We start from the raw sequence: 912,029 nt of genomic DNA on the forward strand, positions 1-912,029 counted from the left end.
TGGCCTGAACGGCGACCAGGCCTCGGCACGCGCCTTCGTGCGGCTGAAGACCTGGGAGGAGCGCCCGCTGCCGGGCCAGTCGGCCTCCGAGATCGCGCACCGGGCGACCCGGGAGCTGGCCTCCATCCGCGATGCGCGCGTGCTGGTCATGCTGCCGCCGGCCGTGCGCGGCCTGGGCTCCAGCTCGGGCTTCAACTTCATGATCAAGGACATGAACGGCCTGGGCCACCAGGCGCTGCTGCAGGCCAAGGAAAAATTCCTGACCGAGGCCCGCAAGCGCCCCGAGCTCACCAATCTGCGCATGACCAACCTGGAGGACGCCAGCGAGCTGCGCCTGGACATCGACGACCGCAAGGCCGCCGCGCTCGGCCTGTCGTACACCGACATCAACAGCGTGCTGTCCAGCGCCATGGGCGGCACCTATGTCAACGACTTCCTGAACAACGAGCGCGTCAAGCGCGTCTACATCCAGGGCGATGCGCCGCACCGCATGCTGCCCCAGGACATCGCCAAATGGACGGTGCGCAACGGCAAGGGCGAGATGGTGCCGTTCAGCGCCTTCTCCAGCAGCTATTGGGCCTACGGTTCGCCCCAGCTCATGCGCTACAACGGCAACCCGGCCTACGAAATGGAAGGCCGCGCCGCGCCGGGCGTCAGCTCGGGCACGGCCATGCAGATCGTCGAGGACATCCTGCGCACGCTGCCGGCCGGCATAGGCTACGAGTGGACGGGGGCCTCGCTGCAGGAGCGCCAGTCGGGCGCGCAGGCGCCGCTGCTGTACGCCATCTCCATCCTCTTCGTGTTCCTGTGCCTGGCGGCGCTGTACGAGAGCTGGACCGTGCCGCTGTCCGTGATGCTGGCCGTGCCGCTGGGCGTGGTGGGCGCGCTGGCCGCCACCTATACGCGCGGGCTGACCAATGACGTGTACTTCCAGGTGGGCCTGCTGACCACGGTGGGCCTGGCATCCAAGAACGCCATCCTGATCGTGGAATTTGCCGTGCAACTGCAGGAGCAGGGCAAGAGCATCTTCGACGCCGTGGTCTCGGCCGTGCGCCTGCGCCTGCGGCCCATTTTGATGACCTCGCTGGCCTTCGGCTTCGGCGTCATTCCGCTGGCCATCGGTACGGGTGCCGGCGCGGGCGGGCGCAATGCCATCGGCACGGCCGTGCTCGGCGGCATGCTGGCCTCCACGGTGCTGGGCATCTTCCTGGTGCCGGTGTTCTTCCTGCTGATCCGCAGCTGGTTCAAGAGCCACTCGCGCACGGATGAAGAAAGCCCGCAGCAGGCATCCGACTCACCCCATACCACCAAGGAGAGCGCAGCATGAGGCGCCGAATGCACCGCTCCACCCTCGCCGCTGCGGCCGCGCTGGCGGCCCTGCTGTCCGGCTGCAATCTTGCGCCGCAGCACCGCACGCCGGACATGCCCGTGCCCGACACGGTGGGCAGCACCGCAGACAATCCGGCACAGGCCGACGAGGCCAGCCTGCAGGCGGCCGCCGCGCTGGACTGGGTGCAGTCCCGGCAGCTGCGCGAGGTCATTGCGCTGGCCCTGGCCAACAACCGCGACCTGCGCGTGGCCGTGGAGAACATCGAGCGCGCGCGTGCCCAGTACGGCATCACGCGCGCCGACCTGCTGCCCAGCGTCAACGCCCAGGCCCAGGCCAGCCGTGCGCGCACGGCCGCCGGCATGACCAGCGCCACGCAGGCGGCATCGGTCAGCACCCAGTACACGGCCCAGCTGGGCTTTGCCAGCTACGAGATCGACCTCTGGGGCCGCGTGCGCAACCTCAGCGAGGCCGCGCTGCAGCAGTTCCTGCAAAGCGAGCAGAACCGGCGCAATGTGCAGATCGGCCTGGTGGCCGACGTGGCCAACGCCTGGCTCACGCTGGCCGCCGACCAGGCCCGCCTGCAGCTGGCACGCGACACCCTGGCCAGCCGCGAGAAGGCCTACGAACTGACGCGGCGCATGCATGAGATAGGTTCGACCTCGGGCCTGGTGCTGGCCCAGAACCAGACCACGGTGGACACGGCGCGCGGCGACGTGGCCAGCTTCACCTCCCAGGTGGAGCGTGACCGCAACGCCCTGCAGTTGCTGGTGGGCGGTCCGCTGCCCGACAGCCTGCTGCCCGGCGCCGCCACGCTGCGCGCCGGCGCCCAGCCTGCGGCGGCGCTGCAGCCCGTGCCTGCACCGCTGCCCTCCAGCGTGCTGCTGGTGCGCCCCGATATCCAAGCCGCCGAGAACAACCTGCGCGCCATGGAGGCCAACATTGGCGCCGCCCGCGCAGCCATGTTCCCCACCATCAGCCTCACGGCCAGCGTGGGATCGGGCAGCCGCGAGCTCGATGGCCTCTTTGGCGGCAGCAGCAGCACCTGGAGCTTCATCCCCCTGGTGCGCCTGCCCATCTTCGACGGTGGCCGCAACCGTGCGGGCGTGCAGGTGGCCGAGGCCAACCAGCGCATCGCCATCGCCCAGTACGAGAAGGCCGTGCAGACGGCCTTCCGCGAGACCGCCGACGTGCTAGCCGACCGCGCGCAGTGGGACGAGCGCCTGGCCGCCCAGACCAGCATGGTCGCGGCCACGCAAAAGGCCTTCGACCTGTCGGAGGCACGCTTCAAGGCCGGCGTGGACAACTACCTCACCGTGCTGGATGCGCAGCGCAGCCTCTACACGGCCCAGCAGACCCTGATCGGCCTGCGCCTGTCCGAGCAGCTCAACCGCGTCACGCTGTGGAAGGTGCTGGGCGGCGAGCAGGTGCAGGCGCCGTCCGCCTCTGAGCCGGCGAATTCCTGAGCGCGGGCGGTGTATTCTGCGGGCCCGCAGAACTTGCCGCCCGACCACGATGAGCCCCTTTGCCAACACCCCCGAGCCGCCTTACTACGCCGTCATCTTCTCGTCGCGCAGAACGCCGGACGACGATGATGGCTACGGCCTCATGGCCCAGCGCATGGTGGACCTGGCCGCGCAGCAGCAGGGTTTCCTGGGTGCGGAAAGCACGCGCGGCGAGGACGGTTTCGGCATCACCGTGTCCTACTGGTCCACGGCCGAATCCATCGCGCGCTGGAAGCAGGATGCCGAGCACCTGGTCGCCCAGCAACTGGGCAAGGACGCCTGGTACGAGCACTATGAATTGCGCGTGGCCCGCGTGGAGCGCGCCTACGGCAAGCGCTGAACCCGGGCCGCCTCCGCCTGGACCACGGCCTCGGCCAGCAACGCGATGGAGCGCGGCGCGCAGCCTTCGGCATCGTTGCTCACCGTCACGAAGGCGGGCAGCCCGCGGCTGGTGATGCCATCGATGGTCTTGGCGAGGATGGCGCGCGTGTGCGCATCGGGCGTGCGGATCTCGTCGAAGGGGTCGTGCTTCTTTTGCGCATCGGGATAGCCGTAGGCACCGAACTCGCGGTTCAGGTTCCAGCGGCAGACCAGCGGGGTGGGCCACAGCCCGCGCAGAAAAACCAGTTGCTCCTCGATGGGGGGCATCTTGCCGTGCAGTCCCAGGCAGAAGGTGGCGCCACTGGCGCGCAGGGTGTCGGCCAACTGCGGCGTCAGCAGATCCGGGTCGCGCACCTCCACCGCCACGATGATCTGCACGCCCAGCGGATGGGCGGCCAGCGCCGCGCGCACCGCCTCCAGCATGGCCTGCAGCCGCGCCAGCAGTTCGGTGGGGCGGCTGAGCAGGCCCCAGGTCATCGGGCTGAGCTGGAACACCAGCACGCCCAGCCGCTCGCCCAGCCCTTCGAGCGTGGGCTCGACGAAGCTGGTGACGGCCAGATCGGGTTGAAGGAACACCGGGTTCAGCGACATGCCCTTGCCGTCCTCGTCACGCACCTGCGCGTCGGTAACCACGGATGGGCACTTGACCACGAAGCGGAACTCGGCCGGCACCTGGCCCGCGAAGGCCAGGTACTGGCTGGCCGTCAACGGCCTCCAGAAGCTGCGGTCCACGCAGACCGTTCGCATCAGCGGATGCCGGCCATAGGCCTCCAGTCCCTTCTTGGCCAGCACGCTTTTGTCATAGGCGCCATCCCAGATCAAGCCTTCCCAGCCCGGGTAGGACCAGGTGGAGACCCCCATGCGCAGGCCCTGCGCAAGCTGGTCCGCCAGCGCCTGCCATTGCAGGGCCTGGGGCGCCAGCTGCACGGCGCCGGCGGCCTTGCGCGGTGCCGGTGTGCGGCCGGCAGGCGCGGGCGGCGGGGCAGGGGCCGATGGTGGGGGAGAACCGAACAGATCGTCTTGCATTCGAAGTTGGTGATTGTGGCAGAGGGCGCCTGCCTGCCGCAGGGCCCCGGCAAAAGCAGGCAGTGGATTGATTTTGCAAGCCCTTGAATTCATTGGCCTGCAAGAAATGCTTGCATTTGCGGGTCGGCCGCTAGCGGCCCGGCCCGAATCGCGTGTGGCACACTTGGCCGCTTTTCCGGATTCCACGCCACGGGGCGCCTCTCGAATGCAAAAAATCATTGCCCAAATCGCCGCAGAACTGAATGTCAAGCCGCAGCAGGTGGGTGCCGCGGTCGAATTGCTTGATGGCGGAGCCACGGTTCCGTTCGTCGCGCGCTACCGCAAGGAAGTCACGGGCGGACTGGACGACGCGCAGCTGCGCCAGCTCGACGAACGCCTGGGCTACCTGCGCGAGCTGGAGGACCGCCGGGGCGCGGTGCTCAAGGCCATCGACGAGCAGGGCAAGCTGACCGACGCGCTGCGCCTGGCCATTGCCAATGCGCCCACCAAGCAGGAGCTGGAGGACATCTACCTGCCTTTCAAGCAAAAGCGCCGCACCAAGGGACAGATCGCCAAGGAATTCGGCATCGAGCCGCTGGCCGACAAGCTGTTTGCCGACCCCACGCTGGACCCGCACAAGGAGGCCGAGGCCTTCTGCAAGCCGGCCACCACCCTGGACGACGGCAAGCCGGGCCCCGATTTCTCGACCACGTTGGCCGTGCTCGATGGTGTGCGCGACATCCTGTCGGAGCGCTGGGCCGAAGACCCGGCCCTGGTGCAGAAGCTGCGCGAATGGCTGTGGGAAGACGGCCTGCTGCGCTCCAAGAAGGTCGAGTCCAAGAACGAGAACGACCCCGAGGTCGCCAAGTTCCGCGACTATTTCGAATACGACGAGCCCATTGGCCGCGTGCCTTCGCACCGCGCGCTGGCGGTGTTCCGCGGCCGCGCGCTGGAAATCCTCGAGGCCAAGCTGGTCCAGCCCGTGGAGCCCGAGCCCGGCCAGCCCAGCCTGGCCGAAGGCAAGATTGCCCTGCACCTGGGCTGGAGCCACGCCAAGCGCGCCAGCGATGACCTGATCCGCAAGTGCGTGGCCTGGACCTGGCGCGTCAAGCTCAGCCTGTCCACCGAGCGCGACCTGTTCTCGCGCCTGCGCGAAGACGCCGAGAAGGTGGCCATCAAGGTCTTTGGCGACAACCTGCGCGACCTGCTGCTGGCCGCCCCTGCGGGGCAGCGCGCCGTCATCGGCCTGGACCCGGGCATCCGCACGGGCGTCAAGGTGGCCGTGGTGGACAGCACGGGCAAGCTGGTGGACACCACCACCATCTACCCGCACGAGCCGCGCCGCGACTGGGACGGCTCGCTGGCCGTGCTGGCCCGCCTGGTCGAAAAGCACCAGATCAACCTGATCGCCATCGGCAACGGCACTGCCAGCCGCGAGACCGACAAGCTGGCCGCCGACCTGATCAAGATCGCCAGCAAGGCCGACCGCCAGATCGAGAAGGTCGTGGTCAGCGAGGCTGGCGCTTCTGTGTATTCCGCCAGCGAGTTCGCCTCGCAGGAAATGCCCGACGTGGACGTGAGCCTGCGCGGGGCCGCCAGCATTGCGCGCCGCCTGCAGGACCCGCTGGCCGAGCTGGTCAAGATCGACCCCAAGAGCATTGGCGTGGGCCAGTACCAGCACGACGTGAACCAGAGCGAGCTGGCGCGCCAGCTCGACGCCGTGGTCGAGGACTGCGTGAACTCCGTGGGCGTGGACCTGAACACGGCCTCGGCGCCGCTGCTGTCGCGCGTCTCGGGCCTGTCGGGCAGCGTGGCCAAGTCCGTGGTGCGCTGGCGCGATGCCAACGGCTCCTTCAGGAGCCGCAAGCAGCTGATGGACGTGGCCGGCCTGGGCGCCAAGACCTTCGAGCAGGCGGCGGGCTTTCTGCGCATCCGCGGCGGCGACAATCCGCTGGACATGACGGGCGTGCACCCGGAAACCTACCCGGTGGTCGAACGCATCATTGCCACCACGGGCAAGAGCGTGGACCAGCTCATGGGCCGCTCCGAAGTGCTCAAGGGCCTGAAGGCCGAGCAGTTCGTGAGCGAGCAGTTCGGTGCCATCACCGTCAAGGACATCCTGGGCGAGTTGGAAAAGCCCGGCCGCGATCCGCGTCCGGACTTCGTCGTGGCCCGTTTCAATGACGGGGTGGAGGACATCAAGGACCTCAAGGAAGGCATGACGCTGGAGGGCACGGTCAGCAACGTGGCCCAGTTCGGCGCCTTCGTGGACCTGGGCGTGCACCAGGACGGCCTGGTCCACGTCAGCCAGATGAGCCACAAGTTCGTCGAGGACGCGCGCGAGGTGGTCAAGACCGGCCAGATCGTCAAGGTCAAGGTGCTGGAGGTCGATGTGGCGCGCAAGCGCATCAGCCTGACCATGAAGCTCGATGCGGCACCGGCGCGGCGCGACGGCCCCCGTGACAACCGCTTCGAGAGCGCAGGCCGCGGCAGCCAGGGCGGGCAGCGCCGTGCGCCCGAGCCGGTGCAGCAATCGGCCATGGCCTCGGCCTTCGCCAAGCTGCAGACCCGCAAGTAGTCCCGCGCACGGCAAGGCAGGAAACGCGATGGCTGCGCATGCACTGGACCTGCAGACGCTGTTGGCACAGGCCCTGGCCCTGCCGGCGCAGCCGCGCATCGTGGCCTTGCTGCTGCGCGAGCTGGTGCCCGAGCAGCCCAGCCTGCGCCGGCTGAGCCAGCTCTTCGCAGCCGATCCTGCGCTGGCCGCCGGGCTGCTGGCCCAGGCCAACGGCCCGGTGTTCGGCATGGCGGGACGTGTCACCGGCATTCCCGAGGCGCTGGCCCTGCTGGCGCCCGCGCAGCTGCGCCAGATCGTGCGGGGCATACCGCTGGGCGTGGGCGCCCATGCCGTGCCGGGCATGGCCATGCCGGCCTTCTGGCGCTACAGCGTGGAAGCCGCCCGCGTGGCGCGAGCGCTGGCCGGCACCGTGCAGGCCAGCCCCACGGCGGCCTATGCCGCAGGGCTGATGCATGGCCTGGGGGAGCTGGCCATGCACATGATCGACCCCGGCCGCGCCGCCACCATCACCGAACTGGTCGGCCCGCTGGACCCGCGTCGCGCCGAGCTGGAAATGCGGCTGTGCGGCTACACATACAGCCATGTCAGTGCGGGCCTGGCCCGCCGCTGGAACCTTCCGCCGCTGCTGGCCGATGCGCTGCAGCACCTGTACGCGCCGCTGGCCCAGCCGGGCTTCGATCCGCTGGCCTGCGTGCTGCACATCGCTGCCTGGCGCGCCCGCTCGCGCGAGGCGCAGTGGGACGAGCGTGCCCTGGCCGTGAGCTTTCCCGGCGAAGTGGGCGTGGCCCTGGGCCTGGACATCGACATGGTCCTGCGCCAGGACCCGGTGGACTGGATGGCCGACACCGGCCTGGACGTGGTGCTGTAGCGCCTCGCTCCTGCCTCAGTGCCTGTGCCAGGGCGCCGGCACCATGTCGAACAGCGGCGTGGGATCGCGCCGGTAGGGCGCGGGGCTGACGGGCGCCATGGGCTGCATGGTCATGGGGTCTATGCGCGCCAGCTGCTGCATCCATCCGATGTCCACGCCGCCGCCCGGTGCGGGGCGCGAGTAGATCAGCTCCAGCATGCGACGCGATGCCACATGGCCGTGGGAAGCGGCCTGCTGGTACAGGCGCAGCGCCTCGGTGTAGTTGGCCGGCACCCCGTCGCCGCGGTGGTAGCGCTGCGCCTGCTCCCATTGCTGCTGGGCCGTGACGGGCTGGCGCACCTGGATGTCCTGCTCGCTGGGCGCTCCACTCAGCTGCGGCGTGCGCTGCATGGCCTGCGGCCCCTGCGCTGCAGGCGTGGAGCTGCCCTGCGCCGACACCAGCTGGCCTGCGGGCCGCAGGCGCTCGCCCAGCATCTGTGCATTGGTCGCGGCGCTGGATGAGCGCGCCGCTGCCGCGCGGAACTGGCGCAGCGCTGCCTCGGGCTCGTCCTGCGCGAGCAGGGCCAGGCCCCATTCCAATTGGGCGCCGGGGCTGCCGGAGCGCGCTGCGCGCTGCAGCAGTTCCTGGTCGGGCGTGCCTGCCACGGCCAAGGCCTCGCCCACGGGTTCGGCCGTGGACAGCGGCGCCAGGCGCCGCGCCAGCAGCCATTCCAGGTATTGCGCACGGGCCGGGTCGGTCTTGGCCAGCTGGGCGATCCAGGGCCTTGCAGCCGGTGGATCGGGGGGCTGGCCGCAGCCGTCCATGGCGCACCAGGCCAGTCCCGCACTGGCCAGCGGATGGCCGGCGCGCTGCGCGCGCTCGAACCATTGCCTGGCCTGCGGCCCGTCCTGGGCCATGGCAATGCCATGCAATGCCAGCAGGCCCATCACCCATTGCGCCTCGCGCTGCGTGGCCAGGCTCACGCCCTTGCCTTCGGCGCGGCTGCGCAGCTGGGACAGGGCCCGTTGCTGGGCGGTGTCGGAGGTGGATGAGATATTGCTGGTGCCGGGCTGTGCGCTGAACAGGCCGGTGGTTGCCACCCGGATGGGGGCCACCGGCGTGAAGCGTGCGGCAGCCTGCACATGCGCCGGCATGGCGGGCGTCACGCCGGGCGGCAGGACCAGCAGGCCCGCCAGCACGAGCCTGACGGACAACCGCAGCGCAGTTGCGAGCCGCTGCGCACGGGCGGCGCACAGCGGTTCGTGGGCGTGGGACGGCATGGCGTGTGCCTCCGGTGGGTTCGTGGACGGGGCGGTTGTCAGGCGCATCAGCGCTTGGCCTGGGCCGGAACCACTTGCCAGAAGCGGGCCATGCCTGTGTACTGGTCGGCGCCCAGTCCGCTAGCCATGGCCTGGTTGACATCCTCCAGTGTGCGCATGCCCGGGATGGCGATGAAGGCCTTGTTCTGCAGCAGTTGGGGCAGCTTGTCGCTCATGTTCTGCTCGGTGGCAAAGCAGGCCACGCCTTCCTTGCCTGCCGGGCCGGCATTGATCACATAGCCGGGGTTGGGGCTCATCCAGTCGGGCAGGCGCACGGACTGGGCGGCCGTGATCCAGCCCGAGCGGTTCACATCGTTGGGCAAGAGCCTTACCACCTCGCCGTCGGCACCCGCCATGAAGCACGACAGATAAGAGGCGCGCGACACGGTGGCGGACAGGAACAGTTGCTCACCCGTCTCGAAGGAGGTGCGCGTGGGCGTGATGTTCTCCAGCCACAGGTCCAGCTTGCGGTCGGGCGCGGGGGCGCCGTAGCGGTAGTCGCCCGTGGCCACGGCCACGTTCTCGGCGGCGGTGGTGACCGGTGCCGCGCTCTTGGTGTTCCAGCCGATGCGCGTCATGTGTCCATCGGCGCTGACGGCCACGAAGTCTCGCAGTGCGCGCTCGTAGGTGCTGAAGTCCACCACGCCATTGACCACCATGCCGCTGTCGGCCTGGAAGCGCCCTATGGCCTCGCGCCACTGCGGGTTGCCTGCGGTGAAGGCCGGTGCGTCGGGAGGCAGATAGCCCTTGCTGATCAGCGACTGGCGCACCAGCTCCTGGTGGATGCCGGCCCCGCCCTCCTCATACCAATCGCGCAGCTGGCGCTGGAAGTCGGGATGGGTCTGGTCCAACGTCAGGCACTGCCAGTAGGGCAGGCGTGACCATTTGCCCAGCAGTTCGATCATGCCCAGCTCGACCAGCGTGCGCACGGCCGGGCCCGAGCCCTGGGCATAGTCGCGGCCCACGCTGAACTGCACGCCGTAGGAGCCGATGCGGCCGGCCAGATCCAGACCCTGGCTGCCGTTGCCGATGACGACTTCGTTGGCCGAATCCAGGCCCGGAATGATGGTGCGCGTGCGGAAGTCGCCCAGGTGCAGCTCCATGCCCAGCACGGCGCCGCTGCGGTTGGCGCTGTAGCCGGTTTCCAGGCGCGAGGCGCTGGTGCCTATGTCCACGTTGTTGCGCAGCACGTTCTGGTCCATGAAGGACACGGCGCCCGACACATACAGGGCCGGGCGCTGCAGCTGGATCTGGTTGTTGTTGAGCAAGATGGTGGTGAGGTTCTGCACCGTGTCCTGGCGGGCGATGTCCACCTCATAGTCCACGTAGCGGAAGGCGCTGCTGACGCGCGACATCTGGGACAGGGCGGTGACCACCATCTCCTTGGCGGCCACGGCCACGCGGCCCGTGTAGTCGGGCAACTGCTTGCTGGTGATCAGCACCGTGGGCATGTGGCTGTTGCGGAACATCCTGTCCATGCACATCAGCGAATCGGAGAAGCTCGATATGGAGCGCACCGGCCGCACCACCGGGCGGTCGGCCGCATAGACTTTTTCCAGGTATTTGGAATCCTTGCGCGCATCCAGCGGCGCGCAACCCGACAGCAGCACGATGGAGGCTGAAACGGCGCTGGCGACAACCCGCATGCAGCCCTGTCTGCCAGACCATCGCTGGCGCCAAGCCCCTCGGTAGTCCGCGTGGCCGCTGTCTGCCGGCCGGGGCGCGGCATCGTGGCGGGGAAGTCCTGGCGATGGGAGGCTGTTGCGCATGATGGACCTCTGCTGGAAAACGGCGAGCCAGGGCACAGGCGCGCACAGGCGCCGGCGCCGGAAATATGGGACGAGAGTGGCGGGGCGGCCCACAGCCCGATGGCTGGCCGCCGGCCGCGCTATCGGCAGACGTTGACCAGATCACCCTTGAGAACCACGATCTGGTCCTTGGTGGTCTGTGGCCCGTAGCGATTGAATGCGCTTGCGTTGGTATTGCTGGCAATGTCCTGCGTGCAGGTGCGCTTCATGCCGGCACTGCTCATCGTGGTGGTGGTCACCACGTCGGCATCTGTGGCGACGCCCGGAGCATTGTTCATCGACATGGCTTCATAGCGCGCTATCTTGGCCTTGATGTTGATGGGTATGTCGGTCACGGTTTCCAGCCCCGTCGATGTCGTGGGCTTGGCCGTCGGCAGCCTCAGATAGTCCACGGGCTTGTTCAGTACCACCGGGTCTTCGCCCGGAGCGGCTGCGTGGATGGAGGACGCTCCGAGGGCGAGCCAGGCCAACAGGGCAGCCGAGCAGAGAATGGCGGCGTTATGCATGGTGGGCTCTCCTGGTGCGGAGGGCTGGGTCGGTGCCGGGAAGGCTATGCCGGTTGGCCGGGGGCCGTCCGGCAGTTGCCTTCACCCGGCAGCCAGGCTCAGCGATTGTTGTAGCAGGTCACGCAGCCGTTGTTGCTGGAGATGTTCTGCACTGCGGTGGAGCCGTTGCCGGCATAGTTGACGATGCCAGAGTTCTTGGCCGCCACGACCTGAATCGACAGGTCATTCACGTCGACTTCGCCGTAGTTGGAGGCGAGGTTGTTGACGGCCACGGCGCCCCAGCCATTGGCGACGTTCATGATGCCGGTTCCCGAGGCTGCCACGATCTGCAGAGAGCTGCCGCCGTTGTCGATGGACACATTGCCCGCATTGCTGGCCAGATTCTGGGAGGCCTTGCCGCCACCCGTTGCCATGTTCAGCACCCCGCTTCTGTTCAGCACCGTGACCTGGACGCTGGGTCCGTCGATTTCGATCTTGGAGCTGCTGCTGTAGCGGTTGTCTTGATCTGCCATGGCGGCGGTTGCGATCAGGCACAGGGAAAGAATTGCAAGCGATTTCATGATGGCTCCTTGGAAGGATCGGACTATCAGGAAGAGGTGTGTAAGCACCCGTTTTTCAGACACTTTGCGGAGGTTTCCGGCCTTGTCTCCCTGGACCCCAGCTCGTTGTCTGGACTCCAATGTGCTTGGGGCGCCCCTGCCGTTCCATCTCTTGTACGGGGTAGCCGTGAGCGCTGAGCCACGTGGCGGGTACTTACCCGTCCAAACCTTTGGCTGGCGGGCTGCATCGCGTTAAAGCAGCGGCATTGGGAGGTGAATGGAGTTGGGTAGTTTCAAGGTGTAACGACAGAAAATTTGCAGTTGCAGCTTCGCTTCAGGCCGTTGATCCGGCGGGCATGGGGCCATCCAGACAACCCGGTGTATCGAATTGCATACGCTCGGTGCAGGCGCAGGAGGAAGGCGTTGAACCGGGGGCTGTCATGAGGCTGGATCAAGGGGAGGATGGCGGGCATCGGCAAGGGCATGGCCTGCCAGGCCCGACAGGCCTGCCGGTCAGGTGATCAAGAAAGTACGGACCCGGCTTCTCACACAAATGTGTTAATTTGCAAGCTACGCAATCTTTCACAAACTTCGTCAAAGATTGTGGATATCGGTGGCGATTTCTCTTAATGTGAAAGGCGCGTATGTGATCGGTTGCGTCATATACATGACGTGACATTTGAGGAGAACAGCATGAATCCATCCGACGTTCCCGCCGATGCCCGTCCCCTGATCGCCGATTCCTCGCGCGCCCAGGCCATGCTGGGCACGGGCCTGAGTTCCGCCATGTGGCCAGACTATCTGGCCGGCCAGCCCGACAAGCCCGTGCGCGTGCTGCTGGTCGATGACGATGCCCACATCCGCATGGTCATTGCCCAGGAAATCATGAACGACCCGCGCACCCTGGTCGTGGCCCAGGCCGGAAGTGTCCGAGAGGGTCGCAAGGCCATTCGCCAGCACGAGTTCGACGTGATGCTGGTCGACCTGAACCTGGGCGACGGCGAGGGCTTCGAGCTGCTGGACATGATGAAGACCGTGCGGCCCACGGCCGAGGCCGTCATCATCTCCGTGATGGAAAACGACGAGCAGGTGCTGCGCGCCTTCGAGCTGGGTGCCACGGGCTACCTCGTCAAGAACTCCTGGTTCGGCAACTACCCGCAGGCCGTGCTGCAGGTGGCCAATGGCGGCGCATCCGTCACTCCCAGCCTGGCGCGCAGGTTGCTGCAGCGCTTCGACAAGACCCAGGGCGCCGAGCCCAAGCGCCGCTCGCCCGACGAGGCAGACCGCCTGTCCACCCGCGAGCGCGAGGTGCTGCGCATGGTGGCCAGCGGCTACACCAGCGCCGAGATCGGCTCGCGCCTGATGATCAGCGCCATGACGGTCAACACGCACATCAAGAACATCTACCGCAAGCTGCAGGTGCGCACACGCGCCCAGGCGGTGCGCTTTGCATCGCTGCGCGGCCTGTTCTGATTGGCTGGCGGCGCAGGGGCCCGTGCGGACCGCCCCGCCGCCGCTTCCCACCGCATGGCCATGAAGGACTCCCTTCGCGCATTGGCAGTCTGCCTGGCACTGGGCCTGCTGCAGATGCTGGCGCTTTGCGCCTGGCTTTGGCAGCAGGGCGACCAGGCTCCGCTGTGGCTTCGCCTGTGCAGCCTGGCCCTGCTGGTCTTGACGGCCTTGCTGTGTGCGATGGGTGCCTCGCGCCTGCGCAGGCTGCTGCTGTGGCGGCGCAGGCGCAGCCCCCGGCCTTCGCGCGAGGTGCAGGCCGAGCGCCGGCGCATTGCCGCCGATCTGCACGACGGCGTGGGCGGCCTTCTGGTGAATGCCATGGCCTTGCTGGAGCCGAGCGAAACCCGGCAGCGCCAGGCGCAGGAGTTGCTGGAGCAGGCCTTGCTGGACCTGCGCCTGCTGGTGGACGCCATGGACGCCGTGGAGGACGCCTTGCCCGTGCGCCTGGCGCGCCTGCGCCACCGGCTGCAGCCCGTGCTGGACCGCCGTGGCATGCAGATCCGCTGGAGCGTGGCCGATCCGCAGTCCGAGCCGGGCTTGCCCGATCTGCCCGATCTTCCTCGAGGCCAGTCGTCCCAGCACCTGCTTGCCATCACCCAGGAGGCCGTGAGCAATGTGCTGCAGCACGCACAGGCCAGCACGCTGTGGCTGGTGCTGCAGCCCCTGGAGCCGGGTATTGCGCGAGCGAGCGGCGCCCATCCCGGCGCGCGCCGCGAGCTGCGCTGGGAGTTGCGCGTGGAAGACGACGGCCGCGGCCTGCCGCCCCGTACACCCGATGAGGCGCAGGGCATGGGCCTGGCAGGCATGCACCGCCGTGCCCACGCCATAGGGGCTACGCTGGACCTGGCGCCGCGTGCTGGCGGCGGCACGGTGGTGCGTGTGCGCTGGTGAGCTGGCGCGCTGTGGCAGCGACGGCGGCGGAGTTCCAGCGATTGCGGTGCCCGCTGACAGGGCCGGCCCGCAGCGCGCTGTGCAATCCCACGATGGGCGCAAGTGCGGCAGCATCCACGCACGTATCCAAGCCCTGATGCCTGTCCCCCCATGAATCCACATCCCGACCTCACACCAGCGCCTTCCAGAAAACCAGGCGCTGAGAACGCCGCAGCCGATGCGGCCGGCAACGCGGCCGCTGCCGACGCGGCTTTCGCACGCAGCGTGCGTTCGGCCCTGCCGGGCCTGGCACAGCTGGCCGACATGGTGCCTGCGCTGCGCCTGCTGACCGGCCTGCTGGTGGCCAGCATCATCATCGCGGGTCTGTATTTCGGGCAGGGACTGCTGATTCCGCTGGCCCTGGCGCTGCTGTTCGGCTTTTTGCTCGATCCTGCGGTCTCCCGGCTCAGGCGCTGGGGCCTGCCGCGCATGGCGGCGACGCTGCTGGTGGTGGTCATGGCACTGGCAACGCTGGCCGGAATGGGTACCTATCTGGGCAGCCAGGTGCAGCAGCTCAGCGCCGACCTGCCCACCTACCAGAGCACCATCCGCGACAAGCTGCGCAGCCTGCGCAGGAATGCCAACATGCCCAGCGCCTGGGACGGCGCCCTGCGCACCTATGACACGGTGGAGCGTGAGATCTCCCGCGGCGCCACCACGCCCCGCGTGCAGAAGGTGGAGATCCAGTCGCCCGAGCAAAAGCCCACGGCGCGCATGCTGCAGTGGCTGGGCCGAGTGGCCGAGCCCGTGACCACGGCCGGCATCGTGCTGCTGTTCGTGATCCTCATCCTGCTGGACCGCGATGACCTGCGCGACCGGCTGCTGCGCCTGATGGGCGGCAACCTGCATGTGGCCACCGATGCGCTGGACGAGGCCTCGCAGCGCATAGGCAAGTACCTGCGCATGCAGTTCGTGGTCAACATCACCTATGGACTGCCCATGGCGGCGGGGCTGTGGTTCATCGGCGTGCCGGGCGCCATTCTCTGGGGGGTGCTGGCGGCCATCATGCGGTTCGTTCCCTATGTGGGCGCCATGATCTCTGCCGCCTTCCCGCTGGCGCTGGCCTTTGCGGTGGATCCGGGCTGGCAGATGCTGCTGATGACGCTGGGGCTGATCATGGCGCTGGAGCTGATCAGCAACAACCTCATCGAGCCCTGGCTGTATGGCAGCAGCACGGGCCTGTCCACGCTGTCCATCATTGCGGCCGCGACCTTCTGGACGGCGCTGTGGGGGCCGATAGGGCTGATCCTGTCCACGCCGCTCACGGTCTGCCTGCTGGTGTTGGGCCGCTACATACCGGCGCTGCAGTTCATGGAGGTGCTGCTGGGCAGCTCCCCCGTGCTGGGTCCGGCCCAGCGGCTGTACCAGCGCCTGCTGGCCGACGATGTGGAAGATGCGGTCACGCTGGCGCATGAACTGGTGGACGCAAGGCTGCCGGCGCGGGCCTCGGCGGACGAACGCTCGGCCGCAGTGGCCGGCTTCTATGACGAGGTGGCGATCCCCGCGCTGCGCCTGGCCACCCAGCAGCACCTGGAGTCGGCCACGGCCGAGCACCGGCTGCGCCTGTCCAGCGGCATGGATGCCTTGGTCGAGGAGCTGCGGGAAAGCCATCCCGCGCCCGCAGCCCTGTCCTCGCGGGCCCTGCGCATCCATTGCGTGGGCGCGCGCTGGGAGGTCGATGCCCTGGCAGCGGCCATGGTGGCGCACAGCGAGGCGCTGCGCGGCCACGTGGTCAGCTGCTCGGACTGGGCGCTGGCGGCCGATCCGCAATGGCGCCAGCTGGGGCAGGGCGAGGGCGGCGGCCTGCCGCAGGGCCATGCAGGCGCACAGGCCCTTGGCGAGGCGCAATTGCTGGTGCTCTCGGTCTTCAGCGCCCAGCCCCAGACCGTGGCGCGCCAGATCATGCGGCGGGTGCGCCGCCACTGGCCGCATCTGCGCGTGGTGCTGGCGCTGTGGAATGCGCCGGCCGTGGTGTCCGACCCCGAGTTCGCGCGCCGCTGCGGCGCCGCCGCCTGCGTGTCCAGCCTGCGCGAGCTGCAGTTGTGGGTGGACGCCTTGCGCCTGCCCGACGCGGCAGGCCAGGGCCTGGCCGCGCCCATTCCCGATGACGATGAGCAGCGCGTGCGCCAGCTGCGCGACAGCGGCGTGCTCGGGCCCGGCCTGCCGCCGCTGTACCACGAGGCAGCCCAGCAGGCCGCCAATGCCTTCGACGTGAAATGGGCCCAGGTCTCATGGGTCGATGCCGACCGCGTGCACACGCCCGGCAGCCTGCTGGTGGCGGACCAGGGCGACCCCGCATCGGCCGGGATGCCGCGCGGTCAGTCCATCTGCTCGTATGTGGTGCACGGCGGCGAGCCCCTGGTGGTGCACGACGCAGCGCGCGACCCCCGGTTTGCCGGCAACCCCGCACTGCAGGCCATGCGGCTGCGCTTTTACGCAGGCGTGCCGCTCAGGAACCGCCACGGCGCTGTGCTGGGCAGCTTCTGCATCATGGACGACGCACCGCGCGAGGTCTCGCCGGCAGATCTGGAGCTGCTGGCCGTCATGGCCGAGCAGCTGATGCAGACCGTGGAAGTGCGCCGCATGATGGAAAGCGGCGCAGCGCCGGCGCCGGCTCCCGCTCCCGCTCCCGCGTCTGTACCGGCGCCGCCACCGGCCCAGTCACCGGAGCAGTCACCGCCCGGCCACTGAGCCCGCTCACAGCAGCTACGGCGGCTCACAGCGAGGTGGCCAGCATCTGCTCGTAGTCGTCGGCGCTGGCCAGGCGCGGGTTGGTGCCGTGGCAATGGTCCTTGAGCGCCCCGCCGATCACGGCCGCGAACTGGGCGCGCTCCACGCCCATGGCGGCCAGGCCCGTGGGCAGGCCCAGGCGGGCGTTCATGTCGCGTATGGCTTCGGGAATGTCGCTGCCCGAGGCCAGGCCCATAGCGTGGGCCATTCGCTGCAGGCGCTGTTCGGCGCGCACGCTCTCGGCCTCGGCATTGAAGCGCACCACGGCGGGCAGGAACATGGCGTTGAGCGTGCCGTGGTGCAGGCGCGGGTTCACGCCGCCCAGGCTGTGGCTGAGGCTGTGCACGCAGCCCAGGCCCTTCTGGAAGGCCATGGCGCCCTGCATGCTGGCGCTCATCAGCTGGCGGCGTGCCTCGGCGTCCTGGCCATTGCGGGTGGCGCGTTCTATGTGCGCCCAGCCGCGCGTGAGGCCGTCCAGCGCAATGCCGTCGGCAGGCGGATTGAAGGCGGCTGCCATGAAGGTTTCCATGCAGTGGGCGATGGCGTCCATGCCCGTGGCGGCCGTCAGCATGGCGGGCAGGCCGTAGGTCAGTTCCGGATCGCAGATGGCGGCGCGCGGCACCAGGTGCCAGCTGTGAAAGCCCAGCTTGCGGTGGTCGTCCACGATGATGATGGCGCCGCGCGCCACCTCGCTGCCCGTGCCGCTGGTGGTGGGCACGGCAATCAGCGGTGCCACGCGCTCGGTGATGCGCGGCGAGCCGCCCTCGATGGTGGCGTAGTGCGACAGCGGCCCTTCGTGCGTGGCCGCAATCGCCACGCCCTTGGCGCAGTCGATGGCGCTGCCGCCGCCCACGGCGATCAGGCCGTCGCAGCGCTGCTCCTGGTAGATCGCAGCGGCCGCACGCACGGCGGCCTCGGTGGGGTTGGAGGGCGTCTGGTCGAACACTGCGTGCGGCATGTCGCCCAGCCCATCCAGCGCCTTTTGCAGCACGCCGGCCGCCTTGACGCCCTGGTCGGTGACGATCAGCGGCCGCGTGATGCCCACGCGCTCGCACTCCTGGCGCAACAGGCGCACGGCGCCGAAGTCAAACTGGATCTGGGTGACGTAGTTGATGAAAGCCATGGTCGGTGACTCGTTGCGGGCCGCTGCGGCCCGTGGTGGGGATCAGGGGGAGTGCGCCGAATCTAGACCGCGCGTGCTGCACTGCAAACAAAGCAAACCCTGAGAGGGCGCCTGCGCGGTCACGGGGGCGACAGCACGGGCGTGCACTGCCATCGCATGGCTGCCAGGGCCTTGTGCTCGCGGCACAATGCCTGCTGCGCGGCGCCTGCCGTGCCTTGCCAGATGGCTCCGATCGAACCTGTCCCTGAACTTGCTCCTGAACGTGCCCCAGCCCGAATCCCGCCCCCACGCCACGCCGCTGCCGGCGTCCCTGACCCACCAGATGCGCGATGTGCTGCGCCGCATGGAGCGCGCCGCACGCACGCCCATGCACCAGCTGGGCGCCGAGGGTGCGCGCGCCGCCTATGAGGCGGGCGCCGGCGTGCTCGAAATTCCCAAGCCCGTCCTGCCGCGTGTCGAGGACCTGCAGATTCCCGCGCGCGATGGCGCCTTGCTGCCCGCTCGGCTCTATGCGCCTGAGGAGCGTGCCCAGGCACCGGCCTCTGGCCTGCCCATGCTGCTGTACCTGCATGGCGGCGGCTTCACCGTGGGCAGCGTGGCCACGCACGACGTGCTGTGCCGCCAGTTGGCCCACCTCTCGGGCGCCATGGTGGTCTCGCTGGACTACCGGCGTGCGCCCGAGCACAAATTCCCCACGGCCCACAACGACGCCTGGGATGCGCTGCAATGGCTGGCTTCGCAGGCCGCCTTGCTGGGCGCCGACCCTGCACGCCTGGCCGTGGGCGGCGACAGCGCGGGCGGTACGCTGGCCGCAGCCTGCGCCATCCATGCGCGCGATGCAGGCCTGAAGCTGGCCCTGCAACTGCTGATCTACCCGGGCACGACGGCCCACCAGGACACTGACTCGCACCGCCGTTTCGCCCACGGGCTGGTCATTGACGAGCCGGCCATCACCTGGTTCTTTGCCCAGTACCTCAACAGCCCTGCCGACCGCGAGGACTGGCGCTTCGCCCCGCTGCTGGCGCCTGACGTGGACGGCGTGGCCCCAGCCTGGATAGGCCTGGCCGAATGCGACCCGCTGGTGGACGAGGGCGTGGAATACGCCGACAAGCTGCGCATGTCGGGCGTGCCCGTGGATCTGGAGATCTACCGGGGCGTGACCCATGAATTCGTCAAGATGGGCCGCGCCATTGCCGAAGCGCGCCGTGCACATGCCGACATGGCGCGCGCCTTGGCCGACGCCTTCGCGGCCTGAGAGCCAGGGCACCCAAGACACCCAAGACAACAGGAGAGAAAAACCCATGCAACGCCAAGATTTCCGCACGCTGCAACGCATCGAAGTGCGCTGGTCCGAAGTGGACGCCCAGAAGATCGTCTTCAACGCCCACTACCTGATGTACGCCGACGTGGCCGTCACCGACTACTGGCGCCAGCTGGGCATGCCCTATGAGTCATCCTTCGCGGCCCTGGGCGGCGAGCTGTTCGTCAAGAAGGCCACCACCACCTACCACGCATCGGCCACGCTGGGCGACGTGCTGCATGTGGGCATACGCTGTGCCAGGCAGGGCAATACCTCGCTGTTGTTCGAGGCCGGCATCTTCCGGGGCATGGAACTGCTCAACACCGTGGAACTGGTCTATGTGTTCGCCGATGCCACCACGCGCCAGCCGCTGCCCGTGCCGCAGCAGCTGCGCGACGTGCTCACCGCCTATGAGGCCGGCCAGAGCGTGGTGCGCGTGGCATCGGGCAGCTGGAACGACCTGGGCCGCGACGCCGAGCGCCTGCGCCTGGCCGTGTTCGTGCACGAGCAGGGCGTGCCGCGCGAGATCGAGATCGACGAGTTCGACCCCGTGGCCCGCCACGCCGTGGTCTACAACGGCCTGGGCCAGCCCATTGCCACCGGCCGCCTGGTCAGCGACAGCCCCGGCGCCGGCAGGATCGGCCGCATGGCCGTGGACCGCAGCGTGCGCGGCGGCCGCTGGGGCCGCATCGTGCTGGACAGCCTGGTGGAGGCCTCCCGCCAGCGCGGCGACCGCGAAATCGTGCTGCACGCGCAGCGCCATGCCGAGTCGTTCTACCTGCGCGCGGGCTTCACGCCCGAGGGCGAGCCCTATGAAGAGGCCGGCATTCCCCACATCACCATGAGGAAAGTACTCACCGCCTGAGCTGCAGGCAGCTCAGGCGGTGCAAGGCCCAAATCTCAAATGTCCTCGCGCAGCGCGTAGGGCAGGGGCTGGAGTTGCAGCGCCACGGCCTGCGCGGCATCGGCGCGCTGGCCCTCGCCCAGGGCGGCGTGGGCCAGCAGGCGCTGCTCAGCCGAGCTGATCTGCATGGAGACAATGGCGTCCCAGCCCCCGCCGGGCGCCGGGGCGGCCTGGACCACGGTGCCGGTGGCCTGCTCCAGATCCTCGGGCGTGAAGACTTCCATGCCGGCTGCCAGCGGCTGCTGGGCATGGGCGATGTAGGCGCGGCGCTTGAGCGTGCCCCGGAACTGGCTGCGGGCCACCACCTCCTGGCCCGGGTAGCAGCCCTTCTTGAAGTTCACGCCTTCCACCGATTCGTAGTTGAGCATCTGCGGCACGAAGGCATCGACCACGGGTGCCGACAGCGTGGCGATGCCGCTGGCGACTTCGCTCCAGAGCCAATCGGCCTCACTGAGTGCGGGGCCTTCGGGCAGGGGCGCACCGACAGGGGCCACGCGCAGGGCGCGCGGCTGGCCGGCGGCCGGGTACAGGGCGATCAGGCTGGCGGCCCCGTCGTCCGACTTGGTCCAGGGTGCGGCGCCCGCGCCCAGGGCCTGCACGGCGGAGTCGCCGGCCAGGCCGAGCAGGGTGAAGTCGGCCGTGGCATCGCTAAGCTTGCACTTGGCGCGCAGCACGAACATGGACAGGCGCTTGAGCGTGGGTGCCAGCAGGCTGCGGTCGCACAGCAGCAGGATCTCGTCCTTGCTGCGCTTGAAGCCGATGAAGCTGGCCAGCATGCGGCCCTTGGCCGTGCAGAACGCCGCCAGACGCGCATGCTGCAGATCGAGCAGCGCGAAGTCGTTGGTCAGCTGGCCATGCAGGAATGGGGCGGCGTCTTCGCCGAGGGCGCGTATCACGCCGAGATGGGAAACGGGGGCGATGCCGTTCAGTAAAGGCTGGGTCATGGCTGAATTATGATCAGCCGCTCTATTGCTTGCTTGGACCGAGGTTGTGCGCTTTATCTTTCGCGCTTTGATGATGCTGCTGGTGCTGGCAGCCGTGCTGGCCGGTGCCGGCTGGTGGTGGCTGAACCAGCCCCTGCCGCTGTCCCAGCCCACGCTGGAGCTGGAGGTCGAACCCGGCACCACGCCGCGCGGCGTCGCCCGCGAAGTGGTCAAGGCCGGGGTGCAGACCGATGCGCGGCTGCTGTATGCCTGGTTCCGCGTCTCGGGGCAGGACCGGCAGATCAAGGCCGGCAACTATGAACTGACCACGGGCCTGACCCCCTATGTGCTGCTGCAAAAGCTCGCGCGTGGCGAGGAATCGCTCAAGGCGCTGACCCTGGTCGAGGGCTGGAACTGGCGCCAGGTGCGCGCAGCCCTGGCCCGCGAGGAATTCCTGCGCCAGGAAAGCGCGGGCATGGACGATGCGGCCCTGATGCAGGCCCTGGGCCGTCCCGGGGTGGCGCCGGAGGGCCGGTTCTTCCCCGATACCTATACCTATGCCAAGGGCAGCTCCGACCTGGCCGTGCTGCGCCGGGCCCTGCATGCCATGGACCGGCGCCTGGCCGATGTCTGGGCGCTGCGCTCGGCCGACACGCCACTCAAGAGCCCCGACGAGGCCCTGACCCTGGCCAGCATCGTCGAGAAGGAAACCGGCCGCGCGGCCGACCGTGCCCAGATCGCAGGCGTGTTCACCAACCGCCTGCGCATCGGCATGCTGCTGCAGACCGATCCCACCGTGATCTACGGCCTGGGTGAGAAATTCGACGGCAACCTGCGCCGCCGCGACCTGCAGACCGACACGCCCTGGAACACCTACACCCGCGCGGGCCTGCCGCCCACGCCCATCGCCATGCCCGGCAAGGCCGCCCTCATGGCCGCCGTGCAGCCCAGCCAGACCAAGGCGCTGTATTTCGTGGCGCGCGGAGACGGCACCAGCCATTTCAGTGCCTCGCTGGACGAGCACAACCGCGCCGTCAACCGCTACCAGCGCGGCCAGCAAAAGCCCTGAGCAAAAGCCCTGAGATATTCCCCAGGGCTGCTGCGGTTCCCGCGGCGCTTGCGTATCCTCTCTTTCCATATGACCAATGCAACCCCCGCCGGCCTGTTCATCAGCTTCGAAGGCATCGATGGCGCCGGCAAGTCCTCGCACATCGCGTCGCTGGCCCAGGCTTTCCGTGACCAGGGCCGCACGGTGACGCTCACGCGCGAGCCCGGCGGCACGCCGCTGGCCGAAAAGCTGCGCGCGCTGATGCTGCACGACGCCATGGACCCGCTGACCGAGGCGCTGATCGCCTTTGCCGCGCGACGCGACCACCTGGTGCAGGTGATCGAGCCCGCGTTGGCGCGCGGCGAGGTCGTGCTCTGCGACCGCTTCACTGATGCCACCTTTGCCTACCAGGGCGCAGGCCGTGGCTTCGACCTGCAGCCGCTGGCCACGCTGGAGCGCATGGTGCAGACGGGCACCGCCCCCCAGCCCGATCTGCTGCGCGAGCCCCACCTGACGCTCTGGTTCGACCTGCCCGCCGAGGTGGCCGCCGAGCGCCTGGCCTCGGCCCGCGTGCCGGACCGCTTCGAGTCCGAACCCGGCAGCTTCTTCGCCCGCGTGGCCCAGGGCTATGCGTCGCGCGCTGCAGCAGCGCCCCAGCGCTTTGCCCGCATCGACTCCAACGCCAGCCGGCATGCGGTCTGGCAGCAGATCACGCAGGTCATGGTGCGCCGGGGCTGGCTGGCCATCATGGTCGGCGGCCAGGGAGGTGCGGCATGAACGAAGCCCTGCCACAGCCGGCCGAGATCGACACCTCCTGGATTGCCGAACAGCGCACACGCCTGCTCGCACAGCGCGGCCATGCCTGGCTGCTGCAGGGGCCTTCGGGCCTGGGGCAGTACGCGCTGTCGCTGTCACTGGTGCGTGCCTGGCTCTGCGAGTCGCCGTCGCCGCAGGGCGCCTGCGGCCACTGCGGCAGCTGCCATGCCATCGACGTGCGCGCCCATGCCGACCTGTGCGTGCTCATGCCCGAGGTGCAGATGATGGCGCTGGGCTGGCCCCTGCCCGAGAAGGCCCAGGCCGACATCGACGACAAGAAGCGCAAGCCCAGCAAGGAAATCCGTGTCGAGGCCATGCGCGACGCCGTGGAGTTCTGCCAGCGCACCAGCGCGCGCGGGCGCGGCAAGGCCGTGCTGGTCTATCCGGCCGAGCAGATGAATGCCATCACGGCCAATGCGCTGCTCAAGACGCTGGAGGAGCCGCCCGGCGATGCGCGTTTCGTGCTCGCCAGCGAGGCATCGCACCAGCTGCTGCCCACCATTCGCAGCCGCTGCCTGATCCACACCATGGCCTGGCCGGATCAGCAAGAGGCCCTTTCCTGGCTGGACACGCAGGGCGTGCCCCCTGAAGCGGCCGCCGTGGCGCTGCGCGCAGCAGGCGGGCGGCCCGGCGATGCACTGGCATTGGCGCAAAGCGGTGGCGGCAGCGACATGGCGTCGTGGTCACAGCTGCCGCGTGCGCTGGCCAAGGGCGATGTGGCGGCCCTGGCCGCCTACGCGCCGCCCCATGCCGTGGAGGCCTTGCAAAAGATCTGCCACGACCTGATGGCGCTGGCCGCAGGCGCCGCGCCGCGCTACTTCACGCCGGCCGACCTGCCTTCGCGGCCGCTGGACATGGGCCTGCTGGCCGAATGGTCGCGAACCCTGGCCCAGGCCGCGCGCACGGCCGACCATCCCTTCAACGCAGGCCTCATGGCAGAAGCCCTGGCCGCAGAGGCGCGGCGCGTGCTCATGTCCGGCCAGCCTGCCCGCCAGCGCCGGGCATGAAGGGCGGGGCACGGGAGAACATGGCCAGGCGCTTTTCGCCACATGAAAGCCCGGCCTGTTAACCTACGGCCCTGGGCCCGGTGCCGATTGCGCCGGCCGCTCACCGAACCAATGTCTGCAAACCATCCATGAGCACCGCACCCTCCACACCCCGTCCCAGCGTGATGCAACTGGCGATCAAGGAAAAGGCCGCGCTGTACGCCGCCTACATTCCCATGTTCGCAGAAGGGGGCGTTTTCGTGCCCACTCAGCGCGAGTACCGTCTTGGCGATGATGTCTACGTGCTGCTGACCCTGCCCGACGAGCCCCAGCGCTATCCCGTGGCCGGCCGCGTGGCGTGGATCACGCCCGCACGCGCCTCGGGCAACCGCACGCAGGGCATAGGCATACAGTTTCCCAAGGACGAGAAATCCGCCGAGCTCAAGGCCAAGATCGAGAACATCCTGGGTGCGGCGCTGAGCTCGGACAAGGCCACGCAGACGGTCTGATGGCTGCACCTGTTTCAGGTGCACCTGCCTGCCATGCATGCCGACAGGGAGGACAGCTCCCGGGTCGGCATGGCTGTTTCTGAACCACGAGATTCCATGTTTACCGATTCCCACTGCCATCTGAACTTCCCCGAGCTGCAAAGCCGCCTGCCCGAGATCCGCGAGGCCATGGCGGCCGCGCGTGTCACGCGTGCGCTGTGCATCTGCACCACGATGGAGGAGTTCGGCGATGTGCACCAGCTGGCGCTGGACCACGACAACTTCTGGGCCACCGTGGGCGTGCACCCCGACACCGAACACATGACCGAGCCCAGCGTGGGCGACCTGGTGGAGCGCGCCGCGCTGGCGCGCGTGGTCGCCATCGGCGAGACGGGCCTGGACTACTACGGCATGGAAGACCGCAAGGGCGGCCGCACCATTGCCGACCTGGAGTGGCAGCGCGAGCGCTTTCGCGTGCACATCCGCGCGGCGCGCCAGACGCAAAAGCCCCTGGTCATCCACACCCGCAGTGCCTCGGACGACACGCTGGCCATCCTGCGCGAAGAAGGCGAGGACGGCTCGGCAGGCCAGGCCGGCGGTGTCTTCCACTGCTTCACCGAGACCATGGAGGTCGCGCGCGCGGCGCTGGACCTGGGCTACTACATCTCGATGTCGGGCATCGTCACCTTCAAGAACGCCCAGCACCTGCGCGACGTGGCCGCCTTCGTGCCGGCCGACCGCCTGCTGATCGAGACCGACAGCCCTTATCTGGCGCCCGTTCCCTATCGCGGCAAGACCAACAATCCGTCGTATGTGCCGTACGTGGCCCAGCAGATTGCACAGGTGCGCGGCATTCCGGTCGAGGAGGTGGCGGCCCTGACCAGTGCCAACTTCGATCAGCTTTTCAAGGGGGTTGTCGCATGAGACTGAATGCTGCGGCCGTCGGCCGCGTGGACCGTCGCCGCTGGCTGGCCCGGGCCGGCCGCGCCCTGACGGCCGTGGCTGCAGCCGGTGCCGGGCTGGCGCACGCCAGCCAGTACGACGACTACGTGCGTGCCATCGTCAGCGACAACGAGCGCGCCATGGTCAACCTGATCTTTCGCGGCTTCGATCCCAACACGCGCGACACGCGCGGCCGCCCGGGCCTGGTTGCGGCCCTGCACCAGGGCTCCCTGGGCGTCTTCGACGTGCTGCTCAAGTCCCCCGGCATCAAGGTCAACGAAGCCTCGCAGCAGGGCGAAACGCCGCTGATGATGGCCTGCATCAAGGGCCACCTGGACCTGGCCAAGGAACTCATCCGCCGGGGCGCCGATGTCAACCGCCCCGGCTGGACACCGCTGCACTACGCCACCTCGGCCGACCTGCCCCAAACGCTGGACATCATCAAGCTGCTGCTGGACAAAAGCGCCTACATCGACGCCGAATCGCCCAACGGCACCACGCCGCTGATGCTGGCTGCCCAGTACAGCAGCGAAGCCGTGGTGGACCAGCTCATCGCCGAAGGCGCCGACGTCATCCTGCGCAACCAGCGCGGCTTCACCGCCGCCGACTTCGCCAGGCAGGTGGACCGCCAATACATGGTCGACAAACTCACCAAGGCCATCAAGGCCGAACGCAAGACCCAGCCCTCGCGCGGGAGCTGGTAGCCGCCAGCTGCAAGCCGCAAGCGAAAGCGGCATGGCCGCCCCCAATCCTGTCCGCTCAGGTGGCGTGGTTCCTGCTCAACCTGGCATACAGCCCGTCGCGCGCCAGCAGTTCGGCATGCGTGCCTTGCTCGGCGATGCGGCCGCGCTCCATCACCACCACACGGTCGGCATGCTCGATGGTGGACAGCCGGTGGGCGATGACCAGGGTCGTGCGGCCCTGCATCAGCCGTGTCAGCGCCTCCTGCACCAGGCGCTCGGATTCGTTGTCCAGTGCCGAGGTGGCCTCGTCCAGAATCAGGACCGGCGCATCCTTGTACAGCGCCCGCGCAATCGCCAGCCGCTGGCGCTGGCCGCCGGACAGCTGGCTGGCGTTGTGGCCCACCACCGTCTGCAGGCCCTGGGGCAGGCCGCGCACGTGCGAGCCCAGGTTGGCGGCGTCCAGCGCCGCCCACAGCAGTGCCTCGTCTTCCACGCCACCCAGCGCCACATTGGCGGCAATGGTGTCATTGAACATCACCACGTCCTGGCTGACCATGGCGAACTGCTGGCGCAGGGCGGCCAGATCCCATTCGGGCAGGGGGGTGCCGTCCAGCAGCAACTGCCCATCCGTGGGCTGCAGAAAGCGCGGCAGCAGGTTCACCAGCGTGGTCTTGCCCGCGCCGGAGGGGCCCACCAGGGCCACTACCTCGCCCGGGCGCACGCGCAGGTCCACATGGCTCAGGGCGGGGGCCTTGTCCTCGCCAAACTGAACGGACACGTCGCGCAGCTCGATCTCGCCACGCGCCTTGCCGGGCACCTGGGTGCCGCCGGTCTCGTCGCCCGAGCCCTCCAGCAGATGCAGGCCCCGCTCCAGCGCCGCCACGCCGCGCGTGATGGGGTTGGCCACATCGGCCAGGCGGCGGATGGGGGCAATCAGCATCAGCATGGCCGTGATGAAGGCCGCGAAACTGCCCACCGTCACATCCTGCACATTGGCCGCGGCGGCTCCCGTGCCCCGGCTTTGCCACAGCGCGATGCAGATCACGGCTGACAGGGCAGCAGCGGCCAGCAGTTGGGTCAGCGGCGTCATCGCGGCAGAGGCGATGGTGGCCTTGATGGCCAGCTTGCGCAGTTGCCCGCTCAGGCCGCCAAAGCGCTTTTGCTGGCCCTGCTGCGCGCCATGCAGGCGCACCATGCGGTGGGCCAGCACGTTCTCCTCCACCACATAGGCCAGGGAGTCCGTGGCTTCCTGGCTGATCTTGGTGATGCGGTACAGGCGGCGCGACAGCGTCTTCATGATCCAGGCCACGCCCGGCACCACGGCGGCCACCACCAGCGTCAGCTGCCAGTTCAGATACAGCAGGTAGCCCAGCAGCGCCACCAGGGTGAAGCCATCGCGCGAGATGCCCAGCATGGCCTGCACCAGCAGGGTGGAGCCGGTCTGCACCTCATAGACCACGGTGTTGGACAGCGACGAGGCCGACTGGCGCGAGAACAAGGCCATGTCGGCCGCCAGCAGCCGCTCGAACAGGCGCCTGCGCAGCGCCAGCATGCCCTCGTTGGCAATGCGCGCCAGCGCGTACTGGCCCACGAACTGCGACAGGCCCCGCACCAGGAACACGCCGATGATGGCCAGCGGCACCGACCACAGGGGCAGCGTGCCGTCGGTGAAGCCGCTGTCCAGCAGCGGCTGCAGCAATGCCGGTATCAACGGCTCGGTGACCGCACCCACCAGCGTGGCGGCCACGGCCATCGTCCAGGCCAGGCGCTGACCACCAAAATAGGGGGACAGGCGCTTCAGGCGCTGCGACAGGGTCAGGGTGCTGGCGAGATCATGGGCCGCCGGTGCGGCGGACGGCGCAGGGGCCGGCGGCGGTGAGGATGGTGCGTGCATGAAGCGCGGATTTTACGGCGGGCTTGCCTGGGGCTGCCCCATGGGGAACCGATGCGGCTGGCGGGGATCGACAAAGCCTGGGCCGACAGACCCTACAGTGCACGTTCTTACATCGTGACGCATCCAGTGTGTGTAACATTCGCACCTGTGCAAGTACCGGGGTCTTCCCGTAGATATTGATGAATGCCAATGACTATTGACCGACTCCTTTCTCCTTCCTCCCTGGCGGCCGTGCCGCGCCCTTCGCGCCGAACCCTGCTGGCCGCTCTTGCCTCCACTCCTGCAATTCCCGCGCTGGCCCAGTTCCGCGTCGAAGTGACGGGCGTGGGCCTGACCCAGTTGCCCATCGCCATTGCAGCATTCAAGGGAGAAGGGCAGGCGCCCCAGAAGATCTCGGCCATCATCCAGGCCGACCTGGAGCGCAGCGGTCAGTTCCGCGCCGTGGACACGGCCGGCGTGCAACTCGATGAAACCTCGCGCCCCGATGTCGCCATGTGGCGCCAGAAAAGCGCAGATTCCCTGGCCGTGGGCAGCATCACGCGCCTGGCCGATGGCCGCTACGACGTGCGCTTTCGCCTCTGGGACGTGGTCAAGGGCCAGGACCTGGGCGGCCAGGGCTTTGCCGTCACCACCGGCGACCTGCGCCTGGTGGCCCACCGCATCTCCGACTACATCTACGAGAAACTCACGGGCGAGAAAGGCGTGTTCTCCACACGCATCGCCTACGTGACCAAGGCAGGAAGCAACTACCGCCTGTGGGTGGCCGATGCCGATGGCGAGAACGCGCAGTCCGCCCTGTCCAGCCCGGAACCCATCATCTCGCCCGCCTGGTCGCCCACCGGCACCCAGCTGGCCTATGTGTCCTTCGAGTCGCGCAAGCCCGTGGTCTATGTGCACGATGTGGCCAGCGGCCGCCGTCGCCTGGTCGCCAACTTCCGGGGCTCCAACAGCGCGCCGGCCTGGGCGCCCGATGGCAACTCGCTGGCCGTCACGCTCAGCCGTGATGGTGGTTCGCAGCTGTACCTGATCAGCGCCCAGGGCGGCGAGCCCCGCCGCCTGATGCAAAGCAGCGGCATCGACACCGAGCCGAACTTCTCCAGCGATGGCCGCTCCATCTACTTCGTCAGCGACCGTGGCGGCGCCCCGCAGATCTACAAGGTGCCGGCTTCCGGCGGCAGCGCGGAGCGCGTCACCTTCACCGGCAACTACAACATCTCGCCCAGTGTCAGCCCCGATGGAAAGTGGCTTGCCTACATCTCGCGCGTGGGCGGCGGCTTCAAGCTCCACGTCATGGACCTGGGCACCGGCACCGTGAATGCCATCACCGACACCACGGCGGACGAAAGCCCCAGCTTCGCTCCCAACAGCCGCCTGATCGTCTACGCCACGCTGCAGCAGGGCCGCGAGTCCCTGATGACCACCACGCTGGACGGCAAGATCAAGGCGCGGCTGGCAGGGCAGGGCGGAGACATCCGCGAGCCCGACTGGGGTCCGTTCCAGCGCCAGTGATAGCCCGGCTTCCTCGATTTCTTTTCAGTCAACAAGTCAACTCAGCACGAAGTCCATCCGGACATACGGAGATTTTTCATGATCACCATCAAACGACTTTCCCTGGCACTTGCAGTCACCGCACTCATGGCAGGTTGCAGCTCGGGCGTCAAGCTCGACGAAACCCCGGTCACCGACGCGGGCGCCTCCAGCACGGGCCAGGGCAGCGGTGCCGGCACCGGCAGCACCTCGCAAAGCGGCATCTCGGGCGTGGACCTGACCGGCTCGGCTGCCGACAAGGCAGGTCCCCAGGGCGTCAGCCGCATCGTCTACTTCGACTTCGACAGCTACGTCGTCAAGGCCGATGCCCAGCCCCAGATCGAAGCCCATGCACGCTTCCTGAAGGCGTCTTCTGCACGCAAGGTCCAGATCGAAGGCCACACCGACGAGCGCGGCGGCCGCGAATACAACCTGGCCCTGGGCCAAAAGCGCGCCGAAGCCGTGCGCCGCTCGCTGGGCCTGCTGGGCGTGAGCGACGCGCAGATGGAAGCCGTGAGCTACGGCAAGGAAAAGCCTGCCTCCGAAGGCCATTCCGAAGACGCCTACGCGCAAAACCGCCGCGCTGAACTGTCCTACCGTTGATGAACATGCAGCGCTCCCCGATCCTGCATCGCACCGCGCTGCGCACGCTGCTGGCTGCCGGCCTGATGGTCGGCTACGCCGCCAGCGGCCATGCCGCGCTGTTCGGCGATGACGAGGCGCGCCGCGCCATCCTCGAAATGCGCCAGCGTGTCGACAGCATGCAGCAGTCGCAGCAGCGCATGACCGAGGAAAGCGCGCAAACGCGCCGTGGCCTGCTCGAACTGCAGTCGCAGATCGAGCAGCTCAAGTCCGAGCAAGCCAAGCTGCGCGGCCAGAACGAGCAGCTGCTGCGCGATGTGGCCGAGCTGCAGCGCGGCCAGCGCGACATCGCCAAGGGCGTGGACGAGCGCCTGCGCCAGTTCGAGCCGGTCACGGTGACGGTGGACGGCCAGGAATTCGCGGCCGACCCGGCAGAGAAGCGCGACTTCGAAGCCGCGCTGGCGCAGTTCCGCGCAGGCAGCTTTGCCGAATCCGGCACGGCATTCTCGTCCTTCCTGAACCAGTGGCCCAAGAGCGGCTACGTGCCCTCGGCACGCTTTTGGCTGGGCAACGCGCAGTACGCCAATCGCAACTACAAGGACGCGATCTCCAACTTCCGCGCGCTGCTGGCGGCAGCCCCCATGCATGGCCGGGCGCCGGAGGCGGCGCTGTCCATCGCCAACTGCCAGATCGAGATGAAGGACACCAAGGGCGCGCGCAAGACGCTGGAAGACCTGATCAAGGCCTATCCCAACGCCGAAGCCGCAGCCGCGGCCAAGAACCGTCTCGCCAGTCTCAAGTGATGAACGACACGGTCTCTTCATCCCTTCCGGGAGAAGACAAGACAGCGCCTGAAGCAGGCGCTGTTTTTTCTGATGCCGACCTGCAGCGCCGCTTCGGCGGCCTGGAGCGCTTGTATGGCGTGCCGGGCGCCGCGCGCATCCGCGCCGCACACGTCGTCGTGGTGGGCATCGGCGGCGTGGGTTCGTGGACCGCCGAGGCGCTGGCGCGCAGCGGTGTGGGCGAGCTCACACTCATCGACATGGACCATGTCGCCGAGTCCAACATCAACCGCCAGATTCACGCGCTCTCCACCACCGTGGGCCAGGCCAAGATCGAAGCCATGCGCGAGCGCATTGCCCAGATCAACCCGGCCTGCCGCGTGCACTGCATCGACGACTTCGTGGATCCGGACAACTGGCTGCGCCTGCTGCCCCAGAACGCGGACGCCGTCATCGACGCCTGTGACCAGGTCAAGGCCAAGACTGCCATGGCCGCCCATGCGCGCGCCACGCGCCAGTGCTTCATTTCGGTCGGAGCGGCCGGCGGCAAGCGCCTGGCGCACAAGGTGGACATCGAAGACCTCAGCGCCACCACGCACGACCCTTTGCTGGCCCAACTGCGCTACCGCCTGCGCCGCGAGCATGGCGCACCCAAGGAAGGCAAGCGCATCGGCATCGCCTGCGTCTTCAGCCGCGAGGCCGTCGCCCCGCCCGATGCCTCTTGCGCCATCGAAGGCGACGGCACGCTCAACTGCCACGGCTACGGCTCGGTGGTAACCGTCACCGCCACCTTCGGCCAATGCGCCGCAGGCTGGATCATCGATCAACTGAGCCGCATCAAGAATTGAGGCGTAAAATTTGGTGCTAGAATCTATGTCTTCGCTGAGCAGCATCTGATGCATGCAAAGCGTGGTTCGGGTCTTTAGCTCAGTCGGTAGAGCAGCGGACTTTTAATCCGTTGGTCGCGAGTTCGAATCTCGCAGGACCCACCAAATAAACATCAATGAAATCAAGCCCTTACGCCACAAGCGTAGGGGCTTTTTTCTTGTCTTCGGGGGTCTGCTCTGACCAAAACATGACCGCGTTTGCGTACTGGGCCAGATGCTCCGGCGCCAGGTGGGCATATTTCTTCACCATCTCCAGCGTCTTCCAGCCTCCCAGCTCCTTCAGCACGAACAGGGGGGTGCCGGATTGGACATGCCAGCTCGCCCAGGTGTGCCGCAAGTCATGGAAGCGGAAATTTTCGACACCGGCAGCGGCGAAGGCCCGGGCAAGAATGCGCGCATCGACCTGCTTCACAGGTGCCCCGGTAGGCCGCGTGAAGACATTGACGCCTTTGGGGCGCGCGTTCAGCACGTCCAGCGCTTCGCTGTTGAGCGGAACCACTCGCGCGGAACCCGACTTGGAGGCGTCGGCGCTGACCCAAGCCGTCGAGCGCTTGAGGTCCACCTTATCCCAGGTCAGCGTGAGGATCTCTGCGCTCCGCATGCCCGTGGAAAGGGCGAAGCGGCAGATGTCCCGCATCCAGTCCTGAGACAAAGCTGTGATGAAGGCGCGGGCCTGCTCGCGAGTCAGGAATCGAATGCGAACCGCCGGTTCCCGGTAGTTGCTGAGAATGGGAGCACGGCCAAGCCACTGCATCTTCTCGCACATGTTGAGCAAGGTCCGCAGGGTGGCGATGTACCGATTCTTGGTGCTCTGCGACGTGGGCCGCTGAACAGTGGAGCCGTGGCGTACGAAGTGCGTGGGCAGGTTGTCAAGGATGACGTCGCTTGTCAAAGAGCTGATGGGCCTGCCGCCGAAGACGGTGCGCCAATACGCGACGTGCCGAACCTTGGTGTCGTAGTCGCTCTGTCCGGCAGAGGCACGGAGGAATTGAACGGCAGCTTCCTCAAAAAGCCGCTGCGGCTGTTCCCCCAGCTTGTCCTGCCGCCACATCTCCGCCTTCAGGCGGTCGTGGTATTCCTGAGCTGCCTTGCGCTCGGTCGTTTTAGAAGATCGTCTAACTCTTTCGCCGCTTGGCGTGCGTAGATCGATCCACCAGATTCCGGAAGTTTGATCTTTGCGGATGGGCATTCACTATCCTGGTTCCGCAACGATAGCCGGGTGACATTGTTGCGAGGTTTGTTGAGGGCGGCAAGGGCGGATGGCCAGATGCGCCATATGCGCGATCCGGGTAGGCGAAAGGCGATCTCGTGCCGCCTTTCGAAGACGGTTCCGTAGGAAACCTGCAGCCGCTCGGCTGCCTGTTTGAGGGTGAGTGCGGTTTCACTCATTCGGCATCGCGGCCAGTTCCGGTGCCTGGGCTTGGTGGGCGTTGGGCGACGCAGCTGCTTTCGAGCGCAGCTGCTCCGCCAGTGTTTCCAACTGCTCGAAGGTGAAGCACATGCCGCGAATGGCGCGCGTCGGCCCGGGCGTGTGAAAGGTGCCGCCGCACTGCTGTGCCAGCAGCACCAGAGGTGTGTTGATCATCGTCATCGGAGGCTCCAGATCAGGCAGGGAAGGGTTCGACGCGGCGCGAGGGGGCTGGGTAGTACAGCTGTCCGCCGACGCGGCTGGGCAGCGTGAAGGCGTACATGCGCGCTGCGGGCAGGCCTGGGTGAGGTTTGAGCTCGATGCCCTGATAGCAGTTGCTGGGAGGGGTGTAGGGCTTCTGGGGTGTGGTCTTGGACATGTGGATGCAGAAATGAAGCGGCCCGCGCTGGGCGGGCCGGGTCAGAGTGGGGCAGGTCGATCAACCGGCCAGGGTGTGGCGGGCTGACGTAGGGAAGGGGTTGTGCGCCGTTGGCGTGCTGCTGGGGGCCGGCAGCTGCGGTGCCGCAGGCGGGGTTTCGAGGAAGTCGCTCCGTTCCGAGTGCGTGACCTTCAAGTACTCCACTTCGACCTTGGCTGTGTCCACCAGCACAGAGGCCACCTGAGCCACTGCCCGGGCGCGGTCTACGTCCATGGGCTGATCGCGGTTGCGAAGATCTGTCAGCGTGTCCAGCAACTGCTGGCGAACGTGCGTGATGTGCGGTGTGCTCATTTTGGTTGGCTCTCTTTGGCAATGCGGTTGACCTGGCGGGTGATGGCGCCCTTGAGCTGAACCAGCTTGGCCAGCTCGGGAGACTTGCGGGCGGGATGGTTGCGGCGCGCGTTCTCGGCGCGGCTGATGCATTCGAGGCGATCAGCTGTGATTTCGGCCTCCTGCGTCGTGCGTTGGCCCGGCCGAAACACGATGATGTGACCCTCTGGCACAGGGCCGTTCGCGGCCTCCCAGACGAGCCGGTGCACCGCTGTCCAGCGCCGGGCGGGGACGATGCTCCTGTCATCGGTCATCTTGCGTTCTAGAAGCCCGTCGCGCGTGACGCGCAGGCTGCCGATGGGCAGGTAGTTCCGGGACTCTTCGGGCCGGCGCGTCTTGAACTGCGTTGCCCGGGTGTTTTCATGGTGCCCCGTCGATCCCGGCACGCCTTTGTTCCATGGCGTGAGGCCTGGCTGGAACTGCGTGGCCACCATCCGAGGGTCATCCCTGCCGCGCCGGATTCGGCCGCTGTGCTCACTGTCATTGAAGGCCTGGGATTTCTTGATCCCCAGGGCCGCGGCCTGGCGGTAGATCGTTGACGTGCTGTAGCCCAGGACCTGGGCGACTTGGTTGGTGGGCGTGTCGGGGTATAGGGCGCGCAATTTGGCAATATGCTGCGCAGTCCAACTTGCCTGAGGGCGCAATGCGGGGGGAGTGACTTGGCTCATGCTGGTCCAGAACGCAAAAAGCCAGCTTTGTGGCTGGCTTTTTGAAGAGGGAGAGATCAGGACAGCGCATTTCACGCGCTGTGCTCACGCACGGAAAAAAAGCCACTGTTGAGTGGCTTTCATTTGGTTAACGAAGGTTTGCCTAGCTAAGCATCTCGATTAATTTGCTTTTCTTCTTCATAAATCCTTCGTTCCTCTCTGGATAAAGGGTCATTCTTTTTTTTGCTATCAAGTGCTTCTATCTGAACTCCTGGAGAAAAGATACTTTTGATGGAATCCCAGAAGACTTCCCAGGGGGTGCGAGGTTGTGAAAGCATATTGAACTCCAATTATCTTCCGTTGAGGTAGGGAGAAGGTGCGTTCCGCAACTCAGCAGAATCCAAATTTATAGTAGATTCTGTCTCCCAATCGCTAACTTTTTTCTTGCGTGGTGGGTCAGGCGTGCGGAAATAGTCATCGTTAGATACAGCATGGCTATCAATATCTGGAAGAGAATATTTATTTGGCCGTCTAAATGAACCTTTTGTGTCTTTGACTTTCATGTGGACCTCCGGTCCTGTGTGTTGACCGAAAATGACCAACTTTTTTCACACTACTCTGATTTCCAGCGGAAAACCGTTTGGGTAACAACAATTACCTGTATGTAGACGCGTATCAGGGCAGCGAAGCCCATCGCGAGAGGGCGCTTCTCGCGCCCTGTACCCATGCCCTCAGGAAATGTCAGGAACTGCTCGCGGTCTTTGCAAACGATCCGTCTCGGGGGCTGTCATGAACGAAAAAGCCCCTGGCAGTCTCGCATCCAGGGGCTTGGGGAGTCGCCTAGACTTGGCGCGCACCCCCTTGCGTGGTGTATCGGCCGGTCGTTGCTTAACTGTTGGCCGTTCTTATAAGACGCTGCTTCCGGACCTTGCGGTATCTCCAGGCCGCAGGCTGGCTTGGCTGCGGGAGAAGGTATCAGGACAGCGCGCTGTACGCGCTGTGCTCATGCCTCTGGGGTCAGACGGTGTGCGCGATTAGGAAATGTTCCCTGTCCTTGCCCACAATCCAGTTCGGCGGCTTGCCCCGGCCCGTCCAGGTTGCGCCAGTCTCAGGGTCACGGAACTTGGGTTCGCCCATAGAACCCTTCGACTTGGGGCCGCGGGTAGGGAAAACATCTTGCTCGGTCAACTGGTACTGCTGAACCATGGTGCGGACCTCTGCCACCGCACCAGCCTTTTCGGCTTTCATTACTTCCGCGATGCGTGCATCCAGCTCGGCCTTTTGCTGCAGCAGGGTCTTGTAGTCGCTCATTGTTTTTTCTCCGGTAGGGTTTCGAAAAAGGGGGCCTTCATTTGGTAGGGCCATGGACGAAAAGTTCTGGTCATGCCGCAATTGCGGCCGCCAGGAGGAATGCACCGGCAAAGCCAATGCTGTCGGCCAGCAAGCTCATGCCTGCAAGGCCAAGGAAAACGCTGCGAAGGTTCATGGCTGGGCCTGGAAGCTGTCACGAACGTCGGTGATGTGCGCAATCAAGCCATTGCAGAACGCTGCGAAGCTGGTGGCTGGCATGTGCACTGCTCCTCGGTCCTTGACGGTCTGGACTCCCACCGCGTTGGCGGTCGTGGCGCTTATCTCGAAGATGCCCAGGCGCGCATTGATCTGGCCCAGCTTCAACGTCTGTCCGCAGGCCACCAGTTCCTGCAGCTGCTGCTGGTCCAGTGCCGCCGGCTGGGGTGCGGCCGGTGGTGTGGGCTGCAGCGCAGGGATGGGTGCAATCTCCACCTCGACATGCAAATCAGGTTGCGTGGCCAGGTCGAAGCCGATCAACTCGGGCGGCGGCAGCGCTTCACCGCTGGCGGCAGGCGCTGGCTCCGGGTGCGTGGCCGCGAATTCCGCGATGCACTGCGCGTAGTACGCCCGGGCCAGTTCCAGCTTCACGTCCATCTGCGCCTCCAGCGCACGGTCGCGCTCGATGGCCCAGGTGGTCAGGCGCATGTGCTCGGGGATGTGCTCGACCAGGTGCAGCTGCTGCGGCTCATACTGGCCCAGCAGTTCCTCGGGCGTGTTGACCATGGTGTAGTTGACCTCCCAGCGGTCCACGTCCCAAAGTCGCATGTAGCCGCGCATCTGCCATTCATAGAGCGAGTCCTGGCAGTCGCGCACGAATGCGGGGAAGGTCTGCAGGCTCCACGAGCATTTCAGGTCGTGGCCGCAGCGGCGCGGCCCCAGGTCCACGGTGTCGGCTTCGCCCGTGATCTGGCCATCGCTGCGCCGCTCGGTGTTCTTGACCAGGGTCAGTCCGCGCACGCGGTTCAGCAGGGTCAGGCCTTCCGCTTCCACAGCCTTGCCCTTCTCGGTGTACTTGCTCGAAAAGTTGAAGTCCACGCCCCATATTTCCTGCCGCACCAGCTCGCGGATATAGGTCTTGGCGCCTTCGCTGAGCGTGCGCAGCTTGAGGTCTTCGAGCAGGGCCTTTTCCTGGTCTGTGCGCTCCTTCTTGGCCTGGATGGCCTCGACCTCGGGCGTGATCAGCGCGGGGTCGATGCTCGCGGGCGCGGTCATCAACTTGCCGATGCTCGAGCAGCGAAACAGGATGGGCCTCATGGCGCGCCTCTTGTGGCGGCAGCGTTGAAGGCGATGAGGCCGACGCGGTCTTCTGTGAGGGCGGAACGGCCTTCGCGGCAGGCCTCGGCGAACTTGTCGGTACCGCGCACGCTGATGATGTAGTCCACCCAGTCTTGAGCCAGTTCGGAGAGAGGTGCAGCCGCGCCGCCCTGGCCGTCGTCATCCTCGCCGGCCTCGGCCACGCCCGTGATCTGCTTGAGCGTGTGCCGCTGCAAGTAGGTCGTGGTGGAAATGATCGCCTGGATGGCGTTCTTGCCGCCCGTCTCGTCGGGCTGGGCCGTGAGCGATATCTTCTCGCTGTGCCCCAGACGATGCCGCAGCTTGCAGGTCACGGTGATGTCGCGGCCCGCCTGGCTGGTTTCCCAGGACCGTGAGAAGCCGTGGGCGGACAGCTCTGGGCCCACGGCTTGCACCACGTCGTCCAGTTCGGCGTGCATGTAGCTGGTGCGGCCCTTCATGGTGGTGAAGTCCACCGCCTTGCGCTTCACGATCCTGATCCCCTTGGACTGGAAAGCCGCCAGCGCATCGTTGTAGGCCTTTTCGGCTTCTCGGCGCTCACCCCGTTCCCACAGATCCATCAATTTTTCGATCTGCTCGGGGTGCACGCCGCGCTCTTGGAGCGTCAGCAGGAAGTGCGCAGCAGGGGACATGACCAGGGCAGCGGGCGCGGCGTTTGCCGTCGGCATCAGGTCAATGGCTGCCGCTTCGGTCTTTGAAACAGCGTTCATGGGAACCTCGGAGGTTGCGGAAAAAGTAACGCCCGCAGTAGCGGGCGATGGTCGGCGCCGGCGTGGCGCTTGGTGGATAGGGCGGTCATTCCGGGTCTTCCGGATCGCCGCGCATTTCGCGGACGGCAGACAGGTAGCGGCGCCCGCCAGCGGGCCACGCACGGTCCAGTTGTTCCCCTGCCTCCTCAAGCATTTCGAGCAGCAGAGGCACCTTCTCGGCGTCGGTCAGGTCAGCCAGATTCATGGCTTCTCGCGGTGGCATTCCACCTGCCTCTCGTCCAGCCATTCCGCATGCATGCCGGGGCACGCCAGCGCGCTGACGGTGGCGGGCGGGGCCTTGGCGGGCTCATCGTCAAGCGTTGCCTGCAGGCACAGCAGGCTGATGCCCAGCAGCATGGCAATCAGCCATGCCAGCGGCGGCGGGTCCGGGATTTCGTCACGTTGGTGCATGGTGGCTCCTCGATCAGTGGCGGTTTCGTTGAAGGTCCGCGATGTCTTCGCGGGCACGTTGGCGGGCATAGGCCCGCAGCCACTCGTCCATGGAAATGCCCATGACGGTCAGCTGCGGGTGTTCGGGGTTCAGGCTCTGGCCCATGCGCTCGCTGGCGGCGGCGATCTGTTTGGCCAGCTCGTACTGCGCGGCCTGCAGGGCCTCCTGCACAAACTCGGCAGTGAAGGGCGGGCCGTAGTACTCGCGGACGTAGGTGTCCAGTTCGGCGTCTTCTGCCTCGGCGCGGTCGTAGCGCGCCGCGTTCTCTGCAGCGGCCACTGAGGCCCAGCAGATAGAGGGGAGTCGTGCGTTCATAGGCTGGGCCTCCAGAAATGAAAAAGGGCCTGCGTGTGCAGGCCCTTGTGAGTGGGTCGATGGAGCCGGGTCAGAACCCACTCCAAAGGTTGAGATTGCCGGATGGCTCCGGCTCCATCGCGGCGGCGTCCTGGGGAAGGGCGCCAGCGTGATGGTTTGATGAAGGCGAGTGCCTGGCAGCGGCTCTAGTCGAGACATGAGCCACAATGTGCGGCGTTCAAATGGAGGGAATATGTCTACAGGTCATTTCAATAGGCTGCACTTACAAGATTGCACCGTGCTAGGTTCCAATGGGTTTCCCTTCTCGGTCGGAGGGAAGGTCAACCTGGCCTTTGATGAAAATAATTTGCACTGCCTCGGGGCAAGCCGCACTGTGTCCTTCGGTTATGTTGAGCTCGCCGAGTTGCAAATTTCCGGGCCTGGGAGCGTGACCAGCGGTGGCGGTTTCATTGGTGGTGGCTTCGGCGTTGATGGTGCGCTTCAAGGTATCGCTATCGCTGGCGTACTAAATCTCCTGACCACGCGCTCAAAGATCCACACGTTTCTTAACATCGTCACGAACTTCGGCGAGTTACATCTGCACTATGGGGAGATGGAGCCAGGAGCTCTTCGCATGGCACTCGCTGCCGTATATGTGAAGCTGCGCCGACTTGATCCAGCCTGGATTGACACGCGCTTGAGAGTGCTCGAAGCTCAGAAAAATGCCAGCGTGTTAACGGAAGAACAGTTTTCTGCAGCCAAACACAGGCTGTTGGTAGCTTCCGATTGGAAAGATCCTGTAGCGGAGGCCAAAGACCTCCAGCTGCTGCGTGACGCGAGCGAAAAAACCGCGCTGCAGAACGGCCCAAAGGGTACCTGCCCGAACTGCGATAACCTGATTTCGATGCAAGCAGAGTCCTGCCCTCGCTGCAAAGCCGCATTTGGAGTCGGCTCTGCTTGGCAGGTGATTCCTGCATCAAGCTGAAGATTACGGTGCCCGTGCAATTTCGATCTGTGGTGGCATTCTGAGATGCGTCTACCACCTACTTTTTCAGCCACTCAATCAGTGAGTCCAGCCGCTCGTAGAACCCCCTGGATATCTCATCGATTAGACCTGTATGCAGTGCAAAAAGTCCAATGAATGCACCAAGCAACAGCCAGAAAACATCTAGAGTATTTTTATGGTCATTGATGTTCTTGCGAGCCTGCGCGACGTGCTGCTCGTGGTCCTGGGCGGATGCCTTACCGCCGTCTTCGGGCATGTCCAGGCGCGGCACATGCTCTACAGCCAAGCGCGCATGAAATTTTGCGGAGCCTTCTTGCCGGAGCTCACCGAGCTGTTGGGACAAGATGTCAGAGCCGACGAATGCGCCACACTCCAACTCCTCGAGGGCAGCTTCTCCCGTCACCACAGCGCATACGTAGAGTTGTGGGCCAGTGCTGGCCGATGGAAGCGGCGCGGCCTGGAGCGCCGTTGGCAACGCTACTGCTATGGCGACGAGCCCGAGTCCCTCGATCAGCCGTTCACGTACCTGGCCGGCAACGCCTATGAAGAGCCTGACATGCGCAGGCTTGCCGTCAAACACATCCAACATCTGATCTCCTGACATCAGTGAACCGGAAACAGAAACGGCCTCTCTTCGAGGCCGCTTTTGTTTCGCCCGTACTTTCCGAGCTGTCAGCGCTTGCGCGCAGGGCTTTTCTGTTCTTGGCAACCCTGTTTGCCTCAACCCCGTATTCAGCCCCAGGGTGTGGACTTCGCGGGGCCTGTCCCAGTCTCCCGGCAGCTCTTACCTGCGTGTGCAGTGGCTGGTTCAGTGAGGCAGTGCGCCGATGGTCTTTTGTAGGCCGCTGATCTGATCCCAACTGCGGCGGGGCTGGTCCGATCACCGTTCCCCAGAACGACCCTGCGGTATGCCGGAGCTGCCCGGCTTGCGTTGTCGCTGGGATGAAATGTACCTTTGGGTATTGTATAGATGCAATACCTTTGGGAAAGACCTTGAGGTATTGTTGGGTATTGTTCTGCCTGCTCGTTGCCATTCGTTTGTGCCGATGTCGGGCGATGGACGAAAAAAAAGCCACCGCATGGGTGGCTCAGCTAGAGGGGAGGAAAGATCAGTAGATTTTGCTTTCCCAGGCGCGCAACACCTTGGCCAGGATCTGGAAGTTCATACCTGGCTTGATGTACCACTCTCGGTACTTCTTGTTCTCACTAATCACCAAGATTCCTTCCCCGGGTATGCGCTGAAGGCGTTTGATGAAACCCTCGCCATCAACTGAGAAAAAGTACACGCCATCGAACTCACATTCCCGTACGCCTGTGTCCACCAACAAAGGATCGCCAGGATTGAACATCCCCAACATGGAATCTCCGAACCCGGTCACGATCGAGAGATTTTCATAGGCTGTCACATAGGGAAGGTTCTTTTGCGCCCACTCGCTACTGACGCTCCAACTCCTGATCACACCTGGCTGATCGCGCAAAACCAAGCCGCCGCCCATGGCGCCGCCGGTTGAATACTGTCGAATCACTATCTCGTCTCGTGCTGGTTTCTGGTCGGCATTTCCAGTCATGGACGGCGTGGACTCCAGAGTGGCCATAGCCTCTTCGGGAGTCATCTCCCAGAAGCCGCGAGGCAGGTCAAAAGTAGCGCGCGTTGCATCCATCAACTCCTGGCCGATGCCCTTGGCGCCCTTCTTGTCCTGGGGATAGAAAAGCCGGTTGATATAGCTCGCGTCCTTGCCGATCGCCCGTGCCATGGCAGCACGGTTTCCTCCGGCAAAGCGAGAGCAGACGATTGTAAGAAGCTGTTGCAGCCGCGCATGGTTGTCCATGGGCCCATTGTCCAAACATATACCCACAGGTACAAGGTTCCTGAGGTATCTTCTTTGTGTACCTTGGGGTATCATGTGAGGCATGAATTCGTTCAAACTGTTCTTCTCCGAGCTGGATCGGGCTGGGCGTGCTGAGTTCGCCGCGCTTTGCGGTACCACGCCGGGTCTGCTCAACAAACTCATTTATGGCGGCGGTCGCGTCGAACTGGGCCTCGCTGATGTGATGGTTGCCGTTGGGTGCGGGCGCTTTGTTCTGGCAGATCTTCCGCTTACAGAACGAGCTAAGGCGCAGCATGAGGCGCGTACCAAGGCATATGGCGGGGAGGCCAGCAATGGCTGAGAAATCTCCAGACACCGCTACTCCCATGCGTCAAGCCATGCGTCGCTTGGTCGCCTTCGCACGCGGCGCGGGCCGCACCAGCTGCTCCGACACCATGGAGCTGCGGCAGCAGTGCGATGCCAACACCCTGCGCGTGCTGGACGCGCTGGCCAGGGCCAGGGGCATGGAGCGCCCGGCCTACATCGAGGCGGTATTGGAAGAACATGCGAAAGAAGCGTTGCATGAGGCAAGTCTGATCGTGCGTCAGCTGCGGGGCAATCCGCTGCTGGTGGAAGCGCTTGGAGCCCCGCCGGAGACCTTTGGTCTGCCTGCGGCCGAGGAAGAGGTGGGGAATGCACGAGCAACAACTGCCTGAGCCCCTGGTTCCCGAGGATTGCGACCTCGCTGATTTCGCCTTCATGCCTCTCGATGTCGCGCGCTTGCGTGACTCGGACCTTGCTGCCAATGAAACGCCGGATGCCTGTTGGGCTGCCGTGCTCCTGTGGTCAGCGGCTTGGCACCAAGTGCCAGCGGGCTCCATGCCTGACAACGATGCCTGGATTGCGAAGCAGGCCGGCTATGCCCTGCGCGGGCGCATCGATCCGAAGTGGAAGCGTGTGCGCGAGGGCGCCATGCATGGCTGGGTGCTGTGCAGTGATGGCCGCTATCACCATCCCGTGGTGGCAGAAAAGGCCCGGGATGCCTGGGCCTCAAAGCTGATGCAGCGCTGGCGGACAGAGTGCGCGCGCATCAAAAAGCACAACGACAGGCACGGGACAAGCGTGGGACGTCCCTCGTACGAGGAGTGGATTTCCTCGGGACGTCCTGCGGGACAGCCTTTGCCACTCCCTGGCGACAAGGGCTCTTGTCCCGAGGGACAAGGCGGCGTTGTCCCTGGGGACAGCCAACCCGGTCCCGATGGACAAGGGCCATATGTCCCTGGCGAAACCCACTCCAAGAGACAGGGAGAGGGACAGGGACAGGGACAGGGACAACCTATTTATTCCGTACCTGACGGTACGGGCGGTCCCGCCCCCAACACGCCAGGCGACATGACCAAAGACGAGCTGTGGCGCGCCGGTAAGTCGCTGCTCGCAGAGGCTGGGATGCCGAGGGCTCAGTGCGGTTCGTTCGTCGGAAAGCTGGTCAAGGACTACGGCGATGCCGTGGTCGTTGAAGCCGTTCGTGCCGCCGTAGTGGCTCGTCCTGCGGACCCGGTTGCCTACCTCAAGGCGACGTGCCAGGGCGCAACCGGAGAGCGCCGCCAACCAAACCGCCAGGAGGCCCAGGAGGCCCGCAATCGCAGCGTTGCCAGCGCGTGGGCAGCGCAAGGAGAGACCCATGAAGCAAATTGACCGGGCGGCCTTTGGGCAGCTCGTGACCGATGTGTTGGCGTACTACCGCCAGGACGCCAGCAACTTCGTGCTGGACCTGTGGTGGAACGCCTGCCACGGCTTCGAGTTGGAGCAGATAAGCGCCGCGATGCAGCGGCACTGCATCGACCCTGAGCGCGGCCAGTTCGCCCCCAAGGTCGCCGACTTGGCGCGCATCCTGCAGGGCACCGCTACCGATCGGGCTGCCATCGCATGGGGCAAGGTCCACGAGGCGATGAGTGCTGTCGGCGGCTACTCGGACGTGGTGTTTGACGATCCAGCAATTCACGCGGTCATTGAGGACCTGGGGGGATGGCCGAAGGTCTGTCGCACCGACCTGGAGGAGCTGTCCTACCTGCAGCATCGCTTCTGCGAAGCGCACCGCGCGTACACCGGGCGGGGCCACTTCGAGTATCAGCGCCGCTTGGCTGGTGATCGTTCGCCCGACTTCGAATACACGAGTCGCGGGCTCCCGCTGCCGCGCCCGGCGTTGGTGGGCGAGCAGAAGCGTGCCATCGCGGTGTTGTCCAACGGAAATGCCGCTGGCAAGACGCTGATTTCTTCGCTACCTGCCAAAGCAATGCAGTTGCTGGAGCGTGCTGCCCCAAACAGGAGCGACGCATGACGCTGCTGCAGCTGCTCAAGTCCGGCGCCGTGCTGCGCTACCGGCCCGGGTTCCGCTTCTACGCGGTCCAGCAGGGCCGCGAAATCTCCGTCAACCAAGTGGAGGCCGAGGCAGCCGTGCGCGCCGGCCGCGTCCGACCCGAAAGCACCGGCCCCGATGGGTTCGGCGTGTACCACTTCTCGCTCAGGAATTCCCAATGACCCGCAGGTTTGAATTTGCCCGCGACCAGGTGCTGGCCACCATCGAGGCCGGTCCCGTGCAGTACGCCGCTCTGGCCGGCACGATGTCTGATTCAGCCCGCGCCCAACTGCGCGCCATCATCGATGAGCTGACGGGGCAGGGCCTTATACGGCTGATCCAGCTGGACCGCTTCCCGCACTACGTGACCACCGACTGGGTGATGCCCGACGAGCTGCGCCTGCAGCTGATCGAAGGCAAATGCCGGCGCACCCTGGATGGCTGCTTGATCTGGACGGGCTACATCGACCCGCGCCGCGGCCCTATGGTCCGTTTCGGACCTGACGGCCCGCCCACGGCAGCTCGCCGCGTGGTGTGGACGATCAAACGCGGCCCGCTGGGCCTGCAGCAGACCGTGCGCGCGGGCTGTGACGACCCCGCATGCGTGGCCTACGAGCACATGAAGCTGGGAACTCGCGCGGACAAGTCACGAGGCCGCAGCCTCACACCCCTGACCAAGCTGCGCATTGCCCGGGCACAACAGGCAGCGCGCGGCAAGCTGACCATCGAGAAGGTGCGGGCCATCCGTGCGAGCGCTGAATCGGAGACAGTGCTGTCAGAGCGCTACAGCGTGTCGAAGCCCACCATCGGCCAGATCCGCAGGAACGAGACGTGGCGGGAAGAGGGTGGCATGTTCACCGCGCTGATCCCGGGGAGGGCGCGGGCATGACTGTGATCCTTGGAATGGACCCCGGAGCCAACACGGGCGTGGCCGTTTTCGTGGACGGCCAGCTGGTGGAGCTGCTGACGATCCCGCCGCACCACATCGAGCGCACGCTGGCCGCGCGCATGCCGTCGCGCGTGGTCTTCGAAGACAGCCGGCTGCAGTCGCACACCTGGACGCGCGGCAAGACCGGCGCTGCCAGCGCCAAGATGGCGCGCAACGTCGGCCAGGTGGACGCGCGCTGTGCGGACATCACGGCGCACTGCGCAGACCTGGGCATCCCGGCCCACGGCATCAGCCCGGCAGGGAAGGGCGGCAAGCTGGATGCGAAGCGCTTCGCGGCCGTCACGGGCTGGGCGGGACCGAGCAACGAGCACAGCCGCGATGCGGCCATGGTGGCCTGGCCATATCGCCGCGCTGCGGATCTGCGAGGAGGCCGCCATGGCTGAGATTGCCCTGCACGCCCGCTGGGATGGCCCCGAGCAGGCCCGGGCCAACTTCCTGCAGCGCGTGGCGCCCTGGTGCATGCAGCAGTGGGAGGCCGGCCGCCGGCTGGAGGTGTTCGTGCGTCTGCACGAGGACGCCAAGACCGATAGGCAGCGCGTTTTCTATCACGACTTCGTGCTGGCCGAGATCGCGCGCCAGGTGGTCATCGACGGCCGCCGGCACTCGAAGGCCACCTGGAAGGAGCACTTCCGCGCCGAGTACTTGGGCAGCCGTGCGGTGACGCACCATGACCCGATCAGCGGCGCCACGACCACGACGCAGGAGCGCATCAGCACGGAGAGCCTGGGCGTGCGCGAGTACGGCGACCTGATCGACCGCGTGATGGCCCACGCCATCAGCGACCTGGACGTGGAGTTCCCGGCGACCTTCGAGGAGTGGGAGCGCGAGCAGACCCACCCGGACACGGGCGAGGTGATTGGCGGGGTGTGCCCATGACCGCGCGCAAATGCCTGTTCTGCGGCGGGAAGGCCGAGCTGCTGTGCGATACCTGGCTGGGCTGGGAGCGCAAGCGGGGCGAGCTGGAGCAGAAGGCGCCGCACCTTTTGGCTGCGCCGTCGCACGCGATCCCCATCCGGTACCGGGCAGTCCATACCTGCGATGCGCCGTTGTGCCGGGCCTGTGTCCACAGCGCTGGAACGATGTTCTTCCGGATGCGCGGCCATGGCTCTTGGGCAGAGAGCATCGACTACTGCCCAGGCCACGACAGCGGCGACCGCAGGACCGAAATCACCGGACTCCAGGCCGAGGCCATGCGCGCCCGCTGGCGTGCCGGTGCGCTGGCCCGCCGTGGGCTGGTGGAGCAGGGAGGCCAGCAACTGGGCCTATTCATGGAGCAGCCGTCCTGATGCGCCGCACTGCCATCAAGTCCGGCGGGGCAGGGTTCCGCCGGCGGGTCGCTCCTGTCTCCCATGCTGCCCACGAGCTGGCGCGCGAGCAGCGCCTGGAGGCCCGTGCTGCCCGCACCATGGCCGAGGCCCGGCCGCGCGCCGCCACTGTGGCCGTCATCGATCAGTACCAGGCCCTGCCCGCGCCGAAGACCGTGCCCCAGCGCAACCCGCGCCTGCGTGCCTTGGCCAAGGGTCAGCAGTGCCTGCTGCTGGTCCCCGGGATCTGCACGAACGACACCACCACCGTGGTCTGCTGCCACAGCAATCTGTCCATCCACGGGAAGGGCGAGCGCAGGAAGGCCGACGACCACTACAGCGCCTGGGGCTGTGCGGCGTGCCATACCTGGCTGGACCAGGGGCCTGCGCCTGCTGCGCGCAAGGAAGCCGCGTTCATGGCCGCGCACCTGCGCCAAGTCCTGGCATGGCGTGCGCTGGCCTGCGCCCCAAACATCGATGCCCGCGACCGCGCCGCTGTGCTGTGGGCGCTGGGCCTGCTCAACGCCACGCCTATTCTGGATTTTTGAAAGAGGACCACCTTGGAAACCAAGGCCGCGAAGATGAACCGCGACGACACGCAAAAACAAGAAGGTGGCCCCACTTGAGCTGCATGGACTGGATGGCTGGCCAGCTGGAGGGCCGGCAGGAGGAGGGCACGCGGCGCAACAACCCGCGCCCTCAAGGCGTCATCCGCCCGGGCAGTGGCACCGACGTGCTACTGCGGTTTCTACGCCAGGCCCCCGGGCGCTGGTTCTTCCATTCCGAACTGATCCTAGCCCTGGGCTGCAGCAAGGGAGAGATCGATTGGGCACTGCTGTATCTGGTGCGCGAGGGCTTGGTGGAAAGCAGGTTCACCGATTTGCCAGCGCGCAAGCCAGTCTCGCGGTACCGTCTTCGAAGAGATGCGGTCAATGATGCATAGATCAATGAGGTTTGAAAACGCGTGGTCTAACTATGTAATTAATGATATGAATCTGCTAGACTGATTGCAAAATTTTCTTCGTTGCGTTCGAGTAATTTCAAGTTATGTATATTTTCTAAAAATATTCTTATACTTTGAGGTTCATTGGGCTAATTAATTTTCTTTGATTAGGTGGATTTATGCGATCTAGCTTTTATGACTACTACTCGCCAAGCGATGATCAATATAAGCAGCTCTGGGAAGAGGCGCTAATAGTTTTAGATACTAATGTCTTGCTTAATTTGTATCGATTGCCTACAGCGGCTAGGGATGATTTGTTCGGTGTTTTGGAGAGTCTTAAGGCACGTCTTTGGATACCTCATCAAGTAGCTCTGGAGTTTCAGCGCAGGCGCTTGTCTGTAATCGCGAAAGAGCGCAAATCGGTTGAAGAGGTTCTGAAATTGGCTAGTTCACTAGTTGATGGCATAAAGTCAAAGGTTGAGAAGTTAGAAATCGATAAAAGGGGGTTAGGGATTAGCTCGGGACCTTTGCTTGATGAACTTGAGCAGGCTAATCAGAAGTTACTGGAGGCTATTAAGGCCACACATTCGGCACAGCAGGATATATCTGGTGATGATAATGTCCGCAGTCGTCTTGATGATTTGTTTGAAGGCCGTGTTGGGGAAAAACCGAATGATCAAGCTGCCCTAGATGCGATGATAAGCGACGGCGAAGAGCGTTATAAGGAGAAAATACCTCCCGGGTTTGCTGATGTCGAGAAAGAGAAAAATCCCAATGAAGCAGTTTTTATTTTTGATCGTATAAAATTTCAGAGAAAATTCGGTGATCTTATTTTGTGGAAACAATTACTGGAAAAACTAAAAACAGAGAAATCTGAAGCAGTGCTATTTATTACGGGAGATAGAAAAGAAGACTGGTGGAGGCGGGAAGAAGGACAAACTGTTGGACCTCATCCAGAGCTAGTGCGTGAAATTGAAAGAGAAGGCGGAGTAAAGCTCTTTTGGATGTATACATCTCATCAGTTCGTAGAACATGCTAATTTATATTTTAGAGCAAGAGTTTCTTCTGAATCCGTTAACGAAATAAAACAAATCGCGAGTGTTGGCCCTGTGTTTTCTGAATCGATTGACGCATTTACAGTGAAGTCATTTGATTCTATGAATCAATCGATCGTTGAAATACATGATTTTGGCGGTCTCAATGAAATTGAGAGAGGGGTAGGACGTTGGTTGCAAAAGATGGGAAGACCGGTTCGCCGAGCTGTCAAAGGTTCGCCTGATTTTGTGGTAATAGAAGAAACTGGCCTTCACGGATATGAGGTTAGATATTCGGCAGATATCGCAGGATATCTTAAGGGTAGAAGGATTAGAAGTGGTTTGTCTGTCGCTAATCGTATTTTAAACAATGTGGAGATTTCAAAATTGACTCTCGTCATTGTTACTGATGAAGATAGAGTTCAGTCTATTTATAAATTGGATGATCTTGTGATGAAGGTGGCTGCAGAATTTTCTCAAAAATATGAAGTGGATGCAATTTTAATTGGGTATTTGGATGATGGGGTTTTTTCGCCGGTAATGGAGTATGAATATAACTTCAATGGAGATAATGATGAGGGGGATTTCTATTAGTAGTGAATTTAATTTGTTGAAGATAAATGTATATTTCTAATAAATCAACTATTGGTGGAGCTATTATTTTGAATGTATTTGGTGATTGGATAAATTAATTTTCCTTATGAAGGTGCATATCATTTCAAGTCTGCCCACTTCGAAATATAAGGAAAAAAGGGCTGCCAGTAGGAGTTCGGAGCCAATGCATAGATACCGGATCGATCATATGATTTCTCCTGAAACATGGGCCCATGCGCTGATGTCTACGCGTACCGGGAGGACGGCGCCGTGATGTTCCTCGCGGATGTAGGATTCACGCTACCGGAAATTTGTTTAGGCACCGACAGCCTTCAGGCCGCTGCTGGCCCACCATGAAAGCTCTGAAGAAACAGGAGCAATGAATGGCGATGTCAGAAAAGATCCAGGATCTGCGCAAGTGGGATGACTCTCGCAAGGGGTTTACGGGCGAGCACTGGTTGGTGCTCGGTGCTGGCCTCTTGGCGCTGCGGCACGCCCGGCGGACGGAAAGTGGCGTGGGCCGCTTGGTGAGCGGTGCGCTGGGTACGGCCCTGATTGCGCGGGCGGCAACGGGCCGTGACGGTGTGTTGGGCACGGCCGAGCGATTGGCTGCAAAGCCCACGCTAGCCGAGCGCCTGCAGATCGCTGCGCGCCGCCTGTAGATGCCCAGATAGAGGAAGCTCGTCTTGCTGCCATGAGGCCAGGGCGCTGCGCTCGCACACTTTGGTCAAACAAGCCCTGTGCCAAACCGGCCAGGGCTTTTTTCATTGGCAACAGACGCGCTTCAGTTGGGTAGCACGCTAATTGTTAATAGCTTTCAATAAATGAAACGAGGCTATCAATTGTTAATTTTTGTTAACTAAATGCTATTTTGTATCTGATGATCGTGCCGCTCGGGCGTGCACCAGGGAGGTTGCATGCCCGCTTGAAAATTAGGGGGCATGACGCCCCGTCGCGGAGATCATCAAATGGTAGGACTTGGTAAGCGGGGCGTTGCTTCGCTGGTTCTGAGCGCAGCGGTGTGTGGATCGGCTTGGGGGCAGATGGTCGTGCCGCCGGGGAGCAGCATTGATCTTGCTGGGGGCTCTTTCCAGCTTCCTTGCACGGCGGTCCTCATGCAAGGCGAGTTGACTTTGGGTACGGGAAGTTTTGACACAGGTTCGTTCGCTTTCGACTCAGGGGCTACCGTCACTGGGACGGGGGGGCAACTGAACGTCAGTGGGGACCTCACAAGCACCGTGCCGTTGAATCTGGGAGCCAGCAGCGTAGTCCTGTCGGACAGCTGTGCGCCCGGTTCTGTTCTTCAACTGAGTGGAAATATCGTCGTGAAAGATCTCACGCTGATCAGCACCACCGCGACCCCTCCCACCATCGTCCTGCCGGCGGGCACCAACCTGACGGTTCTTGGAACGCTGACCCTGGGCACTCCTGGTCGGCCGGTCGTGCTGACTTCTTCTGGCCCGGGCACTGCCGTTGTCACGATGGGGCCTGGCGCCACGTTGTCGAATCCCAGTGGTAGCACCGTACCTGGAAATGTGCAGATCGGGGCACCGGTGGTGACTTCTCCGGCAAGCATTCCCACGCTCAGTACCTATGGGCTGATGTTGATGAGCTTGATGCTTGGTGGTCTGGCCCTGGCTCGCCAACGTCGTAGCCGTACAACACTCTGAGCTGTTCATTCTCTCTCTTCATCCTGGGCTCGTAGGTCTGGCGCAGGGTGCCCAAGTGCTTTATCTCAACGGCAGCTGAACTATGTCCCGTAAAGAAATCAACGTACCTTCTCGCCTGATTTTTGCTTTGTGCCTGAGCGCTGGCTTCCTCGCGCCTGTCGCGCACGCTGCTGATGTCAGCATCACCATGCCTCCAGGCGGAAATTTCATTATCAAAAATTCGGCAGGGGCCGAGCGTCTGCGTGTACAGAACACAGGTGAAGTCGTGGTTCCGGCTTTGCCGGCCGATACAGCCACTGGCAGCCAGCTGCTGTGTGTCGATGGCGTGACGGGACAACTGGTGCATTGCGCTCCAGGCATTGGCGCAGGAGCCACGGGTGCGACGGGGGCAACAGGACCCACGGGCGCCACAGGGGCTATCGGTCCCGTGGGTCCTACAGGCGCAGGGGCGACGGGAGCCACGGGCTCGACAGGTGTTACTGGAGCGACAGGCGTAACGGGGCCGACAGGCGCCACGGGCGTGACGGGAGCCACGGGTCAGACGGGCGCTACTGGTGAGACAGGAGCGACAGGCCCAACAGGTGCGACGGGCGCCACGGGTGCCACCGGCCCCACGGGCAATACCGGTGCCATAGGTCCGCAGGGTCCTCAGGGCTTGCAGGGTATACAAGGCGTCCAGGGTGTCCCCGGCACCACAGGAGCTTCGGGCAATGTGGGTGCGACGGGTCCCCAGGGTATTCAAGGCGAGACCGGTGCCACGGGCGCGACAGGGCCTGCTGGTCCTGCCGGCGGTGGCGTGACTTTGGTTGACGCCAACAATGTGACCCTGGGTAAGGTGGTGAGCGCGGCGCGGAATAACATCACTCTCGTGACCAGCACGGGCCACCTGATGGTGATGTCCTGGGATGGGACGCTTCCCAACGCTCAGATCTATTACAAAGGCACGGGCCCTGGCAACTGCTCAGGTGAAGGTTACTTGAATTCAGGCAGTCCCACGACGGCAAGCTCCATCTACGCCAAGACGGTTGTATGGTCGCTTTCGCTGGGCTCATTCATGGTGACCTCGGCGACACCTCAGTCCAACGGAACGGTCCTGGCCGTTATGCCGACAGGTATCACAGGGTTTGACAACTCGAGTTGCGGAACCTCTACCGGGGGCCAGTACGGCTGGCTGCTGCAGCCCGTTACGGCAGCTCAGATTGGCCTTCCCTCGCCGATCGTTGCGCCCTTGAGGCTGCAGTAGGCGCAAAAGCTAGTCTGTGATGGAAGCAGGGCCCGCAATTGCGGGCCTTGTTTTATGTTACGTGTCATCAGGACTCCGCGCCAGGATCGGCACACGACTCGTGTTCAGCGCAGTACGCCTGTATGCCCTGCGACAGAGCTGCTTCCTCAGGGTTGTTTTGCGGAATGCCGTCCCAAGCCTGCCAGCTTCGGGAGGATGAGCAAGGAACAAAAGCAGGCCCCGCAGTGGGAGCGCATCGAGCTGGACTACAGGGCTGGCATCAAGAGCCTGAGGCAGATCGCAGCGGAGCAGGGCATCAGCGAGGGGGCGATCCGCAAGCGGGCCAAGCGTGACGACTGGAGCCGTGACCTGTCGGAGCGCATCCAGGAGAAGGCAGAGCAGCTGGTACGCAAAGAGGCGGTACGCAGCGAGGTACGCGCGGAGCGTACTGCGTCCGAACGTGAGGTGGTGGACGCGAATGCGCAGGCTGTGGCCACCATCCGGCTGGCGCACAGGCGGGACATCCAGCGGGCACGCAAGATCACCAACGCGCTGCTGGATGAGTTGGAGCAGATGGCGGACGCGGACACGGTGGCCTACCTGCAGGAACTGGGCGAGATGCTGCGCGCGCCCGACGACAACGGCATGGACAAGCTGAACGACCTCTACCAGAAGGTCATCAGCCTGCCGGAGCGCTCCAAGACCATGAAGGTGCTGGCAGAGAGCCTGCGCATCGTGGTGGACATGGAGCGCCAGGCCTTCGGCATGAACGACAAGGACGCGGGCAAGGGGCCAAACGGCGGCGGCAACGTGGGCCACTTCGAGCTGCACTTCGTGGATGCGCCGGCACGGGAGAACGATCCGCGCGACGGGGAGGGGGCATGAGTCTGCTGTCCGCAAGCCTGCAGGCCGCGCACTTGGCCGATGAGGAGCCGGACTTCGCAGAGGACTACGAGGTAGACCGCTCGCGCGTCCGGGTCGAGTTCCCCTCGAAGCTGCGCGGCCTGTTCCAGCCCAAGCGCTTCAAGGTCATGTACGGCGGGCGCGGCGGGGCCAAGTCCTGGTCCGTGGCCATGGCCCTGCTGGTGATGGGCAGCAACCGCCCCCTGCGTATCCTGTGCGCGCGCGAGATCCAGAAGTCCATGCGCGACTCGGTGCACCGCCTGCTGTCCGACCAGATTGCGGCCCTGGGCCTGGGCGGCTTCTACGAGGTGCTGGACACGGAGATCCGCGGCGCCAACGGCACGCTGATCCTGTTTGCGGGCCTGCAGAGCCACACAGTGGACTCGATCAAGTCCTATGAGGCCATTGACATCGTATGGGTGGAAGAGGCCCAGAGCGTCAGCGCGCGGTCTTGGGAGGTGCTGGTGCCGACCATCCGCCGGCCTGGCTCGGAAATCTGGCTCACGCTCAACCCAGACCTGGCCACGGACGCCACCTATGCGCGGTTCATCGAGGCCGCAGACAGCGACACCTGGCTGTGCGAAATCAACTGGCGCGACAACCCCTGGTTCCCCGAGGTGCTGGAGAAGGAGCGCCGCCGGCACTTCAAGCGCGACCCGGACACCTACTGGAACGTCTGGGAGGGCCGCCCCAAGCGCACGCTGGCCGGCGCGATCTACGCCAAGGAGGTGGAGCGCCTGTACAACGAAGAGCGCGTGTGCCTGGTGCCCTACAACCCCAAGCTGCCCGTGCACACGGTCTGGGACCTGGGCTGGGCCGACAACATGGCCATCGCCTTCGTGCAGCGCACGGCCATGGATTTCCGCGTCATCAACTTCATGCAGGACAACCAGAAGACGCTGGAATGGTACGTGGAGCAGATGGAGAAGCTGCCGTACCGCTGGGGCACGGACTTCCTGCCGCACGATGGCGCCCATGGGGACTTTAAGACCGGCCAGACGGCCCAGCAGATCCTGGAGGACATGGGCCGCGAGGTGGAGGTGCTGGAGCGCGCGGGCCTGGAGTCGGGGATCCGTCTGGCGCGCGGCATCTTCTCCTCGGCCTACATCGATGCCCAGCGCTGCGCCAAGCTGCTGGACTGCCTGAGCCGGTACAAGCGCCAGATCGACCCGCGCACGGGCGAGCCCGGGCCACCGCTGCACGATGACGCCAGCCACGGCGCGGACGTGTGGCGCTACATCAACATGGCCCTGCCGCTGATGGACAACGACACTGCGGGCGCTGTGCCTCTCAGGCGACGCGCGGGCGGCATGGCACGCTGATCCCGTACCAAGCCTGCCACTTTCGCGGGCATGCCTGCATGTATCGACCTGCGCAAAGCGCACCTTCACCGCCAGCATGGGGACTTGCTGGCCGTCTACACCTGGATCAACGGCGAGCGCGCGCTGGTCCTGATCCCCGCCTATCGCCCCAAAGCCCCGTGGTACGTGGTGATGGAGAGCGCAGCCTATCTCTACGATGACCCCGCCTACCTGGCCCGCGCCTGCGTCAAGGCCTGCGAGGTGCTGGGCATCGAGCCCAACCGGCCGAACTGGGTGCGCGTGGCCACCATCGTCAACGAGGGCCTGCCCGACCTGGTGAGCATGCCCAGCGAACCCACATGGCAGCGCGCGGGCCAGGAGTTCGGCACCCTGGTGGTCAAGTCCGATGGCAAAGAGATCGCGGCCGAGGCCCTGACCATCCCGGACCTGGGGGCGGAATATGTCCCAGCTTGAGGCCCGCTTCAACCGCCGCACGGGCGTGGGCGAGCGCATCCTGAACGACGTGCCGCTGGAGTTCGACGCCGACGAGGAGACGCCGCCGCACCCGCTGGACCAGCCCGAGGCCCGCAAGACCCTGCGCAAGCTCCTGAGCTGGTACTACCGCGAGCGCGAGATTCAGGCCGAGAACCGCCTGCAGATGTCCATCGACGCCGACTACTACGACGGCGACCAGTGGGACCCGGCCGACGCGGCCACGCTGGAGGAGCGCGGCCAGGTGCCCCTCGTGTTCAACGAGGTGGCCGTGATGTGCGACTGGCTCATTGGCACGGAGCGCCGCGCACGCGTGGACTGGAGCGTGCTGCCGCGCGCCGAGGACGACGTGCAGCTGGCCGACGTGAAAACCAAGGTGCTCAAGTACGTCAGCGACGTGAACCGCACCACCTTCAACCGCTCGCGCGCCTTCGAGGACGCCGTGAAGGTGGGCGTGGGCTGGGTGGACTCCGGGGTGCGCAACGATCCCACCAAGGACATCATCTACGACAAGTACGAGGACTGGCGCAATGTGCTCCCGGACTCGATGGCCATGGAGCCGGACCTGAGCGATGCGCGCTACATCTTCCGCACGCGCTGGGTGGATGACGACGTGGCCATCACCATGTACCCGCAGCGCCGCGACGTGCTGGAGCGGGCCGTGTTGCGCGAGGAGGAGTTCAGCGCCCAGCAGTGGGCCGAGGATGAATTCTTCTTCCAGGGCCACACCAGCGAGCGCCACGTCAGCGGCACCAGCGGCAGCTACCTGGCCGGCGGGCGCGGCAACATCGACAGCGAGGCGCGGCGCCGCGTGCGTCTGATCGAGTGCCAGTTCCGCATGCCGGCGTCCGTCCAGGTGGTGACCACCGGCCCCTTCAAGGGCTCGTTCGTGGAGCCCTGGGACCATGCGCTGCGCGCCGTGGTGGGTGCGCACGGCGGCTCCATCGTGGAGCGTGTCGCCATGCGCATGCACGTCGCGGTCTTCACCGAGGGCCATCTGCTGGCCCTGGGCCCAACGCCCATGCGCCACAACAGTTTCAGCCTGACGCCCATCTGGTGCTACCGGCGCGGCCGCGACCGCATGCCCTACGGAGTGGTGCGCCGCGTGCGCGATCTGCAGATGGACCTGAACAAGCGGGCCAGCAAGGCGCTGTTCCTGTTGTCCACGAATCAGATCTTTGCGGAGAAGGGCGCCTTCGATGACATCAACGAGGCGCGCGAGGAGGTCAACCAGCCTGACGGCGTGGTGATCTACAAGGCCGGAAAGAAGTTCGAGGTCCACCGCGACAGCGAGATGGCCGCCGGCCAGGTGCAGATGATGACGCTGGACGGCCAGGCCATCCAGAAGTCCGCAGGCATCAGCGACGAGAACCTGGGCCGGCGCACCAATGCCGTCAGCGGCCGCGCGATCGAGGCCCGCCAGCTGCAGGGCTCGGTCGTGACCACGCAGCCCTTCGACAACCTGCGCTTCGCTGTGCAGATCCAGGGCGAGAAGCTGCTGAGCCTGGTGGAGCAGTGGTACACGGAGGAGAAGGTCATTCGCCTCTCGGGCCACAAGGGCCGCCTGGACTGGGTGAAGGTCAACCAGCCCGAGATCCAGCCAGACGGCAGCGTGCGCTATCTGAACGACATCACGTCCAGCATGGCCGACTTCGTGGTGGCCGAGCAGGACTATTCGGGCACGCTGCGCCAGGTCATGTTCGAAAGCCTGAACCAGCTGGCGGGCCGGCTGCCACCCGAGGTGGCCATCCGCATCATGACGCTGGCCATGGAGTATTCGGACCTGCCGAACAACGACCTGGTGGCCGACGAGCTGCGCAAGCTCACCGGCGAGCGCGACCCCAACAAGCCCCTCACGCCCGAGGAGCAGCAGCAGGTCCAGCAGCAGATGCAGGCCCAGGCCGAGGCCCTGCAGATGCAGCAGGAGAGCGCGCGCCAGGCGCTGGCCGAGCAGCAGGCCAAGGTCCGGGAAATCAACGCCCGCGCCGAGAAGCTGGAAGCCGAGGCCGAGCAGCTGCGCGCCGCCGGCGGCAACCCGGCGCTGGCCCAGCAGATGGAGGGCGTGGCGGCCACCGTGCGCCGCGATGCCGACATGGAGCTGGACGAGCTGCGCCGCAAGCTGGCCAAGACCCAGGCCGACCTGGCCAACAAGACGCTGCAGATCAAGGGCGACCAGGACGTGCGCCTGCAGGTGGCCCACATCGAGGCCGACTCGCGCGAGCGCGTGGCCCAGATCCAAGCCCAGAGCCGCCAAACACTCGACGCCATGTCGGGCCGGCTGAACCAATTCGACAACAAGGACTGATATGGATCGAGAAACCATCGTGCGCACGGCGGCCGTGGAGGGCGCCAAAGCCGCGCCGCCCGTCACCGTGGTGGCCACCAATGTGGCCAACGGCTGGACCATGACCCACACGGCTACGGCCCTGACCATCCTCTACGTGGTGCTGCAGGTCATCTACCTGCTGTGGCGCTGGAGCAATGAGCGTGAGGACCGCCGCGCGCGTCAGGCGCAGGAGCTGGCCGCAGCATGCGAGGCGCGGTCGTGAGCGGGGGCCGAGTGTCGGCCGTAGGCCTGGGCATCGGCGCCGCCATCCTGGCGTCCTGGATCGCGGCCGAAGGGTTCAGCGCCGCGCCCATCATCCCGGTGCGCGGCGATGTGCCCACCATCGGCCACGGCGCCACGCGCTACGAGGACGGCACGCGCGTGACCCTGGCCGACCCGCCTATCACCCGCGAACGGGCGCGCGAGCTGGCCATCAACCTGCTGGAGCAGCAGTACGGCGCCTGCGTGCGCGATTCGCTGGGCGACACGCTGATGCATCCGGTCGAATTCGCCCAGGCCGTGGACTTCGCGGGCCAGTACGGCTGCGGGGCCTGGCGCGGCTCCTCGATGCTGTCGCGCACGCGGGCCGGTGACTATGCCGGCGCCTGCAAAGGCTACCTGGCTTACCGCTTCATGACCAGCGCCCAGCCGCTGCAGGGCTACAGCGCATACCAGTGGGGCGAGGGCGGCCGGCCGACGCGGTGGCGCTTCGACTGCAGCACGCCCGGCAACAAGGTTTGCCGCGGTGTCTGGACCCGCCAGCAGGCGCGGCACGCGGCATGTATGGACGCGCAGCAATGAGCGTGCGCGTCGTCACCCATCTGGCCGCCGCCGGCCTCGCCGCGTTCCTGGTCTGGAACTACCAGGGCGCGCGCCTGGGCGCCGACCTAGCGGAGGCACGCGCTGCAGCTGTGGGCGAAAAGCTGGCTGTCAGCACAGCCCAGCGCGCGGCCGACGCCCGAGTGCGTCGCGCAGAGCAGTCCATCAACACCAACTACCAGGAGTCTCTGAATGCTGCCCGAACCCGCGAGGCGCTGCTGCGCCGTGATCTTGACCAGCTGCGCAGTGTCTCTGACAGCCTGCGCGAGCAATCCGCAGATGCCGCCCGCCGACTTGCCAGCGCTCCCCCCGCTGCCGTCCTTGAGTACGCCGCTGCCGTCAACGCCGTATACGGCGACTGCCGCGCAGCGTATGGTGACATGGCAGCAAAAGCTGCAGGGCACGCGTCTGATGTCCAAGCCCTCAGCGCGGCCTGGCCCGTAATACATAGCCAACTTCAGCGAAATCGTTGATTGCTTGCAGCCAGAAGCAGGCAGCCATTGCTCCTACGATCGACCGCTTATAGGCGGTTTTATCAGCCGCGTAGGCGGTCCTTCATGGTGATCTATGCGTTTGATTCAGAGCAAACTTGCCTGTTGAGTTGAGTCGTTTCGACGAGTGCCAGCTTCAACGGCAAAGGGCGAAGGCGAATCAAAGAAAAAGCCCGCATCCGCGGGCTTTACTGAAGGCTGAAACTCTCAGCAATTGCCTTTCTTGGCTTGACCTGGTGGACAGAAATTCCCGCCTCCACGAGCACCACCAGCACCTGGGTCCACCACCACCGCTCCGGTAGGCGTGTAGACCGCGCATCCGCTAAGCAAGGTACCGACGACCGCCAGAATTCCTAAAAGTTGTTTCATCGCTGTTCCTCTTTTTTCGTTGTCTTTATCTGGTATCTCGCCAGCCAAGTCAATATGAGATGTCCGTGCTGACTTGGCCTCTTGGTCGCCTCAGGGCGCCAGGACCAGATCCTTTGTGGTGACGGTATTGGCAGTCGTCAGGGTCACGGCCGGCGGTGTGTTCTGCACGGTGTAGCCGGCGGCACTGCCAAAGATGTTGTACTTCCCAGAAACAGCAGCATCTGAATTGAACACCAGCGGACCATTCGCCGCATACGTGGCCTTGCGAGGCGCGACCAGCGGCAAGGACTGACTGTAGGTGGCGTTGACAGGATCAACAAGTGTCCAGGCCACATCCAGCTTCTGGCCCGTGCTCAGAACCTGCTGGGCATTCACGGAAGCGTCGGTCAAGGCAGTGTTGGAAGTGTTGGTTACCGTGCCCGCCACCGAGGCGGACGCGGAAGCGGCCATGACGATGGGACTTGTTGGGCCATTAAGCGTCGTAGTGCCAGCAGCGATCGACACGGGCACCGAGGTAACGGCCGCAGTGGTCAGGTCCCGACCTGCGACCACCACGGTGTAGTTGGTGTTCTCCGGCAGATAGGCCAGCACGAATTTGCCGGTTGCCGCCTCAGGCACGGTAGCACGCAAATTGTTGTCCGGGTCGCGCGTGGAAACCACAACATTGGAAGCATGCGCCGGATCCACATAGCCCACGATTTGCGTGGTCAGGCGCTTGATTACAGCGACAACAGGCTTGAGGTTGTAGTTGCCCGAATTCCCGGCCTTGACGATGGATTTGCAGGCGTCGAAGTCCAGCACCATGTCAGCCACTTGGCCGCCCGTCACGTCGAAGTTGGCCTTGAGCTTGAAGCCGCTTTGCTGGCCACTGGGAGTGGTCAGGGCAATCTCGTCGCCTGAGCCAGACAGCACCAGTGCATTGGCCAGCGGCTTGGCGGGCGTGGGGTTAGAAGGATTGTCGGCCAGCACCAGACGGATCTGCTGATAGTTGCCTGCGGGCAGCGGCAGCGACCCCAGTTCCTGCAGCACTCCATTGGTAAGACTCAGCAAATCGATGCGCTGGGGAGCGATGGCCAACTCGCTCCAGCCAGCATCGCTGGCACCCGCCGTGGCGCTTTGATGCACACGGATCTTGGTGACCGTCACATACACGTGGTCATAGCCGCAGGCCGGTGCGTCGGTCATGGCGAGCTTAAGCGTGCCCTGTTGGGGCGAACTGTCACCGCCTCCACCACCGCAAGCGGCCAGACCGGCCGCAATCAGGCCCAGAGCGGCCCAGCCCAGGGCTTTGAACGTCCGAAATTCGCTGGATTTATTCATACAACACCTTCTCGTGGGTAAACAGCGCGATGCTAGGAGTTCCCTGGAGCGGTGTGTTACGGCGCGTAGCTTGGCGCTGCGCATACGATCTATGAGAAGTTTCTGGGTTCCGAACTTTTGGTAACCAAACTTTTGCGTGTCGCTCTAAAGCAACATCAAAGATTTGGCGCCTCCTTCACACCAAGTTCCGGCTTCTGGGCCGCTGCCTGTGTCCATGCGTCCGCGTGGAGCCGCTCCCGTACCAAGCCTGCCACCCTGCCGTGATCCAAACCACGAAAGGACGCACACATGAGCTTGAACGACGACCACCTGCGCCTGCTGTCCGACGCCGAGCGCGAGGCCATGGAAGCAGACGACAACGACTACGATCCCGAGGAAGACAACGCTGCAGCGCTGGCTGCCCTGGGGCGCGGCCCCCTGGATGTGGAAGAGGAAGAGGAGGGTGACGACGCCGACGCGGGCAAGGGCAAGCCCGAGCCCAGCACGCCCACCGAGCCCACTGAAACCACCGCTGCGCCCGCTGCAGCGCCTGCAGCCGCTCCTGCTGCAGCGCCCGCAGAACCCACCGATGCCACGCAGCCGACCGAAGCACCGGCACCGAATCCGCAGACTGCGCAGCAGGCCACCGGCTACCGTGCAGAGCTGCCCGCCGACTACGACGCCCAGGTGAAGGCCAACAAGGACGCCGTGGCAGCCGCGCGCGCCAAGTTCAACGAGGGCGAGCTGGAGCAGACCGAGCTGGACGCGGAGCTGGATCGCCTGCAGGACGAGCGCGACCAGCTGCGCGACATCAAGACGCGGGCCACGGTGTCGGCCGAGATGCAGCAGCAGTCCACGCACCAGGCCTGGACTGCCACCATCAACGGCTTCTTCGAGGAAGCGGCCAAGAGCGCAGAGCTGGGCATCGTGGACTACCGCAAGGACGCGGCCAAGCAGGCGGACCTGGACGCCATGGTGCGCGCGCTGGGAGCAGCGCCGGGCAACGAGAACAAGCCCATGCGCTGGTTCCTGGAGGAGGGGCACCGCCGCGTGGTGGCCCTGCATGGCATTGCCACGACCAAAAAGCCGGCGGATGTGCAGCGCAAGCCTGACGCCTCGGCCGTGGTCACCAACCTGGCCGACGTGCCCGGAGGCGCGGGCGATGCCGATCCCGTGAGCGATGAGTTCGCCGAGCTGGACAAGCTCACCGGCCTGGACTACGAGCGCGCGCTGGGCCGCCTGTCTGAAGACAAGCGCGCGCAGTACCTGCGTTCGCTGTGAAGGAGCCCATGGCACAGACAACTGCATCGGCGCCCGACATGCGCCGCATCTTCATGGAGCTGCGCACGGGCGATGTGCTGGAGGTGGGCGGTGTGCGCATCCAGCTGGAATACAAGAAGGGGCAGGCCGCACGCATGGTGATCGCGGCGGCGCCGGATACCTGCGTTCGCAAGATCGCGGCGTCCTCGCGGCCCGTACCAAGCCTGCCATCTTGAGGGCTGAACCATTTTTCAACCGGGGCGCTGGAGTGCTCGCTACCACACAGGAGCACTCCTATGGGCAAAACAGTGGTGGGCGTGAACAGCCCCCGCGCGGTCAAGCGCTTTTCCGGCGACCTGGCTCTCGATGTCTCTCAAGCCTCGTACTTCGGCAAGCGCTTCGCGGCCGTGGGCCAGGGCGCCAAGACGCCAATCCAACTGCTGACGGATCTGGAATCCGAAGCCGGTGACCTGGTCAGCTATGACCTGCTGGCCGAGCTGCGCATGGCGCCCGTCGAGGGCGACGATGTGCTGGAGGGCAAGGAAGAAGGGCAGCGTTTCTACACCGATGAGCTGTACATCGACCAGGCGCGCGGCGGCGTCAACACGGGCGGCCGCATGTCGCGCAAGCGCACGCTGCACGATCTGCGCATGCGCGCCAAGCAGCAGCAGGCCAACTGGTGGGGCCGCTTCCAGGACGAACTGACTTTCACCTACCTGTCGGGCTCGCGCGGCATCAATGCCAACTTCATCCTGCCGCTGGGCTACCAGGGCCGTGCCAAGAACCCGCTGACGGCGCCTACGCCCAACCAGCACCTGTTCGGCGGCGATGCCACGGCGGTGGCCAACCTGGATGCCACCGACAAGATGTCGCTGGCCGTGGTGGACCGTGCCCGCGTTCGGGCGGACAGCCAGGGTGGCGGCGCCACCAACATCCCCGTCATGCAGCCCTGCGTGGTCGATGGCGAGGAAGTGTTCGTCATGGTCATGCACACCTTCCAGGAAGACGACCTGCGCAAGGAAACCGGCACGGGCGGCTGGCTGGAACTGCAAAAGGCCGCGGCCGCTGCTGTGGGCTTCAAGTCGCCGCTGTTCAAGAGCGCGCTGGGCATGTACCGCAACGTGGTGCTGCACTCGCACCGCAACGTGATTCGCCACAACACCCACGGTGCCACGGGCGACCTGGAGACGGCGCGTGCGCTGTTCATGGGTGCGCAGGCCGGCGTGATGGCGTTTGGCTCGCCGGGCACGGGCATGCGCTACGGCTGGCATGAGGAAACCCGCGACAACGGCAACCAGGTCGTGATCACCACGTCGTCCATCTTCGGCGTCAAGAAGTCGGTCTTCGAGATCGAGGGCGAGAAGCAGGACCACGGCGTCTACGGCATCGACACGGCCGCTGCTTCGCGCTGATCCCCACCGAACGAAAGGAGTCATTCATGGCTTTCAAGCAACTCAGTGCCGTGGCCGCAGGCCATCAGGCACCCATCACCCCCGGCGGCTCCGAGCTGGTGCGCTCGCGCTTCGGCCAGCCCATGGCCGTGGCCGACCACGCAGTCGGCGTCCGTGGCGTCATCGGCATCCTGCCCGCCGGCACGCTGCCCGTGTCCCTGTTCATCCGCGTGCCTGCCGCCCTGGGCGCGGGCTTCAAGGCCTCCATTGGCCTGGCGGATGCAGCCGGCGACATCAGCACAGCGGCCGACGACGGCGGCGGCGCCTGGGTGACGGACAACGACGCGGGCGCTGCCGGCGGTTATGTGCACCTGGTGCCCGCAGCCTTTGCCAAGCTGGTGCCCAAGGACGAAGACCGCCGCATCGTCCTCAAGGTCACAGGCGCGGGCACGGCCGCAGGCCTCTTCGCCCTGGACCTGATCTACACGAACGCCTGACAACGCGCGAATGTGTGGGTGCCCCGCAAGGGGCTTTCCCCCGGTGGCGTCCGCTGCCGGGGCTTTTTGAATCACGGAGAACCACAACCATGAAGCTGTTCACTTCGCTGCCCGCACGCAAGGACGGAACCCTGATCGTGCGCCTCAAGGGCGCCACCTATGTCTTCAATGGCAAGCCACTGGCCTGCGACGTTGAGGACGAGGCAGATGCCAAGCACCTGCTGGCCCGCAACTTCCAGACCGAGGAGGAGTTCGAGGCCGAGCAGAAATTCCTGCGCCTGTCTGCCGAGCGCGAAGCCCGCCGCGCAGCCCAGGACGGCAAGGCTCCATCCTCGCGCGGCACCTTCTCGCCCGGCGTGGGCCCGGACGATGACGAAGACCTGGACGGCGGTACGGGCATGCCCCAGGAATCCGACTCGGCCCCCACCGGCCGCGTGCGCAAGGCTTCGCGCGCTTCCAACGTGACCGGCTGATCGCACCATGGCCTCCTGGGAGAACTGGATGCCGGAGCTGGTCCTGGCCGCCCCCAAGGCGCCGGTCCCGCTCATCCACCTGGCGCTGAACCGCGCCGCGCGCACCTTCCTCAAGGCCACGCGCGCCTGGCAGGAGTGGCTGGAGCCTACGGACGTGACCGGCGAGGCCTTCGCTGAATACACCTTCGAGCTGCCCCAGGGCGCCGAGCTGCTGCGCCTGGAGCGCGCCACGCTGGCCGGGCGCCCGCTGGAGGTGGCCAAGGCGCGCGATCTGCCGGCCGATCCCTGGCAGCAGGAGCTGCGCGGCAAGCTCTACCTGGTCACGACGAATCTGCGCGAATTCACTGTGCGCACGGGCAGTGCCGGCCGGCTGCAGGTCTACGCCTCGCTGATGCCGTCCCTGCGCGGCAACAGCGTGCCCGACGAGGTGGGCTCGCTCTACCATGAAGCCATCCGCGAGGGCGCCAAGGCCGAGCTGCTGGCCACCGAGGGCACGGACTACTACAAGCCAGACCAGGCGGGCGTGGCCCTGGCGTTCTTCCAGCGCGCCATGGATGACGCCACGGCCGACGTGTGGCGCTCCAACACCAGCCGCGGCTCGCGGGGGAGGGCATCATGGCTTTGACCGTGGCCCAGCTGCTGGACGATGCAGCGCGCGACCTGCAGGACAAAGGGCACATCCGCTGGACGCGGCAGGACCTGCTGGACTGGTTCAACGCCGCGCAGCGTGCCTTTGCCGAGCAGCGGCCCGACCAGATGGCCCAGCCGCGCGACCTGGTGCTGGCCGCCGGCTGGCGGCAGGAGTTGCCGGCCGACGTGCTCACCCTGATCGACATCACCAACAACGCCAACGCCACGCAGCGGCGCATCACCAAGACCGACCTGTGGGTGCTGGACGCCGTGGCCGGCGCCTGGCGCTCGGGCTCTCCGGGCCGCGAGGTCCAGCACTACATGCACGACCTGGGCACGCCGCAGGAATTCCTGGTCTATCCGCCCGTGGCCGCCGGCACCAAGGTGCGCGCCATGGTGGGTGTCGCGGCCGTGGACCTGGCCGACGAGAACGGGACGCCCTCGGTTCCTGAGCGCTGGATGGACGCGCTGCGGCACTTTGTGCTGTTCCGGGCCTGGTCCATCGATGCCGAGTTCGGCGGCAACGCGACCATCGCGGCGGCGCACCGTGCCCTCTACAACGAGGCGCTGGGCATTCAGGCCCAGGCTGCGGCCACCACGGCCGTGGCCCAGAAGTGAACCAAGCCTGCCATCCTGGCGGGCATCTTCAATCGGGGCGCTGGAGTGCTCGAAGCCATAGGAGCCGTCATGGCTGGTTTCAGCACATCCCTCGCCAACGCGATCATCAGCGCCACGCTGCGCAAGCAGGCCTTCCCGGCCATCCGCAACACCTTCTTCGCCCTGTTCACGGCGGACCCCACCGACGCTTTCACTGCCGGCACCGAGGTGGCTGCACCGTGGTACCAGCGCGTGCCCACGGGCGCCTTTGCCGCGCCCAACAACGGCGCAACCTACAACGCTGTGCGTGCGGAGTTTCCGCCCGTCACGGGCGCCCAGGTCACGGTCACGCACATCGGAATCATGGAAGGTGACTCGGCCACCGATGGAACGGCCACGCTCATGTATTCCGAGCCGCTGCCCAACCCGCGCACGCTGCAGATCAACGACGTGTTCCTGGTGGACAGCCAGGCCCTGACAGGCGACTTCACGCTGCAGCTGCTGTAAGCCATGAACCGGGGAGCACTCAATGGCTTCGCGCTGAACGGGCGGGCCTCAGATCCCGTGGTGCGCATCCGCGTGGACGCCAAGGGCTATGCCCGTGTGCGTGCCGGCGGGAGAGTGCTCGCCTATGCGGTGGTCCACTCGGCACCAGCTGCTGCGCTGACCGGCCCTCTGGGCCGCGTGCATGCCAAGCTCTCGGCCGATTCCGTGGCGCGCGCAGCCGTCGAGGGCGTGCTGGGCCGGGTCCATGTGCGCAGCCTGCTGGCAGCCACGGGCCGCGCCGTCGTCAAGGTCACGCTGCCGCACGTGCGCGGGCGAGTGGCAGCCCAGGCCCGGGCCAGCGCCACGGTCACGGCGCACGTGCAGGCCCGCATTGGGGTGGACGCGACCGCGCGTGCCAACTTCAAGCCCCAGGCGCGTTTGCTGCGCCGTGGCCCCGTGCAATCCACGCCCACCGCCCGTGGCACAGCCGATGGCCGCATCTACGTGCGCCGCTGGCTGCGTTCGCCTGTGGACGGCAAGGGCCAGGCCTTTGTCGTCACGCAGGGGCGGGTCGAGGCGCGCCTGGCTGCGCTGGTCCAGGCCAAGGCTGCGATCACGGCCCGTGGGCAGCGCCTGGTGCGCGCGCCGCTGCAGGCCCAGGGCGTGGCCTTCATCGACATCGATCCGGCCGTCCACAAGCGCCTGCCCTTCGATGAGCAGGCGCCCGAATCCCGCACCTTCCTCGTCCCCGCAGGAATGACCACCTTCTACGTTACCGACCAGGGGCAAAGCATGTTCCGCACTTCCCCCATGCAGCCTGCAGACACGCAGGACTACGACATCGAGTTCGCCGACTGGTTTCCGCCCGGCGACGAGATTGTTTCCGTGCAGCTCAAGGTGCAGCCGGCCATGCCCATGCCGCCGTCCTTTGCCTTCGTGGGCCAGCGCGTGAAGGTCTGGATCTACGCGGGCGGCCTGAGCGGCCAGAAGTACCAGATCAGCGTGGCCGCCACGACGAACGACGGCCGCACCAAGGAGGTGGAGCTGATCGTGCCCATCAAGGAAAAATAGAAATGCCGCAGCTGTTCCTGAACAACTTCCAAACCCAGTTCATCGCCGACGTGCGCGCGGCGCCGCAGACAGGTGCCCCGGCCAGCGAGCTGGACTACGGCGTGCTGCGCGTGTCCGATGGCGCGGCCGGCACGCTGCTGAATCCTCCCGCCGGCGGCTGGTACGTGCTCACGGCCTACAAGCGCAGCGGATCGCTCGAAACCGATTACGAGATCCTGCGCGTTACCGCCGTGGACAACTCGGTGATCGGCGAGTGCCGCCTGACGGTGCTGCGCGGCCAGGAAGGCACGGCGCCCCGGGCCTACAACTCGGGCGACCTGCTGGAGATGCGCATGACGGCCGGGGGTATGCGCGAGGTGGTGCAGACCACGGATGAGCGCATGTCGAATCCGCGTGCACCGACCGGCGCGGCCGGTGGCGTGCTGGCCGGCCAGTACCCGAACCCCACGTTTGCCCAGCCCATGGCCTTGGTGTCGGACCTGCAGGGCAAGGTGGACAAAGTGCCAGGCAAGGGCCTGAGCGCCAACGATTTCAGCGACGAGGCAGCGGCAAAGCTCAACGGCGTGGCGACGGGTGCCACCAAGAACGCGACCGACGCGCAACTGCGGGACCGGGGCACGCACACGGGTACGCAGGCCATGGAAACCGTGGCCGGGCTGCAGGCAGCGCTCGACGCTGCCAAGCAGTTCGCCAACCTCACCGGCAAGCCCACCACCACCACGGGCTACGGCATCACTGATGCGCTGAACTCGAAGCCCGTCTTGCTTCCTGCCGGCTCAGACTTGAATCTTCTGCCTGATGAGAACCGGATCTATGACGGGTTCAATTTCAAGAACAGCCCGTGGGGTCCGGATATGTGGTGCTATGTGGAAACGAGGGCGCATACCTCGCCTAACTACCAGTATCAAATTACCCGGCTACTGACGGAAGAAAGTCCGGTGATGGAGCGCCGGAAAATGGGCGTTTTGGGATTCGGCCCATGGCGACTGCAGAGCGCTTTTGGGGTGCAACCCATTTCCAGTGGAGGAACTGGTGCGGCAACAGCAGCGGCGGCTAGGCAAAGTCTGTCTGTCAGGCAGTACGCTTATACAGGACTAACTTTCTATGTCCGTTCAGATGGCAGTGATGCGAACAGTGGCTTGACAGATAGTCCAGGAGGCGCGTTCAGAACCATTGCACAAGCAGTGTATGCTGCCAATCTGTATGACAGGGCCAACGTTTCTACCGTAGTCAAGATTGGTCCAGGTAATTTTTCTGGAGTCTATGTTGGTGCATCCTCTGCCTTTGGTGGAAATTTTATTTTTGAGGGCTCCGGACAAGGTGTTACGAACGTTGAGGCAGTAACAGGCACCTCTGCATTTTCGATTGCAGCTTGCCGAGTGACTATTAAGAATCTTTCATTGGTTACTGCACAAGGGAATATTAATACATATTTGATATTGGCAGATCACAATTGTTTATTGGATATATACGACATCACCTTTGGCGGTAATGGAGTGGCTTCATATGTTTTAATTTACTCTGCCAATGGTGCTAATATTCTTGTTGGAAACATCACGATTAGCGGATCTTTCAGTTATGCCTTGAATCCTACATATGCAGGAAGAATATATGTCTCTGGTCAGAGAACTATATTTTTAAATGCCTCCTGCAGTGGCTATTTCATTAATGCTACTTCTAATTCGGTGGTGGCTTGGGCAAATACGACTGTTACTGGGACTCTTGGTGGGGCTGGAGCAAAGTTCTTTGCCGGAAGTAATTCAACGATCAACACGGGCGGTGCGGGAGCAAACGCAGTACCTGGAGTGAACGCTGGAACTTTGACAACGGGCGGCCAAATCTCATGAAAACACCGATCTACCAACTCTCCCACGAAAAGCTGGTGTTTCGCAAAAATGTGGATGGCACTACGTCCACCATCGCCATTACCGACACGCCCGAGTTTCCGAACCGCAATCCCGACTATCTGGCCTACCTGGCCTGGTGTGCGGCCGGCAACGTACCATCACCTGCGGACCCGCTGCCGGTTCCCGTGCCCTCTACCATCACCCGAGCCCAGGGCAAGGCGGCGCTGATCCAGGCGGGTCTGTGGCCGCAGGTGCAGGCCTTCATGGCCGGCATCGAAGATCCCAACGAGCAGCTGCTGGCCGAGGTCGCTTTGAACGACACCGTGACCTGGGAGCGCAGCAGCCCGTTCCTCGCGCGTGTGGCCGTGGCGCTGGGCCTGAGCCAGCAGCAGCTCGATGAGCTGTTCATCGCGGCGGCGGCCGTCGTGCTGTAGCGGCCTGTCCGCGCTGGTGCCAAGCCTGCCAGGGTAGCGGGCATGACCACCTACAAGCTGTCCGCATTCCCGGGCGAGGCGCCCAGCGTGTCCGATCGCGCGCTGGGCGCGAACTTCGCCCGGGAGCATTTCAATCTCTTCCTGCCCAGCTCCGAGTTCTGGCCGCTGGCCACCGACCGGCGCCACTCGGCATGCCTGGCCGGCACCCGCACGCTGCACCGCTTTGCGCGAGACGCCAGCGGAGCCGTGGTGCAGAACCCGGCCGCGCCCATCCGCTCCTGGGCGCAGGAGCTGTCCCTGGTCAAGGGCCAGATCAACGACGAGGCCACCGAGCGCACCTACCAGACCACCAACGACGGCAGCGCGGCGCCGCGTGCGCTGGACGTGCGCGGCAACGACCGGCCGCTGGGCGTGGTGCGCCCGGTCAAGCCCACGGTCACGCTGCAGGTGGTGGACGAGTTCACGACCGAAGAGGCCAAGACCTGGCTGTATGGCGACTTCGCCGAGCTGGTGCGGGCCGACCTGCTGGCCACGGTGATCCAGCACGAGGGCCACCAGGAGGCGATCCGCTGGGATGCCAACGGCAAGGCCTATGCCGGCGCCACATCCAACTACGGGCTGTCCCTGTCTACCGCCGTGGGGGCCGGCGCCTGGGCTGGGAATCTCTATGCCGTGGTCTCGGCCGCCCGCGCCAAGGCCTGCGAGATGGACACCACGCGGCTCGGGGCCATCAGCACGGCCAGCGGCTGGGCCGTGCCGGTGGCCGCCATGCCGTACAGCTATCCCTTCCGCAGGCCCGCGCTGGTGGAGGCGCTGCAGCGGCACGAGTTTCCGGACACGGCCGGCGAGCGCTCTGGCGAAACCGTGCTCACGGCCGACCAGGCAGCCAAGCTGGCCGACCTGGTGGAGGGCTCGGTGGCGCCCGGCAGCAAATGCACGAACTGGCGCAGCGAGCTGGACAAGCTGCTCAAGGAATTCGCGGACCTGGCCCTGTCCAAGTCCTGGGCCGGCGCGGGCACGGCGCCCACCAAGCCGACCGAGCCCAGCGTGGCCCAGTACCACTTTGACGCGGACAACAACGCCATCGAGCACCCCGACTGGGTGCAGTACCGGCTCAAGCTGGAAAACTTCTTCAAGGCACAGGATGCCTACACCGACAGCAAGTCGGATGCCTCGGCCCAGGCCAGCAGCTTCAACGCGCGCTTGGTGGAGATCCAGCAGCGCTGCGCCACTCTGGTGTCCAGCATCCAGACCCAGCTGGCCAGCCAGTACATCGCAGCCACGGGCGACACGGCCGTGATCGGCACCTGGCTGGACCAGCTGGGCGGCGTGGCCGACCTGGCCGGCAAGACCGTGGAGCGCGTGGTGGACTCGCGCTTCTATGTCGTGGCCTTTGTGACCGACTGGGGTGAGGAGTCAGAGCCATCGCCCATCTCCGACATGCTGGAGGTGGACCAGAACGACACCGTGACCATCCAGCGACCCCAGGCCATGACGGGTGAGCAGCATGCCGCGCGCCACGTCGTGAAGTGGCGCATCTACCGCAGCAACGCCTCGGCCGCAGCGGCGGCCTGGCAGCTGGTGCAGGAGCTGCAGATCTCCGTGGCCAGCTTCCTCGATGACAAGAAGGGCGAGGAGCTGGACAGCCTGCAGCCCCAGTTCACCTGGGCCGCGCCGCCGTACCGCATGGATGGCCAGTACGAGGGCGACAACAAGCCCAGCGTGGGCGCCAACCCCTACCTGCGCGGGCTCACTGGCATGCCCAACGGCATCATGGCCGGCTTCATCGACAACACCGTGGCCTTCTGCGAGCCCTACATTCCCTACGCCTGGCCCGTGGACTACCAGGTCACGACCGAATGGCCCATCGTGGGCATGGCCGTGTTCGACCAGACCCTGTTCGTGGGCACGGCCGGCAATCCGTACTTCGTGACGGGCGCGCACTCGGCGCAGATGTCGGCCATCAAGCTGGACAGCAACCAGTCCTGCAGCGCGCGCCGCTCCATCGTGCCCGTGCAGGGCGGCGTGCTCTATGCCTCGCCCGATGGCCTGTGCCTGGCCAGCCCGGGCGGCGTGCAGGTCGTCACGCGGCAGCTGATCGCGCGCCAGGACTGGCAACGCATGCAGCCCTCCAGCATGTTCGCGGCCGAGCACGAGGGCGTCTACTACCTGTTCTACGCCGGCGCGGGCGGCGGCTGCCTGGCGTTCAGCGCGCAGGACGGGGCCAAGCTCGGCCATACCGACCTGGGCAGCGCGGGTGTGACGGCGGTTTGGGTGGACCGCTTCAACGACCTCATGTACGTGGCGCGCGGCCAGGACATCCTGGAATGCTTCACGGGCGATGCCCTGCGCACGGCGCGCTGGCGCACAGGCCTGGCCACCCAGGGCCAGCAGCTGCCGCTGGCCTGGGCCAAGGTCTACGGCCTGCAGGACGCCCAGCACCCGATCACCCTGCGCCTGTGGGGCGACGGCCAGCTGCAGCACACGGCCCAGTTCACCGACCTGCAGCCGCAGCGCCTGCCGCCCGGGCGCTGGCTGGAGCACCAGGTGGAGATCGAGGGCGCGGCCCGCGTCACCAGCGTGGTGCTGTGCTCGACCACAGAGGAGCTGCGCAGCGTATGACCAACCGCAAGAAGATCGACACGGGCGCTGCCCGCCTGCCGGCCCTGGCCAGGGTCAACGTCCAGGACAAGGCCCTGTCCAACTGGATGCAGGCCGTGACCGAGCACCTGGAAGTGCGCTCCGGCGCCCGGGGCAACGAGTTCGAGCGCGGCGTCACCCTGCGCGAGCTGATGGCCCTGCAGGGCTCGGTGCAGGGCGTCACCCAGCTGCTGGCCACCGACAAGACGCCCGGCGAGGGCGAAACGGTCATCGACCTGGGCGGCGGCCTGTCCGCCATCGTGGCGGTGGACCGCTTTGCCAAGGAGATCATCGAGTCGCGCCTGTTCAAGAGCCTGGCCAAGACCCTGGACGACCCCAGCCGCTTCGACCACCTGGCGCAGGAGATCCGCGACGAGCTGCTGCGCTCCATCGCCGACGAGGCGGCCAAGCGCGGCGCCGAGGTGCGCGAGCTGCAGACCGTGGTGCAGACCAACGAGCGCAGCCTGGCCATGGCCGTGCGCGAGGTCACTGCCAGCCTGCGCAACGCGAGCGCAGGCCTGCGCGCCACACAGGCGGCGTTCGCGGACGGCCAGCGGGCCATGGCCACCAACGTGCTGCAGCTGCAGGCCTCCCTGGGCAACTACTACCAGGACGGCAAGCCGGGCCGCGCCATGCTGGAGCAGGAGATGACGGTGCTGGCCGGCTACAGCGAGGGGCTGCGCGCGCAGTACACGCTTAAAGTGCAAGCGGGCGGGGCCCTTGCCGGCTACGGCATCGCGGCCGAGGAGGTCAACGGCAAGACTTCCAGCGCATTCATCATCATGGCGGACAAGTTCGCCATCGTCTCCCCCAGCTACAACGCCGGCCAGATGCGCACTCCGCGGCCCGAGGACGTGGTGTTCGGCGTCGATGGCGATGGCATCTACCTGCAGCGCAACGTCTACCTCAAGGGAAACATGCGCATCGACGGCCTGGGCAAGAAGCTCGTGGACGGCCTGCGCGGCTCGGTGCTGCTGTCCGCCAGCGGCAGCTTCTGGAGCGATGCCACCGCGCGCCAGGCCGTCTGGCAGGCCCTGGGCAACAGCGGCAGCGCGCCCAACACCAACCACCTGGTCGTGGGCGATGCCGTGACCATCAGCAACGGCGCCGGCTTCACGCAGACGCGCCACTGGATGGGAACGGCCTGGCTGATCCCGGCCGCCGTGCTCAACGGCGACCTGCTGGTGGACGGCACGGTGGCGGCGCGCAAGGTGGATACGCGCGGCCTTACCGTGCGCGACAACTACGGCAACGTCATCCTGGACGCCAACGGCCTCGATGCGCAATGGCTGCGCAATCTCAAGGCCGCCCAGGTCAATGGCCTGGGGCCACTGGCCACCAAGGACAAGGCCCGCATCGGCGACACCGTGGCGTTCCCGGACGGCACAACGATGAACACCAGCGACTTCATCAACCGGCTGCAGCGCATCACGTCCAACAACATCGGCGTGTTCATGGACACGGCGGCCATTGGTACGGCCTATATCGGGCAGGCGGCCGTGGGCACGCTGCAGATCGCGGGCGGCTCGGTCACGTCCATGGCCAGCGGCTCGGGCGGCCAGGTCACGTTGTCAGGCGGGCAGTCTGTGGAGCTGTGCTCTGCATGGGTGAACAACGCAGACGGTGGCTCCGGCGTCGTGGTCATCGCCCTGGTCAACGCCATGCCAGTGAACAGCAATGGCAGCCTGAGCCTGACGCTGTACCGGGGCGGAATCGGCCTGCAGTACACGGGCACGTCGATGCCCAACGGCTACCGGACCTCGGCCCATAACAGCTGTTTCGACGCCAACCCGCCCGCAGGCTGGACGCAGTACCGCCTAGTGGCCACGGCCGGGCCCGGCGAGACGGTCACGGTCTTCCTTTCCAACATCGTTGCCACGGGAGGCCGCCGATGATCCACTTTATACAGATCGATGGCACCGGCCGCATCCTGCGCTCGGGCAGCGCGCCGTTTCGCCACCTCAAGGATCTGCCAGGGGCGAACAGCAGCTTTCGCCGTGTGCCGCATCCCGTGCCCGACCCGAATGCCTTCTATTGGGACGGGGGCCTGATGGCTGTGCCGGCGGCGCCCAGCGCGTTCCATCGCTTCGACGTGGCCAGCCGGAGCTGGACCCTTGACCTTGACCAGGCCTGGTCCGCAGTGCGTGCAGAGCGCGACAGGCGGCTGGCCGCCTGTGACTGGGTGACGCTGCGCGCCCAGGAGACGGGCGAGCCCATGCCGGCGCCCTGGCTTGCCTACCGGCAGGCCCTTCGCGACATCACCGACCAGTTGGACCCCGTGGCCATTGTCTGGCCCACGCCGCCGGTCTGATGCGTGCCAAGCCTGCCACTGTGCTCGGCATGCCCCATTCCCTCGAATATGACCTCGACGCGGTGCTGCCCTTCATGCAGGGCCTGGTGCCGGGCTTGGCCCGCTCCCAGGACATGCGCGCCATCGGCCTGCGCCGTGACGGCCAGCTGGTGGCTGGCGTGCTCTACGAAGGGTTCAACGGCCGCAACCTCTGGATGCACGTCGCGGCAGAGTCCGGCGCGCGCTGGCTCGTGCGCGACTACCTGCGCGCCTGCTTTGCCTATCCGTTTCTGGTGTGCGGCGTGGAGCGCGTGAGCGGCTACGTGAATGAGAGCAACACCCTTGCGCGCCGCTTCAACGAGCACCTGGGGTTTCGTGAAGAGGCCCGACTACGTGGCGCAGCCCCGGATGGCGGGGATGTGCTGATTTTTGTGATGTGGAAAAAGGAGTGCAGGCATGCGCTGGCACACGACTGAATTTGATTTTCTGCCCGAGCGCGCGTTCTCTCCGCGCCCAGGCGGCTCGATGACCATGGAGGGCGGCAAGGGCAGCAGCACGCCCGCCCCGGATCCGCGTCTGGTCGAAGCCCAGGTGAAAAACCTGGGCATCCAGGACGACATGATCCAGCAGATCATCGGCAACGCGAACGACATGGCGCCGTTGCAGAAGGAGCAAACGCAGTTCGCGCTCGACACCTCGCGCACGGCCTGGGAGCAGTCTCAGGCCGACCGCGAGTATGCGCTGGGCCGCCGTGACCAGCTGACGGGCCTGCAGGACAAGATGGTCGAGGATGCGCGCACCTTCGACACTGAGGCCAAGCGCGAGGAACTGGCCGGCCAGGCGGCTGCCGATGTCTCCAACGCCTACGAAAGCGCCAAGCGCACGCAGGGCGCAGAGATGGCCCGCATGGGCATCAACCCCGCTGATGGAAAGTATGGTGCCGCGTCCAATGCGCTGGCCGCCGGTGAAGCGCTGGCCACAGCGACAGGCAAGAACTCGGCCCGAACCGCCGCACGCGCGGAAGGGCGGGCGCTGACGGACCGGGCCTCGAATGCCTTGGCCGGCTATCCTGCCATGGGCATGCAGACGACGGCGGCCACGGCCGGCTACGGCGCCTCGGGCCAGAACATCGCCAACACCGGCCTGGCCGGCCTGAACTCCGGCTACGGGCAGGCGGCGGGCATGGCGGGGAGCGCCGGCAACAGCGCGGCCAACATGTGGGGCCAGCAGTCCCAGGCCTACCAACAGTCGCAGGCCACCCAGGGGGCCGGGACGGGTGCCATCGTGGGCGCGGGCTTGTCTGCTGCGGCCATGTTCTTCTGATGCGGGCCGCAGACATTGCCGACAGCGTGGGCCAGGCGATTGCCGGCCGGCGCGCTGCATTGCATTTCAGTGGGGGCAAAGACTCGCTGGCATGCCTGTATCTGCTGCGTCCTCTGGTGGAGCAGGGCCTGCCGGTCTACTGGCTTTCCACGGGCGACACCATCCCGGAAACACGCGCGGTCGTGGACCAGGTGCGCGCGTGGATTCCAGATCTGCGCACCGTGCAGACGGACGTGCTCGCCTGGAAAGCAGCCCATGGCATCCCGAGCGACGTGACCACGGCGCAATCGAGCTGGATCGGCCGCGCCTACGGCATGAGCGACACGCCGCTGGTGGGCCGCATGGACTGCTGCGTGGCCAACCTGATGCAGCCCATGCACCAGCGCATGCTGGCCGATGGCATCGAGGTGGTAATTCGCGGCACCAAGCTGGCCGACACCGGCCAGGTGCCGGCGCGCGGCCCAGGCGATACCTACGAGGTATTGCTGCCGCTGCTGCACTGGAGCCATGACCAGGTGTTCCAGTTCTTGCAGGAGGTGGGCGCCCCGCGCAATGTCGTCTACGACACCTTCCGCGCCATCAGCGCGCCCGAGTGCCTGCACTGCAGCGCATGGTGGGACGACGGCAAGGCCGCCTATCTCAAGCAGCTGCACCCCGACAAGGTGGGGCAGTACCGAGTGAATCTGCAGACCATTCGCGCCGAACTGGCGCGCCGGGTGCAGGAGTTGGACAGCGAATTGAAGGAGTGCGAACAATGAATTTGGGAAATGGCTTCGCTGCGGGCCTGGCACAGGGGCAGCAATTCACCCGGGGCATATTCGATGCGTACCGCGCCGGTCAGCAAATGAACGATGCGCGCGACCAGGCCGCGCAGAAAGAGGCGCTGAAAGGCATTGCCAGTGCCACGGCCGTGGAGTCCACGGGCTACACCGCCGACCAGGGCAAGGAGCTGGAAGGCCTGGCCGCCAACGGCTACAAGATCGACTATGACGACGCCCAGAAGGCCTATGTCGCGCGCAACGATGCGGGCGACACCAAGACCATCGCCATGCAGGGCGTGACCGACTTCATGGGCGAGCGCTCGGCGGGGTCGATGAGCCGCGAGCAGCAGGACAGCGCGCGCATGCTGGCCATGGCCGACGTGATCGGCCGCACGGACCCCGAGCGCGGCCTGCAGATGCGTCAGCAGTTCCGCCAGGGCCAGCACGCTGAAAAGCGCCAGGCCCGCGAGGAAAAGCAGTGGGCCAGAGAGGATGGCATCGAGGCGCTGAACAAGGAAATCGGACAGTCGTTCAAGGATTCCCTGCGTGGTGAGGATGGGAAAGAACGTGCCGCCACGGCCGATGACTATCTGGCCAACATGCAGCAAAAAATCGCGCGCTACTCCGGCGCCGGCTTTGCCAAAGAGGCAGAGAGCGCCATGAAAGAGCACTACGCCATGGCCAACATCAAGCTGCAGACGGAAAGCAAGGAACGTGAGGCAGCCATTACCAAGACCATTGCCCGTCTGGATGCCGGCGACGCCTCGGGCGTTGTGGACTACTACAACAAGTTTCTGCCCACAGGGGACAAGCTCACCGGGGTGGAGCTTGGCAAGGATGGCAAGGTCGTGGCGCAGCGCGTGCGGCCGGACGGCAGTGAACTGCCGCCAATGACCATGGGTTCCATTGATGAACTTCGCACTGGGTTGCTCAAGAGTGCTGACTACAAATTCGCATACCAGATCAGCCAGGACCAGTTCACCAACAATTTGAAGCTCCGTAGCGAACGACGCGCCGACAACGCCGACCGCCGCGCAGCCGGGGCCGATGCCCGCGCTGCGGCAACCCACGGCATTGCCATGGAGGATCGCCGCGAGCGGCTGAACGACAAGCGCGAACTGCGGGATGTACGCGAGGCCATGGCGCGCGAGTCAAACCCCAGCATTTCGGACACCCAGATCCGGGCGGTGCGCGCCGGCATCCTGCAGACACCGGGCGCGGACAACGCTAAGGCCAAGTACGACTATGACCCTGTGAAGGTGCAGAAGGCATTTGGGGAAACTATCCCCGCCCGATATGCGGGAGAGAAGGACACCGTGAAGCGCGATATGGACAAGGAGCGGCGCTTCCAGGAGTTCATGGCCGACAACCCGAGTATCCGGGACGTGGACGAGGGGCTGGTGAAGTTCAATGCGGCTGACGTGAAACGCACGCGACGCGAGAAAGTCGGCCGCGCCTCGGCCGTGCAGGGCGCCATGTCGCCGGAGGCTATTGCCGCCACTGCCAAAAAGTACGGTATGACTGAGGGCGAGGTGCTTGAACGACTGCGTGTTAATGGATTAGTCAAAGTGCAGTAGTGAGAAATCGCCCATCAGCTAGGCAAGCTATTGACGCTTGCCTAGTCTAAATTGGCTAATTGGCCATGATTTGTACGTTGTTGTACTTGGTCAGATAAGGTCCTAGAGGTTGATAAACCGATTTCGCAGCTGAACCGCCTCCAAAAACTGGGCCGCACGTGCCATTTTGATTATTGTTCCCAACAGCACCTACATAAATGCCAAGCGCATTAAATTGCTGAGAAACGACTGGTCCACCTGAATCACCGGGTCCGCCGCATGCAGAGAATTCATTGAAGTAGAAGTCGCGTGAATTGATTTGATGAATACTATTTATTCTGCTTATTGTACCGCAGCGCCATCCATTGCTTCCTCCGGAAGTACAAACGACAGAGGCGGCTGAGGCGGTTGCCAATGGCTTGACATTCGCCACATTTGTGCCTGTGGTTATGACTTGTCGTTGCAAGGTATGTACGAAGTTCGTGTTCCCAAAAATTGCAGCATCCATTGCATCTGGCCATCCGTCCGCGAAGTACTCTCCAATTAAAGGGCCTTTGATAGAACCAGTAGGGCTGCTGCCTAAATTAAAGTGCACGAAATTCCGAGCCTTATCGTAATTGTAGCAATGTGCAGCAGTAATTGAGCCTGGGTATATATTATCTATAATTACGTTGAAGCCTGTGGTGCAGAGGTACATGCTTTGTGTGGAGTTATTGGTGGAGCCTATTTTCGTTCCCCCGTAAATGGTTCCCATGAGTGTAATGGGGCCATCTTGCTCTTCGAGGAAAATAATCCCTGTGTCAAAACCTGTACGTTGGAGGATTTCAATGATGTAAGGAAAGTTGGATTTTCGTCCTCTGGCAAGTATTCTGTTGTTTTGCTCATCGATGCCAATGCTTAAGAGAACTTGCTCATTTCCCTGTGTTATGTCTCTAAAGGTATCTGCTAACTTTTTTTGTATCGAAACGAGATAATCTAGTCCATAGGTGACGGGTCTAAATGCTATTCTTTCATTGGAATTAATATTGTACTTCTTGGGTTGAGCTAATATTCGATTGCCAGCGATTCCAATAACTAACGTTGCTTGGTTATTGGTGTCATATTCAATCCAAGATCCACCGAAATCGTCGCCTAGTTCTTTTTTAATTTCATCCAGCCTTTTGCTGGATTCTTGTATTATGTTGTTATTGCTTTTTGTTGCATAGAGATCTAGTCCCTCTGCTTTCAGCGCGGACTCCATCGTCTCATGCTTAAAATATTGGAAGTTATTATCTTGGGCGAACGAATTTGTTGCAGCAAGAATACCCAGGGTGACGAACAATTTATACATGCTAGAGGAGACTGATGATTGATGTCGAAGCTATTTGTCATCATACGGCATATGTCCTCGGATGTGACATTTTTCATGGAATTTTAATCATTATGGTTGGTGTGCTTCCAATAATTGATTAGCTAAATAACGATGTTGCGGGTAGGTTGGGCGCACTGTCTTGGTGTACGTTAATTTGTGTTGGCTGTACAAATTTTTATCGCAATAAAAAGGCTATGTGGTTCGCCGTACCAAGCCTGACAGCCTCAGCGGGTTCCATCCGCGAGGTAATGCATGCCCCAGACCACCCAAAGCGCCGCCGATGGCGGCGTTGACCTGTTCGAGATTGCCGGTATCGATCCCACAGGGAAGACGGCAACCCAGGCCCCGACCGGCGACGTTGACCTGTTCGAGCTGGGCGGTATCTCCATCAATGTGCCAAAGCCCAAGCCACAGGGGATTGGCGGCTATGTGGCCGATGCCATCACCGACGTGTTCAAGCGCGCGGGCGGCGCCGCTCTCTCTGGCGTGGCTGCCGTGCCCGAGGCTGCGCAGTCGGGCATTCGCGCTACGGTGCGCAGCGGCGCCGGCGGCGACCCCGCCACAGTCATGCCCGGCGGTGCCTTCATCCCAGGCATTGACACAGACGACGCCATCAACGGCCCGATGACGCAGCAGCAGCGCGACCGCCGCGAGCTGCAGGCCGAGCGCGCGGCCGTGGGCGTGCGCCTGCCGGGCGCCGAGACGCTGGCCCGCGCCGGCCGCGATGCGCAGAAGGCCATCAACGACACGACCAGCCAGGCCACGCAGGACGCGGTGGCCAATTCCCAGATCACGGGCAACCTGCTCAAGGGCGAGATCGACTTCGGCAAGGACCCGTCCGTGCGCGGCTTCCTGATGCAGGGCGCAGACGTGTTCGGTTCGATGTTCCCGGTGGTGGCCACGGCGCTGGCCACGCGCAGCCCGGGCGCAGCCGGCGCGGTGGGCGGCGCCATGGCAGCGGGCGAGGGCGTGGAGAACGCGCGGGAGTTCATCGCCAAGCAGTCGCACGAGCAGCTGCTGGACACCAGCCCGCTGTACCGCCGCATGATCGATGCTGGTGCAGCGCCCGACGAGGCGCGGCGCATCACCAGCGCCAAGGCCGAGGACGCCTCGGCGCTGCTGCAGGGCGCGTTGGCCACGTTCGGCGACCGCTTCACCGGCAAGCTGGTGACGGGCGGGCTCGACCCGCTGCTGGCCCGCGTGGCCGGCCGCTCGGTGCTGGGCAAGACGGCGGCAGGTGCGGGCATCTCGGCGCTGGAGGAGGGCACGCAGGAGCTGACGGAAGGCGTGGCCTCGGACCTGGGCACCAAGAGCGTGGCCCACGGCAAGGAAATCGGCGAGGACTCGGCCGCCAACTTCGTGCTGGGCGCGCTGGGCGGATCTGCACCAGGTGCTGCCCGTGGCGTGGTTGCCGGCGTGAAGGATCGTAGGGGCGGCCAGGCGGATGCTGGCGGGCGCAACACGGTCATCGACGTGACCTACAAGGATGCCGAAGGCACCACGGTCACGGACGTGGCCACGACCGCAGACGCTGGCCAAGGCGACGGCGCTGCAGCTGCGCCTGCCCCGGCACCGGCACCGGCACAGACGGAGCAGCAGGCCGAGCAGCAGCGCGTGCAGCAGCCCGATGGCACGCCCGAATCCATGGACAGCACCACGGCTGCCACGCGCCTGGCCGAGCTGGAGGTGATCGACAGCACCACGGGCCTGAACCCTGTGCAGCAGGAGGAGCGTGCAGCGTTGGCCCAGCGCCTGGAGCAGGATGCTGCGCGCGAGGCCGAGCTGGAAGCCCTGGGCGATGAGCCCCAGGCCGTTGCCGCCGAAGCTGCTGCGGCCGAACAGGCCCCGGCGTTTGATCCTGGTGCAGTGCGGTCCAAGACCTGGCCGCAGTTCGTGCACGAGCGCGGCGAGAAGGTGGCCACCCTGCGCCGGGGCACCCCCATGTGGGACCAGCTGCAGCACGAATGGGCCGCCGTGAAGACGCGCCGCGCTGGCACGAACCCCGAGGGCACGGGCGCCGCCGGCACGCCCGTGCAGGAGATCCAGAACCGCGACCGCAGCCGGCCTGCCAGCGTGGTGCAGATGCAGGGCATGGCCCAGAACCCCGACTACCTGCGGCTGGGCGTCTCGCGCAGCCCCGAGTCTGGCGCGCCCATGGTGTTCGCCGTAGGCGACCAGGGCACGGCCGCGCAGGCGCTGGGCCGTGCCGACGTGGCCGTGATGAGCGACGGCCAGCGCGTGCCGTTCCGGTATGCGGTGATGGAGGCAGCCGACGTGCAGCCGTCCAACTTTGCGGACGGCGCCGTCAATCCGCTGTTCGACGCAGGGCACCCGGGCACCGTGAAGGCCCTGAACAACGGCCGCACGGCGGGCCTGCGCGCTGCCTACGAGCGCGGCACGGCCGACGCCTACCGGCAGGAGCTGGCTGCCGACAGCGACATGCACGGCATTGATCCCGCTGTCATCGAGGGCATGCAGGCCCCTGTGCTAGTGCGCCTGTATTCCGAGAAGGACAACCAGGTCAACATGGGCGCCAAGAGCCAGAGCCAGGCCCTGGGCCTATCCGCCACGGAGCAAGCCGCCACGGACGCGCCCCTGGTGGACGGCGGCGTGCTGGAGGTGTTCGACAGCGGCGCCCTGGACAGTGCTGCGAACCGGGACTTTGCCCGCGCCTTCATCGGCAAGCTGCAGGAGCATGGCCAGGACGTGGCCGGCATGATGGACGCCAACGGCGCGCTCTCGCCGGCCGGCGTCACCCGCCTGCAGGCGGCGCTGGTGCACAAGGCCTACGGCGACGGCGACCTGGTGGAATCGCTGTTCGGCAGCACGGACAACGATATACGCGCGATTGGCGAATCCCTCAAGGCCGTGGCCGGCGAGTGGGCCAACCTGCGCCTGGCGGCCGAGCGCGGCGCCATCAATGCCGAGGTGGACGTGACCGAGAACCTGCTGCAGGCCATCCGCCTGGTGCAGAAGGCCCGGCGCGAGCGCGCGGCCCTGCACGATGCCGTCCAGCAGGTAGACATGCTGACGGGCGACGTGCCCGATGCCCTGACCGTGGGCATGCTGCGCCTGCTCTACAGCGGCCACTACCTGACCCGGCCCGTAGGCCGCGACCGCCTGGTGGAGTCCCTGCGCGCATACATGGCCGCAGCGTTGGCGACCTCGGCCAGCGGTGATATGTTCGGCGAGCAGGTTGGTCCTGCCGCAATCCTTGCCGCCCTGAGCGGCCAACCCGTCCCACAGCGACCACAGACCAATGACACAAGCACCGACTCCCAGCAAGCCCCAGCCCCGCAAGGCAGCCGAGAACCCCCTGGCAGCGATGCTGCTGGGGAGCGTGCTCATGCAGCAGGGCCAGAAACACGGCGACAAGAGCCAGACGGAGCAGGGCGAGCAGTTGCTGGAGATCGCGCAAGCCGCACAAGGCAAGAAGCCGACGCCGCCGGCGGCGCCGTAGCGCCCGAGCTGGAGCTTTCCAGCTACACCCCCGAGGAAGTCCAAGCCCAGCAGGCCCAGCAGCAGGAGGCCGAGCAGCGCCGTGCGCGTGACGATGCCAAGGCCGAAGCCCAGGCACGGGCAGAACGCGAGCGCAAGGAGGTGGCCGAGCGCCAGGCGGCCAGCGCCGAGCACTTCCAGCTGGGCCAAGACGCGAAGGATGCGTTGAGCGGCCAGCAGGGAGTTTTCGACAAACCGGATGCCGCTGAGCCAGCGCGGCCAGACACTGCTGCAGCACCTGCAGCGAGCCAGCGGCCCAAGCTGCGTGACACGCGCGGTACGGGCGTGCGCCTGCATGGCACCAGCCGTCCGCTGCCCGCAGGCGGCCCCACGAATGATGGCGTCTACCGCGGCAACGTCCTCAACATTTACGGCCAGGGCTTCTACACCACAGACGCCGCCGACATCGCCGCCGGCTACACCCGCAAAGGGCAGGGCGGCGAGCCCACGCTGTATGAGATTGCCGAGCACTCCCCTGTCCGCCTGTATGACATGGATGCTCCGATGGAGCCAGAAGTGCAGTCCATGGCCAAGCGCGTTCTGGACGGCCTGGCCCGCGATGAGAACACGGAGACGGGCGAGCGCATCACCACGCTGGCCCAGCTGTTCGACGAGGCGCGCGCCGAGTCTCGCTACGAAGGCGTGAGTGCGGACGAGCTGCAGGAGCGGTTCGACGGCATTCGCTACAACTTGGAGGACATGGGCTATCGCGGGTTTGCGCATGTGGGCGGAGGAAAAACCGGCAGCCAGGCCCACAAGGTGAACATCTATTGGTATCCCGAGGATGATCTGTCCGTCACGCGCAGCGAGCTGTCCCGCTTTGAGGAAGGGGCTCAGCAGCCGGCGGGCGTGCCGTTCAAGCGCGCGGAGAGTTCCGTGGCGCCCACCATGACGGCCGACCTGGCCCAGGAACTGCTGCGCATCGCTGGTGGCTCGGTGCCGGCGGGCGCGCGCCGTGCGCCCCAGGCGCCCATGGCGCGCGTGCAGAAGGTCGTGGACGAAGTGCGCCAGGCCTGGGCCAATGCGCCGCGCATCAACGTGGTGTTCGACCTGCAGGATCCGCACGTGCCCCAGGAGGCGCGCGACACGGAGCGACTGCAGGCGGCCGAGGGCGCGGAGGGCGTGCCCAAGGGCTTCTACTTCGATGGCGAGGTCTACCTGGTTGCGAGCCAGCTGGCCACGCCGGAGGAAGCGGCTCGCGTGCTGTACCACGAGGCGCTGGGCCACCACGGCCTGCGCGGCGCCTTCGGCGAGAAGCTGGATGCGGTGCTGGACCAGCTCATCGTGGCCCGCCCCCGCGAGGTGCGCGCCAAACTGCAGGAGTATGGCGAGCTGGACGACCTGGTGGGCCGGCGCTACGCGGCCGAGGAGGTGCTGGCCGAGATGGCCGAGACACAGCCGCAGCTCGGCTTTGTCCGCCGCGCCGTCGCCGCCATCCGCGCCTGGCTGCGCACCCATGTGCCCGCGCTGCGCGACCTGGCCATGACGGACGCGGAGATCATCCGCGACTTCATCCTGCCTGCGCGCCGCTGGGTGGAGCGTGGTGCGGCGGCCGCTGCATCGGCGGTGTCGGCACGGCCCAAGTACAGCCTGGACAGCGGCGCTGGCCGGCGGGCGCTGCAGGAGCTGTCCCAGCTGGACGACTTGTTCACCTTGCCAAAGTCGAAGCAAACGGATCTGAAGGCCATCGCCAAGGAGCACGCTCCGGACATCGAGGTGAGCAGGCCGGTGAGCATTGCCGGTCGGCAGGAATACACGTTGAAGATGCCCGACGGCAAGAAGGCCACGCTGTCCGTGCGCCAGCCCAATCCCTACGGAGAGCAGGTCTACGACATGCTCTACACGGCGGAGGGCATGGAGGCCGTGGCCGGCCGGCCTGGCGAGAACCCGGAGGATGTGCCTCCCACCACGGACGTGTGGCTGGACGTCTCGAAGTTGTCCCGGGGGGACTCGGGCGCCATGGCATACAGCATCGCTTCTACCTTCGCGCACAACACCAACAGCATCTTCATCGGCGATCCTCACGGGCTGAGCAAGACCGCGCTGCGTCGCCGGCTGGAGCAGATGCTGTCCAGCGCCTTGAAGTTCGGCACCACGCGCCACCTGGCGCCACACCCTGACCAGGTGCGCGGTGGTCACGGAGTGCCGGGCCTGCGCTGGATCTACGGGGATGACGTCGGCAATGTGGAGCGCATGATTGCGGCGAGCGTGGCTGCCACGGATAATGCGTTCCCAACCTCCAACCAGATTGAATATGACGCAGACAGTGGATCGTTCCGACTTTCCAATTCCGGGAAGCAACTATCAAGACAGCAACTGGCTGGCTTGGTTGGACAATCCATCCGAGCAAGACGTGCAGTGGCTGGAAGCGGACCGGCAGAAGCGGAAGCTGGCTGGCGAACAGTTGCGCGAGCGGCTGTCTGGCGTGCCCTTCTACGCGGAGAGGGCAGCGCGGGTGAAGGCAATCGACGGGGACGAGGCGCTGTACTGGGAAGGTTTGCTGAGCGGCACGCACAAGTTCTAGGCGACCCCAGCCCCAAGCTGCGCGTTTTCTACAGCCGCCGCCCCGCTGCCGGCGCGGCCACGCCGGAACCCTCCAAGGGCAGGCTGGGCCGTCTGCAGGACAAGGTGGCGGACCTCACCGGCTACCGCTCGGTGGATGACTTCCTGTATTCCTGGCAGGACAAGTTCATCGATCTCAAGCGCATCCAGGAACACATCAAGGCCCTGAACGGTACCGTCACCGAGACGAACGACGCCTACCGGGGCGAGGAGCTGTACCACAAGCGCGTGGCCAAGCGCGCCGGCAACTTCTTGCGCGATGAGGTGCGACCACTGCTCAAGCGCATGAATGAGGCCAAGGTGGCCATCGAGGAGCTGGAGCGCTTTCTGCACGCCAGGCACGCGCCCGAGGCCAACCGCGTCATGGCCGAGCGCAACCCCGGCTCCCAGCAGTTGCAGGCCCACCGCGATGCCGCTGGCAAGACGGTGGAAGATCTACGCCGCCAGCTGCAGCGCGCCCAGGCCCGGGGCATGGCCACCGGCCCGGTGCAGAAGGCGCTGGGCCAGGCCCTCATTGACCAAGACCGCTGGAACAGCGCCGAGGCCTTCGATGGCACCGAGGAGGAACGCCTGTCCTTGTCAGGCATGAGCGACGCCGAGGCGGCGGCGGTGATGGCCGGCTACAGCCCGGAGCAGCGCCGGGTACTGGACGAGTTAGCCGCGCGCGTGGACAGGATGAACGAGGGCACCCTGAAGACTCTGGAGAGCTACGGGCTCATGGACCAGGACACGCTGTCGGCCTGGCGCAAGACCTACCAGCACTATGTGCCTCTGCACCGCGACGAAGCCCACCCGGACAGTAAGGCCCATCCCATCGGCCAGGGTTTCAGCACCAAGGGAGATGCATCGAAGAGGCGCACGGGCTCGAACGAGCGCGTGACCAACATCCTGAGCCACATCGTCATGCAGCGCGAGGCGGCGCTGACGCGCGGCGAAAAGAACAACGTGGTCAAGCGCATGTACCTGCTGGCAGCGCAGAACCCTGACAAAGAGCTTTGGAGTCTGGAACTGCCCAAGAAGAAGGCGCTGGACCCGGATACGGGCCTGGTCAAGACCATGGTGGATCAGGGCGCCAAGGCGCGCGACAACGTGGTGACGGTGCGCATTGGCGGCAAGGATCGGTACATCGTCTTCAACGAGCGCAACGAGAAGGCCGTGCGGTTGGCCGTGGCCATGAAGAACCTGGACGCCATGGAACTGGACCGCTTCACTCGGATTGCAGCCTGGATCACGCGCTGGTTCGCATCTGTGAATACCCAGTACAACCCTGTGTTCGGTGTCATGAACCTGGCGCGCGATCTACAGGGCGCCATGCTGCAGTTGTCCACTACGCCACTGGCCGGCAAGCAGGCCGAGGTGTTTCGCAACATCCGCCGGAACACGCGCGCCATCTACAAGGAACTGCGCCGCGAGCGCAAGGAAGAGGGCGCACCCACTGGCCAATGGGCGCAGCTGTGGGAGCAACTGCAGCTCGATGGCGGCACGACAGGCTACCGCGACCTGTATGCCGATCCCAAAGACCGCGCCAAGGCACTGCAAAAGGCGCTGGACCAAGCTGGCCAGAGCACGTCAGCTGCCGCCGGCGGCCGGGCCCTGCTGGGCTGGCTGTCCGACTTCAACGAAACGCTGGAGGCGACCACGCGCCTCGGTGTCTACAAGGCCGCGCTGGACCAGGGCATCAGCCGCCAAGAAGCTGCCAGCATCGCCAAGAACATCACGGTGAACTTCAACCGCAAGGGCCGCAACACCTCGGTGGTGGGGGCGCACTTTGCGTTCCTCAACGCGGCAATCCAGGGCAACAAGCGCATGCTGGAGACGCTGGCGGGGCCTGCCGGGCGCAAGATCATGATGGGTGGCGTGGCCCTGGGCATGGCGTCGGCCATGGCGGGGTACTTGATGATGGGCGGCGGCGATGGTGCCGACGACGAATGGAAGAAGATCCCCGAGTTTGTGAAGGAGCGGGCGATCATCATCCCGCTGGGCAGGCAGGACTATGTAGCAATCCCGCTGCCGCTGGGGTTCCATGTGTTCCCCAACATCGGCCGCACCATTGTGGAGATGGCTGTGCATGACGACCCGACCAAGAGCCGAATGGGGCACGTCCTGGACATGGCCGTGCTGGCCCTCGATGCCTACAACCCGCTGGGCGGGTCTGCTGATCTGGGGCAGATGGCGTCGCCCACCTGGTTTGATCCCGCGCTGGCCCTGGCTCGCAACAAGGACTGGACAGGACGGGAGATCTACCGAGAGGACCGGAATTCAAACGACCCGACGCCGGGCGCGAGCCGGGTGAAGGATTCGACTGCGGAGCCTTACCGCTGGATGGCCACCTTTGCCAATGCCGTGACGGGCGGCAACGAATGGCGGCCCGGCGCTGCCAGCCCGACGCCAGAGGCCATCGAGTACTTGGTGGAACAGATCACTGGCGGCGTGGGCCGCGAGTTGAACAAGGCCGTGGCCATGGCCACGTCCGCCTTCACTGGCGAGGAACTGGCGCCGCACCAGGTTGTTCTGGCAGGCCGGCTCTATGGGAACACGCGCGGCGCCAACGGCCAGAGCAACGCCTATTACGAGAACCTCAAGCGAATCAATGTCAGCGAGAACGAGTTCAAGGCCCGCGTTCAGCGCGGCGAGGATGCAGATGCGGTGCTGGCTGACGTTCCTCTGGCCAGGGCCCATGACGCAGCCAAGGCACTGGACAAGAAGATTTCGGATCTCCGCAAGTTCCGCCGCAGCGTACAGGCGAGCGAGGTTGCGGACAAGCGCGATCAGGTCAGGGCTATCAATCAGGAGATTGAGCTGTCCATGCGTCTGCTGAATCACGAAGTACACCGAACGCTAGGGTCAGCGAAAGTCTCTCAATCGTGGGAAGGCAAACGCGAATGACTTCTTGATTAAAGAGTTCAATGTTTTGCATATTGTTTCAGTTGACAATGCTTGACACTTTTAACGCATAACTGTGACCGTGCCCTGCGGTCCTGATGCCCAGCGGAGCTTGCTTGATGACGTTTTCTCTTTCGCGATGGCTGGCAGGGGTCGGCTTTGCTTTCCTACTCTCCTCCAATGCCGCGGCCCAGTGGTCCTACCCACCGGGCAGCTCTCTGGTTGTCCCGCCCGGCGGGGCGGTGGACCTGTCCTGCTCTTCTCTGGACATGCAGGGAACCTTGGATCTGGGCGGCGCGCTGACCGTCGATTCGTCGGCTACGTTCTCCAATACCGCTGCCATCACGAACAGTGGCGGAACGCTGTCGGTGGGCGGGGACCTGCAGATCAACGGATCACTGAATGCCGGCAACAACACGATCGAGCTGCGCGACGGCTGCGATCCGGGCAACACCAGCCAGCTCAGCGGCACCCTGGTCGTGCAGAACCTGACCATCAAGAGCAGCACGGGCCGCACCTTTGTGCTGCCTGTCGGGGCAAATATCACCGTGCTCGGGACGCTGACCGTCGAGGGAGTGCCTGGTCAGCCTGTGGTGCTGCAGGCTGCCAGCGGCACTGCGGTCATCAACCTGGGTCCCGGTGCGACGGTGGTACGCACCAATGCGACGGTTCCGCCCACTGTGCAGATCGGTGCAGGTCCCGGCCCATCGGCTGCGGCCATTCCCACATTGAGCGAATACGGGTTGGTACTTCTTTCTCTGCTGATGGGACTGACGCTCTGGCGTCAGCGCCGCACTGCACAACGTTGATTACACCACTTCCAGACCATGAAAAACATGAAATTCACGCTGCGCTCTGTCTCTTTCGCCGCGGCCATCGCCTTGAGCGGCGCTGCAATGGCGGCTCCTGGCGGTGCCGACATCACCATCACACCACCGGCCAATGGTGGATTCGTCATCAAGAACAATGCAGGCAATGCAGAGCGGCTCCGGGTGATGGAAACAGGCGATGTATATCTGCCCAACCTGTCCAATACAACGGAGGCTGGCAGCGTGGCCTGCTATGACGACGCGTCGGGACGACTGGGTAAGTGCGCGGCAGGCGCGATTGTGGGGAACCCGGGCCCGACAGGAGCCACCGGAGCGACCGGGGCCACAGGACCGGCAGGCGCGACTGGCGCCACTGGCCAGGCAGGCCCGGCGGGACCCACAGGTCCGATTGGCCTTCAAGGTCCAGCGGGCCAGACAGGCGCTCAAGGCCCCATTGGTGCCACGGGCCTTCAAGGTCCCACGGGGGCGCAGGGTGATATTGGCTTGCCTGGCCCAACGGGCCCCACCGGACCAGCAGGGGCTGGAGGAACTACTGCCACCTCAATGGCTGCTCACAACACTAGCGGTTCTGTAATAGCTGTGGTTCTCGGTGGGACCGATATTCCATTACCTAACTCGCAGAATCTTTCTGGTTTTGTGGCCAATGGTTCAAATACGATATTTACGGTTGCTTCGAGCGGCAGGTATAGAGTTAAATATTCTATTAAAATTACTAACAATATGCTTGTTTCGGCAAGGGTTCTGTTGAATGGTGCAACAGTTGATGCGCTTACAGAGAATACAGCGACCAGCGTCTCAAGATTCGATGGTGAATCAATTATCACTTTGAGTGCCGGCGATATACTGAATGTTCAATTCTTTGGAATGCTTGGGGCGGTGACTTTGCAGTCAGGTAGCGGCGCTGCTCTAATCGTGGAAAAGTTAAGCGATTAGTATATTTAAATTATCATAAAAGCGAGCGTCAGGCTCGCTTTTTTTGTTACGTGACTGTAGCCTAAAGAATCGTATTTTTGATAAAGGAGAGTCTCGAGGTCTTCAAATGGTCTGCGTGTGTCTGAGGGAAGATGGAGGGGTGAAGTCGATGTGGCTGGGGTTCGGGCCTACACATGATTAACCCTTTGGAAGGGTGTTGTGTAAGTTGATCCGAAGGCTGGGATGTTGTCCTGCGGAGGGGAAGACGTAGGAAAGATGTAGCCACCTTCATAGGCCCACGATGCTCCTTACAGCACGGAAGGTGCTTAGGCTGATCAGCGCGGAGCTGGAAGCCTCCACACATCGTTGCTACGAGGCAACGGCGGGATTACTGGCCGAGCCCAGAGCAAACAGCTGACTAGCCATACAGCTCTTTGCTATGACCAAAACCTGCCCAAAGTAGGCTGAAATAGTGTGAAAAAGGCATAACTTTGAAAAAACCAGAAGCGTGGCCATCGCTGCAAGTTGTTGATAAAAAAGGGCTTTTCTATTATTCCTATTTCGGCGGATCGGACTTTTAATCCGTTGGTCGCGAGTTCGAATCTCGCAGGACCCACCAAAGAACACAAGGCCTCGTAGCAATACGAGGCCTTTTTTCTTCGCTATCGAAGAAGTAGCAAGATGGGGCCGAAATTTCCAGGCCGCGTTCCGCAACTCTGGGCGTGTTCCGCAATTCACCGAACGGGCTTCACCTTCTTGCCCACCTTGTGGCGGATGTACTGGGCGGTCATGCGCTCCGTCGTGTGCTCCAGCCGTATCCCGCCGTCGTCATCCAACGTGTTGGCGGCCGTGGCGCGCAGGCCCCGAGGCTGGAACTGCGCCTTGGGAATGCCGGCGGCATCCCGAGCGGCGTCGAAGCGGTCGCGGAGCATGTTCTTGGTCAGGGGCTGCCGGCTTCGTTGAGCTGGCCGAGCAGGATTCAAACAAGCCGAGCATGTGTTGCGCGTGTCTGCGGGACGAGCAGGTTGTGGATCGTCTTGACGCCGCGCTACGTCAATCCACTACGGAAATCTTGAGCGCGTACGCCGATGACTTGCCCTGGCGGGCGGCTGCGCGGTTGAGGAAGACACGCACACGGTAGTCACCGCTGGCGGGCAATGCACCGGTCCATGTGGGGCCGTCTGCCACCTCGCCCCGGTACAGCGCTTCCTCGCTGCCGGGCGGCAGCACGTTGAAGTAGGTGGAGGTGGATTTCGTCTCCATGTGCACGGTCATCTTCTGCCCGGCAACCGCACGCACTATGTAGTCGTGCGCCTGCTCCTTGTTGCCTTGGAGCTTGCCTTGGACAGTCGCGCCCGACGTGCCTTTCTTGAAGGTCACCGCAATGGACGGAACGTCCGCCTGGGCGATCGCCGGCATTTGTACAAGCGTGATGGCAGCGAAAAATGCAGCTGCGCAAATTCTGGAAAGCATGCTGATCCTTTCTAAGAGGCACTGATCGCCTCGCTTGCATGCAGGCTACCAGATGATTTTCCGCTTGGGCGCACCCGACGGGCGTGGTTTGCAGGAAGAACTCCGATCAGTGCCGAGGCCTGCCCTGACGGGCCCTCCCGTCGCGCCGCCCCCGCCGATGACGGTAACGGTCATGGTTGTGATGCCTGCAGGCACCGTGCAAAGTTGGGGGCCGCCAGCGGCCGTTGTTGATTTGGTGTTTCTGGTCGCATTTTTCCTCTTCCCTAGATGCCTAGAAATTGAAACGGTAATGATTCCTGAAACTGCCGCGTGGCATCGCCCGAGAAGGTGTGGTTCTGGTCTGGGCCCAGATCCAGCTTGAGAACCTTGCCGGTTTTCTGGCTGAAGTCGAGTGCCTTGAGGTCTATCCAGAAGGTATTTGGCGTCAACGCTGATTCGAAGAAGTAGAGCTTGCGCTGGTGGTCGAAAACGGTTCTCCAGCGGGTTGACGAGATATTGGGCTCCTCCGGCGTATTCAGGCCGTAGGGCACCGAGGCGTTGCGGATCACGCTGAAGACGCTGGCCAGCGCCTTGTTGGGGTCCTGACTTTTGGGGATGGCGTTAACGTAGAAGGATGCGCGGGCAAATCGATCGGCGGCGCGATTGGTGCCGGGCAGCATGGTGGTGCCGCCCACTTGCTGCCAATAGGTGTTGAGAGCCAACTGCTGATCAAACGTCGGTGAATTGGTCATGACCTGGTATTGCCGGCCGTGATGTATCACCTGCCGGCCATTGATGTACTCGACGATGGCGCTGTCGCCGCTGGCGTCGGACATCGAGAGATGCAGCGTCGTCAGCCGGTTCTCTCCGGGAACGTTGTCGGAGACGATGGTGAAAGGTTCTTTCTCCAGCGCCGCAACGGCTTCCTGGACGGTGGCGAAGTTGTCCAGCACGTATTGCGCCCAGGCTGCAATGGTCAGGCCAGGCTTGCTGCCCGCACCGAAGGCCTGGTATTGGGACTCCACCAGCCAGAGCAGGTTGGCGTTGAGGCCGGCTTCATTGACTCCATCGGTGGTGGAGACGTCATAGCCCGAGGTGATGACGCTTCCGTATTTGGACGTCCAGCGCAACGAGTTGGGGCCTGCCTTGCCTGAGCGCTCCATTCCACGCGGGAGCACCCAGAGATTGCTGACGATGTCGCTTTTCCAATCCATGGAGCGCGCGGTGACGACCTGGCCATTCGCACCAAGAAAGACAAGGCGGGTGCAGGCCCAGGTGCTGGGCAGGGCCGTAAGGCCGGCAATTCCCATCAGCAATGCGCCCACTACGGGGTGAATCTGCAGTCTGCGTTTCTTCATGGCAACTCCTTTGCAGGCATTTGGACTGGCGCAGTGTAGTGCGTCATTCGTACCCAGGTCAGAAATGGCCGCCTTGTGAAAAGGCGGGCCGGCAAACTGGCGGTCATTGGAGATGCCGCGCATGGGCCTGCGCGCATGCGGGTGCAGAGGGCACCGCTGTCAGATGGCGTGGCTGAACATGGGGCTGGCCAGCATCGCCACCGCAAAGGAGATGGCGCAGATTGCAGACCACAGGAATACGAGGAAGAGGTGGCGCATCGTGCAGCTCTCGGGAGTGTTTGGTGGTTCTTGCCAGTTCAATTGCGGATGCGGTTCAGAATGCGCAGCCCGAGCATTGAAAGGCGTTGCAGCAGAGGCCGTGGCTCCATGCGCAGCAGCAACAGCTGCTGGCCGCCGCGCACGGGAAAGGCTTCCAGCAGGCTGCGGTGGTAGCGGGCATCCGGGTCCGGGTTGAAGCTTTCTGTGGGAACGACTCGATGCATCTTGTATCTCCGTCATGTGATTTCGGAAGCCTTTGGGGAGCGCGGCCTCTGACGGGATCTATTTCAATTGGTTTCGCGGCGTTTCCGTGCGGGTCAAGTTTGTGGCCGCATGTAGGCCGGGTCTGTACGCTGCGTATGTGTTTTGCGCACGTGCTGTGCGGCCTGTCCGCAGGTCTTCACAGGTGTGAGCAGCGCGTCTGCAACCGCTTTGCGGCGGCTGGCAGTCCCTAGAATTCGGGATCCCCATCTCATTTGCCAGGAGTTCCATGTCCTCCGTTCCCACGCTTCAGATCCGGCCCGTTGCACAGGCGGACCATCAGCAATGGCTTCCTCTTTGGCAGGGCTACAACGCCTTTTACGGGCGCGCTGGCGAGACGGCGCTGCCCGATGACATCACGCAGGCGACCTGGGAGCGCTTTCTCAATCCGCTGGAGCCGGTGTTTGCGCTGGTGGCAGAGCGCGAGGGTGAGCTGGTGGGCCTGGCGCACTACCTGTTCCACCGCAGCACCACGCGGCTGGAGCCCGTGTGCTATTTGCAGGATCTGTTTGCCGATGCACGCCGGCGCAAGCAGGGCATAGGCAAGTCGCTCATCCGCGCGGTCTACGAGCAGGCATCCCTGGCGGGAGCGCGCCGTGTCTACTGGCAGACGCAGTCTTCCAACGAAGCGGGCCGTGCGCTGTATGACCAGGTGGCCGAGCATCGTGGCTTCATCGTCTACGGACACGAACTCCAGGGCAGAGCCTGACGCTTTGTTGTCGGGTTGGCGATCCAGAGAAGAAACCTGTTGAAACAGCGGGTGCGCGCAGCCGATGCAGGTCCGCCGGGGGGGCTTGGCAACCCTAGAATCACGCGTTGTCCTTTCGCTGCTTGCGCTGCACCCCCATGTCCAATCTCATCGTCCACGGCGGCACGCCCTTGCGCGGCCGCGTCGTTCCTTCCGCCAACAAGAATGCCGTGTTGCCGATCCTGTGCGCCACGCTATTGACCGATCAGCCGCTGCGGCTGCATGGCGTGCCGGACATCACCGATGTGCGCAAGATCCTGGACATCTTCCGCACGCTGGGCAGCGAGGTGCAGCTGGACGAAACCACACGCACGCTGCAGTTGCATCATCGCGATACGCGCTTTGATGCATCGTCGCATCGCCTGCCGGAGGAGATGCGCTCTTCCATCATGCTGGTGCCGCCGCTGCTGGCGCGCTTTGGCGTAGCGCGGCTGGAGGACAACGTCAAGGGCTGCACGCTGGGCGTGCGCGAGATCGATCCGCACGTGGACATCTTCCGCTCCTTCGGAGGTGAGGTGGAGCGCGCCAGCGGCTCGCTGCTGATCCACAGCGCACAGCCGCTCAAGGCCGTGCGCCACTGGCTGGACTACGCCTCCGTCACGGCGACAGAGAATTTCGTGCTGTGCGCCGTGGCCGCGCAGGGCGAGTCCATGCTGACCAATGCGGCCTGCGAGCCGCATGTGCAGGAGTTCTGCCGCTTCATGGTGATGATGGGCGCCGACATCGACGGCATCGGCACCTCGCGGCTGACGGTGCGTGGCGGCGCGCCGCTGAGCGGCGGCGAGTTCAGCTTCGAGGAAGACTTCCACGAGATCACCACCTTTCTCGCGCTGGGCGCGATCACGGGCGGCGATGTGGAGGTGCGCAACAGCACGCCGGACAACTTTCCGCTGATCGACCGCACCTTCGCCAAGTTTGGCGTGCAGGTGGAGCACAAGAACGGCTGGTCACGCGCGCTGCGCTCGGGGCCGCTGAAGGTGCAGACGCCGTTCACCAGCAATGTGCTCACCAAGGTCGAGGCTGCGCCGTGGCCGTACTTTCCGGTGGATCTGCTGCCCATCTTCATTGCGCTGGGCGTGCATGCGCAGGGCAATGCGCTGTTCTGGAACAAGATCTACGATGGCGCGCTGGGCTGGACGGGAGAGCTGTCCAAGTTCGGCGCCCATGTGTTTTCTTCGGACCCGCATCGTGTGGTCACCTTCGGCGGCAATCCGCTGACGCCGGCCGTGGTGGAGAGCCCCTACATCATCCGCGTGGCGATTGCGCTGTTCATGGTTGCCAGCAGCATCGAGGGCCGCTCGGAGATCCGCAACGCCACGCCGATCCGCCGGGCGCATCCGCACTTCGTGGAGAACCTGCGCAGTCTGGGCGCTCGGGTGGAGTGGACCAACGAGGAGTGATGGAAAGCGGCGATGCGCAGGCTGCTAGGCCTGCGCCGCCGCATCCGAGAATCTCTTGGCCGCCCTGAGCAGGTAGCTCACGGCATAGAGGATGGGGTCGTCCGTCTCGTCGTCGTTCACGCGGTCAATGATTTCCAGCAGGCCCTGAAGGTCGGCGGACATTTGTGGCAGCACGCTGCTGGCCAGGGCCTCCACCGGCTGCTCGGCAGCGGCGCGGTCCGCCTTGAGGTGATAGCCGCGCAGCAGGTCGCGGACACCGATCACCATGGCGCGGCTGGATCTTTCCACATGCATTTCCAGCACGCTCAGCGCTGCGCTGATGTGGCATAGCGCGTCTGTTGCCAGGGTCTCCGGGTCGTGCGGGCTGGCGACGGCCTGCGCAGGATGCACGGAGGCTGGCATGTCTGTGTCCGGCATGGTTCTGTCCTTGCGCAATGTGTCCTGGATTCAGGGCTGGTGGTTCGAGGGCGTGGATGTGGGCTTGCACAGCCCCCGGGCGGGTCGTTTCGAGTTTTATGCCAACTTGGAATCATGTCAACTAGGCATGAATCTGAATTTGCATCCGGCAGGTACCATCGCGCAATGCAACGCAAACCCTTTCCCAGCGAAACCCAGGAGCGCTTCATCGTCCGTTTTCCGGATGGCATGCGTGATCGCATCTCGGAAGCGGCAAAGGCCGGCCACCGTTCCATGAATGCAGAAATCGTTGCGCGCATACGGCGCAGCTTCGAATTGGACGAAGCCGGCGATGCCGACCAGGCCGGTGTCGAGCAGGGTGCGGCGGGATTGAGAGAGGAAATTTCGCGCCTGTGCCAGTTGCTGCAAGAGCACAAGGACGCTGCGGCAGGCCTGTTCGAGGCGCACAAGGAAGCGGTGGTGGACGAGGCACTGAAACGCCTGCGCTCCGAAACAGGCATGGCGGCAGGCCGCGCTCCGGGGAAGAGATGAGGCTGTAGGCCTGAGACCACGCTCATCGTTGCCGAGCGCTGGCGCTTGTCCTTGCGGGGCGCGCTTATCGTTGCGTCGGGTCTGCAAGGATCCATCCCTTTTTTAGAAGCTCTTGCAGCAAAGGACGCAGCTATGAACACGGATCAGATCAAGGGCACGCTCAAGGATGCCGCAGGCAAGGTGCAGCAAAAGGCTGGCGAGTTGATCGACAGCCCCGAACAGCAGGCCAAGGGCATTGCCAAGCAGGTCGAAGGCACGGCTCAGAAAAAGCTGGGCGATGTGAAGGAAGCCCTGAAGGATGCGAAAAAGTAAGGCGCCCACGCTGCCTTGATGGACGAACAAGCCCGCCACTCCCTGGCGGGCTTTTCTTTTCAGCGAGTTTTGACGGGCGCAAGCCCGAGCAAGGCGTTCCTTGCTTCCTTTATCAGGCGATCTGGGGCAGCTTGCTGCCGGGGTCCGCGGCCACGTGCACACGGTCACGGCCTGCCTGCTTGGCGGAGTAGAGCAGGGCGTCGGCGCGCGTCAGCGCATCGGTCAGGGCGGTGTTGGCGGCCACGGGGGCGATGCCGAAGCTGATGGTGATCCGCTGGCCGGCTGCCAGCACATAGCCGTCCGCGCTGAGCTGAGCGCGTATGCGCTCGGCCACGCGCTCGGCCTCCTCGGGCGTGGTGCGCATCAGCAGCAGCACGAATTCCTCGCCGCCAAAGCGTGAGACCAGATCGTCGCTGCGCACATGCTGCTGCAAGGTCCTGGCCACGGCCTGCAGAACGCGGTCGCCACAGTCATGGCCCCAGCTGTCGTTGATGCGCTTGAAGTGGTCTATGTCGCCGATCAGCACGGAAACCGGCGCCATGTGCGAATCGGCCAGGCGCAGCTCGGCGGCCTCCTGGAAGGCGCGACGGTTGAGCAGGTTGGTCAGCGAGTCGTGGTTGCGCTCCTGGCGCAGCGCGGTGAAGACATCGCGCACCGTGCAGGCCAGCAGCATCAGGGTGAACAGCAGAGCAAACGACAGCGTGCTGACCAGAGTCACCAGCCAGTAGGTGGAGCGAGCAATCTCATTGAGGTCGGTGCTGCCCAGGGCCAGCACCAGCAGCGGCCGGGCGGCGGTGTAGCCGGCAAACACCACGTAGGACCAGTAGAGCATTCTCTCCAGCCAATCCTGCGGTGGCCGGCGCCGCAGCATGGCGGGCGCCGGCAGCAACTGCAGCAGGCCCAGGCCTGTGTTGAGCCAATGCACGCGTACCCACAGATCGACCTGGATCCGGCTGTAGTAGTACAGCGCGGCCAGAACCACCGCACCTATGAGCAAACCCAGCACGGGATGGGCCGAGACCCCGTAACGCCCCGCCATGCAGCGCGCAAAGCACCAGGTGCCAAACAGGTACATGGCGCCTGTGTACACGGCCCAATGGTGGAGTTGTTCGCGGGGGGCAATGCTCTGCCATGCAAGCGCCAGGGAAACCAGGGCATAGCCGCCGGCAATCCACAGCAGATAGCGCTGGCGACGCTGCACCAGCCAGCACACGGCCAGCGTGCAACTGAGCAGCAAAATGCTCAGCGGCGCAATCAGTACATAGAGGCGATCGGTATCGAGTGACACATCCACAGCGTGTTATGCACTTGCAGGTGCGAAAGACGGCGGCTGGCAGCTTCCAAGCCCAGGCATTCAATGGCGCGGCAGCCGCAAGCGTCATTGCATTTTGCATCCGATGTCACCGGCGCTTGCCACTGCATATGCACTGTTCCGCGTTGTGCACAGCGGGTGATATCGGGTCTGCCCGCGCGCAGCCTCAAGTTCCCGGTATTTCTGACGAAAAAGCAAGTCATCTTTTCCGGATTGATGGGCCATGTCGATATGGCGGGGCTTTTCACCGGAAGACGGCCGGCGCTAGTGCGCGTGGCCTGTTGTTTCACCTTTCCTCTGTTCAGTTTTTCCGACGAGAGTTCTACGAATGAAATTTGATCAATGGAGCGTGTCCGCCAAGCTTTGGGGCACGCTGGGCGGCTTGTTGGCGATGATGCTTGCGGTATCGCTGTGGGCACAGTTTGCGGCGGCCCGCGCCATGGACCAGGGCATGCAGACGCTGTCCGAATATGAGAACCGCATCGGTCTGGCCATACAATGGAAGGGCGCAACGGAAACCACGGGCGAGCGGGTGCTGGCCAGCAATGCCTCCACCGATGAGGAATTGACGCGCCTGCTCGACGGCCGGGTCAAGGAGGGCTCTGGCCTGATCACCAAGCTGCAGGCCGAGATCGTCAAGGGTGCCAGCGAGGCCGACAAGGCTGCGCTGGAGCGCATCGCCAGCATCCGTGCCGAGGTGCTGGCGCTGAACAAGCGGGCCCGCGAGATCAAGTTGACGGGCGATGCCGCGGCGTTCCGCGAGTTCGTCCAGCAACAGTACCTGGGTGCCATCGGCCGCTATGTGGACTCGCTGGAAGTCTTTGTGCAGCTGCAGCGCAGCCAGCGCGATGCGGCCATGGAGCAGGCCCAGGCCGCGCGCCAACAGGCAAGTGTGCTGGCCTGGATTGTCCAGGGCGTGGTGCTCCTGGCCGGACTGGCGCTGGCCTTCGTGCTGACGCGTGCCATCACGCGTCCGCTGGAGCGAGCCGTGCAACTGACCGATGCCATTGCGCAGGGCGACCTTACCGTGTCGGCCGAGGACAGCCGCAAGGACGAATTCGGTCATCTGCTGCGCTCGGTCTCGGGCATGGCGGCACGGCTGCGTGGCTTGGTGACGGAGGTGCGTGACAGCGTGCACTCGATCTCCACTGCATCCACCGAGATTGCCGCCGGGAATCACAACCTGTCTTCGCGCACCGAGCAGACGGCGTCGAACCTGGAGGAAACGGCCGCCAGCATGGAGCAACTGACCGCGACCGTGGGCCAGGCCGCCGACACCGCGCGCCAGGCCAATCACCTGGCCGGCAGCGCCGCCCAGGCGGCCGAGCGCGGGGGCGCCGTGGTGGGCCATGTGGTGGCCAGCATGGACCGCATCAGCGACAGCGCACGCCGCATCTCCGACATCATCGGCGTGATCGACTCCATTGCTTTCCAGACCAACATCCTCGCGCTCAATGCCGCCGTGGAAGCGGCCCGCGCGGGTGAGCAGGGCCGTGGCTTCGCTGTCGTGGCTGGCGAAGTGCGGGCCCTGGCCCATCGCAGCGCAGAGGCCGCCAAGGAGATCAAGGGGCTGATCAGCACCTCGGTCGATGCCGCGCAGGAAGGCTCTGCCCAGGTCGCCCAGGCCGGCCAGGTGATGGATGACATCGTGGGCAGCGTGCGCAAGGTCTCGGACATGATTGGCGAGATCACGGCGTCTTCCACCGAGCAGCGCGACGGTATTGGCCAGGTCAACCAGGCCGTCAGCCATCTGGACCAGATGACGCAGCAAAACGCTGCCCTGGTGGAGGAGTCCGCAGCGGCAGCGGCCGCACTGAGCGACCAGGCGCAGCGCCTGTCGGGTATGGTGGCCGTATTCAAGGTTGGCAACGCTGTGCCAGCCCTGCGATAGCGCGTGCAGAAAAAAAGGACCGCCGGGGGCGGTCCTGTTGCAGAGAAAAGCCGTGGCCCTTGCGGGCCTGCCAGGGTAAGTCAGTGAGAGGGGAGGGAGGAGATAGTCTCCCTGGCTCGGCTGGAAAATGGTTCGTGGTGGTGGCGGATTGCTCCAGTGGCCGTTGAGGCCTTGCCGTTGCGTGACGGGATGCCCATGGCTTGCGGGTGCTGCACTGAAGTGGGCATCATGATTTTGGAGAGTGCAGGTGTAGGACAGTTCCCTGTGCGATACCTGCTGTTTCCCTTGTTGTGATTGCTTGGGTACCGAAACATGCAGGCACCTCTCGGCTCACACATCAGCACTACATTGAAGAATTTGTAACTTCTGGGCAATAGGGTTAACCCCTTGCTTCTGGCAACAAAAAGCCCGCACTTGGCGGGCTCTGTCGCAGCTTCGTGGCTGCCGGAAGGCGTGGCAGGCCGCATCTCATATGGCGAAGGGAGTGCGGTCCTTGCCTTCAATCCAGCGGGGCTGCTTGCCGCGGCCGGTCCAGGTCGCACCGGTGGCGGGATCGCGGTACTTGGGAACGCCGACCACGCGGAAACCAGCGCCAGTCTTGGCTTTGGACGAGGGAAAGACATCGGCCTCGGTCAATCCGTATTGGTCGATGATGGTGCGCACCTGGGCAATGGCTCCGGACTTTTCGGTCTTGAGCACTTCGGCGATCTGGGCTTCGAGCTGGGCTTTCTGCTGCAGCAGTGTCTTGTAGTCTGTGGTCATGTATATCAATGAATGTTGATCTGCCAATATAAAGGAATCCGGGAGAGCTTTTGGCAAAGTGAGCCTACACTGCCGCGCAACACCCGGATGACGACAGGCGTATTGTCAGAGAGCCTGTTTGAGAACAGGTTCCCATGTTGCCTGAGTCTAGGCGAGTCTGACGCTGATTTTTGTGGCGTATGGAAACCGGGTCATCGCATCTGCCACCGCTGCGCAGGTGCTGGGAAACAGGGCCGTGTAGCAGGCGCCGGCCACTTTGATGATGCATCGCTTCATGTTTCTCTCCCCTTGAATGACAGGTCTGCCTGCTTATCGGCATCTTTGCATCAAGATGAAACATTTTGTATCCTGCTCCCTGCCGATCCTGGTCAGGGGCCTTCATGGATCCATGGCAGTCCAGGAAGGGTAAGAAAAGGCCGCATGGTGCACCCCAAAAATATGAGGGAGGGAAAAACACAGGGTGCGCGGCGCAAACGGCAGGACCCTGGTGCAAGGCACTGGCGTTTGCGACAAAAAGATCCCGCCTGCAGGGCGGGAAATGTCTGTGTTACAAATTGACACTATAGCATGCATCCGTCCAGGATGTGACGATAACTTGCAAAAACCTGACGACTCAGACCCCGGTGGCGTTGCAAGCAAAGCGCTGCTTGCTCGAAGGGGTGGTGCAGCGGATCACCTGCAGCCAGGAAGCGTGCAATTGCAAGGGCAAGTACGCACTCTTTGAGCTCTGGCGGCCGGTGTGTCTCGGATAGGCTCGGTGGGCATCCACAGCCCTCGTTTTTGCCTTTACTACGCATCATGTTTCAAACACTTCGTGCCCGCCTGATCCTCATCTGCGTGGCAATCACAGTGGCCGCGCTGTTCGCGCTGTCCATGGCCACCTTCTGGACGGCGCGCGGCAGCACGCTGTCCGGCATCGACGAAAACATCGGCCAGCTCACGCAGGCCCATGCAGCCGCATTGACCGACTGGGTCCAGGACAAGCAGCGCATCACCGGCTCGCTGAAAACGGCGGTGCAACAGCCGGACCCGATTCCTTTCCTGCTGGCAGGCCAGCAGGCCGGCGGCTTCGATGACGCCTACTTCGTGCATGCGGACAAGCGTGCCGTGTTCACCCATCCCATGCCGGAGAACTACGACGGCACCCAGCGCGACTGGTTCAAGCAGGCCGTGCGGGAAGGCCGTCCGGGCGTCACGCCGGCCTACGTGGATGCCAGCACGGGCGAGCTGACGATCAGCTTTGTCGATCCGGTCGGGGCCTCGGGCGCGATCACGGCCGTCGTCGGCACCGATGTGCGGCTGGCGGCCATGTCCAGGAAAGTGGCGGCCATACGCCCCCAGGAAAAGAGCTTCGCCTTTCTGATGGACGGCGAAGGCCGTCTGCTGGCCTACGCCAGGCCCGAGCTGGCGCTCAAGCCCGCTTCGGCGATTGCACCGGAGCTCGATGCGGCCCTGATCAAGCGCCTGGCCGAGCAGGGCGGACGTGCCGACCTGGTGCTCGATGGAGAGCCGCAGATGGTCTATGCCGCCAAGGTGGAGGGCACGCCCTGGACGCTGGCCGTGGTGATCGACCGCGCACAGGCCACGCATTCCGTAAGCGCGCTGCTGCAGGTGGCCGCCTTCATCACCGCGCTTTCCGTGCTGGGTACGGCCGTGCTGTTGACCGTGGTGCTGCGCCGGATGCTCATGCGCCTGGCCGTGGCGCGCGATGCCTTGCAGGACATTGCTTCCGGCGAGGGCGATCTGACCCGCCGCCTCACGGCGGCAGGCCGGGACGAACTGGCGCAGATCGGCCAGTCCTTCAATCAGTTCGTGGACAAGATCGCCACGGTGCTGCTGCGCATTCGCGAATCGTCGGAATCGGTGCGTATGGCGTCGGCCGAGATCGCGGGCGGCAACCAGGACCTGTCGTCACGCACCGAGCAGCAGGCCAGCTCGCTGGAGCAGACGGCAGCCGCCATGGAGCAGATCACGGCAACCGTGCAGCAAAACGCGGCCAATGCCCGCCAGGCCAGCGAGCTGGCCACCAGCGCCTCGCAGATCGCCACGCAGGGCGGTGAGGCCGTGGGCCAGGTGGTGCAGACCATGGGTGGCATCGAGGCGTCGGCACGCAGGATCGAAAGCATCATCGGCGTGATCGACTCCATCGCCTTCCAGACCAACATCCTCGCGCTCAATGCTGCCGTCGAAGCGGCCCGTGCCGGCGAGCAGGGCCGTGGCTTTGCGGTGGTCGCCAGCGAGGTGCGCACGCTGGCCCAGCGCAGCGCCACGGCGGCGCGGGAGATCAAGGCGCTGATCGACGATTCCGTGGGCCAGATCGACACGGGCAGCCGGCTGGTGCGCAATGCGGGCACCACCATCGACCAGGCCGTGGACGGCGTGCGCAAGCTCAGTACGCTGGTGGCCGAGATCAGCAATGCCAGCCAGGAGCAAAGCCGTGGCATTGCCGAGGTGGGTAGCGCCATTGGACAGATGGACCAGGTCACGCAGCAGAACGCCGCCCTGGTGGAAGAGGTCACGGCGGCTGCGCAATCGCTGCAGCAACAGGCCGTGCAGCTGGCCCAGGCCGTGGCGGGCTTCAAGCTCGACGAAGGAAACGGCGCCCGCCGCCTGCGCTGAGCGCGGGCAAAACGCCGAGGCGGCGCCTGGTGTCAGGCCGCCTTGGCGCCCCCGGAATGCTCGCAGGCAAAGGCCGGTGTACCGGCCTCGTCCGGCCGCTCGCCCGCCACGAAATACCGGTCCCGGCCGCTGGCCTTGGCCTGGTACAGCGCCGTGTCGGCCGTGCGCAGCAAGGCGCTCAAACCCAGCGGAGGCTGGGCCATGTTCGTGCAGGCGATGCCAATGCTCAGCGTGGGGCAGATGGTTGCGCCATCGCTTGTCTCGATGCGGATTTCGCGCGTGGCTTCGCACAGCCGCTGGGCCACGGCGCTGGCCGTGGCGCAGTCGGCGCCAGGCAGCAGCACGGCGAATTCCTCGCCGCCCAGGCGGCCTATGAGTTCATGCGGGCGCAGCGCCTGCGACAGGCGGGCCGAGACTTCCTGCAGCACCCGGTCGCCAGCGGCATGGCCGTGGCGGTCGTTGGTGTGCTTGAAGTGGTCCAGGTCCAGCATCAGCATGGCGCCCGACTGGTGCTCGCGCTGCAGGCGCTCCAGCGTGCGCTGAGCGCGCTCCAGAAAGCTGGTGCGTGCCAGCAGGCCGGTCAGCGCATCGTGGTTCACTGCATGGCGCAGTTTGCTGAGCATGTCCTTGAAGGCCATGAGCGTGCAGGCCACGGCCAGCGGGCCTATGGACAGCATGGCCAGGCCCAGGCGGAACGAGAACGTGGTCTCCAGTTCGGAACTGGGCGAGGTGAGCAGTACATCTGAAAACGTGGCCAGCTTGATGGCACAGCTGGCGAGGTTGAGCAGGGCGACCACGAACAGCCGGTAGCGCATGGCACACAGCAGCATGGCCGGCATGCTCAGGGACAGCGCGCCCGGCCCGCCCAGGTAGATGGCAATGGCCTCGGAGATCACCAGGGCCAACAGCGGCAGCAGGGCCTGCACGATCTGCCTGAACGGCTGGCCACGCCAGGACAGCGGCTCCAGGCTTGCGGGAAAGCTCAACAGAACGGGCAGCAACAGGGTCATGTGCATCAGCTCGCTGCTGAACCACATGGCCATCATGGGCTGCCAGGGCCAATGCATCAGCTGGTGCATGCCCACCGAGCCCAGCACGGCGCCGACCACGCTCACAAGCAGGCTGCACATCACCAGGTGCAGCACCGATGAGGGGGAGCGCATCTGCCGCACCCGCAGCGGCAGGCGCCGCATCATCACCCAGCCGCAGGCCACGGCTGCCAGATCGGCGAAAGTCAGCCACAGGGTCTGGTCAAGCGGGCTGCCCGACAACCATTCGGCCAACGCCATGGCCACGGCGGCCGCCGTCCAGCAGTGTCTATGGCTGTAGGCGGGGCTGCGCAGCATCCAGCCCAGGAGCAGGGCGTTGGACAGCCACAGAGATGACAGATGCCCCGGAGAGCGCAGGCCCAGCGCCACGGCCGAGCACAGAAATAGCACCCCGCCCAGCACAAAGCTGTCCCGCCAGGGCGTTGCAGCTTGTGAAATCCACGGATCTCCAGATACGGCGCGATATGACATATGTCTCCCCTGTGGAGACTGAATGGAGGCACCGGACACTGCGCGCGTTCGTCGGGCATGCCGGGCATGCCCTTGTCATGGGGAACGAGCGGTCCGGCGGGCAGCGGAAAATCGGAAAACCCTCCTTTGGCGTGCTGCGGCAAGCCGCGTAACTGCGGGCAGGCCATGCGTCGGAAGCCGACGGATGCGGGGTAACTTGAGTTCACAAAATTTACGCCTGCGGGGCCAATCTAGCGGAAATGCATGTATTTGCAAGTACTGATCCATCATGCGTGCTGCGCCTTCCCAAGCGGTTTGCCGTGTTCCGTCGAGCCCGGCCAATACGGCCGCGGGCGGCAGCCCTGCCCGCGGAGCAGCGTCGCCAAAGGAAGGATGGGATGCATGCTAAGTATTTATGCGATGTCCCAGCCGGGTGACATGCAGCGGCGGAGCATCGGGGTGTGTCGGGAGATTTGTAATTAGTTACTTTTGTTTCTGATAGCCATTACTCTTGCCTGGTGGTACCCATGTGCCGTCGCTGCTGGGCGATGCGGGATGGGGATGCACTCCAGATGCGGCGGTTTCGGATGAAACGAGGATCTTGTTGATGAAAGCGACGATTTGCAGCGCATAGAATTGCCGGATTGGTGGATATATCTGCCGAAATGTTGAACACGTCCGAGCCGCCGCCATAGGCTCTTGCCGTTGACGTCCAGGGAGCTGCATGGAATACCGTCTTGATGAAACCGACCGCCAACTGCTGCGCCTGCTGCAGACCAATGCGCGGGCTTCCACCGCGCATCTGGCCCGGCAGATGAATCTGGCGCGCACGACGGTGGTGGCCCGCATTGCCCGGCTGGAGCAGGAAGGCGTGATCGCCGGATACGGCGTTCGCCTGGGTGCGCGCGTGGAGCAGTCTGCGGTGCGCGCGTACTGCGGCATTCGCGTGCAGCCCAAGACGGCCACTTCAGTAATGCAGGCACTCAACCGTTTCACCGAGGTCGAGGAGGTCTCCGCCGTCAGCGGCCAGTACGACTACATGGTGTTCGTGCGCTGCGAGAGCAACGAAAAGCTCGACGCGCTGCTGGACCGCATAGGCCTGATCGACGGCATACAGCAGACCTATACCTCGGTGGTGCTCAGCCGCAAGATCGACCGGCGCATGACAGCGGCGCTGAGCCAGCTGGCTGAATCTGCCGCCTGAGTCTTCTGCCCGTGCCGGCCGATGGAGAGCCGGGCGGCTGTCCGCATCGACTGTCGGGCATCAGACATTTCCTAGTGAAACTGCCGGGTAGGCAGTGCCTTGCCTCGCTCCTATGCTGATGCGGGCCCCGTGGCAGACCGGGGCCTTTGTGTACGCATAACACCAGGAGACAAAGCATGCACCCAGCGCTTCGCAGTGGATGGAAACCCTTGTCATTGATAGCCCTGGCCGCCTTGGCGGCCTGCGGCGGTTCGGGAGACGGCTCCGGCAGCAAGTACAGCGCGGAGATCCGCCGCACGGAGATGGGCATTCCGCACATCAAGGCCAAGGACTGGACGGGCCTGGGCTATGGTGCGGGCTATGCCCAGGCGCAGGACAACCTGTGCACCATGGCCGACTCCTTCCTGACCTACCGCGGGGAGCGTTCGCGCCACTTCGGCGGCGATGCCCAGGCCGTCTATGACAGCACCATCGACCGGCCGCGCAACATCGATTCGGACTTCTTCTTCCGCCATGTCGTCTCCGATGACGCCGTGGCCGCCATGATCCAGGCCCAGCCCGACAAGCTCAAGCAACTGGTCGATGGCTTCGTGGCAGGCTACAACCGCGTGGTGCGCGAGACCCCGGCCGGGGCCAAGACCAATGCGGCCTGCGCGGGCCAGCCTTGGGTGCAGGCCATCACGGCCCAGGACATCTGGCGGCGCATGTATACGGCCAATCTTGCCGGCGGCTACAGCAATTTCGTGGCCCAGATCGCCAATGCCGTGCCACCTGCAGCGGCTGCGGCGGCAACGGCCTCGGCCAAGCCGGCGAAGGGCCGGTCGGCCGCGACGCAGCTGGCCGCGCTCAAGCCGGGCCAGGTGGTGGCGCCATCATTGCAGGTGGGCGGCACCACGGGCATAGGCAGCAACATGTACGGCTTCGGCCAGCAGGCCACGGGCGGCAGCAGCGTGCTGTTCGGCAATCCGCACTGGTACTGGAAGGGGCCGGACCGCTTCTACCAATCGCAGCTCACGATTCCGGGCGAGATCGACGTCAGTGGCGCCAGCTTCCTGGGTATCCCGATGGTGCTGATCGGCTTCAACAACGACGTGGCCTGGAGCCACACCGTGTCCACGGCGCGGCGCTTCGGCCTGTTCATGTACCAGCTGGCCCCCAATGATCCGACCCGCTATGTGCGCGACGGCAAGACCGAGGCCATGCAGGCCAGCAGGATCACCGTGAGCGTGCGCAATGCCTCCGGCGGGCAGGACCAGGTCACGCGCACGCTGTACAAGACCGTGCACGGCCCCGTGGTCAACCTGGGCGCCATGGACCCGGCGCTGGGCTGGACCACGCAGAGCGTGTTCGCCATCCGCGACATCAACGCCTACAACTACCGCACCTTCCGCAACTGGCTGCGCTGGAACCAGGCCAAGTCGCTGGACGAGTTCATCCGCATCCAGAAGGAGGAGTCGGCCATTCCCTGGGTCAACACCGTCGCTGCGGGACGCGGCAACGCCCAGGTCTGGTATGCCGACATAGGCGCCGTGCCCAACGTGCCGCCCGCGCAGCTGCAGGCCTGCGCCACGCCGGCCTCGGCGGCCATCAACGCGGCGCTGCCCCAGGTGCCGGTGCTGGCCGGCGGCAGCAGCCAGTGCGACTGGGGCTCGGATGCGGATTCGGTGCAGGCCGGCGCCATCGGCCCGGCACGCATGCCCAGCCTGCTGCGTGGCGACTACGTGGGCAACATGAACGACAGCTACTGGCTGTCCAATGCCTCGGCACCGCTGACCGGCTATCCGGCCATCTTCGGCTCCACCTCTTCTGCCCAGAGCCTGCGCACGCGCCTGGGCCACACCATGGCGCTGCAGCGGCTGGCGGGCACGGACGGCTATCCGGGCAAGCTGGCCACCAGCGACATCGTTCGCCAGATGGTGCTGGACAGCCGTGTGTACAGCGCGCGTTTCAAGGACGAGGCATTGGCCCAGGTCTGTCCAGGCCCCGTGTCCTCGGCGGGTGAAACGGTGGACGTATCGGCTGCCTGCACGGCGCTGCAGGCCTGGGACGGCACGGGCACGGCGGCATCCAGGGGCTCCCATGTCTGGGACGAGTTCTGGAAGCGCGTGGCCAGCCAGATCAAATCGGCCGACCTGTATGCCGTGCCCTTCGATGCGGCCGACCCCGTCAACACGCCGCGCGGCATCAAGCCCACGGCCAAGGCGGCGCTGCAAAAGGCGTTCGCCGAAGCAGTGAAGGCCGTGCAGGCCAGCGGCTTTGCCATGGATGCGGCGCGTGGCACCGTGCTGTTCTCGCAGCGTGGCGGAGAGAAGACGGCGCTGTATGGCGGATGCGGCGAGGTGGGCTACTTCACCATCACCTGCTCGGAAAACAAGATAGAGCAGGGCGGCTACAGCATGGACGGGCAGCCGCACGGCAACAGCTACATGCAGGTGGTGAGCTTCCCGGCGGCCGGAGTGGAGGCCCATACCTTCCTGACCTTCTCGCTGTCGGACGATCCTGCCTCGGCCCACTATGCGGACTACACCAAGGCCTACGGTGCGCGCCAGTGGCTCAAGCTGCCGTTCACCGACAGCGCCATCCAGGCCAGCCCGGCCTACAAGACGCAGACCGTGAGCGAGTGACATCCGCTGTCCGGCGTGATGCAGTGCCCGCCTGAAGGGGCTGCATCAGGCATGCAATGCAAACGGGGGCCCAGGTCCCCGTTTCGCTTGACTGGTTGCCTGACTCAGTCCACCACGACGCGGGCCTGGCCCGCTTCCATGCGGCCGACGATGGCTGCATCGCCAAAGCCCTGTTCGGCAAACAGCGCAAGCACCTGGTCCGCCACATCGGGCGTGCACGATACGAGCAGGCCGCCCGAGGTCTGCGGATCGGTCAGCAGCGCGCGCTGGGCATCGGTGATGCCGGCGCCCAGCACCACCTGCGTGCCATATGAGGCCCAGTTGCGGCCCGAGGCGCCCGTAATGACGCCCTGCTCGGCAAAGCCCTGCACCGTGGGCAGCACGGGCAGGCTGCGGCTGTCGATGCGCGCCGTCAGGCCCGCGCCGCGTGCCAGTTCCAGGCCGTGGCCCAGCAGGCCGAAGCCCGTCACATCGGTCAGCGCGTGCACGCCGTCCATCTTGCCCAGCGCCGTGCCGGGGCGGTTGAGCAAGGTGGTTGCCTCCACCATGGCGCGGTAGCCGGCTTCGTCCAGCAGGTTCTTCTTGAGCGCGGCCGACAGAATGCCCACGCCCAGCGGCTTGCCCAGGATCAGCACGTCGCCGGCCCGGGCGTCGGCATTGCGCTTCATCTGGCGGGGGTTGACGATGCCGATGCCGACCAGGCCGTAGATGGGCTCGACCGAGTCGATGGAGTGGCCGCCGGCCAGCGGAATGCCGGCATCGCGGCAGACCGATTCGCCGCCTTCCAGGATCTTGGCAATGGTGTCGTGCGGCAGCACATTGATGGGCATGCCCACGATGGCCAGGGCCATCAGCGGCTGGCCGCCCATGGCGTAGATGTCGGACAGCGCATTCGTTGCGGCGATGCGGCCGAAGTCATACGGATCGTCCACGATGGGCATGAAGAAATCCGTGGTCGCCACGATGGCCTGCTCGTCGTTGATGCGGTAGACGGCGGCGTCGTCAGCGGTCTCCGTGCCCACCAGCAGGTCCGGGAAGAACTGCTTGGGCAGCGCGCTCTTGCCGATCAGCTCCGCCAGCAGGCCCGGCGCGATCTTGCAGCCGCAGCCGCCGCCATGGGACAGCGAGGTGAGTCGGGGAGCTTGGGCGGTGTCTGTGGTCATGGAGCAATCCGGCGAACGGGGGCGATCGCAGTAGTGGAAAAGTGTGCCTGCCGCCAGCGCGGCGGCGCGCCATATTATGGGCGGGCACGGCGGGCGGCCATGGTACAAGCGGGCATGTCCAAGTCTTTCGCTCATGACTGCGCATCCGTGGACTGCGATCCCGAGACGGTGGTCGGCGTGGAGCAGCGCGGCTTCAACGCCTGGCCGGCCCAGCGCACCGTGCTCTGCGGAGACTGGCTGCTGCGCGCCGCGCAGGGCCATACCAAGCGGGCCAACTCGGCCAATGCCCATCAGCCCGGCGCCCGCCTTGGCGCCTTGCTGGCGCAGATCGAAGCCTTCTACCAACGCCAGGGCCTGCCGCCCGTCTTCCGCCTCTCGCCCCTGGCCAGCCCCGAGGCCGATGCCCAGCTGGCGCAGGCCGGCTACCTGCTGGCCGATCCTTCGCTCGTGATGCGCGCAGCCTTGGCGGACATGGCGCAGCCGGCGGGCGAAAAAGGCTGGACCCTCGCCATGGATGCCCGGCCCCGTGCGGCCTGGCTGCAAGGCTTTGCCGAGGCCAGCGCCGTGCCGCCCCGGCACAGGCAGGCGCATCACCACATGCTGCAGTCCATTGCCTGGCCCGCCGCCTTTGCCACGCTGCGCGTCGGGGGCGAGGTGGCCGGGTTCGGCCTGGCCGTGCTGGAGCGCGGCTGCGTGGGCCTGTATGACATCGTCATCGCACCTGCAATGCGCGGGCGGGGGCTGGGCCGTGCGCTGGTGTGCGGCCTGCTGCACTGGGGACGGACGCAGGGGGCGCAATGGGCCGAGCTGCAGGTGCGGGCTCCCAACCGGGTGGCGCGCGGGCTGTATGAAAGCCTGGGCTTTCATCCGCTCTACGCCTATCACTACCGCCTGCCTGCCGCGGCACCTTGATGTGCCGCAGCGACTAAGAAAGGATGATGACCTAGCGCGACACTCCGGGTGCTCCGAGGCGGGCGATATGTGAAAAAATGCTTCGATGCGCCGTCGTTGTGCAATGCATGGATTTCCCGTTCAAGGAGCCTTGGTTGGCTGTTCGCATAAATCGCTCACAGCGCTCGCAGCGCTCACTTCTCCCATCCCGCAGGTGGTGCATGGGTGGCAGGATCAAGGGCCTGCCGCCCGCCTGGGCCTGGGTGGCCGTGTGCCTGCTGGCGCTGCAAACGGGTTGGGTGGGGCTGGTGGGGCAGGCGCATGCCGAACCATCGGCCGACGAGCATGAGCTGGGCGTGACACGCACAGTCTTAGGCATCCTGGGCTACACGCGCTGGCCCACGGAAAGCGCGGTGCTGCGGCTGTGCGTGGTGGGCTCTACCGAATATGCCGATGACCTGCTCAATGGTGCCCCGCAGACCGTGGGCAGCCAGCGGCTGGAAGTCCGGCGCGTCGTGCTTTCCGATGCGCGCATCCTGGCCGAATGCGAAGGCATCTATGCCGGCCAGCTCGATGAAGCGGCCTGGCGCAAGCTCATGGAGCAACTGGCCGGACGGCCGCTGCTGACCATCAGCGAGCGGGGCGAGCTGTGCCGCATCGGCGCCATGTTCTGCCTGCGCCGCCGTGGCGAGGGCGCGGGCTTCGAGGTCAGCCTCGACTCCGTGGCACGCAGCGGCCTGCGCGTCAATCCCAAGGTGCTGCAGCTTGCGCGCCACAGGACGTTGCCATGAAGTTGTTCCTGTCCGGCAGCGCCTCCCTGCGCAACGTGATCCGCCGCGCGCACATGCGCATGGCGGCGGTGGCCATTGCGCTGGCGGGCGCGCTGCTGCTCATCGTCGGCGTGGCCACCCTGCGTCTTTACCTGTCCAACAACCTGCATCTGGTGGCACGTTCGCTGGCCTATACGGTCGAGGCATCGCTGGTCTTCGGTGACCGTGACGAGGCTGCCCGCGTGCTGGACCAATTGCTGCGCGGCGAAGGCGTGGCCCATGCCGAGGTTTTCGATGCCGAGCAGCGCCCGTTCGTGCAGTGGTCGGGCCATGGCGGCTCGGCGCTGTCCAGCGTGGGTGAACTGCTGGCCATAGGCATAGGCCTGCCGCGCGCCGAGGCCGATGTGCGCCAGGATGGCCGCCTGGTCGGGAGCGTGCAGCTGTCCAGCGATGGCGTGGGCCTGGTCCGCTTTCTGGGCGCAGGCTTCATCGTGCTGGTGCTGTGCGTGGGCGTGAGCGGCTATGTGGGGCTGCGCCAATCGCGCCGCATGCTGCGCGACATTGCCGAACCGCTGCAGCAGTTGGCGCGCGTGGCGCACGCCGTGCGCCATGACCGGTCCATGGACCAGCGCGTGCCGCTGGCGCGCATTGCCGAACTGCGCGAGTTGGGAGACAACTTCAATGCCCTGCTGGCCGAGCTGCAGACACGCCACGAGCGGCTGCAGCAGCAAAATTCGGCCCTGGAGCGCCAGGCTTCGCGAGACAGCCTCACGGGGCTGGCCAACCGCCTGCATTTCGAGCAGCGCCTGCAGCAGGCGCTGGACAATGCGGCCGAAACCGGGCAAAAGCTGGCCGTGCTGTTTCTGGACAACGACCGCTTCAAGCAGGTCAACGACGCGTACGGCCATGCTGTGGGCGATGTGCTGCTCAAGGCCGTAGGCGCAAGACTGCGCTCGCAGGTGCGCGAGAGCGATCTGGTCGCGCGGCTGGGCGGCGATGAGTTCGCCATCCTGCTCTATCCCGTGGGCGGGGGCGGCGATGCGCAGATGGTGCGGGACAAGATAGAGGCCGCCATGCATGAGCCTTTGGTGGTCAGCGAAGGCGTGGTGCTGCAGCCTTCGGTCAGTGCGGGCGTGGCCCTTTTTCCCAAGCATGGCCAGAGCATGGAGACGCTGATGCGCCATGCCGACCAGGCCATGTACCAGGCCAAGGCCATGCGCCAGGCCGAACGAGTCACAGGAGGATGACATGTTGAAACGACGGAGCTGGACCCGGATGTGCGGCGCAGGTGCGGCCGCTGTGCTGGCCCTTGCGCTGGCGGGCTGCAAGGCGGCGCCCGAGGCGCCGCCTACGCCGCAGGGCCTGACCGAGCAGCAGCAGCAAGTGCTGCGCAGCCAGGGCTTTGCACAGGCGGAGCAGGGCTGGGAGCTGCAGATGTCGGGCAAGCTGCTGTTCGGCTTTGACTCGGCCGAAGTCGGTGCCCAGGCGCGCACCAAGGTGCTGGAACTGGGGCGGGCGCTCAAGGGCGTGGGCATAGAGCGGCTGCGCGTGGAAGGCCATACGGACGATCGCGGCAGCGATGCCTACAACATGCGCCTGTCGCTGCGCCGCGCCGAAGCCGTGGCCGATGTGCTGGCCGAAGCCGGCCTGGCGCGCCAGGATATCGAGGTCAAGGGCCTGGGCCGCGCCATGCCCGTGGTGCCCAGCGATGCGGCGGAGAACCGCCGCGTGGCCATCGTCGTGCCCTTGCAATAGCCGGAACCTGGCTGGGATCAGAGCCGGGGGATTGGCGGAAAGCAGCAGGAGTCGAACCTACCCAGGAGCGGCTGACGCCCCTGACCGGGTTTGAAGCCCGGGCGCACCACCGGGTGCGTATGCTTTCCTTCTGGATTGAAGCTCCCCCTGAGCGGCTTACGCCGCTTCCCCCCGTTGCACGGCGCATCTCTACCCGCTTCGCGGGGGAGGGGGACGACACCCTTGCTGCGGGGCGGCCCTTGCTCGGTGTCTCTCGCCCTGGGCCGCGCCGGTTGCTGGCGCCGTGGCGAAGCAAAGCTGGCCATTGTAGCGGCCCCTTGCCTCAAATTCTTGCTGTGGCGCCAGTGGTCCACTGCACATCGGGGCGCAGCAGGTGGGCGTCGCGCAGGCGGCGGGTGTAGCCGATGCGGTCGAAGAATTCGAGGATCTGGATGGCGCGCTTGCGGCCCAGGCCTGTGGCATCGCGAAAGGCGTGGGCCTGGATTTCGCCGTTGGGGGTGGCGGCGGCCAGTTCGCGCACCAGGGCGGCGAGTTCGTCCGTGCGGGCGGCGGAGTAGAACAGGTCCTTGGTCACCTGAAACAGCAGTCCCTGGCGCGCGAGCTTGCGCAGCAGCTGGCGCACGGTTTCCTCGCCGATGGCGTTGTCGCGTGCCAGGTCGCGCACCCAGGGCGGGTCGTAGCGGCCGGCTTCGATGGCCGGCAGCAGTTTCTGGGCGATCTGTGTTTCGCTGTCCGACAGTTGCACGCTGTGGCCGGGCAGGTGCAGCCAGGCGCCGCTGGCGGCCAGGCTGCCATCCTGCAGCAGCGTTTGCAGCAGGCCTTTCCACAGCGCGTCATGTCCTGCATGGACCAGGCCGGACAGTGCCATGCGGCGCAGGCGTGCCGCGTTCACACCGGGCTCGTCGGGGTTTTTTTCGTGAAAGCGCGCCATGCTGTCCAGCACCTGGCCGCGCAGCTGCGTCCAGCGTGCGTCACCCAGCAACAGCGTGTCGCCCTCGGCCAGTGGAAGTCGGTGCAGCCGGTGCCCGCCGTTGTCCGTGGCCACGGATGCGCGGCCTGTCAGGCGCATGAGCTGCGACGTGGCAATGCCGTGCGCCGCGCCTTGCACCAGCGCGCTGGCGTCCCCGGTGGCAATCAGCGATTCCAGCGCCTGCAGATAGGCCGTGCGCTCGGGGCTGCGGCGCTTGCGTGCGGGAGCAAAGGGGTCGATGACGCTGCCGCCCGCAATCGTGCGGCTGGCCTGGGCATTGCGCACGATGAGCCGGTCGCCGGGTTGGGCATGTACGGGCATGTCCAGCACCAGTTGGACGATGGCCTGCTCGCCGGGACCCAGCGGCTGGTCCTGCAGCAGGGCCACGTGGGCCGTGCAGCGCGCCGTACCGATGTGCACATGCACAGGCGTCCATTGGGCCAGTGATGGCGCATCGGCCAGCAGTTGCAGGCGCACGTCGATCCGGTCGCTGGCCTGCAGCAGCCGTGCGTCGGCGATCCAGTCGCCGCGCGTGATGGCTTCCTTGGCAATGCCCGACAGGTTGAGCGCGCAGCGCTGTCCGGCCAGGCCCTGTTCGCTGGCCTGGTTCTGGGCATGCAGGCTGCGCACGCGCACCTCGGTGCCCGAGGCCGAGTGCACCAGCGTGTCGCCGACTTTCACCTGCCCGCCGAACACGGTGCCTGTGACCACGGTGCCCTGGCCCGGCAGCGTGAAGCTGCGGTCCACGGCCAGGCGGAACAGTCCGTCGCTGGCCCGCGCGGGAATGGACTGGGCACGCGCCATGAGGTGCTCGCGCAGCTGCGCCACGCCCGCGTCACCGGGCTGGGCGGCGGCGGTGGGAAAGACCGGGGCGCCGGCCAGCGCCGTGGGCGCCAGCAGGGACTCGATCTCGGCACGCACCTGCTGCAGGCGCTCGGGCGTGGCGCGGTCGGCCTTGGTCAGGGCCACGGTGGCTTCGCGCACGCCCAGCAGCTGCAGGATGTCCAGGTGCTCGCGCGTCTGCGGCATGACGCCGTCGTCGGCCGCCACCACCAGCAGGGCGTGGTCTATGCCCACGGCGCCTGCGGCCATGGTGTGCACGAATTTTTCGTGGCCGGGCACGTCGATGATGCCCAGTACCTCGCCATTGGGCAGCGGCGTGTAGGCATAGCCCAGCTCGATGGAGATGCCGCGCGCCTTCTCTTCCTTGAGGCGATCGGTGTCCACGCCCGTGAGCGCGCGCACCAGGGTGGTCTTGCCGTGGTCGATGTGGCCGGCGGTGCCGATGATCATGCGTTCGTCCTCAGTCGATGTGCAGCAGCGGCAGCTGTTCGGTGAAGGCCGGCTCGTCGGCTGCCTCCAGGCAGCGCAGGTCCAGCCACAGCGCGTCGTCATGCAGCCGGCCGATGACGGGGCGGGGCAGGCCGCGCAGGCCCGCTTCAAGCCGGGTGAGCTGGCGGCCGGCCTGGCGACCGTCGGCCGGATGCAGTCGCAGGCCCCAGCTGGGCAGGTTCTCCACGGGCAGGGCGCCGCTGCCGATCTGACTGTTCATCTCGGCGGTTTCCACCACATAGCGGCTGCCCAGCGCCTGCTGCACCAGCGGCTGCAGCGCCTGCGCGCGGGCCTGCATGTCGGCCTGGGGGCGCGTGAACAGGCGCAGCGTGGTCAGGCGCTCGGCCAGCTTTTCGGGGTGCAGGTACAGGCGCAGCGTGGGCTCCAGCGCGGCCAGGGTGAGCTTGCTCACGCGCAGCGCGCGCTTGAGCGGGTGTTTCTTGATGCGGGCGATCAGGTCCTTGCGGCCCACGATCAGGCCGGCCTGCGGACCGCCCAGCAGCTTGTCGCCACTGAAGGTGACGATGTCGGCGCCCGACTCGATGGTCTCGCGCACCGTGACCTCGTAGGGCAGGCCCCATTCGCGCAGATCGACCAGGGTGCCGCTGCCCAGGTCCACCACCATCTGCAGGCCGTGCGCGTGGGCAATGGATGCCACCTCGGCGTCGCTCACGGCCTTGGTGAAGCCGGTGATGGCGTAGTTGCTGCAATGCACCTTCATGAGCAGGCCGGTGTGTTCGCCGACAGCGCCTTCGTAGTCGCGCGCATGGGTACGGTTGGTGGTGCCCACCTCGACCAGGGTGGCGCCCGCGCGCGTCATCACGTCGGGGATGCGGAAGGCCCCGCCGATCTCCACCAGCTCGCCGCGCGAGACGATGACCTCGCGCCCGGCCGCCAGCGTGGCCAGGGTCAGCAGCACGGCGGCGGCGTTGTTGTTGACCACGGTGCAGGCCTCGGCGCCCGTGAGTTCGCAGACCAGGGATTCGATCAGGTCGTCGCGGTCGCCACGGCCGCCGTCCTCCAGGTCGTACTCCAGGTTGGCCGGCGCCGTCATGGCGGCCACCACGGCGTCCACGGCCTCCTGCGGCAGCAGGGCGCGGCCCAGGTTGGTGTGCAGCACCGTGCCCGTGAGGTTGAAGACCGTGCGCAGGCGGGGCGCAAAGCGCCGCGCCAGGCGAAGGCCTGCCGCCTGGATCACCTCAGTGATGCCGGGCGCGCCTGCATCGGGCTCGCCGGACCGCAGCCGCTCCTGCGCATCGGCCCGCATCTGTGCCAGTGTCTCGCGCACGGCCTGGGTGCAGGCATCGAGGCCGTGGCGCTCGCGCAGCGCGAGCATGTCGGCGCTCAGCAGCACCTTGTCCACGGCAGGCAGGCGCAGCGCGGGCGGGGTGGAGGAAGCGGCAGAGGTGGCGGCGGTATCGGTCATGGTGTGCGAAAGGGTCAGGCAGCAGGCTTGGCGGGGTCGATCAGCGCGTCGCCGGCCTCGTCCTGCTCCTCGGCAAAGGCCACGTAGAGCAGGGGATTGGCGCTGGCGCGCTCAAAGCGCGTCTCCTCGCCCATCAGCAGGTCCAGCATCAGCGAGGCCAGGTCGTCGGCCAGGGGCTCGGCCATGGGGTCCTTTTCCTGGTTGACCACCTTGCGGTAGCTGCCGCATTCCTCGCAGGTCTCGGCCAGCACGGTATCGCCGGCGCCATCGATGCCCTGGTACTCGACGCCCTTGGTCGACTCGCAGTGGGAGCACTTGACGCGCACCATGTGCCACTCCGTGCAGCAGGTGCCGCAGTGCAGGTAGCGATGGCCTGCGGCCTTGCCGCCAATGCGCAACACGCTGGCCACGGGCTCGCTGGCGCAGACGGGACAGATCGAGGCGGGATCGGTATAGGGCACGTCGCGTGCGTTCAGGCCGCTGGCGCGGGTGGCAAACACCACCTGTAGCGCAGCCATCACAAAGGGCGCCATGCCCACGTGGCGGGCCGCCACTTCCTTTTGCAGCAGCCGCTGCGCGATCTCGTCACGCCCGGCCGTGTCCAGCGCGCGCAGCTCCTGCAGCAGCGGCTGCAGCGGCGCTGGCAGGCCGTCGGCGCCCGACAGGGCATCGAGCATGCGGTCCAGCACGCCATGCCAGGCGGCATCGATATGGTCGGCGGCAGGCAGCAGCGGCATCGAATGCTCCTGCGCCCGCGCGATCAGCGCCGCATCGGGCTCGGCCAGCGTCAGCTGCCCGGCCGCCTTGGCTTGCGCGTCCACGATCTGCGCCACGAACCGCAGGTAGTCGGCAATCGGATTGCCCTCGGCCAGCTGCCGCAGCCGCGCCGCCCGCTCGACGAACAGCCCCGGCAACTGCGGCAGCAGCACGCGCGGAAAACTGGTGTGGTCCAGCGACTCGATATCGCCGGGTTGAAGAATGCGTTGCATTGGAATGAATCCCAAAAAAACAGCCGCCCGGATCGCTGGGCGGCTGGGTGCTCAGGCTGATGCCTAGTATGACGCCATGTCTGTGAAAACTGGCGCGGCCCAAGGCGAGGGGCACCGAGGAAGGGCCGTCCCGCACCGAGGGTGCCGTCCCCCTCCCTCGCGCAGCGAGTAGAGAGGGGGAAGCGGCGTAAGCCGCTCAGGGGGTGTCAGTCATTATCACCGGTCATCTTGCGATACCACCCCCGGTGGTGCTGCTTGGCCCAGGCCCGTGTCACCGTGCCGTACAGCATGGCGCGGATGGTGCCCCGGGTCCAGATGGCCGCGTACACGTGCATGATGATCAGGCCGATCATCCACACGCCCGCAATGGCGTGCACCACCGAGGCGGCGCGCACCACGTTGACGGGCAGCGTCCACCAGGCGCGCCACATGAGCGCGCCGGTCACGGTGATCGCCAGCATGCCGATGACCAGGCCCCAGAACAGCAGCTTCTGGCCGCCGTTGTACTTGCCCTGCTCGGGCATGTCGTGGTCGTCGCCGTCGATCATCTTGTTGACGTTCTTGAGCCACTCGATGTCGCGCGGCTCGACCACGTTCAGGCGCCAGAAGCGCAGCGCCATGATGATGAAGAACAGCGCCATCACCACCCCGATGTAGGGGTGCAGGATGCGTGTCCACGGCCCGCCGCCGAACAGCTGCGTGAGCGGGAAGAAGGCCGGGTGGAAGAACGCCAGGCCCGACAGCGCCAGCAGGATGAAGCAGATGCCGACCACCCAGTGGTTGGCACGCTCCGATGCGTTGTAGCGCACCAGGTCACGTGGGTTGCGTTTCATCGGCGGGCCTCCTTTTCAGCGGCTTCCTGGTCCTTGCGGTCCATTTCGTCTTCCAGTTCCTTGGACACGTCGTTCGGGCCCTTGGTGATGTAGTGGAACAGGCTGCCGACGGCAGCTGCGCCCAGCGCGGCCATGGCCAATGGCTTGGCCACGCCCTTCCACAGGGACACCATGGGGCTGATCTTCGGGTCGTCGGGCAGGCCCTTGTACAGCGAAGGCTTGTCCGCGTGATGCAGCACGTACATCACATGGGTGCCGCCCACGCCCTGCGGGTCATACAGGCCCGCCTCGGCATAGCCGCGCCGCCTGAGGTCGCCGATGCGGTGCTCGGCCTGGTCCTTCATCGCCTCCTTGGTGCCGAACATGATGGCGCCGGTGGGGCAGGTCTTGACACAGGCAGGCTCGCGGCCGACGGCCACGCGGTCCGAGCAGAGCGTGCACTTGTAGGCCTTGTGGTCCTTCTTGGAGATGCGCGGAATGTTGAACGGGCAGCCCGTGACGCAGTAGCCGCAGCCCACGCACTGGTCCTGCTGGAAGTCCACGATGCCGTTGCTGTACTGCACGATGGCGCCCGGCGAGGGGCAGGCCTTCAGGCAGCCCGGGTCCTCGCAGTGCATGCAGCCGTCCTTGCGGATCAGCCACTCCAGGTTGCCGGTCGCTTCGTTCTCGTACTCGGTAAAGCGCATGACGGTCCACGACTGATCCGTCAGATCGGTCGGGTTGTCATAGACGCCGGCCGCGCAGGTGCCGATTTCGTCGCGCAGGTCGTTCCACTCCATGCAGGCGGTCTGGCAGGCCTTGCACCCGATGCACTTGGAGACATCGATGAGCTTGGCCACCTCGCCGCTGTGCGTTTCGCGCGCACTGGGAGCAGGCGTCGTCGTGGCCGAGCGACGCTTGATATCGAGAGACATGGTTGATGACATCAGCTGCTCCTTAAACCTTTTCCACCTTCACAAGGAAGGTCTTGGATTCCGGGGTAAGGCTGTTGCCATCGCCCACCGATGCCGTCAGGTTGTTGGCCATGTAGCCCTTGCGGCCCGTCGACGAGAAGCCCCAGTGAATGGGCACGCCCACGTGGTGGATGGTCTTGCCATCGATCTTCATGGGCTTGATGCGCTTGGTCACCACGGCGGCGGCCTTGACGAAGCCGCGCTTGGAGCTGACCTTCACATGCTGGCCCGTCTCGATGCCCAGTTCCTTGGCCAGCGCCTCGCCGATTTCCACGAACTGCTCGGGCTGAACGATGTTGTTCAACTGAACGTGCTTGGTCCAATAGTGGAAGTGCTCGGTCAGGCGGTACGTCGTGCCCACATGCGGGAACTCGCTGGGCGAGCCTGCCGAATCCTTGGCGGAGTCGAAGATGCGGGCGGCCGGGTTGATGACAGCCAGCTTGTTGTCGGGATACATGGGGTTGTATCCCAGCGGGTTGTCGAAGGCCTCGTAGTGGGTGGGGAACGGTCCCTCGTTCATGCCCTTGCGGGCGAAGAAGCGCGCCACGCCCTCGGGGTTCATGATGAACGGATCGGTGGTCTCCGGCGGCATGGTCGGACCCATGTCGGGCACGTCGGCGCCGCCCCAGGCCTTGCCGTTCCAGCGGATCAGCGTGCGCTGGGGATTGAACGGCTGGCCGTTGCGGTCGCACGAGGCACGGTTGTAGAGCACGCGGCGGTTGGCCGGCCAGGCCCAGGCCCAGTTCAGCGTATTGCCTATGCCCGTAGGGTCGCTGTTGTCGCGTCGGGCCATCTGGTTGCCGGACGAGGTCCAGCAGCCAGCCCAGATCCAGCAGCCGCCCATCGTCGTGCCGTCGTCGCGCATCTCGCCGAAGCCGGCGAGCTGCTCGCCTGCCTTGCGGATGAGCTTGGTCGGGTCCTTGGGGTCGAACAGGTCCACCAGCGCGCGGCCGTTGTACTCCTTGGCGATCTCTTCCGAAGTCGGATGATCGGCATGGGCATACGGCCACCACAGCTTGGTGATCGGCTCGGGGAACTTGCCGCCGTCCTTCTCATAGGCCTGCTTCAGGCGCAGGTGCAGGGCCGACATGATGGCGATGTCGGTCTTGGCTTCGCCCGGGGGCTCGGCCGCCTTCCAGTGCCACTGCAGCACGCGCGAGGAACTGACGACGGCGCCGTCTTCCTCGGCAAAGCAGGTCGTGGGCAGGCGGAACACCTCGGTCTGGATGGATGCCGAATCCACGTCGTTGAACTCGCCGTGGTTCTTCCAGAACTCCGACGTTTCGGTGACCAGCGGGTCCATGATCACCAGGAACTTCAGCTTCTTGAGGCCTTCGCGCACATTGTTGCTGTTCGCAAGAGCCGCCAGCGGGTTGAAGCCCTGGGCGATGTAGCCGTTGATCTTGCCCTGCGCCATCATGTCGAACACCTGCAGCATGTCGTACTGCTTGTCCAGCTTGGGCAGGTAGTTGAAGGCCCAGTTGTTCTCGGCCGTGGCCGCCGGTCCCCACCAGGCCTTCATCAGGCTCACGTGGAACTTGGGCGTGTTCGACCAGTAGTTCATCTGGCCCGGGCGCATGGCCTTGGGCGTGCGCGCGTCGATGTACTTCTGGTAGTCCTGCTCGCCTTCGTTGGGCAGCGTCAGATAGCCTGGCAGCGAAGCCGACAGAATCCCCAGGTCCGTCAGGCCCTGGATGTTGGAGTGCCCGCGCAGCGCATTCATGCCGCCGCCGGCCACGCCGATGTTGCCCAGCAGAAGCTGCACCATGGCGCCCGTGCGCAGGATCTGCGCACCCGTGGTGTGCTGTGTCCAGCCCAGTGCGTACAGGATGGTTGCGGCGCGGCCCGGCACTGCCGTCGAGGCCAGCTTCTCGCACACATGCAGGAATTTTTCCTTGGGCGTGCCGCAGGCGCTCTCCACCTTCTCGGGCGTATAGCTGGCGTAGTGGCGCTTGAGCCATTGGTACACGCAGCGCGGATGCTGCAGGCTGGCGTCCACCTTCACGTAGCCGTCGGCGTCGAGTTCATAGTCCCAGCTGGACTTGTCGTACTTGCGGGTCTGCGGGTCGTAGCCCGAGAAGATGCCCTCGTCGAACGCAAACTCCTCCTTCACGATGTACGAGAAGTCGGTGTAGTTCCTCACGTACTCGTGATGGATCTTGTCGTTCGTCAGCAGATAGTTGATCACGCCACCCAGGAACACGATGTCCGAGCCCGACCGGATGGGGGCGTAGAAATCGGCCACGGAGGCGGAGCGGTTGAAGCGCGGATCGACCACCATGAAGTGCGCACCGTTGTGCTCCTTCGCTTCGGTCACCCACTTGAAACCGCAGGGATGTGCTTCAGCGGCATTGCCGCCCATGATCAGGATAACGTCCGCGTTCTTGATGTCGACCCAATGGTTCGTCATCGCTCCACGGCCAAACGTCGGGGCAAGACCTGCCACCGTCGGGCCGTGTCAGACACGTGCTTGGTTATCGAGTGCGAGCAGGCCCCAGGAGCGGGCCACCTTGTGTGTGACGTAGCCGGCTTCGTTGCTGGAGGCCGAGGCGGCCAGCATGCCGGTGGTCAGCCAGCGGTTCACCGTCTGGCCCTTGTCGTTTTGCTCGACGAAGTTCGCGTCGCGGTCGTCCTTGAGCAGCTTGGTGATGCGGGTCAGCGCCTCATCCCAGGACATGCGCTTCCACTCGGTGGAGCCGGGCGCGCGGTACTCGGGATACTTCAGGCGGTGCGGGCTGTGGACGAAGTCCAGCAGCGATGCGCCCTTGGGGCACAGCGTTCCGCGGTTGACGGGGTGGTCGGGATCTCCCTCGACGTGGATCACCGACAGCTTGGCGTTCTTGACGCCATCGCTCAGCGAATACATCAGGATACCGCAGCCTACCGAACAGTAGGTGCAGGTCTGGCGGGTGACCGTGGTGGCGGCCAGCTTGAACTGGCGCACTTCAGCCAGGGCGGCCGTGGGCGAGAAGCCCATCAACGCCAGGCTGGATCCGGCCAGAGTCGAACCAGTCACTTTCATGAACTGGCGTCTGGAGAATTGGACCATGTGGGGTACCTTCTAATAGAAATTGACGCTTGTAAGCAAATTCTACGAGTGCACCCCGAAAACAATCCGGGAAATAACCCTTAATCCCGAGTCGGCCTGTGCGGCATTCATGCGCGGCCTCCCCGCTGCGCCTTGCTGCGCGGGGCTTGCCGGCCCGGTGTCCGGCTGATTCATCAGTTGAATTGATTATCTGGTTTGAAGGCTTCGGATATTTTGTTTTATATCAATCCGGTATTCATTGGCTGGCTGAATGGCGTCGATCAATCCAGTCTATTGGGTGAATGCGAACCATTTGCGTCGATTGAATTGCCGAATGGGGTTTTTGGCCTCCCCCGGGAGCGGAGGCCGGGGTGGATCAGCGTGCCGGCGGGCCCGGATCGCGCGGGGCATGCTTGAGGCCCAGATCATCCGACGTCTGATATTCAGCATGCGCCAAACCCGTCTTGTTCACCGATGGGTTCACCGTTTGGGCCATTTGGCGGCGCCTTTCCTCATCCTGCAGCTGCATGCGCGTGAACATGTCCCAGATTGCCATGAACAGCGCCGCGATCACGGGTCCTATCACAAAACCCGTCAGTCCGAAGAGAGCCATGCCGCCCAGTGTCGAGATCAGCACGATGTAGTCGGGCATCTTGGTGTCCTTGCCCACCAGCAGCGGGCGCAGCACGTTGTCCACCAGTCCGATCACCAGCACGCCGTAGGCGATCAGGATCAGGCCCTTGCCCATGTCACCGGTGGCCAGGAAGTAGATGGCCACCGGTGCCCAGATCAGGCCGGCGCCCACAGCGGGCAGCAGCGACAGGAACGCCATCACCACGCCCCACAGCACGGGCCCCTGGATGCCCAGAATCCAGAAGATCAGCCCGCCCAGCGCGCCCTGGGCGGCCGCCACGGCCAGGTTGCCCTTGACGGTGGCGCGGATCACGGTGGTGAACTTGCTCGACAGCTCGGCCTTGTGATCGGACTGCAGCGGGATGGCCATGCGGATGCGCTGTGTCAGGTCGCGTCCGTCACGCAGCAGGAAGAACAGCAGGTACAGCATCACGCAGAAGCCGACCAGAAACCCGAAGGTGTTCTGGCCTATGCCCAGCGCCTTGGTGGCGGCCAGCTTGGAGGCCTGCATGGCGATGCTGGACAGCTTGTCCTGCAGCTCGGCCAGCGAACCCAGGTGCAACCGCTCCAGCCAGGGTGTGACCCAGGAGGGCAGGGCGTCCATGATCTGTTGCACATAGGTGCCTGCATCCAGGTTGCCGCTGTTGACGCGCTCATAGATCAACGAGGCCTCGCGCACCAGCGAGGCGCCGATCAGCGCCAGCGGCAGGATGGCCACCACCAGGCACAGCAGCAGGGTGGACAGGGCGGCGAGATTGGTGCGCCGTGGCATGCGCGCCAGCAGGCGCCGGTGCAGCGGCGAAAACAGGATGGCCAGGGCGACGCCCCAGAAGATGGCCCCCATGAACTCCCAGAGCACGGCACCGAAGCCTATGGTTGCCGCAATCAGCAGCAGCATGAAAGTGCGTTTGTGTAGGGGCAGCAGGTTCATCTGGCGGTCCGTTCGGAAGATGCGCCAATGTACGCGACTGCGGGAACTCCCGGAGAGTTCAGGTAATCACTTGGTAACTGCCCTGCTGCGATGTTTGAACGGTGGCACAATGGCGGTCGCAACCAGGCCCTTCCCCAGCCACAGTCGCATCCGCCAATCGGTACAGCCGTGTCGCGGAAGGTTCCACAAACCAGCTAATGCCTCCCTCAGGGAGGCTGAGGTCAGCGCAATATGAGCGATCAGACGTCGGTCTACCAAGCCTACCAAGGCAATACCTACCTCTTCGGCGGCAATGCCCCCTACGTCGAAGAAATGTACGAAAACTACCTGGCCAATCCCGGTAGCGTGCCGGATTCCTGGCGCGAGTACTTTGATGCACTGCAACATGTGCCCGCAGTCGATGGCACCGACGCCAAGGACGTTCCGCACCAGCCCGTCATCAACGCTTTCGCCGAGCGCGCCAAGCAAGGCGGCACCAAGGTGGTCGTGGCCTCCGGCGCCGACTCCGAGCTGGGCCGCAAGCGCACCGCCGTCCAGCAACTGATCGCCGCCTACCGCAATGTCGGCGCACGCTGGGCCGATCTGGACCCCCTCAAGCGCACCGAGCGCCCCGAAATTCCCGAGCTGGAGCCGTCGTTCTACGGCTTCACCGATGCCGACCAGGAAACGGTGTTCAACACGAGCAACACCTTCTTCGGCAAGGAAAGCATGTCCCTGCGCGAGCTGATGAACGCTCTGCGCGAAACCTACTGCGGCACCATCGGCTCCGAGTACATGTATGCCACGGACCAGACGCAAAAGCGCTGGTGGCAGCAAAAGCTGGAAACCAGCCGTACCAAGCCCAGCTTTGATGCCAGCCGGAAAAAGCGCATCCTCGACCGCCTGACGGCTGCCGAAGGCCTGGAACGCTACCTGCACACCAAGTACGTCGGCCAAAAGCGCTTCTCGCTGGAAGGTGGCGAGAGCTTCATCGTCGCCATGGACGAGCTGATCAACGCTGCCGGCCAGAAGGGCGTGCAGGAAGTCGTGATCGGCATGGCCCACCGCGGCCGCCTGAACGTGCTGGTCAACACCCTGGGCAAGATGCCCAAGGACCTGTTCGCCGAGTTCGACCACACTGCCCCCGAGGACCTGCCCGCCGGTGACGTGAAGTACCACCAGGGCTTCAGCTCCGACGTGTCCACCGCAGGCGGCCCCGTCCACCTGTCGCTGGCCTTCAACCCCTCGCACCTGGAAATCGTCAACCCCGTGGTCGAAGGTTCGGTGCGCTCGCGCATGGACCGCCGCGACGACCCGCACGGCAAGCAGGTGCTGCCCGTGCTGGTGCACGGCGATGCAGCCTTCGCCGGCCAGGGCGTGAACCAGGAAACCCTGGCGCTGGCCCAGACCCGTGGCTACACCACGGGCGGCACGGTGCACATCATCATCAACAACCAGATCGGCTTCACCACCTCCGATCCGCGCGACACCCGCTCCACGCTGTACTGCACCGACATCGTCAAGATGATCGAGTCGCCCGTGCTGCACGTCAACGGCGATGATCCGGAAGCCGTGGCGCTGGCCGTGCAGCTGGCCCTGGAGTTCCGCATGGAATTCTCCAAGGACGTGGTCGTGGACATCGTCTGCTTCCGCAAGCTGGGCCACAACGAGCAGGACACCCCCGCGCTGACCCAGCCGCTGATGTACAAGAAGATCGGCGCCCACCCTGGCACGCGCAAGCTGTACGCCGACAAGCTGGCCGCACAGGGCCTGGGCGAATCGCTGGGCGACGACATGGCCAAGGCCTACCGCGCCGCCATGGACGAAGGCCGCCACACCGTGGACCCGGTGCTGACCAACTTCAAGAGCAAGTACGCCGTGGACTGGAGCCCGTTCCTGGGCAAGACCTGGACGGACGCCGGCGATACCGCCATCCCGCTGACGGAATGGAAGCGCCTGGCCGAACGCATCACCACCATCCCCGAGACCGTGACGCCGCACGCGCTGGTCAAGAAGGTCTATGACGACCGCGCAGCCATGGGCCGCGGCGAAGTCAACGTGGACTGGGGCATGGGCGAGCACATGGCCTTCGCATCGCTGGTCGCATCGGGCTATCCCGTGCGCCTGTCGGGCGAGGACTGCGGCCGCGGCACCTTCACGCACCGCCACTCGGTCATCCATGACCAAAAGCGCGAGAAGTGGAGCGAAGGCACCTACATCCCGCTGCAGAACGTGGCCGACAGCCAGGCTCCGTTCACCGTCATCGACTCCATCCTGTCCGAAGAAGCCGTGCTGGGCTTCGAGTACGGCTATGCGTCGAACGACCCCAACACCCTGGTGATCTGGGAAGCCCAGTTCGGCGACTTCGCCAACGGCGCCCAGGTCGTGATCGACCAGTTCATCGCCTCCGGTGAAGTCAAGTGGGGCCGCATCAACGGCCTGACGCTGATGCTGCCGCACGGCTACGAAGGCCAGGGCCCCGAGCACAGCTCGGCCCGCCTGGAGCGCTTCATGCAGCTGGCCGCCGACGCCAACATGCAGATCGTGCAGCCGACCACGGCCAGCCAGATCTTCCACGTTCTGCGCCGCCAGATGGTGCGCCCGCTGCGCAAGCCGCTGGTCATCATGACCCCCAAGTCGCTGCTGCGCAACAAGGACGCCACCTCGCCGCTGTCCGAGTTCACCAGCGGCGGTTTCCAGACCGTGATCCCTGAGCAGGACGAAGCCGTCGTGAAGAACGCGGCCAAGGTCAAGCGCGTGATCGCATGCTCCGGCAAGGTCTACTACGACCTGGTCAAGAAGCGCACCGAGAAGGAAAGCAAGGACGTCGCCATCATCCGCGTCGAGCAGCTGTACCCCTTCCCGCACAAGGCTTTCGCCGCTGAACTGAAGAAGTTCGGCAACGCCACCGACATCGTCTGGTGCCAGGACGAGCCGCAGAACCAGGGCGCCTGGTTCTTCGTGCAGCACTACATCCACGAGAACATGCTCGATGGCCAGAAGCTGGGCTACTCCGGCCGCGCTGCCTCGGCATCGCCCGCCGTGGGTTACGCCCACCTGCACCAGGAGCAGCAAAAGGCCCTGGTGGAAGGCGCGTTCTCCAAGCTCAAGGGTTTTGTCCTGAACAAGTAAGGCAGCCCCCACCCGCTACGTATCAGTACAGAACACTTTTGGAAAGAATCACAAATGGCTATCGTTGAAGTCAAAGTTCCCCAGCTGTCCGAGTCCATCGCTGAGGCCACCATGCTGACCTGGAAGAAAAAGGCCGGCGAAGCGGTTGCAGTCGATGAGATCCTCATCGAGATCGAAACCGACAAGGTCGTGCTCGAAGTACCCGCGCCCGCCGCTGGCGTGCTGGCCGAGATCGTGCAAGGTGACGGCGCCACCGTGGTGGCCGAGCAGCTGATCGCCAAGATCGACACCGAAGGCGTGGCCGGTGTGGCCGCTGCCGCTCCTGCAGCCGCCCCCGCCGCTGCAGCCGCTCCCGCTGCAGCGCCCGCAGCTGCGGCCGCCACCGGTGGCAGCAAGGGTGATGTCGCCATGCCCGCCGCTGCCAAGCTGCTGGCCGAAAACAACCTGTCGGCCGCCGGCGTGGCTGGCTCCGGCAAGGATGGCCGCGTGACCAAGGGTGACGCGCTGGCCGCCATCAAGGGCGGCGTGCAGTCCACCGCTGCCGTCATTCCCACCGGCGTGCCCACCAAGGCGCTGCCCCAGGTGTCGGCTCCGTCCGCCAAGGAAGACCTCAGCGGCCGTCCCGAGCAGCGCGTGCCCATGAGCCGCCTGCGTGCCCGCGTGGCCGAGCGTCTGCTGCAGTCGCAGTCCACCAACGCCATCCTGACCACGTTCAATGAAGTGAACATGGCCCCGGTGATGGATCTGCGCAAGAAGTTCCAGGACGCCTTCACCAAGGAACATGGCACCAAGCTGGGCTTCATGTCCTTCTTCGTCAAGGCGGCCGTGCACGCCCTGAAGAAGTACCCGGTGCTCAACGCATCCGTGGACGGCAACGACATCGTCTACCACGGCTACTTCGACATCGGTATCGCCGTGGGTTCGCCCCGTGGCCTGGTGGTGCCCATCCTGCGCAATGCAGACCAGATGAGCTTCGCCGACATCGAAAAGAAGATTGCCGAATTCGGCAAGAAGGCTGCCGAAGGCAAGCTGGGCATTGAAGAAATGACCGGCGGCACCTTCTCCATCTCCAATGGCGGCACCTTCGGCTCGATGATGTCCACCCCCATCATCAACCCGCCCCAGTCGGCCATCCTGGGCGTGCACGCCACCAAGGACCGTGCCATGGTCGAGAACGGCCAGGTCGTGGTGCGCCCGATGAACTATCTGGCCATGTCCTATGACCACCGCATCATCGACGGCCGCGAAGCCGTGCTGGGCCTGGTGGCCATGAAGGACGCGCTGGAAGATCCTTCGCGCCTGCTGTTCGACCTGTAATTCCACAGGGTTCGACACGACGAAAACCCACCCTTGGCCGCGCGCCCTGCGGTGGGTTTTTTCATGCATCACAGACAAGAGATTCCTGAAATGAGCAAGCAATTCGACGTCATCGTCATCGGCGCGGGCCCTGGCGGCTACATCGCCGCCATCCGTGCCGCGCAACTGGGCTTCAACGTGGCCTGTATCGACGAGTGGAAGAACGCCGCCGGCGGCGCCGCTCCGGGCGGCACCTGCACCAACGTGGGCTGCATTCCCTCCAAGGCCCTGCTGCAGTCGTCCGAGCACTTCGAGCACGCCAACCTGCACTTTGCCGACCATGGCATCTCCACCGGCAAGGTCGAGATGGACGTGGCCAAGATGATCGCCCGCAAGGATGCGGTCGTGAAGCAGAACAACGACGGCATCCTGTACCTGTTCAAGAAGAACAAGGTCACGTTCTTCCACGGCCGTGGTTCCTTCGTCAAGGCCGTCGAAGGCGGCTACGAGATCAAGGTCGCCGGCAAGGAAGAGGAAGTGCTGACGGGCAAGCAGATCGTGGTGGCCACCGGCTCCAACGCCCGCGCTCTGCCCGGCGTGCCCTTCGATGAAGAGAACATCCTGTCCAACGACGGCGCCCTGCGCCTGGGCAAGGCCCCCAAGAAGCTGGCCCTGATCGGCGCCGGCGTGATCGGCCTGGAAATGGGCTCGGTATGGCGCCGTCTTGGCACCGAAGTCATCGTGCTCGAAGGCATGGACAAGTTCCTGCCCGCCGTGGACGAGCAGATCGCCAAGGAAGCCAAGAAGGCCTTCGACAAGCAGGGCCTGAAGATCGAGCTGGGCGTGAAGATCGGCGAAGTCAAGTCCGGCAAGAAGGGCGTGTCCATCGCCTACACCAACGCCAAGGGTGAAGCCCAGGCGCTGGAGGCTGACAAGCTCATCATCTCCATTGGCCGCACGGCCAACACCGCCGGCCTCAATGCCGAGGCGGTGGGCCTGGCCCTGGACGAGCGCGGCTGCATCGTGGTCGATGACGACTGCAAGACCAGCCTGCCCGGCGTCTGGGCCGTGGGCGACGTGGTGCGCGGCCCGATGCTGGCGCACAAGGCCGAGGAAGAGGCCGTGGCCGTGGCCGAGCGCATCGCCGGCCAGCATGGCCATGTGAACTTCGGCACCATCCCCTGGGTGATCTACACCAGCCCCGAAATCGCCTGGGTGGGCCGCACCGAGCAGCAACTGAAGGAGCAGGGCGTCAAGTACAAGGCCGGCACCTTCCCCTTCCTGGCCAACGGCCGTGCGCGCGCCCTGGGCGACACCACGGGCATGGTCAAGTTCCTGGCCGATGCCGAAACCGACGAGATCCTGGGCGTGCACATGGTCGGCCCCATGGTCTCGGAGCTGATCTCCGAAGCCGTTGTTGCCATGGAGTTCAAGGCATCGAGCGAAGACATCGCCCGCATCTGCCATGCCCACCCCTCGCTGTCCGAAGCTACCAAGGAGGCTGCCCTGGCAGTCGACAAGCGTACTCTGAACTTCTGAGTGCCAGGCTAGCCATCTAGCCAATCCGAGACCTGAAAGCGCTTGCTCTGCAAGCGCTTTCAGCTTCTGAATACATAGCAAATGGTTGATGCTGCATGAGCGTTTCAGTGCGAGAGGCCTACGAGGCCGAACTGGTAGCCAAGGGCTTTCACAGTGATCCTGCGCAACTGCGCGCCGTCGAGGCGCTGCAGCGCTGTGCCGACGACTGGACGGTCTACCGCCAGCGCCGCTCCAACGCCTTCAAGAAGCTCATCAACCATCCCGAGATCCCCCGTGGCGTCTACATGTACGGCGGGGTGGGGCGCGGCAAGAGCTTTCTCATGGACTGCTTCTTCAACGCCGTGCCGCTCAGGCGCAAGGTGCGCCTGCATTTCCATGAATTCATGCGCGAGGTCCACCGTGAACTCGCCGTGCTGCAGGGCACCCAGAACCCGCTGGACGTGCTGGGTGCGCGCATCTCCAAGAAGTACAAGCTGATCTGCTTCGATGAATTCCACGTGGCCGACATCACGGACGCGATGATCCTGCACCGGCTGCTGGTGTCGCTGTTCGCCAACGGCGTGGGCTTTGTCACCACCTCCAACTTCAAGCCCGACGAGCTGTACCCGGGCGGCCTGCACCGCGACCGCATCCTGCCGGCCATCGACCTGCTCAACGAGCGCATGGAAGTCGTCAACGTGGACAACGGCACGGACTACCGCCGCCGCACGCTGGAAAACGCCAGGCTCTACCACACGCCGCTGGGTGCCGAGGCCGATGCGGCCATGACCGAGACCTTCGACAAGCTGGCCGAGGTCAAGGACGAGGACCCGGTGCTGCACATCGAGGCGCGCGAGATCCGTGCGCGCCGCCGCGCCGGTGGCGTGGTCTGGTTCGACTTCCGCGAGCTGTGCGGCGGCCCGCGCTCGCAGAACGACTACCTGGAGATCGCAAGCCAGTTCCACACCGTGCTGCTGTCCGACGTGCCCTATATGCCGGTCAACATGGCGTCGCCCGCGCGGCGCTTCACCTGGCTGGTGGACGTGCTGTACGACCGCAGGGTCAAGCTGGTCATCTCGGCCGCCGTGCCGCCCGAGCAGCTTTACACTGAGGGCCCGCTGGCCCATGAGTTCCCCCGCACCGTCTCGCGCCTGAACGAGATGCAGTCCAAGGAATTCCTGGCGCTGGAGCGCCGCGTGGTGGATACCAGCCTGACCTGAGGCAGGTGGCCGCGCCTGGCGTCGTTTGCCGGACCTGTACATGCTGAAACTGCCCACCTCTGCTTTTGCCCTTGTGAAGAAACTGCCCGTTCCTTTGGGCGCCGCGCTGGCCTGCCTGGCCTTGGCGGGCCCGGCCGTGGCGGCCGATGCCGCGCGGGAGCCTGGCCAGGCGGCCAGGCAGGCCCAGGCCGAACGCAAGGCCGCGCGTGCCGACATCGCAGCCCAGCGCGCCGTCATCGAGCGCCGGCGCACGGCCCTGGAGTCCGAGTGCTACCAGCGCTTTGCCGTGGAAGACTGCCTCAAGCAGGCGCGCGAAGAGGCCCGTGAGCAGGATCGTCCGCTGCGCGAACGCGAGCTTCAGATCAACGACGAGGAGCGCAAGGAGCGCGCCGTCCAGCGCCTGGAAGACATCGAGGCCAAGAAGGCGCAGAAGGCAGCCTCCACCATGGAGGCCAAGGAACGGCCGCCGGCCGTGCAGCGCGATACCCAGGCCCTGCGCGCGCAGCGCGCCCAGGAGGCGCAGCAGCGCGCCGCCCAGCAGGCCAGCCACCAGCGCGAACGGCAGGCCCAGATGGAGCAGCGCCAGTCCGCCCAGGAGCAGGAGCGGCGCGCGGCATCGCGTGCGCAGTTCGAAGCCAAGCAGAAGGAAGCGGCCGAGCGCAAGGCCCGTGCCGCCGAAGCGGCCCGCGAGCGCGGTCCCCAGGCTGCGCCGCTGCCGGCGCCGCCTGCTCCCTGATCCTTTTTTTCTCTGCCACGCGCCAACAGGCCAACCGGGTGGGGGCTGGCGTGAGGGCCTGGATGCTCCAACCCCGGTTCAAGCCGTCTGGGCCGACTCCAGCGCCTCGAGCTTGAGCACCACCAAGGACAGGTTGTCGCCCCCGCCCTGGGCGCGCACGCGGGCCTTGTCGATGAGGAACTCCGTGGCCTCGCGCGGGGTGAGCGCGTTGAGCACGGTGCCCAGTTCCTCGGCCGTGTAGTAGTGCCAGACGCCATCGCTGCAGGCCATGAGGGTGGTGCCCGGATACACGCGCTCGATCACATGGTGGCTCATGGGCGGTTCGGCCTCGGTGCCCAGGCAGCCCAGCAGGATGTTGGACTTGGGGTGCACATGGGCCTCGAATTCGGTGAGCTCTCCCCGGTCCACCAGCGACTGCACATAGGAATGGTCCTTGGTGCGGTGGACCATGGTCGCGTCCTGGTAGTGGTAGATGCGCGAATCGCCCGAATGCACCCAGTGGCAGCGGCCCTGGGGCAGCAGGACGAAGGCAGCGATGGTGCTGTGCGGCTCCTGCTCGGCCGAAATGGCGGTCAGACGGATCACCGTGTGCGACTCGCGCACGATGCTCTCCAGCAGCGCTGTGCAGTCCTCCTTGCCCGGCTCGAAGCGCTCGAACAGCTGGCGCGCCGTGAGCATGACCTGGTCGGAGGCCTTGCGCCCGCCGCTGCGCCCGCCCATGCCGTCGGCCAGAACGCCCAGCAGGCAGCCGTGGACATACGGGTGGGCCATGAGCATCACCTGGTCTTGCTGGTATTGCCTGTCACCGCGATGGATGCCTGTGGCGGCTTGGAGTCGGTACGCTGGCTGCATGGTCTCTGGTTTGGTGGGCTCTTGGGGCGGCGGATGGGCACACCAGTGGCATGGCGCATATTATCGGAGCGCTGCCCCCGGTGCCGGCTCGCCCGGCTCCCGTGGCGCTGTCTTTTTCAACAACCGGACCTGTCCTGTGCATTCCCTGACCGCCGCCGTGCAGGCGGCCTTCGCCCCGCAAGGCCTGCTGTCGCGCGCCGAGGCGCAGTTCCTGCCGCGTGAAGGCCAGACCCGCATGGCCCTGGCCGTGGCCCAGGCCATCGAAGAGCGCCAGACCCTGGTCGTGGAGGCCGGCACGGGCGTGGGCAAGACCTATGCCTATCTGGTGCCGGCCCTGCTCAGCGGCCAGCGCGTGCTGGTGTCCACGGCCACGCGTGCGCTGCAGGATCAATTGTTCGCACGGGATCTGCCGCGTCTGGTGGCCGCCCTGGGCATGCCGCTGCGCATGGCGCGCCTCAAGGGGCGCAGCGCCTACCTGTGCCTGGAGCGGCTGGAGCGCGTGCGCCAGGGCCGCACGGCGCCGCAGGACCCGCAGGTGCTGCGCAGCGTGGCCCTGGTCGAGCGCTGGGCGCGCACCACGCGCACAGGTGACCTGGGCGAGCTGCCCGCGCTGGACGAGCGCTCGCCCGCGCTGCCCCTGGTCACCTCCACGCGCGACAACTGCCTGGGCTCGGACTGCCCGCACTGGCAGGACTGCCATGTCAACGTGGCCCGCCGCACCGCGCTGGACGCCGACGTGGTGGTCATCAACCACCATCTGATGTTTGCCGACCTCGACGTGCGCGATTCGGGTGTGGCCCAACTGCTGCCCAGCGCGGGCGTGGTGGTGGTGGACGAGGCCCACCAGCTCAACGACACCGGCGTGCAGTTCGCTGGCCTGAGCCTGTCGGGCCAGCAATTGACGGGCTATGCCCGCGATGTGCTGCGCGCCGGCCAGGAACTGGCACGCGGCATGGCCGACTGGATGATGCTCTCGGCGCGTGTGGAGCAGGCACTGCGCGAGCTGCGCCTGGCCGCAGGCAAGCCCCCTGTGGGCGGACGTCTGTCCTGGCAGGGCGTGACGCCGCAGGGATTGGACGCCCAGAGCTGGCGCACGGCCCTGGTCACGCTGGGGCGCAGCCTGCGGGCGCTGGTGGAGCCGCTGGTGCAATTGCAGGTCAGCGATCCCGAACTGCGCAGGCTGCTCGAGCGCGGCAGTGAACTGCTGCGGCGCCTGGCCACCTTCGCGGCGGCGGCCGTGCAAGACACGGTGCGCTGGCTGGAGCTGGGCAGCCAGCAGATGCGCATGCTGGAGTCTCCGCTGACCATTGCACACATCATGCGCACGCGGCTGCTGGGTCCGACGCAAGCGCAAGAGCAAGAGCATCAGGAAGGAAGCGGGCAAGACGCCGAGCCGCAGGAAAACGCACCCACCGCCTGGATCTTCACCTCTGCCACGCTGGGCGACGACGAGCGGCTGAGCTGGTTCACCGAGCCCTGCGGACTGCGAGAGGCCCAGGTGCTGCGCGTGGACAGCCCCTTCGACTATGCGCGGCAGGCGGCGCTTTATGTGCCGCGGCCTTTTGCCGAGGCAGGAAGCCCGGCCCACAGCGCCGAGGTGGCACGCCTGGCGCTGGACGCGGCCCAGCGCCTGGGCGGCCGCACTCTTGTGCTGACCACCACGCTGCGTGCCCTGCACGCCATAGGCGACACGCTGCAGCAGTCGCTGGGGCTGTTCGGTGAACTCGATGTGCTGGTCCAGGGGCAGGCGCCCAAGCTGACCTTGATCGAGCGCTTTGTTGCAGCGGGCGAAGGCAAGGGCGCCAGCGCGGGGCGCGGCTGCATTCTCGTGGCATCGGCCACTTTCTGGGAAGGGGTGGATTTGCCTGGCGATGCGCTGCAGCTGGTGGTCATCGACAAGCTGCCGTTTCCGCCGCCCGACGATCCGCTGGTCGAGGCGCGTTCGCGCAGTCTGGAATCCGTGGGCCGGCAGGCCTTTGCCGACTACATGCTGCCCGAGGCCGCGATGGCGCTCAAGCAGGGCGCCGGGCGCCTCATCCGGCGCGAGACGGATCGCGGCGTGCTTGTGGTCTGCGATCCCAGATTGACCGCCAAGGGTTATGGGCGGCGGCTGCGCGCTGCGCTGCCGCCCATGCGGACCCTGGAGGACGAGGCGGCCTTTGTTCAGGCCCTGCAGGCGCTGGCGCAGCCTGCGCCGCAGGTCACCACAGTTTCCACCACGACTTCTGCTTTGCCGTGACGTCCTTGTCGGCGTCCTGGCCGTACGAGGCGGTCAGCACGCGCTGCGCATCGTCACGCAGCTGGGTCATGCCCAGTGCATCGTATGAGTTCACCAGGATCTGCATGGCCTCGCGCACGGCGGGCACGCCCTGGTAGTCCTTGACGGCGGTCTGCGCACGTGCGATGGCGGCCACGTAGGCGCCGCGTCCGTAGTAGTAGCGGGCCACATGGACTTCGTACTGCGCCAGCGAGTTGACGATGTACTGCATGCGCAGCCGCGAGTCTTCGGCGTAGCGCGACTCGGGGAAGCGCGTCACCAGCTCGCGGAATGACTCGAAGGAGTCCTTGGCGGCCTTCTGGTCGCGCTCGGACAGATCCTGGCGCGACAGCCAGGAGAACATGCCCAGGTTGTCATTGAAGTTGACCAGGCCCTTGAGGTACAGGGCGTAGTCGGTGGCGGGGCTGGCCGGGTGCAGCTTCAGGAAGCGGTCCAGCGTGGCCGTGGCCTGGACCTTGTCGCCGCTCTTGTACTGGGCATAGGCCTTGTCGAGCTGGGCCTGCTGGGCCAGGGGCGTGCCGGCGGCACGGCCTTCGAGCTTCTCGAACAGCGGAACGGCCTTGTCGAACGCACCGGACGCGGCTTCGTCGCGCGCCTCGGTATAGATGCGGTCCGGGGTCCACTTGGCAGTAGGGTCTTGTTGCGTACTGGAGCAGGCTGTCAGGACGCCTGCGACCAGCACGGCGGGAACGATGGACAGGGGAATACGCTGCATGGTGGACGTTTCTCGGGCAATCGAAGGGCGGTGAGAGGGTGGGCGGGCAGGGATGCGGGCCGCGCTGAGGGGCCGCATGAAGCCTGATTTTCCCGCAACCGGGCCGAGGCATTGTAACGGCCTGCGATGCCCGCCCCGCAGGCGGGGGCGGCGGCAAAGGCATGGCCGCGAACGGGTCCCGGCCTTGCGGAGCTTTCTACAATGGCGCCCATATGTTTGTCCATTTGCGCCTGCACACCGAATTTTCCGTCGTGGACGGAACCAACCGCATCAACGCCATCGTCAAGGCCGCCGCCGAGGATGGGCAGGTCGCACTGGCCGTCACAGACTTCAACAACCTGTTTGGCGGCGTCAAGTTCTATCGCGAAGGCCGGGCCAAGGGCGTCAAGCCCGTGCTGGGCGCGGAAATCCAGATCGAGGGCGAAAACGGCGCCGCGATCTCGCGCATCATCGTGCTGGTGCAAAGCCCGCTGGGCTACCACAACCTGTCCGAGTTGCTGGCCCGGGGCTGGACCCGCAATGTGGTCAAGGGCCAGGCCGTGCACACATGGGCCTGGCTGCAGGAGCTGGGCGAAGGCCTGATCGTGCTGGCCGGCGCCCAGGCCGGCCCGGTGGGCCAGGCACTGATGCGCGGTGACGAGGCCGGCGCAGCAGCCGTCGCCCAGCGGCTGGCGAGCATGTTCCCGCACCGCTTCTTCATCGAGCTGCAGCGCGCAGGCCGGCCTGACGACGAAGCCCATGTGCTGGCCGCCGTGCAACTGGCCGATCGCCTGAACCTGCCCGTGGTCGCCACGCACCCCATACAGTTCTTCGGCCCCGACGACTACGAAGCGCACGAGGCGCGCGTGTGCATCGCCGAGGGCGAGATCCTGGCCAACCCCAAGCGTGTGCGCCGCTTCACGCGCGACCAGCATTTCAAGACCGTCGCGCAGATGCAGGCGCTGTTCGCCGACATTCCCAGCGCCATCGCCAACACCGTGGAAATCGCGCGTCGCTGCAGCCTGACGCTGGTGCTGGGCAAGCCGCAGCTGCCCAACTTCCCCGTGCCCGAAGGCATGACCATGGACGAGTTCTTCCGCCAGGAGTCCTTTGCGGGACTGGAGGAACGCCTGATCCATCTCTATCCCGACCCCGCCAAGCGCGAGGCCCAGCGCGAGCGCTATGTCGAGCGACTGGAGTTCGAGATCGGCACCATCCTCAAGATGGGCTTTCCGGGCTACTTCCTCATCGTGGGCGACTTCATCAAGTGGGCCAAGCTCAACGGCTGTCCCGTGGGTCCGGGCCGCGGATCGGGCGCCGGCTCGCTGGTGGCCTACGTGCTCAAGATCACGGACCTGGACCCGCTGGAATACAACCTGCTGTTCGAGCGTTTCCTCAACCCCGAGCGTGTGTCCATGCCCGACTTCGACGTGGACTTCTGCCAGGCCAACCGCGACCGCGTCATCGACTATGTGAAGCAGCTGTACGGCCGCGACGCCGTCAGCCAGATCGCCACCTTCGGCACTATGGCCGCGCGCGCGGCCATCCGCGACGTGGGCCGCGTGCTGGACATGAGCTACACCTTCTGCGATGGCATCTCCAAGCTCATTCCCAACAAGCCTGGCCTGCACGTCACGCTCAAGTACCCGCCCAATCCCAAGAAGGAGGGCGACAAGTACACCTACGCTATCGAGGCCGAGCCCATGCTGGCCGAGCGCATCGACAAAGAAGAAGACGTCAAGACACTGATTGAAATGGCTCAGAAGCTCGAAGGCATGACACGCAACATCGGCATGCACGCGGGCGGCGTGGTGATTGCCCCGGGCAAGCTGGCCGATTTCTGCCCGCTGTACCAGCAGCCGGGCAGCGACTCGGCCGTGGCCATGTACGACAAGGACGATGTGGAGGCCGTGGGCCTGGTGAAGTTCGACTTTCTGGGCCTGGCCACGCTGACCATCCTGGAGATCGCGCGCGAGTTCATCATCAAGCGCCACAAGGGCCAGGAGAACTTCGCATTCGAGAACATCCCCCTGGACGATGCGCGCACCTACCAGCTGTTTTCCGAGGGCAAGACCGAGGCCGTGTTCCAGTTTGAATCGCGCGGCATGCAGGGCATGCTGCGCGACGCCAAGCCCAGCCGGCTGGAAGACCTGATCGCCCTGAACGCCCTGTACCGCCCGGGACCCATGGACCTGATTCCCAGCTTCGTGGCGCGCAAGCACGGCAAGGAAGTGGTGGAGTATCCGCATCCGCTGGTCGAAAAGGTGCTGGCCGAAACCTACGGGATCATGGTCTACCAGGAGCAGGTGATGCAGACGGCCCAGGTGCTGGGCGGCTACTCGCTGGGCGGCGCCGACCTCTTGCGCCGTGCCATGGGCAAAAAGAAGGTCGAGGAAATGGTCATGCACCGCGGGATCTTCCGCGAGGGCGCGGCCAAGCAGGGCATCAGCGAGGAAAAGGCCGACGAGGTCTTCGACCTGATGGAGAAGTTCGCGGGCTACGGCTTCAACAAGTCGCACGCCGCCGCCTACTCGCTGCTGGCCTATCACACGGCCTGGCTGAAGGTGCACTACACGGCCGAGTTCTACTGCGGGAACATGACCGTGGAAATGGACAACACCGACAAGCTCAAGGTGCTGTACGAAGACGCGCTCAAGATGGGCATCAGCTTCGAGCCGCCGGATGTCAACCGCGGCATGTACCGCTTCGAGCCCGTCACCGACAAGGTCATACGCTATGGCCTGGGTGCCATCAAGGGCACGGGCCAGCAGGCCATCGAGGCCATCATCGCGGCCCGTGAAGGCCGCGGCGTGGGCCCGCGCGGCGCCGACAAGGGGCCGTTCAAGAGCCTGGCCGACTTCTGCGTGCGCGTGGACCGCACGCGCCTGAACAAGCGCACGCTGGAAGCCCTGATCAAGGGCGGTGCCTTCGATGCCATCGAACTGAACCGCGCGGCCCTGGTGGCCTCCATCGACCATGCCTTCGAGTTCGCCAACAAGACGCTGGCCAATGCCAACCAGGGCGGGCTGTTCGACATGATGGGCGAGGACGCCGTGGGCTCCAGCACCCAGGAGCCGCCCCTGGCCGATGCCTTGCCCTGGGGCGTGAAGGAGAGGCTGACCCAGGAAAAGACCGCTGTGGGCTTTTACCTGTCGGGCCATCTGTTCGACGAGGTCGAAAAGGAGGTGCGCCGCTTCGTGCGCACGCCGCTGGCCGAGCTGCGCGACAGCCGCGAGCCCCAGACCCTGGCCGGCATCATCAGCGACTTCCGCGCCATCAACGGCCAGCGCGGGCGGCTGGGCCTGTTCAAGATCGATGACGGCTCGGGCGTGATCGAGGCCTCGGTGGACGAGAACACGCTCAATACCTATCCCGATCTGCTCAAGGACGACGAATTCGTCGTCATCACCGGGCGCCTGCAGCTGGACCACTTCAGCGGTGGCCTGCGCATGAAGGCACAGCAGCTGTTCAACCTGGCCGATGCGCGCTGCCGTTTCGCGCGCTACCTGCAGGTCAGCGTGGGCGAGAAGATGCCCGACGTGGTCGGCCTGCTGCGCCAGTTCCCCGCCGTGGTGGAGCAGGGCGAGCATGGCGAGCTGCAGCGCGGCATGAAGGTGCGCCTGGGACTGGTCTGCGAGGACGAGCGCGGCTCGGCCAGCTGCGAGCTGGCCCTGGGCGACGGCAGCCGCTTCTATCCCAGCGACGCAGCCCTGGCCGCCTGGTATGCCCAGGCGGGCAGCGCCCAGGTCAAGGTGGTCTACGAATGACGCGCAAGGTGGTGCAGCGTCCGGTGGCGGTAGGCAGGCACTGTTTTGGTGCGTGCTGGGCAGCCCGGGCAGGCGCCGCGCTTGAATTCTTCAGGCACGCCTCGCATATCCCTTCCGGAAAACAGTGGCTCCGATGGCTAGAATGATTTTCATGGCAACCCAACCCCCTTCGACCCCTCCTGCCATTCCCACAGTGCGGCCCGTGTCCGATGACGACGGCGCCGTGGTGCTGGAGCGGCGGCGCCAGCGCGTGCAGCCGCCGCAGATGTACCAGGTCGTGATGCTCAACGATGACTTCACGCCCATGGAATTCGTCATCATCGTCCTGCAGGAACTCTTCGGCAAGGACCGCGAAACGGCCACCCAGATCATGCTCAAGATCCATCTCGACGGCCGCGGCGTCTGCGGCGTGTACTCGCGCGATGTGGCGGCCACCAAGGTCGAGCAGGTGCTGCAGGCCGCCCAGAAAGCGGGCCATCCGTTGCAGGCCATGTTCGAGCCTGTTGAATAAACCCGGGCCGCCCTGATTTATGGTTGCAGTCAATAATCCCCAGCAAGCGAAAAGGAGTCATCAATGATCGCCCAGGAACTGGAAGTCAGCTTGCACATGGCCTTTGTCGAAGCACGCCAGCAGCGCCACGAGTTCATCACCGTGGAACACCTGCTGCTGGCCCTGCTGGACAACCCCAGTGCAGCGGAAGTGCTGCGCGCCTGCTCAGCCAACATCGATGACCTGCGCTCGGCCCTGTCCAACTTCATCAAGGACAACACGCCCCAGGTCGCGGGCACCGACGAAGTGGACACGCAGCCCACGCTGGGTTTCCAGCGTGTGATTCAGCGCGCCATCATGCATGTGCAATCGACCGGCAACGGCAAGAAGGAAGTCACGGGCGCCAACGTGCTCGTGGCCATCTTCGGTGAAAAGGACTCGCATGCCGTCTACTACCTGCACCAGCAGGGCGTGACGCGCCTGGACGTTGTCAATTTCATCGCCCACGGCATCAAGAAGGGCGAGCCGCCCGAGCCTGCGAAGGCGGAGAACCCTGCGGAATCCGAAGAGGGTGCCGGTGGCGAACGCAACGAAAAGGCCTCGCCCCTGGAGCAGTTCACGCTGAACCTCAACCAGGCGGCCAAGGACGGCAAGATCGATCCGCTGATCGGGCGCGACTACGAGGTCGAGCGCACCATCCAGATCCTGTGCCGCCGCCGCAAGAACAACCCGCTGCTGGTCGGCGAGGCCGGCGTGGGCAAGACCGCGATCGCCGAGGGCCTGGCCTGGCGCATCACCGAAGGCAAGGTGCCCGAGGTGCTGACCGAGGCCGTGGTCTATTCGCTGGACATGGGCGCGCTGCTGGCAGGCACCAAGTACCGTGGCGATTTCGAGCAGCGCCTCAAGGGCGTGCTCAAGTCGCTGAAGGACAAGCCCAACGCCATCCTGTTCATCGACGAGATCCACACGCTGATCGGCGCGGGCGCCGCTTCGGGCGGCACGCTGGACGCGTCCAACCTGCTCAAGCCGGCGCTGTCCAGCGGCCAGCTCAAGTGCATCGGCGCCACCACGTTCACCGAGTACCGCGGCATCTTCGAGAAGGACGCGGCCCTGTCGCGGCGCTTCCAGAAGGTGGATGTGGTCGAGCCCACGGTGGCCGAGACCGTTGACATCCTCAAGGGCCTGAAGTCGCGCTTCGAGGAGCACCACAGCGTGCAGTACGCCGCCGCCGCCCTGCAGGCTGCGGCCGAGCTGTCGGCCAAGTACATCAATGACCGCCACCTGCCCGACAAGGCCATCGACGTGATCGACGAGGCCGGCGCCGCGCAGCGCATCATTCCGGTGGAGCAGCGCAAGCAGACCATCGACAAGGCCGAGATCGAGGCCATCGTGGCCAAGATCGCGCGCATTCCGCCTGCCAACGTGTCCAACGACGACCGCAGCAAGCTGCAGACGCTGGAGCGCGACCTCAAGAGCGTGGTCTTCGGCCAGGACAAGGCGCTTGAAGCGCTGGCCTCCTCGGTCAAGATGGCGCGCTCGGGCCTGGGCAAGCCGGACAAGCCGATCGGCTCCTTCCTGTTCTCGGGCCCCACCGGCGTGGGCAAGACGGAAGCGGCCAAGCAGCTGGCCTACATTTTGGGCGTGGACCTGATCCGCTTCGACATGTCGGAGTACATGGAGCGCCATGCCGTCAGCCGCCTGATCGGCGCGCCTCCGGGCTATGTGGGCTTTGACCAGGGCGGCCTGCTGACCGAGGCCGTGACCAAGAAGCCGCATTCGGTGCTGCTGCTCGACGAAATCGAGAAGGCGCATCCGGACATCTTCAACGTGCTGCTGCAGGTCATGGACCACGGCACGCTGACGGACAACAACGGGCGCAAGGCCGACTTCCGCAACGTGATCCTCATCATGACCACGAACGCGGGTGCAGAGACCATCAACAAGGCCTCGATCGGCTTCACCAACCCGCGCCAGGCCGGCGACGAAATGGGCGACATCAAGCGCCTGTTCACGCCGGAGTTCCGCAACCGTCTGGACGCCATCGTCAGCTTCAAGCCGCTGGACGAGCAGGTCATCCTGCGCGTGGTCGACAAGTTCCTGCTGCAACTGGAGCAGCAGCTTGCCGAAAAGCGCGTGGAGGTCACCTTTACCGACGCGCTGCGCAAGCACCTGGCCAGGAAGGGCTTCGATCCGCTCATGGGCGCCCGTCCCATGCAGCGCCTGATCCAGGACACCATCCGGCGCTCGCTGGCCGACGAGCTGCTGTTCGGGCAGCTGGTCGACGGTGGCCGCCTGGAAGTGGACTGGGTGGCCGACGCCGACGATGCCGACAAGGGCGAAGTCAAGCTCGACATCACGCCCCAGCCCAAGCAGGACCCGGCTTCCGAGCCGGCCGAGCCCAAAGAGGCCACCGCCGACTGATGTGCATCGCCTGATGCCCATCGCGCAAGCCGACAGCCCCCCGGGGCTGCCGGCTTTTTCTTTGATCCGCCCGAAGGAGTCTTTGTGGAGTGGCTTCGTCAGTACCTGACCCATGAGAATGCGCTGCTGCTGCTGTCGGTGACCTGGTCGGTCTATGTGGTGATCGTCGCGGTGTGGATCCTTCTGCAGCGCAGCGCACCCGTGGCCACACTGAGCTGGCTGCTGTCCATGGCGGCGATTCCCGTGGGCGGGCTGGCCATCTACTATTTCTTCGGCCCGCAACGGCTCAAGCGCCAGCGCATCAAGCGGCTGCGCGCGCGCAAGACATCGCGCGTGCGCTCGGGCGTGCAGCGGCTGCGCGAGCGCATGCCCGGCAGTCCCGAGCGCCTGCACCAGGTCGCGCGACTGGTGGCCGCCACCAGCGACTTTCCGGTGAGCACGGCCACCGACCTGCGGCTGCTGGTCGGTGGCGCGGCCACCTTCGACGCCATCATCGACGCGGTGAATGCCGCGCGCCACCACATCCACCTCGAGTACTACATCTTCGAGCCCGACCAGACCGGCACGGCCCTGCGCGACCTGCTGATACAGCGGGCCCGCGCAGGCATACAGGTGCGCCTGCTGGTGGATGCCCTGGGCTCCAAGAAGCTGGGGCGGCGCTTTCTGCAGCCGCTGGAGGATGCGGGCGCCGAGGTCGCGCTGTTCCATGGCACCAAGATCGGCCGGCGGCTGCGCCCGGTCATCAACTTCCGCACCCACCGCAAGATCCTGGTGTGCGACGGCAAGGTGGGCTTCACGGGCGGCGTCAACGTGACCGACGAAGAGAACGCGCGTGTCATGCCCGATGCCTACCACGACGTGCACCTGCGCCTGGAGGGCGCCATCGTCAACTGGCTGCAGACCGTGTTCCTCGAGGACTGGGCCTACGCCCTCGAAAAGGACCCCAAGAGCGAGCCCGCCGACATCGACCTGCTGCTGCCGGACGCGCCCGAGGGCCCGCTGCCCGTGCAGGTCATCACCTCCGGCCCCGACAACGGCCTGCAGGCCATCTACCGCGCCCATCTTGCGGCCATCAACGCGGCCGAGGAGCGTGTCTGGCTGACCACGCCGTACTTCGTTCCCACGGAGGCCGCGCTGGCCGCGCTCACCAATGCCTCGCTGCGCGGCGTGGATGTGCAGCTGCTGGTGCCGCGCCGCTCCGATTCGGCCCTGGTCACGGCGGCCGCGCGCTCCTACTACGACGAACTGATCCGCTGCGGCGTGCGCGTCTACGAATACAAGGCGCGCATGCTGCACTCCAAGACGCTGGTGGTGGACGGCAGCATCTCCATCATCGGCACGGCCAACTTCGACTACCGCAGCTTCTTCCTGAACTACGAAGTCTGCGCCATCGCCTACGGGCCCCAGCTCAATGGCGACCTGGCGCGCCAGTTCGAGCTGGACCTGGAGCAGGCGCAGCGCGTGCATTTCAAGCGCGACCTGGGCTTCGCACTGCGCCTGTTCGACTCCGGCGCGCGCCTTTGCTCACCCTTGCTGTGATGTCCGGACGCACTTTTTTCGCAGGCATACTCGCCCGATGGCCCATACCTTCTTCTGGCACGACTACGAGACCTTCGGCGCCCAGCCGCGCTATGACCGGCCCGCGCAATTCGCGGGCATCCGCACGGATGCGGAACTCAATGAAATCGGCGAGCCCGTCATGTGGTATTGCCAGCCGGCAGGCGACTACCTGCCCGATCCGCAGTCCTGCCTGATCACCGGCATCACGCCCCAGCAATGCCTGGAGCAGGGCATGCCCGAGGCCCAGTTCGCCGCCCGCATCGAGGCGGAACTGGCCCAGGCCGGCACCGTGGGCGTGGGCTACAACACCATCCGTTTTGACGACGAGATCACGCGCTTCATGTTCTGGCGCAACCTCATCGACCCCTATGCGCGCGAATGGCAAAACGGCTGCGGGCGCTGGGACCTGCTCGACGTGGTGCGCATGGTCTATGCGCTGCGGCCCGAAGGCATTGTCTGGCCGAAAAAGGAGGATGGATCTCCAAGCTTCAAGCTCGAGGACCTGGCCCGCGCCAACGGCCTGCTGCACGAGAAGGCGCACGATGCCCTGTCCGACGTGCGTGCCACCATCGGGCTGGCCCGGCTGATCCGCAAGGTCCAGCCCAGATTGTTCGACTTCGCCTTCTCGCTGCACAAGAAGGACCGTGTGCTGCAGGAAATGGGCCTGCCGGCCGAGCCGGCGCATGCCAGGCCCTTCCTGCACGTCAGCGGCATGATCCGGCCCGAGCGCGGCTGCATCGCCGTCATGTGGCCGCTGGCCACGCACCCCACCAACAAGAACGAGATCATCTGCTGGGATCTGGCGCAGGACCCGTCCGAGCTGGCCTCCATCGACGTGGACACGCTGCGCCTGCGCCTGTTCTCGCGCGCGGCCGACCTGCCCGAAGGCATGCAGCGCCTGCCCATCAAGAGCATCCATGTCAACAAGTCGCCCATGGTGGTCGGCAGCCTCAAGACGCTGAGCCCGGCCATGGCCGCGCAATGGGGCATCGATGTGGAGCAGTGCATGGGCCATGCGGCCATTGCACGGGACCTGCCCGACATGAGCGCGCTGTGGCGTGCCGTTCACCAGCGCCCTGCACAGGAAGGGCTGGATGCCGACCAGGACCTGTACGGCGGTTTCGTGGGCAATGAGGACCGGCGCCGCCTGAACCACCTGCGCAGCCTGTCCGCGCAGGAGCTGGCGCTGGACCGCACGGGCTTCGACGATGCACGCCTGACCGAGCTGCTGTTCCGCTACCGCGCCCGCAATTTCCCCGCCAGCCTGAACCCGGCCGAGCGCCAGCGCTGGCTGCAGCACTGCGCGGCCTGCCTGATCGAAGGCAAGGGCGGCGCACGCACGGCCGAGCAGATGTTTGCCATGGTCGATCAGCTATCGGAAACTGCCGACGAGCGCGGCGAGGAGATCCTGGGGGCGCTGTATGACTATGCCGAGGCGATCATGCCGGAGCTTTAGTTCCCCCTGAGCCGCTGCGCGGCTTCTCCCGAGAGGTGCGACACTCTCGCGGCGGGGCGGCCGGCGTAGGCACTTGCTCGGTCTTCCTCGCCTTGGACCGCGTCGGCTTCAGGCGCAGCGCCCATTTGTGCCTTCAGCCAAAGAACTTGTAGCAGACCACGATGGCCGCCACCACGCCGGCCAGTTCGGCGATGAGGGCGCAGGGCACGGCGTGGCGGGCACGCTGTATGCCCACGGCGCCGAAGTAGACGGCCAGGACGTAGAAGGTGGTTTCGGTGCTGCCCTGGATGGTGGCGGCCACCAGGGCGGCGAAGCTGTCCACGCCCTGGGTCTGCATGGTCTCGATCAGCATGGCGCGCGCCGCGCTGCCCGAGAAGGGTTTGACCAGGGCCGTGGGCAGGGCGTCCACGAAGCGGGCGTCCATGCCCATGGCATCGACCACCCAGCGTATGCCCGACAGCGCATACTCCAGCGCGCCCGATGCGCGGAACACGCCCACGGCGCAGAGCATGGCCACCAGGTAGGGCAGCAGGCCCTTGGCCACGTCAAAGCCTTCCTTGGCGCCTTCGATGAAGCTGTCGTAGACCGCGACCTTGCGCCAGGCGCCCAGGGTGACGAACAGCACGATCAGGGCAAACAGCGTCAGGTTGCCCAGCAGCGATGACAGCTGGGCCAGTGCGGCCGCCGACAGCGTGGCCAGAAAGGCCATGAAGCCCGCCAGCGCCAGGCCCAGCGGCAGCAGATAGCCCAGAACCACGGGGCTCCACAGCGGCAGCCTCTGCACGGCGGCCACGGCCAGCAGGCCGACCAGGGTCGAGGCCGAGGTGGCCAGCAAGATCGGCAGAAAGACCAGGGTGGGATCGGGCGCACCCTGCTGCATGCGGTACATGAAGATGGTGACGGGCAGCAAGGTCAGCGACGACGCATTGAGCACCAGGAACAGGATCTGCGCATTGGTGGCGGTGTCGGGCCGGGGATTGAGCTCCTGCAGCGAGCGCATGGCCTTCAGGCCCATGGGCGTGGCCGCGTTGTCCAGTCCCAGCCCGTTGGCCGCGAAGTTCAGCGTGATCAGGCCCAGGGCCGGATGGCCGCGCGGCACCTCGGGCATGAGCCTGGCGAACAACGGGCCCAGCACGCGCGCCAGCCACTCCACCACGCCGGCCTTCTCTGCGATGCGCAGAAAGCCCAGCCACAGCGTCAGCGTGCCGAACAGCAGCACCATGACCTCGACCGACAGCCTGGCCATGGCAAACAGCGCCTGCACCATGGCCGAGAAAATCCCGGCCTGGCCGCCGACCAGCCATTGGGCCAGCGCAGCCACGGCCGCCACCAGAAAAAAGCCCAGCCACAAGGCATTCAGCATGGATTCCCGTCCCTCACGAGGCAATTGCAAGCCGCCATTGTGGGGCCAGCCGCAGGGCTTACGGGCCAGGGCGGCAGGGCATTGACAGGGCTCCGTTATCCTCGCGGCCCCGTGGTCCGAGGACCGCACCATTGCTGCAAAGGATTCCATGCCCCAGGTGATAGGACAGGTGAGCGTCGCCGTGCGCGACTATGACGAGGCGCTGCGCTTTTATGTGGGCGCGCTGGGCTTCGTGCTGATCGAGGACACCGCCCTGTCCGAGGGCAAGCGCTGGGTCACCGTGGCTCCCGGTGGCGGCGGTGTGCGCCTGCTGCTGGCCCGCGCCACGAATGAGGAACAGGCCGCGCGCGTGGGCAACCAGACGGGCGGGCGCGTGTTCCTGTTCCTGCAGACCGACGACTGCCTGCGCGACTTCGAGGCCTACCGCTCGCGCGGCGTGCGCTTTGTGCAGGAGCCCCAGCGCAAGCCCCACGGCACCGTGGCCGTGTTCGAAGATCTCTACGGCAATCTGTGGGATCTCATCGAGCCGCATCCGGCGCGTTGAGGGCCGAAGGCGCGCTGCTTCAGCGGCTGGCCACGATGAACAGCCGGGGGAAGGGCAGCAGCACCGTGCCATCGTCCAGCGCGGGGTAGGCCTGGGAGATGGCCTGCAGATACGCTGCGTAGAAGCCGGCCTTTTGCTCCTCGTCCAGCGGCGCGACGAAGGGGCGCAGCGCCGAACCCTTGAACCACTCAACCACCGCGGCATGGCCGCCCGCCAGCGGGTGGAAGTAGGTGGTGCGCCAGACATCGACGTTGCTGCAGTGCGGGCGAAGCAGGGCGTAGTAGAAGTCCGCGCTGTGACGTGCGGGGTGGCGCACATCGCCAATCGTGGCAGCCCATGGGCCGCTGGCGGCCACTTCGCGCGCCAGCCGGTGGGCCGGTTCTTCCAGGTTGTCCGGCGTCTGCACGGCCAGGCTGCCACCGGGGGCCAGGTGGCTGACAAGGCGCGGGTAAAGCTGCTGGTGGTCGGGCAGCCACTGCAGCGAGGCATTGGCCAGGATCACGTCCTGCGGCTGGTCGGGCTGCCAGGTGGCGATGTCGGCCAGGCAGAAGGCCGTGCCCGGCAGCCGCTTGCGTGCGGCATCCAGCATGTCCTCGGAGTTGTCCAGTCCCGTCACGGTGGCCCCGGGGAAGCGCTGGGCCAGGACCTCGGTGGAGTTGCCCGGGCCGCAGCCCAGGTCCACGGCCAGCCGCACGGCGCGGCCAGGCAGATCGGGAATGGCGGCCACCAGGTCGCGCACGGGGCGGGTGCGTTCCTGCTCGAACGTTGTGTACTGCTTTGCGGACCAGGTCATCGTGTTGCCTTTCAGGTAGGTGTGTTTGTGGGGCGCGAGCGTAAATCCGTCCATTCATGATTGCAAATGCCACAATCGAAGCCTTCCCATACCTTGAAAGTATTGATGTGCCCGAGCTTCGCCAACTACGCGCCTTTGTCGCCATCGCCGAGGAAGGCCACATCACGCGCGCGGCCGAGCGCCTGGGCATGCAGCAGCCGCCGCTGACGCGGTTGCTGCAGGGCCTGGAGCACGAATTGGGCGTGGAGTTGGTGCAGCGCCTGCCGCGCGGCGTGCGGCCCACGGCGGCGGGGCTGGCGCTGCTGGAAGAGGCCAGGGCGCTGCTGGCCCGCTCCGATGGGCTGGCCGAAGTGGTGGGCCGTGCCGCCCGCGGCGAGACGGGCCGGCTGGCCGTGGGTTTCACCAGCTCTGCCGCACTGCATCCCTTTGTGCCCGGCGTGCTGCGCATGTTCCGCCAGCAGGTGCCCGGCGTGGCCGTGGCGCTGGAGGAGGCGGGCACGGGCGAGCTCATGGATGCATTGCTGCAAGAGCGGCTGGACGCGGCCTTTGTGCGCTCGCCCCTGCACGGCAGCCAGGGGCTGCAGGCCGTGCCGATTCTGGAGGAGCCCATGCTGCTGGCCCTGCCGGCAGGGCATGCGCTGGCACGCCCATTGCGCCGGCCCGTGCCTTTGCCGCAGCTCGCCTCGGAGGATTTCGTGCTGTACCGGCGCAGGGTGGGGCAGGGCCTGTACGACGCCATTCTCAAGGCCTGCCTGGAGGCCGGTTTCAGCCCGCGCGTGGTGCAGGAGGCGCCGCGCATGACGGCGACGCTGAGCCTGGTCTCGGCAGGGCTGGGGCTGTCCATCGTGCCGGCCTCCATGCAGCGCCTGCGCAGCGACGGCATTGCCTACCGCACGCTGTCGCAATGCCCGGGGCTGGCCGCTCCGCTGCATCTGGCCACGCGCGTGGGCGATGCGTCTGCGGTGCTGCGAAGGTTCCAGGACCTGGTTGCCATGGCGGCCGTGGCGGAGTCCTGAAGGTGCGGACTATGGTGACCTGGTTGCTGCGCGTGCGGCAGCGCGAGGACCGCCGCGCTGCCTGACCACGGTGCGCGCGCATTCCACCAGCTTGTGGATCAGCGGCAGGCGTGCCGAAGAGCGCAGCCACATCACACCGAAGCGCCGCGACTGCGATTCCTCGGGCAGGGCCAGCCGCACCACGCCCTGGCCATCGGGCAGGTTCAGGGCCGTGTCGGGCACCAGGGAGACGCCCAGGCCCCTGTCCACCATCATGGCAATCGCCACCAGCGAGCTCAGTTCAAAGCGCTCCTGTGGAGCGATCTGCGCGGCGCGCAGGTAGCGCTCCACCATCTGGCCGCCGCCCAGGCTGCGGTCATAGCGGATCAGCGGCTGGGTGCGCAGCAGCGTGTGCGGGTCCAGGTGCGCCAGCTGGCGCGGCACCAGCAGCACCAGCGGCTCCTCGCGCAGCAGTGTCCAGTCGAAGGTCTTGGCCAGGGCGAACGAGGGGTGCAGGCAGACCGCCGCATCCAGCTCGCCCTGCCGCACGGCCTCGTACAGCTCGCGCGTGGTGGCCGACCGCAGGAACACCTTGGCGTCGGGGCACTTCTTCACGAAGCCGGCCAGGATGTCGGGCAGCAGGCTGTGCAGCGCCGTGTTGATGGTGCCTATGACCAGTTCCCCGGCCGTGCCTTCCTGGCTGACATGGGTCTTGGCATTGGCCAGTTCGCGCAGCAACTGCGGCGCGGATTGGGCCAGGCGGTGCCCGGCCGGGGTGGGCAGCACGGTGCGGCCTGCGCGGGCCAGCAGGGGTGCGTCGAACTCGCGCTCCAGGATGCGGATCTGCTGGGCCACGGCGGCGGCCGTGATGTCCAGGCGCCGCGCGGCCTCGGCCATGGAGCCGGTCTCCACCACGAGCAGGAAGCTGTGCAGGTAGCTGGTTTCCATAAACAAAGAATTTGTGTGGTTTGAACAAATATTACCTGTGTTTCTCTTGGCTTTCTGCCGCCCACAATGCGGGCCATGAGAAGCAAACTGTTTGTTCCCGCATCGCGTCCCGAGCTGTTCGCCAAGGCACTGGCCGGCGAGGCCGACGCGCTGTCCTTCGACCTGGAGGACGCGGTGGCCGAAGCCCGCAAGGACGAGGCGCGCGGCCTGCTGCGCAGCTTCCTGCTCAGCCCTGAAAGCCGGGGCCACGGCAAGACGCTCATCGTGCGCGTCAACGCCATGGACACGCCGCATTTCGGAGCCGACATCGCCGAGATGGTGCGCGACGGCGTGCACCTCATCAACCTGCCCAAGCCCGAGACCGTGCAGCAGGTGCGTGAGGCCGCACAGCGCATTGCCGATGCGGCAGATGCCAACGGCGTGCCCCAGGCGCCTGGCCTGCTGCTCAACATCGAAACACCCCGCGCCCTGCGCTGCGCTGCCGAACTGGCCGGCGCCCACGCCAGCGTGGCCGGCCTGCAGATGGGGCTGGGCGACCTGTTCGAGCCCTTTGGCGTGAACCGGCGCGAGCCCGCCGCCATTGCCCAGGTGCTGCTTGCCGTGCGCATGGCCGCTGCCGAGGCAGGCATCTATGCCTATGACGGCGCCTTTGCCGACATCCGCGACAGCGACGGCTTCAGCGCCGAGGCGCGGCTGTCGCGCGGCCTGGGCTTTCTGGGCAAGACGTGCATACACCCCAGCCAGGTCGCGCTGGCCAATGCGGTCTACCAGCCGACCGAGCAGGAGATTTCCCACTCGCTGAAGGTGGTCCAGGCGGCCCGCGAGGCTGACGCCAATGCGCTGGGCGCCTATGTGGTGGACGGAAAGATGGTGGACAAGCCCTTTGTGCTGCGTGCCCAGGCCATCGTGGCTGCGGCGCATGCACAGGGGCTGCTGGTGGCCTGAATAGGGTTCTGGCATTCCGGTGTACCGGCGTCCTGCATGCCGTGCACCACAACGACAAGAAACAGGACAGGAGACAAAGACATGAGCATTTCGCATTGCCGCACGCGGCGCAGGCTGGTGGCGCTGGCGGCCACGGCAACGGTGGCCACGCTGACCGGGCTGGCTTCGCCGGGATTGATGGCGCAGGGCGCTTTCCCGTCCAAGGCCATCACCATGGTGGTTCCCTATCCGCCGGGAGGCTCCAACGATGTGTTCGCACGCCAGGTGGCCAAGGAAATGGGCGATCTGCTCAAGCAGACCGTGATCGTGGACAACCGGCCCGGTGCCAGCGGCAACACCGGCACGTCCTCGGTGGCCAAGGCGGCGGCAGACGGCTACACGCTGGTGGCGGTGTCGTCGAGCATGACCACGAATGCCGCGGTGCAGGCCAAGATGCCCTTCGATCCCGTCAAGGACCTGGCGCCCGTGGCCATGTTTGCCAAGGGCCCGCTGGTGGTGGCCGTGAACAACGAATTCCCGGCCAGGACGCCGCAGGATCTGGTGCGCGCCATCAAGGCCAGCCCGGGCCAGTTCAACTACGCCACCTCGGGCACCGGCAGCATCAACCACTTCGCGACCGAGATGATGCGCTCCATGGTGCCGGGCATGGACATCATGCATGTGCCCTACAAGGGCCAGGGTCCGGCCGTGACCGACGTGATCGGCAACCAGGTGCAGATGCTGGTCTCCAGCGGCCCGTCCATCCTGCCCATGGTGCGCAACGGCAAGCTGCGCGCCATCGGCATCACCAGCCTCAAGCCCAGCCCCATTGCGCCGGACCTGACGCCCATGGCAACGGCCATCCCGGGCTACGAATTCGATCTGTGGTGGGGGCTGCTGGCGCCTGCGGGCACGCCCGCCGACATCGTGGACCGCCTCAACCAGGCCGTGAACCAGGTGCTGGCCAAGCCGACCATCCAGGCCAGCTTCCTGCGCGAAGGCGCCATTGCCAACCCCGTGACGCCGCAGCAGTTCGCACAGGTGATCCGCAGCGACGTGGCGCGCTGGAAGCAGCTCGCCAAGGACCGCAATATCCAGGCCGATTGAACCCGGCCTTTGGCGGGAGGTGCCCCAGGCCTTCCCGCTTCCCTATCAGGAGAAACGAATGAGTTTTGTGCCCGGTGAACGCCAGGGGCCGAAAGGCCCGCTCAGCGGCGTGCGCGTGCTGGACCTGAGCGCCTATATCGCGGGGCCTTACGGCTGCTCGCTGCTGGCGGACCAGGGCGCCGAGGTGATCAAGGTCGAGCCGCCCGTGGGCGACAACCTGCGCAAGTACCCGTCCACGCTGGAGGCCGAAAGCCGCGCCTTCCTGGGCGTGAACCGCAGCAAATGGGGCATGGTGCTGGACCTGAAGGACGAGGCCGACCACGCCGTGCTGCTGCGCCTGGTGCGCGAGGCCGATGTGCTGGTCCACAACTTCCGGCCCGGCGTGCCCGAGCGGCTGGGCATCGGTTTTGCGCAACTGGCCGCCATCAACCCACGCCTCATCTATTGCAGCGTCACCGGCTATGGCAGCCGCGGGCCGCTCAAGGCCAAGGCGGGCTACGACCAGGTGCTGCAGACCATGACCGGCATGTGCGCCATGCAGGGCAAGGCTGGCGGGCCGCCCGAGATTCTCTACGGCTCCGTGGTGGACTACTACGCCTCGGCCCTGGTGGCGGGCGGCGTGTCTTCGGCGCTGTACGAGCGCGAGAAAAGCGGGCTGGGCCAGCATGTGGGCGTGTCGCTGCTGCGCGCGGCACTGACCATGCAGTCCGCACGCATGGTCTGGGCCGAGGGCGAGCCGCGCGAGGTGGGGCGCGACATGCGCTCCGGCGGCATCACGGGCATCCACCCGACGCGCGAAGGTTATCTCTACATCTCGGCCAATACCGCGCATTTCTGGGAGGCGCTGTGCCGCAAGCTGGGGCTGCCCGAGCTGGCCGGCGACGAGCGCTACGACTCCGTGCGCAAGCGCGCCCAGCACCGCGACGTGCTGGTGCCGCTGCTGCGCCAGGCATTGGCAGGGCGCAGCGCGCTGGAATGGGAGGCCTTGTTCGGTGAGGAGGTGCCCTGCGCGGCGGCCCGCACGGTGGAAGACATGTTCGACGACCCGCAGGTGCAGGCCGAGGGCATGGTCACCCGTTTCGAGCACCCGACCCTGGGCAGCTACCGGGGCTTTGCCGGCGCCGTGGAGTTCGACCGCACGCCCGGCCCGCCGGCCTTTGCCGCGCCCACGCTGGGCCAGCATACCGAGGCCCTGAAGGCCGCCGCGCAAGAGAGCCGCTGATGCAGGCACTGCCCGCAGGCGCCTGCGACGCCCATCTGCACGTCTTCGATCCGCGCTTTGGTACGCGTTTTTGGGCCGAGGCTCCGCAGGCCATGCGCGCCCATGCCACGGCGGCCGACTATGCGCAGCTGCGCGGCGCCATGGGGCTGGAGCGCGCCGTCATCGTCCAGCCGCGTGCGCATGGCACGGACAACCGGGCCACGCTGCACGCCATCCAGTCGCTGGGCGCAGCAAGCACGCGTGGCATTGCCGTAGTGCACCCCGAGATCACCGACGCCCAGTTGCAGGCGCTGCATGACGGCGGCATTCGCGGCATCCGCTTTTCGCTGCACACCGAGCACGATGCAGCCGTGCGGCTGGACATGCTGGAGCCGTTGGCCGAGCGCATTGCCGCGCTGGGCTGGCATGTGCAGCTGCACTGGCTGGCCAGCCAGATCGAGGCCCATGCGGCGCTGCTGCAGCGGCTGCCATGCACCCTGGTGTTCGACCACATGGCGCGGCTGGCTGACAGCACTGACGGCGCAGGCGTGCACCAGCCCGCCTTCGGTGTGGTCCGTGGGCTGGTGCAGCAGGGCAGGGCCTGGGTCAAGCTCTCGGGCCCGTATCTGAACAGCCGGGCGGGCCTGGCCGCAGGCTATGCCGATTGCGACGCGCTGGCGCAGGCCTGGGTGGCCGAGGCCCCGCAGCGCCTGGTCTGGGGCAGCGACTGGCCCCATGTCACCGAAGCTGCCCATCCGCCGCAGACCCCCATGATGCTGGCCCTGTTGTCACGCTGGATTCCCGATGCGGCGCTGCGCGCCCGCGTGCTGGTGGACAACGCCGCCGAGCTGTACGGATTCGATTGAGGGCGCGGGGCACGCAAGCCTCGCAGCCCAGGTTTTCACCATGGAGCAACAGGAGACAGAAACGTGAAGAAGATCAAGACATTGCGGCCCGCCATGACGGTGCTGGCCTTGGGGTTGGGCCTGGGACTGGGACTTTTCCAGGGCACGCTGTATGCGGCTGACTATCCGGCCGCGCAGGCCATCACGGTCGTCGTGCCGTTCTCGGCCGGCGGCGGTGCGGACAATGCGGCGCGCATCATCGCCAAGGCGCTGGGCGAGGTCTCGGGCCAGACCGTGGTGGTGGACAACAAGGCCGGCGCCAGCGGCGCCATTGGTGCAGCCCTCGTGGCGCGTGCCAAGGCCGATGGCTATACGGTGCTGTATGACGCATCGTCCTTCGCCATCAACCCCGCGTTGCGCAAGCTGCCCTATGACCCGGCCAAGGACTTCATTGCCGTGTCCCAGGCCATCAGCGTGCCCAACATCCTCGTGGCGGCGCCGTCCTCGCCCTACAACAGCCTGGCCGACTTCATGAATGCCGCGCGGCAAAAGCCCGGCAGGCTCACCTATGCCTCCTACGGCCCGGGCAGCCTGGCCCAGATGGCGACGGAACTGCTCAAGGCAGACGCCAAGTTCGATGCCGTCCACGTTCCCTACAAGGGCGGGGCGCCCGCCATCGTCGATGTCATGGGCGGCCAGGTCGATGTGTACTTTGCCAACGCCGCCTCCAGCATCAACTATGTCAAGGGCGGCAAGCTCAAGGCGCTGGCCGTGTCCTCGGCCAAGCGCATGCCGGACCTGCCCGACGTGCCCACGGTGGCGGAAAGCGGCATCAAGGGCTTCGAGGTGACGGAGTGGAACGGCTTCTTCCTGCCCGCAGGCACCGCGCCCGAGACCGTGCAGAAGCTGCAGGACCTGGTGCAAAAGGCCCTGGCCCTGCCGGCCACGCGCGCCAGCCTGGAGAAACTGGGCCTGACGCCCGTGGGCAGCTCCTCCGCCGCCTTCACGGGCTTCGTGGCCGCCGAGCGCAAGCGCTGGGATGCCGTGGTCAAGGCCAACGGCATCACCGTGCAGTGAGGCGCCGCGCGTGACGGGACTCAGGGCGTGGCGGTGACGCGCAGCAACTGCCCGCCCTGGGCGTCCGTCAGCAGGTAAAGCCATCCGTCCGTTCCCTGGCGCACATCGCGCACGCGCTGGCCCAGGCGCGGCAGCACCTGCTCGCTGGCCGTCACCTTGCCGGACCTGATCGTCAGGCGCTCCAGCCGCTGGAACTTGAGCGAGCCCACGACCAGCGATCCCTTCCATTGCGCCCCATACCGGTCACTGGTCACAAAGGCCATGCCTGAGGGGGCGATCGACGGCACCCAGTAGTGCAGCGGCTGCTCCATGCCCTCCTTGCGCGTGATGCCGGCGCCGATCTTGCCGCCGCCATAGTTCTCGCCGTAGGTGATCACGGGCCAGCCGTAGTTCTTGCCGGGCTCGGGCCGGTTGACCTCGTCGCCGCCCTGCGGGCCGTGCTCATGCATCCACAGGCTGCCATCGGGCGCCAGCGCCGCGCCCTGGGCGTTGCGGTGGCCGTAGCTCCAGATCTCGGGCCAGGCATCCGCGCGGCCGACAAAGGGGTTGTCCCTGGGCACGCTGCCGTCCTTGGCAATGCGCACGATCTTGCCCAGGTGGCTTTGCAGGTTCTGGGCCTCTTCCTTGTAGCGCGAGCGCTCGCCCAGCGCCAGGAACAGCGTGCCATCGCTCTTGCCGTCCACCCTGCGCTCCACGATGCGGCAGCCGAAATGCAATGCGCTCGCGTACCTGGGGCGCTGCGAGAACAGCACTTTCACCTGCTCCAGCCGGCTGGCATCGTCGGACAGCCGGGCGCTGGCCAGCGCCGTGCTGTTCTTGCCGCTGTCGGCGCCGCTGCCGGGCTCGGAGTAGCAGAAGTACAGCTGGCGGTTGCGCGCGAAGTCGCTGTCCAGCACCACGTCCAGCAGGCCGCCCTGGCCTGCGGCCTCCACGGCCGGAAGGCCCGCCAGGGGAGCGCCCAGCCTTCCGTCGCCCTGCACGATGCGCATGCGGCCCGGCCGCTCGGTCACCAGGTAGCGCCCATCCGGCAGGAAAGCCATGGCCCAGGGGTGCTCCAGGCCTTCGGCGACGATTTCTGTGGAGAGGTTGGGGCTGGCGGCCCACAGTGCGCCGGACAGGCCCAGGGTGCTGATGGCGAGGGCGGCGGATAGGGATGGCGGCATGCCGATGCTCCTGTGATGAGGGGACAAGACGGGAAGCCGGATGCACCGCCGTTGACGTCGGCGGCGGTGCAGCGCAGGCAGGGGGCTTCGCACAAGCCAGCATCATGCACGACGCCACCAGAGCCTGCGGCGACCTGTCAACCACTGCGCAAAAAGCCCGCGCAGCCACTTGCGCGGGTGTATAAACAGCGCTCTTTCGGCGCCGGGCCGGGTCCCTGCGGGGGCGGGCGGCGGCGCCTCCTACCCACCAGAGAATCCGCAAGGGAAAAGCAGCCATGGGCGCGCAATGGAAAGCAAAGGGCAAGGCGCTGGTCGCCGACGCCAAGGGAAAGCTGTTTGGCAAGCTTGTCAAGGAAATCATCGTCGCGGCGCGCGCCGGCGCCGATCCGGCAGGCAACTCGCGCCTGCGCATGGCGGTGGAAGCCGCACGCAAGGCCTCCATGCCCAAGGACACGCTCGAGCGTGCCATCAAGAAGGGCTCGGGCGTGGGTGCCGATGCCGTCAACTACGAGCGCGTGGTCTATGAAGGCTACGGCCCCAACCGCGTGCCGGTGATGATCGAGTGCCTGACCGACAACGTGAACCGCACGGCGCCCAACATGCGCGTGTGCTTTCGCAAGGGCCAGATGACGGCCGTGGCCTGGGACTTCGACCATGTGGGCATGATCGAAGGCGAGCCCGAAGGCGGCGCCGATGCCGAACTGGCCGCCATCGAGGCCGGTGCACAGGATTTCGAGCCCGGCGAGGAAGAGGGCACGACGCTGTTCATCACCGACCCCACCGACCTCGATACCGTGAGCAAGGCGCTGCCGGCCCAGGGCTTCAAGGTGCTGTCGGCCAAGCTGGGCTACAAGGCCAAGACGCCGGTCAGCATGGCCAGCCTGTCGGCTGAGCAGCAGGAGGAAGTGCAGGACTTCCTGGCCGGCATCGAGAACGACGATGACGTGCAGAACGTCTACGCGGGCCTGGTGGATTGATGACGCTGTCCCCGCTGCCAAGCAAAAAAGCCGCACATCGTGCGGCTTTTTTGTGGGTGCAGGCGCCCAGCGCCCGGCGGCTCACTTGGTGCCGAAGATTCGGTCGCCCGCGTCGCCCAGGCCCGGCAGGATGTAGCCGTGGGCGTCCAGCTGGCGGTCCACGGCGGCCGTGTAGATGTCCACGTCGGGATGGGCCTTCTGCATGGTGGCCACGCCTTCGGGCGCGGCCAGCAGGCACATGAACTTGATGGACTTCGGGTTCAGCTGCTTCAGGCGCGCCACGGCGGCGGCGGCCGAATTGCCCGTGGCCAGCATGGGATCGACGACCAGCACGTCGCGCTCTTCCATCTCGGAGGGCATCTTGAAGTAGTACTCGACGGGCTGCAGCGTCTCGGGGTCGCGGTACAGGCCGATGTGGCCGATGCGCGCGCCGGGCACGACGTTGAGCATGCCGTCGAGGAAACCGTTGCCGGCGCGCAGGATGGACACCAGCACCAGCTTCTTGCCGTCGATGACCTTGCCGGTCATGGTCTCCAGCGGGGTCTCAATCTCGATGTCCTGCAGCGGCATGTCACGCGTGATCTCGTAGGCCATCAGCGTGGACAGCTCGCCCAGCATGCGGCGGAAGCTGTTGGTGCTGGCTTCCTTGCGGCGCATCAGCGTGAGCTTGTGTTGGACCAGCGGGTGGTCGATCAGGTGCAGAGTACTCATGGTTTTCTTCTGGAAAAAAGGGCGCCGGTATTTTGGGTCCGGCGCCAGGGGTCGGTTCAGTCGTGCAGAAAGCGCGCGTAGCGCGCCAGGTCCACATTGCCGCCGCTGATGAGAATGCCCACGCGTGCGCCCGACAGCGCAACCCCGCCATGCAGGGCGCCCGCCAGCGAGAGCGCACCCGTGGGTTCGACCACGATTTTCTTGCGTTCCGCGTAAAAGCGCATGGCCTGCACCAGATGCTCGTCCGCCACGGCCAGGATATCTTCGACATGCTCGCGGATGATGGCGAATGTGATATCGCCGATGGACTGGGTCTGCGCGCCGTCGGCAATGGTGTGGGGCGTGGGGATCTGCACGATCCGGCCTGCGCGCAGCGACTGGCGGGCATCGTCGCCGGCCTGGGGCTCGACGCCGTAGACCTTGCAGCGCGGGGCGAGCTGTCCGGCTGCCAGCAGGCTGCCCGACAGCAGGCCGCCGCCGCCCAGGCAGACGAACAGGTAGTCCAGATCGGGCACCTCCTCGAACAATTCCTTGGCCGCCGTGCCCTGGCCGGCAATCACGTCGCGGTGGTTGAACGGCGGGATCAGCGTCATGCCGCGCTCGTCGGCCAGGCGGCGGGAGATGGCTTCGCGGTCCTCGGTGAAGCGGTCATAGGTCACGACCTGGGCGCCGTAGGAACGCGTGGCCGCCATCTTGGAGGCGGGCGCATCCTCGGGCATGACGATGAGCGCGGGCATGTCCAGCATCTGCGCGGCCAGGGCCACGGCCTGCGCATGGTTGCCCGAAGAGAAGGCCAGGGCGCCGCGCTTGCGCTGCTCGGGGGTGAACTGCGACAGCGCGTTGTAGGCGCCGCGTATCTTGAAGGCACCCGTGCGCTGCAGGTTCTCGCACTTGAAGAACAGCTGGGCGCCCAGCAGCTCGTCGGCGGTGCGGCTGCGCAGTATGGGGGTGCGGTGGGCCACGCCCTCCAGCCGGCCGGCTGCGGCGGCAACGTCGTCATAGGTGGGCAGCGAGGGAGGGCTGTTCGTCGTCATGGCGTGCGGTTCCGCAAAGTGGATGGAGGCGGTTTCGATCATAGCCGCATGCGCAGGCTTTCAGCGCCCTGAAATGCGCCAGCCGTTGCATGGCAACGGCTGGGTGCTATGGTGTTTGATGCGGCGCAGTGCCGGTGCGCCAGCGCTTCAGCGCTTCTTGTTGCCCAGGATGCCGCCGAGCACGCCGCGCAGGATTTCCTTGCCCAGCGAATTGCCCATGGTGCGCATGGTGGACTTGGCCATGGTCTGAACCAGGCCGTCGTGCTTGCCTCCGCGCGGGCCTGTGGTGCCGAACAGAAGGTCCTTGAGCCCGTCCATCATGGCGCCGCCGCCTTCGCTGGCGGCGGGTGCGGCTCCGGCAGGGCCTGCCGGCGAGGCCCCGTCGCCGGATGCTGCCGTGCGTCCGCGCAGCACTTCGTAGGCCGATTCGCGGTCCACCGCCTTTTCATAGACACCTGCCACCAGCGATTGCGCCAGCAAGACCTTGCGCTGCTCCTCGCTGATCGGACCGATCTGGCTGCCCGGTGGAATGACATAGGCGCGTTCGGTGATGCCGGGGCGGCCCTTTTCATCGAGGAAGCTCACCAGGGCCTCGCCCACGGCCAGCTCCGTGATGGCGGCCTCGATGTCCAGCCCCGGCTTGGGCCGCATCGTGGTGGCCGTGGCCTTGACGGCCTTCTGGTCGCGCGGCGTGAAGGCGCGCAGTGCATGCTGCACGCGATTGCCCAGCTGGGCCAGCACGGTGTCGGGCACGTCCATCGGGTTTTGCGTGACGAAATACACGCCCACGCCCTTGGAGCGCACCAGGCGCACCACCAGCTCGATGCGTTCGAGCAGCACCTTGGGCGCATCGTTGAACAGCAGGTGGGCCTCGTCGAAGAAGAAGACCAGCTTGGGCTTGTCGGGGTCGCCGATCTCGGGCAGGCGCTCGAACAGCTCGGACAGCATCCACAGCAGGAAGGTGGAGTACAGGCGCGGCGAATTCATCAGCTTCTCGGCCGCCAGGATGTTGACCACGCCCTTGCCGCCTGCATCGGTCTGCATCAGGTCGTTGATGTCGAGCATGGGCTCGCCAAAGAATTTGTCGCCGCCCTGCGACTCGATGGCCACCAGCCCGCGCTGTATGGCCCCCACGCTGGCGGCACTGATGTTGCCGTACTCGGTGGTGAACTGCTTGGCGTTGTCGCCCACGTGCTGGAGCATGGACCGCAGGTCCTTGAGGTCCAGCAGCAGCAGTCCGTTGTCGTCGGCAATCTTGAAGACCAGGTTGAGCACGCCCATCTGCGTGTCGTTCAGGGCCAGCATGCGCCCGATCAGCAGCGGCCCCATGTCCGAAACCGTGGCGCGCACCGGATGGCCCAGCTCGCCGAACACGTCCCACAGCGTGGTGGGGCAGGCCAGGGGCTGGGGAATCTCGATGCCGCGCTCCTGCAGCGAAGCCGCCATCTTGGCGCCCGTGCTGCCGCTTTGGCTGATGCCCGACAGGTCGCCCTTGATGTCGGCCATGAACACCGGCACGCCGATTTCGGAGAAGCCTTCCGCCATTTTCTGCAGCGTCACGGTCTTTCCGGTGCCCGTGGCGCCGGTGATCAGGCCATGTCGATTGGCCAGTGCGGGCAGCAGCAGGCATTCTGTGGCAGAGTGGCGGGCGATCAGAAGTGGAGCGGCCATTTCGGGTTTCCTCGGGGGAGCATGCGGTCAAAAGTAAAATCCCAGCCGCAAGGTTAAATCAATATCAAAGGACAGCCTGTGGCAGGACACAGTAAATGGGCCAATATCCAGCACCGCAAAGGCCGCCAGGACGAAAAGCGCGGCAAGGTCTGGACTCGCATCATCCGTGAAATCATGGTGGCGGCACGCACGGGAGGGGGCGATCTCAGCGCCAACCCGCGCCTGCGCCTGGCGGTGGAAAAGGCCAAGGCGGCCAACATGCCGGCCGACAACATCAAGCGCAACATCGACAAGGCCACGGGCAACCTCGAAGGCGTGACCTACGAGGAAATCCGCTACGAAGGCTACGGCATTGGCGGCGCGGCCATCATCGTGGACACCATGACCGACAATCGCGTGCGCACTGTGGCGGATGTGCGTCATGCCTTCAGCAAGTACGGTGGCAACATGGGCACGGAGGGTTCCGTGTCCTTCCAGTTCAAGCATGTCGGACAACTGATCTTTGCTCCCGGAAGCGACGAGGACCAGATCATGGAAGTGGCGCTGGAGGCCGGTGCAGAGGACGTGATCACCGATGATGAGGGGGCCATCGAGGTGCTGACCGCACCCGCCGAGTTCGAAACCGTGCGCGACGCGCTGCAGGCCAAGGGCCTGACGCCGGAGGTGGCTGAAGTCACCATGCGCCCGGAAAACACCATCGCCCTGCAAGGCGATGACGCAGCCCGCATGCAAAAGCTGCTGGACATGATCGAAGACCTGGATGACGTACAGGACGTCTACCACAACGCTGAACTATGAAAATTCTTGTGATTGGTGGCGGAGGCCGCGAGCACGCCCTGGCGTGGAAACTGGCTGAATCGCCGAAATCGACCAAGGTCTATGTGGCCCCCGGCAACGGTGGCACGGGCCTGGCCGGCGGCAAGGTGGAGAACCTCAACATCACCGACCCGCAGGCGCTGCGCGAGTGGGCGCAGGCCGAGAAGGTCGCGCTGACCGTGGTCGGCCCCGAGGCGCCTTTGGCGGCCGGCGTGGTCGATGAGTTCCGTGCCCATGGCCTGCGCATCTTCGGCCCCTCCAAGGCGGCCGCCCAGCTGGAAAGCTCCAAGGCGTTTTCCAAGGACTTCATGGCGCGCCACGGCATCCCCACGGCGCTCTACGAGACTTTCACCGACCCGGTTGCTGCCCACGCCTATGTGGACCGCCTGGGTGCGCCCATCGTGGTCAAGGCCGACGGCCTGGCCGCAGGCAAGGGCGTGGTCGTTGCGACCACGCTGCAGGAAGCCCACGACGCCGTGGACTTCATGCTCGTGGACAACAAGTACGGCGTGGCCCACAACGACGGCGGCGCCCGCGTGGTGATCGAGGAATTCCTCGCCGGCGAGGAAGCCAGCTTCATCGTGCTGTGCGACGGCAAGAACGTCCTGGCCCTGGCGACCAGCCAGGACCACAAGCGCCTGAAGGACGGCGACCAGGGCCCGAACACGGGCGGCATGGGCGCCTACTCGCCCGCGCCCGTGGTCACGGCCGACGTGCATGCCCGCGCCATGCGCGAGATCATCCTGCCGACCATCCGTGGCATGGAAAAGGACGGAATTCCCTACACCGGCTTCCTGTATGCGGGCCTGATGATCGATGCATCCGGCCATCCCAAGACGCTGGAGTTCAACTGCCGCATGGGCGACCCCGAGACCCAGCCCATCATGATGCGCCTCAAGAGCGATCTGGTGGACGTCATGCTGGCGGCCACCGATGCCAAGCTCGACCAGGTCGAGCTGCAATGGGACCGCCGCACGGCGCTGGGCGTGGTCATGGCTGCGGCCGGCTACCCCGAGGACCCGCGCAAGGGCGATGCCATCAGCGGGCTGCCGCAGGACGCCGCCGATGCCATGGTCTTCCATGCCGGCACCCAGCTCAAGGATGGCGTTCCCGTCACCAGCGGTGGCCGCGTACTGTGCGTCACCGTGCTGGCCGACAGCGTCAAGCAGGCCCAGCAAAAGGTCTATGACGTGGCGCGTGGCATCCATTTCGATGGTGCCCAGTACCGCCGCGACATCGGCTTCCGTGCCGTGAAGAACTGAGTCCATGGCAGAGCAATCGACCGGGCAGGCGCTGCCCGTGGCCCAGGTGCGCGAGTACCTGACGGGCCTGCAGGCCCGCATCACGCAGGCGCTGGAACAGGTGGAAGGCGAGGGCGGTGCACGCTTTCTGTCCGACGCCTGGAGCAAGGGCCCCGGCGAGCGCCTGCAGGGCGATGGCATCACCCGCATCATGGAAGGCGGCCGCGTGTTCGAGCGCGCGGGCTGCGGCTTCTCGCATGTGCGCGGGCCGCAGCTGCCGCCCTCGGCCACGCAGCACCGGCCTGAGCTGGCCGGTGCGCCGTTCGAGGCCATGGGCGTGTCCCTGGTCTTCCATCCGCGCAATCCTTTTGTGCCTACGGTGCACATGAATGTGCGAATGATTGCAGCCGGCTCAGGTGCGGCCGGCTCAGGTGCGGCAGGGCAGCCGGGCAACGAACCCACCTGCTGGTTCGGCGGCGGCATGGACCTGACGCCGGTCTACGGCTTCGAGGAAGATGCACAGCACTTTCACCGCGTCTGCCGCGATGCGCTGGCGCCTTTTGGCGACACGCTCTACCCGCGCTTCAAGACCTGGTGCGACGAGTACTTCCGCCTGAAGCACCGCAACGAGCAGCGCGGCATCGGCGGCATCTTCTTCGACGACTTCTCGGAACTGGGCCAGGCGCGCAGTTTCGACATGCTGCGTTCGGTGGGCGATGCCTTTCTGGAGTCCTACCTTCCCATCGTCGAGCGCCGCCAGGCCATGGACTACGGGCAGCAGCAGGTCGATTTCCAGCGCTACCGCCGCGGCCGCTATGTGGAGTTCAACCTGGTCTGGGACCGGGGCACGCACTTCGGCCTGCAGTCCGGCGGGCGTACGGAGTCCATCTTGCTGTCCATGCCACCACATGCGAGCTGGAGCTACCAGCGCGAGGACGCGCCCGGCACCCCCGAGCGCGCTTTGCTGGAGCAATTCCTGGTGCCCCGCGACTGGCTTTGAGCCCGAGAGCCGCCCTCCCGAGCGGCGTGGCGAAATCCGCGCGTGCAAGGGAATAGGCGGCAAAACTATAATTTCAATAGCTTGAGGCGCAGCGTTGGCTGCGTTCTCCACTTTCTTCGGCGCGAAATCTTCCGGCGATCTGTGGGCGAACTCCATGCATTTTGGAGCGCCGCTACAGCCCAGCCCTCTACGGGCCGCACGGCGCTCGCGCTATATTGATCCCATTCCTATTCCATTGATCACCGCCTGATGACCACTTCCACCAAATCGGATTCCGCAGCCAAGCGCGACGTGACCAAGCTGCAACGCGCCATTGTTGACGGCCTCGAAAACGTCAAGGCCCAAGACATCCAGGTCTTCAATACCGAAAAGCTCTCGCCGCTGTTCGAGCGCGTGATCGTGGCTGCGGGCACCTCCAACCGCCAGACCAAGGCGCTGGCCTCCAGCGTGCGCGACGCCGTCAAGCAGGCCGGGTTCCCCGTGCCGCGCCAGGAAGGCGAAGAAAACGGCGAGTGGATCATCGTGGACTGCGGCCAGGCCGTGGTCCATGTCATGCAGCCGGCCATCCGCCAGTACTACCGCCTGGAAGAGATCTGGGGCGAGACGCCTGTGCGCCTGAAGCTGGGCGCTCCCAAGCCCACGCGCTCGGCTGCCACCGACAAGGCGGAAGAAAAGGCCAAGAAGGCTGCAACCAAGAAGGCCGCGGCAACCGCTGCCAAGCCTGCAGCCAAGAAGGCCGCTTCTGGCGCAGCCTCCGCCGCCGCCAAGAAGCCCGCTGCCAAGAAGGCGGCCCCTGCCAAGGCCGCTGCACCCCGTTCCGCAGCGGCAAAGCCGGCTGCTGTGAAGTCGGCCGCAGCCAAGTCGCCGGCCGGCAAGACGGCGGCGCCCAAGGCCATCAAGACCGTGGTGGTCAACCGCGCCCCCGCCAAGGCCAAGGCCGGCGCCGCTGCCAAGCCTGCCGCCAAGCCGGCAGCCAAGCGCGCCCCCCGCGCCAAGGCCTGAGCGGTTCAGGGCTGACGCTGCATGAAGCTGTTGATCGTGGCCGTGGGCCAGCATGTGCCCGACTGGGCGCAGACAGCCTACGACGACTACGCCAAGCGTTTTCCTCCGGAACTCAAGGTGGAGCTCAAGGCCGTCAAGACGGAGCCACGCGGCTCCAAGACGGTCGAGACCCTGTACGCGGCCGAGCGCAAGCGCATCGAGGCCGCCATTCCGCGCGGCACGCGCATCGTGGTGCTCGATGAGCGCGGCACCAATCTGACCACCAAGGCCCTGGCCCAGCGCCTGCAGGGCTGGCAGCTGGAGGGCGATGACGTGGCCCTCATCATCGGAGGCCCGGACGGTCTGGACCCCGCCTTCAGGCAGGCCGCACACGAGCGCATCCGCCTGTCGGACCTGACCCTGCCGCATGCCATGGTGCGGGTGCTCCTTATCGAGCAGCTGTACCGTGCCTGGTCGGTCAACGCCGGCCATCCCTACCACCGGGAATAGCGGCAGCGGCGGTGTCATGCGGATCGGAAGATCTCGTGATACTATGATTTTGATAGCCTTCGGCGCTTTGATACAAAGGGCTGAAGGCATTTCTCATTTTCATCATGCCGCCCTTCATCTACCTAGCCTCCCAAAGCCCCCGCCGCCGCCAACTGCTGGAGCAGCTGGGCGTGGCCCATGAGCTTTTGCTGCCCAATGCGGATGGCGACATCGCCGAAGATGCCGAGGCCATGGAAGCCGAGCTGGCCGGCGAGGCAGCGCGCGACTACGTGCAGCGCGTGACCGCACTCAAGCTCGACGCTGCCGTGGCCCGCCACGCGCGCCGTGCGCTGGCTGCCGCTCCCGTGCTCTGCTCGGACACCACGGTGGCGCTCGACGGCCGTATTCTGGGCAAGCCCGCCGATGCCGACGATGCACGCCGCATGCTGACGGGGCTTGCCGGCCGAGAGCATGAGGTGCTGACGGCCGTGGCCATACAGCATGGCGCGCGGCGCCTGGCTGCGCTGTCGGTCTCCCGGGTTCGCTTTGCGGCCATGAGCGCTCAGCAGATCGATGCCTACGTGGCCTCGGGCGAGCCCATGGGCAAGGCCGGTGCCTATGGCATACAGGGCCGTGCGGCGGCCCATGTGCAGTGGCTGCAAGGCAGCTACTCGGGCATCATGGGCCTGCCGCTGTTCGAGACGGCGGCGCTGTTGCGCGAGCTGGGCTGGGCGCTGTAGGCCAGCTCCCCGACCTGGGCCCCGAGGGGCGTGCAGGCAGGCGCGCACGGCCGATGGCAGCGCGCGGCACGGCAAGATGTCTGCCGGCCCGCTCCGGCCGAGAAATACAAACGACAAAGCACACCACAGGCACAGCATGCAGCAAGACATTCTGATCAATTGGTCGCCACAGGAAACGCGCGTGGCCATCATCGAGAACGGCGCCGTCCAGGAACTGCACATGGAGCGCCCGCTGGAGCGCGGCCTGGTCGGCAACGTGTACCTGGGCAAGGTCTCGCGCGTGCTGCCGGGCATGCAGTCGGCCTTCATCGACATCGGCCTGGAGCGCGCGGCCTTCCTGCACGTGGCCGATGTCTGGCAGCGGCAGGAAGGGGGCGAGGCCCCCATGTTTGCGCGCAAGGACATGCCTGTCGTGCCCATCGAAAAGCAGGTTTTCGAGGGCCAGACCATCATGGTGCAGGTCATCAAGGATCCGATCGGCACCAAGGGCGCGCGCTTGTCCACGCAGATCAGCATTGCGGGACGCCTGCTGGTGCTGCTGCCGCAGGACGACCACATCGGCATCTCGCAGAAAATCCCGCAGGGCGAGCGCGATGCCCTGCGCGCCCGGCTGCAGGGCCTGGTCGGCACCAAGGAGACCGGCGGCGGCGGCGGCTTCATCCTGCGCACCAATGGGGAGGACTCCAGCGACGCCGAGCTGGCCGACGACATCCGCTACCTGCGCAAGACCTGGAGCCGCATCAAGGAGGCCTCGGTGCGCCTGCCGCCCATGTCGCTGCTGCACCAGGATCTGAACCTGCTGCAGCGCGTGCTGCGCGATCTGGTGGGCGAAGGCACCCAGAGCATCCGCATCGACTCCAAGGAGCAGTTCGCCCTGCTCATGACCTTCGGGCAGGAGTACATGCCGGCGGCCGTGCCCAAGCTGCAGCATTACCGCGGCGAGCGGCCCATCTTCGATCTGTTCGCCATCGACGAGGAAATCGCCCGCGCGCTGGGCCGGCGGGTGGACCTCAAGTCGGGCGGCTACCTGATCGTGGACCAGACCGAGGCGCTGACCACGGTGGACGTCAATACCGGCGGCTACGTGGGCGCGCGCAACTTCGACGACACCATCTTCAAGACCAACCTGGAAGCCGCCCACCAGATCGCGCGCCAGCTGCGCCTGCGCAACCTGGGCGGCATCATCATCGTGGATTTCATCGACATGGTGCGCGACGACCACCAGGCCGAGGTGCTGTCCGAATTCAAGCGCCAGCTCGGGCGCGACCGCGTCAAGACCATGGCGGGCGGTTTCTCGCAGCTGGGCCTGGTGGAGATGACGCGCAAGCGCACGCGCGAATCGCTGGCCCACATGCTGTGCGAATCCTGCCCTGTCTGCCAGGGCAAGGGCCATGTGAAGACCGTGCGCAGCGTCTGCTACGAGGTGCTGCGCGAAATCCTGCGCGAGGCGCGCCAGTTCAACCCGCGCGAGTTCCGCATCGTAGCCTCGCCCAAGGTGGTCGAGATGTTCCTGGACGAGGAAAGCCAGCACCTGGCCGGCCTGTCCGACTTCATCAAGAAACCCATCTCGCTGCAGGCCGAGACCGCCATGGCACAGGAGCAGTACGACATCGTGCTGCTGTGAACCGGTATTTATCTTGCTAATTCATTATCAATAGCGATTCGGCATCTTTTGCGCAAATGGGTTCATATGAATCGATTTGCGCGTTGCTATGGATTGTCGATTCCCGATAATTAACTTTGTCTCGGCATTTTTGATACCGTTTGTTGCAATCAGTGCATCAGCAACTGAAAGGGTGACAAATGGGAATCGACTCCACCATTGTGCGTGCTGCCATACACCCGGGAATTGGTGTGGCGCGTATTGGCAATAGTCCGGATGGGTACTATGTCGGCCCCGAGCTGATGCATGTGCCGCCCATGGCGCCGGGCAGCCTGCGTGATGCGCAGGGCGCGCTCAAGCGCCAGGCTGCGCGCTTTCGCATCTACGGCTACAACGCCGCAGGCGAAGTGGTGCGTGAACTCACGGCCGACCAGGACGAAATCGAATGGGAAGTCGAACTGGCCAATACCAAAGCCGCCTGGTATCAATTCCAATTGGCGCTGGACGTGCCTGAAGCCGCAACGGCCGATCCCACGATTTTGCGCAATGTCACGGTGAAGGACCGGAAAAGCCTGGCCATTCGACCGGGAGCCCGCCGAATTGCCAAAGGCTCGGCCCCGGTGGCATTCGATAGCGATAGTTTCTGCGGCAAGCCGGTTTATCTGGGCGAATTGCGCATTGAAAAGACGGGCCAGCTTCTCGTGCTGGGAGGCCGGGGCGTCTCTGCCTCCGTGGATGGCTCCAAGGCCACCACGTTTGCGAACAACGAGGGCTGGCATGACGATGTGGCCGACGGCCCGGTGCGCGCGAAGGTCGTCGTGGACGGCGTTTCCGTGCCGGTGGATGCGGCATGGGTCACGGTTGCGCCGCCCAACTACGGCCCGCAGATGAAGTCGGTGCGCACCATGAAGGACCTGATGGAGGATGTTTTCATCCGCTCGGGCATGGCTTCGTTTCCGCTGCAGGTCTCCTTCAGCCGGCACATTCTGCCCATACTCCAGCGCCAGAGCAGCCTGCAGTGGGCGAACAAGGGCTTTGCCGCCCAGTTCGGCTGGGGTGCCGCCGCCAGTGCGGATGACGAGGCGTGGATCGCCAGGCTCAACAGCCCGGGCACGACCTGGGCCGAGCTGCGCCAGCAGGTGGCCAATGCCTTCCGGCGCTTTGACCGGGACGGCGCATCCCCCCAGCCCTGGCCCTGGCTGTATGGCGACGCCATGGCCGTGCCGCCGGCCGACACGCCGCGCCAGCATGCAGCGCTGACGGCCACGCAGCTGAGGATGCTGGACCTGTGGGCCGCAGGCCACTTTCTCTCCGACTGGACGCCCGGCCAGAAGTACCCGGCCCAGCTGTCCGATGTGCCGCTGCAGGAGCAGCCCACCATGCTCGACCATGCCGCCATGGACGACTGCCTGGCCGATGCCTTTCACCCGGGTTGCGAGATCACCTGGCCCATGCGCCACGCCAGCATGTACCGGGCGCCATTTCGCATCCGCGAGGCGGCCGAGAACCCGCCCGAGCTGCAGCTCTACGGCTCGCGGCTCACCCCCGCCGTGGCGCTGTCCGAGAGCGGGCCGCTGTATGCACAGGTGGCCGGCGACCTCACGCGCTGGATGGCCGTTCCCTGGCAGACCGACACCGCCAGCTGCCGCAGCGGCTACTACGCCGGCTACGGCCCGCGCTACGACCCCTACCTGCCCACGTTCTGGCCGGCCCGCGTGCCCAACCAGGTGCTGACGCAGGAGGCCTATGAAAAGGTCATCGATACCGAACTGCCGCGCGAGCAGCGTGTCGCCGCCTTCAACCGGCGCGAGTCGTGGTTCCGCACCCTGGGCGAGGGAGGCTATGAGAGCGAGATCAACCGCATGATCAGCCACTTCGGTGACATGGGCGTCATCGAGAATCGGCCGGGCCCGCGTGGCGACAAGGACTTCCCGCCGTTGATGCAGGTGGAAAACCGCATCGCCCCGGCGCCGTCGCACATGCTCAAGACTGCCGTGCAACCGGCCGGGCAGGAAGCGCCTCCCCGCATCGAGCCCTTCGACGCAGACAACGAAGAGCAGCTGCGCGCCCTGACGCAGCGCGGCCCGGTGCTGCCGCGCTGAATGGCGGCCATGTCTATGTCTGCGCATGCCATGGCCACCGCGCCGCTGCCGGATGAACTGGATGTGCTCGTCGTGGGCGCGGGACCGGCGGGCGCGGCCGTTGCCGCGCAACTGGCAGGGCATTGCCGCGTGGCGCTGGTAGGACGCGCCGTGCAGGCAGGGCGGGCCATTGGCGAAACCCTGCCCGCTGCGGCCCGGGTGATTCTGTCCGACCTGGGCGTGTGGGATGCGTTCGCGGCACAAGGCCATCGTCCTGCCTGGTCGCGGCGGTCACTGTGGGGAAGCTCCGAGGTCATCTTTCAGGACGCACTGTTCGACCCGCATGGCGCGGGCTGGCACCTGGACCGCAAGCGCTTCGACGCCATGCTGCTGGAGGCTGCGCGCAGCCGTGGCGTGCCCTGCCTGGTGCCCGCCACGCTGCGCAGCCTGCAGCGCCAGCCACCGGGCGCACCCATGCGCTGGCGCTGCCTGATCGATAGGGCGCAGGGCGACCCGGCGCACGGCCCGTTGGAGCTGTCCTGCCGCATCGTGGTCGATGCCACGGGCCGCGCGGCCCGGGTGGCCCGGCAGGCGGGTGCCGAGGTCCGCCGCGACGGCCGCCTGGTCTGTTTTCACGCCTGGGTGGAGCCGCCATCGCATGAGCATGCAGGCACCACCATGATCGAGTCGGATGCCGAAGGCTGGTGGTACAGCGCCGATCTGCCCGATGGCAGTTGCGTGATTGCCTGGCAGACCGATATCGACCTGCCCGAAGCCCGCCGCCTGCGCAGCACGGCGGATCTGCTGGACATGGCCGATCGCACGGCCCTGGTGGGCGCGCGCAGCGTGGGCAGCCAGGTGCTGGAGCCGTTGCGGGTGGCCGCCGCCCACGAGCAATGGCTGGATGCAGCCAGCGGGCCGGATTGGCTGGCCGTGGGCGATGCCTGCCTGTCCTTCGATCCGCTGGCATCGCAGGGCCTGCTCAATAGCCTGGTCACCGGCAGCGAGGCCGCCCTGGCCGTGCGCCGCAGCCTGGCGGGCGACGCCGGTGCGTTGCCTGCCTGGGATGCGTGGATCCGGCCGATACGCGCCGCGTACCGCAGCCATCACGAGCACTACTATGCGCTGGAGCCGCGCTGGGCGAACGAGACGTTCTGGGCCCGCCGCCAGCGGGCGCCGGAGGCGGGGACCGGAGCCGGCGTTATTGCCGCTCCAGCTTCGCCGTCTGAACGATGGCATTCCAGCGCTGGTACTCGGCCCGCGTGAATTCGCGGAAGGCCTTGGAGTCCAGCAGGCGCACTTCGCCGCCCAGCGCCGTCACCTTGGACTTGAAGTCGGCATGGCCCGCCACCTTGAGCGTGGCATCCTCCAGCCGCTTGACGATGGCTGCCGGCGTGCCCTTGGGCGCCAGCACGCCGTTCCAGGTGCCGGTCACGAAGGCGGGGTAGCCGCTTTCCTTCATGGTCGGCACATCGGGCAGGGCGGGCAGGCGCTGCTCCGAGGTCACGGCCAGGGCCTTGAGCTTGCCCGACTGCACAAAGGGCAGGGCGGGCGTCACGTTCTCGAAGATGAAATCGATCTGGCCGCCCAGCAGGTCGGTCAGGGCCGGCGCGCTACCCTTGTAGGGCACATGCACCATGTCCAGCTGGGTGGCGCTCTTGAACAGCTCGCCCGACAGGTGGACCGTGGAGCCGCTGCCCGGCGAGCCGTAGCTCATGCCGGTCTTTTGCGCGGCGGCGCGTGCCACCAGGTCCTTCACCGTCCTGGCCGGCGTGCGCGCCTCGTTGACCACCAGCACGTTGGGGATGGTGGTGACCAGGGCCACGTATTCGAAATCGCCCAGGTTCTTCTCGCTCAGGTTCTTGTACAGGCTCTGGTTGATGGCCTGGGTGCCGGCCGTGCCGAACAGCAGCGTATAGCCATCATTGGCCGCCGAAGCCACGCGGCTGGCGCCGATGGAGCCGTTGGCGCCGGAGATGTTTTCCACGATCACGGGCTGGCCCAGCGACTCGGACAGGCCCTGTGCCACCATGCGCGCCAGCACATCGGTATTGCCGCCAGGGGCGAAGGGCACGACCAGCTTGACCGGCCGGGTGGGATAGGCATCCGCCCAGGCCTGGGGCAGGGGCAGCAGCGTGGCGCCGAGCAGCGCGGCCGCGCGCAGGAATTGCTTGCGTGAAAGGGTACTGGGCATGGGGGATGTCTCCTTGTCGGTGTTTTTGGTGGCGCAGCGGCTGGGGCTGGCGGCGGATTTTTCAGGCGGGCCAATGCTGGGCGGTGGCTGTCTTGACGTCAATCAATGTTTTGGCAGGACGTCATGCGGCGGGCGAATGACCTGTCCGGCCTTGCTCGGCAAATGAGAAGGATTGCGTTGACATGCGCCCTTCATTGCGCCTGCCATCAGGGCGCAAGGCTCCTGGACTCGCCTGTGGCATGGACCGCACCGCTGCTGAATCCGTCTCCGGCGCTGCCGTGCAACTGCCCGCGAACATGCGGCTTTGCGGCGCCTGCGTGGACTTGCGTGGATCTGCGTGGACGTGCACGATGCGCCCCATGGCATGGGCCGGCGCCCGTTACGGCGCCGGGGTTGGGGCGGGCATTGCCGATGTCCATGCCGACGCCAATGCCGATGCAGCTCAGAAATCCGCCCTCAGGCTCACCGTCATGTTGCGCGGCTCGCCCCACCAGCCCTGGTTGTAGAAGCCGATCTGGCTGTAGTACTGCCGGTCCAGCAGGTTGTTGAGCTGCACGCTGGCCGACCAGGTGGGGTCGATGCGGTAGTGGGCCGAGAGGTTGACCACCAGGTAGCTGCCCTGGCCTACCTGCACGCTCTGGCGCAGCGGGTTGGTCACGTTCTGCCAGATGCGGCTTTGCCAGCGCAGGTTGCCGCCCAGGCTCAGGCCTTGCAGCGCACCCTCGAAGCTGCGCATGGCCATGAGCTTGACCAGGCTGCGCGGGTGCGTGGTGTTGAAGGCGGCGCCGCTGGCGCTGCGTGCCGTGTAGTGCGTGTAGCTGGCGCCCAGGCGCCAGCCCCGGGCCGGCTCGCCGCTGAGTTCCAGATCGATGCCGCGCACCTGGGCGCCCTTGACTCCCCGGTAGGCCTTCTGGTCCGTGGTGCCGTCGATGAATTCGCCCGTGTCCTGTGCCAGGTTGTCCTGGCGGGTCTGGAACAGCGCGGCAGAACCCTGCAGCCGGTCCTGCAGCCAGGAGCCCTTGAGGCCCAGCTCGAAGGCCTGGCCGGTGACGGGGTCCAGGATGCTGCCTTGCTTGTCGCGGTAGTTCTGGGGCGTGAAGATTTCCGTGTAGCTCAGGTAGGCCGTGTGCCGGGCATCGATGTCCCACAGCAGGCCGGCGTAGGGCGTGATTTCGTTGCTGTAGCGGTAGTCGCGCAGGCTGCCGAAGTAGTTCTGGCGCGTGGACCAGCGGCTCAGGCGGGCGCCGGCCACGGCCGTCCAGCCATCGGCCAGCGAGAAACGCCCCACGGCATAGCCGCCGCTTTGGCGCATGCGGCTGTCGTCGCCGCCGTTGGAGACGTCGGACCAGCCCGGCTCGGCCAGGCTGCCGTTGCGCCAGTCGAGGAAGTTGTCCGTGGCGGGCGGCGTGCCCAGCGGTGCGTAGCGGCGGATGTCGATGTCGTCGCGCACATGGTTTCAGCCCACGGCAATCTCGTGCTGGCGCCCGAACAGCGCGACCGGGCCGCTGGCCGTGAGGTGCAGGCTGTCGCGCGAGCGGTCGCCCCGGTATTTGATGAAGGAGTTGGCCATGCCCAGGCCGGTGCTGGCGTCCGGCGCGCCGCCCCGGTAGACGTAGCGCATGTCGTAGTTGCCGTCGTTGCGGCTGTAGGCGGCGCGCAGCAGCCAGCGGTTGTCCAGCCGGTGCGTCAGGTCCAGCGTGGCCGTGGTGTTCTCCGTGCCGAAATGCGACCAGCGCGTGTTGTTGGACACCGAGCGGTCGAAGGCCGTGCGGCTGCCGTCCGCATGGAACAGCGGAAAGCCGGCGCCCATGCCGGGACTGGTGTTCTTCTGGTATTCGAGGCTGGTGACGAGCCGGGTGGCGGGCGTCAGGGCCGCGCTGACCACGGCGTACAGGCCCTGCCTGCGCTGGCCGAAGTGGCTGACGTAGCTGTCGCTGTCCGATTGCACGGCCACGACGCGGCCATGCACGCGGCCTTCGCGGTCCAGCGGCAGGGACAGATCGGCCTCGGCGCGGCGCAGGTTCCAGCGGCCCAGCGTCAGCGAGGCATGGCCGCCCGCCGTCTCGCGCGGCTGCTTGCGCACGAAGTTCACCGTGGCCGACGGATCGCCCGAGCCATTGAGCAGGCCCGTGGCGCCGCGCACGATTTCCACGCGGTCGTAGAAGGCCGTGTCCATGTCGGTGGCGCCGAAGTTCCACAGGCTGTTGATGGGCGAGGCCAGCCCGTCGAACTGGAAGTTGCTGACGCCGAAGCCGCGCGAGGAAAACTGGTAGCGGTTGCTGTCGCTGCGGCTGACCGACAGGCCGGGCGCGGAGGCCTCCAGCGTCTGCGAGACCGTGAGCTGGCCTGCATCGTCCATGAGCTGGCGCGTGATCACGCTGACCGACTGCGGAGTTTCGCGTGCCGACAGTTGCAGGCCCGTGGCCGTGCCTGTGTAGCCGCTGGTATAGCGGGCCGTGCCTTCGGTGGTGCCGGCATCGGCGGCGGCGCGCACGGTGACGGTGCCCAGTTCGGTGTCGCCTTTCCTGGCAGCGGGCCTGTCCTCGTCGGCGGCCCAGACTGCTGGCGCAGGGGCGGCACAAAGGGCACAGATCAGCAGGGACAGGGGGGGCCGCGCGCCTTGTGGGTGTCGCGGGGCGGGGTTTTGGATGCGAATGCTCATCATTTCCATGGTCCTGGGCGTGAGCCCGGATTGTGGGAAATGTGCGCCGCCGCCGCCTGTTCCCGGCGACGCCAGTCCTATGGCTTGTGACGCAGGCTGCCTTGGCTGGGCGCGTGGCCGAAGCGCTGGCGAAAGGCCGTGGCGAAATTGCTGGCGTGCTGAAAGCCCACGCAGTCGGCCGCTTCCTGCACGCTCCAGCCCTGTGCCAGCCGCTCGCGCGCCAACTGCATGCGGCGCTCGCGCAGCCAGCCGAACACGGTCTGGCCGTAGGCGGCCTGGAATTTCTCACGCAGCGTGGTCGGGCTCATGCAGGCCAGGCGCGCCAGGTCCTGCAGGCTGTGCGCCCGGCCCGGCGCTGCATCCATGCACTCGCGCACGCGCTCCAGGCCGCGCCTGTCCCGGGGATGGATGCGCGGCAAGGGCGCAGGCCGCGGCTGCGCATGTGCCTGCAGTGCGCAGGCCAGCACCTGCAGCGCAATGCCTTCGCGGTGCAGCCGGGCCAGGCTGCCGCTCCAGACGCCATCGAGCAGCTGGCGCAGCGAGACGGCCAGGTGCTCGGGCAGCGACCAGGCATGCAGTGGCGGGCCGGGTTGCCGCATGGCCTGGTGCAGCAGCTCGGCCAGTTCGGCATCGGCGCAGGCCTCGGGCGCCTCGATGGACAGGTTGAAGCCGCGCACCGTCTGGCCTGCGGCATGTGTGGCCTTGAGAATCTCGGTGTCGCCGCACGAGAATGCCGCCGCCGCATGGCGCGTCACGCTCAGTGCACGGCGGGCGCCCGGCAACTGCAGCTCGGCCTGGCCGTCGAGCAGGACCACGGCGGTGAAGCGCCGCGGGTGCTCGGATGTGGATTCATAGCCGTGGTCGATGCGGATGTCGGAGCTGACCAGTTGCAGGCCCGAGGGCAGCTGGTGCTCCTGCACCTGCCCCTCGAAGATGCAATCGCTTTCGGAGACGGCAGAGAGAAAGCGCACGCTGAAACCGTGGCGCTGGCGCATGGCGTCGAGCTGCGCCGTGGTGTAGCGCTGGGAGGAGGAGGGCATGGGTGAGCGGAACAAATGGCCCGCAGCTGGATTCGAGAATGCTTCTCATTATCCGGGGCTGCAGGCCCGCTCGCCCACAAACCTCAGAGTTTGCGCAGCCGATCCAGTGCCGCGCGCAGCGTGCTGTCCTGCTTGGCAAAGCAAAAGCGCACCACGCGCTGGTCGAAGCCGTCGCCATAGAAGGCCGACAGCGGGATGGCGGCCACGCCGTGTTCCTTGACCAGCCACTGGCAGAACGCGGCTTCGTCCAGGTCCGACACGGCCGAGATGTCGGCGCAGACGAAGTAGGTTCCCGCCGTGGGCAGCAGGCGCAGGCGCGAGCCTTCCAGGCCCTGGCGGAACAGGTCGCGCTTGGCCTGGTAGAAGGCGGGCAGCTGAAGATAGGGCGCGGGGTCGGCCATGTAGCTGGCCAAGCCCGCCTGCATGGGCGTGTTGACGGTGAAGACGTTGAACTGGTGGACCTTGCGGAACTCGGCCGTGAGTGCGGCCGGCGCGGCGACGGTGCCCACCTTCCAGCCCGTGACATGGTAGGTCTTGCCGAAGCTGGAGACGATGAAGGCGCGCGCCGCCAGGCCGGCAAAGCGCGCGGCGCTCTGGTGCTGGCGGCCGTCGTAGACCATGTGCTCGTAGACCTCGTCACTGATCAGCAGCACGTCGGTGGGCGCCAGCAGCTCCTGCAGCTGCAGCATCTCGGCATCGCTCCAGATGGTGGCGCTGGGGTTGTGCGGGCTGTTGATGATCAAAAGCCGGGTGCGCGGCGTGATGGCGGCGGCAATTTTGGCGAAGTCGGGCTTGAAGCTGCCCGGCGTCAACGGTACGCGCACGGGCACGCCGCCGGCCAGCTCGATGTTGGGCACGTAGCTGTCGTAGCAGGGGTCGAGCACGATGACCTCGTCGCCAGCATGCACGGTGGCCAGGATGGCGGTGAGGATGGCCTGCGTGGCGCCGGCCGTGACCGTGATCTCGGTGCCTGCATCGTAGCTGCGGCCGTACAGCGCCTGCATCTTGTCGGCCATGGCCTGGCGCAGCTGGGGCAGGCCGGGCATGGGCGGGTACTGGTTGTGGCCGGCCTGCATGGCGGCCGTGACGGCATCGACCAGCCTGGGGTCGCAGCCGAAATCGGGAAAGCCCTGGCCCAGGTTCACCGCCTGGTGCTCGGCGGCCAGGGCCGACATGGTGGTGAAGATGGTCGTGCCCACATGGGGCAGGCGGCTGGGGAAGGCGGGCGTGCGGGGCGTGGCAGAAGTCATGGCGGAAACAGCGGACAGCGGGAGCGGACCCGCACTGCAGGTCCGGTGGGGCGGAGGATCAGAGTTCGTAGTCGTGCACGTGGCCGTTCATGGCGCGCATGATGAGATCGCGCGTCAGGCGGTCGCTGAGCAGTTCGGCGAATCGGTAGACGAAATTGCGCAGGTAGGCGCCGCGCTTGATGGCCACGCGTGCCACGCTCTGGCCGAATAGGTGGCCCATGGGGCGCACGACCAGGTCATTGACCGGGTCGTCGCGCATGGCCATTTCGGCCACGATGCCGATGCCCAGGCCCAGGCGCACATAGGTCTTGATCACGTCGGAGTCAATGGCCTCCAGCACGATGCGCGGACGCAGGCGGCGCGTGGCAAAGGCCTGGTCGATCTTGCCGCGACCCGTGAACGAAGGGTGGTAGGTGATCAGCGATTCGTGGGCGATGTCGTCCAGCGTGATGCGCTCTTTCTGCGCCAGCGGGTGGCCTGTGGGCATGACCAGCACGTGCTGCCATTCGTAGCAGGGCAGGGTGACGAGATCGGGGTAGTCGGCCAGGGATTCGGTGGCCATGCCGATGTCGGCCACCTCGTCGATGACCATGCGCGCCACCTCTGCCGGAGTGGCCTGGTGCAGGCTGATCGTGACCTTGGGATACAGGTCGCGCAGCCGTGCCACGGCAGGCGGAAGCACGTAACGGGCCTGTGTGTGGGTGGTGGCAATCGACAGCGTGCCGCTGTCCTGGGCGCTGTACTGCTCGCCGATGCGCTTGAGATTTCCGATCTCGCGCATGATGAGCTCGATGCTCTTGAGCACCTCCAGCCCGGGTTCGGTGATGCGCTTGAGGCGCTTGCCGTGGCGCGCAAAGATGTCGATGCCCAGCTCCTCCTCCAGCTCGATGATGGCCTTGGAGACGCCGGGCTGCGAGGTATGCAGGGCCTTGGCCGCCTCGGTGAGGTTGAGGTTGCGGCGCGCCGCTTCTTGGACGAATCGGAATTGGTGCAGGTTCATGGCGGTGACAGCAGGGTGCTGCGCGCCATTATGCTGCATTTATATAAAGAAGCGATTCGTTATTTCAGCTTCCCGGTGCGCCACGGGGCTCCGTGGCCACCAGTGCCAGTTCTGCCAGCAGGGCCGTGACACGCGGATGCTCGCCCACGGCCGGCTGCAGGTCCACGGCCACCTGCGGATGGGTATCGCTTATCTCCTGCACCAGCTTCGGGATGTCCTCGCGCGCATGCTTGCCCGTGCCAAGGAACAGGGGCAGCACGGTGATGTGCGTGGCGCCGGCCTCGACCAGCCCGCGCGCGGCGGTGGGCAGGTCGGGCGCGCAGGCCTCCAGGTAGGCGCAGGCGGCCAGGGATTGGGGATGCGTCTGCTGAACGGCCTTCAGCACGGCCTCGATGGGTTGGCGCCACAAGGCGTCGCGCGAGCCGTGTGCCAGCAGGATCAGTCCGGTCCTGCCGGCAGATGTTGTCTCGTTTTGCATGGCAACGGTCCTAGCGGCGCAGCACCAGCCAGGTGAAGGCCGTCAATGAAAGAAGGCTGTAGAGCAGGCCCGGCGCCGCAGCGGTCAGCCAGGGCGACCAGGTCTGCAGCGTGCCGATGTAGCCGAACACGTTGTTCAGCAGGAAGAAGCTGATGCCGGCCATGACGCCGCCGAACACATAGGCCGCGATGCCGCCCGAGCGGAAATGCAGGTAGGCGAAAGGCAGGGCCAGCACCACCATCACCAGGCAGCTCATCGGATAGAAGACCTTGCGCCAGAACTCGATCTCGTACTTCTGTGCAGCCTGGCCGTTGGCTTCCAGGTGGCGCACATACTGGAACAGCGAGATGGTGGACATGCGATCGGGCTTGAGCAAAGCGGCCGAGACCATCTCGGCGCTGATGCCCGTCTTCCAGTTCATGCTGTCTTCTTTCTCGCGCTGCAGCACCATGCCGCCGTCGGGCTTGGCCGTCAGGCGGCTGGCCTGCACGCCCTGGAGCATCCAGGATTCTCCGTCTTCGCTCACCTGCGCCGATTCCGCATGGATCTGGGCAGAGATGCGGCCCTGGCCGTCAAAGTCGAAGATGCGCACATTCGAGAAATCGCCGGGCCCGCGAATGGCACGCACGTTGATGGCAATGGAATGATCGCCCTGGCGCTCCTTGAGCCAGGCACCCGTGGCCCCGCGTGACAGCTGGGCCAGGTGGATGGCGCGTATGTTCTGGCCCGCGTTCTCGGCCGCAGGTGCCAGGTAGTCGCCGGTGCCGAAGGTGACCAGCACAAAGCCCAGGCCCAGCACCATCAGCGTGCGCAGCGCCAGCCAGGGGCCCATGCCGCTGGTGCGCATGATGGTGAATTCCGAACTCTGGGCAAAGCGCGCCATCACGTAGATGGTGCCGATCAGCACGGTGATGGGCATCAGCTCGTACAGGTGGCTGGGAATGCGCAGCACCACGAAAAGCAGCGCGTGCGTGATCTTGTAGCCGTTGTCGCCGCCGCGCCCGACCCATCGCAGCTCATCGACCAGATCGAAGAAGAAGAACAGCGCCAGGAAGGCCAGCGTCACATAGCCGACGGCCGCGATGATGTCGCGGTACAGCAGGTTTCTCAGAACTCTCATCATGGCACCGCCTTCGCGTCGTCCAGGGCAGTCGGCTTGCAGGGCCTGCGCCACAGATCGCGCGGCGACCAGCGCCTGTGCCGCACCAGTAGCACCAGCAGCGCCAGCAGCAACGTGCCGCCGTGCAGCAAGGCCGTCATGGCGGGCATGCTCAGCTTGCCCGAGGCCACCCAGTTCTCGCCCAGCGTCATGAGGTTGTAGTACACGATGAAGGCGAACAGCGCGAGCATGAGGCTGCCGCTGCCACCGGCACGCGGGTTCACGCTGGCCACGGCCAGGCCCAGGATCACGAAGTTCAGCGCCGCCAGAGGCAGGCCTATGCGCCAGCCCAGTTCGGCGCGGTAGATGGGTTCGGTGCGCGGCAGCAGCTCATGCGTGTACGTGCTGCGCGCGGCCATTTCCTCGGCGGCGGCCAGATTGTTGCCGCTGCCGAGCTGCGTGCCGTATTCCTTGAACTCGCTGATCTTCACCGAGCCGTCGCTGGTCTGCGTCTCCATGCGCTGGCCGTCGGTCAGCACGGCCATGCGTTCGCCCTTGACCACTTCCAGCCGCGCCCCGCGCGCCGAGGTCACGGACTCGCGCCCGCGCTCATTGGCCACGATGAACACATTGTTGGCAGCGGTGGCGCTGGGCACGTCCTTGTCGATGAAGAACACGCGCGAGCCGCCGGCAGACTCCTGGAACTCACCGGGAGCGATGCGGTCGATGTCGCTGCGCTGCTCGAACTGGGTCTTGATCTGCTCGATCTGCTGATTGGCCCAGGGCAGGATGCCCAGGCCCAGCACGGCGATCACGGCCAGCACCGGCCAGGCAAAGCGCAGCAGCGGGCGCAGCAGGCTGGCCAGTCCCTGGCCTGCGGCGAACCAGATCACCATCTCGCTGTCGCGGTACATGCGCGACAGCGAGCCGACCACGGCCACGAAAAGTCCCAGGCCCAGGATGGTGGGCAACTGGCCAAGCACCGTATATCCCATGACCAGCAGAACGTCGGAAGGGCTGACATTGCCCTTGTAAGCCTGACCCAGCGTGCGGATCAGCATCATGGTCATGACGACCGTGATCAGCACCACGACCGTGGCACCGAAGCTGCGGGCCAGCTCTTTGCGTATGGATGAATCGAATAACATTGGCTGAAAGGAAAACGCCGATTATGAACTTTGAACTGAAGCCGTTGACGACTGCCGCTGCAGTACGTGAAAAGTGTGACCTGTTGTTGGTGCTGGTGACCGAAGCCACGGCCACGGGCAGCGACGCGCTGTCCACCCTGGTCGCTCACGCGGTCAAGGCCGGAGATTTCGAAACGGCAGCCGGCAAGCAGTTGGCACTGTACGGCCTGCCGGCCGTGGCCGCCCGCCGCGTCGTGCTGCTGGGCGCGGGCAGCGGCTCGGCCCGCGACGTGCGCCAGGCCGTGGCAGGCGCAGGCTCGGCCCTCAAGGCAAGCGGCGTTGGCAAGGCCGTGCTGTGCTTCGGCTTCGAGGCCACGGGTGGCGCTGTTGCAGCAGCGGTGGTGGCCGCGGCCGATGCCTGCTACAGCTATACCCACACCAAGCCCCAGGCCAAGCCTGTGGCGCTCAAGAAGCTGGTGATCGCGGCGACGGGCGCCAGTGCCGCGTCCGGCAAGTCCGGCGACAAGAGCGGGGACAAGGGCGGCATCGCCGCCGCTTTCAAGATCGCCGTGGCCCAGGCCGAAGGCATGGCCCTGGCGCGCGAATGGGCCAATCGCCCGGCCAACCACGCCACTCCCATGCTGCTGGCCGACGCAGCCCGTGCCCTGGCCAAGCTGCCCGGCATCAGCTGCAAGATCCACGGCCCCGCCGAAGTCGCCAAGCTCGGCATGGGCGCCTTCATGGCCGTGGCCCAGGGGTCGGAGCAGCCGCTGCGCTTCATCGAGCTGCACTACAACGGCGGCGCCAAGGGCGCCGCGCCCGTGGTGCTGGTGGGCAAGGGCATTACCTTCGATACCGGCGGCATCTCGCTCAAGCCTGCCGCCGAAATGGACGAGATGAAGTTCGACATGGGCGGTGCCGCCAGCGTGCTGGGCGTGTTCCAGGCGCTGGCCCAGCTGCAGCCGGCCATCAACGTGGTCGGGCTCATTCCGGCCTCCGAGAACATGCCCGGAGGCGCAGCCGTCAAGCCGGGCGACGTGGTCACCAGCATGAGTGGCCAGACCATAGAAATCCTCAACACCGATGCCGAAGGCCGCCTCGTGCTCTGCGATGCGCTGACCTACGCCGCCCGCTTCAAGCCCCGCGCCATGGTGGACATCGCCACGCTGACCGGTGCCTGCGTCATCGCCCTGGGCGGGCTGCGCAGCGGCATGTTCTCGCCCAGCGACGAGCTGGCCCGTGCGCTGGAGCAGGCGGGCGATGCCGCGCTCGACCCGTGCTGGCGCATGCCGCTGGACGAGGAGTATGGCGAAGGCCTCAAGAGCAATTTCGCCGACATGGGCAATGTGGCAGGCCGCGCAGGTGGTGCGGTCACGGCGGCCAAGTTCCTGCAGCGCTTCGTGGGAGACATTCCCTGGGCTCATCTGGACATCGCCGGCACGGCCTGGAAGAGCGGCGCCGCCAAGGGCGGCACGGGCCGCCCCGTGGGCCTGCTGCTGCACTACCTGCTGGCCAGCGTCGATGCCGGCAAGGCGCCATCCAGGGCCGGCGCGCCCAAGTCGGTTGCGGCGCCCAAGGCCGGCTCTCCCAGCCGCCGCAAGGCAGCCGCTGCAGTCCAGCCGGAGCAGGCCTGATGGCATCGTCCCCATCCGCACGGGCCTGCGCGAAAGGAGCATCGCTTGACTGAAGTGGCGTTCCATTTCAACGCGCCTGACAAGCTGGCCTATGTGTGCCGTCTTGCGCGCAAGGCACTGCGGCATCGCACGCAACTGGTGGTGCTGGGATCTTCCGCGTCGCTCAAGGCCTTGTCGCCCAGGCTCTGGAGTGTCTCGCCCACCGATTTTCTTGCCCACGCCGTCGAAGGCGATGGGGCCGGCATTGTGGCCTTCTCGCCCATCGTGCTGCTGGAGCGGCTGGACAGCGCGCCGCACCACGACATGCTGGTGAATCTGGGCGGCGATGTGCCAGAAGGATTCGAGCGCTTTGCGCGTGTCGTTGAAGTGGTGTCTGCCACCGATGAGGAAGACCGGCATCTGGCCCGGCAGCGCTGGAAGCATTACGTGGCGCAGGGGATTTCCATCAAGCGCCATGACCTGGTCCTCAAGGAGTAAGCCATGAGCGCTCCCTCCAAAACCCCGCCACGCTTTGTTCCCACGCTCACCGATGTCGTGCCGGTCGATGCAGTGCAGTCGCCGGTGGCAGAACCGCCCGCTGTCGCTGCGTCCGAACTGCCGCACAGCGGCGAGACCGATTCCTGGGCGAGCGAAGGCATGCTTGCGCCACGCCGCGGCCTGGTTTCCATGCCCGCGTCCCTGCCGCCGCTGCCCCTGGATCTGCAACCCCAGCGGTCCATGGTCGCCGAGCCTGCGCCGCCTGGACAGGGCCCGCGGCCTGCAGTGCAGCCAGTGCATTCCGACTATCTGCCGCCCAGTGCGCCGTCCGTGGAAATGCAGCTGGCCCAGGAGAGCCGTCTGCTCGAAGTGGCCGAAGTTGCCGAACCGGCCGATGTGCCAGAGGTGGCCCCGGCCGCACCGATCGAAGACGACATTCCTGCCGCGCCGGTGGTGCAGGCCGACGCTGCCACGCAAGGGGTCGAGCCGGATCCGGCATCTGCGGCACCTGGAGCACCTGGGGCATCACCCGCCTGTGTATTGCCCACCATGGAGTCCATCTGGGACAGCCACGCGCAGCAGGTCACCGAGGAGTATCTGGTCCATCGCCTCATGCAGCGCGTGGACCTGGTGCTGGACCAGCGCCTGCGCGATGCCATCGCCACGGTGGTGCAGCAGCAGACGCGATCCATCGTCGTGCGCCTGCGCGAAGAGGTGGAGTCGGTGGTGCGCCAAGCCGTCTACGAGGCCGTGGCCGACGAACTGGCCCACCGGGCGAGTGCCGCACGCGGCGATGCTGTACAGGGCGGGGGGCGTTGATCCGTGATCGGGTAGGCGGGTGAAGGGCGAGGTGCCCGCCTGACCCGGCCTTCAGCCTGCGCGTGCCGGGCCTGAGAACACCTCGGGATTGAGGATGTTGCTGGGCTGGCCTGCAGCGAAGTTCACCACATTGTCGAAGGCGGCGCGGAAATACAGCTCATAGCTGTCTTGCTCCACATAGCCGATGTGCGGCGTGCAGATGCAGTTCTCCAGCCGCAGCAGTGCGTGGCCCTGGAGAATGGGCTCGCTCTCGAAGACATCCACGGCCGCCAGGCCGGGGCGGCCACGGTTGAGCGCGCCCAGCAGCGCATCGGCCTCCACCAGTTCGGCGCGCGAGGTGTTCACGAACAGGGCTGTGGGTCTCATGCGCGCCAGATCCTGCGCCGTGACGATGCCGCGTGTGGCCTCATGCAGGCGAAGATGCATGGACAGCACATCGGATTCGGCAAAGAAATCCTCGCGCGAAGCGGCGGCCGAAAAGCCGTCGGCCTGTGCCTTCTGGCGCGAGGACTCGCTGCCCCAGACCAGAACCTTCATGCCGAAGGCATGGCCATAGTGGGCCACCAGCCTGCCAATGCGGCCATACCCCCAGATGCCCAGCGTGCGCCCGTGCAGCACGCTGCCCAGCCCGAAATTGGCGGGCATGGACGCCGCCTTGAACCCCGATTGCTGCCATGCGCCGTGCTTGAGGTTGGCGATGTACTGCGGCAGCCGCCGCGTGGCCGCCATGATCAGCGACCAGGTCAGCTCGGCCGGTGCGATGGGCGAGCCCACGCCCTCGGCAATCGCAACGCCCTGGTCGGTGCAGGCCTGCACATCGATATGGGCGCCGGCCTTGCCGGTCTGCGCGATCAGCTTCAGGCGCGGGAGTTTTTCCAGCAACTGCCGGCTGATCTGCGTGCGTTCGCGGATCAGCACGATGATGTCCGCATCGCGCAACCGCACCGACAACTGGCCCACACCCTTGACGGTATTGGTGAAGACCTTGGCGTTGAACGGCTCCAGCAGCCGCGCACAGTCCAGCTTGCGTACGGCGTCCTGGTAGTCGTCAAGAATGATGATGTTCATTGCCTGTGAATCTCTCATAAGCCTTTGATTTATCTCCGGGTTGCCGCGCAAGAGGTTGTCGGCAAATGTTCTGATCCGCTTTTGCGCTTTGCCCTGGGCATCATCAACGCCTACCTGAACCGGCCTGCCTGACTATTGTGTGACGCTTGCGCAGCCAGGGCCCCGAGGCCCGACGGTCACATTGTCGTTCAAGCAGCCCCGGGCTTGAGGCTGAAGGCTTCGGCCCGCGCCAGATCGCGCAGCCGTGGTTACACAAGCCGCGCAGATGCCGGCAAGCCCTGGCAGGTGAAACCGGTCACTGGCACGCTCTGTCGCCCGCGCAGCTGTATCAGCGAATTACACCCTGCAACGCCTTGCGGACCCCTGGTCGGACGGGACTTGGGGGTTGCCACCTGCCGGCGAAGCCGGTGAAGGCCGAGAGTGTGATGGACCGCGCTCAGTCGCACTCAATCATGGTTCCACCCAGTATTCGGCAGCTCCGCCCTTGACTGTCACTGATGAATTGGCCGTTGCGGTTGTAGATTCCGCCATTGCTGTCGTAGCAAAGTGCACCATTGCAACTGGATAGAGGAACAGGCTGGGCCGCCCGCGGTGTGAAAACCGGCTTCGGTGGTTCCTGCATCAGCGGCGTATTGGAGCCGCATGCAGCATTGACGCTGGTGATTGCTGCATTGGTGCGTATCCGTTTTTCATCCAGGGAAAGGGTGCGAATGCTGGATACGAATTCCAGCTCCTTGCGCGCCTCCTTGCACTGGGAGGATGCGCCGAGCTGCTCCGGTGCAGGAGCATTCGCCTTGCGGGCCTGCTGTTCGATGACGCGCTGCTGGCTCTCGATCTGGCGCTGCTGCATTTCGTTCATCTGGCGCTGCTGCTTTCGCTCATTAGCCTCCGCGGCCTCGGCCCGTTCGCGGTAGATTTCATCGTCCGATTTTTGCGCTGTATCAGTGCGCCGGATTGGTCGCTGCTGCAGGGGCTGTCTGAAAAAATCAGTTTTCCAGAAACATCCTTGCATTGATAGACCTGGGCGGCGGCAGGTAAAGCCAGAAATGTCGCAACGATTGTCAGAGTCAATAGGCGCATATTCATCTCGTTGAATGAATGGGAGTGATGGTATCCCTGTGCGGTGAATCGGTTGAGATTAAGTTATTCCAATAGGCCGCTGCAAGGGATGCAGGGTCGGTATTGCCGCCACGGGATGGCTGCCTGTGCTCGCTTGCCCGGAGTAAACTCGACCACCGCAGCAATGGCTGCACGATGGGAATGGAGCTTCCCGAAACCGCCCTGCAAGGGGCTGATGGCTCCTGCCTTGGTGGGGCGTGTCCTGCCGGTGGCAGGGCCGTGTCTTGATCCTGCCCGGCGCGCCCGTCCCGGTTGTTTGATGAAAGGACGGTCATGGGTATCTACGGTTTCATTTTGGTGTTCGTGGGCGGCGGCCTCGGCTCCGCGCTACGGCATGGTTCGAACCTGCTTGCACTGCGGCTGGTGGGCAGTGCCTATCCGCTGGGCACCTTGGCGATCAATGTGCTGGGCGCTTTCGTGATGGGGGTGGTGGTGGAGTGGTTTGCGCTCAAGACTTCGCTGCCGCAGAGTGCGAGGCTGTTCATCACCACGGGCATTCTGGGCGGCTTCACCACGTTTTCGACCTACGCGCTGGAGATCGGCATGCTGTACGAGCGCGGCGACTGGCTCGCTTCCGTGCTGTATGCGCTGGGTTCGCTGGTGCTGGGCGTTGCCGCGCTGTTTGCGGGGCTGGGGCTGGTTCGGATGGTGGCCCATTGAGGCACCCTGATTGCGCTATGCTGTGCGCCATGGCCCGCCTGAACGCAACGCAGATTATTCGCACCATCCATTGGATGGTGGGTTAGCCAGCGGCCTTCGGCGCCATGCAACCCGCCCAGAGGAGGCGGGTTTTTTCATTCCGCCTCCAGGGTTTTCACAAGCCTTTCAGGAGATGGATATGCAGGTTCTTGAACCGTCCCGCCATGCGGACGACGCCCAGGCCGATTCCCGCGCTGCGCGGCCGGCCACGCTGCACATGGTCTGCGGCAAGATCGGCTCGGGCAAGTCGACGCTGGCACGGCAACTGGCGGCGCAGCCCGGCACGGTGCTGGTCAGCGAGGATTCCTGGCTGGCCGGTTTGTATCCCGGCGAGATGCAGTCGGTGGCCGACTACGTGCGCTGCAGCGCGCGACTCAAGGGATTGATGGGGGCGCATGTGCAGGCGCTGCTGGATGCCGGCGTTTCAGTGGTGCTGGACTTTCCTGCCAACACGCTGGAAGGCAGAGGTTGGGCGCGCAGCGTGTTCGAGAGGGTGGGTGCCTCCCACCGCCTGCATTTCCTGGATGTGCCCGATGAGGTCTGCAAGCAGCGCCTGCGTGCGCGCAATGCGGCGGGGGATCATCCCTTTCAGGCCAGCGATGAGCAGTTCGACCTGATCACCAGCTACTTTGTCGCGCCTTGCGCACAGGAGGGCTTCGACGTTGTGCATCACCCGTATGTGCGGGCCTGACCGCAAAGGCCGTGCGGCCGCCGGCTCGCCCACTGGAACGCCTCCTCGATCGCCTACTCAATCCCCGCCAGACCGTGCCTGCACTTGCACCCAATAGCGTGTACGGGTGCTCAACTGCAAGGGGAAGCGGCGGACGAGCGCAGCCAGGGCGCGATCGGTGTCGTCCACGGGAAAGGCGCCCGAGACACGCAGGCCTGCCACCTCGGGCGTGCAGCCCAGGTAGCCGGGCCGGTAGCGGGCGAGGGCGTCGATCAGCTGGCCCAGCGGCATGTCCAGCGCGATCAGTCCGCCTTCGTGCCAGCTGGCGGCAAAGGGATCGGCAGACGCGGGTGGCTGGGTGGCGCTGGCCGAGAAGGCGGCGTGTTGCCCGGCCTGCAGCTCGGTGGGGGTGGCTTCGCTGTCCAGGGGCTGCAGGCGCACGGTCTTTTCCTGCACGTTGACATGGCACAGGCCGTCGTCCGCGACATGGACCGTGAAGCGCGTTCCCAGGGCCAGTACATGGCCTTGCGGGGTTTGCACACTGAAGGGGCGGCCCAGTGCGTCTGGCCCGGTGGCGACGAGGATGCGGCCGCGGTAAAGGCGCAGCAGGCGCTGGCGGTCGTCGAAAGCCACGTCCACGGAGGTGGCTGTATCCAGGGCCACCAGGGAGCCGTCGGGCAGCGTCAGGTCGCGGCGCTCGCCAGTGGCGGTGCGATGAGCTGCCTGCCAGTGCTCGAGCGGCGCGCCTTTCCAGGCGAGCCAGGCCGTGGCACCGCTGCCCAGGCCAAGGGCCACAGCACGCACCGCAGAACGGCGATTGGGGTCGGAGCGGCGGCCCAGCGCCTGGCGCGCCAAGGGTGCGGGCAGATGCGACAGCTGTGCGGTGACGGATTGCACGCGCAGCCAGGCGCGCTGGTGGGCGGGGTCGGCCTCGTGCCAGTCCGTCCATGCCTGCTGCAGGCTTGGCGTCACCGCGGTGCCGCGCAGTTTCACGTGCCAGGCAGCGGCCTCATGCAAGGCCCGTCGGTCGTTGCTTTCCAAAGATCCCTCGCCCATGTGGCTATGCCAGGACCAGGCAGCAATGCTCCATCGCCCGGGTCAGGTAGTTGCTGACGGTGCGCAGCGACACGCCCAGGCGCTCGGCGATCTCGGGGTAGCTCAGTTCCTCGAAATGGGATAGGACGAAGGCTTCGCGCACCTTGGGTGCAAGGCCCTGGAGCATGCGGTCCACGTCGAGCAGGGTCTGCTGGACGATGGCCTGCTCCTCGGGCGAAGGCGCCAGCGACTGCGGCAGCTGTGCAAGATAGTCCAGATAGGACTGCTCCAGCGTGCGGCGGCGAAACAGGTCGGTGACCAGGCCGCGGGCGATGGTGGCCAGGTAGCGCCTGGGCTCGCGGATGTCCTGCTGCGGCACTGGCGAGCGCAGCAGGCGCACGAAGGTGTCCTGGGCCAGGTCGGCCGCATCGTCACGGTTGCCCAGGCGCTTGCGCAGCAGGCTTTCCAGCCAGGGATGGTGATTCTGGTAAAGGCTGTGCACGGAGAGGGCGGCTTGTGCGAAAGAAGCGGGGAGGCCGGGCGTAGAAGCCGAGATGGGCAACGTGGCGGTCTCGGTTGCAAAAGATAATAAGAATGCTTATCAATTATCTTTCACGCGAGCTTTACTCCTGAGGACTGGGTATCTTTCTGTTGCATGTGCGCTACAGGGAGATGCTGGCGGAACTTCCACGCCGGCCCTGCGCCGGGCGATTGCGCTGGTAGGCGCTGGGCGGAGCGCCAAAGCTGCGCCGGAAGACGGCGGTGAAGGCGCTGGGACTGTCGTATCCATGGGAGAGCGCCACTTCCAGGACCGAGGCGCCAGCGGCCAGCCGGGGCAGGCTGAGCAGAAGACGGGCCTGGCGGCACCATGCGCCGAAGTTCATGCCGGTCTCGCGCAGGAACAGGCGTGCCAGCGTGCGGGGATGCATGTGCAGCCGCTGTGCCCAATTGGCCAGGCCGGCGTCCTGCGATGGGTCGTCCACAAAGCTGCGGCAGCAGGCGGCCAGGGCGCCATGCCGGGGCATGGGCACGTGCAAGGACAGGGCGCGGGCGCGCTCCATTTCGTCGAGGATCAACTGCATGACACGCTCCTCCCTGCCGCCCAGCGGGTAGTCCATGGGCAGCTCGATGGCCTCCAGCACGAGTTCGCGCAGCAGGGGCGTGACCTGCATCACTCGGCAGTCATGCCACAGGCCGGGCCGCAGCCCCGGCTCCACGAACACGGTGCGCATGGCCACGGGGCCGGCGGCCATGTGGATGGCGTGCAGGGACTGTGGTGGAACCCAGACGGCGCATCCCGGGGGGACGACCCAACTGCCCGAATCCGCGCGGATCAGCATCACTCCCTCGGTGGCATGCAGCAGCTGGCCGCGGCGGTGGGCATGCGGTGCGATGGCAGCGCCGGCCGCCATGTCTGTGGCAAAGGCCACGACCGGGCGGGCCGTGTGCTCGCCGTGCGGGGGCAATGGAGCGGCCGCAGGCACGTCATCCAGGCAAGCGCGTGTGCGGGCATGGGAAAGTGGGCCACTTTGCCGGGTTGTCATTTTCTCGACGATTGTTGTTGCTTCGTAGCAGGAATGCAGATCATGCACTTTCTACGATGACCCACTTTCAATCCGCAGGAAAGTGGCAGGTATGGAGATGATTTCCCTTTCGAGAATGACGGACGTGACAGGAGGCAGGGCATGAACCGCGCACGTCTGGGGCTGCTTACGGGCACGCATGCCATCAACGACCTCTACCAGGGACTGGTTCCTGCGCTGTTGCCCTTCATGGTGCTGGAGCGCGGCTACAGCTATACGGAAGCCAGCGGCCTGATGCTGGCGGCCACGGGCCTGTCGAGCATGGTCCAGCCGCTGTTCGGCCTGTATGCCGACCGGTCGCCACGGCCCTGGATGGTGCCGGCCGGCTTTGTGGTGGCCGCCCTGGGCCTGGCCCTGGTGGGCATGAGCCCGGACTACTGGGTCAGCTGGTTGGCTGCCGTGCTGTGCGGCCTGGGGATCGCGGCCTACCATCCGTCCGCAACGGTGGCGGCCCGCATGGCGGGCGGCGGCTCGCAGAAGGCGATGAGCGTGTTTTCGGTGGGCGGAACGGCGGGGGCATCGTTCGCTCCCATGCTGGCTGCGGCCGTGGTGGGCGCAGGCGCCTTGCACCGCAGCTGGATGCTGGCCCTGCCTGCAGCGGCCATGCTGGTGCTCTGGTATGCCTGTACTTGGCGGGATGGAGCCAAGGACCATTGCGCCACCCGGCGCCTGGCCGTGGCTCAGGGCGAATTGCCCGCCAACCACTGGCGCGCCTTCTTCCTGCTGTGCGGGGTCATCGTCTGCTGGTCGATTCCCTATGTGACGGTGCTGTCCACCCTGCCCATGTTCGTGACGCGCGAGCTGGGCGGCTCGGACTTCATGGGAGCGGCCACGCTGACCTCATTCACAGCCGCTGCGGCGGTGGGCACTTTGCTGGGGGGCACGCTTGCAGATCGCCGGGGGCGCATGCAGGCCATCCGCGCCGGCTACCTGTTGGCATTGCCTGCTCTGGCGGCCCTGGCCCTGGCCTCCACGCCATGGATGGCGCTGGCCTGCACCATGGCCCTGGGCGTGTGCATGTTTCTTCCGTTTGCCGCCCAGGTCACGCTGGCCCAGGACTATCTGCCGCGCAACCAGGCCACGGCCAGCGGGCTGACCCTGGGGCTGGCCATGTCGATAGGCGGCATGGTGGCGCCGTTGTTCGGCATGCTGTCCGATGCGCGCGGACTGCGTTTTTCGTTGAGCGTCGTGCTGTGCATTCTGTGCGTTGCCGCGGCGCAGGCGTGGTGCATGCGCAATCGGCGCAGCGAGGGGAGTGCTGCACCGGCGGCTGTCAGGGCCTGATGCGCAGCCCCTGCCGCTGGGCAAAGCAAGAGACAGGCCCGGGCTCTCGCAGACCGGGTGGACGGGTTGGTCTCAGGGCGACCTCAGGCCGGTGTCTGCGCGCCGTGCGCTTCCATGCGTTCCAGGGCGGCACAGACATCGGCCATGCGGCCCGAGATGAACAGGCATTCGGGCTGCTCCTGCGGCGAGCGCTGGATGATGCGCAGACCCGAAGGCAGGGCCTGATCTGCCGGAAGTGAGGGCAGTTCGGGTTGCAGGGGCAGCAGCAGCTGCGCATCCCTGTGTTCTGGCAGCCGTGCTGACTTGCTGCGCCGCTGCTGGCTGCGGCGGCGTGCCTTGCTGAAGGACAGGATGGTCGCCTGCTCGGATTGCACAGGCGATTCGGGCTGGATGGTGCGCATGGCGGGCTCCATGGCGGCGGCGGGCAGGCGAATGCCCTGTGCCAGGCGCAGGAAGGACAGAGAAGACAGTGTTGGCAGAGCGAATCCCATGTGACGACTCCTGTTGGCGTATTTCAAAGAGGCATGGACACAGGCAGGATTGCGGTTTGCGGGCAAAGCTCCGCCCAGGGCGAAGCTGCAAGGCTTCGCGCCTACCACCTGGGCGGTGCATGAAATAGGGGGTGGCAACCCGTGCAGGGCTGCCCGTCCGGCTTACATGGACATGCTATTGCGGATCAGCCCCACGGCCAGGCCTTCAATGGCAAAGGCCTCTTCGGGAGCGACGCGGATCACCGGGTAATCGGGGTTTTCCGGCAGGAGCTCCACGCCCTGCGTGGTGCGGCGCAGACGCTTGACGGTGACTTCATCTCCCAGGCGTGCCACGACGATCTGCCCGTTGCGGGCTTCATGCGCGGACTGCACGGCCAGCAGATCGCCGTCCATGATGCCCGCGTCGCGCATGGACATGCCGCGCACGCGCAGCAGATAGTCCGGGCGGACCTGGAACAGGCTGGGTTCGACGGAATAGGTCTGGTCGATATGTTCCTGGGCGAGAATGGGCGAGCCCGCCGCAACGCGGCCCACCAGCGGCAGCATCAGCGGCGCCAGGGCCGACAGCGGCAGCCCGAAGCTGGTGCCGCGTGCGGCATTGATGTTGCGCACGGTGTCGGTACGCAGGCGAATGCCGCGGGAGGTGCCGCTGACCAGTTCGATCACGCCTTTGCGGGCCAGGGCCTGCAGATGTTCCTCTGCTGCGTTGGCGGACTTGAAGCCCAGCGTGTTGGCGATTTCCGCGCGGGTGGGGGGCGCGCCCGTGCGGGAGATGGCGGCCTGGATCAGGTCCAGGATCTGTTGCTGGCGGGCGGTGAGCTTGGGATGGTCGAGCATGGCGTGCGTCCGGTCCTTGAATTCAGATGGCAGGCAGAGAAGTCATCTGATGATTTATACAGTATCTGTATTTTTAACCAGTTTTCCAAGAGGTGCAAGTGGGGCAGTCAAAGTTGGTGATTCTTGGCACGGGTGGCACCATCGCCGGCCGGGCGGATTCGCAGTCGCAGGCAGTGGGATACAAGGCCGGACAGATCACGGTGCAGTCGCTGCTCGATGCCGTGCCGGATCTGGAGCAGCAGGCGCTGGGGCCTGTGCAGACGCAGCAGATCGCGCAGGTGGACAGCAAGGATATGGACTGGCCCGTGTGGCGCGCGTTGCTGCGTGCCTGCACGCAGGCGCTGGAGGATGCGGACACACGCGCCGTGGTGATCACGCATGGAACGGACACGCTGGAAGAGACGGCCTGGCTGCTGCACAGCCTGCTGCCTGCCACCAAGCCCATCGTGCTCACTTGCGCCATGCGCCCGGCCACGGCCCTGCTGGCCGACGGACCGCAGAATCTGCGCGATGCCGTGACCGTGGCCGCCAGCGGCGGGCGCAGCGGTGTGTGGGTGGTGGCCGGCGGCGAAGTGCATGCGGCGGCCCAGGTGCAAAAAGTCCACCCTTACCGACTGCAGGCCATGCGCTCCATGGAAGGTGGCCCGCAGGCCGTGGTGGAGGAAGGACGCGTGCGCTGGCTGGTGCCTGATGCGCCGGTCACGCCAGTCGCCCCCGTTGCGCGGATGGTGACTTCCGCTCCCGCTCTGTCTGACCTGCTGGCGCTGGATGAGCTGCCCTGGGTCGAGGTGGTGTTCAGCGGTGCTCTGGCGCGTGCCTGCGGCGTGGATGCGCTGGTGGCCGCAGGCGTGCGCGGCATCGTGGTGGCCGGCACGGGCAATGCGACCATTCACGAAAGCATGGAAGCGGCCTTGCTGCGTGCGCGCGACAAAGGCGTCTGGATCTGGCGGGGCACGCGCTGCGCCGAAGGCCTGCCCGTTGCCTCGGGGCTTGGCACGGACCCCGCAGAGGCCGATCTGGTCCAACTGCCCGTGGCCAAGGCGCGGATTGCCATGATGCTGGCGCTGGCCGCGCAGCCGCGCGACTGATCCTCCGGGCGTCGCCGGCGCTTCAGATGCAGGCGGGCAACAAAAAAGCACCCGGCGGGTGCTTTTCTGGGGTCTGGCGCATGGCCTGCGTCATTCAGCCAGTGCTGCGAGGGCGCGCTGGGTGATGTCTTCCACCGAGCCCAGGCCGCTGATGGCGCGGTACTTGGGGGCTGCTGCGGCTTCCTTCTCGGCCCAGGCGCGGTAGTAGTCCACCAGCGGGCGGGTCTGGCTGCTGTAGACGTCCAGGCGCTTCTTGACCGTTTCTTCCTTGTCGTCCTCGCGCTGCACCAGCGGCTCGCCGGTCACGTCGTCCAGGCCTTCTACCTTGGGCGGGTTGAACGTGACGTGGTAGGTGCGGCCCGAAGCGGGGTGGGAGCGGCGGCCGCTCATGCGCTCGATGATGGCATCGAAGGGCACATCGATCTCGAGCACGTAGTCCAGCTTCACGCCGGCGGCCTTCATGGCGTCGGCCTGGGGAATGGTGCGGGGAAATCCGTCGAACAGGAAGCCGTTGGCGCAATCGGGCTGGGCAATGCGCTCCTTGACCAGATTGATGATCAGGTCGTCGCTGACCAGTTGGCCGGCGTCCATCACGGCCTTGGCCTGCTGGCCCAGGGGCGTGCCGGCCTTGACGGCGGCACGCAGCATGTCACCGGTGGAGATCTGGGGAATGCCGTACTTCTGGCAGATGAAAGCGGCTTGCGTGCCTTTGCCGGCGCCGGGTGCGCCCAACAAAATCAGTTTCATGGAAGTCCTTGAGGAGAGTAGAAATTCTTGTCTGCCGGATCGGCCCACCGGGGCGGACAGTCCATGCGTCATATTTTTGTCGCGGGCAAGGATAGCACGCACAGGGCCAACACTGGCTTACACGCACGGGGCAAAACTGTCGCCTGTGCAATCGCCAAAACCTGCGTTTTGCTGTCCGACAAAACCGCATGGGCGGCGTTGCTGCAAATGGCGATGCCCGGCATCGCCATTTGTGCGTTTTCAGCGGCCGGCCGATTCAGGCCGGCGGGTTGGACAGCTGGGCGCGCACCCGCTCCAGATCCTCGCGCGTGTCCACGCCAGGGCCGGGTGCATGGGGTGTGACATGGACGGCGATGCGGTGGCCGTGCCACAGCGCACGCAACTGCTCCAGGGCCTCCAGTGCCTCGGTGGGTGCCTGGGAAAGCTGGGGGAAGCTGCGCAGGAAGCCGGCGCGATAGCTGTAGATGCCGATGTGGCGCAGCGGTGCGAAGCCGGGGTGGCCCAACGCTGCCGATGCCGTCTCCCACCATGCCTGGTCCGCATGCTCGCGCGCGAAGGGAATGGGCGCACGGCTGAAATAGTGGGCCATGCCCTGGGCATCGCAGACGACCTTGACCACGTTCGGGTTGACGAAGTCGGCAAGGCTGTCAATGGCATGCGCCGCTGTTCCCATGCTGGCCGAAGGTTGCCGGGGCAGCAGGGCGGCCACGGCGTCGATGAGTTCGGGGGCGATCAGCGGCTCGTCGCCCTGGACATTGACCACGATGTCATCGCCATCGAGACCCAGCAGCGCGCAGGCCTCGGCCAGTCGGTCGCTGCCGCTGGCATGGTCGTTGCGCGTGAGCACGGCCGCCACGCCATGCGCGGCACAGGCGGCGAGGATGCTTTCGTCATCGGCTGCGACCACGCACCGTGCGGCGCCGCTGCGGCTGGCGCGCTGTGCCACGCGCACGACCATGGGAAGCCCTGCAATGTCGGCCAGGGGCTTGCCCGGCAGGCGGCTGGAAGACAGGCGGGCGGGAATCAGAACCGTGAAGGGCGCGGAGGACATGGTGCGTGCAGGAGTGAGGCGAAGGCGTGGGGCGGCGCAGGTGATGGGAAAAATCAGTCCTCGATCTCGTCGTCGTCCAGCGTGCGGGCCTCGGTTTCCAGCAGCACGGGAATGCCGTCGCGCACCGGGTAGGCCAGGCGCGCGCTGCGCGAGACCAGTTCTTGGTGCTCGCGGTCAAAGCGCAGCGGGCCTTTGGTGACGGGGCAGACCAGCAGTTCGAGAAGTTTGGCGTCCATGGCGGATCCTGTGTTTTGAAGGGAAAGGGCGGGCCGTGGCAGCCAGCCGAGACGGAGATGATAGTCAGGCGGGGCAGGGGCGCAGTGCCTGCAGCCGCTCATCCAGCAGAGCCCAGAAATCCGCCGGCAGCTGCAATTGCAGCGCAACCGCCCAGGCCTGGGGATGGGTGCGCCACAGCTTGACGGCATCTTTTTCGGTGCAGACCAGCGGGTCTTCGTTGCGCCCCAGGCGCTGGAAGCTCTCAAAATTATAGTGATCCGGAAGCGCCTGGACATGCTCCAGCGTCAGGCCTTGCTCGCGGGTCAGCATGGAGAAAAAGCCCTCGGGCCGGGCCACGGCGGCCACGGCCTCCACGGGCTGCGCACGCAGGGAGGACAGTGCGATGCGCTCGCCTTGGGCATTGACGGCTTCGCTGGACAGCTGGCGCTGCATGGCAAACGCGGGGGCGTCGGTGTCGGGGGCTGCGCCTGCATGCAGCACGGCGGTGACGGGGCGCGGCCAGGGCTCGCGCAGCGGGCCGGCCGGCAGCAGCCAGCCGTTGCCGATACCGTCGTCATTGAAGACGCACAGCTCGATGTCGCGGGCCAGGGCCAGGTGCTGCAGGCCGTCGTCGCTGATGACCACATCCACCTGCGGGTGGCGGGCGCGCAGGGCCTGGACGGCCTCGATGCGCTTGCGGGCCACGAAGACCGGCACGCCGCTGGCACGCGCCAGCAGCGCGGGCTCGTCACCCACGTCGGCGGGGGCGCTGTCAGGACGGGCTTCGCGGCAGTCGTCCGTGCTGCGACCATAGCCGCGCGAGACGATGCCGGGACTCCAGCCGCCATCGCGCAGATGGCGGGCCAGGGCGAGCGTGACGGGGGTCTTTCCGGCGCCGCCCGCAATCACGTTGCCGACGACGATGACCGGAATGCCGGCCTGACCCCCACGCCTGAAGCCCAGTGCATAAGGCAGCCGATGCAGGCCCAGCAGGGCGCGGTACAGCAGGGACAGGGGAAGGAGCGCGCAGGCCAGCGGACCGCGGCGGCGCCAGGCCGCGCGAAGCCCCCGGGCTGAGGGCGCAGGACCAGTCCGGGGCATGGCGGCTTGCCTTCAGCGCCCGGCGCTGGCCGAGGTCTGCGTGGCGAAGGTGATCTGGGACAGTCCGGCGCGGCGCGAGGCTTCCATCACCGATACCACGGACTGGTGCGGCGCAGTGGCATCGGCGCTGATGATGACCACACTGTCCTTGCCGGCGACGGCCGCTGCGGCCAGCGCCTGGGTCAGGCCGGTGACGCTGCGGTCTTCCACGGCGGTCTTGTTGATGGCATAGCGGCCATCGGCTGCGATGGCGACGATGATTTCGCGGGGCCGGTCGCGCTGCTGCTCGACGTCGGCCACCGGAAGGGTCAGCTGCAGCTCGGTGAACTTGCTGTAGGTGGTGGACAGCATCAGAAAGATCAGCACCACCAGCAGCACGTCGATGAACGGGATCAGGTTGATCTCGGGTTCGTCACGGCGGCGGGGACGGAAGTTCATGTCAGGTCTCTCGCGTGCTGGTTCACTTGCCGCCGACGCGGGTGAGGTGGCGCACGAACTGTTCGGAAGCCAGCTCCATGCCCAGCAGGTAGCCGTCGACGCGGGCGCGGAAGTAGCGCCAGAAGATCAGGGCCGGAATGGCGACGATCAGGCCGAAGGCCGTGTTGTACAGGGCGATGGAGATGCCGGCCGCCAGTTGGGCGGGGTTGCTGCCGCCGGTGGCCGATGCGCCGCCTTGCGAGCCGAAGATCTCGATCATGCCGATCACCGTGCCCAGCAGGCCCAGCAAAGGGGCGGCAGAGGCGATGGTGGCCAGCGCGCTCAGGTGTTTTTCCAGCGTGTGGGCGGCGGCGCGGCCGGCGCCTTCCATGGACGCGCGCAGCTCTTCCTCGCTGCTGTCCGGATGGGCCTGCAGTGCGCGCAGCCCGCTGGCCAGGACCTCGCCCAGCGTGGAGTTCTGTGCCAGTTGCTGCACGACTTCCTGACTGGGCAGGCCGCGCGAGGACACGGAAATCGCCTCGCCCAACAGGGCAGGCGGCGCAACACGGGCTGTTTTCAGCGCCACGAAGCGTTCAAAGACCAGGGCCAGAGCCAGGATGGAGCAGGCAATCAGTGGCCAGATCGGCCAGCCTGCGGCTTGTATGATCGACAGCAAGTTGTTTTCCCCCCGCGTTTAACTGCAGCCGACGATTATGGCCCAGCCATGTGGCCGGTCCAGGCGTCCCGGCTGCGCGATCGGCCTAAAACTGTGACCGGGCGCAGCATCCAGGCAACTGGCGGTGTCCCGGTTTCCTGCCTCGGGCTTGCTCATATAGCACAATTTTCTGTGGATAACTTTGTTATCAAGCTGCCTGCGCAGATGCGGCGGCGACGGCGAATGACCACTGTGACAAATGTGAATTCTTTGTTTCAGTAAAAAATCTCTTATTAATCAAATGCTTGCGAGGTATTCTTGAGATTGCTTGTGCAAATCATCGCCAAAGTGCCTCTTCAAGGCTGCATCTGTCGGCCTGTGGAGAATGTTGCAGTGCATGCTGACCGGGAGCCCGCATGAGCGGTGCATTTGGCGCAATGAATCCAGCAGCGGCGCCGCTGGTCTGGGAAGTCGGCGCGCTGTGCCGCGCCGTGAGCGATGCCTTGCAGGCGCGCTTCAATCCGGTGGCGGTGCGCGGCGAGATCAGCGGCTTCTCGCGCGCGGCCAGCGGCCATTGCTACTTCAGCATCAAGGACGCCGGCGGGCAGATCCGCTGCGCCATGTTCCGGCGCGCGGCCCAGCTCATGGACTTTTCGCCGCGCGATGGCGAGCTGGTCGAGTTGCGGGGCCGGCTGGGTGTCTACGAGCAGCGCGGTGATCTGCAACTGGTCGTCGAAAGCATGCAGCGTGCAGGCCAGGGCGCACTGTTCGAGCAGTTCCTGCGGCTGAAGGCGCAGCTGGAGGCCGAAGGCCTCTTCGATGCGGCGCGCAAGCGCAGCCTGCCGCCGCTGCCGCGCGGCATTGGCGTGGTGACTTCGCCGGGGGCTGCCGCGCTGCACGACGTGATCACCGCGCTGCGCCGCCGCGTGCCCCACATCCCCGTGGTGCTGGTGCCGGCCCTGGTGCAGGGCGCGCAGGCACCGGCCTCGCTGATCGACGCGCTGCAAAGGCTTTATGGGCTGGCGCAGGAAGGCGCGGGATCGGTGGCCGGCGCGCCGCACATCGACACCATCTTGCTGGTGCGCGGCGGCGGCTCCATCGAAGACCTCTGGGCCTTCAATGACGAGCGCCTGGCCCGCACCATCGTGCAAAGCCCGGTGCCGCTGATCAGCGGCGTGGGGCACGAGACCGACTTCACCATTGCCGACTTCTGCGCCGACCTGCGCGCGCCCACGCCCACGGCGGCAGCAGAGTTGGTGAGCCAGCCGCGCGAAGTCTGGCTGGGTGCGCTGCAGCTCATGCAGGGCCGGCTGGAGGACGGGGTGCAACGGCTGCTGGACCGCCAGCAGCAGCGCCTTGACCTGGCGTCGCAGCGCCTGGGCCGGCCCAGCGAACAGCTGGCGCGCAGCCGGCTGCAGCTCAGCCGCCAGGCGCAGCGCCTGCGCCATGCCATGCAGTTGAGGCTGCAGCGCATGGACCATGCGGGGCAGGGCCTGCAGGCGCAGCTGCCTGCCGGCATGCGCCGCGGCCTGGACAGGCGCGCGGATCACCTGGCGCGCATGGAGCTTCGCCTGCAACTGCTGGACCCGCGCCTGGTGCTGCAGCGAGGCTATGCCCTGCTCACCGATGCCGAGGGCCATCCCGTGACCGAGGCGCGCCGTGCGCCACCGGGCACGGCGCTGCAGGCGCAACTGGCGGACGGCAGCCTGGACCTGGTGGTGACGCAGCCGCGCCTGCTCTGAACTGCGGCCCGCTGTGTGCAGCGTTCGGCGTGCAGGGAGTGGCGGGCGGCAGGCGGTATCCGTGTAGGCCGATTGGCCGGATTGCGGTCAATTCACATCCACCCTCGCGGCAGCGGGCCAAGATGGCCGATTTGGAGCGCGCTTTCGCCGCAGGGTCACGAACTTGTTCCTACAATGCCCGTTCGGGTGCGTGAGGGCCAGGGCTCGCAGCAATGCGCGCAGTGCAGGCCCCGCGCGACGGTCACGGCAGGCGCTGCATGCGCTCTGCGCAACAGGTGCTGGCCCGTCCTAAAAGATTTCAACCACGAAGGAAACACCATGGAACATACCTTGCCCCCTCTGCCCTATGCGATTGACGCGCTGGCACCCCACTACAGCCAGGAAACGCTGGAGTACCACCATGGCAAGCACCACAACGCCTATGTGGTGAACCTGAACAATCTGCAAAAGGGCACCGAATTCGAAAGCATGACCCTGGAAGAGATCGTCAAGAAGTCTTCCGGCGGCATCTACAACAACGCAGCCCAGATCTGGAACCACACCTTCTTCTGGAACTGCATGGCCCCCAACGGTGGCGGCGAGCCCACCGGCGCCCTGGCTGACGCCATCAACAAGAAGTGGGGCAGCTATGCCGCCTTCAAGGAAGCCTTCGTGAAGTCGGCCGTGGGCAACTTCGGCTCCGGCTGGACCTGGCTGGTGAAGAAGGCCGATGGCTCGGTGGACATCGTCAACACCGGCGCCGCCGGCACGCCCCTGACCACGCAAGACAAGGCCCTGCTGACCGTGGACGTCTGGGAACACGCCTACTACATCGACTACCGCAACCTGCGTCCCAAGTTCGTCGAGACCTTCCTCGACAAGCTGGTGAACTGGAAGTTTGCCGAGCAGAACTTCGCCTGATCGAAGCAGCTGCCAGCAATGTGCACGCGCAACGTGCACGCAGCGCCCAAAAAGCCCCGAAAGGGGCTTTTTGGCTTTCTGGCTGAGGCCGGGCGGCCGCCGTTCAGCGGCGCTGACCGCGCAGCCGCCACCCCGTCCACAGCGCCGTGCACACCAGCAGCAGCGTGGCGCCGGCGATCACGGCGCTGAAACCCTGGCCGAAGGCCGTGCGTGCCAGCTCGGTCAACTGGTGCGCGGCCTGAGGCCTCAGCTGTTCGGCGGCCAGCAGGGCTTCGTCCAGGCTGTCGCGCACGGAATCGGGCAGGGCCAGGCCCAGCCCCTCAGGCAGGCGCAAAGAGCCTGCGTACACGGCCGACAGCAGGCTGCCCATCAGCGTCACGCCCAGGGCGCCGCCCAGCTCGTATGACACCTCCTCGACCGAAGCCGCCATGCCTGCACGGTCTGCGGGAGCGCTTTGCATGATGGTGCTCGACGCCGTGGTCATGGCCGCGCCTATGCCCAGGCCCAGCAGGGCCAGCGCCCCCGCCTGCGGCCACCAGCCCATGTCATGGACCAGCAGGTAGCCGCCCATGCCCAGGCCCGACAGCAACAGGGAGGCCGGCAGCATGCGGGCCCCACCCAGTCGCGGCAGCCAGTGGCCTGCGACGGGGCCGGCAACAAAGGCGGCCAGCGGCAGCGGCAGCACGGCCAGGCCCGCCTGCAGCGGAGGCAGGCCCTGCACCAACTGCAGGCGCTGGCTGAAGACCAGTTCCATGCCGATCAGCGCTGCCGCTGCCACCAGGGCCGAGGCCACGGCCGTGGCAAAGGCCGGGTTGCGGAACAGGGCGAAGTCCAGCAGCGGGTCGCTGCTGCGCCGCTGGCGCCGCACGAACAGGGCAAGAAAGCCCAGGCCCAGCACCAGGACCACGGCGGCCAGGGCCCAGTCGGGCGATTGCTTGCCAGCCTCCTTGATCGCGTAGGTGCTTGCCACCAGGCCTGCCATGACCTGCAGCGAGCCCACAAAGTCCCAGGGCCGCTGCGAGGTGGCGCCGCCTGCGGGAATCAGCCACCAGGCCAGGGGCAGGGCCAGCAGCACGATGGGCACGTTGATCAGGAACACCGAGCCCCACCAGAAATACTCCAGCAGCAGCCCGCCCACCACCGGCCCGAAGGCCGCACCGCCCGAGGCCACCGAGGCCCAGATGCCGATGGCCAGCGCGCGCTCGCGCTCATCGGCAAAGCTCAGGCGGATCAGGGACAGCGTGGCCGGCATCATCATGGCCGCGCCCACGCCCAGCAGCGCGCGCGCCGCAATCAGCAGGGCGGGCGAGGGCGCAAAGGCCGCGCACAGCGATGCCAGGCCGAACACGCACAGCCCGGCCATGAACAGCCGCTTGTGGCCGAGCCTGTCGCCCAGCGTGCCCATGCCCAGCAGCAGGCCGGAAACCACCAGGGCATAGATATTGACGATCCACAGCTTGGCGGAGGCCGTGGCCGCCAGGTCATGCGTGAGGCGCGGCAGTGCCGTGTAGAGCACCGTCATGTCGATGACGATGAGCAGCAGCGCCACCGAGACGATGGCCAGCACCAGCCAGCGGCGCGGGTCGGCCGCCAGAGATTTGGAGGGATGCCCCGCAGCGGGGACTCGGGTTTGCGTCGTGAACGCCATAAAGCACCTGTTTGCTCCTGGCCTTGTGGGCCGGAGCTTCCTTTGGATGAAAGCGGCAGTTTCCATCAATAAAATGCTTTATCAAAGTTTGATTCAATCCATAAAATTGATAGATGGAATGGACACTGGACAGACTGAGGCATTTCGTGGCGGTGGCCGAGGCCGGCACCATGACCGAGGCTGCGCGCCGCCTGGGCCGTGCGCAATCGGCCGTGAGCACGGCCACCGGCCTGCTGGAGGCCGATCTGGGGCTGGAGCTGTTCGACCGTGTGGGACGCCATGTGCGGCTCACGGCCGCAGGCGAGGTCATGCTGCTGGAGGCCCGGTCCCTGCTGCACCAGGCCCAGGCCATGGACCACCGCGCACGCGCCCTGGCCGCAGGCGGGCAGGCGCGCCTGGCCGTTGCGCTGGACGAGGCATTGCCCTATGTGCCGCTGGCCCAGCTGTTCAAGGAGCTGGCGGCACGCTTTCCGGCCATGGAGCTGACCGTGCTGAACGGCACGGCCTCCGAAGTGGCCGAGCATGTGGCGGCGCAGCGTGCCCAGGTCGCCTTCCAGTTCGACCGAGCGCCTGCGCCGGCCACCTGTGCCCAGCGCCATATCGGCAGCGTGCCGCAGACCATTTGCGTGGCCAAGGGCCATGTGCTCGATGGCGCAGAGCCCTTGACGCGCAGGCAACTGGCCGCGCACCGCCAGTTGCTGATGCACATCGAGGGCGTGGAGGACACCGTGCTCAGTCCCGCCGTCTGGCGCTCCAACAGCTTCTATGTGATTGCCGACATGGTGGCCGACGGCCTGGGCTGGGCCATCCTGCCGGTCAATATTGCCGAGTTCGGCGATCTGCGCCCGCATCTGCGGCAACGCGCCTGCGAGGGGCTGGCGCTGCCGCCGCTGACCGTGCGCATGCTCTGGCTGGAAGGGCTGGCGCCCGGGGTCGAAGCGCTGTGGATGCGCCAGCGCCTGGCCGAGCTGCTGGCCTTGATGGCCACGGCCTGAGCGGTCTGGGCTGGCGCGGGCGTTGGGGCCGTGTTCAGGTGCAGGCAGCGGCTGCGTCTTCGGCAGGCGGGCTCTCTTTCGCTCGTGCCTGGCGTGCGGCCAGCACGCCCAGGGCCCACATGACAGCACCGGCCAGCAGCGCCACCACGAAGGAGATGCGCGCGCCCCACAGGTCGGTGGCCCAGCCGGCGGCGGCCGCGCCCAGGGCCACGCCCATGGCAATGCCGGTCAGCAGCCAGGTCATGCCTTCGGTCAGGCGCTGGGGCGGCACCTGCTGCTCCACCAGGCCCATGGCCACGGTGATGGTCGGGCCGAAGGTGATGCCGGCCAGCAGCACGGCCAGGGTCAGCGTGAATACATTGGTGGCCAGCAGCAGGGGCACGGCCGTGATGCAGACCGAGGCGCCCACCCAGGCGATCTGGCGGTGCAGCGGCGCCTTCAGGCGCAGCGTGCCGAACACCAGTCCCATAACGCAGGAGCCCAGCGCATAGAACGACAGCACGATGCTGGCCGCCGCCGGCTGGCCCTGCTGCGTGGCAAAGGCCACGCTGGCCACGTCGATGGTGCCCACGATGATGCCCTGGGCCAGCATGAACAGCGCCAGCGTGCGCACCACGGGATGGCGGGCCAGCGACTGCTGGCGCGTGCGCTGCTGCGATGTGTCCACGGGTGGCTCTGTACGGCGCTGGGCTACGAACAGCGCCACGCCCACCAGCAGCAGCAAGGAGGCGGCCAGCGGCCCGGCCTCGGGGAACAGCACCATGCTCAGGCCGACCGACAGGGGCGGGCCGACGATGAAGCAGACATCGTCCAGCACGGCCTCCAGCGCATAGGCCGTCTGCAGTTGTGGCGTGCCGCGCAGCAGCACGGTCCAGCGCGCACGCACCATGGCCGGCATGCTGGGCAGGGCACCCACCAGCGCTGCCAGCACCAGCAGCAGCCACTCCGGTCCCTGCCAATGCGCGCAGGCCAGCAGCGCAAACATGGCGGCAGCACTCACGGCCGCTGCCCAGGGCAGGACCTTGCGCTGGCCATGGCGGTCCACCAGGGCCGAGATGCGGGGCGCCAGCACCGCGATGGACAGCGCAAAGCAGGCAGCGACCGCGCCGGCCAGCGTGTAGGCGCCGCGCTGCTGGGACAGCATGGTGATCAGGCCGATACCCGTCATGGAAAGGGGCAGGCGGGCCAGGAGACCGGCCAGCACAAAGGCGGCCGTGCCGGGCCGGGAGAACAGCTGGCGGTAGGCGTGGAACATGGAAACCTCGGAAGACGGACAGGCCGCTGCAATCACATACGCGGCGTATGTCAGCGATTCTACGGGTTGCCCATGACGCGCCGTATCATTGGCATACGTTTTGTATGTGAATGGAGTGCGCCATGCGCAAAAGCCGGGCCAGCATGATCGAGGAGACACGCGCCAAGCTCATCGAGGCTGCGCGCGAGGCCTTTGGCAGCCAGGGCTATGCCCAGGCCTCCATGGACGAACTGACGGCCAAGGCCGGCCTGACGCGCGGCGCGCTGTACCACCATTTCGGCGGCAAGCCGGGCCTGCTGGCCGCCGTGGTGGCGCAGATGGATGCCGAGATGGACGCGCGCCTTGAGCAGGTGCTGGCCGACCATGTCGACCCCTGGGAGGGGTTCCTGGCCTACTGCCGTGCCTACTTGGCCATGGCGCAGGAGGGCGAGATACGCCGCATCGTGCTGCAGGATGCGCGCGCCGTGCTGACGGGCACGGACCAGGGCGAGCAGCACCGTGCCTGCATCGCCTTCGTGGCCGGCTACCTGGAGCAGCTCATGGAGCGCGGCGTGATCGTGCGGGCCAATCCGCTGGCCATGTCGCGCCTGCTCAATGGCTGCCTGGTGGAGTCGGCATTCTGGATTGCCGAGGAAGGGGCGCCCCCCGAACGCCTGCAGCAGGCGCTGCAGGCGCTGGAGCTGACGCTCAAGGGGTGGAAGGCGCCTGCGAGGGGCTGAGCGGCTGAGCGGCGCTGCGCCAGCCCGCCCTCGCTCGAACTTCACTCGCGCTTCACTCGTACTTCTTTTCCAGCGCATCCCAGAACGGCTTGTTGACCAGGCGCTGGCGCTCGGCAAAGGGGGCGACCACGGCGGGGTTCTCGTCCACCCTGCGCTCGTTGCGCAGCTGGCCCAGCGCCTTTTGCATGCCGGCCACGGCGCCTTGCAGGGCCGCGTTGGCATACAGCACCAGGCCATAGCCCAGGTCTGCCAGCTCGCCCGCGTCGGTGATGGGCGTCTTGCCTCCGATCACCATGTTCATCAGCTGCGGCGTGGACAGGCGCCGGGGCAGGGCGCGGATTTCTTCGGCCTGGGTCACGGCCTCCACGAAGAGGATGTCGGCTCCCGCCTCGGCAAAGCGCTGGGCGCGCTCGACGGCAGCCTCGAAGCCCTGCGTGGCGCAGGCATCGGTGCGCGCCATGATCAGCGTGCCCTGGTCGCGGCGTGCGTCCACGGCGGCCTTGATCTTGCCCAGCATTTCCTCGGTGGAAATCACTTCCTTGCCATTGAAATGGCCGCAGCGCTTGGGGCTGATCTGGTCCTCGATCTGGATGCAGTCGGCGCCCGCGCGCTCCAGCGTGCGCACCGCATGGTAGGTGTTGAGCGCGTTGCCGAAGCCGGTGTCGGCATCGACGATCAGCGGCAGATCCACGGCGTCGCGGATGCGGGCCGTGTGGTCGGCGATGTCGGTCAGGCCCATGAAGGCCTGGTCGGGCAGGCCGAACCACATATTGGTCACGCCGGCGCCGGTCACATAGATGGCCTCGAAGCCGAGATCGGCCACGACGCGCGCGGACAGTGCGTTGAATGCGCCGGGCACGAGCACTCCGCGGCGCGCTTCGGCCAGGGCCTTGAGTTGTTGCTTGGTGTTCATGGAGGGTTCTGTTGGATGAGGAAAAGTGCTGCGCGGGCTGGCGCTCAGTCCAGCGTGATGTTGGCGTTCTTGATCACCGGGCCCCACTTGGCGCGCTCGGCCTCGATGAACTTTCCGTAGGCCTGGGGCGTGCCGCCCATGACCATGCCGCCCGTGTTCTCGATCATGGCGCGCACCTCCGCGTCCTTGAGGGCCTCGTTCACGGCCTTGTTCAGGCGCTCGATCACGGCCGGCGGCGTGCTGGCCGGCGCGATCATGCCCAGCCAGTTGTACGACTCGAAGCCCTTGATGCCCGCCTCATCCAGCGTGGGCACGCTGGGCAGCACTTTCAGGCGCTGCTTGCTGGACACGGCCAGGGCCTTGACCTTGTCGCCCTGGATGGCGGGCAGGGCCGCATAGCCCATCTCGAACATGAAGGCCAGGTGGCCGCCCATCAGGTCGGTGGCTGCCAGCGCGCCGCCCTTGTAGGGCACATGGACCATGTCCGTGCGCGTCTGGAAGGCCAGCAGCTCGCCCGACAGGTGGTGGGCACCGCCCACGCCCGACGATCCATAGGTCAGCGTGCCGGGCTTGGCCTTGGCTGCCGCGACCAGTTCGGCCACGGTCTTGAACGGCTGGTTGGGAGCCGTGGTCAGGATCAGCGGCGCCTCTTCGATCAGGATGATGGGCTGCAGGTCGCGTGCGGCGTTGTAGGGCAGCTTTTTCATCAGCATGGGATTGGTCACCAGAGGGCCTGGCGAGCCGAAGCCGAAGGTATGGCCGTCCGTGGCCTTGGCGATGGCATCCGTGCCCGTCACGCCGCCCGCGCCGCCGCGGTTGTCGATCACGATGGGCTGGCCCAGGCTCTGGCCTATCTTGTCGGCGATCTTGCGGGCCCGCGTATCGGCAAAGCCGCCGGCCGCATAGGGCACGATGAGCTTGATGGGGCGCGAGGGCCAGGCATCTGCGCCTTGGGCCACGGCGGTGGCGGGGGCAGCGAGCAGGGCGGCAGCGGCGGCGATGGCGCTGAGGGCCAGGCCCATGCCCAGGCGGAGGGTGTTGCGGCGGGTATTCATGGTGTCTTGTCTCGGTTGGGATCGGTGGTGATGGCGCAAGCGGTTCACTTTTCCTGCATGTTCGCGGCCTTGACGATCTCGCCCAGGCGCTTGCGTTCGGCATCGGTGAATTTCACGAACTCGGCGCGCGTGCCGCCGATGGGTTCGATGCCCAGGCCCTTGAGCTTTTCCACCGTGGCCGGCTCCTTCATGGCCTTGTCCACGGCGGCGGCCAGCTTGTCCAGGATGGCGGGCGGCGTCCCCTTGGGCGCATGGATGCCGGCCCAGTGCGCGATCTGCAGCTCGGCAAAGCCCTGCTCCACGGCGGTGGATAGCTGCGGATAGGCCGAGATGCGCTGCGTCCAGGTGGTGGCCAGGGCCTTGAACTTGCCTTCGTTGAGGATGTGGGGCAGGGCGATGATGCTGGCCTCCGACGTGCCCTCCACCTGCCCGCCCAGCACGGCCGTCGTGCTCTCCGACCCGCTCTTGTAGGGCACGGGCTGCAGCTGGGCGCCGTACTTCACGTTCAGCATCTCGGCCACGAAATGCGGCGTGCTGCCCGTGCCGGCAGTGGCGAAATTGAAGCCCTGGCCCTTCTTCGATGCCTCGACGAAATCGCGCAGGTTCTGGTAGGGCGCGTTCTTGGGAACCACGATCACGGACGGCGCCAGGCCGATCATGGCCACCGGAACCAGCGCATCGTCCTTGAACGGCATGGTCTTCTTGATCATGCTGTTGGAGATCACGCCAGCCGCGCTCACCAGCAGGGTGTAGCCGTCGGGCTGGGCCTTGGCCACGATGTCGGCGCCCACCGTGCCTCCCGCACCCGCGCGGTTGTCGACCACCACGGGCTGGCCCAGGATCCTGGACGCGCCTTCGGCAGCCGATCGTGCCATCAGGTCATTGGCGCCGCCTGCCGAGAACGGCACCACCAGGCGAATGGGGCGGGTGGGCCAGGCATCGGCGGCGCCGGCAGCCCGTGCAGCGACGGAGCAGGTCACGCCGGCCAGCGGCAGCGCGGCGGCAAGCAGGGTGGCCAGGGCGGTGCGGCGGGGCAGGCGGGATGGCTGGTTCATGGGGTCTCCTGGAAATGCTTGAAATGATTGAAACGCCTGCCCTGTTTGCAAGTGGCATGCCACCGGATAAAAGGGTAAACCCTTGATATCGCAAGTTGTTGATGTGAATGGGTTTTGTGATTCTTGAAAAGTCTGCTCTGCAGGCATTCACCGATTCGCCCGGTGCGGTGTTGCATGAATGAAATAATCGGTTGCATGAATGAATCAGTCGTGCCCCCTGTCCCTGGAACCCCGTCCGGCCCCCGCGCGGCATGGCCCCGTGTCGTCACCATAGGCCGCCATCGCATCGGCCGCGTGCTGGAGCGCATGTCCCTGGCGGTGGGCGACCAGGTGCGTGTGGAGCATGTCAGCGCGGCCTTTGACGACGCTGTGCAGGCCGTGCGCGCGCTGCAGGCGGTCGAGCCCATAGACGCCCTGGTGGCCGCCGGCGCCAGTGGTGCCTGGGTGCGCGAGCATGTCGACATTCCCGTGGTCATGATCGAGGTGCGCGGCTTCGATCTGCTGCAGGCGCTGGCCAGCGCGCGGGAATTGGCGCAGGCGGGCGGCACGCCGCGCATCGGGCTGGTGTCGTTCGACCATCCCTCGCCGCACCTGGCCCAGTTCGACGCGCTGTTCGGCGCCGGCATTGCCCAGTTCAGCTATCACGGGCCCTACGATGCCCAGGCCTGCGTGCGTGCGCTGCAGGCCGCCGGCGTGGGCGCCGTCGTCGCGCCCGGTCTGGTGGCCGACCTGGCCGAGCAGGCTGGCATTCCCAGCGTGCTGCTGTACTCCGACGGTGCCGTGCTGCAGGCCCTGCGCGACGCCGTGCTGCTGGCCCGCCACCGCCATGCCGAGCGCGCCCGCCACCAGCGGCTGGAAACCGTGCTCGGCCAGTTGCAGGACGGCGTGGTTGCCGTGGACACGCAAGGCTGCATCCAGGCACTGAACCCCACCATGGCAGCCCTGCTGGGAGCGCCCGCCAGGGCGCTGCATGGCCGGCTGCTGGACGAGGTGGCGCCCGCGCTGGCGCTGGCACAGGCGCTGCAGTCGCAGTCCCTGGAGCCCGAAGGCAGTGAAGACGTGGTCCAGCTGGCCATGCGCACCCTGGTGGTACGGCGCGCGCCCATCGTGGAAAACGGCCAGCTCACGGGCGCCTTGCTGGTCTGCCGCGATCCCGCCACCATCCAGCGCGCCGACCGCCACCTGCGCGCCAACCGCAGCCTGCGCGGAGCGGGCGTGCGCTGGCGCATCGAAGACTACGCGGGCGACAGCGAGCCCGCCCAGCGCGTGCGCCGCCTGGCGCGCCAGTTCGCGGCCAGCGATGCCACCGTGCTCATCCAGGGCGACAGCGGCACGGGCAAGGAGTTGCTGGCCCAGGGCATGCACCGCGCCAGCCGGCGCGCCGCCCAGCCCTTTCTGGCGGTGAACTGCGCGGCCCTGGGGGAAAGCCTGCTGGAGAGCGAACTCTTCGGCTACGACGAAGGCGCTTTCACCGGCGCGCGGCGCGGCGGCAAGACCGGGCTGATCGAGGCGGCCCATACGGGCACCTTGTTCCTGGACGAGATCGGCGATATGCCGCTGGCCCTGCAGTCCCGCCTGCTGCGCGTGCTGCAGGAGCGCGAAGTGCTGCGCGTGGGCTCCACCACGCCCGTGCCGGTGGACCTGCGCGTCATCGCCGCCACGCATGCCGATCTGGCGGCCCTGGTCGAGCGCGGTGAATTCCGGCGTGACCTGTTCTACCGCCTGGCCGTGCTGCGCCTGTACATGCCCGGACTGCACGAACGCGGCCCGGCCGATGTCCATGCCCTGGCCCGCGCCATGCTGGCGCGGCGCCTGCGCACGCAGTCGCTGCAGGCGGAAGGGCCATCGCTGGAGCCCTTGCTGGCGGCCTTGCTGGAGCTGGCATCCGGCCACCGCTGGCCCGGCAATGCGCGAGAGCTGGACAACTGGGTGGAACGCCTGCTGGCCTGCCGCCACGACCTGCGCGACAGCGCGGGCCGCGTGGACATGGGCCGCTTGCGGGAGCTGTTTCCTGAATGCGACGGGGCTGGGCAGGGTACCGTTCAGGCCCTGCCAGCGCAGCAGCGGCAACTGCAACTGCGCGAGGCCCGGCGCGATGCCGAGCGCCAGCGCATGCGCGAAGTGCTGGAGCAGGTACAGGGCGACCAGCGCCGCGCTTGCGAGATCCTGGGCATCAGCCGGGCCACGTTGTGGCGCAGGCTCAGGGCGCCGGACTGATCAGGGTGCATGGCCACCCAGCCGCTCGGCCAGGAAATCCATCAGCACGCGCAGCTTCAGTGGCAGATGTCTGGTGGGCGGGTGAAGAATCCACAGCTGGCCGCTGTAGTTGGGCAGGAAGCTCCAGTCCGGCAGCACCTGCACGATGCGCCCGTCCGCCAGGGCCTGCCGTGCCGTGAAGCGGGGCAGGCTGGCGATGCCGATGTGCTGCAGCACGGCGTCCAGCCGCACACCGGTGTGGTTGGCCGCATAGCGCCCGCGCACGGCCACGGTGACGGTCTTGCCGCGGCCGCGCAGCTTCCAGTGCGCGTCGCCGGGCTCCTCTCCCAGGTAGATGCAGCTGTGGGCCTTGAGGTCCAGCGGATGCGCGGGCGTGCCGTGCCGGGCCAGGTACTGGGGCGAGGCGCACAGCAGATGGTCGATGTCCATCAGGTGGCGGCCCATGAGGCCTGGCGGCGGGTGGTTGGTGATGCGTATGGCCAGGTCCACGGGGTCATCGATCAGGTCCATGTAGCGGTCTTCCAGCCGCATTTGCACGTCGACCTCGGGATACAGGGCCAGGAAGTCGGGCATGTGGGGATGGACCACGGTATGGCCCACGGCCTTGGGCACGCTGATGCGCACCAGGCCGCGCGGCTGCGCGTCCTGAAGCAGGGATGCAGCCATGACGGCCTGCGCGGCGCCCACCATGTCCAGGCAGCGCGCATGCACTTCGCGGCCGGCCTCGCTCAGGCGCAGCTTGCGCGTGGTGCGTTCCAGCAGGCGCAGGCCCAGCGCCTTTTCCAGCCGCGCCACGCCCCGGCTGGTGGCCGATGGCGTGCTGCCCAGCTGGCGCGCGGCCTCGGAGAAGCTGCCCGTGTCCACCACCTTGACGAAGATGGCCATTTCCCCGAACAGGGGCAGGGCTTGATTTGTGCTCATAGCGCAAAGAATATTTGGAATACCGGGGGATTATCGCGATGGCAGCCCGGTTCTACACTGCCGCTCCATGCCTTTGCACACCTCCACTCCCCTCATCGAATCCCATGCCCTGGGCCAGGCCAGCGGCCAGAACATCTGGCTCAAGCTGGACGCGCTGCAGCCTTGCGGATCATTCAAGCTGCGCGGCATAGGCCATGCCTGCGAGACCCTGGCGGGCCAGGGCAAGAAGCGCTTTGTGGCCTCGTCGGGCGGCAATGCCGGCATTGCCGTGGCCTATGCGGGACGGCAGCTGTCGATGCCCGTCACCGTGGTCGTTCCCCAGACCACGACCGAGCATGCACGGGCATTGATCCGCGCCCAGGGCGCCGAGCTGATCGTGCATGGCTCCGTCTGGGACGAGGCCAATGCGCTGGCCCAGTCCCTGCTGGGTGCCGACGATGCCTTTGTCCACCCGTTTGACGATCCGCTGCTGTGGGCCGGGCATTCCACCCTCGTCGACGAACTGGCCGCTGCCGGCTTCAAGCCCGACGCCGTGGTGCTGGCCGTGGGCGGCGGCGGCCTGCTGGCCGGCGTGGTGCAGGGCCTGGAGCGCCATGGCTGGACCGATGTGCCCGTGATCGCGGCGGAGACGGCCGGCGCCGATTCTCTGGCGCAGTCCCTGGCCCAGGGCCGCCGCGTACTGCTGGACCGCATCACCAGCGTGGCTACTTCGCTGGGCGCGCGCCAGGTCTGCCAGCGGGCCTTCGATCTGGCGCAGGTGCACCCCGTGCGCAGCGCCGTGGTGACGGATGCGCAGGCGCTGCAGGCCTGCCTGCGCTTCATTGACGACCATCGCCTGCATGTGGAGCCGGCCTGTGGCGCCGCGCTGGCCCTGGCCTACGGGCGCGCTCCTGCGTTGCAAGGCTTCCAGCGCGTGCTGGTGGTGGCCTGCGGCGGCACGACGAACACGCTGGAGCAGCTCCAGGCGTGGCGTGGGGCGGCGCTGGCAGCCGAGGCGTGAGCACGGCTGCGGCCTGAAGTCCCGGCCCGCGCATTCATGCGGCGTTCAACACCTCGCCGGGGACCCTGATCCAGCCTTCCATCAGGATGCGTGCGCTGCGGCTCATCAGGGCCTTGGTCACCTGCCACTGGCCGTTCACCAAACGGGCCTCGGCGCCCACGCGCAGCGTTCCGGAGGGGTGGCCAAAGCGCACGGCGCTGCGCTCGCCGCCGCCTGCCGCCAGATTCACCAGCGTGCCCGGCACGGCCGCTGCGGTGCCGATGGCCACGGCAGCCGTGCCCATCATGGCGTGGTGCAGTTTGCCCATGGACAGGGCGCGCACCAGCAGGTCCACGTCACCCGATTCAATGCGCTTGCCGCTGGATGCCGTGTAGGCGGCCGGTGGCGCCACAAAGGCGATCTTTGGCGTGTGCTGCCGTCTGGCGGCCTCGGCCAGATCCTTGATCAGCCCCATCTGCAGCGCGCCGTGGGCGCGTATGGCCTCGAAGCGGGCCAGGGCCTCGTCGTCCGTATTGATGGCGTCCTGCAGCTCGCAGCCCGTGTAGCCCAGGTCCTGGGCGTTCAGGAAGATGGTCGGAATGCCCGCGTTGATCAGCGTGGCCGCCAGACTGCCCACGCCGGGCACGTCCAGCCGGTCCACGAGGTGGCCTGTCGGGAACATGGCTCCGCCATCGTCTCCTTCATCGGCGGGATCCAGGAACTCCAGCGCCACTTCGGCGGCCGGGAAGGTCACGCCATCGAGCTCGAAGGAGCCGGTCTCCTGGACCTGGCCTTGCGTGATGGGCACATGGGCCACGATGGTCTTGGCGATGTTGGCCTGCCAGATGCGAATGGTGACCGTGCCGTTGCGAGGAATGCGCGCGGGATCTATCAGTCCCATGTGGATGGCGCAGGGCCCCACGGCGGCCGAGAGGTTGCCGCAGTTGCCGCTCCAGTCCACAAACGGCTGGTCGATGGCGACCTGGCCAAACAGATAGTCCACGTCATGGCCTTCCCGCGTACTGGGAGCCAGGATCACGGCCTTGCTGGTGCTGGACGATGCATTGCCCATGCCGTCGATCTGCTTGCCATAGGGGTCGGGGCTGCCCAGGGCGCGCAACAGGATGGCGTCGCGCACGGGTCCGGGGCGCTGGGCCGCCTCGGGCAGATCCTGCAGGCGAAAGAACACGCCCTTGCTGGTGCCGCCGCGCAGGTAGGTGGCAGGGATGCGCAACTGGGGAAGAAAGGTTTCGGGGATCGCGCCCATCTCAGGCCTCCTGTGCTGTTGTTCGTATCTGTGTCTGTTCTTGCGGTCTGCCGATCGCCGGAGCGCGCAGCCTCTGGCGGCGGTTGATGCCCATGGACGGTGTCCCCTGCGGTGTCAGGCGATGGCAGTAGGCCAGGTTTGTTGCAAGCGCCATGCCATCCGCATCAAGGGAAAACCCGTGCAAGCCTTGCAGCGCGCCAGCACAGGGCGTGTGCACTGCGGTGCTGGCTGCCGCCGCAACATTCGTTTCACTGTCGTTTCAAAATTGCTGCTTTTGATTTCATGGATGAGGGAGCGTGCAACGGTTAGGTCCCCCAGTCCCACGCCGGCCTGCGGAGCTCTCTAGGGTTTGCCCGGGCCAGCCTTCAGCAAGTGTGCTTGCAGACGATAGAGGAAGGGTGTTTGTAGGATTTGTCTTATCCATGGTTCGCCTGCCGCGTGCCGAAATCCATTTATCCTCGCGCTCTGCTCCACATGGCCTGTACTGCCCTTTCCGGTGACCCTGCCATGGGGCTGGCAACGAGCGGTTCCGTGCTCCTGGACCGATTTCCCGTGACCGCCTATTCCGCCTTAGCCGCTCCATGTCAGTTTTTGCCCAGCGCACGCTTGTAGCCATCCGGGCCGCCTGGCCAGCCGCAACCGTCATGGCGGTGGGCATGTGCCTGAGCGCTGTGCTTGCCTTGCAGCAGCAGCGGGCGCTGGAGCGTATCGACCTGCAGCGCCATACCCAGCAGGCCCAGTCGGCCCGCCAGGCGCTGGAGATGCGCCTGGATGCCTACGCGGTCATGGTCCAGCATGTGGCCAACCAGCTGGCCGCCTCTCCCGAGATGGGGCAATCGGCCTTCGCGCGCATGGCGCAGGCGCTGCGCATACAGGCGCAGCCGGGCATGCAGGCGCTGTCCTTTACACGGGCCGCAACGCAGCGCGGTCTGCCCGGCCAGGATCAGGCCTTCACCGCCCGGCCCGGGCCCCACTATTTCTTCATCGACTATCTCTGGCCGCTGGAGGGCAACGAGTCCATTGCCGGCCTGGACATGCACGACCGCCCCAGCCTCATGGCCAGCATGGTGCGCAGCCGCGACAGCGCGGCCGCCGTGGTCTCGGCACCGTTTGCGCTGAAGCAGCCCGGCGAGCATGCCACCGCCGTGCTGGTGCGCGCGCCTGTCTTTGCGCTTGTGGACCACCAGTCCCCGGACGGGGAGGCCGCGCAGCCGCTGTTTCTGGGGACTGCCGACGTCAGCGTGCGCGTGCACGACCTGGTGCAGGACCTGCATGAACGCGGCTTTCTGCGCCGGCTTGCGCTGGCCATGCATGACGCAGGCCCGACCTCGCCCCTGCCGCCGGCCGGCATATCGCCGCTGCCGCTGTACCTGGGCGCGGCCTGGCCGGAGCGCGGGCAGGAGGCGGCCGGCATGGGCGACACCGGCCAGGTGGTGCTGGAGCAGACGCTGCAGGCCCAGGACCGGCTGTGGCGGTTGAACTTCATTCCCATGGGGACGGCCCTGTCCTGGACCGAGCGTGTCCAGCCCCTGGTTCTTTTCGCGCTGGGCATGCTCGTGTCGGCCCTGCTGGCGTCGCTGGCGGCGGCCTGGTGGCGGCGCCATCCTTCCAGCTGGGCGCAGCTGCGCGCCTCCTCCCGCAGCATGCGCGAGAGCGATGCCCGCTTTCAGGCCCTGTTCGAGCAGGCTGCCGTGGGCGTGGTGCAGGTCGATGCGGCCAGCGGCAACGTCCTGCATGTGAACCGCAGGTACTGCGACATTACGGGCCATGAGGCGCAGCAGCTGTGCCAGCGGCCCCTGCTGGCCCTGTTGACGGCCGAAACCCTGGAGGGCGACCGGGTGCTGCTGCAGGAGCTGACGGCGGGCCAGCGCGGGGCCCTGCAGATCGAGCGGCAGCTGCGGCGCCGCGACGGCACCCTGGTCTGGGTGGAGCTGCATATCTCCGCGCTGGGCCATGGCCCGTCCCGGCGGCTGATGGCGCTGGTGCAGGACATCAGCGCGCGGCGCCACCTGCAGCAGATGCAGCGCGATGGATCGCGCCATCTGCGCATGGTCATCCAGCGCCTGCCTCTGGGCCTGGCCATGCTTCAGGACGACGGCCGCTTCGCCTACTGGAACGAGGAATTCATGCGCCTGGCGGGCCACGGTGCCACGGCCGGCATGGATGGTGATGGCTGGTGGTGCAACATGTGTCCCGATGAAGCCCGCCGCCTGCGCATGCAGCGCCGCTTCGAGGCCGCGCAGGCGAGGGCGCGCGTGGCACAGAGCCTGCACAGCGGCGAGTCCGACAGCTGCGGCACCCTCAACTGCGAGGAATACCAGCTCATGGGCAGCGATGGCCGCACGCGTTCCGTATCGATAGGCGGCATGCTGCTGGACGAAGGCTGCCTGCTGATCCTGCAGGACCAGAGCCAGCGCAAGACCGCCGAAGAGGAAATCCGCCGCCTGGCCTTCCACGACGCGCTCACCGGCCTGCCCAACCGCCGCCTGCTGGTGGACCGGTTGCAGCAGGCGCTGGCCTCCAGCCGCCGGCGCGGGCGCTGCGGCGCCGTCATGCTGCTGGACGTGGACAACTTCAAGGCCTTCAACGACAGCCTGGGGCTGGAGCTTGGCGATGTGCTGCTGCGCATGATTGCCGAGCGCCTGGCGCAGTCCCTGGGGCCCGAGGCCACGCTGGCCCGCCACAGCGGCGATGACTTCGTCGTGCTGCTGGAGGACCTGGGCAAGGACTCCATGCATGCGGCCTCGCAGCTGGAAGGCGAGGTCCAGCGCATGCGTTCGCTGCTGCAGCAGCCGCTGCAGTTGGCAGGCCAGTCCTGCCACATCACGATGAGCATTGGCGCCAGCCTGTTCGGCGAGCAGGAACTGAGCGCCGACGAGGTGCTGCGCCGCGCCGAAATGGCCATGTACCAGGCCAAGGGCATGGGGCGCAACACGCTGCAATTCTTCGATCCGCAGTTGCAGGCCGTGCTGCGCTCGCGCACGGCCATGGAGCAGGAAATGCGCGAGGGCCTGGTGCGCAGCCAGTTCGTCCTGTACTACCAGCCGCAGATGGCGCACGGACGCATCGTGGGCGCCGAAGGCCTGCTGCGCTGGAACCACCCGCGCGAAGGGCTGGTGCCGCCCTCGCTCTTCGTCTCGCTGGCCGAGGAGACCGGCCTGATCCAGCAACTGGGCGAATGGGTGCTGGGCGAGGCCTGCAGGCAGCTGGCGCAATGGGCGGCGGACCCCGAAATGGCCTGCATGGTGCTGGCCGTCAACGTCAGCCCGCGCCAGTTCCACCAGGCGCGCTTCGTGGAGCAGGTGCTGCAGGCGCTCAAGGAGCACGGCGCCAACCCGCGCCTGCTCAAGCTGGAGCTGACCGAAAGCCTGCTGCTGGCCGACGTGGACGACACGGCCGCCAAGATGGCCACGCTCAAGGCCCACGGTGTGGGCTTCTCGCTGGATGACTTCGGCACAGGCTATTCCTCGCTGGCCTATCTCAAGCGCCTGCCGCTGGACCAGCTCAAGATCGACCGCAGCTTCGTGCGCGACGTGCTCAGCGACCCCAACGACGCGGCCATTGCGCGCACCATCGTCGCCCTGGGCACCAGCCTGGGACTGCAGGTCATCGCCGAAGGCGTGGAAACCGAGGCGCAGCGCCAATTCCTCGAAGACCAGAGCTGCCACGTCTGGCAGGGCTACCTGCTCAGCCCGCCCGTGCCCGTGCGCAGCTTCGAGGCCCTGGTGCGCGAGGCCGCCCCCGCGCAGCGCCCCCCGGCCTTGAGCCCCGCATGCCTGACCCAGCCGGCGCAACACCGGCCCGAAGTGGTGGAATGCACCGACGCCAGCACGGGGCCAGAGGTCCCTTCAAACCATTCTTGACATTCGGAGCGGCCCCGCCCGGGCCGCTTTCCATTCTTGAGAGGGGGTGGCGCGCGGTATCATCCCGAGCTGCCTTGTTCTTTCCCCACCTCCTTGTTTGTCCGTTCGCCGCGGACCGCTTTGTGCCTGCATCGTGCGCCTGAATTCCATCAAGCTGTCCGGCTTCAAGTCCTTCGCCGAGCCCACCAACTTCATGCTGCCGGGTCAACTGGTGGGCGTGGTGGGCCCCAACGGCTGCGGCAAGTCCAACATCATGGATGCGGTGCGCTGGGTGCTGGGCGAGAGCAAGGCCAGCGAGCTGCGCGGCGAGTCCATGCAGGACGTGATCTTCAACGGCACCACGCACCGCAAGCCGGCCAGCCGCTCCAGCGTGGAACTGGTGTTCGACAACAGCGACCACCGTGCGGGCGGCCAGTGGGGCCAGTTCGGTGAGATCGCCGTCAAGCGCGTGCTCACGCGCGAGGGCAACAGCAGCTACTTCATCAACAACCAGGCCGTGCGCCGCCGTGACGTGCAGGACGTGTTCCTGGGCACGGGCCTGGGCCCGCGCGCCTACGCCATCATCGGCCAGGGCACGATCAGCCGCATCATCGAGTCGCGCCCCGAGGAGTTGCGCCTGTTCCTGGAAGAGGCCGCAGGCGTGTCCAAGTACAAGGAGCGCCGGCGCGAGACCGAGAACCGACTCTCGGCCACCACCGAGAACCTCACGCGCGTGGAGGACATCCTGCGCGAACTCAACAACAACCTCGACCGGCTGGAGAAGCAGGCCGAGGTGGCGGCGCAGTACAACGCGCTGCAGTCCCAGGTCACGCTCAAGCAGCAGCAGCTGTGGTTTCTCAAGCGCGCCGAGGCCGAGGCCGAGCAGGACCGCGTGCGCGTGGAGGGCCTGAAGGCCGTCAACGAGCTGGAAGAGCGCATGGCCGACATCCGCAACAACGAAAGCGGACTCGAAACCCTGCGCCAGGCCCACTACGACGCCAGCGACCAGGTCAACCAGGCCCAGGCCAAGCTCTACGAGTCCACGGCCGAGGTCGGCAAGCTGGAGGCCGAGATCCGCTACGTGCTCGAAGGCCGCCAGCGCGTGCAGCAGCGGCTGCAGCAGCTGTCCGAGCAGGTGCTGCTGTGGAACAGCCGCCGCGAGGAGGCCGAAGCCGAAATCGAAAATCTCGACGGCGCCGGCATGGACGCCGAGGAACAGGCCGAGATGCTGGCCGCCCAGGTCGAGGAGCAGAGCATGCGCCTGCCCGACCTGGAAGAGGCGCTGCGCAATGCCCAGAAGGCCGATGCCGACCAGCGCGCCAGCGTGGTGCAGGTGCAGCAGCAGATCCAGGTGCTGGCCGCCGAGCAGCGCAGCCTGGACGAGCAGCGCCGCCAGTTCGAGACCCGCTTCGAGCGACTGCGCGCCGACCGCAATGCGCTGGAGACACCCGACGAGGCCCGCCTCAACAATCTGCAGTCCCAGCTGGACGAGGCCCGCGAACTGGCTGAAATGGCCGATGCCGTGCTCAACGAGCTGCAGGACTCCGTGCCCCAGCTCGATGAGGACCGTCGCACGCGCCAGCAGGCCGTCAATGCCGAGGCCGCGCGCCATGCCGACCTGTCGGCGCGGCTGGAAGCCCTCAAGGCCCTGCAGGAAAAGGTCAAGACCGACGGCAAGCTCCAGCCCTGGCTGGCCAAGCACGGCCTGGACGGCATGCAGGGCCTGTGGAGCCGCATTGCCATCGAGCCCGGCTGGGAAAACGCGCTGGAGGCCGCGCTGCGCGAACGCCTGGGCGCGCTGGAAGTGGGCCGGCTCGACATGGTGCGCGGCTTCCTGGGCGCAGGCGGGCACGATGCGCCCCCCGCGCGCCTGGCCTTCTTCAGCCCGCCGCAGGGTGCCCCCGCGCCCGCGCCGGGGCGCTGGCAGCACCTGTCCGATCTGCTGCGCGTGAACGATGCCGGCCTGCGCGCCGTGCTCGGCGACTGGTTGCAGGACTGCTACACGGCGCCCACGCTGGAAGAGGCGCTGTCGCGCCGCGGCGAGCTGCGGCCCGGCGAGACGGTCTATGTGCCCACGGGCCATGCCGTCAGCAGCCACAGCGTGAGCTTCTATGCGCAGGACTCGGAGCAATCCGGCCTGCTGGCACGCGCCCAGGAAATCGAGCACCTCGAAAAGGAAGTGCGCGCCCAGGCGCTGATCTCCGACGAATCGCGCACGGCCCTGGTGCGTGCCGAAAGCGCCTATGCCGAGGCCTCGCAGCGCCTGGTCAGCGCCCGGCGCGAGGCCAGCGAATCGCAAGGCCGCGCCCATGAGCTGCAGGTCGAGACCCTGCGCCTGTCGCAGCTGGCCGAGCAGGCCCGCGCGCGCAATGCCCAGATCAGTGCCGACCTGGCCGAGGTCGAGGCCCAGCTGTCCGACATCGAGGAGCGCCGCGTGGCGGCCGAAGCCCGCTTCGAGGAACTGGACATGCAGCTGGCCGACAGCCAGGAGCGCCATGCCCAGCTGGGCGACAAGGTGCTGGAGTCCGAGCGGCGCCTGAACGAATCGCGCGAGCAGCTGCGCACGCTGGAGCGCCAGGCCCAGGAGGCCACTTTCTCGCGGCGCAGCCTGGAGGCGCGCCGGGGCGAACTCAGCCGCACCATAGAGACGGCCAGCCAGCAGGCCCGCTCGCTGGCCGACGAGCAGCAGCGCGCGCAGGACGAACTCACGCGCCTGACCGATGCCGCCGCCCAGGGCGGTCTGCAGGACGCGCTGGATCTGAAGATGCAGCGCGAGCAGGCCGTGGCCGCGCGCCGCAGCGAATATGACGACCTGACCAACAAGCTGCGCGCCAGCGACGAACGCCGCCAGCAGCTGGAGAAGGCGCTGGACCCGCTGCGCCAGCGCATCACCGAATTCCAGCTCAAGGAGCAGGCCGCGCGCCTGGGCCTGGAGCAGTACTCCACCCTGCTGGAGGAGGCCGGTGCCGACCTGGCCGCCGTCTCCCAGTCCATTGCCGAGGCCAATGTGCGCATGCACGGCCTGCAGGGCGAAATCGACCGGCTGCACCGCGAGATCGCCGCCCTGGGCGCGGTCAACCTGGCGGCGCTGGACGAGCTGAAGCTGGCGCGCGAGCGCAAGACCTTCCTTGACGCGCAGACCGAGGACCTGACCCAGGCCATGAACACGCTGGAAGATGCCATCCGCAAGATCGACGCCGAGACGCGCGAGCTGCTGTCGGGCACCTTCGAGACCGTGAACGGGCATTTCGGGCGCATGTTCCCCGAGCTGTTCGGCGGTGGCCAGGCCAAGCTGGTGATCACCGGCGATGAAATCCTGGACTCGGGCGTGCAGGTGATCGCGCAGCCGCCCGGCAAGAAGAACCAGACCATCCACCTGCTGTCCGGTGGCGAGAAGGCGCTGACGGCGATTGCCCTGGTCTTCGCCATCTTCCAGCTCAACCCGGCGCCGTTCTGTCTGCTGGACGAGGTGGACGCGCCGCTGGACGACGCCAACACCGAGCGCTATGCCAAGCTGGTGGCCAGCATGAGCAAGGGCACGCAGTTCCTGTTCATCAGCCACAACAAGATCGCCATGGAAATGGCGCAGCAGCTCATCGGCGTGACCATGCAGGAGCAGGGCGTGTCCCGCATCGTGGCCGTGGACATGGAGTCCGCGCTGTCCATGGCTGAGCTATCCTGAGCATGTCCGCAACCTTCCGAACCCATTTGCTGGAACGACGTTTCATTCCTTCATTCCATGAGTAACCTGCAAATCAGTCTGGCCGTCCTGGGCTTTGTGGTGCTGGCCCTGATCATTGCCTACAACAGCTGGTCCGCACGCCGCAACGCACCCAAGCGCGCCGACCCCGTCGAAGAGGCGCAGCGCGATCCCTCGCGCCATGAACCCGGCATGGACACCGTGGGCCACGGCCCGGACCTGACGCACAGCCTGCGCGAGCCCGTGCTGGGCGACTTCGGCACGGCAGCCCCGGGCCAGAGCCCTACCGCCGTGGACCGCTTTGCCGAAACCGATGCCGAACTGGCCCATCTGGTCCAGCTCGAAGAGCAGCAGCGCCAGGCCGAGGCCCAGGCCGCTTTGGCGGCCAAGGCAGCCCAGGCGGTGCAGAACGCGCAGGCGGCCCATGCCCTGCAGGCGGCTGAAGACGCCAGCGCATCGGCACCCGCATCTGCGTCAGTGCCTGCGCCATCCCCGTTGGCACCGCAGTCCATCGAGCCTTCCCTCAACGACGCGGCCCTGACCAGCGCTGCGGCCAGCCGGCCGGGCCTGGATGCGCTGATCGATGCCATTGCCCCCGTGCAGGTCGGCCAGGCCGTGCCTGGCGAGCTGGCGCTGCAGGCCCAGCCGGCCACGCGGCGCGCGGGCAACAAGCCGTTTGCCATCGAAGGCATGAACCAGTCCACCCACCAGTGGGAGCCGCTGCAGCCCGGCCAGCGCTACCTGGGTTTCCAGGCCGGCGTGCAGCTGGCCAACCGCACGGGTGCGCTCAACGAGATCGAGTTCTCCGAGTTCGTTGCCAAGGTGCAGCGCTTTGCCGACGCGCTGGGCGCCACGCCCGACGTGCCCGACATGCTGCAGGAAGTGGCGCGTGCGCGCGAGCTCGACCAGTTCGCCAGCGAGCACGATGCCCAGCTCACCTTCATGCTGCGCGCACGCCAGGCCTCCTGGAGCGCGGGCTATGTGCAGCAGAACGCATCGCGCCAGGGCTTTCTGCCGGGCTCCATGCCCGGGCGCATGGCCCTGCCTTCGCCCACGCCCGGCATGCCGCCGGTACTGGTGCTCAACTACGACCCGCAGGCGGCCATGGCCGACGACCTGGACACCTCGGTGGTGCGCGAGTTCCTGCTGAGCCTGGACGTGCCCCAGGTGCCGCGCGGCGAGCAGGCCTTCGTGCAGCTGCGCCAGGTGGCCGAGCGCCTGTGCCAGACCATGGATGGAGTGCTCTGCGACCAGAACGGCTACCTGCTTCCGGCCATGGCGCTGGACCCCATCCAGCACGACCTGGAACAACTCTATGACAAGCTCGACAGCCGCGAGCTGTCGGCGGGCTCCATGCTGGCGCGGCGACTGTTCAGCTGACGCGGCGCGGTGCCCCTGGTGCACAACAGGCTCCTGGCCTCAACCCCATGAACGACAATCTGGATCTCTTCTCCGGCGCAGCCCCCGCGGCGCCGGAGTCCGGGGCCGCCCCCGACAAGGTGCTGGCCAAGGTGCAGGCGCTGCGCGCCCAGCTCAACCAATGGGCACATGAGTACTACGTGCTGGACACGCCCACCGTGCCCGACGGCGAGTACGACCGCGTCTTCCAGCAATTGCAGGCCTTGGAAGGTGCCTACCCCGAACTGGTCACCCCGGACTCGCCCACGCAGCGCGTGATCGGCGCCGTGCTAGACGGCCTGATGCCTGTGCGCCATGCCGTGCCCATGCTCAGCATCCGCACCGAGACCGACAACGAGGCCACGGGTGCCGAGGCCTTCGACGCACGCATCCGCAAGGAGCTGGAACTGGCCGAAGGCGCACCGCCCGTGGAATACGTGGCCGAGCCCAAGTTCGATGGCCTGGCCATGAACCTGCGCTACGAGAACGGCCGCCTGGTGCAGGCCACCACGCGCGGCGACGGCGAGGTGGGCGAGGACGTCACACACAACATCCGCACCATCCGCAAGATTCCGCTGTCCCTTCCCGAAGGCAAGGGCGTGCCGCCCGTGGTCGAGGTGCGCGGCGAGGTCTACATGGGCCGCGCCGACTTCGTCCGGCTCAACGAACGCCAGCAGGCCGCCGGCGGCAAGAGCTTTGCCAATCCGCGCAATGCGGCGGCGGGCTCGGTGCGCCAGCTGGACTCGGGCATTGCTGCGCAGCGACCGCTGTCCTTCTTCGCCTATGGCCTGGGAGAGATCACGCCGGCCGCGCAGGGCGGCCCCGACTTCGGCACCCACTACGCCATGCTGCAGACGCTGCGCGACTGGGGCTTCCCGGTGGCGCCCCAGGTCTGCATTGCCAAGGGTGCGGCCGAGCTGGTGGCCTTCCACCAGCGCATGGGCGCCGAGCGCGCCACGCTGCCCTACGAGATCGACGGCGTGGTCTACAAGGTCAACAGCCTGGCCCAGCAGCGCCAGCTGGGCTTTGTCTCGCGCGAGCCGCGCTGGGCCGTGGCCCACAAGTACCCGGCCGAGGAAATGCCCACGCGCATGGAAGGCATCGACATACAGGTCGGCCGCACGGGCAAGCTCACCCCCGTGGCGCGCCTGGCGCCCGTGGCCGTGGGCGGCGTCATCGTCACCAATGCCACGCTGCACAACCTGTTCGAGATCCGCAAGAAGCGCGTGCGCACCGGCGACACCGTGGTCGTGCGCCGCGCCGGCGATGTGATTCCCGAAGTCGTGGGCCGCGTGCCCGGCGACCGGCCGGCCTATGTGCCCAACTTCCGCATGCCCGCTGCATGCCCCATCTGCGGCAGCGCGGTGTCGCGCCCCAAGGGCGAGGCCAACCACCGCTGCACGGGCGGCCTGTTCTGCCCGGCGCAGCGCAAGGAGGCCATCCTGCACTTCGCCGCGCGGCGCGCCATGGACATCGAGGGCCTGGGCGACAAGCTGGTGGACCAGTTGGTGGACGGCCATGTGGTGCGCACGCTGCCCGACCTCTACCGCCTGGGCCTGGTGGCCCTGGCATCGCTGGACCGCATGGCCGAGAAGTCGGCCCAGAACGTGCTGGATGCGCTGGAGAAATCCAAGAAGACCACGCTGGCGCGATTCCTCTTCGGCCTGGGCATCCGCCAGGTCGGCGAGTCCACGGCCAAGGACCTGGCCCGCCATTTCGGCCAGCTGGACGCCATCATGGACGCCAGCGTCGAGCAACTGCTGCAGGTGCGCGACGTCGGGCCCATCGTGGCCGAGAGCATCCACACCTTCTTCGCCCAGCCCCACAACCGCGAGGTGGTCGAGCAGTTGCGTGCCTGCGGCGTGCACTGGGAAGAGGGCGCGGCGCGCGAGCAGACCGCCCAGCCCCTGGCCGGCATGACCGTGGTGCTCACCGGCACGCTGCCCACGCTGGGCCGCGACCAGGCCAAGGAGATGCTGGAGGCCGCTGGCGCCAAGGTCTCCGGATCGGTCAGCAAAAAGACCAGCTACGTGGTGGCGGGCGCCGAGGCCGGCAGCAAGCTGGCCAAGGCCGAGGAACTGGGTGTGCCCGTGCTGGACGAGGCCGGCATGCTGGCCCTGCTGGCGGGTGACCCCCCTGCTGCAGCCGCAGCGGAGCAGGGCTGATGGCGCTGAGTCCGCGCAAACCCGTGGTCGGCCTGGCGCTGGGCAGCGGGTCGGCGCGCGGCTGGGCGCATTTCGGCGTGCTGCGCGCGCTCGAGGATGCGGGCCTGCGGCCCGACATCATCTGCGGCTCGTCCATCGGCGCCCTGGTGGGCGCCTCCTATGCGGCCGGTGAAATGCAGCGCTTCGAGGAATGGGTGCTGGGCCTGGGCATGCGCAAGGTCTTCGGCTTCATGGACTTCAACATCGCGGGCGGCATGCTCAAGGGCGAGAAGCTGATCTCGTTCTGGCGCGAGCATTTCGTGGACTCGGCCATCGAGGATCTGAGGATTCCCTTCGGCGCCGTGGCCACCGACCTGCATTCGGGTGCCGAGGTCTGGCTGCGCAAGGGCTCCATCGCCGATGCCGTGCGCGCCTCCATCGCGCTGCCCGGCCTGTTCACGCCCGTGCAGCGCGAAGGGCGGCTGCTGGTCGATGGCGGCATCGTCAACCCCGTGCCCGCCTCGCTGGCGCGCGCCATGGGCGCGGACATCGTGATCGCGGTCGATCTCAATGCCGACATCATGCGGCGCCACATGCGGCCGCTGGCGCCCGCTGCCGCCATGGCCGCTGCGCCGCCGCTGGAGGAGGCCCCGCCCGCCGTGGAGCAGGGCGTGGCGCCCGAGGACCTGTCGGGCCAGGCCAGCGCCGTGGCCGGCTCGGCCTGGATGCGCCGGCTGCAGCGCGGCGTGATGGGGTGGATGCCCGGCCACCACCGCGATGAGGCAGGCCGCGAGACCGAGCCCCCGCCCCGGCCGCCCTCGCTGCTGGACGTGGTGATGACCAGCGTCAACATCATGCAGATGCGCATCACGCGCAGCCGCATGGCGGGCGACCCGCCCGAGCTGGTGATCGCCCCGCGCCTGTCCCACCTGGGCCTGCTGGACTTCCACCGCGCCCGCGAGGCCATCGACGAAGGCTACGAGGCGGCGCAGGCCGCGCTTCCGGGCCTGCGCCACTGGGGTCTGTGAGGCCCCGGGGGAACGCGCCCTATGCCGCCTGGGCATCCCAGGCCGCCTCGCGCTCCACTGCTGCCGCGCTGCGGTCTGCGTTGGCCGCCGCGCCGCGCGAAGGCTGCAGCCGTTGCATCAATGCAGCCGGATCCAGGCACTGGATCAGCGGCAGGCCCGCGCCGGCATGCACCAGCTCCCGCACCAGGGCCGGCGTCGTGGAGGCCACGCTGAGCATGGGCGATTCCACCAGCGCGCTGGCCGGCAGCCGGTGCACGCCTTGCAGCGCGCTGACCAGCAGCCCCACGCGCAGGCCGCCGTGCTGGACCACGATGACCTGCGACTGCTCGGTGACCACGCCGGGCCGGCCCTGCAGCAGCGCGGCCAGGTCGAACACCCAGACATAGCCGCTGACGCTGCCCTGGCTGCGCCGCGCCAGCGCACCCACGCAAAACGGCAGCCGCCCTGCCGCCACGGGCGAGATGGCGCTGGCGGGCAGGGCCTCGCAGACATCGGCCGCGCGCAGGGCCAGCAGGCTGGCGCCCACGTAGAAGCTGGCCAGTTCCACCGGCGCATCGCCACCGCCGTGCGCGGCGAGCGCACGCGCGACAGGACGCGAGCCATCCAGCCGCGTGGCCGGCGCCAGGCGCAGGGCGCGGTTGCGCGCATCGGCATGCACAGGCCCCAGCCGCTGCAGGCTCAGGCTGACGAGGCCGGCCAGTGTGTCCTCCGTTGCGCTTTCCTTTGCATCGCGTGCCGCGCCCTGGTCCAGCCGGAACTCGCGGTAGCCTCGCCCGGCGGCCATGCCGACGATGCAGTAGTGGCCTTCGATTTCCTCGATGCTGCTGCGTACCTCTCCATCGGCCAGCGTTGCCAGCCCGGCCACGCCTTCTATGCAACTGCCCAGCGGCCGACCGCCGTGGCTGGCGGCGATGATGCGGCCGTCGCGTGCCACGTAGAAAGCCTCCATCGGCAAACGGGGCAGGCCGTGGTCTTCGGGGCCGGCGTCTTCGGACTGCTCCGGTGCAGCGGCCTGCAGCATGGCCTGCAGTTCTCGGCGCGTGTGGAACAGCAGGGCAATGCCGCCGATGGCGGGGCCCTGATCTGCGCCCTGCCCATGCCCATGTCCATTGGTGGTTGAGGGGGCGCGCAATGCGGCGTGGTAGACGTGGACGGGCAGGCCCCCATCGTCCAGCTCCTGCACGTGATAGGCCTGGGCATCGCGCAGCGCCATGGTGGCCTGCAGTGCCGAGGCCTGCACGCGCACGCCGGGTGACAGCGGCAGACCGGGTTCGTCCTCATGGCTGCAGGCCAGCACCAGGCCCTGGGCGTCATACAGCGCAATGCGCGCATAGACGGTGTACAGCGCATTGAGCTGCTCCAGCAGACGCTGCGCGGCGTCGTGTGCCTGTACCGACAGGGCCAGGCAGCCGCTGTTGTCTTGCAGCACTTTCTGCAGGCCTGGCGTCAGGGCCCACCAGCGGCAATCGTTGGCGCGTTCGTAGAGATTGCGCTCCAGCAGGTCCATCAGCAGCCGGTTCAGCGTGGTGTGCTCCTGCAGCCGCGTGGACAGCGCCGTCTCGTGCAGGCCGTGGATGGCGCGCGTGAACACGGCATGGGTCAGGTCGCCGGTCTCGCTCATCTGCTCCAGCACGGCCTGCAGCGGGTCCGGGTGGGCCGTGCCCTGCACGGGGGACTCCGGCGCCTGGCTGGCAGCCAGCACCTGGCCGTTCCAGACCACGCGGCGTATGTCGTCGGCCGCGCGTGCCATGGCGTGCAGGGGCGGGCAAAAGCCGCGCGCCTGGGCCATCAGCCCCTCGGCAATGGCCGGCTCCAGCGCCTGCAGCACCTGCGGTCTTTGCTGCGCGGCGAAGGCCAGGTCCAGCGGTGCCATTACTTGGGTCTGCCAGCCCTGCGGCCCCGCGTAGCCCTGGTAGGGCAGGGCGCGCGCCGTGCGCACCAGGTAGGTGCGGCCTGCATGGATCAGCGGCTGCACGGCATCACCATGGTGCATGGGCACGCGGCTGCCGGGGGCTATCCAGTGGGCATCGCTGCTGGCGATGACCAGTCCGCCGTCGTCCAACAGCAGCCCCACCTGGGCGCGCGGCCCGCCCGAGGCAAAGATGGCCTGCATCTCGGCGGCGAAGTCGAAGCTCAGGCACAGCACGCCGAGCACCGCCATGGTGCGTGGGTGCAGCAGGCGCTGCGCGTAGATCAGGCGGTCTGCGCCGGGCAGCACGCAGCTGGCGCCGAAATGGCTGACATGGCCGGCCTGCTGCAGGCACTGCTGGAACCAGCCCTCGGCGCAGGGCGGCAGCGGCTTGTCGCCTGCCTGGGCGCGTGCACAGACCTGGCCCTGGGTGTCCAGCAGCAGGATGTCGTCGTAGACCGTGTACTTGGCACGGTAGGCCTGCAGGTGCAGCTGCAGCGGAGCCTGCCAGGCGTGCAGGCCGCCCGCGGCCATGTCCAGCAGGATGTCGCCATCGCCGAGCTGGGCCATGGCCTCGCACAGCACGGAATCGGCGGCCAGGAAGCCGACATCGGCCGTGCGCTCGTAGAGGCTGCGCACCAGCAGGTCGATGGCATGGCTGGACTGCATGCCCAGCTGGGCCATGGCTTCCTGCGCGGACTGGGCCAGCTGCGACTGCAGCAGGCCTTGCTCCAGCTGCTCCAACCCCTGGCGCGTGTCGGTCAGCATGGACACCAGGGCCTGTCCCTGCTGCGAGGCCTGCATGCGGGCCGAAGCCTCGATGAGACGCCACATGAGCCGGATCTCGCGCAGGTCGGCGGCGTTGCGGTTGAGTTCCCGCAGGTGGGGAAGAATCAGGTCGGTGGGCAGGGATGTGGCCATGGGGCGCTCCGCAGTCAGGTTCAGGTTCGGTAAACCAACTTTTCCGCTCAGGGAAAAGCCCTATGCAAAGAGCAAGAAGGAGGCCAGTTTGTGACTAAATGTGTCTGCAAGGTGACATAGGGATGACGGACCGCCGCCTGCTCCCCGCACGCAGCCCGTCCGGTGCCACACCGGGGCATGGCCCGGCATCACCGCAGTGCGTACGCCGGCGCCCCGTGCAGCACGGTGGTGCCTGGCGGCCGTGCAGGCCTACAGGCTCAGGTCGATGGAGTGCACCCGGTGCGCGTCCAGCAGGCCGGCAGCCCGGTCGGCGAAGTAGCGCTCCAGCGTCACGCGCACGGTGCGGAAGGCCAGTTCTTCCCAGGGAACATCGGCCTGCGCAAACAGGCGGGCCTCCATGGTCTCGGGGCCGGGGTAGAACTGCTCGCTGCGCAGACGGGCGCGGTAGAACAGATGGACCTGGCTGACCTTGGGCACGTCCACGATGGAAAACAGCGGCCCCATCTCGATGTCGGCGCCGGCTTCCTCGTCGGTCTCGCGCTGGGCGCCGCGTGCCGTGGTCTCGGCCAGTTCCATGAAGCCTGCGGGCAGGGTCCACAGGCCCCGGCGTGGCTCGATGTTGCGCTTGCACAGCAGCACGCGGCCGTCGTCGGTCACGGGGATGGTGCCCACCACGTTCAGCGGGTTCTCGTAGTGGATGGTGTGGCAGTGCGGGCACACGGCGCGCTCGCGCGTGTCGCCATCGTCAGGAAGGCGGTAGACCACCGCCGTGCCGCAGGCTCGGCAGAACTTGATGGGGCTGCGAAAAATCATGCCGACACCATGAAAGTGAAAGCGCCGCCAGACGGAAGGCAGTAAGGCATTCCGTGCGGCGGACCGTGGGTTCAAACACAAAGGCCGGCAGGCCGGGGAGCGTGCTCCCTGCTGCCTTGCCGGCCTGTCGCCAGGCTCAGAGAAAACTCAGGCGATCTTGACGCTCAAGGGGCTCAGCCCGTCGATGCGGCCTTCCAGCAGGTCACCGCGCACCACGGCGGCCACGCCTTCGGGCGTGCCCGTCATGATCAGGTCGCCGGGCTGCAGTTCCCAGGCCGCCGACAGGTGCTCGATGGTCTCGGCAATGTTCCAGATCAGCTTGCCGATGTCGCTGCGCTGGCGGTCGGCGCCATTGACCTGCAGCGAGATCGCGGCCTTGGCGATGTCGCCGGCCTCGGCTGCCGGGGTGATGGGGCCGATGGGTGCGGCATGCTCGAAGGCCTTGCCGATGCACCAGGGTCGGCCCTGCTTCTTCATGTCGTTTTGCAGGTCGCGGCGCGTCATGTCCAGGCCCACGGCGTAGCCCCAGATGTAGTCCAGCGCATCGGCTGCCAGGATGTTCTTGCCCGCCTTGCCGATGGCCACGACGAGCTCGATCTCGTGGTGCAGGTTGGAGGTCAGCGTGGGGTAGGGCATGGTGCCCGTGGTGCCGGCCTCGACGGGCACGATGGCGTCGGCAGGCTTGAGGAAGAAGAAGGGCGGCTCGCGGCCGGTGAAGCCCATCTCCTTGGCGTGTTCTTCGTAGTTGCGGCCCACGCAGTAGATGCGGTGCACGGGGAAGCGCTCGGGGCGGCCCAGGACGGGTACGCTGGCCACGGCGGGCGGGTTGAAAACGTAGCTCATGTCGGTGTTCCTCTGGCGCCTTGTCTCTTGGGCGCCGCCGCAAGTGTGCCATGCATCGGCGCTGCTGCACGGTATGCTTTGCGGTCTATGAAGCTCCACACCTACTTCCGCTCGTCGGCCTCCTACCGCGTGCGCATTGCGCTGCAGATCAAGGGCCTGGACTATGAATCCGTACCCGTGCACCTGCTGCGCGGCGACCACAAGGCGCCGGCCTATGCCCAGCATGTCGGCGATGCGCTGGTGCCGGCGCTGGAGACCGAGGACGGCCACTGGCTGACCCAGTCCATGGCCATCATCGAATATCTCGATGAGACCCATGCCGAAATACCGCTGCTGCCGCGTGACGCCCTGGGCCGTGCCCATGTGCGCGCACTGGCCCAGATGGTGGCCTGCGAGATCCATCCGCTCAACAACCTGCGCGTGCTCAAGTACCTGGTGCGCAACCTGGGTGTCTCCGACGAGGCCAAGAGCGGCTGGTACGTGCATTGGGTGCGATCGGGCCTGGAGGCCTTCGAGCGCCAGCTGGACCTGCTGGCCGCCGAGCGCGAGGCCGCCGGCCTGCCGCCTTCGCTGTTTTGCTGGGGCGACACGCCCACGCTGGCCGATTGCTGCCTGGTGCCGCAGATCTTCAACGGCCGCCGCTTCAACGTGAGCCTGGACGGCCTGCCGCGCCTGGCGGCCATCGTCGATCGCTGCGAGGCGCTGCCGGCCTTCCAGAAGGCCCATCCCTCGGCCTGCCCCGACGCGGAATGAGCGCGGCCCGGCCTGACTCCATCCCCGGCAACCTCCCCGGCACCATCCCCGTATCCTGGCTGGTGCCCGACTGGCCCGCGCCGCCCGGCGTGCACGCGCTGTGCACCTCGCGCGAAGGCGGCGTCAGCACGGCGCCCTGGGGCAGCCTGAACCTGGGCGACCATGTGGGCGACGACCCGCAGGCCGTGCGCGCCAACCGCCAGCGCCTGCAGGAGATCGTGCGTGCGGATACGCCGGATGCCTGCGCGGTGTTCCTGCAGCAGGTGCATGGCGTGGATGTCATCGCACTGGATGCTGGCAGCGCGCAGGACCAGGCCTTCGATGCCTGCGTGACCAGCGCCTCGGGCGTGGTCTGCACCATCATGGTGGCCGACTGCCTGCCCGTGCTGCTGGCCCATCGCAGCGGCGCCGTGGTGGGCGCGGCCCATGCGGGCTGGCGCGGTCTGGCCGGAATGCCGCCTGGCCATGCGGGTCAGCCGTTGGCAGGCGGTGTGCTGGAGTCTCTGTTCAAGCGCTTTGCCGATCAGCTCCGGACCGCGCTCGAGCAGGTGGCGCCGCAGACCCTGGCATGGCTGGGCCCTTGCATCGGTCCGCGTTCCTTTGAGGTCGGTGCCGAGGTGCGTGCTGCCTTCATCGCGCATGACGCCGCCGCCGCCGCGCATTTCACCGCCATACCTCAGGCGGGCGAGGGCACCCCCAAGTACCTGGCCAGCCTGGCCGGGCTTGCGCGCCAGCGCCTGGCGGCGCTGGGCATCACTGCCATCCATGGCAATGACGGCAGCGACGCATGGTGCACGGTGCTCAACGACTCACGGTTCTTTTCGCACCGGCGCGACGCTGCCCGCCTGGGCAGCAGCGGCCGATTCGCCGCCTGCATCTGGAAGGACTGAGGGCGCGGGCGCGTCCGGTGCGTCCGCCGTGCCCTGCGAGGCCTGCTGCTGCGCCAGCCAGGCCTGGCGCTCGGCCAGTTCGCGCGCATGGCGCTTTCGGTTGCGCGCGGGCGTACCCATGATGTAGATCACGATGGACAGCGGCAGCAGTCCATACAGTGCGAAAGTGACCAGGGCGCCGAGTATGCTGCCCGTGGGGCTGGCGGCTTCGGCCACGGCCATCATCAGCGTGACATACAACCAGGCGATAACAACGAGATACATGGTCGATTCGAAAAAGGCGCACCGGGCACGGGTTTTTGTGGAGGGCTGTGCCGGGCAACGGGGGGCTCGCCTGGGTCACAATCAAAACGGATGCCCCGCAAGCCCCAGGCTATTGCGAACGGCATCCGCGAACAAGGATGCAGCATGAATTTTGACCCACTCGCAGGCCTGCCAGGCCAACCCATCCAGCAATTCTGGAACGAGCAATGGAGCCGGACGCTGCAGATACTGCAGCAGATGGGATCACCGGGAATGCCGGGGGCACAGGGCGCGGGCATGCCGGACATGGCCCAGGCCTGGAAGGCTGCAGTCCCCGAACCCGGCGCCTTGCCCGAGAACGCGCTGTCGCTGGACCCCGAAAAGCTGCTGGAGCTGCAGCGCCAGTACCTGGACGGCGCCAAGGCCATGTGCGAGCAGGGCGGCGCCCAGGCGCTGCTGGCCAAGGACAAGCGCTTCAACACCCAATCCTGGGCCGACAACCCGCTGACGGCGGCCACCGCAGCCACCTATCTGCTCAACAGCCGCATGCTCATGGGCCTGGCCGAGGCCGTGCAGGCCGACGAGAAGACCCGCAACCGCGTGCGCTTCGCTGTGGAACAGTGGCTGGCTGCCATGTCGCCCAGCAACTTCCTGGCACTCAATGCAGAGGCGCAGAAGAAGGCCATCGAAACCCAGGGCGAGAGCCTGGCCCTGGGCGTGGCCAACCTGCTGGCCGACATGCGCCAGGGCCATGTCTCCATGACCGACGAGAGCCTGTTCACCGTGGGCAAGAACGTTGCCACCACCGAAGGCGCCGTGGTGTTCGAGAACGAGCTGTTCCAGCTCATCGAGTACAAGCCGCTGACGGACAAGGTGCACGAGCGTCCCTTCCTCATGGTGCCGCCGTGCATCAACAAGTTCTACATCCTGGACCTGCAGCCCGACAACTCGCTGATCCGCTATGCCGTCAGCCAGGGCCACCGCACCTTCGTGATGAGCTGGCGCAATCCCGACGACAGCCTGGCGCACAAGACCTGGGACAACTACATCGAAGACGGCGTGCTCACCGGCATCCGCGTGGCACGCGAGATCGCGGGGGCCGAGCAGATCAACGTGCTGGGCTTTTGCGTGGGCGGCACCATGCTGTCCACCGCGCTGGCCGTGCTGCAGGCACGCCACGACCGCGAGCATGGCGCAGCTGCTGCTCCGGCGGCCAAGGCGGCTCCAGCCAAGCGCGCGGCTGGCAGCCGCAGCGCCGCCCGCACATCCACAGCCCGCGCCACGGCGCCGGCCGGCGTGCCATTTCCCGTGGCCAGCGTCACGCTGCTGACCACTTTCATCGACTTCAGCGACACCGGCATCCTCGATGTCTTCATCGATGAGTCCGTGGTGCGCTTCCGCGAAATGCAGATGGGCGAGGGCGGCCTCATGAAGGGCCAGGACCTGGCATCGACCTTCAGCTTTCTGCGTCCCAACGATCTGGTCTGGAACTACGTGGTGGGCAACTACCTCAAGGGCGAAACACCGCCGCCGTTCGACCTGCTGTACTGGAACAGCGACTGCACCAACCTGCCCGGCCCGTACTACGCCTGGTACCTGCGCAACCTCTACCTGGAAAACAAGCTGGTCGAGCCCGGTGCGCTGACCGTCTGCGGCGAGCGCATCGACATGCACCAGCTGCGCCTGCCGGCCTATATCTACGGCTCGCGCGAGGACCACATCGTGCCCGTGGGCGGCTCCTATGCATCGACCCAGGTGCTGGGTGGCGACAAGCGTTTCGTCATGGGCGCATCCGGCCACATCGCGGGCGTGATCAATCCGCCGGCCAAGAAAAAGCGCAGCTACTGGCTGCGCGAGGACGGCCAGCTGCCGCCCACGCTCAAGGAGTGGCAGGCCGGCGCCGACGAGTACCCGGGCAGCTGGTGGGCCGACTGGAGCCCCTGGCTGGCCGAGCACGGCGGCAAGCTGGTCGCGGCGCCAAAGCAGTACGGCAAGGGCAGGGAATACACGGCCATCGAGCCGGCCCCGGGCCGCTACGTGCTGGCCAAGGCCTGAGGCACAATCGTTTCGATGCTGCAGCGCAATAACGCTGCGGCTTGAATGCAGGGTGCCGCTGCCGCAGCTTCGGCAGTGCGTGCCCGGGCATCCCTTCAAGAGTCCAAAGAAAGGTCCGTCATCATGGAAGACATCGTCATCGTTTCCGCTGTCCGCACTGCCGTTGGCAAGTTCGGCGGCACCCTTGCCAAGATCCCCGCCACCGAACTGGGCTCCATCGTGATCCGCGAGGCTCTGAGCCGCGCCAAGGTCGGCACCGACCAGGTCGGTGAAGTCATCATGGGCCAGGTGCTGGCCGCTGGCGCAGGCCAGAACCCTGCACGCCAGGCCATGATGAAGGCCGGCATCGCCAAGGAAACCCCGGCCCTGACCATCAACGCGGTCTGCGGCTCGGGCCTGAAGGCCGTGATGCTGGCGGCCCAGGCCGTGGCTACGGGCGACAGCGAGATCGTCGTGGCCGGCGGCCAGGAGAACATGAGCCTGTCCCCCCACGTGCTGCCGGGCTCGCGCGACGGCCAGCGCATGGGCGAGTGGAAGATGGCTGACACCATGATCGTGGACGGCCTGTGGGACGTCTACAACCAGTACCACATGGGCATCACGGCCGAGAACGTGGCCAAGGAAAAGAGCGTCAGCCGCGAACAGCAGGACGCCCTGGCCCTGGCCAGCCAGCAAAAGGCCACGGCCGCGCAGGACGCCGGCAAGTTCGTGGATGAGATCGTTCCCGTCAGCATTCCCCAGCGCAAGGGCGATCCCGTGGTCTTTGCGGCCGACGAGTACATCAACCGCAAGACCAACGCCGAGGCGCTGGCAGGCCTGCGTCCGGCCTTCGACAAGGCCGGCTCGGTGACGGCCGGCAATGCTTCGGGCCTGAACGACGGCGCCGCCGCCGTGGTGGTGATGAGCGCCTCCAAGGCCAAGGCCCTGGGCCTGACGCCGCTGGCGCGCATCGTCTCCTATGCCACCAGCGGTCTGGACCCCGCCACCATGGGCCTGGGCCCGGTGTTCGCCTCGCGCAAGGCGCTGCAGCGCGCCGGCTGGTCTGCGCAGGACGTTGACCTGTTCGAGCTGAACGAAGCCTTCGCGGCACAGGCCTGTGCGGTGAACCAGGAGCTGGGCATCGATCCGGCCAAGGTCAACGTCAACGGCGGGGCCATTGCCATCGGCCACCCCATCGGCGCATCGGGCGCCCGCATCCTGGTGACCCTGCTGCACGAGATGCAGCGCAGCGGCGCCAGGAAGGGTCTGGCCGGCCTGTGCATCGGCGGCGGCATGGGCGTGGCCATGGCGGTGGAGCGCGTCTGAGAGGCTCCGGGAAAACGTTAGCAAGCTTTCAGGGTAGATCCTAGGCTTGACTAGGGCCTGCCCGAAGAGGGGCGCAGCGCACGCGCTGCATACTAGCCATGCGAGGGGGCCGGGCCCAGAGGCTCAGGCACCCTTGGCGATAACCGGCGTCAATGTTCCGGTTGTCATGGATAGATTGATCTGAAGCAACCATTGATTGACAGGAGAGAAGAATGGCTCAAAAAGTAGCGTATGTCACAGGGGGAATGGGAGGCATCGGAACGGCCATCTGCCAGCGTCTGCACAAGGAAGGCTTCAAGGTCATCGCAGGTTGTGGTCCGTCGCGCGACTTCCAGAAGTGGCTTGACGAGCAAAAGGCGCTGGGTTTCACCTTCCATGCATCGGTGGGCAATGTGGGCGACTGGGCTTCCACCGTCGAAGCCTTCAGCAAGACCAAGGCCGAGCACGGCAGCATCGATGTGCTGGTCAACAATGCCGGCATCACGCGTGACCGCATGTTCATCAAGATGACGCCCGAAGACTGGCAGGCCGTCATCGAGACCAACCTCAACTCCATGTTCAACGTGACCAAGCAGGTCGTGGGCGACATGGTGGAAAAGGGCTGGGGCCGCATCATCAACATCAGCTCGGTCAATGGCGCCAAGGGCCAGGCCGGGCAGACCAATTACTCGGCCGCCAAGGCGGGCATGCACGGCTTCACCATGGCGCTGGCGCAGGAGATGGCCACCAAGGGCGTGACCGTGAACACCGTGAGCCCCGGCTACATCGGCACCGACATGGTCAAGGCCATCCGTCCCGACGTGCTGGAGAAGATCGTGGGCACCATCCCCGTCAAGCGCCTGGGCGAGCCCAGCGAGATCGCATCGATCATCGCCTGGCTGGCTTCGGAGGAAGGCGGCTATTCCACCGGCGCCGATTTTTCGGTCAACGGTGGCCTGCACATGCATTGAACCTGCAAGGGTTCGCACTGCAAAGGAGCCTCCGGGCTCCTTTTTTGTGGGGCAGCCCCGCGGCAAATGTCCCAGAAATGACAAAACCCGCTGAAGCGGGTTCTGTGGAAGAGGGGGTCTGCACGGAAGGCCGTCAGACCGGTGGTGTCAGAGACTGGGGCACCGTGTGCGCCAGCCAGCGCCTCAGCGCTTGCGATCGCGTTCGTCTTCGGGCCAGATGGACATGATGGCGTTCGTTTGCATGGAAACTTCTCCTGTATTGCTCTCTTAACGCGGGCTGGATTCAGCTGGTTGACAGGTTTTTAAAAAATTTTCGAAGGAAGTCGAAACTTTTTCGTGACCCGGTTTTCAAGCGCTGCGGGGGCCGCGCTTGCGGTCACGGTCATCCCATGGCCAGACAGCTTGGGCCAGCGCAGCGGCTGCAAAGCGGGTCTGCAGGGCGGTGTGGGAAAAGATGTCGGTCATTGCAGTCACTCCTTTGCGTGTTCAACGCGGGGCAGTGGCGGCAGGTTGACTCAGGGATTGCCCGAGGACGCAAGCAATTGCAAGCCCGGAGGTGGTGATCTGTCAGTTTGAAGACAGATTTCTGGCGCGGTGAGAAAAAATCCGTTTCCTGACAGAGGCTTACGGGCGTGGCGGGCCAATGTCGATGCTGTTACGCCTCGTTGCCCGCAATGCGTGGGCACAGGTCAACCCGGGGTGAAAACGTCCATCAGGCAAAAATCAGGGTCACGGCAGGCGCGTCGTCCACGATGTAGCCGCGGTACATGCCGGCGCTGTTGAAGGGGCAGTGCACGCGTCCGTCGCTGTCCACGGCCACCACGCCGCCCTGGCCACCGATGTGTGTCAGCGTGCCCCGCACTGCGGCGTCGGCTGCGAGTTCCAGGCTTTGCCCCAGGTAGCGCATGCGCGCATGGATGTCGTGCGCGAGGGCTGCGCGCAGGAAATGCTCGCCGGTTCCGGTGGCCGCCACGGCGCAGGTGGTGCTGTCGGCGTAGAAACCTGCGCCCACCACGGGCGTGTCGCCCACGCGCCCGGGGCGCTTGTTGGTCAGCCCGCCGGTGGATGCGGCAGCGGCCAGGTTGCCATGCACATCGCGCGCCACGGCGCCGACCGTGCCCATCTTGCCGTTCTCGTTCAGCGGAGCAGGGTGCGCCGCCAGTCCGCTGGCGTCGTGGTCCAGCAGCGCGGTCTGGCCGGATTGCGCCTGCACCCGGCGCAGCTGTGCCAGGCGCTCGGCAGAGTCGAAGTAGCCTGCATCCATCCGCGCCAGCCCGCGCTCATCGGCAAACCGCTGCGCCCCTTCGCCGACCAGGAGCACGCACTGGCCATCGTCAAGAACATGCCGCGCCAGCGCAATCGGATTGCGCACCTGGCTGACGGAGGCGACTGCGCCGGCCCGCAGGTTGCTGCCGTCCATCAGGCCGGCGTCCATCTCGTGGCGCGCGTCGCGCGTGTAGACGGAGCCGCGCCCGGCATTGAACAGCGGGCAGTCTTCCAGGGACTGGCACGCGGCCTGGACGGCGTCCAGCGCGCTGGCGCCGCGCCGCAGCAGGGCGGCGCCCGCCTCCAGCGCCTGGGCCAGCGCGGCGTGGTAGGGGGCCTCGTCGGCCTGGCCCTGGATGACGGTGCCTGCTCCGCCGTGCACGGCAATGGAAAAATTTCGGGAGTTCTGGGACATGTTCATTGGAGTGCGTAGCGCGATTCCAGGAAGCGGCCATAGCGGGCGATGCCCAGGCCGATGAGCAGGTAGACGGCACAGACCACCATGTACATCTCCACGAAGTACGCAATCCAGTGGGGGTCGCTCATGGCCATCTTCAGGGAGCCAGTGATGTCGTAGATGTTCACGATCGCCACCAGGGAGGTGTCCTTCACCGCGCCGATGAAGTTGCTCACCGTGGGCGCGATGGTCACGCGCAGCGCCTGCGGCAGGACCACGTGGCGCAGCACCTGCACTCTGGTGAAGCCCATGGCCTGGGCCGCCATGACCTGGCCTTGGGGCACGGCCTGCAGCCCGCCGCGAAACACCTCGGCAAGATAGGCCGCGCTGAAGGCCGCCAGGCAGACGGCGATGCGGACCATGGGGTCCACCCGCCATTGCGCGGGCACCAGCATGGGCAGCACGAAGGCCCCGAAGAACAGCAGCGTGATCAGGGGTACGCCGCGCACGGCCTCGATGAAGCCCGTGCACAGGATGCGGATCAAGGGCAGGCTGGAGCGCCGGCCCAGTGCCAGCAGGATGCCCAGCGGGACACCGGCCAGGCAGGCGATCACGGCAAGGAACAGGGTCAGCGGCAGGCCGCCCCACAGATCGCTGGGCACGGGTGCCAGGCCGGCCACACCGCCGGCCATCAGCACGCCAAAGCCGGTCAACCCGGCCAGCAGCATTGCCATGCCGGCGCGGCCGAAGAAGCGCGGCAGCGCCGCCACGCCCACGCTGCCCAGCAGCCAAAGGCTGGCGGCGACGGGGCGCCACTGTTCGGCCACGGGATAGCGGCCCAGGAATACCAGGCGGTATTTCTCGCGCACCACGCCCCAGCAGGCGCCGGCCGCAGCGCGGCATGTGTCGGGGTCGGCTGCGGTTTCGGCGTGGAGCATGCCCCAGGCCAGCAGCTTCCAGCCCGCCCACAGCGCGGCCAGCAGCAGCGTGGCGGTGATGAGCCCGGAGAGCGCATCCGGAAACAGGCTGGCGCGCAGGCGCTGCGCCAGCGGAACCCGGGGCGGGGCCACCGGCAGGGCCGGTGCGCGGAGTACGGCACTCATGGGCAGGTCTTTCCCGGCTAGCGTGTGATGAAGGCACTGCGCTGGTTGAAGGCATTCAATGCCAGCGAGGTCAGCAGGTTGATGGCCAGGTAGACCACCGCGATGATGGTCACGCATTCGATGGCCTGGCCGGTCTGGCTCATGGCGGTGTTGGCGACCATCACCACGTCGGGGTAGCCGATGGCCACGGCCAGCGAGGAGTTCTTGATGGTGCTGAGCGCCAGGTTGGTATAGGGGGGAATGATCACCCGCAGGGCCTGCGGCAGCACGACCAGGCGCAGCTGCTGGCCGCGGCGCATGCCCAGGGCCGAGGCAGCATTCCATTGCCCGCGCGGCACGGCCTGCAGACCGGCGCGCACGATTTCAGCGCAATAGGCGGCGGCATACAGGCCCAGGGCTCCCACCAGGGCCAGGAATTCAGGCGTCAGCGCCAGTCCTCCGTCGATGCCGAACATGCCCGGTTGCGGAGAACTCCAGTGCCAGCCCACCGCGCTGTCGTACACCGGGCCGGGCAGGGCCAGCCCCGCCTTGCTCAGAAAGCCCAGGGGGCCGATGGCCAGAGGGTGGTCCACATCGGGCAGCAGCGAAGTCAGCGCGAAATACCACAGCAGCACCTGCACCAGCAGCGGGATGTTGCGCGCCACATCGACATAGAGGCGCACGGCGCCGCGCAGCAGCGGATGCCTTGCCACGGCGGCCACGCCCAGCAGCAGGCCCAGCACGGTGGCCAGCACGAGCGCGGGCACGGCGGCGCGAACCGTGTTGGCCACGCCGGCCGCGACCGCACGCAGGTAGCTGTCGCCGGGCTCGTAGGGCAGCAGCCCTTCGGAGATGGAAAAGCCGGCCGTCTGCTCCAGAAAGCCGAAGCCCCCGGCAATGCCGCGCGCGGCCATGTTGCTGCTGGCGTTGTGCGCCAGCCAGCCCAGCAGCAATATCAGCAGCCAGCCGATGGCGAGCTGCAAGGTCAGCCGGCCCCAGCGTGGCCGGGTGGGGGCCGGCGGCTGTCGTGCCCCGGCGTCGATGGCATTCACGGCTTTCGCAGCATCCACAGCGTTCGCGGCATTCATGGCAGGGTGCCTTCGGCGCGTCAGTTCATCGGCGGCGACATCATCAGGCCGCCCTTGGTGAACAGCGCGTTCTTGCCGCGCGGCACGTTCAATCCGGACCTGGCGCCCAGGTTGCGTTCATAGCTCTCGCCATAGTTGCCCACGGCCTTGACGATGCGCAGCGCCCATTCCCTGTCCAGCCCCAGCTGCTTGCCCAGGTCGTCGCTCTGGCCCAGGAAACGCTTGACCTGGATACTGTCGGAGCGGGTCTTGAGCTCGTCGGCATTGGCCTGGGTGATGCCCAGCTCCTCGGCCTCGATCATGGCGTTGAGTGTCCAGCGCACGACGGCGAACCATTCGTCGTCACCGCGGCGCACGGCCGGGCCGGCCGGCTCCTTGGAGATGACTTCGGGCAGGATCACGTAGTCGTCGGGGTTGGCCAGTTCCTTGCCGCGCAGCACGGCCAGGGCGCCGAGGTCGCCGGTATAGGCCTGGCAGCGCCCGCTGCTGAAGGCCTGCAGGGCCGCTTCGGGGTTGTCGAACACCACCGCCTTGTAGTTGAGCTTGTGGGCGCGAAAGTACTCCGACAGGGTCTTTTCCGTGGTGGATCCGCTGATCACGCAGATGGTGGCGCCAGAGAGCTGCTTGACGCTGTTCAGGCCGGGTTTCTTCCTGGCCATGAAGCCCTGGCCGTCGTGGAAATTGATGCCCGCCCACATCAGGCCCAGGCCGTTGTCGCGCGTGAAGGTCCAGGTGGTGTTGCGTGCCAGCAGATCGATCTCGCCGGACTGCAGCGCCGTGATGCGTGTCTGGCCGCTGGTGGGAATGAACTTGACCTTGCCGGCGTCGCCCAGGGTGGCGGCCGCCACGGCGCGGCAGAAATCCACGTCCAGCCCGGACCAGTTGCCGCTGCCGTCGGCCAGCGCAAAGCCTGCGCGCCCCGTGTGCACACCGCAGGCCACGGCGCCGCGCTGCTTGATGCCATCCAGTGTCTTGCCTGCGTAGGCCGGCGCGGCAGCGAGCGTGGCCGCGGCGGCCATCGAGGCGAAAAGAAAGCGGAAACGGGCAGGGGCATTCATGCGGAGTCCTTTGCGGCGGGATGGGGGGCCTGGGGTTGCGGCTTGCTCGCCGCAGGTGAAGCGGGGCTGCTGTCCGGTATCAGGTAGGGAAGCACCGACTCGGACAGTTCGACCAGGCTGCGCACGGCCTGGGGCGTGGCGCGGATGACCTGGGTGGCCAGCGCTTCGACCATGGCCATGGCCGCCAGCACCGACGATGGCAGCAGAGGGTGGGCGGCGGGTGCCAGCAGCACGTAGTCGGCCTGGCCGGCCAGCGGGCTGGTGGCCTCGTCGGTGATGGCGATGGTCAGGGCGCCCCGCTGGCGCGCATGCGCCGTCAGCTCCACCGCTTCGCGTGAGTAGCGCGGCAGCGAGATCGCGATCAGCACGTCCTGCTCCGTCAGCCCCGTCATGCGCCTGACGGCTTGCTCCGTGCCGCCTGCGCAGGCCACTTCCAGCACCTGGGGCAGATAAGGCTGCAGCGCGTCGGCGCCAAAGGCTGCCACATGGTGGGAGCTGCCAAAGCCCATGAACAGGACGCGCCGCGCGCGGCAGATGCGCTGGGCCAGTTGATCGAGCAGGCCGGGGTCGCAGGCCTGTGCGGCCGCCTGCAGATTGCGCTGCGTGTGCTCGAAGGCCTGCGCTCCCACGGCGCTTGCGGCAGGCTCGTGCGCCGCGCGCAGCTTGTTCACGGGCTCCAGGGCCTGTTGCAGCTGGCGGCCCAGGTGCAGGCGCAGATCGGCAAAGCCTTCGTAGCCGGCGTGCTTGGCGAAGCGGTTGACGGCAGCCAGGGAGCCTCCGCAGGCATTGGCCACTTCCTCGGCGCTCAGCGTGACGGCCAGGACCGGATGCGCGGCCATCCAGCGGCCGACCCGGGCGACGGCGGGCGAGCCATCGACGCTGGCGCGCAGCAGTTCCTGTACGGCGGGATGGGGGTGGAATTCCATGAATGAATGAAAGTGAATGGTCTATTTCATTCATTATTTTTTAGGAATGAAATCTTTCATTCAGGGGAAACCCTGAACCGAACGATCCATGCGTTCCGCTGGCTGCGGGGGAGTGCGGGGGCGTGAGGGGAGTGGGGGGGAGGGCGGGGCCTCGGGGGCGCAATTGGGTGGAGCCGAAGTGGAGCGCCGTCTTCACGCGGGACGACGCTGGTGGCAGACGGTCATGGGTGCGAGCAAGGGCCTCGCACCCATGGGGCCGCCTGATTTTCGGGAACGACTGGAATCAGTCGGACATCGCGGCCGACAGCTGCTCGATCTGCTCGCTCAGTTCCAGCCAGCGTTCCTCCAGGCTGTCGATCTCGTCGTTGCAGGCCTTGAGGCTGCGGCCTGCTTCGGCCATCTCGGCGGGCGAGATGGGCTGGCTCAGCAGGCCCTCCAGCCGCGTGCGTTCGGCCTGCAGCTGGGGCAGGCGCTTGTCCAGCTGTTCCAGTTCCTTCTTGAACGGCCGGGTCTTCTCGGCCATCTGCTGGCGGGCCAGGGCGGCCAGGCGCCGTTGCTCGCGCTGGTCTCCGGCGCTGGCGGCCGGCGGCGTGGATGGGGCAGCGGGGGCCGGGGCCAGCGCAGCAGCCACGGGGGCCTGCACTGCAGGTGCTGCAGCTGCTGCACCTGCTGCGGGCTCCACCTGCGCTGCCGCCTTGCTGGTGGCCGCAGCCGCCTGTTCGGCCTTGCGGGCTTCCTCGCGCAGGCGGCGGGATTCTTCCAGCAGGTAGCGCTGGTAGTCGTCCAGATCGCCGTCGAAGGGGCCGACCACGCCACGGCCGACCAGCCAGAAGTCCTCGCAGACCGAGCGCAGCAGGGCGCGGTCGTGGCTGACCAGCATGACGGTGCCGTCGAAGTCGTTGATGGCCATGGCCAGGGCCTCGCGCGTGGCCAGGTCCAGGTGGTTGGTGGGCTCGTCCAGCAGCAGCAGGTTGGGGCGCTGCCAGACGATCATGGCCAGCACCAGGCGCGCCTTCTCGCCGCCGCTCATGCTGCCCACGGCCTGCTTGACCATGTCGCCGCTGAAGTTGAACGTACCCAGGTAGCTGCGCAGGTCCTGCTCGCGCGCCTGCGGGCCGGTGGCGCCGGTGTCCCGTGCCAGGCGGATCATGTGCTCCATCGGGTTTTCGCCGGGGCGCAGCACGTCCAGTTCCTGCTGGGCGAAGTAGCCGATGTTCAGGCCCTTGCCTTCGGTCACGGTGCCGGCCAGGGCCTTCATCTCGCGCGCGATGGTCTTGACCAGGGTGGACTTGCCCTGGCCGTTGGCACCCAGGATGCCGATGCGCTGGCCCGCCAGCACCGAGCGGTTGACGCCGCGCAGGATGGTGGTCGCCTGGCCTTCGTCGTCCAGGTAGCCGAATGCGGCGTCCGTGATCGCCAGCATGGGGTTGGGCAGGTTGGCGGGCGGCTTGAACTCGAAGGTGAAATCGGCGCTGGCCAGCATGGGCGCGACCTTTTCCATGCGCTCGATCTGCTTGACGCGGCTTTGCGCCTGCTTGGCCTTGGAGGCCTTGGCCTTGAAGCGGTCGATGAATTTTTGCAGGTGGGCGATCTTTTCCTGCTGGCGCTCGAACGAAGCCTGCTGCAGCAGCATCTGCTGGGCGCGCAGTTCCTCGAACTTGCTGTAGTTGCCGCCATAGCGCGTGACCTGCGCGTTTTCGATGTGCAGCGTGGTGTTGGTGATGGCGTCCAGGAATTCGCGGTCATGGCTGATCACGACCAGGGTGCCGGGGTAGCGCTTGAGCCAGGCTTCCAGCCAGACCAGGGCGTCCAGGTCCAAGTGGTTGGTGGGCTCGTCCAGCAGCAGCAGGTCGGAGGGGCACATCAGCGCGCGCGCCAGCTGCAGGCGCATGCGCCAGCCGCCCGAGAAGCTGTTGACGGGGTGCTCCAGCTCGGAGACCTTGAAGCCCAGGCCCAGGATCAGGGCCTGTGCGCGCGGCACGGCGTCGTGCGCGCCGGCATCGGCCAGGTCCACGTGGGCGTGGGCGATGGCCATGCCGTCCTCGCTGGCCTCGGCGGCCGCGAGCTGGGCGTTGAGCTCGCTCAGGCGGGTGTCGCCGTCCAGCACGAATTGGGTGGCCGTCTCCGAGGTCTCGGGCATGTTCTGCGCGACCTGGCCCAGGCGCCATTGCGAGGGGATGGAGAACTCTCCGCCATCCTCGGCCAGGCTGCCGTTGAGCAGGGCGAACAGGCTGGACTTGCCGGCGCCATTGCGTCCGACAAGGCCGACTTTTTCACCGGGGTTGATGGAGACGGAGGTGCTGTCCAGCAGCACGCGGGTACCGCGGCGCAGGGTAATGTTGCGAAGGCTGATCATGAATGGGCAGGATTATCCCAGCGATTGCGCCAGGGCAGGATTGCCGCCCGCCATGCCCGTGCCCGGCCACGGTGCAAAGCCCTGGTACCAGGCCCTAGATGGGCTGTATGCCCACGCGCTGCATCATGGACTGGGTGAACTGGATCTCGCGCTCGAAGCCCTTGGCATAGGCTTCGGCGCTGGTGATGGCGACCTTGCCGCCTTCCTGCTCCAGCAAGGCGATGACCTTGGGCTGCCTGAGCACCTCCTCCAGCGCCGTGCGCAGCCGCTGGACGATGGCATCGGGCGTGGCGGCCGGCACGGACACACCGCCCCAGGACGTGAGGTTGACGTCGGGCACGCCCAGCTCGGCCAGGGTCTGCACCTGGGGCAACTTGGCGTTGCGCTGGGGGCCGGCAATGGCCAGCGGCACCAGCCTGCCCGCCAGCACCTGGGGATAGGCCACGGAAAACAGCGGGGCGCCGAAGGCCACCTGCTGGCCCAGCACGGCATTGACCAGCTCGGACGCGCCCTTGTAGGGCACATGGTTGACCTGCAGGCCCATGCTGGAGGCCAGCATCTCCACGCCCAGGTGCGATGGCGTGCCCACGCCGCCCGAGGCATAGTCCAGCGCGCCCGGCCTGGCCTTGGCGCGGGCGGCCAGGTCATCCAGCGTGCGCATGCCGGAGTCGGCATGCACGACGACCAGGATGTCCGAGCGCGACATGCCCAGCACATGGCGGAAGTCCTTGAACACGTCGTAGCCCGGGCTTTTGTACATGCGCATGGCGGCGGCCATGGGCGAGCCCGAGTACAGCAGGGTGTAGCCGTCCGCCGGCGCCTTGGCCACCTGGCGGGCGCCGATGTTGCCGCCCGCGCCGGCGCGGTTGTCTATCACCACGGGCTGGCCCAGCTGGGCCGACAGCGCCTCGGCCACGATGCGCGCGGCCGTGTCGGGGCTGGTGCCGGCCAGGTAGGGCACCACCCATTTGATGGGGCGCGTGGGCCAGGCGCTGTCGTGCGCTGAGGCTGTGGCGGCCCAGGGCAGGCCTGCCGCAAGCGATGCGGCGCCTGCAGCCCGCAGGAATTGGCGGCGGTCCTGGCCGCTGCTGGTGATGTGTGGCATGGCTTTGTCTCCTGGTCTTTTGTCTTTTCTGTTTGCTGGGGGAGTGCTGGGGCTGCCGGCCAGCCTCAGGCGCCGGCCCGCTCCAGCAGCTCCTTGGCGATGGTGTTGCGCTGTATCTCGCTGGTGCCCGTGAGCACGCGGTACATGCGCAGCATGCGGAACAGGAATTCCACGCGCCGGCCCTGGACGATGCCTTCGCCGCCATGGATCTGCACGGCGCGGTCGGCGATGCGAAACGCCGTCTCCGAGCAGAACAGCTTGCTCATCGAGGCCTGGGCGCGCGCGTCGATGCTGGCGTCTATGGCGCGGGCCGTCTGCACCATCAGCGCGCGCGCGGCCATCCATTCGGTGGCCATGTCGGCCAGCATGTGCTGTATGGACTGGAACTGGGCAATGCTGCGGCCGAATTGCTGGCGCCCCAGCGCATAGTCACGCGCATCGCGCAGCGCCACCTGCGCCAGCCCCATCATGGCCGGGCAGTGCAGCAGGCGGTTGACGGTGATGCGGCCCAGCGCCAGGGCCAGGCCCCGGCCCGGCTCGCCGATCAACTGGGCAGCGGGCACGCGGCAGCCGTCGAGCACGATGTCTCCCGTGCTCGATTGACCGGCCATGGTCTTGTAGCCGCTGACCACCTGCACACCCGGTGCATGCAGGTCCACGAAGAAGGCGCTGATCTCGCGCTGCGGGCTGCCCTCGGGCGCGGTCGAGGCCATGAGCACGGCGAAGTCGGCAAACGGCGAGCCCGAGATGAAGCGCTTGCGGCCGTGGAGCATGTAATGGTCGCCTTCCAGCACGGCGCGCGTCTCCAGCGCGCCCGCGTCCGAGCCGGCCGCCGCCTCGGTCAGCGCAAAGCAGATGGACTTTTCGGCGCGTGCCACGGGCAGGATGAACTGCTCCATCTGCAAGGGCGTGGCCTTGCGGATCAGCGCGCCTATGCGCGGCGGGCCGCTGAGTTCGCCCAGCACATGGGGCGCGAAGGGCGATCCCGTGGCGTAGATGGCCTCCTTGACCAGCACCTGGTCGAGCACGGACAGGCCGGCGCCGCCCATGGCCTCGGGCAGGGTCATGCCGTAGAAGCCGCGCGCATGCGACAGCTTCCAGACCTGGCGCAGCAAATCGGTGGAGGCGCTGTTTTCATGGTCCACACCATGCGCGCGGGCGAGGTCGGCCAGTTCGCCGTGGATGAAGGCGTTGAGCGCGTCGATCAGGCCGGCTGCGCGCTCGGAGCCTTCAAAGGGCATTTCCAGCAGGGCAGCGTTGGCGGTGGGGAGTGTGTCTTTGGCGTTCATCTCAGTTCACCTTGCGGGCGTGGTTGGCCCAGTAGGGCGCCTGCACGGCGCGGCGCATGACCTTGCCGTTGGGGTTCTTGGGCAGTTGCTGCACGAATTCGATGTGGCGCGGGCGCTTGAAGCCGCCCAGGCGCTCGGCGCAGAAGCGGTCCAGCGCGGCACTGTCGCCGGCCAGGCCGGGCTTGAGCACGATGTGGGCGGCCACGGCCTCGCCCCATTTGTCGTCGGGGATGGCGAACACGCAGGCATCGGCCACCGAGGCGTGTTCGTAGAGCACGGACTCCACCTCGGACGGATAGACGTTGAAGCCGCCGCTGATGACCATGTCCTTCTTGCGGTCCACGATGTAGACAAAGCCCTGCTCGTCCATGCGGGCCAGGTCGCCCGTGTGGTAGCGGCCGTTTTTGAGCACCTCGGCCGTCAGCTCGGGCGCGCGCCAGTAGCCTGCGAAGACATCGGCGCCGCTGACCACGATCTCGCCGATCTCGCCCTCGGGCACGCGGCGGCCTTCGTCGTCCACCACCTCCACCAGGGATTCCAGGAAGGGCCGGCCGCAGGATGCCAGCCGCTCGGGCCGCGACGCGCGCGCCTGCAGGTGGTCCTGCACCGTCAGGCCGCAGACGCCGGAGGTGGTCTCGCCCGCGCCGTAGCCCTGGGACAGGATGGGGCCGAACACGTCCATGGCCTGCAGGATGCGCGCGGGCGCCATGGGCGCTGCGCCGTAGCCCAGGCGTTGCAGGTCGGGCAGCGGGCGGTAGCGGCCGCCGATCTCGGCCAGCAGCATGTTGATCATGGTGGGCACCATGAAGGTATGGGTGACGCGCCGCGCCTGCATCTCGGCCATGAAGGCGCCCGGCTCGAAGCCCGAGAACAGGTGGATGGTGGCGCCCGTGCACAGCGCCGGCACCATCTGCATGCCCGAGGCGTGGGTGACCGGCCCCACCAGTCCCAGCACATGGCCGGCCTGCATGCCCTCGCCGCGCATCAGGAATTTGCGCAGCTGGGCCAGGCGGTTGCCGAAGGTCTGCATGGCGGCCTTGAGCACGCCCGACGAGCCCGAGGTGTAGTGCAGCACGGCCACCTCGTGCTCGTGCACGTCCACGGGCTGGAAGCGGTCGCTGGCGCGGGCGAGCAGCGCTTCGTAGTTGCTGTCGGCAGGGCCGTCCAGCAGCAGCAGGCGCACGTCGGCAGACTGCAGGTGCGGCTTGAAGGCCTCGGCGCGCGCGGCCGTGGTCACGATGATGGAAGCATCGCTGTTGGCCGCGATATCGCCTACTTCGCGTGGAGACAGGCGTGCGTTGAAGGGCGCCTTGATGAGCCCGGCCTTGTAGCAGGCGATCTCGATCTCCACGATTTCCACGCAATTGGGCAGGTAGATGCCCACGCGGTCGCCGCGGGCCAGCCCCTGGGCAAGCAGGGCGTTCGCCAGGCGGTTGGAGCGCTGCTCAAGCTCTGCGTAGCTGATGCTGCGCGTGGCGCTGGTCACCGCAGGTTGCTCGGCATGGGCCCTGCAGCTGCGTGCGACGAGTTCGCCGACATTGGGTATGGGGAGGGAATGGGGGTGGCCTGCGGTGGGCCGGGATGTCTCGTGCATGGCATTCCTTGGCTGAAGCCGCGCGTTTTGCGCGGCGTGCCATGCACTGTTGCAGAAGAGGACCGGGCCGGGGAAATACCGATTAGTGATTCAGTTGCATCAGAAAAATTGATGTCCAGACCAACCCTTGCCGTTTTTGCTGATGACCATCGGGCTGCTGCGCTGGGCTGCTGCATCACATCTGCTGCGGATGCTGCCAGCGCGCCTGCCAGAGGCCCGCCGTGATCAGTTGCCGGGCCTGGTCCAGCAGTGCCTGCCGGACCACCTGCAGTGCCGGGTCACCGCCGCGGTTGGCCTGCACGGCCAGGAAGTAGCGGCGCAGCAGCGCGGGCGCCGCGACCTGGGCCACGATCCAGCCAGGCTGGAGGCCCGTGGGCGCCGCCTTGGCGCCCTCGCGCAGCCAGGCGGGCGCATCGCTCAGCGAGCAGGCGGGCGTGAAGGTGAAGCCCGCGCCGCAGTGGTAGAGCGAGCGGATGACGCGCGCGGAATCGTGTTCGTGGACGATGTTCAACCGCAGCTCCCGCGCATCGGCGGCGGCCTCCACGGTCTGGCGGATGGAAAAGCGGCGCGATTGCAGCACCAGCGGCAGCTGGCAGGCATGGGCAAAGTCCATGTGCGGCAGGCCGCCGTCCGGCGCCGGGCGCAGCAGCGGGGCCACGCTGCCATCGCCATCCTGGCCGCAGACGTAGATGGATTCCTCGGCCATGGGCTGCACCTGCAGGTCATGCAGGCTGGCCGTGTCCACAAGAATGGCCAAGTCGGCGCGCCGGTCCAGCATGGCCTTTTGCACCATCAGGCTCAGGTCGTCGAGCACGAAGATGCGTATGCGCGGGTGGCTGTGGCGCAGGCTGGCAATCAGGGGGCCTGCCAGCAGGCTGGTCAGCAAAAAAGGCAGGGCGATGGTGACCGAGCCTTCGGGGCCCTGGGGCAGGCGCTGTATGCGCTCGCGCATGGCATCGGCGTCGGACAGCAGGCGGCGGGCGTCCTCGTATAGCTGGGCGCCGGCCGGGGTGGGGGTCACGCCGGCGTGGCTGCGCTCCAGCAGTTGCGCACCCAGCTCGCCTTCCAGCTTCTTGATCTGCGCCGTGAGCGCGGGCTGGGCCACGTACAGCGAGTGCGCGGCGCGCGAGAGGCTGCCAGCCTCCAGCACGGCGATGAAGTAGCGCAGCGCCCGCAGGTCCATCTCAGCCCAGGGGGCGGTAGGTGGGGCGCAGGGCCTCGATATCGCCTTCGGTCCAGGCGCGCAGTGCCTCCTGGGTGATCAGCAGCACCTGCTCGTCGCCCGAGCTGGTGTCCAGCCAGAACACGGGCAGGTCGGGGAAGGCGGCTTCGAAGAAGTCCTTTTCATTGCCGATTTCCAGCACGACCACGCCTTCCTTGGCCAGGCGCGAGGGCAGGTCCTGCAGCAGGCGGCGGATGAAGTCCATGCCGTCGGCACCACCGGCCAGCGCCAGCTCGGGCTCGGCCTGGTATTCGGCAGGCAGACGCGACATGCTGTCGGCATTCACATAGGGCGGGTTGCACAGCACCAGGTCCCAGGGGCCGGGCAGGGCGGCCAGGCCGTCGCTCTCCAGCAGTTGCACGCGCTCGGCGAGCTCATGGCGGTCCACGTTGATGCGGGCCACGGCCAGCGCGTCGGCCGAGATGTCGGCGCCCGTGACCTCGACCTCGGGCCAGGCCATGGCCGCCAGGCAGGCCAGGCTGCCGTTGCCCGTGCACAGGTCCAGCACGCGGCGCGTGCGGTCGGACAGCCAGCCGTCGATGCTGCCGTCGGCCAGCAGTTCGGCAATGAAGCTGCGCGGCACGATGGCGCGCTCGTCCACGTAGAAGGGCACGCCCTGCAGCCAGGCCTCGCGCGTGAGGTAGGCGGCGGGCTTGCGTGTGCGGATGCGCTCTGCGAACAGCTCGGCCACTTCGGCCTGCTGCTCGGCGCTCACCGGCTGGCTGGCCAGGGACTCGGGCGCGCCCGGCGCCAGTTCGCTGTCCAGTGGCAGGCCCAGCTTCCAGAGCGTGAGCCAGGCCGATTCGTCTTCGGCCGTGGCCGTGCCGTGGCCAAAGGCCACGCCGGCCGCCGTGAGCGCTGCGGCGCCCGAGGCCACGAGGTCGGCGATGGTGCTGCCCGAGATGGCGGGAAATTTGGCAGGGGTGGGGGCGGATGTCATCGTCGGCTCCTTGGGCGCGCGTTCAGGCGGCCTGCTGGCGCTGCAGCTCCTGGAGCGTGCGGCGGTAAATGTTCTTGAGGGGCTCGATGTCGGCCACCACGATGTGCTCGTCGATCTTGTGGATGCTGGCGTTGGGCGGGCCCACTTCCACGACCTGGCTGCAGATCTGGGCGATGAAGCGGCCGTCGCTGGTGCCGCCCGTGGTGGACAGCTCGGTCTCCAGGCCGGTCTCGGCGCGGATGGCCGCCTGCACGGCATTCACCAGCGTGCCCGGCGTGGTCAGGAAGGGCTGGCCGCCGATGGTCCAGGCCAGCTCGTACTCCAGTCCATGGCGGTCCAGCACGGCGTGCACGCGCTGCTGCAGCGATTCGGCCGTGGACTCGGTGCAGAAACGGAAGTTGAAGTCGATGGTCACATGGCCGGGGATGACGTTGGATGCGCCCGTGCCGCCATGCATGTTGCTGATCTGCCAGCTGGTGGGCGGGAAGAAGGCGTTGCCCTCGTCCCATCGCGTGGCGGCCAGTTCGGCCAGGGCCGGCAGGGCCTGGTGGATGGGGTTGCGCGCCAGCTGCGGGTAGGCGATGTGGCCCTGGATGCCCTTGACGGTGAGGCGTCCGCTCATGGTGCCCCGGCGGCCGTTCTTGATCATGTCGCCCGTGCGGTCCACGGAGGTGGGCTCGCCCACGATGCACCAGTCCAGGCGCTCGCCGCGCTCGCGCAGCAGCTCGACCACGACCTTGGTGCCGTCCACCGAAGGGCCTTCCTCGTCGCTGGTCAGCAGCAGGGCAATGTCGAAGGAGGGAGTTGGCGTCTCGGCCAGGAACTCCTCCAGTGCCACGACAAAGGCGGCGATGGAGGTCTTCATGTCGCTGGCGCCGCGGCCGTACAGCTTGCCGTCGCGGTGCGTGGGCACGAAGGGCGGGCTGCTCCACTGCTCCAGCGGGCCGGTGGGCACCACGTCGGTATGGCCGGCAAAGACCAGCACGGGCCGGTCGGTGCCTGCGCCGGAGCGCCTGGCCCAGAGATTGCGCACGCGAAAGCTGTCTGGGCCGCTATCGATGCGCTCGCAGGCAAAGCCCATGGGCAGCAGGGCATCGGCCAGGAGTTCAAGGCAGCCGGCGTCTTCGGGAGTGACGGAGGGCAGGCTGATCAGCTGCTCGGTCAGTTGCAAGGTGCGGGACATGGTGGGAAGGTCAAAAAACAAAAAAGTCGGAGGGCTGGCTGGCGCCAGCGTGCTCCGACATTGTGAACGCTGCAGGCCCGGCCGTTCAGTTCGGCTTGACTTCCAGCATGATTTCGGTGAACGAGGGCATGTCGTCCTCGCCGGGCGTGGCCAGTTCGGCGAACTGGCTGGACGGCGCGGCATGGCCGGCCTTGACCACGTCGTTTTCCAGGCGCCACATCAGGTTGGTGGGCGAGTCGGCAAAGGCCAGTCCCTCGGCGCGGTCGATGCGGCCCGAGCGGATCAGCTGGGCCAGCGCCTCTTCAAAGGTCTGCGAGCCTTCGGCCATGGATTTCTCCATGGCCTCCTTGACGCCCGAGAAGTTGCCGCGCTCGATCAGGTCGGCGATCAGCTTGGTGTTGAGCATCACCTCGACGGCCGGCATGCGGCCGCCATCCACGGTGCGCACCAGGCGCTGGGAGATCACGCCCTTGAGCGCTGCCGACAGCTCGCCCAGCATGGTCGGCCGGATTTCCTCGGGGAAGAAGGACAGGATGCGGTTGAGCGCGTGGTAGCTGTTGTTGGCGTGCAGCGTGGCAAGGCACAAATGGCCCGACTGCGCAAAGCCCATGGCCGAGGACATGGTCTCGCGGTCGCGGATCTCGCCGATCAGGATCACGTCGGGCGCCTGGCGCAGCGCATTCTTGAGCGCAACCTGCAGCGATGCCGTGTCGGATCCCACTTCGCGCTGGTTGACGATGGAGCGCTTGTTGCGGAACTGGTATTCGATGGGGTCCTCGATGGTGAGGATGTGGCCCGTGAGCTTTTCATTGCGCGCGTCGATCATCGAGGCCAGCGTCGTGCTCTTGCCCGAGCCCGTGGAGCCCACGACCAGCAGCAGGCCGCGCTTTTGCATGATCAGCTCGCCCAGCACGGGCGGCAGGTTCAGCGTGTCCATGGGCGGGATGTGCTGGGCGATGAAGCGGATCACCACGGCGCAGCTGCCGCGCTGGTGCATGGCGCTGACGCGGAAACGCCCCACGCCGCGCAGCGGCACGCCCATGTTGAGCTCGCCCGTCTCGTCCAGCTCCTGCAGGCGCTCGGCCGGCACGATCTCGGCCAGCAGGCTGCGCGGCGCATCGGGCGGCAGCAGCTGGTTGTTGATGGGGACGCATTCGCCGTTGATCTTGATCAGCGCCGGCGCGTTGACCGCCAGGTAGACGTCGGACGCCTGCTTCTCGCCCATCAGGCGCAAAATCCTCTCCATCGTGCCCATGTGTTCCCCCAAATTCGTGTGCTGTCGCTGTTCTTGGATCGTTGTCACGCGCTTTTGACGTGAAACGGGCGTCCGCTGCCTGGTGGCCGGGGACGCCCTCGAGAGTATGCCTTGGTCCATCCCCTGAACAGGGGATGTTTTGGCGCCGCAACCACGCCTTTGGCGCGGTCCGGATGCAGGTCAATCGCGCAGCAGGTCGTTCAGGCTCGTGGTGGAGCGTGTCTTGGCATCGACCTTCTTGACGATGATGGCGGCGTACATGCTGTAGCGGCCGTTGTCCTTGGGCAGGTTCCCCGACACCACCACCGAGCCGGCGGGCACGCGGCCGTAGCTGGTCTCGCCGGTCGCACGGTCATAGATGGGGGTGGACTGGCCGATGTACACGCCCATGGAGATCACCGAGTTCTCTTCCACGATCACGCCTTCGACGATTTCGGAACGCGCGCCGATGAAGCAGTTGTCCTCGATGATGGTCGGGTTGGCCTGCAGCGGCTCCAGCACGCCGCCCAGGCCCACGCCGCCGGACAGGTGCACGTTCTTGCCGACCTGGGCGCAGGAGCCCACGGTGGCCCAGGTGTCAACCATGGTGCCTTCGTCCACATAGGCGCCGATGTTCACGTAGGAAGGCATCAGGATCGCGCCCTTGGCCACGAAGCTGCCACGGCGGGCCACGGCCGGAGGCACGACGCGCACCCCGGTGGCGGCGATCTCGGCTTCGGTCATGCCGGCGAACTTGGTGGGCACCTTGTCGAAGAAGTTCAGGTCGCCGGACTGCATCAGCACGTTGTCCTTGAGGCGGAAGGACAGCAGCACGGCCTTCTTGATCCACTGGTGCACGGTCCACTGGCCCACGCCTTCGCGCGTGGCCACGCGCAGCTGGCCGTTGTTCAGGGCTTCGATCACGTGGTCCACGGCCTCGGTCACTTCCTTGGGCGCGGCAGCGGGGGAGAGGCTGGCACGGTTGTCCCAGGCGGTGTCGATGATGGATTGCAGCTGTTGCGTCATATGGCTTTGGTGATCAAAGGGTTTGTGAGGAAAGGGGTGGCCAGGCGTGGCTCAGCGCTGGCGTGATTCTATGAATTGTGCAATGCGCTGGGCCGCCTCCAGGCATTCGGCGGTCTCGGCCACCAGGGCCATGCGCACGCGCCCGGCGCCGGGGTTGCGGCCATTGGCCTCGCGCGCCAGGTAGCTGCCGGGCAGCACGGTCACGCTGGTGGCGGCATACAGCTCGCGTGCAAAGTCGGCGTCGTCCAGGCCCAGCGATTCGGGAATGCCGGCCCACAGGTAGAAGCTGGCATCGGGCAGGCGCACATCCATCACGCGCGCCAGCACGGGGGTGACCTGGTTGAACTTTTCGCGGTACAGGCGGCGGTTCTCCTCGACATGGGCCTCGTCGGCCCAGGCCGCGATGCTGGCCGTCTGCACCACGGGGCTCATGGCGCCGCCGTGGTAGGTGCGGTACAGCAAAAAGGCCTTGATCAGGGCCGCATCGCCCGCCACGAAACCGCTGCGCAGGCCAGGCACGTTGCTGCGCTTGGACAGGCTGGTGAACATCAGCAGGTTCTTGTAGTCCGTGCGGCCCAGGCGCTGCGCGGCTTCCAGTCCGCCCAGCGGAGGCGTGCCGTCGAAGTAGATCTCGCTATAGCACTCGTCGCTGGCAATCACGAAGCCATGGCGGTCGGACAGCGCAAACAGCTTTTCCCATTCGGCCAGCGGCATCACCGCGCCTGTGGGGTTGCCGGGAGAGCACACGAAGATCAGCTGGGTCTTTTCCCACACGTCGGCGCGAACGCTGTCCCAGTCCACCGCGAAATTGCGCGCAGCATCGCTGGGGGCGTAGTACGGCTGGGCGCCGGCCAGCAGGGTGGCGCCTTCGTAGATTTGATAGAACGGGTTGGGGCAGATCACGCGCGCGCCGTCCTGGCTGGCGTCCACCACGACCTGGGTGAAGGAGAACAGGGCCTCGCGCGAGCCGTTGACCGGCAGCACCTGGGCGGCGGCGTCCAGCGCAATGCCGTAGCGCTGGCGCGCCCACTGGGCGCAGGCTTCGCGCAGCGCGGGCTCGCCGGCGGTGGCCGGGTACTTGGCCAGGCCGCCCAGGTCGGCGCTCAGCGCCTGTTCGATGAAGGACGGCGTGGCATGGCGGGGCTCTCCGATGCCAAGGCTGATGGGGCGCACGCCCGCCGGTGGCTGGACCCCGGCGAACAGTTTGCGAAGACGCTCAAACGGGTAGGGCTGGAGTCGGGAGAGCAGGGGATTCATGGGCTCGCATTATGGATTGATGCGCTTTCGGCATGCCGTTGTCACAGGGGACTGCGGGTCTGCACGCTGGCTTTTTTGCATTCTGTTACCTATTCTGGCATGGTCTCGACTGGGGCCATGCCAACTCGTGTGGCGGGGCCTCGCAAACGGTGAGTTCCAGATACCAATGACAAGAGAGGCAGACAGCTATGCAGGCAGGCGCTGGCATGGAAAAAGATGGAAGCAGGCATCGTAAGCATACATCCGGCCCAGGTGCCGGCTTCCTCGTATGCACGGTGTGGGCATTGGCGGGACCGGCGCTGGCGTTGGTGGCCGATTCGCTGGGCCTGGGGCCCTGGGTTTGGGCAGCCTTGCTGCTGTGGGCCGGGTTGCTGCTGGGCGGCATGCACAGGCTCTGGTCGCGGGTGATCGGCGAGCGCGAATTGCTGCAGCAGGCCATGCAGGGCATCGCCCAGGGAGACCTGAGCCAGCGCGTGGCCGTGGAGGCTGCGGCCTCCCAGGAGTGCGCAGGCGACGTCCAGACGCCCAAGGCCTTGCTGGGCGGCATGGTGACCTCGCTGTCGGGCATGGTGGCCGATGTGCGCAGCAATGCGGCCCTGGTGGCGCAGGCCGGGCAACAACTGGTGAACGAGCACCAGGCACTGTCCGATCGCACCGAACTGCAGGCCACCAACCTGGCCCAGACCGTGGTCAGCGTGGAGCAGCTCAGCAGCGCCGTGCAGCACAACGCCGACGTGGTGGGCGTGGTCCATCACCAGGCCAGCGCCGTGCGCGGCGCCGCCGATGAAGGCGTGGTGGCCATGGGCCGCGCCGTGGAGTCGGTGGAGACCATTGAAAGCAGCGCCGGCCGCATGCGCGAGATCATCGGTGTGATCGACGGCATTGCGTTTCAGACCAACATCCTGGCGCTGAACGCTGCCGTGGAGGCGGCGCGTGCGGGCGAGCAGGGCCGCGGCTTTGCCGTGGTGGCCAGCGAGGTGCGCTCCCTGGCCGGCCGCTCGGCCGAGGCGGCGCGCGAGATCCGCCACCTGATCGGCGATGCGCTGGCCCAGGTGGAGCACAGCACCGAACTGATCCGCACGGCCGGGCGAGGCATGGAGCGCGTGACCGAAGGCATCCGCCAGGTGGCCGAGCACATGGGAGAGCTGTCGCAGTCCACCGGCAGCCAGAGCACGGGCCTGGCCGAGATCAGCCGCGCCGTGCACCAGATCGACGAGATCACCCAGCACAACGCGCAGATGGTGGGCCACGCGCTGGACCAGGCACGCGCGCTGCAGCAGCGCGCGCAGATGCTGTCAGGGGCGGTGTCGCGCTTTCGGCTGCAGCAGGGCACGGCGGAGGAGGCCGTGGCCCTGGTCGAGTCGGCCCTGGGCCTGGCGCGGCGCGGAGTGGCCACCGAGGCACTGCTGGCCGCCGTAAACGACCCCGGCCAGCCCTTCCATGACCGCGATATGTACGTTTTCGCCCTGGCCGCCGACGGCAGCTACCGCGCCTTTGGCGGCAACCCTGCGCGTGTGGGCGTGCGCGTGCAGGAGCTGCCAGGCGTGCGGGGTGAGCAGCTGCTGGCCGACATCATTGCCCAGGCCGAGCGCGGCCCAGGCTGGGTGGAGTACGACTTCAGAAACCCGGCCACGCAACAGGTGCAGACCAAGATTTCCTTCGTCTGCAAGCATGGCGGGCTGTACTGGGGATGCGGCGTCTACAAGAGTCTGGCGCTGGCGGCATAGCCTTGGCGTGGAAGGCAGACTGCCGCCTGGCGGGCTTCACTGGCACGCGTTCGGCGATGAACCGCCGCCCGCGCGCTGGGCACGTGCGCGGGCCAGGATGGCGGCGATGGTGGCCTGCTTGCTCTCGGCCACGGGAGGTGCGGGGCAGGGTGCTTGAGGGCTGGCGTCGTCGGCTGCTGCCTGCTCTGCCTGCGCAAGAGGCGTCGCTGCCCGGCTTGCACTCAAACGCTCGCGCTCCACTTTACGCTCGCGGTGCAGCACATAGCGCTGGCGCGCATGCTCGGCCTGCTGGGGGCTCCAGGCAGACCAGCCTGTGGCCGGGCCGCTGGCATTGTGCAGTTCGATGCAATCGACCGGACACACGGGAATGCACAGTTCGCATCCCGTGCAGTGGGCTGCGATCACCGTGTGCATGAACTTGTTGGCCCCCAGGATGGCATCCGTGGGGCAGGCCTTGATGCACAGGGTGCAACCGATGCACCAGGCCTCGTCGATCACGGCCACGGTGCGCGGGGCTTCCATGCCGTGCTCGGCGCTCAGCGCAACAACGGGCCGGCCCGTCAATGCGGCCAGCCGCTCCACGCCCGCAGCGCCGCCCGGTGGGCACTGGTTGATGCCAGCCTCGCCCGAGGCCACGGCCTGGGCGTAGCTGGCGCAGTCGGGGTAGCCGCAACGCGTGCACTGCGTCTGCGGCAGCGCGGCGTCTATGCGCGCTGCCAGATCGTCGCGGGCGAGCATGGCGGTGAAGGACATGGCGTGGCGGGCTTGCTCGGGAATCAGCCTGCCTGCACCTTGGCGCCACGCTTGCGTGGCTGCTCGGCGGCCGTCGGTGCGTCATCGCTCAGGCTGCTGGCATGGCCTGCAGCGCTGGCGGCGGTGGCGCTCTCGGGCTGGTGAGTGCTGATGAATTCGCGCACCTGCGGATAGACGATCTCTCGCCAGCGGCGGCCGCTGAAAATCCCATAGTGTCCCGCGCCCGGCACTTCAAGGTGCCTGCGCTGATCCGCGGCAATGCCCGTGCACAGATCGTGCGCAGCCCGCGTCTGGCCGGAGCCGGAGATGTCGTCCAGCTCGCCTTCGATGGTCAGCAGGGCGCTGCCCTTGATGTCCTGCGGGCGCACCAGTTCAACCTTGTCCTCGGGCGAACGCACTTCCCAGGTGCCATGGACCAGCTTGTAGTCCTGGAACACCGTGGCGATGGTCTCGAGGTAGTAGTCGGCATCCATGTCGAGCACGGCGTTGTACTCGTCATAGAACTTGCGGTGGTGCTCGGCGCTGGCGTCGTCACCCTTGATCAGGTCCTTGAAGTAGTCGTAGTGGCTCTTGGCGTGGCGATCCGGGTTCATGGCCACGAAGCCCGAGTACTGCAGGAAGCCGGGGTAGACGCGGCGACCCACGCCCGGATAGCCTTCGGGCACGCGGTAGATCACATTGTTCTCGAACCACTCGAAGCTGCGGTTCTGCGCCAGGTTGTTCACCGAGGTCGGCGAGCGGCGCGCATCGATGGGGCCGCCCATCATGGTCATGGACAGCGGAGGCGTTTCGCCACGGCTGGCCATCAGCGACACGGCAGCCAGCACCGGCACCGTTGGCTGGCAGACGCTGACCACATGGCACTGGCCGTACTTGCCCTGCAGGTAGCGGATGAACTCCTGCACATAGTTCACGTAGTCGTCGAGGTGGAACTCGCCATCGGCCAGCGGCACCAGGCGGGCGTTCTTCCAGTCGGTGATGTAGACCTTGTGGTCGCCCAGCATGCTTTGCACCGTATCGCGCAGCAGCGTGGCGTAGTGGCCCGACAGCGGCGCCACGATCAGCACCACGGGCTGGCTCAGCATGGTCTGCAGTGTCTCGGTGTCGTCGGAGAAGCGCTTGAAGCGGCGCAGCTCGCAAAACGGCTTGTCCACTTCGACCCGCTCGCGGATCGTCACGTCCACGCCGCCGACATCGACGCTGCGCAGGTTGAACTCGGGCTTTTCGTAATCCTTGCCCAGGCGGTAGAACAGGTCGAACCCGGCGGCCATGCGCTGGGACATCGGACCCTGGCTCAGCAGCGAGTGGGGGTTGCTGTAGAGCTTGGCTGCAGCCTGCGCGAAATCGGCAAAGGGCTCGACCATGGCGCGCTGGATTTCGTAGAGCTGATAGAGCATGGATACAAGGGGTTGTTTGGATTTGTTGCAGTGCAATATATCAGCAGCACGCTAAGAAAATTGGTAGTAAAACCCCTCTAATGCTGTCGCTTAAGTGATAGCTTGACTGATGGTTGTAAGCTGGCGGCCGCCCAGCCCCCGGCATTCCTGCAATGCAGTGCGGCGCGCTAGGCGGCAAGCGCCGCTTCGGCCGGTTTGGTGCGCGCAAGCCGCATCACCTCTGAAGGCGGCAATTGCTTGAACTGGTGGTTGCTCCACACCTGGCGCCAGCGCCGCGCACCTGCCAGCCCGTTGCGCAACCCCAACATATGGCGGGCTATCGAATACCAGTGCGTGCCGTGCGTGCGCGCCTCTCGCTCCATGTAGGCCACCATCTGCTCCTCGATGGACTCGCGCGTGTGCTCCACGCCAGCATCGCCGTAGTACAGCGCATCCCACGAGGCCAGCCACCAGGGGTTGTGATAGGCCTCACGCCCCACCATCACGCCATCGACCTGCTGCAGCAGCTCCTGCACGGTGGCGTCGGCCTTGATGCCGCCATTGATGGCAATGGTCAGCTGCGGAAAATCCTGCTTGAGCCGGGCCACGATCTCGTAGCGCAGCGGCGGGATCTCGCGGTTTTCCTTGGGCGACAGACCCTTGAGCCAGGCATTGCGGGCATGCACGATGAACACGCGGCAGCCCGCATCGGCCACCGTGCCCACGAAGTCGCGCACGAATTCGTAGCTCTCGTCCTTGTCGATGCCGATGCGGTGCTTCACCGTGACAGGCACGTCCACCACATCCACCATGGCCTTCACGCAATCGGCCACCAGCGGCGCCTCATTCATCAGGCAGGCGCCAAATGCACCGCGCTGCACCCGCTCGCTGGGGCAGCCGCAGTTCAGATTGATCTCGTCATATCCCCACTGCGCTCCCAACCGCGCAGCCTGCGCCAGATCCGACGGCTCGCTGCCGCCGAGCTGCAACGCCACCGGATGCTCCTCGGCCTCGAACCGCAGATGCCGTGGCACATCACCGTGCAGCAGTGCGCCCGTGGTCACCATCTCGGTATACAGCAGGGTATGGCGGCTCAGCAGTCGGTGCAGGTAGCGGCAGTGCTTGTCAGTCCAGTCCATCATGGGCGCAACGGACATGCGCCACATGCTGGCAGGTGCTTGGTTTTCTACGTTTGTCATTGATCTGATTGGGTTTTTTGCTCTGGCGTCGTTGTCTGGTTCTTCGCCATCCAACCCCGTTTTTGCTGATTTTCTCGCTGGCTTTGCCACATCCTTCACCTGTCGCAAAACAGATGGGGCCATCACTTCACGCAAGCGCACGGATGGCTTGCCCGCTTGCCTGCACCGCACAGATCCGGCTGATGGAGAACGGCACGTTTGTCCACCGCGAAAGCCAGGCCTACCGTCGGAAAGTGCTGGCCAATGGGTGGCTGCGCAGGCGCGAGCACGAGATGGACCAGGAGCACGCTTTTGGCCAGGCGCCAGGCCGTGCACAAGAAAATTTCAGTGGGGGAGCCACTGCGGGATTATGTCAGTGCGGTCAAAAACGTGACTGAGTGGGGCCGTTGCAAAAAGGCCGGCATCGCGCGACTGCAGGCCTCTGGTCGGGCCGACCTCCAGGCCGCCAAGCTCACGGTGCAGGATCTGATGGGCTACACCAAGAAGCAGCGCACGGAAGACGAGGCCGGCCCGCCGCCGTGCTCAATGACATGGTGTGGCTGCGCCAGGTCTTCCTGCATGCTTCGGCCGCGCGCGGCATTGATGCGCCGCTGCAGGTGCTGGACCGCGCCAGGCTCAAGCGTGCTGCGCACGCAGGTGCCCGCCTACGCGGCCGGGCTTCAAGCGTGGCCGACAAGACTGCCTTGAATCCAAGTGAGAGCTCTGCCTGGAGCAAATTTCATCCATTGCGCGAAACTGGGGTAATGGTAGCTAGATGTAAGTGAGTGGCGAGAAGCGGATAAATTTGATCTTCATTCATTTGGTGTTGGTAAAGAATTTCTATCTGCACATTGCCTTTCGATGGCATATTGGCGAGGCCATGCATCGAATAAGACAAATGGAGGCACGCCAAATGAATGTTAGAGAGAGGCAAGAATCATTCGCGCCGCAATCGCGGTTGCAAGCATTGATGGTTGATTGCGAGGTGGAAGATTTTTCAGGGTTGGGCCTGTTGCTCGGTCAGGCTGGATATGATACGCGAATGGCGGCAAGTGCGCCGGAAGCGTTGACTGAGTTTGCTGGTGGACGAATTGACTTGTTGATATGCAATACGCGTGTAATTGACAAGGATGGTGGGCAGTGGCTGGAAAATCTCGTTGGGCAGTCCCCTGATCTGTTCGTGATTTTTCTTTCGGAATGCAGTCCCATGGCAATTACGAAAGGCCTTGGTCGGTTGCTGGGCTTGCACCGTCACATAGTCAAACCTTGGAATAGTGAGCAATTTTTGGCTGTCATTGAGCAACTGAATGATCAAAAAATTACACGCTATGAGAATATTCGGCTAGAGCAAAAAAATAGAGCGCTGACGAAGGAGTTGGCAGAACTAAATGCAACTGTTGAGCTGACTGCCCATGAGCATGACGACGAATTGTTGGAGGCACATAGGAAACTTAAAAAAAGCTTCGTCGCATCGATCCGAATGTTTTCAAATCTGCTTGAGTGGCGAGGGGGGATACTTGCCGGACATTCAAGACGCGTTGCGGATCTAACCCGCCGAACCGCAAGTATTATGCAGCTAAGTGAAGCAGAGCAGCAGAATGCTTTTGTCGCTGCGCTCATTCATGATATCGCTCATATTACTCTTCCCGATGGGATGTTAAGCAAGCCCGTCCCAAGTTTAAGTCATGAGGAACTGGATAAGTATAGAAACCATAGCAGTTTGGGGGAGCAGCTGCTTCTGTCGATAGATGATGCGCATCTTGTCGCTACTCTCGTCAGGTCTCACCATGAGCGATTCGATGGAGCAGGTTAACCTGATGGCCTAAAGGGGAAGGATATTCCAATAGGTGCTCGCATAATTGCGGTTGCTGATTTTTACGATGACCTGATGGTGGGGCATTTGAGCAGTAAGCCGCTAACTTGCGCAGAGGCAAGAACGCTCATTTCGCATAGTAGAGGAGCACAATTTGATCCAGAGGTTGTGGATGCTTTCTTGCAAATTGTGATTCAGGCGGCCCCTGCTCCCGACCCGGCTCCAATTAATGTCCCCTGTTCGGAACTGAGGCCAGGGATGATTTTGGCTCAAGACTTCGTATCGAGGGAAGGCTTGGTCTTGCTTACAGCAGGTCGAGTTTTGACGCCAGAGTTGATACGCAGAATGCAATTGCGTGTTGATCTTGGTCGAAAGTTTCCAATTCGTGCTGTAGCGACGGCTGTTTGATTGGATTGAGTAATTATTTTGGTCTGGACTTGGTCCAGTTTTTTATAGCCTTCGCTCTCTGGTTGTTTTTGAGAATTTGAGTAGAATTTCTCCATTGGTTGTAATTGCTTGTTTTTCTGATATGTCAGCTATAAGTGAAGGCGGTACTTCTGTTGAATACAGCTTGTTTTTGCTTATTCTGTATAAAATCCTCGTTTTTCCGACTATGAATTCATCTCCTTCGATTATTCCTATATACCGGCCATTTTTTGTATAGGCTTTCCACCATCCGCCTTCGATCATTTTATGCCTCGCTGTGCTGTGATTTATTATTGGCGCCACCATGCCAATTCTTGAGCATGAAATGCTATTATGAAAGCCGCTCGATATTTCAATTGATGCAAAATTTGACAAAGTAATTGATTTTGATAATTTATTATCAAAATCACGCTTGGCAAGAGTAATATCTGGATATACGTGGAAACACGGATGGTCACTTGGCGTAAATCTCGACGTCGTGCCTACCAAGGCTGCCACCTTCGGCAGGATGAGCAAGGAACACATGCAGGCGCCGCAGTGGGAGCGCATCAAGCGGGATTGCTGGAGCCGGTCCTCGCTGCGCGTCCGTAGGACTCTCGCCACCGGAATCTTGCCCAGGGACCGACAGCCTGCAGCCTGTTGCTGGCACACCATGACAGCTCTGAAGCAACAGGAGCAATGAATGGCGATTTCAGAAAAGATCCAGGACCTGCGCAAGTGGGATGACTCTCGCAAGGGATTCACGGGAGAGCATTGGCTTGTGCTCGGTGCCGGCCTCTTGGCGCTGCGCCATGCCCGGCGCGCGGAAAGTGGCATGGGCCGCCTTGTGAGTGGTGCGCTGGGCACGGCACTGATAGCGCGCGCAGCCACGGGCCGCGACGGTGTATTGGGAACGGCAGGACGATTGGCTGCAAAGCCCATCCTGGCCGAGCGCCTGCTGATCGCCGCGCGCCGCCTGTAGACGCCCGGACAAAGGAAAGGCCCGCAGTTGCGGGCCTTGCTTTTTCAGGTCAGGCCTGCATCAGCGCTGGCGGCGCATGCGGCGCAGGCCGAATATTGCCAGCAGGGCAGACATCAGGATGGCGCCCCATTCGCTGAGCGTGGGAACGGCTGCTGCGCCGCCTGCTGGGGCTGCTGCCAGCACGGGCACGAGCGGATCGGCGATCACGCCCACGGCAGGGTTGGTGTCACCAGGGCCGTTGTCCGTGATGGTGTAGGTCACCGTGGTGCGCGCGCTGTCCACGATCACGTTCAGCGCGGTCGCAGGGTCAAACCAGCCGCCGACACCATCGGGCTTGCGGAACTGCACGCCTTCGGGGAGAGCGCTGGGATAGGTGAGAGTCATCGTCACAGATCCGGTGCAGTTTTCGGCGCTGAAAGCGAACTGTCCGCTGGGCGCTTGCAGGTTCGGTGGGGTGGAGGTCACAGGTCCGAAGCCGCCGCCAGGTTGCAGCGTGCAAGTGGTGCCGCCGCCGGACATCGTGGCAGACGGTATGCCGGTCATGCCAGGCACGCTGCCGGGCGCGCTCACCAGTTGCAGTTTGCGTGGCGTGGCTTGTGTGCTTGCAGAGGCTGCACCGGTTGTCCCGTTGGAGGCTGCGACCGTGAAGTTATAGGTGAAGCCATTGCTCAGGCCAGCCACGACAATGGGGGATGTCGTTCCTTGCTGAGTGATCACACCAGGCGCACCGGGCACGGCCACGGGGGTCGCGATCACGGTATAGCCTGTGATGGGCGCGCCGCCATTGGAAGCAGGTGCAGTGAAGGTTACCGTAGCCTGCCCGTCGTCTGCAGCGATGTTGCCGATGGTGGGGGCTCCGGGTGCCGCTGCATTCACCATGAAGGTTTGAGACACCTGTGATGCAGGCAGGTAGCTTGCGTTACCACTTTGGTTCGCATCAACGGTGCAAGAGCCTGTGTTCACAAAAGTCAGCGTGCCGCCCGTGGTGACCGTGCATACCGCAGTTGTGTTTGCGCTGAAGGCCACCGGCAGGCTGGAGCTGGCCGTCGCGGTCAGTGTTGGCGTTGTGCCGAAAGTTTGGTCGCCGGGGTTTGGGAACGTGATGTTCTGGTTTTGCTGTCCATTCACCAGTACGCCGGTCGTGGCGCCTACGTTCGCCAAATTCAGCACAACGTTGGTGCCTCCGCTCGTCATCGTGCTCCCGTTGAGATCGATAGCGGTTCCTAACGACACTCCATTTGCGTCAACATCACCTGGCTGCACGGTATATATGAAGGTCAGGGCGGAGCTGTTGCTGCCACCGACGAAGTTCGCTTGCCGCAGAGTTGAACCAATCGTCAAAGGAATTGAGGGCGTGCCGCCAGCTGTGACGGTCACGGGAGCGCTGTAGGTCACAGTGAACTGCAGGTTCTGTCCAGCACTATAGGTTCCGTCGGGGGGGACGCTTACTGATTGCACTGAGGCGGCAGGAGCTACAAGCGTGTAGCTCAGCGTGGTTTCGCAGGCTTTGGAGTCTGTGATGGTCACCGAATATTGACCGGGAGCCAGTCCTGTCGCGGTTGCCGCTGCGCCACCGGAGGGGGTCCATGAGTAAGCGTAGCCAGGAGTCCCCCCTGTCGCGACAACTGTTGCGCTACCGTTGTTGCCTCCAACGGGATTGATATGCGACTGTGTGCCTGACAATGTTTCAGGCTGTCCAACGGTCGTAGAAGCTGTTCCTTGCAGGCCGTTATTGTCAGTAACCGTAACTGTATAGGTGCCTGCTGTGAGCCCTGTTGCGGTAGCGTTTGTGCCTCCAGAGGGGCTCCATGAGTAGCTGAAGGGCGCAACACCGTTCTGGGTGATTTGGGCAGTGGCCGTGCCGTTGTTTGCCCCGTTACAAGAGGCATCGGTGTGGGACACGGACAAGGTCAGCTGTGCGCTTGCAGAGCCGGTGTAGGTGACAAGAGCAAAGATGCCGCCTAGCACCCATGTGCGGAAAACCCCAGAAGACATGTTGTTCCCTTACTTTGGAGATCGGCGCAATCTCTCTAGCTCTGTTTGCTGAACTTTTGTTTGATGACCAAACGCGCTGCAAATTGTATGAATTTGTGTATATTGTGTCTATCACTGAAACTTGGTAGTTACTCCGGCTAGGCGGCCTGGCCCTGCGGTGGTCGTCCCAAGCCTGCCAGCTTCGAGGGATGAGCACGGAATACAGGCAGTTTCCGCAGTGGGAACGCATCAAGCTGGACTACAGGGCCGGCATCAAGGGCCTGAGGCAGATCGCAGCAGAGCAGAACATCAGCCAGGGGGGCGATCCGCAAGGCGCTGAGCGTGATGACTGGAGCTGGGTGCTGTCGGAGCGCATCCAGGACAAGGCCGAGCAGTCGGTACGCAAGGAGGCGGTACGCAGCGAGGTCTGCGCGGAACGCAGGGCGTCCGAGCGGCCCACGGCCCTTGTGCGCTCACTGCGACTGCCAAGAAATACGGCAGGACTGAGAGCCATTATTCGAACTCTTCGGTGCCCGAGGAATGATCGTTTCTGAATGGCAGGCTTCGCTTGAGAATAGATCCGCAGGTGGTGATGACTGGACAAAGCGTCAACTTCCGGAGGGTGCTCTGAGGCTATATTCCGTCTGCGGGAAGCTGCGTTCGTAACTTGAACGCATGCGCCTGGGAGGGCGTTTCATGCGTGCGCCTGAAGCTGTGTCAAGGCTTGCGATAAATATTCAGAGGAAATTGGCAATGGGTATCGCTTTTCGTCAGACTGAAATCAACATCAAGATTGCCAAGAAGCAAGGCAAGGAGATTTCCAAGCTTCTGCAGGACAAGGGATGGATTGCCGAGGATATGCCGTTGGATGCCGCAATGGCAGCTATTGGCTGGCATGGAAAATATCAAAAAACTCTGCTGATAATTGATGAGATTGATGTTGATAAAATAACCAAACAGGTATCCGAACAGTTCGAGGCTCTGGCTTCTTTTGTGCGAGATGGAAGCTTCGTCCGATTTGAGTCAGAGGAGAGCAGTAAAGACTACGCTCTATGTGTTTTCGAAGGGGGCAAGGCTCATGGCTATGGATGGTTGGGAACCCATGAAAAGACCGCAGTGGTTGCCGCCATCGGAACTGTGCCCAGCGGCCCATGGAATGAGTATATTCATGACGAATCGCCTTCCCGAGAGAAGCTGACAGATCACCGCTATTGGGCAGTGGTGGCTTGGGAAATGGCAGAAAATATTCAGTTCATTGCCCGGAGTTCCACGAGCTTCAGTGCCAAAGACAAGGATCAATCTTACTGGATCATCCGGGCTTGTGAGGAGGCAAAAACCTCCCTGATAGGGAAACGCCCTCTCCTTGTTCAGGATATCCAGATGTATGAGAAAGGTGTGAGCCAGGTTCCGCAGCGCATTACGAGCGATGTACATGAAATGAAGCTGCGCTGGCTAAAAGTGCCGCGCAAGAAGTTGGCAGCGCTGGATTTTGATATCAATGCTGATGAGCTACAGGAGCTTCTCCGTTATCGTGATACTTTTGCGCCTGGGAAAGAGTTTTTGGTTGATGGGCAGGAGGGTGTATATCAACCTGAAGTACTTGAATTCCTAGAATACCTGCGTCGAGCATCTTGGTTTCAGCAGCTTTGCAAGCTGGCGAAGGATGGCGAGAAACGTATGGAGATCATTACGGAATTTCACGGGCTGATGTCTGATGTAATGGAGTCTGCCGATATGAAGGAGCTTTTGTTTAATCTGCATTGGAGCGCTTCCGCTGAGAAGGGAAGCGCTGCCCTCGTTCCTGGCGTGAGCAGTCAAGTGATTTCTTCGTATATGGCTGGCGAAATCTACAACGCAATGCAGAGAATCAGCCAACTGGCCGCGACAAAGTAAGGTTGCTGAGAGGCTTCTCTTGTAGGCGAAAGCACTCTGCTATCAACCGACCATGTAAAGCCTCAGTTAGCGGGCATCAGCACGTCGTGCCGAGCCCGACAGCCTCGGCGTCGGGGGCACTTTTCTTGACACGTTGCATGCGTTCAAAAGAAAGAGGGCCCTGGTTCCCCGGGGTCAAGCCATGGCTGCTGGCGGCAGGAGTCCTGCGTGATTTACCCGCCCACGCGCTTGCCCAGCGACAGTATTTCGCTCGCATGGACGATGGCCTGGGCAATCTCCTCCACCGAGCTGCGCCGGCTCATGGCCTGGGCGCGGATCATGTCGTAGGCCTGGTCTTCGTTGATCTGGTGGGTTTGCATGAGGATGGCCTTGGCTTCGGCCACGCGGCGCTGGCCCAGCAGCTTGGCCTGGAGCTTGGCGATGCGCTGCTGCTGCTGGCGTGATTCCTTGTGGTTTCTGCGCGCCAGCACCAGGGTGGACAGCAGGCCGAAGGAGCGGATGGGCGAGGGCAGGATGGCCTGCACCTGCAGCTCCAGCACGGCGGAGACGATGGTGGGGTTCTCGTAGTTGACCACGGCGATGGCGGTGGGCGGGCTCTCTCCCTCGCCCTGGGTCCAGGTGTAGTTCAACTGCAGGTGATCGGGGCGCACGGCCAGGAGGACCACGTCCGTGCCTTCGGGCAGGCTGGGCTGGGGCGGCCAGATGGCCTGGACCTGGCAGCCTATGCGCTGCAGCTGCTGGGCCAGCAGTCGGCCGTCCGCGTCGTCGGGGTGGACGACGGCAATGCGCAGCTGGCGCAGTTCCTTGAGCTGGGGCGAGGTGGCGCGCAGCAGCGGCTTTCTTTCCAGCAGCGGCCGGCCTGTGGCAGCGCTGCCGGTTTCCTTGTTCGGTGCGGCATCCACGCTCAGTTCTCCAGGGCACCGAGGCTGGCAGTCCAGTCGCCCAGTGAATGGGTCACCAAATAGGGGTCGGGCGAGACGGCCCGGGTGGCCTGGCGCACGATGGTGAAGCCGCCTTGGGCATTGGCGCGGCCCACGCGCGGGTACAGCCAGGTGTGGTGGTTGCCGGGATCGAGCCGGATGCGGCCCTGGGGCGCGTCGAACTCGCTGCCCAGCAGATGGGGCAGCAGCTCGCCGATGCGGTCGCTGCCGGCCTGGCGGAAGGCGTTGGCGAACAGGTGCATCTGAAAGTAGGCGGCTTCCCAGCACAGGTTGGGCCGGCAGTCGTCGCCCAGGCGCTGGCGCAGCCGGGCCAGGCAGCGCGCATTGGCCGGTGAATCGATGGACTGGAAGTAGGGCGCGGCCGTGAAGTGGCCGGCCGCCACGTCGGCACCCATCTGGGCGATCTCGGCCTCGGAGGTGGTGAGGCTGGCAATCGGCATGGTCTGCGGATTGAAGCCTGCCTCTGCATAGGCGCGGTAGAGGCTGGCCGTGGAGTCGCCGACCACGGTGGAGAAGATGAAGTCCGGCTGCCTTGCGCGGATGTCTTGCATGATGGCCGCGTAGTCGCGCTCGGTGGCGTCCAGCGGCAGGTAGTGTTCGCCCAGCTTGTCGCTGCCCGGGTGCTGCATGACCAGCTCGCCCATGATGCGGTTGGACTCGTAGGGATAGATGTAGTCCGAGCCGATGAGGTAGACCCGCGCGCCGAAGCTGCTGGTCATGTAGTCGGCCAGCTGCACGCTGTTCTGGTTGGGCGCGGCGCCGGTGTAGATGACATTGCCCGAGAACTCGAAGCCTTCGTAGAGCGTCGGATAGAACAGCAGCCGGTTCCACTTCTCGACGATGGGGATGACGGCCTTGCGGCTGCTGGACATGTAGCAGCCGAAGATGACGTTGATGCCGTCGCGCACGATGAGCTGCTCGGCCAGCGCCGCATAGCGGGCCGGCGTGGAGGCCGGGTCGTAGCGCACGGCGACCAGTTCACGCCCCAGCAGGCCGCCCGACTCGTTGATTTCGTCGATGGCCAGCTGCGCGCCCTGCAGCTGGGACTGGCCGATGGTCGATGTGGTGCCGGTGGCCGAGTAAAGAATGCCGACTCTGACGGGGTCGTTCATGGGTTCCTTGTATGCCAGGTGCTGGCGTGCGTTCTTTGCAGGCTTCAGGTTAATCGAGATTTCCGTGGCGCTTGCCGTGGTCAGCGGCCGGCTGCGAGCCTTGCGCCCATCTGGGACAGCCGCCTTGGCAGATGCCGCGCGTCGTCGGCAATGCCGTAGTTGCGCCCGCCAAAGATGTGGCGCACATAGCCGTCGGCCTGGCTGTCCACGGCCAGGCAACTGATGCGTATGCCTGCGGCGCGGGCCTGCTGCACGGCGCAGCGCGCGTCTTCGATCAGGTAGCGGTCGTCATGCACGTCGATGTCGGCGGGTGCTCCATCGGTGATCACCAGCAGATGGCGCTGGCCGGCAGGCTCGGCCGCCAGCAGGCTGCTGGCGTGGCGCAGGGCGGCGCCCAGGCGTGTGGAATGGCGCCCCTGCAGTGCCTGCAACCGGGTGGCCGCTGCTGCGGCAAAGGGTTGGCCGAAGTCCAGCAGGCGCAGGTAGCGGACTTCGGCGCGCGTGTTGGACGAGAAGGCGTGGATGGCCAGGCGGTCCACGCCGGTCCTGCGGCCTGCGCGCGACTCGGCCAGCATGAGGGCAGCCTGTTTCTCCAGCTCCAGCAGGCTGGCGCCGTGGAGGCCGGGCGTGTTGACCGATTCGGAAGCGTCCATCAGCACCAGCACGCTGGTGGGGCGCGGGCCTTTGCCGGCCCGCATGAAAAGGCGTGGTTCCGGGCGCAGGTTCAGGCGGCGGTCCACCTGGACCTCGATGGCGGCGTTGAAGTCCAGGTCGTCGCCTTCCCACTGGCGGCGCAGGCGCTGGCGCCGGTCCAGCTGGCGTGCGGGCGGCAGCGGCAGGGGCGGCAGTGTCTGTCTGCCGGCCTGGGAGCCTTTGCCGGCCAGAGCCTCGGCCTGCCATGCGGGCAGGGTGTCGATGACGGTGCACCAGTCCGTCTTCAGGCGCTCCAGCCTGCGATCCCATTCGGGGTAGCTGTGGCGGGACAGTTCCAGGCCTGGGTCCAGGTCCAGCGACTGGCCTTCCTGTGCATCGGACTGCTGTCCTGCGCCGGCCGATGGAGGAGGGGCCGCACGCGCAGCGGACTGCTGCAGCGCGAGTGTGTCTTCCTCGCCCTGGGGCGACTCCGGATGCTGCCAGAGATAGCTGTTGTCATCACGGTAGATGCTGGGCACGGCATGGTGCTGCGGGTCCATGCGCACGCGCATCTGGCCCAGGTCGTTGGCCAGGATGGAGGCAATGGCCCGGAATGCGGCGTAGTCCTCCAGGCCATGGCGCGTGGCGGTGTCCTCGAACAGGTCACGGGCCTTGTGGATCCAGTGGTTGCCGTCCATACGGCCTGGCCACAGCAGCATGCGGTCCAGTCGGGCCATGAAGGCGGCAAAGCCCAGGTCGGATGGGTCGGGCTCGGGCGCGATGCAGGCCTCGAACCAGTGGCGCACGCCGGGGTGCTGCAGGCACAGCAGCCGCTCCACGCGCGCATCTTCCAGTGCGCCCACCACGGCCTGGCCCATGGGCTTGAGGGCGCTGCTGTCTTGGCGGGCGGGTGAAAAGCGCAGATGGGCTGCGGCATGGGCCATCGTTGCTGCGTGCAGGTTTGCCTGAATGGGCAAGTTGGCGGGAATCAGCAGCCGGGCAGGCTGGCTGATCAGCACGGCGCGCGGCGGCAGGGCGTGGGCCTGGCCCGGCGCCGGCGCCCTGGCCAGCGCCTGCACGGCGACAGGCTGGCGCGCGAGGCCGCTGGCCAGCAGGCCCAGCGTGTGCAGCAGACGGGACTCTTCGGGCAAGACAGCGGAGACGATGGCCATGGCGCGCGGCCCTCAGGCGCCGAACTCGGCTTCGACCAGCTGGCGCAGCGCGGCGGCGGTGTCGGGGTCGTCGGTCAGGGCGCTGGTGATGGTCATGTCGCAGCTGTCATGCACCGGCATGCCGTCGCGCATCAGCAGGCCTGCGTAGATCAGCATGCGGGTGGAGGCGCCTTCGTCCAGGCCCCGGTGGCGCAGTTCGCGCGTGCTGCGTGCCAGGCTGACCAGGCTGCGAGCGGTGGCCGGGGCAATGCCGGTCTCGTGGGCCACGATGTCCGCCTCGATCTCGGGCGCCGGGTAGTCGAAGTCCAGGGCCGCGAAGCGCTGGCGGGTCGATGGCTTCATGTCCTTGGCGCTGCTCTGGTAGCCGGGGTTGTAGGAGACCACCAGCTGGAAGTCGGGATGGGCATGCACCACCTCGCCCTTCTTGTCCAGCGGCAGGACACGGCGCGCATCGGTCAGCGGGTGAATGACGACAGTGGTGTCCTGGCGGGCCTCCACCACCTCGTCCAGGTAGCAGATGCCGCCGTGGCGCACGGCCAGGGTCAGCGGGCCGTCGTGCCAGGCCGTGCCGTCGGCATCCAGCAGGTAGCGGCCCACCAGGTCGGAGGCCGTCATGTCCTCGTTGCAGGCCAGCGTGACCAGGGGGCGCTTGAGCGCCCAGGCCATGTACTCCACAAAGCGCGTCTTGCCGCAGCCCGTGGGGCCCTTGAGGATGAGCGGCATGCGGTGCTGGTAGGCCTGGCGGTACAGCTGCACCTCGCGGCCCGAGGGGCGGTAGAAGGGCTCTTCCTCGATGCGGTAGGCCGCCAGCGGGTCGGCGGCCTGGTTGGCAGGAGCGTGCAGCGGGCCTGTGGTTGTTGTCGTGCTCATCTTCACTCTTCACCTTTCCGTGTTCATATGCGGGCCTGCCCCCAGGCCTGCAGGCTCGGAGGCAGGACGCTGTCAGCGGTGTTTGGGCGCCTCGTGCGGAATGCCTTCGATGGGGCATTCGGGCGTGCCTACGGTGGTGCGTGTGAAGGACTCCACCATCTCGCGTGTGCCCTCGGGATCGTTGACCCACTGGCTGTAGAAGTTGTAGGGGCAGGCGGCCACGCCCTTGTCCCCGTCGCCGGAGTTGATGGTGCCGGTGTAGCCCCGGTGCACCAGCTTGAACAGATGGTTCTGCGACTGGCCGTTTTTGCGCGCATCGCGGATCAGGTGCTTGGACAGTTCGGCGTACTGGATGCCCATTTCCTCCTCGCCGGTCTCGCCCAGGGTGCGGCCGTCGAAGCCGATGATGGCCGAGTGCCCGAAGTACGAGTACACGCCGTCGAAGCCCGCCGCATTGGCCACGGCCACGTAGCAGTTGTTCATGAAGGCCATGGCCTTGGAGACCATGATCTGCTGCTCCTTGGCCGGGTACATGTAGCCCTGGCAGCGCACGACGAGCTCGGCGCCGCGCATGGCGCAGTCGCGCCAGATCTCGGGGTAGTTGCCGTCGTCGCAGATGATGAGGCTGATCTTCAGGCCCTTGGGGCCCTCGCTCACATAGGTGCAGTCGCCCGGGTACCAGCCCTCGATGGGCACCCAGGGCATGATCTTGCGGTACTTCTGCACGATCTCGCCCTGGTTGTTCATGAGGATCAGGGTGTTGTAGGGCGCCTTGTTGGGGTGCTCCTCATGGCGCTCGCCGGTCAGCGAGAACACGCCCCAGACATTGGCCCTGCGGCAGGCGTCGGCAAAGATTTCGGTCTCTTCGCCCGGGATGGCGCTGGCCGTGTCGTACATCTCCTTGGCGTCGTACATGATGCCGTGCGTGGAGTACTCGGGAAAGATCACCAGGTCCATGCCCGGCAGGCCGCGCTTCATGCCCACCAGCATGTCCGCGATCTTGCGGCAGTTGTCCAGCACCTCGGCCTTGGTGTGCAGGCGCGGCATCTTGTAGTTGACCACTGCCACGCCGACGCAATCGTTGCTGCTGGAAATATCTCCGTGTCTCATGCTGCTGCTCCTGAAGGGGTTGAGGGGGCGGCGTGCGGCATCGCTGCCCCTTCGATTCCCGGCCAACAAAAAAAGGCCCGAACCGCTCCAGGTCAGGGAGCGGTTCGGGCCTTGTTGCCCGACATCGGCGCTGGCAGCTTTGGCAGCGGATGTCGTCTTGTCGGTGATGCGGGAATGAACCGGGGCGATGCCTTATCGCCGTGCATGCATTGTTGCCATGCACCCGCCCCGCGCATATACGTCATATGCCGGTTGTGGTGGGCGCGATGCCGTGGTATTTCCCGCGCGCGCTCTGCGCCCTGGTCCCTCAGAAAGACCCGAACATGGTACCGAGCGTGATCACCAGCACCAGGGCCAGCAGGGGCGCGCCAATGGTCATGATGGCGATGTTGCCGTACGACTGGCGGTGCGTGAGGCCGCAGATGGACAGCAGCGTGATGATGGCGCCGCTGTGCGGCAGGGTGTCGAAGCAGCCGGCCGCCATCACGGCCACGCGGTGCAGCAGCTCGGGGCTGATGCCCAGCTGGGCGGCCATGGCCAGGTAGTCCTTGCCCAGCGTGGACAGCGCAATCGACAGGCCGCCGGACGACGACCCCGTGATGCCCGCCAGCACGTTCATGGCCACGGCCTCGGAGATCAGCGGGTTGTGGGGCGCCACGTTGAGCACGGCCTCGCGGATGATGGCAAAGCCGGCCAGGCTCGCGATGACGGCGCCGTAGCCCACTTCCGAGGCGGTGTTGAAGATGGGCAGCATGGAGCCCAGCACGCCCTTGTTCACCGACTCCTTGAGATTGCGCCAGCGGCCCAGGCCCAGCAGCACCAGTGCGGCGCAGGCCACGGCCAGGGACAGGATCAGCGCCCACAGGCCCGTCTGCTTGGCCGGGTTCACGGCAGGAAAACGGTCCTTGAGGAAGCCGAAATCCATTTGCGGGAACACGCCGTAGGTCAGCAGCGCGTTGACCGCGATCACCAGCACCAGCGGCAGCAGGGCCAGCAGCAGCGGCAGGTCCCGGCGGCTGTGCAGGGCGGGGTCGCTTTCGTCATGCAGGCCCTGCTCGACGGCATCGTCATGGTCGCCGTAGCCTTCGCCCGCCACGCGCGCCTTGGCCGCGCGCGACTGCAGCCACCACAGGCCCAGGGCCAGCATGGTCATGCCGCCGATGATGCCCAGGCCCGGCGCCGCGAACACGTTCGTGCCGTAGTAGGGAATGGGAATGGCGTTCTGGATGGACGGCGTGCCCGGCAGCGCCGTCATGGTGAAGGTGAACGAGCCCAGCGCGATGGTGGGCGGTATCAGCCGCTTGGGCACATGGGCCGCGCGGAACAGCGACTTGGCAATCGGATAGATGGCAAAGGCCACCACGAACAGCGACACGCCGCCATAGGTGAGCACGGCGCAGGCCAGCACCACGGTGAGGATGGCGTGCTTCTCGCCCAGCACGCGCATGATCCAGTGCGATATCGCGGTGGCCGCGCCCGAGTCGGCCATCAACTGGCCGAACAGCGCGCCCAGCAGGAACACGGGGAAGAACTGCAGCATGTAGTTGCCCAGTGCGCCCATGAAGGTGCTGGTGTACAGCGGCAGCATATGGCCCAGGTCGCCGGACAGCAGCACGGCCACGGCGGCCATCAGGGGGGCCAGCAGCAGCACGGAGATGCCTCGGTAGGCCAGGAACATCAGTCCCGCCAGTGAAATCACGATTGCCAGGGTACTCAAATCGTCTCCAGTCCAGTAGTTCTAGTCAAAAAGACAGAATAAAGGCGGATGGATGACAATTTGGCGTAATTGGCGTGCTTTGTAGATGACTTGGCGCAATATGTCGCCACGTTTACCCGTGTTTCCGGGCATTGGCGTGCGATTGCTGACCCAGCCGCCGGTGCTGGCCGGGGGCGTTTCCGACCCGGCCTGTGTTTGCCGTGAACAGCGCTTGATCAGCGCCTGATCACGGGGTTTTCGCCGGGGGTGTTTGCCCGCCGCTTCGCGCACGATGAATCGTTGTGGATGTATCGGCTCTGGGTGTGGCCCGGTGCTCTGCCATGCTTGCGTGTCCGTCACGCCACAGCATTTTTTGCATGGCAGAAAACGCAGGGGCTCCAAGCCGTTTCCCTGTGAAAACAGGGCCTGAATGCCGCTGTAAAACCCTAAGTCTTCTACAAGACTTAAAAAATCCGGCAGGTTCCGCTTAGAATTTTGTATTGTGGGATCGCATTGCAGAAAACGCCGGGGCAGCATGCTGGCGCGACGGGGCATTGCGTGACGGTCCTACAGCGTCAGGCTGCACCGGCCCGTTTCCCCTAGCGGATGCCCGGTTCGACGGCCTGCGGCGCGACCCCTACCTTTTTCACTACCTGAGACAAGAGATGAGCACGCAGCAACCCACCATCATCTACACCCTGACCGATGAGGCCCCGCGCCTGGCCACCAGTGCCTTCCTGCCTGTGGTGCGCGCCTTTGCAGCACCCGCCGGCGTGAATGTCGAGACCGCCGACATCTCCGTGGCCCACCGCATCCTGGGTGAGTTCTCCGAATTCCTGGCCGAAGACCAGCGCGTGGCCCACACCCTGTCCGAGCTCGGCAAGAAGACGCTGGAGCCCGATGTCAACATCATCAAGCTGCCCAACATCAGCGCCTCCGTGGCCCAGCTGACGGCTGCCATCAAGGAGCTGCAGGGCAAGGGCTACGCACTGCCCGACTACCCCGAGAACCCGTCCAACGACCAGGAAAAGGACATCAAGGCGCGCTACGGCAAGTGCCTGGGCTCGGCCGTGAACCCCGTGCTGCGTGAAGGCAACTCCGACCGCCGCGCTCCCGCCGCCGTCAAGAACTACGCCAAGAAGCACCCGCACTCCATGGGCGAGTGGAAGCAGTGGTCGCAAACCCATGTCTCGCACATGGAGCACGGCGACTTCTACCACGGCGAAAAGTCCATGACCCTGGACAAGGCCCGCGACGTCAAGATGGAGCTGACCACCAAGAGCGGCAAGACCGTGGTGCTCAAGCCCAAGGTCGCGCTGCAGGCCGGCGAGATCATCGACTCCATGTTCATGAGCAAGAAGGCGCTGTGCGACTTCTACGAAAAGGAACTGGACGACTGCCGCGACGCCGGCATCCTGTTCTCGCTGCACGTCAAGGCCACGATGATGAAGGTCTCGCACCCCATCGTGTTCGGCCACTGCGTGAAGATCTACTACAAGGAAGCCTTCGAGAAGCACGGCAAGCTGTTCGACGAGCTGGGCGTCAACGTCAACAACGGCATGTCCACGCTGTACGAGAAGATCGAGACGCTGCCCGCCTCGCTGCGCGAAGAGATCATCCGTGACCTGCACGCCTGCCAGGAACACCGTCCCGCGCTGGCCATGGTGGACTCCGCCAAGGGCATCACCAACTTCCACTCGCCCAACGACGTGATCGTCGATGCCTCCATGCCCGCCATGATCCGCCAGGGCGGCAAGATGTGGGGCGCCGACGGCAAGCCCTACGACTGCAAGGCCGTGATGCCCGAGTCCACCTTTGCCCGCATCTACCAGGAGATGATCAACTTCTGCAAGTGGCACGGCAACTTCGACCCCAAGACCATGGGCACCGTGCCCAACGTGGGCCTGATGGCGCAAAAGGCCGAAGAGTACGGCTCGCACGACAAGACCTTCGAGATCGAGGAAGACGGCGTTGCCAACATCGTCGACCTGGCCACCGGTGAAGTGCTGATGAGCCAGAACGTGGAGCAGGGCGACATCTGGCGCATGTGCCAGGTCAAGGATGCGCCCATCCGCGACTGGGTCAAGCTGGCCGTCACGCGTGCCCGCAACTCCGGCATGCCTGCCGTGTTCTGGCTGGACCCCTACCGTCCGCACGAGGCCGAGCTGATCAAGAAGGTCAACACCTACCTCAAGGACTACGACACCACGGGCCTGGAAATCCACATCCTGTCGCAGGTCCGCGCCATGCGCTACACGCTGGAGCGCGTGGCCCGCGGCCTGGACACCATCTCGGTGACCGGCAACATCCTGCGCGACTACCTGACCGACCTGTTCCCCATCATGGAACTGGGCACCTCCGCCAAGATGCTGTCCATCGTGCCGCTGATGGCCGGTGGCGGCATGTACGAAACCGGTGCCGGCGGCTCCGCTCCCAAGCACGTGCAGCAGCTGGTGGAAGAAAACCACCTGCGCTGGGATTCGCTGGGCGAGTTCCTGGCACTGGCCGTGTCGCTGGAAGACCTGGGCATCAAGAACGGCAACGACAGCGCAAAGCTGCTGGCCAAGACCCTGGACGAAGCCACCGGCAGGCTGCTGGACGAGGACAAGTCGCCTTCGCGCCGCACCGGCGAGCTGGACAACCGCGGCAGCCAGTTCTACATCGCCCTGTACTGGGCGCAGGCCCTGGCTGCCCAGACCGAGAACGCCGAGCTGGCCGCCAAGTTCGCTCCCCTGGCCAAGCAGCTGGCGGACAACGAGTCCAAGATCATCGAAGAGCTGCGCGCCGTGCAGGGCAAGGCCGTGGACATCGGTGGCTACTACCAGCCCGACGTGGCCAAAATGGACGCCGTGATGCGCCCCAGCGCCACCTTCAACGCCGCCATCGACGCGCTGCGGTAAGCCACTTCGCCTTTGCCGGGGCCAGACCCCGGCAGGCTTGAAGCATGACCGGCCGGCCCGCAAGGGCGGCCGGTTTTTTCATGCCGACATCGGCGGAAAACCGCAGGCGAAAAAAAACCGGCCCAAAGAGCCGGTTTTCTTGGAATTGGACGCTATCAGTAGCGACCGCCGCCGTGGCCGCCATTGCCATAGCCGACGTCGGCACGCTTGCCTGCATAGCCTTGCGGGCTGTAGCCACCCGAGCTGCGGCCTTCTTCGCGAGGACGCGCCAGGTTCACGACAATCGAGCGTCCGTCCACGGACATGCCGTGCAGGCCGGTGATGGCGGCCTGGGCGACTTCGGCAGAAGCCATCTCCACAAAACCGAAGCCCTTGGAGCGGCCGGTTTCGCGGTCCATCATGACCTTGGCGGAAGCCACGCTGCCGAATTCGGCGAAGTTGCTTTCCAGGCTGGAGTCGGTCACGGAGTAGGGCAGATTGCCCACGTAGATTTTGGTGGTCATAGGAAAACCTCTTTGCTTAGATGTGCGCAAACGGGCGCACCGTTGGAATGCAGGCGGAGGACTGTGCAATCCGCCGCAGGAAATGGATAGGGGTTCGCAGCAAGCGGGCCATCAGCACGCAGGCGGGTGCTGCATGCAGGTCTGAAGCCAGCCTTGGGTGACGGCAAACAGCCGTGCCGCTTCGCTGGAGGCGAATGCCTTGTCGAAACGGAATACGCGGCAGTAGCTGCCGTTGCCCTGGGAGCGATGGACCGAGAAGGAGGCGCGGAAGCGGCCGCAGTCGGTCGGGTGTGTCGAGGGCGAGACGACGTACTTGCCCATGGGAATGCCGGTGTTTGAAATGTGGTTCAGTCAGGTTCGCAGCCTTGAAAAGGCCTGCGTGAGCATCTAGGAACTCGGTTGGCTGCAGCTCTACAGACCAACTGGGCGACAAAGGTCGCGAAACACATCCTGCAGGAAGCGGCTGGCAAGCCGTTGCTCGGGAGATGTGGTTGCCGACTCAGGTACTGGGTACGGGTCTCGACAACGGTGCTGACTATATCCTGTTGAATATTTAAACGCAACTTAATATTCTTTTTAATTGTAAAAACCTGCCTGACAGCTGTTGTTTTGTTATGTTATAACGTCACAATTCTGATGTGGCGCAACATCGCCAACCGTTTTCTGGAACAGGAAATCACCATGCCCACCCCTTTGACCGCCAACCAGCAACGGGTGCTCGACGCCCTGCGCCAGGCCGGTGCACCGCGCACGGCCTATGCACTGCTCGACCAGCTGCGTGACCACGGGCTGAGCGCCCCCACGCAGGTCTACCGCGCGCTGGACAAGCTGGCCGAGCAGGGCGTGGTCCACCGCCTGGAGTCGTTGAACGCCTATGTGTGCTGCTCGCACCCGGATGAGGGCAGCCATGACTTCTCGGCCTTTGCGATCTGCGACAGCTGCGGGCAGGTGGACGAGTTTGTCGACGACGCGCTCAACCGCTGCCTGGGCAGCTGGGCGCACGGCCATGCGTTCGCGCTGGCCCATTCGAACATCGAACTGCATGGCAAGTGCTCTGCCTGCACTGCGGTGCACGCCTGAGGCCCTGCCTGCCGCACGCGGCTGCAGTGCCAGCAGCGTGCTCCCTTTCCCTGCTTGAGAGATTCCATGATGCATACCGTAGCGCCGGTTCAGCCGCCGCATGCCCGATTGCCGGTGACCGTACTGTCGGGCTTTCTGGGCGCGGGCAAGACCACCTTGCTCAACCACATCCTGCACAACCGCGAAGGTCGGCGCGTGGCCGTCATCGTCAACGACATGTCCGAGGTCAACATCGACGCTGCCCTGGTGCGTGATGGCGGGGCCGACCTGTCGCGCACCGACGAAAAACTGGTGGAGATGAGCAACGGCTGCATCTGCTGCACGCTGCGCGAGGACCTGCTGGTGGAGGTGGCGCGGCTGGCGGGCGAGGGCCGCTTCGACCAGCTGGTCATCGAGTCCACGGGCATCTCCGAGCCGCTGCCGGTGGCCGAGACCTTCACCTTCGCGGGCGAGGACGGACGCAGCCTGGGCGATGTGGCGCGGCTGGACACCATGGTGACCGTGGTCGATGCCTTCAACTTCCTGCACGACTATGGCTCGCGTGACAGCCTGCGCTCGCGCGGCGAATCGCTGGGCGAGGAGGACCGCCGCACCGTGGTCGATCTGCTGATCGAGCAGGTGGAGTTCTGCGATGTGATCGTGCTCAACAAGATCGACCTGGTCACCGACGAGGACTGCAGCCGGCTCATGGCCATCCTGCGCGGGCTCAACCCGCGTGCCATGCTGGAGATCGCGTCCTTCGGCCAGCTGCCGCTGGATCGCGTGCTCGATACGGGGCTGTTCGATTTCGAGGAGGCTTCCAGGGCGCCGGGCTGGCTGCAGCAGTTGCGTGGCACGCACCAGCCCGAGACCGAGGCCTATGGCGTTGCCAGCTTTGTCTACCGCGCCCGCCGCCCCTTTCATCCCCGGCGCTTCTTCGGCCTGGTGCAAAGCGAATGGCCCGGAGTGGTGCGCTCCAAGGGATTTTTCTGGCTGGCCAGCCATCCGGCGCTGGCCGGCTCCTGGTCGCAGGCCGGCGCCGTGGCCCGCCATGGGCCTGCCGGCCACTGGTGGGCCGCCGTGGAGGCCGAGCGCTGGCCGCGCGACCCCGAAAGCGTGCAGCGCATCCTGGACAAATGGGTCGATGGCGTGGGCGACGCGCGCCAGGAACTGGTGCTGATCGGCATGGGCATGGACGAGGACGCGCTGCGCGCCCGCCTGGACGAGTGCCTGCTGACCGATGCAGAAATGGCCCTGGGCCCGCAGGCCTGGGTGCAATGGGACAACCCGTTTCCCGACTGGAATTGAACGAATACCGCGCCGCCCTCGCGGGCGTGGCCCCTGGAGCCCCGAATGCTTGCACCTCTTCCCGATGTTTCCCTGACCGATCCCGCGCCCAGCCTCAGCCCGCTGCAATGGGTGGGCATGCAGGGCATAGACCTGCCCGTGACCGTGGCCGAGCCCGGCTACTGGCGCGAGCTGCATGCGCGCGCCGATGTGCAGGTCGATCTTCCTGCGGCCCATGTCAAGGGCATACACATGTCCCGGCTGTACCGGCAACTGGACAGCCTGGCCGAGGAATCCGCGCTGTCTGCCCTGGCGCTGCGCCATGCGCTGCAGGCCATGATCGACAGCCACCTGGACTGCCAAAGCCGCAGCGCCCGGCTGCGCCTGTCGCTGGACCTGCTGACCCAGCGGCCCGCCCTGGTCACCCACGATCTGTCGGGCTGGAAGTCCTATCCCGTGCGCCTGGACGCCACGCTGGCGCAGGGCGTGTTCCAGCTGCGGCTGCAGGTGGGCGTGGGCTATTCCTCGACCTGCCCCTGCTCGGCGGCACTGTCGCGCCAGTTGCTGGAGCAGGGATTTTTGCAGGCCTTTGCGGGCGAGCCGCTGGTGGAGCCGGACCAGGTGGCTTCCTGGCTGCGCCGGCACGGCACGCTGGCCACGGCACACAGCCAGCGCAGCGAGGCCCAGGTCAGCGTGGACCTGGCCTGTGATGCGCCCGACCTGGGCATCCTGCCCCTGATCGCCCGCGTGGAGCAGGCGCTGGGCACGCCCGTGCAGACCGCCGTCAAGCGCGCCGACGAGCAGGCCTTTGCCGCGCTCAACGGCCGCAACCTGATGTTTGTCGAGGATGCGGCGCGCCGCATACAGGCCGCGCTGGAAGGCAGCTACGCCCAGCCGCGCGTGCATGTGCGCCACATGGAGAGCCTGCATCCGCACGATGCCGTGTCCTGGGCATGACCGGCGAGCCGGCCCCCGTTTGTCTACAACCCAAGGAGTTTTCCATGCAAGTGCTCTCGTCCCTCAAGGAAGCCAAGCTGCGCCATCGAGACTGCCAGGTGGTGCGCCGCCGCGGCCGCATCTACGTCATCTGCAAGAGCAACCCGCGCTTCAAGGCCCGCCAGGGCGGCGCAAAGAACAGGCGCAAGGGATGATCCGCAAGAACCCGCGCGGCGACCTGCCGCGCATCCATGCCAGCGCCTTCGTGGACCCCACGGCCATCCTGTGCGGACTGGTGATCGTGGAGGAGAACGTCTTCATCGGCCCCTATGCGGTGATCCGTGCCGACGAGATGGATGCGGACGGCCACATCGACCCCATCGTGATCGGTGCCCACTCCAACATCCAGGACGGGGTGGTGATCCACTCCAAGTCGGGCGCGCGCGTCAGCGTGGGGCAGCACACCTCGATCGCCCATCGCGCCATCGTCCACGGACCCTGCACCGTGGGCAATGGCGTGTTCATCGGCTTCAACAGCGTGCTGTTCAACTGCGTGGTCGATGACGGCTGCGTGGTGCGCTACAACGCCGTGGTCGATGGATGCCACCTGCCGCCAGGCTTTTATGTGCCGTCCACCGCGCGCATAGGCCCGGAGACCGACCTGTCCACGCTGGCCCAGGTGCCCGCCGACGCCAGCGATTTCTCCGAGGACGTGGTCCGCACCAACAACGAACTGGTGCGCGGCTACAAGGCCATCCACAATGAGTTCTGACCGGCCGGGAGGGCTGCATGTCCGATTCCGCTGACCTCAAGAACCTGGGGCTGAAGGCCACGCTGGCGCGACTGTGGGTGCTGGACATCTTTCGCCACGGGGACCAGCGGCATCTGGCGGCGGAGGAGGTCTATCGCCAGCTGCATGACCAGGGCCGGGGCACCAGCCTGGCCACGGTCTACCGCGTGCTGGCGCAGCTGGAGCAGGCCGGGCTGCTGCGGCACCAGCGCTTTGCGGCGGGCAAGGCGGTCTATGAACTCGATGACGGCGAGCACCATGACCACCTGATCTGCACACGCTGCGGCCTGGTGCAGGAGTTCCACGATGCGGTGATCGAGCAGCGCCAGAAGCTGCTGGCGCGCTCGCATGGCTTTGCCATCGTGGAGCACTCCCACATCCTCTACGGGCGCTGCGTCAAGCCCGACTGCGAGCGGCTGGCGGGCCGGCAGGCACCTACCGCTCCTTGAGGCTGCGCTGCGCACGCTCGCAGATGCGGCGCGTGGCGGGCACGGGCGATTCCTGGAGCCATTGCGCACACAGGGCGCGCACCCAGTCAGGCCGGCTCTTGGCCGCGTCGTTGAGCCAGTTGGCCACCGAGTCCTGCACATAGGGCGAGGCATCGGCGCGCAGCCGCTGCAAAAGGGGCAGGGCGATCTCCGGCTGCTGCTTGAGCGCCGCGATATGGCTGCACCAGACGCCGCGCGGCCGCAGGGCCTCGCTGGCGAAGCGGCGCAGGCGGTCGGAGGGCCGCCTTGTCCACCGGGACAACTCGGCCACAGCCTGCGGCAGATCGCTGGCCAGATGCGGGCGCACGCCCATCCACGACCATTCGCGCACGCCGAAATGCGGGTCATCGGCCAGCGGCTGCACCAGCTCCAGGCGTTGGCTCAGGGTCAGGCCCGGCTGCGCACCGGCCATGAAGCAGGCCCAGCCGCGCACCGTGTCAGAGCGGTGCGTGAGGCAGCGCTGCCAGCCGGCCTGGCCCAGCGCCTGCCACAGCAGGCCGCCAATGCACTCCATGCGCTTGAGAATGCCAAGCTGGCCCAGCGCCTGCGCCGTGTCCTCCAGTTGCGGCCACGCGTCGGGAAAGACGGCCTGCAGCAGCCGGGCCTGGTCCACGGCCAGGCTTTCGGTCAGCGTGGCGGTCTCGATCTCGCCCAGGGACAGGGCCTGCAGCAGTTCGGGAGTGATATCGACCTTGCGGTTGGCGCCCTTGCGCCGGGGGGCGGGCGCCTTCATGCGCTGGCCTCCAAGCCTGCGGCGGCCTTGGCCAGCAGCTTTCCCAACTGGCCGCGTTCGGCGGGCGACAGGTTGGAAAACAGGCCGGCGATCCATTGGCTGTGCCGGGCAAACAGCTTGCGCGCCAGCTGGCGGCCCTTGGCGGTGAGCTGCACGCGCAGCGCGCGGCGGTCGGCCGGGTCGGGCAGGCGCTCGGCCAGGGCCTCGCGTTCCAGGCCGTCCAGCAGGCCGGTCACGGTGGCGCGGGTGATGCCGGCCTGCTCGGCCAGGTGGTTGGGGGCCAGCCCTTCGCTGGCGGATTCCAGCAGGAACAGCAGCACGAAGCGCCCTTCGGACAGGCCATGGGGCGCCAGCAGCGCGGCGCAGTCACGGTCGATGCGCGCAGCCAGGGACAGGGTCTGGAAGCACAGCCGCATGCTGTCCACGTCGTCCAGCTTGCGGCGCTCGGCCTCGGCCAGCAGGGCCTGGTATTTCTGTTCGAGTTGCATGTGGCAAGCATACAGTATGGTGGCTAACCATGTGCGCCCGCCTTGGCCGTTGCCGGCATCCGGGCTCCGTGGCTGCGCTTTTTGCGCAGCCGGCGCAGGCCGATGACCACGCCCGTGGCGCTCATCAGCAGGCCGCCCAGGCTGAAGGCCAGCAGCAGCGCATCCCACAGCGGCCGGCGCTGCAGCAGCGGCAGCCAGTCCCAGCTGTGCAGCATGGCGAACAGCCAGCGCTTGAGGCGCTGGATGCCGTCCAGCCGGCCCAGCACCTGGCCCGTGTGCGGGTCGATGTGCACCCAGCTGGCCGCGGCATCGCCAAAGACCACGCGCAGAACGGGCAGGGGCTTGTCATGGCCGCCCATCATGGTGTGCTCGGCGCGCTCGTACCAGTACAGGTCGTGCGCGGTCAGCCATTCACTGCGCAGCACGGGTGCGTCGATCAGCACGGCCGCGCGGTCCAGCAGGGCCTCGCGCGAATGGGCTGCGGGCGCGGCGCTGGCGCTGTCCAGCACCAGGGGCGTGCCGGCTGCGGGCTGGGCCAGCACCTCGGTGCGGCCTGCGGTGCGCAGCCAGCGCAGTTCGCGCACGGGACCGCCCGCCGCGGCGATCAGCGACTGCGGCGTGGCGTCGTCCCCGGTCAGGCGCAGCGGGCCCTGTTGCCACCGGGCCATGTGCAGTGGCGGCGTGCCCGTGTCGAACAGGCGCCAGGGGTTCATGGACATCAGGCCGCTGAAGATCCAGGCCAGCGTGGTCAGCGCGAACAGCAGGCCCGCCACATGGTGCCAGCGCATGGCGCGGCCCGGGTAGGGCGTGCGCAGGCCGCTGCGGTAGGGCTGCCTGAACCGCCAGCGCATCACCCCGACCACGGTGCCGGTGATGGCCACGGCAATGCCGACCAGCGACAGCACGTTGACGATGTCGGCCCAGGCGCCATCAAAGGCATTGCCCCGGAACATGTACAGCCAGTGCAGCCAGGCGCCCAGGTAGTTCCAGCCGCGCTCGGTGCGCGTGGCATCGCGCACCACCTCGGCCGTCGTGCCGGAGATGTACAGCAGCGTGCCATCTGCATCGTCAAGCTGCACGCGGTGCAGGGGGCGGTGGATGTCCAGCGCGCGCGAGTGGCTGAAGGCATCCTCATCCACCGTGCCCAGGTAGTGCAGGCCCGTGCCGTCCCCCGCGAAGGCGCGGGCACTGGCCAGGGCCTGCGCCTGGCTGGTGGCGGGCAGCACCTGGCCGCTGGCCGCATCGATGGCCACGGGCTGGCGCCGCCCCTCGGGCGTGACCAGGTAGCTGGCACGGCCGGCGCTGCCGGCATGCAGGCGCAGGTCCTTGAGCGGGCCGTCGATGCCGGCCGCGCGCAGCGCCTCGGCGGGCGCGAGCAGGGCGGCGTTGCCATTGAGCGCCGGCAGGTGGCGCAGCCGCTCGGCCTGCGTGAGCTTGGGGTAGCCCACGTACATCATCACCATGCCCGAGACAAACCACAGCGCAAAGAACAGGCACAGGGCAATGCCCAGCCAGCGGTGCAGCAGGAACAGCCAGCGTTTGAGGTGAAGGCGCATGGTGCGTCTCCTGCTCAGAAGGCCACGCGCAGCGAAATGTCTGCCGTGCGCGGCGCGCCCAGGTAGGCCATGGTGCTGGTCAGGCTGGCGGCGTAGACGCGGTCCGTGGCATTGCGCAGCCGTGCAACCACGGTCATGCGCGGGTCGATGCGGTAGCTCAGGCCCAGGTCCAGCAGGGTGTAGGCGGGCCAGGACAGCGTGTTGGCCGCATCGGCATAGATGCCTCCCACGCGGCGCAGCCCGGCGTTGACCTCCAGCGCCGGCGTGATGCGGTAGCTGGTCCAGAGGTTGAGCACGCTGGCGGGCGTGTTCGTGGGTCGCTTGCCCGCCAGGGATACGCCGCCTTGCTGGTAGTTGTCATAGCGTGCGTCCACATGGCTCCAGTTGCCCTGGATGGACCATCGCGGCGTGGGCGCCAGGCCCATGGACAGCTCCACCCCGCGCGAGGACTGCTGGCCCACCAGCACCGTGCGCGTGCTGTCCTGCGGGTCCTGGGTGGAGATGTTGCGGCGCGTGATGCGATAGACCGCCAGCGCCGCCGTTCCCTTGCCCTGCCAGAACGACAGCTTGCTGCCCGCCTCCACCTGGCGGCCCGTGGTCAGCCCGGTGTTGTTGATGGCGTCGGCAAACGAGGCGCCCATCAGCATGCCCGACGGCGGATCGGCCGCCGTGGAGAACTGCGCGTAGAGATTGGCCTCGGGCGTGGCATCCCAGACCAGGCCCATGCGCCCGGTCGTCGGGCTATAGCTGCGGCTGTAGCTTGCGGGCAGCGCGGGCGTCACATCGCGCCGGTTGGTCAGGTCCACCTCGATGCGTTCATGGCGCAGCGCCGTCAGCAGGTGCAGGGCAGGAGTGAGGGCCGTGCGGTTTTCCAGGTAGAGCGCGGTGGTGGTGACCTTGTTGTCGCGGTCGGGCCTGAAGCCGGGCGCCATGCCGGGAATGTCGTAGAAGTTCTCTGTCGTGAAATCGTAGGGATTGACCGTGCTCACCGTGCCCGACAGGCTGTTCGGAAAGCGTGTCTGCCGGTTCACGCTCACATCCAGCCCAAAAGCCCATTCGCTGCGCCGGCCGGCCAGCTCGCCCAGGTAGCTGCCTTCGATGCGGTCACCCACCATGCGCTGGTCATGGCGCTGGAGCAGCGCCGCCGAGCGCACCACCGCGGTGTTGTCGGGCGTGAAGCGGTAGGTCTCCACGTTGCGGTAGTCGCGCAGCGCGTCATAGGCGTAGAAGGTGTTGCTCAGCTTGAGCCGGTCGCTGGCCCGCCATTCGGTGATGGAGCGCAGCCACTGCACGCGCTGGGCATACAGGCCGTCGGCGCTGTTGTAGTTCTTGCCTAGGGTCGCCTCGTCAATGCGCGCCTGGCCGCGCAGCGGGTTGAGCAGCGGCGTGCCCCAGTAGGGGCGGTCCACGCGCTCATGCTGGGCCTCGTAGGCCAGGGTGTGCGTCAGGCCGCCACCCAGGTCGGACAGCAGCGAGGTCGCCAGCTGCGTGGAGCGCGACTGCGTGCCGCCCACCCAGCTGCCGGCGTCGCGGTGGTTGAGGTCCAGGCGCAGGTAATGGGTCGTGCCCTGGCTGTCAGTGGCATCGCCCAGGCGGCGGTTCAGCCCGACGGAGGCTTCCTTCAGCCCGTAGCTGCCCAGGCGCAGCTGGCCTTCGGTGAAGCTGTCGCGCTGGGCCAGCTTGGTGATGTAGTTCAGCGTGCCGCCCACGCCGCCTGCGCCATAGAGAAAGCCGGAGGCGCCGCCCACGGCCTCCACCCGGTCGTAGATCCAGCTGTCCACGGGCCGGGCCGCAATGGAGTACTGCAGGTTGATGCCGTTGAACAGCTGGCTGACCGACCCCGTGCCGAAGCCCCGGTAGCTGATGCCGATGTTGCCGGGCGGGCTGTAGGCCGTGACGCCCGGAATGGAGCGCAGGATCTCCTGCGTGTCCTGGGCGCCACGCGCCTCGATGGCTGTGCGGTCCACGATGTGCACCGAGGCCGGCGTCTCGCGCGCCGTCAGGCCCAGGCGGCTGGCCGTGCCCACGGTCTTGTTCAGCGGCAGCAGGCCGTTGGCGTCGGCCGTGGCCTGGTCAGAGACCTCGACGGGAGCCAGCGGGATATCGGCCTGTGCCTGCGCTTGCGCTTGCACGCCAGGCGTCCAGGCCGTGCCCAGCGCGCAGCACAGCGCTACGGCCAGGGGATGGGGGCGAAAAAAGGTTGCAGGCAGGCGCAGCGGCGCTGCCATCGCGGGGAAGGGGAGGGAATTCACGAACTGACTCCGGGTCTTGCGCCGCGCATGCGGCGCAGGCGGGCCGGGCGCGCATCAGCAGGCCCGGCGGCGATTCAAGAGAACACGGCAGTCAGCGGAGGAGGGCCGCGCGCCGGCAGCGGCGCGCGTGTGACGGAGGCAATGTGCGCCGCCACCAGCGGCAGCAGCGCGTGGGCCAGCGGCTGCTGGTGGGGCACGGCCATCTGCGGCAGGGCCGGCGGCGGTGCGCCAGCGGGCAGGCACATGGGGCAGTCAAGCTGGTGGTGGCCCATGCCCGGGGCTGCGCTGTCGCCCAGCGCCACCAGCTTGACGTCGCCGCTGGCCGTGCAGACCAGCTCGAAACCCTGGGGATGGACCAGGGGCGAAGCCACGGCAACGCCCAGCGTCACGGCAAACCAGGCCAATATCAGCCGGGTGAGCCAGAACGAGGAGCGAAGCGCTTGCATGGGCCGTGATTATGGCTTGGCGGGCGCGGGCGTGAACAGGCTGCCGCCCAGCTTGACGCCGGCCTTCAGGCCGCGCTTGGCGAACCAGCCCTGGTTCATCTCCAGCACATAGCGCACGGGCTTGGCCGAGCAGTGCGAGTCCTCGGTCATGGGCTTCATGTCTGCCAGGTTCACGATGGTGCCGTCATCGGCCACGAAGGCGGCGGTCAGCGGCAGCAGGGTGTTGCGCATCCAGAAGCACTGCACGGCAGGCACCTCGAAGACGAAGATCATGCCCTCCTGCTGGGGCATGTCCTGGCGGAACATCAGGCCGATGGCGCGCTCGCGGTCCGAGGCGGCCACCTGGACATCGATGCGGTGGATTCCGGCCGTCAACTCCACGCGGCGCAGGTTCATCTGGGGGCTGCCCTGGGGCTGTGCGCCTGCCGATACGGCGGCGCCGGCCAGGCAGGCGGCCATGAGCAACCGCTGCAGCGCGCGGCGGGAAAGGGATGTGTGGAGGGGTGTCGAAGGCTTCGTCATCTTGCACATTCTGTCGCAGGGGGCGCGTGGCCGGACGCAAAAATCGGCCTGGCCGGGCCATCATGGCCGGGCGGGCGGCAAAAAGCCCGCAGTGCATTGCTGACTTGCGGGCTTTTTTTGAGGGGATGCCAGCGGGCATCCCGGCGCCTGGATCAGGCCACGGCCTTGTGTGCCTTCTTGGTGGAACGCTTGGCGTGCTTCTTGCCGGAATGCTTGCCGCTCTTGGCGACCTTGGCCTTCTTGGCTGTGTGAGCGGGAGCAGCTGCGGAAGCGGCCGTGGGAGCCGACATCGGCGTTTCGGGTGCTGCGGCGGCCTGTGCGAAGGCGCCTGCGGCAAACGAACCGGCGACCAGGACAGCGAGGAGTTTTTTCATATATGCCATTTCCTAGAAAAGCGGTAGAAGCCAAGTTGAACCAGACAGCGGTGCGAAATTGTTGATGCACCGCAGATGTTCAACGCACTGACTGTATCGCCGTTGACAGGAAGGCGGCCCGATTGTCGTTAGAATTTTCTGCACCAAATTTGTGCCCATTCCGGGCATTCACTCTTGCCTCGTGCACCAGCCAACGGAGACCCGTCCCCATGAACCGCTTCCAGCACATCCAGGTGCCGGCCGAGGGCCAGAAGATCACTGTCAACGCCGACATGTCGTTGAACGTGCCAGACCAGCCCATCATTCCTTTCATCGAAGGCGACGGCACCGGCGTGGACATCACGCCCGTGATGATCAAGGTGGTGGATGCCGCCGTGGCCAGGGCCTATGGCGGCAAGCGCAAGATCCAGTGGATGGAGGTCTTCGCGGGCGAGAAATCCACGCGCATCTACGGCCCCGATGTCTGGCTGCCCGAGGAAACCATGCAGGCCCTGCGCGAGTACGTGGTCTCCATCAAGGGCCCGCTGACCACGCCCGTGGGCGGCGGCATCCGCTCGCTGAACGTGGCGCTGCGCCAGGAGCTGGACCTCTACGTCTGCCTGCGCCCCGTGCAGTATTTCAAGGGCGTGCCCTCGCCGCTGAAGGAGCCCGAGAAGACCAACATGGTCATCTTCCGCGAGAACTCCGAGGACATCTACGCGGGCATCGAGTACGAGGCCCGCAGCGACAACGCCAAGAAGCTCATCGACTTCCTGGTCAAGGAAATGGGTGTCAAGAAGATCCGCTTCCCCGAGACCTCGGGCATCGGCGTCAAGCCCGTGTCCATCGAGGGCACGGAGCGCCTGGTGCGCAAGGCCATCCAGTACGCCATCGACAATGACAAGCCCAGCGTGACCCTGGTCCACAAGGGCAACATCATGAAGTTCACCGAAGGGGGCTTCCGCGACTGGGGCTACGCGCTGGCCGCGCGCGAGTTCGGCGCCCAGCCCATCGACGGCGGACCCTGGCTCAAGTTCAAGAACCCGCGCACGGGCCGCGACATCGTCATCAAGGACTCGATTGCCGACGCCTTCCTGCAGCAGATCCTGCTGCGCCCGGCCGAGTACTCGGTGGTGGCCACGCTCAACCTCAACGGCGACTACATCTCGGACGCGCTGGCGGCCCAGGTCGGCGGCATCGGCATTGCGCCCGGCGCCAACATGTCCGACTCCGTGGCCTGCTTCGAGGCCACGCACGGCACGGCCCCCAAGTACGCGGGCAAGGACTATGTGAACCCGGGCTCCGAAATCCTCTCGGCCGAGATGATGCTGCGCCACATGGGCTGGCGCGAGGCGGCCGACCTGGTCATCAGCGCGCTGGAAAAGGCCATCCAGAGCAAGCAGGTGACCTACGACTTCGCCCGCCTGATGGACGGCGCCACCCAGGTGTCATGCTCCGGCTTTGGCGAGGTGATGATCTCCAAGATGGATTGACGGGAGCCCGCGCTCCATGAAAAAACCGCGCCAGGGCGCGGTTTTTCTTTGACGGGCGTTGACGGGTCAGCTCTTGGGCAGCGCACAGCCATCGGGCCCGCAATCCTCGCCTCGGGGCGCGGTCTGCTCGCCGGCGGTGATGGCCGCCACCTGCTGCACCCACTCGCCCAGCTGCGTTGCCCATCCCTGTGCATCTCCCAGCCAGGGACCGATGTCGATGCGCTGGATGGCGCGCTGGCCCGGCTGCTCGGCCTCGGGGTGGTCGAACTCCAGCGCGAAGGTCGGGAAACCCTGGCCCTGTGCCAGGTTCAGCCATTCGCGCGCCTGGGTGATATGCGCCTGGGTGGCAGCGCCGGACAAGCGCTGGAAGGCCTGGGCAAAGGCCTCGCCGTCCAGTCCCAGGTCACGGGCCAGTTCCTGCAGCACGGCGGGGTCGCTGATGCGGCGGCCTTCCACGTAGTGGGCCTGCTGCTGGCGCGCCAGCATGTCCAGGCCCCGGCCCGCCAGTTCCTCCGCGGCCAGCAGGGCCGTGGTGGGCGGCTCGGAGTCCAGCACGGCGCCCAGGTCGTTGAGCAGGCCGTCGAAGTAGGCAGGGCCGAACGGCTGGCCCGTCATCTCGGCAATGCGCTGGTCGTGCGGCATCACATGGCCGCGCCAGTCGGCCGTGATGGTGCGGGTGTGGGCGCCCGTGAGCATGCCGCCGCCATGCCATTGCAGCGTGACGCCGGGCACGCTGCGCGCGGCCTTGACCAGGGGCGCGGCGGCATAGCACCAGCCGCACAGCGGGTCAAAGATGTAGTGAAGGACAAAGGGCGGCTGCGCGGTCGTGGTCATGGCAGGAGCGGGCTGTGATGAAGGCGCCCACTGTAGCGGCTATTGGCTTGCCCGTGACGGGACAGGGCCGCAGGCAGAATGGGCGACTGCCGCCGTGCAGCCACCGTGCTGCCATCGTCGATCCCGTCTGCATTGCCATGCGCCTCAAGTCCACGCCGCCTCCGTCCGATCCGTCCGACCCGTCCGCTTCCTCTGCACCGGCCGCCGAGCCCAGCGTCCAGTCCGTCGCCCGGCGCGGCATGCTGGGTTTTCTGCTGTTCTGGCTGCTGGTCATGGGAGTGCTGTACTGGGCCATGCAGATGTACCTGAAGCCGGCCGGCGTCAAGGTCCAGGCCGATGGCACGGTGGCCATTGCGCGTGACCGTGACGGGCATTTCCGCGTGGAAGGGGCCGTCAACGGGCAGCCCGTGCTGTTCCTGGTGGACACGGGCGCCAGCATGGTCGGCGTGACCGAGCCGCTGGCCGAGCGCGCAGGCCTGGACGGCGGCGAGCCGGTTCGCTTTCGCACCGCCAATGGCGAGCGCGACGGCCGCATGGTGGTGGCCGATCAGGTGCGCGTGGCCTCCCTGGTGGTCAGCGGCCTGCGCGTGGGTACGGGCTATACGGGCAGCACGGACAGGGATGCGCTGCTGGGCCAGAACTTCCTGCGCCAGTTCGATGTGGAAATACGCGGCGACCGCATGCTGATCCATCCGCGCGGCAGCGGGTCTTCGCCCAAGCAGTAAGCAACCAACTAACTAAGTAAGTAAGGGAGAGGGACATGACAAACAACGGCTTTCGCACCGACAGGCGCAGATGGCTGCAGACGGGCGCAGGCCTGGCGGCGCTGGGCTGCACGGCCTGCGCCAGCGTGGGGCAGGGCGGTGCCTTTTCCACCGGCACTGGCACCGGCCTGGCCGAGGACCTGGGCGAACGCCTGGACCAGGGCGTGCAGAGCGGAGAACTGGCGAACCTGCACGCCGTCGTCGTGATGCGCCACGGCCGGCTGGCGCTGGAGCGCTATTTCGAGGGTGAGGACGAACGCTGGGGCGAGCCGCTGGGCAAGGTGGCCTTCAACGCCGACTCCCTGCACGATGTGCGCTCGGTCAGCAAGAGCATCGTCGGCCTGCTGTACGGCATGGCCTTGGCCGAGGGCAAGGTGCCCGCGCTGGACACGCCCCTTGTCCAGGCTTTTCCCGCCTACGGCGATCTGGCGGCCGATGGGCGCCGGCGCGCCATCCTCATCTCCCATGCCCTGGGCATGACCATGGGCCTGCAATGGGACGAGGACCTTCCGTATTCCGACCCGCGCAACAGCGAAATCGCCATGGAGCGCAGCAGCGACCGCTACCGCTACGTGCTGGAACAGCCCATCGTCGCCCCGCCCGGCGAACGCTGGTGCTACAGCGGCGGGGCGACGGCCCTGCTGGGCCACCTGATCGCGCAGGGCAGCGGCATGCCCCTGTTGGACTATGCGCGGCACAAGCTGTTTGCTCCGCTGGGCATCGACAAGGCCGAGTGGACGCCTGGCACCAACGGCGAGGCGGCCGCCGCCTCCGGCCTGCGCCTGCGGGCGCGCGATCTGGCCCGCATCGGCCAGCTGGTGCTGCAGCAGGGTGAATGGCAGGGACGGGCGCTGGTGCCCCGGCATTGGATTGTGCAATCCATTCAGCCGCGCGTGGACGCCTGGCCCGGCCTGCGCTACGGCCACCACTGGTACGTGGGGCAGACCCGCGCCGGCCTGGCGTACTACATGGCCATCGGCCTGGGCGGGCAGCGGCTGGTGGTCGTGCCCCAGCATTCGCTGGTGTATGCCGTCTTCATGGGCAACTACGACAGCCCCCAGCAGGTGCAGCGCGTGGCGGCCGTGCAGGGCCTGGTCGCCGCTGCCTTGCGGTGACTGCCTTGCCCTGACAGCCGTGCGCGGGCACGGCGGGCGTGCGAGAATCCCCGCTTCCAAGGTCGGCCGCATGCCCGGCTCGCGCAAGCAGGGCGCGAAGCGGGGCGGGCCGGTGCGTGTCGAGGCTCGATCCACTTTCCTGGTTCCGGTGCCGGCCCATGAGCCCCAGAGGCCATGGCGCCGGTTGTTTCTGCCTCCCGCATGATCGCCAGATCACCGTTTGCCCGTGTCCCACCGCCAGCCCATCCGCATCGCCGACCGTCACCAGTTCGACACCCTGATCGACGCCCGTTCGCCTGCCGAATTCGCGCAGGACCACATTCCCGGTGCCATCAACTGCCCCGTGCTCGACAACGAGGAGCGCGCCCGGATCGGCACCATCTACAAGCAGGTCAGCCCCTTCGAGGCCAAACGCCTGGGCGCGGCCATGGTCTCGGCCAATCTGGCGCGCCATCTGCATGAAACCTTCGCCGACAAACCCGCCAACTGGAAGCCGCTGGTCTACTGCTGGCGCGGTGGCCTGCGCAGCGGCTCCATGGTCACCTGGCTGCGCCTGGTCGGCTGGGATGCCCAGCAACTGGCCAACGGCTACAAGTCCTATCGCGGCCATGTGATCGAGTTGATCGACCGCCTGGTGCCCCAGCTGCGCCTGCAGGTGCTGTGCGGCGCCACCGGCAGCGCCAAGACCCGCGTGCTGCATGCCCTGGCCGAGGCCGGCGAGCAGGTGCTGGACCTGGAGGGCTATGCCAGCCACAAGGGCTCCTTGCTGGGCAACCTGCCCGGCGTGGAGCAGCCCAGCCAGAAATACTTCGAGACGCTGCTGGCCCAGCAGCTGGAGAGTTTCGACACCGCACGCACCGTGTACGTGGAAGGCGAGAGCGCCAAGATCGGTCGCGTGTCCCTGCCGCTGGTGCTGGTCGAGCACATGCGCCAGTCGCCCGTGATTGCGCTCGATGCCACGCCCGAGGCACGCCTGGCCTACCTGCTGCGCGACTACGCCTACCTGGGCGACGATCCGCAGATGCTGGCCGACAAGCTGGGCTGGCTCAAGGAACTGCAGGGCAAGGAGACCATCTCGCGCTGGCAGGCCTGGGCGCATGAGCGCAGCCTCTCGCCGCTGTTCTCCGAGCTCATGGCCCAGCACTACGACCCGCACTACGAGCGCTCGCAGGAGCGGCATTTCACGCAGTGGCGCACGCGCCGCAGGGTGCAGGCCGACGACCTCAGCGAGGCCGGCATCACCGCGCTGGCGCGCCAGATACTGGCGCTGGATGGGGCATCGGCCGCATGAAGCAGCCGCGTGAATCAGGCGTTTGAATCAGCCGTGTGAGTCGGCCAGCACCGGATACAGCGACAGCAGCAGCAGGGCCGCCATGCACCAGTTGAAGCGGCGCAGTGCCTGCGGCGAGCGCAGCGCGCGCCCCACGGCGCTGCCGAACAGCGTCCAGACGCTGACGCTGGGATAGTTCACGATGCCCAGCACCAGGGCGGCCAGCACCAGGTTGATGAAGAAATCCTCGCGCGGCGTGTAGGTGGCAATCACGCCGATGGCCATGATCCAGGCCTTGGGGTTGACCCACTGGAACGCCGCCGCCTGCCAGAACCCGAAGGGCCGGGCACCCGCGTTGCCGCCGTCGATGCCGCCGCTGCCCGCGATCTTCCAGGCCAGCCAGACCAGATAGGCCGCGCCCAGGTACTTGAGCGCGGTGTAGATCACCGGCAGGCGCTCGAAAACCGCGCCCAGGCCCGCGCCCACCAGCAGCACCATGACCACCACGCCCACGGTGATGCCCAGCATGTGGGGCACCGTGCGGCGGTAGCCGAAGGTGGCGCCCGAGGCCGTCAACATCACATTGTTGGGGCCGGGCGTGACGGAGCTGACGAAGGAGAACATGGCCAGTGGCAGCAGGAACGAGGTGTGGGCGGTATCGAAGGGCATGGTGGCAACAGGCATGACAGGGAATCCGGCGCCCTGTCTGCGCATGCCGCAGGCCGCGGCGCCGTCAGGCCATGCTAATGGCAGTGTTCGGTACAGTAGCAGTACACTTTGCCAGAACAATTTGCCAACTGGCCTGCCCACATGACCCTGACACTTGATCCCGCAGCCACGCCGAAGCAAGCGCAGGCACAGCAGACACCGCAGACATCGAGTGCATCCTCCGCTACGGCTTTCCAGGCCGCTGCGCCCTGGCGTCCGCTGCGCTCCTCCGATCTCTCGCTGGTCGAGCAGCTCGTGGACCACTACGGCAGCCTCATCCGCCACCATGGCCTGCGCGCGGGCTCGCGGCTGCCCTCGGTGCGCGCGCTGGCGCAGCAGGCCGGCGTCAGCCGCGATACCGTGGTCCAGGCCTACGACCGGCTGGCCGCCCAGGGCCTGGTGCATTCGCGGCGCGGCTCGGGCGTCTTCGTCAGCGCCCGGCGCGCGGCCCAGGCCGTGCCGCGCGCCAGCCAGGGCCTGCCCACGCTGGAGCAGGGCGCAGCCTTCGATACCGCCTTTCTGTTGCGCAGCATGTTCCGCGAAGGCACGGAGCATTCGGGCGACGCCGGCATGCTGCCGCCGGAATGGCTGGACCAGGAGATGCTGGCCTCGGCCCTGCGCGCCGTCGGCCGCAGCACGGGCACTAGCCTGCTGACCTATGGCGTGCCCCAGGGCTATCTGCCGCTGCGCCAGCAGATCGCCTCGGTGCTGCAGGCCCAGGACGTGCCAGCCCACCCCGAGGCCCACCTGATGACCGTGGCCGGTGTCACGCAGGGGCTGGACCTCATCGTGCGCAGCCTGGTGCGCCCTGGCGATACCGTGCTGGTGGAAGACCCCGGCTGGTTTCTCATCTTCGGCCGGCTCAACGCCCTGGGGGTGAATGTGGTCGGCGTGCCCCGCCTGCCCGGCGGCCCCGACGTGGAGGCGCTGGAGCGGCTGGCCCGCCAGCACCAGCCCCGGCTTTTCATCCTGAACACGGCCGTGCACAACCCCACGGGCCAGACCCTGTCGGCCGGCGTGGCCCATGAGGTGCTGCGCATTGCCGAGCGCCACGACTTCTACCTGGCCGAGGACGACACCTACTCCGACTTCCTGCCCGGCGTGCCCGTGCGCCTGGCCGCCATGGACCGGCTGCAGCGCGTGCTCCTGGTGGGCGGCTACTCCAAGACCCTGGCCGGCAGCCTGCGCGTGGGTTATGTCGCGGCACACACCGACCTGATACGGCGGCTGACCGACCTCAAGCTGCTGGGCGGCCTGACCACGGCGCTGCCGGGCGAGCAGGTGGTGCACCGCGTGCTGGCCGACGGCCAGTACCGCAAGCATGTGGACCGCCTGCGCGAGCGCGTGGACCGCGCGCGCAACCGCTGCCTGCGCATGCTCGAAGCCCTGGACTGCCGCGCCCCGCACGAGCCGCAGGCCGGCATGTTCGCCTGGGTGGACTGCGGCGTGGACTCGGAGGTGCTGGCCCGCCATGCCGCGCCGCAGGGCCTGCTGCTGGCGCCGGGCCTGCTGTTTTCGCCCAGGCAGGCCGCGGGCAGCATGCTGCGCATTCCCGTGCCCATGGTGGAGCAGCCCCAGACCTGGAAGATCCTTGGCCACCTGCTGGCGCAGCACCGGGGCGGTGGTGGATGAGTGGACGGTGCAGCAACACTGCCTGACGGGAGGTTGACGCTGCCGGCGCCAGGGCATGTAAGACAGGGCATCGGGCCTCGGCGCCCCGGTAGTGCGCTGCTATCGTTCCGGGATGACTATTGAGCTTGTCTTGCCAGGGGAGGCCGGCCGAAGAGCCGGGGTGAACGACAGCCAGCCCCGGCCGGGAGGTGGCGCTGCGCGCCGCCTGGCGCCCGTGCTGGCGCTGCTGCTGACGGCGGGCTGCGCCGACACGCCCGCGCCGCGCGGCAAGGTGGAGGGCGCCTCGTTCGAGCCCAGCGAAATCGTGCAGTCCGACAGCAACCGCATGGCCACACTGGCCATGAAGGAGAACCTGGACAGCCTGATGCGCATCATGGACAAGCTGTACCTGCGCAACCCCGCCGAGTGGAAGAAAACCGCCGAAAGCCGCGAGGCCGCATCCGCCTACGTGCGCATCGCCATCACCGAGCGCCAGCCCTGGGCCGACCTGCGCGGCGCCCAGGACGTGGCCGCGCTCTCGCTGGCGCTGCAGCCCGACTTCAAGGGCGACCGCGTGGCCGCCTTCGTCCATGCGCTGGCCGACACCATCATCACGGCCCACGGCGGGCGCACCAGCTTCACCCTGGTCCATGGGCTGGACCCGCAGCTGATCTACAACGCCGCGCGCAACGTGGAAGTGGCCAACTGGATACTCAACTCACGGCGCAATGCCGCTGGCGGGCCGCTGCTGTTGTCCAACCACCTGGGCGACGACGCGCGCAACCTGAGCTTCGAGCGCGAGATGGGCAAGATCATCGGCCGGCTGGACCTGATCGCCAACTACACCACCGAGCGCTACAGGCGCTCCTTCATCGGCTACGGGCAGGGACTGGTGGCGGGACCCTTCATGCAGTTCCTGCCCGTGCGCTGAGGCGGCAGGCGTCAGGACTCGTCACACAGAACGATGGTAACCAGAGCGGAGGTGTCTTCGATGGCGCGTACCGCATGTGCCATGTTGGCCGGCAGGTGCATCAGCTGGCCGGCCTGCAGGGACTGGCGGCTTTCGCCGAGCATCACCTCCAGCTCGCCTTCCAGGCAATGCAGGCTGACGCTGCCAGGCACCTTGTGCGGCGGCAGCGACTGGCTGGCGCGCAGGACCACGCGGATGACCTCCATGTCCTGGGACTTGAACAGGGCACAGGTCCGGGCGCCCGCCAGCCGCGCACCAAACGGCAGGACATCGATGGCTTGAGCGGTCAGTGCAAAGGGGGTGGCCATGGCGGACCTCCAGGCGTTGGCGGGCAATACTGCCATTGTCCTCCGAAGCACCGCAATCCATCAACCGCAGCTGTGTGACAGCAGGGGCTTGTGCAGGGTCTCAGCCCGGCACGCTGGCCTCCACCAGCAGGGTCAGCAACTGCAGCGACTCCTGCCAGCCCAGGTGACAGGCCTCGGCGGGAATGACGGCGGGCACGCCTTCCTGGGTCACATCCATTTCAGTGCCGCAGAACACCTCGCGCAGCGTGATGGTGGTGATCATCTCGCCAGGCAGTTGCGGGTCGTCGAAGCGGTCGGTATGGCGTACCAGCCGGCCAGGCTCCAGGTCCAGGAACTCCCCGCCGAAGCCGCTGCGCCCGCCCGTGGACAGATTGACGAAGGCCATGCGGTAGCGCCCGCCGACCCGGGCGTCGAACTCGGGCACCTCGCAGATGTAGCCGTGGGGCGGCAGCCATTTGGCCAGGGCAGCGGCCGTGGTGAAGGCCTGGTACACGCGCTGCGGCGGCGCCTTGAAGACGCGGTGCAGCCGGATGGTGTGGACGGTGTGTGACATGCGGAACTCCTTGGCGTGGTGTCGTGCAGGGCTGCCAGCCTCGCACCGATGCAGTCCTTGCGCAAGAGGCGACACATGGAGCCTGATGCAGGATTCAATGATTCATAAATCGAATCCTTGCTTGGTTTTAAAGAATTGGACTTGAATCATTGACGCCCGCACCATGGCGGCGAGCGCTGGATACACAGCGCCGCTTTCCATAGGAAACAGGAGACAAGCAAATGAAGCATTCCCCGTTGCGCAGGGCCCTGGCCCTTGGCGCTCTCAGTGCCATGGCCGTCGTTGCAGCGCCCGCTGCGCAGGCCCAGGGCAGCTATCCCTCCAACCCCATCACCCTGGTCGTGCCGTTCGCGGCCGGCAGTGGAACCGATGCCGTGGCGCGCGTGGTGGCTACCCGGCTGGGCGAGCGGCTCAAGCAGCCCGTGATCGTGGACAACAAGGCCGGCGCCAATGCCCAGATTGCCGCCAACCATGTGGCCAAGGCCAAGCCGGACGGCTACACGCTGTTCATGACCACCAACACCTCGCACTCGGCCAACCCCTGGCTGGTCAAGGGCCTGAAGTACGACCCGGTAAAAGACTTCACGCCCGTGGCGCGCGTGGGCGAGCTGCCGTTTGCGCTGCTGGTCCACCCCTCCGTTCCTGCCAAGACCGTGCAGGAACTGATCGACTACGCCAAGGCGAATCCCGACCGCCTGTCCTACGGCACGCCCAACAGCACCTCGCTGGTGGCCTCGGAAACCTTCAAGTACGTCACGCACGCCCAGATCACCTCGGTGCCCTACAAGTCCAGCCCGCAGGCGTTGACCGACCTCATGGGCAACCAGATCCAGGTCTACGTGGCCGACCTGGGCTCGGCCTGGGGCACGATCAAGACCGACCGCGTGCGAACCCTGGCCGTGACGGCGGCCAAGGGTTCCACCCTGCTGCCCAATGTGCCGGCCATCGGCAAGACGCTGCCGGGCTTCGACATTACGTCGTGGAACGGCATCTTCGGCCCGGCCGGGATGCCGGTCGAGATCACCGAGCGGCTGAACACCGAGCTGCAGGCCATCCTCAAGGACAAGGCCGTGCAGGAGCAATTGGCCCAGGTCGGCTTCGAGGTCTGGCCCACGGCCACGCCTGCCGAGTTCGCCACCTATGTGAAGGACCAGATGGCCCGCTGGGGGCAACTGGTCAAGCAGGCGGGCATCGAGGCGCAGTGAAGGAGAGCCGCATGGAACAAGCGCAGCAAGGGCAGCAAGGCCCTCTTGCAGGGGTGAAGGTGCTGGACATGACCTCGGTGGTCATGGGCCCCTTTGCCACCCAGATCCTTGCGGGCCTGGGGGCCGAGGTGATCAAGGTCGAATCGCCCGAGGGCGACAACATGCGTCACGTCGGCCCCATGCGCAACCCCGCCATGGGCCACATCTTCCTGCAGGCCAACCAGGGCAAGCGCTCCGTGGTGCTGGACCTCAAGCAGGGCGCCGCGCGCGAGGCCCTGCTGCGCCTGGCCGAAGGCTGCGACGTGCTGGTCAGCAACGTGCGGCCCCAGGCCATGGCGCGCCTGGGCCTGGCCTACGAGGACGTGGCGGCGCGCAACCCGCGCATCATCCACGTGAGCTGCTGCGGCTTCGACCAGCGCGGCCCCTACGCGGCCCGGCCCGCCTATGACGACCTCATCCAGGGCGCCACCGGCGTGCCCTGGCTGGCGCAGCAATACGGCGGCGGCGAGCCGGCCTATGCCCCCATGACCCTGGGCGACCGCGTCACCGGCCTGCACGCCGTCTACGCCGTCACGGCTGCCCTCTATGCGCGCGAGAAAACCGGCAAGGGCCAGGCCGTGGTCGTGCCCATGTTCGAGGCCATGACCCAGTTCATCCTGGGCGACCATATGGCAGGCCTGTCGTTCGAGCCGCAACTGGGCGGTCCCGGCTATGCGCGCCTGCTCACGGCCCACCGCAGGCCCTATCGCACCAGCGACGGCCACCTGTGCGTTCTCATCTACAACGACAAGCACTGGCACAGCTTCTTCAACGCCATAGGCCAGCCCGAGCGCATGGCCGAGCCCATCTTCGCCACCCACAGCCAGCGCGCGCTGCACATCGATGCCGTCTATGCCGAAGTCTCGCGGCTGATGGCAGGGCGCACCACCGCCGAATGGCGCACGCTACTGGACGCGGCCGACGTGCCCAACATGCCCATGGCCTCGCCCGAGGACCTGATCGCCGACCCCCAGCACCAGGCCACCGGCTTCGTGCACGAGATAGACCACCCCAGCGAAGGCCGGCTGCGCACCACGGCCAGCCCCACGCGCTGGAGCGCCACGCCGCCCGCAGAACGCGCCGCCCCCGCGCCGCGCCTGGGCGAACACACCCTGCAGGTGCTGCGCGACGCGGGCCTGACCGAGGCCGAACTGGCCGCCCTGCAGGCCAGCCGCGCCTGCAGCCAGGCTGCCGCGCTGCAAGACGCCCCACCACAAACACAAGCACAAACACAAACAGAAGGAAACCGCCCATGCCCCGCTACCTGATCCGTGAACAAGACGTGCCCGGCTACAGCCCCGCCAACCACCACGGCACCGTCAACCGGCGCCTGGTCAGTGCCGCCAACGTGGGCGCGCGCCACATGGAGCTGGTGCTGGGCACGCTGGAGCAGGGCGGCGGTGCGCTGCCCCATGCCCACCCCGGCATGGAGCAGGCCTGCTACCTGCTGGCCGGAACGGCCGAAGTGGAAATCGACACCCCGGACGGCAAGGAACGCTTTGCCATGCAGCCCGGCGACACCTGCTTCTTCCCCGAGGACTGCATGCACATCTTCCGCGTGACCAGCGCCGAGCCCGTGCGCCTGCTGGTCTTCTACAGCCCGCCGTACGGCGAGAACCCGGAGCGCGTGCGCCGGCCGGCAGCCTGAGCGCCGTCACCCCACAGACACAACAAGCGAACAGCTACAAGCAACGGAGAACACACCATGGACTTTCTGTGGAACGAAGAACAGGAACAGATACGCGACGCCGTCGAGCGCGCCTGCGCACCCTTCGATGCCGACTACTGGCTGCGCAAGGACCATGAAGGCGGCTTCCCGCACGACTTCCACAAGGCCCTGGCCGACGCGGGCTGGCTGGGCATTGCCATGCCTGAAGAGTTCGGCGGCGCAGGCCTGGGCATCAGCGAGGCAGCGCTCATGATGCACACCATCTCGGCCACGGGCGCGGGCCTGTCGGGCGCCTCGGCCGTGCACATGAACATCTTCGGCCTGCACCCCGTCGTCGTCTTCGGCACGGACGAGCAAAAGCGCCGCTGGCTGCCCCCGCTGATCGCGGGCACGGACAAGGCCTGCTTCGGCGTCACCGAGCCCAATGCGGGCCTCAACACCCTCAAGCTGCAGACCCGCGCCGTGCGCGATGGCGACGTCTACGTGGTTCATGGCCAGAAAGTCTTCATCTCCACCGCCCAGGTCGCCAACAAGATCCTGCTGCTGGTGCGCACCAAGCCCGTGGAAGAGTGCAAGGGCACGGAAGGCCTGAGCCTGTTCTACACCGACCTGGACCGCGAACGCATCGAGGTGCGCGAGATCGACAAGCTCGGCCGCAAATGCGTGGACACCAACCAGCTGTTCATCGACGGCCTGCGCATCCCCGCCGAGGACCGCATCGGCGAAGAGGGCAAGGGCTTTTCGTACATCCTGCACGGCCTCAACCCCGAGCGCATCCTCATCGCCGCCGAGGCCGTGGGCCTGGGCCGCGCCGCCCTGGCGCGTGCCACCCAGTACGCCAAGGAGCGCGTGGTCTTCGACCGCCCCATCGGCCAGAACCAGGGCATACAGCACCCGCTGGCCCAGGCCTGGATGGGGCTTGAGGCGGCCGACCTCATGGTGCAAAAGGCCGCCTTCCTCTACGACAGGGGCCTGCCCTGCGGCGCCGAGGCCAACGCCGCCAAGTACCTGGCAGCCGAAGCCTGCGCCAAGGCCTGCGAAACCGCCATCTTCACGCACGGCGGCATGGGCTACGCCAAGGAATACCACGTGGAGCGCTACATGCGCGAATCCTGGATCCCCCGCCTGGCGCCCGTCAGCCCGCAACTCATCATGTGCTTCATCGCCGAAAAGGTATTGGGCTTGCCTAAATCGTATTGACCCCCTGAGTCGTTTCGCGCCTTCCCCCTTCTCGCTGCGCGGAGGGGGACGACACCCTCGGTGCGGGGCGGCCCTTCCTCGGTGTCTCAAAGTTGAAGTGCGCGGGTTTTGTGGCTGCGAACCATCTGAAGTCCCATGATTTATCAATCTGTATTTCAGAGGTAGCCATGGTGCAAGATGCCATCTCGCTAGCTCCCCATCCGCCGCCTCTCATGAAGACCCACCTGCTGCGCTATTTCGTCGCCCTGGCCGAGGAACGCCACTTCGGCCGCGCGGCCCAGCGCCTGTGCATCACCCAGCCGCCGCTGAGCATGGCGCTCAAGACCCTCGAGCAGGACCTGGGCGCCAGCCTCATGGATCGCGACGCCAAGAACGTGCGCCTCACCCCTGCGGGCGAGGCTTTCCTGGTCGAGGCACGCAAGGTGCTCGCCCAGCTGCAGCATGCGGCCGACGTGGTGCGCGGCGTGGCCGAAGGCATGCAGGGCCGGCTGGACGTGGGCATCACCGGCTCCATGGTCTACCGCCAGGTGCCCGACTTCTGCCGCGCCTTCCGCGCAGAACGCCCCCTGGTCGAAGTCTGCCTGCATGAAATGTCCACGCGCGAGCAACTGCAGGCCATTGCCAGCGGCCAGATCGACTGCGGCTTTCTCAACATAGCCACCCCGCCAGACGGCCTGCAGACCCTGTCGATCGGCGAGGAACCCTTTGTCTGCTGCCTGCCCGCCACGCATGCGCTGGCGCAGCAGCCCGACATCGACCTGCGCGAACTGGCCCGCGACACCTTCGTCATGTTCGCCCGCGAAGTGGCCCCGGCCAACTACGACAACGTCATCGCCTGCCTGCAGCAGGCCGGCATCCACCCCCACACACGCCACGCCGCGCGCCAGTGGCTCACCGTCATGGCCCTGGTCTCGGCAGAGCAGGGCGTGGCCCTGGTGCCCAGCTGCATGCAGCGCGTGGGCATGAACGGCGTGGTGTTCGTGCCCCTGCGCGGTCCGCAGCAGGCCATGACGCCCGCCGTCATGGCCTGGCGGGCGGACCAGCCTGCGGCGTTGCTGCAGGCTTTCATTGAGAGGGTGAGGGCGATGGCATCCACCGCCGTCAAGGGTGGTAGGGGTTGAGGGCTGTCACCTCTACAGACCCTTCGCAGTAGTGCATGGCGAAAACCACCAGCGCCTTACCATTCGATTGGGTGATGGCCTCCACGTGCCAAAAAGGCACTTTTTCTCCCGGAGAAAACGTCACCTTGGTGATATCGAATGCGTACTGAGGAAACTTCTCTTTCAGTTTTTTCAGTACATTCTTTCGAACCAGATTAAGGTCATGGTTTTCGCAAGCGGTTGCGTTTTTTGCGTCCCCGCATGCGGTGGTCAACAAGACTGCGCCAGCCAACAAACTGCGCAAAAAGCTGGATCTTGTCAGAGCTTTTTTCATATCAACGGCCTGTGAAGTAATTGACCAAGGCCGTTGATGGACGAATGCCGGCTGAAATTATGCGCGGATGTGCGGCGTTGTGCGGGCACCATCATCCAAGACGGGTTGCCATGGTACTTTCTTCTGTTTTAGGCTGAAGAAGGCACTATGGCTTCCTGGGGTCATAAACCTGGTTTACTATTGCTTCAATAGATTTTCATTATCCCATTCTCACTGGCCGAGTATTTGCTTTCCGAAACTGCTCGAGCAGAAACGGCCTTTCCCCCTGTGCCGGCCAAATGTGGGTACATGTAGCATAGAACTGCAACTTGCAGATTTGCGACTGGAATGCTACCAGCCATGGTGAAACCATTGTTATAGCAATTTGAAATCCCTCGAACTCCACCGGCAAGTGAAAGATCGCCGCCTTTTGGTACAGAAAAGTCAACGCCTGCACTTGCAGATACTCTTGTGTATGAGCCAGCAAGCGGGTAAGGGTCATAGCTTAGAGATAGAACAGGTCTGTAGTTCCATTGGCCACCAGGCATGTAATAGTAGTCAGATTGTTGTTTGAATGACATTTCCTTTTGAGGGGACGCTGGTTCACAGTGAAGAGGTATATTCCTTTCATCGCTACCAATTACCATTTTTCCGGGAGATTCTGGATGCTTGTCTCCGTATATCTCGCACAGCCTCTTGTTGAATTCAATCGCTTCATCATTTTGATTGGTGGTTTCGTAGAGATATGATCCATTTGATAGCTTGACTAGATTGATGGTCACGGTACCACTCATTCCAGCCATGCTGCCAGCAATACTTCTGGCGACCATTGGCATGCCGTTCTTTTCAATTTCCTCATTCCCTATCAGAAAATCTTGAGCCATTGCAGAGATTGATACGAGAAAAAGTATAGATCCGGTCAGAATTTTACTTGGCATAGTTCCCTCTGTGCTGAAATGTTAATAGGCCTTTGCTGCCACATGGCAGTGAGTGACGCTATCAGTCTAAGTTCTTTCGAATTTTCAGATCAAGTGGAGACTGCTGTCGTTTTCTATTTTTTCTGAAAAATAAGATACTTCCTAGGAATTTGCGTGAATTGACGATCAGCGGTCTAAACACGAGCATTCGGATCCAAGATGAGCAAGGCTTTTGCTGGTTCGCAGGCTTGATGAATCCGTAAGTTTCTGGGGCCGTACATCCGAGTGCTCTTGCCGCTTTGGCAGTACCCCTGCGTCGTCGCCGATCGAGTCTGCCCACATTGCCACTACGCGGGCCGAGGGAGATGCGATGTGACGGGGTTTGAACTGCGAGACAGGCGCCCGGAATCTGCCGGTCACCACGGCCCCAGCCACACGACTCAGTCCGATGGCACAGCGTCGGTACTGCCCAGAATCTCCGCCACCTTGAGCGCCAGCGCCTCCAATGTGAACGGCTTGGTCAGAAGCTGCGTCCCGGGGTGCAGGTTTTCCTGGCTGAGGGGCGATGCCTCGGTGAACCCGGTGATGAAGAGCACCGGCAGGTCGGACCGGGCCAGGCGTGCCTCGTCGGCAAGCTGCTTGCCGTTCATTCCGCCGCGCAGCCGCATGTCCGTGATCAGCATGTCCACCCGGGTTCCGGCACGCAGTACCTGCAGCGCGGCGGCTGCATCGGCCACGGCAAGCACCGTGTAGCCCAGGTCGACAAGCGCCTCGTCGATGAGATGGCGGATCGGGGCTTCGTCATCCACGACCAGCAAGGTCCTTTGGGCAGGAACCACCACCTGCCTTGCCGCATCGACCGCGCGTTCGGCAACGGGCGCGGCGTCGCATCTGGGCAGATACAGGCAGACCGTGGTGCCCTGGCCCGGCTGGGAGAAGATCCTGACCGCTCCTCCCGATTGCCGCGCAAAGCCGTAGATCATCGACAGCCCCAACCCCGTTCCATGGCCCACCGGCTTGGTGGTGTAGAACGGCTCGAAGGCGCGCGCAATGGTCTGCTCCGACATGCCGGTGCCCGTATCGGTGACGCACAGCGACACATAGCCGCCCGGCGGAAGATCCCACTCCCGGGCTGCCGCCTCTTCAAGCTCGATATTGGCTGTCCTGATGGTCAGCCGGCCGCCTTCGGGCATGGCATCGCGGGCGTTGATGCACAGGTTCAGGATGGCGTTCTCCAGCTGCGTTCCATCGATTTGCGCGTGCCAGAGATGGGCTGCCGGCACGATGTCGATGTCCACGCTGGCGCCCACGGTCCTGCGCAGCAGGTCCTCCCAATCGGCCAGGAGCGCGGCCATATCGGTGGGCTTGGAGTCCAGGATCTGCCGGCGCGAGAACGCAAGCAGCCGCTGCGTGAGCGTGGCGGCGCGCCGCACCGCCCCCTGCGCTCCATGGATGAAGCGCGTGAGGTTGTCCACCTGGCCGCGCGCCAGCATCCGCTGCAGCAGCTCCAGATTGCCCATGACGGCCGCCAGCAGGTTGTTGAAGTCGTGCGCAAGGCCGCCCGTCAACTGGCCCACCGCCTCCATCTTCTGCGACTGGCGCAGTTGCTCCTGCACCTTGGCCAGCGCTTCGGCCTTGGCCATTTCGGAGGTGATGTCGCGGCCCACCGCATTGATGCGGCCTGCCGCCGAACGCGTGGACCAGGAGATCCAGCGGTAGCTCCCGTCCCGATGGCGGTACCGGTTGTCGAACCGGGCATGCGCCATGCCTGTGGCCAGCTCCTGCGTGTCCTGGATGGTGCGCGCCAGATCCTCCGGATGGATGAGATGAAAAAGCGTGGTGCCGAGCAGCTCGTCTTCACGCCAGCCCAATACCTCGGTCCAGGCCGGGTTGACCGCAGTGATGATGCCCTCGAACGTGCAGCGCATCATGATGTCGGATGACAGCTGCCACAGCGCGTTGCGGTCGGCCGTGCGCTCTGCCACCTGTTCCTCCAGCGTGGCATTCAAGCGCTCCAGCGCGGCCTGGGCCTGCTTGCGCTCGGTGATGTCGGAGGCCGCTCCCAGCCAGCCGGTGATGGCGCCTGCGGCATCGAACAGCGGCACGGCGCGCGAGAACGCCCAGCCCACGCTGCCATCGACGCGGTTCACCCGGTGCTCGATCACGTAGTCCGTCTTCGTGCGGATGGCCCGCGCGATCTCCGCGCGCACCAGGTCGCGGTCCTCCGGGGGGATGTAGTCTTCCAGCCAGTTCGTGTTGGACGCCTGCGTGTCAGGGATGAACCCGCCGCCTGCCAGCTGGTGCAGCTCGCTCCAGTCCGCACTGATGGAGTAGCGCACTTCCGAGGAGGAGCGCACCAGCGCATCCAGCCGCTCCTCGCTCTGGCGCAACATGTCCAGCGCGCGTCGTTCCGCATCGATGTCCAAAATGGCGATGGCCGTGGCCACGACTTCCTTGTCCGCATTGCGCAGCGGCACCCCGAACACGCGCGTCCATACCTCAAGCCCCTGGGGCGTGTCATAGACACAGTCAACGCCCGGCACCACCAGCTCACCGCGGAACGCGCGGGCGGCCACAAACTGGTCGCGGGGAACGGGCTTGCCGTCCTTGTCCCAACTGCGCCAGCGCCCCCGGTCTTCCTCGGCCGACAGCAGCGAAGGGATGGGGGTGTCTGGCAGGAAATGGCGGTAGGCCGGGTTGGACATCAGCACCTTGCCACCCTTGCCCACCAGGCACAGGCCTATCGGCAGATGCTCGATGAAATCCGAGAACAGCGTCTTCTGGTCCGCCACCTGTGCATCGAACGGGTCCTGATCGCTGGCGCCCGCGCCCTGCACGGCGCTGGCATGGCCCGCCGTGGCAATCGCCAGTTGCGCCCGCAGCCGGGCGTTTTCCTCGCGAAGCAGGGCAATCTCTTCGGACTCTTGGATCATGGGGGGGGGAGCGGGGCGTTGGGTGGAGGAGAGGGGGCAGCTCGCCGCTGGCGGGGACGGCGATGCTGCCTGGGGATCATAGCTGTGACTGCTGGTGCGACCGATGTTGAGGCTGCAGTCCTCGGTGCGGCAATTCTTGTGGGACTTCGCCCTCCCAGGGACTATGGGGTTGAACTGGCCGTGCAATGGGCTGAATTTGGGTCCCCAATGACCGATGAATCGGTCGACGAACGCTCGAAATGTGCCATTGAAAATATGGAAGTCGAGAACCTTATTGAGAAAATGGCAAAAGGATGCATATTTCCGCCAATTTCTCGAATATGAATCAAACAAATCGGCAATGAATGCTCTGCCCCGTCGTGCGGGCCATGGCTGAAGGGTGGCGGCGATGGGGCTTCCCTGCAGGAAACGTGCCGCAGGCACCGCCGCTGCTGTGACTTTCATGTCACAAAGCACAGCTGTCACGAAGAATACTTATGTGTTGCTTAGAGTTCCCGCAGCGGTGGCAGGAGGCTACCGTCATTCTCATTAATAAGTTCGGTTCGTATCTCGCCAATGAAAAATCAAAAAACGTGCTCGCGTATTCTGGGACTCGCGATGGGCACATTCTTCGCCTCTTCTTCCAGCCTGGCCTTGGCACAATCTTCCGTCACCATTTTTGGTGTGGTGGACGTCGGTGTCACCATTGCCAAGTCCGGCAGCAACAGGCTCAATGCACTGAACTCCAGCCAAGGCAAGACCAGCTTGCTTGGATTGCGCGGCACGGAGGACCTCGGCGGCGGCAACCGAGCTCAGCTCTGGCTTGAAGGCGGCCTCAACCCCGATGTCGGCTCTGGCGGCAGCAGCGGCTCCCTTGGCTTCGAGCGCCGCTCCACGATCGGGCTGAGCAACAATTCCTGGGGTGAAATCCGGCTGGGTCGCGACTACACCCCCAGCTACAACATCTTCACCGCTTTCGCGGGCCCCGACACCACTACCGGTGTGCAGGCCAATCTGTTCCAGACGATCCGCCAGACTGCCTATAACGCCGCCAGCCAAAGCGGCGTGGTCGACCGCACGCGCATCAGCAACGCCGTGGGCTACTTCCTGCCGAGCGACCTGGGCGGTATCTATGGCCAGTTCTCGGTTTCCTTTGGCGACGAGAACGCCTCCGGCTCTGGCGCAAGCAAGGCCCGCAGGTACATAGGCGGCAACCTGGGCTATCGCTCTGGCCCGCTGAACGTGGGTATCGGCTACGGCCGGATCGACGGTACCGCGGCCGTGGCTTCGCCCAGCGCCATCGCTGCAACCAGCGATCTGGAAGACCTGGTGCTGGGCGCCTCGTACAACTTCGGCAGTTTCCTGCTCAATGGCGGATACAACAGCCTGAAGTGGGAGCCCGTCAACGGCGCAACCTCCGGGAAGGTGGACGGTTTCTACCTGGGCGCGACCATCCCCATGGGGCAAGGCAGCTTGCGCATCAAGTACGCCAGCGCCAAGTTCAGCGGCAACGCCTCTGCCCTCACGCGCAGCGGCGGCAAGGCCGACAAGTATTCGATCGGATATGTCTATGACTTCTCCAAGCGCACCTCTCTGTACGCAGGGCTGGCGCGTGTCAACAACAAGAACGGTGCCAGCGTCGGCCTGATCGGCGGCCCTGCGGGTGTGGCCAACGCCGGCTCGACCGGTGTGGATCTGGGCATCAGCCACTCGTTCTGAGCGGCGCAGCGCCTTTTTCCATAGACAAAGCCTTCAAGCTTGGGCAGGCCCTTGCCACGCAGGGCCTGCCGATCTGCCTATCTACCTGTCAGGCTTGCCTCTTCTTCTCAAGATCTACTCGCCATGCGACCCCCCACTTCTTCTTCCTGCCTGGTGGCAGTGATCGCCGCCGCGGCTGCCTTGCTGAGCGCCTGCGCCGACACCCGCCCGCTCCAGGCCGCCGGCTCCGAGACGGTGGCGCAGACCACCGGCGTCGGCAGCATCCGCGCCATCGTCACGCGCCAGGACGTCCAGTTCGACGACAGGTTCTATTTCCCCTACGAAGGCCAACACCCCGCCACCAAGGCCGATTTCCCCAAGGGCTTTCTGCCAGCCTACGGTTCGGGCCTGGCCTTGAAGGGCAGGCGTGCCGACGGCACGCTGGAGTTCTACGCCATCACCGATCGCGGCCCGAACGCGACCACCGGCCCGGTCACGCAGATCACCGACGGCTCCAATCCCGCGGGCTTTGCCAGTTCCACGGTGTTTCCTTCGCCCAACTTCACTCCGTCCATCGGCGTGATCGCCCTCGGAAAGGACGGAGCCAGGCTCGTCTCCACCCTGCCGCTCAGATTCAGCGCCACACAGAACGCCAACGGCCGCGTGCAGCCACGGGGCCTCACAGGCAACACGGGCGAGCAAGTCCTGGACGACTCCTTCACCTATCCCGGCAAGGCCAAGGGCTACAGCGAATTCGGCCTGGACACGGAATCCGTGGTGGTGGATGCCGCACGCAATGCGCTGTGGGTGTCCGACGAATACGGACCCTTCATCGTGAAGATCGACCCGGCGACCGGCATCATCCAGAAGAAATACGGGCCCGGCACCGGCGCGGCCGATCTGCCGGCCATTCTCGCCAAGCGCCGCGCCAACCGTGGCATGGAGGGGCTGAGCATCGATGCGGCCAGCGGCAAGCTGCACGGTTTCCTGCAAAGCCCCCTGGACGACGGCAAGGCCGACTACACCACCGCTGCCGTTGCCGACGCCCCTGGCAAATCGGAGAACGTGCGCGACTACGCTCGCTTTGTGCGCTGGGTGGAGTTTGACCCGACCACCGAGAAAACCCGCCTGTTTGCCTTGCCCGTGGACAGTCGCTGGTACAACCAAGGCAAGACCGGCAATGCCAAGCTGGGTGATGTGGTCTCACTGGGCAAGGGGAAATTCATCGCCATCGAGCAAGGCACGGGCAAGGACAAGAAAGTCTTCAACGACCTGGTTCTGATCGAGTTTCCGGCCAACGCCACCGACATCACCGCGCTGGGCTCCGACCTGGAAAAGAGCAGCCTGACTGGCAAGCCGGTCAATGGCTCGGACTATTCCAAGGTCGTGACGCTCAAGAAGACCCGGCTCTTCAACCTGAACGCCACCGGCTGGGTGGCCGAGAAGGCCGAAGGCCTGGCACTGGTCGATGACTACACGCTGGCGCTGACCAACGACACCGACTTCGGTGTTTCGCTGGCCGTGCTGGACGCCAGCGGCAAGGAAATCGAAGGCTCGAACGTCACCAAATGCATGGTGGACGCCGACGGCAAGATCGTGAACGACGGCCAATGCGCCAAGGGCGCGGCGAGCCTGCGCTTTACCACCAATGACGTCAACGATCGCACGCAGCGACTGTGGACCTTTAGGTTCAGCAAGAAACTGAGCGAATACGGCGCTCCCTGAACGACTGCGACTGGGATTGGGACTGTATGGCATAGGCAAGACAACGGGGCCAAGGCGATCCAGGGCGGTTCGTCCAGCGCGAAGGCGCTGAGACGGGCCGCAACGCTGATGTCGCCCCCTCTGGCATCTGCACGGAGCAGCGCCGCCGTTGCGGCGCAAGTGTGGGCTTGCCGCAATGACTGGTCCTTTCTACCTTCGGCAGTGTTCCGGCATTGCCCAAAGCGGTAGTCTTCGAGTGCGTAGATGGCAGGCATACGTCCGAGCCAAGCACTTTCACAATCAAATCCTCCTCTGCTTCGTCATTTCAGAAGCGCCTTCAAATTCCATGCTGGTTTCCGCGTGAGTCGAGGAAATTCAACAGAGAGCCGTTCAGAATTCAATTCCGGATTTTCGATGGCTTGGGATTGGCCAGTCATCGAATTCCTGAAGAGATAGTGCGTGCGGTATCCTCAGCCGCTCTGTAGAGGAGAAGAAAGTGGCGGTACTGATTCCTGCGATGGGGGCGTGCGTTGGGCGCATGACGCCTGGCGAGCGACGGCTGGCCGAGCGGTTGGAGCAAAAGCTCGAAGACGACTACATGCTTTGGTATGACGTGCCCATCGGCCCCAAGCAGACGCATCCTGACTTTGTCGTCATTCATCCACGCAGGGGCGTTCTGATTCTTGAGACCAAGGATTGGCGGCTCGAGACGGTTCAAGAGGCGACCAAACAGGCCTGGACGCTCATCGTGGATGGAAGACCCAAGGTCGTCATCAATCCGGCAGCCCAGGCGCGACACTGCGCCATTCAAGTGGTCAATGCACTGGAGCGGGATCAGCAACTCATTCACGGCGAAGGCCCTCATCAGGGAAAGCTGGCATTTCCCTGGGGCAGCGGCGTGGTGTTCACCAACATCACGCGCAAGCAGTTTGAAGAATCTGCACTGGACCAGACGATTGATGCGCATCTGGTCATCTGCAAGGATGAGATGCTGGAATCCGTTGATGCGGAGGCTTTTCAGCAGCGCCTGTGGAACATGTTCCCCCACGCTTTCGGCAAAGCCATGTCGGTGCCGCAGCTCGAGCGCACGCGGTGGATCATGTTCCCGCAGGTGCGTGTTCCGGTGCAAGGCAGCCTTCTGCCGGAAGACGCGGACGAGCTGCCGGACATCATGCGCGTCATGGACTTGCAGCAGGAGCAACTCGCGCGCAGCCTGGGCGATGGGCATCGCGTGATCCACGGAGTTGCCGGCTCAGGCAAGACCATGATTCTTGGCTATCGTGCGGAACACCTGGCCAAGACCGCTTCGACCAAGCCCATCCTCGTGCTCTGCTACAACGAGCCCTTGGCCGTGAAGCTCAATGCCTGGTTTGCGGCCAAGGGCCTGGCCGACCGGGTGCATGCCCGCAACTTCCACAAGTGGTGCCGCCAGCAGTTGGTGGCCTATGGCCAGACGCTACCCGCTCAGGGCCCAGGCATGTTTGATCAGATGGTGGAGTTTGTGATTCGCGGCGTGGATCGGCAACAGATTCCGTCCGGGCAATACCAGGCCGTGATGGTCGACGAGGGGCACGACTTTCAGCCTGAATGGCTCAAGCTCGTCACCCAGATGGTGGACCCCGAGACCAACAGCCTTTTGATCCTGTACGACAGCGCCCAGAACATCTATGGCAAGAGCAAGGCGCGTGGGTTCAGCTTCAAGAGCGTGGGAATCCAGGCCTCTGGGCGCACGACCATTCTCAAGATCAACTACCGCAACACCAGGCAGATTCTGCAAATTGCCAACCGCGTCGCCGCCGAGTTCCTGCAACCCAATGCCCAGGATGATGACGGTGTTCCGCTGGTGCAACCCATCAGCTGCGGCCGCGAAGGGCAGGAGCCGCTGATCGTGCGCCTGCCGAGCTTGCGGGACGAGCCCGCCAAGATCGCCGAGCTGCTGGCTGCGGCGCATCAGGAAGGCCACGCCTGGGGTGACATGGCCATCCTGTGCCGCGATCACGACTCCATGAACCAGTGCGCCATGGCACTTGGCCGCCGAAAACTTCCGCATCGCGTGCGTCATCGGTCAGGTGACTTCGATCCACTGGCCAACACCATCAAAGTGATGACAATGCACGCCAGCAAGGGATTGGAGTTCCCAGTCGTGGCCGTTGCAGGAGTGGGGCAGATGCCGCGCGAAGGCGAAGATGCGGCGGACGAGGCCAAACTGTTCTATGTGGCTGCGACGCGGGCGACACAAAAACTGGTATTGACTGTGGCGGGTGAAGGGGCGTTTGCGAAGGCGCTGGTGAATGCTGGGTGAGGGCGGGGTGAATGCGGGTTGAGGGCAGGGCGAGGACGGGCACAAGTCCGTGGTGCGGTGGTCAGGGCTCCAGGCGTGGTCCCAGTAGCGTTGCACCCGCAGCGCATTCTTGAGGATGGCGCTGCGATCCGAAAAGGATGTTGTGCCTATCACCCTTCCCACTCGAATGTGCACGCCATCTTGCCACTCGGCGCATTGCGCAGGCGGTTCAGGAAATCCAACTGGCTTTTGGCCGTTTGATTTCCTTTTGCCACGGCTTGCCGCAGCCAGTGCACTGCTTCGCAGCGATCCGCTTTCACCGCGGTGCCATACAGGGTTGGGCCTGCCAGAAGAATCCATGCCAGTGTTTCCTGGGCTTGTGGCTCGCCATCCCGGGCCGCCTGGCGCAGCAACGCGAGCATGGAGGCGTAGTCACCCGCAGTCTGCGCCTCCAGGGCCAGTTGAAACCGCTGCTCGGAAGTCGTGGCCATGTCCAACGGCAGCGGTGCCGCCTGCGCCAGCGCGCCGGACAGGGCCGCTGCGATGAACAAGCCGTGCCGTGCATGCCGGGCCAGCGTGGCAATTGGTGTGGCAATTGGGCGGAATTCGAATCGCATTTTTGTCTCCACTTGAACTGAGTGGCCCCATCGTCTTCGCAATCCCGGTCCCTGAAAATTCGGAATTGTCAAAGGCGCCCTCAGGGCCACCCAGAGGCTGACTCGAATCGGCCGTGCAGGCCCGGCGCGCACGGCTTCAGCCCATGAACCCCAGATCGATGGGATACGCCGAGCCGCCGAAGTTGCCGATGTGCGGCAGCACCCCCGCCAGCTCGGTATTCGCCACGCCGAACCAGCGCGCCAGGGTGGCGGCGTACTGGTCCACGGCAGTGCTGGGCAACAGGCGCCCCTGGCCGACATGCCACTGGTCCTCGCTGCCGCTGCCGTTTCCCACGCTGATGGGCGGCGGCGCGCCATAGAAGGACGCGCCACGCACCGCGCCGCCCACCACGAAGTGGTGGCCGCCCCAGCCATGGTCCGAGCCGTCGCCGTTGGACGTCAGCGTGCGGCCGAAGTCCGACGCGGTGAAGGCCGTGACCTTGTCGGCCACGCCGAGTTCGGCCGTGGCGTTGTAGAAGGCCGTCATGGCGCTGCTCACCTTGTCGAGCAGCTGCGGCTGGTTGGCGATCAGGTTGTCGTGCAGGTCGAACCCGCCCAGCGAGACGAAGAACACCTGCCGGCGCGTGCCCAGCGCGTTGCGTCCGGCGATGAGCCGGGCCACCACCTTGAGCTGGTCGGCCAGCGGGTTGTTGGCAGGGAAGGCGGTGGACAGGCTGGCGCTGGAGAGGGCTGAAGAGATCTGCCCCTCGGCACTGATGGAGCGCTGCGTGACGCGGGCGTACTCGGCCTCCATCGCGTGGCTGCCGGCCGTCTGCACCAGCTCGCTCAACAGGCCGCGCACGGCGGTCGATCCATAGACGCTGGTGCCCTTGACGGCGTTGATGGGCACGGCGCCGCCCGGGCTGATCTGGTACTGCAGCGCCTGGTCGCCCGAGAGAAACACGGCGTTGCCCGTGGCCGAGATACAGGTGAAGAGCGACGTGGCGTTGGACGACAGCGCCAGGTCGCCCAGGTTGCCGCCCCAGCCCAGGGTGGAGCCTTCTGCGCCCTGCGACTGCCACACCGACTGCTGGTCGTTGTGCGAGAAAAGCTTGGGCGGCAGCGGGTAGCTGCGCCGGTCGCCGGTGGCATATTGGGCCCGCGTGAGCGGCACCAGCAGCGGGCCGACGTTCAGTTGCACCGCAGCGCGGCCCGCGTTGAAGAGGCCGGCCAGGCCCGTCATGGATGGGTGCAGCGCGTACTGCATGCCACCGGCCAGCGCCGTGCGGGGCTGCAGCAGCGTATTGCCCAGCGCGGCGCGGGCCAGGGCAATGCCACCGGCCGTGCCATCGCTGTTGCCGCCGCGGATGGCGGAGTACTGCCCGTAGCGGGTGCTGTCGTAGGGCACGACGGTGTTGGCGTAGTCGCAGCCGCCATAGAGGAAGACGCAGACCAGCGCCTTGTAGTCGCTTGCCTCGAAGGCGGCGGCCTCGCCCAGCGCGGCAAGATTCAGGGCGAAGGGCAGGGCGGTACCGGCGGCGGCCAGTTGCGTGCTGCGGCGCAGGAATGCGCGGCGCGTGTGGCGGGCGGGGTCGATGAAATTCATGGAGATGTCGCTTTGCTTTGCAGCCGTTCGGTCACTTGTTCGGTCACTTCTGCACCAGATATTCGGGGCTGGCCATCACCAGCAGCACGGCGGCTGCCACGCGGTTGAGCTGGGTGGCGGTGTTGCTGGTGGCCGTCACCGGCGTGGCATTGAGCGCTGCCACGATGCGCGCCTGCGTGGCGGCCGATACCTGCCCTGCCGACAGCAGCAGCGCCACCTTGCGCACCAGCGCGGCGGCGTCGGCCACCAGGGGCAGCAGGTTGGCGTAGCTGCAGGTGATGTCGAAGCCGTTGGCTGCGCTGCTGCCGCCCTGGGGCAGGTCTGGCGCGTTCACGTAGTAGCCGAAGCGGATCACGTTCTGCATGAAGTTCAGGTAGCCGCTCACGCTGGTCTCGGTGACGATCTGGAACTCCGGCGCCACCTGGCCCGTCGTGGCCAGGGGCGTGGAGGGCGGCACGTAGCCCGGGCGGAAGAAGTTGAACACCGAGCCCGAGCGCATCGGGCTCTGGCCCAGGCGGGTGGCCGGGTCGCTCAGGTTGTCGATCTTCCAGGTGCCGCGTGCCGACCGCAGCCCGAAGGTGCGGCCCCACTGCACGAAGCGCACCATGGGCTCGCGCAGGCGGCCGTACTGGGGGCTGGCAAGCCCTGCCGCGCCGCGCGCCTCCGGGTCCAGCAGCACGGTGGCAATCACGGCGCGCAGGTCGCCACGCGTGCCGCTGCCGTTGTCGGCGAAGGCGGCGGCCACGCGCCCCACATAGGCGGGGCTGGGGTTGCTGGTGACCAGGCGCTGGATCAGCTGGCGCCCGATGAAGGGCCCCACGTTGGGGTGGTTGAACAGCGTGTCCAGCGCTGCCTTCAGCGCCGCTGGCCCTGACGTGCCCGCAGCCACGGTGGTGCCCAGGAAAGTGGCGGCCAGCGTGGAATGGCGCGCGGCGTTGAAGGCCATGGGCAGCAGCGCCTGCTGCAGCCCCGTCACCGTGCTGCCGCTCAGGTTGGTGGGCTGGTTCTTGCTGGTGTCGTAGTCGTAGCCGGTGAAGACGCGCGCCAGGTTGCTCACATCGGCTGCCGAATAGGTGTCGATGCGGTTGCCGTTGCCGTCGCGCTGCTCGGTGCCGTCGGGGTTGAGGCGGTAGAGGCCGATGGTGAACAGCTGCATCACCTCGCGGGCGTAGTTCTCGTCGGGCTGGCGGCCGCTGCGGGCGTCTTCCTTCTGGTTGCCGCGCGTGCTCAGGTAGATGCCCATGGCCGGGCTGAGCGTAACGGCCTCCAGCAGCGTGCGGAAGTTGCCGAAGGCATGCTGGTTCAGCAGATCCCAGTAGCCGGAAGCCAGGAAGATGCTCCAGGGCTGCTCCAGCCCCGTGGTGGAGACCACCATGATCTCCGACAGCGCCAATGCCACACGCTTGCGCACGGCGTCGCGCTCCGTGAAAAGCTGGCTCCAGAGCATGAAGTCGGAGGGATACGAGACGTTGTCGTAGCGCGTGCCGGCCTCTGCCACGCCGTAGCCGCGCTGCATCAGCCAGGCCGTGCCCGTGGTGTCCACGGGCAGCGCGAACTGCTCGGCCAGCCAGGGGCCGTAGCCCTTGGCGCGCAGCGCTGCGATCTCCTCGTCGGTGGCCGAGAACTGCGCCTGCAGCAGGAAACGCGCGGCTTCTTCATCGCTGGCGGGGGTGGCCGTGGTGCCCGTACCGGTTCCGCCACCAGGGCCGGCGCCCGTGCCGCCAGTGCCGGTGCCGGGGGCTGAATCGCCCCCACCGCCCCCGCAGGCCACCAGCAGCGCGGCCGCAAGGGAGGAGGCCAGGGCGGGAGGGATCAGGGAGCTCTTCGGTTCGTGGCCGAGGTGGCCGGGCTCTGCGCAGGCAGGCAAGGAATCCGCGGGCGCGCGGTCGGGCGGCTGCAGCGTGGAGGCTGCAGCCTGTGGTGTGGGGTGCATTGTGGGCTTTCAGGCAGAGGCCGGGGCGTGGCAACGAACTGCCTCGCTCTTCGGCGCGTGGCGCAGAGTGTTCCAAGGATTTCGGAGGTGCGCAGCCACCTTGCAGCCCAAAAGCGTGTCAAGACGTTATACGGCGCAGGGGCGTCAGGGGGCTGTATGCAGGGTTGACGCTGTGGAGCCTGGGCAAAGCCCGATGTGGGCCGCTCGCCTGCCGGTGTTCTGAGGGATGCGCAGCGTTGTGCGGGTGCAACCATGCGGGCGGATTGTCATAGGGCTTTCTCCTGCTTCAGGCTGAAGAATGCTGCTTGACGTCTTGGGGCCGTACACCTGAGTGCGGTGCGTCTGCACGGAGCAGCGTTGCCGAGCGGTATCTGTCGCCTGGTGTTCGCATGGCAAGGCTCCTGAACGCTGCACGCAGGCTCAGCCACTTCCGGGATGCCAAGGTCAGGCAATCTTCAGGTTGCTAGTGCGTGTAGGGTGAAGTCATCCGTGCAAGTTACCTGGATCTCAGATGTTGCACTTCACATTTGACACCACCGTAAATCAACTGTGCAAAGACAATGACAAGAATCTTCTTTATGTTGGTGGGGATCATGATTTCTGGCACCACGTCTGCTGGTGAGAAAAATTCACCACCAATCCAAGATTTAAAAGAAGTAAAGAGATCTGCAGATGAATTCTTGATTGGGGAAAGCAGGCAGAAGAGAACGCAATTCACTGCTGTTCGAATCAATCCAAAAATAATAGTCGAACAGTGCGCTGTTCCACTTGAATCGGACTGGGCATCTTCAGACAGTGGAGTTCTAGGAAAAAGAGTTCAAGTTGTCTGCAGATCGACATTGCACGACAAAAAGGGTTGGCGTGTTCTGGTGCCAATTGCAGCGTCAGCCACACACAAGAATTAGAGTGAAATTCTATGCGTCAAGATGATTGGCTACCGCGCAAACGAAGGACGATTCCAAGAGGCGCTGATGCCGCTCAGCAGCGCTGTCGTTGTGGCGCAGTGCCACTGGATAAGCCCTAGGTTGTGGCAAGGGCTGGTACGGACCACCTCGCTCGTCGGAGGTTCAATGTCGGGACTTCGCGCGGCTTTGGAGGCGTTTTCTGGGAAGTTGAGGTGGATGGAGCGAGTGATATGGGCCTGAGCGATCCATGACCACCGGACTTTGCCCATTGCTAGCTGTCGGAAGTCGACCCAAAGCGGAATTTCGCTTCGAATGGTTTTGAGAAACCGCACATTATGGTTCATAACTCAGTATTGCACGGGCAACCGCTCTGTTACATTCTGGGTCTCCAGCAAATTCACTGAGCGCACGGGCAAACGGGGCGTTATCAACCCTCTTTATTTCTTGCAATTCCGCTGGTGAAAGTTGGTCATTTCTCCCTGTTCGAATTTCACGGTTCATCTTATCTCTCAGGCGTTGAGTTCTAGGGGATGCATAGTAAGCGATGACGTCCCGTGCCTCGGAGCCAGACACATACCTTCGCGCGAATGGCAGAGCAGCATCATTAATCAATTTGTTCGAAATAAATGACAACTTGGGGCAGAGGGCAATGTAGGCTGCTGTCCTAGATAAATTATTTTCAGGAAGACACCCTCTGGCTAGACTCGCTTTCGCGATTTCCGCATATCCCATAACTTCAAGCATCTGCGCCCAAGGTTGCTGTTGCTCATTGTCCGCTGCGCTTAAGCTGCCTGTAATGGTTGTAATAACGAAAAATGCAATGATTCGCAATTTTTTCATGAGTGGCTCTCGATAGGAATTTTGATCACTGCGGAAAACAATGCCCCCATGCATGCAATGGTGGAAAAAATAGACAGCAGGTTTTGTGGTTACAGGCGTTGGATTTTAAACCAAAGGCATTTGGGCACGACCTTCGATGCTCAACTCCAATTCAGCAAGATATTTCAACATGTGTCTGCTCCTGGCCGGCAACAGTCCTTCACTAGATACCGCTTTCACTTCTTTCTACTCGTCTACCAACCTCACCCACCACATCCCCCGGCGCAACCCCCAACACCTTGCATAGCTTGAAAACAGACCGAAGGCTCGGACATTTGCTACCAAGCTCCAACTGGCTGATGTAGTTGCGCGCCAGCCCGGCTTCCGCGGCAAGGGCTTCCTGGGACAGTGCACGCTCATTGCGTAGCTCACGCAACAGGCTTCCAAAGGCTTTATCAAGTTCTGTCATATCTGCTCACTAAAGTGAGCAAAGCTTCCGGGTTTGCGTGCAGACAGTCTTCCACCTATAGTTGGAGTTTTGTAAAGCAGCGATGGCGCTTCCAGCAGATGGGCGTCGCATTTGCCCATTGATCTTGGGCGCTGAGCAACTCTCGACTGGAGCGCAGATGGAGCAGCAAGTCTTGGCCACCACACCCCCACCCAAACTCGAAGACCTCGCCATAGACGCCGTCCTGCACATGGGCGCCGCGCTGGATGTGCTGGACCTGCACGCTCGCCACAAGGTCACGGCCATCAATTGCGTGTGCCGCGATCTGCTGCGCATCTACTACGTGAAGGCCGATGAGGCGCAGTCGCTGGAGCCGGAAGACAGGGAACTGGTGGGACTGCTGCACGACACGGCGGTGAACCTGGGCTATGCCATTGAGGTGGTGGAGCATCTCAATGGCGATGAGGCCGACGACCCCATTCTTTATGCCGTGAGCTATCTGCTCAGGGCGGCGAAGCGGTTTGCGGATGAGGGGGTGTCGGTGGCGTTGGCCTGAAGAGCGCAACAGGCGTGGATGGCCTGCGGGCATGGCGGGAACGACGCAAAAAATGGGCGAAAAAAAAGCGCGCCCCATGCTGAAGCGCGCTGTCGGGTTGGGGTCGAGACTCAGTCCTTCTTGGCCCGGATGACTTCGCCGCCCACGGCGTCGATCTTGACTTCCATGAGCGTGCCGTTGGCCTGCAGCACTTCTACCTGGTAGCTGGTCTGGCCCCAGTGGGAGTCCAGTTCCGCGCTGACGGGCGTGCCCGGGGTGTGGCGGGTGGCAGCCTGGATGGCTTGCTCTATGGTGGACTTGGCCTTTTCCAGGCGCTGGCGGTCCTTGCGCTTGGCGGCGCCGTCGTTCTTGTGCTGGGCGGCCTGGCCGGTGATGGCGTTGACCCAGACTTCCACGCTGTCGCCGGCCGGGGTGATGACTTCGATTTCGTAGCGCGGGCCCATGCCGTCGCCGTCGTCCAGCTGGGCTTCGATGGCCTTGCCGGGCACGGCCTGGGTGGCGCGGGTGATGGCCTGCTCCAGCGGGATCTTGGCCTGGCTGGTGATGGTCTGCCATTCGGCCACCGATTTGGCTGCGGCGGGCAGGGCGACGGTGGCGCAGGTCAGGGCCAGGGCGATGGAGAGGGCGGCGGTGCGTGCGAACGGGGCAGGCTTCATGGGTGTGGCTCCTTCCAGGAATGGGGTTGGGCAAGACAACGGTCGGGGCCATTGTCTCCACCGTCCCGGAGAGCGGTTGTCGGAGAGGGCGCCCTTTGCCCCCTCCGGCGTGCTGCGGTTTGATCCAGCACAACCTCTGCGTTCAGAGGCCCAGCACTTTGGCCACGTAGTCGGCGTCCTTGTCGCCCCGGCCCGAGAGGTTGATGAGGATGTGCTGGTCCTTGGGCAGGCCGGGCGCCACGCGCATGGCCCAGGCCACGGCGTGGGCGCTTTCCAGCGCGGGGATGATGCCTTCCACGCGCGACAGCTGCATGAAGGCGTCCAGGCATTCCTTGTCGGTGACGGATTCGTACTGCACGCGGCCCAGGTCCTTGAGGTAGCTGTGCTGCGGGCCCACGCCCGGATAGTCCAGGCCCGAGGCAATGCTGTGCACGGCAGCCGGCGTGCCGTCTGCGTTTTCCAGCACGTAGCACTTCATGCCGTGGATTTCGCCGGGCTTGCCCATGCTGAGGGTGGCTGCGTGGCGGCCGGGCTTGTCCGTGCCTTCGCCCGAGGGCTCCACGCCGACGAGCTTGACCGAGGCATCGCCCAGGAAAGCCGTGAAGATGCCCATGGCGTTGGAGCCGCCGCCCACGCAGGCGGCCACATGGTCGGGCAGCTTGCCGTGTTTGGCCTGGAATTGCTCGCGCGCCTCGCGGCCGATGATGCTCTGGAAGTCGCGCACCATCATCGGGAACGGGTGGGGGCCGACTACGGAGCCGATGGCGTAGATGTAGTCGGTGGGGTTGGTGAGGTATTCCTCGAAGGCGCTGTCCACGGCCTCCTTGAGGGTGGCCGCGCCGCGCGTGACGGGCACGAGCTTGCAGCCCAGGATGCGCATCTTGGTGACGTTGGGATGTTCCTTCTCGATGTCCACCTGGCCCATGTGGATCTCGCAGGGAATGCCCACCAGCGCGCAGGCCGTGGCCAGGGCCACGCCGTGCTGGCCGGCGCCGGTTTCTGCGATGACCTTCTTCTTGCCCATGAACTTGGCCAGCAGGGCCTCGCCCAGGCAGTGGTTGATCTTGTGGGCGCCGGTGTGGTTGAGGTCTTCGCGCTTGAGGTGGATCTGTGCGCCGCCGAGCTGCTCCGACAGGCGCCGCGCGTGGAAGATGGGGCTGGGGCGGCCCACGTAGTCGGCGAAGAGCTGGGCCAGTTCCTGCTGGAAGTCTTGGCGTTTGGTGATTTCGGCGTAGGCGGTGTTGATGTCGTCCATGGCCTGCTTGAGGTGGGGCGGGACCAACTGGCCGCCGTAGGGGCCGAAGTAGCCTTCTGCTGTGGGCATGGGGGAGAAGGTGGGGGGTGTAGTGGTCATGGTTGCTTGTGTTCGTTGTGATGGATGACGCTCTGGCGATTCAGGGTAGCCGTGGCAGCTTACGCAGGGCTGTTGGGGGTGGCCGAGAGAGAAAACCCCGGTTGGATTGACCGGGGTTTCTGGTTTTTGGCCCTGCCGGGTGGTTGTTTTTCGAGGCCGGGTTTCGGCCCGGCAGCCGACTGCCCTTTCTTGATTCGCCAAGAAAGGTCAGATCAAAGAAGGCGACCGGTACGACTCACACTCATAGGTGACACATCAGTACAAGGACATGGGTAACAGATCCAAGCTTGGCAGCTGGAGCCAACAGCAGCCAAGGAGCGATCACCATGCCCTGGAAGGAGTGCGCACCCATGGACGAGAAACTGCTCTTCATAGCCGACCATCTGCGCAGTGGCGTGCCGCTGAGCGAGCTGTGCAGGCGCTACGGCATCAGCCGCAAGACGGCCTACAAGTGGGTTGAGCGTTACCGCCAACTGGGCATGGATGGATTGCAAGAACGCAGTCGCAGGCCCCACGGGAACAATCAGGCGATCAGCTATGCACAGCGCCGGGCCATCATTGAGCTGCGCACGCAGCAAAGGTCACAGATGGGGCCCAAGAAGCTGCACGCTTTGCTCCTGCAGCGCTGGGGCCCACAGGAGACACCCAGCAAAACCACCATCTACAACGTGCTGAAGGCTGAGGGGCTTGTTTGCAGCAGGCGTGTACGCAGACGCTCGGTGCCTACGGCCCAGCCCTTGCGAACGAGCAAGCAGCCCAATGGGGTGTGGAGTGCAGACTACAAAGGCCAGTTCAAGACAGCCGATGGTCACTGGTGCTATCCATTGACCATCATGGACCACGCCAGCCGTTATTTGCTGGCCGTGCATGTCTACGACAGCCCCAACTACGAGGTGAAATAGCCCCCTGATTCCCCGGCCCCGTCCTATCGCTTATCTTTGAAGATAGGAACAGGACTGTGCATATGACTAGGCATACGGAGTCAATCGAGGTAGTCGTGAAGGACCAGCGCCGCAGGCGCTGGTCTCTCGCAGAGAAGGCGGCGCTGGTGCGCCGAACCTACGAACCAGGCATGAGCGTGTCATTGGTCGCTCGGCAGGAAGGCGTTTCGGCTGGACTGCTGTTCCAGTGGCGCAAGCTCGAACGCCAGGGGGCTTTGACCGCCGTCTCCGCTGGCGAGGCAGTCGTGCCCGCATCCGAACTGGCGGCTGCCCGCGCGGAAATCGCCAAGCTGCAGCGCGTGCTCGGCAAGAAAACCTTGGAGAACGAAATCCTCAAGGAAGCCGTGGAGTACGCCGCAGAAAAAAAGTGGATTGCGCGCTCGCCCTTGTTGCCCGGGGACGACCAGTGAAGACGGTCTGCAGGACGATGGGGCTGGCGCGCTCGCATGTGCGCGAGCTGCTTGGGCGCGGTGAAGACTGGACCGATGGCCGCAGCCATCGCACACCCAGCGACGATGCCGGGCTGCTCGCCGAACTGCGCCAGGAAATTGCCGACTTGCCCAGCTATGGCTACCGACGTGCCTGTGCCTTGGTGAACCGCCAGCGTGCGGCACGGGGCGCCCCGAGGGTCAACGCCAAACGCGTCTATCGCGTCATGGCACAAGCCGCTTTGCTGCTGCCCAAGGCGCCTCGCCGCCGCCAGTCCGCACGCACGCATGAGGGCCGTGTTGCGGTCTCGCGCAGCGACCTTCGATGGTGCTCCGATGGTCTGGAAATCAAGTGCGATTCAGGGCAGACCGTGACAGCCGCCTTCGCCAAGGACTGCTGCGACCGTGAGGTGCTGGCTTGGCGTGCATGGGAGGGCAAGGGACTGCCAGGCGAGCCGGTTCGCGAGATGCTCATCGAGGCCGTCGAACGCCGATTCGGCTCGGTCGAAGCGGTCCCGCAGGGCCAGGAGTTGGAGTTCCTCAGTGACAACGGCGGTGCCTACATCGCCTCCGAAACGAGGGCACTGGCACGCGCGCTGGGCCTGAAGCCCATCAACACGCCCGTCTGCAGCCCGCAGAGCAACGGCATGGCCGAGAGCTTCGTCAACACCTTCAAGCGCGACTATGTGGCGCGCATGGACCTAAGTGACGCGCAGACGGTACTGGCACAACTGCCAGCGGCCTTCGAGCACTTCAACGAGGTGCATCCGCATTCTTCGTTGAAAATGCGTTCGCCTCGGGAGTTCAGGCGGCAACAGGCTGCAGGGGCTGACCAAGTGCTTTATTGCGAATAGGGCGGGGTCGGGAATACGGGGGCAACATCAGAGGATGCCAAACGCAGCTTCGAACAGGTGTTTCGGCAATACGGACTGCCCGAGCGCATACGCAGTGACAACGGTCCGCCGTTCGCGACTACTGGCGTGGCGGGCCTGTCACGCCTGGCGATATGGTGGATAAGGCTGGGCATCAGGCCGGAGCGCATCGAGAGGGGCAAGCCACAGCAAAACGGTCGCCACGAGCGGATGCACCGCACGCTCAAGCATGCCCTGGGCAAAGAGCCTGCGGCGGACAAAGCGGCATTGCAGATGCAGCTCGATGCCTTTGTGGAGCACTACAACCAGCAGCGCCCGCATGAGGCCTTGCAGCAAAGCATGCCGGCCCAGCACTACAGCGACTCGGTCAGGCCATACCCCTCAAAGCTACCGGAGCTGGAGTATCCGAAGCATTGGGAAAGGGTTCGGGTCAGCCACAACGGCTTGATTTACTGGCGAGCGCTGCGGATCTACATAGGCTACCTGCTGGCGGGGCAGTGGATCGGGATGCAGGAGGTGGCCGCTGGCCAGTGGGATGTGTATCTGGGGCCGGTGCGACTGGGCTGCTTCAACGAAGAGGATGTGCGAGGACCCCAGAAGGACTATGTGAGCTTGAAGTGTTACCCATGTCTGTGAGCTGAGTTGTTACCCATGTCCTTGACACGTACAACCCGAATGCCCGCGACCCCTTCGCTGCGCTGCGGGGCAACCTGCGTCGGGCCGCCTGCGGGGTTCGCCGTGAAACTCGTTGCGCGCTGCGCGCTTCACTCAAACATCACGGCGAGTCAGTTGACGAAGCAGTCCTGTCCTGCGGCAGGACTGCAACCCCGCAGGCGGCCCGACGCAGGCGCGGGCATACGGGATTGGGGGCGGGGAGATGGGGCGGGGCCGGGGGCGTCAGCCGTTCTTTTGCAGGGAGCGGATGACGCTGGAGAAGTCCAGGGCGCCGTTGCCTGCGATGGAGTGCATGGCGTACATGGCGCGGGCCATGCCGCCCAGGGGCGTGGAGGCCTTGACGGCCATGGCGTTTTCCTGGGCCAGGCCCAGGTCCTTGAGCATGAGGTCGGTGCCGAAGCCGCCTGCGTAGTTCTTGGAGGCGGGGGCGTTTTCGTGGACGCCGGGGAAGGGGTTGTATTTTTCCAGGGCCCAGTTGCCGCCCGAGCTGCGGCGCATGATTTCGCTGAGGACCTTGGGGTCCAGGCCGTTGGCCACGCCCAGGGCGATGGCTTCGCTGGTGCCGATCATGAGGATGCCCAGCAGCATGTTGTTGCAGATCTTGGCGGTCTGGCCCGCGCCCACGGCGCCGGCGTGGAAGATGTTGGCGCCCATTTTTTCGAGCAGGGGGCGGGCGCGCTCCAGGTCGGCGTCGCTGCCGCCCACCATGAAGGTGAGGGTGCCTGCAATGGCACCGCCCGTGCCGCCGGAGACGGGGGCGTCGATGAAGGCAATGCCTGCGGCTTCGGCGGCCTTGGCGACCTTTTGGCTGGTGGCGGCGGCGATGGTGGAGCTGTCGATGATGAGCGCGCCCTTGGCAACGCGCTGCAGCAGGCCGGCCGCGCCGTCACGGCCGAGGAAGAGGCCTTCCACATGCTGGCTGGCGGGCAGCATGGAGACCACGGCTTCGGCGCCCTGCACGGCGTCCTCGGCGCTGGCGGCAATGCTCACGCCCTCTGCAGCGACCTTGGCGCAGGCGTCTTTGGAGAGGTCGAAGGCCTTGACCGTGTGGCCGGCCTTGTGCAGGTTGATGGCCATGGGGCCGCCCATGTTGCCGAGTCCGATGAATGCGATCTGCATGTGCTTGTCTCCTGTGTTGTGAAGCTTGTGGTGTGTCTCAGTGGACCGTGTCGTCGGTGTAGTTTTCGCCGGTGTCCATGTCGCCGGTGTCCTTGTCACCGTTCGCAATGTCGGCGCCGCGTTCCTTGAGCAGGGAGCGCAGGATGCCGCGGTGGCAGCGCGCCTCCTGCTCGCAGTAGCAGCCGATGGCGAAGGCGCTGTGCTGCGAGAGGGCGGCCAGCAGGTCCAGGGTGCGGCTGGCGGCGGGCGCGGCCATTTCCTTGCGGAATTTGCGCACGAATTGCTGCCAGAGCTTGTCGGCCTCGGCCTGCTGGCCGTGGTCCTGCAGGCGGTGCGATTCGAGCGCGGTGTGCATGGTGTCGGGCTGGGGCGAGAGTTCGGGGTACCAGACGTCGTAGTAGTCGCGGCTGGCGAATTCGGCCTTGGGCACGCCGCGCGGCGGGCGGCGCACAGTGCCTATGCGCAGGCCTTCATCGGCGTGGCGGGGGCTGCCTAGCTGGACGATGCGGATGGGCATGGGGCTCTCCTGCAAAGGGGGCTTATTCGTCGCCGAAGATGGGGTGCTTGCGTGTGCGGCGCCCGGCCGGGGCGGGCGCCGCTGGCGGGGTCTTTGCGTCGGCGGGCGCGGGTTCGCTGGCCTGGGCCTTGCGCTTTTTCGGGGGCGTGGCCTTGGCGTGGGGGTTGAAGGCCAGGGCCTGGGCAATCCAGTACTGCCACTGCTGGCGCGTGGCGTAGGCGGCGGGGCCGATGAAGAAGTAGCCGTCCATCTGGCCCTTGGATGAGAGCGGGCGCAGGCCCGGCGTCTCGGCCACGGCCGCGTGCTGCGAAGGCGGCAGGCGCACCAGCAGTTCGTCGTCTTCCACGCCCAGGCACAGCTTGCCGTTGACCATGAAGACATGGCAGCCGAACATGCGCTTTTCCTGCACGTCGTCGCAGCCGGCCAGGGCTTCGCGCACGGCGTCTATGAGGTGCAGCGTGGTGTCGGAGAGCGGGCGGGCGGGCATGGCGCGGGCTGGATGTGGATGGATCAGCGGATCATGTCCGGCGCATCGCCTTCCAGCATGCGCCGCGCGATGATGACGCGCATGATTTCGTTCGTGCCTTCGAGGATCTGGTGCACGCGGGCATCGCGCATGAGTCGCTCCAGCGGGTATTCGCGGATGTAGCCGTATCCACCGTGCAGTTGCAGGGCTTCGTTGCAGACCATGAAGCCGGCATCGGTGGCAAAGCGCTTGGCCATGGCGCAGTAGGTGGAGGCGTCGCGCGCGCCGGCATCGAGCTTGGAGGCGGCCAGGCGCACCATCTGGCGCGCGGCCACGAGTTCGGTGGCCATGTCGGCCAGCTTGAACTGCAGGGCCTGGAAGCTGGCAATGGGCTTGCCGAACTGCTTGCGCTCGTGCATGTACTGCTGGGCCTGGGTGAGCGCGCCCTGGGCGGCGCCCACGGAGCAGGTGGCGATGTTGATGCGCCCTCCGTCCAGGCCCTTCATGGCGATCTTGAAGCCTTCGCCCTCGCGGCCCAGCAGGTTCTGGGCGGGAATGCGCACGTTGTCGAAGCTGATGACGCGCGTGGGCTGGCTGTTCCAGCCCATTTTTTCTTCCTTCTTGCCGTAGCTGATGCCGGGCAGGTCGGCGGGCACGGCAAAGGCGGAGATGCCGCTGGCGCCCGAGCCTGCGTCGCCCGTTCTGGCCATCAGCACCAGCATGTCGGTGCTGCCCGCGCCGCTGATGAAGGCCTTGGCGCCGTTGATGATGTATTCATGGCCCGCCAGTTCAGCCCGGGTCTTGAGCGAGCCGGCGTCCGAGCCCGCGCCGGGCTCGGTCAGGCAGTAGCTGGCCAGCTTGCGGCCGCTGGTCAGGGCCTCGCCCCATTCGGCGCGCACGGCGTCGGTGGCCCAGGTGCCCAGCATCCAGGTGGCCATGTTATGGATGGTGATGAAGGCGGTGGTGGAGGGATCGACGGCGGCCAGTTCCTCGAAGACCATGGTGGCGTCCAGGCGCGGCAGCTGCAGGCCGCCTGCGTTCTCGGGCGCGTACAGGCCGCAAAAGCCCAGTTCGCCCGCCTTGGCGATGGCCTCGCGCGGGAAGATGGATTCACGGTCCCAGTGCGCGGCATGGGGCGCGAGTTCGGCCTGGGCAAAGGCGCGGGCCGATTCGGCAAAGGCGCGCTGGTCGTCGTTGAGTTCGAAGTCCATGGCTGGCTTGTCTCCTGCGTTGGGCTCTGGGGCCCTTGTTGTTCTGGGGGTGGCTTTCGGGGCCTGCGGGGGCCTGTCGATACCTGTCGGTGCGTGCGGCGGTCAGTGCTGCAGCCAACGCTCCAGCACCTGCATGCGCTCCTGTGTCGCGGCCGTGAGGCATTCGTGGTACAGGCGCGGGCCTTCAGGCTGGGTTTCGCTGTCGCGCGTGGCGGCCTTGCAGCGTGCCGTGCGGCCCTTGATCCAGCCGTTCTGGTCGTGGCGCAGGCCCGTTCGCTTGCCCTGGGGCAGTTGCTGCATGACGTCCAGGTAGCGGATGTTGAGCGCGGTGTCGGCCTCCTGGAAGGCCTGGACCGCGCAGGCATTGCGGCTGGCGGCGGCGGTGGAGGCCGGGTCGCAGGCTGCACCGGCCTGCGCGTGTAGGGTCAGGGGCAGGGGGGCGGCCAGGATGGTCAGCAAGGCGGCACCCAGGCCCCGGGAGAGGGGGGCGGTCATTGGAAAACGCATGCCGCCATCATCCCAGAGCCAGGGCCTGCCCCGGATCAATCCAGGCCCGCCCACCCATGCATCAGCGCAGGCTGATGGTGGTGTTCACGCCCTGGCTGGTGGTGCTGTCGTCGAACCAGCGCGCCGTGACGGTCTTGGTCTGCGTGTAGAACAGCACGACCTGCTTGCCGTAGGGGCCCAGGTCGCCCAGCTTGGAGGCGCGGCTGCCCGTGAAGGAGAACAGCGGAACCGGCACGGGAATCGGCACGTTGATGCCGACCTGGCCCACGTCGATGTCTTCCTGGAACTTGCGCGCCGCGGCGCCCGATTGCGTGAAGATGGCCGTGCCGTTGCCGTTGGGGTTGGCGTTGATGAACTCGATGGCCTCGTCCAGGCTGTCGGCAGCCGCCAGGCACAGCACAGGGCCGAAGATTTCCTGGTCATACACGCTCATGCCGGGCTTGACGCCGCTGAACACGGTGGGGCCGACGAAGTTGCCCTTGTCGTAGCCGGCCACCTGGGGCTTGCGGCCGTCCAGCTCCAGCTTGGCGCCGTCGGCCAGGCCGCGTTCGATCAGGCTTTCCACACGCGACAGCGCCGCGCAGGACACCAGCGGGCCCACGTCGGTGCCGGGCTCGGTGCCGCCGCTGACCTTCAGGGTCTTGGACTTTTCCACCAGCTCGGGAATCCACTTCTGCGCATCGCCCACCAGCACGGCCACCGACAGCGCCATGCAGCGCTGGCCTGCCGCGCCGAAGGCTGCGCCCAGCAGGGCGTTGAGCGTTTGCTCCTTGTTGGCGTCAGGCATGACGATGGCGTGGTTCTTGGCGCCCATCATGCATTGCACGCGCTTGCCGGCCAGGCTGGCACGGTTGTAGACATGGGTGCCGACCTTGGTGGAGCCCACGAAGCTGATGGCCTTGATATCGGGGTGGTCGCAGATGGCGTTGACCACGTCCTCGCCGCCGTGCACCACGTTGAGCACGCCGGGCGGAATGCCGGCTTCCAGGGCCAGCTCGCACAGGCGCATGGTGACCATGGGGTCCTGCTCGGAGGGCTTGAGCACGAAGGTGTTGCCCGTGGCAATGGCCATGGGGAACATCCACAGCGGAATCATGGCCGGGAAGTTGAAGGGGGTGATGCCCGCGCACACGCCCAGGGGCTGCAGCACGGAATAGGTGTCCACGCCGTTGGCCACGTTGTTGGCCAGCTCGCCCAGCTGCAGCGAGCCGATGTTGGCCGCATGCTCCACCACTTCCAGGCCGCGGAAGACATCGCCCTCCGCGTCAGGCAGGGTCTTGCCCTGTTCGGCGGTCAGCAGCGCGGCCAGCTCCTTCATGTTCTCGCGGATCAGCTGCTGCAGCTTCAGGAAGATGCGGGCGCGCTGGCCAATGGGGGTCTTGCGCCAGGTCTTGAAGGCTTCCTTGGCGTTGGCGACGGCGGCGTTGACCTCGTCGGGCGTGGCAAAGGGCACGCGGGCCAGCACTTCCTGCGTGGCCGGGTTGACCACATCGCGCCATTGGGTGCTTTGGGATTCGACCAGCTTGCCGTTGATCAGCAGCTTGACCGTGGGCGCCAAAACCTTGGCGGACGTGGATGCATTCATGGCTTGTCTCCTGTTGCGGTGGTGTCGGCCCGGCATGCCGTGCGCCGGGCGTTCATCGCATGGTAGCTGTGCGGTTTTTCGCAAGCAATGGAGATGTTTGCAGTATGCATGTGCGTTTTTGCACATCGGCATGCCAACTCGGCCACGCCAAAAAACATGGCCTGCGGTGTTCGCAGGCCATTCGGGTTCAGGGCTTGAAGGCTCAGTCCGTACCGGTGGCTGGCAGGCGGTCGTCTGCAGCGGGGCTGGAGTGGTGTACGGCGCGGGCGGCGGGCTTGAGAAGCGGCTCCAGCTTCACGCGGGCGCTGGCACCCAGGCCGGACTCCAGCTTGGTCAGCAGGCGCAAAAGCTCCTGCAGTTCCTCGTCTTCCAGCGGAGAGACCAGGCGGTGGTAGGCCTGGTCCACCAGCGGCACGCTGGCGGCCAGCAGGGCCCGGCCCTTTTCGGTGAGCGTGAGCTGGTGCTGGCGGCGGTCACGCGTGCTCAGCGCGCGGTGCACGTACTCGCGCTCTTCCAGCCCGCGCACCAGGCGCAGCGTGGTCACCTTGTCGAAGCCCATGGCGCGCGCCAGGGAGCTTTGGTCGGAGCCGGGGGAGGCGTCGATCAGCACCAGGGCGCCGTACTGGGGCGGCGTCAGTCCCAGGGGGCGGCATTGCTCTTCAAAAATGCCGACCGAAATCTGGTGGGCGCGCCGCAGCAAAAAGCCAGGGCGCTGATATAGCGGCAGTGGTGCAGGCGTCATCGTGTCCATATGCGTCTAGTATTCTTGCAGAGATGTCCAGTATTCATTCGATTTCCACCAATTGTGCCCATTCTGGTGCATGATTACCATGCGTTTGCATGCTAACTACAAAAGAGGTCTACATGCGAAATTTTGTTGGCAGACGGCAATTTTTGAAGACAAGCGGATTGGGAGTATTGGGTTTACCCGTAGCAGGCGCCATCGCCAGCACCGAGAGTGTGCCTCTGAAATTGATTGTGCCTTTCACTCCGGGGACTGGAATCGACACGATTGCGCGAACGATCGGGCCTTTGCTGGCCAAGCGCCAGGGCCGGCCCGTGGTGGTGGAGAACAAGCCGGGCGCCTCTGGAAATATCGGAACCGAGGCCGTTGTGCGCTCGCCCGCCAATGGCCAGACGCTTTTGGTGACAGTGAATACCCTGGTGATGAACGCATCGCTGTATCCCAAATTGCCATTCAATCCGCTGACGGACCTCGAGCCTGTAACGCTGACCAGCTGGGGACAGCTGATTTTGGTGACGCCCACGGCCTCCGCCTATCAGACGGCGGCCGATCTGGTGAAGGCCGCCAAGGCCTCGCCGGGCCGCATCAATTACGCATCGCCGGGAGTGGGCACTCCGCACCATATGGCGATGGAGCTTTTCAAGAGCACGGCGGGCGTATCGATCACGCACATCCCTTATCGCGGAACAGGCCCGGCGCTGACGGACCTGCTGGGCGGCCAGGTGGAATGCATGTTCCTGCCCATTCATGTGGCATTGACGCATTTGAAGGCCGGCAAGCTGCGCGCGCTGGGCATTGGCAGCCAGCGGCGCCACCCGCTGCTGCCCGATGTGCCCACGCTCAAGGAGGCCAAGGCGGGCGATGTGAACGTGGATATGTGGTACGGCGTGTTTGCGCCGGCCGGCATGCCGGCGGACCAGGTCGATGCCCTCAATCGCGAGATCCGCGCGATTTTGGCGTCGGAGGAAGTCCGGCATGCCTTTGCGCCCCAGGGCATGGATCCGGCCGGCAGCACGCCGGCCGAGTTCAAGGCCCTGGTGCAAAAGGACGCCCGGCGCTGGGCCGATCTGGTCAAGGCGCGGGGGATTACCGCCGAGTAGGCGGGGCGGGCGCCAACAGCGCCCCTGGAGAAAGCATGGAGAGTCAGCGGATGAAAGTAGCGATCGTGGGGGGCGGCATCGCAGGCCTGTGCCTGGCATTGGCCCTGCATCAAAGAGGCATTGCCTGCGAAGTCTTCGAGGCCGTGCCCGAGGTCCGCGAGATCGGCGCGGGCATTACCCTGCTGCCGCATGCCATGCGTGAACTCAGCGACCTGGGCCTGCAGCCGCAGCTGGAGGCCCTGGCGATCGAGAACCTGGAGAGCGTGTTCTTCAACCGCTATGGCCAGTTCGTCTACCGCGAGCCGCGCGGCCGCCATGCCGGCTATGAGCTGCCCGAGCTGGGCATCCACCGTGGCCGCCTGCACCGCGTTCTCTTCGAGGCCGCCGTGCAGCGCCTGGGCCCGGGGGCAGTGCACACGGGCCACCGCTGCGTGCGTGTGGACCAGTCGGCCCATGGCGCCACCGTGCATTTCGCGCCGGATGCCCAGGGCCATGTGCCGCCGTCGGCCACGGCCGACATCGTCGTGGCCTGCGATGGCGTCAACTCCGCCGTGCGGCGCCAGTTCTATCCGCAGGAGGAGCTGGCCTTCGGCGGCATCAACACCTGGCGCGGCGTCTCGCGCTTCAAGCCCATCCTCACGGGCAAGAGCTATCTGCGCATCGGCTCGGTCGATACCGGCAAGATGGTGATCTATCCCATCGAGGACAACGTCGATGGCCAGGGCATGCAGCGCATCAACTGGGTGGCCGAGATCCGCGACCCGCAGATGCGCATGAACGACTGGAATCGCGCCGGGCGCATGGAGGATGTGCTGGAGATTTTCGGCGGCTGGACCTTCGACTGGCTGGATGTGCCGGCCCTGATCCGCTCGGCCGAGACCATCTTCGAGTACCCCATGGTGGACAAGGACCCCGTGGACCAGTGGAGCTTCGGCCGCGTGACCCTGCTGGGCGATGCGGCCCACCCCATGTATCCGCGCGGCTCCAACGGCTCTGCCCAGGCCATGCGCGATGCGCGCGTGCTGGCCGACCTGCTGGCCGCCGACCCGCAAGGCGACCCGCTGGCGCTGCTGGCCGCCTATGAGGCCAGCCGCCTGCCCGCCACCAGCCAGGTGGTGCTGACCAACCGCTCCACGCCGCCCGACTTCATCATCATGAAGGCGGACGAACTCAGCGGCGGCCAGCCCTTCGGCCATATCGACGAGCTGATCAGCCAGGACGAGCTGCGCGCCATTGCCCGCCATTACGAGCAGGTGGCGGGGTTTGCGAATCCGCAGTCGCAGGGCTGAGGCAGGCGGCGGTCTCAATCCAGGCTGATATTCGCCTTCTGGATCAGCAGCTTGTACTGGTCCGCTTTGGTCCTTGCGAATTTCTCCATCTCCGGCACTTCCCAGGTGATGGGCTGGAAGGCGAAGGTGGCGAATTTCTCGCGCACCTGCGGGTCCTGCAGCACGGCGACCACGTCGGCGTGGATCTTGTCGCGCAGGGTGGCGTCCACGCCCTTGGGCGCCAGCAGGGAGACGAAGGAGTTCACGATCAGGTCGGCGGGGCCGCCCGATTCGGCCACGGTGGGCACGTCGGGCATCTGGGCGATGCGCTGGGGCGCGGCCACGGCCAGGTAGCGGATCTTGCCGGATTTGTAGATGCCCTGGCTGGAGGGTAGGCTGGCAAAGCTCCAGGCCGGATCGCCATTGGCCACCGAGGTGTAGAGCTGGCTGACCTCGCGGTAGGGCACATGGGTCATCTTGCTGCCGGTCAGGAAGTCCAGCCATTCGCCGCCCAGGTGGCCGGGGCTGCCCACGCCCCAGGAGCCGTAGCTGACCTTGCCGGGCTCGGACTTGGCCGCCTTGATCAGGTCGCCCATGCTCTTCCACGGCGAGTTCGTGGGCACAGCCACGAAGAAGGGCGTGAGGAACAGCGGCGCCACCGGGTCGAAGTGCTGCAGCGGATGGAAGTTGCGCTGCTTGTAGAGGTAGGGCAGGGCGGAGACATGTTCGCTGTCGAGCTGCAGCAGGGTGTAGCCGTCGGGCTTGGCGCGGCGTGCGGCTTCGATGGCGACAAAGCCGCCGCCGCCTGGGCGGTTGTCCACGGTCACGCCCTGCTTCCAGCGCGCGGCCAGTTTTTCGCCCACGATGCGCAGCACGGCGTCCGGGCCGCTGCCCACGGCAAAGGCCGTGATCACGGTGACGGGGCGCGTGGGAAAGCTGGCGGTGCTGCTGGAGCCTGCCTGTGCCCAGGCGCAATGCAGCGGGGCGATGGAGGCCAGCAGCAGGGCGGCGCCTGCGAGGGCCTTGCGGCGGGAGGGGACGGTGCCGAGGCGGCTGGATGGGGATGCTTTCACAGTCTGTCTCCTGTTGGATCTGCTTTTTTCACTGCTTGCAATGCCCCGGTCCTTCTGGCGAGGACTCGGGGCGGGTTAGGGCTGCCGGCAAAGGCGCGGCGGGGTTCAGGCGAGGTTCAGCCGGCGTCAGGCTGAGCCAGGGGCGCAGCCTGTGCAAAGGCGGGCAGGGCCGCGCAGGCCCTGTCCACTGCGCTGATCAGCGGCCAGCGGTCCAGGTCCACGCCAAAGCGGCGTGCGCTTTCGATCTGGGGCACCAGGTAGACATCGGCCAGCGTGGGTGCGTGGCCGAAGCAGAAGTCGCCGCGCCGCGTGTCTTGCGCCAGCAGGGCCTCGATGGCGTCGAAGCCGTCGGCAATCCAGGTGGCGCACCAGGCGTTGATGGCAGCTTCGTCCGCACCGAACTGGCGGCGCAGGGTCTGCAGGATGCGGCGGTTGTTGATGGGATGCACGTCGCAGCCCACGATGGCGGCCAGCGCGCGCACCTGGGCGCGGTCCTCGGGGTCGGCGGGCAGCAGCGGCGGCTCGGGGTGGCGCTCCTCCAGCCATTCGATGATGGCCGGCGACTGGATCAGCGTGCGGCCATCGTCCAGCGTCAGCGCCGGCACCAGGCCCTGCGGGTTGACCTGCTTGAACGGCGCCTGGGCCTGCTCGTCCACGCGCAGGTCCACGGGGAAATAGTCAGGGCGCAGGCCTTTGAGGTTGAGCGCGATGCGCAGGCGGTGCGAGGTGCCGCTGCGGAAAAAGCTGTAGAGCTTCATGGTGGTGGTCTCCCTGGCCTTATTCGGGCTGGCCCACGGTGAGCGCGATCTCGCCCACGCCCTGCACATGGCCGGTGATGCGGTCGCCCGGCAGCACGGCGCCCACGCCTTCGGGCGTGCCCGTGTAGATGAGGTCGCCGGGTTGCAGGTGATAGAACAGCGAGAGGTCGGCAATGATTTCGCGGATGTTCCAGATCAGCTTGTCCACGTCGGACTGCTGCCTGGTCTCGCCATTGACGGCCAGCGCAATGGCGCCGGATTCGATCACCTGGCCCGGCATGGGCACGATCTCGCTGGCTACCGAGGACTGCTCCACATCCTTGCCCAGGTCCCAGGGCCGGCCCTTGTCGCGCGCCACCAGCTGCAGGTCGCGGCGCGTCATGTCCAGGCCGCAGGCGTAGCCGTAGATGTGTTCATGCGCCTGGTCCGCCGCAATGCGAAAGCCCGCCTTGCCGATGGCCACCACCAGTTCCATCTCGAAGTGGTAGTTGTTCGTCTCGGGCGGGTAGGCCACGGTGGCACCCGATTCGGTCAGGGTGGAGGGAGCCTTGGTGAAGTAGAAGGGGCGCTCCACGCGCTTGTCCACCGGGCGGCCCATCTCGACGGCATGGGCGTGGTAGTTGCGGCCCACGAAGAACAGGCGGTTCACGGGCAGGCGCTGCGTGCTGCCGCGCACGGGCAGGGATTGGACGGGGGGCGGGGTCCAGAGGTATTGGGGGGCGGTCATGGTATTGGCGATGGGGGAGTAAAGAGACATCGGAGGATTCAAGGCCGGACTTCGTAGAGGCCCAGCTTTCGGTGCAAAGGCGCCTCGTCGGCCAGGAAGAGGAAGGCGGGCTCGCTGGCGCTGGCATTGGTCAGCGTGGCGGGCGCCCAGCCGGGCACGCAGCAGGTGTCGGCCGGGGCCAGGTCGAAATGGCGGTCCACGGCGGCCACGCTGGCGCCGCCCTCGATGACATGGAACACGCAGGCCGGCGAGCGCGCGGGCAGCTGCAGCGTCTGGCCCGGGCGCAGCATCAGCGCGTAAAAGCCCAGGATGTTTTCGCAGTCGGCCCCGGTCTCGGGGTTGGTGTAGGCCAGCTGCACGCAGTCCAGATCGGGGCGGTCGGCGGCCAGCTCCAGCAGGGCGGCGCGCGCGTCCTTCCAGGGGTAGCGCAGCATGGGGTAGGCCTTGGCGCTGCGGGCGAACACCTGCGTGGGCGCCAGGCCGCCGCGCGCATATGCCCGGTCGCCACGGCCGGGCAGGGCGGGCTGGCGCGGGCCGTCCACGTGGTAGGTGACTTCCAGGTAGTAGGCCAGGGGCAGGTCCAGCACATCGAGCCAGACCACGGGCTCGTCGCCGTCATGGCCATGCTCGTGCCACAGGCCCGTGGGCGTGAGGATCAGGTCGCCGCGCTCCATGGGACATTTCTCGCCGTCGACCAGGCTCCACGCGCCCTGGCCTTCCACCACCATGCGCACGGCATTGGGCGTGTGGCGGTGCGAGGGCGCCCACTCGCCGGGCAGCAGCAGCTGCATGCCCAGGTAGATGGAGGAGCTGGCCTGCATCTTCTCCAGCCCATGGCCGGGGTTGGCCAGCACCAGCACGCGGCGCTCGGCCTTTTCGATGGGCGTCAGCTCGCCGGCCTGCATCAGCAGCGGGCGGATGGCCTGGTAGGGCCAGGCAATGGGCTGGGTGCGCGGGCGCGGCGTGTGCGGCGGCATCACGTTGCGCAGGCTGGGCCACAGCGGCACCAGGTTGTTGCGCGCGAGTTCGTCGCGGTAGTCCTGGGGCAGGTCTTCCAGGCGGCCAAGTTCTTGCATGGCGGTCTCCTTGTGTTCAGTCTTCGGCGAGGCAGGTTTCGGCCTTCCAGCCGTACAGCCATTCCATGGCGTCGTAGAAACGCTGGGGCGTGCGGCCCTTCCAGAGGTCGTTGCGCACCAGGCGCTCCACGCCGCCGGCGTGGAAGATGCGGCCCATCTCGCGCGCGGACAGCACCACGCGCGCCGTGCGGGCAATGCGCGAGCGCTCGTACAGCCGCAGCGCCTGCGGCCAGTCGTTGCCGCAGTGCTTGAGCGCCTGGCCCAGCGTCACCGCGTCTTCCAGTGCCATGCAGGCGCCCTGGGCGATGTATTGCAGCGTGGGGTGTGCGGCATCGCCCAGCAGCGTGGCGCGGCCGAAGCTCCACTGGCCAATGGGCTCGCGGTCGGCCGTGGCCCAGCGCTTCCAGCTTTTGGGCAGGTCTATGAGCTGGCGCGCGCGCGGGCAGCAGTCGCGGTAGTAGCTTTGCACCTCTTGGCGGCTGCCTTCGCGCACGCCCCATTCCTCCTGCTCGCGGCTGTGGAAGGTGACGACCACGTTGTACTGCTCGCCGCCACGCAGCGGGTAGTGCACCAGGTGGTAGTTGGGGCCGACCCAGATGCTGGCCGCGTTCCAGCGCAGGTCTTCGGGGAAGTCGTTCTTCTCCACCACGGCGCGGTACACCACATGGCCGGAGACACGCGCCGCATCGCCCACGTACTGCTGGCGTACCACGGACTTCACGCCATCGGCGCCGATCAGGGCCTGGCCCACATGGACCTGGCCGTGCTGGTCGCGCACGGTGACGGTGTCACCCTCCTGCTGCACGGCTTCGATGCGGGTGCCCGTCAGCGTCTCGATTTGGCCGTGGGTGCGCGCGCCTTCGAGCAGCGAGGTGTGGATGTCGGCGCGGTGGATCACCGCATACGGGTTGCCGAAGCGGGCGCGAAACGCCTCGCCCGTGGGAATGCGGCCGACCAGCCGCTCATCGAGCGCGTCGTGCATCACCATCTCGTCGGTATAGACCGCGCGGCCACGGGCCAGCTCGCCAATGCCCAGCGCGTCGAAGGCCGCGAATGCGTTGGGGCCCAGCTGTATGCCGGCGCCGATCTCGCCCAGCTGCGGCGCCTGCTCCAGCACCTTGACGGCGAATCCCTGGCGCGCCAGGGCCAGCGCGGCCGCCACGCCACCAATGCCGCCGCCTGCCACAAGAACGGGCAGCGCCCGGGAAGAAATGCTGGTGCTCATGGATGTCCTGTGCTTCGTGGTGCGTGTCGCTCGCCTGGGGGTCAGATGCGTCGCGACTAATTAAACAGTATGCTGACGATGAGTGTAGTGTTGATTTGCATCAGGCCAGCCTGGGGTTTCCCTGGATGCAGGCAAAACGGTGGTGGACAGCGTGTCCGGGTGAATCACCTGTCCGCCAGCCAACGCCAACGGAGGGCGCGGTTCATGCGAACATCTGCGCTTGCCCGCAGGGACCCGGAAAAGAGCGCAATGGCCATGGACTACCAACCCGCAGAACTAGAAAACTACCCCGGCTACCACATCCGCCGCCTGCAGCAGATCGCGGTAGCCGTCTTCATGGAAGAGACCCAGGAATTCGGCGTGACCCCCGTGCAGTACGCGGCGCTGTCTGCCGTGCTGCGCCAGCCCGGCGTGGACCAGCGCACGCTGGCGCGGATGATCGGTTTCGACACCTCCACCATTGGCAGCGTCATCGACCGGCTGGAGGCGCGCGGCCTCATGGTGCGCAACACCAGCCCGGCCGACCGGCGCGTGCGCCTGCTGTCGGTCACCGCAGAAGGCGCCGCGCTGCTGGCCGCTGCCGAGCCCTCGGTGCTGCGGGCCCAGCAGCGCATGCTGGAGCCGCTGCCGCAGGAGCAGCGGGGCCTGTTCATGGACATGATGGCCGTCCTGGTGCGGCAAAACGACGAGCTGGCGCGTGCGCCCAGCACGCTGGCCGCGCGCCGCGCCGCAGCCGACTGAGGCGGCCTCGACCCATGGACTGGGACCACCTGAGATTCTTTGGCGAGCTGGCGCGCAGCGGCAGCATGGCCGCCGCCGCGCGGCAACTGGGCGTGGAGCACACCACGGTGTCGCGCCGCATCCAGGCCCTGGAAAAGCAGCTGGGGGCCGTGCTCTTCGAGCGCGAAGCGGGCCAATGGCGGCCCACGGAGGCCGGCCGACAGCTGCTGGGCGTGGCAGACGCCATGCAGCGCGCCGCCGCCGGGCTGGAGCGCATGCCGCTGGCGGCCGAATCCGCCAGCCAGGGCCCGTCCGGCCTGGTGCGCGTGGGCGCCACCGAGGGTTTCGGCACCCAGCTGCTGGCCCCGCAGCTGGCCGCGCTGACGCAGCGCCATCCGCTGCTGAGCATCGACCTGCTGGCCCTGCCGCGCCTGCTGCACCTGTCGCGGCGCGAGGCGGACATCGTCATCTCGCTGGAGCGCCCCACGCGCGGCTCGGCCGTGGTCACCAAGCTCACGGACTACCGGCTGTTCCTCTACGGCCAGCGCGAATACCTTGCGCGCCGTCCGCTGGTGGCGCGCACCGAGGACCTGCGCCACCACAGCTTCATCCACTATGTGGACGACCTGCTGTTCACGCGCGAGCTGCAGCTGCTGTCCACCCTGTTCCAGCCCGAGCGTTTTGCCTTTCGCAGCACCAGCATCACCGCCCAGTACGAAGCCGTGCGCGCCGGCGCCGGCCTGGCCGTGCTGCCCGCCTTCATCGCCGACCGCGACCCCGTGCTCAGTCGCGTGCTGCCCGCCGAGGCCTGCTTCACCCGCACCTTCTGGATGAGCATGCCCTCGGATGCCCGGCAGGTTCAGCGCATCGAGGCGGTCTGGGGGTTTTTGAGGGAGGCTGTGCAGGGCATGGGCGGCTTGCTGAAGCCCAGAGCCTGAGGGCCTGCGGCGGTCAGGCCCCTGCCGCTATACTGCCCGCCCCGAATCTCGTCATCCGACAGCAGGATCTTCCGGCATGCGCCTCCAAGCCCTTTTGCGTCCACTGGTGTACCTGAGCCTGGCGGGGCTGGCCGCTTGCGGCAGCAACCCGCCCAGCCCCTCGGCGGCCACGCCCGAGTCCACGCCCACCGCGCCGGGCACACCCGTGGCGCCCATCAGGATCGGTCTGGCCCTGGGCGGCGGGGCCGTGAAGGGCTTTGCCCACATCGGCGTCATCAAGATGCTGGAAGCCAATGGCCTTGCGCCCGCTGTGGTGTCCGGCACCAGCGCGGGCAGCGTGGTGGGTGCGCTGTATGCGGGCGGCATGAACGCCTTCGATCTGCAGGAAAAGGCCGTGGCGCTGGATGAGACCAGGATCCGCGACCTGCAGCTGTCCTCGGGCGGCCTGCTGGTGGGCCAGAAGCTGGAAGACTATGTGAACGAACAGGTGGGCCGCAAGCCGCTGGAGCAGCTGGCCAAGCCCTTCGTGGCGGTGTCCACGCGGCTGGAGGACGGCGAGCGCACCGTGTTCGCGCGCGGCAATACGGGGCAGGCGGTGCGTGCCTCCAGCAGCATTCCGGGTGTGTTCCAGCCCGTGGCCATCGGAAAGTTCCACTTCGTCGATGGCGGCATCACCAGCCCCGTGCCCGTGGACGCCGCGCGCCAGCTGGGCGCCGATCTGGTGATCGCCGTGGACATCTCCAACAAGGCCCGTGGCAAGGCGCCCGAGAACATGCTGGGCGCACTGGGCCAGTCCATTGCGATCATGGGCCAGAAGCTGGGCCAGGCCGAGCTGGCCCGCGCCGACATCACCATCCGCCCCAAGGTGCTGGACATCGGCCCGGCCGACTTCACCCAGCGCGCCAGCGCCATTCTTGAAGGCGAAAAGGCCGCCGTGGCCGCCATGCCCCAGATCCGCGAGCGCATCGCCCAGCTGCAGGCCGAGCGCGCCAAGGCCGCGAAGCTGGCGCAGCAAAAGGCGGCCGAAGCCCAGCACCAGGCCTGCCTGGACCAGCGCTCGCGCATGCAGAAGCTGGCGGAGATGGCGGGGATGGACGGCGCCTGCGCCAGTCCTTGACGGGGTTCAAGGCAGGGCGAATCATGCCGGTGTCATAACGAATGAAAAGAACGGGCTTCGACTGGTGAAGCCATGCGGATCGCGGGCATGTGTAACGACATAATGCAGGCTTCCGTTCCGTGTCCTTTCTTCACTGATACAAGCCGCCGCCATGGAAATAGTGCCGCAAGCGAGCCAGTCGAACAGCGAGCCTGATGATCACGACAAGGGTTCAATACCCAATGAGGCGAAATTCTTTCAGAACACCAAACGTACTGAACGCGCCTTGCTTCAAAAAATCGAGGGTTTGAATGTTTCCGCTGATGCGAAGGCCATCCTGGCCAATCTGCTGCGCTTGTCATCGCAGGTCGGACGCCGACTGGTGCGTATCGGGCGGAAGATTCTTGATCTCATCTTTCTTACGCTAGACCAGTTCCCCACCTTGGCATTCGCCACAGCGGTTGCCTTGGTGGTCGGTGCATTGTTGAGCGCAGTACCGCTGATAGGAACATTGCTTGGAGCGTTGTTGAGCCCGCTGGCGATTGCATTGGGCATTGCCTACGGAGCCAAGAAAGAGATGGATTTTCCAGATCTGCAAGACAGGATCCGCCTGTTTGTTGCGCAATTCAAAGCGGCGCTGGCATGAAGCAAATCCATGAAATTTCCAGCGAAAATTTCACTCTGGACGGTGTGGAGCAGGTTGTTGCCGAGCCGCTGCGGTTCAAGGCAAAGTTGGCGATTGGAGAGAACGCCTATCGCTCTTTGCGAATGGTCAACCGGGGCCGTGAGCTGTGGGATGTTCTGGGGGCTGCTGGAACTGGCGCGTCAGTCGCCAAGTCGAGTCTGGTGGCTTCAACATTCTTTGCGCCATCTGGGCTATTGGGCGCAATCGGTATTGGAACCGCTGCCACACCGCTTGGGTGGGTCGCTTTTGCTGCATTGGCCTCGGGAGGCGCTTGCTATGGGCTCTATCGCATGTTTTCCAACAGCCGTGGATCTCGGGTCATTGAGATCCCCAAATTCCTGAATACGCCTCTCGATGTGCTTGCCTTGTCGTTGTTCGACCTGATTGCACCGCTTGCCCTACGAATTGCCGCTATGGGCGGAAAAATCGACCAAGAACAGCGCAGCGTGCTGGTGGAGCATTTGGTGGAAGAGTGGGGGTTTGACCCGAATTTCGTCGGTCAGGCGGTCCCGCTGCTGGAAAGCCAACTTGGACAGGGTCAGCCGCAGGACGTTGCCCAAGAGCTTGCCACCTTCCTCCACGCCAACCCGGACTGCAATCATTTGGCGATCGCTGCCGATCTGGGTGACTTTCTAAGGTCTCTGCTGGAGACGGGCAAACCACTTTCAGAGTCTGAACACACGTTGCTGAATGCCTGCATTGCCACGCTTTCGCAAGTTCCGGAGGGGGGGATGTCCAAGGCTTGGGCTCAGGCCCACCTCCGGGCCGGACAAGTTGCCGACGGCGTCGGCGGTACGCTGAGGGAAGCCAGCAAGAATTTGCCCAGCATGGAAGAGTTGCGCGATGCTGCCGACTCGACAGTTAACCAGGTCCGGCAATCTGCCCTGCGAGTGGGTACGTTGGCGAGCCAGGTTTTGCCAGAGCCCGCGCAACTGAAGGAGGCGGCAAGACGATCACTTGCGCTGGGTAAAGCAGGCGTGGACAGAATCAAAAACCGCCTTTCCCGGTAGTTGCTGTCCTTGCTGCGGTTCTACCTCTTGCCTGGACGTAGCTTGGAGGCCCTGCGCTGTTGTCAGTGCCGAGAGCGATTCATGTCCGTGGTTCATTCATACACCGGATACCGACGGCACAGCTCCGTCACCTGATCGCGCACCTGCGCCGCTACCTTGGCAAAGCGGTCGCCCTCCAACGCATCGAGTACATCGCACAGCCAGTCGGCCAACTGCTTGCACTGCGCCTCGCCGAAGCCGCGTGTGGTGACGGCGGGCGTGCCTATGCGCAGGCCCGAGGTCACGAAGGGCGAGCGCGGGTCGTTGGGCACGGTGTTCTTGTTGGTGGTGATGTGCGCCTCGCTGAGCGCGGCGTCGGCATCCTTGCCGGTGTAGCTGCGGTCGGACAGGTCGATCAGCATCAGGTGGTTGTCCGTGCCGCCCGAGACGATGCGGTAGCCGCGCTGCTGGATCACGGCGGCCATGGCGCGGGCGTTGGCCAGCACCTGGCGCTGGTAGGCCTTGAAGCCGGGCTGCAGCGCCTCCTTGAAGGCGACGGCCTTGGCGGCGATCACATGCATCAGCGGCCCACCCTGCACGCCGGGGAACACGGCCGAGCTCAGGCGGCGGTTGAAGGTTTCGTCCTGTCCCTTGGACAGGATCAGGCCGCCGCGCGGGCCGCGCAGCGTCTTGTGCGTGGTGCTGGTGACCACATGCGCGTGGGGCAGGGGGCTGGGGTATTCGCCCGCAGCCACCAGGCCTGCGACATGGGCCATGTCCACCCAGAACACGGCGCCCACCTTGTCGGCAATGGCGCGCATGCGGGCCCAGTCCTTGTGGCGCGAGTAGGCAGAGAAGCCGCCGATGAGCATGCGGGGCCGGTGCTCCAGGGCGATGCGCTCCATCTCGTCGTAGTCGATCAGGCCCGTGGCGGGGTCCAGGCCGTAGGGGACGATGCGGTAGTGGCGGCCCGAGAAGTTGGACGGGTTGCCATGCGTCAGGTGGCCGCCCTGGGCCAGGTTCATGCCCATGACGGTGTCGCCGGGCTGGGCCAGCGCCAGGAACACGGCGGCATTGGCCTGGGCGCCGGCATGGGGCTGCACGTTGGCGTAGTCGCAGTCGAACAGCGCCATGGCGCGTTCCACGGCCAGGCGCTCGGCCACGTCCACGTTCTCGCAGCCGCTGTAGTAGCGCTTGCCGGGGTAGCCCTCGGCGTACTTGTTGGTGAAGACCGAGTTCTGCACCGCCATCACCAGCGGGCTGGCGTAGTTTTCGGAGGCGATGAGTTCCACATGGTCTTCCTGGCGGCGTTTCTCGCTCTGGATGGCCTTGGCCAGCTGCAGGTCGAAGTCGGCCAGGGTCAGGGATGCGTCGTACATGGGTGAGTGGTTCCTGTGTCGTGGCAAGGGCTGGGGGAATCGATGGTCATGCAGCTGCCAGCTGGCCTGCGGCGGGCGCGCCTGCCTGCGCGGCGCTGGCCGACTCCAGCAGGCAGGCCAGGCGGGCGACGATGTCGTCGATCTGGCGCTCGTCGCATATCAGCGGCGGCAGCAGGCGGATGGTGGATTCGCGCGTCACCGTGATCAGCAGGCGCTGCTGGGCCAGCGCGCGACCCACCAGGTCCTGGCAGTTGCGGTTCAGCTCGATGCCCACCATCAGGCCCTGGCCGCGCACGGCCAGCACGTCGGGGTGGCCGTGCAGCGCCTGCTGCAGGCCGTTGAGCAGGCGCCGGCCCAGTTGCCTGGCGCGGCCGGGGATGTCCTCGCTCTCCATGATGTCCAGCACCGTGCAACCCACGCGGCAGGCCAGCGGGTTGCCGCCAAAGGTGGAGCCATGCTGGCCGGGCGAGATCAGGTCGGCCGCAGGCCCGCGCGCCAGGCAGGCACCGATCGGAATGCCGTTGCCCAGGGCCTTGGCCAGGGTCATCACATCGGGGGCGATGCCCGCATGCTGGTGGCCGAACCAGGCGCCGGTGCGCCCCAGGCCGGTCTGGATTTCGTCCAGCATCAGCAGCCAGCCGTGCCGGTCGCACAGGCTGCGCAGCTGGCGCAGGTAGTCGGGGCTTGCCAGGCGGATGCCGCCTTCGCCCTGCACGGGCTCGATCAGCACGGCCACGATGTCGCCATGCTGGGCGGCGGCGTGGTGCACGGCCGCAATGTCGTCATAGGGCACGCGCACGAAGCCCGGCATCAGCGGCTCGAAGCCGCGCTGCTTGGCCGGGTTGCCCGTGGCCGACAGCGTGGCCAGCGTGCGGCCATGAAAGCCGTTGTCCATCACCAGGATCTGCGGCCGCGCCACCTGCCTGCGGTGGCCGTGCAGGCGCGCCAGCTTGAGCGCGGCCTCGTTGGCCTCGGCGCCGGAGTTGCAGAAGAAGGCCGTCTCCATGCCGGCCAGGGCGCACAGGCGCTGGCCCAGGCGTTCCTGCCAGTCGATGCGGAACACGTTGGAGGTGTGCAGCAGCAGGCCGGCCTGCTCGGCGATCACGGCGGCGATCTCCGGGTGCGCGTGGCCCAGGGCGGTCACGGCCACGCCCGCAATGGCGTCCAGGTATTCGGTGCCGTGCTCGTCCCAGAGCCGGGCCCCACGGCCACGGACGAAGGACACGGGCTGGCGGGCATAGGCCTTCATCAGGCGGGAATCAAGGGGTTGCATGGCTTTTTGCATGTCAAGGTCCTCAAGCGGGGTCAGGGTTGAATCGAAAAGGGTGGCGAGGGGGCGCGTTCAGGGCAGCGCCAGGGCGGTGGGATCAGGGCCGCCGACGGGCCAGTAGAAGCTGTCCGGCTGGGCGCGGGCGCCGAAGATGGCCTGGCCCACGCGCACCACGGTGGCGCCTTCCTCGATGGCGATCTCGAAGTCGCCGGACATGCCCATGGACAGTTCATCCAGCGAGATGCCCGCCGGCGCGCCCTGGCGCAGCTGGTCGCGCAGGCTGCGCAGCAGCACGAAGCACTGGCGCACGCGCTCGGCCTCGCTGGAGAACAGGGCCAGCGTCATCAGGCCGCGCACGCGCAGCGCACTGAAGGCGGGCAGGGCCTGGAGGAATCCCTGCACCTCGTCGGGCGGCAGGCCGTACTTGCTGGCCTCGCCCGAGGTGTTGACCTGCACGAACACGTCCAGCGCCCGGCCTTCGGCCTGCAGGCGGCGGTCCAGCGCCTCGGCCACGCGCAGGTTGTCCAGCGCCTGGAACTCGCTGGCAAAGCGTGCCACGAGCTTTGCCTTGTTGGTCTGCAGGTGGCCGATGACGGACCACTGCAGATCGGCCAGGTCCTGCATGGCCTCCCATTTGCCGAAGGCTTCCTGCACCTTGTTCTCGCCCAGCATGCGGCAGCCCGCCGCGTGGGCCAGGCGCAGGCTGGATTCGGGCTTGGTCTTGCTCACGGGCAGCAGGCGCACGCTGGCCGGGTCGCGCCCCGCGCGGCGGCAGGCAGCGGCCATGCGCGCCTGCACGGTGGCCAGGTTGTGCCGGAAATCGTCCACCGTCTCGGCCTGGGGGTAGCGGCCGTGCTGGTCGTGGCGCGTCAGGGTGTCGGCGGCTCGGGCGGTGCCGCCGGTGGTGTCTTGTGTCGCAAGCATGGTTTCAGCTCCTTTTGATGGCGGCATCGGCGGCGGGCACGTTGCCGGTGCCCGCCTCGCTGCGGGCGGCCCGGCGCGGCCACTGGCCGTTGAGCACGGCATGGGCCACCAGGCCGATGACCAGGCCCCAGAAGGCGCCGCCTATGCCCAGCATGGAAATGTTGGCCGCGGCGGCCAGGAAGGTGATCAGCGAGGCCTCGCGGGTTTTGGCATCGGCCAGCGCATTGGCCAGGCTGCCGCCGATGGTGCCCAGCAGCGCCAGGCCCGCCAGCGTGGTGATGAAGGTGGCCGGGAACGCCATGAACACGGCCGCCAGCGTGACGCCGAACACACCCACCAGGATGTAGAACACGCCCGCAGCGATGCCTGCGATCCAGCGCCTGGACGGCTCTTCATGCGCCTCCTTGCCCGTGCAGATGGCGGCCGTGATGGCGGCGATGTTGAAGGCGTGCGAGCCGAACGGCGCCATCAGCAGCGAGCCCAGGCCCGTCAGCGTGACGATGGGGTTGGCGCTGGTCTTGAAGCCATCGTTGCGCAGCACCAGCATGCCGGGCATGTACTGGCCGGTCAGCGTGATCAGGAACAGCGGCAGGGCCACGCTCAGCAGGGCGTTGAGCGTGAACTCGGGCCGCGTGAACACGGGCGCCGCGAATTGCAGCTGCAGCCCGGACAGGTCCACACGGTCCTGCGCCAGCAGGAACGCCAGGCCCAGCGCCAGGATGCCGACCACCGCATAGCGCGCCGTGAGCCGCTTGAGCAGAACGTAGGCCACGATCAGCAGGCCGGCCAGCACCGGGTCCACGCTCATGCCGCCAAAGGCCTTGATGCCGAATTGCAGCAGGATGCCCGCCAGCAGGCCCGAGGCCACGCCGGGCGGAATCAGCCGGATCACGCGCTCGAACCAGCCCGACAGTCCCAGCACCACGAAGGCCGCGGCCGACACCACATAGGCGCCCACGGCCTCGGCATACGGCGTGGTGGCCAGGGCCGTCACCAGGAAGGCGGCGGCCGGCGTGGACCAGGCCGTGATGATGGGCTCGCGCGAGAGCCAGCTGAGCACCAGCCCGGTGACGCCCACGCCAATCGAAATCGACCACACCCACGAAGCCGTGAGCTCCGGGCTCAGGCCGGCCACCTTGGCGGCCTGGAACACCAGGATGAAGGTGCCGCCGTAGTTGACGATAACCGAGATCAGCCCGGCCACCACGGGGTGGATGAGGTCGCTGAAGCGAAGGGGTGAGTGTGTGTCTGATGAAGGCATGGTCTTCTCGTTTTCCTTGGGGGTTGGATTCCTGGCTGTCTGGTGAAAGGGGTATTTGAGCGCCGAAGTGGACTGAATGATCCATACACTTCGCTCTCTTGTTGCAGACCACTTTGCAATGGGCGCGCAGCATTTGCGTCAGTACAATGGCCTGCCAAAGAGGTGCAATGAGATGAAAGGCGGCAGACCGCATGAGCAAGACCTTCGAGCTTGAGACCCTGAAGATCCGCATGGGAGATGCCGACCTGCGCCAGCTGGACCTGCACCAGCGGGTGCAGCGCGCCATGCGTGCGCTGATCCTGGATGGGGCGCTGCTGCCGGGCCTGAAGCTGCCGGCCACGCGCTCGCTGGCCGACTCGCTGGGCATTGCCCGCGACACGGTGGAGAACGCCTACACCCAGCTGCACCGAGACGGCTTCATCGTGCGGCGCCAGGGATCGGGCAGCTATGTCTCCGAGACCATCGGCACCGAGCTGCGGGGCCGGGCGGCGCGGCGCGGCCGCTTGCCCGAGCACGAGCGCAGCGCCCATGCGGCCGGTGCGGCTGGTGCTGCCGGTGCTGTCGGTGCCATAAGGGCCGGTGCCGGCCTGAGCCGGCGCGGCCAGGCCATTGTTGACGGCGGCGGCATCGCCGACCAGCAGACCATTCGGGCCTTTGCCACCGGCCTGCCCGAGACGCGCACTTTTCCCACCGATGTCTGGGAGCGGCTGCAGCGGCAGGCGCTCAAGGACTACCGGGCCAGCGTCCTGCTGCACGGCGACCCGCAGGGCGCCGAGCCGCTGCGCAAGGCCATTGCCACCTACCTCAACCTGGAGCGCGGCGCCAAGGTGGACGCCGGGCAGATCGTGGTGCTCAGCAGCACGCGGCAGGCGCTGTTCCTGTGCGCGCAGCTGCTGGTGGATGCGGGCCGGCCCATCCTGCTGGAGAACCCGGGCTACTTCGGCGCCCGCAAGGCCTTCGAGTCGGCCGAGGCCAAGGTCCTGCCCATCGACGTGGACGCGCAAGGCATTCGCACCGACCTGCTGCACGCCGACCGCAGCGGCGCCACCTGCGTCTATGTCACGCCATCGCACCAGTACCCCACAGGCGTCACCATGCAGCTGGAGCGGCGGCTGGACCTGATCCGCTGGGCATTCGAGCGCGGGCGCTGGATCATCGAGGACGACTACGACAGCGAATTCCACTACGACGGCATGCCCACCGCCTGCGTGCAAGGCCTGGACAAGCACGCGCGCACCATCTACATCGGCACCTTCGGCAAGACCCTGTACCCGGGCTTGCGCATGGGCTACATGGCCTTGCCGCAGGAGCTGGTGCGCGCCTTTGTCCAGGCGCGCAGCATCATGGACGGGCACACGCCCCAGATCCAGCAGCTGACGCTGGCGCGCTTCATGGAGGACGGCCACTACAACTCCCATGTGCGGGCCATGCGCAAGCTGTATGCGGGGCGGCGCGAGGTCATCCTCGAATCCATAGGCAGGCACCTGGCCGGCATCGTCACCGCGCCACGGCCCCAGGGCGGCATGCAGGTGCCCTGTCTGCTGGAGCCCGGCTGGTCCGAGGAAGACACCATCCGCCGCGCCGCCGCGGCCGGCGTGCTGCTGCAGGGGCTCAGCCGCCTGTACGCGGGCGAGCAGCGGCAGCCGGGCTGGCTGCTGGGCTATGCCTCGCTCACGGCCTACGAGATCGAGGCCGCCGTGCTGCGCCTGGCCAACGCGCTGCGAAAACCCTGACAGGTTGGGAGAAGCCGGACGCTGCATGCCTCAGTAGGGCAGGGGAAAGCGCGCGGTCAGGTCGGACACGCCTTCGTGGATGGACTTGAGCGTGCGCGCGTTCATGGTGCCGCTGCGTATGCCGCCCAGCGTGGCAAGAATCATGTCGCCGATCTCGCGGAACTCGTCGGCGCCCATGCCGCGCGTGGTGCAGGCCGCGCTGCCCACGCGGATGCCCGAGGTCACCAGCGGCCGCGCGCCATCGCCGGGCACGGCGTTCTTGTTGACCGTGATGCCGATCTGCTCCAGCGCCGTTTCGGCGGCCTTGCCCGTCAGCTCCCAGGGGCGCAGGTCGATCACGCCCAGATGGCAGTCCGTGCCTGCGGACACCACGGACAGCCCGCCCTGCGACAGCCGGTCGCACAGCACGCGGGCGTTGTCCACCACGGCCCGCGCATAGGTACGGAAGGCGGGCTTGAGCGCCTCGCCCAGCGCCACCGCCTTGGCCGCCACCACATGCATCAGCGGCCCGGACTGCAGGCCCGGAAACACGGCGGCGTCTATGCGCCTGGCGATCTCGGCGTCGGCCGAGAGGATCATGCCGCCGCGCGGCCCGCGCAGCGTCTTGTGCGTGGTGGTCGTGGTCACATGGGCGTGCTCCACGGGCGAGGGGAACACGCCCGCGGCCACCAGCCCCGCCACGTGCGCGATGTCGGCCATGAAGATGGCGCCCACCCGGTCGGCAATGCGCCGGAACTCGGCCCAGTCCATCTGCCGTGAATAGGCCGAGCCTCCGGCAATGATGAGCCTGGGCCGCTCCTTCAGCGCAATGCGCCGCACCTGGTCCATGTCGATGAGTTGGGAGCGGGCGTCCACCTCGTAGCTGATGGACTGGAACCACTTGCCCGACACGCTCACGCTGGAGCCGTGCGTCAGGTGCCCGCCCGAGCGCAGGTCCAGCCCCATGATCTTGTCGCCGGGCTCCAGGAACGCCAGGTACACGCCCTGGTTGGCCTGGCTGCCCGAGTGCGGCTGCACGTTGGCGTGCGCGCAGCCGAACAGCGCCTTGGCACGCGCAATGGCCAGGTTCTCCACGGCATCGGCATTGGCGCAGCCGCCGTAGTAGCGCACGCCGGGATAGCCCTCGGCGTATTTGTTGGTCAGCACCGAGCCCTGCGCCTCCATCACCGCGCGGCTCACGAAGTTTTCAGAGGCAATCAATTCAATCGAACGCGCCTGCCGTGTCCGCTCGGCCGCTATGGCGTCCCAGGCCTCGCTGTCCGCGTGTTGGAGTTCCAGGGAATTGATTCTGGGGAGCGATAAATCGTCCATGTCGCATTGGCTGTCTTGGAGGCGCTGAAGCACGGGAATCGGCAGCGCCCGGGTTATGGAAGGTTTTGGAAACCAGGGCGCATCGGTAATGGGCAGTCTACAAAGTGCAGCGGCCTTGATTCCGACCATGTTTCAGCGGGTGAGCAGACCAATTAAGGTGGCATGCCAATGTAAACGGTTGAAAAAAGCGGTCTGGTTCATTGCCGAAAATAGGTCTGTTTGAATCCACGCTCTCTCCATAGAATTCGCCGCCAGACGTTGAAAGTCATGAGATCCAATACCGCCAGGAATCATCCGCAATCTGCAGTCGGGGAGATTGATTCAAGGTGGAATATGACAGAGTGAAGAAATCCATGACAACGTATCTGCCATCTGCAGCGTCAATTGCAGTGCCATTTGCGGCGCCATTGGTGATTGCGGCAGATGGAGAAAGCGGGGGGAGGGAATAGGCGATTTGACTCAGATCAATCAAGTTCAATCACACGGAGTTGAAAAATGAATCTCGATATCTCTCGGACAGATGACGCCGTGCGCGATGCGCTCAAAAAGCTGTCCCTGCTCTGGAAGTCAAGAGCGGCCGTGAATCAGGACCTGCCTGATTACTGCGGCTTGGCGTTCGACCCCGCCCGGCAGGACTTCACCGCCTCGCTGCTGCCGTTTCGCGATCACCAGGCATGGGTGGAGGCGCCACAGCACCTGCGCGACCAATGCCTGTCCTACGCCTGGGGCATCTACAACCTCAAGACCATCTACATCGAGTGCAACGTGGTCACGCCGGCCTGCGAGGACATCATCAAGACCCCGCCGCCCAGCGCCAACCGGGCGCTGCTGCAGGACGTCATGTCCCAGGCCCTGCTGGACGAGGCCCTGCACACCCGCATGTCCATCATGGCCTGCAACTACATCTACGAGATGCGCGGCCTGGCGCCGCTGGACTACGCGGACTTCAACCTCGTCGGCTGGCGCAACGGCGTGCTGGCGCAGTGCGGCGCGGAATGGGAGCGCCGCCTGGCCCGCTTCGCCATTGCCTGCGCCAGCGAGACCCTGATCACCGACTACCTCAAGACCATGGCCGAGGACCGCAGCATCCAGCCCATCTGCCACGAGGTCACGCGCACCCACGCCGTGGACGAATGGAGCCACTCCAGCGTCTTCAGCTCGGTGGCCACCGACATCGTCCAGGGCCTGAGCAACCGCGAGCGCAGCTACCTGCGCTCCATCATCCTCAAGACCGTGCAGATGTTCGCCAACAACGAACTGGGCGCCTGGTCCACCGTCTTCACCATGGTCGGCATGCCGCATGCGCGCGACATCCTGCACGACGTGGGCGACAGCAACGAGATCGGCGTCTACACCGACTCGGTGCAAAGCCTGATCGACCGCATCGGCCTGGCGGGCCGCAACCTGGGCGGCAGCGTGGCGCTGGTGTCCTCGGTCCTCGAGGAGATGCAGGCATGAGCGCCGCCCTCCAGGCAGGCAGCATGCTCGCGCGCTGCGCCGCTGCACGGGCAGAGGCGGGCGGCGTCATGGTCTACACCCTGCGCGTGCAGGGCGCCTCGGCGCAATTCCTCGGCGGCCTGCGGCCCGGCCGGCATGTGGCCATCGAGCATGCCGACGCCCGTGGCACCATGCAGCAGCGGCTGTACTCCATCACCCGCTACGAGCCCTGCAGCGAGCACGACGGCGCCGGCCAGTTCGACATTGCCGTCAAAAGCTCGGGCCGGGGCAGCGTCTCCGACCACATGCATGCGGTGCTGCGCGCAGGCTCCACGCTGCCGCTGGGCGGCGTGGCCGGCGACATCACGGCCGACCTGGTGCTGGGCCTGGACTACCTGGTCATGCTGGCCGGCGGCATCGGCCTGACCCTGCCGCTGGCGCTGCTGCGCGAACTGGACCGGCTGCGCCAGCAGGGCCAGCGCGTGCCCCGCACCACGCTGCTGCTGTGCTTTGCGCGCATGGCCGACATTCCGTTCCTGCAGGAGCTGCAGCAGCTGTGCGAAACGGCCCCCTGGTTCGACCTGCGTATCCACATCACGCGCGAAGACATTGCCGCCCACGGGCCCTTCGTGCCGGGCCGCCCCTCGCAGCAGTCCCTGCTGGCGCTGGGCCAGCCCCAGGCCGTCGTCATCTGTGGCGGCCACGCCTTTGCGCAGACCTTTCGCAAGCATGCGCGGGCCTGCTTTCCCGGTGCCATACAGCACATCGAGGCCTTCACGCCGCCTGCCGCATCCACCGCCCAGCCAGGCGAGACCGCGCAGGCATGCCAGCTGCAGATCGCGCACAGCGGGCAGATTGTCCAAGCCGCGTCCGGCAAAAGCCTGCTGGAGATCCTGGAAGGCGTGGGCATTGCCATCCGCAGCCAGTGCCGGGCCGGCATCTGCGGCAGCTGCCGCATCCGCATCACGGGAGGCAGTTCACGGCTGGAGGCGGACTTTTGCCTCAGCGACAGGGAAAAGGAAGCCGGCTATGCCTTGGCCTGCTGCACCTTCCCCTCGGCAGGCCATATCCACGTCGATCTCAAGCCCGGCGCCTGACGGGCTCCGCACGTTCCAAGCCAACCTCCTGTATCCACCTGAGTTCCTCCCATGAAAAAAGCCATCGCGCTGCGCCACATCCACTTCGAAGACCTGGGCACCCTGCATGCCGAGTTCGCCAGCCGCGGCTACGAAGTGCAGTACGTCGATCCCAGCATCGGCGAGCTTGACACCCTGGACCTGGGCCGTGCCGACCTTCTCGTCGTGCTGGGCGGCCCCATAGGTGCCTATGACGAGGCGCTTTATCCCTTCGTTGCCCAGGAGCTGGCGGCCGTGCGCCGCTGGCTGGACAGCGGCAAGCCGCTGCTGGGCATCTGCCTGGGCGCGCAGCTCATTGCGCGCGCGCTGGGCGCCAGGGTCTACCCGCTGGGCGTCAAGGAAATCGGCTTCTCGCCGCTCACGCTCACCGACGCCGGCCTGGCCTCGCCCCTGTCCAGGCTGGACGGCGTGCCCGTGCTCCATTGGCATGGCGACCAGTTCGACATTCCCGAAGGCGCCGTGCACCTGGCCGGCACCGCCATCGGCGCCAACCAGGCCTTCGCAGTCGGACCGCAGGTGCTGGGCCTGCAATTCCATCTGGAGGCCGACGCGGCCCGGCTGGAGCGCTGGCTGGTCGGCCATGCCTGTGAGCTCGGCATGGCCAAGGTGGACCCGCGCACCCTGCGTGCCGATGCCCAGAAATACGGCGGCCTGCTGGCGCTGGCCGCGCGCGATGTGCTGGCCGCCTGGCTGACCAACCTGGAGCGCAGCCGCTGAACCTGCGGCGCCGCCCATTCACCCATTTCCCCCACGCCGGAGCCGCCGCTGCGCGGCGCCGGAATCTCTGTTCCCGAAAAAAGGAGAGTTGAAGATGGTTGTCGTACTGTTCGAACTGCAGGCCTTGCCCGGCCAGAACCAGACCTATGTGGACCTGGTCAACAAGCTCACCCCTATGCTCAAGCCCATGGAGGGGTTCATCTCCGTGGAATGCTTCCAGAGCACGCTCAACCCCGAGAAAGTCATGTCCGTCACCACCTGGCGCGACGAGGAAGCCGTCGTCCAGTGGCGCAACGTGGAAGCCCACCTCAGCGCCCAGCGCGCCGGCCGCGACAAGATCTTCAAGGACTACCGCGTGCGCGTCACCCAGGTGCTGCGCGACTATGGTCTGAATGACCGCGCGCAGGCGCCTGCGGACAGCATCATGGGCAAGGCCGGTAGTTGCCCCGTCAGCCACGCCTGAGCGCTGGCGGTGCCGCAAAGGCCCGGCTGGTCCCCCTGCCGGAGCGCGATGCACGCCATCGAAAGATGCCGGCAGTGACTACGCTGCCGGCGCCAGGCCGGAAAAAAAGCCCGCTGAATGCTCAGAGGGCTTTTTTTCGGACGGCACAGATTCCTTCGCATCGGAACCCCACCGCACCGCACCGCATCCTGCGTGCCGCCGTGTGCAGCGCCTTCAGTTGCGAGCTGCCGCTGCCGCCATTTCTGCGAGGAACGGGCCTTGGGCCGCCTCGGGTTTGCGTTCGATGAGGAAGTCGTCGCGATCCTGGTCCTTGATCCAGTTCGGAGGCTTGCCGCGACCTGTCCACGTTGCTCCTGTAGACGGATCGCGATACTTCGCCGGTGCGCTGGTTTTTGCTGGGATGTAGGGGAACACTTGCTGCTGGGTGAATCCGAAATCGGTCACCAGCTTCTGGACCTTGGACAGGGCTGCGTCGGCCGCCGAGGTGCGGGCCTTGGCAATTTCCATGTCCAGCGCGGCCTTGGCCGCAAGGAGTTCTTTGAGGGACTGTGTCATAGGGGGTGCGAAATTTTTGAAGCCAGATTATGGGGCTGTTCGGGCGAGACATGCCTGTCTTCAGGGTCATGCCGGGCGACAAAAGGCAGGCGAGGAAGGCATGGGGCACTGCTGCCGTCATGTGGAAGCTGCGCCAGGCATGAAAAGGACGGCCCTATCCTCGGTGGCTCGCGCCCGCACCACCCGGCACGGCACGGCCGCAGCGATCACGCCAGATGGAATATCCCGCGTTGTACCGGCCTGGCAAGGCAGCCCTAAGCTTCCAAGCTGCGGACGAATTCACTCCCCGCTTCGACTCCTAGAAGCGAGTCCACGGCCGCCACCCGCTTCAGCGCTTCGTCGGCGCTGAAGCCATTTCCCTCCAGCACGGCCAATGCATCGTTGTGCAGGGCATAGGCCAGGTGCGCTGCGATCCGTACGCTCGGATCCGCATCCACGTTGCTCCCCAGATATCCGCTCAGGAGAAGACGGATCTCGTATATGGCTTTCGCCAGGATTTTTGACTCATTGGTGCGCATGGGATGGTCCTGCCATGAATACTGGCGACTGTGTGCCGGAACCGTGAATGTAAGTACTTGGGCCATCTACGGCCCGGCGTGATGGCGGGCACCAAGGCAAATCGCGCCGTACTTTGCGACACAATCCGCCTCTTGAATACCTCTGAAGGAGACGGCCTGTGCCAGCGCCCCGCCATTGGATCGAATTCGTTGAGGACTGGCGTGCCGAACCCATGGCCTACTGGGTGCATGTCGAGCAAGAGGTTGGGCTCTGGTGCCGCGCCAGCCGTTACCTGCCCTCGGCACCTGCTCACATTCCCCACAAGGGCTTTGCCGTTCTCTGTGTGGAGTTCGGGGCGCATGTACTGCGTTTTTCCTCTGCGGCTCAGCTCGATGAGTGCATTCGTGTACTTTCCATGAAACCCTTGCCCACATCGCGCCAGTTGTCCAACCTGCGCGTCACGTCGCTGGGGCCAAACGGGCATTGGTTGAGCCGGCTGCCGGTGGCGATCAAATCCGGAAAGGCAAGAGGGCGGGTGGTGATGGGGCTTGAACAGACGCGGGCAGCGATAGTAGGCAAGTCCGATGGATGGACGTGCCAGAACTCGGCTGAGCGGACCAATGCCCTGGCGAGCTGACAGCATCATTACAACTGGCACAGACTGCACCGCAGCAGCGGCCAAGTCGCTCCGTGTCTAGGATCAAATCTCCAAACAATCGCTTGACGGTTCACAGCTAGTCCGGCCGAGTGGCGAAAGCTCGACACTCCCATCACCAACACCCAGGAGCTTCAATGATCATCACCACCACCCCCCAGATCGAAGGCCGCCGCATCACCCGCTACTGCGGCGTGGTCGCGGGCGAGGCGATTTTGGGCGCCAATGTGTTCAAGGACTTGTTTGCCGGGCTGCGCGACATCGTGGGCGGGCGGTCGGCCACCTATGAGCGCGAGCTGCAGCGGGCGCGCGAGATTGCGCTCAAGGAGCTGGAGGAACGCGCCCAGGAACTGGGCGCGAATGCCGTGGTGGGGGTGGACCTGGATTACGAAGTGCTGGGCCAGGGCAATGGCATGTTGATGGTGTCTGCCAGCGGCACGGCCGTGGTGCTGGAGTAGGCAGGGCCATCGGCCAAGCAGACCAAGCGGGCCAAGCAGACCAGAGAAGTCAACGCGGCGCTGTGCCCGGCAACTGCAGGCAGCGGGCCAGCGCTCGCGCTGCCTCGCCCAGGCGCGGGCCGGGGCGGGAGACCACGTCCGTCTCGACCAGGTCCAGCGCGCAGATGCGGCCCGAGCGCACGGCGGGCATGCGGCTCCAGCCGGGGCGGGTGGCAAAGCTGGCCGATGGCGTCTGCGGCGTGTGGATGATGAGTTCGGGCTGCTGGCGCAGCACGTATTCGGGCGTGATGCGGGGGAAGGGCCCCAGGTTGGGCGGCAGCACATTGCGCGCGCCCAGGCGCTGCAGCAGCTGGCCTATGAAGGAGTCCGGCCCCGCCGCATAAGGCGTGGCGTCCACCTCGAAATACACCTTCTGCCCGGCGGGCGTGAGCGCCGCCAGCGCCTTGGCCTGCTGGTCCACCTCGGCCTGCATGCGCGCCAGCAGGGCGTTGGCGCGCTGCACCTGCAGCAGCTGGTCGAGCTTGTGCAGCACCTGCTCCAGCTGCGCCATGTCGTTGGCGTCCAGCGCCAGCACGGGAATGCCGAAGCGCTCCAGCTGTGCGATGACGGGTGCGGAATACGCCATCAGCACCACGTCGGGCCTGAGCCGCACGGTGGCCTCGACCAGCGGGGCAAAAGTGTGGCCCAGCTTGGGCAGGGCGGCCACGCGCGCCGGGTGGTTGGAGAACTCGTCCACGCCCACGATGCGCTCACAGGCCTCCAGCGCGCACAGCGATTCGGTCAGCGAGGGCAGCAGCGAGACGATGCGCTGCGGCACGCGCTCCAGGCGCACCTGACGGCCGCGCATGTCGGTGACGGTGTAGGTGGTGGTTGCCCCGCCCGTTCCCGCATCCGCCGCCTTTTGCGCAAAGGCGTTGCCCGCGCCGCCTGCGCAGGCCAGGGCGGCAGTCAGCAGCAGGATACGGGGCAGGCGCGAAAGCAGGCGCAGAAGCAGATGCATGGGGTCAGGGCAGAGGTGTCCAGCGCACGCTGACGAACACGGTGCGGCCTGCGTTCGCATAGCCGCGCGTGGGGGCGTAGTCGCGGTCAGCGATGTTGTTGACACGGGCCAGCAGCGTCCATTGCCTGGTCAGCTGGCGCTGGGCGTAGAGGTTGACCACGCCGTATCCGCCCAGCTTGAAGGTGTTGGCCTCGTCGGCATAGCGGCCGCTGTACAGCTGCGCTTCGCCGCCCAGCGTCCAGCCGGCAGCCTGGGTGTCGGCATTGAGCTTGAGCATGCGCTTGGAGCGGTAGGGCAGCAGCTTGCCGGTCTCCAGGTTCTCGGGGTTCATGAAGTCCAGCGAGGCGCCCAGGTTGGCGCTGCCCAGGCGCGTGCCGCCAGACAGCGTCAGGCCGGTGATCTCCACGCTCTGCCAGTTGCGGTAGCAGTTGCAGGGAACGGCGCTGTTCCAGTCGTAGGTGATCAGGTTCTTGAACCTGTTGCGGTAGACCACGGCCGAGAGGCGGTTGGCACCGGCCGCATAGTGCAGGCCCGTTTCCACGTTGGTGCTGCTTTCGGGCTTGAGGTCGGCCGCCGCCTGGCCCGTGAAGCGTTCGTACAGCGTGGGCGTTCTGAAGGCCGTGCCGGCCGATGCCACCCAGCGCCAGCGCTCGTCGATCTGCAGGCCGTAGCCCAGGCCGCCCGTGGTCTTGTTCTGCTGGTCGCGCACCTGGTCGTGACGCAGGTTGGCGTCGAACTGGTGGCGGCCCTCGGTCAGGCGCCAGCCGGCCGACAGGGAGTTCTGCACGCGCCGGCTGTCGGTGTTCTGCGTCCAGGCGTATTGCGTGTCCAGCTTGTCCTCGCGGCGCTCCAGGTCGATGTTGAAACGGTGCTGGCCCAGCGTGAACAGGTTCTGCAGCAGGTAGTTGGTGGAGCTGCCGTCGGCGCGTTCGGGCGACTGGGTGTGGCGGTCGCTTTGGCTGTCGGTATGGGAGATCTGGACCACGCTCTTGTACATGGCGTTCCAGCCGGCCTGCCAGCGCAGGCTGCCGGTGGTGTTCTTGACCACGTCGTAGTCGTCGAAAGGCGGCGGGCTCTGGTCGTAGTGCGTGCGCAGGCGGCTGTGCAGCAGGCTGGCATCGATCTGGTGGATGCCCGTTTTGTAGCCCGCGTTCAGGCCCAGCGAGGTGTTGCTGTAGCCATCCTTGTCCGGGTTGGGCGAGAAGGTGTTGCCGGGGTAGACGTCGAAGCCGTCGCTGCGCTCGTCCGCCAGGTTCAGGCCATAGGTGAAGCCGTTGGCACCGCCCTGAAATCCCGTGGCCAGCTTGCTGGTGCCCTGGTTGCCTATGCCGGCCTCGGCATAGGCGCGGGTCTGGCCGTCCGCCCGCTTGGTGAAGATCTGGATCACGCCGCCCATGGCGTCTGAGCCATAGATGGCGGCGGCCGGGCCGCGCAGCACTTCGATGCGCTCGATCTGCGCCAGCGGCAGGGTGGACCAGACCGCGCCGCCCTGCAGCTCCTGCGAGCTGTAGCGCACGCCGTCGATGAACACGGCAGTGTGCTGGTTGCTGGTGCCGCGCAGGTAGACCGAGGTGACCTGGCCCGGCCCGCCGTTGCGGTTGATCTGCACGCCCGGCACCTGCACCAGCAGGTCGGCCACGCCCGTGGCGCCGCTGCGGGCAATGGTCTCGGCGTCGATCACGGTCATGTCGGCCGTGACGGTGCGCAGGGGCTGCTCGCTGCGCGAGGCGGTGACGACCACGGTATCGAGCTGGGAGGCCTGTGCGCGCTGCGCCTGTTGTGCCTGTTGTACCTGTGCTTGGGCCTGGCAGGCCAGCAGCGAGGCCGCAGCCAGGGCGGACAACGTGCGCAGTACGGGGAACGCCGAGGGCGAGCGAAGAGCGGCGCCAGGGGCGCGCGCGAGGGCGAGGGTGTGCATGGATGCGAGCCAGTTGCGCGCCAGCGACCCCGCCGGCACGGAAACCACAAAGACCGGCTGCGCTGCATGCGCGGCCGGCCGCCTGTTGGCCGGTATCCAGACTGGTGACGCACTCGCCAAGGCCTTCCCGGGCTGTACGCCCAGTGGCACGGGTTTGGCGGGGGCCGGTGCCATGCACGCGGCGTTTCACTCACTGTTGCGGGGGCAGTACATGCGGGCGGCTTTATCTGGCCGCCCCATGTTTCCCGTTTAACCGCAGCCCCTGGGGCTGCTGGCACCAACGGCGGCGATTGTACGGCGGGGCGTTCAGTGCCGATGTAAAGCTTGCTTGACATGCCCGCGGGTGGCATCGCACAATGTCAAGCATCCTTTACACATTGCGAGAAACTTCCATGAATCAAACAACGGTCACCAACCGCCGCTACCAGAAGGAGCTGGGATTTGCGCTGCTGCTCTACATGGCGCTGTTGGTGGGGGCGCTTTTGCTCAGCGCCGACATGCAGGCCGGGGCCCCGCGCACGGCCGTGCTGCTCAGCCCCATGCTGGCGTTTGCGCTGGCCGTGCGGGCCATCGTGCGCCTGGTGCGGGATACCGACGAGTTCCTGCGCAAGTCCATGCTGGAGCAGCTGGCGATTGCGGCGGCGGGCACGGCCGGCATCACCTTCACCTACGGATTCCTGGAAATGGCAGGTTTTCCCAAGCTCAGCATGTTCATGGTGTGGCCCTTGATGGGTGCGCTCTGGGTGGCGGCTTCGGTGGCCCACTGGCTGCGCAGCCGATGAGCCGCGCTGCAGAGGCGGCCCTGCGATGAAAAACACCATCCGTGAACTGCGCGCCGAGCGCGGCTGGAGCCAGGCTGCGCTGGCGGACCTGCTGGGCGTGTCGCGCCAGACCGTCAATGCCATAGAGACGGGCCGCTACGACCCCAGCCTGCCGCTGGCATTCGCCATTGCCCGGGTGTTCGAGACCCGGATCGAGGCGATCTTCCAGGAGGGTTGAGCGCAGCGCTCAGGCCACGATCATGACCAGCAGCACCAGGCCCAGCAGGGCCAGGTAGGCCTTGGCATGCAGGGCATCGGGAATGCGGCCGATCAGCGGGGCTGCCAGCCTGATGCCCGTCCACGATCCGGCCGTCAGCAACGCAAAGGCCTGCAGGTCCACATAGCCCACATGCCAGGGGCCCAGCCCCGCGCCCCGCGATGCCAGCATGTAGGCAGCGGTGCCCGCCACGGCCATGGGCAGGGACAGCGGGCTGGCCATGGCCGTGGCCGCCGCCATGCTGGCGCCGCGCCGGCGCATCAGCGGCACGGTCATCACGCTGCCGCCCACGCCCAGGAAGGCCGCGATCGCACCAATGGCCAGGCCCGCCGTGGCCGCCGCCCGCCGGCCCATTGGTTGCATGCCGGCGGTGGTGCCGTGCACGAAGCCCGGGCGCAGCAGCGCGTCGGCGATGGTCAGGGCCAGGTAGGCGATGAAGGCCCAGCGCACCCATTCCCCGCTGATCCAGGTGGCGGCCGCCGCGCCTGCCACGGCGCCGGCCGCGATGAAGCCGGCCAGCGGCCGCACCTGATCCCAGGGCAGGGCGCCCGCGCGGTGCTGGCGCAGCGTGGCCATGGAGGCGCCAAAAATCATCACGCAGGTGGAGGTGGCCACGGCAATGTGCATGGCAGCCTGGCCAACGGCGGAGTCCGCGCCGTGGATGGAGGTCAGCAGCGCATAAAGCAGCGGAACGGCCACGAAGCCGCCGCCAAAGCCGAAGAGCACGGTGGTCACGCCGGCAAGCACACCGAAAGCCAGCAGCAGGAGAGGGAACACAGACAGTCCTTTGGAAAAAACGAGCAAGGACTGAACCTTAGGATGCTGCGGTTTGGCCTGCTTTCGCGGATAGGTCAATAATCCTTGAATTCCTGCCAAAGCCTGTTGGCTGTTTTCCGGACATTCCCATGCTCAACATCCCGCTGCATTCCGTGGACGCCGTGGCGCGCGATGTGCTGGCCATCGGCACCGACTACACGCCTGGCACGCTGCTGCCCACGCACAGCCACCGGCGTGCCCAGTTTCTCTACGGGATGAGCGGGCTGATGGAAGTGGAAACCGACGACGGCGCCTGGACCATCCCGCCCTACAGCGGCGTGTGGATTCCGGCCAGCAAGCCGCACAGCGTGCGCATGCAGGGCGTGAGCACGCGCAGCCTGTACATCGAACCGGCTGCTGCGCCCCGCCCGGGTGTGCATTGCGAGGCCCTGGTCGTCACCCCGCTGCTGCACCAGTTGCTGCTGTCCTGCGCCGACCTGCCGGCGCTGTACGACGAAGCGGGCCGCGACGGCGCCCTGGTCACGCTGGTGCTGCACGAGCTGGCCTCGGCCCGCAGCCTGCCGCTGTTCGCGCCCATTCCCCGCGACGAAAAGCTGGCCGCCCTGTGCAAGCAGTTCCTGGCCCAGCCCAGCATCCGCGCCACGCCGCAGGACTGGGCACAGGCGCTGAACAAGAGCCTGCGCACCTTCAGCCGGTTTTTCCAGCAGCACACAGGCATGGCCTTTGGCGCCTGGCGCCAGCAGGCCTGCCTGCTGGCAGCGGTGTCGCGGCTGTCTGCGGGCGCATCGGTCACCCAGGTGGCGCTGGAGCTGGGATATGACAGCCCCAGCGCGTTTTCCACCATGTTCCGCAAGGCATTGGGGCGGGTGCCTTCGGAGCTGGTGAGCCGGGTCTAGGCGGGAACGCTGGCCTGGGCAGCCGTCTCCCGCGTCATGGCCCAGAACACCAGGGCCGCCAGGCTGAACGCCGCCCCCGCCACGCAGACGCCGTGCCAGCCAAACCGCGCGTAGGCGTTGGTGGAAATCAGCGCGCCCAGCCCGCTGCCCACGGCATAGAACAGCATGTACAGCCCCACCAGCCGGCTGTGGGCCTGCGGGTTGCTGCGAAAGATCAGGCTCTGGTTGGTCACATGCAGGGCCTGGCCGCCCAGGTCCAGCAGCACGATGCCGGCGACCAGCGCCCACAGCGATTGTTCCAGCAGCGCAATCGGCGCCCAGGCCAGCAGCAGGATCACCAGCGCGCCCAGGCTGGTGCGCTGCGCGAAACCCTGGTCGGCCCAGTGGCCGGCACGGGCCGCGGCCAGTGCGCCCACCACGCCGGCCAGGCCAAAGGCGCCGATGGCCGTGAGCGACAGGCTGTAGGGCGGTGCGCTCAGCGGCAGGACCAGGGCGCTCCAGAAGATATTGAAGGTGGCAAACATCAGCAGGGCCAGCATGCCCCGCGTGCGCAGCATGCGGTCCTGGCGCAGCAACTGGAGCATGGATGACAGCAATTGCGTGTAGCCGGGCACGGGGGAGGGCACCGCCAGCCGGGGCAGTTGCCGCCACAGGGGCCAGGCCAGGGCCAGCATCAGCAGGGCCGAGCAGGCATAGACGCCACGCCAGCCAGCCACGTCACCCACGGCACCGGCAAACACGCGCGCCAAAAGCAGGCCGATGAAAACCCCGCCCTGGGCTGCGCCCACCACGCGCCCGCGCTCATGCGCCTGGCTGGCGCTGGCCGCATAGGCGATCAGCCCCTGCGTCATGGCCGTGCCCAGCAGGCCCACGGCCAGCATGCCCGCCAGCAGCAGAACGGCCGAACGCGCGGTGCTGACGGCCGCCAGGGCCAGCACCAGGCCCAGCAACTGCAAAAGCATGAGTCGCCGCCGTTCCAGCCGGTCGCCCAGCGGCACCAGCAGCAGCAGTGCCAGCGCGCAGCCGGCCTGCGTGGCCGTGACCACCCCGCCCACGGCTGCATGGCTGATGCCGAAGTCGGCCGCCAGCGCCTCCAGCAGCGGCTGGGCGTAGTAGACATTGGCCACGCTCAGGCCGCTGGCAGCGGCGAACAGCAGCACCAGGCTGCGCGGCATGCGGACCGTGTCCGGGGCAGGGAAGGCGTTCATGGGTTGAATCCAGTTGCAAAATAAAACTGGTTGGATGCTAGTTGAACCAGTTTTGAAATGCAACCAAAATAGCGCCATGAAAGAAGACATCCGTCCTGACACACCGCAGCCCTGTCCGGTGGCCCGCTCCCTGGATGTGATCGGCGACCGCTGGTCGCTGCTCATCGTGCGCGATGCCTTCGATGGCATCAGCCGCTTTGGCGATTTCCAGCGCAGCCTGGGCGTGGCCCGCAATATCCTGGCCGACCGGCTGCGCCGGCTGGTGGAGGCCGGCATCCTCGAAACCCGCCCGGCCGCCGAAGGCTCGGCCTACCTGGAATATGTGCTGACGGCCCGGGGGCTGGACCTGTTCCCCGTCATCGTGGCCTTGCGGCAATGGGGCGAAGGCCATCTGTTCGCGCCGGGCGAGGCGCATTCGCTGCTGCTGGACCGCCAGACAGGCCAGCCTGTCTCGCCCATGCTGCCGCGCAGCGGGGATGGCCGGGCCTTGCTGCCGGGCCAGACCGTGGTTCAGAAAATCGATTGATGGATGTCCATGCTCTCTGCCTTCCTACCACTCATCTACGTACAGATTTCTCCCGAGCGCCTGACGCTGACAAATCCGAAAACGGGCCAGACCCTGTCGGAGGTTCCCGAGCTGGCCCTGAGTCCGCCGCCCCGGCGCCGGATTCTCGCGGCCGGCCCGCAGGCCAGGCTCGCGGCCGCATCGGAGCCTGCCGAAGTCGTCAATCCCTTCGCCCACCCGCGTTCGCTGATATCGGACTTCATCCTGGCCGAGCAGCTTCTGAAGTACCAGCTCAGGCGCATGCATCGGCATGCCTGGCTGGCGGCCTCACCGCACATCGTCATCCATCCGCTGGGCGACCCCGAGGGCGGGTTCACCCAGGTGGAACTGAGGGCCTTGCGCGAGCTGGGCAGCGCGGCCGGGGCCTCGAAGGTGAATGTCTGGACCGGCCGGCCCTTGACAGACGAGGAATTGCTGGCGCGCAAGCCCCCTGCGCAGGGCGGCATCTGGGAGTGAGGCCCTGTTCCTCGCCATGAAAAAAGCGCCCGTCACAACGGGCGCTTTGTCTGGGTCAGCGCAAGGGCCGATAACGCGCTATCAGAACCGCGCCATCAGAACCTGGCCGTCATCCCCACGAAGTAGGTACGGCCGCCGTTGTCGTAGTTGGCGCCGATGGTGCGGGTTTCCTTGTCGGTCAGGTTGATGATGCCGGCGCGCAGGGTCATCGAGTCGGTGACGTTGTAGTTCATGGACACGTCGAACGTCGTGTAGGCCTTGGCGAAGGTGGTGGCCGTGCCCGTGGTCACGACTTCCTTGCCCACGTGGCGGGCGCTGAACATGGCCGACCAGCCCTGGCGGATCTGCCACTGCAGCGACGAGTAGATGGACAGCTCGGGCACGGCCAGCAGCGAGGCGCCCGTGCTCAGGTTCTTGGACTCGAACATCTTGGTGATGTTGGTGTTCCAGGTCAGGCCCTTGGCCAGGGGAACGTTCACGAAGCCTTCCAGGCCGCGCGTGCGGGCACGCTGGGCGTTGGCCATGCGGGTCCACCAGAAGCCGTTGTAGAAGCCCAGCGGCTGGTAGTCGATCTTGTTCTTGAAGTTGGTGTGGAAGTAGGTGGCACCCAGGGCCCAGCCATTGCGGTCCCAGCTCGTGCCCAGCTCGAAGTTGGTGCTGGTCTCGGGCTGCAGGTCGGGGTTGCCGGCCATGTAGCAGCCGCGCGTGCCGTCGGCATTCACGCTGGTGCTGGTCCAGCCCATGCCGGCCAGGCTGCGGCAGCCGTTGCCCCCGGATTGCGTGGCGGCGCTGGCCGAGTTTTCCTTCAGGTTGGGCGCACGGAAGCCGCGCGAGACGCCGCCGCGCACCGTCCACTCCGAGGCCGGGTGGTAGACCAGGTAGGCGCGCGGGCTCCAGTTGTTGCCGTATTTCTGGTGGTGGTCCATGCGCAGGCCCAGCGTCAGCGCCAGGTTGTCGCGCAGGAAGATCTGGTCCTCGCCAAACAGCGCCCAGGTGGTGGCGCTCAGGCCCGAGCCCGAGACCGGGCGCCCCGCGTAGTCGATGGGCGCCAGGCCGATGGTGTCGCGGTTGTCCAGCGACTCGCGGCGCCACTGCATGCCCAGCGTCATGGCCTGGTCCAGTCCCCACAGCTTCAACGGCTTGTCGATGCGGCCGTCCAGCGTGGTTTCCTTGGAGTTGTTGCCGATGGTGTCGCCCTTGTCCTCGTACTTGTTGTGCACGAGGTTGAGCTTGGAGGTCATGTCGCCCCAGCGGCCATCGTGGCTGAGGCCGAACTTGGTCTGCTCCAGCTTGCTCAGGCCCCATTGCGATACCACGGGGCGTCCATTCACCAACCGATCGGAGCCCGTGGCGCGCTGGATGCCTTGCGCGGCCTCGATGCCGATCACCTGGTCGGGCGTGAGCTGCCAGTTGAGCAGAGCGTTGAGGTTTTGCTTGCGCGAGCCGGCCGTGGACTGGTAGGTGCCCGGGAAGCCGCCCGTGCCCTCGTCGGCAGCGCGGTCCGTGTAGTTGCCGCCCAGGCGCAGGCCGAACTTGTCGGACAGCGGGCCGCTGATGTTGAAGCCCAGCTGACGCGTGTCGCCGCGGTCGCCGTCGGAGGGCTTGCTGTAGTTCAGCGTGGTCGAGCCGCTCCAGCGCTTGCCGATCTTGCGCGTGATGATGTTGATCACGCCGCCCATGGCGTCGGAGCCGTACAGCGAGGACATGGGGCCGCGCACTACCTCGATGCGCTCGATCATCTCGGGCGAGATCCAGTCCAGATCCTGCGAGCCCAGGTCGTCGCGGTAGTTGATGCCGGCCGAGTTGCCCTGGCGCTTGCCGTCCACCAGGATCAGCGTGTACTTCTCGGGCAGGCCGCGCAGCTTGATCTTGGACTGGGCACCCGTGCCCGACAGACCGCCGGTCACGCCGGGAATGGTGGACAGCAGCTCGCCGATGCTGGTGACGGGCTTGCGCTCGATGTCTTCCCGCGTGATCACGCTGATGCTGGCCGGCGCCTCCTTGATGTCCACGGCCGTGCCCGAGGCGGTCACCACCACCGTGGACAAGGACGTGTCGGCCTTGCTGTCGGCCGTCTGGGCATGGGCCATGGCTGTGCATGCCAGGGCAGCGCAAAGTGGAAGAGGGCGGAGCACCGAGATTCTGACCATCTTTGTAAAGTTCCGTATGGGTTAAAAATCAAGGTGCGAATGATAACGATTTGTATCTACATCTTTCTCTTCACGTAAAGACAGTTGTTTTTTGTTCACGCGTTATCTAATCGCTGGACACGCCTGAGGCGTTGTGCACAAGTCTGGTGCACAAAAATGAAGGGGGTCGGCAGGGCGCTGAGAGGGAGCACGGGGTGCGGCGCCTCCGTGCAAAGGCCGCCCCGGAGCGCAGGGGGCGGCCAGAAACCAGGTCAGCGCGGCTTGGGCACGGCGCCCGGCAGGGCGCTGGAAGGCTCAGCGCAGCTGCCCGAGGGTTGGCTCGATGCCCGGCGGCGCAGGAACTGGTAGGCAATGGCCAGCAGGGCAAACCAGGCCGGCGTCACCACCAGTGCCTGGCGCGTGTCGGCCTGCAGGGTGAGCAGGCCCAGGATGGCCGCAAAGAACACCAGGCAGGCCCCGCACATGGCCACGCCGCCCGGCATCTTGTAGCGCGAAGCCTCATGAAGGGCCGCGCGCTGGCGCCGGTAGGCCATGTACGACAGCAGGATCAGCGACCACACGAACATGAACAGGATGGCCGATACCGTGGTCACCAGCGTGAAGGCTTCCACCAGATCGGGCACCACCCACATCAGAAACGCGCCGGCCAGCAGGCAGGTGCAGGAAAACAGCAGCCCGCGCGAGGGCACGCTGCTGCGCGACAGCCGGTGGAAGGACTTGGGCGCATCGCCCTTGAGCGCCAGGCCGTAGAGCATGCGGCTGGTGGAGAACACGCCGCTGTTGGCCGACGAGGCGGCCGAGGTCAGCACCACGAAATTGATCACGCCCGCAGCGGCCGGCAGGCCTGCGAGCACGAACAGCTCCACGAACGGGCTCTTGCCCGGCACCACGTCGCGCCAGGGGGTGACGGCCATGATGGCGATCAGGGCCAGCACGTAGAACACGATGATGCGCACGGGAATCGAATTGATGGCGCGCGGCAGCGTGCGCTCGGGGTCCTTGGCCTCGGCCGCCGTGGTGCCCACCAGCTCGATGCCCACGAAGGCGAACACGGCGATCTGGAAGCCCGCGAAAAAGCCCATCATCCCGTTGGGGAACATGCCGCCGTCGTTCCAGAGGTTGGACAGGCTGGCCGCACGCCCCGCAGGCGAGACGAAGGCGGCACCCACCATGTACAGCCCCGTTGCCACCAGGGCCACGATGGCCACGATCTTGATCATGGCGAACCAGAACTCGATCTCGCCGAACAGCTTCACCGTCAGCAGGTTCAGGCCCAGCAGCAGGCCCACGCAGGCAATGGCCGGGGCCCACTGGGGCAGGTCCGGGAACCAGAACTGCGAGTAGGCCGAGATGGCGATCACGTCGGCAATGCCCGTGACGATCCAGCAGAACCAGTACGTCCAGCCCGTGAAGAAGCCCGCCCAGGGCCCCAGCAGATCGGCCGAGAAATCGATGAAGGATCGGTACTGCAGGTTGGACAGCAGCAGCTCGCCCATGGCCCGCATCACGAAGAACAGCATCACGCCGATGATGGCGTAGACGAAGACGATGGACGGACCCGCCAGGCTGATGGTCTTGCCCGAGCCCATGAACAGGCCCGTGCCGATGGCACCGCCGATGGCGATGAGCTGGATATGGCGGTTGGTGAGATTGCGCTGCAGGTCGTCTTGACCGTGCAGGCCCTGGCCGGTTGGCGGGGCCTTGTGTGTCATCAGAGAACTCCGGGGAAGACTGGCAAAGCGATGGCAGAAAGGGGGAAATCCGCCTGCCGCGGCCGTGTTTTCAGTCTCTGCATGGAGTCCATGCCTGGAAATGCGGCAGCGCAGCAAAACGGAACGAAGGCCGCGAGGATACCTGAACCTCGCCCCCGCATCAGCCCTGCCGCGCCGTGCCGCTCCAGTCAATGAAGCGGGTTTGATATGGGTGGATCAGCCGCGCGCCAGGCGCCGGGCGTTGGCCACTGCGGTGCGGTGCACGGGCGCGATGCCCTTGCCCACCACGCCCCACATGGCGTTGCTCCATTGCGAGGCCTGCGATGCCAGTGCGCCCCCATTCCAGGTGGAGGCGCTCCAGGGCATCCACCAGATGCGCATCCAGGCCTGCATCAGGGCCTGGCTGGCGACCATGGACTGCAGGCCCATGGCGGCCCAGGATTGGTGGAAGGCTGTCTGTTTCTCGGACACCATGCGCGTGAATTCGCGCCGGTCCCGTGCGGAGGGATTGGCCCCGGCCAGCGCCATGCGGGTGAGCCTGTGCGCCACCACCTGCGGCGCGGCAATGGCCAGATCGGTGGCCTGACGGGCCACCGAAGCAGCCTTGGAAGATTTGCGGTTTGCCATGTGCGCTCCTGAAGCTCTGGATCCATTTGCCGGATCTACCTGCCAGATCCACTTGCCGGTTCCACTTTAGCCAGATGCATGCCGGTCCGCGTAGGCCGATGACGCAATGCAGCAAAAACGCGTTTATCGCGGCTGGGGCCGGGGTGCCGGCGCGGCTCCGTCCTGCGTGACCTCAGATACCAGGGCGCGCCACCAGCGCTCGCCTGCATGGGGGGCGGCCAGGTCCACGCGCTCGCCCATCATGGGCGTGGCCACGGCAATGCCGTGCTCGGCGCCCAGGGCCAGCACGCGCTCGAAGGGGTCCCACCAGGCATGCATGGCCAGGCTGAAGGTGCCGTTGTGAATGGGCAGCAGCCAGCGTCCGCCCAGGTCGCGGTGGGCCTGCACGGTCTGGGCCGGGTGCATGTGGACGTAGGGCCAGTGCGGGTCGTAGGCGCCGGTCTCCATCAGCGTGAGGTCGAAGGGGCCGAAGCGCCGGCCGATTTCCGCAAAGCCGTCGAAATAGCCGCCGTCGCCGCTGAAGAAGACACGCAGCGTGTCGGCGCTTGCCAGGTCCTCGATGACCCAGGACGCCCACAGCGTGCGGTTGCCGTCGCGCAGGCCCCGGCCCGAGAAATGCTGGGCCGGCGTGGCCGTGAAGCGCAGGCCGTCCACCTGCACGTCCTGCCACCAGTCGAACTGGCGCACCTTCTCGGGGGCCACGCCCCAGGCCATGAGCCGGTCGCCCACGCCCAGCGTGCACAGGAAGAAGTCGACCCGGGGCGCCAGGGCGCGGATGGTGGCACGGTCCAGATGGTCGTAGTGGTCGTGCGAGAGCACCACGCCGCGCAGCGCGGGCAGTTCATGCAGGGCGATGGGCGGCGCATGAAAGCGCTTGGGGCCGATGAAGGAAAAGGGCGAGGCGCGCTCGGCAAACACCGGGTCGGTGATCCACCAGCCGCCGCGCAGTTTCATCAGCAGCGTGGAGTGGCCCAGGCGGTACAGGCTGCGCTCGGGCGCGGCGGCCAGGTCGGCCGGGGTGAGCCGCTGCACGGGCAGGGGCGCCGCAGGCTCGGTGTCCTTGGGCTTGTTGAAGAAGAAGTCCCACATCACCTTGGCGTCGGGCTGGGGGGCATTGGCCGGGCGGGGATGGATGTTGCGAAAGCGCCCGGCCGACGATTGGGGCGATTGGGAGTAGTCGGCAATCGGGGCGCGGAAGATGCGGGTTGTTTTCACGGTGCTCCGTCGGTGTTCAGGCCGCCGCCATCATGGAACCGATGGCGCAGCCCTGTCGAGATGGTGGTCTTGGCGGCCCCGTTCAAGGCGCCTTGCGTGTCGTCATGTAAACAAAAAAGGAGCTGCCCCTGCAGGCAGCTCCTTGTGGTGATGGCCCGGAGGCTGGTCATCAATGGGCGCCGGCTGCCTCGGCACCGCCGGCATGGCCCGCGGGGCGCCTGGTCATCCAGATCAGCACGATCAGCACCAGGAACAGCACGGACGACGCCAGGAAGATGTCGTCGGCGGCGCGCGTGTAGGCCTGCTGGTCCACCAGCCGGTTGATCTGGGCCAGCGCCTGCGCCTGGCTCAGGCCTGCGGCCTGCAGCCCCTGCAGGGTGACGCCGAACACGCCCTGGCCCTGGACCAGCCCTTCTGTCAGATGGGCGTGGTGCAGCGCGGCGCGGTTTTCCCACAGCGTGGTGGCGATGGAGGTGCCCATGGCGCCCGCCGTGATCCGCACGAAGTTGCTCAGGCCGGCGGCGGCCGGGATACGGTCCGGCGAGATGCCCGACAACGTGATCGTGGTCAGCGGAATGAAGAAGAAGGCCATGGCCGCGCCCTGGATCAGCGTGGGCACCAGGATGTGCATGAAGTCGGTCTCCACCGTGAAGCGCGAGCGCATCCACAGCACCAGGGCGAACACGATGAAGGCGCCCGTGGCCATCCTGCGCGGGTCCCACTGCGTGACCTTGCGGCCCACCAGTGGTGTCAGGATGATGGCGAAGATGCCCACCGGCGCCAGTGCCATGCCGGCCGTGGTGGAGGTGTAGCCCATCCACTGCTGCAGCCACAGGGGCAGCAGCACCACGTTGCCGAAGAACAGGCCGTAGGCAATCGACAGCGCCACCGTGCCGGCCGCGAAATTGCGGCGCATGAACAGGCGCAGGTCCACCACGGGGTGGGCATCGGTCAGTTCCCAGACCAGGAAGACCACGAAGCTCACGATGGCCAGCACGCACAGCGTGATGATCTCGCCCGAGGCGAACCAGTCCAGCTCCTTGCCCTTGTCCAGCATCAGCTGCAGCGCGCCCACCCACAGCACCAGCAGGGCCAGGCCCACGGAGTCGATGGGCAGCTTGCGCGTGGGGGTCTCGCGGCTGCGGTAGATGCTCCAGGTCATCAGGGCCGACAGCAGGCCCACCGGCACGTTGATATAGAAGATCCAGGGCCAGGAGATGTTGTCCGTGATCCAGCCGCCCAGCAGCGGGCCGACCACGGGGGCCACCAGGGTGGTCATCCCCCACAGCGCCAGGGCCACCCCGGCCTTGGCCGGGGGATAGCTGGACAGCAGCAGCGTCTGCGACAGCGGGATCATGGGGCCGGCAACCAGGCCCTGGAGCACGCGGAACAGCACCAGCGTCTCCAGCGACGAGGCAAAGCCGCACAGCCAGGACGTCAGCACGAACAGCAGCACGCTCATGGTGAACAGGCGCACGGCGCCGAAGCGCTGGGTGAGCCAGCCCGTGAGCGGCACCGAGATGGCGTTGGCCACGCCAAAGCTGGTGATCACCCAGGTGCCCTGGCTGGGGCTGACGCCCACGTCGCCGGAAATCGCCGGAATGGCGACGTTGGCGATGGACGAGTCCAGCACGTTCATGAAGGTGGCCAGCGACAGGGCCAGCGTACCCAGGGCCAGCTGGGCGCCCTTGAGCGGGACCGGCCGTGCAGGCATGGCCGGCGGCGCCGAGGGGGCGACCGGCGGCGCCGGCTCCGGCACGGCGGTGGTAGAGGAAGTCATAGGCAGTCCGCGTAGGTTCTGGGAAGGCGGGGGAGCGATGCCTGCTTACCTGGACTGCATGGCCTGCGCGTCAACCGGCGCGGAGGCCACGGCGGCTGGCGCCTTGCCCTGGGCCCTGTCCTGCACCTCGGCCATGGCCACGGGCGGCAGCTCGGGCAACTGCTTGAGCGGTGCCACGTTCTGGCCCGCCACGATGTGGGCAATGCGCTCCTCGGCCTGCGGCAGCGCCATGTCGTAGACGGAGGTCTGGGCCACGGGTGCGTTGCGCGTGGTCGTTGCCAGCACCTCGCCCTGCTGGTCTCGCACGTCCACCTTGACTTCCATGGACAGGCCCACGCGCAGCGGGTGCTGTGCCAGGTCTTCCGGCGCCAGCGCAATGCGCACGGGCACGCGCTGCACCACCTTGATCCAGTTGCCGGTGGCGTTCTGCGCGGGCAGCAGCGAGAAGGCCGCGCCGGTTCCTGCGCCCATGCCCACCACGGTGCCGTGGTAGCTGATCTTGTCGCCGTAGACATCGGCCGTCAGCTCGGTCTTCTGGCCTATGCGCAGCTGGGCCAGCTGGCTTTCCTTGAAGTTGGCATCCACCCAGAGGTTGTGCAGGCCCACCACCGTCATCAGCGGCGCGCCCGAGGCCACGCGCTGGCCCAGCTGCACGCCGCGCTTGGCCACATAGCCTTCCACGGGCGAGACCAGGCGCGTGCGCTGCAGCGCCAGATAGGCTTCGCGCACCTTGGCGGAGGCGGCGATCACGCTGGGGTGCTCTTCGGCGCTGCTGCCCTTGGTCTGGGCTTCGGCAGCCGTCAGCTGCGCCTTGGCGGCGCGCACGGCGGCTTCGGCTGCCGAGGCGGCATTGCCGGCCGTGCGGGCCAGGGACTGGGCGTGGTCGAACTCCTCCTTGCCCACGGCGCCCGTGGCCAGCAGCGGGCGGCGGCGCTCCACATCCTCGCGGGCGCGGGCGGCATCGGCCTGCAGGCGGGCCAGATCGGCCTCGCGCTGGGCCACCTGGGCGACCAGGGGGGCATTGTTGGCGTACAGCGTGCGCACCTGGCGCACGGTCTGGGCCAGCTGCGACTCGGCCTGGGACAGGGCGACCAGGGCATCGGCCGAGTCCAGCTGCACCAGCAGCTGGCCGGGCTTGACGTAGTCGGTGTCGTCGGCGCCGATGCTGATCACCGTGCCGCCGACCTGCGGCGTGATCTGCACCACGTTGCCCGCCACATAGGCGTTGTCCGTGGTCTGGTAGTTGCGGGCCACCATCCAGTGCCAGCCGCCCCAGGCGACGGCGGCCACCGCGACGGCGGCGGCCACGATGGTCAGGCCCTTGCGGCGGCCCTGCGGGTTGGCCACGGGCGAGGCTGCGGCAGCGGGTGCATTGGATGCTTGCTTGTTGGTATCGGTCATGGTGTTCGGCGCTTTGTTATCTGTGAATGTGGTTGTGCGGCCGGGGCAGGGGGCTGGCGGTCTGTCACGCTGGCTGGCGGTCTGCCCGGTGGAATGTCAAGAGTGAGGTGGGTTCCTGTGCGGGTTGCGATCTCAGTGCTGGCTGACCTGCACGGCATCCGTGCCATCGGTCCAGCCGCCGCCCAGGGCCTTCATCAGCGACACGCGCGTGTCCAGCGCGCGGGCGCGCAGGTCCACGTCCAGGCGGCGCTGGGTGATCACCTGGGTCTCGGTGTTCAGCACCGTCACCTGGCTGGCCAGGCCGGCCTTGTAGCGCTGCACGGCAAAGTCGTAGGCGCGTTCGGCCTTCTCCAGCGACTCGGCCTGCAGCTGCTGTTGGCGCGCCAGCGATTGCACGGACGTGATGGCATCGCCCGCTTCCTTGACCGCATCGAGCACCACGCCGTTGTACTGGGCAATGGCGGTGTCCAGATCGGCCTGCGTGCCGCGCAACTGGGCGCGCAGGCGCTTGCCGTCGAACAGGGGCAGGCGCAGCGCGGGCGTCACGCCCATCTGGCGCGAGCTGCCCTTGAACAGGTTGTCCAGCCCGACGGCGTTGAGGCCGATGAAGGCCGTCAGGTTGATATCGGGATAGAAATCCGCCCGCGCGCTCTCTATGCCCTGCGTTGCCGACTCCACGCGCCAGCGTGCGGCCACCACGTCGGGGCGGCGGCCCAGCAGGTCTGCGCCCAACTGGCCGGGCATGGCCTGGATCTGCAGCGCGGCCAGACGGGGCGCCAGCTGCAGCTGCGCCTCGGGCGCCTGGCCGCAGAGCACGGCGATGGTGCGGCGCGCCAGCGTGATCTGCTCGTCCAGCATCTCGATCTGCGTGCCGGCATCGGGCAGGCCGGCCTGGGCCTGGGTCAGCTCCACCTGGCTGTCCAGCCCGGCGCGCGTGCGCTGCTGGCTCAGCTCCAGCAGAGACTGGCGCTGGGTCAGCGTGCGGCCGGCCACCTCCTTCTGGGCAATCAGCCGGGCCAGCGCCACATAGCTGCGCGCCACCTGGGCGGCCAGCTGGTTGGCGGCCGCGGCGCTGTCGGCCTGGGCGGCACGGGCCTGACCCAGGGCGGCCTGCAGGTCGGCCGCATGGCGGCCAAAGAAATCCGGTGTCCAGCTCAGGCCGGCCTGCAGGTTGCCGGTGTTGTAGGTATGGCCTGCAATGGGTGCGGGCACCAGGCCGTTGGCGCTGTAGTGCTGGCGCGTGGCGTCGATGCCGAGCGTGCCGCGCACATCGGTGGCCGTGCTGGTGGCCGTGGCCAGGGCGGCAGCCTTGTCGAAGCGGGCGCGGCTCATGGCCAGGCTGGGGCTGCCCTGCAGCGCCTGGGCGATCAGGCCGTCCAGCTGGGCATCGCCCAGGGACTTCCACCAATCGGCGGCGGGCAGGCTGGTATTGGCGCCTGTCTCGGACTGGGCCGTTAGACCCAGGTCGGAGGCGCCCAGCCGGGCCAGCGGCTCATGGGCCGGGCCCTGGGAAGCACAACCGGCCAGGGCCAGCGCGGCGCACAGGGTGGCCGCTGCGGCGGCCACGCGGCGGGGCGCAGCGGACACGGAAACAAAGGAATTGGGCATGGTGGTCTGCCTGTTGGGTGTCAAGAATCAGGAAATCGGAAACCGGGGCGGAAAAAGGGGGCTGGCGCTGTCAGCCGACGGGCCTGGCAGGCGCAGGGGCCGGCGGCGCAGCTTCCGGCGCGCGCATCGCATCGCCATTGGCCAGCAGGCGGCGCAGCATGTCCAGCAGCTGGCGGGACTCGTCATGGCTGAAGCCGGCCATATGGGCATTCATCACGCTGGACAGCACCTGCGGCACCTTGGCCGCCATGGCGCGGCCTTCATCGGTCAGCACCAGCTTGACCACGCGCCGGTCCACCGTGGAGCGCTCGCGCCGCAGCATGCCCTTGGATTCGAGCCGGTCCAGCGCCCGCGTGATGGAGGCCGGATCCAGCCCCAGGTCACGTGCCATGCCGGCATTCGTGGCGTCGCTGCACAGCAGCAGCTTGTACAGCGGCAGCCACTGCACATAGGTCAGCTCATGCTCGGCCAACTGCGCATCGGCCTGCTGGAGGATGGAACTGAGCACCTTGCGCATGAGGAACCCCACGCTCTCGAAGGGCGTGTAGCTGCCAGGGCTGTAGAAGTCCGAGGGCTGCAGGCCGTTGGGCAGGGGTGGCTGGGTCATGGTGTCTGCGGGTGAAATGATTGACTGCGCAATGATTGTTGCGGCAATTATTGCAGAAACACCGGTTGACCGTGTGACGCGAGGGTGCCGGGGACAAGGGAAGGGTTATCGGGGGCATGCAGTCGTTATAGCGGTGGAGACCTTGTTGCGGAGCACGGGGGACAGGCTCTCTCATTGCGGAGCGTGGCTATCGGAGCGATGCACTCCTTCCACGGGAAGACGGCAGTAGTTCTCTTTAAAGTGAAGTTTCGGGAACTCTGTCGCTGTTGGTGTGGTGATGGAGTGCAGATGCTCTGTAAGATGAGCGCGAACCAGAGCATTCGCTCAACTTCCGGCTGGCGCGGCATAGGAAAATCACAGTGCTTGATTGGATCGCGTTGATCCCGATTTATTGACTTTGTTTATTGTTTTTGGGGGATTAGTGAAAATTTCGTCGTTCGTCAAGATTTCCGTGTTTTTTCTGTGTTTTCTGACATTTATTCACTCGGTGTCTGCAGCAGTTCCTCGTAGCTTCTTTTATAGAGGATGGTTGAATAATCTGGGCGCTGCAAAAGACTATTCGACCCCTGAGGGTTACTGCGCCGACTATGCGGCAATGCGAGCCGGAGATCCACTGGATGACTACAACTTCATAAATCATAAAGTGATCGAGGTTGGTGATACGGCTGAGTGCTGGGGCTGGGTTCGTTCAAAAAGGGGGAGTGATATATATAATCAATATACTTATGTGGGAATGAGTATTATTAGATTTTGTCCTGAAAATTCCAAAAAGTAATATTTATGGAACCTGCGATTGTAACTACGGAAGCATTGAGCTGAATAACCGTTGTGAAGCTGCTTCGGTTGATATGGGGCGCATGTGTCGCATCAGTGGATAAAGAACCCCGTATCCTGTTATTTTGCCGATTGCTCAAAAGTACATGAACGAGGTTGATTACTTTGATGCAGGGGTGAATCCGCTATCCATCGAGAGGACCTACCTGCATCGCCGGCGGCAGAATGAATCGCTGATGGGGGCGGGATGGTCTCATTCCTACGCGGTAAGACTTGAGCATGTAAAGAATTCGCAAGGCATTTCGAAAAAGGCCCAAATTAACTTTGGTGATGGCAGCTATCTTTGGTTTGATTGGGTCAATGGGGCGTGGGTGGCAAGAAATGGATCAAGTAGTCTGACGCAGGTGGGTTATGGCTGGATTTTGAATGATTTGCAGAATGGAGATATAAGAAATTTTGATGAATCAGGAAAGCTTCTAAGGCATGAGCGGCGAAATGGCTGGTTTATTGAGTATGAGTATGATGCAGGCGATAGAATCGCCGAAGTACGCAATGGCTTTGGTAGAAGGCTCAACTTTGTTTATGGCTCACAGGGCAAGCTCCAGGATATCGACGTCGATGGCGTGCGCGAAGTTGGATTTGAGTATGATGCCATGGGTAATTTGCAGAAGGTAATTTACAAAGATGGATCAACGATAGGCTATAAATATGAGGACCTTAGATATCCTCATTTTTTGACCGGTGTTACTGACGAAAATAATAATAGATTGTCCACATTTAAATACAATGCAGATGGGCAAGTGATAGACACTGAGCGTGCGAATGGGGTGGCTAAATATCAAATTGGATATCCTTCGCAAGATTATGGGGAAACTCAGGTGATAGATCCGTTGGGGCGTCAACGTTTCTATAGGTATAAAAATGCTTTTGGTGTTCTGGAAGTCACTTCCAGTAGTGCGCCGGGTGTGAGTGGGGAACTAGATGCTGCCAGTCGTATTCAAGGCTCTTCTGGATTGCGTGAATCGGAGACTGATTTCAAGGGTGCCAAGAAAACATTTGGCTGGGATCATGGGCGACGCCTGCTCACGAGTGTGACAGAGGCGGTAGGAACGCCTCAGGAACGTACTGCCAACATGGAATGGCATCCTCAATGGAGCTTGCCTTCGAGGATAGTTGAGTCGGGGCGCCAGGCCAGCTACACCTACGACGCGAAGGGACGTCTATTGAGTTTGGCCGTCGGAGATGTGGGTGCAGCCGACAACTCTGCTCCAGGCTGGCAGTGGTCTTATGCTGCGTCTGGCCTGGTGGCCTCGGAAACCGCCCCTAACGGTGCCACCTCCAGCTTTGCCTACGATGGTTTTGGGAATCTTTCGAGCACGAAAAATGCTTTAGGGCATTTGGATCATTTTATTCATGGGGCTGGAGGTCGACTGCAATCGCATACTGCCACTACGGGGCTGACTAGCAGTTTTGAGTATGATTTGCGCGGGCGCCTCATTCGTCTGCAACGTGATGGTGAAGTATCGCTGTATAGGTATCTTCCGTCCGGACAAATGCAAGGTTTGACCGCTTCCAATGGGCATCAGGTCAGCTATATATATGACAATGCCCAACGCTTAATTGGCTGGAATGATAATCGCGGTAACTCTGCTTCATACATCCTGGATAATATGGGAAATCGCTTGGATGAAATTGTTCGAGATGCCGGAAATCAACCAGCGTGGGTGGTGAAACGCACCATCAATAGTCTCAACCGTATTCAACGCCTCACTATCGGCGAAGTGGCGACAGAATTTGGCTATGACGCCAATGGCGACCTGATCAGCAGTGTACGGCCGGCCAACGGGTCAAGCCGTGGCACCAGCATAGGTCTTGACCCCTTGCGGCGAGTCGGCGCTATCACCAACGAAGACAACGCCAGCGCATCGCTGTCATACAACGCCCTGGACGCAGTCACATCCGCCCAGGACTTCAAAGGCGTCACCACCACCTACACCCGAGACGCCCTGGGCAACGCCAAGGCCGAAGCCACCCCCGACGCCGGCAACATCACCGCTACCTATGACGCCCTGGGCCTGATCGCGACCGCCAAGGACGCCTCAGGTCGCACCCTCGCCGTGCAGCGTGACGCCCTGGGCCGTCCCACCCAACTCCAGTACGGCAGCACCGCAACCTCCACGCTGCGCTACGACCTGCCCGGCACCACCTACAACGGCCCCGGTGCCCCCAAGGCCAGCACGGGCCACCTCAGCGAGATCCAGGACCCCGGCGTCACCACCCAGTACCAGCGCGACATCCTGGGCCGGGTGCTGCGCAAGAGCCAGATCCTTGCCAATGGCGACACCAAGTCGCTGATCCACTCCTATGTACCTGCCGGGCAGGGCGGTGGTGGAGAACTGCAAAGCATCACCTACCCCAGCGGCAAGCAGGCCACCTACCTGTATGACAGCACAGGCCAGATCACGGGCCTGCAGTGGAACGGCCAGCCCCTGGTCACCGGCCTGACCTGGAGCCCGCTGGGCCAGCCCACGGCCTGGCAATGGACGGGCTTTGCGCAGCAGCCCGGCGCCACGGCAGCCCTGGCCGAGCAGCGCAGCTACAACACCGCAGGCCAACTGGCCAGCAGCACGCTGCTGAACCTGACCTGGGATGCCGCAGGCCGCATCAGCCTTATCCAGCAGCAGCACATGCTGCCGGGCACAGCGTCGGCCCAGCAGGCAAAACTGTCCAGCGCCTTCAGCTATGACTTTGCAGGCCGCCTGACGGCCAGCGCCCACAGCGCGCCTGCGGGCCTCACGCTGCCCACGGGCTGGAGCTTGGCCGACACCATCGAGCTCAGCGCCTCCGGCTATGCCTGGGATGGCAATGGCAATCGCACGGAGGTGCACTACACCAACGCCTTGGCATCGGGCACCTCCACGCTCAAGCGCAGCTACCAGACGGCTGCGGGCACCAATCGCCTGCAAAGCTATGCCCAGACGCTGCAGCGCCCGGGCAGCGCGGCGCAGAACAGCAACGTGACCTTCAGCTACGACGCTGCGGGCGCCCTGGTCAAGAAGGGAGACAACCACCTGCACTACGGCGCAGACGGCCGCATCGCCAAGGCCGGCGAATACGCGGACGCGGCCGACGCACGAGCGGTCAGCTACGTCTACAACGCCCTGGGCCAGCGCGTGCTCAAGAGCGATGCCCGGGGCGCAGGTCAACCGGCCACGCTGCATACCCTGTATGCCGAAGACGGCATAGGCAGCACCGTGCTGGGCCAGTACGCCAACCAGCGCAGCGCCAACAGCGCAGCGCCCGCAAGCCAGAGCGACAGCACGGAAATCATCTACCTGCCCACGGCCAGCGGCCCCATGCCCATTGCGGCAGAAATCAACGGCCGGCTGTACGCCATCCACACGGACCATCTGAACACCCCCAGGCGCCTGACCAGCCAGCAGGGGCAGGTGGCCTGGCAATGGCTGATCTCAGGGTTTGGAGAAGTGCGGCCTACCACGGGCGACCGGGGCTACGGCCAGACGGTCAGCGGGCCAAGCTATGCGCAGGCGGTGAAGTTCGATCTGCGGTATCCGGGGCAGGTGTTTGATGAAGAGACGGGGCTGTCGTACAACCTGCACAGGTACTACGATGCGGCGACGGGGCGGTATATGCAGGCGGACCCGATTGGGCTGGAGGGTGGGTGGAATCGGTTTGGGTATGTAGGTGGTGATCCTCTGTCTTTTGTCGATCCCGAAGGACTGCAGTTTCTTGACCTGACGACGTTTGCGGGAGCAAGGCGTAATACGACGCTGGACGATGCAGTAAGAGCGGGTGCGTGGACTAGAGCCGTGACGCTTCCCGCCGTCACTACTGGTCTTACACCTTCGGCAATTGGTTTGGTTGGTTCTACATCTGCACCATTGTTTTGTCCGGCAACCACTACGGTGACATCTTGGGCGCCAGCGGGGATCGTGCCAGATTTGGCGGCAGGCAGATGGGTAATGCAGGGTGGCCCCACGTCGTGGAACTACATCCGAACTGGAGTTTGGGGACCCAGGTTTACGCCAGGGCAAGGACTGTCTTGGCCTTCCTATCCGCTAACCAATTCCGTCACGGGAACTGCGACGGTTTCATGGCCAACAGGATTGGCTAATTTTTGGAGAGGTATTTTTGGACAAAGGCAGATAGTTCCGTGAAAACAAATCTTCTCGACAACATATTAATTATTTGTTTCACTGCAAAGCTCCTGTGGAACGTGATAGTTCCTGCGGTCACTGAGTGGAGGTATCGACTGTGGCGCCAGGGAGCCTTGAAGCAAGAGCCGCAATCGTTCCACATGGTCATTGGTTTCGAGATTGCCACGCTGATTATTTGGTCTACTTGGCACGGCTACAAGCAGGGGTCTTTCCTTCAATGTCTCATCTCGTTGCTAGTGGGTGCAGGGCTAATAACGGCTTCATATGCTTTATGTGCGTTGATAACAAGATTTATAAGGAGCAAACCCTAATAGGTAGTTTCGCAAGAGATAACCAGCAAGATTGAGTTGGAGGGATAGTGGAATCGGTTTGGGTATGGAGCCAACAACCCGCTCAACGATGTGGACCCTCAAGGCCTGCACCCCGTGCTGGCAAGAATGCAAGGTCTGTACTACCGGTACGGTCCGGCTATCACGGAGTTCATTGCCGGGGCGTCTGGAGTCAACGGGGCGGTGGCATCGCCTGCGGTGATCAGCCCGCTGGTGGCGCAGATTCCGACGGGTGTTTCGAGGATGCTGCCGATTGCGCGGGGGATCTCTGAGGGGGTGGAGTCGGGGGCGTTTTGCGCTACAAACTCCGTAAGAAAGATAAGTTTCTCTAACGGATTTTATGAAGCCACTGGCTTGCCATTTAAATTTTCGGAATATTATTATCATAAATTATGGAGTACTGGACGAGGGGCTCCTTTCTTGCAAGCTGAAGAAGTTCTGAGTACGGCTACTTCCATTTCTCCAGATCGAATGAATGGATTCTATAAGTATCTTAATGGGAATCTGGAAATGGTTTACAATCCGAATTCAAAGGAGGTTTGGCATTTGATGCCGGTAAGGTAAATTATGAATAATACTGGAATTACTAGATTGTATCTTGAGTACTCATTGGGTTCTGGAAAGAAATCCGTATTCGTAGAGGAGTCGTTGGCAGATTTTTGTTCTAATGCTTCAGGCATTGATCAGTTGTTGCAGGAATTTTTTGATTGGGAGGGGGTAAGGGATTTATTCATTGAGGCATGCGGAAGAATATCCATTTGTGATTTTGGTGAGAGTGCAGATGTTATAAATGGATTGATGTTTATCCAAGAGCTTGGCGCAAAAGCTCTGTGGAAGTATCATATTGAGCTTGATGAAAATATAGAGAATTTCGTTAGATCATTTGACCGCTTGGATCTTGAGTCAGAGAGAAAAAGATTGCACCAAGAGATAAGAATTAACAAGCTTGGATTTTGATGAAAATACTTACGTCTATCGCGACGGAGAACAAAGTCACCAATCTGTTATCCACACTAACCACCTGAACACCCCAGGCGCCTGACCAACCAGCAGGGTCAGGTGGCCTGGCAATGGCTGGTCTCGGGATTTGACGAAGTGCGTCCCACCACGGGCGACCGTGGCTACGGCCAGACGGTCAGCGGCCCCAGCTATGCGCAGGCGACTAAGTTCGACCTGCGATATCCGGGCTTCGACCGTTACAACAACTATCGTGCCTTGCCAAAAACGACCAGCACAACCGCTGCCCTCGTTTCGACTTGGGCAATGGTGTTCTTCATGATGCGGATGGCAGTGTCTTCATTGAAGCCTCCAGATCCGCAACCGATGAGGGGAAAGGCTACGGATTTGAAGCCGTGATCGTTGACAAGTTGCAGGGCCGAGTGGATGGACCTCTCAATGGAGAGTTCTGACGCCCTCCAAAGAAGATTGATGCCCGCCACGTGGATGATGCCTTTGAAAGGCAGTCTGCCGGCAGATGTCAGTACGGCATCGCCCAGAGGAATGGGGCCGGCCCGCGCAACCTCCAGGAATGGCTGCAGTCCCCCTTGCGCTTGATTGCGCCGGACACGCCTTGGGGGATCAACAGCCACCAGGGAATGATGTTTCTATTCCATGAGTTGACGATGACTTCAACGTCCTGGTCCAGAAGGTCGCCGTTGACTATGCGGATATTCATGGAGTGAGGGGCGATGCTCGCAGTTGCGGAAACTGCACAGTATCTCGCGCCTCGCGTCACTCTAACGCTCACTTGTCTTGAGCCACCGCATGCCCTTTCTCCAGTCTGGTCACGGCCTCACGGTAGGCGGGGCTGGCGCGCAGCTGCTGGTAGCGCTCCAGGCCGCGCTGGTATTCGGTGGAGCGGACATCGATCTCGCGGTCCGAGACATAGGTGAGTCCGGCGCGGTGCCACATTTCCAGGTCGGCCAGCACCTGGGCTCGGCTGAGGTCGGTAGGGGCAGCAGTGGAGGAGGGCGTGGCGTCCTGGGCGAGGGCGGTGCCGGCCAGGCCCAGGCTGAGGGCGGCCAGGGCGATCAAGCGGGTGAAGTGGGAAGTGCGCATGGGGAACCTTTCAGGTGAAGCGAAGTGATGAGGGCTTCATGGTCCCGCCGCCGCCCTGGCCGGCACAGCCGTTTGCGACGCACTGCAGCATGGCGGGAGCCAATGGCTGTTGGGTTTCGTGAAATGTCAGGAGGGCAGGCGCGGCCATCCGAGGAGCGCCGCCAGCCATGGAAATGCTTTGATCAGCCTGTGTGCGGCAGATTATTTCCAGGTGCTCCAATAAATCGGCATAAACATCTGTAAAATGGCTGGTGGAAGCATGAATCGGCAGTAAATTCCAGCGGCACAGGCCGACAATCGCCGCTCTCCATGTCTTCATCCATTCCACTTTCCCCCGCTGCCGTTTCGGCAGATTCCGTCTCCCGCAGTTCCGAGGCCTTTCGCGGCTTCAGGGATGCGATTCCCGTGATGCTGGGCTTCGTGCCCTTTGCCCTGGTGCTGGGCGCGCAGGCCGTGCAAAAGGGGCTGGCACCGCTGGAAGTTCCTCTCATGACCGGGATGAACTTCGGCGGCGGCTCGGAGTTCACGGCCATACGGCTGTGGACGTCGCCGCCGCATGTGCTGCTGATCGTCGCCATGTCCTTCCTGGTCAATTGCCGGCACATCCTGATGGGTGCGGCACTGGCGCCCTATCTGCGCCATCTGCCCAGGCGCCGTGCGCTGCCGGCCCTGTTCTTCATGTGCGACGAAAGCTGGGCGCTGGCCCTGGCCGACGCGCAGCGCAGTGCTGCCCGGCGCGTGAGCCTGCCTTACTACATGGGCGTGTCGGCAGGCCTGTACATGGCCTGGGTGTCGTGCACGGCGGCCGGTGCCTTTCTGGGGCCGCGCATTGGCGACCTGGAGCAGTACGGCTTCGACATGGCGTTCACCGCCGTGTTTCTGGTGCTGCTGCGCGGCATGTGGAAGGGCGTCAGGCCTTGCCGGCCCTGGCTGGTGAGCCTGCTGACGGCGGCCCTGGTCTACAAGCTGGTGCCTGGCGCCTGGTATGTGGCGGCCGGCGCTGTTTCGGGCCTGATCTGCGCGGCCTTGCTGGCGCCCAGGAGCTGAGCGATGGAAGCCACAACCTTGCTGACGCTGGTGCTCATGGCGTGCAGCACGTATTTCACGCGGGTGATCGGCTACCTGCTGCTGCGCGGGCGCACGCTGAGCCCGCGCATGCAGTACGTGATGGAAAGCCTGCCGGGCTGCGTGCTGATCTCGGTGATTGGCCCGGCGTTTGTGTCCGAGCGGCCGGCCGATCTGCTGGCCCTGGTGGTGACGCTGGTGGCGGCCAGCCGGCTGCCCATTCTGCCGACGGTGCTGATCGGCATTGCGTCGGCGGGTGCGCTGCGGCACTGGCTGGGGTGATGGCGGCCGGGGGTGGGGCGTTTTGGGCCTTCAGTTCGCCCGCCAGTGGTCGATATATGGGGCATGCAAGTCTCATCCTCCACCTCGGCTTCCGCCTCGGGAGCCGCTTCATCTTCCGGCGGCAATGACATCGCTGCGTTGCAGCGCAAGCTCAAGGAGCTGCAGCAGGCGCTCAAGGAAGTGGCCTCCGAGAACATCGACGCCAAGGCCAAGCAACAGAAGTCCAAGCTGCTGCAGACGCAGATCATGATGGTGCAAAACCAGATCGAGGCGCTGATGCGCGCCAGGCAGCAGGCCCAGCTCGACAAGCAGCGCGAGCAGCAGCAGGCCGCCGAGGCGCCATCGCAATCCCCATCGAAGGGCGGCAAGGCACCCGGGCTGGGCGGGGTGGTCGACGTCTACGTCTGATCCAGTGAGATGGCCCGTGTTTTCACGGGCCGTTTTTCAAGACATTCAATGTAACTTACATGAAAATGCTGTTCGGACTTTGAGAGGGTTGGCTCTGCAACACGGATGGGGAAGGGGGCTTGCCTGCGGGGCGGTAGCCGCGAGCGTCGCAACTCCTATGGAACTTATTGATTTTTGACTCTCAAGAAACCGGCGGTTGCTACCGATAAGGCAAGCAATGTGACTGCCGGGATGCGATAGCGATGGCCTATACCGATGGCGTCACGGGGACAGAGGGATCTGCGATGAAAAAACTCGGCGATGTGCGTATCGGTACCCGGCTTACCGGTGTTTTTCTTGTTCTGCTGATCTGCCTGATGGCCGTGGGCGCCGTCGGCGCAAGGGCGCTGGGCCATGTGTTCTCGGGCACGCAGACCATGTACCAGGACCGCGTGGTTCCGCTCAAGCAGCTCAAGCAGATTGCGGACGCCTACGCCGTCAACGTCATAGATACGGTCAACAAGGCGAATGCCGGCCTGATCACGGCGCAGGAGGCAGCGGCGAGCATTTCCGGCACGCTGCCCGCGATCGATGCGGCCTGGCGCAGCTATTCGTCCACACAGCTGACCTCGCAGGAGGCCGTGCTGGCCAGCCAGGCGCAGGCGATGTTCGCACCTGCCAACCAGAGCATCGACCGGCTGCTGCAGCGGCTCAAGACGCTGGATGGAAAAAGGGCCGGCAGCCTGGACGAGTTCGATGGCGCGCTGTATGCCAGCGTAGACCCCATCAGCGCCAAGATCGGCGAACTGGTGGAGCTGCAGCTCAAGGCATCCGAGGATGTGTATGCGGACTCCCGCCAGGTTCTGGCGCAGTCGCAGATGCTGATCTACGGCTTTGTCGCGGCCGCTGTCATCCTCGCCGTGGCGCTGGGCTATGTGGTCACGCGCTCCATCACCGTTCCCCTGAAGTCCGCCGTGGAGGTGGCCCGGCACATCGAGCAGGGCGATCTGGCTTCCGAGATCCAGGCCACGGGGCGCGACGAAGTCGGCGACCTGCTGCGCTCCATGAGTGCCATGCGCGAATCGCTGGCCAGCATCGTTGGCGATGTGCGGCGCGGGGTGGAGTCGGTGACCACGGCATCCAGCCAGATCGCGGCAGGCAACCAGGACCTGAGCAGCCGCACCGAACACCAGGCCTCCAGCCTGCAGGAGACGGCGGCCTCCATGGAGCAGCTGGCAGGCAATGTGGGCCAGAGTTCGGAGAATGCGCGGCAGGCCAGCGCCCTGGCCGTGCGCGCCAAGGAGGTGGCGGGCGTGGGCGGCGGCGCTGTCGCCAGGGTCGTGGGCACCATGGACGAAATCTCGGCCAGCAGCGGAAAGATTGCCGAGATCACGGGCGTCATCGATTCCATCGCCTTCCAGACGAATATCCTGGCGCTCAACGCAGCGGTGGAGGCCGCGCGGGCGGGCGAGCAGGGCAGGGGGTTTGCCGTGGTGGCCGGAGAAGTGCGCTCCCTGGCCCAACGCAGCGCCGCAGCGGCGCGTGAAATCAAGGCGCTGATCACGGCCTCCACCGAGACGGTGCGAATGGGCGGCAACCAGGTCCGGGAAGCCGGCAAGGCCATGGACGCCATCGAATCCCAAGTGCGCGAAGTGGCGTCGTTGATCGAGGCCATCTCGGCCGCCAGCGTGGAGCAAAGCGGCGGCCTGGGACAGATCAGCGAGGCGGTCTCCCAGATGGACCAGGTCACGCAGCAAAACGCTGCCCTGGTGGAAGAGTCTGCCGCTGCAGCTGCCAGCCTGGAGCGACAGGCCCGCGTGTTGGCCCAGGCGGTGGCCACGTTCAGGATCAGCGAGTTCAAGGAGATCGGCATGGCGCCCGCCGGCAGGGCATTGGCCGCTGCCTGAAGCGGGCAAGGCAAGAGCGCGGACAGGGCGTTCTTGCCTTCTTTTTGATCAAGTCAATGTAACTTACATAATTTAATTTTCAGATCAGAAATATGGAAAGCCGCCGTTTTCCGGCGGCGGCTTGTCAAGGGCTGGGGGTCACCCCGCGCTGTTGCGGCCTTGCCAGCGCTCGGCGGGCTTGGTGTACATGGCGGCAATCTGCGATTCAAACCGCGCCATGAGGTTGTTGCGCTTGAGCTTGAGGGTGGGCGTCATCAGCCCGTTCTCAATGGTCCAGGGCTCCAGTTCCAGGTGCACGGCACGGGGGACCGCATAGCGGGCAAAGCTGGCCACCTGTTTCTCGATGCGGGCCAGCGCTTCACGCTCGGCGGCGGCGTGGTTCAGGCTCTTGGGATCTTCGGGATCCAGGCCCAGGCGCTGGGCCATGGCCTGCCATTCACCACGCTCGATGACGGCCACGGCGGCGATGAAGGGGCGGTCTTCGCCCACGACAAAGACCTGGGTGAAGAACGGGTCGCCGGTGATGGCCAGCTCCAGGTCGGCCGGTGGAATCTTCTCGCCGGTGGAGGTGACGATGATTTCCTTGATGCGGCCCTGGATGCGCACGCGCCCATCCTCGATCACGGCCTGGTCGCCGGTGCGCAGCCAGCCGTCGTCTGTGAAGGTCTTGGCGGTGTCTTCGGGGCGTTGCCAGTAGCCCCGCATCACGCAGGGCCCGCGCACCTGCAGTTCCCGATTCTCGCCAATGCGCACTTCCACGCCCGGCAGGGCGCGACCCACGGTGGCCGGGTGGTTGTCCTCCAGCGTGTTGGCGCAGACCACGGGCGAGGTCTCGGTCATTCCGTAGCCCTGGATCAGCGGCAGGCCCAGGCCGAGAAAACAGCGCGCAATCGTGGGCGACAGCGGCGCGCCACCGCTCACGGCCACGCGCACACGCCCGCCAAACTGGGCCAGCAGCGGCTTGGCCACCAGATGGTTGAGCACGGGCCAGGGCAGCCATTGCATCCAGCCCGGCACGTCGGGCTGGGGCGCCTGCGCATCGGCAATGCCTTGTATTTCACAAAAGCGTTGCCAGCCCCTGGCCTGGGCCAGTTCGAACAGCTGGGCCTTGAGCGGGGCACGGGCCAGCGCCTCCATGACCTTGGCGTGCACGCGCTCGTAGATGCGCGGCACGGAGACCAGCACCGTGGGACGCTGGGTCTTGAGATCCTCGGCCAGCTGAGCCACGGAGCGCGCATAGGCCACGCAGGCGCCCACGGCCATCGCCAGGTAGTAGCCTGCCGTGCGCTCGAAGGTGTGCGACAGCGGCAGGAAGGACAGGAAAACATCATCGCTGCGCGGCTGCAGCCGCTGCATCACGGCCTGTACGTTGGAGACCACGTTGCGGTGCGTGAGCATCACGCCCTTGGGCTTGCCCGTGGTGCCCGAGGTGTAGACGACGGCGGCCAGGTCCTCGGCAGAGGGAGGCGGGGGCAGGGGGACTGCGCCGCCTTCAGCCAGCCATTGGGCCAGCGGTTGCACGGGGATCTGGCGCAGGGCCTCCAGTGCAGCGGCATCGCCTTCGGTGTCAGGCTCTGCGGCCCGGGAAGCCGGCTTGGCCGATGCCACGACCACCTTGCGCAGCTCCGGCAAGGCCTGGCCGGTGGCGCAGATCCTGTCCCAGATCGATGCCTGGGCCACGAAGAGCATGGACACCTGGGCATTGGCCAGGATGTAGGCAATGCTGCCTGCGTTGTCTATGGAATGCAGGGGCACCGGCACATGGCCGCAGCGCAGGCTGGCCAGGTCGATGGACATGGCATCCAGCCCGTTGGGCAAAAGAATGGCAATGCGCGAGCCCGGTGCCAGCTCCTGCGCAGCCAGGGCCTGCGCCCACAGGGCCACGCGCTCGCCGGTCTGCGCCCAGTTCAGGGACTTCCAGCTGCGCGCATCCTCGTCATAGGCCCGGTAGGCCTCGCCTGCGGGCGTCTGCTGCACGCGAAGGGCCAGCATTTCCACCAGGGTGGCGGCCGTGGCCATGCTGGCATCGGCAGGCAGGCTCATGGCCAGGGAAGGGGCGCGGGCTGGATCTTGGATGCTCATGCGAAGAGGTGCGGACCGAAGTGGATGGTGCCGCTGATGATAGCTGCCGGTTACCGCAGGCCCCGGCGTCAGCTTCGGACATGTGCGGAGTTGGCGGCGAGGTTTATGCTGCACTGCAGCGTTCTCGGGCGATGCGCCTGAAGCGAACCAGGAGCCGCATGCCCGCCTACGTCGCCACTGTTGCCCAGCCAGCCAGGGTTCAGATGAACCCGAGTTCAGGACGCTGCAGCCAGACCGTTCCTGAAGTGCTGACGCATGGCCTGCGCGGCGGCCGCGCCATCGCGGCGCAGCAGGGCCTGCATGACGGTCTCGTGCTCGGCCAGCGAGTCCTCGATGCGGCCCTGCTTGAACAGCGACTTGTGGCGGTTGAGCTTCATGACCTTGCGCAGGTCGGCCACCAGCTGGTTGCGCCAGCGGTTGTCGGCGATCTGCAGCAGCTGCATGTGAAAGCTCTCGTTGAGCTCGAAGAAGCGGTCTGCATCGCGCATCTGCGCCTTGAGTTCCTCATGGGTCTGCTGCAGGGCGGCAAGTTCCTCATCGCTGCCCGATTCGGCCACGACCTGCACGGCATCGGATTCCAGCAGGCTCAGCAGGTGATAGACATCGGCAATGTCCTTGGACGACACCTCTGTCACATAGGCGCCACGGCGCACCTTCATGGTCACCAGGCCCTCGGCGGCCAGCACCTTCAGGGCCTCGCGCAGCGGGGTGCGGCTGATGCCGTATTCCTCGGCAATCTTCAGTTCGTCGATCCAGTCACCAGGCGCCAGTTCGTGCGCGAAGATGCGCAGGCGCAGCTTCTCTGCCACCTGTTCGTAGAGCGCGCGGGGAGTGAGGGTGTTTGTCGACATGTGGCCCGGATTGTATCGGCAAAGATATTTTGAATGAATAATTATGAATGATGTAAACTGCGGCAGCTCTGGGGCATGCCCTCAAGGGCACCTGTCATTCACGAGCCTGAGAACATGAGACAAGACCATCCGACAGCGCAGAACGGCCAGGAATTCGCAACTGCCGACCTGCAGAAATGGGCCCAGGCGGCCGCCAAGGCCGCTCCAGGGGGCGACATCCAGGCACTGCACTGGACCACGCCCGACGGCATCGACGTCAAGCCGCTGTACACGGCGGCCGACACGGCGGATCTGCCCCATACGGATAGCCTGCCAGGCTTCGAGCCCTATATTCGCGGCCCGCAGGCCACCATGTACGCGGGCCGGCCCTGGACCATTCGCCAGTACGCGGGCTTTTCCACGGCCGAGGAGTCCAACGCCTTCTACCGCAAGGCGCTGGCTGCCGGCGGGCAGGGCGTGTCGGTGGCGTTCGACCTGGCCACGCACCGGGGCTACGACAGCGACCATCCGCGTGTGACGGGCGACGTGGGCAAGGCCGGCGTGGCCATCGATTCGGTCGAGGACATGAAGGTGCTGTTCGACCAGATCCCGCTGGACAAGATCAGCGTGTCCATGACCATGAACGGCGCCGTGCTGCCCGTGCTGGCCGGCTACGTGGTGGCGGCCGAGGAGCAGGGCGTGGCCCAGGACCAGCTGTCGGGGACCATACAGAACGACATCCTCAAGGAGTTCATGGTCCGCAACACCTATATCTACCCGCCCCAGCCGTCGATGCGCATCATCGGCGACATCATCGAGTACACGAGCAAGAACATGCCCAAGTTCAACTCGATCTCGATCTCGGGCTATCACATGCAGGAGGCGGGCGCCAACCAGGCGCTGGAACTGGCCTTCACGCTGGCCGACGGCAAGGAGTACGTCAAGACCGCCACGGCCAAGGGCATGGATGTGGACGATTTCGCGGGCCGGCTGTCCTTCTTCTGGGCCATCGGCATGAATTTCTACCTGGAAATCGCCAAGATGCGCGCGGCCCGCCTGCTGTGGTGCCGCATCATGAAGGGTTTCGGCGCCAAGAAGGCCAAGAGCCTGATGCTGCGCACGCACTGCCAGACTTCGGGCTGGTCGCTGACAGAGCAGGACCCCTACAACAACGTGGTGCGCACGACCATCGAGGCCATGGCTGCCGTCTTCGGCGGCACGCAGAGCCTGCACACCAACAGCTTTGACGAAGCCATTGCGCTGCCCACCGAGTTCTCGGCCCGCATTGCGCGCAACACGCAGCTGATCATCCAGGAAGAGACCCACATCACCAATGTGATCGACCCCTGGGCCGGCAGCTACATGATGGAAAAGCTGACCCAGGACATGGCCGACGCCGCCTGGAAGATCATCGAGGAGGTCGAGGCCATGGGCGGCATGACCGCCGCCGTGGATTCGGGCTGGGCCAAGCTCAAGATCGAGGCCGCCGCCGCCGAGAAGCAGGCGCGCATCGACTCGGGCAAGGACGTCATCGTCGGCGTCAACAAGTACAAGCTGGCCAAGGAAGACGCCATCGACATCCTCGAGGTGGACAACGTCAAGGTGCGCGACAGCCAGATCGCGCGCCTGAACCAGATCAAGGCCAGCCGCGATGCCGCCAAGGTCGAGGCCGCCCTTCAGGCCCTGACTCAGGCCGCCGAAAGCGGCGAGGGCAACCTGCTGGACCTGTCCATCCAGGCCGTGCGCCTGCGCGCCACGGTGGGCGAGGTCTCGGATGCGCTGGAGAAGGTTTTCGGGCGCCACCGCGCCGATACGCAAAAGGTGACCGGCGTGTATGCAGCAGCCTACGACTCGGCCGAGGGCTGGGAAAAGCTCAAGGGCGAAATCGACGCATCGTCCGAGCAATTGGGCCGCCGCCCGCGCGTGATGATCGCCAAGCTGGGCCAGGACGGCCATGACCGCGGCGCCAAGGTGGTGGCCACGGCCTTTGCCGACCTGGGCTTCGACGTGGACATGGGCCCGCTGTTCCAGACGCCCGAGGAATGCGCGCGCCAGGCCATCGAGAACGACGTGCACGCCGTGGGCGTGTCCACGCTGGCGGCAGGCCACAAGACCCTGGTGCCGGCCATCATCGAGGAACTGCGCCGCCAGGGCGCGGACGACATCATCGTCTTCGTGGGCGGCGTGATTCCCGCGCAGGACTACGACTTCCTCTACAACGCCGGCGTCAAGGGCGTCTATGGCCCGGGCACACCCATCCCGGCCAGCGCCAAGGACGTGCTCGAGCAGATCCGCCAGGCCAACAGCCTCTGAGCCCGCCGCAGTGACTCCCGAGCAAATGCAAGACGGCATCCTGAACGGCAACCCTGCCGTTCAGCGCCGGGCGATGGCCAAGGCCATCACCCTTTTGGAATCCACGCGCACGGATCACCGCGCTGCGGCCGATGGGCTGCTCACGGCCCTGCTGCCGCATACGGGCGGATCTTTCCGCCTGGGCATCAGCGGCGTGCCGGGCGTGGGCAAGAGCACCTTCATCGAGACGCTGGGCCTGTTCCTGATTGGGCGCGGCCTACGGGTGGCGGTGCTGGCCATCGACCCATCGTCCACCGTGTCGGGCGGCTCCATCCTGGGCGACAAGACGCGCATGGAGCAGTTGTCCGTTCATCCGGATGCCTACATCCGCCCCAGCCCCAGCAGCGGCACACTGGGCGGCGTGGCCGAGAAGACCCGCGAGGCCATGCTGGTCTGCGAGGCGGCTGGCTACGATGTGGTCATCGTCGAGACCGTGGGCGTGGGCCAGAGCGAGATCGCCGTGCAGGGCATGTGCGACATGTTCTGCCTGCTGCAACTGCCCAATGCGGGCGACGACCTGCAGGCCATCAAGAAGGGCGTGATGGAGCTGGCCGACCTGGTGGTCATCAACAAGGCCGACATCGACCCGCATGCCGCCACGCGCGCCCAGGCCCAGATCACCTCCAGCCTGCGCCTGCTGGGCATGCACGGCAACCCCGAGCATGCCCACCACGACGAGCGCCTTTGGCAGCCCCAGGTCATCACCATCAGCGCGCTCAAGAAGGAGGGCGTTGAAGGTTTCTGGGGTGCGGTGGAGGAATTCCGCCGCCTGCAGCAGGCCAACGGGCGCCTGGCGCTGCGCCGCGAACGCCAGGCGCTGTCCTGGATGTGGGAGCGTATCGACTCCGGCCTGAAGCAGGCCTTCCGGCAGCATCCGCAGGTGCGGGCGCTGCTGCCCCAGCTGCAGGCCGACGTGGCAGCAGGGCGCATCGCGGCCAGCACGGCCGCCAGAAATCTGCTGCAGGCGCAGGCCGGCCCCGTGGCGGCGCCGCAGTGACGGCCGACAAGACAAGACCAGACAAACCTTACCGTTAGACGTTAGAGGAATCGCAGCATGCAAGACATCCTGGATCAACTGGAGACAAAGCGCGAACAGGCCCGCCTGGGTGGCGGCCAAAAGCGCATAGATGCACAGCACAAGAAGGGCAAGCTCACGGCGCGCGAGCGCATCGAGCTGCTGCTGGACGACGGCACCTTCGAGGAATGGGACATGTTCGTCGAGCACCGCTGCACCGACTTCGGCATGGAAGACAGCAAGATCCCCGGCGACGGCGTGGTCACCGGCTACGGCATGATCAACGGCCGCCTGGTCTTCGTCTTCAGCCAGGACTTCACCGTCTTCGGCGGTGCGCTGTCCGAGACCCATGCCGAGAAGATCTGCAAGGTCATGGACCAGGCCATGAAGGTCGGCGCCCCCGTGATCGGCCTCAACGACTCGGGCGGCGCCCGCATCCAGGAAGGCGTGGCCTCGCTGGGCGGCTATGCCGACGTGTTCCAGAAGAACGTGCTGGCCAGCGGCGTGGTGCCGCAGATCTCCATGATCATGGGCCCCTGCGCGGGCGGCGCCGTGTACTCGCCGGCCATGACCGACTTCATCTTCATGGTCAAGGACAGCAGCTACATGTTCGTCACCGGCCCCGAAGTGGTGAAGACCGTGACGCACGAGGAGGTCACGGCCGAGGAGCTGGGCGGCGCCATCACCCACACCACGCGCAGCGGCGTGGCCGACATGGCCTTCGACAACGACGTGGAGGCGCTGATGATGCTGCGCCGCCTCTACAACTACCTGCCGCTGAACAACCGCGAGAAGGCGCCCGTGCGCTACACCTCGGACCCCGTGGACCGCGCCGACAAGTCGCTGGACACCCTGGTGCCCGACAACGCCAACAAGCCCTACGACATGAAGGAGCTGATCCTCAAGACCGTGGACGACGGCGACTTCTTCGAGCTGCAGCCCGACTACGCCAAGAACATCCTCACGGGCTTTGCACGCATGGACGGGCAGACCGTGGGCATCGTCGCCAACCAGCCTCTGGTGCTGGCCGGCTGCCTGGACATCAAGAGCTCCATCAAGGCCGCGCGCTTCGTGCGTTTCTGCGATGCCTTCAACATCCCCGTGGTCACCTTCGTGGACGTGCCCGGCTTCATGCCCGGCACCAGCCAGGAGTACGGCGGCATCATCAAGCACGGCGCCAAGCTGCTGTACGCCTATGCCGAGGCCACGGTGCCCAAGATCACCGTCATCACGCGCAAGGCCTACGGCGGCGCCTATGACGTGATGGCCTCCAAGCACCTGCGCGGCGACGTCAACCTGGCCTGGCCCCATGCCGAGATCGCCGTGATGGGCGCCAAGGGCGCCGTGGAGATCATCTTCCGCGAGGACAAGAACGACCCCGCCAAGCTGGCAGCGCGCGAGGCCGAGTACAAGGCCCGCTTCGCCAACCCCTTCGTGGCAGGAGCGCGCGGCTTCATCGACGATGTGATCCAGCCGCATGAGACGCGCAAGCGCATCTGCCGCTCGCTGCAGATGCTCAAGAACAAGCAGCTGGAAAATCCGTGGCGCAAGCATGGAAACATCCCTCTGTGACCAAGCCCTGATATCAAAGATCGAATCCAGAAAAAACAGGCTGCGAAGATGTTCAAGAAGATCCTGATTGCCAACCGCGGCGAGATTGCCTGCCGCGTCATCGCCACCGCCCGCAAGATGGGCATACAGACCGTGGCGGTGTACTCCGATGCGGACCGCGAGGCACGCCACGTCAAGCTGGCCGACGAGGCCGTGCACATCGGTGCCGCTCCCAGCCGCGAGTCCTACCTGCAGGCCGACCGCATCATTGCCGCCTGCAAGCAGACCGGCGCGCAGGCCGTGCACCCGGGCTATGGCTTCCTGTCCGAGAACGAGGCCTTCGCCCGGCGCGTGGAGGAAGAGGGCATCGCCTTCATCGGCCCCAAGCACGCGGCCATCGCGGCCATGGGCGACAAGATCGCCTCCAAGAAGCTGGCCGACAAGGCGGGCGTGAGCACCATCCCCGGCTACAACGATCCCATCGCCGGCCCCGAGGCCGCCGTGGAAATCGCCAAGGGCATTGGCTACCCCGTGATGATCAAGGCCAGCGCCGGCGGTGGCGGCAAGGGCCTGCGCGTGGCCTACAACGACAAGGAAGCCTTCGAGGGCTTTGCCAGCTGCCAGAACGAGGCACGCAACAGCTTTGGCGACGACCGCATCTTCATCGAGAAGTTCGTGCAGGAGCCGCGCCACATCGAGATCCAGGTGCTGGGCGACGGCCACGGCAACGTGATCTACCTGAACGAGCGCGAATGCTCCATCCAGCGCCGGCACCAGAAGGTGATCGAAGAGGCGCCGTCCCCCTTCATCAGCGATGCCACGCGCCGCGCCATGGGAGAGCAGGCCGTGGCCCTGGCCAAGGCCGTGGGCTACCAGAGCGCGGGCACGGTGGAGTTCGTGGTCGGCAAGGACCAGGATTTCTACTTCCTGGAAATGAACACCCGCCTGCAGGTGGAGCATCCGGTGACCGAGTGCATCACCGGCCTGGATCTGGTCGAGCAGATGATCCGCGTGGCCGCTGGCGAGAAGCTGGCCATCGCGCAGGAAGACGTCAAGCGCGATGGCTGGGCCATCGAGTGCCGCATCAACGCCGAGGACCCGTTCCGCAACTTCCTGCCGTCCACCGGCCGCCTGGTGCGCTTTTCGCCGCCCGAGCAGACCATGTGGCAGGCCGACACCGGCCACCTGCACGGCGTGCGCGTGGATACGGGCGTGTATGAAGGCGGCGAAATCCCGATGTTCTACGACTCGATGATCGCCAAGCTCATCGTGCACGGCAGCGACCGCAACGACGCCATCGCCAAGATGCGCGAGGCGCTCAACGCCTTCGTGATCCGGGGCATCAGCTCCAACATCCCGTTCCAGGCCGCGCTGCTGGCCCATCCCAAGTTCAAGAGCGGCGAGTTCAACACCGGCTTCATCGCCGAGCACTACGCCCACGGCTTCCACGCCGAGGATGTGCCGCACGGCGACCCCGACTTCCTGGTCGCCCTGGCAGGCCACATGAACCGCCGCTACCGCGCGCGCGCCGCCACCATCAGCGGCCAGATGCGCGGTCATGAGCTCAAGGTCTCGGCCGACTACTGCGTGGTCGTGCTGGGGGCCGATGGCAAGCACCAGTACCGCGAGGTGCAGGTTTCCGACTTCGACGCGGAAAGCCGCGCCAGCACCGTCACCGTGGACGGCAAGCCCTACACCTTCCGCAGCGAGACGCCGATGCGCGCCATGTGCGTGCAGGGCAGCTGCAACGGCAAGCCTTTCACGGCGCAGGTCGAGCGCGGCACGGCCAGGAACCCACTGGCCCTGCGCGTCATCCACAACGGCACGCAGATCGACGCCCTGGTGCTGTCGCCGCGCGGCGGCGAACTGCACCGGCTCATGCCCTACAAGGCACCGCCGGACCTGTCCAGGTTCCTGCTGTCGCCCATGCCGGGTCTGCTGGTGGACGTGGCCGTGCAGCCGGGCCAGAAGGTGCAGGCCGGCGAAAAGCTGGCCGTGATCGAGGCCATGAAGATGGAAAACATCCTGTTCGCGTCGCAGGACGGTGTGGTCAGCAAGATCAGCGCCGGCAAGGGCGACTCGCTGGCCGTGGATGATGTGATCCTGGAATTCGAGTGATGTCCGCGTGATTCCTGCGCCGCAGGCGTCGACCAGATAAAAGGCCGGGCAGCAGACCCGGCCTTTTCATTTCCACTGTCGCTTCAACTGCTTTGCCGCACCACCAGCTCATATCCCAGATCCAGGCTGTGCAATGGCAAGGCCTCGCCGCGCATCAATTGCAGCAGCATGCGCGCGCCTTCGGTTCCGATATGGCCGCGCGGCGTGCGGATGGTGGTCAGTGGCGGCACCATCTGGTCGCTGCCGGGCAGGTCGTTGAAGCCGGCGATGGCGATCTGCTGCGGCACGCGGATGCCGCGGCGCAGGGCTTCGAGCAGGGCGCCCTGGGCAATGTCATCGTTGCAGAAGAAGAGGGCATCGACGGATGGATCCAGCCGCAGGGCGGCGTCCAGCAGCTCGGCGCCCAGCGCCATCGAAGTGGGGCGGGGCCACAGCAGTTCCAGGGCCGGGTCGTGCAGGCCCGCGTCCTGCAGGGCCTGGCGGTAGCCAGAGGCGCGCTGCATCACGCGGGCATCGAGCTGGCCTGCGCAAAAGGCAATGCGCTTGTGCCCGCGCTCCATCAGATGCCGGGTGATGGCGGCTCCGGCTTCGGCCTGCGAAAACCCCACGCTGGGCGTGCCCGGCTCGCCGCCCAGCTCCATCAGGTGCACGCAGGGCACCTTGCTGGCCTGCACGAGTTCGCGCGCAGCGGGGCTGCGGTCAAAGCCGGTGAGCAGCAGGCCGGCAGGGCGCATGGGCAGGTAGGTGCGCAGCAGTTGCTCCTCTTCGGCCCGGTCATAGTGGGTCACGCCGATCAGCGCGTGGTAGCCGGCGGCGAACAGCACCTTGTGCACAGACTCGATCAGGTCCACGAACAAGGTGTTGGACAGCATGGGCACCAGCACCAGCACCTGGGCACTTTTCTGGGAGGCCAAAGCGCGCGCGGCAGGGTCGGGCACGTAGCCCATGCGCGCGGCGGCGGCGCGGATTTTCTCGACCAGGGCGGGGTCCACGCGCCGCTCGCCGCGCAGGGCGCGTGAGACCGTCATGGGGCTGACGCCGGCCGCCTGTGCCACATCGCTGAGCGTTATGCGTCCGCTGGCCCGCGACGAACGGGCGCGGCCCGTGGCGGGCAGGGCCGGGTCGCAAGGATCGGCGCAGGACGATTCTGGAGATGCAGGCGGAATCTGGCGGGCCAAGGGAATGTCCTAGGTCGGTGGCGAGAGGGTTGGAGATTATGATAGCGCTATCCCAATCATTCGAAGGCCCGCAGTCCTGCGTGTAAACCCGGACGAAGGCCTCTGAAGCACACCGAAATCCAAGGCAGACCCTGGTCTGCCAATTTTTGCAAGAACATGGATAGCGCTATCCCAACAACAACCGACGCCACCGCCGCAGGCAGCCGCCCACGGGCGCTGGTCGTCATGGGCGTTTCCGGCTGCGGCAAGTCGAGCGTGGGGCAGGCCCTGGCCGATGCCCTGGGCTGGACCCTGCACGAGGGCGATGCCCACCATGCCGAGGAAAGCATCCGCAAGATGCAGGCTGGCATCCCCCTGACCGACGACGACCGCAGCGGCTGGCTGGACCGGCTGGCACGGCTGCTGGCCCAGGCCATGCCGGGGCAGGGCGTGGTGCTGACCTGCTCGGCCCTCAAGCGCAAGTACCGTGACCGCCTGCGTGCCGCCGGCCCGGCCGGCGCCGTGGGCTTCGTTTTTCTGGACCTGGACTACGGCACGGCGCTGCAGCGCGTGCAGGAGCGCGCCGGCCACTTCTTCTCGCCCGAGCTGGTGGCCAACCAGTTCGCCACGCTGGAAAGCCCGGCAGGCGAGCGCGCCGTGCTGTCCGTGGACGCCACGCTGCCGCTGGCCGACATCGTGCACCGCGCACAGGACTGGCTGGTCCATCCGGCGCCGCAGGCCGCCCCTCTCTCCCAGAACCCATAACGCCAGGAGACAAAAACCATGCAATCCGATTCCCCCGCAGTCCGGCCCAAGCCGCGCCTGCAGCACTTTGCCGAGGTGCTGATGGTGCTGGCCCTGGCCGGCATGGTCATTGCCGTGTTCGTCAACGTGGTGCTGCGCTATGTGTTTCACACCAGCATCGTTTCCTATGAGGAAATCTCGCGCCTGCTCTTCGTCTGGCTGGTGGCCATTGGGGCCATCGTGGCCGCTTTCGAGGGCAGCCACCTGGGCTTCGACCTTGTGACATCCCGCGTGGGCCCTGGCGCGCGCAAGGTGTTGTTCTGGGTGTCGCAGGCGCTGGTTCTGGTCTGCATGGGCCTGCTGCTGTGGGGCTCATGGGCCCAGGTGCAGGCCGGGCTGAACAGCTACAGCACGGTGCTGGGCTACCCGCTGGCCCTGGGCGCTGCGGCCACCCTGGTGCTGGCCGTGGGCCTGCTGTTGGTGTCGCTGCGCGACCTGCGCCGCGGCGCGCCGGCAGAAAACCATGGCGAGACTTCGGTCGAGTAAGGAGCAGGCACCATGGTTGTGACCCTGATCTTTCTGGCCGTGCTGATCGGCGGCATGGTGATCGGCATGCCCATTGCCCAGGCGCTGGTGTTGACCGGCGTGGCGCTGATGTGGCATCTGGACTTCTTCGACTCGCAGCTGCTTGCGCAGAACCTGCAGGCCGGCTTCGACAACTTCCCGCTGCTGGCCGTGCCCTTCTTCATCCTGGCGGGTGAGCTGATGAACGCGGGTGGCCTGTCGCGCCGCATCATCGACCTGGCGCGCGCCTATGTGGGCCATATCCGTGGCGGCCTGGGCTACGTGGCCATTGGCGCCGCCGTGCTGCTGGCCTCGATGAGCGGCTCGGCCATTGCCGACACCGCTGCCCTGGCCACCATCTTGCTGCCCATGATGCGCGAGCAAAAGTACCCCGACAGCTACAGCGCGGGCCTGCTCGCCTCGGGCGGCATCATTGCGCCCATCATTCCGCCGTCCATGCCCTTCGTGATCTACGGCGTGACGACCAACACCTCGATCAGCAAGCTGTTCCTGTCGGGCGTGGTGCCGGGCCTGATCATGGGCGTCTTCCTGATCTTTGCCTGGTGGTCCATCGCCCGCAAGTTCGACCTGTCGCGCGGCGAACGCATGGCCTGGGGCCCGCGTCTGAAGGCACTGGCCAAGAGCTTCTGGGCGATGATGATGCCGGTCATCATCCTGGGCGGCCTCAAGGGCGGCGTGTTCACACCCACCGAGGCGGCCGTGGTCGCAGCCGTCTACGCGCTGTTCGTGTCCATGGTGATCTACCGCGAGATGACATGGAGCCGTCTGTACGCCGTGTTCCTGGCCGCCGCCAAGACCACGGCCGTGGTCATGCTGCTGTGTGGCGCCGCCACGGTGACGGCCTACATGATCACCCTGGCCGACCTGCCCAACATGCTGGCCGACAGCTTCTCCGGCCTGCTGGGCAACCCCATGCTGTTCATGGCCACGATGATGCTGTTCCTGCTGGTGGTGGGCACGGCCATGGACCTGACGCCGACCATCCTGATCTTCGGCCCCGTGTGCGCGCCGCTGGCCGTCAAGGCGGGCATCGACCCCATCTACTTCGGCTTCATGTTCATCTACGTGGGCTGCATCGGCCTGATCACGCCGCCCGTGGGAACGGTGCAGAACGTGATTGCCGGCGTGGGCCGGCTGCGCATGGAGACCGTGATCAAGGGCACGAACCCGTTCCTGATGGTCTATGTGCTGCTTGCCGTGCTTTTCGTGATTTTTCCGCAAATCATCCTGGCCCCTCTGCGCTGGATGCACTGACCCCCCACTACAACCCAAGGAGATGAACATGCGTATTCCCTTTGCACTCGCCGGCCTGATGGCCGCCATCACCACGCTGGCCGCCACGGGCCAGGCCATGGCCCAGGACTTCAAGCCGCGCATCGTGCGCTTCGGCTACGGCCTGGTCGATGACTCCAACCAGGGCCGCGCGGCGCGCTTCTTTGCCAAGGAGGTCGAAAAGGCCACGGGCGGCAAGATGAAGGTGCGCGCCATCGGCAATGCCTCGCTGGGATCGGACACGCAGATGCAGCAGGCGCTGATCGGCGGTGCCCAGGAGATGATGGTCGGCTCCACCGCCACCCTGGTCGGCCTGTCGCCCGAGATGGCGGTCTGGGACACGCCGTTCCTGTTCAGCAGCACCAAGGAGGCCGACGCCGTGCTCGACGGCCCCGTGGGCGAGAAGGTCAAGGCCACGCTGGAGCCCAAGGGCATGGTGGGCCTGGTCTACTGGGAGAACGGTTTCCGCAACCTCACCAACAACAAGCGCCCCATCGCCAAGCTGGAAGACCTGGCCGACGTGAAGCTGCGCGTGATGCAGAACAACGTCTTCCTCGACAGCTTCAAGGCCCTGGGCGCCAACGCCGTGCCGCTGCCGTTCTCCGAACTGTTCACCGCGCTGGAAACCCGCGCCGTCGATGGCCAGGAAAACCCGTTCAACACCGTGCTGTCCAGCAAGTTCTACGAGGTGCAGAAGTACCTGACCATCTCCAACCACGTCTACAGCCCCTGGATCGTCACCGTCAGCAAGAAGTGGTGGGACACGCTGACACCGGCCGAGAAGAAGGTGCTGCAGGACGCCGCCGTCAAGAGCCGCGAGTTCGAGCGCAAGGACACGCGCGAGGAAGCGGCCAAGGCCCTGGCCGATATCAAGACCAAGGGCATGCAGGTCAACGAGCTGCCCGCCGCCGAGGTGGGACGCATGCGCGACAAGCTCGCCACGGTCAATGCCGGCATTGCCAAGACCGTGGGCCAGGGTACCTGGGATGAGGTACAGGCCGCCGTCAAGCAGGCGCGCGCAGTGAAGTAAGCTTCGATTCAGGGCCGGACGCACCTGGGAGGGATGCCCCGGCCGACATCCACCAAAAAGACAACGCGACACAGAGAAAACGCGCATCAGCGCATCCGCAGGACACCCCATGAGCACCATCCACCCCATCGTCGACCAGGTCACGCGCCGCATCCGCGAGCGCAGTGCCGAATCACGTGCCGCCTACCTGGAACAGGTGGACGCCATGGCCGCGCGCCCGCCCGGCGCGCAGTCCATGGGCTGTGCCAACGTGGCGCATGCCTTTGCGGGCATTCCAGGCGGCGACAGGATACGCATCGTCGAGGAGAAGGCGCCCAACGTCGCCATCGTCACCGCATACAACGACGTGCTGTCGGCCCACGCACCGCTGGCCCGCTATCCCGATATCCTCAAGGACGAGGCACGCAGGCTGGGCGCCACGGCGCAGGTCGCCGGCGGCGTACCCGCCATGTGCGACGGCGTGACCCAGGGCGCGCCCGGCATGGAGCTGAGCCTGTTCAGCCGCGATGCCATTGCCATGGGCACGGCCATCGCGCTCTCGCACGACGTATTCGACGCTGCGCTGATGCTGGGCATCTGCGACAAGATCGTGCCGGGCCTCTTGATCGGCGCCCTGCATTTCGGGCACCTGCCCACGGTCTTCGTGCCGGCCGGACCCATGACCTCGGGCCTGTCCAACGGCGACAAGGCCAAGGTGCGCGAACAGGCCGCGCAGGGCCTGGTGGGCCGCAAGGAGCTGCTGGCCGCCGAATCGGCTGCCTACCATGGCGAAGGCACCTGCACCTTCTACGGCACGGCCAACAGCAACCAGATGCTGCTGGAGGCCATGGGCCTGCACGTGCCGGGCACGGCCTTCATCAACCCGGCCGACGGCGAGCGCGAACTGCTCACGCGCGAGGCCATGCGCAGCGTGCTGGCCATCACCAGGAACAAGCGCTTCGCCCCCATCGGCCGCGTGGTGGACGAGCGCTGCATCGTCAACGCCATGGTGGCCCTGCTGGCCACGGGCGGCTCCACCAACCATCTGATCCACTGGGTGGCGGTGGCGCGCGCTGCGGGCATCACCATCGACTGGAACGATTTTTCCGAGCTCTCGGGCGTGGTGCCGCTGCTGGCCCGCGTCTATCCCAACGGCAGCGCCGACGTGAACCAGTTCCAGGCCGCAGGCGGTCCGGGCTATGTGATCGGCCAGTTGCTCAAGGCCGGCCTCATGCATGGCGATGTGCTCACCGTGCGGCCCGATGGCCTGCAGGAGTTCGCGCGCATTCCGGCCGTGGACAACGGCCAGTTGGCCTGGCACGCGGCCGAAGTCTCCGGCGACCTGTCCGTGCTGCGCCCGGCCGATGCGCCCTTCAGCGCCACGGGCGGGCTCAAGCTGCTGTCCGGCAACCTGGGGCGCAGCGTGATCAAGGTCAGCGCCGTGCCCGAGGACCGCCATGTGGTCGAGGCGCCCGCACGCGTCTTCGACTCTCAGGAAGCGCTGCAGCAGGCCTTCAAGGCCGGCGAACTGGACCGCGATGTCATCTGCGTAGTGCGCTGGCAGGGGCCGCGCGCCAATGGCATGCCCGAGCTGCACAAGCTCACTCCGCCCCTGGCCGTGCTGCAGGGCAAGGGCTACAAGGTGGCCCTGGTCACGGACGGCCGCATGAGCGGCGCCTCGGGCAAGGTGCCTGCGGCCATCCACGTCTCGCCCGAGGCCTGCGTGGGCGGGCCGCTGGCGCGCCTGCGCGATGGCGACCTGGTGCGCCTGGACGCCGTGGCCGGCACCCTGGCCGTGCTGGTCGATGAATCCGAATGGCAGCAACGCCTGGTGGCCACCATGCCCCGGACGCTGCGCCAAGCCAATGGCCGGGGTTTCGGCCGCGAACTGTTTGCCGGATTCCGGCGCCACGCGCTCAGCGCAGAAGAGGGAGCTTGCACATGGATCAACGACTGACGGCCTTGGAGCTCATGCAGGACGCGCCGGTCATCCCGGTCATCGTTCTCAACGACCTCGCGCATGCCGTTCCCATGGCCCAGGCCCTGGTCGCGGGCGGCATCCGCGTGCTGGAAGTCACGCTGCGCACGCCCCAGGGCCTGGCCAGCATCGAGGCCATTGCGCGCGCCGTGCCCGAGGCCATCGTAGGCGCCGGCACCGTGCGCAGCGCAGCCGATGCGCGCGCCTGTGCCCATGCTGGCGCGCGCTTTGCCGTGAGCCCCGGCTACACCAGCGCACTGGGCCAGGCCTGCCAGGACCTGCAGCTGCCGCTGCTGCCCGGCGTGGCCACCAGCGGCGAGATCATGGCCGCCCAGGCCGACGGCTTCAACGAGTTGAAATTCTTCCCCGCCGTGCAGGCGGGCGGCACGGCCATGCTCAAGGCCTGGCAGGGTCCGTTCGGCGATGTGCGCTTTTGCCCCACGGGCGGCGTGTCGCCGGCCAATGCCCAGGAGTTCCTGGCCCTGAAGAATGTGGTCTGCGTGGGCGGCTCCTGGCTGGTGCCTACGGATGCGCTGGAGCAGGGCGACTGGAGCCGCATCACGGCGCTGGCCCGCCAGGCCAAGGCTCTGCGCAAAGCCTGACGAAAGGGCCGGTGGGACGCAGCGGGGCGCTGCGGCACAATCGTCGCCCTCCAGCCAGACGAGAAGCCAGACGAGAGGGCCGCCGCCATGATGAAGATCGACTCCACCACCGTGCAGCTCGTGCTGGCCATTGCCGAGGAGGGCAGCATCTCGCGCGCTGCCGACCGGCTGCAGCTGGCGGTGGCGGCGGCCTCGCGGCGGCTCAGTGATCTGGAGGCCCAGCTCGGCACGCGCCTGTTCAAGCGACAGCCCCATGGCGTGCAGGCCACCGAGCCCGGCCTCAAGCTGCTGGCCCATATCCGCCAGATCGGCAACCTGGTCGATCGCCTGGAGGGCGATGCCCAGGCCCTGGGCCGCGGCCGTGACGGCCGCATCATCATCGGCGCGCCCAAGTCGGTCATCCTGCAGTTCCTGGCCGCCGACATCGCGGCCACCCAGCGCCGCTATCCCCACATCACGCTGCAGGTGATGGAAGAAAACAGCCGCATCGTCCAGCAACTGCTGCGCGACAAGGTCATCGACATCGGCATCTTCGAGAAAACCAGCGGATTCGTGGACCTGCCGCGCGCCGACTACCGGCGCGACAGCCTGGTGCTGGTCTACAGCCGCAGGCATTTCAGCTTCGGCGACCAGCCCGTGGAGCTGGACCGGCTGCTGGAGTGCCGCATCGTCAGCCTGGGCCGGGGCTCGGCCATCCTGAATGCCCTGCGCCGTGCCCATCACAGCCGGGGCAGGGTGTTCCGCAATGATTTCACGGTCAGTGGCTTCGACACCATGCTGGCCCTGGTGCGCGAAGGCCTGGGCGTGGGCCTGATGCCGCCAGGCGTGCTGTGCAGCTTCCACCCCGGGCCGGAGCTGGGCTGGGCCGCGCTGGAAGGCGACTGGCACGAGCGCAGCTATGTGCTGTCCTTCATCGAAGGGCAGGCCCAGCAACAGGCGTTGCACAACGTGGTGGCGGCGCTGCTGCATCCCGCCTCCGAGGCGAACTGAGAGCGTCACGGTTTCGCATATGGCGAAACCAGGCATGCGTTCCACAGGCTTGCGGCGAATCCGGCGCGCGGCGACAGTGGCTGCACAACAACGATGTGCAGGAGACAGACATGAGACGCCGCGACTTCATCGCGGCCGGCGCCGCCGCGCTGGCCGCTCCCTGGGCAGGGGCCTCGCCCCCGGGCTCCGACCTGCCCAAGGGCCCCGTCAAGATCCTGGTGGGCTGGGCGCCCGGTGGCGGCACCGATGTGTTCGCGCGCATCGTGGGCCAGAAATTGTCCGAGGTCTGGGGCCGGCCCGTGGTCGTGGAGAACAAGCCCGGCGCCACCGGCTCGCTGGCGGCCGAGTACTTCGCCAGGACGCGCTTCACCGAAGGCATCAACCTGCTGATGGCCCATGTGAACACCCATGCCATCTCGCCGCAGATCTTCAAATCCATCACCTATGACCCGCTCAAGGACTACGCGCCCATCGCCCTCATCGGCGCCACGCCCCACATCCTGGTGACCAGCAGCAGGAACAGCCATGGCTCGGTGCAGGAGGTGGTGGAGCTGTGCCGCAAAAGCCCCGGCAAGATCAGCTTCGGCTCGTCGGGCACGGGCTCGGTACAGCACCTGGCGGCCGAAATGTTCAACATGGCGGCAGGTGTCAAGAGCATCCACGTTCCCTACAAAGGGTCCGGCCCCATGCAGACCGACCTCATCGGCGGCCAGATCGACTTCAGCTTCGACACCATGACGGCCGCCACCGCCCAGGTGCGCGCCGGAAAAATGCACGGCATCGCCCAGACCCGCGTGAACCGTGCCAAGGGATTCCCGGCCATGCCCACCATGGACGAGCAGGGCTTCAAGGGCTTTGACGCATCGAGCTGGTACGGCGTCGTCGGCCCGCGCGACATGTCCAGGGAACTGGCCCAGCGCATCAATGCCGACATCAACCGCGTGCTGGCCATGCCCGACGTGGTCAGCCGCTTCGACGGATACGGCGTGGAGGACGGCGGCGGCTCCGTGGACAAGTTCGCGGCCTTCATGGCTGCCGAATACAAGAAGTGGGGCGACGTCGTTCGCGCCGCAAAAGTGACCGAAGAAAGCTGAGGACCCGGCATGAGCAATTCCCCATCCAACCCGCAACAACTGCCCCTGCAAGGCATACGCGTGCTTGACGTCAGCCAGGTCATGGCCGGGCCCTTTGCCTGCATGCTGCTGGCCGACCTGGGCGCCGATGTCATCAAGGTCGAGCCTCCGGGCACCGGCGACCAGACGCGCGGCGCCATGGGCTTCAAGATGAAGGGCCCGGACAGCATGGGCTTTCTGAACATGAACCGCAACAAGCGGTCGCTGACGCTGGACCTCAAGAGCGAGGAGGGGCGTGAGGCCTTCTACCAGCTGGCCGCGACGGCCGACGTCATCGTCGAGAACTACCGCCCCGGCGTGGTCCAGCGCCTGAAGATCGACTATGAAAGCATTCGCCGCATCAATCCGCGCATCGTCTATGTCAGCATCTCGGGCTTCGGCCAGAGCGGGCCCTGGGCCCAGCGGCCGGGGTTCGACCTCATGGCCCAGGCCATGTCGGGCGTGATGAGCGTCACCGGCTACAAGGGAGAGAAACCCGTCAAGGCCGGCGTGCCCGTGGCCGACATCGGTTGCGCACTGTTCGCCACCTACGGACTGCTGGCCGCCTACATCGGCGCGCAGAAGACAGGGCAGGGCCAGCACATAGACGCCTCGCTGTTCGACTCGGCCATGGCTTTCTCGATCTGGGACATGTCCGAATACTGGGGCACCGGCGTGCCGCCCGCGCCGCTGGGCACCAGCAACAAGATGAGCGCCCCCTACCAGGCCGTGAAGGCGCGCGACGGCTACTTCGTCATGGGCGCCACCAACCAGAAACTCTGGGCCAGGCTGTGCGCGCTGATCGAGCGCCCCGATCTGCTCGAGCACCCCGACTACGCCACCGTGGCGCTGCGCCTGAAGCACCGCGAGGCACTGATAGGGGAGCTGGAAGCGGAATTGGCCCACCACGACAGCGCCGACTGGGTGGACCGCATGCTGGAGGCCGGAATTCCCGCCGGCCCGCTGCTCACCTATCCGCAAGCCTTCGAGGGCGAGCATGGCCGGCACCGCGGCATGTGCATGGAGATCGACCACCCCATCGAGGGCAAGGTCAAGAACATCGGCTTTCCCGTCAAGATGCTGGGCACCCCCCAGCAGGTGCGCCGCCATCCGCCCCTGCTGGGCGAGCACAACGCGGAAATCATGGCCGAACTCCGTGCCCTGAAGGCCGCCGCATGAGCACCGCCCTGCATGAATCCGTGGCGCTGACCGTTCACGCCGGGGGCGCGGCCGAGATCCTCATCGACCGCCCCGAACGCCACAACGCCATGAGCATGCCCATGTACGAGGCATTGCTCACGGCCCTGGAGCGCTGCCAGGCCGACTCGGCCATCCGCTGCGTGATGCTGCGCGGTGCGGGCGGCAAATCCTTCATCTCGGGCACGGACATCGCCTACTTCAAGGACTTCCATGACGGCCAGCAAGGCATTGCCTATGAAGCCTTCGTGGAGCGCGTGATCGACGCCGTGGAGCGCATCGCCGTGCCCACTATCGCCGTCATCGACGGCTGGGCCGTGGGCGGCGGCCTGGCCCTGGCCACGGCATGCGACTTTCGCATCTGCAGCACCGGCTCGCGCTTCGGTGCGCCGATTGCCAAGACGCTGTCCAACACGCTGTCGTCACGCAACATCGCCCGCCTGGTGGCCAGCCTGGGCGTGCCACGCGTCAAGCGCATGCTGCTGCTGGCGGACTACCTGTCAGCCGAGCAGGCCGAGGCCTGCGGGTTCGTGCATACGGTGGTGCCGGCAGATCAATTGCAAGCCCAGGCACAGGCACAGGCGCTGGCCGAGCAGCTCATGGCCTTGTCGGCAACCACCCAGTCAGCAGTCAAGGAAAGCCTGCGGCGCATCGTCGTGGAGCAGCGGCTGGATGATGAGGATCTGGTTTCTGCGGTGTATGGGAGTGGGGAGTTTCGGGCGGGGGTGGCGGGATTCAACAGGCAATGATTTGAGCCAGCCTTGCCAGAATCTGGCGCAATCCTACAAATTGCTTGGCTAAACTCCACAGCCTGGAAAGAGGCGGTGGCTGCATTCTTGGCCTGAAAGAAAAGGCCGGTTGCTGCGCGTAGCCGCCCCTCAGATCAACGCAGCCCGAGAAATCCCATGCAAATCAATAAATGCATTTCCGTCCTGCTGGCCAGCAGCTTCATCCTGCCGGTTTTGCCTGCGCATGCAGGCGAAGAGACGGTGCAGCTCATGTCCAACGGTCGTTATCAGACCTACAGCCTGCCCGACGACGCGCAGCAGGTCCAACTGGTCGAGACCTTGGCGGGCAACTGCAGCTACAACCAGAACTGGGGCTATGACCTGGGCCGCCGGGAGATGTGGGTCAAGGGTGGCTGCGGCGGGCGTTTCCGCATCCTGACCGGCCTGCCCCAGGGCGCGCAGGGCCAGGAAGGCGGAAGCGACAACACGGGCGCATGGATCGCCGGTGCCGCCGTGGCAGCCATTGCCGGCGCCGCCATTTTGGCGAACAAGCGCGACAAGGACCGCGAACGTGAACGCGACGAGCAATGGAACGATGACCACTATCCGGGCTACCCGGGCCAGCAGCCCGGCTACCCGTCGTGGGGAGGACGGGAGGTGCGGGGCCAGAACGGCCTGTGCCTGGATGTGTCGGGTGGCCTGCGCCCGGGCAACGGCCTTATCGTGTACCACTGCAGCGGCGGTGAAAACCAGCGCTTCACGCTGACGCGTGATGGCGAGATGCGCGTGGGCGACCTGTGCCTGGACGTCGCCGACGGAAGCACGCGCAATGGCGCGCGCGTGATCGCCTGGCAATGCCGCAACCAGCCCAACCAGAAATGGGACTGGAGCCGTGGACAGATCCGCAGCCGCTTTGCCAACAAGTGCCTGGACATCGAAGGCGGCAATGCCCGGCCGGGCCAGCCCGTCATCGTGTGGTCCTGCGCCGGCGGCCCCAACCAGCGCTGGAACTGAGGACGCTTGTTGCACAAGCTCTCTGCCGCGCCCGGGCCAGTGCCCGGACGCAACGCCGTCGCGGGCATTCGGCGGCTGGGGTCCTTGCAGTGGCTGGGCCTGATCACTGGCGCCGTGCTGCTGGGCGATGCCGTGGTGCTGATGGCACGCGGCATGTTCAATCTGGGCGTGACGCTGCCAGCGGTGCTGGGCCTGCTGTTCATGGCGTGCAGCTTCTGGCGCGCGGCCATTGCGCGCAGGCTGCGTGCCAGTGCCTGGCTGCGGCGCGCCTGGTGGCTGGGCTGGGCGGCGTTGGCGATGTGGCTGGTCAGCCTGCTGGTGTTCTGGGCGCACCTGCTGTCCGCCTCGTCCGGGTTGCCACCGGACCAGCCGGTGCAGGCCATCGTGGTGCTGGGCAGCGCCACGCGTGAGGGACAACCGTCGCTGACGCTGGCCCAGCGGCTGGACCGCGCCGCCGAACTGGCTGCAAGCCAGCCCAAGGCGCTGGTGATCACCAGCGGCGGCGTGGACTTTGGGGAAAGCGAGAGCGAGGGCGCCGTCATGGCGCGCTATCTGCAGCAACGCCACGGCATTGCGCCAGAACGCCTGCTGATGGAGCAGCGCAGTACCAGCACGGCGCTGAACCTGGCGTGGAGCCTGCCCCTGCTGCAGGAGCGCGGCGTGGCCCCGGACGCGGCGATTGCCATCGTCACCAGCGATTTCCACACGCTGCGCGCGGGCTGGATCGCCGAGCGCAGCGGCTACGGCCAGGCCTTCACCGTGGGCGCGCCCACGCCCGTGACGATCCGCGCCAACGCCTGGCTGCGCGAGTACTTTGCGGTGATCAGCGGCTGGGTGCTGGGGGAATTCTGAGCCGCCTGTGCGATGGGCTGCGGCCTTGCGGATTGGCTCCACAATGTGATTCTTCATACATCAACAGGAGTGAGACAGTGGCAAGCGAACAGCGTCCTTTCCGGGTTCTGGGCATACAGCAGGTGGCCATCGGCGGCACCGACAAGCAGCGCATGAAGCGCCTGTGGGTGGACATGCTGGGCCTGACCCAGACCGGCACATTCCAGAGCGAGCGCGAGAACGTGGACGAAGACATCCTGGCCATGGGCCAGGGCGCGCACAAGGTCGAGGTGGACATCATGCAGCCGCTGGACATCGACAAGAAGCCCGCCGTCCACACCACGCCGCTGAACCATATCGGCCTGTGGATCGACGACCTGCCGCTGGCCGTGCAGTGGCTGACGGCGCAGGGAGTGCGCTTTGCGCCCGGCGGCATTCGCAAGGGCGCGGCCGGCTACGACATCTGTTTTCTGCACCCCAAGAGCAATGACGAGTTCCCGATTGCCGGCGAGGGCGTGCTGATCGAGCTGGTGCAGGCGCCGGCCGAGGTGATCGCCGCGCTGGGCTGAGGCGCCTCAGGCAAAAGGCTGTACGCGCCGCTGGACATGTTCCAGCAGCCACAGCTTTTTTCTGGCGCGCGTCATGGCCACGTACAGGCGGTTGCGCTCCAGAAAGGCCAGCGCGTGCGGGGCCGTCGCCGGAAAGCGGCCGGGCTCCATGAAGGGCAGGGCGACGTGGTCGTACTCCTTGCCCTTGGCTTCCTCGATAGTGCTCAGATGGAAGTCGAATCCGCGCTCGGTCCGCACGGCACGCTCGAAGCGCGTGGCCATGGCCGCAACCTGGGCCAGCATGTCGGGCACGGTCATGCCGGCCACGCAATCCATGAAAGCCTCCACGCGCTGACGCAAGGCCGCCGTCTGGGCCTGCGACAGGGCCACGCCGGCAAACAGCCCCCAGACATCGGCCTGCTCCAGCAGGCTGCGCGCGTCTGACTGAAGCGCCAGAGGCAGCTGCAAGAAGCTGCCAAAGGCCTGGAAGTTGCGTTGTCCGCCCTGCAGGCTCGATTGGTCGCTCAGGAAGCGCCAGATGATCTGCGGGTTGTGCAGCATCTCGCCTGCCATGCGCTGGGCCAGCGTGTGGCGGCTGGATGGATCGGCCATGTCACCGCCTGCCACGCTGCCCTTGCCGTAGAACAGCGCACCTTCCACGAAGGCCGCCAGGATCTCGCTGCCCAGCACGCTGGTCTCGGCCTTCCAGGACAGCGCCTGCATGCCATGTGCATAGCAAAGGCCCAGCAGCAGGGCAATCTCGCGCTGCAGGTAAAAACGCTTGAAGCCGTAGAAGCTGGCGGACTTGCCGGCGCGGTGGATGGCCCATTCCAGCGCGCAGGCGTCCTGCTCGTGGCGCAGGATCACGGTCAGCGAGGGATTGCGCGCGCTGCCAGAAGGCGGCTCGCCCGGCGCAGCGGGTTCGGTGGCACGTGCCAGGCTGGCCTGGATCTGCAGCAGCTGGTCAATGCACTCGCTGTCATCGGTGTGCTGCAGTTGCTGCACGGTGCTGAAGCGCGTGGGCGCCGCTGTCAGGCCCACATTGAACAGCGCATTGACGGCCTTGGCCACTTGCGGGCCGAAGCGGCGCGACTGCGTCAGCGCCAGCGTGGCCGTGGCCTGGGGCAGGAAATCATCGAGCTGGTGGAGCTTGTCGCGGAACACGGACCAGGCCTGTGCCTCGATGTGCTGGTTGAAGTCGCCTGCTCCCAGAAAGGCGCAGCCGCTGGTTCCGACCAGGGCTCGCAGCACCTGCAGCGAGGCCGGGTCCAGGTCATGCATCTCGTCGAACACCACCAGGTCGTAGCGCGGCAGGTCCAGCGCCTGGCCCTGCAGGGCGTCGCTGGCCAGTGCATGGCTGCAGTCGCCTTCGGCGTAGTACAGCGGGTCGCCGCAGTGGTCGATGCGGCGGCGCTCGTACTCGAAGAACAGGCAGGCCAGGCGGTAGTCGAGCAAATACTCCTCGCAGAAACTCGCCAGTCCCATGCCTTCCTCGGCCAGGCGCTGGGGCAGCAAAGACTTCTTGGCACTGAGGTTGAAGTCCCAAAAGGCGTCCAGATCCAGATCGCCGGGCTGCTCGAACAAAGGGTCGGGCTGCCAGGCCAGTCGCTCGCGCAGCGCATCATGGGCCTCGCGCACACGGGCCTGCAGCGCCACGCGGTCGGCCAGAAAGCGGGCCGCCGGGTCGCGGCGGCGGATCTGCTGGGCCGCCCAGCGCTCCACCGTGGTGATCTGCACCTGGGGCGGCACCTCGCGCACCAGTTGCTGCAGCCGGTGATGGAAGGCCGCCACGCCGGAGCGCGAATACGCCAGCACCAGAATGCGCTGCGCCTGGCCGCTGCGGCAGGCCTGGACCACCTTGCAGGCCAGCGTCGTGGTCTTGCCCACTCCCGCCAGCGCAGCCACGATGGCCGAACGCCCCTCATGCGCCAGGATGGCCTGCTGCTCGCGCGAGAGCAGCAGCGGCTTGCCGTGATCGGTAGGAAATTCCAGGGAGCGCAGGGACATGTGAGGGAAATCTGAGCAAAAGCGGCGAAAGCAGAGGGAAGCGGGTTCAGCCGCAGGCCGGCAGGGCTGAAAGCCGCCGTGGCGACAACGGCGGGCACCCATTGTGGTCGTTTTGGAGAGGCATCTGGCAGGTATTGGGAATCCGTTGCCGCGCCTGTCCACGCATCTTTTGAAGCGCTCATCGGACAATTGAGCGATGTTGACCGCCAATGGCCGCGTGCTTGCGGCAAGAAGAAGTCACCGAGAAGAACTTCTGCCAAAACATGCCCAACATCGCTCAAAAATAAGCGAAGTTCGCTTTTTTTGCAGGCCATGAAAATGGGGCAACTATTTTTGCCAAGGAGCCGGCTTTTTCATTCCCAAGGCTTTTTTTGCTCATCAGAATGAAAAAAGCAGACCCACAGAGGAGTTTTTGATGACCGCCTGCAGCACCACCCCGACGACTTCCGCCACCTCCGCACAGCCTGTGGCTGGCAGCCCCCTGCAATGGCATGCACGCCCCTCCAAAAGCGACACGCTGCCTTTTGAAGGCGCCTGGAGCGTGCAGGCCATCCAGGAACTGCTGGACAAGCCCTTCATGGACCTGATGTTCCAGGCCCAGAGCGTGCACCGCGAGCACTGGCCTGCGGGCGATATCGAACTGGCCACGCTGTTGTCAGTCAAGACCGGAGGCTGCCCCGAGAACTGCGGCTACTGCCCGCAGGCGGCCGATTTCGACACCGGCGTCAAGGCAGAAAAGCTCATGAGCGTGGACGAAGTCACGCGGGCCGCCCAGGCCGCCAAGGATGCCGGCGCCACGCGCTTTTGCATGGGCGCGGCCTGGCGCGCGCCCAAGGACCGCGACATCGAGAAGATGAACGAGCTGATCGGCGCCGTGAAGGGTCTGGGCATGCAGACCTGCGCCACGCTGGGCATGCTCCAGCCGCACCAGGCGCAGTCGCTGCGCGAAGCGGGCCTGGACTACTACAACCACAACCTGGACACGGCGCCCGAGTACTACCAGGACGTGGTCAGCACGCGCCAGTACCAGGACCGCCTGGACACGCTCAAGGCCGTGCGCGGCGCAGGCATCAGCGTGTGCTGCGGCGGCATCATCGGCATGGGCGAGGCGCCCGTGCACCGCGCGGGCCTGATCGCCCAGCTGGCCAATCTCAATCCGCATCCCGAGTCGGTGCCCATCAACAGCCTGGTGCGCGTGCCAGGCACGCCGCTGGCGGACAGCGAGCCGGTCGATCCGCTGGACTTCGTGCGCGTGATCGCGGTGGCCCGCATCACCATGCCCACGGCGCGCGTGCGCCTGTCGGCGGGCCGGCAGCAACTGGGCGACGCCGTGCAGGCCCTGTGCTTCATGGCCGGCGCCAATTCCATCTTCTACGGGGACAAGCTGCTGGTGACCGGCAACCCCGATGTGGAGGCCGACACCACGCTGCTGCGCAAGCTGGGCCTGAGCGGCACGCGGACCTCGGTACAGGAGTGAGCCTTGGGGCTTTTTGGGGCTTTTGAGCTCTTTTGAGCCGGCAGCTCAGCGCTGCGGTCCGCCGCTGCCTTGTGCGGCGGCGGCCGCATCGTCGTCGCCGGCATCGAGCAGCCGGGCCGCACGGTTGCTCAACGCGGAATCCGCACGGAAATAGCCCAGCACCGTATTGACGCTGCTGTGCCCCGTCAGCGCCATGGTGTCGGGCAGGGGCACGTTCTGGCGCCCGGCCTCGGTCACAAAGCCCGAGCGCAGGGAATGCGCCGAGAAATCTCCCTCCACGCCTGCCAGCGCACAGCGCTGCTTCACGATGTCGCGCACGGCCGCCGGCGACAGGGGCTCGCCCACATGGCCGCCCTTGCGGATGCGCCGGAAGATCGGCCCTTCCTGTATGGCGGCGGCACGCAGCCAATCGGCCAGCGCCTGGGCCGCGCGCCCGGTCACGGGCTTGTGGTTCTCGGGCACATCCCGCCCGGACTGATTGGTCTTGGAGTGGGCCAGCGTGTAGATGAATTCCTGCGGCCCCACGGCCCGCAGGTGGCGCATGTCGGCCCCGGCCACCTCCGAGCGGCGGCGCCCGCCGCTGGACCAGGCGAACAGCAGCAGGGCGCGGTCGCGGCGGCCGCGCAGGCTGTCATCGCAGGTCTGCAGCAATTGCTCCAGCAAGTCGCGCGTCAGCGCATCCTTCTTGGCGGGGCCTTCACCGCGCCGCGCATAGGCCTTTCGCGTGCGCGACATCAGCTCGCGCACGGCACCGTCCTGGCAGGGGTTGGCCAGTCCATGCACCTGATGGGCCTTGGACAGCACCGCCATGCGGTGCACCAGCGTGTTGTGCGACAGGGGGCCTTCGCGGGCCTTGTATCCGGCCTCGACCAGAGCGCGGTCGATGTGCATCGGCATTTCACTGGCCAGGCCCGCGCCGGTCTGCCGCTGGGCATGGTCAATGATGAATTGCAGCACGCAGGGCACATCCAGCGGCAGCTGCATCTGCCGGTCAAACCGCAGCGCATGCCAGGCGGACCAGTAGCGCATGGCGCTTTGGTAGCTGTTTCTGGTGTTGGCGGATTCGCCCTCGTGCATCAGCTCGCGCACGGCCTGCCGGGCGGCAGGCTCCAGGCCGGCGGACGGCAGGGCGTTGCCTTCCTGGATGTCGTCCAGGGGCTGAGGTCGGGAGGTCAGCGAAAAAGGGCCGGTGCGCATCCATGGATTGTCGCCCGACGCCGCCCGGGCAATACCTTGCGGGCCTGCAGCGATCGGCACGACGCAAAGTTCACTTTCCAGCGACCAGGAGCGGCCTATTTGCGCCACAAATCCGTGTAATGTGTGCATCCATACTGTATGAAAATTTCATATGTAATATTTCATACATCTAACATATGATGTATTACATGGAGTTAAAATAACTCACGATAACAACCTCTTATCGTTGGTAATCTTGGAAATAGTTCACGATATGCAGAAAACATCCACCCGTGGCGTGCAGGAAGCCGATGTCTGGGCCGCGGCAGACGCCCTGATCGCCCAGGGCCTGCGGCCGACCATCGAGCGCGTGCGCCAGCACATTGGCCGGGGCTCGCCGAATACCGTCAGCCCCATGCTGGAGACCTGGTTTGCCACGCTGGGCCAGCGCCTGGGCGTGGCGGCAGGGCAGGGCGAGCTGCTGCCGTCGTCGGTGCCCGATCCCGTTCAGCGCCTGGCGCAGCAGCTGTGGGACGCTGCCCAGGAAGAGGCCATGGAGGCCGCCCGCGCCGCCCTGCAATCCCGGGAGGAAGCGGCACAGGCCACGCAGGCCGAGCTGCAGGAGCAGCAGGAGCAAATGGCGCGGCGCGAGGCGTCCATGCAAGCGCAGAAAGAGGCCATGGACCAGGCCCTGCAAGTGGCCCAGGCCCAGTCGCAGGACTTGTCGCGCCGGCTGGATGAAATGCAGCAGCAGCTGCAGGACCGCGACGAACGCCTGGAAGAAATGCGCGATGCGCTGGCCGAAGCCGCCCGCCAGCGCGAGGCGTTGCAGCAAAAGCATGGCGAGGAAATGCAGTCCGCCGCGCTCGAGCGCCAGCGCATGGCCGAGCAGTACGCGGGCAATGAGCGCCACATGCTCAATGAGGTGGACCGCGCACGCCAGGAACTGGCGGCCGCGCGCAAGGCCGCCACCGAGCAGGAGCGCAAGGCAGCGACCCGCCTTGCAGAGCTGCAAAGCCGCTATGAAAAGAGCGAGGAGGAGCAGCTGAGCCTGCATTCCCAGCTGCAGACCGCCCAGAATGCGGCCGCCCTGGCGCAGGAGCGGGCAGCGGACCTTCGCAGCCTGCTGCAGGCGCAGCAGCGATTGGCCGGTGCGGCCGTGCCCGAGGCGGGTGCTGGACTGCCCATGGGCCGGCGCGCAAGCCTGTCTGCGGCGCGCCGCTCCATGACGCGCCTCAAGGACAGGCGGGGCTAGCAGTCAGGGCCTGCGCCCCTGGCTGGGCCCGGTCAGGACTGGAGCCGAAACCCCGCCACCACATCCGCCAGCTGCGCGGCCTGCTGCTGCAGCGACTGGGCGGCGGCCGTGGCCTCTTCGACCAGGGCCGCGTTCTGCTGGGTGGACTGGTCCATCTGGCTGACGGCCGTGCCGATCTCGGCAATGCCCGTGCTCTGTTCCTGGCTGGCATTGCTGATCTCGGTGACGATGGCGGTCACGCGCTGCACGCTTTCCACCACCTTGCCCATGGTGGCGCCTGCGTCCTGCACCAGCCGGCTGCCGGCATCGACCTGGCCCACGGAGTCATCGATCAGCGCCTTGATTTCCTTGGCGGCCGTGGCGCTGCGCTGGGCCAACGTGCGCACTTCAGAGGCCACCACGGCAAAGCCGCGGCCCTGCTCACCGGCACGGGCTGCTTCCACAGCGGCGTTCAGCGCCAGGATATTGGTCTGGAACGCGATGGAGTCGATCACGCCAATGATGTCGGCAATGCGGTGCGAGGATTGTTCGATGCCGCCCATGGTACGCACCACCTGGTCCACGACCGTGCCGCCATGCGTGGCGATGTCGGAGGCGCTGCTGGCCAGTTGCCGCGCCTGGCGCGCATTCTCGGCGTTGTGCTGCACGGTGGCCGTGAGCTGCTCCATGGCGGCAGCCGTTTCCTCCAGCGAGCTGGCCTGCTGCTCGGTGCGTGCCGACAGGTCCTGGTTGCCGCTGGCGATTTCGGTGGAGGCATGGCGCACGGTCTCGGACGATTCCCGGATGCGCACCAGCACCGAGGCGATCTTGTCGGTGAAGTGGTTGAACGCGCGTGCGATCTGCGTCAGTTCGTCATTGCCTTGCACCGACAGGCGGCGCGTGAGATCGCCGTCACCCGAGGCGATGTCTTCCAGCGCATCGCGCACCACGGCCAGCCGGCGCGTGACGCGGGCAATGACGGCGCCCAGCAGCGCAATCGCCAGGATCAGCGAAATGGCAACGATGGCGCCCGACACCTTGAGCAGCGAACCCAGCGCGGACAGCGCCTCGTCGCGCTGCACGGCCACCACCAGTTGCCAGTTCGTGCCGGGCACGCCCTGGCCGTAGAACAGGAAGTCCTTGCCGCCGATGGCCGTGCGCATGCCGGAGTCCGCCTTGGGCAGGGCCTGGATGGCGTCGGCACCCAACTGGGGCGAGAGTGCGGAGACGGGCTTGAGCGTGAGTGCCGGATCAGGATGGGTGACGATGGCACCGGCCTCATCCACCAAGAAGGCAAAGCTGCCCGGCGTGGGCCGGATGGCGCCCACGGTGCGCACCACCGTGGTCAGCAGCACGTCGGTGCCGACAACGGCGACGGGATTGCCGGCCGGGCCCACGGGCTCGGCAAAGGTCACGCCCACTTCGGGTGGAGAGACAAACAGATAAGGCGCCGTCACGATGGGCCTGCCTTCCTTGAGGGCCTGCCTGAACCAGGGGCGGGCCGTCACGTCGTAGTCGGCAGCCATCTCGTTGAGGAAGAACATGCGCTTGTCGGTGTAGCCGAAGTAGGCATCCGAGAAGCCGCCGCCGTCGCGCAGCGCCTGGACCACGGCACGCGGCTCCGGCGTATCGACGGCCTGCGCCAGGGTATGGGTCAGCAGGCGCTTGGTCGCCACCCATTCGCCCAGCACCTGGGCCTGGGCGTTCACCAGTTGGCGGCTCTGGTCGTCGAGGGTGGACAGCACATGGCGCTGCACCGTGAGGAAGTTGGCAATGGCCAGGGCCAGCATGGCCACGGTGACGATGGCCACGCTGAGCGCGATGAGTCGCGCACGCAGGGACTGGAACATAGAAGAATTACTTATTGCAAGAAGATGCTACATACGTTAGCAAATTTTCTTGACAATACGCGTTCTTGCAGGCGGTGCCCCCTGGCCGCCGAAGCCTATGCGGGAAATTCGCTCCCCTTCAGCGCCTCAGCGCTCCCCCGCCAGCAGCCTGCCCAGGGCCTCATAGGCCGGCAGCGAGGTCGGGTCATTGGCCGCATTGCCAGCCACCGGATGGGAGGCAAAGCGCGCAATCACCATCTGTGCCTTGGGATCGATGTAGACGGTCTGGCCATGCACGCCGCGCGCCGCGAAGGCGCCATGGGCGTTGTGCGTGACCCACCACATGTTGCGGTAGGTCCAGCCCGGCAGCAGCTTGTAGCCGGCCTTGGCAAAGGCCGCCGCATCGCCGCCCCGGCGGATATCGTCCACGGCGGCTGCGGGAACGATCTGCTGGCCGTTGAACTGGCCCCGGTTGCGCAGCATCTCGCCAAAGCGCGCCAGGTCCCGCAGGCCCAGGTTCAGGCCGCCGCCTGCAAAGGGCGTGCCCGTGGAGTCCACCGACATGTAGGCATCCTGCTCGGCGCCCAGGCGGCTCCAGATGCGCTCGGACAGCAGATCGGCCACCGATTGGCCGCTCACGCGCGCCAGCACCCAGCCCAGCGCATCGGTGTTGGCCGTGCGGTAGCCGAAGGCCTTGCCGTGCACGCCTTCGGGCTTCACGGTCTGCAGGAATTCGTAGTAGCTGCGCGGCCCGGTGTAGTCCTTGGCCTTGGGCAGCGGGTTGCCCGCTGCCGCGTGCGCCCAGACCTCGGCCTGGGGGTCCGCATAGTCTTCGCTGAAGCGTATGCCCGTGGTCATGTCCATGAGTTGGCGCACCGTGGCGTTGCCGAAGGCCGAGGCCGCCAGCTCGGGCACGTATTCCGACACGCGGCGCGAGGGGTCGAGCTGCCCCTCGGCAGCCAGCATGGCCGCCAGCGTGCCGACGAAGGACTTGGTCACCGACATGGCGCCGTGCTGGCCTTCGGGCTTGAGCACGCCGAAGTAGCGCTCATAGACCACGCGGCCCTTGTGCAGCACCACGATGCCGTCGGTGTAGTTGGCCTTGAGCGAATCGCGCCAGGTCATGGGCTGGCTGGCACCCAATGGCGTGAAGCGCAACTCGTCGATGTCGTCGCGCAACGCCTGGGCCAGCGGCGCTGCAGGCGCCAGGCCGCGTGACACATTCACCGTGGGCATGAGCTGGCGAAAGTGCGAGACGCTCCAGCGCATGGCGGGAAACTGGAAATAGGAGCCGTCGTCGAAGCGCAGCATCCGGTCCGGCGGTGGCGGCGAGCCCACCATCCAGCCCAGCTTTGCGGGGTCGCTGGCATCGGCATCGGGATAGGAGGGGGTCTTGGCTGCGGTGACCCCTGCCGTGGCTGTGGCGAACACAAGGCTGCCAGCCAGGGCACCGGCGAAATGTTTGAGCTGCATGGCGGCAACCATACTACGGTTGCCGCGGCGCCAAGATCCCCTGCCAAAGGATGGAAGCCGGCTTCCATCCCAGGCCGTGCGCCCAGTTGGCGCAAGCGCGACAAATGGCCTTCTCGTTGGACTAAGCTTCAAATAGTTTTTGAAAATCAAAGCCTGGCGAACGCCCATGAAAAGCCTGCAAGACCTGGATATCTTCGTGCGCACCGCAGACAGCGGCAGCCTTTCGGCCACGGCGCGCGCCCTGGACCTGACCCCGGCTGCGGCCAGCGCAGCGCTCAAGCGGCTGGAGGCAGAGCTGGGCGTGACCCTGTTCGTGCGCTCCACGCGCAGCCTGCGGCTCACGCAGGAGGGCGAGCTGTTTCTGGAGCACTGCCGCCCCGCGCTGGCCGGCCTGCGCCAGGTGCGCGACCAGTTGGCTGGCGGCCAGGCCGCTTTGCGCGGCACGCTGCAACTGGCCGCCCCCTCCGACCTGGGCCGCAATGTGCTCATGCCCTGGCTGGACGAGTTCCAGAGCCAGCACGCAGGCGTGGATCTGCGCCTGCACCTGTCCGACCGCGCGGCCAATGTCTACAGCGAGCCTGTGGACGCGGCATTTCGCTATGGCAGGCCGCAGGATTCCAGCCTGGTGGCCTTGCCGCTGTCGGACACGCACCGCCGCGTGCTCTGCGCCGCGCCCTCCTATCTGCAGCAGCGTGGCGCCCCCGCCACCCCCCACGACCTGGCCGGACATGACTGCCTGTGCTTCATGCTGGGCGAGGAAGTGCACGACCGCTGGAGCTTCTGGCCGGCAGGGCAGGGGGCTGCCGTACCTGAGCCCGTCCATGTGCGGGTGCGCGGCCGCAATGTGGCCAATGACGGAGATGCCGTGCGGCGCTGGGCCGTGGCCGGGCGGGGGATTGCCTACAAGTCGTATTTCGACGTGGCCGAGGACCTGGCCCGGGGCCGCCTTCTTGCGCTGTGCACCGACTGGACGACCGAGTGCGTGCCGCTGTTCCTGGTCGCACCCAGTCGCAGGCAGTTCACGCCGCTGGTGCGTGCGTTGCGGGATTTTGTGGCGGTGAGGCTGGCCGAGCTGGAGGCGGCCCAGCCCTGAGACATCACGAAGCCTGCGTCCCCAGCTCCACTGGCCCGTGCACGTGGTGCTCCGCGCAGACCTGCCGCGAGAGCACATGGGTTTCGATCACTTCGGCGGCATTCTCGGCCGTGAGCCGCCCGTACCAGACGCCGTCCGGATAGACGATGGCCAGCGGGCCATGGTTGCAGGGGTACTGGCAGCTGGTCTGCAGCAGGCGCAGCCTGGCACGCAGTTCGCTGCTGGCCTGCACGGCATCGCCCAGGCTTTGCCAGACGGCCACGGCGCCCAGGGCCGTGCAGCGCGGTCCCGTGCAGACCAGGGCATGGTGCTGGTGGTCCGGCACCTGGGACCAGGCCTGGGGATCGTGCTGCCATTGGTCGCCTGCGGTCTCGGCAATGTCTGGTGCCTGAAGGGCCTGGGCCATCTGCGACAGCAGCAGCGCGGGCATGGCGGCAGCGCCCAGCAGATGGTCGGCAAACCGCACCTGCACGCCCTGGTTCGGCAACTGCGAGCGCCAGCGCATGGCCAGCTTGTGCAGCCAGCGCAGCAGGGCAGGCTCGTCGGGCGAGAACAGGGGCAGCACGACGATGGAGCGCGCCGGCAGGCATTGCTGCAGCGCCTCGGGCAGCGAGGGTGCGGCCTTGTCCACGAAGGATGTGACGACCTTGCAGGCCGGCTCCAGCGTCTGGCGCAAGGCATCGGCCAGTTCGATCAGGCTTTGGCGCGATGCTGCGCCCGTGCCGCCGCGGCCCAGCACGATCACGGCGTCGGGCCTGGGCGGGATGGAAGTTTCAGAGGAGTTCATCGGGAATGAAGCTGATGCGCAGCCGGCCGGTGGCGGCATGGATGTCCACCTCGGCAGCCACGCCGTAGACCTGGCCGATGGTGGCCGGCGTCAGTACCTGGGCCGGTGTGCCATGGGCAACGATGCGGCCTTGTTCCATGAGATAGAGACGGTCGCAGTAGTGGGCGGCGATGTTGAGGTCGTGCAGGGCGACGATGCTGCTGATCTGCAGCCTGCGCACCAGGCCCATCAACTCCAGCTGATGGCGTATGTCCAGGTGGTTGGTGGGCTCGTCCAGCAGCATCAGCCGTGGCTGCTGGGCCAGCGCGCGGGCCACGAGCACGCGTTGTTTCTCGCCGCCGGACAGGCTGGAGAAACGCCGCTCCTCCAGCGCCAGGGCATTCACCTGGGCCAGCGCCTGCCGCATGCAGGCGAGGTCCTCGGCGCTGTCGCCCGCCCAGGGGGACTGGTGGGGAATGCGGCCCATCATCACCGCCTCGCGCACGGTGAAATCAAAGCTCTGCGGCGCCTCCTGCGCGAGGACCGAGACCTGGGCCGCGAACTCGCGCGCCGTCATGTCCCGGATGTCGCGCTGGTCCAGCAGCACACAGCCCGCGTCGGGCCGCAACACGCGGTAGAGCATGCGCAGCAGGGTGGATTTGCCGCTGCCGTTGGGGCCGATGAGCCCCACGCATTCGCCGCTGTGCAGGGCAAGGCTGACCTGGTCCACGATGCGCCGGGCGTCGGCACGCCGGGCGTCGGCACTCCAGCACAGGTCCTGGGCTTGCAGCTTCATGGGCCGCGCCCTCCCTGCACCGGCTGGCGCACCAGCATCCAGACGAAGAAGGGCCCGCCGATCAGCGAGGTGATCACGCCCACGGGCAGTTCCATGGGCGCAAAGGCCGTGCGCGCGACAAGATCCACCAGCACCAGCAGCAGGGCGCCGGCCAGGGCGGCCACGGGCAGCACGCGCCGGTGGTCCGTACCCACCAGCATGCGCGCGGCGTGCGGCACGATCAGCCCCACAAAGCCGATGGCGCCGCTGACCGCCACCATGGTTCCCGTCAGCAGCGACACCGCCAGGAACAGTGCGCGCCGCAGCCATGCCGTGTCCACGCCCAGCGTGGCGGCGGCCTCGTCACCGGCCAGCAGGGCGTTGAGCGGGCGCGTCTGCAGCCCCAGCCAGAGCATTCCCGCAGCCAGCACGGCAGCGGGAATGCCCAGTTCCTCCCACTGCGTGCCGGCCAGGCTGCCCAGCGTCCAGGTCAGCAGGGCATTGGCCAGGTCGCGCTGGCCCGATGACAGGGTGATCAGGCTGGTCACGCCTGCCAGCACATAGCCGATGGCCACACCACCCAGGATCAGCCGCGTGGCATGGATGCGGCCCTGGGAGCGCGCCAGCAGGTAGACGGCGACGGTGGCCGCCAGCGCCCCGGCAAAGGCCCCGGCCGTGAGGGCGTACATGCCGGCCGAGGCCAGCGCACCGAAGGCCAGCACGGCCACAGCGCCCACCGACGCACCAGAGGACACGCCCAGCAGATAGGGATCGGCCAGCGGATTGCGCACCATGGCCTGCATGATGGTGCCCACCACGGCAAGCCCCGCGCCCACCAGGGCCGCCAGCAGCACGCGCGGCATGCGGATCAGCCAGACGATCTGCTGGTGCTGCGGCGTGATGCCCTCCAGTGGCGGCGGCTGCATGCCCAGCACCTGCAGCAGCCGGCTCCAGGCAATGCGCCAGACCGTGCCCGCCGGCATGTCCACGGGCCCCCAAGTGATGGCCAGCGTCATCACCAACAACAGGGCCGCGAACAGCAGCAGGCACCAGAGGCGGGCGGCGCCCGAGCGCCTGGGCCAGCGGGAATCAGTTGGCCGCATGGCTGGGCGCCGGCATGCGGTCGGGGTGCAGGGCCTGCGCCAGGGCACGGGTCCGCGCAATATTGCGCGGGCCGGGCGTGGCCTCGGCATAGGTCATGACGAAAAACCGCTTTTCGCGGATGGCATCGACGCCCGCCAGCTCGGGCTTGGCCAGCAGGAAGTCGATCTTGCCCTGTGCATGGGGCTGGCCGTAGTCGATGATGACGATCCACTGCGGGTTGCGCTGCACCACGTCCTCCCAGTTGCCTGCAGGCCAGTTGCTGGGAATGTCGTCGAAGATGTTGCGCCCGCCCGCTTCCTCGATCATGGCCTGCGGCATGCCGTAGCGGCCCACGGTCACGGGGATGTCCTGGCCGCTGTCGTAGACAAAGACCGAAGGCCGCTGCCGCACGCCCTGCATGCGCTCGCGCAGGTCCTTCAGGTCGCGCTCCAGCCCCCGCGCCAGTTGCTCGGCATGGGCCTCGATGCGGAAGATGCGGCCCAGGTTGCGCAGGTCGGTCAGGCCGTCTTCCAGCGCAACCTGGCTGCGCGGCCCCACGCGGATGCACGATTCGGACAGCACGTACGAGGCAATGCCGTGGCGCTGCAGCACCTCGGGCGTGATCTGGCCCTGGCGAAAACCGTAGCTCCAGCCTCCGAAGACGAAATCTGCCGAGGCGCCCAGGATGGCCTCCAGGTTCATCTCGCGCTCCGCAAGCCGCGGCACGCGGGCCAGCTGGGCCTGGAAGGCCGGGTCGATCTGCTTGGCCTGCGTGATACCGCTGTAGCCCACCAGCCGGTCGCCCAGGCCCAGAAAGAGAAACATCTCGGTGATGTTCACGTCATGGGTCACGGCGCGCAGCGGTGCGCTGGCGTAGGTCACGGGGCTGCCGCAGACATTGACGGTCACAGGCGCCTGCGGTACGGCAGCCGGTGCCGGCAGTTCACTGGTGGTGCCGGAATCGCTGCGCGAGCAGCCGGCCAGCAGAAGGGTGGCCGCCAGGGCGCCAGCGCACAGGCCGTGGAGACCGTGGAGGCTTTTGGAGCGCGCCATGGCCATCAGAACCGGATATGGGCCGCGATCTCGAAGCGGCGGCCTTGCCCGACCAGGAACTGGCTGCCGTAGCTCGATCCCACATAGACCCTGTCGGCCAGGTTGCGGCCGATCAGGCTCAGGGTGGTGCGCGGGTCCACCTGCCAGCTCAGCGCGGCGTCGGCCACGGTGTAGGCGGGCAGGTTCACGGTATTGGCGTTGTTGCCAAAGCGGTCACCCACGTAGCGCAGGCCCAGCGAGGCCTGCCAGGCGCCCACGCGGTAGTGGCCCCAGAGGTTGGCCGTGGTCTTGGCCACGTTCTGCGGACGGTTGCCTGCGCGGTTGCCGCCAGCCTCGATGAGCTTGTCGAACTGGGCATCCACGTACGACAGATTGCCCTCCACGCGCAGGGCGGGCGTGGCCTGGAAGGTGGCGGTGACCTCGGCCCCGCGCGAGGACTGGCTGCCGCCCTGGATGGAGATGGCCGGCCGGTCGGGGTCGCGCGTGATGATGTCGTCCTTCTTAATGTCGAACACGGCCAGCGTCCATTCGCCGCGCCCGCCAGCCACCTGCTGCTTGATGCCGATCTCGGCCTGGCGGCCCTTGCTCAGCTTGTAAGCCGTGTTGGCCAGGTTCAGCGAGACCAGGCTGTTGACGGGATCATGGCCCGAGCTGATCTGCCCATAAACATGGGTGTTGCGGGCCAGCTCATAGGTCAGGCCCAGGCGCCAGGAGGTGGCGGCCAGCGTCTTGTCGAAGTCCGTGCCGCCCACCAGGGAATGGCTGGCAAAGTCATAGACATCGCGGCGCAAGCCGGCCATGGCCAGCCAGCGGTTGCTGATGCGCCAGGCATCCTCCAGGTACAGCGCATGCTGGGTCACGCCGGTTTCGGTCTTGGCCTTGGTGACATCGGGGCTGGCCCAGCTGCCATGCACGGGGTCCCAGGCCGAGACCGTGGACGAGCCGCCATAGGGCGAATTGTTGGACAGCCGCAGGTTGATGCGCGCGGCCTCCCAGCCCATGGCGATCTTGTGCGCGCCCCGGTCCACGTTCAGGCCCAGGCGGTTGCCGGTCTGCTCCAGGTCGTGCAGGATTTCCAGGTAGTCGGAGCGGCCCACGGTCCAGGTGGCGGGGTTGAGCGCGTAGGCCTCGATGTTGCGCCAGTGGCGGTCCGACTGCACGTGGTACAGCTCGTTGCGCACCGTCAGCCAGTCATTGGCCTTCCATTGCACCTTGGCGCGCAGGCGCTCGTCGGCATAGCGCAGCACGCTGTCTTCGGCGTTGTAGTTGCGGTCGCGCAGGGACTCCACCACCTTGCCGTCCAGGCCAGGCGTGCCCCAGTAGCGGCTGGGCTTTTGCACGCTGCGATCGGCGATCAGGTCGATCTGCAGGTCGCTCGTGGGCTCCAAGCGCAGCGTGCTCATGAACTTGCCGTTGCGCGACTGGTCCAGATCGCGCTCGCCTGCGCTGCGCGCGGTGTAGCTGTCGATGCGGTAGCTGGCATAGGCGCCCAGGGCGCCGGTCACGCCCAGACCCAGGCGCAGCGTGTCGTCCGTGCCCGCGCCCACCAGCACCTCGGCCGAGCTGGTGCGGCTGGGCTGCTTGCGGATGGCGTTGACGGTGGCGCCCATGGTGCCGCTGCCATACATCAGCGAGGCCGGGCCGCGCAGCACGTCGATGCGCTCGTAGCCCCAGCTGTCACCCGGATAGGCCGTGGTGCCGGCGGCCACGCCCAGCACCATGCCGTCTTCGGCCACGCCCACGGAGTTCACGCCCGCAAAGCCACGGCTGCTGAAGGACAGGCCGCCGTTGCCCGGCGTGCTGCTGGAGGTCAGGCCCACGGTGCGCGTGACGGCGTCCACCAGGGCGTAGTCGCCGCGCTCCTGCATCTGCTCGGCAGAAACACCATCCACGCTGGCCGGCACTTCCTGGTTGGAGACGCCGGTATGGCTGGCAGAGCGCCCAGGCTGGGCCAGTTGCTGGCCGATGCGTTCGGCCTGGCCGGTGACCTGGACCTCGGGCAGGACAGTCTGTGCCTGCACAGGAGCGGACAGGAAGGCGCAGGCAAGGGCCAGCGGGCTCAGCCGAAGGCAAAGGGAATCGGCAGCACGGGTGCTGGGAACGCAGGAAAGGGAGGAATGCATTTCGAACATCGGTCTTCGACCGCCTGATGCGAAAGCAAGGCACTGCCGCCTCTCCAGCCAGCGTGCAAGGATAGGGTGCAGGACATTGCCATCCGCACCCCGCAGACAGTCAAGAAAGCGCCCGCTCAGCGGGCGCGAAACGCAGCAGGCCGGTCTCCGGGCTCACAAGCGGCGCAAGGACATGCCTTGCGCCCAGCGCCCCGTCTTCCCAATCCACCCGCGAAAAGCTGCATGTTGCAGACCACGCCATGAACCAGTGACAGCCTGTCATCGCCCCTCCGCAGGGTTGCGGAGACTGGCGGGACAGGCATGGAGCGCCTTGACTTGTTTACCGTTGCGGGGGCAGCCAAGGCCTGTGCCGGCAGCGCAAAAAGCATTTGCTGGCAGTCACCTTGTTCCCGTTTCATCCCCATGGCTGGCATGTGGACACCTGTTGCACGGATGCCTTTGCAGGCGCGGCATTATAGCCAGCGGTCTGTTTGCAGAGCCTTTGGCGCCTGGGGCACGTCGTGCAAAAGCAGCTCCAGACCCAGCCACTCGCCACGGTGAACGCGGCTGATGGCATGGCGCAGGTGCACGCGGTAAAAGCCTGCCGCACCGCGCACCGGGCGCGGCCCCGTGGCGATGATGGCCGCATCCCCCAGGCCCAGCGGCAGCACCATGGGGCGCGATTGCATGCGCGGTCGCTGCTCGGTCATCACGAACTCGCCGCCCTCGAAATCCTGGCCCGGCCGGGACAGCAGCAGCACCAGCTGCAGCGGGAACACCGCCGCTCCCTCGCTGTATGAGCGCAGCGGGGCATGGCCCGCCTGCGCCACATGCAGCAGGTGCGACTGCGGATGCATCTGGCCGCACTGGCGGCCCAGCTGCCCGAAGGCCTCGAACGAGGCGGGCAGGGCAGGCTGCATGTCCATTTGGGCACGCCAGCGATTGGCAATGGCAAGCAGGTGCCGGTACAGCACCGGGCGCCATGTGTCGAGGGAGGGCGGCAGGCCATTGCGCATGGCCGCCTCGCTAGCCAGGGCGCGGCTTTCATCCGCATTCAGCAGCCGTGGCAGCAGGCAATGGCCCTCTGCATCGAGCTGGGTGGCAATGCGGCCCCAGTCCAGGCCGGCGAAGCGATCACTGCTGTTCAGCCCATCCATGTCGACCCCGCCATTCAACCCGCCTTGCGAAAAGTAAGATTGATGCGCCGCCCGCCCAGCAGCGGGTGAGGCTGGTCCTTGAGCGGCAACACGCCGTGGTGGCGCAGCCGATCCACGCCGCCCCAGACCACCACGTCGCCATGCCGCAACAACACCCTGGCCGTCCTGTCCGCGCGCGCAAGCCCTCCAAACAGAAATGTGGCCGGCATGCCCAGTGACACCGAGACGATGGGCGCGTCCAGGTCACGCTCGTCGCGGTCCTGGTGCAGGGACAGGCGGCTGCCGGGCAGGTACTGGTTGATCAGGCAGGCGTCGGGCGCGAAGCCCTCGAAACCCGCAGCGGCGGCCGCTTCGCCCGCCAGCTGCGCAAACACGGCCGGCATGGCGGGCCAGGGCTGGCCGCTGACCGGGTCGATGGCGCTGTAGCGGTAGCCGCGCCGGTCGCTGGTCCAGCCCAGCGCGCCGCAGTTGGTCATGGCCACCGACATGGTGAAGCCGCCCGGCGTGACCAGATGGCGCAGCGGCGCCTGGGCCATGACGCTGTCCACCGCAGCCAGCAGTGGAGCCGCATGGGGCAGGGCATGGCCGCGCAGCACCACGGACTGGGGACCAATGGGTTCGATGCCCATGGGAGGTTCATCGGCAAAAAGATCCAGCGTGCTCATACCGGCCGTCCATCAAAGTGCGTCATATCAGAGTGCGTCATGAAAGATCAGCCCCACGGTATGGCGATGGCCGCTTCGGACGCGGCTGACGCCATGGCGCATGGCCGCGCGGCGGTAGCCTGAGCGCCGCCCCGGCACGGGCCGGTGGCGCACGGCCAGGACCAGCGCATCGCCCTGGTCCAACGCCATCACATCGGCCCGTTGCCTGTCGCCATCGGCCTGGCTGATGACGAATTCCCCGCCCGCAAAGTCCTGCCCCGGCCGAGACAGCAGCAACACCACCTGCAGCGGAAACACATGCTCTCCATAGACATCCTGGTGCAGGCAGTTGTAGTCGCCCTCGCCGTATTGGAGGATCAGCGGCGTGGGCCGCACCTGGCCGTGCGCGTGGCAGCGCGCCAGGAAGTCCTGCAGCCGGTCCGGATAGCGCACATCCAGCCCCATGCGCTGGTTCCAGCGGTTGGCCACCAGCACCAGGCGGGAATACAGCTGTTCGCGCAGCCGCTGCAGCAGAGGTGGCAAGGGGTAGTCGAAATACCGGTATTCGCCACGCCCGAAACCGTGGCGGGCCATGACGATGCGGGAGCGAAAACCGTCTTCCCTGGTGTAGAGGGCCGCCAGGTCACGGCATTGCTGCGCGTCCAGCAGGCCGGGCAGCCGGGCACTGCCGTGCTCGTCGAGCTGGTGCTCCATCTGCGTCCATTGGCAGGGCGGGGCGGATTCGCAAGCTTCGTTGTCGAAAAGACGGAGGTTGTGCATGGCGGGCGCGGTTGGCGGCATGGGCGCTGTGGGCAATTGCCGCAGTCTAGGGCGCCGCCGCAGCGCCTGCATCCCGCTTCTTGCAGTGGACAGAATGTCAACCGGCGGCAGCGCCTGCCAGCCGCGTGCTGGACAGGCCTGGGAGGGCCGGCTGGCAGCTGCAATTGAACAATCGCGGCATTCCTGCAAACGCCTCAGGCCCGCCATGTCCAGCAACGTCCATCACCTCTATCTTTTCTTCGATACGCCCCTGCAGCTGCGCCGCGTGCAACTGATCTGCCAGTACCTGGCCCGGCAGTCCTGGGAGCAGGCCGAGCGCTGGATCCATGAGCTGGACCCCGCCCTGGACCGGTCCGCGCTGTGGGATGACGACTGGGCCAATGCCAGCGCCCTGGGCCACCCCCAGCACCTGGAGCTGGGCTTTGACACCCGCACCACAGCCGGCATGCCCTGGCGGCTGCTGGAGACCTTGTTCCAGCACGGCCTGCAGGCGGCGGTGCTGCATGTCTTCTACGACCAGGTGGGAGAGAGCGAGCGCTATCACTTCGATGCCGGCCAATGGGTCAGCCACCATGCCTGGCTGGCCCGCTACCCGGAGCGCCAGGTGCTGGTCGATCCCGACGCAGAGGTCTATCCGCGCCCGGGGCAGGAAGAGGGCAACGATGGCACCTCACTCAGCAATCCCGCCCAGCCCATGGCCATCAGGCAACTGCGCGAGCGTGACCAGGAACGCGATCGCCAGGCCCAGGAGTCCGTGCAGGCCCTGCTGGAGACCATGGCCAGCCTGCGCAAGAGCGGCGTGTCGCCGGTGGACGGCATCGCGGGCCTGTTCATGCTGCGGGCAGGCTTTCGCGGACTGTGCGAGGCCGTCGCCTTCACCGTGGTTGCCGCCCTGGCCTTCAGAGGCAAGGGCCTGTGGCTCTGGCTGGCCCTGGGATTGGTACTGGCGGTCGTGCTGCCGCTGTACCGGATGGCCAGTGCGCGGCGGGAGTTCGCGGGGCAGGGCGGCAGCGACCCGGCATCCTGAGACAATCCGCGCTCGGCAGAATGAAACAAATTGCACAAGATCCGGCAAAGTCCCAGGAGAGGGTGAACAGGATGTGGATACCGACCGTCGTCACGGCAGGATGGACATGCGCCATCAGGCGCCGTCTTTTTGAGCAGGGCCAACGCTGATGCAGCCCACCGCAATCGAGCAGGGCCCCGCCGTGGCAGCAGGCGTTCACGAGGATTTCGGCCATCTTCTGGGTCTGTACATGCGCCGCATCCGTGCCAGCGCTTCGGGGGTGGCCACCGAGATCGGGCTGAGCCGGGAAGCCGTCAACAACTGGAGGAATGGGGTTTCCCTGCCCAATCCGCGCTCGCGCGACCGGCTGGCCGCCTGCGCCCAGTATCTGCGGCTGACGGAGGCGGAGACCAATCGACTGTTCTCCGCCGCCGGCTTTGCCACGCAGTTCCCGCTGCAGGCGCCAGCCGCTGGCGCCCAGCCTTTTGCCGGCTTCATGGACCGGCTTTTTGCCCAGCTGGCCCAGGCCTCGCCCTATGCCATCACCATGCTGCTGTCTCCCGCGCACTGGGGGCAGCCCCCGTTCCGCCAGGAATTGCTGCTGCGTGCCCGCGCCCAGTACGGCGCCGAGGCGGTACTGCACATCCAGCCGCCGTACAGCGTGAGCACGGCCCCGGCCGACTACTTTGCGGCCCTGGGCCGGCAGTGCGGGCTGGGCGAGGTGGGCTCGGACTATGAATTCGAGGCCCTGCTGGAAAAGCGCCTGCTGGCAGGCGGCCGCCTGTTCTGCCTGGTCAGCCGTTTCGAGCAAGGCACGGCCGCACTGCGCGAGACGCTGGCCGGCATCCTGCGCAGCCTCAGCGAAATGCACAGCGGCCGCCTGCACCTGCTGCTGTGCGGCAGCGAGGCGCTGGCCGACCTCAAGTACCGCAGCGGCGACCTGTCCCTGCTCAACATCGGCCAGGTGGCGCACTGGCCCGACCCCACGCTGGAAGACCTGGCCCTGATGGCGCGCCAGCGCTGGCCGGCAACAGCCTGGCCGGCCGAGGTCATCGAGGCGCTGCAGGCCCTGACGGGCGGGCATCCCGCGCTCTTCGAGGAAGCGCTGCAATGGCTGGTGGAGCAGGGTGTGGGCATCGCTGCCGTGCACTCGCCACTGCTGCGCGCCCATCTGGTGGCCAGTGCGCGCCTGTGGCATACCCTGCTGCCCCTGGCGCAGGAGCCGGCCGCACGCGATCAATTGCGAAGCCTGGTGGATGCGGCATCGCTGGGCCGTGCGCGGCCCTATCTGCAGGATGCCGTGCTGCGGCGCCTGTTCTGGGGCAATCTGCTACAGGTGCGCGGAGCGGGCGAGGGCGCCCACCTGCACTGGCGCTGCGACATCGCCCGCGAAGCCGCAATGGCAGTGCTGCAGGCATGAGCGGCCCGGCCCGCCTTCTGCAGCTGCCCCGATCCTATTGGCGCGCCGCGCTGCTGGCCTTGTTCACGCTGTTCATAGGCACAGCCATCCTTCTGCCCCGCTACAACCCCGTTACCCGCGGCAGCCTGCAGGGCGCGGAAAGTTCAGGGCGGGTCTGGAACGAAATCATCCTGTGGCGCCTGGCCCTGATGGAGCATGTGCGCCAGCATGAAAGCTGGCCGCAGGACATCGCCAGCGTGGCACCGGAGATTGCCGAGCCCCGCGTGCGCATGAGTTCGCCCAGGCCCTTCGTGCTGCAGGCGGACATCGTGCGCGACAGCCAGATGGGCGTGCTCTCAGGAACCCAGGTCCTGCTGCAGCTGAACATGCCCAGCCAGGACTGGAGCTGCCAGGGCGGCCAGCCACCCACCCCGCCACGCTATCTGCCGCTGAACTGCAGCCCCTCGCCAGGGCAGCCAGAGCACGAACCCTTTGGCTGGCTGCGCAACATCATCTGGACCTGCGCCCTGGTCTTTGGCGGCCTGGCCCTGCTGTGGCTGGTCCGCCATCCGCTGATAGGCCCGGCGCAGCTCAAGCCCGGGCGCCTGCGCCGCAAGCCGTATCAGCATCTTCCCCAGCTGGACCGGCTGCTGCGGCTCACCGGCCGGCGGTCCGCCGTGCTGCGCGCCGCAGGCATACGCCCGCCCGACTGGCAGCGTGCCCTGCGCCTTGCCAGCGCCAGCCCCGCCGCCCGCGTGCGCGCCCTGGCCGAACGACTGTCGGCCACCTGCAAAACCGCCGAGGGCGAATGGCCCGTGCCCGGTGGCATGTTCGAATGGACGCTGCCGCCGGACCTGCCCATCGCCCTGGGCCGCTGCCTGGTCTATGCGCTGCCAGAGCAGCTGGAAGAACTGGAAGAGGGCGAACTCGTGCGCCAGCTGCGCCTGCTGCAGACCGGCGGCGACGTGGTGCTCATCGTGAGCCCCCAGCATCCCCAGTCGCCCATGCCGCTGCTGCAGCGCCATGCCGAGGACCGCGCCAATCTGCACGCAGTGCTGGACAGCCCCGGTCAGACCGAATGGCTGATGGGCGGCGAGCCCGCGCAGGTGCTGCTGCGGCTGCTGGCCGCGCAACTGCAGGTCACGCGCATCTCGCCCTACCAGACGCGCGGCGGCGTGACGCGCGAGGACGTGTTCTTCGGCCGCGAACGCCTGCTGGCGCGCGTACTCAACCGCGAACCGGCCAACTACCTGGTCGTGGGAGGGCGCCAGCTCGGCAAAAGCAGCCTGCTCAAGGCCGTGCAACGGCGCCTGCAGGAGCATCCGTCCATTGCCTGCCACTACCTCTCGCTGCGCGACCACCGCCTTACGCCGCGCCTGGCCACCCAGTTCGGCCTGCCCGTGGAGACACCGCTGGAGGCCATCATCGAACACCTGCAGTCGCAATCGCAGGGCAGGCGGCTGTACCTGCTGATCGACGAGGCCGACCGGTTCTTCCGCGACGAAGCCCGCAATGGCTACCCCCAGCTCAGCGCCTTGCGTGCGCTGAGCGAGGAGGGCCGTTGCTGGTTCATGCTGGCGGGATTCTGGGATCTGTACGCGGCAGCGCTGCTCGACTACCAGTCGCCGCTGCGCAACTTCGGCGAAATCCTGGCCATTGGGGGATTGGAGCCAGCGGCATGCCACGCCCTGGCCACCGAACCGCTGCGCAGGCTGCGCCTGGGCTTTGCCAACGACACTCTGGCCGAGCGGCTGATAGAGGCCAGCGGCAGGCGCGCCAACCTGGTCGCCATCCTCTGCCAGGAATGCCTGGAAGCCCTGGGACCCGACGAACGCGTCATCGAAGAACGCCACCTGCGCCAGGCCATGGCATCCCAGCCCGTGCAGGACGCGCTGGTGGGATGGGGCCGCTTGAGCACCGACGAACACGCCTGCCGCCTGGACCGCATCGCCGTCTATCACACGGCCCAGCAAGGACAGACCAGCCTGACCGCACTCGACGCCCTGGTCCAGTCCCACGGCGCCACCGGCCAGGCCCAGGCCTTGCGCCGGTCCCTGGCCCGCCTGCAACTGGCCTACGTCCTGCGCCGCGATGAAACCCACGGCGTGCACGACGCACGCTACGTCTTCACCATCCCGCTGCTGCAACGCCAATTCGAACCGCAGGAGACGGAGTTGTTGTTGAGGCAGGAACTGGAGAGCCAGGGAAGAGGGTTGAACAGCTGAAAAAAGAGGCGGAAGACAGGCAGGCCTGGTGCAGGAAGAGTGCCTTACCTGGGTTTGGACAGTGCTAATCGCAACTGTGATTTAACATAATATACATCGTATCAATCAAAGCATCGCGGCCTCCATCAACCCCATCTCGGCGCTGCTCATGAGCGCTTCGATGTCGGTCAAAATCAGCATGCGTTCGACATCGCCGCTCTTGAAGCATCCCATACCCATGATGTAGCCGGCATCCACCGAGGCACTCATCTGGGGCGCCGGCTTGATGTTGTCCGCGCCCAGCGCCAGAACGTCCGACACCGAATCGACCACCACGCCGATGACCCGTCCGCGCACGTTCAGCACGATGACGACGGTGAAATCGGTGTACTCGGCCGACTCGCAACCGAGCTTCAGGCGCAGGTCGACGATGGGCACGATCACGCCACGCAGGTTGATCACTCCCTTGATGAAATGCGGTGCGTTCGCAATGCGGGTGGGAGCCTCGTAGCTGCGGATCTCCTGTACCCGCAGGATGTCGATGCCGTATTCCTCGCCACCCAGGCGGAAGCTGAGGAACTCGTTGGGCATGGCGGCCACTGCATTGGCAGCCCGGGTTGATGAGGCGGCTGTCGTCTGCGCTGTAACCGGTGCTACCGTTGGGCGCTCTTCAATCATGGCGGTCATCTTCGACTCCTTGGAGATTGGGGGCGGGTTCTGGCGCGGCGAGCCGCGCTCAGAACGACGTCCAGTCGTCAGTGCCGGTCTTGGCAGGTGCGATAGCGAGCCGGCTCGACTCAGAGGTCGATGCTGGGGCTGCAGCAGCCTTCGCCTTGAATGCCGGCCGGGCGATGTTCTTGGCACGGTCCGGGCCGCGACGCTCGACGGCAGCAGCGTTGGCCGCTGGGGCCGCAGCGTGGGTCGAGCCTCCAAGTCCTTCATGCGACAGCTTGAACACCGCCACGGCCTGCACCAGTTTCTGGGCCTGGCCCTTCAGGCTCTCTGCGGCGGCAGCGCTCTCTTCCACAAGCGCCGCGTTCTGCTGCGTCACCTGGTCCATCTGGCTGACGGCCTCGCCGACCTGCCCGATGCCGGAGCTCTGCTCGACGCTGGCCGAGGTAATCTCGGCCACGATGTCACTCACGCGTTGGATCGAGGCGACGATCTCGCCCATGGTCTTGCCGGCCTCGTCCACCAGCACGGTGCCTTGCTCCACCTGCTCGACGCTACGGCCGATCAGGGCCTTGATTTCCTTGGCAGCCTCAGCGCTGCGCTGCGCGAGGCTGCGCACTTCAGACGCCACGACAGCGAAGCCGCGGCCCAGCTCACCTGCGCGGGCCGCCTCGACGGCTGCGTTGAGCGCCAGGATGTTGGTCTGGAAGGCGATGCCGTCGATCACGCCGATGATGTCGCCGATCTTGCGGCTGCTGTCGCTGATGCCTTGCATCGTGGTGACGACCTTGCCGACCACCTCGCCACCTTGCGCAGCGACGGCCGAGGCGCCCTGAGCGAGTTGATTGGCCTGCTTGGCGTTGTCGGCGTTGTTGCGGGTGGTGGTGCCCAGCTCCTCCATCGTGGCGGCCGTTTGTTGCAGGGCACTGGCTTGCTCTTCGGTGCGCTGGCTCAGGTCCTGGTTGCCCTGTGCAATCTCGGAGCTGGCTGTCGCCACGCTGTCGGCACCACTGCGAATGGCGCCCACCACGCTAGACAATTGCTGCTGCATGCTGCCCATAGTGCGCAGCAGGTCACCTTCTTCACCCCTCACTCCGAGATCGATCGACTGATCAAGCTCCCCTGCCGCAATGCCCGATGCCACACGACTGACGTCGCCAAGCACGGCGCTGGTGCGACGACGCAGATAAAGGAGCCCGGCGAGCAGGCTCACGATGAGCAATGCCGTCGAGGCCATGGCAAGTTTCGACCATTGCTGCCGCGCCGCCACGGCTGCGGCCAGCTGTGCTGACGTGCGCTCATCGAGAAGAATCAGGAACTCGTCCACGGGTTTCATGATCTTGGCTTTGTACTGGTGGTACGCCAAGTCGTGCATCATCCCCAGAGCCTTGGCCTTGTCGGGTTCAGCTTGGCGCGTGAACCCACCTTTGCCGTCGTCATAGAGGCCCTTCACCATGTTCATGGCGATGGTTTCAGTGCGCACCAGATCATCTGAGTTGGCCTTGGCTTCGGCCAGCTTGGCGAGTTCGTTGTCTGCAAAGCCGGCCCGCTTCATCAGATCAAGCAGCGGCACCGTTTCGCCTGCGGGACGCACGTTTTGCGCATCGGCTGCCCGGAAGTCCCAATAGATCCGCTCGTAGGCCTGAGGCCGTGGCAGCTTGCCATTGCGAATATCCAGAATCTCGATGTATTGCTTCTCCCACTTGGCGTCACCGGTGGCCACGTAGGTGCGCGCCAGTCGGGTGAGGTCGTCAGAGCTTTGCCGCAACTCATCGGCCAACAGGTACGACTGGTATCGCCTGGCGGCGGTTTCGTCGGCAAGAGCGCTGCTGCGGTTGCTCATGATGGCTGCGCCAATGGTGGCCGCGCCAAGAACCAACAGGAGAGCGGCACCAAAACTGTAGGCTTGTTTGATCTGGAGTCTCATTGTTGTTCCTTCCACTGTGCTCTCGCCCTCGACCAGGACGATGGAGTTGAGTTCGCCATGCAGGCCGATCTGGCTTGGCGCAGAGCATGGGGCTTGCGACTTTTCAGCCCCCTGCCCTGCGCTGTCCCGCGTCACCCTGAACTGGCCGGATCGGCGCAGCCGCATGCTGCCATTGAATGCCAAAATTGATCCGATGGCTGCATCATAGATATCAATTTGATCAAATATGAATTAAATTTTTCTATCAATTTGATGAAATTGCTACTTATGCGCGTGAGCACATCTCCGGTCCACCACTCGGCATGTACGGATATCAAGGAGTCCGCTGTCGGTGTCTGCGCGGAAATAGCCAAGCTGCAGCGCGTGCTCGGCAAGACAACCTTGGAGAACGAAATCCTCAAGGAAGCCGTGCGGTACGCCGCAGAAAAAAGTGGATTGCGCTCGCCTGTGCGCGACCTGCCTGGGCGCGGTGAGGCTGGGCCGATGGCCGCAGCCATCGCACACCCGGCGACGATGCCGGGCTGCTCGCCGAACTGCGCCAGGAAATTGCCGACTTGCCCAGCTGGCCTGTTGTATTTGCCCTCGGTTTCAGAACGAGTGGCGCAGGCCCAGCATCAGGCCGGTCTGCGATGCGCCCGCCAGCGGGCTGCCGCCGGCTGCGGCCGAGCTGACCGAGATGGCCAGGCGCTGTCCGTTGTCAATGCGTGCGGCCTGGGCATAGACCGCCGTGCGCTTGGAGAACTTGTAGGTGGCCCGCAGGGCCAGCAAAGTGGAGCGGTCGCCGCCGTGGGCATAGCGCAGTTGCTGCAGCTGGCCATCGACCACGACGGCGGCGCTGGGGGACCAGGACAGGCCGCCCCAGGCCAGGGTGCTGCGCGGCGTGGCGCCGTTGCTGGCCGAGGCCGCCTGGGCCGCGTCGTTGTCGCGGCGCATGAGGCCGGCGCCCAGCTTGATGGTGGGTGACAGCGCGGCATAGCCGTTGAGCATGATGCGGCGGTCCTTCAGGTCCGAGCGCGTGAGCCCTGCAAATGCGCCGACGCCGCCGCGCATCTCGTCCACGGCCAGGGCAAAGCCCCAGGGCGCGGTGTCGTACTTCAGCATGGCCGACCACTGGCGGCAGGCCTGCCTGTCCGTGGCCGATTCGCCGGCGCAGTTGGTGCCGGCCGGGCTGGGGCCGGCGTTGACGGCATCGCGTCCCAGGCTGTAGGCGGCGCCCAGGCTCCAGGCGCCGAAGCGTCCCCGGTAGGCCAGGGAGTTGTCGGTGCGCGTGTTGGGGATGTAGCTGTCCAGACTGCTCAGGCCGAAGGCGTTGGGGCCGAGCAGGTCGGCATCGAACAATGCCCAGTACAGCATGGTGTAGTTGCGCCCCAGCGAGACACTGCCCCAGCCTCCGGACAGCCCCACCCAGGCCTGGCGCCCGAAGCCCCGCCCGCCCTGGTTGAAGGTGCCGGCATCCGGGCCAAAGCCTGACTCCAGCGCAAAGACGGCGCTCAGGCCGCCGCCCAGATCCTCGCTGCCGCGCAGCCCCCAGCGCGACGGTGCCGTTCCCGTGAGGCCAGGCATGCGCGTCAGCGATCCGCCGCCTTGCACATTCGTCAGGTGCTCGATGCCGGTGTCCAGATGGCCGTACAGCGTCACCGATGAGGCGGTCTGGGCCTGGGCGCCGCCTGCTGCTGCTGCCAGCATGGCGAGCGGGGCGAGGCGGCCCAGACAAACCCGCAGTGGGCGCCTGGCTGGGGGTTGGGGAATGCTTTTGAGAGTGCGGTTCATGCTTGTGTCTCCTGTCGTTGTCGTTGCGGAATCGGCACGCCGCAACGCTGCGCCTTGGGAAAGGCGAGAGTGGCGGGCACGGGGAAATGGGAGAAAGCGGCTGGGCGCCCTGCTCTTCAGGCGCCCGGGAGGTCCCGGTACATGACGAAGCGCGCCACGCGGCGCGTGATCAGCCAACGGCCTTCAGGACTGCGGCCGAAGGTGTCATCGAACTCGCCTACGAGCTGGCGCGGTTGCGCCGGGCGGCCGTGCGGCGTGATGGCATCGGCCTCGTCGCAGGACCACAGCAGCACCTGGCTGCGCGCGCTGGCGCGGTCCGGGCCTTGCAGTTCCACCAGCGTGTTGGTGACCAGATGCCGGGTCATGCGGCCCGCGGGACGCCGGGAGTACGCAGCGGCGATGGCCGTGCGCCCGCCCAGCACCTCGCCGCCGGGCCGTTGCAGCTGGCCGTCTTCGGCAAACAGCTGCGCCAGGGCCCGGGCATCACCGGCATCCGCAAAGGCAGCAGCGCGCAGCACCAGGTCCAGGCAGGCCTGGCGGGCCAGCAGCCGGTCGATTTCATGGTTCATGTTTCTTGTCTCCCCGGAATTCGCAGCCTGCGATGGGCTGTCTTGATCCAGGCCCCAAGCATTCCATGCCGGCACCGATCAGGCCAATGCCGGAGCCCCGGCCATCAATGCGTTTTTCTTATGGGACAATCAAAACACGTTCTTCCAACGTACCGCGAAGCACCTTTCAATGAACCTTTCTCTTGCCCCCTGGGCCAGCAGCAATCCTTCGCGTTTTCCCGAGTTGGCAGGCCATTTGCGAGCCATGCGCGCCATGCTGGGCGTGGTGCGCCACGGCAGCACCACGCGGGCCGCCCAGGCTATGCATCTTTCTCAGCCGGCCGTGGCGCGTTCGGTACTGCAACTGGAAGAGGCCTGCGGCGTGCCGCTGTTCATGCGCGGTGCGCGCGGCATGATGCCGACCCCGCTGGGCAGCCAACTGGCCGCCCGCATCGAGGCCATGCTCCAGCATCTGGGCAGCGGCGCTGCCGACGCCCAGGCCGCCGCCACGCTGGCGGCCAGGCGCCCTCCCCTGCCCGAGCGTTTTGCCGAGACCGTGCCTGCGGGCCAGCTGCGCGCCCTCATGGCCATTGCCGACTGCGGCAGCGAATCCCTGGCCGCGCAGTGGCTGGGCCTGACGCAGCCCGCCGTGCATGCGGCGCTGCAGGGGCTGGAAACCAGTCTGGGCATGCAGCTGTTCTACAAGCTGGCCTTCGGCACGCGGCTGACGCCGTCCGGCGAAGCGCTGCTGCGCCGTGTCAAGCTGGCCCTGGCCGAGGTGCGCGGCATGGACAGCGATATTTCCGCCTGGCGCGGCGAGATCCGGGGGCGCGTGGTGGTCGGCGTGCTGCCGCTGTCGGTGGGAATCTTCCTGCCGCGCGCGGTCGACAGCCTGGCCGCCAGCCACCCGGACATCGAGGTCAGCATCGTGGACGGCACCTACGAGAGCCTGGTGCAGCACCTGCTGAGCGCCGACATCGACGCCATCGCCGGCGCCCTGCGCGCCGACATGCCCTCCGATGAGGTACGCCAGCTGCACCTGTTCGACGATGACCTGGTCGTGGTGGCTCCGGCCGGCCATGCCTGCCTGGGCTGCGGCCAGCTGGTTCTGGAGGACTTGCTGCAATGGCTCTGGGTGTCGCCCCTGCCCGGCACGCCGGCCGACCGCGCCATGGTCCAGCTGTTCCGCAGCCAGGGCCTGGAGCCGCCGCGCGCCAGCCTGCGCGCCAGCAGCCCGACCATGACGCTGGCCTTTGTGCTGCAGACGGGCCGGCTGGCCCTGGCCTCGCGCGGACAGGCCCTGCAGGATGACCACGGCGGGCAGTTGTCCATCGTGCCTGTGGACCTGCCTTCCACACGCAGGCGCATCGGGCTGGCCACGCGTGCGCTGAGCACGGCATCGCAGGACCTGGAGCTGTTCATGCAGGCCTGCCGGCGGGCCGTGGGCGATCCGCCGGCCTAGTCTGAGTGCAGCGCTCGCTCAGCGCCCCATCCAGTCGAGCAGTGCCCGCGACACCTGCTGCGGCTGCTCCATGGTGCTCATGTGGCCGCTGTCCTCGATCACCACCAGCTCGGCGCCCGGGCACAGGGCCTGCATGCGCTCATGGCGTGACAGCGGGCTCCAGGCATCCTGGCGACCGCAGGCCAGCAGGGTCGGGCAGCGCAGCTGCCTGAGCACATCGCCCGCATCGGGGCGGTTCAGCAAGGCATTGATCTGCGCGGCGAACACCTCGGGCGTGAAGCGCGCCACCATGTCGAGCACCTCACTGAACAGCGGCGTATCGAGCCGGTCCGGATGCACCATGCCGCGCGCCCATTGCAGGCCCATCTCGCGCATGCCGCTGTGCCGGGCGATCTGCAAGAGCGCCATGCGCTTGGCGCGTTCGCTCTCGCCGGCCTCGCCCGGGGCGATGGGGTCCATGCCGGTGTCCAGCAAGGCCAGCCGCTCCACACGCTGGGGCGCCATGCCGGCAATGGCCAGGGCCACGCGCCCGCCCATGGAATGGCCCGCCAGCGAAAACCGCTCGGCCGCCACGCCATCCAGCACCAGGCGCGCCATGTCTTCGATGGTGGCCGCCGCGCCATAGGACGGAACAATGCACTCGGCAACACCGGCAAAGGACAGGGCCGCATGCTGCTCGTGCCAGACCGTCTCGTCGCACAGCAGGCCCGGCAGAAGTACCACGCAAGGCCGGCTCATGCTGCGTTCTCCAGGATGAGGTGGCCGACGGCCGTGTTCGATGCCGGCACATGGTAGAAGCGGTGGTTGACCCTGGGCAGCGGCGCGGGGCCGTCCACATCGGCCATGGCACCGCGCGCGATCAGCCACATCACCAGCTCGATGCCTTCGGAGCCGGCCTCGCGCACGTAGTCGATATGCGGCATCTTGGCCAGGCCGGCAGGGTTCTCGATCAGCAGGTCCAGGAAGCGGTTGTCCCACTCCTTGTTGATCAGGCCCGCACGCGCGCTCTGCAGCTGGTGGCTCATGCCGCCCGTGCCCCAGATCTGCACGTTCAGGTCTTCGTCGAAGCTTTCCACGGCGCGGCGGATGGCGCGGCCCAGGTTGAAGCAGCGCTGGCCCGACGGCACGGGGTACTGCACCACGTTGACGGCAAACGGAATCACCGGGCTGGGCCAGGCGCCCGTGCGCGCGTCCTGCTCGCCGCACATCAGCGACAGCGGCACGGTCAGGCCGTGGTCCACGTCCATCTTGTTGACGATGGTCAGGTCGAAGTCCTGCTGGATCACCGATTGCGCAATGTGGCTGGCCAGCTCCGGATGGCCGACGACCTTGGGCACGGGGCGCGGGCCCCAACCTTCGTCGGCGGGCTGGTATTCAGCGGCCGTGCCGATGGCAAACGTCGGGATGAAATCCAGGCTGAACGCGGTCGCGTGGTCGTTGTAGACCAGGAAGATCACGTCGGGCTTGTTGTCCTTGAGCCATTGGCGCGAGTGCTCGAAGCCCTTGAACAAAGGCTGCCAATAGGGGTCGCCCACCTTGCCCAGGTCCATGGCCGCGCCGATGGCGGGCACATGCGAGGTGTAGACGGATGCGGTGATGCGTGCCATCAGATGCCTTTTTCCTGTCTTTCCTGCTCATGCAGGTAGCGGTTTCCATTGATGCTGCGTCCGCCGCCCAGCATCATCTGGCGGTAGTCCTCCTCGTTCATGCCGCTCATGGTCGAGACCATGTTCTGCACGCTGACGCCGTCGGTGGCGCCGATCTTCACGAGGAAGTAGATGTTTCCGCCCAGCGCAATGCAGCGGTTCAGGTCGCGGTCCAGCACGGCCTGTCTTTGCTCGGCCGTCATGGCCCATTCGCCCAGATAGGCGCGCTCGTCAGCCCGAAAGCGCTCGCGGTTCTCGGCCTTCATCAGCGACATGCAGAACTGGTTGAGCCAGTAGCCCTGGCGGGATTGCTCGGCGTCGAAGACCGTGGTTCCCGGTACGTCGAGATAGGGTTTGTCCAATGCCATGGAAGTGTTTCTCCTGCGCTTGAGCGCTTGGGCGCTTGGGCGCTCGGGCGCGTGCTCACGGATAGGGGTTCAAGGATCAAGCACCAGGCGCTCGCAGCGCGCCACCCATCGGCGCCAGGGTGCGGCCGGCGCCAGTGGCCCACACGGCCAGCCCCGCGGCAATCAGCGGCAAGGCAAAGACGTAGTACAGCGAGGCAGGCTGCCAGCCACCGTCCAGCAGCAGGCCGGCCATGGTGGGCGCCACGATGGCGCCTATGCGCCCAATGCCTATGGCCCAGCCCATGCCGGTGGCGCGCACCTGGGCCGGATAGGTGGCCGGCACCAGCCCGTACAGCCCGGCCATGGAGGCGAACAGGAACACGCCCACGCCTACCGCTGCGGCGAACGCCCAGCCCAGGCTGGCCGAGGCCAGGCCGAACAGCGCAGTGAACAAGGCATTCAGCAGCAGGCTGCCCATGGCCAGATGCCGCAGCTTGGCCTTCACCGCCAGCAGGCCGAACAGGCTGCCCCCGGCAATGCCTCCCAGGTTGAGCAGCACGCCGCCCGTCACGCCCTGCTGTGCCGACAGGCCGGCCTGCACCAGCAGCTTGGGCGTCCAGCTCAGCGAAAAATAGACGCTGAACATCAGCAGGAAGAAGCCGGCCCAGAGCATCAGCGTGGGGCGCGCCAGGCCGTTCCTGAACAATGCGGCCACGGTATTGCCCTGCTGGACGTCACGGCCGGCTTGCGCGGGCAGCTGCAGCATGGCGGGGTGCCCCATGAGTGCCATCAGGCGGTTGAGCTTTTCCAGCGCACGCGCCGGGCGACGGCCCAACAGAAAGTCCACCGACTCCGGCAGCCGCCACAGCACGATGGGCACCATCAGCGCCGTGGCCAGGCCGCCGAACACAAAGACCGAGCGCCAGCCATGGTGTGCCAGCAGCCAGGCGGCCATGAGCCCGCCCAGCGTGGCGCCAATCGGATAACCCGTGGCCTGCAGCGCAATCGCCGTGCTGCGCCATTTGTTCGATGAATACTCCGAGGTGATCACCCCCACGCTGGCCAGCATGCCGCCAATGCCCACGCCCGTCATGGCGCGCAGGGCTGCCAGTTCCACATAGCTGCGCGCTGCGGCAGACAGCAGCATGCCCACGGACACCACGACCAGGCACAGCACGATGACGGGTTGCCGGCCACGACGGTCGGCCACGGGCGCCAGGAACAGCGAGCCTATGGCCATGCCGATCAGCCCGGCACTGAACAGCACGCCCAGCTGCGCCCCGTTGAGCTTCCACTCGGCAGCGACGGCCGAGGCGGTGAAGGCCATCACCAGCACATCGAAGCCGTCCAGCATGATGAGCAGGATGCAGATGGCCACGGCCAGCCACTGGAACGGCGCCATGGCGCCCTCGTCCATCGTCTTGCGGATATCTTTCATACAAGTCCTTGTCGGAGCAGGTTGTCTCTTTGCCCTGGCAGGCGCTTTGCACCCAGGCCAGGTTCTGTTGTAGGGAAACCGGGGCGGCCTGTGTTCGGAGTGCACAGCGCCGACATTTCCCAGTGCAAAAAGTATCTCCACGCTAGCCTCTCCAGGCCAATGCCGACGGACGCGCAAGCTATGCGTTCTATTGATGGCTACATGCAAAAAGGCCGGCCACCCAGAGGTGACCGGCCTTCGTTCATCAAGAATCCAGGGCCTGAGCGGGCTGCCTCAGGTGCACTCCCCTGTCATGCCAGCCTCCCCAGCCCCGCCAGCAGCTTGTCGAGCGTGACCGGATAGTCACGCACGCGTACGCCGGTGGCGTTGTAGATGGCGTTGGCAATGGCCGCGCTCACGCCGCAGATGCCCAGCTCGCCCACACCCTTGGCTTTCATGGGCGAGGCCATGGGATCGACCTCGTCCAGAAAGATCACTTCCTGGTGCGGGATGTCGGCATGCACGGGCACCTCATAGCCCGCCAGGTCGTGGTTGACGAACAAGCCCAGGCGCGTGTCCACGGCCAGCTCTTCCATCAGGGCCGCTCCCACGCCCATGGTCATGGCGCCGATGACCTGGCTGCGGGCCGTCTTGGGATTGAGGATGCGGCCGGCCGCGCAAACGGCCAGCATGCGCCGCACGCGGACCTCTGCAGTGAAGGCGTCCACGGCGACCTCCACGAAGTGCGCGCCAAAGGTGGACTGCTGCATCTTCTTGTCGAGCACGCCGAATTCGATGGCATCCTCGGCCGTCAGGTCGCCGTCGCCGGCAGCGCTGGCCAGGGCCCGGCGCTTGCCGCCCGCCTGCACATGCCCATCCGCGAATTCGGCCGTCCCCGGGTCCATGCCCAGCTTGCGCGCCACGGCCTCGCGCAGCTTCACGCAGGCGGCATAGACGCCGGAGGTGGCACTGGCCGCACCCCATTGCCCGCCCGAACCGGCAGACACGGGAAAGCCGGAATCGCCCAGCCGCACGCGCACCTGCTGCAGCGGCAGGCCCAGCATCTCGGCCGCCGTTTGGGCAATGATGGTGTAGCTGCCCGTGCCGATGTCGGTCATGTCGGTTTCCACGGTGACCATGCCCTGCCTGTCCAGGCGCACGCGGGCGGCGGACTTCATGACAGGGGCGCCACGGTAGGCGCCGGCCATGCCCAGGCCGATCAGCCAGCGCCCTTCGCGTCGTTGGGCCGGCTGGGGATTGCGCTGGCTCCATCCGAAGCGCTCGGCGCCCGTGCGCAGGCACTGCACGAACTCACGGCGGGAAAACGGCTTGTGCTCCTGGGCAGGGGTGCCCTCCTTCGCCTCGGGTTGCGGCTTCTTGCCGCTGTCCGGCACCACCTGGGTGTCGTTGCGGATGCGCAGCTCCACGGGATCGATGCCGAGCTTTTCCGCCAGCTCGTCCATGGCAACCTCCAGCGCCATGTGGCCCGTGGCTTCGCCGGGGGCGCGCATGGCATTGGCCTCGGGCAGGTCCAGCACGGCCAGGCGGGTGGCAGTCATGCGATGGGTGCCGGCATACATGCGGCGGGTCTGGTCCACGGCACCGTCCGCCGATCCTCCGGGCTGGTCGCCCGACCAGCTTTCGTGGCCGATGGCGGTGATCCTGCCGTCCTGCCCTGCCGCGATGCGCACACGCTGGATGGTGGCCGGGCGGTGCGTGGTGTTGTTGGCCATCAGCGGGCGCTGCAGTGCGACCTTGACGGGCCGGCCTGCCGCGCGGGCGCCCAATGCGGCCAGCAGTGCATCGGCCCGCAGGAACAGCTTGCCGCCAAAACCGCCGCCAATGAATGGCGAGACCAGGCGCACCTTGTCCTTGGGAATGCCCAGCGTCTTTGCCAGCTCGCCCTGCCCCCAGGCAATCATCTGGTTCGAGGTCCATACCGTGAGCTGGTCGCCCTTCCATGCGGCCAGCGTGGCATGGGGCTCCATCATGGCGTGCGACTGGTCTGGCGTGGTGTATGTGGCGTCCACCTTCACGGGGGCCGAAGCGAAGGCGCCGTCGAAATCGCCAATGGCCGTGTCCGGCGCATCGCCATTGATGCTGTCGGGTGGCACGGCGGAGTCCCTGGCCTTGGCCAAGTCATAGGCGCCAGCCACGGGCTCGTAGTCCACACGGACCAATTGCGCGGCAGCGCGCGCCTGCTCGAAGGTTTCCGCCACCACCAGGGCCACGGCCTGGTGGTAGTGGGTCACCTGGGGGCCTGCCAGCAGCGGCGCGGTGTTCATCTTGCCCTGGCCCAGCTTGCCAGCGGTCTGTGCCGTGACGATGGCGAGCACGCCGGGCGCGCGGCTTGCCTGCGCCAGCCCGATGCTGCGGATGCGGCCCTTGGCGATGGCCGAGCCCACCACATAGCCATAGGCCGGGTGCTGGACCACGTCATGCCGTTCATAGGCATACGGCGCCGTGCCGGTGGTCTTGAGCAGGCCGTCGATGCGGTTCATCGGCTGGCCGATGATCTTGAGCTGGTCAATTGGGTTGACCGTTGCGGGAGTGTCGAATTTCATGGCGTCAGTTCCTTGCCTGATGCAGCACGGCGGCGAGCGTGCGTTCGGCCAGCGTGAGTTTGAAGGCGTTCTCCTGCGTGGGCCGGGCGCCCGCCAGCAGGCGGTCGGCAACGGCCTTGGCGCCCTGCGGCATCAACGCTTCGGCCGCCTCCACTCGCCAGGGCTTGTGCGCCACGCCGCCCAGGGCCACGCGCCCGCTGCCGTCGCGCTGCACGATGGCGGCCACCGACACCAGCGCAAAGGCATAGGAGGCGCGGTCACGCACCTTGTGATAGATGTGCGTGCCGCCTGGCGGCGGCGGCAGGGTGACGGAGGTGATCAGTTCGCCGGCCTGCAAGGCCGTCTCTACATGCGGCGTGCTGCCGGGCAGCCGGTGGAAGTCGGCAATGGGGATAACGCGGGCCTTGCCGTCGGCCTGGATGGTTTCCACCGTGGCGTCCAGCGCGCGCAGCGCCACGGCCATGTCGCTGGGGTGGGTGGCAATGCAGGCCTCGCTGCCGCCGATCACCGCATGCTGGCGGCTCACGCCGGCAATGGCCGAACAGCCGCTGCCCGGCACGCGCTTGTTGCACGGCATATTGGTGTCGTAGAAATACGGGCAGCGCGTGCGCTGCAGCAGATTGCCGCCCGTGGTCGCCATGTTGCGCAGTTGGCCCGAGGCACCGGCCACCAGGGCGCGGGTCAGCACGCCGTAGTCGCGCCGCACGCGCGCATGGGCAGCCAGGTCGCTGTTGCGCACCAGCGCGCCTATGCGCAAGCCGCCTTGCGCGGTGGGCTCCACGGTGTCCATGCCGGTGCCGTTGACATCGACCAGATGCACGGGGGTTTCTATCTGCAGCTTCATCAGGTCCAGCAGATTCGTGCCCCCGGCGATGAAGCGGGCGCCCGGCCGGGCCGCCACGGCGGCGGCAGCCTGCGCGGGGGATTGGACGCGTTCGTAGGTGAAGGCAATCATGTCCGCCCCTCCCCCGCCACTTCGGTGATGGCATCGACGATGTTGGAATACGCCCCGCAGCGGCACAGGTTGCCGCTCATGCGTTCACGCAGTTCATGGGCCGACACCAGGGGCTGGGCCACGATGTCTTCGCTGGCATGGCTGGGCATGCCTTGCCGGATCTCGTCGAGCATGCCCACGGCAGAGCAGATCTGCCCCGGCGTGCAGTAGCCGCACTGGAAACCGTCGTGCCGCACGAAGGCGGCCTGCATGGCGTGCGGGGATTGCGGCGTGCCCAGGCCTTCGATAGTGGTCACGGCGGCGCCCTGGTTCATCACGGCCAGGCTCAGGCAGGACACCACGCGCCGGCCATTCACCAGCACCGTGCAGGCCCCGCACTGGCCATGGTCGCAGCCTTTCTTGGTGCCGGTCAGGTGCAGATGCTCGCGCAGGGCGTCGAGCAGCGTGGTGCGGGTGTCCAGGTCCAGGCGGTGTTCCTGGCCGTTCACCTGCAGGGTGACGGGCAGCTGGACCCCTTCGGGGATGGAGGGAGGCTGCACTTGCGCGCCGGCCGATCGGGGCACGGCCGTTGCCGCAGCCGTGGAGGCACCTGCAATCAGCAGTTCCCTGCGCGAAACGGAAAGCTGGGGGTTGTGTTCCATGGGGCGTCCATCGTGTTGGCTCGTTCGTGGGGCGTGCACACTGCTGCGAACACGCCACTCCAAGCATCGGTTCGGGACGCGCCCCGGGTTGTAGGTGATGGTCCAACGTCCGGGACATCGGGTTGTCCGATGACGGATCAGCGCATGCAGACGTGCGAGGGCCCCCGGCCCCGGCCCCGGCGCTGCGCCTAGGCCGCAGGCGGCATGTCGCCGCGCTGCATGCGCTCGAAGGCCTTGTCGATTTCCTCGGAGCGTATGGCGCCCGCAGCCGGCACGGGACGGCCCGCGCGCTGGGCGTCGATCTGCTCCTGCATGCGCGTGGCCACCTGCATCAGCACGCGGTGCAGGCCCAGCTGCTGTCGGCGGGCCTGGTCCAGGTGCGTGACCACGGGTTCCAGGGACTGGGCCAGCGACCGGGTCAGCAGTTGGCCCAGCATGTGAACCAGGGCCTGACGGTCCTGGGCGGCCTGCACCTCTGACGGGGTGCCGGCCTGGGTGCTGGCGGGCTCGCTGGCCGCCCTTTGCGCCATCAGCTCGCGTATGCCGTGCAGCGAGTCGCCTGCGGCGCTTTGCGTCTGCAGCAGCCGGGCCAGCAGTGCCTGCAGCGCTTGCAGGAGCTGGGACTGTTCGGCGGCGCCTTCCTGCATCGCCTGCTGCTGGGGCTGGGCCACCGACTGGGCCACCTCGCGCGTGGCGGCGACCAGGTCGACCAGCTGCGCCGTCACGCGCGTGGCGGCGTCGGCATTGGCGCCGCCTGCGGCCTGGCGGCGCAGGAACTGCTGGCGTATCTGCTGCCAGCGGGCGCTGTCCTCGTCGCTCATCTGCCCGCGCAGCTCGGCGAGCTTGAGCAGGTTCTCCTCGGCGCCCGTGGTCAGCATCTGCGCTTCGCCCTGGTAGTGGTCGGCCAGCATCTGCTGCATTTCCTGGTCGTTCATCACCGGGGTGATTTTTTCGGCCAGCTTGTTCATGTTGCGGTAGCTGCCCTGCAGCCTGAAGGCCGGCTCGGTGCGGTAGCCGTCGTCCTGCGCGGCGCTCTGGATGTACTGCTGGTTGACCTTGAACACCAGCTCGCGCACCTGCACCATGCGGGCCAGCACGGCCTCGATCTCGCGCAACTCGGCCGATGAATAGTCGTGCGACAGCGCGTTGCCCGAGACATCCCTGCCCTGCGCCTTGTCCAGCAGCAGGTACAGGTCCTGCAGGCTGCGCGTGGCCATCGGCGCCAGCACGGCGTTCGAGGTCATGCTGTTTTCGATATAGCTGAGCTTGAACACCTCCTGCATGCCGCCCAGCACATCGCCCAGGTTGTAGATGTCGGCACGGTTGGCCAGCATGTCGGGGATCTTGAAGACCTCGCCCGACTCGGTGTACGGATTGCCCGACATGACCACGCAAAAGCGCTTGCCGCGCATGTCGTGGGTGCGGGTCTGGCCCTTCCACACGCCCTCGATGCGGCGCGTGCCGTCCGACAGCGAGATGAATTTCTGCAGGAACTCGGGGTGCGTGTGCTGTATGTCGTCGATGTACAGCATCACGTTGTTAGCCATCTCCAGCGCCAGGTTGAGCTTTTCCAGCTCCTTGGCCGCCGTGGCGTCCGGCGCCTGGGCCGGGTCCAGCGAGCGCACGGAGTGGCCCAGCGCCGGGCCGTTGATCTTCATGAAGATCAGGCCCAGGCGGTTGGCCACGTACTCCATCAGCGTGGTCTTGCCGTAGCCGGGCGGCGAGATCATCATCAGCAGCCCCATCTGGTCGGTGCGCTTGTTCTCGCCAGCCACGCCGATCTGCTTGGCCAGGTTGTCGCCGATCACGGGCAGGTAGATCTCGTTGATGAGCCGGTTGCGCACAAAGGACGACAGCGGCCGGGCCTTGAATTCGTCCACCCGCACGCGCGAGCGCCAGTCCTGCAGCAGCTGCTGGCGCAGCGCCTGGTAGCGGCCGAATTCGGGGACAAAGCTGCGGAAATGGCGCGCGGCGCGCTGGCCCAGGTCGTCGATCTGCAGCCACATGCGGCCGTCCGCAATGCGCGGATGCTGGCCCAGCAGGCCCGGCACTTCATGGCGCAGGTCCACATTGCTGACCTTGCAGGGCAGTGGGCCGGCGCAGCACAGCCAGGCGGCGGCTTCGCCGCAATAGGCCAGCCAGGCCTGCCCTTGCCCGTCGTCCAGCGCGCGGCAGGCGGTCTGCAGCCAGTGCAGCGCGCTGCGCCAGCGCTGGTCCAGCGGCGCCAAAGGCTTGTCGTGCCGATCCTCGCCCTGCCAGTAGGCCTGCATTTCCTCCCAGCGCTGCAGCGGCTGGGCCTGCTGCTGCACGGCGGCCTGCAGTGCGGCAATGGCCGACTGGCTGTAGCTGGAGAAGGAAAAGCGCACGGCCTTTTGCGCCAGCTCGGCCTGCAGGTAGTCGGCGGCGCCGTGGATGAGGCTGTCGATATCGCTGTCTGCGGGCGCCGCCTGTCCTGGCAGCAGGTCGCGCAGCAGGCCCCGCTCGTCGGCATAGGCGCGCAGGCGCTCGGCAATGTCGGCGCGCAGGCTCAGCTGCTCGGCCTCGCTGCCGAACATCTGCTGCATGGCCTGGGCCTGCTGGGCGCGCAGCGGCCACTGCGCCATGGCGGCAGCCAGCTGCGGCTGCTGCACCTGGGCCTGTGCGCTCCAGAACAGCAGGGCCAGCGCACGGGCGTCGGGCGCAAAGCGCAGCACGCCGGCGGCATCGCGCAGGGGCAGCAGCACCTGCAGGATGCGGGCCGCATCATGGTCGTGGATACCGCGCTCATAGCCTTCGCGGTAGCGCGGCGCGGAGAATTCGCGGATGGCCTGGGTCAGCGCCGCCTCGTCGGGCAGCAACTGGGCCAGCCGGGCCTCGCTCCAGCCGTCGCGGCGCTGGCGTGCGGCCTGCACCACTTCCAGGGCCAGGTATTCACCGCGATAGAAGTCTGCCGATTCGGCCGGCGTGGAGGCATCCCAGTAGGCCTGCAAAGCGGCCAGCTCGGGGTTGTCCACGGGCTCGAAATACTCGGTGCCGACCAGGTGCAGGAACAAAGCGCCGTTGCGCGGCAGCAGGGTCAGATCCAGTTCCTGGTTGCCCACGCTGAAGCGGTGGCGGCCCAGGCGGATGATGGCGCCGCCGCCTTCGTACAGCTCGCTGCGGTCCTGCAGCGCGCGAAACGCCTGGTCGCGCAGGTTCTTGACGCGGCCGTCGATATCGTCGGCCTTGACCGGGTCGTGCAGCTGCTCTCGCAGGCGCTGGGACAGCTCCTTGAGCTTGCCGATCAGCGGATCGCCTGCAAAGAACGCATGCAGCGCGTCGGCACTGGCCAGTTTCTCGGTGCGCTTGGGCAGGCTCTGCACGATGCGCAGGGCCGCGTCCAGCACGCCCTGCGCCTTGCGCTGGCGCTCGTCCTGCAGCGACTGGCGGCGCGCCTCGAAGCTCTCCAGCACCTCCTCGCGCTTGGCCATGATGTCGCCAAGGAACTGCTCGTGCTCGCCGAAGCGGCTTTCGATTTCCTCCAGCTGCACCAGCAGCCGCGCCAGCTGCTCGTCGCATTTCTCGGGCGTCTGCGCCAGGCCCAGGGCGCTGACGATGCTTTGCGAGAACAGCGCCAGCTGGGCCGCGAACTGGGCCACGTTCTCGGCGCCGCCCAGGCCAGACCTGCGCTGCTCGGCGCGTGCACGCACCTGGTTCAGGCGCGCATAGACGGCCGAGATGCGGTCCACCACCTGGGTGCGCTGCGTGGCGTCGTCGATGGACAGGCTGCCCATCAGCTCGGACAGCATGTCCAGCGCGGCCGCCATGTCGGCCATGCGCGCCAGCGGCTCGTTGATCTGGGCCACCGTGGCTGCCGCCTGCGCAGCCTGGTCCAGCGCCTGCAGCTGCTCGGCATAGGGCTGCATGGCCTCGTCGGTGGCAATGAAGGCGGCCGTGCGCTGGGAGACATCGGCCTGGGCCTCGTTGACGCCCTGCACCATGGTGTCGATGGCGGCCTGGTCCACATAGCGCAGGTCGCGCGTGGCCATGAGCTGGCCGCGCAGCTGGCCCAGCTGGGTGATCGCATCCACGTATTCGCCAATGCCCTTCCAGTCCGCCAGGCGCAATTGCTTGAGCAACCGGCCATGGCGGCCGGACACCTCGCCCATGGCCTTGGCCGAGGCATTGCGGATGCTCTCGACCTTTTCGTACTCGTCGATGACCGCATCACCCGTGGCGACGATGCCCAGCAGGGTTTCGTGCACCCCCTTGAGCTGCGGCGCGCCCAGCCAGTGGTAGCGCTCGAACAGGCGGCGCGCGGCGTCGATCAGGCGCTCGTAGCGCGGCAGCGAGACCTCGGTGGCCGCGATTTCCTTGCGCACGCTGTACAGGTCCGAGATGCCGCTGACCAGCTCGGCATTGCCTATGCGGCCCAGGAAGCTGTCGCGCTGCGGCTGGCGCGCCGCGTAGTCGTCCGAGGCGAAGGGCGTGCGCCAGACCTGCATGGGGTGCACGCGCGAGGCTTCGTTGCTCTCGGCCGCGAAGATGACGATGCGCCCGTCGTCCATGCGCGCATGGCCGTGGCCGATGATGGGCGGCTGCAGGGCGCGCTCGATCAGGTTGTACTTGAACAGCGCCATGCGCCCGCTCTCGGGCTCGTAGAACACGTAGAGCACGTCCTCGCCGTTGGGCGATCGGATGCTGCGCCGGTAGCGCATGCCCTGCATGTTCTGCTCGAACGAGCGGTTCTCCCCGCTTTGCAGGTAGTAGCCGCCCGGGAAGATGATGCCGTGGTCCTGCGGCAGCTGGATGCAGGCCGCGCCGATGGCATCCATGCGCAGCACCTGGCGGGAGACGGTGTTGAAGATCAGGTAGCGCCACTGCTCTTCGCGGTAGGGCAGGATCTTCAGCAGGATCAGGCTGCCGACGGCCGCGTACTCGAACACGGCGTCGTCCAGCGACTGGTTCTTCTCCTGCACGGGCTCGCTGTAGATGCCCAGTCCGTCGTTGGTGTTGTTCTCGACCTTGATGGTCAGCGTGCCGCCCAGGGTCTCGACGAAGACCTTGTCCAGCACGTTGATGTGCGGGTGGCGCCCCTGCACGAGTTGCTCGCGCCCGGCGCGCTGCCATTCGAAGTCATGGGGCGCAGGCAGTTCGATGTCGCGCTCGCCGCGGTTGTCTATGTAGCGTATGGGCTGGCCGTCCACGGGCACGGACCAGCGGAACACGCGCACATCGGACAGGCGCTCGCCGATCTGGAAGCTCGCCAGCAGCTTGCCGTCGCGCACGGCCAGCTGCATCAGCCGCGTGTTCTTGTAGTAGGCGTACAGCTCCTGGAAGTCCTGCACGAAGCTCTGTATGCCCAGGAAACTGTCCTTGAGGTCCACGGGAGTGACCTCGTAGCCCTGCTCTCCCTCGTGCAGGCGATACAGGCCGAACACGTCTTCCACGCGCGTGGACTGCTTCAGGCCCATGAAGACGTTGTAGCCGAACAGCAGGTAGCCGCCGACCTGGGCGATGTCGCGGCCCAGGCAGTTGTTCTCGGTGCGCACGCGCATGCGCCCGATGACTTCCATCTGGCTGCGGCCGAATTCCTCCAGCCGCTCCTCGTTGAGCTGGCGCACCAGCGCCTCCAGCGCCTGCCCCTGGCCGTCCAGGCGCTTGGCCAGCACTTCGTAGGAGCCGCCGCTGGCGACTGCCTGGTCCACGGCGGAGGCGGCAGTGTCGGGGGAGAGGGGCGGTGAGGACGGTGTGGACGATGGGGACGGTTGGGACATGGGCGTCACGGGCTTTCGCGTGTCAGGGACCATTCACGCCTTTCCCCGCCGGCCGGCAGACGGGCGGGCAGGCAGGCGAAGACGAAGGCGGATGCGGGAGGCTGGGCAGCCGGCGGAGGGAGCGGCCGGGCGGCCGCCCCGTTCAGTCGGCCGTTGAATCGACCGTTCAGTCGACCCTCTGCGTGGGCGGCAGGCCCTTGCCGTCGCCCAGCGCGTTGAGCAGCGATGCGCCGCCCTTGCCGCTGAGGAACTTGCCGATCAGGTCCTGCACGATGGGGCTCTTGCCCGCCACGCCTTCCACGGCCTTGCCCACGGACAGCGCCTTGGCGAAGTTGTCGAAGAAGGCGCCCTCGCCCCCCACGATGTCGATGTTGGCCTTGCTGAGCGCGGCCGACAGCACCTCGGACTGGTCCTTGGCCACGCTCTTGTTGGCTTCGATGGCGGCCAGCGCCTGCTCGAAGTTCTTCTCCAGCTGCATGCGGAACTCCTCATGCGAGCGCGCCTGGTCGGACAGCGAGGCCAGCGCGGTGAACTTCTCGGTCAGGCCCTTGGCCTCGGCGAAGAGCTTGTCGCGCAGCACATCGGCCTCGGACGTGCCCACGTCGCGGGTGACCAAGGCCTTGGTCGCGCCCACCTGGGCCTCGCCGCGCGCCTGGGCCAGCAGGCGTTCTTCCAGCACCTTGGCATCGGCCAGGCCCTGCTTTTCGTTGGCGTCGGCCGTGGCCTCGATGACGCGTGCCTCGGCCAGGCCCTTTTCCTGCTGGCCCTTGGCCTCGGCCATCATCTTCTCGGCGATCACCCTGGCCTGCGCCAGGCCTTCTTTTTCCAGGGCGGCGGCCGTGACTTCGCGCACCTTGGCATCGGCCAGGCCGGGCGCGGCGCGCTCGACCTCGATGGCCTCGGCCAGCTTCTTCTTGGCCTCGGCGGTCTTGCTGGCCGCCTCCAGCTCGGCCTGGGCCATGGTCGTGACTTCCACGGCCTTGTGGCGCGAGGCGGCCTCTTCGGCCTCCGCCTTCTTGACCTGGCGCACCAGGTCTTCCTCGGCCTGGGCCTGGGCAGTCAGCACGGTGACCTGCTTCATGCGCTCGGCCTCGGAGACCACGCGCACTTCCTTGATGCGTTCCTCTTCCTGGGCCACGGACTTTTCCACCACCACGCGCTCGCGCACCACGTTGGCGATGTTGGCCTTCTCGACCTCGATGGCCTTTTCCTTCTCGATGCGCTGCAGCTCCACCTCGCGCTGGCGGGCCACGATCTCCAGCTCCTTGGCGCGCGTGACCTTCTCGACCTCGATCACCACCGCACGCTCACGGTTTTGCTGGGCCACGGCCACTTCGCGCTGGCGATTTTCCTCGCGGATGTCCAGCTGCTCCTGGGTCTGGATGCGGGCCTGCTCGGCCTTCAGGCGCTCTTCTTCCTGCACCTTCTGGGTCTCGGCCTGCTCGCGCGCCTGGATGGTGGCGATCTCGCGCTTTTGGCGGGCCTCGGCGTCGGCCTGCTGGCGCTCCAGCGCCAGCATGGCTTCCTTGGTCTCCACGTTCTTCTTGGTGATGGCCAGGTCGGAGTTGCGCTCGAGCTCGTTGGTGACGATGTTCTGGTTGGCCGTCAGCTCGGTGATCTTGCGGATGCCTTCGGCATCCAGGATGTTGTTGGGGTCCAGCGAGGACTTGGGAGTCTGTTCCAGATAGTCGATGGCCACGTCCTCCAGCACATAGCCGTTGAGGTCGTTGCCGATGACATGGATGATCTGGTCGCGGAAATCCTGGCGGTTCTCGAACAGCTTCACGAACTCGATCTGCTTGCCCACGGTCTTGAGCGCCTCGGAGAACTTGGCGTTGAACAGGTCGTTGACGGCCGTCTTGTCCGAGGCCCGGTCCACGCCGATGGCCTTGGCCACCTTGAGCACGTCCTCGGCCGTTTCATTGACCCGCAGGTAGAAGGCCACGGTGATGTCGGCGCGCATGTTGTCGCGGCAGATCAGGCCTTCCTTGCCGCGCCGGTCGATCTCCAGCGTCAGCAGCGAGATCTGCATGAATTCCTTCTTGTGGATCACCGGCAGCACCAGGCCGCCCGTGAACTTGACCTTGGGCTGCGAGGTGGTGTCGTTGATGATCAGCGCCGTGCCCTGCGGGACCTTGATGTAGAAGGCCTTGACCAGGGCGAACAGCCCGAGGATGACGACGAAGACGGAACCGATCACCACCCCGGCGACGATGTACCACTCCATATTGCTCATGTTCATGCGAATCTCCCCTGTGAATTGCTATCTGTGAAAACGCTGAAAACGCAAAGGCCGCGCCCGCCGCACGGGCGCCCGGGCCAATGGGAATCAATGGGAACGAATAGAAAGGAATTCCTGGAAATTCCTGAAGCTAGCGCGGCAGCTCGGTGCCGTCGAACTCGGCCTTGCTGACCACGCGCCAGGCGTTGTGCTCGGGCAGGTGCTCGATGAGCACGATCTCGGTGCCCCGGCCCAGTGCGCGCTCGGGCGAGCGCATCTGCACGTTCAGGCCGGCGCCGCCGTCCTCCACGCTGCCGTAGCCCTGCGTGCCGTCCACTACGGCGCTGCGCACCAGGCCGGTGCGGCCCAGCAGCACCTTGGGCTCCTCTGCAGGCGCCACCTTGTTGACGATGCCCCGCAGCGGGCGCAGCACCAGCACCGTGGCGGCAAAGCCCAGCACGGCAGCCGCCACGGCCACCAAGGTGCCGGTCAGCAGGTTCACCAGGGTCCAGCCCTGGGGCATGGGCACGAAATGGCACAGCACATAGGAAGCCAGCCAGGACAGCAGGAACAGCGCGGTGAGGATGACCGTGAGCGGAATGCCGCCCAGGCCCACCTTGAGCAGCAGCCCGGCCAGCGCGCTGGCCGAGTGCTCCACGCCGTGCGCATGGTCGCTGCCGTCGAACAGCACCCAGTGGTCCAGCGAGTCCACCTCCAGCAGGCCCAGCATGGCGATCAGCCAGTACAGCAGCATGAACAGCAGCAAGGCGCCGAAGATGAAGGTCGGAAAGCCGAACGCGTATTGCAGGAATGCAGACATGTTTTATCTCCTCCCTTCAAACCCGGCAGCCAGGACGGCGGGCACGAAGCGGCCTGCCCGGACCACGGCCGCGCATCAAGCGCTTTTTCCGCCAGCGGCTGCGCGCTGCGCCTTCAGGCGTTCCAGCACCGATTGCGCATTGCCCGCCTGGGGCGTGATGCCGGCGGCACGCAGCTTGGCATCCAGCGCGTCTTCGCTGCTGTCGCGCGCCAGCTCGGCCGCGCTTTCCATGCGCGCACCGCGCTCGGCCTGCTTTTGCTTGATGCGCTCCAGAGAATCCAGCGCGCTTTGCACGCGCGTCTGCGAGCCTGCGTAGCGGCCGGCCACCGTGGCCTGGGCGCGCTGCACGCTTTCCGTGGCCTTGACGGTGTCGGCCTGCTGCTTGAGGCGCTTGATATGCGTTTGCGCCGTCTGTATGGCCACGCGCAGCTGCTCCACGCTTTGCGTGTAGGCATCCAGTTGGGATTGCTCCTCGTCGCGCTGCGTCTCCAGCACGGAGACCTTGCCGGCCACTTCCAGCGCCAGCGCCTCGTCACTGGTGTCCAGCGCCTTGACGGCATAGCCCTCGTACTCGGCAATGCGTTCCTGGGTCTGCTTGAGCTTGCCGGCCGCCAGCTTTTGCTTGGCCATGATGTCGGCCAGCGCTTCCTTGGACTTGTTCAGGTCGCTGTCGGCATCGCGGATTTCCTGGTCCAGGATGCGCAGGGCCTGGCTGTCTGTCACCGCCTCGCCGGCCTCGTGCGCTGCGCCGCGCAACGCGGTCACCAGCTTGTTCCAGATGGTCATGATGATCTCCTTGGGGCTCAGTGTCTTCAACGGGCAGGCTTCAGGCCTGCACTGGCGCGGGCACCGGCGCAGGGGTCAGATAGTGGGCCAGCGCCTCGGTGGCCTGGATGACGCTGTCGGCCAGGGTGAGGATTTCGGCAATGATGTCGCCCTCGCTGCTGCTGGCATGCAGGGCGGCGAACATCACATAGCCCTCGCCGCCATGGGCCTGGGGTTCCAGCGCCATGGTGGTGAAGGGAAACAGCTTTTGCAGGCGCAGCATCTGCTCGTTGAGGCCGGCGCGGTCGTGCACCTGGTCGGCGGGCCAGAGAAAGGCCTCCACCACGAGCTGGTCGCCCGACAGGGCCACGTGGACCGGCAGATCGCCGAATTCGGGCAGGCTGATGAGCAGACTGGCGTCCGCGCCTTCAAGCACCTCGATATGGAGCCGGCCGCCCTGCACCAGCGTTGATTGCTGCAGATCGCCCGCCAAGGCGTGAATATCCCGATATGCCTGTCTGCTGTTGTCCATGCTGCCCTCCTTGTGGATGAGAACCATTGAATCCGGTTGCAAGCCGGACACGCGCATTTGCTTTTCCAATTGCTGCAATGCAGCACCGTACTCTGGAAGAATCCAGACCTCCTTTTTCACCAGCCCCTGCTCGCGCAGCCGTTGCCGGTGCAGACGCTGGTAGTGGGCTGATGTCTTTTGTTCCATGCGGATACCATAGCGACCATTACATGTGATGTCTACATGTAATGAAGATCAATTTGTAAACGGATATGTAAAAGGAGTGCCGCAATGGAAGGCATTGCAGACGCACTGACCATGCCTTTGCGTTGCTGCAAATGACCGTTCATTATTCATTTTTTCTACTGAAAATCATTTATCGACAATTTTTCCTATCACACACGGGAGAGCTCCTGCACAGGGGGCGACCGCTGCCGCGAAAGTCTGCCGAGGCACTGCACAATGGCCGCTGTCGCAGGCAGACCCGGCCCTTGGCTGCCCGGCGCACGCTACGGAAACCTCTGCATGCCCGCCTTTCGGCTCTCACTTCGCACGGCAGTCACGGCCCCCTTCATTGCGGTGTTTGTGGTCACGGCCGGGCTATTGGCGGCTTGGCAGCAGCGCCAGGTGGACCAGCTCATCAATCGCGAAAGTCTGCGGCTGCTCGACTCCCTGTCCACCACCACGCGCCACCAATTGGCCGACTATCTGGAGACTCCGCTGCGCGTGCAGCAGGCCCTGGCCGAGACCGTGGCTCGGCAGGCGCTTTACACCCCCGGAGACCTGCGGCCCATCTATGGCTATCTGACACGCTCATTCACCGAGCTCTATGCCCAGCACCACCAGATCAGCCTGTTGAGCTTTGGAGGCGTGCAAGGCGAATACACGGGGGTGCGGCTGGAGCCCGATGGCCACTACCGCCTGATTCTTCAGGACCGCAGCACTCAGGGAACCTTGCAGATTTTCGAGGGACTGCAGCCGGGCCCGCCCATGTCCAGCCTTGCCGGCTACGACCCCCGCGTGCGTCCCTGGTACCAGCCCGCCATTCGCGAAGACGGCCCGCACTGGTCGCCCATCTACACGGTGACGGGGGACCGGGGTGATGCCACGATTTCCGCAGCCACTGCGGTGCGTGTGTCCGGCCAGTTGGCCGGCGTGCTGGCCGCCGATGTGCGGCTGAGCAGCATGAACCGCTTTCTGCGCGACGAGCCCCTGCGCGGCAATGGCCATATCGCCGTGGTCGATGCGCAGGGCTACATGGTGGCGCACTCCTCCGAGCTGTCGGTGCTGAAACGCCGCGAAGGCCCCTATGACCCGCCCGTGCGCCTGCGCCTGTCCGAAAGCCCCGACCTGGCGCTGCGCTCGCTGGCAGCCCGGCTTCCCGAGCATCTGCCCGGGCATGCGCGCGAGGGCTCGACGCCAGCCGGGACAGGCCCTGACCGTGTCATCAACCTGAGCTTCACGGAGCAGGGCCAGATCTACCACGGGCAGGTCACCCCCTTCCACGATGTGCGCGGCATCGACTGGCGGATCCTGGTGCTGCAGCCCGAGTCCGATCTGGTCAGCAGCATGCGGGAGGACAGCCGCCAGACCCTTTTCCTGGCTTTCGGCCTGGCCTTGCTGGGGCTGGCGCTGGGCCTGTGGTGCCTGCGCAGGGCGCTGCGCCCCCTGGCCGTGACGGCCGACGCGGCCAACCGCCTGGCCCAGGGTGACTGGAGCGCGGTGAAGGCGCTGCCGGACACGTCCGTGGTGGAAACCTCGTCCCTGGTCTCGGCATTCCACAACATGGCGCAGCGGCTGCAGGAATCCTTCGAGCACATGCGCACCCTGCTGCAGTACGACAGCCTGACGCAGCTGCTCACGCGCGCCGGCCTGATCGAGCAGGCCGACGCGGCCGCCAACGCCGGCGCGCCCGTCCCTGCCGCGCTGTGCCTGCTGGAGCTGCAGAACTTCCGCAGCGTGCGCGACGATGTGGGCCATGGCACGGGCGAGCAGTTGCTGCGGGCCGTGGCCGAGCGGCTGCTCAACCACCATCTGCAATTTCCGGCCCTGCTGGCGCGCACGGCCAGCAATGAATTCGCCGTGCTGTGGCTGCACGACTGCACGCCGCTGCAGGTACAGGACAAATGCCGCCATCTGCTGGAGATCTTCGACCAGCCATTTTCCGTGGGCAAGGACGACATCGTGCTGCGCGCCTGCGCGGGCGCCGTCAGCGGCGAGCTGCTGCCGGGCGCGCTGCCCGAGTGGCTGCGCAACGCCAGCATTGCGCTGGGTGAGGCGCAGCGCGGCTCGCACCCCTTCCTGCTGTTCGAGCCCAGCCTGGCGCAGAAAATGCTGGGCCGCACCCAATTGGCCATGGAATTGCGCCAGGCGCTGGAGCGCAACGAACTGCGCGTTTTCTACCAGCCCGTGGTGGATCTGGCCACGGGCCGCATGGTGGGTGCCGAGGCCCTGGTGCGCTGGGAAAGCCCGACGCGCGGCAGGGTGCCGCCGGGCGTGTTCATCCCGGTGGCCGAGGAGTCGGACCTGATCCTGAGCGTCGGCGAATGGGTGCTGCGCACGGCGGCGCACGATATTGCCCTGCACCTTGCACACCTGCCGGCCGACTTCGAGCTGCACGTCAACATGTCGGCACGCGAGCTGATTCAGTCCGACTTCGCCTGCACGCTGGAGCAGGCGCTGGCCACCAGCGGCCTGCCCGCCCGGGTGCTGACCCTGGAGCTGACGGAGTCCATGCTGCTGGACGACAGCGACGCCACGCTGCAGCGCATTGCCGCCATCCGCGCGCTGGGCGTGAAGATCGCCATCGACGACTTCGGCACCGGCTACTCGTCCCTGGCCTACCTGAGCCGCCTGCGCTTTGACTGCATCAAGATCGACCAGAGCTTTGTGGGCCAGCTGCCGGTTTCCGAGTCCGACAAGGCCATCGTGACCGCCGTGCTGCGCATTGCCCAGGGCTTTGGCGTCAAGGTGGTCGCCGAAGGTGTGGAAGAACAGGCCCAGGCGCAGCTGCTGCACGAGCTCGGCTGCGAGCATGCGCAGGGCTATCTGTTCGAGCGGCCCGTGCCGCTGGCGCAGATGCTGGACTACCGCGCCCCCTGGCGCGAGTGAGCCGGTACAGTCAGCAGCCCGCAGACTGTCGGCTTTGGCTGACGCGCACCGCTTGCATGATCCGGTGCACCGGCAGGTGCCATCCACGGAACAATCGGCGCCTGTTCCAGCCCGCTTCCTTCCATGACGCCCTCATCTTGCGACAACCAGCCGCCCAGGCTTGATCCCGCCGGCCCCATCCACCTGATCGTGCCGCTGCGCCCCGGCGCCGACCTGGAGCAGCTGCGCGCCCGCCTGACCGGCGTGCCGGCGCTGCAGCAGCGCAGCGTGCATTGGCATGTGCCGGGCGCAAGGGCCGACATCGTGCAGTTGGCCGCCAGCGCCGTGGACAGTGCACGCAGGGACGGCGGCCTGGTCGTGGCCGCCGGCGGTGACGGCACCATCAATGCCGTGGCCTCGGCTGCCTGGTCACGTGGCGTGCCCATGGGCGTGGTGCCGCTGGGCACCTTCAACTACTTCGCCCGCGAGCAGGCGCTGTCACTGGAGCCCGCCCAGGCCGTGCAGGACATTCTCCAGGCGCTGCAGGCCGGCCAGATGCGGGCCGTGAACGTGGGCCTGGTCAACGAACGGCTTTTCCTGGTGAACGCCAGCCTGGGCCTGTACCCCCGCCTGCTCGACGAACGCGAACGCGCGTCCACCCGCTTCGGCCGCACCCGGCTGGTGGCCATTGCCGCCTCCATCTGGAGCATCCTGCGCGGCGGCAGCGTGCGCCGCTGGCGCGTGGCCCTGCGCCCCGACCGGGATGCGCCGTTGCAGCAGCAGGAGCACCTGGCCACCACCCTGTTCGTCGGCAACAACCCACTGCAGCTGGAGCGCGTGGGGATTGACGAGGCCCGCGCCGTGGCCGATGGCCGGCATCTGGCCGCCGTGCTGCTGCTGCCCCAGGCCAGCGAGGCCCCGGCGCGCTTGGTCTGGAATGCGGTAATGGGACGGCTGGCCCAGGACGATGCCGTCGCCAGCCTGGCCTGTACCGAGCTGGTGGCGGAGCCTGCAGGACGACGTCCTCGCCGCATGAAGGTGGCCTTCGATGGCGAACGCGAATGGATGGCGCCGCCCATCCGCTTTCGCCTGGGCGAGAAGCCGCTGTGGCTGGTGGTGCCTGCCCCGGCAGAGCCCGCCTCCTCCTGACCGCCGAGTGAGGAACAAGGAGCGCCCATGGCCTTGCTCATGCATTTGTCGGACCTGCATTTCGGCGCCCACGATCAGGCCGTGTGCGCCGCCGTGGCCAGACTGGCGGCCCGGCTGCCGGTAACGCTGCTGGTGGTCTCCGGCGACCTGACCCAGCGCGCCACGGCCGCGCAATTTGCCCAGGCGCGGGAGTTTCTCGACAGCCTTTCCGTGCCCCGGCGACTGGTGGTGCCCGGCAACCACGACCTGCCGCTGCTCGCCTGGTGGGAACGGCTGGGTGGCCACGCCCACGACCGCTATGTGCGCTGGATCGATTCCGAACTGCAGCCCTGGTGCGCCGTGCCAGGCTTTTGCGTGATCGGCGTGGACACCACACGCTGGTGGCGCCACCAGCGCGGCAGCCTGTCGGCCGGGCAGATCCTGCACGTGGCGCAGCGCCTGGAGCAGGCCAGCCCCGCCGACTGGCGCATCGTCGTCAGCCACCACCCGCTGGCTGCGGCCCACGAAGAGGACCGCAGCCACCGTCCTCACCGCGCCGCGCAGGCCCTGGCCCGCTGGCGCGATGCCGGAGCGCAACTGGTGCTCTCGGGCCATGGGCATGACCCCGGCCTGGTCCAGCCCCTGCCCGGGCTGTGGGCAGCGCAGGCGGGCACCGCGGTCTCGGTGCGGCTGCGCGCCCATGCGCCCAACAGCCTGTTCACCCTGGAGCATCGGGATGGCGCCACAGGCCAGGACTGGCGCCGGCAGCTCACGCGCTGGGACTATTCGCGGCAGGCCGGTGAATTCCTGCCCGTGCAAAGGCATGTGCTGGATCCCCTGCCCACTGCCCAGACTTGAGATCGCACAGGCCGTTCGTGGGACTTGCCTTTGTATTGCACAATCCATCGCCTGGCACGCACAGAAGGCAACCGTCGACCAAGTTTGCATGCTGTCCTACGTGATGGAGGGCGGCGGGTGTGGATGATCAGCCCTCGTCCATGCTGCCTTTTTGATAGCAGCATGACGCACTGCAACAAAGAGATATGCGAATCCTGTACGTTGAAGACAATGCCGACCTGCGAGAAACCATTGGCCTGCTGATGGAGAGCGAATCCCGTTTCGTGACCAGTTGCGCCACTGCCGAGCAGGCCCTGGAACTGGATGCGGGCCAGCCTTTCGACGTGGTGGTCTCCGATGTCAGTCTGCCGGGCCTGTCCGGCACCGATCTGGCGCGGCAGCTGCTGCAGGCCGATGCGCAGCGCTGGATCATCCTGTGCTCCGGCTACGATCTGGGGCCCTACCCGGCCGCCTGGGGTCCCCAGGTGCGGACCTTGCTCAAGCCCTTCGAGATCGAGGACCTGGAAACGCTGCTGGACTCCATACAGGAAGCGCTGCACACCAGGCCCGTCCACTGAGCCCATTTTCCCGAGACCGGCCTGCCGGCCCATCGGCTCCCGCCGTCACAGCACGGCCTTGGAGCCTCCCGCTGCCATCTCGCGCGGCAACTCCACCCTGAAGCTGGTCACGCCATCGGCGGAGTGCACATCGATGCGCCCGTTGTGCGAACGCACGATCTGGTGCGCGATGAAAAGCCCCAGGCCCAGGCCCTGGTGCTGGCCCGGCTTGCGCTCTCCTCCGCGAAACGGGTTGAACAGAGTGGGCATCAGCTCCGCAGGAATGGTGCCGCCGTTGCGCACCGTGATGACCACGCAATGGTCCTGCCTGCCATCGGCCGTCACCTGCACAGGCTGCGCCGGATCGCCATGGTGCATGGCGTTGCCCACCAGATTGGTGAGCACCTGGCACAGGCGTTCGCCATCCCAGGTGCCATCGAGATTGCCCAGCATCTCGCTGTCCAGGCGCCGCTGCGGAAAACCCGTCTCCACTTCCTGCAGCGTGCGCTGCAGCAGCGCTTGCAAGCTGGTAGGCCGCGGTGACAGCGGCAGGCCTTCCGCCTGGCGGATGCGGGTGACGTCCAGCAGGTCCTCGATCATGCGCGACATGCGCTGGCTGCTGCTGAGCATGCGCTCGGCCATGCTGGCCACCTTGCCTGTATCGGGCTGGCGCGTGAGCAACGTGGCGGCGGCCTTGATGGATTGCAGCGGCGTGCGCAGGTCGTGGCTGAGCACGGCCATGAACATCTCGTTGATGCGCAGCGCCTCGGTGCGTTCCTGCAGCTGATGGGCCAGTGCCTGCTTGCGCTGGTGCAGCTCGAAGAACACATTGGCCTTGGTGGTCAGCATGTGGGGATCGATGGGCTTGTACAGGAAGTCCACGGCGCCGCTCTCATAGCCACGGAACTGCCAGTTGTGCTCGCGCGAGCCGGCCGTCATGAAGATGAGCGGGATATGGCGCGTGCGCTCGCTGCCGCGGATCAGCTCGGCCAGCTCGAAACCGTTCATCTCGGGCATCTGCACATCCAGCAGGGCCAGGGCCACGTCGCTGTGGTTGAGCAGCAGCTCCAGCGCCTCGGGGCCGGACTGGGCCTTGAGGAATTCGATGCCGTCGCGTTGCAGCAGCGCCTCGATGGCGATCAGGTTCTCGGCGATGTCATCGACGATCAAGCATTTGACGCGATCTGTATGGGGCATGGATTCTCTCTCGGTATTTAGTCTTGTGGGGGCGTGCCGGCTGGACATTCAAAGCCTTCCCTGGCGGTGCAGCGATGCAATGAGGGAGGCAATGCCTTCGGGCGCCAGCGCCTGGGCCTGCGGCACGCGGGCCAGCGCCGCCAGCGGCATGGTGGGCATGCGGGCGCCTTCGGGCGCCTGCACCACGGCCAGGCCACCGGCGGCGTGCACGCTGGCCATGCCCTGCGCGCCGTCGTCATTGGCGCCGGACAGCAGCACCGCCAGCAGCCGCTCGCCATAGCAATCCGCAGCGGACTCGAACAGCACGTCGATGGAGGGCCGCGAAAAATGCCAGGGCGCATCCAGCGACAGCGCCAGCCGGGGGCCGCTGTCCACCAGCAGGTGATAGTCGGCCGGGGCGAAGTACAGGCACCCAGGCTCGATCCATTGCTGGTCCTGCACCTCGCGCACCGGCACGGCGCAGCGCGGGCCGAAGAGCTGGCCCAGCAGGCTGCGGCGATCGCGCGGCAGGTGCAGCACCACCAGCACCGAGGCGCGCAGGCTGGCCGGCAGCGCGGGCAGCACCACCGATAGCGCATCGAGCGCGCCGGCCGAGCCGCCGATCACGATGGCCTCGTAGGCTGTGGCGGCGTCGGAGGCGGGTGTGTTCGTGGTCACGGGCATCACAGCCCGGCCTTCTTGCGGTAGATGCGGTCCTCGAGCACGAAGTCCTCGAAGGCCTCCGAATGCCCTGAAAACCGCAGCGACTCCTTGGAGCCCAGCCCCAGGAATCCGCGATGGCACAGCGCATCGCGGAACAGGCCCAGCGCCCGGTCCTGCAGCTCGCGCTCGAAATAGATCAGCACGTTGCGGCAAGACACCAGGTGCATTTCGGCGAACACGCTGTCGGTGGCCAGGCTGTGGTCGGAGAACACCATGTGCTCGCGCAGCCCCTTGTCGAAGACCACGCGGCCGTAGCGCGCCGTGTAGTAGTGCGACAGCGAGCTGTGCCCGCCCGAGCGCGCATGGTTGTCGGTGAAGGCCGCCACGCGCGACATGTCGAACACGCCCTGCTCGGCCGCGCGCAGCGCATGCGGATTGATGTCGGTGGCATAGATCAGGGTGCGGTCCAGCAGGCCCTCCTCCTCCAGCAGGATGGCCAGCGAATACACCTCCTCGCCCGCGCTGCAGCCGGCCACCCAGACCTTGAGCGAGGGATAGGTGCGCAGCAGCGGCACCACCTCGGTGCGCAGCGCCCGGAAATAGCTCGGGTCGCGGAACATGTCGCTGACCTGGACCGTGAGGTATTCCAGCAGCGCCGGGAACACGCTTGCATCATGCAATACGCGGTCCTGCAGCTGCGACAGCGTCTGGCAGCCGAACTGCACCAGGGCCGTCTGCAGGCGCCGCTTGAGCGAGGCCTGGGCATAGCCCCGGAAGTCGTAGTGGTAGCGGTGGTAGATGGCGTCGATCAGCAGGCGCTGCTCGATGTCGGCGGTGCGGGCTTTTTTCATCGCCGGGCCGCCCCAAGATGAAAAGCGGCCCCCTCGGGGGGCAGCGGACCTTGCGCAGCAAGGGGAGCGTGGGGGCTATTTTTCAGCTGAGGCATCGCGTCCTCCTTGCTACTTGGGCATCCACACCCGCACCAGCGACAGCAGCTTTTCCACGTCCAGCGGTTTGGCGATGTAGTCGTTGGCACCGGCGGCCAGGCATTTCTCCTGGTCGTCCTTCATGGCCTTGGCGGTCAGGGCGATGATGGGCAGGCGGCGCCATTGCGGCCGGTTGCGGATCTCGCGCATGGCGGTGTAGCCATCCATCTCGGGCATCATGATGTCCATCAGCACCAGGTCGATACCGGCCTGCGCCGCGCCGCGAGACTCCAGCGCCTCCAGCGCCTCGCGCCCGTTGCGCGCGATCTCCACGCGGATGCCCGTGGGCTCCAGGATGCTGGACAGCGCAAACACGTTGCGCACATCGTCTTCCACCACCAGCACCGTGCGCCCTTCCAGCGCAGACTCGCGGCTGCGCGCGACCTGCAGCATCTGGCGGTGCTCGGCCGACAGCTCCGACTCCACCTGGTGCAGGAACAGCGTGACCTCGTCGAGCAGGCGCTCGGGCGAGCGCGCGTCCTTGATGATGATGGACTTGGAAAAGCGCCGCAGCTGCTGCTCTTCATCGCGCGACAGCGCCCGGCCCGTGTAGACGATGACAGGCGGGAAGGAAACATCGTCCTGGTCCGTCATGCGCTGCAGCAGCTCGTAGCCGCTGATGTCAGGCAGGTTCAGGTCCATCACCATGCAGTCGAATGTGGAGCCGCGCAGATGATCCAGCGCGGCCGCCGCCGTGCCCGCGCAGACGATGTCCACATCGCTGCGGCTGAGCAGGTGGCGCACGCTCTCGCGCTGGCGCTCGTCATCCTCCACCACCAGCACGCGGCGCAGGTCCTGGGTGAACTTGGCCTCCAGCCGCTGCAGGGCGTGGACCAGTTCCTCGCGCTTGACGGGCTTGAGCGCGTAGCCGACGGCACCCCGCCCCATGGCTTCCTGCGAATAGTCCGCGACCGAGACCACGTGCACGGGAATGTGACGCGTGGCCGGGTTGCGCTTGAGCTGGTCCAGCACGCCCAGGCCCGAGAAATCGGGCAGGTTGATATCGAGCACGATGGCGTTGGGCTGACTGTCGGCCGCCATGGACAGGCCGTCGGACGCCGTATTGGCCACGTCGCACTCGAAATCCATCTCGCGTGCCAGCTCCGACAGGATGTCCGCGAAGCGCAGGTCATCCTCGATCACGAGGATGCGGCGCCCGCTCTGACCCCTCTTGCGCAGGGCGTCCGTTGCCGCCGACGCGGCAGGTGCCATGGCAGGCGACATGGGCGGCGCGAACGCAGGTGCGGCGGGCGCAACGTTGGCCGTTGCGAGCACGGGCACGGACGACGCTGCCAAGGCCTCTCGCAGCCCCTGCGGCTGAGGCTGCGGTGCGGCAGTCGTGGCCGTGGCCGGGCCGGACTCGGCCGACTCCAGGCTCACGGGCACGGTCAGTGTGAAAACGCTGCCCTGGCCAGGCGTGCTGGAGACGGTCAGCGTGCCGCCCAGCAGCCCCGCCAGATCACGCGATATCGACAGGCCCAGGCCCGTGCCGCCGAACTTGCGGTGCGTGCTGCCATCGGCCTGGCGGAAGGCATCGAAGATGAATTGCTGCTGCTGCTCGGCAATGCCGATGCCGGTATCGCGCACCGCGAAAGACAGCATGCCCTGGGGCGCGCAGGACACCTGCAGGCCCACCGAGCCCTTGGCCGTGAACTTGAGCGCGTTGGACAACAGGTTCTTGAGCACCTGGGCCAGCCGCATGGGATCGGTCTGCATGGTGGCGGGCACGCCCGGGTCCACGGTCCAGGACAGCTCCAGGCCCTTTTCGCGGGCAATCGGGCGCAGCGGCTCCATCAGCGTCTGCAGCGCCGTGGCAATGGTCACGGGCTCGGCGACCACGGTGACCTGGCCGGCCTCGATCTTGGACAGGTCCAGGATGTCGTTGATCAGCGCCAGCAGGTCGCTGCCTGCGGCGTGGATGGTCTGCGCGTACTTGATCTGCTCGGCCTGCAGATTGCCCGGCCTGTTGTCGGCCAGCAGCTTGGCCAGGATCAGGGTGGAGTTCAGCGGCGTGCGCAGTTCGTGGCTCATATTGGCCAGGAACTCGCTCTTGTACTGGCTGGCCAGCTCCAGCTCGCGGGCCTTGTCGGTCAGCGCGCCCTGGGCGCGCAGCAACTGCTCGCGCTGGTACTCCAGCTGCTGGGTCTGCTCTTCCAGGTGGGCATTGGTCTGCTCCAGCTCGGTCTGCTGGTGCTCCATCTGGGTCTGCGACTCCTGCAGGATGCGGCTTTGCTGCTCCAGCTCCTCGTTGCTCACGCGCAGCTCTTCCTGCTGGGCTTGCAGCTCTTCCGACTGGCGGCGCGTTTCCTCCAGCAAGGTCTCCAGGCGCGAACGGTCCAGGCCCGAGCGAATGGCCACGGCCAGCGATTCGGAGGCGCGCTCCAGCAGGCTGCGCTCGGCTTCGCCCACGGGGCGCAGAAAGCCCAGTTCGATCACGGCGAACACTTCGCCGTTTTCCATGGCGGGCACCAGCATCAGCTGCAAGGGGCTGGACTGGCCGGTGCCCGAGGAAATCTGCAAATGCTGGGCAGGCACATCGCTGACATGCAGCAGCTTGCGCGACGCGGCCGCCTGGCCCGCCAGCCCCTCGCCGGGCAGCAGCTTTTGCTGCAGTCGCTCGCGCGGCAGGGCATAGCCGCCGAACAGGCGCAACCCGCCATCGGCGCAGTCCACCACATAGCCGGCGCCCACATCGGCACGCAAATAGTTGGCCAGGTACTCCAGCGCCTTCTGGCCCAGGTCTTCCAGCCGGTGGTCTCCCTGCAACTGCTGCCCCAGGCCGGAAAGACCGGACGTCACCCACGACTGGCGCGCCTTGACGCGGTACTCGCGCACCGTCAGCGCGGCCGATGCCAGGATCAGGCCCAGCAGGATGAGGGAGCCGCCCCAGGAATAGTAGGTCGAGGTGGTGGATGCCTCCACCCACAGCTGGCGACGCTGGGCCAGCTCCCTTGTCTGGTGCGTGTAGAGGTCGTCGATCAGCTCGCGCAGCCGGTCCATGGCGTTCTTGCCCACGTCCAGGCGCACCAGGGCCATGGCGGCGTCCAGATCGCCGGACTTGCGCAGGTCTATGGTCTCCTGCAGCTCGCGCAGCTTCTGGGCCGATATCTCCTCGATCTGCGCCAGCAGCCGGTGCTGGTCGGAGTCATTGGAAGTGCGCGCCTTGAGCGCCTCCAGCTGCTGCATCAGCACATCGCGTGCCTGCTGGTAGGGCTGCAGGTAGGCCGGGTCGCCCGTGAGCAGAAAACCGCGCTGCCCGGTCTCAGCGTCCTTGAGCGAAGCATTGAGCTGGCTGAGCTGGCGCATGGCCAGTGTCGTGCGGTCCATGGCCACCACGGCCTGGCCTCGCGTCTCAGACGCCCTGAAATTGACGAAGGCAATGACCAGGGTGGCCAGTGCCGCCGCGCCAAAGCCGGCAACAAGTGTCCATGGAATGGCAAAGCGCTGGGTGCTCTGATTGCGGGAGGATCGTGGCATGCAGTGGAGTTTCTGGCAGGAAGGGACGGGGAAATCCGCCAAGGACTGTAAACGTTTTGCGCAGCCCTCGGCAGCACTGTGGCGCAGCTTGCGCTGGTTTCGGCGGCGCGCGACGCCCGCAGGCGCCATTGCAGCCGTTAACATGGCCCGATACTCTCCTTCCGGCACCCCGCTGCGGGCGTCGGCCCACTTTCCAGGACCCATTGCATGAAAACCTTTGCCATCACCGTCGCATCGCTGGCCGCTGCCGCTTCGCTGGTGTCCACCAGCGCCAGCGCTGCGGCTTCGATCTTCCTCAACGACACCATCGCCGCGCGCATTCCCGCCAGGGACCTGCCCGATGCCAAGGCCGCCGTGGCCAAGGTGCTCAACGAGGCCGCCGACGGCTCCGTGACCGAATGGACCAGCGGCCCGAACCGAACCAACCAGCGCGTGACGTTGGCCTTGCAGCCGCAGCAGACCGTGCAGACCGGGACGGCCGGAAGCTGCCGCCTGCTGTCGGCCGATGTGCGCCTGAAAAAGACCTCGGAAAACTGGCGCTTCTGGTTCTGCAAGCAGCCCGACGGATCGTGGAAGGCCAGCGGCAGCCAGCCCTGAGCAAGGATTGCGGTGGTCGGCGACCGGGAATCCGGCATGGACCTACGCCACCAGCCCTGGGCGCGTGGGAGCATGTCGGCCGGAAGATAGACCACCGGAGAACAACCATGCCCCATGAATTTGTGCATACCACGACACTTGCCAGACGGCTGGCCCTGGGCGTCGCCGCAAGCTCTTTGCTGACGCTGGCCGCCTGCTCGGGCGAGACCTCGTCGCAGCGCGCGGGATTTCCCATGGCCGAAGTGCCGCGCTTCAACCAGCCGCCACCGGACAAGCCCCTGCTGGGCCAGCCCGTGATCACGGCCGAGCAGGTCATGCCCCATGCCAAGGGCGACCCGCATGAGCCGTTGCCGGCTGCCGCGCCGCTGCCCGCCCGGGCGTCTGAACCGGCAAGCGGGTCAGGCGCCACCAACAAGGAAGATGCAGGCGGCGTGAACCCGGCCGCCGGCCAGGCCGCCGCCATCACCGACGGCCAGGGAGAGGGCTCCAAGTACGAGCTGGGCGCCCCCAAGTAACCTGGCCGGGCTCAGAACGAGGCCCAGTCCCCATCGTCCTTGCCAGTGGCGGGCACGGACTGCCGGGAGGCCGGCAGCTTGGCGGCTGCAGGCTTGGCGGCGGGTGCGCCCGGGGACGCCGCAGGCGCGGCCAGCGGCCTGGCAGGAGCGCGCATCTGCGCTGCCGCAGGCTGTGCACGCCCGGCAGGGGCCGGGGCTGGCACCGCCGGACGAGCGGACGCCACGCCCTCGATACGGAATACGCTCACTGCAGCGGCCAGTTGGTGCACCTGGGATTTGAGCGAGCCGGTTGCAGCGGCCGCTTCCTCGACCAGCGCCGCATTCTGCTGTGTCACCGTGTCCATCTGCGAAATCGCCTGGTGCACCTGGTTGATGCCGCTGCTCTGCTCCTGGCTGGCGGCGGTGATCTCGGCGACCAGGTCGCTGACCTGCTGCACGCTTTGCACGATGCCGTCCATGGTGCGTCCGGCCTCGGCCACCTGGCGCGTGCCCGCCTCCACCTTGGAGACCGAGTCGGCAATCAGATCCTTGATGTCCTTGGCCGCCGAGGCGCTGCGCTGCGCCAGCGCGCGCACCTCACCGGCCACCACGGCAAAGCCGCGGCCCTGCTCGCCGGCGCGCGCCGCTTCCACGGCGGCGTTCAGCGCCAGGATGTTGGTCTGGAAGGCAATGGAGTCGATCACGCCGATGATGTCGGCAATCTTGCGGCTGGACTCGCTGATGCCGCCCATGGTGTCCACCACGCCCGCCACCACCTTGCCGCCCTGCACGGCTGTCTGCGACGCCGAAGCGGCCAGCTGATTGGCCTGGCGCGCGTTCTCTGCGTTCTGCTTGACCGTGCTGGTCAGCTCCTCCATGGCAGCGGCCGTCTGCTCCAGCGAGCTGGCCTGCTGCTCGGTGCGCGAGGACAGGTCCTGGTTGCCCGCGTCGATCTCGCCCGAAGCCGTGGCAATGCTGTCGGCACCCGAGCGCACCTGCCCCACGACCTGGGCCAGGTTGTCGTTCATCTGGCGCAGCGCCTGCAGCAACTGGCCCGTTTCATCGCGCGAATCGACGGTGATGCGGCTGGTCAGGTCGTTGTTGGCCACGGTGCGCGCCACGCGCAGGGCCTCGGCCAGCGGCCTGGTGATGCCGCGCGTGATCCACCAGGCGGCCAGCGCGCCCAGCACAAAGGCCAGCGAGACCACCGTGATGATGGCGGCTCGACTGGCCGAGAAGCGCACCAGCACATCGGCGGCGGAGCTGTCGATGGCCGCGCGCTGCATGTCCAGCAGGCGCTGGACCATGTCGATATAGCGCTGCGTGGCGGGCTGGTATTGCTGGGTGAACAGGCGCTCGGCGTCTTCGGCGCGGCCCTCGGCCTTGGCCTTGGTCACCACGTCGCGGCCCGCCAGATAGCCGGCGCGCGCCTTCTTGATCTCGACCCAGATGTCCTTTTCCTCCTGGGTCTGCAGCAGCGGCTCGATGCGGTCCTGCAGCTTGCTGGACTGGCGCGAGGACTCGGCTGCGTCTTCGGCGAAGAAGGTGGCCAGCGAGGGATCGCTGCTCTTGGCAATGGCCGTGGTGCGGCGCGAACCCGAGTGGATGTTGCGGAACCAGTCGCTGATCATCCGCTCCTTGGCCAAGGCCACCTCGGTGATTTCCGTGGTCGAGCGGGCCATGTGCCCCATGCTGACGATGCTGGTGACACTGATGAGCAGCATGATCAGCAAAAGAATGGTGAAACCGCCTCCGAGACGAAGGCCTATGCGCAGATTTTTCATGATGGGGAAACAGGATGCGGGACGGAAACGCGGCAAAAACTAGTTCTTGAGGTAGGCGTCCAGCACCATGCGATTCCAGTTGGCCGAGCCGACCAGGGAATCGCCGAGCTTCTCGGCCGTCGCCACCACGGCGCTTTGCTGCTGCTGCAGCGCCTTGACCCGGTCGCCCAGGCTTGCCATGGACGAACTCAGGCGGCTGCCCGTGGACAGTGCATCGTTGGCGCTGTTTTCCACCGCCTTGCCAATGCCGGCCAGGGCCGAGGTCACGCCTGCGGGATCTGTGGCCATGGACTTTTCCAGGGCCTTGGCGTCCACCGCCAGCGTGCCGTCCTGCCGCTGGACGATGCCGATCCTGGCCAGGCTGGGCGAAGTCGCGCTGCCCGTGACACTCATGATGGCCGCACGCAGCTCGCGCAGCGCGCGGGTGGCACCCACATCGGTGGTGGAGCCGGCGGCCGCGCTGGCATTGCCCTTGGCCGCGCTGGCGTTGTAGCGCGCCACCAGCTTTTCCAGCGCACCTTGGACCGACTGGGGGGTGCTGGTCGCCGTGAGGGCCGCCATCTCCTTGCCCGCCGTGGCCAGATCCACCAGGGACGACTTGAACTGCCCCAGCGCCGACAGCGAGGTCGAGCCCGCCTGGGCCTGGGCCGCAATGCGCTCGTGCGCCTTGGACAGCGAAGGCGCCAGCTTGCGGACTTTCTCCGCTTCGGTGGTCTCCGTCTTGGTGCTGTCCGTCTTCGTGGCGCCGGCCTGCGCATCGCTCTTCTTGATGACCGAGTCCGAAGCCGTCTGCGCCGTGGTGCTGCTGTTGAGCCTGGACTGGGCTCGGGCCAACAGGCTTTGCACATTCAGGTTGTCGGTTCTGATGCTCATGTTCTCTTCCCTGTAAGTTTGCGGATGGTGCGGGCGCAGGGCCCGTCCACGGTTTGGCAGGGAGACTACCGGGACGCCGCCGCCGCAATGCAGGGATAAGCGGGCCGCTTACCCGCGACTTGAAGCCTTTGCCGGGCCGGATGCACGCGCGCCTTCCCCCAGCGAGCCGTGCGCCCATGAAAAAGGGCCTCCGAAGAGGCCCGTTCCACACATCCCGACCATCAGGCCGTCTGCTGCAGGGCTCCGTAGCGCTCGCGCGCCGTCTGCAGCATGTAGAAGGTGATGCGCTTGACCTCGGCACGGCTGTCGGCGATGTGCTGCTTCAGGCAGGACTGGGCCAGCGCGGCATCGCCGGCCTCGATGGCGGCAAGAATGGCGGCATGGTCGTCATAGGTTGCCGAGACGCGCGGCAGCTTGATCACATCCAGGCGGCGGATGATGCGGATGCGCTCTGTAATGTCCAGGTGGATGCGCGCCATCTCCTGGTTGCCGGTCGCGGCCACCAGGCCGGTATGGAAGGCCTCGTCCAGCGAGGCCACGACGGCGGGGTCGGTCTCGCGCTGCTCCTCGGGCACGCACCAGACTTCGCGCAGCGGCTGCAATGACTGCAGCGATTCGCCCACCAGGCTGGCCACGGCGCTGGTCTCCATCAGGGTGCGCACCTCGTACAGATCCTCGAAGTACTTGAAGTCGAAGGCCTTGATCTGCCATCCGCTCTTGAAGTGCACATCCACATAGCCATCGCGCTGCAACCAGAACAGCGCCTGGCGCACGGGCGTGCGGCTGACCTGCATGCGCGTGGCGATCTCGCCTTCGCTGAAACGGTCGCCAGGCAGCAGGCGGAAATCGAAGATGTCGTTCTTCAGGCAGGCGTAGATCTGCGCAGCCAGCGAATGCGCGCTGCTCGCAGGCCCCTGGCGCGTCTCGCACACCGGCGAGGAAACAACCGCGATGCTCATGCGACTGCCACGCCTGCTGGAGCACGCAGGCCTTGCCGCTGGCCGCCGCCAGGGGCTGGCAACGACATGCCCGGAGCCCTGAAGAAGGGCCAGGCCTTGCCTTCGACACCGGACTCGCGCATGGCCGAAGACAGGGTATACGCCGACCGCAGCAGCAATACCATTGCCTGATTTGCTATCAGGCAATGGGCAATGGTCCATTCACGCATTTAGTACTCTTTCTTGTACACAAGTTGGCAGTGGGATTTATTAAAGAAACGAATTGCGTTTTAATAATTGGACCTACAAGAATATCCTCGACAACGGCCGATCTTCGTGTATGCTCCGCGACTTGCCGCCGCAAAGGCCACCATAGCGTTTGGCAACCCCCGGCACCAGACATTCAAAGTGACTGGACCAACACCAACAGGAACCCACTCGCGGTAATCCTGCGCATATTTGCGCCAATCCATTTTTTCCAGAGAGTTTCTGCACACACATGGTGCAACGAGCACATCAATTTCCCCATGCCTGCGGCCATGGGTTTGTGTATTTGTTAAATATTGCAAGATATTGAGGCATTCAGCCTCTGACAGGAATGGAAGGCGGCTTTCTGTCAAGGAACTGACATGTGAATCTGCTAGCAGCGGCCTTGCGCGTGCAGAGACAAGGCACGTCCTGCCCGATATTCCATCCACCGCTCGATTCCAGCTTTCCATACTGGAAAGCCTCCATCGATGGATGGAGGCCATATTCCCGCGCATCCACGGCAAACCCACGCCGGATGCATCCGACGCGGGTTTGCCGCAGCAGCAAGCCTGCGCAAGAAGACTCAGGCTTCGCGGTTTTCCTTGATGTTGAAGCCCATCTGGCTCTCGGCGCCCTTGCCGCCCTGGTTGGTCTGTTCCCAGTACTGGGTCTTGACCTTGGCAGCCTGGAACGAGTAGTTGACAGTCACGGTGTCAGAGGAGTTGGCGCCGCTGACGGTCACGTTCGTCACCATGACGTCGGTCAGGGTGATCTTGGTGAACTCGATCTGCGAGCCACCGGCCTTGCACAGCGAGATGTCGACCTGGCCCAGGTGCTTGCCCGTGGCGCAGTGCTTGAGCACGGCGGGGTAGCACTTGTCCACCTTGGCGATGACGTTCAGGTCATGGAAGCTCACCTTGCCGGCGCCGGCACCACCGCCGCTGGCCATGGTGTTGGGCTGGGTCGCGCCCCAGGTGAAGGAGTCGATGTCGGTCCAGCCCTTGTGGTTGGAATCCTGGGATTCGCCACTGGCGCCCTCGACCTTCATGAACATATCAACGGACATTGCACACCTCTCGAATTAATGGATTAAACGTTCGCATGCAACCCAATAGACCGACTGCATCGGATGGTTCACACGCGAACAAAGGGGAAAACCACTCCCGGGCAGAGCGCACGAAACCGATTCACTGAACATGTGATTCAGATCAGTGCGGCGCATACCCTGGATGGTCAAGGAATGTATTGACAATCGCCTGCAATCCTCACTGTCGTGAACCGCCCTCCTTTGTTGGAGCCGCGATGATAGTGGATAAGATCGGAAAAATACAAACAATTGGCCCGACTGAATTGTTACGGCCGATACATCTGAAAAAAAATGTATCCATCGCTTATCCATTCGATACGTGTCATGGCTTTTTGCAGAACTCAAGCTACACTCACGCCGCATTCGGAGTCCGATTGAAATACGATCTTGTATTCATGACGAGTCCATGACGTTCGTCTTTGGCCCCCGGCTTCAGACAATTGGCTGATCGAGGAAAACCAGCGGTTGCATAGACAGATTGCCGGTGCGATGCCGGCTTTGTGCTTGTCCAATGGCCTCGAACAGATTCGGCACCCTGGCACTGCGACAGACCTCGCCCGCCAGCGTGTGAAACAACATCTTGGGTGGGATTGCATGGATAGCGAAGCAGCATGTTCGACCAACTGCCTTCCGGCAGGTGTCCAGATTGGCGAATACCGCGTGCTCGATGTCATCGGCGAAGGCGGTTTCGGCATCGTCTACAAGGCCCGTGACCTCTCGCTGGACCGCGAGGTCGCGATCAAGGAGTACATGCCTTCGGCACTGGCCGGTCGGCAAAGCTCCCATCAGGTGCATGTGCGCTCGCAGCACCGTGGCGCCTTCGACGCCGGGCTGCGCAGCTTCATCAACGAGGCCCGCCTGCTGGCGCGCTTCTCCCACCCCACCCTGGTGCATGTCTACCGATTCTTCGAAGCCGGCGGCACGGCCTACATGGTGATGCGCCACTACGAGGGCCAGACGCTGGGCCAGGTGCTGAAGGCATCGTCCGGCCGCATGGATCAGGCCGGGCTCAGCGCGCTGCTGATCCCCTTGCTGGACGTGCTGGAAGTGCTGCATGCGCAAGACTGCTTCCACCGCGACATCGCGCCGGACAACATCTTCGTGCAGCGCGATGGCAGCCCCGTGCTGCTGGATTTCGGCGCCGCGCGCCGCATCATCGGCGACATGACCCAGGCGCTGACCATGGTGCTCAAGCCCGGTTTTGCGCCCATCGAGCAATACGTGGACGACGGCGCCATGCCCCAGGGCGCGTGGACGGACATCTACCAGGTCGGCGCACTGATCCACCAGGCCGCCACGGGCCGCATCCCGGCCACCTCGGTCGCGCGCATGGTCACCGATCCCATGCAGCCGCTGACCTCCGAACAGGTCCCGGGCTACTCCGACGCTTTCCTGCAGGGCATGCAACGGGCGCTGGCCGTGCGCCCCCAGGACCGCCCCCAATCCATTGCCGAACTGCGCAGCCTGCTGGGCCTGTCCACCGACGCCCGGGCAGCGCCTGCGCCGGGGGAGCCCAGCCCCATCTACATCCCGATCACGCCGCCTGCGTCCGTACAGGCCGCCATGGCCACCCAGTCGGCAGCCGTGCAGGCGCCGCGCTTCGTGCCGATCACGGAAATCTTCGTTCCTGCAGCAGCGCCGCAGGCAGCGCCCGCGGCCACGGTCATGCCCTTGCCTGCGGTCCCGCCTGTTGCATCTGTTGCACCGGTCCCTCCTGTCGCCACGGTCGCACCGGTGCCGCCCGCTCCCACCGCGCCTGGGGGTTTGGCAACAGGCGGCCCTGTCCAGCCATCTGCAGCCGCAGCCGCGCCCCAGATGACGCCTCAGGCATCTGCCGCCGATCCCATGGGCCTGGACAACGGTCCGTACATCGACATCGACCAGGCACTGCCCCCCGCTCAGCCTGCGCAGCCCCCGGTTCAGGCGCAGGCGCCTGCATCCCAACAGCCCGCCTCCGCACCCGCCGTTCAGGGCGCGCCCGCAGGGGTGCAGCCTCCGGCCGCTGCCGTCCAGGCAGTGCCCAAGGCCAGGCGCAGCGGCATGGCCGTGCCGATGGCCATCGGCGCCCTGGTGCTGGCGGCCATCGCGGGCGGCGGCGTGCTGTGGTACGACCATTCCCAGGACCAGGCCCGTGCCAAGACCCTGGCAGCCCGCGACAGCCTGGCATGGCAGCAGGCGCAAAGCCAGTCCAGCCTGGCCCGCCTGCAGGACTACCTGGACAGCTTCCCCGAAGGACAGCACCGCACCGAGGCCCAGGCGCTGCTCAAGCAGTTGCTCAACGAGGCCTCGCTGGCCTCCACGGAGCAGGTGCAGCCGATGACCCCGCCGGAGCAGGCCGCGCTGGCTGAACTCCCCCCTTCCCAGCCCGAGCAAGGGGCGCCCGTCGCCCCCGTCACGGTGGCCGCGGTGCCCGAGCCGTTGCCCACCGAGCCGCCCAAGACCGAAGCCCGCCCCGCCAAGCCCGCAGCGGCCACAGGCAAGGTGGTGTTCAGGGTCGTGCCCTGGGGCTATGTCTCCGTGAACCGCGCCCCGGCACGGACCAGCCCGCCGCTGACCCAGATGGAGTTGCCGGAGGGCGAGTACCGCATCGACATCAGCAACCCGGGTGCGGCCTCTACGGTGACCAAGACCATCACGGTCACCAAGGGCGAGTCGGTGACCGTGAACCATCTTTTCGAATGAGCGCGGCGCATGGCTCGACTGATGAACCACTGCTGGCGATGGATGCTGTGCACTGCAGTGCTCGGCCTGCCCTGCCTGGCGCATTCCCAGGCGGCATGCGAGGAGGCCGCGCCGGCCCAAACCGGCTCGGCAGGACGCCCGCAGCTGGCGCAGGGCATTGCGCTGTTCGAGGCGCGCGACCTGGCCCAGGCCGAGCGTGCGCTGCAGGCTGCGCTGTTTGGCGGGCTGGCGGATCCCATGGAGCGGGCCTCCGCCCACAAGTACCTGGCCTACACCTATTGCACGCACAAGGAATGGGCGCGCTGCGAGGCCGCCTTCGACGCCGCGTTCGCCGCCCACCCCGGCTTTGCGCTGCAGGCCTACGAGACCACGGGTACGCCGTGGCGGGACGCCTACAGCCGCGCCCAGGAACGCTGGACCCAGCGCTGCCCTGCCGCCCAACGGCTGCGCGTGGCACCCGCAGCGCCCACGGCCGGCGGCTTTGCACTGAACAGCCGCGTGATCACATCGATCACCGCACTGACATCGGGCTCGGCCCCGGTGCGCTCCGCCGCACTGGCCGCACGGCCTGAGACGCCACGGACAGATCACAACCTGCGCCTGAGGGTCAGCCCCTGGGCCAACGTGCTGATCAACGGCAAGCCGTCCGGCGTCACCCCTCCCGTCGTGCTGCTCAAGCTGGCGCCAGGCTCCCACACAGTGGAACTGCGCAACCCCGGCTTCGAGAGCTATCGGCAGGTGATCCGCATCACCGACGGCCAGTCGGTGACCCTTTCCCATGACTTTGATGCCCGATGACCATGTCCATGCATATCCCTCACTCCCTCCAGCGCCTGACCCTTGCCCTTGCCGTTGCCTTCGGGCTGGCCGCCTGCGAAACCGCACCCAAGCCGGCGGAGCCCGAGCCAGCACCGCCCGTGGTGCAGGCGCCTGTCGAGCCCGTCAAGCCCGTGGACCCGGTGGTGATCAAGGAGCAGGAGCTGGTCGAGGCCATCCAGCTCTACGTGGATGGCCGCTACGAGGATGCCATCACGGCCCTGACGCCCCTGTCCACCGCGCAGGAGCTGCCGATGAGCAGCCAGGTCAAGGCGCTCAAGTACATCGCCTTCAGCCACTGCGTGGAAGGCCGCCGCAAGCCCTGCCGGCAGCACTTCGACATGGCCCTGGCCCTGGACCCCACCTTCCAGCTGACCGAGGCCGAAAAGGGCCATCCCACCTGGGGCCGGGAATTCAACAATGCCCGCGCCGCGCTGCGCAACAAGCGCCCGGCGCCCGCGCGCAAGGCCTCCTGAGGCCTGCCGAGGCCCCCGACGCTTCCTGAAAACTGCCTAGCCTAAGACTCCATGGACAAAATCGAACTCAGGGTCGTGGACCACGATGGCGTTGCGGTCGACCGCCACTGGCATGCCGTATTCGGCATGGCAGGCGGCACGATCGGACGCAGTGGCCAGAACAAGCTCATCATCTCGGATCCGGACGCTTCCGTGGCGCGCGTGCACGCCATGGTCAGGCTCGATTCCGAGGGAGCCTTTGTTGCGAACCTGAGCGAGCGTGATCCCATCTGGGTGGCAGACCAGCCCGTGCGCTCGGGCCAGGAAGTGGCCCTGACACTGGGCGCGCGCATCCGCATCGGCGCCTACACCCTGGCCGCCGTGGCGCCGGGCACCCCTTTCGAGGCACCGGCCTTGCCCGGTGCAGCCGTGCCGGCGCCTGCCAGCGCAGCATTTGCAGCGGCTGTGACGCCCTCAGCACCTTCTGCGTCCTCAGCACCCTCAACGCCATCGGTTCCCTCGCCGGTCACGGCAATCCCGCAGCCACCGATCCAGCAGCCCCCCGCAGTTGACAACCCCCTGCAGCCTCAATCAACGGGGCCGGCAGAAGCTGCGCCACTGGCAGACGTTCTGCCTCCAGCCGCCGCCGGCATCGCCGATCCCTGGGAAGGCCTGACGGCGCTGAGCCTGGATGACATCCAGACCCCGCCTGCGCCTTCTGCCGAGAGTGCAATCCCCCCCGAGCAAGCGGCCATGGCGATGCCGCAGCCGGCCAGGCCGCAGCACCGCCCGCTGCTGATTCCCAATGATTTCGACCCCTTTGCACCGCCGCCCGAGCAGGCTCGGCAGCAGGAAGAAGGCTGGGCCGGCCTGCCCTCGCACGGCAAGGGCGAGCTGATTCAGCAGCGCCATGACGGCATGGTCCAAACGCTTCCCCTCAAGGGCCTGAGCACCGAGGCACTGCATGACGCCTCCCATACCGGCCTGCCTTCGTGCTTCGAGGCATCGCAAAAGTTCGATCCGCTCGCGCTGTTCGACCAGGGCGGCCTGCCCGGCGACGCAGCGCCGCTGCAACAGGCATCGGGCCGGGGCTCCGAGCTGGGCCAGGCCTTCAACCTGCCGCGCATGCAGCCGCCTGCGCAGCCTGCTGCACAGGGTGCAGCGGCGCCGGCCCAGCCGGCCGGCCTGGAGCAGTCATTGGCGCCTGCGGCGCAGACACAGCAACCTGTACAGGTTCAGGCCGCACCAGCTGCCGTACCAGTTGCCGTACCAGCTCCCTTACCTGCCGCTGCACCAGTTGCTGCACCGATGGCCACGGCCCCCGAAATCCCCGCCGAGCCCGTCGTGCTCGACGGACTGCTGCCCACCAACGGGCTGGACCTGGACATCTTCCAGTCCGGCGCAGGCCAAGCTGCGCCAGCCATCGTTTCTGCCGCAAGCGCTGCCGCCGCTCCCGCCAACACCAGCTCCAGCGTCCACTTCAACGCAGCCTCCAGCATCCTCGGCCAGGGCGCCGCCGCCATTCCCGTCGGCACCCTGCCCTGCACCGCCGCGCCTGTCGATGCTCCGGTGCAGCCCCAGCCGGCCGCCAACGCCGCCAGCGCCGCCCACGCCGACCTGCAGGCCCTGGCCACGGCCTTCATGGAAGGCGCGGGCCTGAACCCGGCCAAGACCCATTTCGAGGTCACGCCTGAATTCATGCGCACCTTCGGCGAAGCCCTGCGCATTGCCGTGCAGGGCACCATCGACCTGCTGGCGGCGCGCTCCGAGATCAAGCGCGAGTTCCGTGCCGGCGTCACCATCATTGCCACGGGCGCCAACAACCCGCTCAAGTTCCTGCCCAATTCCGAGGGCGTGCTCATGCAGATGGTCCACCAGACCTTCCCGGGCTTCATGAAGCCGCTGCCCGCCATGCAGGACGCCTTCCAGGATCTGCACGTGCACCAGCTGGCCCTGATGGCCGGCATCCGCGCCGCCTATGCCGAGGCCCTGACCCGGTTCGATCCGACCGAGCTGGAGCGCCGCACCGAAACCAACCCCGGCCTGCTGGACAAGCTGCTGACCAATGGCCGCAAGGCTGCGCTGTGGGACGACTACAAGCACAACTTCGACGTGCTGCGCCGCCATGCCGAGGACGATCTGATGGCCTTCTCGGGCCGCACCTTCGTCGAGGCCTACGAAAACGCCGAGCAGTCCGTGAAAGGCCAGCCGTGATCGCCTACCTCGACGGAGACGGCCACCGCTACAGCATCCAGGTGGCCAGCGCATCCCACAGCGGCAGGCGTTCCAGCAACGAAGACGCCATGGGCCTGATGGACCTGGGCGCCGCCGGCCTGTGCTGCACCCTGGCCGATGGGGCTGGCGGGCACGGGCATGGCGAACTTGCCGCCCAGCTCACGGTCCAGGCCGTGCTGGAGGGCTTCCGGGAGAACCCGCTGTTCGCCCCTGCCAGCCTGGCCTCCCTGATTTCCCAGGCGGAGCACCGCGTCAGCGGCCAGCAGTCCACCTCGGCCTCGCGCATGCACATGAGCGCCACCGTGGTGGTGCTGTGCATCGACCCAGGGCAGGGCCGCGCCCTGTGGGCGCACTGGGGCGACTCGCGCCTGTACTGGTTCCGCGCGGGCCGCATGCACCTGCGCACCGAAGACCACAGCCTGGTGCAGCAGCTGCTGCACGCCGGCCTGTACGAAGAGAACGACCCGCGCCGCCTGCCCAACCGCAACGTCCTGGCCGGCGCCATCGGTGCCGAAGGCCAGGTGCCGCCCAGCATCCGCTCCGCCGCCGTGGCCCTGGAGCCCGGCGATGTCTTCCTGCTGTGCTCGGACGGCCTTTGGGAGGGCATGCACGAGTCGGAAATGGAGCAGCTGCTGGCCGCGAGCCAGCGCCCCGACGAATGGATACAGCGCATGGTCGGCCGCGTCGTATCCAGCGGCAATCCGCACCAGGACAACCTCAGCGCGCTGACGGTGTGGATCTGCCCGCGTGACACCAATGACTGATATCGAGACAGGAGAAGCCATGTGGAAATCGCATGCACCGCATGTACCGCAAGCGCGCCGGCAGGCGCTGCAAACGCTGGGCGCCTTGGGCCTGGGCACGGCAATGGCGACCGGCCTGGCCGGCTGCGGCTCCCTCAATCCCCTGAGCCGCGCGCCTGAAGTGGCGCCCACGGCCGTGCCCGCCGCCGTGTTCGAGGTGGTGGCCGACATGGACATCAACCCCGACCGCGAAGGCATCCCCAAGCCCGTGCTGCTGCGCATCTACGAGCTGCGCGCCTCCGCCGCATTCGACCGCGCCGGCTTCTTCGACCTGCAGGACAAGGACGACGGCCAGCTGGGCAGCGACTTCGTGCGGCGCGAGGAATTCCTGATCGCGCCCGGCCAACGCCAGGTGATTGAGCGCAAGGGCAACCCCGATGTGCGCGCCTTCGGCCTGTTCGCCGCCTACCGCGATCTGGAGCGCAGCACCTGGCGCGCCTCGGCCGCCGCGCCCAACTCCGTGGAGCTGCGCAGGCGGTGGTGGGGCATGGGCTCCACCGAAAAGCTGCAGCCCGTGCGCTACCAGGTGCACCTGACCCGCGAGGAGGTCACCGTGCGCATCCAACCCGCATCCCAATAAACGCACATCTATCCACCATGGTCTGGCAACGCAAAGTCATCTGGGCCGAAGGCATGTTCCTTCGGCCCCAGCACTTCCAGCAGCAGGAGCGCTTCCTGTTCCGGCAACTGCAGTCGCGCAGCCTGCCGGGACAGCCCTTTTTCTGGGGCTTCTCGGAACTGGAGCTGGACACCGATCTGCTGCGCATGGGCAAGCTGGGCATACGCTCGGCACACGGCGTGCTGCCCGACGGCACGCCGTTCCAGCTGCCGGGCGACGACGAGGCGCCCACCCCGCTGGACATCGGCAAGGACCTCAAGGACGTGGTGGTGCACCTGGCCCTGCCGCTGCGCCGCCTGTCGGGCAGCGAGGTCACCTTTGGCGAAGGCACGCAAAGCCCCGCGCGCTATCTCAGTGACGTGACCGAAGTGGCGGACAGCAACGACGTGGGCGCCCAGCCCGCCGAGGTGCAGCTGGGCCGGCTGCGCCTGAGCCTGCGCCCCGCCCACGAGCTGACCGAAGGCTGGGTCAGCCTGCCCGTGGCCCATGTGGTCGAGCGCCAGGCCAGCGGAGGCGTGCTGCTGGAGCCCGGCTTCATTCCCACCGTGGTCAACAACGGGCCCAGCTCGGTGCTCAATACCTTCTGCAAGGAAATCCACGGCCTGCTGCGCCAGCGCGGCGAGGTTCTGGCCCAGCGCATGATCCAGCCCGAGCGCGGCGGCATCGGCGAGGTCGGCGACTTCCTGCTGCTGCAACTCATCAACCACTGGACGGGCGCCGCCCAGCACTGGGTGCGCACCGGCAGCATCCATCCCGAGCGCCTGTTCGAGGAACTGCTGCGCCTGGCCGCCGAGCTGACCACCTTCGACCACGAGCGCCGCCGCCCCGAGGTGCTGCCCGTCTATGACCACGACGACCTGCGGCGCAGCTTTCCGCCGCTGATGCTGGAGCTGCGGCGCAGCCTGTCCTCGGTGCTGGAGCAAAACGCCATCCAGATCCCGCTGCACGACCGCCAGTACGGCGTGCGCGTGGCGCTGATCCCGTCCACCGAGCTGCTGACCACCTGCGACTTCGTGCTGGCCGCCCATGCCCAGACCACGCCGGAATTCCTGCGCACCCACTTCCCCACCCAGACCAAGCTGGGCCCGGTGGAGCGCATACGCGACCTGGTGAACCTGCACCTGCCCGGCGTCACGCTGCGGCCGCTGCCCATCGCCCCGCGCGAGATCCCCTACCACGCGGGCTACAACTATTTCGAGGTGGACACCACGCACGACCTGTGGAACCAGCTGCAAAGCTCCGGCGGCCTTGCCATGCACGTCTCCGGTGAATTCCCCGACCTGCAGCTGGAGTTCTGGGCCATCCGCCGCTGACGGCGCGACGCATCTTCCGACATGAACAGTTCCAACATCAGCCACCAAATGCCCTGGGGGAGAGACGGCGACGCGGGCCGTGCCGAAGGCGCAGCCAGCGCCTCGCCCGCGCCTGCCGGCCAGGAGCCGCTGCGCTCCAACCTGCCCGACGTGGTCAGCGGCGGCAACCCGCTGGTGGCCGCCGCCAACCAGCTGCTGAACCTCATCCCCCAGATCCGCGCCATGGTCACCAACGAAGACCCGCGCGCGCTGCAGCAGCTGCTGCTCGAACACATACGCGAGTTCGAGCAGCGTGCCGGCGCCAGCGGCGTGCCCATGGAAACCATCATCGGCGCGCGCTACTGCATCTGCACCGTGCTCGACGAAACCGCCGCCCAGACGCCCTGGGGAAGCGCAGGTATCTGGCCTCACTACAGCCTGCTCGTGGCCCTGCATAACGAAACCTGGGGCGGCGAGAAGTTCTTCCAGCTGCTGGCCCGGCTGGTGCAGACGCCGCACCAGCACATCGACCTCATCGAGCTGCTGTACTACTGCGTGATGCTGGGCTTCGAAGGCCGCTACCGCGTGATCGACAACGGCCGCGCCCAGCTGGAGACGCTCAAGGCGCGCCTGCTGCAGCTCATCGAATCGACGCGCGGCGACCGCAGCAGCCTGCTGTCCGTGCACTGGCGCGGCGTGCAGCGCCTGGCCTCGCCGCCCTGGGCCATGGTGCCGCTGTGGGTGGCGGCAGCCATCACGCTGCTGCTGGCGTTCTTCATCTACCTGTGGTTCAGCTACCGGCTGTCCAACAGCTCGGATGATCTGTTCGCCGCCATCAACGAGATCCGGTTCCCGCGCACCTCGGCGGCTGCCACCGTGGCCACCATCAAGCCGCGGCTGCGGCAGTTCCTGGAGCCCGAAATCCGCGAAGGCCTGGTCAGCGTGCGCGACGAAGCCGACCGCAGCACCGTCATCCTGCGCGGCGACGGCCTGTTCGACCCGGCTGCCACCGTCGTCAAGCCCCGCTACGTGCAGGTCATCCACCGCGTGGCCGCGGCGCTGGACGAAGTGCCGGGCAAGGTCATCGTCAATGGCTACACCGACAACCTGCCCATCCGCACGGCGCGCTTCCCGTCCAACTGGAACCTGTCGCAGGAGCGCGCCCAGGCCGTGTCCCAGATGCTGGGCGGCTCGCTGCGCGACCGCCAGCGCCTGCATGCCGAGGGCCGTGCCGACAGCGACCCCGTCGCCCCCAACAACACGGCCGAAGGCCGGGCGCTGAACCGGCGGGTGGAAATCGTCCTGCTGGTCGCGCCCCAGCAGCGTGACCAGCAACTGCAGGCCCTGCCTGCCGCACCCGAGACCAGGAACTGACCCCCATGATCCGTCGCATCGCCTCATGGCTGTTCAACCGCTACATGCTGGAGCTTCTGGGCCTGGTGGCCCTGAGCCTGCTCATCTGGTTCGTCGGCCCCCTCGTCTTCATCCAGCCCTACCAGCCACTGGGCAGCCCCACCGTGCGCTGGTGGTTGATCGCCGGCCTGTTCATCCTCTGGTTCCTGCGCCTGCTGCTGAAATGGTGGCGCGCACAGCGCATGAACGAGCACCTCATGACCGGCCTGTCCCGCCTGACCTCGCCGCGCGAGGCGGACGGCACGCCCGCTGCCGGCTCCGAGGAAGTGGCAGAGCTGGAGTCCCGCTTCAAGGAAGCCCTGGACACGCTGAGCAAGACCCGCTTCGGCCAGACCGAAGGCGGCCTGTTCGGGCGCTGGAACAAGCGCTACATCTACCAGCTGCCCTGGTACCTGATCATCGGCTCGCCGGGTTCGGGCAAGACCACGGCCCTGATCAACTCGGGGCTGGACTTCCCGCTGGCGGCCCAGTTCGGCAAGCGCGCCATCCCCGGCATGGGCGGCACGCGCAACTGCGACTGGTGGTTCACCGACCAAGCCGTGCTGCTGGACACGGCCGGCCGCTACACCACCCAGGAAAGCGATGCGGAGCAGGACAAGGCTGCCTGGAAGGGCTTCATGCAGCTGCTCAGGCGCTTTCGCGGACGCCAGCCGGTCAACGGCGTCATCGTCACGCTCAGCGTGCAGGAGCTGCTCAGCAGCAGCGATACCGAGCGTGCCCAGCTGGCCCAGCTGATCGGCCTGCGCCTGAGCGAGCTGTGCGAGGAGCTGACCATCCGCTTTCCCGTCTACGTGCTGGTCACCAAGAGCGACCTGCTGGCGGGCTTCAACGAGTTCTTCGGCGCCATGAGCCGCGAGGAGCGCGCCCAGGTCTGGGGCTTCACCTACCCCTATGACGAAAAGACCCAGCGCTCGCCCGCCAGCGACCCGCAGGCCGCCAGCGCCCTGTACATGGAGGAATTCGACGCCCTGGTCGCCCAGATCAACCGCCTGTTGCCCCAGCGGCTGATGACCGAGCCCGATCTTGCGCGCCGCAGCCTGCTCTACGCCCTGCCCCAGCAGTTTGCCGGCCTCAAGGACGTGGTGCGCGACACGCTGGATGCGGCGTTCTCCGCCTCGCGCTTCAAGGAAAAGCCGCTGCTGCGCGGCGTCTACTTCACCAGCGGAACGCAGGAGGGCATGCCCTTCGACCGCGTGATGTCGGCCCTGTCGCGCCGCTTTGCGCTGCGCGGCCGCCTGCCGGCCGATGCCGTGCCCCAGCAGGGCCGCAGCTACTTCCTGGAGTCGCTGTTCAAGGACGTGATGTTCAACGAGTCCGGCCTGACCGGGCGCAACGCCAAGAAAGAGCGCCAGCTGCGCCTGATGCAGGCCGCCGGCCTGTGCGCCCTGCTGCTGGCCCTGGGCGGCGCGGCCCTGGCCTGGACGCTGAGCTACGAGAACAACCAGCGCTACCTGAACGAAGTGGCCGACAACGCCGGCACGCTGCGCCAGGCCGTGGAGGAATCCAAGGCCACCGATCCCGACAACGTGGTCGCCCTGGTGCCCATGCTCAACCACGCGGCGCGCGTGGCGCAGAGCAGCCGCTTCGAGGAATCGGCCCCGCTGGGCTGGCGCTGGGGCCTGCTGCAGGTGCCCAAGGTGCAGACGGCCGCCCACGCCACCTACCTGCGCCTGCTGGAAGACGCCTGGCTGCCGCGCCTGAGCAGCCATGTCGCGCGCTCGCTGCGCCAGGTCAGCACCGGCAGCCCCGAGGCCAGCTACGAAACGCTCAAGGCCTATCTCATGCTCTACGAGCCCGACCACTTCGACGCCACCTTCGTCAAGGCCTGGCTGCGCAGCGATTGGGAAAACACCCTGCCCCAGCATCTGGTGCAGGCCGGCCTGGTGGACCAGCTGTCCGAGCACCTGGACCGCCTCATCGACGGCCGCGTGGTGGTCTCCGCCCAGCCCATCGACGCCAACCTGGTCGCCGAAGTGCGCCAGCGCCTGGCCCAGATGTCGCCCGCCCAGCGTGCCTACAGCCGCCTCAAGCAGCTGCTGAACACCGGCGACAAGCTGCCGCCCGACTTCAGCGTGGTGCGTGCCAGCGGACCCGAGGCGCCCCAGGTCTTTGCGCGTGCCAGCGGCAAGCCGCTCACCCAGGGCATCAGCGGCCTGTTCACCTATGACGGCTACCACGGCCTCTTCCTGCACGAGCTGCCCAAGGTCACCACCTTGCTGGCCAAGGAGGAAACCTGGGTGCTGGGCCAGGCCGAAGGCCGGCGCAGCGTGGCCCAGGAAGTGCTCACGGGCCAGCTGGCCAACGAGGTCAAGCGCCTGTACCTGATGGAGTACGCGCGCCTGTGGGAAACCTTCCTGGCCGACATCCGCCCCATACGCACGGCCTCGCTGGAGCAGGCCGGCGAGCAGGCCCGCCTGTACTCGTCCGCCAACTCCAGCCTGGAGCAGTTCATCCGCGCCGTGGCCCGCGAGACCACGCTGGCCCGCCGCCCGGACCAGCAGGAAGGCGGCAGCTCGGGCAGCACCAGCAGCTGGCTGGGCGAGAAACTGCAGCGCATCCGCGAGGAACAGCACCAGCTCAGCCGCCTGACCGGCAAGCCGCTGAACGTGGGCGGCATGCTGGCCACCGGCACGCTGGAGGCCGACATCGTGGACTTCCGCTTCCGCGAATACCGGCGCCTTGCCACCAGCAACGGCTCGGGCCCGGCGCCCATCACCGCCAGCCTGCAGGTGCTCAACGAGGCGGCGGCCGTCATCGCCTCGGCGCGCCAGCAGGTGATCCAGGGCGGCGGCGTGCCTCCCTCGCTGAGCGGCACGCTGGAGAAGGTGCGCTCGGAGGCCAAGCGCGTGCCGCCTCCGCTCAACAGCATGTACGAGGCCCTGGCCACCTCCACCTCGTCCTTCGTGGGAAGCAGCGTGCGCAGCACGCTGGGCGGCAACCTCAACGCCACCATCGGCGACTTCTGCCGCCGTGCCATCCTGGGCCGCTACCCCTTCACGCGCAGCGCCACGCGCGACGTGACCACGGACGACTTCGCCCGCCTGTTCGCCACCGGCGGCACCATGGACGAGTTCTTCCGCACCCAACTGCAGACCATGGTGGACATCTCCACCGTGCCCTGGACCTTCAAGCAGGGTGTGGACGGCACGCCGGTGGGGGGCTCTGCCTCGCTGGCCGCCTTCCAGCGCGCGGCCTCCATCCGCGACGTGTTCTTCCGCGCAGGCGGCAACACGCCCGGCATCCGGCTGGAGATCAAGCCGCTGGACATGGACGCCTCCATCTCCCAGATGGTGCTGGACGTGGACGGCGAGATCGTGCGCTACCAGCACGGCCCGCAAATCCCCAAGGCTGTCTCCTGGCCCGGCACGCGCGGCACCGGCCAGGCCCGGCTGCAGATCACGGCGGCCGGCGCGCAGAACACCGGCATCGTGACCGAAGGCCCCTGGGCCCTGCACCGCCTGTTCGACCGCGCCCAGATCCTGCCGGGCAACTCGCCCGAGCGCTTCACGGCCATCTTCACCATCGACGGGCGCAAGCTGCGCATGGAAGTCACCACCAGCAGCGTTCTCAACCCATTCCGGCTCAAGGCCATGGAGGAATTCGAATGTCCGGACCGGCTGTGAACGCCATGACTGTCCAGCGGCCATGCGCCGCCTGGTGGGGCAAGCTGCCCAGCCAGGGCGATTTCGTGGGCCGGCGCATGCCCCACGCACTGACCATGCGCTGGGACGAATGGCTGCGCAACGGCATGGACCAGTTGCGCAGCGATGCGGCCGACGGCTGGTCCACGCGCTTCGTGCACTCGCCGCTGTGGTTCTTCCTGTGCCCTGCCTCCATCCTGGGCCAGTCCATGGTGGGCGTGATCGGCCCCAGCTCCGACCGCATCGGCCGGCTCTTTCCGCTGGCCATCATGGCCACGGTGGACGGCAGCTCCGGCATACCGGCGTCGGACCAGGACATCGAACGCTTTCTGAGCGGCGCACGCGATGCGCTCATCGACGCGCGGCGCCTGCCCCTGTCGGCCCAGCAGCTCGACGAGCGGCTGGCCACCCTGCAATGGCCGTTCCAGCAGGAGCGCAGCGCGCCGGACAGCACCTCCATCCACAGCCTGCTGGCCGACCTCGACATGGGCGCCTCGCAGGGCAACGCCGCGCGCCTGCCCCGCATGGACTGGCGCGCCTGCATGCGCCCGGGCTCCACCACCTCCGTCTGGTGGATCTCGGCCACGCCGCGCCACGCACCTGACGAAGTGGTCCAGCACGAAGTGCTGCACCGCCGCCTGTTCACCCGCCTGTTCAAGGGCGCCTGAACCCGCATAGAGCGCACTGCCCCTGCACACCAAACCCCAAGCCACATCGAATCCCGCCCATGGCCAATATCCAGGACCTGCTGACCGAGACCTCCGCCGAGCCCCCCTGCGGCCCGGACCTCACCTATGACAACGACTTCCAGTCCATGGAAAGCGCTGCGCAGGGCAAGGTCGAACAGCAGTTCGGCGACACCGTCATCCCCGCCGAGCCACCGGACTGGCGCGACGTGGAGCGCCAGGCCTCGGCCCTGATGCAGCGCACCAAGGACCTGCGCGTGGCCGTGCTGCTGTGCCGTGCCTGGACCATCCTGCACGGCCTGCCCGGCACGCTGCAGGGCCTGCAGCTGTGCGCCGCCCTGCTGGAGCGCCACTGGGAGCATGTCCACCCCCTGCCCGAGGACGGCGACGACTACTTCATGCGCATGAACGCCCTGGGCACCCTGTCGGACGTGACGGGCTTTGTGCGCGACCTGCGCAACGCCGACTTCCTGCGCGGCGCCCTGGGCCAGATCAGCGTGCGCGACGCCGAACTGATGGCCAGGGGCAACGTGCCCGAGGACCTGCCGCACCTGACCGCCGACGAATTGCGCATGGCATCGGCCCGCGCACATGCCGAGGGCCACGAGACCCTGCTGGCCGTCACCCCTGCGCTGCAGGAACTCGACCGGATCCGCGCCTGCTGCGAACAGCACCTGCCCAGCCACCAGCAGCCCGAGCTCGACGGCCTGCGCCAGCTGCTGCTGGCCCTCGGTCAATGGCTGCCCCAGACCACAGGCGACGCCGACACGACCGCTGAAACCGATCCGGCCACACAGGTCGGCACCGGGGACGGCCTGGCATCCCAGCCCGCGCCCGGCACCCCCCACACCCCGGCACGCAACCGCGAACAGGCGATTGCCCAGTTGCTGGAGATCGCCGCCTTCGTGGAGCGCACCGAGCCCTCCAACCCCGCCCCCCTGCTCATCCGCCGCGCCGCCCGCTTCATGCGCATGGGCTTCATGGACATCCTGCGCGAACTGTCGCCCGACAGCCTGGCCCAGGTGGAAGTGATCACGGGCGCCCACCTGCAGGAGCAGCAGACATGAAGGCCAAATGCTGTTTCATGGCCCTGGGCGTGGGTCTCTCGACGCCAGCCTTCGCAGATGCCGGTGCACGGCATGCAAACGCCATCGAGCGCATCACGACCCGCGGCGGCACCGCCAAAAGCGAAGACCCCCGCATCCATTGCGATTCACTGCGCATTGACGAAAAGCGTGTGCGCTATTTCCTGCGCCACGCCAGGTCCAGCAGCCAGTTCAATTACGCGCGTGCCTATGAAACCGGTAGCTGCAGCGCCAGTGCCGTCGTGCGCTTCAAGGGTGGCCGCGAATTCCGGCTGGCCATCGATGACGGCACCGGCTGGGGAACCACAGAGAGCAAACGCTCTGTGTCCTACCTCTATTGCGAAGCCTGCACTGATCTGCTGGAGCCGGACTTCGACTTCAAGGAGCCAGCGTCCCCATGACATCTGCGCCTTTCCACGGCTTTGACCGTTTCCAAACGGCCTCTTGCGCCCTCAGCCCTTCGGTCCGCCGCAAGGCGGGACTCCAGGCTTTTTACTTCTGCGACCTATTTTTTTCTTGAAAGGAACACCCGCATGTCGCTCACCAAAACCGGCAAGAGTGGTCAGAAATTCATTGCGCGCAACCGTGCGCCGCGCGTGCAGATCGAGTACGACGTCGAGATCTACGGTTCGGAAAAGAAGGTGCAGATCCCCTTCGTGATGGGCGTGCTGGCCGATCTGTCGGGCAAGCCCGTCGATCCGCTGCCCGAGATCGCCGACCGCAAGTTCCTGGAAATCGACATCGACAACTTCGATGCGCGCATGAAGTCCATCAAGCCCCGCGTCGCCTTCCAGGTGGACAACACGCTGACGGGCGAGGGCAAGCTCAACATCGACCTGAGCTTCGAGAGCATGGAGGACTTCTCCCCCGCCGCCATCGCGCGGCGCGTGGGCGCGCTCAACTCGCTGCTGGAGGCACGCACCCAGCTGCACAACCTGCTGTCCTACATGGACGGCAAGCAGGGCGCCGAGGAGCTGATCGGCAAGGTGCTCAAGGACCCTGCGCTGCTCAAGTCGCTGGCCGCCGCGCCCAATATCACTGCCCCGCAGGCCTTGGGCCCTGCATCCGAGGCTTGAGGCAGCACATCAGGAAGGCAAGCACGTCATGAATACCGCAACCCAACTCGAACAATCGACCCAGGCGCTGGCCGGCAGCGAATTCGGCAGCCTGCTGCAAAAGGAATTCAAGCCCAAGACCGAGCAGGCCCGCGAAGCCGTGGAAGCGGCCGTGCAGACGCTGGCCCAGCAGGCCCTGGGCTCGGCGATCACGCTGTCCAACGATGCCTACCAGACGGTGCAGGCCATCATTGCCGAGATCGACCGCAAGCTGTCCGAGCAGATCAACCGCATCATCCACCACGACGACTACCAGAAGCTCGAAGGCGCCTGGCGCGGCCTGCACCACCTGGTGACCAACACCGAGGTGGACGAGATGCTCAAGATCCGCGTCATGAACATCTCCAAGAAGGAGCTGCACCGCAACATGCGCCGCTTCAAGGGCGTGGGCTGGGACCAGAGCCCCGTCTTCAAGAAGGTGTACGAAGAGGAGTACGGCCAGTTCGGCGGCGAGCCCTTCGGCTGCCTGGTGGGCGACTATCACTTCGACCACAGCCCGCCGGACGTGGAGCTGCTCGGTGAAATGGCCAAGGTGGCCGCCGCGGCCCACTGCCCCTTCATCTCGGGCGCGGCGCCCGCCATCATGCAGATGGAATCCTGGCAGGAGCTGGCCAACCCGCGCGACCTGACCAAGATCTTCACCAACACCGAGTACGCCGCCTGGCGCAGCCTGCGCGAGTCCGACGACGCCAAGTACATCGGCCTGGCCATGCCCCGCTTCCTGGCACGCCTGCCCTACGGCGCGCGCACCAACCCGGTCGATGAATTCGATTTCGAGGAAGAAACCGACAGCGGCGACCACGGCAAGTACTGCTGGGCCAACTCGGCCTACGCCATGGCGGTCAACATCAACCGCTCGTTCAAGTACTACGGCTGGTGCACCTCCATCCGCGGCGTGGAATCGGGCGGCGCGGTGGACAACCTGCCGGCCCACACCTTCCCCACCGACGATGGCGGCGTGGACATGAAGTGCCCCACGGAAATCGCCATCAGCGACCGCCGCGAGGCCGAGCTCGCCAAGAACGGCTTCATGCCCCTGGTGCACCGCAAGAACTCGGACGTGGCCGCCTTCATCGGCGCCCAGTCGCTGGCCAAGCCCGCCGAGTACTACGACTCCGACGCCACGGCCAATGCCAACCTGTCGGCGCGCCTGCCCTACATGTTCGCCTGCTGCCGCTTCGCGCACTACCTCAAGTGCATCGTGCGCGACAAGATCGGCTCCTTCCGCGAGCGCACCGACATGGAGCGCTGGCTCAACGACTGGATCATGAACTACGTGGACGGCGACCCGGCCAACTCCTCGCAGGAGACCAAGGCCCGCAAGCCTCTGGCCGCCGCCGAGGTGCAGGTGCAGGAAGTCGAGGGCAACCCCGGCTACTACACCTCCAAGTTCTTCCTGCGCCCCCACTACCAGCTGGAAGGCCTGACGGTGTCGCTGCGCCTGGTGTCCAAGCTGCCTTCCGTGAAGCAGGGCGCGAAGTAAGACTGTCCGCCCACCTGGCTCCTGGTGCCGACACGCTCGCACCAGGGCCAGGCCCCATAACAAGAAACAGGCCTGGAGAAGCTTTCCCCTCCAGGACCCAACTCAGAGAGGCTTTTCATGCCCTGGAATGTAGACAACGCCGTCGCCACCCTGCAGACCAATGCCCGCGCCAGTTCTGCCGGCTACTGCGCGCGCTATGTGCGCGATGCGATCGGCGCTGGCGGCATCGCACTGCAGCGCACGCGTGATGCCAAGGACTACGGCACCAGCCTGGTGGCCGCCGGCTTCACACGCTACGACGCCATGCCCGAAGGTGGCTACAAGAAAGGCGATGTGGCGGTGATGCAGGGCTTCACCTCATCGCCCGCCGGCCACATGCAGATGTTCGACGGAAGCGTCTGGATCTCGGACTTCAAGCAGAACGGCTTCTGGGCAGGCCCCGGCTACCGCACCCACAAGCCCGCTTTCAAGATCTACCGCCATCCCTGATGCGCCTGATGCGCCCATTGAGCCACGCCATGAACGCCTGTTCCAAAACCTTCTTCACCCTGCTGCTGGCCGGCACGGCCTGCGCCACGGTGCAAGCCGCCCCCGCCACGACAACGACGGCGGCAGCGGCAGCGGACATCACCACCCTGTTCACCGACGCACTGCATTGCCGCATCGAGTTTCCCGATGGCCGCGACGAAGCGCTGGCCCAGCGCCTGCGCGCGCAGGGCGTGACCGTGGTGGACCGCGCGCCCGGCGAAAGCCTGGACCTGCTCTACCTGTTTGCCACGCCGCTGGAGATCGATGGCACGCAGGTGTCCTCCATCACCGTGCGCGGCGGCAGCGGCAGCATTGTCGCGGCGCGCGCCACGGGCAGCCTGCAGGCGCTGGTCCAGCGCACCAAGGCCCGGCCGCAGGCGCGCAGCAGCTGGGATCTTGAAGGCTTTGGCGAGCTGCCCGCCCAGTACGCACGCGCCATGCCGCTCAGAAAGGGCCTGGACGAGACGCCACCGCGCATCGTCATCGGCCATGTGGCCGGCGAGGCGCCCGACGCCGTGCGCTGGGGCTGCCGCTCCTACGACGACTGACCGGGGCGCAGCCGCACCCCGCCCCTCTCTTTTTCCTGCGTTTTCACCATGCCCCTGCCCAGCTTCACCTCACAGCTTTCCCTGGACGAGCAACTCAAGGCCCTGAAGGACCAGATCCGCCAGGCCCCGGCCTCGGCGCCCCTGCGCGTCTACTACTTCCAGCTGCTGTGCGTGCTGGGCGAATGGCAAAAGGCGCTGGAGCAGTTGCAGCTGTGCGCGCAGCTCGACCCTTCGTGCGAGCCCATGGCGCGCGCCTACCGCGAGGCCATCCGCTGCGAAGTGCTGCGCGCCGAGGTCTTCGCCGGCAAGAAAAAGCCCTTTCTCATGGGCGAGCCCGCGCAATGGCTGGCCTGCCTGATCGACGCCCTGGCCCATGAAGGAGCAGCTGCCCAGGACCTGCGCGCCCGCGCCCTGGACGAGGCGCCCGCCACCGCAGGCCACATGGGCGAGCACCGCTTCGAATGGCTGGCCGACAGCGATACCCGCCTCGGCCCTGTCTGCGAGCTGCTGGCCCACGGCAGCTACTACTGGCTGCCCTTCGACGCCATTGCACAGATCGGCTTCGAGCCCGTGCAGGACCTGCGCGACCTGATCTGGCTGCCCTGCGAGGTCACGCTGCGCGAGGGCGGCGCGCTGCAGGGCTTCATGCCCGCGCGCTATCCGCTGGCGCCCGGCGATGACGACGCCGTCCGCATGTCGCGCCGCACGCAGTGGAGCCCGCTGGACACAGATGCCTCCGATCCTGACGAATCCGCAGGCCACGTCGCCGGCCACGGCCAGCGCACCTGGGTCACCGACTCCGAGGACTTTCCCATGCTGCAGGTGCGCCAGCTGGCGCTGGAGACCGTCGGCTGATCTGGCCTGCCCCAATGACTGCCTATCCATATCGACACGCATGACCAACAAGACTACACCCAGCTTCCAATACGCAGGCACTTACGACCGCGCGGTGTTCCAGCGCGAATTCATGCAGCAGTTCGGCAAGGACGCGCGGTTCGATGCCGCTGCCATTCCTGCCGCCGCCCAACTGCTGGGCATGATCGAAAAGGACCCCGGCATCAACGACATCCGCTACGCGGCCTACATGCTGGCTACCGTGATGTGGGAGACGACATCTCCGACCAGTGTGGAACGGATCGCAGTCAACAAGAAGGGTCAGCCGCTTCTGGACAAGCACAAGCGCCCCATCGTCGTGCGCGAGCGCAAATGGCTGATGACCATGGCGCCTGTCAACGAGGCGGGTAAGGGCAAGGGGCGGCGCTATCACGAGCCCGTGAAGATCAAGATGCAGCCTGACGGCAGGATACGCATCACCGAACAGGATGGAGACCAGTTTTACGTCTCTCCCAATGGCTCCGTGACGCCCCGCCAGGCCAAGGCGGTCATGGGCACCAAGGATGGCGGCGCCGCCGTCAAGGCCTACGAAACGGACGACGGTGCCGAGCAGGCGTTCTACGGGCGCGGCTACGTCCAGCTCACCTGGTGGTCCAACTATGCAGCCGCTGGCGTGGCCGTGGGCCGAGGCATGGGCCTGTTGCTGGACCCCGAACTGGTCAAGACACCCGAGGTGGCCTACGCCCTCATGTCACATGGCATGCGCACCGGGGAAGGTTTTGCCAACGGGCGACGCTTCAGTCAGTTCTTCCTGGGCAGTGCCACGGACTACGTCGGTGCGCGGCGCATGGTCAACGGCAGCGACCATGCCACCGACATCGCAGCCATCGCCACCAAGTTCCAGGCCATCCTCCTGGAGGCCCGCGTCCTCAAACCGGCAGCCACCGCCACGCCATGAAGGACAAGACAATGCCAAAAGCAAGTGCCACCCCGTTCCCGGCCACTCTTCGCTGCCCGCGCATTCTGCTGGCCGCCGTAATGTGCGTGGGCCCATGGCTTGCATCAGCTGCCGGCCCCGGCCCGTCCAATGCCATGCGCTGTGGCTGGTTCGACAACCCCACCCCGGGCAATGCATCGCTGACCGACAGCCAGGCCGAATGGACCATCGGCCAGCAGGGCGGCCACCAGGCGCGCGGCGAATGGCCGCATTTCACGGACCGTGACTGGGTGCGCACAAGTCATGGCAGTGCCGGTTATGGCTGCGCCTGCCTGAAGGTGTCCACTGACAATGGCAAAGAGCAGATCGTGCAGATCTTCTCTGCACGTGCACGGCCTCTCTCAGCCTGTCGCAAGGACCCTGCACTGAAAGGTAAGGAGCCCGAGAACCCACTGGCCGATTCGGGCCGCACTGGCCCTTGAGGACCCTGCATGCGCCCCAGTCCCCTCAACCCCATGCCCACGCTGCGCACGCGCCAGAACCAGGCGACCGCAGCCAAGGACCGGCTGCAGCCCGCCCTGCTGGACCGGCTGACCGACCATGAGCCCCATCTGCGCACCGAGCGGCCCGATGCGGTCTTCGTGAACGAATCCCGCCTGCGCGAGGCCCTGCTGCGCGACCTGGGCTGGCTGCTCAATGCGCGTGATGCCTGGGACCACGTGGAGATGGAGGGGCTGGAGCATGTGCAGCGCTCGGTCATCAACTACGGCATGCCGCCGCTGGCCGGCCAGCTGCTGTCCGAGCTGGACTGGGGCCATGTGGAGCGCAGCATCCGCGAAAGCATCCTGGCCTTCGAGCCGCGCATCCTGCCCAAGACGCTGGCCGTGACGCTGCTGGCCTCCACCGAGCAGCTCAACCACCACAACACGCTGCAGTTCGAGATCCGCTGCCAGTTCTGGTCCATGCCCTATCCGCTGGAGCTGTTGCTCAAGACCAGCCTGGACCTGGAGACCGGCCAGGTCTCGCTGCAAAACCTCAGGGCCTGAGCCCGGACGCCGCCACACACACCATGAATCCCCGCCTCGTCGAGTACTACAACCGCGAACTGGCCTATCTGCGCGAGCTGGGCGCCGAGTTCGCTGCCGCCTTTCCCAAGGTCGCGGGCCGTCTTTCGCTGCACGACACCGATGTGGCCGACCCCTATGTGGAGCGCCTGCTGGAGGGCTTCAGCTTTCTGAGCGCACGCATCCAGCTGAAGATGGACGCGGAGTTCCCGCGCCTGTCCCAGCGCATGCTGGAAATGGTCTGCCCCCATTACCTGGCGCCCACGCCATCCATGGTGGTGGTCCAGCTCAAGCCCAGTGCCAAGGAAGGCAACCTGGTCGATGGATTCACCCTGCCCTCGGGCAGCGTGCTGCGCACCCACAAGGTGCAGGAAGAGCAGACCATCTGCGATTTCCGCACCGGCGGGCCGCTGACGCTGTGGCCGCTGGAGATACGCCAGGCCCGCCTGGGCGGCCCGGCGCTGGACCTGCCCCATGCGCTGGTGCCCCAGCTGGGCGAGGCCGGCGGCCACCTGCGGCTGCAGCTGGCCACGCTGGATGCCTCGCAGTGCATGCAGGTGGCGCTGGACCAGCTGTGGGTGTACATCCATGCGGGCGACGTCGTCGCTTCCCATCTGCAGGAGCTCATCCACACGCAGACGCTGGCCATCGTGGTCCACCACCCGCAGGACCCGCGCCAGGTCTGGGACGTGCTCCCGCCCGATGCGCTGCGCGCCGAGGGCCATGACAGCGAACAGGCCCTGATTCCCTATTCGCACCGCGCCTTCCAGGGCCACCGGCTGCTGCACGAGTACTTCGCGTTTCCCGCGCGGCAGCGGTTCTTCTCGATCAACGGTCTGTCGCGCAGCATGCGCCGCATTGCCCACGACGGCGTGGGCATCACGCTGCTGCTGCGCCGCGCCGCGCCCACGCTGGAGCCGCAGATCGACGCGGCCAAGCTGCTGATGCACTGCATTCCGGCCATCAACCTGTTCGAGTACACGGCGGACCGCCTGCACGTGGCCTCCAACGTGCACGAATACCACGTCGTTGCCGACCGCATGCGGCCGCTGGACTTCGAGGTCTACGGCGTGCAGGCCGTCACCGGCCACCACGAAGGCAAGACGCAGGACCGTGAATTTGCGCCGCTGTACGCCTCCACTCACGGCCTGCACTCCACCGAGCAGGCCTACTTCACCACGCGGCGCGAGCCCCGGCTGTTTTCCGAACGCAGCCTGCGCAGCGGCCCGCGCACGCAGTACCTGGGCTCGGAAGTCTTCATCTCGCTGGTGGACCAGCGCGAGGCGCCGTTCTCCGACGAGCTCAAGCAGCTGTCCATGCATACCCTGTGCACCAACCGCGACCTGCCCCTGCTCATGCGCGTCAACCAGCCGGGCGGCGACTTTGCCCTTCAGGAGTCGGCACCGGTGGACTGGGCCCGCGTCATCGCCGGCCCCAGCGCCCCGATACCGGCCGTGGCCGATGGCGGCCTCACCTGGCGGCTGATCTCCCACCTGAGCCTGAACTACCTGGCCATGACCGACCTGTCCGACGAGGAAGGCGCCGCCACGCTGCAGGAGCTGCTGCGCCTGTACCTGGACCTGGGCAACCACCAGCTGGCCGGACAGATCGCCGCCATCCAGGGCATGCGCATCGAGCCCATCACGCGCCGCCTGCCCCAGCACCGCCAGCTCGTCTACGGGCGCGGCGTGGGCGTGCACCTGAGCGTGGACGAGCCGGCCATGGCCGGTGTCAGCCCCTGGCCCCTGGCCAACATGCTGGAGCGGTTCTTTGCCCGCCACGTGGGCGTCAACAGCTTCACCGAGCTGCAGCTGCACTCTCGCCAGCGCGGCCCCGTCGCGCACTGGGCGCCACGCCCCGGACAACGGCCCGGCATATGAGCAACGCCGCGCACGCTCCCCTTGCCCAGCCGGTGCCCGATCAGGACCCGGAGCTGCCCACCGTGCAGGCGAACGCGTCCGAGGACGCTCGGGCGCGCCTGTTCTGGCAGCGCCTGAGCGCCAGGCCCTACCAGTTCGACCTGATGCACAGCCTGCGCTACCTGCAGGCGCGCCACCCCGGCCTGCCGCGCCTGGGCCAGGCCACGCGCCCCAAGGACGAACCGCTGCGCCTGGGCCAGGACCCGTCGCTGGCCTTCGCGCCCGCCACCATCGCCGAGATCCTGCCCTCGCGCGCCGGCGAGCCCGAGCGCATGACGGTCTGGAACTTCGGCCTCTACGGCCCCAACGGACCGCTGCCCACGCACATCACCGAATACGTGCGCGAGCGCCTGCGCCAGCATGACGACGCCACGCTGGCGCGTTTTTCCGACATCTTTCACCACCGCATGCTGCTGCTGCTGTTCCGCGCCTGGTCGGACGCCCAGCCCACGGCATCGCTGGACCGCCCCGGCGAGGACCCCTTCGGCCGCTACATAGACAGCTTCATCGGCACCGGCCTGCCCAGCCAGCGCGCACGCGACGACGTGCCCGACCACGCCAAGCGCTTCATGGCCGGCCACCTGACCCGCTGGACACGCAATCCCGAAGGCCTGTGCCAAGCCCTGTCGCACTACTTCCAGATCCCCGTGCGGCTGGAAGAAAACTGCCTGCACCACCTGGAGCTGGAACCCGGGCAGCAGACCCGGCTGCAAAGCCGCCCCTGCAACTCGCGCCTGGGAGTGGATGCCGTCGTGGGCTCGCGCGTGCCCGATGCGCAAAGCAAGTTCCGCCTGGTGCTCGGCCCGCTGGGCCTGGAGCAGTACCAGCAGTTGCTGCCCCAGGCCGCACTGTTCCAGACCCTGGTGGACTGGGTGCGCAACTACCTGGGCATCGAATACGCCTGGGACTATGTGCTGGTGCTGCGCCGCCAGGAAGTGCCTGCCGCCCGGCTGGGCAGCAGCACCCAGCTGGGCTGGACCACCTGGCTCACGCATGCCGAGCCCGCACAGGACGCGCGCGACTTCCGCATGGACCCCGAAGCCTGGCTGCGCCAGCGCCGCCAGCCCGTGCGGGGCCGGCGCCCCGGCCCCGGCCCCAGTCCTCGAGCCACTGAATCACCGAACCACTGAATCACCACTTCCCTGCTCGCACACATGCCCACCGTACAGATCAAGTTCCCGCACAACGCACCGGTTCCTTCCACGCTGACGCTGGTCGAAGGCAACCGCCTGCGCGTCAAGATCGAGGCCGTCGCAAAGGCCTACAAGCTGGGTGCCAGGATCGATGCGCCCAGCATTCTTGCGGCCCAGCCCCCCGTACACAACGCCCGCGCCGACAGCTGGCAATTCGACTTCGTGGCGCAGCAGCCCGGGCTCACCAAGCTCAGCATCGTGGCGGTGCAGGGAAGCGGGCTCAGCGTCATGCCCGCAGCCATCACCGTGCAGGTGGAGAAAAGCATTTCGCTGCCTGCGGAGAGCACGACGGAGGGGATGCTGGCAAGGCTGTTCCTGGCGGAGAACACCTCGCCCGCACTCGGTGGCTCAAGCTGGCGAATTGAAGACATTCGGACTTCCATGCAATGGATGCGGCGCGTGATCGAAAACCGCCTCAAGAGCCCGAATCCCGGGGATTTCATGGCACGTGGCGCCACCAGCGAAAAAGACATCGTCATGGCAAACGACCGTGGATCGGTCCAGTTCCACGGGTTCAACCTGTATCCCACGCTGCCATCCGAAATGGCAGGAAACCTTCAAAAGTATCTCCAGAACGCCAACAACGGCCTTCACCCGCAGCGCAAGGCCTATCTGGATTTTGTGCAGGCCGCCATCGACATCGCCCAGGCGCCAGTGCCCCCGGACCCCACATCCACAGGGCTCTTCGGTTGGAAAACCACTGAAGCCCCCCAGCCAGGCCCCGAATTCCGCGAACACAAGACCCTGTCCGGCAACACGTTCTACACCCATACCCGCTTGCGCAAGAAGGACTGAAGCCCATGCCTGAACTTCAACAAGCCCTCCAGCGACTGGGCTCCCCCAGCCACCACGGCCATTGCGCAATGCCTGCCCTTGCCAAGCCGGCCAGCGTCTCGGTCGGTCTCGCACGGGCAGCGTGCCTGACCCTCCTCGCAGTCGCAAGTTGGCACGCTGTCGCTGCAGCACCGGCAGACACAGCCGATGCCGCACCAAAACACGCCGCGGCCGCCGACTTCTCGCGCCCGGCCTCTCACTACGTGGCATCGGTTGCGGCCCTTCGCAACTATCTGCAAGCCAAGGACGAAGCCAACAACACCCAGAAAGCCCAGAGCAGGCAGCACTTTTGCTTCGTGCAGCAGCACAACCGCACCGTAACCCCTGCGCGCTCATCGGTCTGGATGGTCTGGCTGGAAGGCGGCCAGATCGCCAATCTGGGGCAGCGCCGCTTCACCGCCAAACCATCGCCGGATGAAGCGCAATGGGACGGAGATGCCTTGGCCGAAGCCAAGGCCATCCACCTCGCGACCGACGTTCGTGAAACGGCGCAGGAAACGACCGGCAGCAGCATCCTCGTCGAGCGTGCCTGGGTGGACCTGCTGCTGGCGCAGTGCAAGGCCAAGGGCCGCACCATCAAAGTGGCTCCTGCCCGATAGCCGAATGCCGCATCTCCACCAATCCTGGTTGCCGCCCAGCCGGATGTGCCGGATGGCCTGTCTGGTGGCTGCGCTGGCCCTGCCCGCAACAGTCCTGGCTCAGGCCAATGCTGCGGCAGACAACGGCAGCCCTGCGCCAGCAACCTCCCAGGGTCTCCCTCCTGACGACTTCTCACGTCCCGTCAAGGCCAGCATCCCTTCGCCTGCCGTACTGCGCGCCTACCTTCGACTCAAGCTGCAGTACGCAGACACCTCCTTGGCGGGAAGGCGTCAGCACTTTTGCTTTGTCCAGCAGCGCTCCGCGCCGCCCGAAGATCCAAGCCCCTTCGTCTGGATGATCTGGCAAGACGGCGGCGAGATTCTCAGCCTGGGCTCGCTGTTGGCCCCGGCACATGCAACGCCGCAGGAGGCCGAGGAGCACGGCGAAGGCATGGCGCGCAACAAATCCATCCGCCTGGCCACTGGCGTCCGTGAAACGGCGCAGGAAATCACCGGCAGCAGCTTCCTCGTCGAACGCGCCTGGGTCGACCGGCTGCTGGCGCAGTGCCAGGCCAAGGGCCACAAGGTCGAAGTCCGCCCCCGCCGCTAGCCGGCATGCCCGGCCCCCATTCATCCACTCTTTTTCCGCACCCAAGACCCATGACAGAAATCAGCCGCCAATCCCTCTTCGGCAAGCTCAACCCGCTGCTGTTCAAGTCGCTGGAAGGCGCCACCGTGTTCTGCAAGCTGCGCGGCAATCCCTATGTGGAGCTGGTGCACTGGCTGCACCAGCTGCTGCAGGAAAACGATTGCGACCTGATCCGCATCCTGCGCCACTTCGACATCGCCTCCGACCGCCTGGCCGCCGATGTGCTGCGCCGCCTGGACCAGCTGCCGCGCGGCGCCACCTCGATCAGCGACTTCTCCGAGCACATAGAGACCGCCATCGAGCGCGGCTGGGTCTATGCCACGCTGATGTTCAACGACAGCCAGATCCGCAGCGCCTATCTGCTGTCGGGCATGGTGCGCACGCGCTCGCTGGCCAATGAGCTGCGCTCCATCTCGCGCGAATTCGACAAGATCTCCGAGCCCGCGCTCAGCGACGCCTTCGCCCGCCTGCTGCCCGACTCGCCCGAGGCACGCATGCGCGCGGCCGATGGCAGCGGGCTGGAAGGCACGCCGGGCGAAGCCAGCCAGGCCACGGGCACCGCACCCGGCCAGGGCGGTGCGCTGCAGCAGTACACGGTGGACCTGACGGCCCGCGCCAAGGCGGGCGAACTGGACCCCGTCACCGGCCGCGACGACGAAGTGCGCCAGATGGTGGACATCCTGCTGCGCCGCCGCCAGAACAACCCCATCCTGGTGGGCGAGGCCGGCGTGGGCAAGACCGCCGTGGTCGAAGGCCTGGCCCTGCGCATCGCCCAGGGCGATGTGCCGCCGCCGCTGCAGGGCGTGGAGCTGCGCGTGCTGGACGTCGGCCTGCTGCAGGCCGGCGCCAGCATGAAGGGCGAGTTCGAGAACCGCCTGCGCGGCCTGCTGGACGCCGTGCAGTCCAGCACCACGCCCATCGTGCTCTTCATCGACGAAGTCCACACCCTGGTGGGCGCGGGCGGCCAGGCCGGCACCGGCGATGCCGCCAACCTGCTCAAGCCCGCCCTGGCGCGCGGCACGCTGCGCACCATCGGCGCCACCACCTGGGCCGAGTACAAGAAATACATCGAAAAAGACCCGGCCCTGACCCGCCGCTTCCAGCTGGTGCAGGTGCACGAGCCCGACGAGCCCCGCGCCGTGGACATGCTGCGCGGCGTGGCCGCCAAGCTGGAAAACCACCACCAGGTGCGCATTGCCGCAGACGCCGTGGCCGCGGCCGTCAGCCTGTCGCACCGCTACATTCCCTCGCGCCAGCTGCCCGACAAGGCCGTCAGCCTGCTGGACACGGCCTGCTCGCGCGTGGCCATGGCCCTGCATGCCACGCCCGCCCAGCTGGAAGCCGTGCAGCGCCGCATCGAGGCCCTGGGCGTGGAGCAGGAAGTGCTGCTGCGCGAGGCCGCCCTCGGCCTGCCCACGGCCGAGCGCCTGCAGGCGCTGGAAACCGACCTGGCCAGCCTGCGCGAGCGCCAGGCCACGCTGGCCGAGCGCTTTGGCCAGGAAAGCGCGCTGGCCCGCCGCATCCTGGAAACCGAGGCCGCCCTCATGGGCCTGAAGCCGCCCGTCTTCTCCACCGGCGCCGCCGCAGACCCGTCCGCTGCGGCACCGGAAACGGCCGCCGAAGCCACCTCAACCGAACCTGCCGAGCCCCCCAGCGTGGCCTCGCTGGAAGCGCTGCGCCGCCAGCTCGCCGAGCTGCAGGGCGATTCCCCGCTGCTGCAGCCCGTGGTCGATGCCGGCGTGGTCGCAGCCGTCGTGGCCGAGTGGACCGGCATTCCCGTGGGCCGCATGGTGCGTGACGAGGTGCAGTCCGTGCTCTCGCTGGCAGACACGCTGGAGAAGCGCGTCATCGGCCAGCGCCACGGCCTGGAGGCCATCACGCGCCGCATCCAGACCTCCCGCGCGCGGCTGGACGATCCGGGCAAGCCCATCGGCGTCTTCCTGCTCGCCGGCCCCTCGGGCGTGGGCAAGACGGAAACCGCCCTCTCCCTGGCCGAAGCCCTGTATGGCGGCGAGCAAAACCTCATCACCATCAACATGAGCGAGTTCCAGGAGGCGCACACCGTCTCCACCCTCAAGGGCGCGCCGCCCGGCTACGTGGGCTACGGCGAAGGCGGCGTGCTCACCGAGGCCGTGCGCCGCCGCCCCTACAGCGTGGTCCTGCTCGACGAAATCGAGAAGGCCCACTCCGACGTGCACGAGATGTTCTTTCAGGTCTTCGACAAGGGCTGGATGGAGGACGGCGAGGGCCGCTACATCGACTTCAAGAACACCGTCATCATCCTGACCTCCAACGTGGGCTCGGACCTGATCGCCAACATGTGCCGCGACCCGGACCTGGCTCCCACGCCGGAAGGCCTGGCACAGGCCGTGCGCCAGCCGCTGCTGCAGACCTTCCCTGCCGCGCTGCTGGGCCGCCTGACGGTGGTGCCCTACTACCCCATCTCCGACGCCATGCTGGAGCAGATCATCCGGCTGCAGATGCTGCGCATCCAGCGGCGCATCGAGGAACGCCACGGTGCGCAGTTCAGCTTCGACGAAGCCGCCGTGGAGTTGGTGCGCCGCCGCTGCAGCGAGGTCGAATCGGGCGCGCGCATGGTGGACGGCATCCTCACCCAGAACCTGCTGCCGCGCATGGCTACCCACTTCCTGCAGGCCACCGTGCAAGGCCAGGAACTGCAAAGCCTGCATGCCGGCGCCAGCGGCGACGACTTCACGCTGGACGTGCGCACCCGCGCTGCGGAGCCGGCATGAGAAGGCACCGCCTGCCACGCGCCGCCACGGCAGTGATCGCAGCAGCTCTGCTGGCCGCCCCGGCTGCGCAGGCGCTGGACCTGGGCGCCATCGGCCAGGCCGCCGACACCGTGCAGCGGGCCTCGGGCGCCGCCACAGCCGGCCAGCAGGCGCTGGAGGCCGGCCGCAGCGCGGCCAGCACGGCCACCAACGCGGCCACCGGCGCCGCCAGCGAGGCCCGTGCCTGGTGGGACCGCAACCAGGCCCAGCCCGAGGCGGCACAGTCGGCGCCCTCCGGCGCCGCCCCCGTGCAGGACGACCAGGGCGGCCCACGCCGCGTCATGGCCGTGCTGGGCGACGCCTGGACGGACAGCGCTCGGCACGGCCAGGCCGTGGTCGCGCTCATGGACCAGGGGCCGTACCTCGTGCAGCGCCAGGCCGCCCATGTGGCGCCGGCCAAGTCGCAATGGCTGGCCCTGCCGCGCGGCGACAGCACCGGCGTGGCCATCGAACTGCCCGGCGACCCCGACGGCACGACCTATGACCTGTCCACGGGCCGTGCCCGCCCCGGGGGCCGGGGCGTGCGCATCTTCGCCCTGTCCGTCCATGCCGACGTGCCCCAGCGCGCGGGCCGGCGCAGCCTGGACGCCATAGAGCAGCACGCCATGCTGCGCGCCAGCTCGGTGCGCACCGAATGGCCGCGCCAAAGCGGCGACATCCTGGAGCCCACGGGCGGCAAGCTGCTGGTCTGGGCCAGCGATGCCACGCAGCGCTTCCCTTCCGGCTTTGGCGCCGACGGACGCCTGTTCACCGCCGACGACCCCATGGTCACCCTGCCGCGCGGCTACACCGTGGTCACGCTGGAGCCGCAGGGCCTGCGCTTCGACCGCGCCCGGGAAATCGCCCTGGCCTTCCATGCCGTCCAGCCCGCGCAGGACATCGACCTGTCCCGCCTGGGCGCGGGCGATGCGGCCCAGGCCCTCATCGGCCTCATTGCCGAGCGCCACCCGCTGGCCGCTGCCAGCGGCTTTGATGCAGGCAAGCTGCGTGCCGACTACGGCCAGCGCCTGCAGACCGCCGCCGAGCGCGGCGACAGCGCCGCACAGGCCCAGGCCCTGGCAGAAATGGGGCAGCGCCTGGGCGATGGCCAGTACCGCGTTCTGCTGCCCGGCGGCCAGGCTTGGCCTGCCCGCACAGACCGGGGCCTGTCCCCGCAGCTGCTGGCACGCGGCAGCGTCAACCTGCCCATGCCGCGCACCTGGCTGCGCGAGGACGGCCGCATCGCCATCACCGGCGTGGCGCCAGGCTCTGCCGCCGCCAAGGCGGGCCTGCAGCCCGGCAGCGACATCCTCGCCATCGAAGGGGAAAGCCCCACCCGCTACCTGGACCGCATTGCCCCCGCCTCGCTGCGCGCCGGTGCCGAAGCCCGCCGCGCCGACCTGCTGGCGCTGGACCTGGGCACGCCCGCCACGCTGAGCCTGCGCACCGCAGCCGGAGCGCCCCCGGCCAGCCAGGAGCAGACCCTGCGCCTGGACTCCGCCCCCGCCGCAACCACGGCCCTGCCTGCGGCCGAGCCCGCCCTCGCCTCCTTCCTGCTGCGCAGCGCCCAGGGCGGCAACCTGGCCTACATCGCCCTCGACAGCTTTGCCGACGGCGCCACCGGCCAGCTCAGCCGCTGGGAGGGCGCCCTGGCCGCAGCCACCCAGGCCAGGGTCACGGGCCTGGTCATCGACCTGCGCGCCCACCGGGGCGACGACGCCTACCAGCTGCTGCCCCACATGCTGGCCTCGCTCTACACACGCGACAAGCCGCTGCGCATGCAGGACGCCGCCCAGCGCCTGTTCGACCCCGCCGCCCGCGTCTGGCGCAGCCGTGGCGGCCTGGGCCTGCCGGCCCAGCTGCCGCTGGCCGCCACGGGCGCGCCCTTCACGGCCCCCGTCGCCGTGCTCACCGGCCCCGGCTGCGCCGGCCCCTGCGAACTGTTCGCCGCCTGGCTGCAGCACAGCCAACGTGCCGACATCGTCGCCACCAGCACCACGGCCGGCGCCACCGGCCCCGCCACACGCGTGCACCTGCCAGCTGGCTTCATCGTGCAAGTCCCCCTGCTCGCAGAAACCGGCCCCACTGCCGGCAACAACACCGCCGCACAAGCCCAAGGCGTGACCCCGCGCCTGCGCGTGCCCGTGGACGCGGCCTTCACCGCCTCCATCCAGGCCGGCGGCGACCCGCTGCTGGACGCTGCCGTGCTCCACCTGGAGCGCGCCCGCGCTGTGCAGGCATCGCGCTAGGACCAGCCATCCATCGTCTTACGGAGACCCCTGAACATGCCACTTGCCATTACCAGCCAGCCCGCAGGACCGCAGTTCGCCATCACGGCCGATGCCCAAATGCCCACCATCACGGTGACTGCCGTCCTGCAGAACGAAGCGCTGCCTGCAGGGAGCACGCCCATCTTCGAATGGTCGGCCACGCTGACGTTCGAAGGCGGCACACCGCCTACCAACACCGCGTATGGAAGTGGCCGAAGCACTGCACACAGCCCTCTGCCACCGCAGACCAGCGCCAGCCCGAGCTGGCGCATCCCGTTCACCGAAGTCCGTGGAGGCCTGCTGACCGTGCAGGTCACGATGCGGGCGGCCGGTGTGGAGCGCCGGGCGCGCGCCACCTGGACCATCGTCGGCACCAATCCCACGAGCACCGCCATCCGTGCCTTTGCCAACAGCATTGGCGCCGACAGGATCGTGTTTCGAAAAAAAATGCGGCAGGAAAGCTCGCTGCAACAATTCCGCACTCCCGGCAATTGGCCGAAATACAGCAGCGATGGCCTGGGTGGCGTGGGCCTGTGCCAACTCACCCGACCGGCACCGACCGCCAATCAGACCTGGAACTGGAAGGACAACGTGCGCGGCGGCTGGAAGCTCTTCCTGGAAAAGGAGGCCTTCGCAAGGGCATATCCTGGCAAGCAGCGCAAGGGCGAGCGGTTCAAAGGTCTGGTCAGAGCCTGGAACCAGGCCCGAACCGCACAAGGATTGCCAGCCATTCCCGTGGAACTGCCGGACTACACGGCCGAGCAGCTCGAACTCGACACCCTGCGCGGCTTCAACGGCTATGCCAACAATCTGCATGAGTACCGCATACGCATGCAAGGCGATCAACTGTGGGTGACGGTCAGCGCCGACGGCAATACGGCCCGCGCCGAATGGGAAAGGATTCCCGCCGCCGAGCGCGGCGCCGTGGGCGATCGCAACTATGTCGACAACGTGCTTGCCCGCGAGGACTTCTAGCCATGCCCTGGAGTGCTACTTCCCGCCGCTTCGCGACCATTGGCGTAATGCTGGCCAGCGCTTTGCTGTCGGTCGCATGCACGCGCAATGCGGATGACAGCCCTGCCGTCTCGTCCGTGCAGGCGAAGCCGGCCAGCTTCGCCTCGTCGAACGACCAGGACCCGTACCGCTATCTCTATACCGTTTACTGCAACGGCACCGTTGATCGCCTGGACCTCGTCCAACGATCCAAAGTGGGCAGTTTCCAGCTGTCCGAGCGCAGCGGCAGCCCCCCTGCCGTTGCGGCGCTTGCACAGCCGGGAGTGCGCCCCGGCGGTTGCCTGGCCCGCTCCGTGGCCACGGACGATGCGCAGGATCGCACTGCCGCAATGGTCCACATCGTTGCCAGCAGCCATGTGGATCCCGATGCCGATGGCCGCAAGCCGTATCAGTTGCTGACATTCGAGCTGCCCCAATGGACACTGCAGCAGACCCGCAACCTGGGCAGCCTGGATGCACCGCCCCGTCTGGCCATCTCCGCCAACGCAAGCCTGACCGTGCAGCCCCGGGACGAGGACCCGGCTGCAGCCATGGCCGCGCAGGTTCAGTCCTGGGCGGGAGCCGATGCGATGACCTGGGCCAATGCCATCGAATGGTCAGCAGGCAATGTGCTGCTGACCTATGCCTTGCCCGATCAGCGCGGCACGGGCGCAGCGCTGGCGCTGCGCACGGATGCGCGCATCGTGCGCCTGGCCGAATTCCGCCATGGCTCCGGCGACATCCCCCCGGACCTGCGTTTGGCGCCGGGCGGCCAGTTCGTGCTGGCCACCATGAAGCGATCCGTCCCCCTTGGCGAGGGCCTCAGCAAGGTCGAAGCCACCGGAGAGCTACGGCTGTATGGCGCTGACGGCCGCCAGCTCAGCGTTCTGAACCTGGAAAGCCTGGCAGGCAGCGTGCTTGCACTGAGCCAGTCCGGCAAGCTGGACCTGGACCAACCGCGCACCGACAACGACTGGTTCAACGTGGCCTTGACGCCTGGCGGCCTGGCTGTTTTCACCGACCGGCGCGGCAACTACCAGTTCATCGCGCTGGGGCACACCTTTCGCCCCGATCCCGTCATCGATCCAGCCCTGGATGACGCAGACGGCGCCCGTCCAGGGCTGGTGTACGCAGCCCGATAGCAGCAAAGGCACCTCTCCACCCGATCCACCGCCGGCGCACGCAGGTCCGCCCACCCGGACCTGACGCCCCCGCCCCTTGTCTACATTCAAGCACCGCGAGATCCGACACCATGACACGCAGAGTCACCATCAACACCCCCCTGGCAGACCAGCTGCAGCTGCGCCGGCTGCAGGGGCGCGAGGAAATCAGCCATCTGTTCGCCCTGGAGATCGACCTGCTCAGCGAGGACGACAGCATCGACCCCAAGGCCCTGCTGGGCAAGGGCGCCACCGTGGTGGTGGAGACCCAGGACGGCGGCAAGCGCTACATCGACGGCCTGGTCACTGCCTTTGGCATGCGCGGCCAGGACGAGCACCGCAACTTCCTGTACCGCGCACGCCTGTCGCCCTGGCTGTGGCTGGCCACGCGCCGCAGCGACTTCCGCATCTTCCAGAACAAGACGGTGCCGGATATCATCAACGAGGTCCTGGGCATCTACGGCCACCCCATGCAGCAGCGCCTGACGCGCTCCTACCGCACCTGGGAGTACTGCGTGCAGTACAACGAGACGGACTTCCAGTTCGTCTCGCGCCTCATGGAGCACGAGGGCATCTGCTACTACCACCAGCACAGCGCGGGCCAGCATGTGCTGACATTGGGCGACGATGTCATCGCCTCGCACGACCCGCTGCAGGGCGGCGCCGTCATCCCCTTCCACCCGCCGGGCAAGGCCGCCGTGGCGCGCGAGGAATGCATACACGCCTGGGAACTGCACCAGCGCGTCAAGCCTGGCCGGCACTACAACGACGACTACGACTTCAAGAAGCCCCGCGCCGAGCTGTCCAACATGCGCCGCAACCCGCCCGGCCACGCGCACGACGCCTACGAGATCTACGAATGGCCGGGCGGCTACACCGAGACCGGCGACGGCGAGGACTACATCCGCGTGCGCCTGCAGCAAAGCCTCACGCGCCAGAGCACGGTGCAGGGCCGCTCCAACCACCGCGCCATGGCGCCGGGCTACACCTTCACGCTGGACAACTATCCGCGCGGCGACCAGAACCAGACCTACCTGGTCACGGCGGTCGACTATGCCTTCGAGGAGAACCCGCGCGTCAGCGACGGCGGCAGCGGCGAAGGCTCGGTGCAGAAATTCGTGCTCCAGGCCCAGCCCACCAGCCTTCCCTTCAAGCCCCAGCGCATCACCGCCAAACCACGTACCACGGGCCCGCAGACCGCCGTCGTCGTGGGCCCCGCAGGCGAAGAGATCTGGTGCGACCAGTACGGCCGCGTCAAGGTGCAGTTCCACTGGGATCGCATCGGCGGCATGAACGAGAACTCCAGCTGCTGGATGCGCGTGGCCACCAGCTGGGCCGGGCCGGGCTTTGGCGCCGTGCACATCCCGCGCATCGGCATGGAAGTCATCGTGGACTTCCTCAACGGGGATCCTGACCACCCCATCGTCATGGGCTGCGTCTACAACGCCTCCAACATGCCGCCCTGGGCACTGCCGGCCAACGCCACGCAATCGGGCATCAAGACCCGGTCGAGCAAGGGCGGCGCCCCAGGCGCGGGCATGAAGAACGGCCAGGGCGACGCCAACGCCATCCGCTTCGAGGACAAGGCTGGGCAAGAGCAGCTTTGGCTGCACGCGCAGAAGGACCAGCTCACCGAAGTCGAGAACGACGAGGACAAATGGGTGGGCAACGACCGGCGCAAGACCATCGACCGGGACGAGACCAACGTCATCCACCGCGACCGCACCGAGACCGTGGACCGTGACGAGACCATCACCGTGCACAACAACCGCACGGAGCGGGTGGACCACAACGAGAAGATCAGCATCGGCGACAACCGCAATGAAGACGTTGGCATCGACGAGAACATCTCCATCGGCAAGAACCGCAGCAAGACCATAGGCCGCAACGAGAAGGACAAGATCGGCAACAACTGGTCGATCAAGGTGGGCAAGATGAAGACCGAGACCATCGGCATCGCCTACATGCAGAACGTGGGCGTGGGGCGCATGGAAAACGTCGGCGTCGCCTACAACCTGAACGTGGGCGCCATCATGGCCACCATCGTCGGCAGCACCCAGACCACCAGCGTGGGCAGCAGCCAGTCCACCACGGTTGGCAGCACCAAGACAACCACGGTCGGCACCACGTATTCGCTGACCGTTGGGGGCGGCGGTGGCGGCGGATCTTCCGCAGGCGGCGGTCTCGCAAGCAATGTGGTTGCGCCGTCCGAAAGCGGCTCGGGTGGTGGCGGCGGCGGCTCCAACATCACCATGGACGCGCAAAGCGTCGCCATCACCGTGGGCAGCAGCAGCCTTGTGCTCAAGGCAGACGGAACCATCACCGTCAATGGCAACAGCATCCAGCTCATCGGTGCCAACGATGTCACCACCAGTTCCGGCGGCATCCATGAAAACTGATCCACGCCACGGCCCCGGCCACACCCAACAGCACCCCAGTCTTCAAGGAGCACACCCATGACCGCACTCCAACGCCCGGCCCAGGCACAGGCCATCCCCACGGCATCTGGCCTGCAGCCCGCACAGGTTCTGCAACCCCAGCAAGACGATGGAAGCATCACCATCGAGTGCCTTGGCCAGCAGTGGCAGGCGGTCGCGTCCACCCACCTGCCCAGACTGGTGAGCGGACAGCACGTACTGGTCGCAATGCCCAGTCCCGAGGAGGGGCAGCACGACCTCGCCCCCTTGATCGTCGCCGCCTGGCCCGCAGCGCAGGCACCGGCCTGCCCGCCCTGGGAATTCGACCGCGCCAGCGGTGCCCTGAGCCTGCGCGTGGCCAGCCTGGAGCTGCAAGCCGTGCAAAGCGTGCTCATCCATTGCGCCGACACGCGACTGCAGTTCACCCGTGATGGGCAAGTACAGATCCGGGGCCAGACCATCACGGCTGCCGCCGTCGAAACCCACCGTCTCGAAGGTGGCTCCATCGAACTCAACTGACCAGGCCGCCGAAGGCAACGCCCCTGCGAACGCGGCATGCGCCGCACGCCCTTCCCTTCGCTTCGACCGAATGAACACGTCAACTCCCCTTTTTCGCGCTCCTGCCGCTCCGCCGCTACCCGCAATGCTGTCACGCCAGTTGGCGACAGCCATCCGTGCCTATGGCCGCCGCGCCGCATTGCTGCGGACCGAACACACACTCAGGGCATTGAAGGCCACCGACCAGCGGCTGGACATGCTGATGGCGGCATGCCGCTACTACGGCGGCACAGTGGCCCAGGAAGAAGCTGCCGCGTCCCACGCACAGGCACTGCCGGTTGACCGGGCAGGCTCGGCGCATGTCCGCATCGCCCTTTCAGAAGCGCATGAGGCCGATGCCGCAGCACGGCTTGCCTTGATTGCGCAATTGCTCCCGGAGCATCCCGTTGCCGTGCGCGATGGCCTGTGGTTTCACGCCGCTGAAGACACCTGCGTCCACCTGCTGGCATCGGGCGACGACCGCCTGCAGGCCCTGGGCGTGGAGCTGGCCGGCCTGCTGGCCCTGCCAAGCCACCTTGACGCGGTACACGCAGCGGCCAGGCGGGGTGCGGACACTGAAGCCTGCCTGCTGGCCTGCGCCCGCATGGGCCAGTTGCCCGATCAGGCCGCGCCCCGGCTGGCCGCCGTACTGCAAGGCCATGACCTGGCGCTGCAGCGCCGTGCGCTGGAGATCCTGTGCGTAGCCGGTGGGAGCCTGCTGCAGCGGGAGCTTGCGCGCTACATCGAGCGACTCACCGCCAACGATGGCCCCACGGAGGAATCCCACCCAGGACTCTGGGCCTCGGCAACGGACACCGCCATGGCGCTGTGGACCGCGCGCCAGCCTGAGCAGGCGCTTTCGGCCGTCACCCAGGGCCTGCGTCTGCCCCCCGACACCGTACTGCGCACGGTGGCCCTTGCCGGCCGTCTTCAAGGCCTGCTGCCGACACTGCGCTTCATCGAGCAACAGGACAGGCCGGTCACACCCGCAGAGCGCGATCTGCTGCGGCTGGTGTTTGGCAAAGTGCCAGGCGAGCTCACCCATACACACGGGCAGGCTCCCGCCCGCACCGCCGCGCTGCGCACCCTGGCCTGCGAGGTCTTTGCCGCCAATGGTTGCCAAGCGCTGGAGCCCGGGCAGATCGGCGATTGGACAGATCCCGCGCTCAAGGAGCTTCTCTGGCCGCTGGACGGCATCCGCCTGCGTGCGGGTCGGCCACTGCACACCGTGCTGCCGCTCGAGGAAGCCTTTGACGTAGGCCACGGCCTGCGCCGCTGGCTGTATGTGGAGCATGCGGCCCGCACCGGCCGGCCGTTCCCGTTGTCCCACGAAGACCATGCCCGGCGGCAGATGACTGCCGTAGAGACGATCCAGCTCATCAGCAGCCTGGAAGACGACGGGACGGCGCAATGAACTGCAGCATCCTCAACAACACCCCGTTCGCTGCCCAGGCCTTTCCCCATACGGACGCGCAGGGCGTGCACTCGCTGGCCCTCGTCGCCAAGGGAACCTGGGAGCTGGCCGCCGGCGCCACGAACCTGCCCAGGCTGCGGCCGGCCGAGCGCCAGCGCCCCATCCACCGCGCCGGCCTGCTGCGCCCCCTGGGCAGTCTTGCCAGGGACGAGTTCCAGGCCCAGGTGCTTCAGCCGCGTGCACAGCAACCCTGGCCGATCTGCGAACCGGAGCATGTGCCTCCCAAACCCTGGTTCGACCTGCTGCTCGACGCCTGCGCCGTATCGCCGAACGGGCGCCCGGCCTCCAGCATCGACGTCGCCGTGGACTATGAGCGCCAGGGCCGCCAGCACCGCCTGGCCGCACTGAGGGCATTCAGCCCACGGATATGGATCAAGGACTTTGGCCAGTTGAAGGCCAGTGAGCTGGGGCCGTCATTGCGCATCCCGCTGCTGCGGCCGTTTGCCTTTGGAGGACAAACGCTGGACGCCAGGGGCAACAGCCTGGTGGACGAGCACAACCCGGACGGCATGGGTTTCTACGGCACGGCGGCGCAGGCCGCCTCGGCGCCCCTGCCATGGATGCAGGCGCTGGACAAACCGCTCAGGTACTGGGATGACACCGTGGCGGAACAGGCCCTTGGCCTGGGCCTGGTGCCTGCCCACCACCAGCCGCGCCGCGCGCTGCAGGGCAGCTTCGACGACGCCTGGCGCCAGAGCCGCGCACCGCTGTTGCCCCTGGACCATGATCCACGCCACCGCAACGCCGCACCGCAATCGCTGCAGCTGGCCGAGTCGCCGCGGCCCGGAGACGTACTGGCACTGCACCACATGGGCACCGAGCCGCTGATGCGTTTCGTCTGGCCACGGGTGGCCCTTGTGGCACAGGCTGAGACTGCGGGCGGCACGCTTTTGCCGCCCCAGGAGCTGCGTTGGGACACGCTGGCCGTGGACACGGAGCAAGCCGATGCCTCGCTGGTCTGGCGCGCCCTGCTGCCCCTTGCCGCGCAGGAACGCATCGCCGTGGTCCATCTCTGGGCCCATGAAAACGCCCCCGCGGTCCCCGCCGCCCCGCAATGAGCTCCCGCATGGCCTCCTCGAACACACCACCCTCATCCCCCTGCCTGTGGCGCATCCAGCATGCCGGGGCAGTCACCTGCATCGGCACCAGCGCCTGGCAGTCGGCCGCCTCCTGGGTCGGCATGCAAAAGCGCATGCGCAAACTCGTCGTTGCAGCCGTCAGCCCCCATCCCGTCACCATCGCCCCCTGTCCTGAGATCACCGAAGGCGAGCAGCAGACGGCACGCCTGGCCAAGCTGCTGGGCGCGGCACTGGCCGACCTCATTGCGGACGTGCAAAGCCGGCCCGCCGACGCCCCGGTCGCACTGCCACGCCGCATCGTGCTGGCATTGCCCATGCGCGTGTCCGGTGACGAGGCCGCTGCACTGTGGCGCCAGACACTTGCCGCGCTGGAACGCTGGGCAGGCCCCAAAGCGTCGGCCCCCCTGATCAGCACTCCCCTGACCCCCGTCTTCGGAGGACATGGCGCCGGCTATGACGCCCTGCAGACCCTGGGCCGGCCCACCGCAGCCGATGACCATGCCTTGCTGCTGGCGGTAGACAGCCTGCTGGACGAAGCCACCCTGGTGCAAGCCCATGCCCAGGCAGGCCTGTTGACCGACAGCCGCCCACAGGGCTGCATTGCCGGAGAGGCCGCTGCCGCCCTGCTGCTGCAGGCCGCGCCAGACACGACTTACCGGGATGACCGCCATCTGGTGCTGCATGTCCCCTCCCTGGCACGCGGCGCCGGCCCCCATCGCCTGCCACACCAGCGGGCCGATGCAGCGCCTTTGGCCGAGGTGCTGCGCGGCGCCCTCGACGGCGCGGGCTGGAAGGAGGAACACGTGGGCTGCGCCGTTTCCGATTTCGACGGATCGGACTGGCGCGCGGCCATCCAGGTCATGGCACGGGCTCGGCTGGACGGCAGCTTCCAGCCAGATACCTGGGAGCCTGCAGCCATGACCGGCCAGGTCGGCGCCGCCACCGGCCCCTTGCACTGGGCCCTGGCCGCCCAGCGCCTTCGCCACGATGCGCGCCCGCCCAACTCCATCCTCAGCTGGGTGCTGGATGAAGGCGAGGAAGTGGCCGCCGTGGCCCTGGAACGCACCATTCGCCCTCTCCGTACCGGACCCACGGGCAAAGCGCACACCCTCAACAGCGGCAACGGCGCGGCAACGCTGACCTACTCGGCCCGCTTTCTGCAAAGCAAGGAGTCCTGAACACCATGGGCACGCACATCTTCAGCGGCGGCGATGGCGCCATCACCCAGACCGCCAATGCCTGGACCTTCGACCCGGCCACCCCGGTCCACCTCAAGCCCAAGGGCGACCCCGGTGTCGCCTGGCACTCCAACAACAGCAGCGCCATCAAGGTCCCGCTGGGCACCGTCAAGGAATACGGCACCGACATGGCCAACCGCTACGGCGCCATGGACACCGGCAAGCACGATCCGCTCACCGTCCTCGCAGGCCTGTTCACCAAGGTCAAGGACCACGCCAACCAGCACGTCACCTACGTCAAGTCCGTCGTCCATGAAGCGGGGGAGATGGTGGTCAACGGCGTCACCACGCTGACCAATGCCATCCTGATCAGGCTGGCGCCTGAAACCGCCAAGATGATCGAGAACGGCAAAAACGTGCTGACCGGCATGGAATTTCGGCATTTCAGCGCGGCCGGTCAGGCCCAGGCCGAGGAATTGCTGGCAATGCTCAAGGACACAGACACCTACACGGGCCTGGCCGTCTCCATCGCCGCCACTGCCGTGCAGGGCGTTCCTGTCCTGGGCCAGGTCCTGGGTGGCTCCGTCATGGTGGACCGTGCCGTGGGCACCGGCCAGGCGGCCATACAGGCAGCCGAGGAAATCCGCAATATCACGGCCAACTGGGGCTTGGAGATGACGCCGGCCCAAATGGAACATGCCCGTACGCAACTGGCGCTGTGGCTCATGGGCAGCGGCGTGGCCGTGCTGGCTGCCCTGACAGGCAAATTCAAGCGCAAAACCAAAAGCCAGGGCAACAGCGACCAACACCCCACCACCGAGCACAGCGACACCAAGAAGCCCGATGGCAAGGGCCCCTGCTCGCAGTGCGCCACACCCTTTCCCGTCATCCTTTCCACTGGCCAGAAGCACCTCGATGAAACCGACTTCACCCTGGCAGGCCCCATTCCCATCGTCTGGCGGCGCCGCTACATCTCAGGCCTTGCGGAAGCGAGCCCCTGGGGCCGGGGCTGGAGCCATGAATTCACGCAGGAGCTGCGCGTTTCCGCCGATGGCTGTGTACTCCTGGACGACGCAGGCCTGTACGTCACATTGCCCTCCCTGGCCGTGGGAGCCGAGCATTTCGACATCTATGAAAAGTTCACGCTCAGCCACCCGGAGCCCGACCTCTGGGCCATCACCTACAAGGAAGGCCTGTCCCGCCTATTCCGCCGCGAAGCACCCGAGCAATGGCGCCTGCCGCTGGCCACGCTCCAGGACCGCGACGGCAACACCGTGCAATTGCATTGGAAATACGCCCTGGGCTCGGACGAACCCGCCACAACGCAGACCTGGAGCGCACGCTACGCCGCAGGGCAAGGCACGGCCCCGGCCACGCAGGTCAAGCCCCCTGCACCCTTCGCCCGCCCCCTGCTCGCCGGCCTGAGCGACACCGCAGGCCGCCGCCTGCACCTGCACTGGAGCGCGCCAGGCACACTGCCGCTGGACGCCTTTGCCGGCGCACGCCTGACTGCCGTGGTCCTACATGCCCCGGAGCACGCCCCGCAGACCCTGGCCCAGTACGCCTACGACGCCCAGGGCCAGCTCATCTCCACCCTGCACGGCAGCCAGCCCTACCGCCAATACGCCTGGCGCTCCGGCGTGCTGGTGGGCTACCGCAAATCCAGCGGGCATCGCTACTTCGCCCAGTACGACATCGAAGGCCCCCAGGGCCGCGTGCTGCGCTCCTGGTGCGCCGACACACCGGTACCCGGCCAGGACGACGACCGCTTCACCTACCTGCCCCATGAGCGTGTCACGCGCCACACCGACGGCCTGGGCCGCACCACCGCCTACCACTGGGATGCGCGCTTCAACATCATCGCCACCGTCATCGCGGAAGGCACACCCGAACAGATCATCGAGCAGACTCCCACCGATGCCACCGGCGCCTCCACAGGCCGCATAGACCCCCTGGGCCGCCGCACCACCCTGCGCCGCGATGCACGCGGCAACCTGGTCCAGATCATCGACGCCATGGGCCATGCCACCACGCTGGAATACAACCCGCTGGACCTGGTCACCACGCTGCGCGACGCCCTCGGCCATGAATGGCATCAGGAATACGACGGCCGCGGCCACCTTGTGCAAGCCACCGACCCGCTGGGCCGCACCACGCGCTACCGCCATGACGCCCGGGGCCGCACCGTGGAAGTCATTGACGCCAAGGGAGGCTCCAAGCGCCTGGCCTGGGATGAGGCCGACCGCCTTGTGGCCTACACCGACTGCTCGGGCCAGACCACGCGCTTCGCCTACGACGCCCTGGGCCAGCCCGTGCTGCGCACCGATGCGCTGGGCCAGCAGACCCGCTACGAATACAACGATGCGGGCCAGCTGATACGTGTCATCGAGCCATCCAGCCCCGCAGGCCCCAGCAGCCAGCCCGCCAGCCCCACCCACCTCTACGTCTGGAACGGCGAAGGCCACCTGCTGGCCTACACCGACCCCATGGGCCAGAGCACCCGCTACACCTACGACGGCATGGGCCGCCCGCTCACCAGGATTGACGCCGCAGGCCGCAGCCTCGCCTACCACTACGACCGCGCCGGCCGCCTTATTGCCCTGGACAACGAGAACCACGCCCGCACCCACTTCCGCTACGACCTACGCGACCAGCTCACCGACGAAGTCGGCTTCGACGGCCGCTGGCAGCGCTACATCTACAACGCCGCCGGTGAACTGACCCACGTCATCGAGGCCGGCGGCAGCGACGCCGGGCCCGGCAAGGTCACCTGCTTCGAGCGCGATGCCCTGGGCCGTCTGCTGGCCAAGCGCGCCCTGGGCCACACCGGCCCCGTGGAAGAAACCACCTACCGCTACGACGCCCTGGGCCGCCTGACCCAGGCCAGCAACGCCGCCTCACACCTGGCCTTTGCCTATGACCCCATGGGCCAGTTGCTCAGCGAGACCCAGACCCTGCAGGCTCTCGGCAATGCCACAGGCCAGGCCCGCCAGAAACTGCAGCGCAGCCTCTCGCACGGCTATGACGAACTGGGCAACCGCACCCACACCCGCATGCCGGATGGCCGCACCCTGCACTGGCTGTTCTATGGCTCGGGCCACCTGCACCAGATCAACATCGCTCCAGCGCAAGGCCCTGACCAGCCTCCGGCGGCGCACCAGGTCATCGCCGACATGGAACGCGACGCCCTGCACCGCGAAGTGCGCCGCAGCCAGGGCGCCCTGTCCAGCCGCTACGACTGGGACCCTGCCGGGCGCCTGCTGCGCCACCGCGCCGCGCTGCAAGGCAGCGGCCACGTGGCCAGGCCCGGCAACTCCAACGCCACGCTAGAGCGCGGCTACGCCTACGACGCAGCAGGCCAGCTCATCGCCCGTGCCGACTCCCTGCGCGGCCGCCAGGACTTCCGCTACGACCCCACGGGCCGCATCCTCGCCAGCCTCCCGGCACAAGGCAGCCCGCTGGCCCGCGAACTGTTTGCCTTCGACCCCGCCGGCAACCTGCTGGACTCCATGCCAGGCAAAGACGGCCAACCCGTGGACACCACTCTTGGCGTGGTGGGCGACAACCGCCTGCGCTTCTACCAGGACCTGCACTTTGAATACGACGTCCACGGCAACGTCATCCGCCGCACCCGGGGCAACCAGAAGGCCGGTACCCAGGAAGTGCTGGACCTGACCTGGAACGCAGACCACCAGCTCATCGAATCGAACACCACGCGCCATGGCGTCACCCAGGCCACGCGCTATGCCTACGACCCCCTAGGCCGACGTGTCGCCAAAAGCGATGCCTTCGGCAGCACCCACTACCTGTGGGATGGCGACCTCATGGTGCACAGCCAGCGGGGTGGACGGCAGGCGCTCTATATCTACGAGCCGGGGAGCTTTGTGCCGCTGGCCACCATCCAGGGAGCGGGCGAGGAACACAGCACCTACTGGTACCAATGCGACCAGATCGGCGCCCCGCTGGAGCTGACCGACGAACAAGGCCAGGTAGCCTGGGCGGCGGACTACAAGGTCTGGGGTGAGGCGGTCATGCGCAGCGTGTTGAGGACCGGCACCGATGATCGGCCCGTCAGCGCACGGGCTTGGGGCTCAAAGCCTGTTGCACCACCTTCACCGCCGCCCATTGAGCAACCCTTCCGGTTACAGGGGCAGCAGTTTGATGAGGAGACGGGGCTGCATTACAACCGGTTTCGGTATTACGATCCGGTGGTGGGGAGGTTTGTTAGTCAGGATCCGATTGGGTTGGTCGGCGGGTTGAATATCTACGAATTTGGTCCCAATCCGATCGAGTATCTCGATCCGCTGGGACTGACTGCAGACAAGCTTAGGAAGAACCTTGCGTTAGCGGGCCGTCCAGTTCCGGATGGGAAAACCCCGCACCATATCGTTCAGGAAAATTGCAGAAATAGCAATCCACGTAGTCACGTACAAAAATCCCGTGATATTCTTGCCAGGAACAAAATTGGAATAGACAGTGCTTCAAATGGAGCTCGAGTATGGGGAACCAATAATGTACAAATATCGGAGCCGAATCATCCCGGTAGAGTAGCCGCAGCCAACACTGGCAACTATCACGCCGGGCGTCATATTCACAGCAAGGCAAATGACAAGCTTATCTATCAAGTGCTCAAAGGTGTTGAAAAGCGTGGTGGTAATTTGGAAAACGCATTGGAAGACATAGGACGGCGTATGGAGTCGGGCGCCTGGAAGACGACATTTTCTTGTTGCTGCAACTAGGATCTTAATATATTTAATGGAGATTCATTATTAAACAATTTTGCACCTATTGTTCAAGAAAAATTTCCACCAGCTCCATTCATCGATGAATTACTAAGTGCGTATAAAATATGATTTTAGAAAATCCTGAAATAAAGTCTTATCTTGCAGAGCTTAGGCAAGAGTTTGAAACACTACCCAAGCTGGATTGGTACGATGAATATCTGAAAATATCCTCAAATGTTGATGAGTGGAAGTTCTCGTCTGGAGACTATTTCTTTCCCATCCCCTACTCAGAAGAGAGCAATGGTTCTCCTTCGGCACGTCTTATGAAGAGGTCATACAAAAATGTTGATCAAGCTCGATGGCTAGGGAAATACTGCGCTGGATTTCTGGCAGGTAAACATCTTGTGACTGTCATGCCCAGCGAGCCAAATATGGAGGCACTTGATGCATGCTTATTCAGTGCGAAAAATCCGGGGGTAATTGAATTTAAATATATAAATTGCAAATTCATCGATACCCCAAGCAAGAGAAAATCTAAAGTAGCCGGCATGCATCGCTGGATTGATCTGAAAGATAATAACAAATTACATCTTGGTGTTGGTGAGCGTGGAGCATGTTTTATTTTTCTTTACAAATACTCTTCGGACCAGCCAATTATGGCGCAAGGATATACCAGCTTGGAATTATCTGGAGGCATACCTGACTTTTTCAGATATTTCCACTACGATAATGAAGGAAATCTCAATAAAGTCACATCTAGCGCTAGCTTAATATGGTCTAAAGCTTCTTAGATGTACGGTCCCAGGAAGTCATGGTGCATTCTTCAGCCTGGAACAGGAGAAAGCACTATAGCAATCCGCCCGCATGGCAGCGCCCGCACGACGCCGCGTATCCGCGCAGAACTCCAGCTAGCGACCGGCTGCCATCGGGCCTTGGCCAAGCTCTACGGCATCAACCCCAAGACCGTGGCCAAGTGGCGTGCGCGCACCTCGGTGCTCGATGAGCCTATGGGTCCTCGGGACAGAGCAAGCCAGCATCCTTCCAAAGAGCAAGAACACTTGGCGATTGCGTTGCGCAAGCAAGGGCATTGTCGATGGACGATCTCATGGGGCAATTCGTGGAGACAGCACCCAAGCTCAGCCATAGCGCCTTGCATCGATGCCTGCAGCGTCACGGAATCAGCCGACAACCCACAACGCACCTGCCACGAAGGCACGGAAAGTTTGAAGAAACGACGCTGGGTTTCGTGCACATCGGCAGCGCCGTAATGAAGATCTCCAGCGGCAAACAGCACATGTTTGTTGCCATAGACCGCGTCACAAAATTCACACATGTCGCGTTCTTTGACAGGGCCACGAAAGCCAACGCAGCGCAGTTCCTTCGGCAGGTGCTTGTAGCCTTTTCGTACCGCATTCATACCGTCCTGACGGACAACGGCATGGCCTTTACAGGGCAAGAGCGCTTCAGAGGCGGCGTCACCGATACATGCATCGGTCACATCTTTGAACGCATCTGCAAGTTCAATGGCGTCGATAAAAGGCACACCAAGCCATATCACCCCTGGACGAACGGCATGGTCGAGCGCATGAACCGGACCATCAAAGAATCCACGATCAAGGCCTACGAGTACGAAGGACTGGAGCAGCTACGGGAACATGTCCAGGCCTTCGTTCAAAGCTACAACTTCGGCAAGCACTTGAAGGCGCTCAGGTGGAACACACCATTCCGGGCGATTTGCGAGGCATGGGAAAAAGATCCAAGCCGCTTTAGACTTCATCCGCACCATCTCACTGTGGGACTGAACATCTTAGGTACTTCGATCCGGTGGTTGGGCGGTTTGTTAATCAGGATCCGATTGGATTGGCTGGCGGCACAAATATTTATCGTTTAGGTCCGAATTCTCTTGCATTAATTGATCCACTGGGATTAGCATCTTATATTGTCCTAGGTGAAGGCCAGTCGGGAGTTGAGGCGTATGCCAAACAGCTAGGAATTGAAAGATCGGGAGATAGTTTTAAAACAATTTCTAATGAGTGGCAAGATATAACAAAAGGAATGGATTCAAATCTAAAACCCGGCACCGTTGAATGGACATGTGCTGCAGCTAAGGCAAACGGTGATTGGATTAGGCAAAAAGCCAAAGAAGGATACAAATTCATTATTATTGGCACAGATGATCAATCCGTCAGAAGTCCATTTTATAAGGAAGAACTAAAGGCATTAAGAGATTCCGGAATAAAACCATATGATCACTCCATGAAGCCCAATGTATCAGTAGCCAGAGCTGGCTGCCATTGCCCAGGCAAACCAAAGCCTAAACCCAGGCCCAATCATCAATGCGATTAGATTTATGATCCGTGTACCAATTTTCGTGAAAGATATAAATATCGCACTAGATTTCTATTGCAAAAAACTCCCGTTTAAGCTTTCACATGAAATCAATGAAAATTCGAAATATTTCTCTATTGAAGGTATATCAAGCAATTACTCAATACAAGTATCAGAAAGAAATGAAGAGAAATGGGATGCTATTTTAGCAGATCGATCTTATTGGGTTCAATTTTATAAAGCAGACGTATGGGATCTATATAAAAAGATCTCAGGCAAAATTCCTGAGCATGATGGTCCTGCAGAAAAAACTCCAAACGGCCATATATACGGCATACATGAATGCCCCGGAGGGGCATATGCGTCAATCTATGATCCATTTGGCACACGTCTAGATTTTTTCGAATGGTAAGTGGAATATATTTATCCCATAATATTAAGCGTCGCTATTTTTTCATATTTCATTCAGAAACAGCTGTGTCTTAATCGTTTCCGTAAATATGACCTATTAACACAAGACTGCGGATACAGCCGCGTCGTTACTTTCCAGTTTTCGCTCATTCATCTAAATTTCGTGAATGCATGCTAGAGCAAGTGCAGCAGGCAACTGGCCACACTGTAGAACTTGCCTGGGCAGACCAAGGCTACGCAGGTAGACAAGCTCACCAGTCTGCCCTCCCTGGGCAGCCCGCTGGCCCACGAACTGTTTGCCTTCGACCCCGCCGGCAACCTGCTGGACTCCTTACCCGGCAAAGACGGCCAGCCCGTGGACACCACCCTGGGCGTCGTCGGCGACAACCGCCTGCGCTTCTACCAGGATCTGCACTTTGAATACGACGTGCACGGCAACGTCACAAAGCGCACCCGGGGCAACCAGAAGGCCGGCACCCAGGAAGTGCTGGACCTGACCTGGAACGCAGACCACCAGCTCATCGAATCGAACACCACGCGCCATGGCGTCACCCAGGCCACGCGCTATGCCTACGACCCCCTAGGCCGACGTGTCGCCAAAAGCGATGCCTTCGGCAGCACCCACTACCTGTGGGATGGCGACCTCATGGTGCACAGCCAGCGGGGTGGACGGCAGGCGCTCTATATCTACGAGCCGGGGAGCTTTGTGCCGCTGGCCACCATCCAGGGAGCGGGCGAGGAACACAGCACCTACTGGTACCAATGCGACCAGATCGGCGCCCCGCTGGAGCTGACCGACGAACAAGGCCAGGTAGCCTGGGCGGCGGACTACAAGGTCTGGGGTGAGGCGGTCATGCGCAGCGTGTTGAGGACCGGCACCGATGATCGGCCGATCAGCGCGCGGGCTTGGGGTTCAAAGCCCGTTGCACCGCCTCCACCACCGCCCATTGAGCAACCCTTCCGGTTTCAGGGGCAGCAGTTTGATGAAGAGACGGGGCTGCATTACAACCGGTTTCGGTATTACGATCCTGTGGTGGGGAGGTTTATCAATCAAGATCCAATAGGACTAGAAGGTGGATTTAATTTATACATATACGCGTCCAACTCAAATAATAGCATCGACCCATTTGGGCTATGCAGTACAAAATTGAATAAAAAATTGGCTGGTGTTGCGTATGATGGAAAGCAAGCTCATCATATTATTCCAGAAGAAATTTGGAAGAAAAATCTAAGCTTCTTCGATAAAATTGGCATGGGAAATATGATGGATCACCGATCAAATGGTGTACTAATGCCGTCAACTGTAAAAAAGGCTAAGCAGATGAGGCGGCGATATTATCACTGCGGATCACATGACAACTACTCAAGTCAGACAGAATATGGTGTTGATGATATTAAGAATAGATTCAACAACGGCAAAATATCTGCCGCAGATGCTCGCATGGAAATAGCAAGACTACAAGAGGCGAGAAGAATTACCCTTACTGCACCACTCATGCCAGGGCAAAGCCCAGTCAGGATATATTGATATGAGCAAGAAATATTTCATAATGGCCATTAACCAGGAGGCCGGGTGCCCGGCTGGATTTTATCAATCTGTTCTTGCTAAAGATTTTGAAGGAATAAATGGCGATTATGGTTACCACCCTTGGTATGCGGGACCCAAAAGATATGGAGGGACATTGCCGCCGCTTCCAGAGAAACTAGTTTTGATGGAGAAGAAAGAATATCAATATGACATCCGCAAGGGCGCGGAATACTTTTATGTTTTAAGCTCAAAGTTTAAAGAATGTTTAGCAGAAATTAAACATAATTTCTCTGACATCAAGCATGTTGATTGCGTCGATAGCAAAGGAAAATCAAGAAATAACAGGGTTGTATTTGCTGCAATTCCCAGAAAATTCAAGGCCGAGAATTGCTTAGACCTTTCAAGGAGCAAATTAATTTCCCCAAGAGGCATTGAATATGACAGTTTACATTTCAGAGAAGACTGGGATTTTGATCTTTTCGATATCTTAAATATTTCCTCCAGTCAAGCAAGCTTAATTTGCTCAGAAAAAGCCAAAAATATATTTGAAAATCATGGTGTCCGATGTGTTAAATACATACCGCTAAGCGACATAAATGCCAGCATGCTGCCGCATATGAATGAGCTATATAGGCCCGTTGAATTTTATGATCCCGTATAGAAGATAAAAGATTTCGCCAGTGACGCGAATTTAGACTGGCTAACACCACCGATCCACGAAGCGCGCACAGATAATCGCTACCGCCAATTTCAGCAGCGCTTCGTGGATATCCAGCCGTCGTTCAAAGCGGATTCGCAACTTGCCAAAGCCTGCAAACCAGCTGTGCGTCCTCTCCACCACCCACCGGTGCTTGCCCAGCCGCTCGCTGCTCTCAATGCCTCGTCTGGCAATCCGCCCAATGATGCCCCGCTGCCTCAGGTGGGCTCGGCATCAATAGACTTCTCAAAAATTGGACCAGGAAAAACCACTCAAGGAGGTCCGCAGAGATAGCGTAACACATATGAAATCCACACCCATAACCTTTGGTAAATGTCTGGCGATCGAGGATGATTACTATATGTTTTCATCAAGGCCGGATGGCATCGATGATTCTGCAGAGTTCAGTAGGATTTTCTTTTATGATGCTCAATCTTCGGGAGACCCTTGGAGACACCTAGATTTGCCGAATTTCACAACAGTTAGCATCTGCTCTTCAATCAAGGCGATAGGAGATAGGAGAAAATATGTAATTCTATCGAAGAATGGGGAAATATCCGTTTATTGGCCTGATGGCGCGAGCACCGAGAATATCGCAGAAGCAGGAGTGGACAAAGAACTTCCAATATATGGATATTTGAATTCTTTAAAAGAAATAAATGGTGTATTATACGCATGTGGAGGTGGAGGCCAAATATATAAACGCGGCAAAAATGGATGGCACGATTTTGCAGAAAATCTTAGAAAACAGAGCCCTACCCCAAAGGCCAATTTAGCACTAAATACTCTTGAAATAGGTGATGATATTTCTGATATAGATGGTTATTCAGAAGATGATCTATACGCTGCTGGACGAGATGGGATATATCACTTTGATGGAAGATTGTGGAGTAAAGTTGATATTTCAACTGACGAAATACTTATGAGTATTTTCTGTGCCCCAGATGGAGTTATCTGGGCATGCGGACTCAACGGAGCCATACTTCGAGGTGATTTCAAGAATGGCTTCAAAGACATAAGTCATTATGATGACAACATGATTCTGACCAAGATGGTTTTTTTCCAGAACAGAATATATTTCTCTTCCAATGAAGGGCTTTTTCCTTGGACTATAAAAAAGAAAAGTCTAAATTGTATAAAATCAAAGAAATAAAGGAATGCGATGATATTTTGGTTCACAAAGAAACCTTGCTATACATAGGTCCCAAAAAGATAACTATTTTCAATAACAACGGTCATCGCGAATTAAAGCATCCCGATTTAAAATAATTGGCTATCACTAGTTCTCATAAAAACAAAAACAACTCATTGAGCAAACGACACAGGTGCCACCACAGGCCGCATCGGCCTGCGAGACCTAGTCGCCACACTTCGCGAAGCCCTGGGCCACGAGTGGCAGCAGGAATACGACAGCCGGGGCCACCTTGTGCAGGCCACCGGCCCGCTGGGCCGCACCACGCGCTACCGCCATGACGCCCGGGGGCGCACCGTGGAAGTCATTGACGCCAAGGGCGGCTCCAAGCGCCTAGCCTGGGATGAAGCCGACCGCCTTATGGCCTACACCGACTGCTCGGGCCAGACCACCCGCTACACCTACGACGGCATGGGCCGCCCACTCACCCGGATTGACGCCGCAGGCCGCAGCCTCGCCTACCACTACGACCGCGCCGGCCGCCTCATTGCCCTGGACAACGAGAACCACGCCCGCACCCACTTCCGCTACGACCTGCGCGACCAGCTCACCGACGAAGTCGGCTTCGACGGCCGCTGGCAGCGCTACATCTACAACGCCGCCGGTGAACTGACCCACGTCATCGAAGCCGGCGGCAGCGACGCCGGGCCCGGCAAGGTCACCTGCTTCGAGCGCGACGCCCGGGGCCGCCTGCTGGCCAAGCGCGCCCTGGGCCACACTGGCCCCGTGGAAGAAGCCACCTACCGCTACGACGCCCTGGGCCGCCTGACCCAGGCCGGCAACGCCGCCTCCCACCTGGCCTTTGCCTATGACCCCGTGGGCCAGTTGCTCAGCGAAACCCAAACTCTCCAGACTTTGGGCAATGCCACAGGCCCGGCCCGCCACAAGCTGCAACGCAGTCTCTTGCACGGCTACGACGAACTGGGCAACCGCCCCCACACCCGCATGCCTGACGGCCGCACCCTTCACTGGCTGTTCTATGGCTCGGGCCACCTGCACCAGATCAACATCGCTCACCCTCAGCTATCGGACAAGATCAATGAACTAAAGGTTTCTGGTGTAAAAATTAGCGATGCTCAAGGTTTAGAAATCAGAAAATCTGTCTGAAACAATGCACCCACAATTGCTGCTCCTCCAGATATTCATGCTGAAGGACAAACTTGGCGATATAAAACACTACTGAAATAATATCTCAGGACGCGGGAAACCTCAATGAAGCTGCAAAAAGAAATACAGATGCCATCTCCAAGGCTATGAAAAACAAAGATCTTGAATGCAAGGATGCTTATGACAAAATTGCGCAAGAGTGAGAAACATGGATTGGGATCAATATATTCAGGACACCATCACCAACGAAACAAAGGCAAAGAAATGAATGCAATAGAACTGATGATTTTTTTAGGCCATAGTAGCACGCATGAACCATTCGACGAGTTTTTAACCAAAAATGGCATTAAGAGTCGACCGAAAACAGGCCGGTCATTGGAAACGCTCATCCTTATAAAAAGACAAGGTCTTTCAATGTCATTTGAAATCGATGCAAAAGGAAATGGGATAGCACCCAAAAGCGAAGGTGCATTCATATTTAGTCAACTTGAAATTCGAATATCTGGAGATGACGGAAGGAATGGAATTTACACCGGACATTTACCTTATGGTTTAAGTGCAAATGACAGCAGGGATGCGGTAGAAAAAAAACTGGGACAACTTAAACGCAGAATGCCGGAGATTGATAATTATTTTCTTGACGGAGTTGTATGGACAGTCGCTTTCGAAGAGGATAAATTGGAGTTCTTTCAGCTTAGCGTTCCTACAAATGGCAAAAGAAAACATGGACTTTGCCTCTAATTAAGCAGAATATTTATGCATCCATATCCAGTCATCTGGCTCGCTAAAAATCAGATAAACCGCTTCAGATCACGAACCCCCCATCTTCCATATTTTCTTCAGCGCTAATTAATTCCCTCGGTTGTTCTTCAAAAGATCAGCGTTTGGAAGATTTTCTTGAAGAATACAACATCCATGACCGACCGATAAATAATATTATGTCATCCTTCTTATTGTATTTCGAAGAAATAAATCAAGAATCTAAAAATTACAAAGGATTTGCTGAAGTTGGTTTATTTCAGACACCTGAAACTATATTTTCCGGCAGTATCCGCGCAACCATTAACGGCCGCAATTTTAATGCGGCAATTATTTCAGATAAGACGCATCAAAGTTGCAACGGATTTTTTCAGGAAAACAGTGAGCACGCAGATAATATAAAAATATTATTCAATTTTATTGAAAATAGATTAACCAATGATTGCATTATTCCAAACATTGCAAAATTCATATTTAACAACCAATCTACCGTTAATTTAAGCGCTAAATGGATTTCAATAAATATTGAAGATGCAAGAAACAATTTTAATCGGAATTTTTTCGATGAAGGATATTTTCTTAGACTTAGGTGAATGTGTAAATTCGTTAGGCCTGCTCCAATAATCAAATTAATCCTTACAAACTCGGACCGGCAGCGGCAGGCCAGCTTGTGGCCCGTGGCGACTACCTGTGCAGCCGCTACGAGCACCACACGCCACGGAGTCACCCAGGCCACGCGCTATGCCTACGCCCCTCTGGGCCGACTTGTCGCCAAAAGTGATGCCGTCTGCAGCACCCACTACCTGTGGGATGGCGACCTCATGGTGCACAGCCAGCGAGGTACAAGACAGGCGCTCTATATTTACGAGCCGGGGAGCTTTGTGCCGCTGGCCACCATTCAGGGAGCGGGCGAGGAACACAGCACCTACTGGTACCAGTGCGACCAGATCGGCGCGCCACTGGATCACCGACGAACAGGGCCAAGGGTCTGGGCCACACCACGGCCTACTCTTGGAATACTGGTCGTGGCATCTCACTGTGGGACTGAACCTCTTAAGAATCAGAGCCGACTGCCTGACTTTCTTTGCCGCCACACGATACTCTTTGCAAAAGGCAAATTTATTATTGAAGCCCATGCAGTTGGATACATACCCCTTCCATTATGACAATCGATTACCCAAAGATAAGAATTATTTTAAACAAATATTTATTTGGAGAAATATGTCTGAATGTTGAAACATCAGCAACGGTGCCAGAAAGCATAGAAGACCTGGCATCCACGGAGTTTTCCAGAGAGGGAGATCCGAATGACCATGAATTATTCGAGAAATATTATTCCATAGTGAATAAAAACCAGGGAATCAACTTCAAGATATACACGTTCAAAGGGAAAATATGGAGCAGCGGCCTTGATTTCCATGGATTCAGGTTATCCACTATCCTTAAGATGATCAATAAGCCAGCTAACATGAGATTGTTCCTTGACAGCAAAAACTCCGATGGCGCACTCATCATTAATGATCTATGCGTTTGTAGATTTTCATACCACAAGGAAAACCCTCTAGCCCTTACATTTGAAACCAATGCCGCAATGATCGATGATATGAAAAACAGAAAAATCTCCACCAAGACTGTTGAAAATGACTTCACTGAAATATCTGAAGTACTGGCAAGAAGGAATAACAGGAAGCTTAGAAAAATAAAGCAAATATTGGTAGCCACGGGGCATATATTGAAATAATTTCCACCAATGGCTCTACAATCTTTATTTAAGATCCAGACATGGCAGCTGCCCATTCATATGAATAAAACCCCAAATCTTCACACACTCAACCTGGAGACCGCAGAGAAATCCATCCGCTTGCTGGCGACCGCATTCTTTCACCAAGATCTGAAAACCCTTGAAGCCCACTTCGGGATCAGCCCACTGCAAGTGGATGAGGCTTTTGAAGCATTGGAAAATTATCTCGGCAAAGACGATTTCACCTCGCTTGCACCTCCTCCAATAGGTAGCCAGATCATTCTGGAAAAAGATGAAATTTGTGCCAACAATGAAAACTCTTCAATCAGGGTCTATCGATTGAATTACGGAGGCTGGGGCTACGAGATGGATGTTTTCATGCAAGACAAGAGGTGCGATCTGACCATGCGTGGCGAGCTGTCTGGAGATTTCGGCAAGAATCCGCACGGCGTCAAATTTCATCTGTTTGAAGTCATGTGATTTTTGTCCCGACCATGCACACCATCCCCGAACTCGCCAGCCCCCAATCCTGGAAATCCACCCTGCCCTCCCGCCGCGCGGAGATTGCCCAAGCCATTCTGGAGGGGCTGCCGCGCGGCTTCGAGTTCGCCAAACCATTCGTCTCTACAGAACCTGCTGAGGGCGCGGCACGGGAGGTTCCCTGCTTTTACGACGCGCAGCATGAGTCAACGCTGAAACTCGTGCTGGGCGGCGATTTCACCTACGGGGCAACGGCGCCGCGGCTTGCGACGTTGCGCGGTTTGATTCCTGCGGAGGACTGGTCCTTGATTGCGCCAGTGATCCATGCAGCGCATGAGGCGGGTCCCGTGCATGTGACCGCGTTTCTGATGGGCCTCTTTCCCACGTTCGAGTGGTTGATTGAAGAGCATGTGGATTTGTGCGATGGGCTGGAGCGGCCTGATTTCTCCAGCGAGGACGGGCCGTTTCCCGCCTATGTCACGCAAGAGGAAGCGCAGCGCTTTTTGGCCGCCACGGGCTATCGCCTGCCTTGGGACCATGAGTGGGAGTACGTTGCGAAGGCAGGCACGGAGCGGCTGTATGTGTGTGGGGACGCAGTTCCCCAGCGCGATCTGTCCGGGGATGTGTGCCTGACGCAGTTTGGCGATGGGCAGCTCAACCGCGCGGCCTCCAATCCCTGGGGAATGGCGGCGTTGGCGGTGGCCACCTTCACCCGGCTGCAGGCCAGTCCGCACGAGTGGCGCATCCGTGGCGGTGCGGCGGCGTTCTATCCGTTTCAGCATCCCATGCAGCAGGCCATGCTGCTGACGGAGCTTCAGCTGCCGCTGGCCAACATGCCCGGGCAGATGGCGGGTCTGCGTCTGTGCCTAGATGTGCCAGCCATATAAGGGCACATAGGGCCATATGGGCCATATGGGGCCAATCCGTGCACAGCCGTTGTTGTGGCGCTCCTGGCACAACAATGTTCTGGTGGCGTCATTTTTCGGCTTTAGGATGGCGGGCCATGCGCAATTCCCACTCCCTTTGGACGGCGGCAGCCCTGGGCCTGGCAGCCTGTCTCGGCACCAGCCCGGCCCATGCAGCCCGGCCCATGATCACGGATGATGCCCGCATCGTCGATGCCAAGTCCTGCCAGCTGGAAAGCTGGGTCAAGTCCAAAAAGGACAGCACGGAGTTCTGGGCCCAGCCGGCCTGCAATTTCACGGGCAATCTGGAGCTGACGCTGGGCGCGGCACACACGCGAGAGGACGGCAGCAGCCGGACCACGGATGTGGTGATCCAGGGCAAGACCCTGTTCAAGGAACTGCAGCCCAATGGCTGGGGCTGGGGCCTGGCCGTGGGCAATGCCCGGCATCCGAATGACGAGGGCCAGGGCCGGGGGGATCTGTACGCCTATGTGCCCGTCACGTTCTCGCTGCGCGATGACCGGCTGTTCTTCCACACCAACGTGGGCTGGCTGCGCACGGCGCAGGCGCATCGCAACCTCATGACCTGGGGCCTGGCCACCGAGGCCCAATTGAGCCAGAGCACCTGGCTGATTGCCGAGACATTCGGCCAGAACCAGGGCAAGCCCTTCTACCAGATGGGCCTGCGCTACTGGCTGGTTCCCAATCATGTGCAGGTCGATGCCACCTACGGCAACCGCGCGGGCAGCAGCACGCAGGAGCGGTGGTTTTCCATCGGCTTGCGGCTGCTGTCGTCACCGTTCCTGCCCTGAGCCCTGCCTGGTGGCTGGCGTCGCGCCCGTATGCCTGCAGGCCCGGACGCCATGGAAACCGGTGCCCCGCACCGGCCGGTGCGGGGTGGTGCGGACCGTGCAGGACCGCAGTGCCTGCCGCAGTGCCTATTTGTTGGGCTTGGCTGCAGGGCCGGCCGGGATGGCGGCGACGCCATCAGGCTTGACGTAGGTGACCGAGGTCACGTAGTGCACGCCGTCGTATTTTTCTGCACCGTTCGGGCCGGTGCGCTCGCCGCCGCTGCGCTCGTCGTGCGTGGCTTCGGCCACGTAGGTGCCCTTCCAGGGCATGTCGAACTGCACCAAGCCCTGCTCGTCGGCATGGGCTTCCTTGCTCCAGCCCGATTGCACGGTCAGCACGACCTTGGCCTTGGGCAGGGGCTGGCCCTTGTAGATGACCTTGAATTCGCCGGCCTTGCCCGAGGGCACCACATCCAGCGTCAGGCGCGGGGCCTGGGCGGCAAAGCCGGTGATCAGGCGCGCGGCCGGGTGGTACCAGTTGCGCAGTTCCTGCTCGCCCTTCTTGCTGGTGTACAGCGGATAGCCGGCATCCTCGGCCACGATGCTTTCGCCCTGGCCGGCCTTGAAGGGCAGCGCAAAGCCGGTGCCGGTCTTGCGGCCGTCGGCGGCCTTCTCGCCCTGGGCAGACACCAGGGTGGCCACGGGCTTGCCGAACTTGTCGAGCAGGCCCGGCGATGTCTCGCGCAGGTTGTCGCCAAACTCGCCAAAGCGGATCACGGCGGTTTCGCCGGCCGGCTGTTCCAGCCAGATCTGGTGGGCCTGGCTGGCGCCGCTGGCGGCCAGGAGTGCGGAGACAAGAATCCAGTGTTTCTTCATTGCAGCTTCCTCAATGGACAAAAAAAACAGCCATCGGCGCCACAACGGGCCGACGGCATGAACGTGCTTGGGCAGTGGGGTGCGGCCGCATGTCGCCGCATTGATTATTGAATGCGAATGGTTTGCATTCTATGCGCATTGCGCACCGCTCCGGCGCAGTTCACCAAGTGGCTGCAATGGGGTCCGGCCCAGCGTTCAGGCGGCATCCTCGATGCGCACCGGCTCGCCCGTGAAGGCCAGCGCCTCGGCGGCCTGCTCCCAGGGGCGCCTGTCGTGCGCCTTGGCCGGGCGCAGCACAAAGCCCTCGCCTTCCGCATGCGTGGTGCTGGCCGCGGGCGGCAGCGGCAGGCCCATGCGCTCATGCGCCTGGGCCACCAGGGTGCGGGCGTAGATTTCAGCAGCCATGCTGCGCAGGCGCGGCTTGTAGACCTTGCCCACGTTGGTGGTGGGCAGCGCATCGATGATGCGCACATAGCGCGGGCGCGCAGGCGCTTCGTCCACGCCGGCTGCGGCAAAGGCCAGCAGTTCGGTCTCATCGGCCTGGGCGCCGGGCTGGAGCGCGACAAAGGCCACAGGCACCTCGCCCGCATAGGCATCGGGCGCGCCCACGGCGGCGCAGGCCTTGACGGCGGGATGGCGCTCCAGCGCCTGCTCTATCACCTGCGGATCGATGTTGTGGCCGCTGCGGATGATGACGTCCTTGGAGCGCCCGCGCAGCCGCAGCAGGCCATCGGCACCGACCGAGCCCAGGTCCCCCGTGATCAGCCAGCCGTCATCGGTGAGGTAGCTCGAAGGTGCGATGCCGCCCAGGTACCCGGCAAACAGGTTGGGCGACTGGAACACCACCATGCCGGTTTCGCCGGCCGCCGCTTCCTGGTCCGATGGCCTGCCGTCCGGCCCCATGCGGCGCACGGCCAGGCGCGCAAACGGCAGGCGCAGGCCCACATGTCCGGCCGCCGCGTGCAGGCCGGGCGGCGTGATGGTGGAGATGCCCGTCATCTCAGTCATGCCCAGGCTCTCGTGCACATGAAAACCGCTGTGCGCCTTGAAGCGCGCCGCCACCTCGGGCGACAGCGGCGCGGCGCCCGTGCGGAAGTAGCGGATGGAGGACACATCGGCCCCCTGCAGCGGCACCTCCACCAGCGCGGCCAGCACCGTGGGCACGGCCGACATCAGCGTGGGCTCCCACTGTGCCGCCATGCGCCAGAAGCCGGCAATCACGGCCTTGTTGCGAAACAGACCGGTGGTCGGAATGATGACGTGGGCTCCGGCCGAAAAGCAGGCCAGCGAGCCCGGCAGCACGCCCGCCACATGGAACAGCGGGTAGCCGTTGATGGTGCGGTCGGCCGTGTTCAGGCCCTGCATCTGCACGCTGGCCCAGGCGGTGTAGACCTGGGCGCCATGCGTTTGCACGGCGATCTTGGGCGCACCCGTGGTGCCCCCGGTATGAAAGTAGGCCGCCACGTCGCCGGCCTGGGGCTGGCGCCCGCTCACCAACCGGTCGGAGGGCTGGGCGGCCAGGCCGGCGTTCAGATCGCTGGCGGGCCAGCGCTGTCCATCCCCCTGGAGAGCCCGGCCTTCATGCGAGACCCAGAGCACATGCGCCAGATCCGCATCCAGCGCCGTGACTTTCTCGCGGATGCCGGCATCGTCCTCGTCCGCCCAGGCGATCAGAAAGCGCGCGCCCGTTGTCCGCATCAGGGCAGAGATCTTCTCGGCACTCAGCAAAGGATTGATGGGCTGCACGATGCCCGCCGCCTCGCCGCCCCACAGCGCAAAGTGGTACTCCATGCAGCCGGGCAGCAGGATGGCCACCGTGTCGCTGGCGCCCATGCCCAGCGCATGCAGGGCGTTGGCCGTCTGGTGGATCTTGCCCAGCAGTTCGGCATAGCTCAGGTGCCGGGCATCATCCACGCTGCCGGCCTGGGGCAGAAAGCTCAGCGCCCTGCCCTGGCCGTGCTCACGCGCGGAGTTGCAAAACAGGTCGTAGACCGTTTGCGCCGTGATCAGCCCGGCCATGGGCTGGCTTTCGATGGCCTCCACATCGGCCAGGGAACGCACGGCCCGCAGGGGCCGGAACATGGATTGCGCAGGAATAGGACTCATGGCCATGGGCTCACTCCGCGCCCAGGCCGTTGGTACGCACCACCTCGCCCCAGCGCGTGTAGTCGCTGCGGATCAGGCCCTCGGTGTCCTGGGGGTTGAGGTAGGCGGCCGTCACGCCGATCTTCTCGAAACGGTCGCGCACCTCGTCGGTGGCCAGCAGCTGGCGCGAGGTGGCGCTGAGTTTGTCGATGATGGCGCGCGGCGTGTCCCTGGGTGCCACCAGGCCGCCCCAGGACGACGCCTCATAGTCGCCAAAGCCCTGCTCGGCCATGGTCTGCACGCCGTCCAGCGCCTTCACGCGCTGCGGCGTGCCCACCGCCAGTGCCCTCAGCCGCCCGCTGCGGATATGGGGCAGCGCAGACACCATGTCCGCATAGATCACCGGCACCACGCCGCCCAGCGTGTCGTTCATGGCGGGCGCGCTGCCCTTGTAGGCCACGTGTTGCATGGTGTGCAGCCTGGCGGATTTCATCAGTTCCATGCTCAGGTGGCCCGAGCTGCCCGCCCCGGAGCTGGTGTAGTCCAGCGTGGAGGGCTGCGCCTTGGCGTACTGGAACAGCGATTTGAGGTCCGTCACCTTGGGCAGCGACTGCGCATTGACCGCAATCACATTGGGCAGGTCGTAGATCTTGGTGACCGGGGCGAAATCCGTGGCCGGGTGGAACTTGACGTTCTTGAAGAAATGCGGCGCCATGATGGTGGGCGTGACCATCATCATCAGCGTATAGCCGTCAGGCGCTGCCGTGCGGAACTGGCCCGCCGCCACCGCGCCCGATGCGCCGGGCTTGTTCTCTATCACCACCGGCTGGCCCAGCTGGCGCGCCAGCGCCTCGGCGTAGACGCGCGCTGCGCCATCGGTGGGCCCACCCGGCGGGAAGGGAACGACCAGGCGAATCGGCCTGTCGGGCCAGGCGCCGGTATCGGTATTGGCCTGCGCCGCGCTGCACAGCGATGCGAACGCAGCCACGCCGATGGCGCCCAGCGCCATGCCCTTGGCCAACGCCTGTCTTTTTGTGATGCCTGCCATCTTGTCTCCTTGAATGTTTATGTGTTCTGGCTGGCCCATTCTGCCCAGCGCACCCTCTTTGACAATGGCGGCGGCGGTTGACATCATGTCAAATAATATTGACACCCCCTTGGACTTCAGCGCATGGATCTCCTGGCATTCAACATCCTTGTCCAGATCATCGAGCACGGAAACCTGAGCCAGGCGGCAAAGTTCTTGAACATGTCGCGGGCCAACGTGAGCTACCACCTGGCCCGGCTGGAGAAGTCCCTGGGCGCATCGCTGCTGCGCAGAACGCCCCAGGGCGTGGAGGCCACCGAGGTCGGCCAGCGCATCTACCGCCATGCACGCAACATCCTCAACGAGACCGAACTGGTGCGCGAGCTGGCCCAAAGCAGCACGGACGACATCTCGGGAAAGATCGGGCTGAGCGTGCCCACCGGCTACGGCCACCTGGTCATGGCGCCGTGGCTGATCGAGTTCAAGCGCGCCCATCCGCAGGTGGTGCTGGACATCCGCCTGGAAAACTTCATAGACAACCTGCTCAAGGACAGCGTGGACATCGCCATCCGCGTCATGTCCGACCCGCCGCCCATGCTGGTGGCGCGCGACATGGGGCCGGTGCGCTACAGCCTGTGCGCCTCCAGCGACTGGCTGCGCAGCCACCGCCTGCCGGAGACACCGTCCGAGCTGTCGCGCACGCCGCTCATCACATCGGGCGGAGAAAGCGGCAAGGTGCGCCTGCAGATTGCGCGGAACGGCCAGCCACTGGAGGAGCTGGACATCACGCCCACGCTGATGTCGCGCAGCTACCCTTTCCTGTGCGACTGCATCACTGACGGCCTGGGCGTGGGGCTGGTGCCCGACTACATGGTGCGCCGCCAGGTGGAAGATGGCCGCGTCGTGCTGGCCATGCAGGACTACGAATTCAGCATCAACCAGGGCCGCATGTTCATGCTGTACATGCCCAACCGCTTCCAGTCCGGCGCCGCCCGGGCCTTGATCGACTTTCTGAGCGACAGGATGGGCCTTGCGCGCATCATCCGGCCGGGTGACTTGCCCGACGGCACAGGCGTTGCGACCGCCGGAATGACGCTGGAACAAAGTTTGTAGACGACTGGTCGGTTTTTGCGTTAGACTTCGATCCCATGAAGAAACCCGCACAGGAAACACGCCAGCACATCCTTGATGTGGCCAAGGCGTTGATGACCCAGAAAGGCTATACGGCCGTCGGCCTGGCCGAAGTCGTCGCGGCCGCGGGCGTGCCCAAGGGCTCCTTCTACTACTACTTCAAGTCCAAGGAAGAGTTCGGCCAGGCCCTGCTGCAGGAGTACTTCGACGAGTACCTGGCCAAGATCGATGCGCTCATGGAGACGCCCGACCCGGCCATCTCCCGGCTGATGACCTACTTCCGCCATTGGACACGGAAACAATGCTCGGCCCATGCAGGAGGCCAGTGCCTGGTGGTCAAGCTGGGCCCCGAGGTCTGCGACCTGTCCGACGACATGCGCTCGGTGCTGCGCACCGGCACCGACGCCATCATCACCCGCCTGACCGACTGCGTGCGCGCAGGCCAGGCCGACGGCTCCATCACCTCCACCATGGATGCCCCCACGCTGGCCGAATCGCTGTACCAGCTGTGGCTGGGTGCCTCCCTGCTGTCCAAGCTGGGCCGGCATGAGGAGCCCTTTGCCGCAGCCCTTGTTTCCACGAAGCGGCTGCTGGGCTGAGCAGGCCTGGCCGCCGCTTTTTATTTGTCTTGTTTGTAGACGACTGGTCAACTTGAAACCTCTCACCCTTCGCCCATCCCTCCTCCTTTTTGTTCAACCACCACCACTGCACACCATGACCGACCACAGCCTTCACACCGATCTGTTCTCTCCCACCCAACTGGGCGGCCTGTCGCTCGCCAACCGCTTCGTCATGGCCCCGCTGACCCGCAGCCGCGCCGGTGACGACGGCGTGCCCACCGAACTGCACGCCACCTACTACGCCCAGCGTGCCAGCGCAGGCCTGTTGATCAGCGAAGCCGTCAACATCTCGGCCCAGGGCCGCGGCTACAACCTGACCCCCGGCATCTGGACCGAGGAGCAGGTCGCCGGCTGGAAGAAGGTCACCGACGCCGTACATGCGGCCGGCGGCAAGATCGTGGCCCAGCTGTGGCACGTGGGCCGCTACTCGCACGTGGACCTGCAGCCCGGTGGCGTGGCCCCTGTCGCCCCCTCTGCCATCAAGGCCGAAGGCGTCACCTTCACGCCCAACGGCGTGGCCGAGGTGTCCATGCCCCGCGCCCTGGAAACCAGCGAAATCCCCGGCATCGTCGAGCAATACCGCCATGCGGCCGAATGCGCCAAGCGTGCAGGCTTTGACGGCGTGGAAGTGCACTCGGCCAACGGCTACCTGCTCGACCAGTTCCTGCGCGACTCCACCAACCACCGCACCGACGCCTATGGCGGCAGCATCGAAAACCGCGCCCGCCTGACGCTGGAAGTCACCGACACCGTGGCCAAGGTCTGGGGCGCCGACCGCGTGGGCATCCGCCTGTCGCCCGTCACGCCCAACGCCGGCAACACGCCGCTGGACAGCGACGTGATGGCCCTCTACAGCTACCTCATCCCCCAGCTCAACCGCTTCGGCCTGGCCTACCTGCACGTCGTGGAAGGCGCCACCGGCGGCTCGCGCGAACTGCCGCCCGGCGTGGACCTGGACGCGCTGCGCAAGCTCTTTGACGGCGCCTACATGGGCAACAACGGCTATGACCTGGAACTGGCCATGGACCGCCGCGCCAAGGGCTTGGTCGATACCGTGGCCATCGGCCGCCCCTTCATCGCCAACCCCGATCTGGTGGCCCGCCTGCGCCACGGCAAGGAGCTGGCCGTGGCCCCGCACGAGGCCTACTACGGCGGCGGCGCCCAGGGCTACATCGACTGGCCTGCATTGGCGTAACTCCCCCTGAGCGGCTTACGCCGCTTCCCCCGTTGCACGGCGCCCTCTCTCGCTTCGCGGGAGGGGGCGTCCGGGCAGCCGGCGACACCCTCGGTACGGGGCGGCGCGGCCGGCGTAGGCCCTTCCTCGGTGTCCCTTGCCTTGGGCTGCACCAGTTTTATGCGCCACGCCATCTACGGCACACTGGCTGATCCGTGTCCCCATCGAAAGACCAAGCCATGCAACTGCTGATCGTAGGCGCCACGGGGCTGGTGGGCAGCCAGGTGCTGCAACAGGCCCTGGCCGACAGCCGCATCACCCGCGTCGTGGCCCCGGTACGCCGGGCGCTGCCGGCGCATCCCAGGCTGCTCGCCCCCATCGTCGATTTCGAGCACCTGCCCGAAGGCGCCGACTGGTGGCGGGCCGATGCCCTGGTCTGCACCCTGGGCACCACCATCAAGACAGCCGGCAGCCAGCCGGCTTTTCGGCGCGTGGACCATGACTACCCGCTGCTGGCCGCCCGCCTGGCCCATCGGCACGGCACGCCCACCTATGTGCTGAACTCGGCCATGGGCGCCGACGCCGGCTCGCGCATCTTCTACAACCGCGTCAAGGGCGAGCTGGAGCGCGACCTGCAAAGCCAAGGCTTCGCATCGCTCACCTTCGTGCGCCCCGGCCTGATCAGCGGCCCGCGCACCGAGCACCGGGCGGGCGAGCGCTTCATGGTCAGCCTTCTTGGCGCCCTGGGCCCGCTGCTGCCCCGGCGCTGGCGGCTCAACCCCGCACACCGCATCGCCCATGCCTTGATAGAGGCAGCTGTCAACGCCAGGCCCGGTGTCCATATCGTGGGTTCCGAGGCGCTGGCCGAATGAGCCCGGCGCCTGCACGCGCAAAAACAGAACCCTTCAGGAACCCTTGCATGAACCCGCATATCGCCCCGGTCGATCTCGCCAAGTCCTACCGACTGATCAACCACGGCCCCACCGTCCTGGTCTCGGCACGCCACGGCGGCGTGGACAACGTCATGGCCGCAGCCTGGTGCTGCGCGCTGGACTTTGCGCCCCCGAAGCTCACCGTGGTGCTTGACAAGGCCACGGCCACGCGCGCCCTGGTCGAGCACAGCGGCATGTTCGTGATCCAGGTGCCTACGGCCGCCCAGTTGCAGCTCACGCACCAGGTCGGCACGCTTAGCCTGTCCACCGATGCCGGCAAGCTCGCCACCAGCGGCGTTCAGCTGTTCGGCATGGACGGGTTCGACCTGCCCTTCGTGGACGGCTGCGCCGGCTGGCTGGCCTGCAGGCTGATCCCCGAGCCCCACAACCAGCAGGCCTACGACCTGTTCATCGGCGAGATCGTGGGCGCGTGGTCCGACACCCGCGTATTCCGCAACGGCCACTGGCACTTCGAGGACGCCGACCCCGCGCTGCGCAGCCTGCACTACGTGGCGGGTGGGCAGTTCTATGCGATTGGGCAGGCGTTGAGGGTGCAGGAAAGCAAAGAATAGTTTCTTTTTCCATTTCAGAAATCTGGCAGTACTTCTACTGCAATGCTTGCTGCGTCCTGAAGATCAATACCGCATCTGCGGTATATTTTCACTGGGACAAACAATTCATTATTCCTTCCCGTGGGTGTTATTTTTCACATCAACTGAAGGGAATCAAAATGGAATGGAACTCAACAAGAAACCAGTGGACGCGTCAGCTTGTCTTTTCCTTGATCGCGTGTCCCATCGCGGTCTTGATGACAGGGTGCAGTGGTGCAGAGGAAGTCTTGGATGCCATCGCAGTCGCCACAGGAGATGGTGGCAAGCGTGTCAAGCTCACCGGTCCTATCATGGGCGATCAGCGCATGATCTGCATTGATAGTCCACCACGCGTGGCACCGGCCGAATTGCAAAGAGAAATTGACAAATACCTGTTCAAGTCCATCCGTTGGGATAGTGGCACACCCGACAAGAAAACGACTGTCAACAAGGAAATCGAGGACAACCGGTCATGCAGCTATCGGATATCACCTTACGAAACCATTTCCTGGGACCAGTTCGTTTCTGACGCCATCAATCAGCAATTGGCAGATTGGGGGAATTTCAGCGCAAATACAAATATGGCAGGCCAAAAATATATCGATGTCTGCATGAAAGACAATGAATGCGAGGATGGAGATATTCTAGCCATCACATTGAATGAAAGGGAAGTTGCTCGTTCCGAACTTTTCAACCAGCCAAGTTGTTTTGAGGTGCCCGTCAGCTCAGGAGTCAGCTATCTTGGCATACGGGCCATCAATGGCAGCGGCAACAAGGGAGCGTGCTCCTATGCGGATCGAAATACAGGGGAAGTGACGGTAAGCGGGGCCACAGGCGCGGGACGCACGCAGCTCTATAGCGTGCGTGGCGGCCAGGGCTCCTATGGATCACTCACCATCGTCAATTAGTTTTCGCATCCTGGAAGAGGATATGACCGCATATTGACCAGCTCAATAAAAAATTCGTTCGATAAACTCCTGGGTGCTGCAACAGTCCTGCGAGCTTTGATGTTTACAAAGGGCCAATCGCAAAATAAAGCGAATAGTGCCTGCAGCTCCTGAAAACTCCGCTCAAAAAATATTTCATCCCAGAGCCGGTGCCGAAGCCATCCCGCAAATGCGGTATGGCCTTGCGCACCATGGCTGGGAAGACTGCTGTCTAGGCGGATGAGGGAAACCATCGAATCCTTGCGCCGCCCATTCCCAATCGTTTGAAAGGCAGATACCCAATGACCAAGCAGACCCCCAAATTGCGCCCCACCCTCATCGCCGGTGCCGTGCTCGCGCTTACGGCTTGCGGAGGTGGCAGTGGCGGTGGCGGAGACAACGAAGTGACGCCCCCGGTTGCACCACCAACACAAACGACCCAGGAGTTGGTGCAGAAGTACATGGATACCAGACAGGCTCTGACCGCCACCCAGTTGCCCGCCAAAGGCACCGAGCGCTTTGCGCATCTCGACGACTGCTACCTGGGCAACGGCAGCAGCAAGGAGCGCCTGATCACCCATTGGGATGAAAACCAGACCCAGGTCCAGGCCTCCAATGCCTACCAGATTGGGCGGAGCTTCGAAAATCTGCAAATCCTGGCAGAGCGCAAAGCCACCAATGCCGACGGATCCGCACGGCATGAGGTGGATATCAGCTACGACGAAAAATTCACGGACGGGACCAGCACAAGGGACCAGCGTGAAACGCTGATCGCAGGAAGCAGCAGCGGCACCTGCGCCACTCCCCGCAATGCAGCCGAGATGCGCAGCCTGGGCAATCAGCGCGTGGTAAGCGTGGGACTGGTGTCGCGCAACCGCGCCAATGTGATACGCCAGCTGTCCGACGGCGAACCGTCCTCCAGTCCGTTCCACTTGCGGCGCGAGGTGCAGTTTGGCATTTCCGATCCTGCTCGGCTGGCAACTTACGCCATTGTCAGTTGGCCGTCGGCGAAAGCAGGCGGCGCGCGCAACTCGCTCAAGCTGCTGTCGCCACGCATCATGCGCGATGCACCCGAAATGCAAGGCGTGCGGGGCAACGCCAGCTATGCGGACACCAACAACTTCCGGCAGTGTCGATCGAACGCCAGCAACGACGTGGCCAACGCCGGCACGGCAGATTGCACCAACGCGCAACTGGGTGTGGCCAACGACTCGTGGGGCTCCACCGTGCGCAGCGGGTTCGATGCTGCCGCCATGGCAGACGGTGACAACCGTTTCGCAGCGCTGGGCCTGGCAGCGGGAACCGAGGTGCGCTTCGATATCCATGCCGACGATGGCTGGAAAGCCGTCAACGGACAGCAAGGCAAAACACCCATCGCCACCTATCAGGTCACGCTGAAGAGCGGGTCTTATCCGTTTGCGCAGATACCTGTCAATGCCTATCCCCAGTTCAACACCATCTCGCCCTCAGAGGGCGAGATCGTGGCCGGCTTCAAGGCCGGCGGCGGCAGCGCGCAGGTTGTCTGGTCGGCTGCGCAACCGCCAGCGGGCAGCATGCCCATGGCACTTTCAGTACTCAGTTCCTACCGGCAGGGCGCTGCGGCGGGGTCTGCCTCCGGCCTGCCCACGGTACGCACGCCCAACCTGACCGTGCCTGTTCCCAAAGGAGCCACCTCGGCCACCATACCTTTTGGAGGCAAGCCGGACGGTGCATCGGCCACGAACTATGCCGAGTTCCTCCTCATCTACGCCGACCGCAACGGCAGGGAGATGTACTACAACCTGCAATACGCCCCCTGAAGCAAGGGCTGCGTGACCAGCGCCCAATCCATCGCCCAGCCCGCAAGGCGCTGCGCGATGGGCAGGGACTGTTCACACCATTCCCCACCCCTGCAGCAGTTGCACCAATTCCACCTGCCGATGGCAGCCCGTCTTGCGCATCAGGTTCTTCATGTGGGTGCGCGCCGTATGCCAACTGCATCCTTCCATCAAGGCATAGTCCTTCACGGTCTTTCCGCCTGCCAGAAGCAACAGAAGGCGGGTCTCGCTGGGTGACAGGCCCAGCATCTCGCCCACCAGGCCTTGATTCTGCAAAACCATGGAGCCGGGCAACGTCAGAAAGATCAGGGCCAGGGGCTGTTGCCACGGCGCGGCAAACGCATGGTTGGCCGCCAGAGGCAACGCGGTCAGCCTGAGCAGGGACTGGCTGGACCGGCTGCCTTGGAGCACCAAGGCAGCCGCCTTTGCGGGATTGGCGCAAGCGGCGGAGACCAAGCTCTGCAAGCGTGCATGCGCCTCGCCCGATGTGCATCGCAGCCCGCCGTGCACACATTGCAACGTGCCGAATGTTGCGAGCAGGCGCTCTGCCGCCGGATTGGAATGCTGCAGCCGGCACCGAGCATCCACGACGAGCAGTGCCTGCGCCAGCGCATCCAGTGCCGCGAGTCCCCATGCTGCCTGGCCGCATAGCTGGCCCATGCGCGCGCGCAAGCGGCCGGCCCGCTCGATGTGCGGCATCAAATGCTCTAGGAATGCCTTGTCCTGTGCACCATAGACGCCGGCATCCCTGGGGCGCATGAAACTGATGAAATCACGCGCATTGCCTTCCACGCGAACGGCGGCAGCGGCGGTATGCCGCAGTCCCAGCGGAACCAGCCAATCCGTATAGACGCTGTTCTGTGACGCCTGCCTGGCACTGATGTGCTCATGGTCCAGCATGACCTGGGCCACGGGCAGCCGCTGCACGGTTGCCATCCGCAGGTCGTTGTGCGCGTGGTGTGTCTCGTACTCCTGCATCAAGCCGTGATGCAGACCGAAGCTTTCCAGATTGCTTGCGCTTTGCGGAACGGCTGCCTCGCCAGCATTCAGCGTGAAATAGTGAAAGACGCCCGCCTGCAATTGCGCGCACATTCCCGCGAGCGCCTCGCTCCAGGCCTGGGGAGCGAGCACCCCCTCATACAGCTGACCGGCGATGGCATCGATGCGTTGTTGCACGGACTCACCTCGGCTGCAGGGATTGCAGCAGCCCCACCAATTCCACCTGCCGGTGGCAACCTGTCTTGCGCATCAGGTTCTTCATGTGGGTGCGCGCCGTATGCCAGCTGCACCCCTCTATCCGGGCGTAGTCCTTGACGGTCCTGCCCGTGGCAAGCAGCACCGCCAGACGCGCTTCCGAGGGCGACAAACCCAGCGCTTCCTGCACGAGTCCGGGACTCGGGCCAGAAAATGGCGTACCGGCATCCGCCATTACCAGCAAAGCCATGGGCCGCTGGCGGAACGCAGCGGCATGGCTGGGCTTGAGCGGCAGGACCGTCACCATCAACCGCAACGCAGAGCCTGCCGTCAGGCACAGCGCCCCGGCCAGGCCCTGTGCATGATGGCCGCAAGCCTGGGCCACAAGACGCAGCAGTTGCGCCTGGGCCTGCCCGTCAACGCAGCGCAGCAGGCCGTGGCGCACAGACAAGGCTTCGCAAAAAGCTGCCAGCAGGCAGTCGGCCGAGGGGTTGCAGTAGTGGATGCGGCAATTTGAATCCACAAGTGCAATGCCTTGCGGCAAGTTGTCCAGGGCTGTGAATCCCAAAGCCGCCTGCCGCGCCAGTCCGCCCATGTGCATGCGCAGGCGGGCGGCACGCGCCAGATCCGGCATCCACTGCTGCATGAAGACGCGCTCCTGTGCGCCATAGATTCCACGATCCGTGGGACGCATGAAACCCAGGAAGTCCTGCGTCCCCCCCTCGTCGCGCACCTTGACACCCAGCGTGTTGCGAAGTCCGTGGGGCGCCAGCACATCGACGTAGACCGCATTGCGCGACATCTCCCATGCGCTGAAGTGCTCATGGTCGAGCATGAACTGGCCCTGGGGCAGGCTCGCCACGACGGACATGCGCAGGTCCTCGCCAACGTAGTGGGTTTCGTATTCACGCAATTTATCGGCATCGATGCCCGCCAGGTCGTGGTTGTGCACGCTCTCGACCACCCCGCCACCAGTGCTGCCCAGCGTGAAGAAATGGAAAACGGACGCGCCCAGCGCCTGCCGCATGGCGTCCAGCGCAGACTGCCAGTCCTCAGCGGAAAGTACTCCGTCGTACAGCAGTCCCGGTATATAGCAACTGGCACCCTGTCGATCAATAAATTTCATGAAAATGAATTATTGATTCTTTATGGCTATTTTCAATCAGACAGCTCTGAATTTCGATACCGGTCTTGCCAAGTCGATTTGGGGCAATGTTCACATGGTTGTATTGCACAATCCATCAATGCCCGCCGCCCCCGTCCGCTCCGCACCCACGCGCGAAACCTATTCCGAACTGCAGCAGGCCTACGAGCACTTCAACCAGCGCCTTTTTGACGATGCCCTGCCCCATTGCCTGATCACGCTGCAGCGCGAGAAACGCACCTGCGGTTACTTCTCTGCCGCGCGCTTTGCCTCGCTGGACGGCAGCACCACCGACGAGATTGCGCTCAACCCCGCCTACTTCGCGGCGGTGCCCATCATCGAGACGCTGCAGACCCTGGTGCATGAGATGACGCACCTGTGGCAGCACCACTTCGGCAAGCCGGGCCGTGCGCGCTATCACAACGAGGAATGGGCGGACAAGCTGGAATCGCTGGGCCTCATGCCCTCGTCCACGGGCCGGCCCGGCGGGCGGCGCACGGGCGACATGATGGCCGACTACGCCGTGGCGGGCGGCCCCTTCCTGGCGGCCTGCGATGCCTTGCTGACCACGCGCTTCCAGCTGAGCTGGTACGACCGCTTCCCGGCCATCGAGCATGTGGTCACGGGCCAGTGGAGCATGGCCACGCAGCTCCAGGGCATGCAGGGCACCCAGCCGCCCATGTCATCCGTGCCCGCCCTGGCCGAAGCCGTGCGGCCCGTGGGCACCTCGGTGGCTGTGCCGGGCTCCACCACCGGCGAGACCACCGTGCAGCCGGCCAACAAGTCCCTGCGCGTCAAGTACCGCTGCGGCGGTTGCGCAGCGCCCGTCAATGTCTGGGGCAAGCCGGGGCTGAACCTGATCTGCGGCGATTGCGGCAAAGGCTTCACAGCCCAGGATTGAGCACTCGGCAAGCCAGAGTGCTTCACCTGCCCCGCCCCACCTCCCGGCACAAGCGCCTGTGCGGACTCAATGCAGCAGCGTGGCCACCAGGGTCACCTCGGGCACGCCTGCCAGTGCCTTGGACAGCGGGCACTGGGACTTGGCCTCCTGCGCGATCTTCTGGAACTGCGCATCGTCGATACCAGGCACCTTGGCCTGCAGCGTGAGCGCGATGCGGTCGATCTTGAAGCCCTCGCCATCCTTGGCAAGCCGGACCTTGGCCGTGGTGTCCAGCATCTCGGTGGCGATGCCCGCCTTCTCACAGGCAAAGGCAAAGGCCATCGTGAAACACGCCGCATGCGCGGCGCCCACGATCTCCTCGGGATTCGTTCCCTTGCGGTCATCCCCGAAGCGGCTGCCGAACCCGTAGGGATGGTCCTTGAGCGCGCCGGTCTCCGTGCTGATGCGGCCCTGGCCGGTCTTGCCTGCACCTTCCCAATGGACGGAAGCGGTTTTCTCGGACATGTGTTTCTCCTGTGCGTTGGTTGGACAAGCCGCCATCACAGCACATGCGCCACAGGGCAAGGCGTGGTCCCGGGGCGCGCCAGCCCCTGCGCGCACGTCCTACAGAGCCAGGCTTAAACACTCATCCAGCGATCTTTGTGATGGCAAAGCCGGCCTCCTCATCCCACAAACACCTGCCGCGTATCCGTTCGCCCCACGATCACCGCCGCCAGCACCGCCGCCCCCGCCGCAACCCCAAAATTCGCCAGATAGGCCGCCTGGGCCGAAGTCTCCAGCAAGGCCGCGAACAGCGATCCGCCAATGGCCAGGGTGGCCGCCACGGCAATGGCCTCGCACAGCTGCAGGGCCGAGCTGTTGGCGCCCTGCTCGCCGGGCGCGGACATGGACAGCGTGAGCACCGACAGGCTTGCCGACAGCAGGCCCATGCCCAGCCCCGACACGATCCAGCCCACCACCGCCACCCACACGGGCACGGCCGGCCAGGCCACGGATGCCGTCAGCAGCACGCCCGCCAGCACCGCGCTGGTGCCCACGCGCAGGAAGCGGTGACGGCTCCAGCCGTTGCGGCTGTGTCCCTGGTACCAGGAGGCCGAACACCAGCCCAGCGCACCCGCGCTCAGCACCAGCCCCGCCATGGGCGCTGACAGCCCGTGCTCGCGCGCCAGCACCAGCGGCAGGAACGCCTCGGCCCCGAAGAACGCCGCAAACACCAGCCCGCGCAAGGCGATCACGCTGGGCAGCCCGCGCCCGGCGCGCAGCGTGCCGGCCGGCAAGAGCTTCCAGGTGCAGACCAGCGACAAGGCCGCGGCCACCGCCACCGCGCCCAAGGCGCCCGCCGATTGCCTTTGCCCGCCCACATACAGAAGGCAGATGCCCGTGGCCGCGCCCAGGGCCCACAGCCCGCGCCGCACACCGCCCTGCATGCCCTGGCCATGGCCGCCCAGGCCCTGGAGCGCCGGGCGCAGCATCGCCCCGGCCGGCAAGGCCAGCAGGGGCACGCCCAGGAACACCCAGCGCCAGCCCAGGTGCTCCACCACCAGGCCGCTCAACGCCGGCCCCACCAGTGCGGGCACCACCCAGGCCGTGGCAAACGCCGCAAAAATGCGCCGCCGCAGTGCCTCGGGATACCGCCGGCCCACCAGCACGTACAGCGCCACCGACATGCCACCCGCCCCCAGCCCCTGAACCAGCCGCCCCGCCAGAAACACCGGCATGGAAGGCGCAAAGCCCGCCAGCAGCAACCCCGCCACAAAACACGCCATGCCAGACCACAGCGGCGCCGCCGGCCCGCGCGCGTCGCACCAGCCGCCCGCCACCGTCATGCCCACCACGCTGGTGGCCAGGGTCACGCCAAACGCAACCGCGTACAGCGGCACCCCATCGAGCGCGCGGGCCACGGCCGGCATGGCGGTGGCCACGGCCAGGGCCTCAAAGGCAATCAAGGCCACCAGCGAGACGATGCCGATCGTCGTCAGGCGGTAGGGGGAGGACAGGATGGACCAGCTCTCGGTGGTCGTCGGCCGGACCTGATCGTCCAGCGTGAGGGAATCTTGATGGGGCATGGATGCTTCTTGGTTGCAGGGTCTGCGACGGCCATGGCGCAGTGCCATGGCGACGAGAAGCCTGGAGCATGCAACCTCAAGTGCGGTTGAGATCAAGGGGGTCCTGCCCCCTGGCACCTCTTACCGCTCGATCACACGCCAATACTGGCCGGAGGAGCGGCTGGTGGCCGGCAGCATGACGGCAATGCCATTGTTATTGGCCGTATCCAGCACGACAGCATCCGACAGGAAGCGGTTGTAGAGATGGAACTGGCCCGGCAGGTCGCTGGGCGCACAGCGCCACTGCTGGCCGCTGAAGCGTGGGGCGCCTCCCGCTGACGCCGTCATCTTCAGTTCATGGTGCGATTTCCCGGCCACGCTGGTGACATCGAGCGCCATGGTGCCCGGTCCGAACGCCGCATTCTGGACAAGCCAGTAGCCCTTGCCGGTGCGCATGAACCTCCATCTGTCGGCGCCCACAATCATGGCCGGGAAGGAAATCTGCCATGGCTTGACGTTGTACAGCCCCGGGGGCGACACAAGCCCCGTGCCCTGCAGCAGCGCTACCGCATTGCGCCTTTCGCTCCAATACAGGTTCTGCAGCCCGACCCATTGGCGGTCCTTGAGCATGGGGCACTGGTCGTACAGGTAGTCGCCCGTCTCGTAGCGCCGAAAATCCGCATCGCTTAGCCGCTGGGCCGAGAGTGCGTGCGCCTCGGCGGAGATCCGTTCCAGTTCCCGCATGGCGGCCGTCATGGCGATCAAGGGCGCGGATGAACCACGCACCGGCCTCACCGGCAAGATGCGGCGAGCATTTGCAAGGTCGGAGGCCACGGCCCGCCAGCGCAACGCCAGGGTGCTGAATTCCGTTGCCATCGCCTGCGGCGCGGGCCCAAGGCGGACCACCGCGTTTGCCGGTGGCGGCTGCCTGGCATGGTGCGCGGCGGCCACGCGAAGCAGCGAGGCATGACTTTCCAGCTGCGCCACGACGGGTGCAGCCGCCGCAATGGCCGTATCCATCTCCGTCTCGACGGCTGCGACACCCGCATTCCATCGGGCCTCGTCCAGCGGCGCGTCGGGGGTCAGCGAAACGGCATCCAGCTGGTCACAAAGCTGCTGCAAACGCCCCACGGCCTGCCCCAGCTTTTGCACCGTATCGGCCAGCCCGTTGATACGGGCACGCAGCGTGCCCCAAGCGGCCGATGCCGCCTTCAGCGAAGGGAACGACTGCATGCTCTCCAGGCTCCTTACCAGCGTCATGCGGCCGCTGGCATCGTCCAGATCAAGCCCGGTCAGGAACGAGAACTCGGCGATATCGGTCCATACCTGCCGTGCGACTGGCTCACGCGCGGGCTCGGCTTCGACGCGGCAGCTCGCTGCCATGGCGCCACCGCAGCACAGCGCCGTGGCAGCGGCGGGCAGCCACAGAAGCCGGCTCATTTGGCGGCAGTGCCGGCCATCAACAGGCGCAGGGCCCGAGGCGCTTCCGGCATCTGTCGGGGCTCCAGCACTTCGATCAGCCACGTCGTGAACGGCGTCGGGCAGACGTCTCCCAGATGCTGCGAGAACTCGATCTGGTCGCCGGCGTAGGTGAAGTTGATCTTCAGGGGCGAGCAGAAAAGCCTCTCGTCCCCGTTGCCCGTGCTGTCGTGAAAGTCGCTGCCGGTCACCATGTCGATATCGATGCGCTGGGCCGAGGCATCGGCAAACTCCAGCCAGGCCTGCACCGACGAAAGGCGGATGCGGCGGTAGCTGGCCAGTGCCGGATGGCTGGTGGCAATGGACAGGCTGATGGGCTGCCCATGCGCCAGCTGCTGCAGCAGCGCGGCGTCAGTGACCCGCAATTCCCGCCGCAGATCCCCTTGGGTCCTCGCATTGGCCGCCTGCGCGCTGGCGTGGTCTGCCAGCAGGGTGGCGTGTGCATCTGCCATGGCAGCGGCCGTGCCCGGCATCGAAAGACGGTGGCCGGGCTGCTTGCCGGTCTCGTAGGCCTGTGCGGCGCGGACCCCAAAGCAGTCCACGAAGAAACCGCGGCGCGCACTTTCTGCCCTGAGGGTGATTTCGCCCTGCAGCCGCGCGCTGCGCTCCAGCTCTGTCAGCGCCTGCTGCTCCAGCGCCTGCAGGCGCTTGCGCTTGCCGATCACCGCAACGTACTCCAGCTTGAGCGTGGCAAGCTCACGGGCAATGGCATTCTTGGATGCGCTTTGCTCTGCCAGCAGGCGGCCATAGACGGCCACCTTCTGCACCTGTGTCTTGAGGGTGTTGGCAGCGTTGCGCACGGCCGCCTCGGTGCCTTCCGTGGCAAGCACCAGATCCAGCCGGTTGACTGCATCGTTCTCCAGCACCGTCCAGGCGGCCTTGGCTTCATTGGCATCCGGCATGAGCGCAAGCGCACGCATGGTGTCGCCCAGCTCCCGGGAAATCCCCTCGACATCCAGCCCGCCCAGCGGCCCACGGATCACCGGCAGCACCGCATTCAATGCGCCCTTGGCGGGATCCACCAGATTCTTGAGCGTGCTGGAGTTGTGCCTGGCCCATTGCAGCGGAATGGCAAACGACTGGCCCAGGGCCTTCAGCGCCTTGAGCGGGCCGTCTATGCTGCCGCCAAGCGTCTTGGCCTGCCCGTACAAATCCTTCAGGCCGAGCACGCCTTTCTGACCGGTCTCGGTCAACGCCTTCGGGTCGGGCGGCACGCCCACGCACAGGGCGGCCACGCTGCCCGCGACCGCAATGACGCCAAAGGCGATTTCCAGGCTCATCTTCACGGTGCGCACGATCTGGGCAACGTCGCTTTCAAGCTTGAGCCGCATGGCGGAAAGTTCCGCTTCAAGCTCCTCCTGGCGCACCGTGCGTGCGGCGCGGTCAAGGGCCTCGATCTGCTGATTCAACCGCTGCTCCAGCTCGGTGCAACGTGCCTCCAGCGTCTTGAGGTCCAAGGTGTCCCGGTCGGCAAACGCCTGCGCGACGCTGCCCACGGCACCTGCCAGCTCGCCGCTGGCGCGCAGGCTGCGCAGGTGGGCCTCCATGGCCGCCATCACCTCCTGCCGGGCCTTGGCCAGCGACAGATAGCTGCCGGCGCTCAGATCAGGAATCGGCCTGGCCAGCCCGTCAACACCCATGACCGGCAGCAGACGCTGCAGCGAACCCGCCGCCTGGATCAACTCGCCAAACCCGGACTCGACCCCTGACCAGCGCGTGATCCAGGCCAGCGCCTCATGGCACAACGCCAGCTCGGCCGCGCTGTGGCCGGGCCTGCCCGCCATGCCGGCGCTCAGGGCAAACAGCGCGGCCAGCACCCTGTGCATCGGCTCGCCATGCTCCAGCAGGCCGGGCGGCACGGGGGTGTGCTTCACCACAGCCCGGTTGTCCTGCCACAGGAAATTGCTGAACTGCGGCCGCGCCACCGTGTCCCAGGCCCCCTCCAGCGCATAAGGGGTGTCGCGCGTGGGGCCGCCGTACAGCGTGAACCGGCCCTCCACGGCTTCCACAAAAATGCGCACCCTGCTGAGCTCGTTGTCCGCGTCATGCAGCATGCGCAGAACCGTCGTGCCTTCGGAAACAATGCGGCGGGCAACCACCGTCAGCCGCCGCACCGAACCGTCAAGCCGCCTGTCGAACCCCTCGGGCACCACCACGGTATCGGCATGGATGTCCAGCGCCTGCAGGCCAGCCGCGTCGGCCGCGTCCAGCAACACCTTCAGGTCCACCACCAGATCGGCCACGGTGCCGAAGGGATTGAAGCTGCCGTCCGGCGCCCGGCCACCGCTGCAGACCAGCGGCCCTGGCGGCACCAGGCCCTCGGCACGGTAGCGATCGATCAGGGTGCGCAATTCAATGGGAGTCATCGCGGCAGTGAGCGCGGGAGTCATTGCTGAAGTCATGGCGGGTGATTCCAGTTAAGGCACTGCACCTGTGCAGCGGTGGGACAAAGGCCGGAGCAGACCGCTCAGGCTGCCTTCTTGCTGGCAAGCTCCACCAGTTGGTCCACGCTCTGCGCCTTCTTCGGCGTGCCGCCGAAACGGCGGAAATGGTCTGCCTGTCCGGCGACACGCGCCCAGCCCTTCTTGGCCGTGCCCAGCACCACCGTCAGGCTGAACCAGTTTTCCCCTTGCAGGGACTTGCGGCCGGTGGTGCTCAAGACCTTGTGTATGTTGCCCAGATCGGCAGAAATCGCGCGCCATGCCTCGCCCAGCGTCTTGAGCTTGGGGCCCAGGTCTTCGATGCTCTTGCTGATGCTGTCAAAGCGATCATTGCTTCGGTTGTAGTAGCCGATGAAGCGCTCGTTCGTAGCCATCGTGGCCTGGATGGTTCTCACCTCATCCACCTTCTCGGCAATCTTCCTGCGCGTGACCGCAAGGTCCGCACCCACACCGATATCCACCCCCGCCAGAATCAGCGGCCCGAAAAGCGGAATCGCCAGATAGGCCGGAGACGTGGACAGCACGATGACTTCATCCTTTTCCTTGCGGCGCAGGGCCTTCAAGTCGTTCTCCAGCTTCTCCACGGCGGCCTTCAGCTTCTGGTTGGCAGCACCCTCGGCGCCCAGCGTGGTCGTGAACTTCTGCTTTTGTCCATTGAATGCGGTCTTGCAGGCATTCAGGCGCATCAGTATTCCGTTGCCGTTGTCAAGAATGGAGTTCTGCAGCGCGAAGGCACGCACCGATCGCGCATTGGCGTCTTCAATCAACTGCTCCAGCGCGCTGCTGAAATTGCGCTTGATCTGCTCCGAACGCCCGCTGGGCGTATCGCTTTCCCAAACCTTGACCAGGGCCTTCCATTTCGCTTCCACGGCCGGCTCCGCCGATGGGGTGGGAGCCCCCTCCAGATCGAAACGGTCCACCAGCTCGATCAGCCGCTCATAGGTGGTTGCCGCCACATCGTTGTACTGAACGATATCGTCGGCCAGCGTCAGCATCTTGTCCTGCACATCGGCCTTGAACTTCTGGCCGACACCCTTGAGCGTGACGAACAGCTCCACCGCTTCGGAAAACTCCGGCCGAAACGCATCCTGCTTCTGCATGCCCAGCATGGCGCGCATCAGCTCCGTGGTGGTCGGGTTGTCGGTGACTGCAGACTCGAAGAACGTCGTCAGCCCGATCCAGTCCTCTGAACTGAGAACGGAGATTCCCTTGTAGATATCGGCAGACGGTGTGAATGCATTCGTTGAATTTGCAGGGTCGGACATGGCGAAGGCTCCTGATGGTGAAAGGCCGGATTCGGCCTCGAATCGCTGTGCAAACAAGCGGCGGCGTTGAAGAAATGACCGCACCGCAGTCATCGCCCACCCTCCTTTTGCGCTCCAGTCAACCGGATGCTAGGTAGCCGCCATGGCCCTGTATGTCCCCCAAACAAGTGACACAAATTCATACAGCACTGGGGATAAGGACAGCAGCCGGACAGCTCTCTCACGCTCCAAGGAGCCTGTCCCCTGCGCGACCCATGGCAATGAGCACGATCAATCCATTGCCCCAAATGACAAGGCAAGGAATTTCGCAGACCAGGCATACACCACCCGCTACGTAATCAATAGCGCATTGCACACATTCATCGCCAGCCAGAAGACATCGTGAATGTCAATTTCTCTTGATTTCACCGCACCCATTGGCACAGGAATTCGCCTCGCCCATAAATGTTGCAAAATGTTTGGCAATTTGATCGATGGAGGAGCGGGAGTGGCAAGAAAACGAAAGACCAGCACGGCAGAAGACCTCATGGATCTGATCGCCACGCTGCCCTGGTGGGCCGGCATCGCATTGGCGCTCACCAGCTACATGGTGCTGCACTCCATTGCCATCCGTCCCCTGCCTGCAGCGCAAAGCCCGCAGCAAATAGGCCAATTGGCCACCACGGCCATATGGCAGGGCCTGGCTACCGGTGGCCAGTACATCCTGCCCCTCATCTGCCTGGCCGGCGCGGCCATTTCCGCCGTGCGCAAGCGGCGCCGCAGCCGGTTGTTCGAAACCACCTCGGCCAGTTCCAGCGCGGACGCGCTGCAGAACATGTCATGGCGGGAGTTTGAAACGCTGGTGGGTGAGGGATTTCGGCGGCGCGGCTACGGCGTCAGGGAAACCGGTGGGGGCGGGCCTGATGGTGGTGTGGACCTGGTCCTCTCGAAGGATGGCGAAAAGACACTGGTGCAATGCAAGCAGTGGAAAGCCTTCAAGGTAGGCGTTTCCACTGTGCGCGAGCTTTATGGCGTCATGGCGGCTGATGGGGCCGCTGCCGGCTTTGTGGTGACTTCTGGCAGGTTTACTCAGGAGGCTGTGGCGTTTGCTGCGGGGAGGAATATCCACCTCATGGACGGCGCCGCGCTCATGAAATTGCTGAAGGAAGCAAAGGCCCAGACAGGAGCGGCTTCAACAACCAAGGCCCGGACTTCTGCACCTTTGGCGAGCCCTGTGCCTGTGGTCGAGCCCGTCAAGACGGAGCCTGCTTTGGACACAGTGCAACCGGCTGCTGCCCCAATACCCGGCTGTCCTCAATGCGGGAAAGCCATGGTTCAGCGGGTTGCGAAGCGTGGGCCTGCTGCGGGGAAGTCGTTTTGGGGATGCTCGGCGTTTGGTGCGGGGTGTCGAGGGACCCGGGAAATGGTTGGGAATGGGAGTTGATCTTGTAGATGATTTTTTTAACCTTGAGCGGTCCTCCGGTTGAACGCTCAAAAGCCGTCATTCAGCCGAGTTGTAAGCGCCAGGGCAACATGCCCAGAAACGCTCGAGTTTCACTTGCCCTATGTCTCGCGGATGCCGCAAGCCGTGCCATTTCACAAACACGCGTCACTACCTGCACGTAGGCCTGTTCGGTGTGCAGGCTATTGTGTTTGTAACCAACTCGCTCACGGATCTGGTCCAGCAACCGTGTGGCGCACAACACAGGAGGGGCGGCGGGTTTTATGGCTGAATCTAGTGCTATATTTTATACAGAATACGTACCGTCAGGCGACGGCCACAATCCCCTTTCCGCGTTTTTTGCCAATTTAGACCGCACGCGCCAGATATGGTCTGCGGCTTGGCGATGTCTACATTACTTTAGCCTGATACAGGAAATAGCCCTATGAACGACACAGAGCAGAAAAGCTGGGACATATTTATCTCGCACGCATCAGAGGACAAGAACTCATTCGTGGCGCCATTAGCGAACGCGCTTTCTGCTTTTGGCGTAAACGTCTGGTATGACGAATTTGAGCTCAAACTCGGGGATAGCTTGAGCAGGAGTATTGATGCAGGACTTGCTCGATCGAACTACGGCTTGGTGGTTCTGTCGCCGGCGTTCATGTCTAAGAAGTGGCCGGACTACGAACTGCGTGGGTTGACGAGTCGTGAAATTGCGGGAGGAAAGGTTATCTTGCCTGTATGGCAGAACGTAAGCTTCGATCAGGTGGTCGCGTTCAGCCCCACTCTAGCGGACAAACTTGCGATCAAGTCCGACTCGCTGACGCCGGTGGAGGCCGCAGTCAAGATCATCGAGACTATCCGCCCAGAGGTGTTCACGCAAATCCAGCGTCGACTCGCATACAAGCTTGCTATCCGCGACGCTAAATTCCAACAAATTGAGATTGAGAAGGTTCACCCCGGGCCCATTCGGCATCCCGAATTGAGTGATGAGTTAGTAGGACGCATAAGGCTACTCCGTGCATCTTTGCTTGGCGTCTATACCCACTCTATGGAATTTTGGATAGACGGTTTCAAGAGAGATGCGCATCCATCGCAAGAAGTTTCATGGTGGGAGCACGTAGCGGCTGTGCATCGCGAATATGCCGCCATGACCCGTCTCACCAAAGATCAGCATCAAGCCGCTTATGAGGCAGTTTTCTCAATTGCGATGGGTGACGAAGCCTCCTTCAAGAAGCACTCTACGGCGCTTCCTGAAGGCGCGCCTGAGGTTATATTGAGTCTATTCAATCACAAGTTGCCGACATACGATATAGATGAAAAATCACCGGATGCGTCCGTCGCGCATTCTGAGGAAGTTATCCGTTCCGCGCAAAACTACGACAAGGAACAGTTTCCCAAAGACTTGCCAGAAGACTTGATTCGGGAACTGCTTGATTTGACCGAGCGAAAGCAATAAGCGGCTCGAGTAACGCGCTAGCACGGGTTAACAAGTCGATCGACACTGACATCCTCTCAGCGAGCTTCGCCCGCCTACTGTCCGCCGGTCATCTCCAACGCTAGAGCCCATGAACATCGAGTGTCCTGAGTGTCGCACTGAGGTCCCGTTCAGCGATGCCTTTGTCAGAGCATTTTGCTGGGCCGGCTCCGCTGTTGCATACCGCTGCCCCGCATGCGGCGTTCTTTGTCATTTCTCGCCGCATCTAAACACAGTGGAGATCGGATTTTTGGGTGCCAGCCCTGTCCTAGATCCCATTCCAGGTACTTACTATCCGATCGAAGTTCAAGTTCATCGTCGGGGCGAAAACCTTTTGCTGTCCTATGGTCGCCAGGAGGTGGAGCTGCCAAGTTTGCGAAACTACATTGAGCGCCTGCATGGCAAGTCGCCCGACCCTAACTCATCCTTGCAGCGGACCGCATTCGGCGGCTGCTGAAGTTATACGTTGGGCTGCAAAGGAACTGTCATGGAACGGCTAACGCCGTTGAATCCCGCAGAAGCAGTTGGCGAGCGCCTGACGCAGAGCTTATTACGGCAACTAGAAGTGGCGCTTGCCCCAGGACATGTTCTTTACGGTGTTCCCGTAAAGGTCCTCGCTCGGGGGAATGGAAATGACGCTCTCTTCAAACTGTTGGATGGCAGCGGAAGGGGAGCCGATGTGCATCTCACGTGGTCAAATAACGCGAGCGTTTGCCTTGGCTTGGCACGGACTTTTATGCGTCTCTGCAAGACTGAGCGGAGAAAGTCATGAGGCCTGAGCACCAAGAGCGGGCGAGTTAAATTGCTAGGTTTGTTGCCCAACCCTGCGCTCCGGCGGACGGCTTCGCCACCAGCTGAGCTTGAACGTTGAATGTCTGCTTCTTGATTCCATCAGCGACGGCTCATGGTCGAGAGCAGCCCCCAATAGTCACGCTCTCCACCTGTTCCACCAACCCCTGCTGGCAGCCCCAACCCACCAGAAAGGCCATGCATATCATGCGTGGCCTCCCAGCGCAGCACCCAGTCAATCCATCCCCCGCACCACCCCACGCTCCCTAACTCCCCCCATCACCCCCTCAAGCACCTCTTCCTGCGCCTGAATAAACGCAAGCAATTGCCCCGGGGTCACCGGTTCCAAGGCATGCCCCGGATAAGCACCAATGATCAAACTGGAAATCAGCCCCAACTGATCCTGCACGCGTCGCAGGCTGTTGTACTCGGGCTCGGAAAGTTGAAAGTACAGCATGGCAACTCCTCAATGAGCGCGCTTGGCGGCTGAAACAAAGGAATGCCCATGCGCCAGAAGCACGGGGCCATGCAATGGATTGAGAGAGGGTTCGGGCATTGATACGCCCGCAAGGAAAGCAGCCATAAGGCCTCCTGTGAGTACGTCCAACTGCTTTCGGGAGTGTGGCGGGACCGCCTGTGAAGGTGTGTTCAGCACCTGGGCGAGATGATACAGCGCTCTGGCGCAGCGCCCGCCCCCGCCTGTTGTCCGCCCGCCGCCGCGAAGCCCGGCAAGGCTCCGCGCTCAAAGACCCCAGCGCCCTCGGAACACAAGGAAGGCACCCACGCAAACGCATAGCCAGACGCCCACCACCAGGGCGACTCCGGCACGGCTTCGGGGCTTGCGGCCCTGGGCCTGCATCCAGGCCTCGGCCTGCTGGCGGCTGTCGGCCAACACGGCCGGGGGAAGCAGCCGCACGGTGTGCCAGATCAGCGCGGGCAGCAGCAGAACATCATCCACATAGCCCAGCACGGGGATGAAGTCGGGGATCAGGTCGATGGGGCTCAGGGCGTAGGCGACTACGAAGGCGGCCAAGGTCTTGGCATACCAGGGCGTCTGGGGGCTCTTGCAGGCAAACCACAGGGTGACGCCATCGCGCTTGATGCGTCGTGCCCAGGCCTTCAATCTTTCACCGGCTGTCATGGAGATACGAGGTTGTGACCGGGCTGGATGATGGTGGCCGGCTGTTGCCGTTGGGGCTGCGCCGCCAGGCCCGCGCAGCACTCGATGATATGGAACGCCAGCCCGCTGCGCGCGGTGTCCTTGTATCGGGGTCTTCATGTCCGTATCGCCACGGCGCCGTGCCTGTGGCCGCAAAGGCCCGCAGCACGGCGGTGCCGGCTGGCCTGCGTCCACTGGGGCAAATGGCTGCACTGACGGCAAAGCCTTGTCACCGCCCTCTTCCTCATTCCAAGTCCATATCGACTGCACTCAAGGCATGCATCTCGTATATGCATCTAGGAATAATCTGAAAATAATCAGCCACAAGCCTTTCTGCTTGACTTCCAGATACCCAAGAAATCAAATAGCCGGACTCCCACAACGGAATTCCCAGGCCATTGATTGACATTGGCCTTGGGAATGATTGCGAACGCGCAATCCCCACTCTCACACCTTGATATGACCTGATTTCCCACAGGCCTGATGGGAGGCCTGCGTTTGTGATTTTTCTGGCATTTGGCAAATCACCATTTTCTTATTCATTCCATTAACCATTCGCATGCAGGCCATGGCAACATCCACCGATCTCACCCGCCCGTATATCAACTATGAAAAGGCCTTCAACAGGCAGATCACCCGCGCCATGGACAGCCAGCAGGTGGACGTGGTGGTGCTCACGCCACAAGAGTTCCTAGGCGTCCTGCAAGACAGGTCGCGCAATGACCCACGCCTGGAGGCCAGCCTGCGCGCCATCCTGGCCCAAAGCGCCCTGGGCCGGTATTGGACGCAGACGGCCAGCCCCAATGCCGGCAAACCCTGGACCATCCCCGCCTCCATGTTGGCCAATGACGCGTACCTGTTCACCAGAACGCTGATTGCATTGCGCCTTGCCGGTGCGCGCACCTATGTCAAGGCGACGCCCAAAGGCACCTATATCATCATCACGGGCCGAGCCGGGTTTCGCGGCAATCTGCTGCAGGGCACGCGCTTTCTCACCACCAATCCCCGCATGGTCCAGATGGGTCTGGGCATGCGCGGCCTTCAAGGCGTGGCCAGAGGGGGCTTCATCTTGAGCTTGGTTGTGGGTATCGGCGTGGAGACATTGGACTTCATCTTCAACGACGAGAAGACCATGCATGACCTGGTGGGAGGGATTGGGGTGGAGGCGGTCAAGGCTGGGTTGGCGACGATGGTGGGTATAGGGGCGGGAATTTTTGTCGCAAGCGTAACCACTATTGCTGTTTTTTCTTTAGGTGCCATGGCCTTAATGGTACTTTTTACCGGGATAACTTTAAATGGAATCGATAAAAGTTGGGAAATAAAGAAAAATGTTATTACTTCATTAAAAATTTTGACAAACAGCACACCTTCTGGCATATATCGCGTTAATACTGACGCTCTCGTCACAGAACAGTTGAGTGGCAATCATGAAACAACAGAGATCAAAGAAATACCCCAGGACCATCCTAAAAACTTACTATCTCCTATCAATCGCAAAAATTGATTAGTCTTGAAATGGAAAAAAGAAATTTAACCGAAATCAGAAAATCAATAATATGGAGTATTCCACTTTTTCTGCTGCTTCTAGCAATGTCAATTTGGAGTATTTTCTATTCTCTATGCGAAACCGTAAATGATTTGAATAAACTCGCACCATCAGTAAGAATCACACCATTTGAACCGATTGCGTTGTGTGTGCCAATAATTTCAATCACAGGAATTATCATTGCAATACAAAAAGCAATCCCTTGCATGGAAGACGCCATAAAAATCACAACGCGTATTTTTTTATCCGCCATAGCCGCAGGAGTTTTTATTATGTTTTTTTGTATTTTTGCAATTACACCTTTTCAATACTATGCCATGCCAAAACTTGGCTATACCCGCTGCAACATTCTGGAAGATCATCCCACCATATATTTCACGGACTGGGTAAAGAATCCGGATTGGTGCGTGCGCGGCAAAAGCCGGGAATGGGTCAATGAGCAAGCTCGGCTGCCCAATGATTCAGACCATGGATCTCGGTGAAATGTCGTCCAAGGCGTATCCACCTGAGTGGTGGTATGACAAAGGGAAATCAGAGATAGCGCCATCAACCTGAGAGAGTTAAGCAACAGAAGTAAAAGAAGAAAAACAAAGACAAACGCTCGGTACAGCCCAGCAATCTGCTGGCACCTATTAATCGAAAAATATGGATATTTAAGTGGAAGAAAATAATCTGACCGAGTTCAGAAAATCTTTAATCCATGGAATTCCTTCCCTTCTATTGGTCTCAGCACTATCAATATGGAGTACAAAATATTCATTCCTAAACACAATAATTGATCTGAAAAATTCCGCTCCATCCGCAAGAATTACACCATCCAGTTTGCTAGTGGCGTATTTCCCTATAATGTCAATCACAGGAATTATTTTTCTTGTACAAAAATCAATTCCTTGCAGATCAAGTATCCTGAAAATCTCAGAGCGCATTTTCACGATTACCACAATCACGGGAGTAGTGATCATGATTACTTGTATTCTTGTAATAACTCCTTTGCAATACTATGCCATGCCAAAATTAGGCTATACACGCTGCAATATTCTGGAAGACCACCCCACCATTTATTTCACAGACTGGGTAAAGAATCCCGCCTGGTGTGTGCGTGGCAAAAGCCGGGAATGGGTCAAAGAGCAAGCCCGTCTTGCCCAATGACCAGATGATTTTCCCCGGGTAAGCAAAGAGGGGTCGAATGGCCTACCGGCCCAGGAACAGGCGGGTAGCGCGCAGGCCCAGGGGCGTCCAGTGCAGGCCCGGTGACATGGCCTGTACCAGCAACTCATGCTGGGCCGCTGGATCGAGCGTGGGGTAGCGCTGCTCGAAGAGCATCAGATCGGTGTCCAGTTCCTGCGCGCTGCGGCCCGGGTCCGGTCGCGCGCCAAGGGATGTGCGCAGGCGCTCGGCCACGCGAAAGCTCATGCGCCGCGCCGGTTTGCCGGGCTCGGCCACGGATTCGAAGGAGGCGCCATCCGCACTGGCCGGCCCACGCAGCCAGTCATGAATGACTTGCAGCTCATAGGGGGAGAAAACACCAAACATCTCTGCCCGCTCGCCCTGCAGCAGCTGCCAGAAGCGGCTTTCCTCCGCAGGCCGGTTGCGTTGTATCCAGCGTGCCTGCTCCAGCGCGGCCAGGAAGGCAGGCATGTCCTGCGGACGGGACAGCCAGTCATTGACGCTGCGGCCGGCCACCTTGCAGAAGTCCGAGTGCGCGCCATGCCCGGAAGGCGATTTGCGCGCCAGGATGCGCACCACCTCAGCTTCGATGTCGAACGACCGGATCACGTCCAGCGTGCTGGTGCCCGTGTCTGCCAGCCGGGCGCCCGCGCGTACGCGGCGCCAGTATTCGCCGCCATCGTCAATGCGCGGCGCGTTCTCCCAGGCGGCAATGCAGGCGCGCCGGGCATGGCCGGTGTCGGCGTTGTCCACGGTGACATGCAGCGTGAAGTAGTAGGGATCTATCCCCAGTTCATTGAGTTCGTAGGCGGTGATGAGCAGGTGCAGCGGCAATTGCTCATAGCCCAGGTTGAATCCCACGATCTCGGGCAGGAACTGCTGCGCATTCCAGCCCAGCGCCAGCTGTACCAGCCCCTGCCGGTACAGCTCGTCGGGCAGGTCCTCAACGGGATCAAGGCCATACCTAGCCAGGAGTTCCCGGTAGAGCTTGACGTGGTTCTTGTCGGCCATGCCGTCGCCCAGTTCTTCCACATAGGTGGTGACCAGGTCCGACATGCGTGAGTTGCCCGCATGCGCGCACAGGCCGTAGAGCCAGGAACCGTCCACCAGCTTGGTAGGTGCCACATTGCGCAGGAAGTACAGGGCATGGGCGCGGTTGCCGAAGTAGCGGCGTGCCGCACCCGCCTTGCGCTCTGCAAGGTAGGCCTGGTACTGGGCGTGCACTTTTTCGACATTGGCACGCATCCAGTCGGTCAGGTGCTCCGGGTTGTCCGGCAGGCCATCGGCATCGGCAGAGGTCTCGGCGATCACGCCGTGCAGGAAGTCCGCAGCAGCCTCGCGCTCCTGTTCGGTGGGCAGATGGTTGGCCAGGCGCTCGTAGAGCGGCACATGCAGGAAAGAAGGCTCAAGCGTGCCTGCGCCAGCGGCCAGTTCGGTACGTGGGGGGTCCAGCAGTTCTGTGTTCATGGTGGGGCTTTGGTCCGTAACGCCTTCAGGATGCGGTGTGGCCCTCGGTACAGCCATCGGGCCAACGCCTTCCTGTGCGTCGTAATACGCCTACCCTTGGCGCAGGCGCCCGGGCCGGACCGCCGTCGCCCTGGCGCCCGCGCTCATGGCAGGGGAACAGGAACCGGCCCGGCCTTGCCGGCGAGCATTGGCTGATACTGGGCGCCGGCCTGTTGGCCCTGCGCTGGGCCCGGTTATGGATAAGCGCGGCGCCTTGCTGATACTGAGATAAAGCCGGTCTTCCTGCCGCTGCCCGGCCATCGCCTCACGCTGGCGCTCAGCGCGCAGCCTGGTGCCCCCGCGTACTCCCCCTCCCCACCACCTCAAACCCCATATCCTGCGCTGCCGCCGCCACGCCACCGGCCATGCGCGCAATCAGTGCCTCTGCGCCCAGGCGGCCGATGGCGGCGCCGTCCACGCGCACGGTGGACAGGGCGGGCCAGGCGTCCAGCGCCAGGGCCTGGTCGCCAAAGCCCAGCACGCCGAATTCCTCGGGCATGCGCAGGCCCAGTGCGTGGGCGTGGGAGAGCACGCCTTGCGCCAGCGCATCGGAGCTGCAGAAGACGGCATCGGCCTCCGGTACCTGGGCGCGCAGGGCGTTCAGGGCATCGCGGCCACGGCCGGATTGGGGGATGGCTTCCGAGAAGACGATTTGCGCAGGAACCGGGGCACCGGCTTCCGCGGCAGCGCGGGTGAAGCCCAGGGCACGGCGGGCGGCGCGGCTGTCGTCGGCGCGCAGGATGGCCGGGCGCCGGTAGCCGCAGGCGGCCAGGTGGCGGAAGGCAGCGCGGCCCGCGTCTTCCTGCGAGAAGCCGACCGCCATATCCAGCGGATGGGGCTGGTAGTCCCAGAGTTCGACCACGGGCACGTCGGCATTGACCAGCAGGCGCCGCGTGCGGGCCGTGTGCTCGGTGCCGGTGAGCACGATGCCGTCCGGGCGGCGGCTGAGCATGGCGGCCAGCCAGGTTTCCTCATGCTCCGGGTCATAGCTGGAGATGCCCAGCGTGGTTTCATAGCGCTGCGCGGCCAGGGTGTGGATGAGCGCATCGAGCATGTCGGAAAACAGCGAGTGCCCCACCGAAGGCACGATGGCCGCCACCAGCCGCGTCTGGCGCGAGGTCAGCCCGCCCGCCAGGGAGTTGGGCACGTAGCCCGATTGCTCCACGGCCTGCGCCACGCGCAGCCGCGTGGCCTCGGCCACCAGTTCAGGCCGGTGCAGCGCGCGCGACGCGGTGATGGGCGACACGCCGGCAATGCGGGCCAGGTCCTTGAGCGTGGGCGCATTGGCGTTGCGCGGGGTGCGGAGGGTCATGCGAGGCCTTTGCCTGGAATGGCGATGGAGAGGCGGCTTGAGGATGATTGCGTGGTCATGTTAACGATGATGTCCATCAGCACGGTCTGATTGTTTCCTCTCGTAGGTCCGAATGGAGAGCGCTGCCTTTGCTTGAAATGATTGCGCAATCATTCAAGAGGAGACCACCATGCGCCCTTCGCTCTCCAACCGCCGCAGCGCCATGGCGCGCCTGCTGGCTGCGGCCCTGGCTGCGGCCTCGATGCTGGCCCCGGCACACGCCCAGGCCCAGGCTGCCTGGCCGGTCAGGCCGATCACGCTGGTGATTCCCTTCCCTCCCGGTGGCCAGACCGATGTGGTGGGCCGGCTGGTGGGAGAGCGCCTGTCGCAGCGCCTGGGCCAGCCCGTGGTGGTGGAGAACCGGCCCGGCGTGAATGGCTCGCTGGCCTCCGAGGCCGTGGCGCGGGCGCGGGCCGATGGCTACACGCTGGTGATTGGCGGGCCGGGCACGCATGCCATCAACCAGCTGGTCAATTCCAACGTGAAGTACGACGCGCGGCGGGATTTCACGCACATTGCCATGCTGGGGCGCGTGCCCATGCTGCTGCTGGCCTCGCCCAGGCTGAAGGTCGCTTCGGTGGCCGATGTGGTGGCCCTGGCCCGGGCCAGCCCCGGCACGGTGAATGTGGCGCTGACGGGCATTGGCTCGTCCAGCCATGTGACGACGGAGCTGCTGCGCCAGGCGGCCGGCGTGAGCTTCAACAACGTTCCCTACAAGGGCGATGTGCCCGCCATGACCGATGTGATGGGCGGCCAGGCAGACCTGCTGTTCGTGCCCGCCACCTCGGCCGTGGGCTTTGCGCAGGCGGGCAAGCTGCGTGCGCTGGCCGTGGCAGGCGAGCGGCGCCTGGCGGCCCTGCCCGATGTGCCCACCATGGCCGAGGCCGGCCAGCCGCAGGTCGTCAACTATTCATGGACCAGCCTGGCTGGGCCGCCGGGCATGCCGGCCGATGTGGTGGAGCGGCTCAACCAGGCCTGCCAGTCCCTCCTGGCCGAGCCCGAGGTGGTGGCCCGGCTGGCCGCCATGAGCAACGAGCCCACGCCGGGCACGCCCGCCCAGGCCGCCAGCTTCATCGCCGCCGAGGTGGCGCGCTGGAGCGAGGTGGTGCGCAAGGGAAACATCCAGGTCCAGTGAACAGCTTCAGGAGAGTCCCCATGAGCATGCTGCCCGCCAATACGTTCAAGCGCGCGCTGCGCGAAGGCCGCCCGCAGATCGGCCTGTGGTCCACCATTCCCTCCCCCTTTGTCTGCGAGATGATCGGCGGCGCGGGCTACGACTGGGTGCTGCTCGATACCGAGCACACGCCCACCGACGTGCCGCTGATGCTGGGCCAGCTGCAGGCCGTGGCCGCCGCCCTGCCCGCACCGGGCGCCCTGCCCGCGCATGCCGTGGTGCGGCCCGCCTGCAACGATGCGGTGCTGATCAAGCGCTACCTGGACCTGGGCGCCCAGTCCCTGCTGCTGCCCTTTGTGCAGAACGCGCAGCAAGCGCGGGACGCCGTGCGCGCCATGCGCTATGCCCCCCAGGGCATGCGCGGCATGGGCGGTTCCACTCGCGCGGCCAACTTCGGGCGCACGGCCGACTATGTGGCACGTGCGGCCGACGAGTTGTGCCTGCTGGTGCAGGTGGAGACGGCCGAGGCGCTGGAGCAGATAGAGGCGATTGCGGCCGTCGATGGCGTGGACGGCATCTTCATCGGCCCCGCCGACCTGTCGGCCAGCCTGGGCTATCCGGGCCAGGCGCGCCACCCTGTGGTGAACCGGGCCATCGACCAGGCCATTGCCCGCATCCGCACCTGCGGCAAGGCACCGGGGATCCTGATGGTGGACGAGGCACGGGCGCGCGAATGCCTGGAGCTGGGCGCGCAGTTCGTGGCCGTGGCGCTGGACACGCTCTTGCTGCGCGACGGGCTGGATGCGGCGGCGGCGCGCTTCAGGAAAGGGCCGCTGGCCGCGAACACGCCAGGGCCCGCATCCACCGCCGGCAGCTACTGAGGAGCCCCACAACCATGACACGTTCCCCCGAATCCCTGCGCAGCGCACGCTGGTTTGCTCCCGATGATTTCCGCTCCTTCGGCCACCGCTCGCGCGTGCTGCAGATGGGCTATGGCTACGAGGACTGGATGGGCAAGCCCGTGATCGCCATCGTCAACACCTGGAGCGATGCCAACCAGTGCCATGCCCACTTTCGGCAGCGCGTGGAAGACGTCAAGCGCGGCGTGCTGCAGGCGGGCGGCTTTCCGCTGGAGCTGCCGGCCATCTCGCTGTCGGAAAGCATGGTCAAGCCCACCACCATGGTCTATCGCAACTTCCTGGCCATGGAGACGGAGGAGCTGCTGCGCAGCCACCCGGTGGACGGCGCCGTGCTCATGGGCGGCTGCGACAAGACCACGCCGGGGCTGGCCATGGGGGCGATCTCCATGGGCCTTCCCTTCATCTACCTGCCGGCCGGCCCCATGCTGCGCGGCAACTGGAAGGGGCAGGTGCTGGGCTCGGGCTCGGACGCCTTCAAGTTCTGGGACGAACGCCGCGCCGGCCGCCTGGACGAGCAGGCCTGGCGCGAGATGGAAGCCGGCATTGCCCGCAGCCACGGCACCTGCATGACCATGGGCACGGCGGCCACCATGATGGGCATTGCCGAGGCCGTGGGCCTGGCGCTGCCGGGCGCTTCGTCCATCCCGGCCGCCGACGCCAACCACATCCGCATGAGCGCCGACTGCGGCCGCCGCATCGTGCAGATGGTGTGGGAAGACCTCACGCCCGCCCGCATGCTCACGCGCGCGCATTTCGAGAACGGCATTGCCTGCGCCATGGCCATGGGCTGCTCCACCAACGCCATCATTCACCTGATCGCCATGTCGCGGCGCGCGGGCCATCCGGTCAGCCTCGATGACTTCGACGCCTTCAGCCGCCGCGTGCCCGTGATCGCCAACATCCGGCCCAGCGGCGACCACTATCTGATGGAGGATTTCTTCTATGCAGGCGGCCTGCGCGCCCTGCTGGAACGTATCCGCCCGCATCTGGACACCGGGGCCATGACGGTCAACGGCAAGACCCTGGGCGAGAACATTGCGGGCAGCCAGGTCCACGAGGACGACGTGATCCGCGCCCTGTCCAGCCCCATCTACGCCGAAGGTGCGCTGGCCGTGCTGCGCGGCAACCTGGCGCCGGACGGCGTGGTCATCAAGCCCAGCGCCTGCGCCCCGCACCTGCTGCGCCATACGGGGCGCGCCCTGGTGTTCGACGACTACCCCAGCCTCAAGCAAGCCGTGGACGACCCCCATCTCGATGTGAACGGCGAAGACATCCTGGTGCTGCGCAACGCCGGCCCCAAGGGCGCGGGCATGCCCGAATGGGGCATGCTGCCCATTCCCACCAGGCTTCTCAAGCAAGGCGTGAAAGACATGCTGCGCCTGTCCGACGCCCGCATGAGCGGCACCAGCTACGGCGGCTGCCTGCTGCACTGCTCACCCGAGTCCGCCGTTGGCGGGCCGCTGGCCCTGGTCAAGACGGGCGACCGCATCACGGTGGACGTGCCCGCCCGCCGCATCCACCTGGAAGTCAGCGACTCAGAACTCGCCACCCGCCGCGCCGCATGGACGCCCCCGCCCGCGCGCTACGAGCGCGGCTATGGCTGGCTGTTCGGCCGCCATATCCTGCAGGCCAATGAGGGATGCGATTTTGATTTTCTGGAGACGGGCTTTGGGCGGGCTGTGCCGGAGCCGGATATTTTTTGAAGCATGCAAATCAATTCTTTCTTTCAGACTTCCCTATATGATGGAAAGAATTTTTTGATCCACATTGCATCAGAATATTGAAACCATGAAAGCAATTGAAAAGCAATTTTCCCAATGGGTCGACGAAACACTGTCCGGCGATCTGCCAGAAGGAATCGCAGCATTCCACTTCAATCTGTATGACTCGCCCACATCGCACGAGCTCCAGATTGTGGGCTGTCCGACCTACGACCCGCAGGACCCGGACTGGGCGTGCGATGACATATTCATGTCCGACGACCCTCACTTCGAGTTGCCGCACGAAGTCGTGGGAAGCGATTGGGAGAAAGGACTTGCTGCTGCCAGGAAACTGCTTGGCTCCTACGTGGCCTCGGAAGCGGCAGGAGCCCTTCGGCTGCGCCAGTCGCAAGCGGTGAGCGCCGGTTTTGTGGATGGAGAGCTCCACCTCATCTGGTCGCGAGATGCGTAATTGATGAATTCAGCTGGCGGGCAATAGATTTCATCCAAAAACTGGAATCCTGGGCCTGCAAGCAAGGCAGGCTTGTATATGTATCCGCTTTTGCTGACGGCGCAGTCCTACATTGCCGTTGGTCTTTGTCGTGAATAGTGGCTCTGTTCTCAACAAGGATTGACCCAAAGAAGCCAATGAAATAGCCATATTCGATTGAATATTTCTTGGTCACAATCATTTGTGCAGAAGTATTTTCGATAGCTATTTCCAATAGCGACTCGCCGTTTCCCAGTCCACGCGCACGCAATGCCCCCTGCCCTCCCGGGGCAGCCGCTTCCGTTGCCTTGCACCGCCGTGGACCTCAACCCAGAAGCAGAGGTGGCTGTGGACTTTCTCAGAAGCATCTTTCATCAGGCTCCGGAAATCGCGCTGTTCGCTGCCTTGGCGCTCGGTTACTGGGTGGGCAAGTTCAGGTTCGGGTCGTTCCAGCTGGGGGGCGTGGCGGGGTCGCTGCTGGCGGCGGTGCTGATCAGCCAGGTGGGGGTGACCATCGATTCGGGCATCAAGGCGGTGCTGTTCGCGCTGTTCATCTATGCCGTGGGTTTCGAGAGCGGGCCGCAGTTCTTCCGTTCACTGGGGCGGCAGTCGGTCAAGGAGATCCTGATGGCCCTGGTGGTGGCCGTGTCGGGGCTGGTCACGGTGGTGGTGATTGCCCGGGTGTTCCATCTGGACAAGGGGCTGGCGGCGGGGCTGGCGGCGGGCGGGCTGACGCAGTCGGCCATCATCGGCACGGCGGGCTCGGCCATCGAGAAGCTGGGGCTGGCGCCCGACGAGGTGCAGCGCATGCAGGCCAATGTGGCCATCGGCTATGCGGTGACCTATATCTTCGGCTCCTTCGGCGCCATCATCATGTGCGTGAACGTGCTGCAGTGGCTGACGGGCCGCAAGATCCGCGAGGACGCGATCCAGGCCGAGCAGGAGCTGCTCAAGGGCGTGCGCGTGTACGGAACTGGCGAGTCACCGGCCGTGCCGGATCTGGTGGGCCGCATTTTCCGCGTGGGCCAGGCGGGCCGCACCGTGGCGGAGCTGGAGGCCAGCGCCACCGCCAGCGGCGGCACGGTGACGGTGGAGCGCATACAGCGCAGGAACGCGATGGTGGGCGTGGACGGCAGCCTGGCGCTGGAGGCGGGCGACATCATCTTGCTGGTGGGCCGGCGCGCGGCCGTGGTGGCGCTGGGCGCCTCGGTGGGCGAGGAGCTGCAGGGCGCCGAGGGCATGGACGTGGTGATGGTGCGGCGCGATGTGGCCATCTCCAACAGGCAATACCTGAACCGCAGCGTGAAGGACATCCTGGACAGCCTGTCGCAGGAGTTCAAGCACGGTGTGTATGCGGTGGCGCTGATGCGCGCGGGCACGCCGGTGCCGATTGCGCCGGCCACCATGGTCATGCCGGGCGATGTGGTGACGCTGTTCGGCACGCCGCAGGATGTGCAGAAGGCTGCGCAGTCGGTGGGCCCCATCATCGTGCCCAGCGACAAGACGGACTTTGTCTTCCACGGCCTGGGCATCACGGTGGGCCTGCTGATCGGGCTGCTGGTGCTGCGCCTGGGCTCCATTCCCATCACGCTGGGCAGCGGCGGCGGCGCCCTGCTGGCGGGCCTGCTGTTCGGCTGGTGGCGCAGCCGCAAGCACACTTTCGGCAACATGCCCACGGCCGCCTCCACGCTGCTGCGCGACCTGGGCCTGGCCGGCTTCGTGGCCATGGTGGGCCTGCAGTCGGGCCAGCAGGCCGTGACCACGGTGATGCAGCAGGGCCTGACGCTGTTCCTGCTGGGCGTGGTGGTGACCATCGTGCCGCTGTTGATCGCCATGCTGTTCGGCAAGTACGTGCTGCGCTATGACAACGTGGCCGTGTTCGCGGGCTCGCTGTCGGGGGCGCGCAGCGCCAACCCGGCGTTTGGCGAGATTCTGGACAAGGCCGGCAACTCGATTCCCACGGCACCGTTCGCGATCACCTATGCGCTGGCCAATGTGTTCCTCACATTGCTGGGGCCGCTGGTCATCGCCTTTGCCTGATCACCCCTGATCACCCCTGACCGATCCCCAAGGACCACCAAGGACCATCACAAGGAGCTGCGCAATGAGCAAGGATTATCGGAGTCTGGCGAATTTGAGCCCGTTCGAACTCAAGGACGAACTGATCAAGGTGGCCTCGGGCAAGGCCAACCGCCTCATGCTCAATGCGGGGCGCGGCAATCCCAACTTCCTGGCGACCACGCCGCGCCGGGCCTTCTTCCGGTTGGGGCTGTTCGCGGCGGCGGAGTCGGAGCTGTCGTATTCCTACATGACGGTGGGCGTGGGCGGGCTGGCCAAGCTCGACGGCATCGAGGGCCGCTTCGAGCGCTTCATCGCCGAGCACCGCGACCAGGAGGGCGTGAAGTTCCTGGGCAAGTCGCTCAGCTATGTGCGCGACCAGCTGGGGCTGGACCCCGCCGCCTTCCTGCATGAGATGGTGGACGGCATCCTGGGCTGCAACTACCCCGTGCCGCCGCGCATGCTCACCGTGAGCGAGCAGATCGTGCGCCAGTACATCGTGCGCGAGATGGCAGGCGGCGCCGTGCCGCCCGAGTCGGTGGACCTGTTCGCGGTCGAGGGCGGCACGGCGGCCATGGCCTATATCTTCGAGAGCCTGCGCATCAGCGGCCTGCTCAAGGCCGGCGACAAGGTGGCCATCGGCATGCCGGTGTTCACGCCGTATATCGAGATTCCCGAACTGGCCCAGTACGACCTCAAGGAAGTGCCCATCCACGCCGACCCCGACAACGGCTGGCAGTACTCCGACGCCGAGCTGGACAAGCTCAAGGACCCGGACGTCAAGATCTTCTTCTGCGTGAACCCCAGCAACCCGCCGTCCGTGAAGATGGACCAGCGCAGCCTGGACCGCGTGCGCGCCATCGTGGCCGAGCAGCGGCCCGACTTGCTGATCCTGACCGACGATGTCTACGGCACCTTTGCCGATGAATTCCAGTCGCTGTTCTCGGTCTGCCCCCAGAACACGCTGCTGGTGTATTCGTTCTCCAAGTATTTCGGGGCCACGGGCTGGCGCCTGGGCGTGATCGCGGCGCACAAGGACAACGTGTTCGACCATGCGCTGGCGCAGTTGCCCGAGTCCACCAAGAAGGCGCTGGACCACCGCTACCGCTCGCTGCTGCCCGATGTGCGCTCGCTCAAGTTCATCGACCGTCTGGTGGCCGACAGCCGCGTGGTGGCGCTGAACCACACGGCCGGCCTGTCCACGCCGCAGCAGGTGCAGATGGTGCTGTTCTCGCTGTTTGCGCTCATGGATGAAGCGGACGCCTACAAGCAGGCCCTCAAGCAGCTGATCCGCCGCCGCGAGGCCACGCTGTACCGCGAGCTGGGCATGCCCCCGCTGGAAAATCCCAACTCGGTCAACTACTACACGCTGATCGACCTGCAGAACGTGACCTGCCGGCTCTACGGCGAGGCCTTCTCGCAATGGGCCGTGCAGCAGTCGTCCACGGGCGACATGCTGTTCCGCGTGGCCGATGAGACCGGCATCGTGCTGCTGCCAGGCCGTGGCTTCGGGTCCGACCGGCCTTCCGGCCGTGCCTCGCTGGCCAACCTCAACGAGTACGAGTACGCCGCCATAGGCCGCGCCCTGCGCCGGCTGGCCGACGAGCTGTACGAGCAGTACAAGGCGCTGGGCAAGGAGTAGGCCCTGCGCACAAGGCCCGCACGGCTCATCGCCCGCACGGCTCACCGCAGCTGTCGGGCCTTGACCACCAGCAGCGCCCCGGCCATCAGGCCCACGCCGGCCAGTTGCACGGCGCCCAGCGCACGCCCGTAGACGGCCCAGTCCAGCACGATGGCCGTCAACGGATAGACGTACTGCAGCACGGCGATGCGGCCCAGCGTGAGGCGCGCCATGCCCGCAAAAAGGATGGCGTAGGCCAGGCCGGTGTGCAGCACGCCCAGCCCGGCCAGCCACGCCCAGGATGACGGCGCCTGCGGCCAGCCATGAACCAGCGGCACCCACAGCAGCAGCACGGTGCCGACCGCGCATTGCCACCAGGCCAGCGCAAACGGCGTGACCACTTTCTCGGTCTTGGCCAGGATGGTCACGGCTGCATAGCACAGCGAGCCGGCCAGGCACATGAGCAGTCCGGACACATGGTCCGGTCCCCAGGCCGCCGCATCGCCACCCAGCAGCCCCGTGGTCAACACCAGTCCCAGCAACGCCGCCAGCATGGCCACCGCCTGCCGTGGCGCCACGGCCTCGCGCAGCACCAGGGTGCCGAACAGCATGATCCACACCGGCTGGATGTGGAACACGATGGTGGCCACGCCAATGGAGGTGCGCGGTATGGCGGCAAAGAACAGCGCCCAGTTCAGCACCATGAGGACGCCGGTGGCCGCCACCACCGGCCAGCTCCTGCCGCGCACGCGCAACTCGCCCATGCGGCCCGTGGCCAGCCCCCAGGCCAGCAGCGCCAGGGCACCGAAGGCGCAGCGAAACAGCACAGTGACCAGCGGATGCTGTCCGGCCTCCTGCACGAACACGCCCACGGTGCCCAGCAGCACGCCGCCCGCGATCATCAGCCACTGGCCGCGTGTCTCCTGCGCTGTGGGAGCGGCTTGTGCGGTCGCGGCGGAGGCTACGGATGCGGCCTGTAACGAATGGGTTCTGTCTTGCATGGCCACGATCGTCTCGTGGCAGGAAATTCTCGTAAAGCAAATAGTTTGCAGGTTTAGTATTCGATATTCGAATCCATGGAGCATGCCGTGAACCACCCCGACCTGCAGATCGACTGGCTGCGTGCCCTGGTGGCCGTGGTGGATGCGGGCTCGCTCTCGGCTGCCGCGCCGCTGCTGCACCGATCACAGGCCGCCGTGAGCATGCAGATCAAGAAGCTGGAGACCGCCCTGGGCCGGCCCGTGCTGCTGCGCGGCCCGCGCCATCTGCAACTGACGCCCGCCGGCGCGGAGCTGCTGGGCTATGCCCGGCGCATGCTGGAGCTGCAGGCCCAGGCGCAGCAGGCGCTGTTCGGCCCCGACCTGTCCGGGCGCGTGCGGCTGGGCGTGCCGGACGACTACGCATCCACCTATCTGACGCCCGTGCTGCGCAGCTTTGCAGGCCGCTACCAGGGCGTGGAGATCGAGCTGACCTGCGAGCAGTCCACTGCACTCATCCCGCAAGTGGTGCGCGGCACGCTGGACCTGGCCCTGGTCTCACGCGACAGGCCCCAGCGCGGGCGCCTGCTGTTCCACGAGCCCCTGGTCTGGGTGGGCGCGCCGCAGCACGAGGTGTGGAGGAAGAATCCCCTGCCGATTGCCGTCTACGAGGCCGCCAGCCTGGCGCGCACGGCCGCGCTGTCCAGCCTGGCGGCCCAGCGGCGCGCGCACCGCGTGGTCTATCACAGCTCCAGCCTTGCCGGCCAGCTGGCAGCCGTGGAAAGCGGCCTGGCCGTGGCCGTGTTCACGCGCTGCAGCGTGCCCCCGCACTTGCAGGTGCTGCAGAACCTGCCGGCCGGCTTCGAGCTGCCGCCGCTGGTGTCCATGGAAGTTTCAGCCCTGCGCAGCAAGGCCTCGCAGGGCTCGGCGGCCGTGGATGCCATGTATGGGCAGTTGATTGCGACACTGGGCCAGGCACCTCAGGAACTGACCAAGGCCTGACGCCTGGCGAGGTTCGGCAAGCATTCTGCGCACGCATTTCGCTGTATAGCTGCGCTCGCGCGTTCCCATGCGCGAGCAATGGCTGGCCGCAGGGGCTGCGCTGGGCAACTTCCTCAATGCTGCGCACCAGTTGGGCTTTGGTGCCATCGTGCTCAGTGGCGAGCGCTGTTTTGACCCGGCCCTGCATTCAGCGCTGGGTTTGCGCGAGGGCGAGCATCTGGCCGGCTTCATCAGCCTGGGCTCCATCACCAGCCAGCCATCCCCGCGCGCAACGGTGGCGCCCTCTTCCATGCGCACGGCATGGCAGGCGGAGCAGGCAGCAGCGGTCACGGCGCAGGCCCTTCTCCAGCCAGACGGCAACCACGACAGCCACGGCAGCGATCTTTGAAGCCGCAGCCAGCGCGTGCAGGGTGGTGCACAAGTGGCGCTCAGGTGGCGCACAGGTGGCGCACTGACTGCGCGGGGCGGTTAGAGTTGCGGGGCTGCTGCGCCCTCTTTTCCATCACGGAACAAGCTTTCATGATCATCCGGCCCCGCCCCCACTGGCTGCGCATGCTCTTCGTGCTGCGCGGCTCGGTGCTGCCCGACATCCTGCCCCAGCTGATGGCCGCCACCCTGTTCGCCGTGCTGGTCACGGCACTGCACGGCCAGCTGTTCGCATGGAAGGTGCCGCTGAACTTCGTGCCGTTTTCGCTGATCGGGCTGACGCTGGCCATCTTCCTGGGCTTTCGCAACAGCACCAGCTATGCGCGCTATTGGGAGGCGCGCACGCTGTGGGGCACCCTGCTCAACGAGACACGCACCCTGGTGCGCCAGGCCCGGACCTTGACCGATGCACCGCCGCAGCACGCCCCGGCCCTGGCCATGGTGCTGGCGGCCTTCGTACATGCGCTACGCCACCAGTTGCGCGGCACCGATGCCGCGGCCGACATGCGCCGCCTGCTGCCCGCCGCCGACTGCGAGCGCCTGGCCACGGCGCGCTTCAAGCCTGCCGTGCTGCTGCTCATGGCCGGCGAATGGCTGCAGGCACGCCGCCAAGACGGCAGCCTGCAGCCGGTGCTGGTGCCCGCCATGGAGGCGCCGCTGTGCAAGCTGGGCGAGGCGCTGGGCGGCTGCGAACGCATTGCGGGAACGCCGATTCCCTTCACCTATGCGGTGATCATCCACCGCACCATCTACCTGTACTGCCTGCTGCTGCCCTTCGGCCTGGTGGATTCCATCGGCTTCATGACGCCGGTGATCGTGGCCTTCATCGCCTACACCTTCTTCGCGCTGGAGGCGCTGGGCGCCGAGCTGGAGGAGCCCTTCGGCACGGCACCCAACGACCTGGCGCTGGACGCCATGTCGCAGATGATCGAGGCCACGCTGCGCGAGCTGACCGGCGAGGTGCTGCCCCCTGCCCCGCAGCACAAGGATGTGCTGTTCCTGACCTGACCCTGCCTGCCGGCCCGGACAGCACCAGCGGCACAATCTGCCACCCGCATCACAGAAAAAGGACAAGCGCCATGACGGAGACAAGCAAGGTCAAGGGACCGGCCTCGTATTTCCCTTCCATCGAGAAGACCTACGGCCAGCCGATTGCGCACTGGATGCACCTGCTGCAACAGCAGGACACCCGCAAGCACATGGAACTGGTGGGCTGGCTCAAGGCCCAGCACCAGATGGGGCACGGCCATGCGAATGCGCTGGTGGCCGTGTTCCTGGCACAGGCCTGACCTGCACCCGGCAACCCTCAGCCGATGGCCGTGCCGAAAGCCTGGCGCACGGCGGCACCCGCTTCGTCAAACAGGCGGCGTGATGCCGGCGCCAACCCCAGCATGTGCATGCAGGCGTGCACCATGCCGGGCAAGCGCACTAACTTCACCGCAACACCTGCCTGGGCCAGCCGCTGCGCATAGGCTTCGGCCTCGTCGCGCAGCGGGTCGTATTCGCAGCTGATCACCGTGGCAGGCGGCAGGCCTGCCAGATGGTCCGCGCGCAGCGGAGAGACAAGTTCTTGCCGCCCCGGTGCCGCATCGCCCAGGTACGCGCCATAGCAGTACTCCATGGCCGCACGCGTGAGGTAGTGGCCCTCGCCGAACTGCTGGAACGACTGCGAATCCATGGCCGCGTCCAGTGCCGGGTACAGCAGCAGCTGGTGGGCGATGGCCGGTGCGTCCGCCGCTCCCCAGCCTTGCTTTTCCTGCGCCAGCAGGCAGGCAGCGGCCGCGAGGTTGCCGCCCGCGCTGTCTCCGGCCACGCCGATGCGCCTGCGGTCCAGGCCCAGCGCATCGGCCTGCTCAAAGGTCCAGGCAATGGCATCGCAGAAGTCATGCAGCGGCCCGGGAAAGCGGTGCTCGGGCGCCAGCCGGTAGTCCACCGAGACCACGACGGCGCCCGTTGCCGCGGCCAATGCGCGGCAGGGGTTGTCGTAGACCTCCAGCGAACCCAGGCACCAGCCGCCGCCGTGGGCGAAGACCAGGGCGGGCTGGGGCGTGGGTGTGACCGAGGCCAGCGGCCGGTAGATGCGCACGCGCAGCGGCGCACCGTCGCGCGCGGGCAGCGTGAAGTCTTCGGTGCGGGCCACGGCCTCGGCCGGGCCGTGCAGGGCGCGCAGCCCGGCGTCGGTGGCCTCGCGCAGCGCCGCCAGCGTGGGCGGCGTGGGCGGGGCCACGGCCTGGGTCGCCTGCGCCAGCTCGGCGAGATAGCGCGCAATGTCAGCGTCCAGGCCCATGGTCACAGCGTCCTTTGCAGGAAGGGCAGCAGTTCGGCGATGAAGGGCTCGGCGGCTTCCTCCATGATGAAGTGGCCGCAGCCCGGCACGATCACGCCCGACAGGTCATCGGCATGGCCGCGCAGCGTGGCCAGCGGCGCATCGGCCGTGGCGTGCTCGGCGCCAATGGCCAGCACGGGCATGGCCAGCGAGCGCAGCGCACGCTCGCGGTTCTGGCGGATGGTTTCGGGAATGGCGCGGTAGTAGGCAAAGCCGCCGCGCAGGCCACCGGGCGCCGCATAGGCATCGACATAGACGTCCACGGCCACGCGGTCGCGCCGCAACGACCAGCGGTTGAACATGAATTCCAGGTAGGCACGCTCGCGCCCCGCGATCAGGGTCTCGGGCAGGTCGGCCAGCTGGTTGAACATGAAGTGCCACAGGAAGATGTTCTGCTCGGGCGGCGCAAAGATGCTGGGCTCGGGCGCCAGGCCGGGGATCACGGCCTCGGTCAGCGCCAGGGACTGCACGGCCTGCGGCTGGTCGCTGGCCAGCGCATAGGCCACCCACATGCCCACGTCGTGGCCGGCGACCTGGTAACGCTCATGGCCCAGCGCCAGCATGGTGCGGTGCAGGGTCAGCGCGATGGAGCCCGTGTCGTAGCCGGTGTCGGGCCGGTCCGAAAAGCCCGTGCCCGGCGGATCGACGGCAATGGCCTGGAAGCCCTGCGCCGCCAGCGCCTGCATGACGTGGCGCCAGGCATACCAGGTCTGGGGCCAGCCCGGGATCAGCAGCACGGACGCGCCCTGCCCGGCGGTGATGCAGTGGATGCGGCGGCCGTCGATGCGCACGTAGTCGTGCGAGAACCCGCAGGCCTGGTCTTCCTGCTTGCGCAGGGCGTTCGATGTGAAAGCGTTCATTGTTGGATTCTTTTTGAGGTTCTTTGGCTGCGGGCGTGCTCAGGCGATGCCGAGCATGGCGTTGATCTGGCGCTGGTCCACGGGGGCGCCGGCGAAGTCGTCAAAGATCTTGTCGGTGACGCGGATGATGTGGCGGTTGATGAAGTCCACGCCCTCGCGTGCCCCGTCTTCCTGGTCCTTGAGGCAGCACTCCCATTCCAGCGAGGCCCAGCCCTGGTAGTCGTACTGGGCGAACTTGGAGAAGATGGCCTTGAAGTCCACCTGCCCGTCGCCCAGCGAACGGAAGCGCCCTGCCCGCTCCAGCCACGAGGAATAGCCGCCGTAGATGCCCTGGCGCCCGCTGGGCAGGAACTCCGCATCCTTCACATGGAACATGCGGATGTGCTCGCGGTAGATGTCGATGTAGTCGAGGTAGTTGAGCTGCTGCAGCACGAAATGGCTGGGATCGAACAGGATCTTGCAGCGCGCGTGCTGGCCCACCAGTTCATGGAAGCGCTCGAAGCTGGTGCCGTCGTGCAGGTCTTCGCTGGGGTGGATTTCGTAGCACAGGTTCACGCCCTGCTCGTCGCAGGCGTCGAGGATGGGGCGCCAGCGGCGCGCCAGCTCCTCGAAGGCGGTTTCGATCAGGCCGGCCGGGCGCTGCGGGAACGGGAACAGATAGGGCCAGGCGAACGAGCCCGAGAACGTGCCCATGTCGCTCAGCCCCATGCGGCGCGATGCACGGGCCGACAGCTTGAGCTGCTCCAGCGCCCACGCCGTGCGTGCGGCCGGATTGCCGCGCAGCGCCTCGGGCGCAAAGCTGTCGCACATGGCGTCGTAGGCCGGGTGTACGGCCACGAGCTGGCCAAAGATGTGCGTGGTCAGCTCGCTGGCCACCAGGCCGTGCGAGGCCAGCATGCCGTTGACATCGTCGCAATAGGTCTGGCTGCTGGCGGCCGTGGCCACGTCGAACAGGCGCTGGTCCCAGGCGGGAATCTGCAGGCCCTTGAAGCCCACGCCGGCTGCCCAGCGTGCGATGTCTTCCAGGGAATTGAACGGTGCCTTGTTGTCGGCAAATTGCGCCAGATGAAGGCTGGGGCCCTTGATGGTCTGCATGTGATTTCCTTGCGTTGAGCTATTGTTTGTTGATCGACAAAGAATAGTATCACGCCAATGCGGCTGCTTTTGCGAAGCCGATGCAAGACAGCATCAAGGCGCCGCTAAGATGCCGCCCTGACTGTTGAGAAGGATGAGGAAGATGGCCGGAAGACCCAGGGAATTTGACCGAGACCAGGCGCTGGAGCGCGCCATGCTGGCGTTCTGGCGGCGAGGCTACGAGGGCACGTCCATGGCCGACCTGGTGCAGGCGCTGGGCATTGCGTCAGCGCGCATCTATGCGGCCTTCGGCAGCAAGCAGGACCTGTTCCGCGAGGCCGTGCAGCGCTACGAGGCCGGTGATGGCGGCTTTGCCGACCGCGCCATGGCCCAGGAGCCGCGCGTGCGCGACGCCCTGGCCCGCGTGCTGCGCGATGCCGTGGCCACCTATACGGACGATGCCCATCCGCTGGGCTGCATGGTGGTCACCGCCGCCACCAATTGCGCCGAGGAAAACGAGGCAGTCGCCGCCTGGCTGACCGAACACCGCCGCCAGCGCACGCAGTCCCTTATCGACCGCCTTCAGCGCGCGCTGGATGAAGGCGAGCTGCGCGCCGGCACCGATGTGCAGGCGCTGGGCGATTTCTATGCCACGCAACTGCACGGCATCTCCGTGCAGGCCCGCGATGGCGTGCCGCGCCAGCGGCTGCTGGCTGCAGTGCAAACCGCCTTGCTGCTGCTGGACACGGCGCTGACGTCCGCAGGCAAGGCGGACTGAACCGTCAGGCGCCGAGCTTTTGCAGTTTTTGCAGCTCGGCGCGCAACTGGATCACGCTGGGCGTGACGATGGGGATGAAGGCCGATTCACGCCAGCGGCGGGCAAAGCCATCGTCCGCATCCAGGCTGTAGGCATGGCCACCGGCCGTCTGCAGTTCCAGCTGCATGGCCTGCTGCACGCAGTCGTGCAGGGCCAGGCGCAGCGCGAAAAGCCGCTCGGGCGCCTCCACGAAATCGCCGGCCTCGACACCGGCCTTGAGCGCGGCCACCGCCTGCTCCAGATGGCTGCGGGTATCGTCCAGCGGCTGCTGCAGCACATGCCCGCCCTGCCCCATGCGCGAGGCGGCCTGCGCACAGGCCGCGCGCGCCAGGCCGATGGACAGGCCGCATTGCATGCCCAGGAAGGCCGGCCGCACACGCGGCAGGAATCCGCCGGCGCGCTCGGCCAGCAGATCGCCTTCGGTGATGGCCACGTCCTTGAGTTGCAAGGCGGCGGTGTTGGTGCCGCGCAGGGCAATCAACTCCAGATCCGGCGAGCGCTCCAGGCCGGGGCGATCGGACGGCAGGGCCACGATCATGGGCGGCGCGCCGTCGTCACGCGCCACGGCAATGGCGGCCAGAAAGCGCGGCCCGCGCAGGTTGGTGCACCAGGGCACGCTGCCGTTGAGCAGCCAGCCGCCGCCTTCCCGGGCCGTGGCGCGGATATTGAGTGCCTCCAGCCCGCTGAGGAATTTCATGATGTTGGACAGCCCCGAGGCACCGGCCGCCTCGCCCGCCAGCAGCGCGGGCAGCCAGCGCTCGCGCAGGGCCGCATTGCCGGTGTTCGCCAGCATCTCGATCAGCACACGCTGGCCCCAGAAGGCAAAGGCGGCGGACATGGAGTGCGTGGCCACCTGGGCAATCGCCTCGATGGCATCGCCGGCGCTGCCGCCCTGCCCGCCCAAGGCGTCAGCCAAGCCGTGGCCCAGCAGCCCGGCTTCGGCCAGATAGGGCACGACGGCGGCAGTGGCCTCGCCGTTGCCGGCATCCAGCGCCTGGGCACGTGCATCCAGCCATTGGCGGTTGGCGCCGGTCAGCAGGGGGAAATTGGGCATGGGCTCAGGCATGGGATCGGGCATGGGGCTTGTCATCTTGCGGGTCACCATAAAAAAAGGGACCGCTGTGGGAACAGCGGTCCCTTGCCATCCTAGCGCAGCACACAGGCTGCGCAGATGACGCGGCGCAAGCTCAGTGCGCCGCCACCTTGCCGGGGCGTGTTTCCTCGCGCAGGGCCTTGACCTTGTCGCTCAGGCCGGGCCATGGCTGCAGGCCGTACTGGCTGCGCATGGTGTTGAGCAGCGTGGCGATCTGATCGTCGCTGAGGTTGTGGCGGAAGGCGGGCATGGTGCCCAGCTGCGGGCGTGCCGGTTGCGTGATGCCGTTGAGCACCACATGGATGGCGTTGGTCGGCGAATCGCTGTACAGGTTGGTGTTCAGCGACAGCTGGGGACGCACGCCGAAGCTACTGCCGGCCAGCACGCCGCTGGGATCGGCACGGTGGCAGGCCATGCAGGCGCCCTGGTACAGGCGGTAGCCCTGGGCGTCGACCGGCAGCTTGGCAACCTCGGTCTTTTCCTTCACCAGCGCCTCGGCGTCACCCGTGCCAGCGGCATCGGCCACAGGCTTGCGGTACGACATCAGGTAGGTGGCCATGGCGTTGATGTCCTCGGCCGACTGGTGGGACAGGCCTTCGATCACGGGCGCCATGGGGCCGGCGGCCACGCCGTGGCGCTCCGAGAAGCCGGTCTGCATGTAGCGGACCAGGTCTTCTCGCGTCCAGGGCAGCGGGGCCACGGCCTTGTCGTTGAGCGCGGGCGCATCCCAGCCGTCGATGAAGGCGCCGGCCAGGTGGTCGGCACCCTTTTTCTCGGCGCCGAACTGGTTGCGCGGCGAGTGGCAGGCGGCGCAGTGGCCCAGGCCTTCGACCAGGTAGGCGCCGCGAATCCACTCGCCCGACTGGTTGGCGGGCGCGGGCTGCTCGCCCGGCTCCAGGTACAGCGCATTCCACAGGGCCAGGCCACGGCGCACGTTGAACGGGAAGTTCAGCGCGGTCTTGGGTGCCTCGTTGGAGACAGCCGGCTCGGTCATCAGGAAGGCGTACAGCGCCTTCATGTCCTCGTCGGTCACGCGGGTGAATGCCGTGTACGGGAAGGCCGGGTACAGGTAGTTGCCCTCGCGGTCCACGCCATGGCGCATGGCGCGCTCGAAGGCCTCGTACGACCAGCGGCCGATGCCGGTTTCGGCATCGGGCGTGATGTTGGTTGAGTAGATGGTGCCGAAGGGACTGGGCATGGCCAGGCCGCCTGCGTTGCGCTGGCCGCCCGGTGCCGTGTGGCAGACCGCGCAGTCGCCCATGTGCGCCAGGCGGCGCCCCTGGTCGATCTGCTGCTGGCTGAATTCCTGCACCGGGATCTGCTGCAGGGGCGCGATCTCGCTGCGGCCCGTGGCCAGCCAGAAGGCGGCGCCGGCCACGGCGGCCAGGCCGACCACGCCGAGGGTGATTTTCTTGAGTGTGTGCATGTTCCGGTCCTCCGCTCTCAGTTCTGTGCCTTGTCGGCCGGGGCTGCATCGGCAGCCTTTGCCTTGAGTGCGGCCAGCACGCGTGCCGGGGTGAACGGCACTTCGCGCAGGCGCACGCCGGTGGCGTCGAACACGGCGTTGGAGACAGCGGCGGCGCTGGGCACGGAGGCCGATTCGCCCGCGCCCATGGGGTCTTCGCCGGGGCGCTCGACCAGTTGCACGTCGATCTCGGGCAGCTCGTCAAAGCGCAGGATGGGGTAGCCGCCCCAATCCAGCGAGGTCACGCCCTTGCTGTCGAAGGTCACGTACTCCTTGAGCACGCGGCTGGTGGACTGGATGATGTTGCCGTGCACCTGGTGGCGCACGCCGGCCGGGTTGACCATCTCGCCGCAGTCATGGGCCACGAAGACCTTGTCCACCTTGATCACGCCGGTCTCGCGGTCCACGGTCACGTCGCAGATCCAGGTGGCCCAGGCCGCGCCGTAGCCGGGGAACTTGCTGTGGTAGTAGCGGGCATAGGCAAAGCCGCGGCCCTTGACCAGGCGCTGGTCGGCCGGCGCGGGGTTGCGGTGGGCCGGGCCGTCCTGCCAGCCGGCCTGCTTGTGCGCAGCGTGCGTCAGCGCCACGGCGCGCGGGTCCTTCAGGTAGCGCAGGCGGTAGGCCAGCGGGTCTTCGCCGGCCAGGTAGGCGCATTCGTCGATCCAGCATTCATGGGCAAAGACGTTGGGCAGGGCCGAGACGCCGCGCATCCACGAAGCGCGCACGATGGGCGCCGCATCCTGCGAGACCACGCGCATCTTGGGGTACTCGTACTGCGGGATGGCCGTACGGTCGCCCATCTGCAGCACCTTGGGCTTGTTGGGCACCTTGCCCGTCAGGATCAGGGCCAGGGCAGCCGCGTCGTTGGACGGGTAGCAGGTCTTGAGCTCGTAGCCCAGCACGGCATGGTTCTCGTCCAGGCCGCCGCGCACGCGGATCAATTGGCCCGTGCCCTTGGGCTCCCAGGCGGCTTCCTGCTCGCGCATCAGCTGCACTCGTACCGGGCGGCCCACGGCCTGAGACAGCAGCACGGCGTCGGATGCCACGTCGTCCGCGCAATTGCGGCCGTAGCAGCCCGAGGCTTCCAGGCGCGTCACATTGATCTGGTCGGCCGCCATGCCGGTCAGCGTGGCGATGTCCTTGCGCACGTCGTGCGGGTTCTGCGATCCGGTCCAGACCTGGATCTGGCTGGCGGACACCTCGGCCACGGCGCAGGACGGGCCGATGGAGGCATGCAGGTGGTAAGGCCAGACGTAGTCGGCCTCGATCACCTTCTTGGCGCCCGAGAAGGCCTCGTCAATGCCCGCGTCCTCGCGCAGCATGCGGTCGGTCTTCTCGTGCTTGACCAGGGTGTCGTGCATGGCGTTCAGCGACAGGTCGGGCACGCCGGCCCAGTCCTTCCACTTCACCTCCAGCTGGCGCATGGCGGCAATGGCCTGCTCTTCGCGCTCGGCCACGATGCCCACGAAATCGCCCTGCACCACTACCTTGACGATGCCCGGCAGATGCGCCACGGACTGTTCGTTCACCGAAATCAGGCTGCTGCCCAGCGGCGCCGACGCATCGGCACCGCCGTAGGGCGGGCGCACCACGCGGCCGTGCAGCATGCCCGGCACGCGCACATCGTGCACATAGGCCAGCGCGCCCAGCACCTTGGCCGGAATGTCCACGCGCTGCACGGACTTGCCGATGTAGTTGAAACCGCCGGTGCGCAGCGGCACTTCCTTGTCCAGCGCAATGTTCAGGTCCTGGCCCTGGGCCAGTTCGCCGTAGCCGATGCGCCGGCCGCCCTTGGCCACCACCGCGCCCTTGGACGTGGTCAGTGCGGACACGGGCTGCTGCAGCTTCTCGGCAGCCAGGCCCAGCAGCAGCTGGCGCACCTGCGCGGCGGCCTTGCGCATGGGGATGGCATCCACCTGAATGGTGTTGCTGGCAATGGTCGGGCCCTGGTTGGGCGTGCGGCCCGTGTGGCCCAGCACCATGGTGATGCGTTCGAACTCCACATCGAGCTCATCGGCCACCAGTTGCGCCAGCGAGGTACGGATGCCCGTGCCCAGGTCCACGTGGCCGTGGTAGGCCGTGACGCTGCCGTCCGCGCCAATGGCGATGAAGCTGCTCACCCGGTCAATGGGGGGAATGGGGAAGGCGCCGGCCACGGCGGGCGCCGTACCCGTGCTTTCAGCCACCAGGCCAGCGGCCGCCACCGAGCTGACCATGACCATGCCGCCCAGCTTGAGCAGGTTGCGGCGCGTCAGTTGAAGGGGGTTGGATGCACTCATGCTGCACCTCCCTGAGCGATCAGCACGCGGGCGCGGGCGGCGGCCCGCATGATTTCCACATGCGTGCCGCAGCGGCACAGGTGGCCGGACAGGGCCTGGGTGACTTCCTCGTCGGTGGCCGTGGGCTTGTGGTCGAACAAGGCCACCAGGGCCATGACCATGCCGTTGGTGCAGTAGCCGCACTGGGCAGCCTGCTCGTCGATGAACGCCTGCTGCACGGGGTGCAGTGTGTGGACGGTCTTGCCATGCGTGTCAGCCGACGGCTTGCCGGCAGGCATCCCCGGCACGGCGGCCGGATGGGCGGCTTCCCAGTCACGCGCCACGCGGGCGTGCTCGGCCTGGGTCGCGTCCTGGGACAGGCCTTCCAGCGTCGTGACCTTCATGCCCTGGACCACGCTCACGGGAACGGAGCAGGAACGTGCCACCTTGCCGTCGATCAGCACGGCGCATGCGCCGCATTCGCCCAGGCCGCAGCCGAACTTGGGGCCATTGAGCTGCATGTCGTTGCGCAGCACATAAAGCAGCGGCGTCTCCGGGCTGACGCCCTGGATCTCGACCTCTTGTTGGTTGAGAGTGAATTTCATCGTATGCAAACCTTGTGGTTGACAACAGGTGCAAACCATAGGTGCGCACTGAAAAATCAGGCGTCAGGCACGCCGCAGCAGGGCCCGAAAAAGAAAGCCCACCGCCGGCGGGGTGGGCTATTTCACGTGGTTTTTAGAGGCAAGTCGGATGGCTGGCTGCCTGTTGTATGCAAACGATTCTATGCCTCGCACTTGCTCGCCGCTGCCAGTGGGCCGCCATCCCGGCACCCGCACAGACTGCGGATTTCCGTGGCTTTTTATGCACAAGACCAAACTCATCCATCGGAAATATCCACAAAAGCACAGCGCAGCAGGCTGATCAGTGAGCCTGCACCAAGAGCGAAAAGGAGTGCACCACCGCAGTGCACAGGACGGCAGAACACGCTGCAGCAATTCCCGTCCGGATCTTTCAGCCATGCACGGCCGGGCATAGAGATCGCAGCCCGTCCAGGCGTTCAACGCGTCGGCTCGAAAATCACACCAACCCAGCAAAACACTCGGCTTTTACCTGCATCAAATTCCAGTGAGAACGCTTGAAATTCACGAATGCATCATGCGCAACGCCTGCAAAACACATGCTCGTCTGCAGGATCGGCACCACGCAAGGCTGCTGGCTGCCACCCCAAGCATCAGCGGGTGCCCGGCGTGATCTGGATCGTGCCAAGGCCCGAATCCATGGCCACACGCCGCCGGGGAGTCAGCCAATGAACCCACAGTCCCCAAAGCCACCCCAGCGCAAACACGCAGGCCAAGGCCAACATGCCCCAGCGCCCGGCAGACAGCGCGCTGTAAATCCAGTACGGCATGCCCCCCAGGCCGAAGAGGCAGGCCCATCGCCGAAGCGCGGCGGAACGGGATTGGGACAGCCAGACGGCAAGGGCTGCGGGAAGTGCGAAGGCGATCTGATCGATGCTCATGACTGCATCATACTGTACAAATAAACAGCATTGCACAGAAAAATCCAGACGCTTGCACAAGGCACGTCGACGGGACGGCCACACCCTCTGATTTGTTCGCATCTCATCTGGCAAGCAGCGTACAGACTGGACTTGAAGGATTCCGAATCCGCACCGGAGTTTGGGTAAAGCGCGGCCCTTGCATCGCTCAATCCCAACACCGCCGGCCAAGAACCCGGAGTCACGGCTTATCCAGTTCCACCCAGTCCGAAAGCGAGGGTGCACAGGATTTTGAAAACCCGCAGAACATACAGCGCCATACTGCGCAACGGCTCTTTACCCAAGGTTTACCTGACAGTTTGAACGCATTCGGGACGGGCAATGCTGGTCATAGGGGGAAATAATCGAAAGCATGCAAACCGGTTCTTAAAAAACAGTTAATATTCGCGCTTCAATCCATGAAAGGCAAACTACCGTGAGCAACACATACAAAGAACTTCTGGCGCAGCGCGAAGCACTTGAGGCCCAGATCCAGACAGCACGCAAGCAAGAAGTCAGTGATGTGATCGCCAAGATTCGCGGTCTGGTTCAGGATTACGGCCTGACAGCCGACGACATTTTCACGGCACGCCGCGCCTCCTCCACCGTGGCTCCCAAGTTCCGCAATCCAGAGACAGGTGACACCTGGACCGGACGCGGCAAGCCGCCCGCCTGGATAAAGGACAAGGATCGCGCCCAGTTCGCCATCTGAAGCCCTGGATAAACGCCTCCATGAAAACAGCCTGCAGTCACTTGCAGGCTTTTTTCATTCTGGCCCCACCTGGAGCGTACACCTGAATTGGCGTGCCTGCACTTCTGCAGGGCGGCATTGCCCTGGCCTGGCCCCGTGCAATCGCGGCAAGCACGCGCACATGCCCTTAGACATGCACTGTGGATGGATGCCGTGGTTCAATCAGTCGGCCTGATCTGCATCTTGAAATTTCTCGCTGCAGAGACCGGCCCCCGACGTTCGGCCTTCCATGACAAAACAGATCTCCGCCCCGGACAGTGCCCCCACCGCACGCCGTCCTGACAAGCTACCGACCGCCTTTGGAACGACACCTGTCGCAGATGCACTCTTGCGGCCCCATCTGCCATTTTCAGGACAGCAGATTCTGTTCATCTCGTCATGCGACGATCAGCACGCCCATCTGCTCCCTTTGCTCAAGGAGTGGGGTTTGGTGACCACGGCATGCCGCCATCCCACCGCGATTCGCCAGGATCGGCTACAGAAGTTCCACGTTGTCGTGCTGTGCGGGCCGAAGACCTCATGGAATCCCAAGGACGAAAACCGCCTGGTGGCAGGAGCGGCACGCATCATCGAATGTGAAGCCAGCCATCCCATGCAGCCCAGAGTGATCAATGCCCGCATCATCGCGGTATCCTGGCATTCACCGCAGGGGATTTTTGATGCGCTGACGATGGCGATCCATTCAACGCATGCCAACCCCGACAGTCTCCTGCCGGCTGACGAAGTCGTCCATTTCGAGAAAATTGCGCCACCCATCAGAAATGCCTTCCTGGAATCTGCGCGCTCTTCTCTGGCAACCATCAAATCCAGCCCAAACTGCAAAGATGTGCAAAGAGAGCTTCACAACCTGTCTGGCTCACTGAGATTCTTTGATCTGGTCGAGTTGTCAATACGGTGCGCCGACCTGGAAAGCCGCATGGGCCATGATGGGCTGGCATATCACAGACATTCGCTCTCGCTGCTGGAGCTCCAGCTTGAAGCAGTCATCCAGGACATACAGGCACTGAAGGCGGAATGAACATGCATCATTGAGATCTCGATGATGTCACCCACCCACATTCCAAGGCATATTTCATAAGGTCTATGTCTCGCTCTATGCCGAGCTTTTGCATGGCCTTGACTTTTTGCGTGCTGATGGTCTTCTTGCTCCTGTTGAGCTTGGCTGCAATTTCATCAATGCGCAGGCCAGCAGCGTACAACCGGACTACCTCGGACTCCTTGGGGCTCAGCTCGGCAGGCACTCTTCTCTCCCCCTGCACTCCGCCCAACCCGCCTGCACCACCTCTTTCCAGCCGCTCGGCGATGGCTGGCGAAAAATAAACTCCGCCAGTGAATGCCGCGTGGATCGCGGGAACAAGATGCAGCACCGGATCGGCCTTGCTGACAATACTGATGTTCGAGACACGACCCAGAGCCTGGAGTATTGCCGAGTTATCCAGCATGGTCAGGACCACCAGACCCAATTTTGGGAATCTTCTCGATATATAACCGAATAGATGCAGTCCATCTCCATATTGCCCGGTCGGCATGGAGTAATCGGATACAAGCACATCAAAACCTCCCTCTTCCAGCTTTTGAATCAGATCGGTTGAATTTGAAACACTCCCATTCAATGCAATTTCTGACTCACCAGACAATTCATGCCTGACACCTGATATTATCCCAGGATGATCGTCCGCCAACAATACGGATATTTTCAGGTATTTTTTATAGTCCATGGTGCGTAAATATGAATAACCTGACACCAGCCGGCTTTCAGCCTTTCTCACAAATCTTTCAGAACGTCCATGAAATTCACGAGCTCCCCATCGACCGCTCGAAAATCTCGCGCATTGACAAGAGAAGAAATCCTATCAAGCGCCTGGACTATGTCATTGAACCCTGCCACTGCAAATGCCCCCTTCATGGCATGAATTTCCCTATGCACAGCCACGAGATCTCTTTTTTCCAAGGATTTCTTCAAGGAGATCAAGGATGCTTGTGTTGTTGAGACAAGAATGTCACGGTAGCCAGAAATCTTGCTTGTTCTTGCCGGCAATGCATCCACTTGGCAAACCCCGGACTTGCCGATATTTCTATCAATGAATTCCTTGATGCTTTTCAGGGAGGCTGGTTTGACGATGATGTCAGATATGCCGAATTTGGCACATTTATCCCTTTCATGCTTGCCTGCGTTTGCCGTTATTGCCCCCACTCTAATCCCGGGGTAATCCTTACGGATGTGCTGTGCAAGCACATAACCGTTCATGCCGGGCATCTGCAGGTCGGTTAGAACCAGGTCATAGGCCAGCTGTGCCAGCATGCTCAAGGCAGATTCCCCTCCTTCTGCAGAATCGGCCTCATACCCAATGATCCTCAGCTGATCCAGCAACAGCATTCTGTTAACAGGGTGGTCATCCACCACCAGAATCCTTGCCGAGAAATCCTCTCGTTCGTCCTCCGAAAGCAGGACATCGCCATCCTCCCAAGCGACAGCGGATGATGCGGGCTGCGCATGGTATGCGGGCAGCACCAGCTCGAAAATGCTGCCTTTTCCAAGGACACTTGAAAACCGGATCTCCCCTCCCATGAGGTGGGCCATCCGCTGGCACAGCGTCAGCCCAAGTCCGGTTCCTCCAAACTTCGTGGCGATTTCCGAGCCGGCCTGCTTGAACGCATCGAAGATGAACGCATGCTGCGAATGATGAATACCTATTCCAGTATCGGATACCTTGATGTTCAGCTCGCCGGATCTGTCGGATGCATATACCTCTATTTTTCCACTCTTGGTGAACTTCAAAGCATTGCTGAGAAGATTGTTGAGTATTTGCTTGATGCGCTCAGCATCGCCAAGATATCCAGACTTCAGCGAATCATCGATGGTCAGGGAAAATTCAATTTTTGCCTCTGTCACCAAGGGTTTATAGATGGATGCCACCTGCCTGATCACGGACTTGAGATCGAATCCGGCCATCTCGACACTCATCTGACCAGACTCGACCTTCGAGAAATCGAGGACATCATTCAACAGAGACAAAAGAGAATGTGAGGAATTCGAAATGATGTCCAGCCGTGTTTTCTGCTCCATGGACAGAATGCTTCTTCCCAGTATTTCCAGATTCCCCAGTATCGCATTGAGTGGAGTGCGTATCTCGTGGCTCATTACGGCGAGAAAAGATGATTTTTCATGGTTTGCCTCTTCCGCAGCCTTCTTTGCATCCTCCAGGCTTCTTTGGACCTGCTTGTGAGCCGTGATATCGGCAAACCCGCACAACAGCACGTTCCGACCTTGGTATTTTGCCTTCACCATGATCATGGACAGCTCTGCAATGGTTCCATCGTTGGAAATCACCACCTCGCTGGACACGGGCACATAGTCACTTTTCCCGCCACCAAGATATTTCTCCACATAAACTCTGTGGAAATAGCCGATCAATAGCTCTCCAGGGACCGGGCCACGCAGTACTGCACTCTCCTTGTATTTGAACATCATGCTGTTCTCCAACAGCATCTTTTTCTCCTTGAAATCAAGAAGACCCAATCCGTAAGGAGCCATGGCAATGATGGTTCGACTCAGCTGCTCGGTATCGAAAACATTCTTTGCCTTTTCATAGATTGGAATAAATACCTTTTCGTAGAAATATATCAAAAAGCACCAGAACAAGACAATGAATATCAACGAAAGAATCAAATATACGAACGATTTTCCCTTTAGAAAAACCGCATCCTTCCACGAAAACACGTGGAGCAGAATCATGTTTGTATTCGATATTCTCGAGTAGTAATGAAAAAAACCATCCTTGTATACAGCACCATACTTGAACAGAAGATAGCGACTCACCAGGTTGCCTTGGAATTTCGATGTTTCAATATCAAAGAAATCCGCTTTGCTGTAGCCCTCTGGTTCAACACCCAGGGCAACGCTTCCCCGGGAGTCCATGATCAGAAAGGAACTTCTATCCTCACCTTGCTGCATCAGATTCTCAATATGCTGGGTAGGCATGTCACTCACCACGGTGAGAAATGGCTTACCCCTGTGGAATGCAGAAACAACAACCTGGAACGACATTTCACCCGTCAGAATACTTTTGGTCGGGGGAAGCCAAATGGGGTGGCGCACTTGTCCGGAATGAAGTGGAACGCCTTTGTCTTTCGGCAGCCCGGCAATCTGTTGCTGAAGCTCCAAGAGCATCCGTTCCCGCTCAGGCTCATCTGGAATCTGAGGCAGGAGAGCACCGATGAACCCGCCATCCGGACTGAAGGCATATACAGATATGGCTCTTCCATCCTGAAGAAAACTGGAGTTTGCCAGGTATGCAAGCTCCTCCAGCATATCCCTGTATCGCCTGCATGCAGGCTTGTCGCCCTTATCCTCGAGCAAAACCACCGGACTCACACCCGTGATCATAGCGCCCGGCCTGCCAACTCCCGCCGGTTGCGATATATGCGCTTGCCCCCAAAGCAATTCTGATGCGATTATTCCACGCATCATGATGACCTGCTTTGTTTCTATCTCCACCAGAATTCTAGTTCTCTTGTTCTGAAAAATTGACCTTCTTTCCTCCATGAAATCATTGAACTCGAACGATGCCGCAAATAACGCGACAATGATCACAAGGAAAGAAAAGATCAGCCCCCACCAAAAAGCAGTCTCTTGTTATATCTGGCCAGAAGCAGAAGATCTTCCTTTTCTGCAATTTCTTTTTTATGGATTTCCATCTGGACATCGATATACAGCCATTGCTCAGGCCAATGATCGCCTCATGTAGTCGATAAAATCTTTGCAGGAAAGTGCTCTGGAATACAAGAATCCCTGGGCGACATCAGCATCCATCCTCCTGATCATTCCCAGATCATCAACGTCCTCCACTCCCTCAACAACCACCTGTGCCCGAACATCTTTCGCAAGCGACACCGCTTTGCTCAGCACTCTCTTTGCATGGGCCTGGTTTCTTGCAGCATGCAGCAAAGCCTTGTCAATCTTGATCTGGTTGAAAGGAACGCTAAGCAGGCGCCCTAGGGTTGAGCCGCCCACGCCAAAGTCATCCATTGCGCACTGAAAGCCGCTCATTCGTAAATTCGCAATGACACCGCCCAGGGACTTGTCGAGATCATCCGCCCCATCTTCCGTCACCTCAAAACCGATATTTTCAGGGGAGACCCCTGCATCCCTGATTACGCGCAATGCCGAATCCATCCACTCCCAGGATGCCGCCAGGGAGGCGGATACATTGATGCTGCAGATGAACTGCCCTGAAGGTGCTGCCGATTTGATGAAAGAGATGGACTGCAGGAGCATTTGGAGAGTGAGCTCATGCATCAATCCATGGTCTCCGATAGCCTTCATGAACGCAGCAGGTGGCAACAGTTCCGTGGCCGAAATAGGCCACCGGGCCAAGGCTTCCGCCCCGATGATCCTGCCCGAGCCTGCATGATGCAAGGGTTGAAAATGGGCAACGATTTCGCCGCTGTGCAAAGCGTTCATCAACCTTGCTCTCGGGATCGGCAAGATCGTCCTGGGCTGACCCTTCGTCTTGGTCCGCCCCAGGATACGCAGCAGGAAATCCCCGTTGACCGGCACCTCTCTTGCCATTCTGGAGCGAGATATTGCACAGACGATGTTGAGTGCCAGGCTCCGGGCATAGTCAGCGACCGCATGGAATATTCTTGGTTCGCAGCTGCTGACAAGGATGATGGGGACATCCACTTCACACACTGCCAGATCATTGAGGAATCTCATCAGCTTTTCGCCGATGAAATCCATATCCACAAAGGCCGCATCCGCATTGAATTTCTTCAGTTCCGCCAGAAGCTCATCCGTATTGCTGATCCATTGAATGCCGTGAAAAATTCCTTGCTGTTTGCAACATTGCTGTATCCAATATGGGGCCATCGGATCGTTTGTGGCAACGAGCATTCTTTTGCCATGACCGGGACTATTTTCTGGCATCAATCCATCCCATCTCTATTCCATAGCGAATGAGGTCAATGTCCTTGCGGATGCCCAGTTTATTCATGACCGCCACCTTGTGCGTACTGACCGTCTTGATGCTGCGATAGAGTTTTTTCGCTATTTCAGACACTGTCATTCCAGAAATGAAAAGGAGCAGAACTTCCTCTTCACGCTTTGACAGTTCTATCGATGTTCGTACCGCCCCGAGCCATTCGCCGCCAAGCAGTTTGCTTGCGCTCGGCGAAATGAATTGACCATCTGTGTATGCCGCATAGATCGCCGGCACCAGGCTCCCCAAAGAATCTGTTTTATGGACTATCCTGTAGATCCCCTGATTGGCAAGCGACTTGATGATCCCAATATTCTCAATCATGGTCAGCATCACGATCTTGACGCCGGGAAATCGTCGCCGGATGACATTCAGCATGACCAGGCCGTCGCCATAGGTTCCGCCGGGCATTGAATAATCAGTCACCAGCACATCGCATTCGTTCTGCCTGAGAAAATTGATGATTTCCGTGGAGTTTTTCGCTCGACCCACAATCTCTATCTCATTTTTTTCCTCCAAAACACTTTCTATGCCTGCCAGAACTGCCGGATGGTCATCGGCAATCAGTATCCGCAAGACGAAATTTTTCATGACTCAAAAAATTAGCAAGAAGAACATTCCTATTCTAGGCAGTGGCGCACTAGGATTTAATTGGATTAATCTGATTTTTCCACTTCAAAATCTAAGATTTGTCTGATTTTTTGGCCCAATTGCTGCGAATTCGGGCGTCAGTCCTAGGTAGCACTCCTAGAATTCAACAGATAGTTGAATCGGTGGTTGAATGCGTTGCAGGCCAAGCATCCGGACCACGCGGGAGTCTGTGGATGAGATGCACGCGCCCGGGCAGGAGCCCGCGACCGATGCCGCGGTGGGGCTGAAGCGACCTCACCCCATGGCCGAGCGCGTGAAGAGACCGCCAAATCCCGGCACAATCCGTGGATGCGAATCCTTCACACCATGCTGCGCGTTGGCAATTTCCAGCGTTCCATCGATTTCTACACACAGGTTCTTGGCATGCAGCTGCTGCGAACCTCAGAGAACCCCGAGTACAAGTACTCGCTGGCCTTCCTGGGCTTCGAGGGCGGCAACCCTGGCCAGGCCGAGATCGAGCTGACCTACAACTGGGGTACGGAGTCCTACGACATGGGCACGGCCTACGGCCATATCGCCATTGGCGTGCCTGATGCTTATGCCGCCTGCGAGAAGATCAAGGCGTCCGGCGGCAACGTGACGCGCGAGGCCGGCCCCGTCAAGGGCGGCACCACGGTGATTGCCTTTGTGACGGATCCGGACGGCTACAAGATAGAACTCATACAGGAGAACTCACGCGCCCATGCCGGCGTGCAGCCAGCTGGCGGCGAGAAGTTCGATCCCCTGCGCAATTCCTGATCCACGCAGCCCCAAAAACAAAGGCCCGGAGCGTTCATCGCTCCGGGCCTTTGTTTTTAGCTGCGGCTGCTGCCAGCCGCACTGCTGATCCGGTTCAATCCACCAGGATCACTTCCACCCGGCGGGCCTGGGCATTGCTGCCATCGGCCTGCAGTTGTTCGGGCTTCTTGAGTTCGACCTTTTCCTCGGCCACGCCCAGTGCCGACAGGGCAGCCTGGACTGCCAGGGCGCGCTTCTTGGCCAGTTCGGCGTTGAGTTCGGCGCTGCCGGTGGCGTCGTGGTATCCAGAGATCACGGCGCGCTTGCCGCCCTGCACACCAGCCACCACATCGGCCAGCGCTTCATTGGCGCCAGCAGCCAGCTCGGCCTTGGCCGATGCGAAGTAGAACTTGACCACGCCGTTTTCGACAACGACACGCGCCACGTCTTCCTCCAGGACCACAGGCGCCATCGCCGGCACAGGTGTGGCGCCGGTTGTCGTCTTTGCAGGGCCATGCGCAATACCGCGCTGGTAGACCACGACACCCACGACCGTGGAGACGACGAGCGCAATCAGCGCAAACAAAAAGCCCAGGGCAAAACGTTGTTGGCTGTCGTCGTCGGATTGACTGAAGGACATGAAGCACTCTCCGTGAATGAACTGTTGAAGGAAACCAGAAAGACTGCGAAAAACCGGCCGATTGTAGAGGGCCGCCGCCAACGGCCCTGCGCACCGCCCAAGCCCCGTGATGCCACCCGGCACGAACTGTGGCGCCGCAGAGACAAAAGGCCGGCCGTGCAAGGGCAACGCAGGCGCTTGTGCACCGTTTGGGCCGACAGGCGTTAAAACGTCATTGTTCCTTCACGCCACAGCGCCCATGTCCGCCCTGCCAGAATTCTCATTTGCCCGCCGAGAGTCCCAGCCCATGCTGGACGAGGCGCTGCACCGATGGGGCGGAAGCGACGACCTCTGGATCTTTGGCTACGGCTCGCTGATCTGGCGGCCGGATTTCGATTTCTGCGAATGCCGCACGGCCCGTGTCTTTGGCTGGCACCGGGCATTGAAGATGTGGAGCACCATCAACCGCGGCACGCCCCAGAATCCTGGATTGGTCTTTGGCATGCTGTCCGGCGGCAGTTGCCAGGGCATGGTGTTCCGCATTCCCCGGCACCACGGCCATGACGTCATGAGAAAGCTGTGGCAGCGCGAGATGGCCAATGCCGTCTATGACCCCCGCTGGCTGCCCTGCCGCACCGGCCAGGGCACGGTGCAGGCGCTGGCGTTCACGCTGTCCCGTCAAAGCCCCAATCACACGGGCGAGCTGGCGCCCGAAGACTATCGCCGCATCTTCAGCGAGGCCAAGGGCATCTATGGCAGCACGCATGACTATGCGCGCGCAACCTTCGATGAGCTCAAGCGCCTCGGCATCCGGGACCGTGCCTTGCAGCGCCTGCTCAGCTACGCGGGCCAGCCTGAAGCGGGTGCGCAAGCCGCGCGCTGACGCTTTGATGCGATTGATACGCTGATGCGCGCAGGCGCATAACGCTGCCCTCTCCGACATATCCACCGTATTGCACGCTGCAAGATGGCGGCTGCGCGCAATGCGCCTCACAACTTTTCCAGCACGGATATCAACCAGGAGATTGCCACCATGCGTTTGAACGCTTCCCCCTCCACCCCGTCCACCGCCGTGAAGCTGCTGATGGCAGCCGGGATGGTGCTGGCCCTTGGGGCCTGCGGCAGCCAGGCCAAGCCTCCTGCCACAGCCGCGGCGTCCACCCCGGCAGCCGTCACCGCAGCCCCTGCCGCCCGCAACGTGGCCATGGCCCAGCTGCAGCCCACGCAAGGCAGCAAGGTCAGCGGCAGCCTGCAGTTCACTGCCCAGGCCGATGGGAGCGTGCGCGTTCAGGGCTCGGTTCAGGGGCTGGCGCCCAACAGCGAGCATGGCTTTCATGTCCATGAGAAAGGCGATTGCTCCAGCCCTGATGGCCTGAGCGCGGGCGGCCATTTCAACCCCACAGGCCACGCCCATGGCCGCTTCGATTCCGCTGTCCACCACGCAGGGGATCTGCCCAGTCTGCGGTCAGACGCGCAAGGCATGGCCAGCATAGATTTCGTTTCGCGCGGCCTGGCACTGGATCAGAGTCCCAACAGCGTGGTGGGCCGCGGCCTGATCGTGCACAAGGACCCTGACGACTACACCACGCAGCCCACCGGCAATTCGGGGGCGCGCCTGGCCTGTGCGGTGATCACGCGCGGATGATGTGCTCGGCCGGGTCTGCGTTCAGCGCAGGCAGTCGCGCAGCCACGCCGCGCACTGCTCGGCGCGCGCGCCCGGCCATTGGACGCTGACCGTGGTATCGCCACGGCGCAGCTCGACATGAATGGTGTCGGCAGCGCCCGCGCTGCCCTCACCGCTCAAGCTGCCGATTAGCCGTCCCCACCAGCCACGGCCCCGCAGGTCTTGGGCCGTGGAGGAGAGCTCCGAAGCTGGCGCTGGGGCTGGGGCTGGCGAATTCCGGGCTTGCACCACCGTTTCCCTGGCTGGCTCGGAGGCCGTCGCGGGCGCGACAGGTGCAGGCGCCTGCATGGTCGCCTTGCCCGCAGCGGGCTCCCCTCCCCCGCCTTCGAGCCGCGCGGCCAGATTGTTACCGAACTCCTCCCATATTCGGTCGGCCTTGGTCTTCATCACGCTCAGGCCGAAGGCGCCCAGACGGCCCAGCAGGTCCACGTCGATCTTGATGCGCAGTTCGGTGCCTCCATCCGGCGTGGCGCTCAGGAAGATTTCACTGCGCTGCTTGAGCGAGCTGGCCACCGAGGTGTCTTCTCCCGTTCCTTCCACGCGCAGATACTCGGGAGCGCGTTGCTCGACGATGCGTGTGCGCAGCTTGAATCTGGCGCTGATGAAGGAGATCTTCTGGTGCATCACCGCCACGTATTCGGTGGGGCTGACCACTTCGATGGACTGCATGCCCGGCACGGCACCTCCCATGACCTGGGGATCGAGTAACAAGGCCCACACCCGCTCTCGCGAGGCCGAAACAGTCAGGGTTTTCTCAATTTCCATGCATTTTCTCCGCGGCCACAAGGACCGATTCCACGATCTGGGTGTAGCCCGTGCAACGGCACAGGTTGCCGTTGAGGCCATGGCGAACTTCGTCCGCGCCGGGACGGGGGTTGCGCCCCAGCAGATTGCAGGCGGCCATGATGAAGCCCGGTGTGCAGTAGCCGCACTGCAGGCCGCCGCATTGCATGAAGCTTTGCTGCAGCGGGTGCAGCCGTTGTGACGGGTCTGCGCCCGCACCCCCAGCAATACGGTCGGCCAGGCCTTCGATGGTGGTGAGCGCGCGGCCCTGGACCTGCACGGCCAGCAGCAGGCAGGACTTCACCACTTCGCCATCCAGCAGCACCGAGCAGGCGCCGCACACGCCCGTCTCGCAGCCGCGCTTGGTGCCCGTCAGGTGCAGGTCATCACGCAGAAAATCCGACAGCAGCCGGCGCGCAGGCACGTCCACGCTGCAGGGCTCACCGTTGACGGTGCATTCGATGCGATGTCGGCTCATGCCAGCTCTCCTTGTTCCAGTGCCAGGTCCAGGCCAAACAGTTCGGCCACGGTGCGCCGCACGTTGACGCGCACCATTTCTCGGCGGAAATCCGCCGAGCCGCGCAGGTCCGAAACCGGTGTGATGTCGGCCGCGACGATGTCACCCGCCTCAGCCGCCAAGGCCCAGGTGAGGGCACGGCCTTCAAGAAAGCCCTCGGCGCGCCGCTGGCGCACGGGTATGCGGGTAGAGGCGCCCACGACGAGACGCGCGTCGCGGCAGATGCCCCCGGCGGTGTGCGCCACCAGGGCCACGCTGGCCAGCGGCCGGTGTTCGGCCGCTGTGCGCAGAAAGCGCGTGTACACACCGCTGCGCCGGTCGTCTCCTTGCCCCATGGGCGGCACGCGGATCTCGCTGACGATCTCGTCGCCTTCCAGCGCCGTGGCGTAGTAGTCGACCAGGAAGTCCTCGATGTCCAACAGGCGCTCGCCTCTTGCGCTGGCCAGCACGATCTGGGCGCCCAATGCCATCAGGCAGCCGGGCGGGTCGGTGGAGGGGTCGGCATAGCAGAGATTGCCGCCCACCGTGCCCTGATTGCGCACCTGCGGGTTGGCCATGCGCTGCGCCATGCCGGCCAGGACAGGATAGTGATGCGACACCAGCGGCGAGGCCGCCAGTTCGGCATGGCGCACCAGGGCGCCGATACGCAGGCCACGCACCGGGTCGAAGTCCAGGCCGCGCAACGCATCGATGCCAGCCAGCGAGACCAGGTGCGTGGGCGCGAGCATGCGCTGGCGCATGCCCAGCATCAAGGCCGTGCCGCCGGCGATCACGCGGCAGTCCTCGCCCAGTTCGGCCAGCAACCGGCTGGCCTCCGCCACCGAGGTGGGCTCCAGGAAGTCGAAGTCATGCATGACGGCCCTCCTCGGCGCGTGCGCGCAGCGCCGCCAGGATTTTTTCGGGCGTGATCGGCAGATCGCATATGCGCACGCCGATGGCGTCGTACACGGCGTTGGCGATGGCAGGCGCTCCCGGCAGGATGGCGGTTTCGCTGGCCCCTTTGGCGCCATAGGGGCCGTTGGGGTCGTTGGACTCGACAAAGCCGCCGCGCAGCAAGGGCACGGCGTCGACCGTTGGCATGGTGTAGTCGGCGAAGTTGCCGTTGGCCAGGCGCCCGCCTTCCAGGTGCAGTTGCTCGTAAAGGGCCCAGCCCATGGCCTGGACGGTGGCCCCGTTGGTCTGCCCATGGATGGCGACGGGGTTCAGCGCCTTGCCGCAGTCGTCGGCCACATAGCTGTCAAGCACCCGGACCTGGCCGGTTTCCGTATCGACCTCGACCTCCACTGCCTGGGCCGCGAAGGAATAGGCCGGCGCGATGTTGCCGTGCAGCTGGGCGTCGTGCATCTGCGTCTGGGCATCCCAGGTGTGGCTGACCTGTATGCCCTCGCCGCCATGGCGCCAGATGTGCTGGCGTGCGAGCTCGGCCATGCCTGCCGCACGGTCGGTGCCGCGCACGCGCACCTGACCATCGGCCAGCTCCAGGTCGTCGACCTGCGCCTCCAGCACGACGGCGGCCAGGGCCAGCAGCTTGCTGCGGGCCGCCTGCGCGGCACCTATGGCGGCATTGCCTGCAGCCATGGTCACGCGCGAGGCCAGCGAGCCTATGGCGAAGGGCGTGCTGTCCGTGTCGGGTGCGGCCACGCGGACCTGCGACAACGGCAGCGTGAGTTCATGGGCGACGATCTGGCTGAGCATGGTGGCCGCGCCCTGGCCCATGTCGCACTCGCCACTGAGCACAAGCACCTGGCCATCCTCATGGATGCGCACCACCACGGTGGAGCCGTCCCAGTTGCCCATGGTGCGGTTGCCGCTGACATGCATGGCCGCGGCCATGCCCACGCCCCTGCGGCGGGCGCCAAGGGCCTGGCGGGGGCGGGCGCGCTTGCCGCGCCAGTCGATGGCATCGGTGGCCTGGTCTATGCACTCCTTGAGGCCGGCGCTGCCGATCTTCCAGCCATGCACTGTCACGTCGCCGGCTTGCACTGCATTGAGCTTGTGGACTTCGGCCGGATCCAGCCCCAGCTGCTCGGCCATGATGTGGATGTGGCTGTTGAGCGCGAACAGCATCTGCGTACCGCCAAAGCCGCGGAACGCGCCGTGCGGCGGGTTGTTGGTATAGACCAGGGTGGCGTGCGATCGGACGTTGCCCTGCCTGTGCATGTTGTCGCTGCGCATGGCACTGACGTGCATGACCTCGGCCGACAGACCCGCATAGGCACCGCACTCGGCAACGATGTGCATCTGCTTGGCGAGGATGCGGCCATCACGCGCCATGCCCAGCTTGAGCGTGATGCGCTCGGGGACGCTGGAGCAGCAGGCCAGGAAGTCCTCCAGCCGGTTGTTGACCAGGCGCACGGGCCGCCCGGTGCGCAGGGCCAGCAGGCCCGCCACGAGCTGGTTGTCGTCCTCGACGATCTTGCCGCCAAAGCCGCCGCCCGTGGTGGCCTGCACCACGCGGATGGCGGACACCGGCAGCTCCAGCGCCGCCGCCAGCCGGGCACGCGCCAGGAAAACCGACTGCGTGGAGGTCTGTACCAACAGGCGGCCATCGGCGTCGATGGAGGCCAGGGTTGCCATGGGTTCCAGGTAGCCCGGGTACTGCGCATGCGTGGTGTACGTGGCTTCGTGAACCAGATCAGCTGCGGCGAATCCGGCATCGGCATCGCCGCGCTCGAAGCGGATCTCGTGGGCGATGTTGCCCCGGCCCGGATGAACGCCGGGCGCTTCTTCATCCAGGGCTTCCTCGGGCGACAGGATGGCGGGCAGTTCTTCGTACTCGACCTCGATCAGGTCCAGCGCATCGCGGGCGATCTCTTCTGTGGCGGCAGCCACGGCTGCCACCTCTTCCCCCGCAAAGCGCACCAGGCCGTCGGCCAGGATGCGCCGCTCCTTGTGGCTCACGCCCCAGGGCGTGCGCGGTGCATCTGCCCCGGTCAGCACGGCTTTCACACCGGGCAGCGCGCGCGCTGCAGCAATGTCGATGCGCACGATGCGCGCATGCGGATAGGGGCTGCGCAACAGCTTGGCATGCAGCATGCCCGGCAGCTTGAGGTCGCCCGCGTACTGGGCACGACCTAGTACCTTGGACAGCGCCGTGACCTGGGCCGTCTCGCGGCCCAGCGTGGAATTCGAGGTATTCATGTCATTCAGCGGTGATGCCGAGTTCGCGGATCACCTTGCCCAGGCGCTCGTAGTCGGCAGCGTTGACATCGGCCAGCACCTGCGGCGACCCGCCCACGGGCACGGCACCGAAGGTGGCCATCTTTGCCGCCACCTCCGGCATCCTGAGGATCTCGTTGAGATGGGTGTTCAAGGTCTGCACCACGGCGGCCGGCGTGCCCTTGGGCGCGAAGAAGCCATTCCAGGCACCCGCGGCGATGTCCCTGTAGCCCAGTTCCGCCAGCGAAGGCACATCGGGCAGCAGGGGCGAACGCTTCGGGTCGGTCACGGCCAGCGCGCGCAGCTTGCCCGCCTGGATGTACTGGGCCACCGGCCCCAGCGTGACGTAGGCCAGTCCTACATGGCCCGCTGCCACATCGTTGACGGCCGGTGCCACGCCGCGATAGGGCACATGCTGAATGCTCACTCCGGCAGCGCGGTTCAGCCACTCGGCACCTATGTGCATGGGCGAGCCTGCGCCGGGACTGGCGTAGCTGAGCGTCTTGCCGGCCTTGGCCGCAGCCACCATGTCGGCCACGCTTTTGAATCCCGTGGAGGGATGGGCCACGAGCAGCACGGCCTGGCTGGCGGTCTGCACCACGGGGGTGAAACCTCTCAAGGGGTCATAGGTCGCGGCAGTAGGGAGCCTCATCACCATGGGGGCGATGGTGAAGGGGTTGGGCGTGAACAGTAGCGTGTAGCCATCGGGCACGGCCCGCGCAACCAGGTTGTTGCCCACGGTGCCGCCCGCCCCGGGCCGGTTGTCCACCACCACGGGCTGGCGCAGACGCACCGTGAGCTTTTCGGCGAACAGGCGCGCCATGGCGTCCGTGTCACCACCTGCGGGATAGGCGACCACCACGGTGATCGGCCTGGCGGGGTAGTCCTGTGCAAATGCCGGACCACAGACAGCGGTGGCAAAAGCCAATGCTGCAATGGTCAGGCCTTGCCGACGATGGGGGGTCATCACTGGCTCCTTTGAAAGCGCGGACATGCATCGGTCAGATACGGGCATGGCAGCTGGGGCTGGCTATGGGGTGAATTCATAAAATTCACCCATGAAACATTGATCCTCAAAAGAATCAATGACGATTTTCTCCGGCAAGTTGATGAATCAACTTACTGAAAACACCGATTGACCTCTATTGATTTCTCTAAAGAAATTCCACAAGACAAACGTCAGGCAGCCTGTGAAACAATTGATGGGAACATGTCCATCCCACCTTCTCCTCTCCCTGTGCCCAGCACGCCCGCAGGCAATCCCTGGACCCACCTTGACGAGGCAGGCAGCAGCCTGACCGTCGATGCCTTTCTGACCACGCTGATGAGCCAGGTGGGCAATGCGCTGCGGCGCACCATCACCGTGCCCTATGCCGATACGGCGGGCTTGACGGTTTCGGAGTGGCGGCTGTTGGCCCTTGTCGCGCATGCAGGCGAGTTGCCGTTCAGCGCGCTGGTGGTGCAATCCACTTCGGACAAGGCCCTGGTGAGCCGGGCGCTGCGGCTGCTCGAGGAACGCGGCCTGGTGGCCCTGCTGGCGCAAGGCTCCACTCCACGCAAGAAGATCCTGTGCTCCATCACGCCTGCGGGCCGGCAATTGCATGACGAGGTGATGCCCGTGGCCCGACAACACCAGGCCGCTGCTCTGCTAGCGCTGACGCAGGAGGAACGGGAGGTGATGTATCGGGCCTTGCTCAAACTGCGCGGTTATTGCCAAGGCAGCCAAGCCGACCCAGCGACCGAAGGCGGCCCCGCTACGGCAGACGGCGAAGCCTGAATTCAGCCCACTTCAGGCCGGTTCTGCAGCAACACCTCAGCGCGCGCCAGATCGTCCAGCGTATCGATGTCGGTGAGCACACCAGCATCGTCCACATCGACCTGAACCACATGTCCGGCTTCGCGCAGCGCCTTCAGCACAGGCGCCCCGCCCTTCTCTCCGCTCAACGCCATGAGCGCCGCGCCGCATGCGGCGCCGAAACCCACGGGATGTCCACGCTCGCCTTGATGGACAGGCTGGGCGGCTCGGGCCCCCGCATGCAATGCATCGGCCACTTTCAGCAAGGTCTGTGGACTCACCAGCGGCAGATCGGCCGGCAAGACCAGCCAGCCTGGCGCATCGGCTGTGGCACGCACGGCCGCAGACAGCGAATCGCCCATTCCGGGGTGGCCCGCATCTTCCAGATGCCAGGGCAGGCCGCTGGCGCGGACGGCGGCCAGTGTGTGTTCCAGCACGGTGCTGCCGCCCAGCGGCGCGGCGAGCTTGTGCATGGCGCCGCCCGACGCGCGGAAACGCTCGCCACGGCCCGAGGCGAGGATGAGCACGCAAGGCCGGCCTTTGAAGTCTCTGAGCATGCGCAACTCTAGCGCAGCAAATGGGAGGTCGGGCGCAGGCACAATGCAGGCCATGAGCAGCATTTCCACCTCGATCGCCGATCTGCGCAAAAGCTACGAGCGCGCGGAACTCAGCGAATCGGCCTCCCTGGCCGATCCGCTGCAGCAGTTTGACCAATGGCTGCAGGAAGCCCTGAGCGCCCAGGTGCCCGAGCCCAATGCCATGACGCTGGCCACCGTGGGCGGCGACCTGCGGCCCAGCACACGCATCGTGCTCATCAAGGGCTATGACGAGCGCGGCCTGGTCTGGTACACGAACTACGACAGCCGCAAGGGCCAGCAACTGGCGGGCAACCCCTTTGCCGCGCTGCAGTTCCACTGGGTGGAGCTTGAGCGCGTGGTGCGCATCGAGGGCCGCGTGGAAAAAGTCAGCGAGGCCGAAAGCGACGCCTACTTCAACAGCCGCCCGCTGGACTCTCGCATTGGCGCCTGGGCCAGCCCGCAAAGCCAGGTCATCAGCGGGCGCAGCGTACTGGTGGCCAATGCGGCCAAGTACGGCGCGCAGTTCCTGCTGAACCCGCCACGCCCGCCACATTGGGGCGGATTCAGGCTGGTACCCGAGCGCTGGGAATTCTGGCAAGGCCGCAAGAGCCGGTTGCACGACCGCCTTTGCTACCAGCTTGAAGCTGGAACCTGGCTGCGCCAGCGCCTGGCGCCCTGATCCCCCGGATTGCTGGCGCTGCTGAAACCCATCAGCCCGGCAGGCGCTGGGCCAGCCACAGCATCAGCGGCACGGTAAGCAAGGCCAGCGCAGTGGACACCGCGATGCTGGCGGACACCTCCTCCTGCATCACGCCATAGCGCTGCGTGAACAGGAACACGTTGGCCCCCACGGGCAATGCAGCCGCCGTGAACATCACGACCACCGGCAGGCCGCCCAGACCGAAGGCCCAGGCCAGCGCAAGCAGCAGCAGCGGATGCACCAGGTTCTTGACCAGCGCGATGCCAGCAGCCTCTCGCAAGTTCTGGCCCACCCTGGTGTAGGCCAGGGTCACGCCGACCAACAGCAGCGCCATGGGGCCCAGCGCCTGGCCCAGGACCTGCAGGGACCGGTCCACCACTTCGGGCAGCACCAGCCCAGTCTGAGCGAACAGCAAGCCAGCGAGTATGGGCAGCGGCACAGGATGCACGATGCCGTTGCGCACGGCCTGCAGCACCGTGCGCCACATGGGGCGCGGTGCGCTTTGGCCGCAGCGCTGGCGCTCGTGGGCCTCGGCCAGCTCGAACACGATGGTGGCTGCGGTCAGCAGGATCAGCGCATGCAGCGAGACCAGGGTGAACAACGTGACAAGCCCTTCCTCCCCGTAGACCAGCCCCACCAGCGGCACGCCGATCATGACGGTGTTGCTGAACATATTGGCCAGCCCCCGCGCGGCCGAGCGCGTGGAAAAGCCGCCCAGCACCATGGACACCACGAAGATCAGCGCAGTCGCCAGGAAATACAGGGCCACGGGCTGAAAGTCCAGCTCCTGTACCCGCACCGCACCCATGGTGCGAAACAGCAGCGCTGGCGTAAGCACCAGAAACACAAGGTTGGACAAATCCTTGATGGCGGTGGCACGCACCCAGGCCAGCCGGGCGGCAAGAAAGCCCGCGCCTATGCAAAGAATGACAGGGATGAGGGAGGCAAAGACGGGAGAGTTCACTGAAGCAGGACCGGGAAGCTGCGCCTGCGCAGGCTTGCGGCGCGCGCAGATTATGCGCCGCAGACCCGGCCCTGCCTCGTTCAGGCATCGTCCCGGGCCTCGAAGGCCCGGCCAGCCTCCACGGACGTGCCAAGGCTCAGATTCATGCCGAACAGCCCTCTTTTCTGGCGACTTGTAGCCACTGACATTCATCAGTCGATAACAAGGTTGCCACTCAATTTCATGTAAGTTACATTGAACATCCCTATTGGTTGATTCGTTTTGCTCTCGACGCCCATGACTTCATCACCATCCCAGGCACCCGCTGCCGGCAAGCCGCCGTCCACTGTCCCCGACGGACTGGCCCTGTTCCGGCATTGGCTGGAAACCGAGGGCACCAAGGGCTGGGATGCCCTGGACACGGCGCCCGACAGCGGCTACGAAAAGGTATGGCGTGCCTGGCTGCGCAGCCTGGGCGATGCGGGCATCCCAGCCAAAGAAAGTTCCCCCTCCCCCACCACGCCGAAAGGCAAAGTCAATGCAAAGGCCCGCGCCTGGCAACAGGCCACCGCCGTGGATGTCCAGAATTTCCTGCGCCCGCGCGAAGGCCAGTTGTCGGGCCACCAGCCCGGCCGCCGCATCAGCGAGGTCACGCGCAGGCGCTACTGGCGCCTGCTGGAGCGCATCTACGACCATGCGCTGGACCACGGCTGGGTCAGCGCCAATCCCGCCGCAGGGTTGGCTCCGCAGGAGCGTCCCCCAGCCGAAGACGGCCAGGGCCATTGCCTTCCCGCTCCGCTGTGGAATGCCCTGCCCCGCCACATTCCGGTGGCAGATGGCTTTCAGTCAGCGCGCGACCGCGCCATCTTGCTGCTGCTGTACGAACTGGCGCTGGCGCCCGAGGAGGTGCGCGGCCTGTGCTGGCGCGATGTGCAATGCGCCGGACCAGGCAATGGCCTTCCTTGTCAATTGCATATCGATGGCGCACGCGCCGCGCAGCAGCGCACGCTGGATCTGTCGGAAACGGTGATGAAGGCGCTGCAGGACTGGAAAGGCTTCAGCGCCGGCCAGCGCGGACCCGAGGCCGTTCAGCCCGACGCCCCGGTCTTTTACTCGCGCGAGGGGCAGCCGCTGTCGGTGCGCGTGCTGTTCCATGTGGCCTCGCAGCTGATACAGCGTGCCCATGCGGCCCAACCCGCTTCTGCCCAGAAGGCGCCGCTGCACCGAGTCGGGCCGCAGGTGCTGCGCAACACGGCCATCGTGCAGTGGTTGCGCGCGGGCCGTGCCGAGACCGAAGTGGTGCAGTGGATAGGCGTCGACAGCGCACGCGCCCTGCGCCATCTGCAGCATTACCTGTAGCAGACGGCGCGGGAGCGCAGCGCGGGCAACCCGCCTTAGAACGACACCTTGACGCCCACGGTGATATTGCGCCCCATCAGCGGCGCAGCGTTCTTGATGAACGAGGTGTGGGCGAAGGCCAGGCGGTTGGTCAGGTTGTTGCCCTTGATGAAGAACTGCCAGGGCGTGCCACCCGAGGTGCGCAGCGTGTAGCTGGCCGAGAGGTTGAGCATGCCGTAGCCGTCCGTCTCGGTCTCGTAGGCGGTGACACGGTTCTGGCGCAGCACCTGCACCCACTCGGCCTGGGCATCCCAGCCCTTGTAGAAGGTGTCCACGCGCAGGCCTACGCGCGCCGCGGGAATGCGCGGCAAGGCGGAGCCGTCTTCCAGCCGCGCACGCACGGCGTCACCGAACAGGGTCACGCCCCACTGGCGCGACAGCTTCTGGCGCACCTGGCCCTCCACGCCGGTGAAGCGTGCGTCGGCCTGGGTGTACTGCAGCAGTTGCAGGCCGTCATGCTCGTCCAGCGTGGCGCCATAGATATAGCCCTTGACGCGATGGTGGAAGGCATTGACGCTGAACGTGGTGTCCCCCGAGGTCTTGCGCAGGCCTATGTCCAGTGCCTGGGAGCGTTCACGCTTGAGGTCGGGATTGCCGCGCTCATAGGTGGATGTGGCCATGTGCAGGCCATTGGCATACAGCTCCTCGGCCGTGGGCAGGCGGTTGCCCTGCGTCAGCGAGGCCGACAGGCTGTAGCCCGGGGTGAACTTCCACACCGAGCCCAGCGAGAACGATGTGCCGCTGTGGCTGCGCGAGATGCCGCTTTGCTGGGCATCCACGGTCTGGCGCTCATGGCGCAGCGCAGCCTGCCAGCGCCAGTCCTGCCAGCGGTATTCCTCCAGCAGGTAGATGCTGTTGCGGCGGGTTTCGGTGGGCTGCACATAGGCCTCCTCCCCCTCGGCACTGAATTTGCGCTGCACGGTCTGCAGGCCGATGACGCCGCGCCAGCCGGCGATGGGCTCCAGCTCGGCCTCCACGCGCAGGTCATGGGCGCGGTTCTTGAAGGTGGTCGAGACCTGGCCGTCCTCGATCTCGTCATGGCGGTAGTCGGTCCAGCCGCCGCGCACGCGCAACGCCGCAATGCCTGCCGTCGGATTGCGCCATTCGCCGCGCAGATCCCAGCGCTCGCTGTTGAGGTCGACCACCGGCACGCTGCCATGGTCGTGATCGTGTTCTTCGTCGCCATGGTCATGTCCGTCCTCGTCGCCGTGGTCATGGCCGCCGCAGTGCAGATGGTCGCCATGGGTGTGGCAGCCCTCGAAGCTGTGGTTGTGGCCCGGCAGGCCATAGCGCGCGGTCTGGCGCGTGTAGGCCAGGCCCAGGTAGCCTTGCGTGCCGATCCAGGACAGGCCCAGGCTGCCCGTATCCGTGCGGTTGAAGCTGCCGCCCACGCGCCCCTGCGACTGGCCGTTGGGCGCCCAGCCGCTGCCCACGCGGTAGTCGCCGGCATCGCGCGCCATGCCCTCGGCATGGATGGCCAACTGGCCCGCGCCGCCCGTCAGCGAGAACGCGCCGGCCGTCTCGCCCGCGCCCGTGCTGCCGCGCAGCTGGGCCGAGCCCGTGATGCCGTTCTTGGGAATGGACGTGGGGATCTTGTCGTCCAGGATGTTGACCACGCCGCCCATGGCACCGCCGCCGCCGTAGATCAGCGCCGAAGGGCCGCGCAGCACTTCGATCTGCGTGGCCAGCATGGGCTCGCTGGCCACGGCATGGTCGGGGCTGATGGTGGAGGCGTCATGCAGCTCCGAGCCATCGCTGAGGATCTGCACGCGCGGGCCGTCCATGCCGCGGATGATGGGGCGGCTTGCGCCCGCACCGAAATGGCTGGCGTGGATGCCGGGCTCGCCGTCCAGCGTCTCGCCCAGCGTGGCGGCCTGGCGCAGCGTCAGCACATCGCCTTCCAGCACCGTGGCTGGCGTGGACATATCGGCCGAGGTCAGGCCCAGGCCGCTGGCCTTGACCGTCACCTCATTGAGCACAGGCGTGTCGCTGCGCGGGGCATCCGCCTGGGCGCCGGTGGCAGTTCCGGGCGCGGTGGCGACTCCAGCCTCCGCAGGCTCTGCTGCCATGGCCAGCCCTGCCATCGCGGGGCCGAGCACGCCCGCCAGCAGCAGTTGCTGCAGCAGCGGGCGCAGCTTCATCCTCTCCCCCTGCACCTTGGCGTCCTGGTGGTATTGCTTTGTTGTCACTCTCATCACTGGTCTTCCCGGCAGCGGCCGGCCACGGCCCCGGGGACGTGGGAATGCGGGCGCTGCAAAAAATGGCGTCGGAAACGGACAACCGGGGTGCGCCATGCAGGCGCACGCAGCCATCCGATCGGATATGCATTCAGGATCTGTCCAACCTGGGCACAGCGCCTCTTGCGTGCAATGCAGGAAGGCGCGCGCAAACAGCTTCAATGGGCGGGCGCATGCAGCGCCGCCGCCCAAGGTTCAAGCCGCCAGGCGGGCAGTGATGGGATGCGGGGGACCACGCGCATCGAAGAAAGCCGCCAGCACGCGGCCATCGCGCACGATGGGCGGCTGGGCGGGCTCGGCCTGTTCGCCCCAGAAAGGCGGCAGCGCCACGGCGGGCGGTGGCCCCGCCATGCCTTCGTGCAACTGGTCCAGCAGTTGGCAGTCCGCCGGGCCGTGGCCCGAGAACAGCGCGTGCACCCAGTCGACGGGTGCAGCGCAGGAGGTGGCCACCACCTCGACCGGGCCATGGGCCGTGGCCGAGGCCAGGCCGCCAGCATGCACCACACGGTGCATCTGGCCCAGCAACGGCGCCAGTGCGATGGACCAGACCAGCAACCAGGCCAAAAGCCAACCCCGATTCGGCACGGCACCGCGCAACGCAAGCCGTGAGGCGGGCGCAGGCGAGTGGCGACTCGGGAGTTTGAAGGGCATGGATGAATCAGGAGCGGGTCAGGCAGCGCAGAGTGTATGCGCCAATTGGCGGGGCAGGTTCCAGCATCCCGTCACAAAGACGGGCGACTGCTCACAGCAGTGCACGGCGGGCAATGCCGCGCTCAATGCGCATGGCGCATGCCGCAGAACTTGCCCAGCGCCAGGCCCTTGCAGTCGGCCTGCAGCTGCTTGTGGCATTGCGCATGGTCACGCCCTGCCGCCAGACACTGTGCGGCGGCCTCGTGGGCCTTGGCCATCGAGCGGTGGCGCTCCATGTCGGCACGGGCATGGGCATCCAGTTGCACCGGGCCACCCTGTGCCTTGGCGTCCGCCGGGGTCTTGGCATGGTCATGGTCTTGGCCGTGATCGTGCGCCTGGGCCGCAGCGGCCAGAAAGACAGCGGCCAGGATCAGGGAAACGGAACGGAAGGGGGAAAAAGTCATGCGAGATCCTGAAGGGCTATGCAAGAGAAAAAGGGAAAGGCGGCCACCTCACACGGACGGATCATTCCGGGAGTGCCCGGTGCCGCTGCAGACCTGGCACCGCCCCGTCACCGACACATCGATGGCCTGGCCCTGCAGGCCGCTGGCTGCCAGCGCCTGCCGCAATTGCAGCAAGGCGGCCTGCAGTTGCTCACCGCCCCCGCCTGCCTCGCCGCCCAGACGAAAGGCGCTGTGGCAATCCGCACACTCGAAGTGCGCAGCGGCGTCGCCTTCGCAGGCCGCGCCCTGAAGGGGCCTGCCGTACCGGGCCACGCGTGCCGCATCCACGCTGCGGCGCAACACGCCGGCTGCGGCCAGCCGGTCCAGCAGCCGGTAGACGGTGACGCGGTTGACCTGCACGCCCTGGGCATGCAGGGCGGCTTCCACATCCGCCTCGCTCAACAGCGCATCGGCGCGCGCCTCCCACAGCGCCAGCACGGCCCGCGTGGCGCGGGTCGAACGCATGCCGCAAGGCAAGAGCAAGGGGGAGGGAGTCGGCGATGACATGGGCAATGCAAGAGCGGGCTGCAGAGCGCGACAGGACACCGTTATCGCAACCAAGTTGCATTATGCCCGCAAATCACAACCGCTTACACAACCCGCCCACCTGGGCTCATTGCTTGACCCAGCGCGCAAAGGCACCCCGGAATTTCTGCACCTTGGGCCCCACCACGAAGGCGCAGTAGCCCTGGCTGGGATGGTTCAGGAAGTAGTCCTGGTGATAGTCCTCTGCGGGCCAGTAGCTGGCCAGGGGCTGGACCTCGGTCACGATGGGAGCGTCATACGCGCCCGCCTGGGCCAGCTCGGAGATCAGCGTACGTGCGACCTCCGCCTGATGGTCATTCGTGGTGTAGATCGCGCTGCGGTACTGCGTGCCCACGTCGTTGCCCTGGCGGTTGAGCGTGGTCGGATCGTGCGTGCCGAAGAACACGGTCAACAGGTCGCGCAGCGGAATCACAGCAGGGTCGAACTGCACGCGGATGACCTCGGCATGGCCGGTCTGCCCGGTGCAGATGTCTTCGTAGCTGGGATCGTCCAGATCGCCATTGGCGTAGCCGCTTTGCACGTCGCTCACGCCGCGCACGCGGTCGAAAACGGCTTCGGTGCACCAGAAACAGCCGCCGCCCAGATAAATGGTTTCAGTCGTCATATGCGCCTTTTCTGTGAGAAATCGAAAAAATGACCACACGCAATGCATGCAGGCCGTTGCGCCTACAGGTTAGCCCATGCACAAGCCAGGTGACGACGAACGGTTCTGCGGTTACGATAACTAACCCATCAGTCATTAATTTTCCGTGACCGACTCCCCCGCCTCTTCACCCGCCCCCGCCGAGCCTTCCGGAAAGCGCAGCCGCCGCAAGCACGAGCGTCCGGGCGAGCTGCTGGAAGCCGCGCTCGACCTCTTCGTGGAAAAGGGCTACGCCGCCACCCGCGTCGAAGAGGTCGCCGCCCGGGCCGGGGTTTCCAAGGGCACGCTGTTCCTCTATTTCGCGAGCAAGCAGGAGCTTTTCAAGGCCGTGGTGCGCCACAGCATCGCGGGCCGCTTCGGCGAGTGGAGCGAGGAACTCGACAACTACTGCGCACCGTCCACCGATCTGCTGCGCTACTGCTTCAAGTCCTGGTGGGAGCGCATCGGCAGCACCAAGGCGTCGGGCATCACCAAGCTCATGCTCAGCGAGGCGGGTAATTTTCCCGAGCTTTCGCAGTTCTATCACCAGGAGGTGGTTCTTCCAGGCCATGAGCTGATCCGGCGCATCCTGCAGCGCGGCGTGGAGCGCGGCGAGTTCCGGCCCATGGATCTGGACCTGTCCGTGCACTGCGTGGTCGCCCCGATGATGTTCCTGATGATCTGGAAGCATTCGCTGGGCGGCTGCCTGCCGCACGGCGACTTCGATCCCGAGCGGTTTCTGGAATCCCAGATCGACTACCTGCTGCATGGCATGTGCCAGCCCCTTGCAGCCACCACACCACCCACCTCCCCGCCCACACCATGAAGCGTCGCACCGGCTGGCTGATCGGCCTGGCCTTACTGATCGCCATCGGCGCCAGCGCATGGCGCGCCGCATCCACCCGGCATAGCAAGCAGGCCGCCATTGCCGCGGCCACCCAGCCGCGCGAGATGCCGGTGCGCGTGGGCCCGCAGGAGGTGGTGCAGCTGCAGCCGCGCCAGTTGCAATTGACCGTGCCCGTCAGCGGCGTGGTGCAGGCCGTGCGCAGCGCCGTGGTCAAGGCCTATGTGGCCGGCGAGCTGCGCGGCCTGCAGGTGCGCGAGGGCGACAGCGTGCGCAAGGGCCAGGAACTGGCCCGCGTGGACGCCACCGAGGTCGAGGCCCGCTGGCGGCAGGCCCGCCAGCAGGCCGACGCGGCCCAGGCGCAGCTGCAGCTGGCCCAGCGCCAGCACGACAACAACCAGGCCCTGGTCACCCAGGGCTTCATCTCGACCACGGCACTGGCCACGTCCCAATCCAATCTTGACGCCGCCCGCGCCAACCTGGCCGCCGCCCAGGCAGCCGCCGATGTGGCACGCAAGAGCGTGACCGACAGCGTGCTGCGCAGCCCCATGGACGGGCAGGTCGCCCAGCGTCTGGTGCAGGACGGCGAGCGCGTGGGCGTGGAAACGCGGGTGCTGGAGATCGTCGATCCCTCCGAGCTCGAGGTGGTGGCCCAGCTGGCGCCCGCCGATTCGGTGCGTGTGCAGGTCGGCCAGCAGGCCCTGTTGCAGGTCCAGGGCGCGGGCGACGATGTGGCCGCCGTGCCCGCGCGCGTGGTACGCATCAACCCCAGCGCCCAGCCAGGTTCGCGCAGCGTGGCCGTCTATCTGCGTGTGCAGGCTGCACCGGTCAACGCAGGCGCCGCCGGTAGATCCATCCCCATCGTGCGCCCGGGCCTGTACCTGCAGGGCAGCATCGTCACGGGGCAGACCGAACAGCTGGCCGTGCCCCTGACCGCCGTGCGCACCGACCAGCCCCAACCCTATGTGCAGCTGCTGCAGCCGGCGGGCGAGTCCGAACCGGACAAAACCCTGCTGCGCGTGCAGCACCGCCCGGTCACGCTGGGCAGCCAGAGCGCGCAGGATGGGGCCACCTGGATTGCCGTGTCCACCGGCCTGCAGGCCGGTGACAGGGTGCTGGCCGGCAGTGTGGGCGGCCTGCGCGCAGGCACGGCGGTGCAGATGCAGCAAATGCAGCAGGCCCCGCAGCCCCAGGCTGCGCCAGCCCCCGGAGCCCGCTGACCATGTGGTTCACGCGCGTCAGCCTGGCCAACCCTGTGTTCGCCACCATGCTCATGCTGGCCCTCATGGTGCTGGGTGTGTTTTCCTACCAGCGACTCAAGGTGGACCAGTTCCCGAATGTGGACTTCCCCGTGGTCGTGGTCACGGTGGACTATCCGGGCGCCTCGCCCGAGATCGTGGAGTCCGAGGTCACCAAGAAGATCGAGGAAGGCGTCAACTCCATTGCCGGCATCAACGCGCTGACCTCGCGCAGCTATGAAAGCACCAGCGTCGTCATCATCGAATTCCAGCTGCATGTCGACGGCCGGCGCGCTGCCGAGGATGTGCGCGAGAAAGTCGCCTCGGTGCGCCCCACCCTGCGCGACGAGGTCAAGGAGCCGCGCGTGCTGCGCTTCGATCCGGCCAGCTCGCCCATCTGGTCCGTGGCCGTGCTGCCCCAGGCCGATGCCGGCGCCAAGGCGCCCGATGCCGTCGCGCTGACCAGCTGGGCCGACCAGGTCCTCAAGAAGCGGCTGGAGAACGTGCGCGGCGTGGGCGCCGTCAACCTGGTGGGCGCCACGCCGCGCGAAATCAACATCTACCTGCAGCCCGAGGCGCTGGAAGCCTATGCCATCACGCCCGACCAGATCGTGAACGCCGTGCGCAGCGAGAACCAGGACCTGCCGCTGGGCGCCATCCGCTCGCGCGAGCAGGAGCGCGTGGTGCAGATCGACGCACGCATGAAGCGCCCGCAGGACTTCGAGCGCATCATCGTCGCCCAGCGCGGCGGCGCGCCCGTGCGGCTGGGCCAGCTGGCCCGCGTGCAGGACGGCGCGGGCGAGCTGGAGACCGTGGCCCTGTACAACAGCAGCCGCACCCTGCTGCTGTCCGTGCAGAAGGCCCAGGACGAGAACACCATCGAAGTCGTGGACGGCCTGAACGCCACGCTGCGCGAGATCGCCGCCGAAGTGCCGGCCGGCGTGCGGCTGGAGCCGATTGCCGACAGCGCCCGCCCCATCCGCGTGGCCGTCAACAACGTGCGCCAGACGCTGATCGAGGGCGCGGCACTGACGGTGCTCATCGTCTTCCTGTTCCTGAACTCCTGGCGCTCCACGGTGATCACGGGGCTGACGCTGCCCATTGCGCTGATCGGCACCTTTTTGTTCATGTACTGGTTCGGCTTCTCCATCAACATGATCACGCTGATGGCGCTGTCGCTGTGCGTGGGCCTGCTGATCGACGACGCCATCGTGGTGCGCGAGAACATCGTGCGCCATGTGCAGATGGGCAAGGACGCGCATGCCGCCGCGCTCGACGGCACGCAGGAGATCGGCCTGGCCGTGCTGGCCACCACGCTGTCCATCGTGGCGGTGTTCCTGCCCATCGGCTTCATGGGCGGCATCATCGGCAAGTTCTTCCACGAATTCGGCATCACGATCGTGGCGGCCGTGATGATCTCCATGTTCGTGAGCTTCACGCTGGACCCCATGCTGTCCAGCGTCTGGCACGACCCGACCATCCACGCCCATGGCGAGCAGCACGGCCGCAGCCTCTACGACCGCACGCTGGGCCGGGTCACGGCTTGGTTCGAGCGCGCCACCGACTCGCTGTCCCACTTCTACCAGGATGTGCTGGGCTGGGCGCTGCGCCACAAGATCGCCACGCTGGCGGCGGCGCTGGCCATCTTCGTGGCCAGCATCTTCCTGGTGCCGCTGCTGGGCACGGAATTCGTGCCCAAGGCCGATTTCTCCGAGACCACGGTGAGCTTCAACACGCCCGTGGGCTCGTCCATCGAGGCCACCGAGGCCAAGGCACGCCAGGTCGATGCCATCATCCGCGCCCTGCCCGAGGTCCGCTACACGCTGGCCACCATCAACACCGGCACGGCCCAGGGCAAGATATACGCCAGCATCTACATACGCCTGCTGGACCGCCATTTGCGCCAGCGCAGCGGTGACGAACTGTCGGGCGTGCTGCGCGAGCAGCTGCAAAGCGTGCCCGGCATCACCGTCACCCATGTGGGCCAGCGCGAGCCCGTGGGCGGGCAAAAACAGGTCGAATTCTCGCTGCAGGGCCCGGACCTGGGCGAGCTGGAGCGCCTGAACCGCGTGGTGATGGAACGCCTGCGCGGCATTCCCGGACTGGTGGACCTGGACAGCAGCCTCAAGCCCGACAAGCCCGTGATCGACATCACCGTGCGGCGCGATGCGGCCGCCGACCTGGGCCTGTCGGTAGGCTCCATGGCCTCCGCGCTGCGCACCTGGGTGGCCGGCCAGACCGTGGGCAACTGGCGCGCCAGCGACGACCAGACCTATGACGTCAAGGTACGCCTGGCGCCCGAATCGCGCAGCACGCCCCAGGACCTGGAGCGCCTGCCCTTCGCCCTGCCCTCCACCTCCGGCGACGGCAACATGCGCATCGTGCGGCTGAACCAGGTGGCCACCGTCACGCCCGGCACCGGCCCCAGCCAGATCAACCGCCGCGACATGACGCGCGAGGTCGCCTTCAGCGGCAACGTCTACCTGCGCTCCAGCGGCGAGGTCTCGGCCGACATCCGCAAGGCCTTGGCCGACATCGCCCTGCCGCCCGGCTACCGCACGCAGTTCAGCGGCGCCACCAAGAGCATGAACGAATCGTTCGGCTATGCCGTGTCCGCCCTGGCGCTGGCCATCATCTTCATCTACATGATCCTGGCCAGCCAGTTCAAGAGCTTCCTGCAGCCGCTGGCGCTGATGACCTCGCTGCCGCTGACGCTGATCGGCGTGGTGCTGGCACTGATGATGTTCGGCTCGGCCCTGTCCATGTTCTCCATCATCGGCGTGGTCATGCTCATGGGACTGGTCACCAAGAACGCCATCTTGCTGGTGGACTTCGCCATCCGTGCGCGCGGGCCGCACAGCGACCCGGACACCGGCCAGATCCGCGACGGCCTGCCGCGCGAGCAGGCCCTGCTGCTGGCGGCGCGCGTGCGGCTGCGCCCCATCCTGATGACCACGCTGGCCATGATCTTCGGCATGGTGCCCCTGGCCTTCGCGCTCAGCGAGGGCTCCGAGCAGCGTGCGCCCATGGGCCAGTCGGTGATCGGCGGCGTGGTGACTTCCTCCCTGCTGACCCTGGTGGTCGTGCCCGTGGTCTATTGCTACCTCGATGACTTCTCCCAGTGGCTGCGGCGCCTGTGGAACGGCAACCAGCACGATGCGGCCCCCGGCCAGGGCGCCGCCAGCGCCCCCACCCTGCCGCGAGACTCGTAGAATCAAAGGTTTGTCCTGACAAGTCTTTCTCCGGAGATACCCCATGAGCCTGCCCCTGAACAGCCTGCCCGAACACCACAGCGCCCAAGCGCACGCGCGCTACAACATGATCGAGCAACAGATCCGCCCCTGGAACGTGCTTGATGAAGAAGTGCTGGCGCTGCTGGGCAAGGTGCACCGCGAGAATTTCGTGCCGCCCGAGCATGCCGGCCTGGCCTTCATGGACCTGGAAATCCCCCTGGTCGCCCCGGCCGAGGAAGCCGCCGCCAAGGGCTGGTGCATGCTGGCCCCGCGCATCGAGGCGCGCATGCTGCAGGACCTGAAGATCAAGCCCACCGACCGCGTGCTGGAAATCGGCGCCGGCTCGGGCTACATGGCCGCCCTGCTGGCCGCCCAGGCCAAGGAAGTCGTGACGCTGGAAATCGTGCCCGAGCTGGCCGAGATGGCCCGCGAAAACCTGCTGGGCGCCGGCATCACCAATGCCGAGGTCAAGCTGGCCGATGGCGCCACGGCAGCGGCTGCCCTGGGCCAGTTCGACGCCATCGTGCTCAGCGGCTCGGTCGCCCAGGTGCCGCAGGCCCTGCTGGCCCAGCTCAACGACGGCGGCCGCCTGGCGGCCATCGTCGGCCAGCTGCCCATGATGCGTTTCACGCTGGTGCGCAAGAACGGCCACCAGTTCGAGACGAGCCAGCCCTGGGACGTGGTGACCGCCCGCCTGGCCAATTTCGAAGAGCCTTCGCGCTTCACGTTCTGAAACCCGCTGCAGCGGCCGATGCCCGCAGGACCATGGCCGCTGCCGCAACCCCATTCCATTCCGCAAGGATCTTTCCGATGCTTCCCCAAGTGCCTCCCGCGCAACTCAACGATTGGCTGACCCAGCACTCCAGCGGCTCCGATGCCCTGCCCCTGGTGCTGGACGTGCGCGAGCCCTGGGAAGTGGCCCAGGCCAGCGTACGCCCCGAGGGCTTCGAGCTGCGCTGCATCCCCATGGGCGAGATTCCCTCGCGCCTGCAGGAACTCGATCCGGATCACCCCACAGCCTGCCTGTGCCATCACGGCGCACGCAGCATGCATGTCGCTGCCTTCCTGATGAACAACGGCTTCGAGACCGTGGCCAATATCAGCGGAGGCATCGATGCCTGGTCGCGCGAGCGCGACCCAGGCGTGCCGCGCTACTGAGCGGCAAGACGCAAAAGAAACCCGGGACACGGCCAACCCGCCGTCCCCGGTGCTTCGTGACGACTGTGTTTTGATTCGAGGACCTCTATGCCCCTGCTTCGGCCCCTTGCCCCTGTCGCTTACGCCCCGCCCCGCCCACACGCCTGGCCCCTTCGCCAGATTGCCTTGCTGCTGTGTGCCTGCGGCATGGGGACCGCTCTGGCCCAGTCCACCGTCCCTGCCGCCCCGGCATCGGGCTTGCCCGCCGTGACAGCCTCATCGGCCACGGGCCAGAGCCTGTCGGAGTTGGTCGCCAAGGCACGCGGCTACGACGCCCAGTGGCAGGCCCAGCAAGCCGACGCCCAGGCCGCCGCCAGCCGTGCCGAGCAGGCGCGCTCGGGCCTTCTGCCCAGCGTGGGCCTGCAGGCGGGCGCCAACACATCGCATGTGGAAGTCAGCGTGCTGCCGGGGAGCTTTCGCTCGCCCCAGCAGAACCTGCAGCTCAGCGCCCAGCAGCCGCTGTACCGCCCGGCCAACAAGATCGCCTACGACCAGGGCCAGCGCGGCGTGGACGTGGCGCGCGCCCAGTTGGACAGCGGCGAGCAGAACCTGCTGGTTCGCGTGGCCCAGGCCTACTTCGATGTCCTCGGTGCCCAGGACAGCCTGGCCGTGGTCAAGGCACAGAAGGCAGCCATTGCACAGCAGCTGGAATTCGCCAAGCGCAACTTCGAGGTCGGCACGGCCACCATCACCGACTCGCGCGAAGCCCAGGCCCGGTTCGACCTGGCCGGTGCCCAGGAAATCGCCGCCGAGAACGACCTGCGCGTCAAGCGCCTGGTGCTGGACCAGATCGTCGGCGCCGTGGGCACCGTGCCCCGCCCGCTGGCCCAGCCGCTGCAGTTGCCGGCCCTGATGCCCGCCGATGCCCAGGCCTGGGTGGACACCGCACTGCAAGGCCAGCCCCAGCTGCGCCAGGCCCGCCTGGCGCTGGACATCGCCCAGCTGGAAACGAAGAAAGCCGAGGCCGGCCACAAGCCCACCGTGGACCTGCAGGCCGGCTACGTGGTCAACCGCTATCCCAACGGTTCGGTCACCCCGCAGATCGGCACCAGCTACCGCACCAATGCCGCCAGCGTGGGCGTGGTCATGAACCTGCCGCTGTTCGCCGGCTTTGCCGTGCAAAACCGCATCAAGGAAACCCTGGCGCTGGAAGACAAGGCGCGCGCACAGCTGGACGACGCCCAGCGCAACGTGGAGCAGAGCACGCGCACGGCCTTCTTCGGCGTGCAGTCGGGCCAGGCCCAGGTCAAGGCGCTGGAGGCCGCGCTGGCGTCCAGCCAGAGCGCGCTGGACGCCAACAAGCTTGGCTACGAGGTCGGCGTGCGCATCAACATCGACGTGCTCAACGCACAGAGCCAGCTCTACCAGACCCAGCGCGACCTGGCCCTGGCGCGCTACCAGGTGCTGCTGGGCCAGCTCAAGCTGCGCCAGGCCGCCGGCACGCTCAGCGACGACGACCTGCGCGCCATCGATGCGCTGTCGCTCCGCGCGCCAGCCCCTTGAATCCCTGAAGCGCCCGCACGGCCGGCAGTGCCCCAGGCTGATGCCCGGCCGCCGCGGGCCGCGCGCCTGGCGCCGCAGCCCTGTGCTCTGGCAAAGCCGAGGCACGCAAACCCGCCACGACCAGCATCCAGGCAGCCAGCGCGCACAGCGCCGCCAGGCGGCTCAGCAAGGAACAGCGGGAGAGTCTTGGCATGCGCGCCTTGCCTTCTTCGGAGTTGTCGAGCGGGCCACTGTGGCAAACCCGCCTGAAGACCTGCCCTGGCTTTCCTGAAGGGATGCTGAAGCGCATCGTCCCCGCCTTGACCGATACTCGCGGCAGCCCTCCCGCAGGCGCCGGTCCGCGGCATGGGAGCGGCACAGGGAACACACGATGAGACTGCTGCTGGTGGAGGACGATCTGGATCTGGGCAATGGCGTGCGCATCGCATTGGGCGATCACGCCATGGACGTGGTCTGGGTGCGCCGCCTGTCCGATGCGCTGCGCACGCTGGAGCAGCAAAGCTTCGAGATGGTGCTGCTGGACCTGGGCCTGCCCGATGGCGACGGCATCAGCCTGCTGGCGCGCCTGCGCCGCGAATGGCGCCGCCTGCCCGTGCTGATCCTGAGCGCACGCGACAGCCTGCATGACCGGCTGCACGGCCTGGACAGCGGCGCCGATGACTATCTGGTCAAACCCTTTGCCCTTGCCGAACTGGTGTCACGCGTGCGCGCCCTGGCGCGCCGCAGCTATGGGCAGGGCGACGGAACGCTGCATCTGCGCGGCCTGTCGCTGCACGAGCCCACGCGCCGTGTCAGCGTTGCAGGCCAGAACGTCGAGCTGTCCCGCTGCGAATTCGACCTGCTGGCCCTGCTGCTGCGGCGCATGGACCGCGTGGTCACGCGCAGCGGCATCGAGGAGGAAGTCATCCCGGGCGGCAGCGCCAACGGCAGCAATGCGCTGGAGGTCCATGTCTCCAACCTGCGCCGCAAGATCGGGCCGGGCTTCATACGCACGGTGCGCGGCATTGGCTATGTCATCGACTCGCAGCCGATGGCTCCCCTGTCCTGACCATGACATCGCAGACCGTGCAGGGGCAACAGGCCAGCCCGAGATGGCGCCGCTGGCTGCGGCCCACACTGGGCCGGCGGATGCTGCTGGCCCAGATGGGCGTGCTCACCGCGATCTGGACCGCGTTGCTGGTGGCAGCCATCTACATGGCCCACTTCCACAATGAATTGCTGGTCAGCAAGCCTGTCTACGAACTTGTCATGGCAGTGGCCGAGGACCTGGCCGACCTTCCGGACCGCCAGCAGCACAGCCTGGCCGCGCTGGACACGGCCCTGCGCCATGAATACAGCGATGGAGACGACGACATCCGCTTCACGCCCACGCTGCTGGTCTGGCAGCGCGGCCAGCTCCTGTACCGCTCGCCCACGCCGGCACCCACCCTGCGCAACCGCGTGCTGGACACGGTCGAGGACATAGATTTCGAAGGGCAGACCTGGCGCATGAGCACGCTGCTCTCGGCCTCGGGCCAGACCGAAGTCACGCTGATGCTGCCGTCCTTCAAGGAGCTGCTGATCACCCTCAACACCCGCAGCTATTACCTGCTGCCGCTGCTGATCAGCCTGCCCTTCCTGGCCTTTCCGGCCTGGTGGTCGGTGCGCGCGGCGCTGCGCCCGCTGCGCCGCGTGGGCGACGAGCTGGCCACACGCGGCCCCGACGACCTCAGCGCGCTCACCTATGCGCCGCCACACGCCGAGCTGCGGCCGCTGGTGCAGGACATCAACGCCCTGCTGGCCCGCGTGCGCTCCAGCAGCGAGCGCGAGCGCAACCTCATCGCCGATGCAGCCCACGAACTGCGCACGCCGCTGGCCGCCATGCACGTCAACGTCGAGGCCCTGCTGCGCCTTGGCAGCGAACCGCGCCAGCAGGAACTCATGGACAGCCTGCTGCGCAGCAACCAGCGCGCCAGCCGCATGGTGGCCCAGCTGCTGCAGCTCATGCGCAGCGAGACCGAAGCGCCCGGCATGGCCATGCAGCCGCTGCGCCTGGACCTGCTGCTGGAAGACCGGCTCGCCGCACTCGACGCCCTGGCCTGCCGCCGCCCGGTGGAACTGGCCCTGGAAGCCAGCGAGCCACTGAGCGTGATGGGCGAACGCGAAGGCCTGGTCTCGCTGATCGACAACCTCGTGGACAACGCCATCAAATACAGCCCCGCGCACGCCACCATCAGCGTGCGCCTGCAGCGCCAGGGCGACCAGGCCGTGCTCCAGGTGCGCGACCGTGGCCCGGGCATCGCCGAGGCCTGGCGCCAGCGTGTCTTCGACCGCTTCTTCCGCGTGCCCGACCAGAGCCAGAGCGGCAGCGGCCTGGGCCTGGCCATCGCCAGGACCGTGACCGAGCGGCACGGCGGCAGCATCGAGCTGCTCAGTGCGGAGGATGGAGGGCTGCTGGCGAGTGTCAGCCTGCCCGTGCTGCAGGACGCCGGCTGATCCGGCCTGCGGATACCGCCAGCCGAAAACCTAGTGCTCAGCGCAACGGTTGGGACTGCACCAGCCCGGCCACCGCCTGCGCCGTGGCCCGTGCGGCCCCACGGTGCTGGTCCAGAAAGCCGCGCGCCTGGGCCACGGCATGGGCGTGGGACTGGCGGTCCCCGGCCAGGTCCACGGCAAGGCGCAGCCCGTGCTCCAGGTCGGGTGCGCGCAGCGCGGCGCCGGCCTCGCAGGCCAGGTCCGAGGCCTCGCTGAAGTTGAAGGTGTGCGGCCCCAGCACCACGGGGCAGTCGCAGGCCAGGGCCTCGATGAGGTTCTGGCCGCCCAGCGGCGCAAAGCTGCCGCCCATGAGCGTGGCGTCGGCCAGGCCGTAGTACAGGGCCATCTCGCCCAGCGAATCACCCAGCCAGATGTCGATGTCATCCGCCGCAGCTCCGCAGGGCGGGCCACCCACCCACTGGCTGCGGCGCGAGACATGCAGGCCGCCGCCAGCCAGCAGCGCCGCCACTTCGTCAAAGCGCTGCGGATGGCGCGGCACGACCAGCCATTGCACGGCCCGGCCTGCCGGCCCCAGCGTGCGCAGGGCGGACAGCAGCATGGCCTCCTCGCCCTCCCGGCTGCTGGCCAGCAGCACCACAGGGCGGGATAGGCCGGACTTCCATTGCCGGGCGCGCTCCAGCAGCGCCGCGTCCGGACGCGCATCGAATTTCAGGTTGCCGAGCACGCCGCGCACGGGCGCACCCAGCAGGCGCAGGCGCTGCGCATCGTCCTCGGTCTGTGCCCAGGCGGCGGCCAGGGCGGCATAGGTAGGGCGCGCCAGCGGTGCCACGCGCAGCGCCTGGCCCAGCGATTTGTCGCTGAGTCGCGCATTGGCCAGCGCCAGCGGCACGCCCTCTTCGCGGCAGATGGCGACCAGGTTGGGCCAGACCTCGGTTTCCATGAGCACGCCGACTGCGGGCCTGAACTGCTGCACGAAGCGGCGCACGGCCGCCGGCGTATCCCAGGGCTGCCAGACCTGCAGGTCGCCGCGCTGCAGCAGCCGGCGGCCTTCGGTGCGGCCTGTGGCCGTGCCATGGGTCAGCAGCAGGCGCATGCCCGGCAGGCGCTCGCGCAGCGCGGTCAGCAAGATGGCGGCAGCGCGCGTCTCACCCAGCGATACGGCATGAATCCAGATCCACCGGCCGCGTCCGTCCTGCCCCAGCGTGGCCGGCTGGTAGCGGCCAAAGCGCTCGGGAATGTGCTCGGCATAGACGGGCTCGGCCTCGGCGCGGCGCAGCAGCTTGCGTCGCAGCAGCGGCTGCGCCGCCCAGGTCACAGCGCTGTACAGCGCGCGCGCCCAGGACGTGGGAGAGCGGGAAGTCATCGCCTGGCGCGCAAATCAGTGCGCGGCACCGCCAACCTGCGCGCCGGGCTTGACGCGCTCAAGCAGCGCCAGCATCTGCGCCTCGATGCGCGACAGCGCCTCCTGGGTCTGGCCCTCGAAGCGCAGAACCAGCACGGGCGTGGTGTTGCTGGCGCGGATCAGACCGAAGCCGTCGGCCCAGTCCACGCGCAGGCCGTCGATGGTGCTGACCTGGGCCGGTGCGGCAAAGGTCTCGGCGGCCAGGGCCTGCAGTTCGGAGGCCAGGCGATGGGGCTCGCCCTCGGCGCAGGCCACATTCAGTTCAGGGGTGGAAAAGCTGGTGGGCAGCGCGTTGAGCAAGGCGCTGGGGTCGGCCTCGCGGCTGACGATCTCCAGCAGGCGGCAGCCCGCGTAGGTGCCGTCATCGAAGCCATACCAGCGCTCCTTGAAGAAGATGTGGCCGCTCATCTCGCCGCCCAGCGGCGCGTCTAGCTCCTTCATGCGGGCCTTGACCAGGGAGTGCCCGGTCTTGAACATCACGGGCTCGCCCCCGGCCTCGCGGATGGCGGGCGCCAGGCGCTGCGTGCATTTGACGTCGTAGACGATGCTGCCGCCCGGCACGCGCGAGAGCACGTCCTTGGCGAACAGCATCATCTGGCGGTCGGGGAAGATGTTTTGGCCGTCCTTGGTGACGATGCCCAGGCGGTCGCCGTCACCGTCGAAGGCCAGGCCCAGTTCGGCGTCCGAGGTGCGCAGCGCCTCGATCACGTCGCGCAGGTTCTCGGGCTTGCTGGGATCGGGATGGTGGTTGGGGAATTCACCGTCCACTTCGGAGAACAGCTCGATCACCTCGCAGCCCAGGGCGCGGAAGATGCCGGGCGCCGAGGCCCCGGCCACGCCGTTGCCGCAGTCCACCACGATCTTGATGGGGCGCGCCAGCTTCACATCACCCACGATGCGCGCCTGGTAGTCGGCCTGCACATCGGCGCGGCGCACGCTGCCGGTGCCCGTGATCGTCCAGTCATCGCTTTCGACGCGGCGGCGCAGCGCCTGGATTTCCTCGCCGTAGATGGCTCGGCCGGCCAGCACCATCTTGAAACCGTTGTAATCCTTGGGATTGTGGCTGCCCGTGACCTGGATGCCCGAGCGCGCCAGCGTGCTGGCTGCGTAGTACAGCATGGGCGTGGTGGCCAGGCCGATGTCGATCACCTCGATGCCGACCTCGGTCAGCCCGGCGATCAGCGCCGCGGACAACGAGGGTCCCGACAGGCGGCCATCGCGTCCCACGGCCACCACGGTCTCGCCGGCCGCCAGGGCCGCCATGCCGAAGGCGCGGCCCACGCCGAGCGCGACCTCCTCGTTGAGCGTGGACGGCACGAGGCCGCGGATGTCATAGGCTTTGAAGATGGAAGATGCGACCTGCACGTCGAAAACGCTTTCTCGTCGGTTGAAAACAGGGCGCCGCAGCCTGGGGACCTGGCCCGGCTGCGGCCCAAGGCGCGATTGTAGGCGCGGCAGGCTTGTAGGCGCGGCAGGCAGGGGCGCCGGCGCACATCACCCCGGCTGCAAGCGGTTGCGGCGCGTGCCCTGCCTCACAGCTGCTGCTGCACCTGGGCCAGCGCAGCCGGGTCTTCCATGGTGCTGAGGTCGCCCGGGTCGCGCCCCTCAGCCACGGCCTGCATGGCACGGCGCAGCAGCTTGCCGCTGCGCGTCTTGGGCAACGCACTGACGAAGACCACGCGCGAGGGCCGGGCCACGGCTCCCAGGCGCGCATCGACCAGCTTCATCACGTCGGCCTCCAGCGCCGCGCGCTCGGCCTCGCCTTCCAGCGCCGTGCGCGGCACGGCAAAGGCCAGCGCCGCCTGGCCCTTGAGCGCATCGGCCACGCCGACCACGGCGACTTCGGCCACCTGGGGGTGGGCGGAGATGCATTCCTCGATCTCGCGCGTGCCCAGGCGGTGGCCGGCCACGTTGATCACGTCGTCGGTACGGCCCAGGATGAAGAAGTAGCCGTCCTCGTCGCGTATGCCCCAGTCGAAGGTGCTGTAGATCATGCGGCCCGGAATGCTCTTCCAGTAGGTGTTGACGAAGCGCTGGTCGTCACGCCAGACGGTCTGCATGCAGCCCGGCGGCAGCGGTCCCTCGATGGCCAGCACGCCCTTTTGCCCGGCGCCGCGCAGCTCCTCGCCCGTGGCCTCGTCGATCAGCTTGACGTCATAGCCATAGACGGCCTTGCCCGGGCTGCCGAAGCGCGTGGTCTGCTGCTCCACGCCGTTGCACAGCGTGAGGATGGGCCAGCCGGTCTCGGTCTGCCAGTAGTTGTCGATGATGGGCTTGCCCAGGGCCTGGCTGATCCACTGCGCCGTGGGCTCGTCCAGCGGCTCGCCGGCCAGCCACAGCGCCTTGAGGCTGGAGATATCGTGGCGGTGCAGGTACTCGGCATCGTGCTTCTTGAGCACGCGGATGGCCGTAGGCGCCGAGAACATGTGGGTGACCCGGTACTTCTCCACGATGCTCCACCAGATGCCCGCGTCGGGGCGTATGGGCAGGCCCTCGTAGAGCACGGTGGCCATGCCCGCGATCAGGGGCCCATAGATGATGTAGCTGTGCCCCACGACCCAGCCGATGTCGCTGGTGCAGAAAAAGGTCTGGCCCGCCTCGGCCCCGAAGATCATCGGCATGCTGGCGGCCAGCGCCACCGTGTAGCCGCCCGTGTCGCGCTGCACGCCCTTGGGGCGCCCCGTGGTGCCGCTGGTGTAGAGCGTGTAGCTGGGGTCGGTGGATTCCACCCAGGTGCAGGCGACCTGGGCGTCGGCGTGCAGCGCACGCAGGCTGGTCCAGTCGTGGTCGCGGCCGGCGCGCATGGGCGCAGGCGCCAGGCCACGGTCCACGATGAGCACGCCCGCTGGCTTGTGGCTGGCCAGTTGCAGGGCCTCGTCCAGCAAAGGCTTGTAGGCCACGACGCGCCCGCCGCGCGAGCCCGCGTCGGCACTGATGATGACCTTGGGCTCGGCATCGTCGATGCGCGAGGCCAACGCCGCCGACGCAAAGCCGCCGAACACCACCGAATGGATGGCACCCAGCCGCGCACAGGCCAGCATGGCAAAGGCCGCCTCGGCAATCATGGGCATGTAGATCTGGACGCGGTCGCCCTTTTGCACGCCCAGCGACTGCAGCACGGCGGCCATGCGCTGCACCTCGGCATGCAGTTCGCGGTAGGTATAGACCTTCTCGGTGCCGGTCTCGGTGGAGATGGCGATCAGCGCATTCTGGTCGGCGCGCTCGGCCAGGTGCCGGTCCACGGCGTTGTGGCAAAGATTGGTCTGGCCGCCCACGAACCACTTGGCGAACGGCGGGTTGTCATAGTCGCAGATGTGCTGGGGCGGCACATGCCAGTCGATGCGGCCGGCCTGCTCGGCCCAGAAGGCATCGCGCTCCTGGATGGAGCGGCGGTGGAAATCGTCGAAACGCGGGGCCATTGTCTGTCTCCTGTCGTTGTCATGGATTGGCGGCTTCTGAATTCATAATTATTCATAATGCGCTTGCCCAAAGCTGACAAATCCTGCACAGCGACCCGGGCCGGCCACCTCCGTCCCATTCGTCTTTCATGGCCCCGCCTTGCGACGGGCGTAAAAAAAAGGCGCCGTGCAGGCGCCTCGACGAAAACCATCGCTTCAGCCGCTTACTTGACCAGGGCCAGCAGATCCTTGAAGGCCGGGTGCTCGCAGCTGCGCAGCCACTCGAAGGCCACCATCTCCGTGGTCACCAGTTCGGCACCCGCGCCGGCCAGGCGATCGAAGGCAGCATCGCGGTTGCGCTCGGTGCGCGAGCTGCAGGCATCGGTGACGACCCAGACGTCGAACTCGTCTTCCAGCAGTTCCAGCGCCGTCTGCAGCAGGCAGACATGGGCTTCGCAGCCGGCAATCACCACCATGCTGCGCTCGGGCGCCTGCTGCTGGGGCTTTTGCAGGTGCTTGGGCAGGCTGCGCGCATTGCCGCCCTGGGGACGTGCAGGCGGACGCAGCCACTCGCCCAGTCCTTCGGACACGGCGCTGAAATGCATCTTGGACAGTGTCCTGTCGCACAGCGCGCGCAGTTGGGCATCGTTGGCACCCAGGCGCGAGGGGTTCTGTTCGGTGCCGAACACCGGCACTTCCACCAGATGCGCCAGACGAGCCAGTTTCACGGCATTGGCCAGGACTGCCGGGCCCTCGAAGATGGCCGGCATCAGGCGCTCCTGGTAATCGACGAGTACAAGCTGGGAGTCGGAGGCTTCAAGCAGCATGGCGGATCTTTCTTGGAATACGAGGCGGCGCGGGCCGCCCTTCTTATCGGAAAACAGGACAGCCCGCTATTGTCGCAGCTTGGGGGCCATCACCGCCGGGCGCCGGCGATTCCTGAGGTGGCTCAAAAACCCGGGCCTTCGGGGGTCTTATCGAGTTTGTCCTACGTTTTTGCGTGGTAATCTCGCGCCCCATGTCCCGATGGCTTATCGCACTCCTGTTCGTCAGCGCCACTGCACACGCGGCTCCGCCCGAGCTGCGTGACGACGATATGAACCAGCTGCTGGTCAACCGCAGCCTCATCTCGCAGCTGCGCGAAGCCCGCCACCACATGGCGGAGCGCACTTCCGACTTCGTCAAGGAAGCACGACAAAGCGTCGCCGAAAAGACCTCCGACCTGGTCGTGACCGCCATGGGCTTCATCGGCGTTCCCTACCGTCGCGGCGGCAACAGTGCCGAGACCGGCTTCGACTGCAGCGGCTTTGTCCGTGCCATCTACTCCGAGACCCTGGGCAAGGTCCTGCCGCGTCGCGCTGACCAGCAGGCACAGGCCACGGAAAAAATCGACAAGAACGAACTCAAGCCCGGCGATCTGGTGTTCTTCAACACCATGCGCCGCGCTTTCAGCCACGTCGGCATCTATGTCGGCGACGGCAACTTCATTCATGCCCCCCGCACCGGTGCACAGGTGCGCGTGGAAAGCATGCAAAGCGCCTACTGGGCCCGCCGCTTCGATGGCGCCCGTCGCGTGCAGGACTCCGACGGCCTGGGCCTGGATGCCAGCAAGGCTGCCTTGGCCATGCAGATGCAGGCAAGCCAGCTGCAGTAACCACGGCGGGCTGTCTGCCCTCCTCCAATCCAGGCGCCTGCAGATGCAGGCGTTTTGTTTTTCAGGGCACTGCACTGCCTTCGTCCCAGGTTGAGACGCTGTCCGACAGGGCCGGCATGCGCCGGGCCCTAGAGTCGCGGCATGGAAGCTTCAGTTCGGAGAAAAGCATGATGTCCTTGATTGGCACCCTCATCGTTGGCCTGGTCGTTGGCCTGCTGGCGCGCGCACTCAAACCCGGCGACGACAGCCTTGGCTGGATCATGACCATCCTGCTTGGTGTGGCAGGATCGTTTCTTGCCAGCTATGTCGGTGTCGCCATGGGCTGGTATGAAGCCGGGCAGCCCGCTGGCTGGATCGCCTCCATCGTTGGCGCCATCGTCATCCTCTTCATCTACAGCCTGGTGCGCAGCAAGAGCGCACGCTGACCGCACCGGCGCCAGCCGCCTCCTCCGGCTGGCGCATTCTCCTGATCGACATCTGCCCCGGACCCACTGGCACGCATGATCTTTCGCACATCGGACAAGACCCCTCCCCCTCCACCACCGCGCCACGATGTGGCGCAGGCCGCAGAGAGCGCGCGCAAGCTGCTGCACCGGCGTGCGCTGGTGGGAGCCGCAGCCAGCAGCCTGCCGATCCCGGGGCTGGACTGGCTGGTTGACGCAGCCCTGCTGGCGCGCCTGCTGCCGCGCATCAACCGTGAGTTCGGCCTCACGCCCGAACAGCTGGACAGGCTGGACCCCGGCAAGCGCGAGCAGGTGCAAAAGGCCGTGGCCATGGTCGGCTCGGTACTGATCGGCAAGCTGATCACGCGCGACATGGTGGTGCGCCTGGCACGCGCTGCCGGCATGCGCATGACGGCAACCCAAGCGGCAAAGTACGTGCCGCTGGCCGGCCAGGCTGCAGCGGCCGCCCTGGGCTACGCCACGCTGCGCTACCTGGGAGAGCGCCACATCCAGGACTGCATTCGCGTGGTCGAGCAGGCGGAGCTCGACATTCCCTCGCATCTGCCCACGCAGCTGGAACGCACGGCCCGCAAGGTCGAGCAGACCGGCAAGCAATTGCATGAGCACGGCAAGGGCAAAGGCAAGGGCGAGGGCGAGGGCGAGCCCGGGGCCCAGCCATCCGGCAAGCGCCCGCGCTTTTGGCGCCAGCCGGACCGCGGCCCCTGGGGCCGCTCCCAGTAAATGGCGATCAGCCCAGGTCCGAGGCGCGGTGGCGCTCCGGCACCTGGGTGGCCTCGTCTCCCCAGGTGCGATTGACGCGGCGGCCGCGCACCACCGCCGGCCGTTGGGCAATCTCGCGGGCCCAGCGCATCACATGCGTGTACTCATGGGCCGCCAGGAACTCGGCCGCGCCGTACACCTCGTTGAGCACCAGTGCGCCATACCAGGGCCAGATGGCGATGTCGGCAATGCTGTAGTGCTCTCCCGCAATGAAGGCGTGCTCGGCCAGCTGGCGATTGAGCACGTCCAGCTGGCGCTTGGTTTCCATGGTGAACCGGTTGATCGGGTACTCGAACTTTTCGGGAGCATAGGCATAGAAATGACCGAAGCCGCCGCCCAGGTAAGGCGCCGATCCCATCTGCCAGAACAGCCAGTTCAGCGTCTCGGTGCGTGCAGCGGGCTCGGCAGGCAGCAGCGCGCCAAACTTCTCGGCCAGGTACAGCAGGATGGAGCCCGACTCGAACACGCGCACCGGCGGCTCCACGCTGCGGTCCACCAGCGCGGGAATCTTGGAATTGGGGTTGACCTCGACAAAGCCGCTGGAGAACTGGTCGCCATCGCTGATGCGGATCAGCCAGGCGTCGTACTCGGCGCCGCCATGGCCCAGCGCCAGCAGCTCCTCCAGCATGATGGTGACCTTCACGCCGTTGGGCGTGGCCAGCGAATACAGCTGCAGAGGCTGCTGCCCCACCGGCAGTGTCTTGTCGTGGGTCGGCCCGGCGACCGGGCGGTTGATGTTGGCGAAGGTGCCGCCCGAGGGCGCAGGCTGCCATACGGCGGGCGGGACATAGGTGGAGCGGTCGGACATGCAGGATTCCTGTGGTTCGCGGGCATGGGAAAGGCGCCCGGCTGAAGGCCATTGTCCAGCCCCTGACACACTCCTGCCGCCGCGCGCAGAACGCCGCCACGGCGTCCGGGGATTTGCCACAATCGTTGCATGACTGCAGCCCCCACACCCTCCGCCCGCCAGTTCTGGCTCATGAAGAACGAGCCCGACGAATACTCCATAGACCATGCGCTGGCCGCGCCGCAGGCCACCATTGCCTGGGACGGGGTGCGCAACTACCAGGCGCGCAACTTCATGCGTGATGCCATGCAGGTCGGCGACGGGGTGCTGTACTGGCATTCCAGCTGCGCCGAGCCCGGCATCTACGGCATCGCCCGCATTGCCGGCAATCTGCGCACCGACGCCTCGCAGTTCGACCCGGCCAGCCCGTACTACGACCCCAAGTCTTCTCCCGACAAGCCGCGCTGGCTCACGCTGGACGTGCAGGCGCTGCGCAAGACACGCACGCTGCAGATTGCCGAGCTGCGCGCGCATCCTGAACTGGCGCAGATGCGTGTGCTGCAAAAGGGCAATCGGTTGTCGATCACGCCGGTCACGCCCGAGGAATGGAGCTTCATCGAAGGCCTGCTCAGGCACGGCTGAACACGCCTCGCACGGGCTGCTTTCTTACAAGCAAGAAGCCTCTTTCCTGCACTCCTGCCCTGCATCGGCCGCTATGCTTTTGGGCATTTGCGAACCTGGATTTCGCAAGCTGGAGGGACCATCTTCGTGCGCTGGCGAAAATCAAAAGCAAAAACAACCACTGGACCACTCAAGAGCGGCATGGCCGCGGCGCCAGGCCGCCTGCGGCTGGCGCTGCGCGATGCCATCGCCGCCTCGCTGGGCGCCATGCTGGCCTGGGAACTGTCCCACTACCTGCTGGGCCACCCCAGACCCGTCTTTGCCGCCGTCACCGCCCTGGTCTGCCTGGCGCCCGGCCTGCCCAGCCATCTCAAGCAAACCTGGGGCCTGGTGCTGGGCTGCGCCATCGGCATCATCGTCGGCGAACTGGCCTGGCTGCTGCCCGACACCATTCCCCTGCTGCGGCTGAGCCTGGCCTCGCTGGTCGCGCTGTCGCTGGCCGCCATGCTGGGGCAGCCGCCTGTGGTTCCGATACAGGCCGGCGTTTCCGTGGTGCTGGTCCTCAGCATGGGGCCCAGCGCGGCGGGCGAAACCCGGCTGGTCGACGTGCTGGTCGGCGCAGGCGTGGGCCTGATGTTCAGCCAGGTCATCTTCACGGCCAATCCGCTGCGTGCCGTATCACGTTCGGCAAGCGCGTTGCTGGGCCAGCTGGCCGACGGGCTGGACGCCACGCTGCGTGCCACCGCCACCCACGACACACCCGACGCCACCGTGGCACTGGGCCAGCTCACGCGCAGCAGCGATGCGCTGAGCGCGCTGCGCACCGCCATGGCGGAGGCGCAAAGCGCCAGCCGCTGGTCCGTGCGCGGACGCCTGGGTGGCGCGGCACTGCAGACCGTCACGGCGCGCTACGACCGCCATGCCGTGCGCCTGTACGCCAGCGCGCTGCTGCTGGGCGAAAGCCTGGTGCGCGGAATGTCGCATGACAGCGGCCTCATGCCGCGCGCCATCGTCCTGCACTGTGAATGGCTGATCGAAGCCTGCCGGCAACTGGCCGCCAATGGCAACGTGGTGGCCCTGCAGCCAGACGACGCCCTGGCCAGGTTGGCCGCCTCGGCCCCCCAGGCGCCCACCCAACCGCTGCCTGAGGCCTGGCTGCCCGCGCTGGACCACGCACGACAGATGGAAGAGGCCCTGAAGGCGCTCACAGGTTCGCGCGACGCGTGATCAGGCGGCAGCGCGTTCGCGCTGCCTTGCAGGCGCCGCGCTGATGCGGGCAATGGCGCCGGCCAGCCACCAGCCGATGGCGCACATGGCCGCCGTCACCACCCAGGTCCACTGCCATCCGCCCGCCTGCACTGCCACGGCCGCCACCAGAGGCGGCCCTGCAAACTGGCCCACGCTGGACCATTGCTGCATGAAGCCCACCGTGGTCGAAACAGTGGACTCATCGGGGGCAAGCCGCACGGCCATGGAAAACAGCGTGCCCGGAATCAGTCCCCCCGCTGCCGAGAACACAACTACCGCAGCAAAGCGCAGCCACAAAGGTGCCAACGGCTGGCCTTGCCATTGCACATAGGCCAGCAGCGCGCACAAAGCCATGCAGCCGAAGCCCAGGCGCAGCGCCCGCGATGCGCTCCAGCCGCCTTGCAGCAGACGGCCCGATGCCACATTGCCCACCATGTTGGCCAGCGCCACCACGGCCGTCAGCGTGCCCGACAACGCCGCTCCCAGGCCCGCCTCGGCATAGACCGTGGGAAGAAAGCCGATGACGGCCATCCACTGTCCCGAATACACGGCAAAGCCCAGCGCCACGCACCAGGGGCCAGGGCTGCGCAAAGTCAGCGCCAGGCGCGGACGCCACCCCCCGCCAGCCGCCGACGTGCCAACGGGTGCCTTCGGGCCGTCTGCCGGCACGCCGTACCACACGGCGGCGCAAGCCAGGGCAGAGACCAGCCCCAGAAGCAGCCACCACAGCGGCCAGGAAGCCCAGGCCATCACCCAGGGACCCAGCAGTAAGCCGATGGCACTGCCCAGCGGCATGTAGGTGCCCCACCAGCCCATGCGCGCGCTCAGATCGTGCGGCGCCACGCAGCGGCGAATCAGGCCTGGCCCCGGCATGGCGACCAGCAGAAAGCCCAGTCCTTCCACGGCGCGCAGGGCCAGCAACGGTGCAAAACCCGTGGCGATGGCGCCCAGTGCGCTGGCACCCGCCATCAACAGCAGGCCCGCCAGCATGCTGCGCCGCAGTCCCCAGCGGTCAGCCCCCAGGCCCACCACCAGGCCAGCAGCATGCCGGCCACCTGCACGGTGGAAAGCAGAAAGCCGGCCTGCAGCAGGGACACGCCCAGCTGCTGCTGCAGCACCGGCACGGCCGGCGGCAGCTTGCCTACATGCAGGGCCGCGCTGACGCCGGCCATCACGACGATCCATGAGGGATGCACCCCCTGCCTTGTTGTTTCCATTGGATGCGGTTTCCTGGGGGCACATGCCGTGCGCCCTGTGGGTGATGTGTGAAGTATCGAAAGCATAGGCCAAGCGGCGCCCGCAAGCAGCGCCCCTGGCATCTGCCCACCAACCGGCTTGCGGCAGCGGGCATCGGCAGCGCATTCGACATAGCCCGTGGCACTGGAACGCCCAGGTGAGGCGCTCCAGCTGCGCGGCCAGGCATTTCCGCTGCCCCAGAAACAGCTTGGCCTGCGAGGCACCCCATGGCACCTCGCAGGCCTTGCATGCCGGGCAGAGGCCGCATGCGCTGCGGCCTTTCGCCCGTCCTCCCCCACCGATTCCTGTCAGGCCTTCATAGCATCACAGCCTCAGCTTGGCACTGGCCAGCAACACACCGAAGCCCACCAACATGCCGCCAAAGGCCCGGTCTATCCAGTGCCGTACGGCCAGCAGCCGGGCACGAACCCGCTGCGCGGAAAAGCACAGCGCCACGATGCAAAACCAACCCACATGGGCCAGCGAGATGAACCCGCCGTACGCCAGTTGCGTGGCCAGCGATGTGTCCTGCCCCACGATCTGCAGGAACAGGCTCACCACAAACACCGTGGTCTTGGGATTGAGCGCATTCGTCAGAAAGCCCGTGCGCAGCGCCGCCATGTCGGACAGTACGGCAGCTGGGTGGCTGGCCATTTCTCCGTCCGGCCGGCTGCGCAGCATGGTCACGCCCAGATAGATCAGATAGGCTGCACCCAGCAGCTTGACCACATCGAACAGCCAGGTGGCCTGCTGCATCAGCAACCCCACCCCAAGCAAGGTATAGCTGACATGGACCAGCACGCCCAGACCTATGCCCAGCGCCGTGAGCATGCCCTCGCGGCGCGAGCGCAGCAGGCTGTTGCGCGTGACCATGGCGAAATCCGCCCCGGGGCTGATCACGGCCAGCAAGGTAATGGTGACTACAGCTATCCATTCGGTCATGCATTCTCCGTTCGACTCAGTGCAACGCGGGATAGTATTGGCCTTCCATGAAAATACATAACGATGTTTTCTGACACAGTTAGTGAACTCAATTCACAGACTCCCAGCAAGCGGCTGCCGTCGTTGCAGGCCCTGCGCTGCTTCGAAGCAGCCGCCCGACGGGAGAACTTCAGCAAGGCGGCTGAAGAGTTGCATCTGACCCACGGCGCCATCAGCCGGGCCGTGCGCCTGCTGGAAGACGATCTGGGCGTGACCCTGTTTGACCGCCGCAGCCGCCGCGTCTTCCTGACCGACGCTGGGCGCCATCTCGCACAGGCCGTGCATGAAGGCCTGGAGCGCATGCGCCAGGCGACGCAGGAGTTGCGCGCACGCGCGCGGCATGCGCGCCGCTGGGTGCTGTCCTGCGAACCCACCTTGCTGATGCGCTGGCTGATTCCACGCTGGCCACAGTTCCAGCAAATGCATCCCGAGCTGCAACTGCACCTGGTGGCCGGCGGCGGCCCGTTCTCGTTTGCGGACGGGATCGACCTGGCCATACGGCGCGACGATTTCGCCCTGCCCGCAGGCTGCCATGCCGAAACGCTGTTCGCAGAGCGCATAGGCCCGGTCTGCCGGCCAGATCGCCTGGCGCAATGGTGCGACCGCCCCGCGCAAGAGCACACGCCCAGGCTGCGCGCCGATGCGCCCTTGCTGCAAAGCCGCACGCGCCCTGGCGCCTGGGCCACCTGGGCCGAGTGCAGCGGCCAGCCCCAGCCCTCGGGACCGCAGCTGCAGTTCGAACATTTCTATTTCACGCTCCAGGCTGCCGTGGCCGGAATGGGCGTGGCCATAGGCCCCTGGCAACTGGTGCGCGACGACATTGCCAGCGGCGTGCTGGCGGCGCCCATGGGCTTTGTGGAGGATGGATCGCGCTATTGCCTGCTGTCCCCTGCCCCGCCTGCACCGAATGGCGTGCACGCGCAGTTACTGCAGTGGCTGCGCTCCCAGGCCTGAGCCGGCCTGCGAACCGTACTACCCCCCAAAGCACAAAGGCAGCCGAAGCTGCCTTTGTGTCCTTGCCCGTTCCGAAGGCCGGGCGTTGCGCTTACTTGCGCTGCGGCGGCAGGTCCGTGCAGGAGCCGTGCGCCACCTCGGCCGCCATGCCCAGGCTCTCGCCCAGCGTGGGGTGAGGATGGATGGTCTTGCCGATGTCCACGGCGTCGGCACCCATTTCAATGGCCAGCGCGATCTCGCCGATCATGTCGCCCGCATGCGTGCCGACGATGCCACCGCCCAGGATGCGGCCATGGCCATGCGCCTCGGGGCTGTCGTCGAACAGCAGCTTGGTGACGCCTTCGTCGCGGCCATTGGCAATGGCGCGGCCCGATGCCGTCCAGGGGAAGACCCCCTTCTTGACCTTGATGCCCTGGGCCTTGGCCTGGTCCTCGGTCAGGCCCACCCACGCCACTTCCGGGTCGGTGTAGGCCACGCTGGGGATCACGCGGGCATTGAAGGCGCTGGCGGCCAGCTCCTTGTTGCCCTGCAGTTCACCGGCGATGACTTCGGCGGCCACATGGGCCTCGTGCACGGCCTTGTGCGCCAGCATGGGCTGGCCCACCACGTCGCCGATGGCGAAGATGTGGGGCACGTTGGTGCGCATCTGGATGTCGACTTCGATGAAACCGCGGTCCGTGACGGCCACGCCGGCCTTCTCGGCGGCGATCTTCTTGCCGTTGGGCGTGCGGCCCACGGCCTGCAGCACCAGGTCGTAGACCTGAGGCTCGGGCACGGTGATGCCGTCCTTGGCGGGCGCGAAGCTGACCTTGATGCCTTCGGGCGTGGCTTCGGCACCCACGGTCTTGGTGTTGACCATGATGTTGTCGAAGCGCGGCGCGTTCATCTTCTGCCAGACCTTGACCAGGTCGCGGTCGGCGCCCTGCATGAGGCCGTCCATCATCTCCACCACGTCCAGGCGTGCGCCCAGCGTGGAGTAGACGGTGCCCATTTCCAGGCCGATGATGCCGCCACCCAGGATCAGCATGCGTTTGGGCACGCTGGCCAGGTCCAGCGCGCCGGTGGAGTCCACCACACGCGGGTCCTTGGGCATGAAGGGCAGGTGCACGGCCTGGCTGCCGGCGGCAATGATGGCGCGCTTGAACTGCACGATCTTCTTGCTGCCGGTCTTTTCCTGGCCGTCGCCCGTGGTCTCTTCCACCTCAAGGTGATTGGCACCGACGAAGTTGCCGTAGCCGCGCACCACGGTGACCTTGCGCATCTTGGCCATCTGGCCCAGGCCGCCGGTCAGCTTGCCGATGACCTTGTCCTTGTGTCCGCGCAACTGGTCGATGTTGACCTCGGGCGCGCCGAACTTGACGCCTGCCACTTCCAGGTGCTTGACCTCGTCCACGACGGCCGCCACGTGCAGCAGCGCCTTCGAGGGAATGCAGCCCACGTTCAGGCAGACGCCGCCGAGGGTCTTGTAGCGCTCGACGATGACCACGTTCAGGCCCAGGTCGGCTGCGCGGAAGGCGGCAGAGTAGCCGCCAGGGCCACCGCCGAGCACGACCACGTCGCAGTCATAGTCGGCCGCGCCACCAGCGTAGCTTGCTGCCGCAGGAGCGGGGACCGGGGCCGCTGGAGCCGGCACGGCAGGTGCCGCGGCGCTGGCGGCTGCAGGAGCCGCAGCGGCAGCCTGGGGCGCAGTGGCCGCCTCGCCGGCAGCCTCCAGCGTCAGGACCACGGAGCCCTCGGCGACCTTGTCGCCGAGCTGCACCTTGAGTTCCTTGACCACGCCGGCATGGCTGGAAGGAATCTCCATGGAGGCCTTGTCGGACTCCACGGTGATCAGAGACTGATCCTTGGCGACGGTGTCACCGGGCTGGACCAGCAGTTCGATCACGCCCACTTCGGCGAAGTCGCCGATGTCGGGCACCTTGATGTCGATGATTGCCATGTGTCGGGCCTCCGTTTACAGCAGGATGCGGCGGTAGTCCGCCAGCACCTGACCCAGGTAGGCGTTGAAGCGCGCGGCCGAGGCACCGTCGATGACGCGGTGGTCATAGGACAGCGACAGCGGCAGCGTCAGGCGCGGCACGAACTGCTTGCCGTCCCACACGGGCTTCATCTGGCCCTTGGACAGGCCGAGGATGGCCACTTCCGGGGCGTTGATGATGGGGGTGAAGTTCGTGCCGCCGATGCCGCCCAGCGACGAGATCGAGAAGCAGCCGCCCTGCATGTCGGCAGCGCCGAGCTTGCCGTCGCGGGCCTTCTTGGCCAGCTCGCCCATTTCCTGGCTGATCTGCAGGATGCCCTTCTTGTCGGCATCGCGCAGCACGGGCACCACCAGGCCATTGGGCGTGTCTGCCGCGAAGCCGATGTGGAAGTACTGCTTGTAGACCAGGGTGTCGCCGTCCAGCGAGGCGTTGAACTCCGGGAACTTCTTGAGCGCCGCGACCACCGCCTTGATCACGAAGGCCAGCATGGTCACCTTGACGCCGCTCTTCTCGTTCTCCTTGTTGGTGGAGACGCGGAAAGCTTCCAGGTCGGTGATGTCGGCCTCGTCGTTGTTGGTGACGTGGGGGATCATGACCCAGTTGCGCGACAGGTTGGCGCCGCTGATCTTCTTGATGCGCGACAGGTCCTTGCGCTCGACCGGGCCGAACTTGGCGAAGTCCACCTTGGGCCAGGGCAGCAGGTCCAGGCCGGCGCCGCCGCCGGAGCCGCCCTTGGGAGCCGCCGCAGCCTGGGCCTTGGTCTGCACGGCACCGGCCATGACGGACTTGGTGAAAGCCTGGATGTCGTCGGCCGTGATGCGGCCCTTGTTGCCCGAGCCCTTGACCTCGTCCAGCGGCACACCCAGTTCGCGGGCGAACTTGCGCACGGAGGGCGATGCATGGGGCAGCTTGCCGGTGGGCGCCACGGTGGGGTTGTGTGCAGGTGCAGCGGCAGGAGCCGATGCTGCAGCGGCAGCCACCGGAGCTGCAGCGGCCGGGGCAGCAGTTGCCGGTGCAGGGGCTGCAGCAGCAGGTGCCGGGGCCGCAGCCTGGGCTGCAGGCGCGGCAGCGCCCTGCACGCTCATCTGGCCGACCACGTCGCCCACATTGACCGTGTCGCCGATCTTGAGCGTCAGCGCCGTGATGGTGCCCGCTGCGGGCGAGGGGATCTCCATCGAGGCCTTGTCGGATTCGACAGTGAACAGCGATTGCTCTGCCGTCACGGTGTCGCCGACCTTGACCAGCATCTCGATCACGGCCACGTCCTTGAAGTCGCCGATGTCGGGAATCTTGATATCGATCTGCGTGGCGGCGCCCGAGGCCGCAGGCGCGGCAGCGGGAGCAGCGGCCGGCGCAGGCGCAGATGCAGGCGCAGCAGATGCAGGCGCAGCCACGGGAGCCGGGGCAGCAGCTGCCGGTGCCGGTGCCGCAGCGTCTGCGGTCTCGATCACGGCAATGATGCTGCCTTGCTTGACCTTGTCGCCCAGGTTCACGCGCAGCTCCTTGAGCACGCCGGCGTGGCTGGACGGAATCTCCATCGATGCCTTGTCGGACTCGACGGTGATCAGCGATTGCTCGGCCTTGATCTGGTCGCCGGCCTTGACCAGCACTTCGATCACACCGACTTCATCGAAATCGCCGATGTCCGGAACTTGAATGTCTACCAATGCCATAGGTGTCTCCCGTTCTTACTCAGGCGTGCAGCGGGTTGATCTTGTCGGCCTTGATGCCGTACTTGGCGATCGCCTCGGCCACGGTGGTGGCGTTGATCTTGCCTTCTTCGGCCAGCGCGCGCAGTGCGGCGACCACGATGTAGTGGCGGTCCACCTCGAAGTGCTCGCGCAGCTTGCGGCGGAAGTCCGAACGGCCGAAGCCGTCGGTGCCCAGCACCTTGTAGGTGCGGCCCTTGGGCATGTAGGGGCGGATCTGCTCGGCGTAGGCCTTCATGTAGTCGGTGGATGCGATCACCGGACCATTGTGCGACTGCAGCTGCTGCGTGACGAAGGGCACCTTCTGCGTTTCCAGCGGATGCAGCAGGTTCCAGCGGTCGGCTTCCTGGCCGTCGCGGGTGAGTTCGTTGAAGCTGGGGCAGCTCCACACGTCGGCGGCAATGCCCCAGTCGGCCAGCAGCAGTTCCTGGGCGAAGAAGGATTCGCGCAGGATGGTGCCCGATCCCAGCAGCTGCACGCGCAGGCCGCTTTCCGGCACCTTCTGGCCGGGCTTGCACAGGTACATGCCCTTGATGATCTGCTGCTCGGTGCCGGGCGTGAGGCCGGGCATGGCGTAGTTCTCGTTGAGCAGCGTGATGTAGTAGAAGACGTTTTCCTGCTCCTGCACCATGCGGCGCAGGCCGTCCTGCATGATCACGGCGACTTCGTGGGCGAAGGTCGGGTCGTAGCTCACGCAGTTGGGAATGGTGTTGGCCAGGATGTGGCTGTGGCCGTCTTCGTGCTGCAGGCCTTCGCCGTTCAGCGTGGTGCGGCCCGAGGTGCCGCCCAGCAGGAAGCCGCGCGCCTGCATGTCGCCGGCCGCCCAGGCCAGGTCACCGATGCGCTGGAAGCCGAACATCGAGTAGTACACATAGAACGGGATCATGATCCGGTTGCTCGTGCTGTAGCTCGTGGCTGCCGCGATCCAGCTGCTCATGCCGCCGGCTTCGTTGATGCCTTCCTGCAGGATCTGGCCGGCCTTGTCCTCGCGGTAGTACATCACCTGGTCCTTGTCGACCGGGGTGTACTGCTGTCCAGCGGGGTTGTAGATGCCGATCTGGCGGAACAGGCCTTCCATGCCGAAGGTACGCGCCTCGTCCACCAGGATGGGCACGACACGCGGGCCGATTTCCTTGTCGCGCAGCAGCTGCGTCAGGAAACGCACATAGGCCTGCGTGGTCGAGATCTCACGGCCTTCGGGCGTGGCTTCGAGGATGGCCTTGAAGGTGTCCAGCGCAGGCGCCGTGAACTGCTCGCTGGCCTTGACGCGGCGGTGCGGCAGGTAGCCGCCCAGGGCCTTGCGGCGCTCGTGCAGGTAGCGCATTTCCGGCGTGTCGTCAGCCGGCTTGTAGAAAGGCAGGTCGGCGATCTGGCTGTCGGGAATCGGGATGTTGAAGCGGTCGCGGAAGGCCTTGATGTCCTCGTCGCCCAGCTTCTTGGTCTGGTGAACGGTGTTCTTGCCTTCACCGATCTTGCCCATGCCGAAGCCCTTGACGGTCTTGACCAGCAGCACGGTGGGCTGGCCCTTGTGCGAATTGGCCGCATGGAAGGCCGCATAGACCTTCTGCGAATCGTGGCCGCCGCGGCGCAGGTTCCAGATCTCGTCGTCGCTCATGTGCTCGACCATCTTCAGCGCGCGCGGATCGCGGCCGAAGAAGTTCTTGCGCACGTAGGCGCCGTCATTGGCCTTGAACGACTGGTAGTCGCCGTCGTTGCACTCGGCCATGATCTTCTTGAGCACGCCGTCCTTGTCCTTGGCCAGCAGCTCGTCCCAGCCCTTGCCCCACAGCAGCTTGATGACGTTCCAGCCGGAGCCGCGGAACTCGCCCTCGAGTTCCTGGATGATCTTGCCGTTGCCGCGCACCGGACCGTCCAGGCGCTGCAGGTTGCAGTTGATCACGAAGATCAGGTTGTCCAGCTTTTCGCGGGCGGCCAGGGAGATCGCACCCAGCGACTCGACCTCGTCCATTTCCCCGTCGCCGCAGAAGACCCAGACCTTGCGGTTTTCGGTGTCGGCAATGCCGCGGGCGTGCAGGTACTTGAGGAAGCGCGCCTGGTAGATGGCCATCAGCGGGCCCAGGCCCATGGACACCGTGGGGAACTGCCAGAACTCGGGCATCAGCTTGGGGTGCGGGTAGCTGGACAGGCCCTTGCCGTCCACTTCCTGGCGGAAGTTCAGCAGCTGCTCTTCGGAGATGCGGCCTTCCAGATAGGCGCGGGCATAGATGCCGGGCGAGACGTGGCCCTGGATGTACAGGCAGTCGCCACCGTGGTTTTCGTTTTCGGCGTGCCAGAAGTGGTTGAAGCCGGCCGCAAACATGTTGGCCAGCGAAGCGAAGGAGCCGATGTGGCCACCCAGGTCACCGCCTTCGGGTGGGTGCAGGCGGTTGGCCTTGACCACCATGGCCATGGCGTTCCAGCGCATGTAGGCGCGCAGGCGGCCTTCGATTTCCAGGTTGCCGGGACAGCGCGCTTCCTGCGAGGCCTCGATGGTGTTCACGTAGCCGGTGTTGGCCGAGAAGGGCATGTCCACGCTGTTCTGGCGTGCATGTTCGAGCAGGTCCTCGATCAGCTTGTGCGCATATTCGGCGCCTTCACGGTCGATGACGGCCGACAGTGCGTCCATCCATTCGCGCGATTCTTGTTGGTCCAGGCCGGCGGGAACGCCTGCATTGCCTTGCGGGTCAGTCTGAGCTGTCATGGGAATGTCTCCTTGCAGAAGGTAGCGTCTTGGGGTCGAACCAGTGAGCGGCGCAGCGCGCCATCGCAGGCGGGTAGTTCACCACGCCTTGCGCGGCACAGACCCTGTCTGGCGAACTTGAAGATACCGATTCACTGCCTCAATGCTCGGCGAGTGTCGCATACTTTTTTCGAATTTCAAATGGTGCTTTTTGATTTCATAATTTGAAATTTTGCTGCAAACGCACATACAGTGAAGACCCCAAAGAACGTCGCCGAAGCGCCTGCGTGGCGACTCCAATACTCCTTAAAAACAGTCAGACTCTCCCCTACACTGGGCGCATGCAATCCTCCCCTTCCGAGCACGGCACGCACAGCCCTGCCCCCATGGCAGGCGTGGCCGCGCCAGTGCGCTGGTGGCGCAGCTGGTGGCGCAGTCTTTCCCCCACGCGCCAGGACCGCTTTGCGGCACTCGCCCCGCTGGCCGCCGTACTGATGTTCATGGCCGCCATCGTCGCGTCGTTCTGGTATCTGCGCATGGAGGAGATCGACCGCGAGAAGGAAGCGTTGCACCGCGACGTGGAATATGCCCAGCAGCGCGTGCGCCTGCGCCTGCTGGAGCGCCAGGAGCAACTGATGCGCATGGCGCGCGACATCAGCAACCACGATCTGGCCGAGTCCGATTTCGCCAGCCGCGCCGAAGCGCTCATCAGCCAGTATCCCGAACTGCAGTCCATCACCTGGATCGACTCCCAACGCCGCATTCTGGCCAGCCAGTCCGCCCCCACCGTGAGCAGCGACCAGTTGCGCATCCCCCGCGAGGTCCTGCGCGCCGGTGACGCCCTGGAGGCCTACCAGCTCGCGCGCGAGATGCAGCAGCCCATCTATGTGCAAGGCCTGGCCCACAAGGGCGAGGCCGCGCCGCTGCTGCAGCTGCATGTGCCGCTGGCGCAGGACGGCCGCTACATCGGCGAGCTGCTGGGCGAGTATTCCGTGGACAGCCTGCTGCGCTACGGCACGCCCACCGAAATCATGGCCCGCTATGCCATGACCATGCTCGACAGCCGGGGCCAGGTTCTGGCCGGCACACCGCTGACGCCGCGCAAGCAAAATGCCACCGACCTGCTGCGCTGGCGCACGGTGGCCAATGAGGACGAGGCTCCGGTCGCCCCCGTGGGCAACAGTCTGGTGCTGCGCGCACAGGCCTACCGCACCTCGCTGGGCGTGGTGGGCAGCGGCCTGTTCTGGCTGGTGGGCACGCTCAGCGCGATGACGGCATGGCTGCTGCTGGCCACCTGGCGCCACACGCGACGCCGCCAGCGCGCGCAGGAAGCCCTGGTTGCCGAAACCAATTTCCGCCGCGCCATGGAGAACTCGGTGCTCACCGGCATGCGCGCGCTGGACCTGCAAGGCCGCATCACCTACGTGAACGCCGCCTTCTGCCAGATGACGGGATGGAGCGAATCCGAACTCGTCGGCCAGATGCCGCCCTATTCCTACTGGCCCGACAACGACTACGACAACCTGCACTCCAAGCTGCGCGAGGAGCTGTCGGGCAAGACCATCGTCGGGGGCTTTCAGGTGCGCGTGCAGCGCAAGAACGGCACGCAGTTCGACGCGCGCCTGTATGTCTCGCCGCTGATCGACGCCCACGGCCAGCACACGGGCTGGATGTCGTCCATGACCGACATCACCGAGCCCAACCGCATCCGCGAGCAGTTGTCGGCCTCCTACGAGCGCTTCACCATCGTGCTGGAGGCGCTGGACGCCTCGGTGTCCGTCGCCCCGCTTGGCAGCGCCGAGCTGCTGTTCGCCAACAAGCTGTACCGGCAATGGTTCGGCTCGCAGACCGATGGCCATCTGCAGCTCGTCGCCCAGGCCGGCGTGCTGCCCGTGCGCTCTCAGCCGCAGGGCATGGACGATGAGGATGGCCTGATGGGCCTGCCCACCGACTCGCTGACCAGCGCACGCAGCGAGAACGCCGAGATCTATCTGCCCGAACTGGGCAAGTGGCTGGAAGTGCGCTCGCGCTACCTGAGCTGGGTGGACGGACGCCTGGCGCAGATGGTGATCGCCACCGACATCACGCCGCGCCGCCTGGCCGAGGAGCAGGCCGATCGCCAGGCCGAGCACGCCCAGTCCGTCAGCCGCCTGATCACCATGGGCGAGATGGCCTCCAGCGTGGCCCACGAACTCAACCAGCCGCTGACCGCCATCAGCAACTACTGCAGCGGCATGCTCACGCGCCTCGAAAAAGGCACGCTGACCGAGGAGCAGATGAAGTTCGCGCTGGAGAAGACCGCCCACCAGGCGCAGCGCGCGGGCCAGATCATTTTGCGCATACGCTCCTTCGTCAAGCGCAGCGAACCCAACCGCACCCTGGCCCAGGTCACCGACATGGTCAGCGAGGCGGTGGAGCTGGCCGGCATCGAGCTGCGCCGCCGCAACGTACAGCTGACCTACCACGTGGCCGAGCGCATGCCGGCCATCATGGCCGACACCATCCTCATCGAGCAGGTGCTGGTCAACCTCATGAAGAACGGCGCCGAATCCATCGAGCAATCGGGCCGACCCAGCCACCAGCGCAACGTGGAACTGCGCGTGGTGCCGCGCACCATCGAGGACCAGCGCGTCATCGAATTCAACGTGCAGGACACCGGCAAGGGCTTGCCGCCCGAGGTGCTGGAGCGCCTCTTCGAGGCCTTCTTCACCACCAAGAGCGAAGGCATGGGCATGGGCCTGAATCTGTGCCGCAGCATTGTCGAGTCCCACCAGGGCCGTATGCGTGCCGAGAACCTCTACAATGGTTCCGAGGTTGTCGGCTGCCGATTTTCATTCTGGCTGCCGCTGGCCCCGCCGGGCGACGCGACAACGCCGGCAGCGACCATTGAACCCACAACAAGGACGATTGCATGAGCTTGATCCCCAAAAAAGGCACTGTGTACGTAGTTGATGACGACGAAGCGGTTCGTGATTCGCTGCAATGGTTGTTGGAGGGCAAGGACTATCGTGTGCGCTGCTTCGACTCGGCCGAGACCTTCCTCTCGCGCTACGACCCACGCGAAATCGCCTGCCTCATCGTCGACATCCGCATGGGCGGCATGACCGGCCTGGAACTGCAGGACCGACTGATCGAACGCAAGTCTCCCCTGCCCATCGTCTTCATCACCGGCCACGGCGACGTGCCCATGGCGGTGAACACCATGAAGAAGGGCGCACTGGACTTCATCCAGAAGCCGTTCAACGAGGAAGAACTACTGAACCTGGTCGAGCGCATGCTGGACCATGCCCGCGAAGCCTTTGCCGGCCACCAGCAGGCCGCCAGCCGCGACGCCCTGCTGGCCAAGCTGACCAGCCGCGAAGCCCAGGTGCTCGAGCGCATCGTCGCCGGCCGCCTGAACAAGCAGATCGCCGACGATCTGGGCATCAGCATCAAGACCGTGGAGGCGCACCGCGCCAACATCATGGAAAAGCTCAACGCCAACACCGTGGCCGACCTGCTCAAGATCGCCCTGGGCCAGGGCCAGACCGCTGCGGCGGCCAAGGCGGCCGTCGCAGGATAAGCACCGACGCCATCCCCTGCTTTTTTCAAAGGGCTGCTAGCGCTTGACCAACAAGCCCTAGCAGCATTTTTATTTTGGTATCCACTGCAATGACAGCCCAACTCATCGACGGCAACGCCCTCTCCCGCCAACTGCGTGCCGAAGTCGCACAGCGCGCCACTGCCCTGAAGGCCCGAGGGACCACGCCCGGCCTGGCCGTGGTCCTGGTCGGCGACAACCCGGCCTCCCAGGTCTATGTGCGCAACAAGGTCAAGGCCTGCGAGGACGCAGGCTTTCATTCCGTGCTGGAGAAGTACGACGCCTCGATGACAGAAGCCGAACTGCTGGCCCGCGTCGAGGCGCTGAACAACGACCCCGACATCCACGGCATCCTGGTCCAGCTGCCGCTGCCCGCCCACATCGACGACCACAAGGTCATCGAGACCATCTCGCCGCTCAAGGATGTGGATGGCTTTCACGTGGCCAGCGCCGGCGCGCTGATGGTGGGCGAAGTCGGCTTCAAGGCGTGCACGCCCTATGGCTGCATGAAGATGCTCGAATCCATCGGCATGAAGGACCTGCGCGGCAAGCACGCCGTGGTCATCGGCCGCTCCAACATCGTCGGCAAGCCCATGGCCATGATGCTGCTGGCCGCCAATGCCACCGTCACCATCTGCCACAGCGGCACGGCGGACCTGGCCGCCATGACGCGCCAGGCCGACATCGTGGTCGCCGCCGTGGGCAAGCGCAATGTGCTGACCGCAGACATGTGCAAGCCTGGCGCCGTGGTCATCGACGTGGGCATGAACCGCAACGACGAAGGCAAGCTCTGCGGCGACGTGGACTTTGACGGCGTCAAGGAAGTAGCCGGCTTCATCACCCCCGTGCCGGGCGGCGTCGGCCCCATGACGATTACCATGCTGCTGGTCAACACCATGGAGGCGGCCGAGCGCGCCGCCGGCTGACCAGGAGCTGACAAGCATCGGGCGGCTCCCCGGGGAGCCGCTTGATTTCAATGCACCCGACGGCATCTGACACGCATGAGCAATCCCCTCCTCGAATCCTCCGACCTGCCCCTGTTCGATCGCATCCGCCCCGCCGACGTCGGCCCGGCCATCGACCATCTTCTGACCGGGGCCTGCGAGGCCCTGGAGACCGTCACGGCACCTGACTTCCCCGCGCGCTGGGATTCGATCTCCGCCGTGCTCGATGTCGCCACCGAGAAGCTGGGAACCGCCTGGGGCGCCGTCAGCCACCTCAACAGCGTGGCCGACACACCCGAGCTGCGCGCTGCCTACAACGAATCCCTGCCCAAGGTCACCGAGTTCTGGACGCGCCTGGGCGCCGACGAGCGGCTGTACGCCAAGTACAAGGCCATCGACCCTGCCACGCTCAACGTGGAGCAGCGCGCCGCATGGGACCATGCCATGCGCAATTTCGTGCTGTCTGGCGCGGAGCTGCAGGGTGAAGCCAAGCTGCGCTTTGCCAAGATTCAGGAACGCTCGGCCGAACTCACGCAGAAGTTCAGCGAGAACGCGCTGGATGCCACCGATGCCTTTGCCTACTACGCCACGGCCGATGAGTTGGACGGTGTGCCCCAGGACGTGTGCCAGGCCGCCCGTGCCGCCGCCGAAGCCGAAGGCAAGCAAGGTTTCAAGCTCACGCTGAAGATGCCCTGCTACCTGCCCGTGATGCAGTTCGCCACCAGCAGCGCGCTGCGCGAGAAGCTCTACCGCGCCTATGTGACACGCGCCTCCGACCAGGCAGAGGGCGATGCCCGCCGCTTCGACAACACGGCCAACATTTCCGAAATACTTGCCCTGCGCAAGGAAGAGGCGCAGCTGCTGGGCTACCGCAACTTCGGCGAGATCTCGCTGGTTCCCAAGATGGCGCATTCTCCGCAGCAGGTGATCGACTTCCTGCGTGACCTCGCGCACCGCGCCCGCCCCTATGCCGAAAAGGATGTCGCCGACCTGCGCAGCTTTGCACGCAAGGAACTTGGCCTGGCCGATCCCCAGCCCTGGGACTGGGCCTATATCTCGGAAAAGCTCAAGGAAGCGCGCTATGCCTTCAGCGAGCAAGAGGTCAAGCAATACTTCCCCGCCCCCAAGGTGCTGGCCGGCCTGTTCAAGATCGTGGAGACGCTGTTCGACGTGGCCATCCGCCGCGACGTGGCGCCGGTGTGGCATCCCGCTGTCGAGTTCTATCGCATCGAGCGCAGCACGCCGCAAGGCCCCCAACTGGTCGGCCAGTTCTACCTGGACCAGCCCGCACGTTCGGGCAAGCGCGGCGGCGCCTGGATGGACGATGTACGCACCCGCTGGCTGCGCCCCGACAGCCACAAGCTGCAGACGCCGGTCGCGCACCTGGTCTGCAACTTTGCCACCGGCGTTGACGGCAAGCCGGCCCTGCTCACGCACGATGACGTGATCACGCTGTTCCATGAGACAGGCCATGGCCTGCACCACATGCTGACCCAGGTCAACGAGCGCGATGTCTCGGGCATCGCGGGCGTGGAATGGGACGCGGTGGAACTGCCGAGCCAGTTCATGGAAAACTTCTGCTGGGAGTGGGAAGTGCTTAAGCACATGACCGCCCACGTGGACACGGGCGAGCCACTGCCGCGCGCACTGTACGACAAGATGATCGCGGCCAAGAACTTCCAGTCGGGCATGCAGACGCTGCGCCAGATCGAGTTCTCGCTGTTCGACATGCTGCTGCACACCGGGCACGATCCGAAGGCCGACATCATGCCGCTGCTGGCCCAGGTTCGCGCCGAAGTGGCCGTGCTGCCCTCGCCCGCCTACAGCCGCTCGGCCCATACCTTCAGCCACATCTTTGCAGGCGGCTACGCAGCGGGCTACTACAGCTACAAGTGGGCCGAAGTCCTCTCGGCGGATGCCTATGCGGCCTTCGAGGAAACCATGCTGGCCGATGGAACCCCCAACCCCGAGACAGGCCGCCGCTACCGCGAGGCCATTCTTGAAGCCGGCGGATCCCGCCCGGCGATGGAGTCGTTCAAGGCCTTCCGTGGCCGCGAACCCCAGCTGGACGCGCTATTGCGCCACCAGGGCATGGCCGAGGCCTGAGCCTGGCAACCCGGTCTGCAGCGCCCCGATGGGGCGCTTTTTCCTGGCCCGGCAACTCCACCGGATGCGCGCAGCCACATCCTGCGACTCCAGAAGATGGCCCAGGATGAATGGCACGCTATGCTTGCAGGCACTCCTGTGCGGGCATCCATCCGGCGAGTGGTCGCCGCCCCGGCACGAAACCCTTCTTCCGAAACCGAGATCGTCCATGCAGTCTTCTCCCAGCCTTGGCCACGGCGCCCTGCGCCACCTGATGCCATGCCTCGCCCTCGCCTGCCTTGCCGCCGCGCTGCCAGCCGCCGCGCAGCAGGTCTACCGTATCGTCGGGCCGGACGGAAAAGTCACCTTCTCGGACCGCCCCGCCCAAAGCGCACAGCAGCAGGCAGCGCCCGCCGCCCAGGCAGTGGCGGGCGCCCCGGACAGCAACGCAGGCCTGCCCTATGCGCTGCGCCAGATTGCGAGCCGCTTTCCAGTGACGCTGTACTCCTCGTCCGATTGCACGCCCTGCGATAGCGCTCGTCAGTTGCTGCAGTCCCGGGGCATCCCCTATGCCGAGCGCCTGGTGCAGACCGAGGCGGACGCGGCAGCCCTGAACAAGCTCAGCGGGCAGACCGGACTGCCGTTTGCCACCATCGGCAAGCAGTTTCTGACCGGCTTCTCCTCCAGCGAATGGACGCAGTACCTGGATGCCGCAGGCTACCCCGCAAGCTCCCAGCTGCCTGCCCAGTACAAGCGGCCACCCGCGCAGCCCCTGACCACACCCAAGCCTGCCGCACCGACCGCATCAGCGCCCGCCGCAGCACCCACCGCCGAGGAGCAGGCAAACAGGCGCGCCCCCATACCCGCCCCCGCGCCTGGTGCACGCACCAGCGACAACCCCGCAGGCCTGAGCTTCTAGGCAGACACTGCCGCCGCCCTCAGGAGCCCGGCCGTGGATTCCATGCTGTCCGACGTGGCCTGGACCTTGGCCAGGCTGGGCATTCTTGTGGGCCTGCCTGCGCTCATCGGGTGGGTACTGGTGGCAAGGCCTTCGTGGCGAGAGCCGTTGCGGCTAACCTGCCTGGTGCTGGTGCCCTGCCTGATCACGCTGTGGTTCATGCATGACGGAGGCCTGGGCAACGGTCTCAACCGCCTGGCCTACTACATGACGACGGCTGGCTTCTTTGCCATCTACGCCGGGCTGGCGGCCGTCACCTGGCTCATTCAGCGCATCAAAAAACAGCGCACGCAAGCTTCATTGCGCGCGCTGTGTCTCGGTGGCATGGCCCTGCTCGTCTGGACCGCAGGCGCTGCGGTGTTCGAGAGCATCGGCTAGCAGCCGAGAGGCCAGGACCGGCTTCCTGCCTCAGTAGTCGAGCGTCTGCACGCCTTCAGGCGTGCCCAGCAGGCAGACCGATGCCTTCTGGTGCGCAAAAACGCCCACGGTGACCACGCCGGGCCACTGGTTGACCTCGGACTCAAAGGCCAGCGGCTCAGCAATCTTCAGGCCGCGCACATCAAGAATGTGCTGGCCGTTGTCCGTCACCAAAGGAGCGCCGTCCTTCATGCGGATCTCGGCCCGGCCACCCCTGGCCTCGAAACGCCGGGCAATCTGGGCAGCAGCCATGGGAATCACCTCCACCGGCAGCGGAAAGTCTCCCAGCACCTCGACGCGCTTGGAGGCATCGGCGATGCAGACAAAGCGCTCGGCCAGCGCCGCAACGATTTTCTCGCGCGTCAGTGCCGCGCCCCCTCCCTTGACCATGTAGCCCCGACCGTCGATCTCGTCGGCGCCATCGATGTATACCGACAGGCGGTCCACCTCGTTGGCATCCAGCACCTTGATGCCCAGCGCCTTCAGGCGCTCGGTGCTGGCCACGGAGCTGGACACGGCCCCAGGGATCTGGTCCTTGATGGTGGCCAGCGCATCGATGAACTTGTTGACCGTCGAGCCCGTGCCGACGCCGACGATTTCGCCGGGCGCTACGTAGGCCAGAGCGGCTTGCCCGACCAGGGCTTTGAGTTCATCTTGGGAAAAAGAGGCAGCAGATGTCGTCATGAGGGAAAATCCAGGTAATCCTTCGATTATCCCCATGTCTTTGATCCCCTACGCCCTGACCCGTCCCTTTCTCTTCGGCATGGACCCCGAATCCGCCCACGATCTCACGATGAACCTGATGGCAAAGGGGCAGAACACGCTCCTGCAGCAGGCCTGGGCCCAACCCATGGTGAGTGATCCCGTCGAGCTTGCCGGGCTCAGGTTCCCCAATCGCGTCGGCATGGCTGCAGGTCTGGACAAGAACGCACGCTGTATCGATGCGCTGGCCGCCATGGGCTTCGGCTTCGTCGAGGTAGGCACCGTGACTCCGCGCGCGCAGCCCGGCAACCCCAAGCCGCGCATGTTCCGCATCCCCGAACGCAATGCACTGATCAACCGACTGGGCTTCAACAACGAAGGCCTCGATGCCTTCCTGAGCAACGTCAAGCGCTCACAGGCCCGCGCCATGGGCAAGCCCATGCTGCTGGGGCTGAACATCGGCAAGAACGCCAGCACGCCCATCGAAGAAGCCACCAGCGACTACCTCAAGGCGCTCGATGGCGTCTACCCGCATGCCGACTACGTGACGGTGAACATCAGCTCGCCCAACACCAAGAATCTGCGTGCCCTGCAAAGCGACGAAGCGCTGGATGCCTTGCTGGGAGCGATTGCCGAGCGGCGCGAGCGACTGGCCACGCAGCACGGCAAGCGGGCGCCGGTGTTCGTGAAGATCGCACCCGACCTGGATGAGGAGCAGGTCGGCGTCATCGCCACCACGCTGCAGCGCCACGGCATGGACGGCGTGATTGCCACCAACACCACGATCAGCCGGGATGCCGTCAAGGGCCTGCTCCACGCCGAAGAAACGGGCGGCCTTTCCGGCGCGCCGGTGCTGGAGGCCAGCAACCAGGTCATCCGCCAACTGCGCTCTGCGCTGGGAAGCCGCTACCCCATCATCGGCGTGGGAGGCATTCTCAGCGGCGAAGATGCGGTCAGCAAGATCCGGGCGGGCGCCGATGTGGTCCAGATCTACAGCGGCCTGATCTATCGGGGCCCCTGCCTGGTACCAGAGGCCGCACGGGCCATCGCGCAACTGCGTTGACTGCCGCGTTATCCGCGTGCTGACCAAAGAAAACGCCCGGCATGCCGGGCGTTTTTTGTGCAAGAAGCCTTGCAAGGCCTTATCTCAGCCCCTGCGCTGCTGAAGGCGTGCCAGCAAAGGCATGAGTGTGGTGCCGATGCGGATCAGTTTGCGCGGCCCCATGACCAAGGCAGCGGCAGCCGCCACGCCCACGGCCACGGGGTGCAGACGCGCAAACGTTGCGACGCGCTCGATCAGCGGTGCATCCGGGCGCACGTGTGTGGCGGCACGGCTCAGCGCCCGGGCCTGGGCCACGGCCGCCGAGCGCGCCCTGAGGCGCTCGCGCTGCTGGGCAATGCGCTGCATCACCTGCTGCTGCTCCACGGTGGAAGTGGGCCACAGCGCCGCATTGGGGCCCGTGGGCCTAGGCGGCGCAACCTCGTCGCGGGATTGGGAAGCGTTGGAAGCATTGACCATGGTTACAGCCTCTTCTTCAGCGCCTGCCAGTCCTGGCTCAGCTCGTTGCGGGTGAGGATGAAAGGGCGTGCCAGGCGTCGTACGGCCGCAAGCAACTGCCACAAGGCAATTGCAAGGATAGCCAGCCAGCCGCCAAACAGCAGCCAGGCCACCATCACGCGGTGCTCGGTGTCCCAGAACTGCACCAGCACCGCCACGGACAGCATGAGCATGACCACGACGCTGAGTCCGGCCAGCGCAATCAGCAGCACGACCACGGTCTGCATGCTGCGCTTGTGCTGGACCCATTCAAGCCGAGCCAGGTCGGTACGGTCCTCGGCGGCAATGGCCAGCTCGATCACGGCAGCACGCCAGCGCGCCACCCAGGCATCCAAACCCAGAAGGGAAATCCAGTTCACAGGCATCCTTTTCTGGTCAGGCATGCCGTTGATCAGCGACGGCCCAGCATGAAGCCCAGCAAGGCGCCCACAGCCAGGGCTGCGCCAGCCACACGCCACGGCTCGTCGTGGGCATAGCGATCCGCCGCATAGGCGGCATCCTTGGCTTGGCGGGCCGCTTCCTGCGCGGCGCGCACAGCCGAGTCACGCACATTGGACATGCCGTCATCGATGCGCTGGCGCAGCATGTGGATTTCCGGCACGGCATCCAGCTCCTTGGCAGACAGCAGGCCACGCAGGTCGCTGACCAGTTTTTCAAGATCGGCTTGCGCGGTGGAGACGGTTTCAGTGATCGACTTCGTCATGATGAGCCTTTCTATTGAGGTGAAAACAAATACAGCGGGGAGCAGGCAATCATGTCGCCCGATACCTGTCACGCAACATGGGCAGGCCCTTGTTACATGCAAGCATCTTATCCAATTGTTCCCTGGCTTCCGGGAAGCGAGGGGGCCTGAGCCTTGTCAGACAAGGCCTGCCGTGGCCGTGTGTCGTGGACCGGCAGACCATCAGGCCAGCAACTTCGCCACATGTGCGCCGATGGCCAGGCAGCTGGTCAGACCCGGCGATTCGATGCCCAGCAACTGCACCACGCCCGCAACGCCATGGACCTGCGGTCCCTGGATCGTGAAGTCTGCCGCCGCCTCGCCAGGACCGCTGATCTTGGGACGGATGCCAGCGTAGCCGGGCACCAGCGCGCCATCGGCCAGGGCCGGCCAGTACCGGCGGATCTCTGCATAGAAGGCGTCGGCGCGCGCTGGATCGACCTGCAGATCGCTTGCGCTTTCCACCCACTGCACATCGGGGCCGAACTTGGCCTGTCCACCCATGTCCAGCGTGAGATGAACGCCCAGACCTGCAGCCTCGGGCACGGGATAGATGAGGCGCGAGAACGGCGCGCGCCCGGACAGTGTGAAATAGTTGCCCTTGGCATAGAAGGCGCGTGGAACCAACTGCTGCGGAAAGCCTTGCAGGCGCGCCGCCAGCAACGGGGCATTCAGGCCTGCCGCATTGACCAGGCTACGCGCCTGCAGCTGCGTGCCGTCGGCGGTGCGCAGCCACACGCCGCCAGACGTGGCGGCGGCCTCCTGCACCTCGGCATGGCAGACCACCATGCCGCCTGCGTTTTCGAGATCGCCCTGCAGAGCCAGCATCAGGCCGTGGCTGTCGATGATGCCGGTGCTGGGCGAATGCATTGCCGCCACACACTGCAGCGCAGGCTCCAAGGCCCGTGCTTCGGGGCCATCCAGCCAGCGCAGGTCATTGACGCCATTGGCCTCGGCCTTGCGCGCAATGGCCTGGAGCTGGCCGCGCTGCGCCTCATCCGTTGCCACGATGAGCTTGCCGCAGCGCTGGTGGGCAACGCCGCGTTCCTCGCAATAGGCATAGAGACGCTGGCGGCCTTCGACGCAAAACCGGGCCTTCAGCGAACCCTGGGGATAGTAGATGCCGGCATGGATGACCTCGCTGTTGCGCGAACTGGTACCCGTACCAATGGCTTCAGCTGCCTCCAGCACCATGACTTCCCTGCCCTGCAACGCCAGGGCCCTGGCCACGGCCAACCCCACGACGCCCGCCCCCACCACCACGCAATCGACCTGCTCGCTCATCCTGCCTGCCCTTTCGTCGTTCAGCCACTGATTATCAGACCGCGCCAGATACGAATACGCCGCAGATCACCGGGCTGCACTGGAATATCCAGGACCTGGAACAAATGGGAGCAACCAAAACGGAAAAGCTCTCCTGAACAAGTTTCAGGAGGGCTTGAATGGTGGGTGATACATGGATCGAACATGTGACCCCTGCCGTGTGAAGGCAGTGCTCTACCGCTGAGCTAATCACCCGTGAAGCACGGCTGCGAGGCCGTGCTTCCTTGGAAAAAATTGGTGGGTGATACATGGATCGAACATGTGACCCCTGCCGTGTGAAGGCAGTGCTCTACCGCTGAGCTAATCACCCGTGAAGCATGGCTGCGAGGCCATGCTTCCTTGGAAAAAACTGGTGGGTGATACATGGATCGAACATGTGACCCCTGCCGTGTGAAGGCAGTGCTCTACCGCTGAGCTAATCACCCATGAAGCCGGCTGTGAGGCCCGCTTCCCTGGAAAAAATGGTGGGTGATACATGGATCGAACATGTGACCCCTGCCGTGTGAAGGCAGTGCTCTACCGCTGAGCTAATCACCCATATGTCGTTACTGCGACAAGACTTAGATTATGTCATAACTTCTAGGACTGATTTTCGAAGCTGCGCCAAATTGTCTTGCCGCCGCTCGATTTATCCATCTGCACCATCACGTCCTCGTGCGCGGCCAGCTCCTGATCATTGGCGCTCACCACGCGCAGCCTGAAGCTGCGCAGATCGACCTGCGCGACCACCAGGCCGCCCTCGGACTGGGCCGGCTCCTCCACCATCAGCAGGGCCTCCTGGCCTCGCGTGAGGTTGATGTAGACATCGGCCAGCAGTTCCGCATCCAGCAAGGCGCCGTGCAGCGTGCGCCCGGAGTTGTCCACTTCCAGACGGTCGCACAGCGAGTCCAGCGAGTTGCGCTTGCCTGGGAACATTTCCTTGGCCATGACCAGGGTGTCGATGACGCCGCTCACGCACTGCCTGATCGGCGGGCGGTTGGCAAGCTCCAGCTCCTTGTTCAGGAATCCCAGATCGAAAGGCGCGTTGTGAATGATGAGTTCAGCGCCTTGCAGATACTCCCAGATCTCATCGACCTTTTGCTCGAAGCGAGGCTTGTCCTTGAGGAACTCGGTGGTGATGCCGTGCACGCGCAGCGCGTCCGGATGGCTGTCGCGCCCCGCATTGAAGTACAGATGCAGGTTGTTGCCGGTCAGCTTGCGGTTGACCATCTCCACGCACCCCAGCTCGATGAGCCGGTCGCCGTTGTCGGCGGACAGGCCCGTGGTTTCCGTGTCGAGAATGATTTGACGCGACATGTGCTGGGTCCTCAGTGGTTTTCCTTGGCGTGGTTGAGCGAGTACTTGGGAATCTCGATGGTCACGTCCTCGCGCGCCAGGATGGCCTGGCAGGACAGGCGGGACTGCGGCTGCAGGCCCCATGCGCGGTCCAGCAGGTCTTCTTCCTCTTCCTCGGCCTCGTTCAACGAGTTGTAGCCTGCCTTGACCACCACGTGGCAGGTGGTGCATGCACAGCTCATGTCGCAGGCGTGCTCGATCTTGATGTTGTTGTCCAGCAGTGCCTCGCAGATGGAGGTGCCGGCAGGCGCCTCGATTTCGGCACCCTGAGGACAGTATTCGGCGTGGGGAAGTATTTTGATAACGGGCATGGCGGATCTGCGTTCGGATCAGAAATCAGGAAAGGGATTGCACGCTCTTGCCGGCCAGGGCCTGCTGGATGCTGCGGTTCATGCGCTCGGCGGCAAAGGACTCCGTGCCCTTGGCCAGCGCCTGTGTTGCGGCCTCGATGACGGCGGCATCCTCGGAGCCCACGCTGGCGCGCAGGGCATCGACCAGAGCGTCGATGGCTGCGCGCTGGTCTGCAGCCAGCACATCGCCATCGGCCTGCAGCGCGCTCTCCGTGGCCATGAGCATGCGGTCGGCATCGACACGCGCCTCCACCAGCGCGCGCGCCTGAATGTCCTGCTGGGCCGTGGCAAAGCCGTCCTGCAGCATGCGGGCAACCTCGTCGTCCGAGAGGCCGTACGAGGGCTTGACATGGATATGCGCCTCGACGCCGCTGATCTGCTCCTTGGCACCCACCGACAGCAGGCCGTCGGCATCCACGGTGAAGGTCACGCGGATGCGCGCCGCGCCGGCTGCCATGGGCGGGATGCCGCGCAGTTCGAAACGCGCCAGGCTGCGGCAGTCCGCCACAAGATCGCGCTCACCCTGCACCACATGAATGGCCAGGGCCGTCTGCCCATCCTTGTAGGTGGTGAAGTCCTGAGCGCGGGCCGTGGGAATGGTCTCGTTGCGCGTGATGATGCGCTCCACCAGACCGCCCATGGTCTCCACACCCAGCGACAGGGGAATCACATCCAGCAGCAGCATGTCGCCGCTGGAACTGTTGCCCGCGAGTTGATTGGCCTGAATGGCAGCGCCCAACGCCACGACTTCATCGGGATTGAGGTTGACGAGAGGATCGCGGCCAAAGAACTGGGCCACTGCCTCACGCACCTGGGGCATGCGGGTGGAACCACCGACCAGGACCACGCCCTGCACCTCGTCGCGCGTCAGGCCAGCGTCCTTGAGTGCGCGGCGCACCGCCGCCAGCGAGCGAGCCGTCAGATGGGCCGTGCTCGCATCGAAGTCGCCACGCTTGACATCGAAATGCACAGTGCCGGTGGACAGCTCTGCCGTGAACGTGGCGGCCTGAGCATCCGTCAATGCCTGCTTGCAAAGGCGTGCCGCCATGCGCCAGCGGGCCTTGTCCTCGGCGGTCTGCGGAACCACGCCGGTCTGCTGAGCCACCCACTCAGCCAGTGCCGCATCGTAGTCATCGCCACCCAAGGCCGAGTCCCCCCCCGTGGAGACGACCTCGAACACACCCTGGGACAGGCGCAGGACCGAAATATCGAAAGTGCCGCCACCCAGATCGTAGACGGCGTAAACACCTTCGGAGCCGTTGTCCAGGCCATAGGCAATGGCGGCAGCCGTGGGCTCGTTGATCAGGCGCAGCAGGTTGATGCCGGCGAGCTTGGCCGCATCCTTGGTGGCCTGGCGCTGCGCGTCGTCAAAGTAGGCTGGCACGGTGATGACCGCGCCATGGATGTCGTCGTTGAAGGTGTCCTCGGCGCGAAAGCGCAGCGTGGCCAGGATCTCGGCGCTGACTTCCACGGGGGTCTTCGTGCCATCGATGGTCTCGATCCCGATCACGCCACGACCGGCTTCTTGCTCAGCAAAGCGGTAAGGCAGCTTCTCCGGCGCGTCGATGTCCGCCAGCGTGCGGCCCATGAAGCGCTTGGCCGAGGCGATGGTGTTGCCCGCATCGGTGGACAGCGCCGCCTGCGCGGCGTAGCCGATCTCGCGGCGTCCCTGGGGCAGATAGCGCACGACGGAAGGCAGCAGTACCTGGCCCTGATCATCCGGCAGGCATTCGGCCACGCCATTGCGGACTGCGGCGACCAGCGAATGGGTGGTGCCCAGGTCGATACCCACGGCAATGCGTCGCTGGTGGGGATCGGGGGACTGACCGGGTTCGGAAATCTGCAAAAGCGCCATGGAAATACTCGGGGAAATTGCAGGTCCGGGCCGGCCGGCCTGCCTTGTGAATGAGGGACTCTCGTGGGAGGTTCGGGTCGCGGACTATTGTCCCAGTTGATCGCGGCGACGCTCTATGTCCTGCGCAAATCGCGCAACAAACATGAGGGCTCTGACCTGCTGCACGGCCGCCTGGGCATCGTGCAGTTCATCGAGCTGGCGGCCGCATTCGGCCAGCATGCTCTTTCTGGCCTGCGACACTTCGCCGTCCAGCGCGTCCAAGGCGGCCTCGTCCTGCGCATCGTCCAGCGCCTCGCGCCATTCCATCTGCTGCATCAAAAAGGCGGTGGGCATGGAGGTGTTGTCCTCGGCACGCACGGGTGCACCCAGCAATTCGCAAAGATAGGCTGCTCGCCTGAGCGGCTCTTTCAGCCGTTGATAGGCCTCGTTGATGCGTACCGACCATTGCATGGCCACACGCTGCGCAGCTGCGCCCTGGGAGGCAAAGCGGTCAGGATGGGCCTCGCGCTGCAACTCCTTCCAGCGCGCGTCAATGGTGCTGCGCTCCTGCGCAAATTGGCGCGGTAGCGCAAACAGCTCGAAATCGTCCGATTGCAGGTTCATGTCGATAAAAAGCCGCCAGCACCGAAGCGATGGCGGCCTCTTGAGGGAGTAGAAAAGTCAGGGCCTGCCGGGCATGCCGCCAGGCCACCAGAGCCTGGCCCCCCCGGCAAATGCCGGTCAGATGCGAAAGCTCTCGCCGCAGCCGCAGCGATCGCGCTCGTTGGGGTTGTGGAACTTGAAGCCTTCGTTCAAGCCTTCACGCACGAAGTCCAGTTCCGTGCCATCGATATAGGCCAGGCTCTTGGGGTCGACCAGCACCTTGATGCCGTGGTCCTCGAAGATCACATCCTCGGGCAACTGTTCGTCCACATACTCCAGCTTGTAGGCCAGGCCGGAGCAGCCCGTGGTCTTGACCCCAAGGCGCACGCCGATGCCCTTGCCGCGGCGCGACAGGTAGCGGCTCACATGGCGGGCCGCGGACTCGGTCAGCGAGATCGCCATATCAGGCGGCCACCACCGCAGTGCGCTTGGCACGGTAGTCGTCCACTGCGGCCTTGATGGCGTCTTCGGCCAGGATGGAGCAGTGCACCTTGACGGGAGGCAGGGCCAGTTCTTCGGCGATCTGGCTGTTCTTCAGCGCAGCCGCTTCATCCAGCGTCTTTCCCTTGACCCACTCGGTCACCAGCGAAGACGAGGCGATTGCCGAACCACAGCCATAGGTCTTGAAACGGGCATCTTCAATGACGCCGGTTTCGGGGTTGACCTTGATCTGCAGCTTCATCACGTCGCCACAGGCAGGCGCGCCGACCATGCCGGTGCCCACCGATTCGTCGCTCTTGTCGAACGAACCCACGTTGCGGGGGTTTTCATAGTGGTCTACCACTTTGTCGGAATAAGCCATGATGTCTACCTCTTCAATACTTGATTCGCGTGCCGGCCGACGCTCAGTGCGCCGCCCACTGGATGGTGCTGAGGTCGATGCCGTCCTTGTACATCTCCCACAGCGGGCTGAGTTCGCGCAGCTTGACCACATTGGTGCGGATGGTGCTGATCGCGTAGTCGATTTCTTCCTCGGTCGTGAAACGGCCGATGGTCATGCGCAGGCTGCTGTGCGCCAGCTCGTCACTGCGGCCGAGGGCACGCAGCACATAGCTGGGCTCCAGGCTGGCCGAAGTGCAAGCGGAGCCCGACGACACTGCCAGCCCCTTGATACCCATGATGAGCGACTCGCCTTCGACGAAGTTGAAGCTCATGTTCAGGTTCTGAGGCACACGGTGCTCCATGCTGCCGTTGATGAAGACCTGTTCCAGATCCTTCAAACCGTTGAGCAGGCGCTGTTGCAGCGCATAGGCCTTGGCATTGCTCTCGACCATCTCTTCCTTGGCGATGCGGAAGGCCTCGCCCATGCCGACAATCTGGTGCGTAGGCAGCGTGCCCGAGCGCATGCCGCGCTCATGGCCGCCACCGTGGATCTGAGCTTCCAGACGCACACGTGGCTTGCGGCGCACATACAGGGCACCCACGCCCTTGGGGCCATAGGTCTTGTGCGCGGTCATGCTCATCAGGTCCACCGGCAGCTTGGACATGTCGATCTCCACGCGGCCCGTTGCCTGCGCGGCATCCACATGGAACAGGATGCCCTTCTCGCGGCACAGCGCGCCAATCGTGGGAATGTCCTGGATGACGCCGATTTCGTTGTTCACGAAGAGCACGCTCACCAAGATGGTATCGGGACGCAGCGCGGCCTTGAAGGCCTCAATGTCGAGCAGACCATCAGGCTGCACGTCCATATAGGTCACTTCAAACCCCTGGCGCTCGAGTTCACGCATGGTGTCGAGCACGGCCTTGTGCTCGGTCTTGAGCGTGATCAGATGCTTGCCCTTGCCTTGATAGAAGTGCGCCGCACCCTTGATGGCAAGATTGATGGACTCGGTCGCGCCACTGGTCCACACAATTTCACGGGGATCCGCGCCAATCAGATCCGCCACCTGGCCGCGGGCCTTCTCGATGGCCTCTTCGGCCTCCCAACCCCAGGCATGGCTGCGCGATGCAGCGTTGCCGAAGTGCTCACGCAACCATGGAATCATGGCGTCCACCACGCGAGGGTCCACGGGAGTGGTCGCGCCATAGTCGAGATAGATGGGGAAATGCGGGGTCATGTCCATGACTGGCTCTTATCAAAGTTCCGGCTGGCAAAAATCGGGAAGGCGATGAACTCCGGTGAATCCATCCGGGCGGGCAGCACCGCGCCACACAGCCATGCGCAGCGGCGCCCTGCCCTCAGGGTGTCAAAAGTCGATCAGGACTTGGCGAAGGCGTTGCCCAGCGCGAATACCGAGTTCGGTGCATTCACGCGGATGGGCTTGACCACGGGAGCCGTGGAAATCGCACGACGCACTACGGGCTTGTCCTCGATCTGGATGCCCTTGGCCAATTGTTCGTCGACGAGCTTTTGCAGCGTCACGGAATCGAGGAACTCGACCATGCGCTGATTCAATGCTGCCCACAGTTCATGCGTCATGCAGCGGCCAGCTTCGCCCAGACAATTTTCCTTGCCGCCGCATTGAGTGGCGTCAATGGGCTCGTCAACGGAAACGATGATGTCGGCCACGGTGATGTCGCCAGCCTTGCGGGCCAGCGTGTAGCCGCCGCCGGGTCCACGGGTGGACTCGACGAGTTCATGGCGGCGCAGCTTGCCGAACAGCTGTTCGAGATACGACAGGGAAATCTGCTGTCGCTGGCTGATGGCAGCCAGCGTAACAGGCCCATTGTTCTGGCGCAGGGCCAGATCGATCATGGCAGTGACCGCAAAACGGCCTTTGGTGGTGAGACGCATTACGAGCTCCTTCAGTCAGGCTTGTACGTTACAGAAACACCCGCTCCAGCGATTTGACTGGAGTTGGGCACAGTCTCCGCCCTTACTCCGTCCTGTTCAAAAGGTTCAGAGCCCTTCTTTTCATCGAAGTTTTTGTTGTTGTTGAGTGTTGACCCTGAGTGTACCACATTCCCCATCAATTTTGTCGGGTAACAAGAGCCAACAGGCTTCAGACAAGGCACCGCCTCAGGAAACCTGCGCGGAAGAGCCTCCGAACAGTTGCTCCTTGAGCAGTGCCAGCTGATCGCGCACCCGCGCCGCCTGCTCGAACTCCAGGCTGCGCGCATGTTCGAGCATCTGCTTCTCCAGACGCTTGATTTCCTTGGCCACATCTTTTTCGGACATGTCCTCGACACGCGCTCTTTCGAGCTGATTGGCCTCCAGACGTTCCGCTTCCTTGCCGCTTTTTTCGCTGTAGACACCATCAATCAGGTCTTTCACCCGCTTGACAATCTGCTTGGGTTCAATGCCGTTTTCCTCGTTGAACGCCATTTGCTTGGCGCGGCGGCGCTCGGTCTCGCCGATGGCCTTCTTCATCGACTCCGTGATCCTGTCCGCGTAGAGGATGGCCTTGCCGTGCAGGTTGCGTGCTGCGCGGCCGATGGTCTGGATGAGACTTCGCTCGGCGCGAAGAAAGCCTTCCTTGTCGGCATCGAGGATGGCGACCAGCGAGACTTCAGGGATGTCCAAGCCCTCTCGCAGCAGGTTGATGCCCACGAGAACGTCGAAGACGCCCAGACGCAGGTCACGAATGATCTCCACGCGCTCCACCGTCTCCACGTCGGAGTGCAGATAGCGCACCTTGACCCCGTTTTCGCTCAGGTAGTCGGTGAGCTGCTCGGCCATGCGCTTGGTGAGCGTGGTGATGAGAACACGCTCCCCGCGCTCGACGCGCAGGCGGATTTCCTGCAGCACGTCATCCACCTGGTTGGTGGCCGGGCGCACTTCGATTTCGGGGTCGATCAGCCCCGTCGGGCGCACAACCTGGTCCACGATCTGACCTGAGTGGGTTTTTTCGTAGTCTGCCGGCGTGGCCGAGACAAAGATGACCTGGCGCATGCGCCGCTCGAATTCCTCGAATTTCAGCGGCCGGTTGTCCAGCGCCGACGGCAGCCGAAAGCCGTATTCCACGAGCGTGGTCTTGCGCGAGCGATCGCCGCTGTACATGGCGTTGAGCTGACCGATCATCTGGTGGCTCTCGTCCAGGAACATGAGCGCGTCGCTGGGCAGGTAGTCGGTCAATGTGCTGGGGGGCTCGCCCGGGGCTGCGCCGGAGAGGTGGCGCGTGTAGTTCTCGATGCCCTTGCAGTGGCCGACCTCGGTGAGCATTTCAAGGTCGAAGCGCGTGCGCTGCTCCAGGCGCTGGGCCTCGACCAGCTTGCCGTCACCCACCAGTTGCTTGAGCCGCTCGGCCAGTTCCAGCTTGATGGTTTCCACGGCGGCCAGCACCTTGTCGCGCGGCGTGACGTAGTGGCTGCTGGGGTAGACAGTGAAGCGCGGAATGCTCTGGCGCACGCGGCCCGTGAGCGGGTCGAACAGCTGCAGGCTTTCAACCTCGTCGTCGAAAAGTTCGATGCGGATGGCCAGCTCGGAATGCTCGGCGGGGAAGACATCGATGGTGTCGCCGCGCACGCGGAACTTGCCGCGGCTGAAGTCCTGGTCGTTGCGCTGGTACTGCATGCGGATCAGCTGCGCGATGACGTCGCGCTGGTTGATTCGGTCGCCAGTACGCAGCGTCATGATCATGCGGTGGTAGCTTTCGGGTTCGCCGATGCCGTAGATGGCCGAGACCGTGGCCACGATGACCACGTCGCGCCGCTCCATGAGACTTTTGGTGCACGAAAGCCGCATCTGCTCGATGTGCTCGTTGATGGCGCTGTCTTTTTCGATGAAAAGGTCGCGCTGGGGCACGTAGGCCTCGGGCTGGTAGTAGTCGTAGTAGCTGACGAAGTACTCGACGGAGTTCTTGGGAAAGAACTCGCGGAACTCGCTGTACAGCTGTGCGGCCAGTGTCTTGTTGGGTGCGAAGACGATGGCCGGACGACCCAGGCGGGCGATCACGTTGGCCATGGTGAAGGTCTTGCCCGAGCCCGTCACGCCCAGCAGGGTCTGGAAGGATTCGCCGTCCTGGATGCCTTCGACCAGCTTTTCAATGGCGGCGGGCTGATCGCCGGCCGGCGGATAGGGCTGGAACAGCTCGAAGGGGGAGTCCGCGAAATGCACGAACTGGCCGGAGGCCTCGGGTGCTGGAGAGGAATCAGAGACTTCGTGCATGACGTGGGTTCGCAAAAGTGGGTATCGGCCGGCGAGATCGCTAGAATTCATGGGTTAACCCGAAAGCCTACCGCAGCTTGGGGCTAGCCGCGTTTTTTCCACCTCCCAAGACATCCCAAGGACGCTTCATGTCTCTGTTTACCGCCGTCGAAATGGCCCCCCGCGACCCCATCCTGGGTCTGAACGAGCAGTTCGCTGCCGACACCAACCCCAGCAAGGTGAATCTGGGCGTGGGCGTGTACTTCGACGACAACGGCAAGTTGCCCCTGCTCGAATGCGTGCAGGCCGCCGAGAAGGCGATGATGGACAAGCCCACGGCCCGCGGCTACCTGCCCATCGACGGCATCGCTGCCTATGATGCCGCAGTCAAGGGCCTGGTGTTCGGCGCCGAGTCCGACGTCGTCAAGTCCGGCCGCGTGTCCACGGTGCAGGCCATCGGCGGCACCGGCGGCCTGAAGATCGGCGCCGACTTCCTCAAGAAGATCAGCCCCGCTGCCAAGGTGCTGATCTCCGACCCTAGCTGGGAAAACCACAAGGCCATCTTCACGAACGCCGGTTTCGAGGTGGGCACCTATGCCTACTACGATTCCGTCAACCGCAAGGTGAACTTCGAAGGCATGCTGGCCGACCTGAACGCAGCGGCCCCTGGCACCATCGTGGTGCTGCACGCCTGCTGCCACAACCCGACCGGCTACGACATCACGGCCGAGCAGTGGGACCAGGTGATTGCCGCTGTCAAGGCCAAGGGCCTGGTGGCCTTCCTTGACATGGCCTACCAGGGCTTTGGCCACGGCATTGCCGAAGACGGCGCCGTGATCGGCAAGTTCGTGGCCGCCGGCCTGAACATCTTCGTCTCGACCTCGTTCTCCAAGAGCTTCAGCCTGTACGGCGAGCGCGTGGGCGCACTGTCGGTGGTCGCCAACGACAAGGAAGAGGCGGCCCGCGTGCTGAGCCAGCTCAAGATCGTGATCCGCACCAACTATTCCAACCCACCCACCCATGGTGGCGCCGTGGTGGCGGCCGTGCTGAACAACCCCGAGCTGCGCGCACTGTGGGAAAAGGAACTGGGCGAGATGCGCGTGCGCATCAAGGCCATGCGCCAGAAGCTGGTGGATGGCCTGAAGGCTGCCGGCGTCCAGCAGGACATGAGCTTCATCACCACGCAGATCGGCATGTTCAGCTACTCCGGCCTGAGCAAGGACCAGATGGTGCGCCTGCGCACCGAGTTCGGCGTCTACGGCACGGACACGGGCCGCATGTGCGTGGCCGCGCTCAACAGCAAGAATATCGACTACGTCTGCCAGTCGATCGCCAAGGTGGTCTGACCGCCACCCCAGCCACCTGGCCCTGCGCTGGGTGACAAGGCATGCCGCCAGCGCTCCCTGCCCTGGCGGCATTTTCTTTGTGCGGGCGGTTTTTGCATCCTGGCAGTCCGGTATGCGCCAGGTCTGCGCGGGTACCGGTGCGATCATGCGGGCAGCCGAAACATCGAATGAAGAACGAGACGCTCCATTCCCATGCCAGATCACGCCTGCCTCACTCCCTTCACCTCCTCGCCTGCAGACGGGCTGCCCCTGTCCGGCGTACGCATTCTGAGCCTGGCACTGAACCTGCCGGGTCCCGCCGCCCTGATGCGCTGCGCGGCCATGGGCGCGCAGTGCAGCAAGCTGGAGCCGCCCTCTGCGCAGCCAGGGCCTGCCGGCGCGGACCCGATGGCGCTCTACAGCCCGCAGGCCTATTCCGACATGCACCAGGGCATCGCGGTCTGGCAGGCACAGCTCAAGACCGAGGACGGACAGGCCGCGCTGCACAAGGCGCTGGACAGCGCCGATATCCTGCTGACCTCGTTCCGCCCCGCCGCGCTGGCCAAGCTGGGGCTGGACTGGGCTTCATTGCAGCAACGCCATCCGCAGCTGTCGCTGGTGCGCATCGTCGGCAGTGCGGGTGCGCTGGCCGATGTGCCCGGCCACGACCTGACCTATCAGGCGGAGGCCGGCCTGGTGCAGGGCGGCGCCATGCCACCCAGCCTGTTTGCCGACATGGCTGGCGCGCTGATGGCCAGCGAGGCCGTGCTCAAGGCCTGGCTGCTGCGCCAGCGCAGCGGCCACGGCAACCTGCAGGAAACAGGACTGGCACAGGCCGCGCAATGGCTGGCCCTGCCCTGGCACTGGGGCCTGACCCGGCCCGACGGAGATGTGGGCGGAGCACACGCAGGCTATCGCGTCTATGCCTGCGCCGACGGTTCGGTGGCCGTGGCGGCACTGGAGCCGCATTTCGCGGCACGCCTGTGCGCAGCAGCATCGGTGCCGGGCGATGGCAGCATCGCCTGCATGCGCAACCCGGCCACGCATGCGGCCCTGGAAGCCTTCCTGGCTGCCCTGTCCTGCGCCGAACTGGCAGACCTGGCCGAGCGCCACGACCTGCCCCTGCATCCGCTCGCCGCTCAGCCAGCGGCCTCGCGCCGCTTGTAGGCGAATGCCGAAAGGCAGCATCTGCGCACGACCTACAAGCCGCCTGGGTCGCGGCTGCCCGCTGAGTATGAACATGCTGCTGCCGACGACCCTCTTTACCGCGATAGCCTGCTCCTCTTAAATCAGAGCTGCGCATACAACCAGACAACCCGAACACATCTGGAAACACCCATAATCGGCTCATCTGGAGGCAGCCCCATGGTTCGAGAACATCCATCGACCGCCCCGCTATCCGGGATGCGTCAGCCACCTAGCCACTCAGCGCCTGGCCTGCAGCGCATCGGCGCCAGCGCCTAAGGCCGCCGCTGGGTCCCCCTTCCGTCCACCGCCTATGCAAAGCCAGCCCCCAGCCCATGTGCCGGTACTGCAGCTGGTGCAGCGCATCTGGCCCCTGGTGCTGGTGGTCGTGGTGCTGGTGGTCATGGCCAGCGGCAGCCTCTACCTTGTGTCTGCGGTGCGCGCCTTCGTGGCCGGAGAAAGCCTGTGGTCCAAGGCACAGAAGGATGCCATCTACGCCCTGAGCCGCTATGTGGACAGCGGCTCGGCGCGCGACCTGGCGCGCTTCGAGCAGGCCATGATCGTTCCTGCAGGCGACTGGCAGGCCCGCATGGCGCTGGACGATGTGCCGGCCAGGGTCAAGGACGCGCGCGCCGGCATTCTGCTGGGAGGCAACCACCCGGACGATGCCGACGCGCTGATCTGGCTGATGCAGACTTTTCGCCATGTCGAACTGCTGGAGGAGCCCTATCGTTACTGGAAGCAGGGCGACCAGTACCTGCAGCAGCTCGACCGGCTGGCGCAGGAGATAGAGCAGCGCCACACCGTGGGAAGCGTGAGGGCCGAGGACGTCATCACCTGGAAGCGCGAGATCGAGCAGATCAACGCCGGCGTCACACCCGCCACCCAGCAGTTCAGCGCCTCGCTGGGTCGCAGCTCCCGGCAGATGGTGATGTGGCTGCAGTGCATTCACCTGATGCTGGGCGTGGCGCTGATCCTGGTGGCGCTCTGGCATACGCGGCGCATGCTGCAGCAGCGCCAGCAGGTGCAAAACGACCTGCTGACCGAAAAGGAAAGGGCCCAGACCACGCTGGCATCGCTGGGCGATGCCGTGATCACCACGGACGCCCAGGGCGTGGTGGACTATGCCAACCCTGCCGCGCTGGGCCTGCTGGGCAGCAGCGAGCAGCAACTCAAGGGACGGCACCTGGCCAAGGGCCTGCATTTCAACAGCATCGACACCACCCAGACGGCGGAAAGCCTGCTGACCCATCTGCTGTCGGGTCGGCAATTGCGCGAAGAGCACACGCGGTGGCTGCGGCGCCATGACCGCAGCATCGTGCCGGTCAAGCTCATGGGCTCGGCCATCAGCGGCGGCGGGGAGCGCCCGGCAGGTGCGGTGATCGTGCTCAGGGATGTCTCGCGTGAGCAGCAGTATCTGGACCAGCTTTCCTGGCATGCCAGCCATGACGGCCTGACCGGGCTGGAGAACCGCGTGGAATTCGAGCGCCGCCTGCAGCGCCTGCTCAACCAGGGCCAGCACAGGCTGCGGCCCGCAGCCCTGCTGTACATGGATCTGGACCAGTTCAAGCTCATCAACGAGACCTGCGGCCATCCGGCGGGCGATGAAATGCTGTGCGAGGTCAGCCGTCTGCTGCTGCACAACCTGCGTGAGACAGACACCCTGGCCCGCCTGGGCGGCGACGAATTCGGCGTTCTTCTGGAGAACTGTCCGCCCGAGCCCGCGCTGCGCATTGCCGAAAAGCTGCGCCAGGCTGCCGAAGCCCTGCACGTGCACTGGGGCAAGCAGGTGCTGCGCACAGGACTGAGCATTGGACTGGTCCACATCGGCGGCGAGGTCCAGTCGGCCCAGGACCTGCTGCGCATGGCCGACATGGCCTGCTACCGCGCCAAGGAGCGCGGCCGCAACCGCATCTATGTCTACCGCAGCGACGACGGCGAATACACCCGCCACGTCAGCGAGATGGAATGGGTCACGCGCATACGCACGGCGCTGGAGCAGGAGCGCTTTTGCCTGTACGCACAAAGCATTGCACCGCTGCAGCCCGATGGCCAGCGCGGCCTGCATTTCGAGGTGCTGCTGCGGTTGCGCGACGAGCAGGGCCAGATCATCTCGCCAGCCGCGTTCATACCCGCAGCAGAGCGCTACGGCATCATGCCCACCGTCGACCGCTGGGTGATCGCCAGAACGCTGGCCACGCTGGCCGAGCATCCGGCCGCGCTGCGCCATATCGACACCTGCGCCATCAATCTGTCAGGCCCCAGCCTCGACGACGACGGGCTGCTGGACTTTGTGCAGGCGCAGCTGAGCGCGCACGGCATCGCGCCGCAGCTGCTGTGCTTCGAGATCACCGAGACCAGCGCCATCGCCAGTCTGTCCAGCGCCACCCGGCTGATCCAAGCCCTGCGCACGCTGGGCTGCCGTTTTGCGCTGGACGACTTCGGCGTGGGCATGTCCTCGCTGACCTATCTGAAGCAGTTGCCCGTGGACTATCTGAAGATCGACGGCGGCTTTGTGCGCGACATGCTCCAGGACCCCAGCAACCACGCCATGGTGGAGATGATCAACCGCATAGGCCATATCCTGGGCAAGCGTACGGTGGCCGAGTATGTGGAAAGCCGGGAGATCGCCCAGGCCCTGCAGGCCGTGGGCGTGGACTACGCGCAGGGCTTTGCCCTGGCGCGGCCCGTGCCGCTGGACACGCAGTACTTCGAAAGCGGTGCCCAGGCCGCCCGCCGCGAATGGCAAGGCACGCTGGCGCCGGCAGTCGGCTGAGGCGCCTCAGCGCGGCTTGCGCCCGCCCGGCGCGGCCTTGCGGCTGGCCCCGGCAGCGCCTGCGGAGCCGCCCACGCCAGGGCGCGGTGGCAGGCCCGTGTGCTGGGTCAGCATGCGGCCGGGCTTGGGCTGGCTGGAGCGCAAGCGCACGTCGCCTCCGGGGTCGCGGGCCTGTGCCTGCGCCTTGGCCGGCCCCGCACTCTTGCCACCGGCCTTGTTGAGGGCATAGGCCTTGCCCTGCTGGGAGACCACGGCACGCGCGGCCACGCCCGTTCCCTGGGTGCTGTTCTTGCGGCGCGCGCTCTGGTAGCCGCCATCGACCAAGGGCTGGAAGGTGGGGATCAGGTGCTGCTTGCCGTTGCCGATGAGGTCGGCACGGCCCATGGCCTTCAAGGCCTCGCGCAGCAGCGGCCAGTTGTTGGGGTCGTGGTAGCGCAGGAAGGCCTTGTGCAGGCGGCGGCGCTTTTCACCGCGCACGATGTCCACCGACTCCTCGTTCACGTCGCGCATCTGGCGACGCACCTTGGTGAGGGTGTTGCGACCCGAGTGGTACATGGCCGTGGCCGTGGCCATGGGGCTGGGGTAGAAGGTCTGCACCTGGTCGGCGCGAAATCCGTTCTTCTTCAGCCAGATGGCGAGGTTCATCATGTCCTCGTCGCTGGTGCCCGGGTGAGCGGCGATGAAGTAGGGAATCAGGTACTGCTTCTTGCCCGCTTCCTCGCTGAACTGCTCGAACATCTGCTTGAAGCGGTCATAGCTGCCTATGCCCGGCTTCATCATCTTGGTCAGCGGCCCGGATTCGGTGTGCTCGGGCGCGATCTTCAGGTAGCCGCCCACATGGTGCTGCACCAGTTCCTTGACGTACTCGGGCGACTTCACGGCCAGGTCGTAGCGCAGGCCCGAGCCGATCAGGATCTTCTTGATGCCCGGCAGATTGCGCGCGCGGCGGTAGATCTTGACCAGCGGGGCATGGTCGGTGTGCAGGTTCTGGCAGATGCCGGGGAACACGCAGCTGGGCTTGCGGCAGGCGGCCTCGATCTCGGGGCTCTTGCAGCCCAGGCGGTACATGTTGGCCGTGGGGCCGCCCAGGTCGGAGATGGTGCCGGTGAAGCCCTTGACCTTGTCGCGGATGTCCTCGACCTCCTGGATGATGGACTCCTCGGAGCGGCTCTGGATGATGCGGCCTTCATGCTCGGTGATGGAGCAGAAGGTGCAGCCGCCGAAGCAGCCACGCATGATGTTGACCGAGGTGCGGATCATCTCCCAGGCCGGGATCTTGGTCTCGCCCTCATGGCTGCCGTTGGCGTCGGCATAGCTGGGATGGGGGCTTCGCGCATACGGCAGGCCAAAGACCCAGTCCATCTCGGCCGTGGTCAGCGGGATGGGGGGCGGGTTCAGCCACACATCGCGCGCGGTCAAGCCTTCGCCGTGGGCCTGGACCAGAGCGCGGGCGTTGCCGGGATTGGTCTCCAGGTGCAGCACGCGGTTGGCGTGGGCGTAGAGGATGGGATCGGCCTTGACCTGCTCGTAGCTGGGCAGGCGCAGCACGGTCTTGTCGCGCGGCGGCTGCTTGCCCTTGCCGCGCAGCGACGGGTTGGGCACGAACTGGATGGTCTGAACGGCGGCGACCGAGGCGCCGTCCGGCTTCGCGTCGGCATCACCCTCTTCCTTGGAGCAGGTCTGACCCTGGGCCTCGGCCTGCTCGCTGGTGGTCATGTAGGGGTTGATGTGGGGCTCGACCACGCCGGGCTCGTCCACCACGGAGGAATCCAGCTCGAACCAGCCCGCTTCCGACTCGCGGCGGAAGAAGGCCGTGCCGCGCACATCGGTAATGCTTTCCACGGGCTCACGCGCAGCCAAGCGGTGGGCCACCTCGACCAGTGCGCGTTCGGCGTTGCCGTACAGCAGGATGTCGCACTTGCTGTCCACGACGATGGAGCGGCGCACCTTGTCGCTCCAGTAGTCGTAGTGGGCGATGCGGCGCAGGCTGCCCTCGATGCCGCCCAGCACGATGGGCACGTCCTTGTAGGCCTCGCGGCAGCGCTGGCTGTAGACGATGGCCGCGCGGTCAGGGCGCTTGCCGCCCACGTCGCCCGGCGTATAGGCATCGTCGGAGCGGATCTTGCGATCGGCCGTGTAGCGGTTGATCATGGAATCCATGTTGCCCGCCGTCACGCCCCAGAACAGGTTGGGCCGGCCCAGGGCCTTGAAGGCCTCGGCGCTTTGCCAGTCAGGCTGGGCAATGATGCCCACGCGAAAGCCCTGTGCCTCCAGCACCCGGCCGATCACCGACATGCCGAAGCTGGGGTGATCCACATAGGCGTCGCCCGTCACCAGGATCACGTCGCAGCTGTCCCAGCCAAGCTGTTCCATCTCAGCCCGGCTCATCGGCAGGAACGGGGCCGTGCCAAAGCGCTTGGCCCAGTAAGGACGATAGCTGGTCAGCGGCTTGGCGGCGCGATGGAAGAAGGAAACGTCAACGGGGGCGTTCATGATGGGCGGTTCGGCTTCTGGGAGCCTGTGCGGAAGGAACCGGCCAGTGTACGTTTCGGCACTCAACCCTGCTGGTCAAGGGTCTTGCTCCAGCCCCCTGATACGGCCTTCCTGCTGCTGCCAGCCCGACCTCTTTGCGGCCTCCTGCGCCAGCCAGGCCTTGGGCGTGTGCCCGGACCAGCGGCGAAATGCCCGTGCAAACACCTTCGGCGAGTCGTAGCCCGCGTTCTCGGCGATGCGGGCCGATGACAGCCCGCCGGCCTCCATCTGCTGGGCGGCCAGCGCCATGCGGTGCGCCGTCAGATAGCCGATGGGCGTGGCACCCACCAGCTCCTTGAAACGCATGCTGAAGCGGGTGCGCGACATGCCGGCCTCGATGGCCAGCGTCTCCACGCTCCAGGCCCGCTGCGGTTCGCGGTGCATGCACACCAGAGCACGCGCAACACAGGCATCGCCCAGGCCCCGCAGCCAGCCTTCACCCACGGCGGCCTCGCGCGCCAGGTGCTCGCGCAGGATGTTGACCAGCAGCAGCTCGCCCATGCGCGCGGCCGACAGGCGCCAGCCCGGGCGCCGCGCCAGCGTCTCCAGCGTGAGCGACTCCATGGTGGTGGCCAGGCAGTCGGCCAGCGGCAGGTCGCTTGCCCGGATGTGGATCAGCGGCGGCAGGATGCGGAATACCGAATGACGGCAGTAGGCGGAAAACCACAACAAGGCCGAAAACATGTCCGTGGCCTCGCCGCCGCCGCCATGGCTGAAGACCAGGGGATTTTCGTCCCGCGGTCCTTCGGCGTGGCGGGCGATCATGCGCGAGAACAGCTCGCTGGCAACGTCCATGTCGGACGCCACCACATGCGCGGCGCCCATGGGCAGCATGACCAGATCGCCGGGCTCGACCCGCAGCGCCGGCATGCCCTCCACCTGGATCCAGTAAGGCGCGCCGCGCGCCATGCGGATCATGGCGCCGGTGACGCCCGTGGACTTCAGGCTCCACGGCGCCGTCAGCGCAAAGCGCGCCGTGACGGCGCGCTCCGAGCGGCAAATATCGAGAACTTCACTGAGTACATCCATGGCTCGCGGGGCCCTTGTTTTCGGGCCGATGTTAGCCAGTGCCGGCCATGCCACGGCCCGTCGGCGCCCCGACAGCGATAGCGGTTTTCCCTGGAGCGCGACTACGCACTAGAGATCCTGCTGCGCCGCCTGCACCAGCTCCGAGAACACGGACGCGCTGCCCAGCCGTTCGGCCGCCAGCAGCGCCAGCTTGACCAGGAACAGCTCGGACCGCTGCGGGCCCGCCGTGTCGATGGCTGTGGCCAGCTGGTCGTAGACAGTTTCCAGGCCGGCGATATCAAGGGTGTGGGGTGATGTCTGTTCTTGGCTCATGCCGGAACTCCTTGCGTGCAGGTGGCGTTGTCGATGGCCGATTGCAGGCGCCGGGCATCCAGCGCCAGCCAGCGCGCGCAGACATGCTGATCGGGCCGCAGCAGATAGGCGGCACCAGGCGGGTGCCCTGCCGGCACGCCATGGCGTGCACGGCAGCGGCCATCTGCATCGGCCAGGGTCAGATCGGCACCCTGGACCGGCTGCGCGGCCGCCTGGCTGGAGATGGCCACGATGCGCAGGCCCACGCCACGGCCGCGCGCCATCCTGGCAACTTCGCACCACTGGGCAGGCACGGGCGTGCCATCGGTGAAATACAGCAGGTCGAATCCACCGCCCAGGTGGTCCAGCAGATAGTCATCGGGCCCCAGGCGCAGGTTCAGCGGCGGTGCGCCATGGCCAGGGCCGGCTTCAAACAGGTGGTTGTCGTCATCCGCGCTGTTGAGCGGCGAGTGCGCGTATTCGTGCGGCCGGGAGGTGCGCCAGTGGTACAGCGGCCGCACGAATTCCTGGGTGAGCGACAGCGACAGCACGGCATCGCGCAGCAGCCGGAAGCCGCGCGAGGGCGGCGCCATGAAGCGCGTGCTCTTGCCGGCCTCTTCGACAATCTCGCGCGCCGCGCCCACGCGCTCGCCGCTGTAGCTGTCCAGCAGCCTCACCGGCGCCACGCCGCGCGCCACCAGGGCCAGCCGCCAGGCCAGGGCCTGGGCATCCTGAAAACCCGTGTTGGCACCGCGCACGCCGAAGATGGGCAGCATGTGGGCCGCATCGCCCGCGAAGATCACGCGGCCGTGCACATAGTCCGGCAAGGTCAGCGCGCGGGCGGAGTAGACCGAACTCCAGTCCATTTCCCAGGGCGTGCCGCCGAAGCCGATCATCTCCAGCTGCGCGTCGATGCGCGCCTTGAGCGATTCGGGCTGCAGCGCCTGCTGCGCGTCCTCGCCCGCAGGCAGTTGGTAGTCCACGCGCCAGATGCCATGCGGCTCGCGGTGCATGAGGATGGTGTTGCCGGGGTTCCAGACCGGGTCGAAGAAGGCCAGGCGCTCCGTGGGCAGTGGCAGGTCGATGCGAATGTCGGCGATCACGAAGCGGCCCTCGTACGACGCCCCCTCCATCACCAGGCCCATGGCCGTGCGTATGCCGGAGCGGGCGCCATCGGCGGCGACCAGCCAGTCGGCCTCCATCGCATACGGGCCTTGCGGCGTGTCCACTTGCAGCCGCGCCTTTGCGGCGGCGCCGCTGCCGACCTGCTCCACCCGGTCCACGCGGTTGCCCCAGCGCAGCTCGATCAGCGGATGGGCCAGCACCGCATCGACCAGGTATTCCTCCAGGTACTGCTGCTGCAGATTGGTCATGGGATGGAAGCGATCGTCCTCGCTGTGCGGCGCCTCCATGCGGAACACGCGCTGCCCCCGGTAGAACGAGTTGCCACAGCGCCAGGGCAAGGCGTTCGCCATGACCCGCTCGGCCACGCCCACCTGCTGCAGGATCTCCATGGAGCGGCGCGTGAAGACGATGGCGCGGCTGCCTTCGGACACCTGCAGTTCGGACTCCAGCAGCACGCAGCGCTGGCCGTGGCGCGCCAGCTCCAGCGCCGTGGTCAGCCCCACAGGGCCCGTGCCGACGATGACGACAGGATGGCGCTGCACCCCTGGATGCTGCGAAGGCAGCCAGGGCTGGTGCACCCGGTACCGGTAGTAGATGGAATGCCGCGGCTGGGCATGGGGCTGGTGCATGGATGTCTCCGTCTTGCGTCTTGCGTCTTGCGTCTTTGTGAGGCCGCAGTGTAGGCAGCCCCCGCTCCGGCAATGTCCCCGGATGGGGACAGACAGGACCCTTCAGCCCCCAGGCTCAGGACAGCGCCTCGGGCTCCATCAGCAAGGCAAACAGCTCGCGCTGCCCCTGCACGCCCAGCTTGCCGCAGACGCGCTTGAGATAGGTCCGGGCACTGGCCACCGTGATGCCCAGGCGCTGCGCCAGCCGCTCGGTGTCCAGCCCCTCGACCACGCAGCGCACCACGTCCATATCGCGTTGCGTGAGATGCGCAAAGCGCCGCGCCAGGCGCGCCAGCACCAGGCCCGCCAGATCGTCCTGCAGGGCCTGGCCCGCGTAATGCAGGCGCATGGCCTGCATGACCAGCGGAGCAAAAGCCTCGATGCGTGCAATGGACTGCGGGTCAAAGCCGCCGTGCTCCTCACCCCGGTACAGATTCACCGCCAGCCAGCGTGCGCCGGTCTGCAGGGTCAGCAGCGAAAGCCGCTCCACCAGGCGGGGCAGGTCATAGCAGACACGGCGGTACTCGGGATGGCTCACGTCCGAAGGCTTCTGGCGATGGAGCCAGACGCGCGCTGGCGCCTGGGGATTGCGCTGCTGCCGCGCCAGCTCGGCCTGCATCACGCGCTGCGCGCCGTCCAGTGGATAGAAGCGCTCGCTGTAATCCAGGGAAATCAAAGGCAGTGCGCCTGTGCGTGCCCGGTCCCCGAACCCCACGATGCGCGGCCGAGATCGCCCCTGGAACGAAAAGATCGTGCACTGCGCCAACGGCACATGCCGGCCCAGCAGGTGCAGCAGCTGCCCAGCCACCTCGTCGCTGCTGCCGCTGGAACGGCCCACCTGCTCCAGCAGCGCCGTCACATCGCCCAGCGGCACAGGCAGGCTGGCATCGCTGGCGCAGGCAGGTGCCAGCAGCCAATGGCTGCGGACGGTGTCATTGCTCATGGGTGCGGGAACAGGCTGTGGCAGGAATGCAAAAAGGCCGGTGCATTGCGCAGCCGGCCTGGGTGAAGATGTTGGAATGATAAATCCAGCGCAGCGAGGCCATTGCCTGCTGCGTTCCTGTCGGCGGTCGTTGGAGCCGCTCAGCCTGGCCGGATGGCCCTTGGCTGCACGGCTGCAGCCATCACCATTCGCCTACGTTGCGAATGCGCTGGTCCAGGTCCAGAGGAAGGCCGCCACCGGCGGCTTCATGGTCCTGGCCTGCCTGCTCCAACGCCATGGGCGGAGGACTGAAATGATCGCGGCCAAAGGTGTGTTCGGTGAGAACGGGATCGCGGGAAGGTGGGGTGTTCATGGTTGCGCCTCCTTGACAGAAAGCTTACTGCGAATCTTTCACGATTTCTGTAGGACAAACCTGGATGCAACCCTCTGAAGCTGAAATAACACAAGGTACGCATGCTCACAAATGTGTAGCGCTTCGTAATAAAGGCGTAATGAATCCATGAGCCAAATCCCGGGCCAGGGGCGATCGGGTAAGCTTGCCGCCCTCCATGCCACAGACACTCCGCGCACCCGCGCACAGCGAACTCATCATCAAGAAAAGCCGTTTCATCGGCTGCGTGCAGCCCATGGCCGACCGCGCCAGCGCCCAGGCCGTGGTCGATGCGCTATGGCGCGAGCACCCCGGCGCCGCCCATGTCTGCTGGGCGCTGCTGGCAGGCGGCCAGTCGGCAGCCGTCGATGACGGCGAGCCCAGCGGCACGGCAGGCCGCCCCATGCTGGACGTGCTGCGCCACCAGGACCTGGAAGGCGTGCTGGCCACCGTGGTGCGCTACTTCGGCGGCGTCAAGCTGGGCGCCGGCGGCCTGGTCCGTGCCTACACCGATGCCGTGGCCCAGGCCTTGCTGACCGCCGAAAAGGTGACGCTGCAGCGCATGCAATTGCTGCGCTGCAGTGTCCCGTATGCGCTCGAAGGCCTGGTGCGGCGCGAGATCGAGGCGGCAGGCGCCGAATTGCTCCAGGTCGAGCATGGATCGCTGGTGCAGTTCGATCTGCGCCTGCCGCAGTCGCAGGCTGAAGGCTTTGTGGGCCGCCTCAACGAGAGCGGTCAAGGACGCGTGGGCTGGCTGGAAGTCCACCCCGGCGAATGAGATGCGCCGGGCTCAAGCAGTTCAACCGGCCACCAGAAACCGCTGCGCCAGCAGAACCCAGTACGCCGCTCCCACGGCGATGTTGTCGTCGTTGAAGTCATAGCCCGGGTTGTGCACCATGCAGGCGCCCTGCTCGCTTGCATGGCCATTGCCGATCAGCAGGTAGCTGCCGGGCACGCGTTGCAGCATGAAGGCAAAGTCCTCGCTGCCGGGCAGGGGCGGCGCCTGCAGCGTCACGTGATCGGGCCCCAGAAGCTCCAGGGCCACGCGCCGCGCAAACTCGGTTTCCTGTGGCGTGTTGACCAGCACGGCATAGCCCGGCCGCCAGTCAAGCCGGGCCTGCACGCCCAAGCTGGCAGCCTGCGCATCCACCAGTTCTCGAATGCGCCGCTGCAGCTGGCTGCGCACTTCGGGGTCCAGCGCACGCACGCTCAACTCCAGCACCGCGCTGTGGGCGATCACGTTGTTGGCCTTGCCCGCATGGATGGCGCCCACGGTCACCACCGCCATCTGCAGCGGATCGATGTTGCGCGAGACGATGGTCTGCAAGGCCATGACGATGCTGGCGGCCGCAACGATGGGGTCGGCCGCGCGGTGCGGCATGGCACCATGCCCGCCCACCCCGGTGAGCGTGAGCGTGGCGTAGTCGGAGGACGCCATGGCTGCGCCCTCGCGCAAGGCCAGCCTTCCCTGGGGCAGGCCCGGCATGTTGTGCATGGCAAAGATGGCGTCGCAGGGATGTCGCTCGAAGAGGCCGTCCTCCATCATGCGCAGGGCGCCGCCGCCGCCCTCCTCCGCAGGCTGGAAGATCAGCGTGAGCGTTCCGTCGAAGCCGCCGTGCTCGGCCAGATGCCGGGCCGCCGCCAGCAGCATGGCGGTATGGCCGTCATGCCCGCAGGCATGCATCACGCCGTCATGCGTGCTGGCGTGGGCGAAGGCATTGGCCTCGGTGATGGGCAGCGCATCCATGTCGGCGCGCAGGCCCAGACGCCGGTGGCCGCTGCCGCGCACCAGCCGCCCCACCACGCCCGTGCCGCCCAGGCCGCGTTCCACCTCGTATCCCCATTGCTCCAGCTGCTGCGCGACCAGGGCGCTGGTGCGGTGTTCCTCGAAGCCGAGCTCGGGGTGCCTGTGGATGTCGCGGCGCACCTCGACGAAGGCTGCGGCCGAGCCGCGCAAAGTGTCCAGAAGGGTGTTCATGTGCGGCGTCTCACTGGGGTTGCAGGCGGATGGAGCGGGCAATGCTGCGGTAGCGGGCCGTCTCGGCCTCATAGAACTGCGCGGCTTCGGCCAGCGACATGGGCGCCGCGGCCAGTTGGGTCTGCAGGGCCAGTTGCTCGCGCACGCCCGGGTCCTTGAGCATGGCGCCTATCGCCTGGTGCAGCCTTTGCACCACCTCCTGCGGCGTGTCCTTGCGCACCAGGAAGCTGGTCCAAGTCTTGTAGGCGAAGTTTTTCAGCTCCCGGCCCTCCCGCACCGTGGGCACATTCTTGAGCAGCTCCGATCGCTGCTCCCCCAGCTGGCCCAGGATCTTGAGCCGGCCCTGCTCGGCCAGCGCGACCATGGCTGCGCTGTAGACGAGCACAGCGAAATCGACTTGCCCGCTGCCTATGTCCTGCAGCAGCGGCGCATTGCCCTTGTAGGGCGCATGCATGAGTTGTATGCCGGCGTCCTGCTGCACCTTCTCCAGGATCAGGTGGTAGAGCGAGCCAATCCCGACACTGCCGTACGACAGCGGCCGGCTGGCGCTTTTGCGGGCCAGCGCGATCAGCTCATCCACATTGCCGGCCTCCAGGTCCTTGCGAGCGACGAAGACCATCACGGCCTCGGCCACGGGATGGACCAGGCGGAAATCCTCGGCCTTGAGCCGCACGGCGGCATTGGCCAGCGGCGACAGGATCACCTCGTTGGGCGAGCCCTGGAAGACGTAGTGCCCGTCAGGCGGAGCGGCCAGCACTTTCTGCGCGGCCATGGCGCCGCTGACGCCGCCCAGGTTCTCCACGATGACCTGCTGGCCCAGGGTCTTGGACAGCGGCACGCTGAAGATGCGGGCAATGGCGTCCGAAGGGCCGCCGGCCGGATAGGGAACCATCAGGCTCACGGGCCTGGAGGACGGGCTCTGCGCACAGGCCAGGCCCGCGCTCAGCAACAGGCCGGCGCCCGTCAGCCAAACGCGCTGGAACAAAAATCTCATCATGTCTCCTTGGTGGATGGCTCCGGCTCGGTCGGCCGGATACGCGGCATCCTAGGAGCCGGGTCATCGAACGTCCAATGCATTGTTGGCTGCATTAGCATGAGTTTCATGCAGACTTCAGGGCGCGAAAAATCATGACGCTGGTGCAGCTCAGACATCTCATATCGGTGGCGCAGACCGGCTCCTTCAGCCGCTCGGCCGAGGCCATGCATCTGACACAGCCGGCCCTCAGCCGCAGCGTGCGCGCGCTGGAGCAGGAGCTGGGCATACCCTTGTTCGACCGCATCGGCCGCCACAGCGAACTCACAGCATTCGGCCGCGAGATGCTGGGACGGGCACGCGCCCTGGTGACTGAAGCCGACGAGCTGCGTGACAGGGGGCGCCAATTGCGCGAGGGTGCGGCCGGCACTGTGCGTGTGGGCCTGGGATCGGGCCCCGGCGCAATATTGATGACGCCGTTCCTGCAGCACATGACCGTTCACCATCCCGGCGTGCGAACCGAGGTGGCGCGCGGCAGCACCGATCTGCTGGTGCACTCGCTACGCGAGCGCCTGCTCGACGCCCTGGTCGTGGACCTGCGCGCGCTGCGGCCCGCACCCGACCTTGCGCTGGACGTCGTGCACGAAATGCGCGCCGCCTTCATGTGCCGCACCGACCATCCACTGGCCCGCCTGCAGCGGGATCTGCGCTTCGAGGATGTGCAGCGCTACCCCGTCGCCTCCACCCCATTGAGCGACCAGGTGGCCTGGCTGCTGGTGGAGACCTATGGCGCCATGGCCCACCCGGCGCGGTTCGTCACACTGCAGTGCGAGGAGTTGCCCAGCCTTGTGGACGTTGCGCGCAACAGCGACACCGTGCTGCTGGCCGTGCGCGCCGTCGCCCCGGACCTGGCCGAATTGCCCATGGACCCGCCCATGCGCAGCACCGCCCGCTTCGGGCTGGTCACGCTGCGTCAGCGCAGCGAGGCGCCGACGCTGGCAATCCTGCGAGGCCTGATGGGGAAGTTGATGGCCGACGATGCCCCTGCGCCGGAACAGGCGCCCAGCCATGGCGGAAGGCCGGGCCGCATGGCATTGCCAGACTGATTTGATGCTGGTAATTACTCATCAAATGGCCAAAAAGCAAATCGCAAGCAGGCAAAACAAGCCATGTGAAATTAGACAGTTAGCTTTCAAGCCCTGATCAATGTAGTTCCCTAAAGGAATACCCAAGGCAATAAGCAGCTGTCACCAACTTATTTCCCGATATCAAAACACTGCCACAAGTATGATAAAAGCCAGCTCCAACTGAACTACCATTTGCATACAGGCTGCTATTTTCCAAATTTATTAGACCATCTTCCGAAAAATAAATATTATTTGCATGCGCCGCAGATGAGGACATTAAAACACCAAATACCACCATAGTGGACAATGATTTTTCATATCGAAATCTCATTTCAACCCCTTTATCTCATCGTTTTTAAATTGATACTGACGAGCAGGAGTCCACAGATTCTGCACACAGCACGCGTTGTCTGTGGACGCCCAGATGATGGCGCGAAAGCTTTCATCGCCCAGTTCGCTGTAGCAAGCCACCATTGCGGTATCGCCTATATTCACCACAGGCGCATTCATACCGCAAACATGCTCATATTCATTTCGCCATCATCTGAAGTGGCATTAGTTCGGTTTTACCTGTATTCGCAGTCATCATTTCCATCAATTTCGACAACTCGCTCGTTCGCGCCATCATCAGGGGCAACATACTATATGAGCCCAAAAAAGCCTGTGCCGCATTGGAGGAGGAAAAATTCTCGAATGAAATGCCGTTCGCTTGCACTGCAGGGGCCCAGAGCCCGCACACAGCGATTGCCAGTGTGGTTGCAAGTCTTGGATATCGCATCTTCATGGTATTTCCTTTATGCACGGTGTGAGACGAGGCTGCGCCTTCATGGCGTGCACAGGTTCTGCACGAAGGCATGCGTGGCCAATTGCGCGACTTCGCTCCTTCCTGTCATGTAGCAGCCATCCTGGCTCAGTGCCGAGGCCGCACTGTTCTCGCCGCCTGCGAGGGTTCCCTGGTCCACGGTGCCGCCCAAGGGGGTCCAGGTGATGGCGTGCGAACTTCCGTCGGCCAGTTCGCTGTGGCCTGCCACCGTTCCGTTGTCACCGATATCCACCACACGTGCATTCATGCCGCCAGGCAGCGGAGGAATATCGCGGATGACACCGGTCTGGCTGTTCCAGTAATAGGGCATGCTGCGCCCGTCTGCCAACTGGTAGTGCCCAATCACCTCGCCGAGGATGTTGAGATCGACGCCGCTGTTTCGCGCGGGCGGGGACGATATGGACAGCACCTGCGGACTGGAGGACGAGTTGAGCCAGACGACGGTGCGTCCACCCTGGGCACCAAAATCGCAGTAGCCCATGATGCGGGTATTGACGACGGTCTTTGCGCGGCAGAAGACGGCATTGAGAGGCAGGTTCAGGGCCGTGGCCATATAGCCGCCCAGGACTGCGGCAGACCAATAGACAGGACGCGGATGCCCGCTGTTGTCGGGACAGTTGCCCACGATGCCCGGCATGTTGCCGCCCACCACGAAATTGTCCACATCGGACGGCACGCAGTTGGTGCTGTTCAGGCCCAGCAGGCCCGCCGGCAGCGCGCGTGCCGTGGTTTCATTGTTGCGCCACATGACAGGGCGGGCCGTGTTGCTGCCGCTCAGGCTGACGCCTGCCACATAGCCGCCCTGGTTGAATGCCGTGGGCATGCTGCGCACATCGAGCGTCAGCGGCTGCAGTGTCTGCACCGTGGCCGGCGTGGCCGCATTCCAGAACACGCCGACGGACACCGAATTGCCGTCCAGGCAGGTGCCCACCACCTGGCCGCTGTTGGTGATGGCCGCCGCGTTGCAGTTGCGGCCCGGCGACAGGCGCACAAGGTCTGCCGCACTGCCCGGCGCCAGCGACACGAAGCCTGCGGACGAGCCGTCGCTCTCTGCACAGGCGCCCACGACATGGCCGCTGTTGTTGATGTCCAGGCCCACGCATTGCGGACCTGCCGACGTGCCCACGTCCTGCATGGGCAGGGCCTGCGCGGCCGGCAGTGCCAGCAACGCAAGGCACGCAACGGAAAAATTCAAATGCTTTGGCTGAAGGCGCATGAAGGGTTCTCCTGAAAAAGCAAAGAAGTCGTTCATGGAAATCGGGCGCCGAACAGGAAATCCGCATGGGGCTTGGCATATGCGCGCCGGTGCAGACGCTATTTCCGTGATCCGCATCCCGGCCCCACGATAGGCATCGCGGTATGGAGCCGTCCATCCGAGCAGCAATCAAAACAACAAAAACAATCAACAAAATCAAAAGCTTGCAAAAGAATCCCCCATCAATAATTGTCTCATCGGCATCCGGGATTCAGGCCATGCCACAGCGCAGCGCCATATGAATGGGAGCTTTCCATGGCAATCGCACACTGCCTGACATCCGACAGCGCACGGCCGAATGGCGCAATTCGCCGCCGCTGGAGTCCGGCAGAACTGCTGGCACTCGAACGCTGGGCCGGCGTCCTGCCCGTGCAGGTGATCTGCCGCCGGCTGGACCGCAGCGAACGCTCCGTTCGCTGCCAGATGCACAGGCGCGGCCTGAGCACCCGGGTCCGCGAGGGCGTCGGGCTTCGGCAGGTCTGCGAGGACCTGCAGATGTCTGCACGGTCGGTGAGGGCCTTCATCCTCGATGGCCGCCTGCGCCTGCACAGCGCACAGGTGCATGGCGAGATGGTGGCGCAGCTTCATTGGTCCCTGCGCCGCTGGCTGCAAACAGCGCAAAGCCGCTTGTGCCGTGTCAGCCATTTGAGGGTTACCGAGACATCCCTCAGGCGCTTTGCGCGGGAAGCGGATTTCGGCGCATCAGGCAGCCGCACGGGCGCGGCATGGCAACACTGGGCATCCGGCTAGCCCCTGCGCGGCACGGGCCGGGCCCTGGATGTCCAGCAGCGGTTTCGGCCCTTCGCCTACGACTGCCGCGAGTGCCAGCATGCAGACTGGCACGCATGTCCCATGGCAGGCGAGGCAGTCATCTCGACCATCTGTCGGCACTTCAGTCAGCACTCCCGTCGGCACACCTTTCGGCACATCCACCGGCAGCGGAGACCTCCACGGGACCTGGTGCCACAGTCAAAGGAATCAGACAGCATGAAAAACCCACCCACCACCGCCCTCGACGTGATCATCGTCGGTGCCGGATCGGCCGGACTGTCGGCATTGCGCGAGGTGCGCAAGCACACGGAGCATTTCGCCATCGTCAACGACGGGCCCTGGGGGACGACCTGTGCGCGGGTGGGATGCATGCCGTCCAAGTTGCTGATCGAGGCGGCCAACGCCTTCCATGCACGCCATCACTTCGATGCCTTCGGCATACGCGGCGCGAGCGGGCTGCAGCTGGACCTGCCCGCCGTTTTGAGCCGCGTGCGCAAGCTGCGCGACGAGTTCGTGGCAAGCACGATCAAGGCCACGGAGGGCCTGGGCTGGCGGGCCATCGACGGGCGTGCCAGGCTGCTGGCGGCCAATCGGATCGAGGTCAATGGCAAGGTGCTGGCTGCGCGCAAGCTCATCCTCGCTCCAGGCTCCAGCCCCGTGGTGCCGGAGGAATGGAAGCGCTTTGGCAAGCGCATCCTGACCACCGACACCTTGTTCGAACGCAAGACGCTGGGCCCGCGCGTAGCCGTCGTCGGCCTGGGTCCGCTGGGCGTGGAGATTGCACAGGCGCTGGCGCGGCTGGGACTGGAGGTCACCGCATTGGGACGCGGCCCGAAGCTTGCCGGCCTGTCCGACCCGAATGTCACCGACGCATTGCGGCATCTGCTTGAGAAAGAGATGACGGTGATCACCGACCACGCGGCGCAATTGAGCAAAGGTCCTGACAACACCATCGTCGTGCGTGCAGGCGACACCCGCATCGTCGTGGACCACGTGGTGGCCGCCATGGGCCGACGCCCGCAGCTGGAAGGCCTGGGGCTGGAGACGCTGGGACTTGAGCTGGACGAGCACGGGCAGCCGCCCGTGAGCCGCGAGACACTGCAGGTCGGCGAGCTGCCGCTGTTCCTCGCGGGCGATGCCAATGGCGACCGCCCCTTGCTGCATGAGGCCGTGGACGAAGGCCATATCGCGGGCACCAACGCCATGGCAGAGAATGTGGCCTGCTTCGAGCGGCGCACGCCGCTGTCCATTGTCTTCAGCTCGCCCAACGCGGCCGTCGTGGGCCAGCCCATGAAGGCGCTGCTGGGCCAGGACTTCGTGGTGGGCCGCGTGGATTTCGCGCACCAGGGGCGTGCACGGGCTGCGCAGCGCAACGCGGGCCTGCTTCATGTCTATGCGGACCCGGCCAGCGGCCGGCTGCTGGGCGCGGAAATGTGCGCACCGGGCGGCGAGCATCTGGCCCATCTGCTGGCCCTGGCCGTGCAGCAGCAACTGACCGTGCAGGAGCTGCTGCGCACGCCCATCTATCACCCCGTGCTGGAAGAGGGCCTGCGCACCGCCTTGCGCGACGCGGTGCGCCAGCTGCCCCAGCAGCCGCCGTCCGACCTGGGCAACTGCGATTCTTTGCCCATGGACGATTGATCGCGCGCGGCCCAGGGCCGCACGCGGATCAATCCTGGGGCGCGCTCTGCGGTGCGCTTACTTCCGACAGCGTCCACCCGCCATTGCCATTGACCGCCAGCGCGTGGGTATGGAAACCCGCCAGCGTGCTGCGGTGGCCCACGCTCACCAGCATGGTCGAGCGCATCTGCTCGCGCAGCAGCGTGTACAGCGCATGCTCCAGGCCCTCGTCCATGGCCGAGGTGGATTCATCGAGAAAGACGATGGCGGGCCGGTTGAACAGCACGCGCGCAAAGGCCAGGCGCTGCTGCTCGCCAATCGACAGGATGCGGGACCAATCCTGGTTGACATCCAGCTTGTCGGCCAGATGGGCCAGGCTGACCTGGCGCAGCGCCTGTTGAAGGCGCTCGTCGTCCTGCGGTGAAGCATCCATCGGATAGGCAATGGCCGTGCGCAGGTCCCCCAGCGGCAGATACGGGCGCTGCGACAGGAACAGCGCCTGGTGGCCGCCCGGGCGGCCCACCGTGCCCTGGGCATGCGGCCACAGGCCGGCAATGGACCGCAGCAAGGTGGTCTTGCCGCTGCCCGAAGGCCCCTTGATCAGCAGCGCCTGGCCGGGAATGAGCTTGAGTTGCAGGCCGCTGAGCAGGTGGTGGCCGTCCGGGCGGCTGACCTGCAGACCCTCGATGTCCAGGGCGCCGGGTTGATCTTTGTGGACGACCTGGGGCAGTTCGCGGGTCTGGGCATTGGCATCCAGAAAGCCGCACAGGCGGTCCAGCGCGGCGCGGTACTGGGCGAAGGTGTCGTAGGAGGTTCGGAAGAAGGACAGCGCATCCTGCACCTGCCCGAAGGCCTGCGAGGTCTGCATCACATCACCGAGCTTGATGGCACCGCTGAAAAAGCGCGGCGCCTGCAGCAGAAAGGGAAAGACCACGGCCACCTGGTTGACGGTGAGGTTGAAGCCGTCGAACTTCAGGCTGCGGTAGACCAGCGCCCAGACATTGGCGATCAACGCCGAAAAGCGCGTCAAAAGCGTGTTGCGCTCGATGGCCGCGCCCTGGTAGAAGGCGATGTTCTCCGCATATTCGCGCACGCGCACCAGGGCGTAGCGGAAGTTGGCGGTCAGCCTCTCGTTCAGGAAGTTCAGCCGGATCAGCGGCTGGCCCAGGCGAAAGGCGATCAGCGTGGCGACGATCACATAGAGGTAGACCGCGAACACCATGGCCCGCGGAACCTCCACGCCCGCCACCGCGATGGGCGCGGACAGCCCCCAGAGAATGCCCGTGAACGCCACCAGCGAGACCACCGCGCTGACGGCACCCAGCGCCAGGGTCAGCGAGTTCGAGACAAAGGTGTTCACATCCAGCTCGATGCGCTGGTCGGGGTTGTCCACCGGCTCGTCCAGGAAGTGGCTGCGATAGTAGGCATCGCCGCGCATCCAGTCGGTGGTCACGCGCTCGTTGAGCCAGACCCGCCAGCGGATGCGAAACGCCTGGTTCACATAGAAATTGAACAGCTCGCGCAGGATGTGGACCGTGGCCAGCACCGCAAAGATACCCAGGAAGCGCCAAAAGCCCTTCTGGTCCAGTTCCTGCAGCGCGCTGTAGAAGCCGTTGTACCAGTAGGAAAACAGCACGTTCATGCGCACCGAGACCAGGGCCAGCACCAGCAGCAGCGTGAACACCAGCAGCGGCCACCAGCTGTTTCTGGGGTGCAGGAACGGGCCGGCCAGCTGCCAGAACTGCCGACCCCAGCGGGTGAATCGAACCACCAGCAGCGCCACGGCCGCGAAAGCCACGACGGTGATCACTGAGGCCGCCGCCAGCCAGACCAGGCTTTCCTGCAGCGCCTTGCTCCAATCCATGTCCATGTCGGAGATCCTCGGGTTGTGTGGGTGGAGAGAATCTACTCCTGTTCAGACATGCCGGCGGGCAGGCCTGGGCGCATGCCGGCAGCAAGCCATCTGCGCTTGCAATGCCCCCATCGCCTTTGCCGATGGGGCCGCTGCCGACAAGGCCGCTGCGCAGGATTAACATTCCGTGCGTGCCGCCCCGGCGGCACGCACGAAGACAGGACCGGCTCGCGCGGTTCCCCCACGACAACAGCGATGCCCTCCCGGGGCCCTGCCCGGGCGGCTCAGACACAAGCCAGAACATGCCCGCATCGCCGCCCCAGGCCCTCCCGCCACACGACCCCGCCGATGTGCCGGCCCGGCGTCCCGCCCCCGTCAATCTGCGCGATCTGTTCTGGTCCTTCACCTGGCTGGCCCTGCAGGGCTTTGGCGGTGTGCTGGCCGTGGTACAGCGCGAGCTGGTCGAGAAAAAGCGCTGGCTGACCAATGAAGAGTTTGTGGAGGACTGGGCCGTGGCCCAGATCATGCCCGGCCCCAATGTGGTCAACCTGTCCATCACCATTGGCGAGCGCTACTTCGGCTGGCGCGGTGCCGTGGTGGCCGTGTGCGGCATGCTGTGCTTTCCCATGCTGCTGGTGCTGACGCTGACCGTGATCTATTCCCAGCTGGCCGAGCACCCCGCCGTGGCCGGCGCGCTGCGCGGCATGGGCGCCGTCGCAGCCGGCCTGGTGGCGGGCATGGGCCTGAAGCTGGCCAGCACGCTGAGCCGCCACCCGCTGGGGCGCTGGTGCAGCGCGGGCCTGGCGCTGGCCTCGTTCATTGCCATGGCGGTGATGCGCATTCCGCTGGCCTGGGTGCTGCTGGTGGTCGGCGGCGCGGGCTGCGTGCTGACCTGGAGAAAGCTCACGCCATGAATGCTGCCCACCAGATTGCACTGAGCCTGCAGCCCGCCGACTGGTTGCAGTTGCTGCTGTATTTCCTGACGCTGTCGCTGATGGCCGTGGGCGGGGCCATTGCCACGGCGCCCGACATGCACCGTTTTCTGGTCGATGGCCATGGCTGGCTCAGTGAGGCGCAGTTCAGCTCCTCCATCGCCATTGCCCAGGCGGCGCCCGGGCCCAATGTGCTGTTCATCGCCCTGCTGGGATGGAACCTGGGCCTGAACGCAGGCGGAGGCACGGGCCTGCTGGCCTGGGCCTTTGGAGCACTGGGCGTGACCATCTGCATGATCGGCATCCTCTTGCCCAGTTCGCTGCTGGCCTGGCAGGCATCGCGCTGGGGCCAGCGCAACAGGAACCGGCGCGGCGTGCGGGCCTTCAAGCAGGGCATGGGCCCTCTGGTCATCGGCCTGCTGCTGGCCACGGGCTGGCTGCTGGGCACGGGCAGCGGCCGCCCCGCCCAGGATTGGCGCCTGTGGCTGCTGACCCTGGTCTGCGCCCTGCTGGTCTGGCGCACGCGCATTCACCTGCTGTGGCTGCTGGGCGCCGGCGCGGCGCTGGGAGCGCTGGGCTGGATCTGAGCGGATGCGCGAGAGGGAGGGGACTGCCCCGGTTGTGCGTCAAAAGGAGCCGCCATGGCGCAAGCCCCTTCCCTCCCCCTGGGCCGCGTCGGGCGGCCTGCCCCTCCGCCTTCAGTCGCCCAGCAGCAGCGGCAGCACCTGTGCCGACGGGCCGCGCAGGCATTGGTGGGCCGCGTCATCCAGCTCGGACGGTGCGGGATTGATGACGGCCACATGTGCGCCCGCCCTGCGTGCGATTCGCGCCAGCCCTGCAGCCGGGTACACGGCGCCCGATGTGCCCACCACCAGCAGCACATCGCAGTGCTGCACCGCCGCCTCCGCGGCCTGCCACACGCCCATGGGCAGGGACTCGCCGAACCAGACCACGCCCGGGCGCACCAGGTTGCCGCAGACGGCGCACTGCGGCGGATCGCCCGGCTTCACCTGGGCCAGATCGCAGCATGCGCGCGGCCTTTCCAGCCATCGGTCCCGCATCAGCTCACCATGCAGGCACAGCACGCCGGGGCTGCCTGCGCGCTGGTGCAGGCCATCGACGTTCTGCGTGACCAGCGTCATGCGGCCCGGGTGGCGCAAGGCCCATTGCGCCAGCGCATGGTGGCCGGCGTTGGGCTGCACCGCGGCCACGGCTTCGCGCCGGTGCGCATACCACTGCCAGACGCGCTGCGGATGCGCGCGAAAGCCTGCCTCGCTGGCCATGTCCTGCGGGTTGAACTGTGCCCAGTAGCTGTTCTTGTCGTCGCGAAAGGTGGGTACGCCGGATTCGGCGCTGACGCCTGCGCCCGTGAGCACCGCGATATGTGCTGCACGCGCGATGCGGTCGCGCAGCTCGCCCTGGCCGGCCAGTTCAGGCTCGGCGGGGGAAGGCGAGGAAAGGGAATGTTCGTCGGGCATCGGGGCGGCGATGGAAAAAAATGGCAGGCCATTGTGAGGCAGTGTCGCCCCGCCACGCATCAAATGCCTTTTTCCACCATCTCCAGCAGGCGCAGCGCCAGCGCGCGCCGCTGCTCGGCGGTGGCGTGGCGCAGCGGCCCGTCTATCACCAGCAAGGCCATGCCGTGCACCGCGGACCAGGCCAGGAACTCGGCCTGGGGCCGGCGCTCGGCAGGCAGCACGCCGGCCTCGGCCATGCTGTCCAGCGCATAGCCCAGCAGCTCGAACGGGTTCAGTCCCATGGCCGCTGCACGCGTGGTGTCGGGTGGCAGGTCCACGTCGTACTCGACCGAAGCAAAGGCCGTGCGAAACCAGCCGGTCTCCGTCTGGGCAAAGCCCAGATAGCCGCGCCCCACAGCGGCCAGCAGCGCGCGTGAGCGCTGCAGCACATCGGGCAGGGTGCGCGCCTGGGCCATTTCGGCCTCGATGGCTGCGGCCAGTGCGCCCAGGGCCGCAGCGCGCACGGCATCAAACAGCGCCTGGCGGTTGGCAAAGTGACGATAGGCTGCATTGGGCGCCACGCCCGCCCGGCGCGTGGCCTCGCGCAGCACGATCGCCTGGGGACCGCCTTCACGCGCCAGCGCCAGGCCAGCCTCGACCAGGGCCTGGCGCAGGTCGCCATGGTGATATGACTCACGCCTGACACGTCGCTGCGTCACTGTTTTGCTTCCTTTTTTCTGCGTGGCCACATCACCCGAGAGGGAAGACAGCCCTGCCCCGCCGATTTACAGCTTGACACCGAAGCTGACAGCGCTTGATGTGGACAGCGTCCATTTTAGTCCCTAGCATATGTGAACGGCGTACACACGCCGGGCAGAAATCGATAAAAAGCCGGCATCGAACGGCATAAAACGGTTATCACCGTCACCAAGGAGACAAGCATGGCTTTGCACACCGGCCGCATACAGCCCTGCCTCTGGTTCGACAACCAGGGCGAGCAGGCGGCGCGCTTCTATACGGAAGTCTTTCCCGATTCCCGCATCACGGCCATTGCGCGCTACGGCGAAGCAGGCCACGACATCCACGGCAGGCCGGCGGGCAGCGTGATGACGGTGCAATTCGAGCTGGAAGGCCAGCCCTTTCTGGCGCTCAACGGCGGCCCCATGTTCCGCTTCAACGAGGCCGTCTCGCTGATGGTCAGTTGCGATACACAGGACGAGATAGACCACTACTGGGGCGCCCTGTCCGAGGGCGGCGACCCGGCGGCGCGTCAATGCGGCTGGCTCAAGGACCGCCATGGCCTGTCGTGGCAAATCGTTCCGTCCCAGATGGCGAACTGGATGGGAGGCCCCGACATGGCCGCCGCCCAGCGCGTGATGCAGGCCCTGCTGGGCATGCAAAAGCTGGACATCGCCGCTCTTGAGCGCGCGCATGACGGCGGCTGAAGCCTCCTGGTCCCCTCCTCCCGTCGTCCCGTCCTCCCGTTCCTCCACTCCCCTCGCCACCGTCCCTCCCAGGAGCGTTCCATGCAATTCATCCCCTATCTGAACTTCAACGGCAACTGCGCCGAGGCCTTCGCCTTCTACGCCAGGCTGTTCGGCGGCACCATCGTGCACCAGAGCACCTTTGGCGAGACGCCGGGCATGGAGCAGATGCCCGAGGCCGACAAGCGCCTGATCATGCATGCCCACCTGCAGGTCAAGGACCAGGCGCTGATGGCCTCGGACGCCACCGACAACTGCGGTGGCGGCGGCTACCAGCAGGCCCAGGGCATGTGGATCTCGATCGGCGTGGACGACGCCACCGAAGGCGGCCGCATCTTCAACGCGCTGGCCGAGGGCGGCAAGGTGACCATGCCCTTCCAGGCCACGTTCTGGTCGCCGGGCTTTGGCATGGTGACGGACCGCTTCAACACACCCTGGATGGTCAACGTCAAGGGCGAGGCCTGAACAAGGCCGGCCGACACATTGCCTCTGTCACCCACGAAGGAGTCCTCATGAACGCCAATCCCGTCGTCTGGTTCGAGATCCATGTGCAGGACATGGCGCGTGCGCGCCGGTTCTATGAAACCGTCTTCCAGGGCAAGCTGGAGCACCTGCCCGCGCCCGATGGCTCCGACAGCCAGGAGATGCTGTCCTTTCCGATGGACATGACAGGCCCCGGCGCGAGCGGAATGCTGGTGCGGATGGACGGCGCACCTTCCGGCGGCGGCGGCACGCTGGTCTATTTCGGCTGCGAGGACTGCGCCATAGAACAGGGCCGCGTCGAGGCCGCAGGCGGGCGCATCGAGCAGGCCAAATTCTCCATCGGCCCCCACGGCCACTGCGCCGTCGTGGTGGACACCGAGGGCAACCGCATCGGCCTGCACTCCATGCAATGAGGAGCACCATGACAGCACAAGACCTTCCCGAACACGCCAACGACCTGGTGCTCACGCGCCTGTTCGACATCCCCGCCGACAGGCTCTACCGCTGCTGGACCGAGCCGGCGCTGATCCAGCAATGGTTTGCACCCAGCCCCTGGAGCGTGGCCCGGGTGGACAACGACGTGCGGCCCGGCGGCCACAGCCTCATCGTCATGCGCAGCCCCGAAGGCCAGGAGATGCCCGGCAGCGGTGTCTACCTGGAAGTCATTCCCAACCGGCGCCTGGTCTTCACCGACGCCTTCACCCAAGGCTGGGTGCCAGCCGACAAGCCCTTCATGACGGGCATCGTCACCTTCGACCCCGAAGGCAGCCAGACCCGCTATACCGCCCGGGTGCGCCATTGGAATGCCGCCGACCGCGCCCAGCACGAGGCCATGGGCTTTCACAGCGGCTGGGGCCAGTGCGCAGACCAGTTGGCGGAACTCGCAGCCCGGCTCTGACGCCGGTTTTCACCAGGAGAGCACCATGCACTACATCGACGGATTCGTACTGCCCGTTCCCCGGGCCAACCTGCAGGCCTACCGCGAGGTGGCCGAGGCCGCAGGCAAGGTCTGGATGGAATACGGCGCGCTGCAGTACTGGGAATGCGCGGGCGACGACGTGCCCATGGGCAAGCTGACCTCGTTTCCCCAGGCCGTGCAGCTCAAGGAAGGCGAGATCGTGTTCTTTTCATGGATCGTCTATGCCTCGCGCGCGGAGCGCGACCGCATCAATGCCGCCGTCATGAAGGACCCGCGCATTGCCTCCATGGACCCGGCCACCATGCCCTTCGACGCCAAGCGCATGTTCTGGGGCGGCTTCGAGAGCGTGGTGGAGCTGGGCGCCGACGGCGCGCCAGCCTAGATCTGGTCGGCCGGGGTGGCGGATACGGCAGGCGTGGTGCCCAGGCCGCGCTGGCGCAGCGCCTCGTACAGGCACACGCCGCTGGCCACGGACACATTGAGGCTGGAGACGGCACCCATCATGGGAATGCCGATCAGCTCGTCGCAGGTCTTGCGCGTGAGCTGGCGCATGCCGTCGCCTTCTGCGCCCAGCACCAGGGCCGTGGGGCCCTTGAGGTCCACCTCGTACAGGGTCTTGGGCGCATCGTCGCTGGTGCCGATGATCCAGATGTCGCGCTCCTTGAGCTCGTTGAGCGTGCGCGCCAGATTGGTGACCATGAAATAGGGCACGGTCTCGGCCGCGCCGCTGGCCACCTTGGCCACGGTGGCGTTCACGCCCACCGCATGGTCCTTGGGGGCAATCACCGCATGGGCGCCTGCGCCATCGGCCACGCGCAGGCAGGCGCCGAGGTTGTGCGGATCGGTCACGCCGTCCAGCACCAGCAGCAGCGGGTTGCTGACGCCATCGGCCTCCAGCTGCTCCAGCAGTTCATCCAGCGAATGCACCTGTGCCACCGCCTCCACGCGCGCGGCCACGCCCTGGTGGCCGTGGCTGCCGGCGAGCTTGGCCAGGCGTTCACCGTCGGCCTCGATCAGCCGGACGCCGGCCGACTTGGCGCGGTCGAGGAACTGGCGCATGCGCGCATCACGGCGCGTGGCCTCGTAGTAGACCTCGATGATGGATTGGGGCGCGGTCTTCATGCGCACGCCGACGGCGTGGAAGCCGAAGAGAACTTTGGGGGACGACATGGGGCGCGATTATCCCGCCAATTGGGCGCAGCCCCGGCACCCGCCGGACGAAGCCCGTCTGCACGCAACGGCTCCTGTGGTTTTTACGTAGCCGCTACACTGCGCGGGTTGGCCGCTTTCCAGCGGGCCCCTCTCATTGCGGCATGCACCGAAGCCACGGGCATGCCGCTTTGCATTTTTCATCGCCCTGTTTTTCCATTTCTTTCTCAACCATCATGCTCAAAGCCTTTCTTGCCTGGCTTGCCCGCACCAGCCTGGTGGGCCAGATCGCCATCAGTCTGGTCGCCGGCGGCCTGTTGGCCTGGCTCTGGCCCGAGGCCGCCCAGTCCGTATCCCTGCTGGGGACGCTGTTCATCTCCGCCCTCAAGGCCGTTGCCCCTGTCCTGGTGCTGCTGCTGGTGGTCTCGGCCACCAGCAACCACCGGCCCGGCCACGCCACGCAGATACGGCCCATCCTGTGGCTGTATGTGCTGGGCACCTTTGCCGCGGCCGTGGTGGCCGTGGTGGCCAGCATGGCCTTCCCGTCCACCATCCAGTTCAAGGACGCCGCCCCCGCCCAGGGCGCGCCTGGGCGCATTGGTGAAGTGCTGATGGCCCTGGTGCAAAGCGCCTTCGACAACCCGGTACGCGCGCTGATGAATGCCAACTACATCGGCATCCTTGCCTGGGCAGTGGCCATGGGCCTGGCCCTGCGCCACGCCTCTGAGACCACGCGCGCCGTGATGCATGACCTGGGCCAGGCCATCACCCGCGTGATCCAGGGCGTGATCCGCCTGGCGCCGCTGGGCATCTTCGGCCTGGTGGCGGGCACCTTTGCCCAGTCGGGCCTGGAAAAGCTGCTGGACTATGCCCACCTGCTGGCCGTGCTGCTGGGCTGCATGCTCTTCGTGGCCCTGGTGGTCAATCCGTTCATCGTCTGGACGCAGACGCGCCGCAATCCCTATCCCCTGGTGCTGACCTGCCTGCGCGAGAGCGCGGTCACGGCCTTCTTCACGCGCAGCTCGGCCGCCAACATCCCGGTGAACCTGGCGCTGGCCAAGCGCCTGGGCCTAGATGAGGACACCTACAGCGTCTCCATCCCGCTGGGCGCCACCATCAACATGGCCGGCGCCGCCGTCACCATCAGCGTGCTCTCCCTGGCTGCGGCCCATACCCTGGGCATCCAGGTCGATCTGCTGACCGCCATCTTGCTGTGCGTGGTGTCCGCGGTGTGCGCCTGCGGCGCCTCGGGCGTGGCCGGTGGCTCGCTGCTGCTGATTCCGCTGGCCTGCAGCCTGTTCGGCATCTCCAACGATCTGGCCATGCAGGTGGTGGGCGTGGGCTTTGTGATCGGCGTGATCCAGGACTCGGCCGAAACCGCACTCAACTCCTCCACGGACGTGATCTTCACGGCCGCGGCCTGCGAGGCGGCCGGGCGGCGCGAAGCTGTCGCCGCCTGAGATCAAGCCGCCAGCGCCTGCCCCTCTTCGATGCTGGCGACGCGGCCGGCCTCGATGGTCACGCGCCGCTCGCAGCGCGCGGCGATGGCTCGGTCATGCGTGACCATGACCAACGTGGTGCCGCGCTCACGGTTGAGCGCGAACATCAGCTCCATGATGGTTTCGCCGGTCGCAAAGTCCAGGCTGCCCGTGGGCTCGTCGGCCAGCAGCACGGCGGGCTCGACCACAAAGGCGCGGGCCAGCGCCACGCGCTGCTGCTCACCGCCCGACAGCAGCTTGGGATAGTGGCCCAGGCGCTGGCCCAGCCCCACGCGCTCCAGCATTTCGGTGGCGCGGCGGCGGGCGTCGCGGCTGCCGGCCAGCTCCAGCGGCAGCATCACGTTCTCCAGCGCCGTCAGATTGCCCAGCAGCTGGAAGCTCTGGAAGACAAAGCCCAGCTTCTGCGCACGCACGGCAGCGCGCGCATCCTCGTCCAGCGCAAACATGTCCTGGCCCTGCAGCCGCACCGTGCCGCGCGTGGGCGTATCCAGGCCTGCGAGTATGGACAGCAGCGTGCTCTTGCCCGAGCCCGAGGCACCGACAATGGCCACGGTTTCCCTTGCCGCGAAGCGCAGATCGATATCCCTCAGAATATCCAGTGTTCCGGTCGAATCGCTGACCGACTTGAAGACATGCTCGACTTCGATCAGGGGCTGGGCAGTGCTTTGTGACATGGAGGATGGGAAGACGATGCAAGACAAGCTGCGCGCAATGCGCCGACGCCGCCACTTTATCTCGGCCGGCTTGGCCTTCGGTCTGCTGGGTACTTGGACGGCCATGCCCGCCCGGGCTGCAGACGCCGGCCCGTTGCTGGTACTGGGCGATTCGCTGAGTGCCGAGTACGGTCTGGCCCGCGGAACGGGCTGGGTGGCGCTGCTGCAAAAGCGCCTGCAGGAGAGCCAGAAAAATGTGCCGCTGGTCAACGCCAGCGTGAGCGGCGAGACCACCTCGGGCGGCCGCTCGCGCCTGCCGGCCCTGCTCAAGCAGCACAAGCCGTCGGTGGTGGTGATCGAATTGGGAGGCAACGATGCGCTGCGCGGCTTGCCGCTGCAAAGCACGCAGGGCAATCTGGACGCCATGGTACGCGCGGCCCGTGATGCCGGGGCCAAGGTGCTGCTGGTGGGCATGCAGGTGCCTCCCAACTACGGCAGCGGCTACACGCGCCAGTTCGAGCAATTGTTCTCCAAGGTGGCGCAGGAGCAGAAGGTACCGCTCGTGCCCTTCCTGCTGGCCGGTATAGGCGATGCGGCCGACTCGGCCCAGTGGTTCCAGGCTGACCGCATCCACCCCACGGCCAAGGCCCAGCCGCGCATGCTGGACAACGTCTGGCCACAGCTCAGCAAACTGCTGCCCTGAGCACAGGGCAGCCAGGCTGTCAGCTGCTGCGGCCTTCCTCGCCGGAATGCGCCGCTGCGGGGGATGCCTGGTCTTCACCCGCCATACCGCCGCCCTCATGGTCGTCGGGTTTTCTTTCGGCCTTGGCCTTCTCCTTTTCAAGCTTCTTCTGCTTCTTGGCCAGTTCGCGCTGGCGTTTTTCATAGGCGTAGTTGGGTGTCGCCACAGGTGGACTCCTCTGTTGTTGCAAGCCCCACTGTAGCCGCAAGACGGGGCCCGGCCGTAAAACCTCAGGATAGGGGGGACGCAGGGTCGGCAGATTCACCCACGCTGCAGCGGTAAGCATGCCAACTGGCGCAGCCCAGCAAAGGCCCCACCAGCAGCAGGCCCACGCCGTGCCACCACAGCGCAGCAGCCACCAGCACGGTGATGATCGCGGCCCATTGCAGCATGACGGCCAGGTTGAGGCCGACCACGCGCATGCTGGTGATGCAGGCCGTCAGCGCATCGCTGCCCCGGTCCAGCATGGCCGGCAGCGCCACCACCATGCTGGCGAACACCAGGGCCGCGAAGGCGCCGCCGACCAGCACGTAGATCGCCAGGAACTCCCAATTCTCCGGCCGTGTCACGGCCTGCAGCATGCCGGCCGTGGTGGGCATGCCGGTATCGAAGAACACGGCAAACACCACCATGGAGGCGCGCGCCCAGAGCATCTCCAGCACCAGCAGCACCATGACCAGCATGCCCATGCTGCCCATCTGCGTGTCCCAGCAGGTCAGCGAGCTGCTCAGTTGGGTCGGCAAGCCCCGCTCCAGCCTGCGGCTGGTGTCGTACAGGCCCATGGCCAGGAAGGGGCCGATGAGCAGACAGCCGCTGGCCATGGCCATGCTGTATTCAGGGCTGGCACGGAACACCCAGCCGATGAGCAGGGCCATGGCCCAGAAGCACAGGCCATAGAACAGCGCAACGCCCGGCGCCCGCCGCAGATCGCGCCAGCCCAGCGCCAGCCAGCGCCAGGGATCGGCCATGCGCAGCGATTGCACCTGCAGCGCGCCAGCCGGGTGGTCGGAAGCTTTCTCGGGAGCGGGGGATGCCTGCATGCCTGGACCTCCTGGATCAGCGAGCCCCAAGTTAGCGCAGCCATGGCCGCGCTGCCATGGCGGAAACTACCGAGGGCCCCCGCCCAGACCGCGCAGACCCGCACCCCGGTCCGCCCTCAGGCCTGCACCAGCTTGCCCGGCTGGCCGGGCAGCACCTTCCAGGCCGCGTCCCGCACGGTCTGGTACTGGCGGCTGAACACCGTATCCACATAGATCCATTCGGCCTGGCAGGCCTGGGGGGTTGCCGTGACGATCATGTAGCCGCGGCGGGAGGTATCGCAGTACTTGAGCGTGTTGATGAACTGCAGCAGCGCGCCACGCAACTGGGCCGGATCCTGGCCGGGCAGGTAGTCCTCGAAGCCGGGCGAGCTGACGGACGAGGTGGCGAACTCCACGCCCACGCCCTGCCCGCTGCGGTCGCGCAGCTCGCTGGCCCAGGCGTTGTGGGTGTCACCGGCCAGCACGACCAGGTTCTTGCCCAGGCTGCGCGCCGTGGCCAGCACGGTCTCGCGAGCCACGGCGTAGCCGTCCCAGGCATCGAGGTTGTAGGGAATGCTGGGCTGGGCCAGGATGGCCTTTTCCGCTGCCGTCAGGCTGGCCGGGTTGGCCTGGGCCTTGGCCAGCAGCGCCGCGTAGGCCGGCAGCGAGACACCGCTGCCGGGGCTGAGGATGTCCATCAGCAAGGGCGCCGGCAGCTCCATGCGCCCCATCAGCACCTGCTGGCCCAGCACCTGCCAGGTGGCCTGCGAGGCCGCCATCTGCTGGCCAAGCCACTGGGTCTGCGTGGCGCCCATGAGCTGGCGTGCGGGATTGGCCATGTCGGAGGAAAAGCGCGCCGCGTCCAGCCCCTGTGCCGTGAAATAGTCGGCGTAGTCCAGCTGTTCGTCACGGCCGATGACGCGCGTGTCCAGCATGTGCAGCGCCAGCAGGTCGCCGAAGGCGAAGCTGCGGTAGATGATCTCGGGCTGCGCGTTGCGCGTGGGCATCCACTCGTGATAGGCCTTGAGCGCGGCCACCTTGCGCAGCTCGAAGTCGCCTTCGGTGGCCGGCTGGTGGTTCTCGGCGCCGTGCATCCAGGTGTCATTGGAGACTTCGTGGTCGTCCCAGACCGCAATCATGGGCGCTGCCGCATGCAGGGCCTGCAGGTCGGCATCGCTCTTGTACTGGGCATGGCGCTGGCGGTAGTCGGCCAGGCTGACGATTTCGTTGGCCGGCAGGCTCTGGCGCTGCATGGCTTCGGCCTTGCCGTTGGCATAGCCGCCGCGCGCATATTCGTAGATGTAGTCGCCCAGATGCACGGTGGCGTCCAGGTCGCCCTGGCGCGCCGCATGCGCGTAGACATTGAAGTAGCCGGCCGGGTAGTTGGCGCAGGAAAACACGGCCAGCTTGACCTGCTGCACGGCGCCCACGGGCAGGGTTCGCGTGCGGCCCGTGGCGCTGGTCATGCCCTGGCAGCGAAAGCGGTAGTGGTAGCGCGTGGCGGGCCTGAGGCCCGTGGCATCGGCCTTGAAGGTGAAATCCTGGGTGGCGCGCGCCATGGCCTTGCCCGAAGTCACGAGGGTCTTGAAGTCGGCGTCCGATGCCACTTCCCACTCCACCTCGATGTCGCTGGAATGGCCCTGCGGCGGCGTCACGCGGGTCCAGAGGATGACGCGGTCACTCAACGGGTCGCCGCTGGCCACGCCGTGGCGGAACTCGACGGGAATGCGGCTGTCGCCATCCGACCCGCCGCAGCCAGCCAGTGGCAGCGCCAGGGCCGAGGCGCCCATGCCGCGCACGAAATGGCGGCGGCTGGCCACGAGGCCGGATTCGCGGGAGCCGGCTTTCGCCTGCTGCAGGATGTTGGTGATGCTCTCTTTGTGCTTCATGCTGGACCGGGGCCCGAAGGCCTCCGTGGGGTGGTATGAAGCCAGCGAGCATCGGCGGCGCAGGTGACAGGCAGATGTCACCTGCGCCTGGCGCTCAACTATGCAAACGCGGCGGCCAGGGCCTGCTCCAGGTCGGCACGCAGGTCCTGCACCGCTTCCAGGCCGATGGCAAAGCGCACCACGGTGCCGCTGCGCAGCTGGGGCGTGGGGCAGCTGCGCATGGACGACAGCTCATAGGGCACGACCAGGCTGATGGGACCGCCCCAGCTGTAGCCGATCTTGAACAGGCGCAGGCTGTCGCAGAAGCGGTCCACGGCCTGCTGGCCGTGGCGCGGATCGATGACCACGCTGAACAGGCCGGCGGCCACGCCCTCGCCGCCTGCGGCTGCGCCACACAGCGCCTTCCAGTTCTCGTGGCCCGGAGCGCCTTCCAGCGCCGGGTGCAGCACCTGGGCCACGGCCGGCTGCTGCTGCAGCCAGCGCGCCAGCTCGCGCGCGGCGCGGTCCTGGGCGTGGTAGCGCAGCGCGATGCTGGGCAGGGAGCGCAGCACGGCCTCGGTGTCGTTGCCGCCCACGCCCAGGCCCAGGCGCATGTGCGCCAGCTTGATGCGCATGTGCAGCGCCTGGTCGCGCGTGATGATGCTGCCCATGAGCACGTCGCCACCGCCGCTGGGGTACTTGGTCAGCGCATGCACGGTGGCATCCACGCCCAGGCTGTGCGTTCCATCGGCCAGCAGATCGAAGGGATTGAAGGCCAGGCCCGCGCCCCAGGTGTTGTCCAGCACGGTGGTGATGCCCCGCTCGCGGCACAGGCTCACCATGGCGATGAGGTCGGGGAACTCCATGGTCACCGAGCCCGGCGCCTCCAGCCAGACCAGCCGCGTCTTGGGCGTGATTTTGGCTTCGAGGTCGGCAACATCCATGGCGTCATAGCACTGGTGGCGCACGCCGAAATGGGCCAGCTCGCCCTCGCTCAGGGTCTTGTTGGGACCGTAGGCGTTGTCGGGCAGCAGCATCTCGTCGCCGGTGCGCAGCAGGGCCAGGGAGGTGGTGGCGATGGCCGCCAGGCCGCTGGGTACCAGCAGGCACTGCAGGCCGCCTTCCAGCGCGCTCAGGCGCTCTTCCAGCAAGAAGGTGGTGGGCGTGCCGTGCAGGCCGTAGGTATAGCTGCTCTTGTCCAGCCACTGGCGGCGGCGCATGGCCGCCACGTTCTCGAAGATCACCGTCGAGGCCTTGTGCACGGGCGGCTGCGGCGCAACAAAGCCCTCGGGCGGCTGGTAGGGATGGTGGATGAGATGGGTGCTGATCTGCAGGTCGGGTGTGCTCATGCAGCGCATCTTATGCGCTGGGCTGCAGCGTTCAGGCATAAAAAAACCAGGCGGGGAATCCGCCTGGTTTTCACAAGGGCAACGGAGCCGGTGGCTGCGATCAGCTGGCCTTGATCTCCAGCATGTTGCTCACGTTGTTCACGCCCTTGACGGACTTGGCAATGTCGCCTGCGCGCATCTTGAGTGCTTCGCTGGGGACCGAGCCGGTCAGCGTCACGGCGCCTGCCTTGGTGTCCACGTCGATCTTGAGGGCGGAGATATCAGGCTCCTTGATCAGGTCGGCCTTGATCTGGGCCGTGATGCCGGCGTCGTCGAGTGCGGCGCCTGCCTGGCTCATGGCGTTGTTGGTGGCCACTTCGGCCTTGGCAGCACCTTCCTCTATCTTGGTGCCGGCGCTGCTCATGGCGTTGTCGATCTTCTGGCCGGCGCTTTGCGCGGCCTGCTGGGACTGCTGAACCGCAGAGTCGAGCTTCTGGCCCGCAGTGTCTTCGGTCTTGCCGCAGGCGGCAAGGCCGAAGGCCAGGGCAGACACGGCGAGGATCTGGCAGCAGCGTTGGGTGATGAAAGTCATGCGGTTACTCCTTGAATAGTTGTGAGGCGGTCAACACAGGCCTCGACTTTATTGAGGGCCCTGGGACAAACCCATACGACGCCGACGCAAGCGCCTGTAGGACAAGCCCGAACATCCCGGCACCATCCAGTTAGCATGACAATAGCGGCCATGCATTCCCTGGCGCGCTGGTTTCCCTTCCTGGCATGGCCCAAACCTTCGGCAGCCGTGCTGCGCGGGGAGTTCTGGGCAGGTCTCACCGTTGGTCTGATGCTTCTGCCCCAGGGCGTGGCCTATGCTGCCCTTGCGGGCATGCCGCTGATCACGGGCATTTACGCATCCATCGTTCCAGCCCTGGTGGCCGTGCTGTTCAGCGGCTCGCCCCGTCTGGGCGTGGGACCCACGGCCCTGAGCGCGCTGCTGATCGGCGCCTCGCTCACAGGCCTGGCCGAGCCAGGCTCCGCGCACTGGGTGGCGCTGGCCGCATGGATGGCGATTCTGTCGGGCCTGGTGCAGTGGTCGCTGGGGCTGATGCGCGCCGGCTGGCTGCTCAACCTGGTGACCTCGCCCGTGCTCACCGGCTTCACGCAGGCTGCGGCGCTGCTGATCCTGGCCTCGCAGCTGCCCACGCTGCTGGGCCTGCGCTCGACCTGGGGTGCCGTCTGGAACACGCCGTCGCTGCAGCTTTTCGACTGGCAGTCCATCGTCTACGGCATGGCCAGCATTGCCTTGCTCGTGCTCGCCAAGCGCTGGCGTGCGGCCTTTCCCTCGGCCATCTTCATCATCGCGCTGACCGGCGTGATCAGTTGGGCCACGGACTTTGCCGACGACGGCGGCGCCGTGGTCGGCCATCTGCCCGCGGGCCTGCCCAGCTTCCAGCTGCCGGGGCTGCTGAGCTGGGACGAGTTCGGCGCCCTGGTGATGCCGGTGCTGGTGATCTCGCTGGTGAGCTTTCTGGAGACGGCCTCCAGCGCCCAGGTGGAGCACCAGCAGGCCGGCACGCGCTGGAACGAGAACCAGGACCTGGTCGCCCAGGGCCTGTCCAAGATCAGTGCGGGCCTGTTCGGCAGCTTTGCCACCAGCGCCTCGTTCTCGCGCTCGGCCGTGAACCTGCTGGCCGGCGCCAAGACCGGATGGTCCAACGTGTTCTCCATCCTGCTGGTGGTCATCGTGGTGATGTGGTTCATCCCGGCGCTGTACCACGTGCCCAAGGCGGCGCTGGCGGCCATCGTGATCACGGCCGTGGTCAACCTCGTCAAGCCGCGTGTGCTGCTGCAGCTGTTCAAGGTGTCGCGCGTGGAGGGCAGCATTGCCCTGGCCACGCTGCTGCTGACCATCGTCACGGCGCCGCGCATGTACTGGGGCGTGTTCGCGGGCATCGTGCTGAGCCTGAGCTACTTCCTCTACCAGCGCCTGCACCCGCGCATCATCGAGGTGGGCCAGCATCCTGATGGCAGCCTGCGCGACCGCAACCTCTGGCAGTTGCCTCCGCTGGCGCCAGGCCTGCTGGCCCTGCGCATGGATGCCGAGCTGGACTTCGGCTCGGCCTCGGCCCTGGAGCGACGCATCGGCGACGAATGGGCGCTGCGCCCCGAGACGCACCACCTGTGCCTGCTGGCCCAGCCCATCAACCGCATCGACGTGACGGGCGTGGAGACCTTCGTGCGCCTGCAGCTGCTGGTGGCCAAGCGCAGCGGCGTGCTGCACGTGGTGGGCCTGAAGTTGCCGGCCGAGCAGGTGCTGCTGCGCGCCGGCGCCCTGCACCGCGGGCCGCACCTGCGGCTGTACCGCACCGATGCGGAATTCCTCGCCGCGCTGGCCCTGCCGCCCTTCATATCTCGGCCGGGATCAACATCTGTTACCAGCGATGGTGCAAAAGTCGACGCCGGCGCGGCGACAATTGAGCCTACACACTGATACACTTCACCGGCTTTTGATTCAGCCCTCTGTGACTGCCCCCGCCTCCCACCAATCCGTATACCTGCGCGACCTGCGCCTGGCCACAGCCCACGCGCTGGTTACCCACGCTGGCGGGGCGGTCCATTTGCCCACGGATTCGCCGACGCGATACCTGCAGGCGCTGATCGACGAACTGTGTTCGCTGTCGCTGCGCGACCCGCTCACGGGGCTGGCCAACCGCCGCCATTTCCGCACCATTGCCGAGCGCGAGATCGACCGTGTGGCGCGCTCGGGCGAAGCGGCGCTGATGCTGATGCTGGACATCGACCATTTCAAGCAGATCAACGACCAGCACGGCCATATCGTCGGCGACCGGGTTCTGCAGTCGGTGGCCCGGACCCTGACCAGTTGCGTGCGCCCCATGGACACGCTGGCCCGCTACGGAGGCGAGGAGTTCGCCATCGTGCTACCGGCCTGCCCTGCGACGTTCGGCCTGTCCGTGGCCGAGCGCATACGCAGCGCCATCGAGCGTATGCCGGTGGTCATCTCACCCACGTTGACACTGCAGATCACCATCAGCATCGGCGGCGCCTATGCGCTGCAGTGGATACGCAGCACCACGACCTTGTGGACCGAGCGTGCCGACAAACAGTTGTACCTGGCCAAGTCTGCCGGCCGCAACCGCGTGCACATTGAAGAACAACCAGACAGTACGGTAAGCGCGGAGGAAAAAAGCCTGCTTTTCGGACCTTTGTATGCCCCCTCCCCGTTTGACAATGGGCTGAATCCAGATATTGCAACCGATGTGGACCCCGAAGATGGACTCCGCTGATAGCCCGGTGGTAAGCGACAACGCCATTCCCCACCCCTCCCTGCCCGCTGCCGTTTCGATGAGCGATGCCGTGCGCGCCAAGCCGCGCGGACACATCATCGCCGTGACCAGCGGCAAGGGCGGCGTGGGCAAGACCTTCGTTTCGGCCAACCTGGCCGCAGCGCTGACACGCCATGGCCTCAAGGTCCTGGTGCTCGATGCCGACCTGGGCCTGGCCAACCTGGACGTGGTGCTCAACCTCTACCCCAAGGTCACGCTGCACGATGTGTTCACCGGCCGTTCCACGCTGGAGGAAGCCATCCTGCCCGCCCCCGGCGGCTACTCGGTGCTGCTGGCCGGCTCGGGGATGATCGAGTACTCGCGGCTCACGCCCGAGATCCGCCAGCAGTTCACGCACACCATCGAGACGCTGGCCCCTCGCTACGACATCGTGCTGCTGGACACGGGCGCGGGCATCTCCGACGTGGTGCTGTTCTCGGTGTCCATGGCCACCGAAGTGCTGGTCATCGCCACGCCCGAGCCCACCTCGCTGACCGATGCCTATGCGGCCATCAAGGTGCTTGCCATTCAGCAAAAGCGCCAGCAGATCCGCCTGGCCATCAACCAGGCCGCGCGTCCCGGCGATGGCCGCGCCATCACGGGTCAGCTCCAGCAGGTGCTCAACCGCTTTGTCAGCACGGCCTCCGGCGAGCCATTGCGGCTCACGCACCTGGGCGACATTCCCTCCGACCCGGCCGTGCGCGAGGCCGTGATGCGACGCCAGTTGCTGCTGCAATCCATGCCCGGTGCACCGGCTTCGCTGGCCGTGGCCCAGCTGGCCAATAAAATCAAGGCCCTGCTGGTGTCGGGCGGCTGATCGGGCCGCCCCTCGCCGGCGACCCGATCCAACCTGCGGCCCTTGCCGCCCCCGCCTGCCTGCCTGTGCCCGATATCCTCAATATTTCCTGCTACAAGTTCACGCCGCTGCCCGACGCAGCGGCGCTGCGCGACACCCTGGCCGAACGCGCCCAGGCCCTGGCGCTTAAGGGCACCATCCTGCTGGCCGAGGAAGGCATCAACTTCTTCCTGGCAGGCCCCGCCCAGGCGGTGCACAGCTTCGTCGATCAGTTGCGCAGCGATGAGCGCTTTGCCGACCTGGCCCCCAAGGAAAGCTGGTCCGACACCGTGCCTTTCCGCAAGATGCTGGTCAAAGTCAAGCGCGAGATCATCCGCATGGACCACCCCACCATCCGCCCGGCAGAGGGTCGCGCGCCTTCTGTCAGCCCCGCCACGCTGCGCCGCTGGCTGCAGCAGGGCCACGATGACGAGGGCCGCGAGGTGGTGACGCTGGATACGCGCAACGACTTCGAGGTCGATGCCGGCGCCTTCAAGGGCACCATCGACTGGCGCATCACCAAGTTCACCGAATTCCCGCCCGCGCTGCGTGCCCACAAGGCCGAACTGGCCGGCAAGACCGTGGTCAGCTACTGCACGGGCGGCATACGCTGCGAGAAGGCCGCCATCCTCATGCAGGACGAAGGCCTGGACCATGTCTATCAGCTCGAGGGCGGCATCCTCAAGTACTTCGAGGAGACCGACGGCGCCTTCTATGACGGCGGCTGCTTCGTCTTCGACGAGCGCCGCGCCGTGGGTGTGGACCTGGCCATCACGCCCTTGGCTCTGGCAGAGCCGCTGGAGCCGATACAGCCGACAAGCCCGCCAGGCAAGGCTTAGGCCTTCAACCGCAGCGCCTGCTGCGCCACGCGCTCGCCGAACAGGCGCGCGGTCTCCAGGTCGCCCGGCAGCATCTCGGCGGCCGAGGCATCCGAGGCCGATTGCGCCATGGCGCCGCTGAAGGCGCCTATCCAGTTGAGGTCGTTGCGCTGCGCGGCGCGCGCGTTGGACGGCAGCATGCCGCTGCCCACCCACAGCCCGCCGTGCTGCATGGCCAGCTGGAACAGATAGTCCAGCGTGGTCTGCTTGTTGCCGTTGACGCTGGCACTGTTGGTGAAGCCGGCGAACAGCTTGTCCTTCCAGGCCTGCACGAACCACGGCTTGGACGAGGCATCGGCAAAGCGCTTGAACTGCCAGCTGGGCCCGCCCATGTAGGTGGGCGAGCCGAAGATGATGGCATCTGCCGCCGCCAGCAGCTCCCAGCCGCCGGCAGGCAGCTGGCCGTCGCTGTCTATGGCCAGCATGCGCGCACCCGCGCCATCGGCCACGGCCTGGGCCATGCGCTGGGTGTGCCCGTAACCCGAGTGGTAGACCACCACGATATCTGCCATACAAGAAATCCTCGGGCGCCGGCCACGGCTCCAGGCCGGCAGGCGCCACATTCATCGATCATCCACGCCAAAAGGCCCCACAGCGCTGCTGCGGGGCCCACTCAGGCCGGTAGCCTAACAAAAATAAAGGAGCCGGCGGCAGTGCGCGGGCCACTCAATGGAGCCGTGCATCCACACTCCAGCCACCGGCGCCATGGGCGGCAAAGCCCAGCAGGCCGCCCGTGACGGCGATGTTCTTCCAGAACAGCAGCTGCTGCATCATGGCCGCGTCAGCCGGCACGCTCCAGTAGGCATGGAAGAAGAAGCTGGCCACCAACGTGAAGAAGGCCAGCGCCAGGGCCGCCCAGCGCGTGCACCAGCCCAGCAGCAGGGCCAGCCCGCCGACGATCTCCACCACCAGGGCCACGGCCACGCCGATCTGCGGCATGGGCATGCCCACCGAGGCCGCATAGCCCACCGTGCCGGCGAAGCCTCCGATTTTCTGAAAGCCCGCAGGCACGAACATCAGCGCGATCAGGATGCGGCCGGCCAGCGCCAGCGGGTTGCTCAGACGGTTCAGCATGATGGTTACTCCTCGTGAATGCTCAGGCTTGCAGATCGAACACCAGGACCTCGGACTGTTCCCCGTCGTGCAGGCGCAGTCGCGGTTCATTCTCCACAAGGGCCGCATCGCCCGTTGTCAGCCGTTGCCCATTGACGCTCAGCGCGCCGCGCACAAGATGCACATAGGTTTTGCGGCCGGGGGGCTGCTCCATTTCGGCGTGCTCATCGCCGTCGAACAGGCCGGCATAGAGCCGGGCATCGGCATGGACGGTGACCGAGCCATCCGCGCCATCGGGCGAGGCCACCAGGCGCAGGCGGCCGCGCTTTTCCTCGTCGGCAAAGGCTTTCTGCGCATAGCCGGGCGCAATGCCCGTCTCGCTGGGCAACAGCCAGATCTGCAGGAAATGCGTGGTCTGGCCCGGTGCGTGGTTGTGCTCGCTGTGCACCACGCCCGAGCCGGCGCTCATGCGCTGCACCTCTCCCGGCGAGATGGTCTGCTCATTGCCCATGCTGTCCTTGTGCGAGAGCCGGCCTTCGAGCACGTAGCTGATGATCTCCATGTCCTTGTGGCCATGGGCGCCAAAGCCCGTGCCCGGGGCGATATGGTCTTCATTGATCACGCGCAGGTTGCCAAAGCCCATGTGGCGCGGATCGTGATAGCCCGCAAACGAGAAGCTGTGGTGCGAGCGCAGCCAGCCGTGGTCGGCATGGCCGCGTTCGCGGGATTTGCGCAGGGCGATCATGTGTATGTCCCTTTCAACTGGTCAGATCTTCAAAACTCTTGCGTCGGTGGCTCCACTGTAGAAGCCGCTGTAGCAGGCCAGGCACAGCGGGATTGATGGCATCATTCAAAGCTTTTGAATCCATAACGCCCCATGCCCAGCCCCCGCGACGTGCTCACTCCCGACAGCCTGGCCATGCTCCAGGCCATTGCCGAGGCCGGCAGCTTTGCCGCCGCCGCACGCCAGCTGGGCCTGGTGCCAAGTGCCCTGACCTACCGCGTGCGCCAGATCGAGGATGCGCTGGACGTGCTGCTGTTCGACCGCCGCTCGCGCCACGCCCAGCCCACCGAGGCCGGCCGGGAACTGCTGCGCGAAGGCACCCGGCTGCTGCATGAGATCGACACCGTGGCCCACCGCGTGCGCCGTGTGGCCACGGGCTGGGAGCCGCACCTGACCATCGTGGTGGACGGCGCCGTGGCGCGCACGCCCATGCTGGAACTGGTCGAGGCCTTCTACGCCATGCAGCCGCCCACGCGGCTGAAGCTGCGCGACGGCATCCTCACCGGCACGCTGGAGACGCTGACCTCGGGCCGCGCCGACCTGGCCATCGGCGTGGCCGTCAACTCCAGCAACGTGGCAGGCCTGCAGGCCTGCGAGCTGGGCGAGCTGGACTTCGTCTTTGCCGTGGCGCCACACCATCCGCTGGCCACGGCGCCCGAGCCCATCACCGACGCGACGCTGCTGCAGCACCGCATCATCGCCGTGGCCGATTCAGGCCTGCGCGACAGCGCCAGCATGGGCCTGCTCAGCGGCCAGGACATCTTCACCGTGGACTCCATGCAGGCCAAGATCGAGGCCCAGGTGCGCGGCATAGGCTGCGGCTTCCTGCCCCATTTCATGGCCGACGTCTATGTGCAGGCCGGCCTGCTGGTAACGCGCCAGGTCGCCCGGCCCTCGCGCAATGTGCGCATGCACTACGCATGGTCCTGCCCGCCGCAGCAGGACCCGCCGCGCGCGCTGCAGTGGTGGCTGCAGCAGCTGGAAAGCCCCGCCACGCGCCGCGCTCTCATGGAAAATCATCACCGACATTGAGCTGGCGCACGCCGCCGGGCGGTCTGTGCGGGTGTAGAGTGGTTACAGGTCCCGGCCTGCTCCGCCGCTGCGGCGAAGCAGGCCGGCAAGGACATGCTTCCCGGAATCTGCCACTGCCCGCAAAGGTCTGCTCCATGAACGCTTCCCGCGCCGCCTCCAAGTCCACGGTCAAGAAAAAGGCCACCAAGCCCCCCGAAGCCTCCAAGGCGCGCCCCAAGGCCGGCGCGCGCCGCATCGCCGTGATCGGTGCCGGCATGGCGGGCCTGGCCTGCGCCCGCACGCTGATGCAGGCCGGCCACGATGTCCATGTCTACGAACGGCTGCCCCAGGTGGGCGGGCGCATGCGCTCCGTCAACGCCGCGCATGGCGCCTTCGACATCGGCGCGCAGTATTTCACCGTGCGCGACAAGCGCTTCGAGCTGGCCCTGCAGACCGTGCCCGGCCTGTGCCGCCCCTGGAGCGTGAGCACGCTGCGCGTGCTGGATGCGCAGGGTCGCCAGTCCAGCGCCGCACCCGCACCCACCGAGGCCCATTGGGTGGCCACGCCCGACATGCAGGCCCTGCCCATGGCCTGGGCCGCGCCGCTGTGGGACGCCGACCGCCTGCATCTGGGCCAGCGCGTGACCAAGCTCGAACGCCAGCCCGGCTCGCGCGGCTGGAGCCTGCATGTGGAGACGACCGAGCCGACCACGCAGATCCGCACGGGATTCGATGAAGTGATACTCGCCCTGCCCGCGCCCCAGGCGCGCCAGCTGCTGCAGACCACGCCCCTGGCCCTGTCGCTGGTGCAGGGCATGGCGGCCGTGGAGATGGCACCCTGCTGGGCGCTGACGCTGTCCTATCCCATGGCCACCGAGGCCGGCCTGTCCACCCTGGGCCCACAGTGGAATGCAGCCCGTACCACCCATGAGCGTGCAGTCTGGGTGGCGCGCGAATCGTCCAAGCCGGGACGCTCCCAGAGCGAGCGATGGACCGTGCTGGCCAGCCCCCAATGGTCCCAGGAGCACCGCTCCGACGACGCGCCCCGCGTGCTGGCCAAGATGCAGAAGGCCTTTGGCGAGATCACGCGCATCCGCATCCCCCCCCGCCATGCCAGCGTCTATCTCTGGCCCCATGCCCAGACCCTGTCGCCGCTGGGCAGCAGCCATTTGCGCAACAAGGACGCCGGCCTGGGCCTGTGCGGCGACTGGTGCATTGGCCGCCGTGTCGAGGATGCCTTTGTCTCGGGGCTGGAGATGGCGCTGGCCATGGTTGCGGACTGAGCCGAGGCAGTGTCCGGCTCCCAGGTCATGGCAAGGGGCGGCGCGAGGCTTTAACATCCGGCCCCGATGATTTGCGCCGTCCCTCAGTCCCCCGATCCCGGCATTGCCACCGCGGCCTCCCCCTATGTGGGCCGCTTTGCGCCCTCGCCCACGGGCCTGCTGCACGCAGGCTCCCTGGTGGCAGCGCTGGCCAGCTGGCTGGATGCCCGGGCCCACGGCGGGCGCTGGCTGGTGCGCATCGAGGACATAGACCCCCCGCGCTGCCAGCCCGGTGCCGACATGGCCATCCTGGGCCAGCTCGCCGCCTGCGGCCTGCTGCCCGACGAGGAGCCGGTCTGGCAATCCCGCCGCGGCGCCCTCTACGAGGCCGCTGTGGAGCAGCTCAAGGCCAGCGGCCTGGCCTATCCCTGCGGCTGCACACGCAAGGACATCGAGGCCGCCTGGGACCGCCTGGGCTGGATCCATGAACGCCATGTGGAGCGCCCCTACCCCGGCACCTGCCGCGACGGCCTGCATGGCAAGAGCCCCCGCGCATGGCGCTTTGCGCTGGACCACTTTGCCGGCCGCCACCCCGTGCTGCACTGGCAGGACCGCCGCATGGGCGCCCAGCAGCAGGACGTGACCCACAGCGTCGGCGACTTCGTGCTGCGCCGGGCCGATGGCCTGTGGGCCTATCAGCTGGCCGTGGTCGTCGATGACGGCCTGCAGGGCGTCACCCATGTGGTGCGCGGCGCCGACCTTGCCGACAATACGCCCCGCCAGATGCTGCTGCAGCGCGCCCTGGGCCTGCCCGCCCCGCAGTACCTGCATACGCCGCTGGTGCTCATGCCTGACGGCGAGAAACTTTCCAAGCAGCACGGCGCCCCCGCCCTGGACCTGAGCGTCCCCCTGGCCACGCTTCGCACCGCCGCCACCCACCTGGGCCTGCCCCAGCCTTCTCCACAGACCGCATTGGGCGAAGCGCTGCAGTTCTGGGTACGGAGCTGGCGCCATACATACAATTGAGCCCGTGAACCCAATTCCTTCCCCCCACGCCGAGCAGTCCCTGGACGGCGACATCCCGAACACCATGCCCGCTGCCTCCGGCACGCCGCATGATTGCCCTTCACCCTCCACGCCTGCGGCCGCGCGTACCGGCCAGCCGCCCGAGGGCGTGGCCCATCCCAAGACCATCAAGAGCTATGTGCGCCGCGCCGGCCGCACCACGACCGGCCAGGCCAAGGCCTTCGAGGAACTGGGCCCGCGCTTCGTGCTCAACTACCAGGCCGCGCCGCTGGACGCAGCAGCCACCTATGGCCGCCAGGGCCGGCTGATCCTGGAGATCGGCTTCGGCATGGGCGAGGCCACGGCACACATTGCGCGCGTGCGCCCCGACGACAACTTCCTTTGCTGCGAGGTGCACGAGCCTGGCGTGGGCGCCCTGCTCAAGCGCATTGGCGAGCAGGACATCACCAACATCCGCATCCTGCAGCACGACGCCGTCGAAGTCATAGACAACATGCTGCCCGAGGCCAGCCTCGACGGCGTGCACATCTTCTTTCCCGATCCCTGGCACAAGAAGAAGCACAACAAGCGCCGCCTGATCCAGGAGCCGCTGGTGGCCAAGCTGGCGCGCCGGCTGCGCCCCGGTGGCTACATCCACTGCGCCACCGACTGGGAACCCTACGCAGTGCAGATGCTGGAAGTGCTGGGCGCCGAGCCCCTGCTGGCCAACACGGCACAAGGCTATGCCGCCAAGCCCGACTACCGGCCGCTGACCAAGTTCGAGAACCGCGGCATCCGCCTGGGCCACGGCGTATGGGATCTGGTGTTTGAGCGCCGCTGAGCCGGTCGCGCCCTCCTCCAAGACAAGGCCTCGCATGCAGCCATTGCTACAGAATCTGGTCGAGATGACGGCCCACCGGGACCATCTGCGATTGGAAATCTCGGTGCTGTCCACCTTGTTCAAGCTCAACGGCGTGGTGCAGGTGCGGGCGCTGGAGCTGTTCGCCATGCCTGACGGCAGGCACTGCGTGCGTGCGCGCACCTGGAGCCAGGGCGATGAGGTCATGTCCACCGATGCCGAGGCCCTGTACGACCCGCAGAGCGTGGAGCTGTCCTCCATGCCCTCGCTGCAGCAGGCCCTGCAGCAGCGCGCCCTGGTCGCCTCGGCCGTGCAGCCCGATGGCCGCCATGTGCTGTGGCTGCCGCTGTGGCGCCAGGAGACGGCCTACCACTGCCTGGAGATTGCCCAGTCCACGGCCTTCTCGCCCAGCCGGCTGGATGTGATCCAGGGCATCTTCGGTGTCTATCACAACTACCAGAGCCTGCTGGACTACAGCGAGCGCGACGCGCTGACCGGCCTGCTCAACCGCAAGACCTTCGACGAGCAGTTCCTGCGCCTGTCTCTGCAGGAGCCGCCGGCAGCCATGCCTGGCGTGGCCACGCAAGATGTTCCGGGCCAGTGGCTGGCCGCCATCGACATCGACCATTTCAAGCGCATCAACGACCGCTTCGGCCATCTGTATGGCGACGAGGTGCTGATCCTGGTGGCCAACATCCTGCGCAGCTGCTTCGATGCCAAGGACCGCGTATTCCGCTTCGGCGGAGAGGAGTTCGTGGTGCTGCTGCGCTCGGTCAGCCTGGCCAATGCGCGCAAGGCGCTGGAGCGCCTGCGCCACGATGTGGAGAGCTACGAGTTTCCCCAGGTCGGCCGCATCACCGTGAGCGCGGGATTTGCCGCCATGGGCACCGGCGCGCCCGTGGAGGTTCTGGGGCATGCCGACCAGGCGCTCTACCACGCCAAGGAACATGGCCGCAACCAGACCTGGTACTACGGCGACCTGATCACCCAGGGATTGCTGGCACCTCAGGTGAACAGCAACGACATCGAACTGTTCTGAGCCCGACCTGAGGCCAGGCCGGTCAGGCCGGGTCGGTCAGGCCGTGTCGGCCACGCGCACGCAGTCGCGCCCGGCGTGCTTAGCCTCGTAGAGCATGGCATCGGCACGCTGCAGCAGTTGCTGCACGCCCTCGCCGCCACGCAATTGGGCCACGCCAAAGCTGGCCGTCAGCATCAGATCCAGCCCGTGGACATGCACGGGCGTGGTGCGCACGGTCTCGCGCAGTTGACCGGCCAGTGCCCCGGCCCGGGCCGCAGCGACACCAGGGATCACGATCAGGAACTCCTCCCCGCCGTAGCGCGCCATCCAGTGCGCCGACGAATCCAGCTCCAGCGCACGCTGGCAGCGCAGCGCCACCTCGCGCAGCGCGGCGTCGCCAGCGGCATGGCCGTGCCTGTCGTTCACCCGCTTGAAGTGGTCCACGTCCACGAACATCACGCTCAGCGCCGCGCCCCGGTCCCGGCTCTGGACGACCTCGGCCGCCAGGCGCTCGTCCATGGCGCGCCGGTTGAGGCAGCCGGTCAGCGCGTCGGTCAGCGACATGCGCTTGACCTCTTCCACCAGCTCCTGCAGTTGCCCGGTGCGCTGGGCCACCAGCAGGTCCAGATGCTCGATGTGGCCGCGCAGGTCATGCTGCAGCTGGGCAAAGCCCTGCACCACCAGATCGATCTCGTCGTGCTGGCCGCGCCGGGTCCGCTCCAGCACCAGTGGCCGCGACAGCTCGTTGGGCTTGAGGCTGGCCGCAAAGCTTGCAATCTGCTGCAGCGGCTGGCGAAGTTCGCGGCGCATCACCCAGGCCACCATCAGGCAGACCAGGGCCGTGAACAGCGCATAGCCCAGCAGCACACGCAGCGTGGAGTCGCGCAGCACCTCCAGGTAGTGGCCCCGGTTTTCCCAGACCTGCAACTCACCCAGCGGCAGGCTGGACTGGCTGTGCCTGGGCGCCGCAATGGCCATGGACACGGCGGGAGCCTGGCCATCCCTGGGCTCGCCGGCCTCGTACATCTCGCCCGTGGAGGTGACGCGCAGCTGCACATGGCCGACCAGGGGCAGCCGGCCCAGCCACTGCACCTGCTCGTGCACCAGGGCAGGCTCTATATCCCACAGCGCTGCCGACAGCGAGATCATGCTGTTGGTCACCACCGTCTCCATGGAACGGCGAAACTCCTGCTGCCCCTTGCGGTACTCCCACCAGGCGTGGGCACCGCCGAACACCAGCATGCAGGCCACGGCCAGCAGCATGATGCGCACAATCAGCAAGGAGGCGATCGAACGGAAGCGGGGCATGGAAGGCGCTCAGCGCAGCAGGTGCTTCAACTCGAATCCGTAGCGCCGCAGCCGGGGATTGAGGTGCTTGCTGTAGCTGCGAAAGTCCAGCGGAGCCAGGGGCGCGCTGATCCTGTGCTCGTAGCGGTCGATCTGGGACTTGTCCAGCAAGGCGAACATGGGCCGCACCTGCTCCAGCCCTTCGGTGGCGAAATCGCTGCCGTGCGCATGGTCGTACAGCATGACCAGGGCCCAGGCGCCCGTGAGGAAATGGCCGCCCGCCAATGCGCTCAGCTCGCCCGTGCGCAGCGCCGTCATGGCGGCGGCCGATGAATTGATGGCACTGAAGAAGGCATCGTGCCCGGGCGCTCCCCCGCGCGCGCGCCAGGCCTGCATGGCGCCAAAGGCCATCTCGTCGTTGCCGGCCCACACCAGGCGCACTTCGGGATAGCGCTGGAACAGCACGGCCGCCTGCTGCTCGGCGCGTTCGCGGCGCCATTCGCCAAAGACTTCCTGCTGCAGCACCACGTCGCCGGCCTCGGCCGCTGCGCGGCGCATGCCGGCATTGCGCTCCACCGACGAGGGCGTGGAGCGGTCGCCGGCAATGGCCACCATGTGCAGCCGGCCATCGGCCGCACGCGCGTGGCCCGACGCCCGCGCGGCGGCGAACAGGGCCTTGGCCGTGAGGTAGCCGGCCTCTTCGGCGCCCGGCTCCAGGCTGCCCAGCCAGTGGCGATAGCGCTCTCGCGCCACGCCGGTCTGGCCGCGCAATGTCTCGGGCACGCCACTGAAGGCCATGAAGCTGTCTATGCCTGCCGCCTCCAGCGTGCGCAGGATTTCGGGCGCCACGCTGTAGTCGTTGGTGAACATCACGTAGCGGGGCCGCTGCGCCTTGGGCAGGGCCGCGATCTGCCGCGCGATCTCGATGGGGCGCAGGTGGTCGCGCTGCGCATAGCGCACCTGCAGCTGCATGCCCAGGCTGCTGGCCGCGTCCTGCATGGCCTCGCTGACCGTGGTCCAGTAGCGCTCGTCGGATCGGCCGGGGTTGATGAAGACCACGCTTTGCGCGGCGGCAGCGGCCGATTGCGCCACCACGCCCATCACGCACGCCATGCGCAGCGCCCACGGCAAGACGCCCCGGTGGAGGAATCCACCGGGGCGTCCCGAAGCGGGAGCAGCAGCAATCATCTGCCGCGCAGCTGGATCAGGCGCGCTCTGCCACCCAGGCCTGCACGGCGGCCAGCGCGGCCGGCAGGCCCGCTGCATCCGTGCCACCGGCCATGGCCATGTCGGGCTTGCCGCCGCCCTTGCCGCCGACCTGGCTGGCCACGAAGTTCACCAGCTCGCCAGCCTTGATGCGCGAGGTCTCGGCCTTGGTCACGCCGGCAGCCAGCTGCACCTTGTCGCCATCGACCGCCGCCAGCACGATGGCGGCGGCGCCCAGCTTGTCCTTGAGCTTGTCCATGGTCTCGCGCAGGGTCTTGGCATCGGCGCCTTCCAGCCTGGCGGCCAGCACCTTGATGCCCTTGACGTCGACGGCCTGACCGGCCAGTTCGTCGCCCTGGCTGGAAGCGAGCTTGCCCTTGAGCGCAGCCACTTCCTTCTCCAGCGCACGGATCTGCTCCAGCGCGCCGCCGATGCGGGTGTTCAGCTCGGCCGTCGGCGCCTTCAGCGCAGCGGCCGCCTGGTCCACCATGGATTCCAGCGATTGCAGGTAGGCCAGCGCGTTCTCGCCGGTCACCGCCTCGATGCGGCGCACGCCAGCGGCCACGCCGCCTTCGCCCACCACCTTGAACAGGCCGATGTCGCCTGTGCGCTGCACGTGGGTGCCGCCGCACAGCTCGCGGCTGGTGCCGATGTCCAGCACGCGCACGGAGTCGCCGTACTTCTCGCCGAACAGCATCATGGCGCCCGAGGCCTTGGCCGATTCGATGTCCATCACCCGCGCGTCGGTGGGCGTGTTGGCCAGGATCTCGGCGTTCACGCGGCGCTCGATCTCGCGGATCTCGGCAGCGGTCACGGCCTGGTTGTGGGCAAAGTCGAAGCGCGTGCGCTCGGCGTTGACCAGCGAGCCCTTTTGCTGCACGTGGTCGCCCAGCACTTCGCGCAGGGCCTTGTGCATGATGTGCGTGACCGAGTGGTTGCGCATGGTGGCGGCACGCAGCTGCGTGTCCACCTCGGCCTGCACGGCATCGCCCACCTTCAGGCTGCCGGACTCCAGCACGCCATGGTGGCCGAACACATCGGCCTTGATCTTGAGCGTGTCCTCGACCGCGAAGCGCGCGCCTGCGGTGCTGATCACGCCCTGGTCGCCCACCTGGCCACCGGACTCGGCGTAGAAGGGTGTGGTGTCGAGCACGACCACGCCGCTCTGGCCGGCCTTGAGTTCCTGCACGGCGCTGCCTTCGGCATACAGTGCCACCACCTTGGCGGCCTCGGCCAGCTTCTGGTAGCCGGTGAAGGCATTGGCCTGGCCCGTGTACTCGAGGGCGCGGTCCATCTTGAACTTGCCAGCCGCGCGGGCCTTGTTCTTCTGTTCTTCCATGGCGGCCTGAAAGCCTGCCTCGTCCACGCCCAGGCCACGCTCGCGGCAGACGTCGTTGGTCAGGTCCAGCGGGAAGCCGTAGGTGTCGTGCAGCTTGAAGGCCACGTCGCCGGGCAGCACCTTGGCGCCACCGGCCAGCGCCGCATCCAGGATTTCCATGCCGTTGGCCAGGGTCTCGAAGAAGCGTTCTTCCTCGACCTTGAGCACTTCGGTGATGCGCGCTTCCTGCTCGCGGATCTTGGGATAGGCGTCGCCCATCACGGCCACGAGGTCCTTGACCAGCTTGTGGAAGAACGGCGTCTTCTGGCCCAGCTTGTAGCCGTGGCGGATGGCGCGGCGCACGATGCGGCGCTGCACGTAGCCGCGGCCTTCGTTGGACGGGATCACGCCGTCGGCCACCAGGAAGGAGGTGGCGCGGATGTGGTCGGCAATGACCTTGAGCGACGGGGTCTCGAGGTCGGCAATATGCGTCTCGCGCGCAGCCGCCTTGATCAGTGCCTGGAACAGGTCGATCTCGTAGTTGCTGTGCACATGCTGCAGGATGGCGGCCAGGCGCTCCAGGCCCATGCCGGTATCCACGCAGGGGGCGGGCAGCGGCTTGACGTTGCCCTGCTCGTCCATGTCGAACTGCATGAACACGTTGTTCCAGATCTCGATGAAGCGGTCGCCGTCTTCGTCAGGGCTGCCCGGAGGGCCGCCGGCCACGTGCGCGCCGTGGTCGTAGAAGATTTCCGAGCAGGGGCCGCAGGGGCCGGTGTCGGCCATCATCCAGAAGTTGTCGCTCTTGTAGCGGCCGCCCTTGTTGTCGCCGATGCGGATCACGCGCTCGGGCGGCAGGCCGATTTCCTTGGTCCAGATGTCGTAGGCCTCGTCGTCCTCGGCGTAGACCGTGGCCAGCAGGCGCTCCTTGGGCAGCTTGTAGACCTCGGTCAGCAGTTCCCAGGCCCACTTGAGCGACTCGCGCTTGAAGTAGTCGCCAAAGGACCAGTTGCCCAGCATCTCGAAGAAGGTGTGGTGGCGGGCGGTGTAGCCCACGTTTTCCAGGTCGTTGTGCTTGCCGCCTGCGCGCAGGCAGGTCTGCACCGAGGTGGCACGCGTGTAGGGGCGCTTGTCGGTACCCAGGAACACGTCCTTGAACTGGACCATGCCCGAGTTGGTGAACATCAGCGTCGGGTCGTTGCCGGGCACCAGGGGGCTCGACTCCACGATGGTGTGGCCCTTGGATGCGAAAAAGTCCAGAAAGCTCTTGCGAATGTCGGCAACGGTGAAAGTGGGTGTGCTCATGGTGTCTAGGAGTTCGGAGCGCGCACGCGGGGCGCTGTCCCTGGCGGGAGGGTGTCCCGTCGGGACCAACGCGCATTATAGGTTTGCCCCATCGTCGCGGCAGCGAGCCCTGCCTAGCCTCCATCACGCACGTGGCCAAAGAAGGCCTCTCCTCCCATCTGCCCGCCCTTGAGCACGATCTCCAGCCCGTCACTGGCCGGATCGCTGACATGCGCGCGCAACAGCGGCGCGCGACTGGCCGGACCTCGGCGCCTGCAGCTGTGGGTGGCGCCCCATCCGGGCCGCAGGGCCGACATTCTTGCGCTGGAGAAATGGCTGGTGCAGGAGATGGGGGAGATGGCTAGCACAGGCGATCTCGCCGTTCCCTGATTCCGCTCAGACTGCGCGCGATGGGCGCCCTGGATAATCGCCAGCCGGAACCACAGCAAGCACACCATGGCGCAACCACAGACACCCGAGCCTCATTCCAGCGAACCGGCCCCCGCTGCCAGCGCCAACGGATCCGATCCGGCCAAACAGCCAACACCGCCGAAATCGCCCAAGCCGCCAAAAAGCCGCATCGTGCCCTGGCTCATCGGCCTGCCCGTGGCCTTCTTCGCTGTGCTCATGCTGGCTGGCCAGTTGCTGTCCACGCCCGAAGGCGAGGCGCGCTGGGTGGAGCGCGAAACCATCAAGATCTGCCGCAAGGAAACCGCGCGGCCAGAGGCCGAGCGCAAGACGCAGCAGTTTGAATCGGTGCAGGACTGCGACAGGCTCGAATTCGACTTCAAGCAGCGCTACGGTGAAAACCCCTGAGGCGGAGCCGCAACGGACAATGCCCCCACGCTCCCCTGCTTCGCAAGGTCCGCTGCCCCCCAGGGGGCCAGCTTTTTGCCTTGGGGCGGCCCGGCGACAAAAAAGGCCGGCAGAGCCGGCCTTTGGCTTGCAAGGGCCCGTTCAGTCGCGCGTCTCGATGGCCCGGTTGATGCCCAGCGCCGCCAGCGTGCACAGCGCGCCCGACAGCAGATAGATGCCCAGCGCCACCAGTCCGAAGCGCGAGGACACGCCCAGCGCCACCAGCGGGGCAAAGGCCGCGCCGACCAGCCAGGCCATGTCCGAGGACAGGGCCGCGCCCGTATAGCGATAGCGCGAGGGGAAGTTGGCCGTCACCGTGCCTGCCGCCTGCCCGTAGGACAGGCCCAGCAGGATGAAGCCGACGATGATGAACACGTTGTTGCCCGTGGTGCCGCTGCCCAGCAGCCAGGGAGCCACAAAGCTGAAGATGCCGATCAGGCAGGCCATGGTGCCCAGCGTGTTGCGCCGCCCCACTCGGTCAGCCAGCCAGCCCGAAACCATGATGGCGCCGGCCGCACAGAAGGCGCCAACGATCTGCACGCCCAGCACATGGTTCACCGACTGGTCCGAATACAGCGAGATCCAGGACAGCGGGAAGATGGTCACCAGGTGGAAGAGCGCAAAGCTGGCAAGGGCTGCAAAGGCGCCGATGACCACGTTGCGGCCCTCGTCGCGCATCAGCGGCACCACGCCCATGGGCTCCAGCTCGCGCTGCGCCAGCAGCTCGGTGTAGGACTGGCCCACCACCAGGCGCAACCGGGCAAACAGTGCCACCACGTTGATGGCAAAGGCCACGCAGAAGGGATAGCGCCAGCCCCAGCTGAGGAACTCGTCGGCATCCACATGGGCATAGATGAAGGCAAACAGGCCTGCCGCCAGCACAAAGCCCAGCGGCGCACCCAACTGCCCGATCATCGAATACCAGCCCCGCCGGTTCTGGGGCGCCGACATGGCCAGCAGCGACGGCAGTCCATCCCAGGAGCCGCCCAGTGCAATGCCCTGGCCGATGCGCAGCAGCGCCAGCACGATGATGGCGTTCACGCCCGCCTGCTGGTAGCTGGGCAGGAAAGCCATGCCCACCGTACACACGCCCAGCAGGAAGAGCGCCAGCGTCAGCTTGGTCGCCCGGCCCCAGCGCCGCTGCACGGCCATGGACAGCGCCGTGCCCAACGGCCGCGCCACGAAGGCCAGCGCGAAGATGCCGAACGACATCAACGTGCCGTCAAGCTTGGAAAGATAGGGGAACAGCAGTGCCGGGAAGACCAGCACGCAGGCGATGCCGAACACGAAGAAGTCGAAGTACTCCGAGGATCGCCCCAGGATCACGCCGACGGCGATCTCGTTGGGCGTGACATCTTCGTGGGTGTCGGCGCGGGACAGAGATTCCTTGCTTTCGTAGCTTCCGTTGGGGAAGCTTGCAGTTGTGTCGAGGCCGCTCATAGATGGATGCTCCTTGTCTCGTCTCACTGACAGCTCCGTTCTACGCCCTCGCTTGATCTGGCGCAAGGCGGTTTCACCTCGACCGGACTTGGTGTTTTTCCTGCTGCGCGCGGCCGAAAAATGCGGCCTCCGGGCCGCCGGGACCCCGCTGCCTGCCCCGCCAGGTAGCAGAAAGTTCCCGGCTTCTCCTTGACGTTGGACAAAATGTCCAATGGACAAATTTATACTTCGTAATACATTTGCCCGGATCTTGTAATCCGCGTTTCTATGTAAACGCGCTCTTGTTGCGCCCCTAGCATGCTAAAAATCAAGGAACTCCGTGGGCCTGCGTGGCTCACCGCGGCCGCTTTGACAGCCAGTCTCACTGGCTGCAGCAAAGCCGTCGTGCTCAACCCGGCCGGCGATATCGCCGCGCAGCAAGGCAACCTGGTGGTCACGGCCACCTTGCTGATGCTGATCATCATCATCCCGGTGATCATCCTCACGCTGCTGTTCGCCTGGAAATACCGCCAGTCGAACACCGAGGCCCACTACGACCCCGAATGGCACCACTCCACCACGCTGGAGCTGGTGATCTGGTCCGTGCCGCTGATGATCATCATCGCGCTGGGCGCCATCACCTGGATCAGCACCCACAAGCTCGACCCCTACCGCCCGCTGGACCGCGTCTCGGCCTCCAAGCCCTTGAGCACCGATGTCAAGCCGCTGGAAGTGCAGGTCGTGGCCATGGACTGGAAGTGGCTGTTCTTCATCCCTGAAAAGGGCATCGCCACCGTCAACGAGCTGGCCGCTCCCGTGGATCGTCCCATCCACTTCAAGCTGACCGCCACCTCGACGATGAACGCCTTCTACGTGCCTGACCTGGCCGGCATGATCTATGCCATGCCCGGCATGCAGACCGAGCTGAACGCAGTGATCAACAAGACCGGTGTGTTCCACGGCCTGGCATCGCACTACAGCGGCGCCGGCTTCTCGGGCATGACGTTCAAGTTCCACGGCCTCAGCGACGAGGAATTCGAGCAGTGGGTTGCCAAGGCCAAGTCCGAAGGCAAGGCCCTGAACCGCGACACCTACCTGAATCTGGTCAAGCCCAGCGAGCGCAACCCGGTCGAGCGCTTCGCCACCGTGGACGAAGGCCTGTACGACAAGGTGCTCAACCGCTGCGTCGAGGAAGGCAAGATGTGCATGCACCACATGATGGCCATCGATGCCGCAGGCGGTGAAGCCTATCTCAAGGCCGTGGGCATGAACCTGCCCCAGGATGTGTGCACGGTGCAAAACGCCGACCGCGTCGTGGCCTTCCTGGACCAGCGCGACGGCTCGGCCGCCAGCGCACAGCAATAAGCAGATAGCGGAAGCGGACGACGGCCAGCCCGCCGCCCGTTCCAAAACGACCTAAGAGACTCGATATGTCTGAACATACCTCCCCGGCACAGGCCCACTGGCTGCTGGGACGCATCACCTGGGACTCCATCCCGATGGCGCATGAGCCCATCGTGCTGGTGACCTTCATCGCCGTGGTGCTCGGCGGCCTCGGCGTGCTGGGCCTTCTCACTAAGTTCCGCCTGTGGGGCCCGCTGTGGCGCGACTGGCTGTGCAGCATCGACCACAAGAAGATCGGCATCATGTACATGATCCTCGGTCTGGTCATGCTGCTGCGCGGCTTCGCAGATGCGCTGATGATGCGCCTGCAGCAGGCCATGGCCTTCGGCGACAACCTGGGCTACCTGCCTCCGCACCACTACGACCAGATCTTCACGGCCCACGGCGTGATCATGATCTTCTTCGTGGCCATGCCCTTCGTGACCGGCCTGATGAACTACCTGGTGCCGCTGCAGATCGGCGCCCGCGACGTGTCCTTCCCGTTCCTGAACAACTTCAGCTTCTGGATGACCACGGGCGGCGCCGTGCTGGTGATGATCTCGCTGTTCCTGGGCGAGTTCTCCACCTCCGGCTGGCTGGCCCTGTCCAACCTGGGGGCGCAGAACCCGGGGGTGGGGCTTGACTACTACATCTGGGGGTTGCAGGTGGCCGGTGTCGGCACCACGCTGTCGGGCATCAACCTGATCGTGACCATCATCAAGATGCGCGCACCCGGCATGAACCTGATGAAGATGCCCGTCTTCACCTGGACTGCCCTGTGCACCAACGCGCTGATCGTGGCCTCGTTCCCCATCCTGACCGCAGCCCTGGTGCTGATGTCGCTGGACCGCTACGTCGGCACGAACTTCTTCACGAACGACCTGGGCGGCAACCCCATGCTGTACGTGAACCTGATCTGGATCTGGGGCCACCCCGAGGTCTACATCCTGATCCTGCCGTGCTTCGGCATCTTCTCCGAGATCGTCTCGACCTTCAGCCGCAAGCGCCTGTTCGGCTACACCTCCATGGTGTACGCGACGGTGTGTATCACCATCCTGTCCTACCTGGTGTGGCTGCACCACTTCTTCACCATGGGCTCGGGCGCCAGCGTGAACACGTTCTTCGGCATCACGACGATGATCATTTCGATCCCGACGGGCGCCAAGATCTTCAACTGGCTGTTCACCATGTACCGCGGCCGCATCCGCTTCACCGTGCCGATGCTGTGGACCGTGGGCTTCATGTGCACCTTCGCCATCGGCGGCATGACCGGCGTGCTGCTGGCCGTTCCCCCGGCCGACTTCGTGCTGCACAACAGCCTGTTCCTGATCGCCCACTTCCACAACGTGATCATCGGCGGCGTGGTGTTCGGCGTGTTCGCCGGCATCAACTTCTGGTTCCCCAAGGCCTTCGGCTACAAGCTCGACGAGTTCTGGGGCAAGTGCTCGTTCTGGTTCTGGCTGGTCGGCTTCTGGGTGGCCTTCACGCCGCTGTACGTGCTGGGCCTGATGGGTGTGACGCGCCGCGCCAACCACTTCGAGGACCCCTCGCTGCAGATCTGGTTCATCATCGCCGCCTGCGGCGCAGGCCTGGTGGCCCTGGGCATCGGCAGCTTCCTGATGCAGCTCGTGGTCAGCTACTTCAAGCGCGACCAGCTGCGTGACGAAACCGGCGATCCATGGGAAGGCCGCACGCTGGAGTGGGCCACATCCTCGCCCCCGCCCCAGTACAACTTCGCCTTCACGCCCGTGGTGCATGAGATCGATGCCTGGTGGGATATGAAGAAGCACGGCTACCAGCGTCCGCTGACCGGCTTCAAGCCCGTGCACATGCCCGCCAACACCGGCGCCGGTGTCGTGATCGCTGCGCTGTCCACGGTCTTCGGCTTCGCGATGATCTGGCACATGTGGCCCCTGGCCATCGTGTCCTTCGCCGCCACCGTGCTGGCGTCGATCATCCACACGTTCAACTACAAGCGCGACTACTACATCCCCGCCGCGGAAGTCGCGGCCACGGAAGAACTGCGCACACAACAGCTGGCACGTCATGTCTGATATCCGTTACACCGCAGGCGGCGCTGCCGCCCTGGCCCCGCGTGAGTACCACCTCGCCGAGGAGCCCCATCCCGAAAACGGCACCGCTCTGGGCTTCTGGCTCTACCTGATGAGCGACTGCCTGATCTTTGCAGCGCTGTTCGCCACCTATGGCGTGCTGGGCCGCAACTACGCTGCAGGCCCCACGGGCGCCCAGCTGTTCGACCTGCCCCTGGTGGCGATGAACACGGCCTTCCTGCTGCTGTCGTCCATCACCTTCGGCTTCGCCATGCTGCAAAAGCAGCAGGGCAAGCTGGGCGGCACGCAGATGTGGCTGGCCATCACCGGCCTGTTCGGCCTGTGCTTCCTGGGCCTGGAACTCTATGAGTTCTCCCACCTGCTGCACGAGGGCGCTGGCCCTCAGCGCAGCGCCTTCCTGTCCTCGTTCTTCACGCTGGTGGGCACCCACGGCCTGCACGTGACCTTCGGCCTGATCTGGCTGGTCACGCTGATGATCCAGATCAACAAGCACGGCCTGACGCACGAGAACAACCGCCGCCTGATGTGCCTGTCGATGTTCTGGCACTTCTTGGACGTGGTCTGGATCGGCGTCTTCACTTTTGTTTATCTGATGGGGGTGCTGTAAATGGCTGCACACGACATCCACGCCGGCCACGGTCACCACGACCATCACGGCCATGACGACCACCACCACGATGCCGGCCCGCACAGCACGTTCTCGGGCTACATGTGGGGCTTCGTGCTCTCGATCATCCTGACGGCCATTCCGTTCTGGCTGGTGATGGGCAACATCATCTCGGACCGCTCGACGGCCGTGATGGTGCTCGGCGGCTTCGCCGTGGTGCAGATCCTGGTCCACATGGTCTTCTTCCTGCACATGAACGGCAAGATCGAAGGCGGCTGGACCCTGCTGTCCACCATCTTCACCGTGGTCTTCGTGGCCATCGGCATCGCAGGCACGCTGTGGGTCATGTTCCACATGAACACCAACATGATGCCCCAGCACACCATGCCGGCCGATCCTGCGGCGCAGACGGCACCGGCCGTGGTCACGCCTTGACCGCATCCGGAAACTCCGGGCCCTCCAGCCGCGCAGGCGCATCGCGCCGGCGCGGCCCACTCGCTCAGGCGATGCTCATCTCGGTGGGCATCGCCTTGTTTTTGGGCTTCATCTTCCTGGGCAGCTGGCAGGTGCAGCGCCGCGCCTGGAAGCTGGATCTCATAGAGCGCGTGGAGCAGCGCGTGCACGCCGCGCCCGCTGCCCTGCCCCCGCCCGCCGAATGGCCGCAGATCACGGCCGCCGACCATGAATACCGCGCTGTGCAGGCCAGCGGCCAATGGCTGACAGGCAAGACCGTGCTGACCCAGGCCGTGACCGAGCTGGGAGCAGGCTTCTGGGTGCTGATGCCGCTGCAGCTGGACGATGGCAGCCAGGTGCTGGTCAACCGGGGCTTCATCCCCACGGAGCAGCGCGCACGCTGGCAGGCGCAGCCCGGGCAGGCATCCCAGGACCAAGTGACGGTGTCCGGCCTGCTGCGCATCAGCGAGCCGCGCGGCGGTTTTCTGCGCGAGAACGATCCTGCTCAGCAGCGCTGGTTCTCGCGCGATGTGGCGGCCATTGCACAGGCCCAGGGCCTTGGCAAGGCAGCGCCCTATTTCATCGACGCCGGCCTGCCCGGCCAGCCCGTGGCGGACGGCACCTGGCCGCGCCCGGGCATGACCGTGATCCGCTTTCCCAACAGCCACCTGGTCTACGCACTGACCTGGTACGGATTGGCGCTGATGGTGGTCGGTGCCGCCTGGCTGGTCAGGCGCAATGACCGGCAGCCGGCCGACAAGCCATAGAACCGCCTTGCGCAGGCAATGGGGCCATCGATGACATCGGTGGCCCTTTTTCTTCAGTCCTCTACAAGACCCTGCCGCGCCACGGCTGCCTGCGGTAGCGCACAATCGCCCGCGTGAATTCGCCTTCAGAGTCCCTGTTCCGCGTCGAGCGCACCACCGAACGCCAGAACATGCAGCTGCTGATACAGCTGCGCTGGTTTGCCGTGGTCGGGCAGGTGATCACCATCTCCCTGGTGCATTACGGCTTCGGCATCAACCTGCCGCTGCCGGCCATGGCCCTGGTGCTGATGGCCAGTGTGTTCACCAACCTCGGCTACATCTACTGGTACCGCAGCCACCGCCGCCAGATCTCAGCGCGCAACCTGTTCCTGGCCCTGCTGGCCGACGTGCTCGCCCTGGCCATACAGCTGTATCTGAGCGGCGGCGCCAGCAATCCCTTCATCTACCTGTTCCTGCTGCAGGGCATTCTGGGCGCCGTGCTGCTCAGGCCCGTGCACGCCTGGATCATCGTCGCCAGCACATCGCTGTGCACCCTGGTGCTGGCCATCGTGCACTGGCCCTTGCCCATTGGCGCGGCGGGGCCGGACGGGCTGCCCGGCCTGTACGTGAGCGGCATCCTGATCAGCTTCGGGCTGACCACGGTGCTGCTGGTGGTCTTCCTGCGCCGCATCGTCTCCAACCTGCGACGGCGCGACGCGCGGCTGGCCAACATGCGCCAGCGCGCCAGCGAGGAAGAGCACATCGTGCGCATGGGCCTGCTGGCCACGGGCGCGGCGCACGAGCTGGGCACGCCGCTGTCGACCATGTCCGTCATCCTGGGCGACTGGCAGCGCATGCCCGTCATCACGCAAGATCCCGATCTGCTCGCCGACCTGCAGGAGATGCAGCAGCAGCTGCTGCGCTGCAAATCCATCGTCTCCAGCGTGCTCATGTCCGCCGGCGAAACCCGCGCCGACGCGCCCCAGGCCACGACCTTGCATGCCTTCATGGATGGAGTGGTCGCCCAATGGCAGTCACGCCATGCGGTGGAGCGTTTCGACTATGTCCAGGCCGAAGAGGACTTCCCCATTCTTTCGGATACCGCGTTGCAGCAAATGGTTTGCAATGTGCTCGACAATGCCGCCGAGGCATCTCCCGGCCATGTGGCGCTGCACCTGTCCGTGCGCACCGGCATGCTGTGCATAACCGTGCGCGACAAGGGTCCCGGCTTTGCACCTGCCGTGCTGGAGCAGCTGGGCCAGCGCCATATCTCCACCAAGACGGAGCGCCCGGGCCGCGGACTGGGCCTGTTCCTGGTGCTCAACGTGGCGCGCTCGCTGGGCGGACGCGTTCAGGTGAGGAACACCCCGCCCAGGGGCAGCGAGGTGGAGATCCGCCTGCCCCTGTCATCGATTGCCATTGAACCCGGCGCCTGAAGCGGCGCCCACAGGAACCCGAATCGCCCATGGACAGCTCCCGCCTCCTGCTGCTGGTTGAAGACGATGCAACGTTTGCACGCACGCTGACGCGATCGTTCGAGCGGCGCGGCTACCGCGTGCTGCAGGCCGCCAGCGCCGAGGAAGTGCGCGAGCTGCTGCAGACGCATTCGCCGCAATACGCCGTCATGGACCTCAAGCTGGCCGGCAATGCCTCGGGCCTGAGCTGCGTGCAGATGCTGCACCAGCACAACCCCGAGGCGCTGATCGTCGTGCTCACCGGCTATGCCAGCATTGCCACGGCCGTGGAGGCCGTCAAGCTCGGCGCCTGCCACTACCTGGCCAAGCCGTCCAACACCGACGACATCGAGGCCGCCTTCGGCCGCCTCGAAGGCCGCACCGACGTGGAGCTGTCGCGCAACCCCACTTCCATTAAGACACTGGAGTGGGAACACATCCACGAAACCCTGGCCGAGAGCGACTTCAACATCTCCGAGGCCGCACGCCGCCTGGGCATGCACCGGCGCACGCTGGCGCGCAAGCTGGAAAAGCGGCAGATCAAGTAAGACGGCAGGCACCAAGACAAACCGGGCCTCAAGGGCCCGGTTTGTCATTGCGCGGCCATGGCCCTCAGGCCATCAGCCCAGCCAGAGGTAGTGATCGATCAGCAGTGCCAGGAACAGCACACTCAGATGCACCAGCGAGAAGCGGAAAGTCCTGCGCGACAGCTCGTCCGAGTAATTGCGCCACAGCGCGAAGGCATAGCCGCAAAAGCCCACGCTCAGCACCACGGCCACCACCAGGTACAGCCAGGAGCTCATGCCGTACATGAAGGGCAGCATGCAGGCTGCGAACAGGATCACCGTGTACAGCAGGATCTGCAGCCGCGTGTACTCGCTGCCATGCGTGACGGGCAGCATCGGCAGGCCCGACTGGCGGTAGTCCTCCACGCGGTACAGCGCCAGCGCCCAGAAATGCGGAGGCGTCCACAGGAAGATGATGAGAAACAGGATCAGCGCCTCGGGTCCGACCTGGCCCGTCATCGCGGCCCAGCCCAGCACGGGCGGCATGGCGCCGGAGGCGCCGCCGATCACGATGTTCTGCGGCGTGGCGGGCTTGAGGATCACCGTGTAGATCACGGCATAGCCCACGAAGGTGGCCAGCGTCAGCCACATGGTCAGCGGATTGGTGCACAGCAGCAGCACCAGCGCACCCAGCGTGCACAGGATGGCCGAGAAGGCCAGGGCCTGCTGGCTGGTCAGCTCCCCGCGCGCCGTGGGCCGCCAGGAGGTGCGCTTCATGCGCGCATCGATATGGCGCTCCACCAGGCAGTTGAAGGCCGCTGCGGCGCCCGCCACCAGCCAGATGCCCAGGCAGGCCAGCGCCATGTGCAGCCACTGGTCGGCGTTGGGCCAGCCCGGCACGGCCAGCACCATGCCGATCAGCGCGCAGAACACGATCAACTGCACCACGCGGGGCTTGGTCAGGGCATAGAACTGCGTCCAGCGTGAGGACTCGACACTCAGGGAAGCTTGTTTACTCATGCAATCTCTCCACGGGCAACCGGCAACCCGGCCCGCAGCGTGCCCGGGCGACTGGCCGCCAGGCACCAAACAATCACGGTCACCAGCGCGGCTGCGCCACCCGTATGCAGCACTGCAGCCACCAGCGGCCAGTCCAGCACCACGTTCGACAGGCCTGTCAGCACCTGCAACACCAAAAACCCAGCCAGCACGCGGCGCTGCGGCGCCAGGGCAGGCGCCTCGCCCAACCGCCACCACAGCCCGGCAAGCGCGGCCACCACCACATAGGCCGCAAGGCGGTGCAGATAGTGGATGGCCGTGAGGCCCGCAAGGCTGATGTTGCTGCCGTCCTGCAGCAGGCCCAGCGGACGCCAGATCTGCAGCGCCTGCGAAAAATCCATGGCCGGCCACCAACTGCCCTGGCAGGTCGGAAAACTGCTGCAGGCCAGCACCGCATAGTTGGTGCTGACCCAGCCACCCAGTGCCACCTGCAGCACCAGCAAGCCCAGGCCCAGCCACAGCAGAGCACGCAGGCCCGGGGAAATCACCGTTGCCTGCTGCTGGCGAGCCGCCCGGCTCAGCCCCACGGCGGGCACGCACAGCAAGGCCAGCAGGCCCGTGCCGCCCAGCAGGTGCAGGGTCACGATGGCCGGAAACAGCTTCATGGTCACGGTCCAGGCGCCAAAGGCACCCTGCAGGCAGACCCAGAACAGCGCCAGCGTGGGCCACCAGGGGCTCATGGCCCCCCGCCGTGCGCCTTCCACGCCTTGGGCGCCACCCGCCCTGCCCTGGCGGCGCGCACGCCGCCAGGCCATGATGGTCATGGCGATGATGAGCACGCCCACGGTGGTGGCCAGATAGCGGTGGACCATCTCTATCCATGCCTTGCCATGCGTCACCGGCCCGGTGGGCATGGCGGCCTGCGCCTCGGCAATCTGCGCGCGGGCGCCCATGGGGCTGGCGCTGCCATAGCAGCCCGGCCAGTCAGGGCAGCCCAGGCCGGAATCGGTCAAACGCGTAAAGGCGCCGAACAGCACCAGGTCGAAAGTCAGGAACAGCGTCAGCACCGACAGTGCCTGCAGCCGCTTGAGCGAGCCACCGTTGCGGTTGCGCAGCCACACCCAGGCCAAGGGTCCCAGCGCCAGCAACAGGCCCAGCAGCATCAGCTCCAGAACGGGGGCCAGATCGTACAGCGCCTGCTCGTTCACCTCCGCCCTCCGCAGCGCAGCGTCCACCGGACGGAACTGACCCCAGGCAAGCCGCAAGGCAATGCCACAGGCGCATCCGGTTGGCGACAGCAGAACTTCATAAATGAGAGCAATTTGACGAGAAGGCTCAGCCCCATGCGCGAGATTGGATCGCAGGCCGGGCCCACAGAGAATCAGGACATGCACCCAGATACAGGCTGCGGGACGGCGCCCCATGCACAAGGCCCGCCAAGCGGGCCCGGTCGCTGCAACTTTCAGAGCAGCATGTCTTTGATATGAAACAATTCTACTTGCCTGCGCACCACTCAAGCGCCCAAGCGCGCAGTGCCCCTAGACCGCAGCCAGCTTCTTTTGGCCGGCGTGATGCGGCTTGGGCCGGGCGCACACGAATTTGCGCAGGGTGCCACCCGAGGCATCGGTGGCCCGGCTTTGCACAACTGCTCAGATTCGCTCAGACTCAGACGCCCAGCGTTCCTTAGATTGACGCTTTCACTTGGGGACCGGCAACCGCCGGGTGAGGCCATGATTGCAGGACGCTCGTGGACTGTGCTTGATGGGCGCGGACACGAAATCGGGCGTGTCGAAGGCGATGAATTCGTCCGGTGCGGGACCAGGCTCATCTACCGCATCGATGGGCCGGCGCTGTACTCCATGGACGGCTCGGCCAGACTGATGGGCTTTATCGAAGGGACCGAGGTCAGAACCCGGCAGGGGCGGATCTTTCTCAAATTCCTCGCGCATTGAACTGCGCTGCTCTGATCTGCGCAGCACCGTGCGCATGCAGCGGCAAGCTTTCGGCCCCCTTCTGCGCCAGCCGATGACAATCTATATCAATTCATTCATAGCCAGTCGCTAAGACGCACAGATAATTGCCGGCATTCGTGTGAATTGTGAGAAGGGACCGGGCCACGTGCCCCGCCCTTCGCATGCTGGAGGATTGGCAGATGAGCGCCCCGGAAATGGAGGCCATACAGGAGCGGCTGAAGAAGCTGCGGGCCGACGAGGCGCAGGTAGCCGAGCAGCTGGAACGGCTGCAGACCCAGAAGGCTGCGCTGGAGCACAGGCAAGCCATGATTCAGGGTGCCTTGGAGGTGCTGGAAGAGATGCGGCAGGAGCTGGAGCCATGAACCGCGGCAAGCCCGGTTCGTCCCCGTCCTCGTTACCGCCCGCCACTGCCCTGCCAACAACCCAGGACTGGTTGGAAAGAATTGCAGCCCTGGATGCCACGGAGCCGCCGCCTACCCCACCTCGTCCGCGCAACACCCGCAAAGCAGCGCGCCGCAAGGCGGTCACCATCGTGGCAAGGCTGGTGCTGCTGGTGCTGCTGGCCATCGCCCTGGCCGTGGCGGCGCAATTGATGTGGGTCAAGTAGCTGCCTGCGGTATACCCTCGCATCCTGGCGAAGTTCCCATATTGTTTGCATGCTCACTTGCGCCTAGCATGGAGGCACACTCAACGCAGTGGAGGTGTCATGGCCGATCCCGAAGAACCGCTGGAAATACGCTCAGAACGCTGGCAGTCGCTGAAGGGGCTGGACATCGCCTCCGTGGATCTGGGCCCCATCTGCGTGGTGCTCTTGCTGACGTTGATCTGCATGGCCGTGATGCTGCTGCTGGCCAAGTCCGGCGCCGAGCAGGTGCGGCAGGCCCAGCCATCGCCCCAGGCCAAAGGCCCTGCTCCCCGACCGCAACCGGCGCAGCCCGTGGCAGAACCCGCCCAGCAACAGACCTGGATACCGGCCTTGCGCACCTGAGCGCGGCAAGGCCGGTCCAGGCCGTAGGTAGCGCGTTCAGACCTTCATCGAACGTGTCGCAATGAAGGTCGGCACGAACTTCTCGATCACAAAACGGGCGTGGGGCTGCCAGTCCTCGTGGAAGCCCGTCAGCACAAGCCCCGCATCCAACTGCCCCCCGATCTGATCGGCCAGCGTATGGCCGAACACCAGGGCCTCGTTGCGCTCGCGCTTGGCCGCAATCGCCTCGGGCGGCAAATCTGCCACATCGGAATACGGCAGGCGCCATGCGGGCCGCACGAGTCCTTGCTCGCGCAATGCAGGATCACGGTCCTCCACGAAGACCACCGGATTCCAGAAGCTGGACAGAAGACGCCCGCCCGTCGTCAGCACCCGCGCGCATTCACGCCATACGGGCCGCACATCGGGCACGTAGAGGTTGGAGATGGGGTGAAAGATCACATCAAAGCTGGCGTCTGCAAAGACCCCCAGATCGCGCATATCGCCCTGCACGCAGGTCAGCGCAAGGCCTTCGCGCTCGGCCACGTGCCGGTCCTGCGCAAGCTGGCCGGCTGAGGCGTCGAAGACGGTGACCTGGGCGCCCGCCGCAGCAAGAATGGGCGCCTGCTGGCCGCCGCCGCTGGCAAGGCAGAGGATGCGCAGGCCGCGTACATCATCCAGCCAGCCGGCAGGCAAGGGGCCTGGCGTGAGCCGCGCCTGCCAGCTTCCGGCGCGGGCCCGTGCTATTTCGGCGCTGTCGACCGGGCGCGACCAGTCGCAGGACTTGGCAGCCTGCTGGTTCCAGGCGGCCGTGTTTGGGTAAGGATATCGATGGATTCCGTCATGGGCACTCTTTCAAAAATTCCGAAAGGAGGCCGCACGGCGACGCCGGGTTGCGTTCAGGAAACGCAGAGCAATCAACGAACAGGCAGGAGGTGACGCAGGCGTCCGCCGTCGGCCGGCAAAGGGCTTCGGGGGATTGGTCGGACGAAGGTCCGAAGGCGTCACAGGTTCATGTCAGGCTCGCAATGGTCGCAGGGATGGGAGCAAAAATTCTAGGGCTGCCCGAAGCACGCTGTCAAACAGCTGCGGCGCCTTCCCCACACGGTCATGCAAAAGTCACAACCGTGAGACGGCCTGGCTGTAAGTTGAACACGCACCCTCGATGGCGCCGGCTTCTGCTGCGCCTTGGCGCGCCCGCTGACGACCGCCTTTTCCAACCCGGCGCCCAATGGATACCGAGGAGCAACACTTTGAAGGAGAGCTATGCGTAGTCCCAAGAAAGGCAGAGAGCCGATCCGGCTCCTGGACCTGGCCCCCGCCGTCTTCTGCATGCAGTGCGAACAGGAAAAGCCCGCCACAGGCGCCCGCCAATTCCATGCGTGGCACGTGTGCAGCGATTGCTCGCAGAAGCTGGCCCGACTCCCCACGGCGCAAGCACCGACGGCGCACCCTGCGCACTGAGGCAAGCGATTCCCCAAAACGACAGCCCGCCAAATGGCGGGCTTTCTCATGCCCTTTCGGGCATGGGCGGGACCATGACAGTGGATCGCGCCTACCAGGGCGCAAACACCATCATCAGCGCCACGGCCACGACGGCTGCGGCGATGTACATGGTCCGCTTGGTGGCGAACCGGTTGCGGGACGACGACGTGGGCACTTGGCCAGGGGTGTTGGGAGGAGGTGTGTTCATGGCCTCAAGCATGGGTGCCGCCCAGGCACGCCCTTGTCGGACAAGCACAGGTCAGGGAATCAGCGCAAGGCAGGACCAGGCCGTCGGCATTGGCCCATGGCCCGGTGGTCTGAAAGACAAATGGCGCTGCAATCGCTAGCGTGTGCCTCAATATGGGCGGACTCCGCAGATCAGGTGTGAACCGGTGCCGAGAAATCCCAGGCGTTTGCGGGCATGACCGCGCAAAACGCCCCTGCCAGCGTCGCGTTGTGGTGTTCCACAATCTTCTGCGCTGCAAGCTGGGGGGTGTCGGCACAAGTATGTCCATCCGCAATAAGGACGGCATCAAGGCCCAGATCGCGAGCGACCCGGCAATTGGTGTCCACGCAGTACTGAGTCTTCATGCCGGTGATGACCAGGCCGGTCACGTTGCGTGCTTGAAGCTGCTGCAACAGATCGGTGCCTGCAAAGGCGCTTGGGCGGTGTTTTTCGAACACAACCTCACTGCCGTCCAGTTGCAGTTCGGGTGCGAGTTGGGTCAGTGGGCTGCCTGGGCCAATGGGCGTTCCCACGGGACCGATGTGACGAGCCAGAAAAACTGGCGCTCCCGCACGGCGGGCCTGTGCCATCAAGGTGTTGATGGTGTCCAGCACCTCGGTGCAGCGCCACATGGGTTCAGGGCCTCGGACCAGGCCGACCTGAACATCGAGGACTAACAGAGCAAACATGAGAACAACTCCTTGCGTGGTGCCGGCGACGCAAGGGCAAAAAAAAGGGCCCTGTCCATCGCTGGCGGGCCTGGGAAGTGGTTCAACTGGGACTCACGGCACTTCACACGGTCCGCAGGAAGCGGTCGTGGAGATGGTAGTGGTGAGAGTGCAGTGAACCATGGAGTTCCATTGTAACGAGCGCCTTCGCCTGTCATCTCAGCACCTATGCGGCTTTTTTGCGTTTGTCGCGCCGCAGATCTCGCCCCTGTAGTTCCGGACGCTGTCCAGCTGTTTTCGGGGGATACGTCAGGCAAGAACAAGCCCACTGTTAGGCCTTGTCTGCACCTCGGTGTGCTTCACCTTCTTCGACGTCTCGTCACTTCCCAGGATGACAAGGTGCTGCGTCCTTTGCGAGACCAGTTCATGGAGAACCCTCAGGCGCTGACGGATCCGGGCAGCGACTACGCGGACAACAGCGCCCAGCGTTCGTGATCTCGCCAGCGACCACCGACTTTCATGAATGCGGGCGACAACCCCTCCAACTTGAAACCACAGGACTTCACCAGTGCTATGGCTGCCTTGTTCTCAGGCTGAATGTTGGCTTCCAGCCGATGCAGCTTCGAAGTCCTGAAGACCTGCTTCACGACATGCGCGAGGCCCTCCTTCATCAGGCCCTTCCCTTCGAAGCCCGAGAATGCAAAGAAGTCGATATGGGCAGAGCGGAACGGGTCCATCAGGATGTTCGTGATCTGCACGACCCCGGCAAAACCATCGCTGCGCCACTCCCAGATCACAAATGCCGCACCCGACGGCTCCTGCACGCGAGCCAGGTAGCCCTGGAACTCCTGTGCCGTGCTGGGCGGCGAAACCCATGGAGCGTGCAGTTTGCGGCTCTGTCCGACCGCGTCGATGAACTGCTGCTCCAGATCGGCGGTCAGCGTCGAAACGTAGATATCTGTGCCCATGACTTCCCTTCTCTGTGGAAAGAAAAGTGTAGCCAGCCCAGGAATCCGTCGGAAGCCTGGCAGCGCGCTTGCACCCTACAGCTTTGTCAAGTGCACCATTGAAACGACGAAGCCCGCTTTGAACTGACCCCATGAAGTTGGACGGTTGGAAGTTAGCGGCTCAAGGCCTGATTTCGGTACTGCACCGGACTCAGGCCTTCTAGCATGAGCTTGATGCATTGGTAGTTGCCCAAAGACCACCACCGCGACGATGCCCTGCCCTTCGGCGACTGCCCCTCTCAGAAAGGAAACCTCGAAATGACCGGTCACAAGCCCTTGCGGCAGCAGAAAGGACCGGCATCGTGACCACGAAACCCGAACCCATCGCCACTAACGTCTATGACAAACAGCCGGGCGGAACCTATAGGGCCACCATGCACGTCAGTGGGCTGGCCATCCAGCGCGCTCTGCGACATATCCGTCCGGGGACACGACAGGAGCTTGCGCGGTTCCGCCTGGGACAGCACCCGGCGCCGAAACCCCACATGCTTCCCCCCGGCGGTTTTCCCCTTGGAACACAGCTGGCGTTTGAGAAGGCTACGCCAACAGTTCGGCGCCTCCCTACCGATCTTTCCTGCATCGAGCCCCAGTCCCACGCCTGCCCCAGCTGTGCCCGCAGCTGCTTGGCCGCCGAGGGTCTCATCGCTTATCGAGTACGTCGTAAGCTTGGCCACAGGTCACGTCACGCGGCACTGTCCAGGCAAGCTCTGGTACCTCGCCCAGCATTCGCGCCAGAGCGCTCCGCGCAAGGTGATCGCGGAAACCCTCCAGCAGCGCACGCACCTTAGACGATACGGCAGGACCATGTTTGGCCAGTGCTGCCTTGCGACGGGCAGTGACCGGATCAACTCCTGCGCTACCCCCGCGCTTGTCTCCCTGAACTGAGACAGCCTCTGCAAAGCGCTATCTCGGGCCAGTGCCCGAGCCTCACCTACTTCATCAGGCCAGCAGAGCTGTTTGTAGCGGTAGGCCCGTGTTTTGTGCGATTGGGAGGTGACCTATCGCAATTCATCGCACCCCTTCACGAGCAGGTGCGAGCCTGGCTGAAGCTGCTTTGCAGACCGCGAATCGAATAGCACTAGAATCTCACCCAGAGTCATGGCGCAGGTTCTATTGCCAGCGACGTAGGAGGCAAAAACCTACGCCCGAACCTACGCCAAGGTTGCAGGTGCAGATAGATTTCGCTGGGTGCCAAGTTGAGGTTTTGCGGCAAACGCGCCGTGAAGCTCTCAAGAAAACAAGCATCTAGCGAAGAAATGCATGATTCGACAATGGCTCAACCAAGGCGGGCGTCGTTCAATGGCAGGACCTGAGCTTCCCAAGCTCATGACGTGGGTTCGATTCCCATCGCCCGCTCCAGCTTTCCTCGCGCACTCTTCATTTGCGCGCGCGGGCCAATCTCTGGACTGAGGAGCAGGCGCCGCCGCAGCGGCGCCGGGGCTCTATCGCACGCCAGGCGATGAACTGCCCATCTCGACTTTCAGGTCCGGGAAGGAGTTGACCATCTGGACCTTGAAGTCAGGGAAAGAGGTGACGATCTGCCACTCTCCGCAACGGTCTGCGGAGGAGTTCACCACCTTGACCTTGAGGTCCGGGAAAGAACTGGTTGCCTGGACCTTGATGTCGGGGAAGGACTGCACGAGCTGGACCTTGCCGTAGAGGCGGATGCCTTTGTAGGTGCAGTTTTTCTTGTCGAAGTCTGCGGCGTGAACGAATGCCGGCAGGGCAAGACAGGCAAAGACAAAGCTACAACGCTGCAGAAGATGCATATGCGAAAAGGGAGTGGGTCTTCGGAAACAAGCCAGGCCGTGGCTTGCGGCCGCCCTATTAGAGCATCCTGCATGCAGAAGCCCCTGACGTTTTCGACCGAGCGTCAGCCTGGGGCAAGACCATCCATCCGGCACTCAGGCCATGAGCCCAAGCAGCCAGTCCGCATACTCCACGGTGGCGGGAGTGGTCCCGGAAGGAGGCTTGATGCATGCCGCGCGTGTGGAATTCGCCATGGCGCGTATGTCGCTGGGTGTGTGGCCGAATTTGGCCCGGAATGCGCGGCTGAAGTGGGCCTCACTGGCAAAGCCCAGGCGCGCGGCCACCTCGGCGACACGCAGGCGTCGGTAGGCAGGGTTTGACAGGGCATGGAAGGCCTCTTGCAACCGTCGCTGCTGCACATAGCGCATCACACCCCCCAAAGGTTCGAAAAGGTGGTAGAGCCGGTGACGTGAGATGCCGAAGCACCGGCAAAGCAGCTCGGGCGAGAGGGGAGCAGCCAGGTTTCGCGCGATATGGCGCTTGATACGGTCCAGCATTGCTGCCTGCAATTCAGTCCGAGCCTCGGCCACCGTCCGTAGACTGGGGCGCAGGCAGGCTGCCAGCATCTGGGTAGTGGCATGCACTATGTCGTCAGCCTGCTCCAGGCCGATGGAAGGCAGGCGTCGCTGCAGAGCGCAAAGATGATCTGCCAATAGCCCGGCGAAGATGCTGCTGCGGGTCAACACGGTTCCGTGCAAGCCTGAACTCGATGCACCCATTGCCTGGTCACCAAGGCTGCGGGGCACGATCAACGAGAGCACATGGGAGTCGTCCGCAACGGTATGCTGGCAGCGAGCCATGTCGAAGAAGACCACATCACCTGCTTGCACCGTCAGCTCGTGACCATCGTCACAGCGCCCTGTGAAGCCGCCTCCCCGGTACCACTGCACCAGATAGTGGTCCAGCCCGTCATGGGCCGCGCGTGCATGTCCGCGCGAGAAGCGCTGTGCACCGAAGCGCAGGTCTCCCAAAAGCAATTGTCCCAAGTGGACTGCATCTACCGAGGCGTGGAAGCCACCGCGCACCGTACCGCGTTCCAGCGGGGTCACATCGAACAGTACAGAGATGCCGCTGCGCCAAGCGTCGAACCTGTCCGCCTCCAGGCACTGCTCGGTGGTGAAGGTGGTGCTCGGCAGGGCTGAGGTCGGAGTCTGCATGTCGAATGATCTGGGCAAAAGAATGCCGTGGTGAAGCCGTCCCTCCGATAGCAGCCAAGGCGTTGTGACACACTCGCCCAGGACGGCTTTCATTTGAGAGCCGCGGCATCGTAACGCAATGTGTGCTGGGGCGAATCAAACTGACGAACGGTAGCCCGTCAAGATGCAACCCAGGCAGTGATGCAGGAAGATGCGCAGAAGTTGGTGCCTCGGCAGGTCCAGCAGCCATTCAGCCTGTGGCGGTGGATAGCGTTCACAGACCTTGGAGAATCGATGCTTGAGTTTCTCAAGAGTCAAAACGGAGTGTTCCATGACCCCTACCACCGAACAAAAACGTGCCAGCTTCCGGGCCCTGCACCGCCAGGGCTGCTTTGTACTACCCAATCCATGGGACGCCGGCAGCGCCCGCATGCTGCAGGGCCTGGGCTTCAAGGCGCTGGCCAGCACCAGCTCGGGCCATGCATGGTCGCTGGGCCGGCCCGATGGCACCATCTCGCGCGACATGACCCTGGCGCATCTGCGCACCCTGGTCGCGGCCACCGACCTGCCCGTGAACGCGGACTTTGAAAGCGGCTTCGGCCTGGGTCCGCAGGAGGTGGCAGAGAGCGTTCGCATGGCCTTGGACACCGGCGTGGCAGGGCTGTCCATCGAGGATTCGACAGGCGATGCGGCCAACCCCTTGCGCAGCATCGAGGACGCCGTGGCCCGGCTGCGCGCCGCCCGCGCTGCCATCGACGAGGCAGGCGGCAGCACCTTGCTGGTCGGGCGTGCGGAGAATTTCTTCGTGGGCCGGCCCGATCTGGACGACACCATTGCCCGGCTCAAGGCCTATGCCGAGGCCGGCGCGGACTGCCTGTACGCACCCGGCATCCGCAGCGCCGAGCAGATCCGTGCCGTGGTGGCGGCCGTGGCACCCAAGCCGGTGAATCTGCTGATCGGAGGGGCCAGCGAATGGAGCCTGCAGGATGCCGAGGCCATGGGCGTGCGCCGCATCAGCGTGGGCGGCGCACTGGCGCGCGCAGCCTGGGGCGGCTTTCTGCATGCGGCGCGCTCCATTGCCGAGACGGGGCGCTTCGACGCGTTCGCCCAGGCCACGCCTGGCGCCGAGCTCAATGGCTTTTTTCAGGGCAAGGACTGATCCGCACCGGCCTGCAGCCGCTGCGCGGTCATGACCCAGACCGCGATATCGAGCAGGGCGGCTGCGCGCTCCACCGGCGCAAGCTGCGGGTCCAGCACGCCGTCCATCTGCCGTGCCAGGGCGGACCAGCCCAGCAGTGCGGCCTGATCGGCCCAGGCCCGGCCTGCAGCCAGCAGCGGTGCGCCGGCACCCACCAGGCCTGCGGCCTGCATATCGGCCAGCCAGACCTGGCCCTGTGCCAGCCAATGGCGCAGCGGCGCCTCGGCGTTTTCGTTCGGTGCCGTGCTCATGGCTGCTTCTCCCTGCTGCCCTGCGCTGGCGGCGGCTTCCAGGCCGTGCTGGGATGGTGCCAGTCCGTACTGTCCCGCCAGCGCACCGATGCCACGGCCATCTGCAATCGCCCGGCCACGAATTCCACGCGGCCAAAGACCTCCTGCAGCACCCGGCCGCACGCCAGCTCCCGGCGCAGGGCCTCGCCCGCCCTGCCCTGCATGCCGTGCAGATCACCGGCCAGGCATATGACGGGGCCGGAGGTTGGCAGCTGCGGTTGCAGCTCCATCGTCCAGCGCTGCAGCAGCAGGTCAGTCTGCGGCAGGCCGCTGCCGCTCACCTGCCATCGCGCCCAAAGGGGCGGCTGCTGGCGCCAGGGGTCTGCATGCAGCTCCTGCAGATGGCGGCGCAGCAGGACCTGGGGGTCGTCGGCCCCCGGCAAGGGGCCGGCCGCCTGGGCCGCCACCATCCGGGTGGCATCCCGCGCCGAAAGGCGGCCGTCGTCGCTGACCCAGCCGTCCACCAGCACATGAGGACCTTGCAGCAGCTGCCTTGCCGTGAGGCCGCCCAGGGTTTCCGATTCCAGCGCCTGGGCAGGCTCCCATTGCGGATCAAAGCCCTCAGCGCGCGATGCCGACCAGGTCAGGAACCGGCCGCTGGCCGCATCCTGCAAGTGCACCGAAAAACCGCGCTGCCCTCCGCGCGCCAGCCACAGCTCGGCCGCCACGGCATGCAGACACAAACCTTGCACGCGCCGGTAGCTGCGCCTATGCACGCCAGCCAGCTCCTGCAGGGGCCGAGGCAGGGGTTGCTGGGCCAGGCCGCGCAGCAGCATCCACAGCGCGGCCAGCAGGGGCGCCACGCGCTCGGCCGCGCCGGCGCGGCCCGCGCGCTCGTCGCGCAATGCGCGCACCAGCAGGTTGAGCACGCTGGCGGGGCGCGGCAGGTCGGCCTGGCGCAGTTCGGTGGACAGTGCCTCGCCCTGGTCGAGGAAGGCCGGGCTCATGCCGGCACGGCCCTGCAGCACCCAGCCGGTCAGCCAGAGCCTCACCTGCGCCAGACGCTGCAGTGCGCCGGCTTCCAGCGCATGCGCAGGCAGCTCGGGCATGGGTGCGCCCGCTGCGCGCCGGGCCTGCAATGCCACCAGGGCGCGGTGCGCGCAGGTGGCGGCCTTGCAGCTGCAACTGGCCGCCGCCAGGCCGCCAGCACGCGGCAGGCGCACGGTCACTTCGTCGGGATTGGAGAGTTCACCGACCAGCGCGGCCGGCGTCTCTTCCAGCACGGCCTCGAAACCCTGTGCCATCCAGCGCAGGGCCTTGCGCTGGGCAGCGCTGCCGAAGGCCCGCGCCACGGCCTCGGCATCGCCCTCCAGCCATGGCGCGATAGGGGCCTGTGCTGCCTCATCGGCCGCCCCTCCGCTGGCCAGGCGCGCGCGCAGGCCCAGCAGCAAGGCGCACAGATGGTGGCAGGGTCCATAGGCGGGGCAGCTGCATTGCAGCGTGGCAAAGCCCGCGCCCGCCAGGGTCTGGACATGGCCTTCGATATCGGCCCGGGCATGGCTGGCATCCAGCTCCCAGGCCGCCGCATCCAATGTCGCCAGGGCCTTTGCGCCGCGCTTGAGCAGGCCCTTGTTGGCCCAGTCGGCAATGGCGTCATCGTCCAGGGTGCGCAGCCATTCCTGCATCATGAGGATCGCCCTCCCTGCATGGCACAGGCCAGCCAGTCCACCAGATGGTCGGGTGTCATGGCGCCGATCTGCGCACCGCGTTCTACCAGTTGCGCAGCCAGGTCCCGGTCGTAGTCGGGATGGGCGCGGCGATCCAGGGCGGCCAGCACCAGCACGCGCGCACCGCTGGCGATCAGCCGCTCGGTCTCGGCGATGACGCGGGCCTCGTCATGGCCTTCGTAGAGATCGGTGATCAGCACGACCACGCTGCGGCGCGGCGCGCCCAGCTGCCCGGCCGCATGCGCCAGGGCGGCACCGATATTCGTGCCTCCGCCCAGTTGCGCGCCCAGCAGCAGTTCTTCGGGCGCATGCAGCTGGCCGGTGACATCGGCCACCTCGTCGGCGAACAGCAGCACATGGGTGCGCAAGGCGCGCACGCGCGCGAAGATGCTGCCCATCACGGCGCTGTGGATGACGGATTCGTACATGGAGCCGCTCTGGTCCACCAGCAGCCACAGGTCCCAGGTCAGGCGCTGCGCCTCGTTCTCCCTGAAGAACAGGCGCTCCAGCACCAGCACCTGCTCCTCGCTCTGGTAGTGGCGCAGGTTGTGGCGCAGGGTGCGCGGCCAGTCCAGATCGCTCATCTGCCCCTGGCCCCGGCTACTGCGGCGCCTGCGCCGCCGCCCGAAGGCCGAGCGCACGCGCGAGGACAGCCGTGCCTGCAGATCCGCCACCACGCGTGCCACCAGCCGCCGGGCCTCGTCCAGCACCTGCACGGGCAGGCTGGCGCGCACGGCCATCAGCGCGGCCACCAATTCAATGCTGGGCGTGGCCTGGGCCAGTACCTGGGGGTCGCCGAGCAGGCCGTGCAGCCCGTAGCGCGACAGCGCATCACGCTGCAGCGTTTCCACGGCGCTGCGCGGAAACAGGTCGCGCACCTCGCCCAGCCAGTGCACTGCCTGGGGCTCGGGCACGCCGCTGCCGCCCTGGCGCGCGGACTGCCCGCCCGTGCCCTGCCAGGCGTCGGTGCCTGCACCGTCGGGCTGCTCGCGCAGGCGGTGCTCGCGCTGGTAGAGATAGTCCAGTGCCGCGTCGCGGCGCGCATCGGCGCCATCGAGCGGCTGCGCCGCAGCCAGGGGCTGGGCCGCCTCGGGCCCGAGGATGAGGCGCCAGCGCCGCAGGGTGGCGGCATCGATTGCCTGTTCCTGCATTGGCGGCTCGTGCATTGGCAGTTCGTGCATTGGCGGATCTTCCCGGCTCATGACAGTCCCCAGGGATGCAGCAGCCGGCCCACCTGGGCCGCCAAGGCGCGGCTGTGCGCCAGGGCCTCGTCCGATGGCAGGTGCACGCAGGCCAGCGTGGTTGCGCCGGGTGGCGTGGCCGCGCCCGACAAACCGGCCAGCCGCCCGGCCAGCTGCCGCAGTTCGGCACGGGTCAGCTGGGCAAAGGCCAGCCGCAAGGCCGGCAGGCCGGCCAGGAAGGCGTCTTCCGGCCAGTGCGCAATGCCGTCGCTGAGCAGGCGCAGCAGCGGCGGATGACTGAGCAGCCAGCCCTTGGCCACGCGCACAAAGCCCTGCAGGTACTCGCCCATGGCGGCAGCATCGACCTGCGCCAGGCCCAGCATGGCGCGCAGGGCGGCATCGGTCTGCGCAATCTGCCAGCGGCCGGCCATGCTCAGGATGCCGGCGGTGGCGCCGCGCACGCGCGCAGGCGTGCTGCCGGCTCCTGCCTCATGCAAGGCGGCACAGGCATCGTGGAACAGGCCGGCGTCGGCCCAGGGCACGGCGCGGCAGACCATGCCGTGCAGATCGGCCAGGGCATCCAGGGCCTGTGCCTGCTGGGATGCAACGCCCTCGCCCAGCCAGGGCAGGCGCAGGCAGGCCTGCGCAAAGCAGCGCCGCAGCAGCGGCAGCAGGCGCGCCAGGCCCACGCCGCCCAGCGCATGGCGGGCCTCGTAGGCCAGGGCCAGGCAGCCGGTGGCGCGGGCCAGGGCCAGGGCGTCGTGGCTGCGCTCCATCCAGGCCTGCACGGTGTCCAGCACCTGCTGGGCAATGCCGTCCAGGCCCATGACCAGCACTTCCAGCACGCGCTGCGCCGGCTCGGTGTCGGCGGTCTGCGACAGCCGCTCCAGCACGCGGTGGACAGCGGCCTCTTGCAGGCTGGAGCCGTGGCGCATGGCCTCGGTGAGTGCCACCGTGGTCTCGACCTGCCAGCCCAGCGTCCAGACCTCGCGCACGCGCGCCAGGCCGGTGCCCGCCACAAAGTCCGGTCCCGCCAGGCATTGCGCATAGGGCACGCCCAGGTAGCGCAGCCGGTGCAGTCCCTGCGACAGGCGGCGGTGACGGGCGCTGCGGTAGATGTCCAGCTCCTTGCGCACGGGTGCGGCAGGCCGCACGGGCAGGCGGTGGCGCAGGCAGAAGGCCTGTACATCGACCAGCAGCGGGGCGGCCGGCGCATTGGGTGGCAGCTGGCCGTAGTCGTCGGCGTCCAGCAGCCATTGACCAGTCTGCTGCCCGGCCTGCGGCTCCATAGGCTGCGGACGCAGGGCCTGGGCATGCTCCTTGAACACGGCGCTGTCCAGCGCTTCCAGCAGCTCGGCCCGGCCGCCGTGGCAGGCGCGCAGTGCAGCCAGGCCATGGGCCAGGCGCACGGCCTCTGCCGCGTCGGGCAGGCTGGCGGGCAGGCCCCGGGCACGCAGGCCGTTCACGGTGCGTGCCGCCATCTCGGGCCAGGCCTGGGCATCGGGTTGCGAGGCGCCCTGCTCCAGCGCCTGCCAAACGCCCTGGTAGTAGCCGGGCATGGGCATGCCGGCCGCGTAGCCGCTGGCACGCTCCAGCCGCTGCAGCGTGTAGGGGATGAGATGCACGCCCACATCGATGGGCTGACCGGCCGCAGCCGGACGCTCGGGCGCCGACAGGCCAGCGGTGATGCCAGCCACGATGCCCGCCACATGAAAGCCGCCGCAGACCACCAGGCAGCGCCCGCCTTCGGCCAGGGCCTCGCGGACCTGGGCGGCCATGTGGGCCTCGCGGGCCCTGTCTTCGGCATCAGGGCCCGCGCCGCCCGCTGCCTCGTCCCGCTCGCGCAGCAGCTGGCTGAAGGCCAGCACGCCGGCAAAGTACGCCTGGGGCGAGGCGTCCTCATTGCCCGATTCGTAATGCCGGTCCCACCATTCGTCGAAGTCTCGGCAGCCGCCGGCCTGGATGAGGCCGGCCAGCACGTCGGGCGCGCGCCGCGAGGGCTCGTCGGCCAGCAGGGGTTCGGGCGCGCAGGCGAAGTAGTCCAGCTGCGCGGCCTGGGCCAGCCGCGCCGCATAGGGCAGGTCGATGAAGCGCACATGGCTGCGCAGCCGCACCGCCTCGCGCAGGGCCACCCATTCAGGAGAGAAGGCCGCAAAGGGCACATAGCAGCGGCAGCGCCAGTCGTCCTCCAAAGCGCCATTCGCGCCATTCGAGCCATTCGTTTCATGTGCGCCATCGCCGCCTGCCACGGTCGCATGCAGGTAGGCCGCCAGCGGCGGACGCGCCTGGGCGTGCTGCAGCGCAGGCAGCAGGGCATCGAGTTCGCCCGGGCCTTCGATCAGCACGTGGCTGGGCTTGAACTCGCGCATCAGCGCGCGCAGGTGGTGGGCGCAGCGCGGGCTGTGGTGGCGCACGGGCACCAGGCGCAGCTGCGGCAGCGGCGCCAGCCAGGCGATGGCCTCTGCGGCCTCAGTGCTCACGGCCGCCTGCGACAAAGTCCTGCCAAGCCGGCTGCCCTGCACGCTGGCGTGCCACCACGCGCAGGTATTCGGCGAAGCGGCGGCGGTCCTCGTCGTCGTCCTTGATCACCGTGCCCAGCAGGTGGCGCGCCAGGTGGGCCGGACCCACGCGCTCCTGCCCGAAGTACCAGCACTGGCAGGCGGCGTTGAAGGCCACGTCGATGGCCTCGGCCGTGGACAGCACGGTGCCCGGCCGCTCCACGGCCGTGCCCTCCACGCTGCCGCTGCGCAGCTCCTGGAAGGCCGTGGCCAGCAGGGCCAGCACATCGGGCGCGACGGTGGTGCCGATGCGCTGCTGCGCCAGTGCGCGGCCCACCTCCTGCCCTATCAATGCGGCCTGCGCGGCCACGCCTTCGAGCGGGCGCATGGTCTCGAAGTTGAAGCGGCGCTTGAGCGCGGCCGACATCTCGTTGACGCCGCGATCGCGCAGGTTGGCCGTGGCAATCACATTGAAGCCCGGCCGTGCCAGCAGCCAGGGCTGCTCGTGCTTGAGTTCGGGAATCTGCAGCAGCCGGTCGGAGAGCACGGGCACCATGCAGTCCTGCACTTCGGTGGAGCAGCGCGTGATCTCCTCGAAGCGCAGCAGCCGCCCTTCGCCCATGGCGCGGTGCAGCGGGCCGGGCACCAGGGCCTCGGGGCCGGGGCCGTCACGCAGCAGCAGGGCGTAGTTCCAGCCATAGCGGATCTGCTCCTCCACCACGCCGGCACCGCCCTGCACGGTGAGCTTGCTGTCGCCGCTGATGGCGGCGGCCAGCAGCTCGGACAGCAGGGATTTGGCCGTGCCCGGCTCGCCCACCAGCATCAGGCCGCGCTGGCCGGCCAGGGTGACGATGGCGCGCTCGACCAGGGCATCGTTGCCGTGGATCTTGCGGGCGATTTCGGGGCCGCCGCCATCCGGGGCCGGGCCGCCCAGGATGAAGCGCCGAACGGAGCGCGGGCTCAGGCGCCAGCCGTCGGGGCGCGGGCCCTGGTCGGCGGCCTGCAGGGCCGCAAGTTCCTGGGCGTGGGCCATCTCGGCCGGCAGCCGCTGGGCGGCAGGTTCCGGGGTGGGCGCCGCAATGCGTTTGGTGGCCATCAGTCGCTCTCTTTGGTGCTGGCCGATTTGGCGGCGATGGCCGCGAACTGCGCCATCAGCGTGGCCTGCAGCGCGCGCGGCCACTGCTGCGGCTGCAGCCGGGGCCAGCGGCCATCCTCGCCGCGGTGGCTGCTGTCATAGACCACGGCGTGGGCGATGTCCACGCGGTGGTCCAGTTCCATGAACGGCATGTAGCGCCCGTGGTGAAGCTCGATGTACAGCTGCGGGCCCGCCAGGTCCAGCCTGTGCTCGTAGATGCCGGGGCCGTCTTCCACGGGGCCAGGGCGGTAGTTCCACTTGGCCAACAGGCCGGACAGCGCGCCCTGGCGTATCTGCAGCGGGCCGGCAGGGTGCAGGGCATGGTTCTTCCACTGGCTGGCGTCGGGCAGTTGCGCACCCGCGCCCAATTGGTCGATCAGCGGCTGCAACTCGTAGTCGGCCAGGCAGGTGCGCCAGGCCTCAACCTCGCCCGCTGCGGCATCGACCGGATGCCAGAGCAGCACCTGCGCATCGTCGGGCAGCTCCACGGCATCGTCTGCGGCATCGAGCAGGGAAAAGTCCTCGGCAATGCGAAAGCTGGCGCCCTGCTCCAGCCGCCAGATCAGGGTGCGGCCCATGATGCGCAGCAGGGGATGCTGCAGGAACAGGCGGCGCCAGCGCGGGACGGACCAGCGCTGTCCCGTCATGAAGGCGGTACCCATGCGCGGCGCCTGCTGCCTGGCGATGGCCTTGACGCCGGCGGCAACGGTCTTGAATTCGGCCTGTGCCGCATTCCACTGAAGGCGCAGCGATTCGTCCTTGAGCGCAGGCAGGGTCTTGGAGGCCTTGCCCTTGTCACCCACCACGCGCAGGCTCAGGTCGCCCTGCAGCTGCAGGCGGTAGCGCTGCGGGCCCACCTCCAGCACCAGACCTTCGCCGCCCAGGCCGAAATCGGGCGTCAGTTCGTCATACAGCTCGATCAGGCTCAGGCCGCGCCGCTGGGCGGCTGCCTCCAGCGCGTCATGCGCTGCCGCAATCACCAGGTCCTTGAGCTTGCGCGAGGTGGACAGGGTCTGGACCTGGGACAGCGCGTACAGCGTGTCCAGCGCACCGAGCTGCTCCACGGCGATGATGGCGCGCAGCTTCTTGCTCCAGCCCCAGGCCTTCACGGCGGCCACCAGGGTCTGCACCAGGCGGTCGTCGACATGGCCGTTGGCCAGTCGCAGCGCCCAGCGCGCCTTGGGCTCGCCCTCCAGGGCCACCCAGGCATTGACCAGGTGCAGGGACAGCTGGGCGCGGCTTTCGGCCGGCACATGGGCCAGCAGCTGCTCCACCAGCGGCGGCAGCTCTTCCTCGGCCGTGGCCACCAGATGCAGCACGATGCGGGCCGCATGCTCGGACAGCGGCGCGAACAGGGCCAGGGTCTCTGGCTGGTCATAGGCCTTGATGCTGCTGGAAAATCGCTTGAAGCGCGCCACGCGGGCCTCCAGTGCGTCAAGCGGCACCCGGCCCCCCTCCCCCTGCGCCACGGTCAAAGCACCCGGCACTGGCACACCCAGGGCCAGCAGCCGGCCCTCGACCATGCTTTCGGAGCCCAGGTCCAGGCCCGTGCGCAGCAGCGCCTGCAGCAGCGGCGCGACCCCGGGATCGGGGTGGACCAGCAGGATGTCGCGGCAGGCCAGTTGCATCGCCTTCTCGCGCCGCTGTAGCCAGGCGTTGGACTCGAAGACAGCGCCTACGGCCTGCGCATCCAGTCCCTGCATGAAGCGCGCCACCGCTTCGCGCAGCGCCCGCGAGCTGCTGGCAGCCAGCAGTTCGCCCAGCAGGGGCAGCCGGGCATGCAGCATGGCCGGGTCCAGCTGCGCCAGCAGCGGGGCCAGGCGCACGGTGGGAATCTCGCGCAGGTAGTCGGGCTGCTCGGCCAGCATCTGGTTGAGCAGGCCAATGAAGGGCTCGATCCGCGATTTCTGCAATATGCAGCGCAGCAGATGGGGCAAAAGCTCCGGGTAGCGTGCCTTCCAGATCTGCTGGGCGACCACCGCATCGAAGTGGTACTTGGGCTGCCATCCTTCGATCCAGGCGACGAAGGGCGCGGCATCCTCCCGCACCAGGCGGTCGAAAATGGGGATGAAGTAGTCGGCCGGCTCATGGTCCGCCCTGCCCAGCAGCAGGTTGACCAGTTCCAGGCGCCGCTGGGCATCGGCGCCCAGGTCCCAGCGCAGCGCGATCAGGCCCGGGTCTTCGTTGATGGGCTTGTCGTCGAACCAGTCGGGATGGCGGCGGTAGAAGTCGTACCAGGGCGCGCAGCGCTGCGGGTGCGGAACGTCGCTGTGCCGCTTCATGTAGACATCGCGGATGTCGGCATAGAGCGCGCCGCCGCGCTCGGCCAGCTCCATCAGGTCCTGGTCGTCCAGGCTGCCCAGCAGCAGCTTCCAGTCGGCTCTGTCATACCCGCCACCGGACTGGACGTTCAGCTCTGCGGCCCAGTCCAACAGCTGCATCACCCGTTCACGGCTGATGCCCGGGTACCAGAGCCAGCCGAACATGTCCAGGATGCGGATTTCACGGTAGTCGTTGTCGCCGTCCGGCGCAGGTGGACGGGCCAGGCTGGCGCGCGCCATCTGCTCGAACTCGGCCGCAAGCTCGGGGCTGTGGCGTGGAATGTCGCCGTCCAGGCTGCCGTCGATCCTGCGCCCGAAGGGGATGGTCTGCCGCGCGAAGGCCAGCCACAGGTCATGGTCATGGGTCCAGGGCAGATCGAAGTTGCCCAGGGCGCGGATGGGGTTGGAATAGTCGTCGAAGGCCTTGCGCGTGAAGGCGCCCACTTCGTCATGCCGGCCCGCGCGCATGCGGCTGGCCAGCACCTGGACCAGTTCGGCGGGTGGCAGCGAGGCGCTCAGTTCCTCCAGCGTGGCCTGGTCGGTGTGTTCTAGGGTCGAAGAGTTCATGGATTCAGGGGTTCTGGAGGGAGTCAAACCTGGGCTGCAGCCGCGCCCGCAGCGCGCGAGGCCAGGGCCTGGAGCATGGCGCACAGCGATGCCTGCAGCGGCAGCGGCCATTCGGCCGGGGGCAGCAGGCGGTCGGCGGCCATGTCGCGCAGGGCAAAGCCTTCGATGTCGATCTCATGGCCGGGCTCGTAGTACGGCATGGCCGCGCTGTGCAGCAGTTCCACGCGCCAGTGCTGCACGGCAAAGTCCCGCAGGTGCAGGTAGATGCCGGGGCCATCGCACACGGAGCCGGCATGAAAGCGCCATGGCCCTGCCAGGCCGTCCAGCGCCTGCTGCGTGAGCCGTATCGGTGCCAGGGGCTGCAGCAGTTCCTGCTGCCACTGGCTGGACAGCGGCAGGTCGGCGGGCGCATCGACCTGCTCGACCAGGGCCTTGAGGCCGTAGTCGGCCAGGCATTCGCGCCACTGCGCACGCTCCTGCTCGGTGGCCTGCGCGGGGTGCCACAGGGCGATGCGGCCCTCGGCCGGCAGTTGCACCGCGTCGCTCTCGGCATCGACCAGGGACAGGTCCTCGGCAATGCGCAGGCTGAACGGCTGGCCGGCTGCGGGCTCCACCCGCCAGACCAGGCCCTGTGCTACCACGCGCAGCAGCGGGTGCTCCAGGAAGAGGCGGCGCCAGGTGTCCAGCGGCCAGTGCCGGCCCAGCATCAGGCAGGACTGCAGGCGCGGCGCCTGCTGCTGCAGCACGGCCTTGATGCCCTTGGACAGCGTCTTGAGCCGCGCGGCGGCCGCCTCCCACTCCGTGCGCAGGCCCTCGTCGGCCAGGGCCGGCAGGCTGCGCACCAGCTTGCCGGCCGGCGTGCGCAGGCGCAGCGACAGGTCGCCCCGCAGCAGCACGTCATAGGTCTGCGCGCCCACCTGCAATTGCACGCCCCGGCCCAGGTCGAAGTCCGGGGTCAGCTCGTCGCCGAGGTCGGCCAGCGCCATGCCGCGCCGCGTGGCGGCCTCGGCCAGCACGGCCTGCGCGGCGGCCAGCACGCTGGGCTTGAGGGTCTTGCCGGTGGCCAGGGCCTGCACGCAGGACAGGGCATAGACCGTGTCGAGCCGGCCCAACTGCTGCAGCGCGACCACGGCGCGCTCCTTGCGCGTCTTGTGCCAGGCCAGGGCGGCCGAGGACAGCACATCGACGATGCGGTCGTCCGCCGCGCCGGGCAGCAGCTTGAGCACCCAGCGCGATTCGGGCGCTCCATCGGCAGCCACCCAGTGCTGGACCAGGGCCAGCGCCAGCCGCGCACGGTTCTCCGCGCCGGCCTGGGCCAGCAGCTGGTGGGCCAGCGCAGGCAGCTCCTGCGGGCTGGAGGCCGCCAGGTGCAGCAGCGCACGCGCGGCCTGGGCCGACAGGGGCGCGAGCAGGTCCAGCAGCGCCGGCTGGTCCAGCGCGGCAATGGCGGGCGACAGGCGCTGCAGGCTGGCGGCCTGGGCTTCAAGCGCTGCCAGGGAGCCGGCATCGCTGCCCGCAGGCACGGCCTCGCCGCCAGGTGACCCGGCTGCGTCCGCAACCGGGGCTGCGGCACCCAGATCCTTCAGTCGCGCCTGCACCGGGCCTTGCTCGGCCACGTCCAGCAATCCACCGGACAGCAGTGCCGACAGCAGGCTGCCAGACGCCGGATCAGGATGGGCCAACAGCACATCGCGGTAGGCCAGCACCAGGTTCTTGTTGGGCTTGGCCAGCCAGCCGGCGGCCTGGGGCGCATCCACGGGCAAGGCAGACAGCGCCTGTGCCAGCGCCGCACGCAAACCCTTGGAGGCACTGCCGGAGGCGGCCTTGCCCAGTTGCGGCAGCAGCCGCTGCAGCGTGTCCACGCGCAGCGCGGGCAGCAGGTGCGTGAGCGGGCCGGCGGCCAGCCGGGCCAGGTCGCCAGGGCGATCGGCCAGCAAGGTTTCGGCCACCGAGGCGTAGCCGGCGCGGTCGGATTCGTGCTTGCAGCCGTCTGCGCAGGCCGGCAATAGCAGCGGCAGCAGGGCCGGCCACCGGGCTTCCCACAGCCGCTGCGCCACGGCGGGATTGATCGCCAGGTGGCCCAGTTGCTTGAACCAGGCGGCCAGGGGCGCAGCGTCGGTCTGCAGCATGCGCTCCACCAGGGCATGGTCATGCGGCCAGTCATCGTCCGAGGCAAAGCACAAGGCCTTGAACAGGTCCTGGGCCAGCAGGTCGCGGCGCGCGGCATCGGCCGTCTCCCAGCGCGATGCGATCAGCACGGGCTCGGGCAGGCGCAGCTGGTCAAGCACGGCGGGGAATTGCGCAAAAAAATCCCGCCACAGCGCCCAGCGCTGCGCTGCAGGCCGCGTGCGCTGCAGCGGCAGCTGGCGTTGGACGATGTCGCGGCTGAGCTGGCCGCCGCCGTCCTCGATGGCCATGGCCAGCAGTTCGGGCTCGGGCAGCTGGTGCAGCAGGTGCTGCCACTGGCAGTAGTACTGCGCGCCGGGCGCAATGCCGGCCTTTGCGCTCAGTTCCCGCGCCCAGCGCAGCAGGCCGGTGATATCGGCACTGGACATGCCTTCATGGCCCAGCACGCCAAACACCTGCCTGAGCACGAGGTCGTAGCCATCGCGCAGTCTCCAGGGCTGGTGGGTGCGGCTGCCCCAGTCATCCAGCCAGGCGCGGGCCAGTGCCGTCAGCTCTGCGGTCAGCTCGGCACTGCGCCGGGGCACGCCCGGGTTGCCCCCATAGAACTGTCCCAGCGGAAGGCTGATGCGCGCCAGCGCCAGCCACAGCGCGTGGTCACGCTGCCAGGGCGCATGCTCGCCGGGCAGCTGGCGCAACCGCTCCTGGCACAGGCTGCTGCTGTCGCGCAGGAAGTCCGCCACCTCGGCATCGCGCCCCTGGGCCAGGCGCTTTGCCAGTTCGGCGGCAAAGGCCGGCATGCCCTCGCGCCCGGCCGGCGCGGCCGTGTGCAGTTCGTACAAAGCCTGCAGGGGAAGCGCTGCTGTCTCGTTGTTGCTCATGGTCTGTGGAGTCTTCGGTGATGGGCGATCAGCCGGCCAACGTTTCAAGGGAGCAAAGGTTCACAAAGACAAGGGCTCAGGCAGCCGCCTTGGCCGCCAGGGCCAGCCACTGGCCTTGCAGCGTGGCCAGCAGCGGCTTGGGCAGCCGCGCCGGGTCGGCGCTGGCCCCGTAACCCTTGCTCAGGTCGTGCACGCGCAGGCCTTCCACGGCCACGGGCAGGCCCAGGTCCAGGTAGGGCGGGAAATAGCCGTGCGACAGCTCCAGGCTCAGCTCCAGCGCGGGCAGGCGCCACACATGCTCGTTGATGCTGGGGCCATCGCCCACGGGGCCGGGCCGGTAGCCGAACTTCTTGAGCATGGCGCCGAGCTGCTCCTGCGCCAGCGTGATCGGCGCGGGCGGCAGCAGCATGCCGTTCTTGAACTGGCCGGGCGCTGGCTGCTCGGCGCAGGCGCCCAGCTGGTCGACCAGGGGCTCCAGCTCATAGTCGGCCATGTAGGCCTGCCAGGCCTCGCGCTCGCCGGGCTGGGCCGTGGCCGGGTGCCAGAGGCTGATGCTGCAGCCAGCGGGCAGGGTCACGGTTTCATCCTCCACATCGACCAGCGAGAAATCCTCGGCCAGGCGGAAGCTGGTGCGCGCCAGGCCCGGCGCATCCTCTGCGCGCCAGATCAGGCTGCGCCCCACGATGCGCAGCAGCGGGTGGGCCACGAACAGCCGCTGCCAGCGATCCAGCGGCCAGCGCTTGCCGCTGACCAGGGCCGCCAGCATGCGCGGCGCCTGTTGCTTGACCACGGTCTTGAGGCTGGTGGACAGGGTCTTGAGCTGCGCAGTGGCGGCCTCCCATTCGGGCTTGAGCGCCTCGTCCTTGACCGCAGGAATGGTCTTGCTGGCCTTGTTCCTGTCGTTGATGACGCGCAGGCTCAGATCGCCCTGCAGCTCCACGCGGTAGCTGTGCGGCCCGACCGTGACCGTCAGGCCCTGGCCCAGGCCGAAGTCGGGGGTCAGCTCGTCGAAGAGCTCGGGCACGCTCATCTTGCGGCGGGCAGCGGCAGCGCGCAGGGCGCTGCGCGCCGTGCGCTGCACCTGGTCCTTGAGCGAGCGCGATTCGGAGATCTCCTGCACGCGCAGCAGAGCGTAGAGGCTGTCCACCTCGCCCAGATGCTCGACAGCGGCGGCCGCGCGCTGCAGGCGCGGGCGGTTCCAGGCCTGGACGGCGGCCACCAGCGCATCGACCACGCGGTCATCGGCATGGCCGGGCAGCAGCCTGAGCGCCCAGCGCTGCTTGGGCTCGCCCTCGGAAGCAATCCATTGCTGCACCAGGGCCAGCGCCAGGCGGGCACGGTTGTCGGCCGGAATGCGCGCCAGCAGCTCGTGGGCCAGCGGCGGCAGGCCGCCTTCGGCAATGGCGGACACATGCAGCAGCACGCGGGCCGCGTGCTCGGACAGCGGCGCGCACAGCGCCAGCAGCTCGGGCGTGTCGAAGGGCTTGATGGCCGCGCTCAGGCGCTTGATGGAGGCGATCTGGGCTTCCAAGTCCACGCCGCCAGCGGCAGACGCTGGCGATGCGGCATCCGCCTGGCTTTCTTCCGATGCCGAGGCGCCCTGCCCGGTCAGGCCCAATTGGTTCAGCCGCTGCTGCACGCTGCTGGCCGAGGCCGCATCCAGCTTGCCGCCGGCCAGCAACTGCGCCAGCAAGGGACCGACGGCGGGGTCGGGGTGGGCCAGCAGCACGTCGCGGCAGGTCAGCAGCAGGTTCTTGGGCGGCTTGTTCAGCCAGCCGGCATCCACCAAGCTGGCCAGCGGAATATGGGCGGCCAGGCCGGCCATGGCGGCGCGCAGGCCCTTGGCGCTGCTGCCTGCGATGAGCGGGGTCAGGGTGGGCAGCGTGGCCTTCAGGCTGGCGGTGTCGAACGCGGGCAGCACATTGACCAGGTCCTTGACAGGCACCTCGGCCAGATCGGCCGGGCGGCGGGTCACCAGTTCGCGGATCGCGCTGCGGTAGCGGCGCAGCTCGTCCTCGCGGTCGCAGTGCTGGGCAATGGCCGGCAGCAGCAGGGGCAGCAAGGCGGCATCGTCCTGCTTCATGATATGCATGGCCAGCGCCAGGCTGATCCGATAGCCGCCGTTCTCACGCAGCTGCCTGGCAAAGGGCGCGGGATCCTCGGCCACCAGGCGGTCCAGCAGCTGCAGCGCACGGGTACGCTCCCCGCCCTGGGCATGGCCCAATTGGCCCATCAGGGTGCCCGCCAGTTCCTCACGCCGTGGGGCATCTGCGCTGGCCCAGCGCTGCTCCATCAGGTCCGGATCGCCTATGTAGGTCTGGTCATACAGCTCGGGATGCGCGGCAAAGAAGCCCATCCAGGACTTCCAGCCCTGCCCCTTGGGCTGCTTGGGTTGGCGCTCTTCGCGGTAGTGCACTATCACATCGGCGAACAGCTTGCCGCCCACGGCGGCGTAGCGCTGCAGGTCGGCATCGTTCAGCTGGGCGATCAGCCGCTTCCAGGGCGCGTGGTACTCGGTGTCGGGCTTGTACTCACCTTCCTTGCGCAGGGCCAGCGTCCAGTCCAGCGTGGCCGTCACTTCCTCGTAGGGCATGCCTGGATAGCAGAGCCAGGGCACCAGGTTGCCCAGCACCATGCCTATGCCTTTGAAGACCGGCAGATCCGCGCTGCGGGCATGGGCCAGCCATTGCTCGGCCATCACGCGCACTTCGGCGGCCACCTTGGCATTGGTCAGCTTCTCGCTGAGCCCTGCCGGCGCATGGCCGCGCGGCACCGTGAGCCGTGCCAGGGCCAGCCAGCGCTCACCGTCATGTGTCCAGGGCGATTCGCTGCTGTTCAGGCGCCCCAGCATGTAAAGGCAGCGCTCCTCGCAATCACGCAGGAAAACCTGCACCTCATCGGCCCGCCCGTCATGAAGCCGGGCATCAAGTTCGGCGGCAAAGGCCTCTTCGCTGAGGCCTTCGTCCAGCCGGTCATAGAGATCGCTCAGGGAAGCTGCGTGAAGATCGGTAGTGCTCATAAAGATGAGGAGATGAACAATGTGGGCAGCCGCAAACCGGGGCCTGCCGGGATGGAGACGGGGGTGGAGCCTGCACGGGATGGACGCAAAGGTTCTTGATCCATTCGGACAGTTCCTCGGAAAACTCACAGATTTATGCCCTGCGTATGTCGTCAGCTTCGGAAAAAACTGTAGCGCCGTCGGCAAGGAATGCGCCATTGTTCAGCGGCACGCGCGCGGCGCGGGCGCCGATCTTGTCAGGTCGCGGACCCGGGCACTTGACAGGCTGTCAAGCAGCCGACTGCCACCGCTGCCGGCCATGGACTGTACTGGGGACTTTTCGCCCAGGCGTACTGCCCGGCCCCGCCATGCCGCCGATACCATGGACCGCGACATGACCCCGGAGACACCCCATGCCCATGCCCCTGTCCCAGACGCACAAGCTCTTTGACGACGACGCCTACCTGGACCGCTGCGAAGCCACCGTGATCGCGGTCAGCCCCGAAGGCATCGAGCTGGATGCCACGGTCTGCTATGCCCGCAGCGGCGGCCAGGCCGGAGACACCGGCACGCTGATCCTGGCCGACGGACGCAGCCTGGCGGTCATCGACACCGTCTATGCCGATGACCGCCAGCGCATCCTGCATGTGCTGCAGACCGATGCGCCGCCCCAGGTCGGCGAGCGCGTGCAGGTAGCCATCGACTGGGACAGGCGCCACCGTCTGATGCGCCTGCACACCTGCCTGCACCTGCTGGGCGTGCTGGTGCCCGTGCCCGTGACGGGCTGCAGCATCTCGCCGGACTCGGCACGCCTGGATTTCGACCTGCCTGAATCCACGCTGGACAAGGCCGATCTGACGGAGCGCCTGAACGCCCTGATCGCCGCCAGCCATGCCGTAAACGTGGACCGCATCACGCCCGAGCAATTGGCCGCCCAGCCCGATCTGGTACGCACCGCAGGCGCGGCGCCCCCCGGCGGCACGGCGACGATCCGCATCATCGACATCCCCGGCCTGGACCGCCAGCCCTGCGGCGGCACGCATGTGCGCAGCACGGCCGAGATCGGCACGGTGGCCGTCACCAAGATCGAGAAGAAAAGCCGCACGAACCGGCGCGTGGTCGTGCAGTTCGCCTGAGGCCTGCCGGACCTGCCTGGCCTGCCTGGCCTGCCTTGGCTGCCGCCCCGTGCCTCAGGACATCCAGGACCTGGGCGCCGAGGGGCCACCCGGCTCACGGGACCCCTCGCCGCCCGGAGCCACCCCTTCGGGCTGGCTGCCGGACTTTCGCATCAGCTGCAGGATCTGATCGAGCTTGTCCTGCTCGACGGCGATCGAGTGCAGCCTGAACAGCACGTACGGAATGAGGACGCTGGCACAGGCCATGCCCGCCAGCGCCGTCTGTTGCTGGGAGCTGTCGACGAAGAACGCCGTCAGCAGAAAGATGGCGCCAATGACAGCGCCTATGAAAACCATCACTCTCATAAACCCTCTCTATGTGCCGCAATCGTACCCAAATGTGACTGGGGTGAGTAGAGGCATGCGAGCTGTGGGGTTGCCCGTCGCCAAAAGACGACGGACGGCAAGTGATTCCCGGCGACAGCCACCGCGCATACCCTGCCGGCGTGACGCCATCCCGCATGCTTGGAGCGCAGGTCTTCGAACTGTTTTGACTTGATTCAAATCAACCCGCCCTCCCCCATCCTGTCTATGCTGGAGGCAGCCATACAAAGCATCCATGGCGACAGACCGCCTGCCGGTCCATGGCCACCGGATGCCAGCCACCTCACCCGCTTTTCAAGGAGAAAACAATGGCAATGCAATGGAAACCCGTCCTCTTGGCCCTCGCAATGACTGCCGTCGCCGCGCCTGTGCTGGCCGCCGACTGCGCCGTCGAGATCGAAGGCAATGACGCCATGCAGTTCAACAAGCCCACCATCAGCGTGCCCGCCAGCTGCAAGCAGTTCACGGTCAAGCTCAAGCACGTGGGCAAGCTGCCCAAGACGGCCATGGGCCACAACTGGGTACTGAGCAAGACGGCCGACCTGCAGCCCGTGGCCAATGACGGCATCGCCGCCGGCGCCGCCAAGGACTTCGTGAAGGACAAGGACGCCCGCGTGATCGCCCACACCAAGGTGATCGGCGGCGGCGAGACCGACTCCGTGACCTTCTCCACCGCTGCCCTGAAGGCGGGCGAGGCCTACAGCTACTTTTGCTCCTTCCCCGGCCATTCCGCGCTGATGAAGGGCACGCTGACGCTGGCCAAGTAAGCCGGCGATCTGCCCTGGCCCGGGACCCTGCGCCCCGCGCCCTACCCGGCGGCACTTCGGTGCCGCTTGTCGTTTCCGCCCCTCACATTTGCGGGACCGGGCAAGCCGCGCTTGCCTGGCCTGCCGGTCCCTGCCGATGCATGCCGATCCGTGCCGTTGTGCGTCGCCTCTCAGTGCCGGCTGGCGGTCCTGCCGTGCGGGCGGCCCTGCATTTCCATGCAACCCTTTTGCATCAGGCGCAGCAGCAGCTGGGTCCAGCTGGCGTCGGCCCATTTGGTGCTTTCCAGCACCAGGGACCGTGCCGACTGCAGGCCGTCGCCGGGCTGCAGCTCCACGCGGAAACTGCCGCGTTCACGCTGGGACGTGACGGCCACCACGCTGCCCAGCAGGGCGATATCGAGGGAAGGGCGCGGGCCTTGCGGGCCGTCCAGGTCCACGCGCAGCACGCAGCCGGGGCGCAGTTCGTAGGTCCAGCGGTGGTCGGCATGGCCGGCCGCGCCCATGGCGTTCATTTCGGCAAGCCGCTGCTCCTGCGTCATGTCGTAGGGGCTGATGATGGGCGCCTGCTGCTGCGGGTAGCCCTGCACGCCGTCCAGGCAGGCGGCCATGAAGACCACGGCCGCCGCGCATGCCAGCAGTTTCCAGGCGCAGCGCGGGGCCCGTCGTTCAACGCGGTGCATGGGCTGCTCCTGCGTCTTCATCGCCGGGCACCTGCAGCGACACGTCCACGCGCATGGCCAGCACCTTGTCGATGGCCTTGCCGTCCATGTCCACCACCTCGAAGCGCCAGCCTTCCCATTGCACGGTGTCGGTGACACGCGGCAGCCGGCCCGTGAGCAGCATGACCATGCCGGCCAGCGTGTGGTAGCGGCCGCGCTCTTCCTCGGGCACGGTGGCCAGCTCCAGCCGGTCCTTGAGCTCGGGCACGGGGATGTGGCCGTCCAGCAGCCAGCTGCCGTCCTCGCGCTGCAGCGCCCAGGAGTTGCGCGGATCGCGGGGCTGGAATTCGCCCGTGATGGCCTCCACCAGGTCCTGCAGGGTGACGATGCCCTGGACCTCGCCGTACTCGTCGATCACGAAGGCCATGTGCACGTCGGACAGCCGAAAGCTCTCCAGCAACTCCATGCCGGTGATGGTCTCGGGCACATAGAGCGCGGTCTGCATGGGCTGGTCGGTCAGGCCCTGATCCTTGCCCTGCAGCGCGCGCGACAGCCACTGGCGCGCGTTGAGCACGCCGATGATGGAGTCCATGCCGCCGCGCACCACGGGAAAGCGCGCGTGGTCGGACTGCTCGATCACGCGCAGGTTGTCCTCGAACGGCGCATCGGCATCCAGGCAGACCACGTCGCTGCGCGGCACCATCAGCGAGCCGATCTGGCGGTCGTCAAGGCGGAACACGTTGCGCACCATGGTGTGCTCGTGCGATTCGATGACGCCGGCCGTCGTGCCTTCGGCCAGCATGGCGTGGATCTCCTCCTCCGTGACGGCGCTGCCGCTGTTTTCCTTGACGCCCAGCAGGCGCAGCAGCGCATGGGTGGACACGGACAGCAGCACCACGAAGGGCTTGGTCAGATGGGCCAGCCAGTTGACTGGGCGTGCGATCAGGCGCGCAAAGGTCTCTGGGTAGGTCTGGCCGATGCGCTTGGGCACCAGCTCGCCGACGACGATGGAGAAATAGGTGATCAGCACCACCACCAGCGCCGTGGCCGTGTAGCCGCCATAGGGCGCGGGCACGCCCAGGCGCTGCAGCCACTCGGCCAGGGGAGCGGCCAGCGCGGCCTCGCCGACGATACCGTTGAGCACGCCGATGGAGGTGATGCCGATCTGGATGGTGGACAGGAAACGCGTGGGGTCGGCCCCCAGCTGGGCGGCTGCGGCGGCGCCGGCGTCCCCCTCGTCTATGAGTTTTTGCAGGCGAGCCTTGCGCGCCGTCACCAGCGCGATCTCGGACATGGCGAAGACGCCATTGAGCAGGATCAGCGCAAAAAGAATGGCAATTTCCATGATGCTTGTTCTGGGAACCGGGAGCCGCCGCTGCGGCAAAAAGGGCCCATGCTGCGCTGGGTCCGGAGAGATTGGAAGCGATAGGCCAGCCCCGCAGACGGGGCATGCCGGACAGGACCGGCGAACGGCGTGGATGCCGCATGAGCCGACCCGACGGAGCCAACGGCCCCGGCAGGTCGCAAAGGGGATCAGGCCGCCCGGGGAGGCCGGTCGGGCGGGGCCAGGCTGCGCCACGGTCCTTCGCGAAGGCTGCTGGCGACATGGCGATCGGCCTGCAGCCGGGGGGCATCCACGCCATCGACGGCATGCATGACATCGGGGAGGTCCTGCTGATCGTCCATCAGCGCATGGTCGAAGTCATCGAGCAGGGAGGCCGTGTCCACCAGCGGCGCTGCCGTGCGCTGCACGCTGGCGCAGGCGGCGCCGGCCGGCTCGCAAGCGGCCCCCGGCAGGGCCCGCCATGGCACAAGCCCCAGCGTGGACAAGGCCACGCTGACGACGAAGTGCAGGGAAAAAGCCACGATGAACCATCTGGACATGGTCCGGGGATTTTATCCATGCGCCGCACCCGCGGGCAGGCACCGCGCCTGCCCACCGCTGCCTGCCACTGTCCACGGCTGTTCGCCGTTTCCTACAAGCGGCGCGCCGGCGCCGTGGAAACATGCGCCACAGCCCACTCTCCGCCCTTTGCCATGAAAGCACTCCATACCCTTTTCACCGTCGTGCACGCGCTCATCGCCCTGCTGTTTTCGCTGGCGGCCATAGCCCTGCTGTGGATTGCAGGCCTCAAGGGCTGGAACGCCATGGCGCATGGCGTGGATGGCGATTCGGGCCTGCGCATCGTCGAAGCGCTGGGCATTCTGGCCTCGGGCGTGGTCGCGCTGCAGATCGCCCAGACCATCACCGAAGAGGAGGTCATACGCGAGGCCCATATCAGCGGCCCCACGCGCGTGCGCCGGTTTCTCTCGCGCTTTCTGGTGGTGCTGGTCGTGGCCCTGGCCGTCGAAGCCCTGGTCGCTGCCTTCAAGACGCAGGAAGAGCCGGCCCACCTGCTCTATCCCGCCGCCCTGGTCAGCGCCGTGGGTGTCCTGCTGCTGGGCTGGGGTGCCTTCATCCACCTCAACCGCTCCGCCGAGGAGCTGGAGCCAGAGGCCATGGAACAGGCCAAGGGCGAGGACCACAAGGTGAACAAGGATTGATGGCAGGCAGCTTCCCTTCGGGTTGCCTGCATTCGTGCGAACAGGCCCTAATATGGGTATCAGCCCTTGAAGCAATTCATGGAAGGTGGATGCCGCCCGCCCCGGCCGGCAACGCACAGGAGCCCGCCATGCCCGAATCTCTTGCCCCGACGGCCGCAACGGCCTTGCCCGACGCGCAGCCCTCCTCGCCACGCCAGGAAAAACTGTCCGATGTCAGCGAGACCTTGCGCATTCCACTGGCCGCCCGCGCCCTGGGCGAGCGGCTGTTTCCCGGCATGGCCGTCAGTGACGCCCACGCCTTGGACACCCTGACCCAGCTCGGCGACGACGGCAGCCGGTGGCTGCAGGACCGGCAGAGCATCTACGGCGTGCTGGCGCGCACGCACTGCTTTCGCGCGCTGGCGCAGGACTTCTTGCAGCGCCAGCCGCAGGGCCATGTGGTGAACCTGGGCTGCGGCCTCAGCGACTATTTCCAATGGCTGGACAACGGGCAGATGCACATGACGGATGCGGACCTGGGACCGGTGACCGCGCTGCGCAGGCAGCTGCTGCCCCGGCAATCGGAGCGCCAGGAGATCCGCGAATTCGACCTGGCCGATGCCGACTGGTGGCAGCGGCTGGGACTGCCGGCCGACAGGTCCGGGCCTGCGGTGTTCATGATGGCCGAGGGCGTTTCCATGTACCTGCAGCCAGAGCAGATGCAGGCGCTGTGGACCACGTTTGCGCAACGCAGCCCGCCGGGCTCGGAGCTGGTGTTCGACGCCATGTGCTGGCTGGCGGCCGGGCGCGCAAGCCAGCACCCTTCGGTCCGGCTCACCCAGGCCCAGTTCCATTGGGGCCTGCGCCGCGAGGCCGATCTGGCGCAAGCCCATCCCCGCCTGCAGCTGGTGGCCGCGCACCAGGTGATGGAAGGCTACGGCCCGCCCTACTCGCTGGTGGGGCCGGCATTCCGCTGGACCTTTGGCGTGCACTTCTATGCCATCTACCAGCTGAAGTCGGTCGAGACGGCGGCTTAGGCCGATTGCGCAGCCGCAACGAAAGATGCCCGGTCAAGCCGGGCATCTTTGCTTCAAGGAACCAGGATCAGCCTTCGTCGGCCGCGCTGGCGGACAGGGCCAGGGCCAGGCCTTGCACCAGGTCTTGCCCGGGCTGCCATTCGCGCACAAAGCGGTTGCGCGGCGGCCGCAGGGCTTCGCGGCCGGCCGAGACGGGCGTGCCCACATACAGCAGGCCGACGAGCCGGTCATGGGGCTCGAATCCCAGGGCCTCGCGCACGCGCGCATCGTGGCTGTTGGCGCCGCTGGCCCAGAAGCCGCCAAAGCCCAGGATGTGCAGGGCGTTGAGCATGTTCATGGCGGCAGCGCCACCAGCCAGCAGTTGCTCGCTCTCTGGCACCTTGTGCTCGGGCTGCAGGTGCACGCCCAGCGCAATGATCAGCGGGGCGGCCAAGGCCTTGGCGCGGAAGCGCTCGGCGTCGGCCTGCGGGTCGCGCGCCCTGGCGGCCTGCACGAACACCTCGCCCAGCGCATGGCGCGCATCGCCCTGCACCAGCACGAAGCGCCAGGGCCGCAGCTGCCCGTGGTCGGGGGCGCGCAGTGCAGCATCGATGACGGTGTCGATCACGTCTGCGCCCGGCGCCGGGTCCTGCAGCGGCCAGCGCGACTGGCGCGACATCAGCAGGTCCAGGGCGGCGCGCTGCTCGGGGGTCAGGGATCTGTCGTTGGTGCTCATTCGTTGTCCTGCAGCGCAGGCTGTCTTGCCTGCTCGGGCTGTGCCGGTGATTCGGGTGGCAGCTGCGAGCACGCGCCGCAATGGCCGTACAGGGCCAGGCGGTGGTCGGCCAGGCGGTAGCCGTGGGCCTGGGCCACCTGGTGCTGCAGTGCCTCGATGTGGTCGTTGCTGAATTCATCCACGCGTCCGCACTGCAGGCAGATCAGGTGGTCATGGTGCGGGCCCTCGTTGAGCTCGAAGACGGCCTTGCCGCTTTCAAAGGTCTGGCGCAGCAGCAGGCCCGCCGCCTCCAGCTGCGACAGCACGCGGTAGATGGTGGCCAGGCCCACTTCGGCACGCCGCTCGGCCAGCAGGCGGAACACGTCCTCGGCATGCAGGTGGCGCGATGCGCTCTGCCTGAAGATTTCCAGCACCTGCATGCGCGGCAGCGTGGCCTTCAGGCCCACGCTGCGCAGTTCGGGTTCGCCACCCGGGCTCAGGGGCATCTTGCTGCGTGTCATGCGGTCGTGTCTCCGTGGCTCAGCGTCATGGCGGGGTTGTCGCCGCCGTCGGCGCCCCGGTGTATGCGGACGATGCGCAGCGCATCGGGCTGCTCCACCAGCACGCAGGTCTTGCCCGTGCGCTGGCAATGGTCCTGCACGCGCCAGTACTCGCCGTGGCTCAGGCAGCCGGTCTGGCAGATCACCAGGTCGGCCTCGCGCAGGCTGGCCTCGAAGGCCTCGGCGTCCTGTTCGGGCTCCCGCGCATGCGCGCCCGCTGCAGGCACGGCGGGCTGCGCCAGGGGCGCGGCCGATTGGCGCTGCCAGCGTGCGCGCTCGCGCAACAGGTCCTGCACGCGCACCAGCAGCGACTCCACGCGCCGCGCCAGCGTGACGCGGCGCGAGAGGCCGGGAATGGCCTTCTCCAGCGCCTCGCGCTCCTCGCGCGCCCACAGCAGCTGGGTTTCCTTGGCCATCAAGGCCGCGCGCTGGCGGATCACCAGCCTTTGCAGCCTCTCTATTTCCTGGGCTTGAAGGCACAGCAGCTCGCTGCTGCGCAATTGGGCGTGGCCGTAGCCACGCAGCAGCACCTGGTGCTCGTGCGCCAGCTGCTGAATGTCGTCCAAGGTCTGGGTCATGGTTTCCTCGGCAAACCTGAGCATCGCGCGGCGGTCGCGCGAAGGCCTGTGCGCATGGCCGCGTGCGGCACGGGCCGGGCTTGCCGGCAAGGCGGTGTGCTGCGGTGCAAGCCGGATGCGCCGGCAAATCAGTGAGAATGATTCTTATTAAATCATGAAATGCCGGCCGTCAAACCGATGACCGTACGCCGTCTGGTGCAAAGGCCGCACCGGCGCAGATGCGCTTGCAGGGCGGCCGTCAGCGCCCTGTCCCTTGCAGCAACGCAGGCCTGCGCCCGGCCTGCCGTTGCCTGTCCGATCCGCTCAAAGACCCTTGAGCAGCCGCCCGTTGACCTCGGTGCCGTACAGCGAGTACGGGTTGTCGTGGAACTGCTTGCGCGTGTCGGCCACGTTGCCGGTGAAGCGCGGGTCCTGGGGGCGCTCCATGCTGTTGATGTAGGTGGCCACGTCCCAGGCCTCCTGGTCATCCAGCGTGGGGTTGCCGTAGGGCATGTTGCCCTTGATGAAGCTGGCGGCCTTGTCCACTTCGTGCGTGCCCGCGCCCCAGTTGTAGGACTGCTTGCCCCACAGCGGCGGGAACACGGTCACGCCGCCTACTTCCTGGCCCTGGCCCTGAGGGCCGTGGCACAGCGCGCACTTGGCCTCGTAGACCTTGGCGCCGCGCTCGAAGCTGGGCTCCTGCACGGCCTTGCCCACCTTGGTGAAGCCCGCGCCGGGCAGCTTCTCGCCCGTGGGCGCCTTCTGCGCCATCCAGTAGGCATAGGCCTCCAGCGCCACAAGGATGTCATGGCCGTCGTCGGGCGCCTTGCCGTTCATGCTGTACATGAAGCAGCCGCGCACGCGCTCGGCGAAGGTGTCCACGTGGTTGGTCTTCTTGCGGTAGGCCGGATACAGCGGGTAGGCACCCCACATGGGTGCGGCGCCCTTGAGCCGGCCTGCGTCCAGGTGGCAGTTCACGCAGTTGAGGGTGTTGCCCGAAAAGCCCACGGCGTTGGCCGGCGTGCGCAGGAAGATGGCCTCGCCACGGCGGATCCACTCGCCCATGGGCGTGTCCGGAATGTCGCGGGCACCGGGCGGCGTGAAGGCTGCGCCGTCGGCAGCCCCCTGAACGGGCTGGGCATCGGGCTTTGCGGGGACAGCAGCGGGTGCGGCGGGTGCGGCGGCCACGTTGACCGGCACGTCGGGCCGGGCAGGACGGCTGACGTACATGCCATAGGCGAGTGTGCCCGCCAGACCGGCGAACAGGCAGGCAACGACGATGTATTCGGCGGTGTTGGAACTGCCGGGGGCGGGATTGCGTGGTGTGTCGGACATGATCGGCTCCCGGTCCATCAGGGTTTGGCCGGCGCGGAGGCCGTGGCTGCGGTGGCTGTGCCCGCGCCATGCAGGCGGGCGTAGTAGGACGCCACCGCCTGGATGTCTTCGGGCGTGAGCTTGCGGGCGATCTTGCCCATCAGGCCCAGGGGGCCGGCCTCGCGCTGGCCCTTGTTCCAGGCGGCGACCTGGCTTTGCATGTAGTCGGCCGTCAGGTGGCCGATGGCGGGGAAGTCCGCTCCCACGCCCACGCCGCCAGGGCCATGGCACTGGGCGCAGGCAGGAATGCCGTCGGCCCAGCGGCCACGCTCGACCAGCCAGGCGCCGTCATCGTCCTTGCCCTTGGGCAGCGGGCCGCGCACGGGCTGGATGGGCAGCGGCAGGCTGGCGTAGTAGGCCGAGACGTCGGCACGGTCCTGGGCCGACAGGGCCTTGGCCATGGGCGCCATCACGGGCGCCTGCCGGCTGCCGTCGGCCAGGTGCTGCAGCTGGCGCGCCAGATAGCCGGCGTGCTGGCCGGCCAGTGCCGGAAAGCCCGCCATGCCCTCGCCCTTGGCGCCGTGGCAGGTGGCACATGCCGCCGCACCCTGGGGCGTGCCCGACTGGGCGATTTTCTGGCCGGCTGCTGCACTGCCTTGCACCGCAGCTGTGGGCGCTGCTGCGGGCGCTGGTGCCTTGGGCGCGGCGTCTTGCGCCCAGGCGCTGCCCATCAGCATGCAGATGCCGATGGCGATGCACGACCGGGACAGGGTCTGTTTGTTCATGCGGATCATCGTGGGAAGAGGCATTTGCCCTGCCATGCGTCCGCGCCACGCACCGAGGAGCGCACGGCTGCGGCGGACAGGATCGAATAGGGATACCGGCCGCCGCCCCGCAAGGCGCAATGCCCGCAGGGCTGGCCAGCCAGGCCCGCACGATACGGAGCCGAGATTAAGCCGGCGTTAATGGGCCGGCGCTAATGGGCCGGCGGCCGGGGCCTGCGGGCCCGGACCGTCCGCCAGCGGCAGGTACAGGCGCGCGACCAGGCCGCTGGCCTGGCCTTCCTCGGGCCGCCACAGGCTGCGCGGCTGCAGCAGCAGGCAGCCGCCTGCGCATTCGGCGATGCGCTGCACGATGGGCAGTCCCAGGCCGCTGCCATGCTCCTGGGGACGCTTGCGCCAGAAGCGGCGCGTGGCCTCTTCGCATTCCTCGGCGCTGAGCCCCGGGCCATGGTCGGCCACAGTGAACTCCACATAGCCTGATCCCGGCTGCTGCGTCTTGCCCGGCATGGCGCCAATGGGCCGCACCGCCAGTTCCACGGGATGCTGCGGCGCATGGCGCAGGGCGTTTTCCAGCAGATTGCGCAGAGCCGAGACCAGCAGGGGCTCGGAGATGGCCAGAGGCCAGTCCTGCACGGGCTGGCCGTTGTCCAGCCATGTACGAAGCGCGGGCGCTGGGGTCTGGGCGCTCACGGCATTCACCGCCAATTGCCAGGCCTTGTCCAGCGCCTGCAGCGCATCGGCTGGCGCATCGCCGCAGGCCAGCGCATTGGCGGCACCCGGTTCATGCTGCTCCAGCCGCGCCAGCAGCAGCAACTGCTCCAGCGTGTGCTGCAGGTGCTCCACGCCCTCGCCCGCCTGGGCCAGCGAATCGCGGGCCATGGAGCCGGGCGGCGCGGCCAGAAGGCCAGCAGGCATGCCGGGCGCCGCCAGCGCCATCTGCGCCACCTGCACATGGGTCTTGATGGCGGTCAGCGGCGTGCGCAGCTCATGGGCGGCGTCGTCGCTCCAGCGGCGCTCGCGGTCGATGGCCGCGCGCACGCGGTGCAGCAACTGGTTGAGCGTGCCCACCAGCGGCGCCAGCTCGCGCGTCTGCAGGCCCTGGGCCACGGGCGAATCGTCGCCGGGCGGGCGGTGCGCCAGCTCGCGCCGCAGGGCCTCCAGCGGCCTGAGGCCCTGGGTCACGGCCCACCACATCAGCCCCATGCTGGCCAGCAGGGCCAGCACGAAGGGCAGGACGATGGTGTAGGCAAAGCCGTGGACCAGGCCCTCGCGCACATCGATGCGGTCGGCCGTGGCGATGCGCACGCCGTGGTCCTCCAGCACATAGGTGCGCCAGGGCTTGCCCCCCTTGATGATGGTCGAGAAGCCCAGCGGCATGCTCTGCGGGAACACGGGGCTGCCCTCGGTCTTGGCCAGCACCTGCGGCAGGGCCGATTCGGGCCGCACGGGCTGGACCTCGCCGCGCACCAGGCTGACCTCGCAGGCCACGCCGTCGCGCGCGATCACGTTGAGCATGGGGCTCCAGTCCTGCGGCAGCTCCCGGGCAGGCCGGAACTGGTGGACGATGCCGGCCACCATGCGCGCCGAGGCGATCAGCCGGTCATCCAGCACGGTGCGCAGCTCGTTGCGCATGTCCGAGAACATCCAGGCCGCCACCCCGCCCCACAGCGTGCACAGCGCCAGGCACAGACATGCCAGCAGGCGCACGCGCAGGCTGCGCATCATGGGTGCAGGCCCAGGCGGTAGCCCTCGCCGCGCACCGTCTCCACCAGTTCATGGCCCAGCTTGCGGCGCAGGTGGTGCACATGCACGTTGACGGCATTGCTCTCCACGTCCTGGCTGTAGCCGTAGAGGCTGTCGCGCAGTTGCTCGGTACTCAGGATGCGGCCCGGCGACTGCAGCAGCGCGCGCAGCAGCGACCACTCGCGGCGCGACAGCTCCACGGTGCGGCCCTGGCGCTGGATATGGCCGGCAGCGGGGTTGATGCGCACCTCGCCCAGCTCGATCCAGTCCACGCTGCGGCCGGCCGCGCGGCGCAGCAGCGCATGCAGGCGCGCCGCCAGTTCGTGCAGGTCAAAGGGCTTGACCAGGTAATCGTCGGCGCCGGTCTGCAGGCCTTCGATGCGCTGTGACACGGCATCGCGCGCCGTCAGCACCAGCACGGGCACCTGCAGGCCCTGGCCGCGCCAGCGCGCCAGCAGCGAGAGGCCATCCTCGTCGGGCAGGCCCAGGTCCAGCACGCAGGCATCGAAATGCGAGGAACGGATGGCCGCATCCGCCTGCCCGGCCGAGGCCACGGTATCCACGCCAAAGCCCTGCAGCTGCAGGCCGGCCCGCACGCCGCTGGCCACCAGCGCGTTGTCTTCCACCAAGAGAACATGCATGTTGTTGTCCGCAGGGCCTGGCGCCAGGCCCCGCCGTCTGTATCCAAGTCGGGAACGAAAAGCGACTGAGCATCGCAGATTTGCCGCGCTGGCGCGGCGGTGCGCCGAATTTCGCAGGCACGCGCACAAGAATGCGGCCAGGCGGCCCGCTCAGGGCCGGGCCAGCAGCCCGCCCAGCAGCAGGTCCAGCGCCGCCGCGCCGCGCTCCAGCCGCAGGTCGGCGTCATCGCCCTCGGCAATCCAGAAAGCCGCTTCGGCCAGGCTGCCGTAGATCAGCGATGCCAGCGCCTGCGGATCGGCCCGGGCCACGATGCCCTGCGCCATGAGGTCCGCAATCAGTGCCTGCATGGACGCAATGCAGTGGCGCTGCGATTGCGGCAGCGCTCCGCCCAAAGCCGCGCGCGCATCGCGCAGCACGATGCGCTGGATTTCAGGCTCCAGCGCCATTTCCAGGTAGGCCCGGCAGCGGCTGCGAAAGCCCTGCCAGGGATCCCGGGCATGGGCGGTGATGGCCTGCAGGCGTTCATCCACCTCGGCATCGATCTGCTCGACCACGGCCGCCAGCAGGCCCTGCTTGTCGCCGAAATGGTGGTACAGCGCGCCCCGCGTCAGGCCCGCCTGCGCGGTGAGATCGTCCATGGAGGCATCGGCGTAGCCCTGCTCTCCAAAGGCCTTGCGGGCCGTGGCCAGCAGCGTGGCGCGGGTTTCTTCCATCTCGGCGCGGGTGCGGCGGACCATGGCCAATCTCCTTACATACGGCGTGCATGATTATTTACATACGATGCGTATGTATATAGGATTCTATTCATACGCAGCGTATGTATTTTCTCTGTCCCGCGACGGCGGTGCAACACCCCCCACCTGTTTGAAGGGATCTGGACCATGAATTCGTCTTCCTCCACGCGGCCCGAACGCGCCGCGCGCCGCCCGTGGCTGGCCGTGTCCGCCGTGGGCCTGGCCACCTTTTCCGTGGTGACCACGGAAATGCTGCCGGTCGGCCTGCTCACATCCATTGCTGGCAGCCTGGGCACCTCCATGGGCAGGGCCGGCCTGATGATCTCGCTGCCGGCGCTGCTGGCCGCGCTGTTCGCGCCGCTGGTGGTGATGGCGGCGGGCGGCATGGACCGGCGCCGCATCCTGTGCGGACTGCTGGCCCTGCTCGTGCTGGCCAACCTGGCCTCGGCGCTGGCGCCGTCGCTGATCTGGCTGCTGGCCGCGCGCGTCCTGGTGGGCTTTTGCATGGGCGGCATCTGGGCAATCGCGGGCGGGCTGGCGGCACGGCTGGTACCCCAGGCGTCGATGGGCCTGGCAACCTCCATCATCTTTGGCGGCGTGGCGGCGGCCTCGGTGCTGGGCGTGCCGCTGGGCGCGCTGATCGGCGATTTCGCGGGATGGCGCTGGGCATTCGGTGGCATGGCAGGCTTCAGCGCACTGGTGCTGGCGCTGCACATGGCCGTTCTCCCCGCCCTGCCTGCCACAGGCTCGGCCAGCCTGCGCCAATTCAGTCATCAGCTGGCCAACCGCAGGCTGCAGGCCGGGCTGGCACTGACGCTGCTGCTGGTGGCCGGGCATTTCATGTCCTTCACCTTCGTGCGCCCGCTGCTGCTGACGGTGTCGGGGTTCGATGCGCAATGGATGAGCGCGCTGCTGCTGGCTTACGGCATCGCGGGCATTGCGGGCAACTTCCTGGCGGGCATCATCGCGGCGCGCCGCACGGTGCCGAGTCTGGCGGCGATCGCCATGGGCCTGCTGCTGGCGCCTATGCTGTTCCTGTCCGTGGGCGACTCGCCAACCGGTGGGGGCGCCGTGCTGCTGGTCTGGGGCCTGGCCTACGGCGGCGTATCGGTGGGCCTGATGACCTGGATGATGCAGGCTGCGCCACGCGCCGTGGAAATTGCCACGGCGCTGTACGTTGGCGTCTTCAACATCGGTATTGCGCTGGGCTCATGGGCAGGCGGCCAACTGGTCGATGGCTGGGGGCTGCACGCCACGCTCTGGCTGTCAGGCGGCTTGGCCGCTGCGGCCTTGCTGCTGTCTGCGGCCATGGGATTGGTTGGGCGAAATGGACCGGTCGCAGCCTGATGGCCATGAGGCCGTTAACCCCCCGTTAATTCCCCGCTGCCAGCATCCACGGCCTGTCAGCCCGCATGGCTGAAACTCCCTTCCATGCACCTCCGGTCATCCCCTCTTCTTTCGTCATTCCTGCCCTTGCTTGCCGGCCTGCTGATGGCGCCTTCGCCTGCCCTTGCCGGACCGGCAGAGCCTGGCGGGCCGTCAGCGCTATCGGCGCTGGGCGCCTGGCTGCACCTGCCCGCCAGCCTGGCGCTGGGGCCGCTGGTCCTGCCGATGGGCGTGGTGGTGGCCATGCTGGCCTGGCTGCTGGCGCAGTGGCTGGCGCGCAGGAATGAAAGGCGCACGGGCCAGGCCGTGGATGCGCTGCTGTGGCAAAGCACCCTGGCCGGCCTGCTGGCGGCGCGCCTGGCCTATGTCGCGCAGTGGTGGGCAGAGTACGCGCCTGCTCCCTGGGATTGGAGCGGAATGCCGGCCTTCGCAGGCCGCATCATCGATATCCGCGACGGGGGATGGAGCCTGTGGGCCGGCCTGCTGGCCGCGCTGCTGTACATGCTGTGGCGCAGCCGCCGCTCCCCGGTGCTGCGCCGCGCCACAGGGCTGGCGCTGGGCGCGGGGGCGGCCCTGCTGGTGCTGGGCAGCCTGCTGCAGGCGCTGCCCTTCGCAGATGCACCGGCCCTACCGGCCTTCACCCTGGTCAACGGACAGGCGCAGCCGGTCTCTCTGCAGCAGTTGCAGCAGGCCGATGGCAAGCCCATGGTGATCAACCTCTGGGCCACCTGGTGCCCGCCCTGCCGGCGCGAGATGCCGGTGCTGGCCCAGGCCCAGCAGCAGCGGCCCGATGTGCGTTTCATCTGGATCAACCAGGGCGAGACGGCAGAGGCCGTGATGGGCTATTTGCGGCGCGAGCAGGCGACGGCCCCGCTGCCGCTGGCCCAGGTGCTGTTCGACCCGCAGCAGCAGGCCGGCCGGCACTGGCGCCAGCGGGGCCTGCCTTCCACCTATTTCTATGGCGCCGACGGCCGGCTGTGCGGCATGCGCATGGGCGAGCTGTCGCGCGCCAGCCTGGCCCAGCATCTGAAGGAATGTTCATGAGCGCTTCCCCCCTGTTCCCCCTGCCTGCACTGGCAGGAGCCCTGGCCCTATCGGCAGCCTTGGCCCTGCCGGCTGCGGCGTCCGAGCTGCCATCGGAGGATTTCCTGGCCCAGCAGGGACTGACCCTGGTGGGACCGCTGCCGGCCGTGGGCGGACTCAAGGCCTGGGCCGCCTACCGCGACCGCCAGCCCGTGCCCATCTACCGCATGCCTGACGGCAAGCACTGGGTGCTGGGCACGGTGATCGACGCCCAGGGCCGCGACGTGAACGCCCAGGCCCTGCAGGCCGCCGTGCAAAAGCCCATGGGCGAGCAACTGTGGAGCGATGTGCAGCGCGCCCAGTCCATACCGGATGGCCGCGCCGACGCGCCGCGCACGGTCTATGTGTTCACCGACCCCAACTGCCCCTATTGCAACCAGCTGTGGAACGATGCCCGGCCCTGGGTGGAGAGCGGCCAGGTGCAGTTGCGCCACATTCTGGTGGGCATCCTCAAGCCCAGCAGCGAGGGCAAGGCCGCCGCCATGCTGACCGCGCGCCAGCCAGAGCAGGCCCTGGCCGAGCACGCACGTGCCTATGCCAAGGCCGGCCGCGCCAGCGCAGAAGGCGCGGGCGCCACGCCGCTGGCCCCGGTGCCGCAGGCCACGCGGCAGGTGCTGGCCAACCATGCCTCGCTGATGTCCACCTGGGGGCTGCGTGCCACGCCGGCCCTGGTCTGGAAGGATGACAAGGGGCTGGTGCAGGTACGCACCGGCCTGCCGCCGGGCCTGCTGGAAGAGGTCATGGGGCCGCGTGGCAGGAAATGACGAGGACGACCATGAGCACAAGCCGTTGTCCCGCCGCTTCCACCGCCTCCAGCGACTGGAGCGACCTGTTCCCCGCCCGGCCGGATGCGTCGCCGCTGCGCATCGTGCTGCATGCGCCCACACCCGGCGCCCTGGCCCGTGCACGCAGCAATCTGGCCAATCTGCGCCAGGACCGGCCCGGTGCCGAAGTCCGCATCGTCATCAACGGCCCGGCCGTCGAGGCGCTGCTGGACGCTGCGCCGGGCACGCCGCAGCATCTGGATGCGGCCGCCCTGGCCCATGCGCTGGTCTGCCCGAACACGCTCAGGAAGCTGGGCCGCGAGGCGCCTGCCGGCATGCGCGTGCTGCCGCAGGGCGGGATCGAGTCACTGGCCCTGCTGCAGCAGTCGGCCTGGTGCTACGTGCGCTGCTGAGCGGCCTGCGCCAGCGAGGCCAGGCAGCGCGCCTGCCATTGGTACTCGGGCTCGAACGATTCCCGGTCCGTGACGGCGCCGTGGCCGCCCTCGCCATAGACCATGGCGTAGGCCGCATAGTCGGCCGCCTGCAGCGCCCGGCCCGCCAGCCCATGGGCCGTGGCATAGGTGGCGGACACGGCGGCATGGCCGCAGCCGTCGAGGGAGCGTGATCCCTGGTGGTGGTTGGCCAGGCTGGCCGCCTCGCGGGCCAGGCGGTCCAGCTCCTGCCTGTCGATCTGGCCGTCCAGGTAGCGGCGAAGGCCTTGTGCGCAGCGGATGACGTCCGGGTCTTCCAGCAGGTGCGCGATGCGGTCCACGCAGGCCTGCGTGAATTGCAGCCTCAGGTGCTCGCCGGCTTCGGCGGCAAGGTCTAGTTCCGAAGCAAGGCTGTTCAGGGCGTGGTTCATGGAGAACTCCTTGGCAGTGGCGACACAAGCAGCGTAGACCGGGGCCGCGCGCGGAAACAAGAGGGTGATTTCCGATACGCGCCCCGCATTCCCGAGGAATGCAGTCACCCTGTTAACCCCGTCTTAATCCCCGCACCACACGCTACGGACTGCCTTGGGCGCCTGTCCATGGCAGGCAGTCGGTGGCGCTTTGCAAGCCCATTGCTTGACTCACATCAAGCCACTCAGGCCCTGAATTTCATATATTAAATTCAATATAAAAAGCATATTTTTAATGCTTTATTGAGTTTGAGCGACCACCCTCCGTGGCCGCAGGACGATGAAAGACAGGCCATGCCAAAAACATCCCGCGCCGGCAGCGGCTGCAACGACTGCAGCTGCAAGCCCTCCTCCCAGGACATCCCCGCCCCTACCCTCTCCCATGCGCAGCCCGCCGCCGGCAAGCGCGGCTTCCTGCAGGACCTGCTGGCCGCTGCCATGGCGGCCGTGGCCCTGCCCGTGGCGGCGGCCGCGCCCGGCACCCCGGGTTTTCAACCGCCGCGCCGCCCCGGCGAGGCCGGCAGGCGCTACGGCATGCTGGTGGACCTGCGCCGCTGCATAGGCTGCCAGGCCTGCACCGTGAGCTGCTCCATGGAGAACCTGCCGCCGCTGGGCCAGTTCCGCACCACGGTGCTGCAGTACGAGGTGCAGCACGCGGGCAACGAGGACCTGCCGCCGGCCATGCTCAACCTGCCGCGCCTGTGCAACCACTGCGACAACCCGCCCTGCGTGCCGGTCTGCCCGGTGCAGGCCACCTTCCAGCGCAGCGACGGCATCGTGCTGGTGGACAACGAGCGCTGCGTGGGCTGCGGCTACTGCGTGCAGGCCTGCCCCTATGACGCGCGCTTCATCAACCACGAGACGCAGACCGCCGACAAGTGCACCTTCTGCGAGCACCGCCTGGAAGCCGGCCTGCTGCCGGCCTGCGTGGAAAGCTGCGTGGGCGGCGCCCGCGTGATCGGCGACCTCAACGACGAGGGCAGCGAGATCCGCCAGCGCATGCGCGAGCACGCCAAGGACCTCAAGGTGCTCAAGCCCGCCATGGGCACGGACCCGCATGTGTACTACCTGGGATTGCCCGACGCCTTCGTCGACGGCGTGGACGGGCAGGCCAGCGTGCGGCTGGTCACTTCCCACTGAACGCAAGGAGCACCCCATGCACATCGTCGAACTCCTGACCCCCGCCTACGAATCGGCCTGGCTGCCCTGGGCCGTGCAGTACTTCTTCCTGGCCGGCATTGCCACGGGCGCCGCCCTGCTGGCCGCCGCCTGCGCCTGGGCGCCGCGCGCCAGCGCCATGGCGCGCCTGCTGCCGGCCGCCGTGCTGGTGCTGGCCGTCAGCGCCATCGCGGCGCCCGTGTCGCTGCTGGCCGACCTGCACCAGCCTGCGCGCTTCTGGCATTTCTATGCGCACTTCACGCCGTGGTCGTGGATGTCGGTGGGCGCGCTGCTGCTGCCTGTCTTCGTGGGACTGGCGCTGGCCTTCGTGCTGGCCTGGTGGCTGGGCCGGCCGCAGTGGCTGCGCTGGCTGGCGCCGCTGCTGGCCGTGTCGGCGCTGACCATCACCGCCTATACCGGCGCCGAGCTGATGGCCGTGCGCTCGCGCCCGCTGTGGAACACGCTGTGGGTGCCGCTGAACCTGGCACTCACGGGCTGGCTGGCCACGGTGGGCTGCATGCTGGTGACGGCGCGCTTTCTGCCCGCCCGCCACCGCCCCGATGCCGGCGCCCTGCAGGCGCTGCGCATGCTGGGCCTGGCGCTGGCGCTGTGCCTGCTGGCCATGGTGGTGGTCTGGGCCGTTGCCGGCTGGCTGGGCCAGGGCCGCTCCTTCCAGGCGGCGCTGCAGCTGTGGCAGCAGTTTCCGGTCTGGCGCCTGAGCATGCTGGGCTCGGCCGTGGCCGGTGCCGCCCTGCTGTGGGCCCTGGTGCGGGGTGGTCAGCGCATGGCCTGCCCGCGCTACACGCTGGCCCTGGGGCTGGGGCTGGCCGCCGCGGCCTGGGCCTTCCGCTGGGCGCTGTTCATGGGCGTGCAAGGCGTGCCCAAGTACGGCGCGGGCCTGTACATCTACCACATGCCGCTGGGCGGCGACGGCCTGCTGGGCATGCTGGGCGTGGCCGGCCTGTGCATTGCACTGGTGACGCTGGCCACCTGGGCGCTGGAGCTGTTTCCCGCGCGCTCGGCCGCGGCCCGCGCCCTCTGACACCGCCGCCCTGACGACCCCTCACCCATTCACGGAGCGCGGCCCGCCACCGGCCGGCCGCGCCACAGAAAGCCTTTCATGACCGACAAGAAGAAGCTCCCCCAAGCCCCCGAAGATTCCCTGGATGCCGAGGCCGCCCGCCGCCGCCTGCTGCTGCGCGGCGGACTCACCGCCGGTGGGCTGGCCGCCTTTGCGGCCGGCTACGGCGAGACGCTGGCACGTGGCGCCAAGGGCCTGGTGACAGGCAGCTCGGGCACGCCCACGGCCAGCGCCACGCGCGGCAATTCGCTGACGCCCGAGTTCCGCATCGACCCGGCCACGGGCGCGCTCGCCACCCAGCCCGGCCAGGTGGTCAGCCCGTCCAGCTGCCTGGGCTGCTGGACGCAGTGCGGCGTGCGCGTGCGTGTCGATACCGCCAGCAACCGCATCCTGCGCGTGGCAGGCAACCCCTACCACCCGCTGGCCACCACGCGCCCGGCCGCCATGGAAGAACCCGTGCGCGAGGTCTACGCCAAACTGGGCAAGGAGCTGGGCCTGGAGGGCCGGGCCACGTCCTGCGCGCGCGGCTCGTCCATGCTGGAGCACCAGAGTGCGCCGCACCGCGTGCTCACCCCGCTCAAGCGCGTGGGCCCGCGCGGCAGCGGCCGCTGGCAGAGCATTTCCTTCGAGCAGCTGGTGCAGGAAGTCTGCGAGGGCGGCAATCTGTTCGGCGAAGGCCAGGTCGATGGCCTGCGCGCCATCTGGGACCCCAAGACGCCGCTGGACGCCGACAACCCCGAGTTCGGCCCGCGCTCCAACCAGTTGCTGGTGACCGACGCCTCCAACGAAGGCCGCGCCCAGCTGCTGCGCCGCTTTGCGGGGCCGTCCTTCGGCACCGTGAACGTCAGCAACCACGGCGCCTACTGCGGCCAGAGTTTTCGCGTGGGTGCGGCAGCGGCCCTGGGCGACCTGCCCGGCATGCCGCACGGCAAGCCGGACTGGAGCCATGCCAGCTTCGGCCTGTTCATCGGCGCGGCACCCGCGCAGTCCGGCAACCCCTTCCAGCGCCAGGGCCGCGAACTGGCCGAGGCCCGCTCGCGCGAGGACAACCGGTTCCGCTACGTGGTGGTCTCGCCCGTGCTGCCCACCTCGTCCAGCCTGGCTGCGGGCAGCGGCAACCGCTGGCTGGCCGTCAAGCCGGCCAGCGACCTGGCCCTGGCCATGGCGCTGATCCGCGTCATCCTGGACGAGGCGCGCCATGACACGGGCTTTCTCGCCCAGCCCGGCCCGGCCGCCATGCAGGCGGCGGGCGAGGCGTCCTGGAGCAATGCCACGCACCTGCTGGTCAACGAGCCCGGCCACCCGCGCCATGGCAGCTTTCTGCGCGGCGCCGACCTGGGCTGGGCCCTGCCCGCGCCAGCCGAAGACGGCAAGCCGGCCCAGGATGTGTTCGTGGTGCAGCGTGCCGATGGCCACCTGGCGCCGCACACCCAGGCCGAGCCTGCACAGCTGATGGTGCGCACCCGCGTGGCCGTGCCCGGCCTGAAGGCCGAAGGCGCGGACCAGGCCCCCGAGCTGTCGGTCTGCTCCTCGCTGGCCAAGCTGCACGAGCAGGCCAGCCTCAAGACACTGGACGAATACGCAGCGCTGTGCGGCGTGGCGCGCGGCGAGATCGAGGCGCTGGCGCGCGAGTTCACCAGCCATGGCAAGCGCGCCGTGGCCGATGCGCATGGCGGCACCATGAGCGGCGCGGGGTTCTACACCGCCTACGCCATCAGCATGCTCAACACCCTGGTGGGCAACCTCAACGTGCAGGGCGGCCTGGTGCTGGATGCCGGCCCGTTCGGCCCCTTCGGCCCCGGCCCGCGCTACGACTTCGCCAACTTCGACGGCAAGGTCAAGCCGCGCGGCCTGGCGCTGTCACGCCACCGACAGCCCTACGAGAAAAGCGCGGAATTCCAGCGCAAGCGCGAGGGCCAGCCAGATGGCGCGAAGGACTACCCCGCCGCCCAGGCCCCGTGGTACCCGGCCGTGGGCGGCCTGTCCAGCGAGATGCTGGCCAGTGCGCTGGCCGGCTACCCCTATCGCGCCAAGGCCTGGATCAACCACATGAGCAACCCCGTCTACGGCATTGCGGGCTTTCGCAACGCGCTGGTGGACGATCTCAAGGACCCGAAGAAGCTGCCGCTGATCGTCTCCATCGATCCCTTCATCAACGAGACCAGCGCGCTGGCCGATTTCATCGTGCCCGATACCGTGACCTACGAGAGCTGGGGTATCTCGGCGCCCTGGGCCGACGTGGTGGCCAAAAGCTCCACCGTGCGCTGGCCCGTGGTGCAGCCCGCCGTGGCGCGCACGGCCGGCGGCCAGCCCGTGAACGTGGAGAGCTTTCTCTTCGCCGTGGCAGAACGGCTGGGCCTGCCCGGCTTTGGCGAGGCCGCCATCAAGGACGCCCAGGGCCAGCCCCATGCGCTGCGCTCGGCCGAGGACTTCTTCATCCATGCCCTGGCCAACGTGGCCTGGGCAGGCGGCAAGCCCGTGCCGGCGGCCAGCGATGACGACATCGCCATCACCGGCGTGGACAGGCTGGTGCCCGCGCTGCGCCAGCGCCTGAAGGACGATGAATGGCGCCAGGTGGCCATGCTGCTGACGCGCGGCGGGCGCTTCGACCGCATCGAGGACGCCTGGAAGGACGGCCACACCCGCAAGGCCCACGCGCCTGCCCTGCAGGTCTGGAGCGAGGAGCTGGCCCGCATGCGCCACGCCATGACGGGCGAGCGCTACAGCGGCTGCCCCACCTGGTATCCGGCGCGGCTGGCCGACGGCAGCGCCATGCGCACGCATTTCGGCGAGCAGCAATGGCCGCTGCTGCTGACCTCGTACAAGTCCAACCTGATGAGTTCCATGTCGATTGCCGTCTCGCGGCTGCGCCAGGTGCATCCGCACAACCCGGTGTCCCTGCACCGCGATGACGCCGAGCGGCTGGGCATCGCCAACGGGGACACGGTGCGCATCCGCACGCCGGGCGGCGCGGTGACGGCCGTGGCCATGGTGCGCGACGGCGTGATGCCGGGGACCGTGGCCATCGAGCACGGCTACGGCCACCGCGAGCTGGGCGCGGGCCGCCACAGCATTGACGGCCAGCCCATGCCGGTGAACGCCGAGCATGCCAATGGCGTGAACCTCAACGACCTGGGCTTTGCCGATCCCACGCGGCCCGGCTGCAAAAACGTGTGGGTGGACTGGGTGTCGGGCGCCGCGGTGCGCCAGGGGCTGCCTGCGCGCATCGAGAAGGTCTGATCAGCGGGCGGGGCTGGCGACAGGTGCAGCGACGGGTGCGGCCACTGGTGTGGTGGCGGCCTGCCAGCCGCCGCCCAGCGCCTGGTACAGCGCAATGGCGTTTTCCAGCTGGCTCTGGCGCAGGCGTATGACTTCCTGCTGGGCCTGGTAGAGATTGCGCTGTGCGTCCAGCTCTTCCAGGTAGCTGGCGTAGCCGGCCTCGTAGCGGTCCTTGGCAAAGCCCAGGGAGCGCTGCAGCACCGCCTCGCGCTCGCTGGCGTGCTGCCACTGCGACTGCAGGCGCCGGGTGCCGACCAGGGCGTTTTCCACATCGGCCAGGGCCTTGATCACCACGCCACGGTAGGCATAGGCGGCCTGGTCGCGCTGGGCGGTCACGGCGTCGAACTGCCCTTGCAGCCGGCCGCCCGTGAACAGCGGCGCCAGCACGCTGCCGCCCAGGGCCCAGACCGTGGCCGGGTGGTATTGCAGGGCGTTGACCAGCAGGCTGCCGGCGCTGGCCGTCAGCGAGACCTGGGGCAGGAAGGCGGTGCGCTGCACGGCCAGGCTTTCGTCAGCGGCCGCCAGTTGCAGCTGCGCCCGTGCAATGTCGGGGCGGCGCTGCAGCAAGGCAGAAGGCAGGCCGGCGGCCGGCGCAGGCGGCGGTGCGCCCAGCGCAGCGGACTGGCTGTCGGTTGTTGCCATGAGCGCGGCTGCCTGCTCGTCACCCTCGCCACCGGCCAGCAGCAGGAGCGCCGTGCGCTGGCGCGCCAGCGACAGCTCCAGCTGCTCCACGGCCTGCTGCACGCCCTGCAGCTCGGCCTGGGCCTGGGTGAGCTGCAATTGCGAGGTGTAGCCGACGCGCGCCTGCTCATCGGCCAGGCGCAGGGCCTGTTCGCGCGAGCGGGCCGTGGCCTGGGCCACTTGCAGCTGCGATTGCAGCGAGCGCAGGCCCACATAGGCCTGGGCCGTGGTGGCGGCCACGGCCAGGGCCACGGCGTCGCGGTCGGCCTCGCTGGCCTGCAGGCGCAGGGCAGCGGCCTTTTCCAGGTGGGCGATGCGGCCCCACAGATCAGGCTCCCAGCTGGCCTGCAGGCCGGGCTGAACCGAGCGCGTGTGCGCCAAGCCCCGCGCGCCCAGACTGCGGCCCGTGGAGGCGCCGGCCGTGGCAGAGAGCTGGGGCAGGCCCGCGGCGCCTGCCACATCCAGGTTGGCCCGCGCCTCATCCACGCGCGACAGGGCCAGCAGCACATCGTTGTTGCGGGACTGGGCCAGCTCCACCCAGCGCGTGAGCAGCGGATCGCCAAAGGCCTGCCACCACGATGCCTGGACGGCGGCGGCCGGCTCCTGCCCTGCCCCGCTCCACTGGGCGGGCACGGCGGGCCGGGCCGCTTCAGGCGCGGTGCTCAGCGGCGGCACGCTGCAGCCGGCCAGCGCGGCAGCGCAGGCCATGGCCATGGCCAGTGCGCGGGCGGTCATGGGCGAGCCTCCGGTTGGGGTGCGGGCTGCTGTGCGGGTTGCCGTGCGGGTTGGGGCTCAGGCTGCGCCGTATCCAGCCGCACCACCACCGACATGCCCGCGCGCAGCCGCGCGGCCAGCTCCTGGTCGGGATCGATTGCAATCTTGACCGGCAGGCGCTGCACGACCTTGGTGAAGTTGCCCGTGGCGTTGTCGGCCTTGAGCACGCTGAATTCCGAGCCCGTGGCCGGCGCGATCTCCAGCACGCGGCCCGTGAGGTGGGCGCCGCCCAGCGCATCGACGCTGAAGCGCACTGCCTGGCCTATGCGCACCCGGGCGGTCTGGGTTTCCTTGAAGTTGGCCACCACCCACAGCGTGTGCGGCACCACGTACATGAGCTGGGAGCCGGCCGTGACGTACTGGCCCCGGCGCACGCCGACCTCGCTGACCTGGCCATCGCCGGGCGCATGCACCACGGTGTTGTCCAGGTTGATCTGGGCCTGGCGCAGCTGGGCCTCGGCCATCTGGACCTGGGCTTCGAGCGAGGCGCGGTTCACCGTCGTCGCCTTGATCTTCTGGGCGTTGATCTCGATGTCGGCCTGGGCCTTGGCCACGTTGGTGGCCGCCAGGCGCGCGGTGGCACGCACCTTGTCGCGCTCGTTGAGCGAGACGGAGCCGCGCTCGGACAGCGCCTGCACGCGCTGCAGCTCGGCTGCGGCGCGGTCGGATTCGGCCTGCGCCGCCGCCAGGCCGGCGCGGCTGGCGCCCAGCGTGGCGCGGTTCTGGGCCTGGGTCTGGTCGGCATTGGCCAGCTGTGCGCGGGCATTGGCCAGCTGGGCCTGGGCCTGGGCCTGGGCGGCTTCGTAGGTGCGTGCGTCGATGCGCACCAGGGGCTGGCCGGCCTTGACGTTCTCGTAGTCCTGCACCAGCACCTCGGTCACATAGCCGCTGACCTGGGGAGCGAGCACGGTGACGGCGCCGCGCACATAGGCGTTGTCGGTGCTGACCACGGTGCCCGCGAAGGGGAACAGGTTCCAGGCACGCAGCACCAGCAGCACGCCGGCCAGTGCGACCACCAGCATCACCAGCACGCTGCGCAGCGAGGGCTTGATGAGCTTGGGCGAAGGCGAAGGCGAAGGCGAGGGCGAAGGCGCCGCAGCGGGAGCCGGCGCAGGCGAGGCAGAGGCGGCCGTGCCGCCATTGGAATTTTCGGAGTCACTCATGTTGTTGTCTTTTCTCTGGGCGAACGGTTTCAGGCGCGGGCGACGGGTTGGGTGGGCGGCTGGCCCGGCGCGTCCTGCGGCGCGGCGGCATCGGTGCCGCGCATGGCCGAGGCATCGGCAGCGGCGGCGCGCATGCGCTCCACGAAGGCGCGCTGGCGTGCGCGGCCGGCCAGGGCCAGCGTCCACAGCAGGTAGAGCACGGCCACGCCGGCCGTGAGGGCGAACACGTCGTTGTAGGCGCGCACATTGGCCTCGCGGCGTGCCGCCTGCGCCAGCTGGGCCGTGCCCTGGGCCGCGCGCAGGGCCGGGTCGGCAATGACGCGGGCCAGGCTTTGCTGCTGCAGGCGCAGGCGGTCGGCCACGATGGGGTCGGTGGGATCGACATCGGCCACGATGGCGGCCGAATACACCTGCTCGCGGTGCATCTGGTAGGTGCTCAGCAGGGCCGAGCCCATGAGCGCGCCCATGGCCTGCGTCATGGAGATGGTGACGATGGCCGTCAGCATGTAGTGCGCGCCGAACTTCAGGCCCTGCACCACGCCGATCAGCATCAGCGGCCCCATGAACAGGCCCGCGCCCACGGCCATGAGGAACTGGCTGCCGAAGAAGTCCTCGGGCCGGGCCAGGCTGGTGCGGCTGTGGTCCAGCCAGGCCGCCAGCGCGAACAGCACGATGGAGCCCACGATCTGCTTGCCCATGTTCTCCAGCCCGAAGGTCAGCGCCGACACGGCAATGCCCGCGATGGTGCCCAGCAGGATGACGATGAACAGCGGCTGCATCTGGTCCACCGTCATGCCCAGCATGCGCTGCATGCCGATCACGCCATAGGTCTGCTCGGTGGTCAGAAAGCGCAGCAGCAGCGCACCGATCACGAAGCGCACCGTGGGCGCCAGCACGAACCAGCGCGTCTGCAGCATGGGATTGCGGCGGTGGTGCTCGATGTACAGCGCCACGCTCAGCAGGACGATGGAGCCGATCAGCATCCAGGCCAGCCAGGGCGTGTCCAGCCACCAGTGGTTGTAGCCCTGCACCAGCACGGCGATCAGCAGGCCCACGCCGGGCACCATGAGGAAGAAGGTCAGGAAGTCCAGCCGCTCGAAGCTGCGGATATGCACGCCCGGCGGCAGCTTGAGCACCACCACGCCCGCGAACGAGATCAGGGCCAGGCCGGCCTCAAACAGATAGAGGTTGTGCCACTCGCTGTTGAACAGCAGGCCCGGCGACAGGATCCAGGCCAGCGGCGTGGCGATCTGCCCCAGCCCCACGCCGATCACCAGCATCTTGAGCACATGCTTGCGCGGCGCGGCCTGCAGCATGTAGAGCGTGCCCAGCGTGCTGCAGGTGGCGCCCGCCAGGCCGCTGGCCGCGCGCAGCATGAGCAGGCTGGTGTAGCTGCCCAGCACCAGGTGCAGCAGCGTCAGCAGCGCATACAGGCCCAGGCCGATCTCGGCGAACAGCCGCATGCCGAACTGCTGGCGGAACTTGTAGACCAGCAGGTTGGCCGTCATGTTGAGCATGACGTAGGCGCCGGTCAGCCAGGCGGCCTCGGAAGACGTCAGCCCCATCTGGCCCTGAATGGTGGGCAGGTTGGCCGTGAACAGTGCATTGCCCAGGCCGCCCGTCAGCGCCACCAGCACGGCGATCAGGCCATAGGCGGCGCGCACGGCCGGCTGGTGCAGCGGCATGGACGGCGAGCCCGGCAGGCTGGGCTTTTCATGCTCTTCCCAGTCCGGCGGGGGCTTGAGGTAGACGACGGGGGGCGACGGGGGCAGCACGGGCCCCGGTGGGGTGGGTGTGGTGGCCATGTCAGGCCTTCAGGCCTTGCCAGACGATCTGCAGCGCCTTGCGCGCCAGCGTGCGCCGCTGCTGCGGCGTCTCGCCGCGCAGCGAGGCGCCCAGCATGCCGAAGACCAGGGACAGCTCGGCCTGCGTCAGCGGCTGGCGGCAATGGCCACAGGCCACGGCCCGGTCCATGGCCGGCCGAAAGATCTGCCACATGGCAACGCGGGCCTGGGCGATGACCTCGTCGCCGCGCTCCACGGTGCGCCAGTAATCGGTGATGGGGGCCGAGACCGCAATGCGCTCGGCCAGGCGCGACAGCAGCTTGTAGAAGGCATCGTCGTCCTCGGCCATGGCTTCGGCCGCGCTGCGCATGCTGTCCAGCGAACGCTCCAGCAGCGCCAGCATCAGCGCACGCCGGTCAGGAAACTGCCGGTACAGCGTGGCGCGGCCGACCTCGGCGCGCTCGACCACCAGGTCCAGCGGCGCGGTCACGCCATGCTCGGAAAACACGGCATCGGCCGCGTCCAGCAGTTGGGCGCGGCGGATATCGGCACTGGGTCTTTTGGAAGTCATGCGGACAATTATCGGACAAAGTTGTCCGTTAAATGTCCGCAACCAGCCTATCCCATGGCGTGGCCATGGGCAAAAAAGCCAGCGGTTTCCGGCAGCGGCAAGGCCTCTACAGGTCGGTCAGCGGCAGCAGCTGGCGGCGGCTGTCAAAGCGCCGCGACTGGCCGTCCAGAGGATCGGTGAAGGCCAGGCTGCGCGCCAGCAGCTGCAGTGGGCGCGAGTAGTCGCCCTCGGGCAAGTCATGCACTTCGGGATAGAAGCCGTCGCCCCACAGCGGCAGTCCCAGGGCGGCCATGTGCACGCGCAGTTGGTGGCGCTTGCCGCTTTCCGGCTCCAGCCGGTAGCGCGCCCAGCGGCCGTGCTGCTCCAGCACCTGCATGTGGGTGCGGGTGTTGGGCGTGCCGGCCACCTCGTGCATACGGAAGAAATGGCCGCTTTCCTCCATGCGGCTTTCATGCGTGCGCGGAAAAACCACGTCCTCGCGCCAGGGCGCGACGGCCTCGTAGGTCTTGTGGATGGCGCGGTCGCGGAACAGCGCCTGGTAGATGCCGCGCGTGGCGCGCTGCACCGAAAACACCACCAGCCCCGCCGTGTCGCGGTCGATGCGGTGGATGGGCGACAGCTCGGGCAGGTCGAACTCGCGCTTGAGCCGCACCAGCAGCGTCTGCTGCAGGTACCTGCCGGCCGGCACCACGGGCAGGAAATGCGGCTTGTCGGCCACCAGCAGATGCGCGTCGCGGTGGATGACCTCGGCCTCGAAGGGAATGGGCGGCTCGGCCTGCAGCTCGCGGTAGTAGTAGTAGCGCAGGCCCGGCGCAAACGCCGTGCCTGCATGGGCGGCACGGCCGTGCTCGTCCACCACTTCTTCCTGCGCCATGCGCCGCAGCCAGTCCTCGCGCGCCACGGCCGGCAGGCGCTCGGCCAGAAAATCGATCAGCAACCCGCCGCCCTGGCTGGGCAGCACCACGCAGCTGGGGCTGACGCCGTCGCGTATGGGAAGAACCTTGGGGTCGTGGGCGTTGTGCATGGATTCCTGCCCTCAGCGCTTGTGCAGCGCTACCCACTCATCGGGCGTCACGATCAGGCCGGGAAAGCTGTCTCGCAGCGCCAGAAGGTCGCCGTCGCCGGTGATGAGCGCCCGGGCCCGGCCTACATGCGCCAGCACCAGGAACACCTGGTCCTTGTCGTCCCGGCACAGCGGCAATGCAGGCCAGGGCTGCGGCAGTGTGACGACATCGGCCCAGGGCAGGAAATCCTCCAGCAAGGCCTGTTGCTCGGCCGTTGACAGCTTGAACTTCGGATAGGCGAGCACACGCAGCAGTTCGCTGGCCGTTTCCCTGCAGACCAGGGGCTTCAACTGCTGGTGCTGCCAGGCCCGGCGTATCCACGCAAGACGGCCCGACGTGAACAGCAATGCCGAGAGCACGACGTTGGTGTCCAGGACGACACGCATCATTTGCGCGCCCAGGAGGTCGCCTCCTGCACATCCTCTTCGGTGATGCCCATCTGCTGCAGCTTGTCGCGGACGGCCTGTGCGCGCTGGACACGCTGCACGTGCACGGGCGTGAGCACGATGCGGCCGTTTTCCACGGCCACCTCGAAATACTCTGCGGCCTCCACCTCGGACACCACGGCCTTGGGCAGGGTGATCTGGTTCTTCGACGTCAATTTGGCAAGCATGGCCGGCTCCTGCAAATGAGAGAAAACACGGAAATCTTACTTCCTTACCTCATTCCTCTGCGTCTCACCGGGCTTCTTCACCTGGCGAGGCTGGCCCGCTCAGTCCACTCACGCCGTTCAACCCGCTGTCCGCCGTCACCAGCACGCCCGCCGAAACGATGTAGTCGGCCGCGCTTTCGATGTCGCCGCGCAGCGCCTCCTTGGCGGCTGGCGCATCGCCGCGCCGCAGCGCCTCGACCAGGCGCGCATGGTGGCCGACCGCCACCTGTTCGCTCACGCGGCGCGAGCCCGAGCGCATGTCGTGGTTGAGGATGGGACCTATGCGCAGCCACAGCGCCTCGATCATCTGCAGCAGCATGGGCATGCCGGCCGCGCTGTAGACGGCGAAGTGGAAATCCTTGTTGAAGGCGATGAGCCGCGCGCCGTCCGGCGAGGCGCTGGCCATCTCGGCCGCAAAGCGATCCTGCAGTGCGGCGATGCGTTCCAGCTCGGCGGCCGGCAGTTGCCGTGCCGCCTGCTCCGTGGCCAGGCCTTCGAGGTTGACGCGGATGCGCGTGATCTCGCGAAAGGCGCTTTCCGTCATCAAGGGCACGCGCAGCGCGCGGTTGGGCGTGAGTTCCAGTGCCTGCTCGGCCACCAGCCGGTGCACGGCCTCGCGCACGGGCATGACGCTGACGCCCAGCGCGCTGGCCGTGGTGCGCAGCGAGATCTGCTCGCCCGGAATCATCTGGCCCGTGATCAGCAATTCCCTGAGCTGTGCATAGACATCGCTGCTGAGGGTCTGCCGTTTGAGTGGGGTGACTAGTTCGTTGATGGCCATGGCGGCGATGGTAGCGCGGTGCCGCCTCTGTCATGCCGCATAGGGTATTCACCATATTTGATCTGTGATCACAGATACAAAATCCAAACCCAACCCGAATCCCTTTCACCTTTGTTTGAGTTCCCAAGGAGTCCCCGCATGTGGAAAAACGATCTTCTGGCCGGCCAGCGCGTCCTGGTGACGGCGGGCGCCGCCGGAATCGGCCTGGAAATCAGCCGCGCCTTTGCCGAGGCCGGCGCGCGCGTCATGGTCTGTGACGTGGCCCAGGCCAGCCTGGATGCGCTGGCTGCCGCCCTGCCCGGCGCCAGCGGCCGTCTTGCCGATGTGTCGGATGCCTTGCAGGTGCAGGCCCTGTTCAAGGCCGTGGACAACGAGTTGGGCGGCCTGGACATCCTCGTCAACAACGCCGGGGTGGCCGGCCCCACGGGCGCGGTGGAGACGCTGGACCTGGCCGACTGGCAGCGCACGCTGGATGTGAACATCACCGGCGCCTTCCTGTGCACGCGGCTGGCCGTGCCCCGGCTCCGGCAATCGGCACGCGAGGGCCGGCAGGCGGCCATCGTCAACCTGTCTTCGGCGGCAGGCCACCTGGGCATGCCGGGCCGCACGGCCTATTCGGCGTCCAAGTGGGCTGTGATCGGCCTGACCAAGTCGCTGGCGCTGGAGCTGGGCGCCGACGGCATCCGGGTGAACGCCATCCTGCCGGGCGCCGTGGACGGCCCGCGCATCCGCGACGTGATTGCCGCCAAGGCGCAGGCACGCGGCCTGCCGCTGGAGGACGTCACGCGCAGCTACACGCACCAGGCCGCGCTGGGCCGCATGGCCACGGCGCGCGACATTGCCAACATGGCCGTGTTTGCCGCCAGCCCGCTGGCCGGCCATGTCACGGGCCAGGAGCTGGCCGTCGATGGCCTGACCCAGGCGCTGAGCTGAGCGCCCTCTCCTCCTCCCCTCCTCTCGTCTTTTCACCGTTCGCAAGGACCTTCCATGGCCACCCGCACCAAAGCCATCATCACCTGCGCGCCCACGGGCGCCATCCACACGCCCAGCATGTCGCCCCACCTGCCCGTGACGGCCGAGCAGATTGCGCGCGCCGCCATCGATGCCGCCGAGGCCGGCGCCGCCATCGTGCACCTGCATGCCCGCGATCCCCGCGACGGGCGCCCTTCGCAGGACCCTGAGCTGTTCCGCCCCTTTCTCAAGGCGATCCGTGCCGAGAGCGATGCCATCGTCAACATCACCACGGGCGGCAGCCCGCACATGACGGTGCCAGAGCGCATGCGGCCCGTGACCGAGTTCCAGCCCGAGCTGGCCTCGCTGAACATGGGCTCGATGAACTTCGGCCTGTTCCCCATGCTGGAGCGCTTCCCGAACCTGGAACACGCCTGGGAGCGCGAGCACCTGGAAAACAGCCGCAACCTGGTCTTCAAGAACACCTTTGCCGATATCGAAGGCATCCTGCGGCTGGGCCAGGCCCAGGGCACGCGCTTCGAGTTCGAGTGCTACGACATCAGCCACCTGCACAACCTGGCGCATTTCGTGGACCGGGGGCTGGTGCAGGGGCCCGTGTTCGTGCAGTCGGTGTTCGGCATCCTGGGCGGCATCGGCGGCCACCCGGAGGACCTGATGCACATGCGCCGCACGGCCGACCGCCTGCTGGGCAGCAACTACCAGTGGTCCATCCTGGGCGCCGGGCGCAACCAGCTGCCGCTGGCCACCATGGGCGCGGCCATGGGCTCGCATGTGCGCGTGGGGCTGGAAGACTCTCTGTGGATAGGCCCGGGGCAGCTGGCCACCTCCAGCGCCGAGCAGGTGCGCCGCATCCGCACCGTGCTCGAGGCCCTGAATGTCGACGTCGCCACGCCTGACGAGGCGCGCCGGATGCTGGGCCTCAAGGGTGCGGCCAACGTGGCCTTCTGAATCGCCTTCCCGGGCCAGCCCCCATGCCACCGAACAGGAGACTCCCATGCAGATCGATATCGTCGCCGACCTCAAGACCACGCTGGGCGAAGGCCCGCTGTGGGACGTCGGGCAGCAGCGCCTGTACTGGATAGACAGCTTCGACGGCCGCATCTTCCGCTGCACGGCCGACGGGCGGGAACTGCGCGCCTGGGAAGTCGGCCAGAAGATTGGCTCCATGGCACTGCGCCGCGACGGCCGCTCGGCCCTGGTGGCGCTGCACGGCGGCGTGCACACGCTGGACCTGGAAAGCGGCGAGCTGGAGCTGGTCGTCGCCCCCGAGTCCCACCTTCCCGGCAACCGGCTCAACGACGGCAAGGTGGACCGGCAGGGCCGCTTCGTCTTCGGCTCCATGGACACCCTGGAGGAGCAGCCTTCGGCGCGGCTGTACCGGCTGGACACGGACCTGAGCCTGCATGTGCTGGACGAGGGCATCATCTGCTCGAACGGCCCGTGCTGGAGCCCGGACGGCACGACGCTCTATTTCTCGGACACGTGGAGCGGCGAGATCCGGGCCTACGACTACGACACGGCCACGGGCCATGCCAGCGGCCGCCGGACCTTTGCCCCGGTCGACACCAGCGGTGGCGGCGCGGCCGACGGGGCCACGGTCGATGCCGAAGGCTGCCTGTGGCAGGCCCTGGTGTACGCGGGCCAGCTGGTGCGCTACACGCCGGACGGCCGGGTGGACCGGGTGATAGAGATGCCGGTGCGCAAGGTGACCAGCGTGATGTTCGGCGGGCCCGGGCTCGACACGCTGTACGTCACCTCCATGGGCAAGCCGCCGTTGCCGCGTTTCCCGGGCGACGGCCAGTCCCGCGGCGCGCTGTTTGCCGTCAAGGGGCTGGGCGTGCGTGGCCTGCCCGAGCAGCGCTTCGGCGCCTGAGCACGGAGCCGGGCATGCAGGCCCGGAGCCTTCGCACCGCAACGCCGCCCGCCCCGCGAAGCGGCGCCTTCATCCACACAACAATGAAACGGCACCCACCGCTGGTGCCCGGGAGACTGTCATGGCCCAGGCCCCGCGCGCTTCGCTGCGCCAGATCCACCGCTATTCATGGGTATCCCTGCTGGTCTGCTGGCTGATCTGGGTACTGAATGCCTACGACCGCGAGATCGTGCTGCGACTGGGGCCGACCATCTCCCGGCACTTCGGCCTGTCGGCCGACGAATGGGGCACGGTGGCCACCATCGTGATGCTGGCCCTGGCCGTGCTGGACATTCCCGGGGCGATCTGGAGCGACCGCTACGGCGCGGGCTGGAAGCGCGCACGCTTTCAGGTGCCCCTGGTGCTGGGCTATACGGCGCTGTCGTTCGCCTCGGGCTTCAAGGCGCTGAGCGGCAGCCTGGCGGGCTTCGTGGCGCTGCGCGTCGGCGTCAACCTGGGCGCCGGCTGGGGAGAGCCCGTGGGCGTGAGCAACACCGCCGAATGGTGGCCGGTGGAGCGGCGCGGCTTCGCGCTGGGCGCCCACCACACGGGCTATCCGGTGGGCGCCATGCTCAGCGGCCTGGTCGCCGGCTTTGTGCTGTACGCCTTCGGCGAGGAGAACTGGCGCTATGTGTTCTTTGTCGCGCTGGTCGTCGCCATCCCGCTGATGTGGTTCTGGGCGCGCTACTCCACGCCGCAGAAGATGGAACTGCTGTATGCCGACATCGCCGCCCGGGGCATGACCCCGCCGCAGGCCAGCGTGGCGGCGCAGGTGGAAAAAGGCCAGGCCTGGCGCACCCTGCGCAGCACGCTGGCCAACCGCAGCATCGCCCTGACAGCTGGCAACACCCTGCTCACGCAGGTGGTCTACATGGGCATCAACGTGGTGCTGCCGGCCTACCTCTACAACATCATGGGCCTGTCGCTGGCCGAATCGGCAGGCATGAGCGTGGTGTTCACGCTCACCGGCATCCTGGGCCAGCTGGTCTGGCCGGCTCTGTCGGACGTGATCGGGCGCCGCGTCACCCTGGTGATCTGCGGCCTGTGGATGGCCGCCAGCGTGGGCGCCTTCTACTTCGCCGACACCATGGCCCTGGTCGTGGTGATGCAGCTGCTGTTCGGCCTGGTCGCCAATGCGGTCTGGCCCATCTACTACGCGGTGGCCTCGGACTGCGCCCAGCCCGCAGCCACCTCCACGGCCAACGGAATCATCACCACCGCCATGTTCGTGGGCGGCGGCATCGCGCCCGTGCTGATGGGCAGCCTGATCGCCCTGGGCGGCGGCTGGACCAGCCCCGGCGGCTATGCCCTGTGCTTCCTGGTCATGGCCGGCTGCGCGCTGGGCGGCGTGGCCCTGCAGCTGGGCACGCGCGGCAACGCCGCTTCCACAGCCACCGCCTGACTCCGCTTTCCTCCACCCATCTTTCCAAGGATTTGCCATGGTCCATCACCCATCGCCCTCCCCTGTTCACGCGCCGCCCGCACGGCCGCAGCCTGCCGCCGGCGACAGGCAGTCGCTGCTCAACGCCCGCATCTTCCGCAGGCTGATGCCGCTGCTGGTGCTGTCCTATGTGATCAGCTTCATAGACCGCACCAATATCGCGCTGGCCAAGTCGCACATCGAGGTGGACCTGGGCATCTCGGCGGCCGCCTACGGCCTGGGCGCGGGGCTGTTCTTCCTGAGCTATGCGCTGCTGGAAGTGCCCAGCAACCTCATCATGCACAGGGTGGGTGCGCGCTTTTGGATCACCCGCATCATGGTGACCTGGGGCCTGCTGTCGGCCGGCATGGCCTTCATCACCGGAGAGACCTCGTTCTACGTGATGCGCGTGCTACTGGGCGCTGCCGAGGCGGGGCTGTTCCCCGGCGTGATGCTCTACCTGACCTACTGGTTCGGCCGCGAGGAACGGGCCCGCGCCATCGGCTACTTCCTGCTGGGCGTGTGCATTGCCAACATCCTCAGCGGCCCCGTGGGCGGCGCGCTGCTGCAGATGGACGGCTTCCTGGGCTGGCACGGCTGGCAGTGGATGTTCGTGATCGAGGGCCTGCCCGCCGTGGCCCTGGCCTGGGTGGTCTGGAAGAAGCTGCCAGACGGCCCGGCCAGCGCGCCCTGGCTGACAGCCGCCGAATCGCGCGAGGTACTGCAACGGCTGCAGGCCGAGCAGGACCAGCAGGCCAGCGCCGGCCAGGTGGGCCACTCGCTCCGGGACTGCCTGCGCGACCGCCAGATCTGGCTGGCCATCCTTGTCTACTTCTGCCACCAGATCAGCATCTACACGGTGATCTTCTTCCTGCCGGGCATCATCGGCACCTACGGCCAGCTCTCGCCGCTGCAGATCGGCACGCTCAACTCCGTGCCCTGGATCGCAGCCGCCATCGGTGCGGCCTGGCTGCCGCGCTTTGCCACCCACCCGCAGCGCTGCCGGCGCATGCTGCTGGCGGGCCTGGCCACCATGGCCGCCGGCCTGCTGGTGGCCGCGCTGGCGGGCAGGGCCTCGCCCGCCCTGGGCCTGCTGGGTTTCAGCCTGACGGCGCTGATGTTCTTCGTGGTGCAGTCCGTGGTCTTCCTGTTTCCCGCCTCGCGGCTGGCGGGCGCGGGGCTGGCGGGCGGCATAGCCCTGGTCAATACCTGCGGCCTGGTGGGCGGCTTCATCGGCCCCACGGTGATGGGGATGATCGAACAGGCCACGGGCAGCACGCGCAACGGCCTGTTCATCATGGCGGGCCTGCTGGTGGTGGCCGCCCTGGCATCCACCCGGCTGCGCCAGGGCCAGGAGACGCCGTGATGATGGCGCCTTCCCCGCCGCAGGCCGCGCTGTAGGTCAATCTCCTGTATGCGGGCCTGCCGGCTGCCCGCCAGCGCGTCCCGGGCCTTGGCAAGCGTTTTCATGGCGATAGGATGGACCGAACCCCATTTAGCGGCCCCCTGCGCCATGACCGACACAGCGACCGACAGCTCCCCCACGCCGGCATCCAAGCCCACACCCCGCCCGCCGCGCCGCCGCTGGCTGCGCATCCTCGTGTGGATGGTCTCGGCACTGGTGCTGCTGCTGGCGCTGGTCGTGGTCCTGATTGCCACCTATGACTGGAACCGCGCCAAGCCCTGGATCAATGAGCGGGTCAGTGAAAGCACCGGCCGGCATTTCGCGATTGAAGGCGACCTGCGGGTGCAATGGAACTGGCCCCAGCCCCTGGACCAGGGCTGGCGTCACTGGATTCCTGGCGTCACCGTCCAGGCCGAGCAGCTGACGCTGGGCCAGCCCGAAGGCTGGCAGGTGGAGCAGGAGCCGGCCAAGGGCAGTGGCGAGCTGCCAGCCCTGCCTGCGCCGCCCGACCAGTTGAACAAGGGCCGCTTGCCCGAGGAGAAAGCCAAGGAACAACCCAGGGGAAAGGCGAAGGACAAGGACAAGGACTCGCAGGCCAGCCCTTCCGCGCCCAGTATCGACAGCGACAGCATCGTCCTGGCCGACGAAAAAATGGCCCCTCCCCCGCGCGACGCCGCCACCATGGCCACGGCAGCCCGCGCCACGGCCAGCCTGCGGCTGTGGCCGCTGCTGGGCCGGCACGTGCTGCTGGACCATCTGCAGCTCGAAGGGCCTGACCTGGTCTTTGCACGGCGCAAGGACGGCAGCAACAACTGGACTTTCAAGCGCCCCGAGTCCACCGGTCCGCGCTGGCGCTTCCAAGTGACGCAATTGAGCCTGCGCGGCGGCCTGGTGGGCTGGAGCGATGGCGTGCGCCAGATGGCAGTGCGCGCACGCCTGGACAGCCTTGTACGGCCGCCCAGTCCAGACTTTCCGTATGGCATGCGCGTCGGCCTGACCGGCCGCATCGCCAAGGCCACGGTCGAGGCCCAGGGCCTCATCGGCCCCGTGCTGGACCTGCAAAGCGAGCAGGCACGCTTTCCGGTCAAGCTGTGGGCCCATGCGGGCAGCCTGCGCGCACGGGCCGAGGGCATTCTCGACAATCCCAGGGCACTCAAGGGCATGGACCTGCAGGTGCACCTGCGCGGCTCCAGCATGGCCGACCTGTTCCCACTGACCGGCCTGCTGCTGCCGCGCACACCGCCTTTCGACACCAACGGCCATCTGGTCGGCAGCCTGCAGCCCGGCCGCGCCGAGTGGGACTACGAAAACTTCGAGGGCCGCGTGGGCCAGAGCGATCTGCGCGGCTCGCTGCATTACGCATCCGGCAAGCCCCGGCCCAAGCTCAGCGGCGAGCTGGCATCGCGCAAGCTGCGCCTGGCCGACCTGGGGCCGGTGGTAGGAGCACCGTCCACCAGGCAGGACCAGAAAAGCCGGCAGGCGGCCAGCGGCAAGACCCTGCCCACGCAGCGCTTCGACACGAGCAAGTGGAATGCCATGGATATGGATGTGCACTTCCAGAGTGACCGCATCGAGCGTCCCCAGGCCCTGCCCATCGAGAACTTCAGCGTACATGCCGTCATGGACAACGGTGTGCTGCGCCTGGCGCCGCTGCGCTTCGGCATGGCCAAGGGCAAGCTGGACCTGCAGGCCATGGTGGACAGCGGCGCCAAGCCGCCCAAGGCCAACCTCCAGGGCAAGGTCCAGGGGCTGCAGCTGTCGGCCCTGTTCCCCGAGATCGAATTGATGAAGAAAAGCCTGGGCAGCATGGATGGCGCCATCGCCCTGGAGGGCCGAGGCCAGTCCATGGCCGAATGGCTGGGCACCAGCTCCGGCGACATGCGCCTGTATGTGCGCGACGGGCGCTTCAGCAAGCAACTGCTGGACCTGGCCGCGCTCAACCTGGGCAGCGTGGTGGTGACCAAGCTGTTCGGTGCCGACAAGGAAGTCCAGCTCAACTGCGCCGTGGCCGACCTGTCCGTGCAGAACGGCCTGGCACGCACGCGCAACGTCAAGTTGGCGACGCCGGAGGCGATCGTGGAGGCCACAGGCCAGATCAGCCTGGCGCAGGAGACCATGGATCTGCACATCAAGCCCGAATCGCTGAAGTGGAAGTTCTTCTCGCTGCGCACGCCCCTGTATGTGCGCGGCAGCTTCGCCAACCCCAAGGTGGGCGTGGAGCCCGGCCCGCTGCTGCTGCGTGCGGGCGCGGCCGTGGCCGCCGCCGTGGTGGCACCCGCCGCCCTGGCCCTGGTGCCGCTGACGGTGCCGGCTGCCGAGGAAGATGCGCAATGCCAGCGCCTGCTGGCAGACGCCGGCAAGAAGTAGGAAGGCCTGCCCGGCCTTCAGCTGCAGCGCGCCCTGGGAACGCCACGAACGGCCGTCCCCAGGCGCTGGCCAGCAAGACCATGATCACCGCGCGCCTATGTGAGCCGGGGCTTGGGCCAGCGTGCAGTCTGGCAAGAGTGGCAACGCCGACCGTGCGAGCCATCAGTACCATGAGGGCCACAGCCGTTGCGAACGGCGGCGGCGCACAGCGCATATGACCCGCCCCGCTGTAGCAGGCCATGCATTGCGTATTTCCCCTTAGCCCCATCGCGGCGCAGACCGTTGATTTCGCTTAACCTTCGCCGTTAACCCGCTTTTGCCGTGCCCAGCCCTTCTCCCATGTCCTCCAAAGTCCAGTTCCGCCTGCGCGTATACAACGACAGCACCATTGCCATCGGACCCGGCAAGGTGCAGTTGCTCGAATCCATCGCCGAGGCGGGCTCCATCTCGGCCGCAGCCCGCTCGCTGGGCATGTCGTACCGGCGCGCCTGGGTGCTCGTGGACGAGATGAACCGCGCGCTGCAGACGCCAGCCGTCAACACCAGCGCAGGCGGCGCCCATGGCGGCGGCGCCTCGCTCACGGCCACGGGCGAGGCCATCGTCAGGCATTACCGCTCCATAGAAACCACGTCGCGCATGGCGGCTGCGGCCGATATCGCAGCGCTGACGCGCCTGCTCAATCCCCAGGGCACCGCCAGCGCATGAGCGATGCCGCCGCGCAAGGCATAGGCTGCCGCCCCATCGGCCATGTGCGCAGCCGCTTCACCGATCCGGTGGGCATGCCCATACAGACGGCAGGCGCGGCCGACGAGGCAGGCCGCGTGGAGCTGCTGCCCGAGTTCGAGGCCGGGCTGCGCGACATCGAAGGCTTTGACTACCTGATCCTCATCACCCACCTGCACCAGGCCGTGGAAAAACTGGAAGTCGTGCCCTTCATGGACGACCGCAGCCACGGCGTGTTCGCCACACGCGCCCCGGCGCGGCCCAACCGGCTGGGCCTGTCCATCGTGCGTCTGGTGCGGCGCGAAGGACTGCTGCTGCATTTCCTGGGCAACGACATGCTGGACGGCACGCCCGTGCTCGACATCAAGCCCTACGTGCCCAGGCTGGACGTGCGCCAGACCGAGCGCATAGGCTGGTTCGGCAAGCGTATCGACCAGATGCCCGACATCCGCGCCGACGCCCGCATGGCCTGAGCCTGCTTCGGCAGCCGCAGCAACGGCAACAGCCCTCAGTGGAAATTGCGGCTCGCCACGCCGGCGCCGCCCAGGCGGCCCAGCCAGCGGCTCATGTCGCGGGCGCGGTGCACGATGAGATGGCGCACGGCGGGCACCTCCTGGCTGGCCTGCTCTGCAGGCACTGACTCGCCGCAGTCCTTGCCGCCGCCCCAGTCAGAGCTGCTTTGCCAGATGCCCTCGACCGCCAGCAGCCGCGCGCCCAGCAAGGGCTCGCCCCAGCGCGTGACGGTATCGGGCCAGACCACCAGGTTGACCGTGCCCGTCTCGTCCTCCAGCGTGATGAAGACCGTGCCCTTGGCCGTGGGCGGGCGCTGGCGCACGGTGACGATGCCGCAGGCCCGCACGCGCATGCCCGCCAGCGTGTCGCGCAGCTCCAGCGCCGTGCGAAGCCCGTGGCGGCGCAGGCGGTCACGCAGCAGGGCCAGCGGGTGGCGGCGCAGGCTCAGGCCCGTGGCCGCGTAGTCGAACAGGATTTCCTCGCCCTCGGGCGCGGCGGCCAGTTGCACGGGCGCCTCGTGCACGGGCACGCCCGCGAACAGCGGGGGCTGCACCTGCAGGGCCGCCGCATCCCACATCTGCTGGCGGCGGTGGCCTGACAGGCCCTGCAGCGCATCGGCCGCCGCCAGGGCCTGCAGCTCGGCGCGCTGCAGCCGGGCGCGCAGGGCCAGGTCCTCGGTGCTCCTGAACGGTGCCTGCGCGCGGACCTGGGCCACGCGCTCGCCCGAAGTCTTTGGCAGCTGCGCCACCATGCACAGCCCCAGGCGCACGGCCGGCTGCGGCAGCTCGACGCCGGCAATGCGCTCGTGCGGCGCCTCCAGCGTGCAGTCCCAGTCGCTGTGGCGCACATCGACGGGCAGCACGCGCACGCCGTGGCGGCGCGCATCCTGGATCAGTTGCGAGGGGGTGTAGAAGCCCATGGGCTGGGCATTGAGCAGGGCCATGAGGAAACAGGCCGGCTCATGGCGCTTGAGCCAGGCGCTGGCATAGGCCAGCATGGCGAAGCTGTAGGCATGGCTTTCTGGGAAGCCGTATTCACCGAAGCCCTGGATCTGGCGGACGATGGCGTGGGCGAATTCCGGGCTATAGCCCTTGGCCAGCATGCCCTCGATCAGCTTGCGCTCGAAATGGTGTATGCCGCCCTTGCGCCGCCAGGCGGCCATGGAGCGGCGCAGTTCGTCGGCCTCCCCCGCCGAGAAATTCGCCGCGATCATGGCGATTTGCATGACCTGCTCCTGGAAAATGGGCACGCCCAGCGTGCGCTCCAGCGCCTGCTTGAGTTCGGGCTTCTCCAACACCAGTTCCCCTTCCTGGTCCCTGCGCTCGCGCGCCTGCAGATAGGGATGGACCATGCCGCCCTGTATGGGGCCGGGCCGCACGATGGCGACCTCGACCACCAGGTCGTAGAACACGCGCGGCCGCAGCCGGGGCAGCATGCTCATCTGCGCCCGGCTCTCGATCTGGAAGGTACCCACGGTGTCGGCGCGGCAGATCATGTCGTAGGTGGCCGGGTCGTCCTTGGGAATGTCGGCCAGCTCCCAGCGCGGGCCGCGCAGCGCGGCGCGCGCGTGCAGGCTGCCGCGCAGCACGGTGAGCATGCCCAGGGCCAGCACATCGACCTTGAGCAGCTTCATGGTGTCCAGATCGTCCTTGTCCCACTGGATGACCGAGCGGCCCTCCATGGCGGCCGGCTCCACGGGCACCAGCCGCGTCAGCGGCCCGTCGGTCAGCACAAATCCGCCCACATGCTGGCTCAGGTGGCGCGGGCTGTCGCGCAGCTGCAAGGCCAGCTCCAGCCACAGCCGCGCACGCTGGGGCGACAGTTGCGGGCAGTCGTCGCCCAGCCGCTCGCGCAGCCGGGCCAGGCGCAGCAGCTTGGAGCGCACCCAGCCCAGGGCGGGGTCATCGGGTTCGGGCTCCGGCTCGGCCGCCTGGTCCTCGGCATCGCTGAACCAGTGGTGCTGCCGGGCCATGGCGTCGATCAGCACCGCATCCACGCCCAGGGCCTTGCCCGCATCGCGCAGCGCACCGCGCGTGCGCCAGCAGCTGACCACGGCCGTCAGCGCCGCACGGCCGCGGCCGTATTTTTCGTAGATGTACTGGATGACGGTCTCGCGCCGCGCGTGCTCGAAGTCCACGTCGATATCTGGGGGCTCGCTGCGCTCGCGGCTGATGAAGCGCGCCATCAGCAGCGTGGTCTTGTTCGGGTCCACGGCCGTGATGCCCAGGCAATAGCAGACGGCCGAGTTCGCGGCCGAACCGCGCCCCTGGCACAGGATGCCTTCGCTGCGCGCATAGCGCACGATGTCGTGCACGGTGAGAAAGTACATCTCGTAGCGGCATTCGGCGATCAGCTCCAGCTCATCCTTCAACTGCTTGGCGACCGATTCGGGAATGCCTTGCGGATAGCGCCCCGCCGCTCCCTGCCAGGTATGCCAGGCCAGGGTCTGGCGCGCGTCCATGCCGGGCAGCACGCTTTCCTGCGGATAGTGGTAGCTGATCTCACTGAGCTTGAAATCGCAGCGCGCGGCAATCTGCAAGGTTGCATCCAGCATGGCGCGCGGATAGATGCCGCCCAGCCGCAAGCGTGAGCGCAGATGCCGCTCGGCATTGGGATGCAGCTCGAAGCCGCATTCGGCCACCGTGCAGCCAAGGCGCAGCGCCGTCACCAGGTCCTGCAGCGGCTTGCGCGAGCGCGCATGCATGTGCACGTCGCCGCAGGCCACGCAGGACAGGCCCAGTAACCCTGCCACGTCCTGCAGGCTTTGCAGCCACAGGCTGTCGTCGGGCGCCAGCAGCAGCTCCACGCCCAGCCAGCAGCCCGGCCCCAGTTGCGCCACGGTGGCCTGCACGGCCTGGGCGATGGCGGGCACATCGCCGGCTGGAAGCAGCGCACGCTGTGGCAGGACGATGCATTCGCAGCCTTCACGCAGCAGATGCCAGGGGCTGTCGGTATCGACCAGGTACTGGCCCTTGTCGGCACGGGCGCGCGCTGCGCTGATGAACTCGCAGAGGTTGCCCCAGCCGTTCAGATCGCGCGCCAGCGCCACCACGCGCAGCGGGCCCCAGGCAAATTCGCTGCCATGGATCAGGGCCATCTCGCAGTCGCGTGCAGCCTCGAAGGCCCGCACGGCGCCGGCCACCGAGCATTCGTCGGTCAGGGCCAGCGCCTGGTAGCCCAGGGCCTTGGCGCGCTGCACCAGTTGGGCCGGCGAAGAGGCGCCGCGCAGAAAGCTGAAGTTCGACAGGCAGTGCAGCTCCGCATAGCCGGGCAGGCCCGGGCCCGATGCCATGCCGGCCACCGGCCCGGTGGCCTGGGGCGGGGGCTGCAGCCGCTGCAGGTGCGGGGGCGGCGGCTCCAGCAGGATGTCCTGTTCAGCCATAGATGCCTTGCGCAAACCAGGCGGCGGGCGACAGCAGGGCCGGCATGCCTGGCAGCCGCTCCGATGCAGGCGCGCGCTCGCGGTAGATCCAGACATGGCCGACAGCCGCGTTGCTGGCCACGAAATAGTCACGCACGGCCAGCGCCGCATCGGCCTGCGGCTCTCCCCACCAGCCGGCCTCCAGCCGATAGGGGCCGGCCAGCAATTGCAGCGGCCCCTGCCAGCAAGGGCGGCTGCCCTGCAGGAGCAGGGGCTGGGGCGGATCAAGCAGCCAGGGCGGCAGCAGGCCCTGCCAGGGGTTGGCCGCCTTGCGCGCGTGCGCGGGCCGCCGCGGTGCCTGCGGGGTCTGCAGGGCCTCGCAGGCCGGGGTCCAGCGCTGCATGGCCTCGGGCCGGTGGTCCGATTGCAGCTGCGCCACCCGCACGCCCTGCGCGCCACGGCGGGCCGAGACGCGCTCCACCCATTCATGCCAGGCCATGCCGCTGGCCGCGCCTGCCCCATCTGTCGCGCCTGCCGCCTCGCCCAGCGGCGCCGGACCGGGCGCGGCCGGTGGCAGGCAACTGCCGGCATCGGCCGCGAAAGGCGCGGTGTCCAGCGCCACCAGCTCCAGCATGTCCGCAGGCGCGCGCCAGGGCGTGCGGGCCAGGCGTTCGCGCAGCAGGCGCTCCATGTGCTCCAGCGCCTGGGCGGGCCGGGCCGTGCGGATGTCCAGCGCTTCCCAGGCCGGCAGCTGCGTGCCGTCCACGCGCCGCAGATCGTGGTGCCAGCGCAGTTGCAGGCCCAGCACGCCCTGGTGGCGGGCCTGCAGCCAGGCCTGCAGCGCACGCAGCAGGGGCCGGGCGGCCTGCAGCAGGGCCTGGGCGTCGCTGGCCGGATAGCCCAGGTCGGCGCGCAATGCAAAGTGTTCGGGCAGCTCCAGCCAGTCCAGCGCATGGGGGCTGCTGCCATAGGCCTGGTCCAGCGCCAGCAGGGCCGGCAGCCCGATGCGCCGCGCCAGGCCCGCGCGCGGCAGGGCGCGCAGCTCGCCCCAGCGGCGGCAGCCCATGCGCTCCAGGGCCGGCGCATGGGGTTCGAGCGCGGGCAGGGTCCAGATCGGCAGGGCATCGGCAGGCGGCCAGGGCTGGCGCAGGCCGTCGCCCTGCATGCGCCAGCGCAGACGCGCCAGCGCCTGCCAGGCCGTGGCGGCCCGGGCCCAGACCGGCATCTGCGGGCTGCCTGCCTGCCCTGTGTCAGGCTGCTGTTCACGCAGAGCGCGCAGCAGGCCCAGCAGCATGGACTGGCGGCCGCCCCACAGGCGCTCCACGCTGCCCACCTCCATCAGCGCCACGGCCTGCCCTGCGCCCTGCCAGACGGCCACGCGCGGCGTCCAGCGCAGGGCCCACCAGGCCTGCTGCGCGCAGGCACTGCCTTTGCCATCACTGTCGCCGTTGCCCTGGCCATCGCCCTGCGCGGCATGCAGCGGCCAGGCAATCCAGTGCAGTGCTTGATTCGGCTGTGCCATGGCATCTCATCCCAGGGTGTGCGCTGCCGCCTGCAGGGCGGGCGCCTCGGCGGGCAGCAGTTGCCCGTGTCCATGAAGCCAGCGCTGCGCCTCGCCCGCCTGCCGGGTGCGCCGCAGGGCCTGGGCCTGCAGCACGTCCTGCCAGGCCCAGTGGTGCAGCGGCAGTTTCAAGGGATGCTCCAGCGCAGGCCCCCGGCGCTTGAGCAACTGCACGCGCAGGCAGGCTGGCGTACCGCCTTCGCCCGGCACCCCCAGCTCGGTCTCCACGCGCAGCCGCAGCGGCGCGGGCGAGGCCACCGTCTGCAGGGCGGCCGAGGCCTCGCGCCACAGCCACAGAATGCGCCCCTGCGCAGCGGCCGCCCATTGCAGCCGGCGCAGCGTGGCCATGGGCAGACCGGCCGGCAGCCAGGCCAGCACGGCCAGCACGTCGCGGCAGCGCAGTGCCTGCTCACAGACCCAGGCCAGCCCTGCCCCATCGCCTGCCGGGTGGGCGCCGGGGTGGGTATCGGCCTCCACGCAGCACAGCCGGTGCGCCGCCACGCCCGCCGCTTCCAGTCCCGGTGCAAAAGGCCTGCAAGGCGGCGCCACCAGCACCACCTGGCCCGCGCTGCGCTGCATCAGGGCCGCCAGGCCCGGCAGCAGCAGCGGCCACTCGGCATGGCCATGGGCGGGTTGCAGCAGCTCGACCATCGCGCCCAGCGGCCAGCCCCCGCCCGGCAATTGCGCATCCAGCAGCGCATGGCCCGAAGGCTGGACGCGCTGCTGCAGCGCCTGCTGCCAGCCATCGCCACGCCACACGCCCTGCAACTGAGGCAGCACACGCGCCGCGCCCGACAGGGAGGCAGACTGCGCAGGTTGAAAGGCGTGTGTCGTGGTCATGGGGAATTCTCAAGATACTGTACAAATATACAGCACTCTTGATTTCCCCACAGCTCCACGGCCGTAAAAAAGCCGGGCAAGCCCGGCTGCCTCAATGCGCAGTTGTTCCTGCTGCCCCACCCGGCGGCGGCGTGGCGTCGATCTGCATGCAGGCTTCGCACCATTGCGCGACCGCCGTGTCCACGGCGTGGGTGCGGGCGTTGATGGCGGGCCAGCGGCGCAGGCAGGCGTTGACAATGGCCTGCAGCTGCCACAGGGCCTCGCGGCTGAGCAGGGCCAGCTCGCTCATGCCCTGCACGTCGTCCTTGAGGTAGGCCAGCAGGTCGGTCTGCTGGTTCGGGTGCAGGCCGGCCTCGGCCAGCTGCTTTTGCAGGCTGCCGATGCTGGAGTCGATGTAGACGGCCGCCTGGTGGTCGGGCATGGCCTGCCAGCGCTCGGGAAAGGCCTGGCTGAACGTGTCCCACATCTGGAAGGCGGCCGACAGCGCTGCCACGCTGTGCGTGACCTCGGCCTGCAGCGGCGGCAGCGGCGTGCCCGGCGAGATCTCGTCGTACAGCAGCGGCAGCAGGATGCCGACCAGATCGGCCGGATAGCGGCGGTGGTTCATGCGCAGCATCAGCGACAGGCGCTGGCCGGGCAGGTCCTGGAATTTGTCGAAGAAGGCCGAGACCACCTCGGCCAGCAACAGGATCCGGCCCATTTTGGAGATGGCTTCGCCATGCACGCCGCGCGGATAGCCCGTGCCGTCCATGCGCTCGTGGTGCTCGAGCACGGCCATTTCCACGTCCTGCGAATACGCGCCCGCGCCCCGCATGATGAGCATGCCCGTGACCGAGTGCGCCACCAGGTGCTTGCGCTCGGCGCCCGTGAGCCGGTAGTTGGGGTCGGTCCAGGCCGGGTCCATGTAGAGCATGCCCACATCGTGCAGCAGGGCCGCCGTGGCCAGCGGGCCGCATTCACGCTCGCTCCATTCGCTTTGCAGCGCCAGGTAGACGGCCACCAGCATCATCTGCAGGCTGTGGGCGAACAGCTCGGGGCGCTGCTCGCGCATGACCGTGAGCTTGAAGGCGATCTGCGGCGGCAGCACCATCAGGCGCAGCGGCGCCAGCAGCCGGTCCGTGCCGCCCAGCGACTGCACCAGGCGGCGCATCAGGTCCACGGTTTCGCACTGCACCATGGCCTGGGCCTCGATGGCCAGCACGTCCACGCGGTTGTCAACGCCCAGGTGCTTGTCGATGGGGTCGCGCAGCTTGTGCTTGACCAGGCGCTCGTACATGTTGCTGTCGATGCGCGCGCCCTTGTCCACGAGCTTGACACCCTTGTCGTTGAAGATGGGCTCGCCGGTCACCACGTTGCAATGCTCGGCCATGTCGGTGACGGCGCGCAGGAAATGCACGCCCTCGTCCTTCCATCCCTGCGCTGTCGGTGGATTGCGCACGGCCGCGACATCCGTCATAGAGGCTCCCATTGGCTCGAAATCTGAAATATAAGCAAAAGAGCCCGCGCAAGGCGGGCTCTCGTCGCGCAGGCCTGCACCAGGCAGGCACTGCACAGCACGGCAACATCAGCGAATCAGCGTCACGCCGGTCTTGGACTGGATGTCCTCGAAGCTCACTTCGGGGGCCAGTTCCACGAGCTTCAGGCCCTGCGGCGTCACGTCCATCACTCCCAGGTCGGTGATGATACGGTCCACCACGCCCACGCCGGTCAAAGGCAGAGTGCAGGCGGGAAGAATTTTGAGGTCGGTCGTGCCGTCCTTCTTCTTTGCCACATGCTCCATGAGCACGATGACGCGCTTGACGCCCGCCACCAGGTCCATGGCGCCGCCCATGCCCTTGACCATCTTGCCGGGGATCATCCAGTTGGCCAGGTCGCCCTTCTCGGACACCTGCATGGCGCCCAGGATGGACAGGTTGATCTTGCCGCCGCGGATCATGGCGAACGACTGGTCGCTGCCGAAGATGGACGAGCCGGCAATCGTCGTCACGGTCTGCTTGCCGGCGTTGATCAGGTCGGCGTCCACGGCATCCTCGGTCGGGAAGGGGCCGATGCCCAGCATGCCGTTCTCGGACTGCAGCCACACTTCCTTGTCACCCGTGTGGTTGGCCACCAGGGTGGGAATGCCGATGCCCAGGTTGACGTAGAAGCCGTCTTCGAGTTCTTGGGCCGCGCGGGCGGCCATCTGGTCTTGGGTCCACGGCATGGTCAGGCTCCTTGTTTTTCTGTGATGGTGCGCTTTTCGATGCGCTTTTCGGGGTTCGGGTTGTGCACGATGCGGTGCACGTAGATGCCGGGCAGGTGGATGTCGTCCGGTGCGATCTCGCCGACCTCGACCACCTCCTCCACTTCCACGATGCAGACCTTGCCGGCCGTGGCGGCGGCAGGGTTGAAGTTGCGCGCCGTCAGGCGGAACTGCAGGTTGCCGCTCTTGTCGGCACGGTGGGCCTTGACCAGGGAGACATCGGGCACAAGCGAGCGCTCCATCACATAGGTCTCGCCGTCGAACTCGCGCAGCTCCTTGCCCTCGGCCACCATGGTGCCCACGCCGGTCTTGGTGAAGAAGGCGGGAATGCCGGCGCCGCCTGCGCGCAGCTTCTCGGCCAGCGTGCCCTGGGGCGTGAATTCCAGCTCCAGCTCGCCGGCCAGGTACTGGCGCTCGAACTCCTTGTTCTCGCCCACATACGACGAGATCATCTTCTTGATCTGGCGCGTCTCCAGCAGCTTGCCCAGGCCAAAGCCGTCCACGCCCGCGTTGTTGGAAATCACCGTCAGGCCCTTGACGCCGCTGTCACGCAGCGCGTCGATCAGGGCCTCGGGAATGCCGCACAGGCCGAAGCCTCCCACAGCCAGCAATTGCCCGTCGGCCACGACGCCCTGGAGCGCCTGCTCCGCAGAGGGGTAGAGCTTTTTCACACATGTCTCCTTCAGATTGGATGCGCTACGATACTACGTACTTGCATAAGTAGTTTTTCGTAAAGATTTGCCCATGGATATAGATTACAGGCTGGCGTTCGAGGCCGCCCCCGTCGGTCTCGTGATCTCGCGCAACCGCACCATGATCGACTGCAATCGCCAGGTCTGCGAGATGTTCGAGGCCTCGCGCGAGGTGCTGATCGGCCAGACCTTCCAGATCCTCTACCCCAGCGCCGACGAGTATGAGCGGCTGGGCGCGCGCATCGCGCCCATTCTCAATGCAAGGGGCTTTTATTCGGACAACCGCATCATGAAGCGCGCCAACGGCGAAACGTTCTGGTGCCATGTCACGGGCCGCACGCTGGACCGCAGCGACCCGCATGCCTCGGGCATCTGGAGCTTCGAGGACCTCAGCGCCCACCGTCCCGTCAAGGCCGAGCTCACGGGGCGCGAGCGCGAGGTGGCCGCCCGCCTGCTGGAAGGCCTGACCTCCAAGGAAATCGGCCGCGCCCTGGCCATCAGCCACCGCACGGTGGAGATCTACCGCGCACGGCTGATGCGCAAGTACGGCGCCTCCACGGCCGCCGATCTGGTCCACAAGCTGGTCTCGGGCTGACAGGGCGACGGCCTACACGGGCCGCATCCGCCCGCGCAACACAATGCCTTGGCAAAAAGCATGCCCGGCACGACGCAGGCGGGGTGCGGTGAAATTTTTTGGCTATGGCGCAGTTGAGATTTGCCAATCGCCAAAGCCTTGCCGCATCCATAGAACGAAACAACAATAAAAGCAATTCGATAGCACGCAGCTATTGATTTTCCAAGCGCCGCGCTGCCTGAGTGCAAGCCGGCGCCGCTACCACCCCTCGATCAAGGAGAGACCATGACCCACAAGCTCACCACCGCCGCAGGTGCCCCGGTTGCCAACAACCAGGACTCGCTCACGGCCGGCCCGCGTGGCCCGATGCTGCTGCAGGACCTGTGGCATCTGGAAAAAATGGCCCACTTCAACCGCGAAGTGATTCCCGAGCGCCGCATGCACGCCAAGGGCTCGGGCGCCTTCGGCACCTTCACCGTGACGGGTGATATCACGCGCTACACCCGCGCCAAGGTGTTCTCCGACATCGGCAAGCAGACCGAAGTGTTCGCGCGCTTTTCCACCGTGGCCGGCGAGCGCGGCGCGGCCGACGCCGAGCGCGATATCCGCGGCTTCGCCGTCAAGCTCTATACCGAGGAAGGCAACTGGGACCTGGTGGGCAACAACACGCCGGTGTTCTTCTTCCGCGACCCGCTCAAGTTCCCGGACCTGAACAAGGCCGTCAAGCGCGACCCCTACACCAACCTGCGCTCGCCCGAGAACAACTGGGACTTCTGGACCGGCCTGCCCGAGGCGCTGCACCAGATCACCATCGTCATGAGCGACCGGGGCATTCCGCGCGGCTACCGCCACATGCATGGCTTCGGCTCGCATACCTACAGCTTCATCAACGCCAGCAACGAGCGCCACTGGGTCAAGTTCCACTGGGTCTGCCAGCAGGGCATCGAGAACTTCACCGATTCCGAGGCGGCCTCCGTCGTCGCCTCCGACCGTGAAAGCAGCCAGCGCGACCTGCTCGAGGCCATCGACTGCGGCGAGTTCCCTCGCTGGAAGCTGTGCGTGCAGATCATGCCCGAGCATGAAGCCGAGACCTACCGCTTCCACCCCTTCGACCTGACCAAGGTCTGGAGCAAGAAGGACTACCCGCTGATCGAAGTGGGCGTGATGGAGCTCAACCGCAACCCGCGCAACTACCACGCCGATGTGGAGCAGGCCTCGTTCACGCCGGCCAACCTGGTGCCGGGCATCGGCCCCTCGCCCGACCGCATGCTGCAGTCGCGCCTGTTCTCGTACGGCGATGCCGCGCGCTACCGCCTGGGCGTGAACCACCACCAGATCCCCGTGAACGCGCCGCGCTGCCCCTACCACGCCTACCACCGGGACGGCGCCATGCGCGTGGACGGCAACTACGGCGGCACCATCGCCTACGAGCCCAACACCAAGGGCGAGTGGCAGGAACAGCCGGCCTTCGCCGAGCCGCCGCTGGCCCTCAACGGCGCGGCCGACCGCTGGAACTACCGCGAGGACGATGCCGACTACTTCACCCAGCCCGGCGACCTGTTCCGCCTGCTCACGCCCGATGCGCAGCAGCGCCTGTTCGAGAACACGGCGCGCAACATCGCCGGTGTGTCCGAACACATCGTGCAAAAGCACATAGCGCACTGCACCCAGGCCGACCCGGCCTACGGCAAGGGCGTGGCCGATGCCATTGCCCGCCAGAAGGCCGGCACGCTCTGACCGGCTGACGCCCACGGCAAAACGCCCCCGAAACTTCGGGGGCGTTTTTCATGGCGCGCCCTGCCCTCAGGCCACGGCCTTGAAGGCGGGAAGCTTGTCGCCCAGCCGCTTGCCCATCTCCGTGCCCAGGGCCTGCAGGCCGCTCATGGGGCGCACCATGACCTCGAATTCCCGGATCAGCCCCTGCTCGTCGAAGCGGATGAAGTCGATTCCCTTGAGGTTCTTGCCACCCACGCTGGCGCTGAACTCCAGCACCACGTCCAGGCCGTCATCGCTGGCCATCTGGCGGTGGTAGGTGAAGTTCTCGAAGACCTGGACCACGGTGGACAGCGCCAGCATCAGCGCGGCTGCCGAGGCATAGGGCGTGTTGGCCATGGGCGAGCGGAACACCGCATCGGGATGGACGATGGTGTGCAGCTCGCCCAGGTCGCTGGCGGCAACCATGCGATGCCACAGCTCCAGGGAGCGGGCGACTGCGGGATGGGCGTTCTTCGGGGGCTGGGACATGCTTGTCTCCTGGTGGTTGAGGTGGAAAACGGAATCGGGCGGCGCCCTCAAAGGCTGGCCGCCAGCGTGGTGCCTTGCAGAATGGCGCGCTTGGCGTCGAGTTCGGCCGCCACGTCGGCGCCGCCGATCAGGTGCACGCTGCAGCCCGCCGCGCTCAGGGCCGCATGCAGCTCGCGCTGCGGCTCCTGGCCCGCGCAGAGCACGACGTTGTCCACCTCCAGCAGTTGCGGCTGGCCGTCCACGGTGATGTGCAGCCCGGCGTCGTCGATGCGCTCATAGGCCACGCCCGAGCCCATGGCCACGCTGCGTGCCTTCAGCGAGGTGCGGTGTATCCAGCCCGTGGTCTTGCCCAGCTGGTCGCCCACCTTGGTGGACTTGCGCTGCAGCAGGTGCACGCGGCGCGGCGAGGGCTGGGCCTGCGGCTGCGCCAGGCCGCCGGCCCGGGCGTAGTCCGTGTCTATGCCCCACTCCGCATAGAACTTGCGGGGCGCCACGGCGCCGCTGTCGCCGGCATGGGTCAGGTACTCGGCCACATCGAAACCGATGCCGCCCGCGCCGATGATGGCCACGCGCTCGCCCACGGGCCTGTCGCCCTGCAGCACGTCCAGGTAGCCGAGCACCTTGGGATGGTCCACGCCGTCGATGGCGGGAACGCGCGGCCGTATGCCCGTGGCCAGCACGATCTCGTCATAGCCGCCCTCGATGAGCTGGGCCGCCTCCACGCGGTGGCCCAATTGCAGCGCCACGCCGCCCAGCTCCAGCTGGCGGCGGAAGTAGCGCAGCGTCTCGTGGAACTCCTCCTTGCCGGGCACCTTCTTGGCAATGTTGAACTGCCCGCCGATCTCGCTGGCCGCATCGAACAGCGTCACCGCATGGCCGCGCTGCGCCGCGGTGACGGCAAAGCTCAGGCCCGCCGGGCCGGCGCCCACCACGGCGATGCGCTTGGCGGCGGGCGCGGGCGCAATCACCAGCTCGGTCTCGTGGCAGGCGCGCGGGTTGACCAGGCAGGAGGTGATCTTGCCGCCAAAGGTATGGTCCAGGCAGGCCTGGTTGCAGGCAATGCAGGTGTTGATCTCGTCGGCACGGCCCTGGCGCGCCTTGCGCACGAAGTCGCCATCGGCCAGCAGCGGCCGGGCCATGGAGACCATGTCGGCATAGCCCTCGGCCAGCAGGCGCTCGGCCACTTCGGGCGTGTTGATGCGGTTGGAGGTGATCAGCGGGATGCCCACCTGCCCCATCACGCGCTGCGTGACCCAGGCATAGGCGGCGCGCGGCACCTTGGTGGCGATGGTGGGGATGCGCGCCTCGTGCCAGCCTATGCCCGTGTTCAGCAGCGTGGCGCCCGCGGCCTCGATGGCCTGGGCCAGCGCGATCACTTCCTCCAGCGTGGAGCCGCCCTCCACCAAATCCAGCATGGACAGGCGGTAGATGATGATGAAGTCCCGCCCCACGCGCTGGCGCGTGCGCCGCACGATCTCCACCGCAAAGCGCATGCGGCCCGCGTAGCTGCCGCCCCATTCGTCATCGCGGTGGTTGGTGCGTGCAGCGATGAACTCGTTGATCAGGTAGCCCTCCGAGCCCATGATCTCCACGCCGTCGTAGCCCGCATGCCGGGCCAGGGCTGCGCAGCGCACGAAGTCCTCGATGGTCTGCTCCACCTCGTCGCCCGTCAGCGCATGCGGCACGAAGGGGTTGATGGGCGCCTGCAGTGCGCTGGGCGCCACCAGCCCGGGCTGGTAGGCGTAGCGGCCGAAGTGCAGGATCTGCATGGCGATCTTGCCGCCCTCGGCATGAACGGCCTGCGTGACGATGCGGTGCTGGTCCGCCTCGTGTTCGTTGACCATCATGGCGCCGCCCTTCATGGGCCGGCCGCTCTCATTGGGGGCGATGCCGCCCGTGACGATCAAGCCCACCTCGCCGCGCGCGCGCTCGGCGTAGAAGGCGGCCATGCGCTCGAAGCCGTGGGGCGCCTCTTCCAGGCCCACGTGCATGGAGCCCATGAGCACGCGGTTTCTGAGCGTGGTGAAGCCCAGGTCCAGTTCGGCATTCAGGTGGGGGTAGTGGGTCATGCCTATCTCGCTTTTTTATGCAACTGATTGCATGAATGTAGTCAGCCTCCTTTATTTATGCAACTGGTTGCGCAAAAAATTGCAGAAATGACTGCAGCGCTTGGCCACACCTCCATGCAGGCCCGTAAGATGGCGCCCAGCGCCAGTCCCTTTGTTGCCGATGTCCCTGCCACACGCCCTTCTCACTGCCTTGGTCGAGCACCCCTGCTCGGGCTCGGAACTTGCCGAGCGCTTCGACCGCTCCATCGGCTATTTCTGGAACGCCACGCACCAGCAGATCTACCGCGAACTCGCCCGGCTGGAAGAGGCGCAATGGATAGAGGCCCTGCCCGCCGAATCCGGCCGGGGCCGCAAGCGCCAGTACCGCATCCTTCCCACCGGCCGCAAGGAGCTCAAGCGCTGGGTGGCCGAGCAGGAAGACCCCAAGCCGCTGCGCGAGGAATGGATGGTCCGCCTGCGTGCCGAGGCGGTGGTGGGGCCCTGCGGACTGCAGGACGAAGTGCAGCGGCTGCTGGCACTGCACCAGGCGCAGCTGGACGTCTACCAGCGCCTGGAGCAGCGCGACTTCCTGGACAAGCCGCCCACGCGCGAGCGGCGGCTGCAGCACCTGGTGCTCAAGGCCGGCATACAGCACGAGCAGCTGTGGATAGGCCTGCTGCAGGAGGCCCGGGAGATCCTGGACATGCCGGCCAGGCCCTGAGGAACGGTTGCGACGACTGAGACGGCCGAGACGGCTAAGACGGTGCGATGGCCGCCTCAGCCCTTGTTCAAGCCGTGCAGCACCAGCCCCGGCGCCTCCAGCCGGGCACGCAGAATGCGCCCGTGCGTGGAGTCCGTCACATGCAGCGTGCGGCGGTCCGCGCCGCCAAAGGCCAGGTTGGTGAGCGAGCTTCCCGGCACGCCGCGCAGCACCTGCACGGGCTCGGCGCGGTGGTTGAGCACCCACACCAGGCCCAGGCCCGGGTTGGCCACCAGCAGTCGGCCCTGGTCATCCACGGCCAGCCCGTCGGGACCGCTGGGGCCGTAGGAGGTGAAGAACTGCCCCACCTTGGCCACGCTGCCATCGGGCAGCAGGGGCACGCGCCAGACGCAGTTGCCGCGCGTCACGGCCAGGTAGAGCACGCGGCCATCGGGCGACAGCGCCACGCCGTTGGGGCTGGGCACGTTGGCCAGCAGCAGGTCCAGCCGGCCGTCCGGACGCAGGCGGTACAGGCGGCCGCTGGGATCGTGCAGGCCGCTCTGGCCCTGGTCGGTGAAGTAGAGGTTGCCTTCGGCATCGAAGACCAGGTCGTTCACGCCCTTGAAGCGCTCGCTGTTGCGCCGCTGCAGATAGGGGCTGACGCGCCCCGTGGCCACCTCCAGGCGCATCAGCCCGTTCTTGTAGTCGGTGATCAGCAGCGTGCGCTCGTCAAGGAACTTCATGCCGTTGGGCTCGCCGTCGTACTCGGCCACCAGGGTCCAGGCGCCTTGCGGATCGATGCGGAAGACGCGGCCCCAGGGAATGTCGGCCACGTACAGGTTGCCGGCGCCGTCGAACACCGGCCCCTCGAGGAAGGAGTCGGTGACGGCGCCGCCCCGGTTGGCATCGGCCCACTCGCTGCGCTCGGGGCGGCGCAGGGCGTCGGGCATGGCGGTGAACGATTCGAGTTCGCAGACCTGGGGGGCTTGCAGCAGGAACATGGTGCTTGTCTTTCTCGGGATTTCAGGGGATGGCGCTGAAGCCGTACAGGCGCGCTGGATTGTCGACCAGGATGCGGTCCATGGCCTCGTCCGTGCCCGCCCAGGCCTGCAGCAGATCGACCAGATCGGCATCGTCGACGGAGCCCGGCGCCTCGGTGGTGTGCGGCCAGTCGCTGCCCCAGACCAGGCGCTCGGGTGCGGCGCGCACCAGATCGCGGCCCAGCGGCAGCGTGTCGGCATAGGAGGGGCCGCCCACCGATGAACGCATATAGGCGCCGGAGAGCTTGACCCAGGTGTTGCCGCCATCGAGCAGCCGGCGCAGCGCGGCATGGGCCGCGCCCTCCACGCCCTGCATGCCCGCGGCCGGGTCGATGCGACCCAGGTGGTCCACGACCAGGGGCACGGGCAGCGCGCCCAGCACGGGCTCCAGCGCCACCAGCTGTTCGGGCTGCACGAAGACCTGCACATGCCAGCCCAGCCGTGCGACCCGGTGCGCCAGCGTGACCAGCATGTGGGCCGTGGTCTCGCCCCAGGACTGCGGCGAGACAAAGTTCACGCGCAGCCCGCAGACGCGGTGCGTGGCCAGCCGGTCCAGCTCGGCATCGGCCACATCGTGGGCGACCACGGCCACGCCGCGCGCATCATCGCCCAGGCGCTCCAGCGCATCCAGCGTGCAGGCGTTGTCCGTGCCATAGGTCGAGGGCGTGACCACCACGGCGCGCGAGGTGCCCAGGCGCCGCTGCAGTTGGCGGTACATGGCCACGTCGGCCTGCGGAGGCGTGCGCGGCCAGTGCGGCGACGGCGCAAAGCGCGCATCGAAGATGTGCATGTGGCTGTCGCAGGCCAGGGGCGGCAGCGTGCGCGCAGGCCTGCTCGTGCCGGCCGAGTGCGGCACGGCCATGGCGATGTCGGTCATGCCCATACGCTCAGTCCAGCACGATGGCGCCCTTGCGCACCACCTCGCCCCACTTGGCGTCTTCCTTCTGGAGGAAGGCGGCGAACTCGGCCGGCGTCGATGCCATGGGCTGGGCGCCCAGGTCGCTCAGGCGCTGGCGCACCTCGGCTTCCTGCAGCACCTCGGACAGCGCCTGGTGCAGGCGCGCGGCCACGGGCTCGGGCGTGCCCGTGGGCAGGAAGATGCCGTTCCACTCATAGGCCTCGTAGCCGGGAATCACGGTCTCGGACACGGTGGGCACATCGGGCAGGCGCGCCGAGCGCTGGGGCGCCGCCACGGCCAGGGCGCGCAGCTTGCCGCCCGTGACCAGCGGATAGGTGGCCGCCATGGTGCCGAACATGAAGTCCACCTGCCCGCCCATCACATCGGCAATGGCCGGCCCGCCGCTCTTGTAGGGCACATGGACCATGTCCAGCTCCAGCCGCTGGCGAAACAGCTCGGCCGCCAGGCGCTGCACCGTGCCGCTGCCGCCCGAGGCGAAGTTGATCTTGCCCGGCTGCGCCTTGGCCCTGGCCGCCAGGTCGGCCACGCTGCGCACGGGCGAATCGGCCTTGACCACGACCACATTGGGCATGAGCAGCACCAGCGACAGCGGCTGCAGCGCGCTGCGCGCATAGGGCAGCTTGGCAAACAGATGCGGGTTGATGGAAAACGGCGTGGCGTCGTAGAGCACCGTGTAGCCATCGGCGCGCGCCTTGGCCACCTGGCTGGCGCCAATGGTGCCGCTGGCGCCGGGCCGGTTGTCCACGATGATGCTGGTGCCCAGCCGCGCGCCCATGCGCGTGGCCAGCAGGCGCGCGGCCGCGTCGGCGCCGCCGCCGGGCGCATAGGGCACGACCAGGGTGATGGGACGCTCGGGAAAGGCGGCCTGGGCCACGGCGGCGGCCAGGGCGCAGGCCGCGATCAGGGTTCTGGCAAGGAATTTCATGGCTTGTCTCCAGATTTTTTAGAGGGGGCGGCGGCCGAATCAATCCGCCTTCAGGTTCAGTTCGCGGGCGATCTGCGCATAGGAGGCCGCTTCGCTGGCCACGCGCTGCGCGAAGGCGCTGCCGCAGCTGGACTCGGCATCCATGCCCAGGCCGTGCAGCTTTTCCGCGGCCGATGCACTCTTGGCGAACTCCACGGCCACGCGCTCCAGCGCCTGGGCCGCGCCGTCGGGAATGCCGGCCGGCGCGAGCACGCCGTACCAGACATCGGCCGAGTAGTCGCCGCCACCCGCTTCGGCAAAGGTGGGCACCTGGGGCAGCAGGGACGCGCGCCTGGGCGAGGCCACGGCCAGCGCCGTGAGCTTGCCGCTGCGCACCTGGGGCAGCACCGAGCCCAGCGTGGCGAAGGAGCTGTCGAGCTGGCCGCCCATGAGGTCGGTCACCACGGGCGCCGCGCCCTTGTAGGGCACGTGGTTGAGCTTCAGGCTCTTGGCCCGCGCAAACATCTCGGTGGCGAAATGGCCCGAACTGCCCATGCCCGCCGTGCCAGCCGTGACGCTGCCGGGCCGGCTGCGTGCCTGGCCCATGTAATCCTGCAGGTTGCGCGCCGGCATGCCCGGCCCCACGACCAGCACCGTGGGGCTGCTGGCCACCGTGCACAGCGGCCGGAACGAGCGCACCACGTCGAACTTCACGCGGCCCTGGTACAGCGCCGGGATCATGCTGTGGTTGGTGGCGCCGAACAGCAGCGTATAGCCATCGGCCGGCGCGCCAGCCACGGCCTGCGCGGCCAGTATGGTGTTGGCCCCGGGTTTGTTGTCCACCACGAAGGGCTGGCCCAGCGCCTTGCCCGCATGGTCGGCAAAGGCGCGCGCCACCACGTCGGTGGGGCCGCCCGCCGCAAAGCCCACGACCAGCCGCACGGGCTTGGCCGGATAGTCCTTCTGCGCCAGCGCGGGCTGGGCGCCCAGCACGGCCAGCCCCACGGCGGTCAGCAGGCCGCCGCGCAAGGCCAGGCGGCGGACCTCTTGGAAATTCCTCGACATCGCTTGTCTCCTCAAATCACATGCATGCACATGCATGGGCCAAGGGCGCGCACGGCACCCCTGCCCTGGCTCAGGCGCCGGCCGCCGCAGGCACGCGGGCCAGCACCTCCAGCACATTGCGGGCCGCGCCCACGCCCATGTTCACGTAGGCATCGCCGGTCACGCCGCCGATATGGGGGCTGAGCACGAAGTTCCTTTCGCCCTGGAACGGGTGGCCGGCCACCATGGGCTCCACCGCAAAGCTGTCCAGCCCTGCGGCCGCCACCTGGCCCGAGCGCACGGCGGCCAGCAGCGCGGCCTCGTCGATCAGGCCGCCGCGTGCGGTGTTGACCACGATCACGCCGCGCTTGCAGGCCGCCAGCGTGGAGGCGCCGAGCATGCCCCGGTTTTCCTCGGTCAGCGGGCAGTGCAGCGAAATCGCGTCGGACTCGCGCCAGATGGTTTCCAGGTCCACGGGCTGCACGCAGGCGGGCAGGTTCTTTGCGAAGGGATCGAAGCCGATCACGCGCATGCCCAGCGCATCGGCCATGCGCGCAAAGCGCAGGCCGATGGCGCCCAGCCCCACCAGGCCCACGGTGCGCCCGCCCAGCTCCAGGCTCTTGTGCGTGGCCTTGTCCCAGTGGCCTGCGTGCATGCGGGCGTCCAGCGCCACCACCGACTTGGCGCAGGCCAGCAGCAGGGCCAGTGCCTGCTCGGCCACGGCCGCCGCATTGGCGCCCGCGGCGGCCACCACGGCAATGCCGCGTTCGGCGGCGGCCGCCTTGTCGATGGTGTCCGTGCCGCTGCCGTGCTTGGAGATCACGCGCAGCGAGGGCGCCGCCTCCATCACGGCCGCACCCACCTTGCCGTAGCGCACGATGATGGCCACGGGATCATGGGCGCGGCACAGCGCGACCAGGTCCTCTTCGGTGGGCGTCTTGCCCGCATAGACGATGTCGTGCCGGGCCAGCAGCTCCAGGGCCTGTGGCGCCAGATCGGCGCCGGTGACGATGATGGTGCTCACAGCGATTCCCCTTCCTTGAGCACGCCGGCCGCGCGCAGGGCCGCGGGCAGCCACTTCGATGCCGTGTCGCCGCGCGCAATGGCCTCGATGCGGGCGGCCTCGTCGGCCACCTTCTTCACGGCCAGCTCCAGCATGGCGGGTGCCTTGGCGAGCTCGATGACGACCACGCCATCGGCATCGCCCACCACCAGGTCGCCCGGGTGAACCGTCGTGCCACCAGCGCAGATGGCGTGGTTGATGCGGCCCGGCACGAACTTGGTCGGGCCCGCGGGATTGAAGCCTGCGCTGAACACGGGAAAGTCCAGCTCCAGCAGCTCCAGGCGGTCGCGGATGGCGCCGTCCACGATGACGCCGGCCAGGCCCAGCTTCTTGCAGGCGCTGAGCATCAGCGTGCCCATCAGCGCGGCGGTCTGGTCGCCCTTGCCGTCGATGACCAGCACGTCGCCGGGCCGGGCCAGCGCGATGGCGGCGTGGATCATGAGGTTGTCGCCGGGACGCACCTCGACGGTGAAGGCCGGGCCGGCCACTTTCATGCCCTGGTGCACGGGCGCCACGCGCGAATGCATGGTGCCGCGGCGGCCCGCCACGTCGGCCAGGATGGCGGCCTGAAAGCCGGCTGCGCGCTGCACGACTTGGGCGTCCACGCGCTCTATGTCACGGATGATTTCTGGGAGTTGGCTCATGATGGTCCAGTGAGATGAGGTGAAGGAAAACAGAAAGATGTGCGCGCGTCAGTCGGCCTTGATGCCGGCCTCGCGGATGAGTTGGGCCCACTTGGCGGAGTCGGATTTCTGCAGCTCGCCCAATTGCCGTGGCGTGCCGCCGACCAGGGTCACGCCCAGCCGCTCGGCCAGTGCCACGACGGCCGGGTCCCTGAGCGCCAGGCCGATCTCCTGGTTCAGCCGCTGCACGATGGCGGCCGGCGTCCTGGCCGGCGCAAAGACGGCCTGCCACTGCTCGACCACGAAGTCGCCGATGCCGGCCTCGGCCATGGTGGGCACATCAGGCAGGGCCTTCAGGCGCGCCGCCGAGGTCACGGCCAGCGCACGCAGCTTGCCGCCCTGCACATGGGGCAGCGCCGCGGCCACGGGGGCGAACATGAACTGCACCTGGCCCGCCAGCGTGTCCTGCAGCGCGGGCGTGTCGCCCTTGTAGGGCGCATGGATGAAGCGCACGCCGCCCTTTCTTTGCAGCAGCTCGCCCTGCATCTGCAAGATGGTTCCGCTGCCGCCCGAGGCAAAGGCCAGCTGGCCTGGCTGCGCCTTGGCGGCGGCCAGCAGATCGGCCACCGACTGGAAGGGCTGGGCCGCGCCCACCACCAGCAAATGGGGAATGGTGCCGATGGTGATGACGGGCTCGAAGCCCGCAATCGGGTCATAGGGCAGCTTGCCCATGAGGTGGGGCGCGATCGCCTGCGGACCGATGGAGGTGCCCAGCAGCGTGTGGCCGTCCGGCGCCGCCTTGGCCACGTAGGCCGCGCCGATGGTGCCCGTGGCGCCCGCGCGGTTGTCCACGATCACGGTGCTGCCCAGGGCCTTGCCCAGGTGCAGTGCCACCTGGCGGCCCAGCACATCGGTGCTGCCGCCGGGCGGATAGGGCACGACCCAGGTGATGAGCTTGCCTGCCGGCCATGCGGGCTGCGCGTGGACGGCGGCGCTGCACAGCGGCCCCAGCAGGGCGGCGCCCCCTGCGGCCAGCAGGGTGCGGCGCGTGGGATGGAAGGTGTTCATGGTTTGTCTCCTGCTTGTGTGCAATGCAATGGCGGCGCTGCGGTCTCGAAGCCGTACAGCGCCCGGGGGTTGTCCACCAGCACGCGCCGCAGCGTGGCGGCACCGCCGGCATGGGCGGTCCAGTCGGCCAGGCGGTCGATCTGGCGGGCGTCATCAGGCAGGGGCTGCATGCCTGCCGAGGCGCTGACATGCGGCCAGTCGCTGCCCCAGAGCACACGCTCGGGCGCGCAGCGCAGATAGCTGGCGGCCAGGGCGTCCAGCGCCGGGTCTTCGACCGACTGCAGCGCGCTGACGATGTAGCCGCCGGACAACTTGACCCAGGCCCTGCCGCCCTCCAGCAGCTCCAGCAGCAGCGCATGGCCCGCATGGCGCCCCGCCTGCTCGGGGGCGATGCGGCCGAAGTGGTCGAACACCAGCGGCACCGGCAATTGCCGCAGCACGCCGGCCAGCGACGCCAGCAGGTCCGGCGCCATCAGCAGTTGCAGATGCCAGCCCAGCGGCGCGATGCGGCGGGCCAGCGGCACCAGCAGCTCGGCCGTGCCCGTCACGCCCAGCGACAGGTTCAGCCGCACGCCGCGCACGCCCAGGCCGTGCAGGCGCTGCAGCTGGTCATCGCTTTCGCTGCCATCGATCACGGCCACGCCCCGCGCCTGCGGGCCGAGGGCGGCCAGCCCGTCCAACATGCAGCGGTTGTCGCTGCCGTAGGTGGACGGCGTGACCAGCACGCAGCGCGCGGTGCCCAGGCGCCGCTGCAGCGCGCGGTAGTCGCCGGCCGAGGCGTCGGGCGGCAGCAGCCGCGCGCCCGGGGCTGCCGGGTAGCGGCCGTCATAGACATGCACATGGCAGTCGCAGGCATCCGGGGGCAGCACGGCACGGGGCCGGGCGCTGCCCTGCGAGAAACGGACGGGCACGGCAAGGCTGTCGCAGTCCATGGCGAGATCTCGATGGAGGAAAGGAAGGGAGGTGGGAGCGAGAAGGAAGCGAAAGGGCTGGCGCCCCTGCCCCGGGCTCAGTCCAGGCTGGCGCCCGAGTCCTTGACGATGCGTGCCCAGCGCGGCACCTCGGCGCGCAGCAGCGCGGCGAACTTCTCGGACGAGCCGCCCAGCACCTCGCCGCCTTCGGAGCGCAGCTTCTCGGCCACCTCGGGCACGAGCAGCGCATCGTTGATGGCCTTGTTCAGCTGCTGCACGATGGCCTGCGGCGTGCCCGCCGGCGCCAGCACCCCGAACCAGGTGACGGCCTCGAAGTCCTGGTAGCCGGACTCGGCCAGCGTGGGCGTCTGCGGCAGCTGGGCGGAGCGCTTGAGCGAGGTGACCATCACTGCGCGCAGCTTGCCGTTGCGCACCTGGCCCAGCAGCGTGGGCACGGCGGACATGTAGAAATCGATCTGCCCGCCCACCAGGTCGGTCATGGCCTGGGCTGCGCCCTTGTAGGGCACATGGCGCAGCTTGATGCCGGCCGCGTTCTCGGCGAGTTCGCCGGCCAGGTGCGCCACCGTGCCGTTGCCCGGGTAGCCCAGCGTGAGGCCGTCGGGCTTGGCCTTGGCGGCCTTGACCAGGTCGGCAAAGGTCTTGTAGGGCGAGTTGGCCGGCGCGGCCATGACGATGGGCGCGGAAGCCACCAGCGCCACGGGCACCAGATCCTTCAGCGGGTCATAGGGCAGCTTGGCGTACAGCGAGGGGTTGATGGCCAGGTTGCTGGTCTGGCCCATGACCAGGGTATGGCCGTCCGGCGCGGCCTTGGCCACGGCGTCCACGCCCAGGTTGCCGCCGGCGCCGGGCCGGTTGTCCACCACCACGGTCCACTTGTTGTGGTCCGACAGCCGCTGGGCCACGGTGCGCGCGATCATGTCCGTGCCGCCACCGGGCGGAAACGGCACGACCAGGCGGATGGGCTTGCGGGGATAGGCGTCCTGGGCCTGGGCAGCGCCCATGGGCACGATGGCGGCAACGCCGACCAGGACGGCAAGAAGGCGTGCGTTGAGGCAACGCGAAAGCGAGGGAATCGGCATGGCGGTTTGTCTCCGTTTGTTGTGTCCAACGCCCGCATGGCTGCGGTGCGTGGGACGAACTTTATGAAAACGTTTCAACCCATACAATGCCGTTTCATACAGCGCAACCAATTGCATGCCTTGCACCATGAACAAGCCCCCCAGCACCCCTTCCCCGGCGCAGCCACCCGATGACAAGGCCAGCGCGGCCAAGGACGGCGGCGTCATCGCCGTCACGCGTGCCTTGCAGCTGCTTGGCGCCTTCGCCCTCGGGGAGTCGCACCTGTCCCTGGCGGAACTGAGCCGGCGCTGCGCGCTGCACAAGACCACGGTGCTGCGGCTGGCGCGCACGCTGGCGCAGTCGGGCTTCATGGTGCAAAGGGACGATGGGGACTGGCGCCTGGGCCCGGCCGCTGGCTGGCTGGGTGCGCGCTACCAAGCGGGCTTCGATGTGCAGAACGTGCTGGAGCCCGCGCTGCGCGCGCTCACGCAGGCCAGCGGCGAGAGCGCGGCCTTCTATGTGCGCGAAGGCAATGTGCGCACCTGCCTCGTGCGCGTGGAAGGGCCGCAGGCCCTGCGCCACCATGCGCGCATGGGCGAGGGGCTGCCGCTGGACCAGGGCTCGCCAGGGCGCGTGATCCTGGCGTTTTCAGGCGAGCCGGGGCCGGTGTACGAACAGATCCGCCAGCGCGGCTACCACTGGTCCATCGGCGAGCGCGAACAGGGCGTGGCCACGGTGTCGGCGCCGGTGTTCGGCATGCACTGGCGGCTGATGGGGTCGGTGTGCATTTCCGGGCCGGCATCGCGCCTGCCCGAGGCCCGGCTGGAAGCCATGGCGCAGACGGTGGTGGCGGCGGCCAACCAGCTGTCCTATGCGCTGGCGGGCAGCGCCAGCACACAGGCCCCCGTGGTGCGCGCCAGCCAGTGGCATCCCTGAGACCACCTTCCGGGGCGACGCCCCGAAGGTGGATGGCCGCTTACTGCAGCGCGCCCATGGGCAGGGCGATGGGCTTGCCGTTGAGCGTGACCTGGCCGGCCTGCATCTTGAGCGCGCTGACCAGCTTGTCGCCTTCCAGGCGGGCATAGCCCGTGGCCTGGGCCATGCCCAGCATGCCTTCCACATCCTCGGCCGAGACATCGGGCTTGCCCGATGCCTTGATCAGCGGCTCCAGCCAGGCCTTGGGCAGGCTGGCATTGGCCTGCAGTGCCGAGGTCTTGAGCAGCGCCGGCATCCAGCCGGCCTGGGCGACCTGCTCCTGCGTGGGCGCGCTTTGCACTTCGGCGCCGTACTCCAGGTGGCCGGTCTGGCCCTGGTAGGTGGCCTGCAGCTTCATGGAGTAGGCCGGCAGGGCCGCCACCAGGCGCGGGGCGTTCTGCATCAGCACGCCCATGCCCTGCTCTTCCAGCGATTCCAGTGCCTTGGCCAGGCCCTCCTTGCGGTAGCCCTCGACCATGACGCGCTGGAAGCCGCGCAGCGCCTCGATGTCCAGGCGCTGGATCTTTTCCTCGTAGCCCACGGACTCGAAATCGATGGGGCCGATACGGCCCGTGCCCTTGACCTGGGTGGTCATGCCCAGCGTGGTCTTGTCGGACTCGATGACCGAGCTGCCGTCCACGTTCTTGAGGTCCAGCAGCGTCTTGGCCTCGCCGCCTTCGGCGGGCGTGCTGCTCATGCCGAAGCGGGCGATGCGCACGCTGGCCTTGCCGGGGCCCAGGCCCCACAGGCCGTCGATGACCTTGTTCTCGAAGCTGCTTTCCAGGCCCGTGAGCACGATGCTGGTGCGCTCCACCGGCGCTGCGGCCGGCTGGGCAGCGATGGCCTCGTCGTTGTCGGATTCCTCCTCCTCGCCCTCTTCCTCTTCCACGCCCATGGACTTGTCGCGGCTGGGCAGGCCCAGCAGGGCCACCTCGGGCCAGCGCCAGGTGCCCTTGACGCTGCCACCGCCCAGGGCCGTGTCCAGCACCATTTCCTGCCAGCGCATGGTGACTTCGTTGTCGCCCATCTCGCCTGCAGGCAGCAGCAGGCGCACATCCTGGCCGCCCGTGAAGTGGTGCACGCTGGTCAGCGTGGGAGCGACAGCCTTGGCCAGGGTCTGGCGGCTCTTTTCGTCCAGGCCGTCGAGCGCAAAGCGCGTCTCCGACACCGCCGCCGCCAGGCGGCCACCGGCCAGCGGGCCGTGGCGCACCGTGGTGTCCACCACCAGGCGCACGGGCTTGGGGGCGGCTTCTGCGCCGGCGTCTGCAGCGGCGGGCGCATCGGCCTCGCCAGCCGCAGGCCACTGCAGCACCAGCTTGGCCTGGGACGACAGGAATCCCTTGTGGTATTCGTCGGTCACGACGGCCTTCTCGCCCAGCACCTTGCGCAATTCGGCCACGGCATCCTTGTAGCCGGACTCGGCCCTTTGGCCCGTATACCAGGTGGTTCCTCCATAGGCCACGACGGCCAATGCCACGGCAGCAGCCACTGCGGTTTTCTTGTTGCTCATTGTGAATATCCCGTGATGAATAAGACCCTCCCCCTCGGGCGGGCCGCGCGACTGTATCAGTTCGGCGTTTCACCATGCATCGGCAATGGGCTGCGCATTGGCTCGCCTGCACCTTGAGCGGCGGCCCCCTATGGGCGCAAGGCGTTGCCCAGCCCTTGCCAGGCCTTGTCTCCAGCGGCTTTCAAGGATTGGGACCTGGGCATTGCATGCGGGCAGCAGGCATGCGGTTTTTTCAATTGCTTACCTTTTCCGGACACGATTGGCATACCAATTGAATCCATGGAGAACGCTATGTCTCCGCAGATATGGTGCGAATGCACCTTTGCCCTCTTTTCCCTTTTTTGCCGGCTTGCCTGAATGCAGTCCCGAAAGCCAACAATGACCGCACTCACCCGGCCTGCAACAGAAATGGCAGGGCCGCGTCCAGCAGTGCGTCGGGCGCCTCCTCGGCAATGTAGTGCCCGCAGGCCAGCGGCCGGCCGCGCACATCGTCGGCCACGAGCTGCCACTCGCGCAGCGGATCGAAGCAGCGGTGCACCACGCCCTCCTCGCCCCAGAGCACCAGCAGCGGCATGGACAGCCTGCGCCCCAGCCGGCGGTCCTCGCGGTCATGGTCCAGGTCGATGCCGGCCGAGGCGCGGTAGTCCTCGCACATGCCGTGCGCGCTGCCCGGCAGCGCCAGGCAGCGCTGGTACTCGGCCAGCGCCCGGGGATCGAAGGGCGCCAGGCCGGCGCTGCGCCGGCCCATGATCTCGCGCACATAGGCGGCGGGGTCGGCCTCGATCAGGCGCTCGGGCAGCGGCGCGGGCTGGATCAGGAAGAACCAGTGCCAGTAGGCGCGCGCAAAGGCCTCGCCGGTCTGCTCGTACATGGCCAGCGTGGGCGCAATGTCCAGCAGCACCAGACGCTGCACGCTGGCGGGATAGTCCATGGCCAGCCGGTGCGCCACGCGCGCGCCCCGGTCATGCGCCAGTACGCTGAAATGCTCATGGCCCAGCCGCGCCATCAGCCGCAGCAGGTCGCGGGCCATGGTGCGCTTGCTGTAGCTCACATGCTCGGGATCGCCGGCCGGGCGCGAGGAGTCGCCATAGCCGCGCAGGTCGGCCAGCACCACGGTGAACTGCTGCGCCAGCCGGGGCGCGACGCGGTGCCAGATGGCGCTGGTCTGCGGGTGGCCGTGCACCAGCAGCAGGGCCGGCCCCTGGCCGCCCACCCAGGCGTTGATCTCCACCCCGTCATCGACCGTGATGCGCTGCTGGCGCAGGCCCGGCATCCATGGATCTGTGTGCATCCCGGAGATTCCTTCTACGTTGTTCATGACTGTCAGCCTGCCATGCTAATCAGTAAACCAGGCTGCATAAATAGCAAAATATTGCATTGATCCATCAGTTCAATTTACGAATCAACCATCCACCGCATCCACCATGGACGGCTTTTCCGACCTGCGTTTCTTCTCGCTGCTGATCCGCGAAGGCAGCCTGGCCGCTGCGGCCCAGCAGATGGGCGTGACGCCGCCCGCCGTCAGCCGCCGCCTGTCCTTGCTGGAGCGGCGCCTGGGCGTGCGCCTGCTGCAGCGCACGACACGGCGCATCCACCTGACGCCCGAGGGCGAAGCCTACCTGCTGGACGGCGCGCGCATCCTGGCCGACCTGGAGACGCTGGAGCGCAGCATCTCGGGCACGCGCGCCACGGCGCGCGGCCCGCTGTCCATTGCCTGCACACTGGGCTTTGGCCGCCAGCGGCTGGCGCCCGCGCTGTCGGCCTTTGCGCGCGCCTATCCCGAGGTGCAAGTGCAGCTGCACCTGACGGACAGGCCCGTCAACCTGGTCGAGCAGGGCTTTGACGCCGTGGTGCGCTTTGGCGCCCTGCCCGACTCCGGCCTCACCGCCCGCCTGCTGCTGCCCAACCGCCGCGTGCTGTGCGCCGCGCCCTCCTACCTCAACGCCCATGGCGAGCCACGCCAGCCTGCGGACCTGCAGGCCCACCGCTGCATCGTGATCCGCGAGAGCGACGAAACCTATGGCAGCTGGCGCCTGAGCCGCCGCACGCGCCAGGGCCTGAGCGAGCACAACATCAAGGTCAACGGCGTGATGAGCACCAACGATGGCGCTGCAGCCCTGACCTGGGCACTGGACGGCCACGGCATCCTGCAGCGCTCGCTCTGGGACGTGGCCGCGCCGCTGGCCGCAGGCGCGCTGCGCGAGGTCCTGCCCCAATGGCAGCTGCCTGCGGCCGACATCTACCTGGTGCACGCCACGCGCAGCGAGATGTCGGCCCGGATCCGCGCGCTCACCGGCTTTCTGGGCGACTGGTTTGCACAACGGCCTGAGCCGGAGATGGCGCCCGCCTGAGCCCGGGCGCAATCTGCAACCTCGGCGGCAGGCAGGCTGTCATGCGCGTTCACCCCGCGCAGCGCAGGCCATGCGAACATGGACCGCAACGACAACCACCACACCCAGGAGACAAGACACATGGCCACCGCCCGCTACCCCCAGCCCGAACTGTCCAGCCTGCCCGAAGACATCCGCACCCGCATCCTTGAAGTGCAGGAAAAGGCCGGTTTCATCCCCAACGTCTTCCTGGCCTTTGCGCGCCGCCCTGCCGAGTGGCGCGCCTTCTTCGCCTACCACGATGCCCTCATGCTCAAGGAGGAAGGCAGCCTGACCAAGGGCGAGCGCGAGATGATCGTCACCACCACCAGCGCGGCCAACCAGTGCCTGTACTGCGTGGTGGCCCACGGCGCCATCCTGCGCATCTACGAAAAGCAGCCCTACGTGGCCGACCAGGTGGCCGTCAACTACCGCAAGGCCGACATCAGCGCCCGCCAGCGCGCCATGCTGGACTTCGCCATGAAGGTCTGCGAACGCAGCCATGAAATCTGCGAGGCCGACTTCGAGGCGCTGCACGCCCATGGCTTCGACGACGAGGACATCTGGGACATCGCCGCGATCACCGCCTTCTTCGGCCTGTCCAACCGCATGGCCAGCTTTGCCGGCATGCAGCCCAATCCCGAGTTCTTCCTCATGGGGCGCGTGCCGCGCGAGAAGAAGTAGGCTGGCCGACCTGTGCCCCCTGGCGCGCCGCAGCACCGTCGACCAAACCCCGGCATATCTCCCCCACCTGCCCCACGGCGCCCAGCAGGCGCGGCGTGGGCTCGTTGGCGCAGTTCAGGCGCAGGTGGTTGGGCAGGTCCGAGCGCGATGAAAACAGCGGGCCGGGGCTGACACCAATGCCCAGCTCCAGCGCGCGGCGGTGCACCTCCAGTGCATTGACCTGGCGCGGCAGTTCCACCCACAGCAGAAAGCCCGCGCGCGGGGCCGAGACGCGGGTGCCGGGCGGAAAGCTGGCCTCGACCCTGGCCGTGACGGCCTGCACCCCGGCCTGCACGCGGGACTTGAGACGGCGCAGGTGCCGGTCGTAGTCGCCGCTGGCCAGCACCTCGCTCACGGCGGCCTCCAGCAGCGGCGCACCGGCCCAGTCGCCCGCCAGGCGCACCTGCAGCACCTGGGCATGGAAGCGGCCCGCCGCAATCCAGCCCACGCGCCAGCCCGGCGCCAGGGTCTTGGACACGGAGCCGCAATACAGCACGTTGCCGCTGCCGTCGAAGGCCTTGCAGGCCGGCGGGCGCTGTCCGTCGCCGGCAAGGTCGCCATAGACATCGTCTTCGATCAAGGGAATGCCCGCCCGCTCCAGCAGCGCCACCAGGGCCTGCTTGCGCTCCACCGGCATGCTGGCGCCCAGCGGGTTCTGCACGGTGGGCGATGCCAGCACGGCAGCCGGCCGGTGGCGGGCAATGGCCTCGGCCAGCGGCTCCAGCAGCAGGCCTTCGCGGGGATCGGTGGCAATCTCCAACGCCTTCAGGCCCAGGTCCTCCAGCAGCAGCAGGCTGCCGAAATAGGCGGGCCGCTCCACGGCCACGACATCGCCAGGCTTGCACACGGCGCGCAGCGCCAGCCGCACGGCCTGGGTGGCGCCTGCCGTCAGGACCAGGTCATCGGGGCCGAAGCGCGCACCCCATTGCGCGGCCCGGGCTGCGATCTGGCCGCGCAGGTCGGCACGGCCCGGCGGCATGCTGTAGGTCTGCCCGTGCGCGTCCAGGCGGCGCCCGGCGGTCTGCAGCGCGCGCTGCAGCCGGGCCGTGGGCAGCCAGGCCGGATCGGGCAATGCCGCACCCAGCGGGATCAGGCGCGTGTCGGGACTGCTGAACAGCGAGCGCGCCAGGGCCGACAGGGTCACGGGCACGGGACGCGACGACGGGCGGGACGCCTGCAACGCCGCGCCGCCGGTTGCCTGCCGCACAAAGTAGCCCGAGCGCGGGCGCGCCACGATCAGGCCCTCGGCCTCCAGGCAGCGCAGCGCCTCCAGCGCGGTGGGCAGGCTGACCTGTTCGCGCTCGGCCAGGCTGCGGGCGGAGATCAGCCTGTCGCCGGGGCGCAGTGCGCCGCAGGCCAGCGTCTGGCGCAGGGCCTGGGCAATGCGGCGGTACTGGGGCAAGGGTTCGTTGGTGGTGGGCATGCCAATCTGTACAGGTCAGTTTTCTTGGATTCTGCTTATACAGGCATTGGCTGCCCGGATTTATCGTTGCAGCCATCAAGCAACCCGAGGAAACCCATGCAAGCCAGCAATTTCGATCTCCAGGCCTACTTCCGCCGCATCGGCTTCAGTGCCGGGGACTCCGCCCAGGCAGATGCCGCCACCCTGCATGCGCTGATGCGCCAGCAGCTGTTTTCCGTGCCTTTCGAGAACCTGGACGTGCAGGCCGGCAAGATCGTCTCTCTGGTGCCCGAAGACATTGCGGGCAAGATCCTCGGCGGCGCCCGGGGCGGCTACTGCTACGAGGTGAACGGCCTGTTCGCCATGGCGCTGCAGACCCTGGGCATTGCCTACCGCTTTGTGGCGGCGCGGCCCATGTTCTATCCCGCACGCCGGCCCCGCACCCACATGGCCCTGGTGGCCGAGGTCCAGGGACGGCGCTGGCTGTGCGACCTGGGCTTTGGCAGCTACGGCATACGCGCCCCCATGGCCCTGGACGAACTGGACACCGAGGTCCGCCAGGACGGCGACACCTTCCGCCTGAGCCTGGACGACCAGGGCGAATACCTGCTGCAGGCCCGCGTGGACGGTGAATGGGCCAACCAGTACGCCTTCAACCTGTCGCCCCAGGAATGGGTGGATTTCGCCCCCGCCAACTACCTGAACTCCACGCACCCGGACGCCATCTTCGTGCAAAAGCGGGTGGTGGTGCTGCACCAGCCGGCCGGCCGCATGATCCTGGTGGGCGACGCGCTCAAGACCATCACCGCCAGCGGCACCGAGACCAGGCAGCTGGCCCCTGATGAGACCCAGCACGTGCTGGGCAGCCTGTTCGGGCTGGCGCCCGAGCGCCAGGCGGCTGCCCTGTGCTGAGCCTCTAAGCCAGGCGGGTCGAATCCCGCTCGATCAGCTCGAACCCCAGGTCGAACGCCGAGCGCCCGGCACTGCGGCCCTGGCAGCGTGCCAGCACGAGTTCGGCGGCCAGGCGGCCTATGCCCGGCCCGTCCACATGCACGGTGGTCAGCGACGGCAGCAGATGGGCCGCGAAATCGGCATTGCCGAAGCCCGAGACGGCCAGGTCCACGGGCACGCGCAGGCCGCGCGCCTGGGCTTCCACCAAAATGCCGTGGGCCAGCATGTCCGAGCTGCAGACCACAGCCTGCAGATCAGGCTGCTGCGCCAGCAACTGGCCCAGCGCCTGCCGGCCCAGCTCCAGGCTGCCGGGCGCGGACACGGTGACCGTGGGCACCTCGCGGCCCCAGGCTGCAAGAAAGCCCTCGCGCCGCTGCTGGGCCCGGTGGTCGCTGCCCGTGGCCATGCCCACGCGCTGCAGGCCGTGCGAGAGGAAATAGCCGGCCAGCGCGCTGCCCACCTTCAGGTGGGAAAAGCCCACCACCATGTCCAGCGGCCGGTCGCTGAAGTCCCAGGTTTCCACCACGGGAATGCCGGTCCTGCGCAGCCGCTCGCGCGCCTTGCCGGACTGCACCAGGCCCATCATCACAATGCCGTCGGGCTGGCGCCCGATCATGGCGTTGAGCACCTCTTCCTCGCGCTGCTCGTCGTAGAAGGTCTGGCCCAGCAGCAGCTGATAGCCCTCCTGCGCCAGCGTGGCCGTCAATGACTGCACCGTGGGCAGGAACTGCGACACCGACAGCGCAGGCACCACGCCGGCCACCATGCGGCTGCGCCTGGACTTGAGCCCCCCCGCCAGCAGGTTGGGGATATAGCCCGTGGCCTCCACGGCCTGGCGCACGCGCTCGCGCGTCTTCTCCGAAACGATGGAAGGATTGCCCAGTGCGCGCGAGGCCGTGATCAGCGAGACGCCGGCCGCCTCGGCCACGTCGTGCAGCGTGGCGGGCCTGGGGGGTGTGGGTGTGTTCATGGGCAAGCGCGATCGCGGGCGGGTATCGGGGACGGGCCTGAAGATAGCAGACCGCCCTCCACGCACGGGCGCCAAGCCTGCCCTGTATCGCAGAAATCGTGATTGACAGCCAAGATGACAACGATATCATTTTGCTGAAAGCGCAAATCCTTGCATCTACTAAACGGCATCGGCGCTTTTTCATTTCCCTGGAAATGACAACGATGTCATTCACAAATCAGGAGACAAGATGAATCACATTCTTCGTGCCATGGCGCTGGCCCTGGCCGCGCTCGCTGCCTTTTCTGCGTCGGCCCAGGCCTGGCCCGACAGGCCCGTCACCCTGGTCGTGCCCTTCCCCGCCGGCGGCTCCACCGACCAGGTCGCGCGCGCCGTGGCGCCCAGGCTGGGCGACAAGCTCAGGCAGTCCTTCGTGGTGGAAAACAAGGCCGGCGCCACGGGCACCATCGGCGCAGCCTTCGTGCAGCGCGCGGCGGCGGACGGGCAGACCTTTCTCGTCACCTCGCTGGGCCCGCTGGTCATCGTGCCCCACCTGATCAAGAACCTGCCCTACGACGCGCTCAAGGACTTCGACCTGATCACCGTGGCCGTGCAGTCGCCCAACGTGCTGGTCGTGCCTGCCGCCTCGCCGCACAAAAGCGTGGCCGACGTGGTCGCCCACCTCAAGGCCCATCCGGGCAAGATGAGCTTTGCCTCGGCCGGCCACGGCTCCAGCGACCACCTGACGGCCGAACTGTTCTGGCAGCAGACGGGCACCCAGGGCGTGCACATCCCCTACAAGGGCGGCGCGCCCGCCCATGCCGACCTGATCGGCGGCCAGGTCGATGCCTCGTTCCAGAACATCAATGCCGTGATCCAGCACATCCGGGCCGGCAAGATGCGCGCCCTGGCCGTGACCAGCCCGCGCCGCTCGCCCGTGCTGCCGGACCTGCCCACGCTGGCCGAGGCCGGGGTGAAGAACGTGGAGGTCGCCTCCTGGCAGGCCATCGTCGCGCCCAAGGGCCTGCCGCCTGCGCTGCGCGACAAGGCGCATGCGGCCTTTGTCGAGGCGCTCAACGATCCCCGGGTGCGCGAGCAGTTCGTCTCCATCGGCTACGAAATGGTGGCCGGCACGCCCCAGCAGTTCGCCGAGTTCCAGCGCCAGGAATACGCGCGCTGGAAGACGGTCATCGAGGCCGGAAAGATCAGCATCGACTGATGCCTGCCCCTGTCCTTTTTCCAACCACCGCACTCCCGCAGCCATGACCTCTTCCGCGCTCTCCGAAACCACCAGCCAGGACCGCATCCAGTGGATACGCCTGTCGTCCTGCTACCTCCCCCTGGCCCGGCCCATCAGCGATGCCAAGGTGCTCACGGGCCGCCAAAAGCCCATGACCGAGGTAGCCATGCTGTTCGCCGAGATCCAGACCCGCGACGGCCACCGGGGCCTGGGCCTGAGCTACGCCAAGCGCGCAGGCGGCCCCGGCCAGTTCGCCCATGCCCGCGAAATCGCGCCCTCCCTGCTGGGCGAAGACCCCAGCGACATCGCACGGCTGTGGACGCGCATGTGCTGGGCCGGCGCCTCCGTGGGCCGCAGCGGGCTGGCCGTGCAGGCCATCGCGGCCTTCGACGTGGCGCTGTACGACATCAAGGCGCGCCGCGCGGGCCTGTCGCTGTCCAAGCTGCTGGGCTCGCAGCGCGAATCCGTGCGCTGCTACAACACCTCGGGAGGCTTTCTGCACACGCCGCTCGATGAGCTCAAGCGCAACGCCAGCGCCTCGCTGGAGCGCGGCATTGGCGGCATCAAGCTCAAGGTGGGCCAGCCCGACTGCGCGCTGGACATACGGCGCGTGGAGGCCATGCGCGCCCACCTGGGCGATGCCGCGCCCATCATGGTCGATGCCAACCAGCAATGGGATCGCCCCACGGCCCAGCGCATGTGCCGTGTCTTCGAGGAATTCAACCTGGTCTGGATCGAGGAGCCGCTGGACGCCTACGACCACGAAGGCCATGCCGCGCTGGCCGCGCGCTTCGACACGCCGATCGCCACCGGCGAGATGCTGACCAGCGCCGCCGAGCACGGCGATCTCATACGCCACCGCAGCGCCGACTTCCTCATGCCCGACGCGCCGCGCGTGGGCGGCATCACGCCCTTCCTGCAAATCGCCGCCCAGGCCGAACTGGCCCACCTGAGCCTGGCGCCCCACTTCGCCATGGAGCTGCACGTGCACCTGGCCGCCACCTGCGCCAACGAGCCCTGGGTGGAACACTTCGACTGGCTGGAGCCGCTGTTCAACGAACGCCTGGAAATCGCCAATGGCCGCATGCTTGTGCCCACGCGCCCCGGCCTGGGACTGAGCCTGAGCGAGCAGGCACGGCGCTGGACGCGCGAAAGCGTGGAGTTCGGGGAGCGGGGTTGAGGGAATTGGGGGCGTCAGGCCTCAAAGGCTTACGCCCCGTACTGCAGAGAAATCGCGCCATCAGTCACTGGAGTAGGCCCAGACTCAATGGGACCTAATTTCATTCCAGCGGCCATTCGAGATAGATGTAATTACCTGAAACAAAAAAGAAAAGGTCGGACAGAAGATTGTTACGATGCTTGCCGCCAGACAACGATCCGCCCCATTGGGGATTGCAAACCTGCACGCCAGCCTGCCGATCAAGGGAAAAATGCGAGTGGTAAGCCCCCGTCCCGATTGCAGCCAGCCCGGACACTCTCCATCACTTTGCGGGATCGACATGAAGATTGGCGTATAGCAACGAAAGGCTAATTTTGATCAAACCAAATTTTCATCGGCTATGGCAGGAGTTTCCTGACCACGTCAGATTCAAGACCATGAAAGATCTATACACAGAACTGGGTGGTGCTGCCGAGAAAAATATCTACTTACCAGGCTTCGGTCCCAATGGAAACACATGTGCCAGCCGGTTGAGCGTTGCCTTCAACAAGGCCGGTGCGCCGATCAACGCAGCCTTGGCGGGTACGGCTGGTGCACGGACATTGGGAACAAAAGACGGTTCTCGCATCATTTATGGCGTAGCAGATTTTCGATCCTATCTTTTGAAATCACTTGGCAAACCATCCACTGATGCCGTCAGCCCATATGATGACAAATTTCGCGGCCTGAAAGGCATCATTGCCTTCAGCGTGAACTGGAGTGGCGCCACAGGTCATATCGCCTTATGGAATGGAGTCCATTATCGTGAACCGGGCTATGACAACTACTCCACTTACACAAATCCGGACAACCCATCCATCAAAACTTCACTTGGTGAATTTTGGGAGCTCACTTGATGCGCATGGCTTTGCTGGCATGTGGTCTGGTCATCGCCGGATGCACCCCAGACACGAATCCCGCAGGTGGCGCTCGCACGCAAGTGCAGCGCGACGTTGAAAGCTATGCCATCGCAAGCTGCCTGACCCAACAGACTGAGCCCTATCTCAAGGACCAAGGAGATGCCTGGGCATCCGTTGTCGTGCAGCGCATGCACGGGGATATCGAAGTGCTGGCGGGCATTGCCGAACAGGTGCAGAGGGAGAACACCAAGGGCGCCAACGGCGATATGGCCGTCATGCGCGACGAAACCCGTCCCAGGCAGGGCAAGCCATTGCCCGTGCTGCACTGTGGCGAGGTGATCGACCGGCCCGCCGTGCGCGCTGCGATTCAAAAGGCGATTGCGGCACTGCGCCCGTCCTACGAATCCAGGTAGGCCAAGCCGTTTCCCGAAAATCCGGGTTGGAGGCGGGCAACCAGCCCCTACCCATCCAGCCCGTACTTGCGGATCTTGTCGTGCAGCGTGGTCTTGGGGCTGCCCAGGGCCTCGGCCGTGCGTGCCAAGCTGCCGCCGTGGCGGCGCAGGGCGTCGGCGATGAGGGCGCGCTCGAAGGCCTCGACGGTGGCGGACAGCGGCCGGGGCGCAGTGTCCTGCGCGGTGGTGCCGGCCGGCTGGCCGAAGGGGGGCGAGCCGGCCTCGATGCCCAGCACCGTGCGCTCGGCCACGTTGCGCAGCTCGCGCACGTTGCCGGGCCAGTCATAGCCCAGCAACTGCTGCACGCGCGCGGTGGTCAGCTCGGGCACGGGCCGCTGGTGGCGCGCCGCGCCCTGCAGCGCGAAATGCTCGAACAGCAGCGGCACGTCCTCGCGCCGCTCGCGCAGCGGCGGCAGCGAGACGGTGGCCACGTTCAGGCGGTAGTAGAGGTCGGCGCGGAACAGGCCTTGCCGGCTCAATTCCAGCAGATCCACCTTGGTAGCCGCGATCACGCGGCAGTCGATGGGGATCAGGGTGTTGGAGCCCAGGCGCTCCAGCACGCGTTCCTGCAGCACGCGCAGCAGCTTGATCTGCATGGGCACGGGCATGCTCTCGATTTCGTCCAGGAACAGCGTGCCGCCGCTGGCGTGCTCCAGCTTGCCGATGCGCTTCTTGCCCGCGCCGGTATAGGCGCCGGCCTCGCTGCCGAACATTTCGCTGTCGAACAGCGTGTCGGGCAGGCCGCCGCAGTTGACGGCCACGAAATTGCCATCGCGCCGTGCGCTGGCTTCGTGCAGACAGCGCGCCACCAGTTCCTTGCCCGTGCCGGTCTCGCCCTGGATCAGCACATCGGCCGCGCTCTGCGCCAGCCCCGTGAGCATCTGGCGCAGCTGCCGCATGTTGGGCGCGCGACCAATCAGCCGGTGCTCCAGGCTGTCGCGCTGCTGCAGTTGCTGGCGCAGCGCCCGCACTTCCAGCACCAGGCGGCGGCGCTCCAGGGCGCGGCGCACGGCGCCGACCAGGGTTTCGGGGGCGAAGGGTTTCTGGATGAAGTCCTGGGCGCCGTCCTTCATGGCCTGCACGGCCATGGAGATGTCGCCGTGGCCGGTGATCAGCACCACGGGCAGCTCGGCATCCATGGCCACCAGCTCGCGCAGGAAGGCCATGCCGTCCATGCGCGGCAGGCGGATGTCGCTGACCACGATGCCCGCGAAGTCGCGCGACAGGCGCCGGCGCGCCTGCTCGGCGCTGCCCACGCTTTCGCAGGCGATGCCTTCGAGCTGCAGCGCCTGCTCGCAGCCGAGCACGATGTCGGGGTCGTCCTCGATGATCAGGACTTTGAGGGCGTCGGTCATGGTGTGTCGGCAGAGGGTGTGGAGGGAGCCAGGGCCAGGCTCAGCGTGAAGACGGCGCCGCCGCCCGGATGGTTGCTGCCCGTCAGCGTGCCGCCGCATTCACGCACGATGCCGGCCGACAGCGCCAGCCCCAGGCCCAGGCCCACGCCCTCTTCCTTGGTGGTGAAGAACGGCTGGAACAGATGGGCCTGCGCCGCTTCGCTCAGGCCCGGGCCGTGGTCGCGCACGGTGACCTGGGCGCGGCCATCGGCCACGGCGCAGGCCAGCTCCAGGCAGGGCGCGGGCTGGCCGCGCATGGCGTCCAGGGAATTGTTGATCAGGTTGATCAGCACCTGCTCGATGCGGTTGCGGTCGCACCAGGCCACGGCCTCGGGCACGCCGTCATCGCGCAGGATGCGGGCGCCGGTCTCGGCCACGCGCGACTCCAGCACGGCCAGCGCATTGTCCAGGGCACGCGCCAGCGGCACGGCCTGGCTGGCGCCGCTGGACTTGCGCGCGAAGTTGCGCAGCTGGCCGGTGATGCGGCCCATGCGGTCGGCCAGCTGCGCCATGCGCTCCAGGTTCACGCGCGTGGTTTCGGTATCGCCGCGCTCCAGAAAGCGCTGGCTGTTGCCGGCCAGGGTGCGCAGCGCCGTCAGCGGCTGGTTGAGTTCATGGGCCACGCCCGTGGACAGCTGGCCTATCACGGCCAGCTTGCCAGCCTGCACCAGTTCGTCCTGGGCGGCGCGCAGCGTGGCCTCGGCGTGGGTGCGCTCGGCCACCTCGGCCTGCAGCGCCTCATTGGCGGCCGACAGGTCGGCCGTGCGCTGCTCCACCTTGCGCTCGAGCTCGTCGTGCGCGGCCTGCAGCGCCTCGCGCGCGGCCAGCCGGTCGCGCAGGTGGCGGCGGCGCTCGTTGACCATCATGGCCAGCAGCAGCACAAAGGCCGCGCCCACGGCCGCGGCCAGCGCGCGGCTCTGGGCCAGCTGGTCGACCTGCTCCAGGTGCGAGAGCACGGTGATCGTCCAGGGCGTGCCCGGCAGCTGGCGCGACTGGGCGAGGAAGCGGCCGCTGACCGGGTAGACCGAGCCTGGCGATTCCTCGCCATGGCGGGCAATGCGCACCAGGCGCGCGCCCTGGCCCAGGTCGCGCAGCACCTGCAGGCCCAGCGGCTCCAGCGCGCGGCGGTTGTACTGGCGCGTGTGGTCGAAGGCGGCGCGCGTGCCCTCGTCCAGCGTGCGCAAGGTGGTGAATTTCCAGTCGGAGACCGTGCCCAGGATGACGACGCCGTTCTCGTCGCCCACCAGCACGGGCGCCTCCACCGTGGACCACGATTGCTCCAGCTGGTCCAGGCTGACCTTGACCACGGCCACGCCCAGCGTGTGGGTGTCGTCGCCCAGGGTGGAGGCCAGGTAGTAGCCGGGTTCGCCGCGCGTGGTGCCTATGCCGAAGAAGCGCGCGCTGCCCGTGGCCATGGCCGTGCGGTAGTAGGGGCGAAAGCTCAGGTCCTCGCCCAGGTAGCTGTCGGAGCGCCGCCAGTTGCTGGAGGCCACGACATGGCCGCGCGCATCGACCAGGTAGGCGGTCAGCGTGCCCGCGCGGTCGTTGAGCTGCTCCAGGTAGGCGTTGACGCGGTTGGTGAGCTGCTCGTCGCCGGGCTCGGCCAGCAGCCTTTGCACATTGCCTTCCAGTGCCAGCACGTCGGGCAGGAAGGCGTACTTGCCGATCTCGCGCTGCAGGCTGGCGCCGTACAGCTCCAGCCGGTGCATGCCCGTGGCACGCAGATCGGCGATGCCCAGCCGCTGCGCCATCAGGTACGCGCCCCAGCCGCTCAGCCCGCTCAGGGCAAGCCACAGCAAAAGCAGGATGAGCTGGCGCAGGGGGCGGCGGGCGGGCATGGTGAAGGCACCAATGTTATCAGTGCCCCCCAGCGCCGCCTGGGCCTCAGGCCGAGACAGCGGGCCGCCCTTCCTGGGAGTGCTCCATGGGCAGCAGCGACTCGTCGTCGTCCGTGGTGGCATTCGGATCGACCGCGCCTTCCCACTTGGCCACCACGGCCGTGGCAATGGCATTGCCCAGCACATTGGTCAGCGTGCGGCCCATGTCCAGGAAATGGTCGATGCCCAGGATCAGCAGGATGCCGGCCTCGGGCAGGCCGAACATGGGCAGCACGGCGGCCACCACCACCAGCGAGGCGCGCGGCACGCCGGCAATGCCCTTGCTGGAGACCATCAGCACCAGCAGCATGGTGATCTGGGCCGTCAGCGTCATGTCGATGCCGTAGGCCTGGGCGATGAAGATGGCCAGGAAGGTGGTGTAGACCATGGAGCCATCGAGATTGAACGAGTAGCCCAGCGGCAGCACGAAGCCGATGATGCGCGGCTTGATGCCGAACTTCTCCAGCTGCTCCATCAGCTTGGGATAGGTCGATTCGCTGCTGGCCGTGGAAAAGCCCACCAGCAGCGGGCCGCGGATCAGGTTCAGCAGGCGGAAGATGTCACGGCCCAGCACGACGTAGCCGGCCACGATCAGCAGCACCCACAGCGTGGCCAGGGCCAGGTAGAAGCACAGCATGAACTTGCCGAACACCGACAGCATGCCCAGGCCATGGATGGTGATGGTGCCGGCCACGGCGCCGAACACGCCCACGGGGGCGAAGCGCATCACGTAGTCGGTGACCTTGAGCATGATGTGGACCACTTCGTCCATCAGGCCCACCATGGAACGCGCGGCCTGGTTGTGCAGGTTGCCCAGCGCAATGCCGAAGAACAGCGCGAACACCAGGATCTGCAGCACCTCGTTGGTCGCCATGGCCTCGAAGATGTTCTTGGGGAACACGTGGGCGATGAAGTCCTTGAGGTTCAGCGCCGAGGTCTTGAGGTTCAGGCCCTCAGCCGACGACGGCAGGGCCACGCTCAGGCCATGGCCGGGCTGCAGCACGTTCGCATAGATCAGGCCGATGGCTAGCGAGCAGAACGAGGCCACGATGAACCAGCCCAGCGCACGGCCGCCGATGCGGCCCACGGCCTTGGCGTCGCCCATGTTGGCCAGGCCCGACACCAGGGTGGCGAACACCAGGGGCGCGATGATCATCTTGATCATGCGCAGGAAGACATCGGTGAGGATGCCGAAGTAGCTGGCGATTTCCTTGGTGGCCTCGGGCGTGGGCGCGTAGCTGTTGCAGGCATAGCCCACCAGCACGCCGAGGACCATGGCCACGAGCACCATGGTGGTCAAGCGATTGAATTTCATGCGGATTTTTTCGTTGGACGTATTTCGGTCTTGCAAGCGAGCCCGGTCCGCCGCAGCCCCCGGGCCTCTGCCGGATGCCATTGCGAAGACGGGCTTGTCTCCCTGCACACACAACCACGACGCACGTGGCCTGCGCCTGACAGTGCACAGACCGTGCCAGCCGCATCCGGCACCTGCGCCGCGCGCTAACTGCTTGATTCGCCTATATCGACCTTACTTTTATGCATAAGGTGGAACGGAAATCCGAACAATGAAATGCAGGCGCCGTTCGGAAAACCGGATGGCGCGACCTGCGGGCTCCGGCCCTCCCGGGCCATGGCGCAACTGTTTGAACGCCGGCCGGTGCCCCGGGCAGGACGGCAGCAGCAGCTGATGCTCCGGCGCCTGTAGAGGGGCCCGCTCTCCCAGGGTCCCGCACCGTGTCTTCACCCGGTGCATCAACCCTGCCTCACCCCTGCGCCAACCCTGCCTCACCCCTGCGCCAACCCTGCCTCACCCCTGCGCTTGAGGCCCCAGGCGAAAAACGCTCACGGACTGCACAAGGTCATGCGCTTGCTGGCGCAGGCTCGTGGCTGCCGCCGCCATTTCCTCCACCAGGGCCGCGTTTTGCTGCGTCGCCTGGTCCATCTGCGTGACCGCCTCGCCCACTTGTGCCACGCCGCTGCGTTGTTCGGCAGAAGCCGCGCTGATCTCTCCCATGAGGTCGGTGACGCTGCGTATGCTCATCACCACTTCAGCCATGGTGCCCCCCGCGCGGTCGGCCAGCACAGAGCCCTGTTCGACCCGCTCGACGCTGTCGGAGATCAGGGCCTTGATCTCCTTGGCCGCCGCCGCGCTGCGGCCGGCCAGGCTGCGGACCTCGGAGGCCACCACAGCGAAGCCGCGGCCCTGTTCACCGGCACGCGCAGCCTCCACCGCAGCGTTCAGCGCCAGGATGTTGGTCTGGAACGCGATGCCATCTATGACGTTGATGATGTCGGCGATGCGGCGCGAACTTTCACTGATGCCCTTCATCGTGTCCACGACCTGGGTGACCACCACGCCCGCCTGCCCGGCCACGCCGCTGGCCTGCTGCGCGAGCGCGTTGGCCTTGCCCGCGCCATCCGCATTCTGGGTCACGGTGGCTCCGAGTTGCTCCATGGAGGCCGCCGTCTGTTCAAGCGCGCTGGCCTGGCTCTCGGTTCGCGAGGACAGGTCGGTGTTGCCCTGGGCAATCTGCGTGCTTGCACTTGCCACGGATTCGCTGCCGCTGCGCACGACGGCCACGACCTGCGATAGCGCATCACTCATCTCGCCGAGGCTGCGCAGCAGGGTCCCCACTTCATCGTGGGTGGTGGCCTCCACCCGCTGCGTCAGATCCCCGCAGGCCACCGCGCGTGCCACCTGGATGGCCCGGCCGATGGGGCCGGTGATGGAGCGCGTGACCCAGGTGCCCAGCAAGGCGGCCAGCACGACGGCCACCAGCGCGCCCCCCAGCTCGAACGCCAGCGTCATTGCCGCCAGCGACTCGGTGCGCGTCAGGCGCTCGGCCATGAGCTGCTCCTCCTCCCGCACCAGGTCCGCCTGCAGTGCGCGCAGCCCATCCATGGCCGCCTTCTCGCGCCCCAGGGAGAACTCGCGAACCAGATCCTCGACCGTCGCCGTGCCATCCTGAACTTGCCGCCGCAGCGCCTGCAGCGGCTGCACCGCCTGCACGAATTCACGGTGGCGCAGCCGGATACCGTCGAGCCGGCGCTGCTGTGCGGGGTTGTCCTCGGTCAGGCGTACGGCCTCCTGCCAGGAGGCCTCGAACTCCTTGAGTCCTTCATCCCAGGGGGCCAGAAAACGGGAGTCGCCCGACAGGAGATAGCCCCGCGAGGCCGTCTCCATGTTGACCATGCCCGTGAGCATGCGCTGTCCCTGGGACATCACCTTGAAGGTGTGCTCGTTCCATTGCTGGGCCTCCTTGAGCCGGGACTGGCTGCTAACGGCCAGCGCGATGACAAGAAGAAAAATGGCGATGACGCATGCGAAGGCAGCTGCGAGACGGCGGGCCAGTGGCCAGTTGGACAAATTCATGATGATCATCGGTACGGACTGCGTGGCCGGAAAGACTGCACACGGGCGCGGCGATCACGATGTCAAGCCTCGCCTGCGCCTGGGGCCGTCATCTCCTGGCCGGGATCTACAAAGCACTCGCGCCAGCGGCTGCCGGGTGGCGGCCAGCGGGCCCGTGCTTTGTTTCTCTATGTAATATATTGGACAAAACATATTTTTGTCCTAGACAATTTGCAAAATCCCTCAAAACATCCCGGCCACGGCCGGACGTTTTGTTCCCTTCAGATCAATGACGCCACTTTCTGACCCCCTGCCTTTGGCGCCTGGCCCCGGGCTGCCCATCTCGGCCGTCGAACGCGAGACCGGACTTGCCAAGGACACCCTGCGTGTCTGGGAAAGACGCTACGGCTTTCCAAGGCCTGAACGGGATTCGGCAGGCGATCGCCGCTACCCGGCAGACCAGGTTCGACAACTGACCCTGATCCGGCGGCTCATGGATACGGGGCTGCGCCCCAGCAAGCTGATGGGGGTGGACCTGGACGGCCTGCAGGCGCTGCTGGCCCGCGCCGACACCTCGCCAGCCATGGATTTGTCCAGGACAAATTCAGAAAATGCAGCAGACTCTGAACGCTTCGCACCCATGCTCAACGCCATTGCCGCACATGATCCCGCCCAGCTCAGGCATTGCCTGAGCCTGGCCCAGTCGCGCATGGGCCTGGCCGGTTTCGTGACCACGCTCGTGGCCCCGCTGACCACGGCGGTCGGTGAATTCTGGGCACAGGGGCGTTTTGAAGTGTTCGAAGAGCACCTGTACACCGAGGTGCTCACCGGCGTCTTGAGGCAGGCGATCGCCTCGCTCATCCCGCCTTCCCCGCCGCCCGCGCCCAAGGTGTTGCTGACCACGCTGCCGCAGGAGATGCATGGACTGGGCCTGCTCATGGTCGAAGCCCTGCTGGCCCTGGAAGGCTGCAACTGCGTATCGCTGGGCACCCAGACGCCCATCGGCGACGTGGCACAGGCCGCGCGGGCGCATCGCGCCGACATCGTGGGGCTGAGCTTCAGCAGCGCGCACAACGGAGCGATGGCGCAGGCTTGCCTGGGCGAGCTGCGCAGCCACCTGCCGCCGGCCATCGAGTTGTGGGCCGGTGGAGCATGCCCGGCGCTCTATTCCAACCCTGTCACGGGCATCACGCCGGTGCGCCATCTCACGGATCTGCAACCGCTGGTCGCCCGATGGCGGCAGACGACAAGAACATCAAGGACATACGCATGAACTTTCCCGCCCCCCGCCCCGTCTTCATCGCCAGGCGGCGCACCCTGCTGGCAGCGACCCTTGGCGCCGGCCTGCTGGCCAGCGGTTGCGCCAGCATGCGCCCGCCAGGCTCGGTCACGCCCGTCTCACCGTTCGACCTGCAGCGCTACCAGGGCCTGTGGTACGAACTGGCACGGCTGGACCATGGTTTCGAGCGGGGCATGACCGATGTGACCGCCGAGTACACGCCGCAGGCAGACGGCAGCGTGAAGGTGGTGAACCGGGGTTTTTCCGTGCCCCGGGGCCAGTGGCAGCGCGCCGTCGGCAAGGCCTTGTTCACGGGCAAGCCGGACACGGCTTCGCTCAAGGTCTCCTTCTTCGGTCCGTTCTACGGCGGCTACCATGTGGCCGCCCTGGACCCTGACTACCGCTGGGCGCTGGTCCTCGGGCCGGACACGCAGTACTGCTGGATACTGGCCAGGGAGCCGAAGCTGCCCCCGCGGACGCTGCAATCCATCGTCGCCAAGGCCGCGGAACTGGGCGTCGATACCGGCGCGCTGATCTGGGTCAGCCATGATCGGCACCAGGAAGCGCGCAGCCAGGAGGCCTTGTGAACAGCCTGCCCCCCGTCGCGGTGATCGGCGCAGGAATGGCGGGTTTGGCCTGCGCACAGTTGCTGGCCGAGGCTGGCTGCCGCGTGGATATCTTCGAGAAAAGCCGAGGCCCATCCGGGCGCATGAGCACACGGCGCGCGCAGGATCCGCAGGGTGCGTGGCAGTGCGATCACGGCGCCCCATCGTTTGCAGCCCAGGACCCGGAGTTTGTGCAGGAGGTGCGCCAGTGGGAGCAGCACGGCGTTGTCGCCGCCTGGCGTCCGCGCGCAGTGCGCCTGCAGGGCACAGACGCGGTGCCCGCAGAGGCAGGCCCCGACCGCTGGGTGGGCGTGCCGCGCATGACCTCTCCCGCAGCGTTTCTTGTCCAGCGGCTTGGACAGCAGGGGCATGGCGTACGGCTGCACCTGCAGGCCACGGTGCAGCATTTGCAGCACGGGCCTGCCCGCTGGACAGTGCACTGTGCCGAACAAGGGCAGATGGGGCCGGAATACTGCGCCCTGGTGCTGGCAGTGCCTGCACCGCAGGCGGCAGCCTTGCTGGAGCCGGTCTCGCCCTATGCTGCGGCACTGGCCGCCAGCGCACGCATGCAGCCTTGCTGGGTGGCCATGCTGCGCACCGACGCCCCCCTGCCGCTGGACTGGGATGCGGCAGAAATCACGGATGGCCCGCTGTGCTGGGTGGCACGCGACAGCGCCAAGCCAGGACGGCAAGGGCAACAAGGGCAGCAGACCTGGGTACTGCATGCCAGTGCACGGTGGAGCCAGGATCACATCGAGTCGGACGCTGAATCCGTGGCCGGGCAACTGCTGCAGGCATTCGAGGCCCTGGCCGGCTCTCTGTCCGACTCTCTGCCAGGCGGCCTGCGCGTCACTGCCCACCGCTGGCGCTATGCGCTGCCGGCACCCCACCTGGTCAACCGCTGCTGGTGGGACGCGCCTGCGGGCCTGGGCCTGTGCGGCGACTGGATGTGCGGCGCAGGCGTCGAAGGCGCCTGGCTCAGCGGACGGGCGCTGGCCCGGCGCGCCCTGGCCACGCTGACGCGCTGAACTGCAGGAACGCCCGCGCCATGCACAAGAAGCCCCACCTTCCCTCCAAGCTGTGTGCGTGCTGCGGTCTTGCGTTCACATGGCGCAAAAAATGGGCACGTGATTGGGACGAGGTCAAATACTGCTCGCAGCGCTGCCGCACCGCGCGACTGCCGCCTGATCCCACTCCCCCATCTGCAGGCCGTCAGCCAAGGCGCTGACCTCCAAGCGGGCCATGCGCCCCGCACATTCTGGAGCCCTGGATTGCCGCCAGGCCGGCCCCATAATGCGCCACCCCATTGCATCAAGGAATTGGCACCTATGTCTTCCGGCGGCTTTCACGTCCACGGCCCACACGATCACGAACTCGAACATGCTGCCCAGGGCGAGCATGGACAAACCGCCCATCACGGCATCGGCGGCGGCAGCCTGACCAACCAGATCGCCATGTGCACGGCAGTCATCGCCACGGTGGGCGCCATCTTCGCGTACATGGGCGGCGCCACCCAGGCCAATGCCGGGCTGTACAAGAACGACGCAGCCATCAAGAAGACCGAAGCGGCCAACCAGTGGGCCTTCTTCCAGGCCAAGAGCACCAAGCAATCGCTGTCCGAGTTCGCGCGTGATCTGGCGACCACGGAGGACAGGCGGGCGGCCTACCAGGCCAAGGTGGAGCGCTACGAAAAGGAAAAGGACGACATCAAGCGCGATGCCGACCGCCTGGAAGCCGAGGCCCGGCAATGGGACGAGAAGTCAGAGATGCAGATGCACCTGCATCACCGCTGGGCGCAGGCCACCACCGCGCTGCAGGTCGCCATTGCCCTTGCAGCCATCGCGCTGCTGACCAAGAAGAAATGGCTGGAATACGCCATGCTCGGCGTGGCAGCGCTGGGCCTTGGCGTGGGCGGGCTGGCCATGCTGCACATCTAGAGCGTGTGGCAAAGCCGCAAAGCCGCATATCCGCCTTGGAAGGCAGCTGTGAAACAGCCCCCCCCCCCGATTCCCCGGCCTTGCCCGCGGCTCAGTCCTCGCTGGGACGGGGGTAGCCTGTCTCTGCCCACGCTTGCGCAGAGGTCCGGGTGAGCTGATGGTCCGGCCTGACTCCCACCTTGGCCAGCTCGCTGCCGTCGGCGGCAGTGGCGGTGAGCGTGGCGCTGGGATTGTCCTCATCGGGCTCGATATCCAGAGAGACGGTCACGCGTGACCCGCCCACCACGATCTGCACATCCTTGTGCAACTGCGCTGCCAGATGCTGCTCATGCCGGCGCATCACCTCGTGCGCCGTCTTCACCAGCGTGTTAAAGGCGGAAACGTCCAGCGGCTTGGGATTTTTCTTGTCGCGGCCCATGGTCCACGGGCCGACCAGGCTTGGCTCCGCCTGGCCGTCCTGGGTCATGGCAACGGCCCAGCCATCGTCGTCTTCATTCTTGATGACGCGGGCCTCCCAGCCGTTGTGATGCCAAAGGCGGTCTTCGAAGATTGAGACGACTTCTTGTTCGAGTTCTGCGGACATGTCCAGACCCTTCCCTTGTGGAAACTATCGAGCCCGAAATTCTACTGTCGATCCATACAGTTCGCGCGCAGGGGTCTATTGCGCAAGCGGCGGCTTCCACGGGGCCATGACACCCGGCAGATACGGTAGCCACGGCAGTCAAAGCAGGCGTGCAGGCTGGTCAGTGGCTGACCGAGCTGCGTCAGGTTGCCTCGCTTGCACGTCGCGCTCGCCGCAAATTGCCGCTGGAGCGAAGGGCTTGCGAGTACGATAAGCTTCAAGTCTTGTTGAAGGTCAAGGCATCCCTGCCGAGGTCACGTATGAACATTGGCGAACTGAGCAAACGCACAGGCCTGTCCACATCACGCATTCGTTTTTATGAGCAAAGCGGCCTGCTGCAAGCGGCTGAGCGTGGCGCGAATGGCTACCGCAGCTATCCGCCTGAGATGGTGCAGATGCTGGAGCTGATTGCGATTGCGCAAGGGGTGGGCTTCAGCCTGGATGAAATTCGTGCACTCTTGCCGCCCGGCCTGCAAGGCTGGGACCATGAGGCCGTCGTGGGCGCGCTGCGCCAAAAAATTGCCGATATCAAGGCCATGGAGAAAAAGCTGCAAACCAGCAAAAAGCAGTTGCAGGCTTTGTTGTCCGATATTGAAGCGCGGCCAGACAACATGGATTGCCATGACAACGCACGCCGCGTGCTCTCCCATGTACTGGCCCAGCAATCCGAATCCCTGGCCTCTGAAGCAGCGGCCGAAGAAAAAATGGGCAAGCTCATGCGCACCGGACACAAGAAGCGGGCAAGCGCGGCATAGGCCTGCGCCAGTTTGGAACGTGGCCCTAGCGCCTTGCCAAAGCCTGCACCACCTGCTTGGCAGTCGCTTTGGCCGACCCCGGGTTTTGCCCGGTGATGAGGCGGCCCTCGGCCACCACATACGACATAAAAGGCAGCAAGGCTTTCTGATAGCGCGCACCGCGCATCTTCATCTCCTGCTCGGCGTTGTAGGGCATGGACCGGGCCACTCCGGCCAGGATTTCTTCCGTCCATGAAAAACCCGTGACCCGTTTGCCCGCGACCAGCAAAGAGCCGTCGCTGAGCTGCGTATTGAGCAGGCCGCAGTAGCCGTGGCAAACCGATGCAACGATGCCACTTCGCTCCCAGATGCTGCGTGTGATGCGCTGCAGCCCCGCACTATCGGGAAAATCCCACATCACCGCATGCCCTCCGGTGAAGTAGATGGCATCGAAATCGTTCGCATCGATATCGGCAGGTGCCGCAGTGTTCGCCAGCAGGGCCATGCGCGCGGGATCATCGAGCCAGGCTTTGGCCGAAGCATCGAAGTGCGGCCATTGGAGTGCGCGCGGCTCCAGCGGTACGGCGCCACCCAGCGGGCTCACCAGTTGCTGCAGATACCCTTGCGCAGCAAACACATCCCAGGCATGGGTCAGCTCCGACAGCCACAGCCCTGTGGCGTGCGCAGGGTCGTCGTAATGAGCGACATTGGTGACGACATGCAAGATACGTGGCGTGCTCATGATGACTCCTGCGCGATGTGCTTGAGGCCCTGTGCGTAGCTGGTGACAGCAAAGTCGGGAAAGCGGCGCTTGAACTTGGACGAATCAAACACATTGTCGTGCGCGTAGCGTGGCAGCAGTTCACGCAGTTCGCGCACGGGCTTGGAGACCCAGCCAGCAACCACCATGGCCAGGTGGCTCAGTACCTTGTAGCGCGGCTCAACCTCAAAGGTTGCAGCCGCCAGGTTCACAAAGGCCTGATAGGTCAGCCGCTCGTCCCAGCAAGGCAGATGCCAGGTCTGGCCATACGCATCTTGCGCATTGCCAATGGCTGCCATGGCGCGGCTTGCATCGGGCGTCCAGATCAGGGTGCGCAGCTTGTCGTCACGCACCGGCACTTTGGCCTTCTGGCCCGCCTTGAGCGGGCCGATCACCAGGGTGTTGGTGATGCTTTGGGTTTTGCCGGGGCCGTAGAACTCTGGCGCGCGGGCAATGGCGACGGGGATATCGCCGCGCTGCATCTCGGCCAGCACCATCTCGGCCATCAAGGCGCGCACGCGCCCCTTGCGGCCCACCGGGGCAAAGGCGGTTTCCTCGGTCTGCCGCTGCGCGGTTTGCGGGTACATGTAGGTGTTGTCGAAGTAGACAAACTTGGCCCCCGCTGCCCGCGTGGCATCGAGCGCGTTGCGCAGCATGGCAGGAAATTGCCCCTCCCATAACTCGGTGTCTGGTGGCAGGCCGGCGGTGAAGTACACGACATCACTGCCACGCACGGCCTCCAGGGTTTGCGCGGAATTCATCAGGTCTGCGGACACCAGCTCGTCCGTATCGTTCACCTTGCGCGGCTTGCGGCTGACCAGGCGCAGGTTCTGCGTGTAGTTGCGGTGGAGCTCGCGCGCCAGCTCCACAGCGATCTGGCCATTGGCGCCCAAAATGGTTTGCATATCGATCCTTGCAGCATCTTGTGTGATGAGAGGATAAGGAGCTTAAGCTTCAACTTGAGTTGAAGGTCAAGCGGCAAAACTGCAGGTCCCTGATATCAGGTCGAAGCCCCCTGCCGGCTCGCTGGCTGTCTGAAGAAACCCGGCACTTCCATCATGTCGGGGAGCCTGGAGCCTGGACACTGCGGCCTGCTTTGGTGCACCTGGTGAAGGCCCGGTTCGGGTCGGCAGCGCCTGTGCATGAGCCGCGATGGCGGACTTGCCTCTTTGCGGTTGCTCATCTGTGGTCCGAACTTGTCGGCTTTATCAAGACTGCCACCGCACACCGCCATCAATTGCTGCAATGGGTGCAATGAGAGCAATGAGAGCAATGGCAGCAATGTGTGTACAGCAGCTATTTGATGCAATCAGAATGCACCACCACCATTGAAAAGAAGAAGCCATTCTCAATCCAATGATTGAATTGCCAACTTCCGATGGACGCCGCTTATTCAATGTGACAGAATGAAACGCCAGCAATGAATGGCCTGAAGACCTCTGATGATGGCAGTGGCAAATATTGCCATGGCGATCGCAATGACAGGACGAAAAACCGGATGTACCGCTATTGAGATCCAGAAATCAAATCGTGTTGACTTCGCGCATTTCGGAGGGATCGTTTGGTCAATGAACGTCAGAGCGTGCTCTTGTCGACCGCACCTCATCTGCACTGGAAGCGCACTACGGCCATTGTCGCCATTCGGCCAATCATTGAATCCAGCTTCTGGCTTTCGAGCCTTACGCTTCTATGAACATCGCCCCGTAGAAGCCAAAAAACCAAGGGCGATTGACAACGGAGATTTATATGTCTTACAAGAAAAGTCAACAAGTCGGCGGTCAGGGTGGAGATGAATTTTCCGATGATCTGACCCAAGTGGTTCGAATTGTGAGGATTTCGATCAGGCACGGAGCCAGAGTCGATGCCATCCAAACCACATGGCTTCTGACAGACGGAACACAGCTCACTGGTGCACGCCATGGTGGCGGTGGCGGCGAAGAAACTGTGATCGAGTTTGGCAGCAACGAGCACATCGTTACGATACAAGGGCGAAGCGGGAGTCGAATTGATTCCCTGACCATTACCACCAACAAGAAGTCCTACGGCCCCTACGGAGGCGACGGAGGGAAACCCTTCGGCCCCATTCCTGCTGAAGCAGCGGGTGGATTCTTTGGTCGTTCCGGCACAAATGTTGACGCGATAGGCGTTTTCATTCCAGCGTAGTGTCAAGCCGGTGATGGTGCCATCGCATCAACAAGGCACCGAAACGGACTGGGATGAAGCCGAGGTTTATTCCAGTCCGCTCATCGGCTCTATTGATTCCTGCTGTCAATCAGGCATCAATCAGCAAAGTCAACGCCCCCGCATCCCCATCAAAACCTCAATCGTCACCGTCGTCGCGTCGTCATCCGGCCTTTTGCGATGCGCGATGCCCAACGCCCTTGACAGTGCTGGCCGCAGGGGTCGCGTGGTGATGCGGGGGTCAGGCTGCGGTGCGCCGGCCTCGTGGGGCAGCAGCGCGGCGCCGTAGCCCGCTGCCACCAGGCTCTTCATTGCGTCGTTGTAGTTCAGCTCGATGCGTGCCTGCGGCCGGGCGCCGCCTGCGGCAAACCATTCCGCGGTCTGGCGCGACAGCCGGGTGCCACGGTCGTTGGCGATCAGCGGGCGGGCCGCAAGCCACGCGGGCGTGACGTGCCGCGGCGGCTTCCAGGCGGCCGGGATGAAGGCCAGCACCGGGTCCTGGCGCCAGGCCTGCACCTGCAGCCCGCGCAGCACAGGCTGCGGCAAGGCAACGATGCCGATGTCCAGGCTGCCGGCCGCCAGGCGCGCCAGGGCTTCCTCGCTGGTCATCACCGCCACTTGCACGTCGATCTCGGGATGCCGGGCGGCCAGGGTTTCCAGTGCCTGGGGCAAGAGGTGCGCGAGTGCGCCGGTGGAGGCGCCCAGGCGCACGCGGCCGCCGCGCGTGGCGATCTGGCGCTGCACGGTCTGCAGGAGATCGTCGGCCTCGGCCAGGAGCTGGCGCGCCTTGTCTATCAGCAGGCTGCCGGCCGATGTGGCGGTGACGCCGGCCGGTGCGCGGTGCAATAGACGAGTTCCCAGACGTTCTTCGAGCTGCGCCACATGCAGCGTCACCGTGGGCGGCGCCAGGTGCAGCACCTTGGCGGCGGCGGCGAACGAGCCCAGGTCGGCCACCGTCAGCAAGGTGCGCAGACGGTCCAGATTGATTTCGCGCATGGTGCGGTGCCCCAGGTTGCCAGCAATTCAGGAATCATGAATCCGTAGTTTGTCAGATTCAACTGGCCTGCATGCGGCAGGCGCTGCACCATGCGCTCCACACCCAATCGGAGCAACCCATGACCTCTCTTGTTTTCATCGATGGCGACCAGGGCACCACCGGCCTGCAGGTGCGCGAATGGCTGGCGGATCGGACCGACCTGCGCCTGCTGCAACTGCCGGCCGACCAGCGCAAAAGCACGGCGCACCGCGCCGAGGTGCTCAACGACTGCGACATCGCCTTGCTGTGCCTGCCGGACGAGGCTGCGCGCGAGGCGGTGGCGCTGGTGCGCCGGCCCGGCGTGCGCGTGATCGATGCGAGTTCTGCGCATCGCACCGCGCCGGGCTGGGTCTACGGCCTGCCGGAACTGGAGGCAGGCCAGGCTGAACGCATCGCCCATGCCCGGCGCGTCAGCAATCCCGGCTGCTATCCGACAGGTGCGCTGGCGCTGCTCAGGCCCTTGATCGACGCGGGCCTGCTGCCGCCCGACTACCCGCTGGCCATTCACGCGGTATCGGGCTATTCGGGACGGGGCCGCGCAGGACTGCTGGACCATGAGGGCGCTGCCGCCGCGACTGCCGTGCCCCTGCAGGTCTATGGCCTGGGTCTGCACCACAAGCACGTGCCCGAGATCCAGCAGCATGCCGGCCTGGCCCATGCGCCGGTGTTCGTGCCGGCCTATAGCCACTACCGGCAAGGCATCGTGCTGACCATCGCCCTGCATCTGCGGCTGCTGCCCGCTGGTGTGACCGCCCGCAGCCTGCACGCTGCGCTTCAGGCGCGGTACCAGGGCCAGCCGTGCATCGAGCTGCAACCCCTGGAGGAGGACGCCGACGCGCAGCGGCTCGATCCGCGCGCGCTCAATGGCAGCAACCGGATGCGGCTCGCGGTGTTCGGACAGCCGCAGGAAGAGCAGGTGCTGCTGACCGCCGTGTTCGACAACCTGGGCAAGGGCGCCGCCGGCGCGGCGGTGCAGAACCTTGATCTGATGCTCGGGCTGCAGCCGATGCTGCAGCCAGGATGCGATGAATCCCTGAGCCTGGTGTGAGCCTGGTGTGAGCGTGGAGTGAGTGCGGTGTGAGCAGCCGGCCTGGAGAAGACGGGCAAGATCCGGGCAATCCTGCTTCAAGCCTCGACGCCACAGGCCACCGACAGATAGCTTTTCATGCGCGCGCTGGCCCGTTCCGGGTCGGCCAGCGCACCGCAGGCATCGGCCAGCTCGAACACCTTGGCAAAGTGCACGGCCCCGCGTGCAGACTGCATTCCGCCGGCCATGGAGAAGTGCTTCTGGTGGCCATTGAGCCAGGCCAGGAACACGATGCCTGCCTTGTAATGCCGCGTGGGCGCGCAAAAAATCTCGCGCGACAGCGCCACCGTGGGATCCAGCAGTTCCCGGAAGCGCCCGCTGCGGCCCTGGGCCAGTTCGGCCAGCGCCACGGCCGCCACCGGGGCGATGGGGTCGAAGATGCCCAGCAGGCCGTGGGAGTGGCCGCCCTCACCGGCTGCCGTCCCATCGCCGGCCATGAGTTCGGCGTAGTGGAAATCGTCACCCGTGTACATCTTCACGCCCGCAGGCAGCCTGCGGCGCAGCGCCCTCTCCCATTGCGCATCGAGCAGCGATACCTTGATGCCTTCGACCTTGGACGCCTTCGCTGCGATCAGCGCGGCGACGGTATCAAGGGCCTGCGCCAGGTCCGTACTGCCCCAGTAGCCGCGCAGCGCAGGGTCGAACATCTCGCCCAGCCAGTGCAGCACCACGGGCTGGTCGGCAGCGTCCAGCAGCCGGTCATAGAGTTGCAGATAGTCCTGCGGGCCGCGCGCGGCCTGGACCAGGGCGCGGCTGGCCATGAGGACCACGGGGCAGCCTTCGGCCTGCACCACGTCCATCTGCTCGCGGTAGGCCCCCTCGACCTGTGCCAGCGTGACCCCGGGTTGCGCCGCCAGCTGGTCGGTGCCCGCGCCGCAGGCCAGCTGGCCGCCCACTGCCCGCGCATGGCGCGCGCTGCGCTGGATGAGTTCGCGTGCCGATGGCCAGTCCAGGCCCATGCCGCGCTGGGCCGTGTCCATGGCTTCGGCGACCTTGAAGCCCAGGCGGTACAGATGCTCGCGGAAGGCCAGCGTCGCCTCCCAATCGATGGCAGGCGGGCTATCCCAGGGATGCGTGGTTGCCAACGGGTCGATCACCACATGGGCCGCTGCGTAGACGCTGCGGTTGAAGGCAGGGGCCGGGCCCGCGGGAGCGATGGGACTGGCCTTCATGGCCAGTGGCACGAGACGGCCGTCGCTTCGGGGAAGGAGGATCTGCATGGGGGTCTCCTGCCTCAAGCCAGTCGGCCGAGGATGTGGTCGGCAGCCTTCTCGGCCACCATGATGGTGGGAGCGTTGGTGTTGCACGAGGGGATGAAGGGCATCACGGACGCATCGGCCACGCGCAGCCCCTCCATGCCGATGAGCTGCAGTTGCGGCGTCACCACGCTGTACGGGTCGTGCTCGGGGCCCATGCGGCAGGTGCCCACGGGATGGTGGTCGGTCTTGGCATGGGCGCAGGCGTAGTCAGACAGCTCGGCATCGCTGTCCCGATGTCCGCCCGGCAATACCTCGCCGTGCACGTAGCGCCGCAGCGCTGGCTGGCACAGCAGCTTGCGCGCAAGGCGCAGGCCCTTGATGGACATGGCCCGGTCATGGGGGTCGGCCCAGTAGTTGGGATCGATCAAGGGCGCCGACGCCGGGTCTGCATCCGCGAGCCGGACCGTGCCACGCGAGCGGGGGCGCAGGTAGGCCGTGTTCAGCGTCACGCCCGCGTTCTCCAGCCCGGTCATTCCGGCTTCTATGCCCGAGCCCAGCCCCAGATGGAACTGGATGTCGGGCGAGCGCGCGAGCGCATCGGGGTCGGCATACCAGAAGCCCCCTGTCTCGAAGAGGCTGGAGGCGGCCGGCCCTTTCTTGAGCAGCAGGTACTGCAGGCCCGCCCAGGCCGCGTGCCAGGGGCGCCGGTATTTGTCGTAGGTGTGGTCGCCCGTGCATTCGGCGATCACGAACAGGTCCAGGTGGTCCTGCAGGTTGGAGCCGACACCAGGGAGGTCATGCACAGGCGCAAGCCCCACGCTGCGCAGATGGTCGGCAGGGCCTATGCCGGAGTGCATCAGCAGCCTGGGCGAGCCTATGGCGCCCGAGCAGACGATGACTTCGCGGCTGGCGTGCACGCTGAAAGGCGTGCGGCTGGTGCCCGAGACCGCCTCCACGCCAACCGCGCGCCGGCCCTGCACCAGCACGCGCAGCGCCTGGGTCTGCAGCTGGATGGTCAGATTGGGGCGGCGCATGCGCACCGGATCGATGAAGCCGGTGGCGGCCGACGCACGGCGCGCATTCCACTGCGTGAGCTGGTAGTAGCCCAGGCCCTGCTGCGCGGCGCCGTTGAAGTCGGGGTTGAAGGGCATGCCCATTTCCTGGCCGGCCTGGAAGAAGGCCTCGCAGATGGGCAGCGGGCTGACGGGGCAGGACACGCCCAGCGGGCCGCCGTAGCCGTGGTACTCGTTGGCAAAGCGCTGGTTGTTCTCCGAACGCTTGAAGTACGGCAGCACGTCGCGCCAGGACCAGCCCGTGGCGCCACCCAGGCGCTCCCAGTCGTCATAGTCTGCCGGCGCGCCGCGCGTGTACAGCTGGGCGTTGATGGTCGAGCCGCCACCGATGACCTTGGCCTGCGTGTAGCGCAGCACGCGCTGGTTCAGATGCCGCTGCGGCACGGTCTGCCATCCCCAGGAGCCCCGGCCCCGGGTCATGCGCGCAAAGCCCGCAGGCCAGTGGTACAGAAGATGCGAGTCCCAGCCCCCGGCCTCCAGCAGCAGCACGCGCACCGAGGGGTCGGCGCTCAGCCGGTTGGCCAGCACGCAGCCGGCCGAGCCCGCGCCCGTGATGATGTAGTCATAGCTGTCCATGGTCATCCTCCTCACAGCCGCGCGATGGAGAGCGCGCCATCCACATGCAGCACCGACCCCGTCGCAAACGCCAGCCTGCCGCTGGCCAGCGCGCTGGCGGCCTGCGCCACGTCCTCGGGCCGGCCCCAGCGGCCCATGGGCACAAGGCCCGCAGCGATCAGGCCGTCGTACCGATCGGCAGCGCCCGCCGTCATGGCCGTGCGGACGATGCCGGGGCGCAGCTCGAACACGCCAATGCCGTGCGCCGCCAGGCGCAGCGCGAACAGGCGCGTCAGCATGCCCAGGCCGGCCTTGGACAGGCAGTACTCGCCGCGCTCCACCGACGCCATCTCGCCGCTGACCGAGGACACGGTGACGATGGACCGCGCAGCGCCCGAAGGCGCAGCCAGCATGCGCTGCGCCACGGCCTGCGTGAAAAAGAAGCTGCCGCGCAGGTTGGTGGCCATCACCCGGTCGAAGTCCTCGGCGCGGATGTCCAGCAGATCGCCGCGGCGCGGCGAGCCCATGCCTGCGTTGTTGACCAGGCAGGACGGCACACCGCCCCAGGCGCAGACCGCATCGAGTACACGAGCGTGGTCGTGCACGTCGGCCAGGTCGCCGCGCACACGCAGCGCACGCGCGCCGCAGGCCTGGATCTGCGCGACGCTGGCGCCGTCACTGGCACCATCGTCCTGCAGCGTGGTGATGGCCACGTCAAAGCCGTCGTGCGCCAGTTGCAGCGCAATGGCGGCGCCTATGCCCTGGCTGCCGCCGGTGACCAGGGCCACGGGGCGCCGTGCCGTCGATTGCGGATTCATGGCAGCAGCTCCTGAAGGTGGTGACGCAGGTGACTGCCCACGCGCAGGGCCTGGGCCGCCACGGTCAGCGCGGGGTTGACTGCGGCCGAGGACGGGAAGAATCCAGCATCGACCACATACAGGTTGTCCAGCTCCCAGGCCTTGCACTGCGGGTCCAGCGCCGAGGTGGCCGGATCACTCCCAAGGCGCACCGTTCCGCACTGGTGCGACACCACCTCGGTGCCGAAGCCGCGCGACAGCACCAGCGGGTAGCCGGTGCCGCGCAGTATCTGGGCGCAGCGCGCCACCCAACGCTGGTGGGCGCGCAGGTTGGTGCGGTGCCAGTGCAGGTCGATGGCTCCGTCTGCGCGCAGCGTGACGCGGCTGCTGGGGTGGGGCAGGTCCTCGCTTTGCGCGTACCAGTCCACACTGCGCTCGGCCAGCGCGCTGCGCAGCCACCTCGGGGTGCCCGGCAGGGCGGCACGCAGCATGGGCTCGCGGATCTTTCCCAGCAGTTGCAGGCTGCCCAGCGGCGGGCCGCCCGCGCCGTCGCCGAAATAGAAGTCGTGCAGCGCCAGCGTCTTGGGAAAGCGCGTGCGGTTGCGCCTGAACGGGTGCCATGCCATCAGGGCCGTGGTGTTGTGCGTCATGTAGTGGCGGCCCACCACGTCGCTGCCATTGGCCAGGCCGCGCGGATGCCGCGCATTGGCCGAGCGCAGCAGCAGGGCCGCCGAGTTGATGGCGCCGGCACTGAGCACGAACAGCCCCGCCGTGATGCGGCGCGCCACGCCGCCGTCCACCACCTCCGCCGCGACGACGCGCCGCCCGCCCGCATCGGTGAGCAGGCGCTGAACGCGCACGCCGGTGTGCAGCCGCACATTGCGGTGCGCCAGCGCAGGCCGCAGCAGGCAGGTTTCGGCATCGCCCTTGGCCCCCACCATGCAGGGCACGGCGTCGCAATTTGCGCAGCGCCGGCAGTGCCCGCCCGGTCCCAGGTCGATGGCGCAGGGCATGGGAAACGGCCGCAGGCCCTGGGCACGCAAGCGCTGCTCGATGCGCGAAAGCAGCGGCTCGTGCGGCACCGGGGGATGGGCATAGGCCGTGCTGCGCGGCGGCTCCGTGGGGTCGGCGCCGCCCTGGCCGCGCACGCCGAACAGCTGCTCGGCCAGGGCATACCAGGGTTCGAGATCGGCATAGCGCAGCGGCCAGGCGGGCGAGATGCCCTCCTCATGCTCCACCGCCTCGAAATCGCGCTGCCGAAAGCGCAGCATGGCCGTGCCGTAGAACTTGGTGTGCCCGCCCACGAAATAGAACATGCCGGGCCGAAACGCCCGCCCGCTGGCGTACCAGACCTCGTCGGTCTGGTAGCGTCTTTCGGCGAAGACGGCCTCGATGTCCCAGTTCTGCGCCTCGCGCGGCAGCACCGGGCCGCGCTCCAGCACCCATACGTTCGCACCGCTGCCCGCCAGTTGCAGGGCCACGGCCGAGCCGCCCACGCCCGAGCCGATGATGAGCACATCGCAGTCCAGCCCGTTGTGCGCCATGGCGGTCATGCGATCAGCGCCTGGGTGGCGGCATCGAAGCAGACCAGCCGAGACAGGTCGATCAGCAGGCGTGCCCTGTCCCCGGCGCGCAACGGCGCATCGGGCGGCAGCCGCGCGGTGAACGCATGGCCACCGAGCTCCAGCAGGGCCAGCGTGTCCGATCCGGTGGGCTCCAGCAGTTCGACGCGGGCCTCGGCCAGGCCCTGGCCGGGGGCGGCCGGCACGCCTTCGGGCGCCAGGCCCACGGCCTCGGCACGTATGCCGGCAATGACTTCGCGGCCCGCATGGCCCTGCAGCGCGGTGGCCAGCGGCTGCGGCAGGGGCAGGGGCAGGGATTGGCCGCCGATATCGAGGAAGGGACCGCCCTGCCCCTCACCCGCCCACTCACCCACGCGCGCAGGCAGCAGGTTCATGCGCGGCGACCCCATGAAGCCCGCCACAAAGGTGTTGGCCGGCCGGTTGTAGACCTGCTGCGGCGTGCCCAGCTGCTGCAGCACCCCGCCCTTCATGACGGCGATGCGCGTGGCCAGGGTCATGGCCTCGATCTGGTCGTGCGTGACATAGATGATGGTGGCGCCCAGGCGCTGATGCAGCTTCTTGATCTCGGCGCGCATGTCCACGCGCAGCTGGGCATCGAGGTTGGACAGCGGCTCGTCGAACAGGTAGAGCTGCGGCTCGCGCGCCAGCGCCCGCCCTATGGCCACGCGCTGGCGCTGGCCGCCCGACAGCTGGCGCGGCTTGCGCCCCAGCAGGTGCTCTATCTGCAGCAGCCTGGACACCTCCTGCACCCGCGCAAGGCGCCGCGACTTGTCCACCTTGCGCATCTCCAGCGGAAAGCCGATGTTGCCCGCCACGGTCATGTTGGGGTACAGCGCATACGACTGGAACACCATGGAGATGTCGCGCTCGGCCGGCGCCGCGTGGGTGATGTCGCGGCCGCCCAGCGCCAGACGGCCGCCGCTGGGCGGCTCCAGGCCCGCGATGATGTTCATCAGCGTGCTCTTGCCACAGCCCGACGGGCCGACGAGGACCAGGAATTCGCCCTCCTGCACGGCAATGCTGATGTCCTGCAGGATGCTGGCCGCGCCGAAGCGCTTGTGGATGCGGTCGAGATCAAGGAATGCCATGGAATGCCTCACTGCAAGATGCTGGGCATCAGCCTTTGACGGCGCCGGCCATCAGCCCGCGCACGAAGAACCGGCCCGACACCAGGTACACGGCCAGCGTCGGCAAGGCCGCGATGAACGCCCCCGCGAAGTGGACGTTGTATTCCTTGACGCCGGTGCTGCTGTTGACCAGGTTGTTCAGCGCCACGGTCAGCGGGTAGGAGCTGAAATCGCTGAACGAGGCGCCGAACAGGAACTCGTTCCAGATGCTGGTGAACTGCCATATCGCGGCCACCACGACGATGGGCAGGCTGTTGGGCAGCAGCACGCGCCACAGCAGCCCGAAGAACCCCGCGCCATCCATGCGCGCCGAGCGCACCAGCTCGGCCGGGAAGGCCGCGTAGTAGTTGCGAAAGAACAGCGTGGTGAAGCCTATGCCGTACACCGTGTTGACGAAGACCAGGCCCTTGAGGCTGCCCGCCAGGCCCAGCGCCCCCAGCATCTTGGCCATGGGGATCAGCACGATCTGGAATGGAATGAAGACCGACAGCAAGATGGCGCCGAACAGCAGGTCCGCCCCCCGGAAACGGAACTGGGTCAGGATGCAGCCGTTGAGCGCGCCCAGGGCCGTGGACAGCAGCACGGATGGCACGGCCACCAGGAAGGAATTGAGGAAGAACGGCCGCAGCCCCGTGGCCTGCACGCCGATCTGCGCCGTGCTCCAGGCGCTGCGCCAGGGCGCCAGCGTCCACTGGCCGGGCAGCGCCAGCAGGTGGCCGCTGCGGATCTCGTCGAGCGGCTTGAACGAATTGGCCAGCATCACATAGACCGGCAGCAGGAAGACCGCCGCCAGCAGGACCAGCGCCGCATACAGCAGCACGCGCCAGGGCTGAAGCCGCCGTGTCACGGACCAGGGTGTGCGCAGGTCAGTCATGGCGACCTCCTGCGCTGCGCATGGCGCCCCAGAGATAGGGCAGGACGATGGCGCCCACGGCCAGCAGCATCAGCACCGAGCTGGCCGCGCCCACGGCCATCTCGTTGCGGGTGAACGAGTACTGGTACATGAACACCGAGGGCAGCCAGGTCGAGCGGCCGGGCCCGCCATTGGTCAGCGCAATCACCAGGTCATAGGACTTGATGGCCATGTGCGCCAGGATCACGAAGGCCGATACGAAAACCGGCCCCAATTGCGGCAGGATGATGCGCCAGTAGACCTGCCAGGTGCGCGCGCCATCGAGCCGCGCCGCATGGATCTGCTCGGAGTCCACCCCGCGCAGGCCCGCCAGGAACAGGGCCATGGCAAAGCCGCTGGTCTGCCACACAGCGGCGATGACCACGCAGTAGATGGCCATGTCGCCGTCCTTGATCCAGCCGAACGCAAAACCCTGCCAGCCCAGCAGGTGCATGGATTTTTCCAGGCCCACGCCGGGGTCGAGCAGCCATTTCCACGCCGTTCCCGTGACGATGAAGGACAGGGCCATGGGGTACAGGAAGATGGAGCGCAGCACGGCCTCGGCGCGGATCTTCTGGTCGATCAGGATGGCCAGTACCAGGCCCAGCGCCATGGCAATGGCGATGTAGAGGCTGGCGAACACCGCGAGGTTGTTCGCCGAGATCTTCCAGTTCTCCAGCCCCAGCAGCCGCGTGTAGGCAGCGGTGCCGGCCCATTCATGGCGCGGCAGCAGGGTCGATGCCGTGAACGACAGATAGACCGTGAACAGAATGCATCCGTACACGCACACCAGCGTGAGCAGCACGCTGGGGCTGAGCAGCAGCCTGGGGAGCCAGCCGGCCTTCATGGCAGGGTGCTCCATCAGTCGGCCAGGGCCGAGGCCAGCTCGGCCACGGCCCTGGCATCGTCGATCTGGCCGTTGAAGTGGCGCGTGACCACGTCATAGATGGCGTTCTTGGCCGATGCGGCCGTCGCATGGCCCAGCGCAATGGAGCCCAGCATGCTGCGCCGGCCATCGGCCTCGGCCACGTCGCGGATGGCCTTTTTGCCGCATTCGTCGAAGGCCGTATCCGCCACGTCCAGGCGCGCAGGCGCCGCACCCTTGACGACATTGAACGCCGACTGAAAGGCCGGCTCCATGATGGCGGCCGCCAGCTTGCGCTGAGCGGCCGCCTTGCCCGCGTCGGACAGCCTGAACATCACGAACTGGTCGGAACTGAAGGCCACCATGCCCTGGGTGCCCGGGAAGCGGTAGCAGGCAAAGTCCTTGCCGGGCTGCTTGCCGGCGTTGAGGAACTCGCCCTTGGCCCAGTCGCCCATGATCTGGAAGCCCGCCTTGCCGGCGATGACCATGCCCGAGGCCACGTTCCAGTCGCGCCCTGAAAAATCCTTGTCCACCAGGCTGCGGATCTGCGCCATGCGCTGGAATACCTTGCGCGTGGTCGCCGACCGGATGGTGGCCGGATCGCGCTCGATGAAGGCCTTGCGGTAGTAGTCGGCGCCGCCCGTGGACAGGGCCACGCTGTCGAACACGATGGCCTCCTGCCAGGGCTGGCCGCCATGGGCGATGGCGATGAAGCCGGCCTGGCGCACCTTGCGCGCCGCCGCGATGAACTCGTCAAAGCTCGCTGGCTCGGCCGTCACGCCCGCCTGGGCCAGCACCTGCCGGTTGGCCCACAGCCAGTTGGTCGAATGGATGTTGACCGGCGCCGCGATCCAGCGGCCCTGGTAGCGCGAGAATTTCTGCACCTCCTGCGGCACGCTCTTGTCCCAGCCCTCGCGCGCGGCCAGGGCATCCAGGTCGGCGACCACGCCCTGGCCGCCCCAGTCCAGGATGTCGAAGCCCAGCATCTGCACCGCCGTGGGCGGGTTGCCCGAGGTCACGCGGGCGCGCACCGCCGTCATGGCCGCCTCGCCGCCGCCACCGGCCACGGGCATGTCGTTCCAGCGCACGCCCTGCTTTTCCAGCCCGCTCTTGAGCAGGTTCAGCGCGGCGGCCTCGCCGCCAGCGGTCCACCAGTGCAGGACCTCGACGCTCTGCCCGGCCATGGCGGCCGGCGGTGTGGCAAAGGCCATGGCCAGCGCCATGGCAGTCAGTGGCCGCTTCATGCCGTGTCTCCTTCGTGGATGGGCAGATACCAGTGGCTGCGCGCACCCAGGTGCATGTGCAGGGTCTTGGCCTGGGTGTAGTCCTCGGCGGCACGGCGGCCCAGCTCTCGGCCCAGGCCGCTTCGGCGGTAGCCGCCGAAAGGCAGCTCGGCATGGCCTTCGAGGAAGGTATTGACCCAGACCGTGCCGGCCTTGATGCGCCGCGCCGCCGCCAGGCAGGTGCTGAAGTCACGGCTCCAGACGGCGGCCGACAGGCCGTAGAGCGTGGCGTTGGCCAGGTCGATCGCATCGTCCAGGTCCTCGAAGACCAGCACCGCGAGCACGGGCCCGAAGACCTCCTGCCTGGCAATGGCCATGTCCGGCGTCACGCCGGCCAGCACCGTGGGCTCCACATACAGGCCCGGGCGCGCCATGCGGCCGCCGCCCAGCACCACGCGGGCGCCGGCCTGGCGCGCGGCCTCGATGTGGGTGAGGATGGCGTCCAGCTGGCGCTGCGTGGTGATGGCGCCCACCTGCACGCCCTGGTCCAGCGGATCGCCCACGCGCACCTGCCGAGCGCGCTCGGCCACGGCGACCACGAAGCGCTCGGCGATGGCCGCCTGCACCAGCACGCGGCTGCCGCTGTTGCAGCACTGGCCGGCATTGAAGTGCATGCCCAGCACCGTGGCATCGACGGCCGCCTCGAAGTCGCAGTCGGCAAAGACGATCTGGGGGTTCTTGCCGCCCAGCTCCAGAGACAGCTTCTTGAGCGTCTGCGCCGATGCTGCGGCCACCTTCCGGCCTGTTTCCGTGGAGCCCGTGAAGGACAGCATGTCGATGTCCGGGTGCGCGGCCAGGACCTCGCCGACAGCGCCACCGCCGCCTGGCAGGATGTTGACGGCACCGGGCGGCAGGCCGGCGTTCATGAGGATCTCGCCCAGCATCAGCGTGGTGGCCGATGTTTCCTCGGCCGGCTTGACCACGGCCGTGCAGCCGGCGGCCAGCGCAAAGGGCAGCTTCTGGCTGACGATGAGCAGGGGAAAGTTCCAGGGCGTGACGATGCCGACCACGCCCAGCGGCTCGCGCAGCACCACACCCAGCGTCTGCTCGCCCAGCGTGTCATAGCTGTCGCCATGCAGGTTGCGCGCCAGCGCGGCGGCGTAGTGCCACAGGTCGGCCGCCGCGCCCACCTCGTCCAGCGACTGGGCCAGCGGCTTGCCGGTCTCCAGCGTCTCCATCCGCGCCAATTCCTGCCTGCGGTCCAGCAGGCGTTCGGCCACGGCACGCAGCACGCTGGCGCGCTGCGCACCCTTCATGCGGGGCCAGGGCCCGTGGTCCGCAGCGCGGCGTGCTGCGGCAATGGCACGCGCGGCATCGGCCCGCCCGGCCCGCGCATGGATGCTGGCCACGGTGCCGTGGGCCGGGGAGCGGCGTTCCAGCGTCGCGCCGTCGGCCGCATCGGCCCAGGCGCCATCGATGAGCAGCCGGCCATGGAACGGGGGCCTGTGGACGAGGCCGGCCATGGCCCCTGCATTCACTGCAGGTGCATGGGCTGGAGGCGGGTTCGCGGCAGTCATGGTGGCGGTCTCCTTGGGTGGTTCAGGGGTGAGGCAAGGGCGGGACAGCGAATCGGCAGGTCGGCAGGTCGGCGCAGATTCAGCGGCCCAGGTAGCGCGGCGCGCGCTTTTCCTTGAAGCTGCGCAGGCCTTCGGCTGCATCGGCCGTGCTCGCGGCCAGGGCTGCGGCCATGGCTTCCAGCGCGGCGGGTGCGTCTTCGCCGGCGGCGGCATTGATCAGTTGCTTGGTCAGCTGCAGTGCCACGGGCGCCTGGCCTGCCATGTCGTGGGCCAACGCAGCAGCGCGCAGGCCCAGTTCGCTGGCCGGCACCCGTTCATGCACCAGCCCGCAGGCCAGCGCCTGATCGGCGGACAGCCGCACGCCGCCCAGGGCCAGGTACTTCGCGTGGCCGGGGCCGATCAGCCGCACCAGCCGCTGCGAGCCGGACCAGCCGGGACAGGTGGCGATCGATGCCTCTGGCAGCGCGAACTGCGCCGTATCGATGGCGATGCGCACATCGCTGGTGATGGCCAGCTCCAGCCCGCCGCCGAACGCATGGCCGTTGAGCGCCGCGATCACGGGCTGGCGCAGCCGCGCCCACCGGTCGAACACCTGGTGGCCACGGCGCACCCACTGCCGCCACATGTCCAGCGGCTGCAGCGCGGCCCAGGCATGGATGTCGGCGCCCGCGCAAAAGGCCCTGTCGCCACGGCCGGTCAGCACCACGGCACGGATGGCGCCATCGGCCTCGATCTCGCGCGCCATGTGCTCCAGTGCGTCAAGCATGCAGGGGGTCAGCGCGTTGAGCCGTGCGGGCCGGTCTATCGTGACCTGGGCCACGGGGCCCTGGCGCACCAGTTGAACCAGGGTCTCAGCCACGGCGGACCTCCCGGGCCTGCAGGGCCAGGCCAAAGGGCGCATCGTGGAACAGGCGCTCATCCATACGCCGCAGGTCGGGCGCCACCTGCAGCGCCATGCCGGCCTGTTCCAGCACATCGCGCTGCAGGTCCACGCCGGGCGCGATCTCGCGCACGACCAGGCCCTGGTCTTCGAGGTCGATGACGCAGCGCTCGGTCACATAGCGCACCCGCTGCCCGCGCAGGCGCCCGACCAGGCCGCTGAAGCTGATGTGCTCGGCCGTGCCGACGAACTTGCGCGTGCCGCCCTCCTCGAGGATGTCCAGCCGCCCGTCTCCCACGCGCAGCCTGGCGCCGGCCGTGAAAAGTCCGCAGAAGACGATGCGCCGCGCATGGGCCGTGATATCCACAAAGCCGCCGCAGCCGGCCGTCAGATAGGGCCTGGCCCCCAGCCGCGAGACATTGACGCTGCCATCGCCATCCACCTGCAGGAAGGACAGCAGCGTCACATCGAAGCCCCCGCCCTGGAAATAGGTGAACTGCTGGGGCGAGGCCACGATGGCATCGGCATTGGCCGCGCAGCCAAAGGCAAAGCCCAGCAGCGGCATGCCGCCGACGGCGCCCTGCTCTATCACCCAGGTCACCTCGCCATGCAGGCCCTCTTCGAGCAGGATGCGCGGCACATTGGCCGCAATGCCAAAGCCCAGGTTGGCGGCATGCCCGTGCGCCAGCTCCATGGCGGCGCGGCGCGCAATCACCTTCTCGGGCCCCCAGGCCTGGGGCTCGAAGCCGGACAGCGGTTGCGCAACCTCTCCGCTGATGGCCGGGTCGTACACCGTCTGCGTGGTCTGCCACTGATCGGCATCGACCACCACATGGTCCACCAGATGGCAGGGGACGCGGACATCGTGCGGCCTCAGGTGGCCGGCCCTGACGATGCGCTTGACCTGGGCGATGACGATGCCGCCGTTGTTGCGTGCGGCCATCGCCTGCTCCAGCGCGCCCAGCAGCGCGCCTTCGTGCTCATAGCCCAGGTTGCCGCGCTCATCGGCCGTGGTGGCGCGCAGGACGGTCACGTCGGGCGCCACAGCGGGAAAGAACAGCCAGTCGCGCCCGTCGAAATGCTGCAGGCGCACTACCGGATGGCGGCTGGCCGGCTCGTTCATCGCGCAGCCCTGCTGTGCGGGATCGACAAAGGTGCCCATGCCCGCCTGGGTCAGCACGCCCGGGCGCCGCGCAGCCGCCTCGCGGTGCATGTCGAACAGGATGCCGCTGGGGATGTTGTAGGCCTGGATCCGATTGTCCACCACCATGCGCCAGATCGCAGGCATGGGCAGCGAGGACGGGCCGCTGGGATACGAGCCGGCCAGGACACGCGACAGCAGCCCGGGCCGGGCCAGATGGTCCATTCCCTTGATGCCGTACATATCGCCGGCCGCAATCGGGTGCAGCGTGGTCAGGTTGCGCGGAGCACCCTCGCGTTCGAAGCGCTCGCCAATGGCGGCCAGCACCTTGTCGGGGCAGCCCAGCCCGCTGGACGAGCTCACGCTGACGATGTCGCCGTCGCGCAGCAAGGCTGCAGCCTGTGCGGCGGTGATGTGCTTGCTCATGCGGCTGCCCCCCATTCCCGTGCAAGGGGATTGGCTATGGGCACGGCCCGGCCCGTGCGGCAGGCCTGGGCCATGGCCACCGCCGCCGCCAGCGAGCGCGCGCCATCCTCGCCGGTGGCGGCAGGCAGGCCTTCGCCACGCAGCGCGGCGCAGAACGTGGCCACCCCATGCGCGTAGAGACCGTGGTGCTCCACGGCAATGGCCTGCTCGCCGGCCCCATTGCGCAGCAGCACCTCGCCGCCCGGCCGCTGCGTCATCACATCGCGCCCGATGAGCGAGCCCGAGGTGCCATGGATCTCGATGCCGGTTCCCGCATGCACCACGGTGAATGCCGCATGCAGTTGCGCCAGCACGCCGTTGTCCAGCCGCAGCACGGCCATCACGCCGTCCGCCACGCCGTTGCGGGACAGCGGTCCTTGCTGCTCCAGCGCCACCGCCTCCACCGGCTCAGCCCCCAGGATGAAGCGCAGCGCATCCACGTCATGCACGCCGATGTCGAGGATCACGCCACCGGCCTCGGGCCGCTCCAGCCGCCAGCCCTGCACAGAGGGCGGCAGTTCGATGGCGTGGAAGACGCGCGCAAACAGCGGCTGGCCCACGGCGCCATCGCGCACCAGCTCGCGCATCCTGCGGTGCGTTGCCGCGTTGCGCAGGTGGTGGTTGGTGCCCAGCACCACGCCTGCGGCCCGGCATGCCCTCACCATGTCCAGCGCCTGCTGCACGGTCAGCGCCAATGGCTTCTCGCACAGGACATGCTTGCCGGCCGCTGCCGCAGCAAGGGCCTGGGCGTGGCGCAATTCGTTGTCGGAGCTGACGTAGACCACCTGGACTGACGGGTCGGCCAGCATGGCGGGCACCGAGTCGTAGGCGCGGGCAATGCCCTGCTCGGCAGCAAACTGCGCCGCGCGCTTTGCACTGCGGCTGGCGACCGCCGCCACCGTGTGCCCGCGCTGCGCGCGGATGGCACCGATCATGTGATCGGCAGCAATGGTGCTGGCCCCTATCAATCCCCAACCGACCTCGCTCATGGTCTCCCTCCCTGTATTGATGATTTCTATTGGAACGTTCTAATTGATTATTGGAACGTTCCAAAAGAAGATCAAGCACAATCGCGCCGACCCAGGGAAAACACCGAACCATGATGAACAAGCCCCCTTCCGTGCGCGCCGTGACCATCCTTGACGTGGCGGCTGCGGCCCAGGTCTCCAAATCAACGGTGTCGCTGGTGCTCAAGGGCAGCCCCCTGATTCCGGCCGAAACATCGGAGCGCGTGCGTGCAGCGGCAGCGCAGCTCGGCTACGTCTACAACCGCCGCGCCGGAGAGCTGCGGCGCCAGTCGTCCAACATGGTCGGTGTCGTGATCAACGACCTGATGAACCCCTTCTTTGCCGAGGTGCTGGCGGGGCTGGAGCGCAGGCTGGCCGATGCCGGCTTCATCACGCTCATGGCCCACACCAGCGAAAGCCTGGAGCGCCAGCAAAAAGTGCTGACCACCATGCGCGAGCACAACGCGGCCGGCATTGCGCTGTGCCCGGCGCTGGACACGCCGGCCTCGCTGGCGCAGGACCTGCAGTCATGGGGCATTCCCCTGGTGGTCATGATCCGCACGCTGGGCGAGGGAAGCTACGACTTCGCAGGCGCCGACAACGCCCACGGCGTGATGGCGGCCACGCGCCACCTGCTGGCGGCCGGGCATCGCCGCATCGGTTTTCTGGGAGGGCTGGACGGCCTGATGCTGGAGCAGCGCCTGAGCGGCTGCAGGGCCGCCTTTGCCGATGCGGGCCTGGCTTTCGATGAAGACCTGGTTTTCTCCGCCAGCCCCACGCGCACGGGAGGGCATGACGCCATGCGCAGCCTGCTGGCCGCGCAGCCAGCCATCAAGGCGGCCATCTGCTACAACGATCTGGTGGCCTTTGGCGCACTGTCTGCCCTGGACGAAAACGGACTGCGCGCAGGCAAAGACTTCGCGCTCATGGGCTTCGACAACGTGTTCGATGCCGCGCATTCCCATCCCCCCCTGAGCACGGTGGACGTGCGCCCCGCCGAGCTTGGCGAACAGGCTGCCACCTTGCTGCTGGCACGCATGGCCCATCCGGGCCAGCCCCGCCAGCAGTTGTTGGCCAGGCCCAAGCTGGTGCTGCGCCAGTCAGCCTGAAGACCGCGGCGCGGTCGGAACTGGCCCGGATACCGACTGGCTCCACCGCGCTGAGCGGGATGCGCTCTGGCCTGCCGGCTTTTGATGAACCAGGCTCATGGTTTCATGAGATAAGACCACTTTACTTCATCGATTGCCGTCCATAACATCCGCACCTATTGCTTGCCCGCAGTTTTCGGCAAGGGCATGAATCAGGTCGCAGATCACAATGAACCAAGAACTCAGCTTCCATCTCAAGCGCATTCGTTTCGATGAAGACTATCAACCATCGGACAGCACGCGCATTACCACCAACTTTGCCAATCTGGCCCGTGGCGATTGCCGGCAGCAGAACCTGCGCAACACGCTGAGGATGATTGACAACCGCTTCAACGACCTGGCCCACTGGGACAATCCCACGGGAGATCGCTACTCTGTGGAGCTCGAGATCATCTCGGTCGAAATGGGAATTGGCGCCAGAAACGGCCTTGGTGCGTTTCCGTTGATCGAGATATTGAAGACCAGCATCCTCGACAAGAAGAACCACAAGCGCATAGACGGCATCGCAGGGAACAATTTCTCCTCCTACGTGCGCGACTACGATTTCAGCGTTGTGCTTGCGGAGTACAACGCCAACCGATCCGAATTCGGCACCCCCGATGATTTTGGCGACTTGCATGGAAAGCTGTTCAGGCAATTTTCCAGTTCAGGCACCTACAGGCAGCACTTCGACAAGCCGCCCGTCATCTGTATCAGCGTGTCCACCAGCAAGACCTACCAGCGCACCGGAAACCGGCACCCCATACTGGGCATCGAGTATCGGCAGAGCGAGTTCTCCTCGACCGACCGGTATTTCGAGAAGATGGGAATGCAGGTTCGCTTCTTCATGCCTCCAAATGGCGTTGCGCCACTGGCCTTCTACTTTCACGGCGACCTGCTGAACGACTATACGAATATCGAGCTGATCGGCACGATCAGCACCATGGAGACCTTCCAGAAGATTTATCGCCCCGAAATCTACAACGCGAATTCTGCAGCCGGGATGCTCTATCAACCCAGCCTGAAGAATCACGATTACTCGTCGACGCAGATTGTCTATGACCGGGAAGAGCGCAGCCAGTTGGCTGTCAAGCAGGGCAAGTTTGCAGAGCAGCACTTCATCAAGCCGTACAAGAATGTGCTTGAGCAATGGGCTGCCGATTTCGCCCTGTAGCATCCGCCGCCATGCCTGCCATGGCACCCAATCCGTGGCGGGCCGGGAAAACCGTCCCGGAGCACGCCCGCCATACCCCTGTTTGATTTGAAGGAATTCCCAGATGTTCGAAACCTCGATCGCCGGCAGCCTGCCCAAGCCCGCCTGGCTGGCTGAAACCAACAAGCTCTGGCCCCAGTGGAAGGCCGAAGGCGATGCGCTTCGCCAGGCCAAGGCCGATGCAACCCTGCTGTGGATCAAGGCCCAGGAAGACGCAGGCCTGGACATCGTGTGCGACGGCGAGCAGTCACGCCAGCACTTCGTGCACGGCTTCCTGGAGCAGGTCGAGGGCATCGACTTCGAGAACAAGGTGAAGATGGGCATCCGCGACAACCGCTACGACGCGATGGTGCCGCAGGTGGTGTCGGCCCTGCGCCTGAAGGGACGCGTGCATGCCTTCGAGGCGCAACTGGCACGCGCGCACACCAGGAAGAAGCTGAAGTTCACGCTGCCCGGCCCCATGACCATCGTCGACACCGTGGCGGACCGCTTCTATGGCGACAGGGTGAAGATGGCCTTCGCCTTCGCCGAGCTGCTCAACCAGGAGGCCCTGGCGCTGCAGGCCGACGGCGTGGACATCATCCAGTTCGACGAGCCCGCTTTCAACGTCTACATGAAGGACGCCGCCGACTGGGGCGTGCAGGCGCTGGAACGTGCGGCGCAGGGCCTGACCTGCACGACGGCCGTGCATATCTGCTATGGCTACGGGATCAAGGCCAATACGGACTGGAAAAGCACCCTGGGCGATGAATGGCGCCAGTACGAGACGGTGTTCCCCGCGCTGGCCAGGAGCCGCATCGACCAGGTGAGCCTGGAGTGCATCCACTCCCACGTGCCGCCCGACCTGATGAGGCTGCTGGCCGGCAAGGACGTGATGGTCGGCGTGATCGACGTGGCCAGCGACGTTGTCGAGACCCCCGAAGAGGTGGCCGACACCATCGGCCGGGCGCTGGAGTTCGTGCCGAAGGAGCGGCTGTTCCCCTGCACGAACTGCGGCCTCGCACCCATGGGCCGCGACGTGGCGTGGCGCAAGCTGCAAGCGCTGGCAGCAGGCACGCGGCTGGCAAAGGAGCGGTTGGCCGCTGCGTAAGTCGCGCCCGGCCGCCACGCCGGGCTACCCAGGGCTGCGATGGATCTGCAATGCGGCAGAACAAAAACCCCAGCGCACCCTGCATCAAAGGGCTTGTTCGTCCGGACCGGGCCAGCCCCGCCAGCCATTGCTGGCTACACGTCGGCTGGTACAGCGGGCGAGCCTGAGTCAACCTGGGCCAGCCGTGCCGCCCACCATCTCCCGCACCCAGCCCGGCAGCTCGACGGCCTTCTGCCTGGGAAAGTCCACCCAGATGACGGTGCCGCCACCGGCCGCGCAGATCACGCCGGGTTCGGAGACGCGTTCCATGGTTCCCCAGGTCTCGAAGGTGGTGCGGCCGGGGTCGCTGACATACATCTTGAGCAGTACTTCGTCGGGATAGGCCAGCTGCTGGTGGAAGTTGCAGAACGCATTGACGATGACCGGCCCCTGCCCGCCCGGCGTAGGCGCCATGCCCGCTTCAACCATCCAGTCGATGCGGGCAGTCTCCAGATAGCGGAAGTACATGGCGTTGTTGACATGGCCCATGGCGTCCATGTCGCCCCAGCGCACTTTGAATCGCATCTCGTGAACCCATTTTTTATATTCTGGAATCTCCATGCGCATGCCTGCAGTCTCCTTGTTGTAGCGCCACCGCAAGGCACCATGCCCCGCAGCCCCCGGTCACTGTGCAGTAGGGCGGATTCCCGCGCTGTCACCTATCAGCAACGGCAGGGTCCAAGCACGTCATAGAATCCACCGCATTGCGGCTTTTGCGCTGCAACCGAACAAACGTTCGGTCTGCCGACCATCCTGTTTTTCAATATCCAAGCGAGACACCCCGATGACGAACGAAGAAATCCTGGCCCAGTACGGGCCGCGCGAAGCCATGGAATACGACGTGGTGGTGGTCGGCGGCGGCCCCGGCGGGCTGGCCACGGCCATCCGCCTCAAGCAGCTGGCGGCCGAAAAAGGCCAGGATGTCTCCGTCGTCGTGCTGGAAAAGGGCTCGGAGCCCGGTGCCCACATCCTGTCGGGCGCCATCATGGACCCGCGTGCGCTGACCGAGCTGATCCCTGACTGGAAGGAAAAGGGCGCGCCCCTGACCCAGCCCGTCACCGACGACGCCATGATTTTCCTGGGCGAGAAATCCGCCCTGCGCACGCCTAACTTCCTGCTGCCGGCCTGCTTCCAGAACCATGGCAACTACATCGTTCGCCTGGGCTACGTGGTCAAGTGGCTGGGCGAGCAGGCCGAGGCACTGGGCGTTGAAATCTTCCCGGGCTTTGCTGCCGCCGAGGTGCTCTACAACGAGGACGGTTCGGTCAAGGGCGTGGCCACCGGCAACATGGGCATCGGCAAGGACGGCGAGCCCACGGGCGAGTTCCAGCTGGGCATGGAGCTGCACGCCAAGTACACGATCTTTGCCGAAGGCTCACGCGGCCATCTGGGCAAGCAGATCATCGCCAAGTACCAGCTGGACGCCGGCAAGGACCCGCAAAGCTACGGCCTGGGCATCAAGGAGCTGTGGGAAATCGACCCGGCACGCCACAAGCCCGGCTTCGTGATGCACACGGCCGGCTGGCCCATGGACAGCAAGACCTACGGCGGCGCCTTCCTCTACCACCTGGACGACAACAAGGTCACGCTGGGCTTCATCACGGGCCTGGACTATGCCAACCCCTACCTGAGCCCCTTCGAGGAATTCCAGCGCTGGAAGACCCATCCCAACATCCGCTACTACCTGGAAGGCGACGAGTCCAAGGGCATCAAGCCGGCCAAGCGCCTGGGCTACGGCGCGCGCGCCATCACGGCCGGCGGCCTGCTGTCCCTGCCCAAGTTCGTGTTCCCGGGCGGTGCGCTCGTGGGCTGCGACGCAGGTTTCCTGAACGTCAGCCGCATCAAGGGCAGCCATGCCGCCATCAAGACCGGCATGCTGGCCGCCGAGGCCGCCTATGACGCCATCGTCGCGGGCCGCCAGGGCGACGAGCTGGGCGCCTATGTCCAGGCCTTCGAGAACAGCTGGCTGTACGAAGAGCTGAACAAGTCGCGCAACTTCAAGGCCTGGTTCAAGAAGGGCCTGACCACGGCCACGCTGATGAACGGCATCGAGCAGTTCGTGCTCAAGGGCAACATCCCCTGGACGCTGCACCGCGACAAGCCCGACCACGCCTACCTGAAGCCGGCGGCCGAGTGCAAGCCAATCGACTACCCCAAGCCCGATGGCAAGCTGACCTTCGACCGCCTGTCCAGCGTCTTCATCAGCAACACCAACCACGCCGAAGACCAGCCCGCCCACCTGACGCTCAAGGACGCCTCGGTGCCCGTGGCCATCAACCTGGCCAAGTACGCAGGCCCCGAGCAGCGCTACTGCCCGGCCGGCGTCTATGAGTTCGTGGACGACACGGCCCAGGGCGGCAAGCGCCTGCAGATCAACGCCCAGAACTGCGTGCACTGCAAGACCTGCGACATCAAGGACCCCACGCAGAACATCGTCTGGGTCACGCCCGAAGGCGGCGGAGGGCCGAACTACGCGGGCATGTGATCCGCGCGCCACACCGGCCCTTCTCTGAAGCCTGCCCAAGTCTGCTTGTGCAGGCTTTTTCTTTGAGCCTCGTCAAAGCAACATCGGTGCAGAAAGCATAGAAGGCCATCCGAAATGCCATCACACGCAATAAAAATGCACGGCAAAGCCAAAAACAGGCCCTTGAAGACGCAAACCTGCATCGCCAAACCTGTCCAAGACGCATGAAAAAGTTGCACCTAGGGCATTCCCCGCAGATTTCATGCCAATTTTTAGATACAAACCTATAGGTGAAAACCGGGTCGTCCAAACGCCAAGGCGTACAGGGCGGCTGCAGTAGACTTTGCCGCGAAGCGCCGCGACCGTCCTGTGCGGCCTTCTGCTGAGCAAACAGGAACAACCACAAGCACGTTGGAGATACACGTATGAAGCACTTGTCTTGGGCGCCCCTGGGCGCGCTGGCCCTGGCAATTTCCGCCATTGCGGGCGGCGCCCACGCCGCTGACGAGAAGTCGGTCGCAGTGACCGCCATCGTCGAGCATCCTGCACTCGACGCCGTGCGCGACGGCGTGCAGGCCGCGCTCAAGGAAGCAGGCTACGAAGCCGGCAAGAACCTCAAGTGGCAGTACCAGAGTGCCCAGGGCAACACCGGCACGGCTGCGCAGATCGCTCGCAAGTTCGTCGGCGACAAGCCTGATGCCATCGTCGCCATCGCCACGCCCTCGGCCCAGGCCGTGGTCGCCGCCACCAAGACCGTGCCCGTGGTGTTCTCCGCCGTGACCGACCCCGTGGCCGCCAAGCTGGTGCCCAGCTGGGAGCCTTCCAAGAACAACGTGACCGGCGTGTCCGACCTGCTGGCCCTGGACAAGCAGATGGAGCTGGTCAAGCAGGTCGTGCCCAACGCCAAGCGCGTGGGCATGGTCTACAACCCCGGCGAGGCCAACTCCGCCGTGGTCGTCAAGGAACTCAAGACCCTGCTGCCCAAGCTGGGCATGACCCTGGTGGAAGCCGCCGCTCCCCGCTCCGTGGACGTCAGCAGCGCTGCACGCAGCCTGGTCGGCAAGGTCGATGTGATCTATACCAACACCGACAACAACGTGGTCTCGGCCTACGAGTCGCTGGTCAAGGTCGGCCAGGACGCCAAGATCCCGCTGGTGGCCTCGGACACCGACTCCGTCAAGCGCGGCGCCGTGGCTGCCCTGGGCATCAACTACCGCGATCTGGGCGAGCAGACCGGCCGCATGGTGGTGCGCATCCTCAAGGGCGAGAAGCCCGGCGACCTCAAGACCGAAGTCAGCACCAAGATGGAGCTGTTCGTGAATCCGGGCGCCGCCGAGAAGCAGGGCGTCAAGCTGTCCGACGCGCTGGTCAAGTCGGCCGCCCAGGTGATCAAGTAATACCCGGGGTTTGCCTGCCCGGGACCAACCCGGGCAGTGCGCCCACGGTGGCAGGCGCCATGGCAACATGGCCCTGCCCTTTTTTTAAGTCGTTTTCCGTTCCCACGCGCCTGTCGCTCTTCCTATGTCCCTCTTTTCATTGCTCGGTGCCGTCGAGATCGGCCTGATCTTCAGCCTGGTGGCGCTGGGCGTCTTCATCTCGTTCAGACTGCTGCGCTTTCCCGACCTCACGGTGGACGGCAGCTTTCCGCTGGGCGGCGCCGTCTGCGCCATCCTGATTTCCACGGGCACCAATCCCTGGCTGGCCACGCTGGCCGGCACGGCCGCTGGCGCCGTCGCGGGCCTGATCACGGGCTGGCTCAATGTGCGCCTGAAGATCATGGACCTGCTGGCCTCCATCCTGATGATGATCGGGCTGTACTCGGTCAACCTGCGCATCATGGGCGGCCCCAACGTGCCGCTGATCAACGAGACCACGCTGTTCACCCTGCTGCAGCCCGACAGCGTGGCCGACTATGTGATGCGCCCGCTGATCCTGTTCGTCATCGTCGTGCTGGCCAAGCTGGGCCTGGACTGGTTCTTCGCCACCGAGCGGGGCCTGGCCATCCGCGCCACGGGCTCCAACGCCCGCATGGCACGCTCGCAGGGCGTGAACACCGGCGCCATGATCCTGCTGGGCATGGCGATCTCCAACGGCCTGGTCGGCCTGGCCGGCGCGCTGTTCGTGCAGACCCAGGGCGGCTCGGACATTTCCATGGGCATCGGCACCATCGTCATCGGCCTGGCTGCCGTGATCGTGGGCGAGTCCATCCTGCCTTCGCGCCGCATCGTCTGGGCCACGCTGGCCGTGGTGGTGGGCGCCATCGTGTACCGCTTCTTCATTGCAGCGGCCCTCAACAGCGATTTCATCGGCCTCAAGGCCCAGGATCTGAACCTTGTCACCGCGCTGCTGGTGACCGTCGCCCTGGTGATCCCCCAACTGAAGCGCAAATTTGCACAGCGCAAGTCCTGATCGCCGGAGAACCCTCATGCTGAGCGCACAACAACTCGAAATCACCTTCAACCCCGGCACGCCCATCGAAACGCGGGCGCTGCGCGGCATGTCGCTGGACATTCCCGACGGCCAGTTCGTCACCGTCATCGGCTCCAACGGCGCCGGCAAGTCCACCTTCCTGAACGCCGTCTCGGGCGACCTGTCCGTGGACAAGGGCCGCATCGAGATCGCCGGCCAGGACATGACGCGCCTGCCCGTGTGGGCACGTTCCGAACGCGTGGCCCGCGTCTTCCAGGACCCCATGGCGGGCACCTGCGAGGACCTGACCATCGAGGAAAACATGGCCCTGGCCCAGCGCCGCGGCACCTTCCGCCGCCTGAGCCGCGCCGTCAAGGCCGAGATGCGCGACAACTTCCGCGAGCGCCTGTCCATCCTGGGCCTGGGCCTGGAAAACCGCCTGACCGACCGCATCGGCCTGCTCTCTGGCGGCCAGCGCCAGGCCGTGAGCCTGCTGATGGCGGCGCTGCAGCCTTCGCGCATCCTGCTGCTGGACGAGCACACCGCCGCGCTCGACCCGCGCACGGCCGACTTCGTGCTGCAGCTGACGGCGCGCATCGTCTCCGAGGCCAAGCTCACCACCATGATGGTCACCCACAGCATGCGCCAGGCGCTGGACGTGGGCGAGCGCACGGTGATGCTGCACCAGGGCCAGGTGGTGCTCGACGTCAGCGGCGAGGAACGCGCCCGCATGGACGTGCCCGACCTGCTGCAAATGTTCGAGAAAGTGCGCGGCGAAAAGCTGGCAGACGACGCGCTGCTGCTGGGCTGAGCGCTCCGCACTTCCGGGAACAAGGGGCGCTGCGGCGCCCTTTGTTCATGGGATGGCTACGGGCTGGCTAAACCCACACATCGTTCAACGCCGTCCTCTCGCCGCCTTCCTCCCCGGTGTTCAGCACGCCGCGCGGCTCGATCAGCATGAGCCGGGCTTCCCGCTCGGCGCTGGGCCTGTGCTCCGTGCCTTTGGGGACCACGTAGAGCTCGCCCTGGCGCAGCAGCACATGGCCATCACGGAAGTCGATGCGCAGCTCGCCGTCCAGCACCAGGAAGGCTTCATCCGTTTCGGCATGCGAGTGCCAGATGAACTCGCCCTGCACGCGCACGATCTTGAACTGGTAGTCGTTCATTTCGGCAACGACGCGGGGGCTCCACTGGCCGGTGAAGCGGCTGAATTTGTCGGGGAAGTTGATGGCCTCGCAGGGGCGGTTTTCAACGGGGAACGTCATGGGCAGACCTTATGAAAGCGTGTGAAGCCTCCATGCTAGGAAGCGCCTTCCCTGCGGTCTTGCACGATCGTGCAGCTCAGGCCGCGCCCAGGCGCCTGAGCCAGCGTGCGGGCGGCACGCCATAGGCCATGGCGAACTGGCGCGCCATGTGGCTCTGGTCGAAGAAGCCGGCCTGCAGTGCAGCATCGGCCACGCCCTGCCCCGCCAGCAGCAGGCGCCGCACGGTGTCCAGCCGGCGCATGCTCAGGTAGCGGTAGGGGCTGGTGCCGTAGAGCGCGCGGAAATCCCGGCACAGCCGCCAGCGGTCCAGGCCGCTGGCCTGGGACAGCGCCTCCAGGGTTACGCCCTGCTCCAGCGAATCATGGATGCAGGCGCGGGCACGCTCCACGGCCACCAGGTCCGGCAGACGCCTGAGCTTGCGCCGACCGGCCACGGCCTCCAGGGCCAGCGCCAAGTCGTAGAGGGCATCGTCGCGTGCCAGCGGCTCAAGGTCCTCGTCCAGGCATTGCAGCAAGGGCAGCAGCGCAGCCTTGAGCCGGGGATCAGCCGAAAGTCCTCCCTCGACGAAAGGCAAGGGCCTGCCGCCCAGCACCTGCTGGATCAGGGCCGGCTCCACATAGACCATGCGGTAGCGAAAGCCTGCCTCGGTGCCCGCGTGGCCGTCATGCAATTCGTCAGGGTGCAGCACCATGGCACCGCCCGGCAGGCTGTGCCGCTGGCTGCGGCGGTAGGCAAAGCTTTGCACGCCGGACAGCGTCAGGCCCAGCGCGTAGGTGTCGTGCCTGTGGGGCGCATAGCCGTGCCCGCCGAAGTAGGCCTCGATACGCTCCAGGCCTGCGCCCAGCTGCGAATGCCGGACCCAGTCGCTGGAGATGCTCGTTTCTGCCATGTGGGTTGGTGGTGAGGGGTGTGCAAAGCAGCCGCAGATGGTAACTGCGGGCCAGTGACCTCAAGGCGAGCAGGCAGGCTGCTCCGCGCCCGGCACGGACTGGATTGCCGGTGCGCGGCGCATGGCCGCCGACACCACCCACCCCAGCAGCGCGATCAGCGCGGCACCCCATTCGGCCTGCTGCAGCCCCCGGGCCGTGGCCTCGCGCAGCGCATCGGGCGCCGTGATACCGGCCAGCGGCGCCGTGGCCACCATCACCAGCAGGGCCAGCCCCATTGCTGCGCCCACCTGCTGGGCCGTGGCCGCAATGCCCGAGGCCACGCCCTGCTGCGCAGCCGCCACGCCCTGGCCGGCGACCACCCACATGGCGGTCCAGCTGGCGCCCTGGCCCAGGCTGAGCACCACAAAGCCCGGCACCAGCCAGACATAGCTGCCGCCCAGCGGCAGTGCCCAGGCCATGTAGGCCAGGCCGAGGGTGCCTGCGGCCCAGCCGCCCATGAGCACGGTGCGCGGCGTGGAGCGGTGCAGCCAGTGTTCGGCCCAGCGGATGCCCAGCGTGCAGACCGCCGTGGGCAGCAGGAAGGCCAGGCCGGCCTGCAGCGGGCTCCAGCCGTAGATCTGCTGGAAGTACAGCGCCAGAAAGTAGTACTGCACGCCAAAGCTGCTCATGAAGATCATGGTCAGCAGCATGGCCGAGCGCAGGCTGGGCACGCGCAGCAGGGACAGCGGCATCAGCGGCGAGGCGATGCGCGCCTCGATGCGCCAGAACAGGACCAGCGCCGCCATGGCCACGGCCAGCGTCCCCAGCGTGGCGGCGCTGGCAAAACCCCATTCAGGGCCTTGCACCAGGGCCGTCACCAGCAGGCTGCTGCCCACGGTCACGCTCAGGCAACCGGCCAGATCAAAGCCCTGGCCCGGTGCGGCACGCCCGGTACGGGCCGAGGGCGGCAGAAAGCGCAGCGCCGCCATGGCACACGGCCAGGCCACGGGCACCAGCACCCACAGCACCCAGTTCCAGCCCAGCGCCTGCGTGAGCACGCCGCCCAGCAGCGCGCCGGCCGCCAGCCCGCCGGCCGACGCCATGCTCCACACGGCCAGGGCGCGGTTGCGCTCGGGCCCGGCCGCATACAAGGTATTGATCAGCGACAGCGTGGCCGGAAACAGCAACGCCCCTGCCACGCCCTGCCCTGCGCGGCCCAGCACCAGTTGCCAGGGCTGGGAGGCGAAGCCGCCGACCAGCGAGGCCAGGCCGAACAGCGCCATCCCCGCCACATACATGCGCCGCTTGCCCAGCAGGTCCGCACAGCGCCCGCCCAGCAGCAGGCAGCCGCCAAAGGCCACGCTGTAGGCACTGACCACCCATTGCAGGTGGTGCGCATCCATCTGCAGCTGCTGGCCCATGGCGTCGAGCGCGACGAAGACGATGGTGGCATCCAGCGCAATCAGCAACTGGGACAGGGACAGCAGCGCCAGCGCGGCGCGCGGGTGGCGCAGGGCGCCAGCGGGGGAGTCGTTCACAAGCATGGGAGCGATCCTAATTAATGCATTTCTGAAGATAAACATCAGATATTCATTTTTCTTATGCAAAATCGAATCAATCAAACTTGCCATCGCCATGGACCTCAACGCCGTTCAATTGCTCATCAAGGTGGCCGAAAGCCGCAGCTTCACCCAGGCGGCAAGCCTGCTGGGCACCAGCCAGTCCCGCATATCTCGCGCCGTGGCGCAGCTGGAGAAAGACCTGGGCACGCGGCTGCTGCACCGCAATACGCGCAGCGTGTCGCTCACGCCAGACGGCTGCGCGCTGGTGGACCGCTGCGCCCCGCTGATCGCCGGGCTGGAGGAGGCGCGCCAGCTGGTCAGCGACCGGCGCTGCGCGCCCAGCGGCGTGCTGCGCATGACGGCGCCGTCCATGCTGGGCCGCATCGTGCTGGTGCCGCTGCTGGGGCAGTTGCTGCGCGAGCATCCGCAATTGCAGATCGACACCAGCTTCACCGACCGCATGGTGGACATGGTGGAAGAAGGCTTTGACGCGGCCGTGCGCATCGGCCCGCTGGCAGACAGCCGCATGATCGCCCGCGCCCTGCCGCCGCTGCGCTGGGTGACCGTGGCCTCGCCCGCCTACCTGGCGGCGCGCGGCACGCCGCAGACGCTGCAGGAGCTGGCGCAGCACAGCTGCATGGCCGTCTACAACCACTACCTGGGCCGGCGCGTGCCCTGGCAGTTCCTGGCGGGCAACGGCGAGATGCTGGACTGGCCGGCGCCGCAGACCGTGACCTTCGACAGCGGCGACCCGCTGGTGGAAGGCTCGCTGGGCGGCCTGGGCGTGGCCCAGGTCATGGAGTTCGCGGTGCGCGAGCACCTGCAGGCGGGCAGGCTGGTGCGGCTGCTGCCCCAGCACGAAGGCCGCGCCCGCGAGCTGTCCCTGGTCTACCCGCGCACGCGCCAGGCTTCGCCGCGCATCAAGGCACTGGCACAACTGCTGCTGGCGCAGACACAGTGGTGAGGCGGCAGCGGCCAGCCGAGCTGGCGTGGCGCCGCACACACAGTGGTTGCTGATTCAGATCGGCTTATGCGGGTGAAGGGAGATTAAACTGCTGCCTTTCCACGATGGCTGCGTTCTCGGACAATCACGCCTTTTCGTGGTGCATGCACCTTGATGGGGCCGCGACAGCGCGGCTCTTTTGTTTTCACCTGTTTTGCATTCCTGCCCCCGCGCCGGCCAGCGGCCACGCGGGATCTGATCCAACCATCGACACATCCATGGCAGCAGACAACTCCAAGAACGCCGCTCCCACCGCACTCAGGCGCGAACTCAAGGCGCGGCATCTGTCCATGATCGCCATCGGCGGCTCCATCGGCACCGGCCTCTTCGTTGCCTCGGGCGCCACCATCTCGCAGGCCGGCCCCGGCGGCGCCCTGCTGGCCTACATGATCGTGGGCCTGATGGTCTACTTCCTCATGACCAGCCTCGGCGAAATGGCCGCGAACCTGCCCGTCTCGGGCTCGTTCGCCACCTACGGCGCGCGCTACGTGGACGAAGGCTTCGGCTTCGCGCTGGGCTGGAACTACTGGTACAACTGGGCCGTCACCATTGCCGTGGACCTGGTGGCCGCCCAGCTGGTCATGGCCTACTGGTTCCCCGACGGCAACGGCATGCTGTGGAGCGCCCTGTTCCTGGCCATCATGTTCGGCCTCAACGCCATCTCGGTCAAAGGCTTCGGCGAGGCCGAGTACTGGTTCGCCGCCATCAAGGTGACCACCGTCATCCTCTTCATCGGCGTGGGCGTGCTCATGATCCTGGGCATCGTGCGGGGCGGCGCGCCTGAAGGCATCTGGGGCAACTTTGCCCTGTGGAGCCAGGGCGATGCGCCCTTTGCAGGCGGTTTCTCGGCGCTGATCGGCGTGGCCATGATCGTGGGCTTTTCCTTCCAGGGCACGGAGCTGATCGGCATTGCCGCTGGCGAATCCGAGAACCCCGCCAAGAACGTGCCCCGCGCCGTGCGCCAGGTGTTCTGGCGCATTTTGCTGTTCTACGTCCTGGCCATCCTGGTCATCAGCCTGCTGATCCCCTACACCGATCCGCAACTGCTCAAGAACGACCTGGGCGACATCAGCGTCAGCCCCTTCACCCTGGTCTTCGAGCGCGCGGGCCTGCTGTCGGCCGCCGCCGTGATGAACGCCGTGGTGCTGACCTCGGTGCTGTCGGCCGGCAACTCGGGCATGTACGCCTCCACGCGCATGCTCTACACGCTGGCCCGCCAGCGCATGGCGCCGCGCATGTTCTCGTACGTCAACAAGCGCGGCGTGCCCACGATGGCCCTGCTGGCCACCACGGTCGTGGCTGCGCTGTGCTTTCTGACCAACATCTTCAGCCCCCAGCTGGTCTACATCTGGCTGCTGAATCTGTCGGGCATGACGGGCTTCATCGCCTGGCTGGGCATCGCCATCAGCCACTACCGCTTCCGCAAGGGCTACGAGGCCCAGGGCCTGGACCTGAACCGGCTGCCCTACCGTGCATCGTGGTTCCCGTTCGGCCCCATCTTCGCCTTCGTGCTGTGCATGGTGATCACGCTGGGCCAGAACTACGAGGCCTTCATGGCAGACCGCATCGACTGGACCGGCGTGGTCGCCACCTATATCGGCCTGCCGTTGTTCCTGCTGATCTGGGGCGGCTACCGCCTGGTCAAGGGCACGCACATCGTGCAGTACAAGGACATGCAGCTGGGCTCCAACGTCGACTGACGCCCTCCCATTCCCCATGAAAACAGCCCGCAGATGCGGGCTGTCGTCTTTCAGGCATCGGCCGACCACACGGCCAGCTCGTAGCCGTCCGGATCGGTGAAGTGGAACCTGCGCCCCCCCGGGAACGCGAACGCCGCGCGGCTGATTACGGCCCCGGCCGCCTGCACGCGACGCTGCGCCTCGGCCAGATCGTCGGCGTAGAGGATGACCAGCGGGCCGCCGGGCCGCACCTCCTCGCCCGTGGTGAAGCCGCCCGTCAGCCGGCCGTCGCTGAACTCGGTGTAGCTCGGCCCGTAGTCTGTGAAGGTCCAGCCGAAGGCCTCGCCGTAGAACGCCTTGCTGCGTGCGATGTCGGCCACGTTGAATTCGATGTTGTCGATCTGGTGGTTGTTGCCCCTGATGCCCATGTGATGCTCCATTGAATGTCGGTAGGCCGCCATCATCGGCCACGCAGGGGCATGGCATCTTGAACAAAACGGCCAGCCGGGCCGCTCAATCCAGCAGTTGCTGCAGGGCAGCGCGGGGCGTGATGCCGCACAGCGCCCTCACCTCGCGCGACAGATGCGCCTGGTCCGCATAGCCGGCCTCCGCCGCCAGGGCCGCAAGACCTGCCTGCCGGTCAGACCGTGCCAGGGCCAGCAGGCGCTGAAAGCGCAGCACGCGCTCCAGCGTCTTGGGGCCGTAGCCAAACTGCGCGTGGCACAGGCGGCGCAGGCTGCGCTCGGACATGTCCAGCTGCGCGCGCATGGCGGCCAGCACACCGGATGCGTCCCACCCGGCTGCAGCCGCCACACCGAACAGCTGCATGGCCTGCCGGTCGGGCTCCGGGGCGTCGCGGCCCATTTGCACCAGTCCATGGATGAACACGGCCTGCCCTGCGCCCGGCTGCGCATCGTTGATGCGATGCACCCACTCGCGCGCGCGCGGCCCCAGCAGATCGCCCAGTTCCACCGCCTGCCCCACGATCTCGTCCATGGGCAGGCCCAGCCAGGCGCTGGCCGCACCGGGGCCGAAGCGCGCCCCCCATACCTCGGACCCCGGCACGAGCGCGGGCCGCGCAGCCACCCTGTCAGGCCCCACGGCCAGCAGCCGCCCGCCTTTGCAGACGATGTCCACGCAGCCATCGGGCACCACGAGAAAGCCGCCGGCATAGTCCGAGGCCACGGTGCTGCTCCACAGGCACTGGAAGTGCGGCTGCAAGGCGGGCGGCGGGGAGTGTTCGCGGTAGGGAGCGGGCGGCGGCGCCTGGCCAGAAGGCATGGACTTCAGACCCCCAGCGGCAGGTCCGCCTTCTTCAGCGTGCGCAGCACAAAGCTGGACTGGCTGTGGCGTATGCCCTTGATCTTGTAGAGCTTCTCGCGCAGCAGGCGCTCGTAGTCGCGCGTGTCCTTGACGACGACGCGCAGCAGGTAGTCGTACTCGCCCGAGACCAGGTGCGCCTCCACCACCTCGGGAATGGTCGCCAGCATCTCGCCGAATTTCTCCAGCGTGTTGTCCGAATGGCTGTCCAGCGTGACCTGCACCAGCACCGTATCGCCCAGGCCCAGCGCCAGCGGGTTCAGGCGCACGGTATAGCCCTCGATCACCCCCGCCTCTTCCAGCTTCTTGATGCGTGCCCAGCAGGGCGAGGCACTCAGGCCCACGGCGGCGCCGATTTCCTGCAGGCTGGCGCGCGCGTTGGCCTGCAGGGCGGAAAGAATCTTTCTGTCGAGGGTATCCATGTCCGGCAATCTACTGCAAAACAGGCAGGCGCAGAATAATTTTCTGTAGCAACGCCTGTTTTGAAGAAATAAAGCAGCATTTTCTGAGGCCAAACGCGCACACTTGTCTGCATGGGAGCACGCTTACCGGCGCAGCAAAACCATTCACCCAGCCCCGCCGACTACCGCCAGCGCCCGGATGCGTGATCCCCTCAGGAACCCGTTACAGGCCGCCCCGCTTATCCGCAGTGGGGCGGCCTGTTGCATTGGGGCACCCGGCAGGCATCCGCAGACACCCGGCAGCGCTTTCCCGCAACGGCGGCCGGTGCACAATGCCTCCCGCAAACGTGCACGCCCATGCACTGACCCTGACGTCGGGCATGCATGGGCGCTCGCCACATCAACCAATCGGCCCCTTGATCCACACCCAAGACAATCCCACCGAAGGCCGCCGGAGGCACTGGCCAACGGATTCTGCAATGCGATGGCTGGCGCAAGCCCTGGCAGCCGCAGCGCTTCTGGCACTGCTCACCCGCTGGCTGCCCAACCCCCAGGCAGCCCAGGGCATCGCGGTCTTTCCCGGCAGGAGCATGGCGCCGGCCGCCATGCTGCTTTACGCGTACATGGGCTCGGCCCTGGCCATCACGCTGATGAGCCTGATCCTGTGGTGCTGGCTCAGGGAAAGGCTCTACATTCTTTGCGCCGCGCTCCTGGCAGCCGGTTTTGCCTACGCTGCTTTCCGTTACCGGCCCGAAGGCCTGTGGCTGCCCGGCGCCGACCAGCCCCAGCATGCGCTGTCCATCGCCTACTGCAGCTTCTGTGTGGTGGCGACGGTGTTTTTCAGCCAATTGTTCGAGTTCCGTCGCCATTGGATCTGGGCTGCGCACCTCTTCAGCGTGGTGGCCTGGCTGAATGCCATCGCACTGGGCCTGGCACTGTTGGGTGGCTATGCGCAGATCTCGCGTGCCGTGGTGTTCACGGCCCTGGTGTCCACATCGTTCGGCGCCGTCTTCGTGCTGTACCTGCTGGTGGTCCGAAGGCAGTGGCAATACCTGCCGGGCGCGCTGGCGTTTGCCGTGCCATCCGCCCTGGGCATCCTGAACCTGCTGAGAACCCAGGGCCTGCTGCCCGATGTCGCGCTGCCATCGGCCCAGATGCTGTGGTTTGCCGGGCGTGTTTCCGAGGCCATCCTGCTGGGAATGGCGGTGACCAACCGCACGCGGGTGGCGGAGCGCGCCCTGCGCAGTGAGCGGATGCAGGCCCTGTCACGCGCCCAGGCGGCCGAGCGCGAGCTGGAGTCCAAGGTGCTGCAGCGCACCGCACAGCTGCAAACGGCCCAGCAGGCCCTGCAGACGGCCTTGCACAGCGAGCGGGAGATGCGGCTGGAACAGCGCCAGTTCTTCAACATGATCAACCACGAGTTCCGCACCCCGCTCACCATCGTGGACGGCGCCGCGACCGAGCTGCAGACGTTCCCGACGACGGACGCGGACTCCCTCATCGAGCAGGCGTCGCAGATACGCAGGGCTTCGCGCCGGCTGATGACCCTGGTGGACACCTGCCTGATCAACGACCGGCTGGACGCGGGCGCGTTCCGGCTGCAACTGGAGCAGACGCCATTGGATGAACTCCTGGAGGAGTCTGCAGAGCTCGTCGGCTGGTCCCGGCGGCATCGCCTGAAACTGGATCTGGAACACGGCCCGCAGCAATGGCAATGCGACCCTGTCCTGGTGCGCATCGCCATCTCCAACCTTGTCGGCAACGCCATCAAATATGCCAAGGCGGGCGACATCACCCTGGCCGCCCGCTGCGATGCGTCCGGTGACCTGCTGATTTCCGTCAGCGACCAGGGACCGGGCCTTGCGCCCGAAGCGGCAGGACAGGTTTTCGAGCCCTATGAACGCGCAAGCGCCACCCGACACGTCAACGGGCATGGCCTGGGCCTGTCCGTGGTCAGGCGCATCGCCAGGCTGCACGCAGGCGACGCGTTCTTCCAGCCGGCTGCCGGAGGCGGGGCCTGCTTTGTCATCCGGCTGGGCCGGTTCCTGCCCGGCACGGCAGATGCCCGCCAGGAATGTCCGCCAGCGGCAAGGCCGGCCGCCGTGCCGCCGGGCATGCCCGCCTGACGCGGGCAAGGCCGGGGCCTTTGCCCCTGAAGCAGGGCGTGCTCGCTGCGCTCATGGCGCCGCCGCTGCACGGGCCGTCCCGCCCTGCACCACCAGCAGCACGCCACCCAGGATCAAGGCCACGCCTGCCAGGCGCGTCGCACTGACCGGCCGTGCGCCCAGGCCCATCAGGCCGAAGTGGTCCACCAGCACCGAGACCACGATCTGCCCCGCCACCACACAGACCAGGAAGCCGCCTGCGCCCAGCTTGGGTGTCACGGCCGCCGCGCTGGCCACATAGATGGCCCCCAGCACACCGCCTATCCATAGCCACCATGGCCCTGCTGCCGCCTGGGCCATGGCCGGAGCGGGCGCGCGCAGCACCCACAGTGCAGGCACCACGACCATGACGCTCACGGCCAGCGAGACCAGCGCGCCCCACAGCGGGTGGCCCAGCAGGCGGCCCACCAGGGCATTGCTGGCAGCCTGGAATGGCAGGATAGCCCCCGCCAGCAGCGCCAGGGCCACGGGAGCAAGGGCGGTGAATGTGCTTTTACCTGTCATGCGGCAAGACCTTTTTTCTTCTGTCAATCGATGCCTGCATGCTCTCGCATCCAGCACGTTGATGGAAATCATTTGTGTGCACGGTCTATATTCATGGCATGGATGAACTGCGCCGGATCGACCTCAACCTGCTGCTGGCCCTGCATGCCCTGCTGGCTGAAAAACATGTGACGCGCGCGGCCCTGCGGCTGCACAAGAGCCAGCCGGCCATGAGCCATTCGCTGGCGCAGCTGCGCGAGCACCTGGGCGACCCGTTGCTGGTGCGGCGCGGCGGCCGCATGGCGCTGACGGCACGCGCGCAAGGCCTGGTGCAACCGCTGGCGGATGCGCTGGGCAGCCTCAACGGCTTGCTGGCACAGGCGGAGTTCGACCCGGCCCACGCACGCGGACGGCTGCGGCTGGCGCTGTCGGACTACGCATCGCGCATCGTGCTGCCGCCGCTGATGCGGCATCTGCGCCAGCACGCACCCGGGCTGGACCTGGCCATCAGCCAGTCCACGCGCGAGGTGATGCTGGCCCAGCTGGCCGATGGCGAACTGGACCTGGCCCTGGGGCCCTTCCCCGACGCACCCGACCTGCCCGAGGGCATCGAGGTGCAGGATCTGTTCCAGGAACAGTTCGTGAGCGTGGCCGACCAAGCCGTGCTGCCGGCACGCGGCGGGCTGTCACTGCAAGACTGGCTGCAGCGCCCGCACGTCATGCTGGCCATGCGGCCCGACGCCAGCGAGGAGATCGAACGGGCGCTGGCCGCCCAAGGCCTGAGCCGCCGCGTGGTGCTGGCCCTGCCCCACTGGAGCGCGGCGCTGGAGGTGCTGGCAGGCACCGACCTCGTGCTGACCGTGGGCAGCCGCGCCATTGGCGACCTGCGCCGCCACAAAACGCTGCGCCGCTTCACTCCTCCGCTGGAGCTGCCCGAGTTCGCCTACCAGCAGGCCTGGCATGTGCGCAAACAGGGGGATGCCATGCATCGGTGGCTGCGCAACTCGATGGCGCAGTGCTGTACTGCGCAGGGGCAAACACAGAAGTAAGTGCAGGCCGCAGCCTCAGGCTGCCACCACCACCCTCAGCAACTGCTTCTGTATCTTCCCGCTGGCCGTCTTGGGCAGGGCCTCGCGGAAGTGGTAGCGGCGCGGGCGCTTGTAGGCAGCCAGGCGGTCGCCATGGACCAGGAAGGCGTCCAGCGCCTCGGCCGTGGGTGTGGCGCCCGGCTTGGCAACCACGTGGGCGGCGACGATCTGGCCCCAGCGCTCGTCGGCCTCGCCGATGACGGCGACCTCGAGCACGTCGGCATGCTCGACCAGGGCGTCTTCCACTTCGCGGGGATAGACGTTCTCGGCGCCCGAATTGATCATGTAGTCGATGCGGTCGCGGATCCAGAGATAGCCGTCGTCGTCGATGTGGCCCAGGTCGCCCGTGTGGTACCAGCCGTGCGCCAGGGCGCGGGTGTTGGCGTCGGGGCGGTTGAGGTAGCCGGCCATCATGCAGGGGCCGCGCACGAGGATTTCGCCCACCTCGCCGGGCAGGCAGGCCTCGGCCGGGTCGGTGGGGGCGTTGTCTTCGCGCAAGCGGGCCACGATGAGGTCATGGCCCATGGAGGGCAGCCCGGCCGAGCCCGCGTGCGAGAGTTGCTCGCGCGGCAGCAGGACGGACATGCAGGGGCCCATTTCCGTGGTGCCGTAGACCTGGACCAGGTCGCTGCCGACCTTGCGCGTCCATTCGCGGATCAGGTGCGGCGCCATGGAGGCGCCGCCGTACTCCACCAGCCTCAGCGCGGGCGCCTGCTCAGGCGAGGCGATGGGTTCGGCCAGCAGCATGGTGATCATGGTGGGCGCCGCGAAGAAGAAGCTCACGCGCTCTTCGCGGATCAGGCGCCAGGCCTCGGCCACGTCGAAGCGGCGCAGCAGCACCTGGGTGGCGCCGGCCTGCAGGCGCGGCAGAAAGCTGGTGTGCAGCTCGGCCGTGTGGTTGAGCGGCGCCATGGCCAGGCCCACGTCGTCGCGCGTGAACTGCATGGTCTGGTGCATGAGGGCGTTGTGCGCCAGCTTGCTGCGGTGCGTATGCAGCACGCCCTTGGGCCGGCCCGTGGTGCCGCTGGTGTACATGAGGATGCAGGGGTCGCTCTCGCGCACATGGGCCTGGGGCGGCGCGCTGCTGCGGCCCCTGGCCAGGGCGGACAGGCGCTGCGTGGCCCAGACCGGCAGCGGGTCGGCCGGGGCATCGTCGGCAAAGATCCAGTGCTCGATGCCTGCGCCAGTGCCGCCGCCTTCGGCCTTGAGCAGGGCCTGGGCGCGTGCGGCCACCTCGCCGCCCTCGTGCTCGAAGACCAGGGCGCGCGCTGCGCCGTCCTTGAGGATGAAGGCCAGCTCCTGCGCCGCCAGCCGGTAGTTGATGGGGTTGAAGATGGCGCCCAGGCGCGCGGCCGCCAGCATGGTGAAGACAAAGGCCGGCGTGTTGTAGAGAAAGGCTGCGACCACGTCGCCATGGCCTATGCCCAGCTCGGCCAGGCCGTGGGCGTGGCGGTTGACTTCGGCATCGAGCTGGGCGTAGGTCCAGGCGCGGCGCTCGCCGCCCTCCCACGCGACCAGGGCTTCCTTGTTCGGCAGGTAACGTGCCGGCCAGGCCAATGTGTCTCCCAGCGTCTGCTGCATGTGCGCTTCTTCCTTCTCGCTCACGAGATTTCATATATCGATGCACCTCAATGTAGGAGATTTTTTAGACAGTTATGCAATTTGCAAATGCATCCATGCAGGCAAGCGCATGGAGTTGCAGTCGGCCCGCGGAAATCCCGAAGCCGCGCGGACGCTGGCCGCAGCTAGAATGCGCCGGTCAGGAGAGAGTGCCCGCCCGGCCGCAATGGTCACAGGCAGCGGCACCGCCGAAGGCGCAGGGTTCGCCCCGAACGCTCAGGCAAAAGGACTGGCACCGCCTGCCGCCACGGCCGCAGGCGTTCCTAGCTGGAGAGAGATGCAGGGCACGGCGGTGTGCCCCATCCACCGAAGGAGCAAGCCCCACGCATGGAAGGTGCGGGTGAATCTCTCAGGTAAAGCGGACAGCAGGGCAGCACATCCCGGAGGACCGGGATGGCGTTATGCCTTGTTCCTTGCCTGAAAGAGAGCCCTCCTTGTCCGCTGCCTCCACCACCGATCTGCTCAGGACCCCGCTGTTCGACCTGCACCAGGAACTGGGCGCGCGCATGGTGCCGTTTGCCGGCTACTCCATGCCCGTGCAATACCCGCAGGGGCTGATGGCCGAGCATCTGCACACCCGCGAGGCGGCAGGCCTGTTCGATGTCTCGCACATGGGCCAGATCAGCGTGCGCGGTGCCGACGCCGGGGCCGCGCTGGAGTCGCTGATGCCCATGGACGTGCTGGGACTGGGCGAACACCGCCAGCGCTACGGCCTGCTGCTCAATGAGGCGGGCGGCATTCTGGACGACCTGATGTTCGTGCGCCGCGAGGACGACCTGTTCCTGATCGTCAACGGCGCCTGCAAGCATGAAGACCTGGCGCACATCCAGGCCCGCATCGGCCAGCGCTGCGAAATCGAGCCCCAATTCGACCGGGGCCTGCTGGCGCTGCAGGGCCCGCAGGCCGCAGCCGCCATGGAGCGCCTGCTGCCCGACACGGCCGGCCTGGTGTTCATGACGGGCGGCCACTTCGACTGGGAGGGGGCCGAGCTGTACATCACGCGCAGCGGCTATACCGGCGAGGACGGCTTCGAGATCTCCTTGCCCGCCAGCCACGCCGAGGCCTTTGCCCGTGCCCTGCTGGCCCAGCCCGAAGTCAGGCCCGTGGGCCTGGGCGCGCGCAATTCGCTGCGCCTGGAAGCCGGCCTGTGCCTGTACGGCAACGATCTGGACACGACCACCACCCCGGCCGAGGCCGCCCTGAACTGGGCCGTGCAGAAGGTCCGCCGCGCAGGTGGCGAGCGCGAAGGCGGCTTTCCCGGCGCGGCCACCGTGCTGGCCCAGCTGCAGTCGCCCGAGCTGCTCACGCGCAAGCGCGTGGGCCTGGTGGCCCTGGAGCGCGTGCCCGTGCGCGAAGGCACGGAGCTGCTGGATGCCGGCGGCCGCAAGGTCGGCCAGGTCACCAGCGGCCTGCTGTCGCCCACGCTGAACCAGCCCGTGGCCCTGGCGTACGTGGAGCCGGTCAGCGCCGCCGTCGGCACCACCCTGCAGGCCATGGTGCGCGGCAAGGCCGTGCCCATGCAGGTGCAGGCCACGCCCTTCGTGGCGCCCCGCTATCACCGCGGTTGAGGACAGCCTGCGCGCTTGGCGTGGATCGAGTTCGGCGGATTCGTTTTTCCTGCCATCGCATGCCGCTACAGTGCGCACTGACCTTTCTCAAACCGCCTTTCACAGGTTTTTTCAGTTTCTATCGGAGCAAGCCATGAGCATCCAGTATTCCAAGGACCACGAGTGGATCAACGCCGCCAACCCTGACGCGGCCATCGTCGGCATCACCCTCCACGCGCAGGATGCGCTGGGCGACGTGGTGTTCGTCGACCTGCCCGCCGTGGGCACCAGCTTCAACCAGGGCGATGTGGCCGGCGTGGTCGAGTCCGTCAAGGCCGCCGCCGATGTCTACATGCCCGTCAGCGGCGAGATCGTCGAAGTCAACGAGGCCCTGCGCGACGACCCCTCCCTGGCCAACAGCGACCCGCTGGGCGAAGGCTGGTTCTTCAAGGTCAAGCTCAGCGACGCAGGCCAGCTGGCCGCGCTGCTCGACGAAGCCGCCTACACGGCCTTTGCCCAGAGCAACTGACGCCACTTTCCGGCCAGGACGGGCGCCAGGGCCCGCCCTGGCGCTTTTCAGCTTTTGAGACAGGTCCCTCCATGCTGATGTCCTCCACCCAGCCCCTTGCCGCCCTCGAGAACGCCACCGAATTCGTGGCCCGCCATATCGGCATCGCGCCCGAAGACGAGGCCCACATGCTCAGCGCCATCGGCGCGGCATCGCGCGATGCGCTGATCGACGCCATCGTCCCGCCCTCCATCCGGCGCCACCAGCCCATGGCGCTGCCGCCAGCGTCCACCGAGGCCCAGGCGCTGGCCGAACTCAAGGCGCTGGCAGGCCGCAACCAGCTGCTCAAAAGCTTCATCGGCCAGGGCTACTACGGCACGCACACGCCCGGCGTCATCCTGCGCAACATTCTGGAGAACCCCGCCTGGTACACGGCCTACACGCCCTACCAGGCCGAGATCTCGCAAGGCCGCATGGAGGCCCTGGTCAACTTCCAGACCATGGTCTGCGACCTGACGGCCATGCCGATTGCCAACGCCTCCATGCTGGACGAGGCCACGGCGGCCGCCGAGGCCATGACGCTGGCCAAGCGCTCCGTCAAAAGCAAGAGCAACCGTTTCGTGGTGGCCGGCGATGCCCACCCCCAGACCATCGAGGTGATACAGACGCGCGCCGCGCCGCTGGGCATCGAGGTGCTGCTGGCCAACTCGCTGGAGGAATGGAACCAGCTGATGGAGGGCGACTACTTCGCCGTGCTGGCCCAGTACCCTGCCACCAGCGGCCGCATCGACGATCTGCGCGCCGACGTGGACAAGGCCCATGGCAAGCAGGCCGCCTTCATCGTGGCCACCGACCTGCTGGCGCTGACCCTGATCACGCCGCCCGGCGAATGGGGTGCCGACATCGTGGTGGGCACCACCCAGCGCTTTGGCATGCCCATGGGCGCCGGCGGCCCGCACGCCGCCTTCATGGCCTGCCGCGACGAGTTCAAGCGCTCCCTGCCCGGCCGCCTGGTCGGTGTGAGCGTGGACGTGCACGGCAAGCCCGCCTACCGCCTGGCACTGCAGACGCGCGAGCAGCACATCCGCCGCGAAAAGGCCACCTCCAACATTTGCACGGCCCAGGTGCTGCCCGCCGTGGTGGCCAGCATGTACGCCGTCTACCACGGCCCCGAGGGCCTGGAGCGCATCGCCCGCCGCGTGGCCTCGTACACGGCCATCCTGGCGCGCGGCCTGGCCGAGCTGGGCGCGCCGCTGCGCGAGGCGCCCAGCTTCGACACGCTGAGCCTGCACACAGGCGCGGCCACCCAGGCCATCGTGGAGCGTGCCGTGTCCCTGGGCGCCAACCTGCGCGTGTATTTCAAGGAATACCTGTGCATCTCGCTGGACGAGACCACCACGCGCGCCGATGTCGAGCTGCTGTGGAAGATCTTCGCCCGGGACGGCCAGGCCCTGCCCAGCTTCACCGCCTTCGAAAAGGGCGTGGAGCCGCTGATTCCCGACGGACTGCGCCGCAGCAGCGCCTTCCTCACGCACCCGGTGTTCAACACCCACCGCTCCGAGACCGCCATGCTGCGCTACATCCGCCAGTTGTCGGACAAGGACCTGGCGCTGGACCGCAGCATGATCCCGCTGGGCTCCTGCACCATGAAGCTCAACGCCACCAGCGAGATGATTCCCATCACCTGGCCCGAGTTCGCCCAGGTGCACCCCTTTGCCCCGGCCGACCAGCAGCAGGGCTATGCGGAACTGGACAAGCAGTTGCGCGACTGGCTGTGCCAGGCCACGGGCTACGCCGGCATCAGCCTGCAGCCCAATGCCGGCAGCCAGGGCGAGTACGCGGGCCTGCTGGCCATCAAGGGCTGGCATGCGAGCCGGGGCCAGTCGCACCGCAACGTCTGCCTGATTCCCAGCAGCGCCCACGGCACCAACCCCGCCAGCGCGCAGATGGTGGGCATGCAGGTGGTGGTCACCGCCTGCGATGCCAACGGCAACGTCGACATGGCGGACCTGGCGGCCAAGTGCGAGCAGCACAGTGCCAACCTGGCCTGCATCATGATCACCTACCCCAGCACGCACGGCGTGTTCGAGACCCAGGTCAAGGAGCTGTGCAAGCTGGTGCATGACCACGGCGGCCGCGTCTACGTGGACGGCGCCAACATGAACGCCCTGGTGGGCCTGGCCGCGCCGGGCAGCTTCGGCGGCGATGTCAGCCACCTGAACCTGCACAAGACCTTCTGCATCCCGCACGGCGGCGGCGGCCCGGGCGTGGGCCCCGTCTGCGTGGTCGAGGACCTCGTCCCCTTCCTGCCCGGCCATGCCACGGCAGGCCTTGCGGGCGGCACGGGTGCCATCAGCGCCGCGCCGCTGGGCAATGCGGCCGTGCTGCCCATCAGCTGGATGTACATCCGCATGATGGGTGCCCAGGGCCTGACCCTGGCCACCGAGACCGCCATCCTCAGCGCCAACTACATCAGCGCGCGCCTGCGCGACCACTACCCCACGCTGTACGCGGGCGAGCACGGCCATGTGGCGCACGAGTGCATCCTGGACCTGCGCCCGTTCAAGGAAAGCACGGGCGTCATGGCCGAGGACGTGGCCAAGCGCCTGATCGACTACGGCTTCCATGCGCCCACGCTGTCCTTCCCCGTGCCAAACACGCTGATGGTGGAGCCCACCGAAAGCGAAAGCCTGTACGAGCTGGACCGCTTCGTGGACGCCATGATCGCCATCCGCGAGGAAATCCGCGCCATCGAGCAGGGCCGCCTGCCCCAGGACGACAACCCGCTCAAGAACGCGCCGCACACGGCCGAGACCCTGCTGGCTTCGGAATGGACCCACCCGTACAGCCGCGAGGCCGCCGCCTACCCCGTGGCTGCCCTGCGCCAGTCCAAGTACTGGTGCCCCGTGGGCCGGGTGGACAACGTCTACGGCGACCGCAACCTCTACTGCAGCTGCATCCCGGTCGACGCTTACCTGAGCTGAAGCACCTGCCACCCAAAGGGGCGCTTGTGGCGCCCCGCCCGGCGCGCGTACACTGCGGCCCTGCCCGCGCCGGGCCCCGGTCCATCTGCCGGACGCCAGGCGCGGGCGACCAGGATTTGTGCGGCAGATGCCGCTTTCCCCAGCGCCAGCACGCGATGAGCAGCCAAGACCCTTCCGACCAGCCTCGCGACGACGAGCACCTGCCCCTGCATGCCTTGCTGGCGCCCGGCGCCGACCTGCCCCCCGTCGAACGTTTCCCCTCCTTCCAGCCCGAAGACGATCCGCTGCAGGCCCTGGTCGCCGAGCTGCGCAACTACCAGCGCGAGCTGGAGATCCAGAACCGCGTGCTGGACTACAGCCAGGCCGTGGCCGAAAGCGCCTCCGAGCGCTTCGAAGCCCTGTTTGCCAGCATTCCCCTGCCCCTGCTGGTGGTGGACGAGCACGACATGGTGGTGCAGGCCAACGCCATGGCGCACAGCGCCTTCCAGCCCACCGAGCATGACCGGCTGCTGGTCAATTTCGCGCCCTTCGTGCACCCTGACGACGCCGAGCGCGTGCGCGAGACCTTCGTTGCGGCACGCGAGCTGGGCCGCACCGAGGCCCACGAGGTCTGCTTCGACATCACCGAGCAGCACCAGCTGCGCGCCGACCTGCATGTGGCCTGCATCGCCATTCCGCAGCAAAGCGGCCCGCCCATTGCGCAGTACCTGTGCGCCGTGGTCGACCAGGGTCCGCTGCTGGCCGAGCGCCTGGCGCTGCAGCAGCGCAACCACCAGCTATTCCTGAGCGAGCGGCGGCTCGAATCGGTCATCAACTCGGCCCTGGACGCCATCATCTGCCTGGACCACGAGCAGCGCATCACCGTCTTCAATCCCACGGCTGCCGCCCTGTTTCTGTGTCCGCCGCACGACGCGCTGGGCAGTCCGCTGGAGCGTTTCCTGCCCGATGCGGCCCAGGCCCTGTCCTTTGCGCCACTTACCACGCAGGCCGTGCTGGGCGAGATGACGGCACGCACGGCCAGCGGCCGCGAAATCCCGGTTGAGGTCAGCGTCTCCTTCGAGCACCACAGCGGCGGCGAGACCACCACCGTGTTCGCGCGCGACCTCACCAGCCGCAAGAAGGCCGAGGCCCAGCGCAACGAGCTGGAAGACCAGCTGCGCGAATCGCACAAGATGCAGGCCCTGGGCACCATGGCAGGCGGCATTGCCCACGACTTCAACAACATCGTGGGCGCCATCCTGGGCAATGTGGAGCTGGCCAAGGCCGACTGCGGCGGCAATGCCGCAGCCATCGAAAGCCTGCAGGAGATCGAAAAGGCCGGCCGCCGCGCGCGCGACCTGGTGCGCCAGATCCTGACGTTCAGCCGCAATGAACCGCCGCAGCGCAAGCCCGTGCAGGCGCGCGAGGTCATGGGCGACACGGCGCGGCTGCTGCGCGTGACCCTGCCGCCCGCCGTGGAGCTGCAGGTGCACGTGCCGCCGCAGATGCCGCCCATGCTGGCCGACGCCATGCAGGTGGAGCAGGCCCTGTTCAACCTGTGCACCAATGCCATGCACGCCCTGGGCGAGCGGCGCGGCCTGATCCAGATGGATGCCGACCTGGTGCGCCCGGACCAGCGCCTGTGCGAGCGCCTGGGCCTGCCGCCCGTGAGCTATGTGGCGCTGTCGGTGCAGGACAACGGCCCCGGCATGGACGCACGCACGCTGCAGCGCATCTTCGAGCCCTTCTTCACCACCAAGCCCGTAGGCCAGGGAACGGGCCTGGGCCTGCCCGTGGTGCACGGTGTCATGCGCAACCACGGCGGCGCCGTGGACGTGTACAGCATCCCCGGCCAGGGCAGCCGCTTCACGCTGTACTTTCCTCCGGCCGACCCCCTGACGCCGGCCGACTCTGCACCGGCCGAGCCCCTCGCCGCCCAGGCGCTGCCCAGCGCACCCGAGCCCCTGGCGGCCGCGGAAACCCCGACCGGCCCGCAGTTCGCCCTGCTGCCCGACCCGCAGGCCGCGCAGCAGCATGTGATGTACGTGGACGATGACCAGGCCCTGGTCTTTCTGGTGCAGCGCCTGCTGCGCCGGCGCGGCTACCAGGTCAGCGGCTTCACCGATCCGCACGAGGCCATCGAGGCGCTGCGCGCCGCGCCGCAGGACTGCGACCTGCTGGTCACCGACTACAACATGCCCGGCTACAGCGGCATCGACCTGGTGCACGAGGCCCTGTCCATCCAGCCGCAGCTGCCCATCGCGCTGGCCTCGGGCTACATCACCACCGAGATCGAGCAGGCCGCATTGGCTGCAGGCGCCAGGGCCCTGGTCCACAAGCCCAACGACGTGGAAGAGCTGTGCGCCACGGTGCACAGGCTGCTGAATGAGCGGGGAACGGCTTGACCCCTGAGCAACGCGATGGCGGCACCAGTGCAGGTGGCGGCGCAGGCGTCATCTGCCTGCACGAGGATGCCGAACTGCTGGTGCTGGACAAGCCCAGCGGCCTGCTGTGCGTGCCCGGGCGCGGCCCAGACAAGCAGGACTGCCTGAGCGCCCGCGCCCTGCAGCGCTGGCCCGATGCGCTGGTCGTGCACCGGCTGGACCAGGCCACCTCGGGCCTGGTGATCATGGCGCGCAGCCTGGCCAGCCAGCGCCTGCTGAGCGAGGCCTTTGCGCAGCGCCGCGTGCACAAGCGCTATGTGGCTGTGGTGGCAGGCAGCCCCGCCGCGCGGCAAGCCGGCGCATGGCAGAGCATCGACCTGCCGATTGCCGCCGACTGGGAGCGGCGCCCGCTGCGCATCATCGATGCCGTGCAGGGCAAGCCCAGCCAGACCCTGTGGCGCGCCCTGCCAGGCGCGCAAGCTACCGAAGTCCGGGATGCAATCACCACGCGGGTGCAGCTGCAGCCCGTGACGGGGCGCACCCACCAGCTGCGCGTGCACATGGCAGCGCTGGGCCATCCCATCCTGGGCGATGCGCTCTATGCCGATGCCGCCGTGCAGGCGCTGTCGCCGCGCCTGCTGCTGCATGCGCAGCTGCTGGAGCTGGCGCATCCCCTGTCTGGCGAGACGCTGCGTTTCGAATCCGCCGCGCCGTTCTGATCCATCGCAGGAACACGCAAATCATCGCCACCGCGTACGTTGCTGCAATGCAACATTCAGCGTACGTGTTTCCCCTTCTTGCAGTTGGTCATCTTGACTTCATGAAGCACCGTCAGGGTGCATCGTCGGCATCAGCCGTTTTCTTCGGCCAAAACAGCCCCCGCCCGACGGCGCAGGCCGCGATGGGAGCCTTAGCGAAAAGCCTGTTGCCGCGCCAGCCCCGGGATACCCTGTTGCCATTGGTAACCAGGCGATTAACCTGTGCTTCTTTGCGCGGCTAGCCCCTACAGGAGCCACCGCGTTTTTCAGAACGCTTTACCCAAAGTTGAAGGAAGTACTCATGAGCATTCCGTTCCGCATGCACACCGTCGTCGCCGCCCTGGGTTTGGCTGGCGCCGCCCTGTTCTCCACAGCGCATGCGCAAATCAAGATCGCCATGGTGGTTCCCACCACCGGCCCGCTGACGCAGTACGGCGACATGGTCAAGGAAGGCGTGAACACCGCCGTGGAAATGGCCAATGCGGCCGGCGGCGTCAACGGCAAGAAGATCGAGCTGGTGTCCGTCGATGACGCCTGCGAACCCAAGCAAGGTCCCGTGGCCGCCAACCGCGTGGTCAACGCCAAGATCGGCTACGTGATCGGCCCCGTCTGCTCGGGCGCATCGATTGCCGCAGCCCCGATCTACAACAACGAAGGCGTGGTCGTGGTGACCCCCTCGGCGACGTCCCCCGCCCTGACCGACGGCAAGAACTACCACTTCATCTTCCGCACCATCGGCCGCGATGACCAGCAGGGCCCGGCCGCCGCCAAGTTCATCCTGGAAAAGGCCAAGCCCAAGAAGGTTGCCGTGCTGCACGACAAGCAGTCGTATGGCCAGGGCATTGCATCCTCCGTGCGCGACGACCTGAAGAAGGCCGGCGTGGAAGTGGCCCTGTTCGAAGGCATCAACGCCGGCGACAGCGACTACTCCGCCGTCATCACCAAGCTCAAGAGCGCCGGCGTGGACTTCATCTACTACGGCGGCTACCACCCCGAAATGGGCCTGCTGCTGCGCCAGGCTTCCGAGCAGGGCCTGAAGGTCCGCATGATGGGCCCCGAAGGCGTGGGCAACCCCGAAGTCAACGCCATCGCCGGCAACGCCGTCGAAGGCATGCTGGTGACCCTGCCCGCAGACTTCTCGGCCAACCCCAAGAACGCCGCCGTGGTCAAGGCCTTCAAGGACAAGAAGCGCAATCCTTCGGGCGCCTTCCAGCTGACCGCATTTGCCGCCACGCAAGTGCTGCTGGACAGCATCAAGGCCGTGGGCGACAGCCCCGCCAAGGTGGCTGACCACCTGCACAAGTCCAACTTCGAGACCGTTCTGGGCTCGGTGGGCTGGAACAAGCAGGGCGACCTGAAGTCCTTCGACTTCCAGGTGTTCGAATGGCACAAGGACGGCAGCAAGTCGGTCGCTGCCAAGTAATCCCCCTCCGTCTGACTGACCGGGGCACGCATTCGGCGTGTCCCGGTCGTCTGCATCCTGGCCTTTTAGGCCTTTTCCTGTTTTGGGGCGGCATTACACCATGTCAGAACTCTTACCTCAGCTGATACAGCAGCTGTTCAACGGACTGTCCCTGGGCGCCATCTATGCCCTGATCGCCATCGGCTACACGATGGTCTACGGCATCATCGGGATGATCAACTTCGCCCACGGCGACATCTACATGATCGGGGCCTACATCGGCCTGGTCACGCTGTCGGCCATAGGCACGCAAAGCGGCCTGCCGGTGTGGGCCATCATCGGCCTGATGCTGGTGGTCTCGGTCTTCGTCACCGGCGTCTATGGCCTGGTGGTGGAGCAGGTGGCCTACAAGCCGCTGCGCCGCAGTCCCCGCCTGGTGGCCCTGATCTCGGCCATCGGCATGTCCATCTTCCTGCAGAACTGGGTGGCCCTGGGCCAGGGTGCGCGCGACATGGCCGTGCCCTCGCTGCTGCCGGGCGCGCTGCGCTTCGGTGCCGAAGGCGGCTTCGAGATCTATGTGCCTTACTCGCGCATCCTGATCATCGTGGTGGCCATCGTGCTCATGGTGCTGCTGACGCTGTACATCCGCCACTCGCGCATGGGCCGCGCCTCGCGCGCCTGCGCCCAGGACATGCACATGGCCAGCCTGCTGGGCATCGACACCAACCGCGTGATCTCGTTCACCTTCGTGCTGGGCGCCATGCTGGCGGCCGTGGGCGGGGTGCTGATCGCGCTGGCCGTGGGCAAGCTCAACCCGTTCATCGGCTTTCTGGCCGGCATCAAGGCCTTCACGGCCGCGGTGCTGGGCGGCATCGGCTCCATCCCCGGCGCCATGCTTGGCGGCGTGCTGCTGGGCGTGGCCGAAACCTTTGCGGCAGCCTACATCTCGTCCGAGTACAAGGACATCGTGGCCTTCGGCCTGCTGGTGCTGATCCTGCTGTTCCGCCCCACGGGCCTGCTGGGCAAACCTGAAGTGGAGAAGGTCTGATGAAAACCAAACCCACTTTGAACCTGCGCGACGCCCTGATCGCCACGGTGATGACGGCCGTGGTCGTCACGCCCATCTTCGGCCTGCACCTGGAACGCGCCGGCACCCGCACCATCATCAACCCCGACTGGACGGTGGTGGCCTGGGCCTGCGCCCTGGTCTTCCTGGTGCAGCTGCTGCGCCCGCTGATCGCGGCGAAGATGCCCAAGGTCTCGCTGCCCTCGCTGCCGCAGGCGCGCCCCAGCCACCGCAACGGCCTGATGCTGGCGGCCCTGCTGATCGCCGTGTCCTGGCCCTTCTTTGCGGGCCGCAACGCGGTGGACATCGCCACGCTGGCCATGATCTACGTGATGCTGGGCCTGGGCCTGAACATCGTCGTGGGCTTTGCCGGCCTGCTGGACCTGGGCTTCGTGGGCTTCTACGCCGTGGGCGCCTACACCTATGCGCTGCTCTTCCACTGGGCCGGCTGGTCCTTCTGGGAAGCGCTGCCGCTGGCCGGTGCCGCTGCCGCGATGTTCGGCTTCGTGCTGGGTTTTCCGGTGCTGCGGCTGCGCGGTGACTACCTGGCCATCGTGACCCTGGGCTTTGGCGAGATCATCCGCCTGCTGCTGGTCAACCTGACCAGCATCACGGGCGGGCCGGACGGCATCTCCAGCATCCCCAAGCCGACAGTGCTGGGCCTGGAGATGACGCGCACCCCCTCCACCGAGGGCGGCACGACGTTCCACCAGTTCCTGGGGCTGGAGTTCAGCTCGCTGCACATGGTGATCTTCCTGTACCTGATGGCACTGCTGCTGGCCGTGGTCACGCTGTGGATCTCCAACCGCCTGGTGCGCATGCCCATAGGCCGCGCCTGGGAGGCACTGCGCGAGGACGAGATCGCCTGCCGCTCGCTGGGCCTGAACCCCATGAAGATCAAGCTGTCGGCCTTCACGCTGGGCGCCATGTTCGCCGGCTTCGGCGGCGCCTTCTTCGCGGCGCGCCAAGGCATCGTCAACCCCGAGTCCTTCACTTTCATCGAGTCGGCGCTGATCCTGTCCATCGTGGTGCTGGGCGGCATGGGCTCGCAGCTGGGCGTGATCATCGCGGCCATCTTGCTGACGGTGCTGCCCGAGCTGGCGCGCGAGTTCTCCGAGTACCGCATGCTGATCTTCGGCCTGGTGATGGTGCTGATGATGGTCTGGCGCCCGCAGGGCCTGCTGCCCATGCGCCGTCGCCATGTGGAGGTGCGCTCATGAGGCATGCCGACACCATGATTTTTGGGACAACAGATAGCAGCAAGGGCCGGCAATGAGCGAGTATTTGCTAGAAGTCAAAGACCTGTGCATGCGCTTCGGCGGCCTGCTGGCCGTGGACCACGTGGGCTTCAACGTGCGTCCGCAGGAAGTGTTTGCCATCATCGGCCCCAACGGCGCCGGCAAGACCACGGTGTTCAACTGCATCAGCGGTTTCTACCAGCCCAGCAGCGGCTCCATCGCGCTGGACGGCAGCGCCATCGAGGGGCGCAGCAGCCACCACGTGGCCAACCACGGCGTGGTGCGCACCTTCCAGAACGTGCGCCTGTTCAAGTCCATGACGGTGCTGGAAAACCTGCTGGTGGCACAACACCGCCGCTCCGGCGTCAACCTGCTGTCGGGCCTGTTCAACACGGCGGGCTACCGCCGCAGCGAAGAGGAAAAGATCGAGAGCGCCCTGCACTGGCTGGACGTGATGGGCCTGCGCGAGTTCGTCAACCGCGAGGCCGGCAACCTGGCCTACGGCCACCAGCGCCGCCTGGAGATCGCGCGCTGCATGATCACCAAGCCGCGCGTGCTCATGCTTGACGAACCCGCCGCCGGCCTGAACCCGCAGGAGAAAAAGGACCTGCAGGGCCTGATCGACCAGCTGCGCCGCCAGTACGGCATTGCCGTGCTGCTGATCGAGCACGACATGGGCCTGGTCATGGGCGTGTCCGAGCGCATCCTGGTCATGGAGTACGGCAAGCCCATCGCCATGGGCCTGCCGGATGCCATTCGCAACGATGAACGGGTCATCAAGGCCTATCTGGGAGAAGCCTGATGCCTGCCATGCTGCAACTGGAGAACATCTCCACCCACTACGGCGCCATCTGCGCGGTCGACAGCGTCAGCCTGCACGTCAACCAGGGCGAGATCGTCTCGCTGATCGGCTCCAACGGCGCCGGCAAGACCTCGCTGCTGATGACGGTGTGCGGCAACCCGCGCGCCAGCTCGGGCCGCATCTCGTTCGAGGGCGAGGACATCACCCAGCTTCCTTCGCACCACATCATGCGCAAGGGCATTGCGGTCTCGCCAGAAGGGCGGCGCATCTTCTCGGACCTCACGGTCACCGACAACCTGAAGATGGGCGGATTCTTCCTGGACAAGCCGCAGATCGAGGCCGGCATCGAACATGTGTTCGGCCTCTTCCCGCGCCTGCGCGAGCGCGCCCACCAGCGCGCCGGCACCATGTCGGGCGGCGAGCAGCAGATGCTGGCCATCGGCCGCGCGCTGATGAGCAAGCCCCGCCTGCTGCTGCTGGACGAGCCCACGCTGGGCCTGGCGCCGCTGATCATTGCGCAGATCTTCGAGATCATCCAGACCATCCGCGCCGCTGGCGTCACGGTCTTCCTGGTCGAGCAGAACGCCAACCGCGCCCTGCAGATCGCCGACCGCGGCTATGTGCTGGAGACCGGCAAGGTGGTGCTGGAGGACACCGGCGCCAACCTGCTGACCAACGACGCCGTGCGCCGCGCCTACCTGGGCGCCTGACAACGCACAGGCGCCTGTCGCTCCACGGGCCCGCCCTTTGGCGGGCTTTTTTCTTTTCACGCGCAGATCGCACAGTGGTCTGGTCCTGCGCGGCCGATTGTGGGGTCTGCGGCCTGGGCGCAGGCGTTATAAAACACGTCCCTGCCTCTCATTGCTCCCCCACGCCCATGAACGCCCCCGCCCCCCATGACATGCTGCACCCCCTGGCCATCGACGTGGTGTCCGTGCAGTCCCAGGTCGTCTACGGCCGCGTTGGCAACAACGTGGCCATGCCCACGCTGCAGGCCCTGGGACTGGCGGCGGCAGCCGTGCCCACGGTGGTGTTCAGCAATACGCCGCACTATCCCAGCATCCACGGCGGAGCAATTGCCGCCGAGTGGTTTGCGGGCTATCTGCAGGACCTGGGCGCGCGCGGCGCGCTCAGGCAACTGCAGGCCGTGCTGGCCGGCTACCTGGGCGGGCCGGAACAGGCCGGGCTGCTGGCGGACTGGGTGGCGGGCCTGCTGCAGCAGCGCCCCGGCCTGCGCGTGGTGGTGGACCCGGTGATCGGCGACCACGACAGCGGCATCTATGTGGACCCCGCCATGGTCGAGGCCTACCAGCGCCACCTGCTGCCCCTGGCCGACGGGCTGACACCCAACCATTTCGAGCTGGAACGGCTGACCGCGCGCCCTGTGCACGGCATGGACGATGTGGTCCAGGCCGCGCGCAGCCTGCTGACCGGCCGCACGCAGTGGGTGGCCGTGACCAGCGCGGCGCCCGAGCTGGGCGGCGAGCATGCACTGCGCATGCGCGTGGCGCTGGTCACGCGCGAGGACGTGCATGTGGTCACCCACGCGCGCGTGGATGCGGTGCCCAAGGGAACGGGCGACTTGTTCAGCGCCGCGCTCACCGGCCACTGGCTGCAGGGCGCCAGCCTGCGCGATGCGGCCGAGCGCGCCTGCGAACGCATCGTGCAGGCGCTGGAGCATACGCGGCAGGCGCGCAGCGCCGAGCTGCTGCTGCCCTCGGACCCCGTCGCCGCCCGGGCAATGACCGCGCAGGCAGCACCGGCAGCACGGGCACAAGCGATACCATCGCCCGCATGAACAATGCATCGCCTCTCCTTTCCCTGACGATTCTCACGGGCGCTTCGCGCGGCATGGGCCTGGCCATGGCCCGGCAACTGCTCGATGCCGGCCATGAGCTGGTCACGCTGTCGCGCTCCACCAGCGAAGACCTGAACCGGGCCGCCGCCACGGCAGGCGCCCCGCTGCAGCAGTGGAGCGTGGACCTGGGCGAGCCCGAGGCAGCGGCCCGCAGGCTGGGCGAATGGCTCGCCGGGCTGGACGCCACGCGCTACGCCAGCGTCACCCTGATCAACAACGCGGGCGTGATTCCGCAGATCGCGCCGCTGTCGCAGCTGCGGCCCGCCGACATCGCCCAGGCCATGCGCGTGGGACTGGAGGCGCCCATGCTGCTGACGGCCGCCTTCCTGGCCGCCACCGAAGGCTGGACGGCCGTGCCGCGCAAGGTGCTCAACATCTCTTCCGGCCTGGGGCGGCGCGCCATTGCCTCGCAGGCCTCCTACTGCGCGGCCAAGGCCGGCATGGACCATTTCAGCCGCAGCGTGGCGCTGGACGAGGCGCTCAAGCCCCACGGCGCGCGCATCTGCTCGCTGGCGCCCGGCGTCATCGACACCGACATGCAGGTGCAGCTGCGCAGCGCCGATGCCACAGCCTTTCCCGACGCAGGCAACTTCGCCCAGCTCAAGGAGGGCGGCAAGCTGTCCACGCCCGAGCAGGCCGCCACCCTGGTGCTGGGCTGGCTGCAGCGCGCGGATTTTGGCGAGCAGGTCGTGGCCGACGTGCGCCAGCCCTGAACGTACGGGTCTGGCAGGCCCGATGCAGCAATGAAAATCCCGGCAGCAGACAGAAACATATCGCCGTGCTGCCGGAAACAATCCAGCCATTCGCCCTGGAAAATATTCCGCAAGTTTTACCGGTTGCAGGAATCATTTCCCATATCCAGGCCGCGCATTGCCTTCAAAAACGTCATCTGGCAAAGGATGACGTTTTTCGTCTGCGTTTGCCAGTCCCGCTTTTCCAATCCTCCTACAGTGGCATTTATTGCGGCTGGCAAGAATGGGGCACTCAACTCCAGGAAATCCAGCCATGTCCATTGCCTATTCCGATCCCCTGGCAGCGCCAGTGGTCCCTGCGGCCAATACATCCGTCAGCGGTGTTTCATGGGCGGCGATATTCGCGGGCGCCATGGCGGCGGCCTCGCTGTCGCTGCTGCTGTTCATTCTGGGCACGGGCCTGGGCCTGTCGTCTGTCTCGGTATGGACCGGCCAGGGCATGGATGCCGGCGCCCTGGGGTGGACGGCCGTGGCCTGGATCGCCTTCACCCAGCTGGCCTCCGCCGGCGTGGGCGGGTACCTGGCCGGGCGGCTGCGCACCCGCTGGCAAGGCGTGCATACGGACGAGGTCTACTTCCGCGACACGGCCCACGGCTTTCTGTCCTGGGCGCTGGCCACGCTGGCCATGGTGGCCCTGATGGGCGCTGCTGCAGGCGGTGCTGTCTCCGGCGCCTTCAAGGCCGCGCAGACCGTGGCCACCAGCGCCTCCAGCGTGGTGGGCGGCGCGATCGGCGCCGCCGGCGGTGCGGCTGCTGGCGGTGCCGCAGCCATGGCCGGTGCCTCGGGCGCCGATGCCTCGCCCCAGGGCCTGGCCTACTGGACCGGCAGCCTGTTCCGCAATTCCGCGGCAACCTCCGGCAGCACAACGCCTGCCGACATGGCCAGCGCCACGCGGGAGGCCGGCGTGATCTTTGCCCAGTCGCTGCGCACCGGCCAGCTTTCTGCGGCCGATGAGCAATATCTGGCCCAGCTGATTGCGCGCAATTCCGATATTCCGGTGGAAGAAGCGCAAAAGAAAGTGCGAAGCACCTTTGATTCCGTACAGATGCAGATAAAGCAGGCCGAGCAAAAGGCAGAAGAGGCCAAGCAAAAGGCCAAGCAGGCCGCTGAAGAAACGCGAAAGGCCACCGCCCATTCCATGCTCTGGCTGTTTGTTTCCCTGATGCTGGGAGCCTTTGTGGGCAGCCTGTGCGCCACCTGGGGTGGCCGCCAACGCGATGCCATTTGATTTTGCATCGCAGTCAACACCATCCAACCATTCATTGAACGGAGGCCATTCATGCGATCCATACTGCTTTTTCTTCTGGGCGTGCCCATTCCCATCATCATTTTGATTGCACTGATGTTCTGAAGGAGCGCCGCATGCCCGCACCGCGCCGCAGCCACCCGGTCACGCAGCAGCCGCGGCGGGCTGCTGCGGCCGGCGGGCAGGACAAGGCTGCCGCTTCGCTGGCGGCCTACCGGCAAAAGCGCGACTTCACGCGCACGCCGGAGCCCTCGGCAGAACCTTCCAGCGACACGATTGCAGGGCAGCCCGGCACGGGTGTCCTGCAATTCGTCATTCAAAAGCACTGGGCCAGCCATCTGCACTACGACTTCCGGCTGGAGCTGGACGGCAGCATGAAAAGCTGGGCCGTGCCCAAGGGCCCCAGCTACGACCCGGCCGACAAGCGCATGGCCGTGCAGGTGGAAGACCACCCCATGGCCTACAACCGCTTCGAAGGCCAGATTCCGCCGGGCCAGTACGGCGCGGGCAAGGTCATCATCTGGGACCGGGGCACCTGGTGGCCACAAGGCGACGCCGCCGAGGGCCTTCGCAAGGGCAAGCTCAAGTTCGAGCTGCACGGCCACAAGCTGCAGGGCCGCTGGACCCTGGTGCGCATGCGCGGCAAGGACGATGCCAAAAAACCCGCGTGGCTGCTGATCAAGGAGCATGACGGGCTGGAACGCGCCGCCGGCGAATTCAGCGTGGTCGAGGACATGCCCGACAGCGTGGCCGGCCTTCCCCTGGAACCTGCAGCAGCGGCAACGACAGAAACAACAACAGCAACAGCGCCAGCGCCAGCACGAAAGCAGCACGCCGGCACCGCGACCATGCCGCAGGAGATCGACCCCCAGCTGGCGACCTTGGTGGACCGCCCGCCCACGGAGGCCGGGCAATGGATCTTCGAGAGCAAGTTCGACGGCTACCGCCTGCTGGCCCGCATCGACAGCGGTACCGTGCGGCTTGTCACGCGCAACGGCAAGGACTGGACCGCCAGAATGCCTGCCCTGGCCCGCGCCTTGGCGGCCCTGCCCTTGCAAACAGGCTGGATCGACGGCGAGGTGCTGATGCCGGACAGCGACGACCGCCCCGACTTCCAGGCCCTGCAGAACGCCTTCGACGGCGAGCACACCGACCTGCTGGTCTTCTTCGCCTTCGACCTGCTGTGGCACGACGGCCAGGACCTGCGCCCGCAGCCCGTGGAACAGCGCCGCCAGCGGTTGCAGGAGCTGCTGCACAAGGCGCCGTCGGACCGCGTTCGGTTCAGCCAGGCCTTTGACGCCCCGCCCGCCGACCTGATGGCTGCCGCCTGCCGGCTGGGCCTGGAGGGCGTGATCGGCAAGCGGCGCGGCAGCGCCTACGTCTCGAGGCGCAGCATGGACTGGATCAAGCTCAAGTGCGGCCACCGCCAGGAGTTCGTGATCGCCGGCTATACCGATCCCCAGGGCTCGCGCACCGGCCTGGGGGCCCTGGTCCTCGCCGTGCATGGCGAGGACGGGCAGCTGCACGCGGCCGGCAAGGTCGGCACGGGTTTCAACGCACGCACCCTGGCCGACCTGCGCCAGCGCCTGGACGGCCTGGCCACCGGCACATCCCCGCTGGCAGACACCCGGGGCCTTGGCAGCCAGGTGCACTGGGTGCGCCCCACCCTGCTGGCCGAAGTCTCGTTCGCGCAATGGACCGCGGACGGCCGCATCCGCCACGCCGTATTCCAGGGCCTGCGCACGGACAAGCCTGCGCGCCGCATCGCAAAAGAGGAGCCACAGCACGTGCCATCGACCGCATCTTCACCCCGCACCGCAACCCGCCACAAAGCCGCCCCGCCCCGCATGGCCAAGGCGGCGCGCCTGCCCGCCACGATCGCCATCACCCATGCCGAGCGTGTCATCGACCCCTCCACCGGCATCACCAAGATGGAGCTGGCGCGCTACTACGCCACGGTGGCCCCCTTCATGATCACCCACCTCAAGGCCCGGCCCGTGGCCATGGTGCGCGCGCCGGAGGGCATCGAGGGCGAGCTGTTCTTCCAGAAACACATGGACCAGACGCCGCTGCAGGGCATTGCCGCCCTGGCGCCCGAACTCGATCCCGGCCATGCGCCGCTGATGGAGGTGGCGCGGCGTGAAGGCCTGGTGGCGGCCGCGCAGATGAACACCATCGAATGGCACACCTGGAATGCCCGCCGGGACCGCATCGACCGGCCCGACCGCATGACCTTCGACCTGGACCCCGGCGAGGGCGTGCCCTGGACGCAGGTGCAGGAAGCGGCCACCTTGCTGCATGTGCTGCTGCAGGAGCTGGAGCTGCCGGCCTTCCTCAAGACCAGCGGAGGCAAGGGCCTGCATGTGGTCGTGCCGATCAAGCGGCTGCTGGACTGGGACACGGTCAAGGCCTTCTCCCAGGCCGTGGTCCAGCACCTGGCCAGCACCGTGCCCCAGCGCTTCGTGGCCAAGAGCGGGCCACGCAACCGCGTGGGAAAAATCTTCGTGGACTACCTGCGCAACGGCTTTGGCGCCACCACGGCCTGCGCGTGGACAGCGCGTGCGCGGCCCGGCATGGGCATCTCCGTGCCCGTGGGCTGGAACGAGCTCGACAGGCTCACGGGCGGCGCGCACTGGACCATTCGCTCGGTGGACCAGCGCCTGCGCCTGGGCAACTCGCCCTGGGAGCACTACGGCACGGCGGCCACCAGCCTGGGCCGCGCCATGAAGGCGCTGGGCTTCGAGGCACCGGCCCGCGAAGCGCCGCCAACGAGGAAAGCACAACGATGACCAGGAAAGCCACATCTCCCCGCACGGCCCCGGCCGTCTCCTCGCGCAGCCTGTGGAAGGGGGCCATCAGCTTTGGCCTGGTCCACATCCCGATAGGCCTGTATGCGGCCACGGCCAGCACGGACATCGACTTCGACTGGCTGGACAAGCGCAACATGCAGCCCGTGGGCTACAAGCGCATCAACAAGGTCACGGGCAAGGAGGTGGCCTCGGCCGACATCGTCAAGGGCGTGGAATTCGAAGAAGGCCGCTACGTGGTGCTGAGCGCCGAAGAGATTGCTGCCGTCTTTCCCAAGACCACGCAGACCATAGAGATCGAGGCCTTTGTCGATGCCGACGATATCCCCTTCATCTACCTGGAGCGGCCCTACTACACCGCCCCCCTGCACCGGGGCGGGAAGGTCTACGCACTGCTGCGCGAGGCGCTGCGCAAGAGCAACAAGGTGGGCGTGGCCAAGGTCGTCATCCAGGCCAAGCAGCACCTGGCCATCCTGATCCCCTGCGGCCGGGCGCTGGTGCTGAACCTGCTGCGCTGGGGCGGCGAGATCCGTTCCTTCGAGCAGCTGGACCTGCCGCCGCTGGACGCAAGGGCCGCAGGCATCAAGGCCGCCGAAATGACCATGGCCCTGGCACTGATCAAGGACATGAGCCAGGCCTGGGACGCCGACCAGTTCCGCAACTCCTTCAGCGAGGAAATCCACCAGCTGGTGCAGGCCAAGGCCCATGCGGGCGACGTGCAAAGTGTGCAAAGGCAGCAGGACGCGCCCGCCGCACCCGCCAACGCAGCCGTGCTGGATCTGACCGCCCTGCTCAGGAGCAGCCTGGGCAAGGCAGGCAGCGGGGCCCCCGCCTCCGCGGCCAAGGAAAAAAATACCGGGGCGGCGGCAAAAGCTGCAAAAGCTGCAAAAGCGCCCGCGACCCGGCCAACGCCCAAGCCCCGAAAGCCAGCGTCCAAGGCGCCTGCAAAACGTTCAACATCCAAATGAAACGGACCATTGCCGTTTTGCATAATCTACAAATGGCATTTCATGATAAAAAATACATGCATTTTTGCCGCAAAAATGGATTCCATGATATTCATAGCAAATTCCAATGATTTACCAAAAGTAATCTTCCGAATTTCCTACACGCCGTGGATTTTTCAGGCAGCACAATGAAATTGCAGTGATGACGGCATCGCTGTTTACTTAAGGAGTATGGAAATGACGCAACAGACCAATAACCCTCAAGGCAACACGGCCAGCAACCAGCAAAACGACAAGAACAAGCAGAACCAGCAGCAGCAACAAAACAATCCGGGGCAGCAGCAGCAAAGCAATCCCAATAATCCCAACCACCAGCAACAGCAGAGCAACCCCCAGCGCAACCAGCCGGGTCAGCAGCAAAAGCAGGACAGCCACCAGCAGCGTTGAGCCGCAGGTTGCATGACCTGAAAAAAGGGTCCTCCGGGCCCTTTTTTTTATTTTCCCATTGCGGCAACTGAAAAACATACCGTTGCTCCGCTTGCAATATCCGCGTCAAAAGAACATGGCGTTCATTCCCAAGGAGTGCATCATGGCCAAGAAAGCCCCAGCTGAAAAGAAATCCCCATCCCAATGCCCCGTTGGCCACGGCGGAGAACTCCAGCAGCAGGCCGAAGCCTCTCATCCTGTATTGACGACGCAGCAGGGCATACCGGTTGCGGACAACCAGAATTCATTGAAGCAAAGGCCAAAGGGACCCACGCTGCTGGAAGATTTCATATTGCGCGAGAAAATCACGCATTTCGACCATGAGCGCATTCCGGAGCGGATCGTCCATGCACGCGGCACAGGTGTCCACGGTTATTTCCAGCTGACCGATTCACTGGAGCAGTACACCACCGCCAAGGTGCTGACCGAAACCGGCAAGCAGGTGCCGGTCTTCGTGCGCTTTTCCACCGTGGCCGGCGGCGCAGGCTCGGTGGACACCCCGCGGGACGTGCGCGGCTTCGCCATCAAGTTCTATACCGAAGAGGGCAACTGGGATCTGGTCGGCAACAGCATTCCGGTGTTCTTCATCCAGGACGCCATGAAGTTTCCCGACCTGGTCCATGCCGTGAAGATGGAGCCGGACCGGGGCTTTCCACAGGCTGCCACGGCGCACGACACGTTCTGGGACTTCATCTCCCTCATGCCCGAGTCCATGCACATGGTCATGTGGATCATGAGCGACCGCACCATCGCGCGCAGCCTGCGCATGATCGAGGGCTTTGGCGTGCACAGTTTCCGGCTGGTCAATGCGCAAGGCAAAAGCACCTTCGTGAAATTCCACTGGCGGCCCGAGCTGGGCATCCAATCCACCGTCTGGGACGAGGCCCTGAAGCTGCAGGCCGCCGACAACGACTACCACCGCCGCGACCTGTTCGAGGCCATCGAGGCGGGCGACTATCCGGCCTGGGAGCTGTGCGTGCAGCTGTTCTCGCAGGAACAGGCCGACGCCCTGCCCTATGACCATCTGGACCCCACCAAGATCATTCCGGAAGAGGAAATACCGCTGCGCAAGATCGGCCGCTTCGTGCTGGACCGCTGGCCCGACAACTTCTTTGCCGAGACCGAGCAGGTCGCCTTCTGCCCGGCCAACCTGCCCCCGGGCATCGACTTCAGCAACGATCCGCTGCTGCAGGGCCGCCTTTTCTCCTACCTGGACACCCAGCTGTCGCGCCTGGGCGGGCCCAACTTCACGCAGCTGCCCATCAACGCGCCCAAATGCCCGTTTGCCCACGACCAGCGCGACGGCCATATGCAGACCCAGGTGCCCAAGGGCCGCGTGGCCTACGAGCCCTCCAGCCTGCAGGCCGACAGTCCGCGCGCCTCGGCGGCGCGCGGCTTCAGGCACTTTGCCCAGGATGACGGGGACGGCGCCAAGGGCCGCATCCGCCCCGAAAGCTTTGCCGACCACTACAGCCAGGCGCGCATGTTCTACGCCAGCCAGAGCGCGGTGGAGCAGGCCCACATCGCCAGCGCCCTGGTGTTCGAGCTGTCCAAGGTGCAGACGCCGCATGTGCGACTGGCCGTGGTGGGCCACCTGCAGGTGATAGACGCCGACCTGGCAAAGCGCGTGGCCGACGGCCTGGGCCTGCCCCAGCTGCCGCCTGCCGCCAAGCCTGCCGTGCCCCCGCAAAAGCTGCCGCCCAGCCCGGCCACGCGCATCATCGACCGCATGAAACCCACACTGCAGGGCCGCTGCGTGGCCATCCTGGTGGATGAAGGCTCCAGCGCCCGGCACATTGCCGCCTTCCACAAGGCCCTGGTGGCGCAAAAGGCCAGCGTGAAGATCATTGCGCCCAAGATCGGCGGCGCCACGCTGGACGACGGCAGCCACCTGCCTGCAGACGGCCAGCTGGCCGGATCGCCCTCGGCGCAGTTCGACGCCGTGGTGTCCATCCTCACGCCGCAGCGCGGCGAAGCCCTGGCCCGGGAAGCGGCCGCCCAGGACTGGTTCCGCGATGCCTTCGGCCACCTCAAGGCCATTGCGGCATGCAAGGCCACGGGGCACATCCTGCAGACCGCGGGCATCACGCCGGACGAGGGCGTGTTTCCCATCGACACGCCCAAGCCCTTTGTCGAAGGCGCCAAGAAACGCTTCTGGGACCGCGAGCCCACGCTGAGGACGCTGGCCTGAGGCCGCCGGCCACCGGTTTTCGCGAATCATTGCTACCAAATGTCAACGCTTCGGCCCCGTGCAGGGGTCCGGGCATGGCGATTGCTGCAGCGGCTGCACGGCCGCTGCGGCCCGCCACCATCACAGGAGAAACCGTTCCATGATCGCTGCGCCACCCACACCGCCTGCCACACCTCCCGTCGCTCCGCCAGTCAATCCGCCGCCGACCGAGCCGCTGGTGCCACCCGTGGGTGATCCTCCGCCGGCTCCGGCGCCTTCGCCCTATTCCGATCCCCCCATCGCACCTCCGCCTCCGCCGCCGCAGGGGTTGCACTGACTGCAGACCTCATCCATGTCAACGACCGCATGCCCGGCTGGCGCCGCGTGCGGCGTGGCAAAGGCTTTTCCTATGTGGACCAGGACGGCAGGCCCGTGCGCGACGCCCAGGCGCTGGAGCGCATCCGCAAATTGGCCATTCCACCGGCCTATGTGGATGTATGGATCTGCCCTGACGCCCGGGGCCACCTGCAGGCCACGGGCCGCGATGCCCGCGGGCGCAAGCAATACCGCTATCACCCGCAGTGGCAGGAGCAGCGCAAGCAGGTCAAGTTCGACCGCATGCGCGAGTTCGGCCGGCATCTGCCCGCCATTCGGCGTGCCGTGGCGCGGGACCTCAGGCCGGGGCGGCCGCAGCTCGAAACCGTGGTGGCCACCATCGTCTGGCTGCTGGACTGCACGGCACTGCGCGTTGGTAATGACGAGTATTCAGAAGCCAATGGATCCTTCGGCCTGACCACGCTCAGGAACCGCCACGCCCAGGTGCGCGCCGGCGAGCTGACGCTGAGCTTCAAGGGCAAGAGCGGCGTCGCCCAGCAGGCCCGCGTGTCCTACCGGGCCGTGGCCCGCATCGTCAAGCGCTGCCAGGACCTGCCGGGGCAGCGGCTTTTCCAGTTCGTGGACGACGAGGGGGATGTTCACCATGTGCGCTCCGAGCACGTGAACGACTACATCCGCAGGATCTGCAGCAAGGCCGGGGCAGACGAGGCAGACGGACCGGACTTCAGTGCCAAGGACTTCCGTACCTGGCATGCCAGCGTGTACGCGCTGGAGCTGGCCATGGCCGCCGCAGCGTCACCGGCGGGCAGCCGCCATCCGGGCGCGCTCACCTTCACGGACCTGATCGCCGAGGTGGCGCGGCGCCTGGGCAATACCTGTACGGTTTGCCGCAAGTTCTACATCCATCCCCAGGTACTGGCCCTGTGCGAGCAGCCCGGACAATGCCCGCCCGCCGCGACCGCTGCACCCGCACGGCGCACGCGCGGGCTGAGCGCCAAGGAATGCCTGTTCCTGGGCCTGCTGGAGCCCCAGCCCCGGCCCCGCAGGACCCCGCCCCGCCGTGGCCAGGGCGCCAGCCGCCGGCCCGCCTGATCCGCTTGATCCCCTCTTTGCGGCGACGGCGGCGGGGACCGGACCACCCGGCAAGCACTGTGCCTGTGGACTGACACAGATGCATACATCCCAGCCCCTAAACTGCCGGATCATGAATTTTTGTCAAAACAGGCTGCGGCCAGCAGCTCTGGAGGCCATGGAATGAACCACGTGCTGATCGTCGATGACGACGCGGACTCGGCAGCCACCATGCGCGAACTGGTGGGCGTGGACCGCTTTTCGGTCGCCGTGGCCCACACCCTGCGCGATGCGCGCCGCCAGATGGCCATGCAGCCGCCCAGCCTGGTTCTGCTGGACCTGCAGCTGCCCGATGGCAACGGCATGGACCTGTTCGGCGACCGGCAAGTGCCGCAGGACTCGCAGATCGTGCTGGTGACCGGCCATGCCAGCCTGGACTCCTCCATCGAAGCCCTGCGCCGAGGCGCCATGGACTATCTGGTCAAGCCCGTGGGCATAGGCCGGCTCGAGGACATTCTTTCGCGCTTTCTCATCCCCACGCCGGGCCTGTCGGGCGCGGACAGCCGCAACGGCGCAGGCCCGGCCTCCGATCAGATCACGGCACAAGACCATTGCGCACCCGCTGGCAGCTACTGCGCGCAGGAAGGCCGCTTTGGCCGGCTCCTGGGCCAATCGCCTCCCATGCAGCGCCTGTACCAGCAGATGGAGCGCGTGGCGGGCACCTCGGTCACGGTGTTCCTCACGGGGGAGAGCGGCACCGGCAAGGAGGTCGTGGCGCAGACCCTGCACGACTTGAGCCAGCGGCGCAGCCGCCCGTTTCTTGCCGTGAACTGCGGCGCCATTTCGCCGCATCTCATCGAAAGCGAGATCTTCGGCCACGAAAAGGGCAGCTTCACGGGCGCCGACCGCCAGCACCAGGGCTTTTTCGAGCGCGCGGCCACGGGCACGCTGTTCCTGGACGAGATCACGGAAATGCCCATGGAGCTGCAGGTCAAGCTGCTGCGCGTGCTGGAGACCGGCCGCTTCATGCGCGTGGGCTCCACCCAGACGCTGCAGACCGATGTGCGCGTGATCGCCGCCACCAACCGCTGCCCCTTCGAGGCCGTGGCCAGCGGCAGGCTGCGCGAGGACCTGCTGTACCGGCTGAACGTCTTTCCCATCGAGCTGCCGCCGCTGCGCGAGCGCCTGTCCGACGTCCCGCTGCTGGCCCAGCACTTGCTGCAGGCCATCTCTCAGCGAGAGGGGCAGACCAAGCAGTTCACGGCGTCGGCCCTGAGGCAGTTGGCGCAGCACAGCTGGCCCGGCAATGTGCGCGAGCTGCGCAATGCCGTGCAGCGTGCCTACGTCATGGAGCCCGGCCCGCAGGTAGGCACCGAATGGCTGCCCCGCCCACCGGTGGCCATTGCCCAGCCCGCCCCCATGCCGGTGTCATTGCACGCATCCGTGCACACATCCGTGCCTGCACAGCTGGCCGCCAACGCCCCGCAATTGCCGCCCACTGCGCAGGCCGCGCCTGTCGCCGTGCATCCGTTCGCCGACCACGGCACGGCAGGCGACGCCTACGACCTGCCCGATATGGAGCCGGCCACCATACAGCTGCCCATCGGCATGACCATGGCGCAGGCCGAGCGGCTGCTGATCCAGGCCACGCTCAAGCAGTGCAAGTACCAGAAGGAACGCACGGCCGCCGTGCTCGGCATCAGCCTCAAGACGCTGTACAACCGGCTCAAGGACTATGCGGGCGGCAAAAAGGACAGGACGGACCCCGAACCCGGCTGACACGTGCGCAGACGCGCACAGCACCTGCTGCCGTTGCCTTGCGGGCACGCTGCTTGCCACCCTGCAAGCACCTTTGAGCAACCAAGGACAAGCCCATGGACTCCTCTCCTGCCCGCGCCTACGGTGTCTTCAAGCCCGTGGGCCACATGGTGGTCTCTTTTCCCACGGCTGCGCAGGCCGATGACGGCATGGCGGCGCTGCAGGCGCTGAACCTGCCCGAGCAGGACATACGGCGCTACACCGACCGGGAAATGCTGGCCCAGATCGACCAAGACCTGCGACAGGCCAGCCCCGTGGCCGCCGTGGGCCAGGAACTCAATCTGGTCAAGGCCCACCAGGCCCTGGCCGAGCGCGGCTACCACTGGCTGGTGGTACGGGTGGACAGCGACGAGGCCGCACGCAACGCCGCCGATGCCCTCAAGGCCGCCGGCGCCGAGCGCGCACAGCTCTACGGCCGCTTCATCATCGAGGAATTGATAGAACACGCCGCCGATCTGCCCCAGGTCAGCGAGTCGCCCGACCGGGGCCTGGACGCCCAGACACCTTCAGGCCGCGAAGCCGAGCGGGCACAAATCCGCCCTGCGCCGGCCCGGGGCAACGGCACCCCGCAACCGGAGCGCTGAGTCGCTTGCGACGGGCAGGCACGCCGATTGCCATTGATATTCAACTGCAACTTTTGTCAAAGGCGATGCCATGGATTTCCTCATCTGGCTGATGGTGGGCGGGCTGATCGGCTGGATCACCAGCATGGTCACGAACACCCAGGCCCAGCAAGGCATTTTGCTCAACGTGGCAATAGGCGCCATCGGCGCCTTGCTGGGCGGCTGGCTGCTGGCGCCGCTGCTGGCGCCCTCGGCCATGGATGCGCAGGCGCAGGTGCCGGCCACATCCATGTCCATCTTCATTTCCATGGCCAGCGCCGTTGCGCTGCTGGCCATCTTCAACCTGTGCAAACCGCGCATGCGCCACTGAGCCGGCCCGGCCACGGGCCATTGACTTGCAGGAAAGGAGCCTCCATGAGCAAAGATCCCTTCCAGACCAGAAGTACCGCTGGCAGCACCGACCTCTCCCGCCAGGGCAGCGCCGTGTGCAAGAAACCGCTGCGCTCCATTGCCACGGCGCTGGCGGCGGGGCTGCTGATCGCGCGCCTCGCACGCTGACCGGGCTCGGCCCTCCTCTCTTTTTCGACTTTCCTGCTTGCTGACTGCGCGCCCCGGCGCGCAGTCCTGTTTCCAGGGCCGCGAATGCCAGCTCAGTCCAGGCTTTGCGCAAGACAATCCTGCGCCGCCATGGGCACGCGCGGCAGGACCAGGGAGACGGCCAGGCCGCCGCTGGCTCCATCGCCGTCGCCTCCCCCGCTGCCGCCCTCGGCCCACGCCACGCCACCGCCAGCCAGGCACAGCCGGCGCGCCAGGGCCAGGCCGCAGGAGGCATCTGCATCGGCGTCGCTCAACCGCACGCCGGGGCGGGATTCCTGCGGCCGCTGCGGCGCCTCGGCGCTGGCTGCGGCCACTACGCCCGCTTCGCCCGCTTCGGCCGCAGCGCCCGATTCGCCCGGACCCGCCCCCTCCGGCCCCGGCCCGGCGCCCTGCCAGTGGGCCACGGCCTCGATGCGGATCTCCACCTGCTCGCCCTTGGCGGCCGATGCCGCAAGATGTCCGCCCACGGGATGTGCCGCCATGCGCACGCGGGCGCCATCGGGCAAGGCCTCGCGCACGGACAGGAAAATGCTGATCAGCGCCAGCTCCAGCTCGTCAGGGTCCACATACACGCCCAGGCGCGCGGCCGGCTGGCCCGGCGGGCTGGCCTCGGCGGGCTCAGCCACCTCCAGCGCCACGCGCTTTCCCAGCACCACGGCCAGCGTGCCCCGCACCCCCGGCAACCAGCGGTACAGATCCACCACCAGCGCATGCGTGCTGTGGCGCGGCCCGAAGCGCAGCAGCTGCTGCGTCAACCGGCTGGCCGTGTCCACCGAACGCAGCATGGCCTGTGCAGGCAGGCGCAGGTTCGGGTCCTCCGAACGACGCTCAATCAGATAGGCGCTGTTGCTCAGAACGCCGAGCTGGTTGTTGAACTCATGGGAGAAGCGGCCTGCCAGCCGGCCGACCACCTGCAGGCGCTCGTTCTGGATATGGGCCTCGCCGGCTTCGTTGTCCCGCTCCCCCGGTGCGCCGCCGGCCTGGCTGCGCCGGGCCGGCCTCATAGGGTCCGCCCTGCCACGCAGGGCCAGCCCCGCCAGGCCCAGGCCGGCCAGCGCAAACAACACGATCGCCGCCCAGATCACGCCCCTCAGGAGCGGGGAACACGCCGGATCCAGCGCGGAACAGGGAACCCAGCTCACCCAGGTCCAGCCCTGGGCCGTCCTGCTGAAGAAAACGCGCAGGGTGCCGCCCTGCGCATCGGGCACATCCAGCCAGCCGTGCGCCAGGCTGGAAGCCAGGCGCTCGCTGAAATCAGCGGGCAAGGCAGGCTGACCCGTTGCCGCAGCCGTGCCGGCCGGCACCGCACGGCCCGCGCTGTCCACCAGAAAGCCGGACCATCCCGCCTCCAGCAGCGGTTGGACGGCAGCCAGCGCCTGCTCGGCATTGGCAGCGCGTGGCTCCTGCCTGTCCAGCAGGCGGGCCGCGGCCATGCTGGCGATGCGAACGGCCTGCTCCTGCGCCGCGTGCCCGGATTGATAGGCGCGCAACAGCAGCCAGGACAAGGCGGCCAGCACAAGCACCAGCAAGGCCAGAAGCAACAGGACCCGTCTCAGGCGCATGGACATGGACGGCCCGCGTGCGGCGCCGCGCGCCCCGCCTTGCGGGACTGCATTGAGGGTTCCCGGCGGCGGGACCGTGTGAAAACCGGTGGATTGGTACATGGCAAAGTTTGCAGAAAACCTTGCGCCCGAGCGGAAATTTTTACCGCAGGCGCCTTGAGCGGCCCTGCTGTTGCAAAGCCGATACCCGCAGCGACGGCCGAACCCCGGGCCCCTGTGCCTTCTGCGCAGCAAGTACGCAGCAGGTTTCGTGCCCAAAGTGTATCCAGACGATTCGCCACGCTGATCGGGGCATGAACGTTGCGTCCTTGTGGCCATCGCAACAAGGAGACGAGATGGGTTCCATGCACCTCAAGGCGGACATACGCCAGTCCCAGACGCTTTCCCCGCGCTTGCAGCACGCGGTGCGCATGCTGCAGATGTCCTCGCTGGACTTTGCCGCGATGGTGCGCAGCAAGATGGAGGACAACCCATTCCTGGAAGATGCCGAGCCCGCAGATGACCGCGACCTGTGGGTGGCCGACATGCACCTGGGCGCGCGCCAGGCCGTTGACGCGGAAGGTTCCGCCATGGACACGGCTGCCTGCGAAACCACGCTGGCCATGCACCTGCACGGCCAGCTCAACGTGACGGCCATGACGCCGCGCGACCTGTGCATGGCGCGCGCCATCGTGGAATCGCTGGACGACGACGGCTATCTGCGCACGGACCTGCAGGAGCTGGCCGGCCTGCTGGCGCTCAGCCCGGCGCCCGATGCGCAGGAAATGCTCATCGCCCTGCGACTGGTGCAATCGCTGGATCCGGCGGGCGTGGCCGCGCGCAGCGTGGGCGAATGCCTGTTGCTGCAATGCCCGCAGATGGCCGACGCCACGCTGCGCCAGCTGTCGCAGACCCTGCTGCAGCACCACATGGACGCGCTGGCCGCGCGCGACGTGCCGCGGCTGGCCAAGGCGCTGCAGGTGCCGGCGGCCCAGGTCGTGCAGGCCATGGATGCCATACGGCGCCTCAACCCCAGGCCTG

At 66.2% G+C, this 912,029-nt stretch carries 809 protein-coding genes, 8 tRNA genes, 9 pseudogenes and 5 riboswitches (2 of these 831 running past the window's edge); of the genes and pseudogenes, 431 read left to right on the top strand and 395 right to left on the bottom strand.

The features are described 5' to 3' along the window. The 3 genes in view from ACN20X_RS15810 to ACN20X_RS15820 are tightly spaced (at most 49 nt apart) and all read left to right on the top strand, a layout consistent with a single transcriptional unit that may run on beyond the window. Positions 1-1,327: the end of an efflux RND transporter permease subunit gene (locus tag ACN20X_RS15810; protein ID WP_046984741.1), read on the top strand. 1,862 nt of this gene lie to the left of the window's left edge; 1,327 of the gene's 3,189 nt are visible here — the last part of the coding sequence; the start codon falls outside the window, past its left edge; the stop codon is at positions 1,325-1,327. A gap of 8 nt (positions 1,328-1,335) precedes the next feature. Next, positions 1,336-2,793, top strand: a complete 1,458-nt coding sequence (locus ACN20X_RS15815; protein WP_473209561.1) for an efflux transporter outer membrane subunit — start codon at positions 1,336-1,338, stop codon at positions 2,791-2,793. Between the two features lie 49 nt (positions 2,794-2,842). Beyond that, on the top strand, positions 2,843-3,172 hold the full coding sequence (locus ACN20X_RS15820) for an antibiotic biosynthesis monooxygenase family protein (RefSeq protein ID WP_016446802.1): 330 nt from the start codon (positions 2,843-2,845) through the stop codon (positions 3,170-3,172). Here the strand turns inward: ACN20X_RS15820 and ACN20X_RS15825 are convergent. After that, a complete protein-coding gene (locus tag ACN20X_RS15825; protein WP_473209562.1) occupies positions 3,157-4,239 on the bottom strand; it encodes a DUF72 domain-containing protein in 1,083 nt (360 codons plus the stop codon). The two genes, ACN20X_RS15820 and ACN20X_RS15825, sit on opposite strands and share 16 nt — an antisense overlap. Positions 4,240-4,444: 205 nt before the next feature. Here ACN20X_RS15825 and ACN20X_RS15830 point away from each other — a divergent pair, with 205 nt between their 5' ends. Both ACN20X_RS15830 and ACN20X_RS15835 read left to right on the top strand, forming a co-directional pair. Continuing rightward, positions 4,445-6,796 (top strand): Tex family protein, encoded by a 2,352-nt coding sequence (locus ACN20X_RS15830; protein WP_016446804.1) that lies wholly within the window; start codon positions 4,445-4,447, stop codon positions 6,794-6,796. A gap of 28 nt (positions 6,797-6,824) precedes the next feature. Next, entirely contained in the window at positions 6,825-7,664 is an 840-nt protein-coding gene (locus tag ACN20X_RS15835) for an HDOD domain-containing protein (protein ID WP_016446805.1), read from the top strand. 15 nt (positions 7,665-7,679) lie between these two features. Here the strand turns inward: ACN20X_RS15835 and ACN20X_RS15840 are convergent, their stop codons facing one another. The 4 genes from ACN20X_RS15840 to ACN20X_RS15855 form a co-directional block, all read right to left on the bottom strand. Continuing rightward, positions 7,680-8,924, bottom strand: a complete 1,245-nt coding sequence (locus ACN20X_RS15840) for an SEL1-like repeat protein (protein WP_016446806.1) — start codon at positions 8,922-8,924, stop codon at positions 7,680-7,682. Between the two features lie 47 nt (positions 8,925-8,971). Next, on the bottom strand, positions 8,972-10,609 hold the full coding sequence (locus tag ACN20X_RS15845; protein WP_016446807.1) for a DUF4384 domain-containing protein: 1,638 nt from the start codon (positions 10,607-10,609) through the stop codon (positions 8,972-8,974). Between the two features lie 242 nt (positions 10,610-10,851). Then, positions 10,852-11,277, bottom strand: coding sequence for a hypothetical protein (locus ACN20X_RS15850; protein ID WP_016446808.1), 426 nt, complete (start codon positions 11,275-11,277; stop codon positions 10,852-10,854). 98 nt (positions 11,278-11,375) lie between these two features. Beyond that, positions 11,376-11,837 (bottom strand): hypothetical protein, encoded by a 462-nt coding sequence (locus tag ACN20X_RS15855; RefSeq protein ID WP_016446809.1) that lies wholly within the window; start codon positions 11,835-11,837, stop codon positions 11,376-11,378. A gap of 672 nt (positions 11,838-12,509) precedes the next feature. On the opposite strand from ACN20X_RS15855, the gene ACN20X_RS15860 reads away from it, so the two are divergent. The 3 genes from ACN20X_RS15860 to ACN20X_RS15870 all read left to right on the top strand — a co-directional run bounded on the left by ACN20X_RS15860 (position 12,510) and on the right by ACN20X_RS15870 (position 16,949). Continuing rightward, on the top strand, positions 12,510-13,289 hold the full coding sequence (locus ACN20X_RS15860; RefSeq protein ID WP_016446810.1) for a LuxR C-terminal-related transcriptional regulator: 780 nt from the start codon (positions 12,510-12,512) through the stop codon (positions 13,287-13,289). Between the two features lie 60 nt (positions 13,290-13,349). Beyond that, the gene (locus tag ACN20X_RS15865; RefSeq protein WP_473209563.1) at positions 13,350-14,219 is read left to right on the top strand and encodes a sensor histidine kinase; all 870 of its coding nucleotides are present in this window, start codon (positions 13,350-13,352) and stop codon (positions 14,217-14,219) included. Positions 14,220-14,369: 150 nt separating this feature from the next. Continuing rightward, the gene (locus ACN20X_RS15870; protein WP_473209564.1) at positions 14,370-16,949 is read left to right on the top strand and encodes an AI-2E family transporter; all 2,580 of its coding nucleotides are present in this window, start codon (positions 14,370-14,372) and stop codon (positions 16,947-16,949) included. 25 nt (positions 16,950-16,974) lie between these two features. Here ACN20X_RS15870 and ACN20X_RS15875 read toward each other — a convergent pair whose 3' ends face one another. Then, positions 16,975-18,111 (bottom strand): iron-containing alcohol dehydrogenase, encoded by a 1,137-nt coding sequence (locus ACN20X_RS15875; protein WP_016446813.1) that lies wholly within the window; start codon positions 18,109-18,111, stop codon positions 16,975-16,977. 250 nt (positions 18,112-18,361) lie between these two features. Here ACN20X_RS15875 and ACN20X_RS15880 point away from each other — a divergent pair, with 250 nt between their 5' ends. Both ACN20X_RS15880 and ACN20X_RS15885 read left to right on the top strand, forming a co-directional pair. After that, positions 18,362-19,366, top strand: a complete 1,005-nt coding sequence (locus ACN20X_RS15880) for an alpha/beta hydrolase (RefSeq protein ID WP_277848524.1) — start codon at positions 18,362-18,364, stop codon at positions 19,364-19,366. Positions 19,367-19,412: 46 nt separating this feature from the next. Further along, positions 19,413-20,276 (top strand): YbgC/FadM family acyl-CoA thioesterase, encoded by an 864-nt coding sequence (locus tag ACN20X_RS15885; RefSeq protein ID WP_046987602.1) that lies wholly within the window; start codon positions 19,413-19,415, stop codon positions 20,274-20,276. A 35-nt stretch (positions 20,277-20,311) separates the two neighbouring features. Here ACN20X_RS15885 and ygfZ read toward each other — a convergent pair whose 3' ends face one another. Further along, on the bottom strand, positions 20,312-21,259 hold the full coding sequence (ygfZ, locus tag ACN20X_RS15890; RefSeq protein ID WP_126312168.1) for a CAF17-like 4Fe-4S cluster assembly/insertion protein YgfZ: 948 nt from the start codon (positions 21,257-21,259) through the stop codon (positions 20,312-20,314). A gap of 46 nt (positions 21,260-21,305) precedes the next feature. Here ygfZ and mltG point away from each other — a divergent pair, with 46 nt between their 5' ends. From mltG to ACN20X_RS15920, 6 genes are all read left to right on the top strand, one after another. Further along, positions 21,306-22,307 carry an endolytic transglycosylase MltG gene (gene mltG, locus ACN20X_RS15895; protein WP_016446816.1) on the top strand — a complete coding sequence of 334 codons (1,002 nt, stop codon included), beginning with the start codon at positions 21,306-21,308 and terminating at the stop codon, positions 22,305-22,307. Positions 22,308-22,376: 69 nt separating this feature from the next. After that, on the top strand, positions 22,377-23,063 hold the full coding sequence (gene tmk, locus ACN20X_RS15900; RefSeq protein ID WP_016446817.1) for a dTMP kinase: 687 nt from the start codon (positions 22,377-22,379) through the stop codon (positions 23,061-23,063). Beyond that, positions 23,060-24,109: a DNA polymerase III subunit delta' gene (locus ACN20X_RS15905; RefSeq protein WP_473209565.1), complete on the top strand. Its 1,050-nt coding sequence runs from the start codon at positions 23,060-23,062 to the stop codon at positions 24,107-24,109. The genes tmk and ACN20X_RS15905 overlap by 4 nt, the downstream gene beginning before the upstream one ends. A gap of 128 nt (positions 24,110-24,237) precedes the next feature. Then, positions 24,238-24,597, top strand: coding sequence for a PilZ domain-containing protein (locus ACN20X_RS15910; protein WP_016446819.1), 360 nt, complete (start codon positions 24,238-24,240; stop codon positions 24,595-24,597). 96 nt (positions 24,598-24,693) lie between these two features. Then, on the top strand, positions 24,694-25,500 hold the full coding sequence (locus tag ACN20X_RS15915) for a TatD family hydrolase (RefSeq protein WP_016446820.1): 807 nt from the start codon (positions 24,694-24,696) through the stop codon (positions 25,498-25,500). Next, positions 25,497-26,222, top strand: a complete 726-nt coding sequence (locus ACN20X_RS15920; protein WP_473209566.1) for an ankyrin repeat domain-containing protein — start codon at positions 25,497-25,499, stop codon at positions 26,220-26,222. Before ACN20X_RS15915 ends, ACN20X_RS15920 begins: the two co-directional genes overlap by 4 nt. 55 nt (positions 26,223-26,277) lie before the next feature. Here the strand turns inward: ACN20X_RS15920 and msbA are convergent, their stop codons facing one another. Further along, positions 26,278-28,095, bottom strand: coding sequence for a lipid A export permease/ATP-binding protein MsbA (msbA, locus tag ACN20X_RS15925; protein ID WP_016452860.1), 1,818 nt, complete (start codon positions 28,093-28,095; stop codon positions 26,278-26,280). A gap of 189 nt (positions 28,096-28,284) precedes the next feature. On the opposite strand from msbA, the gene tolB reads away from it, so the two are divergent. The 5 genes from tolB to ACN20X_RS15950 all read left to right on the top strand — a co-directional run bounded on the left by tolB (position 28,285) and on the right by ACN20X_RS15950 (position 31,978). Further along, a complete protein-coding gene (tolB, locus tag ACN20X_RS15930) occupies positions 28,285-29,604 on the top strand; it encodes a Tol-Pal system beta propeller repeat protein TolB (protein WP_016446823.1) in 1,320 nt (439 codons plus the stop codon). A gap of 78 nt (positions 29,605-29,682) precedes the next feature. After that, positions 29,683-30,225, top strand: a complete 543-nt coding sequence (pal, locus tag ACN20X_RS15935) for a peptidoglycan-associated lipoprotein Pal (protein ID WP_016446824.1) — start codon at positions 29,683-29,685, stop codon at positions 30,223-30,225. Then, positions 30,225-31,007 (top strand): tol-pal system protein YbgF, encoded by a 783-nt coding sequence (gene ybgF / locus ACN20X_RS15940; protein ID WP_016452859.1) that lies wholly within the window; start codon positions 30,225-30,227, stop codon positions 31,005-31,007. Before pal ends, ybgF begins: the two co-directional genes overlap by 1 nt. Beyond that, the gene (locus ACN20X_RS15945; RefSeq protein WP_016446826.1) at positions 31,007-31,834 is read left to right on the top strand and encodes a tRNA threonylcarbamoyladenosine dehydratase; all 828 of its coding nucleotides are present in this window, start codon (positions 31,007-31,009) and stop codon (positions 31,832-31,834) included. Before ybgF ends, ACN20X_RS15945 begins: the two co-directional genes overlap by 1 nt. A 68-nt stretch (positions 31,835-31,902) precedes the next feature. Next, a tRNA-Lys gene (locus ACN20X_RS15950) sits at positions 31,903-31,978 on the top strand. Positions 31,979-32,003: 25 nt separating this feature from the next. Here the strand turns inward: ACN20X_RS15950 and ACN20X_RS15955 are convergent. The 12 genes from ACN20X_RS15955 to ACN20X_RS16010 form a co-directional block, all read right to left on the bottom strand. Continuing rightward, entirely contained in the window at positions 32,004-33,062 is a 1,059-nt protein-coding gene (locus ACN20X_RS15955; RefSeq protein WP_473209567.1) for a tyrosine-type recombinase/integrase, read from the bottom strand. A gap of 192 nt (positions 33,063-33,254) precedes the next feature. Beyond that, entirely contained in the window at positions 33,255-33,464 is a 210-nt protein-coding gene (locus ACN20X_RS15960) for a hypothetical protein (RefSeq protein ID WP_309279503.1), read from the bottom strand. A 13-nt stretch (positions 33,465-33,477) separates the two neighbouring features. After that, a complete protein-coding gene (locus ACN20X_RS15965) occupies positions 33,478-33,660 on the bottom strand; it encodes a hypothetical protein (protein WP_473209568.1) in 183 nt (60 codons plus the stop codon). 60 nt (positions 33,661-33,720) lie between these two features. Further along, entirely contained in the window at positions 33,721-34,011 is a 291-nt protein-coding gene (locus tag ACN20X_RS15970) for a hypothetical protein (RefSeq protein WP_473209569.1), read from the bottom strand. After that, positions 34,008-34,718, bottom strand: coding sequence for an HNH endonuclease signature motif containing protein (locus ACN20X_RS15975; RefSeq protein ID WP_392457126.1), 711 nt, complete (start codon positions 34,716-34,718; stop codon positions 34,008-34,010). The genes ACN20X_RS15970 and ACN20X_RS15975 overlap by 4 nt, the downstream gene beginning before the upstream one ends. A 329-nt stretch (positions 34,719-35,047) precedes the next feature. Next, on the bottom strand, positions 35,048-35,260 hold the full coding sequence (locus tag ACN20X_RS15980) for a hypothetical protein (protein ID WP_392457127.1): 213 nt from the start codon (positions 35,258-35,260) through the stop codon (positions 35,048-35,050). A gap of 454 nt (positions 35,261-35,714) precedes the next feature. Further along, the gene (locus ACN20X_RS15985; RefSeq protein WP_473209570.1) at positions 35,715-36,008 is read right to left on the bottom strand and encodes an H-NS histone family protein; all 294 of its coding nucleotides are present in this window, start codon (positions 36,006-36,008) and stop codon (positions 35,715-35,717) included. A gap of 171 nt (positions 36,009-36,179) precedes the next feature. Further along, entirely contained in the window at positions 36,180-37,301 is a 1,122-nt protein-coding gene (locus ACN20X_RS15990; RefSeq protein ID WP_473209571.1) for a hypothetical protein, read from the bottom strand. Next, positions 37,298-38,050 (bottom strand): ERF family protein, encoded by a 753-nt coding sequence (locus tag ACN20X_RS15995; RefSeq protein WP_473209572.1) that lies wholly within the window; start codon positions 38,048-38,050, stop codon positions 37,298-37,300. The genes ACN20X_RS15990 and ACN20X_RS15995 overlap by 4 nt, the downstream gene beginning before the upstream one ends. A gap of 85 nt (positions 38,051-38,135) precedes the next feature. After that, positions 38,136-38,294, bottom strand: a complete 159-nt coding sequence (locus ACN20X_RS16000; RefSeq protein ID WP_238003424.1) for a hypothetical protein — start codon at positions 38,292-38,294, stop codon at positions 38,136-38,138. Further along, complete coding sequence (locus ACN20X_RS16005) at positions 38,291-38,500, bottom strand: hypothetical protein (protein WP_473209573.1); 210 nt, start codon at positions 38,498-38,500, stop codon at positions 38,291-38,293. Before ACN20X_RS16005 ends, ACN20X_RS16000 begins: the two co-directional genes overlap by 4 nt. A gap of 13 nt (positions 38,501-38,513) precedes the next feature. Further along, entirely contained in the window at positions 38,514-38,855 is a 342-nt protein-coding gene (locus ACN20X_RS16010; protein ID WP_473209574.1) for a hypothetical protein, read from the bottom strand. Between the two features lie 277 nt (positions 38,856-39,132). Between ACN20X_RS16010 and ACN20X_RS16015 the strand changes: the two genes are divergently transcribed. Continuing rightward, the gene (locus ACN20X_RS16015) at positions 39,133-39,819 is read left to right on the top strand and encodes a hypothetical protein (RefSeq protein WP_473209575.1); all 687 of its coding nucleotides are present in this window, start codon (positions 39,133-39,135) and stop codon (positions 39,817-39,819) included. Positions 39,820-39,877: 58 nt separating this feature from the next. On the opposite strand, the gene ACN20X_RS16020 is transcribed toward ACN20X_RS16015, so the two are convergent. Continuing rightward, a complete protein-coding gene (locus tag ACN20X_RS16020; RefSeq protein ID WP_473209576.1) occupies positions 39,878-40,429 on the bottom strand; it encodes a hypothetical protein in 552 nt (183 codons plus the stop codon). Between the two features lie 520 nt (positions 40,430-40,949). Beyond that, on the bottom strand, positions 40,950-41,669 hold the full coding sequence (locus ACN20X_RS16025) for a S24 family peptidase (protein WP_448677207.1): 720 nt from the start codon (positions 41,667-41,669) through the stop codon (positions 40,950-40,952). 82 nt (positions 41,670-41,751) lie between these two features. On the opposite strand from ACN20X_RS16025, the gene ACN20X_RS16030 reads away from it, so the two are divergent. From ACN20X_RS16030 to ACN20X_RS16130, 21 genes are all read left to right on the top strand, one after another. Next, positions 41,752-42,009, top strand: a complete 258-nt coding sequence (locus ACN20X_RS16030; RefSeq protein WP_473209577.1) for a hypothetical protein — start codon at positions 41,752-41,754, stop codon at positions 42,007-42,009. Then, positions 42,002-42,364 (top strand): hypothetical protein, encoded by a 363-nt coding sequence (locus ACN20X_RS16035; protein ID WP_473209578.1) that lies wholly within the window; start codon positions 42,002-42,004, stop codon positions 42,362-42,364. Before ACN20X_RS16030 ends, ACN20X_RS16035 begins: the two co-directional genes overlap by 8 nt. Next, the gene (locus ACN20X_RS16040) at positions 42,342-43,343 is read left to right on the top strand and encodes a DUF1376 domain-containing protein (protein ID WP_473209579.1); all 1,002 of its coding nucleotides are present in this window, start codon (positions 42,342-42,344) and stop codon (positions 43,341-43,343) included. Before ACN20X_RS16035 ends, ACN20X_RS16040 begins: the two co-directional genes overlap by 23 nt. Beyond that, a complete protein-coding gene (locus ACN20X_RS16045; RefSeq protein WP_154834791.1) occupies positions 43,330-43,986 on the top strand; it encodes a DUF6475 domain-containing protein in 657 nt (218 codons plus the stop codon). The genes ACN20X_RS16040 and ACN20X_RS16045 overlap by 14 nt, the downstream gene beginning before the upstream one ends. After that, entirely contained in the window at positions 43,983-44,186 is a 204-nt protein-coding gene (locus ACN20X_RS16050) for a hypothetical protein (RefSeq protein ID WP_392407919.1), read from the top strand. The genes ACN20X_RS16045 and ACN20X_RS16050 overlap by 4 nt, the downstream gene beginning before the upstream one ends. Continuing rightward, a complete protein-coding gene (locus ACN20X_RS16055) occupies positions 44,183-44,893 on the top strand; it encodes an HNH endonuclease family protein (RefSeq protein WP_473209580.1) in 711 nt (236 codons plus the stop codon). The genes ACN20X_RS16050 and ACN20X_RS16055 overlap by 4 nt, the downstream gene beginning before the upstream one ends. Further along, entirely contained in the window at positions 44,890-45,336 is a 447-nt protein-coding gene (locus tag ACN20X_RS16060; protein WP_473209581.1) for a hypothetical protein, read from the top strand. Before ACN20X_RS16055 ends, ACN20X_RS16060 begins: the two co-directional genes overlap by 4 nt. Further along, positions 45,329-45,829, top strand: coding sequence for a recombination protein NinB (locus tag ACN20X_RS16065; RefSeq protein WP_473209582.1), 501 nt, complete (start codon positions 45,329-45,331; stop codon positions 45,827-45,829). The genes ACN20X_RS16060 and ACN20X_RS16065 overlap by 8 nt, the downstream gene beginning before the upstream one ends. Further along, positions 45,826-46,239: a hypothetical protein gene (locus tag ACN20X_RS16070; RefSeq protein WP_473209583.1), complete on the top strand. Its 414-nt coding sequence runs from the start codon at positions 45,826-45,828 to the stop codon at positions 46,237-46,239. The genes ACN20X_RS16065 and ACN20X_RS16070 overlap by 4 nt, the downstream gene beginning before the upstream one ends. Then, positions 46,239-46,805: a nuclease domain-containing protein gene (locus ACN20X_RS16075; protein WP_473209584.1), complete on the top strand. Its 567-nt coding sequence runs from the start codon at positions 46,239-46,241 to the stop codon at positions 46,803-46,805. Before ACN20X_RS16070 ends, ACN20X_RS16075 begins: the two co-directional genes overlap by 1 nt. Positions 46,806-46,888: 83 nt before the next feature. Then, on the top strand, positions 46,889-47,200 hold the full coding sequence (locus ACN20X_RS16080) for a hypothetical protein (protein ID WP_473209585.1): 312 nt from the start codon (positions 46,889-46,891) through the stop codon (positions 47,198-47,200). A gap of 179 nt (positions 47,201-47,379) precedes the next feature. After that, positions 47,380-48,828, top strand: a complete 1,449-nt coding sequence (locus ACN20X_RS16085) for a PIN-like domain-containing protein (RefSeq protein WP_473209586.1) — start codon at positions 47,380-47,382, stop codon at positions 48,826-48,828. 383 nt (positions 48,829-49,211) lie between these two features. After that, positions 49,212-49,490, top strand: a complete 279-nt coding sequence (locus ACN20X_RS16090; protein ID WP_473209587.1) for a hypothetical protein — start codon at positions 49,212-49,214, stop codon at positions 49,488-49,490. A gap of 663 nt (positions 49,491-50,153) precedes the next feature. Beyond that, entirely contained in the window at positions 50,154-50,498 is a 345-nt protein-coding gene (locus tag ACN20X_RS16095) for an IPTL-CTERM sorting domain-containing protein (RefSeq protein WP_240479186.1), read from the top strand. 1,438 nt (positions 50,499-51,936) lie between these two features. Then, positions 51,937-52,605 (top strand): hypothetical protein, encoded by a 669-nt coding sequence (locus tag ACN20X_RS16100; protein WP_473209588.1) that lies wholly within the window; start codon positions 51,937-51,939, stop codon positions 52,603-52,605. After that, entirely contained in the window at positions 52,602-53,945 is a 1,344-nt protein-coding gene (locus ACN20X_RS16105; RefSeq protein ID WP_473209589.1) for a PBSX family phage terminase large subunit, read from the top strand. Before ACN20X_RS16100 ends, ACN20X_RS16105 begins: the two co-directional genes overlap by 4 nt. Before the next feature lie 84 nt (positions 53,946-54,029). Then, positions 54,030-54,398: a hypothetical protein gene (locus ACN20X_RS16110; protein ID WP_473209590.1), complete on the top strand. Its 369-nt coding sequence runs from the start codon at positions 54,030-54,032 to the stop codon at positions 54,396-54,398. Further along, positions 54,385-56,721, top strand: coding sequence for a portal protein (locus tag ACN20X_RS16115; RefSeq protein ID WP_473209591.1), 2,337 nt, complete (start codon positions 54,385-54,387; stop codon positions 56,719-56,721). Before ACN20X_RS16110 ends, ACN20X_RS16115 begins: the two co-directional genes overlap by 14 nt. 1 nt (position 56,722) lies before the next feature. Beyond that, entirely contained in the window at positions 56,723-56,965 is a 243-nt protein-coding gene (locus tag ACN20X_RS16120; RefSeq protein WP_017406469.1) for a hypothetical protein, read from the top strand. Further along, positions 56,947-57,543, top strand: coding sequence for a glycoside hydrolase family protein (locus tag ACN20X_RS16125; protein WP_473209592.1), 597 nt, complete (start codon positions 56,947-56,949; stop codon positions 57,541-57,543). Before ACN20X_RS16120 ends, ACN20X_RS16125 begins: the two co-directional genes overlap by 19 nt. After that, the gene (locus ACN20X_RS16130; protein WP_473209593.1) at positions 57,540-58,034 is read left to right on the top strand and encodes a hypothetical protein; all 495 of its coding nucleotides are present in this window, start codon (positions 57,540-57,542) and stop codon (positions 58,032-58,034) included. Before ACN20X_RS16125 ends, ACN20X_RS16130 begins: the two co-directional genes overlap by 4 nt. Before the next feature lie 477 nt (positions 58,035-58,511). On the opposite strand, the gene ACN20X_RS16135 is transcribed toward ACN20X_RS16130, so the two are convergent. Continuing rightward, positions 58,512-59,741, bottom strand: coding sequence for a DUF4382 domain-containing protein (locus tag ACN20X_RS16135; protein WP_473209594.1), 1,230 nt, complete (start codon positions 59,739-59,741; stop codon positions 58,512-58,514). A 288-nt stretch (positions 59,742-60,029) separates the two neighbouring features. Here ACN20X_RS16135 and ACN20X_RS16140 point away from each other — a divergent pair, with 288 nt between their 5' ends. The 18 genes from ACN20X_RS16140 to ACN20X_RS16225 all read left to right on the top strand — a co-directional run bounded on the left by ACN20X_RS16140 (position 60,030) and on the right by ACN20X_RS16225 (position 76,997). Continuing rightward, complete coding sequence (locus ACN20X_RS16140) at positions 60,030-61,001, top strand: hypothetical protein (protein ID WP_473209595.1); 972 nt, start codon at positions 60,030-60,032, stop codon at positions 60,999-61,001. A gap of 8 nt (positions 61,002-61,009) precedes the next feature. Beyond that, complete coding sequence (locus ACN20X_RS16145) at positions 61,010-61,216, top strand: hypothetical protein (RefSeq protein ID WP_473209596.1); 207 nt, start codon at positions 61,010-61,012, stop codon at positions 61,214-61,216. A 60-nt stretch (positions 61,217-61,276) separates the two neighbouring features. Next, on the top strand, positions 61,277-62,392 hold the full coding sequence (locus ACN20X_RS16150) for a N4-gp56 family major capsid protein (RefSeq protein ID WP_209803153.1): 1,116 nt from the start codon (positions 61,277-61,279) through the stop codon (positions 62,390-62,392). A gap of 26 nt (positions 62,393-62,418) precedes the next feature. After that, positions 62,419-62,868: a hypothetical protein gene (locus tag ACN20X_RS16155; RefSeq protein WP_473209597.1), complete on the top strand. Its 450-nt coding sequence runs from the start codon at positions 62,419-62,421 to the stop codon at positions 62,866-62,868. 89 nt (positions 62,869-62,957) lie between these two features. After that, on the top strand, positions 62,958-63,341 hold the full coding sequence (locus ACN20X_RS16160; RefSeq protein WP_267178325.1) for a hypothetical protein: 384 nt from the start codon (positions 62,958-62,960) through the stop codon (positions 63,339-63,341). Positions 63,342-63,348: 7 nt separating this feature from the next. Continuing rightward, positions 63,349-63,966, top strand: coding sequence for a hypothetical protein (locus ACN20X_RS16165; protein ID WP_473209598.1), 618 nt, complete (start codon positions 63,349-63,351; stop codon positions 63,964-63,966). Beyond that, positions 63,957-64,589 carry a phage adaptor protein gene (locus ACN20X_RS16170; protein ID WP_043793181.1) on the top strand — a complete coding sequence of 211 codons (633 nt, stop codon included), beginning with the start codon at positions 63,957-63,959 and terminating at the stop codon, positions 64,587-64,589. Before ACN20X_RS16165 ends, ACN20X_RS16170 begins: the two co-directional genes overlap by 10 nt. Before the next feature lie 69 nt (positions 64,590-64,658). Continuing rightward, a complete protein-coding gene (locus ACN20X_RS16175) occupies positions 64,659-65,075 on the top strand; it encodes a phage tail fiber protein (RefSeq protein WP_272206426.1) in 417 nt (138 codons plus the stop codon). 3 nt (positions 65,076-65,078) lie between these two features. Next, positions 65,079-66,125: a phage fiber-tail adaptor protein gene (locus ACN20X_RS16180; RefSeq protein WP_473209599.1), complete on the top strand. Its 1,047-nt coding sequence runs from the start codon at positions 65,079-65,081 to the stop codon at positions 66,123-66,125. A 2-nt stretch (positions 66,126-66,127) separates the two neighbouring features. After that, positions 66,128-67,972, top strand: a complete 1,845-nt coding sequence (locus ACN20X_RS16185) for a hypothetical protein (RefSeq protein ID WP_473209600.1) — start codon at positions 66,128-66,130, stop codon at positions 67,970-67,972. Further along, entirely contained in the window at positions 67,969-68,406 is a 438-nt protein-coding gene (locus ACN20X_RS16190) for a hypothetical protein (protein ID WP_473209601.1), read from the top strand. The genes ACN20X_RS16185 and ACN20X_RS16190 overlap by 4 nt, the downstream gene beginning before the upstream one ends. Positions 68,407-68,448: 42 nt before the next feature. Continuing rightward, complete coding sequence (locus ACN20X_RS16195) at positions 68,449-71,028, top strand: hypothetical protein (RefSeq protein WP_473209602.1); 2,580 nt, start codon at positions 68,449-68,451, stop codon at positions 71,026-71,028. Then, positions 71,025-72,941 (top strand): phage tail tip fiber protein, encoded by a 1,917-nt coding sequence (locus tag ACN20X_RS16200; RefSeq protein WP_473209603.1) that lies wholly within the window; start codon positions 71,025-71,027, stop codon positions 72,939-72,941. Before ACN20X_RS16195 ends, ACN20X_RS16200 begins: the two co-directional genes overlap by 4 nt. After that, complete coding sequence (locus ACN20X_RS16205; protein ID WP_473209604.1) at positions 72,938-73,357, top strand: tail fiber assembly protein; 420 nt, start codon at positions 72,938-72,940, stop codon at positions 73,355-73,357. Before ACN20X_RS16200 ends, ACN20X_RS16205 begins: the two co-directional genes overlap by 4 nt. A 29-nt stretch (positions 73,358-73,386) precedes the next feature. Then, positions 73,387-73,812 carry a GNAT family N-acetyltransferase gene (locus ACN20X_RS16210; protein ID WP_473209605.1) on the top strand — a complete coding sequence of 142 codons (426 nt, stop codon included), beginning with the start codon at positions 73,387-73,389 and terminating at the stop codon, positions 73,810-73,812. Further along, positions 73,793-74,659 (top strand): hypothetical protein, encoded by an 867-nt coding sequence (locus ACN20X_RS16215; RefSeq protein WP_473209606.1) that lies wholly within the window; start codon positions 73,793-73,795, stop codon positions 74,657-74,659. Before ACN20X_RS16210 ends, ACN20X_RS16215 begins: the two co-directional genes overlap by 20 nt. Continuing rightward, entirely contained in the window at positions 74,659-75,417 is a 759-nt protein-coding gene (locus tag ACN20X_RS16220; RefSeq protein ID WP_473209607.1) for a phosphoadenosine phosphosulfate reductase domain-containing protein, read from the top strand. Before ACN20X_RS16215 ends, ACN20X_RS16220 begins: the two co-directional genes overlap by 1 nt. Next, complete coding sequence (locus ACN20X_RS16225) at positions 75,414-76,997, top strand: hypothetical protein (protein WP_473209608.1); 1,584 nt, start codon at positions 75,414-75,416, stop codon at positions 76,995-76,997. Before ACN20X_RS16220 ends, ACN20X_RS16225 begins: the two co-directional genes overlap by 4 nt. A gap of 55 nt (positions 76,998-77,052) precedes the next feature. Here the strand turns inward: ACN20X_RS16225 and ACN20X_RS16230 are convergent, their stop codons facing one another. Continuing rightward, positions 77,053-78,297 (bottom strand): S1 family peptidase, encoded by a 1,245-nt coding sequence (locus ACN20X_RS16230; protein ID WP_473209609.1) that lies wholly within the window; start codon positions 78,295-78,297, stop codon positions 77,053-77,055. Positions 78,298-78,579: 282 nt separating this feature from the next. On the opposite strand from ACN20X_RS16230, the gene ACN20X_RS16235 reads away from it, so the two are divergent. The 4 genes from ACN20X_RS16235 (at position 78,580) to ACN20X_RS16250 (ending at position 89,631) form a co-directional block, all read left to right on the top strand. Further along, a complete protein-coding gene (locus ACN20X_RS16235) occupies positions 78,580-87,273 on the top strand; it encodes an LPD38 domain-containing protein (protein ID WP_473209610.1) in 8,694 nt (2,897 codons plus the stop codon). Between the two features lie 116 nt (positions 87,274-87,389). Beyond that, the gene (locus ACN20X_RS16240) at positions 87,390-88,079 is read left to right on the top strand and encodes an IPTL-CTERM sorting domain-containing protein (protein ID WP_043790551.1); all 690 of its coding nucleotides are present in this window, start codon (positions 87,390-87,392) and stop codon (positions 88,077-88,079) included. 18 nt (positions 88,080-88,097) lie between these two features. Then, positions 88,098-89,033, top strand: coding sequence for a BclA C-terminal domain-containing protein (locus tag ACN20X_RS16245; protein WP_473209611.1), 936 nt, complete (start codon positions 88,098-88,100; stop codon positions 89,031-89,033). Between the two features lie 518 nt (positions 89,034-89,551). Continuing rightward, a tRNA-Lys gene (locus ACN20X_RS16250) sits at positions 89,552-89,631 on the top strand. A 115-nt stretch (positions 89,632-89,746) separates the two neighbouring features. Here the strand turns inward: ACN20X_RS16250 and ACN20X_RS16255 are convergent. The 4 genes from ACN20X_RS16255 to ACN20X_RS16270 form a co-directional block, all read right to left on the bottom strand. Further along, positions 89,747-89,944 (bottom strand): site-specific integrase, encoded by a 198-nt coding sequence (locus ACN20X_RS16255; RefSeq protein WP_016454860.1) that lies wholly within the window; start codon positions 89,942-89,944, stop codon positions 89,747-89,749. 121 nt (positions 89,945-90,065) lie between these two features. Then, on the bottom strand, positions 90,066-90,485 hold the full coding sequence (locus ACN20X_RS16260; protein WP_473209612.1) for a hypothetical protein: 420 nt from the start codon (positions 90,483-90,485) through the stop codon (positions 90,066-90,068). A gap of 263 nt (positions 90,486-90,748) precedes the next feature. Then, positions 90,749-91,822 (bottom strand): linear amide C-N hydrolase, encoded by a 1,074-nt coding sequence (locus ACN20X_RS16265; RefSeq protein WP_473209613.1) that lies wholly within the window; start codon positions 91,820-91,822, stop codon positions 90,749-90,751. A 296-nt stretch (positions 91,823-92,118) separates the two neighbouring features. Then, on the bottom strand, positions 92,119-92,304 hold the full coding sequence (locus ACN20X_RS16270) for a hypothetical protein (RefSeq protein ID WP_016446831.1): 186 nt from the start codon (positions 92,302-92,304) through the stop codon (positions 92,119-92,121). Between the two features lie 266 nt (positions 92,305-92,570). Here ACN20X_RS16270 and ACN20X_RS16275 point away from each other — a divergent pair, with 266 nt between their 5' ends. Next, a complete protein-coding gene (locus tag ACN20X_RS16275) occupies positions 92,571-93,050 on the top strand; it encodes a GNAT family N-acetyltransferase (protein WP_473209614.1) in 480 nt (159 codons plus the stop codon). 137 nt (positions 93,051-93,187) lie between these two features. Then, positions 93,188-94,489: a UDP-N-acetylglucosamine 1-carboxyvinyltransferase gene (locus tag ACN20X_RS16280; protein ID WP_252651753.1), complete on the top strand. Its 1,302-nt coding sequence runs from the start codon at positions 93,188-93,190 to the stop codon at positions 94,487-94,489. Between the two features lie 24 nt (positions 94,490-94,513). Here the strand turns inward: ACN20X_RS16280 and ACN20X_RS16285 are convergent, their stop codons facing one another. Next, on the bottom strand, positions 94,514-94,906 hold the full coding sequence (locus ACN20X_RS16285) for a hypothetical protein (RefSeq protein ID WP_473209615.1): 393 nt from the start codon (positions 94,904-94,906) through the stop codon (positions 94,514-94,516). Between the two features lie 165 nt (positions 94,907-95,071). Here ACN20X_RS16285 and ACN20X_RS16290 point away from each other — a divergent pair, with 165 nt between their 5' ends. Continuing rightward, positions 95,072-95,437: an Arc family DNA-binding protein gene (locus tag ACN20X_RS16290; RefSeq protein WP_016446835.1), complete on the top strand. Its 366-nt coding sequence runs from the start codon at positions 95,072-95,074 to the stop codon at positions 95,435-95,437. Between the two features lie 132 nt (positions 95,438-95,569). After that, on the top strand, positions 95,570-95,749 hold the full coding sequence (locus ACN20X_RS16295) for a CsbD family protein (protein ID WP_016446836.1): 180 nt from the start codon (positions 95,570-95,572) through the stop codon (positions 95,747-95,749). Positions 95,750-95,861: 112 nt separating this feature from the next. On the opposite strand, the gene ACN20X_RS16300 is transcribed toward ACN20X_RS16295, so the two are convergent. Continuing rightward, positions 95,862-97,037, bottom strand: coding sequence for a GGDEF domain-containing protein (locus tag ACN20X_RS16300; protein ID WP_223275125.1), 1,176 nt, complete (start codon positions 97,035-97,037; stop codon positions 95,862-95,864). A 352-nt stretch (positions 97,038-97,389) separates the two neighbouring features. On the opposite strand from ACN20X_RS16300, the gene ACN20X_RS16305 reads away from it, so the two are divergent. Further along, positions 97,390-98,952 (top strand): methyl-accepting chemotaxis protein, encoded by a 1,563-nt coding sequence (locus tag ACN20X_RS16305; RefSeq protein WP_016446838.1) that lies wholly within the window; start codon positions 97,390-97,392, stop codon positions 98,950-98,952. 468 nt (positions 98,953-99,420) lie between these two features. Here ACN20X_RS16305 and ACN20X_RS16310 read toward each other — a convergent pair whose 3' ends face one another. Beyond that, positions 99,421-99,714 carry an H-NS histone family protein gene (locus ACN20X_RS16310; RefSeq protein WP_016446839.1) on the bottom strand — a complete coding sequence of 98 codons (294 nt, stop codon included), beginning with the start codon at positions 99,712-99,714 and terminating at the stop codon, positions 99,421-99,423. A gap of 798 nt (positions 99,715-100,512) precedes the next feature. On the opposite strand from ACN20X_RS16310, the gene ACN20X_RS16315 reads away from it, so the two are divergent. Continuing rightward, positions 100,513-102,333 carry a methyl-accepting chemotaxis protein gene (locus ACN20X_RS16315; RefSeq protein ID WP_473209616.1) on the top strand — a complete coding sequence of 607 codons (1,821 nt, stop codon included), beginning with the start codon at positions 100,513-100,515 and terminating at the stop codon, positions 102,331-102,333. Between the two features lie 32 nt (positions 102,334-102,365). Here the strand turns inward: ACN20X_RS16315 and ACN20X_RS16320 are convergent, their stop codons facing one another. After that, complete coding sequence (locus ACN20X_RS16320; RefSeq protein ID WP_133072355.1) at positions 102,366-103,853, bottom strand: GGDEF domain-containing protein; 1,488 nt, start codon at positions 103,851-103,853, stop codon at positions 102,366-102,368. Between the two features lie 703 nt (positions 103,854-104,556). Here ACN20X_RS16320 and ACN20X_RS16325 point away from each other — a divergent pair. Then, positions 104,557-105,036 carry an Lrp/AsnC family transcriptional regulator gene (locus ACN20X_RS16325; protein ID WP_016446843.1) on the top strand — a complete coding sequence of 160 codons (480 nt, stop codon included), beginning with the start codon at positions 104,557-104,559 and terminating at the stop codon, positions 105,034-105,036. A 176-nt stretch (positions 105,037-105,212) separates the two neighbouring features. After that, on the top strand, positions 105,213-107,660 hold the full coding sequence (locus ACN20X_RS16330) for a penicillin acylase family protein (RefSeq protein ID WP_016446844.1): 2,448 nt from the start codon (positions 105,213-105,215) through the stop codon (positions 107,658-107,660). 104 nt (positions 107,661-107,764) lie between these two features. On the opposite strand, the gene selD is transcribed toward ACN20X_RS16330, so the two are convergent. Beyond that, complete coding sequence (selD, locus tag ACN20X_RS16335; RefSeq protein ID WP_016454852.1) at positions 107,765-108,823, bottom strand: selenide, water dikinase SelD; 1,059 nt, start codon at positions 108,821-108,823, stop codon at positions 107,765-107,767. Positions 108,824-108,922: 99 nt separating this feature from the next. Between selD and ACN20X_RS16340 the strand changes: the two genes are divergently transcribed. The 4 genes from ACN20X_RS16340 (at position 108,923) to yfiB (ending at position 112,239) form a co-directional block, all read left to right on the top strand. Continuing rightward, positions 108,923-109,735 (top strand): GNAT family N-acetyltransferase, encoded by an 813-nt coding sequence (locus ACN20X_RS16340; RefSeq protein WP_016454851.1) that lies wholly within the window; start codon positions 108,923-108,925, stop codon positions 109,733-109,735. A 200-nt stretch (positions 109,736-109,935) separates the two neighbouring features. After that, positions 109,936-110,505 (top strand): regulatory sequestration protein YfiR, encoded by a 570-nt coding sequence (yfiR, locus tag ACN20X_RS16345; protein WP_016446847.1) that lies wholly within the window; start codon positions 109,936-109,938, stop codon positions 110,503-110,505. Next, positions 110,502-111,731, top strand: coding sequence for a diguanylate cyclase DgcN/YfiN (gene dgcN / locus ACN20X_RS16350; RefSeq protein ID WP_016446848.1), 1,230 nt, complete (start codon positions 110,502-110,504; stop codon positions 111,729-111,731). The genes yfiR and dgcN overlap by 4 nt, the downstream gene beginning before the upstream one ends. Position 111,732: 1 nt before the next feature. Next, entirely contained in the window at positions 111,733-112,239 is a 507-nt protein-coding gene (gene yfiB, locus ACN20X_RS16355; protein ID WP_016446849.1) for an outer membrane lipoprotein YfiB, read from the top strand. 32 nt (positions 112,240-112,271) lie between these two features. On the opposite strand, the gene ACN20X_RS16360 is transcribed toward yfiB, so the two are convergent. The 8 genes from ACN20X_RS16360 to ACN20X_RS16395 all read right to left on the bottom strand — a co-directional run bounded on the left by ACN20X_RS16360 (position 112,272) and on the right by ACN20X_RS16395 (position 123,334). Then, positions 112,272-112,367: transfer RNA gene (locus ACN20X_RS16360), tRNA-Sec, on the bottom strand. Positions 112,368-112,561: 194 nt separating this feature from the next. Next, the gene (selB, locus tag ACN20X_RS16365; protein WP_016454849.1) at positions 112,562-114,502 is read right to left on the bottom strand and encodes a selenocysteine-specific translation elongation factor; all 1,941 of its coding nucleotides are present in this window, start codon (positions 114,500-114,502) and stop codon (positions 112,562-112,564) included. Positions 114,503-114,512: 10 nt separating this feature from the next. Beyond that, a complete protein-coding gene (gene selA, locus ACN20X_RS16370) occupies positions 114,513-115,967 on the bottom strand; it encodes an L-seryl-tRNA(Sec) selenium transferase (protein WP_016454848.1) in 1,455 nt (484 codons plus the stop codon). 14 nt (positions 115,968-115,981) lie between these two features. Next, a complete protein-coding gene (fdhE, locus tag ACN20X_RS16375) occupies positions 115,982-116,956 on the bottom strand; it encodes a formate dehydrogenase accessory protein FdhE (protein WP_016454847.1) in 975 nt (324 codons plus the stop codon). 206 nt (positions 116,957-117,162) lie between these two features. Beyond that, complete coding sequence (locus ACN20X_RS16380; RefSeq protein WP_012205324.1) at positions 117,163-117,789, bottom strand: formate dehydrogenase subunit gamma; 627 nt, start codon at positions 117,787-117,789, stop codon at positions 117,163-117,165. Then, positions 117,786-118,715: a formate dehydrogenase subunit beta gene (gene fdxH, locus ACN20X_RS16385; protein ID WP_016454846.1), complete on the bottom strand. Its 930-nt coding sequence runs from the start codon at positions 118,713-118,715 to the stop codon at positions 117,786-117,788. Before fdxH ends, ACN20X_RS16380 begins: the two co-directional genes overlap by 4 nt. A 10-nt stretch (positions 118,716-118,725) precedes the next feature. Further along, positions 118,726-121,791, bottom strand: a complete 3,066-nt coding sequence (fdnG, locus tag ACN20X_RS16390; RefSeq protein WP_080650104.1) for a formate dehydrogenase-N subunit alpha — start codon at positions 121,789-121,791, stop codon at positions 118,726-118,728. A gap of 355 nt (positions 121,792-122,146) precedes the next feature. Further along, entirely contained in the window at positions 122,147-123,334 is a 1,188-nt protein-coding gene (locus ACN20X_RS16395; protein WP_016446855.1) for an AI-2E family transporter, read from the bottom strand. A 231-nt stretch (positions 123,335-123,565) separates the two neighbouring features. On the opposite strand from ACN20X_RS16395, the gene ACN20X_RS16400 reads away from it, so the two are divergent. The 5 genes from ACN20X_RS16400 (at position 123,566) to ACN20X_RS16420 (ending at position 131,215) form a co-directional block, all read left to right on the top strand. Next, positions 123,566-126,445 carry a 2-oxoglutarate dehydrogenase E1 component gene (locus ACN20X_RS16400; RefSeq protein WP_016446856.1) on the top strand — a complete coding sequence of 960 codons (2,880 nt, stop codon included), beginning with the start codon at positions 123,566-123,568 and terminating at the stop codon, positions 126,443-126,445. A gap of 54 nt (positions 126,446-126,499) precedes the next feature. Continuing rightward, positions 126,500-127,762, top strand: a complete 1,263-nt coding sequence (gene odhB, locus ACN20X_RS16405; RefSeq protein WP_016454845.1) for a 2-oxoglutarate dehydrogenase complex dihydrolipoyllysine-residue succinyltransferase — start codon at positions 126,500-126,502, stop codon at positions 127,760-127,762. 90 nt (positions 127,763-127,852) lie between these two features. Then, positions 127,853-129,280 (top strand): dihydrolipoyl dehydrogenase, encoded by a 1,428-nt coding sequence (lpdA, locus tag ACN20X_RS16410; protein ID WP_016446858.1) that lies wholly within the window; start codon positions 127,853-127,855, stop codon positions 129,278-129,280. Positions 129,281-129,375: 95 nt separating this feature from the next. Next, complete coding sequence (gene zapE, locus ACN20X_RS16415) at positions 129,376-130,479, top strand: cell division protein ZapE (RefSeq protein ID WP_016446859.1); 1,104 nt, start codon at positions 129,376-129,378, stop codon at positions 130,477-130,479. A 40-nt stretch (positions 130,480-130,519) separates the two neighbouring features. Further along, positions 130,520-131,215: a hypothetical protein gene (locus ACN20X_RS16420; protein ID WP_016454844.1), complete on the top strand. Its 696-nt coding sequence runs from the start codon at positions 130,520-130,522 to the stop codon at positions 131,213-131,215. Positions 131,216-131,293: 78 nt separating this feature from the next. Here the strand turns inward: ACN20X_RS16420 and ACN20X_RS16425 are convergent, their stop codons facing one another. After that, positions 131,294-132,067: a PP2C family protein-serine/threonine phosphatase gene (locus tag ACN20X_RS16425; protein WP_026062214.1), complete on the bottom strand. Its 774-nt coding sequence runs from the start codon at positions 132,065-132,067 to the stop codon at positions 131,294-131,296. 136 nt (positions 132,068-132,203) lie between these two features. Here ACN20X_RS16425 and ACN20X_RS16430 point away from each other — a divergent pair, with 136 nt between their 5' ends. Beyond that, complete coding sequence (locus ACN20X_RS16430; protein WP_473209617.1) at positions 132,204-134,306, top strand: ATP-dependent DNA helicase; 2,103 nt, start codon at positions 132,204-132,206, stop codon at positions 134,304-134,306. Here the strand turns inward: ACN20X_RS16430 and ACN20X_RS16435 are convergent. Next, a complete protein-coding gene (locus ACN20X_RS16435; RefSeq protein ID WP_016446863.1) occupies positions 134,269-135,060 on the bottom strand; it encodes an outer membrane protein assembly factor BamD in 792 nt (263 codons plus the stop codon). The genes ACN20X_RS16430 and ACN20X_RS16435 overlap by 38 nt on opposite strands. Positions 135,061-135,272: 212 nt before the next feature. On the opposite strand from ACN20X_RS16435, the gene dnaE reads away from it, so the two are divergent. The 5 genes from dnaE to sbcB all read left to right on the top strand — a co-directional run bounded on the left by dnaE (position 135,273) and on the right by sbcB (position 144,733). Next, on the top strand, positions 135,273-138,806 hold the full coding sequence (gene dnaE / locus ACN20X_RS16440) for a DNA polymerase III subunit alpha (protein ID WP_473209618.1): 3,534 nt from the start codon (positions 135,273-135,275) through the stop codon (positions 138,804-138,806). A 133-nt stretch (positions 138,807-138,939) separates the two neighbouring features. Then, complete coding sequence (gene clpS, locus ACN20X_RS16445; protein ID WP_016454840.1) at positions 138,940-139,317, top strand: ATP-dependent Clp protease adapter ClpS; 378 nt, start codon at positions 138,940-138,942, stop codon at positions 139,315-139,317. A gap of 63 nt (positions 139,318-139,380) precedes the next feature. Beyond that, positions 139,381-141,717: an ATP-dependent Clp protease ATP-binding subunit ClpA gene (clpA, locus tag ACN20X_RS16450; protein ID WP_017404789.1), complete on the top strand. Its 2,337-nt coding sequence runs from the start codon at positions 139,381-139,383 to the stop codon at positions 141,715-141,717. Between the two features lie 84 nt (positions 141,718-141,801). Continuing rightward, positions 141,802-143,256, top strand: coding sequence for a cardiolipin synthase (cls, locus tag ACN20X_RS16455; protein ID WP_016446867.1), 1,455 nt, complete (start codon positions 141,802-141,804; stop codon positions 143,254-143,256). A 37-nt stretch (positions 143,257-143,293) separates the two neighbouring features. Continuing rightward, the gene (sbcB, locus tag ACN20X_RS16460) at positions 143,294-144,733 is read left to right on the top strand and encodes an exodeoxyribonuclease I (protein ID WP_017404791.1); all 1,440 of its coding nucleotides are present in this window, start codon (positions 143,294-143,296) and stop codon (positions 144,731-144,733) included. 133 nt (positions 144,734-144,866) lie between these two features. Here sbcB and ACN20X_RS16465 read toward each other — a convergent pair whose 3' ends face one another. After that, complete coding sequence (locus ACN20X_RS16465) at positions 144,867-146,096, bottom strand: nucleoside recognition domain-containing protein (RefSeq protein WP_017404792.1); 1,230 nt, start codon at positions 146,094-146,096, stop codon at positions 144,867-144,869. 148 nt (positions 146,097-146,244) lie between these two features. Here ACN20X_RS16465 and ACN20X_RS16470 point away from each other — a divergent pair, with 148 nt between their 5' ends. Further along, positions 146,245-146,640, top strand: a complete 396-nt coding sequence (locus ACN20X_RS16470) for a VOC family protein (RefSeq protein WP_312839824.1) — start codon at positions 146,245-146,247, stop codon at positions 146,638-146,640. A gap of 19 nt (positions 146,641-146,659) precedes the next feature. Here the strand turns inward: ACN20X_RS16470 and tam are convergent, their stop codons facing one another. After that, on the bottom strand, positions 146,660-147,433 hold the full coding sequence (tam, locus tag ACN20X_RS16475; protein WP_193584890.1) for a trans-aconitate 2-methyltransferase: 774 nt from the start codon (positions 147,431-147,433) through the stop codon (positions 146,660-146,662). A 107-nt stretch (positions 147,434-147,540) separates the two neighbouring features. On the opposite strand from tam, the gene ACN20X_RS16480 reads away from it, so the two are divergent. Further along, positions 147,541-148,449 (top strand): LysR substrate-binding domain-containing protein, encoded by a 909-nt coding sequence (locus ACN20X_RS16480; RefSeq protein ID WP_209671274.1) that lies wholly within the window; start codon positions 147,541-147,543, stop codon positions 148,447-148,449. A gap of 9 nt (positions 148,450-148,458) precedes the next feature. Here the strand turns inward: ACN20X_RS16480 and ACN20X_RS16485 are convergent, their stop codons facing one another. Then, a complete protein-coding gene (locus ACN20X_RS16485) occupies positions 148,459-149,376 on the bottom strand; it encodes a LysR family transcriptional regulator (RefSeq protein WP_016446874.1) in 918 nt (305 codons plus the stop codon). Between the two features lie 75 nt (positions 149,377-149,451). Between ACN20X_RS16485 and ACN20X_RS16490 the strand changes: the two genes are divergently transcribed. From ACN20X_RS16490 to ACN20X_RS16510, 5 genes are all read left to right on the top strand, one after another. Further along, positions 149,452-150,321 (top strand): HpcH/HpaI aldolase/citrate lyase family protein, encoded by an 870-nt coding sequence (locus ACN20X_RS16490; protein ID WP_047327733.1) that lies wholly within the window; start codon positions 149,452-149,454, stop codon positions 150,319-150,321. Positions 150,322-150,402: 81 nt separating this feature from the next. Further along, positions 150,403-151,407, top strand: coding sequence for a tripartite tricarboxylate transporter substrate binding protein (locus tag ACN20X_RS16495; protein WP_473209619.1), 1,005 nt, complete (start codon positions 150,403-150,405; stop codon positions 151,405-151,407). 58 nt (positions 151,408-151,465) lie between these two features. Continuing rightward, a complete protein-coding gene (locus tag ACN20X_RS16500; RefSeq protein ID WP_473209620.1) occupies positions 151,466-152,629 on the top strand; it encodes a CoA transferase in 1,164 nt (387 codons plus the stop codon). Beyond that, on the top strand, positions 152,629-153,474 hold the full coding sequence (locus ACN20X_RS16505) for an amidohydrolase family protein (protein ID WP_279492574.1): 846 nt from the start codon (positions 152,629-152,631) through the stop codon (positions 153,472-153,474). The genes ACN20X_RS16500 and ACN20X_RS16505 overlap by 1 nt, the downstream gene beginning before the upstream one ends. A gap of 63 nt (positions 153,475-153,537) precedes the next feature. After that, positions 153,538-154,530: a tripartite tricarboxylate transporter substrate binding protein gene (locus ACN20X_RS16510; RefSeq protein WP_392407971.1), complete on the top strand. Its 993-nt coding sequence runs from the start codon at positions 153,538-153,540 to the stop codon at positions 154,528-154,530. A gap of 20 nt (positions 154,531-154,550) precedes the next feature. On the opposite strand, the gene ACN20X_RS16515 is transcribed toward ACN20X_RS16510, so the two are convergent. Beyond that, the gene (locus ACN20X_RS16515; RefSeq protein WP_473209621.1) at positions 154,551-155,693 is read right to left on the bottom strand and encodes a PQQ-dependent sugar dehydrogenase; all 1,143 of its coding nucleotides are present in this window, start codon (positions 155,691-155,693) and stop codon (positions 154,551-154,553) included. Between the two features lie 275 nt (positions 155,694-155,968). On the opposite strand from ACN20X_RS16515, the gene ACN20X_RS16520 reads away from it, so the two are divergent. After that, positions 155,969-156,670: a YebC/PmpR family DNA-binding transcriptional regulator gene (locus ACN20X_RS16520; protein ID WP_016446881.1), complete on the top strand. Its 702-nt coding sequence runs from the start codon at positions 155,969-155,971 to the stop codon at positions 156,668-156,670. 81 nt (positions 156,671-156,751) lie between these two features. On the opposite strand, the gene upp is transcribed toward ACN20X_RS16520, so the two are convergent. The 3 genes from upp to ACN20X_RS16535 form a co-directional block, all read right to left on the bottom strand. Then, positions 156,752-157,381, bottom strand: a complete 630-nt coding sequence (gene upp / locus ACN20X_RS16525; RefSeq protein WP_012205354.1) for a uracil phosphoribosyltransferase — start codon at positions 157,379-157,381, stop codon at positions 156,752-156,754. Positions 157,382-157,437: 56 nt separating this feature from the next. Then, complete coding sequence (locus tag ACN20X_RS16530) at positions 157,438-158,415, bottom strand: threo-3-hydroxy-L-aspartate ammonia-lyase (protein WP_034347889.1); 978 nt, start codon at positions 158,413-158,415, stop codon at positions 157,438-157,440. 147 nt (positions 158,416-158,562) lie between these two features. Then, on the bottom strand, positions 158,563-160,086 hold the full coding sequence (locus ACN20X_RS16535) for a helicase HerA-like domain-containing protein (protein WP_016446883.1): 1,524 nt from the start codon (positions 160,084-160,086) through the stop codon (positions 158,563-158,565). Between the two features lie 78 nt (positions 160,087-160,164). Here ACN20X_RS16535 and ACN20X_RS16540 point away from each other — a divergent pair, with 78 nt between their 5' ends. From ACN20X_RS16540 to ACN20X_RS16580, 9 genes are all read left to right on the top strand, one after another. Continuing rightward, the gene (locus tag ACN20X_RS16540) at positions 160,165-160,884 is read left to right on the top strand and encodes a YebC/PmpR family DNA-binding transcriptional regulator (RefSeq protein ID WP_012205357.1); all 720 of its coding nucleotides are present in this window, start codon (positions 160,165-160,167) and stop codon (positions 160,882-160,884) included. Next, the gene (gene purD, locus ACN20X_RS16545) at positions 160,881-162,164 is read left to right on the top strand and encodes a phosphoribosylamine--glycine ligase (RefSeq protein ID WP_012205358.1); all 1,284 of its coding nucleotides are present in this window, start codon (positions 160,881-160,883) and stop codon (positions 162,162-162,164) included. Before ACN20X_RS16540 ends, purD begins: the two co-directional genes overlap by 4 nt. Positions 162,165-162,168: 4 nt before the next feature. Continuing rightward, entirely contained in the window at positions 162,169-163,143 is a 975-nt protein-coding gene (gene hemF / locus ACN20X_RS16550) for an oxygen-dependent coproporphyrinogen oxidase (RefSeq protein ID WP_016446884.1), read from the top strand. Positions 163,144-163,392: 249 nt separating this feature from the next. Continuing rightward, a complete protein-coding gene (gene rsfS, locus ACN20X_RS16555; RefSeq protein ID WP_034363878.1) occupies positions 163,393-164,145 on the top strand; it encodes a ribosome silencing factor in 753 nt (250 codons plus the stop codon). 21 nt (positions 164,146-164,166) lie between these two features. Then, positions 164,167-164,634, top strand: coding sequence for a 23S rRNA (pseudouridine(1915)-N(3))-methyltransferase RlmH (gene rlmH / locus ACN20X_RS16560; protein WP_012205361.1), 468 nt, complete (start codon positions 164,167-164,169; stop codon positions 164,632-164,634). Positions 164,635-164,738: 104 nt separating this feature from the next. Then, positions 164,739-165,353 (top strand): Maf family protein, encoded by a 615-nt coding sequence (locus ACN20X_RS16565; protein ID WP_047218151.1) that lies wholly within the window; start codon positions 164,739-164,741, stop codon positions 165,351-165,353. 136 nt (positions 165,354-165,489) lie between these two features. Further along, positions 165,490-166,977 (top strand): ribonuclease G, encoded by a 1,488-nt coding sequence (gene rng, locus ACN20X_RS16570; protein WP_016453532.1) that lies wholly within the window; start codon positions 165,490-165,492, stop codon positions 166,975-166,977. A 179-nt stretch (positions 166,978-167,156) separates the two neighbouring features. Further along, positions 167,157-169,058: a LodA/GoxA family CTQ-dependent oxidase gene (locus ACN20X_RS16575; RefSeq protein ID WP_473209622.1), complete on the top strand. Its 1,902-nt coding sequence runs from the start codon at positions 167,157-167,159 to the stop codon at positions 169,056-169,058. Positions 169,059-169,067: 9 nt separating this feature from the next. After that, positions 169,068-170,303 carry an NAD(P)/FAD-dependent oxidoreductase gene (locus ACN20X_RS16580; protein WP_223275126.1) on the top strand — a complete coding sequence of 412 codons (1,236 nt, stop codon included), beginning with the start codon at positions 169,068-169,070 and terminating at the stop codon, positions 170,301-170,303. Here the strand turns inward: ACN20X_RS16580 and ACN20X_RS16585 are convergent. The 9 genes from ACN20X_RS16585 to lptF form a co-directional block, all read right to left on the bottom strand. Further along, positions 170,239-171,231, bottom strand: a complete 993-nt coding sequence (locus tag ACN20X_RS16585; protein WP_473041471.1) for a Bug family tripartite tricarboxylate transporter substrate binding protein — start codon at positions 171,229-171,231, stop codon at positions 170,239-170,241. The genes ACN20X_RS16580 and ACN20X_RS16585 overlap by 65 nt on opposite strands. Positions 171,232-171,673: 442 nt before the next feature. Then, positions 171,674-172,681, bottom strand: coding sequence for a TonB-dependent siderophore receptor (locus ACN20X_RS16590; protein ID WP_473209623.1), 1,008 nt, complete (start codon positions 172,679-172,681; stop codon positions 171,674-171,676). Between the two features lie 6 nt (positions 172,682-172,687). Next, a complete protein-coding gene (locus ACN20X_RS16595; RefSeq protein ID WP_473209624.1) occupies positions 172,688-173,893 on the bottom strand; it encodes a TonB-dependent siderophore receptor in 1,206 nt (401 codons plus the stop codon). Between the two features lie 77 nt (positions 173,894-173,970). Further along, on the bottom strand, positions 173,971-174,933 hold the full coding sequence (locus ACN20X_RS16600) for a helix-turn-helix transcriptional regulator (RefSeq protein WP_016453528.1): 963 nt from the start codon (positions 174,931-174,933) through the stop codon (positions 173,971-173,973). 83 nt (positions 174,934-175,016) lie between these two features. After that, entirely contained in the window at positions 175,017-176,183 is a 1,167-nt protein-coding gene (locus ACN20X_RS16605; protein WP_016453527.1) for a pyridoxal phosphate-dependent aminotransferase, read from the bottom strand. 58 nt (positions 176,184-176,241) lie between these two features. Beyond that, positions 176,242-177,183, bottom strand: a complete 942-nt coding sequence (locus ACN20X_RS16610) for a CysB family HTH-type transcriptional regulator (protein WP_016445880.1) — start codon at positions 177,181-177,183, stop codon at positions 176,242-176,244. A gap of 64 nt (positions 177,184-177,247) precedes the next feature. After that, a complete protein-coding gene (locus ACN20X_RS16615) occupies positions 177,248-177,661 on the bottom strand; it encodes a sirohydrochlorin chelatase (RefSeq protein WP_016445881.1) in 414 nt (137 codons plus the stop codon). Between the two features lie 10 nt (positions 177,662-177,671). After that, positions 177,672-178,781: an LPS export ABC transporter permease LptG gene (gene lptG, locus ACN20X_RS16620; RefSeq protein ID WP_017407657.1), complete on the bottom strand. Its 1,110-nt coding sequence runs from the start codon at positions 178,779-178,781 to the stop codon at positions 177,672-177,674. Next, a complete protein-coding gene (gene lptF / locus ACN20X_RS16625) occupies positions 178,781-179,908 on the bottom strand; it encodes an LPS export ABC transporter permease LptF (RefSeq protein WP_016445883.1) in 1,128 nt (375 codons plus the stop codon). The genes lptG and lptF overlap by 1 nt, the downstream gene beginning before the upstream one ends. Before the next feature lie 23 nt (positions 179,909-179,931). On the opposite strand from lptF, the gene ACN20X_RS16630 reads away from it, so the two are divergent. The 3 genes from ACN20X_RS16630 to ACN20X_RS16640 are packed head-to-tail and all read left to right on the top strand — an operon-like array spanning position 179,932 to position 182,817. Beyond that, positions 179,932-181,521, top strand: coding sequence for a leucyl aminopeptidase (locus ACN20X_RS16630; RefSeq protein WP_016445884.1), 1,590 nt, complete (start codon positions 179,932-179,934; stop codon positions 181,519-181,521). Between the two features lie 45 nt (positions 181,522-181,566). Continuing rightward, positions 181,567-181,998, top strand: a complete 432-nt coding sequence (locus tag ACN20X_RS16635; RefSeq protein ID WP_016445885.1) for a DNA polymerase III subunit chi — start codon at positions 181,567-181,569, stop codon at positions 181,996-181,998. 3 nt (positions 181,999-182,001) lie between these two features. Beyond that, a complete protein-coding gene (locus tag ACN20X_RS16640; protein ID WP_016445886.1) occupies positions 182,002-182,817 on the top strand; it encodes a hypothetical protein in 816 nt (271 codons plus the stop codon). 51 nt (positions 182,818-182,868) lie between these two features. Here ACN20X_RS16640 and ACN20X_RS16645 read toward each other — a convergent pair whose 3' ends face one another. The 3 genes from ACN20X_RS16645 to ACN20X_RS16655 all read right to left on the bottom strand — a co-directional run bounded on the left by ACN20X_RS16645 (position 182,869) and on the right by ACN20X_RS16655 (position 184,971). Continuing rightward, entirely contained in the window at positions 182,869-183,885 is a 1,017-nt protein-coding gene (locus ACN20X_RS16645; protein ID WP_016445887.1) for a D-2-hydroxyacid dehydrogenase family protein, read from the bottom strand. Positions 183,886-184,321: 436 nt separating this feature from the next. After that, positions 184,322-184,744 carry a DUF4124 domain-containing protein gene (locus ACN20X_RS16650; RefSeq protein ID WP_227468520.1) on the bottom strand — a complete coding sequence of 141 codons (423 nt, stop codon included), beginning with the start codon at positions 184,742-184,744 and terminating at the stop codon, positions 184,322-184,324. Next, complete coding sequence (locus ACN20X_RS16655) at positions 184,741-184,971, bottom strand: DUF4124 domain-containing protein (protein WP_319796025.1); 231 nt, start codon at positions 184,969-184,971, stop codon at positions 184,741-184,743. The genes ACN20X_RS16650 and ACN20X_RS16655 overlap by 4 nt, the downstream gene beginning before the upstream one ends. A gap of 161 nt (positions 184,972-185,132) precedes the next feature. Beyond that, a riboswitch (Fluoride riboswitch) is annotated at positions 185,133-185,196 on the top strand. 81 nt (positions 185,197-185,277) lie between these two features. Here ACN20X_RS16655 and crcB point away from each other — a divergent pair. Continuing rightward, a complete protein-coding gene (gene crcB / locus ACN20X_RS16660; protein ID WP_016445889.1) occupies positions 185,278-185,664 on the top strand; it encodes a fluoride efflux transporter CrcB in 387 nt (128 codons plus the stop codon). 178 nt (positions 185,665-185,842) lie between these two features. Further along, complete coding sequence (locus tag ACN20X_RS16665) at positions 185,843-186,394, top strand: P-loop nucleotide/nucleoside kinase family protein (RefSeq protein ID WP_016445890.1); 552 nt, start codon at positions 185,843-185,845, stop codon at positions 186,392-186,394. A gap of 57 nt (positions 186,395-186,451) precedes the next feature. Here the strand turns inward: ACN20X_RS16665 and ACN20X_RS16670 are convergent, their stop codons facing one another. From ACN20X_RS16670 to ACN20X_RS16680, 3 genes are all read right to left on the bottom strand, one after another. Continuing rightward, the gene (locus ACN20X_RS16670) at positions 186,452-187,429 is read right to left on the bottom strand and encodes a FecR domain-containing protein (protein ID WP_473209625.1); all 978 of its coding nucleotides are present in this window, start codon (positions 187,427-187,429) and stop codon (positions 186,452-186,454) included. Between the two features lie 4 nt (positions 187,430-187,433). Next, positions 187,434-187,910 (bottom strand): sigma-70 family RNA polymerase sigma factor, encoded by a 477-nt coding sequence (locus tag ACN20X_RS16675; protein ID WP_017405010.1) that lies wholly within the window; start codon positions 187,908-187,910, stop codon positions 187,434-187,436. A 160-nt stretch (positions 187,911-188,070) separates the two neighbouring features. Beyond that, complete coding sequence (locus ACN20X_RS16680) at positions 188,071-188,952, bottom strand: AraC family transcriptional regulator (RefSeq protein ID WP_016453523.1); 882 nt, start codon at positions 188,950-188,952, stop codon at positions 188,071-188,073. Positions 188,953-189,093: 141 nt separating this feature from the next. Between ACN20X_RS16680 and ACN20X_RS16685 the strand changes: the two genes are divergently transcribed. Next, positions 189,094-190,275 (top strand): MFS transporter, encoded by a 1,182-nt coding sequence (locus ACN20X_RS16685; RefSeq protein ID WP_016453522.1) that lies wholly within the window; start codon positions 189,094-189,096, stop codon positions 190,273-190,275. 83 nt (positions 190,276-190,358) lie between these two features. Here ACN20X_RS16685 and ACN20X_RS16690 read toward each other — a convergent pair whose 3' ends face one another. Together ACN20X_RS16690 and lexA are read right to left on the bottom strand one after the other, a co-directional pair. Then, complete coding sequence (locus ACN20X_RS16690; protein WP_016445895.1) at positions 190,359-190,766, bottom strand: hypothetical protein; 408 nt, start codon at positions 190,764-190,766, stop codon at positions 190,359-190,361. A 162-nt stretch (positions 190,767-190,928) separates the two neighbouring features. Further along, complete coding sequence (gene lexA, locus ACN20X_RS16695; protein WP_016445896.1) at positions 190,929-191,603, bottom strand: transcriptional repressor LexA; 675 nt, start codon at positions 191,601-191,603, stop codon at positions 190,929-190,931. A 98-nt stretch (positions 191,604-191,701) separates the two neighbouring features. Here lexA and ACN20X_RS16700 point away from each other — a divergent pair, with 98 nt between their 5' ends. Continuing rightward, positions 191,702-192,691 carry an asparaginase gene (locus ACN20X_RS16700; protein WP_154834404.1) on the top strand — a complete coding sequence of 330 codons (990 nt, stop codon included), beginning with the start codon at positions 191,702-191,704 and terminating at the stop codon, positions 192,689-192,691. A gap of 90 nt (positions 192,692-192,781) precedes the next feature. Here the strand turns inward: ACN20X_RS16700 and adk are convergent, their stop codons facing one another. From adk to ACN20X_RS16730, 6 genes are all read right to left on the bottom strand, one after another. Continuing rightward, on the bottom strand, positions 192,782-193,438 hold the full coding sequence (adk, locus tag ACN20X_RS16705; protein WP_016445898.1) for an adenylate kinase: 657 nt from the start codon (positions 193,436-193,438) through the stop codon (positions 192,782-192,784). A 256-nt stretch (positions 193,439-193,694) separates the two neighbouring features. Then, positions 193,695-194,489, bottom strand: a complete 795-nt coding sequence (gene kdsB, locus ACN20X_RS16710) for a 3-deoxy-manno-octulosonate cytidylyltransferase (protein WP_343739705.1) — start codon at positions 194,487-194,489, stop codon at positions 193,695-193,697. 53 nt (positions 194,490-194,542) lie between these two features. After that, positions 194,543-194,725 (bottom strand): Trm112 family protein, encoded by a 183-nt coding sequence (locus ACN20X_RS16715; RefSeq protein WP_016445900.1) that lies wholly within the window; start codon positions 194,723-194,725, stop codon positions 194,543-194,545. Between the two features lie 64 nt (positions 194,726-194,789). Then, positions 194,790-195,806, bottom strand: a complete 1,017-nt coding sequence (gene lpxK / locus ACN20X_RS16720; RefSeq protein ID WP_074922342.1) for a tetraacyldisaccharide 4'-kinase — start codon at positions 195,804-195,806, stop codon at positions 194,790-194,792. A 12-nt stretch (positions 195,807-195,818) separates the two neighbouring features. After that, the gene (locus ACN20X_RS16725; RefSeq protein WP_012205405.1) at positions 195,819-196,244 is read right to left on the bottom strand and encodes an ExbD/TolR family protein; all 426 of its coding nucleotides are present in this window, start codon (positions 196,242-196,244) and stop codon (positions 195,819-195,821) included. 22 nt (positions 196,245-196,266) lie between these two features. Beyond that, on the bottom strand, positions 196,267-196,899 hold the full coding sequence (locus tag ACN20X_RS16730) for a MotA/TolQ/ExbB proton channel family protein (RefSeq protein WP_016445902.1): 633 nt from the start codon (positions 196,897-196,899) through the stop codon (positions 196,267-196,269). A 395-nt stretch (positions 196,900-197,294) separates the two neighbouring features. On the opposite strand from ACN20X_RS16730, the gene xseA reads away from it, so the two are divergent. After that, positions 197,295-198,620 carry an exodeoxyribonuclease VII large subunit gene (gene xseA, locus ACN20X_RS16735; RefSeq protein WP_047327748.1) on the top strand — a complete coding sequence of 442 codons (1,326 nt, stop codon included), beginning with the start codon at positions 197,295-197,297 and terminating at the stop codon, positions 198,618-198,620. 318 nt (positions 198,621-198,938) lie between these two features. Continuing rightward, on the top strand, positions 198,939-199,520 hold the full coding sequence (locus ACN20X_RS16740; RefSeq protein ID WP_016445904.1) for a superoxide dismutase: 582 nt from the start codon (positions 198,939-198,941) through the stop codon (positions 199,518-199,520). Positions 199,521-199,623: 103 nt separating this feature from the next. Here ACN20X_RS16740 and ACN20X_RS16745 read toward each other — a convergent pair whose 3' ends face one another. After that, positions 199,624-201,168, bottom strand: coding sequence for an MFS transporter (locus ACN20X_RS16745; protein WP_473209626.1), 1,545 nt, complete (start codon positions 201,166-201,168; stop codon positions 199,624-199,626). A 113-nt stretch (positions 201,169-201,281) separates the two neighbouring features. Between ACN20X_RS16745 and ACN20X_RS16750 the strand changes: the two genes are divergently transcribed. Then, complete coding sequence (locus tag ACN20X_RS16750) at positions 201,282-202,163, top strand: LysR family transcriptional regulator (RefSeq protein WP_473209627.1); 882 nt, start codon at positions 201,282-201,284, stop codon at positions 202,161-202,163. A gap of 34 nt (positions 202,164-202,197) precedes the next feature. Here ACN20X_RS16750 and ACN20X_RS16755 read toward each other — a convergent pair whose 3' ends face one another. Continuing rightward, the gene (locus ACN20X_RS16755; RefSeq protein ID WP_212645757.1) at positions 202,198-203,418 is read right to left on the bottom strand and encodes an MFS transporter; all 1,221 of its coding nucleotides are present in this window, start codon (positions 203,416-203,418) and stop codon (positions 202,198-202,200) included. Positions 203,419-203,540: 122 nt separating this feature from the next. Between ACN20X_RS16755 and ACN20X_RS16760 the strand changes: the two genes are divergently transcribed. Further along, positions 203,541-204,137: a TetR/AcrR family transcriptional regulator gene (locus ACN20X_RS16760; RefSeq protein WP_016453514.1), complete on the top strand. Its 597-nt coding sequence runs from the start codon at positions 203,541-203,543 to the stop codon at positions 204,135-204,137. Positions 204,138-204,189: 52 nt separating this feature from the next. Here ACN20X_RS16760 and ACN20X_RS16765 read toward each other — a convergent pair whose 3' ends face one another. The 3 genes from ACN20X_RS16765 to ACN20X_RS16775 are packed head-to-tail and all read right to left on the bottom strand — an operon-like array spanning position 204,190 to position 207,160. Further along, positions 204,190-205,050, bottom strand: a complete 861-nt coding sequence (locus tag ACN20X_RS16765) for an isocitrate lyase/PEP mutase family protein (RefSeq protein WP_017405020.1) — start codon at positions 205,048-205,050, stop codon at positions 204,190-204,192. Between the two features lie 44 nt (positions 205,051-205,094). Next, positions 205,095-206,105 (bottom strand): Bug family tripartite tricarboxylate transporter substrate binding protein, encoded by a 1,011-nt coding sequence (locus ACN20X_RS16770; protein ID WP_473209628.1) that lies wholly within the window; start codon positions 206,103-206,105, stop codon positions 205,095-205,097. Positions 206,106-206,149: 44 nt separating this feature from the next. Continuing rightward, complete coding sequence (locus tag ACN20X_RS16775) at positions 206,150-207,160, bottom strand: tripartite tricarboxylate transporter substrate binding protein (protein WP_017405022.1); 1,011 nt, start codon at positions 207,158-207,160, stop codon at positions 206,150-206,152. Positions 207,161-207,334: 174 nt separating this feature from the next. Between ACN20X_RS16775 and prpR the strand changes: the two genes are divergently transcribed. Beyond that, positions 207,335-209,377, top strand: a complete 2,043-nt coding sequence (gene prpR / locus ACN20X_RS16780; RefSeq protein ID WP_473209629.1) for a propionate catabolism operon regulatory protein PrpR — start codon at positions 207,335-207,337, stop codon at positions 209,375-209,377. On the opposite strand, the gene ACN20X_RS16785 is transcribed toward prpR, so the two are convergent. Beyond that, the gene (locus ACN20X_RS16785; protein ID WP_016453509.1) at positions 209,378-210,298 is read right to left on the bottom strand and encodes a LysR family transcriptional regulator; all 921 of its coding nucleotides are present in this window, start codon (positions 210,296-210,298) and stop codon (positions 209,378-209,380) included. It abuts the gene before it with no gap. A gap of 67 nt (positions 210,299-210,365) precedes the next feature. On the opposite strand from ACN20X_RS16785, the gene ACN20X_RS16790 reads away from it, so the two are divergent. Further along, complete coding sequence (locus ACN20X_RS16790; RefSeq protein ID WP_026062287.1) at positions 210,366-211,298, top strand: pyridoxal-phosphate dependent enzyme; 933 nt, start codon at positions 210,366-210,368, stop codon at positions 211,296-211,298. 34 nt (positions 211,299-211,332) lie between these two features. On the opposite strand, the gene prpF is transcribed toward ACN20X_RS16790, so the two are convergent. Continuing rightward, positions 211,333-212,544, bottom strand: a complete 1,212-nt coding sequence (prpF, locus tag ACN20X_RS16795; protein ID WP_047327752.1) for a 2-methylaconitate cis-trans isomerase PrpF — start codon at positions 212,542-212,544, stop codon at positions 211,333-211,335. Between the two features lie 581 nt (positions 212,545-213,125). On the opposite strand from prpF, the gene ACN20X_RS16800 reads away from it, so the two are divergent. From ACN20X_RS16800 to ACN20X_RS16820, 5 genes are all read left to right on the top strand, one after another. Then, on the top strand, positions 213,126-216,407 hold the full coding sequence (locus tag ACN20X_RS16800) for a bifunctional diguanylate cyclase/phosphodiesterase (RefSeq protein WP_473209630.1): 3,282 nt from the start codon (positions 213,126-213,128) through the stop codon (positions 216,405-216,407). A 133-nt stretch (positions 216,408-216,540) separates the two neighbouring features. After that, a complete protein-coding gene (gene smc / locus ACN20X_RS16805) occupies positions 216,541-220,068 on the top strand; it encodes a chromosome segregation protein SMC (protein ID WP_016453505.1) in 3,528 nt (1,175 codons plus the stop codon). 57 nt (positions 220,069-220,125) lie between these two features. Continuing rightward, positions 220,126-221,466, top strand: a complete 1,341-nt coding sequence (locus ACN20X_RS16810) for a cell division protein FtsZ (RefSeq protein ID WP_473209631.1) — start codon at positions 220,126-220,128, stop codon at positions 221,464-221,466. A gap of 47 nt (positions 221,467-221,513) precedes the next feature. Then, a complete protein-coding gene (ligA, locus tag ACN20X_RS16815; protein ID WP_016453503.1) occupies positions 221,514-223,649 on the top strand; it encodes an NAD-dependent DNA ligase LigA in 2,136 nt (711 codons plus the stop codon). After that, positions 223,649-224,656 (top strand): patatin-like phospholipase family protein, encoded by a 1,008-nt coding sequence (locus tag ACN20X_RS16820; protein ID WP_016453502.1) that lies wholly within the window; start codon positions 223,649-223,651, stop codon positions 224,654-224,656. The genes ligA (ACN20X_RS16815) and ACN20X_RS16820 overlap by 1 nt, the downstream gene beginning before the upstream one ends. Positions 224,657-224,675: 19 nt before the next feature. On the opposite strand, the gene ACN20X_RS16825 is transcribed toward ACN20X_RS16820, so the two are convergent. The 3 genes from ACN20X_RS16825 to ACN20X_RS16835 all read right to left on the bottom strand — a co-directional run bounded on the left by ACN20X_RS16825 (position 224,676) and on the right by ACN20X_RS16835 (position 229,142). After that, the gene (locus tag ACN20X_RS16825; RefSeq protein ID WP_473209632.1) at positions 224,676-227,486 is read right to left on the bottom strand and encodes a chemotaxis protein CheW; all 2,811 of its coding nucleotides are present in this window, start codon (positions 227,484-227,486) and stop codon (positions 224,676-224,678) included. A gap of 249 nt (positions 227,487-227,735) precedes the next feature. Further along, positions 227,736-228,299, bottom strand: coding sequence for an NUDIX hydrolase (locus ACN20X_RS16830; protein ID WP_016453500.1), 564 nt, complete (start codon positions 228,297-228,299; stop codon positions 227,736-227,738). Positions 228,300-228,446: 147 nt separating this feature from the next. Then, entirely contained in the window at positions 228,447-229,142 is a 696-nt protein-coding gene (locus tag ACN20X_RS16835) for a fumarylacetoacetate hydrolase family protein (protein WP_016445923.1), read from the bottom strand. Between the two features lie 87 nt (positions 229,143-229,229). Between ACN20X_RS16835 and maiA (ACN20X_RS16840) the strand changes: the two genes are divergently transcribed. Together maiA (ACN20X_RS16840) and ACN20X_RS16845 are read left to right on the top strand one after the other, a co-directional pair. After that, positions 229,230-229,895 (top strand): maleylacetoacetate isomerase, encoded by a 666-nt coding sequence (gene maiA / locus ACN20X_RS16840; RefSeq protein WP_016445924.1) that lies wholly within the window; start codon positions 229,230-229,232, stop codon positions 229,893-229,895. Beyond that, on the top strand, positions 229,892-230,785 hold the full coding sequence (locus tag ACN20X_RS16845) for a purine nucleoside phosphorylase YfiH/LACC1 family protein (protein WP_016453499.1): 894 nt from the start codon (positions 229,892-229,894) through the stop codon (positions 230,783-230,785). Before maiA (ACN20X_RS16840) ends, ACN20X_RS16845 begins: the two co-directional genes overlap by 4 nt. On the opposite strand, the gene ACN20X_RS16850 is transcribed toward ACN20X_RS16845, so the two are convergent. Next, on the bottom strand, positions 230,705-231,049 hold the full coding sequence (locus ACN20X_RS16850) for a hypothetical protein (protein ID WP_016445926.1): 345 nt from the start codon (positions 231,047-231,049) through the stop codon (positions 230,705-230,707). The genes ACN20X_RS16845 and ACN20X_RS16850 overlap by 81 nt on opposite strands. Positions 231,050-231,193: 144 nt before the next feature. Between ACN20X_RS16850 and ACN20X_RS16855 the strand changes: the two genes are divergently transcribed. From ACN20X_RS16855 to phbB, 3 genes are all read left to right on the top strand, one after another. Next, a complete protein-coding gene (locus ACN20X_RS16855) occupies positions 231,194-233,083 on the top strand; it encodes a PHA/PHB synthase family protein (protein ID WP_016453498.1) in 1,890 nt (629 codons plus the stop codon). 123 nt (positions 233,084-233,206) lie between these two features. Continuing rightward, positions 233,207-234,388, top strand: coding sequence for an acetyl-CoA C-acetyltransferase (locus ACN20X_RS16860; RefSeq protein WP_016453497.1), 1,182 nt, complete (start codon positions 233,207-233,209; stop codon positions 234,386-234,388). 212 nt (positions 234,389-234,600) lie between these two features. Continuing rightward, positions 234,601-235,338 carry an acetoacetyl-CoA reductase gene (gene phbB, locus ACN20X_RS16865; RefSeq protein ID WP_016445929.1) on the top strand — a complete coding sequence of 246 codons (738 nt, stop codon included), beginning with the start codon at positions 234,601-234,603 and terminating at the stop codon, positions 235,336-235,338. A 712-nt stretch (positions 235,339-236,050) separates the two neighbouring features. Here phbB and ACN20X_RS16870 read toward each other — a convergent pair. The 15 genes from ACN20X_RS16870 to dapC all read right to left on the bottom strand — a co-directional run bounded on the left by ACN20X_RS16870 (position 236,051) and on the right by dapC (position 254,361). Then, positions 236,051-237,025 (bottom strand): isoaspartyl peptidase/L-asparaginase family protein, encoded by a 975-nt coding sequence (locus ACN20X_RS16870; RefSeq protein ID WP_473209633.1) that lies wholly within the window; start codon positions 237,023-237,025, stop codon positions 236,051-236,053. Further along, positions 237,022-238,104, bottom strand: coding sequence for an amino acid ABC transporter permease (locus ACN20X_RS16875; RefSeq protein WP_016453495.1), 1,083 nt, complete (start codon positions 238,102-238,104; stop codon positions 237,022-237,024). The genes ACN20X_RS16870 and ACN20X_RS16875 overlap by 4 nt, the downstream gene beginning before the upstream one ends. Positions 238,105-238,121: 17 nt before the next feature. After that, a complete protein-coding gene (locus tag ACN20X_RS16880) occupies positions 238,122-239,171 on the bottom strand; it encodes an amino acid ABC transporter permease (protein ID WP_016453494.1) in 1,050 nt (349 codons plus the stop codon). 20 nt (positions 239,172-239,191) lie between these two features. Next, positions 239,192-240,229, bottom strand: a complete 1,038-nt coding sequence (locus ACN20X_RS16885; protein ID WP_392412948.1) for an amino acid ABC transporter substrate-binding protein — start codon at positions 240,227-240,229, stop codon at positions 239,192-239,194. Continuing rightward, positions 240,226-241,155 (bottom strand): MurR/RpiR family transcriptional regulator, encoded by a 930-nt coding sequence (locus ACN20X_RS16890; RefSeq protein ID WP_236884614.1) that lies wholly within the window; start codon positions 241,153-241,155, stop codon positions 240,226-240,228. Before ACN20X_RS16890 ends, ACN20X_RS16885 begins: the two co-directional genes overlap by 4 nt. A 283-nt stretch (positions 241,156-241,438) precedes the next feature. Continuing rightward, on the bottom strand, positions 241,439-243,511 hold the full coding sequence (locus tag ACN20X_RS16895) for an ABC-F family ATP-binding cassette domain-containing protein (protein ID WP_160852510.1): 2,073 nt from the start codon (positions 243,509-243,511) through the stop codon (positions 241,439-241,441). 94 nt (positions 243,512-243,605) lie between these two features. Further along, a complete protein-coding gene (locus ACN20X_RS16900; RefSeq protein WP_016453490.1) occupies positions 243,606-244,616 on the bottom strand; it encodes a tripartite tricarboxylate transporter substrate binding protein in 1,011 nt (336 codons plus the stop codon). 65 nt (positions 244,617-244,681) lie between these two features. Further along, a complete protein-coding gene (locus ACN20X_RS16905; protein WP_473209634.1) occupies positions 244,682-245,905 on the bottom strand; it encodes an acyl-CoA dehydrogenase family protein in 1,224 nt (407 codons plus the stop codon). A 1-nt stretch (position 245,906) separates the two neighbouring features. Next, complete coding sequence (locus ACN20X_RS16910) at positions 245,907-247,499, bottom strand: AMP-binding protein (RefSeq protein ID WP_209671210.1); 1,593 nt, start codon at positions 247,497-247,499, stop codon at positions 245,907-245,909. 175 nt (positions 247,500-247,674) lie between these two features. Further along, positions 247,675-248,682: a LysR family transcriptional regulator gene (locus ACN20X_RS16915; RefSeq protein WP_016445940.1), complete on the bottom strand. Its 1,008-nt coding sequence runs from the start codon at positions 248,680-248,682 to the stop codon at positions 247,675-247,677. Between the two features lies 1 nt (position 248,683). Further along, the gene (gene prmB / locus ACN20X_RS16920; protein WP_473209635.1) at positions 248,684-249,661 is read right to left on the bottom strand and encodes a 50S ribosomal protein L3 N(5)-glutamine methyltransferase; all 978 of its coding nucleotides are present in this window, start codon (positions 249,659-249,661) and stop codon (positions 248,684-248,686) included. 22 nt (positions 249,662-249,683) lie between these two features. Then, the gene (dapE, locus tag ACN20X_RS16925) at positions 249,684-250,844 is read right to left on the bottom strand and encodes a succinyl-diaminopimelate desuccinylase (RefSeq protein WP_016445942.1); all 1,161 of its coding nucleotides are present in this window, start codon (positions 250,842-250,844) and stop codon (positions 249,684-249,686) included. Positions 250,845-250,929: 85 nt separating this feature from the next. After that, entirely contained in the window at positions 250,930-252,099 is a 1,170-nt protein-coding gene (locus tag ACN20X_RS16930) for a PilT/PilU family type 4a pilus ATPase (protein ID WP_016445943.1), read from the bottom strand. Positions 252,100-252,279: 180 nt separating this feature from the next. After that, positions 252,280-253,104 (bottom strand): 2,3,4,5-tetrahydropyridine-2,6-dicarboxylate N-succinyltransferase, encoded by an 825-nt coding sequence (gene dapD / locus ACN20X_RS16935; protein ID WP_012205450.1) that lies wholly within the window; start codon positions 253,102-253,104, stop codon positions 252,280-252,282. Between the two features lie 51 nt (positions 253,105-253,155). After that, a complete protein-coding gene (gene dapC, locus ACN20X_RS16940) occupies positions 253,156-254,361 on the bottom strand; it encodes a succinyldiaminopimelate transaminase (protein WP_473209636.1) in 1,206 nt (401 codons plus the stop codon). 188 nt (positions 254,362-254,549) lie between these two features. Between dapC and ACN20X_RS16945 the strand changes: the two genes are divergently transcribed. Next, positions 254,550-256,088, top strand: coding sequence for a methyl-accepting chemotaxis protein (locus tag ACN20X_RS16945; protein ID WP_473209637.1), 1,539 nt, complete (start codon positions 254,550-254,552; stop codon positions 256,086-256,088). Between the two features lie 36 nt (positions 256,089-256,124). Here ACN20X_RS16945 and rsxB read toward each other — a convergent pair whose 3' ends face one another. The 3 genes from rsxB to dusA form a co-directional block, all read right to left on the bottom strand. Then, positions 256,125-256,841 (bottom strand): electron transport complex subunit RsxB, encoded by a 717-nt coding sequence (rsxB, locus tag ACN20X_RS16950; protein WP_016453483.1) that lies wholly within the window; start codon positions 256,839-256,841, stop codon positions 256,125-256,127. A 23-nt stretch (positions 256,842-256,864) separates the two neighbouring features. Further along, entirely contained in the window at positions 256,865-258,238 is a 1,374-nt protein-coding gene (locus tag ACN20X_RS16955) for a polyhydroxyalkanoate depolymerase (protein ID WP_016445947.1), read from the bottom strand. A gap of 167 nt (positions 258,239-258,405) precedes the next feature. Continuing rightward, on the bottom strand, positions 258,406-259,416 hold the full coding sequence (gene dusA / locus ACN20X_RS16960; protein WP_080649856.1) for a tRNA dihydrouridine(20/20a) synthase DusA: 1,011 nt from the start codon (positions 259,414-259,416) through the stop codon (positions 258,406-258,408). Positions 259,417-259,725: 309 nt separating this feature from the next. On the opposite strand from dusA, the gene ACN20X_RS16965 reads away from it, so the two are divergent. Together ACN20X_RS16965 and ACN20X_RS16970 are read left to right on the top strand one after the other, a co-directional pair. Then, positions 259,726-260,103: a hypothetical protein gene (locus ACN20X_RS16965; RefSeq protein WP_155524721.1), complete on the top strand. Its 378-nt coding sequence runs from the start codon at positions 259,726-259,728 to the stop codon at positions 260,101-260,103. A 262-nt stretch (positions 260,104-260,365) separates the two neighbouring features. Beyond that, a pseudogene (locus tag ACN20X_RS16970) lies at positions 260,366-261,616 on the top strand (response regulator). Between the two features lie 42 nt (positions 261,617-261,658). Here ACN20X_RS16970 and ACN20X_RS16975 read toward each other — a convergent pair. Next, positions 261,659-262,186 (bottom strand): hypothetical protein, encoded by a 528-nt coding sequence (locus ACN20X_RS16975; RefSeq protein ID WP_473209638.1) that lies wholly within the window; start codon positions 262,184-262,186, stop codon positions 261,659-261,661. Positions 262,187-262,316: 130 nt separating this feature from the next. Between ACN20X_RS16975 and ACN20X_RS16980 the strand changes: the two genes are divergently transcribed. Further along, entirely contained in the window at positions 262,317-262,595 is a 279-nt protein-coding gene (locus ACN20X_RS16980; RefSeq protein WP_016453481.1) for a hypothetical protein, read from the top strand. A gap of 60 nt (positions 262,596-262,655) precedes the next feature. Here ACN20X_RS16980 and ACN20X_RS16985 read toward each other — a convergent pair whose 3' ends face one another. After that, positions 262,656-264,122, bottom strand: a complete 1,467-nt coding sequence (locus ACN20X_RS16985) for an IPTL-CTERM sorting domain-containing protein (protein ID WP_227469529.1) — start codon at positions 264,120-264,122, stop codon at positions 262,656-262,658. A gap of 57 nt (positions 264,123-264,179) precedes the next feature. Then, positions 264,180-264,590 (bottom strand): annotated as a pseudogene (locus ACN20X_RS16990) (hypothetical protein); the annotation flags it as partial. A gap of 188 nt (positions 264,591-264,778) precedes the next feature. On the opposite strand from ACN20X_RS16990, the gene ACN20X_RS16995 reads away from it, so the two are divergent. Beyond that, complete coding sequence (locus ACN20X_RS16995) at positions 264,779-265,123, top strand: hypothetical protein (RefSeq protein ID WP_016454622.1); 345 nt, start codon at positions 264,779-264,781, stop codon at positions 265,121-265,123. Positions 265,124-265,322: 199 nt separating this feature from the next. Further along, positions 265,323-266,462 carry an SH2 domain-containing protein gene (locus ACN20X_RS17000; protein WP_473209639.1) on the top strand — a complete coding sequence of 380 codons (1,140 nt, stop codon included), beginning with the start codon at positions 265,323-265,325 and terminating at the stop codon, positions 266,460-266,462. Positions 266,463-266,674: 212 nt separating this feature from the next. Here ACN20X_RS17000 and ACN20X_RS17005 read toward each other — a convergent pair whose 3' ends face one another. The 7 genes from ACN20X_RS17005 to ACN20X_RS17035 all read right to left on the bottom strand — a co-directional run bounded on the left by ACN20X_RS17005 (position 266,675) and on the right by ACN20X_RS17035 (position 274,551). Continuing rightward, a complete protein-coding gene (locus ACN20X_RS17005) occupies positions 266,675-267,364 on the bottom strand; it encodes an ANTAR domain-containing response regulator (protein ID WP_016454624.1) in 690 nt (229 codons plus the stop codon). A 2-nt stretch (positions 267,365-267,366) separates the two neighbouring features. Further along, positions 267,367-268,515, bottom strand: coding sequence for a transporter substrate-binding domain-containing protein (locus ACN20X_RS17010; protein WP_016454625.1), 1,149 nt, complete (start codon positions 268,513-268,515; stop codon positions 267,367-267,369). Positions 268,516-268,595: 80 nt separating this feature from the next. Further along, a complete protein-coding gene (locus tag ACN20X_RS17015) occupies positions 268,596-270,320 on the bottom strand; it encodes a nitric oxide reductase activation protein NorD (protein WP_016454626.1) in 1,725 nt (574 codons plus the stop codon). Between the two features lie 12 nt (positions 270,321-270,332). Then, positions 270,333-271,190, bottom strand: a complete 858-nt coding sequence (locus tag ACN20X_RS17020) for an AAA family ATPase (RefSeq protein ID WP_473209640.1) — start codon at positions 271,188-271,190, stop codon at positions 270,333-270,335. 72 nt (positions 271,191-271,262) lie between these two features. Beyond that, on the bottom strand, positions 271,263-272,300 hold the full coding sequence (locus ACN20X_RS17025; RefSeq protein ID WP_012205469.1) for an aliphatic amidase: 1,038 nt from the start codon (positions 272,298-272,300) through the stop codon (positions 271,263-271,265). Between the two features lie 307 nt (positions 272,301-272,607). Beyond that, complete coding sequence (locus ACN20X_RS17030) at positions 272,608-274,017, bottom strand: GntP family permease (RefSeq protein WP_016454628.1); 1,410 nt, start codon at positions 274,015-274,017, stop codon at positions 272,608-272,610. 21 nt (positions 274,018-274,038) lie between these two features. Next, a complete protein-coding gene (locus tag ACN20X_RS17035) occupies positions 274,039-274,551 on the bottom strand; it encodes a hypothetical protein (protein ID WP_155524842.1) in 513 nt (170 codons plus the stop codon). 110 nt (positions 274,552-274,661) lie between these two features. On the opposite strand from ACN20X_RS17035, the gene ACN20X_RS17040 reads away from it, so the two are divergent. Further along, a complete protein-coding gene (locus ACN20X_RS17040; RefSeq protein WP_016454629.1) occupies positions 274,662-276,896 on the top strand; it encodes an NADP-dependent isocitrate dehydrogenase in 2,235 nt (744 codons plus the stop codon). A gap of 155 nt (positions 276,897-277,051) precedes the next feature. Here ACN20X_RS17040 and ACN20X_RS17045 read toward each other — a convergent pair whose 3' ends face one another. Beyond that, positions 277,052-277,399 carry an RNA recognition motif domain-containing protein gene (locus ACN20X_RS17045; RefSeq protein ID WP_016445960.1) on the bottom strand — a complete coding sequence of 116 codons (348 nt, stop codon included), beginning with the start codon at positions 277,397-277,399 and terminating at the stop codon, positions 277,052-277,054. Positions 277,400-277,510: 111 nt separating this feature from the next. Beyond that, entirely contained in the window at positions 277,511-277,720 is a 210-nt protein-coding gene (locus ACN20X_RS17050) for a hypothetical protein (protein WP_016445961.1), read from the bottom strand. 315 nt (positions 277,721-278,035) lie between these two features. On the opposite strand from ACN20X_RS17050, the gene ACN20X_RS17055 reads away from it, so the two are divergent. The 6 genes from ACN20X_RS17055 to fur (ACN20X_RS17080) all read left to right on the top strand — a co-directional run bounded on the left by ACN20X_RS17055 (position 278,036) and on the right by fur (ACN20X_RS17080) (position 281,920). Continuing rightward, on the top strand, positions 278,036-278,479 hold the full coding sequence (locus tag ACN20X_RS17055) for a Fur family transcriptional regulator (protein WP_016454630.1): 444 nt from the start codon (positions 278,036-278,038) through the stop codon (positions 278,477-278,479). 66 nt (positions 278,480-278,545) lie between these two features. Next, the gene (zigA, locus tag ACN20X_RS17060) at positions 278,546-279,766 is read left to right on the top strand and encodes a zinc metallochaperone GTPase ZigA (RefSeq protein WP_016454631.1); all 1,221 of its coding nucleotides are present in this window, start codon (positions 278,546-278,548) and stop codon (positions 279,764-279,766) included. A 45-nt stretch (positions 279,767-279,811) separates the two neighbouring features. Continuing rightward, the gene (gene folE2, locus ACN20X_RS17065; protein ID WP_016445964.1) at positions 279,812-280,702 is read left to right on the top strand and encodes a GTP cyclohydrolase FolE2; all 891 of its coding nucleotides are present in this window, start codon (positions 279,812-279,814) and stop codon (positions 280,700-280,702) included. A 44-nt stretch (positions 280,703-280,746) separates the two neighbouring features. Continuing rightward, a complete protein-coding gene (gene ykgO / locus ACN20X_RS17070; protein ID WP_013802515.1) occupies positions 280,747-280,896 on the top strand; it encodes a type B 50S ribosomal protein L36 in 150 nt (49 codons plus the stop codon). Beyond that, positions 280,893-281,453, top strand: coding sequence for a gamma carbonic anhydrase family protein (locus tag ACN20X_RS17075; RefSeq protein WP_016445965.1), 561 nt, complete (start codon positions 280,893-280,895; stop codon positions 281,451-281,453). The genes ykgO and ACN20X_RS17075 overlap by 4 nt, the downstream gene beginning before the upstream one ends. A 17-nt stretch (positions 281,454-281,470) precedes the next feature. Beyond that, a complete protein-coding gene (gene fur / locus ACN20X_RS17080) occupies positions 281,471-281,920 on the top strand; it encodes a ferric iron uptake transcriptional regulator (protein WP_016454632.1) in 450 nt (149 codons plus the stop codon). Here the strand turns inward: fur (ACN20X_RS17080) and ACN20X_RS17085 are convergent. The 7 genes from ACN20X_RS17085 to ACN20X_RS17115 form a co-directional block, all read right to left on the bottom strand. Continuing rightward, positions 281,907-282,692, bottom strand: coding sequence for a DNA alkylation repair protein (locus ACN20X_RS17085; protein WP_017405060.1), 786 nt, complete (start codon positions 282,690-282,692; stop codon positions 281,907-281,909). The genes fur (ACN20X_RS17080) and ACN20X_RS17085 overlap by 14 nt on opposite strands. Next, entirely contained in the window at positions 282,689-283,180 is a 492-nt protein-coding gene (locus ACN20X_RS17090; RefSeq protein WP_016445968.1) for a MarR family winged helix-turn-helix transcriptional regulator, read from the bottom strand. Before ACN20X_RS17090 ends, ACN20X_RS17085 begins: the two co-directional genes overlap by 4 nt. A gap of 23 nt (positions 283,181-283,203) precedes the next feature. Continuing rightward, a complete protein-coding gene (locus tag ACN20X_RS17095; RefSeq protein ID WP_473209641.1) occupies positions 283,204-284,736 on the bottom strand; it encodes a PepSY domain-containing protein in 1,533 nt (510 codons plus the stop codon). A gap of 14 nt (positions 284,737-284,750) precedes the next feature. Further along, complete coding sequence (locus ACN20X_RS17100; RefSeq protein ID WP_473210817.1) at positions 284,751-286,964, bottom strand: TonB-dependent receptor; 2,214 nt, start codon at positions 286,962-286,964, stop codon at positions 284,751-284,753. 98 nt (positions 286,965-287,062) lie between these two features. After that, positions 287,063-287,434 carry a DUF2946 family protein gene (locus ACN20X_RS17105; RefSeq protein ID WP_013802509.1) on the bottom strand — a complete coding sequence of 124 codons (372 nt, stop codon included), beginning with the start codon at positions 287,432-287,434 and terminating at the stop codon, positions 287,063-287,065. 9 nt (positions 287,435-287,443) lie between these two features. Then, positions 287,444-287,893, bottom strand: coding sequence for a DUF192 domain-containing protein (locus tag ACN20X_RS17110; protein ID WP_473210818.1), 450 nt, complete (start codon positions 287,891-287,893; stop codon positions 287,444-287,446). 215 nt (positions 287,894-288,108) lie between these two features. After that, the gene (locus ACN20X_RS17115; RefSeq protein ID WP_016445972.1) at positions 288,109-288,330 is read right to left on the bottom strand and encodes a hypothetical protein; all 222 of its coding nucleotides are present in this window, start codon (positions 288,328-288,330) and stop codon (positions 288,109-288,111) included. Positions 288,331-288,539: 209 nt separating this feature from the next. Here ACN20X_RS17115 and icd point away from each other — a divergent pair, with 209 nt between their 5' ends. Beyond that, positions 288,540-289,802 (top strand): NADP-dependent isocitrate dehydrogenase, encoded by a 1,263-nt coding sequence (icd, locus tag ACN20X_RS17120; protein ID WP_012205489.1) that lies wholly within the window; start codon positions 288,540-288,542, stop codon positions 289,800-289,802. Positions 289,803-289,868: 66 nt separating this feature from the next. On the opposite strand, the gene ACN20X_RS17125 is transcribed toward icd, so the two are convergent. Beyond that, positions 289,869-290,636 carry a DsbA family protein gene (locus tag ACN20X_RS17125; protein ID WP_473209642.1) on the bottom strand — a complete coding sequence of 256 codons (768 nt, stop codon included), beginning with the start codon at positions 290,634-290,636 and terminating at the stop codon, positions 289,869-289,871. A 137-nt stretch (positions 290,637-290,773) separates the two neighbouring features. On the opposite strand from ACN20X_RS17125, the gene ACN20X_RS17130 reads away from it, so the two are divergent. From ACN20X_RS17130 to mnmH, 3 genes are all read left to right on the top strand, one after another. Continuing rightward, positions 290,774-291,361 carry a retropepsin-like aspartic protease family protein gene (locus tag ACN20X_RS17130; RefSeq protein ID WP_277848477.1) on the top strand — a complete coding sequence of 196 codons (588 nt, stop codon included), beginning with the start codon at positions 290,774-290,776 and terminating at the stop codon, positions 291,359-291,361. A gap of 35 nt (positions 291,362-291,396) precedes the next feature. Next, positions 291,397-292,515 (top strand): serine hydrolase domain-containing protein, encoded by a 1,119-nt coding sequence (locus tag ACN20X_RS17135; protein WP_473209643.1) that lies wholly within the window; start codon positions 291,397-291,399, stop codon positions 292,513-292,515. Between the two features lie 226 nt (positions 292,516-292,741). Further along, entirely contained in the window at positions 292,742-293,806 is a 1,065-nt protein-coding gene (gene mnmH, locus ACN20X_RS17140) for a tRNA 2-selenouridine(34) synthase MnmH (protein WP_267178399.1), read from the top strand. A gap of 27 nt (positions 293,807-293,833) precedes the next feature. Here mnmH and ACN20X_RS17145 read toward each other — a convergent pair whose 3' ends face one another. Continuing rightward, positions 293,834-294,469 (bottom strand): LysE family translocator, encoded by a 636-nt coding sequence (locus ACN20X_RS17145; RefSeq protein WP_016445977.1) that lies wholly within the window; start codon positions 294,467-294,469, stop codon positions 293,834-293,836. Between the two features lie 126 nt (positions 294,470-294,595). Between ACN20X_RS17145 and ACN20X_RS17150 the strand changes: the two genes are divergently transcribed. Together ACN20X_RS17150 and ACN20X_RS17155 are read left to right on the top strand one after the other, a co-directional pair. Beyond that, positions 294,596-296,125 (top strand): aminotransferase-like domain-containing protein, encoded by a 1,530-nt coding sequence (locus tag ACN20X_RS17150; RefSeq protein WP_016445978.1) that lies wholly within the window; start codon positions 294,596-294,598, stop codon positions 296,123-296,125. Between the two features lie 112 nt (positions 296,126-296,237). Then, positions 296,238-297,035, top strand: a complete 798-nt coding sequence (locus ACN20X_RS17155) for a hypothetical protein (protein WP_373681058.1) — start codon at positions 296,238-296,240, stop codon at positions 297,033-297,035. Between the two features lie 11 nt (positions 297,036-297,046). On the opposite strand, the gene ACN20X_RS17160 is transcribed toward ACN20X_RS17155, so the two are convergent. Next, positions 297,047-297,382, bottom strand: coding sequence for a cupin domain-containing protein (locus ACN20X_RS17160; protein WP_016445980.1), 336 nt, complete (start codon positions 297,380-297,382; stop codon positions 297,047-297,049). A 100-nt stretch (positions 297,383-297,482) separates the two neighbouring features. After that, positions 297,483-297,935 (bottom strand): SRPBCC family protein, encoded by a 453-nt coding sequence (locus tag ACN20X_RS17165; RefSeq protein ID WP_047219012.1) that lies wholly within the window; start codon positions 297,933-297,935, stop codon positions 297,483-297,485. Positions 297,936-298,156: 221 nt separating this feature from the next. Between ACN20X_RS17165 and ACN20X_RS17170 the strand changes: the two genes are divergently transcribed. The 5 genes from ACN20X_RS17170 (at position 298,157) to ACN20X_RS17190 (ending at position 303,169) form a co-directional block, all read left to right on the top strand. Continuing rightward, positions 298,157-299,140 (top strand): Bug family tripartite tricarboxylate transporter substrate binding protein, encoded by a 984-nt coding sequence (locus ACN20X_RS17170; RefSeq protein ID WP_016454640.1) that lies wholly within the window; start codon positions 298,157-298,159, stop codon positions 299,138-299,140. A gap of 11 nt (positions 299,141-299,151) precedes the next feature. Beyond that, the gene (locus ACN20X_RS17175) at positions 299,152-300,447 is read left to right on the top strand and encodes a CaiB/BaiF CoA transferase family protein (RefSeq protein WP_209803496.1); all 1,296 of its coding nucleotides are present in this window, start codon (positions 299,152-299,154) and stop codon (positions 300,445-300,447) included. After that, positions 300,432-300,827: a cupin domain-containing protein gene (locus tag ACN20X_RS17180; RefSeq protein WP_012205502.1), complete on the top strand. Its 396-nt coding sequence runs from the start codon at positions 300,432-300,434 to the stop codon at positions 300,825-300,827. The genes ACN20X_RS17175 and ACN20X_RS17180 overlap by 16 nt, the downstream gene beginning before the upstream one ends. A 57-nt stretch (positions 300,828-300,884) precedes the next feature. Next, positions 300,885-302,048 (top strand): acyl-CoA dehydrogenase family protein, encoded by a 1,164-nt coding sequence (locus tag ACN20X_RS17185; protein WP_473209644.1) that lies wholly within the window; start codon positions 300,885-300,887, stop codon positions 302,046-302,048. A gap of 167 nt (positions 302,049-302,215) precedes the next feature. Then, on the top strand, positions 302,216-303,169 hold the full coding sequence (locus ACN20X_RS17190) for a LysR family transcriptional regulator (RefSeq protein ID WP_209803498.1): 954 nt from the start codon (positions 302,216-302,218) through the stop codon (positions 303,167-303,169). Here ACN20X_RS17190 and ACN20X_RS17195 read toward each other — a convergent pair. The 3 genes from ACN20X_RS17195 to ACN20X_RS17205 form a co-directional block, all read right to left on the bottom strand. Then, positions 303,150-303,482, bottom strand: coding sequence for a hypothetical protein (locus ACN20X_RS17195; RefSeq protein WP_464180561.1), 333 nt, complete (start codon positions 303,480-303,482; stop codon positions 303,150-303,152). The genes ACN20X_RS17190 and ACN20X_RS17195 overlap by 20 nt on opposite strands. Before the next feature lie 185 nt (positions 303,483-303,667). Continuing rightward, positions 303,668-304,345, bottom strand: a complete 678-nt coding sequence (locus ACN20X_RS17200) for a hypothetical protein (RefSeq protein WP_473209645.1) — start codon at positions 304,343-304,345, stop codon at positions 303,668-303,670. Positions 304,346-304,818: 473 nt separating this feature from the next. Beyond that, entirely contained in the window at positions 304,819-307,311 is a 2,493-nt protein-coding gene (locus tag ACN20X_RS17205) for a hybrid sensor histidine kinase/response regulator (protein ID WP_203399413.1), read from the bottom strand. A 597-nt stretch (positions 307,312-307,908) separates the two neighbouring features. On the opposite strand from ACN20X_RS17205, the gene ACN20X_RS17210 reads away from it, so the two are divergent. The 3 genes from ACN20X_RS17210 to ACN20X_RS17220 all read left to right on the top strand — a co-directional run bounded on the left by ACN20X_RS17210 (position 307,909) and on the right by ACN20X_RS17220 (position 312,994). After that, positions 307,909-309,009, top strand: a complete 1,101-nt coding sequence (locus tag ACN20X_RS17210; protein ID WP_473210819.1) for a porin — start codon at positions 307,909-307,911, stop codon at positions 309,007-309,009. A gap of 123 nt (positions 309,010-309,132) precedes the next feature. Further along, positions 309,133-310,713, top strand: coding sequence for an esterase-like activity of phytase family protein (locus tag ACN20X_RS17215; protein ID WP_473209646.1), 1,581 nt, complete (start codon positions 309,133-309,135; stop codon positions 310,711-310,713). Positions 310,714-311,230: 517 nt separating this feature from the next. Next, positions 311,231-312,994, top strand: coding sequence for a DEAD/DEAH box helicase (locus ACN20X_RS17220; protein ID WP_473210820.1), 1,764 nt, complete (start codon positions 311,231-311,233; stop codon positions 312,992-312,994). A gap of 149 nt (positions 312,995-313,143) precedes the next feature. Here the strand turns inward: ACN20X_RS17220 and ACN20X_RS17225 are convergent, their stop codons facing one another. The 3 genes from ACN20X_RS17225 to ACN20X_RS17235 all read right to left on the bottom strand — a co-directional run bounded on the left by ACN20X_RS17225 (position 313,144) and on the right by ACN20X_RS17235 (position 317,108). Further along, the gene (locus tag ACN20X_RS17225) at positions 313,144-313,590 is read right to left on the bottom strand and encodes an SEL1-like repeat protein (RefSeq protein ID WP_154834360.1); all 447 of its coding nucleotides are present in this window, start codon (positions 313,588-313,590) and stop codon (positions 313,144-313,146) included. A gap of 136 nt (positions 313,591-313,726) precedes the next feature. After that, on the bottom strand, positions 313,727-315,175 hold the full coding sequence (locus tag ACN20X_RS17230) for a DUF1501 domain-containing protein (protein ID WP_126312249.1): 1,449 nt from the start codon (positions 315,173-315,175) through the stop codon (positions 313,727-313,729). Positions 315,176-315,218: 43 nt separating this feature from the next. Next, positions 315,219-317,108, bottom strand: a complete 1,890-nt coding sequence (locus tag ACN20X_RS17235) for a DUF1800 domain-containing protein (protein WP_343740737.1) — start codon at positions 317,106-317,108, stop codon at positions 315,219-315,221. Positions 317,109-317,668: 560 nt separating this feature from the next. Here ACN20X_RS17235 and ACN20X_RS17240 point away from each other — a divergent pair. After that, positions 317,669-318,013, top strand: a complete 345-nt coding sequence (locus tag ACN20X_RS17240) for a hypothetical protein (protein ID WP_473209647.1) — start codon at positions 317,669-317,671, stop codon at positions 318,011-318,013. Between the two features lie 333 nt (positions 318,014-318,346). Here the strand turns inward: ACN20X_RS17240 and ACN20X_RS17245 are convergent, their stop codons facing one another. Together ACN20X_RS17245 and ACN20X_RS17250 are read right to left on the bottom strand one after the other, a co-directional pair. Continuing rightward, positions 318,347-318,853 (bottom strand): hypothetical protein, encoded by a 507-nt coding sequence (locus tag ACN20X_RS17245; protein ID WP_155524726.1) that lies wholly within the window; start codon positions 318,851-318,853, stop codon positions 318,347-318,349. Positions 318,854-319,055: 202 nt separating this feature from the next. Then, a complete protein-coding gene (locus tag ACN20X_RS17250) occupies positions 319,056-319,301 on the bottom strand; it encodes a helix-turn-helix domain-containing protein (protein ID WP_203399410.1) in 246 nt (81 codons plus the stop codon). A 157-nt stretch (positions 319,302-319,458) separates the two neighbouring features. Here ACN20X_RS17250 and ACN20X_RS17255 point away from each other — a divergent pair, with 157 nt between their 5' ends. Continuing rightward, entirely contained in the window at positions 319,459-319,836 is a 378-nt protein-coding gene (locus ACN20X_RS17255; protein WP_473209648.1) for a hypothetical protein, read from the top strand. Positions 319,837-319,946: 110 nt separating this feature from the next. On the opposite strand, the gene ACN20X_RS17260 is transcribed toward ACN20X_RS17255, so the two are convergent. Both ACN20X_RS17260 and trpB read right to left on the bottom strand, forming a co-directional pair. Beyond that, the gene (locus ACN20X_RS17260; protein ID WP_212645791.1) at positions 319,947-320,492 is read right to left on the bottom strand and encodes a PepSY domain-containing protein; all 546 of its coding nucleotides are present in this window, start codon (positions 320,490-320,492) and stop codon (positions 319,947-319,949) included. A 142-nt stretch (positions 320,493-320,634) separates the two neighbouring features. Further along, complete coding sequence (gene trpB, locus ACN20X_RS17265; RefSeq protein WP_047327801.1) at positions 320,635-321,846, bottom strand: tryptophan synthase subunit beta; 1,212 nt, start codon at positions 321,844-321,846, stop codon at positions 320,635-320,637. A gap of 326 nt (positions 321,847-322,172) precedes the next feature. Between trpB and ACN20X_RS17270 the strand changes: the two are divergent. The 3 genes and pseudogenes from ACN20X_RS17270 to ACN20X_RS17280 form a co-directional block, all read left to right on the top strand. Further along, positions 322,173-322,739: pseudogene (locus tag ACN20X_RS17270) on the top strand (helix-turn-helix domain-containing protein); the annotation flags it as partial. A 71-nt stretch (positions 322,740-322,810) separates the two neighbouring features. Further along, positions 322,811-324,069, top strand: a protein-coding gene (locus ACN20X_RS17275) for an IS3 family transposase (protein ID WP_232357001.1) whose coding sequence is annotated in 2 segments (ribosomal slippage) — positions 322,811-323,141 and positions 323,141-324,069 — 1,260 coding nt in all. Because the reading frame shifts where the segments join, the coding sequence is not laid out codon by codon here. 30 nt (positions 324,070-324,099) lie between these two features. After that, a pseudogene (locus ACN20X_RS17280) lies at positions 324,100-324,723 on the top strand (integrase core domain-containing protein); the annotation flags it as partial. A gap of 261 nt (positions 324,724-324,984) precedes the next feature. On the opposite strand, the gene mmsB reads toward ACN20X_RS17280, so the two are convergent. The 7 genes from mmsB to ACN20X_RS17315 form a co-directional block, all read right to left on the bottom strand. Then, positions 324,985-325,881 (bottom strand): 3-hydroxyisobutyrate dehydrogenase, encoded by an 897-nt coding sequence (gene mmsB, locus ACN20X_RS17285; protein ID WP_016453478.1) that lies wholly within the window; start codon positions 325,879-325,881, stop codon positions 324,985-324,987. 37 nt (positions 325,882-325,918) lie between these two features. Next, positions 325,919-326,398 (bottom strand): DUF488 domain-containing protein, encoded by a 480-nt coding sequence (locus ACN20X_RS17290; protein WP_473209649.1) that lies wholly within the window; start codon positions 326,396-326,398, stop codon positions 325,919-325,921. Positions 326,399-326,420: 22 nt separating this feature from the next. Next, positions 326,421-326,885, bottom strand: coding sequence for a TfoX/Sxy family protein (locus ACN20X_RS17295; protein WP_203399406.1), 465 nt, complete (start codon positions 326,883-326,885; stop codon positions 326,421-326,423). 23 nt (positions 326,886-326,908) lie between these two features. Further along, on the bottom strand, positions 326,909-328,075 hold the full coding sequence (locus tag ACN20X_RS17300; RefSeq protein WP_016446004.1) for an acyl-CoA dehydrogenase family protein: 1,167 nt from the start codon (positions 328,073-328,075) through the stop codon (positions 326,909-326,911). Positions 328,076-328,177: 102 nt separating this feature from the next. Continuing rightward, positions 328,178-328,582 (bottom strand): lysozyme inhibitor LprI family protein, encoded by a 405-nt coding sequence (locus ACN20X_RS17305; RefSeq protein ID WP_392451152.1) that lies wholly within the window; start codon positions 328,580-328,582, stop codon positions 328,178-328,180. A 61-nt stretch (positions 328,583-328,643) separates the two neighbouring features. Continuing rightward, positions 328,644-330,167, bottom strand: coding sequence for a CoA-acylating methylmalonate-semialdehyde dehydrogenase (locus ACN20X_RS17310; protein WP_012205523.1), 1,524 nt, complete (start codon positions 330,165-330,167; stop codon positions 328,644-328,646). A gap of 202 nt (positions 330,168-330,369) precedes the next feature. Continuing rightward, a complete protein-coding gene (locus ACN20X_RS17315) occupies positions 330,370-330,909 on the bottom strand; it encodes a MarR family winged helix-turn-helix transcriptional regulator (protein WP_227468525.1) in 540 nt (179 codons plus the stop codon). A gap of 122 nt (positions 330,910-331,031) precedes the next feature. Here ACN20X_RS17315 and ACN20X_RS17320 point away from each other — a divergent pair, with 122 nt between their 5' ends. Continuing rightward, positions 331,032-332,012, top strand: a complete 981-nt coding sequence (locus ACN20X_RS17320) for a tripartite tricarboxylate transporter substrate binding protein (RefSeq protein ID WP_016453473.1) — start codon at positions 331,032-331,034, stop codon at positions 332,010-332,012. A 50-nt stretch (positions 332,013-332,062) separates the two neighbouring features. Beyond that, entirely contained in the window at positions 332,063-333,301 is a 1,239-nt protein-coding gene (locus ACN20X_RS17325) for a flavin-dependent oxidoreductase (protein WP_016453472.1), read from the top strand. A gap of 14 nt (positions 333,302-333,315) precedes the next feature. Here ACN20X_RS17325 and ACN20X_RS17330 read toward each other — a convergent pair whose 3' ends face one another. The 5 genes from ACN20X_RS17330 to ACN20X_RS17350 form a co-directional block, all read right to left on the bottom strand. Then, a complete protein-coding gene (locus ACN20X_RS17330) occupies positions 333,316-334,353 on the bottom strand; it encodes a Bug family tripartite tricarboxylate transporter substrate binding protein (RefSeq protein ID WP_461609623.1) in 1,038 nt (345 codons plus the stop codon). A gap of 116 nt (positions 334,354-334,469) precedes the next feature. Then, a complete protein-coding gene (gene maiA / locus ACN20X_RS17335; protein ID WP_473209650.1) occupies positions 334,470-335,111 on the bottom strand; it encodes a maleylacetoacetate isomerase in 642 nt (213 codons plus the stop codon). A 19-nt stretch (positions 335,112-335,130) separates the two neighbouring features. Beyond that, positions 335,131-335,838: a fumarylacetoacetate hydrolase family protein gene (locus ACN20X_RS17340; protein WP_046238951.1), complete on the bottom strand. Its 708-nt coding sequence runs from the start codon at positions 335,836-335,838 to the stop codon at positions 335,131-335,133. A 38-nt stretch (positions 335,839-335,876) separates the two neighbouring features. Next, entirely contained in the window at positions 335,877-336,914 is a 1,038-nt protein-coding gene (locus ACN20X_RS17345) for a cupin domain-containing protein (protein ID WP_160855255.1), read from the bottom strand. 16 nt (positions 336,915-336,930) lie between these two features. Next, complete coding sequence (locus tag ACN20X_RS17350; protein WP_473209651.1) at positions 336,931-338,139, bottom strand: 3-hydroxybenzoate 6-monooxygenase; 1,209 nt, start codon at positions 338,137-338,139, stop codon at positions 336,931-336,933. Positions 338,140-338,343: 204 nt separating this feature from the next. Here ACN20X_RS17350 and ACN20X_RS17355 point away from each other — a divergent pair, with 204 nt between their 5' ends. The 5 genes from ACN20X_RS17355 to ACN20X_RS17375 all read left to right on the top strand — a co-directional run bounded on the left by ACN20X_RS17355 (position 338,344) and on the right by ACN20X_RS17375 (position 342,588). Further along, positions 338,344-338,880 (top strand): MarR family winged helix-turn-helix transcriptional regulator, encoded by a 537-nt coding sequence (locus ACN20X_RS17355; RefSeq protein WP_012205532.1) that lies wholly within the window; start codon positions 338,344-338,346, stop codon positions 338,878-338,880. 14 nt (positions 338,881-338,894) lie between these two features. After that, the gene (locus ACN20X_RS17360; protein ID WP_016453465.1) at positions 338,895-339,797 is read left to right on the top strand and encodes a LysR family transcriptional regulator; all 903 of its coding nucleotides are present in this window, start codon (positions 338,895-338,897) and stop codon (positions 339,795-339,797) included. A 76-nt stretch (positions 339,798-339,873) separates the two neighbouring features. Further along, the gene (locus ACN20X_RS17365) at positions 339,874-340,914 is read left to right on the top strand and encodes a patatin-like phospholipase family protein (protein WP_473209652.1); all 1,041 of its coding nucleotides are present in this window, start codon (positions 339,874-339,876) and stop codon (positions 340,912-340,914) included. Between the two features lie 151 nt (positions 340,915-341,065). Next, complete coding sequence (locus tag ACN20X_RS17370) at positions 341,066-341,539, top strand: hypothetical protein (protein ID WP_050042469.1); 474 nt, start codon at positions 341,066-341,068, stop codon at positions 341,537-341,539. After that, positions 341,536-342,588, top strand: a complete 1,053-nt coding sequence (locus ACN20X_RS17375) for a hypothetical protein (RefSeq protein WP_473209653.1) — start codon at positions 341,536-341,538, stop codon at positions 342,586-342,588. The genes ACN20X_RS17370 and ACN20X_RS17375 overlap by 4 nt, the downstream gene beginning before the upstream one ends. A 92-nt stretch (positions 342,589-342,680) precedes the next feature. On the opposite strand, the gene glyA is transcribed toward ACN20X_RS17375, so the two are convergent. From glyA to ACN20X_RS17395, 4 genes are read right to left on the bottom strand one after another with little or no spacing between them, the layout of a single operon-like run. Beyond that, positions 342,681-343,946: a serine hydroxymethyltransferase gene (gene glyA, locus ACN20X_RS17380; protein ID WP_203399397.1), complete on the bottom strand. Its 1,266-nt coding sequence runs from the start codon at positions 343,944-343,946 to the stop codon at positions 342,681-342,683. A 46-nt stretch (positions 343,947-343,992) separates the two neighbouring features. Beyond that, positions 343,993-345,231 (bottom strand): aspartate aminotransferase family protein, encoded by a 1,239-nt coding sequence (locus ACN20X_RS17385; protein ID WP_203399396.1) that lies wholly within the window; start codon positions 345,229-345,231, stop codon positions 343,993-343,995. 57 nt (positions 345,232-345,288) lie between these two features. Further along, positions 345,289-346,140 (bottom strand): YggS family pyridoxal phosphate-dependent enzyme, encoded by an 852-nt coding sequence (locus tag ACN20X_RS17390; protein WP_473209654.1) that lies wholly within the window; start codon positions 346,138-346,140, stop codon positions 345,289-345,291. Positions 346,141-346,144: 4 nt separating this feature from the next. After that, complete coding sequence (locus ACN20X_RS17395; RefSeq protein WP_046238945.1) at positions 346,145-347,401, bottom strand: benzoate/H(+) symporter BenE family transporter; 1,257 nt, start codon at positions 347,399-347,401, stop codon at positions 346,145-346,147. Between the two features lie 191 nt (positions 347,402-347,592). Here ACN20X_RS17395 and pdxR point away from each other — a divergent pair, with 191 nt between their 5' ends. After that, on the top strand, positions 347,593-349,134 hold the full coding sequence (gene pdxR / locus ACN20X_RS17400) for a MocR-like pyridoxine biosynthesis transcription factor PdxR (RefSeq protein ID WP_203399395.1): 1,542 nt from the start codon (positions 347,593-347,595) through the stop codon (positions 349,132-349,134). Between the two features lie 30 nt (positions 349,135-349,164). Here pdxR and ACN20X_RS17405 read toward each other — a convergent pair whose 3' ends face one another. Next, positions 349,165-350,445, bottom strand: coding sequence for a serine hydroxymethyltransferase (locus tag ACN20X_RS17405; RefSeq protein ID WP_191625561.1), 1,281 nt, complete (start codon positions 350,443-350,445; stop codon positions 349,165-349,167). A 495-nt stretch (positions 350,446-350,940) separates the two neighbouring features. On the opposite strand from ACN20X_RS17405, the gene ACN20X_RS17410 reads away from it, so the two are divergent. From ACN20X_RS17410 to ACN20X_RS17425, 4 genes are all read left to right on the top strand, one after another. Continuing rightward, positions 350,941-351,903 carry an AurF N-oxygenase family protein gene (locus tag ACN20X_RS17410; RefSeq protein ID WP_012205541.1) on the top strand — a complete coding sequence of 321 codons (963 nt, stop codon included), beginning with the start codon at positions 350,941-350,943 and terminating at the stop codon, positions 351,901-351,903. Further along, the gene (locus tag ACN20X_RS17415; RefSeq protein WP_473209655.1) at positions 351,900-352,979 is read left to right on the top strand and encodes a 2Fe-2S iron-sulfur cluster-binding protein; all 1,080 of its coding nucleotides are present in this window, start codon (positions 351,900-351,902) and stop codon (positions 352,977-352,979) included. Before ACN20X_RS17410 ends, ACN20X_RS17415 begins: the two co-directional genes overlap by 4 nt. 51 nt (positions 352,980-353,030) lie before the next feature. Next, on the top strand, positions 353,031-353,735 hold the full coding sequence (locus ACN20X_RS17420; protein ID WP_203399392.1) for a glutamine amidotransferase: 705 nt from the start codon (positions 353,031-353,033) through the stop codon (positions 353,733-353,735). Positions 353,736-353,829: 94 nt separating this feature from the next. Further along, entirely contained in the window at positions 353,830-354,198 is a 369-nt protein-coding gene (locus ACN20X_RS17425; RefSeq protein ID WP_012205544.1) for an antibiotic biosynthesis monooxygenase family protein, read from the top strand. 213 nt (positions 354,199-354,411) lie between these two features. On the opposite strand, the gene ACN20X_RS17430 is transcribed toward ACN20X_RS17425, so the two are convergent. Next, entirely contained in the window at positions 354,412-354,753 is a 342-nt protein-coding gene (locus ACN20X_RS17430; protein ID WP_016446025.1) for an H-NS histone family protein, read from the bottom strand. 254 nt (positions 354,754-355,007) lie between these two features. Beyond that, positions 355,008-355,271, bottom strand: a complete 264-nt coding sequence (locus ACN20X_RS17435) for a hypothetical protein (protein WP_034367556.1) — start codon at positions 355,269-355,271, stop codon at positions 355,008-355,010. Positions 355,272-355,483: 212 nt separating this feature from the next. Between ACN20X_RS17435 and ACN20X_RS17440 the strand changes: the two genes are divergently transcribed. Together ACN20X_RS17440 and ACN20X_RS17445 are read left to right on the top strand one after the other, a co-directional pair. Next, positions 355,484-355,888, top strand: a complete 405-nt coding sequence (locus ACN20X_RS17440; RefSeq protein ID WP_133073339.1) for a hypothetical protein — start codon at positions 355,484-355,486, stop codon at positions 355,886-355,888. A gap of 155 nt (positions 355,889-356,043) precedes the next feature. Then, on the top strand, positions 356,044-356,364 hold the full coding sequence (locus ACN20X_RS17445) for a heavy metal-binding domain-containing protein (RefSeq protein ID WP_012205554.1): 321 nt from the start codon (positions 356,044-356,046) through the stop codon (positions 356,362-356,364). A 49-nt stretch (positions 356,365-356,413) separates the two neighbouring features. On the opposite strand, the gene ACN20X_RS17450 is transcribed toward ACN20X_RS17445, so the two are convergent. After that, positions 356,414-357,364, bottom strand: a complete 951-nt coding sequence (locus ACN20X_RS17450) for an ABC transporter substrate-binding protein (protein WP_473209656.1) — start codon at positions 357,362-357,364, stop codon at positions 356,414-356,416. A 4-nt stretch (positions 357,365-357,368) separates the two neighbouring features. Next, positions 357,369-359,282 carry a TonB-dependent receptor domain-containing protein gene (locus tag ACN20X_RS17455; protein WP_473209657.1) on the bottom strand — a complete coding sequence of 638 codons (1,914 nt, stop codon included), beginning with the start codon at positions 359,280-359,282 and terminating at the stop codon, positions 357,369-357,371. Positions 359,283-359,352: 70 nt separating this feature from the next. Then, a riboswitch (cobalamin riboswitch) is annotated at positions 359,353-359,578 on the bottom strand. Between the two features lie 96 nt (positions 359,579-359,674). Here ACN20X_RS17455 and ACN20X_RS17460 point away from each other — a divergent pair. Then, positions 359,675-360,064, top strand: coding sequence for a hypothetical protein (locus ACN20X_RS17460; RefSeq protein ID WP_016446029.1), 390 nt, complete (start codon positions 359,675-359,677; stop codon positions 360,062-360,064). Between the two features lie 25 nt (positions 360,065-360,089). Further along, positions 360,090-360,281 carry a helix-turn-helix transcriptional regulator gene (locus ACN20X_RS17465; protein WP_013802457.1) on the top strand — a complete coding sequence of 64 codons (192 nt, stop codon included), beginning with the start codon at positions 360,090-360,092 and terminating at the stop codon, positions 360,279-360,281. A 9-nt stretch (positions 360,282-360,290) separates the two neighbouring features. Here ACN20X_RS17465 and ACN20X_RS17470 read toward each other — a convergent pair whose 3' ends face one another. Beyond that, positions 360,291-361,097 carry a sulfite exporter TauE/SafE family protein gene (locus ACN20X_RS17470; RefSeq protein ID WP_034367565.1) on the bottom strand — a complete coding sequence of 269 codons (807 nt, stop codon included), beginning with the start codon at positions 361,095-361,097 and terminating at the stop codon, positions 360,291-360,293. Positions 361,098-361,225: 128 nt separating this feature from the next. Between ACN20X_RS17470 and ACN20X_RS17475 the strand changes: the two genes are divergently transcribed. Then, positions 361,226-361,993 carry an AraC family transcriptional regulator gene (locus ACN20X_RS17475; RefSeq protein WP_017406627.1) on the top strand — a complete coding sequence of 256 codons (768 nt, stop codon included), beginning with the start codon at positions 361,226-361,228 and terminating at the stop codon, positions 361,991-361,993. Here ACN20X_RS17475 and ACN20X_RS17480 read toward each other — a convergent pair. Continuing rightward, positions 361,990-363,201 carry an MFS transporter gene (locus ACN20X_RS17480; protein WP_151020440.1) on the bottom strand — a complete coding sequence of 404 codons (1,212 nt, stop codon included), beginning with the start codon at positions 363,199-363,201 and terminating at the stop codon, positions 361,990-361,992. The genes ACN20X_RS17475 and ACN20X_RS17480 overlap by 4 nt on opposite strands. 76 nt (positions 363,202-363,277) lie before the next feature. Between ACN20X_RS17480 and ACN20X_RS17485 the strand changes: the two genes are divergently transcribed. Then, entirely contained in the window at positions 363,278-363,727 is a 450-nt protein-coding gene (locus ACN20X_RS17485) for a winged helix-turn-helix transcriptional regulator (protein WP_473209658.1), read from the top strand. 3 nt (positions 363,728-363,730) lie between these two features. Further along, positions 363,731-364,222, top strand: coding sequence for a rod shape-determining protein (locus tag ACN20X_RS17490; protein ID WP_473209659.1), 492 nt, complete (start codon positions 363,731-363,733; stop codon positions 364,220-364,222). Between the two features lie 95 nt (positions 364,223-364,317). On the opposite strand, the gene ACN20X_RS17495 is transcribed toward ACN20X_RS17490, so the two are convergent. The 8 genes from ACN20X_RS17495 to ACN20X_RS17530 all read right to left on the bottom strand — a co-directional run bounded on the left by ACN20X_RS17495 (position 364,318) and on the right by ACN20X_RS17530 (position 375,322). Then, positions 364,318-366,312: a TonB-dependent receptor domain-containing protein gene (locus ACN20X_RS17495; RefSeq protein ID WP_313281876.1), complete on the bottom strand. Its 1,995-nt coding sequence runs from the start codon at positions 366,310-366,312 to the stop codon at positions 364,318-364,320. A gap of 311 nt (positions 366,313-366,623) precedes the next feature. Next, positions 366,624-368,084: a D-serine/D-alanine/glycine transporter gene (cycA, locus tag ACN20X_RS17500; RefSeq protein WP_473209660.1), complete on the bottom strand. Its 1,461-nt coding sequence runs from the start codon at positions 368,082-368,084 to the stop codon at positions 366,624-366,626. Positions 368,085-368,300: 216 nt separating this feature from the next. After that, positions 368,301-368,711, bottom strand: coding sequence for a polyhydroxyalkanoate granule-associated phasin (locus tag ACN20X_RS17505; RefSeq protein ID WP_464186837.1), 411 nt, complete (start codon positions 368,709-368,711; stop codon positions 368,301-368,303). 123 nt (positions 368,712-368,834) lie between these two features. After that, a complete protein-coding gene (locus ACN20X_RS17510) occupies positions 368,835-369,926 on the bottom strand; it encodes an MBL fold metallo-hydrolase (RefSeq protein ID WP_016446038.1) in 1,092 nt (363 codons plus the stop codon). 169 nt (positions 369,927-370,095) lie between these two features. Then, positions 370,096-371,706 carry a DHA2 family efflux MFS transporter permease subunit gene (locus ACN20X_RS17515; protein ID WP_016453441.1) on the bottom strand — a complete coding sequence of 537 codons (1,611 nt, stop codon included), beginning with the start codon at positions 371,704-371,706 and terminating at the stop codon, positions 370,096-370,098. Between the two features lie 45 nt (positions 371,707-371,751). Further along, on the bottom strand, positions 371,752-373,107 hold the full coding sequence (locus ACN20X_RS17520; protein WP_016453440.1) for an HlyD/EmrA/EmrK family protein: 1,356 nt from the start codon (positions 373,105-373,107) through the stop codon (positions 371,752-371,754). Between the two features lie 132 nt (positions 373,108-373,239). Next, positions 373,240-374,715, bottom strand: a complete 1,476-nt coding sequence (locus ACN20X_RS17525; protein WP_473209661.1) for an efflux transporter outer membrane subunit — start codon at positions 374,713-374,715, stop codon at positions 373,240-373,242. A gap of 70 nt (positions 374,716-374,785) precedes the next feature. Beyond that, positions 374,786-375,322, bottom strand: coding sequence for a MarR family winged helix-turn-helix transcriptional regulator (locus tag ACN20X_RS17530; RefSeq protein WP_070080409.1), 537 nt, complete (start codon positions 375,320-375,322; stop codon positions 374,786-374,788). A 367-nt stretch (positions 375,323-375,689) separates the two neighbouring features. On the opposite strand from ACN20X_RS17530, the gene ACN20X_RS17535 reads away from it, so the two are divergent. From ACN20X_RS17535 to ACN20X_RS17545, 3 genes are all read left to right on the top strand, one after another. Further along, on the top strand, positions 375,690-376,097 hold the full coding sequence (locus tag ACN20X_RS17535) for a hypothetical protein (protein WP_133073347.1): 408 nt from the start codon (positions 375,690-375,692) through the stop codon (positions 376,095-376,097). A 145-nt stretch (positions 376,098-376,242) separates the two neighbouring features. Next, a complete protein-coding gene (locus tag ACN20X_RS17540) occupies positions 376,243-380,274 on the top strand; it encodes an RHS repeat-associated core domain-containing protein (protein WP_284508670.1) in 4,032 nt (1,343 codons plus the stop codon). A gap of 896 nt (positions 380,275-381,170) precedes the next feature. Then, positions 381,171-381,560, top strand: a complete 390-nt coding sequence (locus ACN20X_RS17545) for a hypothetical protein (RefSeq protein ID WP_333907125.1) — start codon at positions 381,171-381,173, stop codon at positions 381,558-381,560. Between the two features lie 248 nt (positions 381,561-381,808). On the opposite strand, the gene ACN20X_RS17550 is transcribed toward ACN20X_RS17545, so the two are convergent. The 3 genes from ACN20X_RS17550 to ACN20X_RS17560 form a co-directional block, all read right to left on the bottom strand. Next, on the bottom strand, positions 381,809-382,192 hold the full coding sequence (locus ACN20X_RS17550; RefSeq protein WP_473209662.1) for a macro domain-containing protein: 384 nt from the start codon (positions 382,190-382,192) through the stop codon (positions 381,809-381,811). Positions 382,193-382,346: 154 nt separating this feature from the next. After that, positions 382,347-382,661: a DUF4148 domain-containing protein gene (locus ACN20X_RS17555; RefSeq protein ID WP_473209663.1), complete on the bottom strand. Its 315-nt coding sequence runs from the start codon at positions 382,659-382,661 to the stop codon at positions 382,347-382,349. Between the two features lie 10 nt (positions 382,662-382,671). Beyond that, positions 382,672-382,980 (bottom strand): hypothetical protein, encoded by a 309-nt coding sequence (locus ACN20X_RS17560; protein ID WP_343740769.1) that lies wholly within the window; start codon positions 382,978-382,980, stop codon positions 382,672-382,674. Between ACN20X_RS17560 and ACN20X_RS17565 the strand changes: the two genes are divergently transcribed. The 4 genes from ACN20X_RS17565 to ACN20X_RS17580 all read left to right on the top strand — a co-directional run bounded on the left by ACN20X_RS17565 (position 382,971) and on the right by ACN20X_RS17580 (position 386,302). Next, entirely contained in the window at positions 382,971-383,708 is a 738-nt protein-coding gene (locus tag ACN20X_RS17565; protein ID WP_016446045.1) for an AzlC family ABC transporter permease, read from the top strand. The genes ACN20X_RS17560 and ACN20X_RS17565 overlap by 10 nt on opposite strands. Positions 383,709-383,711: 3 nt before the next feature. Next, entirely contained in the window at positions 383,712-384,008 is a 297-nt protein-coding gene (locus tag ACN20X_RS17570) for an AzlD family protein (RefSeq protein WP_209801698.1), read from the top strand. Between the two features lie 63 nt (positions 384,009-384,071). Further along, positions 384,072-384,416: a FlxA-like family protein gene (locus tag ACN20X_RS17575; RefSeq protein ID WP_016446047.1), complete on the top strand. Its 345-nt coding sequence runs from the start codon at positions 384,072-384,074 to the stop codon at positions 384,414-384,416. 284 nt (positions 384,417-384,700) lie between these two features. Beyond that, positions 384,701-386,302, top strand: coding sequence for a methyl-accepting chemotaxis protein (locus tag ACN20X_RS17580; RefSeq protein ID WP_473209664.1), 1,602 nt, complete (start codon positions 384,701-384,703; stop codon positions 386,300-386,302). 138 nt (positions 386,303-386,440) lie between these two features. On the opposite strand, the gene ACN20X_RS17585 is transcribed toward ACN20X_RS17580, so the two are convergent. Then, positions 386,441-388,384 (bottom strand): AMP-dependent synthetase/ligase, encoded by a 1,944-nt coding sequence (locus ACN20X_RS17585; RefSeq protein WP_473209665.1) that lies wholly within the window; start codon positions 388,382-388,384, stop codon positions 386,441-386,443. A 215-nt stretch (positions 388,385-388,599) separates the two neighbouring features. Further along, positions 388,600-389,235: a GntR family transcriptional regulator gene (locus ACN20X_RS17590; protein WP_016446050.1), complete on the bottom strand. Its 636-nt coding sequence runs from the start codon at positions 389,233-389,235 to the stop codon at positions 388,600-388,602. Between the two features lie 114 nt (positions 389,236-389,349). On the opposite strand from ACN20X_RS17590, the gene scpA reads away from it, so the two are divergent. The 4 genes from scpA to ACN20X_RS17610 are packed head-to-tail and all read left to right on the top strand — an operon-like array spanning position 389,350 to position 396,250. Beyond that, positions 389,350-391,527, top strand: coding sequence for a methylmalonyl-CoA mutase (gene scpA, locus ACN20X_RS17595; RefSeq protein ID WP_016446051.1), 2,178 nt, complete (start codon positions 389,350-389,352; stop codon positions 391,525-391,527). 25 nt (positions 391,528-391,552) lie between these two features. Continuing rightward, complete coding sequence (meaB, locus tag ACN20X_RS17600; protein ID WP_016446052.1) at positions 391,553-392,563, top strand: methylmalonyl Co-A mutase-associated GTPase MeaB; 1,011 nt, start codon at positions 391,553-391,555, stop codon at positions 392,561-392,563. Positions 392,564-392,620: 57 nt separating this feature from the next. After that, the gene (locus ACN20X_RS17605) at positions 392,621-394,153 is read left to right on the top strand and encodes an acyl-CoA carboxylase subunit beta (RefSeq protein ID WP_016446053.1); all 1,533 of its coding nucleotides are present in this window, start codon (positions 392,621-392,623) and stop codon (positions 394,151-394,153) included. Positions 394,154-394,201: 48 nt separating this feature from the next. Next, positions 394,202-396,250, top strand: a complete 2,049-nt coding sequence (locus tag ACN20X_RS17610; RefSeq protein WP_016446054.1) for an acetyl-CoA carboxylase biotin carboxylase subunit — start codon at positions 394,202-394,204, stop codon at positions 396,248-396,250. An 83-nt stretch (positions 396,251-396,333) separates the two neighbouring features. On the opposite strand, the gene gntR is transcribed toward ACN20X_RS17610, so the two are convergent. Beyond that, positions 396,334-397,428: an HTH-type transcriptional regulator GntR gene (gene gntR / locus ACN20X_RS17615; RefSeq protein ID WP_046983925.1), complete on the bottom strand. Its 1,095-nt coding sequence runs from the start codon at positions 397,426-397,428 to the stop codon at positions 396,334-396,336. Between the two features lie 156 nt (positions 397,429-397,584). Between gntR and ACN20X_RS17620 the strand changes: the two genes are divergently transcribed. From ACN20X_RS17620 to ACN20X_RS17680, 13 genes are all read left to right on the top strand, one after another. Then, complete coding sequence (locus ACN20X_RS17620; RefSeq protein WP_370690597.1) at positions 397,585-398,172, top strand: gluconokinase; 588 nt, start codon at positions 397,585-397,587, stop codon at positions 398,170-398,172. A gap of 18 nt (positions 398,173-398,190) precedes the next feature. Beyond that, entirely contained in the window at positions 398,191-398,697 is a 507-nt protein-coding gene (locus ACN20X_RS17625) for a TRAP transporter small permease (RefSeq protein WP_016446057.1), read from the top strand. A gap of 12 nt (positions 398,698-398,709) precedes the next feature. Then, positions 398,710-399,990 carry a TRAP transporter large permease gene (locus ACN20X_RS17630; protein WP_016446058.1) on the top strand — a complete coding sequence of 427 codons (1,281 nt, stop codon included), beginning with the start codon at positions 398,710-398,712 and terminating at the stop codon, positions 399,988-399,990. A 28-nt stretch (positions 399,991-400,018) separates the two neighbouring features. After that, complete coding sequence (locus tag ACN20X_RS17635) at positions 400,019-401,038, top strand: TRAP transporter substrate-binding protein (RefSeq protein WP_016453430.1); 1,020 nt, start codon at positions 400,019-400,021, stop codon at positions 401,036-401,038. 109 nt (positions 401,039-401,147) lie between these two features. Continuing rightward, a complete protein-coding gene (gene edd, locus ACN20X_RS17640) occupies positions 401,148-402,974 on the top strand; it encodes a phosphogluconate dehydratase (protein ID WP_288898358.1) in 1,827 nt (608 codons plus the stop codon). Next, on the top strand, positions 402,959-403,597 hold the full coding sequence (locus tag ACN20X_RS17645; RefSeq protein ID WP_016446061.1) for a bifunctional 4-hydroxy-2-oxoglutarate aldolase/2-dehydro-3-deoxy-phosphogluconate aldolase: 639 nt from the start codon (positions 402,959-402,961) through the stop codon (positions 403,595-403,597). The genes edd and ACN20X_RS17645 overlap by 16 nt, the downstream gene beginning before the upstream one ends. 87 nt (positions 403,598-403,684) lie before the next feature. Beyond that, entirely contained in the window at positions 403,685-404,587 is a 903-nt protein-coding gene (locus tag ACN20X_RS17650) for a LysR family transcriptional regulator (RefSeq protein WP_473209666.1), read from the top strand. A 110-nt stretch (positions 404,588-404,697) separates the two neighbouring features. Beyond that, positions 404,698-405,681 (top strand): Bug family tripartite tricarboxylate transporter substrate binding protein, encoded by a 984-nt coding sequence (locus ACN20X_RS17655; protein ID WP_473209667.1) that lies wholly within the window; start codon positions 404,698-404,700, stop codon positions 405,679-405,681. Positions 405,682-405,690: 9 nt separating this feature from the next. Beyond that, complete coding sequence (locus ACN20X_RS17660) at positions 405,691-406,878, top strand: CaiB/BaiF CoA transferase family protein (RefSeq protein WP_343740777.1); 1,188 nt, start codon at positions 405,691-405,693, stop codon at positions 406,876-406,878. Continuing rightward, positions 406,875-407,645, top strand: a complete 771-nt coding sequence (locus ACN20X_RS17665; protein WP_473209668.1) for an enoyl-CoA hydratase — start codon at positions 406,875-406,877, stop codon at positions 407,643-407,645. Before ACN20X_RS17660 ends, ACN20X_RS17665 begins: the two co-directional genes overlap by 4 nt. A 156-nt stretch (positions 407,646-407,801) precedes the next feature. Continuing rightward, the gene (locus ACN20X_RS17670) at positions 407,802-408,638 is read left to right on the top strand and encodes a lectin (RefSeq protein WP_047474826.1); all 837 of its coding nucleotides are present in this window, start codon (positions 407,802-407,804) and stop codon (positions 408,636-408,638) included. 9 nt (positions 408,639-408,647) lie between these two features. Further along, positions 408,648-409,490 (top strand): YdcF family protein, encoded by an 843-nt coding sequence (locus ACN20X_RS17675; protein WP_074922106.1) that lies wholly within the window; start codon positions 408,648-408,650, stop codon positions 409,488-409,490. A gap of 77 nt (positions 409,491-409,567) precedes the next feature. Beyond that, a complete protein-coding gene (locus tag ACN20X_RS17680; RefSeq protein ID WP_034393560.1) occupies positions 409,568-410,038 on the top strand; it encodes a VOC family protein in 471 nt (156 codons plus the stop codon). Positions 410,039-410,044: 6 nt separating this feature from the next. On the opposite strand, the gene ACN20X_RS17685 is transcribed toward ACN20X_RS17680, so the two are convergent. Next, entirely contained in the window at positions 410,045-412,024 is a 1,980-nt protein-coding gene (locus tag ACN20X_RS17685; protein ID WP_473209669.1) for a UvrD-helicase domain-containing protein, read from the bottom strand. A 415-nt stretch (positions 412,025-412,439) separates the two neighbouring features. Between ACN20X_RS17685 and bioB the strand changes: the two genes are divergently transcribed. After that, entirely contained in the window at positions 412,440-413,501 is a 1,062-nt protein-coding gene (gene bioB, locus ACN20X_RS17690; RefSeq protein ID WP_473209670.1) for a biotin synthase BioB, read from the top strand. A 45-nt stretch (positions 413,502-413,546) separates the two neighbouring features. On the opposite strand, the gene ACN20X_RS17695 is transcribed toward bioB, so the two are convergent. Further along, a complete protein-coding gene (locus ACN20X_RS17695) occupies positions 413,547-414,698 on the bottom strand; it encodes a site-specific integrase (RefSeq protein WP_473209671.1) in 1,152 nt (383 codons plus the stop codon). Between the two features lie 253 nt (positions 414,699-414,951). Here ACN20X_RS17695 and ACN20X_RS17700 point away from each other — a divergent pair, with 253 nt between their 5' ends. Beyond that, entirely contained in the window at positions 414,952-415,932 is a 981-nt protein-coding gene (locus ACN20X_RS17700) for a DNA-binding protein (protein WP_046983923.1), read from the top strand. A gap of 32 nt (positions 415,933-415,964) precedes the next feature. Here ACN20X_RS17700 and ACN20X_RS17705 read toward each other — a convergent pair whose 3' ends face one another. Together ACN20X_RS17705 and ACN20X_RS17710 are read right to left on the bottom strand one after the other, a co-directional pair. Continuing rightward, complete coding sequence (locus ACN20X_RS17705) at positions 415,965-417,761, bottom strand: methyl-accepting chemotaxis protein (RefSeq protein WP_473209672.1); 1,797 nt, start codon at positions 417,759-417,761, stop codon at positions 415,965-415,967. Between the two features lie 126 nt (positions 417,762-417,887). Further along, positions 417,888-419,213 carry a serine hydrolase domain-containing protein gene (locus tag ACN20X_RS17710; RefSeq protein ID WP_193760888.1) on the bottom strand — a complete coding sequence of 442 codons (1,326 nt, stop codon included), beginning with the start codon at positions 419,211-419,213 and terminating at the stop codon, positions 417,888-417,890. A 166-nt stretch (positions 419,214-419,379) separates the two neighbouring features. Here ACN20X_RS17710 and ACN20X_RS17715 point away from each other — a divergent pair, with 166 nt between their 5' ends. Next, a complete protein-coding gene (locus tag ACN20X_RS17715) occupies positions 419,380-420,306 on the top strand; it encodes a LysR family transcriptional regulator (protein WP_013802414.1) in 927 nt (308 codons plus the stop codon). Between the two features lie 4 nt (positions 420,307-420,310). On the opposite strand, the gene ACN20X_RS17720 is transcribed toward ACN20X_RS17715, so the two are convergent. The 8 genes from ACN20X_RS17720 to ACN20X_RS17755 form a co-directional block, all read right to left on the bottom strand. After that, a complete protein-coding gene (locus tag ACN20X_RS17720; RefSeq protein ID WP_473209673.1) occupies positions 420,311-421,093 on the bottom strand; it encodes a CbiX/SirB N-terminal domain-containing protein in 783 nt (260 codons plus the stop codon). Then, positions 421,080-421,868, bottom strand: a complete 789-nt coding sequence (locus tag ACN20X_RS17725; RefSeq protein WP_473209674.1) for an ABC transporter ATP-binding protein — start codon at positions 421,866-421,868, stop codon at positions 421,080-421,082. Before ACN20X_RS17725 ends, ACN20X_RS17720 begins: the two co-directional genes overlap by 14 nt. Continuing rightward, positions 421,865-422,950, bottom strand: coding sequence for a FecCD family ABC transporter permease (locus ACN20X_RS17730; RefSeq protein WP_473209675.1), 1,086 nt, complete (start codon positions 422,948-422,950; stop codon positions 421,865-421,867). Before ACN20X_RS17730 ends, ACN20X_RS17725 begins: the two co-directional genes overlap by 4 nt. After that, positions 422,937-423,989 carry an ABC transporter substrate-binding protein gene (locus tag ACN20X_RS17735; protein ID WP_473209676.1) on the bottom strand — a complete coding sequence of 351 codons (1,053 nt, stop codon included), beginning with the start codon at positions 423,987-423,989 and terminating at the stop codon, positions 422,937-422,939. Before ACN20X_RS17735 ends, ACN20X_RS17730 begins: the two co-directional genes overlap by 14 nt. Next, complete coding sequence (locus ACN20X_RS17740) at positions 423,989-426,115, bottom strand: TonB-dependent receptor (protein WP_473209677.1); 2,127 nt, start codon at positions 426,113-426,115, stop codon at positions 423,989-423,991. The genes ACN20X_RS17735 and ACN20X_RS17740 overlap by 1 nt, the downstream gene beginning before the upstream one ends. A gap of 121 nt (positions 426,116-426,236) precedes the next feature. Beyond that, positions 426,237-426,555: riboswitch (cobalamin riboswitch) on the bottom strand. Between the two features lie 12 nt (positions 426,556-426,567). Further along, complete coding sequence (locus ACN20X_RS17745) at positions 426,568-427,251, bottom strand: 2OG-Fe(II) oxygenase (RefSeq protein ID WP_473209678.1); 684 nt, start codon at positions 427,249-427,251, stop codon at positions 426,568-426,570. A gap of 14 nt (positions 427,252-427,265) precedes the next feature. Then, positions 427,266-427,916: a DNA oxidative demethylase AlkB gene (gene alkB / locus ACN20X_RS17750; RefSeq protein WP_473209679.1), complete on the bottom strand. Its 651-nt coding sequence runs from the start codon at positions 427,914-427,916 to the stop codon at positions 427,266-427,268. Positions 427,917-427,943: 27 nt separating this feature from the next. Continuing rightward, positions 427,944-428,675 carry a 2OG-Fe(II) oxygenase gene (locus ACN20X_RS17755; protein WP_473209680.1) on the bottom strand — a complete coding sequence of 244 codons (732 nt, stop codon included), beginning with the start codon at positions 428,673-428,675 and terminating at the stop codon, positions 427,944-427,946. Positions 428,676-428,880: 205 nt separating this feature from the next. Between ACN20X_RS17755 and ACN20X_RS17760 the strand changes: the two genes are divergently transcribed. The 3 genes from ACN20X_RS17760 to ACN20X_RS17770 all read left to right on the top strand — a co-directional run bounded on the left by ACN20X_RS17760 (position 428,881) and on the right by ACN20X_RS17770 (position 433,305). Beyond that, positions 428,881-429,702, top strand: a complete 822-nt coding sequence (locus tag ACN20X_RS17760) for a hypothetical protein (RefSeq protein ID WP_016446083.1) — start codon at positions 428,881-428,883, stop codon at positions 429,700-429,702. A gap of 148 nt (positions 429,703-429,850) precedes the next feature. Next, on the top strand, positions 429,851-431,101 hold the full coding sequence (locus tag ACN20X_RS17765; protein WP_473209681.1) for a hypothetical protein: 1,251 nt from the start codon (positions 429,851-429,853) through the stop codon (positions 431,099-431,101). Continuing rightward, positions 431,098-433,305 carry an AAA family ATPase gene (locus tag ACN20X_RS17770; protein ID WP_473209682.1) on the top strand — a complete coding sequence of 736 codons (2,208 nt, stop codon included), beginning with the start codon at positions 431,098-431,100 and terminating at the stop codon, positions 433,303-433,305. Before ACN20X_RS17765 ends, ACN20X_RS17770 begins: the two co-directional genes overlap by 4 nt. Positions 433,306-433,410: 105 nt before the next feature. Here the strand turns inward: ACN20X_RS17770 and ACN20X_RS17775 are convergent, their stop codons facing one another. Next, positions 433,411-433,971: a chemotaxis protein CheW gene (locus ACN20X_RS17775; RefSeq protein WP_016446131.1), complete on the bottom strand. Its 561-nt coding sequence runs from the start codon at positions 433,969-433,971 to the stop codon at positions 433,411-433,413. Positions 433,972-434,020: 49 nt separating this feature from the next. Continuing rightward, complete coding sequence (locus ACN20X_RS17780; protein ID WP_473209683.1) at positions 434,021-435,883, bottom strand: methyl-accepting chemotaxis protein; 1,863 nt, start codon at positions 435,881-435,883, stop codon at positions 434,021-434,023. A gap of 339 nt (positions 435,884-436,222) precedes the next feature. Here ACN20X_RS17780 and ACN20X_RS17785 point away from each other — a divergent pair. Next, positions 436,223-436,449 (top strand): annotated as a pseudogene (locus ACN20X_RS17785) (IS3 family transposase); the annotation flags it as partial. A gap of 22 nt (positions 436,450-436,471) precedes the next feature. Here ACN20X_RS17785 and ACN20X_RS17790 read toward each other — a convergent pair. Both ACN20X_RS17790 and ACN20X_RS17795 read right to left on the bottom strand, forming a co-directional pair. Beyond that, on the bottom strand, positions 436,472-437,653 hold the full coding sequence (locus ACN20X_RS17790; RefSeq protein ID WP_473209684.1) for a porin: 1,182 nt from the start codon (positions 437,651-437,653) through the stop codon (positions 436,472-436,474). 116 nt (positions 437,654-437,769) lie between these two features. After that, positions 437,770-438,222, bottom strand: a complete 453-nt coding sequence (locus ACN20X_RS17795; protein ID WP_016453404.1) for a nuclear transport factor 2 family protein — start codon at positions 438,220-438,222, stop codon at positions 437,770-437,772. Positions 438,223-438,391: 169 nt separating this feature from the next. Between ACN20X_RS17795 and ACN20X_RS17800 the strand changes: the two genes are divergently transcribed. Next, positions 438,392-439,663, top strand: coding sequence for a LysR family transcriptional regulator (locus ACN20X_RS17800; protein WP_016453403.1), 1,272 nt, complete (start codon positions 438,392-438,394; stop codon positions 439,661-439,663). An 18-nt stretch (positions 439,664-439,681) separates the two neighbouring features. On the opposite strand, the gene ACN20X_RS17805 is transcribed toward ACN20X_RS17800, so the two are convergent. The 12 genes from ACN20X_RS17805 to ACN20X_RS17860 form a co-directional block, all read right to left on the bottom strand. Continuing rightward, entirely contained in the window at positions 439,682-440,401 is a 720-nt protein-coding gene (locus ACN20X_RS17805) for an alpha/beta fold hydrolase (RefSeq protein ID WP_016453402.1), read from the bottom strand. Next, positions 440,398-441,270 (bottom strand): class III extradiol dioxygenase subunit beta, encoded by an 873-nt coding sequence (locus ACN20X_RS17810; protein ID WP_198129338.1) that lies wholly within the window; start codon positions 441,268-441,270, stop codon positions 440,398-440,400. Before ACN20X_RS17810 ends, ACN20X_RS17805 begins: the two co-directional genes overlap by 4 nt. Next, a complete protein-coding gene (ligA, locus tag ACN20X_RS17815; RefSeq protein WP_016453399.1) occupies positions 441,270-441,677 on the bottom strand; it encodes a protocatechuate 4,5-dioxygenase subunit alpha in 408 nt (135 codons plus the stop codon). The genes ACN20X_RS17810 and ligA (ACN20X_RS17815) overlap by 1 nt, the downstream gene beginning before the upstream one ends. A 76-nt stretch (positions 441,678-441,753) precedes the next feature. After that, the gene (locus ACN20X_RS17820) at positions 441,754-443,094 is read right to left on the bottom strand and encodes an MFS transporter (RefSeq protein WP_473209685.1); all 1,341 of its coding nucleotides are present in this window, start codon (positions 443,092-443,094) and stop codon (positions 441,754-441,756) included. A gap of 290 nt (positions 443,095-443,384) precedes the next feature. After that, positions 443,385-445,637 carry an aldehyde oxidoreductase molybdenum-binding subunit PaoC gene (paoC, locus tag ACN20X_RS17825; RefSeq protein ID WP_473209686.1) on the bottom strand — a complete coding sequence of 751 codons (2,253 nt, stop codon included), beginning with the start codon at positions 445,635-445,637 and terminating at the stop codon, positions 443,385-443,387. A 4-nt stretch (positions 445,638-445,641) separates the two neighbouring features. After that, positions 445,642-446,592 carry an FAD binding domain-containing protein gene (locus ACN20X_RS17830; RefSeq protein ID WP_473209687.1) on the bottom strand — a complete coding sequence of 317 codons (951 nt, stop codon included), beginning with the start codon at positions 446,590-446,592 and terminating at the stop codon, positions 445,642-445,644. Further along, positions 446,589-447,233, bottom strand: coding sequence for an aldehyde dehydrogenase iron-sulfur subunit PaoA (gene paoA / locus ACN20X_RS17835; protein WP_473209688.1), 645 nt, complete (start codon positions 447,231-447,233; stop codon positions 446,589-446,591). The genes ACN20X_RS17830 and paoA overlap by 4 nt, the downstream gene beginning before the upstream one ends. Before the next feature lie 188 nt (positions 447,234-447,421). Continuing rightward, positions 447,422-452,968, bottom strand: coding sequence for a DNA repair ATPase (locus tag ACN20X_RS17840; protein ID WP_473209689.1), 5,547 nt, complete (start codon positions 452,966-452,968; stop codon positions 447,422-447,424). A gap of 166 nt (positions 452,969-453,134) precedes the next feature. After that, a complete protein-coding gene (locus ACN20X_RS17845) occupies positions 453,135-455,210 on the bottom strand; it encodes a hypothetical protein (RefSeq protein ID WP_046240080.1) in 2,076 nt (691 codons plus the stop codon). 130 nt (positions 455,211-455,340) lie between these two features. Next, complete coding sequence (locus tag ACN20X_RS17850; protein WP_016446961.1) at positions 455,341-456,009, bottom strand: hypothetical protein; 669 nt, start codon at positions 456,007-456,009, stop codon at positions 455,341-455,343. Between the two features lie 75 nt (positions 456,010-456,084). After that, entirely contained in the window at positions 456,085-456,795 is a 711-nt protein-coding gene (locus ACN20X_RS17855) for a PspA/IM30 family protein (RefSeq protein WP_016446962.1), read from the bottom strand. Between the two features lie 40 nt (positions 456,796-456,835). Continuing rightward, entirely contained in the window at positions 456,836-457,306 is a 471-nt protein-coding gene (locus tag ACN20X_RS17860) for a YjfI family protein (RefSeq protein WP_223275219.1), read from the bottom strand. 504 nt (positions 457,307-457,810) lie between these two features. On the opposite strand from ACN20X_RS17860, the gene ACN20X_RS17865 reads away from it, so the two are divergent. The 4 genes from ACN20X_RS17865 (at position 457,811) to ACN20X_RS17880 (ending at position 462,918) form a co-directional block, all read left to right on the top strand. Further along, positions 457,811-460,396 (top strand): bifunctional diguanylate cyclase/phosphodiesterase, encoded by a 2,586-nt coding sequence (locus ACN20X_RS17865; protein ID WP_473209690.1) that lies wholly within the window; start codon positions 457,811-457,813, stop codon positions 460,394-460,396. 123 nt (positions 460,397-460,519) lie between these two features. Next, the gene (locus ACN20X_RS17870) at positions 460,520-461,524 is read left to right on the top strand and encodes a diacylglycerol/lipid kinase family protein (RefSeq protein ID WP_473209691.1); all 1,005 of its coding nucleotides are present in this window, start codon (positions 460,520-460,522) and stop codon (positions 461,522-461,524) included. Between the two features lie 27 nt (positions 461,525-461,551). Further along, positions 461,552-462,361, top strand: a complete 810-nt coding sequence (locus ACN20X_RS17875) for a metallophosphoesterase family protein (protein WP_016446966.1) — start codon at positions 461,552-461,554, stop codon at positions 462,359-462,361. Positions 462,362-462,546: 185 nt separating this feature from the next. Continuing rightward, positions 462,547-462,918 carry a response regulator gene (locus tag ACN20X_RS17880; RefSeq protein WP_016446967.1) on the top strand — a complete coding sequence of 124 codons (372 nt, stop codon included), beginning with the start codon at positions 462,547-462,549 and terminating at the stop codon, positions 462,916-462,918. A 45-nt stretch (positions 462,919-462,963) separates the two neighbouring features. Here ACN20X_RS17880 and ACN20X_RS17885 read toward each other — a convergent pair whose 3' ends face one another. From ACN20X_RS17885 to ACN20X_RS17900, 4 genes are all read right to left on the bottom strand, one after another. After that, positions 462,964-464,094 carry a hybrid sensor histidine kinase/response regulator gene (locus ACN20X_RS17885; RefSeq protein ID WP_016446968.1) on the bottom strand — a complete coding sequence of 377 codons (1,131 nt, stop codon included), beginning with the start codon at positions 464,092-464,094 and terminating at the stop codon, positions 462,964-462,966. A gap of 48 nt (positions 464,095-464,142) precedes the next feature. Beyond that, positions 464,143-464,757, bottom strand: a complete 615-nt coding sequence (locus ACN20X_RS17890; RefSeq protein ID WP_046987722.1) for a chemotaxis protein CheB — start codon at positions 464,755-464,757, stop codon at positions 464,143-464,145. Continuing rightward, positions 464,757-465,587: a CheR family methyltransferase gene (locus ACN20X_RS17895; RefSeq protein WP_016446970.1), complete on the bottom strand. Its 831-nt coding sequence runs from the start codon at positions 465,585-465,587 to the stop codon at positions 464,757-464,759. The genes ACN20X_RS17890 and ACN20X_RS17895 overlap by 1 nt, the downstream gene beginning before the upstream one ends. Positions 465,588-465,695: 108 nt before the next feature. Next, entirely contained in the window at positions 465,696-469,199 is a 3,504-nt protein-coding gene (locus ACN20X_RS17900) for a response regulator (protein WP_046987723.1), read from the bottom strand. A 207-nt stretch (positions 469,200-469,406) separates the two neighbouring features. Between ACN20X_RS17900 and ACN20X_RS17905 the strand changes: the two genes are divergently transcribed. Both ACN20X_RS17905 and ACN20X_RS17910 read left to right on the top strand, forming a co-directional pair. Continuing rightward, entirely contained in the window at positions 469,407-469,796 is a 390-nt protein-coding gene (locus ACN20X_RS17905; protein WP_016446972.1) for a hypothetical protein, read from the top strand. Between the two features lie 107 nt (positions 469,797-469,903). Then, positions 469,904-470,311 carry a hypothetical protein gene (locus tag ACN20X_RS17910; RefSeq protein ID WP_016446973.1) on the top strand — a complete coding sequence of 136 codons (408 nt, stop codon included), beginning with the start codon at positions 469,904-469,906 and terminating at the stop codon, positions 470,309-470,311. An 11-nt stretch (positions 470,312-470,322) separates the two neighbouring features. Here the strand turns inward: ACN20X_RS17910 and ACN20X_RS17915 are convergent, their stop codons facing one another. The 5 genes from ACN20X_RS17915 to ACN20X_RS17935 all read right to left on the bottom strand — a co-directional run bounded on the left by ACN20X_RS17915 (position 470,323) and on the right by ACN20X_RS17935 (position 475,200). Then, complete coding sequence (locus ACN20X_RS17915) at positions 470,323-472,074, bottom strand: methyl-accepting chemotaxis protein (protein WP_016453386.1); 1,752 nt, start codon at positions 472,072-472,074, stop codon at positions 470,323-470,325. Between the two features lie 39 nt (positions 472,075-472,113). After that, a complete protein-coding gene (fliD, locus tag ACN20X_RS17920) occupies positions 472,114-472,947 on the bottom strand; it encodes a flagellar filament capping protein FliD (protein WP_016446975.1) in 834 nt (277 codons plus the stop codon). Positions 472,948-473,168: 221 nt separating this feature from the next. Next, positions 473,169-473,906 (bottom strand): GntR family transcriptional regulator, encoded by a 738-nt coding sequence (locus ACN20X_RS17925; protein ID WP_016453385.1) that lies wholly within the window; start codon positions 473,904-473,906, stop codon positions 473,169-473,171. After that, a complete protein-coding gene (locus ACN20X_RS17930) occupies positions 473,903-474,115 on the bottom strand; it encodes a hypothetical protein (RefSeq protein WP_126311363.1) in 213 nt (70 codons plus the stop codon). The genes ACN20X_RS17925 and ACN20X_RS17930 overlap by 4 nt, the downstream gene beginning before the upstream one ends. A 602-nt stretch (positions 474,116-474,717) precedes the next feature. Further along, a complete protein-coding gene (locus ACN20X_RS17935; protein ID WP_016446977.1) occupies positions 474,718-475,200 on the bottom strand; it encodes an Hcp family type VI secretion system effector in 483 nt (160 codons plus the stop codon). 615 nt (positions 475,201-475,815) lie between these two features. On the opposite strand from ACN20X_RS17935, the gene ACN20X_RS17940 reads away from it, so the two are divergent. The 41 genes and pseudogenes from ACN20X_RS17940 to ACN20X_RS18140 all read left to right on the top strand — a co-directional run bounded on the left by ACN20X_RS17940 (position 475,816) and on the right by ACN20X_RS18140 (position 526,161). Beyond that, a complete protein-coding gene (locus tag ACN20X_RS17940) occupies positions 475,816-477,903 on the top strand; it encodes a serine/threonine-protein kinase (RefSeq protein WP_244451640.1) in 2,088 nt (695 codons plus the stop codon). 9 nt (positions 477,904-477,912) lie between these two features. After that, complete coding sequence (locus ACN20X_RS17945; RefSeq protein ID WP_392458209.1) at positions 477,913-478,701, top strand: PEGA domain-containing protein; 789 nt, start codon at positions 477,913-477,915, stop codon at positions 478,699-478,701. Between the two features lie 8 nt (positions 478,702-478,709). Then, on the top strand, positions 478,710-479,195 hold the full coding sequence (locus ACN20X_RS17950) for a TssQ family T6SS-associated lipoprotein (protein ID WP_473209692.1): 486 nt from the start codon (positions 478,710-478,712) through the stop codon (positions 479,193-479,195). 51 nt (positions 479,196-479,246) lie between these two features. After that, complete coding sequence (gene tagH / locus ACN20X_RS17955; RefSeq protein ID WP_473209693.1) at positions 479,247-481,388, top strand: type VI secretion system-associated FHA domain protein TagH; 2,142 nt, start codon at positions 479,247-479,249, stop codon at positions 481,386-481,388. Beyond that, positions 481,385-482,173, top strand: coding sequence for a PP2C family protein-serine/threonine phosphatase (locus ACN20X_RS17960; protein WP_016446982.1), 789 nt, complete (start codon positions 481,385-481,387; stop codon positions 482,171-482,173). Before tagH ends, ACN20X_RS17960 begins: the two co-directional genes overlap by 4 nt. 19 nt (positions 482,174-482,192) lie before the next feature. Continuing rightward, entirely contained in the window at positions 482,193-482,792 is a 600-nt protein-coding gene (gene tssJ / locus ACN20X_RS17965; RefSeq protein ID WP_016446983.1) for a type VI secretion system lipoprotein TssJ, read from the top strand. A gap of 17 nt (positions 482,793-482,809) precedes the next feature. After that, entirely contained in the window at positions 482,810-484,144 is a 1,335-nt protein-coding gene (gene tssK / locus ACN20X_RS17970; protein WP_016446984.1) for a type VI secretion system baseplate subunit TssK, read from the top strand. 21 nt (positions 484,145-484,165) lie between these two features. Then, positions 484,166-485,497: a DotU family type VI secretion system protein gene (locus ACN20X_RS17975; protein WP_016446985.1), complete on the top strand. Its 1,332-nt coding sequence runs from the start codon at positions 484,166-484,168 to the stop codon at positions 485,495-485,497. A 5-nt stretch (positions 485,498-485,502) separates the two neighbouring features. After that, positions 485,503-489,159 carry a type VI secretion system membrane subunit TssM gene (gene tssM, locus ACN20X_RS17980; protein ID WP_017405328.1) on the top strand — a complete coding sequence of 1,219 codons (3,657 nt, stop codon included), beginning with the start codon at positions 485,503-485,505 and terminating at the stop codon, positions 489,157-489,159. Further along, the gene (gene tagF, locus ACN20X_RS17985) at positions 489,141-489,845 is read left to right on the top strand and encodes a type VI secretion system-associated protein TagF (RefSeq protein ID WP_016453379.1); all 705 of its coding nucleotides are present in this window, start codon (positions 489,141-489,143) and stop codon (positions 489,843-489,845) included. The genes tssM and tagF overlap by 19 nt, the downstream gene beginning before the upstream one ends. Positions 489,846-489,904: 59 nt before the next feature. Beyond that, positions 489,905-490,930 carry a type VI secretion system protein TssA gene (tssA, locus tag ACN20X_RS17990; RefSeq protein WP_016453378.1) on the top strand — a complete coding sequence of 342 codons (1,026 nt, stop codon included), beginning with the start codon at positions 489,905-489,907 and terminating at the stop codon, positions 490,928-490,930. Continuing rightward, on the top strand, positions 490,927-491,349 hold the full coding sequence (locus ACN20X_RS17995; RefSeq protein ID WP_016453377.1) for a hypothetical protein: 423 nt from the start codon (positions 490,927-490,929) through the stop codon (positions 491,347-491,349). Before tssA ends, ACN20X_RS17995 begins: the two co-directional genes overlap by 4 nt. 132 nt (positions 491,350-491,481) lie before the next feature. After that, the gene (gene tssB, locus ACN20X_RS18000; protein WP_013802360.1) at positions 491,482-492,024 is read left to right on the top strand and encodes a type VI secretion system contractile sheath small subunit; all 543 of its coding nucleotides are present in this window, start codon (positions 491,482-491,484) and stop codon (positions 492,022-492,024) included. Between the two features lie 28 nt (positions 492,025-492,052). Further along, positions 492,053-493,546, top strand: a complete 1,494-nt coding sequence (gene tssC / locus ACN20X_RS18005; RefSeq protein ID WP_016446990.1) for a type VI secretion system contractile sheath large subunit — start codon at positions 492,053-492,055, stop codon at positions 493,544-493,546. A gap of 117 nt (positions 493,547-493,663) precedes the next feature. Further along, on the top strand, positions 493,664-494,035 hold the full coding sequence (locus tag ACN20X_RS18010; protein WP_013802359.1) for a hypothetical protein: 372 nt from the start codon (positions 493,664-493,666) through the stop codon (positions 494,033-494,035). A 29-nt stretch (positions 494,036-494,064) separates the two neighbouring features. Continuing rightward, positions 494,065-494,622, top strand: a complete 558-nt coding sequence (locus ACN20X_RS18015; RefSeq protein ID WP_047472710.1) for a hypothetical protein — start codon at positions 494,065-494,067, stop codon at positions 494,620-494,622. 48 nt (positions 494,623-494,670) lie between these two features. Next, complete coding sequence (locus ACN20X_RS18020) at positions 494,671-495,477, top strand: type VI secretion system accessory protein TagJ (RefSeq protein ID WP_126311371.1); 807 nt, start codon at positions 494,671-494,673, stop codon at positions 495,475-495,477. 40 nt (positions 495,478-495,517) lie between these two features. Next, positions 495,518-496,414 (top strand): lysozyme family protein, encoded by an 897-nt coding sequence (locus ACN20X_RS18025; protein ID WP_034393887.1) that lies wholly within the window; start codon positions 495,518-495,520, stop codon positions 496,412-496,414. Further along, positions 496,411-496,875, top strand: coding sequence for a DUF4087 domain-containing protein (locus ACN20X_RS18030; protein WP_224986301.1), 465 nt, complete (start codon positions 496,411-496,413; stop codon positions 496,873-496,875). The genes ACN20X_RS18025 and ACN20X_RS18030 overlap by 4 nt, the downstream gene beginning before the upstream one ends. A gap of 9 nt (positions 496,876-496,884) precedes the next feature. Further along, positions 496,885-497,439: a type VI secretion system baseplate subunit TssE gene (tssE, locus tag ACN20X_RS18035; protein ID WP_016453373.1), complete on the top strand. Its 555-nt coding sequence runs from the start codon at positions 496,885-496,887 to the stop codon at positions 497,437-497,439. A 23-nt stretch (positions 497,440-497,462) separates the two neighbouring features. Continuing rightward, a complete protein-coding gene (gene tssF, locus ACN20X_RS18040) occupies positions 497,463-499,337 on the top strand; it encodes a type VI secretion system baseplate subunit TssF (protein WP_016446993.1) in 1,875 nt (624 codons plus the stop codon). Beyond that, positions 499,334-500,506 carry a type VI secretion system baseplate subunit TssG gene (gene tssG, locus ACN20X_RS18045; protein WP_046986248.1) on the top strand — a complete coding sequence of 391 codons (1,173 nt, stop codon included), beginning with the start codon at positions 499,334-499,336 and terminating at the stop codon, positions 500,504-500,506. The genes tssF and tssG overlap by 4 nt, the downstream gene beginning before the upstream one ends. Before the next feature lie 24 nt (positions 500,507-500,530). Then, the gene (locus tag ACN20X_RS18050; protein WP_017405318.1) at positions 500,531-501,364 is read left to right on the top strand and encodes a hypothetical protein; all 834 of its coding nucleotides are present in this window, start codon (positions 500,531-500,533) and stop codon (positions 501,362-501,364) included. Between the two features lie 5 nt (positions 501,365-501,369). Continuing rightward, positions 501,370-502,002: a hypothetical protein gene (locus tag ACN20X_RS18055; RefSeq protein WP_016446996.1), complete on the top strand. Its 633-nt coding sequence runs from the start codon at positions 501,370-501,372 to the stop codon at positions 502,000-502,002. A gap of 334 nt (positions 502,003-502,336) precedes the next feature. Next, entirely contained in the window at positions 502,337-502,591 is a 255-nt protein-coding gene (locus ACN20X_RS18060; protein WP_392453849.1) for a hypothetical protein, read from the top strand. Between the two features lie 50 nt (positions 502,592-502,641). Next, the gene (gene tssH / locus ACN20X_RS18065; protein WP_473209694.1) at positions 502,642-505,383 is read left to right on the top strand and encodes a type VI secretion system ATPase TssH; all 2,742 of its coding nucleotides are present in this window, start codon (positions 502,642-502,644) and stop codon (positions 505,381-505,383) included. Continuing rightward, positions 505,380-507,650, top strand: a complete 2,271-nt coding sequence (locus tag ACN20X_RS18070; protein ID WP_473209695.1) for a S41 family peptidase — start codon at positions 505,380-505,382, stop codon at positions 507,648-507,650. Before tssH ends, ACN20X_RS18070 begins: the two co-directional genes overlap by 4 nt. Before the next feature lie 99 nt (positions 507,651-507,749). Further along, positions 507,750-508,646: a hypothetical protein gene (locus tag ACN20X_RS18075; protein ID WP_223275298.1), complete on the top strand. Its 897-nt coding sequence runs from the start codon at positions 507,750-507,752 to the stop codon at positions 508,644-508,646. Between the two features lie 2 nt (positions 508,647-508,648). After that, positions 508,649-509,806, top strand: coding sequence for a hypothetical protein (locus tag ACN20X_RS18080; RefSeq protein WP_016447001.1), 1,158 nt, complete (start codon positions 508,649-508,651; stop codon positions 509,804-509,806). Between the two features lie 110 nt (positions 509,807-509,916). Beyond that, complete coding sequence (locus tag ACN20X_RS18085; RefSeq protein WP_160853106.1) at positions 509,917-512,223, top strand: type VI secretion system Vgr family protein; 2,307 nt, start codon at positions 509,917-509,919, stop codon at positions 512,221-512,223. 57 nt (positions 512,224-512,280) lie between these two features. After that, a complete protein-coding gene (locus ACN20X_RS18090; protein ID WP_016453366.1) occupies positions 512,281-512,760 on the top strand; it encodes a hypothetical protein in 480 nt (159 codons plus the stop codon). Positions 512,761-512,899: 139 nt separating this feature from the next. Then, positions 512,900-514,192, top strand: coding sequence for a hypothetical protein (locus ACN20X_RS18095; protein WP_473209696.1), 1,293 nt, complete (start codon positions 512,900-512,902; stop codon positions 514,190-514,192). Continuing rightward, complete coding sequence (locus ACN20X_RS18100) at positions 514,189-515,310, top strand: DUF2169 family type VI secretion system accessory protein (protein ID WP_016453364.1); 1,122 nt, start codon at positions 514,189-514,191, stop codon at positions 515,308-515,310. The genes ACN20X_RS18095 and ACN20X_RS18100 overlap by 4 nt, the downstream gene beginning before the upstream one ends. An 8-nt stretch (positions 515,311-515,318) precedes the next feature. Beyond that, a complete protein-coding gene (locus ACN20X_RS18105; RefSeq protein ID WP_034347852.1) occupies positions 515,319-516,509 on the top strand; it encodes a hypothetical protein in 1,191 nt (396 codons plus the stop codon). Between the two features lie 5 nt (positions 516,510-516,514). After that, entirely contained in the window at positions 516,515-521,248 is a 4,734-nt protein-coding gene (locus tag ACN20X_RS18110) for an RHS repeat-associated core domain-containing protein (protein ID WP_473209697.1), read from the top strand. Positions 521,249-521,358: 110 nt separating this feature from the next. Then, a complete protein-coding gene (locus tag ACN20X_RS18115; protein ID WP_183021405.1) occupies positions 521,359-522,024 on the top strand; it encodes a hypothetical protein in 666 nt (221 codons plus the stop codon). Between the two features lie 57 nt (positions 522,025-522,081). Beyond that, a pseudogene (locus ACN20X_RS18120) lies at positions 522,082-523,124 on the top strand (integrase core domain-containing protein). Then, positions 523,094-523,579, top strand: coding sequence for a hypothetical protein (locus ACN20X_RS18125; protein ID WP_232356996.1), 486 nt, complete (start codon positions 523,094-523,096; stop codon positions 523,577-523,579). Before ACN20X_RS18120 ends, ACN20X_RS18125 begins: the two are co-directional and overlap by 31 nt. A gap of 4 nt (positions 523,580-523,583) precedes the next feature. Further along, positions 523,584-523,973, top strand: coding sequence for a VOC family protein (locus ACN20X_RS18130; RefSeq protein WP_151019761.1), 390 nt, complete (start codon positions 523,584-523,586; stop codon positions 523,971-523,973). A 213-nt stretch (positions 523,974-524,186) separates the two neighbouring features. Beyond that, positions 524,187-525,500 carry an RHS repeat-associated core domain-containing protein gene (locus tag ACN20X_RS18135; protein ID WP_198129336.1) on the top strand — a complete coding sequence of 438 codons (1,314 nt, stop codon included), beginning with the start codon at positions 524,187-524,189 and terminating at the stop codon, positions 525,498-525,500. 1 nt (position 525,501) lies between these two features. Continuing rightward, a complete protein-coding gene (locus ACN20X_RS18140; protein WP_151019764.1) occupies positions 525,502-526,161 on the top strand; it encodes a hypothetical protein in 660 nt (219 codons plus the stop codon). 39 nt (positions 526,162-526,200) lie between these two features. Here the strand turns inward: ACN20X_RS18140 and ACN20X_RS18145 are convergent. Then, positions 526,201-526,431 (bottom strand): annotated as a pseudogene (locus ACN20X_RS18145) (transposase); the annotation flags it as partial. 70 nt (positions 526,432-526,501) lie between these two features. Here ACN20X_RS18145 and ACN20X_RS18150 point away from each other — a divergent pair. From ACN20X_RS18150 to ACN20X_RS18185, 8 genes are all read left to right on the top strand, one after another. Next, entirely contained in the window at positions 526,502-527,350 is an 849-nt protein-coding gene (locus tag ACN20X_RS18150) for a beta propeller repeat protein (RefSeq protein WP_473209698.1), read from the top strand. Positions 527,351-527,578: 228 nt separating this feature from the next. Then, entirely contained in the window at positions 527,579-528,496 is a 918-nt protein-coding gene (locus ACN20X_RS18155) for a hypothetical protein (RefSeq protein WP_473210821.1), read from the top strand. Positions 528,497-528,676: 180 nt separating this feature from the next. Continuing rightward, complete coding sequence (locus ACN20X_RS18160) at positions 528,677-529,237, top strand: hypothetical protein (RefSeq protein ID WP_227469517.1); 561 nt, start codon at positions 528,677-528,679, stop codon at positions 529,235-529,237. Positions 529,238-529,380: 143 nt separating this feature from the next. Further along, positions 529,381-529,848, top strand: coding sequence for a hypothetical protein (locus tag ACN20X_RS18165; RefSeq protein ID WP_080649853.1), 468 nt, complete (start codon positions 529,381-529,383; stop codon positions 529,846-529,848). Between the two features lie 569 nt (positions 529,849-530,417). Further along, positions 530,418-530,996: a hypothetical protein gene (locus ACN20X_RS18170; protein WP_151019766.1), complete on the top strand. Its 579-nt coding sequence runs from the start codon at positions 530,418-530,420 to the stop codon at positions 530,994-530,996. Positions 530,997-531,056: 60 nt separating this feature from the next. Continuing rightward, the gene (locus ACN20X_RS18175; RefSeq protein WP_016453360.1) at positions 531,057-531,476 is read left to right on the top strand and encodes a hypothetical protein; all 420 of its coding nucleotides are present in this window, start codon (positions 531,057-531,059) and stop codon (positions 531,474-531,476) included. A 14-nt stretch (positions 531,477-531,490) separates the two neighbouring features. After that, positions 531,491-532,363 (top strand): hypothetical protein, encoded by an 873-nt coding sequence (locus tag ACN20X_RS18180; RefSeq protein ID WP_016453359.1) that lies wholly within the window; start codon positions 531,491-531,493, stop codon positions 532,361-532,363. Positions 532,364-532,479: 116 nt separating this feature from the next. Beyond that, positions 532,480-533,193: a hypothetical protein gene (locus ACN20X_RS18185; RefSeq protein WP_016453358.1), complete on the top strand. Its 714-nt coding sequence runs from the start codon at positions 532,480-532,482 to the stop codon at positions 533,191-533,193. Between the two features lie 126 nt (positions 533,194-533,319). Here the strand turns inward: ACN20X_RS18185 and ACN20X_RS18190 are convergent, their stop codons facing one another. From ACN20X_RS18190 to ACN20X_RS18200, 3 genes are all read right to left on the bottom strand, one after another. Then, positions 533,320-534,048, bottom strand: coding sequence for a DUF4198 domain-containing protein (locus ACN20X_RS18190; RefSeq protein WP_016447013.1), 729 nt, complete (start codon positions 534,046-534,048; stop codon positions 533,320-533,322). A gap of 195 nt (positions 534,049-534,243) precedes the next feature. Then, complete coding sequence (locus tag ACN20X_RS18195) at positions 534,244-536,160, bottom strand: AMP-binding protein (RefSeq protein WP_016453357.1); 1,917 nt, start codon at positions 536,158-536,160, stop codon at positions 534,244-534,246. 4 nt (positions 536,161-536,164) lie between these two features. Then, complete coding sequence (locus ACN20X_RS18200; RefSeq protein ID WP_473209699.1) at positions 536,165-537,181, bottom strand: Bug family tripartite tricarboxylate transporter substrate binding protein; 1,017 nt, start codon at positions 537,179-537,181, stop codon at positions 536,165-536,167. 123 nt (positions 537,182-537,304) lie between these two features. Between ACN20X_RS18200 and ACN20X_RS18205 the strand changes: the two genes are divergently transcribed. The 7 genes from ACN20X_RS18205 (at position 537,305) to ACN20X_RS18235 (ending at position 544,332) form a co-directional block, all read left to right on the top strand. Continuing rightward, positions 537,305-538,273, top strand: coding sequence for a LysR family transcriptional regulator (locus tag ACN20X_RS18205; RefSeq protein WP_016453355.1), 969 nt, complete (start codon positions 537,305-537,307; stop codon positions 538,271-538,273). Positions 538,274-538,308: 35 nt separating this feature from the next. After that, a complete protein-coding gene (locus ACN20X_RS18210) occupies positions 538,309-538,890 on the top strand; it encodes a TetR/AcrR family transcriptional regulator (RefSeq protein WP_016453354.1) in 582 nt (193 codons plus the stop codon). A gap of 115 nt (positions 538,891-539,005) precedes the next feature. After that, the gene (locus tag ACN20X_RS18215; RefSeq protein ID WP_392450688.1) at positions 539,006-540,106 is read left to right on the top strand and encodes an alkene reductase; all 1,101 of its coding nucleotides are present in this window, start codon (positions 539,006-539,008) and stop codon (positions 540,104-540,106) included. Positions 540,107-540,324: 218 nt separating this feature from the next. Further along, the gene (locus ACN20X_RS18220; RefSeq protein WP_034367090.1) at positions 540,325-540,957 is read left to right on the top strand and encodes a Rossmann-fold NAD(P)-binding domain-containing protein; all 633 of its coding nucleotides are present in this window, start codon (positions 540,325-540,327) and stop codon (positions 540,955-540,957) included. Positions 540,958-541,004: 47 nt separating this feature from the next. Then, a complete protein-coding gene (locus ACN20X_RS18225; RefSeq protein ID WP_034367088.1) occupies positions 541,005-541,589 on the top strand; it encodes a flavin reductase family protein in 585 nt (194 codons plus the stop codon). A gap of 158 nt (positions 541,590-541,747) precedes the next feature. Then, positions 541,748-542,515, top strand: a complete 768-nt coding sequence (locus ACN20X_RS18230; protein WP_128422671.1) for a hypothetical protein — start codon at positions 541,748-541,750, stop codon at positions 542,513-542,515. Positions 542,516-542,835: 320 nt separating this feature from the next. Beyond that, on the top strand, positions 542,836-544,332 hold the full coding sequence (locus ACN20X_RS18235) for a hypothetical protein (RefSeq protein ID WP_473209700.1): 1,497 nt from the start codon (positions 542,836-542,838) through the stop codon (positions 544,330-544,332). A 72-nt stretch (positions 544,333-544,404) separates the two neighbouring features. Here the strand turns inward: ACN20X_RS18235 and ACN20X_RS18240 are convergent, their stop codons facing one another. Together ACN20X_RS18240 and ACN20X_RS18245 are read right to left on the bottom strand one after the other, a co-directional pair. After that, positions 544,405-545,526 carry a helix-turn-helix transcriptional regulator gene (locus tag ACN20X_RS18240; protein ID WP_046239086.1) on the bottom strand — a complete coding sequence of 374 codons (1,122 nt, stop codon included), beginning with the start codon at positions 545,524-545,526 and terminating at the stop codon, positions 544,405-544,407. 4 nt (positions 545,527-545,530) lie between these two features. Further along, on the bottom strand, positions 545,531-546,670 hold the full coding sequence (locus tag ACN20X_RS18245; protein ID WP_473209701.1) for a helix-turn-helix transcriptional regulator: 1,140 nt from the start codon (positions 546,668-546,670) through the stop codon (positions 545,531-545,533). Between the two features lie 118 nt (positions 546,671-546,788). Between ACN20X_RS18245 and ACN20X_RS18250 the strand changes: the two genes are divergently transcribed. Next, the gene (locus ACN20X_RS18250) at positions 546,789-547,589 is read left to right on the top strand and encodes a SprT-like domain-containing protein (RefSeq protein ID WP_473209702.1); all 801 of its coding nucleotides are present in this window, start codon (positions 546,789-546,791) and stop codon (positions 547,587-547,589) included. A 66-nt stretch (positions 547,590-547,655) separates the two neighbouring features. Here ACN20X_RS18250 and ACN20X_RS18255 read toward each other — a convergent pair whose 3' ends face one another. The 5 genes from ACN20X_RS18255 to ACN20X_RS18275 form a co-directional block, all read right to left on the bottom strand. Beyond that, the gene (locus ACN20X_RS18255) at positions 547,656-548,093 is read right to left on the bottom strand and encodes an OsmC family protein (RefSeq protein ID WP_016447025.1); all 438 of its coding nucleotides are present in this window, start codon (positions 548,091-548,093) and stop codon (positions 547,656-547,658) included. Positions 548,094-548,251: 158 nt separating this feature from the next. After that, positions 548,252-549,655, bottom strand: a complete 1,404-nt coding sequence (locus ACN20X_RS18260; protein WP_192366813.1) for an MFS transporter — start codon at positions 549,653-549,655, stop codon at positions 548,252-548,254. 120 nt (positions 549,656-549,775) lie between these two features. Beyond that, entirely contained in the window at positions 549,776-551,074 is a 1,299-nt protein-coding gene (locus ACN20X_RS18265) for an RICIN domain-containing protein (protein ID WP_473209703.1), read from the bottom strand. Beyond that, entirely contained in the window at positions 551,071-553,515 is a 2,445-nt protein-coding gene (locus ACN20X_RS18270) for a hypothetical protein (protein ID WP_473209704.1), read from the bottom strand. The genes ACN20X_RS18265 and ACN20X_RS18270 overlap by 4 nt, the downstream gene beginning before the upstream one ends. Before the next feature lie 65 nt (positions 553,516-553,580). Continuing rightward, positions 553,581-554,912: an alpha-xenorhabdolysin family binary toxin subunit A gene (locus tag ACN20X_RS18275; protein WP_473209705.1), complete on the bottom strand. Its 1,332-nt coding sequence runs from the start codon at positions 554,910-554,912 to the stop codon at positions 553,581-553,583. Positions 554,913-555,306: 394 nt separating this feature from the next. On the opposite strand from ACN20X_RS18275, the gene ACN20X_RS18280 reads away from it, so the two are divergent. Together ACN20X_RS18280 and ACN20X_RS18285 are read left to right on the top strand one after the other, a co-directional pair. Next, a complete protein-coding gene (locus ACN20X_RS18280; protein WP_473210822.1) occupies positions 555,307-556,242 on the top strand; it encodes a restriction endonuclease in 936 nt (311 codons plus the stop codon). A 442-nt stretch (positions 556,243-556,684) separates the two neighbouring features. Next, on the top strand, positions 556,685-557,701 hold the full coding sequence (locus tag ACN20X_RS18285) for a TIR domain-containing protein (RefSeq protein ID WP_473209706.1): 1,017 nt from the start codon (positions 556,685-556,687) through the stop codon (positions 557,699-557,701). Positions 557,702-558,743: 1,042 nt separating this feature from the next. On the opposite strand, the gene ACN20X_RS18290 is transcribed toward ACN20X_RS18285, so the two are convergent. Both ACN20X_RS18290 and ACN20X_RS18295 read right to left on the bottom strand, forming a co-directional pair. Next, positions 558,744-558,965, bottom strand: coding sequence for a hypothetical protein (locus ACN20X_RS18290; RefSeq protein WP_473209707.1), 222 nt, complete (start codon positions 558,963-558,965; stop codon positions 558,744-558,746). Between the two features lie 285 nt (positions 558,966-559,250). Continuing rightward, a complete protein-coding gene (locus tag ACN20X_RS18295; protein ID WP_126311393.1) occupies positions 559,251-559,649 on the bottom strand; it encodes a YkvA family protein in 399 nt (132 codons plus the stop codon). 586 nt (positions 559,650-560,235) lie between these two features. On the opposite strand from ACN20X_RS18295, the gene ACN20X_RS18300 reads away from it, so the two are divergent. The 3 genes from ACN20X_RS18300 (at position 560,236) to ACN20X_RS18310 (ending at position 562,362) form a co-directional block, all read left to right on the top strand. Next, entirely contained in the window at positions 560,236-561,171 is a 936-nt protein-coding gene (locus ACN20X_RS18300; protein ID WP_473209708.1) for a hypothetical protein, read from the top strand. A gap of 11 nt (positions 561,172-561,182) precedes the next feature. Next, on the top strand, positions 561,183-561,695 hold the full coding sequence (locus tag ACN20X_RS18305) for a hypothetical protein (protein ID WP_473209709.1): 513 nt from the start codon (positions 561,183-561,185) through the stop codon (positions 561,693-561,695). Positions 561,696-561,870: 175 nt separating this feature from the next. Then, positions 561,871-562,362, top strand: coding sequence for a hypothetical protein (locus tag ACN20X_RS18310; RefSeq protein WP_473209710.1), 492 nt, complete (start codon positions 561,871-561,873; stop codon positions 562,360-562,362). A gap of 42 nt (positions 562,363-562,404) precedes the next feature. On the opposite strand, the gene ACN20X_RS18315 is transcribed toward ACN20X_RS18310, so the two are convergent. Together ACN20X_RS18315 and ACN20X_RS18320 are read right to left on the bottom strand one after the other, a co-directional pair. Beyond that, positions 562,405-563,847 (bottom strand): iron-containing redox enzyme family protein, encoded by a 1,443-nt coding sequence (locus ACN20X_RS18315; protein WP_473209711.1) that lies wholly within the window; start codon positions 563,845-563,847, stop codon positions 562,405-562,407. A 316-nt stretch (positions 563,848-564,163) separates the two neighbouring features. Next, positions 564,164-565,198 (bottom strand): LacI family DNA-binding transcriptional regulator, encoded by a 1,035-nt coding sequence (locus tag ACN20X_RS18320; protein ID WP_473209712.1) that lies wholly within the window; start codon positions 565,196-565,198, stop codon positions 564,164-564,166. Positions 565,199-565,367: 169 nt separating this feature from the next. On the opposite strand from ACN20X_RS18320, the gene ACN20X_RS18325 reads away from it, so the two are divergent. The 6 genes from ACN20X_RS18325 (at position 565,368) to ACN20X_RS18350 (ending at position 573,161) form a co-directional block, all read left to right on the top strand. Then, positions 565,368-566,372, top strand: coding sequence for a Bug family tripartite tricarboxylate transporter substrate binding protein (locus ACN20X_RS18325; protein ID WP_016451747.1), 1,005 nt, complete (start codon positions 565,368-565,370; stop codon positions 566,370-566,372). A 20-nt stretch (positions 566,373-566,392) separates the two neighbouring features. After that, on the top strand, positions 566,393-567,232 hold the full coding sequence (locus tag ACN20X_RS18330) for an HpcH/HpaI aldolase family protein (protein WP_016451746.1): 840 nt from the start codon (positions 566,393-566,395) through the stop codon (positions 567,230-567,232). Between the two features lie 14 nt (positions 567,233-567,246). Beyond that, positions 567,247-568,974 carry an L-arabinonate dehydratase gene (gene araD, locus ACN20X_RS18335; protein ID WP_473209713.1) on the top strand — a complete coding sequence of 576 codons (1,728 nt, stop codon included), beginning with the start codon at positions 567,247-567,249 and terminating at the stop codon, positions 568,972-568,974. 85 nt (positions 568,975-569,059) lie between these two features. Next, positions 569,060-569,443: a hypothetical protein gene (locus tag ACN20X_RS18340; protein ID WP_151020195.1), complete on the top strand. Its 384-nt coding sequence runs from the start codon at positions 569,060-569,062 to the stop codon at positions 569,441-569,443. Between the two features lie 366 nt (positions 569,444-569,809). Continuing rightward, positions 569,810-571,501, top strand: a complete 1,692-nt coding sequence (gene aspT / locus ACN20X_RS18345; RefSeq protein ID WP_189354248.1) for an aspartate-alanine antiporter — start codon at positions 569,810-569,812, stop codon at positions 571,499-571,501. 64 nt (positions 571,502-571,565) lie between these two features. Then, the gene (locus ACN20X_RS18350) at positions 571,566-573,161 is read left to right on the top strand and encodes a bifunctional aspartate transaminase/aspartate 4-decarboxylase (protein ID WP_473209714.1); all 1,596 of its coding nucleotides are present in this window, start codon (positions 571,566-571,568) and stop codon (positions 573,159-573,161) included. 41 nt (positions 573,162-573,202) lie between these two features. Here ACN20X_RS18350 and ACN20X_RS18355 read toward each other — a convergent pair whose 3' ends face one another. Further along, entirely contained in the window at positions 573,203-574,141 is a 939-nt protein-coding gene (locus tag ACN20X_RS18355; RefSeq protein ID WP_473209715.1) for a DMT family transporter, read from the bottom strand. Between the two features lie 75 nt (positions 574,142-574,216). Here ACN20X_RS18355 and ACN20X_RS18360 point away from each other — a divergent pair, with 75 nt between their 5' ends. The 4 genes from ACN20X_RS18360 to ACN20X_RS18375 all read left to right on the top strand — a co-directional run bounded on the left by ACN20X_RS18360 (position 574,217) and on the right by ACN20X_RS18375 (position 576,834). After that, positions 574,217-575,119 (top strand): LysR family transcriptional regulator, encoded by a 903-nt coding sequence (locus ACN20X_RS18360; protein ID WP_046985503.1) that lies wholly within the window; start codon positions 574,217-574,219, stop codon positions 575,117-575,119. Between the two features lie 67 nt (positions 575,120-575,186). Continuing rightward, entirely contained in the window at positions 575,187-575,507 is a 321-nt protein-coding gene (locus ACN20X_RS18365) for a nitroreductase family protein (protein WP_017405159.1), read from the top strand. A gap of 131 nt (positions 575,508-575,638) precedes the next feature. Further along, complete coding sequence (locus ACN20X_RS18370) at positions 575,639-576,553, top strand: bestrophin family protein (RefSeq protein WP_016451738.1); 915 nt, start codon at positions 575,639-575,641, stop codon at positions 576,551-576,553. A 71-nt stretch (positions 576,554-576,624) separates the two neighbouring features. Further along, entirely contained in the window at positions 576,625-576,834 is a 210-nt protein-coding gene (locus tag ACN20X_RS18375) for a DUF4287 domain-containing protein (protein ID WP_016451737.1), read from the top strand. A 17-nt stretch (positions 576,835-576,851) separates the two neighbouring features. On the opposite strand, the gene ACN20X_RS18380 is transcribed toward ACN20X_RS18375, so the two are convergent. From ACN20X_RS18380 to ACN20X_RS18390, 3 genes are read right to left on the bottom strand one after another with little or no spacing between them, the layout of a single operon-like run. Then, entirely contained in the window at positions 576,852-577,832 is a 981-nt protein-coding gene (locus ACN20X_RS18380) for an alpha/beta hydrolase (RefSeq protein ID WP_016451736.1), read from the bottom strand. A gap of 2 nt (positions 577,833-577,834) precedes the next feature. Continuing rightward, positions 577,835-578,731 carry an alpha/beta fold hydrolase gene (locus ACN20X_RS18385; RefSeq protein WP_473209716.1) on the bottom strand — a complete coding sequence of 299 codons (897 nt, stop codon included), beginning with the start codon at positions 578,729-578,731 and terminating at the stop codon, positions 577,835-577,837. A gap of 39 nt (positions 578,732-578,770) precedes the next feature. Beyond that, positions 578,771-579,826: a sugar phosphate isomerase/epimerase family protein gene (locus ACN20X_RS18390; RefSeq protein ID WP_016447053.1), complete on the bottom strand. Its 1,056-nt coding sequence runs from the start codon at positions 579,824-579,826 to the stop codon at positions 578,771-578,773. Positions 579,827-579,968: 142 nt separating this feature from the next. On the opposite strand from ACN20X_RS18390, the gene ACN20X_RS18395 reads away from it, so the two are divergent. Continuing rightward, on the top strand, positions 579,969-580,583 hold the full coding sequence (locus ACN20X_RS18395; protein WP_051170607.1) for a TetR/AcrR family transcriptional regulator: 615 nt from the start codon (positions 579,969-579,971) through the stop codon (positions 580,581-580,583). A 4-nt stretch (positions 580,584-580,587) separates the two neighbouring features. Here ACN20X_RS18395 and ACN20X_RS18400 read toward each other — a convergent pair whose 3' ends face one another. From ACN20X_RS18400 to ACN20X_RS18420, 5 genes are all read right to left on the bottom strand, one after another. Further along, positions 580,588-581,727, bottom strand: a complete 1,140-nt coding sequence (locus tag ACN20X_RS18400) for an acyl-CoA dehydrogenase family protein (RefSeq protein WP_016451734.1) — start codon at positions 581,725-581,727, stop codon at positions 580,588-580,590. 82 nt (positions 581,728-581,809) lie between these two features. Then, entirely contained in the window at positions 581,810-583,141 is a 1,332-nt protein-coding gene (locus ACN20X_RS18405) for a c-type cytochrome (protein WP_016451733.1), read from the bottom strand. A gap of 17 nt (positions 583,142-583,158) precedes the next feature. Next, the gene (locus ACN20X_RS18410; RefSeq protein WP_012205755.1) at positions 583,159-585,459 is read right to left on the bottom strand and encodes a xanthine dehydrogenase family protein molybdopterin-binding subunit; all 2,301 of its coding nucleotides are present in this window, start codon (positions 585,457-585,459) and stop codon (positions 583,159-583,161) included. After that, on the bottom strand, positions 585,456-586,043 hold the full coding sequence (locus tag ACN20X_RS18415) for a (2Fe-2S)-binding protein (protein ID WP_016447058.1): 588 nt from the start codon (positions 586,041-586,043) through the stop codon (positions 585,456-585,458). Before ACN20X_RS18415 ends, ACN20X_RS18410 begins: the two co-directional genes overlap by 4 nt. Positions 586,044-586,672: 629 nt before the next feature. Next, positions 586,673-586,960: a hypothetical protein gene (locus ACN20X_RS18420; RefSeq protein ID WP_016447059.1), complete on the bottom strand. Its 288-nt coding sequence runs from the start codon at positions 586,958-586,960 to the stop codon at positions 586,673-586,675. 454 nt (positions 586,961-587,414) lie between these two features. Here ACN20X_RS18420 and ACN20X_RS18425 point away from each other — a divergent pair, with 454 nt between their 5' ends. Both ACN20X_RS18425 and ACN20X_RS18430 read left to right on the top strand, forming a co-directional pair. After that, on the top strand, positions 587,415-587,690 hold the full coding sequence (locus ACN20X_RS18425; protein ID WP_016447060.1) for an H-NS histone family protein: 276 nt from the start codon (positions 587,415-587,417) through the stop codon (positions 587,688-587,690). 268 nt (positions 587,691-587,958) lie between these two features. After that, the gene (locus tag ACN20X_RS18430) at positions 587,959-588,747 is read left to right on the top strand and encodes an Hpt domain-containing protein (RefSeq protein ID WP_227469558.1); all 789 of its coding nucleotides are present in this window, start codon (positions 587,959-587,961) and stop codon (positions 588,745-588,747) included. A 7-nt stretch (positions 588,748-588,754) separates the two neighbouring features. On the opposite strand, the gene ACN20X_RS18435 is transcribed toward ACN20X_RS18430, so the two are convergent. From ACN20X_RS18435 to ACN20X_RS18450, 4 genes are all read right to left on the bottom strand, one after another. Further along, positions 588,755-589,447, bottom strand: coding sequence for a response regulator (locus ACN20X_RS18435; protein ID WP_016451730.1), 693 nt, complete (start codon positions 589,445-589,447; stop codon positions 588,755-588,757). A gap of 47 nt (positions 589,448-589,494) precedes the next feature. Further along, a complete protein-coding gene (locus ACN20X_RS18440) occupies positions 589,495-592,323 on the bottom strand; it encodes a hybrid sensor histidine kinase/response regulator (protein ID WP_473209717.1) in 2,829 nt (942 codons plus the stop codon). A gap of 129 nt (positions 592,324-592,452) precedes the next feature. Further along, complete coding sequence (locus ACN20X_RS18445) at positions 592,453-593,625, bottom strand: EAL domain-containing protein (RefSeq protein WP_191625538.1); 1,173 nt, start codon at positions 593,623-593,625, stop codon at positions 592,453-592,455. A 19-nt stretch (positions 593,626-593,644) separates the two neighbouring features. Next, complete coding sequence (locus tag ACN20X_RS18450; RefSeq protein WP_016447065.1) at positions 593,645-594,301, bottom strand: response regulator; 657 nt, start codon at positions 594,299-594,301, stop codon at positions 593,645-593,647. A gap of 348 nt (positions 594,302-594,649) precedes the next feature. Between ACN20X_RS18450 and gloA the strand changes: the two genes are divergently transcribed. Further along, a complete protein-coding gene (gloA, locus tag ACN20X_RS18455) occupies positions 594,650-595,099 on the top strand; it encodes a lactoylglutathione lyase (RefSeq protein ID WP_026062330.1) in 450 nt (149 codons plus the stop codon). Between the two features lie 94 nt (positions 595,100-595,193). Here gloA and ACN20X_RS18460 read toward each other — a convergent pair whose 3' ends face one another. Then, a complete protein-coding gene (locus tag ACN20X_RS18460) occupies positions 595,194-595,718 on the bottom strand; it encodes an OmpA family protein (RefSeq protein ID WP_016447067.1) in 525 nt (174 codons plus the stop codon). Between the two features lie 238 nt (positions 595,719-595,956). Here ACN20X_RS18460 and ACN20X_RS18465 point away from each other — a divergent pair, with 238 nt between their 5' ends. Both ACN20X_RS18465 and ACN20X_RS18470 read left to right on the top strand, forming a co-directional pair. Next, a complete protein-coding gene (locus ACN20X_RS18465) occupies positions 595,957-596,580 on the top strand; it encodes a gamma-glutamylcyclotransferase (RefSeq protein ID WP_392444360.1) in 624 nt (207 codons plus the stop codon). Positions 596,581-596,730: 150 nt separating this feature from the next. Next, a complete protein-coding gene (locus ACN20X_RS18470) occupies positions 596,731-597,342 on the top strand; it encodes a superoxide dismutase family protein (protein WP_046240174.1) in 612 nt (203 codons plus the stop codon). 21 nt (positions 597,343-597,363) lie between these two features. Here ACN20X_RS18470 and ACN20X_RS18475 read toward each other — a convergent pair whose 3' ends face one another. The 5 genes from ACN20X_RS18475 to ACN20X_RS18495 are packed head-to-tail and all read right to left on the bottom strand — an operon-like array spanning position 597,364 to position 602,807. After that, positions 597,364-598,146: a CoxG family protein gene (locus tag ACN20X_RS18475; RefSeq protein WP_392444362.1), complete on the bottom strand. Its 783-nt coding sequence runs from the start codon at positions 598,144-598,146 to the stop codon at positions 597,364-597,366. Beyond that, positions 598,136-598,642 (bottom strand): (2Fe-2S)-binding protein, encoded by a 507-nt coding sequence (locus tag ACN20X_RS18480; protein ID WP_046240165.1) that lies wholly within the window; start codon positions 598,640-598,642, stop codon positions 598,136-598,138. The genes ACN20X_RS18475 and ACN20X_RS18480 overlap by 11 nt, the downstream gene beginning before the upstream one ends. Next, a complete protein-coding gene (locus tag ACN20X_RS18485; protein WP_473209718.1) occupies positions 598,639-599,535 on the bottom strand; it encodes an FAD binding domain-containing protein in 897 nt (298 codons plus the stop codon). The genes ACN20X_RS18480 and ACN20X_RS18485 overlap by 4 nt, the downstream gene beginning before the upstream one ends. Further along, complete coding sequence (locus ACN20X_RS18490; protein ID WP_473209719.1) at positions 599,528-601,822, bottom strand: xanthine dehydrogenase family protein molybdopterin-binding subunit; 2,295 nt, start codon at positions 601,820-601,822, stop codon at positions 599,528-599,530. The genes ACN20X_RS18485 and ACN20X_RS18490 overlap by 8 nt, the downstream gene beginning before the upstream one ends. A 1-nt stretch (position 601,823) precedes the next feature. Next, positions 601,824-602,807: a Bug family tripartite tricarboxylate transporter substrate binding protein gene (locus tag ACN20X_RS18495; RefSeq protein ID WP_034369170.1), complete on the bottom strand. Its 984-nt coding sequence runs from the start codon at positions 602,805-602,807 to the stop codon at positions 601,824-601,826. A 243-nt stretch (positions 602,808-603,050) separates the two neighbouring features. Between ACN20X_RS18495 and ACN20X_RS18500 the strand changes: the two genes are divergently transcribed. Then, positions 603,051-603,617 carry a MarR family winged helix-turn-helix transcriptional regulator gene (locus ACN20X_RS18500; RefSeq protein WP_013802266.1) on the top strand — a complete coding sequence of 189 codons (567 nt, stop codon included), beginning with the start codon at positions 603,051-603,053 and terminating at the stop codon, positions 603,615-603,617. 2 nt (positions 603,618-603,619) lie between these two features. Here the strand turns inward: ACN20X_RS18500 and ACN20X_RS18505 are convergent, their stop codons facing one another. Beyond that, complete coding sequence (locus tag ACN20X_RS18505; RefSeq protein WP_034369173.1) at positions 603,620-604,192, bottom strand: nucleotidyltransferase family protein; 573 nt, start codon at positions 604,190-604,192, stop codon at positions 603,620-603,622. 52 nt (positions 604,193-604,244) lie between these two features. Here ACN20X_RS18505 and pdxH point away from each other — a divergent pair, with 52 nt between their 5' ends. Then, on the top strand, positions 604,245-604,892 hold the full coding sequence (gene pdxH / locus ACN20X_RS18510; protein ID WP_017405177.1) for a pyridoxamine 5'-phosphate oxidase: 648 nt from the start codon (positions 604,245-604,247) through the stop codon (positions 604,890-604,892). Between the two features lie 31 nt (positions 604,893-604,923). Here pdxH and ACN20X_RS18515 read toward each other — a convergent pair whose 3' ends face one another. After that, positions 604,924-605,877 carry an AEC family transporter gene (locus tag ACN20X_RS18515; RefSeq protein WP_047327331.1) on the bottom strand — a complete coding sequence of 318 codons (954 nt, stop codon included), beginning with the start codon at positions 605,875-605,877 and terminating at the stop codon, positions 604,924-604,926. A 276-nt stretch (positions 605,878-606,153) separates the two neighbouring features. Here ACN20X_RS18515 and ACN20X_RS18520 point away from each other — a divergent pair, with 276 nt between their 5' ends. Beyond that, positions 606,154-607,215 carry a tyrosine-type recombinase/integrase gene (locus tag ACN20X_RS18520; RefSeq protein WP_473209720.1) on the top strand — a complete coding sequence of 354 codons (1,062 nt, stop codon included), beginning with the start codon at positions 606,154-606,156 and terminating at the stop codon, positions 607,213-607,215. A 35-nt stretch (positions 607,216-607,250) separates the two neighbouring features. Here ACN20X_RS18520 and ACN20X_RS18525 read toward each other — a convergent pair whose 3' ends face one another. From ACN20X_RS18525 to msrA, 5 genes are all read right to left on the bottom strand, one after another. Further along, positions 607,251-609,449, bottom strand: a complete 2,199-nt coding sequence (locus ACN20X_RS18525) for a TonB-dependent receptor domain-containing protein (RefSeq protein ID WP_473209721.1) — start codon at positions 609,447-609,449, stop codon at positions 607,251-607,253. Between the two features lie 237 nt (positions 609,450-609,686). Then, positions 609,687-610,055, bottom strand: coding sequence for a hypothetical protein (locus tag ACN20X_RS18530; protein ID WP_223275282.1), 369 nt, complete (start codon positions 610,053-610,055; stop codon positions 609,687-609,689). A gap of 209 nt (positions 610,056-610,264) precedes the next feature. Continuing rightward, the gene (locus ACN20X_RS18535) at positions 610,265-610,585 is read right to left on the bottom strand and encodes a hypothetical protein (protein ID WP_016447082.1); all 321 of its coding nucleotides are present in this window, start codon (positions 610,583-610,585) and stop codon (positions 610,265-610,267) included. Positions 610,586-610,633: 48 nt separating this feature from the next. Further along, positions 610,634-611,089, bottom strand: coding sequence for a transcriptional repressor (locus tag ACN20X_RS18540; protein WP_016447083.1), 456 nt, complete (start codon positions 611,087-611,089; stop codon positions 610,634-610,636). Between the two features lie 148 nt (positions 611,090-611,237). Beyond that, a complete protein-coding gene (msrA, locus tag ACN20X_RS18545; protein WP_016447084.1) occupies positions 611,238-611,774 on the bottom strand; it encodes a peptide-methionine (S)-S-oxide reductase MsrA in 537 nt (178 codons plus the stop codon). Between the two features lie 145 nt (positions 611,775-611,919). On the opposite strand from msrA, the gene ACN20X_RS18550 reads away from it, so the two are divergent. From ACN20X_RS18550 to ACN20X_RS18585, 8 genes are all read left to right on the top strand, one after another. Next, positions 611,920-612,618: a TetR/AcrR family transcriptional regulator gene (locus ACN20X_RS18550; RefSeq protein WP_047473219.1), complete on the top strand. Its 699-nt coding sequence runs from the start codon at positions 611,920-611,922 to the stop codon at positions 612,616-612,618. Continuing rightward, a complete protein-coding gene (locus ACN20X_RS18555; RefSeq protein ID WP_392450542.1) occupies positions 612,615-613,856 on the top strand; it encodes an efflux RND transporter periplasmic adaptor subunit in 1,242 nt (413 codons plus the stop codon). The genes ACN20X_RS18550 and ACN20X_RS18555 overlap by 4 nt, the downstream gene beginning before the upstream one ends. Before the next feature lie 2 nt (positions 613,857-613,858). Further along, positions 613,859-617,086: an efflux RND transporter permease subunit gene (locus ACN20X_RS18560; RefSeq protein ID WP_473209722.1), complete on the top strand. Its 3,228-nt coding sequence runs from the start codon at positions 613,859-613,861 to the stop codon at positions 617,084-617,086. A gap of 43 nt (positions 617,087-617,129) precedes the next feature. Continuing rightward, positions 617,130-617,840, top strand: a complete 711-nt coding sequence (locus ACN20X_RS18565) for a protein-L-isoaspartate O-methyltransferase family protein (RefSeq protein ID WP_016447088.1) — start codon at positions 617,130-617,132, stop codon at positions 617,838-617,840. A 77-nt stretch (positions 617,841-617,917) separates the two neighbouring features. Then, on the top strand, positions 617,918-618,265 hold the full coding sequence (locus ACN20X_RS18570) for a rhodanese-like domain-containing protein (protein ID WP_016447089.1): 348 nt from the start codon (positions 617,918-617,920) through the stop codon (positions 618,263-618,265). Positions 618,266-618,352: 87 nt separating this feature from the next. After that, positions 618,353-619,807: a TolC family outer membrane protein gene (locus ACN20X_RS18575; RefSeq protein WP_016451715.1), complete on the top strand. Its 1,455-nt coding sequence runs from the start codon at positions 618,353-618,355 to the stop codon at positions 619,805-619,807. A gap of 370 nt (positions 619,808-620,177) precedes the next feature. Then, positions 620,178-620,855, top strand: a complete 678-nt coding sequence (locus ACN20X_RS18580; RefSeq protein WP_016447091.1) for a response regulator — start codon at positions 620,178-620,180, stop codon at positions 620,853-620,855. A 2-nt stretch (positions 620,856-620,857) separates the two neighbouring features. Next, positions 620,858-622,282 carry a sensor histidine kinase gene (locus ACN20X_RS18585; protein ID WP_473209723.1) on the top strand — a complete coding sequence of 475 codons (1,425 nt, stop codon included), beginning with the start codon at positions 620,858-620,860 and terminating at the stop codon, positions 622,280-622,282. A gap of 37 nt (positions 622,283-622,319) precedes the next feature. Here ACN20X_RS18585 and ACN20X_RS18590 read toward each other — a convergent pair whose 3' ends face one another. The 4 genes from ACN20X_RS18590 to ACN20X_RS18605 form a co-directional block, all read right to left on the bottom strand. Beyond that, positions 622,320-623,645, bottom strand: a complete 1,326-nt coding sequence (locus ACN20X_RS18590; RefSeq protein ID WP_473209724.1) for a 3-deoxy-D-manno-octulosonic acid transferase — start codon at positions 623,643-623,645, stop codon at positions 622,320-622,322. A gap of 15 nt (positions 623,646-623,660) precedes the next feature. Next, complete coding sequence (locus tag ACN20X_RS18595) at positions 623,661-625,049, bottom strand: phosphomannomutase/phosphoglucomutase (RefSeq protein WP_473209725.1); 1,389 nt, start codon at positions 625,047-625,049, stop codon at positions 623,661-623,663. Between the two features lie 167 nt (positions 625,050-625,216). Further along, on the bottom strand, positions 625,217-627,103 hold the full coding sequence (locus ACN20X_RS18600) for a propionate--CoA ligase (protein ID WP_267178536.1): 1,887 nt from the start codon (positions 627,101-627,103) through the stop codon (positions 625,217-625,219). A 203-nt stretch (positions 627,104-627,306) separates the two neighbouring features. Next, the gene (locus ACN20X_RS18605; RefSeq protein ID WP_016447096.1) at positions 627,307-627,909 is read right to left on the bottom strand and encodes an isochorismatase family protein; all 603 of its coding nucleotides are present in this window, start codon (positions 627,907-627,909) and stop codon (positions 627,307-627,309) included. A gap of 191 nt (positions 627,910-628,100) precedes the next feature. Between ACN20X_RS18605 and ACN20X_RS18610 the strand changes: the two genes are divergently transcribed. The 3 genes from ACN20X_RS18610 to ACN20X_RS18620 all read left to right on the top strand — a co-directional run bounded on the left by ACN20X_RS18610 (position 628,101) and on the right by ACN20X_RS18620 (position 629,920). Continuing rightward, the gene (locus tag ACN20X_RS18610) at positions 628,101-628,736 is read left to right on the top strand and encodes a C40 family peptidase (RefSeq protein ID WP_016447097.1); all 636 of its coding nucleotides are present in this window, start codon (positions 628,101-628,103) and stop codon (positions 628,734-628,736) included. A gap of 167 nt (positions 628,737-628,903) precedes the next feature. Then, positions 628,904-629,161, top strand: a complete 258-nt coding sequence (locus tag ACN20X_RS18615) for a GlsB/YeaQ/YmgE family stress response membrane protein (RefSeq protein ID WP_012205794.1) — start codon at positions 628,904-628,906, stop codon at positions 629,159-629,161. Between the two features lie 75 nt (positions 629,162-629,236). Further along, on the top strand, positions 629,237-629,920 hold the full coding sequence (locus ACN20X_RS18620; protein WP_279495277.1) for a hypothetical protein: 684 nt from the start codon (positions 629,237-629,239) through the stop codon (positions 629,918-629,920). A 7-nt stretch (positions 629,921-629,927) separates the two neighbouring features. On the opposite strand, the gene yghU is transcribed toward ACN20X_RS18620, so the two are convergent. Further along, entirely contained in the window at positions 629,928-630,767 is an 840-nt protein-coding gene (yghU, locus tag ACN20X_RS18625) for a glutathione-dependent disulfide-bond oxidoreductase (RefSeq protein ID WP_016447099.1), read from the bottom strand. Between the two features lie 129 nt (positions 630,768-630,896). Between yghU and ACN20X_RS18630 the strand changes: the two genes are divergently transcribed. Both ACN20X_RS18630 and ACN20X_RS18635 read left to right on the top strand, forming a co-directional pair. Continuing rightward, complete coding sequence (locus tag ACN20X_RS18630; RefSeq protein WP_016447100.1) at positions 630,897-631,388, top strand: EVE domain-containing protein; 492 nt, start codon at positions 630,897-630,899, stop codon at positions 631,386-631,388. 180 nt (positions 631,389-631,568) lie between these two features. Beyond that, a complete protein-coding gene (locus tag ACN20X_RS18635) occupies positions 631,569-632,594 on the top strand; it encodes an FUSC family protein (protein ID WP_016447101.1) in 1,026 nt (341 codons plus the stop codon). Here the strand turns inward: ACN20X_RS18635 and ACN20X_RS18640 are convergent. After that, positions 632,595-633,832: pseudogene (locus ACN20X_RS18640) on the bottom strand (MFS transporter). A 343-nt stretch (positions 633,833-634,175) separates the two neighbouring features. Continuing rightward, a complete protein-coding gene (locus ACN20X_RS18645; protein WP_016447103.1) occupies positions 634,176-634,793 on the bottom strand; it encodes a LysE family translocator in 618 nt (205 codons plus the stop codon). A gap of 63 nt (positions 634,794-634,856) precedes the next feature. On the opposite strand from ACN20X_RS18645, the gene ACN20X_RS18650 reads away from it, so the two are divergent. Beyond that, positions 634,857-635,786: a LysR family transcriptional regulator gene (locus ACN20X_RS18650; RefSeq protein WP_016447104.1), complete on the top strand. Its 930-nt coding sequence runs from the start codon at positions 634,857-634,859 to the stop codon at positions 635,784-635,786. Positions 635,787-635,877: 91 nt separating this feature from the next. Here ACN20X_RS18650 and lpdA (ACN20X_RS18655) read toward each other — a convergent pair whose 3' ends face one another. The 3 genes from lpdA (ACN20X_RS18655) to aceE are packed head-to-tail and all read right to left on the bottom strand — an operon-like array spanning position 635,878 to position 642,175. After that, positions 635,878-637,725, bottom strand: a complete 1,848-nt coding sequence (gene lpdA, locus ACN20X_RS18655; protein WP_016447105.1) for a dihydrolipoyl dehydrogenase — start codon at positions 637,723-637,725, stop codon at positions 635,878-635,880. Positions 637,726-637,740: 15 nt separating this feature from the next. Continuing rightward, positions 637,741-639,438 carry a dihydrolipoyllysine-residue acetyltransferase gene (gene aceF / locus ACN20X_RS18660; RefSeq protein ID WP_016447106.1) on the bottom strand — a complete coding sequence of 566 codons (1,698 nt, stop codon included), beginning with the start codon at positions 639,436-639,438 and terminating at the stop codon, positions 637,741-637,743. Between the two features lie 19 nt (positions 639,439-639,457). After that, a complete protein-coding gene (gene aceE / locus ACN20X_RS18665; RefSeq protein ID WP_016447107.1) occupies positions 639,458-642,175 on the bottom strand; it encodes a pyruvate dehydrogenase (acetyl-transferring), homodimeric type in 2,718 nt (905 codons plus the stop codon). A 320-nt stretch (positions 642,176-642,495) separates the two neighbouring features. Here aceE and ACN20X_RS18670 point away from each other — a divergent pair, with 320 nt between their 5' ends. The 6 genes from ACN20X_RS18670 (at position 642,496) to ACN20X_RS18695 (ending at position 650,099) form a co-directional block, all read left to right on the top strand. Next, the gene (locus ACN20X_RS18670; protein WP_016447108.1) at positions 642,496-645,069 is read left to right on the top strand and encodes a PAS domain-containing sensor histidine kinase; all 2,574 of its coding nucleotides are present in this window, start codon (positions 642,496-642,498) and stop codon (positions 645,067-645,069) included. Further along, on the top strand, positions 645,066-645,716 hold the full coding sequence (locus ACN20X_RS18675) for a response regulator transcription factor (protein ID WP_012205807.1): 651 nt from the start codon (positions 645,066-645,068) through the stop codon (positions 645,714-645,716). Before ACN20X_RS18670 ends, ACN20X_RS18675 begins: the two co-directional genes overlap by 4 nt. 89 nt (positions 645,717-645,805) lie before the next feature. Next, positions 645,806-646,660 carry a bifunctional methylenetetrahydrofolate dehydrogenase/methenyltetrahydrofolate cyclohydrolase FolD gene (folD, locus tag ACN20X_RS18680; protein ID WP_016447109.1) on the top strand — a complete coding sequence of 285 codons (855 nt, stop codon included), beginning with the start codon at positions 645,806-645,808 and terminating at the stop codon, positions 646,658-646,660. Between the two features lie 75 nt (positions 646,661-646,735). Continuing rightward, on the top strand, positions 646,736-648,784 hold the full coding sequence (locus ACN20X_RS18685) for a M3 family metallopeptidase (protein WP_016447110.1): 2,049 nt from the start codon (positions 646,736-646,738) through the stop codon (positions 648,782-648,784). A 208-nt stretch (positions 648,785-648,992) separates the two neighbouring features. Further along, on the top strand, positions 648,993-649,682 hold the full coding sequence (locus ACN20X_RS18690) for a glutaredoxin family protein (protein WP_209801902.1): 690 nt from the start codon (positions 648,993-648,995) through the stop codon (positions 649,680-649,682). 42 nt (positions 649,683-649,724) lie between these two features. Further along, positions 649,725-650,099 (top strand): hypothetical protein, encoded by a 375-nt coding sequence (locus ACN20X_RS18695; RefSeq protein WP_223275203.1) that lies wholly within the window; start codon positions 649,725-649,727, stop codon positions 650,097-650,099. A gap of 30 nt (positions 650,100-650,129) precedes the next feature. Here ACN20X_RS18695 and rpiA read toward each other — a convergent pair whose 3' ends face one another. Next, positions 650,130-650,822, bottom strand: a complete 693-nt coding sequence (gene rpiA, locus ACN20X_RS18700) for a ribose-5-phosphate isomerase RpiA (protein ID WP_154834212.1) — start codon at positions 650,820-650,822, stop codon at positions 650,130-650,132. A 34-nt stretch (positions 650,823-650,856) separates the two neighbouring features. On the opposite strand from rpiA, the gene ACN20X_RS18705 reads away from it, so the two are divergent. Next, a complete protein-coding gene (locus ACN20X_RS18705; RefSeq protein ID WP_026062502.1) occupies positions 650,857-651,903 on the top strand; it encodes a quinone-dependent dihydroorotate dehydrogenase in 1,047 nt (348 codons plus the stop codon). A gap of 84 nt (positions 651,904-651,987) precedes the next feature. On the opposite strand, the gene ACN20X_RS18710 is transcribed toward ACN20X_RS18705, so the two are convergent. The 17 genes from ACN20X_RS18710 to uvrB form a co-directional block, all read right to left on the bottom strand. After that, the gene (locus ACN20X_RS18710) at positions 651,988-652,359 is read right to left on the bottom strand and encodes a hypothetical protein (protein WP_016447115.1); all 372 of its coding nucleotides are present in this window, start codon (positions 652,357-652,359) and stop codon (positions 651,988-651,990) included. Positions 652,360-652,361: 2 nt separating this feature from the next. Further along, complete coding sequence (locus ACN20X_RS18715) at positions 652,362-652,781, bottom strand: phage holin family protein (RefSeq protein WP_016447116.1); 420 nt, start codon at positions 652,779-652,781, stop codon at positions 652,362-652,364. Positions 652,782-652,789: 8 nt separating this feature from the next. Beyond that, positions 652,790-653,101, bottom strand: coding sequence for a DUF883 domain-containing protein (locus ACN20X_RS18720; RefSeq protein ID WP_016447117.1), 312 nt, complete (start codon positions 653,099-653,101; stop codon positions 652,790-652,792). A gap of 201 nt (positions 653,102-653,302) precedes the next feature. Next, a complete protein-coding gene (locus ACN20X_RS18725; RefSeq protein WP_016451692.1) occupies positions 653,303-654,403 on the bottom strand; it encodes an NAD(P)/FAD-dependent oxidoreductase in 1,101 nt (366 codons plus the stop codon). Positions 654,404-654,562: 159 nt separating this feature from the next. Continuing rightward, positions 654,563-654,637 (bottom strand) — tRNA-Val (locus ACN20X_RS18730). Positions 654,638-654,677: 40 nt separating this feature from the next. Continuing rightward, positions 654,678-654,752 (bottom strand) — tRNA-Val (locus tag ACN20X_RS18735). 40 nt (positions 654,753-654,792) lie between these two features. Continuing rightward, a tRNA-Val gene (locus ACN20X_RS18740) sits at positions 654,793-654,867 on the bottom strand. 37 nt (positions 654,868-654,904) lie between these two features. Next, a tRNA-Val gene (locus ACN20X_RS18745) sits at positions 654,905-654,979 on the bottom strand. Positions 654,980-655,021: 42 nt separating this feature from the next. After that, positions 655,022-655,738 (bottom strand): DNA polymerase III subunit epsilon, encoded by a 717-nt coding sequence (gene dnaQ, locus ACN20X_RS18750; RefSeq protein ID WP_016447119.1) that lies wholly within the window; start codon positions 655,736-655,738, stop codon positions 655,022-655,024. Positions 655,739-655,749: 11 nt separating this feature from the next. Beyond that, positions 655,750-656,088, bottom strand: coding sequence for an ISC system 2Fe-2S type ferredoxin (gene fdx / locus ACN20X_RS18755; RefSeq protein WP_013802212.1), 339 nt, complete (start codon positions 656,086-656,088; stop codon positions 655,750-655,752). A gap of 25 nt (positions 656,089-656,113) precedes the next feature. Next, positions 656,114-657,982, bottom strand: a complete 1,869-nt coding sequence (hscA, locus tag ACN20X_RS18760) for a Fe-S protein assembly chaperone HscA (protein ID WP_016451691.1) — start codon at positions 657,980-657,982, stop codon at positions 656,114-656,116. A gap of 84 nt (positions 657,983-658,066) precedes the next feature. Continuing rightward, a complete protein-coding gene (gene hscB / locus ACN20X_RS18765) occupies positions 658,067-658,585 on the bottom strand; it encodes a Fe-S protein assembly co-chaperone HscB (protein WP_016447121.1) in 519 nt (172 codons plus the stop codon). Positions 658,586-658,702: 117 nt separating this feature from the next. Further along, positions 658,703-659,026, bottom strand: coding sequence for an iron-sulfur cluster assembly protein IscA (gene iscA, locus ACN20X_RS18770; protein ID WP_016447122.1), 324 nt, complete (start codon positions 659,024-659,026; stop codon positions 658,703-658,705). 1 nt (position 659,027) lies between these two features. Continuing rightward, positions 659,028-659,426: a Fe-S cluster assembly scaffold IscU gene (iscU, locus tag ACN20X_RS18775; protein WP_016447123.1), complete on the bottom strand. Its 399-nt coding sequence runs from the start codon at positions 659,424-659,426 to the stop codon at positions 659,028-659,030. 43 nt (positions 659,427-659,469) lie between these two features. After that, positions 659,470-660,690, bottom strand: coding sequence for an IscS subfamily cysteine desulfurase (locus ACN20X_RS18780; protein ID WP_016447124.1), 1,221 nt, complete (start codon positions 660,688-660,690; stop codon positions 659,470-659,472). A gap of 134 nt (positions 660,691-660,824) precedes the next feature. Beyond that, a complete protein-coding gene (iscR, locus tag ACN20X_RS18785; RefSeq protein WP_012205825.1) occupies positions 660,825-661,361 on the bottom strand; it encodes a Fe-S cluster assembly transcriptional regulator IscR in 537 nt (178 codons plus the stop codon). A gap of 225 nt (positions 661,362-661,586) precedes the next feature. Then, positions 661,587-663,674 carry an excinuclease ABC subunit UvrB gene (gene uvrB / locus ACN20X_RS18790; protein ID WP_133073102.1) on the bottom strand — a complete coding sequence of 696 codons (2,088 nt, stop codon included), beginning with the start codon at positions 663,672-663,674 and terminating at the stop codon, positions 661,587-661,589. A gap of 128 nt (positions 663,675-663,802) precedes the next feature. On the opposite strand from uvrB, the gene ACN20X_RS18795 reads away from it, so the two are divergent. The 3 genes from ACN20X_RS18795 (at position 663,803) to ACN20X_RS18805 (ending at position 668,939) form a co-directional block, all read left to right on the top strand. Beyond that, complete coding sequence (locus tag ACN20X_RS18795; RefSeq protein ID WP_016451689.1) at positions 663,803-664,999, top strand: amino acid aminotransferase; 1,197 nt, start codon at positions 663,803-663,805, stop codon at positions 664,997-664,999. Positions 665,000-665,191: 192 nt separating this feature from the next. Then, positions 665,192-666,145, top strand: coding sequence for a CoA transferase (locus ACN20X_RS18800; RefSeq protein WP_017403937.1), 954 nt, complete (start codon positions 665,192-665,194; stop codon positions 666,143-666,145). A gap of 331 nt (positions 666,146-666,476) precedes the next feature. Then, complete coding sequence (locus tag ACN20X_RS18805) at positions 666,477-668,939, top strand: EAL domain-containing protein (protein ID WP_473209726.1); 2,463 nt, start codon at positions 666,477-666,479, stop codon at positions 668,937-668,939. A gap of 6 nt (positions 668,940-668,945) precedes the next feature. On the opposite strand, the gene ACN20X_RS18810 is transcribed toward ACN20X_RS18805, so the two are convergent. The 6 genes from ACN20X_RS18810 to ACN20X_RS18835 form a co-directional block, all read right to left on the bottom strand. After that, on the bottom strand, positions 668,946-671,432 hold the full coding sequence (locus ACN20X_RS18810) for a YgiQ family radical SAM protein (protein WP_473209727.1): 2,487 nt from the start codon (positions 671,430-671,432) through the stop codon (positions 668,946-668,948). A gap of 75 nt (positions 671,433-671,507) precedes the next feature. Then, positions 671,508-672,500, bottom strand: coding sequence for an AraC family transcriptional regulator (locus ACN20X_RS18815; RefSeq protein ID WP_016447130.1), 993 nt, complete (start codon positions 672,498-672,500; stop codon positions 671,508-671,510). A gap of 108 nt (positions 672,501-672,608) precedes the next feature. Next, positions 672,609-672,812: a hypothetical protein gene (locus tag ACN20X_RS18820; RefSeq protein ID WP_016447131.1), complete on the bottom strand. Its 204-nt coding sequence runs from the start codon at positions 672,810-672,812 to the stop codon at positions 672,609-672,611. Further along, the gene (locus ACN20X_RS18825) at positions 672,809-674,545 is read right to left on the bottom strand and encodes an FAD-dependent monooxygenase (protein ID WP_017403933.1); all 1,737 of its coding nucleotides are present in this window, start codon (positions 674,543-674,545) and stop codon (positions 672,809-672,811) included. Before ACN20X_RS18825 ends, ACN20X_RS18820 begins: the two co-directional genes overlap by 4 nt. A gap of 115 nt (positions 674,546-674,660) precedes the next feature. Then, positions 674,661-675,527 (bottom strand): helix-turn-helix transcriptional regulator, encoded by an 867-nt coding sequence (locus ACN20X_RS18830; RefSeq protein WP_473209728.1) that lies wholly within the window; start codon positions 675,525-675,527, stop codon positions 674,661-674,663. Between the two features lie 181 nt (positions 675,528-675,708). Then, entirely contained in the window at positions 675,709-675,879 is a 171-nt protein-coding gene (locus tag ACN20X_RS18835; protein ID WP_016447134.1) for a hypothetical protein, read from the bottom strand. A gap of 196 nt (positions 675,880-676,075) precedes the next feature. Here ACN20X_RS18835 and ACN20X_RS18840 point away from each other — a divergent pair, with 196 nt between their 5' ends. Then, on the top strand, positions 676,076-676,675 hold the full coding sequence (locus ACN20X_RS18840) for an IMPACT family protein (protein ID WP_310042765.1): 600 nt from the start codon (positions 676,076-676,078) through the stop codon (positions 676,673-676,675). Between the two features lie 21 nt (positions 676,676-676,696). Here ACN20X_RS18840 and ACN20X_RS18845 read toward each other — a convergent pair whose 3' ends face one another. Both ACN20X_RS18845 and ACN20X_RS18850 read right to left on the bottom strand, forming a co-directional pair. Then, positions 676,697-677,875 carry a M20 aminoacylase family protein gene (locus tag ACN20X_RS18845; protein ID WP_473209729.1) on the bottom strand — a complete coding sequence of 393 codons (1,179 nt, stop codon included), beginning with the start codon at positions 677,873-677,875 and terminating at the stop codon, positions 676,697-676,699. A 10-nt stretch (positions 677,876-677,885) separates the two neighbouring features. Beyond that, positions 677,886-678,869 (bottom strand): tripartite tricarboxylate transporter substrate binding protein, encoded by a 984-nt coding sequence (locus ACN20X_RS18850; protein WP_473209730.1) that lies wholly within the window; start codon positions 678,867-678,869, stop codon positions 677,886-677,888. Positions 678,870-679,003: 134 nt separating this feature from the next. Between ACN20X_RS18850 and ACN20X_RS18855 the strand changes: the two genes are divergently transcribed. Next, positions 679,004-679,954 (top strand): LysR family transcriptional regulator, encoded by a 951-nt coding sequence (locus tag ACN20X_RS18855; protein ID WP_244388123.1) that lies wholly within the window; start codon positions 679,004-679,006, stop codon positions 679,952-679,954. A 348-nt stretch (positions 679,955-680,302) separates the two neighbouring features. On the opposite strand, the gene ACN20X_RS18860 is transcribed toward ACN20X_RS18855, so the two are convergent. Genes ACN20X_RS18860 through ACN20X_RS18870 form a run of 3 tightly spaced genes read right to left on the bottom strand, consistent with a single transcriptional unit; the run spans position 680,303 to position 682,014 of the window. Beyond that, positions 680,303-680,485, bottom strand: coding sequence for a hypothetical protein (locus tag ACN20X_RS18860; protein ID WP_158528271.1), 183 nt, complete (start codon positions 680,483-680,485; stop codon positions 680,303-680,305). 19 nt (positions 680,486-680,504) lie between these two features. Then, a complete protein-coding gene (locus tag ACN20X_RS18865) occupies positions 680,505-680,759 on the bottom strand; it encodes a hypothetical protein (RefSeq protein WP_158528272.1) in 255 nt (84 codons plus the stop codon). A 40-nt stretch (positions 680,760-680,799) separates the two neighbouring features. Next, entirely contained in the window at positions 680,800-682,014 is a 1,215-nt protein-coding gene (locus ACN20X_RS18870) for an HAF family protein (protein ID WP_034365935.1), read from the bottom strand. Positions 682,015-682,308: 294 nt separating this feature from the next. Here ACN20X_RS18870 and ACN20X_RS18875 point away from each other — a divergent pair, with 294 nt between their 5' ends. Next, a complete protein-coding gene (locus tag ACN20X_RS18875; RefSeq protein ID WP_473209731.1) occupies positions 682,309-682,803 on the top strand; it encodes a hypothetical protein in 495 nt (164 codons plus the stop codon). A gap of 237 nt (positions 682,804-683,040) precedes the next feature. Then, complete coding sequence (locus ACN20X_RS18880) at positions 683,041-684,465, top strand: dihydrolipoyl dehydrogenase (protein ID WP_473209732.1); 1,425 nt, start codon at positions 683,041-683,043, stop codon at positions 684,463-684,465. Between the two features lie 28 nt (positions 684,466-684,493). Here the strand turns inward: ACN20X_RS18880 and ACN20X_RS18885 are convergent, their stop codons facing one another. Continuing rightward, a complete protein-coding gene (locus tag ACN20X_RS18885; protein ID WP_061288116.1) occupies positions 684,494-686,314 on the bottom strand; it encodes an ABC transporter ATP-binding protein/permease in 1,821 nt (606 codons plus the stop codon). Between the two features lie 284 nt (positions 686,315-686,598). Between ACN20X_RS18885 and ACN20X_RS18890 the strand changes: the two genes are divergently transcribed. After that, a complete protein-coding gene (locus tag ACN20X_RS18890; protein ID WP_473209733.1) occupies positions 686,599-687,210 on the top strand; it encodes a chromate transporter in 612 nt (203 codons plus the stop codon). Beyond that, positions 687,207-687,815 carry a chromate transporter gene (locus tag ACN20X_RS18895; RefSeq protein WP_016447144.1) on the top strand — a complete coding sequence of 203 codons (609 nt, stop codon included), beginning with the start codon at positions 687,207-687,209 and terminating at the stop codon, positions 687,813-687,815. The genes ACN20X_RS18890 and ACN20X_RS18895 overlap by 4 nt, the downstream gene beginning before the upstream one ends. A gap of 111 nt (positions 687,816-687,926) precedes the next feature. On the opposite strand, the gene ACN20X_RS18900 is transcribed toward ACN20X_RS18895, so the two are convergent. Further along, the gene (locus tag ACN20X_RS18900) at positions 687,927-688,706 is read right to left on the bottom strand and encodes an SIR2 family NAD-dependent protein deacylase (RefSeq protein ID WP_473209734.1); all 780 of its coding nucleotides are present in this window, start codon (positions 688,704-688,706) and stop codon (positions 687,927-687,929) included. A gap of 59 nt (positions 688,707-688,765) precedes the next feature. Continuing rightward, positions 688,766-689,404 (bottom strand): TetR/AcrR family transcriptional regulator, encoded by a 639-nt coding sequence (locus tag ACN20X_RS18905; RefSeq protein WP_016447146.1) that lies wholly within the window; start codon positions 689,402-689,404, stop codon positions 688,766-688,768. A 222-nt stretch (positions 689,405-689,626) separates the two neighbouring features. Here ACN20X_RS18905 and ACN20X_RS18910 point away from each other — a divergent pair, with 222 nt between their 5' ends. The 5 genes from ACN20X_RS18910 to ACN20X_RS18930 all read left to right on the top strand — a co-directional run bounded on the left by ACN20X_RS18910 (position 689,627) and on the right by ACN20X_RS18930 (position 691,953). Next, positions 689,627-690,130 (top strand): VOC family protein, encoded by a 504-nt coding sequence (locus ACN20X_RS18910; protein WP_047327360.1) that lies wholly within the window; start codon positions 689,627-689,629, stop codon positions 690,128-690,130. A gap of 81 nt (positions 690,131-690,211) precedes the next feature. Further along, positions 690,212-690,634: a VOC family protein gene (locus ACN20X_RS18915; RefSeq protein WP_017403916.1), complete on the top strand. Its 423-nt coding sequence runs from the start codon at positions 690,212-690,214 to the stop codon at positions 690,632-690,634. Between the two features lie 47 nt (positions 690,635-690,681). Beyond that, positions 690,682-691,065: a VOC family protein gene (locus tag ACN20X_RS18920; RefSeq protein ID WP_046988004.1), complete on the top strand. Its 384-nt coding sequence runs from the start codon at positions 690,682-690,684 to the stop codon at positions 691,063-691,065. Positions 691,066-691,073: 8 nt separating this feature from the next. Continuing rightward, entirely contained in the window at positions 691,074-691,550 is a 477-nt protein-coding gene (locus tag ACN20X_RS18925; protein WP_017403914.1) for an SRPBCC family protein, read from the top strand. A gap of 25 nt (positions 691,551-691,575) precedes the next feature. Next, positions 691,576-691,953 carry a DUF1428 domain-containing protein gene (locus tag ACN20X_RS18930; RefSeq protein WP_016447150.1) on the top strand — a complete coding sequence of 126 codons (378 nt, stop codon included), beginning with the start codon at positions 691,576-691,578 and terminating at the stop codon, positions 691,951-691,953. Here the strand turns inward: ACN20X_RS18930 and rlmB are convergent. After that, positions 691,950-692,741, bottom strand: coding sequence for a 23S rRNA (guanosine(2251)-2'-O)-methyltransferase RlmB (gene rlmB / locus ACN20X_RS18935; RefSeq protein WP_473209735.1), 792 nt, complete (start codon positions 692,739-692,741; stop codon positions 691,950-691,952). The two genes, ACN20X_RS18930 and rlmB, sit on opposite strands and share 4 nt — an antisense overlap. A gap of 215 nt (positions 692,742-692,956) precedes the next feature. On the opposite strand from rlmB, the gene sstT reads away from it, so the two are divergent. Continuing rightward, a complete protein-coding gene (gene sstT / locus ACN20X_RS18940; protein ID WP_016447152.1) occupies positions 692,957-694,180 on the top strand; it encodes a serine/threonine transporter SstT in 1,224 nt (407 codons plus the stop codon). Between the two features lie 2 nt (positions 694,181-694,182). Here sstT and ACN20X_RS18945 read toward each other — a convergent pair whose 3' ends face one another. Beyond that, positions 694,183-694,893 (bottom strand): ABC transporter ATP-binding protein, encoded by a 711-nt coding sequence (locus ACN20X_RS18945; RefSeq protein ID WP_017403911.1) that lies wholly within the window; start codon positions 694,891-694,893, stop codon positions 694,183-694,185. Between the two features lie 16 nt (positions 694,894-694,909). Between ACN20X_RS18945 and ACN20X_RS18950 the strand changes: the two genes are divergently transcribed. Further along, on the top strand, positions 694,910-695,575 hold the full coding sequence (locus ACN20X_RS18950) for an arylesterase (protein WP_016447154.1): 666 nt from the start codon (positions 694,910-694,912) through the stop codon (positions 695,573-695,575). A gap of 19 nt (positions 695,576-695,594) precedes the next feature. Here ACN20X_RS18950 and ACN20X_RS18955 read toward each other — a convergent pair whose 3' ends face one another. From ACN20X_RS18955 to ACN20X_RS18975, 5 genes are all read right to left on the bottom strand, one after another. After that, positions 695,595-695,780, bottom strand: a complete 186-nt coding sequence (locus ACN20X_RS18955; RefSeq protein ID WP_016447155.1) for a hypothetical protein — start codon at positions 695,778-695,780, stop codon at positions 695,595-695,597. A 64-nt stretch (positions 695,781-695,844) separates the two neighbouring features. After that, entirely contained in the window at positions 695,845-696,654 is an 810-nt protein-coding gene (locus ACN20X_RS18960) for a DUF2189 domain-containing protein (protein WP_473209736.1), read from the bottom strand. A 116-nt stretch (positions 696,655-696,770) separates the two neighbouring features. Then, the gene (locus tag ACN20X_RS18965) at positions 696,771-698,522 is read right to left on the bottom strand and encodes an alkaline phosphatase D family protein (protein ID WP_047327362.1); all 1,752 of its coding nucleotides are present in this window, start codon (positions 698,520-698,522) and stop codon (positions 696,771-696,773) included. A gap of 98 nt (positions 698,523-698,620) precedes the next feature. Beyond that, complete coding sequence (locus tag ACN20X_RS18970) at positions 698,621-699,850, bottom strand: PLP-dependent transferase (RefSeq protein ID WP_016447158.1); 1,230 nt, start codon at positions 699,848-699,850, stop codon at positions 698,621-698,623. Between the two features lie 100 nt (positions 699,851-699,950). Beyond that, a complete protein-coding gene (locus ACN20X_RS18975) occupies positions 699,951-700,421 on the bottom strand; it encodes a BON domain-containing protein (RefSeq protein ID WP_473041423.1) in 471 nt (156 codons plus the stop codon). Between the two features lie 150 nt (positions 700,422-700,571). On the opposite strand from ACN20X_RS18975, the gene ACN20X_RS18980 reads away from it, so the two are divergent. From ACN20X_RS18980 to ACN20X_RS18995, 4 genes are all read left to right on the top strand, one after another. Next, a complete protein-coding gene (locus ACN20X_RS18980; protein WP_473209737.1) occupies positions 700,572-702,317 on the top strand; it encodes a SulP family inorganic anion transporter in 1,746 nt (581 codons plus the stop codon). 31 nt (positions 702,318-702,348) lie between these two features. Continuing rightward, positions 702,349-703,131, top strand: coding sequence for a GGDEF domain-containing protein (locus tag ACN20X_RS18985; protein ID WP_017403908.1), 783 nt, complete (start codon positions 702,349-702,351; stop codon positions 703,129-703,131). Continuing rightward, the gene (locus tag ACN20X_RS18990; protein ID WP_016447162.1) at positions 703,118-703,987 is read left to right on the top strand and encodes a MinD/ParA family protein; all 870 of its coding nucleotides are present in this window, start codon (positions 703,118-703,120) and stop codon (positions 703,985-703,987) included. Before ACN20X_RS18985 ends, ACN20X_RS18990 begins: the two co-directional genes overlap by 14 nt. A 65-nt stretch (positions 703,988-704,052) precedes the next feature. Then, complete coding sequence (locus ACN20X_RS18995) at positions 704,053-704,844, top strand: sulfurtransferase (protein ID WP_209802558.1); 792 nt, start codon at positions 704,053-704,055, stop codon at positions 704,842-704,844. Here ACN20X_RS18995 and ACN20X_RS19000 read toward each other — a convergent pair. The 3 genes from ACN20X_RS19000 to ACN20X_RS19010 all read right to left on the bottom strand — a co-directional run bounded on the left by ACN20X_RS19000 (position 704,841) and on the right by ACN20X_RS19010 (position 706,681). After that, the gene (locus ACN20X_RS19000) at positions 704,841-705,395 is read right to left on the bottom strand and encodes a flavodoxin family protein (protein WP_074921314.1); all 555 of its coding nucleotides are present in this window, start codon (positions 705,393-705,395) and stop codon (positions 704,841-704,843) included. The two genes, ACN20X_RS18995 and ACN20X_RS19000, sit on opposite strands and share 4 nt — an antisense overlap. 154 nt (positions 705,396-705,549) lie before the next feature. Then, entirely contained in the window at positions 705,550-705,957 is a 408-nt protein-coding gene (locus tag ACN20X_RS19005; RefSeq protein WP_126311443.1) for a DoxX family protein, read from the bottom strand. 22 nt (positions 705,958-705,979) lie between these two features. Then, positions 705,980-706,681: a pirin family protein gene (locus ACN20X_RS19010; RefSeq protein WP_126311444.1), complete on the bottom strand. Its 702-nt coding sequence runs from the start codon at positions 706,679-706,681 to the stop codon at positions 705,980-705,982. Between the two features lie 132 nt (positions 706,682-706,813). Between ACN20X_RS19010 and ACN20X_RS19015 the strand changes: the two genes are divergently transcribed. The 5 genes from ACN20X_RS19015 (at position 706,814) to ACN20X_RS19035 (ending at position 711,896) form a co-directional block, all read left to right on the top strand. Next, positions 706,814-707,752, top strand: a complete 939-nt coding sequence (locus ACN20X_RS19015) for a LysR family transcriptional regulator (protein WP_016447172.1) — start codon at positions 706,814-706,816, stop codon at positions 707,750-707,752. Positions 707,753-707,886: 134 nt separating this feature from the next. Then, positions 707,887-709,014, top strand: coding sequence for an NAD(P)/FAD-dependent oxidoreductase (locus tag ACN20X_RS19020; RefSeq protein ID WP_016447173.1), 1,128 nt, complete (start codon positions 707,887-707,889; stop codon positions 709,012-709,014). Positions 709,015-709,080: 66 nt separating this feature from the next. After that, complete coding sequence (gene gluQRS / locus ACN20X_RS19025) at positions 709,081-710,019, top strand: tRNA glutamyl-Q(34) synthetase GluQRS (RefSeq protein ID WP_016447174.1); 939 nt, start codon at positions 709,081-709,083, stop codon at positions 710,017-710,019. Between the two features lie 64 nt (positions 710,020-710,083). After that, positions 710,084-710,839 (top strand): tRNA (guanosine(46)-N7)-methyltransferase TrmB, encoded by a 756-nt coding sequence (gene trmB / locus ACN20X_RS19030; RefSeq protein ID WP_197065211.1) that lies wholly within the window; start codon positions 710,084-710,086, stop codon positions 710,837-710,839. Between the two features lie 34 nt (positions 710,840-710,873). Then, the gene (locus ACN20X_RS19035; protein ID WP_016447176.1) at positions 710,874-711,896 is read left to right on the top strand and encodes a GGDEF domain-containing protein; all 1,023 of its coding nucleotides are present in this window, start codon (positions 710,874-710,876) and stop codon (positions 711,894-711,896) included. 36 nt (positions 711,897-711,932) lie between these two features. Here the strand turns inward: ACN20X_RS19035 and ACN20X_RS19040 are convergent, their stop codons facing one another. The 3 genes from ACN20X_RS19040 to alaS all read right to left on the bottom strand — a co-directional run bounded on the left by ACN20X_RS19040 (position 711,933) and on the right by alaS (position 716,991). After that, the gene (locus ACN20X_RS19040; protein WP_473209738.1) at positions 711,933-713,183 is read right to left on the bottom strand and encodes a GGDEF domain-containing protein; all 1,251 of its coding nucleotides are present in this window, start codon (positions 713,181-713,183) and stop codon (positions 711,933-711,935) included. Positions 713,184-713,192: 9 nt separating this feature from the next. Then, positions 713,193-714,275, bottom strand: a complete 1,083-nt coding sequence (locus ACN20X_RS19045; protein ID WP_016447178.1) for an ABC transporter substrate-binding protein — start codon at positions 714,273-714,275, stop codon at positions 713,193-713,195. Positions 714,276-714,366: 91 nt separating this feature from the next. Then, the gene (gene alaS, locus ACN20X_RS19050) at positions 714,367-716,991 is read right to left on the bottom strand and encodes an alanine--tRNA ligase (RefSeq protein WP_473209739.1); all 2,625 of its coding nucleotides are present in this window, start codon (positions 716,989-716,991) and stop codon (positions 714,367-714,369) included. Between the two features lie 168 nt (positions 716,992-717,159). Here alaS and ACN20X_RS19055 point away from each other — a divergent pair, with 168 nt between their 5' ends. Together ACN20X_RS19055 and ACN20X_RS19060 are read left to right on the top strand one after the other, a co-directional pair. Continuing rightward, the gene (locus ACN20X_RS19055; protein WP_128422700.1) at positions 717,160-717,360 is read left to right on the top strand and encodes a hypothetical protein; all 201 of its coding nucleotides are present in this window, start codon (positions 717,160-717,162) and stop codon (positions 717,358-717,360) included. A gap of 192 nt (positions 717,361-717,552) precedes the next feature. Further along, a complete protein-coding gene (locus tag ACN20X_RS19060) occupies positions 717,553-717,786 on the top strand; it encodes a hypothetical protein (RefSeq protein ID WP_017403895.1) in 234 nt (77 codons plus the stop codon). Positions 717,787-717,927: 141 nt separating this feature from the next. Here ACN20X_RS19060 and ACN20X_RS19065 read toward each other — a convergent pair whose 3' ends face one another. Then, positions 717,928-719,265: an MFS transporter gene (locus ACN20X_RS19065; protein WP_016447181.1), complete on the bottom strand. Its 1,338-nt coding sequence runs from the start codon at positions 719,263-719,265 to the stop codon at positions 717,928-717,930. Positions 719,266-719,562: 297 nt separating this feature from the next. On the opposite strand from ACN20X_RS19065, the gene cyoA reads away from it, so the two are divergent. The 7 genes from cyoA to ACN20X_RS19100 all read left to right on the top strand — a co-directional run bounded on the left by cyoA (position 719,563) and on the right by ACN20X_RS19100 (position 726,507). Beyond that, a complete protein-coding gene (gene cyoA / locus ACN20X_RS19070) occupies positions 719,563-720,609 on the top strand; it encodes a ubiquinol oxidase subunit II (protein WP_016447182.1) in 1,047 nt (348 codons plus the stop codon). 65 nt (positions 720,610-720,674) lie between these two features. Next, positions 720,675-722,681 carry a cytochrome o ubiquinol oxidase subunit I gene (cyoB, locus tag ACN20X_RS19075; protein WP_016447183.1) on the top strand — a complete coding sequence of 669 codons (2,007 nt, stop codon included), beginning with the start codon at positions 720,675-720,677 and terminating at the stop codon, positions 722,679-722,681. Continuing rightward, positions 722,674-723,306: a cytochrome o ubiquinol oxidase subunit III gene (gene cyoC, locus ACN20X_RS19080; RefSeq protein ID WP_016447184.1), complete on the top strand. Its 633-nt coding sequence runs from the start codon at positions 722,674-722,676 to the stop codon at positions 723,304-723,306. Before cyoB ends, cyoC begins: the two co-directional genes overlap by 8 nt. Beyond that, the gene (cyoD, locus tag ACN20X_RS19085; protein ID WP_016447185.1) at positions 723,307-723,741 is read left to right on the top strand and encodes a cytochrome o ubiquinol oxidase subunit IV; all 435 of its coding nucleotides are present in this window, start codon (positions 723,307-723,309) and stop codon (positions 723,739-723,741) included. Between the two features lie 71 nt (positions 723,742-723,812). Further along, positions 723,813-724,526 (top strand): SURF1 family protein, encoded by a 714-nt coding sequence (locus ACN20X_RS19090; protein WP_473209740.1) that lies wholly within the window; start codon positions 723,813-723,815, stop codon positions 724,524-724,526. Positions 724,527-724,639: 113 nt separating this feature from the next. Then, positions 724,640-725,941: an ATP-binding protein gene (locus tag ACN20X_RS19095; protein WP_016447187.1), complete on the top strand. Its 1,302-nt coding sequence runs from the start codon at positions 724,640-724,642 to the stop codon at positions 725,939-725,941. 29 nt (positions 725,942-725,970) lie between these two features. Further along, the gene (locus ACN20X_RS19100) at positions 725,971-726,507 is read left to right on the top strand and encodes a response regulator transcription factor (protein ID WP_012205888.1); all 537 of its coding nucleotides are present in this window, start codon (positions 725,971-725,973) and stop codon (positions 726,505-726,507) included. Between the two features lie 72 nt (positions 726,508-726,579). Here the strand turns inward: ACN20X_RS19100 and cyoE are convergent, their stop codons facing one another. Together cyoE and ACN20X_RS19110 are read right to left on the bottom strand one after the other, a co-directional pair. Beyond that, positions 726,580-727,485, bottom strand: a complete 906-nt coding sequence (gene cyoE, locus ACN20X_RS19105; protein ID WP_016447188.1) for a heme o synthase — start codon at positions 727,483-727,485, stop codon at positions 726,580-726,582. Then, positions 727,482-728,672 (bottom strand): COX15/CtaA family protein, encoded by a 1,191-nt coding sequence (locus tag ACN20X_RS19110; RefSeq protein ID WP_473209741.1) that lies wholly within the window; start codon positions 728,670-728,672, stop codon positions 727,482-727,484. The genes cyoE and ACN20X_RS19110 overlap by 4 nt, the downstream gene beginning before the upstream one ends. A 522-nt stretch (positions 728,673-729,194) precedes the next feature. Between ACN20X_RS19110 and ACN20X_RS19115 the strand changes: the two genes are divergently transcribed. The 4 genes from ACN20X_RS19115 to ACN20X_RS19130 all read left to right on the top strand — a co-directional run bounded on the left by ACN20X_RS19115 (position 729,195) and on the right by ACN20X_RS19130 (position 730,425). Beyond that, positions 729,195-729,416, top strand: coding sequence for a hypothetical protein (locus tag ACN20X_RS19115; RefSeq protein ID WP_017403888.1), 222 nt, complete (start codon positions 729,195-729,197; stop codon positions 729,414-729,416). 200 nt (positions 729,417-729,616) lie between these two features. Next, positions 729,617-729,799, top strand: coding sequence for a hypothetical protein (locus ACN20X_RS19120; protein ID WP_016447190.1), 183 nt, complete (start codon positions 729,617-729,619; stop codon positions 729,797-729,799). Continuing rightward, positions 729,796-730,044 carry a hypothetical protein gene (locus ACN20X_RS19125; RefSeq protein ID WP_016451654.1) on the top strand — a complete coding sequence of 83 codons (249 nt, stop codon included), beginning with the start codon at positions 729,796-729,798 and terminating at the stop codon, positions 730,042-730,044. The genes ACN20X_RS19120 and ACN20X_RS19125 overlap by 4 nt, the downstream gene beginning before the upstream one ends. Positions 730,045-730,143: 99 nt before the next feature. After that, on the top strand, positions 730,144-730,425 hold the full coding sequence (locus tag ACN20X_RS19130) for a hypothetical protein (RefSeq protein ID WP_016447192.1): 282 nt from the start codon (positions 730,144-730,146) through the stop codon (positions 730,423-730,425). Positions 730,426-730,461: 36 nt separating this feature from the next. On the opposite strand, the pseudogene ACN20X_RS19135 reads toward ACN20X_RS19130, so the two are convergent. From ACN20X_RS19135 to ACN20X_RS19150, 4 genes and pseudogenes are all read right to left on the bottom strand, one after another. Then, positions 730,462-731,249 (bottom strand): annotated as a pseudogene (locus ACN20X_RS19135) (class I SAM-dependent methyltransferase). Positions 731,250-731,959: 710 nt separating this feature from the next. After that, a complete protein-coding gene (locus ACN20X_RS19140) occupies positions 731,960-732,097 on the bottom strand; it encodes a hypothetical protein (RefSeq protein WP_162233967.1) in 138 nt (45 codons plus the stop codon). A 170-nt stretch (positions 732,098-732,267) separates the two neighbouring features. Continuing rightward, positions 732,268-732,804, bottom strand: coding sequence for a cysteine hydrolase family protein (locus tag ACN20X_RS19145; protein WP_016447196.1), 537 nt, complete (start codon positions 732,802-732,804; stop codon positions 732,268-732,270). 443 nt (positions 732,805-733,247) lie between these two features. Further along, a complete protein-coding gene (locus ACN20X_RS19150) occupies positions 733,248-733,751 on the bottom strand; it encodes a GNAT family N-acetyltransferase (RefSeq protein WP_016447197.1) in 504 nt (167 codons plus the stop codon). A 1,324-nt stretch (positions 733,752-735,075) separates the two neighbouring features. Here ACN20X_RS19150 and ACN20X_RS19155 point away from each other — a divergent pair. Continuing rightward, positions 735,076-735,149 (top strand) — tRNA-Gly (locus ACN20X_RS19155). Positions 735,150-735,232: 83 nt separating this feature from the next. Here the strand turns inward: ACN20X_RS19155 and ACN20X_RS19160 are convergent. Together ACN20X_RS19160 and ACN20X_RS19165 are read right to left on the bottom strand one after the other, a co-directional pair. Beyond that, positions 735,233-735,559 carry a 7(1) septoil knot domain-containing protein gene (locus ACN20X_RS19160; protein WP_016446204.1) on the bottom strand — a complete coding sequence of 109 codons (327 nt, stop codon included), beginning with the start codon at positions 735,557-735,559 and terminating at the stop codon, positions 735,233-735,235. A gap of 135 nt (positions 735,560-735,694) precedes the next feature. Continuing rightward, positions 735,695-736,756 carry a helix-turn-helix domain-containing protein gene (locus ACN20X_RS19165; RefSeq protein ID WP_047475355.1) on the bottom strand — a complete coding sequence of 354 codons (1,062 nt, stop codon included), beginning with the start codon at positions 736,754-736,756 and terminating at the stop codon, positions 735,695-735,697. 310 nt (positions 736,757-737,066) lie between these two features. Here ACN20X_RS19165 and ACN20X_RS19170 point away from each other — a divergent pair, with 310 nt between their 5' ends. Next, positions 737,067-737,894: an isocitrate lyase/PEP mutase family protein gene (locus tag ACN20X_RS19170; protein ID WP_046987259.1), complete on the top strand. Its 828-nt coding sequence runs from the start codon at positions 737,067-737,069 to the stop codon at positions 737,892-737,894. On the opposite strand, the gene ACN20X_RS19175 is transcribed toward ACN20X_RS19170, so the two are convergent. The 8 genes from ACN20X_RS19175 to ACN20X_RS19210 all read right to left on the bottom strand — a co-directional run bounded on the left by ACN20X_RS19175 (position 737,879) and on the right by ACN20X_RS19210 (position 753,616). Next, on the bottom strand, positions 737,879-738,184 hold the full coding sequence (locus ACN20X_RS19175; RefSeq protein WP_017403878.1) for a hypothetical protein: 306 nt from the start codon (positions 738,182-738,184) through the stop codon (positions 737,879-737,881). The genes ACN20X_RS19170 and ACN20X_RS19175 overlap by 16 nt on opposite strands. Further along, positions 738,181-739,851, bottom strand: coding sequence for an SWIM zinc finger family protein (locus ACN20X_RS19180; protein WP_046987258.1), 1,671 nt, complete (start codon positions 739,849-739,851; stop codon positions 738,181-738,183). Before ACN20X_RS19180 ends, ACN20X_RS19175 begins: the two co-directional genes overlap by 4 nt. Beyond that, positions 739,848-741,041: a VWA domain-containing protein gene (locus ACN20X_RS19185; RefSeq protein ID WP_046987257.1), complete on the bottom strand. Its 1,194-nt coding sequence runs from the start codon at positions 741,039-741,041 to the stop codon at positions 739,848-739,850. Before ACN20X_RS19185 ends, ACN20X_RS19180 begins: the two co-directional genes overlap by 4 nt. Before the next feature lie 47 nt (positions 741,042-741,088). After that, a complete protein-coding gene (locus ACN20X_RS19190) occupies positions 741,089-743,551 on the bottom strand; it encodes a DUF5682 family protein (RefSeq protein ID WP_473209742.1) in 2,463 nt (820 codons plus the stop codon). After that, positions 743,541-744,665, bottom strand: coding sequence for an ATP-binding protein (locus tag ACN20X_RS19195; protein WP_046241649.1), 1,125 nt, complete (start codon positions 744,663-744,665; stop codon positions 743,541-743,543). Before ACN20X_RS19195 ends, ACN20X_RS19190 begins: the two co-directional genes overlap by 11 nt. Further along, positions 744,665-747,592 (bottom strand): DUF4132 domain-containing protein, encoded by a 2,928-nt coding sequence (locus ACN20X_RS19200; protein ID WP_473209743.1) that lies wholly within the window; start codon positions 747,590-747,592, stop codon positions 744,665-744,667. The genes ACN20X_RS19195 and ACN20X_RS19200 overlap by 1 nt, the downstream gene beginning before the upstream one ends. Before the next feature lie 23 nt (positions 747,593-747,615). Beyond that, on the bottom strand, positions 747,616-750,597 hold the full coding sequence (locus ACN20X_RS19205) for a DUF4132 domain-containing protein (protein WP_473209744.1): 2,982 nt from the start codon (positions 750,595-750,597) through the stop codon (positions 747,616-747,618). A 76-nt stretch (positions 750,598-750,673) separates the two neighbouring features. Further along, positions 750,674-753,616 (bottom strand): DUF4132 domain-containing protein, encoded by a 2,943-nt coding sequence (locus ACN20X_RS19210; RefSeq protein ID WP_473209745.1) that lies wholly within the window; start codon positions 753,614-753,616, stop codon positions 750,674-750,676. Positions 753,617-754,008: 392 nt separating this feature from the next. Here ACN20X_RS19210 and ACN20X_RS19215 point away from each other — a divergent pair, with 392 nt between their 5' ends. Further along, the gene (locus ACN20X_RS19215; RefSeq protein WP_016451616.1) at positions 754,009-754,731 is read left to right on the top strand and encodes an alanyl-tRNA editing protein; all 723 of its coding nucleotides are present in this window, start codon (positions 754,009-754,011) and stop codon (positions 754,729-754,731) included. Positions 754,732-754,785: 54 nt separating this feature from the next. Here ACN20X_RS19215 and ACN20X_RS19220 read toward each other — a convergent pair whose 3' ends face one another. Further along, on the bottom strand, positions 754,786-755,076 hold the full coding sequence (locus ACN20X_RS19220; RefSeq protein ID WP_016446216.1) for a hypothetical protein: 291 nt from the start codon (positions 755,074-755,076) through the stop codon (positions 754,786-754,788). Positions 755,077-755,402: 326 nt separating this feature from the next. Here ACN20X_RS19220 and azu point away from each other — a divergent pair, with 326 nt between their 5' ends. After that, positions 755,403-755,861, top strand: a complete 459-nt coding sequence (gene azu, locus ACN20X_RS19225) for an azurin (RefSeq protein WP_016446217.1) — start codon at positions 755,403-755,405, stop codon at positions 755,859-755,861. A gap of 170 nt (positions 755,862-756,031) precedes the next feature. Here azu and ACN20X_RS19230 read toward each other — a convergent pair whose 3' ends face one another. From ACN20X_RS19230 to ACN20X_RS19240, 3 genes are all read right to left on the bottom strand, one after another. Further along, positions 756,032-756,541, bottom strand: a complete 510-nt coding sequence (locus tag ACN20X_RS19230) for a hypothetical protein (protein WP_017403869.1) — start codon at positions 756,539-756,541, stop codon at positions 756,032-756,034. Then, positions 756,528-757,865 carry a hemolysin family protein gene (locus ACN20X_RS19235; protein ID WP_016446219.1) on the bottom strand — a complete coding sequence of 446 codons (1,338 nt, stop codon included), beginning with the start codon at positions 757,863-757,865 and terminating at the stop codon, positions 756,528-756,530. The genes ACN20X_RS19230 and ACN20X_RS19235 overlap by 14 nt, the downstream gene beginning before the upstream one ends. Before the next feature lie 188 nt (positions 757,866-758,053). Beyond that, on the bottom strand, positions 758,054-758,404 hold the full coding sequence (locus tag ACN20X_RS19240) for a hypothetical protein (RefSeq protein WP_016451613.1): 351 nt from the start codon (positions 758,402-758,404) through the stop codon (positions 758,054-758,056). A gap of 153 nt (positions 758,405-758,557) precedes the next feature. Between ACN20X_RS19240 and ACN20X_RS19245 the strand changes: the two genes are divergently transcribed. Together ACN20X_RS19245 and ACN20X_RS19250 are read left to right on the top strand one after the other, a co-directional pair. Continuing rightward, positions 758,558-759,064, top strand: coding sequence for a hypothetical protein (locus ACN20X_RS19245; protein ID WP_026061999.1), 507 nt, complete (start codon positions 758,558-758,560; stop codon positions 759,062-759,064). A 128-nt stretch (positions 759,065-759,192) separates the two neighbouring features. Further along, positions 759,193-760,080 carry a class I SAM-dependent methyltransferase gene (locus ACN20X_RS19250; RefSeq protein WP_016446222.1) on the top strand — a complete coding sequence of 296 codons (888 nt, stop codon included), beginning with the start codon at positions 759,193-759,195 and terminating at the stop codon, positions 760,078-760,080. Between the two features lie 67 nt (positions 760,081-760,147). Here ACN20X_RS19250 and ACN20X_RS19255 read toward each other — a convergent pair whose 3' ends face one another. The 8 genes from ACN20X_RS19255 to ACN20X_RS19290 all read right to left on the bottom strand — a co-directional run bounded on the left by ACN20X_RS19255 (position 760,148) and on the right by ACN20X_RS19290 (position 767,109). Further along, on the bottom strand, positions 760,148-760,795 hold the full coding sequence (locus ACN20X_RS19255) for a nitroreductase family protein (RefSeq protein ID WP_473209746.1): 648 nt from the start codon (positions 760,793-760,795) through the stop codon (positions 760,148-760,150). Then, on the bottom strand, positions 760,792-761,295 hold the full coding sequence (gene fur / locus ACN20X_RS19260; protein ID WP_016446224.1) for a ferric iron uptake transcriptional regulator: 504 nt from the start codon (positions 761,293-761,295) through the stop codon (positions 760,792-760,794). The genes ACN20X_RS19255 and fur (ACN20X_RS19260) overlap by 4 nt, the downstream gene beginning before the upstream one ends. Further along, positions 761,292-761,912, bottom strand: a complete 621-nt coding sequence (locus ACN20X_RS19265) for a DUF2325 domain-containing protein (RefSeq protein WP_016446225.1) — start codon at positions 761,910-761,912, stop codon at positions 761,292-761,294. The genes fur (ACN20X_RS19260) and ACN20X_RS19265 overlap by 4 nt, the downstream gene beginning before the upstream one ends. A 303-nt stretch (positions 761,913-762,215) precedes the next feature. Further along, the gene (locus ACN20X_RS19270) at positions 762,216-763,226 is read right to left on the bottom strand and encodes a c-type cytochrome (RefSeq protein WP_046240888.1); all 1,011 of its coding nucleotides are present in this window, start codon (positions 763,224-763,226) and stop codon (positions 762,216-762,218) included. A 17-nt stretch (positions 763,227-763,243) separates the two neighbouring features. Further along, the gene (locus ACN20X_RS19275; protein ID WP_016451609.1) at positions 763,244-763,999 is read right to left on the bottom strand and encodes a c-type cytochrome; all 756 of its coding nucleotides are present in this window, start codon (positions 763,997-763,999) and stop codon (positions 763,244-763,246) included. A gap of 168 nt (positions 764,000-764,167) precedes the next feature. Beyond that, positions 764,168-765,712, bottom strand: a complete 1,545-nt coding sequence (locus ACN20X_RS19280) for an ATP-binding protein (protein ID WP_473209747.1) — start codon at positions 765,710-765,712, stop codon at positions 764,168-764,170. After that, complete coding sequence (locus ACN20X_RS19285; RefSeq protein WP_012206042.1) at positions 765,709-766,371, bottom strand: response regulator; 663 nt, start codon at positions 766,369-766,371, stop codon at positions 765,709-765,711. The genes ACN20X_RS19280 and ACN20X_RS19285 overlap by 4 nt, the downstream gene beginning before the upstream one ends. A 150-nt stretch (positions 766,372-766,521) precedes the next feature. Beyond that, complete coding sequence (locus tag ACN20X_RS19290) at positions 766,522-767,109, bottom strand: TetR/AcrR family transcriptional regulator (RefSeq protein ID WP_473209748.1); 588 nt, start codon at positions 767,107-767,109, stop codon at positions 766,522-766,524. 144 nt (positions 767,110-767,253) lie between these two features. On the opposite strand from ACN20X_RS19290, the gene ACN20X_RS19295 reads away from it, so the two are divergent. The 4 genes from ACN20X_RS19295 to ACN20X_RS19310 all read left to right on the top strand — a co-directional run bounded on the left by ACN20X_RS19295 (position 767,254) and on the right by ACN20X_RS19310 (position 770,752). After that, positions 767,254-768,453, top strand: coding sequence for an MFS transporter (locus tag ACN20X_RS19295; RefSeq protein WP_473209749.1), 1,200 nt, complete (start codon positions 767,254-767,256; stop codon positions 768,451-768,453). A gap of 144 nt (positions 768,454-768,597) precedes the next feature. Next, positions 768,598-769,536, top strand: coding sequence for a TlpA family protein disulfide reductase (locus ACN20X_RS19300; protein WP_473209750.1), 939 nt, complete (start codon positions 768,598-768,600; stop codon positions 769,534-769,536). Continuing rightward, the gene (gene dsbG / locus ACN20X_RS19305) at positions 769,533-770,339 is read left to right on the top strand and encodes a thiol:disulfide interchange protein DsbG (protein ID WP_473209751.1); all 807 of its coding nucleotides are present in this window, start codon (positions 769,533-769,535) and stop codon (positions 770,337-770,339) included. Before ACN20X_RS19300 ends, dsbG begins: the two co-directional genes overlap by 4 nt. A gap of 11 nt (positions 770,340-770,350) precedes the next feature. Beyond that, positions 770,351-770,752 (top strand): DsrE family protein, encoded by a 402-nt coding sequence (locus tag ACN20X_RS19310; protein WP_473209752.1) that lies wholly within the window; start codon positions 770,351-770,353, stop codon positions 770,750-770,752. Here ACN20X_RS19310 and ACN20X_RS19315 read toward each other — a convergent pair. Continuing rightward, complete coding sequence (locus tag ACN20X_RS19315) at positions 770,737-771,201, bottom strand: hypothetical protein (protein ID WP_012206046.1); 465 nt, start codon at positions 771,199-771,201, stop codon at positions 770,737-770,739. The two genes, ACN20X_RS19310 and ACN20X_RS19315, sit on opposite strands and share 16 nt — an antisense overlap. 333 nt (positions 771,202-771,534) lie before the next feature. On the opposite strand from ACN20X_RS19315, the gene dsrO reads away from it, so the two are divergent. The 3 genes from dsrO to ACN20X_RS19330 all read left to right on the top strand — a co-directional run bounded on the left by dsrO (position 771,535) and on the right by ACN20X_RS19330 (position 776,719). Then, a complete protein-coding gene (dsrO, locus tag ACN20X_RS19320; protein WP_065347953.1) occupies positions 771,535-772,380 on the top strand; it encodes a sulfate reduction electron transfer complex DsrMKJOP subunit DsrO in 846 nt (281 codons plus the stop codon). 16 nt (positions 772,381-772,396) lie between these two features. Continuing rightward, positions 772,397-773,440 carry an NrfD/PsrC family molybdoenzyme membrane anchor subunit gene (gene nrfD, locus ACN20X_RS19325; protein ID WP_016446235.1) on the top strand — a complete coding sequence of 348 codons (1,044 nt, stop codon included), beginning with the start codon at positions 772,397-772,399 and terminating at the stop codon, positions 773,438-773,440. A 78-nt stretch (positions 773,441-773,518) separates the two neighbouring features. Then, positions 773,519-776,719, top strand: coding sequence for a molybdopterin dinucleotide binding domain-containing protein (locus ACN20X_RS19330; protein ID WP_473209753.1), 3,201 nt, complete (start codon positions 773,519-773,521; stop codon positions 776,717-776,719). Here the strand turns inward: ACN20X_RS19330 and ACN20X_RS19335 are convergent, their stop codons facing one another. The 8 genes from ACN20X_RS19335 to ACN20X_RS19370 form a co-directional block, all read right to left on the bottom strand. Continuing rightward, a complete protein-coding gene (locus ACN20X_RS19335) occupies positions 776,720-778,174 on the bottom strand; it encodes an efflux transporter outer membrane subunit (protein ID WP_473209754.1) in 1,455 nt (484 codons plus the stop codon). Continuing rightward, complete coding sequence (locus tag ACN20X_RS19340) at positions 778,171-779,376, bottom strand: HlyD family secretion protein (protein WP_473209755.1); 1,206 nt, start codon at positions 779,374-779,376, stop codon at positions 778,171-778,173. The genes ACN20X_RS19335 and ACN20X_RS19340 overlap by 4 nt, the downstream gene beginning before the upstream one ends. Positions 779,377-779,405: 29 nt before the next feature. Then, positions 779,406-781,181: an MFS transporter gene (locus ACN20X_RS19345; protein WP_016451598.1), complete on the bottom strand. Its 1,776-nt coding sequence runs from the start codon at positions 781,179-781,181 to the stop codon at positions 779,406-779,408. Position 781,182: 1 nt separating this feature from the next. Continuing rightward, complete coding sequence (locus ACN20X_RS19350) at positions 781,183-781,731, bottom strand: TetR/AcrR family transcriptional regulator (protein ID WP_016446240.1); 549 nt, start codon at positions 781,729-781,731, stop codon at positions 781,183-781,185. 106 nt (positions 781,732-781,837) lie between these two features. Further along, positions 781,838-782,755: a pseudouridine synthase gene (locus tag ACN20X_RS19355; protein ID WP_473209756.1), complete on the bottom strand. Its 918-nt coding sequence runs from the start codon at positions 782,753-782,755 to the stop codon at positions 781,838-781,840. A gap of 12 nt (positions 782,756-782,767) precedes the next feature. Further along, complete coding sequence (locus ACN20X_RS19360) at positions 782,768-783,184, bottom strand: putative toxin-antitoxin system toxin component, PIN family (RefSeq protein WP_473209757.1); 417 nt, start codon at positions 783,182-783,184, stop codon at positions 782,768-782,770. Beyond that, positions 783,181-783,408 carry an AbrB/MazE/SpoVT family DNA-binding domain-containing protein gene (locus ACN20X_RS19365; protein WP_012206056.1) on the bottom strand — a complete coding sequence of 76 codons (228 nt, stop codon included), beginning with the start codon at positions 783,406-783,408 and terminating at the stop codon, positions 783,181-783,183. The genes ACN20X_RS19360 and ACN20X_RS19365 overlap by 4 nt, the downstream gene beginning before the upstream one ends. A 64-nt stretch (positions 783,409-783,472) precedes the next feature. Next, the gene (locus ACN20X_RS19370) at positions 783,473-784,228 is read right to left on the bottom strand and encodes a GntR family transcriptional regulator (RefSeq protein WP_192366692.1); all 756 of its coding nucleotides are present in this window, start codon (positions 784,226-784,228) and stop codon (positions 783,473-783,475) included. A 138-nt stretch (positions 784,229-784,366) separates the two neighbouring features. Here ACN20X_RS19370 and ACN20X_RS19375 point away from each other — a divergent pair, with 138 nt between their 5' ends. The 8 genes from ACN20X_RS19375 (at position 784,367) to tsaA (ending at position 793,500) form a co-directional block, all read left to right on the top strand. Continuing rightward, positions 784,367-785,161 carry an SDR family oxidoreductase gene (locus ACN20X_RS19375; RefSeq protein ID WP_063325543.1) on the top strand — a complete coding sequence of 265 codons (795 nt, stop codon included), beginning with the start codon at positions 784,367-784,369 and terminating at the stop codon, positions 785,159-785,161. A 54-nt stretch (positions 785,162-785,215) separates the two neighbouring features. Continuing rightward, complete coding sequence (gene kce / locus ACN20X_RS19380) at positions 785,216-786,148, top strand: 3,5-dioxohexanoate:acetyl-CoA acetone transferase (protein WP_197943630.1); 933 nt, start codon at positions 785,216-785,218, stop codon at positions 786,146-786,148. Positions 786,149-786,194: 46 nt separating this feature from the next. Further along, positions 786,195-787,073: an SMP-30/gluconolactonase/LRE family protein gene (locus ACN20X_RS19385; RefSeq protein ID WP_016446247.1), complete on the top strand. Its 879-nt coding sequence runs from the start codon at positions 786,195-786,197 to the stop codon at positions 787,071-787,073. 121 nt (positions 787,074-787,194) lie between these two features. Next, on the top strand, positions 787,195-788,514 hold the full coding sequence (locus ACN20X_RS19390; RefSeq protein WP_047216962.1) for an MFS transporter: 1,320 nt from the start codon (positions 787,195-787,197) through the stop codon (positions 788,512-788,514). Positions 788,515-788,551: 37 nt separating this feature from the next. Next, positions 788,552-789,898, top strand: a complete 1,347-nt coding sequence (locus tag ACN20X_RS19395) for an MFS transporter (protein WP_473209758.1) — start codon at positions 788,552-788,554, stop codon at positions 789,896-789,898. A 147-nt stretch (positions 789,899-790,045) separates the two neighbouring features. Continuing rightward, complete coding sequence (locus ACN20X_RS19400) at positions 790,046-792,304, top strand: AsmA family protein (protein WP_473209759.1); 2,259 nt, start codon at positions 790,046-790,048, stop codon at positions 792,302-792,304. Positions 792,305-792,643: 339 nt separating this feature from the next. Continuing rightward, on the top strand, positions 792,644-793,009 hold the full coding sequence (locus tag ACN20X_RS19405) for a winged helix-turn-helix domain-containing protein (RefSeq protein WP_016446251.1): 366 nt from the start codon (positions 792,644-792,646) through the stop codon (positions 793,007-793,009). Then, positions 793,006-793,500, top strand: a complete 495-nt coding sequence (tsaA, locus tag ACN20X_RS19410; RefSeq protein WP_046241890.1) for a tRNA (N6-threonylcarbamoyladenosine(37)-N6)-methyltransferase TrmO — start codon at positions 793,006-793,008, stop codon at positions 793,498-793,500. Before ACN20X_RS19405 ends, tsaA begins: the two co-directional genes overlap by 4 nt. A 35-nt stretch (positions 793,501-793,535) precedes the next feature. Here the strand turns inward: tsaA and ACN20X_RS19415 are convergent, their stop codons facing one another. The 6 genes from ACN20X_RS19415 to ACN20X_RS19440 all read right to left on the bottom strand — a co-directional run bounded on the left by ACN20X_RS19415 (position 793,536) and on the right by ACN20X_RS19440 (position 802,215). After that, a complete protein-coding gene (locus tag ACN20X_RS19415; protein WP_473209760.1) occupies positions 793,536-796,922 on the bottom strand; it encodes an error-prone DNA polymerase in 3,387 nt (1,128 codons plus the stop codon). Next, the gene (locus ACN20X_RS19420) at positions 796,915-798,423 is read right to left on the bottom strand and encodes a Y-family DNA polymerase (RefSeq protein ID WP_313282412.1); all 1,509 of its coding nucleotides are present in this window, start codon (positions 798,421-798,423) and stop codon (positions 796,915-796,917) included. The genes ACN20X_RS19415 and ACN20X_RS19420 overlap by 8 nt, the downstream gene beginning before the upstream one ends. A gap of 6 nt (positions 798,424-798,429) precedes the next feature. Continuing rightward, a complete protein-coding gene (imuA, locus tag ACN20X_RS19425; protein ID WP_473209761.1) occupies positions 798,430-799,302 on the bottom strand; it encodes a translesion DNA synthesis-associated protein ImuA in 873 nt (290 codons plus the stop codon). A gap of 91 nt (positions 799,303-799,393) precedes the next feature. Continuing rightward, entirely contained in the window at positions 799,394-800,758 is a 1,365-nt protein-coding gene (locus ACN20X_RS19430; RefSeq protein WP_016451584.1) for an HD-GYP domain-containing protein, read from the bottom strand. Positions 800,759-800,866: 108 nt separating this feature from the next. After that, positions 800,867-801,505: a 3-oxoacid CoA-transferase subunit B gene (locus tag ACN20X_RS19435; protein WP_012206068.1), complete on the bottom strand. Its 639-nt coding sequence runs from the start codon at positions 801,503-801,505 to the stop codon at positions 800,867-800,869. Between the two features lie 2 nt (positions 801,506-801,507). Beyond that, a complete protein-coding gene (locus tag ACN20X_RS19440; RefSeq protein WP_016446257.1) occupies positions 801,508-802,215 on the bottom strand; it encodes a CoA transferase subunit A in 708 nt (235 codons plus the stop codon). A gap of 73 nt (positions 802,216-802,288) precedes the next feature. Between ACN20X_RS19440 and ACN20X_RS19445 the strand changes: the two genes are divergently transcribed. Next, on the top strand, positions 802,289-802,831 hold the full coding sequence (locus ACN20X_RS19445) for a PAS and helix-turn-helix domain-containing protein (protein ID WP_012206070.1): 543 nt from the start codon (positions 802,289-802,291) through the stop codon (positions 802,829-802,831). Between the two features lie 264 nt (positions 802,832-803,095). Further along, positions 803,096-804,547, top strand: coding sequence for a catalase (locus tag ACN20X_RS19450; protein WP_288897001.1), 1,452 nt, complete (start codon positions 803,096-803,098; stop codon positions 804,545-804,547). A 66-nt stretch (positions 804,548-804,613) separates the two neighbouring features. On the opposite strand, the gene ACN20X_RS19455 is transcribed toward ACN20X_RS19450, so the two are convergent. Both ACN20X_RS19455 and ACN20X_RS19460 read right to left on the bottom strand, forming a co-directional pair. After that, positions 804,614-805,054 carry a nuclear transport factor 2 family protein gene (locus ACN20X_RS19455; protein ID WP_016446260.1) on the bottom strand — a complete coding sequence of 147 codons (441 nt, stop codon included), beginning with the start codon at positions 805,052-805,054 and terminating at the stop codon, positions 804,614-804,616. A 47-nt stretch (positions 805,055-805,101) separates the two neighbouring features. Beyond that, positions 805,102-807,123, bottom strand: coding sequence for a 2,4-dienoyl-CoA reductase FMN-binding domain-containing protein (locus ACN20X_RS19460; protein WP_473209762.1), 2,022 nt, complete (start codon positions 807,121-807,123; stop codon positions 805,102-805,104). A 160-nt stretch (positions 807,124-807,283) separates the two neighbouring features. Here ACN20X_RS19460 and ACN20X_RS19465 point away from each other — a divergent pair, with 160 nt between their 5' ends. After that, on the top strand, positions 807,284-807,823 hold the full coding sequence (locus tag ACN20X_RS19465) for a PadR family transcriptional regulator (RefSeq protein WP_043790523.1): 540 nt from the start codon (positions 807,284-807,286) through the stop codon (positions 807,821-807,823). 56 nt (positions 807,824-807,879) lie between these two features. Here ACN20X_RS19465 and ACN20X_RS19470 read toward each other — a convergent pair whose 3' ends face one another. The 9 genes from ACN20X_RS19470 to ACN20X_RS19510 all read right to left on the bottom strand — a co-directional run bounded on the left by ACN20X_RS19470 (position 807,880) and on the right by ACN20X_RS19510 (position 816,474). Next, a complete protein-coding gene (locus ACN20X_RS19470) occupies positions 807,880-808,803 on the bottom strand; it encodes an SMP-30/gluconolactonase/LRE family protein (RefSeq protein WP_288896997.1) in 924 nt (307 codons plus the stop codon). Between the two features lie 22 nt (positions 808,804-808,825). Next, positions 808,826-809,725, bottom strand: coding sequence for an amidohydrolase family protein (locus ACN20X_RS19475; protein ID WP_043790525.1), 900 nt, complete (start codon positions 809,723-809,725; stop codon positions 808,826-808,828). A 4-nt stretch (positions 809,726-809,729) separates the two neighbouring features. After that, a complete protein-coding gene (locus ACN20X_RS19480) occupies positions 809,730-810,686 on the bottom strand; it encodes a tripartite tricarboxylate transporter substrate binding protein (RefSeq protein WP_016446265.1) in 957 nt (318 codons plus the stop codon). A 39-nt stretch (positions 810,687-810,725) separates the two neighbouring features. Then, positions 810,726-811,730 (bottom strand): Bug family tripartite tricarboxylate transporter substrate binding protein, encoded by a 1,005-nt coding sequence (locus ACN20X_RS19485; protein WP_473209763.1) that lies wholly within the window; start codon positions 811,728-811,730, stop codon positions 810,726-810,728. 70 nt (positions 811,731-811,800) lie between these two features. Beyond that, entirely contained in the window at positions 811,801-812,733 is a 933-nt protein-coding gene (locus tag ACN20X_RS19490) for an NAD(P)-dependent oxidoreductase (protein WP_473209764.1), read from the bottom strand. Beyond that, positions 812,730-813,416, bottom strand: coding sequence for an RraA family protein (locus tag ACN20X_RS19495; protein WP_473209765.1), 687 nt, complete (start codon positions 813,414-813,416; stop codon positions 812,730-812,732). Before ACN20X_RS19495 ends, ACN20X_RS19490 begins: the two co-directional genes overlap by 4 nt. Before the next feature lie 48 nt (positions 813,417-813,464). Beyond that, complete coding sequence (locus tag ACN20X_RS19500; RefSeq protein ID WP_074921351.1) at positions 813,465-814,463, bottom strand: Bug family tripartite tricarboxylate transporter substrate binding protein; 999 nt, start codon at positions 814,461-814,463, stop codon at positions 813,465-813,467. Further along, on the bottom strand, positions 814,460-815,395 hold the full coding sequence (locus ACN20X_RS19505; protein WP_074921352.1) for an amidohydrolase family protein: 936 nt from the start codon (positions 815,393-815,395) through the stop codon (positions 814,460-814,462). Before ACN20X_RS19505 ends, ACN20X_RS19500 begins: the two co-directional genes overlap by 4 nt. Before the next feature lie 77 nt (positions 815,396-815,472). Then, complete coding sequence (locus ACN20X_RS19510; protein ID WP_473209766.1) at positions 815,473-816,474, bottom strand: Bug family tripartite tricarboxylate transporter substrate binding protein; 1,002 nt, start codon at positions 816,472-816,474, stop codon at positions 815,473-815,475. Positions 816,475-816,601: 127 nt separating this feature from the next. On the opposite strand from ACN20X_RS19510, the gene ACN20X_RS19515 reads away from it, so the two are divergent. After that, positions 816,602-817,390: an IclR family transcriptional regulator gene (locus ACN20X_RS19515; protein ID WP_016451548.1), complete on the top strand. Its 789-nt coding sequence runs from the start codon at positions 816,602-816,604 to the stop codon at positions 817,388-817,390. 40 nt (positions 817,391-817,430) lie between these two features. Here ACN20X_RS19515 and ACN20X_RS19520 read toward each other — a convergent pair whose 3' ends face one another. Then, a complete protein-coding gene (locus ACN20X_RS19520) occupies positions 817,431-818,939 on the bottom strand; it encodes a YdgA family protein (RefSeq protein WP_016446273.1) in 1,509 nt (502 codons plus the stop codon). Positions 818,940-819,327: 388 nt separating this feature from the next. Next, a complete protein-coding gene (locus ACN20X_RS19525; RefSeq protein WP_026061995.1) occupies positions 819,328-820,230 on the bottom strand; it encodes an alpha/beta fold hydrolase in 903 nt (300 codons plus the stop codon). Positions 820,231-820,363: 133 nt separating this feature from the next. Here ACN20X_RS19525 and ACN20X_RS19530 point away from each other — a divergent pair, with 133 nt between their 5' ends. After that, on the top strand, positions 820,364-821,290 hold the full coding sequence (locus ACN20X_RS19530) for a LysR family transcriptional regulator (RefSeq protein WP_473209767.1): 927 nt from the start codon (positions 820,364-820,366) through the stop codon (positions 821,288-821,290). 120 nt (positions 821,291-821,410) lie between these two features. Further along, positions 821,411-821,992: a peroxidase-related enzyme gene (locus tag ACN20X_RS19535; protein WP_026061994.1), complete on the top strand. Its 582-nt coding sequence runs from the start codon at positions 821,411-821,413 to the stop codon at positions 821,990-821,992. Here ACN20X_RS19535 and ACN20X_RS19540 read toward each other — a convergent pair. Then, a complete protein-coding gene (locus tag ACN20X_RS19540; protein ID WP_473209768.1) occupies positions 821,961-823,454 on the bottom strand; it encodes an aminotransferase-like domain-containing protein in 1,494 nt (497 codons plus the stop codon). The two genes, ACN20X_RS19535 and ACN20X_RS19540, sit on opposite strands and share 32 nt — an antisense overlap. A gap of 96 nt (positions 823,455-823,550) precedes the next feature. On the opposite strand from ACN20X_RS19540, the gene ACN20X_RS19545 reads away from it, so the two are divergent. Then, on the top strand, positions 823,551-824,345 hold the full coding sequence (locus ACN20X_RS19545) for an arylamine N-acetyltransferase family protein (RefSeq protein WP_473209769.1): 795 nt from the start codon (positions 823,551-823,553) through the stop codon (positions 824,343-824,345). A gap of 4 nt (positions 824,346-824,349) precedes the next feature. Here the strand turns inward: ACN20X_RS19545 and ACN20X_RS19550 are convergent, their stop codons facing one another. Further along, the gene (locus tag ACN20X_RS19550; RefSeq protein WP_016451543.1) at positions 824,350-825,354 is read right to left on the bottom strand and encodes a LacI family DNA-binding transcriptional regulator; all 1,005 of its coding nucleotides are present in this window, start codon (positions 825,352-825,354) and stop codon (positions 824,350-824,352) included. A 229-nt stretch (positions 825,355-825,583) separates the two neighbouring features. On the opposite strand from ACN20X_RS19550, the gene ACN20X_RS19555 reads away from it, so the two are divergent. Next, positions 825,584-826,552 (top strand): Bug family tripartite tricarboxylate transporter substrate binding protein, encoded by a 969-nt coding sequence (locus ACN20X_RS19555; protein ID WP_016451542.1) that lies wholly within the window; start codon positions 825,584-825,586, stop codon positions 826,550-826,552. Between the two features lie 43 nt (positions 826,553-826,595). Then, positions 826,596-827,753, top strand: coding sequence for an L-talarate/galactarate dehydratase (locus ACN20X_RS19560; RefSeq protein WP_016446281.1), 1,158 nt, complete (start codon positions 826,596-826,598; stop codon positions 827,751-827,753). A 100-nt stretch (positions 827,754-827,853) separates the two neighbouring features. Here ACN20X_RS19560 and ACN20X_RS19565 read toward each other — a convergent pair whose 3' ends face one another. Beyond that, positions 827,854-828,048 (bottom strand): hypothetical protein, encoded by a 195-nt coding sequence (locus ACN20X_RS19565; RefSeq protein WP_128422688.1) that lies wholly within the window; start codon positions 828,046-828,048, stop codon positions 827,854-827,856. Between the two features lie 121 nt (positions 828,049-828,169). Here ACN20X_RS19565 and ACN20X_RS19570 point away from each other — a divergent pair, with 121 nt between their 5' ends. After that, the gene (locus tag ACN20X_RS19570; RefSeq protein WP_080518216.1) at positions 828,170-828,628 is read left to right on the top strand and encodes a T6SS effector amidase Tae4 family protein; all 459 of its coding nucleotides are present in this window, start codon (positions 828,170-828,172) and stop codon (positions 828,626-828,628) included. Continuing rightward, positions 828,628-829,044 carry a hypothetical protein gene (locus tag ACN20X_RS19575; RefSeq protein WP_016451541.1) on the top strand — a complete coding sequence of 139 codons (417 nt, stop codon included), beginning with the start codon at positions 828,628-828,630 and terminating at the stop codon, positions 829,042-829,044. The genes ACN20X_RS19570 and ACN20X_RS19575 overlap by 1 nt, the downstream gene beginning before the upstream one ends. Positions 829,045-829,091: 47 nt before the next feature. On the opposite strand, the gene ACN20X_RS19580 is transcribed toward ACN20X_RS19575, so the two are convergent. The 4 genes from ACN20X_RS19580 to ACN20X_RS19595 all read right to left on the bottom strand — a co-directional run bounded on the left by ACN20X_RS19580 (position 829,092) and on the right by ACN20X_RS19595 (position 835,736). Further along, positions 829,092-830,438 (bottom strand): sigma-54-dependent transcriptional regulator, encoded by a 1,347-nt coding sequence (locus ACN20X_RS19580; RefSeq protein ID WP_046988154.1) that lies wholly within the window; start codon positions 830,436-830,438, stop codon positions 829,092-829,094. Then, on the bottom strand, positions 830,435-832,315 hold the full coding sequence (locus ACN20X_RS19585; protein WP_016451540.1) for a sensor histidine kinase: 1,881 nt from the start codon (positions 832,313-832,315) through the stop codon (positions 830,435-830,437). The genes ACN20X_RS19580 and ACN20X_RS19585 overlap by 4 nt, the downstream gene beginning before the upstream one ends. A gap of 46 nt (positions 832,316-832,361) precedes the next feature. Then, positions 832,362-833,669 (bottom strand): dicarboxylate/amino acid:cation symporter, encoded by a 1,308-nt coding sequence (locus ACN20X_RS19590; protein WP_016451539.1) that lies wholly within the window; start codon positions 833,667-833,669, stop codon positions 832,362-832,364. 492 nt (positions 833,670-834,161) lie between these two features. Next, a complete protein-coding gene (locus ACN20X_RS19595) occupies positions 834,162-835,736 on the bottom strand; it encodes a methyl-accepting chemotaxis protein (protein WP_473209770.1) in 1,575 nt (524 codons plus the stop codon). Between the two features lie 259 nt (positions 835,737-835,995). Here ACN20X_RS19595 and ACN20X_RS19600 point away from each other — a divergent pair, with 259 nt between their 5' ends. The 5 genes from ACN20X_RS19600 to ACN20X_RS19620 all read left to right on the top strand — a co-directional run bounded on the left by ACN20X_RS19600 (position 835,996) and on the right by ACN20X_RS19620 (position 839,527). Continuing rightward, on the top strand, positions 835,996-836,979 hold the full coding sequence (locus ACN20X_RS19600; RefSeq protein WP_473209771.1) for a MerR family transcriptional regulator: 984 nt from the start codon (positions 835,996-835,998) through the stop codon (positions 836,977-836,979). After that, entirely contained in the window at positions 836,940-837,572 is a 633-nt protein-coding gene (locus ACN20X_RS19605; protein ID WP_473209772.1) for a lipocalin family protein, read from the top strand. Before ACN20X_RS19600 ends, ACN20X_RS19605 begins: the two co-directional genes overlap by 40 nt. Then, entirely contained in the window at positions 837,569-838,618 is a 1,050-nt protein-coding gene (locus tag ACN20X_RS19610) for an NAD(P)/FAD-dependent oxidoreductase (RefSeq protein WP_126311515.1), read from the top strand. Before ACN20X_RS19605 ends, ACN20X_RS19610 begins: the two co-directional genes overlap by 4 nt. Positions 838,619-838,638: 20 nt before the next feature. Next, complete coding sequence (locus tag ACN20X_RS19615; protein WP_013801983.1) at positions 838,639-838,818, top strand: DUF2256 domain-containing protein; 180 nt, start codon at positions 838,639-838,641, stop codon at positions 838,816-838,818. Between the two features lie 100 nt (positions 838,819-838,918). Next, positions 838,919-839,527, top strand: coding sequence for a DUF4337 domain-containing protein (locus ACN20X_RS19620; RefSeq protein ID WP_012206105.1), 609 nt, complete (start codon positions 838,919-838,921; stop codon positions 839,525-839,527). A 91-nt stretch (positions 839,528-839,618) separates the two neighbouring features. Here the strand turns inward: ACN20X_RS19620 and ACN20X_RS19625 are convergent, their stop codons facing one another. Beyond that, a complete protein-coding gene (locus ACN20X_RS19625; RefSeq protein ID WP_473209773.1) occupies positions 839,619-840,110 on the bottom strand; it encodes a hypothetical protein in 492 nt (163 codons plus the stop codon). A gap of 299 nt (positions 840,111-840,409) precedes the next feature. On the opposite strand from ACN20X_RS19625, the gene ACN20X_RS19630 reads away from it, so the two are divergent. Then, complete coding sequence (locus ACN20X_RS19630; protein WP_016451534.1) at positions 840,410-840,904, top strand: MerR family transcriptional regulator; 495 nt, start codon at positions 840,410-840,412, stop codon at positions 840,902-840,904. Positions 840,905-840,929: 25 nt separating this feature from the next. Here ACN20X_RS19630 and ACN20X_RS19635 read toward each other — a convergent pair whose 3' ends face one another. Both ACN20X_RS19635 and ACN20X_RS19640 read right to left on the bottom strand, forming a co-directional pair. Beyond that, the gene (locus tag ACN20X_RS19635) at positions 840,930-841,625 is read right to left on the bottom strand and encodes a type 1 glutamine amidotransferase domain-containing protein (protein ID WP_016446292.1); all 696 of its coding nucleotides are present in this window, start codon (positions 841,623-841,625) and stop codon (positions 840,930-840,932) included. Further along, positions 841,622-842,548 carry an NAD-dependent epimerase/dehydratase family protein gene (locus ACN20X_RS19640; RefSeq protein ID WP_016451533.1) on the bottom strand — a complete coding sequence of 309 codons (927 nt, stop codon included), beginning with the start codon at positions 842,546-842,548 and terminating at the stop codon, positions 841,622-841,624. The genes ACN20X_RS19635 and ACN20X_RS19640 overlap by 4 nt, the downstream gene beginning before the upstream one ends. Before the next feature lie 841 nt (positions 842,549-843,389). Between ACN20X_RS19640 and ACN20X_RS19645 the strand changes: the two genes are divergently transcribed. Continuing rightward, positions 843,390-843,806, top strand: a complete 417-nt coding sequence (locus ACN20X_RS19645) for a jacalin-like lectin (RefSeq protein ID WP_080649865.1) — start codon at positions 843,390-843,392, stop codon at positions 843,804-843,806. Positions 843,807-843,935: 129 nt separating this feature from the next. On the opposite strand, the gene ACN20X_RS19650 is transcribed toward ACN20X_RS19645, so the two are convergent. Next, positions 843,936-844,820: a LysR family transcriptional regulator gene (locus ACN20X_RS19650; protein WP_016451532.1), complete on the bottom strand. Its 885-nt coding sequence runs from the start codon at positions 844,818-844,820 to the stop codon at positions 843,936-843,938. A 119-nt stretch (positions 844,821-844,939) separates the two neighbouring features. On the opposite strand from ACN20X_RS19650, the gene argC reads away from it, so the two are divergent. Beyond that, the gene (gene argC / locus ACN20X_RS19655) at positions 844,940-845,908 is read left to right on the top strand and encodes an N-acetyl-gamma-glutamyl-phosphate reductase (protein WP_016451531.1); all 969 of its coding nucleotides are present in this window, start codon (positions 844,940-844,942) and stop codon (positions 845,906-845,908) included. Positions 845,909-845,985: 77 nt separating this feature from the next. Here argC and ACN20X_RS19660 read toward each other — a convergent pair whose 3' ends face one another. The 12 genes from ACN20X_RS19660 to ACN20X_RS19715 all read right to left on the bottom strand — a co-directional run bounded on the left by ACN20X_RS19660 (position 845,986) and on the right by ACN20X_RS19715 (position 860,313). After that, entirely contained in the window at positions 845,986-847,167 is a 1,182-nt protein-coding gene (locus ACN20X_RS19660; RefSeq protein WP_473209774.1) for a dihydrodipicolinate synthase family protein, read from the bottom strand. Between the two features lie 14 nt (positions 847,168-847,181). Continuing rightward, positions 847,182-848,795, bottom strand: coding sequence for a GMC family oxidoreductase (locus ACN20X_RS19665; RefSeq protein ID WP_016451529.1), 1,614 nt, complete (start codon positions 848,793-848,795; stop codon positions 847,182-847,184). An 11-nt stretch (positions 848,796-848,806) separates the two neighbouring features. After that, positions 848,807-849,592 (bottom strand): 3-ketoacyl-ACP reductase, encoded by a 786-nt coding sequence (locus ACN20X_RS19670; RefSeq protein WP_016451528.1) that lies wholly within the window; start codon positions 849,590-849,592, stop codon positions 848,807-848,809. Next, the gene (locus ACN20X_RS19675) at positions 849,589-851,124 is read right to left on the bottom strand and encodes a GMC family oxidoreductase (RefSeq protein WP_016451527.1); all 1,536 of its coding nucleotides are present in this window, start codon (positions 851,122-851,124) and stop codon (positions 849,589-849,591) included. Before ACN20X_RS19675 ends, ACN20X_RS19670 begins: the two co-directional genes overlap by 4 nt. Continuing rightward, a complete protein-coding gene (locus tag ACN20X_RS19680) occupies positions 851,121-852,242 on the bottom strand; it encodes an ABC transporter ATP-binding protein (RefSeq protein WP_016446301.1) in 1,122 nt (373 codons plus the stop codon). Before ACN20X_RS19680 ends, ACN20X_RS19675 begins: the two co-directional genes overlap by 4 nt. A 28-nt stretch (positions 852,243-852,270) precedes the next feature. Beyond that, positions 852,271-853,155, bottom strand: coding sequence for a carbohydrate ABC transporter permease (locus ACN20X_RS19685; RefSeq protein ID WP_473209775.1), 885 nt, complete (start codon positions 853,153-853,155; stop codon positions 852,271-852,273). Continuing rightward, entirely contained in the window at positions 853,148-854,020 is an 873-nt protein-coding gene (locus tag ACN20X_RS19690) for a carbohydrate ABC transporter permease (protein WP_016446303.1), read from the bottom strand. Before ACN20X_RS19690 ends, ACN20X_RS19685 begins: the two co-directional genes overlap by 8 nt. Positions 854,021-854,034: 14 nt before the next feature. Further along, positions 854,035-855,282: an ABC transporter substrate-binding protein gene (locus tag ACN20X_RS19695; protein WP_016451526.1), complete on the bottom strand. Its 1,248-nt coding sequence runs from the start codon at positions 855,280-855,282 to the stop codon at positions 854,035-854,037. Beyond that, positions 855,279-856,838: an aldehyde dehydrogenase family protein gene (locus tag ACN20X_RS19700; RefSeq protein ID WP_046985404.1), complete on the bottom strand. Its 1,560-nt coding sequence runs from the start codon at positions 856,836-856,838 to the stop codon at positions 855,279-855,281. Before ACN20X_RS19700 ends, ACN20X_RS19695 begins: the two co-directional genes overlap by 4 nt. A gap of 79 nt (positions 856,839-856,917) precedes the next feature. Next, positions 856,918-857,697, bottom strand: coding sequence for an enoyl-CoA hydratase/isomerase family protein (locus tag ACN20X_RS19705; RefSeq protein WP_016451524.1), 780 nt, complete (start codon positions 857,695-857,697; stop codon positions 856,918-856,920). Then, positions 857,690-859,285 carry an acyl CoA:acetate/3-ketoacid CoA transferase gene (locus ACN20X_RS19710; protein WP_473209776.1) on the bottom strand — a complete coding sequence of 532 codons (1,596 nt, stop codon included), beginning with the start codon at positions 859,283-859,285 and terminating at the stop codon, positions 857,690-857,692. The genes ACN20X_RS19705 and ACN20X_RS19710 overlap by 8 nt, the downstream gene beginning before the upstream one ends. Continuing rightward, a complete protein-coding gene (locus ACN20X_RS19715; protein ID WP_473209777.1) occupies positions 859,282-860,313 on the bottom strand; it encodes a Gfo/Idh/MocA family protein in 1,032 nt (343 codons plus the stop codon). Before ACN20X_RS19715 ends, ACN20X_RS19710 begins: the two co-directional genes overlap by 4 nt. Before the next feature lie 110 nt (positions 860,314-860,423). Here ACN20X_RS19715 and ACN20X_RS19720 point away from each other — a divergent pair, with 110 nt between their 5' ends. The 3 genes from ACN20X_RS19720 (at position 860,424) to ACN20X_RS19730 (ending at position 863,761) form a co-directional block, all read left to right on the top strand. Further along, positions 860,424-861,440 carry a LacI family DNA-binding transcriptional regulator gene (locus ACN20X_RS19720; protein ID WP_016446309.1) on the top strand — a complete coding sequence of 339 codons (1,017 nt, stop codon included), beginning with the start codon at positions 860,424-860,426 and terminating at the stop codon, positions 861,438-861,440. Positions 861,441-861,648: 208 nt separating this feature from the next. Further along, the gene (locus ACN20X_RS19725; protein ID WP_016451520.1) at positions 861,649-862,632 is read left to right on the top strand and encodes a DUF1852 domain-containing protein; all 984 of its coding nucleotides are present in this window, start codon (positions 861,649-861,651) and stop codon (positions 862,630-862,632) included. Between the two features lie 103 nt (positions 862,633-862,735). After that, positions 862,736-863,761 carry a methionine synthase gene (locus ACN20X_RS19730; protein ID WP_016451519.1) on the top strand — a complete coding sequence of 342 codons (1,026 nt, stop codon included), beginning with the start codon at positions 862,736-862,738 and terminating at the stop codon, positions 863,759-863,761. A 168-nt stretch (positions 863,762-863,929) separates the two neighbouring features. Here the strand turns inward: ACN20X_RS19730 and ACN20X_RS19735 are convergent, their stop codons facing one another. Beyond that, a complete protein-coding gene (locus ACN20X_RS19735) occupies positions 863,930-864,367 on the bottom strand; it encodes an acyl-CoA thioesterase (RefSeq protein ID WP_473209778.1) in 438 nt (145 codons plus the stop codon). A 217-nt stretch (positions 864,368-864,584) separates the two neighbouring features. Between ACN20X_RS19735 and ACN20X_RS19740 the strand changes: the two genes are divergently transcribed. From ACN20X_RS19740 to ACN20X_RS19755, 4 genes are all read left to right on the top strand, one after another. Continuing rightward, positions 864,585-866,285 (top strand): electron transfer flavoprotein-ubiquinone oxidoreductase, encoded by a 1,701-nt coding sequence (locus ACN20X_RS19740; RefSeq protein ID WP_016451517.1) that lies wholly within the window; start codon positions 864,585-864,587, stop codon positions 866,283-866,285. Positions 866,286-866,689: 404 nt separating this feature from the next. Then, positions 866,690-867,661 carry an ABC transporter substrate-binding protein gene (locus tag ACN20X_RS19745; RefSeq protein WP_016446314.1) on the top strand — a complete coding sequence of 324 codons (972 nt, stop codon included), beginning with the start codon at positions 866,690-866,692 and terminating at the stop codon, positions 867,659-867,661. Between the two features lie 124 nt (positions 867,662-867,785). Next, positions 867,786-868,673, top strand: a complete 888-nt coding sequence (locus ACN20X_RS19750) for an ABC transporter permease (RefSeq protein WP_016451516.1) — start codon at positions 867,786-867,788, stop codon at positions 868,671-868,673. A 16-nt stretch (positions 868,674-868,689) separates the two neighbouring features. Continuing rightward, complete coding sequence (locus ACN20X_RS19755) at positions 868,690-869,484, top strand: ABC transporter ATP-binding protein (RefSeq protein ID WP_016446316.1); 795 nt, start codon at positions 868,690-868,692, stop codon at positions 869,482-869,484. Positions 869,485-869,551: 67 nt separating this feature from the next. Here the strand turns inward: ACN20X_RS19755 and ACN20X_RS19760 are convergent, their stop codons facing one another. The 3 genes from ACN20X_RS19760 to ACN20X_RS19770 form a co-directional block, all read right to left on the bottom strand. Next, a complete protein-coding gene (locus ACN20X_RS19760) occupies positions 869,552-869,938 on the bottom strand; it encodes a cupin domain-containing protein (protein ID WP_016446317.1) in 387 nt (128 codons plus the stop codon). Between the two features lie 76 nt (positions 869,939-870,014). After that, positions 870,015-870,827, bottom strand: a complete 813-nt coding sequence (locus tag ACN20X_RS19765; RefSeq protein WP_392412675.1) for an AraC family transcriptional regulator — start codon at positions 870,825-870,827, stop codon at positions 870,015-870,017. A gap of 60 nt (positions 870,828-870,887) precedes the next feature. Then, positions 870,888-872,351 (bottom strand): MFS transporter, encoded by a 1,464-nt coding sequence (locus ACN20X_RS19770; protein ID WP_034348112.1) that lies wholly within the window; start codon positions 872,349-872,351, stop codon positions 870,888-870,890. 91 nt (positions 872,352-872,442) lie between these two features. Between ACN20X_RS19770 and ACN20X_RS19775 the strand changes: the two genes are divergently transcribed. Then, on the top strand, positions 872,443-873,333 hold the full coding sequence (locus tag ACN20X_RS19775) for a LysR family transcriptional regulator (RefSeq protein WP_016446320.1): 891 nt from the start codon (positions 872,443-872,445) through the stop codon (positions 873,331-873,333). A 257-nt stretch (positions 873,334-873,590) separates the two neighbouring features. Beyond that, complete coding sequence (locus tag ACN20X_RS19780; protein ID WP_016451513.1) at positions 873,591-875,072, top strand: amino acid permease; 1,482 nt, start codon at positions 873,591-873,593, stop codon at positions 875,070-875,072. A gap of 50 nt (positions 875,073-875,122) precedes the next feature. On the opposite strand, the gene ACN20X_RS19785 is transcribed toward ACN20X_RS19780, so the two are convergent. From ACN20X_RS19785 to ACN20X_RS19795, 3 genes are all read right to left on the bottom strand, one after another. Next, entirely contained in the window at positions 875,123-875,479 is a 357-nt protein-coding gene (locus ACN20X_RS19785; RefSeq protein ID WP_016451512.1) for a VOC family protein, read from the bottom strand. A gap of 85 nt (positions 875,480-875,564) precedes the next feature. Continuing rightward, positions 875,565-876,332: a helix-turn-helix domain-containing protein gene (locus ACN20X_RS19790; RefSeq protein WP_473209779.1), complete on the bottom strand. Its 768-nt coding sequence runs from the start codon at positions 876,330-876,332 to the stop codon at positions 875,565-875,567. 5 nt (positions 876,333-876,337) lie between these two features. Beyond that, on the bottom strand, positions 876,338-876,793 hold the full coding sequence (locus tag ACN20X_RS19795; RefSeq protein ID WP_016446324.1) for an Lrp/AsnC family transcriptional regulator: 456 nt from the start codon (positions 876,791-876,793) through the stop codon (positions 876,338-876,340). A gap of 458 nt (positions 876,794-877,251) precedes the next feature. Here ACN20X_RS19795 and ACN20X_RS19800 point away from each other — a divergent pair, with 458 nt between their 5' ends. Continuing rightward, entirely contained in the window at positions 877,252-878,898 is a 1,647-nt protein-coding gene (locus ACN20X_RS19800) for a sensor histidine kinase (RefSeq protein WP_473209780.1), read from the top strand. A 51-nt stretch (positions 878,899-878,949) separates the two neighbouring features. On the opposite strand, the gene ACN20X_RS19805 is transcribed toward ACN20X_RS19800, so the two are convergent. Then, a complete protein-coding gene (locus ACN20X_RS19805; protein ID WP_016451509.1) occupies positions 878,950-879,441 on the bottom strand; it encodes a DMT family transporter in 492 nt (163 codons plus the stop codon). 98 nt (positions 879,442-879,539) lie between these two features. Here ACN20X_RS19805 and ACN20X_RS19810 point away from each other — a divergent pair, with 98 nt between their 5' ends. Further along, complete coding sequence (locus ACN20X_RS19810) at positions 879,540-880,469, top strand: LysR family transcriptional regulator (protein ID WP_016451508.1); 930 nt, start codon at positions 879,540-879,542, stop codon at positions 880,467-880,469. Between the two features lie 15 nt (positions 880,470-880,484). On the opposite strand, the gene ACN20X_RS19815 is transcribed toward ACN20X_RS19810, so the two are convergent. Continuing rightward, positions 880,485-882,089, bottom strand: coding sequence for a fatty acid--CoA ligase (locus tag ACN20X_RS19815; RefSeq protein ID WP_154836355.1), 1,605 nt, complete (start codon positions 882,087-882,089; stop codon positions 880,485-880,487). A 169-nt stretch (positions 882,090-882,258) separates the two neighbouring features. Next, positions 882,259-882,370: riboswitch (glycine riboswitch) on the top strand. 15 nt (positions 882,371-882,385) lie between these two features. Continuing rightward, a riboswitch (glycine riboswitch) is annotated at positions 882,386-882,504 on the top strand. A 25-nt stretch (positions 882,505-882,529) separates the two neighbouring features. On the opposite strand from ACN20X_RS19815, the gene gcvT reads away from it, so the two are divergent. From gcvT to ACN20X_RS19925, 22 genes are all read left to right on the top strand, one after another. Next, on the top strand, positions 882,530-883,696 hold the full coding sequence (gcvT, locus tag ACN20X_RS19820) for a glycine cleavage system aminomethyltransferase GcvT (protein WP_473209781.1): 1,167 nt from the start codon (positions 882,530-882,532) through the stop codon (positions 883,694-883,696). A gap of 133 nt (positions 883,697-883,829) precedes the next feature. Continuing rightward, on the top strand, positions 883,830-884,204 hold the full coding sequence (gene gcvH, locus ACN20X_RS19825) for a glycine cleavage system protein GcvH (protein ID WP_012206130.1): 375 nt from the start codon (positions 883,830-883,832) through the stop codon (positions 884,202-884,204). 71 nt (positions 884,205-884,275) lie between these two features. After that, complete coding sequence (gene gcvP / locus ACN20X_RS19830) at positions 884,276-887,167, top strand: aminomethyl-transferring glycine dehydrogenase (protein WP_473209782.1); 2,892 nt, start codon at positions 884,276-884,278, stop codon at positions 887,165-887,167. Between the two features lie 155 nt (positions 887,168-887,322). Further along, on the top strand, positions 887,323-889,551 hold the full coding sequence (locus tag ACN20X_RS19835) for a PAS domain-containing hybrid sensor histidine kinase/response regulator (protein WP_017404836.1): 2,229 nt from the start codon (positions 887,323-887,325) through the stop codon (positions 889,549-889,551). Then, positions 889,548-890,249, top strand: coding sequence for an RluA family pseudouridine synthase (locus ACN20X_RS19840; protein WP_310043998.1), 702 nt, complete (start codon positions 889,548-889,550; stop codon positions 890,247-890,249). Before ACN20X_RS19835 ends, ACN20X_RS19840 begins: the two co-directional genes overlap by 4 nt. Before the next feature lie 340 nt (positions 890,250-890,589). Beyond that, positions 890,590-891,711 (top strand): branched-chain amino acid ABC transporter substrate-binding protein, encoded by a 1,122-nt coding sequence (locus tag ACN20X_RS19845; RefSeq protein ID WP_016446333.1) that lies wholly within the window; start codon positions 890,590-890,592, stop codon positions 891,709-891,711. Positions 891,712-891,811: 100 nt separating this feature from the next. Next, complete coding sequence (livH, locus tag ACN20X_RS19850; RefSeq protein ID WP_016446334.1) at positions 891,812-892,738, top strand: high-affinity branched-chain amino acid ABC transporter permease LivH; 927 nt, start codon at positions 891,812-891,814, stop codon at positions 892,736-892,738. Then, the gene (locus tag ACN20X_RS19855; RefSeq protein ID WP_016451503.1) at positions 892,738-893,976 is read left to right on the top strand and encodes a high-affinity branched-chain amino acid ABC transporter permease LivM; all 1,239 of its coding nucleotides are present in this window, start codon (positions 892,738-892,740) and stop codon (positions 893,974-893,976) included. Before livH ends, ACN20X_RS19855 begins: the two co-directional genes overlap by 1 nt. Positions 893,977-894,028: 52 nt before the next feature. Next, the gene (gene livG, locus ACN20X_RS19860) at positions 894,029-894,796 is read left to right on the top strand and encodes a high-affinity branched-chain amino acid ABC transporter ATP-binding protein LivG (protein WP_016446336.1); all 768 of its coding nucleotides are present in this window, start codon (positions 894,029-894,031) and stop codon (positions 894,794-894,796) included. 8 nt (positions 894,797-894,804) lie between these two features. Then, a complete protein-coding gene (locus tag ACN20X_RS19865) occupies positions 894,805-895,506 on the top strand; it encodes an ABC transporter ATP-binding protein (RefSeq protein WP_026062223.1) in 702 nt (233 codons plus the stop codon). A 167-nt stretch (positions 895,507-895,673) separates the two neighbouring features. Beyond that, positions 895,674-896,594 (top strand): pyridoxine/pyridoxal/pyridoxamine kinase, encoded by a 921-nt coding sequence (pdxK, locus tag ACN20X_RS19870; protein ID WP_252651965.1) that lies wholly within the window; start codon positions 895,674-895,676, stop codon positions 896,592-896,594. Continuing rightward, the gene (locus tag ACN20X_RS19875) at positions 896,591-897,367 is read left to right on the top strand and encodes an SDR family NAD(P)-dependent oxidoreductase (protein ID WP_277849847.1); all 777 of its coding nucleotides are present in this window, start codon (positions 896,591-896,593) and stop codon (positions 897,365-897,367) included. The genes pdxK and ACN20X_RS19875 overlap by 4 nt, the downstream gene beginning before the upstream one ends. A 292-nt stretch (positions 897,368-897,659) precedes the next feature. Further along, a complete protein-coding gene (locus ACN20X_RS19880; protein WP_016451500.1) occupies positions 897,660-898,634 on the top strand; it encodes a hypothetical protein in 975 nt (324 codons plus the stop codon). A gap of 134 nt (positions 898,635-898,768) precedes the next feature. Beyond that, complete coding sequence (gene ligD, locus ACN20X_RS19885; RefSeq protein WP_473209783.1) at positions 898,769-901,441, top strand: DNA ligase D; 2,673 nt, start codon at positions 898,769-898,771, stop codon at positions 901,439-901,441. Further along, positions 901,438-902,427 (top strand): non-homologous end joining protein Ku, encoded by a 990-nt coding sequence (ku, locus tag ACN20X_RS19890; protein WP_473209784.1) that lies wholly within the window; start codon positions 901,438-901,440, stop codon positions 902,425-902,427. The genes ligD and ku overlap by 4 nt, the downstream gene beginning before the upstream one ends. 216 nt (positions 902,428-902,643) lie before the next feature. Further along, the gene (locus ACN20X_RS19895) at positions 902,644-902,853 is read left to right on the top strand and encodes a hypothetical protein (RefSeq protein WP_016446344.1); all 210 of its coding nucleotides are present in this window, start codon (positions 902,644-902,646) and stop codon (positions 902,851-902,853) included. A gap of 142 nt (positions 902,854-902,995) precedes the next feature. After that, positions 902,996-905,083, top strand: coding sequence for a catalase (locus tag ACN20X_RS19900; RefSeq protein WP_473209785.1), 2,088 nt, complete (start codon positions 902,996-902,998; stop codon positions 905,081-905,083). A gap of 345 nt (positions 905,084-905,428) precedes the next feature. Next, a complete protein-coding gene (locus tag ACN20X_RS19905) occupies positions 905,429-906,490 on the top strand; it encodes a DNA topoisomerase IB (RefSeq protein WP_473209786.1) in 1,062 nt (353 codons plus the stop codon). A 162-nt stretch (positions 906,491-906,652) separates the two neighbouring features. Continuing rightward, positions 906,653-908,248, top strand: coding sequence for a sigma-54-dependent transcriptional regulator (locus ACN20X_RS19910; RefSeq protein ID WP_016446348.1), 1,596 nt, complete (start codon positions 906,653-906,655; stop codon positions 908,246-908,248). A gap of 95 nt (positions 908,249-908,343) precedes the next feature. After that, positions 908,344-908,871: a hypothetical protein gene (locus tag ACN20X_RS19915; RefSeq protein ID WP_343740113.1), complete on the top strand. Its 528-nt coding sequence runs from the start codon at positions 908,344-908,346 to the stop codon at positions 908,869-908,871. Positions 908,872-908,941: 70 nt separating this feature from the next. Next, positions 908,942-909,220, top strand: a complete 279-nt coding sequence (locus ACN20X_RS19920) for a GlsB/YeaQ/YmgE family stress response membrane protein (RefSeq protein ID WP_016446350.1) — start codon at positions 908,942-908,944, stop codon at positions 909,218-909,220. 44 nt (positions 909,221-909,264) lie between these two features. Beyond that, complete coding sequence (locus ACN20X_RS19925) at positions 909,265-909,408, top strand: hypothetical protein (RefSeq protein WP_016446351.1); 144 nt, start codon at positions 909,265-909,267, stop codon at positions 909,406-909,408. Positions 909,409-909,500: 92 nt separating this feature from the next. On the opposite strand, the gene ACN20X_RS19930 is transcribed toward ACN20X_RS19925, so the two are convergent. Then, positions 909,501-911,111 (bottom strand): nitrogen regulation protein NR(II), encoded by a 1,611-nt coding sequence (locus ACN20X_RS19930; RefSeq protein ID WP_343740112.1) that lies wholly within the window; start codon positions 911,109-911,111, stop codon positions 909,501-909,503. A 233-nt stretch (positions 911,112-911,344) separates the two neighbouring features. Between ACN20X_RS19930 and rpoN the strand changes: the two genes are divergently transcribed. Then, on the top strand, positions 911,345-912,029 hold the 5' portion of the coding sequence (gene rpoN / locus ACN20X_RS19935; RefSeq protein WP_126312568.1) for an RNA polymerase factor sigma-54. 650 nt of this gene lie beyond the right edge of the window; 685 of the gene's 1,335 nt are visible here — the first part of the coding sequence; its start codon is at positions 911,345-911,347; its stop codon lies off the right edge, out of view.

Source organism: Delftia sp. PX-1 (assembly GCF_055797465.1).

Coding starts and splice junctions, on each gene's coding strand:
- ACN20X_RS16260 (WP_473209612.1), bottom strand. CDS start 90,485: ATGCTTTCCAGAATTTGCGCAGCTGCATTTTTCGCTGCCATCACGCTT.
- ACN20X_RS18325 (WP_016451747.1), top strand. CDS start 565,368: ATGCGCCCTTCGCTCTCCAACCGCCGCAGCGCCATGGCGCGCCTGCTG.
- ACN20X_RS18220 (WP_034367090.1), top strand. CDS start 540,325: ATGCAACTGCTGATCGTAGGCGCCACGGGGCTGGTGGGCAGCCAGGTG.
- ACN20X_RS17910 (WP_016446973.1), top strand. CDS start 469,904: ATGCCCCATGAATTTGTGCATACCACGACACTTGCCAGACGGCTGGCC.
- argC (WP_016451531.1), top strand. CDS start 844,940: ATGACCTCTCTTGTTTTCATCGATGGCGACCAGGGCACCACCGGCCTG.
- ACN20X_RS19595 (WP_473209770.1), bottom strand. CDS start 835,736: ATGATCATCATGAATTTGTCCAACTGGCCACTGGCCCGCCGTCTCGCA.
- purD (WP_012205358.1), top strand. CDS start 160,881: ATGAAAATTCTTGTGATTGGTGGCGGAGGCCGCGAGCACGCCCTGGCG.
- ACN20X_RS17315 (WP_227468525.1), bottom strand. CDS start 330,909: ATGACGCCTGCACCACTGCCGCTATATCAGCGCCCTGGCTTTTTGCTG.
- ACN20X_RS18465 (WP_392444360.1), top strand. CDS start 595,957: ATGTCCGCCCTGCCAGAATTCTCATTTGCCCGCCGAGAGTCCCAGCCC.
- ACN20X_RS17685 (WP_473209669.1), bottom strand. CDS start 412,024: ATGTCCCTGCGCTCCCTGGAATTTCCTACCGATCACGGCAAGCCGCTG.
- ACN20X_RS15855 (WP_016446809.1), bottom strand. CDS start 11,837: ATGAAATCGCTTGCAATTCTTTCCCTGTGCCTGATCGCAACCGCCGCC.
- ACN20X_RS17440 (WP_133073339.1), top strand. CDS start 355,484: ATGGCCTACTGGGTGCATGTCGAGCAAGAGGTTGGGCTCTGGTGCCGC.
- ACN20X_RS17995 (WP_016453377.1), top strand. CDS start 490,927: ATGAAGGCCAAATGCTGTTTCATGGCCCTGGGCGTGGGTCTCTCGACG.
- ACN20X_RS15850 (WP_016446808.1), bottom strand. CDS start 11,277: ATGCATAACGCCGCCATTCTCTGCTCGGCTGCCCTGTTGGCCTGGCTC.
- ACN20X_RS17165 (WP_047219012.1), bottom strand. CDS start 297,935: ATGTCACACACCGTCCACACCATCCGGCTGCACCGCGTCTTCAAGGCG.
- ACN20X_RS16190 (WP_473209601.1), top strand. CDS start 67,969: ATGAAAACACCGATCTACCAACTCTCCCACGAAAAGCTGGTGTTTCGC.
- ACN20X_RS19015 (WP_016447172.1), top strand. CDS start 706,814: ATGCCCAGCCCCCGCGACGTGCTCACTCCCGACAGCCTGGCCATGCTC.
- ACN20X_RS17260 (WP_212645791.1), bottom strand. CDS start 320,492: ATGAAGCCTGCCCCGTTCGCACGCACCGCCGCCCTCTCCATCGCCCTG.
- ACN20X_RS18055 (WP_016446996.1), top strand. CDS start 501,370: ATGCCTGAACTTCAACAAGCCCTCCAGCGACTGGGCTCCCCCAGCCAC.
- sstT (WP_016447152.1), top strand. CDS start 692,957: ATGCTCAAAGCCTTTCTTGCCTGGCTTGCCCGCACCAGCCTGGTGGGC.
- ACN20X_RS19040 (WP_473209738.1), bottom strand. CDS start 713,183: ATGCCCCGCTTCCGTTCGATCGCCTCCTTGCTGATTGTGCGCATCATG.
- ACN20X_RS19035 (WP_016447176.1), top strand. CDS start 710,874: ATGCAGCCATTGCTACAGAATCTGGTCGAGATGACGGCCCACCGGGAC.
- ACN20X_RS15990 (WP_473209571.1), bottom strand. CDS start 37,301: ATGAGGCCCATCCTGTTTCGCTGCTCGAGCATCGGCAAGTTGATGACC.
- ACN20X_RS17205 (WP_203399413.1), bottom strand. CDS start 307,311: ATGATCCAAGAGTCCGAAGAGATTGCCCTGCTTCGCGAGGAAAACGCC.
- ACN20X_RS17425 (WP_012205544.1), top strand. CDS start 353,830: ATGGTTGTCGTACTGTTCGAACTGCAGGCCTTGCCCGGCCAGAACCAG.
- ACN20X_RS19570 (WP_080518216.1), top strand. CDS start 828,170: ATGAAAGATCTATACACAGAACTGGGTGGTGCTGCCGAGAAAAATATC.
- ACN20X_RS18500 (WP_013802266.1), top strand. CDS start 603,051: ATGTCCATCCCACCTTCTCCTCTCCCTGTGCCCAGCACGCCCGCAGGC.
- ACN20X_RS19605 (WP_473209772.1), top strand. CDS start 836,940: ATGGCGGCAGACGACAAGAACATCAAGGACATACGCATGAACTTTCCC.
- clpS (WP_016454840.1), top strand. CDS start 138,940: ATGGCTAGAATGATTTTCATGGCAACCCAACCCCCTTCGACCCCTCCT.
- ACN20X_RS16880 (WP_016453494.1), bottom strand. CDS start 239,171: ATGAATGCCGCGAACGCTGTGGATGCTGCGAAAGCCGTGAATGCCATC.
- ACN20X_RS16400 (WP_016446856.1), top strand. CDS start 123,566: ATGAGCGATCAGACGTCGGTCTACCAAGCCTACCAAGGCAATACCTAC.
- ACN20X_RS19265 (WP_016446225.1), bottom strand. CDS start 761,912: ATGACCCAGACCTTGGACGACATTCAGCAGCTGGCGCACGAGCACCAG.
- ACN20X_RS17360 (WP_016453465.1), top strand. CDS start 338,895: ATGGACTGGGACCACCTGAGATTCTTTGGCGAGCTGGCGCGCAGCGGC.
- ACN20X_RS16270 (WP_016446831.1), bottom strand. CDS start 92,304: ATGCATCGAGTCGTTCCCACAGAAAGCTTCAACCCGGACCCGGATGCC.
- tagH (WP_473209693.1), top strand. CDS start 479,247: ATGGACAAAATCGAACTCAGGGTCGTGGACCACGATGGCGTTGCGGTC.
- ACN20X_RS17435 (WP_034367556.1), bottom strand. CDS start 355,271: ATGCGCACCAATGAGTCAAAAATCCTGGCGAAAGCCATATACGAGATC.
- ACN20X_RS17130 (WP_277848477.1), top strand. CDS start 290,774: ATGCGCCTCAAGTCCACGCCGCCTCCGTCCGATCCGTCCGACCCGTCC.
- ACN20X_RS15840 (WP_016446806.1), bottom strand. CDS start 8,924: ATGCCGTCCCACGCCCACGAACCGCTGTGCGCCGCCCGTGCGCAGCGG.
- ACN20X_RS18225 (WP_034367088.1), top strand. CDS start 541,005: ATGAACCCGCATATCGCCCCGGTCGATCTCGCCAAGTCCTACCGACTG.
- ACN20X_RS18695 (WP_223275203.1), top strand. CDS start 649,725: ATGCTGTCCGACGTGGCCTGGACCTTGGCCAGGCTGGGCATTCTTGTG.
- ACN20X_RS17810 (WP_198129338.1), bottom strand. CDS start 441,270: ATGGCACGCATCACCGCATCCGTCTACACCTCGCATGTGCCCGCCATC.
- tsaA (WP_046241890.1), top strand. CDS start 793,006: ATGAGCGATGCCGCCGCGCAAGGCATAGGCTGCCGCCCCATCGGCCAT.
- ACN20X_RS19430 (WP_016451584.1), bottom strand. CDS start 800,758: ATGACGGATGTCGCGGCCGTGCGCAATCCACCGACAGCGCAGGGATGG.
- ACN20X_RS17115 (WP_016445972.1), bottom strand. CDS start 288,330: ATGAAAAAACTCCTCGCTGTCCTGGTCGCCGGTTCGTTTGCCGCAGGC.
- ACN20X_RS18805 (WP_473209726.1), top strand. CDS start 666,477: ATGCAAAGCCAGCCCCCAGCCCATGTGCCGGTACTGCAGCTGGTGCAG.
- ACN20X_RS17720 (WP_473209673.1), bottom strand. CDS start 421,093: ATGAACTCCTCTGAAACTTCCATCCCGCCCAGGCCCGACGCCGTGATC.
- ACN20X_RS17235 (WP_343740737.1), bottom strand. CDS start 317,108: ATGCACCCCACACCACAGGCTGCAGCCTCCACGCTGCAGCCGCCCGAC.
- ACN20X_RS18285 (WP_473209706.1), top strand. CDS start 556,685: ATGAACGACACAGAGCAGAAAAGCTGGGACATATTTATCTCGCACGCA.
- ACN20X_RS19620 (WP_012206105.1), top strand. CDS start 838,919: ATGTCTTCCGGCGGCTTTCACGTCCACGGCCCACACGATCACGAACTC.
- ACN20X_RS19550 (WP_016451543.1), bottom strand. CDS start 825,354: ATGAACACACCCACACCCCCCAGGCCCGCCACGCTGCACGACGTGGCC.
- ACN20X_RS16670 (WP_473209625.1), bottom strand. CDS start 187,429: ATGGGCGAGGGATCTTTGGAAAGCAACGACCGACGGGCCTTGCATGAG.
- crcB (WP_016445889.1), top strand. CDS start 185,278: ATGGGTATCTACGGTTTCATTTTGGTGTTCGTGGGCGGCGGCCTCGGC.
- ACN20X_RS17110 (WP_473210818.1), bottom strand. CDS start 287,893: ATGGCCGCCTGCCTGGCCGGCGCCGCCGTATCGGCAGGCGCACAGCCC.
- ACN20X_RS18835 (WP_016447134.1), bottom strand. CDS start 675,879: ATGAACACCCCACCTTCCCGCGATCCCGTTCTCACCGAACACACCTTT.
- ACN20X_RS15835 (WP_016446805.1), top strand. CDS start 6,825: ATGGCTGCGCATGCACTGGACCTGCAGACGCTGTTGGCACAGGCCCTG.
- ACN20X_RS19285 (WP_012206042.1), bottom strand. CDS start 766,371: ATGCATGTTCTCTTGGTGGAAGACAACGCGCTGGTGGCCAGCGGCGTG.
- ACN20X_RS16005 (WP_473209573.1), bottom strand. CDS start 38,500: ATGCACCAACGTGACGAAATCCCGGACCCGCCGCCGCTGGCATGGCTG.
- ACN20X_RS19900 (WP_473209785.1), top strand. CDS start 902,996: ATGGCCAAGAAAGCCCCAGCTGAAAAGAAATCCCCATCCCAATGCCCC.
- ACN20X_RS19505 (WP_074921352.1), bottom strand. CDS start 815,395: ATGGACTGCGACAGCCTTGCCGTGCCCGTCCGTTTCTCGCAGGGCAGC.
- ACN20X_RS19930 (WP_343740112.1), bottom strand. CDS start 911,111: ATGTACCAATCCACCGGTTTTCACACGGTCCCGCCGCCGGGAACCCTC.
- ligD (WP_473209783.1), top strand. CDS start 898,769: ATGCCCGCACCGCGCCGCAGCCACCCGGTCACGCAGCAGCCGCGGCGG.
- ACN20X_RS19580 (WP_046988154.1), bottom strand. CDS start 830,438: ATGACCGACGCCCTCAAAGTCCTGATCATCGAGGACGACCCCGACATC.
- ACN20X_RS16050 (WP_392407919.1), top strand. CDS start 43,983: ATGACGCTGCTGCAGCTGCTCAAGTCCGGCGCCGTGCTGCGCTACCGG.
- cyoD (WP_016447185.1), top strand. CDS start 723,307: ATGGCTGCACACGACATCCACGCCGGCCACGGTCACCACGACCATCAC.
- ACN20X_RS18590 (WP_473209724.1), bottom strand. CDS start 623,645: ATGACTTCCCGCTCTCCCACGTCCTGGGCGCGCGCGCTGTACAGCGCT.
- ACN20X_RS16915 (WP_016445940.1), bottom strand. CDS start 248,682: ATGGACCTGCGGGCGCTGCGCTACTTCATCGCCGTGCTGGAGGCTGGC.
- ACN20X_RS19600 (WP_473209771.1), top strand. CDS start 835,996: ATGACGCCACTTTCTGACCCCCTGCCTTTGGCGCCTGGCCCCGGGCTG.
- ACN20X_RS18370 (WP_016451738.1), top strand. CDS start 575,639: ATGATCATCCGGCCCCGCCCCCACTGGCTGCGCATGCTCTTCGTGCTG.
- trpB (WP_047327801.1), bottom strand. CDS start 321,846: ATGACCACTACACCCCCCACCTTCTCCCCCATGCCCACAGCAGAAGGC.
- ACN20X_RS16195 (WP_473209602.1), top strand. CDS start 68,449: ATGACCACCTACAAGCTGTCCGCATTCCCGGGCGAGGCGCCCAGCGTG.
- ACN20X_RS16090 (WP_473209587.1), top strand. CDS start 49,212: ATGGCGATGTCAGAAAAGATCCAGGATCTGCGCAAGTGGGATGACTCT.
- tolB (WP_016446823.1), top strand. CDS start 28,285: ATGACTATTGACCGACTCCTTTCTCCTTCCTCCCTGGCGGCCGTGCCG.
- ACN20X_RS19905 (WP_473209786.1), top strand. CDS start 905,429: ATGCCCGGCTGGCGCCGCGTGCGGCGTGGCAAAGGCTTTTCCTATGTG.
- ACN20X_RS17890 (WP_046987722.1), bottom strand. CDS start 464,757: ATGCCCGTGACCACGAACACACCCGCCTCCGACGCCGCCACAGCCTAC.
- ACN20X_RS17630 (WP_016446058.1), top strand. CDS start 398,710: ATGGTTGTGACCCTGATCTTTCTGGCCGTGCTGATCGGCGGCATGGTG.
- tssJ (WP_016446983.1), top strand. CDS start 482,193: ATGTGGAAATCGCATGCACCGCATGTACCGCAAGCGCGCCGGCAGGCG.
- ACN20X_RS19405 (WP_016446251.1), top strand. CDS start 792,644: ATGTCCTCCAAAGTCCAGTTCCGCCTGCGCGTATACAACGACAGCACC.
- ACN20X_RS19385 (WP_016446247.1), top strand. CDS start 786,195: ATGCAGATCGATATCGTCGCCGACCTCAAGACCACGCTGGGCGAAGGC.
- ACN20X_RS17540 (WP_284508670.1), top strand. CDS start 376,243: ATGAACGAGGTTGATTACTTTGATGCAGGGGTGAATCCGCTATCCATC.
- ACN20X_RS18330 (WP_016451746.1), top strand. CDS start 566,393: ATGAGCATGCTGCCCGCCAATACGTTCAAGCGCGCGCTGCGCGAAGGC.
- cyoE (WP_016447188.1), bottom strand. CDS start 727,485: ATGAGTAAACAAGCTTCCCTGAGTGTCGAGTCCTCACGCTGGACGCAG.
- ACN20X_RS18185 (WP_016453358.1), top strand. CDS start 532,480: ATGCGCAATTCCCACTCCCTTTGGACGGCGGCAGCCCTGGGCCTGGCA.
- ACN20X_RS16185 (WP_473209600.1), top strand. CDS start 66,128: ATGCCGCAGCTGTTCCTGAACAACTTCCAAACCCAGTTCATCGCCGAC.
- ACN20X_RS16305 (WP_016446838.1), top strand. CDS start 97,390: ATGAAATTTGATCAATGGAGCGTGTCCGCCAAGCTTTGGGGCACGCTG.
- gluQRS (WP_016447174.1), top strand. CDS start 709,081: ATGATTTGCGCCGTCCCTCAGTCCCCCGATCCCGGCATTGCCACCGCG.
- dnaE (WP_473209618.1), top strand. CDS start 135,273: ATGTTTGTCCATTTGCGCCTGCACACCGAATTTTCCGTCGTGGACGGA.
- ACN20X_RS18090 (WP_016453366.1), top strand. CDS start 512,281: ATGACCGCACTCCAACGCCCGGCCCAGGCACAGGCCATCCCCACGGCA.
- ACN20X_RS18820 (WP_016447131.1), bottom strand. CDS start 672,812: ATGAGCCAAGAACAGACATCACCCCACACCCTTGATATCGCCGGCCTG.
- ACN20X_RS18290 (WP_473209707.1), bottom strand. CDS start 558,965: ATGCTGTACTTTCAACTTTCCGAGCCCGAGTACAACAGCCTGCGACGC.
- ACN20X_RS16945 (WP_473209637.1), top strand. CDS start 254,550: ATGCAGGCAGGCGCTGGCATGGAAAAAGATGGAAGCAGGCATCGTAAG.
- ACN20X_RS16140 (WP_473209595.1), top strand. CDS start 60,030: ATGAGCTTGAACGACGACCACCTGCGCCTGCTGTCCGACGCCGAGCGC.
- tssB (WP_013802360.1), top strand. CDS start 491,482: ATGTCGCTCACCAAAACCGGCAAGAGTGGTCAGAAATTCATTGCGCGC.
- ACN20X_RS17760 (WP_016446083.1), top strand. CDS start 428,881: ATGTCCAGCAACGTCCATCACCTCTATCTTTTCTTCGATACGCCCCTG.
- ACN20X_RS16215 (WP_473209606.1), top strand. CDS start 73,793: ATGCGCTGGCACACGACTGAATTTGATTTTCTGCCCGAGCGCGCGTTC.
- ACN20X_RS19680 (WP_016446301.1), bottom strand. CDS start 852,242: ATGGCATTCCTTGATCTCGACCGCATCCACAAGCGCTTCGGCGCGGCC.
- ACN20X_RS17745 (WP_473209678.1), bottom strand. CDS start 427,251: ATGGATGGGCTGAACAGCAGTGATCGCTTCGCCGGCCTGGACTGGGGC.
- ACN20X_RS18645 (WP_016447103.1), bottom strand. CDS start 634,793: ATGACCGAATGGATAGCTGTAGTCACCATTACCTTGCTGGCCGTGATC.
- ku (WP_473209784.1), top strand. CDS start 901,438: ATGACCAGGAAAGCCACATCTCCCCGCACGGCCCCGGCCGTCTCCTCG.
- fur (WP_016454632.1), top strand. CDS start 281,471: ATGTCCGATTCCGCTGACCTCAAGAACCTGGGGCTGAAGGCCACGCTG.
- ybgF (WP_016452859.1), top strand. CDS start 30,225: ATGAACATGCAGCGCTCCCCGATCCTGCATCGCACCGCGCTGCGCACG.
- ACN20X_RS16565 (WP_047218151.1), top strand. CDS start 164,739: ATGCCGCCCTTCATCTACCTAGCCTCCCAAAGCCCCCGCCGCCGCCAA.
- iscU (WP_016447123.1), bottom strand. CDS start 659,426: ATGGCTTATTCCGACAAAGTGGTAGACCACTATGAAAACCCCCGCAAC.
- ACN20X_RS18555 (WP_392450542.1), top strand. CDS start 612,615: ATGAAGCGTCGCACCGGCTGGCTGATCGGCCTGGCCTTACTGATCGCC.
- pdxR (WP_203399395.1), top strand. CDS start 347,593: ATGAGCAAGACCTTCGAGCTTGAGACCCTGAAGATCCGCATGGGAGAT.
- cyoA (WP_016447182.1), top strand. CDS start 719,563: ATGCTAAAAATCAAGGAACTCCGTGGGCCTGCGTGGCTCACCGCGGCC.
- cyoB (WP_016447183.1), top strand. CDS start 720,675: ATGTCTGAACATACCTCCCCGGCACAGGCCCACTGGCTGCTGGGACGC.
- ACN20X_RS16320 (WP_133072355.1), bottom strand. CDS start 103,853: ATGTCATATCGCGCCGTATCTGGAGATCCGTGGATTTCACAAGCTGCA.
- ACN20X_RS18445 (WP_191625538.1), bottom strand. CDS start 593,625: ATGCTCGTTGCCACAAACGATCCGATGGCCCCATATTGGATACAGCAA.
- araD (WP_473209713.1), top strand. CDS start 567,247: ATGACACGTTCCCCCGAATCCCTGCGCAGCGCACGCTGGTTTGCTCCC.
- ACN20X_RS17050 (WP_016445961.1), bottom strand. CDS start 277,720: ATGGGCAAGTACGTCGTCTCGCCCTCGACACACCCGACCGACTGCGGC.
- ACN20X_RS17800 (WP_016453403.1), top strand. CDS start 438,392: ATGAACCTTTCTCTTGCCCCCTGGGCCAGCAGCAATCCTTCGCGTTTT.
- ACN20X_RS16040 (WP_473209579.1), top strand. CDS start 42,342: ATGCACGAGCAACAACTGCCTGAGCCCCTGGTTCCCGAGGATTGCGAC.
- ACN20X_RS17740 (WP_473209677.1), bottom strand. CDS start 426,115: ATGTTCGAAATGCATTCCTCCCTTTCCTGCGTTCCCAGCACCCGTGCT.
- ACN20X_RS18010 (WP_013802359.1), top strand. CDS start 493,664: ATGCCCTGGAATGTAGACAACGCCGTCGCCACCCTGCAGACCAATGCC.
- ACN20X_RS17635 (WP_016453430.1), top strand. CDS start 400,019: ATGCGTATTCCCTTTGCACTCGCCGGCCTGATGGCCGCCATCACCACG.
- meaB (WP_016446052.1), top strand. CDS start 391,553: ATGCAAGACGGCATCCTGAACGGCAACCCTGCCGTTCAGCGCCGGGCG.
- ACN20X_RS19535 (WP_026061994.1), top strand. CDS start 821,411: ATGGCCACCGCCCGCTACCCCCAGCCCGAACTGTCCAGCCTGCCCGAA.
- ACN20X_RS18025 (WP_034393887.1), top strand. CDS start 495,518: ATGACCAACAAGACTACACCCAGCTTCCAATACGCAGGCACTTACGAC.
- ACN20X_RS18585 (WP_473209723.1), top strand. CDS start 620,858: ATGACATCGCAGACCGTGCAGGGGCAACAGGCCAGCCCGAGATGGCGC.
- ACN20X_RS18205 (WP_016453355.1), top strand. CDS start 537,305: ATGGATCTCCTGGCATTCAACATCCTTGTCCAGATCATCGAGCACGGA.
- ACN20X_RS17255 (WP_473209648.1), top strand. CDS start 319,459: ATGGAGCAGCAAGTCTTGGCCACCACACCCCCACCCAAACTCGAAGAC.
- ACN20X_RS16755 (WP_212645757.1), bottom strand. CDS start 203,418: ATGTTCCACGCCTACCGCCAGCTGTTCTCCCGGCCCGGCACGGCCGCC.
- ACN20X_RS19855 (WP_016451503.1), top strand. CDS start 892,738: ATGAAAACCAAACCCACTTTGAACCTGCGCGACGCCCTGATCGCCACG.
- gcvP (WP_473209782.1), top strand. CDS start 884,276: ATGCTGATGTCCTCCACCCAGCCCCTTGCCGCCCTCGAGAACGCCACC.
- msbA (WP_016452860.1), bottom strand. CDS start 28,095: ATGCACGCACCATCCTCACCGCCGCCGGCCCCTGCGCCGTCCGCCGCA.
- ACN20X_RS19210 (WP_473209745.1), bottom strand. CDS start 753,616: ATGAGCACTACCGATCTTCACGCAGCTTCCCTGAGCGATCTCTATGAC.
- mmsB (WP_016453478.1), bottom strand. CDS start 325,881: ATGCAGATCGCATTCATCGGACTCGGCAACATGGGCGGCCCCATGGCC.
- ACN20X_RS18300 (WP_473209708.1), top strand. CDS start 560,236: ATGGCAACATCCACCGATCTCACCCGCCCGTATATCAACTATGAAAAG.
- ACN20X_RS17215 (WP_473209646.1), top strand. CDS start 309,133: ATGCGACCCCCCACTTCTTCTTCCTGCCTGGTGGCAGTGATCGCCGCC.
- ACN20X_RS18860 (WP_158528271.1), bottom strand. CDS start 680,485: ATGAATGCGCCTGTGGTGAATATAGGCGATACCGCAATGGTGGCTTGC.
- ACN20X_RS19485 (WP_473209763.1), bottom strand. CDS start 811,730: ATGTCGAGGAATTTCCAAGAGGTCCGCCGCCTGGCCTTGCGCGGCGGC.
- ACN20X_RS19465 (WP_043790523.1), top strand. CDS start 807,284: ATGTCCCTGCCACACGCCCTTCTCACTGCCTTGGTCGAGCACCCCTGC.
- ACN20X_RS18320 (WP_473209712.1), bottom strand. CDS start 565,198: ATGACCCTCCGCACCCCGCGCAACGCCAATGCGCCCACGCTCAAGGAC.
- ACN20X_RS18295 (WP_126311393.1), bottom strand. CDS start 559,649: ATGACAGCCGGTGAAAGATTGAAGGCCTGGGCACGACGCATCAAGCGC.
- ACN20X_RS18635 (WP_016447101.1), top strand. CDS start 631,569: ATGGCCGCGGCGCCAGGCCGCCTGCGGCTGGCGCTGCGCGATGCCATC.
- ACN20X_RS18195 (WP_016453357.1), bottom strand. CDS start 536,160: ATGGCCATGAGTCCTATTCCTGCGCAATCCATGTTCCGGCCCCTGCGG.
- ACN20X_RS19240 (WP_016451613.1), bottom strand. CDS start 758,404: ATGTCCAGATGGTTCATCGTGGCTTTTTCCCTGCACTTCGTCGTCAGC.
- pdxH (WP_017405177.1), top strand. CDS start 604,245: ATGAGCAGCATTTCCACCTCGATCGCCGATCTGCGCAAAAGCTACGAG.
- ACN20X_RS16285 (WP_473209615.1), bottom strand. CDS start 94,906: ATGCCGGACACAGACATGCCAGCCTCCGTGCATCCTGCGCAGGCCGTC.
- ACN20X_RS16205 (WP_473209604.1), top strand. CDS start 72,938: ATGATCCACTTTATACAGATCGATGGCACCGGCCGCATCCTGCGCTCG.
- dusA (WP_080649856.1), bottom strand. CDS start 259,416: ATGACAAACGTAGAAAACCAAGCACCTGCCAGCATGTGGCGCATGTCC.
- ACN20X_RS19925 (WP_016446351.1), top strand. CDS start 909,265: ATGAGCAAAGATCCCTTCCAGACCAGAAGTACCGCTGGCAGCACCGAC.
- ACN20X_RS16420 (WP_016454844.1), top strand. CDS start 130,520: ATGCTGAAACTGCCCACCTCTGCTTTTGCCCTTGTGAAGAAACTGCCC.
- ACN20X_RS17015 (WP_016454626.1), bottom strand. CDS start 270,320: ATGGCCATCGTCTCCGCTGTCTTGCCCGAAGAGTCCCGTCTGCTGCAC.
- ACN20X_RS18385 (WP_473209716.1), bottom strand. CDS start 578,731: ATGAACGCTTTCACATCGAACGCCCTGCGCAAGCAGGAAGACCAGGCC.
- ACN20X_RS16275 (WP_473209614.1), top strand. CDS start 92,571: ATGTCCTCCGTTCCCACGCTTCAGATCCGGCCCGTTGCACAGGCGGAC.
- ACN20X_RS16100 (WP_473209588.1), top strand. CDS start 51,937: ATGAGCAAGGAACAAAAGCAGGCCCCGCAGTGGGAGCGCATCGAGCTG.
- ACN20X_RS17870 (WP_473209691.1), top strand. CDS start 460,520: ATGACGCCCTCATCTTGCGACAACCAGCCGCCCAGGCTTGATCCCGCC.
- ACN20X_RS16850 (WP_016445926.1), bottom strand. CDS start 231,049: ATGTATCTCGTTGTTATCGCCTGGTTGTATGTCACGCTGATGATGGCC.
- ACN20X_RS15955 (WP_473209567.1), bottom strand. CDS start 33,062: ATGCCCATCCGCAAAGATCAAACTTCCGGAATCTGGTGGATCGATCTA.
- ACN20X_RS18250 (WP_473209702.1), top strand. CDS start 546,789: ATGCCCGCCGCCCCCGTCCGCTCCGCACCCACGCGCGAAACCTATTCC.
- ACN20X_RS17055 (WP_016454630.1), top strand. CDS start 278,036: ATGTGGCGCAACATCGCCAACCGTTTTCTGGAACAGGAAATCACCATG.
- ACN20X_RS19300 (WP_473209750.1), top strand. CDS start 768,598: ATGGCGCCTTCGCCTGCCCTTGCCGGACCGGCAGAGCCTGGCGGGCCG.
- paoC (WP_473209686.1), bottom strand. CDS start 445,637: ATGAAATTCGACACTCCCGCAACGGTCAACCCAATTGACCAGCTCAAG.
- tmk (WP_016446817.1), top strand. CDS start 22,377: ATGACCAATGCAACCCCCGCCGGCCTGTTCATCAGCTTCGAAGGCATC.
- ACN20X_RS18495 (WP_034369170.1), bottom strand. CDS start 602,807: ATGACCCCCCATCGTCGGCAAGGCCTGACCATTGCAGCATTGGCTTTT.
- ACN20X_RS18375 (WP_016451737.1), top strand. CDS start 576,625: ATGACGGAGACAAGCAAGGTCAAGGGACCGGCCTCGTATTTCCCTTCC.
- ACN20X_RS17900 (WP_046987723.1), bottom strand. CDS start 469,199: ATGCCACGATCCTCCCGCAATCAGAGCACCCAGCGCTTTGCCATTCCA.
- ACN20X_RS18685 (WP_016447110.1), top strand. CDS start 646,736: ATGAGCAATCCCCTCCTCGAATCCTCCGACCTGCCCCTGTTCGATCGC.
- ACN20X_RS18100 (WP_016453364.1), top strand. CDS start 514,189: ATGAACTGCAGCATCCTCAACAACACCCCGTTCGCTGCCCAGGCCTTT.
- ACN20X_RS18615 (WP_012205794.1), top strand. CDS start 628,904: ATGATGTCCTTGATTGGCACCCTCATCGTTGGCCTGGTCGTTGGCCTG.
- tssM (WP_017405328.1), top strand. CDS start 485,503: ATGATCCGTCGCATCGCCTCATGGCTGTTCAACCGCTACATGCTGGAG.
- fdhE (WP_016454847.1), bottom strand. CDS start 116,956: ATGCAACGCATTCTTCAACCCGGCGATATCGAGTCGCTGGACCACACC.
- ACN20X_RS19790 (WP_473209779.1), bottom strand. CDS start 876,332: ATGCCTTCTGGCCAGGCGCCGCCGCCCGCTCCCTACCGCGAACACTCC.
- ACN20X_RS16640 (WP_016445886.1), top strand. CDS start 182,002: ATGAGCGCTCCCTCCAAAACCCCGCCACGCTTTGTTCCCACGCTCACC.
- ACN20X_RS19880 (WP_016451500.1), top strand. CDS start 897,660: ATGTCCATTGCCTATTCCGATCCCCTGGCAGCGCCAGTGGTCCCTGCG.
- ACN20X_RS17180 (WP_012205502.1), top strand. CDS start 300,432: ATGCCCCGCTACCTGATCCGTGAACAAGACGTGCCCGGCTACAGCCCC.
- ACN20X_RS19355 (WP_473209756.1), bottom strand. CDS start 782,755: ATGCACAACGCCCACGACCCCAAGGTTCTTCCCATACGCGACGGCGTC.
- ACN20X_RS16930 (WP_016445943.1), bottom strand. CDS start 252,099: ATGGGCACGATGGAGAGGATTTTGCGCCTGATGGGCGAGAAGCAGGCG.
- ACN20X_RS18920 (WP_046988004.1), top strand. CDS start 690,682: ATGAACGCCAATCCCGTCGTCTGGTTCGAGATCCATGTGCAGGACATG.
- ACN20X_RS16045 (WP_154834791.1), top strand. CDS start 43,330: ATGAAGCAAATTGACCGGGCGGCCTTTGGGCAGCTCGTGACCGATGTG.
- hscA (WP_016451691.1), bottom strand. CDS start 657,982: ATGGCGCTTTTGCAGATTTCCGAACCCGGTCAGTCCCCCGATCCCCAC.
- ACN20X_RS19470 (WP_288896997.1), bottom strand. CDS start 808,803: ATGTTCCTGCTGCAAGCCCCCCAGGTCTGCGAACTCGAATCGTTCACC.
- ACN20X_RS18950 (WP_016447154.1), top strand. CDS start 694,910: ATGCAAGACAAGCTGCGCGCAATGCGCCGACGCCGCCACTTTATCTCG.
- ACN20X_RS15975 (WP_392457126.1), bottom strand. CDS start 34,718: ATGAGCCAAGTCACTCCCCCCGCATTGCGCCCTCAGGCAAGTTGGACT.
- ACN20X_RS17490 (WP_473209659.1), top strand. CDS start 363,731: ATGTCCATGCTCTCTGCCTTCCTACCACTCATCTACGTACAGATTTCT.
- ACN20X_RS18890 (WP_473209733.1), top strand. CDS start 686,599: ATGCCCGCATCGCCGCCCCAGGCCCTCCCGCCACACGACCCCGCCGAT.
- ACN20X_RS18470 (WP_046240174.1), top strand. CDS start 596,731: ATGCGTTTGAACGCTTCCCCCTCCACCCCGTCCACCGCCGTGAAGCTG.
- ACN20X_RS19010 (WP_126311444.1), bottom strand. CDS start 706,681: ATGATCGCCCTGCGCAAATCCCGCGAACGCGGCCATGCCGACCACGGC.
- ACN20X_RS19645 (WP_080649865.1), top strand. CDS start 843,390: ATGTCTTACAAGAAAAGTCAACAAGTCGGCGGTCAGGGTGGAGATGAA.
- ACN20X_RS17975 (WP_016446985.1), top strand. CDS start 484,166: ATGAACAGTTCCAACATCAGCCACCAAATGCCCTGGGGGAGAGACGGC.
- ACN20X_RS16055 (WP_473209580.1), top strand. CDS start 44,183: ATGACCCGCAGGTTTGAATTTGCCCGCGACCAGGTGCTGGCCACCATC.
- ACN20X_RS18235 (WP_473209700.1), top strand. CDS start 542,836: ATGACCAAGCAGACCCCCAAATTGCGCCCCACCCTCATCGCCGGTGCC.
- ACN20X_RS18265 (WP_473209703.1), bottom strand. CDS start 551,074: ATGAGCCGGCTTCTGTGGCTGCCCGCCGCTGCCACGGCGCTGTGCTGC.
- ACN20X_RS19520 (WP_016446273.1), bottom strand. CDS start 818,939: ATGAGCAACAAGAAAACCGCAGTGGCTGCTGCCGTGGCATTGGCCGTC.
- ACN20X_RS19495 (WP_473209765.1), bottom strand. CDS start 813,416: ATGAGCCAACTCCCAGAAATCATCCGTGACATAGAGCGCGTGGACGCC.
- ACN20X_RS18390 (WP_016447053.1), bottom strand. CDS start 579,826: ATGCAGACCATCAAGGGCCCCAGCCTTCATCTGGCGCAATTTGCCGAC.
- pdxK (WP_252651965.1), top strand. CDS start 895,674: ATGAACGCCCCCGCCCCCCATGACATGCTGCACCCCCTGGCCATCGAC.
- ACN20X_RS17125 (WP_473209642.1), bottom strand. CDS start 290,636: ATGACCACGACCGCGCAGCCGCCCTTTGTCCTTCACTACATCTTTGAC.
- ACN20X_RS16315 (WP_473209616.1), top strand. CDS start 100,513: ATGTTTCAAACACTTCGTGCCCGCCTGATCCTCATCTGCGTGGCAATC.
- ACN20X_RS17100 (WP_473210817.1), bottom strand. CDS start 286,964: ATGGCAGCGCCGCTGCGCCTGCCTGCAACCTTTTTTCGCCCCCATCCC.
- livG (WP_016446336.1), top strand. CDS start 894,029: ATGAGCGAGTATTTGCTAGAAGTCAAAGACCTGTGCATGCGCTTCGGC.
- ACN20X_RS15820 (WP_016446802.1), top strand. CDS start 2,843: ATGAGCCCCTTTGCCAACACCCCCGAGCCGCCTTACTACGCCGTCATC.
- ACN20X_RS19635 (WP_016446292.1), bottom strand. CDS start 841,625: ATGAGCACGCCACGTATCTTGCATGTCGTCACCAATGTCGCTCATTAC.
- ACN20X_RS16740 (WP_016445904.1), top strand. CDS start 198,939: ATGGAACATACCTTGCCCCCTCTGCCCTATGCGATTGACGCGCTGGCA.
- ACN20X_RS16665 (WP_016445890.1), top strand. CDS start 185,843: ATGCAGGTTCTTGAACCGTCCCGCCATGCGGACGACGCCCAGGCCGAT.
- ACN20X_RS16220 (WP_473209607.1), top strand. CDS start 74,659: ATGCGGGCCGCAGACATTGCCGACAGCGTGGGCCAGGCGATTGCCGGC.
- ACN20X_RS16955 (WP_016445947.1), bottom strand. CDS start 258,238: ATGCTCTATCAGCTCTACGAAATCCAGCGCGCCATGGTCGAGCCCTTT.
- ACN20X_RS19555 (WP_016451542.1), top strand. CDS start 825,584: ATGAATCACATTCTTCGTGCCATGGCGCTGGCCCTGGCCGCGCTCGCT.
- ACN20X_RS19390 (WP_047216962.1), top strand. CDS start 787,195: ATGGCCCAGGCCCCGCGCGCTTCGCTGCGCCAGATCCACCGCTATTCA.
- ACN20X_RS17860 (WP_223275219.1), bottom strand. CDS start 457,306: ATGGACAACAGCAGACAGGCATATCGGGATATTCACGCCTTGGCGGGC.
- ACN20X_RS19130 (WP_016447192.1), top strand. CDS start 730,144: ATGGCCGATCCCGAAGAACCGCTGGAAATACGCTCAGAACGCTGGCAG.
- ACN20X_RS19280 (WP_473209747.1), bottom strand. CDS start 765,712: ATGATGCGCAGCCTGCGCGTGCGCCTGCTGGCATGTCTGTGCCTGGCG.
- ACN20X_RS19685 (WP_473209775.1), bottom strand. CDS start 853,155: ATGACTGACCTGCGCACACCCTGGTCCGTGACACGGCGGCTTCAGCCC.
- tssH (WP_473209694.1), top strand. CDS start 502,642: ATGACAGAAATCAGCCGCCAATCCCTCTTCGGCAAGCTCAACCCGCTG.
- ACN20X_RS19185 (WP_046987257.1), bottom strand. CDS start 741,041: ATGCAGGAACAGGCAATCGATGCCGCCACCCTGCGGCGCTGGCGCCTC.
- ACN20X_RS18460 (WP_016447067.1), bottom strand. CDS start 595,718: ATGTCCTTCAGTCAATCCGACGACGACAGCCAACAACGTTTTGCCCTG.
- ACN20X_RS17670 (WP_047474826.1), top strand. CDS start 407,802: ATGCAAATCAATAAATGCATTTCCGTCCTGCTGGCCAGCAGCTTCATC.
- ACN20X_RS19435 (WP_012206068.1), bottom strand. CDS start 801,505: ATGCCGTGGACCCAAGACCAGATGGCCGCCCGCGCGGCCCAAGAACTC.
- aceF (WP_016447106.1), bottom strand. CDS start 639,438: ATGGCATTGGTAGACATTCAAGTTCCGGACATCGGCGATTTCGATGAA.
- odhB (WP_016454845.1), top strand. CDS start 126,500: ATGGCTATCGTTGAAGTCAAAGTTCCCCAGCTGTCCGAGTCCATCGCT.
- xseA (WP_047327748.1), top strand. CDS start 197,295: ATGAGCGGTGCATTTGGCGCAATGAATCCAGCAGCGGCGCCGCTGGTC.
- ACN20X_RS18825 (WP_017403933.1), bottom strand. CDS start 674,545: ATGCACCAGCCCCATGCCCAGCCGCGGCATTCCATCTACTACCGGTAC.
- ACN20X_RS17795 (WP_016453404.1), bottom strand. CDS start 438,222: ATGAACCATGAAATCGACCGGCTGCTGGCCCGCCAGGCCTGCCTGGAC.
- hscB (WP_016447121.1), bottom strand. CDS start 658,585: ATGAACCTGCAATCGGACGATTTCGAGCTGTTTGCGCTACCGCGCCAA.
- ACN20X_RS17830 (WP_473209687.1), bottom strand. CDS start 446,592: ATGATTGCCTTCACCTACGAACGCGTCCAATCCCCCGCGCAGGCTGCC.
- ACN20X_RS18105 (WP_034347852.1), top strand. CDS start 515,319: ATGGCCTCCTCGAACACACCACCCTCATCCCCCTGCCTGTGGCGCATC.
- ACN20X_RS17090 (WP_016445968.1), bottom strand. CDS start 283,180: ATGCAACTCGAACAGAAATACCAGGCCCTGCTGGCCGAGGCCGAGCGC.
- ACN20X_RS17455 (WP_473209657.1), bottom strand. CDS start 359,282: ATGCACACCCTCGCCCTCGCGCGCGCCCCTGGCGCCGCTCTTCGCTCG.
- ACN20X_RS19350 (WP_016446240.1), bottom strand. CDS start 781,731: ATGACTTCCAAAAGACCCAGTGCCGATATCCGCCGCGCCCAACTGCTG.
- ACN20X_RS17105 (WP_013802509.1), bottom strand. CDS start 287,434: ATGCAAGCGCTTCGCTCCTCGTTCTGGCTCACCCGGCTGATATTGGCC.
- ACN20X_RS17515 (WP_016453441.1), bottom strand. CDS start 371,706: ATGACTTCCTCTACCACCGCCGTGCCGGAGCCGGCGCCGCCGGTCGCC.
- ACN20X_RS16830 (WP_016453500.1), bottom strand. CDS start 228,299: ATGATTTTTCGCAGCCCCATCAAGTTCTGCCGAGCCTGCGGCACGGCG.
- rlmB (WP_473209735.1), bottom strand. CDS start 692,741: ATGTCGTCCCCCAAAGTTCTCTTCGGCTTCCACGCCGTCGGCGTGCGC.
- ACN20X_RS19650 (WP_016451532.1), bottom strand. CDS start 844,820: ATGCGCGAAATCAATCTGGACCGTCTGCGCACCTTGCTGACGGTGGCC.
- upp (WP_012205354.1), bottom strand. CDS start 157,381: ATGAGTACTCTGCACCTGATCGACCACCCGCTGGTCCAACACAAGCTC.
- ACN20X_RS19395 (WP_473209758.1), top strand. CDS start 788,552: ATGGTCCATCACCCATCGCCCTCCCCTGTTCACGCGCCGCCCGCACGG.
- ACN20X_RS17895 (WP_016446970.1), bottom strand. CDS start 465,587: ATGAAAAAAGCCCGCACCGCCGACATCGAGCAGCGCCTGCTGATCGAC.
- ACN20X_RS16170 (WP_043793181.1), top strand. CDS start 63,957: ATGGCTTTGACCGTGGCCCAGCTGCTGGACGATGCAGCGCGCGACCTG.
- ACN20X_RS18175 (WP_016453360.1), top strand. CDS start 531,057: ATGAATAAAACCCCAAATCTTCACACACTCAACCTGGAGACCGCAGAG.
- yfiB (WP_016446849.1), top strand. CDS start 111,733: ATGTTGAAACGACGGAGCTGGACCCGGATGTGCGGCGCAGGTGCGGCC.
- ACN20X_RS18050 (WP_017405318.1), top strand. CDS start 500,531: ATGCCCACCGTACAGATCAAGTTCCCGCACAACGCACCGGTTCCTTCC.
- ACN20X_RS18075 (WP_223275298.1), top strand. CDS start 507,750: ATGCCCACCATCACGGTGACTGCCGTCCTGCAGAACGAAGCGCTGCCT.
- icd (WP_012205489.1), top strand. CDS start 288,540: ATGAACCGCTTCCAGCACATCCAGGTGCCGGCCGAGGGCCAGAAGATC.
- ACN20X_RS17665 (WP_473209668.1), top strand. CDS start 406,875: ATGAGCACCGCCCTGCATGAATCCGTGGCGCTGACCGTTCACGCCGGG.
- ACN20X_RS18245 (WP_473209701.1), bottom strand. CDS start 546,670: ATGAAATTTATTGATCGACAGGGTGCCAGTTGCTATATACCGGGACTG.
- ACN20X_RS19865 (WP_026062223.1), top strand. CDS start 894,805: ATGCTGCAACTGGAGAACATCTCCACCCACTACGGCGCCATCTGCGCG.
- ACN20X_RS19245 (WP_026061999.1), top strand. CDS start 758,558: ATGAAAGCACTCCATACCCTTTTCACCGTCGTGCACGCGCTCATCGCC.
- ACN20X_RS18970 (WP_016447158.1), bottom strand. CDS start 699,850: ATGAGCACACCCGACCTGCAGATCAGCACCCATCTCATCCACCATCCC.
- ACN20X_RS19915 (WP_343740113.1), top strand. CDS start 908,344: ATGGACTCCTCTCCTGCCCGCGCCTACGGTGTCTTCAAGCCCGTGGGC.
- pal (WP_016446824.1), top strand. CDS start 29,683: ATGATCACCATCAAACGACTTTCCCTGGCACTTGCAGTCACCGCACTC.
- alkB (WP_473209679.1), bottom strand. CDS start 427,916: ATGAGCACGCTGGATCTTTTTGCCGATGAACCTCCCATGGGCATCGAA.
- ACN20X_RS16585 (WP_473041471.1), bottom strand. CDS start 171,231: ATGCCCAGTACCCTTTCACGCAAGCAATTCCTGCGCGCGGCCGCGCTG.
- ACN20X_RS17390 (WP_473209654.1), bottom strand. CDS start 346,140: ATGCTTGCGACACAAGACACCACCGGCGGCACCGCCCGAGCCGCCGAC.
- ACN20X_RS16380 (WP_012205324.1), bottom strand. CDS start 117,789: ATGAAACGCAACCCACGTGACCTGGTGCGCTACAACGCATCGGAGCGT.
- ACN20X_RS16105 (WP_473209589.1), top strand. CDS start 52,602: ATGAGTCTGCTGTCCGCAAGCCTGCAGGCCGCGCACTTGGCCGATGAG.
- ACN20X_RS17820 (WP_473209685.1), bottom strand. CDS start 443,094: ATGAAAGATATCCGCAAGACGATGGACGAGGGCGCCATGGCGCCGTTC.
- ACN20X_RS19560 (WP_016446281.1), top strand. CDS start 826,596: ATGACCTCTTCCGCGCTCTCCGAAACCACCAGCCAGGACCGCATCCAG.
- ACN20X_RS17450 (WP_473209656.1), bottom strand. CDS start 357,364: ATGCATCTGCTTCTGCGCCTGCTTTCGCGCCTGCCCCGTATCCTGCTG.
- ACN20X_RS15830 (WP_016446804.1), top strand. CDS start 4,445: ATGCAAAAAATCATTGCCCAAATCGCCGCAGAACTGAATGTCAAGCCG.
- ACN20X_RS15920 (WP_473209566.1), top strand. CDS start 25,497: ATGAGACTGAATGCTGCGGCCGTCGGCCGCGTGGACCGTCGCCGCTGG.
- ACN20X_RS17555 (WP_473209663.1), bottom strand. CDS start 382,661: ATGCGCACTTCCCACTTCACCCGCTTGATCGCCCTGGCCGCCCTCAGC.
- ACN20X_RS16760 (WP_016453514.1), top strand. CDS start 203,541: ATGCGCAAAAGCCGGGCCAGCATGATCGAGGAGACACGCGCCAAGCTC.
- ACN20X_RS16515 (WP_473209621.1), bottom strand. CDS start 155,693: ATGCCGCCATCCCTATCCGCCGCCCTCGCCATCAGCACCCTGGGCCTG.
- prpF (WP_047327752.1), bottom strand. CDS start 212,544: ATGGGCGCGATCCCCGAAACCTTTCTTCCCCAGTTGCGCATCCCTGCC.
- alaS (WP_473209739.1), bottom strand. CDS start 716,991: ATGAGCACACCCACTTTCACCGTTGCCGACATTCGCAAGAGCTTTCTG.
- ACN20X_RS18355 (WP_473209715.1), bottom strand. CDS start 574,141: ATGCAAGACAGAACCCATTCGTTACAGGCCGCATCCGTAGCCTCCGCC.
- ACN20X_RS19480 (WP_016446265.1), bottom strand. CDS start 810,686: ATGAAATTCCTTGCCAGAACCCTGATCGCGGCCTGCGCCCTGGCCGCC.
- ACN20X_RS17525 (WP_473209661.1), bottom strand. CDS start 374,715: ATGCCCAATTCCTTTGTTTCCGTGTCCGCTGCGCCCCGCCGCGTGGCC.
- ACN20X_RS16175 (WP_272206426.1), top strand. CDS start 64,659: ATGGCTGGTTTCAGCACATCCCTCGCCAACGCGATCATCAGCGCCACG.
- lexA (WP_016445896.1), bottom strand. CDS start 191,603: ATGCTCGACCATCCCAAGCTCACCGCCCGCCAGCAACAGATCCTGGAC.
- ACN20X_RS16785 (WP_016453509.1), bottom strand. CDS start 210,298: ATGAGCACAAATCAAGCCCTGCCCCTGTTCGGGGAAATGGCCATCTTC.
- ACN20X_RS19720 (WP_016446309.1), top strand. CDS start 860,424: ATGATGAACAAGCCCCCTTCCGTGCGCGCCGTGACCATCCTTGACGTG.
- ACN20X_RS16680 (WP_016453523.1), bottom strand. CDS start 188,952: ATGACAACCCGGCAAAGTGGCCCACTTTCCCATGCCCGCACACGCGCT.
- ACN20X_RS18350 (WP_473209714.1), top strand. CDS start 571,566: ATGAGCAAGGATTATCGGAGTCTGGCGAATTTGAGCCCGTTCGAACTC.
- ACN20X_RS17000 (WP_473209639.1), top strand. CDS start 265,323: ATGGGTATCGCTTTTCGTCAGACTGAAATCAACATCAAGATTGCCAAG.
- ACN20X_RS17300 (WP_016446004.1), bottom strand. CDS start 328,075: ATGGACTTCGAACTCAACGACGACCAGCGCGCCTTTGCCGAATCGGCC.
- ACN20X_RS18910 (WP_047327360.1), top strand. CDS start 689,627: ATGGCTTTGCACACCGGCCGCATACAGCCCTGCCTCTGGTTCGACAAC.
- ACN20X_RS17020 (WP_473209640.1), bottom strand. CDS start 271,190: ATGAGCACGACAACAACCACAGGCCCGCTGCACGCTCCTGCCAACCAG.
- ACN20X_RS18400 (WP_016451734.1), bottom strand. CDS start 581,727: ATGGTGACCCGCAAGATGACAAGCCCCATGCCCGATCCCATGCCTGAG.
- ACN20X_RS17945 (WP_392458209.1), top strand. CDS start 477,913: ATGGCTCGACTGATGAACCACTGCTGGCGATGGATGCTGTGCACTGCA.
- yfiR (WP_016446847.1), top strand. CDS start 109,936: ATGGGTGGCAGGATCAAGGGCCTGCCGCCCGCCTGGGCCTGGGTGGCC.
- ACN20X_RS15965 (WP_473209568.1), bottom strand. CDS start 33,660: ATGTCCAAGACCACACCCCAGAAGCCCTACACCCCTCCCAGCAACTGC.
- ACN20X_RS18230 (WP_128422671.1), top strand. CDS start 541,748: ATGGAATGGAACTCAACAAGAAACCAGTGGACGCGTCAGCTTGTCTTT.
- ACN20X_RS17475 (WP_017406627.1), top strand. CDS start 361,226: ATGCTCAACATCCCGCTGCATTCCGTGGACGCCGTGGCGCGCGATGTG.
- ACN20X_RS19910 (WP_016446348.1), top strand. CDS start 906,653: ATGAACCACGTGCTGATCGTCGATGACGACGCGGACTCGGCAGCCACC.
- ACN20X_RS17375 (WP_473209653.1), top strand. CDS start 341,536: ATGAAGCAAATCCATGAAATTTCCAGCGAAAATTTCACTCTGGACGGT.
- ACN20X_RS18395 (WP_051170607.1), top strand. CDS start 579,969: ATGGCCGGAAGACCCAGGGAATTTGACCGAGACCAGGCGCTGGAGCGC.
- ACN20X_RS18880 (WP_473209732.1), top strand. CDS start 683,041: ATGAAAAACCCACCCACCACCGCCCTCGACGTGATCATCGTCGGTGCC.
- ACN20X_RS19290 (WP_473209748.1), bottom strand. CDS start 767,109: ATGGTCCGCCGCACCCGCGCCGAGATGGAAGAAACCCGCGCCACGCTG.
- fliD (WP_016446975.1), bottom strand. CDS start 472,947: ATGAGCATCAGAACCGACAACCTGAATGTGCAAAGCCTGTTGGCCCGA.
- ACN20X_RS19545 (WP_473209769.1), top strand. CDS start 823,551: ATGCAAGCCAGCAATTTCGATCTCCAGGCCTACTTCCGCCGCATCGGC.
- ACN20X_RS18830 (WP_473209728.1), bottom strand. CDS start 675,527: ATGAGCAATGACACCGTCCGCAGCCATTGGCTGCTGGCACCTGCCTGC.
- ACN20X_RS19735 (WP_473209778.1), bottom strand. CDS start 864,367: ATGCGCATGGAGATTCCAGAATATAAAAAATGGGTTCACGAGATGCGA.
- ACN20X_RS16890 (WP_236884614.1), bottom strand. CDS start 241,155: ATGGAATTCCACCCCCATCCCGCCGTACAGGAACTGCTGCGCGCCAGC.
- ligA (WP_016453399.1), bottom strand. CDS start 441,677: ATGGCATTGGACAAACCCTATCTCGACGTACCGGGAACCACGGTCTTC.
- ACN20X_RS17410 (WP_012205541.1), top strand. CDS start 350,941: ATGAATCTCGATATCTCTCGGACAGATGACGCCGTGCGCGATGCGCTC.
- cyoC (WP_016447184.1), top strand. CDS start 722,674: ATGTCTGATATCCGTTACACCGCAGGCGGCGCTGCCGCCCTGGCCCCG.
- edd (WP_288898358.1), top strand. CDS start 401,148: ATGAGCACCATCCACCCCATCGTCGACCAGGTCACGCGCCGCATCCGC.
- ACN20X_RS19760 (WP_016446317.1), bottom strand. CDS start 869,938: ATGACGTTCCCCGTTGAAAACCGCCCCTGCGAGGCCATCAACTTCCCC.
- ACN20X_RS17560 (WP_343740769.1), bottom strand. CDS start 382,980: ATGAAGACATGGAGAGCGGCGATTGTCGGCCTGTGCCGCTGGAATTTA.
- dapE (WP_016445942.1), bottom strand. CDS start 250,844: ATGTCCCGCACCTTGCAACTGACCGAGCAGCTGATCAGCCTGCCCTCC.
- ACN20X_RS19695 (WP_016451526.1), bottom strand. CDS start 855,282: ATGAAGCGGCCACTGACTGCCATGGCGCTGGCCATGGCCTTTGCCACA.
- ACN20X_RS17840 (WP_473209689.1), bottom strand. CDS start 452,968: ATGTCCCAACCGTCCCCATCGTCCACACCGTCCTCACCGCCCCTCTCC.
- prmB (WP_473209635.1), bottom strand. CDS start 249,661: ATGACATCCGCCCCCACCCCTGCCAAATTTCCCGCCATCTCGGGCAGC.
- ACN20X_RS16075 (WP_473209584.1), top strand. CDS start 46,239: ATGCGCCGCACTGCCATCAAGTCCGGCGGGGCAGGGTTCCGCCGGCGG.
- ACN20X_RS16165 (WP_473209598.1), top strand. CDS start 63,349: ATGGCCTCCTGGGAGAACTGGATGCCGGAGCTGGTCCTGGCCGCCCCC.
- ACN20X_RS17240 (WP_473209647.1), top strand. CDS start 317,669: ATGACAAGAATCTTCTTTATGTTGGTGGGGATCATGATTTCTGGCACC.
- ACN20X_RS17310 (WP_012205523.1), bottom strand. CDS start 330,167: ATGAATGCATCCACGTCCGCCAAGGTTTTGGCGCCCACGGTCAAGCTG.
- ACN20X_RS17220 (WP_473210820.1), top strand. CDS start 311,231: ATGACGCCTGGCGAGCGACGGCTGGCCGAGCGGTTGGAGCAAAAGCTC.
- ACN20X_RS19310 (WP_473209752.1), top strand. CDS start 770,351: ATGAGCACAAGCCGTTGTCCCGCCGCTTCCACCGCCTCCAGCGACTGG.
- ACN20X_RS19835 (WP_017404836.1), top strand. CDS start 887,323: ATGAGCAGCCAAGACCCTTCCGACCAGCCTCGCGACGACGAGCACCTG.
- ACN20X_RS18140 (WP_151019764.1), top strand. CDS start 525,502: ATGAGCAAGAAATATTTCATAATGGCCATTAACCAGGAGGCCGGGTGC.
- ACN20X_RS19810 (WP_016451508.1), top strand. CDS start 879,540: ATGGATGAACTGCGCCGGATCGACCTCAACCTGCTGCTGGCCCTGCAT.
- ACN20X_RS16325 (WP_016446843.1), top strand. CDS start 104,557: ATGGAATACCGTCTTGATGAAACCGACCGCCAACTGCTGCGCCTGCTG.
- ACN20X_RS18565 (WP_016447088.1), top strand. CDS start 617,130: ATGAGCCTGCCCCTGAACAGCCTGCCCGAACACCACAGCGCCCAAGCG.
- ACN20X_RS18485 (WP_473209718.1), bottom strand. CDS start 599,535: ATGCATGACTTCGACTTCCTGGAGCCCACCTCGGTGGCGGAGGCCAGC.
- ACN20X_RS19700 (WP_046985404.1), bottom strand. CDS start 856,838: ATGACTGCCGCGAACCCGCCTCCAGCCCATGCACCTGCAGTGAATGCA.
- ACN20X_RS18845 (WP_473209729.1), bottom strand. CDS start 677,875: ATGAACACCCTTCTGGACACTTTGCGCGGCTCGGCCGCAGCCTTCGTC.
- ACN20X_RS18795 (WP_016451689.1), top strand. CDS start 663,803: ATGTCTCTGTTTACCGCCGTCGAAATGGCCCCCCGCGACCCCATCCTG.
- ACN20X_RS17485 (WP_473209658.1), top strand. CDS start 363,278: ATGAAAGAAGACATCCGTCCTGACACACCGCAGCCCTGTCCGGTGGCC.
- ACN20X_RS18535 (WP_016447082.1), bottom strand. CDS start 610,585: ATGACTTTTTCCCCCTTCCGTTCCGTTTCCCTGATCCTGGCCGCTGTC.
- dapD (WP_012205450.1), bottom strand. CDS start 253,104: ATGACGCAACAGCTGCAATCCATCATCGACACCGCCTGGGACAACCGT.
- lpdA (WP_016446858.1), top strand. CDS start 127,853: ATGAGCAAGCAATTCGACGTCATCGTCATCGGCGCGGGCCCTGGCGGC.
- ACN20X_RS16645 (WP_016445887.1), bottom strand. CDS start 183,885: ATGAACATCATCATTCTTGACGACTACCAGGACGCCGTACGCAAGCTG.
- lptG (WP_017407657.1), bottom strand. CDS start 178,781: ATGAGAGTTCTGAGAAACCTGCTGTACCGCGACATCATCGCGGCCGTC.
- ACN20X_RS19065 (WP_016447181.1), bottom strand. CDS start 719,265: ATGAGCGGCCTCGACACAACTGCAAGCTTCCCCAACGGAAGCTACGAA.
- ACN20X_RS17145 (WP_016445977.1), bottom strand. CDS start 294,469: ATGCCTGTTGCCACCATGCCCTTCGATACCGCCCACACCTCGTTCCTG.
- ACN20X_RS17775 (WP_016446131.1), bottom strand. CDS start 433,971: ATGACCGCCATGATTGAAGAGCGCCCAACGGTAGCACCGGTTACAGCG.
- ACN20X_RS18600 (WP_267178536.1), bottom strand. CDS start 627,103: ATGGCCCCGCGTTTCGACGATTTCCACCGCCGCTCCATCCAGGAGCGC.
- ACN20X_RS17565 (WP_016446045.1), top strand. CDS start 382,971: ATGTCTTCATCCATTCCACTTTCCCCCGCTGCCGTTTCGGCAGATTCC.
- tssF (WP_016446993.1), top strand. CDS start 497,463: ATGAATCCCCGCCTCGTCGAGTACTACAACCGCGAACTGGCCTATCTG.
- iscR (WP_012205825.1), bottom strand. CDS start 661,361: ATGCGTCTCACCACCAAAGGCCGTTTTGCGGTCACTGCCATGATCGAT.
- ACN20X_RS18360 (WP_046985503.1), top strand. CDS start 574,217: ATGGAGCATGCCGTGAACCACCCCGACCTGCAGATCGACTGGCTGCGT.
- ACN20X_RS18275 (WP_473209705.1), bottom strand. CDS start 554,912: ATGACTGCGGTGCGGTCATTTCTTCAACGCCGCCGCTTGTTTGCACAG.
- ACN20X_RS17655 (WP_473209667.1), top strand. CDS start 404,698: ATGAGACGCCGCGACTTCATCGCGGCCGGCGCCGCCGCGCTGGCCGCT.
- ACN20X_RS15985 (WP_473209570.1), bottom strand. CDS start 36,008: ATGAGCGACTACAAGACCCTGCTGCAGCAAAAGGCCGAGCTGGATGCA.
- ACN20X_RS19895 (WP_016446344.1), top strand. CDS start 902,644: ATGACGCAACAGACCAATAACCCTCAAGGCAACACGGCCAGCAACCAG.
- ACN20X_RS19230 (WP_017403869.1), bottom strand. CDS start 756,541: ATGCACCGCGTTGAACGACGGGCCCCGCGCTGCGCCTGGAAACTGCTG.
- ACN20X_RS16725 (WP_012205405.1), bottom strand. CDS start 196,244: ATGAACTTCCGTCCCCGCCGCCGTGACGAACCCGAGATCAACCTGATC.
- ACN20X_RS16060 (WP_473209581.1), top strand. CDS start 44,890: ATGACTGTGATCCTTGGAATGGACCCCGGAGCCAACACGGGCGTGGCC.
- selB (WP_016454849.1), bottom strand. CDS start 114,502: ATGATCATCGGCACCGCCGGCCACATCGACCACGGCAAGACCACCCTG.
- ACN20X_RS19615 (WP_013801983.1), top strand. CDS start 838,639: ATGCACAAGAAGCCCCACCTTCCCTCCAAGCTGTGTGCGTGCTGCGGT.
- ACN20X_RS17925 (WP_016453385.1), bottom strand. CDS start 473,906: ATGAGCATCGCGGTTGTTTCCTCGCCGGTGTGCGAGACGCGCCAGGGG.
- ACN20X_RS19450 (WP_288897001.1), top strand. CDS start 803,096: ATGACCCACAAGCTCACCACCGCCGCAGGTGCCCCGGTTGCCAACAAC.
- paoA (WP_473209688.1), bottom strand. CDS start 447,233: ATGGAACACAACCCCCAGCTTTCCGTTTCGCGCAGGGAACTGCTGATT.
- ACN20X_RS19670 (WP_016451528.1), bottom strand. CDS start 849,592: ATGAATCCGCAATCGACGGCACGGCGCCCCGTGGCCCTGGTCACCGGC.
- tssG (WP_046986248.1), top strand. CDS start 499,334: ATGAGCAACGCCGCGCACGCTCCCCTTGCCCAGCCGGTGCCCGATCAG.
- ACN20X_RS19640 (WP_016451533.1), bottom strand. CDS start 842,548: ATGCAAACCATTTTGGGCGCCAATGGCCAGATCGCTGTGGAGCTGGCG.
- ACN20X_RS18875 (WP_473209731.1), top strand. CDS start 682,309: ATGGCAATCGCACACTGCCTGACATCCGACAGCGCACGGCCGAATGGC.
- kce (WP_197943630.1), top strand. CDS start 785,216: ATGGCCACCCGCACCAAAGCCATCATCACCTGCGCGCCCACGGGCGCC.
- ACN20X_RS19345 (WP_016451598.1), bottom strand. CDS start 781,181: ATGGCCACCACACCCACCCCACCGGGGCCCGTGCTGCCCCCGTCGCCC.
- tagF (WP_016453379.1), top strand. CDS start 489,141: ATGTCCGGACCGGCTGTGAACGCCATGACTGTCCAGCGGCCATGCGCC.
- ACN20X_RS18650 (WP_016447104.1), top strand. CDS start 634,857: ATGTTTTCTGACACAGTTAGTGAACTCAATTCACAGACTCCCAGCAAG.
- ACN20X_RS19100 (WP_012205888.1), top strand. CDS start 725,971: ATGGACAGCTCCCGCCTCCTGCTGCTGGTTGAAGACGATGCAACGTTT.
- ACN20X_RS19270 (WP_046240888.1), bottom strand. CDS start 763,226: ATGTCCGACACACCACGCAATCCCGCCCCCGGCAGTTCCAACACCGCC.
- ACN20X_RS16775 (WP_017405022.1), bottom strand. CDS start 207,160: ATGAACCAGCCATCCCGCCTGCCCCGCCGCACCGCCCTGGCCACCCTG.
- ACN20X_RS16875 (WP_016453495.1), bottom strand. CDS start 238,104: ATGAGTGCCGTACTCCGCGCACCGGCCCTGCCGGTGGCCCCGCCCCGG.
- ACN20X_RS16115 (WP_473209591.1), top strand. CDS start 54,385: ATGTCCCAGCTTGAGGCCCGCTTCAACCGCCGCACGGGCGTGGGCGAG.
- ACN20X_RS16845 (WP_016453499.1), top strand. CDS start 229,892: ATGAGCGCGGCCCGGCCTGACTCCATCCCCGGCAACCTCCCCGGCACC.
- ACN20X_RS19150 (WP_016447197.1), bottom strand. CDS start 733,751: ATGGGCACAGATATCTACGTTTCGACGCTGACCGCCGATCTGGAGCAG.
- ACN20X_RS18960 (WP_473209736.1), bottom strand. CDS start 696,654: ATGCAGGCATCCCCCGCTCCCGAGAAAGCTTCCGACCACCCGGCTGGC.
- ACN20X_RS16035 (WP_473209578.1), top strand. CDS start 42,002: ATGGCTGAGAAATCTCCAGACACCGCTACTCCCATGCGTCAAGCCATG.
- ACN20X_RS16855 (WP_016453498.1), top strand. CDS start 231,194: ATGAATTTTGACCCACTCGCAGGCCTGCCAGGCCAACCCATCCAGCAA.
- ACN20X_RS16530 (WP_034347889.1), bottom strand. CDS start 158,415: ATGACGACGAACAGCCCTCCCTCGCTGCCCACCTATGACGACGTTGCC.
- ACN20X_RS18505 (WP_034369173.1), bottom strand. CDS start 604,192: ATGCTCAGAGACTTCAAAGGCCGGCCTTGCGTGCTCATCCTCGCCTCG.
- tssK (WP_016446984.1), top strand. CDS start 482,810: ATGGTCTGGCAACGCAAAGTCATCTGGGCCGAAGGCATGTTCCTTCGG.
- ACN20X_RS19090 (WP_473209740.1), top strand. CDS start 723,813: ATGCTCATCTCGGTGGGCATCGCCTTGTTTTTGGGCTTCATCTTCCTG.
- ACN20X_RS18865 (WP_158528272.1), bottom strand. CDS start 680,759: ATGAAGATGCGATATCCAAGACTTGCAACCACACTGGCAATCGCTGTG.
- ACN20X_RS19780 (WP_016451513.1), top strand. CDS start 873,591: ATGGCAGCAGACAACTCCAAGAACGCCGCTCCCACCGCACTCAGGCGC.
- nrfD (WP_016446235.1), top strand. CDS start 772,397: ATGCACATCGTCGAACTCCTGACCCCCGCCTACGAATCGGCCTGGCTG.
- ACN20X_RS19340 (WP_473209755.1), bottom strand. CDS start 779,376: ATGAGTGACTCCGAAAATTCCAATGGCGGCACGGCCGCCTCTGCCTCG.
- ACN20X_RS19375 (WP_063325543.1), top strand. CDS start 784,367: ATGTGGAAAAACGATCTTCTGGCCGGCCAGCGCGTCCTGGTGACGGCG.
- zapE (WP_016446859.1), top strand. CDS start 129,376: ATGAGCGTTTCAGTGCGAGAGGCCTACGAGGCCGAACTGGTAGCCAAG.
- prpR (WP_473209629.1), top strand. CDS start 207,335: ATGAATGAAATAATCGGTTGCATGAATGAATCAGTCGTGCCCCCTGTC.
- bioB (WP_473209670.1), top strand. CDS start 412,440: ATGACCGCCTGCAGCACCACCCCGACGACTTCCGCCACCTCCGCACAG.
- ACN20X_RS17445 (WP_012205554.1), top strand. CDS start 356,044: ATGATCATCACCACCACCCCCCAGATCGAAGGCCGCCGCATCACCCGC.
- ACN20X_RS19785 (WP_016451512.1), bottom strand. CDS start 875,479: ATGGGCATCAGGGGCAACAACCACCAGATCGACAACATCGAATTCAAC.
- ACN20X_RS18945 (WP_017403911.1), bottom strand. CDS start 694,893: ATGTCACAAAGCACTGCCCAGCCCCTGATCGAAGTCGAGCATGTCTTC.
- ACN20X_RS18255 (WP_016447025.1), bottom strand. CDS start 548,093: ATGTCCGAGAAAACCGCTTCCGTCCATTGGGAAGGTGCAGGCAAGACC.
- ACN20X_RS19000 (WP_074921314.1), bottom strand. CDS start 705,395: ATGGCAGATATCGTGGTGGTCTACCACTCGGGTTACGGGCACACCCAG.
- ACN20X_RS19630 (WP_016451534.1), top strand. CDS start 840,410: ATGAACATTGGCGAACTGAGCAAACGCACAGGCCTGTCCACATCACGC.
- ACN20X_RS17505 (WP_464186837.1), bottom strand. CDS start 368,711: ATGGCAAACCGCAAATCTTCCAAGGCTGCTTCGGTGGCCCGTCAGGCC.
- ACN20X_RS18430 (WP_227469558.1), top strand. CDS start 587,959: ATGACAAAACAGATCTCCGCCCCGGACAGTGCCCCCACCGCACGCCGT.
- rsfS (WP_034363878.1), top strand. CDS start 163,393: ATGACCACTTCCACCAAATCGGATTCCGCAGCCAAGCGCGACGTGACC.
- ACN20X_RS17700 (WP_046983923.1), top strand. CDS start 414,952: ATGCAGAAAACATCCACCCGTGGCGTGCAGGAAGCCGATGTCTGGGCC.
- ACN20X_RS18895 (WP_016447144.1), top strand. CDS start 687,207: ATGAATGCTGCCCACCAGATTGCACTGAGCCTGCAGCCCGCCGACTGG.
- ACN20X_RS16235 (WP_473209610.1), top strand. CDS start 78,580: ATGCCCCAGACCACCCAAAGCGCCGCCGATGGCGGCGTTGACCTGTTC.
- ACN20X_RS17340 (WP_046238951.1), bottom strand. CDS start 335,838: ATGACCGCCCCCCAATACCTCTGGACCCCGCCCCCCGTCCAATCCCTG.
- ACN20X_RS17295 (WP_203399406.1), bottom strand. CDS start 326,885: ATGCCCGCCCGCCCGCTCTCCGACACCACGCTGCACCTCATAGACGCC.
- ACN20X_RS16685 (WP_016453522.1), top strand. CDS start 189,094: ATGAACCGCGCACGTCTGGGGCTGCTTACGGGCACGCATGCCATCAAC.
- ACN20X_RS16595 (WP_473209624.1), bottom strand. CDS start 173,893: ATGAGCATTCGCATCCAAAACCCCGCCCCGCGACACCCACAAGGCGCG.
- ACN20X_RS17625 (WP_016446057.1), top strand. CDS start 398,191: ATGCAATCCGATTCCCCCGCAGTCCGGCCCAAGCCGCGCCTGCAGCAC.
- ACN20X_RS19500 (WP_074921351.1), bottom strand. CDS start 814,463: ATGAACACCTTCCATCCCACGCGCCGCACCCTGCTGGCCGCAGGGGGC.
- ACN20X_RS17075 (WP_016445965.1), top strand. CDS start 280,893: ATGATCCGCAAGAACCCGCGCGGCGACCTGCCGCGCATCCATGCCAGC.
- ACN20X_RS19180 (WP_046987258.1), bottom strand. CDS start 739,851: ATGATGCAGGAATGGCTGCGCACCCTGGACGATGACGCCATTGCCGAC.
- ACN20X_RS17025 (WP_012205469.1), bottom strand. CDS start 272,300: ATGAGACACGGAGATATTTCCAGCAGCAACGATTGCGTCGGCGTGGCA.
- ACN20X_RS17035 (WP_155524842.1), bottom strand. CDS start 274,551: ATGCCCCGTCGCGCCAGCATGCTGCCCCGGCGTTTTCTGCAATGCGAT.
- ACN20X_RS17645 (WP_016446061.1), top strand. CDS start 402,959: ATGGATCAACGACTGACGGCCTTGGAGCTCATGCAGGACGCGCCGGTC.
- ACN20X_RS16750 (WP_473209627.1), top strand. CDS start 201,282: ATGGAATGGACACTGGACAGACTGAGGCATTTCGTGGCGGTGGCCGAG.
- ACN20X_RS15980 (WP_392457127.1), bottom strand. CDS start 35,260: ATGAAAGTCAAAGACACAAAAGGTTCATTTAGACGGCCAAATAAATAT.
- ACN20X_RS18965 (WP_047327362.1), bottom strand. CDS start 698,522: ATGAAGCACAAAGAGAGCATCACCAACATCCTGCAGCAGGCGAAAGCC.
- ACN20X_RS18715 (WP_016447116.1), bottom strand. CDS start 652,781: ATGCCTGACCAGAAAAGGATGCCTGTGAACTGGATTTCCCTTCTGGGT.
- ACN20X_RS17845 (WP_046240080.1), bottom strand. CDS start 455,210: ATGAACATGAGCAATATGGAGTGGTACATCGTCGCCGGGGTGGTGATC.
- ACN20X_RS17420 (WP_203399392.1), top strand. CDS start 353,031: ATGAAAAAAGCCATCGCGCTGCGCCACATCCACTTCGAAGACCTGGGC.
- ACN20X_RS18780 (WP_016447124.1), bottom strand. CDS start 660,690: ATGGACATGACCCCGCATTTCCCCATCTATCTCGACTATGGCGCGACC.
- ACN20X_RS17150 (WP_016445978.1), top strand. CDS start 294,596: ATGACCCTGACACTTGATCCCGCAGCCACGCCGAAGCAAGCGCAGGCA.
- ACN20X_RS16715 (WP_016445900.1), bottom strand. CDS start 194,725: ATGGACGCCAAACTTCTCGAACTGCTGGTCTGCCCCGTCACCAAAGGC.
- ACN20X_RS17465 (WP_013802457.1), top strand. CDS start 360,090: ATGAAAAACACCATCCGTGAACTGCGCGCCGAGCGCGGCTGGAGCCAG.
- ACN20X_RS16290 (WP_016446835.1), top strand. CDS start 95,072: ATGCAACGCAAACCCTTTCCCAGCGAAACCCAGGAGCGCTTCATCGTC.
- ACN20X_RS19875 (WP_277849847.1), top strand. CDS start 896,591: ATGAACAATGCATCGCCTCTCCTTTCCCTGACGATTCTCACGGGCGCT.
- ACN20X_RS18215 (WP_392450688.1), top strand. CDS start 539,006: ATGACCGACCACAGCCTTCACACCGATCTGTTCTCTCCCACCCAACTG.
- trmB (WP_197065211.1), top strand. CDS start 710,084: ATGCCCGCTGCCTCCGGCACGCCGCATGATTGCCCTTCACCCTCCACG.
- ACN20X_RS17045 (WP_016445960.1), bottom strand. CDS start 277,399: ATGACCACCAAAATCTACGTGGGCAATCTGCCCTACTCCGTGACCGAC.
- ACN20X_RS18150 (WP_473209698.1), top strand. CDS start 526,502: ATGAAATCCACACCCATAACCTTTGGTAAATGTCTGGCGATCGAGGAT.
- lpdA (WP_016447105.1), bottom strand. CDS start 637,725: ATGGCAATCATCGACATCAAGGTGCCCGACATCGGCGACTTCGCCGAA.
- ygfZ (WP_126312168.1), bottom strand. CDS start 21,259: ATGACCCAGCCTTTACTGAACGGCATCGCCCCCGTTTCCCATCTCGGC.
- ACN20X_RS19295 (WP_473209749.1), top strand. CDS start 767,254: ATGAATTCGTCTTCCTCCACGCGGCCCGAACGCGCCGCGCGCCGCCCG.
- ACN20X_RS19455 (WP_016446260.1), bottom strand. CDS start 805,054: ATGTCCCAGCCCCCGAAGAACGCCCATCCCGCAGTCGCCCGCTCCCTG.
- ACN20X_RS18980 (WP_473209737.1), top strand. CDS start 700,572: ATGCATTCCCTGGCGCGCTGGTTTCCCTTCCTGGCATGGCCCAAACCT.
- ACN20X_RS16885 (WP_392412948.1), bottom strand. CDS start 240,229: ATGAATGCCCCTGCCCGTTTCCGCTTTCTTTTCGCCTCGATGGCCGCC.
- ACN20X_RS19745 (WP_016446314.1), top strand. CDS start 866,690: ATGAAGCACTTGTCTTGGGCGCCCCTGGGCGCGCTGGCCCTGGCAATT.
- ACN20X_RS19420 (WP_313282412.1), bottom strand. CDS start 798,423: ATGGCACAGCCGAATCAAGCACTGCACTGGATTGCCTGGCCGCTGCAT.
- ACN20X_RS16800 (WP_473209630.1), top strand. CDS start 213,126: ATGTCAGTTTTTGCCCAGCGCACGCTTGTAGCCATCCGGGCCGCCTGG.
- ACN20X_RS18170 (WP_151019766.1), top strand. CDS start 530,418: ATGACAATCGATTACCCAAAGATAAGAATTATTTTAAACAAATATTTA.
- ACN20X_RS17355 (WP_012205532.1), top strand. CDS start 338,344: ATGCGAACATCTGCGCTTGCCCGCAGGGACCCGGAAAAGAGCGCAATG.
- ligA (WP_016453503.1), top strand. CDS start 221,514: ATGAACGACAATCTGGATCTCTTCTCCGGCGCAGCCCCCGCGGCGCCG.
- imuA (WP_473209761.1), bottom strand. CDS start 799,302: ATGACCACGACACACGCCTTTCAACCTGCGCAGTCTGCCTCCCTGTCG.
- ACN20X_RS17880 (WP_016446967.1), top strand. CDS start 462,547: ATGCGAATCCTGTACGTTGAAGACAATGCCGACCTGCGAGAAACCATT.
- ACN20X_RS18525 (WP_473209721.1), bottom strand. CDS start 609,449: ATGAGAGTGACAACAAAGCAATACCACCAGGACGCCAAGGTGCAGGGG.
- tssC (WP_016446990.1), top strand. CDS start 492,053: ATGAATACCGCAACCCAACTCGAACAATCGACCCAGGCGCTGGCCGGC.
- ACN20X_RS17175 (WP_209803496.1), top strand. CDS start 299,152: ATGGAACAAGCGCAGCAAGGGCAGCAAGGCCCTCTTGCAGGGGTGAAG.
- ACN20X_RS16500 (WP_473209620.1), top strand. CDS start 151,466: ATGAGTTTTGTGCCCGGTGAACGCCAGGGGCCGAAAGGCCCGCTCAGC.
- ACN20X_RS19585 (WP_016451540.1), bottom strand. CDS start 832,315: ATGCCCGCCCGCCGCCCCCTGCGCCAGCTCATCCTGCTTTTGCTGTGG.
- phbB (WP_016445929.1), top strand. CDS start 234,601: ATGGCTCAAAAAGTAGCGTATGTCACAGGGGGAATGGGAGGCATCGGA.
- ACN20X_RS17580 (WP_473209664.1), top strand. CDS start 384,701: ATGAAAAAACTCGGCGATGTGCGTATCGGTACCCGGCTTACCGGTGTT.
- ACN20X_RS17875 (WP_016446966.1), top strand. CDS start 461,552: ATGGCCTTGCTCATGCATTTGTCGGACCTGCATTTCGGCGCCCACGAT.
- dsbG (WP_473209751.1), top strand. CDS start 769,533: ATGAGCGCTTCCCCCCTGTTCCCCCTGCCTGCACTGGCAGGAGCCCTG.
- kdsB (WP_343739705.1), bottom strand. CDS start 194,489: ATGTCCTCCGCGCCCTTCACGGTTCTGATTCCCGCCCGCCTGTCTTCC.
- ACN20X_RS16155 (WP_473209597.1), top strand. CDS start 62,419: ATGGCTTTCAAGCAACTCAGTGCCGTGGCCGCAGGCCATCAGGCACCC.
- ACN20X_RS17415 (WP_473209655.1), top strand. CDS start 351,900: ATGAGCGCCGCCCTCCAGGCAGGCAGCATGCTCGCGCGCTGCGCCGCT.
- ACN20X_RS19530 (WP_473209767.1), top strand. CDS start 820,364: ATGGACGGCTTTTCCGACCTGCGTTTCTTCTCGCTGCTGATCCGCGAA.
- ACN20X_RS15995 (WP_473209572.1), bottom strand. CDS start 38,050: ATGAACGCTGTTTCAAAGACCGAAGCGGCAGCCATTGACCTGATGCCG.
- ACN20X_RS17705 (WP_473209672.1), bottom strand. CDS start 417,761: ATGTTCCAGTCCCTGCGTGCGCGACTCATCGCGCTCAGCGTGGCCATC.
- ACN20X_RS18130 (WP_151019761.1), top strand. CDS start 523,584: ATGATCCGTGTACCAATTTTCGTGAAAGATATAAATATCGCACTAGAT.
- dnaQ (WP_016447119.1), bottom strand. CDS start 655,738: ATGTCGCGTCAAATCATTCTCGACACGGAAACCACGGGCCTGTCCGCC.
- ACN20X_RS17195 (WP_464180561.1), bottom strand. CDS start 303,482: ATGAAAAAAGCTCTGACAAGATCCAGCTTTTTGCGCAGTTTGTTGGCT.
- ACN20X_RS18540 (WP_016447083.1), bottom strand. CDS start 611,089: ATGCGTTCGACCCGCGCCACGCGGGCCGTGCTGGCGCTGTGGGAGGCG.
- ACN20X_RS16265 (WP_473209613.1), bottom strand. CDS start 91,822: ATGAAGAAACGCAGACTGCAGATTCACCCCGTAGTGGGCGCATTGCTG.
- ACN20X_RS18815 (WP_016447130.1), bottom strand. CDS start 672,500: ATGGATGTACTCAGTGAAGTTCTCGATATTTGCCGCTCGGAGCGCGCC.
- ACN20X_RS16650 (WP_227468520.1), bottom strand. CDS start 184,744: ATGAACGAAATGCAGCAGCGCCAGATCGAGAGCCAGCAGCGCGTCATC.
- ACN20X_RS19725 (WP_016451520.1), top strand. CDS start 861,649: ATGAACCAAGAACTCAGCTTCCATCTCAAGCGCATTCGTTTCGATGAA.
- ACN20X_RS18900 (WP_473209734.1), bottom strand. CDS start 688,706: ATGCCCGACGAACATTCCCTTTCCTCGCCTTCCCCCGCCGAGCCTGAA.
- tssE (WP_016453373.1), top strand. CDS start 496,885: ATGCGCCCCAGTCCCCTCAACCCCATGCCCACGCTGCGCACGCGCCAG.
- ACN20X_RS16520 (WP_016446881.1), top strand. CDS start 155,969: ATGGGCGCGCAATGGAAAGCAAAGGGCAAGGCGCTGGTCGCCGACGCC.
- ACN20X_RS19250 (WP_016446222.1), top strand. CDS start 759,193: ATGCCCGAATCTCTTGCCCCGACGGCCGCAACGGCCTTGCCCGACGCG.
- ACN20X_RS18015 (WP_047472710.1), top strand. CDS start 494,065: ATGAACGCCTGTTCCAAAACCTTCTTCACCCTGCTGCTGGCCGGCACG.
- ACN20X_RS17480 (WP_151020440.1), bottom strand. CDS start 363,201: ATGAACGCCTTCCCTGCCCCGGACACGGTCCGCATGCCGCGCAGCCTG.
- selD (WP_016454852.1), bottom strand. CDS start 108,823: ATGACCACAGACACCGCCCAAGCTCCCCGACTCACCTCGCTGTCCCAT.
- ACN20X_RS19360 (WP_473209757.1), bottom strand. CDS start 783,184: ATGATGCGTGTCGTCCTGGACACCAACGTCGTGCTCTCGGCATTGCTG.
- ACN20X_RS15960 (WP_309279503.1), bottom strand. CDS start 33,464: ATGACGATGATCAACACACCTCTGGTGCTGCTGGCACAGCAGTGCGGC.
- ACN20X_RS16130 (WP_473209593.1), top strand. CDS start 57,540: ATGAGCGTGCGCGTCGTCACCCATCTGGCCGCCGCCGGCCTCGCCGCG.
- ACN20X_RS18475 (WP_392444362.1), bottom strand. CDS start 598,146: ATGGAAATTGAGAAAACCCTGACTGTTTCGGCCTCGCGAGAGCGGGTG.
- aceE (WP_016447107.1), bottom strand. CDS start 642,175: ATGACAGCTCAGACTGACCCGCAAGGCAATGCAGGCGTTCCCGCCGGC.
- ACN20X_RS19365 (WP_012206056.1), bottom strand. CDS start 783,408: ATGCTTGCCAAATTGACGTCGAAGAACCAGATCACCCTGCCCAAGGCC.
- ACN20X_RS16310 (WP_016446839.1), bottom strand. CDS start 99,714: ATGACCACAGACTACAAGACACTGCTGCAGCAGAAAGCCCAGCTCGAA.
- rsxB (WP_016453483.1), bottom strand. CDS start 256,841: ATGTCCTTCACCGCCATGCTCGCCCGCGACGATCTGGCAGCGCGCATA.
- ACN20X_RS17245 (WP_155524726.1), bottom strand. CDS start 318,853: ATGAAAAAATTGCGAATCATTGCATTTTTCGTTATTACAACCATTACA.
- maiA (WP_016445924.1), top strand. CDS start 229,230: ATGAAGCTCCACACCTACTTCCGCTCGTCGGCCTCCTACCGCGTGCGC.
- ACN20X_RS18675 (WP_012205807.1), top strand. CDS start 645,066: ATGAGCTTGATCCCCAAAAAAGGCACTGTGTACGTAGTTGATGACGAC.
- ACN20X_RS17805 (WP_016453402.1), bottom strand. CDS start 440,401: ATGAGCCGGCCTTGCGTGGTACTTCTGCCGGGCCTGCTGTGCGACGAG.
- ACN20X_RS17430 (WP_016446025.1), bottom strand. CDS start 354,753: ATGACACAGTCCCTCAAAGAACTCCTTGCGGCCAAGGCCGCGCTGGAC.
- ACN20X_RS18840 (WP_310042765.1), top strand. CDS start 676,076: ATGCCACAGACACTCCGCGCACCCGCGCACAGCGAACTCATCATCAAG.
- ACN20X_RS17725 (WP_473209674.1), bottom strand. CDS start 421,868: ATGAAGCTGCAAGCCCAGGACCTGTGCTGGAGTGCCGACGCCCGGCGT.
- livH (WP_016446334.1), top strand. CDS start 891,812: ATGTCAGAACTCTTACCTCAGCTGATACAGCAGCTGTTCAACGGACTG.
- ACN20X_RS16580 (WP_223275126.1), top strand. CDS start 169,068: ATGTCTATGTCTGCGCATGCCATGGCCACCGCGCCGCTGCCGGATGAA.
- ACN20X_RS19170 (WP_046987259.1), top strand. CDS start 737,067: ATGACCCCTACCACCGAACAAAAACGTGCCAGCTTCCGGGCCCTGCAC.
- ACN20X_RS17155 (WP_373681058.1), top strand. CDS start 296,238: ATGACTATTGAGCTTGTCTTGCCAGGGGAGGCCGGCCGAAGAGCCGGG.
- ACN20X_RS15875 (WP_016446813.1), bottom strand. CDS start 18,111: ATGGCTTTCATCAACTACGTCACCCAGATCCAGTTTGACTTCGGCGCC.
- fur (WP_016446224.1), bottom strand. CDS start 761,295: ATGACACGCAGCAAGATGCCCCTGAGCCCGGGTGGCGAACCCGAACTG.
- ACN20X_RS16600 (WP_016453528.1), bottom strand. CDS start 174,933: ATGCCCTCCTCCTCCCAGCGCTACACCACGGCGCAGCTCGACGCCATG.
- ACN20X_RS15945 (WP_016446826.1), top strand. CDS start 31,007: ATGAACGACACGGTCTCTTCATCCCTTCCGGGAGAAGACAAGACAGCG.
- ACN20X_RS18560 (WP_473209722.1), top strand. CDS start 613,859: ATGTGGTTCACGCGCGTCAGCCTGGCCAACCCTGTGTTCGCCACCATG.
- ACN20X_RS19045 (WP_016447178.1), bottom strand. CDS start 714,275: ATGGCGTGCGTGATGGGCGTGGTGGCGCAATCGGCCGCTGCCGCCGCG.
- ACN20X_RS16070 (WP_473209583.1), top strand. CDS start 45,826: ATGACCGCGCGCAAATGCCTGTTCTGCGGCGGGAAGGCCGAGCTGCTG.
- ACN20X_RS19675 (WP_016451527.1), bottom strand. CDS start 851,124: ATGACCGCCATGGCGCACAACGGGCTGGACTGCGATGTGCTCATCATC.
- ACN20X_RS16240 (WP_043790551.1), top strand. CDS start 87,390: ATGACGTTTTCTCTTTCGCGATGGCTGGCAGGGGTCGGCTTTGCTTTC.
- ACN20X_RS17730 (WP_473209675.1), bottom strand. CDS start 422,950: ATGCGGCCAACTGATTCCCGCTGGCCCAGGCGCTCGGGCGCCGCCCGC.
- ACN20X_RS19800 (WP_473209780.1), top strand. CDS start 877,252: ATGCGATGGCTGGCGCAAGCCCTGGCAGCCGCAGCGCTTCTGGCACTG.
- ACN20X_RS18605 (WP_016447096.1), bottom strand. CDS start 627,909: ATGCTGCTTGAAGCCTCCGACTCCCAGCTTGTACTCGTCGATTACCAG.
- ACN20X_RS19275 (WP_016451609.1), bottom strand. CDS start 763,999: ATGATCCGCATGAACAAACAGACCCTGTCCCGGTCGTGCATCGCCATC.
- ACN20X_RS19765 (WP_392412675.1), bottom strand. CDS start 870,827: ATGGCAGAAACGAGCATCTCCAGCGACTGGGTCCGGCATTCGCAGCTG.
- ACN20X_RS16465 (WP_017404792.1), bottom strand. CDS start 146,096: ATGCTGAATGCCTTGTGGCTGGGCTTTTTTCTGGTGGCGGCCGTGGCT.
- ACN20X_RS17575 (WP_016446047.1), top strand. CDS start 384,072: ATGCAAGTCTCATCCTCCACCTCGGCTTCCGCCTCGGGAGCCGCTTCA.
- ACN20X_RS17305 (WP_392451152.1), bottom strand. CDS start 328,582: ATGCGTTTTCCAATGACCGCCCCCCTCTCCCGGGGCCTGGGTGCCGCC.
- ACN20X_RS18690 (WP_209801902.1), top strand. CDS start 648,993: ATGCAGTCTTCTCCCAGCCTTGGCCACGGCGCCCTGCGCCACCTGATG.
- ACN20X_RS18490 (WP_473209719.1), bottom strand. CDS start 601,822: ATGAATACCTCGAATTCCACGCTGGGCCGCGAGACGGCCCAGGTCACG.
- ACN20X_RS18380 (WP_016451736.1), bottom strand. CDS start 577,832: ATGGGCCTGGACGCTGACATTGCGCGCTATCTCGCCGAGCTGGCGCAG.
- ACN20X_RS19540 (WP_473209768.1), bottom strand. CDS start 823,454: ATGCCCACCACCAACGAACCCTTGCCCCAGTACCGCCGCATTGCCCAG.
- ACN20X_RS18975 (WP_473041423.1), bottom strand. CDS start 700,421: ATGACTTTCATCACCCAACGCTGCTGCCAGATCCTCGCCGTGTCTGCC.
- ACN20X_RS16425 (WP_026062214.1), bottom strand. CDS start 132,067: ATGCAGCCAGCGTACCGACTCCAAGCCGCCACAGGCATCCATCGCGGT.
- ACN20X_RS16690 (WP_016445895.1), bottom strand. CDS start 190,766: ATGGGATTCGCTCTGCCAACACTGTCTTCTCTGTCCTTCCTGCGCCTG.
- ACN20X_RS16910 (WP_209671210.1), bottom strand. CDS start 247,499: ATGCACGAGACATCCCGGCCCACCGCAGGCCACCCCCATTCCCTCCCC.
- ACN20X_RS17370 (WP_050042469.1), top strand. CDS start 341,066: ATGGAAATAGTGCCGCAAGCGAGCCAGTCGAACAGCGAGCCTGATGAT.
- ACN20X_RS19005 (WP_126311443.1), bottom strand. CDS start 705,957: ATGCTGAACCGTCTGAGCAACCCGCTGGCGCTGGCCGGCCGCATCCTG.
- ACN20X_RS17385 (WP_203399396.1), bottom strand. CDS start 345,231: ATGCAAAAAGCCATGCAACCCCTTGATTCCCGCCTGATGAAGGCCTAT.
- ACN20X_RS18405 (WP_016451733.1), bottom strand. CDS start 583,141: ATGCACACACTCAAGAAAATCACCCTCGGCGTGGTCGGCCTGGCCGCC.
- ACN20X_RS18450 (WP_016447065.1), bottom strand. CDS start 594,301: ATGAAAAATTTCGTCTTGCGGATACTGATTGCCGATGACCATCCGGCA.
- ACN20X_RS19445 (WP_012206070.1), top strand. CDS start 802,289: ATGGATATAGATTACAGGCTGGCGTTCGAGGCCGCCCCCGTCGGTCTC.
- ACN20X_RS17320 (WP_016453473.1), top strand. CDS start 331,032: ATGCGAAATTTTGTTGGCAGACGGCAATTTTTGAAGACAAGCGGATTG.
- ACN20X_RS15905 (WP_473209565.1), top strand. CDS start 23,060: ATGAACGAAGCCCTGCCACAGCCGGCCGAGATCGACACCTCCTGGATT.
- rng (WP_016453532.1), top strand. CDS start 165,490: ATGCAGCAAGACATTCTGATCAATTGGTCGCCACAGGAAACGCGCGTG.
- ACN20X_RS19175 (WP_017403878.1), bottom strand. CDS start 738,184: ATGAGCACGGCACCGAACGAAAACGCCGAGGCGCCGCTGCGCCATTGG.
- ACN20X_RS16610 (WP_016445880.1), bottom strand. CDS start 177,183: ATGAACCTGCACCAATTCCGATTCGTCCAAGAAGCGGCGCGCCGCAAC.
- ACN20X_RS18435 (WP_016451730.1), bottom strand. CDS start 589,447: ATGGACTATAAAAAATACCTGAAAATATCCGTATTGTTGGCGGACGAT.
- ACN20X_RS19200 (WP_473209743.1), bottom strand. CDS start 747,592: ATGAACTCTTCGACCCTAGAACACACCGACCAGGCCACGCTGGAGGAA.
- ACN20X_RS17950 (WP_473209692.1), top strand. CDS start 478,710: ATGCATATCCCTCACTCCCTCCAGCGCCTGACCCTTGCCCTTGCCGTT.
- ACN20X_RS19920 (WP_016446350.1), top strand. CDS start 908,942: ATGGATTTCCTCATCTGGCTGATGGTGGGCGGGCTGATCGGCTGGATC.
- ACN20X_RS19815 (WP_154836355.1), bottom strand. CDS start 882,089: ATGCAGCAGACGCTGGGAGACACATTGGCCTGGCCGGCACGTTACCTG.
- ACN20X_RS19235 (WP_016446219.1), bottom strand. CDS start 757,865: ATGGAAATTGCCATTCTTTTTGCGCTGATCCTGCTCAATGGCGTCTTC.
- ACN20X_RS17230 (WP_126312249.1), bottom strand. CDS start 315,175: ATGAATTTCATCGACCCCGCCCGCCACACGCGCCGCGCATTCCTGCGC.
- ACN20X_RS17715 (WP_013802414.1), top strand. CDS start 419,380: ATGAAAAGCCTGCAAGACCTGGATATCTTCGTGCGCACCGCAGACAGC.
- tssA (WP_016453378.1), top strand. CDS start 489,905: ATGGCCAATATCCAGGACCTGCTGACCGAGACCTCCGCCGAGCCCCCC.
- ACN20X_RS19625 (WP_473209773.1), bottom strand. CDS start 840,110: ATGTCCGCAGAACTCGAACAAGAAGTCGTCTCAATCTTCGAAGACCGC.
- ACN20X_RS19125 (WP_016451654.1), top strand. CDS start 729,796: ATGAACCGCGGCAAGCCCGGTTCGTCCCCGTCCTCGTTACCGCCCGCC.
- ACN20X_RS18420 (WP_016447059.1), bottom strand. CDS start 586,960: ATGAGCATCGATCAGATCGCCTTCGCACTTCCCGCAGCCCTTGCCGTC.
- ACN20X_RS17545 (WP_333907125.1), top strand. CDS start 381,171: ATGAATAATACTGGAATTACTAGATTGTATCTTGAGTACTCATTGGGT.
- lpxK (WP_074922342.1), bottom strand. CDS start 195,806: ATGCCCCGGACTGGTCCTGCGCCCTCAGCCCGGGGGCTTCGCGCGGCC.
- ACN20X_RS16280 (WP_252651753.1), top strand. CDS start 93,188: ATGTCCAATCTCATCGTCCACGGCGGCACGCCCTTGCGCGGCCGCGTC.
- ACN20X_RS18260 (WP_192366813.1), bottom strand. CDS start 549,655: ATGCCCCATCAAGATTCCCTCACGCTGGACGATCAGGTCCGGCCGACG.
- ACN20X_RS18030 (WP_224986301.1), top strand. CDS start 496,411: ATGAAGGACAAGACAATGCCAAAAGCAAGTGCCACCCCGTTCCCGGCC.
- ACN20X_RS17040 (WP_016454629.1), top strand. CDS start 274,662: ATGAGCACGCAGCAACCCACCATCATCTACACCCTGACCGATGAGGCC.
- ACN20X_RS18070 (WP_473209695.1), top strand. CDS start 505,380: ATGAGAAGGCACCGCCTGCCACGCGCCGCCACGGCAGTGATCGCAGCA.
- ACN20X_RS17620 (WP_370690597.1), top strand. CDS start 397,585: ATGGATAGCGCTATCCCAACAACAACCGACGCCACCGCCGCAGGCAGC.
- ACN20X_RS16485 (WP_016446874.1), bottom strand. CDS start 149,376: ATGGAAACCAGCTACCTGCACAGCTTCCTGCTCGTGGTGGAGACCGGC.
- ACN20X_RS18480 (WP_046240165.1), bottom strand. CDS start 598,642: ATGAGCCGACATCGCATCGAATGCACCGTCAACGGTGAGCCCTGCAGC.
- iscA (WP_016447122.1), bottom strand. CDS start 659,026: ATGGCGATCTCGCTGACCGAGTCCGCGGCCCGCCATGTGAGCCGCTAC.
- ACN20X_RS18160 (WP_227469517.1), top strand. CDS start 528,677: ATGACAAAATTGCGCAAGAGTGAGAAACATGGATTGGGATCAATATAT.
- ACN20X_RS19255 (WP_473209746.1), bottom strand. CDS start 760,795: ATGAGCACCAACGACAGATCCCTGACCCCCGAGCAGCGCGCCGCCCTG.
- ACN20X_RS17495 (WP_313281876.1), bottom strand. CDS start 366,312: ATGGCCCATGCCCAGACGGCCGACAGCAAGGCCGACACGTCCTTGTCC.
- ACN20X_RS15915 (WP_016446820.1), top strand. CDS start 24,694: ATGTTTACCGATTCCCACTGCCATCTGAACTTCCCCGAGCTGCAAAGC.
- ACN20X_RS19690 (WP_016446303.1), bottom strand. CDS start 854,020: ATGAAGGCCGGCTGGCTCCCCAGGCTGCTGCTCAGCCCCAGCGTGCTG.
- ACN20X_RS16210 (WP_473209605.1), top strand. CDS start 73,387: ATGCCCCATTCCCTCGAATATGACCTCGACGCGGTGCTGCCCTTCATG.
- ACN20X_RS18705 (WP_026062502.1), top strand. CDS start 650,857: ATGTCTTTGATCCCCTACGCCCTGACCCGTCCCTTTCTCTTCGGCATG.
- ACN20X_RS17790 (WP_473209684.1), bottom strand. CDS start 437,653: ATGAACCGCACTCTCAAAAGCATTCCCCAACCCCCAGCCAGGCGCCCA.
- ACN20X_RS17190 (WP_209803498.1), top strand. CDS start 302,216: ATGGTGCAAGATGCCATCTCGCTAGCTCCCCATCCGCCGCCTCTCATG.
- ACN20X_RS16770 (WP_473209628.1), bottom strand. CDS start 206,105: ATGAATACCCGCCGCAACACCCTCCGCCTGGGCATGGGCCTGGCCCTC.
- ACN20X_RS18575 (WP_016451715.1), top strand. CDS start 618,353: ATGCCCCTGCTTCGGCCCCTTGCCCCTGTCGCTTACGCCCCGCCCCGC.
- ACN20X_RS19165 (WP_047475355.1), bottom strand. CDS start 736,756: ATGCAGACTCCGACCTCAGCCCTGCCGAGCACCACCTTCACCACCGAG.
- ACN20X_RS18610 (WP_016447097.1), top strand. CDS start 628,101: ATGTCCCGATGGCTTATCGCACTCCTGTTCGTCAGCGCCACTGCACAC.
- ACN20X_RS18020 (WP_126311371.1), top strand. CDS start 494,671: ATGCCCCTGCCCAGCTTCACCTCACAGCTTTCCCTGGACGAGCAACTC.
- ACN20X_RS19020 (WP_016447173.1), top strand. CDS start 707,887: ATGAACGCTTCCCGCGCCGCCTCCAAGTCCACGGTCAAGAAAAAGGCC.
- ACN20X_RS16535 (WP_016446883.1), bottom strand. CDS start 160,086: ATGGCCGCTCCACTTCTGATCGCCCGCCACTCTGCCACAGAATGCCTG.
- ACN20X_RS18365 (WP_017405159.1), top strand. CDS start 575,187: ATGCGCGAGCAATGGCTGGCCGCAGGGGCTGCGCTGGGCAACTTCCTC.
- ACN20X_RS17940 (WP_244451640.1), top strand. CDS start 475,816: ATGGATAGCGAAGCAGCATGTTCGACCAACTGCCTTCCGGCAGGTGTC.
- zigA (WP_016454631.1), top strand. CDS start 278,546: ATGATGCATACCGTAGCGCCGGTTCAGCCGCCGCATGCCCGATTGCCG.
- ACN20X_RS15870 (WP_473209564.1), top strand. CDS start 14,370: ATGAATCCACATCCCGACCTCACACCAGCGCCTTCCAGAAAACCAGGC.
- ACN20X_RS18315 (WP_473209711.1), bottom strand. CDS start 563,847: ATGAACACAGAACTGCTGGACCCCCCACGTACCGAACTGGCCGCTGGC.
- ACN20X_RS18990 (WP_016447162.1), top strand. CDS start 703,118: ATGGACTCCGCTGATAGCCCGGTGGTAAGCGACAACGCCATTCCCCAC.
- ACN20X_RS19525 (WP_026061995.1), bottom strand. CDS start 820,230: ATGCACACAGATCCATGGATGCCGGGCCTGCGCCAGCAGCGCATCACG.
- ACN20X_RS16615 (WP_016445881.1), bottom strand. CDS start 177,661: ATGCAAAACGAGACAACATCTGCCGGCAGGACCGGACTGATCCTGCTG.
- hemF (WP_016446884.1), top strand. CDS start 162,169: ATGGCAGAGCAATCGACCGGGCAGGCGCTGCCCGTGGCCCAGGTGCGC.
- ACN20X_RS19475 (WP_043790525.1), bottom strand. CDS start 809,725: ATGGGCATGACCGACATCGCCATGGCCGTGCCGCACTCGGCCGGCACG.
- ACN20X_RS19775 (WP_016446320.1), top strand. CDS start 872,443: ATGGACCTCAACGCCGTTCAATTGCTCATCAAGGTGGCCGAAAGCCGC.
- ACN20X_RS17290 (WP_473209649.1), bottom strand. CDS start 326,398: ATGCCCATCCGCATCGTCCAGCTAGGCAGCCCCCGCCACGCCGATGAA.
- ACN20X_RS19145 (WP_016447196.1), bottom strand. CDS start 732,804: ATGTTTGCTCTGTTAGTCCTCGATGTTCAGGTCGGCCTGGTCCGAGGC.
- ACN20X_RS19415 (WP_473209760.1), bottom strand. CDS start 796,922: ATGGCTGAACAGGACATCCTGCTGGAGCCGCCGCCCCCGCACCTGCAG.
- dsrO (WP_065347953.1), top strand. CDS start 771,535: ATGCCAAAAACATCCCGCGCCGGCAGCGGCTGCAACGACTGCAGCTGC.
- ACN20X_RS16895 (WP_160852510.1), bottom strand. CDS start 243,511: ATGATCAGCCTTCGCAACATTACCCTGCGCCGCGGTACCCGCGTGCTG.
- ACN20X_RS17570 (WP_209801698.1), top strand. CDS start 383,712: ATGGAAGCCACAACCTTGCTGACGCTGGTGCTCATGGCGTGCAGCACG.
- ACN20X_RS17405 (WP_191625561.1), bottom strand. CDS start 350,445: ATGGACGATTTATCGCTCCCCAGAATCAATTCCCTGGAACTCCAACAC.
- ACN20X_RS17350 (WP_473209651.1), bottom strand. CDS start 338,139: ATGAGCACCAGCATTTCTTCCCGGGCGCTGCCCGTTCTTGTGGCAGGC.
- ACN20X_RS15865 (WP_473209563.1), top strand. CDS start 13,350: ATGAAGGACTCCCTTCGCGCATTGGCAGTCTGCCTGGCACTGGGCCTG.
- ACN20X_RS17345 (WP_160855255.1), bottom strand. CDS start 336,914: ATGCAAGAACTTGGCCGCCTGGAAGACCTGCCCCAGGACTACCGCGAC.
- ACN20X_RS17325 (WP_016453472.1), top strand. CDS start 332,063: ATGAAAGTAGCGATCGTGGGGGGCGGCATCGCAGGCCTGTGCCTGGCA.
- ACN20X_RS17905 (WP_016446972.1), top strand. CDS start 469,407: ATGAAAACCTTTGCCATCACCGTCGCATCGCTGGCCGCTGCCGCTTCG.
- ACN20X_RS16080 (WP_473209585.1), top strand. CDS start 46,889: ATGGACTGGATGGCTGGCCAGCTGGAGGGCCGGCAGGAGGAGGGCACG.
- ACN20X_RS16820 (WP_016453502.1), top strand. CDS start 223,649: ATGGCGCTGAGTCCGCGCAAACCCGTGGTCGGCCTGGCGCTGGGCAGC.
- ACN20X_RS16135 (WP_473209594.1), bottom strand. CDS start 59,741: ATGAATAAATCCAGCGAATTTCGGACGTTCAAAGCCCTGGGCTGGGCC.
- ACN20X_RS16295 (WP_016446836.1), top strand. CDS start 95,570: ATGAACACGGATCAGATCAAGGGCACGCTCAAGGATGCCGCAGGCAAG.
- ACN20X_RS17855 (WP_016446962.1), bottom strand. CDS start 456,795: ATGACCATCTGGAACAAGCTGGTGACCGCGTTGCGCGGCGCAGCGCAC.
- ACN20X_RS16835 (WP_016445923.1), bottom strand. CDS start 229,142: ATGAGCTACGTTTTCAACCCGCCCGCCGTGGCCAGCGTACCCGTCCTG.
- ACN20X_RS17865 (WP_473209690.1), top strand. CDS start 457,811: ATGCCCGCCTTTCGGCTCTCACTTCGCACGGCAGTCACGGCCCCCTTC.
- ACN20X_RS18855 (WP_244388123.1), top strand. CDS start 679,004: ATGACGCTGGTGCAGCTCAGACATCTCATATCGGTGGCGCAGACCGGC.
- ACN20X_RS17585 (WP_473209665.1), bottom strand. CDS start 388,384: ATGAGCATCCAAGATCCAGCCCGCGCCCCTTCCCTGGCCATGAGCCTG.
- ACN20X_RS19400 (WP_473209759.1), top strand. CDS start 790,046: ATGACCGACACAGCGACCGACAGCTCCCCCACGCCGGCATCCAAGCCC.
- ACN20X_RS18670 (WP_016447108.1), top strand. CDS start 642,496: ATGCAATCCTCCCCTTCCGAGCACGGCACGCACAGCCCTGCCCCCATG.
- ACN20X_RS17765 (WP_473209681.1), top strand. CDS start 429,851: ATGCAGCCCACCGCAATCGAGCAGGGCCCCGCCGTGGCAGCAGGCGTT.
- ACN20X_RS15825 (WP_473209562.1), bottom strand. CDS start 4,239: ATGCAAGACGATCTGTTCGGTTCTCCCCCACCATCGGCCCCTGCCCCG.
- clpA (WP_017404789.1), top strand. CDS start 139,381: ATGATCGCCCAGGAACTGGAAGTCAGCTTGCACATGGCCTTTGTCGAA.
- gcvH (WP_012206130.1), top strand. CDS start 883,830: ATGAGCATCCAGTATTCCAAGGACCACGAGTGGATCAACGCCGCCAAC.
- rpiA (WP_154834212.1), bottom strand. CDS start 650,822: ATGACGACATCTGCTGCCTCTTTTTCCCAAGATGAACTCAAAGCCCTG.
- ACN20X_RS19755 (WP_016446316.1), top strand. CDS start 868,690: ATGCTGAGCGCACAACAACTCGAAATCACCTTCAACCCCGGCACGCCC.
- ACN20X_RS18415 (WP_016447058.1), bottom strand. CDS start 586,043: ATGAAATTCACTCTCAACCAACAAGAGGTCGAGATCCAGGGCGTCAGC.
- ACN20X_RS16065 (WP_473209582.1), top strand. CDS start 45,329: ATGGCTGAGATTGCCCTGCACGCCCGCTGGGATGGCCCCGAGCAGGCC.
- ACN20X_RS15910 (WP_016446819.1), top strand. CDS start 24,238: ATGAGCACCGCACCCTCCACACCCCGTCCCAGCGTGATGCAACTGGCG.
- ACN20X_RS19370 (WP_192366692.1), bottom strand. CDS start 784,228: ATGGCCATCAACGAACTAGTCACCCCACTCAAACGGCAGACCCTCAGC.
- ACN20X_RS19510 (WP_473209766.1), bottom strand. CDS start 816,474: ATGCCGATTCCCTCGCTTTCGCGTTGCCTCAACGCACGCCTTCTTGCC.
- msrA (WP_016447084.1), bottom strand. CDS start 611,774: ATGACGACTGAAACCATTTATCTGGGCGGCGGCTGTTTCTGGTGCACC.
- ACN20X_RS17770 (WP_473209682.1), top strand. CDS start 431,098: ATGAGCGGCCCGGCCCGCCTTCTGCAGCTGCCCCGATCCTATTGGCGC.
- ACN20X_RS15860 (WP_016446810.1), top strand. CDS start 12,510: ATGAATCCATCCGACGTTCCCGCCGATGCCCGTCCCCTGATCGCCGAT.
- ACN20X_RS16790 (WP_026062287.1), top strand. CDS start 210,366: ATGCCTTTGCACACCTCCACTCCCCTCATCGAATCCCATGCCCTGGGC.
- ACN20X_RS18190 (WP_016447013.1), bottom strand. CDS start 534,048: ATGAAGAAACACTGGATTCTTGTCTCCGCACTCCTGGCCGCCAGCGGC.
- glyA (WP_203399397.1), bottom strand. CDS start 343,946: ATGTACGACGCATCCCTGACCCTGGCCGACTTCGACCTGCAGCTGGCC.
- ACN20X_RS16470 (WP_312839824.1), top strand. CDS start 146,245: ATGCCCCAGGTGATAGGACAGGTGAGCGTCGCCGTGCGCGACTATGAC.
- ACN20X_RS17605 (WP_016446053.1), top strand. CDS start 392,621: ATGCAAGACATCCTGGATCAACTGGAGACAAAGCGCGAACAGGCCCGC.
- ACN20X_RS16980 (WP_016453481.1), top strand. CDS start 262,317: ATGGCGATTTCAGAAAAGATCCAGGACCTGCGCAAGTGGGATGACTCT.
- ACN20X_RS17210 (WP_473210819.1), top strand. CDS start 307,909: ATGGGCACATTCTTCGCCTCTTCTTCCAGCCTGGCCTTGGCACAATCT.
- ACN20X_RS17010 (WP_016454625.1), bottom strand. CDS start 268,515: ATGAACGACCCCGTCAGAGTCGGCATTCTTTACTCGGCCACCGGCACC.
- ACN20X_RS17780 (WP_473209683.1), bottom strand. CDS start 435,883: ATGAGACTCCAGATCAAACAAGCCTACAGTTTTGGTGCCGCTCTCCTG.
- ACN20X_RS19315 (WP_012206046.1), bottom strand. CDS start 771,201: ATGAACCACGCCCTGAACAGCCTTGCTTCGGAACTAGACCTTGCCGCC.
- ACN20X_RS17200 (WP_473209645.1), bottom strand. CDS start 304,345: ATGGCTCAAGATTTTCTGATAGGGAATGAGGAAATTGAAAAGAACGGC.
- ACN20X_RS17135 (WP_473209643.1), top strand. CDS start 291,397: ATGACAAACAACGGCTTTCGCACCGACAGGCGCAGATGGCTGCAGACG.
- ACN20X_RS18810 (WP_473209727.1), bottom strand. CDS start 671,432: ATGAACGCCCCCGTTGACGTTTCCTTCTTCCATCGCGCCGCCAAGCCG.
- ACN20X_RS18180 (WP_016453359.1), top strand. CDS start 531,491: ATGCACACCATCCCCGAACTCGCCAGCCCCCAATCCTGGAAATCCACC.
- ACN20X_RS18270 (WP_473209704.1), bottom strand. CDS start 553,515: ATGACTTCAGCAATGACTCCCGCGCTCACTGCCGCGATGACTCCCATT.
- dapC (WP_473209636.1), bottom strand. CDS start 254,361: ATGAATCCCCTGCTCTCCCGACTCCAGCCCTACCCGTTTGAGCGTCTT.
- ACN20X_RS16765 (WP_017405020.1), bottom strand. CDS start 205,050: ATGAACACCAAGCAACAACTCAAGGCCCTGGCCGAAGCGCGCCGCGGA.
- folE2 (WP_016445964.1), top strand. CDS start 279,812: ATGCTTGCACCTCTTCCCGATGTTTCCCTGACCGATCCCGCGCCCAGC.
- ACN20X_RS16225 (WP_473209608.1), top strand. CDS start 75,414: ATGAATTTGGGAAATGGCTTCGCTGCGGGCCTGGCACAGGGGCAGCAA.
- ACN20X_RS16900 (WP_016453490.1), bottom strand. CDS start 244,616: ATGCCACACATCACCAGCAGCGGCCAGGACCGCCGCCAATTCCTGCGG.
- gloA (WP_026062330.1), top strand. CDS start 594,650: ATGCGAATCCTTCACACCATGCTGCGCGTTGGCAATTTCCAGCGTTCC.
- ACN20X_RS17170 (WP_016454640.1), top strand. CDS start 298,157: ATGAAGCATTCCCCGTTGCGCAGGGCCCTGGCCCTTGGCGCTCTCAGT.
- ACN20X_RS17735 (WP_473209676.1), bottom strand. CDS start 423,989: ATGGCCATGGCGCGCTCCAAAAGCCTCCACGGTCTCCACGGCCTGTGC.
- ACN20X_RS17650 (WP_473209666.1), top strand. CDS start 403,685: ATGATGAAGATCGACTCCACCACCGTGCAGCTCGTGCTGGCCATTGCC.
- ACN20X_RS19730 (WP_016451519.1), top strand. CDS start 862,736: ATGTTCGAAACCTCGATCGCCGGCAGCCTGCCCAAGCCCGCCTGGCTG.
- ACN20X_RS16160 (WP_267178325.1), top strand. CDS start 62,958: ATGAAGCTGTTCACTTCGCTGCCCGCACGCAAGGACGGAACCCTGATC.
- ACN20X_RS17460 (WP_016446029.1), top strand. CDS start 359,675: ATGAATCAAACAACGGTCACCAACCGCCGCTACCAGAAGGAGCTGGGA.
- ACN20X_RS19575 (WP_016451541.1), top strand. CDS start 828,628: ATGCGCATGGCTTTGCTGGCATGTGGTCTGGTCATCGCCGGATGCACC.
- ACN20X_RS16180 (WP_473209599.1), top strand. CDS start 65,079: ATGAACCGGGGAGCACTCAATGGCTTCGCGCTGAACGGGCGGGCCTCA.
- ACN20X_RS16145 (WP_473209596.1), top strand. CDS start 61,010: ATGGCACAGACAACTGCATCGGCGCCCGACATGCGCCGCATCTTCATG.
- ACN20X_RS19120 (WP_016447190.1), top strand. CDS start 729,617: ATGAGCGCCCCGGAAATGGAGGCCATACAGGAGCGGCTGAAGAAGCTG.
- ACN20X_RS17930 (WP_126311363.1), bottom strand. CDS start 474,115: ATGCGTGAATGGACCATTGCCCATTGCCTGATAGCAAATCAGGCAATG.
- ACN20X_RS18725 (WP_016451692.1), bottom strand. CDS start 654,403: ATGAGCGAGCAGGTCGATTGCGTGGTGGTGGGGGCGGGCGTCGTGGGG.
- ACN20X_RS17710 (WP_193760888.1), bottom strand. CDS start 419,213: ATGCAGCTCAAACATTTCGCCGGTGCCCTGGCTGGCAGCCTTGTGTTC.
- ACN20X_RS18115 (WP_183021405.1), top strand. CDS start 521,359: ATGATTTTAGAAAATCCTGAAATAAAGTCTTATCTTGCAGAGCTTAGG.
- ACN20X_RS16490 (WP_047327733.1), top strand. CDS start 149,452: ATGAGAAGCAAACTGTTTGTTCCCGCATCGCGTCCCGAGCTGTTCGCC.
- tam (WP_193584890.1), bottom strand. CDS start 147,433: ATGACCTGGTCCGCAAAGCAGTACACAACGTTCGAGCAGGAACGCACC.
- fdx (WP_013802212.1), bottom strand. CDS start 656,088: ATGCCCGTTATCAAAATACTTCCCCACGCCGAATACTGTCCTCAGGGT.
- ACN20X_RS16395 (WP_016446855.1), bottom strand. CDS start 123,334: ATGAACCTGCTGCCCCTACACAAACGCACTTTCATGCTGCTGCTGATT.
- gcvT (WP_473209781.1), top strand. CDS start 882,530: ATGCCTTGTTCCTTGCCTGAAAGAGAGCCCTCCTTGTCCGCTGCCTCC.
- uvrB (WP_133073102.1), bottom strand. CDS start 663,674: ATGCACGAAGTCTCTGATTCCTCTCCAGCACCCGAGGCCTCCGGCCAG.
- ACN20X_RS17250 (WP_203399410.1), bottom strand. CDS start 319,301: ATGACAGAACTTGATAAAGCCTTTGGAAGCCTGTTGCGTGAGCTACGC.
- ACN20X_RS18110 (WP_473209697.1), top strand. CDS start 516,515: ATGGGCACGCACATCTTCAGCGGCGGCGATGGCGCCATCACCCAGACC.
- ACN20X_RS17755 (WP_473209680.1), bottom strand. CDS start 428,675: ATGCACAACCTCCGTCTTTTCGACAACGAAGCTTGCGAATCCGCCCCG.
- ACN20X_RS18630 (WP_016447100.1), top strand. CDS start 630,897: ATGACTGCAGCCCCCACACCCTCCGCCCGCCAGTTCTGGCTCATGAAG.
- folD (WP_016447109.1), top strand. CDS start 645,806: ATGACAGCCCAACTCATCGACGGCAACGCCCTCTCCCGCCAACTGCGT.
- ACN20X_RS16860 (WP_016453497.1), top strand. CDS start 233,207: ATGGAAGACATCGTCATCGTTTCCGCTGTCCGCACTGCCGTTGGCAAG.
- ACN20X_RS15845 (WP_016446807.1), bottom strand. CDS start 10,609: ATGCGGGTTGTCGCCAGCGCCGTTTCAGCCTCCATCGTGCTGCTGTCG.
- ACN20X_RS17660 (WP_343740777.1), top strand. CDS start 405,691: ATGAGCAATTCCCCATCCAACCCGCAACAACTGCCCCTGCAAGGCATA.
- ACN20X_RS16330 (WP_016446844.1), top strand. CDS start 105,213: ATGCACCCAGCGCTTCGCAGTGGATGGAAACCCTTGTCATTGATAGCC.
- ACN20X_RS16245 (WP_473209611.1), top strand. CDS start 88,098: ATGAAAAACATGAAATTCACGCTGCGCTCTGTCTCTTTCGCCGCGGCC.
- ACN20X_RS19665 (WP_016451529.1), bottom strand. CDS start 848,795: ATGGACAGCTATGACTACATCATCACGGGCGCGGGCTCGGCCGGCTGC.
- ACN20X_RS17085 (WP_017405060.1), bottom strand. CDS start 282,692: ATGAAGGCGCCCGCCCCCCGGCGCAAGGGCGCCAACCGCAAGGTCGAT.
- ACN20X_RS18800 (WP_017403937.1), top strand. CDS start 665,192: ATGCCAGATCACGCCTGCCTCACTCCCTTCACCTCCTCGCCTGCAGAC.
- ACN20X_RS15885 (WP_046987602.1), top strand. CDS start 19,413: ATGCAACGCCAAGATTTCCGCACGCTGCAACGCATCGAAGTGCGCTGG.
- lptF (WP_016445883.1), bottom strand. CDS start 179,908: ATGTTATTCGATTCATCCATACGCAAAGAGCTGGCCCGCAGCTTCGGT.
- ACN20X_RS17935 (WP_016446977.1), bottom strand. CDS start 475,200: ATGTCCGTTGATATGTTCATGAAGGTCGAGGGCGCCAGTGGCGAATCC.
- ACN20X_RS16605 (WP_016453527.1), bottom strand. CDS start 176,183: ATGACTTCTGCCACGCCCCGCACGCCCGCCTTCCCCAGCCGCCTGCCC.
- ACN20X_RS17225 (WP_154834360.1), bottom strand. CDS start 313,590: ATGCGATTCGAATTCCGCCCAATTGCCACACCAATTGCCACGCTGGCC.
- ACN20X_RS16025 (WP_448677207.1), bottom strand. CDS start 41,669: ATGGACAACCATGCGCGGCTGCAACAGCTTCTTACAATCGTCTGCTCT.
- ACN20X_RS18340 (WP_151020195.1), top strand. CDS start 569,060: ATGAAAGCAATTGAAAAGCAATTTTCCCAATGGGTCGACGAAACACTG.
- ACN20X_RS19160 (WP_016446204.1), bottom strand. CDS start 735,559: ATGCATCTTCTGCAGCGTTGTAGCTTTGTCTTTGCCTGTCTTGCCCTG.
- ACN20X_RS16495 (WP_473209619.1), top strand. CDS start 150,403: ATGAGCATTTCGCATTGCCGCACGCGGCGCAGGCTGGTGGCGCTGGCG.
- ACN20X_RS19220 (WP_016446216.1), bottom strand. CDS start 755,076: ATGAGAGTGATGGTTTTCATAGGCGCTGTCATTGGCGCCATCTTTCTG.
- yghU (WP_016447099.1), bottom strand. CDS start 630,767: ATGTCCGACCGCTCCACCTATGTCCCGCCCGCCGTATGGCAGCCTGCG.
- ACN20X_RS19335 (WP_473209754.1), bottom strand. CDS start 778,174: ATGACCGCCCGCGCACTGGCCATGGCCATGGCCTGCGCTGCCGCGCTG.
- ACN20X_RS17395 (WP_046238945.1), bottom strand. CDS start 347,401: ATGCCTTCATCAGACACACACTCACCCCTTCGCTTCAGCGACCTCATC.
- ACN20X_RS16030 (WP_473209577.1), top strand. CDS start 41,752: ATGAATTCGTTCAAACTGTTCTTCTCCGAGCTGGATCGGGCTGGGCGT.
- azu (WP_016446217.1), top strand. CDS start 755,403: ATGGCAATGCAATGGAAACCCGTCCTCTTGGCCCTCGCAATGACTGCC.
- ACN20X_RS19795 (WP_016446324.1), bottom strand. CDS start 876,793: ATGGATACCCTCGACAGAAAGATTCTTTCCGCCCTGCAGGCCAACGCG.
- ACN20X_RS18620 (WP_279495277.1), top strand. CDS start 629,237: ATGATCTTTCGCACATCGGACAAGACCCCTCCCCCTCCACCACCGCGC.
- ACN20X_RS16085 (WP_473209586.1), top strand. CDS start 47,380: ATGCGATCTAGCTTTTATGACTACTACTCGCCAAGCGATGATCAATAT.
- ACN20X_RS16630 (WP_016445884.1), top strand. CDS start 179,932: ATGAACTTTGAACTGAAGCCGTTGACGACTGCCGCTGCAGTACGTGAA.
- ACN20X_RS17095 (WP_473209641.1), bottom strand. CDS start 284,736: ATGCGCCTTCACCTCAAACGCTGGCTGTTCCTGCTGCACCGCTGGCTG.
- ACN20X_RS16575 (WP_473209622.1), top strand. CDS start 167,157: ATGGGAATCGACTCCACCATTGTGCGTGCTGCCATACACCCGGGAATT.
- ACN20X_RS19460 (WP_473209762.1), bottom strand. CDS start 807,123: ATGACCCACTACCCCCACCTGAATGCCGAACTGGACCTGGGCTTCACC.
- ACN20X_RS17695 (WP_473209671.1), bottom strand. CDS start 414,698: ATGCGCACCGGCCCTTTTTCGCTGACCTCCCGACCTCAGCCCCTGGAC.
- ACN20X_RS17590 (WP_016446050.1), bottom strand. CDS start 389,235: ATGTCGACAAACACCCTCACTCCCCGCGCGCTCTACGAACAGGTGGCA.
- ACN20X_RS16010 (WP_473209574.1), bottom strand. CDS start 38,855: ATGAACGCACGACTCCCCTCTATCTGCTGGGCCTCAGTGGCCGCTGCA.
- ACN20X_RS16000 (WP_238003424.1), bottom strand. CDS start 38,294: ATGAATCTGGCTGACCTGACCGACGCCGAGAAGGTGCCTCTGCTGCTC.
- ykgO (WP_013802515.1), top strand. CDS start 280,747: ATGCAAGTGCTCTCGTCCCTCAAGGAAGCCAAGCTGCGCCATCGAGAC.
- ACN20X_RS19590 (WP_016451539.1), bottom strand. CDS start 833,669: ATGAAATTCAATCGCTTGACCACCATGGTGCTCGTGGCCATGGTCCTC.
- cycA (WP_473209660.1), bottom strand. CDS start 368,084: ATGACACACAAGGCCCCGCCAACCGGCCAGGGCCTGCACGGTCAAGAC.
- ACN20X_RS15970 (WP_473209569.1), bottom strand. CDS start 34,011: ATGAGCACACCGCACATCACGCACGTTCGCCAGCAGTTGCTGGACACG.
- ACN20X_RS18410 (WP_012205755.1), bottom strand. CDS start 585,459: ATGAGTGCATCCAACCCCCTTCAACTGACGCGCCGCAACCTGCTCAAG.
- ACN20X_RS19740 (WP_016451517.1), top strand. CDS start 864,585: ATGACGAACGAAGAAATCCTGGCCCAGTACGGGCCGCGCGAAGCCATG.
- ACN20X_RS17365 (WP_473209652.1), top strand. CDS start 339,874: ATGCGCCTCCAAGCCCTTTTGCGTCCACTGGTGTACCTGAGCCTGGCG.
- rlmH (WP_012205361.1), top strand. CDS start 164,167: ATGAAGCTGTTGATCGTGGCCGTGGGCCAGCATGTGCCCGACTGGGCG.
- ACN20X_RS15815 (WP_473209561.1), top strand. CDS start 1,336: ATGCACCGCTCCACCCTCGCCGCTGCGGCCGCGCTGGCGGCCCTGCTG.
- ACN20X_RS16905 (WP_473209634.1), bottom strand. CDS start 245,905: ATGAACGCCAAAGACACACTCCCCACCGCCAACGCTGCCCTGCTGGAA.
- ACN20X_RS17915 (WP_016453386.1), bottom strand. CDS start 472,074: ATGAAAAATCTGCGCATAGGCCTTCGTCTCGGAGGCGGTTTCACCATT.
- ACN20X_RS18305 (WP_473209709.1), top strand. CDS start 561,183: ATGGAAAAAAGAAATTTAACCGAAATCAGAAAATCAATAATATGGAGT.
- ACN20X_RS18210 (WP_016453354.1), top strand. CDS start 538,309: ATGAAGAAACCCGCACAGGAAACACGCCAGCACATCCTTGATGTGGCC.
- ACN20X_RS18085 (WP_160853106.1), top strand. CDS start 509,917: ATGACACGCAGAGTCACCATCAACACCCCCCTGGCAGACCAGCTGCAG.
- ACN20X_RS19215 (WP_016451616.1), top strand. CDS start 754,009: ATGCCCATGCCCCTGTCCCAGACGCACAAGCTCTTTGACGACGACGCC.
- ACN20X_RS19205 (WP_473209744.1), bottom strand. CDS start 750,597: ATGAGCAACAACGAGACAGCAGCGCTTCCCCTGCAGGCTTTGTACGAA.
- ACN20X_RS18925 (WP_017403914.1), top strand. CDS start 691,074: ATGACAGCACAAGACCTTCCCGAACACGCCAACGACCTGGTGCTCACG.
- ACN20X_RS16020 (WP_473209576.1), bottom strand. CDS start 40,429: ATGTTGGATGTGTTTGACGGCAAGCCTGCGCATGTCAGGCTCTTCATA.
- ACN20X_RS19660 (WP_473209774.1), bottom strand. CDS start 847,167: ATGCAGATCCTCCTTCCCCGAAGCGACGGCCGTCTCGTGCCACTGGCC.
- ACN20X_RS16120 (WP_017406469.1), top strand. CDS start 56,723: ATGGATCGAGAAACCATCGTGCGCACGGCGGCCGTGGAGGGCGCCAAA.
- ACN20X_RS17850 (WP_016446961.1), bottom strand. CDS start 456,009: ATGTCTGCATTCCTGCAATACGCGTTCGGCTTTCCGACCTTCATCTTC.
- ACN20X_RS18520 (WP_473209720.1), top strand. CDS start 606,154: ATGACTTCATCACCATCCCAGGCACCCGCTGCCGGCAAGCCGCCGTCC.
- dgcN (WP_016446848.1), top strand. CDS start 110,502: ATGAAGTTGTTCCTGTCCGGCAGCGCCTCCCTGCGCAACGTGATCCGC.
- sbcB (WP_017404791.1), top strand. CDS start 143,294: ATGGCCCATACCTTCTTCTGGCACGACTACGAGACCTTCGGCGCCCAG.
- ACN20X_RS16505 (WP_279492574.1), top strand. CDS start 152,629: ATGCAGGCACTGCCCGCAGGCGCCTGCGACGCCCATCTGCACGTCTTC.
- ACN20X_RS18915 (WP_017403916.1), top strand. CDS start 690,212: ATGCAATTCATCCCCTATCTGAACTTCAACGGCAACTGCGCCGAGGCC.
- ACN20X_RS18720 (WP_016447117.1), bottom strand. CDS start 653,101: ATGACGAAGTCGATCACTGAAACCGTCTCCACCGCGCAAGCCGATCTT.
- ACN20X_RS16870 (WP_473209633.1), bottom strand. CDS start 237,025: ATGAACATGTCCCAGAACTCCCGAAATTTTTCCATTGCCGTGCACGGC.
- ACN20X_RS18580 (WP_016447091.1), top strand. CDS start 620,178: ATGAGACTGCTGCTGGTGGAGGACGATCTGGATCTGGGCAATGGCGTG.
- ACN20X_RS19750 (WP_016451516.1), top strand. CDS start 867,786: ATGTCCCTCTTTTCATTGCTCGGTGCCGTCGAGATCGGCCTGATCTTC.
- adk (WP_016445898.1), bottom strand. CDS start 193,438: ATGAAACTGATTTTGTTGGGCGCACCCGGCGCCGGCAAAGGCACGCAA.
- ACN20X_RS18710 (WP_016447115.1), bottom strand. CDS start 652,359: ATGGTCAATGCTTCCAACGCTTCCCAATCCCGCGACGAGGTTGCGCCG.
- ACN20X_RS16745 (WP_473209626.1), bottom strand. CDS start 201,168: ATGGCGTTCACGACGCAAACCCGAGTCCCCGCTGCGGGGCATCCCTCC.
- ACN20X_RS19770 (WP_034348112.1), bottom strand. CDS start 872,351: ATGCTTGTGAACGACTCCCCCGCTGGCGCCCTGCGCCACCCGCGCGCC.
- fdxH (WP_016454846.1), bottom strand. CDS start 118,715: ATGTCATCAACCATGTCTCTCGATATCAAGCGTCGCTCGGCCACGACG.
- ACN20X_RS17160 (WP_016445980.1), bottom strand. CDS start 297,382: ATGGCCACCCCCTTTGCACTGACCGCTCAAGCCATCGATGTCCTGCCG.
- ACN20X_RS17610 (WP_016446054.1), top strand. CDS start 394,202: ATGTTCAAGAAGATCCTGATTGCCAACCGCGGCGAGATTGCCTGCCGC.
- ACN20X_RS18850 (WP_473209730.1), bottom strand. CDS start 678,869: ATGAGATTTTTGTTCCAGCGCGTTTGGCTGACGGGCGCCGGCCTGTTG.
- ACN20X_RS16995 (WP_016454622.1), top strand. CDS start 264,779: ATGAGCACGGAATACAGGCAGTTTCCGCAGTGGGAACGCATCAAGCTG.
- ACN20X_RS18080 (WP_016447001.1), top strand. CDS start 508,649: ATGCCCTGGAGTGCTACTTCCCGCCGCTTCGCGACCATTGGCGTAATG.
- ACN20X_RS19195 (WP_046241649.1), bottom strand. CDS start 744,665: ATGGCCACCAAACGCATTGCGGCGCCCACCCCGGAACCTGCCGCCCAG.
- maiA (WP_473209650.1), bottom strand. CDS start 335,111: ATGAAGCTCTACAGCTTTTTCCGCAGCGGCACCTCGCACCGCCTGCGC.
- ACN20X_RS16340 (WP_016454851.1), top strand. CDS start 108,923: ATGGTACAAGCGGGCATGTCCAAGTCTTTCGCTCATGACTGCGCATCC.
- ACN20X_RS19845 (WP_016446333.1), top strand. CDS start 890,590: ATGAGCATTCCGTTCCGCATGCACACCGTCGTCGCCGCCCTGGGTTTG.
- ACN20X_RS19715 (WP_473209777.1), bottom strand. CDS start 860,313: ATGAGCGAGGTCGGTTGGGGATTGATAGGGGCCAGCACCATTGCTGCC.
- ACN20X_RS19710 (WP_473209776.1), bottom strand. CDS start 859,285: ATGAGCAAGCACATCACCGCCGCACAGGCTGCAGCCTTGCTGCGCGAC.
- ACN20X_RS16125 (WP_473209592.1), top strand. CDS start 56,947: ATGCGAGGCGCGGTCGTGAGCGGGGGCCGAGTGTCGGCCGTAGGCCTG.
- ACN20X_RS19805 (WP_016451509.1), bottom strand. CDS start 879,441: ATGACAGGTAAAAGCACATTCACCGCCCTTGCTCCCGTGGCCCTGGCG.
- ACN20X_RS18870 (WP_034365935.1), bottom strand. CDS start 682,014: ATGCGCCTTCAGCCAAAGCATTTGAATTTTTCCGTTGCGTGCCTTGCG.
- ACN20X_RS18060 (WP_392453849.1), top strand. CDS start 502,337: ATGATCTGGCAAGACGGCGGCGAGATTCTCAGCCTGGGCTCGCTGTTG.
- ACN20X_RS16150 (WP_209803153.1), top strand. CDS start 61,277: ATGGGCAAAACAGTGGTGGGCGTGAACAGCCCCCGCGCGGTCAAGCGC.
- ACN20X_RS17530 (WP_070080409.1), bottom strand. CDS start 375,322: ATGACCCAGCCACCCCTGCCCAACGGCCTGCAGCCCTCGGACTTCTAC.
- ACN20X_RS16435 (WP_016446863.1), bottom strand. CDS start 135,060: ATGCAGCGTATTCCCCTGTCCATCGTTCCCGCCGTGCTGGTCGCAGGC.
- ACN20X_RS16200 (WP_473209603.1), top strand. CDS start 71,025: ATGACCAACCGCAAGAAGATCGACACGGGCGCTGCCCGCCTGCCGGCC.
- ACN20X_RS18930 (WP_016447150.1), top strand. CDS start 691,576: ATGCACTACATCGACGGATTCGTACTGCCCGTTCCCCGGGCCAACCTG.
- ACN20X_RS16655 (WP_319796025.1), bottom strand. CDS start 184,971: ATGAATATGCGCCTATTGACTCTGACAATCGTTGCGACATTTCTGGCT.
- scpA (WP_016446051.1), top strand. CDS start 389,350: ATGAGACAAGACCATCCGACAGCGCAGAACGGCCAGGAATTCGCAACT.
- ACN20X_RS19140 (WP_162233967.1), bottom strand. CDS start 732,097: ATGAACACACCTCCTCCCAACACCCCTGGCCAAGTGCCCACGTCGTCG.
- ACN20X_RS16825 (WP_473209632.1), bottom strand. CDS start 227,486: ATGGCCACATCCCTGCCCACCGACCTGATTCTTCCCCACCTGCGGGAA.
- ACN20X_RS19115 (WP_017403888.1), top strand. CDS start 729,195: ATGATTGCAGGACGCTCGTGGACTGTGCTTGATGGGCGCGGACACGAA.
- selA (WP_016454848.1), bottom strand. CDS start 115,967: ATGACCGATACCGCCGCCACCTCTGCCGCTTCCTCCACCCCGCCCGCG.
- ACN20X_RS18885 (WP_061288116.1), bottom strand. CDS start 686,314: ATGGACATGGATTGGAGCAAGGCGCTGCAGGAAAGCCTGGTCTGGCTG.
- ACN20X_RS19515 (WP_016451548.1), top strand. CDS start 816,602: ATGAACAAGCCCCCCAGCACCCCTTCCCCGGCGCAGCCACCCGATGAC.
- ACN20X_RS16810 (WP_473209631.1), top strand. CDS start 220,126: ATGAGTAACCTGCAAATCAGTCTGGCCGTCCTGGGCTTTGTGGTGCTG.
- ACN20X_RS17520 (WP_016453440.1), bottom strand. CDS start 373,107: ATGACCGATACCAACAAGCAAGCATCCAATGCACCCGCTGCCGCAGCC.
- ACN20X_RS18570 (WP_016447089.1), top strand. CDS start 617,918: ATGCTTCCCCAAGTGCCTCCCGCGCAACTCAACGATTGGCTGACCCAG.
- ACN20X_RS19330 (WP_473209753.1), top strand. CDS start 773,519: ATGACCGACAAGAAGAAGCTCCCCCAAGCCCCCGAAGATTCCCTGGAT.
- ACN20X_RS17885 (WP_016446968.1), bottom strand. CDS start 464,094: ATGCCCCATACAGATCGCGTCAAATGCTTGATCGTCGATGACATCGCC.
- ACN20X_RS17185 (WP_473209644.1), top strand. CDS start 300,885: ATGGACTTTCTGTGGAACGAAGAACAGGAACAGATACGCGACGCCGTC.
- ACN20X_RS18200 (WP_473209699.1), bottom strand. CDS start 537,181: ATGGCAGGCATCACAAAAAGACAGGCGTTGGCCAAGGGCATGGCGCTG.
- ACN20X_RS16255 (WP_016454860.1), bottom strand. CDS start 89,944: ATGCTCCGCGACCGCTTCGACGCCGCTCGGGATGCCGCCGGCATTCCC.